The 920,779-nt window shown below is 69.4% G+C and carries 758 protein-coding genes, 13 tRNA genes, 44 pseudogenes and 2 riboswitches (2 of these 817 only partly in view); of the genes and pseudogenes, 320 read left to right on the top strand and 495 right to left on the bottom strand.

Features of this window, described 5'->3' with window-relative positions:
- The 9 genes from ACN28I_RS04935 to ACN28I_RS04895 all read left to right on the top strand — a co-directional run.
- A protein-coding gene (locus tag ACN28I_RS04935) for an acyclic terpene utilization AtuA family protein (protein WP_420940988.1) crosses the window boundary here: on the top strand, positions 1-542 show its 3' end. Its footprint begins 1,153 nt before the window's first position; 542 of the gene's 1,695 nt are visible here — the last part of the coding sequence; its start codon lies off the left edge, out of view; the stop codon is at positions 540-542.
- A gap of 35 nt (positions 543-577) precedes the next feature.
- Positions 578-1,744 (top strand): acyl-CoA dehydrogenase family protein, encoded by a 1,167-nt coding sequence (locus ACN28I_RS04930; protein ID WP_420940987.1) that lies wholly within the window; start codon positions 578-580, stop codon positions 1,742-1,744.
- 133 nt (positions 1,745-1,877) lie between these two features.
- Complete coding sequence (locus tag ACN28I_RS04925; RefSeq protein WP_420940986.1) at positions 1,878-3,383, top strand: acyl-CoA carboxylase subunit beta; 1,506 nt, start codon at positions 1,878-1,880, stop codon at positions 3,381-3,383.
- An 11-nt stretch (positions 3,384-3,394) separates the two neighbouring features.
- On the top strand, positions 3,395-5,407 hold the full coding sequence (locus ACN28I_RS04920) for an acetyl/propionyl/methylcrotonyl-CoA carboxylase subunit alpha (protein WP_420940985.1): 2,013 nt from the start codon (positions 3,395-3,397) through the stop codon (positions 5,405-5,407).
- A gap of 139 nt (positions 5,408-5,546) precedes the next feature.
- Entirely contained in the window at positions 5,547-5,705 is a 159-nt protein-coding gene (locus ACN28I_RS04915) for a hypothetical protein (RefSeq protein ID WP_420940984.1), read from the top strand.
- Between the two features lie 182 nt (positions 5,706-5,887).
- Positions 5,888-6,820, top strand: coding sequence for a hypothetical protein (locus tag ACN28I_RS04910; RefSeq protein WP_420940983.1), 933 nt, complete (start codon positions 5,888-5,890; stop codon positions 6,818-6,820).
- A 12-nt stretch (positions 6,821-6,832) separates the two neighbouring features.
- A complete protein-coding gene (locus tag ACN28I_RS04905) occupies positions 6,833-7,750 on the top strand; it encodes a hypothetical protein (RefSeq protein WP_420940982.1) in 918 nt (305 codons plus the stop codon).
- Positions 7,751-7,761: 11 nt separating this feature from the next.
- Positions 7,762-8,349: an imm11 family protein gene (locus ACN28I_RS04900; RefSeq protein ID WP_420940981.1), complete on the top strand. Its 588-nt coding sequence runs from the start codon at positions 7,762-7,764 to the stop codon at positions 8,347-8,349.
- A gap of 12 nt (positions 8,350-8,361) precedes the next feature.
- Positions 8,362-9,096 carry a hypothetical protein gene (locus ACN28I_RS04895; protein WP_420940980.1) on the top strand — a complete coding sequence of 245 codons (735 nt, stop codon included), beginning with the start codon at positions 8,362-8,364 and terminating at the stop codon, positions 9,094-9,096.
- Here ACN28I_RS04895 and ACN28I_RS04890 read toward each other — a convergent pair.
- From ACN28I_RS04890 to ACN28I_RS04880, 3 genes are all read right to left on the bottom strand, one after another.
- Entirely contained in the window at positions 9,034-10,917 is a 1,884-nt protein-coding gene (locus tag ACN28I_RS04890) for a tetratricopeptide repeat protein (RefSeq protein ID WP_420940979.1), read from the bottom strand. The genes ACN28I_RS04895 and ACN28I_RS04890 overlap by 63 nt on opposite strands.
- A gap of 52 nt (positions 10,918-10,969) precedes the next feature.
- On the bottom strand, positions 10,970-13,033 hold the full coding sequence (locus ACN28I_RS04885; RefSeq protein ID WP_420940978.1) for a hypothetical protein: 2,064 nt from the start codon (positions 13,031-13,033) through the stop codon (positions 10,970-10,972).
- 199 nt (positions 13,034-13,232) lie between these two features.
- Entirely contained in the window at positions 13,233-14,507 is a 1,275-nt protein-coding gene (locus ACN28I_RS04880; RefSeq protein ID WP_420940977.1) for a hypothetical protein, read from the bottom strand.
- Between the two features lie 9 nt (positions 14,508-14,516).
- Between ACN28I_RS04880 and ACN28I_RS04875 the strand changes: the two genes are divergently transcribed.
- The 5 genes from ACN28I_RS04875 (at position 14,517) to ACN28I_RS04855 (ending at position 21,359) form a co-directional block, all read left to right on the top strand.
- On the top strand, positions 14,517-14,717 hold the full coding sequence (locus ACN28I_RS04875; protein ID WP_420940976.1) for a hypothetical protein: 201 nt from the start codon (positions 14,517-14,519) through the stop codon (positions 14,715-14,717).
- A 165-nt stretch (positions 14,718-14,882) separates the two neighbouring features.
- Positions 14,883-17,891 (top strand): ATP-binding protein, encoded by a 3,009-nt coding sequence (locus tag ACN28I_RS04870; protein ID WP_420940975.1) that lies wholly within the window; start codon positions 14,883-14,885, stop codon positions 17,889-17,891.
- Positions 17,824-18,702, top strand: a complete 879-nt coding sequence (locus ACN28I_RS04865) for a hypothetical protein (protein WP_420940974.1) — start codon at positions 17,824-17,826, stop codon at positions 18,700-18,702. Before ACN28I_RS04870 ends, ACN28I_RS04865 begins: the two co-directional genes overlap by 68 nt.
- Positions 18,699-20,153, top strand: coding sequence for a sensor histidine kinase (locus tag ACN28I_RS04860; protein WP_420948567.1), 1,455 nt, complete (start codon positions 18,699-18,701; stop codon positions 20,151-20,153). The genes ACN28I_RS04865 and ACN28I_RS04860 overlap by 4 nt, the downstream gene beginning before the upstream one ends.
- 39 nt (positions 20,154-20,192) lie before the next feature.
- Positions 20,193-21,359, top strand: coding sequence for a cyclase family protein (locus ACN28I_RS04855; RefSeq protein ID WP_420940973.1), 1,167 nt, complete (start codon positions 20,193-20,195; stop codon positions 21,357-21,359).
- Positions 21,360-21,419: 60 nt separating this feature from the next.
- On the opposite strand, the gene ACN28I_RS04850 is transcribed toward ACN28I_RS04855, so the two are convergent.
- The 4 genes from ACN28I_RS04850 to ACN28I_RS04835 all read right to left on the bottom strand — a co-directional run bounded on the left by ACN28I_RS04850 (position 21,420) and on the right by ACN28I_RS04835 (position 26,009).
- Positions 21,420-23,198, bottom strand: a complete 1,779-nt coding sequence (locus ACN28I_RS04850) for an arginine--tRNA ligase (protein ID WP_420940972.1) — start codon at positions 23,196-23,198, stop codon at positions 21,420-21,422.
- Positions 23,199-23,302: 104 nt separating this feature from the next.
- The gene (locus ACN28I_RS04845; protein WP_420940971.1) at positions 23,303-23,518 is read right to left on the bottom strand and encodes a hypothetical protein; all 216 of its coding nucleotides are present in this window, start codon (positions 23,516-23,518) and stop codon (positions 23,303-23,305) included.
- A gap of 207 nt (positions 23,519-23,725) precedes the next feature.
- A complete protein-coding gene (locus tag ACN28I_RS04840) occupies positions 23,726-25,135 on the bottom strand; it encodes an FAD-dependent oxidoreductase (protein WP_420940970.1) in 1,410 nt (469 codons plus the stop codon).
- 193 nt (positions 25,136-25,328) lie between these two features.
- Positions 25,329-26,009, bottom strand: a complete 681-nt coding sequence (locus ACN28I_RS04835; RefSeq protein ID WP_420940969.1) for a hypothetical protein — start codon at positions 26,007-26,009, stop codon at positions 25,329-25,331.
- A 444-nt stretch (positions 26,010-26,453) separates the two neighbouring features.
- Between ACN28I_RS04835 and ACN28I_RS04830 the strand changes: the two genes are divergently transcribed.
- Positions 26,454-26,840, top strand: coding sequence for an HNH endonuclease (locus ACN28I_RS04830; protein ID WP_420940968.1), 387 nt, complete (start codon positions 26,454-26,456; stop codon positions 26,838-26,840).
- 77 nt (positions 26,841-26,917) lie between these two features.
- Here ACN28I_RS04830 and ACN28I_RS04825 read toward each other — a convergent pair whose 3' ends face one another.
- From ACN28I_RS04825 to ACN28I_RS04815, 3 genes are read right to left on the bottom strand one after another with little or no spacing between them, the layout of a single operon-like run.
- The gene (locus tag ACN28I_RS04825) at positions 26,918-27,439 is read right to left on the bottom strand and encodes a gamma-glutamylcyclotransferase (RefSeq protein WP_420940967.1); all 522 of its coding nucleotides are present in this window, start codon (positions 27,437-27,439) and stop codon (positions 26,918-26,920) included.
- Between the two features lie 19 nt (positions 27,440-27,458).
- The gene (locus tag ACN28I_RS04820) at positions 27,459-28,037 is read right to left on the bottom strand and encodes a GbsR/MarR family transcriptional regulator (RefSeq protein WP_420940966.1); all 579 of its coding nucleotides are present in this window, start codon (positions 28,035-28,037) and stop codon (positions 27,459-27,461) included.
- On the bottom strand, positions 28,034-29,038 hold the full coding sequence (locus ACN28I_RS04815; RefSeq protein ID WP_420940965.1) for a polyprenyl synthetase family protein: 1,005 nt from the start codon (positions 29,036-29,038) through the stop codon (positions 28,034-28,036). Before ACN28I_RS04815 ends, ACN28I_RS04820 begins: the two co-directional genes overlap by 4 nt.
- A 192-nt stretch (positions 29,039-29,230) precedes the next feature.
- Between ACN28I_RS04815 and ACN28I_RS04810 the strand changes: the two genes are divergently transcribed.
- Complete coding sequence (locus tag ACN28I_RS04810) at positions 29,231-30,763, top strand: MFS transporter (protein WP_420940964.1); 1,533 nt, start codon at positions 29,231-29,233, stop codon at positions 30,761-30,763.
- Between the two features lie 83 nt (positions 30,764-30,846).
- Here ACN28I_RS04810 and ACN28I_RS04805 read toward each other — a convergent pair whose 3' ends face one another.
- Positions 30,847-31,431: a hypothetical protein gene (locus tag ACN28I_RS04805; protein WP_420940963.1), complete on the bottom strand. Its 585-nt coding sequence runs from the start codon at positions 31,429-31,431 to the stop codon at positions 30,847-30,849.
- 109 nt (positions 31,432-31,540) lie between these two features.
- Between ACN28I_RS04805 and ACN28I_RS04800 the strand changes: the two genes are divergently transcribed.
- Together ACN28I_RS04800 and ACN28I_RS04795 are read left to right on the top strand one after the other, a co-directional pair.
- Positions 31,541-32,929, top strand: a complete 1,389-nt coding sequence (locus ACN28I_RS04800) for an IS1380 family transposase (RefSeq protein ID WP_420940962.1) — start codon at positions 31,541-31,543, stop codon at positions 32,927-32,929.
- A 303-nt stretch (positions 32,930-33,232) separates the two neighbouring features.
- Complete coding sequence (locus ACN28I_RS04795; protein ID WP_420940961.1) at positions 33,233-34,522, top strand: hypothetical protein; 1,290 nt, start codon at positions 33,233-33,235, stop codon at positions 34,520-34,522.
- Here the strand turns inward: ACN28I_RS04795 and ACN28I_RS04790 are convergent.
- From ACN28I_RS04790 to ACN28I_RS04775, 4 genes are all read right to left on the bottom strand, one after another.
- A complete protein-coding gene (locus tag ACN28I_RS04790) occupies positions 34,519-35,280 on the bottom strand; it encodes a hypothetical protein (RefSeq protein ID WP_420940960.1) in 762 nt (253 codons plus the stop codon). The two genes, ACN28I_RS04795 and ACN28I_RS04790, sit on opposite strands and share 4 nt — an antisense overlap.
- 13 nt (positions 35,281-35,293) lie before the next feature.
- The gene (locus ACN28I_RS04785; protein ID WP_420940959.1) at positions 35,294-37,006 is read right to left on the bottom strand and encodes a type IV pilus twitching motility protein PilT; all 1,713 of its coding nucleotides are present in this window, start codon (positions 37,004-37,006) and stop codon (positions 35,294-35,296) included.
- Positions 37,007-37,021: 15 nt separating this feature from the next.
- Positions 37,022-37,420 (bottom strand): hypothetical protein, encoded by a 399-nt coding sequence (locus ACN28I_RS04780; protein WP_420940958.1) that lies wholly within the window; start codon positions 37,418-37,420, stop codon positions 37,022-37,024.
- A gap of 248 nt (positions 37,421-37,668) precedes the next feature.
- Positions 37,669-39,237, bottom strand: coding sequence for a PAS domain-containing sensor histidine kinase (locus tag ACN28I_RS04775; RefSeq protein ID WP_420940957.1), 1,569 nt, complete (start codon positions 39,235-39,237; stop codon positions 37,669-37,671).
- 84 nt (positions 39,238-39,321) lie between these two features.
- Between ACN28I_RS04775 and ACN28I_RS04770 the strand changes: the two genes are divergently transcribed.
- Entirely contained in the window at positions 39,322-40,677 is a 1,356-nt protein-coding gene (locus ACN28I_RS04770) for a hypothetical protein (RefSeq protein WP_420940956.1), read from the top strand.
- Positions 40,653-40,940, top strand: coding sequence for a hypothetical protein (locus tag ACN28I_RS04765; RefSeq protein ID WP_420940955.1), 288 nt, complete (start codon positions 40,653-40,655; stop codon positions 40,938-40,940). The genes ACN28I_RS04770 and ACN28I_RS04765 overlap by 25 nt, the downstream gene beginning before the upstream one ends.
- Before the next feature lie 59 nt (positions 40,941-40,999).
- Here ACN28I_RS04765 and ACN28I_RS04760 read toward each other — a convergent pair whose 3' ends face one another.
- Complete coding sequence (locus tag ACN28I_RS04760) at positions 41,000-43,225, bottom strand: tetratricopeptide repeat protein (RefSeq protein WP_420940954.1); 2,226 nt, start codon at positions 43,223-43,225, stop codon at positions 41,000-41,002.
- A 484-nt stretch (positions 43,226-43,709) separates the two neighbouring features.
- Here ACN28I_RS04760 and valS point away from each other — a divergent pair, with 484 nt between their 5' ends.
- Complete coding sequence (valS, locus tag ACN28I_RS04755) at positions 43,710-46,391, top strand: valine--tRNA ligase (protein WP_420940953.1); 2,682 nt, start codon at positions 43,710-43,712, stop codon at positions 46,389-46,391.
- An 84-nt stretch (positions 46,392-46,475) separates the two neighbouring features.
- On the opposite strand, the gene ACN28I_RS04750 is transcribed toward valS, so the two are convergent.
- Both ACN28I_RS04750 and ACN28I_RS04745 read right to left on the bottom strand, forming a co-directional pair.
- The gene (locus ACN28I_RS04750; RefSeq protein ID WP_420948566.1) at positions 46,476-48,674 is read right to left on the bottom strand and encodes a TonB-dependent receptor; all 2,199 of its coding nucleotides are present in this window, start codon (positions 48,672-48,674) and stop codon (positions 46,476-46,478) included.
- 13 nt (positions 48,675-48,687) lie between these two features.
- Positions 48,688-49,170, bottom strand: coding sequence for a carboxypeptidase regulatory-like domain-containing protein (locus ACN28I_RS04745; RefSeq protein ID WP_420940952.1), 483 nt, complete (start codon positions 49,168-49,170; stop codon positions 48,688-48,690).
- A 326-nt stretch (positions 49,171-49,496) separates the two neighbouring features.
- On the opposite strand from ACN28I_RS04745, the gene ACN28I_RS04740 reads away from it, so the two are divergent.
- From ACN28I_RS04740 to ACN28I_RS04730, 3 genes are read left to right on the top strand one after another with little or no spacing between them, the layout of a single operon-like run.
- Positions 49,497-50,084 (top strand): 2'-5' RNA ligase family protein, encoded by a 588-nt coding sequence (locus ACN28I_RS04740; protein WP_420940951.1) that lies wholly within the window; start codon positions 49,497-49,499, stop codon positions 50,082-50,084.
- A 13-nt stretch (positions 50,085-50,097) separates the two neighbouring features.
- The gene (locus ACN28I_RS04735; protein WP_420940950.1) at positions 50,098-50,991 is read left to right on the top strand and encodes a transporter; all 894 of its coding nucleotides are present in this window, start codon (positions 50,098-50,100) and stop codon (positions 50,989-50,991) included.
- A complete protein-coding gene (locus ACN28I_RS04730) occupies positions 50,988-51,704 on the top strand; it encodes a hypothetical protein (RefSeq protein WP_420940949.1) in 717 nt (238 codons plus the stop codon). Before ACN28I_RS04735 ends, ACN28I_RS04730 begins: the two co-directional genes overlap by 4 nt.
- A gap of 22 nt (positions 51,705-51,726) precedes the next feature.
- Here the strand turns inward: ACN28I_RS04730 and ACN28I_RS04725 are convergent, their stop codons facing one another.
- The 4 genes from ACN28I_RS04725 to ACN28I_RS04710 all read right to left on the bottom strand — a co-directional run bounded on the left by ACN28I_RS04725 (position 51,727) and on the right by ACN28I_RS04710 (position 54,714).
- The gene (locus ACN28I_RS04725; RefSeq protein WP_420940948.1) at positions 51,727-52,515 is read right to left on the bottom strand and encodes an ABC transporter permease; all 789 of its coding nucleotides are present in this window, start codon (positions 52,513-52,515) and stop codon (positions 51,727-51,729) included.
- Positions 52,516-52,519: 4 nt separating this feature from the next.
- Positions 52,520-53,290 carry an ABC transporter permease subunit gene (locus ACN28I_RS04720; RefSeq protein WP_420940947.1) on the bottom strand — a complete coding sequence of 257 codons (771 nt, stop codon included), beginning with the start codon at positions 53,288-53,290 and terminating at the stop codon, positions 52,520-52,522.
- The gene (locus tag ACN28I_RS04715; RefSeq protein WP_420940946.1) at positions 53,287-54,021 is read right to left on the bottom strand and encodes an ABC transporter ATP-binding protein; all 735 of its coding nucleotides are present in this window, start codon (positions 54,019-54,021) and stop codon (positions 53,287-53,289) included. The genes ACN28I_RS04720 and ACN28I_RS04715 overlap by 4 nt, the downstream gene beginning before the upstream one ends.
- Before the next feature lie 237 nt (positions 54,022-54,258).
- Complete coding sequence (locus ACN28I_RS04710; RefSeq protein ID WP_420940945.1) at positions 54,259-54,714, bottom strand: TetR/AcrR family transcriptional regulator; 456 nt, start codon at positions 54,712-54,714, stop codon at positions 54,259-54,261.
- Between the two features lie 151 nt (positions 54,715-54,865).
- Between ACN28I_RS04710 and ACN28I_RS04705 the strand changes: the two genes are divergently transcribed.
- Positions 54,866-55,687 (top strand): alpha/beta fold hydrolase, encoded by an 822-nt coding sequence (locus tag ACN28I_RS04705; protein ID WP_420940944.1) that lies wholly within the window; start codon positions 54,866-54,868, stop codon positions 55,685-55,687.
- A 56-nt stretch (positions 55,688-55,743) separates the two neighbouring features.
- On the opposite strand, the gene ACN28I_RS04700 is transcribed toward ACN28I_RS04705, so the two are convergent.
- The 4 genes from ACN28I_RS04700 to ACN28I_RS04685 form a co-directional block, all read right to left on the bottom strand.
- Positions 55,744-56,298 (bottom strand): hypothetical protein, encoded by a 555-nt coding sequence (locus ACN28I_RS04700; protein WP_420940943.1) that lies wholly within the window; start codon positions 56,296-56,298, stop codon positions 55,744-55,746.
- 15 nt (positions 56,299-56,313) lie between these two features.
- On the bottom strand, positions 56,314-57,258 hold the full coding sequence (locus ACN28I_RS04695; protein ID WP_420940942.1) for a hypothetical protein: 945 nt from the start codon (positions 57,256-57,258) through the stop codon (positions 56,314-56,316).
- 174 nt (positions 57,259-57,432) lie between these two features.
- Positions 57,433-58,992, bottom strand: coding sequence for a hypothetical protein (locus ACN28I_RS04690; protein WP_420940941.1), 1,560 nt, complete (start codon positions 58,990-58,992; stop codon positions 57,433-57,435).
- Between the two features lie 220 nt (positions 58,993-59,212).
- Positions 59,213-59,794, bottom strand: coding sequence for a hypothetical protein (locus ACN28I_RS04685; RefSeq protein ID WP_420940940.1), 582 nt, complete (start codon positions 59,792-59,794; stop codon positions 59,213-59,215).
- A gap of 84 nt (positions 59,795-59,878) precedes the next feature.
- On the opposite strand from ACN28I_RS04685, the pseudogene ACN28I_RS04680 reads away from it, so the two are divergent.
- The 4 genes and pseudogenes from ACN28I_RS04680 (at position 59,879) to ACN28I_RS04665 (ending at position 64,298) form a co-directional block, all read left to right on the top strand.
- Positions 59,879-60,698 (top strand): annotated as a pseudogene (locus tag ACN28I_RS04680) (ABC transporter ATP-binding protein).
- Positions 60,695-61,477 carry an ABC transporter permease gene (locus ACN28I_RS04675; RefSeq protein ID WP_420940939.1) on the top strand — a complete coding sequence of 261 codons (783 nt, stop codon included), beginning with the start codon at positions 60,695-60,697 and terminating at the stop codon, positions 61,475-61,477. The pseudogene ACN28I_RS04680 and the gene ACN28I_RS04675 overlap by 4 nt, the downstream one beginning before the upstream one ends.
- Positions 61,478-61,517: 40 nt before the next feature.
- Positions 61,518-62,555 (top strand): ABC transporter substrate-binding protein, encoded by a 1,038-nt coding sequence (locus ACN28I_RS04670; RefSeq protein ID WP_420940938.1) that lies wholly within the window; start codon positions 61,518-61,520, stop codon positions 62,553-62,555.
- A gap of 510 nt (positions 62,556-63,065) precedes the next feature.
- On the top strand, positions 63,066-64,298 hold the full coding sequence (locus ACN28I_RS04665) for an MFS transporter (RefSeq protein WP_420940937.1): 1,233 nt from the start codon (positions 63,066-63,068) through the stop codon (positions 64,296-64,298).
- A 17-nt stretch (positions 64,299-64,315) separates the two neighbouring features.
- Here ACN28I_RS04665 and tesB read toward each other — a convergent pair whose 3' ends face one another.
- The 6 genes from tesB to ACN28I_RS04635 form a co-directional block, all read right to left on the bottom strand.
- A complete protein-coding gene (gene tesB, locus ACN28I_RS04660; RefSeq protein WP_420940936.1) occupies positions 64,316-65,185 on the bottom strand; it encodes an acyl-CoA thioesterase II in 870 nt (289 codons plus the stop codon).
- 926 nt (positions 65,186-66,111) lie between these two features.
- On the bottom strand, positions 66,112-66,699 hold the full coding sequence (locus tag ACN28I_RS04655) for a protease (RefSeq protein WP_420940935.1): 588 nt from the start codon (positions 66,697-66,699) through the stop codon (positions 66,112-66,114).
- An 83-nt stretch (positions 66,700-66,782) separates the two neighbouring features.
- Positions 66,783-67,340 carry a M35 family metallo-endopeptidase gene (locus ACN28I_RS04650; protein WP_420940934.1) on the bottom strand — a complete coding sequence of 186 codons (558 nt, stop codon included), beginning with the start codon at positions 67,338-67,340 and terminating at the stop codon, positions 66,783-66,785.
- A gap of 733 nt (positions 67,341-68,073) precedes the next feature.
- Positions 68,074-68,412, bottom strand: coding sequence for a hypothetical protein (locus ACN28I_RS04645; protein WP_420940933.1), 339 nt, complete (start codon positions 68,410-68,412; stop codon positions 68,074-68,076).
- Between the two features lie 62 nt (positions 68,413-68,474).
- Complete coding sequence (locus ACN28I_RS04640; RefSeq protein ID WP_420940932.1) at positions 68,475-69,911, bottom strand: methyl-accepting chemotaxis protein; 1,437 nt, start codon at positions 69,909-69,911, stop codon at positions 68,475-68,477.
- A 196-nt stretch (positions 69,912-70,107) separates the two neighbouring features.
- Positions 70,108-70,184: transfer RNA gene (locus ACN28I_RS04635), tRNA-Asp, on the bottom strand.
- Positions 70,185-70,467: 283 nt separating this feature from the next.
- On the opposite strand from ACN28I_RS04635, the gene ACN28I_RS04630 reads away from it, so the two are divergent.
- A complete protein-coding gene (locus ACN28I_RS04630) occupies positions 70,468-71,802 on the top strand; it encodes a hypothetical protein (protein ID WP_420940931.1) in 1,335 nt (444 codons plus the stop codon).
- Here ACN28I_RS04630 and ACN28I_RS04625 read toward each other — a convergent pair.
- Together ACN28I_RS04625 and ACN28I_RS04620 are read right to left on the bottom strand one after the other, a co-directional pair.
- Entirely contained in the window at positions 71,715-72,284 is a 570-nt protein-coding gene (locus tag ACN28I_RS04625; protein ID WP_420940930.1) for a hypothetical protein, read from the bottom strand. The two genes, ACN28I_RS04630 and ACN28I_RS04625, sit on opposite strands and share 88 nt — an antisense overlap.
- 18 nt (positions 72,285-72,302) lie before the next feature.
- A complete protein-coding gene (locus ACN28I_RS04620; RefSeq protein ID WP_420940929.1) occupies positions 72,303-72,596 on the bottom strand; it encodes a hypothetical protein in 294 nt (97 codons plus the stop codon).
- Between the two features lie 322 nt (positions 72,597-72,918).
- On the opposite strand from ACN28I_RS04620, the gene ACN28I_RS04615 reads away from it, so the two are divergent.
- The 11 genes and pseudogenes from ACN28I_RS04615 (at position 72,919) to ACN28I_RS04565 (ending at position 86,157) form a co-directional block, all read left to right on the top strand.
- A complete protein-coding gene (locus ACN28I_RS04615; RefSeq protein WP_420940928.1) occupies positions 72,919-73,959 on the top strand; it encodes a hypothetical protein in 1,041 nt (346 codons plus the stop codon).
- Entirely contained in the window at positions 73,956-74,996 is a 1,041-nt protein-coding gene (locus ACN28I_RS04610; protein WP_420940927.1) for an SNF2-related protein, read from the top strand. The genes ACN28I_RS04615 and ACN28I_RS04610 overlap by 4 nt, the downstream gene beginning before the upstream one ends.
- Positions 74,941-76,896, top strand: a complete 1,956-nt coding sequence (locus tag ACN28I_RS04605; protein ID WP_420940926.1) for a helicase-related protein — start codon at positions 74,941-74,943, stop codon at positions 76,894-76,896. The genes ACN28I_RS04610 and ACN28I_RS04605 overlap by 56 nt, the downstream gene beginning before the upstream one ends.
- Positions 76,897-76,944: 48 nt before the next feature.
- Complete coding sequence (locus ACN28I_RS04600; RefSeq protein WP_420940925.1) at positions 76,945-77,172, top strand: hypothetical protein; 228 nt, start codon at positions 76,945-76,947, stop codon at positions 77,170-77,172.
- A 523-nt stretch (positions 77,173-77,695) separates the two neighbouring features.
- Positions 77,696-79,549: pseudogene (locus ACN28I_RS04595) on the top strand (AAA domain-containing protein); the annotation flags it as partial.
- Positions 79,550-79,619: 70 nt separating this feature from the next.
- The gene (locus ACN28I_RS04590; RefSeq protein WP_420940924.1) at positions 79,620-79,820 is read left to right on the top strand and encodes a hypothetical protein; all 201 of its coding nucleotides are present in this window, start codon (positions 79,620-79,622) and stop codon (positions 79,818-79,820) included.
- Positions 79,813-83,148 (top strand): SUMF1/EgtB/PvdO family nonheme iron enzyme, encoded by a 3,336-nt coding sequence (locus tag ACN28I_RS04585; RefSeq protein ID WP_420940923.1) that lies wholly within the window; start codon positions 79,813-79,815, stop codon positions 83,146-83,148. The genes ACN28I_RS04590 and ACN28I_RS04585 overlap by 8 nt, the downstream gene beginning before the upstream one ends.
- 36 nt (positions 83,149-83,184) lie before the next feature.
- Positions 83,185-83,709, top strand: a complete 525-nt coding sequence (locus tag ACN28I_RS04580) for an ATP-binding protein (RefSeq protein ID WP_420940922.1) — start codon at positions 83,185-83,187, stop codon at positions 83,707-83,709.
- Positions 83,709-84,476: a haloacid dehalogenase-like hydrolase gene (locus tag ACN28I_RS04575; protein ID WP_420940921.1), complete on the top strand. Its 768-nt coding sequence runs from the start codon at positions 83,709-83,711 to the stop codon at positions 84,474-84,476. Before ACN28I_RS04580 ends, ACN28I_RS04575 begins: the two co-directional genes overlap by 1 nt.
- Positions 84,467-85,096, top strand: a complete 630-nt coding sequence (locus ACN28I_RS04570; RefSeq protein ID WP_420940920.1) for a uracil phosphoribosyltransferase — start codon at positions 84,467-84,469, stop codon at positions 85,094-85,096. The genes ACN28I_RS04575 and ACN28I_RS04570 overlap by 10 nt, the downstream gene beginning before the upstream one ends.
- Positions 85,093-86,157: a radical SAM protein gene (locus ACN28I_RS04565; RefSeq protein ID WP_420940919.1), complete on the top strand. Its 1,065-nt coding sequence runs from the start codon at positions 85,093-85,095 to the stop codon at positions 86,155-86,157. The genes ACN28I_RS04570 and ACN28I_RS04565 overlap by 4 nt, the downstream gene beginning before the upstream one ends.
- A gap of 77 nt (positions 86,158-86,234) precedes the next feature.
- Here ACN28I_RS04565 and ACN28I_RS04560 read toward each other — a convergent pair.
- From ACN28I_RS04560 to ACN28I_RS04490, 15 genes and pseudogenes are all read right to left on the bottom strand, one after another.
- A tRNA-Pro gene (locus tag ACN28I_RS04560) sits at positions 86,235-86,311 on the bottom strand.
- A gap of 191 nt (positions 86,312-86,502) precedes the next feature.
- Positions 86,503-86,841: pseudogene (locus ACN28I_RS04555) on the bottom strand (integration host factor subunit alpha); the annotation flags it as partial.
- A gap of 109 nt (positions 86,842-86,950) precedes the next feature.
- A complete protein-coding gene (gene pheT, locus ACN28I_RS04550) occupies positions 86,951-89,362 on the bottom strand; it encodes a phenylalanine--tRNA ligase subunit beta (RefSeq protein WP_420940918.1) in 2,412 nt (803 codons plus the stop codon).
- Entirely contained in the window at positions 89,362-90,411 is a 1,050-nt protein-coding gene (gene pheS / locus ACN28I_RS04545; protein WP_420940917.1) for a phenylalanine--tRNA ligase subunit alpha, read from the bottom strand. Before pheS ends, pheT begins: the two co-directional genes overlap by 1 nt.
- Before the next feature lie 154 nt (positions 90,412-90,565).
- Positions 90,566-90,913 carry a 50S ribosomal protein L20 gene (gene rplT / locus ACN28I_RS04540; protein WP_420940916.1) on the bottom strand — a complete coding sequence of 116 codons (348 nt, stop codon included), beginning with the start codon at positions 90,911-90,913 and terminating at the stop codon, positions 90,566-90,568.
- An 87-nt stretch (positions 90,914-91,000) separates the two neighbouring features.
- Positions 91,001-91,210, bottom strand: coding sequence for a 50S ribosomal protein L35 (gene rpmI, locus ACN28I_RS04535; RefSeq protein WP_420940915.1), 210 nt, complete (start codon positions 91,208-91,210; stop codon positions 91,001-91,003).
- A 62-nt stretch (positions 91,211-91,272) separates the two neighbouring features.
- Positions 91,273-91,980 carry a translation initiation factor IF-3 gene (infC, locus tag ACN28I_RS04530; protein ID WP_420948565.1) on the bottom strand — a complete coding sequence of 236 codons (708 nt, stop codon included), beginning with the start codon at positions 91,978-91,980 and terminating at the stop codon, positions 91,273-91,275.
- Between the two features lie 111 nt (positions 91,981-92,091).
- Complete coding sequence (thrS, locus tag ACN28I_RS04525; RefSeq protein ID WP_420940914.1) at positions 92,092-94,020, bottom strand: threonine--tRNA ligase; 1,929 nt, start codon at positions 94,018-94,020, stop codon at positions 92,092-92,094.
- A gap of 74 nt (positions 94,021-94,094) precedes the next feature.
- Positions 94,095-94,166 (bottom strand) — tRNA-Val (locus ACN28I_RS04520).
- An 88-nt stretch (positions 94,167-94,254) separates the two neighbouring features.
- Positions 94,255-94,977, bottom strand: coding sequence for a uracil-DNA glycosylase (locus tag ACN28I_RS04515; RefSeq protein WP_420940913.1), 723 nt, complete (start codon positions 94,975-94,977; stop codon positions 94,255-94,257).
- A gap of 80 nt (positions 94,978-95,057) precedes the next feature.
- Positions 95,058-96,242: an AI-2E family transporter gene (locus ACN28I_RS04510; protein ID WP_420940912.1), complete on the bottom strand. Its 1,185-nt coding sequence runs from the start codon at positions 96,240-96,242 to the stop codon at positions 95,058-95,060.
- Between the two features lie 109 nt (positions 96,243-96,351).
- Positions 96,352-97,662, bottom strand: coding sequence for a DnaA N-terminal domain-containing protein (locus ACN28I_RS04505; RefSeq protein WP_420940911.1), 1,311 nt, complete (start codon positions 97,660-97,662; stop codon positions 96,352-96,354).
- Positions 97,663-97,955: 293 nt separating this feature from the next.
- Positions 97,956-98,345: a PEGA domain-containing protein gene (locus tag ACN28I_RS04500; RefSeq protein WP_420940910.1), complete on the bottom strand. Its 390-nt coding sequence runs from the start codon at positions 98,343-98,345 to the stop codon at positions 97,956-97,958.
- 9 nt (positions 98,346-98,354) lie between these two features.
- Entirely contained in the window at positions 98,355-99,140 is a 786-nt protein-coding gene (locus ACN28I_RS04495) for a hypothetical protein (protein WP_420940909.1), read from the bottom strand.
- A gap of 101 nt (positions 99,141-99,241) precedes the next feature.
- The gene (locus ACN28I_RS04490; RefSeq protein WP_420940908.1) at positions 99,242-99,580 is read right to left on the bottom strand and encodes a PilZ domain-containing protein; all 339 of its coding nucleotides are present in this window, start codon (positions 99,578-99,580) and stop codon (positions 99,242-99,244) included.
- A 158-nt stretch (positions 99,581-99,738) separates the two neighbouring features.
- On the opposite strand from ACN28I_RS04490, the gene ACN28I_RS04485 reads away from it, so the two are divergent.
- Positions 99,739-100,422 (top strand): FKBP-type peptidyl-prolyl cis-trans isomerase, encoded by a 684-nt coding sequence (locus tag ACN28I_RS04485; RefSeq protein WP_420940907.1) that lies wholly within the window; start codon positions 99,739-99,741, stop codon positions 100,420-100,422.
- Between the two features lie 64 nt (positions 100,423-100,486).
- On the opposite strand, the gene ACN28I_RS04480 is transcribed toward ACN28I_RS04485, so the two are convergent.
- The 5 genes from ACN28I_RS04480 to ACN28I_RS04460 all read right to left on the bottom strand — a co-directional run bounded on the left by ACN28I_RS04480 (position 100,487) and on the right by ACN28I_RS04460 (position 106,564).
- Positions 100,487-101,254, bottom strand: coding sequence for a hypothetical protein (locus tag ACN28I_RS04480; protein ID WP_420940906.1), 768 nt, complete (start codon positions 101,252-101,254; stop codon positions 100,487-100,489).
- Between the two features lie 107 nt (positions 101,255-101,361).
- On the bottom strand, positions 101,362-103,341 hold the full coding sequence (locus ACN28I_RS04475) for a hypothetical protein (protein WP_420948564.1): 1,980 nt from the start codon (positions 103,339-103,341) through the stop codon (positions 101,362-101,364).
- 207 nt (positions 103,342-103,548) lie between these two features.
- The gene (locus ACN28I_RS04470) at positions 103,549-103,752 is read right to left on the bottom strand and encodes a cold-shock protein (protein WP_267537289.1); all 204 of its coding nucleotides are present in this window, start codon (positions 103,750-103,752) and stop codon (positions 103,549-103,551) included.
- Between the two features lie 123 nt (positions 103,753-103,875).
- Positions 103,876-105,786 carry a M2 family metallopeptidase gene (locus ACN28I_RS04465; RefSeq protein WP_420940905.1) on the bottom strand — a complete coding sequence of 637 codons (1,911 nt, stop codon included), beginning with the start codon at positions 105,784-105,786 and terminating at the stop codon, positions 103,876-103,878.
- Between the two features lie 58 nt (positions 105,787-105,844).
- On the bottom strand, positions 105,845-106,564 hold the full coding sequence (locus ACN28I_RS04460) for a UV DNA damage repair endonuclease UvsE (RefSeq protein ID WP_420948563.1): 720 nt from the start codon (positions 106,562-106,564) through the stop codon (positions 105,845-105,847).
- A 394-nt stretch (positions 106,565-106,958) separates the two neighbouring features.
- Here ACN28I_RS04460 and ACN28I_RS04455 point away from each other — a divergent pair, with 394 nt between their 5' ends.
- From ACN28I_RS04455 to ACN28I_RS04425, 7 genes are all read left to right on the top strand, one after another.
- A complete protein-coding gene (locus ACN28I_RS04455) occupies positions 106,959-107,489 on the top strand; it encodes a DUF3105 domain-containing protein (protein ID WP_420940904.1) in 531 nt (176 codons plus the stop codon).
- Complete coding sequence (locus tag ACN28I_RS04450; RefSeq protein WP_420940903.1) at positions 107,486-108,589, top strand: heparan-alpha-glucosaminide N-acetyltransferase domain-containing protein; 1,104 nt, start codon at positions 107,486-107,488, stop codon at positions 108,587-108,589. Before ACN28I_RS04455 ends, ACN28I_RS04450 begins: the two co-directional genes overlap by 4 nt.
- A 60-nt stretch (positions 108,590-108,649) precedes the next feature.
- A complete protein-coding gene (locus ACN28I_RS04445; RefSeq protein WP_420940902.1) occupies positions 108,650-110,479 on the top strand; it encodes a vWA domain-containing protein in 1,830 nt (609 codons plus the stop codon).
- A gap of 226 nt (positions 110,480-110,705) precedes the next feature.
- Positions 110,706-111,200, top strand: a complete 495-nt coding sequence (locus ACN28I_RS04440; RefSeq protein WP_420940901.1) for a hypothetical protein — start codon at positions 110,706-110,708, stop codon at positions 111,198-111,200.
- 4 nt (positions 111,201-111,204) lie between these two features.
- A complete protein-coding gene (locus tag ACN28I_RS04435; protein WP_420940900.1) occupies positions 111,205-111,780 on the top strand; it encodes a hypothetical protein in 576 nt (191 codons plus the stop codon).
- 306 nt (positions 111,781-112,086) lie between these two features.
- A riboswitch (S-adenosyl-L-homocysteine riboswitch) is annotated at positions 112,087-112,156 on the top strand.
- 68 nt (positions 112,157-112,224) lie between these two features.
- Complete coding sequence (gene ahcY, locus ACN28I_RS04430) at positions 112,225-113,643, top strand: adenosylhomocysteinase (protein WP_420940899.1); 1,419 nt, start codon at positions 112,225-112,227, stop codon at positions 113,641-113,643.
- A gap of 77 nt (positions 113,644-113,720) precedes the next feature.
- Positions 113,721-114,101: a VOC family protein gene (locus tag ACN28I_RS04425; RefSeq protein ID WP_420940898.1), complete on the top strand. Its 381-nt coding sequence runs from the start codon at positions 113,721-113,723 to the stop codon at positions 114,099-114,101.
- A 332-nt stretch (positions 114,102-114,433) separates the two neighbouring features.
- Here ACN28I_RS04425 and ACN28I_RS04420 read toward each other — a convergent pair whose 3' ends face one another.
- The 3 genes from ACN28I_RS04420 to ACN28I_RS04410 all read right to left on the bottom strand — a co-directional run bounded on the left by ACN28I_RS04420 (position 114,434) and on the right by ACN28I_RS04410 (position 117,262).
- Entirely contained in the window at positions 114,434-114,580 is a 147-nt protein-coding gene (locus ACN28I_RS04420) for a hypothetical protein (protein WP_420940897.1), read from the bottom strand.
- Positions 114,581-114,584: 4 nt separating this feature from the next.
- A complete protein-coding gene (locus tag ACN28I_RS04415; protein ID WP_420940896.1) occupies positions 114,585-116,108 on the bottom strand; it encodes a glycosyltransferase in 1,524 nt (507 codons plus the stop codon).
- Between the two features lie 536 nt (positions 116,109-116,644).
- Positions 116,645-117,262, bottom strand: coding sequence for a peptidylprolyl isomerase (locus ACN28I_RS04410; RefSeq protein ID WP_420940895.1), 618 nt, complete (start codon positions 117,260-117,262; stop codon positions 116,645-116,647).
- Between the two features lie 259 nt (positions 117,263-117,521).
- On the opposite strand from ACN28I_RS04410, the gene ACN28I_RS04405 reads away from it, so the two are divergent.
- Together ACN28I_RS04405 and ACN28I_RS04400 are read left to right on the top strand one after the other, a co-directional pair.
- On the top strand, positions 117,522-120,995 hold the full coding sequence (locus tag ACN28I_RS04405; RefSeq protein ID WP_420940894.1) for a protein kinase domain-containing protein: 3,474 nt from the start codon (positions 117,522-117,524) through the stop codon (positions 120,993-120,995).
- 131 nt (positions 120,996-121,126) lie between these two features.
- On the top strand, positions 121,127-121,630 hold the full coding sequence (locus ACN28I_RS04400) for a hypothetical protein (RefSeq protein ID WP_420940893.1): 504 nt from the start codon (positions 121,127-121,129) through the stop codon (positions 121,628-121,630).
- On the opposite strand, the gene ACN28I_RS04395 is transcribed toward ACN28I_RS04400, so the two are convergent.
- The 3 genes and pseudogenes from ACN28I_RS04395 to ACN28I_RS04385 form a co-directional block, all read right to left on the bottom strand.
- The gene (locus tag ACN28I_RS04395) at positions 121,594-122,898 is read right to left on the bottom strand and encodes a CotH kinase family protein (protein WP_420940892.1); all 1,305 of its coding nucleotides are present in this window, start codon (positions 122,896-122,898) and stop codon (positions 121,594-121,596) included. The genes ACN28I_RS04400 and ACN28I_RS04395 overlap by 37 nt on opposite strands.
- A gap of 85 nt (positions 122,899-122,983) precedes the next feature.
- Positions 122,984-123,313 carry a hypothetical protein gene (locus ACN28I_RS04390; RefSeq protein ID WP_420940891.1) on the bottom strand — a complete coding sequence of 110 codons (330 nt, stop codon included), beginning with the start codon at positions 123,311-123,313 and terminating at the stop codon, positions 122,984-122,986.
- A 754-nt stretch (positions 123,314-124,067) separates the two neighbouring features.
- Positions 124,068-125,543 (bottom strand): annotated as a pseudogene (locus ACN28I_RS04385) (MSCRAMM family protein); the annotation flags it as partial.
- A 571-nt stretch (positions 125,544-126,114) separates the two neighbouring features.
- Here ACN28I_RS04385 and ACN28I_RS04380 point away from each other — a divergent pair.
- From ACN28I_RS04380 to ACN28I_RS04370, 3 genes are all read left to right on the top strand, one after another.
- Positions 126,115-127,209 carry a hypothetical protein gene (locus ACN28I_RS04380; protein WP_420940890.1) on the top strand — a complete coding sequence of 365 codons (1,095 nt, stop codon included), beginning with the start codon at positions 126,115-126,117 and terminating at the stop codon, positions 127,207-127,209.
- Between the two features lie 424 nt (positions 127,210-127,633).
- On the top strand, positions 127,634-128,770 hold the full coding sequence (locus ACN28I_RS04375; RefSeq protein ID WP_420940889.1) for a hypothetical protein: 1,137 nt from the start codon (positions 127,634-127,636) through the stop codon (positions 128,768-128,770).
- A gap of 105 nt (positions 128,771-128,875) precedes the next feature.
- Entirely contained in the window at positions 128,876-129,496 is a 621-nt protein-coding gene (locus ACN28I_RS04370; protein ID WP_420940888.1) for a TIGR02265 family protein, read from the top strand.
- Between the two features lie 9 nt (positions 129,497-129,505).
- Here ACN28I_RS04370 and ACN28I_RS04365 read toward each other — a convergent pair whose 3' ends face one another.
- Together ACN28I_RS04365 and ACN28I_RS04360 are read right to left on the bottom strand one after the other, a co-directional pair.
- On the bottom strand, positions 129,506-130,282 hold the full coding sequence (locus ACN28I_RS04365) for a sensor histidine kinase (RefSeq protein ID WP_420940887.1): 777 nt from the start codon (positions 130,280-130,282) through the stop codon (positions 129,506-129,508).
- Positions 130,240-132,015 (bottom strand): PAS domain-containing protein, encoded by a 1,776-nt coding sequence (locus ACN28I_RS04360; protein WP_420940886.1) that lies wholly within the window; start codon positions 132,013-132,015, stop codon positions 130,240-130,242. Before ACN28I_RS04360 ends, ACN28I_RS04365 begins: the two co-directional genes overlap by 43 nt.
- Positions 132,016-132,109: 94 nt before the next feature.
- Between ACN28I_RS04360 and ACN28I_RS04355 the strand changes: the two genes are divergently transcribed.
- The 3 genes from ACN28I_RS04355 to ACN28I_RS04345 are packed head-to-tail and all read left to right on the top strand — an operon-like array spanning position 132,110 to position 133,354.
- Complete coding sequence (locus ACN28I_RS04355) at positions 132,110-132,553, top strand: protein kinase (protein WP_420940885.1); 444 nt, start codon at positions 132,110-132,112, stop codon at positions 132,551-132,553.
- 22 nt (positions 132,554-132,575) lie between these two features.
- On the top strand, positions 132,576-133,163 hold the full coding sequence (locus ACN28I_RS04350) for a hypothetical protein (RefSeq protein ID WP_420940884.1): 588 nt from the start codon (positions 132,576-132,578) through the stop codon (positions 133,161-133,163).
- A gap of 41 nt (positions 133,164-133,204) precedes the next feature.
- Positions 133,205-133,354 (top strand): hypothetical protein, encoded by a 150-nt coding sequence (locus ACN28I_RS04345; RefSeq protein WP_420940883.1) that lies wholly within the window; start codon positions 133,205-133,207, stop codon positions 133,352-133,354.
- A 16-nt stretch (positions 133,355-133,370) separates the two neighbouring features.
- On the opposite strand, the gene ACN28I_RS04340 is transcribed toward ACN28I_RS04345, so the two are convergent.
- The 3 genes from ACN28I_RS04340 to ACN28I_RS04330 all read right to left on the bottom strand — a co-directional run bounded on the left by ACN28I_RS04340 (position 133,371) and on the right by ACN28I_RS04330 (position 137,322).
- Entirely contained in the window at positions 133,371-135,578 is a 2,208-nt protein-coding gene (locus ACN28I_RS04340; protein ID WP_420940882.1) for a sensor histidine kinase, read from the bottom strand.
- A 353-nt stretch (positions 135,579-135,931) separates the two neighbouring features.
- Complete coding sequence (locus ACN28I_RS04335) at positions 135,932-136,171, bottom strand: Lrp/AsnC ligand binding domain-containing protein (protein WP_420940881.1); 240 nt, start codon at positions 136,169-136,171, stop codon at positions 135,932-135,934.
- A gap of 14 nt (positions 136,172-136,185) precedes the next feature.
- Positions 136,186-137,322, bottom strand: a complete 1,137-nt coding sequence (locus ACN28I_RS04330) for a fatty acid desaturase family protein (protein ID WP_420940880.1) — start codon at positions 137,320-137,322, stop codon at positions 136,186-136,188.
- Between the two features lie 191 nt (positions 137,323-137,513).
- Between ACN28I_RS04330 and ACN28I_RS04325 the strand changes: the two genes are divergently transcribed.
- Positions 137,514-139,382 carry a TPM domain-containing protein gene (locus ACN28I_RS04325; RefSeq protein WP_420940879.1) on the top strand — a complete coding sequence of 623 codons (1,869 nt, stop codon included), beginning with the start codon at positions 137,514-137,516 and terminating at the stop codon, positions 139,380-139,382.
- A 40-nt stretch (positions 139,383-139,422) separates the two neighbouring features.
- Here the strand turns inward: ACN28I_RS04325 and ACN28I_RS04320 are convergent, their stop codons facing one another.
- The 3 genes and pseudogenes from ACN28I_RS04320 to ACN28I_RS04310 form a co-directional block, all read right to left on the bottom strand.
- On the bottom strand, positions 139,423-144,945 hold the full coding sequence (locus tag ACN28I_RS04320; protein ID WP_420940878.1) for a DNA repair ATPase: 5,523 nt from the start codon (positions 144,943-144,945) through the stop codon (positions 139,423-139,425).
- A 204-nt stretch (positions 144,946-145,149) separates the two neighbouring features.
- Positions 145,150-147,388 (bottom strand): annotated as a pseudogene (locus ACN28I_RS04315) (hypothetical protein).
- 114 nt (positions 147,389-147,502) lie between these two features.
- On the bottom strand, positions 147,503-148,306 hold the full coding sequence (locus tag ACN28I_RS04310; protein WP_420940877.1) for a hypothetical protein: 804 nt from the start codon (positions 148,304-148,306) through the stop codon (positions 147,503-147,505).
- A 193-nt stretch (positions 148,307-148,499) separates the two neighbouring features.
- On the opposite strand from ACN28I_RS04310, the gene ACN28I_RS04305 reads away from it, so the two are divergent.
- Positions 148,500-149,528 (top strand): DNA topoisomerase IB, encoded by a 1,029-nt coding sequence (locus ACN28I_RS04305; protein ID WP_420940876.1) that lies wholly within the window; start codon positions 148,500-148,502, stop codon positions 149,526-149,528.
- Here ACN28I_RS04305 and uvrA read toward each other — a convergent pair.
- Positions 149,518-152,068: pseudogene (gene uvrA / locus ACN28I_RS04300) on the bottom strand (excinuclease ABC subunit UvrA). The gene ACN28I_RS04305 and the pseudogene uvrA sit on opposite strands and share 11 nt — an antisense overlap.
- A 139-nt stretch (positions 152,069-152,207) precedes the next feature.
- On the opposite strand from uvrA, the gene ACN28I_RS04295 reads away from it, so the two are divergent.
- Positions 152,208-152,909, top strand: coding sequence for a 2OG-Fe(II) oxygenase (locus ACN28I_RS04295; RefSeq protein WP_420940875.1), 702 nt, complete (start codon positions 152,208-152,210; stop codon positions 152,907-152,909).
- A gap of 16 nt (positions 152,910-152,925) precedes the next feature.
- On the opposite strand, the gene ACN28I_RS04290 is transcribed toward ACN28I_RS04295, so the two are convergent.
- The 6 genes from ACN28I_RS04290 to murJ form a co-directional block, all read right to left on the bottom strand.
- Positions 152,926-153,603, bottom strand: a complete 678-nt coding sequence (locus ACN28I_RS04290) for a hypothetical protein (protein WP_420940874.1) — start codon at positions 153,601-153,603, stop codon at positions 152,926-152,928.
- A 139-nt stretch (positions 153,604-153,742) separates the two neighbouring features.
- Positions 153,743-153,816, bottom strand: a tRNA-Met gene (locus tag ACN28I_RS04285).
- Between the two features lie 89 nt (positions 153,817-153,905).
- Positions 153,906-153,979: transfer RNA gene (locus ACN28I_RS04280), tRNA-Met, on the bottom strand.
- Positions 153,980-154,054: 75 nt separating this feature from the next.
- Positions 154,055-154,128 (bottom strand) — tRNA-Met (locus ACN28I_RS04275).
- Positions 154,129-154,238: 110 nt separating this feature from the next.
- The gene (locus ACN28I_RS04270) at positions 154,239-156,308 is read right to left on the bottom strand and encodes a S1 RNA-binding domain-containing protein (protein ID WP_420940873.1); all 2,070 of its coding nucleotides are present in this window, start codon (positions 156,306-156,308) and stop codon (positions 154,239-154,241) included.
- Between the two features lie 220 nt (positions 156,309-156,528).
- Complete coding sequence (gene murJ, locus ACN28I_RS04265; RefSeq protein ID WP_420940872.1) at positions 156,529-158,178, bottom strand: murein biosynthesis integral membrane protein MurJ; 1,650 nt, start codon at positions 158,176-158,178, stop codon at positions 156,529-156,531.
- A 162-nt stretch (positions 158,179-158,340) separates the two neighbouring features.
- On the opposite strand from murJ, the gene ACN28I_RS04260 reads away from it, so the two are divergent.
- From ACN28I_RS04260 to ACN28I_RS04240, 5 genes and pseudogenes are all read left to right on the top strand, one after another.
- Positions 158,341-158,835 (top strand): ferritin, encoded by a 495-nt coding sequence (locus ACN28I_RS04260; protein ID WP_420940871.1) that lies wholly within the window; start codon positions 158,341-158,343, stop codon positions 158,833-158,835.
- A gap of 26 nt (positions 158,836-158,861) precedes the next feature.
- Complete coding sequence (locus ACN28I_RS04255; RefSeq protein ID WP_420940870.1) at positions 158,862-159,719, top strand: family 1 encapsulin nanocompartment shell protein; 858 nt, start codon at positions 158,862-158,864, stop codon at positions 159,717-159,719.
- Positions 159,720-159,747: 28 nt separating this feature from the next.
- Positions 159,748-161,167: pseudogene (locus ACN28I_RS04250) on the top strand (sigma-54-dependent transcriptional regulator).
- Positions 161,167-162,315, top strand: coding sequence for a peptidoglycan DD-metalloendopeptidase family protein (locus ACN28I_RS04245; protein ID WP_420940869.1), 1,149 nt, complete (start codon positions 161,167-161,169; stop codon positions 162,313-162,315). Before ACN28I_RS04250 ends, ACN28I_RS04245 begins: the two are co-directional and overlap by 1 nt.
- Positions 162,316-162,434: 119 nt before the next feature.
- Positions 162,435-163,727: a hypothetical protein gene (locus ACN28I_RS04240; protein WP_420940868.1), complete on the top strand. Its 1,293-nt coding sequence runs from the start codon at positions 162,435-162,437 to the stop codon at positions 163,725-163,727.
- 31 nt (positions 163,728-163,758) lie between these two features.
- On the opposite strand, the gene rsmI is transcribed toward ACN28I_RS04240, so the two are convergent.
- The 18 genes and pseudogenes from rsmI to ACN28I_RS04150 all read right to left on the bottom strand — a co-directional run bounded on the left by rsmI (position 163,759) and on the right by ACN28I_RS04150 (position 180,591).
- Positions 163,759-164,589: a 16S rRNA (cytidine(1402)-2'-O)-methyltransferase gene (gene rsmI / locus ACN28I_RS04235; RefSeq protein WP_420940867.1), complete on the bottom strand. Its 831-nt coding sequence runs from the start codon at positions 164,587-164,589 to the stop codon at positions 163,759-163,761.
- A 9-nt stretch (positions 164,590-164,598) separates the two neighbouring features.
- Entirely contained in the window at positions 164,599-164,979 is a 381-nt protein-coding gene (locus tag ACN28I_RS04230; RefSeq protein ID WP_047857495.1) for a YraN family protein, read from the bottom strand.
- Between the two features lie 52 nt (positions 164,980-165,031).
- Positions 165,032-167,029, bottom strand: coding sequence for an ATP-binding protein (locus tag ACN28I_RS04225; protein ID WP_420940866.1), 1,998 nt, complete (start codon positions 167,027-167,029; stop codon positions 165,032-165,034).
- 97 nt (positions 167,030-167,126) lie between these two features.
- A complete protein-coding gene (rplS, locus tag ACN28I_RS04220) occupies positions 167,127-167,561 on the bottom strand; it encodes a 50S ribosomal protein L19 (protein ID WP_420940865.1) in 435 nt (144 codons plus the stop codon).
- A gap of 123 nt (positions 167,562-167,684) precedes the next feature.
- Positions 167,685-168,419 (bottom strand): tRNA (guanosine(37)-N1)-methyltransferase TrmD, encoded by a 735-nt coding sequence (trmD, locus tag ACN28I_RS04215; protein WP_420940864.1) that lies wholly within the window; start codon positions 168,417-168,419, stop codon positions 167,685-167,687.
- Positions 168,419-169,015, bottom strand: coding sequence for a ribosome maturation factor RimM (rimM, locus tag ACN28I_RS04210; RefSeq protein ID WP_420940863.1), 597 nt, complete (start codon positions 169,013-169,015; stop codon positions 168,419-168,421). Before rimM ends, trmD begins: the two co-directional genes overlap by 1 nt.
- The gene (locus tag ACN28I_RS04205; protein WP_420940862.1) at positions 169,012-169,302 is read right to left on the bottom strand and encodes a KH domain-containing protein; all 291 of its coding nucleotides are present in this window, start codon (positions 169,300-169,302) and stop codon (positions 169,012-169,014) included. The genes rimM and ACN28I_RS04205 overlap by 4 nt, the downstream gene beginning before the upstream one ends.
- 25 nt (positions 169,303-169,327) lie before the next feature.
- On the bottom strand, positions 169,328-169,591 hold the full coding sequence (gene rpsP, locus ACN28I_RS04200) for a 30S ribosomal protein S16 (RefSeq protein WP_420940861.1): 264 nt from the start codon (positions 169,589-169,591) through the stop codon (positions 169,328-169,330).
- Positions 169,592-169,679: 88 nt separating this feature from the next.
- Positions 169,680-170,841: pseudogene (gene rlmN / locus ACN28I_RS04195) on the bottom strand (23S rRNA (adenine(2503)-C(2))-methyltransferase RlmN).
- Between the two features lie 171 nt (positions 170,842-171,012).
- Positions 171,013-171,456 carry a nucleoside-diphosphate kinase gene (gene ndk, locus ACN28I_RS04190; RefSeq protein WP_047857487.1) on the bottom strand — a complete coding sequence of 148 codons (444 nt, stop codon included), beginning with the start codon at positions 171,454-171,456 and terminating at the stop codon, positions 171,013-171,015.
- Positions 171,457-171,491: 35 nt separating this feature from the next.
- Positions 171,492-172,394 (bottom strand): succinate--CoA ligase subunit alpha, encoded by a 903-nt coding sequence (gene sucD / locus ACN28I_RS04185; RefSeq protein ID WP_420940860.1) that lies wholly within the window; start codon positions 172,392-172,394, stop codon positions 171,492-171,494.
- Positions 172,395-172,418: 24 nt separating this feature from the next.
- On the bottom strand, positions 172,419-173,579 hold the full coding sequence (gene sucC / locus ACN28I_RS04180; protein WP_420940859.1) for an ADP-forming succinate--CoA ligase subunit beta: 1,161 nt from the start codon (positions 173,577-173,579) through the stop codon (positions 172,419-172,421).
- Between the two features lie 221 nt (positions 173,580-173,800).
- The gene (sdhB, locus tag ACN28I_RS04175) at positions 173,801-174,631 is read right to left on the bottom strand and encodes a succinate dehydrogenase iron-sulfur subunit (protein WP_420940858.1); all 831 of its coding nucleotides are present in this window, start codon (positions 174,629-174,631) and stop codon (positions 173,801-173,803) included.
- 18 nt (positions 174,632-174,649) lie between these two features.
- Positions 174,650-176,527: a succinate dehydrogenase flavoprotein subunit gene (gene sdhA / locus ACN28I_RS04170; RefSeq protein ID WP_420940857.1), complete on the bottom strand. Its 1,878-nt coding sequence runs from the start codon at positions 176,525-176,527 to the stop codon at positions 174,650-174,652.
- 244 nt (positions 176,528-176,771) lie between these two features.
- On the bottom strand, positions 176,772-177,713 hold the full coding sequence (gene mdh, locus ACN28I_RS04165) for a malate dehydrogenase (protein WP_420940856.1): 942 nt from the start codon (positions 177,711-177,713) through the stop codon (positions 176,772-176,774).
- Between the two features lie 22 nt (positions 177,714-177,735).
- Positions 177,736-179,031, bottom strand: coding sequence for an NADP-dependent isocitrate dehydrogenase (gene icd / locus ACN28I_RS04160; RefSeq protein ID WP_420940855.1), 1,296 nt, complete (start codon positions 179,029-179,031; stop codon positions 177,736-177,738).
- A 207-nt stretch (positions 179,032-179,238) separates the two neighbouring features.
- Positions 179,239-179,892: a class I SAM-dependent methyltransferase gene (locus tag ACN28I_RS04155; protein WP_420940854.1), complete on the bottom strand. Its 654-nt coding sequence runs from the start codon at positions 179,890-179,892 to the stop codon at positions 179,239-179,241.
- A 66-nt stretch (positions 179,893-179,958) separates the two neighbouring features.
- Positions 179,959-180,591, bottom strand: a complete 633-nt coding sequence (locus ACN28I_RS04150; protein WP_420940853.1) for an OmpA family protein — start codon at positions 180,589-180,591, stop codon at positions 179,959-179,961.
- A gap of 158 nt (positions 180,592-180,749) precedes the next feature.
- Between ACN28I_RS04150 and ACN28I_RS04145 the strand changes: the two genes are divergently transcribed.
- Positions 180,750-181,769: a DUF4105 domain-containing protein gene (locus ACN28I_RS04145; RefSeq protein WP_420940852.1), complete on the top strand. Its 1,020-nt coding sequence runs from the start codon at positions 180,750-180,752 to the stop codon at positions 181,767-181,769.
- A gap of 1 nt (position 181,770) precedes the next feature.
- Here the strand turns inward: ACN28I_RS04145 and ACN28I_RS04140 are convergent, their stop codons facing one another.
- A complete protein-coding gene (locus ACN28I_RS04140) occupies positions 181,771-182,538 on the bottom strand; it encodes a polysaccharide deacetylase family protein (RefSeq protein ID WP_420940851.1) in 768 nt (255 codons plus the stop codon).
- 233 nt (positions 182,539-182,771) lie between these two features.
- Here ACN28I_RS04140 and ACN28I_RS04135 point away from each other — a divergent pair, with 233 nt between their 5' ends.
- Positions 182,772-184,478: a serine/threonine-protein kinase gene (locus ACN28I_RS04135; RefSeq protein WP_420940850.1), complete on the top strand. Its 1,707-nt coding sequence runs from the start codon at positions 182,772-182,774 to the stop codon at positions 184,476-184,478.
- 19 nt (positions 184,479-184,497) lie between these two features.
- Here ACN28I_RS04135 and ACN28I_RS04130 read toward each other — a convergent pair whose 3' ends face one another.
- On the bottom strand, positions 184,498-185,571 hold the full coding sequence (locus tag ACN28I_RS04130) for a type IV pilus twitching motility protein PilT (RefSeq protein WP_420948562.1): 1,074 nt from the start codon (positions 185,569-185,571) through the stop codon (positions 184,498-184,500).
- 236 nt (positions 185,572-185,807) lie between these two features.
- On the opposite strand from ACN28I_RS04130, the gene ACN28I_RS04125 reads away from it, so the two are divergent.
- From ACN28I_RS04125 to ACN28I_RS04100, 6 genes and pseudogenes are all read left to right on the top strand, one after another.
- A complete protein-coding gene (locus tag ACN28I_RS04125; RefSeq protein ID WP_420940849.1) occupies positions 185,808-186,167 on the top strand; it encodes an STAS/SEC14 domain-containing protein in 360 nt (119 codons plus the stop codon).
- Between the two features lie 69 nt (positions 186,168-186,236).
- Positions 186,237-187,088, top strand: a pseudogene (locus ACN28I_RS04120) (MFS transporter); the annotation flags it as partial.
- 112 nt (positions 187,089-187,200) lie between these two features.
- Positions 187,201-187,518, top strand: a complete 318-nt coding sequence (locus ACN28I_RS04115; protein ID WP_420948870.1) for a hypothetical protein — start codon at positions 187,201-187,203, stop codon at positions 187,516-187,518.
- A 98-nt stretch (positions 187,519-187,616) separates the two neighbouring features.
- A complete protein-coding gene (locus tag ACN28I_RS04110) occupies positions 187,617-189,320 on the top strand; it encodes a kelch repeat-containing protein (protein ID WP_420940848.1) in 1,704 nt (567 codons plus the stop codon).
- 53 nt (positions 189,321-189,373) lie between these two features.
- Complete coding sequence (locus tag ACN28I_RS04105; protein WP_420940847.1) at positions 189,374-189,868, top strand: hypothetical protein; 495 nt, start codon at positions 189,374-189,376, stop codon at positions 189,866-189,868.
- Positions 189,792-191,705 (top strand): kelch repeat-containing protein, encoded by a 1,914-nt coding sequence (locus ACN28I_RS04100; RefSeq protein WP_420940846.1) that lies wholly within the window; start codon positions 189,792-189,794, stop codon positions 191,703-191,705. Before ACN28I_RS04105 ends, ACN28I_RS04100 begins: the two co-directional genes overlap by 77 nt.
- A gap of 544 nt (positions 191,706-192,249) precedes the next feature.
- Here the strand turns inward: ACN28I_RS04100 and ACN28I_RS04095 are convergent.
- Complete coding sequence (locus ACN28I_RS04095; RefSeq protein WP_420940845.1) at positions 192,250-194,775, bottom strand: DEAD/DEAH box helicase; 2,526 nt, start codon at positions 194,773-194,775, stop codon at positions 192,250-192,252.
- Between the two features lie 838 nt (positions 194,776-195,613).
- Here ACN28I_RS04095 and ACN28I_RS04090 point away from each other — a divergent pair.
- Positions 195,614-196,648 carry a hypothetical protein gene (locus tag ACN28I_RS04090; RefSeq protein ID WP_420940844.1) on the top strand — a complete coding sequence of 345 codons (1,035 nt, stop codon included), beginning with the start codon at positions 195,614-195,616 and terminating at the stop codon, positions 196,646-196,648.
- Positions 196,649-196,651: 3 nt separating this feature from the next.
- Entirely contained in the window at positions 196,652-197,281 is a 630-nt protein-coding gene (locus ACN28I_RS04085) for an ankyrin repeat domain-containing protein (protein ID WP_420940843.1), read from the top strand.
- A gap of 52 nt (positions 197,282-197,333) precedes the next feature.
- Here ACN28I_RS04085 and ACN28I_RS04080 read toward each other — a convergent pair whose 3' ends face one another.
- Together ACN28I_RS04080 and ACN28I_RS04075 are read right to left on the bottom strand one after the other, a co-directional pair.
- On the bottom strand, positions 197,334-197,972 hold the full coding sequence (locus tag ACN28I_RS04080) for a DUF2381 family protein (protein WP_420940842.1): 639 nt from the start codon (positions 197,970-197,972) through the stop codon (positions 197,334-197,336).
- Positions 197,969-199,120 carry an IS4 family transposase gene (locus ACN28I_RS04075; RefSeq protein ID WP_420948561.1) on the bottom strand — a complete coding sequence of 384 codons (1,152 nt, stop codon included), beginning with the start codon at positions 199,118-199,120 and terminating at the stop codon, positions 197,969-197,971. Before ACN28I_RS04075 ends, ACN28I_RS04080 begins: the two co-directional genes overlap by 4 nt.
- A 188-nt stretch (positions 199,121-199,308) precedes the next feature.
- On the opposite strand from ACN28I_RS04075, the gene ACN28I_RS04070 reads away from it, so the two are divergent.
- Positions 199,309-200,526 carry a tyrosine-type recombinase/integrase gene (locus ACN28I_RS04070; protein WP_420940841.1) on the top strand — a complete coding sequence of 406 codons (1,218 nt, stop codon included), beginning with the start codon at positions 199,309-199,311 and terminating at the stop codon, positions 200,524-200,526.
- A 157-nt stretch (positions 200,527-200,683) separates the two neighbouring features.
- Here ACN28I_RS04070 and ACN28I_RS04065 read toward each other — a convergent pair whose 3' ends face one another.
- The gene (locus tag ACN28I_RS04065) at positions 200,684-202,240 is read right to left on the bottom strand and encodes a type IV pilin protein (RefSeq protein ID WP_420940840.1); all 1,557 of its coding nucleotides are present in this window, start codon (positions 202,238-202,240) and stop codon (positions 200,684-200,686) included.
- Positions 202,241-202,401: 161 nt separating this feature from the next.
- On the opposite strand from ACN28I_RS04065, the gene ACN28I_RS04060 reads away from it, so the two are divergent.
- The 3 genes from ACN28I_RS04060 to ACN28I_RS04050 all read left to right on the top strand — a co-directional run bounded on the left by ACN28I_RS04060 (position 202,402) and on the right by ACN28I_RS04050 (position 205,056).
- Positions 202,402-202,671, top strand: a complete 270-nt coding sequence (locus ACN28I_RS04060) for a helix-turn-helix domain-containing protein (protein ID WP_420940706.1) — start codon at positions 202,402-202,404, stop codon at positions 202,669-202,671.
- 22 nt (positions 202,672-202,693) lie between these two features.
- Entirely contained in the window at positions 202,694-203,476 is a 783-nt protein-coding gene (locus ACN28I_RS04055; RefSeq protein WP_420940705.1) for an IS630 family transposase, read from the top strand.
- A 302-nt stretch (positions 203,477-203,778) separates the two neighbouring features.
- Entirely contained in the window at positions 203,779-205,056 is a 1,278-nt protein-coding gene (locus tag ACN28I_RS04050) for a hypothetical protein (RefSeq protein WP_420940839.1), read from the top strand.
- 1 nt (position 205,057) lies between these two features.
- Here the strand turns inward: ACN28I_RS04050 and menE are convergent, their stop codons facing one another.
- Genes menE through ACN28I_RS04020 form a run of 6 tightly spaced genes read right to left on the bottom strand, consistent with a single transcriptional unit; the run spans position 205,058 to position 212,505 of the window.
- Positions 205,058-206,533 (bottom strand): o-succinylbenzoate--CoA ligase, encoded by a 1,476-nt coding sequence (gene menE, locus ACN28I_RS04045; protein WP_420940838.1) that lies wholly within the window; start codon positions 206,531-206,533, stop codon positions 205,058-205,060.
- Positions 206,533-207,630 (bottom strand): mandelate racemase/muconate lactonizing enzyme family protein, encoded by a 1,098-nt coding sequence (locus ACN28I_RS04040; RefSeq protein ID WP_420948560.1) that lies wholly within the window; start codon positions 207,628-207,630, stop codon positions 206,533-206,535. The genes menE and ACN28I_RS04040 overlap by 1 nt, the downstream gene beginning before the upstream one ends.
- A gap of 46 nt (positions 207,631-207,676) precedes the next feature.
- On the bottom strand, positions 207,677-208,588 hold the full coding sequence (locus ACN28I_RS04035) for a 1,4-dihydroxy-2-naphthoate polyprenyltransferase (protein WP_420940837.1): 912 nt from the start codon (positions 208,586-208,588) through the stop codon (positions 207,677-207,679).
- Between the two features lie 2 nt (positions 208,589-208,590).
- A complete protein-coding gene (gene menH / locus ACN28I_RS04030) occupies positions 208,591-209,451 on the bottom strand; it encodes a 2-succinyl-6-hydroxy-2,4-cyclohexadiene-1-carboxylate synthase (protein ID WP_420940836.1) in 861 nt (286 codons plus the stop codon).
- Complete coding sequence (menD, locus tag ACN28I_RS04025; RefSeq protein WP_420940835.1) at positions 209,442-211,211, bottom strand: 2-succinyl-5-enolpyruvyl-6-hydroxy-3-cyclohexene-1-carboxylic-acid synthase; 1,770 nt, start codon at positions 211,209-211,211, stop codon at positions 209,442-209,444. The genes menH and menD overlap by 10 nt, the downstream gene beginning before the upstream one ends.
- Positions 211,204-212,505 carry an isochorismate synthase gene (locus tag ACN28I_RS04020; RefSeq protein ID WP_420940834.1) on the bottom strand — a complete coding sequence of 434 codons (1,302 nt, stop codon included), beginning with the start codon at positions 212,503-212,505 and terminating at the stop codon, positions 211,204-211,206. Before ACN28I_RS04020 ends, menD begins: the two co-directional genes overlap by 8 nt.
- A 128-nt stretch (positions 212,506-212,633) precedes the next feature.
- On the opposite strand from ACN28I_RS04020, the gene aroF reads away from it, so the two are divergent.
- The 9 genes and pseudogenes from aroF (at position 212,634) to ACN28I_RS03975 (ending at position 222,274) form a co-directional block, all read left to right on the top strand.
- Positions 212,634-213,530: a 3-deoxy-7-phosphoheptulonate synthase gene (gene aroF, locus ACN28I_RS04015; RefSeq protein WP_420940833.1), complete on the top strand. Its 897-nt coding sequence runs from the start codon at positions 212,634-212,636 to the stop codon at positions 213,528-213,530.
- Positions 213,527-214,216, top strand: coding sequence for a bifunctional demethylmenaquinone methyltransferase/2-methoxy-6-polyprenyl-1,4-benzoquinol methylase UbiE (ubiE, locus tag ACN28I_RS04010; RefSeq protein WP_420940832.1), 690 nt, complete (start codon positions 213,527-213,529; stop codon positions 214,214-214,216). Before aroF ends, ubiE begins: the two co-directional genes overlap by 4 nt.
- Positions 214,197-214,802, top strand: coding sequence for a shikimate kinase (locus ACN28I_RS04005; RefSeq protein WP_420940831.1), 606 nt, complete (start codon positions 214,197-214,199; stop codon positions 214,800-214,802). Before ubiE ends, ACN28I_RS04005 begins: the two co-directional genes overlap by 20 nt.
- Positions 214,799-216,076 carry a shikimate dehydrogenase gene (locus tag ACN28I_RS04000; protein ID WP_420940830.1) on the top strand — a complete coding sequence of 426 codons (1,278 nt, stop codon included), beginning with the start codon at positions 214,799-214,801 and terminating at the stop codon, positions 216,074-216,076. The genes ACN28I_RS04005 and ACN28I_RS04000 overlap by 4 nt, the downstream gene beginning before the upstream one ends.
- Positions 216,073-217,092 (top strand): chorismate synthase, encoded by a 1,020-nt coding sequence (gene aroC, locus ACN28I_RS03995; protein WP_420940829.1) that lies wholly within the window; start codon positions 216,073-216,075, stop codon positions 217,090-217,092. Before ACN28I_RS04000 ends, aroC begins: the two co-directional genes overlap by 4 nt.
- The gene (locus ACN28I_RS03990) at positions 217,089-218,159 is read left to right on the top strand and encodes a 3-dehydroquinate synthase (RefSeq protein ID WP_420940828.1); all 1,071 of its coding nucleotides are present in this window, start codon (positions 217,089-217,091) and stop codon (positions 218,157-218,159) included. The genes aroC and ACN28I_RS03990 overlap by 4 nt, the downstream gene beginning before the upstream one ends.
- Positions 218,156-219,418, top strand: coding sequence for a 3-phosphoshikimate 1-carboxyvinyltransferase (locus ACN28I_RS03985; protein ID WP_420940827.1), 1,263 nt, complete (start codon positions 218,156-218,158; stop codon positions 219,416-219,418). Before ACN28I_RS03990 ends, ACN28I_RS03985 begins: the two co-directional genes overlap by 4 nt.
- Positions 219,419-219,509: 91 nt before the next feature.
- Positions 219,510-220,806: pseudogene (locus ACN28I_RS03980) on the top strand (citrate synthase).
- Positions 220,807-221,023: 217 nt separating this feature from the next.
- A complete protein-coding gene (locus tag ACN28I_RS03975; RefSeq protein ID WP_420940826.1) occupies positions 221,024-222,274 on the top strand; it encodes an ISAs1 family transposase in 1,251 nt (416 codons plus the stop codon).
- An 83-nt stretch (positions 222,275-222,357) separates the two neighbouring features.
- On the opposite strand, the gene ACN28I_RS03970 is transcribed toward ACN28I_RS03975, so the two are convergent.
- The gene (locus ACN28I_RS03970; RefSeq protein ID WP_420940825.1) at positions 222,358-224,160 is read right to left on the bottom strand and encodes an AMP-dependent synthetase/ligase; all 1,803 of its coding nucleotides are present in this window, start codon (positions 224,158-224,160) and stop codon (positions 222,358-222,360) included.
- A gap of 105 nt (positions 224,161-224,265) precedes the next feature.
- Here ACN28I_RS03970 and ACN28I_RS03965 point away from each other — a divergent pair, with 105 nt between their 5' ends.
- From ACN28I_RS03965 to pyk, 3 genes are all read left to right on the top strand, one after another.
- A complete protein-coding gene (locus ACN28I_RS03965) occupies positions 224,266-224,616 on the top strand; it encodes a hypothetical protein (RefSeq protein ID WP_375773452.1) in 351 nt (116 codons plus the stop codon).
- 120 nt (positions 224,617-224,736) lie between these two features.
- Entirely contained in the window at positions 224,737-225,471 is a 735-nt protein-coding gene (locus ACN28I_RS03960; RefSeq protein WP_420940824.1) for a bifunctional nuclease family protein, read from the top strand.
- A 200-nt stretch (positions 225,472-225,671) separates the two neighbouring features.
- The gene (pyk, locus tag ACN28I_RS03955; protein ID WP_420940823.1) at positions 225,672-227,075 is read left to right on the top strand and encodes a pyruvate kinase; all 1,404 of its coding nucleotides are present in this window, start codon (positions 225,672-225,674) and stop codon (positions 227,073-227,075) included.
- A gap of 106 nt (positions 227,076-227,181) precedes the next feature.
- Here the strand turns inward: pyk and ACN28I_RS03950 are convergent, their stop codons facing one another.
- The 11 genes and pseudogenes from ACN28I_RS03950 to ACN28I_RS03900 form a co-directional block, all read right to left on the bottom strand.
- Positions 227,182-228,039 (bottom strand): hypothetical protein, encoded by an 858-nt coding sequence (locus tag ACN28I_RS03950; protein WP_420940822.1) that lies wholly within the window; start codon positions 228,037-228,039, stop codon positions 227,182-227,184.
- Between the two features lie 163 nt (positions 228,040-228,202).
- Positions 228,203-228,887 (bottom strand): annotated as a pseudogene (locus tag ACN28I_RS03945) (hypothetical protein).
- 14 nt (positions 228,888-228,901) lie between these two features.
- Complete coding sequence (gene carA, locus ACN28I_RS03940; RefSeq protein WP_420940821.1) at positions 228,902-230,020, bottom strand: glutamine-hydrolyzing carbamoyl-phosphate synthase small subunit; 1,119 nt, start codon at positions 230,018-230,020, stop codon at positions 228,902-228,904.
- Positions 230,020-231,321 (bottom strand): dihydroorotase, encoded by a 1,302-nt coding sequence (locus ACN28I_RS03935; protein ID WP_420940820.1) that lies wholly within the window; start codon positions 231,319-231,321, stop codon positions 230,020-230,022. Before ACN28I_RS03935 ends, carA begins: the two co-directional genes overlap by 1 nt.
- Positions 231,318-232,211: an aspartate carbamoyltransferase catalytic subunit gene (locus ACN28I_RS03930; RefSeq protein ID WP_420940819.1), complete on the bottom strand. Its 894-nt coding sequence runs from the start codon at positions 232,209-232,211 to the stop codon at positions 231,318-231,320. The genes ACN28I_RS03935 and ACN28I_RS03930 overlap by 4 nt, the downstream gene beginning before the upstream one ends.
- 15 nt (positions 232,212-232,226) lie before the next feature.
- Positions 232,227-232,646: a hypothetical protein gene (locus ACN28I_RS03925; protein ID WP_420940818.1), complete on the bottom strand. Its 420-nt coding sequence runs from the start codon at positions 232,644-232,646 to the stop codon at positions 232,227-232,229.
- A gap of 54 nt (positions 232,647-232,700) precedes the next feature.
- Positions 232,701-233,948 (bottom strand): signal peptidase I, encoded by a 1,248-nt coding sequence (lepB, locus tag ACN28I_RS03920; protein WP_420940817.1) that lies wholly within the window; start codon positions 233,946-233,948, stop codon positions 232,701-232,703.
- Positions 233,949-233,951: 3 nt separating this feature from the next.
- Positions 233,952-235,763: a translation elongation factor 4 gene (gene lepA / locus ACN28I_RS03915; protein WP_420940816.1), complete on the bottom strand. Its 1,812-nt coding sequence runs from the start codon at positions 235,761-235,763 to the stop codon at positions 233,952-233,954.
- A 137-nt stretch (positions 235,764-235,900) separates the two neighbouring features.
- Complete coding sequence (locus ACN28I_RS03910) at positions 235,901-236,827, bottom strand: NAD-dependent epimerase/dehydratase family protein (protein ID WP_420940815.1); 927 nt, start codon at positions 236,825-236,827, stop codon at positions 235,901-235,903.
- Between the two features lie 56 nt (positions 236,828-236,883).
- Positions 236,884-237,843, bottom strand: a complete 960-nt coding sequence (locus ACN28I_RS03905) for a UDP-glucuronic acid decarboxylase family protein (protein ID WP_420948559.1) — start codon at positions 237,841-237,843, stop codon at positions 236,884-236,886.
- A gap of 28 nt (positions 237,844-237,871) precedes the next feature.
- Entirely contained in the window at positions 237,872-238,054 is a 183-nt protein-coding gene (locus ACN28I_RS03900; protein WP_043408044.1) for a ribbon-helix-helix domain-containing protein, read from the bottom strand.
- A 28-nt stretch (positions 238,055-238,082) separates the two neighbouring features.
- On the opposite strand from ACN28I_RS03900, the gene ACN28I_RS03895 reads away from it, so the two are divergent.
- On the top strand, positions 238,083-238,730 hold the full coding sequence (locus ACN28I_RS03895) for a hypothetical protein (RefSeq protein WP_420940814.1): 648 nt from the start codon (positions 238,083-238,085) through the stop codon (positions 238,728-238,730).
- A 25-nt stretch (positions 238,731-238,755) separates the two neighbouring features.
- On the opposite strand, the gene ACN28I_RS03890 is transcribed toward ACN28I_RS03895, so the two are convergent.
- From ACN28I_RS03890 to ACN28I_RS03865, 6 genes are all read right to left on the bottom strand, one after another.
- On the bottom strand, positions 238,756-239,271 hold the full coding sequence (locus ACN28I_RS03890; RefSeq protein ID WP_420940813.1) for a hypothetical protein: 516 nt from the start codon (positions 239,269-239,271) through the stop codon (positions 238,756-238,758).
- A complete protein-coding gene (locus ACN28I_RS03885) occupies positions 239,268-239,957 on the bottom strand; it encodes a type I phosphomannose isomerase catalytic subunit (protein WP_420940812.1) in 690 nt (229 codons plus the stop codon). Before ACN28I_RS03885 ends, ACN28I_RS03890 begins: the two co-directional genes overlap by 4 nt.
- 55 nt (positions 239,958-240,012) lie before the next feature.
- Positions 240,013-240,900 carry an SPOR domain-containing protein gene (locus tag ACN28I_RS03880; protein WP_420940811.1) on the bottom strand — a complete coding sequence of 296 codons (888 nt, stop codon included), beginning with the start codon at positions 240,898-240,900 and terminating at the stop codon, positions 240,013-240,015.
- Positions 240,901-241,052: 152 nt separating this feature from the next.
- On the bottom strand, positions 241,053-242,141 hold the full coding sequence (gene mnmA, locus ACN28I_RS03875; RefSeq protein ID WP_420940810.1) for a tRNA 2-thiouridine(34) synthase MnmA: 1,089 nt from the start codon (positions 242,139-242,141) through the stop codon (positions 241,053-241,055).
- Between the two features lie 191 nt (positions 242,142-242,332).
- Complete coding sequence (locus tag ACN28I_RS03870; protein WP_420940809.1) at positions 242,333-243,607, bottom strand: CCA tRNA nucleotidyltransferase; 1,275 nt, start codon at positions 243,605-243,607, stop codon at positions 242,333-242,335.
- A 64-nt stretch (positions 243,608-243,671) separates the two neighbouring features.
- Positions 243,672-243,745: transfer RNA gene (locus ACN28I_RS03865), tRNA-Arg, on the bottom strand.
- A gap of 367 nt (positions 243,746-244,112) precedes the next feature.
- Here ACN28I_RS03865 and ACN28I_RS03860 point away from each other — a divergent pair.
- Positions 244,113-244,709: an SMI1/KNR4 family protein gene (locus ACN28I_RS03860; protein ID WP_420940808.1), complete on the top strand. Its 597-nt coding sequence runs from the start codon at positions 244,113-244,115 to the stop codon at positions 244,707-244,709.
- A 16-nt stretch (positions 244,710-244,725) separates the two neighbouring features.
- On the opposite strand, the gene ACN28I_RS03855 is transcribed toward ACN28I_RS03860, so the two are convergent.
- The 4 genes from ACN28I_RS03855 to ACN28I_RS03840 are packed head-to-tail and all read right to left on the bottom strand — an operon-like array spanning position 244,726 to position 248,094.
- A complete protein-coding gene (locus ACN28I_RS03855) occupies positions 244,726-245,493 on the bottom strand; it encodes an Imm49 family immunity protein (protein WP_420940807.1) in 768 nt (255 codons plus the stop codon).
- 13 nt (positions 245,494-245,506) lie between these two features.
- The gene (locus ACN28I_RS03850; protein WP_420940806.1) at positions 245,507-246,091 is read right to left on the bottom strand and encodes an imm11 family protein; all 585 of its coding nucleotides are present in this window, start codon (positions 246,089-246,091) and stop codon (positions 245,507-245,509) included.
- Positions 246,092-246,095: 4 nt separating this feature from the next.
- Positions 246,096-246,965 carry an AHH domain-containing protein gene (locus tag ACN28I_RS03845; RefSeq protein ID WP_420940805.1) on the bottom strand — a complete coding sequence of 290 codons (870 nt, stop codon included), beginning with the start codon at positions 246,963-246,965 and terminating at the stop codon, positions 246,096-246,098.
- Positions 246,966-246,975: 10 nt separating this feature from the next.
- Positions 246,976-248,094 (bottom strand): hypothetical protein, encoded by a 1,119-nt coding sequence (locus ACN28I_RS03840; protein WP_420940804.1) that lies wholly within the window; start codon positions 248,092-248,094, stop codon positions 246,976-246,978.
- A 187-nt stretch (positions 248,095-248,281) separates the two neighbouring features.
- Here ACN28I_RS03840 and ACN28I_RS03835 point away from each other — a divergent pair, with 187 nt between their 5' ends.
- Both ACN28I_RS03835 and ACN28I_RS03830 read left to right on the top strand, forming a co-directional pair.
- Positions 248,282-249,004 (top strand): hypothetical protein, encoded by a 723-nt coding sequence (locus tag ACN28I_RS03835; protein WP_420940803.1) that lies wholly within the window; start codon positions 248,282-248,284, stop codon positions 249,002-249,004.
- Between the two features lie 545 nt (positions 249,005-249,549).
- A complete protein-coding gene (locus ACN28I_RS03830; protein WP_420940802.1) occupies positions 249,550-250,197 on the top strand; it encodes a thioesterase II family protein in 648 nt (215 codons plus the stop codon).
- A 115-nt stretch (positions 250,198-250,312) separates the two neighbouring features.
- Here the strand turns inward: ACN28I_RS03830 and ACN28I_RS03825 are convergent, their stop codons facing one another.
- Both ACN28I_RS03825 and ACN28I_RS03820 read right to left on the bottom strand, forming a co-directional pair.
- Positions 250,313-251,101, bottom strand: a complete 789-nt coding sequence (locus ACN28I_RS03825; protein WP_420940801.1) for a 4'-phosphopantetheinyl transferase family protein — start codon at positions 251,099-251,101, stop codon at positions 250,313-250,315.
- A gap of 76 nt (positions 251,102-251,177) precedes the next feature.
- Positions 251,178-253,766 (bottom strand): galactose oxidase-like domain-containing protein, encoded by a 2,589-nt coding sequence (locus ACN28I_RS03820; protein ID WP_420940800.1) that lies wholly within the window; start codon positions 253,764-253,766, stop codon positions 251,178-251,180.
- A gap of 480 nt (positions 253,767-254,246) precedes the next feature.
- On the opposite strand from ACN28I_RS03820, the gene ACN28I_RS03815 reads away from it, so the two are divergent.
- Genes ACN28I_RS03815 through ACN28I_RS03795 form a run of 5 tightly spaced genes read left to right on the top strand, consistent with a single transcriptional unit; the run spans position 254,247 to position 258,422 of the window.
- Positions 254,247-255,518, top strand: a complete 1,272-nt coding sequence (locus tag ACN28I_RS03815) for a glycosyltransferase (protein ID WP_420940799.1) — start codon at positions 254,247-254,249, stop codon at positions 255,516-255,518.
- Positions 255,515-256,339 carry a hypothetical protein gene (locus tag ACN28I_RS03810; protein ID WP_420940798.1) on the top strand — a complete coding sequence of 275 codons (825 nt, stop codon included), beginning with the start codon at positions 255,515-255,517 and terminating at the stop codon, positions 256,337-256,339. Before ACN28I_RS03815 ends, ACN28I_RS03810 begins: the two co-directional genes overlap by 4 nt.
- A gap of 22 nt (positions 256,340-256,361) precedes the next feature.
- Positions 256,362-256,601, top strand: coding sequence for a hypothetical protein (locus ACN28I_RS03805; protein WP_420940797.1), 240 nt, complete (start codon positions 256,362-256,364; stop codon positions 256,599-256,601).
- Between the two features lie 25 nt (positions 256,602-256,626).
- Positions 256,627-257,730: a hypothetical protein gene (locus ACN28I_RS03800; protein ID WP_420940796.1), complete on the top strand. Its 1,104-nt coding sequence runs from the start codon at positions 256,627-256,629 to the stop codon at positions 257,728-257,730.
- The gene (locus ACN28I_RS03795; protein WP_420940795.1) at positions 257,727-258,422 is read left to right on the top strand and encodes a hypothetical protein; all 696 of its coding nucleotides are present in this window, start codon (positions 257,727-257,729) and stop codon (positions 258,420-258,422) included. Before ACN28I_RS03800 ends, ACN28I_RS03795 begins: the two co-directional genes overlap by 4 nt.
- Positions 258,423-258,693: 271 nt before the next feature.
- On the opposite strand, the gene ACN28I_RS03790 is transcribed toward ACN28I_RS03795, so the two are convergent.
- The 3 genes and pseudogenes from ACN28I_RS03790 to ACN28I_RS03780 form a co-directional block, all read right to left on the bottom strand.
- Entirely contained in the window at positions 258,694-259,554 is an 861-nt protein-coding gene (locus ACN28I_RS03790) for a Rieske (2Fe-2S) protein (protein WP_420940794.1), read from the bottom strand.
- A 277-nt stretch (positions 259,555-259,831) separates the two neighbouring features.
- Positions 259,832-260,299: pseudogene (locus tag ACN28I_RS03785) on the bottom strand (MBL fold metallo-hydrolase); the annotation flags it as partial.
- A 246-nt stretch (positions 260,300-260,545) separates the two neighbouring features.
- A complete protein-coding gene (locus tag ACN28I_RS03780; protein WP_420940793.1) occupies positions 260,546-261,628 on the bottom strand; it encodes a carbohydrate-binding protein in 1,083 nt (360 codons plus the stop codon).
- A 374-nt stretch (positions 261,629-262,002) separates the two neighbouring features.
- Between ACN28I_RS03780 and ACN28I_RS03775 the strand changes: the two genes are divergently transcribed.
- Both ACN28I_RS03775 and ACN28I_RS03770 read left to right on the top strand, forming a co-directional pair.
- Positions 262,003-262,902 carry a zinc metalloprotease HtpX gene (locus tag ACN28I_RS03775; RefSeq protein ID WP_420940792.1) on the top strand — a complete coding sequence of 300 codons (900 nt, stop codon included), beginning with the start codon at positions 262,003-262,005 and terminating at the stop codon, positions 262,900-262,902.
- A gap of 38 nt (positions 262,903-262,940) precedes the next feature.
- Positions 262,941-263,924 (top strand): TerC family protein, encoded by a 984-nt coding sequence (locus tag ACN28I_RS03770; protein WP_420940791.1) that lies wholly within the window; start codon positions 262,941-262,943, stop codon positions 263,922-263,924.
- A gap of 119 nt (positions 263,925-264,043) precedes the next feature.
- Here the strand turns inward: ACN28I_RS03770 and ACN28I_RS03765 are convergent.
- The 8 genes from ACN28I_RS03765 to ACN28I_RS03730 all read right to left on the bottom strand — a co-directional run bounded on the left by ACN28I_RS03765 (position 264,044) and on the right by ACN28I_RS03730 (position 270,444).
- Positions 264,044-264,115, bottom strand: a tRNA-Val gene (locus tag ACN28I_RS03765).
- A gap of 29 nt (positions 264,116-264,144) precedes the next feature.
- Positions 264,145-264,216: transfer RNA gene (locus ACN28I_RS03760), tRNA-Val, on the bottom strand.
- Between the two features lie 58 nt (positions 264,217-264,274).
- The gene (locus tag ACN28I_RS03755) at positions 264,275-264,547 is read right to left on the bottom strand and encodes a hypothetical protein (protein ID WP_420940790.1); all 273 of its coding nucleotides are present in this window, start codon (positions 264,545-264,547) and stop codon (positions 264,275-264,277) included.
- Between the two features lie 23 nt (positions 264,548-264,570).
- Positions 264,571-264,849, bottom strand: coding sequence for an SCP2 sterol-binding domain-containing protein (locus ACN28I_RS03750; protein WP_420940789.1), 279 nt, complete (start codon positions 264,847-264,849; stop codon positions 264,571-264,573).
- Positions 264,850-265,005: 156 nt separating this feature from the next.
- Positions 265,006-266,634 (bottom strand): Hsp70 family protein, encoded by a 1,629-nt coding sequence (locus ACN28I_RS03745; RefSeq protein WP_420940788.1) that lies wholly within the window; start codon positions 266,632-266,634, stop codon positions 265,006-265,008.
- A 24-nt stretch (positions 266,635-266,658) separates the two neighbouring features.
- Entirely contained in the window at positions 266,659-267,180 is a 522-nt protein-coding gene (locus ACN28I_RS03740; RefSeq protein WP_420940787.1) for a 3'-5' exonuclease, read from the bottom strand.
- 53 nt (positions 267,181-267,233) lie between these two features.
- A complete protein-coding gene (locus ACN28I_RS03735; RefSeq protein WP_420940786.1) occupies positions 267,234-268,685 on the bottom strand; it encodes an ATP-dependent helicase in 1,452 nt (483 codons plus the stop codon).
- Positions 268,686-268,755: 70 nt separating this feature from the next.
- On the bottom strand, positions 268,756-270,444 hold the full coding sequence (locus tag ACN28I_RS03730) for a HEAT repeat domain-containing protein (RefSeq protein WP_420940785.1): 1,689 nt from the start codon (positions 270,442-270,444) through the stop codon (positions 268,756-268,758).
- Positions 270,445-270,577: 133 nt separating this feature from the next.
- Here ACN28I_RS03730 and ACN28I_RS03725 point away from each other — a divergent pair, with 133 nt between their 5' ends.
- Positions 270,578-271,339, top strand: coding sequence for a CHAP domain-containing protein (locus ACN28I_RS03725; protein WP_420940784.1), 762 nt, complete (start codon positions 270,578-270,580; stop codon positions 271,337-271,339).
- 493 nt (positions 271,340-271,832) lie between these two features.
- Here the strand turns inward: ACN28I_RS03725 and ACN28I_RS03720 are convergent.
- Positions 271,833-272,399, bottom strand: a pseudogene (locus ACN28I_RS03720) (12-oxophytodienoate reductase); the annotation flags it as partial.
- Positions 272,400-272,715: 316 nt separating this feature from the next.
- Here ACN28I_RS03720 and ACN28I_RS03715 point away from each other — a divergent pair.
- Complete coding sequence (locus tag ACN28I_RS03715; RefSeq protein WP_420940783.1) at positions 272,716-273,969, top strand: hypothetical protein; 1,254 nt, start codon at positions 272,716-272,718, stop codon at positions 273,967-273,969.
- A 1-nt stretch (position 273,970) separates the two neighbouring features.
- On the opposite strand, the gene ACN28I_RS03710 is transcribed toward ACN28I_RS03715, so the two are convergent.
- A complete protein-coding gene (locus ACN28I_RS03710; RefSeq protein WP_420940782.1) occupies positions 273,971-275,092 on the bottom strand; it encodes a sterol desaturase family protein in 1,122 nt (373 codons plus the stop codon).
- 44 nt (positions 275,093-275,136) lie between these two features.
- Between ACN28I_RS03710 and ACN28I_RS03705 the strand changes: the two genes are divergently transcribed.
- Positions 275,137-276,345: an MFS transporter gene (locus ACN28I_RS03705; RefSeq protein WP_420940781.1), complete on the top strand. Its 1,209-nt coding sequence runs from the start codon at positions 275,137-275,139 to the stop codon at positions 276,343-276,345.
- Here ACN28I_RS03705 and ACN28I_RS03700 read toward each other — a convergent pair.
- From ACN28I_RS03700 to ACN28I_RS03680, 5 genes are all read right to left on the bottom strand, one after another.
- Positions 276,342-277,970 (bottom strand): SAM-dependent methyltransferase, encoded by a 1,629-nt coding sequence (locus ACN28I_RS03700; protein ID WP_420940780.1) that lies wholly within the window; start codon positions 277,968-277,970, stop codon positions 276,342-276,344. The two genes, ACN28I_RS03705 and ACN28I_RS03700, sit on opposite strands and share 4 nt — an antisense overlap.
- A gap of 100 nt (positions 277,971-278,070) precedes the next feature.
- The gene (locus ACN28I_RS03695; RefSeq protein WP_420940779.1) at positions 278,071-279,261 is read right to left on the bottom strand and encodes a glycosyltransferase family 2 protein; all 1,191 of its coding nucleotides are present in this window, start codon (positions 279,259-279,261) and stop codon (positions 278,071-278,073) included.
- 185 nt (positions 279,262-279,446) lie between these two features.
- Complete coding sequence (locus ACN28I_RS03690; protein WP_420940778.1) at positions 279,447-281,699, bottom strand: zinc-ribbon domain-containing protein; 2,253 nt, start codon at positions 281,697-281,699, stop codon at positions 279,447-279,449.
- A gap of 36 nt (positions 281,700-281,735) precedes the next feature.
- On the bottom strand, positions 281,736-282,119 hold the full coding sequence (locus ACN28I_RS03685; protein ID WP_420940777.1) for a ComEA family DNA-binding protein: 384 nt from the start codon (positions 282,117-282,119) through the stop codon (positions 281,736-281,738).
- 3 nt (positions 282,120-282,122) lie between these two features.
- Entirely contained in the window at positions 282,123-283,352 is a 1,230-nt protein-coding gene (locus tag ACN28I_RS03680; RefSeq protein WP_420940776.1) for an aspartate kinase, read from the bottom strand.
- A 154-nt stretch (positions 283,353-283,506) separates the two neighbouring features.
- Between ACN28I_RS03680 and hutH the strand changes: the two genes are divergently transcribed.
- The 3 genes from hutH (at position 283,507) to ACN28I_RS03665 (ending at position 287,502) form a co-directional block, all read left to right on the top strand.
- Positions 283,507-285,033 carry a histidine ammonia-lyase gene (gene hutH / locus ACN28I_RS03675; protein ID WP_420940775.1) on the top strand — a complete coding sequence of 509 codons (1,527 nt, stop codon included), beginning with the start codon at positions 283,507-283,509 and terminating at the stop codon, positions 285,031-285,033.
- Between the two features lie 75 nt (positions 285,034-285,108).
- Complete coding sequence (locus ACN28I_RS03670; protein ID WP_420940774.1) at positions 285,109-285,924, top strand: pentapeptide repeat-containing protein; 816 nt, start codon at positions 285,109-285,111, stop codon at positions 285,922-285,924.
- 108 nt (positions 285,925-286,032) lie between these two features.
- Complete coding sequence (locus ACN28I_RS03665) at positions 286,033-287,502, top strand: carboxylesterase/lipase family protein (protein WP_420940773.1); 1,470 nt, start codon at positions 286,033-286,035, stop codon at positions 287,500-287,502.
- A gap of 1 nt (position 287,503) precedes the next feature.
- Here ACN28I_RS03665 and ACN28I_RS03660 read toward each other — a convergent pair whose 3' ends face one another.
- Together ACN28I_RS03660 and ACN28I_RS03655 are read right to left on the bottom strand one after the other, a co-directional pair.
- Positions 287,504-288,874: a cytochrome P450 gene (locus ACN28I_RS03660; RefSeq protein WP_420948558.1), complete on the bottom strand. Its 1,371-nt coding sequence runs from the start codon at positions 288,872-288,874 to the stop codon at positions 287,504-287,506.
- A 23-nt stretch (positions 288,875-288,897) separates the two neighbouring features.
- A complete protein-coding gene (locus ACN28I_RS03655; RefSeq protein WP_420940772.1) occupies positions 288,898-290,925 on the bottom strand; it encodes a lipoxygenase family protein in 2,028 nt (675 codons plus the stop codon).
- A 275-nt stretch (positions 290,926-291,200) separates the two neighbouring features.
- On the opposite strand from ACN28I_RS03655, the gene ACN28I_RS03650 reads away from it, so the two are divergent.
- Positions 291,201-292,004 (top strand): SDR family NAD(P)-dependent oxidoreductase, encoded by an 804-nt coding sequence (locus ACN28I_RS03650; RefSeq protein WP_420940771.1) that lies wholly within the window; start codon positions 291,201-291,203, stop codon positions 292,002-292,004.
- Between the two features lie 57 nt (positions 292,005-292,061).
- Here ACN28I_RS03650 and ACN28I_RS03645 read toward each other — a convergent pair whose 3' ends face one another.
- The 3 genes from ACN28I_RS03645 to ACN28I_RS03635 form a co-directional block, all read right to left on the bottom strand.
- Entirely contained in the window at positions 292,062-293,261 is a 1,200-nt protein-coding gene (locus ACN28I_RS03645) for a hypothetical protein (protein ID WP_420940770.1), read from the bottom strand.
- Positions 293,262-293,491: 230 nt separating this feature from the next.
- Positions 293,492-294,082 (bottom strand): hypothetical protein, encoded by a 591-nt coding sequence (locus tag ACN28I_RS03640; protein ID WP_420940769.1) that lies wholly within the window; start codon positions 294,080-294,082, stop codon positions 293,492-293,494.
- Between the two features lie 71 nt (positions 294,083-294,153).
- Positions 294,154-294,477 carry a hypothetical protein gene (locus ACN28I_RS03635; RefSeq protein WP_420940768.1) on the bottom strand — a complete coding sequence of 108 codons (324 nt, stop codon included), beginning with the start codon at positions 294,475-294,477 and terminating at the stop codon, positions 294,154-294,156.
- 119 nt (positions 294,478-294,596) lie between these two features.
- Here ACN28I_RS03635 and ACN28I_RS03630 point away from each other — a divergent pair, with 119 nt between their 5' ends.
- The gene (locus ACN28I_RS03630) at positions 294,597-295,169 is read left to right on the top strand and encodes a GNAT family N-acetyltransferase (RefSeq protein WP_420940767.1); all 573 of its coding nucleotides are present in this window, start codon (positions 294,597-294,599) and stop codon (positions 295,167-295,169) included.
- Positions 295,170-295,242: 73 nt separating this feature from the next.
- Here ACN28I_RS03630 and ACN28I_RS03625 read toward each other — a convergent pair whose 3' ends face one another.
- Positions 295,243-296,319: an MBL fold metallo-hydrolase gene (locus ACN28I_RS03625; protein WP_420940766.1), complete on the bottom strand. Its 1,077-nt coding sequence runs from the start codon at positions 296,317-296,319 to the stop codon at positions 295,243-295,245.
- Positions 296,320-296,366: 47 nt separating this feature from the next.
- Here ACN28I_RS03625 and ACN28I_RS03620 point away from each other — a divergent pair, with 47 nt between their 5' ends.
- The 8 genes from ACN28I_RS03620 (at position 296,367) to ACN28I_RS03585 (ending at position 306,210) form a co-directional block, all read left to right on the top strand.
- Positions 296,367-297,044, top strand: a complete 678-nt coding sequence (locus ACN28I_RS03620) for a TVP38/TMEM64 family protein (RefSeq protein ID WP_420940765.1) — start codon at positions 296,367-296,369, stop codon at positions 297,042-297,044.
- Positions 297,045-297,075: 31 nt separating this feature from the next.
- Positions 297,076-298,557 (top strand): hypothetical protein, encoded by a 1,482-nt coding sequence (locus ACN28I_RS03615; RefSeq protein WP_420940764.1) that lies wholly within the window; start codon positions 297,076-297,078, stop codon positions 298,555-298,557.
- Between the two features lie 251 nt (positions 298,558-298,808).
- On the top strand, positions 298,809-299,645 hold the full coding sequence (locus tag ACN28I_RS03610; RefSeq protein ID WP_420940763.1) for a hypothetical protein: 837 nt from the start codon (positions 298,809-298,811) through the stop codon (positions 299,643-299,645).
- Between the two features lie 77 nt (positions 299,646-299,722).
- Positions 299,723-301,882, top strand: coding sequence for a polyphosphate kinase 1 (gene ppk1 / locus ACN28I_RS03605; RefSeq protein WP_420940762.1), 2,160 nt, complete (start codon positions 299,723-299,725; stop codon positions 301,880-301,882).
- Between the two features lie 197 nt (positions 301,883-302,079).
- A complete protein-coding gene (locus tag ACN28I_RS03600) occupies positions 302,080-303,024 on the top strand; it encodes a hypothetical protein (RefSeq protein ID WP_420940761.1) in 945 nt (314 codons plus the stop codon).
- A gap of 44 nt (positions 303,025-303,068) precedes the next feature.
- Positions 303,069-303,572: a type IV pilin protein gene (locus tag ACN28I_RS03595; RefSeq protein WP_420940760.1), complete on the top strand. Its 504-nt coding sequence runs from the start codon at positions 303,069-303,071 to the stop codon at positions 303,570-303,572.
- Between the two features lie 101 nt (positions 303,573-303,673).
- On the top strand, positions 303,674-304,375 hold the full coding sequence (locus ACN28I_RS03590; RefSeq protein ID WP_420940759.1) for a YebC/PmpR family DNA-binding transcriptional regulator: 702 nt from the start codon (positions 303,674-303,676) through the stop codon (positions 304,373-304,375).
- Positions 304,376-304,386: 11 nt separating this feature from the next.
- Entirely contained in the window at positions 304,387-306,210 is a 1,824-nt protein-coding gene (locus tag ACN28I_RS03585) for a tyrosinase family protein (RefSeq protein WP_420940758.1), read from the top strand.
- Positions 306,211-306,225: 15 nt separating this feature from the next.
- On the opposite strand, the gene ACN28I_RS03580 is transcribed toward ACN28I_RS03585, so the two are convergent.
- Positions 306,226-306,789, bottom strand: a complete 564-nt coding sequence (locus ACN28I_RS03580; RefSeq protein WP_420940757.1) for a hypothetical protein — start codon at positions 306,787-306,789, stop codon at positions 306,226-306,228.
- Between the two features lie 114 nt (positions 306,790-306,903).
- Here ACN28I_RS03580 and ACN28I_RS03575 point away from each other — a divergent pair, with 114 nt between their 5' ends.
- Positions 306,904-308,118 carry an MFS transporter gene (locus ACN28I_RS03575; RefSeq protein WP_420940756.1) on the top strand — a complete coding sequence of 405 codons (1,215 nt, stop codon included), beginning with the start codon at positions 306,904-306,906 and terminating at the stop codon, positions 308,116-308,118.
- A 16-nt stretch (positions 308,119-308,134) separates the two neighbouring features.
- Here ACN28I_RS03575 and ACN28I_RS03570 read toward each other — a convergent pair whose 3' ends face one another.
- The 4 genes from ACN28I_RS03570 to ACN28I_RS03555 all read right to left on the bottom strand — a co-directional run bounded on the left by ACN28I_RS03570 (position 308,135) and on the right by ACN28I_RS03555 (position 311,557).
- Complete coding sequence (locus ACN28I_RS03570; RefSeq protein ID WP_420940755.1) at positions 308,135-308,632, bottom strand: tetratricopeptide repeat protein; 498 nt, start codon at positions 308,630-308,632, stop codon at positions 308,135-308,137.
- An 8-nt stretch (positions 308,633-308,640) separates the two neighbouring features.
- The gene (locus tag ACN28I_RS03565) at positions 308,641-308,925 is read right to left on the bottom strand and encodes a hypothetical protein (protein ID WP_420940754.1); all 285 of its coding nucleotides are present in this window, start codon (positions 308,923-308,925) and stop codon (positions 308,641-308,643) included.
- A gap of 54 nt (positions 308,926-308,979) precedes the next feature.
- Positions 308,980-309,291, bottom strand: coding sequence for a hypothetical protein (locus ACN28I_RS03560; protein WP_420940753.1), 312 nt, complete (start codon positions 309,289-309,291; stop codon positions 308,980-308,982).
- 250 nt (positions 309,292-309,541) lie between these two features.
- Complete coding sequence (locus ACN28I_RS03555) at positions 309,542-311,557, bottom strand: alpha-amylase family glycosyl hydrolase (RefSeq protein ID WP_420940752.1); 2,016 nt, start codon at positions 311,555-311,557, stop codon at positions 309,542-309,544.
- A gap of 271 nt (positions 311,558-311,828) precedes the next feature.
- Here ACN28I_RS03555 and ACN28I_RS03550 point away from each other — a divergent pair, with 271 nt between their 5' ends.
- Complete coding sequence (locus ACN28I_RS03550; protein ID WP_420940751.1) at positions 311,829-312,149, top strand: DUF3817 domain-containing protein; 321 nt, start codon at positions 311,829-311,831, stop codon at positions 312,147-312,149.
- A gap of 116 nt (positions 312,150-312,265) precedes the next feature.
- Positions 312,266-313,987 carry a B12-binding domain-containing radical SAM protein gene (locus ACN28I_RS03545; protein ID WP_420940750.1) on the top strand — a complete coding sequence of 574 codons (1,722 nt, stop codon included), beginning with the start codon at positions 312,266-312,268 and terminating at the stop codon, positions 313,985-313,987.
- Positions 313,988-314,002: 15 nt separating this feature from the next.
- On the opposite strand, the gene ACN28I_RS03540 is transcribed toward ACN28I_RS03545, so the two are convergent.
- Positions 314,003-315,610, bottom strand: coding sequence for an ABC transporter permease (locus ACN28I_RS03540; protein WP_420940749.1), 1,608 nt, complete (start codon positions 315,608-315,610; stop codon positions 314,003-314,005).
- On the opposite strand from ACN28I_RS03540, the gene ACN28I_RS03535 reads away from it, so the two are divergent.
- Positions 315,592-315,900 (top strand): hypothetical protein, encoded by a 309-nt coding sequence (locus tag ACN28I_RS03535; RefSeq protein ID WP_420940748.1) that lies wholly within the window; start codon positions 315,592-315,594, stop codon positions 315,898-315,900. The two genes, ACN28I_RS03540 and ACN28I_RS03535, sit on opposite strands and share 19 nt — an antisense overlap.
- 628 nt (positions 315,901-316,528) lie before the next feature.
- Here the strand turns inward: ACN28I_RS03535 and ACN28I_RS03530 are convergent.
- Entirely contained in the window at positions 316,529-317,260 is a 732-nt protein-coding gene (locus ACN28I_RS03530) for an ABC transporter ATP-binding protein (protein WP_420940747.1), read from the bottom strand.
- Positions 317,261-317,332: 72 nt separating this feature from the next.
- On the opposite strand from ACN28I_RS03530, the gene ACN28I_RS03525 reads away from it, so the two are divergent.
- Complete coding sequence (locus tag ACN28I_RS03525) at positions 317,333-317,989, top strand: arylesterase (RefSeq protein WP_420940746.1); 657 nt, start codon at positions 317,333-317,335, stop codon at positions 317,987-317,989.
- 22 nt (positions 317,990-318,011) lie between these two features.
- On the opposite strand, the gene ACN28I_RS03520 is transcribed toward ACN28I_RS03525, so the two are convergent.
- Positions 318,012-318,707 (bottom strand): DUF2306 domain-containing protein, encoded by a 696-nt coding sequence (locus ACN28I_RS03520; RefSeq protein WP_420940745.1) that lies wholly within the window; start codon positions 318,705-318,707, stop codon positions 318,012-318,014.
- A gap of 136 nt (positions 318,708-318,843) precedes the next feature.
- Here ACN28I_RS03520 and ACN28I_RS03515 point away from each other — a divergent pair, with 136 nt between their 5' ends.
- A complete protein-coding gene (locus ACN28I_RS03515; RefSeq protein WP_420940744.1) occupies positions 318,844-319,530 on the top strand; it encodes an FBP domain-containing protein in 687 nt (228 codons plus the stop codon).
- On the opposite strand, the gene ACN28I_RS03510 is transcribed toward ACN28I_RS03515, so the two are convergent.
- The 7 genes from ACN28I_RS03510 to ACN28I_RS03480 all read right to left on the bottom strand — a co-directional run bounded on the left by ACN28I_RS03510 (position 319,415) and on the right by ACN28I_RS03480 (position 327,152).
- Positions 319,415-319,834, bottom strand: a complete 420-nt coding sequence (locus ACN28I_RS03510) for a c-type cytochrome (protein ID WP_420940743.1) — start codon at positions 319,832-319,834, stop codon at positions 319,415-319,417. The two genes, ACN28I_RS03515 and ACN28I_RS03510, sit on opposite strands and share 116 nt — an antisense overlap.
- A gap of 212 nt (positions 319,835-320,046) precedes the next feature.
- Positions 320,047-321,468, bottom strand: coding sequence for a cytochrome c oxidase accessory protein CcoG (gene ccoG / locus ACN28I_RS03505; RefSeq protein WP_420940742.1), 1,422 nt, complete (start codon positions 321,466-321,468; stop codon positions 320,047-320,049).
- 10 nt (positions 321,469-321,478) lie between these two features.
- Positions 321,479-322,033: a cbb3-type cytochrome c oxidase N-terminal domain-containing protein gene (locus ACN28I_RS03500; protein ID WP_420940741.1), complete on the bottom strand. Its 555-nt coding sequence runs from the start codon at positions 322,031-322,033 to the stop codon at positions 321,479-321,481.
- Entirely contained in the window at positions 322,030-322,203 is a 174-nt protein-coding gene (locus ACN28I_RS03495) for a cbb3-type cytochrome oxidase subunit 3 (RefSeq protein ID WP_420940740.1), read from the bottom strand. The genes ACN28I_RS03500 and ACN28I_RS03495 overlap by 4 nt, the downstream gene beginning before the upstream one ends.
- Positions 322,204-322,205: 2 nt before the next feature.
- Complete coding sequence (gene ccoN, locus ACN28I_RS03490; RefSeq protein ID WP_420940739.1) at positions 322,206-324,542, bottom strand: cytochrome-c oxidase, cbb3-type subunit I; 2,337 nt, start codon at positions 324,540-324,542, stop codon at positions 322,206-322,208.
- Between the two features lie 4 nt (positions 324,543-324,546).
- On the bottom strand, positions 324,547-324,744 hold the full coding sequence (locus tag ACN28I_RS03485; protein WP_420940738.1) for a cytochrome oxidase: 198 nt from the start codon (positions 324,742-324,744) through the stop codon (positions 324,547-324,549).
- The gene (locus ACN28I_RS03480; protein ID WP_420940737.1) at positions 324,741-327,152 is read right to left on the bottom strand and encodes a heavy metal translocating P-type ATPase; all 2,412 of its coding nucleotides are present in this window, start codon (positions 327,150-327,152) and stop codon (positions 324,741-324,743) included. Before ACN28I_RS03480 ends, ACN28I_RS03485 begins: the two co-directional genes overlap by 4 nt.
- 49 nt (positions 327,153-327,201) lie before the next feature.
- On the opposite strand from ACN28I_RS03480, the gene ACN28I_RS03475 reads away from it, so the two are divergent.
- Positions 327,202-327,924 carry a sulfite exporter TauE/SafE family protein gene (locus tag ACN28I_RS03475; RefSeq protein WP_420940736.1) on the top strand — a complete coding sequence of 241 codons (723 nt, stop codon included), beginning with the start codon at positions 327,202-327,204 and terminating at the stop codon, positions 327,922-327,924.
- 11 nt (positions 327,925-327,935) lie between these two features.
- On the opposite strand, the gene ACN28I_RS03470 is transcribed toward ACN28I_RS03475, so the two are convergent.
- A complete protein-coding gene (locus ACN28I_RS03470) occupies positions 327,936-328,709 on the bottom strand; it encodes an SDR family NAD(P)-dependent oxidoreductase (RefSeq protein WP_420940735.1) in 774 nt (257 codons plus the stop codon).
- 306 nt (positions 328,710-329,015) lie between these two features.
- On the opposite strand from ACN28I_RS03470, the gene ACN28I_RS03465 reads away from it, so the two are divergent.
- The gene (locus ACN28I_RS03465; protein WP_420940734.1) at positions 329,016-330,230 is read left to right on the top strand and encodes an SET domain-containing histone-lysine N-methyltransferase; all 1,215 of its coding nucleotides are present in this window, start codon (positions 329,016-329,018) and stop codon (positions 330,228-330,230) included.
- On the opposite strand, the gene ACN28I_RS03460 is transcribed toward ACN28I_RS03465, so the two are convergent.
- Positions 330,222-331,814, bottom strand: a complete 1,593-nt coding sequence (locus ACN28I_RS03460; protein ID WP_420940733.1) for a serine/threonine protein kinase — start codon at positions 331,812-331,814, stop codon at positions 330,222-330,224. The genes ACN28I_RS03465 and ACN28I_RS03460 overlap by 9 nt on opposite strands.
- 286 nt (positions 331,815-332,100) lie before the next feature.
- On the opposite strand from ACN28I_RS03460, the gene ACN28I_RS03455 reads away from it, so the two are divergent.
- The 3 genes from ACN28I_RS03455 to ACN28I_RS03445 all read left to right on the top strand — a co-directional run bounded on the left by ACN28I_RS03455 (position 332,101) and on the right by ACN28I_RS03445 (position 339,359).
- Positions 332,101-337,200 (top strand): Adventurous gliding motility protein K, encoded by a 5,100-nt coding sequence (locus tag ACN28I_RS03455; protein ID WP_420940732.1) that lies wholly within the window; start codon positions 332,101-332,103, stop codon positions 337,198-337,200.
- A gap of 325 nt (positions 337,201-337,525) precedes the next feature.
- Positions 337,526-338,839 (top strand): BTAD domain-containing putative transcriptional regulator, encoded by a 1,314-nt coding sequence (locus ACN28I_RS03450; RefSeq protein WP_420940731.1) that lies wholly within the window; start codon positions 337,526-337,528, stop codon positions 338,837-338,839.
- Positions 338,733-339,359, top strand: coding sequence for a hypothetical protein (locus tag ACN28I_RS03445; RefSeq protein ID WP_420940730.1), 627 nt, complete (start codon positions 338,733-338,735; stop codon positions 339,357-339,359). Before ACN28I_RS03450 ends, ACN28I_RS03445 begins: the two co-directional genes overlap by 107 nt.
- Before the next feature lie 206 nt (positions 339,360-339,565).
- Here ACN28I_RS03445 and ACN28I_RS03440 read toward each other — a convergent pair whose 3' ends face one another.
- On the bottom strand, positions 339,566-339,901 hold the full coding sequence (locus ACN28I_RS03440; protein ID WP_420940729.1) for a hypothetical protein: 336 nt from the start codon (positions 339,899-339,901) through the stop codon (positions 339,566-339,568).
- A gap of 17 nt (positions 339,902-339,918) precedes the next feature.
- Here ACN28I_RS03440 and ACN28I_RS03435 point away from each other — a divergent pair, with 17 nt between their 5' ends.
- From ACN28I_RS03435 to ACN28I_RS03425, 3 genes are all read left to right on the top strand, one after another.
- On the top strand, positions 339,919-340,209 hold the full coding sequence (locus tag ACN28I_RS03435; RefSeq protein WP_420940728.1) for a hypothetical protein: 291 nt from the start codon (positions 339,919-339,921) through the stop codon (positions 340,207-340,209).
- A gap of 67 nt (positions 340,210-340,276) precedes the next feature.
- Positions 340,277-340,954 (top strand): hypothetical protein, encoded by a 678-nt coding sequence (locus tag ACN28I_RS03430; protein WP_420940727.1) that lies wholly within the window; start codon positions 340,277-340,279, stop codon positions 340,952-340,954.
- 132 nt (positions 340,955-341,086) lie between these two features.
- Positions 341,087-341,806, top strand: coding sequence for a methyltransferase family protein (locus tag ACN28I_RS03425; protein ID WP_420940726.1), 720 nt, complete (start codon positions 341,087-341,089; stop codon positions 341,804-341,806).
- Here the strand turns inward: ACN28I_RS03425 and ACN28I_RS03420 are convergent.
- Together ACN28I_RS03420 and ACN28I_RS03415 are read right to left on the bottom strand one after the other, a co-directional pair.
- A complete protein-coding gene (locus ACN28I_RS03420; protein ID WP_420940725.1) occupies positions 341,779-343,140 on the bottom strand; it encodes a hypothetical protein in 1,362 nt (453 codons plus the stop codon). The genes ACN28I_RS03425 and ACN28I_RS03420 overlap by 28 nt on opposite strands.
- Position 343,141: 1 nt before the next feature.
- Positions 343,142-345,934 carry a TonB-dependent receptor domain-containing protein gene (locus ACN28I_RS03415; protein ID WP_420940724.1) on the bottom strand — a complete coding sequence of 931 codons (2,793 nt, stop codon included), beginning with the start codon at positions 345,932-345,934 and terminating at the stop codon, positions 343,142-343,144.
- Between the two features lie 122 nt (positions 345,935-346,056).
- On the opposite strand from ACN28I_RS03415, the gene ACN28I_RS03410 reads away from it, so the two are divergent.
- Together ACN28I_RS03410 and ACN28I_RS03405 are read left to right on the top strand one after the other, a co-directional pair.
- Entirely contained in the window at positions 346,057-346,956 is a 900-nt protein-coding gene (locus ACN28I_RS03410; protein WP_420940723.1) for a 1,4-dihydroxy-2-naphthoyl-CoA synthase, read from the top strand.
- Positions 346,957-347,132: 176 nt separating this feature from the next.
- Positions 347,133-347,543, top strand: coding sequence for a cupredoxin domain-containing protein (locus tag ACN28I_RS03405; RefSeq protein ID WP_420940722.1), 411 nt, complete (start codon positions 347,133-347,135; stop codon positions 347,541-347,543).
- Between the two features lie 91 nt (positions 347,544-347,634).
- Here ACN28I_RS03405 and ACN28I_RS03400 read toward each other — a convergent pair whose 3' ends face one another.
- Positions 347,635-349,035, bottom strand: a complete 1,401-nt coding sequence (locus tag ACN28I_RS03400) for a sigma-54-dependent transcriptional regulator (protein WP_420940721.1) — start codon at positions 349,033-349,035, stop codon at positions 347,635-347,637.
- A 3-nt stretch (positions 349,036-349,038) separates the two neighbouring features.
- Entirely contained in the window at positions 349,039-350,484 is a 1,446-nt protein-coding gene (locus tag ACN28I_RS03395) for a sensor histidine kinase (protein WP_420940720.1), read from the bottom strand.
- Between the two features lie 445 nt (positions 350,485-350,929).
- Between ACN28I_RS03395 and ACN28I_RS03390 the strand changes: the two genes are divergently transcribed.
- Genes ACN28I_RS03390 through ACN28I_RS03375 form a run of 4 tightly spaced genes read left to right on the top strand, consistent with a single transcriptional unit; the run spans position 350,930 to position 356,952 of the window.
- Positions 350,930-351,661, top strand: a complete 732-nt coding sequence (locus ACN28I_RS03390; protein ID WP_420940719.1) for a TolC family protein — start codon at positions 350,930-350,932, stop codon at positions 351,659-351,661.
- Entirely contained in the window at positions 351,564-352,202 is a 639-nt protein-coding gene (locus ACN28I_RS03385; RefSeq protein WP_420940718.1) for a TolC family protein, read from the top strand. The genes ACN28I_RS03390 and ACN28I_RS03385 overlap by 98 nt, the downstream gene beginning before the upstream one ends.
- Positions 352,203-352,215: 13 nt before the next feature.
- A complete protein-coding gene (locus ACN28I_RS03380; protein WP_420940717.1) occupies positions 352,216-353,646 on the top strand; it encodes an efflux RND transporter periplasmic adaptor subunit in 1,431 nt (476 codons plus the stop codon).
- A gap of 3 nt (positions 353,647-353,649) precedes the next feature.
- Entirely contained in the window at positions 353,650-356,952 is a 3,303-nt protein-coding gene (locus ACN28I_RS03375) for an efflux RND transporter permease subunit (protein ID WP_420940716.1), read from the top strand.
- A gap of 33 nt (positions 356,953-356,985) precedes the next feature.
- Here ACN28I_RS03375 and ACN28I_RS03370 read toward each other — a convergent pair whose 3' ends face one another.
- Positions 356,986-357,558 (bottom strand): hypothetical protein, encoded by a 573-nt coding sequence (locus ACN28I_RS03370; protein WP_420940715.1) that lies wholly within the window; start codon positions 357,556-357,558, stop codon positions 356,986-356,988.
- 226 nt (positions 357,559-357,784) lie between these two features.
- On the opposite strand from ACN28I_RS03370, the gene ACN28I_RS03365 reads away from it, so the two are divergent.
- From ACN28I_RS03365 to ACN28I_RS03345, 5 genes are all read left to right on the top strand, one after another.
- On the top strand, positions 357,785-358,534 hold the full coding sequence (locus ACN28I_RS03365; RefSeq protein WP_420940714.1) for a cache domain-containing protein: 750 nt from the start codon (positions 357,785-357,787) through the stop codon (positions 358,532-358,534).
- Positions 358,535-358,610: 76 nt separating this feature from the next.
- On the top strand, positions 358,611-360,518 hold the full coding sequence (locus ACN28I_RS03360; protein ID WP_420948557.1) for an ATP-binding protein: 1,908 nt from the start codon (positions 358,611-358,613) through the stop codon (positions 360,516-360,518).
- A gap of 111 nt (positions 360,519-360,629) precedes the next feature.
- Complete coding sequence (locus ACN28I_RS03355) at positions 360,630-361,640, top strand: SCO family protein (protein ID WP_420940713.1); 1,011 nt, start codon at positions 360,630-360,632, stop codon at positions 361,638-361,640.
- Positions 361,641-361,655: 15 nt separating this feature from the next.
- On the top strand, positions 361,656-362,558 hold the full coding sequence (locus tag ACN28I_RS03350) for a c-type cytochrome (protein WP_420940712.1): 903 nt from the start codon (positions 361,656-361,658) through the stop codon (positions 362,556-362,558).
- A gap of 2 nt (positions 362,559-362,560) precedes the next feature.
- Positions 362,561-364,333: a multicopper oxidase domain-containing protein gene (locus tag ACN28I_RS03345; RefSeq protein WP_420940711.1), complete on the top strand. Its 1,773-nt coding sequence runs from the start codon at positions 362,561-362,563 to the stop codon at positions 364,331-364,333.
- 2 nt (positions 364,334-364,335) lie between these two features.
- On the opposite strand, the gene ACN28I_RS03340 is transcribed toward ACN28I_RS03345, so the two are convergent.
- The 3 genes from ACN28I_RS03340 to asnS form a co-directional block, all read right to left on the bottom strand.
- On the bottom strand, positions 364,336-364,506 hold the full coding sequence (locus ACN28I_RS03340) for a hypothetical protein (protein ID WP_420940710.1): 171 nt from the start codon (positions 364,504-364,506) through the stop codon (positions 364,336-364,338).
- Positions 364,424-367,180 carry a DUF6851 domain-containing protein gene (locus tag ACN28I_RS03335; RefSeq protein WP_420940709.1) on the bottom strand — a complete coding sequence of 919 codons (2,757 nt, stop codon included), beginning with the start codon at positions 367,178-367,180 and terminating at the stop codon, positions 364,424-364,426. The genes ACN28I_RS03340 and ACN28I_RS03335 overlap by 83 nt, the downstream gene beginning before the upstream one ends.
- Positions 367,181-367,379: 199 nt before the next feature.
- Positions 367,380-368,780, bottom strand: a complete 1,401-nt coding sequence (gene asnS / locus ACN28I_RS03330) for an asparagine--tRNA ligase (RefSeq protein WP_420940708.1) — start codon at positions 368,778-368,780, stop codon at positions 367,380-367,382.
- Between the two features lie 184 nt (positions 368,781-368,964).
- Between asnS and ACN28I_RS03325 the strand changes: the two genes are divergently transcribed.
- The 3 genes from ACN28I_RS03325 (at position 368,965) to ACN28I_RS03315 (ending at position 371,694) form a co-directional block, all read left to right on the top strand.
- Positions 368,965-370,494 carry an amino acid permease gene (locus ACN28I_RS03325; protein WP_420940707.1) on the top strand — a complete coding sequence of 510 codons (1,530 nt, stop codon included), beginning with the start codon at positions 368,965-368,967 and terminating at the stop codon, positions 370,492-370,494.
- 125 nt (positions 370,495-370,619) lie between these two features.
- Positions 370,620-370,889, top strand: a complete 270-nt coding sequence (locus tag ACN28I_RS03320) for a helix-turn-helix domain-containing protein (protein ID WP_420940706.1) — start codon at positions 370,620-370,622, stop codon at positions 370,887-370,889.
- A 22-nt stretch (positions 370,890-370,911) separates the two neighbouring features.
- Positions 370,912-371,694, top strand: coding sequence for an IS630 family transposase (locus tag ACN28I_RS03315; RefSeq protein ID WP_420940705.1), 783 nt, complete (start codon positions 370,912-370,914; stop codon positions 371,692-371,694).
- 29 nt (positions 371,695-371,723) lie between these two features.
- On the opposite strand, the gene ACN28I_RS03310 is transcribed toward ACN28I_RS03315, so the two are convergent.
- The 4 genes from ACN28I_RS03310 to ACN28I_RS03295 form a co-directional block, all read right to left on the bottom strand.
- Entirely contained in the window at positions 371,724-372,794 is a 1,071-nt protein-coding gene (locus ACN28I_RS03310) for a cyclic nucleotide-binding domain-containing protein (protein ID WP_420940704.1), read from the bottom strand.
- 205 nt (positions 372,795-372,999) lie between these two features.
- Entirely contained in the window at positions 373,000-373,734 is a 735-nt protein-coding gene (locus ACN28I_RS03305; protein ID WP_420940703.1) for a competence/damage-inducible protein A, read from the bottom strand.
- Positions 373,735-373,747: 13 nt separating this feature from the next.
- Positions 373,748-374,434, bottom strand: a complete 687-nt coding sequence (gene tmk, locus ACN28I_RS03300; RefSeq protein ID WP_420940702.1) for a dTMP kinase — start codon at positions 374,432-374,434, stop codon at positions 373,748-373,750.
- A complete protein-coding gene (locus ACN28I_RS03295) occupies positions 374,431-374,772 on the bottom strand; it encodes a hypothetical protein (protein ID WP_420940701.1) in 342 nt (113 codons plus the stop codon). Before ACN28I_RS03295 ends, tmk begins: the two co-directional genes overlap by 4 nt.
- Before the next feature lie 176 nt (positions 374,773-374,948).
- Between ACN28I_RS03295 and ACN28I_RS03290 the strand changes: the two genes are divergently transcribed.
- From ACN28I_RS03290 to ACN28I_RS03280, 3 genes are read left to right on the top strand one after another with little or no spacing between them, the layout of a single operon-like run.
- Complete coding sequence (locus tag ACN28I_RS03290; protein ID WP_420940700.1) at positions 374,949-375,413, top strand: hypothetical protein; 465 nt, start codon at positions 374,949-374,951, stop codon at positions 375,411-375,413.
- Entirely contained in the window at positions 375,407-377,140 is a 1,734-nt protein-coding gene (locus ACN28I_RS03285) for a hypothetical protein (protein WP_420940699.1), read from the top strand. Before ACN28I_RS03290 ends, ACN28I_RS03285 begins: the two co-directional genes overlap by 7 nt.
- Positions 377,100-377,360, top strand: a complete 261-nt coding sequence (locus ACN28I_RS03280) for a hypothetical protein (protein ID WP_420940698.1) — start codon at positions 377,100-377,102, stop codon at positions 377,358-377,360. Before ACN28I_RS03285 ends, ACN28I_RS03280 begins: the two co-directional genes overlap by 41 nt.
- A gap of 37 nt (positions 377,361-377,397) precedes the next feature.
- Here ACN28I_RS03280 and ACN28I_RS03275 read toward each other — a convergent pair whose 3' ends face one another.
- The 5 genes from ACN28I_RS03275 to ACN28I_RS03255 all read right to left on the bottom strand — a co-directional run bounded on the left by ACN28I_RS03275 (position 377,398) and on the right by ACN28I_RS03255 (position 389,122).
- Positions 377,398-379,491: a sensor histidine kinase gene (locus ACN28I_RS03275; RefSeq protein WP_420940697.1), complete on the bottom strand. Its 2,094-nt coding sequence runs from the start codon at positions 379,489-379,491 to the stop codon at positions 377,398-377,400.
- A gap of 238 nt (positions 379,492-379,729) precedes the next feature.
- Positions 379,730-381,058: a threonine synthase gene (thrC, locus tag ACN28I_RS03270; RefSeq protein WP_420940696.1), complete on the bottom strand. Its 1,329-nt coding sequence runs from the start codon at positions 381,056-381,058 to the stop codon at positions 379,730-379,732.
- A 5-nt stretch (positions 381,059-381,063) separates the two neighbouring features.
- A complete protein-coding gene (locus ACN28I_RS03265) occupies positions 381,064-381,627 on the bottom strand; it encodes a hypothetical protein (protein WP_420940695.1) in 564 nt (187 codons plus the stop codon).
- Positions 381,628-381,841: 214 nt separating this feature from the next.
- The gene (locus ACN28I_RS03260) at positions 381,842-388,057 is read right to left on the bottom strand and encodes a S8 family serine peptidase (RefSeq protein ID WP_420940694.1); all 6,216 of its coding nucleotides are present in this window, start codon (positions 388,055-388,057) and stop codon (positions 381,842-381,844) included.
- A gap of 423 nt (positions 388,058-388,480) precedes the next feature.
- A complete protein-coding gene (locus ACN28I_RS03255; protein ID WP_420940693.1) occupies positions 388,481-389,122 on the bottom strand; it encodes a protein-L-isoaspartate(D-aspartate) O-methyltransferase in 642 nt (213 codons plus the stop codon).
- Between the two features lie 166 nt (positions 389,123-389,288).
- On the opposite strand from ACN28I_RS03255, the gene ACN28I_RS03250 reads away from it, so the two are divergent.
- Together ACN28I_RS03250 and ACN28I_RS03245 are read left to right on the top strand one after the other, a co-directional pair.
- Positions 389,289-389,651: an STAUR_1299 family protein gene (locus ACN28I_RS03250; protein ID WP_420940692.1), complete on the top strand. Its 363-nt coding sequence runs from the start codon at positions 389,289-389,291 to the stop codon at positions 389,649-389,651.
- Between the two features lie 88 nt (positions 389,652-389,739).
- Positions 389,740-390,942, top strand: a complete 1,203-nt coding sequence (locus ACN28I_RS03245; protein ID WP_420940691.1) for an alanyl-tRNA editing protein — start codon at positions 389,740-389,742, stop codon at positions 390,940-390,942.
- 33 nt (positions 390,943-390,975) lie between these two features.
- Here ACN28I_RS03245 and ACN28I_RS03240 read toward each other — a convergent pair whose 3' ends face one another.
- From ACN28I_RS03240 to ACN28I_RS03220, 5 genes are all read right to left on the bottom strand, one after another.
- The gene (locus tag ACN28I_RS03240; RefSeq protein WP_420940690.1) at positions 390,976-392,580 is read right to left on the bottom strand and encodes a tetratricopeptide repeat protein; all 1,605 of its coding nucleotides are present in this window, start codon (positions 392,578-392,580) and stop codon (positions 390,976-390,978) included.
- 70 nt (positions 392,581-392,650) lie between these two features.
- Positions 392,651-393,745 (bottom strand): SIR2 family protein, encoded by a 1,095-nt coding sequence (locus tag ACN28I_RS03235; RefSeq protein ID WP_420948556.1) that lies wholly within the window; start codon positions 393,743-393,745, stop codon positions 392,651-392,653.
- A complete protein-coding gene (locus ACN28I_RS03230; protein ID WP_420940689.1) occupies positions 393,678-394,094 on the bottom strand; it encodes a hypothetical protein in 417 nt (138 codons plus the stop codon). Before ACN28I_RS03230 ends, ACN28I_RS03235 begins: the two co-directional genes overlap by 68 nt.
- A gap of 50 nt (positions 394,095-394,144) precedes the next feature.
- Complete coding sequence (locus ACN28I_RS03225) at positions 394,145-394,831, bottom strand: GAF domain-containing protein (protein ID WP_420940688.1); 687 nt, start codon at positions 394,829-394,831, stop codon at positions 394,145-394,147.
- A complete protein-coding gene (locus ACN28I_RS03220) occupies positions 394,828-395,289 on the bottom strand; it encodes a hemerythrin domain-containing protein (RefSeq protein ID WP_420940687.1) in 462 nt (153 codons plus the stop codon). The genes ACN28I_RS03225 and ACN28I_RS03220 overlap by 4 nt, the downstream gene beginning before the upstream one ends.
- Positions 395,290-395,503: 214 nt before the next feature.
- On the opposite strand from ACN28I_RS03220, the gene ACN28I_RS03215 reads away from it, so the two are divergent.
- Positions 395,504-395,944 (top strand): ester cyclase, encoded by a 441-nt coding sequence (locus ACN28I_RS03215; RefSeq protein WP_420940686.1) that lies wholly within the window; start codon positions 395,504-395,506, stop codon positions 395,942-395,944.
- A gap of 3 nt (positions 395,945-395,947) precedes the next feature.
- Here the strand turns inward: ACN28I_RS03215 and ACN28I_RS03210 are convergent, their stop codons facing one another.
- Positions 395,948-396,232, bottom strand: a complete 285-nt coding sequence (locus ACN28I_RS03210) for a hypothetical protein (protein ID WP_420940685.1) — start codon at positions 396,230-396,232, stop codon at positions 395,948-395,950.
- A gap of 261 nt (positions 396,233-396,493) precedes the next feature.
- Here ACN28I_RS03210 and ACN28I_RS03205 point away from each other — a divergent pair, with 261 nt between their 5' ends.
- Positions 396,494-399,343: an ATP-binding protein gene (locus ACN28I_RS03205; protein WP_420940684.1), complete on the top strand. Its 2,850-nt coding sequence runs from the start codon at positions 396,494-396,496 to the stop codon at positions 399,341-399,343.
- Positions 399,344-399,830: 487 nt separating this feature from the next.
- The gene (locus ACN28I_RS03200) at positions 399,831-404,465 is read left to right on the top strand and encodes a myxosortase-dependent M36 family metallopeptidase (protein ID WP_420940683.1); all 4,635 of its coding nucleotides are present in this window, start codon (positions 399,831-399,833) and stop codon (positions 404,463-404,465) included.
- A gap of 78 nt (positions 404,466-404,543) precedes the next feature.
- On the opposite strand, the gene recG is transcribed toward ACN28I_RS03200, so the two are convergent.
- Both recG and greA read right to left on the bottom strand, forming a co-directional pair.
- Positions 404,544-407,246, bottom strand: coding sequence for an ATP-dependent DNA helicase RecG (recG, locus tag ACN28I_RS03195; RefSeq protein WP_420940682.1), 2,703 nt, complete (start codon positions 407,244-407,246; stop codon positions 404,544-404,546).
- Between the two features lie 112 nt (positions 407,247-407,358).
- On the bottom strand, positions 407,359-407,871 hold the full coding sequence (greA, locus tag ACN28I_RS03190) for a transcription elongation factor GreA (protein WP_420940681.1): 513 nt from the start codon (positions 407,869-407,871) through the stop codon (positions 407,359-407,361).
- Between the two features lie 196 nt (positions 407,872-408,067).
- Here greA and ACN28I_RS03185 point away from each other — a divergent pair, with 196 nt between their 5' ends.
- A complete protein-coding gene (locus tag ACN28I_RS03185; RefSeq protein WP_420940680.1) occupies positions 408,068-408,601 on the top strand; it encodes an FHA domain-containing protein in 534 nt (177 codons plus the stop codon).
- Positions 408,602-408,614: 13 nt separating this feature from the next.
- Here the strand turns inward: ACN28I_RS03185 and ACN28I_RS03180 are convergent, their stop codons facing one another.
- The 3 genes from ACN28I_RS03180 to ACN28I_RS03170 form a co-directional block, all read right to left on the bottom strand.
- On the bottom strand, positions 408,615-409,127 hold the full coding sequence (locus ACN28I_RS03180) for a hypothetical protein (protein ID WP_420940679.1): 513 nt from the start codon (positions 409,125-409,127) through the stop codon (positions 408,615-408,617).
- A 91-nt stretch (positions 409,128-409,218) separates the two neighbouring features.
- The gene (locus tag ACN28I_RS03175) at positions 409,219-410,970 is read right to left on the bottom strand and encodes an ABC transporter ATP-binding protein (protein WP_420940678.1); all 1,752 of its coding nucleotides are present in this window, start codon (positions 410,968-410,970) and stop codon (positions 409,219-409,221) included.
- A gap of 92 nt (positions 410,971-411,062) precedes the next feature.
- Positions 411,063-412,010, bottom strand: coding sequence for a phosphotransferase (locus ACN28I_RS03170; RefSeq protein ID WP_420940677.1), 948 nt, complete (start codon positions 412,008-412,010; stop codon positions 411,063-411,065).
- Positions 412,011-412,142: 132 nt separating this feature from the next.
- Here ACN28I_RS03170 and ACN28I_RS03165 point away from each other — a divergent pair, with 132 nt between their 5' ends.
- Positions 412,143-412,766 (top strand): CAP domain-containing protein, encoded by a 624-nt coding sequence (locus ACN28I_RS03165; RefSeq protein ID WP_420940676.1) that lies wholly within the window; start codon positions 412,143-412,145, stop codon positions 412,764-412,766.
- 105 nt (positions 412,767-412,871) lie between these two features.
- On the opposite strand, the gene ACN28I_RS03160 is transcribed toward ACN28I_RS03165, so the two are convergent.
- From ACN28I_RS03160 to ACN28I_RS03135, 6 genes are all read right to left on the bottom strand, one after another.
- A complete protein-coding gene (locus ACN28I_RS03160) occupies positions 412,872-413,447 on the bottom strand; it encodes a hypothetical protein (protein ID WP_420940675.1) in 576 nt (191 codons plus the stop codon).
- A 379-nt stretch (positions 413,448-413,826) separates the two neighbouring features.
- Positions 413,827-414,342 carry an ureidoglycolate lyase gene (locus ACN28I_RS03155; RefSeq protein ID WP_420940674.1) on the bottom strand — a complete coding sequence of 172 codons (516 nt, stop codon included), beginning with the start codon at positions 414,340-414,342 and terminating at the stop codon, positions 413,827-413,829.
- Positions 414,339-414,671, bottom strand: a complete 333-nt coding sequence (gene uraH, locus ACN28I_RS03150) for a hydroxyisourate hydrolase (protein WP_420940673.1) — start codon at positions 414,669-414,671, stop codon at positions 414,339-414,341. The genes ACN28I_RS03155 and uraH overlap by 4 nt, the downstream gene beginning before the upstream one ends.
- An 11-nt stretch (positions 414,672-414,682) precedes the next feature.
- Positions 414,683-416,245, bottom strand: a complete 1,563-nt coding sequence (gene alc / locus ACN28I_RS03145) for an allantoicase (RefSeq protein WP_420940672.1) — start codon at positions 416,243-416,245, stop codon at positions 414,683-414,685.
- 3 nt (positions 416,246-416,248) lie between these two features.
- Complete coding sequence (allB, locus tag ACN28I_RS03140) at positions 416,249-417,607, bottom strand: allantoinase AllB (RefSeq protein ID WP_420940671.1); 1,359 nt, start codon at positions 417,605-417,607, stop codon at positions 416,249-416,251.
- A 25-nt stretch (positions 417,608-417,632) separates the two neighbouring features.
- Positions 417,633-419,201, bottom strand: a complete 1,569-nt coding sequence (locus ACN28I_RS03135) for a urate hydroxylase PuuD (RefSeq protein ID WP_420940670.1) — start codon at positions 419,199-419,201, stop codon at positions 417,633-417,635.
- Positions 419,202-419,344: 143 nt separating this feature from the next.
- Here ACN28I_RS03135 and ACN28I_RS03130 point away from each other — a divergent pair, with 143 nt between their 5' ends.
- Entirely contained in the window at positions 419,345-420,283 is a 939-nt protein-coding gene (locus tag ACN28I_RS03130) for a bestrophin family protein (protein ID WP_420940669.1), read from the top strand.
- 83 nt (positions 420,284-420,366) lie between these two features.
- Here the strand turns inward: ACN28I_RS03130 and ACN28I_RS03125 are convergent, their stop codons facing one another.
- The 4 genes from ACN28I_RS03125 to mutL form a co-directional block, all read right to left on the bottom strand.
- Complete coding sequence (locus ACN28I_RS03125) at positions 420,367-421,365, bottom strand: tetratricopeptide repeat protein (RefSeq protein ID WP_420940668.1); 999 nt, start codon at positions 421,363-421,365, stop codon at positions 420,367-420,369.
- A gap of 184 nt (positions 421,366-421,549) precedes the next feature.
- Positions 421,550-422,239: a hypothetical protein gene (locus ACN28I_RS03120; protein ID WP_420940667.1), complete on the bottom strand. Its 690-nt coding sequence runs from the start codon at positions 422,237-422,239 to the stop codon at positions 421,550-421,552.
- A 3-nt stretch (positions 422,240-422,242) separates the two neighbouring features.
- The gene (locus tag ACN28I_RS03115; RefSeq protein WP_199243218.1) at positions 422,243-422,398 is read right to left on the bottom strand and encodes a hypothetical protein; all 156 of its coding nucleotides are present in this window, start codon (positions 422,396-422,398) and stop codon (positions 422,243-422,245) included.
- Between the two features lie 72 nt (positions 422,399-422,470).
- Positions 422,471-424,357, bottom strand: coding sequence for a DNA mismatch repair endonuclease MutL (mutL, locus tag ACN28I_RS03110; RefSeq protein WP_420940666.1), 1,887 nt, complete (start codon positions 424,355-424,357; stop codon positions 422,471-422,473).
- Positions 424,358-424,457: 100 nt separating this feature from the next.
- Between mutL and ACN28I_RS03105 the strand changes: the two are divergent.
- Positions 424,458-425,421, top strand: a pseudogene (locus ACN28I_RS03105) (NAD-dependent epimerase/dehydratase family protein).
- A gap of 2 nt (positions 425,422-425,423) precedes the next feature.
- On the top strand, positions 425,424-427,079 hold the full coding sequence (locus ACN28I_RS03100; protein ID WP_420940665.1) for a lysophospholipid acyltransferase family protein: 1,656 nt from the start codon (positions 425,424-425,426) through the stop codon (positions 427,077-427,079).
- 19 nt (positions 427,080-427,098) lie between these two features.
- On the opposite strand, the gene ACN28I_RS03095 is transcribed toward ACN28I_RS03100, so the two are convergent.
- The 5 genes from ACN28I_RS03095 to ACN28I_RS03075 all read right to left on the bottom strand — a co-directional run bounded on the left by ACN28I_RS03095 (position 427,099) and on the right by ACN28I_RS03075 (position 431,787).
- A complete protein-coding gene (locus ACN28I_RS03095; RefSeq protein WP_420940664.1) occupies positions 427,099-427,491 on the bottom strand; it encodes a DUF4288 domain-containing protein in 393 nt (130 codons plus the stop codon).
- 9 nt (positions 427,492-427,500) lie between these two features.
- On the bottom strand, positions 427,501-427,863 hold the full coding sequence (locus ACN28I_RS03090; protein WP_420940663.1) for a hypothetical protein: 363 nt from the start codon (positions 427,861-427,863) through the stop codon (positions 427,501-427,503).
- Positions 427,864-428,125: 262 nt separating this feature from the next.
- Entirely contained in the window at positions 428,126-429,004 is an 879-nt protein-coding gene (locus ACN28I_RS03085) for a diguanylate cyclase (protein ID WP_420940662.1), read from the bottom strand.
- Between the two features lie 154 nt (positions 429,005-429,158).
- A complete protein-coding gene (locus ACN28I_RS03080) occupies positions 429,159-429,416 on the bottom strand; it encodes a hypothetical protein (RefSeq protein ID WP_420940661.1) in 258 nt (85 codons plus the stop codon).
- Complete coding sequence (locus ACN28I_RS03075) at positions 429,367-431,787, bottom strand: dickkopf-related protein (RefSeq protein WP_420940660.1); 2,421 nt, start codon at positions 431,785-431,787, stop codon at positions 429,367-429,369. Before ACN28I_RS03075 ends, ACN28I_RS03080 begins: the two co-directional genes overlap by 50 nt.
- A 351-nt stretch (positions 431,788-432,138) precedes the next feature.
- Between ACN28I_RS03075 and ACN28I_RS03070 the strand changes: the two genes are divergently transcribed.
- The 3 genes from ACN28I_RS03070 (at position 432,139) to ACN28I_RS03060 (ending at position 434,962) form a co-directional block, all read left to right on the top strand.
- Entirely contained in the window at positions 432,139-433,044 is a 906-nt protein-coding gene (locus ACN28I_RS03070) for a type VI immunity family protein (protein WP_420940659.1), read from the top strand.
- Positions 433,045-433,151: 107 nt separating this feature from the next.
- On the top strand, positions 433,152-433,445 hold the full coding sequence (locus ACN28I_RS03065) for a DciA family protein (RefSeq protein WP_420940658.1): 294 nt from the start codon (positions 433,152-433,154) through the stop codon (positions 433,443-433,445).
- A gap of 2 nt (positions 433,446-433,447) precedes the next feature.
- The gene (locus ACN28I_RS03060) at positions 433,448-434,962 is read left to right on the top strand and encodes a CAP domain-containing protein (RefSeq protein ID WP_420940657.1); all 1,515 of its coding nucleotides are present in this window, start codon (positions 433,448-433,450) and stop codon (positions 434,960-434,962) included.
- A gap of 54 nt (positions 434,963-435,016) precedes the next feature.
- Here the strand turns inward: ACN28I_RS03060 and ACN28I_RS03055 are convergent, their stop codons facing one another.
- Positions 435,017-435,250 carry a hypothetical protein gene (locus ACN28I_RS03055; protein WP_043409150.1) on the bottom strand — a complete coding sequence of 78 codons (234 nt, stop codon included), beginning with the start codon at positions 435,248-435,250 and terminating at the stop codon, positions 435,017-435,019.
- A gap of 398 nt (positions 435,251-435,648) precedes the next feature.
- Here ACN28I_RS03055 and ACN28I_RS03050 point away from each other — a divergent pair, with 398 nt between their 5' ends.
- The 3 genes from ACN28I_RS03050 (at position 435,649) to ACN28I_RS03040 (ending at position 439,846) form a co-directional block, all read left to right on the top strand.
- Positions 435,649-437,793, top strand: a complete 2,145-nt coding sequence (locus tag ACN28I_RS03050) for a transglycosylase SLT domain-containing protein (protein WP_420940656.1) — start codon at positions 435,649-435,651, stop codon at positions 437,791-437,793.
- A 92-nt stretch (positions 437,794-437,885) separates the two neighbouring features.
- Positions 437,886-439,250: an SET domain-containing histone-lysine N-methyltransferase gene (locus ACN28I_RS03045; protein ID WP_420940655.1), complete on the top strand. Its 1,365-nt coding sequence runs from the start codon at positions 437,886-437,888 to the stop codon at positions 439,248-439,250.
- A gap of 209 nt (positions 439,251-439,459) precedes the next feature.
- A complete protein-coding gene (locus tag ACN28I_RS03040; RefSeq protein WP_420940654.1) occupies positions 439,460-439,846 on the top strand; it encodes a hypothetical protein in 387 nt (128 codons plus the stop codon).
- A gap of 61 nt (positions 439,847-439,907) precedes the next feature.
- Here ACN28I_RS03040 and ACN28I_RS03035 read toward each other — a convergent pair whose 3' ends face one another.
- Positions 439,908-440,498: a hypothetical protein gene (locus ACN28I_RS03035; RefSeq protein ID WP_420940653.1), complete on the bottom strand. Its 591-nt coding sequence runs from the start codon at positions 440,496-440,498 to the stop codon at positions 439,908-439,910.
- Positions 440,499-440,615: 117 nt separating this feature from the next.
- On the bottom strand, positions 440,616-441,839 hold the full coding sequence (locus ACN28I_RS03030; protein WP_420940652.1) for a cytochrome P450: 1,224 nt from the start codon (positions 441,837-441,839) through the stop codon (positions 440,616-440,618).
- Positions 441,840-442,045: 206 nt separating this feature from the next.
- Here ACN28I_RS03030 and ACN28I_RS03025 point away from each other — a divergent pair, with 206 nt between their 5' ends.
- The 4 genes and pseudogenes from ACN28I_RS03025 (at position 442,046) to ACN28I_RS03010 (ending at position 447,092) form a co-directional block, all read left to right on the top strand.
- Positions 442,046-444,259 (top strand): peptidase domain-containing ABC transporter, encoded by a 2,214-nt coding sequence (locus ACN28I_RS03025; RefSeq protein ID WP_420940651.1) that lies wholly within the window; start codon positions 442,046-442,048, stop codon positions 444,257-444,259.
- Between the two features lie 16 nt (positions 444,260-444,275).
- A pseudogene (locus ACN28I_RS03020) lies at positions 444,276-444,533 on the top strand (transporter); the annotation flags it as partial.
- A gap of 67 nt (positions 444,534-444,600) precedes the next feature.
- Positions 444,601-445,650: an HlyD family secretion protein gene (locus ACN28I_RS03015; RefSeq protein WP_420940650.1), complete on the top strand. Its 1,050-nt coding sequence runs from the start codon at positions 444,601-444,603 to the stop codon at positions 445,648-445,650.
- On the top strand, positions 445,647-447,092 hold the full coding sequence (locus ACN28I_RS03010) for a TolC family protein (protein ID WP_420940649.1): 1,446 nt from the start codon (positions 445,647-445,649) through the stop codon (positions 447,090-447,092). Before ACN28I_RS03015 ends, ACN28I_RS03010 begins: the two co-directional genes overlap by 4 nt.
- A 7-nt stretch (positions 447,093-447,099) precedes the next feature.
- Here ACN28I_RS03010 and ACN28I_RS03005 read toward each other — a convergent pair whose 3' ends face one another.
- Complete coding sequence (locus ACN28I_RS03005) at positions 447,100-448,449, bottom strand: hypothetical protein (RefSeq protein WP_420940648.1); 1,350 nt, start codon at positions 448,447-448,449, stop codon at positions 447,100-447,102.
- Positions 448,391-449,185 carry a hypothetical protein gene (locus tag ACN28I_RS03000; protein ID WP_420940647.1) on the bottom strand — a complete coding sequence of 265 codons (795 nt, stop codon included), beginning with the start codon at positions 449,183-449,185 and terminating at the stop codon, positions 448,391-448,393. The genes ACN28I_RS03005 and ACN28I_RS03000 overlap by 59 nt, the downstream gene beginning before the upstream one ends.
- Before the next feature lie 223 nt (positions 449,186-449,408).
- Here ACN28I_RS03000 and ACN28I_RS02995 point away from each other — a divergent pair, with 223 nt between their 5' ends.
- Positions 449,409-450,011 (top strand): hypothetical protein, encoded by a 603-nt coding sequence (locus ACN28I_RS02995; RefSeq protein WP_420940646.1) that lies wholly within the window; start codon positions 449,409-449,411, stop codon positions 450,009-450,011.
- Positions 450,012-450,099: 88 nt separating this feature from the next.
- On the opposite strand, the gene ACN28I_RS02990 is transcribed toward ACN28I_RS02995, so the two are convergent.
- The 3 genes from ACN28I_RS02990 to ACN28I_RS02980 form a co-directional block, all read right to left on the bottom strand.
- A complete protein-coding gene (locus tag ACN28I_RS02990; protein ID WP_420940645.1) occupies positions 450,100-453,687 on the bottom strand; it encodes an Ig-like domain-containing protein in 3,588 nt (1,195 codons plus the stop codon).
- Complete coding sequence (locus tag ACN28I_RS02985; protein WP_420940644.1) at positions 453,578-455,206, bottom strand: Kelch repeat-containing protein; 1,629 nt, start codon at positions 455,204-455,206, stop codon at positions 453,578-453,580. The genes ACN28I_RS02990 and ACN28I_RS02985 overlap by 110 nt, the downstream gene beginning before the upstream one ends.
- A gap of 138 nt (positions 455,207-455,344) precedes the next feature.
- Positions 455,345-456,262, bottom strand: a complete 918-nt coding sequence (locus ACN28I_RS02980; RefSeq protein WP_420940643.1) for a pseudouridine-5'-phosphate glycosidase — start codon at positions 456,260-456,262, stop codon at positions 455,345-455,347.
- A 138-nt stretch (positions 456,263-456,400) separates the two neighbouring features.
- On the opposite strand from ACN28I_RS02980, the gene ACN28I_RS02975 reads away from it, so the two are divergent.
- Positions 456,401-457,309 (top strand): DMT family transporter, encoded by a 909-nt coding sequence (locus ACN28I_RS02975; protein ID WP_420940642.1) that lies wholly within the window; start codon positions 456,401-456,403, stop codon positions 457,307-457,309.
- 9 nt (positions 457,310-457,318) lie between these two features.
- On the opposite strand, the gene ACN28I_RS02970 is transcribed toward ACN28I_RS02975, so the two are convergent.
- From ACN28I_RS02970 to ACN28I_RS02960, 3 genes are read right to left on the bottom strand one after another with little or no spacing between them, the layout of a single operon-like run.
- On the bottom strand, positions 457,319-459,022 hold the full coding sequence (locus tag ACN28I_RS02970) for a sigma-54-dependent Fis family transcriptional regulator (protein ID WP_420940641.1): 1,704 nt from the start codon (positions 459,020-459,022) through the stop codon (positions 457,319-457,321).
- Between the two features lie 30 nt (positions 459,023-459,052).
- A complete protein-coding gene (locus ACN28I_RS02965) occupies positions 459,053-460,225 on the bottom strand; it encodes a hypothetical protein (protein ID WP_420940640.1) in 1,173 nt (390 codons plus the stop codon).
- The gene (locus ACN28I_RS02960; RefSeq protein WP_420940639.1) at positions 460,222-460,836 is read right to left on the bottom strand and encodes a deoxynucleoside kinase; all 615 of its coding nucleotides are present in this window, start codon (positions 460,834-460,836) and stop codon (positions 460,222-460,224) included. The genes ACN28I_RS02965 and ACN28I_RS02960 overlap by 4 nt, the downstream gene beginning before the upstream one ends.
- 318 nt (positions 460,837-461,154) lie before the next feature.
- Between ACN28I_RS02960 and ACN28I_RS02955 the strand changes: the two genes are divergently transcribed.
- Genes ACN28I_RS02955 through ACN28I_RS02945 form a run of 3 tightly spaced genes read left to right on the top strand, consistent with a single transcriptional unit; the run spans position 461,155 to position 464,041 of the window.
- Positions 461,155-461,949, top strand: a complete 795-nt coding sequence (locus ACN28I_RS02955; protein ID WP_420940638.1) for a lysophospholipid acyltransferase family protein — start codon at positions 461,155-461,157, stop codon at positions 461,947-461,949.
- Between the two features lie 15 nt (positions 461,950-461,964).
- Positions 461,965-463,359, top strand: a complete 1,395-nt coding sequence (locus tag ACN28I_RS02950; protein ID WP_420940637.1) for a tetratricopeptide repeat protein — start codon at positions 461,965-461,967, stop codon at positions 463,357-463,359.
- Between the two features lie 46 nt (positions 463,360-463,405).
- On the top strand, positions 463,406-464,041 hold the full coding sequence (locus ACN28I_RS02945; RefSeq protein ID WP_420940636.1) for a hypothetical protein: 636 nt from the start codon (positions 463,406-463,408) through the stop codon (positions 464,039-464,041).
- Positions 464,042-464,116: 75 nt separating this feature from the next.
- On the opposite strand, the gene rplQ is transcribed toward ACN28I_RS02945, so the two are convergent.
- From rplQ to ACN28I_RS02765, 36 genes are all read right to left on the bottom strand, one after another.
- On the bottom strand, positions 464,117-464,533 hold the full coding sequence (gene rplQ, locus ACN28I_RS02940; protein ID WP_420940635.1) for a 50S ribosomal protein L17: 417 nt from the start codon (positions 464,531-464,533) through the stop codon (positions 464,117-464,119).
- A gap of 175 nt (positions 464,534-464,708) precedes the next feature.
- Positions 464,709-465,797 carry a DNA-directed RNA polymerase subunit alpha gene (locus ACN28I_RS02935; protein ID WP_420940634.1) on the bottom strand — a complete coding sequence of 363 codons (1,089 nt, stop codon included), beginning with the start codon at positions 465,795-465,797 and terminating at the stop codon, positions 464,709-464,711.
- Positions 465,798-466,004: 207 nt separating this feature from the next.
- Positions 466,005-466,631, bottom strand: coding sequence for a 30S ribosomal protein S4 (gene rpsD, locus ACN28I_RS02930; protein ID WP_420940633.1), 627 nt, complete (start codon positions 466,629-466,631; stop codon positions 466,005-466,007).
- A gap of 63 nt (positions 466,632-466,694) precedes the next feature.
- The gene (rpsK, locus tag ACN28I_RS02925) at positions 466,695-467,147 is read right to left on the bottom strand and encodes a 30S ribosomal protein S11 (protein ID WP_420940632.1); all 453 of its coding nucleotides are present in this window, start codon (positions 467,145-467,147) and stop codon (positions 466,695-466,697) included.
- Between the two features lie 69 nt (positions 467,148-467,216).
- Positions 467,217-467,600, bottom strand: coding sequence for a 30S ribosomal protein S13 (rpsM, locus tag ACN28I_RS02920; RefSeq protein WP_420940631.1), 384 nt, complete (start codon positions 467,598-467,600; stop codon positions 467,217-467,219).
- 50 nt (positions 467,601-467,650) lie between these two features.
- Complete coding sequence (rpmJ, locus tag ACN28I_RS02915) at positions 467,651-467,767, bottom strand: 50S ribosomal protein L36 (protein WP_002633586.1); 117 nt, start codon at positions 467,765-467,767, stop codon at positions 467,651-467,653.
- Positions 467,768-467,845: 78 nt separating this feature from the next.
- On the bottom strand, positions 467,846-468,064 hold the full coding sequence (infA, locus tag ACN28I_RS02910) for a translation initiation factor IF-1 (protein WP_043409051.1): 219 nt from the start codon (positions 468,062-468,064) through the stop codon (positions 467,846-467,848).
- Between the two features lie 137 nt (positions 468,065-468,201).
- Positions 468,202-468,966, bottom strand: a complete 765-nt coding sequence (gene map, locus ACN28I_RS02905; RefSeq protein WP_420940630.1) for a type I methionyl aminopeptidase — start codon at positions 468,964-468,966, stop codon at positions 468,202-468,204.
- 36 nt (positions 468,967-469,002) lie between these two features.
- Positions 469,003-469,650: an adenylate kinase gene (locus ACN28I_RS02900; protein ID WP_420940629.1), complete on the bottom strand. Its 648-nt coding sequence runs from the start codon at positions 469,648-469,650 to the stop codon at positions 469,003-469,005.
- Between the two features lie 140 nt (positions 469,651-469,790).
- Positions 469,791-471,137 (bottom strand): preprotein translocase subunit SecY, encoded by a 1,347-nt coding sequence (gene secY, locus ACN28I_RS02895; protein WP_420940628.1) that lies wholly within the window; start codon positions 471,135-471,137, stop codon positions 469,791-469,793.
- Between the two features lie 126 nt (positions 471,138-471,263).
- Positions 471,264-471,779 carry a 50S ribosomal protein L15 gene (rplO, locus tag ACN28I_RS02890; RefSeq protein WP_420940627.1) on the bottom strand — a complete coding sequence of 172 codons (516 nt, stop codon included), beginning with the start codon at positions 471,777-471,779 and terminating at the stop codon, positions 471,264-471,266.
- A 13-nt stretch (positions 471,780-471,792) separates the two neighbouring features.
- On the bottom strand, positions 471,793-472,056 hold the full coding sequence (rpmD, locus tag ACN28I_RS02885; RefSeq protein ID WP_420940626.1) for a 50S ribosomal protein L30: 264 nt from the start codon (positions 472,054-472,056) through the stop codon (positions 471,793-471,795).
- A 2-nt stretch (positions 472,057-472,058) separates the two neighbouring features.
- A complete protein-coding gene (gene rpsE, locus ACN28I_RS02880) occupies positions 472,059-472,577 on the bottom strand; it encodes a 30S ribosomal protein S5 (protein ID WP_420940625.1) in 519 nt (172 codons plus the stop codon).
- Between the two features lie 27 nt (positions 472,578-472,604).
- Positions 472,605-472,961, bottom strand: a complete 357-nt coding sequence (gene rplR / locus ACN28I_RS02875; RefSeq protein ID WP_375773220.1) for a 50S ribosomal protein L18 — start codon at positions 472,959-472,961, stop codon at positions 472,605-472,607.
- 96 nt (positions 472,962-473,057) lie between these two features.
- Entirely contained in the window at positions 473,058-473,627 is a 570-nt protein-coding gene (gene rplF / locus ACN28I_RS02870) for a 50S ribosomal protein L6 (RefSeq protein ID WP_420940624.1), read from the bottom strand.
- A 60-nt stretch (positions 473,628-473,687) separates the two neighbouring features.
- Positions 473,688-474,089: a 30S ribosomal protein S8 gene (gene rpsH / locus ACN28I_RS02865; RefSeq protein ID WP_420940623.1), complete on the bottom strand. Its 402-nt coding sequence runs from the start codon at positions 474,087-474,089 to the stop codon at positions 473,688-473,690.
- Positions 474,090-474,263: 174 nt separating this feature from the next.
- Positions 474,264-474,449, bottom strand: a complete 186-nt coding sequence (locus ACN28I_RS02860) for a type Z 30S ribosomal protein S14 (RefSeq protein ID WP_043409024.1) — start codon at positions 474,447-474,449, stop codon at positions 474,264-474,266.
- A 15-nt stretch (positions 474,450-474,464) separates the two neighbouring features.
- A complete protein-coding gene (gene rplE / locus ACN28I_RS02855) occupies positions 474,465-475,115 on the bottom strand; it encodes a 50S ribosomal protein L5 (protein ID WP_420940622.1) in 651 nt (216 codons plus the stop codon).
- 175 nt (positions 475,116-475,290) lie between these two features.
- Positions 475,291-475,620, bottom strand: coding sequence for a 50S ribosomal protein L24 (gene rplX / locus ACN28I_RS02850; RefSeq protein ID WP_420940621.1), 330 nt, complete (start codon positions 475,618-475,620; stop codon positions 475,291-475,293).
- 37 nt (positions 475,621-475,657) lie between these two features.
- Positions 475,658-476,026, bottom strand: a complete 369-nt coding sequence (rplN, locus tag ACN28I_RS02845; protein WP_420940620.1) for a 50S ribosomal protein L14 — start codon at positions 476,024-476,026, stop codon at positions 475,658-475,660.
- Positions 476,027-476,132: 106 nt separating this feature from the next.
- A complete protein-coding gene (gene rpsQ, locus ACN28I_RS02840) occupies positions 476,133-476,447 on the bottom strand; it encodes a 30S ribosomal protein S17 (RefSeq protein WP_420940619.1) in 315 nt (104 codons plus the stop codon).
- 11 nt (positions 476,448-476,458) lie between these two features.
- Positions 476,459-476,665, bottom strand: coding sequence for a 50S ribosomal protein L29 (rpmC, locus tag ACN28I_RS02835; RefSeq protein WP_047857263.1), 207 nt, complete (start codon positions 476,663-476,665; stop codon positions 476,459-476,461).
- A gap of 65 nt (positions 476,666-476,730) precedes the next feature.
- The gene (gene rplP, locus ACN28I_RS02830) at positions 476,731-477,150 is read right to left on the bottom strand and encodes a 50S ribosomal protein L16 (RefSeq protein ID WP_420940618.1); all 420 of its coding nucleotides are present in this window, start codon (positions 477,148-477,150) and stop codon (positions 476,731-476,733) included.
- A gap of 58 nt (positions 477,151-477,208) precedes the next feature.
- The gene (rpsC, locus tag ACN28I_RS02825; protein WP_375773214.1) at positions 477,209-477,874 is read right to left on the bottom strand and encodes a 30S ribosomal protein S3; all 666 of its coding nucleotides are present in this window, start codon (positions 477,872-477,874) and stop codon (positions 477,209-477,211) included.
- Between the two features lie 46 nt (positions 477,875-477,920).
- Positions 477,921-478,268 (bottom strand): 50S ribosomal protein L22, encoded by a 348-nt coding sequence (gene rplV, locus ACN28I_RS02820; RefSeq protein WP_047857261.1) that lies wholly within the window; start codon positions 478,266-478,268, stop codon positions 477,921-477,923.
- Positions 478,269-478,308: 40 nt separating this feature from the next.
- On the bottom strand, positions 478,309-478,590 hold the full coding sequence (gene rpsS / locus ACN28I_RS02815; protein WP_267537797.1) for a 30S ribosomal protein S19: 282 nt from the start codon (positions 478,588-478,590) through the stop codon (positions 478,309-478,311).
- Positions 478,591-478,605: 15 nt separating this feature from the next.
- A complete protein-coding gene (rplB, locus tag ACN28I_RS02810) occupies positions 478,606-479,451 on the bottom strand; it encodes a 50S ribosomal protein L2 (RefSeq protein WP_420940617.1) in 846 nt (281 codons plus the stop codon).
- Between the two features lie 32 nt (positions 479,452-479,483).
- Positions 479,484-479,777, bottom strand: a complete 294-nt coding sequence (locus tag ACN28I_RS02805) for a 50S ribosomal protein L23 (protein WP_420940616.1) — start codon at positions 479,775-479,777, stop codon at positions 479,484-479,486.
- Positions 479,774-480,397: a 50S ribosomal protein L4 gene (gene rplD, locus ACN28I_RS02800; protein WP_420940615.1), complete on the bottom strand. Its 624-nt coding sequence runs from the start codon at positions 480,395-480,397 to the stop codon at positions 479,774-479,776. Before rplD ends, ACN28I_RS02805 begins: the two co-directional genes overlap by 4 nt.
- Before the next feature lie 53 nt (positions 480,398-480,450).
- A complete protein-coding gene (gene rpsJ / locus ACN28I_RS02795) occupies positions 480,451-480,759 on the bottom strand; it encodes a 30S ribosomal protein S10 (RefSeq protein ID WP_002625389.1) in 309 nt (102 codons plus the stop codon).
- Between the two features lie 190 nt (positions 480,760-480,949).
- On the bottom strand, positions 480,950-482,140 hold the full coding sequence (tuf, locus tag ACN28I_RS02790; RefSeq protein ID WP_420940614.1) for an elongation factor Tu: 1,191 nt from the start codon (positions 482,138-482,140) through the stop codon (positions 480,950-480,952).
- 117 nt (positions 482,141-482,257) lie between these two features.
- On the bottom strand, positions 482,258-484,333 hold the full coding sequence (gene fusA / locus ACN28I_RS02785) for an elongation factor G (protein WP_420940613.1): 2,076 nt from the start codon (positions 484,331-484,333) through the stop codon (positions 482,258-482,260).
- A 140-nt stretch (positions 484,334-484,473) separates the two neighbouring features.
- The gene (gene rpsG, locus ACN28I_RS02780) at positions 484,474-484,944 is read right to left on the bottom strand and encodes a 30S ribosomal protein S7 (RefSeq protein WP_071900193.1); all 471 of its coding nucleotides are present in this window, start codon (positions 484,942-484,944) and stop codon (positions 484,474-484,476) included.
- A gap of 145 nt (positions 484,945-485,089) precedes the next feature.
- Positions 485,090-485,461, bottom strand: a complete 372-nt coding sequence (rpsL, locus tag ACN28I_RS02775; RefSeq protein ID WP_043408969.1) for a 30S ribosomal protein S12 — start codon at positions 485,459-485,461, stop codon at positions 485,090-485,092.
- A 205-nt stretch (positions 485,462-485,666) separates the two neighbouring features.
- Complete coding sequence (rimI, locus tag ACN28I_RS02770) at positions 485,667-486,182, bottom strand: ribosomal protein S18-alanine N-acetyltransferase (protein WP_420940612.1); 516 nt, start codon at positions 486,180-486,182, stop codon at positions 485,667-485,669.
- Entirely contained in the window at positions 486,179-486,913 is a 735-nt protein-coding gene (locus ACN28I_RS02765; protein ID WP_420940611.1) for a hypothetical protein, read from the bottom strand. Before ACN28I_RS02765 ends, rimI begins: the two co-directional genes overlap by 4 nt.
- 113 nt (positions 486,914-487,026) lie before the next feature.
- Here ACN28I_RS02765 and dnaJ point away from each other — a divergent pair, with 113 nt between their 5' ends.
- The 5 genes from dnaJ to ACN28I_RS02740 all read left to right on the top strand — a co-directional run bounded on the left by dnaJ (position 487,027) and on the right by ACN28I_RS02740 (position 495,355).
- On the top strand, positions 487,027-488,202 hold the full coding sequence (dnaJ, locus tag ACN28I_RS02760) for a molecular chaperone DnaJ (RefSeq protein WP_420940610.1): 1,176 nt from the start codon (positions 487,027-487,029) through the stop codon (positions 488,200-488,202).
- Positions 488,203-488,309: 107 nt separating this feature from the next.
- The gene (locus ACN28I_RS02755; protein ID WP_420940609.1) at positions 488,310-489,035 is read left to right on the top strand and encodes a HEAT repeat domain-containing protein; all 726 of its coding nucleotides are present in this window, start codon (positions 488,310-488,312) and stop codon (positions 489,033-489,035) included.
- Positions 489,036-489,301: 266 nt separating this feature from the next.
- Entirely contained in the window at positions 489,302-490,981 is a 1,680-nt protein-coding gene (locus ACN28I_RS02750; RefSeq protein ID WP_420940608.1) for an ATP-binding protein, read from the top strand.
- Between the two features lie 170 nt (positions 490,982-491,151).
- Positions 491,152-492,777, top strand: coding sequence for an arginine--tRNA ligase (gene argS / locus ACN28I_RS02745; RefSeq protein ID WP_420940607.1), 1,626 nt, complete (start codon positions 491,152-491,154; stop codon positions 492,775-492,777).
- A 31-nt stretch (positions 492,778-492,808) separates the two neighbouring features.
- Positions 492,809-495,355: a 1-acyl-sn-glycerol-3-phosphate acyltransferase gene (locus tag ACN28I_RS02740; RefSeq protein WP_420940606.1), complete on the top strand. Its 2,547-nt coding sequence runs from the start codon at positions 492,809-492,811 to the stop codon at positions 495,353-495,355.
- Between the two features lie 13 nt (positions 495,356-495,368).
- Here ACN28I_RS02740 and ACN28I_RS02735 read toward each other — a convergent pair whose 3' ends face one another.
- Together ACN28I_RS02735 and ACN28I_RS02730 are read right to left on the bottom strand one after the other, a co-directional pair.
- Complete coding sequence (locus tag ACN28I_RS02735; protein WP_420940605.1) at positions 495,369-495,803, bottom strand: Ig-like domain-containing protein; 435 nt, start codon at positions 495,801-495,803, stop codon at positions 495,369-495,371.
- Positions 495,803-496,009: a hypothetical protein gene (locus ACN28I_RS02730; RefSeq protein WP_420940604.1), complete on the bottom strand. Its 207-nt coding sequence runs from the start codon at positions 496,007-496,009 to the stop codon at positions 495,803-495,805. The genes ACN28I_RS02735 and ACN28I_RS02730 overlap by 1 nt, the downstream gene beginning before the upstream one ends.
- A 93-nt stretch (positions 496,010-496,102) precedes the next feature.
- Here ACN28I_RS02730 and ACN28I_RS02725 point away from each other — a divergent pair.
- From ACN28I_RS02725 to ACN28I_RS02715, 3 genes and pseudogenes are all read left to right on the top strand, one after another.
- Positions 496,103-497,270, top strand: a pseudogene (locus ACN28I_RS02725) (type II CAAX prenyl endopeptidase Rce1 family protein).
- Positions 497,271-497,321: 51 nt separating this feature from the next.
- Positions 497,322-498,107 (top strand): HipA family kinase, encoded by a 786-nt coding sequence (locus ACN28I_RS02720; protein ID WP_420940603.1) that lies wholly within the window; start codon positions 497,322-497,324, stop codon positions 498,105-498,107.
- Positions 498,085-498,504 (top strand): DUF3037 domain-containing protein, encoded by a 420-nt coding sequence (locus ACN28I_RS02715; protein WP_420940602.1) that lies wholly within the window; start codon positions 498,085-498,087, stop codon positions 498,502-498,504. Before ACN28I_RS02720 ends, ACN28I_RS02715 begins: the two co-directional genes overlap by 23 nt.
- A gap of 15 nt (positions 498,505-498,519) precedes the next feature.
- Here the strand turns inward: ACN28I_RS02715 and ACN28I_RS02710 are convergent, their stop codons facing one another.
- From ACN28I_RS02710 to ACN28I_RS02680, 7 genes are all read right to left on the bottom strand, one after another.
- Positions 498,520-498,735 (bottom strand): DUF5818 domain-containing protein, encoded by a 216-nt coding sequence (locus tag ACN28I_RS02710; protein WP_073563525.1) that lies wholly within the window; start codon positions 498,733-498,735, stop codon positions 498,520-498,522.
- Positions 498,732-500,588 carry a S8 family serine peptidase gene (locus tag ACN28I_RS02705; RefSeq protein WP_420940601.1) on the bottom strand — a complete coding sequence of 619 codons (1,857 nt, stop codon included), beginning with the start codon at positions 500,586-500,588 and terminating at the stop codon, positions 498,732-498,734. Before ACN28I_RS02705 ends, ACN28I_RS02710 begins: the two co-directional genes overlap by 4 nt.
- A 140-nt stretch (positions 500,589-500,728) precedes the next feature.
- Positions 500,729-500,959: a hypothetical protein gene (locus ACN28I_RS02700; RefSeq protein ID WP_420940600.1), complete on the bottom strand. Its 231-nt coding sequence runs from the start codon at positions 500,957-500,959 to the stop codon at positions 500,729-500,731.
- A complete protein-coding gene (locus tag ACN28I_RS02695) occupies positions 500,956-501,363 on the bottom strand; it encodes a hypothetical protein (protein WP_420940599.1) in 408 nt (135 codons plus the stop codon). Before ACN28I_RS02695 ends, ACN28I_RS02700 begins: the two co-directional genes overlap by 4 nt.
- Positions 501,364-501,402: 39 nt before the next feature.
- The gene (locus ACN28I_RS02690) at positions 501,403-501,645 is read right to left on the bottom strand and encodes a hypothetical protein (RefSeq protein ID WP_420940598.1); all 243 of its coding nucleotides are present in this window, start codon (positions 501,643-501,645) and stop codon (positions 501,403-501,405) included.
- Positions 501,646-501,926: 281 nt separating this feature from the next.
- Positions 501,927-502,232: a hypothetical protein gene (locus ACN28I_RS02685; RefSeq protein WP_420940597.1), complete on the bottom strand. Its 306-nt coding sequence runs from the start codon at positions 502,230-502,232 to the stop codon at positions 501,927-501,929.
- On the bottom strand, positions 502,226-502,603 hold the full coding sequence (locus ACN28I_RS02680; RefSeq protein WP_420940596.1) for a hypothetical protein: 378 nt from the start codon (positions 502,601-502,603) through the stop codon (positions 502,226-502,228). Before ACN28I_RS02680 ends, ACN28I_RS02685 begins: the two co-directional genes overlap by 7 nt.
- Positions 502,604-502,786: 183 nt before the next feature.
- Here ACN28I_RS02680 and ACN28I_RS02675 point away from each other — a divergent pair, with 183 nt between their 5' ends.
- Entirely contained in the window at positions 502,787-503,206 is a 420-nt protein-coding gene (locus ACN28I_RS02675; RefSeq protein WP_420940595.1) for a hypothetical protein, read from the top strand.
- Positions 503,207-503,226: 20 nt separating this feature from the next.
- Here ACN28I_RS02675 and ACN28I_RS02670 read toward each other — a convergent pair whose 3' ends face one another.
- Both ACN28I_RS02670 and ACN28I_RS02665 read right to left on the bottom strand, forming a co-directional pair.
- Positions 503,227-503,547 (bottom strand): hypothetical protein, encoded by a 321-nt coding sequence (locus tag ACN28I_RS02670; protein WP_420940594.1) that lies wholly within the window; start codon positions 503,545-503,547, stop codon positions 503,227-503,229.
- Entirely contained in the window at positions 503,541-503,918 is a 378-nt protein-coding gene (locus tag ACN28I_RS02665) for a HEPN domain-containing protein (protein WP_420940593.1), read from the bottom strand. Before ACN28I_RS02665 ends, ACN28I_RS02670 begins: the two co-directional genes overlap by 7 nt.
- 152 nt (positions 503,919-504,070) lie before the next feature.
- Here ACN28I_RS02665 and ACN28I_RS02660 point away from each other — a divergent pair, with 152 nt between their 5' ends.
- On the top strand, positions 504,071-504,871 hold the full coding sequence (locus ACN28I_RS02660) for a DUF4261 domain-containing protein (RefSeq protein ID WP_420940592.1): 801 nt from the start codon (positions 504,071-504,073) through the stop codon (positions 504,869-504,871).
- Positions 504,872-505,013: 142 nt separating this feature from the next.
- Complete coding sequence (locus ACN28I_RS02655; protein WP_420940591.1) at positions 505,014-505,781, top strand: fibrinogen-like YCDxxxxGGGW domain-containing protein; 768 nt, start codon at positions 505,014-505,016, stop codon at positions 505,779-505,781.
- A 28-nt stretch (positions 505,782-505,809) separates the two neighbouring features.
- Here ACN28I_RS02655 and ACN28I_RS02650 read toward each other — a convergent pair whose 3' ends face one another.
- The 4 genes from ACN28I_RS02650 to ACN28I_RS02635 all read right to left on the bottom strand — a co-directional run bounded on the left by ACN28I_RS02650 (position 505,810) and on the right by ACN28I_RS02635 (position 511,426).
- Entirely contained in the window at positions 505,810-507,006 is a 1,197-nt protein-coding gene (locus ACN28I_RS02650) for a class I SAM-dependent rRNA methyltransferase (protein WP_420940590.1), read from the bottom strand.
- Positions 507,003-507,824: an HAD-IIB family hydrolase gene (locus ACN28I_RS02645; RefSeq protein WP_420940589.1), complete on the bottom strand. Its 822-nt coding sequence runs from the start codon at positions 507,822-507,824 to the stop codon at positions 507,003-507,005. The genes ACN28I_RS02650 and ACN28I_RS02645 overlap by 4 nt, the downstream gene beginning before the upstream one ends.
- A gap of 126 nt (positions 507,825-507,950) precedes the next feature.
- Positions 507,951-509,825 (bottom strand): M4 family metallopeptidase, encoded by a 1,875-nt coding sequence (locus ACN28I_RS02640; protein ID WP_420940588.1) that lies wholly within the window; start codon positions 509,823-509,825, stop codon positions 507,951-507,953.
- A gap of 437 nt (positions 509,826-510,262) precedes the next feature.
- Positions 510,263-511,426, bottom strand: a complete 1,164-nt coding sequence (locus ACN28I_RS02635; RefSeq protein WP_420940587.1) for a hypothetical protein — start codon at positions 511,424-511,426, stop codon at positions 510,263-510,265.
- A gap of 112 nt (positions 511,427-511,538) precedes the next feature.
- Here ACN28I_RS02635 and ACN28I_RS02630 point away from each other — a divergent pair, with 112 nt between their 5' ends.
- From ACN28I_RS02630 to ACN28I_RS02615, 4 genes are all read left to right on the top strand, one after another.
- The gene (locus tag ACN28I_RS02630) at positions 511,539-512,726 is read left to right on the top strand and encodes an esterase/lipase family protein (RefSeq protein ID WP_420940586.1); all 1,188 of its coding nucleotides are present in this window, start codon (positions 511,539-511,541) and stop codon (positions 512,724-512,726) included.
- A complete protein-coding gene (gene corA, locus ACN28I_RS02625; protein WP_420940585.1) occupies positions 512,723-513,667 on the top strand; it encodes a magnesium/cobalt transporter CorA in 945 nt (314 codons plus the stop codon). Before ACN28I_RS02630 ends, corA begins: the two co-directional genes overlap by 4 nt.
- Before the next feature lie 17 nt (positions 513,668-513,684).
- Entirely contained in the window at positions 513,685-514,464 is a 780-nt protein-coding gene (locus ACN28I_RS02620) for an alpha/beta fold hydrolase (RefSeq protein ID WP_420940584.1), read from the top strand.
- Between the two features lie 100 nt (positions 514,465-514,564).
- Positions 514,565-515,032: a hypothetical protein gene (locus ACN28I_RS02615; RefSeq protein ID WP_420940583.1), complete on the top strand. Its 468-nt coding sequence runs from the start codon at positions 514,565-514,567 to the stop codon at positions 515,030-515,032.
- 36 nt (positions 515,033-515,068) lie between these two features.
- Here ACN28I_RS02615 and ACN28I_RS02610 read toward each other — a convergent pair whose 3' ends face one another.
- Together ACN28I_RS02610 and ACN28I_RS02605 are read right to left on the bottom strand one after the other, a co-directional pair.
- Positions 515,069-515,437 carry a response regulator gene (locus tag ACN28I_RS02610; RefSeq protein WP_420940582.1) on the bottom strand — a complete coding sequence of 123 codons (369 nt, stop codon included), beginning with the start codon at positions 515,435-515,437 and terminating at the stop codon, positions 515,069-515,071.
- On the bottom strand, positions 515,434-516,624 hold the full coding sequence (locus ACN28I_RS02605) for an ATPase domain-containing protein (RefSeq protein ID WP_420940581.1): 1,191 nt from the start codon (positions 516,622-516,624) through the stop codon (positions 515,434-515,436). Before ACN28I_RS02605 ends, ACN28I_RS02610 begins: the two co-directional genes overlap by 4 nt.
- Positions 516,625-516,627: 3 nt before the next feature.
- Here ACN28I_RS02605 and ACN28I_RS02600 point away from each other — a divergent pair, with 3 nt between their 5' ends.
- A complete protein-coding gene (locus ACN28I_RS02600; RefSeq protein WP_420948869.1) occupies positions 516,628-516,774 on the top strand; it encodes a hypothetical protein in 147 nt (48 codons plus the stop codon).
- On the opposite strand, the pseudogene ACN28I_RS02595 reads toward ACN28I_RS02600, so the two are convergent.
- Positions 516,774-517,001: pseudogene (locus ACN28I_RS02595) on the bottom strand (RAD55 family ATPase); the annotation flags it as partial. The gene ACN28I_RS02600 and the pseudogene ACN28I_RS02595 sit on opposite strands and share 1 nt — an antisense overlap.
- A 187-nt stretch (positions 517,002-517,188) precedes the next feature.
- Positions 517,189-517,716: a response regulator gene (locus ACN28I_RS02590; protein WP_420940580.1), complete on the bottom strand. Its 528-nt coding sequence runs from the start codon at positions 517,714-517,716 to the stop codon at positions 517,189-517,191.
- Positions 517,717-518,018: 302 nt separating this feature from the next.
- On the opposite strand from ACN28I_RS02590, the gene ACN28I_RS02585 reads away from it, so the two are divergent.
- Together ACN28I_RS02585 and ACN28I_RS02580 are read left to right on the top strand one after the other, a co-directional pair.
- Positions 518,019-519,803 (top strand): hypothetical protein, encoded by a 1,785-nt coding sequence (locus ACN28I_RS02585; protein ID WP_420940579.1) that lies wholly within the window; start codon positions 518,019-518,021, stop codon positions 519,801-519,803.
- A 100-nt stretch (positions 519,804-519,903) separates the two neighbouring features.
- Complete coding sequence (locus ACN28I_RS02580) at positions 519,904-520,668, top strand: viroplasmin family protein (RefSeq protein WP_420940578.1); 765 nt, start codon at positions 519,904-519,906, stop codon at positions 520,666-520,668.
- Positions 520,669-520,680: 12 nt separating this feature from the next.
- On the opposite strand, the gene ACN28I_RS02575 is transcribed toward ACN28I_RS02580, so the two are convergent.
- From ACN28I_RS02575 to ACN28I_RS02555, 5 genes are all read right to left on the bottom strand, one after another.
- Positions 520,681-521,061 carry a hypothetical protein gene (locus ACN28I_RS02575; RefSeq protein ID WP_420940577.1) on the bottom strand — a complete coding sequence of 127 codons (381 nt, stop codon included), beginning with the start codon at positions 521,059-521,061 and terminating at the stop codon, positions 520,681-520,683.
- Positions 521,062-521,104: 43 nt separating this feature from the next.
- The gene (locus ACN28I_RS02570; RefSeq protein WP_420940576.1) at positions 521,105-522,121 is read right to left on the bottom strand and encodes a dipeptidase; all 1,017 of its coding nucleotides are present in this window, start codon (positions 522,119-522,121) and stop codon (positions 521,105-521,107) included.
- A 100-nt stretch (positions 522,122-522,221) separates the two neighbouring features.
- Positions 522,222-522,815: a hypothetical protein gene (locus ACN28I_RS02565; protein WP_420940575.1), complete on the bottom strand. Its 594-nt coding sequence runs from the start codon at positions 522,813-522,815 to the stop codon at positions 522,222-522,224.
- A 219-nt stretch (positions 522,816-523,034) separates the two neighbouring features.
- Entirely contained in the window at positions 523,035-523,430 is a 396-nt protein-coding gene (locus ACN28I_RS02560) for a hypothetical protein (protein ID WP_420940574.1), read from the bottom strand.
- 38 nt (positions 523,431-523,468) lie between these two features.
- Complete coding sequence (locus ACN28I_RS02555) at positions 523,469-524,794, bottom strand: MFS transporter (protein ID WP_420940573.1); 1,326 nt, start codon at positions 524,792-524,794, stop codon at positions 523,469-523,471.
- 144 nt (positions 524,795-524,938) lie between these two features.
- On the opposite strand from ACN28I_RS02555, the gene ACN28I_RS02550 reads away from it, so the two are divergent.
- The 5 genes from ACN28I_RS02550 to ACN28I_RS02530 all read left to right on the top strand — a co-directional run bounded on the left by ACN28I_RS02550 (position 524,939) and on the right by ACN28I_RS02530 (position 528,094).
- Positions 524,939-525,829, top strand: a complete 891-nt coding sequence (locus ACN28I_RS02550; RefSeq protein WP_420940572.1) for a lipase family protein — start codon at positions 524,939-524,941, stop codon at positions 525,827-525,829.
- A gap of 124 nt (positions 525,830-525,953) precedes the next feature.
- Complete coding sequence (gene thiS, locus ACN28I_RS02545) at positions 525,954-526,154, top strand: sulfur carrier protein ThiS (protein WP_420940571.1); 201 nt, start codon at positions 525,954-525,956, stop codon at positions 526,152-526,154.
- A gap of 9 nt (positions 526,155-526,163) precedes the next feature.
- Positions 526,164-526,946, top strand: a complete 783-nt coding sequence (locus ACN28I_RS02540) for a thiazole synthase (RefSeq protein ID WP_420940570.1) — start codon at positions 526,164-526,166, stop codon at positions 526,944-526,946.
- 14 nt (positions 526,947-526,960) lie between these two features.
- A complete protein-coding gene (locus tag ACN28I_RS02535) occupies positions 526,961-527,548 on the top strand; it encodes a thiamine phosphate synthase (protein WP_420948555.1) in 588 nt (195 codons plus the stop codon).
- Between the two features lie 96 nt (positions 527,549-527,644).
- The gene (locus ACN28I_RS02530; protein ID WP_420940569.1) at positions 527,645-528,094 is read left to right on the top strand and encodes a hypothetical protein; all 450 of its coding nucleotides are present in this window, start codon (positions 527,645-527,647) and stop codon (positions 528,092-528,094) included.
- Between the two features lie 27 nt (positions 528,095-528,121).
- Here ACN28I_RS02530 and ACN28I_RS02525 read toward each other — a convergent pair whose 3' ends face one another.
- Together ACN28I_RS02525 and ACN28I_RS02520 are read right to left on the bottom strand one after the other, a co-directional pair.
- The gene (locus ACN28I_RS02525) at positions 528,122-529,033 is read right to left on the bottom strand and encodes a glutaminase (RefSeq protein ID WP_420940568.1); all 912 of its coding nucleotides are present in this window, start codon (positions 529,031-529,033) and stop codon (positions 528,122-528,124) included.
- 38 nt (positions 529,034-529,071) lie between these two features.
- Positions 529,072-529,680 carry a biotin transporter BioY gene (locus tag ACN28I_RS02520; protein WP_420940567.1) on the bottom strand — a complete coding sequence of 203 codons (609 nt, stop codon included), beginning with the start codon at positions 529,678-529,680 and terminating at the stop codon, positions 529,072-529,074.
- 172 nt (positions 529,681-529,852) lie between these two features.
- Between ACN28I_RS02520 and ACN28I_RS02515 the strand changes: the two genes are divergently transcribed.
- Positions 529,853-531,379, top strand: a complete 1,527-nt coding sequence (locus tag ACN28I_RS02515; protein ID WP_420940566.1) for an FAD-binding protein — start codon at positions 529,853-529,855, stop codon at positions 531,377-531,379.
- An 89-nt stretch (positions 531,380-531,468) separates the two neighbouring features.
- On the top strand, positions 531,469-532,908 hold the full coding sequence (locus ACN28I_RS02510; protein ID WP_420940565.1) for a hypothetical protein: 1,440 nt from the start codon (positions 531,469-531,471) through the stop codon (positions 532,906-532,908).
- 88 nt (positions 532,909-532,996) lie between these two features.
- Here ACN28I_RS02510 and ACN28I_RS02505 read toward each other — a convergent pair whose 3' ends face one another.
- A complete protein-coding gene (locus tag ACN28I_RS02505) occupies positions 532,997-533,728 on the bottom strand; it encodes a class I SAM-dependent methyltransferase (RefSeq protein ID WP_420940564.1) in 732 nt (243 codons plus the stop codon).
- Between the two features lie 98 nt (positions 533,729-533,826).
- On the opposite strand from ACN28I_RS02505, the gene ACN28I_RS02500 reads away from it, so the two are divergent.
- Genes ACN28I_RS02500 through ACN28I_RS02490 form a run of 3 tightly spaced genes read left to right on the top strand, consistent with a single transcriptional unit; the run spans position 533,827 to position 536,695 of the window.
- Positions 533,827-534,840 carry a hypothetical protein gene (locus ACN28I_RS02500; protein WP_420940563.1) on the top strand — a complete coding sequence of 338 codons (1,014 nt, stop codon included), beginning with the start codon at positions 533,827-533,829 and terminating at the stop codon, positions 534,838-534,840.
- Positions 534,837-535,520 carry a DUF4129 domain-containing protein gene (locus tag ACN28I_RS02495; protein WP_420940562.1) on the top strand — a complete coding sequence of 228 codons (684 nt, stop codon included), beginning with the start codon at positions 534,837-534,839 and terminating at the stop codon, positions 535,518-535,520. Before ACN28I_RS02500 ends, ACN28I_RS02495 begins: the two co-directional genes overlap by 4 nt.
- Entirely contained in the window at positions 535,517-536,695 is a 1,179-nt protein-coding gene (locus ACN28I_RS02490) for a DUF4350 domain-containing protein (protein WP_420940561.1), read from the top strand. The genes ACN28I_RS02495 and ACN28I_RS02490 overlap by 4 nt, the downstream gene beginning before the upstream one ends.
- A gap of 40 nt (positions 536,696-536,735) precedes the next feature.
- On the opposite strand, the gene ACN28I_RS02485 is transcribed toward ACN28I_RS02490, so the two are convergent.
- The 7 genes and pseudogenes from ACN28I_RS02485 to ACN28I_RS02455 form a co-directional block, all read right to left on the bottom strand.
- Positions 536,736-538,007, bottom strand: coding sequence for a TolC family protein (locus ACN28I_RS02485; RefSeq protein ID WP_420940560.1), 1,272 nt, complete (start codon positions 538,005-538,007; stop codon positions 536,736-536,738).
- Positions 538,004-541,195 (bottom strand): efflux RND transporter permease subunit, encoded by a 3,192-nt coding sequence (locus ACN28I_RS02480; protein ID WP_420940559.1) that lies wholly within the window; start codon positions 541,193-541,195, stop codon positions 538,004-538,006. Before ACN28I_RS02480 ends, ACN28I_RS02485 begins: the two co-directional genes overlap by 4 nt.
- Before the next feature lie 15 nt (positions 541,196-541,210).
- The gene (locus ACN28I_RS02475; RefSeq protein ID WP_420948868.1) at positions 541,211-541,411 is read right to left on the bottom strand and encodes a hypothetical protein; all 201 of its coding nucleotides are present in this window, start codon (positions 541,409-541,411) and stop codon (positions 541,211-541,213) included.
- 96 nt (positions 541,412-541,507) lie between these two features.
- Positions 541,508-541,597, bottom strand: a pseudogene (locus tag ACN28I_RS02470) (hypothetical protein); the annotation flags it as partial.
- A gap of 58 nt (positions 541,598-541,655) precedes the next feature.
- A pseudogene (locus ACN28I_RS02465) lies at positions 541,656-542,309 on the bottom strand (efflux RND transporter periplasmic adaptor subunit); the annotation flags it as partial.
- A 234-nt stretch (positions 542,310-542,543) separates the two neighbouring features.
- On the bottom strand, positions 542,544-543,461 hold the full coding sequence (locus ACN28I_RS02460; RefSeq protein ID WP_420940558.1) for a hypothetical protein: 918 nt from the start codon (positions 543,459-543,461) through the stop codon (positions 542,544-542,546).
- Positions 543,379-546,036, bottom strand: coding sequence for a hypothetical protein (locus ACN28I_RS02455; RefSeq protein ID WP_420940557.1), 2,658 nt, complete (start codon positions 546,034-546,036; stop codon positions 543,379-543,381). The genes ACN28I_RS02460 and ACN28I_RS02455 overlap by 83 nt, the downstream gene beginning before the upstream one ends.
- A 744-nt stretch (positions 546,037-546,780) precedes the next feature.
- Here ACN28I_RS02455 and ACN28I_RS02450 point away from each other — a divergent pair.
- Entirely contained in the window at positions 546,781-547,635 is an 855-nt protein-coding gene (locus tag ACN28I_RS02450) for an alpha/beta hydrolase family protein (RefSeq protein WP_420940556.1), read from the top strand.
- Positions 547,636-547,681: 46 nt separating this feature from the next.
- On the opposite strand, the gene ACN28I_RS02445 is transcribed toward ACN28I_RS02450, so the two are convergent.
- Complete coding sequence (locus ACN28I_RS02445; protein ID WP_420940555.1) at positions 547,682-548,431, bottom strand: hypothetical protein; 750 nt, start codon at positions 548,429-548,431, stop codon at positions 547,682-547,684.
- Between the two features lie 147 nt (positions 548,432-548,578).
- On the opposite strand from ACN28I_RS02445, the gene ACN28I_RS02440 reads away from it, so the two are divergent.
- From ACN28I_RS02440 to ACN28I_RS02430, 3 genes are all read left to right on the top strand, one after another.
- The gene (locus ACN28I_RS02440) at positions 548,579-549,115 is read left to right on the top strand and encodes a hypothetical protein (protein WP_420940554.1); all 537 of its coding nucleotides are present in this window, start codon (positions 548,579-548,581) and stop codon (positions 549,113-549,115) included.
- A gap of 151 nt (positions 549,116-549,266) precedes the next feature.
- Positions 549,267-550,580: a hypothetical protein gene (locus ACN28I_RS02435; RefSeq protein WP_420940553.1), complete on the top strand. Its 1,314-nt coding sequence runs from the start codon at positions 549,267-549,269 to the stop codon at positions 550,578-550,580.
- Positions 550,577-550,957: a DUF3969 family protein gene (locus ACN28I_RS02430; protein WP_420940552.1), complete on the top strand. Its 381-nt coding sequence runs from the start codon at positions 550,577-550,579 to the stop codon at positions 550,955-550,957. The genes ACN28I_RS02435 and ACN28I_RS02430 overlap by 4 nt, the downstream gene beginning before the upstream one ends.
- A gap of 38 nt (positions 550,958-550,995) precedes the next feature.
- Here the strand turns inward: ACN28I_RS02430 and ACN28I_RS02425 are convergent, their stop codons facing one another.
- The 6 genes from ACN28I_RS02425 to ACN28I_RS02400 all read right to left on the bottom strand — a co-directional run bounded on the left by ACN28I_RS02425 (position 550,996) and on the right by ACN28I_RS02400 (position 557,094).
- Positions 550,996-551,463 carry a hypothetical protein gene (locus tag ACN28I_RS02425; RefSeq protein ID WP_420940551.1) on the bottom strand — a complete coding sequence of 156 codons (468 nt, stop codon included), beginning with the start codon at positions 551,461-551,463 and terminating at the stop codon, positions 550,996-550,998.
- Between the two features lie 83 nt (positions 551,464-551,546).
- Entirely contained in the window at positions 551,547-552,749 is a 1,203-nt protein-coding gene (gene exoP / locus ACN28I_RS02420) for a spore coat polysaccharide biosynthesis glycosyltransferase ExoP (RefSeq protein ID WP_420940550.1), read from the bottom strand.
- Positions 552,736-553,794 (bottom strand): glycosyltransferase family 4 protein, encoded by a 1,059-nt coding sequence (locus tag ACN28I_RS02415; RefSeq protein ID WP_420940549.1) that lies wholly within the window; start codon positions 553,792-553,794, stop codon positions 552,736-552,738. Before ACN28I_RS02415 ends, exoP begins: the two co-directional genes overlap by 14 nt.
- 19 nt (positions 553,795-553,813) lie before the next feature.
- Positions 553,814-554,344 carry a serine O-acetyltransferase gene (locus ACN28I_RS02410; RefSeq protein ID WP_420940548.1) on the bottom strand — a complete coding sequence of 177 codons (531 nt, stop codon included), beginning with the start codon at positions 554,342-554,344 and terminating at the stop codon, positions 553,814-553,816.
- A gap of 117 nt (positions 554,345-554,461) precedes the next feature.
- A complete protein-coding gene (locus ACN28I_RS02405; RefSeq protein WP_420940547.1) occupies positions 554,462-555,988 on the bottom strand; it encodes a lipopolysaccharide biosynthesis protein in 1,527 nt (508 codons plus the stop codon).
- On the bottom strand, positions 555,985-557,094 hold the full coding sequence (locus ACN28I_RS02400; protein ID WP_420940546.1) for a polysaccharide deacetylase family protein: 1,110 nt from the start codon (positions 557,092-557,094) through the stop codon (positions 555,985-555,987). Before ACN28I_RS02400 ends, ACN28I_RS02405 begins: the two co-directional genes overlap by 4 nt.
- A gap of 513 nt (positions 557,095-557,607) precedes the next feature.
- Between ACN28I_RS02400 and ccmA the strand changes: the two genes are divergently transcribed.
- The 9 genes from ccmA to ACN28I_RS02355 all read left to right on the top strand — a co-directional run bounded on the left by ccmA (position 557,608) and on the right by ACN28I_RS02355 (position 564,998).
- Positions 557,608-558,270 (top strand): heme ABC exporter ATP-binding protein CcmA, encoded by a 663-nt coding sequence (gene ccmA / locus ACN28I_RS02395; protein ID WP_420940545.1) that lies wholly within the window; start codon positions 557,608-557,610, stop codon positions 558,268-558,270.
- A complete protein-coding gene (locus tag ACN28I_RS02390; RefSeq protein ID WP_420940544.1) occupies positions 558,267-558,962 on the top strand; it encodes a heme exporter protein CcmB in 696 nt (231 codons plus the stop codon). Before ccmA ends, ACN28I_RS02390 begins: the two co-directional genes overlap by 4 nt.
- Positions 558,963-558,968: 6 nt before the next feature.
- Positions 558,969-559,718, top strand: coding sequence for a cytochrome c biogenesis protein (locus ACN28I_RS02385; RefSeq protein ID WP_420940543.1), 750 nt, complete (start codon positions 558,969-558,971; stop codon positions 559,716-559,718).
- 78 nt (positions 559,719-559,796) lie between these two features.
- Positions 559,797-559,973 carry a hypothetical protein gene (locus ACN28I_RS02380; protein ID WP_420940542.1) on the top strand — a complete coding sequence of 59 codons (177 nt, stop codon included), beginning with the start codon at positions 559,797-559,799 and terminating at the stop codon, positions 559,971-559,973.
- Positions 559,974-559,976: 3 nt separating this feature from the next.
- Positions 559,977-560,465 (top strand): cytochrome c maturation protein CcmE, encoded by a 489-nt coding sequence (locus ACN28I_RS02375; protein WP_420940541.1) that lies wholly within the window; start codon positions 559,977-559,979, stop codon positions 560,463-560,465.
- Positions 560,462-562,495: a heme lyase CcmF/NrfE family subunit gene (locus ACN28I_RS02370; RefSeq protein ID WP_420940540.1), complete on the top strand. Its 2,034-nt coding sequence runs from the start codon at positions 560,462-560,464 to the stop codon at positions 562,493-562,495. The genes ACN28I_RS02375 and ACN28I_RS02370 overlap by 4 nt, the downstream gene beginning before the upstream one ends.
- Complete coding sequence (locus tag ACN28I_RS02365; RefSeq protein WP_420940539.1) at positions 562,492-563,031, top strand: TlpA family protein disulfide reductase; 540 nt, start codon at positions 562,492-562,494, stop codon at positions 563,029-563,031. Before ACN28I_RS02370 ends, ACN28I_RS02365 begins: the two co-directional genes overlap by 4 nt.
- Positions 563,032-563,052: 21 nt before the next feature.
- The gene (locus ACN28I_RS02360; protein WP_420940538.1) at positions 563,053-564,135 is read left to right on the top strand and encodes a hypothetical protein; all 1,083 of its coding nucleotides are present in this window, start codon (positions 563,053-563,055) and stop codon (positions 564,133-564,135) included.
- Between the two features lie 23 nt (positions 564,136-564,158).
- Entirely contained in the window at positions 564,159-564,998 is an 840-nt protein-coding gene (locus tag ACN28I_RS02355) for a GNAT family N-acetyltransferase (protein ID WP_420940537.1), read from the top strand.
- Between the two features lie 9 nt (positions 564,999-565,007).
- Here ACN28I_RS02355 and ACN28I_RS02350 read toward each other — a convergent pair whose 3' ends face one another.
- Positions 565,008-565,301 carry a hypothetical protein gene (locus tag ACN28I_RS02350; RefSeq protein ID WP_420940536.1) on the bottom strand — a complete coding sequence of 98 codons (294 nt, stop codon included), beginning with the start codon at positions 565,299-565,301 and terminating at the stop codon, positions 565,008-565,010.
- A 90-nt stretch (positions 565,302-565,391) separates the two neighbouring features.
- On the opposite strand from ACN28I_RS02350, the gene ACN28I_RS02345 reads away from it, so the two are divergent.
- Positions 565,392-566,777, top strand: coding sequence for an MBL fold metallo-hydrolase (locus ACN28I_RS02345; protein WP_420940535.1), 1,386 nt, complete (start codon positions 565,392-565,394; stop codon positions 566,775-566,777).
- Here ACN28I_RS02345 and ACN28I_RS02340 read toward each other — a convergent pair.
- On the bottom strand, positions 566,771-567,727 hold the full coding sequence (locus tag ACN28I_RS02340) for a Vps62-related protein (protein ID WP_420940534.1): 957 nt from the start codon (positions 567,725-567,727) through the stop codon (positions 566,771-566,773). The genes ACN28I_RS02345 and ACN28I_RS02340 overlap by 7 nt on opposite strands.
- 80 nt (positions 567,728-567,807) lie before the next feature.
- Positions 567,808-569,163: an argininosuccinate synthase gene (gene argG, locus ACN28I_RS02335; RefSeq protein WP_420940533.1), complete on the bottom strand. Its 1,356-nt coding sequence runs from the start codon at positions 569,161-569,163 to the stop codon at positions 567,808-567,810.
- A gap of 145 nt (positions 569,164-569,308) precedes the next feature.
- Between argG and hutU the strand changes: the two genes are divergently transcribed.
- The 3 genes from hutU (at position 569,309) to ACN28I_RS02320 (ending at position 573,144) form a co-directional block, all read left to right on the top strand.
- Complete coding sequence (gene hutU / locus ACN28I_RS02330) at positions 569,309-570,964, top strand: urocanate hydratase (protein WP_420940532.1); 1,656 nt, start codon at positions 569,309-569,311, stop codon at positions 570,962-570,964.
- A gap of 3 nt (positions 570,965-570,967) precedes the next feature.
- Complete coding sequence (hutI, locus tag ACN28I_RS02325) at positions 570,968-572,233, top strand: imidazolonepropionase (protein WP_420940531.1); 1,266 nt, start codon at positions 570,968-570,970, stop codon at positions 572,231-572,233.
- Between the two features lie 71 nt (positions 572,234-572,304).
- Positions 572,305-573,144 (top strand): class II glutamine amidotransferase, encoded by an 840-nt coding sequence (locus ACN28I_RS02320; protein ID WP_420940530.1) that lies wholly within the window; start codon positions 572,305-572,307, stop codon positions 573,142-573,144.
- Between the two features lie 3 nt (positions 573,145-573,147).
- Here ACN28I_RS02320 and ACN28I_RS02315 read toward each other — a convergent pair whose 3' ends face one another.
- Together ACN28I_RS02315 and ACN28I_RS02310 are read right to left on the bottom strand one after the other, a co-directional pair.
- Positions 573,148-575,313, bottom strand: a complete 2,166-nt coding sequence (locus ACN28I_RS02315; protein WP_420940529.1) for an ATP-binding protein — start codon at positions 575,311-575,313, stop codon at positions 573,148-573,150.
- A gap of 159 nt (positions 575,314-575,472) precedes the next feature.
- Positions 575,473-576,699, bottom strand: coding sequence for a sensor histidine kinase (locus tag ACN28I_RS02310; RefSeq protein WP_420940528.1), 1,227 nt, complete (start codon positions 576,697-576,699; stop codon positions 575,473-575,475).
- A 148-nt stretch (positions 576,700-576,847) separates the two neighbouring features.
- On the opposite strand from ACN28I_RS02310, the gene ACN28I_RS02305 reads away from it, so the two are divergent.
- A complete protein-coding gene (locus tag ACN28I_RS02305; protein ID WP_420940527.1) occupies positions 576,848-578,008 on the top strand; it encodes a hypothetical protein in 1,161 nt (386 codons plus the stop codon).
- Positions 578,009-578,024: 16 nt separating this feature from the next.
- Here the strand turns inward: ACN28I_RS02305 and ACN28I_RS02300 are convergent, their stop codons facing one another.
- The 9 genes from ACN28I_RS02300 to tilS form a co-directional block, all read right to left on the bottom strand.
- A complete protein-coding gene (locus ACN28I_RS02300; protein ID WP_420940526.1) occupies positions 578,025-578,450 on the bottom strand; it encodes a hypothetical protein in 426 nt (141 codons plus the stop codon).
- 107 nt (positions 578,451-578,557) lie between these two features.
- Complete coding sequence (gene tsaE, locus ACN28I_RS02295) at positions 578,558-579,046, bottom strand: tRNA (adenosine(37)-N6)-threonylcarbamoyltransferase complex ATPase subunit type 1 TsaE (protein ID WP_420940525.1); 489 nt, start codon at positions 579,044-579,046, stop codon at positions 578,558-578,560.
- Positions 579,043-580,575: an NAD(P)H-hydrate dehydratase gene (locus ACN28I_RS02290; protein ID WP_420940524.1), complete on the bottom strand. Its 1,533-nt coding sequence runs from the start codon at positions 580,573-580,575 to the stop codon at positions 579,043-579,045. Before ACN28I_RS02290 ends, tsaE begins: the two co-directional genes overlap by 4 nt.
- Before the next feature lie 3 nt (positions 580,576-580,578).
- Positions 580,579-580,956: a holo-ACP synthase gene (acpS, locus tag ACN28I_RS02285; protein WP_420940523.1), complete on the bottom strand. Its 378-nt coding sequence runs from the start codon at positions 580,954-580,956 to the stop codon at positions 580,579-580,581.
- Positions 580,957-580,962: 6 nt separating this feature from the next.
- Positions 580,963-581,688 (bottom strand): pyridoxine 5'-phosphate synthase, encoded by a 726-nt coding sequence (locus tag ACN28I_RS02280; protein ID WP_420940522.1) that lies wholly within the window; start codon positions 581,686-581,688, stop codon positions 580,963-580,965.
- Between the two features lie 67 nt (positions 581,689-581,755).
- Positions 581,756-583,150, bottom strand: coding sequence for a phosphoglucosamine mutase (glmM, locus tag ACN28I_RS02275; RefSeq protein ID WP_420940521.1), 1,395 nt, complete (start codon positions 583,148-583,150; stop codon positions 581,756-581,758).
- A 192-nt stretch (positions 583,151-583,342) separates the two neighbouring features.
- The gene (folP, locus tag ACN28I_RS02270; protein ID WP_420940520.1) at positions 583,343-584,593 is read right to left on the bottom strand and encodes a dihydropteroate synthase; all 1,251 of its coding nucleotides are present in this window, start codon (positions 584,591-584,593) and stop codon (positions 583,343-583,345) included.
- Positions 584,594-584,671: 78 nt separating this feature from the next.
- Positions 584,672-586,591, bottom strand: a complete 1,920-nt coding sequence (ftsH, locus tag ACN28I_RS02265; protein ID WP_420940519.1) for an ATP-dependent zinc metalloprotease FtsH — start codon at positions 586,589-586,591, stop codon at positions 584,672-584,674.
- Positions 586,592-586,772: 181 nt separating this feature from the next.
- Complete coding sequence (tilS, locus tag ACN28I_RS02260; protein ID WP_420940518.1) at positions 586,773-588,143, bottom strand: tRNA lysidine(34) synthetase TilS; 1,371 nt, start codon at positions 588,141-588,143, stop codon at positions 586,773-586,775.
- Positions 588,144-588,593: 450 nt separating this feature from the next.
- On the opposite strand from tilS, the gene ACN28I_RS02255 reads away from it, so the two are divergent.
- Both ACN28I_RS02255 and ACN28I_RS02250 read left to right on the top strand, forming a co-directional pair.
- Positions 588,594-588,806: a TIGR04563 family protein gene (locus ACN28I_RS02255; RefSeq protein ID WP_002628981.1), complete on the top strand. Its 213-nt coding sequence runs from the start codon at positions 588,594-588,596 to the stop codon at positions 588,804-588,806.
- A 5-nt stretch (positions 588,807-588,811) separates the two neighbouring features.
- Positions 588,812-589,030, top strand: coding sequence for a TIGR04563 family protein (locus ACN28I_RS02250; RefSeq protein WP_420940517.1), 219 nt, complete (start codon positions 588,812-588,814; stop codon positions 589,028-589,030).
- Between the two features lie 21 nt (positions 589,031-589,051).
- Here ACN28I_RS02250 and ACN28I_RS02245 read toward each other — a convergent pair whose 3' ends face one another.
- Genes ACN28I_RS02245 through ACN28I_RS02235 form a run of 3 tightly spaced genes read right to left on the bottom strand, consistent with a single transcriptional unit; the run spans position 589,052 to position 592,741 of the window.
- The gene (locus tag ACN28I_RS02245) at positions 589,052-589,891 is read right to left on the bottom strand and encodes a 5'-nucleotidase C-terminal domain-containing protein (RefSeq protein ID WP_420940516.1); all 840 of its coding nucleotides are present in this window, start codon (positions 589,889-589,891) and stop codon (positions 589,052-589,054) included.
- Positions 589,891-591,939: a TonB-dependent receptor plug domain-containing protein gene (locus tag ACN28I_RS02240; protein ID WP_420940515.1), complete on the bottom strand. Its 2,049-nt coding sequence runs from the start codon at positions 591,937-591,939 to the stop codon at positions 589,891-589,893. Before ACN28I_RS02240 ends, ACN28I_RS02245 begins: the two co-directional genes overlap by 1 nt.
- Positions 591,824-592,741 carry a hypothetical protein gene (locus tag ACN28I_RS02235; RefSeq protein WP_420940514.1) on the bottom strand — a complete coding sequence of 306 codons (918 nt, stop codon included), beginning with the start codon at positions 592,739-592,741 and terminating at the stop codon, positions 591,824-591,826. Before ACN28I_RS02235 ends, ACN28I_RS02240 begins: the two co-directional genes overlap by 116 nt.
- A 105-nt stretch (positions 592,742-592,846) precedes the next feature.
- On the opposite strand from ACN28I_RS02235, the gene ACN28I_RS02230 reads away from it, so the two are divergent.
- The 3 genes from ACN28I_RS02230 (at position 592,847) to ACN28I_RS02220 (ending at position 595,668) form a co-directional block, all read left to right on the top strand.
- Positions 592,847-594,397: a ChaN family lipoprotein gene (locus ACN28I_RS02230; protein ID WP_420940513.1), complete on the top strand. Its 1,551-nt coding sequence runs from the start codon at positions 592,847-592,849 to the stop codon at positions 594,395-594,397.
- Positions 594,398-594,889: 492 nt separating this feature from the next.
- Positions 594,890-595,159: a hypothetical protein gene (locus ACN28I_RS02225; protein WP_420940512.1), complete on the top strand. Its 270-nt coding sequence runs from the start codon at positions 594,890-594,892 to the stop codon at positions 595,157-595,159.
- Positions 595,156-595,668 (top strand): hypothetical protein, encoded by a 513-nt coding sequence (locus ACN28I_RS02220; protein ID WP_420940511.1) that lies wholly within the window; start codon positions 595,156-595,158, stop codon positions 595,666-595,668. Before ACN28I_RS02225 ends, ACN28I_RS02220 begins: the two co-directional genes overlap by 4 nt.
- A 545-nt stretch (positions 595,669-596,213) precedes the next feature.
- Here ACN28I_RS02220 and ACN28I_RS02215 read toward each other — a convergent pair.
- The 3 genes from ACN28I_RS02215 to ACN28I_RS02205 form a co-directional block, all read right to left on the bottom strand.
- Positions 596,214-597,275, bottom strand: coding sequence for a hypothetical protein (locus ACN28I_RS02215; RefSeq protein WP_420940510.1), 1,062 nt, complete (start codon positions 597,273-597,275; stop codon positions 596,214-596,216).
- A 106-nt stretch (positions 597,276-597,381) separates the two neighbouring features.
- Entirely contained in the window at positions 597,382-598,794 is a 1,413-nt protein-coding gene (locus tag ACN28I_RS02210; protein WP_420940509.1) for an ELWxxDGT repeat protein, read from the bottom strand.
- Between the two features lie 230 nt (positions 598,795-599,024).
- Positions 599,025-599,615: a twin-arginine translocation signal domain-containing protein gene (locus ACN28I_RS02205; protein WP_420940508.1), complete on the bottom strand. Its 591-nt coding sequence runs from the start codon at positions 599,613-599,615 to the stop codon at positions 599,025-599,027.
- Between the two features lie 373 nt (positions 599,616-599,988).
- Here ACN28I_RS02205 and hflK point away from each other — a divergent pair, with 373 nt between their 5' ends.
- The 4 genes from hflK (at position 599,989) to ACN28I_RS02185 (ending at position 603,574) form a co-directional block, all read left to right on the top strand.
- Positions 599,989-601,059, top strand: a complete 1,071-nt coding sequence (gene hflK, locus ACN28I_RS02200) for an FtsH protease activity modulator HflK (protein ID WP_420940507.1) — start codon at positions 599,989-599,991, stop codon at positions 601,057-601,059.
- On the top strand, positions 601,056-601,994 hold the full coding sequence (hflC, locus tag ACN28I_RS02195) for a protease modulator HflC (protein WP_420940506.1): 939 nt from the start codon (positions 601,056-601,058) through the stop codon (positions 601,992-601,994). The genes hflK and hflC overlap by 4 nt, the downstream gene beginning before the upstream one ends.
- A gap of 16 nt (positions 601,995-602,010) precedes the next feature.
- Positions 602,011-602,796: a hypothetical protein gene (locus tag ACN28I_RS02190; RefSeq protein WP_420940505.1), complete on the top strand. Its 786-nt coding sequence runs from the start codon at positions 602,011-602,013 to the stop codon at positions 602,794-602,796.
- Positions 602,797-603,049: 253 nt separating this feature from the next.
- Positions 603,050-603,574 (top strand): hypothetical protein, encoded by a 525-nt coding sequence (locus tag ACN28I_RS02185; protein WP_420940504.1) that lies wholly within the window; start codon positions 603,050-603,052, stop codon positions 603,572-603,574.
- 123 nt (positions 603,575-603,697) lie between these two features.
- Here the strand turns inward: ACN28I_RS02185 and ACN28I_RS02180 are convergent, their stop codons facing one another.
- The 4 genes from ACN28I_RS02180 to ACN28I_RS02165 form a co-directional block, all read right to left on the bottom strand.
- The gene (locus ACN28I_RS02180; RefSeq protein WP_420940503.1) at positions 603,698-604,456 is read right to left on the bottom strand and encodes a DUF5953 family protein; all 759 of its coding nucleotides are present in this window, start codon (positions 604,454-604,456) and stop codon (positions 603,698-603,700) included.
- A 1-nt stretch (position 604,457) separates the two neighbouring features.
- Positions 604,458-605,057, bottom strand: coding sequence for a DUF6310 domain-containing protein (locus ACN28I_RS02175; protein WP_420940502.1), 600 nt, complete (start codon positions 605,055-605,057; stop codon positions 604,458-604,460).
- Positions 605,058-605,615: 558 nt separating this feature from the next.
- Positions 605,616-606,338, bottom strand: a complete 723-nt coding sequence (locus ACN28I_RS02170) for a hypothetical protein (protein WP_420940501.1) — start codon at positions 606,336-606,338, stop codon at positions 605,616-605,618.
- Between the two features lie 197 nt (positions 606,339-606,535).
- Positions 606,536-608,935, bottom strand: coding sequence for a kelch repeat-containing protein (locus tag ACN28I_RS02165; RefSeq protein WP_420940500.1), 2,400 nt, complete (start codon positions 608,933-608,935; stop codon positions 606,536-606,538).
- A gap of 255 nt (positions 608,936-609,190) precedes the next feature.
- On the opposite strand from ACN28I_RS02165, the gene ACN28I_RS02160 reads away from it, so the two are divergent.
- On the top strand, positions 609,191-610,375 hold the full coding sequence (locus ACN28I_RS02160; protein ID WP_420940499.1) for a hypothetical protein: 1,185 nt from the start codon (positions 609,191-609,193) through the stop codon (positions 610,373-610,375).
- Positions 610,376-610,452: 77 nt separating this feature from the next.
- On the opposite strand, the gene ACN28I_RS02155 is transcribed toward ACN28I_RS02160, so the two are convergent.
- The 10 genes and pseudogenes from ACN28I_RS02155 to ACN28I_RS02110 form a co-directional block, all read right to left on the bottom strand.
- Positions 610,453-611,469, bottom strand: a complete 1,017-nt coding sequence (locus ACN28I_RS02155; protein WP_420940498.1) for a hypothetical protein — start codon at positions 611,467-611,469, stop codon at positions 610,453-610,455.
- Positions 611,470-611,578: 109 nt separating this feature from the next.
- Positions 611,579-612,985 (bottom strand): cytochrome P450, encoded by a 1,407-nt coding sequence (locus ACN28I_RS02150; RefSeq protein WP_420940497.1) that lies wholly within the window; start codon positions 612,983-612,985, stop codon positions 611,579-611,581.
- Positions 612,986-613,217: 232 nt separating this feature from the next.
- Positions 613,218-615,080 carry an ATP-binding protein gene (locus ACN28I_RS02145; protein WP_420940496.1) on the bottom strand — a complete coding sequence of 621 codons (1,863 nt, stop codon included), beginning with the start codon at positions 615,078-615,080 and terminating at the stop codon, positions 613,218-613,220.
- A gap of 61 nt (positions 615,081-615,141) precedes the next feature.
- The gene (locus ACN28I_RS02140; RefSeq protein ID WP_420940495.1) at positions 615,142-616,710 is read right to left on the bottom strand and encodes a protein adenylyltransferase SelO; all 1,569 of its coding nucleotides are present in this window, start codon (positions 616,708-616,710) and stop codon (positions 615,142-615,144) included.
- A 90-nt stretch (positions 616,711-616,800) separates the two neighbouring features.
- Entirely contained in the window at positions 616,801-617,565 is a 765-nt protein-coding gene (locus ACN28I_RS02135) for an esterase family protein (RefSeq protein ID WP_420940494.1), read from the bottom strand.
- A 45-nt stretch (positions 617,566-617,610) separates the two neighbouring features.
- Entirely contained in the window at positions 617,611-619,212 is a 1,602-nt protein-coding gene (locus ACN28I_RS02130) for a PAS domain S-box protein (RefSeq protein ID WP_420940493.1), read from the bottom strand.
- A 55-nt stretch (positions 619,213-619,267) separates the two neighbouring features.
- A pseudogene (locus ACN28I_RS02125) lies at positions 619,268-621,842 on the bottom strand (response regulator).
- A gap of 214 nt (positions 621,843-622,056) precedes the next feature.
- A complete protein-coding gene (locus tag ACN28I_RS02120; protein WP_420940492.1) occupies positions 622,057-623,439 on the bottom strand; it encodes a hypothetical protein in 1,383 nt (460 codons plus the stop codon).
- A 20-nt stretch (positions 623,440-623,459) separates the two neighbouring features.
- The gene (locus tag ACN28I_RS02115; RefSeq protein ID WP_420940491.1) at positions 623,460-624,668 is read right to left on the bottom strand and encodes a hypothetical protein; all 1,209 of its coding nucleotides are present in this window, start codon (positions 624,666-624,668) and stop codon (positions 623,460-623,462) included.
- Positions 624,669-624,672: 4 nt separating this feature from the next.
- Entirely contained in the window at positions 624,673-624,843 is a 171-nt protein-coding gene (locus ACN28I_RS02110) for a hypothetical protein (protein WP_420940490.1), read from the bottom strand.
- Between the two features lie 711 nt (positions 624,844-625,554).
- Here ACN28I_RS02110 and ACN28I_RS02105 point away from each other — a divergent pair.
- On the top strand, positions 625,555-626,298 hold the full coding sequence (locus ACN28I_RS02105) for an OmpA family protein (RefSeq protein WP_420940489.1): 744 nt from the start codon (positions 625,555-625,557) through the stop codon (positions 626,296-626,298).
- Here the strand turns inward: ACN28I_RS02105 and ACN28I_RS02100 are convergent.
- A complete protein-coding gene (locus ACN28I_RS02100; RefSeq protein WP_420940488.1) occupies positions 626,295-626,684 on the bottom strand; it encodes an MAPEG family protein in 390 nt (129 codons plus the stop codon). The two genes, ACN28I_RS02105 and ACN28I_RS02100, sit on opposite strands and share 4 nt — an antisense overlap.
- 317 nt (positions 626,685-627,001) lie before the next feature.
- On the opposite strand from ACN28I_RS02100, the pseudogene ACN28I_RS02095 reads away from it, so the two are divergent.
- Both ACN28I_RS02095 and ACN28I_RS02090 read left to right on the top strand, forming a co-directional pair.
- A pseudogene (locus ACN28I_RS02095) lies at positions 627,002-627,610 on the top strand (cytochrome P450); the annotation flags it as partial.
- 208 nt (positions 627,611-627,818) lie between these two features.
- A complete protein-coding gene (locus tag ACN28I_RS02090; RefSeq protein WP_420940487.1) occupies positions 627,819-628,076 on the top strand; it encodes a cytochrome P450 in 258 nt (85 codons plus the stop codon).
- Positions 628,077-628,085: 9 nt separating this feature from the next.
- On the opposite strand, the gene ACN28I_RS02085 is transcribed toward ACN28I_RS02090, so the two are convergent.
- The 5 genes and pseudogenes from ACN28I_RS02085 to ACN28I_RS02065 all read right to left on the bottom strand — a co-directional run bounded on the left by ACN28I_RS02085 (position 628,086) and on the right by ACN28I_RS02065 (position 633,065).
- Entirely contained in the window at positions 628,086-628,352 is a 267-nt protein-coding gene (locus ACN28I_RS02085) for a DUF3014 domain-containing protein (protein ID WP_420948554.1), read from the bottom strand.
- Between the two features lie 100 nt (positions 628,353-628,452).
- Positions 628,453-628,779: pseudogene (locus ACN28I_RS02080) on the bottom strand (DUF3014 domain-containing protein); the annotation flags it as partial.
- A 180-nt stretch (positions 628,780-628,959) separates the two neighbouring features.
- Entirely contained in the window at positions 628,960-629,490 is a 531-nt protein-coding gene (locus ACN28I_RS02075) for an OmpA family protein (RefSeq protein WP_420940486.1), read from the bottom strand.
- A gap of 89 nt (positions 629,491-629,579) precedes the next feature.
- A pseudogene (locus tag ACN28I_RS02070) lies at positions 629,580-630,954 on the bottom strand (sigma-54-dependent transcriptional regulator).
- Positions 630,944-633,065, bottom strand: a pseudogene (locus ACN28I_RS02065) (ATP-binding protein). Before ACN28I_RS02065 ends, ACN28I_RS02070 begins: the two co-directional pseudogenes overlap by 11 nt.
- Positions 633,066-633,334: 269 nt before the next feature.
- Here ACN28I_RS02065 and ACN28I_RS02060 point away from each other — a divergent pair.
- Complete coding sequence (locus tag ACN28I_RS02060; RefSeq protein WP_420940485.1) at positions 633,335-634,765, top strand: HAMP domain-containing sensor histidine kinase; 1,431 nt, start codon at positions 633,335-633,337, stop codon at positions 634,763-634,765.
- Between the two features lie 6 nt (positions 634,766-634,771).
- Here ACN28I_RS02060 and ACN28I_RS02055 read toward each other — a convergent pair whose 3' ends face one another.
- Positions 634,772-635,740, bottom strand: coding sequence for a multidrug resistance efflux transporter family protein (locus ACN28I_RS02055; RefSeq protein ID WP_420940484.1), 969 nt, complete (start codon positions 635,738-635,740; stop codon positions 634,772-634,774).
- A gap of 62 nt (positions 635,741-635,802) precedes the next feature.
- Between ACN28I_RS02055 and ACN28I_RS02050 the strand changes: the two genes are divergently transcribed.
- The gene (locus ACN28I_RS02050) at positions 635,803-636,030 is read left to right on the top strand and encodes a hypothetical protein (RefSeq protein ID WP_420940483.1); all 228 of its coding nucleotides are present in this window, start codon (positions 635,803-635,805) and stop codon (positions 636,028-636,030) included.
- 12 nt (positions 636,031-636,042) lie between these two features.
- On the opposite strand, the gene ACN28I_RS02045 is transcribed toward ACN28I_RS02050, so the two are convergent.
- The 6 genes and pseudogenes from ACN28I_RS02045 to ACN28I_RS02020 form a co-directional block, all read right to left on the bottom strand.
- Complete coding sequence (locus ACN28I_RS02045) at positions 636,043-636,750, bottom strand: esterase/lipase family protein (protein ID WP_420940482.1); 708 nt, start codon at positions 636,748-636,750, stop codon at positions 636,043-636,045.
- 89 nt (positions 636,751-636,839) lie between these two features.
- Entirely contained in the window at positions 636,840-637,778 is a 939-nt protein-coding gene (locus ACN28I_RS02040; protein ID WP_420940481.1) for a DUF459 domain-containing protein, read from the bottom strand.
- Between the two features lie 111 nt (positions 637,779-637,889).
- Positions 637,890-638,696, bottom strand: a complete 807-nt coding sequence (locus ACN28I_RS02035; protein ID WP_420940480.1) for a GNAT family N-acetyltransferase — start codon at positions 638,694-638,696, stop codon at positions 637,890-637,892.
- Positions 638,696-639,574, bottom strand: a complete 879-nt coding sequence (locus tag ACN28I_RS02030) for a M14 family metallopeptidase (RefSeq protein WP_420940479.1) — start codon at positions 639,572-639,574, stop codon at positions 638,696-638,698. The genes ACN28I_RS02035 and ACN28I_RS02030 overlap by 1 nt, the downstream gene beginning before the upstream one ends.
- Before the next feature lie 121 nt (positions 639,575-639,695).
- Positions 639,696-639,812: pseudogene (locus tag ACN28I_RS02025) on the bottom strand (M14 family zinc carboxypeptidase); the annotation flags it as partial.
- 935 nt (positions 639,813-640,747) lie between these two features.
- Entirely contained in the window at positions 640,748-642,613 is a 1,866-nt protein-coding gene (locus ACN28I_RS02020; protein ID WP_420940478.1) for an SUMF1/EgtB/PvdO family nonheme iron enzyme, read from the bottom strand.
- Positions 642,614-642,850: 237 nt separating this feature from the next.
- On the opposite strand from ACN28I_RS02020, the gene ACN28I_RS02015 reads away from it, so the two are divergent.
- Entirely contained in the window at positions 642,851-644,947 is a 2,097-nt protein-coding gene (locus ACN28I_RS02015; protein ID WP_420940477.1) for a hypothetical protein, read from the top strand.
- 48 nt (positions 644,948-644,995) lie between these two features.
- Positions 644,996-646,249, top strand: coding sequence for a TCR/Tet family MFS transporter (locus ACN28I_RS02010; RefSeq protein ID WP_420940476.1), 1,254 nt, complete (start codon positions 644,996-644,998; stop codon positions 646,247-646,249).
- An 81-nt stretch (positions 646,250-646,330) separates the two neighbouring features.
- Here ACN28I_RS02010 and ACN28I_RS02005 read toward each other — a convergent pair whose 3' ends face one another.
- Positions 646,331-646,855 carry a hypothetical protein gene (locus ACN28I_RS02005; protein ID WP_420940475.1) on the bottom strand — a complete coding sequence of 175 codons (525 nt, stop codon included), beginning with the start codon at positions 646,853-646,855 and terminating at the stop codon, positions 646,331-646,333.
- Between the two features lie 212 nt (positions 646,856-647,067).
- The gene (locus ACN28I_RS02000; protein WP_420940474.1) at positions 647,068-647,844 is read right to left on the bottom strand and encodes an SDR family NAD(P)-dependent oxidoreductase; all 777 of its coding nucleotides are present in this window, start codon (positions 647,842-647,844) and stop codon (positions 647,068-647,070) included.
- 98 nt (positions 647,845-647,942) lie between these two features.
- Here ACN28I_RS02000 and ACN28I_RS01995 point away from each other — a divergent pair, with 98 nt between their 5' ends.
- Positions 647,943-648,686 (top strand): 2OG-Fe dioxygenase family protein, encoded by a 744-nt coding sequence (locus tag ACN28I_RS01995; RefSeq protein WP_420948553.1) that lies wholly within the window; start codon positions 647,943-647,945, stop codon positions 648,684-648,686.
- An 84-nt stretch (positions 648,687-648,770) separates the two neighbouring features.
- On the opposite strand, the gene ACN28I_RS01990 is transcribed toward ACN28I_RS01995, so the two are convergent.
- The 9 genes and pseudogenes from ACN28I_RS01990 to coaBC form a co-directional block, all read right to left on the bottom strand.
- Positions 648,771-649,604: a 3-keto-5-aminohexanoate cleavage protein gene (locus ACN28I_RS01990; protein WP_420940473.1), complete on the bottom strand. Its 834-nt coding sequence runs from the start codon at positions 649,602-649,604 to the stop codon at positions 648,771-648,773.
- On the bottom strand, positions 649,601-649,987 hold the full coding sequence (locus ACN28I_RS01985; RefSeq protein ID WP_420948552.1) for a hotdog fold domain-containing protein: 387 nt from the start codon (positions 649,985-649,987) through the stop codon (positions 649,601-649,603). The genes ACN28I_RS01990 and ACN28I_RS01985 overlap by 4 nt, the downstream gene beginning before the upstream one ends.
- Positions 649,988-649,992: 5 nt before the next feature.
- The gene (locus ACN28I_RS01980; RefSeq protein ID WP_420940472.1) at positions 649,993-650,781 is read right to left on the bottom strand and encodes an OAM dimerization domain-containing protein; all 789 of its coding nucleotides are present in this window, start codon (positions 650,779-650,781) and stop codon (positions 649,993-649,995) included.
- Between the two features lie 5 nt (positions 650,782-650,786).
- Complete coding sequence (locus ACN28I_RS01975) at positions 650,787-651,278, bottom strand: hypothetical protein (RefSeq protein ID WP_420940471.1); 492 nt, start codon at positions 651,276-651,278, stop codon at positions 650,787-650,789.
- Positions 651,275-652,825 (bottom strand): lysine 5,6-aminomutase subunit alpha, encoded by a 1,551-nt coding sequence (locus ACN28I_RS01970; RefSeq protein ID WP_420940470.1) that lies wholly within the window; start codon positions 652,823-652,825, stop codon positions 651,275-651,277. The genes ACN28I_RS01975 and ACN28I_RS01970 overlap by 4 nt, the downstream gene beginning before the upstream one ends.
- 12 nt (positions 652,826-652,837) lie before the next feature.
- Positions 652,838-653,870: pseudogene (locus ACN28I_RS01965) on the bottom strand (L-erythro-3,5-diaminohexanoate dehydrogenase).
- 166 nt (positions 653,871-654,036) lie between these two features.
- On the bottom strand, positions 654,037-655,044 hold the full coding sequence (locus tag ACN28I_RS01960) for an alpha/beta hydrolase (RefSeq protein ID WP_420940469.1): 1,008 nt from the start codon (positions 655,042-655,044) through the stop codon (positions 654,037-654,039).
- Positions 655,045-655,071: 27 nt separating this feature from the next.
- The gene (locus ACN28I_RS01955) at positions 655,072-655,956 is read right to left on the bottom strand and encodes a uracil-DNA glycosylase (protein WP_420948551.1); all 885 of its coding nucleotides are present in this window, start codon (positions 655,954-655,956) and stop codon (positions 655,072-655,074) included.
- A gap of 132 nt (positions 655,957-656,088) precedes the next feature.
- A complete protein-coding gene (gene coaBC, locus ACN28I_RS01950; RefSeq protein WP_420940468.1) occupies positions 656,089-657,342 on the bottom strand; it encodes a bifunctional phosphopantothenoylcysteine decarboxylase/phosphopantothenate--cysteine ligase CoaBC in 1,254 nt (417 codons plus the stop codon).
- Between the two features lie 168 nt (positions 657,343-657,510).
- On the opposite strand from coaBC, the gene ACN28I_RS01945 reads away from it, so the two are divergent.
- Complete coding sequence (locus tag ACN28I_RS01945) at positions 657,511-657,933, top strand: GFA family protein (protein ID WP_420940467.1); 423 nt, start codon at positions 657,511-657,513, stop codon at positions 657,931-657,933.
- A 1,175-nt stretch (positions 657,934-659,108) separates the two neighbouring features.
- On the opposite strand, the gene ACN28I_RS01940 is transcribed toward ACN28I_RS01945, so the two are convergent.
- From ACN28I_RS01940 to ACN28I_RS01925, 4 genes are all read right to left on the bottom strand, one after another.
- Positions 659,109-662,078 carry a carboxypeptidase regulatory-like domain-containing protein gene (locus tag ACN28I_RS01940; RefSeq protein ID WP_420940466.1) on the bottom strand — a complete coding sequence of 990 codons (2,970 nt, stop codon included), beginning with the start codon at positions 662,076-662,078 and terminating at the stop codon, positions 659,109-659,111.
- A gap of 104 nt (positions 662,079-662,182) precedes the next feature.
- On the bottom strand, positions 662,183-663,445 hold the full coding sequence (locus tag ACN28I_RS01935; RefSeq protein ID WP_420948550.1) for a Stp1/IreP family PP2C-type Ser/Thr phosphatase: 1,263 nt from the start codon (positions 663,443-663,445) through the stop codon (positions 662,183-662,185).
- Between the two features lie 79 nt (positions 663,446-663,524).
- Positions 663,525-664,049, bottom strand: coding sequence for an FHA domain-containing protein (locus ACN28I_RS01930; protein WP_420940465.1), 525 nt, complete (start codon positions 664,047-664,049; stop codon positions 663,525-663,527).
- A gap of 47 nt (positions 664,050-664,096) precedes the next feature.
- Positions 664,097-664,702 (bottom strand): hypothetical protein, encoded by a 606-nt coding sequence (locus ACN28I_RS01925; RefSeq protein WP_420940464.1) that lies wholly within the window; start codon positions 664,700-664,702, stop codon positions 664,097-664,099.
- A 120-nt stretch (positions 664,703-664,822) separates the two neighbouring features.
- Here ACN28I_RS01925 and ACN28I_RS01920 point away from each other — a divergent pair, with 120 nt between their 5' ends.
- Positions 664,823-665,035 carry a hypothetical protein gene (locus tag ACN28I_RS01920; RefSeq protein WP_420940463.1) on the top strand — a complete coding sequence of 71 codons (213 nt, stop codon included), beginning with the start codon at positions 664,823-664,825 and terminating at the stop codon, positions 665,033-665,035.
- Between the two features lie 42 nt (positions 665,036-665,077).
- Positions 665,078-665,671 (top strand): adenylyl-sulfate kinase, encoded by a 594-nt coding sequence (gene cysC / locus ACN28I_RS01915; RefSeq protein WP_420940462.1) that lies wholly within the window; start codon positions 665,078-665,080, stop codon positions 665,669-665,671.
- A 12-nt stretch (positions 665,672-665,683) separates the two neighbouring features.
- Here cysC (ACN28I_RS01915) and ACN28I_RS01910 read toward each other — a convergent pair whose 3' ends face one another.
- A complete protein-coding gene (locus ACN28I_RS01910) occupies positions 665,684-666,361 on the bottom strand; it encodes a sulfotransferase family protein (RefSeq protein WP_420940461.1) in 678 nt (225 codons plus the stop codon).
- A 66-nt stretch (positions 666,362-666,427) separates the two neighbouring features.
- Here ACN28I_RS01910 and cysQ point away from each other — a divergent pair, with 66 nt between their 5' ends.
- On the top strand, positions 666,428-667,237 hold the full coding sequence (gene cysQ / locus ACN28I_RS01905; RefSeq protein ID WP_420940460.1) for a 3'(2'),5'-bisphosphate nucleotidase CysQ: 810 nt from the start codon (positions 666,428-666,430) through the stop codon (positions 667,235-667,237).
- A gap of 69 nt (positions 667,238-667,306) precedes the next feature.
- Here cysQ and ACN28I_RS01900 read toward each other — a convergent pair whose 3' ends face one another.
- The 14 genes and pseudogenes from ACN28I_RS01900 to ACN28I_RS01835 form a co-directional block, all read right to left on the bottom strand.
- Entirely contained in the window at positions 667,307-667,840 is a 534-nt protein-coding gene (locus ACN28I_RS01900; RefSeq protein ID WP_420940459.1) for a hypothetical protein, read from the bottom strand.
- A gap of 304 nt (positions 667,841-668,144) precedes the next feature.
- A pseudogene (locus tag ACN28I_RS01895) lies at positions 668,145-677,789 on the bottom strand (amino acid adenylation domain-containing protein); the annotation flags it as partial.
- Positions 677,790-677,982: 193 nt separating this feature from the next.
- Positions 677,983-678,546 carry an adenylyl-sulfate kinase gene (cysC, locus tag ACN28I_RS01890; RefSeq protein WP_420948549.1) on the bottom strand — a complete coding sequence of 188 codons (564 nt, stop codon included), beginning with the start codon at positions 678,544-678,546 and terminating at the stop codon, positions 677,983-677,985.
- 17 nt (positions 678,547-678,563) lie between these two features.
- Positions 678,564-679,151 carry an elongation factor 1-alpha C-terminal domain-related protein gene (locus ACN28I_RS01885; RefSeq protein WP_420940458.1) on the bottom strand — a complete coding sequence of 196 codons (588 nt, stop codon included), beginning with the start codon at positions 679,149-679,151 and terminating at the stop codon, positions 678,564-678,566.
- Entirely contained in the window at positions 679,057-679,818 is a 762-nt protein-coding gene (locus ACN28I_RS01880) for a GTP-binding protein (RefSeq protein ID WP_420940457.1), read from the bottom strand. Before ACN28I_RS01880 ends, ACN28I_RS01885 begins: the two co-directional genes overlap by 95 nt.
- Positions 679,818-680,723, bottom strand: coding sequence for a sulfate adenylyltransferase subunit CysD (cysD, locus tag ACN28I_RS01875; RefSeq protein ID WP_420940456.1), 906 nt, complete (start codon positions 680,721-680,723; stop codon positions 679,818-679,820). The genes ACN28I_RS01880 and cysD overlap by 1 nt, the downstream gene beginning before the upstream one ends.
- The gene (locus ACN28I_RS01870; protein WP_420940455.1) at positions 680,720-680,983 is read right to left on the bottom strand and encodes a phosphopantetheine-binding protein; all 264 of its coding nucleotides are present in this window, start codon (positions 680,981-680,983) and stop codon (positions 680,720-680,722) included. Before ACN28I_RS01870 ends, cysD begins: the two co-directional genes overlap by 4 nt.
- Before the next feature lie 8 nt (positions 680,984-680,991).
- Positions 680,992-681,963, bottom strand: a complete 972-nt coding sequence (locus ACN28I_RS01865; RefSeq protein ID WP_420940454.1) for a class I SAM-dependent methyltransferase — start codon at positions 681,961-681,963, stop codon at positions 680,992-680,994.
- Positions 681,964-681,985: 22 nt separating this feature from the next.
- Positions 681,986-683,224: an HlyD family secretion protein gene (locus tag ACN28I_RS01860; protein WP_420940453.1), complete on the bottom strand. Its 1,239-nt coding sequence runs from the start codon at positions 683,222-683,224 to the stop codon at positions 681,986-681,988.
- Between the two features lie 6 nt (positions 683,225-683,230).
- Positions 683,231-683,467: a hypothetical protein gene (locus ACN28I_RS01855; RefSeq protein ID WP_420940452.1), complete on the bottom strand. Its 237-nt coding sequence runs from the start codon at positions 683,465-683,467 to the stop codon at positions 683,231-683,233.
- A 121-nt stretch (positions 683,468-683,588) separates the two neighbouring features.
- Positions 683,589-684,770, bottom strand: a pseudogene (locus tag ACN28I_RS01850) (DHA2 family efflux MFS transporter permease subunit); the annotation flags it as partial.
- 87 nt (positions 684,771-684,857) lie between these two features.
- Entirely contained in the window at positions 684,858-685,754 is an 897-nt protein-coding gene (locus ACN28I_RS01845; protein WP_420948548.1) for an alpha/beta fold hydrolase, read from the bottom strand.
- 172 nt (positions 685,755-685,926) lie between these two features.
- A pseudogene (locus ACN28I_RS01840) lies at positions 685,927-695,244 on the bottom strand (amino acid adenylation domain-containing protein); the annotation flags it as partial.
- Positions 695,245-695,383: 139 nt separating this feature from the next.
- Positions 695,384-697,066, bottom strand: coding sequence for an AMP-binding protein (locus ACN28I_RS01835; protein ID WP_420940451.1), 1,683 nt, complete (start codon positions 697,064-697,066; stop codon positions 695,384-695,386).
- Positions 697,067-697,307: 241 nt separating this feature from the next.
- On the opposite strand from ACN28I_RS01835, the gene ACN28I_RS01830 reads away from it, so the two are divergent.
- The 11 genes and pseudogenes from ACN28I_RS01830 (at position 697,308) to ACN28I_RS01780 (ending at position 705,866) form a co-directional block, all read left to right on the top strand.
- Positions 697,308-698,126, top strand: a complete 819-nt coding sequence (locus ACN28I_RS01830; RefSeq protein WP_420940450.1) for a transketolase — start codon at positions 697,308-697,310, stop codon at positions 698,124-698,126.
- Positions 698,123-699,127: a transketolase family protein gene (locus tag ACN28I_RS01825; RefSeq protein ID WP_420940449.1), complete on the top strand. Its 1,005-nt coding sequence runs from the start codon at positions 698,123-698,125 to the stop codon at positions 699,125-699,127. Before ACN28I_RS01830 ends, ACN28I_RS01825 begins: the two co-directional genes overlap by 4 nt.
- Before the next feature lie 32 nt (positions 699,128-699,159).
- Entirely contained in the window at positions 699,160-699,363 is a 204-nt protein-coding gene (locus tag ACN28I_RS01820; RefSeq protein WP_420940448.1) for a lysine biosynthesis protein LysW, read from the top strand.
- Positions 699,364-699,439: 76 nt separating this feature from the next.
- A complete protein-coding gene (locus tag ACN28I_RS01815; protein WP_420940447.1) occupies positions 699,440-700,282 on the top strand; it encodes a RimK family alpha-L-glutamate ligase in 843 nt (280 codons plus the stop codon).
- Positions 700,279-700,620 (top strand): annotated as a pseudogene (locus ACN28I_RS01810) (N-acetyl-gamma-glutamyl-phosphate reductase); the annotation flags it as partial. The gene ACN28I_RS01815 and the pseudogene ACN28I_RS01810, both read left to right, overlap by 4 nt.
- A gap of 163 nt (positions 700,621-700,783) precedes the next feature.
- A complete protein-coding gene (locus tag ACN28I_RS01805; protein WP_420948547.1) occupies positions 700,784-701,317 on the top strand; it encodes an Asd/ArgC dimerization domain-containing protein in 534 nt (177 codons plus the stop codon).
- A gap of 17 nt (positions 701,318-701,334) precedes the next feature.
- On the top strand, positions 701,335-702,195 hold the full coding sequence (locus ACN28I_RS01800; RefSeq protein WP_420948546.1) for a family 3 encapsulin nanocompartment shell protein: 861 nt from the start codon (positions 701,335-701,337) through the stop codon (positions 702,193-702,195).
- 286 nt (positions 702,196-702,481) lie between these two features.
- Entirely contained in the window at positions 702,482-703,222 is a 741-nt protein-coding gene (locus tag ACN28I_RS01795; RefSeq protein ID WP_420940446.1) for a sulfotransferase, read from the top strand.
- Entirely contained in the window at positions 703,200-703,973 is a 774-nt protein-coding gene (locus ACN28I_RS01790; RefSeq protein WP_420940445.1) for an SDR family NAD(P)-dependent oxidoreductase, read from the top strand. Before ACN28I_RS01795 ends, ACN28I_RS01790 begins: the two co-directional genes overlap by 23 nt.
- The gene (locus ACN28I_RS01785) at positions 703,970-704,812 is read left to right on the top strand and encodes a [LysW]-aminoadipate kinase (RefSeq protein ID WP_420940444.1); all 843 of its coding nucleotides are present in this window, start codon (positions 703,970-703,972) and stop codon (positions 704,810-704,812) included. The genes ACN28I_RS01790 and ACN28I_RS01785 overlap by 4 nt, the downstream gene beginning before the upstream one ends.
- Positions 704,799-705,866: a M20/M25/M40 family metallo-hydrolase gene (locus tag ACN28I_RS01780; RefSeq protein WP_420940443.1), complete on the top strand. Its 1,068-nt coding sequence runs from the start codon at positions 704,799-704,801 to the stop codon at positions 705,864-705,866. Before ACN28I_RS01785 ends, ACN28I_RS01780 begins: the two co-directional genes overlap by 14 nt.
- 94 nt (positions 705,867-705,960) lie before the next feature.
- Here ACN28I_RS01780 and ACN28I_RS01775 read toward each other — a convergent pair whose 3' ends face one another.
- Complete coding sequence (locus ACN28I_RS01775; RefSeq protein WP_420940442.1) at positions 705,961-706,395, bottom strand: tetratricopeptide repeat protein; 435 nt, start codon at positions 706,393-706,395, stop codon at positions 705,961-705,963.
- The gene (locus ACN28I_RS01770; RefSeq protein WP_420940441.1) at positions 706,392-707,708 is read right to left on the bottom strand and encodes a hypothetical protein; all 1,317 of its coding nucleotides are present in this window, start codon (positions 707,706-707,708) and stop codon (positions 706,392-706,394) included. The genes ACN28I_RS01775 and ACN28I_RS01770 overlap by 4 nt, the downstream gene beginning before the upstream one ends.
- Positions 707,709-707,913: 205 nt before the next feature.
- Between ACN28I_RS01770 and ACN28I_RS01765 the strand changes: the two genes are divergently transcribed.
- The 5 genes from ACN28I_RS01765 to ACN28I_RS01745 all read left to right on the top strand — a co-directional run bounded on the left by ACN28I_RS01765 (position 707,914) and on the right by ACN28I_RS01745 (position 710,453).
- A tRNA-Ile gene (locus ACN28I_RS01765) sits at positions 707,914-707,987 on the top strand.
- 93 nt (positions 707,988-708,080) lie between these two features.
- Positions 708,081-709,583: a PAS domain-containing protein gene (locus ACN28I_RS01760; RefSeq protein WP_420940440.1), complete on the top strand. Its 1,503-nt coding sequence runs from the start codon at positions 708,081-708,083 to the stop codon at positions 709,581-709,583.
- On the top strand, positions 709,549-709,947 hold the full coding sequence (locus tag ACN28I_RS01755; protein WP_420940439.1) for a sensor histidine kinase: 399 nt from the start codon (positions 709,549-709,551) through the stop codon (positions 709,945-709,947). Before ACN28I_RS01760 ends, ACN28I_RS01755 begins: the two co-directional genes overlap by 35 nt.
- A gap of 111 nt (positions 709,948-710,058) precedes the next feature.
- Complete coding sequence (locus ACN28I_RS01750; RefSeq protein WP_420940438.1) at positions 710,059-710,298, top strand: ribbon-helix-helix domain-containing protein; 240 nt, start codon at positions 710,059-710,061, stop codon at positions 710,296-710,298.
- Complete coding sequence (locus ACN28I_RS01745) at positions 710,295-710,453, top strand: hypothetical protein (protein WP_420940437.1); 159 nt, start codon at positions 710,295-710,297, stop codon at positions 710,451-710,453. Before ACN28I_RS01750 ends, ACN28I_RS01745 begins: the two co-directional genes overlap by 4 nt.
- 104 nt (positions 710,454-710,557) lie before the next feature.
- Here the strand turns inward: ACN28I_RS01745 and ACN28I_RS01740 are convergent, their stop codons facing one another.
- The 4 genes from ACN28I_RS01740 to ACN28I_RS01725 form a co-directional block, all read right to left on the bottom strand.
- A complete protein-coding gene (locus ACN28I_RS01740) occupies positions 710,558-711,592 on the bottom strand; it encodes a lysylphosphatidylglycerol synthase transmembrane domain-containing protein (protein ID WP_420940436.1) in 1,035 nt (344 codons plus the stop codon).
- Between the two features lie 16 nt (positions 711,593-711,608).
- Positions 711,609-712,346, bottom strand: coding sequence for a tyrosine-protein phosphatase (locus tag ACN28I_RS01735; RefSeq protein ID WP_420940435.1), 738 nt, complete (start codon positions 712,344-712,346; stop codon positions 711,609-711,611).
- Positions 712,343-712,528 carry a DNA gyrase inhibitor YacG gene (locus ACN28I_RS01730; protein WP_420940434.1) on the bottom strand — a complete coding sequence of 62 codons (186 nt, stop codon included), beginning with the start codon at positions 712,526-712,528 and terminating at the stop codon, positions 712,343-712,345. The genes ACN28I_RS01735 and ACN28I_RS01730 overlap by 4 nt, the downstream gene beginning before the upstream one ends.
- Positions 712,529-712,615: 87 nt before the next feature.
- Positions 712,616-713,476, bottom strand: a complete 861-nt coding sequence (locus ACN28I_RS01725; protein ID WP_420940433.1) for a hypothetical protein — start codon at positions 713,474-713,476, stop codon at positions 712,616-712,618.
- 88 nt (positions 713,477-713,564) lie between these two features.
- On the opposite strand from ACN28I_RS01725, the gene ACN28I_RS01720 reads away from it, so the two are divergent.
- The gene (locus ACN28I_RS01720) at positions 713,565-714,551 is read left to right on the top strand and encodes an NAD(P)H-quinone oxidoreductase (protein ID WP_420940432.1); all 987 of its coding nucleotides are present in this window, start codon (positions 713,565-713,567) and stop codon (positions 714,549-714,551) included.
- Between the two features lie 9 nt (positions 714,552-714,560).
- Here ACN28I_RS01720 and ACN28I_RS01715 read toward each other — a convergent pair whose 3' ends face one another.
- A complete protein-coding gene (locus tag ACN28I_RS01715; protein ID WP_420940431.1) occupies positions 714,561-715,751 on the bottom strand; it encodes a cytochrome P450 in 1,191 nt (396 codons plus the stop codon).
- A gap of 148 nt (positions 715,752-715,899) precedes the next feature.
- On the opposite strand from ACN28I_RS01715, the gene ACN28I_RS01710 reads away from it, so the two are divergent.
- The gene (locus ACN28I_RS01710) at positions 715,900-718,482 is read left to right on the top strand and encodes a DEAD/DEAH box helicase (protein WP_420940430.1); all 2,583 of its coding nucleotides are present in this window, start codon (positions 715,900-715,902) and stop codon (positions 718,480-718,482) included.
- Positions 718,483-718,489: 7 nt separating this feature from the next.
- Here the strand turns inward: ACN28I_RS01710 and ACN28I_RS01705 are convergent, their stop codons facing one another.
- From ACN28I_RS01705 to ACN28I_RS01690, 4 genes and pseudogenes are all read right to left on the bottom strand, one after another.
- Complete coding sequence (locus tag ACN28I_RS01705) at positions 718,490-722,617, bottom strand: protein kinase domain-containing protein (RefSeq protein ID WP_420940429.1); 4,128 nt, start codon at positions 722,615-722,617, stop codon at positions 718,490-718,492.
- A 152-nt stretch (positions 722,618-722,769) separates the two neighbouring features.
- Positions 722,770-723,948, bottom strand: a complete 1,179-nt coding sequence (locus ACN28I_RS01700) for a hypothetical protein (protein WP_420940428.1) — start codon at positions 723,946-723,948, stop codon at positions 722,770-722,772.
- A gap of 98 nt (positions 723,949-724,046) precedes the next feature.
- Entirely contained in the window at positions 724,047-724,661 is a 615-nt protein-coding gene (locus ACN28I_RS01695) for a 3-oxoacid CoA-transferase subunit B (protein WP_420948545.1), read from the bottom strand.
- A gap of 36 nt (positions 724,662-724,697) precedes the next feature.
- A pseudogene (locus ACN28I_RS01690) lies at positions 724,698-725,394 on the bottom strand (CoA transferase subunit A); the annotation flags it as partial.
- Positions 725,395-725,630: 236 nt separating this feature from the next.
- On the opposite strand from ACN28I_RS01690, the gene ACN28I_RS01685 reads away from it, so the two are divergent.
- Entirely contained in the window at positions 725,631-726,671 is a 1,041-nt protein-coding gene (locus ACN28I_RS01685) for an agmatinase family protein (protein ID WP_420940427.1), read from the top strand.
- A 29-nt stretch (positions 726,672-726,700) separates the two neighbouring features.
- Here the strand turns inward: ACN28I_RS01685 and ACN28I_RS01680 are convergent, their stop codons facing one another.
- Complete coding sequence (locus ACN28I_RS01680; RefSeq protein WP_420940426.1) at positions 726,701-727,699, bottom strand: ATP-binding protein; 999 nt, start codon at positions 727,697-727,699, stop codon at positions 726,701-726,703.
- A gap of 130 nt (positions 727,700-727,829) precedes the next feature.
- Here ACN28I_RS01680 and ACN28I_RS01675 point away from each other — a divergent pair, with 130 nt between their 5' ends.
- The 3 genes from ACN28I_RS01675 to ACN28I_RS01665 all read left to right on the top strand — a co-directional run bounded on the left by ACN28I_RS01675 (position 727,830) and on the right by ACN28I_RS01665 (position 732,093).
- Entirely contained in the window at positions 727,830-729,140 is a 1,311-nt protein-coding gene (locus tag ACN28I_RS01675; protein WP_420940425.1) for a trypsin-like peptidase domain-containing protein, read from the top strand.
- 72 nt (positions 729,141-729,212) lie between these two features.
- Positions 729,213-731,324: a protein kinase domain-containing protein gene (locus tag ACN28I_RS01670; RefSeq protein ID WP_420940424.1), complete on the top strand. Its 2,112-nt coding sequence runs from the start codon at positions 729,213-729,215 to the stop codon at positions 731,322-731,324.
- A 67-nt stretch (positions 731,325-731,391) separates the two neighbouring features.
- Positions 731,392-732,093 carry a hypothetical protein gene (locus tag ACN28I_RS01665; protein WP_420940423.1) on the top strand — a complete coding sequence of 234 codons (702 nt, stop codon included), beginning with the start codon at positions 731,392-731,394 and terminating at the stop codon, positions 732,091-732,093.
- 22 nt (positions 732,094-732,115) lie between these two features.
- Here ACN28I_RS01665 and ACN28I_RS01660 read toward each other — a convergent pair whose 3' ends face one another.
- The 3 genes and pseudogenes from ACN28I_RS01660 to ACN28I_RS01650 all read right to left on the bottom strand — a co-directional run.
- Positions 732,116-733,471 (bottom strand): hypothetical protein, encoded by a 1,356-nt coding sequence (locus ACN28I_RS01660; protein WP_420940422.1) that lies wholly within the window; start codon positions 733,469-733,471, stop codon positions 732,116-732,118.
- A gap of 55 nt (positions 733,472-733,526) precedes the next feature.
- Complete coding sequence (locus ACN28I_RS01655) at positions 733,527-733,769, bottom strand: hypothetical protein (RefSeq protein WP_420948867.1); 243 nt, start codon at positions 733,767-733,769, stop codon at positions 733,527-733,529.
- Positions 733,747-733,914: pseudogene (locus ACN28I_RS01650) on the bottom strand (VOC family protein); the annotation flags it as partial. The gene ACN28I_RS01655 and the pseudogene ACN28I_RS01650, both read right to left, overlap by 23 nt.
- 28 nt (positions 733,915-733,942) lie before the next feature.
- On the opposite strand from ACN28I_RS01650, the gene ACN28I_RS01645 reads away from it, so the two are divergent.
- On the top strand, positions 733,943-735,763 hold the full coding sequence (locus tag ACN28I_RS01645) for a DUF4388 domain-containing protein (RefSeq protein WP_420940421.1): 1,821 nt from the start codon (positions 733,943-733,945) through the stop codon (positions 735,761-735,763).
- Here the strand turns inward: ACN28I_RS01645 and ACN28I_RS01640 are convergent.
- From ACN28I_RS01640 to ACN28I_RS01605, 8 genes are all read right to left on the bottom strand, one after another.
- Positions 735,747-735,920 carry an MYXO-CTERM sorting domain-containing protein gene (locus ACN28I_RS01640; RefSeq protein ID WP_420948544.1) on the bottom strand — a complete coding sequence of 58 codons (174 nt, stop codon included), beginning with the start codon at positions 735,918-735,920 and terminating at the stop codon, positions 735,747-735,749. The two genes, ACN28I_RS01645 and ACN28I_RS01640, sit on opposite strands and share 17 nt — an antisense overlap.
- A gap of 1,279 nt (positions 735,921-737,199) precedes the next feature.
- Positions 737,200-738,576 carry a hypothetical protein gene (locus ACN28I_RS01635; RefSeq protein WP_420940420.1) on the bottom strand — a complete coding sequence of 459 codons (1,377 nt, stop codon included), beginning with the start codon at positions 738,574-738,576 and terminating at the stop codon, positions 737,200-737,202.
- A gap of 7 nt (positions 738,577-738,583) precedes the next feature.
- Positions 738,584-742,171 (bottom strand): flagellar motor protein, encoded by a 3,588-nt coding sequence (locus ACN28I_RS01630; protein ID WP_420940419.1) that lies wholly within the window; start codon positions 742,169-742,171, stop codon positions 738,584-738,586.
- Positions 742,168-744,072: a hypothetical protein gene (locus ACN28I_RS01625; protein WP_420948543.1), complete on the bottom strand. Its 1,905-nt coding sequence runs from the start codon at positions 744,070-744,072 to the stop codon at positions 742,168-742,170. The genes ACN28I_RS01630 and ACN28I_RS01625 overlap by 4 nt, the downstream gene beginning before the upstream one ends.
- A 62-nt stretch (positions 744,073-744,134) precedes the next feature.
- Entirely contained in the window at positions 744,135-745,865 is a 1,731-nt protein-coding gene (locus ACN28I_RS01620) for a hypothetical protein (RefSeq protein ID WP_420940418.1), read from the bottom strand.
- Positions 745,866-745,969: 104 nt separating this feature from the next.
- A riboswitch (cyclic di-GMP riboswitch) is annotated at positions 745,970-746,050 on the bottom strand.
- Positions 746,051-746,133: 83 nt separating this feature from the next.
- Positions 746,134-746,886, bottom strand: coding sequence for a hypothetical protein (locus ACN28I_RS01615; protein ID WP_420940417.1), 753 nt, complete (start codon positions 746,884-746,886; stop codon positions 746,134-746,136).
- Between the two features lie 251 nt (positions 746,887-747,137).
- Entirely contained in the window at positions 747,138-748,976 is a 1,839-nt protein-coding gene (locus ACN28I_RS01610; protein WP_420940416.1) for a sensor histidine kinase, read from the bottom strand.
- Positions 748,973-752,308 (bottom strand): response regulator, encoded by a 3,336-nt coding sequence (locus tag ACN28I_RS01605; protein WP_420940415.1) that lies wholly within the window; start codon positions 752,306-752,308, stop codon positions 748,973-748,975. Before ACN28I_RS01605 ends, ACN28I_RS01610 begins: the two co-directional genes overlap by 4 nt.
- 182 nt (positions 752,309-752,490) lie before the next feature.
- Here ACN28I_RS01605 and lexA point away from each other — a divergent pair, with 182 nt between their 5' ends.
- Positions 752,491-753,153, top strand: a complete 663-nt coding sequence (lexA, locus tag ACN28I_RS01600; RefSeq protein WP_420940414.1) for a transcriptional repressor LexA — start codon at positions 752,491-752,493, stop codon at positions 753,151-753,153.
- 327 nt (positions 753,154-753,480) lie between these two features.
- On the opposite strand, the gene ACN28I_RS01595 is transcribed toward lexA, so the two are convergent.
- From ACN28I_RS01595 to ACN28I_RS01585, 3 genes are all read right to left on the bottom strand, one after another.
- Positions 753,481-754,617: a tetratricopeptide repeat protein gene (locus ACN28I_RS01595; protein ID WP_420940413.1), complete on the bottom strand. Its 1,137-nt coding sequence runs from the start codon at positions 754,615-754,617 to the stop codon at positions 753,481-753,483.
- Positions 754,618-754,636: 19 nt separating this feature from the next.
- The gene (locus ACN28I_RS01590) at positions 754,637-755,695 is read right to left on the bottom strand and encodes a hypothetical protein (RefSeq protein WP_420940412.1); all 1,059 of its coding nucleotides are present in this window, start codon (positions 755,693-755,695) and stop codon (positions 754,637-754,639) included.
- Positions 755,696-755,811: 116 nt separating this feature from the next.
- Complete coding sequence (locus ACN28I_RS01585; RefSeq protein ID WP_420940411.1) at positions 755,812-757,173, bottom strand: MFS transporter; 1,362 nt, start codon at positions 757,171-757,173, stop codon at positions 755,812-755,814.
- Positions 757,174-757,274: 101 nt separating this feature from the next.
- On the opposite strand from ACN28I_RS01585, the gene ACN28I_RS01580 reads away from it, so the two are divergent.
- The gene (locus tag ACN28I_RS01580) at positions 757,275-758,240 is read left to right on the top strand and encodes a hypothetical protein (RefSeq protein ID WP_420940410.1); all 966 of its coding nucleotides are present in this window, start codon (positions 757,275-757,277) and stop codon (positions 758,238-758,240) included.
- Here ACN28I_RS01580 and ACN28I_RS01575 read toward each other — a convergent pair.
- Genes ACN28I_RS01575 through eno form a run of 4 tightly spaced genes read right to left on the bottom strand, consistent with a single transcriptional unit; the run spans position 758,237 to position 762,741 of the window.
- Positions 758,237-759,670: a glycoside hydrolase family 1 protein gene (locus tag ACN28I_RS01575; protein WP_420940409.1), complete on the bottom strand. Its 1,434-nt coding sequence runs from the start codon at positions 759,668-759,670 to the stop codon at positions 758,237-758,239. The genes ACN28I_RS01580 and ACN28I_RS01575 overlap by 4 nt on opposite strands.
- Positions 759,671-759,718: 48 nt before the next feature.
- Positions 759,719-760,597 (bottom strand): peptidoglycan DD-metalloendopeptidase family protein, encoded by an 879-nt coding sequence (locus ACN28I_RS01570; protein WP_420940408.1) that lies wholly within the window; start codon positions 760,595-760,597, stop codon positions 759,719-759,721.
- A gap of 44 nt (positions 760,598-760,641) precedes the next feature.
- The gene (gene surE / locus ACN28I_RS01565; RefSeq protein ID WP_420940407.1) at positions 760,642-761,436 is read right to left on the bottom strand and encodes a 5'/3'-nucleotidase SurE; all 795 of its coding nucleotides are present in this window, start codon (positions 761,434-761,436) and stop codon (positions 760,642-760,644) included.
- A 15-nt stretch (positions 761,437-761,451) separates the two neighbouring features.
- Positions 761,452-762,741: a phosphopyruvate hydratase gene (gene eno / locus ACN28I_RS01560; RefSeq protein WP_420940406.1), complete on the bottom strand. Its 1,290-nt coding sequence runs from the start codon at positions 762,739-762,741 to the stop codon at positions 761,452-761,454.
- A 96-nt stretch (positions 762,742-762,837) separates the two neighbouring features.
- Here eno and ACN28I_RS01555 point away from each other — a divergent pair, with 96 nt between their 5' ends.
- Positions 762,838-763,905 (top strand): ADP-ribosylglycohydrolase family protein, encoded by a 1,068-nt coding sequence (locus ACN28I_RS01555; RefSeq protein ID WP_420940405.1) that lies wholly within the window; start codon positions 762,838-762,840, stop codon positions 763,903-763,905.
- A 96-nt stretch (positions 763,906-764,001) separates the two neighbouring features.
- On the opposite strand, the gene ACN28I_RS01550 is transcribed toward ACN28I_RS01555, so the two are convergent.
- From ACN28I_RS01550 to ACN28I_RS01535, 4 genes are all read right to left on the bottom strand, one after another.
- Positions 764,002-764,181, bottom strand: coding sequence for a hypothetical protein (locus tag ACN28I_RS01550; RefSeq protein WP_420940404.1), 180 nt, complete (start codon positions 764,179-764,181; stop codon positions 764,002-764,004).
- Between the two features lie 406 nt (positions 764,182-764,587).
- Positions 764,588-765,016 carry a type II toxin-antitoxin system RatA family toxin gene (locus tag ACN28I_RS01545; protein ID WP_420940403.1) on the bottom strand — a complete coding sequence of 143 codons (429 nt, stop codon included), beginning with the start codon at positions 765,014-765,016 and terminating at the stop codon, positions 764,588-764,590.
- A gap of 27 nt (positions 765,017-765,043) precedes the next feature.
- The gene (gene glpX, locus ACN28I_RS01540) at positions 765,044-766,009 is read right to left on the bottom strand and encodes a class II fructose-bisphosphatase (RefSeq protein WP_420940402.1); all 966 of its coding nucleotides are present in this window, start codon (positions 766,007-766,009) and stop codon (positions 765,044-765,046) included.
- 43 nt (positions 766,010-766,052) lie between these two features.
- Positions 766,053-766,454: an acyl-CoA thioesterase gene (locus tag ACN28I_RS01535; protein ID WP_420940401.1), complete on the bottom strand. Its 402-nt coding sequence runs from the start codon at positions 766,452-766,454 to the stop codon at positions 766,053-766,055.
- Positions 766,455-766,551: 97 nt separating this feature from the next.
- Between ACN28I_RS01535 and ACN28I_RS01530 the strand changes: the two genes are divergently transcribed.
- The gene (locus ACN28I_RS01530; RefSeq protein WP_420940400.1) at positions 766,552-768,168 is read left to right on the top strand and encodes an alkaline phosphatase family protein; all 1,617 of its coding nucleotides are present in this window, start codon (positions 766,552-766,554) and stop codon (positions 768,166-768,168) included.
- Positions 768,169-768,177: 9 nt separating this feature from the next.
- On the opposite strand, the gene nadC is transcribed toward ACN28I_RS01530, so the two are convergent.
- The 4 genes from nadC to ACN28I_RS01510 form a co-directional block, all read right to left on the bottom strand.
- Positions 768,178-769,020 carry a carboxylating nicotinate-nucleotide diphosphorylase gene (gene nadC, locus ACN28I_RS01525; protein WP_420940399.1) on the bottom strand — a complete coding sequence of 281 codons (843 nt, stop codon included), beginning with the start codon at positions 769,018-769,020 and terminating at the stop codon, positions 768,178-768,180.
- Positions 769,021-769,043: 23 nt separating this feature from the next.
- Entirely contained in the window at positions 769,044-772,481 is a 3,438-nt protein-coding gene (locus ACN28I_RS01520) for a valine--tRNA ligase (protein ID WP_420940398.1), read from the bottom strand.
- Between the two features lie 91 nt (positions 772,482-772,572).
- Positions 772,573-773,937, bottom strand: a complete 1,365-nt coding sequence (locus ACN28I_RS01515; protein ID WP_420940397.1) for a response regulator — start codon at positions 773,935-773,937, stop codon at positions 772,573-772,575.
- A 123-nt stretch (positions 773,938-774,060) separates the two neighbouring features.
- Positions 774,061-774,873: a chemotaxis protein CheW gene (locus ACN28I_RS01510; protein ID WP_420940396.1), complete on the bottom strand. Its 813-nt coding sequence runs from the start codon at positions 774,871-774,873 to the stop codon at positions 774,061-774,063.
- A gap of 49 nt (positions 774,874-774,922) precedes the next feature.
- Here ACN28I_RS01510 and ACN28I_RS01505 point away from each other — a divergent pair, with 49 nt between their 5' ends.
- Entirely contained in the window at positions 774,923-776,299 is a 1,377-nt protein-coding gene (locus tag ACN28I_RS01505; protein WP_420940395.1) for a diguanylate cyclase, read from the top strand.
- A gap of 7 nt (positions 776,300-776,306) precedes the next feature.
- Here the strand turns inward: ACN28I_RS01505 and ACN28I_RS01500 are convergent, their stop codons facing one another.
- Positions 776,307-776,447: a hypothetical protein gene (locus ACN28I_RS01500; protein ID WP_420940394.1), complete on the bottom strand. Its 141-nt coding sequence runs from the start codon at positions 776,445-776,447 to the stop codon at positions 776,307-776,309.
- Positions 776,444-776,698: a demethoxyubiquinone hydroxylase family protein gene (locus ACN28I_RS01495; RefSeq protein WP_420940393.1), complete on the bottom strand. Its 255-nt coding sequence runs from the start codon at positions 776,696-776,698 to the stop codon at positions 776,444-776,446. Before ACN28I_RS01495 ends, ACN28I_RS01500 begins: the two co-directional genes overlap by 4 nt.
- Before the next feature lie 140 nt (positions 776,699-776,838).
- Here ACN28I_RS01495 and ACN28I_RS01490 point away from each other — a divergent pair, with 140 nt between their 5' ends.
- Both ACN28I_RS01490 and ACN28I_RS01485 read left to right on the top strand, forming a co-directional pair.
- Positions 776,839-777,960, top strand: a complete 1,122-nt coding sequence (locus ACN28I_RS01490; RefSeq protein ID WP_420940392.1) for a response regulator — start codon at positions 776,839-776,841, stop codon at positions 777,958-777,960.
- Complete coding sequence (locus ACN28I_RS01485) at positions 777,932-778,399, top strand: hypothetical protein (RefSeq protein WP_420940391.1); 468 nt, start codon at positions 777,932-777,934, stop codon at positions 778,397-778,399. The genes ACN28I_RS01490 and ACN28I_RS01485 overlap by 29 nt, the downstream gene beginning before the upstream one ends.
- 78 nt (positions 778,400-778,477) lie before the next feature.
- Here the strand turns inward: ACN28I_RS01485 and groL are convergent, their stop codons facing one another.
- Together groL and ACN28I_RS01475 are read right to left on the bottom strand one after the other, a co-directional pair.
- A complete protein-coding gene (gene groL, locus ACN28I_RS01480; protein WP_420948542.1) occupies positions 778,478-780,118 on the bottom strand; it encodes a chaperonin GroEL in 1,641 nt (546 codons plus the stop codon).
- A 156-nt stretch (positions 780,119-780,274) separates the two neighbouring features.
- Positions 780,275-780,631, bottom strand: coding sequence for a response regulator (locus tag ACN28I_RS01475; RefSeq protein WP_420940390.1), 357 nt, complete (start codon positions 780,629-780,631; stop codon positions 780,275-780,277).
- 90 nt (positions 780,632-780,721) lie between these two features.
- Here ACN28I_RS01475 and ACN28I_RS01470 point away from each other — a divergent pair, with 90 nt between their 5' ends.
- The 3 genes and pseudogenes from ACN28I_RS01470 to ACN28I_RS01460 form a co-directional block, all read left to right on the top strand.
- Positions 780,722-781,798, top strand: coding sequence for a metallopeptidase family protein (locus tag ACN28I_RS01470; protein ID WP_420940389.1), 1,077 nt, complete (start codon positions 780,722-780,724; stop codon positions 781,796-781,798).
- A 46-nt stretch (positions 781,799-781,844) separates the two neighbouring features.
- Positions 781,845-781,940 (top strand) — tRNA-Sec (locus ACN28I_RS01465).
- Between the two features lie 140 nt (positions 781,941-782,080).
- A pseudogene (locus tag ACN28I_RS01460) lies at positions 782,081-782,325 on the top strand (amidophosphoribosyltransferase); the annotation flags it as partial.
- 36 nt (positions 782,326-782,361) lie between these two features.
- On the opposite strand, the gene ACN28I_RS01455 reads toward ACN28I_RS01460, so the two are convergent.
- The 4 genes from ACN28I_RS01455 to ACN28I_RS01440 form a co-directional block, all read right to left on the bottom strand.
- A complete protein-coding gene (locus ACN28I_RS01455) occupies positions 782,362-783,489 on the bottom strand; it encodes a hypothetical protein (protein ID WP_420940388.1) in 1,128 nt (375 codons plus the stop codon).
- Positions 783,486-785,705: a TonB-dependent receptor gene (locus ACN28I_RS01450; protein WP_420940387.1), complete on the bottom strand. Its 2,220-nt coding sequence runs from the start codon at positions 785,703-785,705 to the stop codon at positions 783,486-783,488. Before ACN28I_RS01450 ends, ACN28I_RS01455 begins: the two co-directional genes overlap by 4 nt.
- A 149-nt stretch (positions 785,706-785,854) precedes the next feature.
- Positions 785,855-788,548: a kelch repeat-containing protein gene (locus ACN28I_RS01445; protein WP_420940386.1), complete on the bottom strand. Its 2,694-nt coding sequence runs from the start codon at positions 788,546-788,548 to the stop codon at positions 785,855-785,857.
- Between the two features lie 599 nt (positions 788,549-789,147).
- Complete coding sequence (locus tag ACN28I_RS01440; protein WP_420940385.1) at positions 789,148-789,297, bottom strand: hypothetical protein; 150 nt, start codon at positions 789,295-789,297, stop codon at positions 789,148-789,150.
- Between the two features lie 73 nt (positions 789,298-789,370).
- Between ACN28I_RS01440 and ACN28I_RS01435 the strand changes: the two genes are divergently transcribed.
- Positions 789,371-789,763, top strand: coding sequence for a hypothetical protein (locus ACN28I_RS01435; protein WP_420940384.1), 393 nt, complete (start codon positions 789,371-789,373; stop codon positions 789,761-789,763).
- Positions 789,764-789,825: 62 nt separating this feature from the next.
- Here the strand turns inward: ACN28I_RS01435 and ACN28I_RS01430 are convergent, their stop codons facing one another.
- Complete coding sequence (locus ACN28I_RS01430; RefSeq protein ID WP_420940383.1) at positions 789,826-790,758, bottom strand: trypsin-like serine peptidase; 933 nt, start codon at positions 790,756-790,758, stop codon at positions 789,826-789,828.
- A 21-nt stretch (positions 790,759-790,779) separates the two neighbouring features.
- Positions 790,780-792,651: a caspase family protein gene (locus ACN28I_RS01425; protein ID WP_420940382.1), complete on the bottom strand. Its 1,872-nt coding sequence runs from the start codon at positions 792,649-792,651 to the stop codon at positions 790,780-790,782.
- A gap of 416 nt (positions 792,652-793,067) precedes the next feature.
- On the opposite strand from ACN28I_RS01425, the gene ACN28I_RS01420 reads away from it, so the two are divergent.
- From ACN28I_RS01420 to ACN28I_RS01375, 10 genes and pseudogenes are all read left to right on the top strand, one after another.
- Entirely contained in the window at positions 793,068-793,664 is a 597-nt protein-coding gene (locus tag ACN28I_RS01420) for a hypothetical protein (protein WP_420940381.1), read from the top strand.
- A 12-nt stretch (positions 793,665-793,676) separates the two neighbouring features.
- The gene (locus ACN28I_RS01415; protein WP_420940380.1) at positions 793,677-794,615 is read left to right on the top strand and encodes a hypothetical protein; all 939 of its coding nucleotides are present in this window, start codon (positions 793,677-793,679) and stop codon (positions 794,613-794,615) included.
- A 960-nt stretch (positions 794,616-795,575) separates the two neighbouring features.
- Complete coding sequence (locus tag ACN28I_RS01410; RefSeq protein WP_420940379.1) at positions 795,576-796,418, top strand: S8 family serine peptidase; 843 nt, start codon at positions 795,576-795,578, stop codon at positions 796,416-796,418.
- A gap of 105 nt (positions 796,419-796,523) precedes the next feature.
- On the top strand, positions 796,524-798,773 hold the full coding sequence (locus ACN28I_RS01405; RefSeq protein WP_420940378.1) for an ATP-binding protein: 2,250 nt from the start codon (positions 796,524-796,526) through the stop codon (positions 798,771-798,773).
- Positions 798,770-800,221 (top strand): sigma-54-dependent transcriptional regulator, encoded by a 1,452-nt coding sequence (locus ACN28I_RS01400; protein WP_420940377.1) that lies wholly within the window; start codon positions 798,770-798,772, stop codon positions 800,219-800,221. The genes ACN28I_RS01405 and ACN28I_RS01400 overlap by 4 nt, the downstream gene beginning before the upstream one ends.
- Before the next feature lie 661 nt (positions 800,222-800,882).
- Positions 800,883-803,489, top strand: a complete 2,607-nt coding sequence (locus ACN28I_RS01395; protein ID WP_420940376.1) for a hypothetical protein — start codon at positions 800,883-800,885, stop codon at positions 803,487-803,489.
- A gap of 260 nt (positions 803,490-803,749) precedes the next feature.
- A pseudogene (locus ACN28I_RS01390) lies at positions 803,750-804,457 on the top strand (caspase family protein); the annotation flags it as partial.
- 64 nt (positions 804,458-804,521) lie between these two features.
- Positions 804,522-806,258 carry a hypothetical protein gene (locus tag ACN28I_RS01385; protein WP_420940375.1) on the top strand — a complete coding sequence of 579 codons (1,737 nt, stop codon included), beginning with the start codon at positions 804,522-804,524 and terminating at the stop codon, positions 806,256-806,258.
- Positions 806,209-807,507: pseudogene (locus ACN28I_RS01380) on the top strand (hypothetical protein); the annotation flags it as partial. The gene ACN28I_RS01385 and the pseudogene ACN28I_RS01380, both read left to right, overlap by 50 nt.
- A gap of 95 nt (positions 807,508-807,602) precedes the next feature.
- Positions 807,603-809,330, top strand: a complete 1,728-nt coding sequence (locus tag ACN28I_RS01375) for a WD40 repeat domain-containing protein (RefSeq protein WP_420940374.1) — start codon at positions 807,603-807,605, stop codon at positions 809,328-809,330.
- Positions 809,331-809,390: 60 nt separating this feature from the next.
- Here the strand turns inward: ACN28I_RS01375 and ACN28I_RS01370 are convergent, their stop codons facing one another.
- A complete protein-coding gene (locus ACN28I_RS01370) occupies positions 809,391-810,356 on the bottom strand; it encodes an HNH endonuclease (RefSeq protein ID WP_420940373.1) in 966 nt (321 codons plus the stop codon).
- 284 nt (positions 810,357-810,640) lie between these two features.
- Between ACN28I_RS01370 and ACN28I_RS01365 the strand changes: the two are divergent.
- Positions 810,641-810,862 (top strand): annotated as a pseudogene (locus ACN28I_RS01365) (hypothetical protein); the annotation flags it as partial.
- Between the two features lie 19 nt (positions 810,863-810,881).
- On the opposite strand, the gene ACN28I_RS01360 reads toward ACN28I_RS01365, so the two are convergent.
- On the bottom strand, positions 810,882-811,151 hold the full coding sequence (locus ACN28I_RS01360) for a hypothetical protein (protein ID WP_420940372.1): 270 nt from the start codon (positions 811,149-811,151) through the stop codon (positions 810,882-810,884).
- A gap of 3 nt (positions 811,152-811,154) precedes the next feature.
- Between ACN28I_RS01360 and ACN28I_RS01355 the strand changes: the two genes are divergently transcribed.
- The 11 genes from ACN28I_RS01355 (at position 811,155) to ACN28I_RS01305 (ending at position 820,866) form a co-directional block, all read left to right on the top strand.
- A complete protein-coding gene (locus tag ACN28I_RS01355) occupies positions 811,155-811,931 on the top strand; it encodes a hypothetical protein (protein ID WP_420940371.1) in 777 nt (258 codons plus the stop codon).
- A gap of 182 nt (positions 811,932-812,113) precedes the next feature.
- Positions 812,114-812,761 (top strand): TetR/AcrR family transcriptional regulator, encoded by a 648-nt coding sequence (locus tag ACN28I_RS01350; protein ID WP_420940370.1) that lies wholly within the window; start codon positions 812,114-812,116, stop codon positions 812,759-812,761.
- 11 nt (positions 812,762-812,772) lie between these two features.
- Positions 812,773-813,690: a sterol desaturase family protein gene (locus ACN28I_RS01345; RefSeq protein WP_420940369.1), complete on the top strand. Its 918-nt coding sequence runs from the start codon at positions 812,773-812,775 to the stop codon at positions 813,688-813,690.
- A gap of 1,187 nt (positions 813,691-814,877) precedes the next feature.
- Positions 814,878-816,617, top strand: coding sequence for a hypothetical protein (locus ACN28I_RS01340; RefSeq protein WP_420940368.1), 1,740 nt, complete (start codon positions 814,878-814,880; stop codon positions 816,615-816,617).
- A 93-nt stretch (positions 816,618-816,710) separates the two neighbouring features.
- Positions 816,711-817,055, top strand: coding sequence for an ArsR/SmtB family transcription factor (locus ACN28I_RS01335; protein ID WP_420940367.1), 345 nt, complete (start codon positions 816,711-816,713; stop codon positions 817,053-817,055).
- Positions 817,052-817,555, top strand: coding sequence for an SRPBCC family protein (locus ACN28I_RS01330; RefSeq protein WP_420940366.1), 504 nt, complete (start codon positions 817,052-817,054; stop codon positions 817,553-817,555). The genes ACN28I_RS01335 and ACN28I_RS01330 overlap by 4 nt, the downstream gene beginning before the upstream one ends.
- Positions 817,556-817,629: 74 nt before the next feature.
- Positions 817,630-818,403, top strand: coding sequence for a spermidine synthase (locus ACN28I_RS01325; protein WP_420940365.1), 774 nt, complete (start codon positions 817,630-817,632; stop codon positions 818,401-818,403).
- 244 nt (positions 818,404-818,647) lie between these two features.
- Positions 818,648-819,055, top strand: coding sequence for a hypothetical protein (locus ACN28I_RS01320; RefSeq protein ID WP_420940364.1), 408 nt, complete (start codon positions 818,648-818,650; stop codon positions 819,053-819,055).
- A 3-nt stretch (positions 819,056-819,058) separates the two neighbouring features.
- The gene (locus tag ACN28I_RS01315; RefSeq protein ID WP_420940363.1) at positions 819,059-819,940 is read left to right on the top strand and encodes an HNH endonuclease; all 882 of its coding nucleotides are present in this window, start codon (positions 819,059-819,061) and stop codon (positions 819,938-819,940) included.
- Positions 819,940-820,395: an SMI1/KNR4 family protein gene (locus ACN28I_RS01310; protein ID WP_420940362.1), complete on the top strand. Its 456-nt coding sequence runs from the start codon at positions 819,940-819,942 to the stop codon at positions 820,393-820,395. Before ACN28I_RS01315 ends, ACN28I_RS01310 begins: the two co-directional genes overlap by 1 nt.
- A gap of 81 nt (positions 820,396-820,476) precedes the next feature.
- Complete coding sequence (locus ACN28I_RS01305; protein ID WP_420940361.1) at positions 820,477-820,866, top strand: SMI1/KNR4 family protein; 390 nt, start codon at positions 820,477-820,479, stop codon at positions 820,864-820,866.
- Between the two features lie 24 nt (positions 820,867-820,890).
- Here the strand turns inward: ACN28I_RS01305 and ACN28I_RS01300 are convergent, their stop codons facing one another.
- The 12 genes from ACN28I_RS01300 to ACN28I_RS01245 all read right to left on the bottom strand — a co-directional run bounded on the left by ACN28I_RS01300 (position 820,891) and on the right by ACN28I_RS01245 (position 842,181).
- Positions 820,891-822,006 carry an NAD(P)/FAD-dependent oxidoreductase gene (locus ACN28I_RS01300; protein ID WP_420940360.1) on the bottom strand — a complete coding sequence of 372 codons (1,116 nt, stop codon included), beginning with the start codon at positions 822,004-822,006 and terminating at the stop codon, positions 820,891-820,893.
- A gap of 3 nt (positions 822,007-822,009) precedes the next feature.
- Entirely contained in the window at positions 822,010-824,301 is a 2,292-nt protein-coding gene (locus ACN28I_RS01295) for a lantibiotic dehydratase (RefSeq protein ID WP_420940359.1), read from the bottom strand.
- Positions 824,298-825,512, bottom strand: coding sequence for a hypothetical protein (locus tag ACN28I_RS01290; protein WP_420940358.1), 1,215 nt, complete (start codon positions 825,510-825,512; stop codon positions 824,298-824,300). Before ACN28I_RS01290 ends, ACN28I_RS01295 begins: the two co-directional genes overlap by 4 nt.
- Complete coding sequence (locus tag ACN28I_RS01285) at positions 825,493-825,807, bottom strand: hypothetical protein (RefSeq protein ID WP_420940357.1); 315 nt, start codon at positions 825,805-825,807, stop codon at positions 825,493-825,495. Before ACN28I_RS01285 ends, ACN28I_RS01290 begins: the two co-directional genes overlap by 20 nt.
- Entirely contained in the window at positions 825,804-828,107 is a 2,304-nt protein-coding gene (locus tag ACN28I_RS01280) for a lantibiotic dehydratase (RefSeq protein ID WP_420940356.1), read from the bottom strand. The genes ACN28I_RS01285 and ACN28I_RS01280 overlap by 4 nt, the downstream gene beginning before the upstream one ends.
- A gap of 45 nt (positions 828,108-828,152) precedes the next feature.
- The gene (locus ACN28I_RS01275) at positions 828,153-831,452 is read right to left on the bottom strand and encodes a protein kinase domain-containing protein (RefSeq protein ID WP_420940355.1); all 3,300 of its coding nucleotides are present in this window, start codon (positions 831,450-831,452) and stop codon (positions 828,153-828,155) included.
- 11 nt (positions 831,453-831,463) lie between these two features.
- Complete coding sequence (locus tag ACN28I_RS01270) at positions 831,464-832,321, bottom strand: hypothetical protein (RefSeq protein WP_420940354.1); 858 nt, start codon at positions 832,319-832,321, stop codon at positions 831,464-831,466.
- A 9-nt stretch (positions 832,322-832,330) separates the two neighbouring features.
- The gene (locus ACN28I_RS01265; protein ID WP_420940353.1) at positions 832,331-834,520 is read right to left on the bottom strand and encodes a TonB-dependent receptor plug domain-containing protein; all 2,190 of its coding nucleotides are present in this window, start codon (positions 834,518-834,520) and stop codon (positions 832,331-832,333) included.
- 182 nt (positions 834,521-834,702) lie between these two features.
- Positions 834,703-835,611: a PhnD/SsuA/transferrin family substrate-binding protein gene (locus ACN28I_RS01260; protein WP_420940352.1), complete on the bottom strand. Its 909-nt coding sequence runs from the start codon at positions 835,609-835,611 to the stop codon at positions 834,703-834,705.
- Complete coding sequence (locus ACN28I_RS01255; protein ID WP_420940351.1) at positions 835,608-838,142, bottom strand: tetratricopeptide repeat protein; 2,535 nt, start codon at positions 838,140-838,142, stop codon at positions 835,608-835,610. Before ACN28I_RS01255 ends, ACN28I_RS01260 begins: the two co-directional genes overlap by 4 nt.
- A 5-nt stretch (positions 838,143-838,147) precedes the next feature.
- Positions 838,148-839,758: a PP2C family protein-serine/threonine phosphatase gene (locus tag ACN28I_RS01250; RefSeq protein ID WP_420948541.1), complete on the bottom strand. Its 1,611-nt coding sequence runs from the start codon at positions 839,756-839,758 to the stop codon at positions 838,148-838,150.
- Between the two features lie 296 nt (positions 839,759-840,054).
- Positions 840,055-842,181: a PAS domain-containing sensor histidine kinase gene (locus ACN28I_RS01245; RefSeq protein WP_420940350.1), complete on the bottom strand. Its 2,127-nt coding sequence runs from the start codon at positions 842,179-842,181 to the stop codon at positions 840,055-840,057.
- Between the two features lie 254 nt (positions 842,182-842,435).
- Here ACN28I_RS01245 and ACN28I_RS01240 point away from each other — a divergent pair, with 254 nt between their 5' ends.
- The 5 genes and pseudogenes from ACN28I_RS01240 (at position 842,436) to ACN28I_RS01220 (ending at position 847,610) form a co-directional block, all read left to right on the top strand.
- The gene (locus ACN28I_RS01240) at positions 842,436-843,731 is read left to right on the top strand and encodes a chloride channel protein (protein WP_420940349.1); all 1,296 of its coding nucleotides are present in this window, start codon (positions 842,436-842,438) and stop codon (positions 843,729-843,731) included.
- 115 nt (positions 843,732-843,846) lie between these two features.
- Complete coding sequence (locus tag ACN28I_RS01235; RefSeq protein WP_420940348.1) at positions 843,847-844,575, top strand: hypothetical protein; 729 nt, start codon at positions 843,847-843,849, stop codon at positions 844,573-844,575.
- 365 nt (positions 844,576-844,940) lie between these two features.
- Positions 844,941-845,949, top strand: a pseudogene (locus ACN28I_RS01230) (thiamine pyrophosphate-dependent dehydrogenase E1 component subunit alpha).
- A gap of 3 nt (positions 845,950-845,952) precedes the next feature.
- Positions 845,953-847,009, top strand: a pseudogene (locus ACN28I_RS01225) (alpha-ketoacid dehydrogenase subunit beta).
- Positions 847,010-847,118: 109 nt separating this feature from the next.
- On the top strand, positions 847,119-847,610 hold the full coding sequence (locus tag ACN28I_RS01220) for a GNAT family N-acetyltransferase (RefSeq protein WP_420940347.1): 492 nt from the start codon (positions 847,119-847,121) through the stop codon (positions 847,608-847,610).
- A gap of 51 nt (positions 847,611-847,661) precedes the next feature.
- Here the strand turns inward: ACN28I_RS01220 and ACN28I_RS01215 are convergent, their stop codons facing one another.
- On the bottom strand, positions 847,662-848,024 hold the full coding sequence (locus ACN28I_RS01215) for a TIGR02266 family protein (protein ID WP_420940346.1): 363 nt from the start codon (positions 848,022-848,024) through the stop codon (positions 847,662-847,664).
- 187 nt (positions 848,025-848,211) lie between these two features.
- Between ACN28I_RS01215 and ACN28I_RS01210 the strand changes: the two genes are divergently transcribed.
- Both ACN28I_RS01210 and ACN28I_RS01205 read left to right on the top strand, forming a co-directional pair.
- A complete protein-coding gene (locus tag ACN28I_RS01210) occupies positions 848,212-849,084 on the top strand; it encodes a hypothetical protein (protein ID WP_420940345.1) in 873 nt (290 codons plus the stop codon).
- 20 nt (positions 849,085-849,104) lie between these two features.
- Positions 849,105-850,241 carry an MFS transporter gene (locus ACN28I_RS01205; protein ID WP_420948540.1) on the top strand — a complete coding sequence of 379 codons (1,137 nt, stop codon included), beginning with the start codon at positions 849,105-849,107 and terminating at the stop codon, positions 850,239-850,241.
- Between the two features lie 67 nt (positions 850,242-850,308).
- Here ACN28I_RS01205 and ACN28I_RS01200 read toward each other — a convergent pair whose 3' ends face one another.
- From ACN28I_RS01200 to ACN28I_RS01185, 4 genes and pseudogenes are all read right to left on the bottom strand, one after another.
- Positions 850,309-852,981 (bottom strand): phosphoenolpyruvate carboxylase, encoded by a 2,673-nt coding sequence (locus ACN28I_RS01200; RefSeq protein ID WP_420940344.1) that lies wholly within the window; start codon positions 852,979-852,981, stop codon positions 850,309-850,311.
- Positions 852,982-853,056: 75 nt separating this feature from the next.
- Positions 853,057-855,615: a DEAD/DEAH box helicase gene (locus ACN28I_RS01195; RefSeq protein ID WP_420940343.1), complete on the bottom strand. Its 2,559-nt coding sequence runs from the start codon at positions 855,613-855,615 to the stop codon at positions 853,057-853,059.
- A 109-nt stretch (positions 855,616-855,724) separates the two neighbouring features.
- Positions 855,725-855,892 (bottom strand): annotated as a pseudogene (locus ACN28I_RS01190) (type II toxin-antitoxin system RelE/ParE family toxin); the annotation flags it as partial.
- A 22-nt stretch (positions 855,893-855,914) separates the two neighbouring features.
- On the bottom strand, positions 855,915-856,193 hold the full coding sequence (locus tag ACN28I_RS01185) for a type II toxin-antitoxin system Phd/YefM family antitoxin (RefSeq protein WP_420940342.1): 279 nt from the start codon (positions 856,191-856,193) through the stop codon (positions 855,915-855,917).
- A gap of 276 nt (positions 856,194-856,469) precedes the next feature.
- Between ACN28I_RS01185 and ACN28I_RS01180 the strand changes: the two genes are divergently transcribed.
- The gene (locus ACN28I_RS01180; protein WP_420940341.1) at positions 856,470-857,099 is read left to right on the top strand and encodes a TIGR02265 family protein; all 630 of its coding nucleotides are present in this window, start codon (positions 856,470-856,472) and stop codon (positions 857,097-857,099) included.
- 57 nt (positions 857,100-857,156) lie between these two features.
- On the opposite strand, the pseudogene ACN28I_RS01175 reads toward ACN28I_RS01180, so the two are convergent.
- The 6 genes and pseudogenes from ACN28I_RS01175 to ACN28I_RS01150 form a co-directional block, all read right to left on the bottom strand.
- Positions 857,157-858,007: pseudogene (locus ACN28I_RS01175) on the bottom strand (tRNA (5-methylaminomethyl-2-thiouridine)(34)-methyltransferase MnmD).
- A gap of 4 nt (positions 858,008-858,011) precedes the next feature.
- Positions 858,012-859,190, bottom strand: a complete 1,179-nt coding sequence (gene tgt, locus ACN28I_RS01170) for a tRNA guanosine(34) transglycosylase Tgt (RefSeq protein WP_420940340.1) — start codon at positions 859,188-859,190, stop codon at positions 858,012-858,014.
- A gap of 123 nt (positions 859,191-859,313) precedes the next feature.
- Complete coding sequence (locus tag ACN28I_RS01165; protein ID WP_420948866.1) at positions 859,314-859,688, bottom strand: hypothetical protein; 375 nt, start codon at positions 859,686-859,688, stop codon at positions 859,314-859,316.
- Between the two features lie 22 nt (positions 859,689-859,710).
- A pseudogene (locus tag ACN28I_RS01160) lies at positions 859,711-860,484 on the bottom strand (LLM class flavin-dependent oxidoreductase); the annotation flags it as partial.
- 85 nt (positions 860,485-860,569) lie between these two features.
- Positions 860,570-861,397 (bottom strand): ion transporter, encoded by an 828-nt coding sequence (locus ACN28I_RS01155; RefSeq protein WP_420940339.1) that lies wholly within the window; start codon positions 861,395-861,397, stop codon positions 860,570-860,572.
- Between the two features lie 44 nt (positions 861,398-861,441).
- Entirely contained in the window at positions 861,442-862,956 is a 1,515-nt protein-coding gene (locus ACN28I_RS01150; RefSeq protein ID WP_420940338.1) for an alkaline phosphatase D family protein, read from the bottom strand.
- An 851-nt stretch (positions 862,957-863,807) separates the two neighbouring features.
- Between ACN28I_RS01150 and ACN28I_RS01145 the strand changes: the two genes are divergently transcribed.
- The 4 genes from ACN28I_RS01145 to ACN28I_RS01130 all read left to right on the top strand — a co-directional run bounded on the left by ACN28I_RS01145 (position 863,808) and on the right by ACN28I_RS01130 (position 866,902).
- Complete coding sequence (locus ACN28I_RS01145) at positions 863,808-864,143, top strand: HNH endonuclease (RefSeq protein ID WP_420940337.1); 336 nt, start codon at positions 863,808-863,810, stop codon at positions 864,141-864,143.
- A 17-nt stretch (positions 864,144-864,160) separates the two neighbouring features.
- Positions 864,161-864,577: a hypothetical protein gene (locus ACN28I_RS01140; protein ID WP_420940336.1), complete on the top strand. Its 417-nt coding sequence runs from the start codon at positions 864,161-864,163 to the stop codon at positions 864,575-864,577.
- A 77-nt stretch (positions 864,578-864,654) separates the two neighbouring features.
- On the top strand, positions 864,655-865,086 hold the full coding sequence (locus ACN28I_RS01135) for a hypothetical protein (protein WP_420940335.1): 432 nt from the start codon (positions 864,655-864,657) through the stop codon (positions 865,084-865,086).
- A gap of 217 nt (positions 865,087-865,303) precedes the next feature.
- A complete protein-coding gene (locus ACN28I_RS01130; RefSeq protein ID WP_420940334.1) occupies positions 865,304-866,902 on the top strand; it encodes an ABC-F family ATP-binding cassette domain-containing protein in 1,599 nt (532 codons plus the stop codon).
- 12 nt (positions 866,903-866,914) lie between these two features.
- On the opposite strand, the gene ACN28I_RS01125 is transcribed toward ACN28I_RS01130, so the two are convergent.
- The 7 genes from ACN28I_RS01125 to ACN28I_RS01095 all read right to left on the bottom strand — a co-directional run bounded on the left by ACN28I_RS01125 (position 866,915) and on the right by ACN28I_RS01095 (position 874,677).
- Positions 866,915-867,949: a YihY/virulence factor BrkB family protein gene (locus ACN28I_RS01125; protein WP_420940333.1), complete on the bottom strand. Its 1,035-nt coding sequence runs from the start codon at positions 867,947-867,949 to the stop codon at positions 866,915-866,917.
- A 144-nt stretch (positions 867,950-868,093) separates the two neighbouring features.
- Positions 868,094-868,645: a dTDP-4-dehydrorhamnose 3,5-epimerase gene (gene rfbC, locus ACN28I_RS01120; protein ID WP_420940332.1), complete on the bottom strand. Its 552-nt coding sequence runs from the start codon at positions 868,643-868,645 to the stop codon at positions 868,094-868,096.
- The gene (rfbA, locus tag ACN28I_RS01115) at positions 868,642-869,523 is read right to left on the bottom strand and encodes a glucose-1-phosphate thymidylyltransferase RfbA (RefSeq protein WP_420940331.1); all 882 of its coding nucleotides are present in this window, start codon (positions 869,521-869,523) and stop codon (positions 868,642-868,644) included. Before rfbA ends, rfbC begins: the two co-directional genes overlap by 4 nt.
- A 7-nt stretch (positions 869,524-869,530) precedes the next feature.
- The gene (locus ACN28I_RS01110) at positions 869,531-870,439 is read right to left on the bottom strand and encodes an NAD-dependent epimerase/dehydratase family protein (protein ID WP_420940330.1); all 909 of its coding nucleotides are present in this window, start codon (positions 870,437-870,439) and stop codon (positions 869,531-869,533) included.
- A complete protein-coding gene (locus ACN28I_RS01105) occupies positions 870,432-871,148 on the bottom strand; it encodes a sugar phosphate nucleotidyltransferase (RefSeq protein ID WP_420940329.1) in 717 nt (238 codons plus the stop codon). Before ACN28I_RS01105 ends, ACN28I_RS01110 begins: the two co-directional genes overlap by 8 nt.
- Before the next feature lie 9 nt (positions 871,149-871,157).
- Positions 871,158-872,150, bottom strand: a complete 993-nt coding sequence (locus ACN28I_RS01100) for a GDP-mannose 4,6-dehydratase (RefSeq protein WP_420940328.1) — start codon at positions 872,148-872,150, stop codon at positions 871,158-871,160.
- Between the two features lies 1 nt (position 872,151).
- Positions 872,152-874,677, bottom strand: a complete 2,526-nt coding sequence (locus ACN28I_RS01095) for a glycosyltransferase (protein ID WP_420940327.1) — start codon at positions 874,675-874,677, stop codon at positions 872,152-872,154.
- Between the two features lie 439 nt (positions 874,678-875,116).
- Between ACN28I_RS01095 and ACN28I_RS01090 the strand changes: the two genes are divergently transcribed.
- Both ACN28I_RS01090 and ACN28I_RS01085 read left to right on the top strand, forming a co-directional pair.
- Complete coding sequence (locus ACN28I_RS01090) at positions 875,117-876,487, top strand: hypothetical protein (RefSeq protein WP_420940326.1); 1,371 nt, start codon at positions 875,117-875,119, stop codon at positions 876,485-876,487.
- A gap of 105 nt (positions 876,488-876,592) precedes the next feature.
- On the top strand, positions 876,593-878,161 hold the full coding sequence (locus tag ACN28I_RS01085) for a glucosyltransferase domain-containing protein (RefSeq protein WP_420940325.1): 1,569 nt from the start codon (positions 876,593-876,595) through the stop codon (positions 878,159-878,161).
- Here ACN28I_RS01085 and ACN28I_RS01080 read toward each other — a convergent pair.
- The 7 genes and pseudogenes from ACN28I_RS01080 to rfbB form a co-directional block, all read right to left on the bottom strand.
- Complete coding sequence (locus ACN28I_RS01080) at positions 878,158-879,054, bottom strand: GNAT family N-acetyltransferase (protein WP_420940324.1); 897 nt, start codon at positions 879,052-879,054, stop codon at positions 878,158-878,160. The genes ACN28I_RS01085 and ACN28I_RS01080 overlap by 4 nt on opposite strands.
- Positions 879,051-879,962, bottom strand: a complete 912-nt coding sequence (locus ACN28I_RS01075) for a class I SAM-dependent methyltransferase (RefSeq protein ID WP_420940323.1) — start codon at positions 879,960-879,962, stop codon at positions 879,051-879,053. The genes ACN28I_RS01080 and ACN28I_RS01075 overlap by 4 nt, the downstream gene beginning before the upstream one ends.
- A gap of 25 nt (positions 879,963-879,987) precedes the next feature.
- Positions 879,988-880,542, bottom strand: a complete 555-nt coding sequence (locus tag ACN28I_RS01070; protein WP_420948865.1) for a hypothetical protein — start codon at positions 880,540-880,542, stop codon at positions 879,988-879,990.
- A gap of 87 nt (positions 880,543-880,629) precedes the next feature.
- Positions 880,630-880,914, bottom strand: a pseudogene (locus tag ACN28I_RS01065) (glycosyltransferase); the annotation flags it as partial.
- A gap of 164 nt (positions 880,915-881,078) precedes the next feature.
- Positions 881,079-882,047: pseudogene (gene rffA / locus ACN28I_RS01060) on the bottom strand (dTDP-4-amino-4,6-dideoxygalactose transaminase); the annotation flags it as partial.
- 141 nt (positions 882,048-882,188) lie between these two features.
- The gene (locus ACN28I_RS01055; RefSeq protein ID WP_420940322.1) at positions 882,189-883,088 is read right to left on the bottom strand and encodes an SDR family oxidoreductase; all 900 of its coding nucleotides are present in this window, start codon (positions 883,086-883,088) and stop codon (positions 882,189-882,191) included.
- A gap of 4 nt (positions 883,089-883,092) precedes the next feature.
- The gene (gene rfbB / locus ACN28I_RS01050) at positions 883,093-884,118 is read right to left on the bottom strand and encodes a dTDP-glucose 4,6-dehydratase (RefSeq protein ID WP_420940321.1); all 1,026 of its coding nucleotides are present in this window, start codon (positions 884,116-884,118) and stop codon (positions 883,093-883,095) included.
- Positions 884,119-884,236: 118 nt separating this feature from the next.
- Between rfbB and ACN28I_RS01045 the strand changes: the two genes are divergently transcribed.
- The 4 genes from ACN28I_RS01045 to ACN28I_RS01030 are packed head-to-tail and all read left to right on the top strand — an operon-like array spanning position 884,237 to position 888,486.
- Positions 884,237-885,847 (top strand): glycosyltransferase, encoded by a 1,611-nt coding sequence (locus tag ACN28I_RS01045; protein WP_420940320.1) that lies wholly within the window; start codon positions 884,237-884,239, stop codon positions 885,845-885,847.
- Positions 885,837-886,322 carry a hypothetical protein gene (locus ACN28I_RS01040; protein ID WP_420940319.1) on the top strand — a complete coding sequence of 162 codons (486 nt, stop codon included), beginning with the start codon at positions 885,837-885,839 and terminating at the stop codon, positions 886,320-886,322. Before ACN28I_RS01045 ends, ACN28I_RS01040 begins: the two co-directional genes overlap by 11 nt.
- Positions 886,319-887,578 carry a glycosyltransferase gene (locus tag ACN28I_RS01035; RefSeq protein WP_420940318.1) on the top strand — a complete coding sequence of 420 codons (1,260 nt, stop codon included), beginning with the start codon at positions 886,319-886,321 and terminating at the stop codon, positions 887,576-887,578. Before ACN28I_RS01040 ends, ACN28I_RS01035 begins: the two co-directional genes overlap by 4 nt.
- Positions 887,575-888,486: a glycosyltransferase gene (locus ACN28I_RS01030; RefSeq protein WP_420940317.1), complete on the top strand. Its 912-nt coding sequence runs from the start codon at positions 887,575-887,577 to the stop codon at positions 888,484-888,486. The genes ACN28I_RS01035 and ACN28I_RS01030 overlap by 4 nt, the downstream gene beginning before the upstream one ends.
- Here the strand turns inward: ACN28I_RS01030 and ACN28I_RS01025 are convergent.
- From ACN28I_RS01025 to ACN28I_RS00975, 11 genes are all read right to left on the bottom strand, one after another.
- Positions 888,464-889,159, bottom strand: a complete 696-nt coding sequence (locus tag ACN28I_RS01025; protein WP_420940316.1) for an FG-GAP repeat domain-containing protein — start codon at positions 889,157-889,159, stop codon at positions 888,464-888,466. The two genes, ACN28I_RS01030 and ACN28I_RS01025, sit on opposite strands and share 23 nt — an antisense overlap.
- Positions 889,140-891,368 carry an FG-GAP-like repeat-containing protein gene (locus ACN28I_RS01020; protein WP_420940315.1) on the bottom strand — a complete coding sequence of 743 codons (2,229 nt, stop codon included), beginning with the start codon at positions 891,366-891,368 and terminating at the stop codon, positions 889,140-889,142. Before ACN28I_RS01020 ends, ACN28I_RS01025 begins: the two co-directional genes overlap by 20 nt.
- A 183-nt stretch (positions 891,369-891,551) precedes the next feature.
- On the bottom strand, positions 891,552-892,976 hold the full coding sequence (locus tag ACN28I_RS01015; protein ID WP_420940314.1) for a glycosyltransferase family A protein: 1,425 nt from the start codon (positions 892,974-892,976) through the stop codon (positions 891,552-891,554).
- A complete protein-coding gene (locus ACN28I_RS01010) occupies positions 892,973-893,806 on the bottom strand; it encodes a glycosyltransferase family 2 protein (protein ID WP_420940313.1) in 834 nt (277 codons plus the stop codon). Before ACN28I_RS01010 ends, ACN28I_RS01015 begins: the two co-directional genes overlap by 4 nt.
- A gap of 19 nt (positions 893,807-893,825) precedes the next feature.
- Positions 893,826-895,154, bottom strand: a complete 1,329-nt coding sequence (locus ACN28I_RS01005) for an ABC transporter ATP-binding protein (protein WP_420940312.1) — start codon at positions 895,152-895,154, stop codon at positions 893,826-893,828.
- Between the two features lie 8 nt (positions 895,155-895,162).
- On the bottom strand, positions 895,163-895,945 hold the full coding sequence (locus ACN28I_RS01000; protein WP_420940311.1) for an ABC transporter permease: 783 nt from the start codon (positions 895,943-895,945) through the stop codon (positions 895,163-895,165).
- A gap of 143 nt (positions 895,946-896,088) precedes the next feature.
- Positions 896,089-896,163, bottom strand: a tRNA-Gly gene (locus ACN28I_RS00995).
- A 16-nt stretch (positions 896,164-896,179) separates the two neighbouring features.
- Positions 896,180-896,254 (bottom strand) — tRNA-Gly (locus tag ACN28I_RS00990).
- Positions 896,255-896,336: 82 nt separating this feature from the next.
- Positions 896,337-897,026 carry a CDP-diacylglycerol--glycerol-3-phosphate 3-phosphatidyltransferase gene (pgsA, locus tag ACN28I_RS00985; RefSeq protein ID WP_420940310.1) on the bottom strand — a complete coding sequence of 230 codons (690 nt, stop codon included), beginning with the start codon at positions 897,024-897,026 and terminating at the stop codon, positions 896,337-896,339.
- A gap of 11 nt (positions 897,027-897,037) precedes the next feature.
- Complete coding sequence (locus tag ACN28I_RS00980; RefSeq protein ID WP_420940309.1) at positions 897,038-898,528, bottom strand: tetratricopeptide repeat protein; 1,491 nt, start codon at positions 898,526-898,528, stop codon at positions 897,038-897,040.
- Positions 898,482-899,171 (bottom strand): transglycosylase SLT domain-containing protein, encoded by a 690-nt coding sequence (locus tag ACN28I_RS00975; protein ID WP_420940308.1) that lies wholly within the window; start codon positions 899,169-899,171, stop codon positions 898,482-898,484. The genes ACN28I_RS00980 and ACN28I_RS00975 overlap by 47 nt, the downstream gene beginning before the upstream one ends.
- Before the next feature lie 87 nt (positions 899,172-899,258).
- Between ACN28I_RS00975 and nadB the strand changes: the two genes are divergently transcribed.
- Positions 899,259-900,848, top strand: coding sequence for an L-aspartate oxidase (gene nadB / locus ACN28I_RS00970; protein ID WP_420940307.1), 1,590 nt, complete (start codon positions 899,259-899,261; stop codon positions 900,846-900,848).
- Positions 900,849-900,870: 22 nt separating this feature from the next.
- Positions 900,871-901,464 (top strand): TIGR00730 family Rossman fold protein, encoded by a 594-nt coding sequence (locus ACN28I_RS00965; RefSeq protein ID WP_420940306.1) that lies wholly within the window; start codon positions 900,871-900,873, stop codon positions 901,462-901,464.
- A gap of 15 nt (positions 901,465-901,479) precedes the next feature.
- On the opposite strand, the gene ACN28I_RS00960 is transcribed toward ACN28I_RS00965, so the two are convergent.
- The 10 genes and pseudogenes from ACN28I_RS00960 to ACN28I_RS00915 all read right to left on the bottom strand — a co-directional run bounded on the left by ACN28I_RS00960 (position 901,480) and on the right by ACN28I_RS00915 (position 910,181).
- Entirely contained in the window at positions 901,480-902,061 is a 582-nt protein-coding gene (locus ACN28I_RS00960; RefSeq protein ID WP_420940305.1) for a hypothetical protein, read from the bottom strand.
- A gap of 45 nt (positions 902,062-902,106) precedes the next feature.
- On the bottom strand, positions 902,107-902,676 hold the full coding sequence (pyrE, locus tag ACN28I_RS00955) for an orotate phosphoribosyltransferase (RefSeq protein WP_420940304.1): 570 nt from the start codon (positions 902,674-902,676) through the stop codon (positions 902,107-902,109).
- Positions 902,673-903,572 (bottom strand): ParB N-terminal domain-containing protein, encoded by a 900-nt coding sequence (locus ACN28I_RS00950; RefSeq protein ID WP_420940303.1) that lies wholly within the window; start codon positions 903,570-903,572, stop codon positions 902,673-902,675. The genes pyrE and ACN28I_RS00950 overlap by 4 nt, the downstream gene beginning before the upstream one ends.
- A gap of 84 nt (positions 903,573-903,656) precedes the next feature.
- Positions 903,657-904,364: a bactofilin family protein gene (locus ACN28I_RS00945; RefSeq protein WP_420940302.1), complete on the bottom strand. Its 708-nt coding sequence runs from the start codon at positions 904,362-904,364 to the stop codon at positions 903,657-903,659.
- A gap of 3 nt (positions 904,365-904,367) precedes the next feature.
- Positions 904,368-904,694: a bactofilin family protein gene (locus tag ACN28I_RS00940; RefSeq protein WP_043389034.1), complete on the bottom strand. Its 327-nt coding sequence runs from the start codon at positions 904,692-904,694 to the stop codon at positions 904,368-904,370.
- A 48-nt stretch (positions 904,695-904,742) separates the two neighbouring features.
- On the bottom strand, positions 904,743-905,087 hold the full coding sequence (bacN, locus tag ACN28I_RS00935; RefSeq protein WP_043389032.1) for a bactofilin BacN: 345 nt from the start codon (positions 905,085-905,087) through the stop codon (positions 904,743-904,745).
- 64 nt (positions 905,088-905,151) lie between these two features.
- Positions 905,152-905,988 carry a lysophospholipase gene (locus ACN28I_RS00930; RefSeq protein WP_420940301.1) on the bottom strand — a complete coding sequence of 279 codons (837 nt, stop codon included), beginning with the start codon at positions 905,986-905,988 and terminating at the stop codon, positions 905,152-905,154.
- Positions 905,989-906,005: 17 nt separating this feature from the next.
- On the bottom strand, positions 906,006-906,995 hold the full coding sequence (locus ACN28I_RS00925; RefSeq protein ID WP_420940300.1) for a tetratricopeptide repeat protein: 990 nt from the start codon (positions 906,993-906,995) through the stop codon (positions 906,006-906,008).
- 76 nt (positions 906,996-907,071) lie between these two features.
- Positions 907,072-907,773 (bottom strand): annotated as a pseudogene (locus ACN28I_RS00920) (tetratricopeptide repeat protein); the annotation flags it as partial.
- Positions 907,774-907,925: 152 nt separating this feature from the next.
- The gene (locus ACN28I_RS00915) at positions 907,926-910,181 is read right to left on the bottom strand and encodes an ATP-binding protein (protein ID WP_420940299.1); all 2,256 of its coding nucleotides are present in this window, start codon (positions 910,179-910,181) and stop codon (positions 907,926-907,928) included.
- A 621-nt stretch (positions 910,182-910,802) separates the two neighbouring features.
- On the opposite strand from ACN28I_RS00915, the gene ACN28I_RS00910 reads away from it, so the two are divergent.
- A complete protein-coding gene (locus ACN28I_RS00910) occupies positions 910,803-912,785 on the top strand; it encodes an OmpA family protein (RefSeq protein ID WP_420940298.1) in 1,983 nt (660 codons plus the stop codon).
- A 39-nt stretch (positions 912,786-912,824) separates the two neighbouring features.
- Complete coding sequence (locus ACN28I_RS00905) at positions 912,825-914,378, top strand: hypothetical protein (protein ID WP_420940297.1); 1,554 nt, start codon at positions 912,825-912,827, stop codon at positions 914,376-914,378.
- A gap of 35 nt (positions 914,379-914,413) precedes the next feature.
- Here ACN28I_RS00905 and ACN28I_RS00900 read toward each other — a convergent pair whose 3' ends face one another.
- The 8 genes from ACN28I_RS00900 to xseA form a co-directional block, all read right to left on the bottom strand.
- Positions 914,414-915,202 (bottom strand): hypothetical protein, encoded by a 789-nt coding sequence (locus ACN28I_RS00900; RefSeq protein WP_420940296.1) that lies wholly within the window; start codon positions 915,200-915,202, stop codon positions 914,414-914,416.
- Positions 915,199-915,723 (bottom strand): hypothetical protein, encoded by a 525-nt coding sequence (locus ACN28I_RS00895; RefSeq protein WP_420940295.1) that lies wholly within the window; start codon positions 915,721-915,723, stop codon positions 915,199-915,201. The genes ACN28I_RS00900 and ACN28I_RS00895 overlap by 4 nt, the downstream gene beginning before the upstream one ends.
- A 206-nt stretch (positions 915,724-915,929) precedes the next feature.
- Positions 915,930-916,670, bottom strand: coding sequence for a TlyA family RNA methyltransferase (locus ACN28I_RS00890; RefSeq protein WP_420940294.1), 741 nt, complete (start codon positions 916,668-916,670; stop codon positions 915,930-915,932).
- Entirely contained in the window at positions 916,667-918,421 is a 1,755-nt protein-coding gene (locus tag ACN28I_RS00885) for a 1-deoxy-D-xylulose-5-phosphate synthase (protein ID WP_420948539.1), read from the bottom strand. The genes ACN28I_RS00890 and ACN28I_RS00885 overlap by 4 nt, the downstream gene beginning before the upstream one ends.
- On the bottom strand, positions 918,421-919,311 hold the full coding sequence (locus ACN28I_RS00880) for a polyprenyl synthetase family protein (RefSeq protein WP_420940293.1): 891 nt from the start codon (positions 919,309-919,311) through the stop codon (positions 918,421-918,423). Before ACN28I_RS00880 ends, ACN28I_RS00885 begins: the two co-directional genes overlap by 1 nt.
- Positions 919,312-919,701, bottom strand: a complete 390-nt coding sequence (locus ACN28I_RS00875; RefSeq protein ID WP_375772787.1) for a response regulator — start codon at positions 919,699-919,701, stop codon at positions 919,312-919,314.
- Positions 919,702-919,730: 29 nt separating this feature from the next.
- The gene (gene xseB, locus ACN28I_RS00870) at positions 919,731-920,093 is read right to left on the bottom strand and encodes an exodeoxyribonuclease VII small subunit (protein WP_420948538.1); all 363 of its coding nucleotides are present in this window, start codon (positions 920,091-920,093) and stop codon (positions 919,731-919,733) included.
- 77 nt (positions 920,094-920,170) lie between these two features.
- Positions 920,171-920,779, bottom strand: partial view of an exodeoxyribonuclease VII large subunit gene (gene xseA / locus ACN28I_RS00865; RefSeq protein ID WP_420940292.1) — the 3' portion only. 1,122 nt of this gene lie beyond the right edge of the window; the window shows 609 of its 1,731 coding nt (coding positions 1,123-1,731); its start codon lies beyond the right edge, outside the window — the gene reads right to left on this strand; it ends in the stop codon at positions 920,171-920,173.

The following is a 920,779-nucleotide window of genomic DNA, read 5'->3' as shown; positions in this document are numbered from 1 at the left end:
TGGCCAGCTACCCCGGCTTCTTCATGACCACGCCACCCGGCGACGCCTCACCCTTCGGCGTCTACACACCGGCCTGGACCGATGCGCGGAAGGTGCCGCACGTCGCGGTGCTCCCGGAGGGGACGCGCCTCGACGTGGCGCCGCCGGACGAGACGCTCGGGCTCGAAGCGGTTCCCGCACCGGCGCTCCCGGCGCCGCTGCCACCGGGGCCCACCCAGCGCGTGCCGCTCGGCCGGGTGGCCCTGGCGCGCAGTGGAGACAAGGGCGGGGACGCGAACATCGGCGTGTGGGTCCGCACCGAGGAGGCGTGGCGCTGGCTCGTGCACACCCTCACGGAAGAGACGCTGCGCGCGCTGCTGCCGGAGACGGGCGGGCTCACGATTCACCGGCACGTGCTGCCGAACCTGCGCGCCTTGAACTTCGTCATCGAGGGCCTCCTCGGTGAGGGCGTCGCGTCGTCCACCCGCTTCGACCCGCAAGGCAAGGCGCTCGGCGAGTGGCTGCGCGCGCGCCACGTCGAAGTGCCGGAACAGCTTCTCTGACCCTTCGCACGCTCCCGAGCCCACCGAGGAAGCCCATGCAGCAGACCCAGGAACACCGCGCCATCCGCCAGACGGTCCGCAAGTTCGTCGAACAGGAACTGAACCCGCATGTCGACGCCTGGGAGGCCGCGGAGATCTTCCCGGCGCGGGAGGTGTTCCGGAAGCTCGGTGAGCTCGGGTTGCTCGGCATCACGAAGCCGGCGGAGTTCGGAGGGCTCGGGCTCGACGCGTCGTTCTCGGTCGCCTTCGCCGAGGAACTCGGCCACTGCACCTGCGGCGCGCTCCCGATGGCCATCGGGGTCGTCACCGACATGGCGACGCCCGCCCTCGCCCGCTTCGGCAGCGACGCGCTGCGGCGGGAGTTCCTCGCGCCGACGCTCGCGGGCGAGCGCGTCTGCTCCATCGCGGTGAGCGAGCCGGGCGCCGGCTCCGACGTGGCGGGGGTGACCACGACCGCGCGCCGCGACGGCGACGACTACGTCATCGACGGCAGCAAGATGTGGATCACCAACGGCATGCAGGCCGATTGGATCTGCCTGCTCGCCAACACGGGCGAGGGACCGGCGCACGCGAACAAGTCCCTCATCATCGTGCCGATGGACCGCCCCGGCATCACCAAATCGAAGATCCGCAAGCTCGGCATGTGGGCGTCGGACACGGCGCAGCTCTTCTTCGACGGTGTGCGCGTGCCGGTGCGCTTCCGCATCGGCGAGGAGGGGCGCGGCTTCGCGATGCAGATGCAGCAGTTCCAGGAGGAGCGGCTCTTCGTGTCGGCGAGCACCCTCGTCACCTTCGACCGGCTCATCGCGCAGACGGCCGAGTACACGCGGCAGCGCAAGGCGTTCGGGCAGCCGATTCTCGACAACCAGACCGTGCACTTCCGGCTCGCCGAGCTGCAGACGGAGGTCGAGGCGCTCCGGGCGCTCATCTACCGGACCGTCGGGCTGTACGTGGAGAACAAGGACGACCCCGAGGTCGTGAAGCTCGCCTCCATGTGCAAGCTCAAGTCGGGCCGCCTCGCCCGCGAGCTCGTCGATGGGTGCCTCCAGTACTGGGGCGGCATGGGATTCACCTGGGACAACCACGTCGCACGCGCCTACCGCGACCTGCGCCTCGGCTCCATCGGCGGCGGCGCCGACGAGGTGATGCTCGGAATCATCAGCAAGGCCATGGGCACCCTGCCCCGCAAGTCTCGCGGCTAAAGACGGCCCGCAAGGAGAAGTGACGTGCCAATGCTCGTCTCCCGCATCGAACCGGCCTCCCCCGCCTTCACCACGCACCGGAAGGAGATGCTCGCCCGCGTCGCCGAGCTGCGCGCCATCGAGCAGAAGTCGCGTGACACCGAGCAGCAGGCCCGCGAGAAGTTCCAGCAGCGCGGACAGCTCCTGCCTCGCGAACGACTGGCGCTGCTGCTCGACCGGGGCTCCCCCTTCCTCGAGCTTCTCGACGCTCTGCGGCTACAAGCACCACGACGACACCGACGGCTCGCTGGCCGGCGGCAACATCCTCGTCGGCATCGGCTTCGTCTCGGGTGTGCGCTGCCTCCTGTTCGTGAACAACTCCGCCGTGAAGGGCGGCACCGCGACGCCCTGGGGAATCCAGAAGGCACTGCGCGCGCAGGAGATCGCGCTCGAGAACCGGCTGCCCGTCGTGTCGCTCGTCGAGAGCGGCGGCGCGAACCTGCTCTACCAGCAGGAGATCTTCGTCCCGGGCGGAGAGACCTTCTACAACCAGGCGAAGCTGTCGGCGGCCGGCATCCCCCAGGTCACCGTCGTCCACGGCTCGAGCACCGCCGGCGGCGCGTACCTTCCGGGGCTCTCCGACCACGTCGTCATGGTCCGCGGGAAGGCGAAGGTGTTCCTCGCCGGCCCTCCCCTCCTCCGCGCGGCCACGGGCGAGGTCGCCACGGACGAGGAGCTCGGCGGCGCCGAGATGCATGCCACCGTTGCCGGCACCGCGGACCATCTCGCCGAGGACGACGCCGATGGCATCCGCATCGCACGCGAGATCGTCGCCTCGCTCGGGTGGAACGACGCCTCGCCGCCCGCGCGCTCCGCCTTCGAGCCGCCCCGCTACGCGGCGGAGGAGCTGTGTGGCGTCGTGCCTGTCGATCACCGGCGGCCCTACGACTGCCGCGAGGTGATCGCGCGGCTCGTGGATGGCTCGGACTTCACGCCCTTCAAGGACGACTACGACGCGCTCACCGTCTGCGGCTGGGCGCGCCTCGAGGGCCGGCCGATTGGCATCATCGGCAACAACGGGCCCATCACGCAGAAGGGCGCGACGAAGGCGGGGCAGTTCATCCAGCTCTGCTGCCAGGCGCGGACGCCCATCGTCTACCTGCAGAACACGACCGGCTACATGGTGGGCACCCAGTCGGAGCAAGGCGGCATCGTGAAGCACGGCGCGAAGATGCTGCAGGCCGTGGCCAACGCGACGGTGCCGCAGGTGACGATCCTGCTCGGGGGTGCCTTCGGCGCGGGCAACTACGGCATGTGCGGCCGCGCGTTCCACCCGCGCTTCATCTTCGCCTGGCCGAACGCGCGCACGGCGGTGATGGGCGGCGAGCAGGCGGCGAAGGTGCTGTCCATCGTCTCCGCCGAGAAGGCCCGGCGCGCCGGCCAGACCGTCGACGAGGCGGTGCTGGAGGAGTGGTCGCGGCCGCTCATCGAGCAGTTCGAGCGCGAGTCGGATGCCTTCCACTGCAGCGCGCGGCTGTTCGATGACGGCGTCATCGACCCGCGGGACACGCGGCGGGTGCTCGGGTTCGTCCTGGCCACGTGCGAGGAGGCCGCGCGCCGCACGCTCTCTCCCAACACCTTCGGCGTCGCCCGGCTGTGACGAGGGGAACCATGAAGCGCATTCACAAGGTGCTGGTGGCGAACCGGGGTGAGATCGCCGTGCGCGTGCTGCGGACCTGCCGCCGCCTCGGCCTGCGCACGGTCGCTGTATTCTCCGACGCCGATGGGGACGCGCCCCACGTGCGGCTCGCCGACGAGGCGGTGCGCCTGGGACCGGCCCCCGCGAAGGAGTCGTACCTCTCCATCGAGCGGGTGCTCGCGGCGGCGGCCTCGTCCGGCGCCGATGCCATCCATCCCGGGTACGGCTTCCTCTCGGAGAACGAGGACTTCGCGCGCGCGTGCGCGGAGGCCGGCCTCGTGTTCATCGGGCCACCGGCGGAAGCCATCGAGTTGATGGGAAACAAGCGGCAGGCGAAGCTCCGAATGCAGGCCGCCGACGTGCCGTGCATCCCCGGCTACGAGGCGGCCCATCCCGGCGAGTCGCTCGACGACGAGGCCCTGGTGCGAGAGGGCAAGCGCATCGGGTTTCCCCTCATGGTGAAGGCGGCGGCGGGCGGCGGCGGGCGTGGCATGCGCCTCGTCCGTGAGCCCGGCGTGCTGCTCGACGCCATCCGCTCCGCGCGCTCGGAGGCGGAGAACGCCTTCGGCAGCGGCGAGCTGATTCTCGAGCGTGCGATCGAAGGCGCGCGTCACGTCGAGGTGCAGGTCTTCGCGGACGAGCACGGGAACGCGGTGCACCTCGGCGAGCGCGACTGCTCCATCCAGCGGCGGCACCAGAAGGTGGTCGAGGAGAGCCCGTCCCCGGCCGTCACGCCGGAGCTTCGCGAGCGCATGGGGGCCGTGGCGGTGCAGGCGGTGCGCGCCATCGGCTATCGCGGCGCGGGGACCATCGAGTTCCTCCTCGCGCCGAGCGGCGACTTCTTCTTCATGGAGATGAACACGCGCCTGCAGGTCGAGCACCCGGTGACGGAGCTCGTGACAGGGCTCGATCTGGTCGAGTGGCAGCTTCGTGCCGCCGACGGCGAGCCGCTCCCGCTGACGCAGCCGGAGATCACCTTCCGCGGGCATGCCATCGAGGTACGGCTGTGCGCGGAGGACCCGGCCAAGGGGTTCCTTCCCCAGACGGGACGGCTCCTCGCGTGGGTGCCGCCGTCCGGCGAGGGCGTCCGCGTCGATCACGGCGTGCGCGAGGGCCAGGAGATCACTCCGTTCTACGACTCCATGCAGGCGAAGCTCATCGCGCACGGGCCGGACCGCGAGACGGCGCGCGAGCGGCTGGCCGCGGCGCTGCGGGAGCTGACGGCGTTCGGCGTCACGACGAACGGCACCTTCCTCCAGCACGTCCTCGCGCACGAGGCGTTCCGCTCCGGCCGGTACGACACGGGCTTCATCGCCGCGCACCTGCCCCCGGAGACGCTGCGTGCGCTCGGGCAGGCGTCCGCCGAGGACCAGGCCATCCTGGCCGCCCTGCTCTTCCACGACGACGCGGTGGCCCTCGCCCAACGGGGAGGCTTCGATGCGGCGCTCGCCGGCTGGAGCAGTTCCTACGCCCTGCCGGTGCCGGTCGTCCTGAATGATGGGACCTCGGAGTTCCGCGCCTCGGTCCGCCCCGTCGCACCGGCGGAGTACGAGGTTCGCATCGGAGGCACCTGGGTCGCGCTCTCCCTGCGCGCCATCGCCACCGAGCGCGCCGAGGTCGAAGTGGCGGGAAGGCGCCGCGCGGTCCGGTACCGGCGCGCGGGGGGGACGCTGTGGTGCTCGCTCGACGGCGTCACGCACCACCTCCGCGATGTCTCCTTCCGGCCCCCCTCCGAGCGCGAGCGTGCCAGCGACGGCCGCCTGCGCGCGCCGATGGACGGCCGCATCATCCGGGTGAACGCCGAGGTCGGCGCAACCGTGACACGGGGCGACGTGCTGGTGGTGCTCGAGGCGATGAAGATGGAGTCGCCGCTCGTCGCGCCCATCGACGGCGTCGTCACGGCGGTGAACGTCACGGTCGGGGCGCAGGTGCCCGCACGCCACGTCGTCGCGGTTGTCTCGTCCGAAGGAAAGGACGCAGCATGAGTGAAGCCGCCCAGGAAGCGCAGTACAGGCGCATCAGCCGGGTCTCGCTGGGGGACATCATCTACCGGTCGGCGCTGCGGCAACTCGGCGCAGATGGTCACCGCGTTCATCGGCATCTACAAGGCGGGCCTCGGTCTGGGTGCCGATCAACACCGGCCTCGCAGTGGAAGCCGTCCGGCTACATCCGCAGCACGCCGTCTCGATGGCGTTCCTGCTCGCTGGCGCGACGGTCCGCGGCCATCGAGCAGCGCGGCAGTCGGTCGTCATCACCGAACAAGCGAGCCGTCTCAATCGATGAGTTAACTGTTACGGTCATCCAGCCATGTTGGAACTCCTCCCATGTTCTTGGCCATCACCGGTCTGGGATTGGTTTGCACGCTGGGCCATGACGTAGTCTCTAGTTGCGCGGCGCTCCGCTGCGGAATGGTCCGTCCTGCCCCGCTCGATCTCCAAGTTGCATCCTCTGGAGATGAGCCCGGAGTGAAGCCCATCGTGGGACATCCCCTCCGGGGACTCAGCGATGGCTTCGTGGGGCTGGGGCTATACGCGCTGCTCGCGCAGGAAGCCATCCGGGATCTCCTCGCCTATTCGGGGCTCGATGCGGAGGATGCGCGCTTCTGGGGCGACACGGGCCTGTACCTCTGCATCTCAGGGGCTCGAGCTCCTGAACAGGAGGAACTGGAGCATTCCCTCCGTGAGCGACTCGCTCCCTTGGTGATGCGACGTACCAGGCTGGGCATCCGCTCGAACGTACAGCGCGTGTTGCCGCACGGGAACGTCTCCGTGCTGGCTGCAATGGCGGAGGCGGCCGAAGCATTTGCGACGGGCCGGTTCCAGAGGGCGCTCATCGTCGCCGTGGACAGCCTCACGAGTGACCTGGAGGTCCTCGAGGCGCTGGCCATGCGTAGACTCCTCAAGACACCGCAACACCCGGTGGGGCTGATGCCGGGGGAGGCGGCGGCGGCGCTGCTGGTCGAGAGCGAAGCCGTGGCAAGGAGGCGGGGGGCCCGGGTGGAAGCGCGCGTGGGAGCACTTCGCGTGAGCGGCCCTCCTGAGACGGAGAGGCTCCAGGAGGGCTCGCCCCCCATGCGGTACCTCGCGCAGGTGCTCGAAGACACCCAGGTGGGGGCTACCCGGATTGGAGACGTGTACGGCGACCTCAATGGAGAGGAAGTACGTGCCATGGAGTGGGGCATGGCGCTGGCCCGGCTTGGCGCGAGGTCCGCGATGACCGAGGCCAGGACCCACTGGCCAGCGGTGTCCCTGGGCGACACCGGCGCCGTCAGCGGTGCTATATCGGTGGCTGCGGCAACGCGCTCGTTCGTCAGGAACTACGCCCGAGGGGACGAGATCCTCGTCTGGTCCAGGTCCGATACTGGCAGGGTGGCCTCTGGCCTCCTCGTTCGTCCATAGGAGTGAGCACACATGGCATCCAGCGATACACATCTTGGCTGGGACCCGAAGACGCTCAACCACCCGGATCGGCCGTCCGGGTTCGGCTGTCTCTGGAGGCACACCATCACGGACAATGGAGGGTGGAGCTCCCACCCATGCAATCACATGTCCAATGGCTACAAGGTGTCCTTGCGTGAGCGCAGCGCGCTCTACAACAAGGACCACCAGAAGATCGCCCGGCGGATGCGGCTCGTCGGAGAGAACTTCGGGATGAGTGGTAAGGCCATGAAGCGCATCTGGAAGCGCTTCCCCGTCAGCGAGAACTCGGAGCGCAAGCTCACGTTGTCGGACTTCCTACAGCAGGCGCGCCAGTCCCTCAAGTGGCTGAGCCGGGGACCCGAGGGGTGGCACATCGGGGCGAAGCATCTAAACCCCGTGCCCAACCATCCGTTGAAGAAAGGCAATCGGCCCCAGTTCCAGCCCCGTCAGAACGATGTTCAGGGCGGCTATGGCGCCTTCTACCCGTACGAGCACAACTACCACCACCTCATCCCCGTTGGAGCCGTCGAGGAGTGGGTCATTGGCAAGGGGGCTTCCGGCAGCCCGTCGCGCTCGGAACTGGTGGTGAAGCTCATTCTCATCTCGCGCTGGAACATCCACAACGAGAAGAACATGATGCTGCTGCCCCAGCAGGAGTTCGAGGCGTTCATCGTAGGGCTTCCGGCCCACTGCCCGTGGGGGATACCGTCGCACAGCGCCTATCAGTCATCCCTCAAGGATCGGTTGCGTCAGCTACGGAGCAAGCTCGACCGTGCCATCCGCGAGAAGAAGCATCCCAAGGATCTCAAGGCCGACATCCTCGCTGACCTGAACTCCCTGTCGGAAACGCTGCTGGAGCAGGTCAAGACCATGGGAGCCGGTGTGAAGCTCACGGCCGCCGACGTCTGAACCACGAACCCATGCCCTATTCCTATCACACGTTCGGACACGCTCTGGATCCCCGCGCGGTGGAGATCGTCGACCTGCCGGACAAGGTCGAGGACTACTTCTACCTGCGCGATGGTGTTCCCATGGCGTCCTATCTGCCGCCCACGACCGAGCTCAGCCTGTACGAAGGCGCCGGCGACATGTTCACGGACTTCATCGACAACCCGGACCGCGCGCTCTACGTCTCCCAGCGCGTGCAGGACGTGCTGTCGAGCCGTGGGCTGGTCGGCACGGCCATCGAGCTGCTGCCATTTGTCCTGCTGGACAAGCGTGGCCGACGCGTCCGGGAGACCTACGCCATTGCCAACCCGCTGGTGCGCGTGCCGTGTCTGGACTTCGAGCGCTCGAAGTATCGACGCAGCGCCGGCAATCCGAACGAGATCGCCGAGGTGAAGTTGCTGCACCTGCGCGAGGATGCCATTCCCGACGATGCCCAGCTCTTCCGGGTGGCGGAGTTCACAGAGATGATGGTGCTGCGCTCCGATCTCCTGGATGCCTTCCAACAGGCCGGGCTCACCGGGCTCGCGGTCCAGCCCATCGGCACGCCCATCCCAGGCTGAGGCCCGCTCCCCATGGATTCGGTCCTCGACAACATCCTCTTTCTCCTAGGCCAGCGGATGCCCCGGCTCCAGTCGTCGGCGGCGAAGCCAGACGCGAAGCTGGTCCTGGAGACAGCATCCCTCTGGCGGCAGTACGGCTGTGGCTTGCTGCTGTCCGAGCTGGACGAGGACGGCTTCCGCGATGGCCTCGAGCAGTCGGCGACCCTCTACCGGGGACTGCTGGCGCGCCGAAGTGCGTGCTCCGAGTTCGACCAGTACTACCTCGCGCGCAGCAAGGGCGAGCCGCTCTTCGATGCTCTTGCCGTGGGCGCGTGGGACCTGGCCCGGGAAATCGCGGCTGCGATGACTCCCACCTGGATGCAGCGGATGGAAGCAGAGGAGGACTTCCACTACTTCGGTGCGCTCATCGCCATGCTCCTCCAGCGCACCGACCTCGACGCGGAGTTGGCTGCTTTCGAGCACTGCCTCCAGGGCGGGCAATCCTTCCGCTTCGACGCGATGAAGGCCTTGGCCATCGCGGACGATGCGGCCTTCGAAGCGGGCCTGCAAGGAATGGTTGAGGAGCAGGCGGCCTGGGTGGAGCGACAGCGGCGCTCCGGGCTCTTCGACCCCTATCATCACAAGACGGCATCCTTCGTCTTCGTCGAGGGGGTGGCGCTGGTCCGCCTGGCGCGGCACCGGGCCCTAAAGACTCAAGAGTGGTATCGCCTCATCCCCGCGCCCGCGCTGGGCGCTGGCGGTCAGTAGTGAAACTCCAGGGCTTTTCTTCGTCAACTGCGGGAAGGGACACCACGCGGCGGTGGCCCTTTCAGCTCCGGACGATGCCCGGTCATCACGCGCTCGAGGCAGTGCACCACGAACTCGGCTGCTTGCAGGCGCGCCTGCTCGTCGTCTGCGTTTGCCCCCACCGTGAGCAGGAGGAGTGGCGGGCCGCGCTTGCACCGGGCCCACAGACGGACGTACGCCGGCGCCTTGTGATGACGAGAGGGGAGGTCCTCCCACTTGAAGCCGTCGAACTCGTCGGCGGAGAAGCGTCGCTCTTTGCGCCAGGAGCGCAGGACGAGTTGCCCGCGCGAGACGGACACCTCCGGCCGCCAGATGAATGGCGCGACCGTCATGAACATGACGACGCAGACCAGCAATATGCCGAGGAAAAGTGGCAGGGCCGCGGAATACCGCCCCCTCTTCAGCTCGAGTACGGCGATGACGAGCCCCGTGAGCATGCAGAGCACCGTCAGGGGCGTCGCCACCCAGAGCACCACCGGCTGCCGCACCGCTCGTACCGTGAGGTGCTGGTTCAGCCCATCGTCGACGATCTCGAAGGGGCCACGGGTCGTTGCCTGTTCCATGACACCTCACTCCTCCGGGACGATCACCGCCGTCTTTCCGGGCTCGGGCGGCTTGGGCGGCTCGGGCAGCCGGGTCTCGATGGGCCGGCGCTCCTCGAGCCTCTCCGGCCCGGCCGCTCGCCCCGAGCGCCTGATTCAACGTGGCGAACTGGGGGTCCGTGGCCAGCCGCTCGAGCAGCAGCTCCCGCCCGAAGCGCGGCGAGGCCGTGACGAGCAGCTCCACCACCTCCTGGGCCGGCCGTCCCTGCCGCAGCATCAGCTCCGCCTGGCGCAGCAGCGGATCCGCGAACCAGCGGTTGGCCTCGGCCGCCTTCCCGTAGGCCGTGAGCGCCTCGGGGAGCTGGCCCCTCGCCTCCAGCAGCAGGCCCGCGTAGTAGTGGGACATGGGGAGGTTCTCGTCCCCGGCCTGCGCGTAGACCCGCAGGGCCTCGTCCTCCCGCCCCAGCGCGAACAGGGCGCTCGCCTTGCCCGCGAGGAACGGCTTGCGCTTCGGGTCCGTCTCCAGGTGGCTGCCCAGCAGCTCCTCGTAGGAGCGCAGTGCTTCCTCGTAACGGCCCTCGTCGAGCTGGAGCGCCGCCAGGTCCGCGAGCGCGAAGTACGCCCGCAGCCGGTCCTCCCGCGTCTCCCGCTTCGCCACCACCTCGCCCATCGCCGCGAGCTTCGCCTCCGCCGCCTCCCGCTGCGCCTGGGTCTGCTCCCGCGCCTGCTTCCAGTCGCTGTCCTTCATCAGGGCGAGCAGATCCTCGGGCGTGGGCACGTGGACGTGCAGCATCACCGTCTGCTTCACCTGGGCGCCGCCCTCCTCGACGAGCACTCCCACCTGGTGGAGGCCCGGCGTCTTCGGAGCCACCCAGACCGCCGCGGGCCCGTTCTCCTGCTCCAGGCGGCCCCGCGCCGCCACCCAGGTGTAGCGCCTCGCGCCGGCCTCCCCCGAGCCTCCTTCCACCTCGCACCCCAGCGCCACCCGCCCGCCCACGGGCACGTCGTGCGGCGACGCGGTGAGGCGGACGATGCGCAGGGGGGCCCCCGCCGGCAGGGAAGCCGAGGACGGCTCCCCCCCGGCGCGGGACGGGGAGGCTCCCACCGGCGCCTGCTCCGGCACCGGCGGCTCCCCTGCCCCACGCCACACGGCGAAGCCTCCGCCCAGCACCGCGGCGAGCCCCAGGCCCATCACCACCCACCGGGCCCGCCCCGGACGCTGACTGACTGCTGACTTCATTCCCGCTCCTTCCCGGACGCCCGGGCGGACGCTCCCCGGGCTCCGGTCCGGCTCACTGCTCTGCCCTCACCCAGGTGAGCATCCTGTTGGCGAGCGCCGAGGTGAGGACCTCATGGTTCTCGTTGTAGTCATTGGACGCCCAGGCCTTCCACTGCGTGGGAGCGAGCGAGCCGTAGTTGACTCCGCAGCCCGGACTGGCCGCCTCCGTGCTGAGCGCGTTGCCCGTCACCGCCAGGGCCGAGTCGGCGTTGATGAAGGCCGGCTCGAACTGGAGGCGCAGCCGGAAGTTGCCGCACACCGAGGCGCCCTGGTCCGTGTTGACGTCGGCGGCGGTGATGGTGCGCGAGCCCGCCACGCAATCGCGCTGGCCCGGCTCCCAGTCCCGGTCCTCCGAGCAGAACCACCCGGTATACGTGAAGTCATACAGGCGCGAGTCGCTGCCCATCTTCGTATAGCCGTTGGTGGGGTTGGCGTCGCCGAAGGCCAGCGCGTAGCGCGGAATGGCCGAGGTGGGCCAGCCCATGCTCCCGTAATACAGATCATGGTAGCTGGTGGTGCTGCTGCACGTGGAGTTCTCCGGCTCGTTGTCGCAGGAGCACGTGGTGGCCATGCTGTAGGCCAGGTCGTAGGCGGGCGGCGAGGTGAGCCTGCGCCGGCCGGAATGCGTCGCGGGCTGGTGGCACAGCAGGAGCGTCTGGACGCCCCGGTAGGCGCGGCCCAGGTTCGCGCCGAGCTGCGGCGAGTCGATGGAATACCAGGCCTTCACCTTGCCCTGGATGCCGTTGGTGTTGTTGTGCAGGGTGTCGCGCAGCACCACGCCGCCCTGGCTGATGCCGGCCACCTGCACCTTGCTGCCCGCGGGCATGCGGCCGAGGATGTCATCGACCCACGCGGCCACCTCGCCCCGGAACCAGCCGAGCCGCTGGTTGCCGTCTCCGTGCTTGCCGATGATGACGTCGTAGCCCTCGGCGTTGAGCGTGCGCACGAGGTCGCCCATCAGCATCAGGTAGTTGGCGGTGGAGTCCGTGTTGAGCGGATCGAACCCGGTGACGATGAGCAGCGGCTTGTCGAGCGCGCCGCTCTGCCAGTAGTCCAGCACGGCGCGGTGGGAAGTGGTGCCGCCATAGGTGACGCTGAAGGCGCTCTGCTGCGTCTGCCGGGGCGTCACGTCCGAGCGCTTGAGGAAGACGTAGGTGCCGCTGGTGACCACCGTCTCGCCGCCGGTGAGCGGATAGGTGGAGACGCTGTAGCCCGCCACGTCTCCGTTGAAGCGGGTGCCCCGGAGGGTGGGCGTCGCGGAGCAGTACGCGGCCGCGCGGGCCCACCCGTCATTGACGGTGGAGCCGGTGCTGATGGCGGTGGTGGAGGTGGTGTACGTGCCGCACGTGTAGTCGAGCGAGTAGCTCAGCGAGGGGCGCGGCTGGTTGAAGAGGCCGTCGCGGATGTTGATGAAGAGGGCCGCGGCGCCCGGGCGGGTGAAGCGTTTCGCGGAGAAGCTGGCGAGGACGGGCTGGTTGTAGCTCACCGGCTGGGCGACGGTGTTCTGCCCTTCCTGGAAGCCCGAGGTGGCCGAGCTGCCGTTGTCCGCGCCCGTGCCGAAGCCTCCGGTGACGGTGCCGTAGTGGAACTCGAAGGCGCCGTCGCCGAAGAGCTTCACCTTGAAGGTGTAGCCGCCGGAGGCGGACTGCCCGTAGCGGTAGAGGTTGCGCCACTCCACCACGTAGGCCGAGCCCACCCAGCCCGCGTACACGTCTCCGCCCGCCGCCGGGTTCCAGTCGTCCCACATGGGGGCGATCATCCCCGCGGGCGCGGCGGTGGAGCCCGACCACGAGAGCTGCGGATTGCTGATGCTGCTGGCGGTGGTGCTGCCGAGCACCAGGTAGCCGTTGCTCGAGACGGTCACCTGCGTGAAGGTCTTCCCATAGAAGGGGAAGGCGAACGGCAGGTTCACCACCTCCGAGCAGTCGTCACACCCCGACACCGTCGACAGCATTGTCGGGGCCGGGCTGGCGTCATACGCCGCCGTGGACGGGTTGTAGTGCGCGCTGGCGCTCCCGGCGCCGAGTCCCACCATCAGCGCGGTGAGCGGTACGCTCCGCTTGAGTATCCGATTCATCAGGGCTCCCCTCTGGCCGTGAGGAAGGCGGCCAGGCCTCCTGCGCCTCAGCGTAGAGCCAGGAGTTCCAAGGAGTCCAGGGAGTCCGTACGATTCCTGCTTCACGGTACTGGCGAGCCGCGTCATTTACGAGCTGCTCGGCGAAGCGGGACGGTGAGGCACGGCCCGGCGCCGTGCCCCACCCCACTCCGTCAGCGCACTACCGCACCTGGATGGCGTCGGCGATGACGACGTAGCCCGCGGTGGCCCAGCGGCTCACCTGCACCTTGTTCCAGCCGGCCGGGAAGTTCCACGTGCCGAGCGTGTTCCACGCGCCACCGCCCGTCTGCTGGTTCTTGTACACCGTGGCCAGGTTGGTGCCGCTGGCGTTGGTGATGATGTAGGGCGCGGCCGCCGAGCGGTTGGTGCCCGACGTCCACCGCGCGTCGATCGTCTTGGTGGCCGCCGCCGGCAGGTAGAACCAGTACGTCGCCGGCTCGGAGGCCGCCGCCGTCGCGGCATACAGGTAGTTGGAGCCGTAGTAGCCCGCCGTCGAGGACGAGGCCGACCAGGTCCCCGTCAGCGCGATGTAGCCCTTGCTGGTGTCGTTGACGGCGTTGTTGTTGTCGATGATGAGGCCCGTGGCCGGGGTGCTGCCGCCCGACGTCCACAGGTACGTCACGTTGACCCAGCCGTTGTTGCTCATCCCCAGGTCCGTCCAGAACGTCCCATCGGCGATGTCGATGCCCGCGGGATTGGACGGCCGGCGCCCGAACTGATCCAACCCGCCGTTGAAACCATCCTGGTAGGCGGCCTGGGCCTCGGGCTTGCCCTGGGGCAGCGTCTTCCACATCTCGCGGACGGACGAGGGATTCCAGTAGTCATCCTTCGTGTTCCACGGGCCCACGTCCCAGACGGACGTGGTCGTGCACTTGCCCGTCACCGGGTAGCACACGCGCACCTGGTACTCGGAGCCCCCCTTGGTCGCGAGCGCCCGGCGCGAGGGCAGCGCCACGAAGCGGTCATAGCTCTTGATGATGTGGCCGTTGGCCGTCGTGCCGCCCACCAGGCCCTCGCGCGTGGCGAAGATGCGGTAGGTCAGCGGCGTCGCCAGGGTCGCGCTCTCCTGCGAGGCGGTGCCACCCTCCAGCGTTCCCTCCAGCTTCACGTCGTGCACCACGGGACCGCGGCCACGCTCATCCGCCACGAGCGCGAGCCGCACCTGCACCTCCGTGCCGGCCCAGGGCAGGCGCACGGCCTCGCCCGCGTTGGAGATGCTCCACTCGCTCCAGGCGCCGCTGGCCGAGCGCACCCGGACATCCACCTCGACGCCCATCCCCGGGGCGCTCTTCGCCTGGATGAGCGGCCGCACCGTGTCCACGGGCTGCTCCAGCCGGCGGGCCGGGAAGGTGTAGAGGCCCGTCAGGGTGCGCAGCCCCTCGGGCCGGCGCATGACGTTGTAGGGCTCGAACACCAGCCCCTCTCCGGTGCGCACGAGCTCCCCGTGCCCTCACCGGTGGCGAGCTCCTCCGTCCAACGCAGACCGCTGGCATTGCCCGGCGAGGCCGCACGCGCGGACTCCGTCGCGGGCTCCGCCACCGCGGCGCCTCCCATCAGCGAGACGCCGCACATCATCGTCATGAACGTCGACCGCACCTTCGAGCGCATGGACCGGCTCCTTGGAAAAAGGGGGATTTCCGAGTAATCCCTCCTTCCCAAGAAGACACCGGATGGGCCTCACCGTCTCACAAAAAAATAAAAATCGTCCTTCCGGGTGTTCTCGGGGGCTCTGGCGCGGCGCGTTCCCGTCCGCTCCATGCGTAAAACTTCTATATTCCTTCATCCGGTGGCCGGGTTGATGGAGTCCAGGATGATGGAGTTTCCGGGTTACGAGCTTCGGAGTCTGTTCCAGACGACGAGCAACAACTTGCTGTTCCACGCGGTGCGGCGGACGGACGGTCTGCCGGTCATCCTCAAGACGCCGCGCGCGCAGCACCCGGGTCCACGCGAGCGCGCCCGCTATCAGCGCGAGTACACGCTCCTCGAGCGCCTGCGAGGCACGGCCGGAGTGCTCACCACCCATGGCCTGGAGGTGCACGCGGAGCGGCCCGTCCTGGTGCTGGAGGACGTGGGCGGCAAGGCGCTCTCGGAGCAACTGGGCCAGCCCTTCGAGCCCAGCCGTCTCCTGGACATCGCGATTCCCCTGGCCGCCACGCTGGCGGAGGTGCACCGCCGGGGCGTCATCCACAAGGACATCAAACCCGCCAACCTCCTGCTCTCGGAGGGGGGGCGGGTGTGGCTCATCGACTTCGGGCTGGCCACGTTGCGGCAGCAGGAGCACGTGGATGCCGCGGCGGCCTCGCTCGTCGAGGGCACGCTGCCGTACATGTCCCCGGAGCAGTCCGGGCGGATGAACCGGGCGGTGGACTACCGCACGGACTTCTATTCGCTGGGGGTGGTGCTCTACCAGCTCCTCACCGGGGAGCTGCCCTTCCGCGGCAGGGATGCCCTGGAGTGGGTCCATGCGCACGTCGCCCAGGCGCCCGTGCCTCCGAGCCAGCGGGTGCCGTCGGTGCCGCCCCTGCTGTCGGCGGTGGCGCTCAAGCTGCTGGGCAAGTCCGCCGAGGAGCGCTACCAGAGCGCGGAGGGGCTGAAGGCGGATCTGGAGCGGTACGCGGAGGGGCTGCGGCGGGGCGTGCCGGAGGAGTTCCCCCTGGGGCTGAGGGACTTCCCCGCCCGCTTCCAGGCGCCGCAGAGCCTCTACGGCCGCGACGCGGAGCTGCGGGCGCTGCTGGAGGCCTTCGAGCGGGTGGCCCGGAACGGGAGGGCCGAGTGGGTGCTGGTGCGAGGCTACTCGGGCATCGGCAAGTCCTCCGTCGTCCAGGAGCTGCACAAGCCGCTGCTGCGGCGCCGCGGCTTCTTCCTCAGCGGCAAGTTCAACCCGCTGCAACGGGACGTGCCCTACGCCCCGCTGGCCCAGGCGCTGCGGGCGCTCGTGCAGCAGATGCTGGCCGGCAGTGACGAGGAGGTGGCCACCTGGCGCCAGCGCCTGCTGGAGGCCTTCGAGGGCATGGGCCAGGTGCTGACGGCGCTGGTGCCGCAGTTGGAGCAGGTGGTGGGCGGACAGCCCCCGGTGCCGGAGCTGCCGCCGGCCGACGCGCAGAACCGCTTCAACCGCCTCTTCCTGCGCTTCCTCGCGGTGTTCGCCACCGCCGAGCGGCCGCTGGTGCTCTTCCTGGACGACTTGCAGTGGGCGGACTTCGCCAGCCTCCAACTGCTGAAGTACCTCACCCTCCACCCGGACACCCCGCCCCTGCTGCTGATGGGGGCCTACCGGGACAACGAGGTGAGCGCCTCGCACCCGCTGGCCCTGGCGCTGGCGGAGGTGCACAAGGCGGCGGGGCGGCTGGTGGAGCTCCACCTGGGGCCGCTGTCTCCCGAGCAGACGCGGCAACTGGTGGCGGATGCCCTGCCGGGCGCCGCGGACGGGCTCGTGGTGCCGCTGTCGGCGCTGGTGCAGGAGAAGACGGGAGGCAACCCCTTCTTCCTCCTCCAACTGCTCCAGACGCTCTACACCGACGGCCTGGTGTCACGCGGGGCGGACGGCGCGTGGCGCTGGGAGGAGCGGGCCGTGCGGGCCCGGGACTACTCGGACAACGTGGTGGAGTTCATGGCCGCCCGGCTGCGGCAGCTCCCCTCCCCCACCCAGCAACTGCTGCGGCTGGCCGCGTGCGTGGGGGATGCCTTCGCCCTGGAGACGGTGGCCCTGCTCACCCGCCAGGAGGCCCCCGAGGCGGAGCGCGGACTCGAGCCGGCGCTCCAGGAAGGGCTGCTGGTGGAGACGGGCGCCTGGCACTACCGCTTCTCGCACGATCGCATCCACCAGGCCGCCTATGCCCTCATCGCCGAGGAGGAGCGCAAGGCGGCTCACCTGGAGATTGGCCGGCGGCTGTGGACGCGTCTCTCGCCCGAGGAACTGCACGAGCACCTGTTCGACGTGGTGGGCCAGCTCAACGCGGGCGCGGAGTTGCTCGACGGTGAGGAGGAGCGCTTCCGGCTGGCGCGGCTCAACGCCGAGGCGGGCTTCCGGGCCAAGGCCTCCGTGGCCTACCGCTCGGCCATTGGCTACTTCTCCATGGCCTTCTCCCTGCTGCCCGGCAACCCGTGGGAGACGCAGCCCGCGCTGGCCTTCTCGCTGCGCCTGGAGCAGGCCCGCTGCGAGCTGGTGAGCGGCCGTGGCGCCGAGGCCCACCAGTGGGTGGAGGAGCTGCTCGCGCGCGCCACCACGCGCCAGGAGCTGGCGGCCGCCTACCAGCTCGAGAGCAGCATCCTCCTCACGCGCAACCAGGCCGCCGCCGCCACCGCCTGTCTGCTGGAGTGTCTGGAGCGCTTCGGGGTGAGCATTCCCCCCAAGCCCACCTGGGAGCAGGTGATCGCCGCCCACCGGGAAGCGGAGGCCCTGCTGGGCGACCGCTCCATCGAGAGCCTGCGGGATCTCCCTCCCATGACGGATCCGGACATGAAGACCGTCATGGGGTTGCTGGCGGCGCTGACGTGGCCCGCCTTCTTCTCCGACGAGAAGCTCCTGGCCCTGCACCTGTGCCGGACGGTGGAGCTGACCCTCCGCCATGGGTACACCGCCGCGGCCGCGCCGGGCTATGCGTGGTACGGCACGGTGATCGCCAGCCACTTCAAGGACTACCACCGGGGCTACACCTTCGGCAGGCTGGCCTGCGAGCTGCATCGAGCGCCCCGACGGCGCGGCCTACCGGGGCAGGACGCTCTTCACCATGGCCCACGCGAGCCTCTGGGTGAAGCCGATCCCCGCCGCGATGGAGCTCTACCACAGCGCCTTCCAGCAGACGGTCCAGTTGGGTGACTACCAGGTGGCCTGTTATTGCTGCCTCTTCATCACGACGGTCCAACTGCTCGCGGGGACCGAGCTGGCCGAGGTGTCGCGGGAGATGGTGGCGCGCACGGACTTCGCGCACAAGGTGGGCTACCCGCAGCCGGAGGACATGCTCCGGGTCTCCCACGCCTTCGTGCAGCAGATGCGGGGGCTCACCGCGTCGTTCGAGTCCATGAGCATGGAGGGCTTCGACGAGAAGGCGTTCGAGGCCCAGCTGAGCAGCCGCATGCCCGCGCTGCGGTTCTGGTACGCGACGCTCAAGGCCCGGTCGCGCTTCATGAGCGGCGCCTACGAGGAAGCGCGCCAGGCCGTGGACGAGGCCAAGGCCCTGAGCTGGTCCATCTTCGGGCGCATCCAGCAGTTCGAGTACCACCTGTGCCGGGCGCTGGTGCTGGCGGCGTGCTACCGGCAGGCCCCGGCGGAGCGCCAACAGGAGGACCTGAAGGAAGCCTCCAGGCGCACCACCAGCAGTTGGCGGAGTGGGCCAGCCACTGCCCGGAGACGTTCCGCGCGCCCGAGCGGATGGTGGCGGCGGAGCTGGAGCGCCTCCTCGGAAGAGCGGACACGGCCCCCGCGGTCTACGAGGAGGCCATTCAAGCCGCGCGCGAGCAGGGCCAGGTGCACCACCTCGCCCAGGCGAGCGAGCTGGCCGCGCGCTTCTGGGAGGAGCGGCGGCTGGACGTCCTGGCCCTCTTCTATGCCCGCAGGGCGCGCGAGGCCTATGCCCAGTGGGGCGCCGAGGGCAAGGCGCGGCACCTGGACCGGCAGTGGTCCCTCATGAGCGGCCCGGCCGCCAGCCACGAGGACTCCACCAGCTATGACTCGGACTCCAGCCAGCTCGACGCGCTCACCGTCGTCAAGAGCCAGCAGGCCATCTCCAGTGAGATGAACCTGGAGAAGCTGGTGGCCACCCTCATGCGGGTGGCCCTGGAGAGTGCCGGCGCCCAGCGGGGAGCCCTCCTGCTGATGCAAGGCGGGGCGTTGAAGGTGGCGGCCCTGGTGGGCACCTCGGACCAGGCATTGCCGTGGACCCTGCTCTCCTACGTGCGGCGGGCCGGCGAGCACGTCCTCATCAACGACACCTCGGAGCCCCACCCCTTCTCCTCGGACGCCTTCTTCGCCCGGAGCCAGGCGCGCACCGTGTTGTGCCTGCCGCTGCAACGCCAGGAGCAGTTCCACGGGCTGCTGTACCTGGAGAATGCCCTCACCACGGGCGCCTTCAGGCCCGGCCGCATCACGCTGCTGAGGCACCTGGCCTCCCAGGCGGCCATCTCCGTGGAGAACGCGAGGCTCTACGCCGAGGTGCAACAGGCCGAGACGGCCCTGCGCCAGGCCAACGAGGAGCTGGAGCGGCGCGTGGAGGAGCGGACGCGCGAGCTGAAACAGGCCCAGGCGCGTCTGGTGGAGACGGCCCGCTCGGTGGGAATGGCCGAGGTGGCCTCCAATGTGTTGCACGACGTGGGCAACACCCTCACCAGCATCGTGGTGGACACCGAGCAGATGCAGCGCTCGGTGGAGGCCTCGCGCGTGGACCGGGTGGACAAGGTCTTCAAGCTGCTGGCCGAGCACCGGCCGCACCTCTCGGACTTCCTCGATCACGATGAGCGGGGCCAGCAGCTCTTCACCTACCTCCCGAGCCTCGCGACCGAGCTGATGCAGGAGCGGGAGTCCCTGCGGCAGGGCCTGGGGACGCTGGGCAGGAACGTGGAGCGCGTGCGCACCATCATCCAGTTGCAGCAGACGTACGCGACGTCCTCGCTGCTGGTGGAGGAGTGCGAGCTGGCCGAGGTGCTGGAAGAGGCCCTGCGCCTGCAAGGCGGAGCCCTGCGCCAGGCGGGCGTGCGGGTGGAGAAGGACGTGGCGCCCCTGCCTCCGGTGAAGCTGGACAGACACCGGCTGCTGCAGATCCTCCTCAACCTGCTGAGCAACGCCCGGCAGGCGCTGGAGGAGGTGGCGCCCGGGCAGCGCATGTTGTGGCTGCGCTTGCAGCGCGAGGGAGAGTGGATCCGGCTCCAGGTGCGGGACAATGGCCAGGGCTTCTCGCCCGAGGTCACCCGGCGCCTCTTCAATCACGGGTTCACCACCCGCAAGGACGGCCACGGAATCGGGCTGCACTCCAGTGCGCTCGCGGCGCGGCTGATGGGCGGGCAGCTCCGGTTGGAGAGCGCGGGGCCCGGACAGGGAGCCACCGCCACCCTCGAGCTGCCTCTCCCGGCCGGCCTCGACGGTTGAAGCGCATTCTCCTACTGTGAGAAGCAGAGGAGAAACAACATGAGACGTATCAACGTGGTCGCGGCCGTTCTCGCCGCGAGTGCCCTGGGTGCCTGCGAGTCGTCCCCCCCTCCGTCCCAGACGGGGAGCCCGGCGCGGAGTGAGCTGCCGCTGGTGATCAGTGATCCGCTGCTGAGCGATCCGGTGGTGAATGATCCCCTGCTGCTGGACGAGTCGCTGCTGAATGCGTCCGTGCCGCCATGGCCCGCGGGCGACGAGCGCGGAATGGGCAACACGCAGGGTGTGGCCACGCGCATGCGCTGCGCGGCCTACCTGCTGCATCCGAAGTCGCGGGAGTATGAGCTGTCGCACCTGCGCTCGGAGACCATGCCGATGTCGCCGTTCTCCACGCCGCTCGACTACGAGTATGTGCCGACGTTTGGCCCGGCGTTCTCGCGGCATGCGGTCAACGGCGAGAACATCTGCGGAGAGCCCGGCGGCCAGGGCACGCAGATCGACGCGCTGGGACACTTCGGAGTGCTGCCCCAGCCGTGGGATCCCGCGACGGGACCCATCCCCTCGCAGAACGCGGTCTATTACAACGGCTACACCCAGGCGCAGGTGAAGCCGACCCCGGACTCCCCGCTGCTCAAGCTGGGCGTGGACAAGATGCCGCCGATCGTCACCAGCGCCGTGCTGCTGGATGCGCGGGCATACGTCGGCGGTGGGAACCGGCTCTCCGGAGGCCAGCAAGTCACCGCGGCCCACATCCAAGGGATGATCCAGGCGCAGGGCCTGGGCTGGCGCGGCATCCTCCCCGGCGACGTGGTCTACATCTACACCGGCTGGGAGGAGCTCTGGCAGGACCCGAACGTGACGGGTGAGTACTACGCGCAGGGTCCCGGGCTCGCTCCGGACGCGGTGCATCTGCTCGCCCAGAAGGCCATCGTCGCGGTCGGCATGGACTCGCCCTTCGTCGATCCGGTCAACCCGGGCCAGCTCCAGGGACAGGCGCCGCCTCCGCCGGGCACCCCGCCGGGGCTCCCCTTCTACTCGCACCACTACCTGCTGAGCCAGGCGGGCATCCACCTCATGGAGAACGTGCGCCTGAAGGCGATGAGCCAGGACAAGACGTGGCTGTCCTGCACCCTCGTGCTGGCCCTCCGGGAGCGCGGAGGCTCGGGCTCGCCGATCCGGTCCGTCTCCTACGGCCCCCCGCGCCTGTAGAGCAGGCGCTTCCACCCGGGCGTGCCCACGCCGCGGCGCCCGGGGGGTGGGGCACCTCCGTCACTCCTCCTCGGGAGGGGCCTCCATGTAGTCGGGGGCCTGGATGCCCAGCAGCGCGAACGCGCTCCGCAGGGTCTGCTTGAGCGCCGCCACCAGCGCCAGCCGGCCCTGCGTCTTCTCCGGATCCGCGCTGATGATGGGGTCCGCCTTGTAGCGCGTGTAGTAGCTGTGGAAGTCGGTGATCAGCTCCTGGCAGAAGTACAGCACGTGGTGCGGCTCCAAGCGCTCCGCCGCGCTCGCCACCACGTCCGGGAGCTGGCTGATCTTCTTCAGCATGGTCTGCTCCTCGGGCAGCGCCAGCCGCGCGAGGTGCGCCTCCGTCAGCCCCTCCAGCCCGATGAACGGCTGCCCCTTCTCCACCGCCTTCTTCAGGATGTTCGCGCACCGCGCGTGTCCATACTGGAAGTAGAAGACGGGGTTCTCCTTCGACTGCTCCTTCACCTTGTCCAGGTCGAAGTCGAAGCGCGCGTTCGCCGTCTTCATCAGGAAGAGGAAGCGGCACACGTCCGCCCCGGCCTCGTCGATGAGATCCTCCAGCTCGAACACCGTGCCCTTGCGCTTGCTGACCTTCACCTCCTCGCCGCCCCGGGTGATGCGCACGATCTGCACCAGCAGGAACTCGAGCTTCTTCGGATCCATCCCGAGCAGGATCATCCCCGCCTTGATGCGCGGGGTATGCCCGGCATGGTCCGCCCCGAGCACGTCGATGATGCGATCGAAGCCGCGCTCGTACTTCTCCTGGTGGTAGGCGAGGTCCGCCGTCAGGTACACCGGCGTGCCGTCGTGTCGGAGGATGACGCGGTCCTCGTCATCCCCGTGCTGGCTCGTCATCAGGAAGGTGCCGCCGCGCTGGCGCTCCGCGTACTGGGCGGCCTTGCTGTCCTCGCCGCGGACCTTCTCGCCCTCGCGCCGGGCCTCGGCGGCCTCGTACGTGGCCCCGCGCGCCTGGTACTGCCCGGCCACGGCCTTCACCTTGCCGGCCGCGTGCAGCGAGGCCTCGCTGTAGAACACGTCGTGCCGGATGTTGGCCTTCTCCAGGCTGGCCTTGATGGCCTTCAGGTTCTCGCGGATGGCCACCGCGGTCGCCTCGGGCAGCCACTCGGACTCGGGCGCCCGCAGGTAGCGCTCGCCCACGTCCGCCTTCCACGTCTTCGCGATGTCGATGACGTACTCGGCCGGGTACTCGCCCTCGATCAGCTCCACCTGCTCCCCGAAGAGCTGCCGGTAGCGCTTGTGCACCGTGCGGCCGAGCGTCTCCACCTGCTTGCCGTAGTCGTTGATGTAGAACTCGCGCGTCACCTCGTGCCCGGCGGCCTCCAGCAGTCGGGACACGGCGTCGCCCATGAAGGCCCCGCGCGCATGGCCGATGTGCACCGGCCCCGTCGGGTTCGCCGAGACGAACTCCACCATCACCCGCTTGCCCGTGGACTTCGGCGCCCGCCGCCCGAACGCATCCCCGGCCCGCAGCACCTCGCGCACCACCTCCTGGATGACGCCCGGCTTCAACGTGAAGTTCAGGAAGCCCGGCCCCGCCACATCGACCTTGGCGACGATGCCCTCGGTGTCCACCAGCCCCTTCACGATGGCGCTCGCGATGTCGCGGGGAGGCTTGCCCTCGGGCTTCGTGAGCATCATGGCCACGTTCACGGCCCAGTCGCCGTGGGCCGGATTCTTCGGAGGCTCCACGGCATAGCCCGGCACCTGCTCCAGCTTGAGCGTGCCGGCGGCCTTGAGCGCCGCGAGCGTTTCATCGATGAGGGTGAAGACCTTCTGCCGCATGGGGACGTCCTTCTCCAGTCACAGCCGCGAGGGCCGCGCAATGTATGCGGAACCAGCGCGGGCTTCACGGCTTCCGTTCACCCCCATGCGGCGAGCCGGAAGCGCTACTTCTTGGGGATCTCACAGAGCGTGGGCTCGGCCGCGGTGGCGGAGCGCGCCAGCACCTGCCTGCCCTTCACCACGAGGGTGAGCACGCGCTCGGCGACCGTCACGCCGTCCGAGGCGACCTCGATCGCCGCCCCGATGAGCGCCACGGCCCCGGCCGCCGCCACCGCACGTCCCGCCTTGCGCCTCCGCGCCGGAGTCTTCTTCTTCACCATCGCCTGCCCTCCACCGACGAGGTCGAGCGTGGAATCCCGGCATGCGGCCGGGCAGCCCCACCGCTGCGGGGGTTGCGAAGGCAGTGCCAGCCCGTCGGGCCCGGAGCGTCTTCTTCTGGAAACGGCGCCCGCCGGAGGGGCGGGGAGGTGCTCACGCTGGGCAATGTTTTCCCCATGCCCCACCCCGCCGCTTCCAGACGAGCCCGCTCAGGCCGCTCGAGTGGAGGAGGCGGCGAGCGGCCGGGGCCCGGGGGTCTGGGCGGCCTTGCCGGGCTGGACGGTGAGCACCTTGAGCACCATGCGCGGGGAGAACATGGCGGCGGGTGAATCGATCATGTGCTGCACCCGGGCGAAGGTCCTCAACGCCTCCTCGTCATAGCCCGCGAGCTGCTGGAACCGGTTGCCGTACCAGGTCATCAGGCCGAACCCCGGCGGGCGTTTGCCCTCCACCTCGGGGAAGGCCAGGTCGCCGGCCGTGGCGAGGGCCCAGGGCCCCGCGAGGATCTCTCCCGCCCGCCGGCGGTAGCGATCGGCGGCCCCGTGCACCCCCTGGCGCAGGGACTCGCCCAGGGCCTCGGCCTGCATCGCGCCGGTGCTCATGCCCTGGCCGTAGATGGGGTTGAACGAGCAGAAGGCATCCCCCACCACCGCCAGCCCCTCGGGGAAGCGGGACATGCGCTCGTAGTGACGGCGCTGGTGGTGCGGGAAGCGGTAGAGGTGGACGGGCCCGAGCGGCTCGGCGTTCTTGATGGCCTCGTACAGGTGCGGTTGGGGCAGGCCGCGGGCGAACTCGAGGAACACCGCCTCGTCCGCCGTCGCGGGGAACTCCCCCAGCCAGCCGCCCAGCGTCACCAGCCAGCGGTGGTCCTCGATGTCCTGGACGATGCCGAGCCGCCGTTCCCTCGGCAGCTCGGGCGCGAGCGCCATGGAGCGCCATCCCGGCTCGAACCCTCGCGGCTTGCGGTAGAGACGGGTGGCGTAGCCCACGTCCACGTGGATGCGCGTCTCCTCCACGCGGGGGTAGCCGAGGGCCTCCAACCACTGGGGCATGCGCGAACCCCGTCCGCTGGCGTCCACCACCAGTCCGGCCTCGAGCGTCTCCTCCTGCCCGCCGCCCGGCGCCTGCACCTGGAGTCCCGTGACACGCGTCCGGTCGGCGCTCGTCTGGAAGCCCACCGCTTCCCGGCCATCGAGGATGCGCACGTTCGCGAGGGCCTGGAGACGCTGGCGAATCACCCACTCGAGCAGCAACCGGCTCATGGAGGCGGCCTTCACGCCACTGGGGAACCGTGGGCGCCAGCTCCCGGCCCCGAACGAGGCGACGGTGTCGACCACGTCCAGGAATTCCCCTCCGGCGGCCTCCAGCTCCTCCCGGATGCCCGGAAGGATGCCGGCGAGGATGTCCATTCCCCGCGTGAGCAGGCCATGGATGTGCAGCGCCTGGGGGACGCCCTTGCGCGGCTGCGGCCCGTCCGGGAAGCGATCGCGCTCCACCAGGGTGACGCGCTCGAAGTGGCGGGACAACATGCCCGCGGACATCAGGCCGGCGATGCTGCCGCCAAAGACGATGGCGTGCGTACCGGCGGGCGTGGAGGGAGAGGAATTGGAAGTGCTCATGCGGTGCGAGCGTAGGCGGCTGCTCGCGGGCCGTCGAATCACGGGCAGCGTGCAGAGACGTACTTGCCGGTAGTCCCGGTGAACACCACCGCGTCAGCGATCCAGTTGCCATTGCTCAGCGCCGGACCGGCGGAGGCGGCACGAACGCGGGGACTCCTGCGACCGGGCGTGACCGCCGTGGGCGGACCGAGCGCTACTGCTTCTCGTAGCGCCAGAGCTCCTCGCCTTGAGTGCGAACGAGGGCGCCCTTGTCCTTGCGCAGCTCCAGCTCGTCAAACGCCGGCGTCTTGAGCCTGCCGGGCTCGAACTTGAACTCGAAGATGTTGTCCTTGGTGTCTTTGACGTCGTGCCACACCATGGCGACCTTCTCCCGGTTGTAGGCGACGCCCACGCGCACGAGCTGGTCGCCTCCGAACGGACCCTGGACCCCCAGCCGGCCCGAGCGCCCCGTCTGGCCCTTGAGCGTGTTGCCGCTCTTGAACCGGAACTCGACGTCCATGCCGCTGAACACGAGGCCCATCGCCTTGTTGCCGACGTCCACGTTGACGGAATCCTTGTCGTCTCCGTACTCGGAGAAGCGGCTGCCCTTGAAGGTCAACGAAGGAGGGCGCGGGTCACGGTCCGCCTTCAGCGTCACGCCCTTGGCGGTCTGCTTCCACGTGCCGGTGACCGACTCCTCGTGGCCGCCATAAGCGAGGCCGTACTCGAAGCGACCGTCTTCCTTGAGGACGAGCTCCGAGCCGACCTCGCTCACACCTCGCAGGGTGTAGTGGCCAATGAGCGGGTTCTTCTCAGCGGCTGTGGCCTGGGAGAGACCCAGGACGAGGGAGCAGACAGCGAGCGTTGCCACCACGGCGTTTCGGAGCTTGGGCATGAGGACGTCTATTTACGTCTTCACGGTGTCCGCAGTCAGCCCCATCTCGCGGTGGCACCTGAGACAACGGCGAGGCAGAAGCCGATCATCATCTGGATACGAATCCGTACACATCAGCGGGGCTCGGGGCCGCCGCCACCGTCCAGGCTGGTGACAGGGGGGCGAGGCGCCGCGACGGGTAGAAGGCACTGGCCCTGGTGGGCCACGGTCTGAGGAGGACAGGGGCGTTTCTCAATCGGAAGCCAGCATGCCCCGGACACCTCCACCTCAAGGCCCTCCGTACAGGGAGCCGACTTCTGGTTTTTCCTCGGGCGCGGCGCTTCGCCAGAGCGGACCGGCACTGGATCCACGTGGACGTCCGTGGCCCAGACCTCCTCCGAAGCCGCCTCTCCTTGCACCCCCCGCGCAACAACAGGTGCCAACTTCGCCGGTAGCAGCAGCACCATGAGCACGCCTGTACCCGACAGCGCCAGCCCCAGGCGCAACCACGGGCGCGCATCGTTAGTGCCGGGCAAGCTCAAGACTCGTACCAACGCCAATGGCTACAAGGAGTTCTACGACGAGAATCTGGGGCAGTGGGTACTCACCCACCGAAGAGCCATGGAGAACCATCTGGGCCACCCGCTTTCCCCAGACCTCCATGTCCACCACATCAACGGCGATAAGCAGGACAATCGCGTTGAGAACCTGACCGCTCTCAAACCGAAAATCCACGCTCGTCTCCACCTCGTGGACAGCGATGCATGCTTACGTTGTGGCCGCTCGGGTCACTGGGCAGCAGACTGCGACGAGACCACTGATTTCCAAGGGAAGCGGCTGAAGCGCAGGTAAGAGCAAGGGGCCGCCAAACGCGGTGATGTGCGGCGAGTTACCCCTCACCGCCCCAGCACCTGGCGACCCGCCCTCCCCTACTCCCCGCGGCGCAGCCGCTCGATGTACTCGGCGGGCAGTCCGGCGCTCTGCGCGCCGCGCACCAGGGCCTCGATGAAGCGCTGGCTGATGGGGCCCTCGGTGGACGCGCGGCGGGGCGACGTCACGAACGCCGTGGCCTGCAGCTCCTGGCCCTCCACCCGGACGCGCACGAGCCGCTCCACGCACATGCTCGTCACCGCGCCCTCCTTGTGCTGGATGATGGGCCAGTCCTTCCCACCAATCTCGAACAGCCGCCCGTACACGCTCTTCCCCGGCGCGTCCGTCAGCCCCGCCACCCGCCCGCCCCACCACCTCGAGGGGAAGTCGTACACGAGGTCCACATCCAGCGCCTCGGCCAGCTTGCCCTCGGGCAGCTCGAAGAACTCGTAGCTGTGCTGAGCCCGCCACTCCTCGAAGGCCGCCCGGTCCAGGATGGTCGAGTAGGCGAAGTACAGCTTCATGGCCGCCGTATCCGCCGTGCTCCGCGCCTTCATGACCTGATCGTAATGCGAGTCCATGCGTGCCTCCCGGGCCGCCTCACGACCGGGGCGAGTCCTCGCGCAGCGCGCCGAGGATGCCGCCCACGTCCAGGCGCGCCGTCTTGATGAACAGCCGTAGCGCGCGCTCCACGTGCTCGGCAAGGGTGGCCATCTTCTCCAGCCGCGCGAGATGTTCACGGGGAACGCTCCCCGTCTCCAGGGCCAGCCGGTGGGCCTCGGCCAGGTCGGCGCGGATGCGCTCGATGAACCCCGCCTCCCGCTCTTCAATCACGTGCGACACCATGCGGATGAGGTCCGTCTCCGCCCCATAGCGCCAGGCGCTGTCCTGGGGAGAGCGCACGCGGCGGATCACGCCCCAGCGCTCCAGGTCCCTCAGCAGCATGGACACGCCGCCCTTGGACAGCTCCAGCTCGCGCTCGAGCTCCCCGGCGGTGAGGGGCTCGCCGCGCAGGTACAGCAGGGCCCAGACGCGGCCCTGGTTGCGCTTGAAGCCCCAGAATTCAATGACGTTGCCCACCGCGTCGATGGCGATGGCTTCCCAGGGAGCGAGGTGACCGTTGCTGGAGCCCTCCCCCCGGGCCGCTTCGAGACCGCTCGTCCACAGGTAGCCCTTCATGCGGCGCGGCTCCGCTCCTGCGCCTGGGCGGCGATGCCCACCGACAGCTTGCGCGCCCAGTCCACCAGCTCCGTGCCCGTGCCCTGCTGCGCGTACGGCCCGAGCGCGTCCACGGCGGCCTCCAGCTCCTTGTTCATCCGCTCCATGGCCAGCTCGACGACGCCGGTGGCCTCGATGGCATCGCCGATGGCGCGGGTGCGCTCGGGGTTCACCGTGGTGAAGGCCCAGGCGTCCTTGAGCTTGTTCTTCAGGCTGCCGTCGCGCGCCACCGCCAGGAGGATGGGCAGCGAGGGCGTGCCCGAGAGCACGTCCGCGTAGCGCGGCTTGCCCGGGTCCGTGCCGAGCACGTCGCGGATGTCATCGGCGATCTGGAAGGCCACGCCGAAGCGCCGGCCGAAGAGATCGAAGCGCTGGGCGGCCTCGGGCTGGCCGGCGAGCGTGGCGGCGGCGCTGCCGCACCAGCCGAAGAGCGAGCCCGTCTTGCCCTCGGCGATGAAGCGCAGGCGCTCCAGGGGCAGCTCCAGGTTGCCGCGGGCCTCCACCTCGGTGATGGCGGCGCGCGACATCTCCACCACCACGGAGAGGGCCGTCTGGGTGAGGCGCGCGTCCAGGTGGGCCAGGCGGTGCAGCGCGGTGGAGAGGATGAGGTCTCCACTCATGACGGCGACGATGTTGCCCCAGCGGGCGTTCACCGTGGGCCGGGCGCGGCGGTACATGCCGGCGTCCACCACGTCGTCGTGCAGGAGGCTGGAGGAGTGGATCATCTCCGCGGCCACGGCCACGTCCACCAGCTTCTCGGGGGCGACGTTGACGGCGCCGCCGAACAGGCGCACCAGCATGGGGCGGGCGCGCTTGCCGCCGGTGCCGATGCACAGGTGGCGCGCGGCCTCCATCAGCGTGTCGCCCTTTACACCCGGGCCCGCATCCCCGTCCGCCAGCATGGTGCCCAGCCGCTGCTCCACGCTCCCCAGAAAGTCCGCCAGCTCACGCGCGAGTTCCATGTACCCCTCTTCTCCCTCTGCGCCGTTCATATAGTTCAAGACCGCGTGAACTGCACCTGTTTGCTGCATGGACGGGCAGGCGCCGGGGCCCGGAAGGGGGGCGAGCGGGCGCCGGGGGCCGGTTTGAGTGGGTGCGGTGCGTCATGAGAGAGAGCAGGGCGCTCCCGCACCACTGCCGCCTCAAGGGTCCGCGTGTCTCTCGCCGTCCTGCGCCGCCACGTCCTCCGCAGCTTCGCTGCCCTGGCCACCGCCGTCCCCCTCTTCCGGCCCGGAAACTCGCTGCCGGGTTCCGCCGCCCCGTTGATGGGGGCGCCCCCCGCGAGCACCACCCCGACGTCCGAGCCGGGTGACGCGGCGCGCCATGCCCTGCGCCAGTCGCTGAAGGCCTCGGTGTCCGAGGGAATCGTCGCGGAGGTCTTCACCGCGTGTGCGGGTGCGACGGTGCTCACCGCGTGGGCGCTGGCGCTGAAGCTGGGGCCCTTCCTGGTGGGGGTGATGACGGCGCTGCCCTTCTTCGCCCAGTTCGTGCAGTTCCCGGCGGCGTGGCTGACGTCCAGCTTCGGGTACCGGCGGGTGGCGCTGACGGCGGTGTGCCTGTCGCGCCAGGTGATGCTGCCGCTGTGCGTGCTGCCGTGGCTGCCGTTGGGGCTGGAGGGACAGCAGCGGCTGCTGGTGGGAGTGGCGGCGGTGTCGGCGGTGCTGGGAGTGATTGGAAACAACGCCTGGGTGGCGTGGATGGGCGAGCTGGTGCCCGAGTCCATCCGGGGGCGCTTCTTCGGCCGGCGCACGGCGCTGTGCACGCTGGGAGGCACGCTGACGTCGCTGGTGGCGGGCGTGCTGATGGACAAGCTGCGTCCGCCCGAGGGCGTGGGCCTGGGCCTGCCGCTGCTGGCGGCGTTGGCGTGCGTGGCGGGTGTGGTGACGACGGCGCTGATGGCGCGCCAGCATGATCCGGCGCCGGACAGGGAGAAGGCGAAGCTGGACTTCCAGGTGGCGCTGCTGCCGCTGAAGGACGAGCGGGCGCGCCGGGTGCTGGTGTACCAGGTGGCGTGGAACGCGGCGGTGGGGATCTCCGCGCCCTTCTACTCGTTCCACATGCTGAAGAACCTGAAGATGAGCTTCCTGACGATGGCCCTGTACCTGGCCGCGGTGGCCGGGATGCGCATGCTGACCGCGACAGTGTGGGGCAGGCTCATCGACAGGCTGGGGGCACAGCCGGTGCTGCTGGCGTGCTCGCTGGGGATTGGCTTCATCCCGGCCATCTGGCTGTTCCCGACGGCGACCTTCCTCTGGCCGCTGCTGGCGGACGTGGTGCTGGCGGGGGTGCTCTGGGGAGGCCACGGACTGGCCGCCTTCGCGCTGCCGCTGTCGGTGGCGCCGCGCCGGGGCCGGCCCTTCTACCTGGCGGCGTTCTCCACGGCGGGAGGCCTGGCCTACGCGGCGGCCTCGGCGCTGGGCGGGGGACTGGCGAGCCTGCTACCCACGGAGTTCGTCCTCGGAGGCCACCTCTGGGTGAACCTGCACGTGCTCTTCGTGCTGTCCTCGGTGGCGCGGGTGGCCGCGGCCTTCCTGGCCATGCGGATCATCGAGCCGGACGCGAAGCCGGTGTGCTCGCTGGGAGCGCTGTTCTCGCTGGTGGGCTCGCGGCTCCAGGCCCGCGCGGCGCAGGTGCCCTCCCCGGCCCAGGCGCTCGCCGAGCCCCAGTCCGCCAACGCGGAGTCCTGACTCCCGGGCTTCGGCAACTGGTCCAACAATCGGACCAGTCGGTCGACAACGCGCCCGGAGGGCGTCACCTGGCGCGGAGCGCGTCACGGATCAGCTCGCGGACCGTGGCCTCCGAGCCTCTCCGAGAGTGCATGACGGTATGCCCGGACGGCTTCCCAGACCTGCGGCGCGGGCCCCGCGCTCACCATCGACTGGCGCTCGGCCTCGTCCGGAATGCCCTCGGCCGCGCGCTCCGCCGTCCACACAGCGGCTTCCAGGGCCATCAGGATGGCACGCCCGGAGGCCGCGGCCTGCTCGCGCTCGGCGCCGCCGCCCCAGGTCGCGGCTTCGTCGTCATAGAACTCCGCATTGCCGATCAGGTCGCGCAGGGCCGCGGTGCATGACTCGATCCCGGAGTCCCCGGGCGGCGCGCCCCGCTCCAGCCACGCGCGCAGAACCATCAGGGACTCTTCCGGAAGGGTCGCCGAAGCGAAGTGACGCTGCCAGCCCTCGTCCCTGGGGGCTCCCTGGCGCCACCGGTCCACACAGGCCTCGGCGATGGCGGACGCGGCGCGGACGAGGACGATCTTGCCCCACCGCGACAGCCCCCAGATCCAATCCGGGAGCGGCCGCCCCCCGGGCACTTCATCGAGGTACGCCTGGAGTCCGTCGCTCGCCCCGGTGACCATGGAGGAGACCCTAACCCGGATCGATCACGTGTAGAGGGAGCACCGCGTAGCGGCCGACTGATAAGTGGAGAGTTCTCAAGGCTTTCCATCTACCGGTAGGAGCTACGCGGTGAAAACAGAGTGTACCCCGAAGCAGCTGGAGTTCGATGCCGTTGGCCGCCGAAAACTGGTGGCCGCGTTCGACGCGGAGCACATCTCCTCCGATGGGGGCTTGGTGCTGCTGCATCGGCTCGACCAGCGCTTCGGGCTGATGCGCAAGTTCGCGGCCTGTTTTCGTGACCTTCGCGACCCGGACCTCATCCACCACTCGGTGGAGGAGCTGGTGCGCCAGCGCGTCTTCGGCATCGCCTGCGGCTACGAGGACCTGGTGGACCACGCGGCGCTGCGTCATGACCCGCTGCTGGCAGCGGTGGTGGGCAAGGCGGACCCGGCGCGGCAGCTGGCCAGCCCCAGCACGCTCAACCGGCTGGAGTTGACGCCGGCGGATGCGACGGCGCAGGCGCGCTACCGCAAAGTGGTTTACGACGCGCAAGCCATTGAGCACTTCTTCGTCGACGCCTTCCTCGACGCGCACCGCCGTCCGCTGCGTGAGGTGGTGCTGGACCTGGACGCCACCGACGACCCCATCCACGGCACGCAGGAAGGCCGCTTCTTCCACGGCTACTACGGCAATTACTGCTACCTGCCGCTCTACATCTTCGCCGGAGACTTCCTGCTGTGCGCGAAGCTGCGGACCTCCGGCATCGACGCGTCGGAGGGCGCACTGGAGGAGGTGGAGCGCATTGTGGCCCGCATTCGCGCGCGCTGGCCCGCCACACGCATCGTGCTGCGTGCGGACTCTGGCTTCGCGAGAGATGGCCTCATGACGTGGTGCGAAGACAACGGCGTCGACTTCGTCTTCGGCCTGGCCCGCAACAAGCGGCTGGAGGAGATGATTGCGGCGGACTCGCAGCTGGTGCGCAAGGTGTCGCTGGAGGAACGCGATGGAGCACCGACACGTGCCTACCGCGAGCTGCGCTACCGGACTCAGGACTCCTGGACTCGGGAGCGCCGCGTGGTGGCCAAGGCGGAGTGGCTGGGCGACAAGCACAACCCGCGCTTCGTCGTGACGTCCTTGTCCGACAAGGAGCACCCCGCGCGCTCGCTCTACGAGGAGCTCTACTGCGCGCGCGGCGACATGGAGAACCGGATAAAAGAGCAGCAGCTGGACCTCTTCGCCGACCGCACCAGCGCCCACACCCTACGCGCCAACCAACTGCGCCTGTGGTTTGCCTCCGTGGCCTACGTGCTGCTCAACCTGCTGCGGCACTTCGGCCTGAAGGGCACGGAACTCGAGCGCGCGCAGGCGGGCACCCTCCGGCTCAAGCTGCTGAAGGTCGCTGCCATTGTCCGCGTGAGCGTCCGCCGCGTCGTCCTGTCCCTGAGCGCTGCCGCCCCGGTGCGAGACCTCTTCGCGCGCATCGCCGAGCAACTGCTCTCCGTCCCCGCGCCCTCCTGACGTCCGCAGCTCTTTGACAACCTCGCGCGGGTCCGACTCCGGCTGGAGAGGGCGGAGCTTTGCCCGTTACCGGAGCCAGAACCGACGCGAGGCCAGGCTCGCGGCCACCAGCAGGCTACGCCGCGACACCAGCCCTATGTCCGTGCCCGGTGTGACAAATCCGGGCTAACCGAGGGACGGGGTGAGGGTGTCCGTTCCCGTTCTCCCCACCGTGGCCCCTCCCCGTCGATCCCCGAAGCCACTGTATCCATCACACAAACTCATGTAAGTCGCGTCTTTCCTTATTTCCAGGAGGCAGACGTCATGGGCTTCAACAAGACCCGGAGACTCTTCATCGCGGCGTGGCTGACGGGGACCGGGCTCGCGGGATGCGGTCCCGCCGTGGAGCCGGAGCCCGGGGACGAGACCACGGGCACGGGGCAGCAAGCCCTCACGGAGGGGGCGCCGCTGACGGCACATGACGCGAGCTGCCTCAAGCTGCAGGACCAGAACACGTGGAGCACCTACGCCTCGTACATGACGGGCGTGGGCCCGGCGCTGGGGCTGCCGGCCATCCTGCGGGACCTGAACCGCGCGGGCCCGGTGCTCACCTCCACCAACCACCCGGCGGCGGTGGGCTACAAGGGCGGCTTCCGCTGGAACGACGGCGACATGGCCACCCCGGACTGGGTGCCCCAGGGCATGACGGCGGGCGTGTCCGGCACCACCAACGTGGCCATCGTCGCCTGGCATTACACGCTCAGCAGCCCGGACAAGGGCGTGCGCGTCTCGGTGGCGGACATCTCGGACATGTCGCTGAGCGCGGTGAACTACCGGCACCTGCTGCTGGTGCGGCCCACCAGCGCGGGCAACTTCACCACCATCCCCGAGCACGGCGGCGGCCTGGCCTGGTACGGCAACTACCTCTACATGGCCGACACCGGGGACGGCGTGCGCGTGTTCGATCTCACGCAGATCCGCGAGGTGAGCACCAGCACCACGTGCGACACGGCGATCGGCAAGGTGGGCACCGAGTGGTGCGCCTACGGCTACAAGTACGTGCTGCCCCAGGTGAGCGCGTACGTGGTGCCCTCGACGATCACCAGCCCCTGCCGCCCCAAGTTCTCCTTCCTGGGCAAGGACACGCGCGGCACCACGGACGTGCTGCTCTCGGGCGAGTACTGCAACAACACCGGCACGGGCTGCCCCCATGACGGCTCCACGCCGGGGCTCGGCGGGCGGCTCTACCGCTGGCCGGTGGACTCCACGACGTACCGCCTCAAGACGGTGAGCGGCGTGGTGGCGCCCGAGCGCGCGTGGATCATGAACGAGCCCAACGTGCAGGGCGTGGCCCCCATCATGACCACGACGGCGACGACCTCGTACTGGCTGAGCTCGACGCGCTACAGCGGAGCCCTCTTCAAGGTGTCCACGGGAGCCTCGCGCAAGGCGTACCTGTCCGGCAGCGGCCAGTGGGCCCGGATGCCCGAGGGCATGCACGCCACGGGCAGCGGCACCAACCTCTGGACGGTCACCGAGGGCTACAACGGCTCCACCAGCCCGGCCAGCGGCGGGCGCGTGGTCTTCTTCGCGGACCAGGCCTCGCTGGACTAGCGGGGCTCCAACCCCACCCGGCGGAGCCGCTCGTTGTACGCGGCCGTGGCCTTGGAGAGCTCCTTCACCAGGGCCATGAAGCGGTTGCGCCGGGTCTCGAGCTCCGGCTCGGGCGGGTGGAGGGGACTCCCCCGGTCGAACCACAGGATGCTGCGCAGGCCGCCCATGAGACGCTGCAGGGGAAACGTCTTCACGGCCTCCTCGGGCTCGATGAGCGCCGCGTCCCCCACGGTGGTGAGGGTGTCGTAGTGGTGGAGCCCCATCTTCCATACCCAGGTGCCCACCACCTCGACGAGCCCCAGGCGGCCATCCTCGAGCAGGAAGAGATCCCTCCCGAGGATGACGCCGGTCTCCCCCGGCCGCGCGTTCTCCACGCCCCGCATGACGTGGTCGGTGCCGAGGATGTACCCGCGCGCATCCAACCACTTCGCCTTGCGGAGCCGGGCCGGGTGCGAGCCGAGCCGCGCCTCCAGTTCCTTCAGCAGCTCCTCCGACAACCCCCACGGCTTGCGGACGTGCTCGCGGAGGGTGGAGAGCTGGAAGCGCTTGAGCTCCGGGAGCGCCAGCGGAATGAGCCGGGAGAGGAGCTGCCCCTGGATGACCTCGAGCCCATCGAAGAAGGGCTCCATCAAGGACCAGAACTCATCCGTGCGGGGATCGGCCGCCGGCACCGCGGGCGGCGCGAAGGCGGGCAGCTCCTTCGGCGTCGGGCGGCGCTCGGACAGCTCGATGACGTTGGACGGCTTCTCCTCCTCCATGGCCCGGGAGGTCTTACAGATCGACCTTGAAGCCCGAGCGCTCCAGCATCTGCTTGAACTCGCCCTTGGCGATGGCCTTGATGTAGGCGTCGTTGGGCTCGCAGAGCTTCTTCTTCACCAGATCCAACAGGGCATCGTTGAGCGTCTGCATGCCGATGCCGCGCGAGGTCTGCATGATGGAGGGAATCTGGAACGTCTTGCCCTCGCGGATGAGGTTGGCCACGGAGCTGGTGCACAGGAGCACTTCCTGCGCGGGCACGCGGCCTCCGCCGATCTTCTTGACCAGCATCTGCGAGATGACGCCCTTGAGGGACTCGGAGAGCATCATGCGGATCTGCTCCTGCCGGTCCGCAGGGAACTGGTCGATGATGCGGTCCACCGTCGAGGGCGCGGTGTTGGTGTGCAGCGTTCCGAAGACGAGGTGGCCCGTTTCGGCCGTCTCGATGGCGATGGCGATCGTCTCGAGGTCTCGCATTTCGCCGACGAGCACGATGTCCGGGTCCTCGCGGAGGGCGGCGCGCAGGGCGTTCTTGAAGCCGTGCGTGTGGACGTGCACCTCGCGCTGGTTCACCAGGCACTTCTTGTTCGGGTGAACGAACTCGATCGGGTCCTCGATCGTGATGATGTGGTCCTCGCGATTGCGATTGATGTAGTCAATCATCGCGGCCAGCGTCGTGGACTTACCGGAGCCGGTGGGACCGGTGACGAGCACCAGGCCCTTGCTGAGGTAGCACAGGTCGAGAATGTGCTTGGAGAGCCCCATGTCCTCGGCGGACATGATCTTCGTGGGGATCTGCCGCATCACGGAGCCGATGCCCTTGCGGTCCTCGAAGACGTTGACGCGGAAGCGGGCGCGATCGGTCTCGTGGGCGAAGTCCGTGTCGCGCATCTCCTCCCACTGCTTCTTGTTCTTCTCCGGAGCGATGCTCCAGAGCATCGCCTTGAGGCGATCGTGCGTGAGGGGCCGGTAGTCCTCCTGCGCCACCATGTCGCCGTCGATGCGCAGCATGGGCACCACCTGGCTGGACAGGTGGAGGTCGGAGGCCTTCTTGTCGAGCATGCGATTGAGCAGCGCATGCAGGGCCTGGCCCGCGTCCGAGTCCGGCCCGTCGTTGACCGGAATCACCTGGATGGAGGACTTGGCCTCGGCGGCGGGAGCGGCGGGAGCCTTGGCGGCGGCGGGCGCGGCGGCCGGCGCGGCGGTGGGAACGGCACGGGGCCCGGCGGCCGGAGCGGTGGGAGCACGCGCGGGGGCGGCGCCGGGGCCGGCGGTGAAGGCACCACCGGCACCGCGGGCGGCCAGGTCCATCATGTCCGCCGGGGAGGCCAGCTCCAGCTTGTCATCCTCGGAGGCGGGCGGCAGGTCCAGGGCGGCGGGGCCCGGGGCCGGGAGCGGCACCGCGACGACGTTGGCGGCCGGGGCCGCCTTCTGGGGCACCAGCGCCACCTTGAGGTGGCCCGAGACGCTCTGCACCTTCACCTGCACCGCGCCAGCGGGAGCGGCATAGGAGAAGGTGGAGACTCCCTCGGTGGGGAAGCTGCCCCGCATGTCCGCGGGGAGGATCTCCGAGAGCGCGCCGATGATCTGCTGCGAGTTGAGCCCCGCCTTGACCATGGGGACGTTGCCCGCGGCGGTCCGCAGATTGATGCCGCTGCCGGTCTCCAACATGATGGCGACACCGGCTTCCTTGTAGAGCTTCTCGATGAAGGCGTCGAACCGAGCCATGGCTATTCAGACTTCTCAGCGGCGAAGGGTTTCCACGTAGGCGACGTGGCGCTTGTTGACCAGTGCGACACGCTCCCCCTCCAACACGGGGAAGAACGCGGGCGCGCTGTGATTGAGGTAGTCGGTGAGGCGGGAGTGGGCCTCGGGCAGCACGTAGGTGATGAGCCCACGCAGCTTCTGGCCGTCCATCATCGTCACCTCCACCTCGTGCTCGGTGGGGATGGTGAACTGATCGACGACGTTGGGCTCGAGCTCGGCGGCCACGCGCGCCAGGGCGAGGTTCTCGCAGTGCACGAACGTCATGGCCTCGGTGTCCGCGTCGACGGCCGGGATGAAGAGCGAGCCACTGTTGTTGAGCAGGTCCGACAGCCGCTCACCCCCGGTATGTCCGGGAGCGGCTTCGGCGAGGAACACGGCCACATTGCGCGAGGCACCGCCTGGCAGGACGAACTGGGCCGCTACACGTCGCTTCGGTACGGAGAGGGATTCCAGCATAGGGGGGCAGGGTCAGTCTGAGGTGCGTTGTTTAGCACACTCGACGATTCTCCCAGGAATCCGGACCGGGGGTGAAGCCCGTTTCTACAGCCTTCTACAGGCGGGGGCCCAGGAGAGCAGCCGAGCGGATGGGCTCCCCCTCCCCTCCTCGCGGGCTCGGGGCTCTCTCATTCCGAGGGTCCCGAGAGGGGGAGCTCCACGACGAAGCGCGTCCCCTGGCCGACGGCGCCGTGCACCCGGATCATTCCGCCATGCGCCTCGACGATGTGCTTGGAAATATGGAGGCCCAGCCCGAGGCCGCTGACGTGGCTCGCGTCGGAGAGCCGCTCGAAGCGTTCGAAGACGCGGTGATGATCCTCCGGTGCGATGCCCGGTCCGCGGTCCTCGACCTCAAGGAGGGCAGAGGCCCCCTGCTTCAGGGTGCGCACCTTCAGCGGAGCGCCCGGCGCGTACTTGAGGACGTTGGTGAGCAGGTTGGCCAGCACCTGCTCGAGCCGCTCCCGATCCCACCTGCCCACGAGGCCGGGCGAGAGCTGCAGCTCGAGCGTGTGGCCGGCCTCGCTGAGTTGCGGCATGAAGCGGTCCACCATGTCACGCGTGAGCTCGCTGAGGTCCACCTGATCGAACCGCATGTTCAACCGGCCGGTGGCGATGCGCGAGATGTCGAGCATGTCCTCGACGAGCCTGCTGAGCCTGCCGATGGAGCGCTCGGACTGCTCGACCAGGCGGGTGACGCGCTCGGGGGAGAACGCGGCCGGACCATCGTTGACGATCCGCTTGCGCATGTGCTGCGTCTGCATCTTCATCGAGGTGATGGGCGTGCGCAGCTCGTGCGAGGCGATCGACAGGAAGGTGTCCCGCGAGGTGATCGCGGCCTGGAGCTCGGCGGCCAGCGACTGGCCCTTCGCATGGAGGCGCTCCAGGGTCTGGAGCGACTCCTCCTTCTCGAGCAGCGTCCGCCGGAGGGACTCCTCGAGCTGCCGCTGGGCCGTGATGTCGCGGGTGATGCCGTCGAACCGCTCCGGACGGCCGTGGGCATCGTAGAAGACGCGGCCGGTCGCTTGAAGCCACCGGACCAGGGCCTGCTCGCCCTCGCCGATCACCACCCGGAAGTCGAGAAGGTACGGCTCCCGGTCCTCGACCGCGCGCCGGACCGCCTCGTTCGCCAGCGGCACATCCTCCGGGTGCATCGCGCGGTACAGCATCTCCCCCGTCACCGGCCCTTCGGCGGGAAGGCCATAGAGCTGCCTGTAGATGGCGTTGCACGTCACGGTCGTCAGCGGCAGGTCGCAGAACCAGACCCCGATGCCGGACACCTCGACGACGTGCTCGAAGCGGGCCTCCTGGGTCTTGCGCTCGTGGATGTCGGTGGCGCTGCCCAGCCAACGGGTCGAGCCCTCCGGATGCTTCACCGGCACACACTGGACGTGGTGCCAGCGATAGACGCCGTCGGCGCGGCGCAACCGGAGTTCGAGCTCGAACCGCCCCCCGGTGGCACGGGCTGATTCCCATGCGGCCTCCGCCGCGCTCACTTCGTCCGGGTGCACCACGGTGAGCCACGCGGCGTCGCCTGGCAGCCGCGTGGGAAGGCCCGTGAAGGCGTGCCAGGCGGGATTGAATTCACTCGCCGCTCCGCCTCCCGCGGACGTCCACACGATGTGAGGCATCGCCGCCGCGAACGTGCGAAAGAGCAGCTCGTCATGAGGGCCCTCGGGTGGAGGGGGGCTTCCTGGCATCAGGGGGCGATGCCACCCGACCCCGGCCTTTCCGTCAATGAAGTAGAGTGGGCGGCGCGTCCCATCCTGGACGGAGACCCTCGGATGAAGCTCGACGACCTGGTGGTGGCCTGGGTGACCTCACTCCTCGCGAAGGAGCGGACGCACTGGCCGGAGATCCTCACGCGGCTCGAGGCGATGCTGGGTGATTCCTGGTCCCTGCACCGCCTCGCGAGGCCCAACACCTGCTCCCTCGGCGCCCGCCTGCGGGATGGACGCGAGCTGCCACTGATGGACTGGCTCGAGGGCCTGGGCACGGAAGGGCCGCTGGAGGCGCGTGCACTGGATCTCGGCACCCTGGCGCCGGAAGGGCTCCCCGAGCACATCGCCGCCGCGTTCGCCAACACGCAGGGGCTCGCCCTGGCGATCCGCGCTCGCGGAATCCCCTCGGTCTACCTGCTCGAGACCGTCTTCAGCCGCCGCAGCCTCATCACGCCAGCACAGTTGGTGGAGCTCGCCCTCCTCCAGCCGAACGCGGAGCAGGTCCTCGAGGCCTGGGCGCGGGTCATCACCGACTCCAACGAACTCAATGGCCGGCCCGCCGTCGAGGCCTCCCAGGTGGGGCGCTACCTGGGCTCCCGCGAGGGAGCGGAGCTGCTCGACTTCCTGGGTGGCGATCTGATGAGCGCGCTGCAATCCACCGTCCGCCGCGAGGGCGCGGTGGAGAGCATCCCCGAGGCCTACCGCCCGTTCTTCCACACGTCGGATCCCGACGATTTCGATCGCCAGATGCTCGGCCCGGACCGGCAGCACGAGTTCATCCCCTCGGAAGAGCGCCTGTACCTGGAGAGTGAGGCGACGGCCCAGGACTTCGTGGCGCTGGTGGAGGCGCAGCCCTTCGCGCGGGAGATCTGGGAGCGGATCGCCCGGAACCTCAACCAGTTCCAGGCGGAGGGCGAGGCGCCCTACACGGCGGAGTCCATCGCGGCGAAGCTCCGGGACGGGGGTCCCGAGGCCCACCGGGAGCTGCCGACGGGCAACCTGACGCAGGAGTGGCAGGGGTGCTGCCGGGGGCATGGCGTCGAGCCCATCATCCCCGAGGCGCTGCGCGGGTGCGTGAGGCACCTCGGGCCCTCGCCGGAGGAGCGGAAGCAGGACAAGGGGATCCTCCTGGAGCGGGAGAAGCTGCGCCTGGCGCCCAACACCGAGGGGTATCAGATGTACCTGTTCCGGGAAGCTCGAGGACGCGCCCCCGCTGCTCGACTCCCCTGCCCGGCCTACCGCGGAGCTTCCGGGAGGACTTCCTCGGGGCGCTGCGTGAGGCGGAGTCCTTCGCCGGGCAGCAGGACTCACCCTTCTTCGAAGCCTTCAAGCTGGCGCGCTTCGTGCTCGAGGACGGCGGATTGCGGCTCACGGGGGACCTCTCTCCAGAGCGGGTGGACGCCCTCCAGGAGACGCTGAAGGCCGCGGGCTTTAGCGCGCGGGCGGGCGAGGTCTTCGGGCGCAAGGCCGACGCCGTCTCCGACTTCGAGCCGTGCCACCCCTCCGAGGAGAAGCTCCGCGGGCTGGTGGCCTGCGCGGTGGCGGACGTCTTCGGCGGGATGGGCTCGTGGAACGACCAGGCCTTCGACACGGAGGAGGCCCACGCACGGTACGAGCAGGTCTCCGCGCGCCTCTTCAGCGCCCTGCGCGCGTTCACCGTGGCCATGCTCAACACGAAGTGAGCCTCCGCGCGGATCCGCCGCACCATCACTTCGCGGCGTTGTCTCCCTTGCGATTCTTCTCAGGCAGTAGCAGCGAGCGCACCAATCTGTCGGAGCCGTGCGAAAAGCTGCTCGTGCCCCTTCAACCAATCCTGGAATGCCTGGGGTCCCAAACTGCGCCACAAGGCGTCGATATCCTGCTTGATACCAGCAAGCGCTATCGACGCATTGGCTGGTGCCGGACCATCAAACACCTCCCAGCCAGAGAGGTGCAACGACACGGCTTCGCCAACCAGGCTCGATGACTTCCTGATCTCGCCAAGACTCCTGAGTGCCGTGCCCAGGTTGTTCTGCGTCACCGCCCAGTCCAGGGGCACGCGCTCCCGGGTCCTCTCTTTCAGCGCTTCCCGGAAGGCCTCCACCGCCTCCTCCAGCCTCTGCGCACTCACCTCCCGCTCTCCGAGCATACTGAGCGCCGTGCCCAGGTCGTTCTGCGTCGCCGCCCAGTCCAGGGGCACGCGCTCCCGGATCCTCTCCTTCAGCGCCTCCCGGTAGGCCTCCACTGCCTCCTCCAGCCTCTGCGCACTCCCCTCCCGCTCTTCGAGCGTACTGAGCGCCGTGCCCAGGTTGTTCTGCGTCGCCGCCCAGTCCAGGGGCACGCGCGCCCGGGTCATCTCCTTCAGCGCCTCCCGGAAGGCCTCCACCGCCTCCTTCAGCCTCTGCGCACTCCCCTCCCGCTCTCCGAGCGTCCTGAGCGCCGCGCCCAGGTTGTTCTGCGTCATCGCCCAGGCCAGGGGCACGCGCTCCCGGGTCCTCTCCTTCAGCGCTTCCCGGTAGGCCTCCACTGCCTCCTCCAGCCTCTGCGCACTCCCCTCCCGCTCTCCGAGCGTACTGAGCGCCGTGCCCAGGTTGTTCTGCGTCATCGCCCAGTCCAGGGGCACGCGCTCCCGGGTCATCTCCTTCAACGCCTCCCGGCTGGCTTCCACCGCCTCCTTCAGCCTCTGCGCACTCCCCTCCCGCTCTCCGAGCGTCCTGAGTGCCGTGCCCAGGTTGTTCTGCGTCATCGCCCAGGCCAGGGGCACGCGCTCCCGGGTCATCTCCTTCAACGCCTCCCGGCTGGCTTCCACCGCCTCCTTCAGCCTCTGCGCACTCCCCTCCCGCTCTCCGAGCGTCCTGAGTGCCGTGCCCAGGTTGTTCTGCGTCGCCGCCCAGGCCAGGGGCACGCGCTCCCGGGTCCTCTCCTTCAGCGCCTCCCGGTAGGCCTCCACCGCCTCCTCCAGCCTCTGCGTACTCACCTCCCGCTCTCCGAGCGTACTGAGCGCCGTGCCCAGGTTGTTCTGCGTCCCCGCCCAGGCCAGGGACCTGCGCTCCCGGGTCCTCTCCTTCAGCGCCTCCCGGTAGGCCTCCACTGCCTCCTCCAGCCTCTGCGCACTCCCCTCCCGCTCTCCGAGCGTCCTGAGTGCCGTGCCCAGGTTGTTCTGCGTCGCCGCCCAGGCCAGGGGCACGCGCTCCCGGGACATCTCCTTCAGCGCCTCCCGGTAGGCCTCCACCGCCTCCAGGAGAAACTGGCTCTCTCCGGCCTGATAGCCCAGATTCGTCAGTGCATTCGCAAAGATGAACCTCGCATTCGCACGATCATGCGGATTCCAGCCCTTCATCTCCTCACTGCTCTCCAGCATGCGGCGAACCTTGAGAATGAACGGTCTCAGCCTGTCGGCGTCGTAGTGGCCTTGGCTGTCCTCGAATTCCGTGGCCTGTGTCATCACCAGGAGTTGGAGAACCTTCACCAGGTCTTCCCAGAAAATCAGCGGAAGATTCAGACTCTCATCGCATGCATAGGGCCTCCACTGCCGCTTACGATCCATGTCGCGCGAGGTCGTTAGCGAAAGCCTGGGAAAGCTCTTGTCCTCTACACGGATGATTTCGCCCCAGATCAGGGCGTCGGCCCCCATCGCCTCAAGATACTCCCTCGCCAGGTCCTGACCGGCTTTCTCATGCTCCTGTGGCACGGAACCAGCGAGCTCAATGGTCCTGTCGATCTTGAGGATCTGAATGCCTTGAACATCTTGGACCGCCGCTCTGATGAGGTTCTCGTATTCCTCGTTCCTGTCGCGCTCCAGATGAGCCAGGGCGATGCTGAACCTGTTGGGATCCGCATGGGGGAGCGGCTTCTGGGAGAATCGCCGGAGCGGACCTGCCACACCGGGCTGCTTCTTGACGTGGTCCCACTGCCACCACACGAGAACAAGAAGGGCGATGATCGCTAGCGCCAGGAGCCCCCAGACACCGAGGCGATCGTAGACCACCTTCTGAAGCCACTCCTTGAAAGTAGACGGATCCTCACCAGCGCTTACGGGCGTGGAAGCGAGCAGAGCGATGCCACCCAGCCCCATGACACCCCAGTGATGGGAATACGGGTTTCTCCATCCACGGCTGCCAGTCCTGCAATGACTCATGCTGCCCTCCCCCACCCGCCTTCAGGCGGTCGCTGGTCATTCAGTAGAAAGGTAGGGCACGGTATTTTTGTGAACCGACCCATCGAGTACTTGGAGGGTCAAGCGTGCAGCTCAGTGGCAAGCCCACCCGGCATGCTCCGCGCTTACGCGTCCAGGACGTCATGGTGGGAATACAAGCAGGAGAGGGACCGCCTTCAACCGGGTGCGCCATCCCCCGCCTCTCTTCGGGCTCCCAGTGCCCCAGAAGCCCAAGGCGCCGGGCCCCCACACCGGAGGGAACTCCGCTGGAGATCTCAGTAGCAGAGGGCACGCCTCCTTGGCATCTTGCCCCCCCATGAAGACGTTCCGCTCCATCAACCCTGAGCTCCTCCCCAAGCACTTCGAAGCCGAGACCATCGAGAAGCGCCTCGATGCCCGGTGGGAGTCGGAGGGCACCTACCGTTTCGATCCCGCGCGCACCCGCGAGGAGACGTTCGTCGTCGACACCCCGCCGCCCACGGTGTCCGGCTCGCTGCACGTGGGCCACATCTTCAGCTACACGCACACGGACGTCATCGCCCGCCACCAGCGGATGCTCGGCAAGAACATCTTCTACCCCATGGGCTGGGACGACAACGGTCTGCCCACCGAGCGCCGGGTGCAGAACTACTTCAACGTCCGCGCGGACGTCCGCACCCCTCACGAGCCCGGCCTCAAGCTGGAGCAGGCCACCGCCGAGGCCTCCAAGCAGCCGCCGCGCACGGTCTCCCGCCCCAACTTCATCGAGCTGTGCCACCAGGTGACCCAGCAGGACGAGCAGGTCTTCAAGGGTCTGTTCCGGCGCATCGGCCTGTCGGTGGACTGGTCCGAGGAGTACGCCACCATCGACGACGACAGCCGCAAGCTGGCGCAGCTCTCCTTCCTCGACCTCTACGAGAAGGGCCACGCCTACTCGGTGAAGGCCCCCACCATGTGGGACGTGGACTTCCAGACGGCCGTCGCCCAGGCCGAGGTGGAAGACCGGCCCCAGGCGGGCGCCTTCCACGACATCGAGTTCGGCGTGGAGGGCTCGGACGCGCGCTTCACCATCGCCACCACGCGGCCGGAGCTGCTGGCCGCCTGCGTGGGCGTCACCGCGCACCCCGACGACGAGCGCTACAAGGGCCTCTTCGGCAAGCGCGCCATCACCCCGCTCTTCCGCGTCCCCGTCCCCATCTTCCCCAGCGAGCTGGCGGACCCCACCAAGGGCACCGGCATCCTCATGGTGTGCACCTTCGGTGACGCCACGGACGTGCTCTGGTGGCGCCAGCAGAAGCTGCCGCTGCGGCAGATCATCGGCCGCAACGGGCGGCTCATGGCCATCACCTTCGGGGAGGAGGGCTGGGAGAGCCTGGATGCCCCGGTCGCGCAGGGCTTCTACGCGGGCCTGCTGGGCAAGTCGGTGAAGCAGGCCCGGACGGCCATGGTGGAGCTGCTGCGGCGCGAGGACGGCGCCTCCAAGCCCGGCATGGGCATCCCGCTGCAGGGCGAGCCCAAGCCCATCCAGCGCGAGGTGAAGTTCTTCGAGAAGGGCGACCAGCCCCTCGAGTTCATCTCCACGCGCCAGTGGTTCGTGCGCCTCATGGACAAGAAGGAGCAGCTGCTGCGCTTCGGTGACCGGGTGAAGTGGCACCCCGAGCACATGGGCTCGCGCTACCGCAACTGGACGGAGAACCTCCAGCTCGACTGGTGCATCAGCCGCCAGCGCTACTTCGGCGTGCAGTTCCCCGTGTGGTACCCGCTGGACGAGCACGGCAACCCCGTCCACGACAAGCCCATCATCGCCCCGGCCGAGAGCCTGCCGGTGGATCCGACGGTGGACGTGCCTCCCGGGTATGAGGCCGGCCAGCGCGACCAGCCCAACGGCTTCACCGCCGAGTCGGACGTGTTCGACACCTGGTTCACCAGCTCGCTCACGCCGCAAATCGCCTCGGGCTGGGAGCTGGATCCGGAGCGCCACCGCAAGCTGTTCCCCGCGGACATCCGCCCGCAGAGCCACGAGATCATCCGGACGTGGGCCTTCTACACCATCGCCAAGGCGATGCTGCACGAGGACTCCATCCCCTGGAAGCACGTGCTCATCTCCGGGTGGATCCTCGATCCCGACCGCAAGAAGATGTCCAAGAGCAAGGGCAACGTCATCACGCCCATGCACCTGCTCGAGAACTACGGCGCGGACGCGGTGCGCTACTGGTCGGCCTCGGCGCGCCTGGGCACGGACACGGCCTTCGACGAGAAGGTGTTCAAGGTCGGCAAGCGCCTGGTGACGAAGCTCTTCAACGCCGGCAAGTACGTGCTGAGCCAGACGGCGCAGGAGCACCCCATCACCCACGAGCTGGACCGCGCTTTCGTGGCGAAGCTCGCCGGCGTGGTGGAGGCCGCGACGGCGTCCTACAAGGAATTCGAGTTCGCCCCGGCGCTCGCCAACACGGAGAGCTTCTTCTGGGCCAGTTTCACGGACACGTACCTGGAGCTGGTGAAGGCCCGTGCGCGTGGCGAGTCCTCCGGAGGTGAGGAGGCGCGCGGCTCGGCGGTGGCGGCGCTGCGGCTGGGGCTCAACGTGCTGCTGCGGCTGTTCGCGCCCGTGCTGCCCTACATCACCGAGGAGGTGTGGAGCTGGGCCTTCGCCGAGGAGTCGGGCCGCAAGAGCATCCACCGCGCCCGCTGGCCCGACGCGCGCACCTTCGCGGGCATCGAGCAGCCCGCCAACCCGGCCTCCTTCGCGATCGCCGAGGCCGCGCAGCAGGCCATCAACAAGCGCAAGAGCGAGTCCGGCGCGGGCGTGGGCCGGGCCGTCACCCGCATGAAGCTCGCGGGGAACGCGGCCACCCTCGCGGGCTTCGGGCCGGTGCGCGAGGACGTCCTGTCCGCCACCCGCAGCCAGGGCGTGGAGCTGGCGGAGAAGGCGGACCTCGCCGACGGCACGTTCGAGATCCTCGACTTCGAGCTGGCCCCGGCCGCCGAGAAGGAGAAGGCCCCGGAGCCCTCCGAGGCCTGAGAGCCGAAGCCCTGAAGTGAAACGGGCCCGGCGATCCCCTGGGGATCGCCGGGCCCGTCGTTCATCGGGTGACGCGGGCCGCGATTACAGGCGCGCGGTCAGCGACAGCATGAGGCGGCGCGGGAGCACCGGACGGGCGAGGAAGATGTCCGGCACGGCGCCGATCGACTCATCGACGCGCGGGTTGCCCTCGGTGAGGCCGATGCTGTTGAGCGCGTTGAAGAGCGACAGATCCAGGGTGAAGTTCTCGTACGTGTAGCCGGCGCGGACGTTGAACTGGCTGAAGCCGGGCAGGTCCACCGTGTTGGCGTTGTTCGAGAACCGGTGCCCCACGTAGCTCCAGTTGATGCCGAGGCTGGCGTCGCCCCACATGAAGGTGCCCGTCACATCGCCGATGACCTGGGGGATGCGGCGGATGCGGTTGCCGGAGAAGTCGTTCTCGCCCTCGTTGAAGTCCCTGTAACGCGGGTCCTGCAGCGTCAGCATGCCCTGCGCACGGAAGAACTTGACCGGCTGCACCGCGGCCTCGAGCTCCAGACCCAGCGTCTGCGCCTTGCCCGCGTACGAGGTGATGAAGCGCGTGTCCCCCGTCACCGGATCCACCCGGGCGTCCTGGCTGGGGAAGTTCTCGATCTGCATCCAGTAGGCCACGGCCGCCAGGGCGTACCAGCTCGCGCCCAGCTTGATGCCCGCCTCGTTCTGCCACAGCGTCTCCGGCGTCCGGGGGAACGTCTCGTCACTCGGATCCGTGGCGGTGAGGTACTGGTCGAGCAGCGGCATCTTGTAGCCGCGGCTGCTGCGCACGTAGACGGAGGCCAGATCGGAGAGGGCGTAGTTCACGCCGCCCGAGACCGCCCAGTCGGTGAGCGACACGTTCACCTGCTGGAACCTGCCCGTGCCGAACAGCGCGTTGTCGTCCGCGTTGGTGGTGGGATCTCCCAGATCGAACGAGGCCGTGCGCTCCACGTTCTGATGGAACGAGTTGCGCTCGAGACGGCCGGCCAGGTCGATGCGGAGCTTCTCGCCGATCTTGACCTCATCGCCGAGGAAGGCCGCCGCGATGGTCGCGTCGCCCGTGCCGTTGGTGTAGTTGCTCAGGTAGCGGCGGAAGCCGTTCTGGGTGACGTTGCGCACCACGGCGCCGGTGCCATCGAGCACCTGCAGATCCAGCATGTTCGGACGGCTGCGCACGTTGGTGACGATGTCGTTGAAGTACCAGCGGTTGTCCGCCGTGTAGTAGCCGAGGTAGAGGCCACCGGAGAGCGTGTGCTCGGTGGGGCCCAGCGAGCCGTACTTGATGAACCGGAGCTGGTTGGACACGTTGCTCATGGGCTTGTTCACCAGCCACTGGCCGCCCAGGTTCACCAGGTTGTTCGGCGTGGCGCACCCGCCGGTGCCGAACTCCGGGGAGCCGGGCAGGTTGGTGCAGGTGAGCCGGTAGGGCGTGCCCTCGCCCACGACGGACCGGGCCCACGAGTCCGCGTCCCGCAGCTCGAACGGCAGCATCGCGTTCCAGCTATGATCCATCTGCATGGCCCGGAGGTTGTTCTGCACCTCGAACCGGCCCTCGGGGAAGTAGAGGCGGAGCTCGGCCATGGCGGAGCCGCCAATCTGCTGCTGGCCGTTGTCCAGCGGGAGGTTGAGCAGGCCCGCCCCGCGAGGCAGCGGCACCTGGGCGTTCACACCCTCGGGCGAGGTCAGCGTGCCATCCGTCGGGAAGCCTTCCACGAAGTCATAGCCCGTGAGCTGGCCGCTCCCACCGAACCGGCCGCGCAGGGGCAGCGGGAGGTAGAAGGTGTTCCGGTCGTTGAGGTACTTGAACGTCACGCGCGCGTGGCCGTCCACCTTGTCCGTGTTGAAGGTGCGCAGGAGGCTGCCCTTGAACTGGCCGCCGTTGGACGCCGGGAAGCCCGGGTACCGCACACCATTGTCGAAGCGGTAGAAGCCGCCGACGGAGAAGCGCCAGTCGTCCCCGAGGGGGCCGTTGATGTTGCCGTCGAGGCGGTACAGCCCCGCCGTGGCGGTGGAGGCCCGGAGCGTCCCGGCCAGCTTGTCGCCGCCCGTCTTGTTGATGAAGTTGACGACGCCACCGGGCGCGTTGCTGCCATAGAGGGCCGAGGTGCCGCCGCGCACCGCCTCCATGCGCTCGATGTTCTCGTCCACGCGGAAGAAGATGTCGTTGTTGACGAAGAAGAGCTCCGTGGAGTCGAAGACGGGCATGCCGTCCTCCATCAGCGCCACGTAGCGGTAGGAGCCATCCGCCGGGAGGCCGCGGACGAACAGGTTGCCGCCGACCTCACCGCCCGAGCTTCTCCACGTAGAAGCCGGGGACGATCCGCATCAGGTCCGCGGTGTTGCGCGGCATGCGGGCCTTGATCTCCTGCTCGTTGAGCGTCGAGATGGCCGTGCTGGAGCGGACCTTCCGGTCCGGCGTCTGCGCCGTCACGACGATCTCCTCCACCGCCAGGAGATCCAGCTCGAGCGAGAAGTTGGCCTGGACCGGCGCATCCTCTCGCACCGTCACCTTGCGGCTCTGGCTCATGAAGCCCTCACCCCTCACCTCCAGGGTGCGCTCACCCGGAGCCAGGCCCGTGAGCGTGTAGTTGCCCTTCATGTCGGTCTGGACACTCTGCTTCGTGCCCCGCACCGCCACGACGACACCCCACAGCGGGTCTCCATAGGCCGCGGTGACCTGTCCCTGCACCGTTCCGCCCTGCCCCTGCTCCTGCGCGGGAGCCGGAGCCGGCGCGGGAACCGGAGCCGGAGCCGGCGCTGGCACCGTTGCGCCGGGCTCCTGCGCCCATGCCGACTGCCCGGGAACTCCCACGAGCGCAATTGTCATACATCCGACAATCACTCGCTGCCTCACCGCGCCTTGCGTGCTCCGCACTGCCTGGGGAACGCCTTTCAACCTGCTCGACCTCATCAACGGATTGCCTCCTGTTCAGAGGAGCGGACGTCCCCCCACAACCGCGCTCCTGAGTGGTCGGCGGAGGCTAGCAGACGTCTCACGTCTTTCTGTCACTCCTGAACACCTGAAACACCGCGTCATGGAGCGGCTCGGGAAGATCAGGGCACGCTGACCCCTTCCTGGAGACAGAGGCCATGGCGAATCCAGCGTGGACCCACCGGACGGCGCTCGTCTTCATTCCTCCCGCCGAGGTCTGGCCGCCCATCCAGGCGATCCGCCGCGAGCATGATCGTCAGCTCCAACGCTGGATGCCGCATGTCACCCTGCTCTACCCCTTCGCGCCGCGCGGCGAGCTGCCCGGGCTGCTGCCCGCGCTCGAGGCCGCCTGCGCCGCGCTGAGCCCGTTCGAGGCCGTCCTCGCCTCGTTCCAGGTCTTCCAGCACCGCGCGGACCGGAGCACCCTCTGGCTCGCGCCGGAGCCCCGCGAGGCCTTCACGCGTCTCCAGGCCGCGCTCCAGGCGGCCGCCCCCGAGTACGCCCATACCTCGCGCTTCTCGGGAGGTTTCACGCCGCACCTCAGCGTGGGCCAGTCGGGGAGCGCCGGACAGGTCTCGGAACTGCTGGCGCGGTTGAGCGAGACCTGGACGCCCCTCGTCTTCCAGGCCGCCGAGGTGAGCCTCATCGCGCGCGAGGGGAATCGTCCGTTCGAGGTCGTACGGACGCTGCGGCTCGGAACGGGCCGCGACAACTCGCCGCAGGGGGTGAGGTTTCCTGGCCGTTAGAGTGCGCCGCGACATGTGGAAGTCCTGCCTCGCCACCGCCCTGCTCGCCGCTACCCTGCTCGTTCCCCTGGAAGGGCGCGCCTGCGCCACCTGTGCCTGTGGAGATCCCACCCTCACCTCCATGGGCACCGAGCAGCCCTTCGCGGGACGTCTGCGCTTCGCCAACCAGGTGCGCGCATGGGGCCTGACGACCGGCCAGGACGCCGTGGACGCCGTCTCCCTGCGCGAGCTGCGCATGGATCTCTCGGTGGCCTACGCGCCCCTCTCCTGGCTCTTCCTGTCGGCCACCCTGCCCCTGCAGACCCGCTCGTTGCAGCAGGTCAGCCTCGCCCGCGAGACGGCGTGGGGACCCGGGGACATGGAGGTCGGCGCCAAGATCTTCGTCTACCGCGATCGCGCCTTCTCACCGGATCACCTCGTCGGCCTGCTCGTGGGCGCCCGGCTGCCCACCTCGCCCACCGTGCGCGACGCGGATGGCCGCCCGCTGTCGCTCGATGCCCAGCTCGGCACCGGCTCGCTGGATCCGCTCCTGGGACTCTCCTACTCGACCTTCCGCGGCGACTGGTCCTTCCTCGCCAGCGCCACGGGCTACCTCCCCACGCGCGGGCGCGAGGGCTTCCGCGCCGGAGCCTCCCTGCGCACCACCCTGGCCGCGCAGCTACAGCCGGGCCCGCGCTGGGCCCTGCGCCTCGCCGTGGACAGCCGCCTCGAGGGCCCGAGCGATCTCCGCGGCGTCCCGGATCCCGTGGGCAGCGGGGTCCTCGCCTTCGTGTCCCCGGATGTGCTCTTCAGCCCCGTCACCGATGTGGTGGTGGAACTCGGGGTGCGCGTGCCCGTCCTCAACCTCCTGCACGGGAACGTCCGCCAGAGTCCCATCCTCCAGGCCGCCGTCGCCTACGATCTATGACGTCCCGTTCCGCTCCCGTCCTCCTGCTCCTGGCCCTCTGCGCGTGCGGCGCTCGCGAGGAAGGCATCCGGCTCCACCTCGGGCTCGACTTCCGCCCCACGAGCCCGGCGCTGGCGGAAGGCTTCGCGCGCCAGTTCACCAACAGCCAGGGAGACCGCATCACCCTGGACCGCGCCCACATCACCCTGAGCAGCGTGGAGATCATCCCCTGCCAGACGAGCAGCGCGTGGCGTTGGCTGCGCAGGCTCTCCCCCATCGGCACGGCCGAGGCGCACGAGGCCAACACGCCCCGGCGGCTGGGCACGCCACACGTGAGCGGCCTGGAGCGACCGGATGGCGAGCCCTGGGCGCTGGGCACCCTGCAACCGCCGCCTGGAAGCTATTGCCGTGCCCGCCTCGTCTTCGCTCCGGCGGACGCGGACGCCGAGGGGCTGACGCCCGGAGTGGACATGGAGGGAAGGACGCTGCTGCTGGAGGGGCGAGTCCTCCCCGCCAGCGGAGGACCCGAGCGGCCCTTCCGCCTGGAGTCGGCCAGCCTCACCAACGCCGAGGTGTGGCTGGAGGGGCTCTCCCTCACCCCGGACGCGCTGGAGGCCAGCCGCACCCTCCACCTGGCCTATGACCGGTGGCTGGACGGCGTGGACCCCGCGTCGCCCGGGGCCGCCGAGCAGGTGCTGCGCAACGTGGCCGGCTCCGCCACGATCGGCCCCTGAGCAGCCCCGGGTGGATGCGGGCTCAACGCAGCTCGGCGCGCTCGAACACGCGGGTGCCGAGCGCGAGCGCCCCCCACGAGCCCACGAAGGCCACGGCCAGCGCGATAGCCGTGACGAGCGGCACCGACGCGTTGTACCAGAGGAAGTTCGGTCCCACGACGATCAGGTCTCGCAGCCGGTCGCGCCCCTCGTACACATCCGGACGGTAGAGCAGCAGCGCGGTCGGGACCATCGGCAAAACCCACATCGCGAACGCGATGAGGAGTCCCTGGAACGCATCGCGCACCAGGAGCAGCGGGATGACGAGCACGCAGAGCAACAGCACCGCCAGGGCCGTGAAGATGAGGCCCGCGCCGATGGCTCCCGCGACGCTCACGTTGGCACCCTCGCCCGTGAAGGGCCGCACGACGAGCCCCAGGACCAGGGACTGCACCACGCCCACGGCGGTGGAGGCGAGCAGGATGGGGCCCACCCGGGCCATCAGGAAGGCGCGGCGGGAGATGGGCTTGCTGAGCAGCATCTCGAGGGACCGGTTCTCCCGCGGCTCGACGAGGGCCCGCATCAACCCCGCGGCACCGCCGAAGAAGACCATGAGGTAGATGCCGATGTATTCGTTGACCAGGATGACGGCGCCCATTCCGCGGATCAGGAACGCGCGCTCCATGAAGGCGATGACGGGGGTGGGAAACAGCGGCATGAACATGGCCGTGAAGACGACGATGGCGATGCCCACGAGCAGGGACACGACGGGCAGCCAGCCGAGGGCATGGCGGGCCTCGATGAGGCGGTAGCGGCGAAGAGGGGCCTGCATGGCGTCACACCTCCATCTGGCGCACCCGGAGGGCGCCGAGAGCGAGTACGGCCGCGTTCATCCCCACCAGGATGGCGATGGGCGTCAGCACGTGCCCGGGGCGCAGATCATCCACGTGGCCGAGCACGGAGATGCCATGGCTGAGCGGGTTGAAGACGGAGATGCCACTCCAGGCGGGGTTGTAGAAACCGATGAACGCCATGCTCACGAGCATGCTGAGCGCCAGCAGGCTGACGAGCCCCGCCATGGCCCGCTTCTGGATGAGCACGGCCATGAGGGCGCTGAAGCAGACGGTGAAGAACGCGGCGAAGAGGTGCACCGTCATGGAGGCGAAGAAGAGCCCCGGGCGGAACCCCGGCAGGCTCCGGGCGATGATCGGCCAGGCGGCCAGATGCGTGCCGATGTAGAGCACCCCCATGACGGCACAGGCCGACAGCGTCCGTGCCAGGAAGTACGAGGCGGGTGAGATGGGTTTGGACAGCAGCACCGCGAGCTGTCCTGTCTCGCGCTCGCGGATGAGCAGGCTGCCCGCGAGCACCACCCCGAGGATGAGGATGCACTTGTTCATCGCCAGATCCGTCCAGATGAACAGGAAGAGGATGAAGGGATCCGACGTGGAGAACCACCCCTTCAAGGCCGAGAGCACGTGCTCGGGCGGTTTCGCCGCGACGAAGGGCATGGAGATCGCCGCGTAGATCATCATGCCCGCGGCCAGCCAGGTCTTGCGCTCGCCGAGCGTGGCCCGCATGTCGAGCCAGAGGAAGCGCGCCTTCATGCGGCCCTCCGCGCGAGCGACAGGTAGAGCTCGTCCATGTTCGCGGAGCGGTGCTCGCTCTTGAGTGCCTCGACCGGGCCGAAGGCGACGAGCTTGCCCTGGTGCAGCGCCGCGACGCGTTGGCAGAGCGTCTCGATGTCCGACAGGATGTGGCTGGAGAAGAGCACGGTGACGCCGCGCTCGGAGGACAGGCGGCGCAGGTGCTCGAGCAGCTCGTGGCGGCCGAGTGGATCCAACCCGGAGGTCGGCTCGTCCAGCAGGAGGATGCGGGGCTCGTTGATGAGGGCCTGGGCGAGCCCCACCTTCTGCGTCATGCCGGTGGAGAAGCCGCCGAGCTTCCGGTCCGCCGCGGCCTCGATTCCGAAGAGCTGGAGCAGCGACTGGATGCGCGTCTCGGCCACCTCGGCGTCGAGGTCGAACATGGCGGCGACGTAGTGGAGGAACTGGCGCGCCGTCATGTGGGCCGGGAGGGCGTAGCTCGCGGGGAGGAAGCCGCACTGGCGGCGCACCTCGAGGCTCTCGCGCACCACGTCGTGGCCGAGCACCCGGGCGCTGCCAGAGGTGGGGCGCGTGAGTCCGAGCAGCATCCGGAGGGTGGTCGTCTTCCCCGCGCCATTGTGCCCCATGAAGCCGAAGATCTCTCCGGGCTCCACGTGGAAGCTCACTCCATCCACGGCCCGGACGGCACCGTAGACGCGGGTGAGCCGATCGATCTCGATGGCATGCTGCATGGCATTACCTCTTGGAGCCGCGGCCCGGGCTCTTGCCCGGGGATGGCGGGGTGGGTGCGGGCGCGGACAGCCCCGCGATGAAGATGTCGACGACGCCGTCGAGCAGGCGCTCGCGGGAGATGCGGTCTCCCGTCGTGATGCAGCTCGGTGTGGTAGTGCAGGAAACGCAGCGCCCCCAGGACGAAGGGCACCACCTCGATGTCCAGATCGGCGCGGAACTCGCCCCGCGCGATGCCGTCACGCACCCAGCCGCGAATCATCTCGATCTGGGCATCCGCCTTGCGCGGGTTGTCGCCGGACTCGGCCAGGGAGCGGAGCACCGCCACCTCGGGATCCTCGCGGACGATCCGCTCGAACAGGACACTGCGGGAGAAGCTCGCGGTAGGCGAAGCGCAGCGTGGCGCGCAGCCGCTCGCGGGGTGACTCCAGCGGCAGCACCTCGGCGGCATACCGGCGTCCGATCTCCTCGAACAGGGTCTCGATGACCGCGTGGAGCAGGACCTCCTTGCTCTCGAACTCCAGGTAGACGGCCCCCTTGGCGATACCCGCCTCGCGAGCGATGTCCTCGATGCGGGTGCGGCGGAAGCCGAAGCGCTCGAAGTGGCCCCGGGCCACCTGGAGGATGCGCTGGCGCCGGACCTCGGCGGATGAGCGGCCGGCGGGCGCGGCCGGTGGGTTGGAGGATGCTGCCATGTGGACATCATGACCGGATTCGGATTTCCGGTCAAACGGTCACGAATGTCCAATCCCCGCCAGGGCTTGAACGGTCACGGCGGAGAATGGAGCGAAAGCCGGCGCGTCTGATTACCCTCGCCACCTTCGCTTACCCGGTGGGGGACCAATCATGGCGATGCTCACGACGAAGGACGGCACGCAGCTCTATTACAAGGACTGGGGTTCGGGTCAGCCGGTGGTGTTCAGCCACGGCTGGCCGCTCACCGCCGACGCCTGGGAGGACCAGATGGTCTTCCTCGCTTCCAACGGCTTCCGCACCATCGCCCACGACCGGCGGGGCCATGGCCGCTCCAGCCAGCCGTGGAGTGGCCACGAGATGGACACCTACGCCGACGATCTCTCCGAGCTGATCACGAAGCTGGATCTCCAGAACATCATCCTCGTGGGCCATTCGACCGGCGGCGGCGAGGTGACGCGCTATATCGGCCGGCACGGCACGAGCCGTGTCGCCAAGGCGGTGCTGGTCGGCGCGGTGCCGCCCATCATGCTCAAGACCGCCGCCAATCCCGGCGGACTGCCGATCTCGGCGTTCGACGACATCCGCAAGGGCGTGGCCGCTGATCGCTCGCAGTTCTTCAAGGACCTGACCACCCCCTTCTTCGGCGCCAACCGGAAGGACTCGAAGGTCACGCAGGGCATGCGCGACAGCTTCTGGATGCAGGGCATGATGGGCGGCCTCAAGCCCCTGCTCGACTGCATCAAGGCCTTCTCCGAGACCGACTTCACCGAGGATCTCAAGAAGTTCGACGTGCCGACGCTGATCATCCACGGCGACGACGACCAGATCGTCCCGATCGACGCCTCGGCCCGCCTCTCCGCGAAGCTCGTCAAGGGCGCGACGCTGAAGATCTACCCCGGTGGCGATCACGGCCTGGCCGCCACCCACAAGGAGCAGCTCAACGCCGACCTGCTCGCGTTCGCCAGGGGCTGAGACAACACCGGAGCGGTGGAACGAACCCACCGCTCCGGACGAGGCCTGAAGCGCGGCTACTTCGCCTCGGGTGCGGGGCGCGGGGCACTCCCGGCCGGCGGCTGCGGCGCGGCGGGAGCCTCCGGGGCGGGCTTCACCGCGAAGGGGCTCCGGGGCCGGTCCTTGGCATACGGATCGGCCTGGGAGATCAGCCGGGAGGACGTCTGCTCCGCCCACGCGGAGAGCCCGCCCGTCTCCACCACCGAGGCACTCCGGCCGATGACCTTCTTGGCCTTCAGGTCGATGAGGCGCAGATCCACGGCGAGCCGTCCGGGGGACACCGGACGCAGGCGCAGGTGCACCAGGCGCGTGGCACCCGAGAGCCCGGGCGCCGCCAGGAGGCAGCGCGGATCATTCTGACACCCCGCGCCCCGGGACTTGAGGTAGCCGCCCAGGTCCACATGGGGTGCCTCCAGACGGGAGCCGAGCGTCCGCCCCGCCTCGAGGGCCACCTTCTCCAGACCGGGGGCCGCGGTGGACACCACCGTCAGGGACGAGGCGGGGGCGGCGGACGGACCGGGAGGAGCCGGGTCCGCCGAGAGCAGCAACAACGTGAGTGCGGTGAGCATCATCGGCGCACCCTCCCCTTACCAGCCATAGCTGGTCACGAGCCCCAGCGTCGGCCCGCCGCCTCGCGAGGCGCGAGCCTGATAGCCGGCCTGGAGGCCGAGGGCGAAGGCGTCGGTGAACAGATAATCCACGCGGTAGAGCAGCCGCACACCGGTGGGACCCGAGGGCACGTTGGTCACCTGCGCCGCGGCGCTCATGGGGAAGCGGCGCACCGTGTCCCAGGCGAGCCGGATCCCCGCGGAGCCGCCGAGGCCTCCGGTGTACTCGCCCTCGAGCTCCACGCGAGCCCCATTGGGCCGGCCGAGGCGCACCCTGCCGCCGATGCCCGCCGAGAAGCCCGTGGCGTTGCCTCCGAGCGACAGGCGCACGGCGAGGCCGAAGTACGGGTTGAAGCCGATGTCCACCTCGGAGAAGCCATAGTCGAGGCCCGGGCGCAGCTCCGGCAGGACCTCTCCCTCGCGGGCGAACAGGTTGAAGGGCGGCGTGTGCGCGCGCAGGTGGCCCACGCCGATGCGGATGGAGTCGATCCGCAGGCCGCCCACCTGGGTGAACAGGCGGTAGAGATAGTCCGCCTCCAGCCGGTAGTAGTTGTCCTTGTAGCGCGTGCCATTGAGCGTCTGGGAGCCGTAGTCCACGTACTCGGCGAAGGCGCTCACGCGGGAGCGCCGCTGCCCGTACACCTCCATCAGGGCCTCGCGCTCCAGCGTGTACTGGGGCACCTCGATGAGCACCGGGTACGGAGCGCCGGCGCTGGCGAAGCGCACCGTCTCCACGCCGTCGGTATCCCGGGCGGTGACGAAGTACTCCACGGGCACGCGCTGCTCGGGGGACAGGGCAATGACGGCCGCGTAGGTGCCATCGGCGCTGAGCCTCGAAGGGCGTCTGGCGGAAGTCCTTCTCGCCCTCGGCACGGTGGTGGGCGACGAGCGCCCCGAGGCGCCAGGCCGGAGCCACCTCGGCACGGAGCACGAGGTTGTTGCCGACCAGGACCTGGGCGGCGGGGACGTGGCGAACCTCGAGGGGTTCGGGAGGAGCGGCCGGCGTGGCACTGGCCGGCGGCGTCTGGGGAGCGAGCAACAGCAGAAGGCAGGTAACGGTGGAAAGAGTCATCATCGGAGGTGTTCTCCCTGGGTCCGCTACCAGTGGAAGGTGGTCCCCAGCCCGAAGCCGAGGCCGGAGTGGTTGATGTCACGGAGCTGGTAGCTCACGCGGCCGGTGACATCGAGCCAGGGGGTGACCGAGCGGCCCACGGTGTAGATGAGGCGCACGCCCAGGTCCTCGCCGATGGGCTCGTTGGTGACGACGACCTCGGCGCTCATGGGCCAGTTCTTCACGGCATCCCACGAGAGCGCGAGGCTGCCGCGCGCGCCGATGTCCGCGATGGTGGCGCCGCGGATCAGCAGGGACGTGCCCGTCTCGCTGCCGATGCGCAGGCCGAGGTCGAAGCCACCCTTGAGGCCCTCCCGGGTGACACCCGCGGTGCCCTTCACCAGCAGCGAGAGGGACGGGTGCATGCGCAGCTCGATCTCACTGAAGCCGTAGGTGTAGCCCACCTCCTGGCCGGGGACGCCCGTGTCGAGCTGATCCCTCGGGGTGCCGGTGCCCCGGTAGTTGCCGAAGCCCACGCGCACCGCGTGCACGGTGGTGTAGACGCGGTAGAGGAAGTCCGCCTCGAAGAGGTTGTAGACGTCGTTGCCCTTGAAGCGGTTGAAGTCGACGTACTCGTTGCTGACGCGCACCCGGCTGCGGTTGCGGTACTCGATGCTCTCGTCGCGGGGCGGCCGGCGGATGGTGATGTGCTGCGGCCTGGACGGGTTGCCCGCCGCGGCGAGCGTGGCGCCCGCGGGCTCCACCGCCTCGACGTAGTACTCGATGGCCGGCTCCACCGCCGAGCCCTTGGGCAGCGTGGCGCGGAAGTGGCCATGGGCCTCGGCGCTCATGTGCACGGTGCGGTAGGTGGGCGAGCCGCGCTCACGCCAGTGCACCATCACCGCGCGCGGCGTGGGACCGGCCAGGCTGGAGAGGGAGATGGTGATGAGCTCGTCGGTGAGCGCGCTGGTGGGGGCGCTCACCTTGAGAACGGGCGCCACCGTCGAGGCGGGCACCTTCGTCGTCGCGGACGCCACGGGCGCCTGACGCAGCAGGGAGATCTCCGTGCGGATGGGACCGGCCAGGTCCGACTGGGGCCAGTTGGAGAGGAAGCCCTCCCAGACCCTGGCGCGCTCGGCGGGCGGGAGCTTCAGGGCGGTGTTCCACGCGGTGCGCAGGGCGGTGCGCTCGGCGTCGGACGGGCCGCCGGTGGCGGACTCGGACGCCCCGGGAGTCTGCGCCTGGGCGGCCGGGCCCGGCGTGGTGGGACGCTCGCGGGGGGCGGGCGCGTTCACCGGCACCACCTCGTCACCCACCTCCATGCGGGAGAGGAGCTCGTCCGGGGCGGAGATGCGCGAGAGCGTCTCGCCCGCCTCCAGCACCACGGCCTCGCCCAGCAGGAACCGGTCGCGCAGCACCTTGCCCGTGGCCGGGTGGCGCGCCTCGATGACGCGGTAGACGCGCAGCCGTTCACCGGGCTGCGCCGTATCCGCGCGCCCGAGGTCGACGAAGGCATCCGCGCCCTCGATGCGCAGCACGTACGCCGGGGCTGGCGCCGCGAGGGCGGGAGCGGACAACAGCAACAGGAGGAGCGGGAGCTTCATCATCACCTCTCGGAGGCCCCGCGGGGCGGGACCGGATGCCCCAGGCGAGGGGCGAGCGTGGCTCTGCGGACTTCGTGCCAACCTTCGGACACCGAGGGTGCCCTCTGGGGCAGTGGCGCCAGGAACCCGGAGCCGGCACGAGGGCTTCTCGGCCGATGTGCAGAGCGGTTCACATCTGTGCAGGAGTGAGCGGGAAAATCCCCGGACTCATGGGAGGCCGCTTCTACCGGGCCTGGGACGCCGCCGCCAGACCCATGGCCTTGCGCACCATCAAGAGGAGCGCGAGCACCAGGATCGTGCTGTGTCCGAGGATCAGCGTCCCCAACTTCAACTGATGGAAGCCGACAAGAATGGTGGCGAGCAGCCGCGACGGAGGGGACGCCAGAAAGATGACGGTGAGCGCGGCCACGTTCTCCAGGAAGTCGAACAGGGTGGGGAGCAGGAAGAGCACGAAGCCGCGCCGTGCCTCGAAACGGGCGTAGACGGAGGGAAGGCCGTGGCGCATCAGCCAGGCCGCGGCGGCGCCGACGAAGAGTCCCCCGGCGGCGGGAAAGACGAAGTCCGTGGCGGCGAACCACGCGTACAGGCGGCGGGAGTCCCCGGTGTAGAGGGGGAGCTGGGCCAGGACCCCGGCCACGTCCAGGTCATTCTGCATGTCGAAGGTCTGGAACCCGCCCGTCACCGCGGCGAAGGCGTGGTTGATGCGGAAGAGCCCGAAGAACGACAGGCAGAAGACGAGGACGGCCGCGATGAACGCGAGCGGAGACCTCGAGAAGCGGAGAAGCAGACCCTGGAGTCGCGGCATGGAGCCACGAGGCTAGGCGATCCGAATCCCCCACACGAGGGGTTGGCCGCGAGCGCGCCGGGCGGTTAGAACCCGGTTCCCCTCATGGTTTCCCCCCCTCCGGCCCCCTCCCCTCCATCCACGCCCGGCCCTGGCAGCGAGGGCGTCCGCGTGCGGATCTCCGGGCTCCGGCGCACCTTCCCGGGGGGAGTCTCCGTGCTGGACGGAATGGACCTGGACGTCGCCGCGGGCTCCTTCGTGGCGCTGGTGGGCCCCTCCGGCTGCGGCAAGTCCACCCTGCTGCGCCTGGTGGCCGGGCTGGACAGGCCCGACGCGGGCACCCTCACCTTCTCCCCTCCCCTCGACCGGACTCCGGGCGCGCGCACGCCCATCGCCTACGTCTTCCAGGATGCGCACCTGCTGCCCTGGCGCTCGGTGTTGCACAACGTGGCCCTGCCCCTGGAGCTGGCCGGCGTCCCGGCACCGGAGCGCCAGGCCTCGGCCCACGCCCTGCTGCGGCAGGTGGGTCTCGGCGACGCCACCTCGCGCTACCCCGCCGAGCTTCTCCGGCGGCATGCGCATGCGTGTCTCCCTGGCCCGGGCGCTCGTCACCCGTCCCCGGCTGCTGCTGCTGGACGAGCCCTTCGCCGCCCTGGACGAGCTCACCCGCAACCGGCTGGATGATCAGCTCCTCGCGCTGTGGAAGGAGCTGGGGATGACCGTCCTCTTCGTCACCCACTCCCTGTCCGAGGCCGCCTACCTCGCCGAGCGCGTCCTGGTGCTGTCACGCAGGCCCGCGCGGGTGATGTTGGATCGGCACCTGGCCCTGCCCCGCGAGCGCCTCCCCGCCCTGCGCGCGGATCCGGATTTCGCCCGGGAGATGGGCCTGCTCCTGCAGGCGCTGGAGCGAGGAGAAGCCCCATGAAGACCGCCTTCCTCCGCGCGGCTCTGGCGCCCCTGGGCGCGCTCGTCATCGTCCTGGCCCTCTGGGAGACCGTGACGCGCGTGCTCGGTATCAGCCCCATCGTGCTGCCGCCCCCCTCGGCCATCGCCCTCGAGGCGAGCCGCGCCGTGGAGCCCCTGTTGAGCGCGGCGCTCTCCACCGGCCGCTCGGCGCTGGTGGGCTTCGGGCTGAGCGCGGCGGTGGGCGTGCTGGCCGCCATCGTCCTGTCCTCGTCACGGGTGCTGGAACGGGCGCTCTACCCCTACGCCCTCTTCCTGCAGATGGTGCCCATCATCGCCATCGCTCCGCTGCTGGTGGTGTGGTTCGGCCATGGAGCGCGCGCGGTGGCCGTCGCCTCCTTCATCGTCTCCGTCTTCCCCGTCATCGCCAACACCCTCACCGGACTGCGCTCGGTGGACCCCTCGCTGCGGGACATGTTCCGCCTCTACGGCGCGCGCCGGGTGGCCACGCTGTGGAAGCTGGAGCTGCCCGCCTCGCTGCCCCACCTGTTCACCGGCCTGCGCGTGGCCTCGGGCCTGTCCGTCGTCGGCGCCATCGTGGGCGAGTGGGTCGCCGGAGTCGTCGAGGGCGACGCCGGGCTGGGCATCCTGGTGCTGGCGTCCAACCGGCAGGGGAACACGGCCCGGGTCTTCGCCGCCGTGCTGGCGGCCTCGGCGTTGGGACTGATGTTGTTCGGCGCGGTGAGCCTCACCGGCGAGCGCATGTTGCGGCGCTGGCACCCATCCGCCTCGGGCTCGTGAGGGCCCCATCCCCTTCTGTTTCTTCCGGAGGAAACCGCAAGTGAGAAGACGTCTCGTCGGATTGCTGGGGAGTCTGGTGCTGCTCGCAGTGGCGGGGGCGTGCTCGCGCTCGAAGGAAGGCGCGCAGCAGGCCGGGGTGACGGACGCGGGAGGCACGCAAGCGGCGGCACAGAGCACCCGGGTGAAGCTGGCCCTCAACTGGGTGCCCGAGCCCGAGTTCGGCGGCTTCTATGCCGCGCGGGACATGGGCGAGTTCAAGCGGCACGGGCTGGAGGCGGAGATCCTCGGCGGCGGGGCCGGCGTTCCCGTGGTGCAGATGGTGGCCTCGGGACAGGTGGAGTTCGGCATCGTGGGCGCGGACGAGCTGCTCACCGCCCGGGCGCGCGGCGTGGACCTGATTCCGCTGTTCGCCGTGTACCAGAAGTCGCCGCTGGCCATCATGGCGCACGCCTCGCGTGGGGTGAAGGGCATCCAGGACGTGCTCGCCTCGGGGACCATCGCCCTGGAGCCCGGCCTGCCGTACGCCGTGTACCTGAAGAAGAAGTATGGCTTCGACAAGGTGAAGGTGGTGCCCTACGACGGCGGCGTGGCGCAGTTCGTGACGAACAAGGACTTCGCGCAGCAGTGCTTCATCACCTCGGAGCCCATCTCGGCGCGCAAGCAGGGCGTGGAGCCAGCGGTGTTCCTGGTGGCCGATGAGGGCTTCAACCCCTACGTAGCCGTGGTCGTCACCCGCCGGGAGATGTGGAAGGAGCAGCCGGAGCGGGTGAAGAGCTTCGTGGCCGCGGTGCGCGAGGGCTGGCGCGCCTACCTGGAGAATCCGGCGCCGGCCAACGGGGTGATGGCGAAGCTGAACACCACCCTGGACGCGGAGACGTTCGCGGCGGCGGCGCAGGCGCAGAAGCCGCTCATCGAGACGGAGGAGACGCGCACCAAGGGCTTGGGGACGATGAGCCGCGAGCGGTGGGAGACGCTGGGGCGGCAGCTCGTGGAGCTGGGCCTCATGGAGAAGGCGCCGCCCGTGGACGAGTTCCTCCTGCCCGAGTTCACGCAGGCCTCCGGCAAGACCTCTCCGTAAGGCGCTGGTAGGTGACGGCCCGCTGGAGTGGCGCCCGCCAGCGCCCCTCCACCTGGACAACCCAAACACAGACACAATCACAGACACCAACAACAAACACAAACAGGCAAAACAAACATCAACACCACAAAGACAAACACAGACACAGCGCAATAAAGCAAATATCGAGCCAGACACAAAAAACAAATACTATCATTTAATCAATTGCAAGCAATCGACGCAAACATAGACACAAATCGCTGGCAATTAATGTATACCTATGCGACAAGCCATTTCACACACAAGCCACCACCCCAGCCCACATGCAGGGAAATGTAGGCATTGCATGCCAGACAAGGAGTGTGGATATGTCGAGAAATGTAGGCATGATGGGTTGAAAAACCGTCGCGGATGTCGCGAAATGTAGGCACGATATCCGTCTGATTGCGCGGTCGGGAACAAAGATATGCTGAAATGTAGGCATGATGGGGCTCCTACCGGATGCCCGCGAATCTCGAGGGAGGCACGTCCATGAGCCGCGCGCCGGAGCCCGCGTCCATTCCAACGGCGCCCCGCCCGGCGCTCCTCGCGCTGTCGTATCTGGCCTTCGTCAGCCTGGGGCTGCCGGACGCCGTGCTCGGCGTCGCCTGGCCGTCCATCCGCGAGACCTTCACCCTCCCGCAGGCGGCGCTCGGTGCCGTGCTCGCGGTGGCCGCCTCGGCGTACTTCACCTCGGGCCTGTTCGCGGGACGGCTCATGCGGACCGCCGGCATCGGCACCCTCCTGGCCGGCAGCACCGTGCTCGCCGCCACGGGAGTCGCCAGCTACGCGGCCTCCCCGGCCTTCGCCCTCTTCCTCGCCGCGGCCTGCGTCGTCGGGTTCGGGTCGGGCGCGGTGGACGCCGGGCTCAATACGTACGCCGCCCACCACTTCGGGGCGCGCCACATGACCTGGCTGCACGCCGCCTACAGCACCGGGGCCGCGCTCGGGCCGGTGCTCATGACGGCGCTCCTCACGCGCGGCGCGGGGTGGCGGGTGGGCTATGCCGTCATCGGCGGGGTGCTTGCGCTCCTCGCGGTGGCCTACACGGTGATGCGCCGGCAGTGGGACGGCGGGCCGGGCTCGAGCCCCGCCACGGCCGAGGCCCCGGCTCCCGGGAATGACGTCGCCCCCCAGATCACCGCGTGGGCCACGCTGCGCCGGCCTCGCGTCTGGTTGCAGATCGCCATCTTCTTCCTCTACTCCGGCGTCGAGGTCACCGCGGGCCAGTGGAGCTACACCGTCCTCACCGAGGCGCGCGGCCTCGGCACCGCGGTGGCCGGAACGTGGGTCAGCCTGTACTGGGCGGGCCTGCTGGCCGGGCGCGTCGTGCTCGGGTTCGTCGTCGAGCGGGTGGGCGCCGTCCGGATGCTGCGGCTCGGCACCGTGGGGGCCATCACGGGCGCGCTCCTCTTCGCTCTCCCGGCGGTACCGGCGGCCCTCGGGCTGGCGGTGCTCGGCTTCTCACTGGCGCCCATCTTCCCGGCCCTGATGTCCGAGACCCCCCGGCGCGTGGGCGCGGATGCCGCCGCGCACGCGGTCGGCTTCCAGGTGAGCGCGGCGACGGTGGGCGTCGCGGTCCTCCCGAGCGCCGCGGGCCTCGCCGGCGAGCGGCTCGGGCTCGTGGCCGTCGCGCCGATGATCCTCGGCATCGCGGTGCTGCTGGCCGTGGTCCACGAGGTGCTCGTCGCGCTCGCCGACCGCCCTGCCCCGGTCCGCGGCTGAGCACCGGGCGGCCGCGTTCAGCGCTTGTCCTGGCGCACGCGCACGAGGCCCTCCTGGGCCACGGACGCCACCAGCCGGCCCTCGCGGGTGAAGATGTGCCCGCGAGCCAGGCCGCGCGCATTGCCCGCCCACGGGCTGTCCATGGCGTACAGGAGCCAGTCGTTCACGCGCAGGTTCCCGTGGAACCACAGGGAGTGATCCAGACTCGCCATCTGCATGTTGCGCTGCATGAAGCTGGCGCCGTGCGGCTGGAGCGTGGTGGTGATGAGGTTGAAGTCCGAGGCGTAGGCGAGCACGTACTTGTGCACCTGCGGATCCTCCGGCATCACGCCGTCGGCGCGGAACCACACGTACTTGAGCGGCTCGGCCGGCTTGGGCTCGAAGGGATCGAAGAGCGTCACCGGACGGATCTCAATCGGCTTCGCGCCCAGGAACTTCTCGCGGATGCGCTCGGGGATGAGGTCCGCCTTGCGGCGCAGCAGCTCGATGTCCGAGGCGAGCTCCTCCGGTCCGGGCACGTCGGGCATCTTCGCCTGGTGCTCGTAGCCGGGCTCGTCCCCCTGGAAGGAGGCCATCATGGTGAAGATGGACTCGCCCTTCTGGATGGCCACCACGCGGCGGGTGGTGAAGCTGCCGCCATCGCGCACGCGATCCACGGTGTAGACCACGGGCAGGCTGGCGTCCCCGGAGCGCAGGAAGTAGCCGTGCACCGAGTGCACGTGGCGCTCGGGCATGACCGTCTGGCTCGCCGCCGACAGCGCCTGGCCGATCACCTGCCCGCCGAAGAGCTGCCGGTAGCCCAGGTCCTGGCTCACCCCTCGGAACAGGTTCTCCTCGATGGGCTCCAGCTTGAGCAGCGCCAACAGTTCATCCAGAACGCGACTCATCCCTTCTCCTTCTTCACCACATGGCCGCGGGCCTCTCGGGACCCGGGATGGTACGGATCCGTACCATGGAAACGGCGGGGCTTCGCCATGAAGAAGCATGGGTCTGGCCGGTGGAGCGCGCGCGAGGTGTCAGCGGAGGGCCCGTCCCTGGCCGAGCAGACAGCCAGGAGCACCGCGCGGGGCGGGGCGGGCAGAAGCCGGAGGGCGCTGCTGTTGGGCGGGGACCGTCAGGGTGGGCCCGTACACTGCCGTCCATGCGCCTCGGTGGCGAGGGACGGTGGTCCGGCCTGCTCCCATCACCCGCGGAGGAGACCCTTGCCCATGCGAATCCTGGTGGTACTCGCCTGCTTGATGGGACTGTTCGGAGCCCTTCCGGCCCACGCCTCGGAGCTCGAGGACGTGTTCGGCCGGGAAGTGCCGCTCGGACAGGGACGGCCGACGGTGGTGCTGTACGCCAACCGGGACACGCGCGAGGTGCTCCGGGAGCACGCCCTGCGCTTCGCCTATGACTTGCGCCGCCAGCGCCCCATCGTGGTGGTGCGCGTGGACCTGCGGGGCATCCCCGGCTTCTTCAAGGGCGCCGCGAACCGGGAGATCCGCAAGATCCACAACGACTCGCTCCACAAGGTCCGGGAGCTGTTCCTCTCGCAGGGCCAGCAGCCGCCCGCGGACCTGGAGCAGTCGCTGTACATGGTGGCCGACTCCAACGGGGCGCCGCACAGCGCGCTGGGGCTGGAGAAGGGCTTCCGCCAGGTGCTCGTCCAGGCGCTGGGGCCCCGGGGGCGGAGCTCGCACGCGGACCCTTCCCCGAGGCTTCCGGGGCCATCCACCGGGCGCTCACCTCGGCATCCCCGTCGCTCGTCAGCGCCATCACCTGGTAGCACCCTCGCGCCACGGCTCGCGCGAGGGTGGGACCGGAGCGCGGCTCAGGGAGCGGTGATCGCCGTCTCCACCGTGGGGCAGGACACCGGGCGGGGCTGGAGCTGCTCCAGGGAACGCGGCACCTCCGCCTGCTTCTCCACGACGTCCATGAGCTCGCCGTTGAACTCGATGCGGTAGCGCCCCGGCTGCGTCATGTCGTAGGCCTGGGACAGATCCACCTTCGCGTCCACCGACGCGCCGGGCGCGAGCGTCACGTAGGCCTCCGCGGACGGATTGCCCCGCTTCACCATCCGCCCCTTGAAGTCCACCTCGGTGCCGTCCCGGGTCACCTGGAAGTCCTTGCCCATCAGGCCCTCGAGCGGCGTGCGCCATGTGAGCACGTACAGCGGTTGCGCCGTGCGGTTGGTGAGCTGGAAGCGGAGCTCCACCGGCTCACCCGCGCGCACGCTGGGAGGCACGCTCACCACACACTCCAGGCTCGCTGCCATGGCGGGGTTCTCCTTCCGCGGCTCCGGAGCCGCCTGCGGCGCCGGGGCCGGCTTCGATTCCACGGTCTCCTTGCGCGGCGCACACGCGCCCGCACCGAACGTCAGACAACACAGCGCGACCCACTTGAGATGTCCACGAGTCATGGAACGGATGATCTCCTCCGGGAAAAAGAAAAACGGGAGCGTCTCCGCTCCCGTCTCTCACTTCTTCACCTCAGACTAGCCGCTTACTGCAGCGCGGGGGTGTTCTCGGCGAAGTACTCGTGGTTGTCCGCGTTATCCAGGGCACGGGTGGGGCTGGAGACCGCCAGGCTCTTGGCGGCGCTGTGACCGTAGGCGTGGTCATCCGTGGCGGCCACCACGTTGAAGTGGCTCATCTCGTGGACCAGCGTGCCGGCCTTGGAGTCCGTGCCCGTGGTGGGGGCGCTCCAGAAGGCGTTGCACACGTAGATCTTGTACGGCGAGGCCGGGTACACGTAGGCGTAGTAGCTGTCGTTGCAGCTGCAGTCGACCACGACCGCCGCGTTGGCCAGGGCGTTCTTGATGTTGGTGAAGTGGTTGCGCGCCGTGGTCACGTTGGTGCTCGAATACGTACCGAACCAGGTCTTGTAGCGCGTGGTGCTGGCGGTGATGCCGTTGAGGTAGGTGGACGCGTTGTTCGCGTACGTCCGGGCGGAGCTGAACGCCGAGGAGATCGACGACTGCTCGGTGCTGGTGCAGGCGCCGGAGAACGTCAGACCCTGGGCGGAGACCGTGCCCTGCGCCTGGAAGCTCGGGCTGGCCACTGGCGCGGCCCTCGATCCACAGGTTCACCAGGTTGGAGTCGAGCTGCGCGGCCTTGGTGATGACGGCGTGGTGCTGATCCAGCGAGGGCGCGGCGTAGCGGACGGTGTAGGCGCCGGTCTCGGAGAGATCATAGAAGCCGGACACGGGCGCCGAGCCCGTGAGGCTCTCGCCGGGAGCCAGGGTGATGTAGTCGTCGGCGGTCGGCGCGGCGCGCTTGATGTGCGGACCGATGTACTCCACGGGCTCGCCATTGCGCGTCACCTCGAACAGGCCCTCCTTGAGGCGGCCGTCCGGGATGTAGAACTTGAGCAGCCGCACGGGGGCGGACGAGAGGTTGGTGAGGGTGACCGTCACCGACACGTCCTCGCTGGCGCTCAGCGTGGCCTTGCTCACCGCCAGGCTCACCGCGACCTCGCCGGTGGCCTGTGCGCCGGCCTGCTCCGAAGCCGTCTCGAGTTCCTCCGGCGCACCACACGCGCCCAGCATGGACACTCCGACGATGCCCCCCACCAGCCACTTGAAACCGCGAACGCTCTTGCTCACGAGTGACTTCCTTTCAGAAACCGATAGCTCCAGGGCTAACCCGGTTAATCAGTTCTTATAGCAGAAGCCTGGATTTCGTCTACGTGAGACAAATCAGCGAAATATTAATTAATCATTTTTACTTTGAACACAAACATTCCCATGGCCGCAGCCGGCCCCTCCACCCCGCGGAGGCGGGCGGGGGGCGGACTACTCGGTGGCTTCCACGGGAGCGGCGGGGGGAGGACGGCAGTGGATGTTGTCGGGGCAGCGGCCCTCGGAGCGGGGGATGCAGCTCCCACAACAATCCATCTCATCGAGCTGGCAGCGGGGCGCGCACGGGCCGCAATCCACGGAGCCACCACACCCATCGGAGATGACGCCGCACCGGGCGCGGGCCTGCACGCACGAGCGCGGCACACAGGGCTGGCCCGCGTCCACCGCGTCCCGCGCCGGGCCTTGCGCCACGGGTGGGGAGGAGGGTTCGGAGCGGGCCGACACACACGAGGCGCCCGCGAGCCCCAGAGCCAGCACCCAGAGGTAGCGCACCACCCCTCCCTTCTGAAAACCCAGAGGCGGGAGCCGCCCCTGGGGTCCACACGGATCCAGACTCAGTTGGCGTTGCGCGCGTCGGCGTTGCGCGCGTCGAGGATGGAGGTGAGCTGCTTGGAGAGCTGGGAGAGCTGGTTGGCCGTCTGCAGCGTCTGCGCGGAGGTGGACTCGGCCTGACGCGCCGTCTGCGCCACCTCGAGGATGGCGGTGTTCACCTGCTCCACCGCCGTCGTCTGCTGCTGGGTGCTCAGCTCGATCTCACGGGCCACGTCCAGGTTGGCGCGCACCAGCTCGGCGATGCGCCGGAAGTTGCCGGCCACCTCGCCGAACTGCTTCGCGCTGCTCTGCACCGCCTTGGAGCCGTCCTCGGTGGCCATGATGGTGGTGTTGGAGGCGGCGCGGATCTCATCGATGAGCACGCGGATGTCCTTGGTGGCCCCACCCACGCGGTCCGCCAGCTTGCGGATTTCATCGGCGACCACGGCGAAGCGCTTGCCGTGCTCCCCCGCCCCGGCGCTCTCGATGGTGGCGTTGATGGCCAGGATGTTCGTCTGCTCGGCCAGCTCGTTGATGATGTCCAGGATGCCGCCAATCTCCTGCGAGCGCTTGCCCAGCTCCAGCATGTGATTGACGATGGCGTCCACCTGGCGGCTCACCACGTCGATGGCCTCCTGGGCCCGCAGCACCGTGTCGTTGCCCGTGCGGGCGGCACCGGCCGTGTCATCCGCCACGCGCGCCACCTGCTGCGCGCTGCCGGCGATCTGCCGCGAGGTGGACAGCAGCTCCTTGACGGTGGTGGAGATCTCCGTGGTGGCCGAGGCCTGCTCCCGCGCGCCGGAGACCTGCTGCGAGGCCGCCGAGTGGAGATCGGCCGACGAGCCCTGCACCTGCGTGATGGCCGTCTGCAGCCTGCGCTCCAGGCTCTTGCCGATGAGCAGGGCGACCAACCCGCAGAAGAACAGGAGCCCGATGCCATCGATCAAGAACAACTTGTCCAGGGCGCGGATCTCCTCGGCCTGATGTTCCTCGCGCTGGGCGAGGAGCTGCTCCTCCTGCTGACGCAGCTCCTCGGTGGCCGTGCGGATGCCGTTCATCATCCGGGTCATCTCCCCACTGCCGATGCGGGCCAGGGCGGCATCGAGGCCCTGCGTGCGGCGCACCTCGATGTTGGCGCGGTGAATGAACAGCTTCTGCTCGATGGCGGCCTTGAGCGCCTCCATGCGCCGCAGCTGCTCGAGGTCACCGGAGAGGGGCACGCGCAGGAGCTCGATCTCCTTGGACAGCGCGCCCTGCGCCAGGCGGTAGGACTCGAGCGAGGCCTCGCTGCCGGTGAGGATGTAGTCGCGGTGCGCCGCGTCCACGTCCTTGACGCTCGAGAGGACCCGCTCGAACTGGCTGATCGTCTGGTGGCTCCGCACCACCTGGGAGGCGGCATCCGTCAGGGTCTGGGTGCTCTGGCGGGTCAGGACGACGAACGCCCCGATCAGCGATGACATCAGGAGCAAACCCACGAGGAACTGCCGCCCCACTGTCCATCTGGAAAACATCGTCTCGTCTCCTCGACTGGGGGAGCGGAGGCTCCCGCAGCAGCGCGCCCCCGAGTCTACGTCAGCCGCGGAATTTCGGCGCGCCCACCGGGGGTGAGAAAAGGCGAAGGGCCCGGAACCGACTCGCGATTCCGGGCCCTTCTATTGGCGAGGAGTACGGGACTTGAACCCGTGGCCTCCGGCGTGACAGGCCGGCGTTCTAACCAACTGAACTAACTCCCCATATAGAGACGGCCGTGAGCGGGTTGCGCCCCCAGCGGCGTCGCTGTCCTGGCCTTATTAACCGATCGCAAACCGGTGTCAAGACTCAGGTTTCCTGGACCGGTTCCGTTCCCGGAGTCGCCTCGCCCGCCCCCTCCCCAGCGGTCAGGAGCACCCCGAGCCGCCCGGCGAGCGTCTGGACCTCCGGCGGCTGGAGGTCCGCCGGAACCGTGGCGCTCGCTATGCTGGTGGAGCAGGGCTCCCGCGACGAAGAGTCCCCGTCCCTGCCTTATGCTCTCGCCCCATGCTCGCCCCGCTCACCCGTCCTGAGTCCGCCCTCTTCTGGGTGGCGCCGCTGGACCAATCGACCGAGTTCACCCCGGAAGATCCGCTCGCGCTCGACTACCTCTCCCAGCAGGTGGGCCTGTGGCTCTTCGCGAACCTGACGACCCGGACCAGCCGGGCCCAGAACTACGCCGTGGTCCTCTATGGGCTCGATCTCGCGGACAAGGCGATCACGGAGTACCGCCTTGCCTCCGATGATGAGACCCGCGAGAAGCTGTTCGAACGGTGGGAGCGCTTCTGGGCGCTCGCCGTCCTCGAGTCCCGGGAGGGCAACCTGTCCCGGGGGGACCCGGATGCCATGCGGGGAGTGCTCGGGGCCAAACGCCACTGGCGCAAGGGCACCGGACCCCTGGGGCTCGACTTCAAGCTCATCTCCCGCCAGACGGAGCTGGGAAGCCTTGGCGCGTACCTCTCCTCGCTGCGCGCCTATCGGCTGGTCGTGCCCGGCACCCTACGGGTCAGTGCCGCGGGGCGAGACATCGTCGAGGCTTTCTGGGACGAGGCCGGCAATCCCCGGACGGGGAGCTACGAGTCCTATGCGCTCCGCGCGCTCGACCAGAAACACCCCCAGATTGACCGCAAGCACTCAGGCATCTCCCTGGAGCGCGTGGGAGAGCGAAGCCGGCTGACCGCGCTCGGAGAGCTCGGCCGCCGCCCGCAGCAGGCACGCCTCTGGAAGGCGCTCTTCGAAGGCGCGCACGACTACACCCTGACCCTGGCCGGATTCCTGCGCAGCGCCTCGAAGGCGGGCGTCGAGGAGCCTCGCGAGTTCCTGGAGGCCGCGCTCCAGCAGCGGTGGGGCCCCGTGGAGCCCGAGCTGCACGAGCAACTGGAGGTCGCGCTCCGCTTCGGGGACGTGCGCTGGGAGCTCCTCTCACGCTTCAACGCCATGTACGGCCACGTCTGGGAGTCGGGCTGGAAGGCCCGGCGCTCCGACACCGTGGCGAGTGCCTTCCCGCGGGCGGCGCTCGCCTCGCTTCAGACGGCCTGCCAAGCGCTTTACGACGTCGCGGGCAAACACCGCTTCCAGTCCCTGGACGTCCATGGGCAGCCCTTCCTCCGGCTGGTGGATTTCCTCCGCACGGCGGGACCCTCGGACGCCTTCGAAGCCATCTTCCGCTTCCACCAGGACGTTCAACGCAGTCGGCGCGGCGGGGGCTCCTGGATCCGGGAAGAAGGCGACCAGCTCGTCATGGGGCTCGCCTCCTACAGCGGCTTCCGGCAGGAACCGGACTTCCCTTCCTTCAAGTTCAACGTCGTTCGCCAGCTCATGCGCGACCTGGGGAAACTGTGATGAAGCTGCCCCGAGCCTCCGCCGTCGACCGGCTCGCGACGACCTCGCGCTGCCTTGGCGCTGTCTTCACGAGCTACACCTTCGACCCGGCCTTCTTCGAGGAGCAGCTCCTCGCCGCCGTGCTCCAGCTCGGTTCGGATCCACTGGAGCAGCCCGCGCGCTACCACGACGAGGCCCGCCGGGTGCTCCGGGAAGTTCCCGTCGCGTGCATCGTGGATGCCGGGATGCGCGAGCCCGGGCACCGCCTCCCCTATGACGTCCTGGAGGTCCACGGCCGGACCTTCCATCCCAAGGTCTCCCTCCTCCTCTATGAGGAGTTCGCCCGCCTCCAGGTAGGGTCCGGCAACCTCACCCGCGGCGGGTACGGGGGCAACACGGAACTCTTCTTCAACCGCGATCTGCGTTACGACGAAGGCCCCGACACGGCGACCCTCCTGGAAGTGGACCGATTCTTCCTGGCGCTCGCGGGGCTGGTGCGCCACCCGGGCACGCAGCTCCAGCTAGTCCGCGAGGAGCTGTCGCGGCGGCTGCGTGCCGGAGGTGCAACCCCTTCGGCCGCGCCCGCCTTCCGGTTCCTCCATACCGAGGAGGGCGGTCTGCTGGAGCAGTTCCTCGCGCTGCTGCCTCCCACGGCCGTCCCCGAGCGGGTCGGCATTCTCGCCCCCTTCCTGGAGCGGGACGATGCCCGGGCCCAGGACGATGACGTCACCTCCGTGCTGCTGCGGCTCGCCCAGTTGCGCAAGAGTGCGCCAGCCTTCGACCTCGGCGTCCTCTGGGAGAACCCACCCGTTCACCCCGACTCCTCCCGGCACGTCGCCCTGGCCGAGGGACTCGAACGGCTCTGGGCCTTCAAGCCCGAGGCCATGTCCGCCTCGCTGACCTACCTGACGCCCACCGAGCTGCACGGCGAACCGGCTTCGCTACCTCGACGCCCACGGCACGCCGCGGCAGATGGCGAGGGCAGACGCGGAGCGGTACGTGGAAGAGGGCCGGCTCTGGGAGGCTCCGCCGCCGTGCGCCTTCGCGCCCCCACATCTTGTCGAGCAGGTGCGCGCCACGAGCGGGGACTTCCAACTCTGGCTGCACCCATCACGGAGGGTGGAGGAGGACCGTGCCGTGACCCGGCCGCTCCATGCCAAGCTCTTCCTGATCACCACGAGACGGGGAAGCCGGCAGGAGACCTTCATCCTGATGGGCTCACCGAACGCCTCGCGCCGGGCCCTGCTGGCGGAGCCCGGCGAGGGAGGCAACGTCGAGGCGGCCATCGCCTTCATGCTGGAGGGGGAACTCTCGCTCGCGGAGTTCGTGCCCGAGCTGGTGGCCTGCACCCTCGAGCAGGTCGCGATGGCGGACCGGGACTTCCCGGCCGCACCGCGCAATCTCGCGCTCCTCGTCCAATCCGCCGTGCACGATGCCGCGGAGCGCACCCTTTGCGTCACCTGGGCGGAAGGAGCGCCCCCTCCCGAGGCGGAGTGGACCTTGCTCTACAGGGATCAGCCCCTCGTCTCCGGAGGGCCCCTCCCCTCCACGCCGTCGCTGTTTCAGGACTTCACCCTCTCCCCGGCGAGTTGCGAGCTCGTCCTGCGCTCGGGAGGTGCGGACTTCACCATCCCCATCACCGTCCTCGACCTCGCGGCACTGCCCGCCGACACGGCGCTGAGCGGGTTGAATCTCGAGGAGCTGCTCGCCCTGCTCGGTCGGCGCATCGGCCGCGAGCGGCTCGCGACCATTCGGACCCAGCGTGGACTGGAAGGCGCGAACGAGGTGCTCGCCGCGCTCTTTGGCGAGGGGTTCGGTCCGGTGGATGTCTTCCGGGCGTGGTGGGGCCTGGAGAACGATTTGAACGAGGCACAGCTGTCCGTGAACGCGTTCCGTGCACGATTGGAGGGAGCCCTGGGCGCCCGGGCTGTCTGGAACGCGCTCCAGGGCGCGGCGGGAACCACTCTCGCGCGGGAGGAGGCTTGGTTCTACGGGGCCGAGCTGGCACGAACCCTCCGTGGCCTGGACGTCGGCTCGACACGTGACGGTGACGAGAAGCAGCAACTCCTCGGTCAATTCCTGCGCACCCTGGCCACGCAGCTCGAGCCCCTGGCCCCCTCGGCCCGGGAGGCGCCCTGGCTTGCCCGCGTGGTCCGTTTCTATGGAGGTGGGCGATGAGGACACGTGAGTGGCTTCGAAGCTTCCTGCAACTTGGCGCGCGGGGGGACCTCGACAGCGTCCCCAGCGCGGACGTGCTCCGCCAGGAGGACACCGTTCTTCAGGCGCTCGACATCCTGGACGAGGAGCCGGGCGTGGTGCTCGCCGACGAGGTCGGCATGGGCAAGACGTATGAGGCCCTGGGTGTCATCGCGGCCTTCCGGAATCGCCAGCCCCAGAACCGCATCGTCGTCGTCACCCCGGGGCACGATCTCAACCAGAAGTGGAAGAACGACTTCATCCGCTTCAGCGACCGCAAGACGACCCTCTTCGACTTCGGAGACGAGGTCTACGCAGCCGAGGATCTCGCGGGGTTCGTTCGCGAAGCCCGGAATCACCACATCCTGCTCGTCCCCATCAACATCTTCCACAGCACACGCAACAGCTACGATCAGGCCTACCTGATCTCGCTCTACTTCCGCTGGCGCGAGGAGCAGGGCGAGCGGGTGCACGGCAACACCATCAACGCGGCCCTCAGCCGCTTCCGAGGCAACAAGCTCGAGCGGGTGGATGTCGAACAGGCACTCTTCCTGGACCACATCCCGTTCGACAAACTGCGGCCCCACCTGAACGAGGCCTTCCGCAAGGGGCGCAGGGCCGACGAGCACCACGGGCTCGACGACCTCTTCCGCGGCGTTGATGAGGATCAGGCCCGCGGCTATCAGGCCTTCGAGAACGAGGAAGGCGTCCGGCGCGCGCTGGACCTGGCGCGCTTCCGGTTGGTCCGCGCACTGCTCCCGGAGTTCTCGCTGCTCGTCGTGGACGAAGCGCACAAGCTCAAGAACGCCCAGTCCCTGCGCTCGCAGGCCATCGACACCGTCTTCTGGCGCAAGTACGCCAAGACCCTCTTTCTCACGGCGACTCCGTTCCAGCTGAGCGTCGAGGAGCTCCGCCAGGTCTTCGCCACCTTCTCCAACGCCAAGGGAGCTTCCCGCGGACGTCATGGAGAAGGCGGACGGCTTCTTCATGGAGATTCGGGAGTACCAGCAGGCCTATGAGCGGCTGCAGAAGGCCTGGTCATCGCTCGACGTGGCGAGCGCGCAGGAGTTCAACGAGCTCTACGCGCGCAACCCGAAGCTGGATGAGCCCCTCGAGGATGCCGCCCTCCAGACGGTCGTCGATCACCTCCGGGAGGTCCGGAACCTCAAGCACACGAAGATCGAACCCGGCTTCCGCCGCTGGATGATCCGCTCGTTGAAGGAGCAGAAACGCGTCTATCGCAAGCACTCGCGCCACCAGCTCCAGCCCAGTGGGCAGCAGGCGCTGCCGTTCCTCATCTACGAGCGGCTCATCGCCGAGCTCTTCCGCCGCCATCAGGGAACGCACAAGGCCGCGGTGCAGATCAACATGGTGTCCTCGTATGGCGCCGCGCGGAATGGAGAGCTGCTCGACTCCGAGGTGCGTGACTTCCCGGAGGAGGCGGAAGCCTACCGGCGCCTGCTGCGAGGCATCCTCCAGGACCTGGACCCCGAGGCCGCCCAGCATCCCAAAGTGGATTTCGTGCTGCGGGACGCGCTCGCCGCCGCGGAACGGAATGAGAAGACCCTCATCTTCTGTGCCCGGACAGCCACGCTCGCCGAGCTGGCGCGCCGGCTGACGGCCCTCTGGGAGGAGCGCATGCTGGAGAAGTGGCGGCGCGTCTACCCGGAGGCGGCACGTGAGGACATCTTCGACACCACGCACGACGACAAGCGGATGCGGGCACGGCACTCGCTCCTCCAGAACCGGTTCCGGCGCCCGCAGGATGTTCTCTCGCTCGCGCTGAGGGAGCGGTACCTGGGCTCGCTCCTCCCCATCGCCTCCTTCGCCCTGGAGCGGTTGGGAGAGGTCGTCTCACGCGCCAACGAGAAGCTGCTCCAGGTCAAGGTGGGGCGCACGAGCGCCACGGACCGCGACTACCGGCTGCTCAAGCGCTGTGTGGAGCAGGCCGCGGCGGAACTCTGGCGGAACGAGCATCCCGGGGACGTGACCTACCGGGAAGCCGTGAAGGCCCTGTGTGACCCGCGCTTCCTCTCCTTTGGTCTGGACCTGGCCCCCGACGACCTGGAGAACGATGACACGGGCACCTTCGCTCCCAAGTGGCGCATCACCGAGCAGAGCGCCCGGCTCGCCATCCCCAACGGGCCCACCTTGTGGACCGAGCTCTCGCCCTTCCTCGAACAGCTCCCCTTCCCGCTGCGCGTAGGCATCGTCGAGCGGCTGGCGAGCTACCTGACCTACAAGGATGTTCCCTTCCTGACGGACGTGGTCCTCGCGGCCCGCGACTCCGGCATGGATCCGAACGACCTGGAGTCCCAGGTGCTGCTCCCCTTCGTCGATGGTTTCTGGACGAGCGCGTTGGGAGAACCCTGGCTCACCCGGCTTCGGTCCTTCCTCGACTACTTCATCAAACGCAACGAGCAGCAGAAGCAGGACATTCTCGACGGGCCCCTGAAGACAGGGCAGCTCGTCCGGGAGACGCGGGATGGAGAGAGCCGCGAGCGCCTGCGAGAGGCCTTCAACACGCCGCTCTACCCCATGGTGCTGGTGGCCAACGAGGTCATGCAGGAGGGGCTCGATCTTCACAAGAACTGCCGCCGCGTCGTCCACCACGATCTGGCGTGGAACCCCGCCCAGCTCGAGCAACGGGTCGGGCGCGTGGACCGCATCGGCTCGCTGACGCTCGAGATGCGGAAGAGTGATCCCACCGCGGAGCTGCACGTCCTCTACCCCCTCATCCAGAACACCATTGATGTGCGGCTGTTCCGAACCGTGAAGGAGCGGGAGAAGTGGTTGGAGTTCCTCCTGGGCGCTCCCCCCAATTTCTCCGAGTACGCGGAAGCCCATGAGGAGGCGCCGGACCTCCCGCCAGCACTGGCGCAATCGCTCGCCATCAACCTGCAGCCTCCCCGGCGCTGAGCCCCCGCTCCTCGTTTGGGCTAGGATGTGGCCCACGGGGAGGGAACCATGAGCCGAGGCAGTGACGGGCGAGAGACACGCGCGGGCCAGAACCGGCAGGACGACCGCGAGAGGCCAGGCACTCGGAGCTCGCGCACGTCGGTGCGCATGACGGTCGAGCGGGCGCGGGCCATCCAGTCCCACGCCGACCGCACGGGCACGCAACAGGACTTCAAGGCACGAGCGCAGTCCGCCGCCGCTCGCAATGCCCAGGACTCCGCCGAAGATGGCGAATAGTGCGGAGCCCACGTGCGCCGACTGACCCCGCCGCCGTCCTGGGAACGCCAGGGCACCACCCTCCACTGCCCTCTCGAGCCTCCATCCGGACCACCGGACGTTGTTCGAGGACTACCTGGGCCACCGCCTCCGGCTGCTGCGGGCCCGGCCCACCGGCCTGCTCCACGCCAGCGAGGTCCACTACGAAGGTGGCCACCTCCACCTCCGGTTCGCGAATGAGGCGGAACTCGCCCGGGCCACAGCCTCGCCCGGGGCCCCGCCGCGCTCGTTCCGGCACTGGCGCAACGAGGAGTTGATCCCCGCGCTCCTGGCGCTGCTCCACTGCCATGGGGAGCAGATCGCGGGATTCGCCCCCTTCGTCCCGGTTTCGGGGCGCTGGGTGCCTCCTGTGTCGTGGTTCCTCCCCCGCCCTCCCGGCGCGCTCTCCCAGGAGGAGCTCCACCGGGATCTCCTTCATGCCCGGGAGTGGGTGCTCGCCCAGGGCCGGCAGGCACCACGTCCGAGGGATTGGGATGGGCGGCTCATGGATTCACTCCTCGCCGCCCTGGAGTCCGGGGATGGGACCACGGTCGAGCAACTCATCCGCGCGGAGCAACAGGAGGCGCTGCGCCACTCACGGCAGTCCCCAGACGCGCCCTCCTTCCTCCACCTGCTCACCGAGTCCGAGCACCTGGAACGGCTCGCCCAGGTGTACCGCTACCGCCTGCTCCAGCGCGACGAGGCGGACCGGCTGGGGCTCGACACCCGCGGGCAGCTCATCCTGGAGGTGGAGCCCCGCTGGAAGGACCCCCACTTTCCGTCCCTCACGCGGCCCTCGCCCCAGGAGCTCTGGGACTCGTTGCTCGACGAGTCCCGGACGACGCCGCTGCTGGCCGTTTCCCAACGGCTCCCCAACCCGCTCCTCCACCACCGACAGGAGACGGAGGCCATTGTCCGCTGGATCGGCGTCCACGAGGACCATCCCCTCGTGTACGTCCGCCCGGACGGAGTGAGACTGCCGCGCACGGGCTACGTCCATCCGCATCAGCCCGGGGATCTCGCGCTGATGGGGCGCAAACGCTTCTTCACCACCTTCGCCGGCAAGCACCCACTGCTGGCGCCCCACCTCACGCCTTCGGCGCGGCCGGTGCCCTTCACGGACAACCCGCAGCCACGAGAATCCCTCGAGGACGCCATCCTCGCCAGGCGGGGCGTCTTCACCGTCCAGGGACCTCCCGGCACCGGAAAGACCTATCTTGCCACCCAGGTGGTCCGGAGATTCCTGGCGGCCACACCGGCGGGCCGCGTCCTCATCTGCGCCAAGGAGCACTTCGCTCTCGACCACATCCTCCGGAAGATCACCGAAAGCCTGAACCAGGACGGCACGCCCTACCGCGCCTTCCGCTCCGTCTCGTTGGCGCGGCGGAGGCGGGGACGAAGCGAGCTGGATGTCACCTTCCTGGGCACCACCGTCGCACGCGAACTCGCGGAACGGCCGTGGGCACCCGAGTCCTCCGGATGGACCCGCTTCCAGGCGTCCACGCTCGATCAGCACGACCAGCGGCTTCTCTCCCTCGCCGAAAAGGCCTCCAACCTTTATTTCTGCACCACGATGGATGCGGCCTTGATCGACTTCGCCGGTCAGGCCTCGTTCGACCTGGTGATCGTCGAAGAAGCCGGTAAGTGTTATCCCTCCGAGTTGCTCCACACGCTGTGCCTGGGGCGGACGGTGCTGATGATTGGCGACCAGCGGCAGCTCCCTCCGTACCAGGAGCGCCGGACGCGTGAGGCCATCACGGAGTGGCAGACCACGCTGGAGCAGGCGAGGCGCCAACCCGAACACCGTGAACAGCTACAGGCGCGCCTGGGCGAGACGTTCCTGGAGCTGGAGGCACTCGCACGGGAGCACGGTCCACTCTCCCCGGAAGAGACGGGGTGGCTGCGCCCCTTCGAATACCTGTTCGATCGGCTCGGCGCACGGCACCGCCTGGAGGAGCAGTTCCGCATGGAGGCTCCCCTCTCGCGGCTGGTGGGGCGGGTGTTCTACGGACGTCCCTTCATCCACCGCAAGCCCGCCAGCAACCCCCTCGAGGGCGTCATCCCCCGGAAGCTCGACGTACCGCTGCTCTGGCTCGAAACGCCGCACATGACCCGGCGGCCGGAGGCGACGGAGGATCCCGAGAAGCGGGGCGTCCGCAACAACATCTATGAGCGCGACGTCATCATCCGCTACCTGCGCTGCCTCCATCCCGCCCGGAGGGTGGATCTCGTCATCCTGACGCCGTACAACGACCAGAAGCGGCTGCTGCTCGACTCGCAAGAGTTGCGCCTGGCGTGCCGGGCCCTCACGGACTCCCCCTTCGAGCAGGTGGTGCGAACCACGGACGAGTACCAGGGGCGGGAGGCGGAGCTGCACGGTCCTGTCGCTCGTGCGCAACAACAGCCTCGGTGCGCGGGCCTGGGGATTCATGACGGAGCCCGAGCGGCTCAATGTCATGTTCTCCCGCACGCGCTTCCGGCAGGTCGTCGTGGGCTGCCCGGATCACATCGTCCGCCACGCGGCCGAAGCGCCCTGGCTCGACAAGGTGTGGAAGGCCTACCAGGAGGAAGCCGCCGACGAACGGTGCGCGCGGATCCTCTCTCCCGAGGAGTTGCCTGACCATGGGTAATCGCTCCTCTGGAGCCGCCCCCCGGGGCGTGCGCCGCACCTTCGTCCTGCTGCCCGGCTACTTCGTCTCGGCCAGCATCAGCATTCCCCGTGCCCACCCCCACGCGCTCTGGCTGCTGGCTTGGCTGGAGCGGCTCATCCAGGGCGCCTCGCTCGCGCAGCTCGAGCAGAGCCCTCCGTGGCCGGTTCCTCCGGATGCCCTCCTCGCGCGCCAGCTCACCCGCGAGATCATCGATCTGCGCTGGGCAGTCCCCGAGTGGAGCACCGGCGGAGTCCTCGTCGACCCCACCCTCACCGCCCGCTACCACGCCGAGGGGAAGGAAGGCCTCGCCCGCGAGCTGTTCGATGCCCAGGTCATCCCAGGCGAGTGGTGGATGGCAGGAGTCGGAGGCGTCCTGCTGTCGCGGATGACGGCCACGCGGTTCGACTGGGACTACAAGAAGCAAGCGGACCACCGGCTGGAGGCGGCCGATGCCCCTCAGGCACTGCTGGACTCGGGAGAGCACGATCTCGCCGACCTCGTGCGCAAGCTCGGCGCGGTGGGCCTGGACGGGCCGGCGAAGGGCCGGGCCTTCCTCGGCAGCCCCCTTCGTATCGGCGGCCGCAAGGACATCCTCTTCCCCGTCTACGGCGACGCGGAGCGAATCCTTCCGGATGAGCTCGCCGAGCTGGAGCCCGCCCTGCTCCAGTACGCCCCCCAGCTCTTCGGGCAACGGTCCGCCCCACGTGCCCGGCTGGTCCAGGTGCCTCGCAGCCCCGTCGAGCGGTTCGTGGCCGAACTGGAGCGCCTCCCGTTGGAGACCGCCGCGCTCGGCCCGCTCCAGCTCGTCAAGGACCGGGTGGATCACCTGGGTGAGCTGCTCCGCGGCCCGGAGGAGGAGTGGCTGCGCTGGTTCACCAGGGGGCAGCGGGTGCGGCCCGTGGCCGGACCCACGGACCGCCACTTCGACGCCCTGGCGGAGCTGTGCCGCGGCCTGGCACGGCCCCCCGCGTCGAACGCCCAAAGCGGCCCCTGGGTGCTGCTCACCAGCGCCTTCCTCAACCCGGACAACCTCCTGGAGGGCGAGGGCCTGGCGGCGGCGCTCGCGGAAGCCCCGCCCTCCACGCGCATCCTGCTCGTCTACGGCCATGCCAGTGACGCGCTCCCCCAGGAGCAACAACGCGACCTCGAGGCCTATCAGCAACGCCTCCGCAGACTGAACGCGGACCTGGCCGGGCGCTGCATCCTCGTCGCGGCGAAGCGCCGCTCCCATGAGAAGGTCCTCCTGACGAGCAACGGGGACTGGCTGCTTGGGAGCTGGAACCCGGCCAGCAGCCGCCCGGGCTCCGTCGTGTTCGAATGCAGCCTCACGGGGCGCGACCGGACCTTCACGCTCGAGTTGCTGGAGCGGCTCGAGGACAACCTCGAAGGGGATGCCGCCCTCCAGGCGGTGACCTCGCTTCGTGAGGCGCTGGGGGTTGATGGAACGGAAGAACCCACCCTCCGCGAGACCGCCCGGCGCCATTTCGAGCGTCTGACGCGTGCGGTGGGGCTGCTCACGCGCGCGTTGGAGTCCGGGAGTCCGCCCTCCCTTCCGGGATGGACGCTCGCGCTGCGGGCGGTGCGAGCGGCCCTGCACCCATTCCTCGTGCGGACCCGGCTCGAGCTCGCCGATGCCCACCAGACCCGCGATGCATTCGTCGCCCAGGCGCAGTCGGCGCGCCGCGATCTGCTTCTCGCCTCGGACCGCCTCGCGGACAGCGCGCTGGATGGCGCCATCCTCCGGGACCTGCGCGGACGTGAGCGGGGCCAGCAGCGGCTCGTGCGCGTGGTGTGGGGCCGGGAATGGGCTGCACGCCGGCCCACGGACAAGCAGACGCGGGATCAGCTCCAGCGAGCGCGCGCCGCGGTGGAGGAGGCCCGGAACATCCTCGGGCCCCAGCTCCTCACCAGCCAGGGGCCGATGGAGAACCACGCCAAGCTCCTCCTGGTGGATGGGTGCCGCGGGCTCATCACCTCGGAGAACCTGCTCTCCTACGGTGGCGAGAAGGGACGCTACGAGTCACGCGAGCTGGGCGTGTCCTTCTGGTGCCCCCCCGTGGTCAGGCACCTTCTCGGACGCTTCCTCTGGCAGTGGCCGCACGTCTTCCTGCCCGAGGACGGTCAAACCGCGGCCCAGCCCCATGCCTGGATTGCCGGAGCACTCGAGGCCTGGCATGCCTGGGACTCGATCCGTGCGGAGCTGGACTTCGTTCCCGATACGTCGAAGTACCTCGGGGCACTGCTTCGCGACGAGCTCGCCGAGCAGGCCCGGACCGGCACCGAGGGAGAGAAGCGCCAGCGGAGCTTCCAGCACCTGGAGCACCGCGTTGGAGGTGATCCCCTTCCGTGGCTCCGCCAGGAGGGTGAGCGGCTCGGATTGCTCGTTCCCTCCGACGAGGAGCTCTGGCGTCCCTACGATGCCCCCACCGACGAAGGGCTCCTCGATCGGCTGCTGGAGAAAGCCAGGCAGGCCATGCCGGCGAAGCCCGCCTCCCCTCCGGAAACCATCTCCCGCCCGGCCAGCCCGCCGCCCGGGAGCGAGCCGGCTTCTCCCACGCTCCGCCGGGTCACCACCTCCACCCATCCGCTCGTGGAGCGGGCGCTCGCGGGCATGGTGCGCGTGAAGGCCGGGGCCTTCCAGATGGGCGATGACCGGGTTCCCCGCGAGCGGCCCCGGCATCGGGTCGTGCTGACACGGGACTTCCTCCTCGGCCGCACCCCCGTGACCCAGAGCTTGTGGCAAGCCGTCATGGGAAGCCTGCCGCACCTGAACAACAAGGAGCGCCATCCGGAGTTCCCCATCATCCATGTGGACTTCCATGACATCCAACGCTTCCTGAAGCAGTTGAACGCGCTTCCCGGGAGCGGCGGCTTCGACCTGCCCACCGAGGCGCAATGGGAGTACGCCTGCCGTGCCGGCTCGACGGGCGACTACTGCTTCGGGGATGACACGCGGCTGCTGAACGACCATGCCTGGAGCAAACAGAACGCTGGCGGTCAGTTGCATCGCGTGGGCCTGCTGAAGCCCAACGCCTGGGGGCTGCACGACATGCACGGGCTCGTCTACGAGTCGGTTCGTGATGATCTCCGCACCTTCCAGCGCGGTGAGGCGGTGGATCCGTTGGGCCGTCTGGATACGGACAACATCGGCGCACGGGGTGGAGCCTGGGGGCGCTTCCCGTTCCGGCGGGAAAACCGCGCGGATGAACATTTTCGATGCGCCAGCCGTCAGTACCACTCCAAGAGCGAGAAGACCCACCGCGTCTCGTTCCGGCTCATGCGAGCGGTGTCGTCCGAAGAGAGGTGAAACCAATGTCCCAATCACTCCGACGCATCTGTTCTGGTGGGAGTCCGGGGAGTAGGAAAGACCACGCTCATCCGCTCCGTCCTGCCGGAGCTCCCCAGGGTGGATTACGTCGTGGGCTCGGCCATCCTGCGGGAGCTGGCCGGCAGCGCCTTCGCGCAATTCGACAGCCTTCCCGCCGAGGTGAAGCAGCGCTACCGGGAGGACGCCATCCTCTGGATGCAGACGCGCCAGGAGCGCATGGGAGGCCACATCCTCTGCGATGGGCACACCACCCTCCTGAATTCTTCCCTGGGCCAGGTGGAGCAGGTCTTCACCGAGCTGGACTGCAGCTTCTTCCGCGAGATCATCCTGTTGGAAGCCCCGGCCGAGATCATCCTGCAGCGCCGCCGCGATGACCCATCCAAGCGCCGCAATCTGGACCTCGAGTTGCTCCGCGCGGAGCTCGCGGGTGAGCGGGAGGCCTGCTACCGCATCGCCAAGGCCCATGGTATGCAATTGCATGAGTTGCCCACGGGGGATGACACAACCATTGCCCAACGCCTGAAGGAGCTGTTGACGTGATGCCCATGCTCCCTCAGGACGAGGCCTCCAATTTCGAGCGGCTCGACGCCGCCATGATGCCGCTGGTGGAGGCGGCGCGTGGCCGTCCGGTCGTCCTGTCCGATGGTGACCGGACCCTCTCGCCCATCGACACCAGCCGGTTGTTCCTCGAGCGGGCGGGGATGGATTCACAGCACATCCAGGAGCGCTTCAAGCGTGAGGGTTACTGCTTCAGCGCCTTCCGCTACCACGCCGAGGCCCACCTGCGGCTGGATCCCCTCACCTTCGAGCGCGTGAGCGCGGCCGTGGCGGAAGAGGCCCCCCTGCACCCCGGGGCGGCGGACTTCCTGCACCGTGCGGCCGAGGAGGCTGCCGTCTTCGTCATCTCGGCGGGCATCCCTCGCATCTGGCGAGGACTCCTCGACCGGGAGGGCTTGAAACACATTGGCGTGATTGGCGGCATTGATCCCCGGCTGCCCTTCGTGTTCGGCCGTTGGGAGAAGGGGCACGTCTGCCGGCTCTTCCGGAGCGCCGCGACGGAAGTGATGGCGCTCGGGGACTCGGACGTGGACACGGAAATGATGCTGGAGGCGGACCATGCGGTGGTCGTCCTGAACCATCGGATGAGCGCCGACCTGCTGCCCCACCTCGCCGGTCACCGCTCCCTCCACCACATCGCTCCGGGCGGCCAGCTGGCCCCGGAGATTCCACGGCTCACCTTCGAGTCCGCCCACCGGTTGGTCTGCCGCGGGCCCGCCAGCGCCGCGGGAGGAGCAACATGCCCCTGAAACACTATACGGAGCGCAACCTGGTGCGCCTGCTCGCGACCCGCTCGCGGCGCACCGACATCACGCCCTGGGAGCTGACCCAGTCCCATGTCGAGCTGGGCAGTTTCCTGGCCGGCGAGCTCGTGGAGTTGTTGGACCTCGAGCCCTGCGAGATCCAGCACCCCCAAGGCATCCGGCAGGGGTGGCGGGTGGCCCGGGAGGAGGAGCTCATCCTCCTGCCGTTGCTGCGCGCCGGGCTCTACACCGCGGACGGGGTGCGCGAGGTGCTTCGCCAAGCCGCAGTCGTGCACATCTCCCCCAAGCGGGAGATCGGTCTGTCCGAGGCGGAGCTGGGCCAGCTTCCCTCCATCGAGGGCCGCACCTTCATCCTCATCGACTCCGTGGTGAATACGGGCGCCTCGCTCGAACCCGTGCTGCGGCAGCTCCGGGAGCGCGGTGCGGGCCGACTCATCGTCGTGGCCCTCGTGGGCCCGGCGACGACGGCGAAGCGGCTGGAGACCACCTTCCCGGAGGTGCACTTCTTCTTCGCCCGCATCTCCGAGAACCAGTACACGGGCGTGGGCGCCACGGATACCGGCAACCGCCTCTTCGGCACCCTCCCCACGAGGAGCAGGGAATGAGCGACGCCATCGAACGGGTCTGTCTGTCCGTCAACTCCGTCTGCAATCTCAAGTGCAGCTATTGCTACTTCTTCGCCAAGCCGGACGCGCTCCCAGGGCCCGCTTCGCTGACGACGGATGAGATCGGCACCATCCTGGAGAACATCCACCGCTACAGCCTCCGGCCCGAGGTGGACAAGCGGATCAAGGTCAACTTCGTGGGGAGCGGGGAACCCCTGTTGTCCTGGACGGCCATCCGCACGGCGGTGGAGCACCTGCACGCCACGAGGCTGGGCCACCGTCTGCGCTTCTACATGGTCACCAACGGGGTGCTGCTGACCGCCAAGATCATCGAGGAGATGAAGGCGATAGGCCTCAGCCCCAGCGTGTCGCTGGACGGTCCGGCGAGCCTGCATGACAGCGATCGGGTGCGGCACAACGGGCGGGGCTCTCATGCCGACGTCATGCGCGGCATCTCGCGCCTGCGCGAGGCGGGCATGCCCGTAGCCATCAACACCACGCTGGGCCGCAAGGTCGTCGATCACCTCGACGAGTACTTCCAGTTCATCGCCGAGCAGGGCTTCGAGAAGGTCATCTTCGATCGCCTGGTGGACGTGCCGGACGACGTCGCCGTGTCCTACCCCGAGTTCTACCGGGCCCTGCGCCGGATCGCCGAGATGAAGGAGGCGTACGGGCTGGACCGCCTCGAGATTGGCAACCTGGAGGCCTACCGCCGCGCGCTCTCGGGCAAGCCGGACAAGGTCTGCACCATGTTCGGCAGCACCTGCGGCGCGGGGTTCAACAACATCATCTACATGCAGCGGGACGTGTACCCCTGCGGGCGGATGTTCGGCCAGGAGCGCTGGAAGCTGGGCCGTTTCGACGAGCCGCTGGAGCGCTTCCCGGAACGGATGAGCGCGATCGTGGGGCAGCAGGGGTGCGGGACTTGCGCCAGCCAGCAGAGCGCGGCGGGCCCCGACTGCCTCATCGAGCGGGAGCGGCCGGACTACACCAGCGAGCCGCGAGAGTCGTTCATCGCGTGGTTCGCCCAGCGAGCGAAGGTGCCGGGAAACCCGGCGTAGGGCCGGGGGCTGGGGGTCGCCGGAAAAAACAAAGGCCCTGGAGCCCACCTTGCGGTGAAACTCCAGGGCCTTCATTTTGGTCGGGGCGACTGGATTTGAACCAGCGACCACTTGCACCCCAAGCAAGTGCGCTACCAGGCTGCGCTACGCCCCGTTACGTCGTCCCGCCGACGGCGTCGGCGAGATGGGCTGCCTTATGCCGCTACCCGTCTCACAGGTCAAGTACGAGATCGCGGGCCCTTCAAAAACTCACTCGGCCTTGGCCTTCATTCCGCCGGCGGAGGCCTTGTACTCCTCGACCTCCTCCAGCTCCTCGTCCAGATCCTCGGGATCCAGGCCAGCGGCCTCGGCCGCGTCGGCGGCGGCGTCCTCGGCGGCATCCAGCTCCGAGTGGTTCTCCGGAATCTGCTCGCCGTTGAGGGCGGCCTTCAGGACCGCGCTCGGCCGGAAGGTCAGCACGCGGCGGGCCGAGATCTCGATCTCCCTGCCCGTCTGCGGGTTACGGCCCACGCGCGCCTTCTTCTGGCGCACCTGGAAGTTGCCGAATCCCGAGATCTTGATCTTGTCCCCGCGCTCGAGCGTTTCCTTGAAGGTGTCGAACACGAGCTCGACGATCTCCGCCGACTCCTTCTTGGAGAAGCCGACCTTCTCGTAGACCCCTTCGATGATGTCCGCCTTGGTCATGCGAGTACCTTCGCGCCCCTCTCTGCGGTGAACCCGGCGGACTGTGACAGCCTTCCCTGATAGCTGTCAACCCACCGGTTTCACTCAGGTTTTCCCGCGTCCCCCAACCTCAGGTCCGCAGGGCACCGCCCAGGCGCTGGTTGACCTCGGAGATGATGCGCTGGTGGGCGGCCGTCACGTCCGCGTCGGTGAGCGTGCGCTCGGGCGAGCGGTAGCGGATGGCGTAGGCCAGGTTCTTGTGGCCCTCGGCGATGGGTTTGCCCGTGTAGACGTCGAAGATGAGGGCGTCCTCCACCAGGGGGCCACCGACCTCCAGGATGACGCGGCGGACCTCGTCGTTGCGGAGCTCCAGGGGTACCACCACGGCCAGATCCCGGAGCACCGCGGGGAAGCGCGGCAGGCCCTGGTAGGCGGGCACCAGGCGGGCGGCGGCGTACAGAGGCGCCGTGTCCACCTCGAAGACGAAGACGTCCCGGGGCAGATCCAGGGCCTTGGTGACCCGGGGGTGCAGCTCGCCCACGTGGCCCAGCACGGTGCCATCGGCCAGCTCCACCCGGGCGCAGGCGCGCGGGTGGTAGGCGGGGGCCTCGGCGGGGACGAAGCGGACGCCGTCCACGTGGAGGGCGTGCAGCACGGACTCCAGGGCGCCCTTGGCGTCATAGAAGTCCGCCCGGGCATCCTTCTGCGTCCACGTCCGCCCGCCGCGCAGGCCCCACACGAGGCCTCCCAGGCGGTGCACCTCGCGAGCGGCGGGACGCTGGCCCTGGCCACCCTCGGGGTCCTGGAAGTAGGCGCGGCCCGTCTCGTAGAGGGCCACCGACTCCACCTGGTGGCGGACGCTGCGGGAGAGGTTCTCCAGCAGGCCCGGCAGCAGGCTGGTGCGCATCACCGACTGCTCCACGCTCAGCGGGTTGAGGAGCGCCACGGGCTTGTCCTTCCCGCCCAGCACCTCCAGGGAGCGCGGCGCGACGAAGGAGTAGTTCACCACCTCGCTCAGCCCCACGCCGGAGAGGGCCTGGCGGGCACGGCGCTCGGCCTCGGAGTCGGCCGGCTCGGGGCCCAGCTCGGCGAGGCCGCGGGGCAGCTTCGCGGGGATGTTGTCGTAGCCGTAGACGCGGGCGAGTTCCTCCATGAGGTCCTCCTCGCGCTCCACGTCCACGCGGGCTCGGGGCACCTCGAAGGTGGTCTGCCCGCTCCCCTCCTCCACCTGCTGGAAGCCCAGGGTGCCGAGAATGCGGCGGCACTCGGCCTCGGGGATGGACACGCCCAGCAGCTTCTCCACGCGGCCGTAGCGCAGCGTCACGCGGCGCGGCGGTTGGGGCTGCGGGTACACGTCGATCCGGCCCGGGGCCACGGTGCCACCGGCCAGCTCGGCGATGAGGGCCGCGGCCCGGTCCACCGCCGGAATGGTGGCGTCGAGATCCACCCCGCGCTCGAAGCGGTGCGAGGCCTCGGTGTGCAGGCCGTGGCGCTTGGAGGAGCGGCGGATGCTCGAGGGCTGGAAGAAGGCGGACTCGAGCAGCACGCGCGTGGTGCCCGCGCTCACCTCGCTGTCCTGGCCGCCCATGACGCCGGCGAGGGCCTGGGCCCGGTCCCGGTCGCAGATGAGCAGGTCCTCGGGCGACAGCGCCCGCTCCTTGCCGTCGAGCGTGGTCATCTTCTCGCCCGGCTTCGCGGTGCGGACGATGATCTCCTGGCCGGCCACCTTGTCCAGGTCGAAGGCGTGCAGCGGCTGGCCGTACTCGAGGAGGACGAAGTTGGTGATGTCCACCACGTTGCTGATGGGGCGCACGCCGCACGCCTTGAGCCGGTCCTGCAGCCACTGGGGCGAGGGGCCGATCTTCACGTTCTCGATGACGCGGGCCGCGTAGCGCGGGCAGCGCACCGGGTCCTCGATGCGCACCCTGGCCTTCTCGGAGGCGGGGGCACCGGCCTCGGCGAGCTTCGGCTGGGGCGGACGCAGGGCGCCGCCCGTGGCCACGGCCACCTCGCGGGCCACGCCCAGGTGCGACAGGGCATCCGGACGGTTGGGGGTGACGTTCACCTCCAACACCACGTCATCCATCCCGAGCGCCTGGGCGATGGGCGTGCCCGGCTTCAGGTCCTGCGAGAGGATGAGCAGGCCGGAGGACTCCTCGGAGATGCCCAGTTCCTTGGCGGAGCAGAGCATGCCGAAGCTGTCCACGCCGCGCAGGGGGGCCTGCTTGATCTCCACGCCGTTGGGCAGCTTCGTGCCGATGGTGGCCAGCGGCACCTTGTCGCCGACCTTGAAGTTCTTGGCGCCGCACACCACCTGCAGCGTCTCCGGGCCGCCCATGTCGATCTTCGTCACGGACAGCTTGTCCGCGTTGGGGTGCTGGACGAACTCCTTGATCTGCCCCACCACCACGCCGCGCAGGCCCTCGCCGGGGCGCTCCAGGCCCTCGATCTCCAGACCCACGGCGGTCAGCCTGCGCGCCAGTTCGTCGACGCTCGCCGACAGCGCCACGTAGTCACCGAGCCACTTGACCGAGATCTTCATCAGAACTGCTCCAGGAAGCGCGCGTCGTTCTCGAACATCATCCGCAGGTCATCGATCCGGTAGCGCAGCATGGCGATGCGCTCCACGCCCATGCCGAACGCGTACCCGGTGACCTCGGAGGGATCGTACCCGCTGTACTTGAAGACGTTGGGGTGCACCATGCCGCTGCCGAGCACCTCCAGCCAGCCGGTCTGCTTGCAGATGCGGCAGCCCTTGCCGCCGCACGAAGTGCAGGAGATGTCCACCTCGGCCGAGGGCTCGGTGAAGGGGAAGAAGGACGGGCGAAAGCGCGTGCGCGTGTCCGAGCCGAAGAAGGCCTTCACGAAGGCATCCAGCGTGCCCTTGAGCTCGGCGAAGCTGACGTCCTTGTCCACGAGCAGGCCTTCCACCTGGTGGAACATGGGCGTGTGGGTGATGTCCGAGTCGCGCCGGTAGACGCGGCCGGGCATGACGGCGCGGAACGGAGGCTTGCGGTTGAGCATGAAGCGCACCTGCACCGGGGACGTGTGCGTGCGCAGCAGCGGCGAGCTGTCCGCCTTCTTCGTGTGGCCCAGCGAGGCCTCGTCCACGTAGAAGGTGTCCTGCATGTCGCGCGCGGGGTGATCCTTCGGGAGGTTGAGCGCCTCGAAGTTGTAGTAGTCGAGCTCGATCTCCGGCCCGTGGGCCACCTCGAAGCCGAGCCGCTGGAAGGTGCGGACGATCTCCTCCATCGTCCGGGACACCGGGTGGCGGCTGCCGGGGGTGGCGGCGCGGCCGGGCAGCGTCACGTCCAGCTTGGGGCCGCGCAGCTCGGCCTCCAGGGCCGCGTCCTCCGCGCGCTGGACGGCGTCGGCCAGGAGCTTCTCGATCTCCGCCTTGACCTGGTTGGCCACCTCGCCGAGGGCACGGCGCTCGTCGGGGGGCAGCTTGCCCATTCCTCCGAGGACACCGGACAGCTCACCCTTCTTGCCGAGGTAGCGGATTCGGAGCGCCTCGACCGCGGACGGTTCCGAGGCGACGGAGATCTCCCGCCGCGCCGCGTCCGCGAGTGCCTGCAAGCGATCTCGCATGGGGACTTCGCCTCCCTTTTCCCGGCCGGGCCGGGGCCAAAAAAAGGGCCGCCCTGGGGGGCAGCCCGTTTCAAGCTCGCGAGCGGCAGCGGCCTTCCAGGAAGACCGCGGCCCCTCACTTTCGAGGCCGGTCCGAGGGACCGGCCGTCATCACTCAGGCCGCCTTCGCGATGTTGGCGACAGCGGCAAAACCAGCGGGATCCGTGATGGCCATATCGGACAGGACCTTGCGATCCAGGGCGATCTTGTTCTTGGCCAGACCGGCGATCAGCCGCGAGTAGGACAGGCCCACGGTGCGGGCGGCCGCGTTGATGCGGACGATCCACAGCGAGCGGAAGTTCCGCTTGCGAACGGCGCGATCACGGCTGGCGTAATCGAGCGCGCGCTCCACGGCCTGGTTGGCCCGCTTGTAGCAGTTCTTGCGGCGGCCACGGTAACCCTTGGCCAGTTTCAGAATCCGATTACGACGGCGACGAGCCTTGAAACCCTTCTTGACGCGCATTGCTGACTCCTGACTGCTGCGAGGTGTTTGAAAACCCCCGGCTCCGGCTGTTCACCGCACCGACAGGGCCCTCTGTACTGCGTACGGCTAGTTCGCCCCGTAGGGGAACATCTCCTTGACGACCTTCTTGGCATCCATGTCCTTCAGATGCCCGGTGCCACGGTGCTCACGCTTGAGCTTCTGGCTCTTGGCGTGGGTGAAGAGGTGCTTACCGAAGGCCTTGCCGAACTTCACCTTGCCGGTCTTCTTCACCTGGAAGCGCTTCTTGGCGCCGCTACGGGTCTTCAACTTGGGCATGTCGCGGTTCCTTCCTTCAACTGTCACGGGCCGTCGGCTTGGAAGCCGCTAGCCAGGTCCAACTATTTCATTCCCTCGGCTTGCGCCAGAGGGCTCGTCACGGAAGCAGGCACGGGGGCCTGAGCCGCCGCCTGCCCCTCGGGCTTTCCGCCCGCCGCCACCGCCGCCACCAGCTCGTTCTTCCTACCGCCTTCGGCCTTGCCCGCCTTCTCCGCCGCCGCCGCCTGCTGCCGGGCCAGCTCCCGCGCCCGCGCCGCCACCTTCGGGTTCGGGGCGATGATCATGAACATCTGCCGCCCTTCCATCCTCGGCGTCTGCTCCACCACCGCCACGTCCTTCAAATCCTTGACCACGTCGTCCAGGATGGCCGAGCCCAGCTCCTTGTGCGTGATCTCCCGGCCACGGAACATGATCGTGACCCTGGCCTTGTTCCCCTCCTCGAGGAAGCGGCGCACATTGCGGACCTTGAACTCGTAATCATGCTCCTCGGTCTTCGGACGGAGCTTGATCTCCTTCAGGTGGACGACGACCTGCTTCTTCTTCGCTTCCGAGGCTCGCTTCTTCTCCTCATACTTGAACTTGCCGTAGTCCATGATCTTGCAGACTGGCGGCTTGGCCATGGGGTTGACCTCGACGAGGTCCATCCCCGCGGCCTGAGCCCGATCCAGTGCGGCTTCGATCGGCAGGACTCCCAACTGCTCGCCCTCGGGTCCTACGACACGGACCTCGCGAGCGCGAATACGGCGGTTCGTTCTTTGGTCGCGAGCGATGTGACTCCCTCCATCAGTGGGAGTAGGTACTCCCCTCTGAGGGGGGGCAAGATACTTGCCAGCGAGGGGGAGTCAAGGGGTGTCAATGACCCAGGCCCCCCCTGTGGGGCCTCACGGCCAGGCGGCTTCCTTCTCCAGGAGGGCCTCGAAGGCCTCCAGCTTCATGGTCTTGAGGTCCTCGCCGCCGTAGCGCCGGGGGGACACGCCCCCGCCCTCCACCTCGTTGTCGCCGATGACGAGGGTGAAGGGAATCTTCTGGAGCTGGGCGTCGCGGATCTTCGCGTTGAGGGTGAGGCCGCGCTCGTCGTAGTCGACGCGGTAGCCCTTGGCGCGGAGCTGGTCGCGCACCTGGAGGGCGTAGTCCTTCTGGCGGTCCGCCACGGTGACGAGCACGGCCTGCACGGGGGCCAGCCACGCGGGGAAGGCACCGGCGAAGTGCTCGATGAGGATGGCGATGAAGCGCTCGAAGGAGCCGTAGATGGCGCGGTGGAGCACCACGGGGCGGTGCTCGGCGTTGTCGTCACCGATGTAGGTGAGATCGAACCGCTCGGCGGCCTGATAGTCGAGCTGCATGGTGCCGAGCTGCCACTTGCGGCCGATGCTGTCGGACACGTCGAAGTCGATCTTCGGGCCGTAGAAGGCGCCGTCGCCCGGCTTGAGCTCGTACTGCAGGCCCAGGCTCTCCAGGGCCGTCTTCAGGCCGCCCTCGGCGCGGTCCCACTGCTCGTCGGTGCCGAGGCGGTTGGGGGGCCGGGTGGACAGCTTCACCGCGTAGGTGAGGCCCACCGCCTTGTAGACGCGGTCCAGGAGCTGCACGAAGCGCCGGACCTCGTCGGCGATCTGGCTCTCCATGCAGTAGATGTGGGCGTCATCCTGGGCGAACTGGCGCACGCGGGTGAGGCCACCCAGCGAGCCGGCCGCCTCGTTGCGGTGGAGCACGTCCTGGGTGTGCAGGCGCAGGGGCAGGTCGCGGTAGCTGTGCTTCTTGAAGCCGTAGTAGATGTGATGACTCGGGCAGTTCATCGGCTTCAGCGAGAAGTCATGCTCCCCGGACTCGCTGTCGAGCACGAGGAACATGTTCTCCTTGTACTTGCCCCAGTGGCCGCTCGTCTCCCACAGGCCCTTGTTGTAGAGCAGCGGGGTCTTGATCTCGACGTAGCCGGTCTCGCCCGTCAGCCGGCGCATGAAGGCGGCCAGGGTGTTGTAGAGCGTGGTGCCCTTGGGGGTCCAGAAGGCCGCGCCCGGCGAGTACGGGTGGAAGTGGAAGAGATCCAGCTCCTTGCCCAGCTTGCGGTGATCGCGCTTGCGCGCCTCCTCCTGCCGGGTGAGGTACTCCTGGAGCGCCTTCTTGTCGAAGAAGGCCGTGCCGTAGATGCGCTGGAGCATCGGGTTGCGATGGTCTCCGCGCCAGTACGCGCCGCTGGTGGACAGCAGCTTGATGACGCCGATCTTCCCGGTGCTCGGAGCGTGGGGCCCCAGGCAGAAGTCCACCCACTCGCCATGGGTGTAGAGCGTGAGCGTCTGGGCGCCCTTGGCCGCGATGTCCTTGACGATCTCGACCTTGAACTTCTCGCCCTTCTCCTCGAAGAGCTTGATCGCCTCGTCCATGGAGATCTCCGTCCGGACGAAGGGCAGGTTGCTGGCGATCTCCTTGTTGGCCTCGGCCTCGATCTTCTCCAGGTCCTCGGGCGTGAAGGGCTTCTCGCGGAAGAAGTCGTAGTAGAAGCCCTCCTCCGTCGCCGGACCGATGGTCACCTGCGTGCCGGGGAAGAGGCGCTGCACCGCGCTGGCCACCACGTGGGCGGCGTCGTGCCGGATGAGATCCAGGCCCTCGGGGCTCTTGGAGGTGAAGATCTGCAGCTTCACGTCCTCGGTGAGGGGACGCGTCAGATCCACGTCCTGGCCATTCACGCGCGCGAAAAGGGCGGCCTTGGCCAGACCGGCCCCGATGCTGTCGCGCACGAAGTCCGCGATGGTCGTGCCCCGGGGTGCCTGCTTCTGGCTGCCGTCGGGGAGGGTCACCGTGATCTGATCCGCCATGCGACACCTCGGAAACGAACGCGGGCGGCAGGCTGATCAGCCTTGCCGCCCGCAGTTGAAAACCCGTACTGAAGTGGGTCGTAGTGGGATCGAACCACTGACCCCTACCGTGTCAAGGTAGTGCTCTACCGCTGAGCTAACGACCCGTTCGCCGCCGCGACTGCCGCCGTCGAAGGTGGGCGGGGAATACGATGGGCAGCCCGGAGCTGTCAAGGAAACACCGACAGGGGCCCGTCATGTTCCCCGGCGATTTTCGATCAGCACCCGGGCCCGGGCCATCACCGCGTCGAACATGACGGGGGTGAGCCGGCCCGTCTGGGTGTTCTGCTGGCTCACGTGGTAGCAGCCCAGCAGCACCGGCGCCCCCGGCAGGGCCAGCTCGGCCCCATGCCCGAACGCGGGCCGGGGCGTGGGGATGGACACCCCTGCCCTCTCCAGCCAGGCGAGCGTCGCGTTCCAGGCAATGCCCCCCAGGGTCAGCACCACCCGGCCAGGCAGCAGGGCCATCTCCCGGTCCAGGAAGGGGGCGCACCGGACCAGTTCCTCCGGCAGGGGCTTGTTGTCCGGCGGCGCGCACTTGCACGGCGCCACGATGTAGGCCCCCGTCAGCGCGAGGCCGTCCTCCCGGTGCTCGCTCCGGGGCTGGTTGGCGAAACCCGCCCGGTGCAGCCCGGCGAAGAGGAAGTCCCCGGAACGATCCCCGGTAAACATCCGGCCCGTCCGGTTGGCCCCATGCGCCGCCGGTGCCAATCCGAGGATGACCAGCTCCGCCCCGGGGTCCCCGAAACCGGGCACCGGCCGGCCCCAATACGTCCAGTCGCGGTAGGCCCGGCGCTTCTCCCGCGCCACCTGCTCCCGCCACTCCACCAACCGGGGACACGCCCGGCAGGTGATGATCTCCTCTCGAAGGCGCGCGAGCCCCGCCGCGCCCGTTCCCGATGTCTTGCTCTTCGCCACGCCCCCTTCCCTAGCGCCCCACCCTCCCCCTCCGCCACCGTCCACTTCTCTGGACGGCTTCGGGCCGGGGGAGAGGCGGCTCAGGGGGCGGGTTGCTCGCCCGTGTAGAGGCCGGTCCGCTTGTAGCGCTCCACCACCACGCTCAGCACCACCTTGAGGATGGCCGTCGTGGGCACCGCCAGCAGGATGCCGGTGAAGCCGAACAGCTCTCCAAAGGCCAGGATCGCGATGATGACGGCCACCGACGAGAGCCCCACCTTGTCGCCCACCACCTTGGGGGTGATGAAGAGGCCCTCGGCCATCTGGCCCACCACGAAGGTGCCCGCCACCGCCGCGAGCTGCCAGGGACCCTGCCAGGACAGCATCAGCCCCAGCCCCGCCAACACCAGCCCCAGCCCCGTCCCCAGGTAGGGCACCATGTTGCCGAACCCGGCGATGACGCCGATGACGATGGCCATGTCGATGCGCGCGAACCACAGGCCCGTGCCGTAGAGCACCGAGAGGATGGCCCCCACGGTGATCTGCCCGCGCACGAAGGCGGCCAGGACGTCATCCACCTCGGAGAAGCGCCGGCTGACCAGTTCCACCGACCGGCGCGGCACCAGGCCCTTCACCAGGCTCATAAGCTGCGGATAGTCCTGGAGGAAGAAGAAGCCCAGCACCGGCACCACCAGCAGGCCCAGCAACGTGGCCACCACCCGGGCCGTGTTGCCCGCGAAGCTCGCCACCAGCCGCGCCGCCGTGGGCCCCGCGCTCTGGAGGATCTCCGAGGCCTGCGCCCCCAGCTCCGTCATGCGCTGCCTCAGCAGATCCGGCAACGGACGTCCCAGCAGCGACTCCACCTGCGGCACCACCCGCTCGCTCGCCCGGCGGAAGAAGTCCGGCAGCTTCACCGCCTCCTCCCGGAAGACGGGGATGAGGTAGAGCACCGCGCCGATCATCAGCAGCAGGCACCCGGTGAACACCACGCTCGTCCCCAGGGTCCGGTTGAGGCCCCGGCGCTCCAGGAGGGTGACCAGCGGGTTGAGCACGTACGCCATGGCGAGCGCCAGCAGCACCGGCACCGCCACGCCGCCGAACACCGACAGCAGCGCGAACACCAGCGCCAGCGAGCCCACCATCGCCGCCGACCAGGCGAAGTCCACCCGCCGGGCCTCGGCCTCGGAGAGTTCGCCCTCGGCGGGCGGCGGCTGCACGGGCACGGGAGCCGGTCCTGGCTCGGGAGGTGGCTCCGCCGCGGGCTTCACCACATGCAGGGGGGGCACCGCCGGAGCGGCCCTCGCCACTGGCGCCTTCTGCGCGCGCGCCTTGCCTTTCTTGTTGCGTCCGATGGCGTGCTCCTCCGTGTATCGCCCGGCCGGATACTAACCCGTCCTATCCGAGAAGGGGCGCACGCACCCCGGAGGCCACCCGCCAGCACACGCCCTCGAGGCCCAGGTCCCGCGCGAGCCGCTCCACCATCTGGCCATAGTGCTCCTGCACCCACTGCCGGAAATGCGCGTCCGGCACCTCGAGCACCAGGCGTCCGTCCTCCACCCCCACCGCACGGGCCTGCGCCAGCCACGTCAGCGCGTACCGCTTCCCATTGTCATGGAGCCACGTGAGGCACTCCCGCCAGCGGCGGCCGGCCTCGGTGTGGGGGGCCACGTCCACGGACAGCGCCCCGGACACTCCGGATGGCTCCTCCCGCTGGACGGGCTCGAGGTAGCGGCTCCAGACCCGCGGGGTACAGAACGCTTGCGCCGTGCACCGGGGCTCGCGGCTGCGCCCCCACTCGGAGTGGATGTACCCGCGCCAGGCGTCCAACAACCGTCCCTCGTTGCCGCCCACCTTGCTCAAGGCGCCGCGGTACCAGCTCGCCCAGCCCCTGGGCTGCTCCTCCGCGGGGAGTCCGGGAAGGGCCCGGCAGCGCTCCTCCTGACACGTCTCGAAGAAGGCCGCCGCCGCCCGGGCCGGAGACTCCTCCGTGGACGCGGAGGGTCCGGATGACGTGTCCTCGGACTCGGGGGCCCGCCATACGTCGCGGGGAGGAGACGAGGCGGGCACCATGTGCGTGCCAGGCAGCGCGAGCTGGACGGGGGTGACCTCCACCGGCGCTACGGGCACGTCCTCGTCCGAGGGCGGGGAGACGGGTGTGAGCCGTCCGCCGGATGATCCCGCCTCCCCTCCTCCTGCTGCAGTAGAAGAAGTCTTCTTCTCACTCTCCTTCTCTCTTCTCTTTCTGGAGGAGGACGTCCCGGACGTGTCCACGGGACGTCCGGCGGACGCGCCCGAGGCCTTCGCGGCACGCTCCTTCCGCTTGCGCTCGGCCTCCTTGCTCCTCTTTTCGAGGACTTGCACGTAGCGATCGCAGAGGGTGAAGCGGACGCTGTCTCCTTCCCTCACCAGAATCCCGGCGCGAAGCAGCGCGTCCCAGAAGGCTCCGGGAGCGCCCGTCCACCGGACCGCGCCCTCCACCGCCTCCTGCCACACCGCCTCGTCCGCGGACGCGTCCGCGCCGTGTCCGCCGGACAGTCCAAAGGACTCGAAGCGTCCCGACGGCAGCGCCTGCACCGCCCAGATCTGCAGCTCCACCATGGCCCCCACGAAGGCCCGGCGCTCCATCCCCAGGGTTCGAGCGGCGCACACCACGGCGAGGCTCATGGGAAAACCCACATCCACCTGCACCCAGTCCAACCCGGCCATGTCACCGCCTCCCCTGGGTCCGCCACCCGGTGTCCACGTCCCATTGCCTTGGCGCAGGCAACACAGCGCAACCCTCCTCGAACGCGAGGAGGCCGCACTGATCGGCGTGATCCATGCCCCGCGATCTGCGCCGTCCCCCCGCATCGTCTAGCCCCGCTGCCGCTGATCCGCCGGGCGCCAACGATCCGGGAGGCCCAGATACCGGCCTCCGCTCGCCATACCTGTAGCAGCCGCTACAGGGTGCTACAGGTCGTGACAGGAGCCGTCCCCTGAACGGGAGGGCTCGCGGTGGCTCACTCCGTGCCGCCGCTCTCCTGCCCCATGGACCGCAGCTTGATCGTCAGCCCCGCCCGGGCACTGCTGGGCTCGAAGTACGTGGTGTACGGCCAATAGCCGTCCTTCTTCACGTCGATGCGGTGCAGCCCCAGGCCCACCTGCAACCCTTTCGGCTTGCCACCGAAGTCGGTGCACACGCCCTGGACCACTCCGTCCAGGTACACCTCGGCGTCCTCGGGCTCGCACCGCAGCAGCAGGTTGCCGTTGCGCGAGCGCATGGCGCGCATCAGCTCGCGCGCCCGGTCCGCCGCCGGGGAGTCCACCTGCTCGGGACCCGAGGCACACCCGAGCACGAGCCCCACCACGGCCAGCCACCCGAGACTCCGCTCCGTCTTCATCCAGGTCATCGCGCGCATCTACCGGATGAGGATCGCCACCCGGCCCTCGGCCAGGAGGTGCGGGTCCAGCCCCGCGAGCGCCTTCGCCGCGTCCGGCCCCAGCAGCAGATCCGAGCCCTGGAGCCGCGCCGCCTCGATCACCAGCGGCTTCGCGCCCACCAGCTCCGACTTCCGGGCCGCCTCGAGGCTCTTGAAGAAGCCCGCCACGCCCGTGCTCTTCCGGGTCTCGGCGGACAGCGTCTCCACGCCATAGAGGGGCTGGCCCGCTTCATCGAGCACCCGGGGCGCCAGCACCGGCGTCATGCCCAGCTTGCGCGCGTCCACCACCAGCCCGGTGTGCTTCGCCTTCTTCTCCGCCGGCTTCTTCTCGGCCGGCCTGGTCTCCGCGGGAGCAGCGGCGGTGCCCGTGGGCGCCGGAGTCATCAGCACCGAGGTCAACGCCCCGAGCGGCACCTCCACCTCCATCTGCACGCCGCTATCGGAGAAGTAGCGCTTCTGGACGACCGTGTAGCCGCGCAGCACGTCCTCGACCTGGCGGCGCGTCTCCTCGCGGGCCATCTCCTCGCCCACGGTCCTGTCCGCGCGCAGGCGCAAACCCTTCGCCTGCTCCAGCAGCTCCCCGAAGGCGTCCTCCTTCGCCGAGCGCTCCGCGCCCAACCTCGCCTGGGACGGGTTGGAGGCCTTCACGTCCGGAGGACCGTCCCCCGTCACCCGGAGCACCTGCCGCTGCCAATCCACCCCGTTGCCCTGCGCCAGTGCCGACAGCGGAACCGCCAGCACGAGCGCCCACAGTGCACGCCTCACGTGAATCCTCCCCTCTCCCGATTCGGAGAACCGGATTCAACCGGCCGGTTCCGAGCCAGGTCAAGGAAGGCCCGCCCGCCTGCTCGCCAAAGGAGCGCGGCTCAGTGCGCCTGCGTGCTGCGTGTCACGTAGTCATCAATCAACCGGCGGTGCCGCTGGGTGAGCAGCGTGAAGCGCACACCCGAGCGCTCATCCTCGCTCGCCCCGGCCTCCACCCACTCGCGCACCACCTCGCCCTCGGCGTAGATGACCTCTTCCGAGCCGGGGAGCTGGAACTGGAGCCCCACGCGCCGGGTGTCCTGCTCGGGCTCGAGCAGGCGCGCCAGGCTCACCCCCTCCTGGCTGATGTCGGCGGCACGCGCCATGTACGGCACGCCCCCCATGTACTTGTTCAAGTAGATGTCGAGGGGAACCCGCGCGTTCTTCCGCTTGTCGCTCATCTCTCGCCCTCCCGGTGGCCGAGACCGCTACAGCACGCTTCAGCGCCGCAGCAACCTGTCGCGAGCGTAGGAGCATCTGGCCGGGGGGCAAGAAAACGGCCAACGGGAAGAGATGGGCGGACCTATTGTTCCGCTGCCATTGAGAAAGGCGGAGACACATGAGATTGGGATTGCTGGCCGCGGTACTGCTCGCCCTCACCGGGCTCCAGGCGAACGCGCAGGAGCTCAAGAGCGAGGATGACAAGACGGTCTACGCGCTCGGGCTGTCGCTCGGGCGGACCATCAAGATCTTCGATCTGAGCCCGGCGGAGATCGAGATCGTCAAGAAGGGCATGACGGACGCGCTCACGGGCGCCACGCCCGCGGTGGATCTGGAGCAGTACGGGCGCAGGCTGACGCCGCTCGCCAATAGCAGGCAGGAGCGGGCCGGGCAGAAGTTCCTGGAGACCACCGCCAAGGAGAAGGGCGCCACGAAGCTGCCCTCGGGCGTCGTCTACAAGGAGCTCAAGGCCGGCACCGGCGCGAGCCCCAAGGCGAGCGACAAGGTGCGGGTGCACTACCGCGGCACCCTCATCAACGGCACCGAGTTCGACAGCTCCTACAAGGGCGATCCCGTCGAGTTCGGCCTCACCCAGGTCATCCAGTGCTGGACCGAGGGCGTGCAGAAGATGAAGGTGGGCGGCAAGGCCCAGCTCGTGTGCCCGGCGAAGACGGGCTACGGCGCGGCGGGCTCGCCTCCGCGAATCCCGTCCAACGCCACCCTGGTGTTCGACATCGAGCTGCTCGGCATCGACGGCCAGGGCGCGGACGTGCCCCGGGCGGACCCGCAGCCGAAGAAGTAGACGTTCCAGAAGTCCCGGGGTGAGGGGCGGGCCGTCCGTCCCCCACTCCGGTCCAGCCATGGGCTCAGGCGGCCTCGAGCATCGGAACCCGCGGCTCCTCCTGCTGCTCGAGCGGCGTCTGGCCACCCGCGGCCCGGGCAGAGGCCCACCGCGTCACCAGCACGGCGTAGACGAGGTCCACCAGGAAGATGGACGCGGAGAGGAAGTGCAGGAAGGACAGGCTGGGCAGCCAGGGCTCGGCCAGGCCGATGACGTAGTGACACTCGATGGACGTGCCGAGCGTCCCCACCAGCTTGCACCACGCCGCCGGCACCGACAGCCCGCGCCCTCCCTGGTGGCGGCGCTCGAAGAAGAAGAAGACGAAGGTCACGCTCATGACGAGGTTGATCATGAACGCGCCCACCAGCGCGAGGATGTCCCGGTACTGGAGATAGAAGGTGTAGAGCCCGATGCCCCCCAGCACCGTGGTGACCACCACGATCGGGTAGAAGTAGTTGCGCACCTCGGGGATGCGCTGCAACGAGGCCCCGTAGCGCAGCAACTGGTAGACGATGACCACGTCCACGAAGAACCAGATGCGGTCGAACGCAAGCCACAGCGGCACGGGATTCGGGATGACCCAGGACGCCAGGAACTCCCAAGCGAAGTTCAGGCAGATGGCGATCAGGGGCAACCCGTAGGCCCTATCCTTGAATCCCTGCCGGATGGCGAAGACGTAGGCGATGATCCAGAAGACGCAGCCAATCTCCCCGACGATGTTGAACCAGGAGAAGGGATCAAAGGCTCGCGGGTCTACACCCGCCGTCAGTGCGTTCAGTTCAGCGGAGGTCAAGAGCTTTCTCGCCAGAATGGGCCCCAATGTTTACTTGGAGGCCCGATGACTTGAGAGCAATACAGCATCAGGCTGACACTGAACACGAGGGATTGCCCCCGTGACCCTCAACGGGCGAGCGCGGCCTCGGTGGCCCTCAGCAGCGGCCCGGCGCTCACCGGCGCTCCCGTGGCGTTCGTCATCCACACGTCCGGCGTCAGCGCGCCCTGGCTCGCCATCCGCTCGAACTCCGCTCCCAGGTTGCCCGCCTTCTTCAGGTGCTCCTCGATCTGGAAGGCGATCAGGTGCCCCAGCGGATAGTCCGTCAGGTACAGGGGATAGGAGATCATGTGGCTGTAGATGCCGAGCAGCGGCGTGCCCTGCCCTCCCAGCACCGGCGCGTAGTACCGGTCCCACGTCTCCCGGGCGATGCGCACCACCGCCTCACGCAACTGCGCGGGCGTGGCATCCGGGTGCTCGTACAGCCAGTGCCACACCGCGAGGTCCACCAGCGCCACCCCGGCGATCTCCCACGTCTGCCAGAAGTCGTTGAGCACCCGCTCGCGCTCGCTGGCCGCGTCGGGCTTCGCCTGTCCCAGCAGCTCGAGGTCCCTCGCCTGGAAGACGAAGGCCAGCGCCTCGGTGAAGGCGTTGTTGGGCACCCCCGCCAGCAGCGTGTGGTCCACCGCGTAGAGCGAGAACACCTGCTCCACGTTGTGCCCCAACTCGTGCACCGCGATGTTGTAGCCCTTGTAATCCATGCCCTTGGGGCCCACCCGCGTGCGCAGCCGGGGGAAGTCCCCGCGCCGCATCGCCTGCATCGCGTGCCCCGCCCCGCGCGAGGGATCCACCCGGATGTGCGCCGCCAGGAAGGCCGCCTTCTCCTTCGAGAAGCCCAGCCCCTGGAGGATGCGCGGCATGTCCTTGGCGAAGGCGTCCGCCGTCGGGTAGCGCTGGCGCGTCAGCGTGTTCAGATCCTCCTCGGACAGCCTCCCGCCCGACTTGAAACCGGCGTACCACAGGTCCTGCGGCTCCAGCTTCCGCCCCAGCCGTGATTCGATCTCCTTCGCCACCCTCGGCACCAGCGGTGACGTCAGCACCTGCTCCAGCAACGCCTTCACCCGGGCCTCGGGCAGCTCGCGTCCCAGCTCGAAGCTGCGCGCGATCGCCGTGGGCGCCACCGGCACGTACGGATCCTCCATCCGCGCCGCGTGGAATTGCGCCAGCAGCTTCGCGTAGCGCACGTCCTCCTCGCGCTTGCCGTCCAGCACCACCGGGCGCCGGGGCGCCTCCTCCTCCACCTCCGCGGCCGGCGCCGCCTTCACCTCGTTGGTGAAGGGATTCCAGTCCACCCGCGGGTTGTCGATCACCGCCGCGGGGATCTCCTGCGTCACGATGCGCTCCATCACCTTGACGATCATCCGCTGCTTCGCCAGCCCCTCGGGATCCGCGTACCGGGACTTCAGCTCGTCGCGCAGGTTCCAGTGGCTGATCAGCCCCCGCCCCGAGGGGAAGAGCCGGCGGCCCTGCTCATCCAGCAGGTGGTGCATCCAGATGTTGTACTCGGCGATGTAGAGGTCCGCGTCCGCGCTCGCGCGCGTGGAGGCCTGCCGCACCTCGGCGGGCACGCGGCGGCTGAAGCGGCCGGTGAGCCGGGCCTCGGCCCACTGGCGGCGCGTGTAACCGGGGCCCTTCTCCATCCGCTCGGCCAGCGTGGTGAGCGGGAAGTTGAGCAGCGCCACGAAGGCCGCCTTCGCCCGGAAGAGATCCTCGGTGACGTGTGCACTCGGATCATACGCGGCCAGCAGCGGATCCACCGGCAGCAGCGGCCCGAGGTCCAGGTCCGTGGGCCGCCGCAGCTCCCGGCTGATCTCATACAGGTGGCCGTCGAGCTGCTCGAAGGCCGTCTCCAGCCGGGCCAGGGTGGCGTCGAGCTGCTTCTCGTCGGCGATGAAGTGCTCGCGCGCGAAGGCGGCCAGGTCCCCATCCTCCTCGCGCCAGAGCGCGGCCACCTGCTCCACGCCCCGCTCGATGCGGGCCCGCTGCGCCTCGCCATGACGGGAGACGAGCCCGGCCTTCAGGGCGGGGAGAGCGGCGGTGTGCTTCATGGGACGGGCCTCCGCGGGCGGAGCACCCGCCTGGACATGGGGCTGGCCGGACGCGCAGCCGAGCACGGTGAGCAGCGGAAACAACGCGGCACGCTTCAAGAGAAACCGGGACGGAGAGAGGGACACGCGAGGACTCCAGACATGAAAAAGGGCCCGGCCCCAGCGGGTCGGACCCTTTTCAGGAACAACGGACGAAGACAGGCGGGATTACGCCGCGCGGACGTTCTGCGCCTGCAGGCCCTTGGGGCCCTTGGTCACTTCGAACTCCACGCGCTGGCCCTCGGCCAGGGTGCGGAAGCCATCCATGTTGATCGCGGAGTGGTGGCAGAACACGTCCTCGCCACCGCCATCCTGCGTGATGAATCCGAAGCCCTTCGCATCGTTGAACCACTTCACGGTACCAGTTGCCATTCGCTCTTCTTCTTTCAGACAGACGGGCGCGGAAATCTGCCGCCCGCACCTGGCTGGTCGAGGCCCAACCAGGCGATCACGAATTTAAGCGGGGCCATCCACCGTGTCCACTCCCGGAGGGCCCTACCAGCCGCACTTCTGGCCCTTGTTCTGCTCCTGCAGCCAGGTGCGCAGCGGGGCGAAATACTCCAGCATCGCCGAGGCATCCATCTCCCGCTGGCCGGTGAGGGCCTGGAGCGCGTCGGGCCAGGGCTTGCTGGCACCCATCTCCAGCATGGCCTGGAGCCGCTGACCGGCCTCCTTGTTGCCGTAGATGGAGCACTCGTGGAGGGCTCCCTTCTGGCCGGCGGCCTGGCAGAGCGCGCGGTGGAACTGGAACTGGAGGATGCGCGCCAGGAAGTAGCGCGTGTACGGGACGTTGGCGGGGACGTGGTACTTGGCGCCCGGATCGAAGTCGTTCTCGGAGCGCTCCACCGGCGCGCGCACGCCCTGGTACTTCTCGCGCAGCGCCCACCAGGCCTTGTTGTAGTCCTCCGGCTTCACCCGCCCGGACAGCACCTCCCAGCGCCACTGATCCACCAGCAGGCCGAAGGGCAGGAAGGCCACCTTCTCCATGGCGTCCTTCATCTGCAGGTTGATGAGGCCCTTGTCCCCCTTGGGCACTTCCTTCAACAGGCCCGCCTGCTTGAGGTAGCCCGGGGTGATGGAGAGCGTGAGCGCGTCGCCCACGGCCTCGTGGAAGCCGTCATGGGCGCCCGCCTGATAGAGCACCGGGAGCTTGTAGTAGTACGTGTAGTAGTAGTTGTGGCCCAGCTCGTGGTGGATGGTGACCAGATCCTCCTCGGTGGGCTTGATGCACATCTTGATGCGCAGATCGTTGTCGTAGGTGATGTCCCAGGCGCTGGCGTGGCACACCACCTCGCGGTCGCGCGGCTTGGTGAACTGCGAGCGCTCCCAGAATGTCTGCGGCAGCGGCTTGAGCCCCAGCGAGGTGAAGAAGTTCTCGCCCATCTTCACCATGCGGAGGGCGTCGTAGTTCTGCCGCTTCAGCTCGGCGTCCACGTCCAGGCTGGGCTGCCCCTTGTAGGGCTCCACCAGGTTGTAGATGTTGTTCCACTCCTGGGCCCACATGTTGCCGAGCAGGTGCGCGGGGATGGCCTTGCCCGCGGGCACCTTGTCCTCGCCGTACTGCCTGGCCAGCCGGGCCCGCACGTAGCAGTGCAGATCGTCATAGAGGGGCTTCACCTGCCCCCACAGCCGCTGGGCCTCCTTCTCGAAGGCCTCGGGCGGCATGTCGTAGTTGGAGCGCCAGAGCGAGCCCGTGTCCGCGAAGCCGATCTCCTGGGCCCCCTCGTTGGAGAGCTGCACCAGCCGCTGGTAGAGCGGGCGCATCGGCGGCGAGATGCCGTGCCAGCCCGTCCAGGCCTCCAGCAGCTCGTCGTAGTTGCGGCTCCTGGCCATCACATCGGACAGCTCGCCCAGGTCCTTGCACTGGCCCTTGCCGTCCTTGCCGCAGTACTTGCCCTTGCCGTAGATGCCCTCGAGCTTCGCGGCGATGCCCGCCAGCTCCGCGCGCTTCTGCGCATCGCTCGGCGCGGGCAGCGCGGAGGACACGCGCAGCAGGTGCAGCGTGCGCGCGGTGTCGGCGTCCAGCCCCTGCACGTCCTTGAAGCGCGCCGCCTCCTTGATGGCCTGGTTGACGTAGCCGAGCACCTCCTCGTTCACCAGGGCCGCGTTGCGCTCGGTGTCATCGGTGATGTGCGTGGCCTTGATCCACTCGGCGGTGGCCTGCCGCGTCCACAGCCGCTTGAGCTCCTCGTTCACGCGGGTGGCGAACTGGCGCGCGTCCTCGGCCGTGGGCTGCGCGGCCGCGGCGGGCTTCTGAGGCTCCGCGGCGGGCGGCGAGGCGTTCGTCGCCGCGGGAGAACCGGCGGTGGTGCCATGCGCCGAGGGCGCACAGCCAGGGGTGGCGATGAGCGGAACGACCACGAGGGCCGCACGCAGGAGGGACTTGACGGGAGAGGTGCTGTTCATGGCGGGGCGAACCGTAGAGGAAGGCCCTCGGGAAACGCACCTGCAAAGTGACGGGGTGTTACGGAGCTGGCGCGGAGGGCGACAGAGCCGAGGCTTCTTGACGCAGTGCGAAGAGCGCCAGATCCTTGTCCTTCGCCTCCAGCATCAGGTCCGCCGGGCCGTCCAGCGCCGCCACCACCGCCCGGAAGTCCGCCGGGTCGATGCGGTCCGCGTGCGCCCCCGGCCTGCCCTCCGGCTTCTGGCTCGCCAGGTGGAACTTGGGCCGCAAGTCCAACGCGCGCCACGAGGCCGCCGATTCGCGCAGCAGTTCCTCCAGTGGCATCTCGGGAGTGGAGGGCTCGATGGCGTTGTGCAGGTTGTCCGCGAGCCACGGCAGTCCATGCTCCCGGGCCAGCGGGGCGACCTCGCGCGCGCTCCAGATCTTGTCGTCGTGCTCGATGACGATCCGGTTGCGCAGCTCCTCGGGCATGGCGTCCAGCATGCGGCGCGCGTTGTCCAGCGCCTCGGGACGGCTCGGCGCGGCCCCCCCGAGATGCAGGACCACCCGCGCCTCGGGCCCCTGTCCGAGCAGATCCAACACCCGAGCGCCATAGCGCAGCTCGGCGAGCGCGGCATCGCGCACCCGCTGGTGCACGGACGTCAGCGAGGCCGCCGCGGGCGAGGGATGCAGGGACAAGCGCTGGCGCGAGCGCCGGGCGATGTGACCGAGCCGATCGAAGTCGCGCGCCCGCGTCTTCCACCACTCGAGCGTGTTGACGGGATGCGAGCCGAACGGGATGAGCGACGAGCCGATGCGGAACAGTTCGATGCCGCGCGCCTCGTTGAAGAGGAGGATCTGCTCGAGGCTCGGAGAGGTTCAGCTCGATGAGCTCCTCCAGCCGCTGGGGCGTGGCACCGGCCAGCCGGCAGGTGTGGCTGGCCCCCAGGCCGAGCGAGAGGCAGTTGGCGACATAGCCGAGACGGTAGGTAGAAAGTCCTTCTTGCACCCCTCTAGGATTCGTACGGGGAGCGAAACGTCGCACCACCCGGCCGAACCCGCCCGATGGGCACCCGGCCCACCTTCCCCACCCTCGAGCCCCCACCTCCCTCGCCCTCCGGGAGAGGGCTGGGGTGAGGGTATCGGGCCTCCCGGGTTGAGCCCCTGAGGAGGGCCCGTGATAAGAGGGGCCCCGATGTCCCTGCTCCACCGCGCCCTCCCCGCCCTGCTGCTGACCTCCCTGCTCGCCTGTGGTCCGAGCGGCCCCGACGACTGCTCCCGTTACGGCATCTCGCTCTCTCCACCGCCCGCGAGCGCAAGGCACCTCACGTGCTCGAGCACCGCGTGTGGAGACGGCCAGAACCCGCCCACGAGTGGAGACCACTGCAGCAGCACCCTGTCCTGCCGGGTCCACGACACCGAGCAGAACCGGTGCGTGTGGCTGCACAACCTGGAGCACGGGCACGCGGTCTTCCTCTACAACTGCCCCGAGGGCTGCCCGGACATCGTCGCCACCCTGGCCTCCCTGCGGCAGGAGGCGAAGGCCGGCGGCAACGGCGTGATTCGCGCCATCGTCGCCCCGGACTCGCGGATTCCCACGCGCGTGGCCGCCGTCCTGTGGCGGCGCTCCTGGGGTGGAGACGCGCCGGACGCGGACGCCATCCGCTGCCTGATGCAGCACCAGGACGCCGAAGCCCCCGAACCCGAGCTCGCCTGCCTGCCATGAGCACCGCCCCCACCTCCGAGCGCGTCCGCGCCATCGACTGGCTGCGCGGCATCGCCGTGCTGTTCATGGTCCAGTGCCACGCGCTGGTGCTGCTGACCCCCGAGCTGCGCCAGAGCAAGACGACGAAGTACCTGCTCATGCTCGACGGGCTGGTGGCCCCGGCCTTCCTCTTCTCCGCGGGCTTCGCGCTCGCGCTGCTGCTGGTCCGCAGCGCCTCGAGCGGCAAACAGCTCGATCGGCTCGGGCGCAACCTGCGCCGGGCCCTGCAGGTGCTCGGCGTGGCCACGCTGGTCAACTGGATGTGGTTCCCCCTCTTCCGGGAGCCGAAGTGGCTGGTGCGCCTGGACATCCTCCACTGCGTGGGGCTGTCGCTGCTGCTCGTCCTGCCCGTGGCGGTCTGGCTGGCCTCTCGTCCCCGGGTGCTGCGGGGCGTGGCGCTGGCGCTGGCGCTCATCGTCTTCTTCCTCTCGCCGCTGGGCGAGGCCGTGCAGGGGCCGTGGGCCTACGTGCTCAACAAGTCCACCGGGGCCGTCTTCCCCCTGCTGCCGTGGCTCGGCTTCACCTGGCTCGGAGCGTACGCGGGGACGGTGGCCGGCGAGCAGGGCCGCGCGGGGCTCGTCCGGGCCCTGCAATTCCTCATCGGGCTCGGGCTCGCCGGCTGGCTGGCGGCGGAGCCCCTGCGGAATCTGTACCCGGAGCACCGCTTCTTCGTCACCAACCCCTCCAACGCGGCCGAGCGATGGATGTGGGTGAGCCTCGTGCTGCTCGGGCTGATGGCGCTGGAGCGGCGGACGGCCTCGAATGCCGAGCCCTCCCGGGTGCGCCGCTTCGTGGAGACGTTCGGCACGGCGTCCATGTCCGCGTACTTCTTCCACGAGGCGCTGCTGTACTTCCACATCTTCGGCTTCTCCTTCGAGAAGGTGTGGGGCGGCCGCAGCGGCTGGGGCCAGTACGCGCTGCTGACGGGGGTGCTCATCGCCGTGACGTACGGACTGTGCGTGGGGCTGGATGCGGCCCGGAACGCCGTGCGCCGGGCGGGCCGGTTCCTCGTGGAGACGCTCTCCGGGGCCTTCGGGGAAAAAATCGCGCGGACTGAATAAACCCAAATCGAGGGTGGTGCGTTTCGAGCCTCCGTTCCCACGGAAGCAACCGGAGCGCACATGTCCTCGACCAAGCTGAACCGTCTGACCCGCTGGGGGAGCGCCGCCCTCGCCCTGAGCCTCGTTCCCGCGTGCAGCACCTCGCCCGGCAGCAGGGCTTCTTCCATCGAGTGGCAGTCCCAGCCGCGCGAGCGCTCGAAGGCCGAAGCGCCCGCCCCAGAGGCCGGGCTCGCGCAGGCCGAGACCGAGGCCGCTCCGGTAGATGATGCCGTGTACGAGAAGGCCGAGGCCTCCGACGCGAAGGCCGACGTGGCCATGCCGAGCCCGAAGCAGGTGCCCGCCAAGCCCGCCGGTGCCATGGCCCCCGTGGAGAGCCGCCGCGAGGCGATGGCCGTCATGAAGCGCGCCGAACCGATGGCCGGGGTGGCCGTGGCTCCCGCCTCGCCGCCGCCTCCTCCTCCGTCGAGGTCGATGCCGCCCGCGGGGGGCATGCCCATGCAGCAGCCGGAGCCCCAGTCGCAGGGCAACAGCTTCGCCCACCACGCCGCCAACGCCTTCACCGAGACGGCCAAGGACCGGTTCTCCACCTTCGCGGTGGACGTGGACACGGCGTCGTACGCGGTGTCTCGCCGCTACCTCAACCAGGGTGCCCTGCCTCCGCACGCGGCCGTCCGGGTCGAGGAGTTCGTCAACTACTTCAAGTACCGCTACACGCCGCCCGAGCAGGGCGCCTTCACGGTGCACCTCGAGGGAGCGCCCTCGCCCTTCAACGCGAACCGCCAGTTCGTGCGCGTGGGTGTGCAGGGCAAGGTCGTCTCGCGCTCGCAGCGCAAGCCCGCGCACCTGGTCTTCCTGGTGGACACCAGTGGCTCCATGAGCCAGCAGGACAAGCTGCCGCTGGCCAAGGAGGCGATGAAGCTGGCGGTGAAGAACCTCAACGAGAACGACACGGTGGCCATCGTCACCTACGCGGGCAGCACGCGGGATGTGCTCTCGCCCACCCCCGCCACCAACCTGGAGAGCATCTACAAGGCCATCGACACGCTGGAGTCCGGCGGCGGCACGGCCATGGGCTCGGGCATGCAGATGGCGTACAAGCACGCGGTGAAGAAGGCGTCGGGCAACGCGGTGTCGCGCGTGGTGGTGCTCACGGACGGTGACGCCAACATCGGCCCCAACGTCTCCGCGGACGCCATGCTCAACAGCATCCAGGGTTACGTGAAGGAGGGCGTCACCCTGTCCACCATCGGCTTCGGCATGGGCAACTACCGGGACGACCTGATGGAGAAGCTGGCCAACAAGGGCAACGGCAACTGCTTCTACATCGACAGCTACAAGGAGGCGAAGAAGGTCTTCGAGACGCAGCTCACCGGGACGCTGGAGGTCATCGCGAAGGACGTGAAGATCCAGGTGGAGTTCGATCCGAAGGTGGTGAGCCGCTACCGGCTGGTGGGCTACGAGAACCGGGACATCGCGGACAAGGACTTCCGCGACGACAAGGTGGACGCGGGGGAGATCGGCGCGGGCCACAGCGTGACGGCGGTGTACGAGGTGGAGCTGACGGGCGAGAAGGCGCCGCTGGGCACGGTGCGCATCCGCGCCAAGGCGCCCAACGGTACGGAGGCGGCCGAGCAGGCCTTCCCCTTCGAGCAGAAGATGCTGCGGGCGACGCTGGATGGGGCCTCGGCGGACTTCCGCTTCGCGCTGGCGGTGGCGGCCACGGCGGACGTGCTGCGCGGCAGCCCGAGCGCCCAGGGGTGGAACCTGGCCACGGTGCAGAAGCTCGCCGAGGGCGCCATCGACGGCCAGACGGACCGCGAGGAGTTCACGAAGCTGGTGGTGCGGGCGCGCGGCCTGCTGGGTAGCTCCATGGCCCGCGACGGCCGCTGAGCCAGGAGCGTCAGGAAGCGGCCGCAGCTGATTCGCGCCGCAGCCAAATCAACGGGCCCCGGGTTCCCAGGAACCTGGGGCCTTTTCGTTTTCCAGCGAGCGAACCGCGGCCAGGCACTGGAGACACTGCGCGAAGAGGCTCGACTGTGTACGGCGGTCAGCGGATCCTCAGGAGGTCCATTCGAGAAGAATCCACGCCTCCGCAGCCGGCAATCGAGAAACGAATATGCCTGGACACATCACGTGGCTTTGCACATTCGCCGTGTTGCTCTCGATTCTGTCGGGATGTTCTCCCCGCAGCACAAGAACCCGAACCATCGTCACGGGGAAGATCGAGCCAAGACAAATCCACTACGTCACGACTGTTGAGCACACCGAGGAGGAGCCAAGCGGCTGGCGTGCGACCTGCATACACATCAACATTCAGAGAAAGAACACGGGAGAGGCGTTTCTCTGCAAATTTGGCGTTGAGGTACCCATGCAAAATGACAAAGGCCCCATTTCGCTCCCACTTGCGCAGCGAATCACGGTGGAGCGAATCCACGAGGCGGCCCGAAGCGTCTTCGGTTCCGCCACACCAGAATCCCCTCTTGGCATGTTGTGTCAAACCCTCAAAACAACGCTCAAGCCCCTGCTGAGCGCATCCATTGGTGGTTCGCGCGTGAATACGGAGTGCCATCGAAAGACCATTCCGGTTCAATTTGGCGAATCCGCTCCTTGAGCCCATGCCCTTCTCGCTCGAGCAGCTACTCGCCATTGCGCAAGACTACTGGCGCCCAGACAAGGATTATTACCTCCGGCAGGAAAAGAGCCCTGAGGCATTTAGACTTGAAGAACGGTGGGAGCAGGCGCTTGAAAGGCTTGATCGATGGCATGCGTTCTTGCGTGACCTCCGGCAAGAGCTTCCTGACTTCACCATCGGGGACGGCACCGCGACACCTGACGCCTGCTTTCGTTGTGTCGCCTACCCCGCCAAGGGCCGCCCGATGCCGCCTCACAACTGGATCGTCGTTGGTTGTGTCAGCATCCTGGCGCCCATCTACATCGTTTACGGTGTGAAGTATGGCCGCGTGGGCAACAGAACGGGGCTCAATCCCAGGGTGGTCTTCGAGCCGTTCCCTTCAGAGATGCAGCTTCCGGCCGACCTCATTGCCAGGAAGATCGAGGAAACCTTCGGGATCAGCAAGCTTCCGCGAGAGATCGCGGAAACTCCTGTCCCGCTCTTCGTGAAATGGGTGGAGCCGCCAGAGACCACGCTGTTCCATGCCCTTTTCACGAACGAGCCAGCCAACGTGCCCTGATTCCAGGGTCAGGGGCTGCGCCACAAGTCCCAGCCGGCGCACGCCCGCTGACCCCGGTGCCACCCACGGGTGCTACTGCGCCGTCCACCGCGAGCGCGGCGCCGGTGACGAAGGACGCCGCGCCCGAGCCCCACGTTCCGGCCGGATGCACTCCCGGTGATAAAGAAGCCCGCCGGGAGGAAGTTTTCATGCCTGCCTGGCACGCGGGCGCCCACTGGTCCCCGTCCCCGCGTCCTCCCCCTCGCCGGGCCCCTCGGGGGGTTCACTTCTGTGGCGACACACGGCCCTCTTGATGTAGGGTCCGCCCCACCTGAGGAGCGCTGCAACGGGGGTCCTCCCCGCCAGGCTCAGGTTCTTGCAACGGCGCTCGCTGACTCGTGGCTGGATGCCCGGGAGGCGAGCAGGTTCCGTCTGCCACATCCAGCCCCTGCCGAGGAGCACTGCATGCGGGCTGCAATCGATCTGACCAAGTTCACCGACTACCGCGTCGCCGACATCAAGCTGGCCGACTGGGGCCGCAAGGAGATCGCGATCGCCGAGACCGAGATGCCCGGTCTCATGGCCATCCGCGACGAGTTCGCCAAGACCCAGCCCCTCAAGGGCGCTCGCATCGCTGGCTCGCTCCACATGACGATCCAGACCGCGGTGCTCATCCAGACCCTGGAGGCGATCGGCGCCGAGGTCCGCTGGGCCTCCTGCAACATCTTCTCCACCCAGGACCACGCCGCGGCCGCCATCGCCGCCGGCGGCACCCCCGTGTTCGCCCACAAGGGCGAGTCGCTCGAGGAGTACTGGGAGTACACCCACCGCATCTTCGATTGGGCCGACGGTGGCACGCCCAACATGATCCTCGATGACGGCGGCGACGCCACGCTGCTCATCCACCTGGGCACCCGCGCCGAGAAGGATCTCTCGGTGCTCGACAACCCTGGCAGCGAGGAGGAGACCATCCTCTTCGCCTCCATCAAGAAGCAGCTCGCGGCCAGGCCCGGCTGGTACTCGAAGATCCTCAAGAACATCCAGGGCGTCACCGAGGAGACCACCACGGGCGTCCACCGCCTGTACCAGATGGCCAAGGATGGGAAGCTCGCGTTCCCCGCCATCAACGTCAACGACTCGGTGACCAAGTCCAAGTTCGACAACGTCTACGGCTGCCGCGAGTCCCTGGTGGACGCCATCAAGCGCGCCACCGACGTGATGATCGCCGGCAAGGTGGCCGTGGTGTGCGGCTACGGGGATGTGGGCAAGGGCTCGGCGCAGGCGCTGCGCGGCCTGCAGGCCCAGGTGTGGGTGACCGAGATCGATCCCATCTGCGCGCTGCAGGCGGCGATGGAGGGTTACCGGGTCGTCACCATGGAGTACGCGGCGGACAAGGCCGACATCTTCGTGACCGCCACGGGCAACTACCAGGTCATCACCCACGATCACATGAAGCGGATGAAGAACAACGCGATCGTGTGCAACATCGGCCACTTCGACAACGAGATCGATGTGGCGGGCCTCAAGCAGTACAAGTGGGAGAACATCAAGCCGCAGGTGGACCACATCATCTTCCCGGACAACAAGCGCATCATCTTGCTGGCCGAGGGGCGTCTGGTGAACCTGGGCTGCGGCACCGGCCACCCCAGCTACGTGATGAGCTCCTCCTTCGCCAACCAGGTGCTGGCGCAGGTGGAGATCTTCACCAACCCGGGCAAGTACAAGCCGGGCGTGTACACCCTGCCGCGGCACCTGGATGAGAAGGTGGCCCGCCTCCAGCTCACCAAGCTGGGCGCGATGCTGTCCGAGCTCACCGATGCTCAGGCGAAGTACATCGGCGTCTCCAAGCAGGGTCCCTTCAAGGGCGACCACTACCGCTACTAGAGACCCGCTCTCCAGATGAGGTAGCAAGGGCCCCGGCCGCCATCAGGCGAGCCGGGGCTTTTTCTTGGGGGTCGCCCATGACCGTCCGTTTCAATCACACGATCGTCGCCGCGAAAGACAAGGTGCGTTCCGCGCAATTCCTCGCCGAGCTCCTCGGGCTCCCCGAGCCGCAACCCCTCGGGCACTTCATGGCGGTCAAGCTGTCGGATGGGGCGACGCTCGACTTCATCGACACCACCACCGACATCACCGGCCAGCACTACGCATTCCTCGTGTCGGACGACGTGTTCGACTCGCTGATCGCCAAGATCCGCGAGCGCGGCATCGAGCACTGGGCGGACCCGCGCGGCCAGCACCGCGGTGAGATCAACACCCACGACGGGGGCCGCGGGGTCTACTTCCAGGATCCCTCGGGTCATTACATGGAGGCCATCACCGTTCCCTACGGAGGCTGGTGACGGCTCGCCCCAGAAAAGAATCGGGGAGGAGCCGCCCCCCAGCAGCCCCTCCCCGACGTGCTTCCCTTCCCCCACTGCCCCCGAAGACTTCCCTGCCCCCTGTACTGTCTCAGCCCCGCCCAACCCCGACCGACCCGCCGCCCTCGACCACCCCGCCCAACCCCAACCACCCGCCCGTCCTGCCCCGTCCAACCCAACCGCCCTGCCCCGCCAACTTCTCGTGCGGGACGTAGAGCATCCCGCGTGCCAGCAGGTCCCCAGGGACAGGTGCGTGTCATTTCAAGGCTTTATCTCCAAGCCTCGAGCAGCACCCGCCCCGGAGCCGGTAAGACTTACGAGGCCTCCGGCGCCGTGACGAGCTGGAGGATCCCTTCGGGGAGGCGCCCAACGACCTGCCGCTCATGGCGCTCGCGCGCAGCGCCGAAATCAGCCTGCTGGAGGCGCTCGGCGAGCCACTCCCGGAGCCGCTGCGCCCTCATGACTTCATCCCGAGCCGCGAGCACCCACGCCGCCTCGCTGGGGCTCGGCCCGGGAGCTTCCCAACCATCCCAGGAGTTCCTTCACCGCCGTCTCGCCACTGTGCCGCACCTGCTCATCCAGCCGCGCTCCGACCCCGCGGGCCTGTCCCTCCAGCCGCAAGACTTCCTGGAAGGCCCTCTTGAAGGACTCCCGGGTCAGCTCCTGGATGCGCAGCCTCACGGCGACGCCCGCGGACACGAGCGCCTGGGCGTTGACCTCCTGCTCCTCGAAGATGGGAATGGCGATGGTGGGCCTGCCCGAGCGCGCCGAGGCGGCGCAGTGGCCCGCGCCTCCCTGGTGGACGATGACGGACACCCGCGGGAAGAGCCAGCTATGGGGAAAGCGCTTCCCCATGTACCACTGGGGATTCTGGAGGATGGGGTCCTCGAGCATGAAGTCGAACGTGTGCTCGAGCAGGATGGCGCGGATGCCCAGCTCCTGGACGGCACCCAGCATGGCGTGGGCGGCCTGCCGGGCCTGGGCGAGAGGAAGGAACTGCAGCAGCGAGAAGCTGCCGAACCCGATGTAGATGATGGGCTGCTCTCCGCTCCGGCGCAGGAAGTCGCTGAGCGCCTCGGGCACGGCCTCCGTCTCTTCCTGACTGGGCGGCAGCAGCGGCCCGGGGTTGAAATACCAGGGAGGGAGGTCCTTGTGCGGCACGGGCATGAGCGTGCTCGAGTAGGCCTGGATCGCGGGGTACTGCCAGAACCCGCGGCCGAAGAAGTAGCTCAGCGCCGGACGCGCACTCAGGCCATGCACGCGCCGCAGCCGGCGCAGCACGGGCCCCTCCAGGAAGATGCGCATGAAGGAAGGGAGCGTATAGGACAGCCAGTTGAGGAAGCCTCCCTTGTCACCCGTGCCCACCATGGGGCAGAGCCGCTCGGTCGTCGCGGTGAAGAGCGGGGTGTAGCGCAAGACGAACAGGGGGAGCCGGTGCTTGTCCGCCGCCAGGATTCCCACGTTGAGGGCGAACTCATTGACGATGAGGACGTCGGCCTTCGCGCGCGTCACCATCTCATCGAACTGTCGCAGGTAGGCCGGGGTGTGCTCGGCGACATGGCGGAAGAGGTAATAGATGCCCCGCGGCCCCGATTTGCCCTGGAGCTGGACGGTGACGACGTCCTCCGTGTGGTCCTCTTCCTGCGCGAAGAGCTCGCTCTCCTCCAGGCCCAGGCTGAGGCCCGCCTCGCGGTAGCGCTCGCGGACGTTGATGAGCACCGAGTGGCCCTCGCGCTTGAGTTGTTGCGCGAGCACGGCCAGGGGTTGGAAGTCTCCCCGGCTCCCCCAATAGAAGAGGGCGAAGCGGAGCTTTCCACTTGGGGGCCGCACCACCTCCTGCTCCGCCCAGGGGCCGCTCGCGCTCCGGCGGGAACGCAGGTCGTCGCGGTAGAGGAGATAGAGGAAGGCGGTGAGCGACACGAGCACCACCGCGAGGGTGGCCACTCCTCCCGCGAGCACCGTGAGGATGACGGAACCAACTGACGCCATGGGACCTCCGCGAGGTCTTCAGCTCCCCGGCCAACCAGAAGGCCGATGTCTCGTTCCCCAGCGCTGCGACAGGGTGGAGCGTGGACGGATGCTTCTAGCATTCGCGCCAAAAGAATCGGGGAGGAGCCGCCCCCCATGGCAGCCCCTCCCCGAAGTACTTTTCCCGTCCCCCAACTGCCCCCGAAGACTCCCCTACCCCCGTCCTGCCCGTACTGTCTCAGCCCCGCCCAACCCCGACCGACCCGCCCGTCCTGCCCCGACCCGCCCACCCAACCCCGACCGACCCGCCCATCCAACCCCGACCAACCCGCCCGTCCTGCCCCGACCCGCCCTGCCCCGCTGACTTCTCGTGCAGGAGCTAGAGCATCCCGCGTGCCAGCAGTCTCCCCGGGCCAGATGCGTGTCACTTCAAGGGGTTATGGCGAGACCACGGACAGCACCGGCCCCGGAGCCGGTAAGACTTACGAGGCCTTCGGTACCGGGACGGAGGGTTGGAGGGCCGAGGGCGAGTCTCCCCGTGCGCCCGGCCGCGGTCCTCAGCGCTTGCGCGCGGCGCGCTGGATCTTCACCGGCGGGGTGAGCTTCTGCCCCTCCGCGGGCGCCTGCTGGATGGCGCGGACCACGTCCATGCCCTTCACCACCCGGCCGAACGCACCGAAGCCCTGGCCATCCGGGTTGCGCTTGCCCCCGAAATCCAGCTCGGGCTGGTCGCCGATGCAGATGAAGAAGTCCGACACGGCGGTGTCGGGCGTGTCACGCGCCATCGAGAGCGTGCCGTCCTGGTGCTTGATTCCTGTCACGCTCGTGCGCTCGAGGGTGATCGGCGGGCGCTGCTCGGACTCGCGGGCGGGATTGACGCCGCCCTGGATGACCTCGATCTTCACCTTGTTGTTTGGCTGATTGTCGGGCTTCACGGTGCGGTGGAACACCCCGCCGTCGAAGAAGCCGCCGTCCACGTAGACGAGGAAGTTGCGCACCGTCTGGGGCGCTCGGGCCTCGTCGAGCTCCATTTCGATCTCGCCCTTCTCCGTCTGGAACACCACCCGCACCAGCTTCGCCGGCTCCGGTCTGGCGGCCTTCTTCGGTGGCGCGGCATGGGCGGTGGGCGCGAGGGCGAGCAACACGGCGAGGCAGGCGGAGGGGAACAGGTTCATGGGCAGCTCCAGGGCACCGGACGTGGGTCACAACGGTCCATTCGTCATCCATCCTGCCCACCGCGCAGCCGGACAGGAAGGCGTGAGCGTGAACGCCCCCCCGTCACAGGTCTCCCTCTCCTCTTCTGTCTCCCCCGGAGGAGGAGGTGGTGGCTGTCCGCCGATCAGGCCCGGCGAGCGTCTGGCCACAGGCCAGCACCCTGGAGATCCAGGAGGCGCATGCTGACAGAGAGAGCCATGGAGTGGGCGGGAGGAGCGGATGAGCAGGGACGCCAATCAGGAGAGCGAGGGCCTGCCCAGGCAAGACGTGTTGGACTCCGAGGCCTCCGAATTCGAGGACCCGGTGCTGCGGCGGGTGCTCCATGTCGAGCTCCCACCGCGGTTGCCAGAACCCGGGGAGCGATTCGGAGGACCCGAGGGCCGACGCTACGAGGTGCTCGGGCAGGTGGGCCGCGGCGCCATGGGACAGGTGTTCCGCGCCCGGGACGAGGTGCTGCACCGGGAGGTGGCCCTCAAGTTCCTCGCCCCTCGCTCGGGGCTCTCCGAGGCGGCCCTGCGCGAGGCCCGCGCGGTGGCCCGGTTGGATCATGAGAACATCGTCCGCATCTTCGACGTGTCCGAATGGTGCGGCACTCCCGGCGGCGCCCGGGTTCCCTTCCTGGTGATGGAGTACCTGGAGGGCGAGTCGCTCGCGGCGCTGTTGCGGCGGCACCGGCCCGGCCTGAAGCAGGCACTGGACATCCTGGGCGCGGTGGCCAAGGGGCTCACCCACGCGCACGAGCGCCACCTCATCCACCGCGATCTCAAACCCAGCAACATCTTCATCACCCGCCAGGGCACGGTGAAGCTGCTCGACTTCGGCCTGTGTCATCGGGTCGCCGCGAGCGGCCCCGCGGCGCCGCACCTGCCCACCGCGGGGACTCCGGCGTACATGGCTCCCGAGCAATGGCGGGGCGAGCCGCAGGACACGCGCACCGACATCTGGGCGGCCGGGGTGGTGCTCTTCGAGATGCTCACGGGGGCGCTGCCCTTCCCGGCCTCCACGCTGGCGGCCCTGCGCGAGCGGGTGACGTCCGCGGAGCCCTCGCCCGCCGTGCGCGCGAGCCGGCCGGACCTCCCCCGCGAGGTGGAGCTCCTGGTGGCCACGGCGCTGGCCAAGGATCCGTCCCGGCGCTTCCCCTCGGCTCGGGAGCTGCGCGAGGAGTTGCGCGAGCTGCAAGGCCGGCTCCTCGAGACCGGACACGAGGCGCCACCCGCCACCGCCCTGCAGCGCCGGCAGGTGACGCTGGTGTCCTGCGTGCTCACCCGGCCCGACGGAGTGGGAGGGCCGCCCGCCGCCGAGGATCCGGGCGAGCTGGAGGCCGCCTTCCACGAGACGTGCGCGAAGACGATTCACAAGCACGGGGGCTCCATCCCCTTGTCCCTGGGAGACGAAGTGCTCGCGTGCTTCGGGTGGTCCCAGGTGCGGGAGGACGACTCGGAGCGGGCGGTGCGCGCGGGGCTGGAGTTGGTCCGGAGCGCGGGCGCGGCGCTCCCCGGCATGGCCGTGAAGGTGGGCATCCACACGGACATGGTGGCGCTGGACGAGCAAGCCCCCGGGCAGCGCGGTGGGCTCGTCATCCGGGGACAGGCTCCGAAAGTGGCGGCCTGGCTCGCTCGGCAGGCCCGGCCGGGCGAGGTCCTCCTGGGCGAGGCGACGTGGAAGAGCGTCCGCGAGACGTTCGAGACCACGGCGCTCGGGCCCCGCACCTTCGAGGGACTGTCGGGGAGCCAGAGCGTGGGCCTCCACCGCGTGTCGCGCGAGCACGAGGAGGATGCCCGCTTCGAGCGGATGCGCGCCGCCGGCGGTGGCCTCACGCCGCTGGTGGGCCGGAGCGCGGAGCTGGCGTGGCTCCTCGCCCTCTGGGAGCAGACCGAGCGGGGACAGGGTGCCTTCGTCCTCGTCAGCGGCGAGGCGGGCCTCGGCAAATCGCGCCTCATCCGGGAGCTGGGCGAGCGCATTCCCGCGGAATCGGCCACCCGCGTGCGCTTCCCATGCGGGTCCCGCTCCGGCACCACCGCCCACCCGCCCCTCCACGGGCTCATCGAGGCGCTGCTCCAGCTCCCCCCTGGAGAGGAGCCGCGGGCGTGGGAGAAGCGGCTGGGTGCCCTGGGCACTGGCGAGGAGCACGTGCAGCTCATCGGCCAGTTCCTCGGCCTGCCCACCGCTCCGCACGTCCCGGTGCGCCAGCTCACCCCCCAGCGGCGCAGGGAGAAGGCCTTCGAGGCGGTGGTGGAGCTGACGTCGCGCATGGCGCGCCAGCGGCCGGTGCTCGTCTTCGTGGCGGATCTGCACCAGGCCGATGCGTCCGTGCTGGAGTTCTTCTGCTTCCTGCTGGAGCGCATCGAACGGGCGCGGGTGCTCGTCGTCTTCAGCACGCGCCCCGAGCTGCGTCTGGGCTGGCCGCGGCGGCCCTGGCTCCACCACCTCTCCCTGGACCGGCTCCCCCCGGAGCAGGCCGCGGCGCTGGTGAGGGAGACGGCCCGGGGCAGGACGCTGCCCGAGGACACGGTGCAGGCCCTGGTGAAGAGGACGGACGGCATTCCCCTCTTCATCCGGGAGATGACGCGCATGGTGCTGGAGGGAGGCGCGGCGGCGTCCATCCCCGTCACCCTGCACGAGCTGTTGCTGGCGAGGCTCGACATGCTCCCCTCGCGTCAGAAGTCCCTGCTGCAGCTCTGCGCGGTGGTGGGGTGGGACGTCACGCGGGAGTTGCTCTCGGCGCTCTCGGACCGCGACGAGGCGGCCTTGCGGCGCGAGCTCGCCGGCCTGGTGGAAGCGGGGTTCCTCCGCGAGGAGGGCACCAAGCCCACGTACTCCTTCCGGTACGCCCTCACCCAGGAGGTGGCCGCCCACTCGCTGACGCGAAGCGCGCGGCGGCAGCACCACCGGAAGATCGCCCGGGTGCTGGAGGAGCGGTTCCCCGAGGTGGTGGAGGCACGGCCCGAGGTGCTCGCCTACCACCACGCGGAGGCGGGAGAGCCGGAGTGGGCCCTCCCCTACCAGGTCCGGGCCGGGCTGCTGGCCAGCCAGCGCTCGTCCCTCCAGGAAGCGGTGAGCCATTACACGCGGGCCCTGGAGCTGCTGCGGGGCCTGCCTCATGCCGAGCGGCTCGTCCACGAGGAGCTGCGCATCCTGCTGGCCCTGGGCCCTCCCCTGACGCACCTGCGGGGCTACCGCTCGCCCGAGGTGGAGCGGACGTATGCCCGGGCACGCAAGCTGCTGTTCCGCGTGGGAGACGCCCTGACGGAGCTCGACCTGTCCCCCTGGGGCCCCTTCACCTATTCCCTCGCGCGAGGCGAGTTCCGTCAGGGTCACGAGCTGGCCGGGTTGCTCGTGGAGCTGGGCGAGCGCCATCACGATCGGGTGTTGCTCATCCTCGGCCACCGGATGAGGGCCATCGGCTTCGCCGCCTGGGGGCGGATGCGCGAGTCCCTGGACGCCCTGGAAAGCGCCATGGCCTGCACCCGCTTCGAGGCTCGAGCAGCACCGGCGGATCGCCGCGCGGCACGGGGCGGATCCATGGACGACGGCCCTGGCCTATGCGGCCTTCATCCACTCGGTGCTCGGCCAGCCCGAGGAGGCCTGGAGGTACAGCCGCGGAGCCCTGGAGATGGCCCACCACATCGGCCATGCGCAGACCCTGGCCTATGTGTTGACGTTCCTGGCCATGGGCAGCCAGATCCGCCATGAGCCGGAGCCCACCTTGAAGTGGGCGCAGCAGCTCCAGGCCCTCGCCAACGAACGCAGCTTCTGGATCTGGGGCTCGTGGGCCCCCATCCTCGAGGGATGGGCCCGCGCCTGGCTCGGGCAGCCCCGGGTGGGTGTGGCGCTCATCGAGCGGGAAGCTCGCGAGCTGGAAGGAGCGGGGCATCCGTCTGGGGGTGCCCAACGGTCTGGGTCTGCTCGCGGAGCTCCACCTGAAGCTGGGGCAGTTCGAGGAGGGGCTGGCCGCGGTGCACGAAGCGCGGGCGGAGCAGCACGCCACGGGAGAGCGCACCTACGAGGCCGAGCTGTACCGCGTGGAGGGCGAGCTGCTGCGCGCCACGGGAAGGGAGCGCAAGGCGAGGTCCCGCTTCATCCACGCCATCGAGACGGCGCACAAGCAGGACGCGGGGCTCTTCGAGCTGCGCGCGACGTCGAGCCTGTGCCGCCTGCTGCGGGACATGGGGCGGCTCGATCTGGCCCGGCAGGTGCTGCAGCGGGCGCGCACCCGGTTCGGCGAGCACCTCGATTCCCCCGACCACCGGGAGGCCAGCGCGTTGATGAGGGAGCTCCTGGAGTGCGCCTATCAGGGCCGCTGCGATTCCAGCGCGCTCCACCGCTGACGCACCCACCGCCGGAGGTACTCCACCTCCTCGTCGAAGGTGGTGAAGTCCGTGCGGGTCCGCCACCGGAAGAAGTCCAGGTACTGCTGCCTCCAGTGCACCTCGTCACGGCGGGCGGCGGGAGCGATCTCGCGCGCGTACTGATCGATCAGCCCGAGCACCACCTCGGCGCGCAGCTCCCCCTGGAGCAAAACCCGGTAGCGCTCGCGCAGCGGCCCGGCGATGGCAGGGTCCTCCAGCATCCGGGCGAAGAGCCGGTTCCTGCTGGCATAGGTGGTGCGGTCCTCCGGCTCGTTGCGCCGCGTGTCCCAGTTCTGGCCGAAGCTGGCATCGAGATCCCACGGAATGGGACGCCAGCGCCCTCCCCGGGCCCGGTAGTGGTACGCGTTCTTCGCCACCGAGTCGTTGGCGGTCACGAGCGTGGCGAAGATCCACCAGTCCTCGTACTCGCGAGCCTCCATCCACGCGTCGCGCTCCACCCGGAAGCGCTCCGGGCCCGAGTCGGCCACGAAGGCGGTGAACGCGGCGATGCTGTCATGGGCACCGGGACCCGACTCGGGGATGCCCGCCTTCTTCTCGAAGCCCTGGTGCAGGTAGCGCTTGGGCTCATGCGTCTCGTACGTGAGCCGAGAGAAGTTCGCGTCATCGCCGTCCGCCTTGAACAGGTCTCCATCCCTGTCCAACCCCTGGGCCGCGAGCAGGTGCGCGTTGAGGTGATCCACCACCGCGTACAGCCCCATGTACCGCCCGTTCACGTAGACGATGGCGCTGAAGGTCTTCACCTGGATGTGGTCCGGCGCCATGCGGTTCCACAGCGTGAAGGCGAGCCGGTGCCGCAGATAGGAGTTGTCATTGAAGGGGCTGACGAGCACCACCTTGCGCCGGCCGGTGAACCCCTCGGCGAGAAGGGGCTCGTCGAAGGGGGCGTCCCGGGAGAAGTCGAGGGTGTAGCTGCGCTTGGGGAAGTGGCGGGAGGTATCGCCGCGGAAACGGAGCTGCACGGGCAGGCAACGCCCCCGGTAGACGAGCCGGGCCTGGTAGTCGCGCTCCTCGTCCGGAAGCGACTCGGAGACGAACAGGTTGAACACGGGCAACCCGTCCTCCTCGGCCCGTGTCTCCACCGCGACGGAACCGGCCTCGTGGGACCCGGGGGCCTGACACTCCGCGGGCAGCGCTCCCGCCCATCCGCTCGTGGAAGCGCACGACAGCAGACCCCCGATCGCCGCGAGCCACCACAAGCCCGCGGCACCCCGCGCGTCCCTCGCCATGCTGTCCTCCTACGGGAGCGCACCTTGGGGACGCGGACGGCACGGGACATGCCACCCTCCAGGGCAGTGTCACGGCACGAACGGGCTAATCGTCGTACAGGCTCCACTGCGGCAGGAGCGTGAAGGCGACGTCGCCCCCGTCGGGCAGCTCCAGCTCTTCCCGGTGGACCTCGGTGACATCCTCGTCCCGCCGCATGGCGAACAGCGTGTAGCTCCCAGCGGGCAGCCGGGGAAATCGCCGGACGCCCTCGCGCACCGGCTTCCCCATGAAGCCACTCTGGAGCTTCGAGTACAGCCCGTCCTTCGGGCCCATCAGCGGCAGGTTTCCCGGGATCAGATGGACCTCGATGTTCCGCTCCGGCACGAAGATCTCCAGGAGCGCGCCCTCGATCTGCTCGGTGAAATCCAGCGTCACCCTGCCCCCCCGGGAGAAGCTCCACCTGCCGCACCGGGAACAGCGGCGCCGGGCCTTCCTCGGAGTACGCCACCACGTGGACCAGGTAGCGGCCCGCGGGGACAGCGCGCAGGGAGTACCGCCCCTCCCAGAAGCCCAGGCTGGTGAGAACCTCTCCCTGTTCCGAGCGGAGCCGCACGACGCCCGACCGCACCGGAGTACCCGCCAACTCAATCCGCCCCTCCAACGTAGCGCCGGGCTCGAGCATCACCGTCACCTCCCGCTGAGCCTCCGCGAGCACCGTCCGCACGGGTGGCCAGTCCGGGTGGACCACGCGAAGGACTCCCTCTCCCGCCTTCACCCCTTCCACCGTGAAGCTCCCGTCCGGCAGCGTGTACGCGGACTGCTCCGCTCCGCTGCCGGGCGGGTGCCCTTTGCTGGGGCTCACCTGGACCCAGGCTCCGGCGATGGGCGCCGACGTTCCGGCCTCGAGCACCCGCCCGCGCACCGTCCGGTCCTCCACCAGCACCACGTCGCCCAGCTCCACATCCTCATCGTCCGGCGCTGGCACCCTCCGGCGGCGCTGGGAGAACCCGGGAGCGTCGAATACCCACATCCTGCCGTTCCCCACCGGCAGGGAGAACCGGCCCTCGGGGTGACTCACCGGCTCGTGGTTGATCCGGAACGAGGTGATGGGCGCGCCGTCCTCGCGCACCACGCGCCCCCGGACGCGGGGCTGGGCCCGGAGCACGAGCCGGACGTTCCCGCTCCCGGGAGAGACCTCCACCGGCCCGCCGGCCTCAATCCCATACCCGCGAAAAATGACCCGCAGGGTACAGGGGCCCTGCGGCAGGTTCGTCAGCGTGAAGCCGCCCTCCGGCCCGGAGACCGCCTGGACGGTGCCGCTCCGCAGGCGCCCCGAGGCGGCGTCCTCCGGCACCGCTCCGGGCCCGGCCACCCGCCTGGCCACGACCGGCACGCCCTCGAGGGGATTCCCCTCGGCATCCACGACCTCACCCGAGAGGCTCCAGCCCTCCTCGGGTTGGAGACGGACCTTCCGGGTCTCCCTCCCCCGCAGGTCCACACTCAGCGGGGCGTAGCGGATCCATCCCTCCGGAGGCCGGGGCTCCACGACGTAGCGGCCGGGCGCCAGACCCTGGAAGACGGCCCTGCCATCCAAGCCCGTGGTGACCGTGCTTCCGGAGGGACCCTCGAGCCGAACGGGCGCCTGGAGCACGGGGCGCCCCGCGGCGTCCACCCATTCGACCTCGAGGGAGGCCACCCCCTCCGCGGCCACGGGGCGGGCCTCCACGGGCTTCAAGGTGAGCCGCAGCTCCTCCGGCTTCAGGAGCAGCCGCGGCGGCACCTCCAACCGCTCGTGGTGCGCCGCCAGGACCATCACCGTGTACTTTCCCGTGACGAGCCGTTCGAACAGGAACCCGCCCCGCGCGTCCGTCCGGGTCTCCTCCCTCCACGGAGGAGCGTCCGCGAAGACGATCACCAGGGCGTCCTCGAGGGGCTGGCCCGAGGAGCCCGTGACCCGCCCGCTCAACCGCACGCTGGCCCCCAGGACCAGCACGGCCGACTCCCTGTCCAGCCCCGTCGCCAGGGACACCTGCTGCCGGGCGAAGCGCTCCGCGTGGCTGGCCGTCAGCACGTACCGCCCCGGACACAGCCCCTCCAGGCCGAAGCGTCCGCGCGCATCCGTGACCGAGGGGGGCACGCGCGTTCCTCCTTCGGCCTCGACGGTGACACCCGGAACCGGGCCCCGCTCGTCCACCACCTGTCCGGAGAGTCGCCGGGGCGTGGGAAGCATCACCTGCACCGGACCCCGCTCCAAGGTGTCCGGCATCAGCCGTGCTGGCACCAGGCCCGCCTTCGAGACGAGGACGTCGTAGCGTCCCCAGGGCAGCGGACCGAGCAGGAACCGGCCCTCTTCGTCCGCGGACGTCTCGACGAAAAGTCCCGCGTCCCGCTGGAGGGTCGTGACGAGCGCTCCCGCGACCGGCCTGCCCTGCTCGTCGTACACCACGCCGGAGAACGTCCTGCCGGGGCCCAGCCGGACCTCGACGCCCTCGCTGCCGGCGGCCACCTCCCCTCGCAGGGCGGCGTCTCCCCCGCGCTCGGCCCAGAGCACGAAGGCACCCGCTTCCAGGCCCTCGAGGCGGAAGTTCCCCTGGGCATCCGTGGTCGCACGGGCCTTGGGCGTCCGCTGACCCCGGAGCTCCGCCGCCAGCTCCAGGAGCGGCATCGCGGCCGTGAGCTGCTCGCAGGACGACGCGTACCCCTGCCGCCGGCCCGTCGGGGGAGGTGTCAGGGAAGGCCACTCACGGGACTCGGGCGCGAGGGCGACGACGAGCACCCCGGGCACAGGGCCCCGAGGACCCATCACGCGGCCCTGGATGGACAGGGTGCCCCGCGCCTCGGGCGGGGTCGCGTTGGACCACAGGCTCGCGGAGGCCGAGGCCGCCACCCGGGGTTTCAGCGACGGGTCCGTGGGCCCCCGGGTGGACTCCGGCGCGGCTCCGGGCCGCCAGACGAGCCACAGCAGCAGGGCCAGCAGTCCCGCCGCCGCTCCGATGACCCACCCACGCCGCATGCACATCCCTCACGCTGGAGGCGTCCCCGTGACGCCCGGTCAGCTTAATCGTCACGGGTGGCCTGGAACAGAGGACCCGAGTTACCCGGGAACTCCCCCCTCCCCCTGAAGCCTCTCTCGCGCTGACAGGAATCATCGCCCCCTGGCGCAATCCCAAACAAGCCAGGGCACTCTCGGAAGAAGAGCGCTATTCAAGAGGGAAACCCAAACACGGGGAGGACCGATGCAGGCAATCCCGAGACACGAGGACGCGCTGGAGAACGCCGTCACCGAGGCCCTCGCACGGGCCGTGCGCTTCCTGGAGGGCGCGCGGACGGCGGATGGGCGCTGGCTGGATTTCCGCTTCCGTTTCGTGGTGGGAGACCGGGACGTCATCAGCTCCCAATGGGTGACGGCATATGCCGGCCAGACGCTCGCCCAGGCGGGGGCGGACCCGGCCTGGCTGGCACCGTCCCGGGACTGGCTGATGAGTCATTGCCACCCCGGGGGTGGGTGGGGTTTCAGCCTGGCGACACCCGCGGACGCGGACTCCACCGCCAACGTGGTGCGATTCCTCTCCCATTGGCGGGACGTGCCCGGGTGGGAGGCGGCGCTCGGGGAAGCGTGCACGCAACTGCTGCGCTACTGGGACGAGCCCGGGAGCGGCTTCCGCACCTACCGCCCCGCCGAGCGGCCCTCATTGAATGGCTGGGCCAGCTACCCGGGCAGTAGCTGGTGCGACGTCCACCTGTGCGTCACCGCGCTGGCGGGAGAGGCCTTGCACGCCTCGGGAGACCCGCGCCACCGCCCCGTCGTCGAGGCCTGCGCCCGCCTGCTGCGCGACAGCCAGTCCTCCGAGGGCTTCTGGGAAGCCTATTGGTGGCACGGCCGCACCTACACCACGGCGCACGCGGCGCGGTTGCTGTCCCTCCTGGGAGGAGACCCCGAGCCGGTGGCGCGCGCCGCCCGCTGGCTGCTGGGTGCGCGGCAACCCGGTGGTGGGTGGGGCAATGGCACGGGCAGCGAGGCCGCCGCCTTCCACACCGCGCTCGCCCTCTCGACGCTGCTGCTCGACGGAGGACGCCCCCGCCACGGCGCCGCGCTCGACGCCGGACTGCACTGGCTGCTGCGGGCCCAGCAACCCGACGGAGGTTGGGCCTCCGTCCCCATCATGCGGATGCCCCGCCCCGAGCATCACGCGCCCTGGGAGGATCCCGAGGGGTGCCTCCTCCTGCCCGTGCTGACGGACCGCAACCGCCTCTTCACCACCGCCACCGTGGTGTCAGCCCTGGTGGACTTTCTCGCCGCCTCCCGCTCCGGCTGGCGCGGCAATCCCTGACATCGCGCCTCCCCCGTCTTCCCCGTTCGCACGCCCATGGAACTTTCATGCTCAATCAAATACACCCAAACATCCCGCCGATTGATTTGACTTCAGACATGCCATTCCCTATCTTTCCAATCGCTGACGGCGGCGGGGATGACCCGCCGCCGGAAGCCCCCGGGCTGGACGATGAGTCTGGATTGGGGTTCCACATCCAAGGGAGGGCAATGCCATGATGAACGAGAACATCGCCGAGCAGACTGCCAACCTCACCGAGCTCAACGACGAGGCGCTGGATGATCTCATCTCCGGCGGCGCGCAGGAGTTGAGCAACACGCAGGCCTGGGAGTAGTCCACCCCAGGAGAGCCAATCCCGCGGAACACACGGACGGGTGCCTCCGGAGCGCCCGTCCGTTGTCTGTCTTCGACATGAGAGGATTCCATGGCCGCCGCGCTGAATGAGTACCTGAGACTCGCCGAGCCCCACCTCTCGCCCCGCCTCATCTCTCCCACGGCCCTGGCGGACATCGAGCGGATCGCCCGGCTGCTGCCGCCCGTCTCCGCCTCCGGCTTCGAGTGCCGGTTGGGCCGTCAGGAGGCCCAGGCCGACTTCGGCGTCCGCTTCCTCGCCGCGGATGGCAGCCGCGCCGTGCTCGCGGGCCGGGCGGACGCCGGCGCCCCCCTGCCCGCCTTGCTCTTCACCCATCCCGTCTGGGAGCGCCTGCGCCGCTTCGGCGCGCGCTGGGACACCCCGGAGACGTTGTTGCGCGAGGAGATCGGCGACGTCTTCCTGGAGTTCGACGTCGAGGGGACGCCGCCCCCGGTGCCCATCCCCTCCTTCTTCATCGAGTACGAGCGGCGGGCCTGGCGCCGCCTGGAAGCGCTGGAGGAGTCCCTCGCGCTGCTCTGGGGCGAGCCCCTGGTGCCCGCCGTCCGGCAGCAGGTGGTGGCGTGTCTGGCGGCCCTGCCCTCCGGAGGCTACGTCTCCGCCGTGGGGGCCATGTTCTCCCGCCGCTTCGACGGCGTGCGGCTGTGTCTCCAGGGCCTGGGGCCCGGCACCCTGCCCGGCTACCTCGCCCGCATCGGCTGGCCGGGAGACACCTCCGAAGTGGAGGCCCTGCTCGCCCCGGTGGCCGGCCGCGTGGAGCGTCTGGCGTTGAGCCTCGACGTGGGCGCCGCCGTGCTGCCCAAGCTGGGCCTGGAGTGCCACCTCGCGGACAGCCTGCACGAGGCAGACTCCGAGCGCTGGGCCTCCCTGCTGGACGTGCTCGTGGCGCGGGGCCTGTGCCTGCCCGCCAAACGGGACGCCCTCGTGGACTGGCTGGGGCACACCCACCTGCGCTCCCGCCCCGAGGCCCTCCCTGGCAACCTGCGAGCGCTCTCCGCCTCGCTCGGTCCCAAGGCCCTCCCCGTCTTCCTGCGCCGCCTCAACCACCTCAAGCTCGTCCTCCAGCCCGGCCAGCCTCCCGAGGCCAAGGCCTACCTCGTGCTGCTGCAGCGGTGGCTGGGCCATGACGGACGGCGCCGGCGCTACGTCTTCGGAGACCTCGAGGAGGTCCGCGACGCCGTGCTCGCTTGAGCCCCAACCATCCAAGACAAAGCTCTTGGGCCGGGGGCCTGTTCATTGGTCTTTCCAGACGGGCTACACTCTTCCACTCAGACAGGAGACGGGAGACAGCTTCGGATGATCGACGGACAGACCGCCACGAGCGCTGAATCCGGTCTTGGAACGGAGCTGGAGTTGCAGCGGAGGCTGGCCCTGGCCACCCCCGTGGACACCGTGCGCGGGATGTCCTTCCACACCACGCTGGACGTACTCCGCGCGGACCTGGGAGAGGACGCGGTGGCGCGGTGCCTCGAGTCGCTCAGTGACAAGAGCTACAAGAGCTTCTTCACCTATCCCGTCAGCGAGTACCTCCGGTTGCAGTACACCGCGGCGTGGCTGCTGAGCGAGAAGCAGGGCGGCTTCGACAACGCGGTCCGGCGCATGGCGTCGGGGATTGCTCCCGGCTTCCTGGGCTCCGTGGTGGGCAAGGCCTTCATGCTGCTGGCCAAGGAGGGACCGAAGCAGCTCCTCAACAACATCCCGGTGGCCTACCGGGCGGCGTCGAGCTTCGGCGAGGCGACGGTGCACTGGACGGGGCCGAGGAGCGGCGTGCTCACCACGAAGCGGGACTTCCTCCTCTACCTGAACCACGAGGGCGGGCTGATGGGCCTGTTCCGCACGCTGGGCATCCACGACGGGCGGGTATCCGGACGGCAGATCGGACCGCTGGACAACGAGGTGACGTTCTCCTGGGGTTGAGGGCGGGCCTCAGGCCTTGGAGGTCCGGGGGAGCCGCACCCGGAAGGTCGTGCCCGTGGCAGCCGAGGAGCTCACGTCGATACGGCCGCCGTGCACGGCGACGATCTCGTGCACGATGAACAGGCCCAGCCCCACGCCCTTGAGGGCGTTGCCCCCCTCGCTGGCCCGCGTGAAGGGCTCGAAGATGCGGGGCAGCAGCTCCGGGGGGATGGGGTTGCCCTGGTTGCTCACCTCGAGCACCACCTGCTCCCCCTCGCCGTCCACGCGCACCAGGATGGGCGCCGCCTCCGCGCCATGCGTCAGGGCGTTGGACAGCAGGTTGCCCACGAGCTGCATCAACCGCTCGGGGTCCCACTCCCCGCATGTCCCCCCGCGCGCCTCCAGCAGGAGCTGGCGGTGGGGATGGGCCGCCTGCAGCTCGTCCACGGCGGTGCGGCCCACCTCCTCCAGGCTCACCGGCTGACGCTCGACGGGGAGCGTCTCTCCCTGGCGGATCCTCACGAAGTCGAGCAGATCCCGGATGAGGCGATCCATCCGCCGCACGCTCGTGCGGATGCGCGTCACCCACTTGCGCTGCGGGGGCGAGAGGGGCTCGGAGGAGCTCAGCAGCAGGTGGCTGACGGTGGAGATCGCCTGCAGGGGGTTGCGCAGATCATGGCTGACGATGCCGAGCAGCTTCTCGCGCACGTCGCCCTCGCGGCGCAGCGCCTCCTGCAGCTCGTGGTGCTGGGTGACATCGGTGCTCACCGCCACGCCGGCCACCGTGCGCCCCGCGGCATCACGCACCAGGGTGGAGCGAGATCGACCTGATGGCGGGAGCCGTCCGGATGGATGAGCGTCACCGGCTCGCGCACCACGGTCTCCCCATGGAGCAGCGAGCGCGCCAGGGGCCACTCCTCGGGGGCATAGGGCCGCCCGTCCGGGTGGAAGCCCGTGTAGACCGCGTACTCCGGGATGCCCGCCGAGGGCACGAACCGCTGGCCCCAGATGGCCTCGAACGCCGCATTGCCCCGGACGAGCCGGCCCCCGGGCTCGGCGATGACGACGCTCACGGGCAACTGCTGCAGCACGGTCTCCAACAGGGTGCGCTCGGCGGCGAGCCGGTCCCTGAGCTGCTCGGCCTCGGCGCGGGCCTGGCGCTCGGCCTCATAGAGGTGCGCGCGCTCGATGGCCACGGCACACTGCTGCCCGAGCGACTCCATGAACTGGAGATCCTCGGAGGTGAACGCCCGCGCGTGCTCGAAGCTGAAGCCGAACGCGCCGAGGATGCGCCCGTGCACCTGCAGCGGCAGCGCCGCGAACGCGCACCCCAGGAGCGCCGGGGAGCCCGCCTGCTCCGGGTAGTCCCGGAGGAAGGCCTCCAGGTTTCCGTACAGCACGGGCCGGCCGGTGCGGACGGCCTCGCGGTACATCACCGGCGTGTCGAGCGGAAAGCGCCGCCAGGCCTCGTTCAGCACGCCCTCGGGGAAGCCGTGGGCCGCGCGCAGCTCGAAGGCGGTGCCATCTCCGCTCACCAGCACGAGCGAGGCCGAGAGGGCCCCGAGCGCCGCGGCCCCCTCGCGCACCACCACCTGCGCCACCTCCTCGGGCAACAGGGCCTGGGAGAGGGCCGACGACACGGCATACAGCCGCTCCACGCGCAGGTGGGCACGCCGGGACAGGGTGATGTCGCGCGCCGTGCCGATACAGCGGATCGGCCGCCGCTCCGTGTCGAAATACGCCTGTCCATGGGAGGAGATCCACCGCACCACCCGGCCCTGGGAGTCCACCGTGCGGTACTCGGCCCGATAGCGCCCGTCTCCCCGCGGCTCACACGCCGCCCTCATCGCGGCCTCCACGACGGCCCGGTCCTCCGGGTACACGCGCACGAGGAAGGACTCCTGCGAGACGCGTCCCTCGCCGGGGGGTAGGCCGAGAGGCTCATGGCACCGCGCATCCCAGCTCCGCTGGCCCGTGCGCGGATCGAAGTCCCAGATGCCCAGCTCGGCGGAGGACAGGGCCAGGCGCAACCGATCCTCGCTCTCGCGCAGGGCCTCTGCCATCCGCGCGGCCTGCTCGCCCTGGCGCAGCTCGGTGATGTCCTCCACCATTCCCACGAAACCCGCCACCCGCCCATCCGGCAGCACGTGGGGCACGTAGTCCGCGCGCACCGTGCGGCTGCCCCTCATGCGGTAGGGGACCACGCGCTCGAAGCGCACCTGCTGCCCCGACAGCGCCGCCTCGGCATACCCGCGGACGATTTCGTACGCGGCCTCGCCGACGAGCTCCTGGAGGGACCGGCCGAGGATGAGCTCGCGCGGCTCTCCGAACCACCGCTCGTACGCCTGATTGCAGAAGCGGTAGCGCCCGGCGCTGTCCACGTACGACAGCAGCACGGGCGCGGCGTCCGCGGTGATGAGCAGCTTCTCGACGAAGCCATGATCATCCAGGTCCGGACCGGGCTGCTGGAGCGAGCGGTCGAGCAGCAGCAGCTTGTCGACGAACTCGCGAAGAGAGTGAGAGGGAGCGGGAGCGGACATGGGGGGGCGGCCGTATTCTCTAACCCAAGGGGATGCCCCATACCCTCCCGAAGTGTCCTGGGCGCGAGCGCGGCGGGCCCGCTATGTTCGCGCCATGACGCGGGCAGACGAGGCAGGCACGGTGGGCCGCTACCGGTGGGTGTCCCGCCTGGCGCGTGGAGGAATGGCGGAGGTGTTCCTGGGGGTGCTCCCCGGGCCCGAGGGCTTCGAGAAACCCGTCGTCATCAAGCGCCTGCTTCCGGAGCTGTCCGGCCAGGAGGTCTACCGGCAGATGTTCGCGCAGGAGGCACGGTTGATGGCCGCCTTCGGCCACGCGCACGTCGTCTCCGTGCTGGACTTCGGGCTGGAGGCGGGCACGCCCTACCTTGTCCTGGAGTACGTGGAGGGGGTGGACCTGGCCCGGGCGCTCGCCGCGCGTGGACCCCTCGCCCCCGCGCTGGTAGGGCAACCTGCTGGCCCGCTGCGAGGCCCTGGAGCCCCGGGCGGCGGAAGGCGGCGCCTGTGGCAGCAACCTGGACTGCCAGGGCGGCTGGTGTGACACGAGCGCCGCCTGCCCGGGCGTGTGCAAGCGCTACGTGCCCGCGGGGAGCGGGTGCGACGGTACCGTCCCGTGCCAGCCCGGCTCCACCTGCTCGCTCAACGTGTGCCGCGCACATGCGAACCCGGGCGAGTCCTGCGCCTGGGGTATCCGCTGCGCGCCGGAGGCCAACGCCGCGTGCGTGGACAACCGGTGCGTCGCGCGCAAGGCGTCCGGCGCGTGCAAGAGCGCCGACGAGTGCGAGCCCGGCCAGGCCTGCGTGAAGGTCGCCGTGGACGCGGGCCCGGACGCCCCGCGCGAGTGCCGCCCGGCCCGGGGCCTGGACGAGCCCTGCACGCCCGGGGCCTCCGAGTGTGGCGGCGGCCTCCTCTACTGCGAGGCCGCCACCGCGCGCTGCCGTCCCTGGAGGGAGCTCGGCCAGACCTGTTTCGATCCGGATGGGACGGCGGAGCTGGCCCTCTGCCTCGGAAGCCGGTGCGCCTTCGGGGCCTTCTTCCAGCTCGTCTGCCAGCAGTACATCGCCCCCGGAGCGGCCTGCTCGTCGGATGGGGAGTGCGGCCCCACGGGCGCCTGCCGCAACAAGGTCTGCGTCACCACCTGGTGCCGGTGAGGGCCCTCCACGAGTCTCAGCGCGTGGAGTAGGACGCGCCGATGAAGGCGCAGTCCGTGGACTCGACGCCCCACTTCTCCTGCGAGGGCGTGTTTCCATTCAGGAAGGTGGAGCGGAAGGCCGGGTCCCATCACTCGTTCATCGTGACGGGGGCGGCGAGATCGCCTCCGGTGGCGCCGCCGGGCCTGTAGGCCGCGGCCAACACCCCTACCCGGCCAGCAGCACCTGCTGACGGGGCTGGGAGAACTCGGCCGCCGCGGGCAGGGTGATGGTGATGAGCGTCCCCCGGCCCTCGCGGCTCTCCGCGCGCAGCGTGCCGCCCAGGCTCGTGACAATCGCGTGGCTCACCGACAGCCCCAGGCCCGAGCTGCCGGGCAGCGTGGCGACGAAGGGCTCGAAGATGCGCGAGAGCGCCTCGGGGGCCAGGCCCTTGCCGGTGTCCTGCACCTCCACCACCGCCTCGCCGTCCTCGCCGGTATAGGCGGCCACCCGCAGCACGTTGTTCGCGGCGTCCGCCGGGTTCATCGACTGCACCGCGTTGAGCAGCAGGTTGAGGAAGAGCTGGCTCAACCGGGCCTCGTCGGCGTCCACCGCGGGGATGTCGAAGAAGTCCCGCTCCAGCCGCGCCCGGTGGTTGAGCTGGCCGCGGATGAGCTTCAGCGCGTTCTCCAGCACCGGCTGCAGCTCCACCCGCGCCTGGTGCTCCGGCGGCTTGCGCGAGAGCGTCCGAAGATCCTGCACGATGTGCTTGAGCCGCAGCGCCCCCTCGGCCGTCTCGGACAGGGCCTCCAGCACCTCGTCCAGCTCCTCCGTCGCGGCCTCGTCCTTGCCGCGCAGGGACTCGCCCAGACGAGACAGCTCCTCGCGCGCGTAGGAGAGGTTGGCCAGCATGAAGGCCAGCGGGTTGTTCATCTCGTGCCCCACCGCCGCCGCCAGCGAGCCCAGCGCCGAGAGCCGATCCGCCTGGATGAGCCGTGCCTCCATCTGCTTGCGCAGCGTCACGTCCCGGGCGAACACCCGCAGGCCCGCGGGATCCCACAACTGCGCCACCGTCAGCTCCCAGTAGCGGCCCTCCAGGTGCACCGTGGGAGCGGGCTCGCCCGCGGGCGCCCCCCGCCAGGCCCACTGCAGCGCCGCCTGCACCAACGGGTGCTTCCCACCCTCCACCACCAGCTCCGGGAAGGCCTTGTGCGTGGCCGGGTTGGCGTAGCGCAGCTCGCCCTCCATGGTCAGCTCCAGCAACGGCTCGGGGTGCAGCAGCGGGAAGGAGGCCAGCCGGTACATCGGATCCTCCAGCTCGCGCATGCCCGACACATCCCGCACCATCAGGCCCAGGCGCGGCTGCGTCTCGCCAGGCACCGGCACGCACGGGGTGATCTCCGCCGCGTACCAGCGCGTCACGCCCTCCACCTCCAACCGGTACTCCAGCCGGCCATCCGCGCCGCCGTGGCGCACCGCGCGCATCAGCGACAGCAGGGGCTCGGCCGCTTCGGACCCCAGTACCTCCGTCAGCGTCCGCCCCTCGGCACCGCTCACGTCCCGGCCAAAGGCCCTGCCCGTGGGCGACCACAGCCGCCGGCACCGCTCCTCGCCGTCCAGCTCCGCCACCACGTACTCGGCGCTCCGCGGCTTGCGCGGCGCCGGGGCCTGATCCCGCCCCTCCGGCGACAGGACGAAGCCCTCCACCCGGAACGGCCCCATCAGCATCTCCAGGCCGGAGCCGTCCGTGTTCATCCGCGTGAGGACGGACACCAGCGAGGCCGCGTCCGCCTCGGACAAGCGCCGGGTGAGGACGATGCCGTCGGACAGCGTGGGCGGCGTGAAGGCGAACGTCATGAGCTTGGACTCTTCCGCCCCCACATAGGAGGCCAGGGTGGCGCGCATGGCATGCTCGTCCGCGTGGTTGGAGAAGATGGCGGCCACGTCCGCCTCGCCGGCGAGCACCGCGGCGAACGCCTTGCGGTAGGTGCCCAGGAAGCGCTGCTGGGAGAAGAGCTCGTCGGTGCGCAGCCCCCGCGACTCCAGGAACCGCACCGGCAGCAGGTGCCCACCGGTGGAGCGTGGGGCCACCCAGGCGGCGCGCTTGCCCTGGAGCGTCTCCAGGGTGAGCGGCTCATCCGCGCGGCACACCAGGGCCGAGTGGTAGCGGTAGCTTCCCGAGCGCACCGCGCGCAGCACCGCCCGCGCCCGCGGCGCGAAGGCATCACACTGCTCGGCCGTGGCCCACGCCATGTCCACCCGGCCCGCCGCCAGCTCCGCCTCCAGCGCCTCGTACGTGGGCGCCAGCTCCATCACCACCGGCCGGCCCAGCCGCTCCGACAACGCACGCCCGAACAGCTCGACACGCACGTGCTCCCGCACCTCCCCGAGCGACGGGTAGAGCATGAAGCGGATGGGAGTGGTCGGCTTGGTCACTGGCGCTGCCTCCTGGGAAGCCCCCAGGGCCCCGGACCGGCCCCGAGTCGAATGCGTCATCCATTATGCACAACTTTTTGGCTCATTCCATAGTTTTCCTGGTTCACTGGAATGGTGAGGCTGTCAGGCACGCCCGGTTTCACCCGGAGTCGTGGGCAGGCAGCAGCGTCCGCGGCCGGAGGAGACCGGCGATGCGGTGCATCAGGAACGGGATGAGGCGTGGGGAGGGCCCGCGGCGGCCCCCGCCCTCGGAGGGGCGCGGCCGGACATCGCGAGCGGAGCACCCACTGGTCCAACCATCGGACCAGTCGGCGGACAACGGGCCCGGGAGGTGGGGCTCCCGGGGCAGCGGCTCAGAAGGCCTTGAAGGTGCTGATGGTGTAGGTGTCCTTGACGCCGGGCAGGGTCTGGATGCGCTCGGTGACGAAGCGGCCGATGTCCTGCTCCTTGTCGAGGTTGAACTTGGCGAGCAGATCGTAGCCGCCGGAGGTGGAGTGCACCTCGGCGGCCTCGTCGACCTGATCGGCGATCATCGCGGCGGTCTTGTAGGTCTGCCCCAGCTCACACTTGATCATGACGAAGATGGTCTGCACGGGGGCGCACCCTATCACGCCACTTCGGGGAGGGGACCGGAAGCCGAGGCCCCCTTCCGGAGGGAGAGCCGCCGCATGGACGTCTTGCCCACGACGACATCCACCATCTTCCGCGCGCGCGTCCAGACGCTCTCCTGGACGTAGGGGATGCCGTACTTCTCGCAGAGCGCGCGCACCTTGGGCTGCATGCGCTGGTACTGGAGCATGGAGAGGTCGGGGAAGATGTGGTGCTCGATCTGGTAGTTGAGCCAGAGGTGGAGGTAGTCGTTGAGATCTCCCCCGGTGCGGTAGTTGGCGCTGCCGATCACCTGCTGGAGGTAGCGCTCGCCCTTGTTCTCCGGCTTGGAGTCGAAGCGGTACAGATCCTCGCCGGTGTGGTTGGGCCCCACCACGAGAAAGGTGTGCACGTTGGTGATGACCTTGGCCATGAGCGAGTTGCACAGAGCGCTGAAGCCGGCCCAGGCGCCCAGCGGGAGGAAGAGCGCGGGCAGGATGGCGAAGTTCCACGCGGCGTAGGGGGCGTAGCCGCTGAGCAGCACCTCGCGCCACTCCTCGCGGGTGAGCGGCCCGTCGGGGCGGTGCTTGCGGCGCAGCGAGGCGAGCGTCTCGGGGGCGTAGTAGCTGGCGCGCCAGGTGATGGCGAGCAGGGCGAGCTGGAGGTAGCGCAGGGCGAGCGGGCGGTTCGGGTTGCGCAGGGAGCCCTCGGCGTTGCGCTCGAGGAGATCCGGGTCGGCGTCCTCACCGGTGTGCGAGTGGTGGAGGACGTTGTGCTCGTAGACCCAGGCGTCGGGGAGGATCCAATCGAGCCAGTCGACGAAGCGGCGCTTGCCCTTGGCGAAGCCCTTGCTGGTGCGCTCCACGGGGGCGCCGGGGACACGGTCGTAGCCGCGGTGTCCCACGTGGTGCATGAGCAGCCAGCGCGTGGAGCGGCCGAGCCCCATGGCGGCCGCGCTGAGCGGATTGGGCATCACCCAGCAGGTGGCCAGGCCGAGCACCGAGGCGGCGCGGCCCCAGTTCTCGATCTTCCGCAGGTGGGCGAGGTCCGCCTCGCTGACGGAGGCGTCCATCTCGGCACGCAGGGCGCGGATGTCGGCCAGGAAGGCCTCCACGTCGACGGTCGAGGGATCGAAGTCAGGGGTGGCGCGGGACATGCGGGGGGACCTCGGGCGGGCGGAGCGGAGATGGGGGGTCGACTGAAGAGCGGGCCCGCCTGTGCGCGCTCGGGGGCCGCACGGTAACCGCTGGGCGGTGGCTCGGGAAAGACCTTCGCTCACGGTGAAGGGGCCTGCCACCGCACTCCCCTGCCCGCGCTCACGGATCCGGGGTGGGTTACGCTCGGCGCATGATGCGTTGGCTGTGGCTGCTGTTCCTCCTGCTGGGCATGGGCTCCGCGCGCGCCGACGCGCCCCGCTGGGAGGACATTGCCCTCCCCGCCCCGGGCCAGGCGCTGGTGGACACCACCGGCACCGTGAAGCCGGACACGCTCGAGGAGGTGAACCGGCTGGCGGCCGGGCTCTCCGCACGCGGACAGGTCCGGATGGCGGTGGTCGTCCTCCCCCGCGCCTCGGAGGGCCTGGACGTCCTCGCCCGCGAGCTCTACGACTCCTGGCAGGTCGCGGGCGGGAGCACCGAAGGGGCCGTGTTCGTGATTGCGCTCGAGGATCGCTCCGTGAGGCTCGATCCGAGCTGGATCCTGGGAACGGACGAGGACTTCCAGGCGGTCCGGGAATCGGCCGAGCAGGCCATGCGGGCCCAGACGGATCCCGACGGCGCCGTGCGAGCCGCGGCCCGGGTCTTCGCCGAGTGGATGGAGAAGGCGGCTGCCCGCCCGGAACGGGCGACGGTCCGCGAGCCGGAGCCCTTCGCGGCCTTCCTCGAACGGCCCCACTCGGGAGTGGCCGATCCCGACCGGTTGCTCACCCCGGAGCTCACGCGCAAGGCGCGGCGGAATACAGGGGGGAAGTCCCCCCGGATGTTCGTGGTGTACGACCGCGCCAGGCACCCCGTGCAGGCGCACGTGCTCGCCGATTATCTGGCCGAGAGATGGACGCGCTCGCAGTGGCTGGTGGTCGTCTCGACCCCGCCGGTGGAGGTGTCGATCATTCCCCCTGGGGAAGACAGCCGACAGGGGAGCTACCGGCGGGAGATTCCGAAGGCGGCCCTGTTGTGGAAGCAGGCCATGGAGCAGCTCGGCCGTGAACCGTCCGGTCCCGCGACGGCCGCGGCGTGGGACAGGGCGCTCGAGAAGACGAAGTCGCTCGATGGGGATGGCCAGCCGTCCTGGCAGGAGCTGGAACGGACCGAGCGCAGCACCTCGAGCTCCGCGACCTGGGTGATGTTTCTGCTCCCCGTGGGCCTCTTCCTGCTGGCCAAGAACACGCTCGGGCGGTTCGAGGACGGCAAGGGTCCGCACAGCGTCGGGGCCGTCATCCTGTGCGGGCTGCCCTATACGGTGGCCTACGGCTGCGCCATCGGATGGGTGATCGAGCAGAGCGAGGTGTTCGGCATCTTCGCGACCCTCTTCTGCTTCCCCTGGGTGTTCATCGGGGTGCGGCGGTTCTGTGCCTACTTCGACTTCAACCCCTTCTATGCCATCGGGTCCGCGTGTCCGCTCGTGGCGCTGGGCCTGTTCTTCAGCCTGGTCGCGTTCTCCTCCGAGCTCTTCCTGGTGGGCCCGCTGGTGCGGACCGTCGAGATGCGCGAGCTGCCGCGAGCCACCGGAGGGGCCTTCCACCTGCGGGACGCGGTACTGAGAAAGGACTACTCCGCCAACCGGCGCATCGAGCGGGGAACCACCGGCATGAAATCCGCGACGCTCGCGCCGCTCGTCGGCGAGGGATGGACGCCGGATCAGCCCGTGCCCGCGTGGCTGCTCTGCCGCCACCACAGGAACTACGAGGAGGAGTGCAACTGGGACGGCCCGATCACGGACGTCGTCGCCCCCACGTCGTGGGGAGTCTTGGCCACGGACCAGGTCATCGCGCGGGCCGAGTTCATCACCGGCCTGCGCAGCGCGCCCGGCGCGAGGCTGTTGTCACGCAGTGAGGACGCGGGAGCGTCCGTCTCCCGGGTGCTCCGGAGAGGTCTGCTCCTGCCCCTGCTCTTCGTGGGCGCCTTCGTGTTCTTCGCGATATACGGACAGCGTTGGGACGAAGCCGCCGGCAGGGAGCGGCCCTCCCAGATGACGGGCAACAGGAAGAAGAAGACGTGACCCAGCCCCCCTCCCGAGGGAGAGGGGGGCGAGGCGTGCTTCAGCCCACGGGGCGCTGCATGGCCTGGAGCAACTCCAGCGCCTCGGTGACGGCCTGCCAGACCTGCATGGCCTTGAGGCTCTCGTCGCCGCTCTGCAGCGTCCGCTTGGCCAGCCGCTCCAGCGGAGCCAGCGCGCTCTCCACCAGGACGATCTGCCGGCCCAGGTCCGCGGGCAGCGGCGCGGCGGCCCGTTGCGGCGAGGGCACCGGCGCCCGCTCCGCCATGGACTTCACCGCCTGGGACATCTGCTCCATGTACCGCCCCAGGTCCGCGGGCGGCGCGGCGACGGGCGCGGCCACCGGCTGCCGCTCCGCCATCGTCTTCACCGCCTGCGTGAGCTGCTCCATCACCGGCGCCATGTCCACCGTCTGCGCTGGCGCCGCCACCGCGCGCTCGGCCAGCGCCCTCAGCACCTTGGCCAGGTGTTGCAGGTACGGTGTCAGATCCGGCCCCTGCACCACCGGCGCCGGCGTCTCCTTCCGCGCCAGCTCCAGCAGCGCCTCGCGCAGCGACTCCAGCCGCGGCATCACCTCGGCCACCGGGCTCGGGCCCGACGGCTGACGCGACACCTCCGCCGCCTTCACCACCGCGCCCGCCACCGAGCCGAGCTGCTCCTCGATGGCGCTGAGCTGGCCCGTCACCCGGGCCACCGGATCGTCCTCCTTCCCGCCCATCCGCTTCACCCGCGCGAAGCCCTGCTTGATCTCCTCCCAGCGCTTCGCCTTCTCCGGCGTCAGCCGCCCACGCATCTCCTGCAGCTTGAGCAGGTTCTGCTCGGCCGCCGTCGTGAGCGTCTGCGACTCGCCCTGGTAGTGATCGTCGATGAGCCGCTCCAGCTCATCGTCCGTCATGGCCGCCACCACCTTCTCGGTGATCTTGCCCATGTTGCGGTAGCTGCCCTGCAACTTGAACGCGGGCTCCATGCGGAAGCGCTCGTCCTGCGCCGCCGAGGCGATGTACTCCAGGTTCACCTTCAGCAGCACCTGCTGCACCCGGAACAGCCGCTGGAACACCGCGACGATCTCCTGCAGCTCCGCCGCCGCGTAGCCGTACGACAGCTCGCCCGTGGGCACCTCCTCGCCCTTCGCCATGCGGATGAGCTTGTGGATGTCTCCCGGCTCGCGCGTGGCCAGCGGCGCCAGCGCGCTGTTCGACGTGAGCGCGTTCTCGATGTAGCTCAGCGCGAACAGCTCCTCCTTGCCGTCGAGGATGTCACCCAGGTTGTAGGTATCCGCGCGGTTGGCGAGCATGTCCGGAATGCGGAAGCGGTCGCCCGTCTCGGTGTACGGGTTGCCGGCCATCACCACGCAGAACTTCTTGCCGCGCAGGTCATACGTGCGCGTCTTGCCGTTCCACACGCCTTCAATCCGGCGCTGGCCGTCGCACAGCGAGATGAACTTCTGGAGCAGCTCGGGATCCGTGTGCTGGATGTCGTCGAGATAGAGCATCACGTTGTTGCCCATCTCGAAGGACAGGTTGATGCGCTCCACCTCCTGGCGGGCCGTGGCGTTGGGAGCCTCGGCCGGATCCAACGACTTCACCGAGTGACCCAGCGCCGGGCCGTTCACCTTCACGAAGGTGAGGCCGAGCCGGCTGGCCACGTACTCCATCAACGTCGTCTTGCCGTAGCCCGGAGGCGACATGAGCAGCAGCATGCCCATGCGGTCCGTGCGCTTGTTCTCGCCCGCCGAGCCGAGCTGCTTGGCCAGGTTGGCGCCGATGAGCGGCAGGTACACCTCGTCGATGAGCCGGTTGCGCACGAAGGACGACAGCACCTTCGGCGTGAACTCCTCCAGGCGCAGCCGGCGGCGCTCGCGATCCAGCAAGTCGCGCAGCAGCGCGCGGTAGGCCTGGTAGGCCGGCACGCGCACCTGCCGGAAGTCGCTCAGGCGGGTGAGGAACTCGTCCAGCCGCAGCGGCAGCTTCCGGTCATGGATGCGCGGGTGCTGGCCCAGCATGCCCGGCACCTCGGTGGCGGTGAGGGCACCGGCCACCTCGCGGTCCACCTTGCGATCCGTGAGCAGCACCACCGCGGCCTCCACCGCCACGTGGGCCGATGCGCCCGGGCCGCCCTCGCGCCGCGCCAGGTACGCCTCCACCCACGCGCGCACGGTGCGCAGCCGCTCGGGGAGGTTCTTCTCCAGGCCGCGCAGGTCGTCCTCGAAGGCCGAGCGCGTGCCCGCCCTGTCGAGCTGCGACATCAGCGCGTCCTTGAGCGCCACCGCCTCGCCACTGGTGGTGAAGCGGGGCCTGTCTCCGGCCAGCTCCTCGACGAGGTAGCGCCCGGCGAGCCGCGCCTCCGCGGGGCCACACTCCACCCCCGAGGCCTTCAGGAAGGTGCCGATCCGCTCGCCCGCCTCGTTGCCGAGGGCCACCAGCTCCGCCGACTCACCGAAGGCCGCGCGGAGCCGGTGCAGGCTGCGCGCGCGCCGGTGGATGAGCGCCTTCTCGTCGCCCTCTCCGCCGAAAGCCCAGTACAGGGAGGCCCAGGCGCGCGGCGTGGGCGCGAAGCGCAACAGCCCCGCCCCCGTGTGCATCGCCAGCAGCTTCTCCAGGATGGCCGCCGCGTCCGCGTCGTGGATGCCGCGCTCGTAGCCCTCGTCGTACTTGTCCGCCGAGTACCCGCGCACCTTCTCCAGCAGCCCGTTCGGCTCCAGCACCGCCTGGTGCAGCGCCGCCAGCGTCACGCTCCCCTTCCCCTCCTCCGCGTCCAGCAGCACCTGCGCCGCGAGGTACTCGGCGCGGTACACCTGGGGCGTCTCGGAGATGAGGTGCTGCTCCCACAGCTCGCGGTACTTCTCCAGCTCCGGCTCCTCCAGCCTCTGGGCGTAGTCGGTGCCGGTGAGCTGCAGGTACAGCGAGCCGTCGCGCGGCAGCAGCGTCAAGTCGAGCTGCTGGGTGTTGACGTTGAAGCGGTGCTTGCCGAACTTGATGACCGGCGCGCCCGAGCCCTCCTCGTAGAGGTCGTTGCGGTCGCGCAGCGCACGCAGGGCGTCCTGGCGCGCCGTCTTCAAGCGGCTCTGCACCTCGTCCGAGCGCACGCTGTCCTGGAGCTGGAGGAGCTGCTCGGCGAGCTGCCGCAGCTTCAGCACCATCGAGTCGGAGGCGAAGTACGTGTTGAGCTCGTCCTCGGACTTGAAGGACTTCGCCCGGCGGCTGACGCCGGTGAGGATGCGGTCGGCCGCGCCGAAGAGGTTCTGCGCGCGGCGCTGGCGCTCGTCCAGCAGCGCCTGCTTCTTCTGCCCGAAGGCCTCGAGCAGCTCCTCGCGCTTCTGGGTGAGCTGGCCGAGGAACTCGTCGAACTCGCCGAAGCGCCCCTCCATCTCCTCCAACTGCACGGTGAGGCGCGAGAGGCCCTCGTCGCACTTCTCCGGCGAGTCCGCCACGGACAGCGCGCTCTCCACCGACTGGCCGAGCAGCTTGAACTGGGCGCCGAACTCGGCCCGCTTCTCGCGGCCCACCAGCTCCTTGCGCTTGACGCTCAGGCCCGCGCGCACGCGGTTGAGGCGGGAGAACAGCTCGGAGATGCCCTCGAGAATCCGGGCGCGCGCGAGGGGATCTCCCACCTGCAGGCCGCCCACCGTCTCGCTGAGCACCTCCAGGCCCTTGCCCACCTGCTCGACGTCCTCGCCGAGCGGGGCCAGCTCACTGGTGGTCTGGATGGGCTCCAGCTTCTGCAGCAGCACGTCCAGCCGCTCGGCCAGGGGGTTGAGGGCCTCGCCCTGCTGGAGGAACTGCACGGCGTCGGTGCTGACCCGGTCCGTCTCCTCGATGACCTGCTTCTCGAGGGCGTCGAGCCGCGCCGTGTCGACGTAGCGGATCTCCTTGAGGGTGATGAGGTGGCCGCGCTGCTTGCGCAGCTCCGAGAGGGCATTCATGAAGCTCTCGGCGTTCTGGAGCTCCTCGGGCCGCACGCGCAGCAGCACCTGCTCCTGGCCCTTCTGGGCCTCGGCCATGGCCTCGGTGGCGCGCTTCTGCAGCGCGAGCACCTTCTCGAACTCGTCGATGATGAGCTCGGAGGTGCGCCGCAGCGTTTCGATGCCCTCCTGGAGCTTCGTCTCCTCGTGCGCGAGCCAGTAGAAGGCATCGAGCATGCGGGTGGAGGCGGAGGCCAGGTCCTCGTAGGTGCGGCGGGAGGGCTTGTCCGTGCGGGCCATGCGCACGAGCGTCAGGGCGTCGGAGATGCCGCGCACGAGCTCGGCGTTGCCCACCTTGCCCAGGTAGCCGGGAGCGGGCGGCATCTTCGCGGCGTGCTCGGCGGAGACGAAGGGCGTCTGCCACACCTGCATGGGGTGCACGCGGGTGGGCTCGTTGGAGGCGGCGCGGAACACCACCATGCGCCCGTCCCCGAAGAGGCTGAAGCCGTTGCCGAGCAGCGGGTTCTGCACCTCCTTGCGCACGAGGTTGTACGGGAAGAGGACGTAGGACCCCTCCTCGCGGCGGTGGAAGACGTAGAGGACGTCCTCGCCGTTGGGCGAGCGGATGGCGCGCTTGAACTGGAGGCCCTCGCCAATGCCCTCGAAGATCTTGAAGTCGCCCGTCTGCAGGTAATAGCCGCCGGGGAAGACGATGCCCTGGTCCTCGGGCAGGCGGATGCAGGCGTTGCCGATGGCATCGATGCGCACCACGTGCTGGGTGCGGGTGTTGAAGACGAGGTAGCGGTGCTTCGTCTCGCGGAAGGGCAGCACGCGCAGGAGGATGAGGCCACCCACCTGGGCGTAGGCGAACTCGGCGTCATCCAGGGACTGATCCGGATCGTCCACCGGCTCGCGGTAGATGCCCAGGCCGTCCGCGGTGTTGTCCTCCACCTTGATGGTGAGGTCCCCCTTCACCGTCTCGACGAACACCTGGTCCAGGACGTTGACGTGCGGGTGCTGGCCCAGCACGTAGTCCTCACGCGTGGCCACCGTCCACTCGAAGTCATGGGACGGGGGGAAGACGTGATCGCGCTCGCCCTGGTTGTCGATGTAGGTGGCGTTGCCCTCCACATCGAGCCCGAAGCGGAAGACCTTGATGTCGCGATCGGACTTGCCCGTCTGGAAGATGGCGAGCAGCCGCGTCTCGTTGCGGCGAAGCTGCAGCAGCTTCGCGTCCTTGTAGTACTTGTAGAGCTCGCTGAAGTCCTTGACGAAGCGCGGGTCCTTGAGGAACCCGCCGGCCTCGGAGGACGGCACCTCGGAGAAGTCGAAGCCCTCGGCGGTCTTCTCGAACTTGTGCAGCGAGAAGACGTCGGCGACGTGCATCTCCTTCTTCAAGCCGATGAAGACGTTGTAGCCGAAGAGCAGGTACTTCCCGACGCCGATGATGTCGCGCGGGACGCAGTTGTTCTCGGTGCGGACGCGCTCGTTGCCGATGACGGTGAGCTCGGTGCCACCGAAGAGCTTCTTGCGCCGCTCGTTGAGGTCCGTGGCCTTGGCGCCAAGCGCCTCGGCCTGGCTGAGCAGGCGGGCGCGGATGACCTCGTAGCTGCCACCCGCCAGCGTGGCCTCGCCGGACGCGGGGGGGGTGCTTTCAGTTGCCATCTTCAGTTCACCGGGAAAGGGGGGGAACCAGGGATACACGCACCCTCACCCCCGCCCTCTCCCGAGGGGAGAGGGGGAAACTCGACTCCCTCTCCCTTCGGGAGAGGGTCGGGGTGAGGGTGCCGGAACTCCGTACTCCACTCCGCGCGGACACCGTGTCACCACCGGATCCGCGCGGCACATGACCGTCCGTGACGGCCGGGCTCAGCCCTGGGTCTTCTCGTGAGCCGTGGCCCGGGCGGGCTCGGACTCCACGAGGGACTTCAGGTTGGAGGCGGCGGCGGCGGCGGGGTTGGGCGCCATGCGGTGCAGCAGGGCGGCCATGGCCAGGTTCTGCGCGTCGCTGGTGAGGCCCGGCTTGGAGAGGATCTCCTTGAGGTCGGCCGAGAAGTCCTTCTCACCGTTGAGGTAGCCGCTGAAGGCCTTGCGCAGCGTCTCGCTCTGGTCGAGCGCGCCGTCCACGGACTGGCCCACGGAGATGGCCTTGATGAAGCGCTCGAAGAACTGGCCGTCGCCACCGACGATGTTGATCTTCGCGTGGCCCATGGTCTCGGCGAGCACCCTGGACTGCGCCTCGGCGATGTCCTTGCGCACCTGGATGGTGGCGAGCTCCACGTCGCGCTCCTTCTGCAGGCGCAGGCGGAACTCCTCGTGCTCGCGGGTGGCCCCCTGGAGCAGCTTCATGGACTCGGCCTTCTCGGCCAGACCGCGCGCCTCGGCGAGCAGCTTCTCCTCGATGGACTTCGCCTCGGCGAGCAGCTTCTCGCGGATGGCGACGGCCTCGGCCTCGCCGCGCTTCTGGATGACCATGGCCTCGGCCTCGCCGATGCTCGCCTGGGCCAGACCCTTCTCCTTCTCACCGGCGGCCTCGGCGAGCAGCTTCTCGCGCGTGGCGGAAGCCTCGGCCAGACCGCGCTCCTTGGTGGAGAACGCCTCGGCCAGCCCGCGCTCCTTGAGGACGGTGGCCTGGGCCATGCCCTGCTTCTCGATGACGCCGGCCTCGGCCTCCTTCACGCGCATCGCGGCCATGCCCTGCTTCTCGGTGGCCAGGGCGTCGGCCTCCTTCACGCGCGCCTCGGCCAGGCCGTGGGCGGCCTCCTCGGCCTGAACGCCTTCGGACAGCCGCATCTTCGCCTTGGCCGTCATGTCGGAGGCCTGCAGATCGGCCTCGGCCAGGGTGAGCTTCTCCTTGGCGGAGTACTTGGCCACCTCGTTGCTGGCCTCGGCGGCCTTGATGTCCTTGACGAGCTTCTCCTGCGCCTGGGCCTCGGCGGTGATGAGCAGCGCGTCCTTGCGGCGCGTGGCCTCGGCCTTCACGCGCAAGTCCTTGATGCGCTCCTCCTCCTCCGCCACGCCCTTCTCCACGGCGATGCGGGTGCGCACCACGTCGGCGATGGCCTTCTTCTCGGCCTCGAGCTGCTTCTCCTTGCCGATGCGCGACAGCTCCACCTCGCGCTCGCGGTTGATGGCCTCGAGGGCGCGATCCTTCTCGACGCGCTCGGACTCCACGCCCACCACGCGCTCGCGGTTCTTCTGCGCCACTTCCACCTGGCGGTGCTTGTTCTGCTCGTTGATGAGGATCTCTTCCTCGGCCTTGATGCGCGCGAGCTGCTGCTTGGCGTACTCCTCGGCCTTCACGCGCTCGGCCTCGGCGGTCTCACGGGCGGTGATGGAGTCGATCTCGCGCTTCTGCTTGGCGGCGGCCTCGGCGCGCTGGCGCTCGAGGGCGAAGATGGCCTCGTCCGACTCGACGTTGCGCTTGGTGATGTTCATGCGCTCGTTCTGCCGGAACTCGTTCGTCTGGACGTTCTGGACGGACGTGCAGCTCGGTGATCTTCCGGATGCCCTCGGCGTCGAGGATGTTGTCCTTGTCCAGCAGCTCGACCGGGGTCTGCTCCAGGAAGTCGATGGCGCAGTCCTCGAGCATGTAGCCGTTGAGGTCCTTGCCGATGACGCGGAGGACCTCGTCCTTGATGGCCTCACGCTCGGTGTAGAGCTCCTTGAAGTCGAACTTCTTGCCGGCCGTCTTGAGGGCCTCGGAGAACTTGGCCTCGAAGAGGTGCTCGAGCGTCTCCGGGTGGCTGGCGCGCTCGCAGCCGATGGCCTGGGCCACCTTGAGCACGTCCTCGCGCGTCTTGTTCACCCGGACGAAGAAGGTGACCTTGATGTCCGCGCGGATGTTGTCCTGGCAGATCAGCCCTTCCTTGCCGCGGCGATCGATGTCGATCGTCTTCAGGGAGATGTCCATCACCTCGGCCCGGTTGATGATGGGCCACACGACGGAGCCGGTGAAGGTGACGAGCGGCTCACCCTTGAAGGGGTTGATGATCAGCGCACGTCCCTGATCCACCTGCCGGTAGAATCTGGAGACGATGAACGCGGAACAGAAGAGGATGAAAAGTCCTCCGGTGATTCCAATTCCAGCAGTGACGATTGGATCCATGTCGGTACGATTCCCGAGCGAGTAGACCGGGGGAACCTATCACGCTGCCGGAGTCCCCCGCTAACAGCCCCGGCGCGGCCTTGAGAAGTCACAGAAAAACCACGAGCAGCCGTGCTAGCTCACACGGGACTTGTCCCGGGCGAGAGCCGCGGCGGTGAGCGGATCCTTCAGATGCTCCAGCTCCTGAGGCAGGAGCCAGTCCACCGGCTCCACCTCGTAGGCGTCGCGGGCGGCGTCATAGCTGAGGATGAGGGCCTTTTCACCGCGAGTGAGCTGGTTGGCCTTGTCGCACACCACGTTGAGCAGGAGGCCGGCGCCGCCGTCCTCGAAGGTGGCATGGCCGAACTTGCCGTCCACGTTGCCGCTGGCGATGACGCACACGCGGCCCATCAGCTCGGAGCGGCGGGGCGCCTGGTGCGTGGCGAACATGGGCCGCAGGGGCCGCACCGCGAGGCCCGCGAACATCATGCCCACGGCGAGGCACAGCGCGGCGACGCCACCGCCGACGAGCGCGCCAGGCAGGAAGCCGAGCGCCTCCTTGGCCGGGGCGGCGAAGGTCAGCGACATCAGCCAGGAGAGGAAGACCACGGCGCTGACGGACACCGTCACCGGGACGCCGCCGAAGCCGAGCACCTCGAAGATGCTGGCACCGGCCTTGGCACCGCCCTCGAGCGCCGCCTTGGCGCCGCCTTCCATGGCGGCCTTGGCGCCGCCCTCCATCGCGCCCTTGACGCCGCCCTCGAGCGCCTCGGCCGCGCCCGCCTTGGCTCCCAGGGCGAAGTCACCGATGTCTCCATCGAGCAGGTCGACGCCCACGGCGCCCACCATGACGATGAGCCAATAGCCGATCACCACCCCGAGCGGGATGGTGAAGAGGATGGTGGGAAAGGCGAGGATGGCGGCGAGGAACTCGGTCATCGGGCCTGCAAGCGGAGAGGTGGCTGGGAGTCTAGTCCAGGCTCGCGGGATTACGGAAAGCCTTCCCGACGATTTCAGTCCCGGCCCCCCACCAGGCGGGCGAGCCGGGGCTGCGTTGACGGGGTGCGTCCGGCTGCACAGGCATTCCAGAGGACGGCGCACGGAGCGCACGGCCGGGAGCCATGGCACGGGCATGACGCACATCGAGAGGCTGCGGCAGCAGGGAATCCGCCGGCGTGGGAGCCCCCAGCGGGGCTTCCAGTACGTGCAGGCGAACGGGAAGCCGGTGCCGGCGAAGGAGCGCGAGCGCATCGAGGCGCTGAAGCTGCCCCCGGCGTGGACGGACGTGCTGATCAGCCCGTCGGCGGCGTCGAAGCTGCAGGCCGTGGGCAAGGACAGCGCGGGGAGGTGGCAGTACCGCTACCACGAGTCCTTCACCAAGAAGCGCGAGGCGGAGAAGTACGAGCGGGTCGTCGACTTCGCGAGGGCCCTGCCGAAGCTGCGGCGGCGGGTGGCGGCGGATCTGCGCCAGCCGGGTTTGGGGCGGGACAAGGTGATGGCGTGCCTGCTGCGGATATTGGGGACGTGCTTCATCCGTGCGGGGAGCCAGCAGTACGCGGACGAGAACAAGAGCTTCGGGCTGGCCACGCTGCGGGCGAAGCACGTGAAGGTGAAGGGGGACACGGTCATCTTCGACTTCCCGGGCAAGAGCGGGAAGCAGCAGTACCGGGAGCTGAAGGACCGGCAGGTGGCGCGCGTGGTGCGCGAGTGCCTGAAGCTGCCGGGGCGGGACGTCTTCAAGTTCGTGCTGGATGACGGGTTCGTGGTGGACGTGAGGCGGCGCCACATCAACGAATACATCCAGGAGGTCATGGGGGCGCGCTACAGCGCGAAGGACTTCCGCACGTGGGGCGGGACACTCATCTGCGCTTGCGCGCTGGCCCGGGCGAAGGAGCGGGTGCGCCACGAGGCCGCCAAGGACGGAGTGAAGCTGGCGAAGAAGACGATGGTGGCGGCGGTGAAGGAGGTGTCCGAGCACCTGGGGAACACGCCCGCGGTGGCGAGGGACTCGTACATCTACCCTTCCGTGCTGGCGATGTTCGAGAAGGGCCAGGTGGTGGAGCGCTACTTCGAATCCGTGGACGAGTTGGTGCGGCACGAGAAGCCGGCGCTGCACTGCGCGGAGAAGGCGCTGCTGGAGATGCTGGAGGTCAACCCATGACCTCCGCCAGGAAAGGCGCCGTGCGGCTCTTCGACGAAGCGGCGACCTCCGCGGGCGTTCCGGCGGCCACCACCCGGCCTCCCTCGTCACCGGCGCCGGGGCCGATGTCGATGACCCAGTCGCTCGCCGCGACCACCCGCATGTCGTGCTCGACGAGGATGACGGTGTTGCCCGCTTCGACCAGCCCATCGAGCTGCGTCATGAGCTTGTCCACGTCGGCGGGATGCAGTCCCGTGGTGGGCTCGTCCAGGATGTAGAGCGTGTTGCCGCGCTGCACCCGCTGCAGCTCCGTCGCGAGCTTGATGCGCTGGGCCTCGCCGCCGGAGAGCTCGGTCGCGGGCTGGCCCAACCGCAAGTAGCCCAGGCCCACCTCCCGCAGGACGGCGAGCGAACGCAACACCTGCGGCTCCTCGGCGAAGAACGCATGGGCCGCATCGACAGTCATGCCCAGCACCTCGGCGATGTTCTTGCCGCGGTACTGAATCTCCAGGGTCTTCGCGTTGTAGCGAGCCCCATGACACGTGGGACACGGCGCGTAGACGCTGGGCAGGAAGAGCAGCTCGACGCTCACGAAGCCCTCGCCCTCGCAGGTCTCGCAGCGTCCCTTGGCCACGTTGAACGAGAAGCGTCCGACGTCGAAGCCACGGGCGCGCGCGGCCTTCGTCGCGGCGAAGAGCTTTCGGACGTTGTCGAAGAGCCCCGTGTAGGTCGCCAGATTGGACCGTGGGGTGCGTCCGATCGGCTTCTGATCGACTCGCACCAGGCGCTTGATGCGCTCCATCCCCGAGGCAATCCGGCCGCCCGTGGTGAGCACGACGGAGCGCTCCAGCTCCTCCCCCTCCTCGTCCTCCTCGGGAAGAGTATGGCCGAGCTGCTCGGCGACCAGCTCCACCAGGACCTGGCTCACCAGGCTCGACTTCCCCGAGCCGGAGACACCGGTCACGGAGGTGAAGACTCCCAGCGGGAAGTCGACGTCGAGGCCGTGCAGGTTGTTGCGGGTGACACCCTCGAGGCGGAGCCACCCCTTGGGCGCGCGGGGTGTGCGGCGGCGCGTGGCCTCGGCTTCGAAGAGGTAGCGCCGCGTCTGGGACGCCTCCACGGCGGCGAGCCCTTCGAGCGGACCGCTGTAGAGAATCTGTCCGCCCTTCTCGCCCGCGGCCGGTCCGACATCGACGATCCAGTCGGCATGGCGGATCACGTCCACCTCATGCTCCACCACGAACAGCGAGTTTCCCGAGCCCTTGAGCTGGTCGAGCGCCTTGAGCAGGGACTCGGTGTCCGCGGGATGGAGGCCCGCGGAGGGCTCGTCGAGCACGTACACCACGCCGAACAGGTTGGAGCGCACCTGGGTGGCGAGCCGCAGCCGCTGGAGCTCACCGGGCGAGAGCGTCGGGGTGCTGCGCTCGAGCGAGAGGTAGCCCAGTCCGAGCTCGGTGAGGATCTGGATTCGCGCCAGCAGATCCTTGGCGATCCGCTCGGTGACCAGTGCCTTCTCCGGGTGCTCCCGCACGAGCTTCGCCGCTCCTGGGGCCGTCCCGTCCGCGGCGGGCCGCAGGATGCTGGCGACGCGCTTCAGCGGCAGCCGGGAGAAGCTCGCCGATGTCGAGCCCCGAGAAGGTGACGGACAGGGACTCGCGGCGCAGGCGCTTGCCCTGGCAGAGGCGGCACTCTCCGCTCACCATGTACTGCGACACGCGCTTCTTCATCAGCGCGCTCTGCGTCGTGGCGAAGGTCTGCAGCACGTACTTCCGGGCACCGGTGAAGGTCCCCATGTAGCTGGGGGGCTCCTTGCGCTTGAGTGCACGGCGCGTCTCGGCCGGAGTGAAGCCCGCGTAGACGGGAACGGTCGGCTGCTCGTCCGTGAAGAGGATCCAGTCCCGATCCTTCCGGGGCAGCTCGCGCCAAGGGCGGTCCACGTCGTAACCAAGCGTCACCAGGATGTCGCGCAGGTTCTGGCCGTGCCACGCGGGAGGCCACGCGGCGATGGCCCGCTCGCGGATGGTCAGCGAGTCATCCGGTACCATCGATTGCTCGGTCACTTCGTAGACGCGGCCCAGCCCATGGCAGTTGGGACAGGCGCCCGCCGGGGTGTTGGGCGAGAACGCGTCGGAGTCGAGGTGCGGCTGGCCGGGCGGATAGGTTCCGGCGCGCGAGTACAGCAGGCGCAGGGAGTTGGCGATCGTGGTCACGCTGCCCACCGACGAGCGCGTGGTGGGCGTGCCGCGGTGCTGCTGGAGGGCCACCGCCGGGGGCAGGCCGTCGATCGAATCGAACTCGGGGACGCCTGCCTGGTCGATCAGACGCCTCGCGTAGGGGGCCACGGATTCGAAGTACCGCCGCTGCGCCTCCGCATAGAGCGTCCCGAAGGCCAGCGAGGACTTGCCCGAGCCGGAGACCCCCGTGAAGACGACGAGGGCGTCACGCGGGAGCTCGACATCCACATTCTTCAGATTGTGCTCGCGGGCCCCACGCACCCGGACGAACCCTGTCTTCGTATTGCCTGAAGTCTCTGGAAGCTGATGACCGCGGGTCTTGGGCATGCGCACCACTCGGGAAGGTCGTGACCTGCTCTTGGCTGAATGTGGTGCCGGGGGCAACGAAGGAAAAGGGGGCCCGCCCGGCTGGGTGCCGCGCCTTCGTCCTCGGGACTCCGGGCCCGGACCCGATAAGCTCGGGCGCGTGAGCGAGTTCGTCACCCACCGCAACGCCCTGAGCGCGGCGAAGCTGGAGGCCCTGCGGGAGGCCCTGCTCTCCTCGCGCTTCGTGGCGCGGAGCCCGCTGATGGGGACGTTCCAGAGCAGCCGGGGCTTCGCGCTCATCTTCACGGAGGCGGGCCGGTCGAAGCTGGAGGAGCGCTTCCCCTTCCTTCGGGACTACCTGGCACTGGTGATGGACCCGGCGAGCTCGCGGGGGCTGTTGCCCTGGCGGGAGCGGCTCTTCGGCCCGAGCCAGGAGCGGCGGAGGCCGAACGCCTTCTACGTGAACCTGCTGCTGCTGGAGCCCGGGCGGGGCGTGGGCCGGCACATCGACGCGACGCTGCAGGAGCCGAGCGGAGTCCCGGGCGCGACGCCCGAGCACGTGAGCGTGCTCTACCTGAACGTGCCCGAGGGCGTGAAGGGAGGCGTGCTGGTGCTCTCGCGTGGAGCGCAGCCATCGGGCGAGGTGCGTCCGAGGCCGGGGATGTTGGTGCACTTCCGGGGGGACCTGACACACGAGGTCCAGCCCTTCACGGGAGGCCCGGAGGGAGCCCTGCGGGCGAGCCTCGTCTGCGAGCAGTACGCCTTCGCGCCCGAGGCGCTCGCGCGGCTGCCCGAGTTCCGCATCCAGTCCAAGGCGGGCTTCGCGGCGTACCTCCAGGAGCACCGCGAGCGCGGTGCCTGAGACACGCGGTGGCCCCCTACCGCAGCCGGGCCGCCAGGGCTCCCAGCTCGCGCGACTTGTAGCGGTCCGTCCGTGCCACCTGGGGGGCGAGCGCCTCGGCCGCCGCGGCCACCTCCCGCCGCACGTCCACCGCCAGCTCCGCCTCCACCAGCAGCTCGGGCACTTTCGCGAAGCGGCCGTAGTCATCCGCGACATAGGCCGCGAGAAGCTCCTCCGCCACCACACGTGCCGCCCCCGCCACCCTCGCCGCGAGCCCCAGCGCCACCCTCGCCAGATCCGAGCAGAAGATCGCCAGCTCGTCCTCGTCCGCGATGCTGTCGAACACCCGAGGGAGGGCCTTCACGAAGTAGCGGAGCACCGCCACGCCCTCCGCCGGGTACCCCTCGGCGAAGGAGCGGATGTCTCCGAGCAAGCGCTCCAACCGGGCGATGTAGCTGTCCACCTCTCGCCAGTCGACGTACCGGACGCCCATGGCCGCATCGATGGCCTGCCGCAAGTGCTGGGACAGGGCCGCATCGGCGGCGGCCGGGGCCCGCTGTCCGGCGGCGAGCACCCGCCGCAGCTCCGGGTCCACCAGCAGGCGCTCCACGGCGAAATCGAGCAGCCGCTCGCGAGGCCAGGACTCCAACTGGGCCCGGAGCGCCGCCCTCAGCGCCGGTACGCTTCCTTCTCGGCCACCGTGCTTCCGGTTCATCGGGCCCAATATAGACACCCCCACCGGAGACGTCACCTGCGTGCAAGTGACTCCGGAAGTGGTGGGGCCCGCGCCGCACGGCGGCCCGGAAACGACGAAGCCCCGCCAGCTCATCGCGGGCGGGGCTTCTTCTGCGAAGTTGCGGGGGCAGGATTTGAACCTGCGACCTTCGGGTTATGAGCCCGACGAGCTACCAGGCTGCTCCACCCCGCGACATGGCTCTGCATTCACAACACACAACTTACGGCTTGCAACGATAAAGCCCCGCTGGCTCAGCACCAGCGGGGCCTCATCCACACGAGTTGCGGGGGCAGGATTTGAACCTGCGACCTTCGGGTTATGAGCCCGACGAGCTACCAGGCTGCTCCACCCCGCGATATCGTTTGCTGCTCTATGTCAAACACCAGAGACCCTGTCATCTATTTCCGACAGGGTCTCTGGCCTGTCTGAGTTGCGGGGGCAGGATTTGAACCTGCGACCTTCGGGTTATGAGCCCGACGAGCTACCAGGCTGCTCCACCCCGCGGCGTCGAAGCGGGAGGCTAAGTACCGCCCTCCCCCTGTACCGTCAACAACTTTCCTTGAACGCCGGGAGGCGCGTGCGGCATTCCCCGCGCCTCCCGTGCGCGCCGGGCATTACTTGCCCGACTTCTGCTTGAACAGATCGGCGAACGTGCCGAGTCCCTTCTTGCCGCCGCCCACTGGCTGCTGGGTCTTCGTCCACGCCTCGACCTCCGCCCGCTCCTCGGCCCGCTCGGCGGCGGTGATGGAGAGGCGAACCTTGCCGGAGGCGTCGATGTCCACGAGGGCCACCTTCAGCTCCTGGCCGAGCGAGAACTTCTTGCGCAGGTCCGTGCCGCGCTCGGTGCCCGTCTCGGAGGCGGGGATGAGACCCTTGCCGCCCGGGAACACGAGGAACACGCCGTAGGGCTCGATGCGGTCCACCTTGCCCACCACCACCTGGCCCACCTTCGGGCGAGGCGCCGCGGGCTCGGCCGGCTTCTTCTCCTGCTGGGCGGCGGCGGCCGGACGCTCCTCGGCGGGGCGCTGGGCCTCCTCCTCGGTGATCCGGCGCAGGCCGATGCGCTTGTCGCTGGGCTCGATCTTCTCCACCTGCACCCAGATGGACTCGCCCACCTGCACCACGTCGCGCGGGTGCGCGATGCGGCGCTCGGACAGCGCGGAGACGTGCACCAGGCCATCCACGCCCGGACGCAGCTCCACGAAGGCGCCGAAGGGCTGCAGCCGCACCACCTTGCCCTGCAGCCGATCGCCCTCCTTGATCTCCGCGATCGCCGTCTTGAAGGGATCCTCCTGACGGGCGCGCATGGAGAGGGTGATCCGCTCCTTCTGCTTGGCCTTGTCGGGCGAGTTGGGCTGAGCGGCCTCCATGCGGAGGATCTCCACCTCGACCTCGTCGCCCTGCTTCACGACGTCGCTCGGGTGGGCCACGCGCATGTAGGACATCTCGGAGACGGGGATCATGCCCTCGACTCCGCCCAGGTCCACGAAGGCGCCGAAGTCACGCACGCCGGTGACGCGGCCCTTGACCACCTTGCCCTCGGCGAGCGTCTCGCGCGTCTTGGCCGCCAGCTTGCGCTGCTCGTCCTCGAGCAGCGAGCGGCGCGAGAGGACCACGTTGCGATCCCGAACCTCGGTGACGCGGAACGTGAGCTTCTCGCCGATGAACGCGTCCGGCTTCTCCACGAAGCGGATGTCGAGCTGGCTGATGGGGCAGAAGGCGCGCACGTCGCCGATCGCCACCTCGACGCCCCCCTTGTTGACGGAGAGGACCATGCCCTCCACCGGCATGCCGGAGGCGCGGGCCTCGGCGAGCATCGCCATGTTGGCGCTGCCCTTGGCCAGCGCGCGGCTGAGCAGGATGCCCCGGGCGCCCGCCTCGATGACGTGCGCCTCGATGGTGTCACCCACGCCGTAGCGCAGCACGCCCTCGTCGTCCTTGAGCTCGCGCAGCTCGATCATCGCCTCGCTCTTGGCGTTGGACAGCGTCACGAAGGCCGTGTCCGCGCCGAGCTGGAAGATCGTGCCCGACACCTTCTCGCCGATGCGCACCGAGCGCCGGGCCGGCATCCCGCCGTCCTTCTGCTGCGCCTCGAACATCTCGGCGAAGGACTGGGACTCGGGGACCTCCTCGTACAGCGCGGGGCTGGGCGCCGGCGCGGGAGGAGCCTTGGGGGCCGGAGCCACCGAGGCCGCCGGAGCGGTGGTCTCGGCCGGAGCCGAGGCCTCCGCGGGCTCGGCCGGAGCGGTCGACGACGGCGACGGAGTCACCGGGCCACGCGTCTCCACCGCACCCGAGGCGCGCTTGACGACCACCATGGGGCCCTGGGGACGGCGCTCGCCGCCTCCCTTGCCACCCCGGTCGCCGCCACGGCCACCGCCGCGGTCACCGCGCGGACGGCGGTCGTCACGACCACCGCCCTCACGCGGAGCACCCTGCTGCGGCTGGGCACCCGCCTCGCCCTCCGGCTTCGCCGGACGGGCCTCACGCTCGCCACCCTTCTCGCCACGCGGGCGATCCGACCCGCGGTCCCGGCCGCCGCGCTCCTCGCGCTCGCCGCCACGGCCCGCCGGGATGCCGAGCATCACGTCGCCAAAGGTGGCCTTGGGCTTCTTGGGACCGAATCCCCCAGGACCGCCACCGCCACCCGAACCAACGGAACCGTTGTTCTTCTCGTCGCTCACTGCCAGGACCTTCCTGAACGTAATCGAAATCCAGCCGTGGGAGACCGTACCCCCATGCTGGGTCAAAAGGCGGCGCACTCTACACACGCGCCGTGCTTGGACGGAAGACGCATGTGGTCATCTTCTGTCCAGGGCGCCCGGAACCCCTCCATAACGCGACATGTCGCCTGTCCCATCCCCCACCACGGAAATCGGGCCCGCCCGCCTGCCCGGCACGGGATCAGCGGGCGGATTTGCGGCAGAGGAGCCGTTGGAACACGGCCTTCGCCTCGGGAATGCCCAGGGCCCCCGTCACCCCGAAGTAGACCGCCCCGAAGGGCAGCACCACCGCCAGGAAGAGGAGGATGGGATGTAGGTGTGGCGGGGCGAGCAGGCTGCCACCCCACTCCGCCTCCACCCCGGGCATGGTCCCCAGCACCCGGGCCAGGGCCAGCTTGATGCCCAGTCCCGTCAGGCCCGCCGCGAGCCCGGCGCCCCATAGTTTGAGCAGCAACGCCCGGGGCACCCCCACGTGGCCGATCCGCCCCGCGAGCGCCCGCCGCAGCATCTGCGACTCGAACCAGGCCACCATTCCGCTCGTTACCGTGAGGAACACCGCCCCCAGGTGCTCCGGCAGCCCCACCAGCCCCGGCAGCTTCAGCGCCAGGAACCAGGCCGCCGCGGCCCCCAGGCTCACGCGCACCACCGCGAAGCGCAGCGGCGTCCGGGTGTCCTTCAGGGCGTAGAAGGCCGAGGCGTACAGCCGGCCCAGCGCGGAGGCCACCAGGCCCACCGCCGAGCCCATCAGCAGGTACCAGAGGTAGCGCGTGTCCGCGGCGGTGAAGCGGCCCGTCTGCAGCAGTCCGCCCCCCACCACGTCGCCAATGAAGAGCAGCGCCGCCGCCGAGGGCACCACGAAGAAGGCGATGCGGCGCGCTCCCGCCTCCAGGCGCGTGCGCAGCTTCGTGGCCACATCCTCCCCCGCCCCCGCCGTGCGCGACATCTCCGGCAGCTCGGCCGCGGAGATGGACATGCCGAAGAGGCTCACCGGGATGAGGTAGATGGTCTGCGCGTACGTCAGCGTGGACAGCGCCCGGACCGCGATGAGCGAGGCATAGGACGTGTCCACGTAGGCGCTCACCTGCACCACGCCGCGGCCGATCACCACCGTGCCGAAGCTGCGCAGCACCTGGCGCACGGACTCGCTGGCCGTGGACAGCGTGGGCCGGAAGCCGCCGAGCACCCGCATCACCGACGGTACCTGCACCGCGAACTGCAGCAGGCAGCCCACCACCACACCATAGGAGAGCACCTCCACCAGCCGCTCTTCCGGCAGCCCGCGCACGCCCGCCATCACCAGCGTGGCGATGATGGCCAGGTTCCACACCACCGGGGCCAGGTACGACAGGAGGAACTTCCGGTGGCTGTTGAGCACCCCCAGGCACCACGCGGACAGCACCAGCATGCCCGTGCCCGGAAAGAGGATGCGGACCAGTTGGATGGCCAGCGTCCGCGCCTCGCCCTCGAAGCCCGGGGCGATGGTGTCCACGAAGAAGGGCGTGGCGAGCATGCCCACCGCCACCATCACGCCGGTGGCCAGCGCGAGCAGCCCGAACACCGCGCCCGCGACCCGGTCCGCCTCCTTCGTGTCCCCCTTGCCCAGCAGCCCCGCGTACACGGGGATGAACGAGCCCGAGAGCACGCCCTCGCCGAAGAGGTTCTGCAGGAAGTTGGGAATGCGCAGCGCCGCCTTGAAGACGGCGGCCGCCATGCCGTTGCCCAGGTAGTGCGCGAAGAAACGCTCGCGCACCAGTCCCATCAAGCGCGAGGCGAAGATGCCCACCGCGACGAACAGCGCGCCTCCGCCTCGGGCACGCGTCCCGGGAGACACGGGACGGGGTTCAGGAACAGGGGACGGTGCGGAGCGTGGTGGGGGAACGGTCACAAGAGAGCAGGCACTCTATGCGGAGCGTTCACCTGCTTGAAGCGTGAATTCCAGCCACCATGGTTTCGCTTGACGTCCCCCCTGCGGGCCGCGATGGTCAGCGCTCCCATGGCCGGTTCCCCAGATAACGACCTATCGACCGATGTGGCGCTCGTCCGCCAGGTCCTGGCGCGCGAACTGGAGACCATCAACGAGTACGAGGCCCATGCCCGCGCCGCCTCCACCCCGGAGCTGCGCGACTTCTTCCTGCACCTCGCCGCCGAGGAGAAGGAGCACGTGGCCGAAGCCGTCCACATGCTGCGCCTCCTCGACGCGGGGCAGGAAGCCCACTTCGCCAAACCCGTCACCACGGGCCACTTCCAGGGCGCCATCGAGGGCAAGCCGTCCCCTGCCCCCGCTCCGGCGGCTCCGTCTCCGTCTCCGGCGGCTCCGTCCGAGCCCGCTCCCCGGGGCCCGGCTCGTGGCGGACGCAGTGGCAACGGCCAGGCGGAACCGCCTCCTGGCCTCGTTCAACCCGAGCGCGTGCTGTATGGCGTGCCCGCCCCGCCGCCCAGCCCGGGCGTCCAACCCTTGACCGTCGGCTCGCTGCGGCGCAGCCGCTGAGTCCGTACCTCCCCTGGAGCGTCCCCATGCCTGACTTCCTTGGACATGCCGAGAACCCACTGCGCGAGGACGAGTGGGCTCGCCTCAACGAGACCGTCATCCAGGTCGCCCGCCGTTCGCTCGTCGGCCGTCGCATCCTGGACATCTACGGCCCGCTGGGTGCCGGCGTGCAGACCGTCCCCCATGACGAGTACACCGGCGTCAGCCCCGGCGCGGTGGACATCGTCGGCGAGCAGGAGACGGCATCCGTCTTCACCGACGCGCGCAAGTTCAAGACGATCCCCATCATCTACAAGGACTTCCTGCTGCACTGGCGCGACATCGAGGCCGCGCGCCTGCACAACATGCCCCTGGACGTCTCGGCCGCCGCCGGCGCCGCCGCCCTCTGCGCCCAGCAGGAAGACGAGCTCATCTTCTACGGGGATCCCAAGCTCGGCCACGAGGGGCTGATGAACGCCACCGGCCGCCTCACCGTGCCGCTCGGCGACTGGGGCACGCCCGGCGCCGGCTACCTCTCCATCGTCGAGGCCACCCGCCGGCTCAACGAGTCCGGCCACTACGGCCCCTACGCCGTCATCCTCTCGCCCCGCCTCTTCTCCATGCTGCACCGCATCTTCGAGAAGACGGGCGTCCTGGAGATCGAGACCATCCGCCAGCTCGCCGCGGACGGCGTCTTCCAGTCCAACCGGCTGCGCGGTGACTCGGGCGTGGTCGTCTCCACCGGCCGCGAGAACATGGACCTCGCGGTGGCCATGGACATGGTCGCCGCCTACCTAGGCGCCTCGCGAATGAACCACCCCTTCCGCGTGCTCGAGTCGCTCATCCTCCGCATCAAGCACCCCGACTCCATCTGCACCCTGGAAACCGCGCCCAACCGCGGTTAGCCCTACTGGAGAGCCCCGCCAGCAACCCATGGCGAAGATCCTGGTCATCGACGACGAGGCGAACCTCCGCAAGGTGCTTGCCGCCATGCTGCGCCGTGACGGCTTCGACGTCACCGTCGCGGTCGATGGCGAGCAGGGGCTCGCCGAGTTCCACAAGAATGGCGCGGACATCGTGGTGACGGACCTCGTCATGCCCAAGGCGGGTGGCATGGAGGTCCTGCGCGCCGTCAACGCCGCCAACCCCGACGTGCCCGTCATCATCATCACCGCGCACGGCACCGTCGACTCCGCCGTCGAGGCCATCAAGGCCGGCGCCTTCGACTACATCACCAAGCCCTACGAGCAGGCGGAGCTCTCGGCCGTCATCGCCAAGGCCGCCAAGGCGCACGATGTCGCCCAGCGCTCGGTACGCGCCGACGCCAAGGCCCGCGCCGCCATCATCGGCGAGTCGCCGCAGCTCCAGGATGTCTTCAAGATCATCGACAAGGTGGCGGACACCCCCTCCACCGTCCTGATCAACGGCGAGAGCGGCACCGGCAAGGAGCTCATCGCCTCGGCGCTGCATGGGGCCTCCAGCCGCCGCGACAAGCCGTTCATCAAGATCAACTGCGCCGCCATCCCCCACAACCTCCTCGAGTCCGAGCTGTTCGGCTACGAGCGCGGAGCCTTCACCGGCGCCGTCACCTCCAAGCCCGGCCGCTTCGAGCTGGCCGACGGCGGCACCCTCTTCCTCGACGAGATTGGAGAGATCCCCGTCGAGATGCAGGTGAAGCTGCTGCGCGCGCTGCAGGAGGGTGAGTTCGAGCGCGTGGGCGGCATCAAGACGACGCGCGTGGACGTGCGCCTCATCGCGGCCACCAACCGGGATCTGCAGTCGGAGATCGAGGCCGGACGCTTCCGCAAGGACCTGTACTACCGGCTGGCCGTGGTGCCCATCGTGCTCCCGCCGCTGCGCGAGCGCCGCGCGGACATCCCCATGCTCGCCGGGCACTTCGTGGAGAAGTACAACCGCAAGCTCCACAAGAAGATCGAGAGCATCTCCGACGACGCCATGGCGCTGCTGCAGGCCTACAACTGGCCCGGCAACATCCGCGAGCTGGAGAACCTCATCGAGCGCGTGCTCCTCTTCGCCGACGGTCCCTCCATCACCGCGAAGGATCTGCCGGATCCGGTCCGCCAGGGCTCCGGCACGCCAGCGCATGCTCTCTCGGCCGCTCCCCTGGAGGCCTCGACGGGCGAGGGCGGCCTCAAGGACATCGTCCGCATGAAGGCGGCCGAGCCTCGAGAAGGATCTCATCACCAAGGCCCTGGAGGAGACGGGCGGCAACGTCACGCGAGCAGCCAAGCTGCTGCAGATCAGCCGCAAGTCCCTCCAGACGAAGATGAAGGAATTCGGCCTGCGCGACACGACTCCCCCGGACGCGCGCGACGAATCCATCGACGAGTGATGGGACGGCGAAATATCGCCGCGAAACCATCGGTTCGGTCCCCGCCACAACCCTTTTCCACTCTGGGAGCCAGAATGCGGCCGCCTCTTCCCACCCTCGGACCACAGCCGAAGAAAAGCCCCGCCGGTCCGGTGATGGTCGTCTCCTTGTTGCTCGGCCTGAGCGCCGGAGGCGTCTGGTGGTGGAAGCAACGGCTCGCCTCGGAGACGCCCCCCGCCACGGCCGAGCAGCACGTCACCGCGCCCGTGGCCCAGGGCCCCGGGGGGCCCGGCTCCACACCTTCCGCGACCGCCCCTTCCGCCGCCGCTGCTCCGGCCGCGGCCGCCCCCACGGATCCGCTCACGGCGGCCGGGCTGTCCCGCGCCACCGTCCGCATCGATGGGCCCATGGAGACGGCCGTGACCGCCGCCGCCGGCCCCGGGGTGGGCCCCGCGCTCGCCCAGGTGGTGACGCGCACGCTCGTGTGGTGGGTGGACGTGCCGGGTGACCTGCGGCGGGGGGACACGCTCGACGTCCTCTACCAGGTGCGCCCCAACGAGGAGCCCCTCGTGTACGCGGTGCGCTTCACCAGCAACAAGACGGGCCAGACGCACCGCGCCTACCGCTTCCAGCCCGAGGGCGACAAGAACCCCCGCTACTACCTGCCCAGCGGCGAGGAACTGGAGCTGCGCCTGGAGAACTCGCCCCTGGAGGACTACGAGCAGGTGACGTCGCTGCTGCGCGATGGCCGCCGGCACAAGGGCGTGGACTTCAAGACGCCCGTGGGCACCCCGGTGAAGGCGCCCTTCACGGGCATCGTCCGCCGCAAGAACTGGAGCTTCCGCTTCAACGGCAACTGCATCGAGCTGGAGGAGATTGGTGGCAAGCACCGCCGCGCCCTCTTCCTGCACATGGACGAGCTGCCGCGCTCCCTCAAGGTGGGTGACCGCTTCAACGTGGGGGCCATGCTGGGCCGCAGCGGCAACAGTGGCCGCTCCTTCGCGCCCCATCTGCACTACCAGCTCGAGGCCGGCGACGAGCGCGTGTTGGATCCCTACGAGAGCCACCGCACGTACCGGCGTTCGCTCGCGGCGAGCCATCGCGCGGCCTTCGAGGCCGAGGTGCGCCGGCAGGATGGGCTGCTCGGCACCACCGTCGCCGGCGGCTGAAGCCATCGCTTTCTTGACACCCCCGCTCGCGGCGGCTAGCGTCCCCGGACAATTTCTCAACATTTCCCAGGGGTTAGACGTCGTGGGGGCGCGCCTGAGGAAGTGGTTCCGGAGGTCGGATGTCCAGGCTTCGCGCCGTAGTCGCCGCGCTGACGCTGGGTGCGCCGTTCGTCGCCACCGCGGCGGATGTCACCCGCGTCGCTTCGTCCTTCGAGGACGAAGATCCATTCGGGATGTTCATCGATGTGGGCCTCGAGCACTCGCAGCGGCGCACGAAGATCGTCCGCGAGGCCCTGCCCACCACCACGGGCCAGACGCGTCAGTACCAGGGCGAGCTCTGGTACAGGAGCTATGACACGCGCCTGAACCTGGACGTGGCCTTTGGCATCGCCCAGGACGTGGAGCTGTCGTTCGGGCTGCCCATCGTGCTCCTCCAGGACGAGTCCTGGGGGTTCGTGGCGGGCACGAGCCCGGCCAACTCCACCATCACCAACAACTTCGTGCGCAACAACTGCGGGGGCTCGGGCACGCCCTGCTCGCTCACGACCCCCGAGGCGCTCTTCAACGTGCCCGAGAACGGGTACCTGGAGACGTTCCGCGGTGGCGTGGGCAATGCGCGCTTCGGATTCGCGTGGTCCGTCTTCAACCAGCGCAAGGACGAGACGAAGCCCACGTGGGTGGTGGGGCTGGACTACGAGGCCCCCACGGCGAAGCTGCTCAACCCGAGCATCCTGACGTCCAAGGAGGAGCGGGGCGCGGTCGGTGACCGGGTGCACAAGTACACGGTGTACACGGCGCTCTCGCGGCAGATCGGCCTGGCGGAGCCGTACTTCCGGATGCACTACACCATCCCCGTGCGCGGCCCGGGCGCCTGGTCCAACTGCGACAACCGCAACGTGGAGCCGCAGAACCTCGGCCACCCGCAGAACTGCGGCGCCGATGGATGGAACCGCAGGGAGACGGGCATCCAGGCGCCGCACGTGGCCGGCGTGATGTTCGGCTCCGAGTTCCAGGTGCTCGAGCAGCCCACGCGCAAGTTCAAGATGGACCTGCGCGCCATCAGCAACTACGTGTCCGAGGGCCGCTACTACAACGAGATGAGCGGCGCGCTGCGCAAGCTGCTCGCCACCGGGGACTACCTCCAGATCGGCGGCCAGTTCGCCCTGACGGCCCAGCTCTCCGACTTCCTGTCCGTCCGGGGCTCGGGCATGTACCTGTACAACACCGACCACGCCCTCACCGACGAGAAGATCGGCAAGGACCTGGACGGCAACGGCACGGTGGACATCACGGGGAACCCGGAGGAGCTCAACCCCAACTTCGACTACCGCACGGACTTCGTCTCGCGGCGCTTCCACGCCACCGAGAGCAAGGACTGGCGGCTGGACGTGAGCGCCACCCTGCGGTTCTAGAAGTGCGCGGAGAGGGCTGGGGTGAGGGTGTTCACCGCTTCTTGAGCCCGAGCCCCAGCCGGTACACGTCCTGTCCGGACCAACCGGCGCGCCGGGCCAGCTCGGTGCTGAGCGCCTTGAGCTTCTCCCCTCGCCCGAGCCCCTCCTCCAGCGCCCGCTGCAGCTCCTCCTCGGACCAGCGCCGCTCTCCGGTGCGCCCCTCCACCAGCACCACCACCTCGCCCCGGGGCTCCTCCGCCGCGTAGCGTCCGGCCAGCTCGGACAACGTGCCGCGCACGAACTCCTCGTGCAGCTTCGTCAGCTCCCGAGCCACCACCGCGCGCCGGTCCCCCAGCGCGTCCTTCAAGTCCGTCAGCGTCTCGGCCAACCGGCGCGGGGACTCGTAGATCCCCACCGTGGCCGATAGCGGGGCCACCTCCTCCAGCATGGCCTGGCGCTCCGGTCCCTTGCGCGGCAGGAAGCCCAGGAAGTGGAAGCGCCCGGTGGGCAGCCCCGAGGCGCTCAGCGCCGCCACCAGCGCCGTGGCCCCCGGTATGGGCACCACCTTCACCCCGCGCTCGATGGCCTCGGCCACCAGCTTCTCCCCGGGATCGCTGATCCCCGGGCTGCCCGCGTCCGTCACCAGCGCGCAGTCCTCCCCGGCCTCGAGCCGGTCCAGGATGCGGCCGGCACGCTGGCCCTCGGCGAAGGCCGGCAGGCTCACCGTGTCCGCGGAGATACCGAAGTGGTCCAACAGCACGCGCGAGTGCCGCGTGTCCTCACAGGCCACGAAAGACACCGCCCGCAGCGTCTCCAGAGCGCGCGTGGAGATGTCCCCCAGATTCCCGATGGGCGTGGCCACCAGATAGAGCGTCCCAGGCATATCCGTTCCTCACATACCCGCGTCGAAAGCGCCCGGCAGGTGCTCCACCGTCGCGTGCTCGCCGCGGCCTACCACCGAGATGACATCGAAACGGATCATCCTGTCCCGCAGCCGGTGGGCCAGGAGGTAATGCAGCGCGGCTTTCACCACCTTGCGCTGCTTGGCGAAGGACACCGTGTGGGAAGGGTCTCCCCACACCGCCGTGGAGCGCATCCGCACCTCCACGAAACACACGGTGTCCCCGTGCTCGGCCACCACGTCCAGCTCCCCGTAGCGGCAGGAGAAGTTGCGCGCGCGCACCCGGTAGCCCCGTGCCTCCAGGAAACGCACCGCCGCCTCCTCGCCCTCGTCCCCATACCCCTTGCGATCCACCACCCCTGCCCGTCCCATCCCACCCCTCCCGGGCCCCCACCCTGGGGGGCCCCTCACGCCACGGCGCGCACTACAGATTGACAGGCCCGTCCGACAACTGCGCCAGACCGGGATGCGGCGTGACGTGCAGCACCTGCGTCAGCGTGCCCAGGTGCTTGAGCATCCGGCCGATCAGCGGCAGCCGGGACTCGTCCAGGCCCACCAGCGCGTCCTCCACGAGCAGCGGCAGCTTCACCCGGGCGCTCACCTTCTCCACCACCGTCAGCCGCAGGCTGAGAAAGAAGAGGTCCACCTCGCGCGGGGGCAGCTCGCCCACGGGCATGCGCCGGCCCGAGGAGGTCACCACCATGGTCCGCCCATCCCGGTCCCACTCCACGCTGGTGTAGCGGCGCTCCGTGAGGGCGCTGAAGTACTGCACGCACCGCTCGCGCGTCATCCCGATGACGGCGGCCACGTCCGTGGCCAGCAGGTCCCCCGCCAGGCCGAGCACCAGCGGTGCCGGATCCTCCAGGGGCTCCATGCCGCCACCGGCCAGATCGGCGGCACCGGCCATTCCCATGCCGGCGAGCTGCGGGTTGCGCGCGAGCGCGATGGACTCCTTGAGCCGGGCGAGCTCCCGCTCCACCTCGCGCACGTCACGCACGAAGCTGCCCTTCTCGGAGATCTTCGCGTTGAGCAGCTCGATCTGCTGGCGGAGCACCGGCAACTGGTGGGCGGCCTCCACGAAGTCCGGGTGCTTCTCCATGGAGACGAGCTGGGCGCGCAACTGGGCCACCTCGGCGCCGAGCTGCTCGCGGCGCTGCAGGCGCGGCGGAATGTCCTGGGGCGTGTCCACGTCGAACACTTCCAGGGCCTTGCGCACCGGCCCGGCCTCGGCCTCGAACTCCTCGAGGATCTTCTTCTCGCGCACGGCGAACATCTCGCCCCGGCGGCTCAACCGGTCCTTGTCCTGAAGCTCGTCCACGTAGCGGATGGCGAGCACCGCGGCGAAGCCGAAGGCGGGGATGTCCAGCAGCGCCACGTACCGGATCCAATCCTTGGGGAAGAGGCCGGCGACGAAGCACGCCACGCCCACGCCCACGGCGATCCAGAAGTTGCGGTTGCGCACCAGCGGCTCCACGTCCGGCAGCCGCTGCGCCTCCTCCTCGGCCACCTCGCGCTCGGACTGCAGACGCGCCATCGCCTCGTCACGGCGGGCCAGCATGCGCGGATAGCGCTCCGCGCGGGCCACGATGTCCTGGGGCAGGCCCATGGACTCGGGCGTGGGCTCCGCGTTCCAGGCCGCCTCCGCCTGGCGCAGCTTCTCCTTGAGCCCGTCGGTGCTGCGCAGCTTCGACTCCAGATCGAAGACCTGGGAGTTGAGCCCGTCCACCTCGAACTGGAGGTTGTCCACCTCCTTGCAGAACACGAGCTCCTTCTCGAGCTCGCGCACCTTCGCCTCGGCGGCGGGAATGTCCGAAGCGGGCAGCACGCCCGGAGACGAGATGGACATGCCGGGCGAGGAGATGGCCATGCCCGGAGACGTCGGGGAGCGCAGCGCGGGCATGCCCGGAGACGACTGCGCGTGCAGGCCCGGCATGCCCGGAGACGAGAGCGCGCGCATGCCCGACGTGGACGCCGGACGGCCCGCGCCCCGCGGCCGGCGCGAGGGAAGCTGCGCCGCCTGAAGGCAGAAGAGCTGCTCGAAGGTGGTGCGCGGCGGCAGGCCCACCTGGCCGCGGAGGAACTGGTTCCCCTCGGTGGTGTCCTGCGTCACCAGCTCCGGCTGCTTCGTGGCGGGATTGAGCCGGTGCAGCGAGCCACCTCCCCCCAGCTCGCGCAACACGCGGTAGGTGACGGAGTCCTGCCCCACGAAGGTGAGCGCGGCCTTGCCCGCCTTCTGCGTGGAGGCGGCGAGGGCTGCATCACCGCCCCGTCCATCCGCGTAGAGCAGCGCGAGCGACAACCCCGCCAGCGGGCTCAGCTCCGGCGTGGGGGGCTTGAGGACCAGATACCCGGTCTTGAGGGCGAAACGGCCCGCCGGAGAGAAACCCCGGACGTTCTGGACGGCAACCTCGACGAAGTGCATGCGCCCCCCATTCTAGCGCGCATGGGCATGAAAAAAGGGAGCGTCCTCAAAAGGACGCTCCCCAAAAAAGCACCAGCCCGGGAGGGCCGGCGAGCAATCAGGCCTTCGCGCCCTTGGCGGCCGTCTTGCCGGCGGCGTGGCTGGCGGCCGCGTGGCTGACGGCGGCGGCGCGGCGCATCTCCGCGTCCTCCATGGTCTCCACGCGGGAGGCCTTGCCCTTGAGGGCGCGGAGGTAGAAGAGACGGTTGCGGCTCACGTTGCCGCGGGAGAGGACCTCGATCTTCTCGTAGCGCGGGCTGTGCACCGGGAAGATGCGCTCCACGCCCACGCCGAAGGACACCTTGCGCACGGTGAAGGTGGCGCGGTTGTGGCCCTTCTTCTTGCGGATGACGACGCCCTCGAACGCCTGCACGCGCTCCTTATCGCCCTCCTTGACCTTCCAGTGGACTCGAACCGAGTCACCGGTACGGAACTCGGTGACGTCCTTACGGAGGTTCTTGGCCTCCACGTACTCGATCGCGCTGCGACGCATGACTGACTCCAGAAAATCTCGGACTCGGGGTACGAAAACTGAGAGCGGGCCGTACTACCAGAGAGCCAGGAGCCGGACAAGCCCGCAGAACACCGACCAATGGCCCTGAAACCGTCGGAGGGGCTACAGCTCCTCCTCTTTCTTCGACAACAACTTCAAGTCCGCCTTGCCGAACTCCAGGCGGGCATACAGGTCCGGGCGCCTCTCCCGGGTGAGTTGCAGGGCCTTCCAGCGGCGCCAGCGGGCAATCCGCGCGTGATCTCCGGACTGGAGGGCGGCGGGCACCTCGGCGCCGCGGAAGACGGGAGGCCGGGTGTAATGGGGGTGCTCCAACAGGCCCTCCTCGAAGCTCTCCGTGACGCTGGAGACCTCGTTGCCCAACACGCCGGGCAGCAGCCGGGCCACGGCGTCCACCACGGCCAGGGCGGCCACTTCACCCCCGGTGAGGATGAAATCCCCCAGGGACACCTCCCCGTCCAGGTACGGCATGACGCGCTCGTCCACGCCCTCGTAGCGGCCGCAGACGAGGATCAGCCCGGGCTCCCTGGCCAGCTCGCGCGCCCGCGCCTGGGTGAAGACAGGGCCCCGAGGGCTCATCAGCAGCACCTTCGCCCCGGCGGGGGCCCGGGCCCGGGCGGCCTCGATGGCGGCCACCAGCGGCTCCGGCTTCATCACCATGCCGGCACCACCCCCGTAGGGCGTGTCGTCGGTGACGCGGTGCTTTCCCTCGGCGTAATCGCGAATGTAGGTGACGGTGACGCCGAGCAGCCCCTTCTCCTGGGCCTTTCCGAGGATGCTCGCGCCCAGGTAGCCCGAGACGCTGTCCGGGAAGAGGGTCACCACCTCCACGGGGTACATCAGCCCTCGCCCCCTTCCGGCCCGCCTTCCGCCGGCGCCTCCGCATCAGGCTTCTCGGCTCCTGCCCGCTCCTCCGTGCCCACCTCCAGGAACTCCGGAGGCTTCACCACGAGCTTGCCGCCCGGGATGTCCACGGTGGAGACGAAGTCGTCGACGAAGGGCACCACCAGCTCTTCCTGGCCCTCGGCGCGGATGACGAGGTTGGGCACCGGACCGGTCTCCCAGATCTCCTCCACGCGGCCGAGCACCTTGCCGGACTCGTCCACGGCGGTGAGCCCCACCAGGTCACCCTGGAAGTACTCCTCCTCGGCGGGAGGCTCGAGGTCCTCCCGGAAGGCGAGCACGGTGGCGCCCACCAGCGCCTCGGCGGCGGTGCGGCCCCTCACGTCCGCGAAGACCACGAGGGTCTCCTTGGGGGTGGGCCGCACCGACTCGATGCGCAGCACGCGCTCGGCGCCGGTCCGCGGGCGCACGAGCACCCGCTCGACGAAGTCGAGCGTCTCGGACGCCGGGTCGAAGGTGCGGACGGCCACCTCTCCCTGGAGACCATGGGCTCGGGCCACATAGCCCAGTTCGAGATGGGGTTTGAGGGTCACTGGCCTTCAGGGGGTGTGGCGGTCGTGGGGGTCCCGGCCTGGGGTGGCTGGCGCCGGTCGTCCTGGATTTCCAGACGAACCTTCTGGCCCTGCTTCTGGGCCGCGGCACCGAGCAACGTCCGGAGGGCGCCAACGGTGCGCCCGTCCCGGCCGATGACCTTGCCCACGTCCTCGGGGGCGACCTTCAGCTCATAGAGCCGGGCCCCCTCCACGTCGGACGCGCGCAGGCTCACCTGGTCCGGTTGATCGACCAGGGCCCGCGCGAGATAGATGATGAGTTGCTCCACGCTGTCCGCTCGGCCTGCGAGGCGACTAGGCGGGCTTGGCGGCGACGGCGGCGCGCTTGTGGCGCTTGATCAGCTCGCCCACGGTCTCGGAGGGCACCGCGCCGGACTTCAGCCAGTACTCCAGACGCTCGGCGGCGAACTCCACCTTGGCGGGCTTGTGGTTGGGATCGTAGGAACCCACGGCCTCGAGGAACTTGCCATCCCGGGGGTTACGGGAGTCGGTGGCCACCACGTGGTAGTACGGCTTCTTCTTGGCGCCCGCGCGGGCAAGACGGAGGACAACGGCCATTTCTGATGCTCCAGGTGAAAACTGAAGGTGAGACAAGAAGGTGATCAGCTTGGAGGGGGGCGCTCTTAGCGCCGCCACAAGCGGATTGTCAAGGAAGCTCGGGGTTTTGCGTCGATTCCGACGCATTTTCGCCGCCCCGGTTGGCCAGCTGGCCACACGCTCCGGCGATATCGCGGCCCCGGTTCTGCCGGATGAAGGCGGCCACGTGCCCGTTGGTGAGGAGCTTCCCGGAAGCGCTCGGCCCGCTCGTCCATGGTCGTCTTGAAGCCGAGCCCGGGGTTCTCGTTGTACGGGATGAGGTTGACCTTGGCGGGGATGTCCTTGAGCAGCTCGATGAGCCGGAAGGCATCCTCGTCGCTGTCGTTGAAGTCCCGCAGGAGGACGTACTCGAAGGTGATGCGGCGGCCCTGGCGCAGGGGGAACTTGCGGCAGGCGTCGAGCAGCGCCGCGATGTTCCACTTGCGGTTGACGGGCATCGTCTTGGAGCGCTGCTCGTCCGTGCTCGCGTTGAGCGAGATGGCGAGCTTCACGTCCGTCTCCTGGCCGAAGCGCTCGATCATCGGCACCAGGCCCACCGTGGAGACGGTGATGTGACGGTGGCTGAAGTTGGGCCCTTCCACCGACTGGAGGATGGAGAGCGCCGTCTTCAGGTTCTCGAAGTTGTGCAGGGGCTCGCCCATGCCCATGAAGACCAGGTTGGAGAGCGGGCGGTAGGTCTCCAGGTTCTCCAGCTTGCGCACCTCGCGGTTCACCGCATGCACCTGGGCGAGGATCTCACCCACGGTGAGGTTGCGCTTGAGGCCCAGGGTGCCCGTCATGCAGAAGGTGCACGCCATGGCGCAGCCCACCTGGGTGGACACGCACAGCGTCTTGCGGTCCTCGGAGGGCATGTAGACGGACTCGATGTAGCGGCCGTCGCGGGTCTTCCAGCGGTACTTGATGGTGCCGTCCACCGAGCGCTGCTCGGCGTCCTTCACGAGGGGGACGATCTCCGCGCGCGTCTTGAGCTTCTCGCGCAGGGCCTTGGAGAGGTCCGTCATCTCGTCGAAGGAGGTGGCGCCCCGCTGGTGGATCCACCGGTAGAGCTGGCTGGCCCGGAACGCACGCTCGCCCAGTTCCTCGGTGAAGAAGCGGGTGAGCCCCTCCAGGGTGAGGCTGGAGACCTCCGTGAGCTTCGCGGGCGCGGGGGCCTGCGCGGGCACGGGAGTGGCCGGGGTGTCGGCGTCGGGGTGGGTGGACTCGGGCTGCATCATGGTTCCAACGGGGGGAGTGTGGGTGTCACTTCCCACAAGATAGGACTCGGAGTCAAAGGAGGGCCCGTCCCCTCCCCTGCCCTGCGTGGGACGCAGGAAAGACGGCGGCCCGGTCCCCGCGGAGGAGCGCGGGGGCCGGGCCGTGTCCCGGGCACAAGGCCCTGCCAGCTACTTCTTGCTGGTGTACTCGTACGGGGCGATCTCGGTCTCGCGGAAGAAGTACGCGATCTCGTTCTTCGCGTTCTCCAGGCTGTCCGAGCCGTGCACCGTGTTCTGGTCGATGCTGGTGGCGAAGTCGCGGCGGATGGTGCCCGGGGCGGCGTTGGCCGGGTTGGTGGCGCCCATGATGTCGCGGTTGGCCAGGACGGCGTTCTCACCCTCCAGCACCATCAGCACCACGGGGCCGGAGATCATGAAGTTGACCAGATCCTTGAAGAAGGGACGCGCCTTGTGGACGGCGTAGAACCCCTCGGCCTGGGCCTGGGACAGGTGCTGCAGGCGGATGGCAACCGGCTTCAGGCCCTTCTCCTCGAAGCGGGAGATGACCTTGCCAATGACGCCCTTCTGGAGCCCGTCGGGCTTGATGATGGACAGCGTACGCTCGATGGCCATGGTGATGGTCCTCGTCTGACGTGTGGGAGGTGGAACTAGCGGTTCTTCTTGGGAGCGCCGCGCTTGACGGCCTCCTGCAGCGTGGTGCCGAGCTCGGCGGGGCTGGCGGCCATGACGAAGCCAGCGGCCTCCATGGCCTTGATCTTCTCCGAGGCCGTGCCCTTGCCGCCGGAGATGATGGCGCCGGCGTGACCCATGCGCTTGCCCGGAGGAGCCGACTGACCGGCGATGAAGCCGGCGATGGGCTTGGTGAACTCGCGCGCCACGTACTCGGCGCCGCGCTCCTCGGCGTCGCCGCCGATCTCGCCGATCATGATGACGGCATCCGTCTCGGGGTCGGCGTTGAAGAGCTTCAGCACGTCCACGAAGTCCGTGCCGTTGACCGGGTCACCACCGATGCCCACCGCGGTGGACTGGCCCAGGCCCAGCTGGGTGAGCTGGTACACGGCCTCGTAGGTGAGCGTGCCCGAGCGCGACACCACGCCGATGCGGCCCGGCTTGTGGATGTGGCCCGGCATGATGCCGATCTTGCACTGGGCGCCCGGGGTGATGACGCCGGGGCAGTTGGGGCCGATCAGGCGAACGCCCGGCTTACCCTGCAGGTAGCGCTTGGCCTTCACCATGTCGTTGACGGGGATGCCCTCGGTGATGGTGATGATGAGGGAGATGCCCGCGTCGGCGGCCTCCATGATGGAGTCGGCGGCGAAGGGGGGCGGAACGAAGATGACCGAGGTGTTGGCACCGGTCTGCTTCACCGCGTCGGCCACCGAGTTGAAGACGGGGACCTTGCCCTCGAAGTCGGTACCGCCCTTGCCCGGCGTGACGCCGGCGACCAGCTTCGTTCCGTACTCCAGCATCTGCTTGGAGTGGAACGAGCCCGCCGAGCCGGTGATGCCCTGGCAGAGGACCTTCGTGTTCTCGTTGACGAGGATGCTCATGGCTTGAACCTTTCTCTGCCTGGACTACTTCAGCGCCGCGACGGCCTTCTCGGCGGCCTGGCGGAGGTTGTCGGCGGGGGTGATGGCGAGGCCGGAGTTGCGCAGCAGCGCCTTGCCCTGCTCCACGTTGGTGCCCTCGAGCCGCACCACGAGCGGAACCTTGAGCTGCACTTCCTTCGCCGCGGCGATGATGCCCTCGGCGATGACATCGCACTTCATGATGCCGCCGAAGATGTTGACGAGCACCGCCTTCACGGCCGGGTCGGCGAGGATCAGCTTGAAGGCCGCCGTCACCTTCTCCTTGCTGGCGCCGCCACCCACGTCGAGGAAGTTGGCCGGCGCACCGCCCACCAGCTTGATGGTGTCCATGGTGGCCATGGCCAGACCGGCGCCGTTCACCATGCAGCCGATGTTGCCCTCGAGCGCGATGTAGGCCAGGTCCCACTCCTTGGCCTGGGTCTCGCGCGGCTCCTCCTCGGCGATGTCGCGGTACTCGAGCAGATCCTTGTGCCGGTACATCGCGTTCTCGTCGAAGTCCACCTTCGCGTCGAGCGCCACCACGCCGCCATCCTTGAGGATGACCAGCGGGTTGATCTCCACCAGCGAGGCGTCCGTCTCCATGAACATGCGGTAGAGCGCGGCGCAGAACTGGACGAACTTGTTCACCGTGGGGCCGGAGAGGCCCAGGCCGAAGGCCAGCTTGCGGCCCTGGAAGTCCTGGAAGCCCACGGCGGGATCCACCGCCTCGCGGAGGATCTTCTCGGGGCTGTGCGCGGCCACTTCCTCGATCTCCACGCCGCCCTCACGGGAGGCCATGAAGGTGATGCGCGAGGTGGCGCGATCCAGCGTCACGCCGAGGTACAGCTCCTGACCGATGGCCAGGCCCTCCTCGATGTAGACCTTGTGGACCGTCTGGCCCTCGGGCCCGGTCTGGATCGTCTTGAGCTTCATGCCCAGCATCTGCTGAGCGAGCTCGCGGGCCTCGGCGGGGCTCTTGGCGAGCTTCACGCCGCCGCCCTTGCCGCGGCCACCCGCGTGGATCTGGGCCTTCACGACCACGATCGGCGTGCCCAGCTCCTTGGCGGCCGCCTCGGCCTCCTTGGGCGAGAGCGCGAGAATGCCGCGCGGCGTGGGGACGCCGTACTTCCGGAAGATTTCCTTGCCCTGGTACTCGTGGATCTTCATCGAGGCTCCGGGTAACGCGAGTGATGCGAGAGACTGGCACCCGGAAGCGAGCCCCCGGGGCGGAACGGCGCGGCTGCCTCTCTCGCGCAGAATGGCCCGCTTGGCAAGGCCCTACTGTCAAGGGCCAAGCAGTCGGACCAGAATGAACCAAGGCCCCGGTCCGGCGGGGAACAGCCGGACGCGGGGCCTCGTGAAACGACGCCGTGACGGGCGCGGACCTTCTACCCCGGACCGCCCGAGGCCTTCTTCTCGTCGCCCAGGTCGAAGAAGATGTCCTTGATGACCTGCTTGGTCACCTCGCGGTTCATCACCGCGATGGAGGTGGTCAGCGGAATCTCCTTCGGGCACACCTTCACGCAGTTCTGCGCCTTGCCGCAGTCCTGGATGCCGCCCGGTCCCATGAGCCCCCGGACGCGCTCCTCGGAGTTCATCTTGCCGGTGGGGTTCATGTTGAAGAGCCGGGCCTGGCTGATGGCGGCGGCGCCGATGAAGTCGTTGTCGATCGTCACCTGCGGGCACGCCTCGAGGCAGCTTCCGCACGTGATGCACGTGGACAGCTTGTACATCACCGTGTGGTCGCCCGGGGACTGGCGAGGACCGGGCCCCAGGTTGTGCGTGCCGTCGACGTTGATCCACGCCTTGACGCGCTTGAGCGCCTCGAACATGCGGCTGCGATCCACCGCCAGGTCGCGCGAGACGGGGAACTTCTTCATCGGCTCGAGGGTGATGATGGGCTCCCCGTCCCCGATGATGCGATCGATCAGCGCCGAGCAGGCCATGCGGACCCGCCCGTTGACGTTCATGGCGCAGCTGCCGCACACCTCCTCGAGGCAGGCGGCGTCATAGATGGCCGGGGACACCCGGCGCCCGTCGGTGGTGACCGGGTTGCGCTGGATCTCCATCAGGCAGGAGATGACGTTGGCGCCCTTGCCGTACGGGACGCGGAACTCATCGAAGTGACCCGGAGCGTCCGGGCCGTCCTGCCGCCAGATGCGGAAGGTGACGTGCTTCGTGTTGGTGCTGACAGGCGCCTGCGCGGTCGCGTTGTCCATGGCGTCTCCGTCCCTTTCCTAGGCGTACCAGCGCGGCTCGGGATCGAGCACGGGCGTGGGGATGTCCTGATAGGTGATCTGCGGGCCCTCGACGGCGTAGGCGGCCATGGTCGTCTTGGCCCACTTCTCGTGGCGCTTCTTCCACAGCCCCATCCAGTTGGGATCCTTCGTTGGATCCTTCGTCTCGGGCTCGGGCAGCGAGAACTCCGGCTTGTAGTGCGCGCCGCGGCTCTCGTCGCGCAGCAGCGCGCTCTTGGCGATCACCTCGGCCAGCTCGAACATGTTCCAGAGCTGGTTGACGTAGGAGATGCTTCGGTTGGCCACGTTGCCGGTGTCCAGCGCGTTGATGTTCTTCCAGCGATCCTTGAAGTCGCGGATCTTCTCCAGCGTCTTCTTGAGCCGGTCGTTGTAGCGGACGACGGTGCAGTTCTCCGTCATCAGATCGCCGAGCTCCTTGGTGAGCCCGTACGCGTTCTCCTTGCCGTCCATCTTCTTGATGGTGGCGAAGCGATCCGCCCAGTACTTCTGCGCGTCGGCGAAGTACTTCTGGTGCTCCGCGTCGGTGGCGCTCTTGGCCTGGCTCTTGGCGAAGGCCGCCATGGCCGGGCCGCCGATCATCCCGCTGTAGATGCAGGAGAGCAGCGAGTTGGCGCCCAGGCGGTTCGCGCCGTGGTAGGCGTAGTCCGCCTCGCCCGTGGCGTACAGGCCGGGGATGTTGGTGGACTGGTTGACGGGGCTGCCCATCAGCGGCTCCATGTTCGGACCCGCCTCGAACTGCACGTACAGACCGCCCATCGAGTAGTGCATGCCCGGGAAGATCTTCATGGGTACGTGGCGCGGGTCATCGCCCACGAACTTCTCGTAGATCTCCATCACGCCGCCCAGCTTGGCGGTGAGCACGTGGGCCGGAATGTGCGTGACGTCCAGGTACACGGCGTCGCTGCCGCCCAGGCCCAGGCCCAGCTCGCGGCACACCGTGAAGATCTCCCGGGTGGCCACGTCGCGCGGCACCAGGTTCTTGTACTTGGGGTACTTCTCCTCGAGGAAGTAGAAGCGCTCGCTCTCGGGGATGTCCTTGGGATCGCGGACGTCGCCCTTCTTCCGGGGCACCCACACGCGGCCACCCTCGCCACGCACGGACTCGCTCATCAGGCGCAGCTTGTCCTCACCCGGAATGGAGGTGGGGTGCACCTGGATGAACTCGCCGTTGGAGTAGATGGCGCCCTCCATGTAGGCGCGGCCGGCGGCGGTCCCGGTGTTGATGATGGAGTTGGTGGAGCGCCCGAAGACGATGCCCGGGCCACCCGTGGCGAGGCACACGGCCTCGGCCGGGAAGGTGCGGATCTCGTTGGTGCGCAGATCCATGGCCACGCTGCCGATGACGCGGCCCGTGCCGTCCTTCACCGTGCCCAGCCACTCCCAGTACTCGTACTTGGTGACGCGGCCCTCGGCCTCCCAGCGGCGCACCTGCTCGTCCAGCGCGTACAGGAGCTGCTGGCCCGTGGTGGCGCCCGCGAAGGCCGTGCGGTGGTGCAGCGTGCCGCCGAAGCGCCGGAAGTCGAGCAGACCCTCGGACGTGCGGTTGAACGTCACACCCATGCGATCGAGCAGGTAGATGATGCCCGGCGCCGCATGGCACATGCCCTTGACGGAGATCTGCTCGGCCAGGAAGTCGCCGCCGCGCAGCGTGTCCTTCACGTGGATGTCCGGGGAGTCACCCTCACCCTTCGTGTTCACCGCGCCGTTGATGCCGCCCTGGGCGCAGACCGAGTGGGAACGCTTCACCGGCACGAGCGACAGGATGTCGACCTGATGACCGGCTTCGGCCAGCTTGATGGTGGTCATCAGCCCGGCGAGTCCGCCGCCCACCACCGTGAACCGCGCTGCTGCTGCCATGCTGCGTCTCCTTGGTGACCGGAGGACCAGACGCCTCTGGGGGCAGGGCCAGCGCCGCGACTCCGCGAGTGCGACGCTCGGACCTCCGGTGCGAATGCTACCGGCTAGTTAACTGGTGAATTCAGCGAGCCGCAAAGATTACCGGAGCGGAGGGATAAGCCCACTCCATCTCCGGCATCAGCCCCGCTGGCTCCCTCTCCCTCTGGGAGAAGGCACCCTCTCCCGGAGGGAGAGGGGAGGTGCACTAGAGCTTCACGCCCTCGACGGTCTTCTTCACCGAGTCGAGGGACTTGTTGAGCTCGGCCTTCTCGGCCTCGTTGAGCTCCACCTCGATGATCTTCTCCACGCCGCCCGCGCCGATCTGCGTGGGGACACCGAAGAAGACGCCGTTGATGCCGTACTGCCCCTCGAGCAGGGCGGCGGCCGGCAGCACGCGCTTGCGGTCGAGCAGGTAGCTCTCCGCCATGGCGATGGAGCTGGAGGCGGGAGCGAAGTAGGCGCTGCCCGTCTTGTAGAGGCCCACCAGCTCGGCGCCGCCCTTGCGGGTGCGGTCGATGATGGCGTCCAGCTTGTCCTTGGCGATGAGCTGGGTGAGGGGCACGCCGCCCACGGTGCTGTGACGCACCAGGGGCACCATGTCGTCACCGTGGCCGCCGAGCACCAGGGCCTCGACGTCGCGGATGGAGCACTTGAGCGCCTCGGCCACGAAGCACTTGAAGCGGCTGGTGTCGAGCACGCCCGCCATGCCGACGACCATGTTCTTGGGCAGGCCGGAGATCTTCTGGAGCGCGAACACCATGGCGTCCAGCGGGTTGGCCACGTTGATGACGAAGGCGTTGGGGCAGTGCTGCTTGATGTTGGCCGCCACGTCCTTCATGATCTTCAGGTTGACGTCGAGCAGGTCCTCGCGGCTCATGCCCGGCTTACGGGGCACGCCGGCCGTGATGATGACGACGTCCGAGCCGGCCACGTCCTTCCAGTCGGTGGAGCCGGTGACGCGGCAGTCGTAACCGTCCACGGCGGAGAGCTGGTTGATGTCCAGCGCCTTGCCCTTGACCATGCCCTCGGCCACGGGGATGTCGTAGAGGACGACGTCGCCGAGCTGCTTCTGCACCGCGAGCAGGGCCAGGTTGCCGCCGATCTGCCCGCCGCCGATGAGACCAATCTTCTTCTTGGTGTGAGCCATGTGGGTTGTCTCCTCGTGACGACTACATGTTCTTGATGATGGCCTGGCCGAACTCGGAGCACTTCACCTCGGTCACCGTGCCCTGGCCCTCCTGGCGCATCAGGCGGGCGAAGTCGTAGGTGACCGTCTTGTTCGCGATGGCCTTGTCCATGCCCTGGATGATCAGGTCCGCGGCCTCGTGCCAGCCCATGTGGCGCAGCATCATCTCGCCAGAGAGGATGACCGAGCCCGGGTTGACCTTGTCCTGGTCCGCGTACTTGGGCGCGGTGCCGTGGGTGGCCTCGAAGACGGCGTGGCCGGTGACGTAGTTGATGTTGCCGCCCGGCGCGATGCCGATGCCGCCCACCTGCGCGGCCAGCGCGTCGGAGAGGTAGTCACCGTTGAGGTTCAGCGTGGCGATCACGTCGAACTCGTCCGGACGCGTCAGCACCTGCTGCAGGGTGATATCCGCGATGGAGTCCTTGATGATGATCTTCCCGGCGGAGACGGCGGCCTTCTGCTCGGCGTTGGCGGCGTCCTCGCTCTTGGCGGCCTTGGTGGCCTCCCACTGATCCCAGGTGTAGACCTTCTCACCGAACTCGCGCACCGCCAGGTTGTAGCCCCACTTGCGGAAGGCGCCCTCGGTGAACTTCATGATGTTGCCCTTGTGCACGATCGTCACGCTCTTGCGCTTGTGCGCGATGGCGTACTCGATCGCGGCACGCACCAGGCGCTCCGTGCCTTCCTTGGACACGGGCTTGATGCCGATGCCCACGCCCTCGGGGAAGCGGATCTTCCCGGCGTCCTTCGGGAACTCCTTCTTCAGGAACTCGAGGAACTTCGCGGCCTGGGCGCTGCCGGCCTCGAACTCGATACCGGCGTAGATGTCCTCGGTGTTCTCCCGGAAGATGGTCATATCGACCTTCTCGGGGGTCTTCACGGGGCTGGGCACGCCCTTGAAGTAGCGCACGGGGCGCAGGCACACGTACAGGTCCAGCATCTGGCGCAGCGCGACGTTCAGCGAGCGGATGCCACCCCCCACCGGCGTGGTCAGCGGGCCCTTGATACCCACCAGGTACTCGCGGAACGCGGTGACCGTCTCGTCGGGCAGCCAGTTGTTGACCGTCTTGAACGCCTTCTCGCCGGCCAGGACCTCGAACCAGGAGATCTTCTTCTTGCCCTTGTAGGCCTTCTCCACCGCCGCGTCGAAGACGGCCTGCGAGGCGCGCCAGATGTCGCGGCCGGTGCCGTCACCCTCGATGAAGGGGACGATGGGGTGATCCGGCACGGACAGCTTGCCGTTCTGCAGGGTGATCTTCTCGCCGCTCGGAGGGGCCATGAACGAAGCTCCTGACACTTGGGAAGGGTGTGACCTTGTGGGCGGCGGATGCTTTGCAACACTGGCCCCCCGCGTCAAGGATGTTCGGCTGCCCTCCGTGCGGCCTGACTTATCGGATCCAATCCCCGACAGCGCGCCGCCTGGAGTGACATGGTGCGCCACCTCCTTTTCCGGCCCTACCCCGGAGGACAGACGGGACACGTCCGTTCAGCGCCGCTCCACGTCCCACCACCCGAAGTGCATCGTCCGCTGCTCCAGGAGCTGCACCCAGCCCGGCCCGTGCTCGTAGGTACGTGGCAGGAGGCTCGCGGCCTCGAGCGCCCGGGCCGTCTCCGCGAAGGACCAGAAGTACAGCGTCACCTCCTGGTCCGCCGTCTGGACAAGGCGCCGCGCCTCCTCGTGCCCCTCCAGCCCCGGGCGGCGCTCGAGCACCGTGAAGAGCAGGCGCCCTCCGGGCTTCAGCGCCTCGGAGAGGTGGCCCAGGGTTCTCGCCAGGTCATCGCAGAAGTCGAGGCACCCCACCGCCAACCCCACGTCGAAGCGCCCGAGTTCCCCGGGCACGGGGTCGCGGTAGCTGTACACCCGGTACTCGCCCGAGGGCCGGCCCTGTCTCGCCCGCTCGATCATCTCGGGTGAGAGATCCAGGCCCACGACCTCCACGGTCGGGTCGAGCTCTCGCGTCAACTGCCCCGGGCCGCATCCCACATCGAGCACCCGCCGGCCCGGCTCCACCGTCTCCCCGAGGAACCGCTCCACCCTCCCCTCGTACCGCTGCAGGGACGGGAAGAACGCCTCGTAGGCTTCGGCGATCTCCTCGTACACCCTCCGGACTCCCTGCTCCTGCTCGTCGGTGGTTGGCATCTCGCGGGAGCGTAGACCCTCACCCCAGCCCTCTCCCAGAGGGAGAGGGAGCGACGACGGTGTTCCTCACACCGGCGGCGCGTTCGGCACGGTGATGTGGAGCTGGACGCGGCGGTTGGTGGAGCGGCCCGCCGCGGTGTCGTTCGAGGCCACGGGCGCCGACTCTCCCAGGCCCAGCACCAGCATCTGCCGCGGCGTCACGCCCCGTGACGTCAACACGCGCGCCACGGCCTCGGCGCGGCGCAGCGAGAGCGCCTCGTTGTAGGGCACCGTGCCCCGGCTGTCCGTGTGGCCCTCGATGCGGAGGTGATCCTCCGGGTACTTCACCAGGATGTCCCCGATGCGCGTCAGTTGGGCGATGGCGCTCTCGGTGAGCACGGCGCTGTCCGTTTCGAAGAGCAGCTCGCTGCGCAGGTTCAGCAGGATGCCGTGGTCCGTCCGCTGCGTCTCCGCCACCTGCTCCAGCTCTCGCGCCTGCTTGTCGAGATAGTTGCCCACGGCTCCGCCCGCCGCCGCGCCCACTCCGGCCCCGATGGCCGCGCCCTCCCAACTCCTCCCCGCCACCGCCCCCGCTCCCGCTCCCACGATGGCTCCCGCCGCCGCCCCCGTGGCGGTCCGCTTGCCGGGAGTCACACAGGCCGTTCCGCCCAGGAGCAGCGCGGGGACAACGAGCACCCAACCCTTCTTCCATGCGTTCACGTGAAGCCTCCTCGTGTGTGTCACCCTTTCGAGCGGACCTCGGGCCGAGGCATTCACACCCCCTCTGAATCGCATCGGCCGTCCGCCCGCTCCCCGGGCGGGAAGGCTCCGACGGATGCTGCGGACCGAGCGGCCGTGACGGATACTCCCGGCCGCTCATGCGCTTTCTCTCCCTCGCCGGTCCGCTCGTCTTCCTCGCCCTCGGCATGGCGTGGCTCGTCCCCGCCGTCCTCCTCACCGGTGGCGGTCCCCAGGGCATCTCCTGGTGGCGGTACGTGGGGGTCCTGGTGCTCGTCCTCGCCGTGGGCCTCGCCTGGCGCCTGGGCTCTCGTGGGCTCGCGTTGGGGACGTTCGCCGTGCTCTGCGCCGGCGTGTTCGCCTGGACGCGCACCGTGCAGCCCTCGCTCACCCGCGACTGGGCTCCGGATCTCGTCCGCGCCTCCCGCGCCGAGGTGCAGGGCTCCCGCGTCACCCTCCACGACATCCGCAACTTCCGCTACCGCAGCACCACCGACTGGGACGCCGCCTGGTACTCTGCCACCTACGACACCCGGGAGCTCGTCCGCGCCTGGTTCATCGTCGAGCCCTTCTCCGGCTTCGAAGGCGCCGCCCACACCATGGTCAGCTTCGAGTTCTCCGGAGATCGGTTCCTCTCCTTCTCCGTGGAGGTCCGCCGTGAACGCGGTGAGACGTATTCAGTCCTCGGGGGCCTGTTCCGCCAGTACGAGATCATCTACGTCGCCGGCGACGAGCGCGACCTCATCCAGCTCCGCAGCAACCACCGCCGCGATGACGTCTACCTCTACCCCGTCCGCGCCTCCCACGAGCGCACCGTCGCCTTCTTCCTCGACATGGTGCAGCGCATGAACGGCCTCCACGCCCGGCCCGAGTTCTACAACTCGTTCACCAGCAACTGCACCACCAACCTCGTGCGGCACCTCGAGAAGGTCAGCGAGACCAACGTCCCCTACGATCACCGCACCCTGCTGCCCGCCTACTCCGATTCGCTCGCCCTCGCGCTGGGGTTGATCGACTCCGACGTGGGCCTCGCCGAGACGCGCGAGCGCCATCGCATCAACACGCTCGCCCTCGCCGCCCAGGATCGTGACGACTTCTCGCTCCGCATCCGCGGGCGGGCCCCGGCCGTGAATCCCGCCGCCGCGGCCTCGGAGCCCTGATTCAGTTCGCCGCGGGCGCCGTGCTCGCCGTGATGGTCCCGGAAGCCGGAGTGATGCCTCCGAGCGCCAGCAGCTCCGACACCGTCACGAAGCGGTAGCCCTGCGCCTTCAGCTTCCCGACGACGATGTCCACCGCCTGCACCGTCCCCGGTTTGTCCTGTCCCCCATCGTGGAACAGGATGATGGAGCCCGGCCGCACCGACTCCATCACCCGCGACGTCAGCAGCCCCACGTCCTGCGTCTCGTCGTCCCTCGACACCACGTCGAAGGTGATGTGCTTGCGCCCGCTCCGCGAGAGCAGCCACGGCAGCACCACCAGCTTCTTGCCGAACGGCGCCCGGAAGAGGAGCTCCCCCTGCACCCCCAGCCCGCGCAGCAGCGCGTCCGTCTTGTCGATCTCCTCCTGGACGTAGGACGGTGACTTGAGCACCAGCCGGCGGTGCGAATACGAGTGGTTGCCCACCTGGTGCCCCTCGGCGAGCACCCGCGCCGCCAGCTCCGGGCTGCGCTCGATCCTCCGCCCCACCATGAAGAAGCTGGCCTTCACCCCGTGCCGCTTCAGGATGCCGAGGATCTCCTCCGTCTGGCCCGGCTTCGGCCCGTCATCGAACGTCAGCGCCACCACCCTCTCGGACGTCTCCACCCGGGGGTAGATCTCGCCAAAGAGCTGGTACGTCCACGACCTCGAGAGCTTCCCCAGCCCCACCAGCAGCCCCAGCCCCACGAGCGCCGTCCCCACGGCCCATCGAATCCATCGCTTCCGGTTCATTCCCGCGCACTCTGCACGAGCCGGGCCCGGCTTCCCTCCCCGGCTGACGGCCGAGGTGTGGCTCTCCGGGCACACCGCTCGCGGGCCGGAGGACGCGCAGAGAGCGTCGCCGCCCGCATGTCCGCTCGCCATGTGGGCCTGCGAGCCACTCCACGCCCTTCCCATCCACGAGCGCACGGGCCTACTTCGCAGGTCTGGTCGTCCGGGCCAAGGTGTTGAATAATCCGGGAATCATGCAACAGGCAGTATTCCCGAATACCTCCGGCTCGATGGGCCCCCGGCTCCTCGCCGACTACCTCCGCGAGGATGCCGCCACCCGCGAAGCCGACGTCGCCCGGTTCATCTGCGTGGCGGCGTCGTGCTTCGTCGCCGCGACCCTCCTGCTGGGACCGGCCCTCGGTTGGCCCCGCGCCCTCGCCGTGGCCGGCATGACCGCGGCCTACGGGGGTTATTACGGGGTGCTCTCCCGGGTGCTCCGGCGCGGGTGGTTCCATCCCGCCATCTGCTGGATCAACGTCTCCCTGGAGATCTCCGTCGGCGTCTTCGAGTTCCTGCTCGATCTGCACTTCGAGAACGCCGAGCAGGCCCTCACCAACCCCACCTCGCTCCTGTGGGGCGCCTTCATCATCCTCGCGTCCATGCGCTCCAACCGGGGCCTGGCCATCTACGCCGGAGCCCTCGCCGCCATCTCGTCGCTGCTGCTGTACTGGCTGCTGGCCTGGCCGCGGCTTCAGGCCCCCGTGCCCCTGATGCTCTCGCCGCCGCTCATCACCCTGCGCGCCCTGTACCTCTTCCTCACCGGCTGCGTCGCGGCGCTCGTGGCCAGCCACCTGCTGCGCAAGGCCGAGGAGGCACTGCGTGCCGTGCGCGCCAGGGATCTGCTCGGCAAGTACTTCCTCCACGAGCGGCTGGGCGTGGGCGGCATGGCCGAGGTCTTCCGCGCCACCTACAGCCCCGAGGGCGGCTTCGAGAAGCGCGTCGCCCTCAAGCGCATCCTCCCCACCCATGCCGGGGATCCCCACTTCGTCACCCTCTTCCGGCGCGAGGCGGAATTGGGCTCGCTGCTGCACCACCCCAACATCGTCCAGGTGCTCGACGTGGGCCGCTTCGGCGACACCTACTTCATGGCCATGGAGTTCATCGAGGGTGTCTCATTGCGCGAGCTGCTCAGGGCCCGGGGGCCGCTCCCCCTGGCCGCGGTGACGTACCTCGGCGCCGAGCTCGCCGCGGGGCTCGACTACGTCCACCACCGCACCGCGAGCGACGGCACGCCGCTCAACCTCGTGCACCGGGACATCAACCCGCCCAACATCCTCCTGTCGCGCATCGGCGAGGTGAAGCTGGGGGACTTCGGCATCGCCCGCGCCGCCCACCACGTCTCGCTCACCCTGGCGGGCCGGGTCGTCGGCAAGCCCGGTTACATGGCCCCGGAGCAGGCCCGGGCCGAGCCGTTCGACGCACGCGCGGATCTCTTCGCGCTCGGCCTCACGCTGTACGAGGCCCTCACCGGCCGCCACGTCATCCCCTGCGAGGCGCGTCAGGACGCCCGCTGGGGCTTCACCCCGAGGTCCTTCCCCCCTCCGTCCGCCTTCCGCCCGGAGGTGCCTCCGCTGTTGGATGTCATCGTCCTGGAGCTGCTCCACTGGGAGCCGCGGGAAAGGACTCCGGCAGCGCAGCGGCTGCGCGAGCAGTTGTGCGTGCTGACCGACGAGGCCGCGCCCTATCCCCGGGGGCAGGCCCTGCTGGCCCGCGCCGTCCACGAGCTGCTCGCCAGCAGGCAGGCGGAGCCCGCCGTTCCCCAGGTGGAGCGGGAGCCCGAGCGGCGTGTGACCCGGCTCCGGCCGGGCCCGGTGCTGCCCACGAGGAACCTGGCCCAGACGCGCCTGGACTTCCGGCCGTCCCGCCCGCTCCCGGCCGTGGCCGAGCGGACGCGAGGCTGAGACGCCCGGCCGCCCGCGCTCACTCGAACTCGAGCGCGCGCTGGAAGTCCGCCGGGTTGGTGGCCGCGCCCTGCGCCGTCTCCAGGCTGATGATGCCCTGCTTGTAGAGCTGGCTCAGGTGCTGATCGAAGGACTGCATGCCGAACATGTCCCGGCCCTTTTCGATCACGTCCTTGAGCTCGTTGGCCCGGTCCTCGCGGATGTACTGCTCCACCGACTTGGTCTGGACCATGATCTCCAGCGCCACGGTGCGTCCCTTGCCGTCCGCCTTCGGCAGCAGCCGCTGCGAGACGGTCGCCTTCAGGCTGTCGGCCAGGCGCATGCGCACCATCGTCTGCTCCTCGGCGGGGAACACCGAGATGAGGCGGTTGATGGTCCGCGAGGCGTCCGTCGTGTGCACCGTCGAGAGCACCAGGTGGCCCGTCTCCGAGGCCTTGAGCGCGATGTCGATCGTCTCCGTGTCGCGCATCTCGCCTACCAGGATCACGTCCGGGTCCTGACGCAAGGCGGCGCGCAGGGCGATGGCGAAGTTCTCCGTGTCCGGGCCGATCTCCCGCTGGGAGATGGAGGACTTGTGGTTCTTGTAGATGAACTCGACCGGGTCCTCGATGGTGAGGATGTGCAGGTTCTCGGTGCGGTTGATCTGATCGATCATCGCCGCGAGCGTGGAGCTCTTGCCCGAGCCCGTGGCACCCGTCACCAGCACGAGGCCGCGATCGTTGCCGGCGATCGTCTTGAGCACCTGCGGCAGCCCCAGCCCGTCGATGGTGGGGATCTCATCCGGGATGATGCGCAGGATGCACGCCAGCGTGCCCCGCTGCCGGTAGATGTTCACCCGGAAGCGCGCCACCCCCGGCAGGCCGTACGAGGTGTCGTACTCCTGCAGGCTGTCCACCTGGGTCTTCGTCAACGGATCGCTGATGATGTGGAGCGCGACCTGTTTGGTGTGGTCCGGATGGAGCTTCTCCATCTTCAGCGGCCGCAGCACACCGTTGACCCGGTAGATGGGAGGATCTCCCGGCCGGAAGTGGATATCCGAGGCGCCATTCTGCACGCCGACCGTGAGCAGTTTGTTGAGTGTCGCCAGATCCAGGGGAGTGACCTCTCTCGTCGGCCGGGGATTCTAGGCCAAAGCACCCCGGGCCAGCCAAGAACCTGACGCGGTTCCTCCCCCCACCCCCTCCGGGCCCCCCCGGGATTCACCGGGCCGTCACACCCGGTGCATCTGGTACGCGCCAGGGAATCCAGGTAGTAGAATGTTCCGTCCCCGGGCTCCCTTCAGGCGAGGTTCCCCTGTTCCAGGTCAAGGTCGCTCAGTCGAAGACGCACGTGGAAGTCTCCCTGGAAGGCTCCATCCGCGCGGAAGAGATGCAGCAGTTCGTCGAGCAGGCCGTGAGCGCCGTGAAGTCGCTGGCGGAACACGGGCGGATCGTCAGGGCCCTGGCCGACCTGCGCCAGCTCCGGACCACCTCGCCCGAGGCGGCGGAGATCCTCCGCCAGGGCCAGGAAGCCGCGATGAAGGCGGGCATGCGGCGGATCGCCGAGATCGTCGGCAGCGAGCTCACCGCGCTCCAGCTCAACCGCATCGCGCGTGGCAGCGGCATGGACCGCATCCTCCGCCGCTTCAATGATGAGGAAGCGGCCCGCGCCTGGCTCTTCGAGCCCGACGACGCGCTCGACGCCGCGTGACTCAGCGCCAGCCTCCCTCCAGCAGGAGTGGAGTGGGCGCCGGAAGACGTGATACGCGGCGGGAGCACCATGAGTTCCTCCTCGCCCCCGCGAAGTGCATCTTACTGGGGTGCGCTGCGTTTGCCGCTGTACCGCTCGCTGTGGATCTCCGCGTTCGTCTCGAACCTTGGAACGTGGCTCGAGCGCGTCGCCGTAGGTGTCTATGTCGCTGAGTCGACCGGCCGTTCAGGCTGGAGTGGCCTGGCCGCGGCCGCGCTCTTTCTTCCCTCGGTGGTGATGGCTCCAGTAGGGGGAGCGCTGAGCGATCGCTTCGACCGCCGCACCTATCTGCTGACCGTCGTCTGGATTCAGATTCTCGTCAGCGCGCTGCTCACCTTGCTGGCATTTCGCGGGCAACTCTCGATGCCCGTGTTGCTGATTCTGTTGGTAGGCATCGGATGCTCGGCGACGATGATGTGGCCCGCCTTCAACGCCATGCTGACCGAGCAGGTCCCCGAGGCAGTGGTGCGGAGCGCCATCGTGCTCCATTCGGGGCAATTCAACCTCGCGCGCATGGTGGGCCCCGCCATTGGCGCCGCGGTCATCGCGGTAGGCGGTGTGCCATGGGCCTTTGCCCTCAACACGCTCAGCTTCCTGGCCGTTCTCCCCGTCGTGATGCGGCTCGAGCCCCAGCGGCCAGGGCCTTCCGGGAGCGAGCCGCTCTGGGTTCAAATCCGGCAAGGCCTCGATGCGGCTCGAGCGGAACCTGGAATCCGAACGTCGTTGACCTTGTCCATCAGCGCTTCCTTGCTGGTCGCGCCGTTCATGGGTCTGGTGCCGATCTTCGTGATTCGCGATCTGCATTCCGACGCGGCGGGAGTTTCGCTGCTCATGACGGTGCAGGGGCTCGGAGCGGTGATGGCGGCCGCGGCCTCCACGGCGGGCATGGAGATTTTCGGTACGCGCAGGTGGATTGCTGGCGCCGCGATCGCGCTGATGATTTTCGAACGCGTTGTTCTGGCTCATGCCGACCGTCCCGACAGCGGCGATGGCGATGACCCTTCTCGGTGCGGCCTATCTGGCGATGATGAGCGGAGGGAAGAGCGTCTCCTTGTCACGAGCGCCCCGCTCCATCCGCGGCCGGGTAGCGAGTCTGTATACGGCCGGAGTGGATGGTGCCTACGGTCTCGGCGTCGCCATCATCGGAGGGCTGGGAGACCTCATCGGCGTGCGTGCCGCCTCGCTGCTCGGAACCGCGGCCTTCGCCACCCTCGTGCTCACGTGGGGGAGACGAAGCGGAGTGCTCCTTCCCGAGCTGGCGGAAACTCCGGAGCCGGTGCGCCGCACGCCCACGGCGGAGGTCGAGCCCTGAAAACGCGAGCCGAGCCCCCTTGAACAGGGCCGGGAGGGTTGCTCTACAGTGCGCGGCACCGCACGGGGGTGCGGCCCCTTCTCCTCCCAGGACGCTCCTTGTCTGCGCTGCGACTCCTCGCGGTCCTCCCTCTCGTGCTGGCCTTGCTCGCCGGCTGTGACTCCCCGCCGCCCGCCTCCACGAGCACGGTGCGGCTCGCCGTCTCCACGCCCTCGGCCGTGCCGGGCGACGTCTCGCGCGTCACCGTGACGGTGTCCGGTCCCGACATGGCCATGCGCTCCGCCGACCTCGTGCTCACCGAGGGCGCCTGGGGCGGCGTGCTGGGAGACATTCCCGCGGGCACGCACCGCACCTTCCTCGCCCAGGCCTTCACCCCGGCCAACACCTTGCGCTACGAGGGCCGCGCCGAGAACGTCACCCTCAGCGCGGGCACCACGGGGCGGGTGTCCCTCACCCTCCACGAGCTCTCCACGCCCTTCACCAACGAAGCGCCCCTCGTCGACGCGCTGGTGGCCAGTGCCTCCCGCGTGCCGGTGGGCGGCACCGTCTCCCTCTCGGTCCGCGCGCATGACCCCGACGCGAGCGACACGTTGAGCTACGCCTGGTCGGCGCCCTCGGGCACCTTCTCCGCGCCAGGCCTGGCGAACACCACCTGGACGGCTCCCTCCTCCCAGGGCCAGGTGCACCTGTCCGTCCGCGTGAGTGACTCGCGCGGCATGGCCCTCTCGGTGGGCCTGGCCGTCACCGTCCTGGCGGATGGCACCGCGGCCAGTTGGATCGCGACGGGGCGCCTGGTCACGGCCCGCTACCAGCATGCGACGGCTCCGCTGCCCGGGGGCAAGGTGCTCGTCGCGGGGGGCTACCGCTACAGCACCCTCCTGACGTCGGCCGAGGTGTACGCTCCGGCCACGGGCACCTGGAGCCCCACCGGCTCCCTGGCCACGGCGCGCTACGCGTCTACGGCGACGCCACTCGCCAACGGTCAGGTGCTCGTCGCGGGAGGCATTGGCGCCAATCCCCTGGCGTCGGCCGAGGTGTACGACCCGGCCACGGGCACCTGGAGCCCCACCGGCTCCCTGGCCGCTCCTCACTTCCATCACACGGCGACCCCGCTCCCCGATGGCAAGGTGCTCGTCGCGGGCGGATACCAGTCCTATGGCACCAGCGCCACCACGGCCGCGGCGCTGTACGACCCGGCCTCGCGCACCTGGAGTCTCACCGGCTCCATGAGCCTGGGACACCACCACCACACGGCGACGCTGCTCCCCAGCGGTCAGGTGCTCGTCGTGGGCGGCGAATACACCGGGACAGCGCCTCCCAGGGCGGAGCTGTACGACCCGGCCTCGGGCACCTGGCGCTCCGCGGGCAACCCGTCCGTCCAGCGCGAGAGCCACACGGCGACACTGTTGCCCGATGGCAAGGTGCTCATCGCCGGAGGCTTCGGCAGCGCGGTCTCCCTGAAGTCGGCCGAGCTGTATGACCCGGCCACGGGCACCTGGAGCCCCACCGGGAGCCTGAACTCCCCCCGCCACTTCCACACGGCGACGCTGCTGCCCGACGGCAAGGTGCTCGTCGCGGGGGGCAACAGCGTCAGCGCCAGCGGCAATGAAATCCTGGCGACGGCGGAGGTGTACGACCCGGCCACGGGCACCTGGAGCCCCACCGTCAACATGCTCTCCGCACGCCGGATACATGGTGCGATGCCCCTCGCCTCGGGCCAGGTGCTCGTCATGGCCGGCTACGGCAGCTTCGACTACCTGGCGACGGCGGAGCTGTACACGACTCCGGCCACGAGCCCTTGAGGCGGCGCCCCTGAGCGCCTCGCGTGCGACCCCTTTCTCCCACAGGATCTTCCGTGTTCCGACTGCCTCCCTCCGCGGTGCTCCCGCTCGTGCTCGCCCTGCTCGTGGGCTGTCCCGATTCCCCGCCGCCGCCCCCCGGTACGTCCTCCACCGGCACGATGCGGCTGCTCATCGCCACGCCCACCGCGGCGCCCGGTGACATCTCGCGCGTCACCGTGACGGTGTCCGGTCCCGACATGGCCTCGCGTTCCGCCGACCTCGTCCTCACCGACGGCACGTGGGGCGGCCTCGTCGGGGAGATTCCGGCGGGCGCGGACCGCACCTTCCTCGCCCAGGCCTTCACCTCCTCCGACACCCCGCGCTACGAGGGCCGTGCCGAGAACGTCGACGTGCTCGCCCACACCACGGGGCTCGTGTCCATTACCCTCCAGGAAGCTCACCCCGCCCCCGCCCTTCACCAACGAGGCCCCGGTGGTGGACTCCCTGGTGGCCAGTCCCGCCTCCGTGGTCACCGGCGGCACCCTCTCCCTCACCGTCACCGCGCATGACCCGAACGCGGGCGACACGGTGAGCTACGCCTGGTCGGCGCCCTCGGGCACCTTCTCCACGCCAGCGCAGGCGAGCACCACCTGGACCGCGCCCTCCACCCCCGGCCTCGTGCGCCTGACGCTCACCCTGAGCGACTCGCGCGGCGCGAGCCTGGCCACGTTCGTCGACGTGACGGTCTCCCCGGCCAGCGGCGCCGGGGAGGTGGTGGTGGGCTTCAACTCCGCCCCCACGCTGGTGGGCCTGACCTCCTCCCAGTCCCTCCTGGACGTGGGCCAGACGACAGCGCTGTCCGTGCTCGCCCATGACGCGGAGGGCGACACGCTCGGCTACCAGTGGAGCGCCACGTGCGCGGGCACCTTCACGGGCGCCACCTCCGCCGGCGCCACCTTCACGCCCTCGGCCCTGCCCCCGGCGGCGTGCAACAACTGTCAGGTGAGCGTGGTGGTGAAGGACGGCCGGGGAGCACAGAACACGGGCAGACTCGCGCTGTGCGTGGCGGCGGGTCCCCGGAGCGCGCCGCCCACGGTGACACACTCCTTCCAGTCGAGCCTGACGGCGAAGGACGCGCAGACGCTCACCTTCGAGGTGGGGGCGAGCGACCCGGCGGGCTCCGCGCTCACCTTCGCCTGGGCGGCCCACCTCGGCACGTTCGGCACGCCCACGTCGGACGCCTCCGGCAGCCGGGTGGGCTGGACGGCGCCCGTGTGCCTCCTGCCGGGCACGAGCCCCAGCCCCACCGCCACCATCACCAATGCCTTCGGACTCCAGGTGACCCGGAGCTTCACGGTGACGGGCCCGCCGGCATGCGGTTCGACGCGCTGGCTCCCCAGGGGCGCGATGAGCCTGTCGCGTGACCGCCATACGACGACGCTGCTCTCCAACGGCCTGGTGCTCGTCGCGGGGGGCGCCCATCGCGGCGGCCATACGGCGAAGGCGGAGGTGTACAACCCGGCCTCGGGCACCTGGAGCCCCCTCGCGGAGATGGCCTCGGCGCGCTCCTGGCATACCGCGACGCCGCTCTCCACCGGCCAGCTCCTCGTCGCGGGGGGATACGGCAACAGTGGCGTCCTGGCGACCGCGGAGCTGTACGAGCCGGCCACGAGCACCTGGAGCAGCACCCGCGCCCTGTCCCTGGCGCGCTACTACCACACGGCGACCCGGCTCTCGTCGGGCAGGGTGCTCGTCGCGGGAGGCCAGGCTGGCGGTGGCGCCCCCCTGGCGACGGTGGAGGTGTACGACCCGAGCACGGGAAGGTGGAACGCGACGGGGGCCCTGACCACCGCCCGCCGCTGGCATACGGCGACGCTGCTCTCCAATGGCAAGGTGCTCGTCGCGGGCGGGTACGGCACCACCCCCCTCGCGACGGCGGAGGTGTATGACCCGGCCACGGGCACCTGGAGCCCCACCGGTTCCATGGCCACACCGCGCAAGGACCACACGGCGACGCCGCTCTCCAACGGCAAGGTGCTCGTCTCGGGAGGAAGCAGCGACAGTGGCGTCCTGGCGACCGCGGAGCTGTACGATCCGGCCACGGGGACCTGGAGTCCCACCGGCGCCATGAGCTCGGCACGCAACGACCACACGGCGACCCGGCTCACGTCGGACCGGGTGCTCGTCGCGGGGGGATTCAACGGCAGCAGCTACCAGGCGACGGCCGAGGTGTATGACCCGGCCACGGGAACCTGGAGCGCCGCGCCCTCCATGTCCTCGCCGCGCCTCGAGCATGGGGCCACGTTGCTGCCCAATGGCCAGGTGCTCGTCGTGGGAGGACGGGACAGCGGCAGCAGCAACCTGGCGACGTCCGAGGTGTACGACCAGTTGCCCGCGAGCCCCTGAGCCCTCGGGGGGACGCATCCGCGCCTCAGCGGAGTCGAGGTGACTCCCTCCATGCCGAGGCCGTCAGCCGCCTACAGCATCTGTGCCGGCCCGGCGCGCTCCGGACTCGTCTCCGTCCTGCGCGGCACGGAGGGCGCGGCTCGGAGCGGCGGGTAACTTCTAGTGGAGGCGGCGGGAATCGAACCCGCGCCGGGCGGTGCGAAACTCCCAGCAGAATCGCGCCCTTACCTCGCAACCGCCCGGAATGCTTGGGAGTCGGTATCCCGCCGCGTCCCCTCCTGTCCCGCCCCGTTCCAGGTCATTCCGCACGCTCCTGCGACATACGTGCAACATGGCGGGCCCCTGCGGGAGCCGGTCATCCTCCCAGGACGCAAACGGGGGATGTGTCGGGCCCGACGCCCACCCGGGCATTCGATAACGCCACGAGCCAGTTCCGGCAGGGGCACATTACTGGCCAGTCGCCCCTCGGGCAGAGCATCTGTGGCAGCGATGCTGGAGAGTTGGAGCCGCCGAGAAGGCGATGGGCTTGATCCGTAGTGTGGATTCACTTCTTTGCTGCACGAGGACTCACGGTAAACTGACTGACGAACACCTCCTCAGTTAGCTTGAAGTGGGCCAGGAGTTGGGCCACCTCTGTTTCAGTACCGTATCGCGGTTTTGAAGCTACCGCTTTGGCAAACTCCCGAAACGCAGTTCTCAATGCGCCTAGATGGGCCGTCGTGATGACGCGTGCGTTGGGGTGCATTGTGGCTGCATATTCAATTATAGAGGCAGGATGCACCATGATGGGGGTGGCCGTGCAGGTTGGTCCGTACTTATCCGTGAACCAAGTCATGGAGCCTGTGAGTTGATTGCAGTAGTCCTTGGCGATGGTGTCGACGGTTGCGCCATTCTTGCATTCGATAACGTAGAACTTTTGCCTTCCCAGGCTCCACAGCACATCGGGTCCTCTACCAGTTGTGCCTTCCGGAGTCTGACTAAGGTATCCGATTGCAAGAGCGAGGTCTGCAAGGGTCTTCTCGAAAACCGGCGCTGTGCCCGGTTTGAATATGAGCGCCTCAAGGTAGGCGTTCATCTGGAGAATGAAGGTGTTCGGGTTCGGATAGTTTTGGCGCAGATGGTGCAGGCAGAGGTTTGCTTGCTCCGCCAGATGGCTTGGCAGTTTGGTGTATTCGATGCCCTCCAGCGGGCGCGGTGTAATCTGAGGATTAAGGCGAACAGCTTCCTTGAGTATTAGCTGTGACTGCACTGCGTCGGTGTGATGCTGATATTCGGCCATTTGCAGCATCAACCAAGCTTTTGTCTTGTCGGTTTTTTCGGCATTTACGGCACTCTGCATCGCGGACTGTGCGTCGCGATAGTCGCCATTGACGGCAGAGTTGAAGGCGCGTCGTTGACTTAGTGCTATGTGGCTGGTCTGGCCCGTTGCGTATTTTGCGCCAACAATGGCTGCCTTGGACGCCTGGATCCAGTCGGGGTCTCGCTTGATAAACTGCCGGACGGCTTGGTGGATATCGTTAATGCTTGGATTGTTGAACTGCTTGGCAAGTTGCTCCGACAGCTCAAGTTGCGCTCTGGTGGCAGCGCTAAAGAACGACTTCGCGTTTCGCGCATAGAGGTGGCTTGTCAAAGAGCGCCCCATCAGAAATACGGCGCAGTAGTCCTCGTTGGACCGAATGCCACGTCCCATTCCTTGCTCAATTCGCTGTATGGAACCTCGAATAACTTGGTCGCTGCCGAAGAGCATGCCCTGTTCGATCTTTTCAAGACGGCCTCGGACATCTGGAAGCCCATCGATCGCAAGGATGCGGCAGGCATCGTCTGGAAGGTCGATACCGTCATACTTGTTCACGAGCACCACTAACCCAACTTGGCCCTGCCTGAGTTTTGCGACTCCCGCTTGAAGATCGTCGGTGCTAAGTGTGGCTGCGGCTACGTCCGCCCAGTACTTGGCGCGAAATTTGGATGGAACGATCACAACAACGTTGACTGTTTGGGCACAGTGCTTGAGGTACTCTTTGACTTGGTCGTCGGTAAGGGATGGATTGAGTTCTTGCGGAACAAGAATCATCCGGTCCCCAATATCACCGGAACTCTCCGGATGGATCGGCTTTTGAACTGATTCGGGCGCTGCGTCGAAGTGCGTCACGAGCACGCTGTCGTCGCTGACTGTGGCGCTCATAAAGATGCGGCGCTGTGCTGATTGAAAGCTGGGGATCACCGAAATTGGGAGGCAGCGTAAGGAGATTTCTGCCTCTCCTTCGCCGAACACGCATTCGCACAGATTCAGGTGGTCCTTGATTAGAGGATACCTAAACAGGGCAATATCTTTGTGTTCTTTGTTGTCCTTGTCCTTGTCGTTCTTGAACGTGCGAACGAACTCGCGAAGGATCTGCTGGACTTGTTGTTGTTTGCTTGCCCACGCCCAATACGGGACAAGCATGTTTCTATTGGGCTCTTGTTCGGTGATTTCTGTTGCCCCAGAAAGAGACTGATGCTCAAGATCTGAGCTGAAGAGCTTTAGGAGGTCTTTGTAGGCTTGGGCGGGTGAGACGAGTTTAATTGAGAATTGCTCTTCGGTTTCGGCGAGGCATGCGTGAACGTCGTCGATTACGACGCTTCCAATGGGGATTTCGACCCCTTCGCTGCCAACGCCGAAAACGGATTGCCCGTTGATGAGCTTGTGGACATTGATTACGAGAATGGCCTTTCCGCTCATGACGCGCGGCGATCGAGCATCCTCCGTAAGCTCAAGCCCAAGGTCGCGTCCTTCTTTGATGACTTGCTGGACGAGGTAGGGCGTCGGCGTTACGTACACCGCTGGTCCTGCCCCTTCGTTCAAGCAGCTCTTGAGAATGAGCAATCCGACGACGGTTTTCCCGCTGCCGGTGTTCATTTTGATGGTGAGATCGCGTTCGTTGCGTCGGCTAAACCATTGGTTCCAGACGTCGGCTTGAACGTCGCGTGGATACTGGTAGCGGGGCGCCTTAGCCGGAAGAACATTGAAGAGATCCCGAGGGACGATAAGCTTGTCTGCCGCGCTACCGCCACCCAAGCTTTTAAAGTCCATCGCGTCGTCTCCCTACGTTCTTGCCCTGGCTGCGGCGGGTTCTCTCTCGGCCGACACAGCTAGGGTTGGCCTGCTGACACGTTAATGAGGCTGCCTGGGCTTGCCATTCAAGGGCCGACCTGCACGAGGATTGGTTGTCCGTAGCTCGGTACGGCATATATGCGAGGGCCTCTTTGCTTGGCTGCCCAGCGCCTATGGCCCTGTAGCCATGACTGTGTGGCTCATCGCTGCCGGGGCCATGTTGAACGTGTAGCTCTCTCCCTGGCAGAACATGCAGCTCGCCCCCCCCCGCTGCCGGGGTCCTGTGCTGGGAATGCTTCGGCAGGGGGCAGCAGCTCTACCGGCGGCGAGGGCTCAACCAGAGTGATTACAACAGTGCCAGTCGAGGCAGGAGCGGCCTGTATGCTCGGCCCCCCTCCAGCCACAGGCGAGCGGTCGAATGTCCCAGCGCTGCTCGCGAGAGTGCGTCCGCTGGCCCCGCTACCGCCATGGGAGTCCTCCACAGGTCCGAGCTGCGGCTGTCGTGTGCCGTTTCCTCCACCAGCCCCGAGGCCAGCAGCCACGCCGCTGGAGCCTCCTGGCGCGATCCAGGTGCGCGCCTCACCGTTTCACCGACCGGGGCCACGGGGCCGTGCAACCTAGCGCCCTAGAGCCTGCACTGCCCCCGAGCTTTGGCTGCCCGCTGCGTTCTCGCTCGCCCTGGCCCGAGTTGCGGCTGCGGCAACCCTGGCCCCCTTGCCTTCCCCCGGCGCGCTCGTTCGTAGCTGTCAGGGCAACCCTTCATACTCCGAGCGGCCCCGCCAGGACCCGCCAGGTCCTAGCTCGAATGGAGGACCCCATGCGTTTCCGAGCCTGCCTTGTACTTCTGCTGTTGGCCTCAGCCTGCGCGAGCGCGCCCGCCCCGCAGTCGATGCCACGGCCCCATGCCTTCGCGTCGGCTCCCACCTCGGGCCCGCGTATCCGGTTCGTTTCCGCGCCGATGGAGCCGACACCGGAACGGTCGTGGATTGTAAAGCCGGACCTGGACAAGGCCAGGGCACTGCTATCTCGGGCACGCCAAGACATCGAGCCGCGTCAGTGGGAACAGTTGGACCGCAAGCTCACCGCTGCGGAACGGGCCTTCGAGCGCTTCTCGCGCGCCGCGAAAGCGAGCGGGCAAGCCGCCGAGGTGGTGAGGGGGGCGGAGGGTGTCGCGCAGGCGGGACGCGCCAGGACGCTGGCTGAATTCATCCCCCGGGTGGGCCCGTTGCTCGTGGGCCTCGTCCTGCTCTACCCCTCCAGCACCGCCGGGCCGGAGATCGACCGTCGCCCGGAGTGGGTCGACGCTCAGCGGGAGTACGAGGCGCGACTGCTGGACGTAGCGGAGGAGTCACGGCGGCTCATGGAGGAATTCGAGCGTCAGGAAGCAGAGGAGGTCGTGCTGGACGTTGATTCGGACCCGGTTGCGGCGGTCACGGCTCCTACCCCTTGGTGGAAAAAGACCAATCCGGCGACGGGTAAGCCCTACACCAGCAAGGAGGAGTACGACCGGGTCCCCCGCCACGCGGATCAGACCTGCAAGAACAGCCGGCTCGACGAGCTTCAGGCGGAGAAGGATGAGCTCAGCGCGTCAATTCCCCCCTTCGATCCGAAGGCGCCCGACTCGACGAACAAAAAAAGGCTGGATAAGGTGCCGTGCTCCAGGATCCGGTTGCGTCTTGAAGCGATGAAGAAAGTTCTGGAGAAGCGGTGGGAGATTCAGAAAGAGTGCTTTGGAGGCAAGCCTGACCAATCACACGATAAAACAATGATCCAATTCGAACAGGGCATCGCGAATATCAAGAAACTCGAAGCAAAGAATTGTGCCCCTGGTCATCCGATGGCGGAGAAGTGAATTATGTCGAAAGAACTCTTCGCAGCGATCGAGCAGCACGATACGGCCCGGGTCAAGGCGCTGCTGGCGGGGGGGGCCGATCCGAACGAGCCGCAGCCGGAGCCGCCGGGGTTGCGTCCGCTGCAAGTGGCCATCTACGAACTCTCCGATGGGGGCGAACTCGACGTGCTCCTAGCGCTCCTTGAGCACGGCGCGGACGTCAACGCATGGGACGTCGAGCGAGACAAGACCCCCTTGTTGGTGGCGGCCTGCGAAAACGAGCTGGCGGCAGTCGAAGCGCTCGTGAAGGCGGGGGCTGAGCCCAACGTGTGCAGCAGTGAAGGAGTCACGCCGCTGCGGACGTGCGCGCAGGTGGGCAATCTGAGGATGGCCTCGCTTCTCTTGGGCGCGGGGGCGACTCGGACGATCAACGACTGGGGCGGGCTGACCGGATACACCGCGCTCGGACACGCGGCACGTCGGCTGGACCTCCCCATGATCAAGCTGCTTCTCGACGCGGGCGCCGATCCGAGGGCCCCGGACGAGGACGGCCTGCCCGCCCACTACCGTCTGCCGCCGCGTGCTGAATCCGATTCTCAGACATGGGACGCCGCGTTCGAACTGCTCGGAGGAGCGAAGGACCGCATGCCGTAGAATGGCGGGCGCTCCACCCCTTGCGGCTCGGCACGGCTCGCGCTGGCCGCACTCAGGGCCCCTTCGCTTTCCTCTCGGGGAAGATGACGTTCTCAAGGGTGAAGGTGCGCGGCCCCTGTGCTTCCCATAGTTTGAGGGTGCAGGGGCAGCCGAGCTGCGCGCGCTCTCCCTTGATGCCCACCACGACGGCTCCGGCACCATTCGCGGGGATGGGCGCCAGTGGCCAACGGGCAAGCTCCACCTGTTCCCCCGCCGAGTCCACCAGCGCCGCCCCCGCCAGCGTCCAGGGCTCCGCGCCGGGGTTCGTAAGGCTCAGCCGCACAGCCACGCTTGCCGGGTGGGTCTCCCCCGTGGGCGTGTAGCTGTAGCTCCAGGCTTCATCGAGCCCCAACGCGTTGGCTGGCTGCTTCCTCACCTTCAAGAGAATGTTATCAGACGACACGACCCCGGCCCCCTCCAGCCACACGGCCCCCATGAGTCCGCCCGGCTCCCCACGCTCGGCCAGAAGCCGCGCCTTGTCCTCCTGGCACTGGCGCGCTTCGGCCTGTGCTTCGTCGCGTTCTTTCTCGCACACGTCTGGCGGGCGCGGCTTGCGGAATACCTCCACGCGCCGCGTCCCCCGTGCCGCATGGCCCACGAGCCAAAAACTCGCGGTTGCCGGTGCCGCGCCATCCCTGAGGCATCCCCTCATATAAGGCCGAAAGCTTCACGGAAAACGAGCTGTTCACAGACGAGTTGGGCGAAGCGCTCAATGAGAGGCCGCAACTGGGCTTCGGGCATATTGGGCAGAGCCTGGTAGTACATGCAGCCCTGGCGGAAGAGGGAGTAGGTGCGCTTCTTGGAGGTGTTGGCTTTGAGGTGGCGCTCCATACCCAGGCTCTCGCCAGCAGCCCCCAGCAGCGTCAGCAGGGCACATGCGAAGGCACTCAGTAGCAGCAGCCTGTCACGCCTGTCCGTCTCCGCGATTCGGAAGGAGGACAGGCCCATGCCAAAGCGCAAATCCTTCACGTCCCTGAAACTCTCCTCGATGGTGAATCTCCCGCTGTAGAGAGTCACCACCTGGGCTCCGGAACTCTCCCCCAGGCTGGTTGCCAGACACCAGGGCTCCTTCATGCCCTTCTTCTTCACGCATACCACCGCGGCGACTTCCACCTCATCGGCCGTGACGCGTGCTCCCTTGAGCTTGCGCAGGTGGCCTGAGGTGGGCACCCACTCCGCTGCCGTCCGGCGCTCTCCCTGCGCGCTGGTGACGATGATTCGCTGGCGGAAGCGCACCACGTACTCGAAGCGCAACTGCTCGAGCAGGGCATAGAGTTTCTGGTCAGCGAAGCCCCGGTCGGCCAGAATCGTCACCTTCACCTCGGGCGCAATCAACTCCCGCAGCCGCAGCAGGACGCTGTCTTCGGCGTCATTGCGCATTCCCTTGAGCGCGGACTTGTGGACCGTCAGCCACACCAGGGGCGTGGAGCGCCCGTGTCCTGTGCGCAGCGAGGCCACCAGCGTGGTGTGGTCGTCATCGTCGAAGTCCGTCCAGTCCAAGGCCACCACAGCCTCAGTTCGCTGTCCCATGACGTAGGGCACCCAGAGAGAAAGCAGGTGCCACACGTCCACTCCCGTGTTGGACAGCAACCTGTCCACCTGCTTCACCCCGTGCTTGCCCTTCTTCCCCCTCGCCACTGCCAGCGCCTGCCCGATGGCGTACACCGAGAGGCTCGCGGCGTGGATGACGCCCAGCGTCGCCAGGGAGAGCGACAGGACTCTCTTGGCGTGGAGGTCTTCTCCGAAGAGTCCGGCGAGGAATTCATGCACCTGCTGTTCGTTGATGGCTTGAGTACCCACTTCTCCGGTAACATCCATGACACTACTGCTCAAACCACTTGGCCAGATACACGCTTCCTCGCCTGCTTGCTAGATGAGGGGATGCCTCAGGGCGTCGCTCGCATCGGAAAAACCCTCCGCATCCGCCGCGCTGCCCTGCTAGAGTGGACAGCCGGTAAGGGCCGTGATTCTGCGCTCGGGAGTCGGAAATGAGTGTCAGATTGCGGAAGTGGCAGAACAAGGCAGGGAAGGTCGAGGAGGCTTGGCAAGTGGACTTCATGTTCCACCACCCGGACGGACGGCGACAGCGAGTCGTGAAGTTCTCGCCCGTGCAGACGCGCCGGGGTGCCGAGCAGTACGAGCGCGAATTGCGCGCCTCCCTCCTCAATGGAACCTTCGGAAAGGAGAACAACGGGGAGCGCCCTATGACGTTGGCGGAGTTCGCCCCGCGCTTCCTCACCTACAGCGAGAACAACAACAAGCACTCCAGCGTCGTCAGCAAGAGCCAAATCCTAGAGTCTCACATCCTGCCGTTTTTCGGGGAAATGGCGCTGGCTGCCATTGGCCCGGCTGAGATGGAGGATTTCAAGGCTGTCATGCGCAAGAAGAAGTCGGCAGCGCGCGCCCGGAAGGAGGCCCCCACGCGGGCAGCCCTCCGCAAGCGCAACGGTGAGGAACCGAAGCCGCTGAGCCTCAAAATCATCAACAACGTGTTGACGGTGCTGAGCAAGCTGCTGGCGGTCGCGGAAGAACAGCGGGTCATCGAGCAAGCCCCGCGCGTGAGGCTCTTCGCGAAGCTGCCGAAGCCGCCCTTTGATTTCCTCACCTTCGAGGAGGCAGAACGCCTGCTCAACGCCGCCGAGCCGGAATGGCGAGCGCTGCTGCTGGTGGCGCTCAAGGCGGGGCTGCGGCAAGGGGAGCTGATCGGACTCCAGTGGGGCGACGTGGACTTCCAGCGAGGCAAGCTGCACGTCCGCCGTACCATCTGGCGCGGAGTCTCGGGCTTGCCCAAGGGCGGACGCGAGCGGACGGTGGAACTGCCGGGCTCGGCAGTGGACGCACTCAAGGGACACCGGCACCTGCGCGGCCCTTACGTGTTCTGCCAGGAGGACGGTCGGCCGCTGACTGACGGGCTGCTCAAGCTGCCGCTGCGCCGGGCCCTCCAGCGGGCGGGCATCACTCGCGAGCAGGGCCGCATCGGCTGGCACGACCTGCGGCACACCTACGGCAGCCACCTCGCCATGAGGGGGATACCGCTGACGGTCATCAAGGAACTGATGGGGCACGCGACCATCGACATGACGGAGCGCTACGCCCACCTGAGCCCGGACACGCGCAGAGAGGCGGTCGGGGTTCTCGACCGGCCCTCTGCGCCCGCGTGCGACATACGTGCAACACGGATGGAGGAAGCTGCTAACCACCCGTAAGCACGGCGTAAAAAAGTGGAGGCGGCGGGAATCGAACCCGCCGCTGGAGGCATCCGGCGAGAACTCTCGAGAGCGTTCGAGGGCGGTTTTCGTAGAACCTCCGGGGCCGTTTGCGCCGCCCCTGCCCCATCCCGAGTGTGTTGAGCGCCCGGGCCCGTTAATCCAGATCGTTGCTCGGGTTCTCCGGCTCGCCCTCCTCATCGATGACCCACACGTCCCAGGTGTCATCCGAGTCCAGATTGCCGTAGGCGCAGATGGAATAGCCCTCCTCAGGCCTCTTACCCACGGAGGTGAGGCCCTGGCACGGCGAGGGCACCGGCGCCACCTCGCAGCCCTCCTTGTCACAAGGCAGGCACTGCCTGCCCATGCAGTAGGTGTAGCGGCGGCCCGGCTCGGGCGCGAAGCCAATCTCCTCGAAAGTGCGGCCCCACCGGTCCTTCTCCTGGAGGTAGGCGCGCTGAGCCGCGAAGGCGGCCTTGAGGTTGGCCTTCGCCTCCGCCTGCTTGGAGCGGGCCTGGAACTTCACGAAGTTGGGGATGGCGATCGCGGCCATGATGCCCACCAGGGCCACGGTGGTGCCGCCGCTGGACATCTGCTCGGACACGTCCTTCACCGCGCCCTCGGGGATGGTGAGCGCCAGGAAGAAGCTGTCCTGGGTGGAGGACATCTGCAGGGACTGGCGCGCCTGGGCCCAGTAGCCCTTCTCGTCCACCACGCGCTCGGCGGTGAGGCCGGTGGAGGCCTCCCTCAGCGAGGCCGGCGCGGCGGGATCCTGAGCCAGGGCGCGCTGCACCTCGGCCAGCCCGGCGGCGAGGCGCTGGCGCACCTCGGCCTGGTGCGCGTCATAGTCCGAGAGCGCCTTCTTCACCACGGCGTCGATCATCCCCACGTCCTTCGGCGCGACGCCCTCCAGGTTCAGCGACAGGCGAATGGAGTCCCGGCCCGTGAAGGCCATGCGCCCGCGGCCCTTGGCGCCCAGGTCCACGCGCAGGCCCACGAGCAGCGGGGCCTCCCCGGCCGCGGCGGCGGGAGCGGTGACGGGCGGCAGCGCCTCGAAGGAGGACAGGGCCGTGGGGGAGCCGAACAGGATCAGCCCGCGGCGGGGACGGATGCACATGGGCAGGCCCACCTCGGCACTCTCCACGCACAGGTCCTGCCCGCGCAGGGAGACACGCACCTCGGCGCCCTCGCGCGTCATGTCCTCGGTCACGGCGCGCATCAGCGCGATGAGGCCGGAGAGCAGCTGGGCGTTGTCCGGCGCGCCCTCATCCACCGCCAGCGCGCCCACCGCCACCTGGGGAATCACCCCGGGGCCATCGGTGAGGAAGCGATCCGAGGGGACGAGGAAGGCGATGCGGCGCACATTGGGCCACTTCGCCCACTCGCGCAGCAGGGCGGCCACCACGGCTCCCCGGGCGAACTTCTGCGCCTCCGGGCCCTCTTCCGCGGCCAGGAGGGCCATGGCGCCGGAGGCCACGGAGGCCAGCTGGTGCATCGTGAAGCCCTTGCCCGCGAGGCCCAGAGCCTCGAAGGCGTCCAGGTTGACGGCCAGCGCGGCGCCGGGGCCGGGCGCTTCGGCACGAGCAAACACCGCGGCGGCCTCGGCCGACAGCGGAGGAGGAGGAGGAGGCGGCGGCGGAGTGGGAGGAGCGGCCGGGGTGGTGGTGCAGCTCATCCAGAGCGCGGCGAGGAGGACGGTGAGGCTCAGACGCATGAAGGGCTCCAGGAGGGGAATCCCGGCGGTGTCTAGTGGAGTGTCCGACAAGTTTTTCAACATAATCGGGCCAGCGGGTAGGTTGGGTGGACGAAGAGACCGGGTAAGTTGGGTGGATGAGGAGACGACCGCCGCATCTCCTCCACCTTTCGCCTGGGGAAGTGGCCTACCTCAAGACGCTGGTGGAGGACGGACGTACCGAGCAGCGCGTCGCGCGTCGAGCGCGCATCCTGCTGGCCATGACCGCCCCGGACATCGTCGTGTCGGAGCTGGCCGACAGACTCGAACTGGAGCGCACCACCATTTGGAACTTGTGTCGTCGCTACGAAGCATACGGTGTCGATGTGGTGCTGGATGCACCCCGCTCCGGCCGTCCGCGGGAGCTTTCCCCCCCTGCAGCGAGTGGAGGTGGAGCAGTTGGCATGTTGTGAGCCGGCGGGCGTCGGTTTGGAGATGACGCACTGGTCCACCCGGAGCCTGGCCCTGGTGGCACGTCAGCGTGGCATTGCGCCCACCATCTCTCACTCCACGGTGGCGCTCATCCTGCACGACGCTGACTTGCAGCCGCACCGCACGCGTTACTGGAAGACACCCACCCTGGACGACACTTTCCGTCACAAAGCGGCCCAGGTGCTGTGGTGCTATGAGCAAGCGCAGCAGTTGGCCCAGAAGGGCGAAGTGGTGTTGTGCGTGGACGAGAAGCCCAACATCCAGGTGCTGCACGGCGACCAGCCCGTGCGGTCCATGCAGCCCGGCCTCATCGAGCACCGGGAGTTCGAGTACAAGCGGCACGGTACGGTGAACCTCCTGGCCAAGCTGGTAGTGCACTCCGGCCGCATGCGCAGCTGGGACCTGGAGAGAAACAACGGGGACTGCTTGCGAGCCGTACTGCCGCAACTCCTTGGGGACCATCGCGACGCCAGGCGCATCCACCTCATCTGGGACAACGGCTCCAGTCACACCGCCAGGCAGACGCTCGACTTCCTTCGCACCCACTACCCGCACGTCCGGGTGATTTTCACTCCAGCTCATGCCTCCTGGCTCAATCAGGCGGAGTTGCTGCTTCGCGCTTTCACCGAGCGCTACCTGCAACGAGGGGACTGGGCCAGCCGTGACGAGCTCATCAAGCACCTCGACGCCAGCTGGCCCGAGTACAACCGCCTCTACGCCCACCCCTTCACCTGGTCCTGGACTCGCGCCAAGATGCGTTCGTGGGTGGACCGGCACCTGTCCTGACTATGTTGAAAAACTTGTCGGACACTCCACTAGCCCCACCCGTGTCATGAATCGAGCGGTTTTCGCGGACGCGCGCTCCCTGCCTGATCCTCGTGGACGATCCTCCGCTCCCGTTCTAAGTCCATGGGGCGAACCTCCGCGCCTGCGTTGCTCCGCGGCACGGTGCTGGATCGAGAAGGAGCTGAATGATGCGCCGCATCGCGAATGCCCTCGTTGCCGTCGTTTGTTCCGTTGGATTCCTGGCCTGCTCCTGCTCCGGGGACAAGCCGCCCGGGGGGAACCCTCCCGGGGGGAACCCTCCCGTGGAGAAGACGAGCCGATTCTTCCTTCCCACGGGAGAGCCCCGCAACACGACCAGGCCCCGCGTGGAGGTGGATGCCAACGGCAACCTCCACATGGTCTATCCCGCCTCCTCCGTGGGGGACGCCTTCTACGCGTACTGCCCGGGCAATTGCAGCTCGGCGGAGCAGGCCAAGGTGGTGAGGTTCAGCACCCAGGGCACGGTCGACAACGCCATGGTGGCACTCGGCCCGGACGGGCGGCCCCACGTGCTGCTGAGCACCTACCAGCGGGCCTACTACGCCTCCTGCACGGGAGACTGCTCCCAGCAGTCCTCCTGGACGGTGAGCGCCATTCTCGAGCACGGCGGGAAGTACGAGATCTCCGGTGAGGCGTTCGCGCTCACGCCCGAGGGGCATCCGCGCTTCGTCATGCACGGCTACCGCAGCCTGAGGGGCGCGACGCCCTCGACCTTCTACGTTCAGTGCGACAGCTCCTGCCAGACCGCGGCGAGCTGGCACGCCAGCCAGATCAGTGATCAAACCTGGCAGGAGGTCACGTTGCGCTTCACCTCCTCGGGTCAGGCGAGATTGACCGCGACGAAGCCCGCCAATGACGGATCGTCGCAGCACAAGGGCTCCTTCGGGGAGTGCGACGCGAACTGCGCGCAGCCCGACAACTGGAAGACCCTCGATCTCTACAACACGTTCAGCAGTCTGACCGAGCTGGCGCGCATGTACCCCTCCGTGTCCATGGCCCTCACGAGCTCGGGCAAGCCGCGGATTGCCCTTCTCGGCGCGGACGAGGGAGGGAGCGGCGAGCGGAACCTGGTGTACGCGGAGTGTGACGGGAACTGCCTCGTCAACGAGGGTTGGCAGGCGCAGTTCCTCATCCCGGCGGGAAGCGAGGGGAACAAGCTCAGGGCGGGATTCGATCTCGCACTCGACGCCCAGAACCGGCCGCGCCTCGTCTATACGGCGGATTACAACATCCTGCTCGCGCACTGCGACGCGGACTGCACCGATCCGGACAAGTCCACCTGGCAGCTGAAGAAGGTCGAGCTCAGCGGGGACATGCAGGCCGACCAGGTCATCCCCTATTCCAACTGCACGATGGCCTCCTGGTTCCTGCTCCGTCCCTCCCTGGCCATCGGGCGTGACGGGCTGCCGAGGGTGGCCTACCAGGCGGCGGACATCAGTGGCGGAGGGAGCCATCCCGAGCCGGGCACCACGCCCTGCTCGGCGGGCGCGGACATGACCTTCGCGCGCTTCTCCCAACTCGACTCGCTCCGTTCGGAGTGAATCAGACAGGGTGGGCTTGGAGTGCCGTCCGCCCCTCGCCTGCCAGGGCCCGCTCGCGCAGCACCGTCCGCTCCACCTTGCCCATGGCGTTGCGTGGAAGTGCCTCGATTCCCAGGAAGCGCGCGGGCACCTTGAAGCCGGCCAGTGACTCGAGGCACCACGCCCCCAGCTCCTCGGGCAGCGGGGCTCCGTCCCGCGTCGCCACGAAGGCCACCGGCACCTCGCCCCAGCGCTCGTCCGGTACGCCCACCACCGCCGCTTCCCGCACCGCCGGGTGCGCGGCCAGCACCGCCTCCAGCTCCGCCGGGTAGATGTTCTCCCCTCCCCGGACGATCAGGTCCGTCCGCCTCGAGAGCACCGTCAGCCGCCCCCGCCCGTCCAGCATCCCCATGTCCTTCGTCCGCAGCCAGCCGTCCCGGAACGCCTCGCGCGTGGCCTCGGGCCGGTTCAGGTAGCCCGCCATCACCGTGGGGCCCCGCACCTCGATGTCCCCTTCCCTCCCCGCCTCCAGCGCCTCGCCCCCGGGCCCTACGATTCGCACCTCCAGCCCCGGGAGGGGTCGCCCCGCCGTGCGCCCATCTGCCTCGGCCGGGTGCTCCGTCGCCACCTGCGCGCAGCTCTCCGTCAGCCCGTAGGTCTGGAGCGCCAGGATTCCCGCTGCTCTCGCTCGGGCCAGGAGGGGGGCGGGCACGGGCCCACCGCCAATCAGCGCCAGCCGGAACGTGGCCGGGACCGGGCGATCCTTCCGCGCCTCCAGCACGCGCTCCAGGGTCGTCGCCACGAAGCTCGCGTGCGTGACGCCCTCCTCGTCGATGGCCCGGTTGGTGTCCTCCGCCTCGAAGCGCTCCCGGAGCACGAGGCAGCCTCCGTCGTACGCCGCGCGCGTGAGCATCCCCAGGCCCCCCACGTGGAAGAGCGGCAGCGTCCCCAGCCAGTACGGCGCCGGGTGGGCTCCCAGGTTCGCCTCGGAGGCTCGCGCGGACGCCCGGAAGTTCCCCTCCGTCAGCACCGCCCCCTTCGGCCGGCCCGTCGTCCCCGAGGTGAAGAGGATGACCCGCGGTGTCTTGGGTTCCAGCGGCGCGCAGTCGCGCACGGGGGGGCTCACCGTGTCCGTGAAGGACTCGAGGGGCTCGGCTCCCGGGAGGCGATCCGCGAGCCCCGTGAGCGCCAGGGTGAGTCTCGGGGCCACGTCCTCGGAGAGAGGCTGGAGCTCCGCCCTCGTGAGCCTCGCGTTGAGCGGCGCCAACACCGCTCCGACTCGCCCGAGTGCGAAGAAGAGTTGCGCCACCGCCGCGTGGTTCGTCGCGAGCAGCGCCACCCGGTCTCCCTGCCGCACGTCTCGCGACTGGAGCGCCGCCACCCACCGGCCGACCTCAGCGTCCAGCTCCCGGTACGTCCACCCCCGGCCCCCGAAGGTGAGTGCCAGGGCCTCCGGCCGCGTCTCCGCACCGGCTCGGATGGGGCATGTCCACTGCATCAGTGCACTCCCAGGCCCGGCTTCCGCGGAAGCTCGATGCGGCCCCCCACCGGGCGGAATGGATGGTTCGCGGGCTCGTCCTTGAAGAGGTGCCCCACCCCGAGCCCCGATGCGTACCTCCCCGATGGCAACGCCGCCGCCAGGTGCGCCGCTCCCGCTCGCGCGATCACCCCGTCCAGCGAGCTCGTCACGTACGCGTCCATGCCTCTCCTCGCCGCCTCTCGCGCCAGGGACAGCGTGGGCAGCAGCCCTCCCAGCACCATCGGCTTGAGCACCAGGATGCCCACCGTCCCGGGGTTGTTCAGGATGTGCTCGGTGGATTCGGGCAGCGCCAGGGATTCGTCCGCGGCCAGGGGACAGGGACTGTGCGCACTGAGGCGGGCCAGGGCTTCGGTGTTCTCGGGCGCTACGGGTTGCTCGCAGAGCTCGAGGCCGTAGCGGGACAGTGATTCCAGTGCGGCACGTGCCTCCGGCTCCGTCCAGGCCCCGTTCGCGTCCACTCTCAGGCGGATGGCCGCGCCGACCGCGCTCCGCACGGCCGACAGTCGCGCCAGGTCCTCCGGCAATGGGCGCCCCGCGACCTTGAGCTTCAACGTCTCGTAGCCCTCCGCCACCGCCCTCCGCGCTTCTTCCGCCAGGGCCTCCGGTGTGGCGGCTCCGAGCAGTGCGTTCACGTGCAGAGAGGATCTGGCGTCACTCGAGAGCAGTTGGCTCAGGGGGACTCTTCTGCGCTGCGCGAGGAGATCCAGGAGCGCTTGTTCCACTCCGTGTCTCGCCGCGGGTGTCCGTGTGGGAAGACCCTCACCCCAACCCTCTCCCAGAGGGAGAGGGGGTATGCGCGGATCCACCCCGGGGTCCTCGGCACCCTCACCCCGTCCCTCTCCCGGTGGGCGAGGGGTGATTGGGCTCGGTAATCGCTCCAGATGCGCCAGGATCTCTTTGAGGGCTCGCTCGCAGGCAGCCGGCGACTCCGTGCCGAATTCCTCCAGCGGCATCGCCTCTCCCTGCCCGACCCGCCCTTCCTCGTCCTCCAGACGCACCACGAAGCCCTCTCGCGCTCCGTAGGTGCCCCTCGCCGTCCTCAGCGGGTTCACCATCTCCAGCCGCAGCGCGTGGAGGGCCGTCTTCGTGATGCGCATCCGCCTACCTCAGGTACAGCCCCACCGAGAACAGCAGCCCGAACACCAGTTGCAGTTTCGCCGTCCCGCCCAGCGCCGGGTTCAACGCCGCCCCCTGCGCCCCCAGCACCAGCTTCAGCGGTCCCACCGCCACCGGTGCGCTCAGCAGCGCCAGCAGCACCCACGGGCTCGCCAGCCCCAGGCCCCACATCGCCAGCGGCGTCACGTAGGCCGCCGCCAGCAGCACCACGTACTCCGCCTTGCCCGCCGCCGTGCCGAAACGCACCACCAGCGTCTTCTTGTTCGCCTTCACGTCCGTCGACGCGTCGCGCAGGTTGTTCACCACCAGCAGCGCCGTGCCAATCGCGCCCACCGGAATCGCCGCCCACCACGCCGCCGGGCCCACCGTCAGCGCCTGCACGTAGTACGTCCCCGGCACCGCCACCAACCCGAAGAAGATGAAGACGAACACGTCTCCCAGCCCGTGGTACGCCAGTGGAAACGGGCCTCCCGTGTACGCGTACCCCGCCAGCACCGACGCCAGCCCGATCGCCACGATCGGCCAGCCTCCCACCGCCACCAGGTACGTCCCCACCGCCACCGCCAACCCGAAGCACGTCAGCGCGCTCGCCAGCACCACCCCCGGCGCGATCAGCCCGCTCTGCGTCACCCGCTTCGGCCCCAGCCGCTCCTCCGTGTCCGCACCCTTCTTGAAGTCGTAGTAGTCGTTCGTCAGGTTGGTGCCGATCTGGATGAGCATCGCGCCCACCAGCGCCGCCAACGCCGGCAGCCACCGGCCCACGCCCAGCCCGTACGCCAGCGCCGTCCCCACCATCACCGGCACCAGCGCCGCCGTCAGCGTCTTCGGCCTCGCGGCCATCAACCACGTCTTCAAGGTGGGGCGAGGCGCCTCCACCGGGGCTGCAATCGCGTTCATGGCTAGCCGTTGCCCCCGGCCGCGCTCTTGTCGGGCACGGCGGTCTCGAACTCGGGTGACTCGTACCAGGGCGTCTGCAGGAAGGAGATCACCTCGCGGGCGTACTCCTCCGGCACTTCCAGATGCGGGGCATGGGTGCAGTCCGAGAACGTGCGCCGCCACACCACCGGCAGATCCTCCGCCATCCGGCGGGCGATCTGCGTGAACTTCTCGTCCAGCGCTCCCGTCAGCAGCAGCGTCGGCAGCCGCTGGCGTTGCAGCTCCGGCCAGTAGTCCGGCTGCACCGCCAGGCCCAGGCACTCCAGCGCCCCCACCAGCCCCTCCACCGTGCACGCGTTGCGCCGCGCCCGAAGCACCGCCTGCTGCTCCGCCGGCAGCTTGCGCACCCCCGCGAAGAGCGGCAGCGACTCCCAGTACTCCATGAAGGCCGGCACGCCCTTCTGCCTCAGCATGGCCGCCAGTTGCGCGTCACTCACGCGCCGCTCCGTCCGATGCTGGCGCCGGTGCAGCCCCGGCGAGCCGCTCTCCATGATGAGCCGTCCGAAGCGCTCGGGCCTGCTCATCGCCGCCGCCAGCGCGAAGCGCGCCCCCTGCGAGTACCCCAGCAGGTTCGCCTTCGGCTCCCCCACCTCGTCCAGCACCCGCATCACCGCGTCGATCGTCTCGAGGAAGCCCTCGCGGCCCGTCTTCGTGGGCAGCGGCGTCTCCCCATGCCCCGGCAGGTCCACCGCGATGGCCCGCACCTTGTCGCTCATCAGCGGGCGCAGGTGGTCGAACGCGGACCGGTTCCCCGTGAAGCCATGCAGGAGGAGGAGCGGGTACGGACCCTCTCCCCACGTCTCGTACGCCATCTTCAGAGCCATGGGCCTTCTCCCAGTGCGGCCGCCATCCTCGCGAATAGCTGCCGGTGCAGATCCACGTTCCTCGCCCGCTCCGCCACCTTCACTTCGATGAGGTGGACCCCGCCCTTGAGCCCCTCGGCCACGGCCGAGCGCAACGCCGCGGGCGAGTCCGGCCGCCGGAAGCGGGCCTGGTAGAGCGCCGCCGCATGCGACAGGTCCACCCCGTGCGGCGTGCCCCACAGCGGCTCGTAGTGCGACTTCGCTCCCTCGGCCTGGGCGATGGGCAGGAAGGAGAAGATACCTCCTCCGTCGTTGTTCACCACCACCACCGTCAGGGGCACCCCGCAGCGGCGCGCCGTCAGCAGCCCGCCCACGTCGTGCAGGAAGGCCAGGTCTCCCGTCAGCAGCACCGTGGGACGCTCCGAGGCCGCCGCCACCCCGAGCGCGCTCGAGAGGATTCCGTCGATGCCGTTGGCTCCCCGGTTGGCCAGCACCCGCAGGCCCCGGCCCATGGACGGCGCGAAGGCGTCCACGTCCCGGATGGGCATGCTGCTCGACACGAAGAGGTTCGCCCCGTCCGGCATCGCCGCCACCACGTCGTGCGCGATGCGCATCTCCGTGAGCGCCGGGTCCTCCGAGAACGCCGACTCCAGCGCCGCCCGCGTCCACTGCTCGGCCCACAGGAAGCTCCGGGCCCACGGGCCCAAGCCCCGCGAGAGCCCCTGCCGCAGCGCCTCGCACGCCGCCACCGACGAGCCCTCCACCACCCGCGACGCGCGGTGCGCCGGATCGTAGAGCCCGCCCTCGTCGCTGAAGACCACGATCTCCGCGCCCGAGCCGTCGATCCACGCCTGCGGCCCCTTGGGCGTCAGGCCTCCCCCGAAGCGCAGCACCAGCTCCGGCCGGTGCGCCCGGGCGAAGGGCTCGTGCCGCAGCATCGCGTCATAGAGCGACACCGTGGCCGGGCCGCCGCCATAGCGCGCCTGGGAGGTGGCCTCGGCCAGCACCGGGTAGCCGGTGGCCTCGGCCAGCGAGGCGATCGCCTCCGCGAAACCGTCGTTCTCGTCCCGGGGCCCGCAGACGATGACGCCCCGCTCGGTGGCCGCCACCCGCGCGCGGAGCTCCTCCAGCACCCGCGCGTCCGGCTGGCGCGCCGGAGGAACGAGGGTGGTGAGCGGCGCTCCCGGCCTGCCCTCCCGCGCCAACGGGGAGAGGTGCCTGGCGTCGAAGCTGCCGGGCATGGGCGCGAGCGGCTCGCGGAACGGCACGTTGAGCTGCACCGCGCCCCGGGGCGCCCGCGAGGCCACCGCCACGGCCCGGGCCACGGTGGCGCGCAGGTGCACCAGCGCCCCGTTGTCCGCCTCCGGCAGGCCCACGTCCGCGAACAGCCGCGCGAACTCCCCGAAGAAGCGCGCCTGCGGCACCGTCTGCGGCGCGCCCCACCCCTGCAGCTCCAGGGGCCGGTCCGCCGTCAGCACCACCAGCGGCACCTGCGACATGGCCGCTTCGATCACCGCCGGGTAGAAGTGCGCCCCCGCCGTGCCGCTCGTGGCCACCAGCACCACCGGCGCGCGCGAATGCTTGGCCAGCCCCAGCCCGAAGAAGCCGGCGCTGCGCTCGTCGATGATGGACCAGGTCCGCAGTCCCTCGGCCTGGGCACACGCCAGCGCCAGGGGCGAGGAGCGCGAGCCCGGGCACACCACCGCGTGCCGCACGCCGCCTCGAACCAACTCCTCCACCAATGCCCGCGCCCACAGTTGATTCAGGTTGGCGTCAGACATGTCCTCCTCCGAGCGCGCGCAGCATGGCCTGGCTCTTCATCTCCGTTTCGCGCCATTCCGATTCGGCGCTGGAGCCCGCCACGATACCAGCACCCACGAAGAGCCGGGCCTGAGATCCCTTGATGCGCGCCGAACGCAGCGCCACCATCTGGTGCGCCCGCCCGGGTCCTACCCAGCCAACCGGTCCCGCGTACCAGCCCCGATCCAGGGCCTCGTGCTCGACCAGGAACTCCAGTGCGCGTTCCCGGGGGGTTCCTCCCACCGCCGGTGTGGGGTGCAGTGCCGCCACCAGCTCGGCAACCCCGACCCCCTCGCGCAGCTCGGCGCGGATGCCCGTGCGCAGGTGCACCACGTTCTTCAAGGTGAGCAGTGCCGGCTCGGCGTCCGCTTCCAACTGCTCCGTCAGCGGCTTGAGCGCCCGGAGGATGTAGCGCACCACCGCCTCGTGCTCGCGGCAGTCCTTGTCGCTCCCCCCCAGCGCTCCGGCCTGCGCGGGCGCCGCGGAACCGGCCAGCGCCTCCGTCTCCAGCCGGCGCCCCTCCACCCGGCACAGCGTCTCCGGCGTGGCGCCCAGGAAGGCCGCCCCGTCCGGCGCCCGGAAGAGGAAGGTGGCACAGCGCGGATTCTGCTCGCGCAACCGGGCCAGCACCTCCACGCGATCAAAGGTGTGCTCGCCCTCCACCTCCACCGCCCGGGCCAGCACCACCTTCTGGAGGCCCCCGGTGTTGATCGTCTCCACCGCGCGCTCCACGCGCCCCTCGAAGTCCGGCCGCGACGAGGCCAGCCGCAGCGCCTGGGCACCGCTCCGGGCATGCCGGAACCCCGCGGGGAAGACCCCGCTCACCCGCCCCAGCACCGAGCGCACCACGTCCTCGGCTCCGGGACCCTCGGGGGCGAAGGCCGCCGCCATCAGGCCCGGGCCCTCGCGCCACACCACCACCTCCGGCAGCGTCCACCGCCCGAAGCCGAACGCCCCCCATCCCGAGTCCCCGCCCGCCTGGGAGAAGCGCATGCCTCCGAACCAGGGCCCTGGCAGCGCCGAGGGCGCCTCGCCCAACCACCGCACCGAGTCCGGCGCCGACAGCTCGCGCAGCACCGCCTGGGCTCGCGCACCGCTCGCGGCCTCCACCGACGCCGCCTCGCCCCACCCCGCCATCGCCTCACCCGCCAGCGGGCGCTCCCAATAGACGGATGGCTCCCCCAACACCTCCGCCCCCGCGAGCGGATCCACGGCCGGCAGGGACATGGTCCCCGCCACCCAGCGGCCTCCGTCAGCGCGTCCGAGCGTCGTCATCACCGGTCCTCACGAGGCTCCACCACCAGACGAGGCAGCAACCTCTTGTTGTTCTGTACGGCGGTTTGGCTATACAAGCATCACGGGGTTCAAAACAACGTGAACTCCACAGGGAACGGGAGGCGGCCGTGAGCGGCAAGCCGAGTGAGGAGGGCGCGGGTGCGCCCCGAGAAGGGACCCCCCGAGTCGCCCGGGCCTGGAGGCCCGAGGGCACGCGCGTCCGTGTAGGACAGGTGGAGGTGGGAGGCCCCGGTTTCGTGGTGATGGCCGGTCCCTGTGCCGTGGAGGGCATGGAGCAGACCGAGCAGACCGCCGCCGCCGTGGCCGCCGCCGGTGCCCACATCCTTCGCGGTGGGGTATTCAAGCCTCGCACCAGCCCCTACTCCTTCCAGGGCATGGGAGAGCCGGGCCTGCGCGTGCTGTCCGAGGCCGCGCGCAAGGTGGGCCTGCCCATCGTCAGCGAGGTGATGGAGTCCACGCAGCTTCCTCTCATGGAGGACTCCGTGGACGTGCTCCAGGTGGGCGCGCGCAACATGCAGAACTTCTCGCTGCTCCGGGCGCTGGGCAAGGTGCGCAAGCCGGTGCTGCTCAAGCGGGGGATGGCGGCCACCATCCAGGAGTGGTTGCTGGCGGCCGAGTACGTGCTGGAGGGCGGCAACGATCAGGTCATCCTCTGCGAGCGCGGCATCCGCACCTTCGAGACGGCCACGCGCAACACGTTGGATCTGTCGGCGGTGGCGGTGGCGAAGCTGCGCACGCACCTGCCGGTCATCGTGGATCCCTCGCACGCCACGGGCGAGCCGGACCTCATCCAGCCCATGGCGCTGGCGGCGGCGGCGGCCGGGGCGGACGGGTTGATGATCGAAGTGCATCCCCGGCCCGAGCAGGCCCTGTGTGACGGGCAGCAGGCCCTCACGCCGGAGCGCTTCCAACAATTGATGCGGCGGCTGCCGGGCGTGCTGAGCGCCGTGGACCGTCACCTCTGGATGCCGGAGCTTCCGGCGCATGTCGTGAGGGCTCGATGAGCACCGAAGTCCGGCAGATGTTCTCCTCCATCGCCACGCGGTACGACGTGACGAACGAGGTCCTCTCCTTTGGTATCCACCGGCTGTGGCGCCGCTCGGCCGTGCGGCTCAGTGGCGCCCGGGAGGGCAACGCCGTCCTCGACTGTGCCACGGGCACCGGGGACCTGGCGCTGGCCTTCAAGCGCAAGGTGGGCGCCTCGGGCCGGGTGATGGGCACCGACTTCTGCAAGGAGATGCTGGACAACGCTCCGGCCAAGGCCGCCCGCGAGGGGCTCCAGGTGGAGTTCCAGGTGGCCGATGCCATGGCGCTGCCCTTCGCGGACGCCACCTTCGACGTGGCCTCCATCGCCTTCGGCATCCGCAACGTGGATGATCCGGTGAAGTGCCTGAAGGAGATGGCCCGCGTGGTGCGCCCCGGCGGCCGCGTGGTGGTGCTCGAGTTCGGCCAGCCCACGGGCCTGTTCGGCGGGCTGTTCCGCTTCTACAGCAAGGTGATCATGCCCACCATCGGCGGCCTGCTCACCGGCAACCGGGCGGCCTATGAGTACCTCCCCCGGACCTCGGCCGCCTTTCCGGCCGGTGAGAAGTTCCTGGCATTGATGGATCAGTCCGGTTCCTACAAGGAAAGGGTGGCCCATCCGATGACGTTCGGGACATCCTACGTCTATGTCGGGACCGTCCGCTGATCAGAAGCACCTGCTGGTCCAGCGCATCCTCGAGTCCGTGGATCCCCGGCTCGCGCCTGCGCTGAGGGAGGAGCTTGCCCAGCCCGGTCCCCGGCCGCTCCCCGCGCCCGGGCAGACCGTCGCCATCGCCGGGCACCGCTCCGCGGGCAAGACGCGCCTGCTCCCCCTGGTGAGCGCGCTGCTCGGCAGGCCGGGGTTGGACCTGGATGTCGAGCTCGAGCGCCGCTCGGGCCGGAGCCTCCGCGAGTGGGTGGCGCAGGACACCAACGGCTTCCGCGAGGCCGAGCGCAGCCTGCTCCTGGAGTTGTTGCCTCGCGGCTCCGTCATCGCGTTGGGCGGCGGCTTCCTGTCCCATCATCCGGAAGCCCTCCAGCCCTGCTACACCGTGCTCATCCCCATCTCCTTCGAGACCTACCGCCAACGGCTCCTCCGGGACACCCGGCGCCCCCGGCTGCGCCCCGGCATGACCCTGGAGGAGGAGCTCCACTCCGTCTACCACCAGCGGCAGGTGCTCCACGCGCGCGTCTCCACCGTGAGCCTCGTCGACTTCCTGCGAGCCTTCGCCTTGCCCGGGAGCAATCCATGACGCCGGCCCGCCGCGTCGTCACCCTCCCTCCGAGCCTCCGCGGCCCCGACGCCCTGCGCTTCGCCGCCGACGCCCGGAGCCGGGGGGCCGACGTGCTGGAGGTGCGCACGGATCTCCATCCCGCCGATGCGGTGGAGGCCTCGGCGCTCGTGGGCCTGATTGAGCTGCTCGTGTCCGAGCGCGGCACGCCCCTGCCTCCCGCATGGGTGGCCGCCGCCCGGTGGGTGGATCGGGATGTCGTCCACGCGGGGGACCTGGCCGCTCCGGCCGGAAAGCTGCTGGCCTCGCACCACGCCGAGCGGCCCCTGTCCACCGAGGAGGCTCTTCGTCTGTGGGACGTGGCGCTTCCGCCGGGGGCGCTGGTGAAGCACATCGAGCCGCTCGGGCCGGAGTCCCGGGAGCGGATCGCCGTGCTGCTGGAGACCCAGGCGCGGCTGCGGGCCCGCTTTGGGGACGGGCGGGTGACGGTCCTTGCGATGGGGCCTACGGCGCTTCCCGTTCGCGCCGTGCTCGCCCGGCGCAATGTGCTCGATTACGTCGCCGTGGGCGGCGATTGGAAGGCAGCGCCGGGACAGAGGCTGCTCGCGGATGCAACCCGGGAGGCGCGGCACCCTCACCCCGTCCCTCTCCCGGAGGGCGAGGGGATGTTGGGCAGGTTGGGGATTCTGGGGACGTCGATCGTCCACTCGCGCTCGCCTCGCATCCACCGCCAGCCCTTCGACCGCATCGACATCCCCGAGGACGCTCCCGTCGAGTCCCTCGTCGATGCGCTGCTGCCCCACTACCGGGGCTTCGCCGTCACCAGCCCCTTCAAGATCCGCCTCGCCCGGCATACCGGCTCGCCGCTCGATGCCATCAACACCCTCGTGCGCCGCCGCGACCGCTGGGAGTCCTTCAACACCGACACCGCCGGCGCTCGCACCGTGCTCGAGCGGCTCGGGGCCCGGGAGGTGTTCGTGCTCGGTGACGGTGGCGCCAGTGCCGCCATCCGCGTCGTGGGCGCCGAGACCGGCTGCCAGCTCCGCTTCCTGCGCCGCGCGGAGATCTCCGCGCCCCTGTCCGGCTCCGGCATCTGGACCTGGCCGGATCGCATCACCCCACCCGACGCCCTGCGTTTCGAGGGTGCCCGCATCGCCGTCATCGCCTACGGAGCCCCGGCGCGCCGCATCGCCACGGAAATCACCCGCCGCGGGGGGACGCCGCTGCTCCTCGGCGCGGCCTGGTTCATCGCCCAGGCCCGACAGCAGCGCGCCCTCTGGGAGACCGCTTCATGAATACGATTGGCACCCTCTTCCGCCTCACCACCTTCGGCGAGAGCCACGGCCCCGCGCTCGGCTCCATCATTGATGGCTGCCCCGCCGGCATTCCCCTCGAGCGGGAGTCCATCCAGGCCGCGCTCGACCGCCGCCGCCCCGGCCAGTCCGCGCTCGTCACCGCGCGTGCCGAGCCGGATCAGGTGGAGATCCTCTCCGGGGTCTTCGAGGGCAAGACGCTCGGCACGCCCATCGCGGCCATCGTCCGCAACACCAACCAGCGCTCCGGGGACTACGACAAGCTCAAGTCCGAGGATCGTCCCGGCCACGCCGACGCCGTCTGGCGCGAGCGCTTCAAGCACCGGGATCACCGCGGAGGTGGGCGCACCAGCGGCCGGGAGACGCTCTGCCGCGTCATCGGAGGCGCCGTGGCCGAGGCGTACCTCGCCCAGGCCTTCCCCGAGGTGCGCACCGTCGCCTGGGTCTCGCAGGTGGGCAACCTGGTGTCCGCCATTCCCGAGCCCGGCCTCACCCGCGCGATGGTGGACGCCCACCCGACCCGCTGCCCGGATCCGGTGGCCCGCGAGGAGATGTCCAAGCGGATCCTCGCCGCCAAGGAGGCCGGAGACAGCCTCGGGGGCTGCATCGACATCCGCGTCGACGGCGTGCCCGTGGGCCTGGGCGAGCCCATCTTCGGCAAGATGAAGTCGCTGTTCGCGCTCGCGCTGGGCAGCGTGGGCGCCGTCACGGGCGTCGTCTGGGGCCCGCCGGATCTGCTCGCGCGGATCGAGCAGCCCGGCAGCGTCTTCCACTCCCAGAAGGACACCTACGGCGGCATCCAGGGCGGCCTGGCCAATGGCGAGCCCGTGGCCCTGCGCGTCTTCTTCAAGCCTCCGGCCACGCTCGCGGACCACGCGAAGGGCGGACGACATGATCCGTGCATCATGCCCCGCGCCGTGCCCGTGCTGGAGTCCATGGTCTCGCTCGTGCTGGCGGACCTCGTCCTTCAACTCAACGCCCGGCCCCACTCCGCATGATCCAGCTCTCTCCTGGCGCCTACCGTCATGCCACCGACCGGTGGGGCTCCTTCAAGCGCCTGTGTGCCACCCTCCCCGAGGGCAGCTTCGCCGTCGTGGATCGCCGGGTGGCCCGCCTGCACCCCGCGGTGATTCCCGCCCTCAAGGCGCGCAAGCCCCACACCGTGGTGCAGCTCACCGGCGGTGAGGGCGCGAAGACCTTCGAGGCCCTGGAGCAGCTCATGGCCGCGGGCCTGGCGATGCCGCGCTCGGGCACGCTGATCGCCATCGGCGGAGGCACCATCGGCGACGTGTCCACGGTGGCCGCGCACCTGCTCAAGCGGGGCGTGCGGCTCGTGCAGGTGCCCACCACGCTGCTGGCGGCGGTGGACAGCAGCCTGGGCGGCAAGGGCGCGGTGGACATGACCGTGCGCGGGCGCGTGGTGAAGAACCCGGTGGGCGTCTTCCACTACGCCGACGAGGCATGGATCTGCCCCGAGTTCTACGAGACCCTCTCGGACACGCAGCGGCGCGAGGGCTCGCTCGAGGCCTGGAAGATGGTGGCCAGCCTCGACGAGGCGCTCTTCCGCGCGTACACGCGCCGGGCGCCCGCGCTGGAGCGGATGGTGAAGGACGCGCGGCGCCTCAAGGAGTCCGTCTGCGCGCAGGACCCGTACGAGCAGCAGGGCCTGCGGCGGGTGCTGAACTTCGGCCACACCTTCGGCCACGTGCTGGAGAGCGTCTCGAACTTCAAGCTGTCGCACGGGGACGCGGTGGGCCTGGGCATGCTGTGCGCGCTGGACGTGGGGCGCGCCATGGGCGTCACCCCCGAGGACGTGGCCGCCCGGGTGGAGGACGCGCTGCACCTGGGACCGGGAGTGCTCGGCCGGGAGCGGACGGCGGCCCTGCTGAAGCGCGCGGCGCTCGAGGATGTGGTGGCCCTGCTGTCCGCGGACAAGAAGACCGGCAGCGCGGGCGAGCTGCGAATGGTGCTGCTGACCGATATAGGAAGCGCCGAGGTGCGTGACGTCTCCGCGGACGTGTGGCGCGCGCTGTGGCCGGTCTGGACCCGAGGATTTCGCCCATGAGTCAGCTCCACGTCGATCCGAGTCAGCTCACCCCCGCGGCCCTCACGCCGCCCATCTCCAAGTCGGACGCGCAACGGGCGCTGGTGCTGGCCCACCTCACGGGGGCCTGGCCCCTGCCCGTCCTCCAGCAGGAGCCCTCGCACTACCTGCCCGCGGACGTGCACGTGCTCACCCGGGGCATCGAGACCCTGCGCCAGCCGCCCGGCACCGTGCGGGACGTGGACTGCGCGGATGGTGGCGCCCCCTTCCGCATCTTCGTCACCCAGGCCGCGGTGACGCCCGGCACGCACGTGCGGGTCACGGGGACGCCCCGGCTCGGCGAGCGGCCCCATGGCCCCCTCTTCGAGTCCCTGCGCGAGGCGCTCGGCCCCTCCGGGCTCGTGCTCACCGAGGGCCGCCCCTGGCCGGTGGAGATCAAGGCACCGGATCGCACCGGGGAGCCCGTCTTCCGCGTCCCGGGAGCGCAGAGCAGCCAGTACGCCTCCAGCCTGCTGCTGGGCTGCGCGGCCCTGTACCTGCGCGAGCGCCGCCCGTGGCGGGTGGAGATCATCGGCCCGCTGACGAGCGCGGGCTACCTGGAGCTGACCGTCTCCTGGCTGCGCCGCTTCGGCTTCACGGTGCAGGAGCAGGAGGGCCGCTTCGAGGTGACGGACTACCGTGCCCCCGAGCGCACCCCCGCGATGCCGGGCGACTGGTCGTCCCTGGGCTACCTGCTGCTCATCGCCTGGAAGACCGGGGGGAGCGTGGAGCGGGCGGACCTCTCCAGCGCCCATCCGGACCAGGCACTGGTGCGGCTGGTGGAGCGCGCGGGCCTGAAGGCGGTTGCAGGCCCCGACAACACCCTGCGGATGACGGGGACGGCCCGGGACGGGCTGGTGGCCTCGGGGACGGAGTGCCCGGACCTGCTGCCCACCCTGGCCGCGCTGGCGTGTGTGCTGCCTCGCCCCTCCACCCTCACGGATGTAGGCGTCTTGCGCCTCAAGGAAAGCGACCGGTTGGACGGCATCCGCACCCTGGTATCCGCGTTCGGAGGCACCACGCACCTGGAGGGCGAGACGCTGACAATCCACCCTCCTACCTCCCATCCGCCGCGCTTCTCCATGAACAGCCGGGATGATCACCGCCTGGCAATGGTCGCGGCTACGCTCTCTGTTCTGTCCGGTGTACCGCTTTCCCTCACCGGTCCTGAATGCGTGGAGAAGAGTTTTCCGGGCTTCTGGCGGCAGCTGGAGCGCACAGGGGTTCGTCTCACGTCGTGAAAAACGGGCGATGCCTGGGGGGAAACGCGGCCTCCCCGGGTGCGGTTCTTTTTTGTTGAAAGCGCTCTGCCGCCTGTGAAAAGTCCCGCCCATGGCAAAGGAAACGCTGACGATCACGGACAACCGGACCGGGAAGACGTACGAGGTCCCGATCGAGAACGGCTGCATTCGCACCAACGCTCTGCGGCAGATCAAGGTCTCGGAGGAAGACTTTGGCCTGATGGGTTACGACCCGGCGTTCCTGAACACGGCCAACTGCAAGAGCTCCATCACCTTCATCGACGGTGACAAGGGCATCCTCGAGTACCGGGGCTACCCCATCGAGCAGCTGGCGGAGAAGTCCTCGTTCATCGAGGTGGCCTACCTCCTGCTCAACGGCGAGCTCCCCGACGCCCAAGCAGCTCGAGGAGTTCAACTACCTCGTCACGCACCACACGTACGTGCACGAGAACATCAAGACCTTCATGGACGGGTACCGCTACGACGCGCACCCCATGTCCATGCTGTCCTCCACGGTGGCGGCGCTCTCGGGCTTCTACCCGGACGCGAAGAACACCAAGGACGAGCGCAGCCGCCGCATCCAGATGACGCGGCTCATCGCGAAGATGCCCACCATCGCGGCGTTCTCCTACCGCCACAGCATGGGCCTGCCGTACGTCTACCCGGACAACGACCTGTCCTACGTGGGCAACTTCCTGGCGATGATCCGGAAGATCGGCACCACGACGTACAAGGTGCACCCCACGCTGGAGAAGGCGCTGGACGTGCTCTTCATCCTGCACGCGGACCACGAGCAGAACTGCTCGACGACGTCGGTGCGCACGGTGGGCTCCTCCGAGGTGGATCCCTACTCGGCGGTGGCGGCGGGCATCGGGGCGCTCTACGGCCCGCTGCACGGCGGCGCCAACGAGGCCGTGCTGCGCATGCTGCGCGAGATCGGCCACGTGTCGAAGGTGCCGGACTTCATCAAGGCGGTGAAGGGCGGCGAGGGTGAGAAGAAGCTGATGGGCTTCGGTCACCGCGTGTACAAGTCCTACGATCCGCGCGCCAAGGTCATCAAGCGCGTGGCGGACGAGGTCTTCGAGGTGACGGGCAAGAACCCGCTGCTGGAGATCGCGCTGGAGCTCGAGAAGATCGCGCTGCAGGACGAGTACTTCGTGAAGCGCAAGCTGTACCCGAACGTGGACTTCTACTCGGGCCTCATCTACGAGGCGATGGGCTTCCCGGTGGAGATGTTCCCGGTCCTCTTCGCCATTCCGCGCACGGTGGGTTGGGTGACGCAGTGGGAGGAGATGGTGAAGGACTCGGAGCAGAAGATCGCGCGTCCGCGTCAGGTCTACACGGGCTCCAAGCGCCGCGACTACGTGGCGATGAAGGACCGCAAGTAAGAACCAGTGCCAGACAACCCCTCTCCCTTCGGGAGAGGGACGGGGTGAGGGTGCCACGGGCCACGGGTTCCGAGCACCCTCTCCCTCTGGGCAGGGCGAAAGCATTTAAGGGTGGGAAGGCCAGGGAAAAGGGCGGGCTGCCTACTTAGGGAGTAATAGTCGCGGGATGACCTGAGAGAGCGAGGCGACGCCGGAAGTCATATGCTTCGCCCCACTCATGGAGTCATCAGCACAAACCCAGCAAGGCAAGCAGGCACTCAACCTGCTCTGGCAGCACTTCAGCAGTTTGGAAGACCCACGAGTGGAGCGCGGCAAGCTCCACTCGCTGCACAACGTGTTGACGATGGCGCTGTGCGCGGTGGTTGGCGGGGCCGACGAGTGGGAGGCGGTGTACGAGTTCGCCCTGACCCATGCGGACTGGTTGGCCAGCTTGCTGCACATGCCCAACGGAGTACCCAGCAAGGATACCTTCCGCCGAGTGTTCTGCGCCCTGGAGCCAAGGGCCTTCGAGGCGTGCTTCCGCAGGTGGGTGAAGACGCTGGCCAGGGACCTCAACGCACAGGTGGTGGCGGTGGACGGCAAGAGCGTGCGCGGAGCACTGGGTACGGGCCTGGAGGACACAGTGCTGCACCTGGTGCACGTGTGGGCCAGCGAGCAGAAGCTGCTGTTGGCGCAAACGGCCGTGGAGGGAGCCCCTGGTGAAGTGAATGCAATCCCCCAACTGCTCAAGTTGCTGGAGTTGAAGGGGGCGGTGGTGACGGTGGACGCCAACGGGTGCACGGCCAAGGTGGCCCAGGCCATAGTGGAGGCAGGGGCCGACTACGTGCTGGCGCTCAAGGGCAACCGTGGGCCGTTGCATGAGCATGTGCAGGAGGTATTCGCCCAGGTACGCACTGCCGAGGAGAAGAAGTGGCAGGGTGACTTAGCCAGTCGCAGCGCGGACGACGAGCAAGCTCAGGGGCAGGTGCGCATCGGCGAGCAACAGGTGCAGCAGCTGTCGCACAGCCGTAGTGAGGACACGGGGCACGGCCGGCACGAGGTGCGCAGCGCCTGGGCGCTGGAGTTGAAGCTGGAGCAGGCGCCAGCCAGCGCGAGCACGTGGGTGAACCTGAGGTCAGCCGCCATGCTGCTGCGCGAGCGCACCGAGGGCGGCAAGACGACACGCGAGTGGCACTACTACCTCAGCAGCCTGGAGCCCCAGGCCGAGGAACTGGCCCGAATCATCCGCTCGCACTGGGGCGTGGAGAACGGCCTGCACTGGAGCCTGGACGTGAGCATGAACGAGGATTCACGCCCCATCCGCGACCACAATGGGGCGCAGAATTTCGCCCTGCTCAGTCGGATGGCCCTCACGCTGCTGCGGCGCGAGAAGACGTGCAAGAAGGGCGTGCCCACCAAACGCAAGAAAGCCGGCTGGGACTCCGGCTATCTTGCTCGCGTCCTGAAATCCGCAGCTTCCGATATTTAAATGCTTTCGCCCTGCCCTCTGGGAGAGGGCCGGGGTGAGGGTCAGCGGACCCACACCGTGGCCCTCTTGGCGTTTGAGGCGCCCTACCCTGCCCGGGCCGGGACCGCGGGCTCCTCGGAGTACAGGGAGTCGATGAGGGCCTTGTGGCGGGCCTCGATGACGTGGCGGCGCATCTTCATGCTGGCGGTGAGTTCGCCGGTGGAGATGGAGAAGTCCTCGGGGAGCACGGCGAAGCGCTTGATGGTCTCGAAGCGGGCGAGCCGGGGATTGACCTCGCGCTCGATGGCCTCGTGCAGGTGCTGGCGCAGGCGGGGATCGGCGGCGAGGGCGGACATCTCCTCGGGCCAACCATTCTGCCGCGCGAGGGCACGTGCGCGCTCGGGGTCCAGGGTGAGGAGGGCCACGAGGTAGTTGCGGCGCTCGCCGATGACGAGCGCATGGCCCACGGGGGCCACGGCCTTGAGGAGCAGCTCGAGCTGGGCGGGCGAGGTCTTCTTGCCGCCGGAGGTGACGATGAGCTCCTTCTTGCGGCCGGTGATGTGGAGGTAGCCCTCGGAGTCGAGGTGGCCCACGTCGCCCGAGTGCAACCAGCCATCCTGGAGCAGCTCGGCGGTGCCGGCGGGGTCCTTGAAGTAGCCCTGACAGACGCCGCCGCCGCGCACGAGGATCTCCCCGTCGTCGGCGATGAGCACCTCCACGCCCAGCAGAGGACGGCCGAGCGTGCCCAGGCGGGTGGCGTCGGGGGTGTTGAGGGTGGTGGGCCCGCACACCTCGGACTGGCCGTAGACCTCGCGGATGACGATGTCGAGCGAGGCGAAGAACTCGAGCACGTCGCGGCCGATGGGGGCGGCGCCGCTGCAGAAGAAGTGGGTGCGCTCGAAGCCCAGCTTCGCGAGCAGGGCCGGGAAGACGGTGCGGCGGGCGAGCTGGTACTGGCCCTCCAGGGCCAGGGGCACCCGCTCGTGGCGCAGGGCGAGCGCGTTGTGCTGGACGGCCACCCCGCGGGCCCAGCCCACCACGGCCTGGCGGGCGGCGGGCAGCTCGCGGAGGGCCTCCTCGAGGCGGCCCTTGAACTTCTCCCAGACGCGGGGCACGCCGAAGAAGACGGTGGGACGGGAGTCGCGCAGATCCTCCGGCACGGACTCCAGGGAGCGCGCGAAGTAGACCTCCGCGCCGACGAGGATGGGCGCGTGGATGCTGAGCATCTGCTCGGCGATGTGCGCCAGCGGCAGGTACGACAGGAGGGCCTCGTCGTCCTTGGCCATGCGCGTGGCACGCTGGAGCTGCCCGGCCGTCCACACGAGGTTGCGGTGGCTGAGCATGACGCCCTTGGGGTGGCCGCTGGTGCCCGAGGTGTAGATGAGGGTGGCGAGCCCGTCGGGCTGGAGCGCGTTGACGGCGTTCCAGTAGGGCCCCTCATCGGCGCCAGTGCCGCGCGCCAGCACGTCCGCGTAGGTCAGCACGCCCTCGGGCAGCGGGGCCGGCGGAGGATCCAGGACGATGATGTGGCGCAGCCCGGGCACCCGCTCCCGCACGGCGAGTGCGGTGGCCAGGTGCTGCTCGTTCTCCACCACCAGGTGGCGCGCCTCGCAATGGCCGACGAGGTACTCCACCTGCTCCGGGCTGCTGGTGGTGTAGATGCCCACGGGGACACCGCCCAGGGCCATGGAGGCCAGGTCCGCCACCAACCACTCCTCGCGGTTGAAGGACAGGATGGGCAAGGGGCTTCCCCGCTGGAAGCCCAGTGTGAGCAACCCGAGGGCAAAACGCTTCACCCGGACGGCATGGTCGTGCCACGAGGTGGGCACATAGGTGCGTCCCTTGCGCGTCCACAGCGCCGGACGGTGCTGCCGCCGGTTGGCTTGATCATGGAGCGCATGCACCATCGTCCTGGGAGTGTCCATAGGGAATCCGAGGCTACTGAAACCGGGGCGCTACTCGCCACGGGCGTTGACAGGTCACCGGACCCCTATGTATTCCGCGCGACGCACATGACCATCGATCTGACTTGCCAGAAGTGCGAGGGCACCTTCGAGCTGGATGTTCAGGATCTCATTGATGGGACGGAGAAGCTCGCCTGCCCTCATTGCAGTCAGAAGGCTCCCACGAACATCCAGGAGGACTTCGTCGCGGCGCTCACCGAGATGAGGACCCAGGTGGCCGCGCTCGGCAAGCGCTTCGCCGTCTCGATGGCGCTGGAGACCGAGGACCTGGAGGACGAGCTCGACGAGGACGAGGAGTCCGACGAGGACGAGGAGTCCGACGACGAGGAGCTCGACTTCGACGAGGACGAGGACGTCGAGGACGAAGAGGACTACGACGAGGACGAGGACGAGCGCTGACGCTCGGCCGTCTACCCTGTCGGTTCGTTTTTTCCGGAGCGCGGACGGAATGAGGCTGGGGAGCAGGCGGGCACGGATCGGCGCCCTCCCGCCCCCGGCGCACATGCACACGTTTGCAGGGTGAAAACGTCCATCCCTGCCGCTTTCGTCCTCGCCCCGCTGTCCGCTGCGCTGCTCGCCCTGGGAGTGCTGGTCCTCCCCGGCTTTGGCGCCCCACCCGCGCATGCGACCGCGGCGCCCAAGGACAGCGAGGCCTGCGTGCCAAAGCAGGGAGGAAACCCCGCGGCCTGCAAGGAGCTGGTGCGGCTCGAGGTCCGGGACGTCATCCCGCTCGTCGAGGCGCAGACGCACGCGGTGGTGCTCACCACGGAGGACGGGGCCATGGTGCTGCCCATCTTCGTGGACGAGTCGGCTGCGGTGGCGATCGCCTTCCGGCTGGCACACCTGAGGCCGCCGCAGCCGCTCTCGCAGGATCTGCTCGGCTCGGTGGTGACGGAGCTGGGCGGCAAGGTGACCGAGGTGCGCATCGACGACCTGCGCGATGACATCTACACGGGCCGCGTCTTCCTCGAGCAGGGCAAACGCAAGGTGACGCTGGACGCGAGGCCCTCGGACTCCATCGCCATGGCGCTGGATGGCGAGGCGCGCATCATGGTGACGCGCAAGGTGCTGGACGAGGCCGGGATCAGCCGCGACGAAATCGACTCGCTGCGCGAGGGCGGCCCGGGAGTGGGCGGCAGCGGGGACCCGCACATGATGGACGAGCCCATGCCGATGGATCCACACCACGGCCTGCCGCCTCCGGGCCTGGCCCCGAAGCTGGCGCCCGACAAGACGGACGAGATCAGCCTCTAGCGTCCAGGCACACAGCAGCCCGCAAAGGCGAAAGCCCGGCCCCCCCTCCAGGGACGCCGGGCTTTCTCGCAACGTAGGGACGAACCCTGAATAAAGAAGACCGCTTCCGCCGACGCCGTCGCTCTCGCCCGCGTTGGCGCCAAGTATTCCCGAGGACGCAAAGCTGTCAAGGCGGCGCCGGGCGCCTAGGATGTGTGCCCATGCGCAAGGCGAAGATCATCTGCACGCTGGGGCCGTCCTCGGACTCGGCCGAGGTCATCGAGGAACTCATCCGCTCCGGTATGAACGTGGCGCGGCTCAACTTCTCGCACGGGACGCACGACCAGCACCGCCGCCGGGTGAATCTGATCCGCCGGGCCGCGAAGAAGCTGGGAGTGCCGGTGGCCATCCTGCAGGACGTTCAGGGCCCGAAGATCCGCCTGGGCAAGTTCGAGGGGGGCTGCCTGGAGGTGAAGACGGGGCAGACGGTGGTGGTGACGACGCGGGAGGTGCTGGGCCAGGGCAACCTCATCCCCACGCCCATCCGCTCGCTGCCCAAGGACGTGGAGCCGGGGCACCCCATCCTGCTGGACGACGGGCGGGTGCGGCTGCGGGTGAAGAAGGTGCAGGGCAAGGACGTCACGTGCCTGGTGGAGCTGGGCGGGATGCTCAAGGACCACAAGGGCCTGAACCTGCCGGGGGCGCTCGTGTCGGTGCCCACCATCACCGAGAAGGACATGGAGGACCTGGCGTTCGGGCAGGAGGTGGGCGTGGACTACGTGGCGCTCTCCTTCGTGCGCTCGGCGAACGACATCCGGCAGGCGCGCAAGCTGGTGGCGCAGCGGGGCACGCCGCTGATCGCGAAGATCGAGAAGCCGCAGGCGGTGGCGGACCTGGAAGCGATCGCGCGCGAGGCGGACGGCATCATGGTGGCGCGAGGGGACCTGGGCGTGGAGATGCCGCTGGAGAAGCTGCCGGCCATCCAGAAGCGGATGGTGCGGACGGTGAACCGGATGGGCGGACTGGTGATCGTCGCCACGGAGATGCTGGAGAGCATGGTGAACAACGCGAGGCCCACGCGCGCCGAGGTGTCGGACGTGGCCAACGCCATTCTGGATGGGGCGGACGCGGTGATGCTCTCGGGGGAGACGGCGGCGGGCAAGTACCCGGTGGAGGCGGTGGCGACGATGGCGCGGATCGTCGAGGAGATGGAGACGGGGGTGGTGAGGGATGCGACGCACGCGCCCTTCCCGGACGCGAAGGATGACATCTCCACGGGCGTGGCGGCGGCGGCGGTGGCGGCGGCCGAGCAGATGGGGATCGGCACCATCGTGGCGTACACGGAGCGGGGCCTGACGGCGCGGCTCATCTCCGAGTTCCGGCCGAGCGCGCAGATCATCGCGCTGACGCCGAACTCGGACACGGTGAACCGGATGGCGCTCTACTGGGGGGTGAAGGCGCTGCAGGTGGGCCGCCTGCAGTCGACGGACGCGATGCTGCGGCAGGTGCGGCGGCTGTGCAACGAGGAGGGCATCTGCAAGGTGGGGACGCCCGTGGTCATCGTGGCCGGCGTACCGCTCAACGAGCCGGGGCGCACCAACATGATCTCGGTGCACCGCATCTGACTCACGGTCCCGAGTCCCTGTCCCCTACCCTGGCCTCCTACCCCTCTCCCCTCGGGAGAGGGACGGGGTGAGGGTGCCACGGGCCCCGGGTTGAACCCGTGCCCCCTCAGCCGGAGCAGCCGCGGACCACGCCCATGGTCCAGTCGTCCTGGGCCTGGTTGTACTCGTCGCCGCAGTTCGCATCGGAGCCACCACCGCTGGCGCACAGGTTGTGGCTGCAGAGATCATGGTTGAGGCAGTCGAGCGTATAGGAACTGGGAGCCCCCCACCCGCAGGCGGCGCCGCAGCGGCCCATGCAGCCGTAGTCGCCCGCGCCGCAGGAGTTGGTACCCCAGTTGGAGTTGACGGCGACCGACTGCGAGTACACCGTGCCCGCTCTGTTGTCGTAGTAGGCCGTGCGCGTGGTGCCCTTGGTGATGCAGGTGACGCCGTCATTCACGTTGCTCAGCGAGGAGCGCTCGCCCTCGATGGCGGGCAGGCCCAGGCGCATGCGCTTGGACGGGTGGACATAGCCCTCGGGGGCCTCCGACCAGTACTCGGCCTGCACCGCCACGAGCTGCTCATGGGGTGCGAAGGGGCCCTGCATCAGGTAGGCGCCCAGCGTGCGGGCGAAGCCGGCCAGCACCTCGCGCTCCGCCGCCGCGAGCACCGCCCCGTGTCCATCGCTGTGCAGGATGCCCTGGGCGAAGTCCGCCTCGAAGTCGAAGCGCTTGCCATTGAGGGCGACGAAGAGCCGGGTTGCCTCGGGCGAGAGCGCCTCCGACCGGAAGTCCACCCGCGTGCCGTCCTTCGCGAAGGCGCCGCTCAGCGTGCTGGCACCGCGCTCCAGCGCGAGCCCCTCGCCCGCGAACTCCACCGCCGGCGCGGCCTCCCCGGGCAGGGGCTCCACGCCACAGCCCACGACCAGGAGCACCGCCGAAACCGCGCCCATCAAGCGCTGGAAACCCATGAAGGTCGTTGTCATACGCGACCTCCTAACAAATTCCGGCACGCCTGAATACCTGGAATCCGATTTCAACTGACATTTCCCGGAAATCCGGGACGTCACGAGCGTGGCACGAGGGGTGGGCTCGCGGCCAGGGACGGAGCACCTCCCGGCCGCGGCGTGTGCCGACGGGTCCTCTGGCTCAGCTCGCCGAGGCGAGCCAGGGCGTGGTCTGCGAGAAGTCGTAGATGCGCTCGATGGCGATCTGCTTGTAGCGCTCGACCTTCACGGCGCGCCGGGCGCACTCCCAGACGAGCTCCGTGGGAGGACGATCCGGCTCCTTCTTCTTGCGGCGCTTCACCTCGGCCTTGATGGGCTTCACGGCGACGCGAGGGTGGAAGCAGAAGGCGGAGGAGAACAGCAGGTGCCCGGCGAAGGGGATGAGCCGGGCCTCCAGCACGTCGCCCGTCTCGAGGCCCGCCACGTGGCGGCGCTCGGTGACGTCGAAGTCCTTGCCGGAGAAGAGCTGCACGCAGCCGCACGAGGCCCTTGCCCAGCTTGCGCACCTCGAAGAGGCCGTGGACGGTCTCCGTGAAGCAGCGGAAGGCGTTGGCCTCCTCGGGCGAGGCGCCCTGCATCCGGAGCTGGTACAGCTCCGCGGCCGGGGTCAGCTTGGAGATGGGCGAGACCCGATCGAACAGGTAGTAGTCCAGGAAGGACGCCATCCGCAGCTCGAAGATCTTGTCGTCCTCGAAGACCTCGCCGGTGAGGCGGAGGTACTCCGCCTTGGCATCCAGCAGGTCGGGCTTGCGTGACTCCTGGCTCCCAAAGGCGATGAGCTGGTCGAGATAGGGCTGATACGTCAGCGGCGAAAGGGGGGAGTCCATGGGGCTGCGAGATCCTACTCTCCGGCCATGAGCTTCGCGAAACGCGAGAAGAGGTACCGGGCGTCATGGGGCCCGGGAGAAGCTTCCGGATGGTACTGAACGCTGAAGGCGCGGGCGTCGGGGATGCTCAGGCCTTCCACGGTACCGTCGTTGAGGTTGATGTGGCTCACCACCGCCTTGCCCTTCACGCTCGCATCATCCACCGCGAAGCCGTGGTTCTGCGAGGTGATCTCCACCTTGCCGGTGATCAGGTCCTTGACTGGCTGGTTGGCGCCCCGGTGACCGAACTTCATCTTGTACGTCCGGCCGCCCAGGGCGAGCGCCATGATCTGGTGTCCCAGGCAGATGCCGAACACAGGCACCTTGCCGAGCAGCCCGGCCACCACCTTGTCGGCGCCCACCACGGCGGCGGGGTCTCCCGGGCCGTTGGCGAGGAAGATGCCATGGGGCTTCTCGGCGAGCACGGCCTCGGCGGAGGTGCCGGCGGGCACCACCTTCACGCGGCAGCCCACGTCCACGAGGAAGTGGAGCATGGAGCGCTTGAGGCCGTAGTCATAGGCCACCACGTCGAAGCGCAACTCGGGGGCGGGGCGCGGGGCCTCGCCCAGCAGGTTCGGGGTGGGCTCCGTGAAGAGGTAGGACGCCTGGGTGGACACGCCGGTGGCCAGGTCCAACCCCTCCATGCCGCGAGCCGTCCGGGCCCGCTCCACGAGGGCGGATGCCGAGTGGTCCTCGGTGGAGATGACGCCCATCTGCGCGCCGTGCGTGCGCACGTGGCGCACCAGGCGCCGGGTGTCGATGCCCTCGATACCGACGATGCCGTGGCGCTTGAGGTAGACGTCGAGCGTCTCCTGGGCGCGCCAGTTGGAGTGCTGGTCGGAGGCGTTGCGCACCACCATGCCCACGGCGTGGGGCTTCACGGACTCCTGGTCGCCGGGGTTGGCGCCCACGTTGCCCATCTCGGGGTACGCCATGGTGACGATCTGCCCGACGTAGGAAGGGTCCGTGAGGATCTCCTGGTAGCCGGTCATCGACGTGTTGAACACCACCTCACCGACCGTCTCGCCGGAGGCGCCGAGCGCGCGACCCTCGAAGGTGGTGCCATCCGCCAATGCCAGCACTGCCCGCTTCATCACCTGGACTCCTTGATCTGACCGTCCTCGAAGACGAGCCGCCCGGACACCCACGTCTGGGCGACCCGGCCCGTCAAACGCCGGCCATGGAAGGGGGTGTTCCGGCTGCGGGAGAAGAACCGCGCCGAGTCCACCGTCCACTCCGTATCCGGCTCCACCACCGTGATGTCCGCCGGGGCACCGGCGGCCAGATGACCGCCCGGCAGCCCGAATGCCCTCGCGGGCCCGTCCGTCAGCAGGGCCACCGCCTTGGAGAGGCTCATAACGCCCTCGCGCACCAGGGACAGGGTGAGGCCCAGGGCCGTCTCCAGGCCCACCACGCCATTCCACGCCTTGTCGAACTCCACCTGCTTCTCCAGCACGCCGTGGGGCGCGTGGTCGGTGGCGATGGCGTCGATGGTGCCGTCGACGAGCCCCTCGCGCACGGCCTCGATGTCGCGGCGGGTGCGCAGGGGCGGATTCATGCGGGCGTGGGTGTCGTAGGCGCCCACGGCCTCGTCATCGAGGATGAAGTGGTGCGGGGTGGCCTCGGCGGTGACGTTGAGGCCGCGGCGCTTCGCCTCGCGGATGAGGCGCACGCTGCCCTCGCAGGAGACATGGGCGACGTGCAGCCGCCCCTTCGTCTCCTCCAGGAGCACCATGTCGCGCGCCACCATGGCCACCTCGGCGGAAGGCGGGATGCCGATGAGGCCCAGGCGCGTGGAGGCGCGGCCCTCGTTCATCACGCCCTTGCCCGAGAGCGTCAGGTCCTCTTCGTGCACCATGACGGGGAGGTTGAAGAGCTGGGCGTACTGGAGGGCGCGGCGCATGAGGCCGGCGTTCATCACCGGGCGGCCGTCGTCGGTGATGCAGACGCAGCCGGCGCCAACGAGCGCCCCCATCTCCGCCATCTCCTCGCCCTGGAGGCCCTTGGTGATGGCGCCCGCCAGGTACACGTGGCACAGCCGCGCCTCGCGGGCCTTGGCCTTCACGTACTCGGTGACGAGCACGCTGTCGTTGACGGGCTTGGTGTTGGGCATGGCCACCACCGCGGTGAAGCCACCGGCCACCGCCGCCATGCATCCGGTGAGGACCGTCTCCTTGCCCTCCTCGCCCGGCTCGCGCAGGTGCACGTGCAGGTCGATGAAGCCCGGCAGCACCAGCTTGCCCGTGGCGTCCACCACCCGTGCGTCCTGCACCTGCAAGGGGGCCTCGGACACCTCGACGATGGTGCCGTCCCGCACCAGCACGTCGCGCACCCCGTCCACGCCGTTGCGCGGATCCACCACCCGCCCGCGGCTCAAGAGAATCGTCGAGCTCACCGGCACACCTCCTCGAGGATGGCGCGGCGCACGGCCACGCCATGCGCCACCTGCTCCAGGATGACACTGCGTTGCCCATCGGCCACGGAGGGGGCGATCTCCACCCCCCGGTTCATCGGGCCGGGGTGCAGCACGAGCGCCTCCGGCTTGAGCCGCTCGGCGCGGGCGGCGTTGAGCCCGTACATGCGGGAGAACTCACGCGTCGAGGGGAAGAAGTTCTCGCCCTGCCGCTCCGACTGCACGCGCAGGCACATGACGGCGTCGGCGCGGGGCAGCACGGCGTCCAGGTTCGTGGCGACCTCGGCGCCGAAGGACTCCAGGCCGGGCGGCAGCAACGTGGGCGGGCCGCAGAGCACCACCTTGGCGCCCAGCGTGGTGAGGCAGTGCAGGTTGGAGCGGGCCACGCGGCTGTGGAGGATGTCTCCGACGATGAGCACCGTGCGGCCGTCCAGGCTGCCCCAGCGGCGGCGCAGGGTGAAGGCGTCCAGCAGCGCCTGCGAGGGGTGCTCGTGGGTGCCATCCCCGGCGTTGATGACGGCGCAGCGCACGTGGCGCGCCACCAGGTGGGGGGCTCCCGAGGAGCGGTGCCGGATGATGAGCGCCACCGGGCCCGTGGCCTCGATGTTGCGCACGGTGTCCAGCAGCGTCTCGCCCTTGGAAACGGAGGAGCCCGCCGTCGTCCAGTTGAGCACCTCGGCGCCGAGCGCGTGGGCCGCCATCTCGAAGGAGGTGCGGGTGCGCGTGGAGTCCTCGAAGAAGAGGTTGGCGATCACCCTGCCCCGCAGCACATGCGAGACATCCGGCCCACCGTGCAGGTGGGCCTCGGCCCGGCCGAGCAGCGCCTCGATGTCCGCGCGCCGCAGGCCCTCGATTCCCAACAGGTGTCTCATACGTGCCCCTGGGTGCTACGTCCCGGGAATGCCTTCCTTCACGACGCGGAAGCGCAGGGTGTGCACGTTCTTCGTCGGCTTGAGCCGCACCCGCCGCTCGTAATCCACCTGGATGCGGACCTTCCCCGAGACCTCGCTGCGCTCGATGGTGATCTGCTCGGGAGTCAGCCCGAGCCCGGGCACGAGGATGTCGCGGTCGAACCGATCCCGCTCCCAGTGGTTGCCCATCTCGCTGGTGCGCTCGATGATCAGTTTGCGCAGCGCGTCGTCGTCCGTCGTCTGGGCGGACCGGTTGAAGGCCACCGCGACGGCTTCCTTCACGTCGAAGTTGTCCACGTAGAAGGGCACGAACATCACGCCCGCATAGATGCCCCCCGCGACGAGGGTGAGGAGCACCAGGCCGCCAAAGCTGATCTTCCCAGAGGGATGACGCATGGGGCCCCCGCGTAGCAGCGGCACGCGCGGGGCGTCAAGCATCGCGGGAGGGTTTCAACGCACCGGCTCGAAAAGCCGGTCGGTGCGCAGGCCGGTGCCCTCGAAGAAGTTGCTGAACCAGCCGCCGTACCCGAGCGCCATCCAGACGACCATGGCCTTGCCCTTGATGTGGCCGTACGGGACGAACTCCACGCCGCGGCCGGCGCCCAGGCCGTAGCGGCTGTCCAGGCTGTTCTCCCGGTTGTCGCCCATGACGAAGACCTGGCCCTGGGGAACGATGTAGGGCCCCTCGTGCTCCACGCGGGCCACGCTGCCCGGCTGCAGCACCGAGTGCACCTTGCCGTCTATGTTCTCGTGGTACAGCCGCAGGTGCTCCGGGTACCAGGGGGTGTTCTCGTGCTTGTTGTAGACGACCTGGTCCTCGTTCACCAACGTGCGCGGCTGGGGCACGCCGTTGATGTGGACCTCGCCGCCGATGAGCTCCACCTTGTCCCCGGGGATGCCCACCACGCGCTTGATGAAGTCCAGCTCCGGCTGCACCGGGTTGTTGAAGACGATGACGTCTCCCCGCGCCGGCGCGCGGACGATCTGGAAGGGCACGTAGTTCGTCCAGGGCAGCCGCACCCCGTAGATGAACTTGTTGATGAAGACCTGATCGCCGATCTCCAGCGTGGGCAGCATGGAGCCGGAGGGGATGCGGTACGGCTCGATGATGAAGACGCGGATGATGACCGCGATGGCCAGCGCCTTGGCGAAGCCCGAGAAGAAGTCCCAGAGGTCCTGCTTGCGGAAGACGCCCAGGAGCTGGGTGGCCAGCGTGTCGAGCGTCTTCGTCTCCTTCTCCAACCGCTCCGCGTCCCCGGCCAGCGAGGCGGCCTCCACCTGCATGGCCTGCTCGGCCAGCCGCGTGGACGCCTCGGCGGAGATCTTCCCCGGCACGCGCTTGTGGATGCGCTCGATCTCCCCGATGAGCTCACGCGCCTCGTGCCGCAGGTGGCGCAGACGGCTCTGCTTGGGCAGCGCGAACCGCAGCACGAGCAGCCCGCCGAAGTAGAGCAGCATCAGCCCCGCCAGGCCCTGCAGCAGCGGCTGGGCCCAGTCGGCGGAGGGGGGCACGAACTCGATGAGGATGATGTAGGGGATGAGCGCCAGCCCGAGGATGACCAGGGGCGCCCACAGGCTGGTGAGCAGCTCGCGCCACAGCAGCGCGCGGCTGGCCTTGATCTGCTCCGGCGTCCGGCGGGAGGCCATGGTGGCCTCGAGCCCCGCGGTGGCTTGGGTCGTCGCGCTGGTGGTGGACATGCCCTATTCCTCCGTCTTCAACACCGCGAGGAAGGCCTCCTGCGGGATCTCCACCGAGCCCACCTGCTTCATGCGCTTCTTGCCCTCCTTCTGCTTCTCGAGGAGCTTGCGCTTGCGGCTGATGTCGCCGCCGTAGCACTTGGCGAGCACGTTCTTGCGGATGGCGGAGATCGTCTCGCGCGAGATGATCTTCGCGCCGATGGCACCCTGGATGGCCACCTCGTACATCTGCTTCGGGATGACCTCCTTGAGCTTCTGGCACACCTCGCGGCCGCGCTGGTAGGCGCGCTCCTTGTGGACGATGACGCTGAGCGCGTCCACGGGGTCTCCGTTGATGAGGATGTCCAGACGCACCAGGTCCGCCTCCACGTAGCCGGCCAGCTCGTAGTCGAGGCTGGCGTAGCCGCGCGTGACGCTCTTGAGCTTGTCGAAGAAGTCGAAGACGACCTCGGCCAGGGGCATCTCGTACGTCACCTGCACGCGCGTGCCGCTGGAGCCCAGGTACTTCATGTCCTTCTGCACGCCGCGCCGGTCCTGGCACAGCTTGAGCACCGCGCCCAGGTAGTCGTTGGGCACGTGGATGTGGCAGGTGAGGACGGGCTCCTCGAACTTGGCGATCTTCTGCACCGGCGGCAGCTTGGCCGGGTTGTCCACGTGCAGCACCTCGCCCTGCGAGTCGGTGATCCGGTAGACCACCGAGGGCGCCGTGGTGATGAGCGACAGGTTGTACTCGCGCTCCAGGCGCTCCTGGACGATCTCCATGTGCAGCAGGCCCAGGTAGCCGCAGCGGAAACCGAAGCCGAGCGCCGTGGAGGACTCGGGCTCGTAGGTGAAGGCCGCGTCGTTGAGCTTGAGCTTGGCGAGCGCGTCGCGCAGGCCCTCGTACTGCTCGGAGTCCACCGGGAAGATGCCGGAGAACACCATGGGCTTCACTTCCTTGAAGCCCGGGAAGGGCGCGTCCGTGGGACGCAGCTCCTCCGTCACGGTGTCACCCACCTTGGCGTCCTGGAGCTCCTTCACGTTGGCCACCAGCACGCCCACCTCGCCGGCCATGAGCTGCTGCACCGGGCGGGAGAACGGGCTGAAGACGCCCAGCTCCTGCACCTCGAAGGCCTTGTTGTTGCTCCACAGCTTGATCTTCTGCTTGAGCTTGAGCGTGCCCTCGAGCACGCGCACCAGCGTCACCACGCCGCGGTAGTTGTCGTACCAGCTATCGAAGATGAGGGCCCGGAGCGGCGCGGCCGGATCACCCGCGGGCGGCGGCACGTTCTTCACCACCGCCTCGAGGATGTCCTTGATGCCGATGCCTTCCTTGGCGGAGGCCGGCACGGCGTTGGAGCCGTCGATGCCGATCACGTCCTCGATCTCCTGGCGCGTGCGATCCACGTCGGCGCTCGGCAGATCGATCTTGTTGATGACCGGGATGATCTCCAGGTTGTGATCCAGGGCCATGTAGACGTTGGCGAGCGTCTGGGCCTCGACGCCCTGGGTGGCGTCCACGACCAGGAGGGCGCCCTCGCACGCGGCGAGCGAGCGGCTCACCTCGTAGGCGAAGTCCACGTGTCCCGGGGTGTCGATGAGGTTGAGCACGTACTTCTGCCCGTCGTTGGCGGTGTAGTTCATCCGCACGGACTGGGCCTTGATGGTGATTCCGCGCTCGCGCTCCAGCTCCATGTTGTCGAGGAACTGGTCCTGCGCCTCGCGCTTGGTCACCGTTCCGGTGGCACCGAGCAGGCGATCGGCCAGGGTGGACTTCCCGTGGTCGATGTGGGCGATGATCGAGAAATTGCGGATGTGAGCGTTGTCGGCCGGCATGGTAGGGGGGCCTCGGGGGTACTACCGAAGCCGGCTTGAGTAACACCGAAGCCCCCCGAAATCCATGCATCCGAACGTCCGGCGAGCAAGCGTATTCCCACCGGACGTGTCACCCACCCCGGAGGGGGGCCAGCCGGCTAACGGGCGGCGTGCTCCCGGAAGAACGACACCGTGCGGCGAAGGCCCTCGGGCAGCGCCACCGTGGGCTGCCAGCCGAGCACCCGGCGCGCCAGCGCGTTGTCCACGCAGGAGCGCATCTGCTCGCCCGGCCTGCCGGGAGCGCGGATGGCCGGCTTGTCCACCCCCGCCGATTGGGCCAGCAGGGTGTAGAGCTGGTTGATGTCCGTCTCCACGCCGGTGCCGATGTTCACCGGGCCCACCACGTCCTTCTCCACGGCCAGCAGGTTGGCGCGCGCCACGTCCTCCACGTAGACGAAGTCCCGCGTCTGCTTGCCCTCGCCGAAGATGGTGCAGTCCTTCCCGCCGAGCAGGCGCTGGCAGAAGATGGACACCACGCCGGCCTCGCCGTGCGGGTTCTGCCGCGGGCCGTACACGTTGGCGTACCGCAGGGCCACGTAGTTCATCCCGTACTGGGCCTTGTAGTAGCCGAGGTACAGCTCACCCGAGGCCTTGGAGACGCCGTAGGGCGACACCGGCCGCGTCGCATGGGACTCGGGCGCGGGGAAGACGTCCTGCTCGCCGTAGATGGCCCCGCCGGTCGAGCTGAACACCACCTTCTGGACACCCGCCTGGCGCGAGGCCTCCAGCAGGTTGAGGAAGCCGAGGATGTTGGCCTCCGCGTCGAAGCGGGGATCCTCCACGCTGCGGCGCACGTCCATCTGGGCGGCCAGGTGCAGCATCACCTGGGGGCGCTCGGCGCGGATGAGCTGCGCGGCCTCGGGGGCCCGGATGTCGATCACCTCCAGGCGGACCCGGGGATCCAGGTTCTCCTTCTTGCCACTCGACAGGTTGTCGAGGGCGATGACCTCATGCCCCGCGCGCACGAAGGCGTCGCACACGTGCGAGCCAATGAACCCCGCCCCACCAGTCACCAGGACTTTCAACGTGCCGCTCCCGCCACTCTCAGGTGGCTACCAGATGAGAAAGTTTGGCGCGAAAGTTAGGGGGTGGGTCCCCTTCCGGCAACCGATCGGAACCACGCGATCGTCTCCCGCAAACCCTCCTCCAGGGGTACCCTCGGCTCCCACCCGAGCACCTGCCGGGCCCGGGTGATGTCCGGGCGGCGCTGCTTGGGGTCGTCCTTGGGCAGTGGCTTGTGGACGATCCGCCCTCCCCCGCCGGCCGCGGCGCGCACCGCCTCGGCGAACTCGAGCATGGTCATCTCGCGGGGATTTCCGATGTTGACGGGCTCGGGGGTGTCCGAGAGGGCCAGCCGCACCAGGCCGTCCACCAGGTCGCGCACGTAACAGAAGGAGCGCGTCTGGGTGCCGTCCCCGAAGACGGTGAAGTCCTCGCCGCGCAGGGCCTGGCCCACGAAGGCGGGCACCACGCGCCCGTCGTTGAGGCGCATGCGCGGCCCGTAGGTGTTGAAGATGCGGACGATGCGCGTCTGCACGCCGTACGAGCGTGCGTACACCATGGTGAGCGCCTCGGCGTAGCGCTTGGCCTCGTCGTAGCAGGCGCGCGGGCCAATGGGGTTCACGTTGCCCCAGTAGTCCTCGCGCTGCGGGTGCACGTGAGGGTCTCCGTATACCTCCGAGGTGGAGGCCTGGAGGAAGACGGCGCCCTTGGCCTGGGCCAGCTTGAGCCCGTGCTCCGTGCCCAGCGAGCCCACCCGCATCGTCTCCAGCGGCAGCTTCGCGTAGTCGATGGGCGAGGCCGGCGAGGCCATGTTGAAGACGTAGTGCACCGGCCCGTCCACCGAGAGCCCCTCGGTGATGTCCTGGCGCACCACCTCGAAGCCCGCGCGGCCCCGCAGGTGCGCCACGTTCCGCTCGTCGCCGGTGATGTAGTTGTCCACCGAGACGACTCCGGCGGCCCCATCGTCCAGCAGCCGCTCGCACAGGTGCGAGCCCACGAAGCCCGCGCCTCCGAGCACCACCACCCGCTGCCCCTTCATGCTCTTGCTCATGGTCATGACCCGGCGCTCAGCTCAGCTCGTCGAACGAGGCCTGTCCCGGTAACTGCGCTTTGTACTTTTCCAGCACGAGATCGATCCCCTGCCGGATGTACTCGGCCACGGGAACCTTGGTCTTCTGGTTCAGCGCCTTGAGCAAGTCGTTCTGCTCCGGCGTGATGTAGATGGTGGTGCTGATCTTCTTTCGGGCCATGGCGATATGTGAAAATATATGGACTTACATGTCCCTTGAAGCGCTGTTTTCGAGCCCTGTCCTCCAGCCCTCGAAGCGCCGGTGGGTGCTGGGACTCGTACTGGTAGGCCTCTGTGGGTGCGCGTCCGACAAGTCGGCGCAGAAGCCGGAGGCGGCCCAGGCGCAGGAGCAGGTGGCGCCGGAGCCGATCCGCCCGTCGCGAGCCGCCCACGAGAAGGTGACGGAGAAGGACACCGACGGGGACAAGAAGCCGGACGTGTGGGTGTACGCGGTGGAGGAGCGAGGGGCGGACGGGGAGCCCCGGCAGCGCAAGGTCCGCAAGGAGATGGACATCAACTGGGACGGCCGGGTGGACATCACCACGTACTACGACGCCCGCGAGGAGCGGGAGCGCGAGACGATGGACCTGGACTTCGACGGGAAGGTGGACTCCGTCTTCTTCTACGAGAAGGGCATCAACGTCCGGCGGGAGCGCGACCTGAACGGGGACGGCAAGCCGGACGAGTGGGTGTTCTACGAGAAGGGCACGCTGGCCCGGAAGGAGCGGGACTCCAACGGGGACGGCCGCGTGGACTACTGGCAGTACTGGGAGAACAACCAGATCGATCGCATCGGCGAGGATCTGGATGGCGACGGCACCGTGGACAAGTGGAGCCGCGGCACCCCCGCCGAGTGATTGACCGGGCGGCGCACCGGACGGCTTAGAGGCCGGCGGTGGCGCGGTAGACGACGCCCTCGCCCTCGAGCGAGTAGGCCCCATCCGCCGCGCTCACGAACACCGAGGCCCCCCGGGGCAGCACGAGGGACTCGCCCCCGGCGGACAGGCGGGCGGAACCCTCGGTGCACAGGAGGATCTCCGGCCCGCGGCGCACCGGCCGGGCGGACACCCCGGGGCGGAGCTGGAAGCGCGAGAGGCGGAACTCCTCGGTGGGCGTGGGGTAGACGGACTCCACGCCGTCCGTGGTAGCCGCCGGGACCAGGCCGATGGGGCCACAGCGGAAGTCCAGCACGCGCAGCAGCTCCGGGACATCCACGTGCTTGGGCGTGCACCCACCCCGCAGCACGTTGTCCGAGTTGGCCATGATCTCCACGCCCACGCCGCTCAGGTACGCGTGGAGGTTGCCCGCGGACAGGTAGATGGCCTCGCCCGGCTGGAGCCGCACGAGGTTGAGCATCAGCGCGCCGATGACGCCGGGATCACCCGGGTAGAGGCTCACCGAGCCGCACGGCCCACCGCAGCTCCCCGGCGAAGCGGCCGCCCTGCCCTGCCCGCGCGCCACAGGCGGAGACCACCGCGTCCACCAGGGGCTTGCGCGACTCGCGAGGGAGCGTCATCAGCGCCTCGAACATGCGCGCGACGCCCTGGGCATCGGGCGACGCACGCAGCGGGGCGAGCAGCGGCTCGAGGGCGCCCAGGCCGAGTGCAGCGAAGAGCGCGAGCGTCTCGTCCGCGCCGCGGAAGCCACAGAGCGCATCGAACGGCGTCAGCGCGCAGATGCAGCTCGGGCTTGTGGTTGGCGTCCTTGTAGTTGCGGTGCGGGGCACCCGGGGGCACGCCGAGCGCGTTCTCACGCGCGTACCCCTCGCGGGCCTGGGCGAGACTCGGGTGGGTCTGCAGGGAGAGCGGAGTCTCCGCCGCGAGCACCTTGAGGAGGAACGGCAGCTCGGCTCCGAACCGGCGCGTCACCTGCTCCCCGAGCTCCCGCGCTGGCGCGGCCCGGATGGCCTCCAGCAGCGTCACCCCACCCGTCGGCCGGTTCACGCGCGAGGGGGCACCCGGGTGGGCCCCCATCCACAGTTCCGCCTGGCAGGAGGCGGCGGGCGAGGGTTGCCCGAGCAGCTCGGCGATGGCGGTCCGAGAGCCCCAGGCGTACGGCTGGATGACGTTGTCGAGGAGGTCCATTCAGCGGCGCCCATAGCACTCCGGACGCCGCCCCACCATCCACCGGTGGTCTCAGCTAGTTGGCGGCCACGAAGGCCTGGAGCTGGGTCTCGCGCTTGAAGTCCGTCAGGTACCGGGACGCGGCGTCCTTGGAGGGGAAGCTGCCCATGCGGACGCGGTACCAGGTGCCCTTGTTGGGGACCTCGGCGGTGATGATGTACGGGGCATAGCCCCGGTCCCTGAGCTTCGCCGCGAAGCGATCAGCCTCCGCACGGTTCTGGAAGGCGGAGATCTGCAGGGTGAAGGCGCCGCCGGGAACGGCCTCGGTGGGACGCTGGGTGGCGCGGGCGATGGCGTCCTTCAGGCCGCCCTGGGCCGGAGCCGTGGTGCGGGTAGGCACGGGAGCGGGCTCCACCTTGCCCGGCACGGGAGCGGGCTTGCTCTCGGCGACCTTCGTCTCGGCGGGCTTGGGCTCCGGCTTGGGCTCGGCGGCCTTGGGCGCGGTGGCCTTGGCCGTGGCGGGAGGCGCGTAGTCGTCATCCGTGGGCGACGGGGTGCCCTCGCCTTCCGGAGCCTCGGTGGGAGCGGGAGCCTCGGCGACCTGGGGCTCGGCGGCCTTGGGCGGCTCGACGGGCTTCGGCTTGGGGGCGGGCGGAGGGATGGCGACGGTGACGGTGCCGGGCTTGGAGGCGTCGGAACCGCTCTTGCGCATGAGCTCGTCCTGGAAGGTGAGCGGCTGCTCGGCCTCCCGGGCCTGCTTGAGGGCCTGGGCGTTGGCATCGAGCGCGGAGAGGAGATCCGGCGCGGTGGCGGTCTGGGCATTGCCGGCGAGCTTCTTGCCGACCACGACGCCGAGGACGAACACGGCGCCCATCACGATGATCCCGGCGATCAACAGGCTGACGATCTGCCGGTTGTCGAGCGAAACATCGAACTTCTCTTTCATCCGGTGGGCATCGCGCATGACGTGGCGTTCCTCGCGTGTACGGCAACCCGGCGCGGCCACACGAGTGTCGCGGCCTGTAGCGCCGAGGTGGGCCGGAAGGTACGCCCCCCCTACAGGCGGGTCAAATTCAGGGCGTGCATCGCGTCACGCCCCAGGGGTTGCGGCGAGGATCAAACAATCCACCCACCGCCGAGGACGTGATCACCGTCATAGACCACGGCGGCCTGGCCGGGCGTCACGGCGCGGGCCGGGGAGTCGAGGTGGATGGACACGAGCCCATGGGGAGAGACGTGCACGCGGCCGGGAGCGCCGGGGTGGCGGTGGCGGATGCGCACCAGGACGGACTTCTCGGGAGGAGGCGGCCCATCCACCCAGTGGGGCTGGAGGAGGCCGAAGGAGTCGCGAGAGGTCTCGTCCGCGGGGCCCACGACGACACGGCGGGACTCGGGCTCGATGCGCTGGACGTAGCGGGCCTCCCCTCCCCCGAGGTTGAGGCCGCGGCGCTGACCCACGGTGAAACGGTGCACACCGGCATGGGTGCCGAGCACCTGGCCCTCGGTGTCGACGATGTCGCCGCCGGGCTGGGGGCCGGCGACCTTCTCGACGAAGCCGGCGTAGTCGCCATCGGGCACGAAGCAGATCTCCATGCTCTCGGGCTTGTGGCTGGTGGGGAGGGCATGACGCTCGGCGATGGCGCGGACCTCGGACTTGGTCATGCCGCCGACGGGGAAGAGGACGTCGGTGAGCTCCTGCTGGCCGAGGGTGAAGAGGAAGTAGCTCTGGTCCTTGGCGGAGTCGACGGCGCGGCGGAGGACGAACCTGCCGTCCTGCTGCTCGACCCGGGCGTAGTGGCCGGTGGCGAGGCGGGCGCCGAGGGCGCGGGCGCGCTTGAGGAGGAAGTTGAACTTCACGTCGCGGTTGCAGGCGACGCAGGGGATGGGCGTCTTGCCCCCGAGGTAGGACTGGACGAAGGGGCTGACGACCCGGTCCTTGAAGAGCTCCTCGGCGTTGGCGACGTAGAAGGGGATGCCGAGCGTCTGGGCGACGGCACGGGCATCGTCGATGTCATCGGGACTGCAGCAACTGCCGCACTGGGCCTTGCCCTCATAGGACCAGACCCGGAGGGTGATACCGATGACCTCGTGACCCTGCTCCTTGAGCAGGGCGGCGGCGGCGGAGGAGTCCACCCCACCACTCATGGCAACGACGACTCGCATGACGCCCCTATCTACACGCCGGGCGGTCCGGGTGCGACCCAACTGACGAAGAGGACAACAACGACGCCAGAACAACGACGCCAGAGGACAACAACCCCGGACAACTCCCCTCTCCCACCGGGAGAGGGACGGGGTGAGGGTGCCACGTACCCCAGGTTGCCCACCGTGTCTGCCCCCTCTCCCTCTGGGAGAGGGCTGGGGTGAGGGTCTACTCCCCTCCCCTCCAGACGACCTCAGCAGCCGCGAGCGCGTTGCCAGGTCAGCAGCAGGTCCTTGAGCTTCTCCGCCTCATTGAGCGAGGGCTCATCGAGGACCTGCTCGAGAAGAAACCGCGTGGCCTCTCCGACAATGGGGGAAGGCCCCACCTCCAACGTGGCCATGATGGCGCCACCATTGAGCGCGAGATCCTTGCCCGTCAGAGGAGGCTTCGAAGCGGCCAGGGCATGCAATCGGCCAATAAGGACATCCAGCTCGGGCAACCGCGAGGGCTCGCGGGCCTGGATCCGGGCCCGAGCCACCGAGGTCAGCGCCTCGACATTCGCGAGCCCCACCTTGGCCAGAAGCCGGCGGAGCGCGGGATCCGGGTCCCCGACATGCCGCTCGAGCGCGGCGTAGGAGATCAACAAGCGGACGCGCTCGATGGTCTTGGTGGGGAACTTGAGCCGGACACCGATCTCCTCGGCCTGCTGGGGGCTGACGAGGTCGGCGAGCAGAGCGGCGAGACGGATCTCCACGTCGACGGGCTCGGCGGCGGCGGCGGTGCGGGCGAGCCGGGCAGCCTCGGGATCGGCGCGAGCGAGCTCGGGCAGGAACACGTCGAGCAGCCCGGTGTCGGCGAGCAGCGCGAGCCCGAAGGCCTCGCGCTTGGAGAGGAGCAGCTTGACGAACTCCTCGCGGACGCGCTCGTGGGCGACCTTGCGGAAGACGGGGAGCGTGGCGGGGATGGCGGCCTGGGTGCCGGGGTCGAGCGTGAAATCGAGCACGGCGGCGAAGCGCACGGCGCGCATGGGGCGCAGCCCGTCCTCGGAGAAGCGCTCGATGGCCGAGCCCACACAGCGCACGACGCGGGCCTTGAGGTCCACCTGGCCGCCGAAGGGATCGGCGAGCTCATGCGTGAGGGGATTCCACGCCATGGCGTTGATGGTGAAGTCGCGGCGCGAGAGATCCTTGACGATGTCCCGCTCGAAGGTGACGGCGGAGGGGCGGCGGCCGTCGTGGTAGTCGCCCTCGCTGCGGAAGGTGGTGACCTCGACGTGGGTGCCGCCCTGGACCACGGTGACGGTGCCGTGCTGGATGCCGGTGGGGATGACCTTGCGGAAGGCGCTCTGCACCTGCTCGGGCAGCGCGCTGGTGGCGACGTCGAAGTCCTTGGGGTGGACACCCCGGAGCGTGTCACGGACACAGCCGCCGACGAGGAACACGGCGTGTCCCAGCTCGTGGAGGCGGGCGATGACGTCCAGGACGGGGCGAGGGACTTCGGCCTCGAGGAGGGAGGCGGGCGTCGACATGTGGAAAAGCCCCCGGGCATGAAAAAGCCCCGCCTCCGAGGGAACCGGAAGCGGGGCTACCAAGTGGCCCCGGCTGGAATCGAACCAGCGGCCTGCGGTTTAGGAAACCGCCGCTCTATCCAACTGAGCTACGGGACCAGCGAAACAACCCACTGAAACTACTGGTTCTTTCTGGTGAGCGCCAGCCTACCACCGCGAGCGCCCCGGCCTTGTACGTAATCTGTACGTCACCGGCCAGAAGGAACTGACGACGATGCCCCAGTAACACCCGTTGGCAACTGGAGCGGATGCACAACGGGGCCCGTTATAGCAGGCGGCTCGACGCGCGCAACGAACGTGAGGCCCTGGCCGAACTGGCACTGTTCGCACGCGACCCTGGCGCCTACCTGACAGAGGCGTGTCCACCAAACCGGGCAAGCCCATCTTGCAGGGCGGGGACGAAGAAGGGCTCGGTCGCTTTGATGCCCTGGAACCAGGCAGTACCCTCCCTGACGAGGAGACACGCGTGACCGACTGGTACACCTCACTGCGGCAAGCGGGCATCACCGTCCTCGGCGCTCCCACGCGACTGCCCGTCGAGGAGGACCTCGCCAGGACGGAAGCGCGACTGAAGGCCCGGCTTCCGGAGAGCTACCGGCGCTTCTGCACCGAACTGGGCCCGGGCCGCTTCGGCGACCTGCTCGAAATTTGGGTACCCTGGCATGCCAAAGGCTTCTTCGACTCGCCCCGGGACATCCGGGACCGGCTCACCTCGCTGGTGGATGCCAGTGACGGGAAGCGTCAGGCGGTGACGCAAAAAGCCCTTCAAATCGGCTACGTTGTCCTGGGCGCCCCTCCGATTCCGCGCCTCATCAACAACCTCAGCGCGGAGCTGTTCCTCCTGCCCTCGGAGCCCACGGAGGGCGACGAGTGCACCCTCTACGCACTGGACCACCGCACCTCGGGAGCGCCCCCGAGACTGGTGAAACTGGCGCGTTCGTTCACCTCGCTCCTCCTGGAGGGCTTCGCCGGCAAGCGCCTCGCGCGGCTTCCCTTCGTGGCGGCGCCGGGCCCGGACCAGTTCGCCTTGGAGTACCACCCGCGCGAGCTTCCCGCGCCGTGAGCGGCTCCGCTCGCTGCTACGGCGAGCGCCACGCCTCGGCGTCGTAGGCCAGACGTGGCGTCGTCAGCGCGAGCGAGGGAATCAGCGGGTACTCCTCGTCGGTCGCCATCCCCATGCCCCGTGCGAGCCGTACGAGCGCCAGCCCCTCGACGAACAGGTGCGCCTCCGTGGCCCACTGCTCCTCGGGAATCCGTCCCCGCTGCAAGCCCGTCTCGTACCAGGCCCGGTGCTCACCGATGAGCCCCAGGAGGGAGTCCCGGAAAGCCTCTGCGTTCCCGGTGAAGAGGGCGTGACCCACACGAGCGCGGGCGCTCGGAGCCCCCTCTCCCGCGGCTTCCTCGAGCTGGCCCAGGAGACGCTCGGACGCCTCCTCGGTGGCTCCCAGGAAGAAGCGCTCCATGAGGAAGCGCACGTAGAGGAAGTCCTCCAGGTGCTCCTGGTCCAGCTTCGGCGCGCTGGGGGAGTGCCGGGCGATGCGCTCCGCCGCCGCCCGATCACCACAGGCGACCGCATCGAAGAACGGGTCCGCGCGACTGGTGACCTTCTCGGCCTCCGGAGCCCGCGCAAAGAAGCTCGCGTGCGCGGCGCCGCTCCGCTGGAGGTCGAGGTGCAGACTGTCCGGACGACCGGTCAGGAAGAAGGCCGCGCACCCACGCGCGCGGTAGTCACGGCACGCCCGCGCGAAGGCCCACCCCACCGGCTCTCCTTTCTGGAGCGCGGGCACGAGACGGACGAGGTCCACATCCGCATTCGACAAGATGACCGGGATGAATCGCGAGCGCATGGCGGAAGCAGGCTCAGGCCTGCTGGCGAATCTCCCGCAGGTAGATGTTGTCGAAGCCCCTGCCCTGGAGGTCCCGGACGACGCGCTCGCTGATGAAGTAGCCCATGCGCTGTTCGGGAATGCGGAACAGGTCCGGCGCCTCCTGCAGCCGCTTCGAGTCGAAGACGAGCTCGTCGATGCCCACGATTTGCGTCGGGTCCGACGACGCGTACTGAATCCGGCTCGCGGTCCGGTCCACGCAATCCACGAACCGCAGCGGATTGACAATCCAGTAGTCCCGGCTGCGCAAGCGCTTGCGCTGGTTGTAGATGGACACGGGCCGCAGCTCGACGGGCGCCACGTCATGACGCCGTAGCAGTTCCACGAAGGCCGCGTGGACGATCAGGTACCCAATGGAGTTGCCCAGCAGGGTGGCAAGCTTCAGTCCCGGGCTGTAGGGGTCCAGGTAGATGCGGGCCTCGGCGGGATGGACGTCGTCGGTGGGCTCTCCCTCCGCGAGCCGGTAGCCGGCCCCCTCGAACTCCTCGGGCTCCTGTTCGATGAAGACGAGCTCCCGGTCCTGCTCGTCGCCCAGCGTCTCGAGCTCGAAGTACCTCATGTGCTCACCGGCTCCCCAGGTTCCCGAACCGCAGCTCGTCCAGGGACTTGCCCTTCATGAAGGGTCCCGCCTTCGTGATGGCCTTGTAGATGGTCTCCGAGATGCGGACGACCTGCTCCTTGGCAAGCGCATCGGGAGGGCTGGGATGGTCCTCCTTCAACTTCTGCTCCATCAGCCGCTTGTACTGGTTGATGACCGGGCGGAGCATGAGGCGCACCCGGCGGGAGTAGTCGGGATGGTCGGCGATCTGTCGGCCCTGGAGCGGCTCGTGGGGCTCCATCTCGTCCCCCAGCAGGTGCCGGGGAAGTCCCAGCGCGGTGGCGACCGCCCGGTCCATGGGGAGGATGACGAGGTTCGCCTTGTCGTTGAGGTTGTACCCTGCCTTCAGCAGGCCCTGGATGATCATCGTGGTGACGCGGGCATCGGGCTTGCCCGCCAGCACGAGCTGATCATGCAGCACGGACCGGGGAATGATGTGGTGGGCGTTGTGCCAGTAGGGACGGGTCCAGCTCTCCGTGAAGTTGCGAGCCAGGGAGACATCCCACTGTCCGGGCCGAGGCTTTTTCTTGTAGGGGAAATTGTTGCGTAGCGCGTAGTTGTTCGAAGGCGCGACGGCCTTCGGTCCGCGGTACGCAGCGGTGAGGAACACGTCACCGGGGCCCGGCGGTTGGTCAACGCAGAGGCTCTTGTAGGCCGGATAGTTGAAGAGATGGGCATCGGCGAGCGCGTGCTCCCGCGCGTGCCAACGGTACGAGCACTGGTGGCCCACCTCGTACTTCGTGTTCCAGGACCAGACACACCCCTTGCCGCCCGCACCGCCCTTGGGCTGGTGAAGGTCCTTGAAGTCGTCCTTCTTGACGTGGTTGCTCGACATGAATTCGGCCTCAGACCCGGGTTCTCTGTCGTGATGCGCCCGGTGGCGCAGGATGGGACAGGCGGATGGCCGCGGCCTGGCCCGTCTCGGAGAGCGACACCACGACGCTCTCCTGCGTCCGAGCATAGCCGCGAGCGAAGGCCCGTGCCGCCATGCACACGCCCACCCCGCCACTGGCGGCGCCGGTGTCGCCCAGCGAGGTGGCGGGAAGCAGGACGCGGGCCTCCGCCAGCCCCGTCCCCAGGTGCGCCAACGCCGTGCCAAACTCCCGCGCCCGCCACTGCTCGCCATTGAGGTCCACGACGACGTCTCCCCGGAAGGGCAGTTCCGGCATCAGCGAGGAAAGCAGCTTCGCGAGCGCGCTCCCATCCCGCCGAGCGTCCTTCTTCTCGCGGGGGCTGCCGGTGTCCACCAGGGCAGCGTCGTGAATCCAGGCATCGACGTGTCCACCGCGCGCCTCCACCGCGCGCGACGACTCAAGCAGCAGTGCGACGCCCGCCTCCCCCGGCATCAGTCCCACAGGGTTGTCACCCGTCTTGAGGCGACGGTGCCCCGCCAGCCAGTCGAGCGTGTCGGGCTCCAGATAGGAGTCGACTGCGATGATGAGACAGCGCTCGGCGCGCCCGCCCTCGATGATGCGGGCCGCCGTCTCGAGTGCCGCCGCGACGCCGACATGCCCGGCGGGGAACGCGTGCGCGCGCGCCGTTGGAATGGCCAGCCTGGTGATTTCGAGCAGCGTGCTCGCGTAGCCGTCCTTCAAGAAGGACTCATCCACCGGACCGTCGAGGAGCGGAAACCGCGCCGGGTCCAGGTGGGGCGTCACCAGGAGGAGTTCGCACGTGCGCCAGAAGTCACTGCGGTCCGGGTCGGGAAGCCCTCCGTACTCGAGCAGGTCCCGAATCGCTCGCTCGGCCATCCGCGTCCAGAGGCCGACGAAGAGGAAGCCCTCGGTGACCCCCTTCACGGGGTGCCCCATCACCGGGACCATCTCGCCGCTATCCAGTTCGAGGACATCGGTGCCGATGATGGGCGCGGGACGGACGAGGCCCGCGCGAAGCGCCGCGCACGTCGTGACGACATCGTGGCCGATGGACGAGAGCAGACCCATGCCGGTCAACGCCAATGCCATCGCCGCTCCCCTCGGTACATGCCTCCTGATATCACGTGGCTCACACGCCGATAAAGCAATCGGTTAAAGCAATCGGTCAGCGACACACCGGAGGTGCAAGGACATGACAGCAGGTGAATCACCACTCAACCTGCTCAAGCGAATGCGCGAGAGGAGCGGGGCCTCCCTCGCGGATTGCGCGCGAGCCTTGAAGGAGGCGCAAGGCAATCCCCGGCTCGCCCTGAATCAGCTCGCATCGGAAGGGCATACCGGCGGGAGGCCTCGCTACGACGAAACGGCGCCCCTGGGCTGTTACGGATTCGATACCTACGCGAGGCGGGTCATCGAAGCGGGCGAGCAGGCGCTGGCAGAGTACCTGAAGCCATCCGGCGAGCCAATCACCGGCGTAGTCCTCCATGGCGGGCAGGGTATTCCCGTCTCCCAGCTCCTCATCTACGACGGCACGCAGGGGCCTGGCTCCGGGGTGGCCCGGGTGAGCCTCGACGTAACGGTGGACGCACGGCCGATTCCCGCGGCCTACGAGGACACGGACCTGCTGCTGGAAACCTTCTGTTACCGCTTCGGTTTCCAGGAAACGCGACCCGACGTCGGGCTGTTCGATGAGGAGCCTGCGCTCAACTGGGAGGTGTCGACCCTTCCGGACTCGCTCTACTGCCTCGTGATGATGCGCGCCGCCACCGCGCTGGCTCGCGGACTCGCCGGGAAGGGTTATCAGGTCGCATCCACGTGCATCGCCGGATATGCGCGGCAGGACCTCCTGCTGAGCGACGACGCGGACCAGCTCGCCCTCGTCCAGCGACAGCTCCAGCGAAACTTCGGAGATTCCGACGCGCTGCGCGCCTTCGCCGGGCTCTGCCACGCGTCCCCCGACGACCAGCAGCGCCTCATCCAGCTCGCCATGGCTCCCTGACGCTGTCCCCACCATGTGAAACGGTCCGCCCGTGGACTCGAAGTGCCTGGATTTACTCGCGACTCCACGAAAGGCGTGTGCCGCGAGCCTCTGACTCCAGAAGGTCCCATCCGCCCGCCCGCCCGCTACCCGACAGATGCCGAGCGGCAATACACTGGAGCGAGCTTGAGCGCATCGCCCAGGGCGAGTGCGAGCTGAACCGCTCGCAGTGCTCACCTGGACAGCAGGAGAGGACCGAGGGATCGAATCCCTCCGGCCAGCGCTCACGCCCACGTCCAGAGAAACAAGAGAAGTAGAAGTGGCCACGCCGAGCAGGTAGTTGATCGTGCGCATCGAGCACCGAATGGGCGGACTGCGCCAGCGGCTTGCGCGCAGTGGGCTTCTCTCGCGAGATGAAGAACACAGCGACATCGCGCGAACGGTACAGGTGGCTGCTCAAGCCGAGGAAGGATGACCTCCCAGGTGCCGCAAGCGTCACGGTGGGCGGGAGCAGCCGGGCAGGCTTGACGCTCTGGGAGCGAAGCGACACAGTGCCCGCCAGCCACATGCGTCCCGCGGCCCCCACCAATCCCTGGTTCCCGACCCGTCAGCCCAACCCCAACGCGCGGCTGCGGGTGTTCTGCTTCCCCTTCGCGGGAGGCGGCGCCTCCGTCTACACCGGCTGGGGCGCGGCGCTCCCCGCGGGCGTCGAGCTCATCTCCGTCCAGCTCCCGGGCCGCGAGCGGCGCATCATGGAGCCGCCCTTCCGGCAGATTCCCCCGCTCCTGGACGCGCTGGAGCCGGTGCTCGCCCCGCTGCTGGACAAGCCCTTCATCTTCTTCGGCTACAGCATGGGCACCCGGGTGGCCCTGGCCCTCGCGCAGCGTTGGAAGGTCCGTGGCGCGCCCATGCCCCTCGGGATGGTGATGGCCGCCGCCGGCGCGCCCCACCGCCCCCGCGACTCCCGCGACGACCTGGATGACCCGGCCTTCATCGAGCTGCTCCGCAAGTACGAGGGCACGCCCGCCGAGGTCTTCGCCCACAAGGAACTGCTGGACATGGTGCTGCCGGTCCTGCGCGCCGACTTCGCCCTCGCCGACGCCGTGCTCCCCGCGCTGCCGGTGAGCTGCCCCATCTCCGTCTTCGGGGCGCACGAGGATCCCCACGTGCCCCTGGCGGAGCCTCGAGCACTGGCGCGAGCTGACCACCGGTGACTTCCGCGCCCGCCACTTCCCCGGCAAGCACTTCTTCCTGCGCACCGCCCGCGAGCCGTTGCTGGCGGCCCTGCGCGAGGACATCGTCCGCTGGTGCCCCGAGGTCGGCCCCTAGCTAGCGGCTTGGGATGAACCAGGGCGGTCCGTCCCCCGCCAGTGGCACGGTCCGCTGGCAGCGCACCGTCAGCGGCAGGCCACGCGTCCGGCGCACGGCCACCGCCGCCGGGTGCTCCGGGGAGAGCCGCACCTGCACGAACTGCCACGTCTCGGGCTCGTCCACCAACCGCGGATCGAACGAGATGCGGGGGGGCTGTCCGGGCTCCAGGTGGAAGGCGAACTGATCCAACGGCAGGCTCAGCCCCGCGCCCCGGGCCTTGATGTAGGACTCCTTGAGGGTCCAGTAATCGAAGAAGCGCTCGCGCTGGCGCTCCACCGGCAGGGCCCGGAGGGCCACCACCTCGGAGCGCGAGAAGAAGGAGTCGGCCAGCTCCACCGTCTGACCCGGGCGCCCGGAGTGCTCCACGTCCGCGCCCACGTCGGTGCCGAGCACCACCGCGCACACCGCCATGCCGTCCGTATGCGAGAGGTTGAAGCGCAGCGCGGGCAGGCCCTCGCCGGTGATCTCGGGGCGCCCGTAGGCGTTGAGGGAGAAGCGCCAGGCCTGGGGCTGCACCGGCGCGTAGCGCGACAGGGTGACGCGCACCAGCGCATGAGACACGAGGAACTGCAGCTTGTGCTTGTCGAAGCGGAAGCGCGAGTGCCGCTCCCGCTCCTCGGCGCTGAGCATCGCGTGATAGGCGGCGAGCAACCGGGGCTCGGAGACACGCTCCGGCTCCACCACCCACAGGTGGACCTCATCGGGACGCAGGGAGAGGGGTGGCTCGGAGGGAGGGCTCGGCATCATGGGCGATGTCCAGCCCCACCCCTATCGCGTCACGGGCGCACGCGCCAGCCCGAGCGCGGGCGCGCCGCCCACGGGCTCACGGTTGGGGAACGACGCCGAGCTGCAGCTCGAGGTCGAACGTCAGGTCCGGCGACGTCCCACCCGTCTGCTTCACCACCACGGCGATGGTGTTCTCCCCCTGGACGAACACGCCCGTGGGCAGGGAGCCGGACGCCAGCTCGTTCTCCGCTCCGGCGCTCGCGTACTTCTCGTGGGCAACGCCCTTGTCCACGTTCCGGCCGAACACCTGCGTCCCGTTCACGAACACCGCGATGCCATCGTCGAAGAGGACACGCAGGTTGGCCTGGGTGACGGTCCCGTTCACGGTGATCTTCTTGCGGAAGTAGACGCTCGACTGGGAGGGCGTGGTGCGGTTGAGCACCGTGGCCTCGTCCCCATCGCCGTAGCCGAGCTGGGCCGCTCCCGAGGGCCAGGCCGCGTCATCGAAGCCCGCCGTGCTCCAGGCCGCGCCGGGGTCCACCCCGCTGTCCAGGTACTTCCACGTGGACCGGAACGGGATGGCCATGACGCTCACCTGCGGGCTGATGGTGAAGGGCGCGTTGCTCGTGTCCGCCAGGGGCGTGGTGCCGCCGACGCGGGACACGCGCACCAGGGCCTGGGGGGTGTTCAGCTCCGGCACCGTCCAGGCATACACGCCGGAGTTGGGCACGCCGAAGGCGATGGGCGTCCAGCTCGCGGCGCCGTCCGCGGAGAGCGCGAGGTCCACGCTCGGCACGTTGCCGGTGCTGGACCAGGTGATGGAGGTGGAGACGCCCGGCTGGAGCACCTCGCCGCCATTGGGCGCGGAGACCACCAGCGTGTCCGGCACCGGGCCGGAGAGCTGCGCCACCGCCAGCGAGAGCGCGAAGGTGAGATCATCCGAGTTGGGGGACACCTGCTTCACCATGGCGGTGATCACGTTCTCCCCCACGCGGAAGGGATTGGACGCCAGCGAGAGCTGGGTGCGCTCGTACGCATTGGTCGTCGAGCCGGTGCCGTAGACGCGGAAGCCCGTCCCGTTGCCCATGTTGCGGGAGAAGACGGGCACGCCGTTGACCCACACGGCGAGGGCATCGTCGTACAGCACCTCGAGGTGGGCCTCGGTGACGATGTTCTCCAGGGTGATCTTCTTGCGGAAGTACACCGTGGGCGAGCCCGGGGTGAGCACCGTGCCCTCGTCCTCGTCGCCGTAGCCGAGCTGGCCCGGGCCCGACTTCCAGGCCGAGTCATCGAATTCCCGGGCGAGCCAGGCGGTGCCGCGATCGACGCCCCCGTCGTCGTACTTCCACGTGTCGCTGAAGACGATCTTCTTCTGGGCGGCCGGCGCCACGAAGCCCACCTTCACGATGCGCCCCACGGAGGGCACGCCGCGCCCGTCCAGGATGAAGAGCAGGTAGTAACCCGGAGGCGCGGCGAGGTTGTTCACGGGCGCGGTCACCTGCAGCCCGCCGCTCGCCTGGGTGAAGGGCAGCTTGAGGAAGCGCTGGTGCTGATCGAAGGCGTGCGTCACCGAGCCGAGCGCCAGCATCGTCACCTTGGCCACCTGGGCCGCATCCGGCGTCTGGACGAGGAAGTTCGTCCCCGGGGTGATGACCGCGGGCGTCTCCTGGATGGTGGGCCGCCCGCCGTCCTGCTTGAGGTACGGGGGCGAGAAGATCTCCGTGGTGCGCTGGTTGCGGCCACCGCCGGTCAGCACGCGCCCGTCCGGCAGCAGCAGGGCCGCCGAGTGGTAGCCCCGGTAGTCCACGGCGGGGGCGAGCTTCGTCCACGTGTTGGTGTCGGGATCGTAGAGCTCGGGCACCTTGACGGGCAGGGTCTCGTCATCGAAGTCCGCGCCGCTGCTGCCGCCCGTCACCAGCACCTTGCCATCCGGCAGCAGGGTGGCGTTGAGCTGGCGCCGGGGCCAGGCCATGGGCGCGCGCGCCATCCAGGTGGGCGAGGGCTGCGAGAGATCGATCTCCTCCACGGTGGCCGTGGCGGGCGAGCCGCCGCCGATGATGAGCACCTTGGAGCCGATCATCACCGCGGCGCCGTAGGCCCGGCCGTTGTGGGTGCTGAGCGGGCCGTCGAACCAGGTGCCGGTGCCCTCGGGATCCAACCAGCGCGAGCGGCGCCAGGGGCCCGCGAAGAACAGCTTGCCGTTGGGCGCCAGGAACATGCGCGGGTAGTAGGGCAGATCCTGGATGGCGGTGGTGAGGTTGCGCCACTTGCCCGTCTTGGCCTCCCACACCTGCGGCAGCGGATTGTTGGTGCCCGCCGCATGGGTCTCGCCCGAGAGCACCACCACGTCACCGTTCTGCAACGTGGTGTTGGTGGGGTACCACCGGTTGTCATTCATGTTCTCCGTCCGGCTCCACGTGAGCGTGAAGGGATCGAAGATGCTCACGTAGGGGTAGCCCACATGGGACAGCTCGTGACCGCCCGTCAGCAGCAGGCGCCCATCCGCCAGGTAGGAGTGGCCCGAGCAGAAGATGTTGTAGTCGGGCATCGGGAGATTCGTGAGCGTGCTGGTGGAGGGATCCCACAGCCGCGGCGGCGTCAGCCCCTCATCGAACTCGCCGAAGAACATCACCTTGCCGGTGGGCAGCAGGTGCGCGTGCGTCAGTGAGACCGGGAAGGCCGACATGGGCGACCACTCCCCCGCCACTTTCGGATCCGCGGCCTCCGCTACGGGCGGCACCACCGCCAGCAACGCCCCCGCCGCCAATAACAGACCTCTCCCCCAAGCCCTCAAGGCCGATCGCCCCATCCGTCCCCTCCTCCACCGCCCCATCAATGTGGCAGGTCAACGTAGGACCCGCGCGGAGGTTGCCAAGCGGTGCGGGGGTCCATACCTCGTGATCAACCGAGGACACCTCAGGGCGGCGGTGTGTCCCGGCCTCCGACATCGGAGCAGGAAGATCCAGGGGTGAAGGACACCGCACTGCCCCGTGGGGCAGTTGTGAGCGGTCTGGCACGGGCCGACTTTCTCGCCGCCCCGAAGCATCGCGCCGGAATGGGCGCGGATCAGGGCACGGGGGGACAACGGAGCGGGACGAGGCCAGGGGCAAGCGTTCGAGGTGTGTGCTGGGGCGCGCCGGGCTCATCCGCGGCGCCGGGTTGGGATATGGAACTGTTCCCCGTTCACCTGTTGGTACTGGTGGTGATGATGAACCGGTACGTGCTCGGGCCGCTGCTGCGGCGGGTGCGTGGCCGGTGGGTGGACGCCACGGACGACGGCTATCAGCCGACCGTCACCGTGGTGATTCCCCTCTTCAACGAGGGCGAGGGCATCTACCACGCCGTGCGCAGCCTGCTGGAGCAGGACTACCCGCACGACAAGCTGAGCATCTGCGTGGTGGACGACTGCTCCACCGACGACAGCCATGCCTGGGCGCTGAAGGCGGCCGAGGGCCACCCGAACGTGAAGGTGATGCGCAACCCGCACAACATGGGCAAGCGCAAGGGCATCGCCCGGGCGGTGCGCGAGGCCACCGCGGAGATCATCGTCTCGGTGGACTCGGACGTGGTGGTGCACTCGAGCGCCGTGCGCGAGCTGGTGCGGCGCTTCGTCAGCCCGCGCATCGCCGCGGTGGGCGGCCGCACCTACGTGGCCAACCGTCATCAGAACTGGATGACGCGGATGATCGAGATCAAGTTCTACTTCGCCCAGGAGTGGCTCAAGGATCTGGAGCGGAGCTTCCGCACGGTGCTGTGCCTGTCCGGGTGTCTCACCGCGTACCGGCGCCAGGTGCTGCTGGAGCTGGATCCCATCCTCGAGGCGCGCAACATCGCGGGCGTCCCCATCAAGTATGGAGAGGACCGGTTCCTCACGCGGCAGATCGTCAAGGCGGGCTACGAGACGGTCTACACCACGGTGGCCTGGTGCCAGACGGCCGCGCCGTCCACGTTGGCGGGCTACTTCTCGCAGCAGCTGCGGTGGCGGCGCTCCAACCTCGTGGACATGATCTGTGGGCTGAGCCACGCCTGGCGGCTGCACCCGGTGGTGGGTGTCCACTACGTGTCACAGCTCGCGCTGCTGCTCTCCTATCCGGTCATCATCGTCCACAACGTCCTCAACGGGCAGTTCTGGGGGGTGCTCCTGCTGCACATGCTCGTCATGGGGGCCATGGGGCTCATCTACCGCATCGACAAGAGAGACCTGCCCCCGGACATGCGCGTGCCGGCGATCTCCTTCCTGCCCATGGCGCTGCTGATGCCCGTCACCTACGCGCTCTTCACCCCGCTGGCGCTCTTCACGCTGGACTCGGGGAGCTGGGAGACCCGGGGCAAGCCGAGCGCCGCGCCCGGCGTGCCCCCCGAGAGCGCCCCGCCTCCGGATGGCACTGCCAACACCGTTGCTCCCACCCAGGCGGCTGGAGGGGGTTCGACACCATGAATCAGCGCATCGTCAACAAGCTCAACACCGTCGCGGTCAATGCCTACAAGGCCCTCGGCTCGGTGCTGCTGGCGCTCATCCTGGGCGGGCTCGTCTCGTACCTGGGCGTCCAGGTGTTCTTCTTCGTGAACCACTCGTGGCTGACGCCCACGGTGGTGTCTCCGACGGATCCGGAGATCCTCCAGCTCAACGCCCAACTGGCGCAGCAGGCGGCGTCGCGCGACAAGCTGCTGGCGGAGCGGAGGGAGCTGGAGGCCCGGATGGAGCAGGCCGAGCGGCTGCTGGGCTCGGAGAAGGACTTCCAGGAGCGCTTCCGCGTGGCGCTGGGGAGCGAGCGCACGGCCCGGGCGAAGGCGGTGCGCCGGCTGGCCACGCTGCGCCAGGAGTACCAGCAGGCGGCCCAGGAGATCACCGAGTCCAACCGGGCCTACGCGGGCATGGCGCGCACGCGCACGGAAGCGCTCTACAACGCGCGGATGCTGGAGCGCGAGGAGCGGCTCACGGCCAACCACCAGCTCGCGCAGATGGCGCAGAGCAACCTGTCGCTGGCGCAGGGCACGGCGGAGCTGCAGACGAAGCTGGAGGCGGTGAAGCGCGAGCTGGAGGGCTTCGACGCCTCGCTGGGAGGCAAGAGCGCGGGCCTCACCACCGAGGTGCTGTTGCTGGAGCGGGAGTACACGCGCTCGGTGCTGGAGGTGGCGCGGGCGGAGAGCGAGCGCCAGCACCTGAAGGAGAGCCTGAAGTCACTGGACGAGGCGGTGGCGCGCTACGACGCGCTGCTGGCGTCCATCCGGAAGCTCGCCGTGGCTGGAGGCGATTGAACGGGGGCTGACGGTGGGCTTCGTGCCGTACGAGAACCTGGAGAACGCGGGGGCGGGCACCCCGCTCTACCGGTGCGCGCTGAAGCTGGTGTGGTGCCGGGAAGCGGGGATGGTGGGCCAGGTGCTGCAGGGCGAGGTGACGGTGAAGCACCCGGTGCGCCAGACGCTGCTGCGCGGGGTGATGGTGGAGCTGAAGCTGCGGGACGATCGCTGGGCGCGCGACGAGCTGCTGCTGCTGGGGCGGCCGCCGCTGCTGCTGTAGGGCCGGAGCGCGGAAGGAGACGAGCATGCGGTGGGCGGTTGCATGGAGCGTGCTGGCCGGCCTCGGAGCGGGGGCAGCGGGGGCGCAGGAGCCGGAGGGAGAGGCGCGTGACCCGGGCTACTGCGCCTTCGTGCGCGGGGTGGGCGATGCCGAGGCGGCGATGTGGCTCGCGCCGGAGGTATTCGCGAGCGTGGGGGTGGTGAACGCGGGCGAGGCCGGAGGGGGCGGAGGCGTGCCCCTGGGCGGCCCGACACCCCGGCTCACGGCGGGCGTGGACTACGACTTCGTGGGGCTGTACCGGGGCCTGTCCATCCGCCGCCGGGCGGAGGCGGAGTGCGAGCGCTACCGGGCGCTCTCGGCACTGCAGGCGGCGGCGAAGCGGGGCGCGGACGTAGGCGCCGAGGCCGCGCTGGCCGCCCGGGCCCAGGTGCTGGAGGCCGCCCTGCCCGAGGCCGGGCAGTTGCTGGCCTCGCTGCGCGAGGACGTGAAGGAGGGCCGGGCCACCGTCGAGGAGCTCAACGCGTTGCAGTTGCGGCTGGATGGCCTGCGGGCGCTGGCGTACGAGACGGCGAAGGAGCGCGAGCGGCTCGCCGCCCTGCCCCGCCCCGCCGAGCGCCCGCTGTCCACGTGGTTGAAGGACTTCCGCGCGGCGGATGATCGGGTGGAAGCGGAGTCCGCGAGCCTGCGGAGCGCCTCGGCGTGGAGGGTACGGCTGCGGGGCGGGTACGACGAGCTGATCAACGTGCGGCAGGACGTGCCGCTCTTCGGCGCGCTGACGGTCTCGTACAACCTGGGGAACCTGTGGCAGCCCTCGGCGAACGCACGGGCGAGGGAGGGCCGGCGGCGCCTGCTCGAGGAGGACGTGGAGGGCGTGAGCCAGGACGTGGCCCGGCTGCTGCGCGAGCTGCGGGCGGGGCACACGGCGGAGGAGGCGCGCCTGCGCGAGGTGTCGGTGCTGGTGACGGACCTGGAGGGACAGCTCCGGGACATCCAGGCGATGGAGACGGCGAAGGTGCGCCGTTACCGCGACTACCTGGTGCTGGAACTGGCGCGGCTGCGAGCGGAGCAGGCGTGGCTGAAGACGCACGTGGCGGAGCTGGGCCGGTTCCTGGGAGAAGAGCGGCCATGATGGGCCGGCCGCTCCTGCTGGCCTCGCTGTTGGGGCTGCTCGCGCCACCGGCGACTCCGGGAAGAGCCATGAAGAAGACGGAGGAGGAAGGCCCGCTCACCGCGAAGCGGATGAAGGCGACGCAGGGGAAGCTGGAGCCCGTGGCGGGCGGCCGCCTGCGCATCGAGGAGCCGAAGGTGCGGGCGGTGGTGTCCTCGAGCGAGGGACCGAAAGTACGGGCGCTGGTGGCCAAGGTGGGGGCGGAGACGCGGGTAGCGGAGCTGCGCTTCACCTACCTGGGGGCCACGCGCGAGCAGAAGCCGTTGCAGTCGGGCGAGCTGCGGCGGCAGGTGGGGCTGAAGCTCCGGGCGCGGGACGGCTGCAACGTCGTCTACGTGATGTGGCGCCTGGAGCCGAAAGCGGGCCTGGTGGTGTCGATGAAGCACAACCCGGGGATGTCCCGCTCGGACGATTGCGGCAACGGCGGCTACCGGACGGTGAAACCGCGGAGCAAGGAAGCGGTGCCCGGGCTCGAGCCGGGAAGCAGCCACATCCTGCGCGCGGAGCTCCAGGGCGCGGAGCTGAAGGTGCAGGTGAATGGCAGGACCGTCTGGGAAGGGGTGCTACCAGCGGAGGCGCTCACCTTCGATGGACCGGTGGGCCTGCGCACGGACAACGGCCGGTTCGACGTGGAGCTGCTCTCCACGCCGTAATTCCGAGCCCAAACACCCTTCCCGCCCCCACTCCGCCCAAATCATCTCCACTCCGCCCAAATCATCCCCACTCCGCCCAAATCCCCTCTCCCACCGGGAGAGGGAAAGGGTGAGGGTGTCGGATGTACCCGGGTTCCCACCCACTCACGGATCCCAGCATGTGACCCACCGCACACGGATTTGGGACACGGTGACAGATACCCTCACCCCGACCCTCTCCCGAAGGGAGAGGGAGGGATGAGCGAGTGGCGGGAGGGATGGACAGAAGGCCTCACATCGCGGGCAGGCGTTCCGCGGAAGCCTCCCGCGGCTCCTCCTTCTCCTTGCCGAGGCACTCGGCCTTGATGGAGCACCCGTTGGTGCCGCAGACGCCGCCGTCCTGCAGATCGAAGCGCCAGCGGTGGCGGGGGCACACGAGGTAGCGCCCCTCCTCCACCCAGCCCTCGCGCAGATCAGCGCCCTGGTGCGGGCAGTAGCGGTTGACGGCGTAGCGCTGTCCGCCGGCGGTGACCACGGTGCGCTCCTGGCGCGACTCGGTGGCCAGCGTGTTGTCACACATGGCGCGCAGATCCTCGATCTCGGCGGCGAGGAAGTTGTGCAGGCTGGTGTCGTAGACATCCGGCGTACGCGAGGCCCGGAAGCGGAACGACAGCAGGAAGTCCTCCCAGTTCAGCTTGCGATCCAGCACGCGCACGATGTCCGCCGCGCTCGCGAGGAACACGTACCGGCTCAGGTCACGCACCTCGCTGACCACTTCCACCCGGCACGAGCGGAAGTCCACGCGGATGAGCTGCCCGGGCAGCTCGATGAGCCCCATGTACAGGGGCATCATCACCCGGTCCGCCAGCGAGAAGGCGTCCAGCTTCTGCTGCATCTCCTCGCGCAGCCGCAGGTGGATGCGATCCACCTCCTCGAGCATCAAGTTGCGCCGCCGCTCGCGGAAGACGCGTGTCTGGAGCGCGGCGTAGGAGCGCAGGTACTGCGAGACGTTCTCCTCGGTGACGCGCTCGGGCGCCAGCGACACCATGTCCCCGATGCCCGCGTCGAGCACGTCTCCGGGCATGGGCTCCAGGAGGCGCGGCGTCCGTCCCGCCAGCCGGTGCTGGAGGAAGGTGAAGAGCTTCCGAGGCACGGGGGAAGATGTTCACCGGCTCGAGGTTGATGTGGAAGAGCGACGGATCCAGGAAGCACGCGGGGCCGGCCGAGGCCAGGTAGGCCCGGGGCTGGACCGTCTCCATGGCGCGCGCCACCGCCTCGAACTTGCTGGCCCGCTTCTGCCGCGAGTGCTCGGCGTACACCTCGCGCGAGTAGTCGTAGCTGGTGGGGTGCCAGATGGCGCCCGAGAACTGGGCCGTGAAAACGTCGATAGGCCCCTCCTCCGCGACGACGGCCTGCAGCCGATCATGGATCTTGCAGTCGTTGAGGTTGAGGAAGCACTGCCCGTCGGCCTGGACCAGCAGCGCCGAGTCCCGGTTGGTGCCCGAGTCGGTCAGGTAGAGCTTCAGGTAGCCGCCCTTGAAGGGCACCTCCTGCGAGTCCTCGCAGGTGATGATGCGTTTGGCTCCATAGGCCACGAAGTCGTCCCGGAGCGCCGTGCGGCGGAAGCGGCCGATAACGACGGTGAAGTCCCTCTTCGTCAGGGTGCGCAGGAAATCGGGATCGTAGTGATCCTTGTGCTCGTGGCTGATGTAGAGGAAGCGCTCCTTGGGCGAGTGCTCCAACTTCTCGCGCACCATGGGCGCGAGGTCATGGTTGCGCGGAAATTGCATCCATGCCGAGTCGAATGCACCCTGAGGGGACAACCACGGGTCGGCGACCACCAGGGCATGGTGGGTTTCGATCAGAAATCCAGCGTGCCCAAGGAACGTGATCTGCATGGAAGGATCCCCCGCGAGGTCCGGGCCCCACGGACGAAGCCCGGAGTGATGCCACCGGATGTCCGGCTGCACACCCGGTGGAGCCGGAAGGCTGGTGTGGGGGGGCAGTTGCGGCCATCGGCCCCGAAGTACGAGCCCAAGGTCCGGCGGCGAGCAGAAGTCTCGCACCGTGCATGAAAAAGGCGCGGGGAGGATGGAAACCCCCGCGCCTTTCCCATTATTCAAGGTAGGGTCCGTCCACCTGACCTATTCGGTGATTTCCCGCACGCTCAGCCACTTGAAGTCCACGTCCGAGGCGCTGTCCCAGCGGAAGGTGGCCAGGGGGCCGCCCCAGGTGATGGGCATGGCGTCCACGGAGCCACCGCAGTTCGTGGCATCGCCGCCGATCTGCCCGGAATCCGTCGTGTCGTAGACCTTCTTCCACGTCACCTTGTCGGCATTCTCGTTGAGCCACAGCTCGAGCTTCACCGCGGGCTTCCCGTTGGCGGTGGTGTTCCTCATGATGGACTTGAAGCCCACCCAGCGGCCCTTGAGCGAGCTGGTGCCGGTCTTGTAGGGCACGCTGTCGTAGCTCACGTGCCAGGACTCCTTCTCCCAGCGCACGCGGCCGTCGTAGTGGAGGCCCCCCTTGTACGAGGAGCCCTCGCAGGCCAGCGAGTCGGTGTGGCGGCCACCACGCGCGTACCAGGCGAAGTTGTCGCTCCAGTTGCTGGCGGCGTTCACCTTGACGAAGCCCGTCATCTCCACGTTCTTCCAGTCGTTGGCGGCCTGCATGTAGCCGCGGCCCGCCAGCACGTCCCGGTCATAGGTGGGGATCTTCTTCGAGTCGTAGCCCGTGGAGGTGAGCGCGTGCATGCGCACCTGGCTGCTCTTCATCTTCCAGGAGCCGTCCGCGTTGCGGGTGATGGGGTCCTGGGGATCGAAGCGCGAATCCTTCAGGGCCTCGGCCTTGAGGAACCACGTCTCGCCGCCCGACTTCGTCGGGTAGAGCATCTTCACGCCGAAGACGTCGGTGTCCGCCGCGGGCGCAGGTGCGGGCGCAGGTGCCGGCGCGGGCGCAGGTGAAGGAGTGGGCGTGGGAGCAGGCGCCGGTGCTGGCGCGGGAGCCGGCTCGGGCGTGGGGGTGGGCTCGGGGGTTGGCTCGCTGGGAGCTGGAGTGGGAGCAGGCGTCCCAATCCCCGGACCGTCCGGCAGGTCTCCACCCATGCCATCACCATTGAGGCTGGGGGGCGTCTGCGAGTCCAGGCCCTGTTCCGCCGGACCACAGCCCACGGCCGAGGCCAGGAGGGAGGAGGCGCAGAGGGCGGAGAGAAGTCGGTATCGGATCAACGATGGAATCTCCATGCGAGGGGCCGTGAGGCGGGGAGTCCACCGAGGCGCTCCCGATGGCGAAGGCAGGGCGGCGCGGAGGACTCCACGCCCGCTCTCTCTCCCCTCGCGACCGGCCAGGTGCTCACGAGCCCGGTGGACATTCAGGTCCAGCCGGTTTTGGGGCTCTGAACACAAGGCGACAGTCCATCATCCCGTACCCGGGTCCTGGTGCCGCGCTCGCCAGCCTGGGCTGGAGCCGGAGAGACGAGCGGCCGGTATTCTTCGGTTTTTCCGAAGGGATGAGTGCTGATTACCTATTTGCCGAATGATGGCGAGCCCTTTAATTGATTCAGGTCGGAAGCAGAGCCATCCCAGAGGAGACAACGTCGAAGATGAAGAACCAGATCAAAACGCTCCTGCTGCTCGGCGTGCTGTCGGTGGTGCTCATTGGTATCGGCGCCGCGCTGGGCAAGGGCTTCCTCATTGGCGCGCTGGTGCTGTCGCTGGCGATGAACCTGGGAGCCTATTTCTACTCGGACAAGCTCGTGTTGAGCATGCACGGGGCGCAGGAGGTGAGCCCCCAGGAAGCGCCGGGCCTGCACCGGATGGTGGAGGAGCTGTCCCGGCGGGCGGGCATCCCCAAGCCGCGCGTCTTCCTGATGAACGAGGCGCAGCCGAACGCCTTCGCGACGGGCCGGAATCCGGAGCACGGCGTGGTGGCGGTGACGGCGGGCATCCTGGAGGTGCTCGACGAGCGGGAGCTGCGCGGCGTGCTGGCGCATGAGCTGGCGCACATCAAGAACCGGGACATCCTGGTGTCCACCATCGCGGCGGCGGTGGCCTCGGCGGTGACGTACCTGGCGCACGCGGTGGGCCTGTTCGGCTCGATGTTCCTGGGCCGGGACGAGGACGAGGGCGAGAGCCTCTCGCCGCTTCAGGTGCTGGCACTGGCGCTGGTGGCGCCCATCGCGGCCACGCTCATCCAGATGGGAATCTCGCGCTCGCGCGAGTACCTGGCGGACCAGACGGGCGGGGAGATCTCCGGGGACCCCGAGGCGCTGGCGAGCGCGCTGCGGAAGCTGGAGGCCGGGGCCATGGCGTTGCCGGTGGCGGGACGTCCGGCCACGGCGAGCCTGTTCATCGTGAGCCCCTTCGCGGGAATGCAGAGTATCCTGTCGCTCTTCTCGACGCACCCGAGGACGGAGGAGCGCGTGCGCAGGCTGCACGAGCAGGCTTCGCGGATGCCCGCGGCTCGGGGCTGGAGCGGTGGCGCCCTGCCCTTCGCCCGCTGACGGCATTTCAGATAATTTAGAGAGAAAGACACGAACCCATGGAAATGCAGAGTGTAGGCAGCCCCGCCCTATGGGCGGGGTTCATCATATTCGTGCTGTTGATGCTGGCGCTGGATCTGGGGGTCTTCCACCGCAAGACGCACGAGGTGAAGTTCAAGGAAGCGCTGACGTGGAGCGGTGTGTGGATCTCGCTCGCGCTGGTGTTCAACCTGGGCATCTGGTGGAAGTTCGGGCCCACGCCGGGAATGCAGTTCCTCACCGGCTATCTGATCGAGAAGTCGCTCTCGATCGACAACATCTTCGTCTTCGTCGTCATCTTCTCGGCGCTGAAGATTCCGGCGCTGTACCAGCACCGGGTGCTCTTCTGGGGCATCCTGAGCGCGCTGGTGCTTCGCGCGGCGATGATCTTCGCGGGCGTGGCGATGCTGCAGCGCTTCCACTGGCTCATCTACGTCTTCGGCGCGTTCCTCATCCTCACGGGCGTGAAGCTCTTCCTGCAGCGCAACAAGGAGGAGCATCCGGAGGACGGTGCGGTCATGAAGCTGGCGCGGCGGGTCATCCCCTCGACGCCCCACTTCGACAAGGATCATTTCTTCACGGTGGACAACGGCCGGAAGCTGGCCACGCCGCTGTTCATGGCGCTGGTGCTGGTGGAGCTGACGGACGTGCTCTTCGCGCTCGACTCCATCCCGGCCATCTTCGCGGTGACGACGGATCCCTTCCTCGTCTTCACCTCGAACATCTTCGCCATCCTGGGCCTGCGCTCGATGTTCTTCGTGCTGGCGGGAGCGGTGGAGAAGTTCTCCTACCTGAAGGTGGGCCTGTCCGCGGTGCTGGTGTTCGTGGGCGCGAAGATGGCGCTGATCGACGTGGTGAAGGTGCCGGCCGCGGTCTCGCTGGGTGTCATCGCGCTGCTGCTGGGTGGCTCCATCGTGGCCTCGCTCATGAAGGCGCGGGCGATGGAGCGGGCCGAGGCGGCCAAGGCCGCGGTTCCGGGTGGGCGGCCGGCTCCGGTGGAGTAAGGCCAGAGGGCACGGCCCGGCGTCAGCGGTAACGGCGCCGGGTCCGTGCCTCTGCCTCCCTCGAGGCCCCCCAAAGCGAAAAGGCCGTGAGCCCCTGGGGACTCACGGCCTTTCTCGTGTGGGCGCACCAGGATTCGAACCTGGGACCCCTGCCGTGTGAAGGCAGTGCTCTACCGCTGAGCTATGCGCCCGATTGCGGCCAATCGGGAGTTCGTCGGAGTGGGCGCACCAGGATTCGAACCTGGGACCCCTGCCGTGTGAAGGCAGTGCTCTACCGCTGAGCTATGCGCCCCTGACGAAGCGACGGGCGGGTAAATGCCACCCGCTGTGTTCCCTGTCAACGGCTATTCTCAGGAGATTTCTTCCAGCTTCTCGTCCAGCTCGCGCAGCCGGCGCTTGAGTCCGGAGAGCTTCTTGCCCACCGTCTTGAAGTCGCTCCGGGTCGCGAAACTCAGCGCCCGCATCAGCTCCTCCTGGCCCCGGTCCAGCGCCTGCTTGCCCCGCTGCACCGAGCCCAGCGCCTGGGCCACCGCCATGGCCCGCTTCTCGTCGGCCAGCAGCTTCTCCATCGCCTTCTGCGACACGCCCAGCGCCTGCTTCTTCAGGTTCTGACGAATGCCCATGGCTGCCTGCCCCCCGCTGGCACTTATTGTCCGTCCACGTACTCCGTCTTCAACTCGGCGAAGACGCGATCCGCGATGCCCTTGAACCTCAAGCGCTCGATGAGCTGCTGCAGGTCCCCCTTCACCGCGATGCGCCGCCGCAGCACCGCCTCCACGGGATCCAGGTTCCCCTGGAGGAGCTGCTTCCACACCGTGTAGGGCGCCCGCGCCAGGTAGGCCGGATCGATCTCCTCCAGGTCGTCCGGCTCATCCAGCACGCGCAGCTTCTCGATACGGCCGCCTCGCGGGACCAGGTGCACCACGAAGGCCCGGGCCAGCTTGCCCGGCTCCGCGTCGACGATGACCCCGATCTCTCCCTGCCACCCCTGGGCGGCGAGCGAGCTTCTCCGGATCCGCGTTCACCAGCCGTACCGCCTCCTCACACCACTCCTTCGACGGGAACGTGGCCATGCCGCCGCCTACCCCCTACGGAAGATGCTCTTGACCTTGGAGAACAGCCCACTGCCCTCCTGGTGGGACGACGGCGTGCCCGCCGCCTGTTCGGCCTTCTGGGCCCGCTCCTCGGCCACCCGCGCCAGCTCCTTCTTGAGCAGCTCGGGCGTGTCCCGCGTGGCCAGCTCGATGCGCTTGGGGCCACCCGGCTCCTCGACGATCACCTGCAGCAGGCACTCCTCGTTGAGCCGGAAGTCGATCTTCCGCCCCGCCGACTCCGCCGGCACCCGCAGCGTGCCCAGGTACTCGTTGTCCACCATCAGGTCGCTGTCGCCCTGGAAGATGTCCATCTCGATGAAGGGCGCGCCCGGCTCCCTCGGAGGCGGCAGCCGGAAGCTCTTCACCAGGGGGATGATGGAGTTCTTCTCGATGACGCGGCGCACCCGCCCGTTGGGCAGCGCGTAGCCGATGGGCATGGACACCGCGTCCAGCAGCGTCACCGAGTCGATGGTGCCCAGCGAGTCGGCCAGCAGCGCCGCGCCCAGGGCCACGCACTCGTCCGGGTGCACGCCCTTGCGCGGCGGCTTGCCGAAGTGCTCCTGGATCCGCTGCTGCACCAGCGGCATGCGGCTCTGCCCGCCCACCAGGATGATCTCGTCGATCTCCGAGCGGTTGATGCCCTTCTCCGCCAGGACCCGGTCGCAGATCTCGAACGTGCGATCCACCAGATCCATGGTGAGCGCGTTGAGGTTCTCGCGCGTCAGGGGAATCCGCAGATCCATCGGCTTGCCCTTGCGCTCCTCGATGAAGGGCAGGTCGATGACCACGTTGGGGATGAGCGTGAGGTCGATCTTCGCCGCCTCGGCCGCGTTCTTGATGCGCTGCATGGCGATGGGGCTCTGCGAGAGGTCGACCTTGGTCTCCTCCCAGAACTTCTCGAGCACGTAGTCCATCACCCGGTTGTCGAAGTCGACGCCGCCCAGGAAGGTGTCGCCCCCGGTGGCCAGCACCTCGAAGACGTTGCCCGTCAGGTGCAGCACCGAGACGTCGAAGGTGCCACCGCCCAGGTCGTACACGAGGATCTTCTGATCCAACCCCCGGTTGAAGCCGTAGGCGAGCGCCGCCGCGGTGGGCTCGTTGACGATGCGCTTGACGTTGAAGCCCGCGAGCTTGCCCGCCTCCTTCACCGCCTGGCGCTGGCTGTCCGTGTAGTACGCCGGCACGGAGATGACGGCCTCGTCGATGGGGCCACCCAGGAACTGCTCGGCGATCGTCTTGAGCTGCTTGAGGATGAAGCTGGAGACCTCGGGCAGCGTGTAGATGCGCCCGCCCAGCGACACCGCCGCGTCACCGTCCGGGGCCTCGACGATGTCGTACTTCAAGTAGCCCTTCAGGTCGTCGACGACCTTCGACTGGTACTTGCGGCCGATGAGGCGCTTGGTCCCGTAGAGCGTGTTCTTCGGGTTGGTGACCATCTGATCCTTGGCCACGCCACCCACCAGCAGCTCGCCCTTGCCGGACAGCGCCACCACCGAGGGCAGGACCAGGTTGCCTCGGTCCGTGGGGACGATCTTCGGGATGCGGTTCTTCACGGACGCGACCAGGGTGTTGGTCGTTCCCAGATCTATCCCGATGATGCGAGGTCTATCCGCCATGATGGAGAACCCCTCTGTATCACGTCAGGAGCCGGGTTGCGCAGTTCTCGTCTCGACGATGAGCCGGTCATAGGGCGCCTCCTCGCCCGCCGGCAGCTCCTCGATGAAGCGGGAAAGCCGGAGGATCGCCCGCTCGCCTCCTCGCAGTACCGCGGAGATCGGGTAGCACAACGCCAGCTCATCCTTCGCCCGGGTGGCCGCCACGTAGAAGAGCCGGCGCTCCTCTTCCTCCTCGTCCGGCGTCTGGGCCGCCCCAGGCAGCGGGAAGCGGCCCTCGGCCAGCGAGATGACGAAAACCGCCTGCCATTCCAGGCCCTTGGATTGGTGCACGGTGGAGAGCGTGAGGCTCTCCGCCGGGGGCTCGCCCGTCGCTTCCCGAGCCGAGAATTCGGCCACCAGGGCGATTTCCGACAGGAAGCGCGGCAGCTCCTCGAAGCGCGCCGCGAACTCCGCCAGCCGCCGGATGTCGTCCTCGCGCCGCTCCTCTTCCGGGAACTCCGTCCGCAGGTACTCGGCGTAGCCTCCCGCGAGGATGTCCTGGATCATCTGCCCCGGTGTCAAATTCGACCCAGGGGCCCCCAGCCGCGCCAGGAGTTGGATCAGCCGGCCGAAACCCGGGGCGGCCTTCCGGGGAAGCTCGCCTGGATTTCGGGGCGGGCCAGGCCCTCCACGAGGGACAGCTCCGGAGGCAGGGCGAGCAGTGCCTCCCAGAGGGCCTCGGCCTTGGCCGGACCGATGCCGGGCACCAGCTTGACGATGCGCTTGAGGGCCAGCTCGTCGCGCGGATTGCCCGCCAGCCGCAGGTGGGCGAGCACGTCCTTCACGTGGATCTGCTCGAAGAAGCGCACGCCCGAGCGCACCCGGAAGGGGATGCCCCGGCGGACCAGCTCGAGCTGCAGCTCGAGGGAGTGGCTGTGAGCGCGGTAGAGCACCGCCATCTGCTCCAGCGGCATGCCTCCGTCACGCAGCTCGAGCACCCGCTGGGCCACGAAGGCGGCCTGCTGATCCAGGTCCAGGGTGGACACCAGCACCGGCACCGGCCCCGGGGGACGCGAGGAGATGAGCTGCTTGGAGAACTGGCGCTGGTTGAGCGAGATGGAGGCGTTGGCCAGCCGGAGGATCTCCGGCGTCGAGCGGTAGTTGCGGGTGAGCGGGTAGATGCCGCAGCCCGGGTAGCGCTTGGGGAAGTCGATGATGTTGGTGAAGTCCGCGCCCCGGAAGCTGTAGATGGACTGGCAGTCGTCGCCCACCACCGTGAGGTTGCGGCGCTCGCCGACGAGCAGATCCACCAGATCTCCCTGCAACCGGTTGGTGTCCTGGTACTCGTCCACCAGCACGCAGTGGAAGCGCTCCACGAGCTGCTCGCGGATGAGGGGGTTGTCGACGAGCAGCCGCTTGAGCAGCACCAGCAGATCATCGAAATCCATCAGGTGCATGCGCCCCTTGCGCTCGGCGAAGCGGCGCGTCACCGCGAGCACCTCCTCGGCCAGGGGCAGGAACTGCGGCCGGCGCTCCACCAGCACCTTGGCCACCGAGAGCTGCAGGTTGGCGGCCATGGAGACCATGTCCAGCACCACCTCGGCCTTGGGGAAGCGCCGCTCGCGGGGCAGCTTGCGCTCGGCGATGCAGGAGGACATCAGGTCGCGCGCGTCCTCGCGATCCAGCACCGTGAAGTCGCGCGAGAAGCCGATGACCCCCGCGTGCTGGCGCAGCAGCACATGCGCCGCGTGGTGGAAGGTGCCACTGAGCAGCTTGCGCACGTCCGCGAAGGCCCCGGCCAGCTCCTCCACCCGCCGCGTCATCTCCCGCGCGGCCTTGTTGGTGAAGGTGAGCAGCAGCACGCCCTCGGGAGGAATGCCCCGCTCCAGCAGCCGCGCCACCCGGAACGTCAGCGTGCGCGTCTTGCCCGAGCCCGCACCCGCGATGACCAGCACCGGCCCCTCCCCCGCCTCCACCGCCAGCAACTGCTCCTCGTTGAGCAACCGCTCATAATCGATGCGCGGCGAGGAAGCCGCCGTCGCGGCGTTCAGCGTGTACGTGCGGGTGGCCATGGAAGGCTCACTCTACTGGTCGGTCTGACCTGTCGGATCGGATGGGTCTCCCCTCGGAGAGAATACCTGTTCAGTGGGTCTGGAGCGCCGTGAGCCGGGCGGCGGCCTCGGCGCGGACCTCCGGGGAGGGATCCCTCTCCCGGGCCACCTCGAGCAGCAGCGGCGCCAGCTTCGGCAGCTTCGTCCCCACCGCGCGCAGCGCCTCGCGGCGCTCGGACACACCGCTCTCCAGGCGCTCGCGCACCGCGTCGTCTCCACACGTGCGCGCCCCGGGCGATCGCTCGCGCAGCAGCAGCTCCGCGTCCGCCAGCCGCGCCTCCGCCAGCTTCAGTGCCTCCGATGCCGTGATCGCGAAGCCGTCCAGGTCCTCGGGGAACTCGGTGTTCGTCTTCCGGGCCCGGGCAATGGCCTCCGACGCGATGCGCGCGTTGTCCACCGCCGCGCAGAGCTGCCGCGCCGCCGCCAGGGGCACGTTCCCCTCGGGGGAGATCGACTCCTCGCGCGCCACCCGCAGTGCCCACAGCGCCAGTTGCCGCGCCGCCACCGCCGCCGAGAAGGACTGGCGCCGCTCCTCACGGAGCTGCACCCAGCGCCGCAGCACCACCGGGTCCGGATCCTCCGGCATGAAGGCCCGCTGGTACTCGGTGGACGCCTCGCCCAGCCGCCCCGAGAGGTCCAACAGCGCCGCCATGGACAGGTACAGCTCCGGGCTGCCCGCCTTCTCGCGCAGCGACTCCAGCCGCACCGCCACCTCGTAGTCCGCCACCGGCTTGGGCAGCGCGGCCAGCACCGTCCGCAGCCCGTCCAGCGCCCGCTGCCGCACGAGCGGGTTGCGCCCCGCGCGGAACGTCTCCAGCAGGGGATCCACCGCCTTCACCGACACGTGCTGGCCCAGCTCCTCCGCCGCCTGCCACCGGTCCATCGGGTCCGGCGACAGCAGCGCGCTGCGCAGATCCTCGATGCTCCGCAGGTAGTGCCCCACCTGCGCGGACTGGGCCAGGGGCTCGGGGCTGCGCAGCGCCACGCGCTCGGCACGGGCCCGCGCCAGGCGCGCCGGGAAGGCCTTCAGCTTCGGCCCCAGCGGGTGCCCCGCCACGCGCGCCTCCGCCTCCTCCAACAGCCCCGAGACGAGCAGCCCCTCCACCTCCAGCTCCAACAGCCGCACCTTCGCCTGCTCGCGGTAACGCCCCGCCTGGAAGTCCCGCAGGTACGCGAAGAGCTGCCCCGCCCCGGCCGCCTCCGCCCGCGCGAAGCTCTCGTCATCCAGCCGCGACTCCACCTGCAGGCGCCGCGGATCATCCGGCGACTCGCGCAGGTACTCGCGAAGCTGCTGCGTGTCCTTCGTCGTGGACACCTCCTTCAGCTCCGCCTCCTTCAAGAGCCGCTGCGCCTCCTCGCGCTGCGCCCCGTCCGGATGATCCCTCAGGAACTGCCGCAACGCCGCCGCCGTGCCCGCCTCCTTCGCCGCGTTGAAGCGCAGGCCCTCCAGCAGCGCCCGGGCCGCCCGCGCCTGCGGTGCCTCCGGGTTCGCCTCCAGGAAACGCTTGTAGGCCAGCACCGTGTGCAGCTTCGAGGCCTCCTCGAACTCCAGCTCGGTGACGCGCACCTCGATGGCCTCGGCGTCGTCTCCCACGGGGTACTCGCGCAGGAAGGCGCGGTAGGCCTCCAATGTGTCGGCGTCCCGCGCCCGCTGGTACGCCCGGGGCGCGCCACAGCCGGTCAGCAGCAACAGCAGGGAGAGGGCTCGGAGCTTGCGCATCACCGCAGAATTACCACCACGCCCCGGGGTGAAAAACCCAAGCCTCCACGTCTGCCTGGTTGGGTAGGTTTTTTGACGACACCCCCGGTCGGCCCGACCATCGGCCCTGGACTCGCTACAGGGAGGTCGCGACATGAGGCTCTGCGTGCTGCTCGCCGGACTGCTGGTGATGACCGGATGCGCCACCGGCAGGCCCATGGGCGGGAGCGTGATCGCCCGGAGCTACCGCTACAGCCCGCTGACGCCCGCCGCCGCGCCCAAGGCGCCGCTGAGCGTGGTCGCCGCCCCCTCGCCTGCCCCCCGGAAGCAGGTGCGCCCTCCCCCGCCTACCGCCCGCCGCGAGGACGTGCTGGCCATCGCGAGGGAGCTCGTGGGCAGCCGCAAGGTGAAGGTCGCCGGGCGCACGTGGCCGGATGACTGCACCGGCTTCGTCGAGGGCGTGTACGCCCGCGCCGGGGTCTCCTTCCGCGGCGCCGGGGTGTCCGGGGACAACGGCGTCACCGCGCTCTACCGCTATGCCCGGGACCATGGCCGCGTGTTCACCCGGGGCAAGCCGAAGCCGGGGGACCTCGTGTTCTTCCGCGAGACGTATGACCAGAACCGCGACGGGCGCCGCAACGACGGGCTCACCCACGTGGGGCTGGTGGACGAGGTCGCCAGCGATGGCACCGTCGTCGTCATCCACCGGGTGAAGCGGGGCGTGGTGCGCTACCGGATGAACCTCGCGAAGCCGAGCCTGCGGAGGGATCCGCGCACGGGCGAGGTGCTCAACGACATGCTGCGGGTGCCCGGAGCGGGAAAGATGCCCGTGCTGACCGGGCAGCTCTTCGCCTCCTACGGCTCCGTGCTGCCCGAGTCCAAGCCCACGAAGTCCACGGCCGTGGCCCGGCGGTAGACGCCGGGCCCCTGCCCTCGCCCCTCACGCCAGCCGGGCGAGTGACTCCTTCGTGAAGTCCTGCAGCTCGCCGTGGCGATCCTCGCGCACCTTCCGGGCCCACTGGGCATCGGACAGGAGCGCGCGGCCCACCGCCACGAGATCGAACTCCTCGCGCTCCAGACGGCGCAGCAGGTTGTCCAGCGACGCGGGCTTGGAGCTCTCGCCCCGGAAGGCCGCCGTGAACTCGCCGCTCAGCCCCACCGAGCCGACCGTGATCGTCGGCTTGCCGGTGAGCTTCTTGGCCCAGCCAGCGAAGTTGAGCTCCCGAGCCCTCGAACTCCGGCTCCCAGAACCGGCGCTGCGAGCAGTGCAGGATGTCCGTGCCGGCCTCGACGAGCGGCGTGAGCCACGCCGTCATCTCATCGGGCGTCCGGGCGAGCTTGACGGTGAAGTCCTGCTGCTTCCACTGGGACAGGCGCAGGATGATGACCATCTCCTTGCCCACGGCGGCGCGGATGGACTTCACCACCTCGGCGGCGAACCGGGAGCGCTCGGCGAGCGTGGCCCCTCCAAAGGCGTCGGTCCGAGTGTTCGTGCCGGACCAGAAGAACTGGTCGAGCAGGTAGCCGTGCGCGCCGTGGATCTCCACCACGTCGAAGCCCAGCCGCTTCGCGTCCGCCGCCGCCTTGCCGAAAGCGGCGATGGTGTCGGCGATGGCCTCGTCCGTCATCGGCTCGGTGAAGCGCTTGCCCGGAGAGGACAGGCCGGAGGGAGCATCCACCGGAGGCGGCGCGACCCAGGTGCTCATGGGATTGCGCGCCGAGCCCACGTGCCAGAGCTGGGGGCCCATCTTCCCGCCCGCGGCGTGCACCTCGTCGATGACGCGCTTCCAGCCCGCCAGTGCCCGCTCCCCATGGAAGTCGGGCACGTTGGGATCATTCTTGGCCGAGGGCCGGGCCACCACCGTCCCCTCCGAGAGGATGAGGCCCACGTCGCCCTCGGCCCGGCGGCGGTAGTACGCGGCGACCTCGGGCGTGGGGACACCTTCCGGAGAGAACGAGCGCGTCATGGGCGCCATGACGATGCGGTTCTTCAGCGTCAGCGACTTATGGGTGAAGGGGCGGAACAGGGAATCTGCGGCCATCGGGGGGAACTCCGGGGGCGAAGCGTTCAGAAGCCGCTGATTAACCGGTCCGCTTCCCGTGGGCATGGAGAAGTGAGGATCCGTCAGGGCCTCCCGCACAGGGAGTGAAGGGATGGGACTCCCCGAGGGAGGCACCACAACTCGTGGTGCATGACAGTCGCCAGGAGGCCTCGTTGTTCCTCGTGGACGGCTGGGAGATCCTTCCGGGGCGCCGTTCCCCTCCGGCGTGCCCCTGAAGGAGCCGCCACCGATGTCGCTGCGTACTTTCGTGAAGAAGGCCCTGCCCTGGCTCGCGTTCGCCCTGGCGATCGTTGCCCTCGGCTATACGTGGAACTGGGCCCTCGCGAAGGCTTCCGCTCGCCACCGGATGCACCACGCCTTCAGCACCGGCACCACGAAGTACATCCTCGGCCTGTGCCCGAGCACCCCGCTCGTGGACGACATGCCGCTGTGGGCCAGCGACATGCGCGCCCGCTGCCAGGTGAACCAACCCCACTGGGGCAGCGTGGATCAAGGCGCTCCCCCCGAACTCGACCTCGAGAACAGCTCGACGTGGGAATCCATCCAGCTCCTCTCCAGGCTCCTGCTGGAGATCTCCCCGGGCAAGCTGGTGTCACTGGTATCGCTGGTCGTCATCTCGCTGGCGGGAGTCCTGGGCCTGCAACGGCGGGGCTGGCTCGGCCGCCAGGGCCTCACCCTGCGCGTCGCCCGGGGTGCCGCCCTGTCGATGCTCGCCGTCGTCATGTTCGCGCTGAGCGTCTCGCTCGTGCTGCTCGACGAGCAGGAGACGCTGACGATGTGCCAGATCACGGGCAGCACCTACGCCAACCTGCTCTCCATCGACGCGCGCTGCTCGCAACAGACGACGCTGCTGCGCGACACCCAGGCGCTGCTCGAGCAGAAGAAGGACGAGCTGGATGCCCGCGCCCGGGAGCTGGAGGATCTCAAGCAGGAGATCGCCTCGCTGGGCGTGATGCGGGACGCGCTGGGCTCGTTCCAGACGGAGCTGAAGAGTCAGAGCGAGAGCACCCAGCAGCTCATCATGGCCGTCACCGGCGCCACGCTCGAGGGCATCAGCAAGGCGGTGGACCCGCTCCAGAAGGACGTGAAGGGGCTGGATGCGTCGCTCAAGACGGACCTGACGGACTTCAAGAACGGCCTGCGCGGCGAGCTCCAGGGGGACCTGAAGACCCTGGTGCGCGGCGAGCTGAAGGCCGCCCTGAAGGACGAGGGACTCGAGGAGCTCATCCGGCGCGAGGTGCGGGCGGCGGTGCGGGAGGACGTCCGCGCGGTGGTGCGCGGGGAGCTGCAGGACTCCCTGAAGACGGTGGTGGCGGCGAGCCACGTGTCCGCACCGGCGCCCAAGCAGGCGGCGCCTCCGGCCCCCCGGAAGCCCTCGGAGCCCGCCCCCAAGGCCGCGAAGAACACGAGCTACCCCGCCCCCGCCAAATCCGCCGCGCCCGAGGGCAAGAAGCCCACCACAGCGCCCCAGGGCAAGCGCTGACTCAACCCTTCCAGCGGAACGGGAAGGCGAGCTGCTTGAGGAAGCCATCCGGCACGTAATCACCGAGCACGCCGTAATCGCTCGGCCACTCGCGGTCGCTCTTCACCGCGGTGCCAAACAGGTAGTCGAGGAAGGCGTAGTGGGCCGCGTAGTTCCGATCGAGCGCTTCCTGATCCTGGCTGTGATGCCAGTGGTGGAAGTTGGGGGTGACGATCAGATAGCGCAGCGGCCCGAGCCGCACGCTCACGTTGGCGTGGTTGAACACGGCCTGGAAGCCCACCACGACGATGTAGGCGTCAATCACTTCCTTGCTGAAACCGAGCACGTAGATGGGCGCCAGGATCAGCGTGCGGGTGAGCAGCAATTCGAGGATGTGCTGCCGCGAGCCGGCCAACCAGTCCATGCTCTTCGCGCTGTGGTGCACGGCGTGCAGGCGCCAGAGGAAGGGCACCTCGTGGTAGGCGCGGTGCGTCCAGTACTGCACCAGGTCGGCCACCAGGATGATGAGGAACAGCTCCACGAAGAAGGGCAGCTCCTTTACCCATTCCTGCACGCCGCCGCGCACGGCCCAACCAAACAGCTTGTGCACCAGCAGGTTGGTGGCCAGCAGGACGAAGCCCACCACCATGTGGTTGACGATGAAGTGGTGGAAGTCGGTCTGCCACTCGGCGCGGAACACCGCCTGCCGCCGGAGCGGGAACAGCTTCTCGACGAAGATGAAGATCAGGCTCGAGCCCAGCAGATCGAGAATGAACCAGTCCAGGCCGATGTAGGGGGTGTGGTCGGCGAAGTCGTTGACCGGCACCTTGTGCCCTCCCATGAGGGCCGCCACCGCCACCGCCAGGAAGGCCCAGGCCGACAGCCAGCGCACCCGCCCCAGCACGATGTTGCCAAGAGAGATACCGCCCGCGACCACCATGGCCCCGAACAGCACCTGCCGCATCAAGGCCACGTCGTAGCTGCGGCGCAGCTCCGGCGTGGTCAGGTAGGCCGGAAAGTGGAAGGCCAGCACGCCCAGCAGGCAGAGGAGGCCGAGGATCAGGGCGAAGACACCGGAGACGACGCCGACTCCGCGCGGCAGGTGGCCGTGGGACTCGGACAGCCGGTTGAGTTTTTCGAGCATGGAGACCAGACGAGAGGAAGGGCTCCTCGACTATGACAGGGCCCATGGGTGCCCTCCAACTCCTGCGCCAGAACCGCGCGTTCCGCTCCCTGTGGTTCGCGCGCGTCATCTCCTTCGCCGGGGATTCGCTCAGCCTGGTCGCGCTCATGCTCCACGTCGCCAGCACCACGGGCCAGGCCCTCGCCGTCTCCTTGCTGCTGCTCGCCGGTGACTTCGCTCCCGCGCTGTTGAGCCCGCTCACCGGGGCGATCAGCGACCGGTTCAACCTCAAGCGGGTGATGATCTCCTGCGAGCTGCTCCAGGGCGCGCTCCTCCTCCTCATCGCGCTCGCGCTGCCACCCCTGCCGCTGTTGCTGGTGTTGGTGGCGGCCCGTGCGATCGCCGGACACGTGTTCCTCCCCGCCTCCCGCGCGGCGGTGCCGGCCCTCGTGCCCGGCGATACGCTGGAGACCGCGAACTCCACCCTCGGCTTCGGGACGAATGCCTCCGAGGCCCTCGGTCCGCTCCTCGCGGCGGCGCTGTTTCCCCTCGTGGGCATCCGTGGCGTGCTCCTCGCCGACGCCGCTTCGTTCCTCGTCTCGGCGGCGCTGCTGGCCTCGGTTCCCTCGCTGCCGCCCGCTTCCTCCGGGGAGAAGGACCGGCCGTCACTCCTCCAGGACGCGAGGATCGGTCTCGGCTACATCCTGTCCGCCCCCGCCGTCCGGGTCATCGCCCTGGGCTTCTTCGCCGTCGTCATGTTCAACGGCGTCGATGATGTCGCCCTGGTGCTCCTGGCCAAGGACACACTCCACGCCGGTGACTCGGCGGTCGGGCTTCTCCTGGGCGCTGTCGGGCTCGGGCTGCTGGCCGGTTATGCGCTGCTGGCGCGTCATGGCTCGCGCGCATCCATGGTGGTGCTGCTGGTCCTCGGGTTCGCCGTGAGCAGCGTCGGCAACCTCTTCACCGGGCTGGCCTGGGCCGTCTCCGCCGCGTTCGCCATGCAGGCCGTGCGGGGGGCCGGCATCGCGGCCATGGACGTCGCCACCAACACCCTGCTCCAGCGCCTCGTCCCTCCCGAACTGCTCGGCCGCGTCTTTGGCAACCTCTACGGCGCCATTGGCGTCGCCGCCGCGCTGTCCTACGTTGGCGGTGGGCTGTTGCTCGATGCCACCTCGGCCCCGGTGACGTTGGTGATCGCCGGTGCCGGGGGCACGGTGGCCACCCTGCTCACGGCGTTCGCACTCCCGGCCGCGCTACGCCGCCGGGCGCCTTAGGGCGGTTCCTCGCCCGGCGCCTCGTCCGCATCCACTCCCTTCCAGTCCGGAGACTGGACCTGGGAGATGATCTCCCGGGCCTCGGTGAAGCCGGAGTCCAGGGCCAGCGCCTGCTCGAAACACTCCAGCGCCAGGGCGTCCTGCCGCAGGCGCAGGTGGCACATTCCCTGGTTGAAGTACGTGGCCGGATCCAGGCCGCCCACCCGCAGCGAGTGATCGAAGAACGTCAGGGCCTCCGCCGGGCGGTCCATCACGTACAACAACATCCCCAGGTGGAAGGCCAGATCCTCCTCCTCCCCGCCGAGCGGATAGTCCGTCTCCCACACCTGCTGGATGGCCCAGCACACCTCCTGCCGCAGCGGCTCGCTCGCGGACTCGGCCTGGTCCATCCACTCGGAGAAGGCCGCCATCAGCACGCCGGAGTCCCAGCCGCTCCAGCGCAGGACCGCCAGGAGCTCCTCCAACGTCCTCCCCTCGAAGGGCTGCTCCATCCGCTTGAGCAGGGTGGAGTAGTCGTCCGGCCCCGAGCGCTCGATGAACTCCTCGTAGGCCAGCTCCGTCTCGCCATGACCGTCCGGCGGTTGGCCCAGGAGGAAGGCGCCCACGTGCAGGCTCGCGTGGCGGTGGATGGGCCGCAGCACGTGGCCGTCCCGGAGCCGGAAGTACCGGCCGATGGCGTCATAATTCACCATCAGCGAGAAGGCGCCTCCGTGCCGCACCAGACTCACCCCGGACGAGCGATCGCTCAGCTCGTCCTCGCTGGCGTGGCCCTTGTCTCCGGACAGCAGCAGCAGGCGGTCCCCCGCGAGCCGTTGCAACCGGCGCAGGCACCGCAGCGCGCCGGAGGGAAACAGCAACGTCACGTCGTCCAGCCGCTCCCGGTAGTCCTCCAGGATGCCGTCCAGCTCCGCGTCCCCATAGCAGGCGCCCCGCACCTCGTGGTCCTCGAAGGACACCGTCGCCCGCTCCAGGAAGTCCTTCGCTTCCACCTCGGACCCGGGCCGCGGCGAGGAGACGGAGACGAGACACTCGTGGAGCACGCCGTCGCGCAGGGTGAAGGCGTCCTGCGGAAGGCTGTCGAAGAAGTAGTTGGCCACCACCGCGATCGGATTGGCCACCGTGCCCGGCGCCAGGACGGTGCCCGCGCGGCGGAGCACCAGCTCCTCGTCGCGCTCGGCATCGAAGCGGGCCACGTCCAGCAGGCCCTCCTCCAGGAAGGGCTGGAGCCGCGGATGGGACAGCCAGAACTCGAGGTTGCGCTCGGACAGGTCCGTCATCACGTACCGGAAGGCCACGTCCCGGAGCTGCGAGCGTGCGTGCAGCCGGCGGAAGGCCTCCAGGAAGTGGAAGGCGAAGCGCCCCGTCCCGGCCCCGAGCTCGAGGAGATAGAAGGGCTGGCCCGGCTCCGGCGCCGCGAGCCGTCCTGTCTCTCCCCGGGACGCCGCGCACCAGTCCCGCATCCAGCCGAGCACCACCTGCGCATAGGCCCGGCTGATGACGGGGTTGCTGGTGATGAAGTTGGGGATATGTGCCTGGCGCCAGGCTTCGATGCCCTGCTGCTCGTAGAAGGCCCGCTGGCACCTCCACAGCAGGGAGCGCGACAGGCGTTGGTTTTGTTCGAGCACGAACCGGGGCGGATCCACCCGGGGCACCGTCCCACCTGCGGTGGGGAGCGTCAAGCGAGACGACGGGAGAGGGGCCCTGCCGCGCCCCTCTCCCCCACTGCTACGACGACGAGGGCACCCGGGCCGTGCGATCCCACGCGGCCCGCTGCGTGTTGCGCAGGAACCGCCAGAAGCCCACGACGATCGCCAGGTTCATCGTCACGAAGTAGTAGGCCACCGAGGCCACCCTGCGCGCCGAGCCCTTCAGCAGCCCCTTCTTCCCCAGGTACGCCAGCGCGTAGAACAGCACCTGCCCCGCCAGCGTCAGCTTGTAGAGAGGGCTGCTCAGCAGGAAGAGGTTGGCCACCAGCGCCAGCGCCATCAGCGCCGGAGCGCACCAGCGCAGCAGCTTGTGCGACCAGAACGCGAACGCCGGGAAGCCCGACAGCGGCGAGAGCAGCCCCGGCACCATCCTCAGGCTCTGGAAGTTGCCCGCCGCGATGCGCGCGCGCCGGCCGAACTCCTTGTCGTAGTCCTCCGTCGTCTCCTCGTGCGCCACCGCCTCGGGCTCGTAGACGACCTTGTAGCCCTTCTCGAGAATCCGCAGCGGAATCACGAAGTCGTCCACGATCGTCGACGGCGGCAGCGCGTTGAACAGCGAGCGCCGGATGGCGTACAGGCCCCCGTTCGCCCCCACCACCGCACCCCGCTTGCCCTCGTAGAACTTGATGAGCGACTCGTAGGTCCAGTACGTGCTCTCCTCGTACTCGGCCTTCGTCGGGTTGTAGAGCCGCAGCTGCCCGCACACCGCCCCCACCTCGGGGTCCTCGAAGTGCCGCACCAGCCGCTGCACCGCCTCCGGCTCGATCATCGTGTTCGCGTCCGAGAGCAGCACGATGTCGCCCTTGGCCATCGGGATGCACCGGTTGAGCACCGACGTCTTGCCCCCGCGCGGCGCCGCGGACAGCCGCACCCGCTCGTCCGTGCACTGCTGCACCCGCTCATCCGTCCCGTCCGTCGAGCCGTCCGAGCCGATCAGCACCTCGAAGCGCTGCGCCGGATAGTCCAGCGCCAGACTGTTGCGCAGCTTCTCGTCGATGCAGCTCGCCTCGTTGTAGGCCGCCACCACCAGGCTCACCCGGGGCAGCTCGCTCGCCTGCTGCCCATCCCTGCGCCGGTTCGCCCCCGAGCGCATGTAGCGCACGTTGTGCAGCACCTGCGCCACCCCATCCAGGGCGAACAGCACCACCGGGTAGAGAAAGTACGTGTGCACCAACAACACCGCGGCACACCAGAACACCAGCTCCGCCATCACCCCTGCCTCCCCGACCGTCCACACGTTGGTCCGGACACGTTGACCCAGGCCACGGCAAAGCAAGGCACATACCGCTGCCCGGAAGGGCACCTGTCCTCCGGGGCGAGATCGCAAGCGCCTGGATCAGGCCGGGAAGTGGGAAACTCTTTTCCCTCCCAGGGGGCAGGAATTACACCCCCGGGTCAGGGGGCGGGGCTGGCCTCGGCCGGGGGCGCCGCCGGGGTCTCCTGCCCGGGGGCCTGCGTGGCCTCGGGAGAAGTGGACTCGGGGGCCGGGGTGGGCTCGGGAGCGGGGGTGGGCTCGGGAGCCGGCGGGGTCTTGGGCTCCGCCGCCTGCCGCTCCAACTCCTCGGCGTGCACATGGAGCTGCTGGGCCAGCTCGTGCTTGGGGTTGAGGGTGATGACGGTGTCCAGCAGCGTCCTGGCGGTGGCCGGATCCTTGCGCATCAGGGCGATGCGCGCCTCCAGCATGTAGACGCGCAGGAAGGTACTGTCCGCCTCGCGCATGCCCGTCAGCGACCGGAGGGCCCCGTCGACATAGGCCGCCTCGGGGTTGGCGGAGTTGAGCACGAACTCGGCGATGGTCAGCGCGCTCCAGTCGCGCAGCCCCGCCTGGGCGAGCTGCACGGCCAGGGTGAGGGACTCGCTCGCGCCCATGACGCCCGTCATCAGGGCACGGGCCCGGAGACGCGACAGGGCCGGCTCCGGATCCTCCTTCTCGGGCGCCGACGCGAGCTGCTTCAAGATCTGCACGGCCTCCTTCGAGAGCACCGCGCTGCGCTCCTCGACCGGAGTCAGGGTCCGCTCCAGCTCGCGCAGCTTGTCCTCCAGGTTGTTGGCGCGGCTCTGCCAATCGGCGGGCGTCCGGGCCAACCGGAGGCGGGCGAGCTCGGTCCTCAGCCACTCCGCCTTCTGCCGGTACGTGGCCATCCGGACCTGGGTGTCATCCAGGTGCATGGCGAGCGCGATGCCCACCTCCGCCAGGAGATCGACGCTCTGGGGATTCGTGGCCGACAGGGACTTCAACCGGGAGACGGCCTCTTCCTTCGAGGCCGCGTCGTCCCGCCGCAACAGCGCCAGCGCTTCGTCCCGGGCGGCGCGCGCCTCGGGCGGGAGGGCATGGCTCTTCGAGCGCCAGGCCGGCGAGGTCAGGAACGCCGTCAGGGCGAGCACGAGCACGCCGCTCACGATGAGCAGGAGCCGGCTCTTGCCGCCCGCTTCGGGACGCTTGCCGCGGTTCGCGGCCCTGTGGGCGTTCTCCGCGGCCTGCTCGAGCAGCTCCGGCGGCAGATCCAGGGGCTTGGTCAGGCCCGGCCCCGGCGCCCCCGAGGAGGCCCTGTTCTCGGAAGCGCCCTGCTCCGCCATCAGCTCCTCAAGCGGACGGTTCAACTGGACCAGGATCTCCTCGGGCAGCTCGATGGGCGTCGTCGCGGCGACGGCCACCCTCGGCTCGGACGCTGGCGCGCGAGGAGCCGGGGCCGCGGGAGTCTCCGGCGGCGGGTTCCGGGGCTGCAGTCCCGGAGGCTGCGGAGCCTGACCCAGGGGCAGCTCCGGCACGGCGCCGAACACCTGCGTCGTCCCGGTGGGAGCCGGGCCCGCCGCGGGCCTGGGCGCGGGAGCCAGTTGCGGATTGACGCCGAAGGGCGGCGTCGTCGTCGCGGAGGGCGGCCGGGCCGGCTGGGGACGCGGAGCCGCCGGGGGCTCGGGCTGCTCGGTGCCGAGCATCAGGAACTGCGCCGTGGAGGGAGTCGGCGGCGTGCCCTGCGGTGGGTGCGGCTGCTGCACCGCGCCGAACGCCTGGGTCCCCGTGGGAACGGGAGGAGCCGCACCCGCTGGAGGCTTCGCGGCGGGCGGAGGCCTGGCGGCGGGTGGAGGCGGCTTCGCGGCGGGCGCGGGCTTCGCGGCGGGGGCAGACGCGGGCTTCGCGGCGGCGGGTGCGGACGCGGGCTTCGCGGCGGGCGCGGGCTTCGCGGCGGGAGGCACCGAGGGCACCGCGCCAAACGCCTGCGTGGTCTGGGGGGCCGGAGTCCCCGCGGGTTTGGCCACCGGGGCCATGGGAGACACCGAGGGCACCGCGCCAAACGCCTGCGTGGTGTGGGGAGCCGGAGTCCCGGCCGCGGGCGCCTGGGGCCTGGGGGCCACCGGGGCCATGGGAGGCACCTGGGGCACCGCGCCAAACGCCTGCGTCGACGAGGCGGACGGCGGCGTACCGGCTTGGGGCTCACCGAAGAGCAGCGTGGCGTTCAGGTTCGACTGGGTCGCCGGACGCTTCGGGGCCGTCCCGAACACCTGCGTGGTCTGGGGGGCCGCCTGCCCCGGCGGAGCGGCGATGAAGACGTGGCTGCAACGGGTGCACTGCACCGGTACACCCCCGGGGGGAAGCAACCGGGGGTCGAGCGCGTACTGCATCGAGCACTGGGGGCAGGCGATCTCCACACACGGTATCTACCACACGCCCCGGGGCGCTGGCGCCTACCGTAGCTCGGTTGTCGCCTGGAGGGTCTCCAGCCGGGCTGCACCCACGCCCGGCACCTCCGCCACCTGCTCCCACGAGGCGAACCGGCCCTGGGCCTCGCGCGCCTGGACGAGGCGCCGGGCGAGCGAGGCGCCCACCCCGGGGACCTTCGCGAGCTCGGCCTCGGAGACGGCGTTGAGATCCAACCGCTGTCCCAGCATCAGGCGCTGCGGGGCGGAGGGCATGGCGCCCTCACCGCACACCGCGACACCCTGCACCACACGCACCGCGCCGGGCTCACAGTCCAGCGCGGGCGTGGAGTCCGGCCAGCGGCCGCGTGCCAGCACGCCCAGGCCCAACAGCCCGAGCGCGGCCACCGCGAGCGCGCCAGTCCGATTCACCGCTCACCCCGCCGCGGGAGCCTTGTCCAGCCCGAACGCCGTATGCAGCGCCCGGACGGCCAGCTCCGTGTACTTCGACTGGATGAGGCAGGAGACCTTGATCTCCGAGGTGGAGATGAGCTGGATGTTGATGCCCTCGCTGGCGAGGATCTGGAACATCTTCGCCGCCACGCCCGAGTGGTTGCGCATGCCCACGCCCACGATGGAGACCTTGGCCACGTCGCCATCCGTCTCCACGCCGCCGGCGTTGATCTCCTTGGCCACCCGCTCGACGACCTCCTTGGCCTTGACCAGGTCCGTCTTGCCCACGGTGAAGGACAGGTCCGTCTTGCCGTCCTTCGAGGCCGTCTGGACGATCAGGTCCACCACGACGTTCTGCTCGTCGAGCGCGCCGAAGATCCTCGCGGCCACACCCGGGATGTCCGGCACGCCGCTGATGGCGAGCTTCGCCTCGTTCTTGTCGTAGGCGATGCCGCTGACGATCACGTTCTCCATCGACTTGTCCTCCTCACACACCAGAGTGCCCGGGTCGTCCGTGAAGGAGGACTTCACCCAGAGCGGCACCTTGTACTTCATCGCGAACTCGACCGAGCGGATCTGCAGGACCTTGGCCCCCACGCTGGCCAGGTCGAGCATCTCCTCATAGGAGATGCGCTCCAGCTTGCGCGCCGCGGGGCACACGTTGGGGTCGGTCGTGTAGACGCCGTCCACGTCCGTGTAGATCTCACAGGCATCGGCCTTGAGCGCCGCGGCCAGTGCCACCGCCGTGGTGTCCGAGCCGCCGCGCCCCAGGGTGGTGACGTTGCCCTGCTCGTCCTGGCCCTGGAAGCCGGCCACCACCACGATGTGCTTCTGTTTGAGCGCCTCGACGATCTTCTCCGCGTCGATGCGTTTGATGCGGGCCTTGGAGAAGATGCTGTCGGTGACGATCTGCACCTGGTGGCCGAGGAAGCTGGTAGCCAGGCCTCCCTGCGCCTGGATGGCCATGGCCACCAGACCGATGGAAACCTGCTCGCCGGTCGCCACCACCACATCCTGCTCGCGCTCGCTCGGCCGGTCGGTGATCTGCGCGACGAGCTTCAACAGGCGGTTGGTCTCTCCGGACATGGCGGAGACGACGACGACCACGTCGTGCCCGGCCTTCTGGGCGGCGATGCAGCGGCGCGCCACGTTCTTCATCCGCTCGGTGTCACCGACCGAGGTTCCGCCGTACTTCTGGACGATCAAGGCCACGTTGGCTGGTTCCTCCTGGAACGGCGCGTCAAGCTAGTGAGGTGGCCCCCCGGCTGTCAAAAGCTCCCTGAGCGGACGGGCTGCACACTGCCACCTGTTGGGATATAGGGTGCGCCCCGCAGTCCCGCCGCACCCGTTGCCTGGAGCCCCCGACATGTACCGCCCCCGCCTTCTGATCGATGGAGACACCCTCCGGCTGGAGGAGATTCTGCAGGTTGCCCGTAACGAGGCGATCGTGCAGCTCACGCCCGAGTCCGAGGCCTGCGTCAAGGCCTCGCGCGAGCTGGTGGAGCGCGTGGCCGCCGGGGATGCCCCCGCCTACGGCATCAACACCGGCTTTGGCACCCTGGCCGAGGTGCGCATCGACAAGAAGGACCTGCGCGAGTTGCAGCGCAACCTCATCCTCTCGCACGCGGCCGGCGTGGGCACCCCCATGTCCCTGCCCGAGGCGCGCGCCCTGCTGCTGCTGCGGTGCAACGTGCTGGCCAAGGGCTTCTCGGGCATCCGTCTGGAGACGCTGCAGCTCGCGCTGGACATGCTGAACAAGGACGTGGTGCCGGTGGTGCCCGAGCGCGGCAGCGTGGGCGCCTCGGGAGACCTGGCGCCGCTGGCGCACCTGGCGCTCGTCTTCATCGGCGAGGGCGAGGCCTTCTTCCAGGGCCAGCGGATGCCGGCCCGGCAGGCGCTGGAGCGCGCGGGGCTGAAGCCGGTGGTGCTGGAGGCCAAGGAGGGCCTGGCGCTCGTCAACGGCACCCAGGCCATGTGCGCCGTGGGCACCCTGCTCCAGCTTCGCGCCGAGATGCTCACCACCGTGGCGGACATCGCCGGCTCCATGACGCTGGAAGGCCTGCTGGGCAGCCACAAGCCCTTCATCCCCGAGATTCAGGAAGTGCGCCCCCACGAGGGCCAGAAGGAGTGCGCGGCCCACCTGCTGAAGCTGCTCGCGGGCAGCGATCTGGTGGAGACGCACGTCAACTGCAGCAAGGTGCAGGATCCGTATTCGCTGCGCTGCATGCCGCAGGTGCATGGCGCGGCTCGCGAGGGGATCGCCTTCGCGCGGCGCATCCTCGAGGTGGAGGTGAACAGCGCCACGGACAACCCGCTCGTCTTCGTGGACAGCGGCCGCATCGTCTCGGGAGGCAACTTCCACGGCCAGCCCATCTCGCTGGCCATGGACGTGACGGCGATGGCGCTCACCCAGCTCTCCTCCATCAGCGAGCGGCGCGTGGAGCAACTGGTGAACCCGGCGCTGTCCAACCTGCCGCCGTTCCTGGCGAAGAACTCGGGATTGAACTCGGGCTTCATGATCGCCCAGGTGACGAGCGCGGCGCTGGTGGCCGAGTCGCGCGTGCTGTGCCACCCGGCCTCGGTGGACTCGATTCCGTCCTCGGCGGGCCGCGAGGACCACGTGTCCATGGGCATGACGGCGGCGCTCAAGGGCCGGCAGGTGGCGGACTTCACGCGCACGTGTCTGGCCATCGAGATTCTGGTGGCGAGCCAGGCGCTGGACTTCCGGCTGCCGGTGAAGGCGGGCCGGGGGCCTCGCGCCGCGCACGAGCTGGTGCGCAGCCGCGTGCCCACCATGGAGAAGGACCGGGAGCTCCACCGCGACATCGAGGCCGTCTGCGAGCTCATCGACTCCGGTGAGCTGCTGCGCGCCGTGCGCGCCGCCACGGCGTAGTCACACGGCACGGGCCTGGGGGCGCACCTGTCTCTTTGGAGCTTGGACCTCGCCAACACGGTAGACTCCGAGGCCATGAGAGTTCGCCCTCACGTTCGCCGGCTCCTGCTGCCGCTCCTGCTGCTGTCTGGTCCCGGCTTGTCCGGGTGCCGGAGCGAGCCCGAGCAGACGCCCCAGCAGAAGGCGCTCCAGAAGGCGAGCCAACGGCTGTTGGAGACGCGGGAGTGCGCCGGCTGTGAACTCTCGGGCGCCATGCTCGAGGGGGCGAACCTGGAAGGGGCTCGCCTCGCGGGTGCGACGCTGGAGGGCGCGAAGCTGGCCCGGGCCCGTCTGGGCAAGGCGGACCTGAGCGGCGCCAACCTGTCAGGCGCCGATGCACGGGGAGCCGACTTCCGCGGAGCGCGGGTCGATGACGCATGGTTCTCGGACATGCAGTTGCAGGGCGCTCTCCTGGAGGGGCTCGATCTGCGCGCCGTGAAGGGACTGCCCTCGGCCAACTTCGAGGGGGCCAACCTCCGCGGCATCAACCTGGAGGAAGCGGGCTTCTATGGCGTGAGCGGGCCCTATCGCCGCACGGAGCCTTCACACGCTTTCTCCGTCTCGGCCGGAGGCGCGTGGCTGGTGCGTGCGGACCTCTCCGGGGCGAACCTCCGCTACGCCGTCCTGTCCCGGTGCAACCTCGAGGGGGCCATTCTCAGGGACGCCGATCTGCGCAGCGCCGACCTGACGAAGGCCAACCTGAAGGACGTACAACTGCAGGGGGCACGGTTGTCGAAAGCCACCTGGGAGGATGGGCGCACATGCGCGGTTGACAGCGCGGAGACGAGCGAGACCCAGCCGAAGCCGGTGACGACCGCGGGGTGCTTCCAACTCGCCGCATCGAACCCGTAGCGGAAATAACCAAAGAGCGAGTCGTACACCACGAGATGGAGGCCCAGGGTCGTCGCCCGGCCGACGAGCCACGATGCCTGCCGCGTGCCCACGTGAGATGCTGCGCGGATGACGGAGATACGAGAGGGCCTCGTCGAGACCGCGCAGGGTCGCGTGCAGGGCCAGAAGACGGGGGCGGTCTGGTCCTGGATGGGCCTTCCCTTCGCGGAGCCGCCCGTCGGGCCGCTGCGCTTCCGGGCGCCCCAGCCTCCCAGGCCGTGGACAGGCGTGCGGGAGGCGAACCGGGCCGCGGCCACCGCCATCCAGCCGGGCACGTTCCCCGAGCCGATGGATGGGTGGCTGAATCAGCGGAGCGAGGACTGCCTCTACCTGAATGTCTGGTCCCCCGCGGCGGACGGGCGCAAGCGTCCGGTGGTGGTGTGGATCCACGGAGGCTCCTACGAGACGGGCAGCGGCGACGGGTACCGGGGCCACCTCCTGGCCGAGCAGGGCGACATCGTCTTCGTCAGCATCAACTACCGCCTCGGCGCCCTGGCCTTCCTGAACCTGCGAGGGCTGTTCGACGACGAGCGCTTCGACGCCAATACCGGGCTGCTCGATCAGGTCGCGGCGCTGCGGTGGGTGAAGGAGAACATCGCCGCCTTCGGAGGAGATCCGGAGCGTGTCACGATCGCGGGGGAGTCCGCGGGCTCGGGCTCCGTGGTGTCCTTGATGGTGATGGAGGCCGCGCGGGGCCTGTTCCATGGCGCCATCTCCCAGAGCGCCGGGTTGACGCTGACCACGGACTGGGAGGACAGCCTGCGGATCGCCCAGGAGTTCGCCGGCCAGCTGGGCGTGGGCCGGGACACCCGTGAGCGGCTCTGGCAGTTGCCCGCCAGCCACCTCCTCCGGGCGATGCACGCCACCAAGAAGACGCGGCCGGAGGGATTCATGACCCGGCCCTATTTCGATGGCCAGGTGTTGCCCGCCTCCCTCGAGGAGGCCTACGCGCGGCCCACCCCGGACGTCCCGCTGTTGATTGGCAGCAACCTGGACGAGCACCGCTATTTCACCGTCCTGCGCGTGCCCGTCCTGCCGCTGACCCGTGCGCGCCTCGCCAACACGCTGATGATCCGGCTGGGGGCCCAGGCGGCGGACGAGCTCCTCCGGCTCTACCCGGACGACGTCCGGGGGCTGACGGATCTGGGCAGTGATCTGGCGTTCACCATGCCCAGCATCCACTTCTCGGAGCGCCACGTCCGGCACGCCCCGGTCTGGCGCTACCGGCTGGACTACCCCTCCCCGCTCTTCAAGCTGGGGGCGATGCACGCGCTCGACCTGTTCCTGCTCTTCCCCTTCCCCGCCCTCGTCAGCCAGCTGCTGCTGGGCAGGGCCACGCCGGAGCTGAAGGCGCTCCAGCAGCGCTTCCAGCAGCACTGGCTCCACTTCGTGCGCGAGGGCCGTCCGCTCGACGACTGGCCCGCCTACGAGCTGGAGAAGCGCCAGACCCTCCTCTTCAACCTGAGCGATCAGGTCGTGAGCGATCCGCAGGGCGAGCGCCGCAGAGCCTGGGCGGGCCGGGATGCGCCGGTGCGCTGACTCAGCGCGCGACGAACCTCGTGCGCACCCCCTTGGGGAGGACCACGCCGAAGAAGAAGTCTTCCTCGAAGGGCTCCGTCGACTCGGCCTGCACCCTGGCGCGCGCCGCGATCGTCGCCACGGCCGTGCGCAGGAACACCATGGCGAAATCGGTGGCCACGCACATGCGAGGGCCCCGGCCGAACGGAAAGAAGTGGCCGCTGCCGATGGGGTCACGCGCCGCGCCCCCTTCCAACCATCGCGCGGGCTCGAAGGCGTCCGGGTTGGCCCAGTGCGCGGGGTCGCGGTGCAGGTGCTGGTTGGAGATCATGAGCGTCGTCCCCGCCGGCAACGTGACGCCGGCGAACTGCACGTCCCGGACCGGGGTGCGGATGACGATGCGGACCGCGGGAAGAAGCCGCAACGCCTCGAGGGTGACGGCCTCGATCCACCGCGCGTCGTTCAAACGCTCGAGGGTGGGTGGGCCCCCGGCGAACGTGGCGGCCTCGGCCACCAGACGCGCCTCGGCCTCGGGGTGCTTCTGGAGCTGGTGGAACGCGCCCACCAGCGTGGTGCACGAGGAGAAGACACCGCCGTAGAACATCAGCGCGACGTGGCGCGCCAGCCACGCGTCATCGTGGCCGGGCATCTCGCGCAGCATCCACGACATCAAATCCGTGGCACCCGGCTTCGGTGACTTCCGCAGCGCGCCGAGGCGCTCCTCGAAGAACCGGTAGAAGCGCTCACGGGCGGCCTCGAAGCCCTTGGGCAACGAGACGAAGCTCAAGGGCAGATTGGACTTGAGCCGGGCATCCGCTCCCTTGGCGAGCAGCATGAAGTCCTCGTACACCGAGTCCGGCGTCTTCTCGCCCATACCGGCAACGGCGAAGGTGTCGAACGTCATCCGGCGGAGCACGGTCGCGAGCTCGTCCGTCTTCCCGCTCGCGATGAGGGAATCGACGGACTCGGCGATCACCGCCTGCATGGGGGCGACCTGGGCGGCCAGCCACCGAGGGGACCAGGGCTGGACGAAGGGATCCTGCTTGTGCTTGGTGGCCCAATCTCCATTCAGGTTCGCGATGAAGATCGAGTGCTCCGTGATGGACGGCTTGAGCTGCTCGTGGAGCGCGCCCTTCTCGAACTCCATGCGGCGGGAGTCGAGCACCTGCTCGATGAGCGTGGGGTCGTTGAGGACCAGGGCCGGCTTGGGCCCCAACCAGACCACGGTGACGCCTCCGTACTCACGGCCATAGCGCGCGCAGACGTTCCAGGGCTTCGCACCCCCGAGGAAGTCTCCGGCGTTGCCGAGGATCCCAGGCACGGGCCCGGGTAGGGAGGCGAAGGCCTTGCGCTTGGAGCCAAAGAACAGGTTGAAGATGCCTTGCGACAACATGTTGGGCACGGGGAGTTCCTTCCTCAAACAGTGATGCCGCAGGGAATCTTGTCGGCTTGAAGAACGGTGTAGGGCACTTCGCGCTTCGTGTTGCGGGCCTTCACCGCGTCGAGCTGGGCGCGCAACCGCTCGTAGAGCCGCTCCCGGATGGCGAGGAACCCGGGCTCCTGGAAGTACGTCTCGCGCCACCCGCCCTCGTTGAGCAGGAACTCCTCGTCCTCGCCGAAGCTGGCGAGCGCGCGTCCGATGGTGACCTGCCAGAGAGTCTGGGAGCGGGTCGGAATCATGTCGGCGAGGTCTTCCCGGCGCAGCACGCCCTTCTTCGCCGGGGGAGGCTTGCGCATGCACAGCGGCGCGTTGGGGACGAAGGCGTAGTGCTCGTACTGGAGGTAGTTCACCGCGGCGTGGTGGACGCTGCCCGTGTAGAGCACGGTGGTGAGGATGCCGGTGAGGTCCGCGACACGCTCGAGCCTGGCGCAGGGCATCTTGTCCGCGGGGATGCCGTGCTCGAGGAGATCGGCCCACCAGGCCTGGAGCTCGGTGTCGTTCACGAGGTCGGCGTCGGACGCGTAGAAGGGGGCGAGCACGCCACCCACATACTCCTCGAGCGCGTCCCACAGCGGCAGGGCATCGTCCCGGTACGGGTAGTCGGGCAGGATCGCCGGGTCGAGCACGCCCCGGCGCTCGAAGTCCAGGCGCGGATTGTTGTCCGCCAGCTTCCAGCGCTGGTAGCCCTTCTGGCCCAGCTTGATGTGGCCCTTGTCCGGGCCACCGGTGGCGATGAAGTCGTCGAACACGCCGCCTTCGTCGAGCAGGCCCTTGCGCGCCCCGTCGTTGATGGCGAGCGTGTAGCGGAAGTGGCGGCGCAGCAGTTTGTAGACGGGGTGCGGATCCGGCAGGTTGCGCATCGTCGCCATGACGAACGGCTCCACCACGAAGTGCGTGCGCAGCGCGTGCGCGATCATCTGGTGGGTGTTTCCCTCGCTGCAGCGCAGGTAGATCTTCGCGGCGAGCCAATCCGCCTCGGAATCATTCGGGGTGAAGACGGGATCCTTCGCCGGATCCCGGCCCAGCTGGATCGCGAGCGGACGCAGCCGCTTGGAGTCCTCGAGGTAGAGCAGGCACCGGGACGCGGGCGCCCAGCGCCGCTCCTCGACCCCGTGCTCGTCCGTCTTGCGGAACATGGGAATGCCCTCGAGCACCTCGAAGTCGATCAGGAACACCCGCCTGGCCTCGAGCGCCCCGGCCAGCGAGGTGCCCGGCGACAGGAGACCCCGGACGTCATGGTCCGTGAGCGGCATCCCCTCGGGCAGCGCGGTGATGCTCGTGATGTGGAGCGGATTGACGCCCTGGACGGCCTGCCGCGCGAACTCGTGGTCGTCCTGCCACCGCTCGGCGACCTTGGGCAATTCCACGTGCCTGAGGATGCCGAGGGTATCCACCAGTCCATTCCAGGCATTGGTCAGGAGGGGCAGGTGCAGCCGGATCATGGCCATCGTCTTGGCGATGACGCCCTCGTAGCTGCCCTCGGTGAGGCCCCGGTACAGCTCGTCCTTGGGCAGCGGGCGCTCCTTGCTGATGTCGAGCGAGCCGGGCAACAGGGCAGCCGCCCCGGCGGGGCGCCAGGGGTACATCTTCTTGCGGTTCTCGAGCAGCGCGCGGCGGGCCTCCAGCGCGCGCGCGTGACGCACGTTCTGCGGCAACCCGGCGGAGCCCTCGAGGACCTCGGCCGTCGTCTTGCCCAGGATCCAGCGGTAGTACGGGAAGTGCCAGCTCTTGTCACCCGAGGTGACGTGGGCGGAGTCGAGGAGCCAGTCACTCGTCAGACCCGCGGAGTTGGTGAAGCGCAGCAGGAGCAGCTCACCGACATCCTGGGACTCGAGCGTATAGACATCCTCCGTCCCCGCCTCGAAGTCGTTGTGGAAGCGCTTGTCCAGGACGTGCTGCTCGCTCTCTCCCAACGAGCCCACCAGAACAACGCGGATGTCGGCGTCCGTCCCTGATCCCAGACGAGCGCCCGTGCGAACCTTGATCTTGTATTCCACGCTCATGGCGGGCGCTCCGATGCAGAGCGCATGCCTGAGGACCGCATCGCCTCATGACGGGCACTCCAGTGCCAGGGGCCCCCCGAGCCGCGGGGCTGACGTGTCAATGGCACGGACTGACGCGTCAATGACACGGGCTGACGCGTCAAGAACCGTCATGGCCGGCCCTGAAGAGGGGCCGGTTCAGCGGCGCTTCACCGCGCGTGGAGCAGGCGAAGCCGCCGAGGCGGTGCCTCGACTTCGGCTCGGGACTTGCTGGTGCCGTGCCAGAGGAGGATGCAATGACGAGCTATGATTTGAAGGGCCGCAGGGTACTTGTCACCGGGGGAGCACGCGGACTGGGGGCCGGCATCGCCGGGGCGATGGCGCGCGCGGGCGCGGACGTGATGGTGGCCGACCTGCTCGAGGAGGAGGGGCGCAAAACGGTGGACGCCCTGCGTCGGGAGGGGGCGCGGGCCGCCTTCGTGAAACTCGACGTGACGTCCGAGGCGGACTGGGAGCGCGGCATCGCGCGCACCCTCGAGGAGCTCGGCGGGCTGGAAGTCCTCGTCAACAACGCGGGCATCGAGATCTCCGCGCTGGTCGTGGACATCGACCCCGAGGAACTGCGCCGCATGCTGGACGTCAACGTGGTGGGCGTGGCGCTCGGCCTCAAGCACGGCCTGCGCGCCATGCGCCCCGGGGGCAAGGCCGGCGCCGGCGGGTGCATCATCAACATCTCCTCCGTGGCGGCCACCATCGCCCTCCCGGGAATTGCCGGCTACTCGGCCACCAAATCGGCCGTGGACCGCATGACCCGCATCGCCGCGCAGGAGTCCGGCAGGCTTGGTTACGGCGTGCGTGTCAACTGCATCTACCCCGGGCTCGTTCCCACGGCGATGGGCACCGGGCTCGCCGAGAGCATGGTGAAGCTCGGGCTCGCGCCGAGCACGGAAGCGGCCGTCCGCGACGTCATTGGCCAGACGCCGCTGGGCCGGCTCGGCGAGGTGTCGGACATGGCGGATGCCGCCGTCTTCCTCGCCTCGGACGCCTCGCGGTTCATCACGGGCATCGGTCTGCCGGTAGACGGCGGCATGGGCATGTGAGCGACGTGGGGGGGCGGCTGCCCCCCCACTCTCACTTGAATCCCATGAATCAATCCCTCACGGGTGAAGCGAAAGCTTGAGGTCGTCTCGCATCTGCTTGCGGATGCCATACAAGCCCGAGTTGGGGAAGGGCCCTCCGTTCCGGGTCTCCTCGGCGAGGATGGGATAGAACGGATCGGCGCGAACCGCGGGCGCCTCGTAGACGTCGAGCGCGGCGGGCAGGAGGTAGCGGGGCACGCGCGCCGCCTCCGGGGCATCCTCGCTCATCAAGATCCACTCGAAGGTGCTCGCCTGGCTCATGTACTGCACGAACGCGAGCGCCGCCCTCTCACATTCGCCGGTGCAGCGCACTCCCAGGAAGTAGGAGTCCGTGAACAGGATGGGGCGGCTCCCGTCCGCCAGCGGAGCGGAGGAAATCTTGATGGCGGAGGGGCTCTCTCCCGCCGGGAGATTCTTGAGGATGACATGCAAACGCTCGGAGTACCCGGCGGTGGCGTCGGCCTTGTTCTCGGCGAACAGCCTGGCGGGCAGGTCGGCGTTCTCCTCGAGGTCATACGTCCCGTCGAGACAGGGATTGCTTCCGGAGACGTCACAGGTGCTGGCGAAGGCGCGCAGTGACTGGAGCACCTCGGAATCGTAGCTCGAGGTCGTCACGGCGGACTGAAGACCCTCCAGGCCCTTGGCGTCCGCCCAGGCATCCAGATAGAGCGAGGGAAGGTTCCAGCTCCCGAGCAGATTCACGGCCATATCGGGAACGGCCGTGTTCCGGGCTTCCAGGGCCTGGACCAACGCGCTCACCGTCCCCGCCTGGCGCACGGCCTCATCGCGCGACATGACGAAGTGGCCACAGAGCCAGTGCGGTACGCCGTAGAGGGCGTTCTGCTCCGTATGGGTGGAGGCCGCGACCCCCGACGGATGCCAGTCAATGTTCTCCGGCAGCCGCGGCCATGGACGCACCCCGCCCTCGGCGACCAGCTCCCCCAATATCGCCGTATCCGTCTCGATGACGTCGTAGCTGCATTCCCCCTCCCCCTTCAGCGAGCGCGCGATCTGCGCCGGCTCATAGAAATCATCCTTGAAGCAGGAAGGATTGAGCACGAGATCGATGTCCGGGTGCGCACGCTCGAACTCCGTCTCGATCCGTGTGGCCATGGCGTTGAAGCGATCGCCAGCCGCATCGGGGATGTACGGATAGAGCGGAACCCTGAGAACCGTCTTCTCCTGGGTGGGCGGCTCGCAGCCCAGAAGCAGGGACATGGCTACACCGCAAACGAAAGACACTCGGGTCATGGGATGTGAGGGCATGGGTTTGTACTGTGGGCCTTTCCGGACACGAACGATGCTCGACTATGGCGGCCTGGAAAGGTACGCGGAAGAGACATGAAGCTCGACAAACAGGACCACCGCTCCCTGGTGCTCTGGGCCACGGACTGTGCCGAGGCCCGTGCGTGGCGTTTCCCGCCCGAGGCCCTGACTGAGACCGCGCGCTACTCCCAGGAGACGTCGTACACGAAGCGGGTAGCGCGCGGGCCCAGGGCGTGCAGTTCCACCCGCCCCTTGCGGTTGCAGCGGTGCAGGAACATCTCGAAGGCCCCCGCGAGCGCCTGCGCGAAGGTCCCCTCGAGCAGCAACACGGGTGGAACGTCCTCCAGCCTCATCTCCACCCGGTTGTTCTCCGTCTGCTCGTGGCGGGGTTGGTACACGAGCCGCCCACAATCGCGGAACGCCTGCTCCCACGCGTAGGTGGACCACTTGAGCAGCGCCTGCGGCGTCAGGCCGAGGAGCCTCGCCGCGCCGTCGAAGAGGTTCTGCAGCAGCGGGTAGGAAGCCATGCGGTCCGCCTGCTCGGAGAGGAACTGGCGGAAGCCGGGAGTGCCCAGCGCGGAGTGGAGGGGCTCCGTGAGCTTCATGCTCTCCTCGATGGGCACCCACCCCATCCGGGGGGTGGTTTCAATGAGCGAGAGTGTCTGCTCGGGGACCCGTGGCAACACCCGGCGCTGCTTGTCAGCGGGCAATGCCCGGGCCCCTTCGAGGATCATCCTGCAGACGAAGCCGCGAATGGCGGGCTGGGGGGACATGACTCCTCATTGTGTCACACCGCCCGTCTTCCAGAAGTTCTGGGCCGCCTTCCATCAGGCGGCTCCGGGACTTACCGGGCGCCGCGGCCCGCGCAGAGGTCCGGCAGGCGGCAGGACACCTCGGTGGGAGCGCCAGCGGAGTCCCTCGACTCGACGCCGCACGGTTCTCCCTCGACATGGGTGGCGAGCGCGGAGCACAGCCGCTCACAGGTGGTGTCCGAACCGACGGTGCTGCCGTCGGGGAACTGGAAGCGCGGGGGAACGGTGACCCGCCGGTTCTCCTGGTCACCCTCGCCGGAGTCGCAGTCGTTCAGGGGAGCGTTGCAGGCGGCGAGCGCCAGGGCGGGCGCGAGGAGAAACAACCGGGCAACGGTCAGGCGGGTCGTGGTCGTCATGTCGTGGTGTCTCGAGTCCCTGCCGGCCTCAGGTGCGGTGAGTCTGGCACACGCGGCCCGAGCGTGTCAGTGGCTCGAGGGTGTCCGCCGTCCCGCGAGCGCTCTAAACTGGGGACACCATGCTCACTGGTGCCTCGACCCTGCCCACCCTGGAGACGCCCCGCCTGCGCCTGCGCTGGATGACGGAGGCGGACATCCCCGCGCTCTTCGAGCTCTTCTCCCACCCCGAGGTGACACGCTACTGGAGCTGGTCCGCGTACACCGAGCTGGCCCAGGCGGAGAAGCTGTTGCGCAACATCCACCATCACTTCGCCGAGCGCTCGCTCTTCAATTGGGGCTTCGCCCGGCGCGAGGACGACCGGATCATCGGCACCTGCACCCTGTCGGATCTGAGCGCCCAGCACCGGCGCGCGAATCTCGGCTACGCGCTGAACCGCGCCTGGTGGGGCCACGGTTACGGGCGGGAGGCGGCGCGCCGGTTGGTGGAGTTCGGCTTCACCTCGCTCGAGCTGCACCGGCTGGAGGCGGACGTGGACCCGCGCAATACAAGCTCCCTCCAGGCACTCGAGAGCCTGGGGTTCCAGCGCGAGGGGTACCAGCGCCAGCGCTACCTCCTCGATGGCGAGCTCCAGGACGCGGTGCTGTACGGACTGTTGCGGCCGGAGTGGCGGCCGGATCCCGCATCCCCCTGAAAGAGCACATGGACACCCACGAGAGCGGGGGCGGCACGAAGCCGCTGGAGTTCTGGAGCCAGGAGGGCCGCCCTCAAGGCGTGGGCACGGGAGGAACGTCTCGCCCCTCGCCGAAGCCCAGCACCCACCACTCGGGGGCCTGCACTCCCCGCTCCGCCAGCACCCGCTTCAGCTCCTCCACCGGCTCGTTCTCACCATCGTCCGCGAGCCTGAAGGTGCCGTAGTGCATGGGGACGCTGTAGCGCGCTCCCAGGTCCACGCTGGCCTGGACGGCCTCGCCCGGCGACACGTGCACCGGGGACATGAACCACTCGGGCTTGTAGGCGCCAATGGGCAGCACCGCCAGGCGCATGGGGCCGAAGCGCTCACGGGCCTCGGCGAACTGCCGGCCCCAGCCCGTGTCCCCCGCGAAGTAGGTGGCCCCATGCGGGCCCCGGAAGACGTAGCCCGTCCACAGCGTGCCGCCGCGATCGAACAGGCCCCGGTTGGAGAAGTGCTGGGTGCGCGCGCTCACCAGCGTCACCTCGGGGCCCAGGGGGAACTCCTGCCACCAGTCCACGTCCGTCACCTGGCGCAGGCCCTTGCTCTCGAGGAAGGCCCGGTTGCCCAGGCCCGCGAAGATGCGCAGCCCGGGGAACTTCTCCTGGAGCCGCCGCAGCGTGGCCACGTCCATGTGATCATAGTGGTTGTGGCTGAGCACCACCACGTCGATGGGCGGCAGATCCTCGAAACGGATGCCCGGCGGCCGCACCCGCTTGGGGCCCACGAAGGAGACCGGGCTGCAGCGCTCGCTGTAGATGGGGTCCGTGAGGATGTTGAGCCCGTCCAACTGCAGCAGCACCGTGGCGTGGTTGATGAACGTCACCCGCAGGGCGCCGCGTTCCACGCGCTCGGGAGGAGGCGGGCCGGGAGGCACGTCGTGCCACTCCGTCCACGGGCCCGGCTTCCGGTTGAGCTGCCAGTCCAGGAAGCTCCCCCTCTGCTCCCGGGGCTCCAGGTTGACGAAGCGCTTCCCATCGAAGTGGTCCGTCTTCGGGCCCTTCCAGGTCGGAGCCGAGAAGATGCAGCCGCCCATGCCCACGCCACCCGCGATGAAGGCCAACAACACGGCCAGGGACAGGAGCAACCGGCGCGGCAGGGTTCGTTTCATGGGGCTCCTTCTACCCGGGATTCGCGCTCGCCTGCTATTCAGCGGCCATGAACCGGGGCACCAGACGCGCGGTGGGGTGGATGGGCTTCTGCGGGGTGCTCCTGCTCCTCCTGCTCGTCCCCTTCTTCCTCTGGGGCGCGGACCTGGAGCTCGCCGCGCGCGGCTTCCTCGGGACACGCCGGCCGGACTGGCAGGTGGCGCTGGTGCTGGGTGGACTGCTGGCCGGTGACCTCGCCCTGCCCGTGCCCTCCAGCCTCGCCGCCACCGGCGCCGGTGCACTGCTCGGCTTCTGGCGGGGCACGTTGACCTGCTGGGCCGGTATGACGGTGGGATGCGTGCTGGGCTATCTGCTCGGCGCCAGGGCGGGAGGAGCCGCCCTGCGGCGCATGGTGGGCGAGTCCGAGGTGGCCCGCTTCGCCCGCCTGGCCGAACGCCATGGCCCCTGGTTCCTCGTCGCCCTGCGCGCGGTGCCCGTGCTGGCCGAGGCCTCCGTGGTCTTCGCGGGAGTCAGCCGCATGCCGTGGCGCGGTTTCCTGACCGCGTCCCTGCTCGCCAACCTGGGCATCTCCGCCACCTATGCGGCGGTGGGGGCCTCCGCCGCGCGCGCCGGCTCCTTCCTGATCTTCTTCGCCGGCATGGTGCTCCTCCCCGCGGCGGCGCTGTGGCTCGTCCGGTACGCCACGGCCCGGCGCGCGCACGCCGAGAGAAATCAGACGCGCTCGTAGTCCCGGAGCTTCGTGCCGTCCGGCGGATTCCATGTCCGCACTGGGGAAGAGATGCGCCCTCCCGAGCGTCATCGGGCTGGTGCCCTCCCTCCGCATCCTCTCCTGGCTGCTCTTGGGGACCGCCTGCCTGCTCTGGGTGGTGGCCCTCGGCTTCGTGGCGATCTGGCCGCGGGAGCCCACGGGTGCGCGCCAGTTGAGCTGGTCGGACGCCGCCGGCCACCCTCTCGCTTCGGCCCCCAGCAGTTGCGGCCGGGACGCCCGCTTTCCCGTGCTCGCCCAGGAGAACCAGGTGTGGGTCCCCTGCCCGGCCGCGGCCGATCTCCCCACCGGCACCTTCGCCCTTCTCCAGCCCCGGCGCGGGGAAGCCCGGCTCCTTCCTCCCCTGCCCGAGCGGCTGTCGCTCGACCGGGTGGAAGGCCTGCTTCCCGGGCCCGGTGGCCTCGTGGGGCTCGTCTATCGGGCGAGCACCCGCACGTCCGTGGCGGGCGGCGTGTTCGAGGTGCTCGTGGCGGCCGTGGCGAGCGCGGAGGGCTGGCTCGTGCCTCCGGAGCGACTTCCGGGTGGAACCGGGAGCCGCCTGCTCGGCCTGGCGTGGGCGGACAACCGGCTGGAGGTAGCGCTCGCGCCCGCACGCGGCGAGGACGCGCGGGCCGAGGCCGCGGACGCGGTGGTCGTCCGGGTGGGTGACACGGACCTTCCCCGCACCGTCACCCGCGAGGAGATGTGCCTGGATCGCCTGGACTGCGTCGTGCGCGTGGCCTGGAACGCGAGCCTCGCTCAGGGCTGGCGCTTCCTCATCGAGGACGGAGGCACCCTGCGCGAGGTGCGCGAGAGCGGGGCCGGCGAGGTGGCCGGACAGTCCGTCCAGTTGCTGGCCGGGCTCGATCTGCGCGTGGCGGGACGCATGCGCCCTCCGGGCCTGCCGCCCACCCATCGGCTCGAACCGGACGGCAGCATCCTCCCCTCGGAGCCACCGCCCTCCGGGTTGCGCCCCCTGCCCGCGCCGGGAGTGGCCGAGGGCACCCGGCTCGAGACCTTCTCCCGTTTCCTGCCGGAACAGGGCACGGGCGCCATCCATGAAGGGCGGGGCCAGCGGTGGCACACGGCCACCGGGGCGGATGGCACGTTGCGGGTGGGTGAAGGCACCGGGGCCCTGACCCCTATCGCCCGCCTCGACGGCCCCTGTACCCGCCTGCCCACCGGCTTCCTCGTGCCCTCGCGCCGGGGCCTCACGCTGCTCACCCCCGAGGGGTGCCACGTGGGCCTCACCGCCTCGGGCCGGCGTGCCGACCCGCTCAACCTCTTCGAGCACCTCTCGCGGAGCCGCGTCCCCTCCGCCGTGCCCGCGCTGCTCTTCCTCCTGCTCGCGCTGCCGGCGCTGCTCATCCCCGCGGGCCTGTCGAGCCGGCCCCGCGCCCACGAGCACCGGCTGCTCACCGGCGCGCTGCTCGCCTCCTGCTACCTGCTCGGCGCCGTGCCGATCATCTCCTGGCTCTGGCCGCTGCTGTCCTGACGCACTAATCGTGGATGCCAGTCCGCGGGCCCCCCGTTCCGAGCGTCCATCGAGGAAGTGGGCCCGGGTGGGAGGCCGCTCGCGCACGCTCGCTTCCCAGAAGTGGGACACGACATCCCATTTCCGGTGGGCTCCCGCCGGGTGAACACAACGGGCTTCCCCCGTTTGCTGAACTGAACGAATGCGAGCCTGCCCGCTTGGCGCTACCGGGCCGCGGCACCACATTTCTCCCCCACGATAGGAGAACCCCCATGAAGCCGCTCGCCGCAAACCGTCTGGTCCTCTCGAGGAAGCAGCACCGCGCCTGCACCCTGAGTGTCTCGAGGGCAGAGCTCGAGCAGCGTCTGGGGCCTCCGCTCGCCATCGGCGACGAGGGGGACGGCCTGGGGCCCCGCTACCGGTGGGAGTACCAGGGAGAGTGTGGTCTCGAGCTGCTCATCGACCTCCCGCGCGAGTCGTCCCCCGCGGCGCAAGAGGCCGTGCTGTGGATGAAGCACCTGGAGGTCGAGCACGCGCTGGAGCACCTGGGCCTCGCCACCGACCGGGTGATGTGGCGGGCGGACATGATGGAGCCGCTGCCGCTGGATGGCTGGGCCGTGGTGCGGCAGGACGGCGCCGGCAACCGGTTCGACATCTGCGTGCTCTCCGTCGCGGACCATGCGGAGTGCCTGGCGCGGTGGCTGGAGGCGCGCGCCCACGAGCAGACCTACGACGTGGAAGCTCCGGGGGACGAAGCCGAAGTCCCGGCGGACCGCCCCGCGCACCTGGGCCCTCCCGAGCCAGGACGAGCACGCCGCCTCCCTGTAGTGGGTGGGGCTCGCACGCCTGCCCCTTCCACGTGCGCCCCGCCATCCGGCGCCTCCAGGGCGGTGCCCTCGCCGTGTCCAGTACCCACCTTCGTGGAAACGAAGGAGACCGACATGGCGGGAATTCGTAAATCCAAGGCGAAGAAGCTGCAGGCGGAGGCATCCGAGGCGACGGGCCGTACCCGCAAGGGCCGCAACAAGGTTCCGAAGATCACCCGGACGGACTCGAAGAAGGGGGGTCCCAAGTCGGGTGAGCGCAGAGGTTCGCGCGGCAACGCCTGAGGCCCTGCTCACGAAGGTTTCACCCTCCGCATGGCCCCGGCCTGATACACCGCTCGCCCGCGACCCAGAGAGCGGACATGCCCAAGCGCGCATCCTCCAGCCGGAACGGTTCCACCAAACCCGTCGAGCGGGACATCATCCCGCCCGGAGCGGACGTGCCGGACAGCGGCCTCTTCTTCAACCGGGAGCTGTCCTGGCTCGCCTTCAACAACCGGGTCCTCCAACTGGCCGAGGACGCCTCGGTGCCGTTGATGGAGCGGGTGAAGTTCTGCGCCATCTACGCCCGCAACCTCGATGAGTTCTTCATGATCCGCGTGGCGCGCCTGCACGAGCAGGTGCGCAACCGCGTGGCGCGGCTGGTGCCGGATGGCGCCACCCCGGGCGAGACGCTCGACAGGCTGCATGATCGCATCCTCGAGCAGGCCCGGCGCCACAGCGACTGCTTCGAGCGCCAGCTCCGCCCCGCCCTGGCCGACAAGGGCCTGCGCATCCTCTCCATGAAGGAGCTCGACGCCGAGTCGCGCGCCCTGCTGAATCAGCGCTTCCGCGAGCAGATCTTCCCCGTGCTCACCCCGCTGGCCATCGGCCTGGGGCGGCACTTCCCCTACATCTCCAACCTGTCGCTCAGCCTGGCGGTGCTGCTGAGGGATCCGGTGACGGAGACGGAGAACGTGGCGCGGGTGAAGGTGCCCAAGGAGCTGCTGCCCCGCTTCGTCCCGCTCAAGGGGGGCACGACCTTCGTCCCCCTCGAGGAGATCATCGCCCACCACCTGGACGCCCTCTTCCCCGGCATGGAGGTGCTGGACCGGGGGCTGTTCCGCGTCACCCGGGACGCGGACTTCACCGTGTCCGAGGACGCGGAGGATCTCCTGGTGGCGGTGCAGACGGAGCTGCGCCAGCGCCGCTTCGGCGACGTCATCCGCCTGGAGGTGCAGGCGGGGATGAGCCCCAAGATGCTCGAGCCCCTCATGGAGGCGCTCACGCTGGAGCCGCGCCAGCTCTACGAGGAGCAGGGGCTGCTGGACTACACGGATTTGATGTCCGTGGTGTCCACGCCGGGCTTCGCCGAGCTGAGGGATCCGCCCTGGACGCCCGTCACCCAGCCCCGCCTGAAGGCCGAGGGGGACGGGGGCGAGGTCAGCACGGTGCTGTCCGCCATGCGGCGGGGGGATCTGCTCGTCCACCACCCCTACGAGTCCTTCGCCACCTCGGTGGAGCGCTTCGTCACGGAGGCGGTGGAGGATCCGGACGTCCTGGCCATCAAGCAGACCGTGTACCGCACCTCGGACAAGTCCCCGCTGGTGCCCACGCTCATCCGCGCCACCGAACGGGGCAAGCAGGCCGTGTGCATGGTGGAGCTCAAGGCGCGCTTCGACGAGCGCACCAACATCCAATGGGCGCTGGCGCTGGAGGAGGCGGGGGTGCACGTCGTCTACGGCATCCCCGGCCTCAAGACGCACGCCAAGGCCATCCTCATCGTCCGCCGCGAGGGCGAGCGGGTGCGCCACTACGTCCACGTGGGCACGGGCAACTACAATTCGAAGACGGCCCGCCTCTACACGGACCTGGGGCTCTTCACCACGGACCCGGAGATCGGCGCGGACGTGGCGGATCTCTTCAACTTCCTCACCGGCTTCGCCCGCCCGAAAACCTTCCGCAAGCTGCTGGTGGCCCCCATCAACATGCGCGAGGGCCTGCTCGAGCACATCCGCCGCACCATCGCCGAGCACTCCGCCGAGCGCCCCGCCCGCATCGCGATGAAGATGAACGCGCTGGTGGACCCGGCGATGATCCGCGCCCTCTATGACGCCTCGCGCGCCGGCGTGAAGGTGGACCTCAACGTGCGCGGCATCTGCTGCCTGCGGCCCAACGTCCCCGGCGTCTCGGAGAACATCCGCGTCGTCTCCACGCTGGGCCGCTTCCTGGAGCACTCGCGCATCTACCTCTTCGAGCGCGGCGGCGGAACGCGCTGCTACATCGGCTCGGCGGACCTCATGCCCCGCAACCTGGACCACCGCGTGGAGGCCCTCACGCCCGTGGAGGATCCCCAGCTCCTCGCCCAGGTGAGGGATCTGCTCGACCGGAGCCTCGCGGACAACACCCATGCCTGGGTGCTCGACACGGACGGCTCGTGGAAGCGCCGCGCACCGGAGGGCGACAAGCGCTGGTCCCAGGGCGAGCTGATGGATCGCGCGGTGCGCATGGCCCAGGCCTCCTCCGGCCGGCCCCTGCCCTGACCCCGCCCACAGCCCCCCGGGACGCGGGCCTTCCGGCTTTTCCGGAGAGCCCGCCTTCTGTTGCACCTGCAACCGTGCAGTGGGGTGAATTCCCGGGAGGAGGACGGGAGGGGCCCACCGGGGCGGTGGCGGGCAGACGATTGAATTGAGGCCCGCAGAGGACGGATGATGGAGGCCCCGTCTTCCCGCCTGGGCCCATGTCAAACGATCAGCAGAACCCCCTGACGCCGACTTCGGAAGCGAGCCTGCTCGACGCCGTGGCGCAGGCTCACAAGAAATTGGATCAGCCCGCGACCTGGCCCGGCAACGTGCCCACCCAGATCCAGGCCCTGGAAGTGCTGTGCGGAAAGCGGACGCTGGCCATCTCCCTGCCCAACGCCCGCAGGCTGCAGGAGAAGCTCACGCTGCCCGAGCGCGAGGTCCTCATGGACGAGGGCCTGGCCGATTCCCTGCGCAACGCCGTCGCGGTGCGCTGGCGCCTGGCCGCGGCGCAGGATCTGCTGCTGACCGCCGGAGGACGGGTGGATCAGGTGGCGCTCGAGGCGCTGCTCGCCGAGGTGGACCGGACCCTGGAGGCGCTGCGCGCCGCGACCCCGGCCTCCCCGGACATGGGGCTGGCCATTGATCGCACCTGGGAGACGCTGACCCAGGAGGCCGTGGACTTCGCCAGCAACGTGAAGGCGGCGGCCTCGGGCCAGCCGATCGCGGCGCCCCCGCCCGCGCCTGCGCATGGGGCGCCGAAGAAGCCCGCCGCCACCGGCAAGGTGACGTTCCAGCCGGACGAGGCCGAGCAGAAGAAGAAGGCCCCCCAGGGGCCGAACAAGTCCCTGTTCATCGGGCTGGGCGTGGCGGTGGCCCTGGCGGGCGCCTACCACGGCGTCAACCTGAACCAGGCCCCCCCACCGCTGCCCCCCGCCTACACCCATCCGGGCGCGCCCCCCGACACCGTCATCCTCTCCAATGCGTCCGACGGCTCCCTGCTGATGCGCTCGACGCGCATGGGCCCCCTCACGCCGCAGCAGCAGGCGTGGATCAAGCAGCAGGAGGCCCGGGGCATGCAGATGAAGCCCCAGGGCTCGGGCAGCTACCTCCTCGTTCCCGCCGCGAAGGCTCCGGCCACCGCGGGCACCACCCCTCCGTGAACCGCGCGTTCCTCTCTCTGCTGTCGCCTCGAAGGAGGCCTGTCATGGCGAACCGAAAGCTTCACCCCGGCCCCGCTCGGCGGGGTTTCACGCTCATCGAGCTGATGATCGTCGTCTGCATCGTCGGCCTTCTGTCCACGGTGGCGCTGCCGGAGTTCCAGAACATCCTGCTGCGCTCCAAGCAGGCCGAGCGGGAGATGATGATGAACTCCATCATGCGCGTGCTGAACGAGTATGTCGCCGCGCACGGTGGGCAGTTCCCGGGAGGGAATGACCCGGACCTGCCGTGGAATCCGCCGGATCCTCCGAATGGCGCCAAGGCGCGCTTCGTCATGGAGACGGGGCACTGGCCGGACCTGGGGTGGGCGCCCGACGGGATGCTCTACTACCGCTATGAGGTCCGCCGCACGGCGCCCGACGAGGTGACCGTCACCTCCCAGGGTGACCTGAATGGCAACCTGCTGGTGAGCTACAAGGCCTACGTCTACAAGCTGCAGAACGGCAGCTGGCAGAAGCTGTCCGAGACCGAGTACGGCGATCGGTTCTGAGCGCCGTCCCAGGCCCTCGGTCCGGCGACTGTCCATCCGAGGGCCTCTCCGGCCGCCTGAGTTGGTGAACGCGGCCCCGGAATGAGGTAGGAGCCCATCCCATGGGCGCTCAATGGAAGCACAAGGGCCGCACCGAGCATGCGGCCGCGAAGGGCCGGCTCTTCACCAAGCTGGTCAAGGAACTCATCGTCGCCGCCAAGACCGGCGGTGCCGAGCCGGGCAGCAATCCCCGGCTCCGCATGGCGATGGATGCGGCGAAGAAGGCCTCGATGCCGCGTGACACGCTCGAGCGTGCCATCAAGAAGGGCGCGGGCCTGCTCGACGAGCCGGTGAACTACGAGGTGGTGACGTACGAGGGCTTCGCCCCCCACCAGGTGCCGGTGATCGTCGAGTGCCTCACCGAGAACAAGACCCGCACCGCCGCCAACATCCGGCTGCTGTTCCGCAAGGGGCAGATCGCCACCAGCGGCGCGGTGTCCTGGGACTTCAACCGCCTGGGCGTCATCGAGGCCACGCCGCCCGAGGCCGGCGCGGATGCGGAGACCGCGGCGATCGAGGCGGGCGCGCAGGAGCTCGAAGCCGGTGAGGAGGGCGCCACGCGCTTCTTCACCGCCGCGACGGATCTCGACACCGTGAGCCGCGCCCTGACGGGCATGGGCTGGACGGTGAGCTCGCAGAACCTGGCGTGGATCGCCAAGAATCCGGTGTCGCTCGAGGGTGAGGCGCGCGCCGAGGTCGAGGCCTTCCTGGAGGCCATGGACGAGGACGACGACGTCCAGAACATCTACGTCGGCCTCAAGTGAGCCCCGCGCCGGTGGAGCCGAACGAGCGGGCGCGGGCGCTGCTGTGCCGGGAGTCCCCGCCCCCTCCCCTGCCCAGGACGGCCCGGGGGGAGCCCGAGCTGTTCGGGCCGCCCTCCACCCTCCATCGGTTCCTCCCCTCCCTGCCCTCGCACCTCCAGCACGCGCTGTCCCTGGCGGACCGCCTCATGGAGCTGGCCAACGCGCGGCCCGGTGAGGAGGGATTGGGAGCGGTGCTGGACGAGGCCGAGCGGCAGGCCCGGACGGGAGACCCCGAGTGGGCGAAGTACGCGCTGCGCGTCTTCATCGCCCACCACCCCGAGGGCCGCCGGCTGTCCGTGCCCCCCCTGCGGGAGCGTGCGCCCCACCAGGTGCTGCCTTCGGGGCGCCCCGAGCTGCCCCGGAAGGGGAACCCCGGCACGCCCGGCGCGGAGATCTGGCTGGACTACTTCCGCGAGGACACCGGGCTCAACGAGCACGTGGAGACGTGGCCGGTGCTGTACCCGGCGGCGGGCCTTCCGGACCCGGCACGGCCCGGGCACCGCCTCCTCCCGGAGGGACGCAGCGAGTGGTTCGGGTACGTGCGCCAGCAGTTGCTGGCCCGCTACGACACGGAGCGGCTGTCGTTCGGCATACCCCGCACCGTGCCCCTGGGGGACTACGCGTCGCCCATCAACGAGGGCTATGACGCGGGGCTGCCCGGCTTCGCCCCCCGGCCGCCCGGCCTGAGCCCGAGGGATCTGCCCGGCTACAGCGTCACCGACCATGCGATGCGCCGCGATCGCCTCTTCACCGCGGCCTCCTCGGGGCTGCTGTGGCGGGAGGAGACGCCCCTCGTCATCGAGCGCCTGGAGCAGCTCGCCGACACGGCCGAGTCCAACCCGGGCTCCGTGGATGGCGAGGCCTGGGCGGAGCCGCTCGGCCCCTACGGCGCGCACCACCACCTGGGCCACGTGCTGTTCGGTTGCCTGACGGCGCCGCGGGACAAGACGGGCCTGCCCGGAGTCCTGGCGTCGCCGGCCACCGCGGCGAGGGATCCGCTCTTCTACCGCTGGCACCGCCACGTGGACGACATCCTCGACGCCTGGCGGAGCACGCACCTGCCGCCGTCCGAGCTGTCCGGCGGGCCCCAGGTGCTGGTGCGCAAGTGGCTCGGCGAGGGCATCTATCCGGCCCACCAGAGCCCGGACATCCTCCTGTGCTTCGTCAAGGACATCCCCGGGGGGACGTCACCGGACTTCGACGGGCAGCGCTGGGGCGAGGCCACCTTCGGCGGAGACTACTGGACCAGTCCTCCCCCCTCCTTCCGCTCGAGCACGCACGCGCTGAACACCTTCATGGCGCAGCACCGGGTGCTCCTGCCGGACGGGCGGGAGGTGATGAAGCAGCACCTGGACCACGAACCCTTCCACTACTTCTTCCGGGTGGAGAACCTGCTGCCCCAGGAGCGGAAGGTGACGGTGCGCATCTACCTGGCGGGGGATGCGTACGCCGAGGATCGCCGGATGTGGATGGAGATGGACCGGTTCGAGCACACGCTGCGGCCCTCGGAGCAGGCGGTCATCTTCCGGCCGGCGCGCCTCGCGTCCGTGGTGCACGAGCGGGGCTGGCCGGCGAACCTGCTGCTGCCGCGCGGCCGGCGCGAGGGCATGCTCTTCCGCTTCATGGTGATGATCACCCCATGGGAGCAGGAGCCCACGGGGGAGGCGCTGGAGGACACGCGCGAGCCGGGCTACCCCTTCAACCGGCCCGTGCCTCCGGGGCAGCGCATCGCGGACCTGCTCCTCCAGCCCCACATCGCGACGCGGAACATCTGGATCCACCACGTCACGCCGTGAGCGCGGGCGGCGGCCTCAGTAGTCGCCCTTGCGCTGCCGGAAGTGGAGGGCCTCGAGCTGCTTGAGCAACTTCTCGCGCTCCTGGGAGAAGAGCTCGCGGGCCCGGGGCTTCTGCGCGTCGCTCAGCACATTCTCCGCTTCCATGTAGGACCGCGTGTCGTTGTCCTGCATCTGGCGCAGCGTGGACTCGATGCGCTCGAGCCGCTCCCGCCGCACGAGGCGCTCCTTGTCCGCGTCCGGAGGCCCGTTGGTGGTGGTGCCCTTTCCTCCGTGGGCGTCATGCGTCCCGCCGCCCATGTAGCCCCCGTGCCAGGGACGGTTGTCCTTCTTGCTCTGGGCCTGGAGGACCTCCAGTTCATGCTGGAGCCCGATGTTCTTCTCGTGGAGGTTGAAGTCCATCTTCTCGAACCGGTCCACCTGCTCGGCGGTGAGGGCCAGCTCGGCGCGGTGCTCGAGCAACACGGACAGGGAGGACTTGAAGGCCGTGCCCGGGGCCTCGCCCAAGCGCTGGGACGAGGTGGAGCGGGCGCAGGCGGCGAGCGCGAGGGACACCCACAGCAGCATCATCTTGCGAGTCATGTCCCCCATGGTGCCATCAACCCGGAGACGGCTCACGTCCGTCCGCCCCCCTGGAAGGTGGCAGAGCGCCCGACTCCCCGGTATGGGAGGGGCCCTATGGTCCCAGAACCACGGATGCTCCGCCGGATCGAGGCACTCGTCTTCGTGACGGTGTTCCTCGACCTGGTGGGTTTCGGCATCGTCATTCCGCTCCTGCCCTTCTACGTCCAGTCGATGGGAGGCTCGGAGCTCACGGTTGGCGTGCTGCTCGGCAGCTTCTCCTTCACGCAGCTCCTGGCCACGCCCCTGCTGGGGAGGTTCTCGGACCGCTACGGCCGCCGGCCCATCATCCTGCTCAGCCTCGCGGCCAACGCGGTGGCCATGGGCCTCTTCTCCCTGGCCAGCTACCACCACCTGCTGCCGCTGCTCTTCCTCTCGCGCATCCTGGCGGGCGCCACCGCGGGCAACCTCTCGGCGTGCCAGGCCACCCTCGCGGACGTCACCCCGCCCGAGCGCCGCGCGCAGTCCATGGGGCGGCTCGGGGCCGGCATCGGACTGGGGCTCGTGATGGGGCCCATGATTGGCGGCCAGCTCTCGCAGTGGGGCGCGTGGGTCCCCCCGCTGGCGGCCGGCGCGCTCGCCCTTCTCGGCGCGCTCGGCGTGCTGCTGGCCATGCCCGAGACCCATGTCCCCGCCCCCCGCACCACCTCGGCGAAGCAGCCGTCGCGGCTGAGTGTGTTCCACAGCTCCCCCCGGCAGCGTGCGCTGAAGCTCATGCTGCTGCTCTACTTCTTCGTCTTCCTCTCGATGACGACGCTCCAGGTGGCCTTCGCGCTGCTCGCCCAGGAGCGCGTCGGCTGGAGCGAGAAGGAGGTGGGTTACACCTTCGCCCTGGTGGGGGGCTTGGGGCTCGTCATCCAGGGCGGCCTCATCGGCCCGCTGTCCAAAGCGGTGGGCGAGGTGCGCCTGCTCATCCTCGGGACGCTGCTGCTCGCCGCTGGCATGCTGGGCGTGAGCGTCGCGGCCCAACCCCTCCCCCTGGTCGGCGCCGTGGTCCTGGTCGGCATGGGGCTCGGCCTCACCCAGCCCCTGCTCTCGAGCCTGGCCTCCCAGGCGGCGAATCCCTCCCTGCTGGGCCTGACGCTCGGACTGGCACAGTCCTCGGGAGGCCTCGCCCGCACCGTGGGCCCGGTGGCCAGCGGCGCGCTCTACAAGGCCCTCGGCTCCAGCGCGCCCTTCACCGCGGGAGCCCTCATCGCCATCGGGGCGGCGGTGATCGGAGGACTGCTGAAGCGGGAGGGACTCGGAAGGGAGCCTGGCCCTGGACCCACGGCCCGGGACGGCCGCTAGCGGGTTTCCATGGCCTTCAGCGGCCACCCAGGTGCGCGCAGGCATCCGGGTCGCCGCCATCGCACGCGCGCCGGAGGAGCTTCGTGGCCTCGGCGTCGTTCTTCGCGGCGCACCCGCCCGTCTTGTGGCACATGGCCGCGTTGTAGCAGCCGGACATGTCCCCGCCGTCACACCCGCGCATGAAGAGCGAATAGACGCGCGCCGGGTCCGCACCCTCCTTGGACGTGAGGATGCCCAGCACGTTGCACGCCCGGGCGCCGCCCGCGTCACACACCCGGGTGAACAACCCGGTCGCACGCGCGACGTCGCCCTTCATCTCGGCCTCCATGGCCGCATCCCAGCACCCCCTCACCGTCCCGCCGGGGCACGCCTCGTCCTTGTTCGCGAGGGCGGGCTCGGACTTGAGCGCCTGCGCCTGCCCCGCCCCACTGGGCTGCGCTGGCCCAGGGGCCTGCGCCTGCTTCTCGGAACACGCCACCACCGAGAGCAGCGCCAGGAGCCAGATCCTTCTCATCGGCTCGCTCAGTTGCAGAACCAGCCGTCCTGCACCCAGCCCTTGCGGTTGAGCTGGCCGTAGGCGAAGCCATACACGTAGTCGCCATTGCGGGACTCCGGCGTGAAGGTCTCGCCGTACACGAGCGTCCCGGACCAGGGCCCATCGTTGGGGGCGGTGCGCAGGTACAGACTCTGCGCGCAGACGGACTGGCGCACACCCATGCGGGCGCGAGCGTAGGGGCCAATGGCGGCGGCGGCGACACCCGCGACGAGCAGCGTGGCGGCAACGAGAGCGGTGCGATTCAGGCGCATGGTCATGTCCTCGAGGGAATGAGAGGGATTGGAGTCAGCGAGGGGGGAGCCGGACTACCAGGAGCCCCAGCCACCGAGGCATTCGTAACGCATGTAACCCCAGTCATTCGGGCCGTAGTCGAAGGAGGCCGCCCAGCCGTTGTAGACGGGGTGCGCGCCACGGGTGTGACCGACCTTGTCGCCGTAATACAGGGTCCGCTTGAAGCCGTAGGGGCCGCTCGCGCTGTTGTAGCCCGCGTAGAAGCTCGCGCTCTGGCAGACGTTGATGGCGTGGTCCGGGGGGACCTGCGCGTAGACGGCTGTGGACACGACGGCCGCCGCGGCGAGCGCCGCGCCGACGAGGAGCTTCCGGTTGTTCAGAGGCATGACTGCTCCACAAGTGGGGGGAAAGAGGCGGTGTGGATGCGGAGCAGTTTGCACGGGAGATAACGTTTCGCAACGATTACCCGAAAAACCAGGACTTCCTCGATTGCTGTGATGTTGGGCGGTGAACAGATGAGCCGGCTGGCGTAGAAACCCATAACAGCTACCGGAGCCCGTCGGGACACCGTCTGTCTTTGACGGGACCCACGGGCTCCGGAGTCACCCTCTCCCTGTCCGGCTCATCGGCCGTGCGTCATTCGCACTTGCTCACCATCAGCTCGCCGCCGGTGTTGGAGGCGTTGATGCGGAAGCTGAACACGTAGTCGCCGGCTTCCGGAATGGCGATGGAGGACTCGGTGCCATTGCCCGCGGCGACCGCCAGGGGCTGCTCGGTGGCGATCACCACCGGAGCCGAGCCCTGGACCGCGAACTCCCTCGACCAATCCGCGCTGGCGAACTTGAAGTTATAGGCAGTGGGCGCCGGTTCATTGACCACCACCTGATAGAGATTGTTGCCCTTGTAGGCGAAGCGGCGGTTGGCCGGGGTCGCGCCGAAGTTGTTCCCGCCGGCATAGCTGCCCCGGATGAAGATCTCCTTGCCGAGGGGGCCGAGGCCCTCGACGGCCGGAGTGCCGCAGTCCGCCAGCGGTCCTTCCCCGGAGAGGCCACTCCCCTCGCCGGTCCGCGGGCCCTCGGCCGTGGGCGAAGCGATGTCGAAGAACCGCGCCTCGAACGGCTTCAGGGCGATCTCGTAGTTGCCACCCGAGATCGCCACCTTGGTCCCATCCAACAGACTGGCGAGCGCCCCGTCACTGCCAATGGCCGTTCCGGCCACGGTGAGCACCGCCGGGGTGGCCTTGGTGTTCAACACGTACAGGACGTTGTCGGTCCCCTTGTCCTTGCGATCGATGTAGACATTGGCATCCGAGAAGATGTGCGTGCGGCTGCCATTGGCCAGGGCCGGGTGGGCGTCGCGCAGCGCCATCAGCGAGGCCACGTGGTTCTTCAGGCTGGCCTGTTCCGCCGAGAGCACCGCGGGAGTGCCGCCCACCGTGGACGGAACGCCCTGCACGATGGCGGAGGTGCGGGAGACATGGTCATCGCAGCGGCCATTGACGGCGCAGCTCGAGCTGCTGTCACGAGCCGCGAAACCCGGCAGCTCCTGGCCGATCTCGTCCCCGTAGTAGAGGGTGATGGGACCGCTGTACGCGGCCATGAAGCTGAAGGCGGCCTTGTGCCGCGCCCACCAGGCGTCGTCCGAGGGCTCCGCCAGAGCCCCCCGCTGGAGGAGATCGCCGAAGCGGACCAGATCGTGGTTGGTCAGCATCAGGTTCGGCATGGCATGGGCGGGGTACGCCAGGTGGTTCTGATAACCGGCCTGGAGGTTGCTCGCCGCACGATTGCCATTGCCGCTCTCCTCGACGGCGAGGGTCTGCACCAGGCTGTAGCGCACGGGGAAATCGAACACGGAGAGCAGCCCCGGGCTGGCGGCGGTGCCATAACCCTGGCTGGCGATCTCACCCGCGCTCCGCCAGATCTCCCCCACCATGTAGCCCAGCGGATGGACCGTCTGACCGGCGCTGTTGGTGTAGCTCGCGCTGGCCGCGGCCGTGGCGACGGCGGTGCGCAGGTCGTCCCAGTACTCCACCGGCACCTGATAGGCCTGATCCAGCCGCCACCCATCGATCTTGTACTCGGTCACCCAATGCGCGGCGACCTCCTTGAAGAACTCGAGATCGTCCGGATAGACCGCCGCCCGGCCGGTATCCCCCTGGGACTGACCGGTGGTGGAAAGCGTGCGGCCCATCGGCGAGGCGTAGTCCTGGGCATTGATCTTGTAGTGGCCGAACACGCCATCCAGGAACACATACAGTCCCCGGGCATGGGCCGCGGCCACCAGCTCCTTGAGCTTGTCGTTGGTGCCGAAATGGGGGTCGACGTTGAAGTAGTCCGAGGCGAAGTAGCCCGTGGCATCGAGGCGATCGGCCCAGTCGTTCTGACCGGCCACGCGCACGCTGTTGAAGATGGGGGTGAGCCAGATGGCGTTGACGCCGGTCGACTGGATGTAGTCGAGGCTGTTGATGATCCCCTGCAGGTCCCCCTTGTGGGGGCTGGTGCCATAGCCGGTGTTGTAATCCGCGGTGCTGTCGCCATCGACGAAGGACTCGACCATGATCTGGTACAGCCGCAGACCACACTCGGTCTCACCGTTGCCCTTGAAGCAGGCCAGACGGCTGTCGGCCCGGCCCGCCGCGGTACTGACCGTCACCCTGTAGGCCTCCGGCTCGGGGGCCGGCGGTGGATGGGGGTCACCGCCCCCATTCCCATCGCGGCAGGAGGACAGGACGCCGGCAATCGCCAACGTGAGAAAGGATTTCCGCCACTGCATGAACCGCATGAAGAGAGCTCCTTGCTTCGAGGATGTGGGGGACCGTAGGCCACGTCCTCACTGGAGCAAAGACACGGGGCTCGCCACCCAGACCATGAAGAACAGTCCACCTGGACGCATGGCGAGGTGGCGTGAGAAGAACGAGATCCTCATGCCGAAGACCACCCCCGTCAGCCGCTTCCGCGCCATCGCCCAACTCGAGGGCCTCTCCTTCGTCCTGCTCCTCTTCATCGCGATGCCGCTGAAGTACCTCGCCGGCATGCCCCTGGGCGTGAAGGTGGTCGGCTGGGCGCACGGGATGCTGTTCGTCCTCTACCTCCTGCTCCTCGCGGAGGTGGCCGTGGTGCACCGCTGGCCGCTCGTGCGCATCCTGGGGGCCTTCATCGCGTCGCTGGTGCCCTTCGGGACGTTCGTGCTCGACGCGCGGCTGCGCCGTGAGGAGCAGGCGCCCACGAAGCCGGCCGCGAGCTGACGTCCAGAGGTGGGTGGCGGGGGGGCGCACGCCAGCCGGGCCGCCTCCTTCCCAGCATCCATCCACTGTGCGGGACCGTTTATACTCAAGAGCTTCGAAAGGTCGGGTTTCGCTTCATGCATGGCCGTCGTGCCCTCTCCCCAGTCCTCCTTCTCGGCGCCGGAACCGGCGAGGCCACCTGCGGGATCCTCTACCTCGCGAGCTACCTGCGGCGCGGCGGGATCGAGGCCTTCGTCCGGCTCTACGACGGGGACGAGACCGAGAAAGAGATGAGGCGCTCGCTCGAAGCCCTGGTAGCCCGTGTGCGCCCCCGGCTCGTGGGCATCAGCCTCAAATGGTTCCACCACGTCCACCGCGCGCTGCTCATGGCCCGGACGCTGCGGAAGATCGACCCCAGCATCCAGATCGTCGTGGGCGGTAACACCGCGTCGTACTGGTGGCGGGAGCTGGACGCGTTCGACTGCATCGATCACATCGTCCTGGGCGATGGCGAGCGGCCGCTGCTGGCGCTCTGCCAGGGCGAGCCCTCCCCGCCCAACTGCGTCACCCGGACTCCGGACGGCACCCCGCGGCGGTTGCCCCTGGAGTACGTGCAAGGCGCCACGAACAGTGAAGACATCTACTATTCGCACTTCGACGACATCTTCCTGAGCCACCAGGATCGTCACTCCTTCTCGGGGTGGGTCGCGCCCGGCAAGGGGTGTGGCGAGAACTGCCTCTATTGCGGTGGGGCCCGCGGCAACCAGAAGGCCGCCTTCGGACGCGCGAAGCCGTTCCTGCGCTCCGAGGAGAGTGTGCGCCGCGACCACCAGGAGATCTCCCCCCGGACGTGGCAGCTCCGCTACGACTTCTCGGGAAGCTCGGCGGAGTTCCTGCAGAGCACCTGGGCGGGGGTCGATCTCTCCCACCACTCCTGCATGTATTTCCTGTGGGGCGTGCCCCGGATGGGGCTCATCGAAGCCCTCGCCCAGGCCTTCGAGCACGTCCACATGGTGCTCGACATCGGCTGCTTCTCGGAACAGCAGCGGCACGAGCAGATGCGCCGGGGCCTGCTCAAGCCATGTGCCTCGGACCAGCAGTTGTTCGAGATCATCGACGGCTGCCGCCGCTACAAGCACCTGGACATCGAGGTCTCTGGCATCGCGGGCCTTCCCTTCGCCAGCGCCGCCACGCTCGACGAGGAAGTCCGCCTGGCGGAGCGCTTGCTCCGGCTCGGCTGTGGGCTGGGTTACCAGCGGCTGGAAGCGCAACCCGGGGCGCTCGCCACCGAGCACCCCGCGCGGTTCGACATGGTGAGCGAAGCGCGGACGTTCACGGAGTTCCTCGAGTATTTCGAGCAACGCGAGCCCGGCGATGTGTCGTCGGTGCCGATGCTGCGCTTCCGCGACGCGGCGCTCGAGAAGGCGGTGCAGCGCACGTCGGAGCACGTGGATGGCCTCGCGAGTGCGCACCGGGACAAGAAGCGCAGGGTCGCCATCAACGGATGCACGCGCCTGTTGAACACCGCCCCCTCGACGCAGCGGTTCAAGCTCGGAGATTGGTTGGGACATCACCGCGTCCCCGCCAAGGTGGCGCAGGAACAGGTGACCGTCGTCCGGTCGGTGAACGGAACCGAGCTGTACTGTGCCCCTTTGCTCAACCCGCGACGGTTCACCGACCCGACGCTGGATCAGGGCGAGGACGGGAAGATCCTCCTCACCACCCTGGCCGCCTTCGACCGCCCGACGACGGTCGCCCAGGCGGTGGCGCAACTGGGGGCGAAGGCGAGGCTCGATCCGGACTCCGCCCACGAGGTCATCGAGCACCTCGTGGACGGACGCTTCCTGCAGCCCGCGTGAGGAGCGGGGCCCCGCTCAGCCCTGCAACTCCCGCAGCGTCACCGAGGGCGGCGCGTCCAGCACGCGCCGGGTGGCGAACATGCCCGCGCTCACCGCCGCCAGCATTCCCAGCCCGCCCCCCACCACGCCCAGCCGCCAGTCCGTCTGCCACGGCAGTCCGAACACCTGCGTGGCGATGACCCCGGCCAGGACGGAGGCGGCGCACGCCGCGGTGAGGCCCGACAACAGGCCAATGGCCGCGAACTCCGAGGCCTGCGCGAGCCGCAACTGCCGGCGGCTGCCGCCCAGCACCCGCATCACCCCGCCCTCCAGCAGCCGCTCGTCCTGACTGGCGCTGACCGCCGCCATCAGCACCAACAGGCCCGCGAGCAGCGAGAAGTAGAACACCACTTCCACCACGGTGGAGACCTGGTCCGCGGTGCTGCGCACCTGCGCGAGCAGCGCGTCCACATCCACCACCGAGAGGTTGGGGAAGCGGGACACCAGCTCCGCGGTGAAGCGCGTGCGCCCGGGGGGCACGTGCACCGCGGTGATGTAGCTGGCCGCGTAGCCCGTGAGTGCGCCCGGCGAGACAAGCACGATGAAGTTCGGCCGGAAGCTCTCCCACTCCACCTTGCGCAGGCTGGTGACGGTGCCCTCGAGCCGCTGGCCCGCGATGTCGAAGGCCACCCGGTCCCCCAGCTTCCAGCGCATCGCGGCGGCGAAGCCCTCCTCCACCGACAGCTCCGGCTTCTCCGGGCGCCGCGGGCCCCAGAAAGTACCCGCCGTGACGCGGTTGTCGTCGCGAAGCGTCTCGGCGGTGGAGAGGTTGTACTCGCGGTCCAGGCGCCGCTGCCCGCGACGCTCCTCCTCGGTGGTGGCGGCCTCCGCTGCGGGTGCCGCCTTCACCGGCTCGCCGTTGTGCGCCACCAGACGGCCGCGCACCATGGGGAAGAGGTCCGGCGCGGGCACCCCCTGCTCGGCCATGAACGCACGCACCGGCTCTATCTGGTCGTCCTGCACGTTGACGATGAAGCGGTTGGGCGCCTCCTTCGCGAGCGACACCTGCCAGCGGTCGAGCAGGTCCGTGCGCACGAAGGTGAGCAGCAACAGCGCCATCAGCCCCAGGCCGAGCGCCGACACCTGCGCGACGCTGGTGGCCGCGCGCCGGCTCACATTGGCCAGCCCGTAGCGCAGGCTCCCGCGCAGCCGCGAGCGAAGCCGCCGCACGAGGGCGATGAGCCCCCACGCCAGTGCGGCCAGCACGCCCAGCGTGGCGATGATGCCCAGGAGCATCCACGACGCCAGCGCCGCCGAGCCCGCCTTCCACCACAGCAGCGCGGCCAGCCCCGCCACGCCCGCGGCCCCCACCAGCCAGGAGCTCGGCTCGGTGCGGTCGAGATCCCTCCGCAACACACGCAGCGCGGGCACCCGGCGCAGCGCGAGGATGGGCGGCGCACCGAAGGTCAGCAGCACCACCATGCCCACCCCATACCCCTGCACCGCGGGCACCCAGCCGGCCGCCGGGATGGACAGCTTCAGCGCCTCGGAGAGCCAGTTGCCCACCAGCCACTGCATCACGAAGGCGAGCAGCACGCCGATGGAGCTCGGCGATGAGCCCGAGGATGAGCAGCTCGCCACCATGGGTGCCCACCAGCGTGCGCTGGCTCGCGCCCAGACACCGCATCACCGCGGTGCTCGACAGGTGCCGCTCGCTGTGCCGCCGCGCGGCCATGGCCACCGCCACCGCCGCCAGCACCACCGACACCAACGCCGCCAGGCTCAAGAAGCGATCGGCCCGGTCCAGCGCCGAGCGCATCTCCGGACGCGCATCCTTCACCGTCTCCAGGCGCTGGCCCCGCACGAGCCCCTCGCGCGCGGTGCGCACGAAGCGCTCCACCGCGTCCGGCTCTCCGGCCACCACCAGCCGGTAGCGAATCCGGCTGCCCTCCTGCACCAGCCCCGTCGCGGGCAGGTCCGCGAGGTTGAGGAACACCCGGGGCGCGATGTTGAAGTAGTCGAGCGCCGCGTCCGGCTCCTGCACCACCAGCGCGGTGAGCCGCAGTTGCGACTCGCCAACGCCGATCATGTCCCCCAACCGGGCATCCATCGCGTCCGCGCCCGCGCGGCTCATCCACACGCTGCCCGGCTCGGGGATGCCCGTGGCGTCGTGCTCGGGGCCGTCCACCGCCTCCACGATGCGGAAGCGGCCTCGCAGGGGAAAGCCCTCTCCGAGCGCCCGGAGATCTCCGAACTTGAGCCGCTCATCGTCCGCGTCGCCGACCCGGACCATGCTGGTCAGCTCCCGCGTCTCGGTGCGTTTCAGCCCGGGCGCCCCCGCGGCCTCGCTCACCACCCCGCCGAGCGGAGTGTCGCCGATCACCACCGCATCACCGCCGAGCAGCCGGTTGGCCTCCAGGGCGAGCGCGCGCTCGGCGCGGTCCGTGACGAAGCCAATGGCCGTCACCGCCAACACCGCGAGCACCAGGGCGCCCAGGAGGATGCGGAGCTCGCCCGCGGCGAAGTCACGGCGCAACTGGCGCCAGGCCATCTTGAGCAGCCTCATGACGTCTGCCTCTGCTCCGGCACCAGACGGCCGCTGTCGAGCCGCAGCCGCCGCCCGCATCGCGCCGCGAGGTGCTCGTCATGGGTGACGAGCACCAGCGTGGTCCCCGCCTCCGCGTTGAGCGAGAACAGCAGCTCGACGATGGACTGGCCGGTGTTCGTGTCCAGGTTGCCGGTGGGCTCGTCGGCGAAGAGCACCGACGGCCGGGTGACGAAGGCGCGCGCCAGGGCGACGCGCTGCTGCTCTCCTCCCGAGAGCTGGCGCGGGTAGTGGCCGAGCCGCTCCCCCAGCCCCACCTTGCCGAGAATGGCCCGGGCGGGACTCTCCGCGTCCGCGTCTCCGCGCAGCTCGAGCGGGAGCATCACGTTCTCCAGCGCCGTCAGCGAGGGCAGCAACTGGAAGCTCTGGAAGACGAAGCCGACCTTCTCACCGCGCACGCGTGCCCGGCCGTCCTCGTCCAGGGAGGACAGCGGCTCGCCGTCCAGCAGCACGCTCCCGGAGCTGGGCGTGTCCAGCCCGGCCATCAACGACAGCAGCGTGCTCTTTCCCGAGCCGGAGGCGCCGACGATGGCCACGGTGTCGCCATGGGAGATGGAGAAGCCCACTCCGTCGAGGATGGTGAGCGGTCCGGACGGCAGGGACACGCGCTTGCCCAGTTCCGACACCTGGAGGGCCAACCGCTGCGGGTCGGGCTGGACTTTGGTGTGCATCGCGATGTTGTGGGGCATATTGGTTCTTCGTCAGGGGATTGTCTGCTCGCGGAGCAGGCTTGTAACGGCGGCCCCGGGGAGTTTCAGCGAATGAGCCAAGAATACATGAGGCAGCACGCCCGGACCTCCGGTGTGCTCGGCTACCTGGTGCTGACACTGGCCGTGGGGCTTTGCACCCCGGCGCGGGCCGCCGAGCCCGCGCGGACAGTGTTGGTGATGGGGGACTCGTTGTCCGCCGCCTACGGGCTCGCGCCCGAGGAGGGCTGGGTGGCGCTGACGGCCGAGCGCATGGCCAGGCAGACGCCTGGATGGCGGATGGTCAACGCCAGCGTCAGTGGGGAGACCACCGCGGGAGGGGCCTCGCGGATAGCAGGAGAGCTCGCGCGCAACCGGCCGGCGGTGGTGGTCATCGCCCTGGGAGGCAACGACGGCCTGCGGGGCCTGCCTCTCAAGCTGACCCGGGCCAACCTGGAGAAGATGGTGAGCGCGGCCAAAGCCGCGGGCGCCCGGGTGCTGCTGGTGGGCATGCGCATGCCGCCCAACCTGGGGAAGGCCTACACGGAAGGCTTCACGGCCAACTACCGGGCGGTGGCCGAGGCACACCAGGTGCCCCTGCTCCCGTTCCTGCTGGAGCCCATCGCGCTGGACCGCGACGCCTACCAGGCCGACAACATCCACCCCGTCGCCGCCGTGCAGCCCAAGCTGCGTGACCATGTCTGGCCCGCGCTGGCTCCACTGCTGAAGTGACGGGGGAGCCGCTGGCTCCGTCTCAGGCTCCCTGCAGTGAGGCGGGCTGGGCCTCGGCTTCGGGCCGCCGCACCGGGCGCGTCTGGCGGATCCACCACTCCCCGGCCGCCATGGTCACGAGCCAGCCCGACCAGAAGGTCACGCCGATGAGCTGGGTCGGGGTCAGCGACGTGGTGGCGATCCCCAGCATGTACAGGATGCGAATCGTCGCGATGCCCAGGCCGATGGAGAAGCTGCGGATCATCCACTCGCGGTGCTGGGCGAAGTCACGCTTGCGCGCGAACTGGTACGCCCTGGCCGTGGCGAGGATCATCAGCGCACCGAAGACGACGCTCGGCACCAGCTCGACGGTCCCGGCCATGCCGTGCGTGTACGCCATGGTCATCCCCGAGATGGCGGCGGCGAAGCTCAGGAGCACGAAGACCCGGCCCGCCCAGCGATGCACCCGCGGGCGGCGGGCCCGGAACGTCTTGCTGAACTGCAACACGCCCAACACCATGTAGAGGGTGCCGCCCAGCCGGTGGATCATGTTCTGGATGGGCCACTCGAACTGCTTGGGGATCATCCCGGTCGCGATGTCGCTCCCGTAGAGCATCACCATGAACTGATCGTAGAGCGCTTTCGGGATGATGTACGGGGAGAGCGCGCTGAAGATGCTCAGGGAAGCGAGGTAGATGACGACGTAACGGCCCGTGTTGGAGAGGTTCGTGCGCGACATGTCTCCTCCCAGGAAAGCAAGGAGGGGGGGCGGAATACAACCCTCTGGAAGTAGGCGCACACCCATCCACACGCCCGGGTGCAACAGGCCCAGGTGACGGCAGTGCAATCTGGACCGCTCATCGCGCGATCTGGTAATGGGGCCGGTGCCGGGGGGAGAGCAGATCATGTTCCGAATCGAGACCGAGAAAGAGCTTCTGGGCGCGTTCCGCTCGCGGGATCGCAAGCACGTCGAGCTGCCCAAGGGCATCCAGCTCCCCCTCTTCGTCCGCGACTACCTCGCGTGGGTGGATCCCTACGGCGTTCGCGTCTTCCTCGTGTTCACCGCTCCGGGCGCGAAGAAGCCCACGGGCATCGCGTTCCGCCGCGATCAGCAGGGAGACAAGACCCTGACGGCCCGGGTGTGTGACTGGTGCCGAGCCCATGGCTCGGCGGATCAGATCGGCCTGCTCACCACGGATGTGGATTCCAAGCGCCGGGTGGGCGTGAACCTCTGCCTGGATCTCCGCTGCAACGAGAAGCTGGAGGCCGCGGCCAACATGGGCGGGCGCAGTGTCCAGGACGACATGAAGCAGCTCATCGAACGCATGGCCCGCTTCGCGGAAGAAGCGCTGGGCATGGAGCTTCCGCGAAGAGAGCCGCTGACAAGCCACCCCGAGGGGCAATGGCCAGGGGCCTCGCGCCACTGGCCGCCCCACGGCGTGAGCCCTACTTCTTGCCTTTGCCGCCCTTGGGCTTGCCGCCGCCCAGCACGGAGCCCGGCTTCTGCAGCTCGAGCACGTAGTACGACAGCGCCCAGCGCTCGTCCTCCGGAAGCTGCGTGAAGGCCACCATCGTCGAGCCCGGGATGCCCGTGGCGAGCGTCTGGAAGATCTCCTCGGGCTTGTTGCCCTTCTTGAAGGTCTCGGTGAGGAAGTTGCGCGGCTTGGGCACCAGGACCGCGGCCATCTGACTGGAGGCATCACCCTTCTCGCCGTGGCAGGCGGCGCAGTTGCGGCCGAAGGACGTCTTCGCCTTCTCGAGCATCTCCTTCGTCGGCGCGGGCTTCGCCGGCGGCGCGGCCAACGCCAGGCTGCCCCCGAGCAGCCCCACCACCATCGTCCACTTCATCAGGTTTTCACGCGTCACGTATGACCTCCACATCCAGGTGAACACGCCCCCGGTACGCCCCGGGGGCCGCGCCGGACCATCCAAGCAAGTCCGGCGCCAGGAAGAGACGGTATCCCGAGAAGTACCGTTCAGAGGGAAGCAACCGGCCCGTGCTCCTGACTACGCTCCGGGCGGACAGGCAGTGCGAAAATCCTGCCGGTCCGCGGGGGGGAAGGCGCGCAAAGCCTGCGTCAGGTGCCGTTCCCGGGAGGCGCGAGGAAGTGGGCCTCCAGCCGCTTCACCTGGCCCGAGGCTTCATCCGTCACCTCCACGTAGAAGGTGAAGGGGCGGGCCTGGCCGCGCTCCAGGGTGAGGAAGAGCGGCACCCGGAAACCCTCCAGCGAGGAGAGCTTCACCTCCCGCTGCGGCACCACCACCGAGGCCTCCACCGGGCTGTCCACCCGCAGGGAGAAGGTGGACTCGGTGGGGTTCTTGTTCACCAGGTGCAGATCGAACTGGTTGCGAACCGTGCCGCCCTCCAGCACGTAGGTCGTCCCCTGCAGGCGCAGCAGGTTGGCCTCGAAGGGCGTGCGGCGGGCGAGGCTCACCCCGAGCGCGAGCACGGAGGCCAGCAGCATGCTCCCATAGACGAGGAGCCGGGGCCGCGACACGCGCCTCCCCTGCCCCGCCAGCCCGTTGAGCGAGTCGTAGCGGACGAGGCCCCGGGGCCGGCCCAGCTTGTCCATCACCTCGTCACAGGCATCCACGCACTGCGCGCAAGCAATGCAGTCCATCTGCAGCCCGTTGCGGATGTCGATGCCGGTGGGACACACGAGGACGCACTTGCGGCAGTCCACGCAGTCCCCCTGACGGGAGGAGGCCTCGCCCCCGGCCTTCGCCTTCTGGAGGCGGCCCCGGGGCTCCCCCCGGCCCAGGTCGTAACCGATGATGAGCGACTCCCGGTCCTGCATGGCGGACTGCAGGCGCCCGTAGGGACAGAGCACCACGCAGAGCTGCTCGCGGAACCAGGCGAAGTTGAAGTACAGCGCGCCGGTGACGGCCATGGCCCAGGCGAAGGCCACGGGGTGCTGGAGCGGCCCCTCGCGCACCATGCCCGTCAGCCCCTGCGCGGAAACGAAGAGGCTGAGCGCCACGTGGGCCAGGAAGAGCGACACCGCCACGTAGGCGCCGTGCTTGGCCACCGCGCGCACCACCCGGGCCGCCGTCCACGGCCCGGCGGCCATGCGCAGGCGGCGCTCGCGCGGGCCGTCGATCCACCGCTCTATCCGCCGGTACACACCCTCGAGGAACACCGTCTGCGGGCAGGCCCAGCCACACCACACCCGGCCCAACCACGCCGTGAGGAAGAACAGGCCGAAGCCGATGGTGGTGAGCAGGAAGAGGACGAGCCAGAAGTCCTGCGCGTTGTAGGTGTTGCCGAAGAGGTAGAAGCGGCGCGCGACCACGTCCAGGTGGATGGAGGGACGGCCTCCCACGTGGATGAGCGGCAGCGCGACGTAGATGGCGATGAGCACCGCGAAGACGGCGTAGCGCCGGGTGGTGAAGCGGCCCCGGACGTCCGCCGGGTGGATGGCCAGACGCGAGCCATCCTCCTTCACGGAAGGAAGATGGCCCATGCCCGGGCCTTGTGGCTGGGGTTGCGAGGTGGCCATGGCGGATGCCCTACTTCTCGGGCTCCCCTTGCGGCGGCTTGCCCGGCACGTTCGTGTTCTTGAGGGTCAGCACGTACGCCACGACGGCGCGCACCCGCTGCGGGCCCAGCACCTTCTCCCAGGCGGGCATGCCCTTGGCCAACACCCCCTCGTTCACCACCCTGTGGAGATCCGTGGGCTTGCCGCCGTGCAGCCACGCGTCGTCCGTCAGGTTGGGGCCGATGATGCCCTCGCCCTTCAGGCCATGGCAGGCCGCGCACGTCTGCTGGAAGTTCAGCTTGCCCTCGTCCACCAGGCCCTGGTCCTGCACGAGCAGCATCAGCCCCGCGTCCGAGTCCGGCTTGGGCTTGCGGGCCTCGGCCAGCCGCGCCGCCTCGGCCGCCTCCGCGCGGTACACCTCCAGCGAGCCCCTCCCCTGGCCCGTCGTGTGGAAGTAGTACCAGTAGCCGAAGCCGAAGATGACGGTGAGCCACAGGAGGAACAGCCACCAGTTGGGCAGGTGGTTGTCCATCTCCTCGATGCCATCGTAGACGTGGACGATGCCGCTCTTGTCCTGGGCACTCATGGGTGATCCTCCGGCTCGCTCAGTGGCAGCCGCGCGAGCCCATCGAAGTCCTGGCCGCGCCGGGCGAGGAGCACCCACGCCACGACGCCAACGAAGAGGGCCAGGAAGAACAACATGGCGAAGAGGGGCAGCGCGGTGAGCTGCATGCCCGCGAAGTATTGTTTGTACATGGCTACTCGCCTCCCGTGGTCGACGAGACGGGCTCGGGCTGGGCGGGCTTGGGCAGATCCTGCGGTCCGCGCCCCAGCCGCTGCAGGTACGAGACGATGGCCACCATCTCCGAGTCCCACGCCACCTTCACGCCCTGGGCCGCCAGGTCCGTGACGATGGTTTCGGCCTGGGCCTTCTGGCGCAGCTCGGCCCCGTCCACGTCCGCGTTGGTGTACGGCACGCCCAGCTTCTGCATGAGGGCCAGCTTCTTGGGCGCCGCCTTCACGTCGATCCTGTTCGCCGCCAGCCACGCGTAGGACGGCATGTTGGAGCCCGGGCTGGTGGCGCGCGGATCCATCAGGTGCGTGTAGTGCCAGAGGTTGGGGTACTTGCCGCCCAACCGGTGCAGATCCGGCCCGGTGCGCTTGCTGCCCCACTGGAAGGGATGGTCGTAGATGAACTCCTCGGCGCGGGACACGTCGCCGTAGCGCTGCGTCTCGGCGAGGAAGGGACGGATCATCTGCGAGTGGCACACGTAGCAGCCCTCGCGCACGTACAGGTCACGTCCCTGCAGCTCCAGCGGCGAGTACGGCTGCTGGGCCTCGCCGTGGTGGGGCACCGCCTGCTTCACCAGGATGGTGGGCAGCAGCTCCGCCACGCCCCCCACGAGGACGGCCACCAGGGTGAGCACGGTGAAGGCCAGCGGACGGCCTTCCACGAGCGCGAACCACGAGGGTCGGCCCGCCTCGCGCTGCTTGCGCGCCACGACGAAGGCCAGCGCTCCCAGCGCCACGATGACGCCCGTGAGGACGAAGAAGCGCACCGGGCTGCCCCAGCCCAGGAAGATGGACACGCCGATGATGGCCAGGCCGAAGACGAACGGCCAGCCGGTGAGCAGCGCCCCGAGGCCGGGCTGGGCGCCCGCGGGCACCGGCTCAGGCTCCACCACCACCGTGGTCTCGCCGTCCACCGCCTTGCCGGAACGCGCGGTCTTGTACAGGTTCCACATCATCAGCACGAAGCCGACGAGGTAGAGCAGGCCGCCCACCATGCGGACGATGTACATGGGCCGGATGGCCAGCAGCGTCTCCACGAAGTTCGGGTAGAGCAGCGTCCCGTCCGGGTTGGTGGCGCGCCACATGAGGCCCTGGTTCACCCCGGACACCCACATGGCGACCATGTAGAGGAGGATGCCCACGGTGGCCATCCAGAAGTGCGCGTCCGCGGCCTTCGTGGAGTGCAGCTTCGTGCCGTACAGGCGCGGCATCAGCCAGTAGAACATGCCGGCCGCCATGAGGCCGTTCCACCCCAGCGCTCCGCCGTGCACGTGGCCGATGATCCAGTCCGTGTAGTGGCCGAGCGCGCTCACCGACTTGATGGACAGCAGCGGCCCCTCGAGGGTGGCCATGCCGTAGAAGGTGACGCCCGCCACGAAGAACTTGAGGACGGGATCCTCGCGCAGCTTGTGCCAGGCACCGCGCAGGGTGAGCAGGCCGTTGAGCATGCCGCCCCAGGACGGCGCCCACAGCATGAGGCTGAACACCATGCCGAGCGACTGCGCCCAGTCCGGCAGCGCCGTGTAGAGCAGGTGGTGCGGGCCGGCCCAGATGTACATGAACACCAGGGCCCAGAAGTGCACGATGGACAGCCGGTACGAGAAGACCGGACGCTCGGCCGCCTTCGGCAGGAAGTAGTACATGATGCCGAGGATGGGCGTGGTCAGGAAGAAGGCGACGGCGTTGTGGCCGTACCACCACTGCACCAGCGCATCCTGCACCCCGGAGAAGACGGAGTAGCTCTTGAGCGCGTTGAGCGGCAGCGCCAGGCTGTTGACGATGTGCAGCACCGCCACGGTGATGATGGTGGCGATGTAGAACCAGATGGCGACGTAGAGCTGCTTCTCGTGGCGCTTCGCCAGCGTCCAGAAGAAGTTGATGGCGAAGACGACCCACACCAACGTGATGGCCAGGTCGATGGGCCACTCCAGCTCGGCGTACTCCTTGGACGTGGAGATGCCCAGCGGCAGGGTGATGGCCGCCGCGACGATGATGGACTGCCAGCCCCAGAAGTGGATTTTGGAGAGCGTGTCGGACGCCATCCGCGTCTTCAACAGACGCTGGGTGGAGTAGTACACGCCCGCGAACATCATGTTGCCCACGAAGGCGAAGATGACCGCGTTGGTGTGCAGCGGGCGCAGCCGCGAGAAGGTCAGGTACGGAACGCCGAAGTTGAGCTGCCACCAGGCGAGCTGGGCGGCGATGATGACCCCCACCAGCAGGCCCACCGCGCCGAAGAGCATCGACGCGATGATGAACCTGCGGGTGATGGTGTCGTCGTAGACGATGCGTTGCTGTTGCACGAAATCACCTCGGGAGATCGGACTGCGATGTCGGCTGGGGCGGCTCCACCCGCGCGGGGCGGGCGCTGTCGTCCTCCAGCGGGAAGAGGGAGAGGCGGTCGGAGTGCTCGTAGTCGCGGTGCCGGACGCTGAAGGCGAACAGCAGCACCGAGCCCGCCACGAGCATGAGGCTGACGAAGACCTGGAGGACGAGGACGCTCATGCGTGCACCTCGGTGAGCGCCGGAGAGGAGCTGGCGGCGCGCGGGCGCCGGGGAGAGAGGGCCGCCAGGGTGAAGAGGATGAGCGACAGGGAGCTGAGTGGCATGGCCACCGCCGCGCGCAGCGGCGTCATCAGGCCCGCGAGGCACACCGCCACGGCCACCCCGTTGTAGAGGAGGGCCACGGCCAGCAGCCGGCGCACCATGTGCCGCAGCCGGTGCGAGAGCGCCAGCGACTCGCGGATGGCGGACAGGCCCTCGCCCAGGAGGAAGAAGTCGGACTTGCCCGGCAGCACCGGCCGGTCGATGGCGGGGGTCCCCGCGCACAACGCACGCTCGAAGGCGAGGCTGTCGTTGACGCCATCCCCCAGGTAGAGCGTGTCCTCCTGGTCCAGCCGCGACACCGTGGCCGCCTTGTCCTCGGGACGCTGCCCCCCCAGGGCGTGCTCCTCGGGAAGACCCAGCGCCGTGGCCATGGCGCGCACGCGCTCGGGCGCGTCCCCCGAGATGAGCCACACCTCGTGGCCCGACTCACGCAGGGCCGCCAGCTCCCGGCGTGCATCGGCCCGTACAGACTCACGCAGCAGAAAGACCGCCACGGGCTGGCCCTCTCTGGCCAGCACCGTCCCCTCCCCTCCCCCTGCACCGGGAGCCGCCCACTCCGCGGCCCCCAGCCGCCACGTTCCTTCCGGACGGATCAGCTCCAGGCCCAGCCCGGGGTGCTCCGTCACCTGCGCACCCGACGAAAAACGTGCCCCCGCTCGCGCCAGCTCCTCCGTGAGACAGCGGCTCACCGGGTGGTTGCTGCGCGCGGCCATGTCGAAGGCCACGTCGCGCACCTCGGGCGCGAGCGCTCCCACGGCCCCGCGATCCACCAGCTCCAACCGTCCCAGCGTCAGCGTGCCCGTCTTGTCGAAGAGCACCTTGCGCACGCGCGGCAGCCGCTCCAGCAGGTCCTGGCTGCGCACGAAGAGGCCCAGCCTCCGCAGGCGCGATTGCGTGAGCTCGTAGGCGAGCGGCACGGCGATGCCGATGGCGCAGGGGCACGTCACCACCAGCAGGGACACGGCCACCTCGAGCGCCCGCTGCTCCCCATGCGGCCACCAGAGCGAGAAGCCCGCCACGGACACGGCCAGCACGGTGAGCACCCAGCGGCGCGACACCGCGTTCCAGAAGCGCGCATGCTCGGGCACGCGGCCCGTGCCGGCGGGCGCCTGGCGCAACAGGGCCACCAGCGGCGAGTCCCCGAAGTCCGTCCGCGCGCGCACATGGGCCGCCGAGCGCGCGGCATTGAAGGCCCCCGCGGGCACCTCGCCTCCCCGCTCCACCGTGCGCACGTCCGGCTCGCCGGTAATCCAGTCCGTGGAGAAGCTGGCGCGGGCGTCCAGCAGCTCGGCGTCCACGGGCACCAGCTCGCCCGGGGCGATCACCAGCACGTCCCCCGCGTGCAGCTCGGCGGCGCGCACGGTGACGAGCCGCTCTCCTTCCTGGCGGCGCGCGAAGAGGCCCTCCGCCCCATCATCCTCCAGGAGGAAACGGCGGTTGCGCTCGAGGACGCGCTGCTGCAGCCAGCGCCCCACCAACATCAGGGTGACGAAGGTGTTGAGGGTGTCGAAGTAGGTGAGGTCCCCCCGCCCGTCCCGCACCTGCACCACCGAGGTGACGTACACCAGCAGCATGCCCAGGGCGATGGGCAGGTCCAGGTGGAGCACGCCGCTGCGCAGCCCCCGCCACGCGGAGCGGAAGAAGGGCCAGCCACCCACCAGCACCACGGCGGTGGAGAGCCACAGGCTCAGCCGCGTGAAGAGCCGGAAGACGTCGCCCTCCTCGGGAGTGAGCCCCACGTAGAAGCTCACGGAGAAGAGCATCACGTTCATCGTCAGGGCGACGCACACCCCGAGCCGCAGCGGCAGATCCGTGGAGGCCGCCTCCGGGCTCTTGCGGCTGGGGCCGAAGAGGTAGCCGAAGGACTCCACCGTGCGCAGGAAGGCCGCCACCTCGAAGGCGCCCCTGCACCAGGCCAGCCGCACCTTGCCCAGGGCGGGATTCACCGTGAGCGAGGCGCCTCCCGGCTGGCGGCGGAACAGCTCGTTCATCAGCCAGACGCATGCGGCGCAGTGGATTCCCTGCACGTCCAGCTCGAGCACGCACACCGGGCCGGGCGCGGCCTCGCTCCGGGCCACGAGCGGCTCCAGCCAGGCGAAGCCCCGATCCTTCTTCGGCTCGGCCACGGGAGCGGACTTGCCCCCCGCGAGGCTGTAGTACCGGTCCAACCCCTGCTCCACGAGGAGGCGGTGCACGGCCTCGCAGCCGGCACAGCAGAACTCCTGGCGCGCGGCCCCCTCGGGCACGGGGCTGCCGCAGTGGCGGCAGGGACTCGCGGACGGCTCGCTGGTAGTGGGAGCAGGCATGCGCGAGTGTCCTCTTGCGAACGGCATGCCGCTTGCGAACGACGAGGACATGACTCCCACCGTTCCCGTTCTCGAAGGGCTCCTGGGCCTGCTCACGTCGCCCCCCGTGGTGGTGGCGGGCGCGGTGGGCGCGCTGGTGGTGGGCGTCACCGGGAGCGTGCACTGTCTATTGATGTGCGGGCCGCTGGCGTGCGCGGCGCTACCGGGAGTGAATGGCCCCGAGCGCTGGCGCGCGGTGCTCGCCTATCAAGGAGGGCGCGTGGGTGCGTACGCGCTGACGGGGGGGTTGCTGGGCGCGCTGGGCGGTGAAGTGACGCGCGCGTTGGCCGTGTCGGCGCGGCCCTATCTACCGTGGCTCATGGCGGGAGCGCTGGTGGCGTCGGCGCTGGAGTTGGGCAAGCGGCTGCGGCCGGTGCCGGGGCTCTCGCGCCTGGCGGGTGCCCTCATGCGGCTGGGCGCAAAGTTTTCGTCCGCGAGCCGGGCGGGCGCAATGGGTGCGGTCACCCCGTTGCTCCCGTGCGGTCTGCTCTTCGGGGTGTACGCGGCGGCGTTGGCGAGCAGCTCCTTCTCGGGAGGAGCCTTGCTCATGGGTGCGTTCGCGCTCGGAGGAATGCCGGCACTGCTGGGCACGCAGCTTCAGGCGGGCCTGTGGCGCAACAAGCAGCCCGGGCTGGCGACGTTCGTGCTCAAACGAGCCATGCCGCTGGTGGCCGCGGCGGTGCTCATCTACCGCGCGGTGGGCGCCGCCTCGGGCCAGCCGAGCTGTCACTGAGCCAGGTAGGGCTACCTGACGTTGCACAAGCCCCCGTTCACCGAGAGGATCTGCCCGGTGATGAAGTCGGACCCGTTGCCGGCCAGGAACACCATGACGGGCGCGAAGTGCTTGTCGGTGTCCCCGAGCCTGCCGCCGAGAGGGATGATGTGCTTCATGGCGGCATCGTGCTGGGCGAGCTGCTCGGGCGTCATGAGCGCCCGGGTCTCCTCGTACATGGGCGTCCACATGGCCGGGACGACGGAGTTCACGGTGATCCGGTAACGCCCCCACTCGGCGGCGGCCGTGCGGGTCCACGCCATGACCGCGCCCTTGGCGGCCGAGTAGTGGCCGGCGGTGGGATAGGGAATGAGGCCCGCGTCGGAACCGAAGTTGATGATGTGGCCCCCGCTCTCCCGCATGGCGCGGAACGCCGCCTGATTGGTGAGCAGGGTTCCCTTGACGTTGACCGCGAAGACCCGGTCCCAGTCCGCGTCGGTGATGTCCTCGGCCGGGGCGTGATGATCAATCCCCGCGACGTTGGCGAGCACGTCCAGTCCGCCCAGGTGTGCCGTCGCGGCGGAGAAGGCCGCATCCACACTCGCGCGCTGGGAGATGTCGCAGTGGAAGTAGCGAGCCGTTCCCGGACCCTGGGCGTGGGCCTCGTTCACGACGCGTTGTCCCAGCTCGTCCAGCACATCGAGGGAGACGACCCGCGCTCCCTCCGCGACGAACACCCGTACGGTCGAGGCGCCAATGCCGCGGGCGCCTCCAGTGACGATGATCCGCTTGTCCTTGAGCTGCATGTTGAACCCCCTCCTCTTCCAGTCGTCCCATTCAGGGGTCGAGCCGATTTAGCACGCGCGGCGGGATGCGTACCTGGCCCACGGGAGGCGCGGGGCGTTGAGTTCGGAGGCCGTTTGCGCCCCTCTCCGCGCGTCAGGTAGCGTCCGGCGCACCCATGAGCCTCGCCCATCCATCGGCCGCCCCCCCGCCGTCCGGACTGAGGACCTCTCCCGAGTCCTCGGACCAGAAGATCGCCGCCCTGCTGCGCTGGCTCGAGGACGGCGGCGCCCGCTTCCCCAAGCTGCACGTCGTCCGCCAGGAGAACGGTGAGCGCTCCGTGCTCGCCCAGGCCGACATCTCCACCGGCGAGGCCGTCCTCCAGGTCCCTCGCAGCCACCTCCTCACCCTCGACGTCGCCAAGAGCTTCCGACATCGGGCGTCTGCTCCAGTCCCACGTCAACCCGGACAACGAGGAGCTGTACCTCGCCTCCTTCCTCCTCCAGGAGAAGCACCGGCCCGATTCCTTCTGGAAGCCCTACGTGGACAGCCTCCCCGAGGCCTTCCCCCACGTGCCCCTCTTCTTCTCCGAGTCCGAGCGCACCCTCCTCCAGGGCTCCTTCGTGCTCACCCTGCTCCAGTTCCAGGACTACTCGCTCCGGCAGGACCATGCCCTGCTCTGCCAGAAGGTCCCCGGTTACGAGCGCTTCTCCGTCGAGGAGTTCATCTGGGCCCGGCTCTCCGTGTCCTCCCGCAACTTCGGCCTGAAGGTGGGCGGCCTCCAGGGGCGCGCGCTCGTCCCGCTCGCGGACATGCTCAACCACCGCCGGCCACCGGACGTGCTGTGGGACACCTCGAAAGATGGGCAGTTCTTCGTGATGACCGCCCAGAACCCCGTGGCCTCCGGCCTCGAGATTCACGACAGCTACGGCGCCAAGAGCAATGACCTGCTCCTGCTCCACTTCGGCTTCGTGGCTGAGAACAACGAGCAGGACGAGGTCTTCCTCTCCGTCGGTCTCCCCGAGGGAACCCCGCTGGCCTCCGGCAAGCAGAAGCTGCTCGGGCTCTCCTCCCCCACCGCGAAACAGCCCTTCAAGGTGCCGCTCCAGTACGAACACGCGGCCACCCAGCGGATGTTCGCCTTCCTGCGCGTGGCCTGCGCGGCGCCCCTCGAGCTGCCCAGGCTCGCTCCCCGCCTCCTGACGGGCCTGGGCTCCATCCCTCCGCTGAGCGTGGCCAACGAGGAGCGCGTCCTGCGCTCCCTCGGCGCCGCCTGCGAGGCGCGGCTCGCCGCCTTCGACACGTCCCTCGAGGAGGACGAGCGGCTGCTGCGAGAAGGGGCGCTCTCCACCAATGCCCGCGGCTGCGTCCTCATGCGGCGCGAGGAGAAGCGGCTGCTGCGCGCCTGGCTCGAGCTGACCCGCACCGGCCTGTCCCTGCTGCACATGCCCAGGACCGAGCTCGAACAGCTCGCCGGACGCCCCGAGTCTCCCTGGGGCCAGGCCGACCGCTACGTCCGCGAGGCCGTGCTGCCGCTACGGTGACGCCGTCACGCCCCCCGTCACGGCGGGCAGCATGGCGCTCACTCCCAGCTCGGCGGAGAGGGCCTCCACGGTCTCCGGCGCCAGCCGCGGATCCTCCCGCAGACGGCCGAGCACCCGGGCCGATTCCACCACCCCGGGCCTCGCGCACTGCACCTGGGCCACGAAGGCCGCCGCGCACAGCACGGCCCTCGCGGCGCACCCGGCCGGTGGACCGGAGTCCCGCCCCGCGAGCAGCACCGTGGACAGCAACTCCCCCACCTCCGGGAACCCGTCCACGAGGGTGCGCACGCGCGCCAACGAGGGAAGCACGAAGCGCCGGGGCGTCTCCAACCGCGCGGCGAGCACGAGCGTCCGGGCCGCCAGCACCGCCAGCGCCTCCTCGCCGTCCCCTCCCCCCAGGTGCGCCACACAGCGCCGGGTGAGCCGGACCATCAGGGGCGCCACCTGCGCGCCTCCTCCCGCGAGACTCAAGGCCTCGTCGAGCAGCCGCGATTGCAACTCCAGCGGCCGGACATGGCGGGGAGTCCTGGGCGTAGCCTCCGCGCCCGTCTCCGCACCCTCCTCGAGCGCCGCATCCGGAGGCGGAGGCGGCTCCACGGGATAGAGCACCGGCGGGGCCTCCGCCTGGACGCGCCTGCCGGGAGGCTCCCTCCGGACGATGTTCGGCATGACGGGTGGGCGCGGCGGCGTCCGATCGGCCAGGCACAGCTCCTCGCCGGGCCCGTCCAGCCCCGTCTCCAAGGGCGAGCGGCGCAGCGGGAAGACCCGCGCGAAGAGGTGGGCGATGTCCATGCGGTCCACGCCGAGCTGGCGCTCCTCGAGGAAGCCCCGCAGGGTGTCCGCGAAGGCGCGCGCCGAGCCGAAGCGGGCCTCGGGATCCGCGGCGAGCGCCTGGAGCAGCACGGCCCAGAGCGAGGGCGGGCATCCCGGCAGCGGCTCGAGACCGCGCTCGTCGAAGGCGCTGATCTGGTGGAGGGCCTGCGGCGGCGAGCCCGCGAAGAGCGGCCGTCCCGCGAGCAACTCATAGAGGATCAACCCGAGGCGGAAGACGTCGCCGCGCCCATCCGCGGGCCGGCCCCGGGCCTGCTCGGGGGTGAGGTAGGGCGGATCGCTCCGGGAGGCGCCGCCCGTATCCACGAGCTTCACCTCGCCACTCCGGGAGAGCCACACGTGGCAGGGATGCAGTCCCCGGTGGCGGGCGCGCGCCTGATGGAGGCGGGCCAGGCCCTCGGCCACCTGTAGGATGATGAAGCACACCTCGCGCAGGCCGAGCACCACCCCCCGCGCCCGCGCCGCGAGCAGCGCGCCCAACTGCTCCCCGTCCACGTGCTCGAGGATCCGGCAGGGCTGCTCCCCGCTCAACCCCGTGTCGAGCACCCGCACGACATTCGCGTGCGCCAACCCGGCGGACGTCCGCGCCGAGCCCAGGAAGAGGTCCACGAAGGTGACATCCCGAGCGAACGCGGGCAGCAGGCGCTCGAGGACGACGGGCGGCTCCTGGCCCCCAGGCCCCGTCCCGCGGGCCAGGAAGACCTCGGCCACGGGGTTCACCGCCAGTCTGCGAATGATGCGATAGGTTCCCACGGAAGCCCCCCGGCATCCCACCGGCCACCCGCGCTCCCAACCCCGGCTCCACCCTGGAACCGGCCAGCCCGGGCCTCGCCTGGAAGCTAGGAAGCCCTCGGGCTCCGGCACCTGTCTCGCGGTACGGGTTGCCAGCCATCCAACGAACGCCGGCTCGCCCTCCAAGCCTGCGAGTCGGGCAAAATTCCAAGAAAGTCGGGAACTTGAGGGGCTTCCAAGCACATGGTACGACCTCGGAAGGCGTGTGATTTTTCGCCTTGATTCCACTCACGGAGCCGGTTTCCCCATGAGCGAGCGCAACGATCTGTCGAGGATGCCTTCCTCGTCCTCCCCAGGTGTGTCCTCCCCCGGTGTCGGTGTCCCCGTCGCCTCCGTCTCACTGGGCGGAACCCCCCTCCGTCCGGGCGCCACCGAGGCCCTCGCCACCACCCTCGCCACCCTCCCGGCGGCCTCCAGCCCCGAGCAGGACGCGCGGGAGCGCATCGCCACCCTGGAGCGCGAGGCACGCGCCCTCGGCAACGAGCCGCAGGCCGCCCTGCTCTTCCATGAGATCGGCCGCCTCTACGAGGACCCCCTCAAGAACCCGCGCAACGCCGCCATGGCCTACAACCAGGCCTACCGGCTCGCGCCGCGTTTCCTCGCCAACATCCGCGCCGCGCGCCGCCTCTTCGCCGATGTGGGCAACTGGCAGATGGCCGTGCAGCTCCTCGAGGCCGAGCTGAACGCCACCGAGGCCCCCGGCGATCGCGCCACCCTCCTCTTCGAGAAGGGCACGCTGCTCGAGGAGCGCCTGTCACGCGAGGCCGACGCCACCGCCGCCTTCCTCCAGTGTCTGGAGCTGCGGCCCCAGGACACCTCGCTGCTCACCCAGCTCGAGGCCATCTACGCCGCGCGCAACGACCATGCCTCGCTCGTCGAGGTGTACCGGCTGCTGGCCGCCTCGCTGGAGACGCCCGCGCTGCGCGCCCACTACCTCACCGCCGCGGGCCTCGTGCTCGAGGAGCGCCTCAAGCGTCTCAGCGAGGCCGCCGCGTGCTTCCGCCAGGCCTTCACCCTGGACCGCACGGACCTGCTCCTGCTCAACGCCCTCAAGCGCGTGGCCCTGCGCGAGGGCCGCGCCGAGGAGCTGCTCGAGGTCCTCACCGCCGAGGCCGAGGTGCTCGGGCCCCAGGGCGCCTCCGCCTGGCTGCAGCTCTGCAAGATGTATGAGCGGCTCGGGCGCAAGGAGGAGGCCCTGGCCGCGCTGCTCGACGCGCGCCGCGTGAGCCCCAACGAGTCCCTCATCCTCTCCGCGCTCGCCAACATCTACGAGACGCGCCAGCGCTTCGAGGAGCTCGCGGACGTGCTGCTCGCCTGGGTGGGCTGCATCAACGACGAGAGCGAGCTGGTGGCCATCAACCTGCGCCTGGCGGCCCTCTACGAGGAGGATCTCAAGCGCGAGGTGGACGCCATCTCCCGCTACCAGGCCATCCTCTCGCGCATCCCCGGCCACGCCGCGGCGCTCGCCGGCCTGGGCAAGCTCTTCTACCGCATGCAGAACTGGGAAGGCCTCGTCTCCGTCTTCGACGCGGAGACCGCCGCCTCCCCGGATCCCAAGGAGAAGGCCGCGCGCATGTTCAAGGCGGCGGAGATCCTCGAGGAGCGGCTCGGCCGGCAGGAGGAGGCGATCCAGCGCTACAACAACTGCCTCCAGCTCCAGCCGGGCTACCTCCCCGCCCAGAAGGCCCTCACCCGCCTCTACGAGCGCCAGAGCCGCTTCGCCGAGCTCGTGGCCATGTACGAGCAGGATCTGCTCCAGACGCAGGACCGGGATCAGCTCATCACCACGCTCAACAAGGTCGCCGTCATCTACGAGGACCGGCTGAGCGATCTGGACCACGCCATCGAGTGCATGCGGCGCATCCTCGATCTGGCGTCGGACCACCTGCCCACCATCCGCAACCTGTCGCGGCTGCTGGAGCGCGCCGGGCGCTTCCAGGAGCTCATCCGCAACCAGGAGCTGGAGGCCTCGCTGGTGGGAGACACCAAGCAGGTGCTCTCGCTCTACCACCGCAACGCGGAGATCCTCGACGAGCACCTGAAGGATCGCGCGGGCGCCATCGCCGCCTACGAGCGGGTGCTGACGCTGACGCCCTCGTACCTGCCGGCGCTCAAGGCGCTGGGCCGGCTGTACGCGCAGGAGAGCAAGTGGGATCTGCTCATCCGCATGTACCGGGCCGAGGCGGAGTTCGCCCCCACCACCGAGGCCGCAGCGGCGCTCATCTACAAGATTGGCGAGCTGTGCGAGCACCGGCTCAAGGACGAGCACCAGGCCGTCGCCTCCTACCAGGAGGTGCTGACGCTGGCGCCGAGCCACTTCCCGGCGCTGCGCGCGCTGGCGCGCATCTACAAGGCGCAGGGCGCGTGGGAGAACCTCATCGAGGTGCTGCGCGCCGAGGCCGCCAACCGGACGGATCCGATGGAGCGGGCCAACGCGCTCTACCACGCGGCCACCATCTGGGAGGATCAGCTCAAGCGGCCGGAGATGGCCATCGAGGTGTTCCAGGAGGTGCTGCGGATGGCGCCGGGCCACAGCGCCACGCTGCGCGCCCTGGAGCGGCTGTACCTGGCCGACGAGGACGTGAAGGAGCTGGTGGGGCTGCTGGACCGCGAGACGCAGATGGCCCAGACGCCGGGGGCCAAGGTGGCCGCGTACATGAAGCTGGCGCGGCTGTACCTGGACCACTTCCAGGAGCCCGCGCGCGCGGCCCAGTGCTGCGAGGCCGTGCTGGCGCTGGAGCCCGGCCACCTCACCGCCCTCAAGACGCTGGAGCGCATCCGCGCCGGAGACCGGGCACGCCGCGGCGAGCTGCGCCTGCGCCTGGCCGAGGTGGTGAAGGACGCCCGCCTGGGCAACGCGCTGCGGGTGAACGCCGCCACCGACCTGGACAAGGGCGCCGACGTGGACGCCCTGCGCCGCGCCGTGGCGGAGAACCCCCGGGACGTGCGGCTCGCCTTCTACCTGGAGCGCGCCCTGCGCCAGACGGGTGACGCGGCCGCCCTGTCCGAGCTCTACATGCGCCGGCTCCAGGTCGTCTCCGAGGAGCTGGAGCGCGTGGAGTTGATGCTGCGCTGCGCGGAGCTGGACGAGACGCGGCTGAACAACCCCACCCGCGCCGAGCAGGCCTACCGCGCCGCGCTGCAGTTGCAGCCACAGTGCCTGCCCGCGATCCAGGGCCTGCGCCGCCTGCTGGCCCGCCGCGGGGACGCCGCCTCCGCCCGCGTGCTGCTGGAGAGCGAGGCCCGCGTCGTGAGGGATCCCCGCAGCGCCATCGAGGCCTTCGTGGCCGCGGCCCGGCTCGCCTCGGGCCCGCTGAAGGACTCGGAGGGCGCCATCGCGCTGTACCGCCAGGCCCTGGAGAGGGATCCGCTGGACGCCCAGGCGACCGCGGGCCTGGAGGATCTGCTGGCCGCGCGCGGTGGCGCGGCGGACCTGGCCACGCTGCAGGAGCGGCGTGCCGAGGCCCGGCTGGCGCAGCAGGATCCCGCCTCAGCCGCGGAGGCCTTCTTCGGCGCGGCGAAGACGCACCTCGCCTCGCTGGGCAACCGCGCCCGCGCCCTGGAGCTGCTCGAGCGCACCCTGTCCCTCCAGCCCGCCCACCTGGAGGCCCTGGAGCTGCGCGCCCACCTGCTGCTGGAGGACCGGCGCTACGCCGAGGCCGCCGCGACGCTCGCCCAGCGCATCCCGCTCGGGGGAGAGCCGGCCCACCTGGCCAAGATGCACCTCACGCTGGGCGCGCTGTACCAGGACCAGCTCTCCGAGCCGAGCCGCGCGGCCATCCACCTGCACGCCGCTCGCGAGGGTCTGCCGGGCAACACCGAGGTGCTGGAGCGCATGGCCACGCTCTTCCAGCAGGTGCACAACTGGCAGGGCGCGATGGACTGCCTGCGCCGGCTGCTGGAGATGGATCTCCCCATCGCCGAGCGCGCGCGCCACACCGTGACGCTGGCGCAGATCCACGAGCAGGGCCTGGGGGATGGCACCTCCGCCTCCACCCTGTACCGCCAGGCGCTGGAGCTCACCCCGGGCGACGCCACGCTGGTGGACCGGCTGGTGGTGCTCTACGAGCGCGCCGGCAACCTGCTGGAAGCTCTCGCAGATGCTGGAGGCCCAGGCCGCCCAGGCCCATGCCACCGGAGACACGAAGCGCGCGGCCTCGCTGCGGCTGAAGGTGGCGGACCTGTACGCCGGCCCGCTGGAGGAGCCCACCCGGGCCATCACCCTGTACCGGCACATCGTCGACGCGGATCCGGCCAACATCCCGGCGCGCTCGGCCCTGGCCACGCTGTACATGCGCGACGCGGCGGCCTCGCAGCTCGCCATCGAGGAGAACCGGCAACTGCTGAAGCTGGATCCCACCCGGGTGGAGAGCCTGCACGCGCTCTTCCGGCTGTGGGAAGGCACCCGGCAGCTCGACAAGGCCTTCTGCGCCGCGGCGGTGCTGCACTTCCTGCGCTCGGCCAACGAGACGGAGGCCTCCTTCTACTCGGAGATGCGCAGCCGCCTGCCCACGGAGACGCAGGAGCGGCTGAGCGTGGCGGACGTGGACGCGGGGCTCATGCACCCCTCGGCGCGCGGGCCGCTGCTCGAGGTGATGCGGGCGGTGGGAGATCAGCTCAGCAAGCTGCACCCGGCGCAGTTCGAGCTGCTCGGGGTGGATCGCAAGACGGACAAGCTCAAGCCGGACCACGCGGTCTTCAAGGCCGTGCGCACGGTGGCGCAGGTGTTCGGCGTGGAGGAGTTCGAGGTGTACCAGGCCCGCCGCGGGCTCATCGGCATGGAGACGACCGAGCCGCTGAGCATGTGCGTGGGCCAGGACGTGGTGCGCCGCTTCAACGCCCGCGAGCAGAAGTTCCTCTTCGGCCGCGCGGTGCTGGGCCTGCTCGACAAGACGGCGGTGCTCTCCAAGCTGTCGCGCGGCGAGACGCAGGACTTGTTCGGCAACTCCATCCGCATCTTCGCGCCGCTGTTCACGGCGCTGGGACGCAACAACGAGGAGATGGTGAAGCAGTACCGCCGGGCCTACTCGCGCAAGGCGCTCAAGGCGCTGGAGCCGGCCGCCCTGGAGCTGGGGCCGCAGTCCAAGGTGGAGCTGGAGCCGGTGTTGACGGGCATGGCGTTCTCGGCGGACCGGGCCGGCGTGCTGATGTGCGGCGACGTGTCGGTGGGCCTCACCATGGTGCTGCGCGAGGACCCGAATTTCGCCACCGCCCGTCTGGACAACGCCGAGCCCCTGGTGCAGGCCCTGCGCGAGCGCGCCGACCTGCAGCAGATCCTCACCTACGTCCTGTCCGACGACTTCCTGCGCCTGCGCCAGCGCGTGGGACTCGCGCTGCCGTGAGCTGAAAATGACCCGAGGTGAGGGGCCCCCCTCCCCTCACCTCGGATCAACCTGCAAACCCTCCGGAGAGGGCTTCGGCGGCAATACCCGCTGGATGGCGAGAAGCGCCTCGCTGTCCAGCGCCAGTGCCGCGAAGACGTTGGGCCCCGCTTCACGAGCACTGTGCGAGCACGGCGTGATTCGCGCGTGATGAGAGGCCCTGGACCCGCCCTCCGAAGCGTGACTGCAGCGTGACAGTGTTCTGTTTCCCTCGTGAACCAGACCCACACCAGCCTTGCGGCCAGACTCACGGAGAGTGAAGAATCCCGCCCTCACCCGGAGGGGGGCTTCATGGACACGGTTGCCACGCATATCGAAGTGCTTGGCCGTGCGCGGGTGACCTCACCCCTGCAGGGCGCCAGACACATGGAGCGCAAGGCGGCGGCACTGGTGACGTACCTCGCCATCGAGGGCCCCACCGAACGCAGCCGGCTCGCCAGCCTCCTCTGGCCGGATACATCCGACAAGGCCGCACGCGTCAACCTCCGCCAGCTCCTGCGCAGGCTGCGGCTCACCCTCGGAGAGGACAGCCTCGCGGGAGATGATCCTGTCTGGCTTTGTGAGGGCCTCCTCGTCGACGCCCTCCTCTTCCGGAAGACCTTCGAGGCGCGGGAGTACGCCAGGCTCTCCCACTTCCAGGGCGAGCTGCTCGCCGGTTTCTCCTATGACGACTGTGGAGAGCTGCAGGAGTGGCTCCAGCTCCAACGCACCCAGTTCCACTACCTGCAATGCCGTGCCGCCGAGGCCGAGGCGCTGAGGCTGGAGCAGGCCGGACAGCTCGACGCCGCCCTCGACGCGGTACAGCGGATGCTCCAGTTGCAGCCCACCTCCGAACAGGCGTGGCAGACGGCGATACGCCTCTATTTGCGGCGCGGAGATCGGTCCTCCGCCGTGCGGGCCTACCGGGACTGCCGGGAGCAACTCCACCGGGAGCTCGGCATCGATCCCTCCCCCGAGACCCGGGCCCTCGTCCAGGAACTCGATCGGCCCGCGGAACAGGAACGCCCCCGGCACCGTGTCCCCGAGGAGGTTCCCCTCGCGGTGCTCTCCCCGCCGGTGCTGGTCGGCCGCGAGGACGAGTGGGCCACCCTGGAGGAGGCCTGGGCCGCGGGCCGTCCCATCTACGTGCTCGGCGAGGCGGGCATCGGCAAGACGCGGCTGGTCTCCGAGTTCTGCAGTGCCCAGGGCTCCTGGCTCCTCGTCGCGGCCAGGCCCGCCGATCCATCCACCCCCTACGCCACGAGCGCCCGGGTCGCGCGCGCCGTCCTGGGGCTCGAACCCGAGCGGTCCCTGGAGCCCTGGGTGCGGCAGGAGATCGCCCGGCTCGTCCCGGAAGCTCGAACCCAGCGCACCGCCCCTGCCCTCCAGCCCCGAGGAGAAGGCCCGGCTCGCCGAGGCGCTCGCCCGGTTGATCCGCACCTGCTGCGCGGACATGTCCGCCCTGGTGCTCGACGACGCGCACCGCACGGATCCGGCCAGCCTCGAGCTGCACCTGCGCGTGCAGGATCTGCTGCTGGAGGCGGAGCCAGGAGGCGACTCGCTGCGGCTGCTCACCTGCTTCCGCACGGGCGAGCTGTCCCCCGGGTTCGAGGAGAGGCTGCGTGAGCACAAGGAGGCGGGCCTCGCGGCCTGGATCTCGCTGCAGCCGCTGATGCTGGCTTCCGTCGGCGAGCTGCTCGGTCAGATGGGCGTCCCCAGGCTGGAGGCAATCGCTCCGCAGATGGCCAGGTACACGGGCTGCAACCCGCTCTTCCTCATCGAGACGGCCCGGAGCCTGGTCGCGGCCGGCTTCGAGGGGAGCTTTCCCGCCGCCCCCCCTCCGTCCGACCGCGTGACGTGGATCGTCGAGCAGCGGCTCAAGCGGCTCTCCCCGGATGCGCTCCGGCTGGCCCGCACCGTCGCGCTCGCGGGAGCGGACTTCAGCTTGGAGTTGGCCGCGTGCGTCCTGGGGTTGAACCCCGACCAGCTCGCCGCGCCCTGGAAGGAGCTGGAGGAGGCGAAGGTGCTCCGCGGCGCCAACTTCACCCAGGGGGTGCTGCGCCGGAGCGTCATCGAGACGCTCCCACAGCCGGTGCGCGAGGCCGTCCTGCGGCGCATCTCCGCCTGCATGCAACCGAGGAGATGACCGACGCGCGCGGGCTCAGGTCTCGATGGCCCCGGTTGCGCCCGCGCCGCCGGCGGCCTCTGTCTGCTACCCTGGGGCTCCACGGCTGATCGTCACTCCCGCCCCGAGGTGTCCATGAGTCTCGCTCGTCCGGCAACCGCGTCCCTGGTGGTGCTGCTCGCGTTCATGCAGGCCTGTGGAGGGCCAGTGGGCCCGGGGGACGAGGGCTACTTCGGGACGCTGCCGCCCGGCTCGGAACTGCCTTCCGGGGCCGAGTGTGCCGGACGGGTGCGGCGCTCCTCGTGGGAGCCCCGTCCCGGCAACGCCACGGCCAACCAGACGCGCGGCAAACCCGGCGTACGCATCGAAGGGGCCAGCGACGAGTTCAACGCGAGCTTCGCCGGGAGGATCGACGGCGACTTCACCGGCACCACCGATGAGATCCTCCAGTGGGGCGCGTGCAAGTGGGGCCTCGACGAGGACATCGTGCGCGCGATGGCGGTGGTGGAGAGCGGGTGGAGACAGTCCGAGGTGGGCGAGGACTTCTCGACCTTCGGCATCATGCAGATCCGGAAGCTCCGTGCACGCGAACACCTACCCCTATTCGCGCGACAGCACCGCCTATACCGTCGACTACGCGCTGGCCTGGCGGCGCGCCTGCTACGACGGCGACTTCACCTGGATGAACAGCCTGTACAAGCAGGGCGGCTACACCCAGGGTGACGAGTGGGGCTGCGTCGGCGCCTGGTTCTCGGGCGACTGGTACGACGGGGACGAGAACGTGACCTACAGCGGCGCGAAGCCGTACATCAAGATGGTCAAACAGCGGCTCGCCGAGCGCACCTGGACGCGCTCGGACTTCCGGGACTGAGCGGCCCTGAAGCGGTGATAAATCTCCTGCTCTTCCGCCCATTCCGGGCGGAGACACAGGAGACACCATGCATTGGATGTACTGGCTGCCCGGAGCCCTCCTCTTCACCGCGCCCCTGGCGCTCGCGCAGACACCGGAGGCCGCCAGCCCGCGGAGCTTCACCGCCACCCTCGTGAGCATCTCCAAGGGCGGCAAGGAATCGTCCGTCAAGAAGCGGCTCGCCGTGCGCGGGGACATGATGCACTTCCGCTCGGGCGACGAGCCCATGGGCATCCTCCTCGACTTCTTTCAGGGCAAGGTGTGGATGCTCATTCCGCAGGAGAAGGTGGCCGTGGAGAGCAAGCTCACCCGGAGTCTGGCTTTCCCGCTGTCCCTCGTGCTGACCGATGCGAGCGGGAACCCTTGTGGCAAGGCTCCGGCCCTCACGTGCACCCGCGAGGGAGAGGAGCCGATCGCGGGGCGTCCGGCGGTGAAGTGGCGGATCGCCCAGTCCGACAAGGACAAGAAGACGCACACCGCCATGGCCTGGGTGGACCCGAAACTCGGCGCCCTGGTGCGGTACACCTCCGAGCAGGGCGAGGTCATGGAACTGCGCGACCTCCAGGAAGGTCCGGTGGACGAGGCACTCGTCCAGTTCCCCGCCGGCTTCATCAAGTTGGATGAGAAGAACCTGCACCACGACGATGCGCCGGAGCCCACTCCGAAGCCGAAGAAGAAGGGCTCGGCCCCGGCCAAGACGCCCTGAGCGGCCAGGCCCTCCTGCCGGATGACAGGTGGCTCTCTCCTCATCCGAGCGAGTCCACCTGAACCAATCTCATGGGCTCCCACACGTGGCGCCTCCTCGGACATGATGCACGCCTTCCCAGGAGAAGCCGTCATGCAGCAAAACCCCGCAATTCCGCCTGAGCTCGCCACCGAGAAGAAGAAGGCCCTGCCTCAGTCGTTGCTCGTCACCCTCAGCTTGATCGCCATGGGCGCGCTGCTCTTCGTCTCCGCGGGCCGGCTCGACTGGAAGGCCGGGTGGATCTTCGCGGGGCTGATCGTCTTCAGCCTCGCGGCCAATGCCTACGGCACGCGCGTGCTCAACCCCGTGTTGAACCAGGAGCGGTGGAAGGAGCGCGAGGACACCAAGCCCTTCGACAAGCTCATCACCCACACGTACCTCGCCATGCTGCTGACGATGACGGTGGTCGCGGGGCTCGACAACGGGCGCTACGGCTGGTCGGAGCTGCCCGCGTGGTGCATGCCCGTGGGCGTGCTGCTGCACGTGCTGGGGCAGCTCCCCATCCTCTGGTCCTTCGCCGCCAACCCGCACCTGGAGTCGACGGTGCGGATCCAGAAGGACCGCGACCACAAGGTCATCAGCACGGGCCCCTACCGCTTCGTGCGCCACCCCATGTACCTCGGGCTCCTGATGATGCTGGTGGCCTGGCCCCTCGTCTTCGGCTCGCTGTGGGCCTACGTGCCCGCGGTCATCGCCATGGCCGCGTTCATCACCCGCACCGCGCTCGAGGACCGCACCCTCCAGCGCGAGCTCCCCGGCTACACCGAGTACACCCAGAAGACCCGCTACCGCCTCGTGCCGGGCCTCTGGTAGCCCCTCACTCGAAGAGGGACACTTCCCGCAGGGACTCGAACTCGACGGGGCGGTTGCCCTCGGCGAGCACGCCCCGCAGCCGCACGTGGCGCACCGCCACCTCCGTGCGCAGCGCCCCCTCCAGGTAGAGGTTGCTCAGCAGGCTCACCTGGAGCTTCCGGATCGAGCGGATTGTCCGCGCCCCACGTCACCTCGCGGTAATCCCGGAAGGCCGCCCCGTCCCTGCCCTCGGCCAGCGCGGGGCGGACCACCTCGCCGAGCGGCAACCACCGCTCGCCGTCCTCGCTGCCCTCGATGATCAGCCGCTTGAGCGGATTCGACGTGGACGAGGACGTGGCCAGACCGCGGACGACGATGCGGGAAGGACGGCTCGGGGCCGCCAGCGTGAGGCTCAGCGTCTCCGGCCATCGGTTCACGGGCTGCGTGGCGGTCAGGGGGAGCTTCACCCGGGCGAGCTGCCCGTCGGTCCACGGGCACTCCGTGGCGCCCACGGGCCGGGGCTCGCACGAGGCTCCCCGGCTCGCGGGACGCAGGCCGGCGCCCGGCATGGGCAGGCGCTCGCCGCGCCACTCCAACCGGAACCCCACCGAGCTGTTCCTTCCCCCGAGCGGATTGAAGTTCCAGTCCCCCGTGCTCTGCGCGCGCACCATCACCTCGAGCCCCTCGAAGTCCTCACGCAGCCAGGGCGCCGCCGTCCAGGGCGAGCCCCCCACGTCCTGCTGCCAGAGGACCGTGCCGCCACCGTGGAGCAGCTGCACGACGGGCTTGGGTGTGGTGGGCAGGATGTCGAGCTGCTCACCCGTGTACGGGTTGACGGAGAAGCGCAGCGTGGCGGTGGGCGGAGTCTCCGGCGGGTGCGGCACGGGCGCGAAGGACACGGCGAGGTGGCCCTCGGGCCCCTCCCCCACCGCCAGATTCGCCGCCCACGGTTTCAGCGGGGGAAGCTCCACGTCCCCGTTCGATTCGAAGGAGAGGATGGTGGCGCGGCCCTCCTCCATCGGGGAGACGACGCGGAAACGGTAGGGGCGGTGGTCGTCATACTCCCCGGTCCGCACGCGATCGGAGGTGTCGCCCGCGAGCAGCTCCAGGGTGAAGGCCCCGTCCGCGCGCGAGGAGGCGGTGGTGTGCGGAGAGAAGTCCGGCGGGCTCACGGTGCGGCCGGTGAAGTCCCTCGGCGAAGGCGTCCGGTCGAAGGAGAGCGTGGCGCCGGAGACGGGCGAGCCGTCCGCGCGCGATACCTGCCCGTAGGCGTAGATCGGATCCTCCGGGTACAGCTCGCACCCGGCGGCGAGCAGCGCGGAGAGGGGGAGGAGGTGGCGGAAGCAGGGGCGCATGTCAGTAGGTCGCCTTCAGGCCGAGCATGGGAAGGATGATGGGAAGGGCCACCGGCTCGCGCTCGTGCACGCTCCTGCCGCCCGTCTCCTTCGGATCCGAGAAGCCGTAGAAGTAGCCGTAGACCTCCTGCTGGAGGGACACGTTGAGGATGTCCAGGTAGAGGTCCATCGTCAGGTCCTCCAGGGCCCAGCTCTTCGCGACGCGGAAGTCCACGCGGAAGAAGGGAGGCAGCCGCTCGGCGCTGTCCATGCCCCGGCGCACCCAGAGGGGATTGCCCGCCTCGTCGAAGCGCGCGGACATCGTCTTGGAGGTGACCTCCCCGGACTCGGGGCGGCCGGTGTTGAAGTGCACCACCGCGCCCAGGGTGATGTCCTTGCCGAGCTTGTAGCTGAGGGCGGCGTTGAGGACGTGCTCCTGCTCGAAGGCGAAGGGCAGCGTCCCCTGCGTCCAGTCCACCACGTTGCCCTCGGCGTCGAAGCGGGCGAAGCGCTGGCGGCGCTTGCTCTGCAGGAAGCTGTAGGACACCCAGCCGAACCAGTTGTTGCCGAGCGGGTGGCGCACCATCAACTCCGCGCCGTAGGCGTAGCCACTCTCGGCCGGGTCCAGGCCCGTCAGCCCGATGCGGCGGCGATCCAGGGCCACCTCGGTGAGATCGAACTCCACCGTGCGGCGCAGCGGGTTGTAGAAGGCGTCCACGTTCACCTCCCACCCGTCCGTGGGCTTCCACTCGGCGCCCACGTCCATCTGCAGGCCCTCCTGCAGCCCGTAGCGCAGACCCGAGGTGTCCAGCACGGGGAGGTGCATGAGCACCGTGGGCGGCTGGTGGAAGAGGCCCGCGCCGGCCTTGAGGGTGAGCGACTCGGAGAGGGCATGGCGCACCGCCAGCCGGGGCTCCAGCGCCAGGTGCGAGATGCCCGGCACCAGGTGGTAGGAGTCCGCGCGCAGGCCCGCCGACACCGTCCAGAGCGGCGAGGGCCGCCAGAGCAGTTGCGTCCAGGCCCCGCTGAAGGTGGCCAGGGACGAGGGCTTCTGGAAGGGATCGTCGTTCAGGCCGTCCTCGCGCTGGCCCGGCGCCAGCCCGGTGCCCCGGAGGATGACGGCCGCGCGCCGGTGCTCCACGTCCGCGCCCGCGCTGAGCTCCAGGAAGCGGGAGAAGCGTCGCTCCCACCGCGAGCGGGCCGCGAAGCTCATCTGGCGCAGGGTGTACTCGCCCACGCGCTCCAACTGGATGCCCTGGGGCCGCTGCACGGTGCTCTCGCCGATGAAACCGAAGTCATCCACGCCCCAGGTGAGGCCCAGCTCCCCCTCGCCCCCGGCCAGCGGATGCGTGCCGCGCAGGTCCACCCGGTGGAAGGTGGTGTGGACGCCGAAGCCCGTCAGGTAGGGCTTATGCGGGACGGGCGTGGAGCCGAAGTCATCGGAGCTGCCCAGGGCGAAGAGCCGCAGGCGTCCCTCGCCCAGCTTCTGCTCCACGCGCGCCTGGTAGTCCCAGAAGTTGGCCCGCCCGTCGTAATCGTCGGAGGCCGCGCCGTTGACCGCCTCCGCCAGGGGCACCATCACCAGCCCCGTGTAGCTCACCCGGCCCGCCACGCTGACGCTGGTGCCGGTGGAGGCGAAGGGGTACTCGACGAAGCCGCCGCTGTTGAGCAGGTCCGCGTAGACGGTGTAGTGCAGCCGGTCCTCGCGCGGGCGGCTGATGCGCCCCTCCACCGCGCCGCCCAGCAGCCTTCCGTATTGCGCCGGCGGCACGCCCGCGTGGAAGTCGATGGAGTCGATGAAGTCCGGGTGCACCACCGCGGGCCCGAGCAGCAGGTGGTACAGCATGGGGATGCGCACGCCATCCAGGAAGAAGCCGGTGGCCGCCGGCTGGCTGCCGCGCACCACCGGGTACGAGATGCCCGAGGCGAGGCTGCCCACGCCCGGCATCAGCATCACCACGCGGAACGGATCTCCCACGGTGCCGGGCACCTCGCGCAACTCCTGCTCGTGCAGGGTGATGCGGGACACCTCGGTGCGCTCGCGCTCGTCGCGCACCACCGTCTCGTAGGGGTTCACCACCAGGGGCTCCAGCCGGTAGAGCACCTCCAGCGTCTCGCCCGTGATGAGCACCTCCTCGAAGGTCGCCGGCGCATGACCGGGCGCGCGGATCTCCAGCTCGTGGCCTCCCGGGAGCGTCTTCAGGGAGAAGCGCCCGTCGGAGTCCGTGGTGGCCGCGGGGGTGGTGCTCCCGTCGAGGAAGAGGGCCGCGCCCACGATGGGACGCCGCGTGCCCCTGGCGCGCACCGTGCCCGCGAGGTGGCTCATCAAGGACTCGGGCAGGGGCGCCTCGAAGCGGTAGACGAAGGGCAGGCGCACCGAGACCGGCTGGCCCCCGAGCGTGGCGGGCGAGAAGCGCAGCCCCTTCGCCGCCGCCACGGCCGACGCCACCAGCGCCTTCTCCGAGGTGCCTCCCGTGACGTGCACCTCCGCCACCCCACCCTGCTCGTCCACGCGCAGCTCCAGCACCACCTTGCCGTCCACGCCCTCCAGGCCCTCGGGGTATGCCGCGGGCGACTCCTGCGTCAGCACGGGCGGGACCAGCGTGGCCTCGCCTCCGTCCGTGGCGAGCCCCAACCGCCGCGCGTCCTCGGCGGAGAGCGCGGTGCCCGCGTCGGTGGCATGCACGTCCACCTCCACGGCGCGCTGCTCGCCGGTGGTGGGAGGAAGGCCCTGGGCCGCTCCGGGCCCGGGGAACAGCAGCACGCCTCCGGCCAGGGCCAGGAGGAGCACGCAGGTGGGGAGACGAGAGACCATGACGCCGTCTCTACAACCATGTCCCGCCGGGCCCTGTCACCCCCCCCGCGCGGGCTCGGCCCTCGATTGACGCTCGGGGCGGGCGTCACTAGGGTCGCGGCCCCTTCCAGGGAGTAACGACAATGAAAGTTTCCGCCATCTTCAATCCCGCGCGCTGGCGCGAGGTGGAAGGCTTCAAGTTCGAGGACATCACGTACCACCGCTCGGTGGAGCACGGCACGGTGCGCATCGCCTTCCACCGGCCCGAGGTGCGCAACGCCTTCCGGCCCAAGACGGTGGACGAGCTCTACACCGCGTTGGATCACGCCCGCATGACGACGGACGTGGGCTGCGTGCTCATCACCGGCAACGGCCCCTCGCCGAAGGACGGCGGCTGGGCGTTCTGCTCGGGCGGAGATCAGCGCATCCGCGGCAAGGACGGCTACAAGTACGAGGGCGATGAGGCCCACAAGCCGGACGTGGGCCGCATGGGCCGGCTGCACATCCTCGAGGTGCAGCGCCTCATCCGCTTCATGCCGAAGATCGTCATCGCCGTGGTGCCCGGGTGGGCTGCGGGTGGCGGGCACAGCCTGCACGTGGTGTGCGACATGACGCTGGCCAGCAAGGAGCACGCGATGTTCAAGCAGACGGATCCGGACGTGGCCAGCTTCGACAGCGGCTACGGCTCGGCGCTGCTGGCGCGGCAGGTGGGCCAGAAGAAGGCGCGGGAGATCTTCTTCCTGGGCCTCGACTACACGGCGGACCAAGCGGCCGCCATGGGCGCGATCAATGCCTCGGTGCCGCACGAGCAGCTCGAGGACACGGCCCTGGAGTGGGCGCGGATCATCAACTCCAAGAGCCCCACGGCGATGCGCATGCTGAAGTACGGCTTCAACCTGCCCGACGACGGCCTGGTGGGCCAGCAGCTCTTCGCGGGTGAGGCCACGCGGCTCGCCTACGGCACCGAGGAGGCGCAGGAGGGCCGCGACGCCTTCCTGGAGAAGCGCGAGAAGAACTACAAGCGCTTCCCCTGGCACTACTAGAAGGCCGGGTGGAGCGCTCGCTGCTCCGCCTGCCCGCCAGGCCCGCGAGCGGGGCCGTGACCGGGCGGGTTACAGGGAAACCCGCCTGGGCACTCCAGCCGGGCAACCCAGCCCGCCAACCCCGCGAGAACAGGCGGTCCTCCCCCCCGGCACGCGTTGTGCTTTGGATGCGGGACATGAAGACGATCCTGATGGGAGCCGTTGCCGCCCTCGCCCTGGCCGTGGCCACCCCCGCGACCGCGTGTGACGAGCACGCCAAGAACGCGGGCACGTCCAAGGCCGCCTCCGCTCGCAAACCCGCCGCCCCGGCCGGCAAGAACGGCATGCGCACCGTGGAGGTCACGGTGACAACCAAGGGCTTCGAGCCCGCGGACGTGAAGGTGAAGGCGGGACACCCGGTCCGCCTCGTGGTCACCCGCAAGACGGACAAGACGTGCGCCAAGGAGATCATCCTGGATGACCTCGGCATCAACCAGCCGCTCCCCCTCGACACGCCGGTGACCGTGGAGTTCACCCCCAGCGAGTCGGGCACGCTGCGCTACGCCTGCGCCATGGACCACATCAGCGGGCTCGTCACCATCCAGTAGCCCGCCGTGCCGCGGCCCGTCTCCAGTCCCAAACATTCCCTCTCCCCTCGGGAGAGGGGAAATGGGCGCGGTTGTCAGCGCAGGTTCGGGCTCAGCGCGGCTTGAAGTCGTCGGAGCGGATGCTGTAGCGCTTCAGCAGCCGGTGCAGGCTCTCGCGCTCGATACCGGCATGCTCGGCGGCCCGGGTGACGTTGCCCTCGAAATCGCGCAGCAGCGCCGTGAGGTATTCGCGCGAGAAGCGATCCCGGGCCAGGTCGAGCGCGTCCCGGTACGGCAAGTGCTTCGCCGCCCCGCCCGGCAGCGCGCCCTCCTGACGATCGCGCACCTCCGGCGGCAGGTCGCGTTCCGTCACGTGGGGCCCGGTGGCCACCGCCACCGCTCGCATCAGGGCGTTCTCCAACTCCCGCACGTTCCCCGGCCACGGATAGCCCACGAGCACACGCAGCGCCTCCGGCGTCATCCCCTCCAGAGTGCGCCCCATCGCCTTGCAGTGCTTCTCGAGCAGGTGCGTGGCCAGCAGCGGAATGTCCTCCTTGCGCTCGCGCAGGGGCGGCAACTGCACCGGGAAGACATTGAGCCGGTAGAAGAGATCCTCCCGGAAGCGCCCTTGGGCCGCCGCGGCACGCAAGTCCCGGTGCGTGGCGGCCACCACCCGCACGTCCACCTGCACGGGCCGGGTCTCGCCCACGCGCCGGACCTCCTTCTCCTGCAGCACGCGCAGCAACTTCACCTGGGCGTTCAGCGGCAGATCCCCCACCTCATCCAGGAAGAGCGTTCCGCCGTGGGCCTCCTCGAAGAGGCCCGCCTTCGCCTGGGCCGCCCCCGTGAAGGCCCCCTTGCCGTGGCCGAACAGCTCGCTCTCCACGAGCTCCGCCGGCAGGGCCCCACAGTTGACGGCCACGAAGGGGCGCTCACGCCGGGCGCTGTTGAGGTGGACGGCACGCGCCGCCAACTCCTTGCCCGTGCCCGTCTCGCCCGTCAGCAGCACCGTGATGTCCAGGCGCGCCGCCTGCTCGATGAGCCGGTGCGCCTCCTGCATCGCCGCGCTGCGGCCCACGGCCCCGGTGAAGGAGAAGTTCGTGCCGGGGGATTCGTTTCCCATCACCTCCGCCTGCAGGCGCAGCCGCCGGCGCTCCATCGCCCGTGCGACCAACTCGACGGCGGTGTCCGGGAGGAAGGGCTTCTGGAGGTAATCGAAGGCCCCCGCCCGCATCGCCTCCACCGCATCCGGCACCGTGGCGAAGCCCGTCATCATCACCACCTCGGTGTCGGGGTAGCGGGACTTGACGGCGCGCAGCACCTCGAAGCCGTCCGCGCCCGGCATGCGGACGTCGGACACCACCACGTCGAACTCCTGCGCGGCCACCAGCGCCAGCGCCCGTGCCCCGTCCTCCGCGCACGTCACCTCATACGTGTCGCCCAGCAGCCGGGCGAACAGCTTGAGGATGTTCTCCTTGTCGTCCACCACCAGCACGCGTCCGCGCGTCTCCATGTCTCACGCCCTCTCCGGCGACGTGGCTGGCAGCCACATGGTGAAGTGTGCGCCGGGCCCCATCCCGGGGGCAGCCTCCAGGCTCCCCCCGTGCGCCTGCACGATGCTCTGGCTGATGGCCAGGCCCAGCCCCGTCCCGCTGGGCTTCGTAGTGAAGAAGGGCTCGAAGAGGCGCTCGCGCGCCGTGACGCTCAGGCCCGGGCCCGTGTCCTCCACGTGCACCTCCGCCCCCTTCTCCGTCTGCATCAGCCGCACCCGCACCCGCCCCTCGTCTCCGCACGCATCCACCGCGTTGAGCACCAGATTGAGCACCACCTGGCGCAGCTTCGTCAGGTGGCCCACCGTCCGCGCCTCGCCCTCGACCTCCACCCGCACGGCGCCCAGCCGCCCTCCCTGCCTCAGCCGCTCCACCACGTCCTCGCACAAGACGCGCAGATCCACCGGCTCCGGCTCGGCCTGCAACGGACGCGAGAGCGCGAGCAGCTCCTGGACGATGTCACGGCTCCGCACCGCCTCGTCCTCGATGACCTGGAGATCCTCGCGCAGGCTCCCCTCCGCCTTCTTCTTCATCATCCCCACATAGCCGAGGATGACGGTGAGCGGATTGTTGATCTCGTGGGCCACGCCCGCCGCCAGCCGGCCGATGCCCGCGAGCTTCTCGCTCTGCACCAGCCGCTCCTGATGCTCCCGCAGCGCCGCCGTCATGGCGTTGAACTGGCGGGCCAGCTCGCCGAACTCGTCGGGGGCCGCGATGTCGATGCGCGCATGCATGTCTCCCGCGGCCAGCCTCGCCGCGCCCTCACGCAGCCGCGCCACGGGCCGGGCCACGGAGCGGACGATGTAGACCCCCACGCCGATCGCCAGCAGCGGCGCGCCCACCAGGAAGAACAGCGTCCACTGAAAGGCGGAGCTCTGGAGCTCGCCCACGCGGGCCTCGGCCGCATCCACCGAGCGGTTGAAGTGGCTCACCAGCCGGTCCGTGCGCTCCTCCATCTGCGACACGAGTGACAGCGCCCGGCCATGCTCGCGATCCATGTCCGCTTTCCTTCCCGCCACCACCGCGGGCAGGAGTGCTTCACGGAAGAGCGTGTCCAAGGAGCGCTGTGCCCGCTCGATGTCCGCCACCCACGCCCGCTCCTCGGGGCCCAGGGACTGCGCCTTCATCTCCTCCGTCAGCCGGGTCACCCGGCGAGCAGCCGTCTCATAGAAGTGCAGGTGGCTGTCGTTGCCCAGGATGAGGGTGTGGGCCTGGTGCGCGTAGGTGTCCCGGATGGCGCTGGCCACCTCGAGCGCCGAGCGGACGGCATGCTGCCGCGCCTGCATCTCGACCATGCGGGAATGAATCTCCCGCATGTGCACGAGCACCAGGACGGATGACACCACGAAGAGGGAAACCAGGGCGGCGAGGGCCAGGCTGAGACGCCGGGCGGTTCCTGAGGGGACCTGCATCAATGAGTTCTCCTCCATCCGTACTACGCAAGCCGGGTGCCACCTGCCCTCCCCCAGCTTATGCCCCCGTTTCCCCCGGCGGATGTGATTCCCCGGGTTACACAGTGACTCCCCAGGCTGCTGTCGCGCTCCGTCTTCCGGGCCTGGAGCACGCCGCGCCCCGGGGATCGAGCCGCCCAGGCGGGACCCGGCTCGTGGCACACCCCCTGCACAACCCCTCCCCGTGCAACCCACTCACGCCCTCTTCCAGCCAGTCTCCACCGCAGGCGGGTGGCGCCTCACGCTCGGGCGCCTCGCGCTCGTGCTGGCGCTGTGCTCGCCCCTGGCGGCGCCCGCACAGGAGGAGCCTCGCACGCCTTCCCCACAGGCAGCCTCCGCTCCGGCACTGCCCACGGACCCAACGCTGACGCAGCTCCTCGCGGATGCCCTCGAGGGGCGCCCGGAGTTGCACCAGGCCAAGGCCCCGGTCCAGGCCGCCCGGGAGCGCGTGCCCCAGGCCAGTGCCCTGCCAGACCCGGTGCTGCAGGTGGGCATCCAGAACGACGGTTTCAACGGCCTCATGATTGGCGAGATGGAGGGCAGCTACTTCAGCATCATGGTCTCCCAGTCCCTGCCCTTCCCCGGCAAGCGCGCGCTGCGCACCGAGGTCGCGCGGCTCGGCGCCACGGCCGCGTCGGCTCAGCTGGCGCGGACGCGGCTGTCCATCGAGGCCGAGGTGCGCCGGGGCTACCTGGATCTGCTGCTGACGCGCGAGCGGCTGATGCTGCTGGAGCGGCTCCAGGCGCTCTGGAAGCAGTCCGCCGAGATGGCCCGCATCCGCTACGAGACGGGCGAGGGAGCCCAGTCCGACCTGCTGCGCGCCCAGCTCGAAGCTCAACCGGCTGCGCCAGCGTCAGATCTCCCTGCTCGCCGAGGAGCGCGTCCGGGTGCATACCCTCAACCGGCTGAGCGGCCGGCCCCTGGAGACGCCCCTGCCCACGACCACGCGCGTGCGCGACCTGGGCGTGCCCGAGCCCGGCGGCCTCGAAGCCGCGGAGAAGGACGCGCTCGAGCGCAGCCCCGAGCTGTCCCAGCAACGCGTGCTGGTGACGCAGGCCGGGCAGCAGGTGGCGCTGGCGCGCCGGGAGCGCCTGCCCGACTTCACCGTGAGCGCCGGGGTGATGCCGCGCGGCGGTGACTTCCCTCCCATGTGGCAGGCCAACGTCGGCGTCACCCTGCCCATCTTCTCCGGGAGCAAGCAGGACCGCGTGGTGGCCGAGCGCAGTGCCCAGGCCGAGGCCTCGGCTCGCGGAGCGGAGGCCCTGGAGCAGGTGCTGCGCCTCCGGGTACGGGAACGCCTCATCGCCCTCGCGGCGCTGCGCGACACGGCGGCCATCTACCGCGACGGCCTCTTGATGCAGTCGGCGGCGACCGCCGAGAGCACCCTGACGCAGTACCGGGTGGGACGCGCCTCGTTCGCCTCGGTGCTGGAGGCCAACACCGGCATCATCCGCGACGAGGAAGACTACCTGCGGACGCTCGTCGACGCGCAGCGCATCGCCATCGCCCAGGCCGAGGTGAGCCTGGAGCCCGTGGCCTCCTTGGGCGGCGTCGCCCAGGGCACGGGCAGCATGCCCGGTGCGGGGAGCACCCCGTCCGCTCCCGCGAGTGGCGCCGCCCCGGCCGGTGGCTCGCCGGGTGCCGCCTCCTCCTCTTCTTCCTCCATGTCAGGGATGTAGCCCTGGAGAACCCATGTCTCTCGAGACTCCCCCACTCCCTCCTTCGCCGCCTCCCGCGCGCCGCCGCTTCGGAGCCGCCGCGCTCGCCGCGACGGCGCTGGCCAGTGCCGCCCTCGGTGGCGGCGCCGTGCACCTGCTGGCGCACAAGGAGGCGCACGACGCCCACGCTCCGGCCGCCACCGCCAGCACCTCCCCGGCCGCCTCCGAGCCCGCGGCCACGAAGTACCAGTGCCCGATGCACCCGAGCATCGTGCAGGACCACCCGGGCAAGTGCCCCATCTGCGGCATGGACCTGGTGGCGATGACGCCCGCATCGGCCTCGCCCGGCGACCCGGGAGCCCCCGCGGTGGAGGGCCTGGCGCCCGTCACCATCGACCCCTCGCGCCAGCAGCTCATCGGCCTGCGCACCGCGCCGGTGACGGAGGGCAAGGTGGGGGGAACGTGGCGGACCAACGGTCGCGTGGCGATGGACGAGACCCGCGTGCGCCGCGTCACCCTGAAGGTGCCGGCCTTCGTCGAGCGCGTGTACGCGGACTTCACCGGCAAGCCGGTGCAGCGGGGCGAGCCACTCTTCTCCGTCTACAGCCCCGAGCTGCTCGCGGCCCAGGAGGAGTACCTGCTGGCCCTGCGCACCCGTCAGGCCCTGGGCCAGGCCGGTGGAATGGCCTCGGACGGCGACGCCCTGGTCTCGGCCGCCCGGCGCAAGCTGCAGTTGTGGGACGTGCCGGCGGCCACCCTCGAGCGGCTCGCCGAGACGGGCGAGGCCACCCGCTCCCTCACCCTGGTGTCGCCCATCTCCGGAGTCATCACCAAGAAGGACGTGGTGGAGGGCGCGCGCCTGGAGGTGGGCGCCACACCCTATGAGATCGTCGATCTGTCGCGCGTGTGGGTCCTCGCGGACGTGTACGAGAGCGAGCTGCGCCACGTGAAGGTGGGCATGCCCGCCACGATGCAGCTCAAGGCCTTCCCCAACCGGGTGTTCGCCGGGAAGGTGGCCTTCCTCGACCCGGTGCTGGATCCGGCCACGCGCACCGTCAAGGTTCGCCTGGAGTTCCCCAACCCCGACGGAGACCTGCGCCCCGAGATGTTCGGGGAGGTGGTGCTCCGGGGCACCACGCGCGAGGGGCTGAAGATTCCCTCCGACGCGATCGTCCCCACCGGCACCACCCAGGTCGTCTTCGTGGCGCTCGGCGAGGGCCGCTTCCAGCCTCGCGAGGTCCGTCTGGGCGAGTCGGATGGCAAGAGCGTGGAGGTGACGTCGGGCCTGAAGGCGGGAGATCAGGTCGTCACCGGCGCCAACTTCCTCGTGGACTCCGAATCGCGCCTGCGCGCCTCGCTGGCGGCGCTGGCGGCCTCCTCCTCGGCGAGTGCCCCCGCGGCTGCCCCCCCCGCTTCGCCCCCGGCGCAGACGCCCCCAGCCGCCTCCGGCCACGGAGGCCACTGAGCCATGATCCGAGCCATCATCCGCTTCTCGGCGGAGAACAAGTACCTGGTCATCGCGGCCACCATCGTGGCGCTCATCGGCGCCTGGTGGACCATGCGGAACACTCCGCTGGATGCGCTGCCGGACCTGTCCGACACCCAGGTCATCGTCTACGGGCGGTGGGACCGGAGCCCCGACATCGTCGAGGACCAGGTCACCTACCCCATCACCACCGCGCTGCTGGGCGCCCCGAAGGTCAAGGCGGTGCGTGGCTTCAGCGACTTCGGCTTCAGCTACGTGTACGTCATCTTCGAGGACGGCACGGACATGTACTGGGCGCGCACGCGCGTGCTCGAGTACCTGTCGAAGATCACGCCCCAGCTCCCGCCGGACGTGAAGGTGGAGCTGGGCCCGGACGCCACCAGCGTGGGCTGGGTGTTCCAGTACGCGCTGGTGGACAAGAGCGGCAAGCACCGGCTGGACGAGCTGCGCTCCTACCAGGATTGGTTCCTGCGCTATCAAATTCAAAGCGTGCCGGGCGTCTCCGAGGTGGCCACCGTGGGCGGACAGGTGCGCCAGTACCAGGTGACGGTCAACCCCAACACGCTGGCGAGCTACGGGCTGTCGCTGGACGCGGTGGTGCGCGCGGTGCGCCAGGGCAACAACGACGTGGGCGGACGGCTCGTGGAGGTGGCCGGGCGCGAGTACATGGTCCGCGGCCGGGGCTACGTAAAGAACGTGGAGGACATCGAGAAGCTCGTCCTCAAGTCCCAGGGCGGCACGCCCGTCACCATCAAGGACGTGGCCAGCGTGACGCTGGGCCCCGAGCTGCGCCGCGGCGTGGCCGATCTGGACGGCGAGGGAGACGTGGTGGGCGGCATCGTCGTCATGCGCCAGGGGGAGAACGCCCTCAACGTCATCGAGCGCATCAAGGCGAAGCTCGAGGAGCTCAAGCCCTCGCTGCCCGAGGGCGTGGAGGTCGTCACCACCTATGACCGCTCGGATCTCATCGAGCGCGCCATCGACACGGTGACGCACAAGCTGGTGGAGGAGATCATCATCGTCTCCCTCATCGTCCTCATCTTCCTGTGGCACATCCCGTCGGCCATCGTGCCCATCGTCACCATTCCGGTGTCCGTGGCGCTGGCCTTCATCCCCATGTACGCGATGGGGCTGAACGCCAACCTCATGTCGCTGGCCGGCATCGCCATCTCCATCGGCGTGCTCGTGGACGGCGCCATCGTCGAGGTGGAGAACGCGTACAACAAGATCCACCACTGGATCAAAGACGGGAAGAAGGGCGACTTCCACCAGGTGCGCCTGGAAGCGCTGATGGAGGTGGGGCCGGGCGTCTTCTTCAGCCTGCTCGTCATCGCCGTGGCCTTCATGCCCATCTTCACGCTGGTGGACCAGGAGGGCCGCCTCTTCCGCCCGCTCGCGTACTCGAAGAACCTGGCCATGGCCATCGCCGCGCTGCTGGCCATCACCCTGGACCCCGCCATGCGGATGCTCTTCGCCCGCGTGGAGCCCTTCCAGTTCCGCCCGAAACTCCTCGCGTCGGTGGCGACGCACGCCCTCGTGGGCAAGTACTACGCGGAGGAGCGGCACCCCATCAGCCGGCTGATGCACCGCATCTACGAGGGCCCCTGCCGCTTCGTCCTGCGCCATGCGAAGGCCACGCTGGCGGTGAGCGCGCTGCTGGTGGCCACCACCATCCCCGTGTACCTGCACCTGGGCAGCGAGTTCATGCCGCCGCTCAACGAGGGCACCATCCTCTACATGCCCTCGGCGGTGGAACCGGGCATGTCCGTCACCGAGGCGCAGCGCGTGCTGCAGGTGCAGGACAAGCTGCTCATGCAGTTCCCCGAGGTGGAGCGCGTCTTCGGCAAGGCGGGCCGTGCCAACACCTCCACGGACCCGGCCCCGTTCACCATGATGGAGACGACGGTGCTGCTGCGCCCCGAGTCCCAGTGGCGCGAGGTGCCGCGCTGGTACAGCGGTTGGGCTCCCGAGTGGTTGAAGCGCATGCTGCGTCCCTTCTGGCGCGACCGCATCACCCAGGCGGAGCTGGAGTCGAAGATGAACGCCGCGCTCCAGTTGCCGGGCATCTCCAACGCCTGGACCATGCCCATCAAGGGCCGGCTGGACATGCTGTCCACGGGTATCCGCACGCCCGTGGGCATCAAGATCATGGGCGCGGATCTGACCACCGTGGAGCGCATCGCCCGCGAGACGGAGGCCGCGGTGGCGAAGGTGGAGGGCACCCGCAGCGCCTTCGCCGAGCGCGTGGCGGGCGGCTACTTCCTCGACTTCGTCCTCAAGCGCGACGAACTCGCCCGCTACGGCCTGAGCGTGGACGACGCGAACATGATGGTGATGACGGCGGTGGGAGGCGACAACCAGTCCACCACCGTGGAGGGCCGCGAGCGCTACGGCATCAACGTGCGCTACGCCCGCGACTACCGCGAGGATCTCCAGTCCCTCAAGCGCGTGTTGCTGCCCCTTCCCAATGGCCAGGGCCAGATTCCCATGGAGGCCATCGCGGACGTGGTGTTCGCCCACGGCCCCTCGATGATCCGCAACGAGAACGGCATGCTCACCGGCTACGTCTACGTGGACTTCGACACGTCCAAGTACGACGTGGGCGGCTTCGTGGATCGCGCCAAGGAGGCGGTGGCCGCGAGCGTGAAGGTGCCCACCGGCTACTCCATGACGTGGAGCGGGCAGTACGAGAACATGCTGCGCGTCCGGGAGCGGCTGAAGCTCGTCATCCCGCTCACGCTCGTGCTCATCTTCGGGCTGCTGTACATGAACACGAAGTCGGCCTTCAAGGCGGGCCTCGTGATGCTGGCGGTGCCCTTCTCCGCCATCGGCGCGGTGTGGCTGCTCTGGGCGCTCGACTACAACGTCTCCATCGCGGTGTGGGTGGGCATGATTGCCTTGATGGGCCTGGACGCCGAGACCGGCGCCTTCATGCTGCTCTTCCTCGACCTGTCCCACGATGAGGCGAAGCAGCGCGGGATGCTGCGCACCGAGGGGGACCTGGAGGAGGCCATCATCCACGGGGCCGTGAAGCGCGTGCGGCCCAAGGCGATGACTGTCATGGCGGCGATGCTGGGCCTGCTCCCCATCATGTGGTCCACCGGAACGGGCGCGGACGTCATGAAACGCATCGCCGCGCCCATGGTGGGCGGCCTGGCCACCAGCTTCCTGCTGGAGCTGCTCGTCTATCCGGCGGTGTACTTCCTGTGGAAGCGCCGCGAGGTGGTGCCCGGTCCAGCCACTCCCGAGCCCAGCGGCGCCAGCACGGCCCCGGTCCCCGCCTGACGCTGGGAAACACCGGCACCCGGCCCCGGGCCCTCAGGGCGCGGAGGCCGGGAGGCCCAGCTCCACCGAGGCCGTGCCGGTCCGCCCGCACGGGTCCATCGCCTCGACCTGGAGGCGGCGCCGCTCGCCCAGGTTCCAGTTCCACACGACGACGAGGAAGCCCGAGACGTTCACGGAGCCCCCCTCCCCGGGCAGGAAGCGATCCGGCCGGCTCACCAGCATCTCGTCGCTCCCGATGGGATCGGCGGCGGTGCATTCCCCGTCCGAGAAGCAACGCAGGCGTTCGGCCTCGAACTTGATCTGCATCCCGGGGAATCCGGCGGCGGGGTTGGCCACCGACACGCCGAGGATCAGATGCGTGCCGCCTTGCGGCCCGTGGTAGAGCACCGGCTCCTGGCCCGGCGCCAACGGGGTGAAGCTCGTTCCATCTCCCTCGCCCAGCGTCAGCTCCAGGGGCCCCGTCAGCTTGCAGTCCGGGTCCCGCTCGATCGTCCCATAACCGTCATACACATACGTGCCCCCATTGTAGGGCTCGGGCTCGGGGCAACCCGTCACCAGGCCCGCCAGGACGAGCGCCACCCCCGCATTCCTTCGCGACTGTTTCATGCCACCTCTCCTGTAGAGCGGCGCAGCGTACTCCCGTGACAGCGCCTTCCGGAGGGTAGGACAGACATCAAAGGTTCCGTGTCCGCGCCGGAAGTTTGCAGCCTGGGTGGTGGAGGGAACACATCCCTCGTACCGGGGGAGTGGACAGCGGAGGGGCGGAGCCACACCTTGCTCAAACTCTGAGAATCAACCTCTCTCACAAGGAAGTCAGCGCCCCAGAGCGGACATGCTTCACCTGCGGATCCACGCCAAGCTACTGGTCGCGTTCATCATCGTGCTGCTGCCGGTGCTGGGGTTGCTGCTCGTGGACCTGCTGTCCGACCTGGAGAGGACTCAAGAGGACATCCTCCACGTTCAATTCATGACGGCCCAGGCCGTGGCCGGTCAGGCCTCCGAGACGTTGGATGCCGCCGTCAGTTTTGGCTGGGCCGTATCCAAGGATCCGCTGCTACGAACCCTGGACCCGCGCCTGTTGGATGCGCACCTGAAGGAGCTGGCCTCACAGAGTCCGCTCTATGACTCCGTGGCCGTCTTCGATGCCACCGGCCTCAACCGAGGCTGGAGCAATCCCACCAGCCCCGACGAGCCCCGGCTCTCGATTGGAGATCGCCCGTACTTCCAGCAGGTGATGGCCACCAACGCGCCGGTCATCTCCGAGGTGCTCGAGTTGCGGCGGCCCATCCGCACGGGCCTGCTCGTGAGCATGCCCGTCCGAGGGCCGGACGGGCAGCCGATCGCCGTCTTCAACGTGGTGATGCGGACGGATCTGCTGGAGCAGCGTTACGCGGGTGCACGGTTCCAACCGGGGCAGGCCCTCTTCCTGGCCGACCACAACGGCCGGCTGGCCTTCTACACCGGCCATCCCGAGCTTCTCCTTCGAGGAGAGCAACGCCTTCGCCCACTTCGAGCCGCTCCAGGCGGCCCTGCGCGGCACGCCCTCGCGAATCGCCCGGTTCACCAGTCCACTCCAGGGTGATGAGCGCCTGGGGGCCTTCGTCCCGGTGCCTCGCTACCCCTGGGCCGTGGGCGTGACGATTCCCTCCGATATCGCCATGGCGCCGCTCTACGAGCGGGCGCGCACGAGGCTCGCGGCCTTCGCGGGCATCCTGCTGCTCAACATCCTCCTGGCGGCCGTGCTGGCGCGCTTCTACACCCGTCCGGTGCGGCAGCTTCGGGACGCCTCCCAGGCCCTGGGGCACGGAGAAATGGAGCGGCGCGTCCACATCTCCACGGGCGATGAGCTGGAGGAGCTCGGCACCTCCTTCAACGAGATGGCGTCCCGGCTCGCCCGGCGCCAGGTGGAGGTGGATGCCCTGCGCGCGCAGGCCGAGCACCAGGCCCAGCAGCTCGCCGCCATCATCGCCAGCGTGCCGGATGCCATCTTCCTCACCGGTCCGGATGGACACCTGGTGGACGCCAACCCCGCGGGCCTCCGGCTGCTCGGGCTCGAGGAACGCGCGGCGCTGGGCGGCTCGGCACCGGGCGCCCTGCTGCTCCAGGACATGCGGCATCCGGACGGACGCCCCATGGCGCCCGGGGAGCTGCCCATCCGCCGCGCCCTGGCCGGAGAGACGTTCACCGACGTGGAGGTGCTCCTGCGCGGCCAGGATGGCCAGGAGCGCCTGCTCAGCGTCCACGGCGCCCCGGTGCGGGATGCCTCCGGCCAGCTCATCTTCGGCGAGGTGGTGGTGCGCGACATCACCCGGCGCCGGCGCGAGGAGGAGGAGCTGGCGTGGATGTTCGAGCGGGAGCTGGCCCTGGCGCGCATCGGACAGGCGCTCGTCAGTGAGGTGGAGCTGGAGCGGATCGCCCGCGTGGTCATCGAGCAGTGCCTCCATGCGCTGGGGGCGGACGGCATCGGGCTGTGGCTGGCGGACACGGAACGCCAGGAGCTGGCGCTGCTCACCTCCCACCAGCTGACGGCGGCGGCGGAGGAAGGACTGCGCCGGGTGCCATTCAACGCGCCCCTGCTCACCGCGAAGGCCGCCCGGGAGGAGCGCATCCAGGTGGTCGCGGACGTGCTGGAGGGAGGCGCCCCCACGCGCTCGGGGTGGCTGGCCCGCGAGGGAGGGTACCGGGGCATGGTGGCGGTGCCGCTGCACTCCCACGAGCGGCTGGTCGGGGTCATGTCCTACTTCACCCATGAGCCCCGTCCCGTCTCCTCGCGAGCGCTGGAGTTCCACGCCATGGTGGGCCGGCTGTTCGCGGTGGCCATCGAGAAGGCCCGGCTGTTCCAGGAGCTGCGCGCGGCCCTGCGGTTGCGCGAGGAGTTCATGTCGGCGGCGGCCCATGAGTTGAAGACGCCGGTGACGTCCATCCAGACGTGGGCGGAGCTGCTGCTCAACCTGGAGGTGCTCACGCCGCGCCAGCAGAAGGGGCTCACCACCATCGCGAGGAACACGCGGCGGATCTCCCGGCTGGTGGAGCACCTGTTCGCGGCCGTGCGGATGGCGCCGGGGCCGCCGAAGCTGGAGCGCCAGCGGTTCGATCTGCACGCGCTGGTGAGGGAGCAGGCGGAGAAGTTCGCCCGGACGACGGAGAATCCCATCCGCATCGACGCCCGGGAGGAGCTCTTCATCCACGCCGAGCGCCAGTTGCTGGGCGAGGTGGTGGCCCACCTGCTGGAGAACGCCGTGCGCTATTCGCCTCCGGGCGGGCCGGTGGAGCTCCGGGTGCGGCGCGTCGGCGGCGAGGCGGTGGTGTCGGTGCATGACCAGGGCCCGGGGATTCCACCGGAGCGCCAGCCACACGTCTTCGAGCCCCTCTATGAGCCGTTGCCTCCAGGGGCTCCGGGCTACACGGGGGTGGTGTACCTGGGGCTGCACCTGGGCCGGCAGATCATCGAGGCCCATGGAGGCCGCATCTGGCTGGAGAGCCACCCGGGCGAGGGCTCCACGTTCTGCTTCAGCCTGCCGCTCAACCCCGCCCCGGCCGAGGAGGACTCCCACACGTATAGCTGAGCCCCTTCGCGCGAAATCCGACAGGAGCCTCATCCTCCGGGGCACCTCGCCGTCAGGGCCCCGCCCCCTTAACTCAGCCCCTTGGCTGCTGCCCGGCCGGGGAGGAGCGAGATGGGAGGACGAACTGTCCACGGAACGAAGGGATGGGCTCGGCGGCTGCTGCCCGCGCTGGCCGTCGTGGTGCTCGCGGCGGGTTGCCGCAAGGATCGGGGCGAGGACTTCGCGGTAGAGCCCGTGCGGCCCGCTCCGGCCCTGGAAGCGCCCCGGGCCTCGGGCGGCGTGTTCCGGCTGAGCGAGCAACGGGGCAAGGTGGTGGTGCTGTCCTTCGGCTACACGGCCTGCCCGGACGTGTGCCCCACCACCCTGTCGCAGCTCCAGCGCCTCCACAGCCGGCTGGGAGAGGCCGCGCGGGACGTGGAAGTCGTCTTCGTCTCCGTGGACCCCGAGCGTGACAGCGCGCAGCAGCTCGAGACGTACGTGCACGCCTTCAACCCGCGCTTCACGGGCCTGCGCCTGGACGCGGAGGCGCTCGCGCCGATGCTGTCCGCCTGGCGCGTCACCGCCACCCGCCGCTACCCAGACGCCGCGCGCTACCGCGAGCACACCTTCACCGGAGACATGCCCTACACCGTCGACCACACCGGAGCCTTCTTCCTCGTGGACAAGGCAGGCGCGTTGCGCGCGCGCATGCCGTACACCGTGTCCGTCGAGCGGTTGCAGCAGGAAGTCGAGCGTCTCCTGAAGGAGGACGGAGCGGCCGGGGTGCGGGTGGAGAAGGCCCGCGCGCGGCTGACACCGGCTCGGGTCGGAGCCGTCTATCTCACGCTGGTGAATACGAGCGGGCGGGAGGATCGGCTCATCGGCGCCGAGTCCGCCACCGCCGGGAAGGTGGAGCTGCACGAAGTCATCGCGCAGGGAGAGTTGCTGCAGATGCACCCGAGGCCCGAGGGCTTCGTGGTGCCCGCGAAGGGCCGCGTCGATTTAGCCCCGGGCGGTAAGCACCTCATGCTGTATGCCGTCCAGGCCTCGCCCGCGAGCCTCCCGCTCACCCTGCACTTCGAGAAGGCGGGCACCGTCCACCTCACCGTCCCCGTCTCCGCACCGGGCGCGGACGAGCCGTAGCCACACGGGGCCACCATGCATCCCCCCTCGGAGAGCAGCGCCCGGCAGCACCGCCGCACAGGCACGAGGTGGGTGGCGTGTGGGCTCGCGCTGCTGGCCACGCTCGCCGGAGGCGCGCTCGCGCTCCAGACCTGGGCCGTCCAGCCACGGAGGGAAGTCGAGCAGAATGGGCTCCGGCTGCGCCTGGAGCGGGCCGTGTGGCTGCACGAGCCGACGGACCATGGCGACACGGCGACCCTGCCCGCCCTGCCCGGAGCACCGGCCCCCGGACAGCGACGCCTCACCGTGGAGCTCACCGTCTTCAACCCTCGGAGCGTCCCGGGGGACTTCACCGCGGGGGAGCTGCTGCTCACCGACACCCAGACGGGGACGGAGTGGCGGGCCTCGGTGGGGGGCGCCGCCGCGTTCACCGTGCGGCCCTCGGAGCTGCTGTCCGTGACGGTGGGCTTCGACGTACCGCTCACCTCCTCCGCCCTGCGCCTGGAGTGGGCGCGCGGCACGGAGCGCACCACCCTGCTCTCCACCCGGCGTCCCCGGAGCCCCGGCGAGGGCCCTCCCGGCTGGCCCCGGCGCGTGGAGGAGCTTCCCCCGGGCAATGCCGCCGCGGGCTCGGCCCTCTTCCATGGCCGGCTCGCCTGCACCGCCTGTCATGGAGATCCCGCGGTGCCGGGCGGCCGCCGCATCGGACCGGCGCTGGCCAACTTCTCCCGGGTGGGCGCCACGCGGGTCTCGGGCATGAGCGCGGCGCAGTACGCCTATGAGTCCCTGCTCAACCCGGGGGCCGTCATCGCTCCCGAGTGCGCCGGTCCGGGGCCCTGTGGGCAGCTCAGCACCATGCCCCTGTATGGCGAGACGCTGTCACCGCAGGAGATGGCGGATCTCATCAGCTACCTCGTGAACCTGCGGACCGGGGAGTGATCATGGCACGCAAAGGGTGGGTGATCGCCGTCCTCCTCACGCTCGGCCTGATTGGCTGGGAGGTGGGCCTGCTGTGGCTGCTCTCGGGAGGCTTCGGCCCGCCAGCGGAGGCGTTGATCTCCCGGCTCGCCTGGGACGCGGCGCTCCTGTTGCCCGTGGGATTGGCGGCCGTGGGCTGCGCGCATTGGCTCTCCCGGCGCGGAGGCCAGACCCGGACGACGGTGGAGCAGGCCGCCACGCTCTCCTTGTGCTTCCTCCTGCTGCTGGTTCCCGTGGCCACCGGGCGGGGCCTCGTGCAGCGTCAGCTCGCGCGCACGCCCCCTCCGGCGGCGCCCGAGGGACAGCCCGTGTCCGCGACGGCCCAGGATGTGGGCGACGAGGGCCGCTTCCTCTGCGCGGCGGTCGCGCCGGACGTCTCCGATACGCCCGAGGAGCTCTCGCTGGCGGAGGCCGCGTGGGCCGGAGTGCGGGATGCGCTGGTGCTCCAGGTGCCCGTCTTCCCCTTGGGGTTGCTGCTGCTGCGCCGCCGCTCGAGGCCCGCTGCGTCCGGCGCGCGAGCCGTCGCGTCACCGCTCGCGCTGCTGATCATGCTGGGAGCCTCGTGCGTCTGGGAGTCGGATGGAGGGCGCCCCGCGGCTGGCGTGTCCGGCCTCCCCGGGAACGAGACCGGCTGTGCACCCGGGGCTCGCATGAGGACGTACGCCGTGGCGGCCGTCGCCGTGGACATCCCGCTCAATCCCCACGGGGATCATGTGCCCCAGGGGCTCATGTACCTCCTCGAGGAGGACCTGCCGGTGCTCCAGGAGCGGAAGCACGTGCCCGAGCCGCTGGTGCTGCGAGCCAATGCCGGTGAGTGCCTCGTGCTCCGCTTCACCAACCGGCTGGCCACGGAGCCCGCGGCCCTGCGCATCGAGGGCCTGCGCGCCACCGTGAGGGGCGCGGGCCAGGAGGGAGGCTTCGTCCCCGGCACGTCCGTCCCGCCCGGACAGAGCCTCACGTACGTCCTCGCGCTGCCCGAGGCGCCGGAGGTGGAGGGCGCCTATCTCCTGCACGACTCGGCGGACGGCGGCGGGCGGGAGGCACGAGGGCTCTTCGGAGCCCTGCTGGTGGAGCCTGCGGGCTCCGTGTACCGCAGCGCCGCGACGGGCGAGCCGCTGCGGAACGGCAGTGGCTGGGAGGCGCTCATCGACGTGCCCACGGGCCAGGACTTCCGGGAGATGGCGCTGCTGTACCACGCCATGGGCCCGCCGGAGGTGGCGGACGTGCGCTCGGCCCGAGGCGAGCCCCTGCCCTTGCAGGACGAGATGGCGGGCCCCTTCCGGCCCGGTGCCTTCGGCCTCAACTACCGCAGCCAGCCCTACTTCGAGCGGGACGAGGCCGAGGAGGACGAGGAGGACGCACGCCCCGCCGCCCCCAAGCGGGTGGCGCCACCGCTGCAACTGCGCTCGTACCTGGGAGAGCCCATCAAGCTGCGCGTGGTGCACGCGGGGAACGCGGAGTTCCACGTCCACCACCTGCACGGGTGGCGCCGGGGCCAGCGGGCGACCCAGGCCCCCACTTCTGGTTTCGAGGCCCCCCACCTGCTGAGCCCGGGGAGTAGCCTCACCCTCACCAACGCGGGGGCGGGAGACTTTCCCACGGCGGCTGGGGACTTCGTCGTGCACTGCCACATGCCCAACCACTCCGCGGGCGGTGAGCAGTTCACCTGGCGCGTGTTCGACGCGCCCCAGCCGCACCTCGCACCTTTGCCCGGGAGCCCGGGGACGGCGGACTGACTTCAGGGCACGGCGGTGCCGTCGAAGAACGTCCTGGCACGCGCGATGGCGGCCAGGCCCACCTTGTTGCCCAGCTCGCGGCCCACCAGATCATCCGGCTCGATGTGGATGCCGCCCCACAGCCGTGATTGCCCCGCCTGATCCGCCGCGTCGTAGTAAGTCGCCCACTGCAACCGGATGTCCGTCGACGGGCCCAGCTCGAACGTCAGGTAGGCGTTCCGCCCCGCCACGAACTCTCCCAGTCCTCCCGGGAAGTACGCGCTGCCCGTCAGGCTCGCCATGACCTCCGCCGCCGAGCGGCTGAAGGTGCTGTGTCCGGAGATGAAGCCGGGGAAGGCCGGCGTCACGAAGGTGCGCAGTTGGTACGGAATCCACTCGACGGCGCGCACCCAGCCAGAACCGCCCACCTCGGTCTTCCGGTCTCCCGGCTCGCCCCGCCACGCGTGCACCACCACCTGTCCCTGGAAGCGCGACAGGTGCGCGTGCCGCTGTCCCGGTGCCGAGCTTCTCCGCTGTCACCACCTCGATGAGCCCCGGCACCAGCGGCAGTCCGTCGACGTGGTAGGACGGGCCCGAGGGCTCCGACGACTGGCCCAGCCCGCCCATGTATCGCACCAGGGAGATGGGCCGGACCGTCACGAACTCGCGTTTGATCTCCCACGCGGTGATGGCGGCGTCGTGCACCGCGCCGTTGAGCGCGAGGTACACCTTCACGTCCCACTCGAGCGCATCCAGCACCGCCCCGGTGCCGAAAAGGCGGCGGCTGAAGCCGGGCGAGTCCGCCACCTGGTTGGCCAGCACGTTCCAGTGCCCCGGCGGCGTCTCCGATTTGGGACCATCCGCCCAGAACTCCGCCAGCACCCGGCCGAAGTCCCCGTGCTTCACCCATTGCGGCGAGTACGGAGTGCCGGTGACCGGATTGACGGGATGACCCGTGCCGTCGTTGGCACCGAGGCTGTTGTTGCCGGTGCTGGCCGGGGACAGATCGATGAGTGCGTCACTGCCGAGCAGGCTCGACTTGCGGAGGACGTCCACCACGAAGCCGCGCACCTCGGCGCCGAAGGACGGAGCCGGGCCGGGGTCGTGGTACAGCCCGCCGCCCTCGGGACGGACCATGGCGAAGGGCGTGACGTTCCTCCAGTGCGCGCCGATGTAGCCCTGCACGCCCGCGGAGGTGTTGATGCCGTTCTGGGTGACGGACACCGCCAGGTTCAGCGGCTGCCAGAGCGCGGGATTCACCAGCGCCGCGCCCACGTCATCCACCACCAGGGGAGCGTTGACGAAGGAGAAGCCCGTGGTGTCCGCATAGTCGTTCTGCTCGTTGGCGCCGTCGGTGGCCCCGAAGGCGATGATGGCCTGGGCGATGCGGTTGCCCAGCGCGCGCGGGCCGTCCCCCGAGGAGGCCGTGTCGTCCGGGTCGTAACCCAGCTCGAGCATGAAGGCCTTGAAGCACGCCGCCGACGTCTTGCCTCCAATCGCCGGAGTGTAGCGGTGCGCCAGCACGCGATAGGCCGCGTAGCTGATGGCCTCTTCACGCGCCCGCGCCACGTCCGTGGCCGAGTGCTTCTCGCGCACGAAGGTGCCATCCGCCGTCGCGTCGTACGCCGCCCACGCGTCCCACATGGCCGCGGACACGTGGTACAGGTTTCGCGCGTGCACGGTGGGGCGCGGAATGTCCCGCCGGATGGCGCCCATGAGCTGCTCGTTCCACCGCCTCGCGATGGAGCCCGTGGGCCGGGGATCCACCTGCTCGGCCGGGCACGTGGCCGCGGGCGGGTTGCCGGGAGCCACCGGAGCCGGAGCCTCGGGCACCGGACGGCCGAAGTGACCGAGCGCCCCGCCATCGAGCCGGGTGGACTGGACGTTGCCGCCCACGGTCCACATGCCGCCCTCCGCGTCCAGCCAGACGCCTTGCAGGTACTGGACTCGGAGATCCATCCGGTGATCCACCAACCGCCACGCCCCCTTCTCGCGGAGGAACACCTGTCCATTCTGGCCCACGGCGTAGCCGGTCCCGTCCGCGGCGATGGCCACGTCCTGGAGGAGCTGACACCCCAGCGGGGTCCTGTCCTCGAGCTGGCCGGAGGCGTTCAGCTCCAGGAGTCTGCATCCGCCGCCCGTCCGGCCGCCCACCACCACGACCGTGTCGCCCGCACCGTGCACCGAGACGAAGCGGTCCGTGGTGCCGGTGGGGAGCACCTCGAAGGGCCCACCGTCGCGCGAGCGGAGCACCACGCCCTGGGCGCCCACCACGTAGACCTCGCCCTTCGCATTGCCCCAGACCTTGAAGAAGGGCCAGAGGTCGCCGTCCGCGGTGCGCGGTAGCTGCTCCTGGGGAAGCGCCAGCTCACGCCAGGCCGTGCCGTCGTAGTGCCACACGAAGCCCGCGCGGCCGGGCCCGCTGCCCACCGCGTAGACATCATCCGGCCGCGAGCCCCAGATGCTGTAGACCGTCTGGCGCGCGAGCCCCGGAGCCGGCATGCGGATAAACCGGCCCTCCTCGACGCGCAGGAGGGTGGCATTGGAGCCGCCCATCATCACCTGCCCGCCGGGCAAGGCGTGCACCGTCCACAGATCGAGGCGCAGCCCGGTGTCCATCGCCGCCCAGCGCTCGCCATCGAAGTGGAGCACGGCCGGGCCGCTGCCACGATCCAGACCCACCGCGTAGACGTCGCGAGGGCCCGTGCCTCCCACCGACAGCAGGGCCTCGGGCCTTCCGGAGGCCACGAGCGTCCAGCTTCCCGGCTCGGGATCGGGTGGCTTCTCACAAGCGCCGAGCAGCGCGGTGAGCAGCACCAGCAACGGCACCTTCCAGCACGCAACCAGGGTCCGGATCGGATGGGTCATGGCTTCCCCTCATCGTCCGGACAGCACCTCGCCCCCCACGCTGCACCTGCACGCACCCCGGCCTGATGCGCTCATGAATCCGGACTGGGGTTCTCACGTACCACAGCCCACGGGCACGGGCACCCTCACCCCGACCCTCTCCCGGGGGGAGAGGGAGGGATGCGGGGTGGGGATGCTCGTGGGGATGCTCAACGGTGGCCTAGAACTGCGCCGAGCCCGGCACGCGCGGGTACGGGATCGCGTCGCGGATGTTCTGCAGGCCGCACATGTAGACGATCAGCCGCTCGAACCCGAGTCCGAAGCCCGCGTGCGGCACCGTGCCGTAGCGCCGCAGGTCCCGGTACCACTGGTAGTGCTCGGGCTTCAGGCCGAACTGCTGCATGCGCTTGTCCAGCATGTCCAGCCGCTCCTCGCGCTGGCTCCCGCCGATGATCTCCCCGATTCCCGGCGCCAGCACGTCCATCGCCGCCACCGTGCGCCCGTCCTCGTTCAGGCGCATGTAGAACGCCTTGATCTTCTCCGGGTAGTTCATCACCACCACCGGCCGGCCCACGTGCTCCTCCGTCAGGTAGCGCTCGTGCTCCGTCTGCAGGTCGTTCCCCCACTCCGGCGCGTAGTCGAACTTCTTCTTCGCCTTCTTCAGGATCTCGATCGCGTCCGTGTAGTCGATCCGCTCGAAGCTCGAGTTGATGAACTTCTCCATCCGCTCGATGACGCCCTTCTGCTGGCGCTCCTCGAAGAACTTCATGTCCGGGCCGCACTCGTCGAGCACCGCCTTGAAGACGTACTTGAGGAAGCGCTCGGCCAGGTTCGCGTCCTCGTTGAGGTCCGCGAAGGCGATCTCCGGCTCGATCATCCAGAACTCGGCCAGGTGCCGGGTGGTGTTCGAGTTCTCCGCGCGGAACGTGGGGCCGAACGTGTACACCTTGGACAGCGCCAGGCAGTACGCCTCCACGTTGAGCTGGCCGGAGACGGTGAGGTAGGCCTCCTTGCCGAAGAAGTCCTTGCCCCAGTCGATCTTCCCGGTGTCCGTGCGCGGCGGGTTCACCGCGTCCAGCGTGGACACGCGGAACATCTGCCCGGCGCCCTCGGCGTCGCTGGCGGTGATGATCGGCGTGTTCACCCAGAAGAAGCCCTCCTCGTGGAAGAAGCGGTGGATGGCCTGTGCCGCCGTGTGGCGCACGCGGGTGATGGAGCCGAACGTGTTGGTGCGCGGCCGCAGGTGGGCCACCTCGCGCAGGAACTCCAGCGTGTGCTGCTTGGGCTGGATGGGGTACGTGTCCGGATCATCCACGAAGCCGAGCACCCGCACCTCCTCGGCCTGCACCTCGAAGGACTGGCCCTTGCCCTGCGACTTCACGAGCGTGCCCCGGCACACCACCGACGCGCCCGCGGTCAGGTGCAGCACTTCCTTCTCGTAGTTGGGCAGCGTATTGGGCGCGACCACCTGGATCGGATCGAACGTCGAGCCATCGGTGACGTTGACGAAGCTGATGCCCGCCTTCGAGTCCCGGCGCGTACGCACCCAGCCGCGAACCTCGACCTTCGTGTCCGGTGCGATCGAACCATCCAGCGCCTTCTTTACACTGACGACCTGCATGACTGCCGTCCTTCCTCCGAAAAAGTCTCGCGGAACGCGGAGTTAGCCGCACCCTGGCCCGAGGACAAGCCCCATGAGCACCGGCAGGTGACTTCCTCCCCCCTCCCCGCCGGGAAGCCAACGCATCGCGGCACGCACAAGGGAAGACCCGGCGGGTGGGATCGTGCTAATCGGCCTCTCCCCTATGCGTTCCCTCTTTCGACGCAAGCCGATCGCCGACCTCCTCCACGACACCGAGTCCTCCGGCGGCCTGAAGCGCTCGCTCGGCGTCGGCGACCTCGTCATGCTCTCCATCGGCGCGGTCATCGGCGCCGGCATCTTCTCCACGCTGGGCACCGCGGCCGCGGGTGAGACGCTCCCCACCGGCGAGGTGGTCCGCCACGGCGCCGGTCCCGCCCTGGTGCTGTCCTTCCTGCTGCTCGGAGCGGTGTGTGCCCTGGCGGCGCTCTGCTACGCCGAACTGGCCTCGATGATCCCCCAGGCCGGCAGCGCCTACGCCTACTCCTACGCGACGCTCGGAGAGCTGATCGCGTGGATCATCGGGTGGGATCTCATCCTCGAGTACGCGGTGGGCAACGTGGCGGTGGCCATCGCGTGGGCGGGGTACTTCAACTCGCTCGTCTCCCCCTGGGTGCACATCCCCGAATGGCTCACGCACGGCTACTACAACGTGCAGGCCAGCTCCGACCCCGCCATCCGCGGCCTGCTGGAGTCCGCCCCGCGGGTGCTGGGCATCCCCGTGCTGGTGAACCTGCCGGCCTTCCTCATCGTGATGGCCATCACCTGGCTGCTGGTCATCGGGGTGAAGGAGAGCACCCGGGTCAACAACATCATGGTGGTGGTGAAGCTGCTGGTGCTCGCCATCTTCATCGGGGTGGGGGCCATGCACATCAACCCGGCCAACTACACGCCCTTCGCGCCCAACGGCTTCCCCGGCATCCACCAGGCGGCGGCCATCGTGTTCTTCGCCTACATCGGCTTCGACGCCATCTCCACCGCCGCCGAGGAGACGGTGAATCCCCAGCGCACCATGCCGCTCGGCATCCTCATCGGCCTGGCCGTGTGCACGATCATCTACGTCATCGTCGGAGCGGTCGCGACGGGCCTCATCCCCTACCAGCAGCTCAAGTCCTCGGACCCGCTGGCCCATGCCTTCGAGGTGGCCGGGCTGACGCGGTTCAGTTGGATCATCTCGCTGGGCGCCGTCGTCTCCATGGCCGCGGTGCTGCTCGTCTTCCAGTACGGCCAGCCGCGCATCTTCTACGCCATGGCGCGTGACGGGTTGCTGCCCCCCTGGGCGGCGAAGCTCCACCCCAAGTACCGCACGCCCCACATCACCACGATCGCCACCGGCGTGATGGTGGCGCTCGGCGCGCTGGTGGCCGATGACGCCGCCACCTACGATCTCACCAACATCGGCACGCTGTCTGCCTTCATGCTGGTGTGCCTGGGCGTGCCCGTGCTGCGGCTGAAGGATCCGCACCGCCCCCGGCCCTTCAAGGTGCCCTTCGTGTGGCCGGTGTCCCTGGCCGGCGCCGGCGCCTGCCTCTTCGTCATGCAGGGCCTTCCCGTGCATGCCTGGAAGCGCTTCGGCATCTGGCTCGCCGTCGGCCTCGGCCTCTACTTCGTCTATGGCTACCGCCACTCCGTGCTCCGGCGTGGCGCGCCGCCCGTGAACCTGGACGGCCCCACCCCGCCGGGCCCCGGCACCTAGTGGAGTGTCCGACAAGTTTTTCAACATAATCGGGCCAGCGGGTAGGTTGGGTGGACGAAGAGACCGGGTAAGTTGGGTGGATGAGGAGACGACCGCCGCATCTCCTCCACCTTTCGCCTGGGGAAGTGGCCTACCTCAAGACGCTGGTGGAGGACGGACGTACCGAGCAGCGCGTCGCGCGTCGAGCGCGCATCCTGCTGGCCATGACCGCCCCGGACATCGTCGTGTCGGAGCTGGCCGACAGACTCGAACTGGAGCGCACCACCATTTGGAACTTGTGTCGTCGCTACGAAGCATACGGTGTCGATGTGGTGCTGGATGCACCCCGCTCCGGCCGTCCGCGGGAGCTTTCCCCCCCTGCAGCGAGTGGAGGTGGAGCAGTTGGCATGTTGTGAGCCGGCGGGCGTCGGTTTGGAGATGACGCACTGGTCCACCCGGAGCCTGGCCCTGGTGGCACGTCAGCGTGGCATTGCGCCCACCATCTCTCACTCCACGGTGGCGCTCATCCTGCACGACGCTGACTTGCAGCCGCACCGCACGCGTTACTGGAAGACACCCACCCTGGACGACACTTTCCGTCACAAAGCGGCCCAGGTGCTGTGGTGCTATGAGCAAGCGCAGCAGTTGGCCCAGAAGGGCGAAGTGGTGTTGTGCGTGGACGAGAAGCCCAACATCCAGGTGCTGCACGGCGACCAGCCCGTGCGGTCCATGCAGCCCGGCCTCATCGAGCACCGGGAGTTCGAGTACAAGCGGCACGGTACGGTGAACCTCCTGGCCAAGCTGGTAGTGCACTCCGGCCGCATGCGCAGCTGGGACCTGGAGAGAAACAACGGGGACTGCTTGCGAGCCGTACTGCCGCAACTCCTTGGGGACCATCGCGACGCCAGGCGCATCCACCTCATCTGGGACAACGGCTCCAGTCACACCGCCAGGCAGACGCTCGACTTCCTTCGCACCCACTACCCGCACGTCCGGGTGATTTTCACTCCAGCTCATGCCTCCTGGCTCAATCAGGCGGAGTTGCTGCTTCGCGCTTTCACCGAGCGCTACCTGCAACGAGGGGACTGGGCCAGCCGTGACGAGCTCATCAAGCACCTCGACGCCAGCTGGCCCGAGTACAACCGCCTCTACGCCCACCCCTTCACCTGGTCCTGGACTCGCGCCAAGATGCGTTCGTGGGTGGACCGGCACCTGTCCTGACTATGTTGAAAAACTTGTCGGACACTCCACTAGTCCCGAGGCGTCCCAACCGGCGCCGGGGACTCCCAGTACAGCCCGGCGCTGCTCAGCAGGCGCTCATTGCCCATCCGCGAGAGCGCCTCGCACACCCCGGGGTCCGACAGGAGATGCCGCTCGCAGCTCCCCCAGTCCAGCCGCAGCAGGACGCAGGGGGTCTCCGCGCACACGGTCGCCGTGGCCGCCAGGCCGAGCATCAGGGCGATCTCCCCGAACATGTCCCCCTCCCCCAGCGTGCGCAGGGGGACCTGGTGGCCGTCCGGGTGGCGGTGCGTCACCTGGCACCGTCCCCGCAGCAGCAGGTAGAGGGCGTCCACCTCTTTTCCCTGCTCGAGCAGGAGCGTCCCCGCCGGCCGGGTGCAGATCTGGAAGTCCCGGGCCAGCGCCTCGCGCTGCTCGGGCGTGAGGGTGCGGAAGAGCGGGTTGCCGCGCAGCACGTCCTCCAGCAGGCGCTCGCGGTGGAAGCCCTGCAGCACGTCCTCCACCGAGGGATGCCGCTGGAGGAGCTTCTCCAGTTGCTCCCGCGTCAGCTCCAACACCGCCGTGCGCTCGAAGGCCCTGACGGTCGCGAACCGCGGCGTGCCGGCCAGCAGCGACATCTCCCCGAAGAACTCGCCCTCGCCGATGAAGGCCACCGTGCGCCGCCGCCCCGACTTGAGCGTCCGCACCACCTCCACGCTTCCCTCGACGATGGCGAACATGGAGCTGCCCGGCTGCCCCTCCTCGACGATGCTCTCCCCCGGCTGGAAGACGCGCGGCACCAGGGTCTCCATCATCGACAGGAGCTCCCGCGTGCCCACCCGCGAGAGCAGCGAGGCGCGCGACTCGCCCTCCCCTCCCGCCAGGCCCGTCCCGGCGGCGGCGTCCAGCGCCCGGGGCCTCGGCACGGCGGGCCCCGGTGGCGCGTGGGGATCCACCCGCCGGGCATCCAGCTCCGCGAGCAGCCGCCGCGCCGGCTCATGCGCCGGATCGAGCCGGAGGATGACCTTGCACAAGGCGATGGCTCGGACCAGCAGGCCCTGCCGGGCCCAGAGCTCCGCCAGTTGTTCGTAGTCCGCGAGCATCGCTTCCTCTGCTTCCCTGGAGGCCGGTTGGATAGTCATCCCCCCGTGCTGACGCAACGTATCGGACATTGTTCCCCCCTCTGCTGACAGCACTCCAGTCCGGAATCCCGGAGCCCTGGGGCCATCTACGACCCAGAGTGCGCGGACCCGGCCGCCATGTCTGTGAGGGGGTTCACACGATCCCGGAGAAGTCCTTCACATCGGACTATTCCGTGCGGACCACCGAGCCCGAGGGCAGTCCCGCCTGGAGCCGGGCCAGGGCCTGCTCCACGGAGCCCGGGTCCACGCTCTCCACCGTCACCTTCACCGCGTAGTCCAGCGAGCGGTCGAACATCGGGTAGGAGCCAATCGCCACGTGGGGCATGTCCAGCGCCACCCGGTCCAGCACCGCCGCCACCGCGCTCTCCCCCAGGTTGAGGTAGAGCACGCGCAGGTGCACCGGCGTCCCGCGCAGCCGCGCCAGCACCGCCTCCAACTGCGTGCGGAAGAGCTGCGGCACCCCGGGCAGCAGGAACACGTCGCCCACCGTCAGCACCGGGTACCAACTGCCCGGCTGGGCGAGCAGCACCGCGCCCTCGGGGGCGTCCGCCAACCGCATCGCCTCGGCCGTCGGCGCGTCCACCGCCTTCTCGCGGATGAGCGCCACCATCTCCGGCAGCCGCACCACCTTGCGCCCCATGGCCAGCGCCACCGCCCGCACCGTCACGTCGTCGTGCGTGGGCCCAATGCCTCCACTGGTGAAGACGTACTTCGCGCGCATCCGCGCCCGGGCCACCGCCTCCACGATGAGGTCCACCTCGTCGGGGACGAGCTCCAGCGTGCGCAGGGGAATACCCACCTCGCGCAGGCGCTTGATGAGGTGTGGGCCATTGGCATCCACCACCTTCGCCGTGAGGACCTCGTTACCGATGATGACCGCCGCCGCGCCGGTGGGCTCCATGGGGCCGGGGACTCTACCGCACCGCCGCGCGTCCGGGCTTGCGTCCGAGCAGTTTACGCACGTGCGCCAGACACTCGGCCGTCACGGCCTCCACCGGCTGGTCTCCGTCGATGCGCACCACGTGCTCGCGCTTGCCCCGCAGGCGGATGGCCGCCTCGTACTGCCGGGAGATGCGGCGCTGCTTCTCCTCCGCGTCGAAGAGCTCCTCCGGCCCGCCCCGCGCCGCCCGCCTGCGCGCCGCCACCTCGATGGACACCCCGACGAAGAGCGTCAGGTCCGCCGGCACCGCGTGCGCGTTGATGGACTCCACCCACTCCATGGGCAGCGACGCCCCCTGGTACGCCAGCGACGACAGCACCGAGCGATCGCTCAGCACCACCTGCCCCGCCTCCAGCGCCGGCAGCACCTTGGCCCGCAGGTGATCCGTCCGGTCCGCCGCGTACAGCAGCGCCAGCGTCTCGGGAGCCAGCGGCCCCGCGCCTCCGGGCAACGCTCCGGGCAGCACCAACCGCCCCGTCAGCGCCTGGCGGATCAGCACGCCCACCGGCCCGTCCGAGGGCTCGCGCGTGGTGAGCACGGACTGGCCCTCGGCCCGCAACACCGCCGCCAGCCGCTCCACCTGCGTGGTGGTCCCGGCGCCGTCCAGGCCCTCCAGGACGATCAGACGCCCGCTGCGCGCGGGCTTGCGAGCCGGGCTCACCGGGGCAGCAACGCCTTGGGATCGTCCAGCCCCAGCCGGTGACGCAGCTCCATCATCGTCTCGAAGCGCACCAGCTCGTCCGCCAGCACCGTGCGGCCCTTCCGGTAGCGCATCACCCCGTAGATGATCAGCCCCAGCGTCGCCGCCAGGCCCAGCCACGCCACGTGCGGCGCCCTGGTCGAATCCCAGAAGAGCTTCGCCGTCGCTCCTCCCAGGATGAAGGCCACGACGAAGGAGACGCCCGTGTGGGCGAAGAGAAGCGTGCTCTGGCGCGTGGACAGCGCCTCCTGGAGGCGCTCGAGCTGCTCGTGGAGATTCTGCTGCGTTTCTGCGTTCACGGGGGCGGCAACCTAGCGGAATGGGGGGGCCGCGTCGAGTCCTGCCCCCCGGACGGATGGGGCCCCTCCCTCCCGAGGCAACACCCCCCCTTGAACCCGATAATCCTATAATTCGATAAATCGATGTAACCGGAACGCCGGCGCCGCCGTACCACGCGCATCCAGGAGCTTTCACCATGATCGACGGACCCAACAGGCGGAACATCCGCCCCCCGCCCCCTCCTCCGCCGCCGGCCCCGAAGCCGAAGGCGCAGCCGCCGCAGGAGCAGGCCGCGAACAGGCTGCGCGGCTTCAGCGGGACGAGCTCGTTCGAGGCGCCCACCCGGACCCAGGCCCCCGTGGCACTCACCACGCCCCTGGCCACCCGGACGACGACGCCCACGGTGGCCCCCGCCGCGGCCCGGACGGATGGCTCGGCGCCGACCACCCCCCCGGGCCAGCAGAACTTCGTGGATCCGGCAGCGGCCCCGGCCCCGGGCGATCCTGGCTTCGTGGGCCCCGTCGCCACCCCGCCCGAGGTTCTCGAGGCGTCGCGCTCCGTCGAGCAGGCCTACGAGTCGGGCGGAGCGGAGGCCGCCGCCGAGGAGAGCTCCGCAAGCAGTCCGAGGAGCTGGACGATCCGGCCCAGGTCGACATGCTGATCTCCGCGTCCCAGCCCACGATCGATCGGATCGCCACCGATCTCGCCACCGGCGCGAGGGAGAACAGCGTCGATCAGGAGACCAACCGGGAGGTGCTCCGCGATCTCGACGCGACGATGAACCTCGCCGGTGAGGCCGGGAAGGACCGGGTGGCGACGTCGATCTCCCAGAAGCTCGCCGATGCGATCCCCGCGGGCTCGGATCAGATGTGGCAGTTCGATGACGCGCTCGGCGAGCTCGCCGAGGACGGCATCGGCTCGACGCTCTCCTCCCGGGTGGCGGAGAAGCTGATCAACGACCTCGGCCGCCTCGAGGCGGGCAACGCGCTGCTCAACACCTCGACCGACGCGATCAACGAGGTCCGCGCCGACTACGAGACGAAGGCGGAGGACCTGAGCAAGGTGGAGCAGCGGCTCAACGCGGAGATCAGCCAGCTCGGGCCCGCGCTGACGCCCGAGGAGGTCGAGGAGTACAAGGCGGAGTTCTGGGAGCGGCCGGAGAACGCGGAGATCCGCGACGCCGCGCGCGCGGCGGGAGACAAGCTCTCGGAGACCCTCGCCGCCAGCACCGAGCAGCTCGAGACGCTCGCGGCGCAGGGAGACACCGGCGCGCAGAAGGCGCTCTTCGACGGCTACAAGGCCCTCGCCGGCACCCCGAACCACGCCGACGAGGCCATCCTGTTCACGGGGCGGGTCAACCAGAATCCCGCGCTCGCCGACGGGCTGCGCGCGGCGTATGGCGCGGAGTTCGAGCAGAAGCTGGCCGATGAGCTCGTGGCCCCCGCCGTGACCAACGCGCAGGCGGAAGCCATCGCCGAGGCCGGGGAAGGTGGCTTCGAAGCGGCGATGGCCAAGTTCGAGTCGCTCGTCAGCGGGCTGGAGACGGCGCAGGCCCTGCACGACATCCCCGGGGACTTCCAGCAGATGCTGGCGGACGTCCGGGCGATCCACAACGGCACCTACTCGCCGGACCAGGTGCAGGACCTGCTCGGCTCCTGGGACGAGCAGGGGGCGTTCGGCAAGTCGCTGGCGGTGGCCAGCTTCGGCCTCGGCCTCTATGACCTGCCCTCCCAGCTCGCCGAGGGCGAGTACCTGGAGGCCATGAAGACCGCCCTCACCTCGACGGCCGACGGCATCGAGCTGACGGCGGGCATCCTCAACAGCATCGGCAAGGCCGGCGCGGCCGCCGACGTGGCGAAGTTCGGCGCGAAGTTCCTGCCGTTCGTCGGGCTGGGCGTCGACGCCATCCAGGCGTACCAGGACATCCAGGCGCTGCGCGACGGCGTCTCGCCGGGCGACGTGGTCAACCTCATCGGCTCGACGGTGTCCCTGGTGGGCGACGTCGCCGGCTTCATCCCGATCGCGGGCACCGCCGTGGACGTGGTGGCCACGGTCCTGGGAGAGGCCCTCCACGTGGTGGGCGATCTCCTCAATGGCGACTTCGGCCCGGACCTCGAGGACTTCGACCTGGGCGAGGTGCGCGACATCCTCCACGAGACGCTCGGCCTGTCGGACGCGGAGGTGCAGCTGCTCGTCTCGAACACCAACGAGGGCTACGGCGAGCGGCTGCAGGAGCTTCGGGCTCGAGCCGGAGCAGATCCGCGAGCTGCTCACCCAGACGGATCCGCCGCTGTTCGCCTACTCCGGCGGCCTGGGCGACTACACGCCGCTCGGCAACCCCAACCCGATGTTCGAGACGCTCGCCGCGTTCGGTCTGAGCGGGGATGAGGCGTTCAGGTTCCTCCAGGAGCACGGCGGGGCGAGCGCGGCGTTCGACTCCGTCATCGCGGACATCTACAATGCGGACGCCTCGCTGGGGAACGCGCTCGCCTCGGGCGACTTCACCGCCTTCCGTGAGCATGCGCTGGATGTGCTGCCCGACGACGTCGCCGACGCCCTGCGTCCCTACCTGAACAGGCAGCCCAACACCGAGTACTTCGAGAACTGAACTCCGGGCTCCAGGGGTGGGGAGCCCGTATCACCACTCAGGGGCGCACTGGCGGGTTGAATGGCAAGGTAATGACGAAGGTAGTTCCATCATTCTCTGTGCTATCGAACTCCAGTGTGCCCGCATGCCGTTTGGTGATGATGCCATGACTGAGCGACAGCCCTAGCCCGATCCCCTCCCCAGGCCGCTTTGTCGTGAAGAAGGGCTCGAAGATCCTTTCGCGAACCGCTGCCGGAATCCCGGTCCCGTTGTCCTGGATGCGAATTTCCACCCGGCCGTCCTGGCGGAGGGTGGAAACGCGAACGGCCGGGACATAGCCGTTGAGCCCTTTCTTGTGCTGCTCGCCAACGGCATGGACGGCGTTATTCAGAAGGTTCAGCAGTACGCGCCCCAACTCCTGAGGGATGACCTCGACCAGGGGGAGTCCCGGCTCCAGGGCTCTCTCAATCGAGACATGGAAGCCGAACCGCTGGCCCTTCGTATCCCGGAGGACCAGTCCAATGTGATCCTCGATGAGCCGGTTGAGGTCGGCCATACTCCGCGCTCCTGGCCGCACGGCTGCATGATCCAGCAGGCTGCGGACAATTCCATCCGCGCGCTGTCCATGCTCGGCAATCTTCCGGGCTGTCTGTCTGCAGTCGCTGGCGAGCATCACCAGGCCAGCCTGCTTGTCCGTTGGCAAGCTCCTGACCTCTTGCAACAACTCCTCCGTCATCTCCATCAGTGAGAGCGAGAAGTTGTTGACGAAGTTGAGCGGGTTCTTGATTTCATGCGCAACTCCCGCCGCAAGCTGCCCCATTGACGCTATCTTCTCCACCTGAACCAACTGCTCTTGCTTGCGGAGAATCTCCTCATTGGCCTGCCGGAGTTCGATATTCCGCAACCGGTGGATCTCCCCCTCGAGCGCCTGGCGCCTGGCAGCCTCGCTCTCTCTCTTGGCTTCGTTGATTCGATTCGCCAGCGCAAGCGCGAATAGAATCATCTCCATTGCCGACCCCATCATGACGAGATGCCGGGTAACAAAGCTGGTAGGCAGCCACCCCAGATTGGAGAGGGGAACAAGAACAACGGCCATGCAGAGCGAGCTCCAGCCCGCGAGGAAGAAGCGCGCTGGCTGGAAGCCACGCCTCCAAACGACAACAGGAATCACGAGCAGCAATAGCCCAGACACCAGCGCCAATGTGTTCCCAATGACGAGTGACACTCGGATCGGCACGAACGCAGCAAGCGGCGTAGCGATGCCGCAGACCGCAACCAATAAGAGCAGGAGCCGATCCAGCCTGGGCACCGTTCTGGAGGTATGCAGGAACGATCGCGCGAACAGCACGACGAACAGCCCCCCAAGATGAGCAAGAGCCTGAGGGATCCGCACCAACCAGGGGCCACCGTCGGGAAAGTATTCATAGCCGAGTCCTGAAAACCTCAACAGGATGAAGTGGCCGAAGAAGATGACATAGAGGACATAGTAGAGGTATGCCCGGTCCTTCAAAAAGACATACAAGACCGTGTTGAACAGCACCATGCTGGCCAGCACGCCAGCGTAGATCCACCATGGAACCAAGTGAGACGCAGCGGCCCGCATCAACTCGCCGCCGGTAAGGATCTCCAAGGGCAGACTCATGAGGGTCGAAGTTTGAACGCGGATGTAGACGGTGACCGGTTCAGGGTTGGCCTCAGGCAGGTGGAAAGCATGAAATCGGTGGGCAACCTCCCGCCTGGCCCATGGAACCCGCGACCCACCACGCCGGACATCAAAAGACCCGTCTGGCCGCTGAAAGTAGACGTCTACATGCTCCAGGGGCGCGTTCATCACAGCCAGGAGCCAGCGCCGTTCCGCCGCCCGATCCTTCTGGAGATAGGAGAAGCGCACCCAGTAGACGCTGTGCGAGAAGCCATAGACCGGCGAGTCCACTGATGAGCGGATGAAGCGATGGGCAAACTCGGCCCGAGACACATCCTCGATTTTCAATGCCTGAGACCCATCCTCCAACACGAACAGGCCCCGCCCGATGTGCCAGCTGTCTTGTGTGTCATCCACCACGACATCCGGCTGAGCCGCAAAGGAGGCTGACACACTGATGAAGAACAGAAAGAGCGCGATTGCCTTGGGCCTCCTCGCGCACTTCACCATGGGATCGAGCACGGAGCTGGGAGGAATGGGGACACAGTACCTTCCTTGAAGGACGCCGCTTTCCTGGAGACAGTATCGCTTCTGTTCAACACCCCCTCAGGAACTCCACCTGGGCGAGCCATTGAACACCGGGTGAGCCACGCCACCGGGCAAGCCCTCTGCCGTGGGGCCCTGGCCTGCGAATACGGGGCAACCCGGGGCTGTCGATACCCTCCCCCCGGGAGAGGGGGAATGGGGGTTACAGGTCCGACAGGGCGCTTCGCACCGCGTCCAGGTTCGCGGGCAAGTCCACCGGGGGGTTGGCGAGACGGCTCTTCACGTCCTCCAACGCTCCCCGGTGGTAGCCCACCTTGAAGTCCGGGAACTTCAACCCGTGCGCCGTGGACACCACCGCCACCCGCGCGCCCCGGGCGATGACTCCCCGCGCCACCAGCTTCTCCAGCCCCGCCAGCGCCACGCCCGTGTGCGGACACGTGAACGTGCCCTCCCGGTCCGCCCGCGCCGCCGCGTTCGCCAGCTCCGACTCCGTCGCCTCCTCCACCACCCCGTCGAAGGCCTTCAACATCTTCACCGCCCGCCGGAACGACACCGGGGCGCCAATCTGGATCGCCGACGCCAGCGTCCGCTCGGCCTTCATCGGCACCAGCTCCGCGAAGCCTCCCCGGAACGATCTCATCAGCGGATTGGCCCGCTCCGCCTGCGCCACCGCGATTCGCGGCCGCCTGGTGATGAGGCCCAGCGAGAGCAGCAGCTCGAAGCCCTTGCCCAGCGCGCTCGCGTTGCCCAGGTTGCCACCCGGAATCACCACCCAGTCCGGCGGCTCCCAGCCCAGGTCCTGGCACAGCTCGATGGCCACCACCTTCTGCCCCTCGATGCGCAGCGAATTCATCGAGTTGGCCAGGTACAGGCCCGCGTCCTTCGTCACCTGCTGCACCAGCTTCATGCAGCCGTCGAAGTCCGTGTCCAGCGACAGCACCCGCGCCCCGTTCGCCACCGGCTGCACGAGCTGCGACAGCGACACCTTGTCCTTCGGCAGGAACACCACCGAGGGAATCCCCGCCGCCGCGCAGTAGGCCGACAGCGCCGCCGAGGTGTCCCCCGTCGACGCGCACGCCACCGCCCGGATGGGCACTCCCCTCGCCCGCATGTGCTTCACCGCGGACACCAGGACCGTCATCCCCCAGTCCTTGAAGCTGCCCGTCGGAGAGACTCCGCACTCCTTCAAGTCCAGGCTCGCCAGCCCCAGCTCCGCCGCCATGCGCGGCAGCTCCTTGAGCGGCACCCGCCCCTCGCCCAGCGAGACGATGTCCTCCGCCGGGAGCTGCGGGTACACCCACTCGTGCTTGCCCCATACACCCGAGGCGTACGGCAGCCGCGACGCACCGAAACGCTGCTCGAAACGCCGCCGCCACTCCTCGGCGGACACCGAGCGCAGCGCCTCCACGTCGTGCGCCACCTCCAACAACCCCTCGCACTTCGGGCAGCGGTAGACGACCTCCAGCAACGAGGCCCGGAAGCCGCAGCCCTCGCTGCAGGCGTACTCGGCGTGAAAGGCAGGCGTGCCCATGGGTTTCACTCCGCTGCTGGAATCAGGATGCTGCAGGTGACGCAGGCCCGGCCCGCGTAACCGGGCGTGTGGCACTTCGGGCACGCCGTCCGCTCCCCGGCCTGCGCCGGCCGGGTGGCCGCCGCCTCGGGCTGCGTCAGACGCGCCTTGGGCAGCCGCATGCCGCAGCGATCGCAGACGGCGCCGATGTCCTGCACGTTGCGGCAGTACCGGCAGACGACCGGGCCCGTGGGCGCCGCCGTCTTCATCCCGTCCGAGAGCGCCCGCCCCGTATCCATGTCCTGGATGGGCGCCACCACGACGTTGCCCGCCGCGGCCGAGCGTCCCGTGTCCAGCTCGGGCACGGGCTGCACGGCGACCTCCCGCACCGCCTGCCGGGCCGTCAGCTCCAGGTCGGGAATCGCCGCGGTCTGCACCGGCGCGCGCCCTCCCGCGAGCTGCGTCTGCTCCAGATCCGGCAGCCGCGCCACGGCCACCGCCACCGGCGCGGTCGTGAACAGCTTCTTCCCACAGTTTTCACACTCGGTGCCCTGAGCCTGCTGGTGCTCGCACACGGGGCAGATGATCATGACCGGGAGGTTAGCGGCCCCGCTCCGCCCGGGCAATGCGCCCCTGAGAGATCCCGCCGCTCCCCTCCCAATGAAAAACGCGCTGGCGGGGAGGCACCCTCGCCAGCGCGTTCGATTCAACCTGCTCGTCTGCATGACGGCCGGGCGGAGAAAGGCACCCCACCCGGCCTGGTCACGGCGCGCCATCCGCTGGCGCCCGGAACCGCGTCACACTTCAGGCGGCCAGCTTCGACCGGCGACGACGCACCGACACGTACCGCGCCAGGGCGAACAGACCCAGGTAGAGGCTCGCGTCCGCGCCCGAGCTGGCGGCGCAACCGCAGCTCGCCGGCTCCTCGGCCTTCACGGTGATGCCCACCGGAGCCGAGTACACCACGTTGCCAGCACCGTCGGTGATGACCGCCGTGATGCTGTGCGCGCCAGCCGTGGCGCCGGTGCTGTCCCACTCCGCCGACAGCGTCCCCTCCGTCCCCGAGCCGATGACCACGCCATCCACCAGGATGGACAGCTGGCCCAGCGTGGTACCGGAGGCCACCGCGCCCTGGGCGGAGATGGTGACCGTGCCGGACACCTCCGTGCCGCCCGCGGGGTTGGTGATGGACACCGTGGGCTGCGCGAACGCCGTGACGTTGGTCTCCGCCACGCCGCTCATGGAGCCATCACCCAGGCTGAGCGTCTTCAGGCCCAGGGACTTGAAGGTCACCTTCAGCCCGGAGATGACACCCTCGGCGAAGATCACGTTGGCCGGGAGCACCGCCGCCGTGTCCGAGCTCGTCACCGTGACGGGGCCGGAGAAGTTGGTGGCCACGTTGCCGTAGGCGTCGTACGCCGTGGCGGAGAACGTGACCTCCTGGCCCGCCGTGATGCTCGGGGGGAGCGCCAGCGAGTAGCTGGCCACCGCGCCCGGCGTCACCATGAACGCCGCGCTCGTCGCACCCGTGAAGCCCGAGGCCGCCGCCACCAGCGTGTAGCCGGTGCCAGCCTTGCGCACGGAGAGGGCATCGAACCGGGCCACGCCATTGACCGGCGTCGCCGAAGCCGAGCCCAGCAGCGTGCCCGCCGCGGAGTTCTCACCGAAGCCCAGGGTCACCAGGGCCTTGCTGTCCGTGAGCACGTTGCCCCGCGCGTCCTGCAGCTCCACCTCGATCGGAGCCAGGGTGGCTCCGGCCGCGATGCTGCCCGGCGTGCCGCGGAACACCAGCCGCCCCGTCCCGGCGTAGTCCGGAACGACGCTGAAGGCCGGAGAGGTGCCGGAGGCCAGGCCCGCCGACTCCGCCTGGAGCACGTAGCCCGCGCCCACCTTGTCCACGGAGATGTCCGGGAAGGTGGCCACGCCGCCAGCGGCGGTGACCGTCTTCGTCCCGCTCAGGGTGGCGCCCGACTCGGTCACGAGCGACAGCGTCACCTCGGGCGAGGCGCTGGACAGGAGGTTGCCCGCGCTGTCCTGGACCGCCACGCGCACCGTGAACGCGGAGCCCACGGCCGTCTTGTCGGCCGGCGTGCTGATGAAGACGAGCCGCGAAGCCCCGCCCTCACGCACGTCGAAGCCGACGCTGTTGCCCAGGAAGACGCCGCTGGTGCCGGCCACCAGGGTGTAGTTGGCACCCGGGCGGCTCACCGTCAGGTCCCCGAAGGTGGCCACACCCGCCGCCGCATTCACGGTGGTGGTGCCACCCAGCGCCGCGCCGCCCGGGTTGTTGCCCAGGTACACGGACACCGGAGCGGAGGAGTGCGTCACCAGGTTGCCCTGCTCGTCGAAGAGGGAGACCTGGACGGACGGGCTGATGGGCGCACCCGCCTCCACGTTGGAGGGCTGCCGGGTGATGGTGGCCCGGTACGGCGCGCCCGCGATCATCTCGAAGGCGTCGCTGGCCGCCGCGCTGAACGAGCCCGAGGTGGCCGTCAGCCTGAAGCCGGTGCCCGCCTTGAGCGTCGTCAGGTCCGCGAAGGTGGCCACACCGCCCACCGCCGCCACCGTGGTGGTGCCGGAGAGCGTGGCCCCCGAAGCGCCCGTCAGCGCGAGGGTGACGTTGGCCGTGGAGGTGCTCGGGTTGCCGAACGCATCCTGGATGGCCACCTGCACCGCCGGGGTGATGGCCGAGCCCGCCACGGTGTTGGAAGGCTGGGTCACGAAGGCGAGCCTCGAGGCCGCGGCCGGGGTGATGTTGAAGGCCGTGCTGCTGCCATCGGTCAGGCCTGGGACGCTGGCCTTCAGGGTGTAGCCCGTACCCACCTTGTTGATGGACAGGCCGCTGAAGGTGGCGACACCGTTGGTCATGGCCACGGTGGTGGTACCCGACAGCGTGCCCCCGCCCGCGTTGTTCGCGATGGAGACGGTGACGTTGAACGAGCCCAACGTGACCGGCTTGCCCGCCGCGTCCACCAGGCCCACCCTCGGCGCCGTGGCGAAGGCCACGCCCGCGACGGTGTTGGTGCCAGGCGAGGCGGTGAAGACCAGCTTGCTCGCGGTGGTGACGTTGGTGCTGGCGCCGCCCACGAGGTCCGGGTTCTCCACGCCCGTGGCGCGGAGGGACTGGACGCCCGCGGTACCGAAGGTGACGGACAGCCCGCTCGCCACGCCGTTGGCGAAGGACGCGGTGGCCGGGAGGGTCGCCGTACCATCCGAGCTGCTCAGCGACGCGCTACCGGTGTAGCCAGTGGCGACCACACCCGCCGCGTCGAGGGCCGACAGGCCGAAGCTGGTGGCACTGCCCACCGGCACCAGGTTCGCGAGCCCGTCCACCCTGTAGGCGACGGCCGGTCCCGCGGGAGGCACGTGGGTGGTGCAGGCGGCCGCCGAGCTCGCCGTGACGCGCACGTCGTCCACGTAGAAGCCCTCCCTGTTGGAGGTCGTATCGCTGTGGAGACGGAACCCGAACCACACCGTCCGGCCCGCCAGCGCGTCGAGGTTGACGGTGACGGCCTTGAGCGAGCCGTTGGCGCCCGTGTTCGTCGCGGTCCAGATGCGCGTGGTGGTGCTGCTGCTGAGCGTGTTGTCGTAGCCGCCCGCCGAGATGTACGGATGCGCCGCCGACACCGTGTCCGGCACGTTGGTCCACGGGCCGTTCGCACCCGAGGTGCTGTAGACGAGCCAGGCGCCGTCGTACCGCGTCTCGAGATCGTACCAGGTGTTGAACGTCATCTGGGGGCCGAGGGTGGTGGCCGGGATGGCGAAGCCGTTGATGCCGGCGGACGAGCCGTTACCGCCCAGCACCAGCACGTGCTGCTGGCTGGTGAGGTACGTGCCGCCGCAGCTCGTGTTGGCCGCGCCCAGACGGTACGCGTTGGTGGGCGACTGGTAGTGGCACTCGGAGACGATGTTCATCGAGGCCACGTTGCCGGAGATCACCGTGGGCACCCAGAACGCGGAGGCGTTGGGCGGCCGGTTGGCATCGAAGTCGTCGAAGAAATTGACGCCCGGCGTGATGACGCCCGTGGGCGCCGCCGCCTTCTCCACCGCGTTCGTCTCCTCGAGCGTGGCCGAGCTCACCTCGGTCGCGCGCACCACGTAGTAGTAGCGGGCGCCGTTGGCCAGGTTCAGGTCATCCGAGAACGAGGTGCCCGACACGCCGGTGGCGATCCGGTTGGCCGCGGAGGGCGCGAAGCCCTGCGTGGTGCTCCGGTACACCGAGTAGCTGAGCGAGCCACCGCACACGGGCGTGGCCTCGGACCAGCTCAGGGTGTTGGAGCAGGTGCTGGCGGCGCCGTTGTTGGCGGAGGTGAGGCCGGCGAAGGTGGGCGGCAGCGTGCACACGCCCGTGGCCGTCGCGGAGACCTCGGTGGACCGCGGGGACTCGGCGCACTGCACGCCGCGCACCACGTAGTAGTACGTCGTGCCACCGGACACGCCGGCGTCATGGTACGGCGACGACGTGGCGCTCCCCACGCGGGTGTACGGCCCGCCCGGCGTGATGGAACGGTAGATGTTGTACGAGGCCGCGCCGTTCTCCGTCCAGCTCACGGTGATGGCGTTGTCGCCGCTCACCACGGCCGAGGCGCCCTCGGGCGTCGCGGGCGCCAGGTTGCAGGAGTTGTAGGCGACGAGCGCGAAGTCCTGATCCAGCGCCGTGCCGTTGTTGGGCACGCCGTCCGAGTTGATGTTGGTGGCCGTCACCGTCACGGAGTACTCGCCCTCGGTGCCGGCGGGCAGGAAGATGCTCTCCACGTTGTTGGCGCCGTCCGCGGTGCCGCCGGTGACGGAGCTGGCACCCGTGAAGACGTTGCCCTTGTACGTGTTGCCGCCCACCGTCACGGTGAGGTCCAGGTCGTTCCTCCAGGCGCTGCCGGTGGTGGAACCCGGGGCGTCCGTCCACGCCAGCGTCACGCGGAAGGGCTTCGTCGAGTCCGAGATGGAGCCCGAGAAGGTCCGCGTCTGGCCGGTGGCGGTGAAGAGGTTGTCCGGGTTCTGGTCATCCAGCATGCGGGGCACGCCGTCGAAGGCCATGCCCAGGTCCATCAGACCGGTGCCCTGGTTGTTGGAGAAGAGCGTGTCGTTGGCCCCCGTGCCCGTCATGTAACGGGTGGAGTTCATCAGGTAGGCCTTGGCCATCGCCGGGCTCGGCGGGGTGACGCCCTGGTTGATGAAGTACTGGTAGAGGAGGGCCGCGCCGCCCGCCACCGCGGGGGTGGAGTGGCTGGTACCGGAGGAGGCCGAGTACCACTGCTGGCCCGCGGGGTGGAAGTCGCTGCCGAAGCCCGCGCACACGCCCGTGGCGTCGAAGCACGAGAGCGCCTGGCCGTTGGGGTTGGCCGGCGGGGAGGCCCGCTGGCCCGCCGCCTGGGCCACGCCGCCCGAGACGTGCGTACCCGGCGCCATGATGTCCGGCTTCTTGCGGCCGTCCCGGGTGGGGCCACGGCTGGAGAAGCCCACCACGTCCATCAGGCTGTTCGCGCTGGAGTCGCCGGTGCCGCAGGCATCCGCGCCGCCGAAGGGATGGACGTTCTCCGAGGCACCCACGGTGATGACGTTCTTGCCGGTGCCAGGGCTGCCCACCGTGCTCGCCGACGGGCCGTCGTTACCGGCCGCGAAGGCGATGATCATCTGCTGGTTGCCCGGGTTGGGCACCGCGGAGCCGGCCGGCTGCGCGTCACGGACGAGCGCGTCGTACTCCTGCGAGTCCGCGGTGTACGCGTTGGTGCTCGCGCCCCAGCTGTTGGTGCTGATGCGCATGCCGTCGCGGTACGCGCGCGACTGCAGGTCCGAGTAGTCCGGATTCGTGAAGGAGCCCGGGTCGAACAGCACCGAGGAGCCCAGCTTCACGAAGGGCGCGACGCCCAGGCCGTACTTGTAGCCCGCCGTGTCGGCATAGGGGGCGCCCGCCAGGTCGACGTAGCCGCCGACGATGTGGGCGTTCAGGGTGCCGTGGCCATCGCAGCCCTGGATGGTGCTGCCGGAGTTCGGCGAGCCCTCGAGACGGGCGTAGACGACGCGGCTGGTGCCGGTGACGTTACCGTTGACGTACAGGCCGAAGTGGTTGGGCGCCAGCGAGGCGTTGTCCAGGCCGCTGTCGCTCACGTCCACGCCGAAGCCGGACGCGGTGAACTGATCCTGGGTGAAGCCCTTGGACGCCAGCCAGGCCAGATAGCCCGGACCCGTCGGCGTCGTGCCGGAGACCTGCCCGGCGACGATCATGTTCTGACGCTCGTCGAACTTCCGGGGCTGGATGCGCGGGTGGATGGACAGCACGTCCGGGCGCTGGACGATCTGATCGAGCGCCTTGCGGTCCACGAAGGCCACCACGTTCACGTAGTCCAGCGCCTCGCGGACGATGGCCTCGTGCGACTGCATCCCGCGGATGAGCGACAGCGTCGCCTCGTTCGTCCCGGGATCCTTGATGAGCTGGATGGTGTAGGCGTTGGTGATCGCCGTATTGACGGACGGATCCAGCTTGTAGTCGTCCAGGTACTCGCCATCCCACTGGATGAGGGGGGCCGAGTCGGTGTGCTTCTGCAGCGAGGTCATCGCCGACGGATCGCCGTAGACGAGGTAGGCGTTGTTGGGGATGTACGTCACCACCTTGACGCCCGTGGCCTCCAGGGCCTTGTACCACTCGGGCTGCACCGGGCCGGCGAACTGCACGATGTGGAAGCGCTTGCCAACGGCCGTCTTCCGCATGCCGCGCAGCGACTGCGCGTGCTCGGACATGGTGTCGATCACCCCCGCGTTGAGCAGGATGTGATTGTACTCGTCGCGCAGCTCCGCGTCCTTGAGCGCGGGCAGCCGCTTGAGGGTGGAGTCATCCACCTGCAGCAGCTTGAAGGAACCGTAGTCCGCCAGGACCGTGGCGCCCTGTGCCTCCAGCTCGGCGGCCTTCTCCGCGCTGAGCTGTACCTTGTGGAGTGACGGGTCATGACGGTAGCTCCCAGACTGCGGAGCGCCGGGCTCCTTCGCGGAGCCTCCGCACGCCAGCGCCGTCGTGAGCCATGCCACCCCAAGTGCACGCGCGGACAAACCCCGCACGCGCTTACCGGTAGGCCGGTACGCCGTTTCCTTCATTTTTTTACCCCTTGAGACGAGCGAGCCAGTGATTGGCACGGCTCCACTCGGGTGAAACCCGGCGATTGCTGCGCTCGCGCGCGTGCCCCCTGGAAGCCGGAGCTGCTCATTCCAAGGCGCACCACCGGAAATTCACAAATACCACAGGGGCACAAACACTGACAAGTAGTGGACAGATTGTTAATTCAATACAGTGCCTAATGTTTTTGGACTCTGAGAATCAGAGACAGGCACGTCTCCAGGCGGCGCGTACGTAAAACCCCGCGACGTCCGAGAAGGCTCAGGTGCACTCCATGGCCATTCAATAGTTGATGGATCAACCATTCCGATAGGAATTGAAGGAAATGGGGAGCGCCGTCAGTGCAGGAAGCCGGGCGGCGGCGCGCTCGTCATCGGCACGAAGCGCACGCCCAACAGGTTCTCCACCTGAGGCACCTCCCCCTGAAGCGGCCGGGTGACCCGGACCAGCTCCTGGGCTCCGTGCCGCGGCCCCACCGGCAGCAACAGCCGCCCGCCCGGCCGGAGCTGCTGGTAGAGCGCCGGGGGCAGCCGCTCCGGAGCCGCGGTGCCCAGGATGGCGTCGAAAGGCGCGGCCTCCGGCCAGCCAGCCGTGCCATCGCCTACCCGGAAGTGGATGTTGCCAAGGCCCAGCCGTTCCAGCCGCTCCCGGGCCGGTCCGGCGAGCTCGGCGAGGCTCTCCACCGTGTACACCTCGGCGCCCAGCCGCGAGAGCACCGCCGTCTGGTAGCCCGAGCCCGTTCCAATCTCCAGCACCCGCTCCCCGGGCTGGAGGTTCAGCTCCTGCGTCATGAAGGCCACGATGAAGGGCTGGCTGATCGTCTGCCCATGGCCGATGGGCAGGGGCGTGTCCTGCCCGGCCACCTCCCGCATCGCCTCCGGGACGAACCGCGCCCGGTCGAGCGAACGAATCACCTCGAGCACCCGCGTGTCGGAGATGCCCTGCCGCCGGAGTGCCTCCGCGAGTTCCACATCACCCATGGGATGCAACCTAACCCCAGGAGCGCTCCGTCGCAGGCCCTGCGTTGCTTCCCCGTGGACGAGGCGGCCGTCCTCCGGCCCCCACCCCGTCCCATGACAGTGCCCGAAGGCTCCGCTTGCACTTCCCGGAGGGGCATGGTGGGAATCCGGGCAGGAGAGCCCACACATGGACGCCGCCGCCGACGAACTGCTCCGCCTCGCCTTCGACCGCGCCCCCGCCCTGGAGGCCAACCAGGCCATCGCGCGCATCCGCGCCCAGCAGGGTGACGAGCTCTCCGGCGCCACCAGCTACGAGCTCGTCCTCCCCGCCGAAAACGTCCGCGCCTTCCTGCTCGACTACACGCTGCCACGCCTCGTGGACTACCTCGAGTCGAGCGGCGCGAAGCTGCCCCACTGCGGCGGCGTCTTCCTCTCCGTGTTCTCCGGAGACACGCTCCACTTCCTGCACGCCCGCGAGGCCGTGGAGCTGCTCTCGCGCTGGAGCGGCCTGTCCATGGCCGAGCTCAAGACGCGCTACGGGCCCAGGTAGCCAGGGCGAGGTGTCTCCGGGGTCCGCCGCCAGCCGGGCGAGCATCCTCGTTCTCCGGCTCGCGCCCCGTGTTATCCCTCCCGGAGCGATGATCCCCACCGAGCGCCTCTACTACAGCGATCCCTTCCTCTTCCGGTTCACCGGGCGCGTGCTCGCGCATGGCACGTGGAACGGTGCCCCCTCCGTCGTGCTCGACCGCAGCGCCTTCTATCCCGAGGCCGGTGGCCAGATGGCCGACCGGGGCGTGCTCGGCGGCCGGGCCCTCCGCGACGTGCAGGTGGATGACGCGGGGGTCGTCCACCACGTGCTGGAGCTGCCCGAGGGCACCGGACTCCCCGAGGTCGGCGCCGAGCTGTCCGGGGAGATCGACCGCGTCCGCCGCCGCACCCACATGGCGCTGCACACCGGCCAGCACATGCTCTCGCGCGCCCTGGTGGACGTGGCCAACGCCCACACCGTGTCCTCGCGCCTGGGCGAGACGCTGTGCACCATCGACGTGGACCTGGACGTGCTCGACGAGCGGCGCGTCGCCGAGGCCGAGGCCCTGGTCAACGCCCTCATCGACGACGACATCGTCATCCGCGCCTTCTTCCCCACGCCCGAGGAGCTGGCCGCCCTCCCCCTGCGCCGCGCCCCCAAGGTGACGGACAACATCCGCGTCATCCAGATGGGGGACTTCGACGTGTCGCCCTGCGGCGGCACCCACTGCACGCGCTCGGCGCAGGTGGGCATGGTCCGGGTGCTCGGCGTGGAGCGCTACAAGGGCAAGGGCCGCGTCCTCTTCTCCGCGGGCCGCCGCGCCCGCACCGAGCTGTGGGAGGAGGCCAGCGTCCTGCGCGCGCTCGGCAGGAGCTTCACGTGCGGACCGCTGGATGTGCCCGCCTCCGTGGACAAGCTGCGGCGCGATTTGACCGAGGTGCGCGAGGCGCTCGGCGCCGCCCGGGCGAAGCTCGCCGAGTCCACCGCCACCGAGCTCGCCGCCCAGTTGGAGCAGGCCCCCGGCAAACCCGTGGTGGCGGTGCTCGACGGGGCCACGCCCGAGTACCTGCGCTCCGTCGCCGCCCGGCTCACCAGCCGGCCCGAGGCCGTGGTGCTGCTCGCCGGCCGGAACCCCGAGGGCCTGTCGGTGCTCATCACCCGGGGCAGTGGTTCCAGCTTCGGATGCGGAGCCTTCCTCAAGCGCGCCGCCGAGGCCGCCGGTGGCCGTGGCGGTGGCCGCCCCGAGCACGCCGAGGGCCGTCTGCCTCCCACCACCGACTGGCCGGCCATCGTGGCCTCGCTGCTCGGCTGAAAGTGGGCTCTGCCGCACGTCACTCGTAGTCGACTACGAGTGATGTAAGACAAAGGCACACGCCACTCGTAGTCGACTACGAGTGAACGGGATCGTTGGGGCACCGGATGGCAGGGCCGGGCCCGTCTTCATCACGGCCGCACGTCCTTGCGCGCCAGCACGCCCCTGGCGGCGAGCCTCCACCGCCTGGCAGCGCAGGACGGTCTTCCCTTCCGCGTCGCTCCGCACCAGCCCCGAGAAGTACAGCCGGACCTCCGGGTGCTCGATGCGGTGATCCAACGGTTCGAGCGCCTCCACGGGCCTGCCCGCGAGCAGCTCCTCCAGCACGAAACGGCAACTCCGCTTGTCCGTGTAGCCGTTGCGCTCGTCCTCGCGCAGCCGGTCCTGGAGCGCGCCTCGCACGGACGGGCTGCGCGCCAGCCTCGCCGTCACCGACTCCCGGTCCAGCGCCCCCGCTCCGAGCAGCACCTCCTTGAGCAGGCCCAGGTGGCCTCCCGTGGCCTCGTGGACCTCCCCGGCCCACCGCGTCCCGTCCAAGCGCACCCCGTCGAGGAGCTGGCGCACTTCGTCCACCGTGAAGTCGGGCACCTCGCGCCGCGGTGCATCCTTGTACACGGAGAACTTCGGCACGTTGTGCAGCAGCCACGCGGCCCGCTCGCCTCCCGCCACCAGCAGGTGGAACTCCACCTTCGACGGCTCCTCCATCAGCCGCCGCAGGTGCTTGCCCAGCGTGTCGAGGTGCCCCAACGGCCCCCACGCGTAGCGCAGGACGAGCAGGTGCTCGCGCCCGAGAACCCCGGCCCGCTCGCGCAGGTGCTCCACCAGGGCGTCGAAGCTCGTGACGCTCGCGGCTCCCGCGAGGGCGCGGCAGTAGTCGGCCTCCGTGCAGTCCGGCAGGTTCGGCGGCGCCAGCCAGGTGACGCGCTCCCCGTACGGCTCCGCCAGCCGGCGCGCGAGCGATCTCGCCCCCCCTTCCTCCGGCGCGAGCAACACCAGCCGGTGCTCGCGCTGGAGAATCCCCGTGAGCTCCGCCTCCAGCGCCGTGCGGCGCACGTGCGGTGGATCCAACGGGACGAGGGGCGCCTCCGGGGACTCAGGCGCCACGGGAGCGGACACGCGCGTGGGCTCGTCGTCGGGCGGATGCTCCAGGGCATCCAAGGGCTCGTCGGCGAGGACGAGCCCCTCGTCGTTGGAGTCCACGAAGATGGTGTCCTCGCCCACCCACTCCACCTGCGAGCCCGCGAGGGCTGAGGCGGTGTCATCGGGCCGCAGCACGGCGAGAAAAGCTGGCAGCTCGGGGTGGCCGGGGTTTTGCTGGAAGATGGTGGCCAAATACGGTTGGGCGCGCTGCACCTCGGCGCGGCGCGTGCACAGACGCAGCACGTTGAGCAGCTGATCGCTGGCCTGGGCCACGTTCCCCGAGGCGACGTAGATTTGATACGCCTTCTCGTGCGCGTCGAGGTTCTCCGGATCCACCGCGAAGATCTTCCGCAGGTGCTTGAGCGCTTTCTCGTGCAGGCCGTATTTGACGTAGACCTCGGTCTCCGTCAGCAGCTTGAAGAACTGCTCCCGGCCGGGCTGGGCCGCAGCCGCCGCCGGGGCGGGCGCGACCGGCGAGGCCGCCACCGGAGCAGTCACCGTGGCCTGCGGCGCGGACGCGGGGCTCCGGAACACCTCCGGCGAGGGGCGAGCAGCGATCGATGGGGGATCAAAGGGCACCTTGAGGGCCTCGGCGCCAGGGGCGGGCGAGGGAGCCGGCACTGGGGCGTAGGGGCCCTGGGCCAGGTGCTTGGCGAGCTTCCGAGCCGGAGGACTCCAGCTCGGCGATGCGGTTCCAGATGTTGGCAGCGTCCTGGTTGCGACCGCGCTCCTTATAGATCTTCGCCAGCTCCTTGTAGACGACGATGGTCTTCTCTGTCTCCCCAAGCCCGTGGAAGGCTTGGGCGAGCATGCTGAGCGTCTCGATGTCCCGCCTGTCGGCCTTGAAGCACACCTGGAGCCGGGCGAGCGCGCGCTTCTGATCGCCGCGCGCCAGGTATTGCTGGGCCAAGTCCCTTGCCAGCGCGACGTTGTCCGGATCCAGGGAGGACAGGCGCTCCGCGACGCGGAACCAGTCGTCCATCCGGTTGTTGCGCTTGAGGTACTCGGCGGCCTTCTTGAACTCCTGCGCGGCCTCCTGGGTGCGGTTCTCGCGCGCGTACAGCTCGGCGAGCTTGATCTTCGACACCACGTTCTCGGGCTCGAGTTCCACCATCTTCTCAAGCGAATCCCGGGAGTTCATGCCATCGCCGGCCCCGAAGGCCGCTCGCGCCAGCGCTTCCAGACCCGCCGCCAGCGGAGGGCCATGGTCCTCGTACTCGATGAGCTGGATGTTGTAGCGGGGCCACAGCGCGCCACGCTCGATGCTCCCCTTCTTCATCAGCGCGAAGCTCGGCACGTGCCGGCCCTTGGTGATTCCCAGCACGTGCTCGAGCTGCTTGAGCACGTATTCATCGCTGAAGCTGAAGCCCACGTAGAGGAAGGGTCTGGCCCGGATCCACTCATGCAGCCGGACCAGGGCGCTCTTGTAGAGCGAGTAGCGCCCGTCCTGCTGGCTGCCATCCCCATAGAGCCGCGCGTAGTCGGCCCCACCGAGAATGAGCGTCGAGAGCCGGTGGATGGTGCCGTGGAGGTACCAGAGCCGAGGAGCGTCCGGCGAGGCCTCGGCGTCCATCAGGCTCAGCTCGTCCTCCTGATCATTGGAGATGGGCTCCGTCCCCTCCCGGCCCCACAGCAGGACGTCGTCGTAGTTGGTCGTGAGCATCACCTCGGGCCGCAGGCTCCAGAGCGCCCGCACCACCGAGAAGCTCCGCGTCGGCGGGCCGCCGCACGCGCAGCCGCTCGCGCAGGAAGCGGTTGAAGCGGAAGGCCCCCATCTCCTTGAAGCCCATCTCCGCCGCCGTGAGGAAGTCGCCCCCGGCGATGCGCTGCCGCACCTCGGCCACCACCGTCTCCGGCAACGCCTCCTGCTCCAGCCTCTCCGCGAGCCCCTCCAGGAGCTGCTTCCACGAGGGAAACAGCCCCCGCTTCACCCCCATGCTCACGCCCGCCCCCACGAAGGGAACGACCTGGTGCCTGCGCACCGCCTCGACCAGCTCTCTCGGAAGGTTCATGGCCCCCTCGGTCTCCGCCCGAAGCATAGCCGGGTCGGCGAACGAGAGGGTCAGCCGGGCGAGCCCGCCAGCCCCATCAGGGCTCCGAGGCCCCGCTCGAACTCCTCGAGCGACAGCTTCCCGTCGGCGAACCGCTCGCTGAGGTTCAGCAACGGCTGGGCCTCGGCGACGGCCAGCCATGCGTCCCGGGCCTTCTCCTCGGCCTCGGAGGGGGACTTCGAGATCGGCACCTGGCGTGCCAGCACTTCCAGGCGGGCGCTGGCGCGCTCGGCCAGCTCCCCCAGCTTCGCCAGCACCTCGACCTTCAGCCGCGCGGGCTTCCCGTCGATGACGCAGAAGGAGCCCACCGTCCGGCCCAGCACCTTCAGCGGGAAGCCCACGTAGGCCCGGATGCCGTAGCGCTCCACCAGGTCCTTCGGCAGACCGGGCTCCTGCGTGGCGTCCTCGATCTCCATGCACTCTCCCCGGGCCACCACGAACTGGCAGAAGGACGTGCAGCGATCGGTGGCGAGCATCGCCACGAGATCCGGCGGCAGGCCCACCTGCGCCCGGAAGAACTGGATCCTCCGCACCACCAGGCTCACCAGGGCGATGGGGAAGCCCGTCAACGCGGTGGCCTCGGACACGAGCGCCTGGAGCTCCGGATCCGGCGTGGAATCGAGCAGCGGGGCATCGAAGGAGGACAGCCGCTCGGGGCTGTCGAGCAACGAGAGATCGTCGGGAGGAATGAAGCTCATCGTCCACCTGTGGGCCGCTGCGGCGAGGTCAGGGTCTGGATACGCAGGGGGTGGGTGGACAGCATGCGGGTCTGCTGGCGGAGACAGAGGGGGAAGACGGACTTCTCCTCGGTGTCCATCAGGGAGCGCAGGGCGGTGGACACGGTGCGGAAGCGCAGCCGGAGCCGCTCCGGATCCGGATCCACGCTCGTGAAGAAGCCGATCACCGCGTTGGACATCACCGACAGGTTGGTGCGGAAGATGTTGAGCAGCGTGAGCGTGGTCGCGTCCTTCGCCTCCTGGCAGGTCGCGACGACCGCGTCGTAGAGCTGCTCCTTGGCCCGCTGGTGCGGCACGAAGGCATCATGGAGTTGCCGCAACAGGCCCGGCAGCTCCACCGCGCTCGCCCCGTCACAGGCGGCGAGGAGCACGCGCAGCCGGCCGTGGTCCTTCTTCAACGTCTCCACCCGATTGATCATGGCGGCAGCACCCCCTGCGACGGACGTGCCAATCCCCCTCCCTGGGAGTCCCACGCATCCAGCCGGGATGAAGCTGTAGCGTCCCGCCACACTTCGGGGGGCACCCAGGACCGTGGCATTCCGGGACTGTGGCGTTCCGCTACAGCCGGGCTTGGAGGGCGAGCAGGCGGCTGCGAAGCTCCGGGCCTTCCACCTCCACCCAGGACGCTCACCCATGCCTGCTCTCACCCAGGAATTCATCAACGACTTCGTGCGCCGCTACGCCGCCGCGTGGACGAAGAAGGAGTCCGCGGCGAACCCGCTCCAGGCGTTGATCACCGAGGACGTGTACTGGGCGGACCCCATGCTGCCGCAGCCGGGCCAGGGCAGCGCCACGGCGATGATGCTGCTCGAGGGCTCGTTCACCGCCTTCCCGGATCTGACCTGCGACATCATGGATCCGCCCTATCTGGCCGCGGATGGGAAGTCGGTGATGTTCCACTGGCGGCTGTCGGGGACGATGACGGGCCCGCTGCCCACGGGTGCCCAGCCGACCGGCAAGCGCATGTCCGTCACCGGTGTGGACCGCTGGGAGTTCCGTGACGGCCGCATCTGCCACTACCAGGCCTTCTACGATCTGTCCTCCCTGCTGCGGCAGGTGGGCCTGATCCCGTAGGCGTTACGACGGGCGGCCGAGCGCATCGGACACCGCGCGGACGAGCGTGCCGGTGTCCTCCTCGGGATCGACGACGAGGCAGCGCATGCGCTCGCCCCCGCCCACCACCACGGTGACGCGCTTCTTCGGGCACAGCTTCAGACAGCCGCTCTGCACCACGCGCACGTCCCGGCCCAGCTCCTCCTTCAGGGTGCTCCGCAGCTCCTTCGCCCCCGCGCGCTTCATGCATTTGCGGCAGACGAACACCCACCCATCCCCCCGCGGTTGGACTTCCTTCGGCTGTGCCACGTCGCTCCGTCTCCTTGTCCCACTCCCGGGCATGTGGCTGTAACGGCGGGAAGCCGCGGGCTCAAGCCGGACACGCTTCGTTCGCGGGCGAGCAGGCAGCCACGCCACGGGAAATCCGCGCGCTCACCTGAACCTCGGGTGTGGGCCGCCCAACGCTGGGGGTCTCGGCACCGGGAGACCCGCACTTACGCCGTTCACTGCCGGGCGTTGGCCGGGAGAGGTGGCAGCCAACCGGGAGGGCAACCTGTCACGCTCTCCCGCATGATTCCCCTGACGGACACGCACGGCCGCGCGCCGCCGCGGCTCGATCAGCTTCTCGAGGTCGTCACGGACGGAGTACTCGCCCTCGACGTCGAGGGGCGGCCCACCTACGTCAACACCAGCGCCGAGCGGCTCCTGGGCCGCCCGCGGAACGAGCTCCTCGGCCGCCCGCTGTGGGCGGAGCTGCCCGCGCTGGAGGAAACGCAATTGGGGCGGGCCTGCCGCCGCGCGCTCGCGGAGGGCTCCCCCACCACGGCGGAGGAGCACCTCCCCTTCCTGGGAGCCTGGCTGGAGGCCCGGGTGTTCCCCACCGGCGAGGGGCTGCTCGTGCTGCTCCGGGACGTGACGTCGCTCAAGCAGGTGGAGGGCGAGTACACGCGCCTGCACGCGCTGGTGATGAGCGCCCCCGCCGTGGCCTTCGTGACGCGCGGGCCCCAGCACGTCTTCGAGCTGTCCAACCCGAGCCACCGGCGGCTCCATGGCGGCAGGGAGCTGCTCGGCCGGCCCGCCCGCGAGGCCCTGCCGGAGCTGGAGGGCCAGGGCTTCGTGGAGGTGCTGGACCGGGTCTACACCACCGGCGCCCCCTTCGTGCTGGAGCAGGTGTCCTTCTGGGTGCAGAGCGCCCGGGGTGTCCGCGAGGAGCGCCTCTTCCACCTCACCTGCCAGCCGCTGCGGGACGCGGTGGGACGGGTGGATGGGGTGGCCGCGTTCGCCTTCGAGGTGACGGACCTGGTGCGCTCGCGCTGGAAGGCGGAGCAGCTCGCGCAGAGCCTGAGCCGCGGCGAGGCGCGTTTCCGCTCCCTGGTGGTGGCCACGTCCAGCATCCTCTGGACGACGGATGCCTCGGGCGTCTTCCAGGAGGACTCGCCCACCTGGCGCCACTTCACCGGCCAGACTCACGAGCAGTGGCACAACGGCGGCGGGTGGTTGGAGGCCATCCACCCCGATGACCGGGCCCGGGCGTCGGCGGCGTGGAAGCGCGCCTTCTCCATGCGCGGCCTCTACGAGGTGGAGTACCGCCTGCGCCGCTCGGATGGCTCGTATACCCCGGTGGTGTCGCGGGGCGTCCCCGTGCTGGAGGCGGACGGCTCCGTGCGCGAGTGGGTGGGCTCCATCACCGACATCACCGCGCAGCGGCGCGCGCGCCAGGCCCTGGAGCTCATCTCCGAGGCGAGCGCCGCGCTCTCCTCCACATTGGATTTGCGCCAGGCGCTGGAGCGCTTCACCCGGAGCCTGGTCCCGTGCTTCGCCGGGTGGTGCGGCCTCTATCTCCGCCAGGGCAAGGGCGGCCCCCTCGAGCGGGTGGCCTTCTGCGACGTGGATCCCATCCGGGCCCTGCGGCTGCGCAAGGCGGGCGGGATGCTGGAAGGGCCGTACGGGCTGCTCAACGAGGCGATGGAGGGCGGCCGGCCCCAGCTCATTCCCATGCTCACCGAGGCGGCCATCGCCTCGGATCCGGACGAGACGCGGCGGGAGTTGCGGCGTGCCTTCGTGGGCCTGGGAGGCGTCGCGGTGCCCATTGCCCTGGAAGGACGCAAGCTGGGCGTGCTCGTCCTGGCCGCGGGCGACGAGCGCGGCTCCTACGACGCCGACGACTTCCGGGTGGCCGAGGAGCTGGCGCACCGGGCCGCCATCACGGTGGAGCACGCGCACCTCTTCGAGCTGGCGCGCCAGGAGCGCGACCGGGCCGAGGAGGCCAACCGCGCCAAGGACGACTTCCTCGCCACCGTCTCGCACGAGCTGCGCACCCCGCTCACCGCCATCCTCGGCTGGTCCAGCATCCTGCGCACCGGCTCGCTCCCCCCGGACAAGCAGGCGCGCGCCCTGGAGACGGTGGAGCGCAGTGCCAGGGCCCAGGCGCAGATCGTCGATGATCTGCTGGACATCTCGCGCATCGTCGCCGGGAGGATGCGCCTGGACATGCAGCCGGTGCGGCTGGAGCCCGTGGTGGAGGCCGCGCTGGACGCGGTGCGCCCGTCGGCGGCGGCCCGGGACATCCGCATCGAGACGCAGCTCGAGCCAGGAGCGGGCCCCGTGAAGGGGGACGCCCAGCGGCTGCAGCAGGTGGCGTGGAACCTCCTCACCAACGCCATCAAGTTCACCCCCGATGGGGGCCGCGTGGGGCTCCGGCTGCGGCGCGTGGAGGACCACGTGGAGCTGCAGGTGACGGACTCGGGCAAGGGCATCGATCCCGCCTTCCTCCCCCACGTCTTCGAGCGCTTCCGCCAGGCCGACGGCAGCTCCACCCGCCGCTATGGGGGCCTGGGGCTGGGACTGGCCATCGTGCGCCACCTGGTGGAGTTGCACGGTGGCACCGTCCAGGCCCACAGCGAGGGCGAGGGCCACGGCTCCTCCTTCACCCTGCGGCTGCCACTGGCCGCGGCGCGGACCCCGGAGGGCGCGTCCCCGGCGAACACCCCGGTGATCACGGATCCGTCACTGGCCGCGTACCTGCCCGATCTCACGGGCGTGCGCGTGCTGGTGGTGGATGACGAGCAGAGCACCCGCGAGCTGCTCCGCGCCCTGTTGGAGGAGCGCGGCGCGGCGGTGTCGTCCGCCTCCAGCGCGGCCGAGGCCCTCGAGCAGCTCCAGCGTGCTCCGCCGGATCTGCTCGTCTCGGACATCGGCATGCCGGACGCGGATGGCTACACGTTCATCCGCCAGGTGCGTGCCCTGCCTCCGGCGCAGGGAGGCCAGGTGCCCGCCGCCGCCCTCACCGCCTATACCCGGCTGGAGGATCGCACGCGCGTGCTGAGCGCGGGCTTCCAGGTGTACGTGCCCAAGCCGGTCGATCCGATCGAGCTGGTGATGGCGCTCGCCAATCTGATCAACCGTTTCGCCCGGAGCTGAGGGCGGCGCGGTCCAGAGAACCGTGAAGCGCGGCGTTCCGTGGAAATCTCGCGGAGCGCCATTGTTCCAGCCTTCATGCAACTCCGTTGCCCGCTCTCCGGCTGACGAACCGGCGTGCGGGGGTCCCCTGGGGGGGTCTGTCAAAATTCCGACTATCATGCGACCCCCCGGACCCTGGCTCGTTCAGTAGGGGATGTGGAGACCGGGACTCCCCCAGTTCCAGACGGAGGCTGCATGCGTTTGAGGCAGACGTTGTGGGCCAGCTTGTTGCTCACGCCCCTCGCGAGCGGAAGTGCTTTGGCCGCGACCCGAGGTAATTACGACGCCTTCCTGGCTCGCCAGGAGGACAAGAATCTCGTCGCTCAAGACGACTCCCTCCGGGCGCGCGGCCTGCGCGTTTCGCAGATGGAGGATCGGCTCGGCGTTCCGAGCTTCGTGTGGAACACCCGCGTGGGCTCGAGCACCGCCCCGGGAATGAGGCTCCAAGATGCTGGGGGCCCGCAAGCCGGATCAGGCCGCGCGCGCGCACCTGCAGTCGGTGGCGGACCTGTACCGCCTGGGCAGCGAGGACGTGTCGGCCGCGCAGCTCAAGTCGGTGCACCAGAGCGGCAAGGGCCCCGTCATCGCCCGCTTCGCCCAGCAGGTGGACGGCATCGAGGTCTTCCGGAACGAGGTGAAGGTCGTCATGGACCGCAACCTCGAGCTGGTGGCCGTCTCCGGCTACCTGGCGCCGGCGCAGTCGGCCCGCAGGGCCTCGGCCGGCGGCTTCAAGCTCCCGGCCGAGCAGGCCATCGCCATCGCCTTCCAGGACCAGACCGGCATCTCCATGCCGGCCCGCGGCTTCGTGTCCAACGGCCAGGTGAACGGGGCCTACTCGCACTTCGAGCTGGACGCGAGCACCGCCCACGTCCTCACCCACGGCCTGGTGGTGCCCGCCCGCGCCAAGAAGGTCTACTACACGCTGCCGGACGGCCTGGTGCCGGCCTGGTACGTGGAGGTGAACACCAGCCAGAAGAGCGCCACGGGCTCGGACTACCACTCCTTCGTGGTGTCGGCCGTGGACGGCTCGCTGCTGATGCGCAACAACCTGTCCGCGCACGCCAGCTACCGCTACAGGGTGTGGGCGGACGCGACGGCGCCCTACACCCCGCATGACGGCCCGCACGGCAACGACGCCACGCCCTACGCGCCCGGCATTCCGGACGGCGTGGACGTGCGGCTGGACCGGCTGCCCAACACCATCAACATCTCCAGCCTCCCCGGCAACGATCCGTGGCTGCCGGCGGGCGCCACCGAGACGGTGGGCAACAACGTAGACGCCTACGCCGACCTGTCGGCGCCGGACGGCTTCCAGCCCGGCAGCAACGACGTGCGCGCGTCCATCACGGGCGAGGCGTCCGATCCGGGCTTCGACTACGTCTACGATCTGACCAAGGCGCCTGGCTTCAACGCCACCCAGCGGCAGGCGGCGGTGACGAACCTCTTCTACGTCACCAACTGGCTGCACGACTCGTTCTACGCCGCGGGCTTCGACGAGGCCTCCGGCAACGCGCAGGCCACCAACTTCGGCCGCGGCGGTATCGAGGGTGACCGGATGCGTGCCGAGGCCCAGGACTACCTGAGCACCGACAACGCGAACATGTTCACCCCCGCGGACGGCGCGCCGCCGCGGATGCAGATGTACGTGTTCACCCCGGTCTCCCGCTTCGGGCTCGACGTCAACACCCCCGCGGGCCTGACGGTGACGGCCTCGGCCGCCCAGTTCGGCTCGCAGGAGTACAACCTCACCAGCAACGTGGTGCTGGCGCGCCACGGGACCGCGACCGACGGCTGCAGCACGGACGCCTTCAGCAACGCGGCGGACCTCGCGGGCAATATCGCCCTCATGGACCGCGGCACCTGCGCCTTCACCGACAAGGCGAAGAACGCGCAGAACGCGGGCGCCATCGGCGTGATCCTCGCCAACAACGCGCCCGGCGGCATCACCCCCATTGGTGAGGATGCCTCCATCACCATCCCGGTGGTGGCCGTGCTGCAGGCCAATGGCGCCGCCCTCAAGAAGGCGCTCGAGACGGGCCCCGTCAACGTGAGCATGGTGAAGTTCAAGCCCGGTGTGGCCCGCGACGGCACGCTGGACAACGCCATCGTCGCCCACGAGTGGGGTCACTACATCAGCAACCGCCTCATCGGCGACGCCAACGGCCTGAACAACTACCAGGGCGGCGCCATGGGCGAGGGCTGGGGCGACTTCCACGCCCTGATGATGCAGGTGCGCGAGGAGGACAGGGCCGTCCCGGGGAACGAGCGTTACCAGGGCGTCTACACCGTGTCCGCCTACGTCACCAGCGGCCCCGGCGTGCCCGGTGCCTACTACGGCATTCGCCGCGTCCCGTACTCCACCTCGTTCAGCAAGAACGCCCTCACCTTCAAGCACATCGCCAACGGCAATCCGCTGCCGGACACGCACCCCGTGGCGAGCGGCCAGGACGGCCGGGCCAACTCCGAGGTCCACAACGGTGGCGAGGTGTGGGCCACCATGCTGTGGGAGTGCTATGCCTCGCTGCTCAACGCCTACCCCTTCGGAGAGGCGGAGAGCCGGATGAAGCAGTACCTGGTGGCCGCCTACAAGGCCACCCCGTCGAGCCCCACCTACATCGAGGCGCGTGACGCCCTGCTGTCGGTGGCCAGGGCCTCGGATCCCGCGGACTACACGCGCTTCGCGAATGCCTTCGCCCGGCGCGGCATGGGCTTCGGCGCCAAGGCTCCGGACCGCGACTCCCAGGACTTCATCGGCGCCGTGGAGAGCTTCCAGGCCGGCAACAACCTGGAGGTGGTGAGCATCAAGCTGGACGACACCGTCGACGGGTGTGATCAGGACGGCGTGCTCGACGTGGGCGAGACGGGCTACCTCGCCGTCACCGTGCGCAACGTGGGCCAGGGCAACACCGGCGCCTTCAACGCCACGCTCGCCACGACCGGCTCCACCGCCACCTTCGCGATGCCCTCGGGCAACAGGATCGCCTTCCCGGCCCTGACGCCCGGGCAGACGGCGACCCGGAAGCTCCAGCTCCAGCTCGTGAGCACCACCGGTACCGAGCCCCGCGCGGGCATCACCCTGGCGCTCGATGAGCCCTCGCTCCCCGACGTGGTGAGGTCGGCGTCCTACAACGGCTTCGTCAACATCGACGAGTCCGCGGGCACGCGCGACATCGACACGGTGGAGGCCCGGACGACCGCGTGGACCTCGTCCGTCACCGGCTCCGGTCCGGCGCAGCCCTGGCAGCGCGTGGAGGAGAAGGGCAACCGCTACTGGCACGGCCGCGATCTGCCCTTCGCCTCCGACATCACCCTCACCTCTCCGTGGGTGGAGGCGCTCCCGGACGCGGACTTCGTCTTCCGCTTCAAGTACCGCCACTCCTTCGAGACCGACAACGGCGGCGGCGCCCCCTGGTTCGACGGCGCCGTGGTGGAGCTCAGCACCGATGGCCTCACGTGGCACAACGTCTTCGACTACGACGTGGACCCGGGCTACACGGCCTTCATCGACAACACCGGCAACCCGCTCTTCGACCAGCCCGGCTACACCGGCCTGAGCGCGGCCTTCCCCGAGTTCGACGAGGCGGAGCTGGACTTCGGCCGTCAGCTCGCGGGCCAGCGCGTGCAGTTCCGCTTCCGGATCGGCTCGGATCCGGCCGTGGGCGCGCACGGTCTGGACGTGGATGACCTGCAGTTCGTCGGCATCGACCCGCGGCAGCTGCCCTTCGGCGGCCCCGTCGTCGAGGCCTTCTCGGGCCCCGCGGGCGACCCCTCGGCGCCTGCCTGCAACCGCCGCCCGCTGGCCGACGCGGGCAAGACGCCGCAGGCAGTCGCCAACTTCACCGTGGAAGTGGGCACGGGGACCAAGCTGTACAACACGGTGAAGCTCGACGGCAGCGGCAGCTTCGACCCGGATGGCGACACGCTGAGCTACACGTGGACCCAGCTCTCCGGCCTCCCCGTGACGCTCACGGGCGCCGACACGGCCCGGCCCACCTTCGTGCCCCGCGTCGCGTACAACGAGACCTTCACCTTCCAGCTCGTGGTCAACGACTCGAAGGAGAACAGCGCTCCCGCCACCGTCACCGTCTATGTGCTCACGGATCACGATCCCGTGACGGACGCGGGTGAGGACTTCCGCGCCCCCAGCCGCGGCGTCGTCACCCTCTCCGGCTCGGTGAGGGATCCGGACGGCGATGAGACCGGAGGCATCTGGCGGCAGGTCAGTGGCCCGAGTGTGACGCTGATGGATGAATACGCGCTCACCACGACCTTCACCGCGCCGGACGTGAACGAGGACACGGAACTGGTGTTCAGCCTCGAGGGCTACAGCGAAAACCTGACGACCGGGACCACCCTGTCGACCGAGGACACCGTCAAGGTGCTCGTCCACAAGTCCAACCGCCAGCCCGTGGTCAAGGGTCCCAACGACAAGATGGTGGAGGAGCGGACCCACCTCTCGCTCGACGCCGAGGGAACGGACGCCGACGAGGACGCGCTCAGCTTCACCTGGGTGCAGACGGGCGGCCCGGTCGTGGAGCTCTCTGGCGCCGATACCGCCACGCTGAGCTTCACCACGCCCGAGGTGCTGGGTGACACCCTGCTGACCTTCAGCCTCATGGTGAAGGACACGGATGGCGCCACGAGCGAGGCCGTCACCGTCAACCTGCTGGTGGTGAACGTCAACCGCGCGCCCACGGCGCTGGCCCGGAAGATCGCCGGCGGCACCGTCGCGGGTGACAGCGTCACGCTCGACGGCTCCGGCTCCACGGATCCGGACGGCGGCACGCTCACCTACCAGTGGGCGCAGGTGTCCGGCCCGGCCGTCACGCTCACCCCGGCGGATGGCTCGTTCACCAGCTTCGTGTCTCCGAAGTCCAAGGATGGCGCCACGCTCGTCTTCGAGCTGACGGTGTCCGACGGCCAGGAGTCCGCGAAGCACCAGGTGACGGTGGACGTGCCCAAGGATCAGGGCGGCATGGGCTGCGCCAGCACGGGCAGCTCCGGCCAGAGTTCGATGGTGTCGATGCTGCTGCTCGGCGCCGGCCTGCTCTTCTCGCGCCGCCGCTCCTTCGGCCGCGGGTAGTCTGACCGCGGGCCCCGGGCCCTGTTGAACGAGGGGTGGCCTCCGGGCCACCCCTCTTCTTTTTTCAGCCCGGCTTCTTCAGCCCACGCGGGCGAGGGACAGCCGCCCCTCCCAGCGCTCCTCGAGCGCCTTCACCAGCGCCTGGTGCTCGGGGGCGGCGAGCTTCGGATCACTCGCGAGGATGCGCCGCGCCTCCTGCTGCGCGAGTGAGAGCAGATCTCCGTCGCGCGCGAGGTTGGCCACCGCCAGCTCCGGCAGGCCGCTCTGCCGCGTGCCGAGGAACTCGCCCGGGCCGCGGATCTCCAGGTCCTTCTGCGCGATGACGAAGCCGTCACTGCTGTGCTCCATCACGCCCAGCCGCTCCGAGGAGTCCATGGAGGAGCGCGCGAGGTTGGCCACCAGGTAGCAGTAGCTCACCGCCGCCCCGCGGCCCACCCGGCCACGAAGCTGGTGCAACTGGGAGAGGCCGAAGCGCTCCGCGGACTCGATGACCATCACCGAGGCGTTGGGCACGTCCACGCCCACCTCCACCACCGTGGTGCACACGAGAATCTGGATGGTGCCGGACCGGAAGGCGTCCATGACGAGGTCCTTCTCCTCGGGCTTCATCCGCCCGTGGAGCAGCCCCACCTCCACGCCGGGGAACACCTGGCGCAGCTTGTCCGCCCCGCGCGTCGCGTCCTCCAGGTCCAGCTTCTCCGACTCCTCCACCAGCGGATACACCACGTAGGCCTGGTGGCCCTTCTGCACCTCGGACGCCACCGCCTCGTACACCCGCGCCCGCTGCTTGTCGTTGAAGACGCGCGTCTTCACCGGCGTGCGTCCCGGCGGCAGCTCGTCGATGACGGACACGTCCAGGTCCCCGTACAGCGTCATCGCCAGCGTGCGCGGAATGGGCGTGGCCGTCATCACCAGCACGTCCGGGGATACGCCCTTGCTCATCAGCGTGTGCCGCTGCAGCACGCCGAAGCGGTGCTGCTCGTCGATGACGACGAAGCCCAGCTTCTGGAAGCCCACGTCCTGCTGGATGAGCGCGTGCGTGCCCACCGCCAGGTGGATCTCCCCCCGCGCCACCGCCTCGCGCACCTCGCGCTTGCGCTTGGCCGTCCCCGCCGCGCTCAACAGCCCCACCTTGTAGCCCAGGGGCTCCAGCAGCTTGCGGAACGTGCGCTCGTGCTGCTCGGCGAGGATCTCCGTGGGCGCCATCACCGCCACCTGGTAGCCGTCCTGCAACGCCACCAGCGCCGACACCACCGCCACCGCCGTCTTCCCCGAGCCCACGTCGCCCTGCACCAGCCGGTTCATCGGCTCGGCCGCGCCCATGTCCTGGGAGATCTCCTCGATGACCTTCTTCTGCGCCCCCGTGAGCTGGAAGGGCAGCGCCCCGCGCGCCTTCTCCAGCCGCGGCGCCGACACGTCGAAGGTGATGCCCTTCTCCGTCTTCACCCCCTGCCGCTTCAGCCCCATGCCCAGTTGCAGGAAGAAGAGCTCGTCGAACGCCAGCCGCCGGTGCGCCGGGCTCAGGTGCCGGTCCAGCATCTCCGGATCCGCGTCCCCCGCCGGGAAGTGGATGGCCCGCAGCGCCTCGGGCAGCGTCATCAGCTCCAGCTTGCGGCGCAGGCTCGCCGGCAGCGGCTCCTCCACGTGCTCCGAGTAGGACTCGCTCACCACCGAGGCCAGCTCCCGGAACATGCGCTGGTCCCCCCGCTCGAACCCCGGATACACCGGGACGATGCGGTTGAAGTGCACCGAGGACACCTCGAGATCCTCCGCCGGCTCGATCTCCGGGTGCGCTATCTCGCGCCCCGACAGCGACGCGCGCACCTCGCCGGACAGCACCAGCCGCTTGCCCACCGGGAAGCGTGCCTTGAGCCACGGGCCCGCGTTGAAGTACGTCGCCGCGATGCTCCCCGAGCGATCCGCCACCACCGCCCGGAAGTAGCGCTTGCCCGTCCGGCTCGGCACGAAGTCCGCCATCTTCACCACGCCCACCGTCACCCCGCGCTCCCCAGGCATCAGCTCGGCGATCGTCTGCAGCTTGCGCCGATCCTCGTAGCAGCGCGGCAGCAGGAAGAGGATGTCCCCCACCCGCTTCAGCCCCTTCTTGTTCAGCGCCGCCAGCAGCCTCGGGCCCAGCTTCTTGCCCATCGTCTTCAGCGGAATCGCCAGCGGGCCCGAGCGCGGGGCGATCGACAGCAGCTTCGCCTCCGCTCGCGACTCCTCCTGCCCCTTCGCCGCCTTCTTCTTGCGCTTGGCGGCGGGTTTTTCCTCGGGGGCGGATTTCGCCTCTGGCGGCGGGGCCGCGGGCTTCGCGGGTCCTCGCGCGAGGATGGGCGCAGCGGGCTTCGCCGTCCGGGTTCCCGGTGGCAGAGGGGCTGGGGTTCTGGATTTCCACTCGGGCACGAGCTCGGCACGGCCCTCACCCCGGGGGGCTTTGCCCCCCCTTTGAACGACGGGGGGCTCCTCTCCCGGAGGGAGAGGGGAAATGGGCGCGGTGGCTTCGCTCGCGACCTGGGCCAGCTCCTCGGGCAACGGCACTCCGCTCAGCTTCAGCCCCGCCACCACCCTCCTCAGCGCCGCCTTGCGTCTCTCCGGCGCCGGATGGTCCACGTGCGGCAACGCCGCCCTCATCTGCTTCAGCGCTTCCCCGTCCACCCCCGTCGCCCCCGCCAGCGCCCGCTCCAATAGACTCCGCAGGTCCTTCACCGTCGATAGATGGGCGAAGTCACTCCGGCAGGCGTAACGCAGTGGTCCAACGAGGCTGGTGAGCGGGTGGTTCACAGGCAGGATCCGAGCGTTTCATCCTAAGACGCGGCCTTCTCTCCGCCCACCAGAACGACACGGGGGAACGAGCTCGCGCCCGCTCCCCCGCCCGCCTGGCCTCGAGCTGCGCTCAGCCCTCCGCCGACGCGTCTTCCTGCGGGTCCTCGAAACGGACCTCCTGGACCTCGAACTCGCGCGTGCCGCCCGGACTCTGCACGGTGGCGACGTCGCCCACCTTCTTGCCAATCAGCGCCCGCGCCACCGGCGACGTCACGGCAATCCAGCGCTTCTTCAGGTCCGCCTCCAGCTCGCCCACCAGCCGGTACGTGACCGTCTTGTCCGACTCCACGTCCAGCAGATCCACCGTGGCACCGAACACGACCTTGTCCCCGCCCAGCTTCGCCGGATCGATCACCTTGGCCCGGGCGATCCAGTCGTTCAGGTCCAGGATGCGTCCCTCGATGTGGGACTGCTTCTCCTTGGCCGCGTGGTACTCGGCGTTCTCCCGCAGGTCCCCGTGCGCGCGCGCCACTTCGATCTCCCGGGAGATCTTCCCGCGCTCGACGGTCTGAAGGTGCTTCAGCTCCGCCTTCAGCTTCCGCAGACCCGACGGGGTCATCGGAATGTTCCCGCTCCCACTCATCGACACGACTCCTTCCCACGGCAACAGGTGAACGCTGGGGCCCCAGCTCCCGCCTCCAAACGATGGCGGCGGCCGGGCCGAAAGGGAAACTGTAAGGGACGGCTGACTCCCGGGTCAACGAAACCCGCCCTCCGCACCAGCGTCAGCGCTTCTTCCGCACGCCCGCCCCGCCGGACTTCTGGCATGCTGCCGCGCCGTGCTGTCCATCCAGGAACTGCGCGCCCTCGGCGCGTCACTGTCCATCGGGGCCTTCCGCCGCCAGCTCGGCCCCTTCGTCCTCATCCAACGCGCGCCCGGTCTTCCCTCGACGGACGCGATCGATCCCACGCGCGTGGCCTCCTCGGATGCCATCGAGCAAGGCATGCTCTCGCTGCTCTTCGAGTTCGACAACCTCCTCATCACCACCCTGCCCCCGCTGGCGCGCGTGGAGGAGCTCAGCGTGGGACGGCTGCCGGATTGTGAGGTGGTGATCGAAGACGCCTCGGTGTCCAAGCGCCACGCCGTGCTGCGCTGGAGCGAGCCCCAGGGCCGCTGCTCCGTGCGCGACACCGGCTCCACCAACGGCACCTTCCTCAACGGCAGCACGCTCGGCACCCGCGAGGCGACGCTGAAGGACGGGGACATCCTCAGCTTCGGCAATGTCCAGTTCTGGTACCTGCTGACGGACACGCTGCACACCCGGCTGCACAGCGGCCCGTCCTCCGCCAAGGGTTCCTACCGCGGCGGGTAGCCGCGGGGCCCGTTCAGGGCAGCCGGCCCGCCGCGGGGTTCTTGCGGGCCGTGGTGAAGGCACCGCGCAGCGCGTCCACCACACCGCCCACCTCGCCGGCGTACTGCACCGCGTGGATGGAGTAGAGGTCCTGCACCTCCTCCAGGCGGCGGAACACCTCCTTGAGGTGGGTGCGATCCCGCGACTCGAGCGCGCACTTCGCCTCGGCGTCGCGCATGCGCTGAAGCCAGGTGGTGCGGAACGCCAACCACTCCCGGTCCACCTCGCGCGCCGGAGAGATGCGCACCAGCTTCTCGCGCTCGGACTCGAGCTGCGACCACAGCGAATCCGCCGCGTCGAGGCACTCCCGGTAGGTCAGCGCCTGCTCCTCGGGAGGCTTCCTCGCCGGTGTCATCGCCGTCACCGAGCGCGTCACGCTGATGATGATCGCCAGGCAGAAGGCGGACACCACGGCGATGTAGAGGCCGTAGGCGGCGGCTCGGAAGGGACGGTAACGGGGATCTTTCCGGAGATCGGGCTCGGACACGGGGCCCCGTCTTACGACCGCGCGCCCCCCATGGCAACGCCCGGGTGAGGGGTTTCCGGCCTCCGTGTCTTCAAACCAGCGGCCGGGGCGCTCACGCCGCCATGACCTGCCGCTCGATCAGCCGCTTGTAGAGGCCCTCTTCACCGGCCAGCTCGGAATGCTTGCCGCTCTGGACCACCCTCCCCTGGTCCAGCACCAGCACCCGGTCGGCATTGGCCACGGTGGAGAGCCGGTGGGCGATGATCAGCGTGGTGCGGCCCTTCATCAGCTTCTCGAGGGCCTCCTGGACCAGGTGCTCGCTCTCGGCGTCGAGGGCACTGGTGGCCTCGTCCAGGATGAGGATGGGCGCGTTCTTGAGCACCGCGCGCGCGATGGCCACCCGCTGCTTCTGCCCACCGGAGAGCTGGGTGCCGCGCTCGCCCACCAGCGTCTGGTAGCCCTGGGGGAAGCGGAGGATGAAGTCGTGCGCGTTGGCGGCCCGTGCCGCGGCCTCCACCTCGGCATCGGTCGCGTCGGCGCGGCCATAGCGGATGTTCTCCGCCACGCTGCACGAGAAGAGGATGGGCTCCTGGGTCACCGCGCCGATCTGCTGGCGGAGCCAGGACGGGTCCAGCTCCCGCAGCGCGTGGCCGTCCAGGAGGATGTGGCCCTCGGTGGGATCGTACAGGCGGCCCAGCAGTGAGGCGATCGTGGACTTGCCCGAGCCGGAGGGGCCCACCAGTGCCACCACCTCGCCCGGCTGGAGCGCGAGGTCGATTCCCTTCAGCACGGGGAGGTCCTGCCGGGAGGGATAGGTGAAGCCGACGGATTGCAGCTCGAGCCGGCCCTTCACCGCCGGGAGCCGGACGCCCCCCGAGACAGGCAGGGCCGGGACGCGCTGGAGCAGCTCGAAGACACGCTCGACGGCCCCGGTGGACCGCATGATGTCCATCCACACCTCGGAGAGGCTGCTCAAGGCACTCATCACCATCAAGGTGTAGACGAGAAACGAGACGAGCGCGCCCGCGGAGAGTTCTCCGGACACGAGCAGCCGGCTGCCGTAGCCGAAGACGAGCACCACGGCGGACAAGACGGCCATGCTGGCCAGGCCGGTGAAGAAGCCGGTCCCGAGCAACCGCTTGCGCGCCACCGCATAGGCCGAGTCCAGGGCCCGCTCGAACCGGGAGAGTTCCTTCTGCTCGGCGGAGAAGGAGCGGACGGTGCGGATGCCGGTGGTGCTCTCCACGGCGATCTCGGCGGCCTTCGCCACGGCGTCCGAGGTATCGCGGGACAGCATGCGGATATGCCGGCCCATGGTCGAGGAGCCCACGAGCACCACCGGAACGATGAGCAGGCTCATCGCGGTGAGGGCGGGAGACGTGTAGACGAGGAAGGCGAAGCCCCCGAGGGCCGTGACGAGCTGGAGCAGCACCTGCTGGGTGTTGGTGCTCAGCACGCTCTGCAACGCGGCCGTATCCCCCCAGAGGCGGTTCATCAGCTCCCCCACCCGCCGCTCGTCGAAGAACGCCACCTCCTGGCTCATGATGCTCTGGTAGGCCGCCTTGCGCAGACGGAGGACCACGCGCTCGCCGATGAGCGAGAAGATGATCATGCGCAGGGCGGTGGCGAGTCCCAGGACGAGGACCAGGGCGAGCATGCCCAGCAGGACCTGATTGAGCTTCGTCGAGCCCATGCCCGAGACGGTTCCATCAATGACGAACCGGATGCCCTGCGGGAACAGGAAGAAGGGAGCGTTGTTGAGGGCCGCCGCCAGGACGCCCGCGACAATCCACCCGGCCTCCGCTCGCGCGAACGGCAGCATGGGGGCGAGGGTCGCGAGGAGGGGTCGGTTGGGGGTGGCCATGGTTGGCATGTGGCCGGTGGGGGGGGCCGACCAAGGATGGAGAGGATAGACCGGGAATCACCCGGGAGCCTAGGAGGGGGGCCCCCTGCCTCTCAGCCCAGCCCGCCCGCGAACGGCATCGTCCGCCAGCGCTGGAGCGAGGGCGCGAGCCCCTCGGCCAGCATCGGCAACCGCGGCACGAGGGCATGGCAGGCGACCGCCTGAAGCATCCCCGCGGCGGCCATGACGCTCAGGACAGCCGGGTCCAGGGGCCGCACGCCTGCCCGCGCCGCCGCCGCGTCGTAGACGGCGGCACCCTCCGGGCCGAGGAACGCGAGATCCCATTCCACCGGGCCGAGGGTCACGTCCTCGAAATCCGCGAAGCGCACGCCCGAGGTCGTGCGGATGATGTTGTACGACGGCGCGTCACCGTGGATCGGCTGGACACTGGCCCTCGGGAACGCCTTGGCGAAGCCCTCGCGGGACGAGAGCACGGGATCGAGGACGGCCCACTCGCCCCGAGCCCGCTCGAGATCAGCGGGGGCCAGCAGCCCGGGGTTCTCCTCCAGGATCGCGAGGCACGTGGGCACGTTCATGGCGATGGGCGAGAGGAACGGGAGCTCGCCCGGGTAGTCGCGCAGCGCGGCGTGCAGGCCGGCCGCGAGCGCCGCTTCGGCGACGTAGTCCGGCTGGCACGAGGCGTCGACGTCCACGAGCTCCCAGAACGTCATCGAGAAGCCGTCGCGCTGCACGGGCTCGCGGGGAACGAGGGGACTCGGGCGCACGACCGGGAGCCCACGGTCCGCCAGCCATGCGACCGCGGCCAATTCACGCGCCTGACGCGCGGCCAGCGTTGCCCCGTCGAGCCCGGGCGGCAGCACCGCGGGGACCCGGACCACCACGGGTGAGGGTGCGAGGTGCACGACCACGGAGAACATGTCGTGCAAGACCTTCGGGTCGGCCGCGCCGAGTCCGAGCGCACGGCCCGCGCTCGTCGCCGCGGCCACGGCACGTGCTGTACGGGCCTTGAGATCGCCGGGAGTCAGGTGCTCAATGGGCATCCCGTCATCGTGCCATGCGGGCTCTCGCGCGCACCACGATCCGGGGCTGCTTCCTGCTCGGGCGGCCTGAGCGCGCAGCGGGGTCTGTGGATGGACAACACATCGAAAAGAAAGAACGGTGCCGTGATGCGAATGAACCGTGGAATCTCTGTTCTGTTGGGTGCGGTGCTGCTGGCGGGCTGTGGGGGCGAGGAGCGTGCCGGGGAGTGTCCCGAGCAGTGCGAGGAGACGTCCGAGGCCGTGATCGGCGAGAGCGTGCGGGTGGAGGCTCCCGCGGAGGAGCGCGCGGTCACGGCCCTGGCGTACTGCGATGACGTGACCACCTGGAACGCGAGCTGGACCGACTTCGAGAACCAGGTGCTGACGCTGGTGAACCAGAAGCGCGCGGCGGGAGCCACGTGCGGTGGCGTGGCCAAGTCCCCGACGACCGCACTCACCCTGGACACGCGGCTGCGCTGCGCCGCGCGCAAGCATTCCAAGGACATGGCGGTGAACAACTTCTTCAGCCACACGGGCTCGAACGGCTCGACACCGTGGCAGCGCATCACCTCGGCGGGCTACACCTACCGCACGGCCGCGGAGAACGTCGCCGCCGGGCAAAGCACGCCGGGCGCGGTGGTGAACGGCTGGATGGCTAGCACCGGGCACTGCAACAACATCATGAACCCCGCCCTCAAGCACCTGGGCGTGGGGTACTACTACCAGTCCACGAGCACCTATAAGCACTACTGGACGCAGGACTTCGGCGCGCAATAGGCATCACACCCGGCCCGCGTGAGTTCCATTCCCACGCGGGCCGGTGACCTGGGAGCGGGGCTCCCACGGTGGTGTCTGCCATCAGGAAGACGGCGTTGCTTCAGCTCACTCGATGCCGACGCCCACGAAGAGCTGGCACGAGTTGGGGTCAACGGACGAGGCAGTGTCGAGGTGGCACAACACGCCCTGCGCGCCGTACGCGAACGTCGTGACGTTCGCCGTGCAGACGCCGTTGACGACGCTCACGTCGGCCTGCCAGACGCAGGTCTTCGCCTGACCATAGGGATCCGCCGGGTTGGTCGTATAGGCGAAGACCTGGCTCCACGGAGTGAGGGCCGGCACGAGCGCCTGGCCCGCCCCCGAATAATAGTACGGCGTCGAGAAGTTCAGGGCGCTGGGCAGCGGGTACGGCACGCTGGAGCCCGTCAGGCCTCCACCGGCATAGACGAGCGCGCCGGTCCAGTTCCCGATGTAGAAGGTCTGCGTGACGTCCGCGAGCAGCGGGGCGAACCCTTCGCCACTCCGCAGCGCGGGAAGCTCCACCGACCTGGCCGGCTGGAGGCTGACGTACTCCGACCGCTTGGAGACGAAGTCATCAGCGCCAGTCTCCGCGGCGGCGGCCATCATCGGGGCGAGGGAAAGCATCGGGACGACCAGAAAAGGCTTCAGGTTCCTCGTCATGGAATATCTCCTCTGCATGTCTATGGTTTGTCTGGCCAGGGGCCGTGATATTCCTAACATGAGAAGCCTTTGATCCTCAAGCCAAGACACGGATAAGCAGCAACTACAACAAAAGCAGAACAATCCATAAAAGGCAGTAACTGTTTACACGTATGGGATTGTGCATATGGGATTGCACATATGACGATGGCGCGCCGGGCCTGATCACTTCGGGCCAATCGCAAATCAACCCCGAGAATCCTTTTCTCAGGTTCGAACAATCACAATGGGTCTGCAATGTTCAGCCCTTCGTGGATCAAGAACCCTGCTCCACGCATCCCGGGCCCCATTGAGGGTGGGGCGGCGTGCTTTTCGCGTTGGGAGCGCGCTGCCGGAGGGCTCAGACCTCGACGAGGACCCGCAGTGGTTCCGGGAACTGCCGCACCACGCAGTCTCCCGCGCTGCCGTCCTCCCAGGCCAGCATCGCGAACTCCGCCGGGGCCTCCAGCGCGATGATGGGGTGGTGCCACACACCCCGGTGGTAGTTCACGCCCTGCCCGGGGCCGCACACGAACGCGGCGAGCCGCTCCACGTCCGGTCCGCCCGAGTCATCCGTGGGCGCCACGCACACCAGGAACCGCGCGCAGAGCATGGGCAGGAAGGCCTGGCTCGAGTGCGGGTGGTGCTCGAGCAGCTTCACCAGGAAGGGCAGCGGCTGCGGCACCGAGCGGAACACGGCGAGGTTCGGCTTCGCCCCGCCGCGCTCGCTCTCCAACCGGGCCGACCAGTCGAACCGCACCGCCGTGCCCTGGTTCGCCGACGAGCCGCTCTTCAGCCCCGCGGAGACGACGTCTCCATACGGGGCGAAGGCGTCCGGCATCAGCGGCCTCGCGCGGATGACCCGGGGCTCGCTCATGAGCCGCGGTACGTCGAGAAGCCGAAGGGATTGAGCAGCAGCGGCACGTGGTAGTGCTCCGACGGCGCGTGGACCCGGAAGTCCACCGCCACCGACGGGTAGAAGCTCTCGGTTTCGAGCTGCGCGAAGTACGGCGCGATCTCGAACGAGAGCCGGTACACGCCCGCGGAGGGAATCGTCTCGAGCAGCGGCTTCACGCGGCCGTCCGCGTTCGTCACCCCCCGCGCGAGCTCCTTCCAGCCACCGTCCTGCTGTGCGTACAGCGTCACCGTGACGCCCTCGGCGGGGCGGCCACGGGAGGTATCCAGGATGTGCGTGCTGATGCCCATGTGCCTCTCCTTCAGCGTCCCGCCATCTGCTCGCGCAGCCACTTCTCCAGCCGCACGCGGGTGATCTTCGCCTGCTCCGCCGCGGCCGTCTCCACCTCGTCCGTCTTGCCGCGCTGCACCCGCTGCTCGAGCAGCTCCAGCATCTCCGGCGCGCTCTTCCCCGTGGCGAAGACGATGAAGGTGAAGCCGAACTTCTCGTAGTACTCGTCGTTCAGCTTCGCGAGCCGCTCCAGCGTCCCGGCGTCCGCCTGCGCCACCGAGCGCTGCTCTCCCCTGCTCCACTCCGCCAACTTCTCGCTCTGGGGCGCGGCCTTCTTCGTCTGGCCGATGCGCGGGTGCGCCGCGAAGGCCTCCAGGAAGTCCTTCACCCCGAGCGACCACCACACCGCGTCCGCCGCCGCGAAGAGGGCACGCACGCTCGCGAACTGCCGCCGCGCGATCATCCCGTCCACCCACGCCGACGAGCCGCAGCACGACTGGAACACCGTCCGCGCCTCCTTCTCGTCGAGCGCGTTCAACCGCCGCAGCACCGTGGCCTCGGCCTCGGTGTCGAGCGCATACCCGAAGAGCCGCAGCCGGTTCACGCCGCCATGCGGGAAGATGTGCACCCGCACGTGCGTGACGGGCATGGCGTGGATGGGCTCGAGCTGGTGACGCCGGTGCTGCACGAGCGCCGTCTTGTCCACCAGCACGCGCCAGCCGCTCGGCGAGGCGGACGCGAGCAGCGACTGCAGGACGTCCGCGTCCATGCCCGTGGCGTCCACCGCCTCGATGAGCGCCGCCTGCGGCGCGTTGCCCTTGAAGAAGTGCGTGTCGAGCTCGATGCGCTCGAGGACACCGCGCCGCGCGAGCTTCACCACCGCCCAGTCGCTGCCCGGCGTGCGCCGCCGCTTCGTCTCCCACCCATCGCCCATGTTCACGCCGCGCCCGGGCAGCAGCATGTTCGCCGGCGGGCCGAAGAACTCGTCGCTCTTGGCCGCGATGGTGCCCCCGTTCTCCACCGCCCCCAGGTCCACGCTGCCCGCGCGCCAGAAGGTGCGATCCTCGGCCTGCACGTCGCCGTAGATGCGCAGGCGCGCCACGCCTCCGTCCGGGTAGATGCGCAGCCGCACGTGCGTCACGCGCGGGCTCGCCTTCTCCAGCGTGAAGACGTTCGGGAAGTCCGGCTTCACCGCGCTCTGCGGGATGATCGGCGCCCACCGCTCGTCCGCGAGCAACTGCGCCGGGGTGGCCGTGTACGGCGCCTCGATCCCCTCGAGCGCGATCTGCTGGGGCGCGTTGCCCTTGAAGTGCGTGGTATCGACGAGCACCCCGCGCACCTGGCCGGGCACGCCCAGGCGGATGATGGCGAAGTCGTGGCCGGGCTCGCGCTTGCGCTGCGACTCCCAGCCGTCCATCCACTTGCCCTTGTCGGTGTACGCGCTCTCGCGCCACTCGGGAGGGCCCGGCTTGAGCAGGTTCTCCTTCTCGGCGAAGTAGTCGTCCGTCGCGTAGAGCACGAACGTGCCGAGCAGGTCGGCCGAGAGATCCACGAGTCCCTTGAACTCCGCCGGGACGGGCTGATGCGTTGCCACGGGTTACCTCCGAACCGCCAGGAAGCGGCCAACGGTGGCCGGGGGCTGGTTGGACGCAGCGTCATATGCCATCCGGCCTCCGACGAGGGTTTTCTTCACCTGCCCGAACAGCCGCCGGCCCGCATAGGGCGTCACGTGGTGACGGTGGCGGATGGCCTCGGGTTGAACCACGAAGGAGGCCGCGTCGTCCCAGAGCACGATGTCCGCGTCGTACCCGGGGGCGAGCCGGCCCTTGCGGTCCGAGACGCCCGCGAGCCGCGCCGGGCCCTCGACGTTCCAACGGAACATCTGCTCCACGGAGAAGCCGCGCTCCTTCGCCAGCGTCCAGAGCACCGACAGCCCGAGCTGCAGCGAGCTGATGCCGCCCCAGGCCTGCATGAAGTCTCCGGCCTCCGGCTTCTTCAGCGCGGGCGTGCACGGCGAGTGGTCCGAGACCACCATGCCGATCGTCCCGTCCTCGAGCCCGCGCCAGAGCAGCTCGCGGTTCTCCGCCTCGCGGATGGGCGGTGCGCACTTGAAGCTCGTCGCACCCGAGGCGATCTCCTCCGCGGTGAAGGCGAGGTAGTGCAGGCACGTCTCGGCGGTGATCTGCACGCCCTCCTGCTGCGCGGCGCGGATCATCGGCAGCGCGGACGCGCTCGACAGGTGCACGATGTGCGCGCGCGCCCGGTGCTCGCGGCACAGGCCGATGATCATCGCGATCGCCTCGTCCTCGGCCGAGCGAGGCCGGGAGCCGAGGTACGTGCGGTAGTCACGCGGATCCTTCCCGGCGAGCTCCCGCTCCGCGGCATCGAGCGGACCCGGCGCCTCCGCGTGGACCAGCAGGATCAGCCCCAGGTCCCGGAGCCTCGGCAGCGCCACGTCGAGATCCTCGCGCGAGACGTGCGGGAACTCGTCCACGCCGGACGGACAGGTGAAGCACTTGCAGCCGGGCACGCCGAACTTCGCGAGACCCTCGAGCGCGTCCACGTTCCCCGGAATCACCCCGCCCCAGAACGCCACGTCGACGTGCAGCTTGCCCTCGAGCGCCGCGAGCTTCGCCTCGGCCGCCTCGCGCGTGGTGGTCGCGGGAATGCAGTTGAGCGGCATGTCCACCACGGTGGTGATGCCACCCGCCGCGGCGGCCGCGGTCGCCGTCTCGAAGCCCTCCCACTCGGTGCGTCCCGGCTCGTTGATGTGGACGTGGCTGTCGACGACGCCCGGCGTGACGAGCAGGTCGCCCGCCTCGAGCACGTTCGCGCCGGGAGGCACGGTGTCACCCGCCTCCACCTTGGAGATCCGTCCGTCCTGGATGTGGATCGCCGCGGGGCGGATCCCCTGCGGCGTGAGCACGCGACGGCCGCGCACGATGAACGGCTGCATGTGTTTCCCCTCCGGAGTCCCTACCTCAAGCGCCAAAGGCGCGAATGAGCTTCACCAGCCCGTCGAGCGTCTCGGCGTCTTCCGCGAGCGCCGGGTTCGGCGGCATCAACACGCTCTTGCCCACCGACGCACCGCCCTCGACGATGACCTTCTTGAGGGTCTCGTCGGTGACGCTCTGCTGCCAGTCCTTGTCACTGAAGTCGCGCGGCTTCGGATTCAACGCCGCCGACACCGAGCCATCGCCCGCGCCAGCCGGACCGTGGCAGGTGCTGCACACCGAGGCGAAGTAGTTGCGTGCCGACTCCGGAATCTCCGCCATCGCGCTCCCCGCCGTGGGAGCGGGTGCCGGAGCGGGAGCGGCCACGGCCGGCGCGACGAAGTCGGGCATCTTCGCGCCCTGGGGCACCTCGCCGCCCTGGGCGAACCAGGCCCCCACCAACGCGCGCTCCTCCTCCGTCATGCCCGTGAGGTTGCCGAGCGGCATCGTCTTGGTGGACACCGCGCGCACGAAGACGCGATCGGCGTGGGTGCGGATGGCGTCCGGCGTGTCGAGCGCCACGCCCTGCGGCGGCGCGGCGAACATCGGGCTCGAGGGACGTGCCGCGTGGCAGGTGGCGCAGCGGGTCTGCATCACGGAGGCCACCTGCTCGAATTGCACCGGCGGCTTGCCCGCGAACTGCTCGAGCGCGGGATCCGGCGGCGGCCGCGTCAGGACGATCACCCCGAGCAACGCGAGGCCCGTGCCCGCCCAGGCCAGCGGCGGCGTGTTGGCGCGGAAGTTCATCGCGTACTTCAGCCCCGCTCCCACGACGAACAACAGCCCCAGCACCAGCCACGGCATCGAGCCCCCGTAGGTGCTCGGGAAGTGGTTGGAGAGCATCGTGAACAGCACGGGCAGCGTCAGGTAGTGGTTCTGGATGGACCGGCCCTTGGCGCGCAGGCCCAGGGTCGTGTCCACCGGCTTGCCCTCGCGGGTCATCGCGAGCATGTAGCGCTGCGCGGGGATGATCCGGAAGAACACGTTGGCCGCCATGATCGTGCCCAGCGTGGCACCCACCTGGAGGAACGCGCCCCGGGCGCTGAAGACGCGGGTGAGCCCGTACGCCAGCCCGGTGATCAGCACGAGCCCCACCGCCGCGAACGCCCGGTTGTTCTTCGCCAGCGGCGTCTTCCAGAGCAGCTCATACAACCCGTACGCGACCGGCAACACTCCCAGGCTGATCGCCGTCGCCTGCCAGCCGGTGAGCGGATAGACGCCCGGGTCGATGAGCAGCGACGCCCCGTTGAGGTGGTAGACAATGATGAGCAGCAGGAAGCCGCTGATCCACGTCGTGTAGCTCTCCCACTTGAACCAGTGGAGCGTGTCCGGCATCTCGCCCTTGGCGAGCGACTTGCGCTTCACCACCTCGTAGAAGCCGCCGCTGTGGGTCATCCACAGCTCGCCCACGACGGCGCCGTCTCGGGGGCGGCTCGGCGCGGTGAGGTGGCTGTCGAGCCACATGAAGAGGAACGAATCTCCGATCCACATGATCGCCGCGATCACGTGGACCCAGCGCACCAGGAGGTTCAGCCATTCATGGATGAAGGCGGACATGATGCGCGCGACTCTACCGCGTTTTTCCGGGGAGCGGCGCCTCGTGACAAAGGGGGGGGTGGCAACAAATCCCGTTGGAACTTCCGCGGGTCCTGGGCGAAGAATCCGCGCCAGGGGCGACGGGCGGCCCGCCGTCGAGACACATGGTTCACTACGACCCGCATCACTGGTGGCGGTACCTCCTCAAACTCCGCGGCGGCATCCTCAAGGAGATCGTCGGACGGCTCGGCGTGTTCACCGTCTGGGCCGTGGCGGTGGTCTGGTTTCATTTCAACGTCTTCAAGGTGGACGTCCCCGCCACCGGGCACACCCTGGCTGGCACCGTGCTCAGCTTGTTGCTCGTGTTCCGCACCAACTCCTCCTACGACCGGTTCTGGGAGGGGCGGAAGCTGTGGGGGGGCATCGTCAACGAGACGCGGAACCTCGTGCGCGTAGCGGCGCTGAACATCCCCTCGGCCGAGCTGGTGCGCCGCCTGACGGCGTGGACGGCGGTGTACCCGTTCGCGCTGACCCGGGTCCTCCGGAGCGGTGGCGACAACCTCGGGCCCGCCGCGGCCGTGCTCCCCCGCGCGGAGATCAACCAGATCCTCAACGCGCGCAACGCCGGCATCGCGGTGGCGATGCGCATCTCCGCCATCCTCGTCGAGGCCCGCCGCGGCGGACTCATCTCCGACATCGTCCAGATGGAGATCGACCGCAACGTCCAGCTCCTCATCGACTACCAGGGCGGGTGTGAGCGCATCGTCCGCACGCCGCTGCCGTTCGCGTACATGCTCCACCTGCGCCGGACGCTCTTCCTCTTCATCCTCGGCCTGCCCTTCGCCCTCGTGGAGTCCTTCGACTGGGCCACCGTGCCCGTCGTCCTGCTCATCGCCCACACGTTCCTGGGCATCGAGGAGATTGGCGTGGAGATCGAGGATCCCTTCGGCATGGAGGAGAACGATCTGCCGCTCGAGGACATCGCCGGGGGCATCGCGCGGATCCTCGATGACCTGGTGCCGTGGACCAACCAGGTCATCGACAGCCCCGCGCTGAGCTACCCGGGGGTTCCGGCACCGAAGGAGCCTCCCCCGGTGGCGTGAGCCTTCCCATCCAGGCTCCCCAAAGACGAAGGGCCCGGGCTCCTCTCGGAACCCAGGCCCTCGGTTGGGACGGTGTCGCTGAACTATTGCGCCGGAGCGGGCGCGGGCGCCGCGGCGGGCTGGGCCGCCGGGGCCGCGGGCTGGGCCGCCGGGGCCGCGGGCTGGGCCGCCGGAGCCGGAGCCGCCGCCGTGCCACCCGCCATCAGCCGCCGCACCGTCGCCAGACGGCCGCGGAACTGCGAGATGAACTCGCTGGCCGGGTGCTGCGTCACGCCGTCGTTCACCATCTGCGCGGCCTTCTCGAGCTGATTCGTCTCCTGGAGCGACTGCGCCAGCAGCAGCATCGCGTAGTCGCGGTTCTTCGCCTTCCGGTCGCTCTCGATGTAGCGCGTCAGCAGCGGCACCGCCTGCTCGTGCTTGCGCTCCATGTTGTAGGCCACGCCCAGGAAGAAGGACGTCTCCTGAAGCTGATCCGCGGGCGGGTTCATCGCCACGAAGCGCGAGATCTCCTCGATCGTCGTCTTCATGTCGTTACGGCGGAAGGCCGCCTTGCCGCGCTCGAACGCCGAGTCGCCGATCTCCCGGCGCAGCTGCGCCGCCTTGTCGGCGAGCGCCCGCTGCTCCAGCTGCGACAGCTTGGAGGTGTCCAGCTTCACCAGCTCGTCCACGCCCTTGAGCCGCTCGTCACCCGGCAGGTTCGTCATCAGCCGGAAGACCTCGGTCGCCTGGCGCTGGGCCGTCTGCGTCGCCGTCAGCTCCGTGCGCTGCTTGTCGAGCTGCGTCGTCAGCTCGGCCACCGTCTTCTCCAGCCGCTCACGCTCGGCCGTCGCGCCGGAGCTCTTCGCCGAGCTCACCATCACCGCGCCCGCCACGCACAGCGCCGCGAAGATCGCGTACGCCACGCCGGAGGAGATCCACTGCCGCTTCTGGAGATCCTCGTGGCGCTTGCCGATGGCCTTCACTTCCGCGTGAAGGTTCTTCAGCAGGCTGTCCGTCTTGATCACGAGGTTGCGGGCCTCGATGACCTCCTTACGGATCTCGCTCAGTTCCTTGTTCTGCTCCGGCTTCGTCTCAGCAGCCATGGACATCTTCCTGTTGGGCCCGGAAATGATCTCGGCCTCTTCGCGCATCGTAGGGGCTCCGTCGGGCGGGATTGGTGACTTTTCACACCCGCATCGTGGTGGTCGGCCCCGGAAACAGGCCCCGCGCCCCGAAGAATTTCCGGTGCATTCTTCGAAGGCAGGGGGCCAGGCTAGCGGTACCCCGCTAGGGCGAGGAGGAGAACGGACGAATGGGATCCGACGCGAAGAAGTACGTCACCCCCAGCGCGAACCAGTTGCCCCCCGCGTTGTAGGAGGACAGGCCCTTGAACTCGGGCTTGTTGTTGAAGACGCTCTGGCCCCGGGCGAAGGCCAGGCGGTACTCGGCGGTCAGCCCCCATTGCGCCGAGAAGCGGAAGGTCGCCCCCACGGTGCCCGCCCAGGCTTGCGTGAACAGCTCCCGGGAGCCCACTCCCTCGGCCGTCGAGTAGGCCAGCGAGGGACCCGTCTGCAAGCCCACGAAGGGCACTACCCCCTCGGGCGTGAGGATGTCCAGCAGCGTCTGGAGGCGCAGGCCCACCAGCGCGCCGTAGGTGACGTTGGTGATCGTCGGGGCCCCCGTCAGCCGGAGCTGCTCGCCGGTGGCGTAGAGATCGATCCCCAGCTCGAAGAACTCGGTGACCGAGTACGCGAAGGAGCCCGCCAGGAAGGGGCCACCCGGCGACTCGGGGGCCCGCTGCACGCCCTGGTAGGCGGGGAACGAGTAGAAGCTGTCGTAGAAGGTGCCGTTGGAGGAGTGCCGCCAGCCCGCCTGGACGGAGATGCGGCCCACCCCGTTGAGCGGGAGGGGCTCCTCGTCCTGGGCGGAGGCGCTCCCAGTGGCGAGCAGGACGGCGAGCAGGAGGAGACGGCGCATCGGTCAGGAGTCCTTCAGGCGCAACGCGACTTCGAGAAACGTGGTGCGGCGCCGGGACAGGGCGGCGAGCAGGCACCGCACGACACACAACGAGCCGAACTCCCGCCGGACCAGGCCCACGTTGGCCACCACGTCCCGCAGGGTGATCACGCCGCGCATGCGCTTCTCCTCGCGTCAGTCCGCCCCGGTGCTACAGGCAGGGCGCGCACCGTAGCAGTGACGGTTGGAGGGTCAAATTTTCGGGTTGGGGGGCCGCAGCGCGCGCCGCTCCAGCTCCAGCAGCGGCACCTCGAGCACCACCACCGTGCCGTGGATGCAGGAGGGGTGGAAGTCGGCCGCGTCCAGCTCGCCGAGCAGCGCCCGGAGCTTGCCGTCGCTGAGCTGGCCCTCGGCATGGCGCGCGGCGTGGCAGGCCAGCACCCGGAGGCCCTCGGCCAGCGTCGTGGAGTCCAACGCCGAGCCGGGAGGCGGCAGGGCGCGCGCCAGGGCCTCCAGCAGCGCCCGGGCATCCGCGCCCACCAGCGAGGGCGGCACCGCCTTGAGCGCCAGCGTCGTCCCGCCGAAGGGCTCCACCTCCAGCCCCAGCCGCGCGAGCGCCTCGTGCCCCTCCACCAGCGCCTTGGCCACGGACACCGGCAGCTCCACCGTGGCGCCGAAGAGCGTGGGCACCGGCGCCTCCTCCCGGGCCACCATCCGCTGGAAGCCCATCAACCGCGCCCGCTCCAGGGCCGCGTGCGCGTCCAGCACCACCAGCGTGCCGCCCGGCCCCTCGCAGACGTGGAAGCGCTCGCCCAGCACGCCCATGGGCCGCAGCGCGCCGAAGTAGCCCGGCGGCGGCGCCTCGTTGAGCTGGGGCTGGGCCTGCCCGAAGGCGGGCGCGCGTCCCGGCAGCAGCGCGGAGCCGGGCGCGAAGGCGGAGCCCGAGGGCATGGACATGGCGGCGAAGGGTGACGGCGCACCGGGCGCGGCCCCCGGCGCGGACGCGTCCTGGGTGCCCGGCAGTGGCAGCGGCGCCCCCCACGTGGCCTCCTGGGCGCGGGTGAGGAAACGCTCCACCGCCATGGCGTAGTGGGCGGCCTGCCGCGGCTGCTCGGGCCCCCCACCCTCCCCCTTGTTGCCCAGCCAGGGCGCGGCCCGGAGCGCCCGGGAGATGGCCGCGTGCACCGTGTCGCCCACGCCCTTGCCGTCCGCGAAGCGCACCTCCTGCTTCTGCGGGTGCACGTTCACGTCCACCGCCCGCGGCTCCACGTCGATGAAGAGCACCACCACCGGCTGGCGCCCCGCCGGGAGGAACTCCTGGAAGGCGCGCTGGATGGCGCTGTTGAGGCCCCGGTCCCGGATGTAGCGGCGGTTGACGAAGGTGTAGATGCCGCGCGCGTTGGGCAGCGTGTACTCGGGCGAGGCGATGTGCCCCGTCACGCTCACCCCCAACCGCCGCTCCTCCACCGGCACCAGGTGCGGGTGCACCCCCGGCCCCAGCGCCGCGGCGATCCGCTCGCGCGGGTCTCCCGGGCTCGCCGGGCTGGTGAAGAGCTGCTGGCCCCCGTGCTCCACGAAGAAGGCCACGTCCGGGTGCGCCAGCGCCAGCCGGATGACCGCCTCCTCCGCGTGCTGCAGCTCCGTGGACTCGCGCCGCATGAACTTGCGCCGCGCCGGCGTGTTGTAGAACAGGTCCTCCACCGAGATGACCGTGCCCACCCGCGGCGGCGCCTCCTCGATCAGCGGCTCGCTCCCGCCCTCCACCACCACCTTCGTGCCCACCTGCGCCCCGGGCTCGGCCGTCTCCAGGGTGAAGCGCGACACCGAGGCGATGGCCGGCAGCGCCTCGCCCCGGAAGCCCTTGGTGTTGATGGTGAACAGATCGTCCAGCTCGCGCAGCTTGCTGGTGGCGTGGCGCTCCAGGCACAGCCGCGCGTCCTCCATCCCCATGCCGAGCCCATCGTCCGAGATGGTGATGCGCCCCAGGCCCCCCTTCTCCAGCGCCACGCGCACGGTGCGGGAGCCAGCGTCGATGGAATTCTCCACCAGCTCCTTCACGACGGAGGCGGGGCGCTCCACCACCTCGCCGGCGGCGATCTTGTTGATGAGGACGTCACTGAGGCGGGCGATACGTGCCATGGGAGGTCATATGATGCGCAGGACCCGGGAAGTTGGCCAGCAATCCTGACGCGTCGCGGCTGACAACGGTGGTCTTCTGAGCTATCACGCCCACTCCCGTATGGAAGCAACTCAGGCGAGCAAGGAGGGTCTCCGCGTCGCGGTGACAGGTGCTGCCGGCGACCTGGGCCGGCTGCTGCTGCCGCTGCTGGAGCGAGACCCCGACGTGGAGAGCATCCTGGTCCTGGACGTGGCCAAGCCCGCCGGAGACAAGGTGGACTTCCATCGCGTGGACCTCACGCGGCACGACGCCGAGGGCGAGCTGTCCGATGCCCTCGCCGAGCTGCCCGTGGACGTCTTCTACCATCTGGCCTTCCTTCACGGGCCGGTGCGCGATGGCTCCCTGGCACACGAGCCTCGAGGTCATCGGCACGATGAACGTGCTGAGCGCGGTGGGGCGCGCCCGGGTGCCGCGGCTGATCGTCCCCTCGTTGACGGCCCTGTATGGGGCGCGCGGCCAGCACCCCGCCCTGCTGGGCGAGGACACGCCGCTCACGGGCTGCCCCGGCAGCCGCTACGTCACCGACAAGGTCGAGGTGGAGAAGCAGGTGCGCAGCTTCCGCGAGCGCCACCCGGAGACGCGCGTCATCGTCCTGCGCTTCGCCCCGCTGTTCGGCCCGGGCATGAACAACCCGGCCACCCGGATGCTGGCGCACCGCGTGGTGCCCACGCTGCTCGGATTCGATCCGCTCTGGCAGGCCCTCCACGAGGAGGACGCCGCCCGGGCGCTGTACCAGGCCCTCAGCGCCAACGCCGAGGGCGAGTTCAACATCGTCGGGCGCGGAGTGCTGCCCCTCTCCGGGCTCATCCGCCAGGCGGGCGCTCAGCCGCTCCCCCTTCCCGGACCGCTCTACCGTGCGGCCCTGAAGACGATGACCTCGCTGGGGGGACCGGGATTCCCCACCGCCCTGCTCGACTACATGCATTACGGATGGGTCGCCGACGGTGAGCGCGCGGAAGAAGAGCTCGGTTTCATCCCCATGTTCCACGCCCGGGACGCCGTGGCGGCGATGCGGAGGAGTTGATCATGGCCAAGGGTGTGCTCGGGAACGATCCCTTCCAGCGGGGCGCCGCTCAGCGTCCCTCGGAGGCCAAGACGGGTACGGCGCCCGCCGCCCCGGAGCCGAAGAAGGCCCAGGAGAAGGCCCAGGCCGCGCCTCCGCCCGCCAGGAAGTCCGCTCCGGCCAAGGCCGCGAAGAAGGCGCCCGCTCCCGCTCCCGCGCCGAAGGAGAAGCCCGCCGCCAGGGCCGCCGCGCCGAAGTCCGCGGCTCCGAAGCCCGTGGCTCCGCCCACGTCCGCCCCCAAGCCCGCCGCGGAGAAGGCCGCCGCGCGTGGGAAGAAGGCCGCTCCTCCCAAGGGGAAGGCCGCCAAGACTCCCGCCGCGGCCAGGCCCACTCCGCCCGAGGCGGTCAGCGCCGCCGGGGCCACGGTGGGCACTCCGGCCACGCCGCCGCCCACGCCGGTCCAGGCCGAGGTGGACGCGGAGCTGCTGGAGCGTGCGGCGGAGGCCATTTCCGCCGTGGAGGCCCTGCGGGAGCTGGAGGAGGCCATCGGGGAGACACTGCCCTCGGGACCGGTCTCCGTGCCGGGTTTCGAGGACACGGTGGAGATCATCGAGACGGTGGCCGTCGAGGTGATCGACGCGAGCCAGGACGAGTACGCCCCGGACAGCGAGGCCGAGGCCGCGGCGGAGGCCCGCATCGAGGTGCAGGTGGAGGCCGCGCTGGCTCCCGCCCTGCCCGCCGTGAGCACCACCGACGCCTTCTTCACCTCCGAGTCTCCGGGAGCCGAGCCGCACCGGATGGGAGATCGCTTCGCGGGGCTGCTGTCGCTGGCGAAGGAGGCCGCCTTCCAGGCGCTGGCCAGCGAGCGGCTGGGCAAGACGATGGGCTCGGCGCAGGGGCTGCTGAGCGCGGCGCTCACGGGCATTGGCGTGGGCGGCGGTACGGCCATCGACGAGTACGGCAAGGACGCGGCGCTCGGCGGCGTGATGCAGCCGGTGCTGGACTTCTTCTACGAGCGCTACTGGCGGGTGTCGGTGCAGGGCGCGAGTCACGTGCCCGCGGGGCCGGTGCTGCTGGTGGCCAACCACTCGGGGGCATTGCCCTTCGATGGGCCCGTGCTGCAGCAGGCGCTGTCGCGGGAGCGGCCGGATTTGCAGGAGGCGCGCTGGCTGGCGGAGGACCAGGTCTTCCACGCGCCGATGCTCGGCACGTTGATGAACCGGCTGGGCGCGGTGCGGGCCTGCCCGGAGAACGCGCTGCGGCTGCTGGACGAATTGCGTCCGGTCATCGTCTTCCCCGAGGGCATCCAGGGATTGAGCAAGCCGTTCGCGCAGCGCTACCAGCTCAAGCGCTTCGGCCGGGGCGGCTTCGTGAAGCTGGCGTTGCGCACGGGCGCGCCCATCGTCCCGGTGGCCATCGTGGGCGCCGAGGAGACGGCGCCGCTGTTCGGCAAGTTGCCGGCCGGATTCCTGGGGCTGCCCTACCTGCCGCTGACGCCGCCGCCGCTGCCGGCCCGGTGGACCATCCGCTTCGGAGATCCGATCGGCATGGGGGACCTGCCGCCCGAGGCCGCCGAGGACATGTCCCAGGTGCAGCGGCTCACCGAGCGCACCCGCGAGTCCATCCAGGGCATGCTCCAGGCTCTCCTCAAGGAGCGCCGCTCCGTCTTCGCGGGGTGAGGGCAAGACAAGCCGGAATTCATTCCTTGTAAAGGACTGAAACAGGCTGGCCAGACACAAGCGTCTTCAAGTCCTCGCGATTCGAAACAACGAATCGCGAATACGTCGCCTCAGTACCATCCTCCAACAAGTCCACGGGCTCGCCGGGCGACTGAACCAGGCTCTCCGCGCTGCGCCTGGGGGAGATCAATTTCCTGATCCCTCCGTAACACAATTCCGCCGCCTGGCCCTCGATCTTCAACGTACCACTGTCATTACCACAGTCAGCACGTCCCCGCTCTTCAGCCTTGAGGCGAGCCATGTCTTCATCATCAGCCTCAATCAAATAAACATTCTCAAAGACCGACACCGGTCCCTCCGCTACGGAGTTGACCTCAAAATAAAGAATAACGTGAGCCAAGAACCACGACATATCTCACCCTCAGTAGTGACTCTTTCTCTTCTGCTTGTTCCTACACCCGCCATACTTCTCCGCCTTCTCAACATCCCTGACCTTCTGCTTGTCACCAGACCGTTGAGCCTCCACAAGCATTTCCGTCAAGACCTGGCACACATCTTTTGGATTACCCGCGACCCCGGACTCATGAGCCTTGCGCTTTGCCTCCTCGAGCGCCCAATTTGTTTCGCAATAGACGCCCAACCTTCCACACAGAAGACCCAGCTCATCAGGTTGTTCATCGGCCTCGGCCGGCGCCCCCTCCACCGCGTCCGACAACTCCTTTGCAAGCCGAGCAGCTTTCAGGGCTCGCCTCCAGGCCTCCTCGGATTCATAGCCAGCACACATCCATGGGTGATTCCTGCATGCGGCCAATGTCCCTTGGCTGACCGCCCCGGGGGACTCGTATCGCACGAGCGCGTCCGGCTCCGGCCAACCCCGCACGGGACTCGAAGCTCGCCGGACATCACCGGCCTCTCCCGCGCATTCCCCGGCGACACTTCCACCCGATCGGTGTGGGTGCACGCCCCCAGGAGAAGCACCACGAACACCCAACTCGAGAACCGGGGCGCCATCCGTACAGCCCCTCTTCCCGTAATCCCGCCAGCGCTCACGAGCAGACGCGATTGCGGCCCGCGGCCTTCGCCTCGTACAGCTTCCCGTCCGCCGCCCGCTTCAGATCCTCCAGGTCCCGGTGGTCCGCCGCCAGCACCGCCACCCCCAGCGAGATCGTCACCGGAATCACGTTCTTGTCGAACTCGAAGCGCTGCTTCTCCACCAGCCTGCGGGCCTTGTCCGCCAGCAGCACCGCTCCCGGCTCGTCGATCTCCGGCAGCAGCATCCCGAACTCCTCCCCGCCATACCTCGCGAACACGTCCTCGCGCCGGATCCTCGTCTTCAGCGTCGACGCGAGCTGCTTCAGCACGTAGTCCCCCGCCAGGTGCCCGTACCGATCGTTCACCTGCTTGAAGTGGTCCACGTCGAACATCACCAGCGCCAGGCTCCGCTCGTACCTCCGAGACCTCGAGACCTCCCGCTCCAGCGCCTCCTCGAAATAGCGCCGGTTGTAGATCTGCGTCAGCCCGTCCATCGTCGTCAGCCGGTAGATCTCATCGTGGTACGCCGCCTCGATGTTCCCTCCCGCGATGAACTTGAAGATCGTCCGCCCGATCTTCACCAGATCCCCGTTGTGCAGCGCCTGCTCACCCTTCACCGGCTCGTCGTTCACGAACGTCCCGTTCGTCGACTCCAGATCCTTGATGAACACCCCACGCTTCGTGTTCGCGATGCACGCGTGGTTGCGGCTGATGGACTCCTGGTCCACCTGGATCTCCGCCTTCGAGGAGCGTCCAATCAGCGTCTCCTCCTTGCACAGGTCGTACTTCCGGCCCAGCTCCAGGCCGTAGATGACCACCAGCGCCGCGTCTTGATCGACCGGCCGCTCGGAGATCTTCGAGATGACTGTGACGACCGTCTCGTTCTGCGCCATACCGGATAGGACGGTAGCACCCGGAAAACCTTGGAACCAGTGTAAGGGTCCAACCCGGGGTCCGGGCCCCCTCACCCCGTCCCTCTCCCGAGGGGAGAGGGGAAGTCGCTCGGGGGAAGCCGCTCGGCTGAGTCTCAACAGTTGAGACAGGGGCTCAGTTGATCGTCAGGGTGCGCCGGCTCGTGACGGGCGGGCTCAGCGCCACTCCCCCGGTGTCCACCAGCGTCGCATTGAGTTGCACGCCTGTCCCCGTACACGGCCCCGGCAGTTGCAGCTCCACTTCCCCACGGCCCTCCACCACCGCGCCCTCCACGTGGCCCGTGCAGCCCGCGCCTCCCGCGAACGTCAGCCGCACGTAGCCCTCATCCAAGGGGCCGCTGCCCACCCGGAAGCCCAGGACGCGCACCTTCACCTTCGAGCCTCGCGCCACGCTCTGGCCGTCCTCCGCTGGCTCCATCCACGTCACCAGCGGACGCCCGTAGTCCAGCGCCGACCAGGCCACCGCGAGCTTCGCCCAGGTGCTCCAGGTCCACCCCATCCGCCTCCACCAGGCCGTGCAGGTTCATCGCCGCCCCCGCCGATGTCCCCGTCCGGCGCGCCACCAGCGCCTGCATCCCCATCGGCGAGCGCGAGCCCACCGTGTCCCCGAAGTACGTGCGATCCTCGAAGCCCTCCGGCGGCACCGGCAGCCGCACGCCCCCCGCGGCCCTCGCCACGTCCATCAGCACCACCCAGCGGCGCTCCGCCCGGTTCGTGAACACCGCGCGCAGCACCGTCGCCGCGGGCAGCTCCGGCGCCCCGATGAAACGCAACTGCCGGCCCTCCAACCCGCCCCCCTCCCGGTTGTTGTAGTTGTAGCGCGCCCCCTCGGGCACCGGCAGGAAGGGCCCGCCCACCACCACCGGCGTGCCTCCCTTCGGATCGAACGGCAGCTTCTGCAGCGTCCGGTGGATGAGCACGCTGGAGGCCGCTCCCGCCGTCGCATCCTCGGACGCGGTGGAGGACGAGGCCGTGATCATCAGCTCGTACGGGCTGCCCTCGAGCCCATGGTGCGCGGGCGCCATCCGCACGCTCACCAGTCCCGGCCCCGGCAGCCCCGCCTGCGTGTCCGTGGTGTGGTCCGCCGGAGTCGTGTTCACCCCCATGCCCAGGCCCAGCGGCACCACGCCGCGCCCCGGCACCCGCACCGCCCCCAGCACCGCCGCGCTGTCCATGTACCCCCGGTAGCTCGGCAGCGCCGGTACCCGCACCGCGAACTGGAAGCCCAGCCCCAGGCGCTGCTCCGCCTGGAAGTCGTGGTCCACCGCCGTGAAGTGCGTCTGGTCCCGGAAGTCCGGCGCGCCCGTCTCCGTCTCCGGCGTCTCCTTCAGCCGGTACTCCACGTCTCGCACCACCGAGGAGCTGAAGGTGCGCAGCAGTGGAATCGTCTGCGCCAGCAACTGCCCCACGTCCACCGCCCCGCCCGACACCAGCGGCAGTGCGTTGAGCGGAATGTCCCCGCCCAGCGCCCACGCCGTCCGCGTGCCACACGCTCCCGCGGCCATCGCCGCCTCCGCGCTCTCGAAATCCCCCGGCGCCGTGCCGCACACGCCCGCCAGCCCCTGCGCCGACACGTCCGTCGCGTTCAGCGTGCTGCCCGGCAGCACCACATAGGCGCCCGCCGGCAGCGTCGCCTCGCGCGCCTGGCCTCCCATCGTGAAGGCCACCCGGCGCTCCGGCCCCGCCAGCAGCGAAGCCGACACCTCCGTCACCGCGTCCGGCGCCGACAGCCCCGCCAGTCCCGCGTGCATGTCCTGGCTCGTGGACATGTTCCGGAAGGTGCCCTTGTACCCGCCGTACCTGTCCGCCGGGTTGCGCCTCAGCGGCAGCGCCAGATCCATCGGGCCTCCCGCGCCCTCGTGCGCCACCGTGAGGTAGCCGAAGTCCTCGTGGAACACGGAGACGCTCCCCGCCTCCGACGGTGCTGTCAGCGCCACCACGCCGCTCGCATCCGTCGTGGCCGTGGCCGTCACCGCCCCCTGCCCATCCGCCACCACCACCACCGCTCCCGCGAGGGGACGGCCCGTCAGCTCGTCCTTCACCACCGCGCGCAGCTTCCCAGGCGCCACCGCCGCCTCCAGCACCGACACGCGCGCCGTGCACGCGGCTCCACCCACCCGCGCCCGCACCGACTCCCGCGGCCCTTCCGTCGCCGCCGACAGCACGAAGGCGGACTCCACGCCCGTGCCGCTTCCCTCCAACGCCACGCTCCCGTCCAGCGCCGTCCACGCCGCGCCCGAGGGCACCACCACCGCCCGCCCCGCCGCGTCCATCGCCAGCACCGAGAAGCGCGCCAGCGTCCCCTCCCGCCCCACCACGAAGTCCGGCGTCACCCGGCACGCCGTCACCGTGCTCGCCTCCGGCGCCGCTCCACACCGCCCGTTGCGGCACACCTGTCCCGATGCCGCGCACTCCGCGTCCGCCGAGCACTGCGCCACCACGCACCGGCTGCTGTCACACCGGCAGCCCAGCGCATTGCCATCGCACTCGGAGATCCGGTGCTCGCCCCGCTTCGCCGCCGTGCAGTCCTCCTGCGTCCGGCAGGCCGCCAGGCAGCGCGACGTCACCGTGTCACAGAAGAACAGCCCGGGATCCGGGCAGTCCTGATCCACCTGGCACGCGCCCGTGGGCGGTGTGTCCACCGGCTCACCGGGCACCAGCGGCGCGGGGACTTCGCAGGCACTCCAGAGGCTCGAGAACGACAAAAGGACGGCAAATAGGGCCAGACGAAGGGGGGGGTTCATCGGCGGCTCCAGTCAGGGGGGCAAGGAAGCGGCTCCCCTTGGCCCTTGTCAAGCGGGGGGCTCGCCTCCTCCCTAGCCAGTTCCATGCCGGGCCCGGATTCCGCGAGGTTGTACGTCCGAATCCCCATCAACCCACGACAGCGCCGCCCTGCATTCCCCGCCCATCACACCTGGCCCCCCTCGAAGAAAGCACGCTCCTCGTGTAACTCCCGGCACGCGTCGTTGCGACCTGACCCGATGACTTCGACATATCCGCGAGTCCGAATCCCGGGCCCCATCCCCTACACGTCGCGGACACCCGAAGCGGGGACCGTCGAGCATCTCTGGGACCGCCTCATCGCACGAGACCTCGTGCGCATCGTCTTCTTCGTCCCTCACGACCACTTCGACATCGCCGCGGGGGTGTCTCATGCCCTCGACCGTTACGTCCGCGCCGTGGAGGGCCGCCCGAGCGCCTTGTCCGAATACACCTGCTGCGACTGGGAGCCCTCGAAGCTCGGGGAGCGGGGTTGGGAGCTCATTCGGGCCACCCTCGCGCCCCGGGAGCGCCGGTATGCCGATGACTACACGCGCGACGAGGCCTTCTACCCCCTGAAGGAAGGTGCGGATCCCTACTTCGGCCTCTACGGCGAACAGGACAGCGGCTACTCCTTCACCTACCACGCCCGGATTCCCTGGCGCGAAGCCCCTCCCAGCCGGGCCAGCGTCCTCCGCGCCACCCTTCCCACCGAGTACCTCGAGGAGAAGGGGGCCGGCTTCGTGCGCGAGCTCGCCCTCGACATGGCGTCCCGGCTCCCCTTCGCTTCCGGGCATGCGGGGCTCGCACTCGATGTCGCGCCTTCAAGGTTGGCCCGCCTCGATACCCTGCGCCCCATCATCTTCCGTCATCCCGGTTTCGATCTTCGCGACGCCGGCATTCGCAACGAGCTGAACACCCGGGTGGACGGCGTCCACTGGATGAATTTCCTCGGGCAGCCCGTGCTGGGTGAGTTGGGCGGTGCCACCGGCCTTCGCGCCCGGCTCCAGTCCCCCTCCACCGACGTGCGGCCACTGGACGGCGAGCGCCTTGTCGTGACCCTGGGGCCCGAGCCCGAAGCGGGAGACCTGACCCAGGGCCAGCCGCTCCCCGCCTACCGCGAGCTCGCGCGGGTGCTGGAGCCGTGGCAGGAGCCATTCCCCTGGGGCCACCTCCGGAAACAGGGCAAAGCCACCGAGGAAGAGGAGTGGCGCCGCTGGTGGCGCAGGTTCCTCGACTGACGACCCCGCAGGGAGAGCGAGGCGGCAAGCACCCTCCCACCCGCGACATCGCCGCCCTACATTCCTCCGTTGGCATTCCCCACGCCCCGGCCGATGATTGGTCCCACATGGCCCGGCGCGATCCGCAGACCCTCGACCAGCTCCTCCCTCGTGTCCTGGCCCGACTGGCCGAACAGTCCGGGAAGGGCCGCGCCCTCGTCCCGGTTTGGAACGCCTCGGTGGGCGCCCATATCGCCAAACACACCCGGCCCCACACCCTCGAAGGAGGCACCCTCGTGGTCACCGTGGCCAGCGCCGAGTGGGCGCACACCCTGTCGCGTCAGGAAGCCTCCCTGCTCGAGCAGCTCAACACCCGGCTCGGCGCCGGTGCCGTCACCGCCCTCGTCTTCCGGCTCGACTAGCGATGCTCGCCCTCGCCCTCAGCGTCCTCCTGGCCGCCTCCCCCACGCCCACTGCCATGGAGCAGCAGGCCTCGCACTACGTCCTCCAGGAGTTCGAGCGCGTGGGCCGGCGCACTCCCCAGGTCGACCCCGCCCTCACCCAGGCCGCGCGCAAGCTCGCCCGTGAGGCGCTCGACGACAGCCCCTCCGGTGCCGTGGAGCTGCTCGCCCTCACCGAGGCCATCAGCGACGCCGGCGGCGCCGACCCCAGCCCCCGCTCCTATGTCATCCGCGCCTCCGTGCGGGACCACGCCGTGGGCACCCTGCTCGACCGCAAGGATCTCAACCAGGAGCCCGCCTCCCACGTGGGCGTGGGCGTCGCCGTGGACGGGGAGCGCGCCGCCCTCGTCGTGCTGCTCGCCGAGCGCAAGGCCACCCTCCAGCGCTTCCCCCGCACCCTCGACAAGTCCGGCACCGGCCAGAGCCTGTGCGGCCAGCTCGAGCAGCCCCTGCGCTGGTCCGAGGTCTACGTCACCCTCCCCGAGGGCCGCGTGGAGCGCCCCCCGCTCACCCGCGAGTCCGGCCCCTCCTTCTGCACCCGCCTGCTCTTCCCCTCCGAGGGCCGCTACACCGTGGAGATCATCGGCCGCGGCACGCGCGGGCCCGAGGTGGCCGCCCTCTTCCTCGTGGACGTGGGCGCCCACAGGAAGCGCGGCGAGCGCGAGCGGCTCATCGAGCCCACCACCGTGGAAGAGGCCCGCGTGGCGGTGCTCTCGCGCATCAACGCCCTGCGCCGCGCCCATGGCGTGCAGCAGCTCGTGCTCGACGACACCCTCAACGCCGTGGCCCAGGCCTACAGCGAGCGCATGGCCCGCGAGGGCTTCTTCGCCCACGTGGCCCCGGACGGCTCGGACCTGCGCGGCCGCCTGGCCTCCGCCGGCTCCCAGTACCGCACCGCCGGCGAGAACCTCGGCATGGCCTCCGGGCCGCTCTCCGCCCACTTCGGCATCGAGCACAGCCCCGGCCACCGCAACAACCTGCTCGGCACGCAGTTCACCCATGCCGGCATCGGCGTCACCTTCCAGAAGGTGGACGGGCGCGACCAGGTCCTCCTCACCGAGGTCTTCTCCTCCACCGTCACCCCGGTGGCCGCCGCCGCCGCCGCGAGGGATCCCCGCGAGGAGGCCTATCAGGCCCTCGCCACCCACCGCGCCTCACGCCGCCTGCCGCCGCTGCAGCGCAACCCCGTGCTGGAGCAGATCGCCCTGGACCATGCCCGGCGCGCCCTCGAGCTGGACCAGCCCAAGGTGCAACTGCCCGGCTCCAAGGTGCACGACCGCGTCTTCTCCGCCCTCGACACGGCGAAGAGCGCCTCGGTGGATTTCTATGTGGCGGAGAGCCCCGCCCTGCTCCCGGATTCCAAGAGTCTGGGAGACCGCAAGAACACCCAGGTCGGCGTGGGCGCCGTCCGCGGGGACTCGCGAACCTACGGCAAGGGGCAGTACTGGATGGTCATCATCTACGCCGCCACCCGCTGAGTGGGGCTCCCGGCCAGCCGCCGGGAGCCCATCCGCACGTGACGGCATGCCGCCTCAGATGGCGCGGCGCTGCGTGGCGTACGCCTCGATCCCCATCTGCGGCGGCGCCACCTGCTGGTTCATCTGGCACTTCACGCAGGTGAAGGACTGCCAACCACGGCGCACCGCCTCGTCGAGGCAGTTGTCGTAGTAGTTGCAGTTGAGGTTGCGGTGCGTCTCGACACCGGCCCGCTTCGGGCCAGCCTCGGGGTTGATGGTCTGCGGCAGATCAGTCGGACACGGCTTCAGCATGGAACGGAGCCCTCCCTCTACGGCTGTTTCCCCCCCGAACGCATGGGGCCAACCTCGGCCCGGAACGCGCGGTCACCTCGTCGGCAACCTTCCAGGTCATGCGGCTGACACGGCCGCGCAACCTAAGAAGCGCCCCCTTTTGACGCAACGGGCCAGGACCGTTTACGCCCACTACCACTCATTTCTCGGATTCCGGCAGCCAATGAATTGACAGCTGCCGAACAACCGGTCCTGTCGTCGCGGGGGCCGATCTAGGGCTTGTCGGCCCGGCTGTCAAACCGCACCCTGAGCAAGCGCTTTCTGACCCGGTGAGTGGATGTAGGGTGGGAATGGGTGCACGAGGCCCGAGGTTCTCCGCCCCTTCGCTCGGGCGACGAGGCGAAAAGGAGATGCACATGCGGCGGTGGACCGGAGCTGGACTCCTCACGGTGGTGGTGGGCGCGGGGGCGTGGGCACAGTCCCCCGAGACGCTGGAGGCGGTCCGGCTGCACCGCGCCGAGGCCCGGAGCCTGGCCCGGCAGGACCTCCAGAGTTGTATGAGCAGCAAGTGCCCGGACGCGGGCCGCATCGCCCTGCTGGCCGGAACGCTGGCGCTCGCCGAGGGGGATGTGGCGGAGGCGCGCACCCTGCTGACGGGGGCGTCGGTGGCCGAGCCGCTCCAGCCCTACCTGGCCTACTACCAGGGACAAGCGCACTTCTACGCGGGAGACGCGGCGGCGGCGGCGGAGGCCTTCGGGCGGGCGGTGGACAAGGGCCCCGCGGCGCTGACGTCCCGGGCGAGGGCCCGGCTGGGCGAGTCGCTGCTGGCCGCGGGCAAGGCGAAGGAGGCCGCCCCGGCGCTGGAGACGGCCGCCACCGAGGAGCCCTCGGCGGAGCTGCTCTACCAGCGCGCCCAGGCACGGCGGGCCACGGGCAATGCCACGGGCGAGCACGCGGACCTGAAGGCGGTGGCGCTGCGCTACCCCACCCACCCGTACGCGGACGAGGCGCTGGCGGCGCTGGAGGCGCGGAAGCCGGCGCTGAAGCTGACGCTGGGCGAGCACCTGCAGCGGGCGCGCGGGCTGCTGGAGGCCGGCGCGGCGAAGCGCACGCTGGAGGAGCTGGAGAAGGCCGAGGCGGCGAAGCTGGCGCGCACGAAGCAGGACAAGGCGCAGGTGGCACTGGTGCGCGCCCAGGCCCTCTACGCCACCGGGAAGCGCGAGGAGGCGGAGCAGGCGCTGGCCGTGGCGCGCCAGGGGCCTCCCGCGGTGGCCGCCGAGGCCGCCTACGTCACCGCGCGCCGCGCGCTCAAGAGCGACAACACCAAGGCCCGCGAGCTGATGGCCTCGGTGGAGAAGACCTGGCCCAAGGAGAGCGTGGCCGACGATGCGGGCTTCTACGTGGGCTGGTTGGATTTGCAGGAGGGGCACTTCGAGGAGGCGGTGAAGTCCTTCACGGCCTTCGATCAGCGGCACGCGCGCTCGCGGAAGCGGGACGAGGCGATGTGGTACCGGGCGCTGGCGCACATCCGGCTGGAGCAGTACGGCAAGGCGCGCGAGGTGCTCGGCACGCTGGCGGACACCTTCTCGCGCAGCAGCCTGGTGCCGCAGGCGCGCTACTGGGCGGCGCGCAGCCAGGAGCTGGAGGGCGCCAAGGCGGACGTCACCGGGCCCGCGTACGAGACCGTCATCACCACGGCGCCCAATTCGTACTACGCGCTGCTGGCCTCGGAGCGGCTGCGCGCGCTGGGCCGCCAGCCGCCCGCGAAGTTCCCCGAGGCGCCCAAGCATCTGGAGACGGGCGAGGTGCCGCCGGAGCTGAAGCTGGCGGTGGCGCTCACCGGGGCGGGCCTCTTCCGTGACGCGGCCGAGGAGGTGCAGGCGCGCACCTCGCGCATCCGCAACCAGGAGCAGGCGATGACGTTCGCACACGCGCTGCTGCGGCTGGGCGAGTACGGGCACGCGCACGCGGTGGCGGCGCGGCACCTGTGGGGCCGGGCCTTCGGCGCGCGGGTGCCCGAAGCGCTCGCGGCCTTCTACCCGCGCGCCTTCGCCAACGCGGTGGAGAGCGAGGCCACGCGCTACCAGGTGAGCCCCTTCCTGGTGTGGGCCATCATGCGCCGCGAGAGCGCCTTCCGTCCCGAGGTGGCCAGCGCCGCCGACGCGCGCGGGCTGATGCAGGTGATTCCGCCCACGGCCCGGGCCATCGCGAAGAAGCTCTCTGAGCCGGAGCCGGCGCCCGCGGAGCTGTTCTCGCCCTCGCTGAGCATCCGGTACGGCGCGTGGTACCTGTCGCAACTCATGAAGCGCTTCTCGCACCCGGCGCTCGCGGCGGCGGCCTACAACGCGGGGCCGGACGCGGCGGTGAAGTGGGTGAAGGAGAAGGGCGCGCTCCCGTTGGACTTGTTCGTCGAGGAGATTCCGTTCCGCGAGACGCGCGGGTACGTGAAGCAGGTGCTGGCGGACCTGTACCTCTACCAGTCCTTCTACGGGAAGGAGGCCGCGACGCAGCGGCTGTCCCTCACCGTGCCCTCCCCCGCCACCGAGGGTGTAAGCTTCTGAGCCGCACCCTCTCCTGACCGCGCAACCCTCCCTCTCCCCTCGGGAGAGGGCCGGGGTGAGGGCATGGAGCCCTCGGGTTGGACCCCTGAGCCGTGACACGGACTGACGAAGACACGGTCTCTGGCCTCCTGCACTGGTTCGCGAAGAAGGGCGCGCGCCTGCCCGCGCTCGCCATCCGCCACCACGAGGACGGCCAGCGCAGTGCCTACGCGCGGGCGCACATTCCGGCCGGAGCACGCATCCTGGAGGTACCGCGCCGGCTCTTCTTCTCCGAGGAGCTGGCGAAGGACTCCGAGCTCGGCCAGCGGATTGCCGACGCGGGCGTCGAGCTCCTCGACGAGCAGTCCTGGCTCGCCGCCTTCCTGCTCCAGGAGAAGCACGTGGCGGGCTCATTCTGGGCGCCCTACCTCGCCACGCTGCCGGACTCCCTTCACCACCTGCCGTTCTTCTTCAAGCCGGAGCAGCTCGCGCTCCTCGCCGGCTCGTCCGCCCAACGGCGGCTCGAGGTGCAGCGCCGGTCCATCGTCCTGGACTACGAGCACCTCTGCCGGCACGTCCCCGGGTTCGAGCGGTATGGCCTGCCCGCGTTCAGCTGGGCGCGGCTCACGGTCCTCACGCGCGTGTTCCGGCTCACCGTCCAGGGCAAGCGGACACGGGCCATCGTGCCGGTGGCGGACCTTTTCGATCACCGGCGGCCGAGCGAGGCGCGCTGGACCTATGACGAGGCGAGGAAGGCCTTCACCCTCACCGCGCTCCAGGACCTGAGGCCGGGGGATCCCATCCACGTCAGCTACGGGAGGAAGGGCAACACCGACCTCTTCGTCACCTACGGATTCTGCCTCGAGGAGAACGAGGACGACACGGCGGAAGTCATCGTGCCCGCCGTCCCAGCGGAGCACCGGCTTGCCCGCGAGGCGCATGCGCTCCAGGGCCTGGACAAGGGCTTCCGCATCCCCGCGCGCTATGACGCGGAGGAGACCCGGCGGCTCTTCTCCTTCCTGCGTGTCGCCTGCGTCCAGGAGGGAGAGCAGCCGGAGCTGGTCTCCGAGCCCCTCACCCCGGGAGAGGTGGCCCCCGTGAGCGCGAGGAACGAGGCGGCCGTGCTGCGGGCGCTGGCCGCCGCCTGCGAGGAAGCACTCCGCCGCTTCGAGACGACGCTGGAGCAGGACGAGGCGCTGCTGCGCGAGCCCGGGCTGACGGACACCGTCCACACCTGCCTGCTGCTGCGGCGCGGAGAGAAGCGGGTGCTGCACGCGTGGCGGTCGCTCGCCGGCACGGCCCTGCCGCTGCTGCAAAAGGCCTCACGGTCCGACCCTCCCATGGCAAGGGCCGGCGCGGGCCGGTTCGCCAGCCTCCTGACCCCCTCCCCTCCGCCCGAACCGCTTCAGGGTCCGTCCCTCGTGGCGGACAGCCGCGACTATCTGCAAGGAGTCGTCTGGGAGCTCGTCCACCCCTGAAGGCCAGGGCTCGCGGACTCTGAGAAACCACGGAAGAAGACCTTTATCTGTCTTCAGACAAGGAGGGCGTCCATCTCCCGACGGGCATCCCGCGCCCATGTCCGTTCCCGAGCTGATGGGCAGATGGACTGCTCAACCCTCCGGACACACGTATCCCATGCAGATAGCTTGCGCTGGCTGTCATTGGACTCACGCGTGGGGGGCTTTCCATGTACCGCTCGATATTGCTGTCTCTTGCCGTCGCCATCAGCATCGCCGGGTGCAACGTTCCGGACGAGGGGGTGCAGGACGTCCCGGCTCCGCAGGGCACCCAGGAGGAGGCTCGGCCCGAGGAGGCCAGCCAGGATGGCGAGGTCTCCGCACAGGCCGGAACCTGTCACGCGGGGTGGCGGGCCGGCCAGTACTGCAACTGGAACTCGGACTGCGGCAAGTACTGCAGTACGGGCCCGAAGTATGGCCAGTACTGCAACGGGAACTCGGATTGCGGCAGGGCGTGCGCGGGTGGCTCCCGGTATGGCTATTCCTGCTTCTACAACTCGGATTGCCCTGGCTCCTACTGCTTGAGCTCGACTTGCGTGCAAGCGTACTGCTTGTAACCGGGCCGCGATGAGCCCAGCACAGAGCCGCGCTCTCGCATGCGCGGCTCCGTGTCATCACTCACAGCGTGACGTTCACCTGGTACTCGCCGTCTCCGCCGGACTTCGCGGTCCCGGTGATGGTGGTGCTGCCCGCCTTGCGCCGCACCTTGCCCGTCCCATCGTCCTCGATCTGCCCGGTCATGCTCAGGTTCAGGGTGACCTCGCCCTCGAGCTCCCCCTCCATCTGGAAAGTGCCCACGAGCGTTCCCGTGAACGTGCCGTTGGGGATGTTGCGCAGCGAGAGCACCAGCTCCGGCTGCATCGTCGTGTCGGTGGACGTCTGGTAGGTGAGCTCCACCGGCTCCTCACCCTCGGCCGGGGTGACCTCGCCGTCCGAGTAGGTGACCATCCCGACGCGCAGGCGCATGCCCTTGTTCGAGGACGAGCCCTGATCCACCTGCCCACTGATGGTCAGCGTTCCCTCGGCGTCTCCATTGGCCGTCTGGGGAGGGATGTTCGCGCTCGAGGCGGCGTTGAAGCCCGCGAAGCCGAGCTGCAGGGACTTCTCGACGGACTTGTCGAGCCCGAGGTACGCGCGGCGGGCCTGCTCATCGGAGCTGACCTCGTCGCCGCAGCCCGGCAGGACCGCGGCGAGGAGGGACACCGCCACGAGAGAGACAACACGAAGGGAAGGAAGGTGCATGGCCCTGGTGTATCAACACGCGGAGCCGGGACTCCACCCGGAGCCCGGCCCTGGCGTTGAAGCAAGCCCCTGTTCCCCTCCCGGCTACAGCTCCACGGGGAGCGCGCACAGCTCCCGGTTGAGCGGGATGCGCGCCTCCCAGGTGGGCTGGGTGCCCTTCGCGGGCCGCACGTGCGGGAAGCGGCGCAGAAGCGTCTCGAAGAAGACCTGGGCCTCCAACCGCGCCAGCGCCGCGCCCAGGCAGTAGAACGAGCCGAAGCCGAACGCCACGTGCTTGTTCGCCCTGCGGGTGATGTCGAACCGGTCCGGATCGGCGAACACCGCCGGATCACGGTTCGCCGCGGCCAGCGCCAGGTACACCATCTGGTACTGCTGTATCGCCTGCCCGCCAATCTCCGCCGGCGCCACCGTGAGCCGGGTGATGAAGCCCACCACGTCGCCGTAGCGCAGGAACTCCTCCACCGCATTGGGAATGAGCGAGGCGTCCTCACGCAGCCGCGCGAGCTGCTCCGGGTGCTCGAACAGCAGCGTCATGCCCTTGCTGATGAGCCGCGCCGTGGTCTCGTGGCCCGCGAACAGCAGCAGCACGCAGTTGGAGAGGATCTCCTCCTCGCTCACCAGGCCCTCGGCCTGGGCGCGCACGAAGACCTCGAGGATGTTCTCGCGCGGGGCCCGGCGATGCTGGGCGAGCACGCCACGCATGTACTCCATCATCTCCATCACGCTCTTCTGGCTCCGCAGGAGCTGCTGGACGTCGAAGGCGCTGAAGATGGCCGTCAGGTCCCTCGACCAGCGCTGGAGCATGTACTCGTCGGTGAGGGGCACCCCGAGCATCTCCGCGATGACGCTCGAGGGCAGCGGAATGGCGAGCTCCTGCACCAGCTCCACGGAGCCCTTGCGCCCGGCGGCGTCGAGCAACGTGTCGGTGATGGATTGGATTTGCGGCCGGAGGTTCTCCACGGTCCGCGGGGTGAAGTAGCGCTTGAGCAGCGATTGGAAGCGGACGTGGCCCTCGTGGGTGGTGTGCCCCATCCACATGTTGACGGCGTCGCGCAGCGGCATGAGCTGCTTGCGAGCCTCCTCGGGGAGGCGATCGAACTGCACCATCATCGGTCCGGCGACCAGGCGGTCATCCCTCAGCGCGGTGGCGATGTCCGCGTGGCGGGTGAGGAACCAGCCCTGAAGCTGTGGGCTCCAATGAATGGGCTGCCCGGCGCGGAGCCGGTGGTAGAGCGGATGCGCGTCCTGGGCCGCCGCGGGGGTGAGGAGATCGAACTCGAGGGCTTGAGGAGTGGTTGCCTGGCTCATGGGCACCAGTTGACACCAAACCGGCCCCGCCTGTGTCTGTCACGGTTGAGTCACAACCCCCTCCCTCGGGGACTCATCGGTTTTCCCGAAGGAACCGCGCTTTTTTATCTGGTTTCCGAGAATTCGGCTCGGAATTACCCATAGGCGGACAACGGGCAATTCCGCTCGATGACGACGCCGAGACCGGCCCCGCACCGCCCCCGCTCATGTACGACCGAGACCTCGACGCCCCCGCTGCTGGCAGCACTCCCGGCCCCCCCGGCACGCCGTCCCCCGAGGTGCTCGAGCACCTCCTCTCCGAGCTCGCCCACACCGCGGGCGTCGAGCCGGGCGGCAACACCGCGCACGCCGCGCTCCTCGATGCCTCGCGCCAGTGCTCCGGCTCCCTCGAGGAGACGTGGAGCCAGCGCCTCCAGCACGCGGGGCAGTCGCTCGGCCTCACCCTCACCACCCTGCAACGGTCAACCGAGGACGTCCTGAGCGAGGGCAGCCGCCAGGGGCCGCTCGCCACCGTGTGCTTCCCGGAGCAGGGCGCCCGGTGGGTGCTGCTCGCCGCGTGGGTGGGCCCCCGCGTTCAGGTGCGCTCCAACCTGATCGCCGGGGGGGAGGCGTGGATGGAGCGCGAGGAGCTCTCCCGGCTGCTCGCGCCCTTCGCGGCGCAGCCCCTCACGTGGATGCTCGCCGAGGAGGCCGAGCCCATCCACGTCCTGCGCGGCGGTGAGGGCGCCTCGCCCACGCCCCTCTCCCCGTTCGCCCGGCTGCGCGCGCTGATGCACCTGGAGGCCGCGGACGTGCGCGCCGTGGTCATGTACGCGGTGGGCGTCGGGCTCTTCGCGCTGACCACGCCCATCGCCGTCCAGTCGCTGGTCAACACCGTGGCGTTCGGCGCCCTGCTCCAGCCCCTGGTGGTGCTCAGCATCCTGCTGCTCGGCGGCCTCGTGTTCGCCGGCGGCCTGCGCGCCATGCAGCACTGGGTGGTGGAGATCCTCCAGCAGCGCCTGTTCATCCGCGTCGTCAGCGATCTCAGCCACCGGCTGCCGCGCGTCCAGGCGCGGGCCCTGGATCGCGCCCACGGGCCCGAGCTCGTCAACCGCTTCTTCGACGTGGTCACCGTCCAGAAGGCCAGCTCCACGCTGCTGCTCGAGGGCCTCTCCGTGGTGCTCCAGACGGGCATCGGCCTGCTGATGCTCGCCTTCTACCACCCGCTGCTGCTGGCCTTCGATGTCCTCCTGCTGCTCGCCCTGACCGGCATCATCTTCGGCTACGGGCACCCGGCCGCCGCGGCCGGCCTCAAGGAGTCCAAGGCCAAGTACGCCGTGGCGGCCTGGCTCCAGGAGCTGGCGCGCCACTCCATCACCTTCCGCCAGCGCGGCGGGAGCGCCCACGCCCTGCGCCGCTCCGACGAGCTCGCCCGCGACTACCTCGGCGCCCGCCGCAAGCACTTCAAGTACCTCTTCCGGCAGATCCTCGGGGCGCTCGGCCTCCAGGCGGTGGCCAGCGCGCTGCTGCTCGGGCTGGGTGGCTGGCTCGTCATCAACCGCCAGCTCACCCTCGGCCAGCTCGTCGCCGCCGAGCTGATCGTCACCGCGGTGGTGGCATCCATCGCCAAGTTCGGCAAGCACCTGGAGGCCTGGTACGACCTGCTCGCCTCCATGGACAAGCTGGGCCAGCTCGTGGACCTGCCCCTGGAGCAGGACACCGGCGAGAGCGTCCCGCCCCGCTCCGGCCCCGCCGCCCTGGCGCTGCACGGCCTGGAGTTCCACTACCGCGAGGACGCCCCCGTGCTGAGCGGTGTCAGCCTCGAGGTGCGGGCCGGAGAGTCGGTGGCCATCACCGGCGCCACCGCCGGCGGCAAGAGCACCCTGGTGGATCTCCTCTACGGACTGCGCGCCCCCTTCCGCGGCCGCATCCTCCTGGACGGCTCCGACCTGAGGGATCTCTCGCTCGCCTCGCTGCGCCGCGACGTCGTCATCGTCAAGGCTCCGGAGATCTTCGCCGGCACACTCGTGGACAACGTCCGCCTGGGCCAGCCGGAGCTGCCGCTGCACGAGGTCCGCCGGGTGCTCGAGGCCGCGGGCCTGGGAGAGACGCTCGCCCGGCTCCCGGACGGCCTCCAGACGGAGCTCGCCACCGGCGGCCTTCCCCTGTCCTCGGGGCAGGTGGCGCTGCTGCACCTGGCGCGTGCGCTCGCGCTCCGCCCGCGCCTGCTCGTCCTGGACGAGGTGCTGGACACGCTCGACCCGCGGGCACGCGACCACGTGCTCCAGACGTTGATGGCCGGGGACGCGCCCTGGACCCTGATCCTCATCACCCGCAACCCCGAGCTGATCGGCCGCTGCACGCGTGCCTACGAGCTCACCGGCGGCCAGCTCCGCCCACTCGGCCCCGCCCAGCCTCCCCGCGTCGCCAACCTCTCCTGAGTCCGGAACCCAGACCATGACGATGCCCTCCTCGCCCAACAGTGGTCCTTCCGCGGAGCTCCCCGCCATGCGCCTCGTGCGGCACTCGACGCAGGTGGCGCGCACCGTGGCGCGGCTCCTCCTGCTCGCCCTGCTGCTCGCCGCGCTCGGGCTGCTGCTGGCTCCCTGGCAGCAGAACGTCACCGGCCAGGGCCGTGTCATCGCCTACGCGCCCCTGGAGCGACAGCAGTCCGTCCAGGCCCCCATCGCCGGGCGCATCACCCACTGGGCCGTCCAGGAGGGCTCGCGCGTGAAGGAGGGAGACCTGATCGTCGAGCTTCTCCGACAACGACGCGGACCTGATGTCGCGCCTGCAGGAGCAGCGCACCGCCATCGAGGCCCGCATCAGCGCCGCCCAGAGCCAGATGCTCGCCTACGAGTCCCGCGTGGACGCCCTGCGCGCCTCGCGCTCGTCGAGCATCGAGGCGGCCGGCTCGCGCGTGCGCATGGTGCAGGAGCGCATCCGCTCCGCCGAGCAGTCCCTCGCCGCGGCCGAGGCGGCCCGCGAGACGGCGCGCCTCAACCTGGAGCGGCAGCGCACCCTCCACAAGGACGGCCTGACCGCCACCCGCAGCCTGGAGCTCGCCCAGCTCGAGCTCACCAAGGCCACCACCGATGCCGAGAGCGCCCGCGCCAGCCTGAGCGCCGCCCAGAATGAGCTCGGGGCGCTCGGCTCCGATCGTCAGCGCATCCAGACCGATGCCGATGCCCACATCAACGATGGCCTCGCCAAGTACGAGTACGCCCGGGCCGACCTCGCCAAGGAGCGCATCGAGCTGGCGAAGCTGGAGAGCACCATGGCCCGCCAGTCCACCCAGCAGGTGCGGGCGCCTCGCGCCGGAACCATCCTGCGGCTGGTGGCCCGCCAGGGCGCCGAGGTGGTCAAGGCCGGCGACACCCTCGCCCTCCTGGTGCCCGACACCAACGCCAGCGCCGTCGAGCTCTACGTCCACGGCAACGACGCCCCGCTCATCTCCCCGGGCCGCCACGTGCGCCTCCAGTTCGAGGGCTGGCCCGCCGTCCAGTTCGCCGGCTGGCCCTCGGTGGCCGTGGGCACCTTCGGCGGCACCGTGGCCTTCGTCGACGCGGCCGATGACGGGCGTGGCAGGTTCCGCATCGTCGTGGTGCCCGACAAGACCGAGGAGTGGCCCTCCGGCCGCTTCCTCCGCCAGGGCGTGCGCGCCAACGGGTGGATCCTCCTCGACGAGGTCCGCCTCGGCTACGAGATGTGGCGCCAGTTCAACGGCTTCCCCCCTGCCCTCTCCTCCGAGGAGGGCGGCACCTTGAAGTCCGGCGGCAAGTCCGAGGACAAGGCGGACGGCAAGGACGACGGCTCGGAGGGGAAGTCTTGAACCCGCCGCGTCCGTGCTCTGCCGCGTGGGGGTTGCTGGCCGTGCTGCTGGTCGTGACGGGCGCCCCCCCGCTCGCGCGAGCCGCCAACCCGTCCCCGCTCACGCTCGAGGAAGTGCTCGGCTCCGTGCGCGAGCAGCACCCTCAAATGGAGGCGGCCCGGCAGGGCGTGGCCACCGCCGAGGCCGAGCTGCTGTCCGCGCAGGGCGGCTTCGACACCGTCGTGAAGGCCAAGGGCCTCTACGTTCCCTTCAGCTACTACCCTCACGAGCGTTTGGATGCGGTCATCGAGCAGCCCACCCCGCTGTGGGGCACGCGCCTCTTCGCCGGCTACCGCCTGGGACAGGGCTCGTTCCCCACGTACTACGGCCAGTACGAGACGCTCAGTGACGGCGAGGTGCGGGCCGGCCTCGAAATCCCCCTGTGGCGCAATGGCACCATCGACAAGCGCCGGGCCGACATCACCAAGGCGCGCCTGCGGCACGAGATGGCTGGCGTCTCGCTCACGGGCGAGCGGCTCGAGCTGCAGCGCGAGGCCGCCTACCACTATTGGGACTGGGTCGCCGCCGGCAGGCAGCTCGGCATCGCCCAGGCCCAGCTCGCGCTGGCCGTCACCCGCCACGAGCAGCTCGCCCGCCGCGCCGCCGCGGGCGACATCCCTCAAATCGAGCACACCGAGAACGAGCGGGTGCTGCTGGAGCGCGAGGCCGATCTGATCTCCGCCCGGCGCAAGTTGGAGCAGGCCGCGCTCAAACTCTCGCTCTACCTGCGTGACGCCGGCGGCGATCCGTTCGTCGTGCCGCCCTCGCGCCTGCCCGGTGGCCTGCCCGTCCCCGACGCCGTGCTCGATGCCCGGCTGGAGGCGCAATTGGAGCAGGCGCTGCGGCAGCGGCTCGAGCTGCGTGAGCTGGCGCTCCAGCGCGAGCTGTTCCGGGTCGACACCGAGCTGGCTCGCAACCAGGCGGCTCCAGCCGTGGATCTCGGCGTGGCCGTGGCGCGCGACCTGGGCTCGGGGCCCGCGAACCTGCGGCCCACCGAGCTGCAGGCCTCGCTCACGCTCGACATTCCCCTCCAGGCCCGGGGAGCCCGGGGCCAGCGCCAGGCCGCCGAGGCCAAACGGGCCGCCGTGGAGGCGAAGTCCCGGCTGGCGCGGGACAAGATCGCCACCGAGGTCCGGGACACGCTCTCGGCCCTGCACGCCGCCTACGAGCGGGTGGGACTCGCCCGGAGTGCCGCGGACGTGGCGCGCCGGCTCGCCCGGGGCGAGCTGACGCGCTTCGAGCAGGGCGCCACCAGCCTCCTGCTCGTCAACCTCCGGGAGCAGGCCGCCGCCGACGCGGAGCTGGAGGAGCTCAAGGCCCTGGTGGACTACCACCGCGCGGTGATCGATCTGCGCGCCACCACGGCCGCGCTCGAGCCCTCCCCCGGGCCCGAGGAGCGATGAGGACCGGCTACAGCCGGGTCAGCGTGAAGTCATCCACCTGGATGAATGAGTCGGCACCGGGCGCCCAATAGCCCGCGAACACACTCACGGTCGTGTTCGAGCCGGAGTTGAACGTGACCGACCGGGACGTGTAGTCGGGCAGGAAGCCGTAGTTGAGCTCGCTGATGATGGTGCCCGGCACCGTGCAGACGCCGAAGTAGCCTCCGACGACGTTGGCCGAGCTGCGAATCCAGGCCGTCAGGACGTAGTTCGTGTTCGGGGTGACCGCCACATCCTGCTTGAGGGCGTTCCAGTTGCTCGACGAGGTGCGGATCCACCCGTTGTTGGCGCCGCCGTGCGCGAAGCCCAGTCCCCGGTCGATGCCCTTGGTGTCGGTTCCCTGCACGTACCAGGGGAAGGACACGGTGCCGCTCGTCTGGTTCTCGAACCCCGAGTCCTGGAGGAGCCCGGGCGTGACGGACCTCGCGTGGTAGACGGCCAGCTCTCCGATGGACGTGAAATGAGAGCTGCCGCCCGGAGTGCCGATGACGCGGACGCCATCACCCCAGGTGTCGTTGAACACGAACGTGTACGTCCTGTTGGCCCCCGCGGCGGAGGTGAGCGGGTAATGGGGAGAGGTCCGCAGGTTGGTGACGTTGATCCACTTGCCGTTCTGCCGCACCTGCACCCAGAGGTTGCCGCTGAACCAGCCGCCGTCGGTGAACATGCCACCGGTCGTGTAGCTCACCTTGTTCAGGTTGTAGTGGCGCGGCCACGTGTACCCCCACCAATCCAGCGTCTTGTTCTCCTGATCCCAACTGTCCTCGTTGTCGTTGAGGTAGCCGTTGTTCAACCAGGCCAGGTTGCCGAAGTGCGCCGACTTCTCGATGGCCCGTGTCCCATTGGCGGGGACAGCGAGGTTCGCCGTGTCGCTCTTCGCGTTGGAGGGCGTCGTCGCCACCCGGGGCTCCACCACCAGCTTGCGCAGCGAGAAGTTGTAGTTCTCCAGCCCGCCCATGAAGGTGTTGGACTGCACGTACATCGTCTTGCCGTCGGTGCTGATGAACTTGGACGGAATCGTCGCGGAGTAACCGCCGTTCTTCGTGTCCGTCCACGGATAGCCGCCGTAATCCTTGCTCAGGAACTTCTTCCACGGGCCCCACGGCGCCGGCGCCTCGTAGAACTCGAACGTGTACTCGGTCCAGGACGTGTAGAGGTAGCGGTTGAGCGCCTTGTTGTAGACGACGCTCCCCTGCGAGAGCACTGAGAGATCTCGCGGCTGGCCGTACGGCGCCCGGGTGCTCACGTAGAGGCGCCGGTCATCCTGCAGCACGGGCTTGCGCAGGTGGATGTCCGAGCTTCCACGTGGCGTTCCCATTCAGATCGCCCGTGTAGAACTGCCAGGTGGCCCGGTTCTGGATGCTCGTCTTCGGCACTCGCGCCAGGAAGAGCTTCGTCGGGTCCGCCACCGTGTTGTCGAACGAGTCGCGCCAGTTGTAGTCGAGCCCGTACGCATACACATAGCCGTCGAACGTGTTCCAGGCGTTGTTCCTGCCGTAGTCCAGGAACATGATCGTCGTGAACACGTAATCGCCAAACATCGGCGCCGACGTGTTCCATGTCCACGTCGCTCCACGGTCCGTCGACTTCGCGATCGTCGCGTTCGGCGCGTCGTTGAAGTCCCACGCCAGATCCTGGACCGCCATGTACAGCGCGCCGTCCACGCACACCATGCCCGTCGGCTTGCGGTTGTACTCGCCCGCCTTCCACGTCTGGCTGATCCGCGTCGTCAGCGTCGTGCCCGTCAGGCTTCCGGGCAGTCCCTGGATCCGGCTCACCGCGATGTCGTAGACGGGGTTTGGCCGGGGCTCCACCATCGTGAAGCCGCGTCCGTCCCCGTTCGCCGCGTACAGATGGCCGTCATCCGACCAGCACGACGGCCAGAGATCTCCGTCCGACACCGAGCTCAACGAGTCCGCTGACTCGATGTGCACCGTGGAGAAGAACGTGCTGTCCTGGGGAACGATCGCCCGCGCCGCCCCAGCAGGCAGCACCAGGAACAACCCCGCCGCGGCCAGACCCATCCGCCCGAACGCCCTCCTGCATTCATTCATCCGAGTTCTCCACCGGCTCTCCGCGCCCACCGCGCGATTGAACGACTCAATCCGAGGAGGGATGAAATGCCCCGCCGTCCCAGGAAATGATTTCCGGGTAATAGTCGGGCTTTTCGGGAGCGCTCTCCCGGCTCCCTGGACAGCCCCCCGGTCCGAGGCAGCCTCGGCGCACCGCGTTGTCCGGCGCCCGGCGCACCTCCACCTTCGCGCCAGGAGGTGGCTCATGGTGCGTCGAATCGCGGTGTGTCTCGTCTCGCTCCTGCTCACCACGCCCGTCTGGGCTCAGGAGCAGCAGTCCCCACCCGAATCGGGCGGTGGCTCGGGCATGGCCACGGACATGTCCAAGATGGGACCTTGGACTCGCAAGCCCACCAACGAAGCGAAGACCCGGAAGGAGATCGAGGCCTTCTTCAAGGAAGAGGAGGCCCTCATGAAACGGCGCGACTTCGAGGGGGGGCTCGCCCGGATGGACTTCCCGGTCGTCATGGCGACCGATGACAGCAAGGGCGTCCCCATGGCCGAGACGTATGACCGTCAGCGGTACACGGAGATGATGCGGCCCATGTTCGAGCAGATGCCCGCGGACATGCAGATGACCCACAAGCCCACCATCACCGTGCTGTCCGACTCGCTCGCGACGTTCACCGACGACTTCACCATCACCACGGGCGGCAAGAAGTACAGCGGCCGCAACGGCGGGCTCCTGGTGAAGCGGGATGGCCAGTGGAAGTGGAAGACGATGTACGAGGCGGGCTGGGGCGACATGCCCGCCTCCGGCGTCGGTGGTTCCGGAACGGCCGGAGAGTCGGAGCCCCCGAAGAAGTAGCGCGAAGCCGCGCCGGGATGAAACGCCGCCGGGCCGCCGCGACAAGAGCGTGGCGGCCCGGCGGGTGCTGACACCTGTGTCTGGAGCCTCAGGCCCGCCGGAGCGAACGCCGGCTCCACCACGAGCCGCGCACGAGCATGAGCAGCAGTCCCGCCCAGGCGAGCGCAGTCTCCCCGCCGGTCGAGGCGCAGCCTCCACAACCCCCCGCCGGAGCCGACACGTCGGGAGGCTGGGTGACCGGGGCGGGCTCCACGGTGATGCGGACGGTGACGGGCTCGGAGGCGAGCTGCCCGTCACTCACGCGGTAGGTGAAGGAGTCCTCCCCCGCGAACCCGGCCGAGGGCGTATAGACCAGCGCCGGCCCGGTTCCGGAGAGCGTGCCATTCGCCGGAGCCCCCACCACTTCGAAGGTGAGCGCGTCACCATCGCCGTCGGTGCCCTCGAGCCGCACGGACACCGGCGCATCGTGGCCGGTGGTGAACGACAGGGCCCTGGCCACGGGCGCGTCGTTCACCGGGGTGACGGTGATGGTGACGGCGGCCACGGTGGACTCCAGCGTCCCATCACCCACCTGGAAGAGGAGGAAGTCCGGGCCGTGGTAGCCCGCCGCGGGCGTGTACGTGAGGCTGGCGCCCGAGCCCGACAGCGTGCCACGCGCCGGACCCGACACCACCGTGTACGCCAGCGTGTCGCCGTCCACGTCCACCGCTCCCAGCGTCACGGACACCGGGGTGTTCTCGGCCGTCGTCACCGAGCCCAGCAGAGCCACGGGCGCATCGTTCACCGGCGTGACGGTGAGCGTGACGGTGGCCTCGATGGAGTCAGCCGTCCCGTCGTTGGCCTTGAAGGTGAAGGAGTCCGTGCCGGAGTAGTCCGCCGCGGGCGTGTACCTGCGCGAGGTGCCCGTGCCCGACAACGTGCCGTGGGCCGGCCCCGACACCACCTCGTACGTGAGCGCATCACCCTCCACGTCCGTGGCCGCCAACGTCACGATCACGGCCATTTCCTCGGCCGTCGTCGCCGAGCCCGCCAGGGCCACCGGTGCGTCATTCACGGAGTCCACCGCGAGGGAGATCGTGGCCACGTTGGAGTCCACCGTCCCGTCGTTCACCTTGAAGGTGAAGGAGTCGGGGCCGTGGTAGTTGGCCGCGGGCGTGTACGTGCGCGAGGCGCCCGAGCCCGACAGCGTGCCGTGCGACGGGCCCGACAGCACCGTGTACGTGAGCGTGTCGCCGTCCACGTCCGTGGTTCCGAGCGTCACGGACACCGGAGTGTCCTCGGCCGTCGTCGCCGCTCCCGGATGGGCAACGGGCGCGTCGTTCACCGGAGTGACCGTGAGCGTGACGGTTGCCTCGATGGAGTCCGCCGTGCCGTCGTTCACCTTGAAGGTGAAGGCGTCCGGGCCGTGGTAGTTGGCCGCGGGCGTGTACGTGCGGGAAGCACCCGAGCCCGATAGCGTGCCGTGCGCCGGGCCCGACACCACCATGTACGCCAGCGTGTCACCGTCCGCATCCGAGGCCACCAGCGTCACGGTCACCGCCGTCTCCTCGGCCGTCGTCGCCGAGCCGGCCAGGGCCACGGGCGCGTCGTTCACCGGAGTGACCGTGAGCGTGACGGTGGCCACGTTGGAGTCCTCCGTCCCGTCGTTGGCCTTGAAGGTGAAGGAGTCCGGACCGTGGTAGTTCGCCGCGGGCGTGTACGTGCGGGAAGCGCCCGTGCCCGACAGCGTGCCGTGCGACGGGCCCGACACCACCGTGTATGTCAGCGTGTCGTCCTCCACATCCGTGGCCACCAACGTCACGGTCACGGCCGTGTCCTCGTCCGTCGCCGCCGAGTCCGCCATCGCCACCGGAGCATCGTTCACCGGGGTGACGGTGAACGTGACGGTGGCCACGTTGGAGTCCACCTTCCCGTCATTCACCTTGAAGGTGATGGAGTCCGGACCGTGATGGTTCGCCGCGGGCGTGTACGTGCGCGAGGCTCCCGAGCCCGACAGCGTACCGTGTGACGGGCCCGACACCACCGTGTACGTCAGCGTATCGCCCTCCGTGTCCGACGCCAGCAGCGTCACATCGACCGGCGTGTCTTCCCAGGTGGTCACCGAGCCCGGCTGCGCCACGGGCGCCGTGTTGTTGACGGCCCGGAACAGCCCGCCTCCCGAGATGCCATTCACCGTGGCGAAGAGCAGGTAGTGGCCAGGGATGATTCCAGGCATGGTGGTGGTCAACGACGTGTCCGAGAAGGCGCTCAGGGGCAACCGCAGGAACGTGTTTCCCTCCAGGGGCATGAGGCTCACCACGGGGACGTTCGCGGGCGTGCTCCGGTTACCGCCCGCGACACTGATGCCCTCCGAGATGCCGCGCAGCCTCGTCCCCGTCACCGTCACGGCCCCCAACGGGGACAGCGAGGTGGACACGTTCAGGCTGGGGCGCCAGGCGTCGTTCGTTCCCGATTCGTCGAACAGGTTGCTGCCGCCGGGCGTGGCCATGGTGCCGCCCGCGAAGAGCACCTTGCCATTGGGCAGCAACACCGCCGCGCCACCCTGCCGGGTGAAGGGCATGGTGCCCGCGCTGCTCCACGTCCCCAGCGCCGGGTCATATAGCTCCGCGACGGCCCCCGAGCCCGAGCTGCCGCTTCCAGCCAACAACACCCGGCCCGAGGGCAGCAGCACCAATGAGCCGTCGTAATGCGGGCTCGCCGTCGAGCCGGTGGCGCTCCACGTGCCCGTCACCGGGTCATACAGCTCCGCGGTGACGATGGACCCAGGGCCCCCCGCGGTCAGCACCTTGCCATTGGGCAGCAGCGCCAGCTTGTGGGCCGCACGGCCCGTTCCCATCGAGCCCGTGGCGCTCCACGTCTCCGTGGCCGGGTCGTACAGCTCCGCCGTCGCCACCGGGCCCGACCCTCCCGCGACGAGCACCTTGCCCGTGGGTAGCAGCATGGCCGGGTGCGCGCTCCGGCCCCCCGTCATGACCCCCTTCGTGTAGCGCCAGGTGTCCGTGTCCGGGTCGTACAGCTCGGACCTGTTGGCAACACCGCCGGTGACACCGCCCGCGAGGAGCACCTTGCCATCGGGCAGCAGCGTGGCCGTATGGTCCGCATGGGGCTGGAGTGTCGGCGCCGCCGCCGTCCACGTTCCCGTGATGGGATCGAACACGTCCACCGCCCTCGTCCCCGTGCCCGTGGAGTCCCAGCCCCCCACCACCAGGACCTTCCCCGAGCGCAGCACCGTCACCGAGTTGTCGTGGCGCGCCACCGACAGGGTGCCGGCCGCGGACCAGGTGTTGGTCCCCGGCTCATACAGCTCGGCCGAGGCCACGCCGCCGCTCGCCCAACCGCCCGGCAGCAGCACCTTGCCATTGGGCAGCAGCACCCCCGTCGCCCACTGCCTCCTGGTCGCCGGAGAGGGCGCTGCGCCCCAGGTGAACTCGCCCGGGTCATACAGCAGGCTTGCCATGGTGCCCCCCGCGGTGAGCAGCACCTTGCCCGTGGGCAGCATCACCGCCACGTGGTTGGAGAAGCCCGTCGGGAGCGCGGAGGCTCTGGTCCACTCATTGGTGGCCGGGTCATACAGCTCCGAGGTCGTGTCCGTGGCACTGCCACCCGAGCCCCCCACCACCAGCACCTTGCCCGAGGGCAACAGCGTCGCCGAGTGGAGGAAGCGCACCATCTTCATCGGGGCGTTCAACGCCGAACCCGTGGCCGGGTCGTACACCGTCGAGCCTCGAGTCGCTCACCAGCAGCACCTTGCCCGAGGGCAACAGCGTCGCCGTGTGGGACATGCGGTAGGGCAGCATGCCCGGCTGCCGCCAGGTCTCCGTGGCCGGGTCGTAGATCATCACCGGGCTGACGAAGGAGCCGTTCACGTAGCCACCCGCGATCAGCACCTCGCCCGAGGGCAGTAGCGTCGCCGTGTGGCCATACTGGCTCGAGGGCATGGAAGCGGTGGGCCTCCAGGTGCCCGTGGCCGGATCGTACAGCGAGGCCTCGCTGAGCCCGGCGCCGTTGCCGGTGGACCCACCGGCCATCAGCACCTTGCCGTTGCGCAGCAGCGTCAGCGAGTGCATGCGGCGGGGTCCGGGCAGGGCCCCCGTGGTGCTCCACGTCCCCGTCACGGGATCGTACAGCTCCGCGGTCGAGACGCTGCCGCCGGTCTCACCGCCGGTCACCAGCACCTTGCCGTTGGGCAGCATGAGCGTGACGGGGTTCTCGCGGATGCCAGCCATCGAGCCCGTCCCGCTCCAGGTGCCGGACACCGGATCGTACACCTCGCAGGTGGCGAAGGGAGCGAAGCCACCGCCAGCCGCCAGGACCTTGCCCGAGGGCAGCAGCGAGATGCCCGCGCGGTAGCGCTGGGTGGACAGGCTGCCCGTGGAGGAGAAGCCGGGGTCCACCACCACCGGACCCGAGAGGCCCTCCAGGTCCACCGTCAGCTCCACGGACAGCGTCCGGCCCACCGCGTAGCGCACCGGTGCACCGGCGGCGGGCGAGGCCTCGGCCACCGCGCCCAGCAGGCGCACCCGCCCCTGCCGGCTCAGGCCCGCCGCATCCCGCGCCACCGAGTAGTGCAGGCGCAGCACCGGCACCCCGTGCGCATCCACCAGCTCCAGGTAGTCGCCCACGTCACGCGCGGCCGTCACCTCCGGTGGAAGCGTCAGCTCGTAGAGCGTGCGGTGCACGCCCCCACCCTCCGGCAGGACGAGCAGCTCCTCCACGCGCGGGGTCTTCCACTCGCCGCTCTGCGTGGCCGAGCCGCCCGGGGCCATCCAGAAGTGGCCATCTCCGTAGAAGGCCGCGCCCTGGGAGGAGCGCAGCGCCGCGTCTCCACTCCCCGTCTGCCGCACCGTGAAGGTGAGGCCCCGGGTGGTGAGCACCATCTCCCCGCTCCGGGTGGACGGCATGCGCACGTGCAGCAGCGCTTCCGGAGGCACCTGGGACAGGTCCACCGGCGTGCCGGTGAGGATCTCCGGGAAGTACGCCTGGGCGACGGCGAGCTGGCTCGCCTCTCCCGGAGCGGCACGCAGTTGCGCGATGGCGGCGGAGAGGGAGGCCGCGCCGGAGCGAGGCTCCAGGCGGAGTTCCTGGGCGCGGCCCGCCTCCACCCAGACGGCGGCGGGCGATGCAGGCGGCTCACCGCAGGAGAGGAGGACGGCAAGAGAGGAGACGAGAAGCCAGAAGTGTCGGACTGTGAACATGCGGCCCGGAGGGTGGCATCAACGTCTGACGCAGCTCAAGCCCCCCGGGAAAACCCGTACCGGCGCGCACTGGCGGTGAGAGGCCCGCGAAACCCCGTCTCATTGCACGGAGAAGAAGGCGGGCACTCCCTCCGGGACTCAGCCCCGGGCGCCCTGGGCGTAGGCCACGGCGAGCTGCCCGGCGAAGCGGGCGTTGTGGGTGAGCAGCGCGAGGTTGGCGCGCAAGGTTTTGCCGCTGGTGCGGCGGGCCATCTCGGAGAGCAGGAAGGGCGTCACGGCCTTGCCGCGGATGCCCTGCCGATCGGCCTCGGCCATGGCCGCGGCGATGTGCAGCTCCACGTCGGCGCGAGGCAGGGACGTCTCCTCGGGAGGAGGCACCGTGAAGAGGACGCCGCCCTGCCCCAGCGTGTCGAAGCGGGCCCGGAGGATGCGGGCCGCCGCGGCCGGGTCGTCCACCCGGTGCTCCAGCGTCAGCCCGGACGAGCGGCTGTAGAAGGACGGCAGCTCGCCGGTGCCCACGCCGATGATGGGCACGGCGGCGGTCTCCAGCGCCTCCAGGGTCTTGGGCAGGTCCAACACGGACTTGGCGCCGGCGCACACCACGGCCACCGGGAAGCGCGCCAGGGCCCAGATGTCCTGGGAGATGTCCATGTGCTCGGCGACGCCGCGGTGCACGCCGCCGATGCCGCCGGTGGAGAAGACGCGGATGCCGGCCGCGGCGGCCAGCTCGCAGGTGGCGCTCACGGTGGTGCCTCCGGTGGCGCCCTGGGCGATGGCCACGGACAGGTCCCTCGAGGCGAGCTTGAACAGGCGCTCCCGGCCCTCGGCGAGCCGGCGCATCTGGGGCTCCTCCAGGCCGATGAACACCTGTCCATCCACCACGGCGATGGGAGCGGGCACGGCACCGGCCCGGCGCACGGCCTCCTCGCAGGCGCGCGCCGCCCCGAGGTTGTCCGGGTAGGGCAGCCCCTGCGCCACCACGCTCGTCTCCAGTGCCACCAGCGGCACGCCCTGCTCCTTCGCGCGCCGGACCTCTTCGGAGTAACGCAGTTCCATGGGGGCATATACGCCACGGGCCCGAGGGCAGGACAAGCGCGGAGACGTGCCACGCCCCGGGAGCGTTCGGCGCCGGTCAGGCCTGGGGGCCGCGGGAGCATTGCCAGCACGGGCCTATGGCTGTATGCCGCCCTCGCCTTGAGCACCCCCAGCACCGCCGTGCCCTCCGCCGCCCCTCGCGCGTTCTCCCTCTCGGATCTCACCCTCGTCCTGATCGTCATCATTTGGGGCACCAACTACACGGTGGTGAAGGAGGCGCTGAGCTTCTTCCCGCCGATGGCGTTCATGGCGCTGCGCTTCGGGCTGGCGGCGGTGGCCATGACGGTGGTGCTGCACACGCGCGAGGGCTGGAAGCCGCTGCCCCGGGCCACCCTGCTCAAGCTGGTGGTGCTCGGGCTGGTGGGCAACACGCTCTACCAGTTCTGCTTCGTGATGGGCCTGGCGCACACGACGGCGGCCAACAGCGGGATGCTCGCCTCGGGCACGCCGGTGGTGACGGCGTTGCTGGGCGCGGCGCTGGGGGTGGACAAGCTGCGGAAGCCGCTCGCGATGGGACTGCTGCTCGCGGTGCCGGGCATGCTGCTCATCGTCAGCGCCCGGGGCCCCGAGCTGGATGCGTCGACGCGCATGGGGGACTTCCTCATCCTTGGGGCCTCGCTGTGCTGGGCCATCTACACGGTGGGCATCCGCTCGATCGGGCCCGAGCTGTCCGCGCTGCGCATCACCGCGCTCACGATGCTCACCGGAGCGCCCGGGGTGGTGCTGGTGGGCCTGCCCTCGGTGATGAACCTGGAGTTCGGGAGCATCAGCGCGGGCGCGTGGTTCGGCCTGGTGTACTCGGCACTCGGCCCGCTGGTGCTGGCGTACGTGGTGTGGAGCCGCAGCGTGCAGGCGGTGGGCAGCAGCCGGACGGCCATCTACAACAGTGGGACGCCCGTGGTGGCGGCGCTCACCGCGTGGCTGGTGCGAGGCGAGCGGCCCACGTGGATGCAGGCGGTGGGCGCGTTGCTGGTCATCTCCGGGGTGCTCGTGAGCCGGAGGCGCTGAGCGCCGAGCTCACGCGCGCCGCCGCGTCACGGTGAGGCCGTAGTCCTCGATCTTCTTGTCCAGCGTGGGCCGGCTGATGCCGAGCAGTCTGGCGGCGACGATCTTCTTTCCCCCGGCGGTGCGCAGGGCCTCGGCGATGGCATCGCGCTCGAGCCTGGCGACGCGCTCCTGCAGGGTGAGCTGCGGAGGAGTCGCGCTCCCGGCTTGAATCTCCGGAGGCAGACTCAGCGCGTGGAGCTGTGCGCCGGGGTGCACCAGGGCGAGCCGTTCCGCGAGCAGCTCCAGCTCGCGGACATTGTGGGGCCACTCGTAGTCCATGAGGAGCTGACGGGCCTCGGGGGCGAGCACGGGAGGCTCCATGCGGGAGGCGCGAGCACTCCGGGCGGCGAAGAGCTCGAAGAGCATTGGGATGTCGGCGCGCCGCTCGCGCAGCGGAGGAATGGCCAGCTCGAGCCCCGCGAGTTGCCGGACGAGCGAGGCCTCCAGCTCCCCCTTCACGGCGAGCACGTGCGGCGGGGCCTTCGCGGTGACGATGAGGCGGAAGTCCACGGGCTCCTCGCCGCCCTGGAGGGCCGGAGCCGTCTTGCGGGCGATCAGCCGGGCGAGCCGCTCGGAGAGGGCGCGCGGGAGCAGTTCCACATGGTGCAGCAGCAGCGTGCCGCCGTCGGCGTGAAGCAACGCCGAGGCCACGGGAGGCACGCCCGGCCCGCTGGCGCGCCCGAAGAGCACCTCCTGGAGGGAGGCCGTATCGCGGCAATCCACACGCACGAGGGGCCCGAGGGCCCGGGGCGAGCGCGCGTGGATGTAGCTGGCGCACAGGGACTTGCCGGTACCGGGCTCGCCGGAGAGCACGACGGGGGCGGCGCTGGCGGCGGCGCGGCGGGCCTGCTCCACCACCTTGCGGAAGGGGCGCGAGTTGCCGGCCATGTCCACGCGGACCGGCTGGCTTCCCGCGCGCGAGCGCACGGCGGCATAGGCCTCGCCCCCAAGCCGCCCGAGCATGGCCGCGAGCCGACCATCGGCCTCGGAGAAGTCCGGCTCGGAGCGCTCCAGGTAGAGCACGCCGAAGGGCAGCCCGCCCGAGGCCACCAGGGGCGAGCACAGGGCCCCCGCCGAGCGGCCCTGCTCGGAGCGCTCGAGCGTGGCGCGGGCCATGTCGCGGGGCACCTCCACGGAGGCCGCGCCCACCACGGCGGCGGTGAGCAGCCCCTTGCTGTCGCCGAGGAGCGCCGCCGCGGCGTCCGCGTTCAGCGCGTGGAGCGAGGCCTCGGCGATGCGCCGCAGCACCATGGCCTCGCTGGTGGCGCCCAACAGCGCCGCGCCCGCCGAGTACAGCGCGGCCTCGGTGCCCACGTGCGGCAGCACCTCCTCGACGGGCAGGAGGCGGGTGCCCTCGGGGACGGTGCCCGCGAGGGAGGCGGCGCCGAGCGGCTCGACGAGCACGGTCGTCTTGCCCACCTGGACGCGGTCGCCGGGGTGGAGCAGCACCTCGCCGGAGACGCGCTCGCCATTGACGGCGGTGCCGTTGCGCGAGCCCAGATCCGCCAGGCGCACCTGCCCCTCCTGCACGAAGAAGCGTGCATGGCGGCGGGACACATGATCGTCCTCGGGGAGGGGAATCTCACACGAGGGGCTGCGGCCGATCGTCGCCTCGGCCTGGATCTCGTAGCGCAGGCCGGCGGAGGGACCGGAGAGGAGCAACAGGGCGGGCATGGCGGGCGGCGGATGGTACCACCGCCCCCCTTACATCGGGCGTTCGGCGTTGAGCAGCGCGCGAACCTCGTCCTCGTCCAGGGTGCGGCCCTCGCGGCTGAGGGCGAGCGCGTTCACGTCGGCCTCGGCGACCTCCACGTGAGCGCCCTTGCGCCACTCGGTGGTGTGGACGGCGCCATCCACGAGCCGGCCGACGATGACGCCCTCCTCCCAGGAGAGCACCTCGGACCAGAGCTGCTCGGTGACGGTGTTGCCCTCGGGGTGGGTCTCGAAGGGGGCGCGCACGAGGAAGGTGAGCGGCTCCATGAGGCCGCGGCGCAGGAAGCGCGCCTTGAAGGCGGGCACGTGGGCCTGGGCCTCCTGGTGCATGGACTCCGTCTGCTCGGTGGGCTCCTGCGCGAAGCGCTCGCGGAAGGGGCGCAGCAGCTCCGCGGTGTTGTGCCGGCCCTGGGGCGACACCACGGTGAGGAAGAGGCCCTCATGGCCCTCGAAGGCCTCCAGGGGGACGCCGAGCAGGTTGGTGCGCGCCTCTTCCGAGGGCACCAGCATGAAGGTCTGCCCCTCGCTGGTCCCCATCTCCTTGCGCAGCGGAGCGCCCTGCCCGAAGGCCAGGTCGGTGCACAGCTCGTGGAGGAAGGCCTCGGCGGGGAGCAGGTCCTGCTCGCCCAGGTGGAAGATCTCCAAATCCCTCGCGCCGAACTTCTCCATCCCGTGCGAGTGCACCCACAGGGGTGTTTCTCCCTCGATGACCTCCACGGCGTGGAGGTTGACGTGGTCGCGGATGTCGAAGTCCAGCTCGGTGATCTCCGCCACGTCCTCGGACTCGTGGACCTTGGAGGAGGTGATGTCCACCAGGACGCCGTCCACGTGGGCCAGGACGATGCGGGCGCACATGAGCGCCACGAAGACGGGCACGGTGGGCTGGGAGGAGCTCGTCTCGAAGGCGAAGCGGTAGAAGGACCGGGCGCGGGTGAGCGACTCGAGCGAGGGCTCGCTGCCGGAGAACATGTCCGGAGTCCACTCGGAGGGAGCGGCCCGCGGCTCGAAGATGACTTCCACCCGGGAGTCCTCGGCCTCCACGGTGAAACCGTGGCCGTCGGAGGCGGGAGTGAAGGTCATCTCCTCGGACTCGAAGGCGGTGCGCAGGTCGCTCATGGGAATGGGCGAGGCGCGCGAGATGGCGACGAGATAGACCTCCATCACAGGTGCTTCTCGATCTGTCGGAAGAGGTCCACGCGGTCCACCAGGTTCGTCAGATAGTCCAGCTTATCCGTCGGGAGAACGAGGACGGGGGACATCTTGTAACCACTGAACCATTCCTCGTACAGGGAGTTCAGCCGGTTGAGGTAGGAGGTGGGGATGTCCTGCTCCATCTCGCGGCCGCGCAGGCGGATGCGCTGGCGCAGCGTCTTCACCGGGCAGCGCAGGTAGATCATCAGATCCGGCGGGGTGAGCGTCTGGGCGAAGGTCTCGTAGAGACTGCAGTACATCTGCCAGTCGCGCTTGTCGATGTAGCGCTGACGGTGGAGGTTCTTGGCGAAGATCTCCGCGTCCTCGTAGAGGGTCCGGTCCTGGAGGGCGGTGCCGGGGGAACGCTCGAGCTCGCGCTGGAGGCGGAACTTGGCGGTGAGGAAGAAGAGCTGGGAGCGGAAGGCCCAGGTCTTCATGTCCTTGTAGAAGTCAGCGAGGTAGGGGTTCTCCTCGTTGGGCTCGAAGAAGGGGGTGAGGCCGTACTTCCGGCAGAGGAAGGACGTGAGCTCCGTCTTCCCGGCACCGATGTTGCCCGCGATCGCGATGAACTTCTTCTTGGCCAAAGCACCGCGCTTGTACCCCCACCGGGCGGCGCACACCAGATCCAAGGTGGCCGGAAGGACGAGGGGGCATGGTAGATACGGCCCCTCATGCCTCCCCTCCCCCCCACCCGTCCCGAGCCTGGCGCGAGCCGAGCGGCCGGCGTGGCCCTGGATGGCGGCGGGGGGCACCATTCCACCGTCCCTGAGCACGCGAGCGTGCGGGCGGCCGCTGCTCGCTGGATGAGGTGGGGGCGGCTCCGTTGTTCGGGCGTTTTTGGCGGGACACCGGGCTGTGCGCCGTGGTGGGCTCCCCATTAAGACATTGACGAGGTCGCCAGGATGCTTCGCAACCTGTTGTGCATGGTGGTCGCGGTGGTCGCCACCGCCATCTTCTTTCCCGTGACCGTGGTGGTGGCGCTGCTCACCTTCAACCCGGGAGCCACGGTGTGGGTGGCCCGCCGGCTGTGGTCGCCCATCCTGATCGCGACGGGAGGGGCCAAGGTGGTGGTGACGGGCCAGGAGAACGTGGACCCGAACCGGCCCACCATCTACGTCTCCAACCACCAGTCCACGCTGGACATCCCCATCCACTTCGTGACGGTGCCGGTGAACTTCCGGTACGTGGCCAAGCACCAGCTCAAGTACGTGCCGCTCATCGGCTGGTACCTGTGGTACGCGGGGCACATCTTCGTGAACCGGGGCCGGCGCGACAAGGCCATCGCCTCGCTGGACGCCGCGGCGCAGAAGATCCGCAACGGCACGAGCGTGTTCCTCTACCCCGAGGGCACGCGCTCGGACGATGGCAGCGTGCTGCCCTTCAAGAAGGGCCCCTTCGCGCTGGCGCTCAAGTCGCGGGTGCCGGTGGTGCCCATCACCATCGAGGGCTCCGGCTCGGTGATGCCGAAGAACTCGTGGAACATCAAGCCGGGCCCCGTGTACGTGAAGATTGGCAAGCCCATCGACACCACGGGCTTCGCCGAGGATGACCGCGAGGGCCTGGCCCGGGCGGTGCGTGACGTCATCATCCAGCAGAGCCTCGAGCTGGGCGGCAAGGGGGGCGATCCCGAGAAGGTCACCGCCGCCGCCGGTGTCGAGGGTGACGCGCCTTCCCGCCTCCACCGCAACGCCTCCTGAGGAGACCGTCTCCCCGTGCGCCTACCCTCCCCCGACTCCCGCCGTACTCCCCGCCATCGGCTGCGCTCCTGGGCGGGCGTGGCCGTGCTCGGACTGGGCCTGGCCACCGGCTGCCGGCATGGCGCGGCCACCGAGCGCCCCCTGGACGCGCGCGCGCAGGCCCGCGAGTACCTGGAGAAGAAACAGCCCGAGCGGGCCCTGCCGCTGCTGGAGGCCGAGTCCGCCCGGGCGCCGGAGGACCTGGAGCTGGCGCGGATGCTGACGGAGGCCCAGGTGAAGGCGGGCCGCGCGGACACGTGGATCGCCGAGCTGCAGCGCCGCAACGCGCAGGTGGAGCGGGCGGAGAACCACTACATGCTGGGGCTGGCGTACTTCTCGCGGGCCTCGGACGCGGGGGGGCCGGCGGTGGCGGCCTTCGAGCGGGCCGTGGAGCTGAAGCCGGACGAGCCCGAGCTCCACTACCGGCTGGGGCTCGCCCGCCTGGAGTCCGAGCAGTACGGGGCGGCGGTGGGCCCCCTGCGGCGTGCGGCCGAGCTGGCGCCGGAGCGCGCGGGCATCCGCCTGCCGTTGGCGAAGGCGCTGCACCGGACGGGGGATTCTGCGGGGGCGGTGGCGGCGCTGGGGGCCCTGGTGCGGATGAGCCCGAGCCGCGCCGAGGTGGCCACGGCGCGGGCGCTGATGGACCAGATCGCCGATCCGTTCGCGCGCTTTCCCAAGGCGGCCGAACCCAAGCTGGAGGAGGGCCTGCGCTACCTGAGGGAGCTGGACGCGCCGCACCCGGCCATCGTGGCGTTCGAGGAGATTCTGCGGGACTACCCGGACCTGGCGGTGGTGCACGCGCTGATGGGGCTGGCGTGGCAGCGGCTGGACGACGCGGGCCGGGCGGTGGAGGAGTTCAAGCGAGCCATCGAGCTGGCGCCGGAGGACGGCAAGAACCACTTCTACCTGGGCGAGCTGTACCTGGGGCGGCAGAGGCCGGAAGCGGCGCGGACACACCTGGAGAAGGCGGTGGAGCTCAACCCGCTGCAGGACGTGGCGTGGTTCCGGCTGGGGGACATCCACCTGGAGCGGAGGGACCTGAAGGCGGCGGGCGAGGCCTTCCGGGTGCTGACGTCCCTGGCGCCGGACGAGGAGGCGCCGAGGGGCAAGCTGGCGCTGGTGCGTCAGTTGGAGGGCGACTGGGCGGGCGCCGAGCGCGAGTTGCTGTACGTGGTGGAGAAGAATCCGGACAACGTGGAGTTCACCCTGCGCCTGGGCGTGCTCTTCACCGAGCAGGCGAAGCAGTCCTCGCGGCCGGAGGAGCGGAAGGAGGCAGCCGGGAAGGCGGAGCGCTGGCTGCGCAAGGTGCTGGAGGCCCAGCCGGAGAACGCGATGGCCTCGCGGGCGCTGCAGCAGCTCAAGAGCCCGTAGGGGCCAGTAGCCAGCGGGAGCCCGGGCCCTCTACACTGGGGGCTCGATGAGTGAAGGTGCCAATCAGCCCCAGCAGCCGCGCGGGACTCCGTCGTCGACGAACATGCCCCGCGTCTCGCAGACGAACAATCCGCGCGTGATGAGCGCCGCGCGCGCGGCGCCCCTGCCCAAGGAGCAGCAGGGGCAATTGAGCCAGAAGCTGAAGGCCGAGTCCGCCAACGTGGCCCTCAACGCCCTCTCCATCGTGAAGGAGAAGGTGGAGGAGTTCCGCGAGCAGGATCGCTTCTTCAAGTACAAGGCCTTCATCGTGGCCGGCTGGGTGTTCCTGTCGATCAGCACGTTCGGCGTCACCTGCGCCCGGGGCGCGAAGCAGACGGGAGACTTCGGCGCCAAGCTGGTGCCCGTCACCAGCCGGGCCTCGCTGACGATCATGAACAAGAGCGAGGACGCCTGGGAGAAGGTCCACATCGTGGTCAAGGACAACCAGGGCGTGGAGTGGAACGCCTATGTGCCGCGTGTGGAGCCGGCCCGGGACATCACCATCACGCCCAAGCAACTCCTGAGCGCGGAGGGCAAGGCGGCGCCCTCGGACATCACCATCGTGCGCGTCGAGATGCAGACGGCCGACGGCGATGCCGTGCTGCTCGAGAACGGCGTGAACCTCACCGACGACGCGCGGTAGCCTGACCCCCCAAAGCGCGAGAGCGCCCTTCCCGAGGGGAAGGACGCTCTCGTGCACTACCCTACGGACGACCGTTTACTCTGCCTTGGTCTCCGTGGCCTCGGCGGCCTCGGTGTCCACGGGGGCGGCCTTGGCGGGACGATCCACCAGCTCCAGCAGGGCCATCTCGGCGCCGTCACCGCGACGGAATCCGAGGCGCACGATGCGGGTGTAACCGCCCGGGCGCGTGGCGTAACGATCCTTGTACTCGCTGAACACCTTCTGGAGGATGACGCGGTTGCGAACCGTCCGCTCCGCGAGGCGCACGTTGGACAGGCCACCGCGCTTGCCGAGGGTGATGATGCGCTCGGCGATGGCCCGGGCCTCCTTGGCCTTGGGCAGCGTGGTGCGGATGGCCTCGTGCTCAAGCAGCGAGGTGACCATGTTGTGGAGCATCGCGAGCCGGTGGCTCGTGGTGCGGTGGAGCTTCCTCTGGCCTACCTTATGACGCATGGTGCTGACCTCGGGCCCTTTCGGGGCCCACCACTCCGGCCGTACGAGGTACCGGGTGGGAAGGATGGAACCGGCACGGGCTCCACCGTTGCTGTGTTGGGCCGGTGAGGGCCCCCTCCTCCCCCGGGGTATGCGGCCATGCCGCCCCGCGGGAGGAGGTGACTGCGAGAGTCGACTAGGCCTTGGGAGCGCCGGGGGGCACCGCCGCGCCACCCGCCGCAGCAGCAGCGGCAGCCGCCGCGGCCGCGGCACCCGGAGCGGGCGCGGGCGGGGTCTTCGGAGGCCAGTTCTCCAGCTTCATGCCGAGCGACAGGCCCATCTCCGCGAGGATCTCCTTGATCTCCTTCAGAGACTTGCGGCCGAAGTTCTTGGTCTTGAGCATCTCGGCCTCGGTGCGCTGCACGAGATCACCGATGGTCTTGATGTTGGCCTGCTGCAGGCAGTTGGCCGAGCGCACGGAGAGCTCCAGCTCGTCCACCGAGCGGAAGAGGTTCTCGTTGAGCTTGGCCTCCTCCTTCGGGGCCTCGACCGCCACGGGCTCCTCGGTCTCGTCGAAGTTGACGAAGACGGTGAGCTGCTCCTTGATGATCTTGGCCGCGTAGGCGACGGCGTCCTGGGGGGAGACGGAGCCGTCCGTCCACACCTCGAGGGCGAGCTTGTCGTAGTCGGTGACCTGGCCGACGCGGGCGTTGGTGACCTGGTAGTTCACCTTGCGGATGGGCGAGAACAGCGAGTCGATCGGAATGGTGCCGATGGGCGAGCCCGCCACCTTGTTCGCCATGGCCGGCACGTAGCCGCGGCCGCGGCGGCACGTCAGCTCCATGCGGACCTTGCCGCCCTCGGAGACGGTGCAGATGTGGTGACCCGGGTTGAGGATCTCCACGTCCTGGTCGGTGATGATGTCACCGGCCTTGATCTCCTTGGGGCCCTCGGCCTCGATACGGATCGTCTTCGGCTCGTTCGTGTGCATCCGGAGGAGGACCTCCTTCAGGTTCAGCACGATGTCCGTGACGTCCTCGGCCACCTCGGAGATGGTGGTGAACTCGTGGTCCACACCCTCGATCTTCACCGTGGTGATGGCGGCACCCTGCAGGGACGACAGCAGGACGCGGCGCAGCGAGTTGCCCAGCGTGGTGCCGAAGCCGCGCTCGAGAGGCTCGGCGACGAACTTGGCGTAGGTGGGGGTCAGCGAGTCCTGATCGACCTCGAGCCGGCGGGGCTTGATGAGATCACGCCAGTTCTTCGCGAGGAAAGAGTCAGCCATGTTCTTCTGCTCCTGATGACGTGGCCACCACCGACTTACCCACCGGGGTGGTGGGAGGATGGGCACGTGGGGTTTTCTTGAATAACGGCCCCGGCCCCGAGGCTGCACGAGGGGGCCGGTAGAAGCACGACGCCCCGGCGGTGAGGCCAGGGCGCGTACGACAGCTCCAGCGGTATGGTTTCGCCCGGTGGGGGCGAGCCAGGCCGATTACTTCGAGTACAGCTCGACGATGAGCTGCTCCTGGATCGGCATGGTCAGGTCCTCGCGGTTCGGCGCGGTGCGCACCGTGGCCTTGAAGCCCTTCTTGTCCAGGTCGATCCACTGCGGCACGCCACGGCGATCCACGGTCTCCAGCGCCTCGGAGATGCGGAGGATCTTCCGGCTCTTCTCGGCCACCTCGATGGTGGTGCCGGGCTTGACGGCGAAGGACGGGATGTTGACCCGCTTGCCGTTCACCGTGAAGTGGCCGTGACGCACGAGCTGGCGGGCCTCGGCGCGCGTGTCCGCGAAGCCCATGCGGAACACCACGTTGTCCAGGCGGAGCTCCAGCTGCTGCAGGAGGTTCTCACCGGTCTTGCCCTTGGCGGCGGAGGCGCGGTGGTAGTAGCCGCGGAACTGGCCCTCCAGCAGGCCGTACATGCGCTTGACCTTCTGCTTCTCGCGCAGCTGCACGCCATAGCCGGAGAACTTCACGCGGCCCTGGCCGTGCTGACCGGGGGGATAGGGACGCCGCTCGATGGCACACTTGTCCGTGTAGCAGCGGTCACCCTTCAGGTACATCTTCAGGTTCTCACGCCGGCAGATACGGCAGGCGGAGGCGGTATAACGGGCCACGATGCTTCTCCGTGTAGAGGTGGTCTGGACCGCTCCCCACGAGGAGAGCGGCCCGGAATGGAACTAGACGCGGCGGCGCTTGGGCTGACGGCAGCCGTTGTGCGGGATGGGCGTCACGTCGCGGATGAGCGCGATCTTCAGGCCGGCGGCGGCGAGCGCACGCAGGGCGGACTCACGGCCCGCGCCAGGACCCTTCACCAGCACCGTCACGTTCTTCAGGCCGTGCTCCATGGCCTTGGCCGCGGCGTCACCGGCGGCCACCTGGGCGGCGAACGGCGTCGACTTGCGGCTGCCGCGGAAACCGCGGGCGCCGGCGGAGGACCAGGAGATCACGTTCCCGGACACGTCCGTGATCGTGATGATGGTGTTGTTGAACGTGGACTGGATGTGGACCACGCCATTGAGGATGCTCTTCTTGCCCTTCTTGCCCTTCTTGCGCGCAGCGGCAGCGGCGGTGTCACCCGTCGCGGGGGCCGCAGCGGCCGGGGCCGCAGGCGCGTTGGTCTCTTCAGCCATGGAACTCGTTGCTCCTGGAGGTAGGTAATCGACGCCGGCACCTCGGGGGCGCCGGCGCAGGTGGAAGAACTAGCGAGCGGCCGTCGCCGGCTTGGCGCGCACGATGCCGCGCTTCGGGCCCTTGCGGGTCCGCGCGTTGGTGTGCGTCCGCTGACCACGGACCGGCAGACCCTTGCGGTGACGCAGACCCCGGTAGCAGCCCAGGTCCATCAGCCGCTTGATGTTCATGGTCACCTCGCGACGGAGGTCACCCTCGACCTTGTAGGTCGCCTCGAGGACCTCGCGGATCTTCCGCGTCTGCTCCTCGGTGAGATCCTTGGTCCGGGTGGCGAGGTCGATCCCCGCGGCCGTGATGATGTCGTGGGCGGACTTGTTGCCGATCCCGTAGATGTACTGGAGCGAGATCACCGCGCGCTTGTTGGGCGGGAGGTCGATGCCGGCGATACGAGCCATCTAAGTCGTTCCTTCTGGTGAGTTGGTCTGGAGCTCGGTCCCTGAGGGGCCTAGCCCTGGCGCTGCTTGTGCCGCGGGTTGGAGGCGCAGATGACGCGCACGATGCCCTTGCGGCGGACAACCTTGCACTTGTCGCAAATCTTCTTGACGGACGCCCGAACCTTCATGGCGGTACTTCCCTTCCTTCGCTTTAGAAAAGAAAAGCCTCGAGGGCCGGTCCGCCATTCCGCGGAACCGAGCCCTTGCTACTTCGCCCGGTAGGTGATCCGGCCCCGGGACAGATCGTACGGGGACAGCTCGACCTTCACCTTGTCGCCCGGGAGGATTCGGATGAAGTGCATCCGCATCTTGCCCGAGATGTGCGCGAGCACCTTGTGGCCGTTGTCCAGCACCACACGGAACATCGCGTTCGGGAGGGGCTCCATGACTGTCCCCTCGACTTCGATGGAATCATCCTTCGGCAATCAGATAACCCTCTCGCGGACCACCGGAACTCTGGAAGCGCGGCGGGATAACACTTTGGTCCAGAAGTGGCAAGCATCCTCGCGCGGTAAAACCGAATTTCTACGAACCCCCGTGTACTCCCTCGTATTCCGCCCACCTACCCGGCCCTGTGCCGGGTGAGGATTTCGGGTCCTCCTTCGGTGATGAGCACGGTGTGCTCGAAGTGTGCGGAAAGCTTGCTGTCGCGCGTCACGGCTGTCCACTGATCCTCGAGGACCATCACCTCATCCGTGCCCTGGTTCACCATGGGCTCGATCGCGAGGACCATTCCCGGACGAAGCTTCAGGCCGCTGCCTGGCTGGCCGTAGTTGGGCACGTCCGGGGCCTCATGGAGGCGGCGGCCGATACCGTGACCGCTGAAGAGACGGACCACGGAGAAGCCCCGGGCCTCCACGTAGCTCTGGACCGCGTGGCCGATGTCCCCGAGGCGGTTGCCGGGGAGCATGGCCTGGATGCCCTTGTGGAGGGCCTGCCGGGTGGCGTTCACCAGCGCCTGGGCCTCGGAGCTCACCTTCCCCACCGGCACCGTCCGGGCCGAGTCCCCGAAGAAGCCCCGGTAGACGACACCGAAGTCCAGCTTCATCAGGTCCCCCTCCCGCAGCTTGCGCCGTTTGGAGGGGATGCCGTGCACCACCTCGTCGTTGACGGAGGCGCACAGGCAGGCGGGAAAGCCGTGGTAGCCCTTGAAGGCCGGCCTGGCGCCCTTCTGGGAGATGAGCTTTTCGGACAGGGCGTCCAGCTCCCAGGTGGTGACACCCGGCGCCACGGCCTTCTCGAGCTCGTCCAGGATCTCGCTCACGATGCGCCCGGCCTCGCGCATGAGGGCGATCTCGTCCCGGCTCTTGATCTCGACCTGGCCCACGGCTGCCTCGTCCCTGTCCGCCCGCTCAGCGGGCGCTCAGGCCTTGCCCAGGGCCTTCTTGATGTCCGCGTACACGCCCTCGGGCGAGCCCACCCCGTCGATGGCCTTCAGCAGGCCCCGCTGCGCGTAGAACGGCTCCAGGGCCGCGGTCTCCGCGTCGTACTTCTTCAGGCGCTTCTCGATGACGTCGGCCTTGTCGTCGTCGCGCTGCACGAGGCCGGTGCCGTCCTTGTCGCAGTAGCCCGCCCGCTTCGGGGGGTTCTGGTAGACGTGGTAGACGGAGCCACAGGTGGGGCACGAGCGCCGCCCCGAGCCCCGCTCGATGAGCTTCTCGTGGGGCACCTTGAGGGACACCACGGCATCGAGCTTCCTGCCCAGCCGGGCGAGCATGCTCTCGAGCGCCTCGGCCTGAGGAGGCGTGCGCGGGAAACCGTCCAGGACGAAGCCATGGGCGCAGTCCGGCTCCTTGAGGCGCTCCTCCACGATGCCGATGACGATCTCGTCCGGCACGTAGGAACCAGCGGCCATCAACGGCCCGGCCAGCTTGCCCAGCTCCGTCCCCTCCCGGACCGCCTTGCGGAGGATGTCACCCGTGGAGATCTGCGGCAGCTTGAACTCCGCGTACAGATTCTTCGCCTGCGTCCCCTTCCCCACGAAGGGCGGGCCAAACAGGATGAGGTTCATAGATTCCTCTCAGCTCGACAGGAAGGAGCGCGGAAGGGCCACGGCGCGAACATCCTCCCGCTGCTCACACACCCCAGGAACGACGAGGCGCCCCTCCCCGGGGTGCGGGGGGAGGAGCGCCAGGGAAACGGCTGACTCGACTAAGCCGCCACGCGAACCCGGCCGCGGATGCGGGGGCCGCGCGGACCGGCGAAGCCCTCGTAGTTGCGGCTGATCAGGTGGCCTTCGATCTGCTGCACCGTGTCCAGCGCCACGCCCACGACGATGAGGAGCGCCGTGCCACCGAAGGTGAAGCGCACGCCCAGCACGCCGCTGATGATGGACGGAATCACGCAGATGGCGGCCAGGTAGAGCGCGCCACCGAAGGTGATGCGGTTGAGCACGCCCTCGATGAAGTCCGCCGTCTGCCGGCCCGGACGGATGCCCGGGATGTAGCCGCCCTGCTTCTTGATGTTGTCCGCCACGTCATCCGGCCGGAAGGTCAGCGCCGTGTAGAAGAACGCGAAGAAGATGATGAGCAGCACGAAGATGCCGTTGTAGACCCAGGGGCTGCCCTCGATGCTGCGCTGCACGTTCTGCAGGAACGGGAACCAGGTGCCCAGCGTGGCCGGGAAGGACAGCAGCGCGCCGGCGAAGATCGGAGGAATCACGCCCGCGGTGTTGACCTTCATCGGGAAGTAGGTGGCCTGGCCCGCGAACATCCGCCGCCCGGCCATCCGCTTGGCGTACTGCACCGGAATCCGCCGCATGCCGCGCTCGACGTAGCAGACCACGCCCACCACCAGCACCATGAAGGCCAGCAGGGCGCCCACGGCCGCCACGCTGATGATCTCCTGCGCGATCATGTCCAGCAGCGTCTTACCGCTGGGCAGCAGACCGGCGACGATACCGGCGAAGATGATGAGGGAAATGCCGTTGCCGATGCCGCGCTCGGTGATGCGCTCACCCAGCCACATGATGAACGCGGTGCCCGCCGTCAGGGAGATGACGGTCATGAACGTGAACCAGGCGTTGTCGTTGGGAACGACGACCTGGTTGAAGCCGCTCTGGCCCGCGTCGGAGCGGCCCAGCGAGGCCAGCCAGCGCGAGATGCCGATGCCCTGGATGACGGACAGACCGATGGTACCGTAGCGGGTGTACTGGTTGATCTTCTGACGGCCGCCAGCACCCTCCTTCTGGAGCCGCTCCAGGCTGGGCACGACCACGGCCAGCAACTGGATGATGATGGAGGCGGACACGTACGGCATGATGCCCAGACCGAAGATGGACATCTGGTCCAGGCCGCCGCCGGAGAAGAGATTGAAGAGCGAGAACAGGCCGCCCGACTGGCGCTGGGCGTCCATGAACGCGTTCATCGCCGCCCGGTCCACGCCAGGCGTGTTGATGAAAATACCGATGCGGTACACCGCGAGCAGCCCCAGCGTATAGATGAGCCGGCTGCGCAGCTCCGCGATGCGGAAGACGTTGGCGAAGGCGTTCAGAGCCACGTGGGAACCATCCCCCAAAAAGGTTTCAGCGAGAACAGCAGCGCCCCCGTCCGAATTCGGAAAGGGGCGCGGAATCCTACACGGATAGAGAGGCGCGCACCACTAGGAGTGTGATGCGCCCTCCCCTCACGACTTGGCCTTCTTGACACCCTTACCGCTGTGGGCCTTGGCGGCGGACTCGGGCTTGTGGGCCACGAGCGGCAGCTCCTCGACGGAACCGCCCGCCTTCTCGACCGCCTCGCGGGCCGCGGCCGAGAGCTTGTGCGCCCGGACGGTCAGCTTCTTGGTGAGCGTGCCGTTTCCGAGCACCTTCACGCCGTCGTACCGGCCCTTCACCAGGCCGCGCGTCTTCAGCGCCGCCTCGTCCACCGTGGCGCCCGCGTCGAACGCCTCAAGGTCCGCCAGGTTCACCACCGCGTAGATGGTCCGGTTGGGAGAGGTGAAGCCGAACTTCGGCAGCCGGCGCTGCAGGGGGCTCTGACCGCCCTCGAAGCCCTCGAACCGCATATTACCGGAACGGGCCTTCTGGCCCTTGCCACCGCGGCCGGCCGTCTTGCCCAGACCGCTACCCTGGCCACGGCCCACCCGCTTCTTGCGGTGCCACGAGCCAGCGGGGCGCTTCAGGTTGTTGAGCGTAGTCATTGTCTGAACCCTCTTAGGCCTTGGTGGCCTGGCGGGCGCGCGCGGCGTCCCGGGCCCGGATGTGCCGGGGCTTGCGACGGGTGGTCTTCGGGGCGTCGCCCTGCACCGTCTCGGACGTCACCAGGTGACGCACCTTGTTCACCATGCCGCGATTCGCCGGCGTGTCCTGGAGGAGCCGCTCGTCGCCGAACTTCTTCAGCCCGAGGCTCCGGATGGTCGCGAGCTGGTCCTCGGACGAACCCGCGAAGCTCTTCGTCAGCTTGACCTTGAGCGCCATGATTAACCCCTCGCCTCTTCGGACTTCTGGGGACCCACGTCCTTGCCGCGCAGGCGGGACACCTGCTCCGGCGAACGCAGCGTCTTCAGGCCGGCCATCGTAGCCTTCAGCACGTTGTGGGGGTTCCGCGAGCCCTGGCTCTTGGTCAGGATGTTGCGGATACCCGCCGCCTCGAGGACCGCGCGCACCGCACCACCGGCGATGACACCCGTACCCTCACCGGCCGGCTTCAGGAGCACCCAGCCCGCGCCGAAGTGCCCGAGCACCTCGTGAGGAATGGTGTGGCCCTGCAGCGGAACGCGGAACAGGTTCTTCTTCGCGTTCTCGCCCCCCTTGCGGATGGCCTCGGGGACTTCATTGGCCTTGCCCAGGCCGATGCCGACGTGGCCGGCACCGTCGCCCACCACCACCAGCGCGGCGAACGAGAAGCGTCGGCCGCCCTTCACCACCTTGGCGACGCGGTTGATATTCACCACCCGGTCGGTGAGGTCGAGATCGTTTGGATTGATCGGAGTTGCCACTTGGGAACTTCCTTATTCGAAAGGTTTCTAGAACTTCAGCCCGCCCTCACGCGCGGCATCAGCCACGGCGGCGATACGGCCATGGTAGGGGAAGCCGTTGCGATCGAACACCACCGCGTCGACATTGGCCGCCTTGCACTTCTGGGCAATCAGGGCGCCCACGCGCTTGGCCTCGGCCTTCTTGTCGCCCTCGGCGTTGCCCTTGAGCTCCTTGGAGAGCGACGAGGCGAAGGCCAGGGTGCGGCCCGTGGTGTCGTCCACCACCTGGGCGTAGATGTGCTTGAGGCTCTTGTAGACCGACAGGCGCGGGCGCTCGGTGGTACCCGAGAGCTTCCGGCGGATGCGGTCCTTCCTCTTGAGGCGCGGATCGAGTTTCTTCGACATGGATGATTCCTTCTCCGTCCGGCGGTGATGGGGACTTCCACCGCCGGATGATTGCGCGGCTCCAGCGGGAGCCGCGCGGTTGGGTGTTCACTCCGACTAGGCGGTGCCCGTCTTGCCTTCCTTGCGACGGATCTTCTCGGTCGAGTACTTGATGCCCTTGCCCTTGTACGGCTCGGGCGGGCGCAGCGCGCGGATCTTCACGGCGGCGGCCCCGAGGGCCTCCTTGTCCGCGGACCGGAGCGTCAGACCCAGGGTGGGCAGACCGTCCTCCGAGCGGGCGGCCTTGTCGACCTCGGCCGTCACGCCCTCGGGCAGGTTGAACACCACCGGGTGCGAGAAGCCCAGCGACATGTTGATCGTCTTGCCCTTGACCTCGGCGCGGAAACCGACGCCGCGGATGTCCAGGCGGCGCTCGAAGCCCGTCGACACGCCCTTGGCCGCGTTGGCCAGCAGCGTGCGCGTCAGGCCGTGCAGGCTGCGGGCCTCGCGCGACTCATCCTCGCGATCCACCCGCACCTCGTTGCCAGCGATCGTCACCTTCACGCCCTTGGCGGGAAGCTGAACGACCATCTTGCCCTTGGGGCCTTCGAAACTGACCTGGCGGCCCGACACAGTGGCCTTCGTCTTGTCCGCCAGCTTGACCGGAAGCTTTCCAATCCGACTCATGATTTCCTCAGTGCAGTCAGTCCAGGTCGCGGCGGTGAGCCGCGGCACCCGGGGGGCTGGCTAGTAGACGGTGCAGAGCAGCTCGCCGCCGACCTTCTGCTTGCGAGCCTCGGAGTCCACCATCACGCCCTTGGAGGTGGACAGAATCGAGATGCCCAGGCCGCCGAGCACCTGAGGAATCTCACGCACGTTGACGTAACGGCGCAGACCGGGCTTGGACACGCGGCGGATGCCGGTGATGGCCGGAGCGCGATCCTGGCCGTACTTCAGCTGGACCGAGATCTCGTTCTGCGGGGCGCGCTCGTGGACGGTGTAGTCGCCGATGAAGCCCTCGGACTTGAGGACCTTGATGATCTCGAGCTTGAGGTTCGAGTGCGGCATGACGACCTTGTCGTGACGCGCGCGCGAGCCGTTGCGCAGGCGGGTCAGCATGTCGCCAATGGGATCGTTGACAACCGACATAATGCTACCTTCCGTGCGGAGCGGTTCCACCGCTTCCGCGCTCGCAACCGCCGCGCCTGCCGGGCCCATCCCGGGGGTTCGCCACGGTTGCCATGCATGAACTGCTTCGGCCCGCCCTTCAGGGGCGGACCAGGCACCCGGACCCCTGCTCGGGGTCCGGAAGCCCGCGTCCCGCTACCAGGACGACTTGGTGACGCCGGTGATCTCGCCGCGGAGCGCGCGGTGCCGGAAGCAGATACGGCACATGTTGAACTTCCGCAGGAACGCGCGGGGCCGGCCGCAGAGCGGGCAGCGGTTGTAGGCGCGGACGGAGAACTTCGGCTTGCGCTTCGCCTGGGCGATCTTCGAGAGCTTGGCCATGGATGCGAATCCTCGTTACTGGCGGAACGGCATGCCGAAGTGACGCATCAGCGCCAGCCCCTGCTCATCGTTCGCCGCAGTGGTGACGAAGCTGATGTTGAGCCCCTTCACCTTCTCGATCTGGTCGTAGTTGATTTCCGGGAAGATGATCTGCTCGCGCACGCCGAGCGTGTAGTTGCCCTTCCCGTCGAACGCCTTGGGGGACACGCCCTTGAAGTCACGCACGCGCGGCAGCGCCACGGTGATGAGGCGGTCCAGGAATTCGTACATGCGGTCGCCACGCAGGGTGACGGCGCAACCGATGGCCTGGCCCTGGCGCAGCTTGAAGTTCGCGATGGACTTGCGGGCGCGGGTCACCACGGGCTTCTGACCGGTGATGGCACCCAGCTGGTCCACGGCGGACTCGAGGATCTTGTTGTTGGCGAGCGCCTCGCCCAGACCCATGTTGACGACGATCTTCTCGAGGCGGGGAACCTCCATCGGGTTCTTGAGCGCCAGCTCCTTCATCAGCGCAGGCACGCCGTCCGTGCGGAAGCGCAGCTTGAGACGCGCCGGGCCGACCTTGAGGCCCTCCTCGATGTTCGCCGCGAAGCCTGCCTTCTTGACTTCTTCCTTCTTGCGGCCCTTCTTTTCCTTCTTCGCCGCGTCCTTCTTCTCTTCAGCCATCGTCTTATCCTCTGCTTCGGAGCGCCGCCGTGGACCCAGCGCGCCGATCAGTACAGCGTGGAAACTGGTAACACCGGAGCCCCCACGGGTCCTTCGGGGCCCCGGGTATGCTCGCCCGCCCTCCCCTCACCCGAGGTAGGGCAAAGGGCGCGCATACATGCCCGAACCGCTACCCCTAGTCAATCAGGGCGTCGCAATTCTTGCAGAACCGCTTCTTCTTGTCCCCATCAGCCCGGATGCCCACGCGGGTCGGCGTGTTGCACTTGGCGCAGACCACCTGCACGTCCGAGATGTGGATGGTGCCCGGCTTCTCCACGATGCCGCCCTCGGGCTGCTGGGGCGTCTTGCGGAGGTGCCGCTTGACCAGGCGCACGCCCTCGACGGTCACGCGCTGGGCCTCGCGGTCGATCTTCAGCACCTTGCCGCGCTTCGTCTCCGGGGTCTTCTCCGAGCGCTCTGCGCCGGCGATGACCTGGACGGTGTCTCCAACCTTGAGCTTCTCCATGGTTCCTCTCCCTCCTCGCGGACCGCCTGATGCCCTACTAGAGGACCTCGGGAGCGAGCGAGATGATCTTCATGAACTTGCGGGCGCGGAGCTCGCGGGCCACCGGCCCGAAGATGCGCGTCCCGATGGGCTCCATGTCCTTGTTGATGAGGACGGCGGAGTTGCCATCGAACTTGATGTAGCTGCCATCCGCACGGCCCAACTCGCGCGCGGTGCGCACGATGACCGCCTTGGCCACATCACCCTTCTTCACCTTGGAGTTCGGCAGCGCCTCGCGCACCGACACGACGATCACATCGCCGATGGACGCGTACTTGCGCTTCGAGCCGCCGAGCACCTTGATGCAGTACACCTTCTTGGCGCCCGAGTTGTCGGCCACATCGAGCACGCTGGACATCTGAATCATCTGGAATCTCCTATCTCAGCTACGGCAGGCCCCTCCGGTGAGGACGGGCACCGCGCGGCTCGAGCCACGGCCTCGCGCGCCTGTGGGCTGCGCGAGCTCGGACGGCTCAGACGTTCTTGCTCTTCTCCAACACCTCGACCACGCGCCAGCGCTTGTCCTTGGAAGCAGGACGGGTCTCGGAGATACGCACCCGGTCACCCTCGTTGATGGTGATCTTGGAGGGGTAGTCGTGATCCTCGACGTGCGCCTTGTACTTCTCGCGCATGCTCATGATCTTCCCGTACTTCGGGTGAGACGCGCGGCGCGAGACGGTAACAACCACCGTCTTCTGCATCTTGTTGGACGTCACGATCCCCACGCGGGTCTTGGGACGGCCGCGGGTGGAGGTCTTGGCAGAGGTGGATTGAGTCGCTTCAGCCATGAGAAAAGCTCCTAAGCCTTCTTCTCCGCCCGGGACTTCTCCCCCAGGACGGTCAGGATGCGCGCCAGGTCGCGCTTGTGCTGGGTGCGCTCGGACGGGTTGTCGAGCGAGCCGGTGGCCCGCTTGAGCTGATCCTGGAACAGCGTCTCGCGCAGCTCGGCCGCGCGCCGGTTCAGGTCGTCCGCCGAGAGCTCCTTGAGTTCCTTCGCAGTCGCCATCTTCAAATCTCCTTCAAGCCAGCGGGCGGCCCTCTACACCAGAGGGGCCGCCCGGAGGGCGAAAACTAGAGGGCCAGCTCGCTGCGGCTGACGATCTTCGTCAGCACGGGCAGCTTCGCCTGGGCCAGCTTCATGGCGGCCGTGGCAACCTCGGACGTCATACCCTCCATCTCGTAGAGGATGCGGCCGGGCTTGACCACCGCCACGTAGTACTCCACACCGCCCTTACCGGTACCCATGCGGGTCTCGGCGGGCTTCTTGGTGACCGGCTTGTCCGGGAACACGCGGATCCAGATCTTGCCGCCACGCTTGATGTGGCGCGTCATCGCGATACGGGCCGCCTCGATCTGCCGCGAGGTGATCCACCCCGGCTGCAGGGACATCAGGCCGTACTCACCGTAGGTGAGATCGCTGCCGCGGTGGGCCTGGCCGGGCATACGGCCCTTGTGCATCTTGCGGAATTTCGTACGAGCAGGCTGAAGCATCGTCGGTGTCCTTCAAGCCCGAGTGAGCCGCCCCTCTCGAGGCGGCTCCCGGGGAGAGTTAGCGGTTGGCGGCCGGCGCGGCCTGGTGGCCACCCTTGGTGGGCAGCACCTCGCCGCGGCAGATCCAGACCTTGCAACCGATCTTGCCGTAGGTGGTCTTGGCCTCGGCGAAACCGTAGTCGATGTCCGCGCGGAGGGTATGCAGGGGCACGCGGCCCTCGCGGTACCACTCGTAGCGAGCCATCTCCGCGCCGCCGAGACGGCCGGAGCAGGAGACCCGGATGCCCTTGGCGCCGAACTTCATCGCCGTCTGCAGCGCCTTCTTCATGGCGCGGCGGAAAGCGATACGGCGCTCGAGCTGGGTGGCGATGTTCTCGGCCACCAGCTGCGCGTCCGTCTCGGCCTTGCGGACCTCGACGATGTTGAGGAAGACCTCGTTCTTGGTGAACTGCTGCAGGTCCTTCTTCACCGTCTCGATGCCGGCACCGCGCTTGCCGATGACGATGCCCGGGCGCGCGGTGTGCACGTTGACCTTCACCTTGTTCGCCGCGCGCTCGATCTCCACCTTGGAGACACCCGCGTGGGCGAGCGACTTCTTCACGAACTCGCGGATGCGGATGTCTTCATGCAGCCACTGCGCGTAGTTCTTGTGCTCGAACCACTTGGAGTCCCAGGTCTTGATGACCCCGAGGCGGAACCCAATGGGATGGACTTTCTGGCCCAACGTGCTTCTCCTTCGAATCGGTTGCGTGGGGCGCCGAGGGGCGGCCTTACTTCTTGGCCGCCTCCTCCAGCACCACGTGAATGTGGCTGGTCTTCTTGTTGATGCGCGTGGCGCGGCCCATGGCGCGCGGCATATAGCGGCGCTGGGTCGGACCCTGATCCACCGAGATCGTCTTCACGATCAGCTTATCCACGTCGACCTGTCCCTTCGACAAGTCGGTCGCGTTGGCCACGGCGCTCTTGATGAGCTTGGCCACGGGGACCGCCGCGGCGCGGCTGGTGAAGCGCAGGATGTTCAGGGCCTGCCCCACCGGCTTGCCCCGGACGAGCGCCGCCACCGTGGAAACCTTACGGGGCGACATGCGCAGGAACCTCAGATGTGCCTTCGACTCCATGTCATCTCCTCTGGCGGACGCCGCCTGTCAGCGGGGCCGGCTACTTGCCCTTGGCGACCTTCTTCTCCGCCGAGTGACCGCCGAACGTACGCGTCGGGGCGAACTCGCCGAGCTTGTGGCCCACCATGTTCTCGGTCACGAAGACGGGGATGAACTTGCGGCCGTTGTGCACCGCGAAGGTGTGTCCCACGAACTCCGGCAGGATGGTGGAACGCCGGGACCACGTCTTCACAACACTCTTCTTGTTCGTCTTGATCATGTCCTCGATCTTCTTCACGAGGAAACCATCGACGAACGGACCCTTCTTGATCGAACGCGCCATTGTGTGAACCCTCGACTACTGGCTGCGCGCGCCCGGACGGCGGACGCTCACGATGAACTTGTCAGTACGCTTGTTGGTGCGCGTGCTGAGACCCTTGGTCTTCTTGCCCCACGGCGACACCGGATGCGGATTACCCTGGCCGGACTTACCCTCACCACCACCGTGCGGGTGATCGACGGGGTTCATCGCCAGACCGCGGACGGTGGGACGGATGCCCAGCCAGCGGCTGCGGCCGGCCTTGCCGCTGCGGATGATCTCGTGCTCCAGGTTGCCCACCTGGCCCACGGTCGCACGGCACTCGATGAGGACCATGCGCACACTGCCCGAGGGCAGACGGACCTGGGCGTAGCGGCCCTCCTTGGCCATGAGCTGGCCGGAGGAGCCCGCGGAGCGGATGATCTGGGCGCCACGGCCCGGCTTCAGCTCCACGTTGTGGATGACGGTACCGATCGGGATGTTGATCAGCGGGAGGCTGTTGCCCGGACGGATGTCCGCGCCCTCACCCGCCATGACGGTGTCACCGACCTTGAGGTCGACCGGGGCGAGGATGTAGCGCTTCTCGCCATCCGCGTAGTGCAGGAGGGCGATGTTGGCGGTGCGGTTCGGGTCGTACTCGACCGCGGCGACCTTGGCCGGCACGCCGTCCTTGTCCCGACGCTTGAAGTCGATGACGCGGTAGCGGCGCTTGTGACCACCGCCCTGGTGGCGGCGGGTGATGTGGCCGTGGACGTTACGGCCGCCGGACTTGTTCAGGGACTCGGTGAGCTTCTTCTCCGGCTTGCCCTTGGTGATGTCCGCGAAGTCAGACGCGGTCATCAGACGGCGGGCGGCGGAGGTCGGCTTGTACTTCTTGATGCCCATGGTGGTTCCTCAACGACGGTCAGCGCAATGCGCTAGACCGCGCCTCCCTCGAAGAGCTCGATCTTGTCCCCTTCCTTCAGGGTCACGACCGCCTTCTTGAAGTTCGGCCGCTTGCCAATCGAGCGACCCACGCGCTTGGTCTTGCCGCGCACGATGTTGGTCCGCACACCCTCGACGCTCACCTTGAAGAGCTTCTCGACGGCGTTGGCCACGTCGTACTTGGTGGCCTTCTTGTCGACGATGAACGAGTACTGCCGGAACTTCTCGCGGGCCGCGTCCAGCTTCTCGGTGATGAGCGGTCCCTTGATGACGTCGTTGATTTTCACGAGAGCGCCCCCTCGATGGCCTTCGCGGCCGCGGAAGTGAGCACCAGGTGCTTGTGGCGGAGCACGGACTCGAGGTTCAGGCCCTCGGGGGGCAGAACGTCGAACTTCGCCAGGTTGCGCACGCTGCGGTGCAGGTTGGTGTTGTCCTTGGCGTCGATGACCAGCGCGCCGGACAGCTTCAGGCGCTTGGTCAGAGCCTCGAAGGCCTGCTTGCTCTTGGGAGCGGACAGGCTGAAGTCGCTCACGATGATGAGCGTCTTCTCACGGGCGCGCAGCGACAGAGCCGCCTTGAGCGCACCGCGACGGACCTTCTTCGGAGGACGGTAGAAGTAGTCCCGCTGCTTCGGGCCCATCGCCTTGCCGCCGCCCACCCAGTGGGAAGCGCGGATGGAACCCTGACGAGCGCGGCCAGTACCCTTCTGCTTCCAGGGCTTCTTGCCACCACCGCTCACCAGCGAGGTGTTCTTCACACCCACCGTACCCCGGCGCCGGTTGATCTGCTGCATCTTCGCGACCTCATAAAAGAGGTTCGCGTTCGGCTCGGCACCGAAAACATCGTCGGAGAGCTGCAGCTCCGACACCTTCTTCAAATCCAAGTCGACTACGTCGAACTTCGCCATGGCTCTTTCCTCTGGGGAACGGAGTGGAACCGCGAGGGCTCAGCCCCGCTTCCTCAGGACTTGATCTCCACGTCAACGCCGGCCGAGAGATCCAGCTTCATCAGCGCGTCCAGCGTCTGCTGGGTCGGCTCGAGGATATCGAGCAGGCGCTTGTGAGTGCGGATCTCGAACTGCTCGCGGCTCTTCTTGTCCACGTGCGGCGAGCGCAGAACCGTGAACTTGTTGATGCGCGTGGGCAGGGGGATCGGACCGGCCACCTTGGCGCCCGTGCGCCGAGCCGTCTCCACGATCTCGCCAGCGCTCTGATCCAGGAGCTTGGAGTCGTACGCCTTCAGCCGGATGCGGATCTTCTGTGTCGCCATTCGCAAAAACCTCTTTAAACGGCCTCTGCCTTCGGGAGGCGCTACGACCAACGTCCCCTGGATGTCACAGAGCCATTTCTTCGAACGAAGGGGCGCGGCTTGTACCACCGGCCCCTGGTGGATGCAACCTTATTCCCACTTCCCCGAACTTTTCTGAACAGAAGCTCGGGGAAGCGAGGATACGACGAAACTACGCGATGATCTCGGCCACGACGCCGGCGCCCACGGTACGGCCACCCTCGCGAACAGCGAAGCGCAGCTCCTTCTCCATGGCCACAGGGGTGATCAGCTCCACCTCGATGGCGATGTTGTCGCCAGGCATCACCATCTCGACGTTGTCGGGCAGCTTCACCGTGCCCGTCACGTCCGTGGTGCGGAAGTAGAACTGCGGGCGGTAGCCCTTGAAGAACGGGGTGTGACGGCCACCCTCTTCCTTCGAGAGCACGTAGATCTGCGCCTTGAACTTGGTGTGCGGCGTGATGCTGCCCGGCTTGGAGAGCACCTGGCCACGCTCGAGGTCCTCACGCTTGAGGCCGCGCAGCAGCGCGCCGATGTTGTCGCCCGCGCGGCCCTCGTCCAGCAGCTTGCGGAACATCTCGACGCCCGTGACGACCGTCTTCTGCGTGGGGCGGATACCGACAATCTCGATTTCCTCGCCCACCTTGATGATGCCGCGCTCGACGCGGCCGGTGGCCACCGTACCGCGGCCGGCGATGGAGAACACGTCCTCCACCGGCATCAGGAAGGGCTTGTCCGTCGCGCGCTGCGGGGTGGGGATGTAGCTGTCCACCGCCTCCATCAGCTTGAGGATGGCCGGCTCGCCGATGTCCGAGGTGTCACCCTCGAGCGCCTTGAGGGCCGAGCCCGGGACGATGGGGATGGTGTCGCCCGGGAAGTCGTACTTCTTGAGCAGGTCGCGGACTTCCATCTCCACGAGCTCACGCAGCTCGGGGTCGTCCAGCATGTCGACCTTGTTCAGGAAGACCACGATGTAGGGGACGCCGACCTGGCGGGCGAGCAGGATGTGCTCGCGCGTCTGGGGCATCGGGCCGTCGGCGGCCGACACCACGAGGATGGCGCCGTCCATCTGCGCCGCGCCCGTGATCATGTTCTTCACGTAGTCGGCGTGGCCGGGGCAATCGACGTGGGCGTAGTGACGATTCTTCGTCTTGTACTCCACGTGCGCGGTCGAGATGGTGATGCCGCGCTCGCGCTCCTCGGGAGCCTTGTCGATCATGTCGTACGCGAGGAAGGTCGCGCCGCCGGTCTTCGCCAGCACCTTGGTGATGGCCGCCGTGAGGGACGTCTTGCCGTGGTCAACGTGGCCGATGGTGCCGATGTTGACGTGCGGCAAGCTTCTGTCGAACTTTTCCTTACTCATTGCTGCTCCTCGCAGACCGGATTCCGGCCGAATCGAGAAAAGGTGCTGCGTCGTGCTCCAAACCCGCGGAAACGTCAATCTAAATCGCCTGCCCCCCTTGCGAGGGGCCGGGGTGCATCAACGGTTCAGCACGTCCTTGGGTGCCGGCGCGTAGTGGCTGAACCGCATGGTGTAGGTCGCTCTTCCCTGGCTGCGGCTGCGCAGGTCGGTCGAGTACCCGAACATCTTGGCGAGAGGCACCTGGGCGTTGATGGCCTGCACGCCTCCCGGCCGGGGCTCCATGCCCATGATCTTCCCGCGGCGGCCGTTCAGGTCGCCGATGACGTCGCCCGTGAAGTCATCCGGGGTGACGATCTCGCAGTCCATGATGGGCTCGAGGAGCACCGGGGCAGCGGTGCGCATCGCGTCCCGGAAGGCCATCGAGCCGGCAATCTTGAAGGCGATCTCGCTCGAGTCCACGTCGTGCATCGAGCCGTCGTAGGCCTCCACCTTCACGTCCAGCATGGGGTAGCCCGCGATGGGGCCACTCTGCATGGACTCCTGGACGCCCTGCCTCGCCGCCTCGACGAACTCCTTGGTCACCGCCCCGCCGACGATCTTGTTCTCGAAGGCGAAGCCCGCGCCCGGCTCGTTGGGAGCCACCCGCAGGTTGATGTGGCCGTACATGCCCTTGCCACCCGTCTGGCGGATGTACTTGCCCTCGGACTCCACCGCCTGGGTGATCGTCTCGCGGTAGGCCACCTGCGGCTTGCCTACGTTGGCGTCGACCTTGAACTCGCGCAGGAGCCGGTCGACGATGATCTCCAGGTGCAGCTCGCCCATGCCGGCGATGATGGTCTGCCCCGTCTCCTCGTTCGTCTTCACGCGGAAGGACGGGTCCTCCATCGACAGGCGGGCGAGGCTGGTGATGATCTTGTCCTGGTCCGCCGTCGACTTCGGCTCGATGGCCACGTCGATGACGGGCTCGGGGAAGTCCATCCGCTCCAGGATGATGGGGTGCTTGTCGTCGCAGAGCGTGTCGCCCGTGGTGGCCAGCTTCAGGCCCACCACCGCGCAGATGTCACCGGCGTAGCACTCCTGGACCTCGTCCTTCTTGTCCGCGCGCATCTGCACCAGACGGCTGATGCGCTCGCGCTTGCCCTTCACCGAGTTCCACGCCGCCGTGCCCGCCTCCAGCTTGCCCGAGTAGATGCGGAGGAACGTCAGCGTCTGCGACGGGAACTGCGGGTCGTTCATGATCTTGAACGCCAGCGCGCTGAAGGGCGCCTTGTCATCCGTCGGCCGCGTCTCGTCCTCGCCCTTGGGCGTCTTGCCATGCACCGGGGGCACTTCCAGCGGGTTGGGCAGGTAGTCCACCACCGCGTCCAGCAGGGGCTGCACGCCCTTGTGCTTGAAGGCCGAGCCACAGAACACGGGGAAGATCTTCAGCCCCAGGCACCCCTTGCGGATGGCGCCGCGGATCTCCGCCTCGGTCAGCTCCGTGCCCTCAAGGAACTTCTCGGTGAGCGCATCGTCCTGCTCGGCCGCCGTCTCGACGAGCTCGCTCCGGGCCGCGGTGGCCTCCTCGAGGAACTCCTCGGGAATGTCCACCACGTCGTACCGGCTGCCCTGCTCCGAGTCCTGGAAGACGAGCGCCTTCATCCGGACCAGGTCGATCACGCCGCGGTGCTTGTCCTCGGCTCCCAGCGGGAGCTGCAGACGCACGGGACGCGCGCCCAGCTTCTCGCGAATGGTGTTGACGGACATCGTGTAGTCCGCGCCCACCCGGTCCATCTTGTTCACGAAGCAGATGCGGGGGACCTTGTACTTGTCCGCCTGGCGCCAGACCGTCTCGGTCTGGGGCTCCACACCGTTCACGCCGTCGAACACGGCGATGGCCCCGTCCAGCACACGCAGCGAGCGCTCCACCTCGATGGTGAAGTCCACGTGGCCCGGGGTGTCGATGATGTTGATGCGGTACTTCTGCTCGCTCCTGCTCCAGAACGCGGTGATGGCGGCGGAGGTGATGGTGATGCCGCGCTCGCGCTCCTGGGGCATCCAGTCCGTGGTCGTGGTGCCTTCATGCACCTCGCCCATCTTGTGGATGGCTCCCGTATAGAACAGGATCCGTTCCGTGGTCGTGGTCTTGCCGGCATCGATGTGCGCCATGATGCCGATGTTGCGATAGCGCTCGAGCGGATACTCGCGAGGCATTTCTCCGAACCTCTCCAGAACAGGACGGGCGGTTGCCCTGCCCTTCCAACCACGAAACCAACGAAACGGTTGTCAAAGACCTGAAACACCCGGACGCGGGGGTCCGCATCCGGGTGCCGGATACTACAGGAATCGCACGACTACCAGCGGTAGTGGGCGAAGGCCTTGTTGGCCTCGGCCATCTTGTGCGTGTCCTCGCGCTTCTTCACCGCGTTGCCACGGTTGTTGGCGGCGTCCATGATCTCGCCCGCCAGCTTCTCCATGGCCGTCTTCTCACCACGCGCCTTGGCGTAGGTGATGATCCAGCGCATGCCCAGCGCCACGCGGCGATCCTGACGGACCTCCACGGGCACCTGGTAGGTGGCGCCACCGACGCGGCGGCTCTTCACCTCGAGCACCGGCTTGACGTTGTCGAGGGCCTTCTTGAACGTCTTGAGGGGGTCCTCCTTCGCACGCTCTTCGATGAGCGAGAAGGCGCCGTAGCACACCCGCTCGGCGATGGACTTCTTCCCCTTGCGCATCAGGTCGTTCACGAACTTCGTGACGAGGCGGTCCTGGAACTTCGGATCGGGAAGGATCTTGCGCTTGGCTACTACGCGACGACGAGGCATTGCTCTGTATCCCTTACGCCCCGCTCCCTTGCACCCGGGAGGCTAAATGGGGGGCTTCGAACTGCGTTGGCGAATTCAGGAAGGCTCCCCAGGGTGCGGGGCAAGCATCCCAATCAAATGAAACGAAGGTGATCTCGAGCGGAAATCAGCTCGGGCGCTTGGCGCCGTACTTCGAACGGCTCTGCTTGCGGCCGGCCACGCCCACCGAGTCCAGCGTGCCGCGGACGATGTGGTAGCGAACGCCCGGGAGGTCCTTCACACGGCCACCGCGGATCATCACCACCGAGTGCTCCTGGAGGTTGTGACCCACGCCGGGGATGTAGGAGGTGACCTCGATCCCGTTCGTCAGACGAACACGCGCCACCTTGCGGAGCGCCGAGTTCGGCTTCTTGGGGGTGGTGGTGTACACGCGGGTGCACACGCCACGCTTCTGGGGGCACTCCTTCAGAGCGGGGCTCTTACCCTTGATGTTCAACTTCTCGCGGCCCTTGCGGACCAGCTGGCTGATAGTCGGCACTGAACTCCTCTTCCTTCCCGATTGATCCGGGGGGGTGTCCCCGGGGGCGCATACAAACCTACAACTGCGCTTGAAAAAGGGTCGCGAGTATAGGGAGGGGGCACCCTGTGTCAAGCGACTGCTGGCCCACGGCTTGAACCGTGAACCCCACGGGCATCCATTCCTACACCCTGACAGCGGGCTCGGTCCTCTACTCCCCCGGCTGCTAGAAGTCGAGCACCATCACGATCGCGTCCTCGGGCGGCTGGCCCTCGTCCACGTAGTAGTTCGGCCGTACCCCCACCGGGCGGAAGCCGAACGATTTGTAGAGATTGATGGCGGGCTCGTTGCTCTTGCGCACCTCCAACGTGGCCAGGCTGCACTTGCGTGCCCGCCCCTCGGCCAGGGTGGCTTCCATCAGCTCCCGCCCTACCCCGCGCCGCCGGTGCTCCGGCGCGGTCGCCACGTTCAACACGTGCACCTCGTCGTGGACGATCCAGAAGATGGAGATACCCAGCAGGCGCCTGCCCCCCTCCGGCAGGGGCTCCTCCAGCAGGTAGATGACGGACCAGTCGTGGCCGAGCTCGCGCTGCAGCAACTCGAACGACCACGGGTTGCGGAACGAGGCCTTCTCCAGCTCCATCACCGCCGGCAGGTCCTCCCGCGTCATCCTGCGGATGAGGAACGTGGACTGCGGCCTGGGCTTGTCGCTCGGACGGGAATCCTCACGCATCCGTCTCATGGCTCCCCCTCTCGGATCCGCGCGAAGGGCGCTACCCGCCGGATCCTCGCGCTCTCCCGGACCAGTTTGAACTCGTCCTTCGCCAGCTGGTTGTAGCGCTCCCGGAACAGCTTCTCCTTGAGCGTGTCCCGCACCGCCTCGAACGGACCGCCCAGCGTCCCCTTGTGCTCCTCCCAGTACCGCCGCACCTCCGCCTCGCTCACCTGCGCGCGCAGGCGGATGCGGCTGTCCAGGATGCGCTCGGCCCGGACGCTCCGCTCCAGCACCGCCGTCAACTGCTCCAGGTCCGCATCGTGCCGGGCCAGGAAGGCCAGCAGCGATGTCTCGTCCTCGAAGCGATCGCGGAACGTCCTCAGCCGCGCCTCCACCTCCGAACGCTCCGCCTGGAAGGCCTGCAGGCGATCCGCACCCGCCACCAGCAGCCGTTGGTTGATGGCCAGCTCCAACGCTCCCCGGAGCGTCTGCTCGTCGAGCTGGACTTCCGCCGCTCGCACGCCCCCTCGCTGGACCAGCGTCACCCGGGCCTCGAACTCCAGCTCGCTCAGGGTGAGGACCTGGGTGCCGATCACCGCCACCACCCGGTCGATGACCCGGCCCTCGGCCGCTGGAGTCCCAGAGGGGGGCTCGGAGGACGGTCCGGGAGCAGGCGGGCGGGCAGCGGCCACGGGCATCAGCACGAGCCAGCCCACCAGCAGCCCCGTTTTCGTCCCCTGTGCGTACCGCGCTGCCATGCTCTCCCTCGCGCCTCCGGCCACTTTATACATCCTGACCTTGGCCCACACGCCTTGCTGGCGATCGCCGCACGGCAGGTTACGTTGTCGCTGTCTCGGAGGGCGGTATCACCATGGCGGACGACTACTACCAGATTCTCGGCGTGTCCCGGACGGCGTCGGCCGACGAAATCAAGAAGGCCTTCCGCAAGCTGGCCCGCAAGTACCACCCGGACGTCAACCCGGGGGACAAGTCGGCTGAGGAGAAGTTCAAGCAGCTCAACGCGGCCTTCGAGGTTCTCTCGGACGAGCGCAAGCGCAAGCTGTACGACGAGTTCGGCAACGAGGCGGCCCAGTTCGGCTTCGACGAAAAGAAGGCCACCCAGTACCGGGCCTACAAGGCCGCCCAGGCGGCTGGCGGCGGCATGCCGTTCGGCGGCGGGGGCCGCCCTGGCGTGGACTTCGACCTGGGCGACATCTTCGGCGACATCTTCGGCCGCGCGGGCGCCGGCGGCGTGGACTTCGGCGAGGTGTTCGGACGTGCCGGAGGAGGAGGCCGGGCCGCCGGTCCCACCCCGGGCGAGGACATCACCGCCACCCTCACGCTCAGCTTCAACGAGGCCCTCACCGGCGTCGAGCGCAGCATCTCGCTCCAGCGCCCCGGCCGCTGCCAGCGCTGCCAGGGCGCGGGCCAGGTGGGCACCCCCTCCACGTGCGCCACCTGCGGAGGGACCGGAAAGGTGCGCCGCAGCGGCGTCCTGGGCATGAACACCGCCGGTACGTGTCCCACCTGCCGGGGCACCGGACGCGCCGCGCCCCCCTGCCCTTCCTGCCAGGGCTCGGGCGTGGTGGAGGAAACCGCCCGGCTCACCGTGAAGATCCCCGCCGGCGTCCACACGGGCTCCAAGGTCCGGCTGTCCGGCCAGGGCGCGTCGGGCTCGCGCGGGGGGCCTCCGGGGGACCTCTACATCGAGACGATTGTCGCCGAGCACCCCCTGGTACGCCGCGAGGGCGATGACCTCTACATGGACCTGCCGGTGACCGTCTCCGAGGCCATGCTGGGCGCCGAGGTGCGCGTCCCCACCTTCCAGGGCGAGGTCACGGTCAAGGTCCCCGAGGGCTCCCAGTCCGGCCGCCGCATGCGTCTGCGCGGCCGGGGTGCCCCCTCCCTGAAGGGCGGACCCGCGGGCGACCTCTACCTCACACTTCAGGTAAAGGTGCCCGAGCACCCCTCCACCGAGGCCCGCAGGGCCGCCGAGGAGCTCGCCCGCGCCTACCAGGGCGATGTCCGGGGCTCCCTGCAGCTCTAGGTTCCAATCGACGGCCGGTCACTGGCCATCCAAGCTTCTTGCGTTAGCTTGCGCCGCGTCCTACACGGCCCCCAAGAACTCGCATCACCCCTCGGAGCCTCTTCACCATGGGCATCTTCGATTTCCTCGGCGGCTCGGGCCCCGAAAAAGCCCTCAAGCTCAAGTCCAAGGTGACCCAGAAGTATGGGGACCCCGCCACCCGCCAGAAGGCCCTCCAACAGCTCGGCGAGATGAAGATCCCCGAGGCCGTCACCGTCCTGCTCCACCGCTACACCGTCACCGTGGAGCCCCTCACCACGGACGCCGACGAGAAGGAGCACGTCTTCGAGCTCATCAAGAGCTTCGACAAGGACGCCATCGCCCCCGTCACCGAGTTCCTGCGCAAGAACGAGCAGGCCACCTCCTGGGCCCTCCGTATCCTCGAGTCGCTGCTGCCCGAGTCCGAGGTCGTCACCATCGTCGTGGACACCCTCCACTCGCTGAGCGCCCAGTACATGCGCGACCCCGAGAAGAAGGTCGTCCTGCTCCACTACGTCACCGGCAAGCAGGATCCGCGCATCCCCTCCGTCGTGCTGCCCCACCTCGATGACATGGCCGACGAGGTGAAGATCGCCGCCCTCAAGGCGCTCGGTCCCCAGAAGTATGAGCCGGCGCGCGAGCCCATCCTCCGTCTCCTGACGAGCGGTGACGCCGGGCGCCGCGTGCAGACGGCCGCCCTCGGTGCCCTCCAGGAGAGCGGCTTCGGCGTCCAGGGCTACCGCGAGAAGGTCGAGGCCGTGATGAACGAGCCCTACTACCTCGACGGCAGCGGCCTGGTGCAGCGCCGCGGCTGAGCCCCCCTGTGTGCCCCCCTCCCTCACGGGGAGTGGGCCCCGGAGGGGATCGTCCAGAACCTGACGGGTGGGACGCCGCCCACCCATCCTGATGTCAGCTATCCGACATGGCAATTGTCCTGCGGTCGTCCCCTGTTGCGGGAGGGTCCGGGGAAGGGTTCCCACCCCGGCTCCGGGTAGCGCAGGATCGGCTCGAGTGGAGATCCCGCTGCCCCCACACCTGGACGGGGGTCGGCGTGCCGCCCCCTGGTTGCCGAGGTAGCTCCGTGCCGAAGAAGAAGGTTCCGCATCTGGCAGAGATCGTCACCCTCCGCCCCGAGGTGAAGAAGCCCCGGAAGACGGTGAAGCCCCAGCCCCCCGTGGACGGCGAGGCCGCCGAGCGCGCCCTCGTGGAGATGTCCCAGCACATCTCCTCCAGCGCCGGCCCCACCGAGGCCCTGCGCTCGCAACTGCAGATCATCCACGGCCTCATGCAGGCCAAGGCCTGCTACGTGGCCCGCTTCGAGCCCTCGCGCAACCAGCTCCACGTGGAGCACGTGCGCGGCCGCTACGACGATCGCATCACCGCCGCCACCCCCGAGCAGGGCCTGGTGGGCCGCGCCTTCGCCGAGAGGGCCATCCTCCGCGACGAGGAGACCCTCGCCGTGCCGCTCGACAGCCCCCAGGGCGTCAGCGGGGTGCTCGCCATCCTCGCGCCCCGCCGCGCCGTCTCGGACTCCATGCTGATGGCGCTCGCCGGCCAGCTCTCCGCCGCCTACGAGGTGGCCCGCCTGCGCGACGACAGCGCCCGCCGCAACAAGGACCTGCAGACCGCCATCGCCGGCCTCAAGGCCCTCGAGCAGAGCCGCGACGAGCTGCTCGGCAACGTCTCGCACGATCTCAAGAACCCCCTCACCACCCTCAAGGCCTACCTGGCCATGATGGGGCGCGAGAAGCTCGGACCCGTCTCCGACGCCCAGCGCCGCGCGGTGCAGGTGTGCGACCGCAGCGCGGACCGCATGCTGCGCATGGTGAATGACCTCCTGCTCATGTCCCGCCTCCAGGCCGGGAAGATGCAGCTCAACCAGCGCCCCTTCGGTCTCAAGTCCGTGGCCGAGGAGGTCCTCCGCACCCTCACCCCCATGGCCGATCAGGCCAAGGTGCAGCTCACCCTCCCCCCCTCCAGCGAGGTCTTCGTCCGCGGCGACCGCGAGCGCATCGCCGAGGCCATCCAGAACCTCGTCGAGAGCGGCATCCACCGCTGCGAGGCCGATGACAGCGTGGAGCTGCGCGTCTCCGTCGAGGACGGGCTCGCCCTGCTCACCGTGAAGGACTCCGGCCCCGGCATCGGCAACGAGGACCTGGAGCACGTCTTCGATCCCTTCTACCGCCCGGAAACCACCCGCGGCCAGGGACGCAGCCTCGGCCTGCCCCTGGTGGCGAAGATCCTCGCGCTGCACGGCGGCCGCGTGGAGGCCGCCAGCACGCTGGGTGAAGGCACCACCTTCCAGCTCGTGCTGCCCATGTTCGCCGGCGCCGTCAGCACCCCCGAGAGCGCCCAGGCCGGTCCCCGCGCCGGTGGCATCCTCCTCGTCGAGGACGACGCCGACTGCCGCGAGGTGCTCCAGCAGGTGCTCGAGCAGGAGGGCTACCGGGTGATGTCCACCTCCGGCGCCGCCGAGGCCCGCTCCATCCTCTCGCACATCCGCCCGGCCATGGTGCTGTTGGACCTGCGCCTCAGCGAGGAAGATGGGCGCTCCGTGCTGCGCTTCATCCGCGGCACCGAGTCCCTCGCGGACATCGCCGTCTACATCATCTCCGGTGCCAGCGAGGTCTCCACCCTCGGCGCCGGCCAGGGCCTGGACCGCATCGACGGATTTTTCGAGAAGCCACTGCAATTGCCGCGGCTGCTCGACACCGTGGCCGCCGTGGTCCGCCCGAGCCGCCGCAACCCGGCGGTGACCTGAAAGGGTTTTCCGGCCCGATGCGTTGACAGAAGGTGCGCGGAACAAGCCCGGTTTCGCTTAGTATCCGCGCGATCCAATGAATCCTTCCGTCTACTCCCGCTATCGGACTGCCTTCGTCGAGGCGCTCGCCCAGTCCCTGGGCGTGCCCGCCTCCGAGGCTCGAGTCCCAGGTGAAGCCGGCCGACCCGGCTCACGGTGATTTCTCCTTCCCCACCTTCCCCCTGGCCAAGGCCCAGAAGAAGGCCCCGCCCGCCATCGCCGCCGCGCTCGCCCAGAGCGTGAAGGTGCCGGGCCTGGAGGTGGTGGCCGCCGGCCCCTACGTCAACGCGAAGTTCGCGCTGATGCCCTTCACCTCCGAGGTGCTCGACACGGTGCGCTCGCAGGGCCCGCGCTACGGCGGCGGGGACTCGGGCACCGGCAAGACTGTGGTCATCGACTACTCGTCGCCCAACATCGCCAAGCCCATCGCCTTCCACCACATCCGCTCGACGATGATCGGCCACAGCCTGGCCAACCTGCACCGGGCGCTCGGCTACAAGGTCGAGGGCATCAACTACCTGGGCGACTGGGGCAAGCAGTTCGGCCTGGTGGCCGTGGGCTTCCAGGAGTACGGCGACCCGGCCCGGCGCAACGACATGGCCCACCTCGTGGAGGTGTACGTCAAGGCCAACAAGCGCGCCGAGGCCGAGCCCTCCTTCGACGAGCGCGCCCGCGACTTCTTCCGGCGCATGGAGGCCAATGACGCCGAGGCGCTCGCGCTCTGGAAGGAGTTCCGCGAGACGTCCCTGCGCGACTTCGAGCGCATCTACGCCCGGCTCGGCGTGAAGTTCGAGCACATGGAGGGCGAGAGCTTCTACCAGGGCAAGATGGAGCCGGTGATCGACGAGATCGCCCGCAGGCCCGGCATCAAGCAGTCCGAGGGCGCCACCATCGTGGACCTGCCCTACGAGGAGAACGAGCCGCCGGTGCTCCTCAAGAAGAACGACGGCAGCACGCTGTACGCCACGCGAGACCTGGCGGCGGCCATCGATCGGCACGAGCGCTTCCACTTCGACAAGGCACTGTACGTGGTGGCCACGGACCAGGCGCTGCACTTCCGGCAGCTCTTCCGGGTGCTCAAGGCCATGGGCCGCGAGTGGTCCGAGCGCATGGTGCACGTCAACTTCGGCCGCGTGCACGGCATGAGCACGCGCAAGGGCAACGTGGTGCTCCTCACCGACGTGCTCGACGAGGCCAGGGTCCGCGCCCGCGAGAAGGTCCAGGAGAACATCCAGGCCGGGAAGATGCAGACGGACGACCCCGAGGGGCTGGCCGAGCAGATCGGCATGGGCGCCATCTTCTTCGGCGACCTGAAGAACCGCCGGACCACGGACTACACCTTCGACTGGGAGGACGTGCTCGCCTTCGAGGGCCACTCCGGTCCGTACCTCCAGTACGCCCACGCGCGGACCTGCAACGTCCTGCGCAAGGGGGGCGGGGCTCCGGCCTCGTATGACGCGGCGCTGCTCACCCTGCCGGAGGAGCAGGCCGTGCTGCGCGCCATCGCCCGGCTGCCGGTGGTGGTGCAGGAGGCCGCGGAGCAACTGGAGCCGAGCTTCGTCGCGCGGTGGCTGTTGGACCTCGCCGCGGAGTTCAGCCGCTACTACACGCTGGGCAATCAGGATCGCAGCAAGCGCGTGCTCGTGGAGGACAACGAGCCCGTGAAGGCGGCGCGGCTCGCGCTGACGGACGCGACGCGGGCGGCCCTGGCGGCCGGCCTGACGCTGCTGGGTATCGCTACTCCCGAGAACATGTAACGAGGCTCGCGTGGACAAAGGGGGGCCGCACGTGGACACCGCATTGACCGAAGCTGTGAATCACAGTGAGGCGTTGAAGGAAGAATTCGGGCCCGTCTCCCGGATGCTGGGAGCGCGCTACTTCGACGGGGTGCGCTTCCCCGCCGAGGCCGAGGATGAATTGCGCGCGCTCCACGCCAAGGGGTTCGTGGTGCACGTCATGCGCAGCACGGCGTGGATCAACTTCCTCTATCTGGCCTGGGCCATGGTGCGCCGGGCCCTGCCCCCCGTGCGCGCGGTGGTGAACCTGCGTCCCTGGTTCACCCGCCCCTTCCGCAAGACGGCGCAGCGCGGCGACTTCGACGTGCGCTTCACCTACGCCCGGCGCCAGGCCGGCAGCGGCCTCATCTTCCTCAAGAAGACGGCCCTGCTGAGCGCCGCGGGCAAGGACATCGAGGAGAATCCCTTCCCCTCCCTGGTGGCCATGGCGCGCAAGAGCGACAAGACCGTCTTCCTGGTCCCGGAGCTCTTCGTCTGGGAGAAGCGCACCTCGCGCATCAAGCCGAGCCTCCTGGATCACGTCTTCGGCAGCCCGGACGCGCCCGGCTTCGTGCACTCGATGGTGGCCTTCTTCCGCAACTACCGCCGCGCGCAGTTCCGCGTCGGCGAGCCCATCGATCTCAAGCGCTTCATCGAGGAGAACCCGCAGGACTCGGACGAGGTCATCGCCCGCAAGGTGCGCAGCGCGCTCAACCACCACCTCGCCCGCGAGACGCGCGCCGTCTTCGGCCCGCCGGTGAAGCCGCACGAGCGCATCATCGAGGAGACGCTGCGCGACCGCACCCTGCGCAAGTCCCTGGACGCGGTGGCCGCCGAGAGCAACCGCCGCCCCGAGAGCGTGCTGCGCCAGGCCCGGCGCAACCTCCAGGCCATCGCCGGCAAGCCCAGCCCCACGACGCTCTCCTTCGTCGCGCCCGTGCTCGGCTGGGTGTTCAACCGCATCTACGACGGCATCGAGGTGGACGAGGCCGGGCTCAACCGCGCCCTCAAGGCCGCCAGCAAGGCACCCCTCGTGCTGTGCCCCTCGCACAAGAGCCACGTGGACTACCTGGTGATGAGCTGGGTGCTGTGGAATCGCGGCTACGCCGTACCCCTCGTCGCCGCGGGCGCCAACCTGTCCTTCTTCCCGCTCGGGCCCATCCTGCGCCGCTGCGGCGCCTTCTTCCTGCGCCGCTCCTTCAAGGACGACAAGGTCTACGCCGCGTCCTTCAAGGGCTACGTGAAGAAGCTCGTCCACGACGGCGTCCACCAGGAGTTCTTCCCCGAGGGCGGCCGCTCGCGCACCGGCAAGCTGCTGCAGCCCAAGCTGGGCATGTTCACCTGGCAGCTCGAGGCCGTGCTCGAGGGCGCTCGCAACGATCTCATCTTCGTGCCCGTGTCCATCGACTACGAGAAGGTCGTGGAGTCGGGCAGCTACTCGAAGGAGCTGGCCGGTGGCGAGAAGAAGCCCGAGGACATCAAGGCCCTGCTGAGCACGCCCAAAGTGCTGGCGGCGCGCTACGGCCGCATCCACCTCACCTTCGACGAGCCCCTCTCTCTGGTGGAGCTGATGAAGAGCCGTGGGCTCGACCCGGCCCAGCCCATCACGGACGAGCAGAAGAAGGGCCTGGTGCGCGCCCTGGGCAACCGGGTGATGTACGGCATCAGCAAGGTGTCCACGGTGACGCCGCACGCCCTGGTGAGCGCGGCGCTGCTGGCCCACCGCCGGCGCGGCATGACGAGCCGCGAGCTCACGGACCGCATCACCATCCTGCGCCGCATCGCCGAGGAGGACAAGGTGCCCCTGTCCACGATGCTCAAGGACTCGCCGAGCAACCCGGAGGCCATGGGCCCCATCCAGGACGCCATGCGCACCTTCTGCTCGGACGGCATGGTGCGCACGCAGAAGGCGCACGGCGAGGTCATCTACCAGGCCGAGGACGACCGCCGCGGCGAGATGTCCTTCTACAAGAACACGCTGATGAACCTGGTGGCGGCGCGCAGCCTCGTGGCCAACGCGCTGCTGGTGGGAGCCCCCGCCCCGTTCGACGAGGTGAAGGCCCGGGCGTTGTGGCTCTCGCGCCTCTTCAAGGTGGAGTTCATCTACCGGGTGGGCGCCAGCTTCGACACCATCTTCGCGGAGGTCGTCGAGCGGCTGGTGCGCATGGGGCTGGTGCTGCACGAGGGGGACACGCTGAGCGTGGCGCCGGAGTCCCATGCCCGGCCCGAGCTGGAGTACCTCGCGGACCTGCTGCGCGACTACCTGGAGTCCTACCTGATCGCCGCGCAGACGCTGCATGAGGTGGCGGCGGGCACGGCGCTGGATCGCAAGTCCTTCGTGAAGCAGGCGATGGACGTGGGCCGGGCCGAGTACCACTCGGGGCGCATCACCGCGGCCGAGTCGCTCGCCAAGGTGACGCTGGAGAACGCGGTCGCCTACCTGGTGGAGCAGCGCTACCTGGTGGAGGAGGACAAGAAGCTGAAGCTGGGATCGGCGGCGCCCGACGTCGCGGCGAGCAAGCACTTCGCCGAGGAGATCCGCCGCTACCTGCGCCACTGAGCGCGGGGCGCGCTCACGGTGACGTCCGGAAGGGCACCCGCACCTCCTGCCCGAGCGGGTTGCCCTCCTGATCCATCAAGGACGTCCGCAGCACCAGCGTGTACGCGGTGCCCGGCGCGAAGGCCCCCGCCTCCGTGCCGACGGTGACGGCGTACGGCACATCCCCCCGCTCGATGGCCTCGTCCCCGCCGGAGCCGGCGGGCACCGTCAGCTTCAGCGGGACCTCCACCCTGCCCTCGAACACGGCGATGCCCGGGCGCAGCGTGCGCGCATCCATCGTCTCGGAGAAGAGGATCTCCAGCGAGCCGCTCGCGGGCAGCGTGCCCCCGGCGCTCGGCTCGGTGGACACCACGTCGGGCGGATCCGTATCGCGCGCGGCGAGGAACGGATCTCCCGGATCCAGGCACGCGGCACACCCCAGCAAACCCACCCGCAGCAACCGGCGCATCAGCGGCACCCCCTTCCCGCCAGGCTCGCCTCAGTGTGGCACTTGAGACAGGCCCTGTCATTCGCCGCCGCCACCCGCTTGCACGCCGCGGCGAATCCATCCGGGTGTGGGTTCACCTGCCGCCGCACCGAGCGCTCCGAGTAGAAGTCCACGCGCACCCGCGCCTCGTCCCGGAGGGGCGAAGACGAACCCTCCGCTGCGTTCATCCCGGGAAGCGCGCCAAAGTCCGGGCATTATAGAAGTGCCTCGTTCCGGTGCCTCGGGTTTCCGAGCACCTTCCTCGCCGTGGGAGAAAGCCGTTGGAAGAAGTCAGCCCCAGCCCTCCACCTACACGCTCGCCGCACCTGCTCGATCCGCGCACCGTGGCGGTGAGCGCCGCGGCGGCCGTGTTCGTGGCCTTCCTCGTCTCGGGGGTGCTCGTGCAGACCCTCAACGCGGCCTTCGGCATCTGGTTCACGCAGATCTTCGTCTTCCTCGGCCTGGGCTGGTTCGTGCTGCGCGCCACCGGGAGGGAGCCGGTGCGCTACACCGGCCTCTCCTTCCCGGGGCTGGCACCGGTGGCCTTCGGGTTCGCCCTGGGCGTGGCCAACTTCTTCGCCATCGTCGCGCCCGTCCAGTACGTCTCCCAGTCGCTGCTGCCCCAGTCCTGGCGGGAGATCTACGACGTCGCGGACATCTTCCGCGGCCAGTCCTCCGTGGAGCTGGCCTTCATCGTGGCGAGCGTGACCGTCGCGGCCCCGGTCTGCGAGGAGTTCTTCTTCCGCGGCGTCTTCTTCCAGGGCCTGAGGGCGCACGGAGGACACGCCATGCGCGCCGTCGTCCTCTCCGCGGTCGTCTTCAGCATGTTCCACCTGGATCCGGTGGGTTTCCTCGCCCGCGTCGAGCTGGGGATACTGTTCGGCTGGCTGTTGGTGCGCACCGGCTCCCTCTGGCCGGCCATCCTCGCGCATACCGCCAACAACCTCGTGTCCACGGTGCTGTTCCTCGTCGCGCGCTACCTCGAGGCCCCCGAGGAAGCGGCCTCCCAGCAGGAGGATCCGCGGGTCATCGTGATGATCATGCTCCTGGGCGGCACGGTGCTCTATGGGCTGCTGGCCGCCGCGCGCCGCTTCCCGTCCCTGCTGGGCCCGCTCCGTCCGCCCGAGGTCCTCGAGGCCCCGGAGCCCTCCGTCTCGCTGGAACCCGTTCCCCGGCTCCTGCGGCTGGCGCTTCCCTGGCTGCTCGCCGCGGCGCTGTCCCTGGGCATCTACAGGGCCGTGGATCCCATCGGCATCCAGCTCAGTCAGATCGACCAGAACTACCCGCTGCAGAGCGTCCCCAAGGACGCACCGGACGTGCTGCATGCCGAGCGCGAGGCCCTGTTCGAGCTTCCGGGTCCGCGCCCGCCGGGGCGAGATACCGCTCGGTGAGTACGCCCAGGAGCGGGCGAGACAATCCAACAAACAAAAGAGGACCGATGTCCGTTGACCGGAGAGGCCGCTCCTCCCACGGGGAGAGGGCGGGAGTGAGGGTCCACGCGTGAGAACGATCACCGCGACACGCTATGTCACGCCGCTGCGCGAGGGCGGCTCGATGCCCGCCATCATCGAGGCGGAGGACTCGGGGCTGTACGTCCTGAAGTTCCGGGGAGCGGGCCAGGGAATCAAGGCGCTCGTGGCCGAGATCGTCTCGGGCGAGCTGGCCAGGGCGCTGGGGCTGAGGGTGCCAGAGCTCGTGCTGGTGGAGCTGGATCCGGCACTGGGCCGCGCCGAACCGGACGGGGAGATCCGCGATCTGATCAAGGCGAGCGCGGGCCTCAACCTGGGCATGGACTACCTGCCGGGCTCCATCACGTTCGATCCGACGGTGGGCCCGGCGCCCGAGGCGGCGGAGGCCTCGGCCATCGTGTGCTTCGACGCCTACATGACGAACGTGGACCGCACGCCGAAGAACCCCAACCTGCTGAGCTGGCACAAGGCGCTGTGGCTCATCGACCACGGCGCCTCGCTGTACTTCCACCACGCGTGGGACGACTACCTGGAGCGCAGCCAGAGCCGCTTCCCGGCGGTGAAGGATCACGTGCTGCTGCCCTGGGCCTCGGCCCTGCCCGAGGCGGAGGCGGCGCTGCGCCAGCGGGTGACACCGGACGTCATCCAGCACGTCGTCGGGTGCGTGCCCGAGGCGTGGCTGGGCCCGGCGGCGGAGCCCCGTTTCGCGACGGCGGCCGAGCACCGGGAGGCCTATGTCTCCTACCTGCTGAAGCGCCTGGAAGCGGCGCCGGCGTTCATCGAGGAGGCACAACGTGCCCGTGCACAACTCGTTTGACTACGCCGTCATCCGCGTCGTGCCGCGCGTGGAGCGCGAGGAGTTCATCAACGCGGGTGTCATCCTCTACTGCCTGACCCGCCGGTACCTGGATGCGCGGGTGGAGCTGGACGAGCGGCGGCTGCTGGCGCTCGCGCCGGATGCCGACGTGGAGCTGCTGCGGAGCCACCTGGAGTCGATTCCCCGGCTCTGCGCGGGCGGCAAGGCGGCGGGGCCGATCGGCCAACTGCCCCAGAAGGAACGCTTCCACTGGCTGGTGGCGCCGCGCAGCACGATGCTCCAGACGGGTCCGGTCCACACGGGCCTGTGCGAGGAGCCGGGCAAGGCGCTCGAGCACCTGATGCAGCGGATGGTGCGGCCCCCGCTCCCCCCGCCCCCCGGGAAGGGGACGGGGTGAAGGTGGCCGTAGCCTTCAGATGAAGCGGTAGGAGGCCACGTTGAACACGGGCCCCACCATGGCGGCGGTCAGCATGTCGCGGGCCACATCACCCTCGACCTCCACGCGCTGACCGTCCTTCTTGATCTTCCGATCGCCGCCGGCGAGCTGGTAGGTGCGGCCGTCATCGCCCTCCAGCACCCAGACGCCCGTCTCGATGTCGCGAAACACCACGCGGCCGGTGAGCTTCATCCCGCCGTCTCCTTGCGAAGCATGGCGCGGGCGATGATGAGGCAGATGAACGTGTTGATCACCAGCCAGGGCAGCGCGAGGAAGTGGAAGGGCATCCACGCCAGGGCGGGCGCCTTGGACCAGGCGGCGTAGGCGAGGAAGCCCGCGAAGCCGAGGGCGAGCCCGCCGATGGCCGACCGGAGCCCCTGGAACTTGATGGCCAGGAAGGACAGCAGCAGCGGGATGAGCGAGCTGTAGAAGAGCGGGTTGGCCAGCTTGCCCCGGCCGAAGATGATGCGCTGCCAGTCGGGGATGGGCAGGTACGCCGCGTCCACCACGTCGCCCGCCACGCCGGAGGCGCCGCCGAACCACGAGCGCGCGAAGAACACGCCCACGGTGGCCAGCAGCAACGGCACGAAGAAGCTCGGGCGGACGAGGATGTTGAGATAGCCGGGGCGCTCGCGCCCACGAATCGTCAGCAGCACCAGCGCCAGCAGGGCCAGGGCCCACCACATCGACGGCCAGCGCGTGGCCCCGCCCCCGAGCGCGTTCAGCGAGGCCTGGGCATCCAGCAACCCGTGGCCGTACTCCTCCGTCCAGGCCTGGTCGCCCATGCGCTTCGCCCCCGCGTAGAGGGCCTTCTCCACCTCGTCCGGCCCGCTGGCGCCCTCGGCGTAGAGCAGCGCCGCCACGGCGGCCACGTGCGGCGTCGCCATGCTCGTGCCCTGGTAGGCGGCGTAGACGGAGCGCGACGGATCCCTCGGATCAATGGTGTTCTGCAGGATGCCGCCCGCGTCGCCCTGGCGCTTGTCACCACCCGGGGCCGCGATGTCCAGCTCCTTGCCATAGGACGAGTACGGGGCGCGCGTGGCGCCCGGGCCCACCGCCGCCACCGCGACCGCGCCCGGGTAGGCCGCGGGGAACTCCACGCGCGGGCGCCCGGCGTTGCCCGCAGCGGCCACCACGGTGACACCCTTCTTGCGCGCGTACTCCACCGCGTCCGCCATCACCTTCGAGTAGCCCCCACCACCCAGGGACATGTTGATGACGTTGGCGCCGTTGTCCGCCGCGAAGCGGATGGCCTCGGCGATGTCCGCCGACGTGCCGGAGCCGAAGTGGTTCAGCACCTTCACCGGCATCAGCGTCGCCTCGAAGGCCACGCCGGCCACGCCCTCCCCGTTGTTGGTCGCCTGCGCGATGGTGCCCGCCACGTGCGTGCCATGCCCGTGGTCGTCATTGGCGTGCTCGTCGTCGTTGACGAAGTCGTACCCCGTCTTGAACTTCGCCCCCTTGAGGTCCGGCACCTGCTTGAAGTCGTCGTGGTCCTCGTAGGCGATGCCCGTGTCCAACACGGCCACCACCACGCCCTTGCCCCGGTTCTCCTTCCAGGCGCTCGGCATCTGGATCATCCGGAGGTTCCACTGCTTGGGGTAGTCCGGATCATTCGGCGTGTAGCCGTCCTTGCTGTCCTCCTCGAGCGAGGAGTCCAGCTCCGTCACGGTCTGCTCACCGGGCGGGACCGAGTAGATGCGCAGCGGCTCGGCGGACTCGACGGCCGGGTGCTGGCGGATGCGCGCGAGCGCCGCGTCCACATCCCCCACGCCCCGGGCGATCGTCACGCCCGTGCGCTTGCCCTCCACGGAGTTGAACTCGACGTCGACGCCCCAGTCGGACTCCCAGGCATCGAACTCGGCCTCGGTGGTGCCGTCCTTGAAGTCCACGACGATGCCGCCGGGCTCCTCCTCGGCCAGGACGCGCCGCGAGGTGTCCACCGCCGGGGCTTCCTTCGCCTCCGTCTCCCCGGACTCCGAAGGAGACGTGCAGGCCGCCGTCGCCAGGGCCAGCACCGCACTTGCCAGGATCCATCGCTTCATGAGCGCTCCTTGATGCAGACCCCTACGAACGAACGGCGGAACGATTGGGTCTCTCGAGTCTGTTCGATGCCCCTCCCGGCGGACAAGCACCCCTCCGGGATGAGGAACCTTCGTTAATTCAACGGGTTACGCGCTACCGGTCATTTGCCCGACAGCATTTTCAGCCAGGTGCGCACGGCTTTTCCCACCATGGGCAGGGCGTGATGGAAATGGGCACCAGCGCCTTCCACCACCACCAGCTCGCCCCCCGCCGCCGCCACCGCCTCGGCCAGCTCCGCCCGGGACAGGGTGGAGTCCAGCTCGCCCACCACCACCAGCAGCGCCCGGCCGAGCCCTGCCAGCTCCCGAGCCGTCACCGCCCTGGGGCTCACCAGGCACAGGCCCGCCGCCTCGGGATGGCGCGCCCGGAGGCCTCGAGGGCCACCCGGGCACTGCCATGGAGCGCGGCCACGGCCGCCGCGGGCGAGCGGGCATTCTCCAGCACCACGCCCAGCGCGGCCTCGGCATCCTGGAGCAGCGCCTCGCCCGAGCCCCTCTCCCCCTGGCTGCCGCCCACGCCCCGGTAGTTGAAGCGCAACGTCGGGTGGCCGGCCGACGCCGCGGCGAAGGCCAGCTCGGCCCCGATGACATGGTCCATGCCCCCGCCGTCCTCGGGCCGGGGCGGGAGCACGAGCAGCGGAGGGCGCTCATCGCCCCGGTGCGCCACCCCTTCCATCACCTCGCTGCCCACGGGGATGAGCGTGGAACGCTCGAGGAACTGACCTTTGAGGACCATAGACAGGGCGGAGGATAACGCGGAGCGTGTCCGGGTGCTTCACTCCTGGAGTATTTCCTGCCGGGCGGTGAACGACAGCCGGGCCTCGCAGGACAGCTCACTGCCTCCGGCGCACGCGGCGCAGGTCGATTTGAGATCCACCACCCCCCGGGAGAGGGTGTCCACGTCCTCGAAGATGATGCGCAGGGCCGTGGACTCGAGCACCTTGCCGTCGGCCGCCACCTGCAGCCGCTCGGCCGAGAAGGAGTCTCCGCTGCCGGCGATGGCTCCCGAGAGCTGCACCGGTGGGGCATCCCCCAGCCGCCAGCCCCCCCCCCTCGGGCGAGTCCAGCTCCAGGAAGGCGCGATCGGAGCTTCCGGCCTCCCAGACGGTCCAGATGAAGTCCCGGTAGAGGTTGCGCTCCTCCACCCGCGGGGTGGGCGGCGTCCCACCGCGGTAGCAGGAGTTCGGCAGCTTCGAGAGGGGCGCGGGGTCCACCACCACGCGGTAGCGCCGGATCTCCTCGCCGCCCCCACAACCGGCGAGCACGGTGAGGGCCGCCGCGATTCCCAGGTGTCTCATGTCAGGTCGCTCCCGCCATCTCCGCCGCGTGCTCCTGGCGGACCCACGCGTAATACCGATCCGTGTTCTCGGGGGTGTGGAAGAGCACGAGGAGCGCCAGCCGCTTCTCCGCATAGAGCTCCTTCGAGAACCCCCAGAGCCGATGGCTGAGCTCTCGTTGCTCCGCATCGGGCACATCGAAGACCTCCAAGGCCCAGTCCCGGCCCGGGAAGTCCCCCTTCGTCGTCCGATGATCCGTCCACCTCACGGGCCGATCTCCGACGATCTCCCTCACCCGCCGGCGGATCTCCTCACGCTCATTCACCATATCGGCTCCTCCCCGAGCACCCGCTGGACGATGGCCGTGGCCGTCTCCAGCGCTTCCCTTGCACGCGCAACCGTCAGCTCCTCCTCGAGGTAGTCCGCGGACACTCGCAGCCGCACCAGCTCGTAAAGCCCCTCGCTCGTCCGATCGTCGAGCACCCCGGCCCTGTGTGCCTCATAGGGCAGAGGGTCATGCAGGAAGTAATATACACCCGGCCTGACTTCTGGAGTAGGGATACCCACTTCGTTCATCGCGTGCCAGCACGCATGGTAGGCCGCGTAATACGCCCGCGAAGCCGCCGCGTTGGGGCACGGATCCTCAACGTCCAGAAGCACACGCGCCGCCGACAGGTTCTCCCACGCCTTCCGCTCCACCGCCCTTCCCCTCCCCCGTGCCTCCTTCCTACTCCCCACCTCTGACATGGGGCCGTCCGCCCCCACCCGGGCGGTCACCCTGGGTCCCGGCCCCCTCCCGTTCCCACCATTCCTCGCGATGCCGGGCGGGCTGCTGCTAACGTCCGCTCGGAAGAACGACGCCTCCTGAGAGGCGGAGGACCCATGACCCGCGACGAAGCGCAGCGACTGGTACAGGCGTTCATGAAGTCCCTCGGGCAGGCGAGCGAGGGCCTCAATCCGCAGGGGTTCGGTGGAGCGGCGATCGGGAACGCGCAGCTCTATTTCGAGTACCACGCGGACAAGCAGGTGCTGGAGACGAGCGCCCTCATCTACAAATTCCGGGATCCCCCCAAGCCCGGCGTCCTCGAGGGCTTCCGCGCCGAGGAGAAGTCCGGCACGGACACCGGCGGTGGCGCGGTGGACTACGAGACCGAGAACAACAGCCTCTTCCTGAGCCGCACCTATGCCTCGGTGCCGTCGGAGGCGGCCTTCCGGGAGGACATGAAGCGCCTCACCCAGGCGAGCCTCGTGTGGGCTGATGAGGTGATGGATCGCGTGGCCTCGCGCGTGTTCAAGCACTGAGCGGCGAGCCCCTCAGTCCCTCAGGGAGTGGCGCGCGCCGCTCCCGCCTGTTCCGCCGCGTGCTCCTCGCGGACCCAGGCGTAGTAGCGATCCGTGTTCTCGGGGGTGTGGAAGAGGATGGTGAGCGCCAGCCGCTTCTCTTGATAGAGCGGCAGGTAGAACTCGTCGAACAGACGGCCGTGGAGCGCCCGTTGCTCGGAGAAGGGCACGTCGAATATCTCCAGGGCCCAATCACGCCCAGGAAAGTCGCCCTTCGTGGTCCGGTGGTCCGTCCACCGCACGGGTCTGCCCCCGACAGCCGCCATCACCTTCCGCCGAATTTCTTCCCGCTCGTTCACCATGTGGGCTCCTCCCCCAGGAGGCGCCGGACGAGGCTCGCGGCCAGTTCCAGCGCCTCCCTCACCAGTTCGACCGTCACGTCATCCACAACGTAATCCGCTGCCACCCGCAGGTTGGCCAGCCAGGTCAGAGCCTCGCCCGCCTGCCCATCGAGCACTCCCACCTCGATGGCATCTCCCGGCAGTGGCTCATGCAGGAAGTAATATACACCCGGCCTGACTTCTGGAGTAGGGATACCCACTTCGTTCATCGCATGCCAGCACGCATGGTAGGCCGCGTAGTACGCCCGCGAGGCCGCCGCGTTGGGGCATGGCTCCTCGATCTCCAGAAGCACACGCGCCGCCGACAGGTTCTCCCACGCCTTCCGCTCCATCGCCCTTCCCCTCCACGCCTCCCTTCCCTATCACCCACCTCCGACATGGGGCCGCCCGCCTCCACCTGAGCGGTCACCCTGGGTTCTGGCTCGAGCCATGAATCCCTGGAGATGAGCTATGACGCCGGCACGACACATGACGAGGAGGACGGATGGGATTCTTCCGGAAGAAATCGGTGGGAGTGGACGTGCCGAAGCCGGAGCGCAACCTGGGTCTGGCGATGGTGACGCTCGATCGCGCGAGGACACTGCCCGAGGGTGCGCTGCTGGCCTTTCTGCAGGACTCCGGGTGGGCGCTTCCACGTGCGAAGGAACTCCGCCAGGAGGGAGACACGCTGAGCTTCGAGCTGGACGGCGCGGCCGTCACCCTCACGCTGATACGTACCCCCATTCCCTGGGGAGACCTGGAGGGTCCGGCGCGCGCCGCCTGGCACTGGCCCGAGGCGGCAGAGAAGCTGAAGGGCCATCTGGCGCACGTCATCGTCGCCGTGCTGGCACCGAAGATGGATCGCGTTGCTCTGATGCTGCTGCTCACGCGGGTGGTGGCCGCGGTGGCCGCCAAGACCGATGCCAGCGGGGTGTATTGGGGTGAGGGGCCGGTGGTGAACGCACCGGACGACTTCGTCGAGGAGGCGAAGCGAACCTCACGCGAGCGGCTGCCCCTCTACCTGTGGCTGGCCTTCCAACTCTCGCGCAACCCGGACGGTACCTTCACGCTCGCCACCTCGGGCATGCGCTCGTTTGGCTTCATGGAGCTGGAGTTGGTGGCGCTCCGCGAGAAGCCCGCGACACTGGTGGACCGGGCCTTCAACTTCGCCCACTACCTGCTCGACCACGGGCCCGTGCTGAAGGACGGGGACACCATCGGACTCTCCGCACAGGAGCGCTTCCGCATCCGCCACGTGCCCTCCGCTGTCGACCCATCCCGCACGGTGTACCGGATCGAGTTGTGAGGCCAGACACAGCCGGAAACGCAGAAGAGACGACCAGCCGACAATGAGGCGAGCCTTTGGGGCAGTCCAGACAAGGCTTGCCGGGAAACAACTCATTCCCATCCTCTCGGGAGTTCTTCTGGCCACTGCCCGAAAGGCTGTCATGAGTGTATTGAAATCGCAGATTCTGAGTCTCGCGGTCCTTCTCTTCGCCGCGCCGTCCGCTCTGGCGCAGAACGCCACTCCTGGCTCCTCGCCCTCGACGGCTCCCGAGAACTGCCGGGCCTTGCAGTCGGCGGGAGTGGCCCTGTCCGGCACCTATTGGATCCGACCAGGAGGAGGCCCACCCCGCACCGCCTACTGTGACATGGAGACGAATGGCGGAGGGTGGACACTCGTCTACAACAGCATCCTGGGCGTCAACACCACCGACTTCTGGTACATCCCTCACTGGGAAAGGTTCAATCGGCGCGGACGCCCCAACCTCGAATCACTCTTCTACGACGGAAGCCTCTACCAGTACGGCACCGCCTACATGGATGTCATCGAGGATCTCCGGGGCAAGAGCGTCGTCGCGATGGTGGCGACGACGACTGGCATCGACATCTACTCGATGAGGTTCAATTCCCCCCGGTTTGTCTCCGGCACCCAGGGAATCTATGACGCGCAATTCGCGAGCGGCTGGGCCTCACCCGATTTCGACGGGGATATATGGACCGGAGCGAACTGCGCGGCCAACTTCGGGTACGTCACCCAGCACTACTCTGCCTGCTTTGGCTACAGTCTCGGCGCAGAAGGTGAAGCCCCCTATGACGACGGCAGAGTCGGCCCGCACCTGAATTCCGCCGGCGCGTCCTCCATGGGGCTGAGCACGGACGGAAGCGGTTACTTCACCCGCCTCCGCCGCATCTCGCGCTTCGTGAAGTGGTAGGGCCCGCGTACGGGCCCCAGGTCGGCAACTACACCGCCACCATCACGTAGAACTTCAGGTAGCGGCCCTCGGGGAACTGGAGCCGGACGGGATGGTCCGGCGGCTGGTAGCGCTCCTCCACCATGGCGAGGTCCACGCCCGCCTTGAAGGCCGCCTCCTTCACCGCGCCCATGAAGTCATCCGGGCCCACGCGCGCCGAGCACGACGCCGTCGCCAGCAGGCCTCCGGGCCGCAGCAGCCCCAGCGCCTGACGGTTCAGCGACGCATACCCGTCGATCGCCGCCTGCACCGCCCGCTGGCTCTTCGCGAAGGCCGGAGGGTCCAGGATGATCAAATCGAACGTCCTGCCCTCCTCCCGGAAGGACGCCAGCAGCTTGAACACGTCCGCCGCGAGGAAGTCGTGCTTCTCTGCCGGCAGCCCGTTGCGCGTGAAGTTCTCCCGCGCCAGCGCGATGGCATCCGGATCCAGGTCCACCGAGAACACGCTCTTGGCCCCGCCCAGCGCCGCGTTCACCGAGAACCCGCCACTGAAGCAGAAGCAGTTGAGCACGTCCCTGCCCTTCGCCAGCCGCCGGATGAGGTACCGGTTCTCGCGCTGATCCAGGAAGAAGCCCGTCTTCTGCCCCCGCCACGCGTCCACCCCGAACTTCGCGCCCCGCTCGAGGATCTCCAGCACCTCGGGCGCCTCCTCCCCCCACAGCATCCGCCCCGTGCCCCGGCCCTCGTCATCCTCCGCGTCGTCCCGGCCCACCTCGTCCCGGCCCAGGATGCCCTTGAGCTCCGGCACCGCCGCCTTCAGCGCCTCGACGATCAGCCCCCGGTACGGCGTGAGCCCCGCCGAGTACAGCTTCAGCACCGCGTACCGGCCATACAGGTCCACCACCACGCCCGGCAGCCCGTCTCCCTCGCCGTGGAGCAACCGGAAGCTGTCCGTGTCCGTCAGATCGATCAGCGAGCGCCGCTCGGCCAGCGCCTGCTTCACCCGCTGCGCGAAGAAGGCCGCGTCGATGTTCTGCCGCGGATTGCGCGTCAGCACGCGCACCGCGATGGCCGAGTACGGATCGAAGTACCCGCGCGCCACGAACTTCCCGTTCTCCGCCAGGTCCACCACGCTGCCCGGAGGAATCTTCGGCACCTTGTCCAGCGCCTTGCGGAAGACCCACGGGTGTCCCGCACGCAGGTGACGGCCCAGCCCCGGGGCCAACTCCAGCTTCACGACGTTCACGCTCCGACTCCTCGGCGAGGGGCCCGGCGGGCCCGTTGGGCGACAATGGCACGGGCGAGCTCCTCGAAGCCCCGCCCCTCCTCTGCCCGGGTGATGAAGGCCGGCGGCGTGTCGATGCGATCCAGCACCCGCCGCACGTTGGCCACCCCGACACTCAGGGCGAACCCTCCAAACATGGGGGCATCGTTGAAACTATCCCCCGCGTACACGAAGCGCTCATCCCCCGGCTCCAGCCGCAACCCCCAGGCGAGCTTCAGGAAGCGGCGCACCGCCGACAGCTTGTCGAAGCGGCCCAGCCAGCAGTTGATGTGCACCGACGAGCGCACGGCCGTCACGCCCCGCGCCCGCAGCAGCGCCTCGAGGCGATCGGCCCCCTGCTCGCCCAGCTTCGCTTCCTCGTTGTAGTCCACGGCCAGGTCCACCTCGGTGTAGGCGCTGTCCATGGACAGGCGCGCCCCGGGGACCTGCCTCAGCACGGCCGCCACCTCCGCCTCCAGCCGGCGCCGGTTCGGCTCCCGGACGCGCGGAGACTCGGCGTACACCTTGCGCAGCTTCCCCCGGGGGCCCTTCAGGAAGAACAGGCCCCCGTTCTCCACGATGACCCCGTCCACCGGCAGCGTGCGGGCCCATGCCTCGCCCCAGCCCGCCGGGCGGCCCGTCACCAGCACCAGCTTGAGGCCCGTCTCCGCCAGACGCTCGAGCGCACGCACGGTCGTCGAGCGCAGCTGGTGCGAGCTGGTCAGGGTACCGTCGACATCCGTGAAGACCCCTTCCACCCGGGAGAGGTCCGCGTCGCGCAAGGGGCGAGGGGCAGCCATACGGAGAGCGCCACTACACCCTTCCCGGCTCCACGGGAAGAACTGGCTGCCCGCAAAGACGAAACCCCCGGGAGGCAGTGCCTCCCAGGGGCCGTTCATCTCACTTCGGGTTCAGCGAACCGGGGCTTAGTACGCGCCCTTGATCGTGACGCCGGAGTAGGTGGAGTAGGCGTTCAGCATGACGTGCATGCGCTGGGCCGTGGTCTGCGCGGCGATGGAGCACGACTCGGCGTTACCGGCCTTGTACGGACGGCAGGTGTACGAGGTGGTGGTCGGCTGCGAGCCGATCCGCACGTACATGTCCGCGTCACCCGTGCCACCGCTGATGGTGAAGGTGGAGGCGCGGCTGGCCGGCACGTCCAGGTAGTAGTACTTGTTCGTGCCCGAGGTGCCGGACTGGCCGGTGAGGGCCACGTTGTTGGTCAGCGCGGTGGCCGTCACGGGAGGCGTCGCCACACCCACGCCCACAGCCGTCCAGGCCTGCGTCACCGAGGTCTTCTCCGCGGCGCCGACGCCGTAGAGCTGCTCGGCGGCCGTCTCCGTGTACGCCTTCGCCTGGGCGAAGGTGGTGGAGGCCGTGAAGAGGTCACGGTTGGCGCGGTAGAAGATGGCGCCGGCCTTCTGCACGCCGATGCCCGTCACCGCGGTGGTGGTCACGTTGCGCGGGTGCGTGCCGCCCGTGGACAGGAGCTTGAACGCCAGGTTGGCGATGCCCGAGTTCCAGTGCACGCCGCCGTTGTCGGAGGTGCCCGTGTAGCGCGTGGGGTAGTAGTCCTTGGACGAGCCATCCTGCGTGGGGTTGGCCATGTAGCGGAGCGCGTCACCCGCGGTGGCCGGCGTCCACACGTCGTCGCCGATCATCCACACCGAGGCGGGCGTGGTCCAGCCCAGCTTCCACGACTCGCAGTAGGCCGAGAAGATGTCGCTCAGGCCCTCGTTGAGCGCGCCGGACTCGTTGGAGTAGATGAGGTCCGAGTCGGTGTCCGTCACCGCGTGCGTCAGCTCGTGCACCGTCACGTCCAGCGACTTGCCCAGCGGCGCGGACTGCACGCCATCGCTGTCGCCGTACACCATCTGGGTGCCGTTCCAGAAGGCGTTGGTGTAGTTGGTGCTGTGGTGCACCGTGCTGCGCAGCTGCGCGCCCGCGCCGTTGAACGAGTCACGGCCGAAGTTCAGGCTGAAGCAGTCGTAGGTGGTGCCCAGGTGGTCGTAGTTCATGTCCACATGGGAGTCGCCGGTGGCGGCCTGGCCCTCGGAGCGCTTGAGCGTGCCGGGCAGCGAGGTGGTGTTGTTGCCCGAGTACACCGCGCGGTTCTTCGCGGAGTGGATATCCGAGTGCGTGGCCTCGATGGCGCCGCTCAGCGCGTTGACGTACACGTTGTCACGGATGGGCATGTCCGCGCCCTCACCCGTCACGACCACGTGGTAGGCCAGCTTCAGGCGGTTGTCCTTCTCGGAGCGGATGTACACCAGGCGGGCATCGCCCTCGGAGGCGATGTGACGGCCCATGGTGCTGTCCAGGGCGGCGGCGCGGGCGGCCTCGCTGGAGATGCGCGCCACGGCGGGCACGAGCTCGCCGTCACGGGCCGAGCCGTTGGCCGAGTAGATCTTGCCGCTGGCGTCCTTGTGGATGATGAGCTCACCGCCCACCACCGGCAGGCCGTTCTTGGTCTGGCCGTAGCGGATGTGGGTGTTGCCCTCCTCGTCCACGGTGGAGCGCTTCAGCAGCAGGTCGGTGGCCTGAAGGCGGAAGGCGGCGGCGATGCCCTGCAGGCCGCTGGCGTTGTCCAGGCTGCCCTTGAGCATGAAGGGGACGCCGTCGTCGTGCGCACCGGCGACCTGGGCGGACGGCAGCGCGGCGAGCGCGGCCTGCACGTCACCAAGCGAGTCGGCGGCCACGTCGGCCTTCGAGGCACCCTCGGGGAGCTGCGAGTTGTCGACCTCGCACGCGGCGAGGGGAAGGGCGAGAAGCGCGGCAGCAAGGAAGCGAGTGCGAAACACTGGGGGTTCCTCCTTGTTCGTCGGCGGGGTGCCGTCGGACACAGGAGACATGAGCAGGAAGCGGGCCAACCTATGAATCGTGGAAATGCCAGCCTTTACGCATCACCCGGCCCAGCCAGTGGAGCGTGGATGTCACTCTCAACACGCCCCGGCCTGCATCAAGAGTTTACACTCCTGGAACAAAGCCTTCTGATTTCAATGGCTTTCACCCCTCCCCCAAGGGGTGTCCTGATTCAAGACAGAGGCGTCCTGAATTCAGACACCTCTCCCGCCTCATGTATGCATGAGTCGGCAAAGGAATCAAAGCGCTACCACCGCAATACTTTGCCCTGAAATCATTTGGCCTGCAACCAAAAAGCAGTGGGAACGCGAAGGCGCGGGCGGAGGGGCCCGGAAGGTGGCCCGGCACCCGGCGCGGCGATGACGCAGGCGATGACTCAGAGGATGTCCAGTCCGGCCAGCAGGGACTGGAGGGTCTCGACGTTGGCGCGCAGGTCGGCGCCGGAGAGCTGGGAGAGCTGCGTCTTGCGCGCCTTGCGCAGGAAGGCATCCAGCCGCGGATCCCTCCCGTAGAGGGACTGGGCACTGGCGGCCGCCTCGGCCAGGGCCCGCGCGGCGCCCGGAGCATCCGTGTTCAGCAACCCCATGGAGCGCTCCAGCCGCACCCCGCAGCCCGCCCAGACCTCGCGATCATGGGCGATGAGGAGCTGCCGCTGATTCACATGGCTGAGCGAGCGGACGATGGTGTCCAGCTCCTCCACCACCGACAGCACCTCGGGCTTGTGGGGGTTGTCCTGGATGGCCAGGCGCCCCGCCCGGCCGCGCAGCTCGATGATGTGCCGCTTGTCCTGCGCGCGCAGGTGCTTGTACGCGGCCGTGCGCCCGAAGGCGTCCAGCTCCGTCTGCAACTGCTGGGCGTTCCACTGCACGTCCTCGGGCTCGGCCTCGCGCACCTTGGTCAGCCGCGCCGAGACGATGCGCGACAGGTCCGCGACGATCGCCCGCACCATCACCGCCGCCTTCACCTCCGCCTCGTGCCCGGGCACCACCTGCTGCCGCGTCACCGGCCCGAAGGCACTGGCGGACTCGAAGACGAGGTTGCCCATCTGCTCGCGGAAGCGCTCGCGCAGGCGTTGGATCTCCGCCAGCAGCGTCCACCGGTCCGACACCACGCCGGGGTTGCGCATCGTCTCGCCCAGTTGGGTGATGCCCTGGGCCAGTTGCTGCATCCACCCCAACAGCAGCTCGGAGGCGTCCTTGGCCCGCCGCGCCTCCACGGTGGCCGTCAGGGGAACCCCGGAGCCCGCGCCCGCCGCCGGCCGGGAGGCGAACTGCTCGCGCACCACGTTGAGCAGCACGTTGACGTCCATCACCGTGTCGCGGATGACGGGGGCCATCTCCTCCCAGAGCGACAGGTCCGGGCTGTCCTCCACGTGGGGGGTCTCGTACTTCAGCAGATCGAGGTCGCTCAGCCGGGTGATGGCCTGCCCCGCCGCGCTGTACACCAGGCGCAGGCGGTCGGCGAAGGCGCGATCGGACAGGGACTGGAGGATCTCTTCCAGCTTGGGGGGCAACGCGAGCGAAGGAGTATCGGCGGACACGGCCCGGCCACTCTATCGGTTCCCATGGGCCCCGTCGCGCACTTCGGCTCCCGGAGCGTGTGGATCCCGGCATTTCCCTTGCGAGGCTCCCTCGCCCTCCTACACTGGCCGGATGGCGAAGCACCGCGTGTACCTCATTCCCGGCTTCTTCGGTTTCACCCACATGGGAGAGAAGCCAGCCGAGCGGATCGTCTACTTCGGACATGTCCGCGATGTGCTGCTGGAGGGCTTCCAGAAGCGCGGCCACACCGCCGAGGTGGAGTCCGTGACGGGGCACCCCACGGCCAGCCTCGAGGTCCGGGCCCGGCTCATCCTCCGCACCCTCGAGGAGACGGCCGCGAGCGATGACGCGGTCATCCACCTGGTCGGGCACTCCACCGGAGGCGTGGACGCGCGAGGCCTGGTGTCCACGTGGATCCCCCAGAAGGCGCCCCACCTGCTGGAGCGGGTGCGCTCGGTGGTGTCGGTGGCCACGCCGCACCACGGCGCGCCCATGGCCAGCTTCTTCCAGCAGGACCGCCGGGGCGAGATGCTGCTGCGGCTGCTGTGGCTCTTCACCGTCTTCTCCCTGCGGCGGGGCCCGCGGCCGATGATGTTCCTGGCCTTCCGCCTGCTCTACGCGCTCAGCCAGACGGGCCATCAGCTCGGCTTCCAGGCCACGCTGCTGGATCAGATCACCCGGCTGATGGCCCACCTCACACCCACGGAGCAGGCCACGCTCGAGGAGTTCCTCGACCAGGTGGGCAAGGATCAGTCGATCATCGGAGACCTCACCCCGGAGAAGATGGTGGGCTTCAATCAGGGGAACCCGGACCGGCCGGGCGTGCGCTACGGCTCGGTCATCACCGGGGCGCCGCCGCCGAGCCTCATGGGCATGCTCCGGGCGGTCACCGGCAAGCACAACCCCGGCATGGGAGACCTGGTGTCGTTCCGGATGCTGGATCCCCAGCCCGAGATCATCTACGGCGCCTACTCGTTCCTCTACAAGAAGAGCGCCCCGGACGCGCGGGAGCTGCGGACGCCCGACCCCTCCCCCACCCACGACCGGCTGCTCCGAGACGTCTTCGGCGAGGAGTACCGGCACCGGAGCGATGGCGTCGTGCCCACGCGCACCCAGCTCTGGGGCGAGCTCATCACCGCGACCGTCGCCGACCACCTGGACGTGCTGGGCCACTTCGACGAGCCCCCCGCGCACGTGGGCTGGCTCAAATCCGGCTCCCACTTCCGGGCCCCCCAGTTCAACGGGCTGTGGGACCGGGTGCTCGACTTCATGGTGGACGGGAGCAAGGCACGCCCATGATCCAGGTCGTCGTCATGAACGGAAGCAAGCCCCTCTTCGGTGGAGAGGATCTGCTCGAGCTGCCCGGCTCGAAGTGGATCGACGTCCTCCAGCCGACGGAGGAGGAGATGAAGCGGCTCGGGGATCGCTACGGACTGCACAAGCTGGCCATCGAGGACTCCCTCCACGTGGACCAGCGGCCCAAGCTGGAGGAGTACCCGAACCACCAGTTCATCGTGCTCCAGGGCTTCACCGCCAACCCGAAGAACGTGTGCGATCTGACGCTGCACGAGCACCACTTCTTCCTGGGGCCGGACTGGCTCATCAGCGTCCACGAGCTGCCCTTCGATGGGTTGGAGCAGGTGCGGCAACGGGTGCGGGACGAGCCCCAGGCGACGATGGAACGCGGCGTGGACTTCATGCTGTACGTGCTGGCGGACACGCTGGTGGACCGCAACTTCCCCGTCCTGGACCACTTCAACGACGAGTTGGAGGACCTGGAGTCGGCGGTCTTCGAGAACCCGCAGCCGGAGCACCTGCAGCGCATCTTCGAGCTGAAGCGGGCGCTGGTGTCGCTGCGGCGGGTGTTGTCGCCGCAGCGGGATGTCATGGGCTTCCTGGCCCGGAGAGGCATCCCCAACATCCAGGAGCGCGCGGCGCTGTACTTCCGGGACGTGTATGACCACCTGGTGCGGCTGTACGAGCAGATCGACGCGAGCCGCGACATGGTGGGCAACGTGATGGACGGCTACCTGTCCATGATGGCCAACCGGACGAGTGAGATCAGCAAGCAGCTCACCATCATCGCGACCATCTTCCTGCCCCTGTCGTTCATCACGGGCTTCTTCGGGCAGAACTTCGACGTCCTGGGGAGCAGACCGTTCCTCTGGGTGATGCTGGTGTCGGTGTTCGGGCTGCCGCTCGCCCTGGTGTTCTGGTTCAAGCACAACCGGTGGATCTGAAGTCCCTGGAGGAAGCCATGCTCAGCATCACCGTCGACGGCGTTCCCCTGCACTACCGTGACGAGGGCCACGGGCTGCCCGTGCTGCTGTTCCACGCGTTCCCGCTGAACGGGGAGGCGTACGAGAAGCAGCTCCAGGCGCTGTCGGGGCGCTACCGCTTCATCATCCCGGACATCCGGGGCTTCGGGCGGAGCGGGCTCGGCGAGGGCCCCACGGAGATGGCGCGCATCGCCCAGGACGCGCTGGCGCTGCTGGACGCGCTGAAGGTGGACTCGGCGGTGGTGGGCGGGGTGTCCATGGGCGGGTACGCCGGCATGGCGCTGCTGCGGGAGGACGCCGGGCGCGTGCGGGGGCTGGTGCTGGTGGACACGCAGGCCACGGCGGATGACGAGGCGGGCCGCGCGCGGCGCGAGGCCTCGGCCCAGGAGGCCCTGCGGGAAGGTCCCGAGGCCGCGGTGCGGGCGCTGCTGCCGAAGGTGGTGGTGGAACCGGACTCGGCGGTGGGGCGCGAGGTGGCGGCGATGATGCGGACGGCCACGCCCGCGGGCATCGCGGCGGCCCAGCGGGGCATGGCGCTGCGGCCGGACAGCAAGGACATCCTCGCGCGCTACGCCGGGCCCGCCCTGGTGGTGGTGGGCGAGAAGGATCCGGTGACGCCGCTGGAGAAGGCGAAGCAGATGGCGGACCTGATCTCCGGGGCCCGGCTGGAGGTGATTCCGGACGCGGCCCACCTGCCCAACCAGGAGCAGCCGGAGCGCTTCAACGCCGTGCTCGACAGCTTCCTGTCCGCGCTATAGGGCGGGTTCCATTCCCGCCGCCTCCGAGTGACCAGGGGAGGACGAGAGGAGGAGCCCGGAGGAGGGAGTCCGGGCTCCCGTTTGCATCAGGAGGGATGCGATGGCGAGTAGCTTCATCGAGTTCGGAGGCAAGGGTATCTGGGACAGCGACGGCGCCATCCGTGATCTGCTCGCGTTGTTGCTGGTGGAATTGGAGGCGCGGGGGCTGCGCCGCAAGCAGGCGGAGCTGTGGGAGTACTGGACGCTCCAGGCGTACGTCATCCTCACGGGGACCCACGATCTCGGCCTGGACCTGTACGCGGCCGACGCGCCCACCCGGAAGCTCGTCATCGACTGCTGCGAGTCCGTCGCGCGGAGGACCGGGAAGATGGAGCGCCCTCGGCCCCGGGGCTTCGATCACGCGGACGGTGAGCTGTTCGAGGGGAGCGAGCAGTTCATCGACCTGGACGAGGTGCGCCCGCTCGCGTTGCAGGTGACGCGGCTGCTGCGGGGCGAAGCCGGCGCGCCCGCGGATTCTCCCGAGGCCCTCCACTGGCGTGAAGCGAAGGCACCCGTGACGCCTTCGTGAAAACCGGCGGTGCCGCGGCCGGCCCGCGCGGACGCCTCACCGCGAGCCGCCCCGCTTCCCGAGCAGCTCCGACACCCGATCCAGCATGTCGAAGAGCTCGAAGGGCTTGGGCACGAAGAGGAGGTCGGGGGCGAGGAGGCTCTGGTCCATCAGCCCGGCGCTCATCACCACGATGGGGATGTGCCGCAACGCCGCGCTGCCCCGCATCTCGCGTATCAACGCGTGCCCGTCCATCCGGGGCATCATCAGGTCGGTGATGACCAGGTCCGGGAGCCGCTCCGTCATGGCCGTCAGGGCCTGACGGCCATCGTGCACCACGCGCACGTCCAACCCTTCCTCGCCGAGGAGCTCGCCCAGGACGTTCGCGATGTCCGGCTCGTCATCGACGATGAGGACGTGACTCATGCGTCCTCTCCGGAGTCTTCCGGTGCTGAGCCAGGGGGCGAGGGATTCGGTCCAGGCCCGCGCGTTGACGAGCCTCCGTGCAGCCGCGCCAGCTCGCCGAGCAGCGCCTCGGCGCTCTCGCTCGAGTCCTCCACCTCGAGCCCCCGCGAGGTGATGTGGAACTGGCGGAGGGACGGGTCATAGTCACTCTCGCGGACCTTGAGGATGGAGATGAGCCGGTGGAGCTGGGAGCGGAGCTCCACGTAGCGCATGAAGACGATGTTATCCACGCCGGCGGACAGGCCCACGGGGGCGAGGCCGAGCTCGGGACCACCGAAGGACGTTTCCATGGAGATGGCGGTGCTCACCTGCAGCGCGCGCAGCTCGTTGCTCAGTGCGGTGAAGAAGGTGGTGAAGCGCTCCGGGTGCGCCGAGGACTGCAGCAGCCCGTCCGCCCCGTCGATGAACAGCCGCTGCGCCTTCTGGCGATGCACCCCTTCCACGAGCTGCATGGCGATGGCATCGAGGAACTGCTCGGTGGGCTGGCGCCACTGCACCTCCAGCCGGCCGGCCTCCACGTGCTCGCGCAGCCGCAGGCCCACGCCCTCGGCCTTGGAGAGGAGCCGGGAGGGAGTCTCGTAGAAGCCGAAGTAGAGACACCGCTGCCCCCCTCTCAGCCCCTCGGCCAGCAGGTGGAGCCCGAGCAGGGTCTTTCCACTGCCGGGCGCGCCGAGCAGCGCCGTCACCGAGGCCGGGGGCACGCCGCCCCGCAGCATGTCGTCGAGCCCGGAGATGCCGAAGCGGCTCTTCTGGACCGCGGCGGGGGTGTCCAGCGCCTGGGGGAGCATCAGCGCCTCGCGGCGTGGGTAGACGGTGATGCCCGAGTCGCTGATCTCGAAGATGTGCTGGCCGCCGAGGTGGGGGCTGCCCCGGAATTTGCGGACCGCCAGATCGCGCGTCTGCCGCATCTTCAGCGTCCGCAGGTCGAGGTCGAGAATGCCGTCGGCGACGAACCGTTCGAGGCTCTCCGGGCCCTCGGTCCTGGGGGCGATGAGCAACGCCGTACAGCCCACGAGCGCGAGCAGGGCGCCGAGCTCCCGCAGGAACTTGCGATAGGCGAAGGCCGAGGAGGCCAGCTCGGAGATGGCGGCCAGCGAGTCGATGATGAGCAGGGAGGCGCGGTGGGTGCGCACCGCCTGGCTGAGCATGGCATGGAGGGACTCGAGCCCCCCGACTCGAGCACGGAGACGCTGCTCAGCAAGGTGATGCGGCTCTGGATGAGCGAGCGGTCGAAGAAGGAGAAGGACTCGAGGTTGGAGAGCAGGCGGGCATGGGATTCGGAGAACGAGGTGACGTAGAGGACGTTCTCGCCCGCGGCCGCGCGGTGGAAGGCCACCTGGGAGCAGAGGACCGTCTTCCCGGTGCCGGGCCCACCGGTGACGAGGTAGAGCGCGCCGCGCGGCAGTCCCCCCCGGAGCACTCCATCCAGCCCGGCCACGCCCGTGGGCAGGCGGCTCTTCTCTCCCGTCGTGGTTCCCACCCTGGTTGCCCCCTCCTGTCGAGGCCCTTGTTCCGCTTCCTCCATGAAGGTCCAGCCATGAGGGTGCGGCGAGCGAGCGCGGGCGCCCATGCGTCAGCCGTGCACCCTTGACTGGCCGCCAGGTTCACAGGGGGCCTGACAGGGGAATACAGCGCTGGCGCCGCCAGGGCTGTTGCCATATCGACGGCGGGAGTCGAGGCACCTCAGCGAGACACCCGCTGCCATCTGAGGCCTATCGCAGGAAGAACCATCCCGCCGCCACGGCCCCCGCGAGGGCCAGCACCACCGCGAGCGGCCATGAACCACCCGATGGGCGCGGCGCGGGCCCGCTGGACCCCTGCCTCCCTGGCCCCGGGAGGGAAACACCCTCTCGCGCGGGCGGTGCCGCCTGGCCGCCCCGGGTCAGCCGCTCGGCCGCCTCGAGCACCTGCTGCGCCCCCGCGGGATGGGCGAGGTACTCGTCCGCCCTCGCCTTGAGCTTGCGGTGCTGCGGGAAGCCGTCCGGGTTGCCGATGATGACGACGGGGATGTGCCCGAGTTCCTCGTCCTTCTTCAGCTTGCCGCAGATGAGGTAGCCGTTGTGCCCTCCGGGCAGCTCCACCCGAAGCACCACCAGCGCTGGCCGCACCTGCCGGACTCGCTCCACGCAGTCCCTGGGCTCCAGCACCGTCTCGACCGTGAAGCCGTGAGCTTCGAGCGCCTGGTGCAAGGGGGTAGCGGCGGCTTCATCTCCTTCGATGATCAGGATCGTTCCGGGCATGGACCCCGCAGATTACCACGGCGGAGGAAACGGCCGTTGGTCCGCGATTGCCTCGCAGGCTACAGGCACGGGCCGCCTCCGCCGCGGCTTGTAACCCATCAGGCAACAACTCGGCCTTTCACCCGGAATCCCGCCCGGTTACCGCCAATGACTGGCGTGTCAGACCCTGTCATTCCTTGTCATCTGTAGCTCCGGGAACAACAAAATAAACTGGCTTTACCGCCTTTTCCAATACGTCAATTCTTGATATGAGTTCAGCCAATCTCACGCATCAGGGGGCATCCATGAGGCACGGCAAGAACATGACGAAGAGGCGCTTGGGAACACTGGCGGGAGGCCTGCTGGTGGGCTGGCTGACGGCGGGTTGCGGCGCGGAACCGGCACAGGAGCAGGTGGCGAGCCAGGAGCAGCCCCTGGCCGAGGCACCTCAGCGTGCCCCCGCGCTGGAGAACCTGGAGTTCATCCCGTCCGAGATGCCCTCGTCCGCCACGCCCGGCCTCATCCGGGCGAGGCTGGCCGAAGGAGAGAAAGCCACCCGGTTCCTGCTCACGGGCGACGATGGCAAGGAACTGGTGCTGAGCGACGACGGCTTCAATGGGGACGAGAAGGCCGGCGACGGCCTCTTCTCCGGCTTCGGTATCGTGAACCTCGACGAGCACCGCAAGACCCAGGAGCGCATCGCCGCCTTCCAGAAGGAGTCCACCGAGCCGCTCACCGTCGCCACCTTCCAGGACCGCGTGCTGGTGCGGGAGACCGCGCTCGTGCCGCTGCCGTCGGATGTCTTCGCGCCGGGCCGGCCCATTCCCCTGCCGTCCACGGGCATCGCCCGGGCCGTCGTTCCCAACAAGTCCCTCATCATCAACCACCCCTCCGTGGTCGGCGATCCCACCCGCACCTGGGATCCCTGCACCCGCACGGGCAACCCGAATGGCGTGTGGACGTTCAAGCACCTGATGACGGAGATGGCCAACACCGCGGCCCCCGCGCCGGCCTTCACCGAGCGCTGGCTGCGGCAGTGGTTGACCACCCAGAGCGTGAACGGGCGGCCCGTGCAGGCACGCTCGGCCATGGCCACGCAAATCCTCAACGCCTGGCCGCGGCTGAGCACCGGTGAGCTGGACCTGGCGCGCTCGCCCTTCAAGCTGGTGGCGATCGTCAACCGGCTGGACCTGGGCCGGGGCAGCAGGGGCCCGTACGGCACCAGCGGCGCGGGCGAGCTGCGCTTCGTCTTCTCGGTGATGACCTCGATGACCTGCTCGCGCCCCTACGAGGGCTTCCTGGTCATCTTCGAGTACGGCGTGCCGCAGAACCAGTGCTTGCAGGTGAAGTCGTGGGCCCAGGCGTGGACCGGCCTGTCCAACCCGCTGCTGGCGCTGGGCAGCTCCGCCTACAACACGCAGCTCCAGAACCTCACCCAGCAGGTGGTGCTGCGCAACAAGGCGCCGGGCAAGCCCAACGGCAGCGCCATCAACCAGGTGCGCACCAACGAGATCATGCTCTCCACCCCCTGGTGGGAGATGCGGGAGTTCCGCCTCTTCTCGACGGCGGCCAACCCGCGCCACTTCACCACCACCGCGGTGCCGGGCCACCTGAGCGAGCACGTCACCGTGCGCACGCCCTTCGATCCGTTCAACAACTCCACCACGCTCACCAACTTCCTGACCACCCACAACGCGCCCATCCTCAACGGCACCCACGACGTGCCCCTGGACTACGGCACCACCCCCAACTTCCTGGGCGCCTTCCCGCAGATGGCCACCAACACCTTCATCTGGAACGCGCCCAACCTGGGCTCGGTGCCCAACGGCTTCAACGCGCGTCACAAGTTCTCGCTGAACACCTGCACCGGCTGCCACGCGGGGGAGACGCGCACCGACTTCACGCACGTGGGCGTCTCGGGCGCTCTCTCGCCCTTCCTGGCCGCGGGCATGACCAACGTGAACAACCCCTACAACGTCACGGACCCGGTGAGCGGCCAGGTGCGCAGCTTCTTCGAGATCCGTGAGCGCGCCCAGCACCTGGACAGCGCGGCCCACCAGTCGTGCTTGATCCGCAGCCTCGACCAGTCGGTGGCCTTCGTCCACTGAGTCCCCGTCCGGAGAGCCGGCCCGTCCACCCGGGCCGGCTCCGCCAGACGGCGTTCGCCGCCCTGGCGGGGAGAAGCCGTGACGGCTATAGGGTGGCGGCATGGAGAACCGCCCCACCCTGGTCTTCGCTGATGGTGCATGCTCCGGCAATCCCGGCCCGGGAGGCTGGGGCACCCTCATCGTCACGCCCGATGGCGAGGTGACGGAGTTGGGGGGCCACGAGCCGGACACCACCAACAACCGGATGGAGTTGACGGCCGTGGGCAAGGCACTGCGCCACCTGGAGCGGACCCCGGGGCCGGTGCACATCCACACGGACTCCACCTATGTGATTCAGGGCATCACCCGCTGGGCGTTCGGGTGGAGCCGGCGCGGGTGGAAGACGGCCGAGGGGGGCGAGGTGGCCAATACCCTCTACTGGAAGCGGCTGATGGCGCTGGTGGCCCAACGCAAGGAAGCCTTTCCGTCCGAGGCCGGCGTCCTGGAGTGGAAGTACGTGCGCGGGCACGCGGGCGTGCCGGGCAATGAGCGGGTGGACGAGATCGCCGTCGCCTTCTCCAAGGGCCGGAGCGTGAAGCTCTACGTGGGCCCGCTGGCGGGATACGGAATCGCCGTGCACGACGTGCCCGAAGACACCTCCGTGCCCCAGGAGAAGCCCAAGCAGCGCGAGGGCTCCGCCAAGGCCTACTCCTATCTGAGCGAGGTGGGCCGCACCGTGAAGCGGCACACGACGTGGGCCGCGTGCGAGCGCAGGGTGAAGGGCGTGCCCGGTGCCCGCTTCAAGAAGACGCGCAGCGAGCAGGACGAAGCGAAGGTGCTGGAGGAGTGGGGCTTCAAGCTCCAGGACGTCCAGTCCGAGGACTGAAGCCCCGCCCGCTCACGGCTGGCAGGTGACGCGGGTGTCGTCCATGGCGCACGTGCCGCACGTCTTCACCTGGACCAGCACGCCCATGCGGCACTCGAGCACGGCCTTGCCGTCGGCCGTGCACAACCCGCGGCCCTCGGCGGACGCCGCGCACGCATCCCCGGCGACGTTGCCCCTCATGTCACAGTTGATGGTGCCCTCGGCCTCGCTGCACCCCGAGGAGCCCCGGCACTGCAGCGTGCGCCATTCCTTGTCACGGCACTCGAGGGCCTCCGTCTCGGAGGCGCAGGTGTAGCCGCCTCCCGAGCACGAGTCGCCGGCCCTGACGCCACAGGCGGACAGCAGGAGGGAGCCAATCATCAACGAGAAGAGGACGGGGGAGCGGTTGATCACGGCGCCGGACGATTCCAGGCGCCGCGAGCCCGGTCAACCCATGTCACTCCCCGAGCGTCTCGCGGAAGTACCTTCGGAAGTTCCCCCCGAGGATGCGCTCCACGAGCGCCTCCGGGTGGCGGCGCAGCAGGGCCTCGGTGAGCTTGGGCAGATCCGTCACGTCGCGGATGCCCTTGGGCAGGGCCACCATGCCGTCGTAGTCCGAGCCGATGCCCACGCCCTCCTCCCCCATCACCCCGAGCGCGTGCTCGATGTGCCGCACGACGTCGTCGATGGCGTCCCCGCCCAGGTACACGGGGGCGAGGATGATGCCCACCACCCCACCCCGCTCGGCGATGCGGCGCAGCACCTCGTCCGAGAGGTTGCGCCAGCCGCCCCCCGCCCCGCGCACGCCCGTGTGCGAGGAGAAGACGCGCGCCGTGGGGTGCGCCAGGATGTCCTCCAGCGTCCGCTCGGAGGCATGGGCCACGTCCACGCTCATGCCCACCCGCGCCATCTCCTCCAGCACCGACTGGCCCAGCGGCGACAGGGGCCGGTTGCCCATCAACGGGAAGGACGAGCCGCCCGCCTCGTTGTTGGACAGGTGGGTGAGACCCATGAAGCGCACGCCCCGCTGGTACAGCTCCGCCACGCGCTCCACCTGGCCCTCGATGGCGTGAGCGCCTTCGATGCCGAGCACGGCCGACAGCCGCCCCTGGGCGAGGTTCTCCTCCAGGACCCGCCCCGTGGTGGTGATGCGCACCTGCCCGTCGGAGCGGCGGCAGAACTCCGCCAGCCGGTCCACCTGCCACACCGCGCGCGACCACTCGCTCTCCCGGGCCTCTCGGGGCCAGCCGCGCCAGACGGCGAAGGCCTCGAAGCCCCCGATGAAGGGAAAGCCCCGGGTGACGATGGTGAAGCACTGCAGCTTCATCCCCACCTCGCGCAGGCGGGGGAAATCCACGTGCCCCTCGGAGGACCGCTCGCACAGGTCCCTGTTCCACATCAGCGAGTCCGCGTGCGAGTCCGCGATGCACCAGCGCTGGTGGAGCTCGAGCACGTCACTCGTCTTGAGAGCCATGGCCGCAGTCTCCGGCTTCCCGTCTCCCGCCACAAGCATTCCGCAAAGACGACGGCCCCCGCCCGGAGGCGGAGGCCGCGTCCCACCGTGTCCCGCGCGACTACTTCTTCTGCTGGCCCGGGTGCTGGGCGCTCATCTTCTCGACCTCGATGCTCTTGAGCATCATCTGGCCGTTCGGATCCATCTGGTAGGAGGCGCGGACCTCATCGCCCGCCTTCAGATCCTTCAGGGCCACCGGCTTGTCGTCCTTCATCACCTGGACCTGCTGGTTGGCCTGGAAGCGCATCACCTTGTTGTTCTGGTCCGGGACGATGATCGCGATGGTGTTGGCCGAGGCGGACTGGATGGTACCCTCCACCTCCTCGGTCTTCACGTTGGCCGCGGTGTTGTCGTTCCTGTTCATCGTGCCGCTGCCGCCCGTGGCCTGATCGTTCCGCTCATCCATCTGCTGGTGCTGGGCATCGGCCAGCTCGCGCTGCTCCTCCATCAGGTCCTTCTGCGCGTCGGTCAGCTCCTGCTGGCCGTCCTGGCGCGTCTCGGCGACCTCCTGATTGACCTCCTGGCGCTCCTGCGCCACGTCGCGCTGCGCCTCGGCGACGTCCTGCTGCTCCTGCTGGACCTTGCTGCGGTCCTGGCAACCCACCGTGAGTCCGAGCCCCGCCACCGCCATCACCGCCATCATGAGCTTACGCATGGTGCCGCTCCTTTCGTTCCTCACCAGGGGAGGAAGCCCCCCGGCGTGTGGCAGGAAACTGGGGGCCTGCATCGCGGGTGCACAGGGCTTGTCGGAGCGGAAAACCATCACAGGGGCGGCGGCCCGTCCGAGGAGGGCCCGGCGGGCCGCTTGCTCCAAGCGGGAAGAATTCGAGGCTTTCCCCGCAATCACCCCGGCCACGGCCCTACGACACGGGGCCTAGGAGCCCCCATCGGTGACCGTTTCCGCACACGCGGGCGCCCCTCCCGCGGCCCAGCGGTCGATGAGGGCCCGCTCGGCCTCGGTGGGCTCGGGGTTGCCCGGAGGCGGCATGGTCCGGAAGGTGACGGTGCGCGCGTGGATGCGCGGGGCCATCAGCTTCGCTCCCGCCACCTCACCGTCGGCCTCGTACATGTCGAGCCGGAAGTCCGTGCGGCCGCTGCCCGTCGTGGTGGCGCCATGGCACGCGGACACGCAGTGGGCCTCGAGGATGGGCCGGATGTCCTGGCACCAGGTGGGCACGGGCCCCGCGTTGGGGTCCTCGGGGGCCTCGAGGGTGCAACCGGAGGCCAGCAGTGCGCAGGCGAGCACCCACGAATTCAAGAGGACGCGCATGGCCGCGACGTTAGATGAATCCGGCCCACCTGGGAGCGCTACGAGGTGCTCAGCGCGGCGAAACGCGTGCGGCCCGCGCTCAAGAGATAGAGCGCCACCAGGAAGCCCACCCCGCACACCGCCGCCACGTAATGCGCGGGCGCCAGCGGCTGTTCCTTCATCATCAGGGTGACCACCAGGGGCGTCAGGCCTCCGAAGATGGCGTAGGCCACGTTGTACGAGAAGGAGAGCCCCGAGAAGCGCACCGCCGCGGGGAAGGCGCGCACCATCACCGTGGGCACCACGCCCACCACGCCGACGCAGAAGCCCGCCAGCGCGTACAGCGGGACGAGGTGCTCCGGCGCCGCGCCCACGCCGCGATAGAGCACGTACGTCGCCGTCATCAGGGCGAGGCTGCCGATTCCCAACACCCATCCGGCGCCGAAGCGATCCGCGAGCAGGCCGAACACGATGCAGCCGAAGGTGAGGCTCAGCGTGGCCACGCTGTTGGCCTCCAGCGTCTGGGCCGGGGCGATGCCGTAGAGCTTCTGCACCAGCGTGGGCGTCATGAGGATCACCACCACGATGCCGGCGGTGAGCACCCAGGTGAGCAGCATCGACACCGCCACCGAGACACCGTGGCCGCGCAGCGCGGCCTTGAGCGGCAGCTCCCGCACCAGGGCCTTGCGCTGGCGCATCTCCTCGAACACCGGCGTCTCGGCCAGCCAGCGGCGCAGGAACACGGCGAAGAAGCCGAACACGCCTCCCACGAGGAAGGGTAGACGCCAGGCGAAGGCGTGCACCTGCTCGGGGGTGTAGATCTTGTTGATCGCCGTGGCCACCAGCGAGCCGATCAGGATGCCGAACGTGAGGCCCGAGGTGAGCGTGCCGCAGGCGAAGCCGACGCGGTGCTCCGGCACGTGCTCGGAGACGAACACCCAGGCGCCCGGCACCTCCCCGCCCACCGCCGCGCCCTGCATCATGCGCAGCACCAGCAGGGCCAGCGGCGCCGCGTAACCGGCGGTGGCGTAGGTGGGCAGGCTGCCAATCAGCAACGTCGGCACCGCCATCATGAACACGCTCAGCGCGAACATGCGCTTGCGGCCGCTGCGATCGCCGAAGTGCGCCATCACGATGCCGCCCAGGGGGCGCGCCAGGTAGCCCGCCGCGAACAGTCCGAACGACTGCAACTGGCGCAACCACTCGGGCGTGTCGGGCGGGAAGAAGAGCTGCCCGATCACCGCGGTGAAGAACACGAAGATGATGAAGTCGTAGAACTCCAGCGCGCCGCCCAGCGCCGCCAGGCCGAGCGTCTTGGCGTCCTGGAGGGTGAGCGGGCGCTGCGCGTGCGGCTGTGAGGTCTCGGGGGGAGCGGAGGCCGGCATGGGGGGGCGAATCAGAGCGTGAGAACCCCGGCCGGGCAATGATTTCAACCGGTTGCCCAAATGACGCGCCCGGACGCAACTCGTGGAGGGGCATGCACGACAATGTGTGCAACCAACCGACCTCAACTGCCAAGGTGGTCCGCCATGTCGACGCGCATCTCTTCCCAGACGAGCCCCGCAGCCACGCTCCGGACGAGCCGGGCGAACGAGGTGAGCGTGACGAAGGAGTCGCGCTTCTCCAACGACTTCCAGAAGTGGCTGCACGAGAACGGCTACGGCAAGTACGACTTCGCCCAGGGCAACGTGCCGGCGTTCGGCGGCAAGTCCAAGCCGGGCGAGAAGGTGACGCAGGAGCCCGTCATCTTCATCCACGGCAACTCGGACAGCGCGGCGGGGTGGAAGAACTCCATCGAGTCCTTCACGAAGCAGGGCTACAAGCCCTCGGAGATGTACGCGATGACGTGGGGCCCGGCCAACCCGATGAAGGCCTCGCAGCAGCACCACTCGGAGAAGTACCTGGAGGAGGTGCGCGCGTTCATCCAGGCGGTGAAGGAGTACACGGGCGCCGAGAAGGTGGACGTCATCGGCCACTCGATGGGCGTGACGCTGGCGCGCAAGGCCATCCAGGGCGGTGACGGGTTCGATCCGTACACGCGCAAGAGCTTCGATCTGGGCAAGCCCCTGACGGACAGCGTGGACACCTTCGTGGGCATCGCGGGCGCCAACCGCGGACTGGCCTCGGCGCTGTTCACGGGGGACCTGGTGCCCACCACGAACCGCACGAGCGGCCTGCACCCGTCCTCCTCGTTCCTCGAGGACATCAACGCGAAGAACCACGACGAGGGCGCGCACGTCTACAGCATCTGGTCCAACGTGGACGAGCTGGTGGGCGTGGGGCTCGCGGGCGGCACCTCGCCCATCCCCGGGCAGGACGGGCAGAAGGTGTACGGCACGTTCCCCTTCGGGCACATGGGGCTGAAGAACCTGACGGCCGAGACGCAGCTCGCGATGATCCGCGAGCATCAGGTCCGCTAGAACCGGAGCTCCAACAGGTGAACATGCCCATGAGTATGGCCAGGGGTGACGCCCGGGGTGCGCGTTGACAGCGGGGGGGAGGCGCCTGTACTGCGTCGGACGCCAGCAGCAGGAGCGTCGAGCCGTGACGATCTGGATCAACGGACAGGCACGAGAAGTCCCCGAGGGAATGACCCTGGCGGCGCTGCTCGCCTCATTGGAGGTGGGTGGGCCCGGGGTGGCGGTGGAGGTGAACGCGGAGGTGGTCCGCCGCGCGCACCACCCCGAGTACCGGCTGTCGCCGCAGGATCGCGTGGAGATCGTCACCTTCGTCGGTGGCGGATAGGAGCGAGCAATGAGCGTTCAGGACAAGCCCCTGGTCATCGCGGGAGTCACCTTCCAGTCGCGCCTCATCGTGGGCACGGGGAAGTACCCCAGCCACGAGGTGATGAAGCGCTGCCACGAGGCCTCGGGCGCGGAGATGGTGACGGTGGCGGTGCGGCGGTTGGATTTGTCGGCGAAGGGCGAGGCCTCGCTGATGAACTGGATCGACCGCTCGAGGATGCGGCTGCTGCCGAACACGGCGCTCTGCTACACGGCGGACGACGCGGTGCGCACGTGCCGGCTCGCCGAGGAGCTGGGCATGAACAAGTGGGTGAAGCTCGAGGTGCTGGGCGACGAGAAGACGCTCTACCCGGATGTGGAGGAGACGCTGAAGGCGGCGCGCATCCTGGTGAAGGAGGGCTTCACGGTGCTGCCCTACACCTCGGATGATCCGATCACCGCGCGCAAGCTGGAGGACGCGGGGTGCGCGGCGGTGATGCCGCTGGCGGCGCCGATCGGCTCGGGGCTGGGCATCCGCAACCCGCACAACATCCGCCTCATCCGCGAGACGGTGAAGGTGCCGGTCATCGTGGACGCGGGCGTGGGCACGGCGTCGGACGCGGCCATCGCCATGGAGCTGGGCGTGGACGCGGTGCTGATGAACACGGCCATCGCGGGCGCGAAGGATCCGGTGCGCATGGCGCGCGCCATGAAGCTGGCGATCGAAGCGGGCCGCGAGGCCTTTCTGTCCGGCCGGATTCCGCGCAAGGCGTACGCCTCGGCGTCGAGCCCGATAGAGGGGCTCGTCGAGTAGTGACGCCGCGGGTGATGGTCATCACCGACTGGCGCCTGCCCCGGGAGCGGCTGTTGGCCGCGCTGGAGCGGGCGCTGGAGGTGGGGCCCCAGGTGGCCGTGCAGCACCGTCACCCGGAGGCCCCGACGCGCCAGTTCCTGGAGGAGGCCCGGCTGCTCGCCGGGCTGTGCCGGGCGCGGGGCAATCCCCTCTTCGTCAATGGCCGGTTGGACGTGGCCCTGCTCGTGGGCGCGCACCTGCACCTGCCCGCCTCGGGTCTCACGCCGGAGGATGTCCGCCCGCACCTGCCCCCGGGGCATCAGGTGAGCGTGGCGGTGCATGACGAGCAGGAGGCTCGCCGGGCCTCGGGAGCGGACCTGGCGCTGGTGAGCCCGGTCTTCCCGCCGGGCTCGAAACCGGACGACACGCGGCCCACGCTGGGGCCCGAGGGCTTCCGGCGGCTGGCGGCGGTGCTCCCCTGCCCCGCCCTGGCACTCGGAGGCATCACGCCGGAGCGGGCCTCGCTGCTCGCGGGGGCGGCCGGCTTCGCGGTCATCTCCGGCGTCCTGGAGGCCGAGGACCCGGGCGCCGCCACGAAGGCCCTTCACTCGCTCATCCCGTAGCCCTTCTCCTCCGGGAGGGCCGTCCGTGCGTTCCCGAGCAGAAGGAGCGCGTCCCATACACAACCCGGCTCCGTCGTGGCAGAAGCCGGAACGTCCATGTCGAACAACGACCCGCTGCTCCTGGATGACTCCCTCTGGCCGCTGCTCATCGTCCAGATACGAGGCGCGGTTCCGTTCGCGCGCTTCGAGGAGTACCTCGTGCAGCGGCTCGCCTACCTGGAGCGCCAGCAGAAGCACGTGATGCTCATCGACCTGCGGCACGCGCCCATGCTCCCCTCCGAGCACCGCCGCCTCCAGTCCGAGTGGCTCAAGCAGCACGAGCACCAGCTCGATGCCGTGGTGCTCGGCCATGCCATCGTCATCACCTCGCCCCTGGTGCGGTTGATGCTCTCCACCTTCCAGAAAGCCCGGCCGCGCAGTGGCCTCCATCTCGTCACGCCCCGTCTGGACGACGCGGCGCGTTGGTGCCTCGAGGTGCTCGAGGAGGCCGGCTGCAACCCTCCCACAGAGCGCATCAAGGCCCGCTTCGGCCTGACTCCGCACTGAGCCGGTTCGTGCAAGCCCGCGCGCCCGCTAGAAGATGGAGAGCCCTGTGCGGGTGGTGAAGTGATCCAGCGCGGCGAGCCCGGCCAGGGAGTTTCCCTGAGGGTCCAGGCCGGGGCTCCAGGTGGCAAGCGCCATGCGGTTGGGGATGATGGCGAGAATGCCGCCGCCCACGCCGCTCTTGCAGGGCAGGCCCACGCGGAAGGCGAACTCGCCGGCGGCGTCGTAGGTGCCGCAGGTGAGCATGATGGCGTTGATCTGCTTGGCCTGACTGCGGGTGAGCAGGCGCCGGCCGTCCGGACAGAGGCCATGGTTGGCCAGGAAGAGGCCGGCGCGAGCCAACTGCCGGCAGTTCATGCGGATGGAGCACTGCCGGAAGTAGTGTCGCAGCACCTTGTCGACGGGGTTGTGGAGGTTGCCGAACGACTTCATGAAGTGGGCCAGGGCGGCGTTGCGGTCCCGGTGCTGCCACTCCGACTCGGCGATGTCCTCGTCGACGGCCACGGGCTCGGGGCCGGCCTGGGCCTGCAGGAAGGCGAGCACCGTGCCGCAGGCGTCGCCGGTGAGAGACAGCAGGGCGTCGGTGACGACCAGGGCCCCGGCGTTGATGAAGGGGTTGCGCGGCAGGCCGCGCTCGTACTCGAGCTGGACCAGGGAGTTGAAGGGGTTGCCGGAGGGCTCCTTGCCCACGCGCCGCCAGAGCGCCTCGCCCAGGTGTGGCAGGGTGAGGGCCAGGGCGAAGACCTTGGAGACGCTCTGGATGGAGAAGCTCTCCTGGTCGTCGCCGGTGCCGCACAGCCCGCCGTCCAGGGCGGCCAGGGCCAGGCCGAAGCGCGAGGGGTCTGCCCGGGCCAGCAACGGGATGTAGTCCGCCACGCGGCCTTGTCCCAGCAGCGGCCGGACTTCAGCCGCGAGCTCGGCCAGCAGGTTGGGGTAGTCCAAGGCGTTTCTCCAGGCGCCACTCGATGGACGCGCGGGCTTCACGGTTGAGGGATACCTGGCTCGCGAGGCCGTATGAGCCTCCAGGCGAGGGGCATCCACAGGCCGGCGATGGTTGCCTTGAGCAACCCACCGGGGAGGAAGGGCAGGAAGCCCTTGTGCAGGGCCGTGGCGAGGTCGAGCGGGACCGCCACGCGGAGCCAGGACACGCCGATGGCCAGGATGACGAGCTGGCCAGCGAGGAAGAGCGGGACCGCCTTCCACGCCACCCTGTCGAAGCCGTGCCGCGCCGCGAGGCCCATGAGGAAGGCCGCGGGGATGAAGCCCACCAGGTAGCCGCCGGTCGGCCCGAGCACCTGTGCCCAACCGCTGGCCCCCTTGGAATAGAACGGCAGTCCCACCGCCCCGAGCAGGACGTAGGCGAGCTGCCCGGCCATGCCACGCACAGGCCCGAGCGCGGCGGCCGTGAGAACGACCGCGAGCGTCTGCCCCGTGATGGGCACCGGGGAGCCCGGCACCGCGATGGCGACCTGCGCGAGCAACGCGGTGAACAGCGCGGCGCCAAGCACGAGCGCCCCATCATGGACGCGCGTGCGTGCGAAGACGTCGGCCAGGACGCGAGGCGGTGGAGAACCCGTGCCCGCACTCACTGCCGTCCCACCAGGGAGGAATGTGAACAGCAGGACGACTCGGAAGGGCGTGGAGACACGAACCGATGCTCAGCGAGGACGCGCTCCGATGCAAGACGTCACCGGGCCTCCATTCGCCCTATGCTGAGGCGCACCTGCCACGGTGTCTGCTCCTGGGGGAGGAGAACGAATCATGCGCACGACCACGACCGACCTTCGGGCCATGGGAGGCCTCTACGAAGCCACCGCCAGCGTGCGCGAGCCGGCCACGCCCGAGGAGCTCGCGGCCCTGTTCCAGGACGCGGTGGCGCGGCGCCGGCGCCTCACGCTGATCGGAGCCCGGCGCTCCTTCGGCGAGCACTTCCTCCCGCCCGGGGACGCGGAAGGTGTCTCCACGGCCCGGCTCTCCGGCACGACGCGCCTGCTCTCCACCGAGGCGGATGGCGCCATCTGGGTGCGCGCGCCGGGCAGCCTGACCTTCGAGGCGCTGCACCGTGAGCATCCCCACCACCTGCCCTATCATCCCCCCACGGGCGATCGAATCTCCCTGGCGGGCGCGCTGGCGGCGTGCGCCCACAATGCCGTGGGCTTCTTCGCCGAGGAGGTTCGCGCGTTCCGCCTGATGACGCCGGATGGCGCGGTCCACGAGTGTCACGCCGCGGCGCCCGGGATCGCCGGAGAGCTGTTCCGGCTGGTGCCAGGCTCGTTCGGGGCCCTGGGAGTGATCCTGGAGCTCGAGCTGCGCTTGTTCCGGGTGCGGGATCGGCAGCGGGCGGAGATCACCGTCCTCGAACACGGCCCGACCCGGGGGTACGCGGCCCTGGAGCGGCTCGAGACCCTCTACCGCTCGGGAGAGTACCCGCTGGGCCGGGGGCTGTTCTTCTTCGGACGCCGGGGGAAGAGTGTGTTGCTGGGCGACCGCATCGTGGTGCCCGAGCCCCATCACAAGGCCGCGCCGCTGCCGCTGACCGACGACTCCACCCGGCGGAACATCGTGGCGCAAGGCCTCGCCAACCGGGTGCCCGGGCTCGTGAGCCCGTTGCAGGGGCTCGTGCTCAGACAGGGCCGGCGTTTTCACGCGGGGCTCTACGGATTCACGTTCTTTCAGCGCAGCTATGATCGCGCGTACGACTATCTCGCCTCACCCGAGGTGCTCCCGCGCGTGCTGCGCGCCCTGGGAATCGATCCCCGGTTGACGGTGTGTCACCAGACGTTCGCGGTGCCCGTGGAGCGGCGGCAGTCGTTCCTGGACATGTATTTCGACGTGTTCGATGCGTACCCGGAAGCTCGAAGCGCGGCTCGAGCAGCAGGATCTGATCCGGCTGCCGGAATGCGCCTGGCCCCTGCACTCGGCCCACGGCATGCCCGGAGGCGCGTACTTGTTCAGCGTGAGCATGAGCGTGCGGCGAGGACAGTCGCACGAGGCCCGGGCGCGCACCTTCCTGGGCGAGGTGAGCCGGCGAGCCTTCGAGGAACATGGCGTCAAGGTCATGCTCCTCAAGCAGACCCACTGCGAGCCGGCGTTGCTGCGCCGCATGCACGCGCCCTTCATCGAGACCCTGAGCGCCTTGAAGCAGCGCGTGGATCCCCACCGGGTGCTGACCTCCCGGATGCTCGACGCGCTCGGGCTGTGAGGGCTCGCATGAGGCCTGCCTCGCACCGGGAAGTCGCCACCCACCCTCCCCTTCCCTTCTGTCACCTACGCCACGGAGCATCCTGACTGGACGGCGATGGTGGCTTCCCCGCTCCATGACAATCCTGGGGCTACGGCATGTGTGCTGCGTGAGCGGCTCTGCCGGAGGGGGGAGAATGAGGAGAGCACAGGGGGGGAGCACCCGGGCATGGGTGTTCGTGCTGGTGGGGGTGCTGGCGGGCTGTGGAGGGAGCGTTGCGCCAGAGCCGCCCCTCCAGGCCCGGGAGCCCGAGCAGGAGGAGCAGGCCCACCGAGCGGGGGCGTCGTGCTCCCCGGGGGCGACGCAATGGGTGCGCAGAAGCACGGGGACGGAGAGCGAGATTGCCCAACGGGTCGCCGTGAGCCGGAACGGTGAGGCGATCATCGTCGGCACCTACCAGGGCACCGCGGACTTCGGAGGGGGGCCGCTGCTCTCCGCGCCTCCCCTCCTGGACAATGCCTTCATCGCGAAGTACGCGCCGGACGGGACGCTCCTCTGGTCGCGGGGCTTCGGCTCCACGGTCACGGAGGGCGGCTTCACGCGCTTCACGGCGATCGCGGTGGACCGGCGAGGCCGCATCAGCGTTGCGGGCGAGGTGGAGGCCGGAGTGGATCTCGGAAGCGGTCCACTGCCGTTCGGGGCCTTCGTCGCGCAGTTCTCCCCGGACGGGCGGCTGCGCTGGGTGCGGCCCCTGCTCGGAGGACAGTTCAACTTCACCCCGAGCCTCGCCACGGACCGGACGGGCAACGTCATCCTGGTGGGCTCGATCGTGGGGCCTGTCGACTTCGGTGACGGCACGCCCCGCTTCGCGTCGGACGCGGCCTTCATCGCGAAGTACGAGGCGGACGGAGGCTTCCTGTGGGCCCGCGTCTTCGACTCCAACAGCCTCTTCTCGGACGTCGTCGCCGGCTCGCGGGATGACCTCTACGTGTCCGGATTCTTCGAGGAGCCGGGAAGCGACTTCGGGGGCGGCCCGCTGGGTCCCACCGACCTCGACGCCGGCGCGCCCGTGGTGGCTTCCTACAGCGCGGAAGGGGCCCACCGCTGGTCGAGGACGCTGGAGGGCACGGCGGGCATCTTCCGGGGCATCGCGGTCCACGGCAACCGCGTGGTGGTGGGCGGTGGAGTCAGCGGCGCCTTCCGCTTCGGCGGGGCGGCCCAGAGCTTCTCCGGGGGCATCCTCGCCGCGTACACGCGGGACGGAGAGGAGCGCTGGTTGCGCCAGGTGGGCTCGGTGGCCACGAGCGTCGCGATGGACCAGCGGGACGGGGTGGCCGTCATCGGGCTCTATCGGGGCGGGACTGACCTGGGGACCGGCCCGCTCCCCGGCTCACCGGCATCGCTGGAGAATGGCTTCGTGGCCCGGTTCGACCGCATCGACGGCGACCCGCTGTGGGCCCGCGGCTTTCCGGACCTCGGCCCCGTCAACATCGAGTTCGTCGCCGACGTCGAGGTCACCCGGCAGGGGGACGCCCTGATGACGGGGTCGTTCGCCGAGCCCATCGACTTCGGCACCGGCACGCTGACTCCCACGACCTTCAACCCCGACGCCTACCTGCTGCGGCTGTGCCCCTGAGCAGGGCCGCTCGAGTTCCGCACCTTTCCATAGGGGTGCTCGACGGCCAGGCGAGGGGCCCTGTGCGGCCCCGGCGCCAGCAACGGGCCTACTTGCGGCCGCTCAGCACCACGAGGAGCGGATTCTCCTGGTACTCCTTCCAGAAATCCGCGCCGAACCGCTGCAGCGCCTCGGGCGGAATCTCGAAGTGCCGCCACTCGAGCTGCCGGAAGCCGGCTTGCGTCATGGCCCACTCGTAGGTGGCGGCGGGCCACCGGAAGTATTCGATGTCCGCGGGCGGGTCCGTGAGGAAGCGCGCCTGGACCACATGGCGCTCGCCCTCCAGGGTCTCGCGGCGCACCTCGAAGCCGTACTTCGCCCAGTTCGACTTCGCCAGCTCGAAGCCCGGCTCGATGGTGAAGGCGATGAAGCGTCCACCGTCCACCAGGTTGGTATGGGCGCCGCGGCACATGCTCAACAGCTCGTCCCGGGTCCGCGCGTAGTTGAGCAGGTAGACGGCCGTCACCAGGTCGAAGTCCCCCAGATGGCCGAGATGGGCGGCGTCGGAGACCTGGAACTGGAGGCCCTGCCGGTGCTCTTCCTCCCGCTGACGGGCGAGGGCGACCATCTCCGGGGAGACGTCCACGCCGAGGACCGATTCGGCTCCCTGCTGTTTCAACAGCCGCGTGTAGAAGCCAGAACCACACGCCAGATCCAGGGCCCGCTGGCCGTGCAGGTCACCCACCAGCTTCAAGAACGTGTGCCGCTCCGGGATGGGCAGGGGCGCCGAGTTCTTGAACTGCTCGTACTTGTTGCCCACGTTGTCGTATTGCTCCGCCATGTCACACGCTCCCTCACGGCCTTCCCCAGCATGGGGTGGCTCCGCGGGGGCATTCTGCCGTTACCGTGGTCCTCCGTGCTCCAGGTATGCTGCGGCCCGTGAGCCCTCCTCCCTCGGATCTGCGTCCCCTGACGGTCGGTGAGATCATCGATCGCGCGGCCACCTTCTGGCGCAAGCACTTCAAGGCGCTCTTCTTGCTGAGCCTCGGCTTCAACCTGGTCTCCTACATCCTGACCAAGGCCCTGCAACTGGCGGCGCAGCGCAACTCCGCGGCGCTCCTGGCGGCGGCGCGGGGCGAGGACATGGCGGCACTGGGGAGCGAATACGCCCGCTTCCTGCTGATGCTGACGGGCGTCCTGGGAATCACCTTCTGGGTCTACTCGCTGAACACCCTGGCGGTGGCCCGGTACGTGGTGCCCACGCAGCTCGGGGAGCTGGCGCGTCCGGCGGACGGACTGCAACGCGCGCTGAAACAGATGGGCACGTTCACCGGTGCGTACCTCCTGTCCCTGCTGTGGGCGGTGGGCGCCATCCTGCTGATGATGCTGCCCGGCCTGCTGCTGACCGGAGTGGGCGGGGTGATCGTGCTGCGCACGGAAGGCGCCATCTCGGGCGCACGGGTGCTCGGCTGGATCCTGCTGGCTGGCGGGCCCATCCTCATGGGGCTCGGGCTGGTGGGCGGGCTCCTCTGGTACCTGCTGCGCTTCTCCCTGCTGGCGCCGGTGCTGGCCATGGAGGATCTCCCGGTGGTGCGCTCCTTCCGGCGCTCGGGTGCCCTGCTCTCGGGGCGGGTGGCGCCGGGCTTCACCGGGCGCGTCACGGTGCGGGTGATGCTCCTCGTCACCGTGGTGTCGATCATCCTGATCTCCGTCAGCATCCTGTGCGGCCTGCCCGCGATGCTCATCCAGTTCACCCATGGCAACCCCATGAATCCCGAGGCCGCGGCGGCCAACCCGGTCCCGCAGTCGCTCCTCGTGCCCGCGGAGCTGCTGCAGGTGGTGGGACAGGCGGTGTTCAACCCGCTGGGGCTCGTCGTCTACGCCATGCTCTACCTGGACATGCGCGTGCGCCGGGAGGGATTGGATCTCGAGAGGCGCGTGGAGGCCCGATGAAGTCCGGGCTGCTGCTGCTGTGGCTCATGGCCCAGCCCCCCGCCCCGGAGCCCCCGCCCCGGACGACCGATCCGGCCCTGCTCCAGGAGATCCTCTCGCGGCCCGAGTTCGCCCAGGCGCGGGAACGCCAGGGCGACGTGTTCCAGCGGCTGATGCGGGAACTGACAGCCCTGCTGGAGAGGCTGCTGCAGACACAGGAGGCGCAGAGCTTCGCGACGGGCACTCGGACGCTGGTGCTCGCGCTGGGCTTCGCGGTGGTGCTCTTCGCGGTGCTGCGCCTGCGCCACTGGCGGCGAGGAGGCCCGGTGCGGCGTGGAGGCGATGCGGAGCCGGGCCCGGCGGCCCTGGAGCTCGACTCCCCGGGTGAGCACCTGGCGCGGGCCCGTGCCGCACTGGGAGCCCGGCCGCGAGAGGCCATCCGCGAGGGGCTGCTGGCCCTCCTGTCCTCACTGGAGGCGAAGCGGCTGGCGCGGCCGGACCGCGTGAAGACGAACCGCGAGCTGGTGGGCGAGCTGCCCGGACGAGGCGCCTCCGCGCAGCTCACGGGCGAGGTGGAGCGGCTGGTGCGCTGGTACGACCGGGCCTTCTACTCGCTCGAGCCGGTGCCACCGGAGGACGCGGCGCGCTTCGTGGACGAGGTGGAGCGGCTGCACCAGGGGCTGGCCGGAGCGGTGGCATGAAGGGCGCGCGGACGGCGATCATCTACGGCGTACTGGTGGCGCTGGCGTTGGGGCTGGGGCTCGCGGTGAACCAGTCCCCTCCCCCGCCGCGGGTGCCCTCGGTGGACAATTCGGGTCCGCTCGGCCTGCGGGCGCTGTACCTGTACCTGCAGGAGTCGGGCGCACCGGTGTCGGCGTTGCGGGAGGCGTTCGACGGACCGGGGCTTTCCGAGGGCCTCCGGACGGTGGTGGTGGCGGCGCCGTCGGGGCGGCCGGTGACGGAGGGCGAGGCCGGGGCGCTGCGGAGCTGGGTCTCCCGGGGAGGAACCCTCGTCTACCTGGTGTCGAGGGACGCGAAGACGAGGCCGCCGCACCTGGACGACTGGCTGCGGATCTCCGAGGGCCCGATGCTGGGACCGGACTCGGAGGGCCTGCCGCCCGGGGAGAAGGATCTCACGGGGACGACGGTGCGGGTCTGGGAGCCGGTGGGCGCGGTGCGGGGACTGCAACGGCTGCGCGTGTCGCTGGACCGGGGCATCACGGTGGGAGGGCCCGAGGCGGTGGCGCTCGCCGGGACGAAGGACGCGGCGGTGCTGTGGCGGATGCCGGAGGGACGCGGCGAGGTGTACGTGCTCGCGGGAGCGGACGTGGCGGAGAACCGGCGGCTGGAGCTGCTGGACAACCTGCGCTTCTGGGACGCGCTGGCGTCGCGCGGGCCGCTCGCCTTCGACGAGTACCACCACGGCGCGGCACCGAAGCAGGAGCCGCCATCGGCGCGGGGCCTGTGGGTCTTCGTGGCGCAGGGCCTGCTGGTGGGGCTGCTCTACGCGGTGTCGCGGGGGACGCGCTTCGGGCCACCCCGGCCGCTGGTGGTGGAGAAGCACCGCTCGGCGCTCGAGTACGTGCGCTCCCTGGGCTGGCTGACGCGGCGCTCGAAGGTGGAGCGCGAGCTGTTGCCCGAGCTGGCGCGGCAACTGCGGCGGCACATGCACGAGCGGCTGGGCATCTCCCCCACCCTGCCGGAGGACGAGGCGGCGCGGATGTTGGAGCAGACCTGCGGGCTGCCCGCGTCGGAATACCTGGCCGTGCGGGAGGATCTGGTGCGCACCCTGGAGCGGCGTGACATCCGCCCCTCGGACTACGCGCGGCTGGCGCGCCGGTACGCGCGCCTCGAGAACCTCATCACGGGCCGCTGAGCTCCCTCTCCCCGAGGGGGAGAGGGAACGTCCACGTGCCCTACTCCTGGGCCGCGAAGGCTCCGGCGGAGCGGAGCAGCCGCAGGGCCGCGAGCGACGTCTGCAGGCGCTCGGAGATGGCACCCACCTCGGCGCCCGTCAGCGCGGAGTTGGCGTCCGCCACCTCGAGGTAGGTGGCCACGCCCGCCTTGAAGCTGATCTCCGTGAGGCGCTGCGTCTCACGCGCCAGCCCCAGGGCCTCCTCGGCCTTGGTGAGGTTGGCCTGGGCGTTCTCGAACTCCAGCCGGGCGCGGGACACCTCCTCCACCGCACGGGCCTCCGCCTGCTTCTGCTGGGCCGTGGCCTCGGCCACGCGGGCCGACTGCTCACGCAGGTTGATCTCCCGCAGGCCGCCGTCCCAGAGCACCCACTGAGCGCTCAACGTCAGGGCCCACGTGTTGGCCGGAGCGAAGACCGAGGAAACGCTGGAGAGCCGGTAGACGCCGGAGAAGCCCACCGAGGGCGCGTAGGAGAACCACACGGCCTGTTTCTGACCCAGCGCCAGGTCCAGGTTGCGCCGCGCGGCGGCCACGTCCGGCCGCTGCTCCAGCGCCTGCTTCTCCAGGTCCTCCTGCTGCGAGGGTACCTGCGGCACCGGCGGCAGCTCCAGCGTGAAGTCGGCGTCCCGCTGGATGAGCGTGGCGAGCGCCAGCCGCGAGGAGGCGAAGGCGTTGCGAGCGCGCACCAGGTCCTGCTCGGCACGGGCCCGGTCGAGCTGCGAGCGCAGGAGCGCGACCTTCGTCACCGTGCCCGCGTCGAAGCGCTTCTGCGTGTCCGCCTCGCGCGCCTTGTTCACATCCAGGAGGAACTGCGTGGCGCGGATGGCCTCCTGGTAGCTCGCGGCGCCGAAGTAGGCCTGTGCCACGGCGAAGAGGATCTCCCGCCGCATGTTGTCCGTGTTCAGCTCCGCCACGTCCTCGGCGATTCCCGCGTTGCGGATGGCGGGCCAGAGCGACGGGGCGATGATCGCCTGCCGCACCTCGGCCTGGGCGCCGAACTGGTCGCCCGGGGTGACGACGACCGGCGTGGGCTCACCGGTGGGGCCCGGCAAGGGCAGCGTGATTTCCCTCTGACGGGTGTAGGTACCAGCCACCGACACCGTGGGCAGGTAGCCGGCCCACGCCCTGTTGGACAGGAGCCGGGACTGCTCCAGCCGGGCGCGCGCCACCTTCAGGTCCAGGTTGTTCTGGCGAGCCGCCGCGAGCGCCTCGTCCAGGGTGAGCACCGGCGTCGCGGCACTCACGGTCAGCGTCAATGCGAGCAAGGCGATCATGCTGCCTCCGATTCATGTGCCGGGCGCAGCTCGGTGAGCGTGTCGCCACCATAGGCACGGGCCACCTCGGCCTCGCCCGTCTCCTCGGGCGAGCGTTTGGAACGGAACTTCCGGCCGAACCACGCCGAGGCATCATCGAACAACGAGTAGGCCACCGGTGTCACCAACAGTGTGAGCACCAGCGACAGCGTCTGGCCACCCACCACCACGCCGGCGGTGGCCTGGTTGAAGCTCGCGCCCACGCCCTTGGACATCAGCAGCGGAATCATGCCCGCCACGAACGACAGCGTGGTCATGAGGATGGGACGCAACCGGTCTTTGCTGCCGTGGACGATGGCCTCCAACCGCGGCAGGCCCTCGCGTCGCAACTGGTTGGTGTGGTCGATCTGTAGAATCGAGTTCTTCTTCACCACGCCGAAGAGCACCAGCAGACCGAGCATCGAGTACATGTCGAGCGCCTGCTTGAACACCAGCAGGGAGATCAACGCGAACGGCACGGTGAGCGGCAGCGACAGGAGGATGGTGATGGGGTGGATCCACGACTCGAACTGCGCGGCGAGGATCAGGTACATGAAGATGAAGGCCAGACCGAAGGCCAGGGCGAAGTTGCCCACCGTGCGGCCGATCTCGCGGGACTGACCCGCGGGCCTCGCCGCGTAACCGGCCGGCAGCTTCGACTCCGCGATGACCTTGTCGAACTGCTCGACGATCTGCCCCGTGCTCACACCGGGGGCCGTGTTGGCGGTGAGCATGATCTGCCGCTGGCGGTTCATGCGGCTGATCTGCGAGGGGCCTTCCTCACGCTCCAGGCGCACCACGTCCGTCAGGGGCACGGAGCCGAGCCGGGCCGAGGGCACGGTGAGCTGGCCGATGTCCTCGATGCTCGCACGCGCGGACGGCTCGGCGCGCAGCCGCACGTCGTACAGGTTGCCGTTCTCCACGTAGGTGGACACGTCGAGACCGCCCACCACCATCTGCAGGGTGCTGGCCACGTCGGGCACCTGCACGCCGAGATCCGCGGCACGCGAGCGGTCGATGTACGCGCTCACCTCGGGCTTGCCGATGATGAGGTTGCTGTCCGCGTCCACCACGCCGGGCACCTGCTTGAGCTTCTGGAGCAGCACGCTGGCCTGCTTGCCCAGCTCGTCGAACTCGGGACCCGTCACCACGTACTGGACGGCCGCCTGCGAGCCCGCGCCACCGAAGAGGGGCGCGTTGGACACGCTCACCCGGTACTCCTTGGGCATCTTGGAGGTGATCTCCCGGCGCACCTTGTCCATGATGTCGTCCTGGGTGGCCGTGCGCTGATCCGGGTTGACGATCTTCACGAAGATGCCAGCCACGTTGGGCGTCTTGTCCGCGCCCTCGCCGATGGTGACGAGCGTGGAGGTCACCTCCGGAATCGTCTCGCGCATCTCGCGCGCGACCCGCTCGGTCACCAGGAGGGTGGAGTCCAGACTGGTGCCCTCCGGCATGCGGACGCTCACCTGGAACTGGGCCTCGTCGCTCTTGGGGAGGAAGCCCTTGGGAACGACGCCCATCAGGGGGCCGCACGAGCCCAGCGTCACCACCGAGGCCACGACGGCCACCCAGCGGTGCGCCATCACCCAGCGCAGGGAGCGCTCATAGGCGCGCTCCAGGGGCAGGTAGATGACGTCGGTGGCGCGCTCGAGGAAGGGCTTGCGGTGATGGCCGCCGTCCGCGGAGGGAGCCGGGCTCAGCCAGCGGGCGCACAGCATGGGCGTGAGGGTGAAGGACACCAGCAGCGACACGGCGATGGAGGCGCCCATCGTCAAGCCGAAGCTGCTCAGGAAGCGTCCGGGCATGCCCCCCATGAAGGCCACCGGCAGGAACACCGCGAGCAGCGACAACGTGGTGGCGAGCACCGCGAGGCCGATCTCCTTGGTGGCCAGGATGGCCGCCGGGAAGGGCTTGAGCTTCTTCTCGTGGATGAAGCGGTGGATGTTCTCCAGCACCACGATGGCGTCGTCGATGACGATGCCCACCGCCAGCGCGAGCGCCAGCAAGCTGATGCTGTTGAGGTTGAGGTCCAGGTAGTTCATCACCGCGAAGGTGCCGATGATGGACGTGGGAATGGCGAGCGCGGCGATGATGGTGCTGCGCCAGCTTCCGAGGAACAGCAGCACCACCAGCGCGGCGAACAGGCCGCCCAGCAGCAGGTGCTCCTTCACCGCGTGCACGGCGGTGAGGGTGGTCTCCGAGTTGTCGCGCACCACCTCCAGCGAGTAGCCCGGCGGCAGCGACGTGCCCAGCTCCTCCACGCGCCGGCGCACCTCCGCCACGAGCGACACGGTGTTCTCACCGGACTGCTTGCGGATGGACAGCAGCACCGAGGACTTGCCGTCGCGCACGGCCGCCGTCTCCGGCTCCTGCTCACCATCCTCCACCCGGGCCACGTCCTTCACGCGCAGGATGTGGCCATTGCTCTCGCGCAGCACGAGATTGCCCAGCTCCTCCACGCTGGTGACACGCCCCCGCAGACGCAGGGTGTAGCGCTGCGGGCCCGTCTCGATGCTGCCACCGGGCAGCGACATGTTCTGCGAGGCCAGCGCGGCCTGGAGCTGTCCCGCGCTCACGCCCGCCGCCCGCATCCTCACCGGATCCAACCACACGTTCACCTGGCGCTTGCGGCCACCGATGAGCGTCACCTGCCCCACGCCCGGCACCGTCTCCAGCCTCCGGCGCAGCACGCGATCCGCGTACTCGGTGATCTCCCGCACGGGCTTGTCCGCCTGCACGGACAGGATGATGACGGGCACCGAGTCCGGATCGAACTTCTGCACCAGCGGCGTCTCCGCGTCCCGCGGCAGCTCGTAGGTGATCTGGTTGATGCGGTCGCGCACCTCCTGCACGGCCACGTCCACGTCCTTCTCCAGGACGAACGTGATGACCACCGTGCTCACGCCCTCGGAGGTCGTGGAGGTCATCTCGTCGATACCGGAGATGGTGTTGACCGCCTCTTCCACCTTCTCGGTGATGTCGGTCTCCATCTCCTCGGGAGCGGCGCCCCGCATGACCGTGTTGACCACCACGACCGGGAAGTCCACCTTCGGGAAGCGATCGACGTTGAGCTTGACGTAGCCGGCGCCGCCGACCACGCAGATCAACAGGATCAGCACCGACGCGAAGACGGGCTTACGGACACAAATACTCGCGAGCCATTGCATGTGCGGTGCCCTCGACTACTGCAGCTTCTGGCCGTCGCGCAGATCCTCGCGCGCCACCGCCACCACGCGCTCGCCCACGCGAACGCCAGCCATCACCCCCAGCGAGTCCGCCACGGACTCGCTCACCTGGACGACGCGCTCCTCCAGCCGTCCGTCACTCACCACGAAGAGCTTGCGGCGCGGGCCGTCCTCCAGCACCGCCGTGCGCGGCACCACCGGGAGCTGCTGCTCGCCGAGCTGCACCTTCGCCGTGGCGAACTGGCCCGGCAAGAGCGAGCGATCCTTGTTGGGCACCAGCGCCTCCACCACCAGGTCGCGCGTGCCGCGGCGCAGGCCCGCGCCCACGAAGGACACCTTCGTCTTGTGCACCACGTTGGGCGCCGCCGTGAGGGTGAACTCCACCGCCTGATCCTTCTGGAGGAAGGCGGCCGAGGACTCCGGCACGGTGAGCTTCCAGGCGCAGCGGATCCAGCGCCACCAGCGTCACCACCTTGGAGTCCTGGCGGACGTACTCACCCACCGACACCACGCGCTCGGCCACCACGCCGTCGAAGGGGGCGCGGATGGTGGCGTCGGTCGCGCTGATCTCCAGCAGGCTCAGGCGCGCGGTGGTGGCCGCGGCCTGGGCCGCCGCGTTGCGGCACTGGGCCTGGGCACGGTCATGGTCGGCGGTGGAGACGGTGCCGCTCTCGAAGAGCTTCTGGTTGCGCTCGCACTCGGCGTCGGCCAGGGCCTGCTGGGACTTGACCAGGGCGAGCTGGGCACGGGCCTCGTCGAGGCTCGCCGCGGCGGAGCGCGCGTCGAGCTTCACCAGCACGTCACCCTTCCTCACCACCGAGCCGCGCTCGACGTGCACGGACATGACCTTGCCCATGGCGCCGGCCGCCACGTCCGAGTCCTCGTAGGCCGACAGCGAGCCGGTGAGCGTGAGGAAGCGCGGAACCTTCGCCTCCCCCACCTCCACCGTGTCCGCCTTCACGGCGGACTCCAGCGCCGAAGCCGAGCCCTGCTGGGCCCCCGGCTTGCTCTGCGCGGCGTCCACCCGCGAGCCACAGCCCACACCGAGCGTCAACACCAGCCCGCCCGCAACCAGCACCTTGAACGTCGGAGCCATGCCCGTCCTGCCATTCCGAAGAAGCTTCTGCATACCTGTGCTCCCGTGCGCCCCTGGCCCCCCTCCGGGAGGGTCAGTTCCTCGGCCCGAGATAAGTTAGTGACTGCAAACTAACTAATCCCGGGGGGGAGGGAAATGTCAAGCAGAGGATGCGGCAGGCAGGCAGGCGTCGCGGGGGGGTTGTATGTGGGCGCGAACCCCGCTCTCCGTCACGAACAGGTCAAGCCGGGGCCCTCACCAGCTCGAGCTGCCAAAGCCCGAGTCATTGCTGGAGCCACCGCTCGACGAGCTGTCACTGCTGCTCCAGGAGGAGCTGGAGAAGCCCGAGTCGCCGGAGCTGGAGTCGCTGGAGCTGCTGAAGAAGGAGAAGGAGCTGGAGCTGCTGGAGCTGCTCGAGTTGCGTGAGCCCCAGTCGTACTCCCGTTCCCACTCGCGCTGGCGCTCGCGCTGGCGTTCCCGCTCCCGCTCCTCCTCGACGAACTGGGCCACCTGCCGCTCGGCGAGCGAGAGGGCCGCGAGGGCGAGCTGCGCGGCGTTCTCGGCGGCCTGCTGGGCCGCCGAGTAGTTCCCCCCGTGCAGGGCCGTGCGGGCCTCGGTGAGCCGCCGGGAGCCGGGATTGCCGGAGATGGTGACGCCATACGACTCGTGCCAGTTCTTGGCGCGCTTGATCGGATCCGCCGCCTGCTGGATGGCCTGCACCGCCCGCTCGGCCGCCGCCAGCTCGTCGCGCAGCGTGGCGGCCTCGCGAGCCGCGTGGACCTCGATGCGCTCGCCCTCGGCGGCGAGCGCGAGCCAGTCGCCGTGGGGCACGCCGAACGTGCCATTCGCCTTCTCAAGCGCCTCCCCCAGCGCCGCGATCGCCTTCATGGCGCGCGTGGTCTCCCGACTGTCGGCGATGCCATCGGTCTCGGCGCGCCGCACCAGCCCGAGGGCCCCCGCGAGTGCATCCTGGGCGGCGCTCAGGCTCTCCTCGGCGCGTGCGTGCAGGGAGTGATCATTCGCCGCGCTCCGCTGGACCTCGGTGAGCGCCTGGCTCGCCGCCGACAGCCGCTCGGCCACCTCGAGCGGATCACCAGGCAGGACGCCCACCCTGGCGCGGGCCGCCTCCACCAGCCCCCGCGCCGTCACGAGCGCGCCCTGGGTGGGCGGCATGACACGCGCATCGGCCACGTCGACGGCACACGCGGCGGCGAGCGCATCGGCCGCCGAGAGCACCCGCGGGTTGCTGGCCTCGGCATCCTGGAGCTGCCGCACCTTCTCCGTGCAGCTCGTCGAGCCGGTGCGCGGCGAGCACCTGCTGCTCCCGTACCTGGGCGAGCCGGTCGGCCGCGGAGAGCAGCCGTCCCTGGGAGAACAGGTTGACCGCCGACTGGAGCAGCTCCGCGGCCCGCTGCGAGTGCGCGGCGGCCTCGCGCAAGTTGTCCTGGACGGTGCCGTTCGCATTGGGGCGCACCGGCTCACCCGCGCGCAGGGTCAGCGCCGACGGCAGGTAGCGGCGCATCGCCTCCGCCATGGGAGCCTGGCGCTCGGCCGCGAGCCCCGCGAGCCGCTTCGCCTCGGCACGGAACTCCTGGCACCACGTCTCGAAGCGGGCATGCACCTCGCGGCTCCGGGACACCAGCTGCGCCGCCTCGGACACCCGCGCCAGGGCCGCCTCGAGCCCGGTGCGCGCCGTCTCCAGCTCTCCGAGGTTCAACGCCTCGCGGCCCTTCACGAGCGACTGCTCGCCCGAGGCGAGGCGCTCGGAAGGATCCCTCCCCTGCTCCCGCAACATCGACCCGGGCGCCAGCCCCAGGGCCTGGCCCAGCCCGGCCCGGGCCGTCTCGAGCTCCTCCTTCACCCGCGTCAGCCCTGTGCGGGCGCGTCCGGACATCTCCACGAGACTTCCCGCCTCGGCCGCACGCCGCTCCAGCAGCACGAGCGCCTCGCCGAGGGCCTTCACATCCTCAGCGGCCCGGCGCGTCACCAACGCTCGCGCGGCCTCGTCCGCCATGCGGGTGAGCGTGTCGCTCGTTTCGTCGAGCCACCGGCGGGAAAGCCCGGCGGACACGAGCGCCTCCCCCGCACGCTCCACCAGGGGCAGCACCTCCGAGCGGCCACGCGCGAGCACGGACAGGAGCGCCGACGTGTCCTCGACCTGCCGGCGCGCTCCGGCGAGCGGCCCGTGGAACGCGCCGATCGGATTCTCCACGAGGAGCGAACGCGCCTCGGCCAGGAGCGCCTCAAGCGCCGGCACCACCTGCTCGAGGAGCGCGGGGCAACGAAGTGCCACGGCCGCCGTCTCGGCCGTGCGAACCTCGGCGATGAGGCGCTCCAGCACCGCGATGCCCTCCCCCGCCTGGCCTGGCGCCGCCTCCAGCGCATCCAGCACCGGGAGGACGTTCCCGGCGCGCGTGTTGAAGGCCTCGATGAGCGCCTCGAACGAGAGCGAGAACGGCTGGTAGCTGGCGAGCTCGCCGATGAGCCGCTGCTCGGCGGTGGGGCGGCCCCGCAGCGCGAGCTCGATGCCCTCATCGGGGTGGAACGCGATCGGCTCGTCGCGCAGCAGGCGCGTGACGCGCACGAAGCGCGAGGCCATCCACTGGGCCGCGAGCCAGTCCAGGGCGCCCTTGCCGGTGAGCAGCTCCTCGGCCTGGGCCAGCACGCGCGAGGCCCCGACGGACAGCAGGAACAGCTCATCCACCTCGGAGGCGAGCGCCAGGGCCCGCTCGCGCGTGGTGCCCGAGTAGCGCTTCTGGATTTCCTCGCGCGAGTGGCCGGCGGCCAGGTGGGTCCGGTCGAGCAGCGCGAAGAGCGCCTGCATCTTCTCGTCGAGGGCCTTGCGCCACTGTGCATGGAGGTCGGCGGCCTCGCGCATGTGCCCGTTGCGCCTGTTCCGGAGGAGCAGGAGGACGATGACCGCGGCCACGGCGGCGATGCCCGCGAACACCCTGTACATGGCCGCCCTGGACCTGGCCGCCTCGAGCCGCTCGTGGGTCTCCAGGTATGCCCTCTCGATCCAGCGCAGCGGCTCGGTGTACGAGCGGTCCTGACGCTCGAAGGCCTCGCGCGCCTTCCGCAGCGCCGCATGCAGGTCCGCGATGTCCTGCTGGACGGCTTCAGCGTGTGGGTCTTTCTCGAGCGCGTCGATCAGACCGGCCAGCTCCCCCAGCCGCGGCTCGTGACGGGCCGTCGCGGTCAGACTCGTCCCCAGCTTCGCGCGGCTGCCCTCCGCCGCGTCGAGCAGTGCCCGGTGGTTGGGCGTCAGGCTCATGACGGCGGAACGCGCCTGCTCGAGGGCCGCATGAGCCTCCGCCAGCTCCGGCGCGACGAACGCCTTCAAGCGATGCGTCTCCAGCGCGGCGAGTGCCTCCTCCGTCTTCTTGATGCGTGAGACCCCCTGCTCGTAGGCCTCGAATCCGGAGCGCATGCCATCGAGGGTGGCGCGCAGCTCCTCGAACGCCGACTTCGCCTGGTCGAACCTCGGGTCCGGCTCCTGGCCGGACTTCGGGTCCCGCGGCGTCCGGCGCTTGGAGCCCCGGGCGGGTTCGAGGAGCGCGAGAATGCGGGTGGCCTTCACGCGCAGGCCCACGAAGTCGGGGTTCACCTGGGGGGCGCCGGGTGGAGGTGAGCCCCCGAAGAGCTGCTGACGCCGCACGGCGAGTGACTCGAAGCTCGGCTGGAAGCCGCTGCAGCCGGTCACGCATGGAGGCGCGGGTGCTCTCGCGCTCGGCGAGGGCGCGCTCACGCTCCGCGCTCTCCTGTTCGAGGCTGGCCGCCAGCCGCCCATCAATGGAGGTGACGGTGTCGCGCACCGCATCGAGGATGCGTCCCCCACTGCGCATGGCGGCGATGGCCGGAGCATCGAGCTGGCCCTTCCAATTCGCATCGCCCAGGCCCCGCCGGTCCTGAGCCTCGGAGCCGAAGTACGACAGGTTCCGGTCGCGCACGGACAACAGGAAGATGGCGCCGTCCGGCTCACCCGTCTCCGGATGCTTCAGGGAGCCGAAGTTCGTGCGATTCGACAGTCCCTTGCCGAGCGCTTGCTGCACCGCCGCGATGTTCTCGTAGGATCTGCCCGCGGCATCGACGAAGCGCTCGCCCTGCGCGCTCTCCATGAGCACCACGGTCCAGTGGGGCCGCTGCGTCAACCACGTCTCGAGCTCGCGAAGCTGCCCGTCCGAAACGCCAATGTTGCCCTTCACGTAGAGGTGCTGCGACGGCGACCAGAGCATCACGAGCTCTATGGCGCTCGTGACGCGCTGGGGCTCGCTGGCGGCCCGCGCGGGCGGGGTGGCAACGGCGAGGGTGAGGAGGAGAAGGCAGGCCGTGGCCAGATGGGGGCGCTTCATTGGCCCGTTTATAACTGACCCCCGGTGAGAAGTGGATGCACTCGGAGTCCCGGATCTGATGAGGTAGAAGCAGCGCCGTGACCGCTGCCCAGATGCCTTCGGAAGTGACCGTCGGTTGCCGAGCCCTGAATGTCGAGGACGTGGTTCAAGGCGCACGCGTGCCCGTGCGGGTGCTCTACCCGTCGCGAGCGCCTGAACGGCTCGAGCAGTTCGGACCGTATCCGCTCGCTGTCGCCACCGAGGCCCCGGTGGAAGGAGAGCGGCTCCCGCTCGTCGTCATCAGCCACGGCACGGGCGGGTCTCCGTGGACCTATCGCGGGATGGCGGTGCACCTGGCTCGCGCGGGCTTCGTCGTGGCACTCCCGGAGCACCCGGGCAACAACCGCTCCGATAACAGCCTGGCGAACACGGCCGCGAATCTCGAGAACCGGCCTCGCCACGTGCGCCTCGTGCTCGACGCGATCTTCGAGGACGCGGAGCTGGGCAAGCGCCTCTCGCCCGGTGGGGTGGGTGTGATCGGCCATTCGATGGGCGGCTACACGGCGCTGGCGGTGGCCGGTGGGCGTCCGTCCTCCTTTCCGAACGAGTCGCCCGATGGGCAAGCACGCGCCATCCCCGTCGTTCGCGACCCTCGGGTCCGTGCGCTGGTGCTGCTCGCGCCCGCGTCACCCTGGTTCATGGCCGAGGGGGCGCTCGCCGGCGTCGACCTCCCCATCCTGGTGCGCACGGCGGAGCGCGATGAGCACACGCCCGCCATGCACGCGGAGATCATCCTGCGAGGCGTTCCTCATCCACAGCGCATCGACCATCGCGTCGTCCCGAACGCTGGCCATTTCTCCTTTCAGAGCCCGTTCCCCCCGGCGATGACGAGACCCGAGTTTCCGCCGTCACAGGATCCAGCGGGCTTCGACCGTGCCGCGTTCCAACCGGTGCTCCACGCGGAGATCCTGGCGTTCCTTCGAGCTTCGCTCGGCGGCGAAGCGCGTCCGAGGTGAAGTGACGAGTCGCCCAGGATTGCCCCGGTTCTGTGGAGCAGCCCACTCACTGCCCGAGCGATTGGGGCGGCGGCGGGGCGCTGAAGATGGGGAGGTAACACTCCTCTTTGTGCTCATAGAGGGAATCCGGGCAAGGAGCCTTGAGCTTGTGAGGCACCCAGCAGGCGCCCACCAACTCCACCTCGGCGTAGCGAGTGCATGGGGGGCGTTTCTGCCCCTTGAAAGGCTCGCGCGGCAGAGGCCGGGCGAGCACCCCCAGGGAAGGCGTGTCATAGAGCGTACCGTTGGAGAGGCTGTCCGAGGGCGTTGGCGCGGAGCCCGCCAAGGCATCCGGGCCGACAGGCGGTGGGGATACGGGGGCCGGACGGACCAGGACGAAGATCAGGGCGCCCACCGCGGCAGCACCTGCGAGCGTCAGTCCCAGGCGCCACCAGGGACGAGGCTCTCCGTAGGTGGGCAAGGCCTTGGCCATGCGCCTCACGGCGTCGTGCACATCCTCGAACGTGCACACCAGCCCTTCCACCCAGTGCCTGTCAGGGGCCTTGGACCAGGGGGAGTGCTCCACCTCCATGGCGATGTAGCTGGGAGAGGCCGAGGAGATGCAGCGCACCTGCCAGTCTCGCAGCGGCACCGGGCCATCCTCGGGGGGCTTGAGTACCAGGGCCGCCGCTCCAGTCGTCTCGTGCGTGACCCGGTAGAGTTCCCCCTGGACGAGCTCGTCCTGCGGCACCTGCTCGTGAAGATGGTAGGGCCCCAACTGCTCCCAGTCCGGCTCGGATTTCTTCTCCGTGTCCATGCGTGCTCCTTGGCCTCTCCGCTTGATCGAGACACGACGTTCTCGTTTGCACCGAGCCGGGTACCCTCTTCAAAAGGTGCACGGCGGCGCGGGAGTGTCCTACCACACAGGTGACACGCCCGAGACACATGAATACGGTAGGAAAGAATGGACCTCTACGCGTACACCTACGTCGGCCCGGAGGAGATACGCCGCTCCGTGGCGACGTTCCCCGCCGGAGCACCCATCGTCTCGGCGCGCGACATCGAGGCATGGCTCACGTGCCACCCGGACGCCCTCGCCGAGGGAGCCACATATGTGATCGATCTCCAGGGCAGGTTGCGGCTCGCTCCGCGGAGATCCGAGCACGTGGCGTGTGCCGGAGGCGAGGAGATCCTGGCGGCCGGAGAGCTCCGCTTCCGGAGAGCAGGCGGACAGCTCACCGTGGCGGAGGTGTCGAATCAGTCCACGGGGTACTGCCCGGACACGGATTGCTGGGCGGCGGTGGCACTGGCGCTCGGACAGGCGGGAGTGAATCCACCGTCGGGCTTCACGCACGAGGTCATCTTCCGGCGCTGCACCCACTGCGGCGAGCGCAACCTCGTCAAGGAGGGATGGTTCGTCTGCGTGTTCTGTGATGCGGACCTGCCGGCCGGGTGGAACATCGGGCCCCGGCGCCGCATCCACGTCAAGGAGCCCGGGTAGCCGATACTCGTGAGTTGTGGGACGAAAACGGAGGCTGGCTTGTCACCCTGGGCGGAGTGACCTTCCCGTGAACCCCGCTCCGAGGTTGTCGTACCCACTGGGTACCATTCTGGACTGGCTACCAATAGAGGGGTGGCTGGGAGGAATCCCCATGAAGCTGTGCTGCACAGCTGTGATGCTGGCTCTCCTCGTCGGGTGTGGCTCTGCCTCCCGGGCCGTGCGCCTGGACACGGGCCAGACCGCCCTCCTCGTCTTCACGCCTCGTTCCGGCGCCAGGCCGGTGGCGCTGGGTAACGGCGAGTTCGAGGAGGCTGTATCGAATCTGGCTCGAGATGTTCGGCCCCCTGCTCGGCCCCAGGAGGCCGCCCGGCGGCTATTCGAGGTGGAGGCGCGAAGCGGTTCGTACACGTACGAGACCCCCAGCCGCCGCATCACTCCGCTCAAGCCGGGCGAGCACCTGGAGGGGCAGTCAACAACACCGGAGGTGGAGTTGACGCGCGACTACCTGCGCTGGTGCGAGCGCACCGGAAGACCCGGGGACTGTCTGCGCCTGCTGACGGAATGCTCCACCGTCAACGGGGATGGCCGTTTCGCCTTGGCCCTGGCTCTCGCCAAGGGCGCCGTGCTGGACGAAATGCTGGAGGCGTTCAAGGACATGGCCGACCCTCACGCCATGGTGGCGGCGGTCCTCTGGACCTGGACCACGTACATGCTCCTCGTCTCCATTCCCGACGTGACGGTCTCGAAGGGTCTCGCAGCAGCGATGACCGCCACGATGATTTCCTACGTGGGCGTCGATACCTTCTGGGGTCTCGTCGTCGGCTTCAAGCGGCTGATGGACGAGGCGGACCGGGCCACCATGTTCAACGAGTTGCGCGCAGCGGGCGAGCGGTACGGCAAGCTCATGGGCCGGAACGCGGCACGAGCCTTCGCCATGCTGGCCATGGCGGCCATCGGCAACACAGCGCCGGGGCTGGCCGCGAAGGTGCCGAAGCTGCCCGGCGCGATGCAGGCGGCCGTACAAGCCGAGACGCAGGTCGGCATCCGGCTCGCGGCGGTGGGGGAAGTGAAGACGGTCGCCGTGAGTGCCGAGACCGTCACCATCGCCCTGGCGCCGGGCGCGGTGGCGATGACGGCACGAGGCGTAGGTGGTGGAGACGCACGTGGTCCGGAGCCTGTCCCACATGAAGGAAGCAGCAAGGATGGACTCAAGAACGTTTACCGTGGGGTAAGGAACGCTCCGGGCTATCCGTCCAACTTTAGAGCCGTCCAGAATGGAACGACCCGAGGCCCTGTGAACAACAAAGAACTGCTGGAGAAGCTACGAGAGATCGAACCTGGCAACTGGCTAAAGATCTATAAAGATGGCTGGCTCGGTGGGGACAAGGTGTCGCTCCACTACTTCGAAAGCCCCTCAGGGCAGGTATTCAACTTCAAGATCAAACCCGGATGGAGCACGCCATGAGCGAGTACCGGTCTGGCAGGTTCGAGCCGCACGAGGTGCTGTGGCTTCGAGCAGAGGGGAACGCCGATGCACAGCGACTCATCACCATCGCCGCGCTGGGGATGTGTCGCGCACTTTCCCTGGGGGTGCTCAGCCCCGGCTATGCCTGTCACCGTCTCTTCGGACCGGCCCTGCTGGCCCGGCTCGATCAACTCGACGCGCACCCCGCGCTTCGTCACGCCATCCAACTGGCCACCGAGTTCGAAGACGTGGCCGACCTCATCCCGGACAAATTGGCCAAGTCCATCGCGGAGGTCGAAGCCGAACTCCTGAAGGCCCTGACGGCTCTCTCTCCAGCCGGTCTTGTTGGCGAGAAGTGGCTGGTGAAGGCCCCGTGAAGATGCAGCTTTCCGATCTACGACGGGCGGCAAATGCCCTATTCGCTCACCTGGAGCGGACAGGCCGCGCCGAAGTGCCGCCGGACACGCGCCGCGGGCTCCCGCAGGCCCGCCTCCTCCAGCCGGCCAGCGGCCCACGCCAGGGCCGGCTCCATGCTGGAAACGACGACATAGGGCCACGAGGGCGGATTGAGGTGGAAGAGGAGGTTCAATCCGAGCCGGAAAAACGGAGCGTTGCTGATGACGAAGGCATTGCCGAGCAACGTCTCCCGGATGATCCCCTCATGCCGTGCCGTCCACTCCGCCTGCCTGCGGCGCAGCTCGGCCGAAACCATTCCGATATGGAGCAGATCGGAAACGATCACATGAGGCTCTCCGCGATGGAAGTAGGACGCGGAGGCCTCCAGGTACTCCTCGAACTGCTGCTTCGACGCCTCCCCCACGACTCGCAGGATGAGCAGCGGCCAGTGAGAGTCGTCGAAGGAGCAGAAGCGCGTGGCGGGCATGGTCCACGCGCAGTCTACCCAGGTGCGAAGCTCCCGGCGGCCCGACCGGAACGCAGCGGGCTGCCGGGGCTCCTCGCGCCCGTCTACAACCCGCGCCCGGCCTTCACCATGGCCTCGCCGACGAAGCCGCGGATCTCCTCCACCTTGGCCTCCCAGCTCTCATGGCGGATGCGCTCGGCGCGCTCGCGGCTGGGGCCGGCGCCCTCGGCGAGGCACTCGTCCACCTTGCGCACGAAGTCCTCGGTGTCCCGCGCCAGCTTGCACAGGCCCACCTTGCGCACCTCGGGAATGTCCGAGGACACCACCGGCACGCCCGCCGCCAGGTACTCGCGCACCTTCAGCGGGTTGGCGTTCAGCGTGAGCTCGTTCACCTTGAAGGGCATGAGCGCCACGTCGAACGCCTTGCAGTAGCCCGGCAGCGCCGAGTACGGCTTGCGCCCCAGCAGGTGGATGTTCTTCTCGGCCTTCAGCACCGACGGATCCACGTCCGGCGCCACCTTGCCGATCACCACCACCGAGCCCTCCGGGTGCGCCCGCGCCGTCGCGGCGATCGCCTCCAGGTCCACCCAGTCCGCCACCAGCCCGAAGAAGCCGAAGATGGGCTTGGGCAGGTTCGCGATGTCCTCGGGAATCGGCGTGGACGGATCGCACGCCTTCACGAAGTGGTTGAAGTCCACGCCGTGGCGCACCAGCACCGTGCTCGGGTTGACGCGCACCTTGTTCTCCCTCAGCCGGTCCGCCGAGGTGATGCACAGGTCCGCCCGCTTCAGGAGCTGCTCCTCCATCTCGGCGATGTGCTTGCCGTTGGTGTCGCTGAAGGCGGAGAACTCGTCCACGCAGTGGTAGACGACGAACTCCTCGCCCAGCCGTCCGGACACCGGCGCCGAGGCCGGCAGGAACGACCAGGAGATGGGCCGCTTGAAGTGAAGCTGGCGCATGGCCCGCAGCACCTGGGCGCGCAGCAGCTCCCGGTTCGCGGCACGCACCAGCTCCGAGCCGTAGAAGGGAATCGCCAGCGGGGCGAGCACGAAGAGGTTCGGCTCCACCTCCTGGATGCCCTCGGTGAACTTCGCCAGCTTGTTCCAGATGCGCTTCACGTCGTGCGCATTGGCCTTGGGCGCCCGGTTGCCAATGCTGTTCACCCACAGCACGCGGTTGTCCCGGGAGAGGATCCGCATGATGTGGACCTTGGACAGCGGATCCCCATCCCAGTCGTTGGAGAAGACCACCAGATCCCTGCCACGAAGCGCCCGGCGGGCAATCTCCAGTTCTTCACTGCGCCGCATGTGTCTCGCCTCCACCCAGAATCGTCGGTTGCATCAAATCCGCGTAAAGCTTCATCAACACCGGCCCGGCATCCGGGGACACCGTCTGCGCGGGCCCCTGCTCAAGGGCGTGGTGCACCCGCTCGGCGAGCTCCATCGCGTTGCCCGCCCGGAAGGTGTACGTCCCGCGAGGCCGCCCGCACACGTCGCTGGCCACGCACGGCACCCGGAGCGCCAGGGCCTCGCGCACGGAGATGGCATCCCCGTCGTGCGTGGTGGGCCGGATGAAGGCATCGCAGCGCGCCATCAACGCCAGCGCCTGCGCGTGATCCAGCTCTCCCAGGTCCTCGATGAGCCCCTCCACCCGGTGCTCCCGGGCATCCCGCAGGAACTCCTCCGAGCCCGTCCCGGGCCCGAAGACGGCGAGCCCCACGCCGGGCAGCTCGTCCGCGATCATCCGCAGCGCGCGGAACATCAGCCCGCGGCCGTAGACGGGCGACGGGTGGTGCGCCATGGCCAGCAGGGGCCGGCGGCGGTTGCGCGCCGCCTGGATGGCCTCGCTCACCTTCCCCGGCCTCACCTGCGAGCCGCAGAAGGCCGGGTACACCACGAGCTTGTCCTCGGGGACGCCGCAGCGCGCGAGCGCCTCGCCCACCGCCTCGGACACGGCCACCACGCGCGAGTAGCCGGCCAGGGCCACGCGCGCGAAGGCCCGCCGCGACACGGAGGCGGCCAGGTAGTCCGGCAGCAGCCCCGAGTGCAGGGTGATGACCCGGTGCGCCCGCGCCCTCACGCCCGCGGTGGCCGCGAGCATCCAGGACTTCGGGTTGTTGCCGCTGGTGTGGACGTGGACGGTCCACCCCTCGCGCAGGAAGCCCGCCAGCCGCTTGCCATATTGGGTGGGGGTCCGGACGGGAATGACGTCCGGAGCCGGCCGGCCCCCCTTGCCGATGTCCAGCACCACCGTCTCCACCCCGCGCTCGCGCAGGTACCCGTGGAGCTGCTGGACGTGCACGGCCACGCCACCATGCGGCGGCGGATAGTCTCCAACGAGGAGCACTCGCATGCCCTGCCTCCTGTCCTCTCTACTGCGCGGCGGACGACGCCTGCGGTGGCTCGGTCTCGACGGGCTTGGGGCGCAGCATCGGCGGGCGCAGCCCCATCTCCCGCTCATACGCGGCGAGTGGATCCGCGTCCCTGCGGATCTCCCGCGCCGGGATGCCGCCCACCACCGCTCCGGGAGCCACGTCCCTCACCACCACGGCGTTGGCGCCGATCACCGCGAAGTCACCAATCTGGATGTTGCCGAGGATCTTCGCGCCCGCACCGATGCGCACATAGTCGCCAATGACCGGCAGATCCTTCAGGCCCGAACGTCCACCAATCGTCACCTGGTGGGAGATGAGGCAGTGACGGCCAATCCTGGCGTCCCTGTGGATGACGATGCCCATGCCGCCGTAGCCAAGCTGCGTGCCCTCGCCAATCTCCGCCTCGGCGGGGATGTACGAGCCATGCAGGTATTGGATGGCCTTGCGCAGTACGGCTGGCAACACGGGAATGCCCCGCAGGTACAGCTTGCGTCCCAGCCGATACATCGACATCGCATCAATGCCCATCACGCCTCTCCCCTGGTTGTACCGAGCCCCAAGCTAGGTACCGGCCCCCTGGGGCGGGAGCCCCCGGAAGCCCGTACCGTCCACTGCTTACATGTACGGAAATTCAACGACGGACGTTCACCCGCCACGGCGGGAGCGCAGGCTGGCGATCACGCTCAGCGGCCTCACACCCGTAGCGTAGAGAACCCCCACATAGCCCATGGCGAACAGCAGGCCGGCCACCGCGAGCGGCAGCGCCCGCCAGACGAAGCCCTCGGGCAGGCCGCTCCAGGTGTGCACCGTCCCGGCGCGCAGCAGGAAGACGCCCGCCGCGGCGGCCATGGCCGCGAGCGACGCCTTGCCCAGCTCGCGCCAGGGGATCACGTCGCGGATGCGCAGGCGCCGCTCGGGCGTGGACAGCGCCGCCGGCACTCGCACCAGCAGGGCGCTCTTGCCCACCACCTCGGCCAGGGCCCAGGACACGACCCCGCCCATCATCCCGAACCGCTTCACCCCCACCCAGACGAGCGGCACCGTCACCGCCGCCTTCACCAGGTAGGAGAGGAAGATGGCGCGCGTGTGCCCGCGGGCGCGCAGCACCCCGTCCATGGGCAGCACGGCGAGCACCACGCCCACCACGCTCACCCGGAAGATGGGCACCGCCGCGAGGAACTTCGCGCCGAAGAGGGCACCGATGAACTCGGGCGCCGCGGCGAAGAGGAACGCGGCGAAGGGCAGGAAGACGAAGGCCAGCTTGCCCGCGGCCTCGCGGAAGGCCACCACGCCCTCCTCCAGGCGCCCCTGCTTGTCCAGCTCGCCCAGGCGCACCATGAGGACCTCGCTGGTGGGCGTGTAGAGCAGATCCACCACGGGCAACTGGAAGCACCCGACGCGGTAGAGGGCATAGACGGCCGGGGCCACCGAGCCCGCGACCATGTAGAGGTGGGCGTTCTGCTGGGGAATGGCGAGCGCCATGGCCGCCCCGAAGGGGATGGCGTAGACGAACTGCTGGCGCCACAGCTCCGCGCGCGCCAGCGGCCCGGTGCTCCCCCGCGGCACCACCACCCACGCGGCCACGTAGCGCACGAGGGCGAAGCCCGCCACCGCCCCCATCATCCCGTGCAGGCCGAAGCCCAACAGGCAGGGCACCACCATGCAGGCGGCGCGCACGGCGTCCGACACCAGGTACACCAGCGCCGAGTGCTTCGTCCGGCCCTGGCTGGTGAGGGAGATCTCCAACGGAAAGGAGCCGAGCAGGAACGCCGTGTAGGCCGCGAGCATCGCGCGGTGCTCGAGCAGCCCCGGGTTGTCGAAGTGCCGCGCCACCAGGCCGAGCAACGCCCAGACCAGCCCGGCGGCCACCACGCCCGCGCCGGACATATAAAGGAGCGTCTGCCCCAGCCAGGGCCGCTTCTCCTCGGCGCGCGGCACGAAGAAGTAGAGGCTCTGCACCACCCCGAAGGGCAGCACGTAGTAGAGCGTCGTGGCGATCAGGAAGAGCTGGTAGTAGGTGCCGTACTCCTCCAGGCTCAGCACCCGCGCGAGGACGAGCGGGATGGACAGCGTCAGCCCGGCGGTGAACAACCGGGCGAGCACCAAGGGCCCCGCCCTCCCCAGGAACGAGGAGGCCGGGGCGTTAGCCGCGGGGACCTGCTTTTCACTCACCAGCTCACCCCGCCGCTCGGGGCGTTCTGCAGGCGCCGGCCCAGCACGGGCGCGCGCATGCCCAGCGTGCTGAAGCAGTCGTCGAGCTGGCACACGGTGAGGGTGGGCGAGTAGCAACCCATCATGCCCACGCTGAAGTTCTCCCAGAGCACCTTGCGCTTGAGGGTGAACGGATCACCCCCCATGAGGTTGGGCATGTCCTCGGTGGTGACGGCCGAGCGGAACCCGTGGCGCTTGAGCACGTCGATGACCTCGTCCGAGTACCAGCCATTGCAGTAGGCGAAGTCGCGCACGGTGATGCCGGCCTCGCGCTCGATGATGGCCTTGGACTCGCTCACCTCGCGCTCCACCGCGTCGAGGGGCTCGTGCGTCAGCACCACGTGCCCCAGCGTGTGCGCGCCGAAGTCGAACCCGTCCTTGACCATCTGCCGCACCTCGGCCCAGTCCATCAGGTCTCCCTGCTCCGGGAGCGATTCCGGGCCGGAGCCGAGCCGCTCCTCGAGGGCCTGGATGGTCTCCACCAGCGTGGCGGTGGGGTAGTGGCCGATGAAGTCGTCGAGCGCCGCGGACAGCCGCTTGCGGCCGGAGAGGACCGCGTCCAGCAGCTCCGCGGTGGGCGCGGGCAGGACGTCGAACAGCGGCTTGTAGCCCCGGGCCTGCGCCAGCCTCACCAGGTGGAAGAGCCGGTCATGGTTGAAGCGCTTGTCGGTGCCGATGAGGGCCGCCGGCAGGTAGGTGATGGCCGGCACCCCCATCTCCTTCAGCACCGGGTAGCCGTACCGGTACACGTCGCGGTAGCCGTCATCGAAGGAGACGACGCACAGATCGTTGCGCGCCACCTTGCGCCCGGCCATGACGTCCAGCGCGTTCCCCAGCGAGGAGAACTCGTAGCCCGCCGCGGACAACCCCTCGAGATGCTTCCGGAATGTCTCCTGCGAGATGAGCAGGCCCGGAATGGAGCGCTGCAACTCGCCCGTGAAGTCCGCCACCACCCGGTGGTAGCTGACGATCAAGATGCGGCGCCCCCCGGACTGGTACCGCCTGTAGGCCGCGAGCGCCTTGCGAAGGCCGCTGTGATGCAGCACTCCCGCCGCCGCGGATTTCATTGCCCGTCGCACCATTCCCCGCGTGTCCATCACTGCTTCCCCTCCCCCATGAAACCGTCGCCCATACCCCGTCGTGCCCCCAGGGTGTGCACGCGCGGTGCCAGCCGCCCAGCGGGGAGTGCCAGGAAGGCCGCGCCCCCGGGGAAGGTAAGTCCGTTCCCATCCGCTGCGTCCATGAGACAGGAGCGGTGCAACCCGGGCGTCAACGGGCGGAAAGATCTGCCGTTCCGCCCCGGACAGGAGCCCATGGCGCCCCCTCCCGCCTGGCCGCTCGCCCTCCCTGTCCCTGCAAAAAGGGCCAGGGGATCGAAAAAACTTCCCTCCCGGCCGTGGCCTGGATTTCCCTCCGAGGGGCCCTCCAGGGACCTCCCACCCTGGAGCACCGGGTTTCCCCGGACGACGCCAGGGGGTCCGGGTCTCGTCCTGGGGCCCCGCTCCCAGGCTCCTGGGCAGGCAGACGGGCCTGCTTTCACTGGAGTGTGGGGAAGTTTCCAGTTACGAACGCTCCCGCCGATGGACGATCCCCCCGCGCTCCCCCCCGCGCTCGCCCTTCATGACGTCAGCAAGCGGTATGGACGCCGCTGGGCCCTCGCGCGACTCAGCTACACCCTCCCCCAGGGCCGCTCCCTGCTGCTCACGGGTCACAACGGCTCGGGGAAGACGACGCTGCTGCGGCTGGTGGGCACCGCGCTCTCCCCCACCCACGGCCGGGTCGAGGTGCGCGGCAACGACTGCGTGGCCCAGCGCGACACCGTGCGCCGCGAGGTGGCGCTCCTGTCCCACGCGAGCTTCCTCTATGAGGATCTGACGGCCCACCAGAACCTGGTGGTGCTGGCGCGGCTGCTCGGCATGGACGCTCCGGCGGACGTGGCCGGGGAACTGCTCGTGAAGGTGGGGCTGACGAAGCGCTCGGACAGCCCGGTGCGCCAGTTCTCCGCGGGCATGCGCAAGCGCCTGGCCATCGCCCGGCTGTTGATGAAGGCTCCCGCGGTGGCGCTGCTGGACGAGCCCTTCGGCGAGTTGGATCCCTCCGGCATCCAGGCCATGGAGAAGATCATCCGCGAGCTCAAGGACTCCGGGGTCACCGTCGTGTTGGCCACCCACCTCATCGACCAGGGCCAGGCCCTGTGCGAGGAGCGCCTGCACCTGCAGGAAGGCCGGGCGGTGGCGGCATGAAGGGCGCGCGACCCATCTCCCTGCTGAAGACGGTGGGGGTGCTGCTGGCCAAGGATCTGTTGATCGAATGGCGCACGCGGGCCCGCCTCAACGCGCTCATCTTCTTCGCGCTGGCCACGCTGCTGCTCTTCTCCTTCGCGGTGGGGCCGGACACCAAGGTGCTGGCGCGCAACGCGGGCGGCTACCTGTGGCTGGCGCTGCTGTTCTCCAGCGTGCTGGCCCTGGGCGAGTCCTTCCGGGTGGAGCAGGAGAACCTCACCCTGGACGGCTTGCGGCTGGCCCCGGCGGACGCCCGCGCCATCTTCCTGTCCAAGGCCCTGGGCAACGCCCTGCTGCTGATGCTGCTCGGCGCCATCCTGATTCCGGTGATGGTGGCCCTGTACGGGGTGACCGTGGCCATGGGCCTGGGCTCGTTCGCCGCCACGGTGACGCTTGGCTGCATGGCCATCAGCGCGCCGGGCACGGTGTATTCGGCCATCGCCAGCAACGCGCGGGCAAGAGATGTGCTGCTCCCGCTGTTGCTGTTCCCGCTCATCATTCCCGCGCTGCTCGCCGCCGCGAAGGCGACATCGCTCGTTTTGCAAGGTGACCCGATGAATCAGTTGGGCTCATGGTACGGGCTGCTCATCGGGTTCAATCTGATTTATTGGGGACTGGGCTTCCTTCTGTTCCCCCGGGTCATCGAGGATTAGAGCGCAATGAGCGAACTCCTGAAGACAGTGCTGCAGGTGCTCTCGACGGTGGCGGCGCTGACGTCGGTGGGGCTGGGCGTCTGGCTGGGCGTGAAGTGGGCGCCTCCCAGGTCGCGGTTCAACGCGCGCCCGGTGCTGGTGGGCATGACGGCGGTGGGCCTGGGGATGCTCGCGCTGGGCAACTGGATGGGCCTGGTGTGGACGCCGACCGAGCGGGAGATGGGCGACGTCTACCGCATCATCTATGTCCACGTGCCGGCCATGTGGATGGCGATGCTGGCGCTGGTGGTGAACTTCGCCTGCTGCGTGGGCTACCTGCTGCAGTCGAGCTGGAAGACGGACGCGCTGGCGGAGGCCACGGCCGAGGTGGGCCTGCTCTTCGGCACCTACGGCCTGGTGCTGGGCTCCATCTGGGGCAAGCCCACCTGGGGCACGTACTGGGACTGGGATCCCCGGCTCACCGCCATGGCCATCATGCTGGTGACGTACGTGGCCTACATGGCCCTGCGCCGCTTCGTGGAGGACCCCGAGAAGCGGGCGGTGTGGAGCCTCCGTGGTGGGCATCATCTCCTTCATCAACCTGCCCATCGTGTGGTTCTCGGTGAAGTGGTGGCGGAGCCTGCACCAGGTGCAGTCCACGCCGAAGACGGTGGACCCGGACATGACGCTGGCGCTGCGCGTCAACGCCTGGGCGAGCCTCATCCTCCTGACCCTCTTCCTGTTGCACCGCTACCGCACCGCCCTCGCCACGCGTGAGGCGGAGGTGGCCATGCCCGAGGCGCTCCCCACGGACGTGCCCGGCCCGCGAGACAACCGCGCTTCGGAGGTCGCCTGATGTCCACGGCACTGTACATGTCCACGCTGCTCGCCCAGGTGGGCTCGGGCCGCATCCAGGGTGGCTGGGAGTTCGTCTGGGCCGCCTACATCATCGCCTGGGCCAGCCTGTCGCTGTACGCCCTGTCCCTGTGGCTGCGCCGTCCCGGCCAGGCCCCCCACGATTCGAAGGAGTGAGCCATGACGCAGCAGACGCGTAACCGTCTCATCGCCGTGGTGTCCCTGCTGGTGGCCGGCGCGGGGCTGTCCCTGGTGGCCTTTGGCAACATCGGGGAGAACCTCGTCTATTACTGGAGGCCCTCGGAGATGGTGGCCCAGGGCGAGAAGGCCTACGGCCCCACCATCCGCCTGGGCGGGCAGGTGCAGCCGGGCAGCATCCAGTGGAACGAGCAGCACACCACCCTGCACTTCCGCGTCATGGACGACGAGCAGCCCGGCGCGGCCGCCGTGCTGGTGCGCACCACCGAGGTGCCGCCGCAGATGTTCCGCGAGCGCATCGGCGTGGTGGTGGAGGGCACCTTCGACAAGTCCCAGGTCTTCGAGGGCAGCCGGCTGATGGTGAACCACTCCAACGAGTACCGGGCCCCCAAGACGGACGACGACGTGAAGAAGATGTTCGAGGACATGCAGAAGCAGGAAGCCACCACGGCCGCGGCGAGGACTCAGTGAACGCGACGCTCGGATACGGGCTGGTGCTCGGCGGGCTCGCCTTCGCGAGCTTCGGAGCACTGGTGGGACTGGTGGGCGGGATGCGCCGCGACGACGCGGCCTTCCCCTGGGTGATGCGGTGCGTGTGGGGATTCTTCCTCTGCATGCTCGGCGCCAACGTGGTGATGGAGTACGCGCTCCTCACCAACGACTTCAGCGTCGCGTACGTGGCGCAGGTGGGCAGCCGCGCCACGCCGACGGTCTTCAAGATCGTCTCGCTGTGGAGCGCGCTCGAGGGCTCCATCCTCTTCTGGGGCGTCATCATGGGCAGCTACGTGCTGGCCTTCGCGCTGGTGCACCGGCGCGAGCACGCCCGGTACATGTCCCTGGCGCTGGGCACCATGCTGGCGGTGGGTGTCTTCTTCACCTTCCTGATCGCCGGGCCGGCCAACCCGTTCCACTCGGTGTCGCCGGTGCCCCTGGACGGGCCGGGTCCCAACGCGCTGCTGCAGAACCACTACCTGATGGTCATCCACCCGCCCATGCTGTACCTGGGCTACGTGGGCATGACGGTGCCCTTCGGCATCGCCGTGGCCGCGCTGCTGCGCGGTGAGATGGGCGACGCGTGGATGGCGCCGCTGCGCCGCTGGACGCTCGTGGCGTGGCTGTTCCTCTCGGTGGGCATCATCCTCGGCTCCTGGTGGGCGTACGCGGTGCTCGGCTGGGGCGGTTACTGGGCGTGGGACCCGGTGGAGAACGCGTCCTTCCTGCCGTGGCTGACGGCCACCGCGTTCATGCACTCCACGCTGGTGCACGAGCGCAAGAAGATGCTCAAGCTGTGGACGCTGAGCCTGGTGCTGGCCAGCTTCGTGCTGACCATCCTCGGCACGTTCATGACCCGGAGCGGCATCTTCAACTCGGTGCACAGCTTCACGCAGTCGGACATCGGCCCCACGTTCCTGATCTTCATCGGCGTGCTGATGTTCGTGTGCATCGCGCTGCTGTCCACGCGCGGGCACCTGCTGGTGGCCGAGAGCGACATCAAGTCGATGCTGTCGCGCGAGACGACCATCCTGGTGAACAACCTGGTGTTCGTGGCCATCACCTTCACGGTGCTGCTGGGGACGCTCTACCCGCTCATCTCCGAGGCCGTGCGCGGCATCCGGGTGAGCGTGGGCGAGCCGTACTTCAACAAGATGGCGGTGCCCGGCGGGGTGATGGTGCTCTTCCTCATGGGCGTGGGCCCGATGCTGCCGTGGGGCAGCGCGGATCCGAAGCTGGTGCGTGAGCGCTTCTGGATTCCCGCGGCGGTGGGCGCGGCGATCGTGGGCGCGTGCCTGGCCGCGGGCCTGCGGGGCTTCTACCCGCTGCTGACGTTCGGGCTGGCGGGCTTCGTCACCGTCATCACCCTGCGCGAGCTGGCGCTGCCGGTGAAGGTGCGGATGAGCGAGAAGGGCGAGGGCTTCGTCACGGCGCTCGTGGGCAGCGCGGCGAAGGCGCGGCGGCGCTTCGGCGGCTACATCGTGCACCTGGGGATCGTGATGATCTTCGTGTCGGTGGCGGCCTCCTCCGCGTTCGTCACGCACACCTCGGGCACGGTGCGCATCGGTGAGACGCTGAAGATTGGCGGCTACCAGGTGAAGTACCTGGGGCTCACCAGCGGCCAGGAGCCGCACCGCACCTTCGTGGCCACCAAGGTGCAGGTGACGGCGCCCAACGGTGACATCAGCGAGATGGCGCCGCGGATGAACTACTACGAGCGCATGACGGATCCGGTGGGAACGCCGGCGGTGCGCGAGACGGCGAAGGAAGACCTGTACCTGTCGCTGATGGCGTTCTCCGAGGAGCGGGGCACGGCGAGCTTCAACGCGTGGATCTTCCCGCTGGTGGGGTGGATCTGGTGGAGCATTCCCCTGCTGGTGCTGGGCACGCTGATCGCGGTGTGGCCGGCGCGGCGGGCGCGGGCGACGGCGCGGGAGCATGAGCAGACACCGGCGGCCGGTGCCTCGCCCGAGCCGGGCGTGGAGATCAACCCGGGAGGTGCGGCATGAACTGGCGCATCACGTTGAGCTTCGTGTTGCTGTGCCTGGGGCTGCTGGCGGTGCTGGCCAGGGGCTTCGGCAGCAATCCGCGCGAGGTGCCCTTCATGCTGAAGGGCCAGGCGGCACCGCCCTTCACGCTGCGGGCGCTGGACAGCGGGATGCGGGTGAGCTTGGAGCAGCTCAAGGGCCGGCCCGCGGTCATCAACTTCTGGGCGTCGTGGTGCGGGCCGTGCAGGTCGGAGCACCGGATTCTGGAGTGGGGCGCGCAGGAGTTCGGCGGGCAGGCGCAGTTCCTGGGCGTCGTGTTCGAGGACACCGAGGAGAACGCGAAGCAGTTCCTGTCGGAGATGGGTGCGAGCTTCCCGCAGCTCATCGATCAGAACTCGGGAGTGGCGGTGGCGTACGGGGTGGCGGGCGTGCCGGAGACGTACTTCATCGACGCGCAGGGCATCATCCGGGGCAAGCACGTGGGCCCGATCGATCCGGAGTCCCTGGCGGGTTGGATCCGGGAGCTCTCGGCGAGCGCCCCGACGGCGAAGCAGTAACCCTCCCCTGGAGGCGTCCCCATGCGGTGCAAGGAGTGCGGAGAGGGCGCGAGGGACGAGACCCTGCGCTATTGCGAGAACTGTGGGGCGAAGATGCCCCCGCCGCCCCCCCCGGGAGCGATCCGCCGGACCACCACGGGCGTGGGCGCGGTGACGACGGGCCGCACGCGGAGCACGGCGGCGGCGCGAGCCATTCCCGCGCGGGACGAGGCCGAGGACACGGATCCAGGCCTGCACGCCGCAGCCCTTCCCAAGGCGCCGCCGTACGACGGGCCGGTGTGGCTGGCGCACGTGCCGGGACACTCGCCGAGCGTGGTGGGCGTGGGGCTGCTGGCCCTGGCCCTGGTGCTCTTCATCTTCGGGGGCGTGGGCTCCTTCTGGTCGCTGGTGGTCGTCATCGGCGGGTGGCTGGTGACGGCGCGCGAGCTGCGCGAGGCCGGCCAGCGGCACGCGCTGGTGGACTGGGTCCCGGACTCGCTGCTGCAGCCGGCGGTGCCGGCGCTCTTCTCGGTGGTGGTGGCGGCGCTGGCGCTCCGCATGCTGGGCCTGGGTGTCACGCCGATGCTGTGGCTGGGAGGCGCGGCGCTGCTGGGCTACGACCAGTACCGCAAGGTGTACGCGGGACCGAAGGGGTGGAGCCGCCTCTTCGAGCCCCGGGCGCTGCTGCGTGGGACGGCCCCGGTGGCGCTCGTGGGCGTGGCGCTGTGCCTGCTGTCGCTGTTCCTCACCTGGGTGCCCACCGGTACCACGCGGAGCGCGGGTCCGGTGCCGCTGGCGCCGGCGGAGCTGCGCGTGGTGGACGCGCCGATCCCCTCGGACGACTTCCTCTACAACCTCACCGAGGAGAGCTACGACAAGGGGTGGGACCAGTCCTTCTCGGTGGCCATGGAGCTGCTGCTGCTGGGGGTGCTGGGGTTGATGGCGCTGCGCCCGGAGGTGCCGAGGCCCGAGTGGCTGCGCTTCGCGCCCATCGGGGTGGTGGCGCTGGGCCTCGTGTGGACGCTGGTGAATGGAGGGCTGCTGCTGGGGCCGGTGCTGTTCCTGGTGGGGCTGGCGGCGATGGGCTTCGCCGCGGTGTACGGGGCCTTCACGCGAGAGGCCTGAGCCAACGTGGTATAGGCGGCCGCATGCGCATTCGGAGACTCACCCTGGATGACATGCCCGCGTGTCTCTCGTTGGCCGCGAAGCGGGACTGGCCGCCGGACGAGCTGAAGTGGCGGATGATCCTGGAGCTGGGGACCGGCTTCGGCGTGGACTCTCCCGAAGGTGGGCTCGCGGGCACCGTGCTCGTCACGCCCTATGGGCGCGAGGCCGCTTCGATCGGGATGATGGTGGTGTCGCCCTCGCATGGGCGGCAGGGGCTGGGGCGGCGCCTCATGGAGCATGCGCTCGAGCACATCGGCCCCATCCCCACGCTCCTGTTCGCGACGGATCAAGGCCGTCCGCTCTACGAGAAGCTGGGCTTCGTCCAGGCCGGCGAGGTCGTGAAGCACCTCGGGCGGCTCACCCGGCAGCCGCCGGAGGTGGCCGTCCCGGACACGCGGGTGCGCGCGATGACCGGGGAGGATCTGGACGCGGCGGCCGGGCTGGACGCGGACGCCTTCGGTGCGCCCCGGCGGGCCCTGCTCCAGGCGCTGCACCGCGTGGCGTCCCGCGCGCTCGTGGCCGAACGGAGCGGACGCGTGGTGGGGTATGGCCTGGTGTGGCCCAACTTCGAATCGACGATGGTGGGCCCGCTCATCGCCCAGGAGGAGCCGATCGCCCGGAGCCTCGCGGCCGGACTGCTCCGGGGCCTCGAGGGAGTCGTGCGGATCGACATCCCTCCGCGCTTCGCGGAACTGAGCGAGTGGGTGGCGGGGCTCGGGCTCGTGCGGCACGTCCCGGCGCCCATGATGATGCTTCACGGGACCCGGGCCCCGGGCAGGAGGGAGCACCTCCACGCCATCGCGGCCCAGGCCCTCGGGTGAGCGGCCCGCTTAGTGGGTCTGGTCCTGCTTCTTCGGCGCCGGGCAGGTCTTCTCGCAGGACTCCACCGTGGAGCGGAACTTCTCCGCGCAGCGGTTGATGCACTTGCCGGCGGCCTCACGCGCCGTCGGATTGATGGGCTCCGGGCAGGACAGGGCGCACGACTCCACCGCGGCGTTGGCCTTCGACACGCACGTGCCCTTGCAGTCCGCCGGCTCCTTCTTCTGCGCCGCCGCCGGCAGAGCCAGCATCAATCCACCTGCCATCACCACGGCCCACCACGAAGCCTTCTTCGCTCGATTCATGGCTCGCACTGCCTCCTGGAGAAATGGTTCGCCCGGCGAGGATAGGAGGAGGCGGCGCCGCAAGGAAGCCACTGCGATAGAGTGCCGCACATGGCCTCCATCCATTTCCTTGGCGCCGCGGGCACTGTCACAGGATCCAGGTTTCTCCTCGAACATCAGGGCAAGCGGGTGCTCGTTGATTGCGGACTGTTCCAGGGACGCAAGGAGTTGCGGCAGCGCAACTGGCGGGCCCTGCCCGTGGCCCCCCGGAGCATCGACGCCATCGTCCTCACGCACGCCCACATCGATCACACGGGCGGTCTGCCTCGCGTGGTGCGTGAGGGCTTCCACGGGCCCGTCTACTGCACCTCCGGGACGAGAGACCTGTCCGCGCTGCTGCTCCCGGACTCGGCGCACCTCCAGGAGGAAGAGGCCCGCTACGCCAACAAGGAGGGCTTCTCCAAGCACCGCCCCGCCCTGCCCCTCTACACGGTGGAGGACGCGGAGCGCGCGCTGAAGCTCTTCGAGACCTTCGGCTACGAGCGCACCCGGGAGATCCTCCCCGGCATCACCCTCACCTTCTACCGGGCGGGCCACATCCTCGGCTCGGCGGTGTGCGTGTTCCACCTGGAGCGCACGAATCAGCGCGTGGTGTTCACCGGGGACCTGGGCCGCTACCACGCCCCCATCTTGAGAGATCCACAGACGGTCCGCTCGGCCACCACGCTGGTGGTGGAGAGCACCTACGGCAACCGCGAGCACGGGGACCAGCGGCCCGTGGACGCGCTGTGCGAGGCCGTGCTGGACGCCTACGAGCGCAAGGGCATGGTCGTCATCCCCGCCTTCTCCGTGGGCCGGACGCAGGAGCTGCTCTACCACCTGCGCAACCTGGAGGCGGAGAAGCGCATCCCCGAGCTGGATGTCTTCGTGGACTCGCCCATGGCGTGCGACGCCACACCCATCTACCTGAAGCACGCGGAAGAGCACGACCTGGACATGGCCGCCATCGTGAAGCGGGGCGAGTCCCCGCTGGCCACGAAGCGCACGCGTTTCGTCACCTCGCCGCAGGAGAGCAGGCAGATCAACCAGATGGACGGCCCGGGCATCATCATCTCCGCCTCGGGCATGGCCACGGGGGGCCGCATCCTCCACCACCTGAAGTACCGGCTGCCGGATCCGCGCAACACGGTGCTCTTCGTGGGCTACCAGTCCGAGGGCTCGCGCGGCCGGCGCATGCTGGACGGCGAGAAGGAGGTCAAGATCCACGGGCAGATGGTGCGGGTGGAGGCGCGGATCCGCACGGTGAGCGGCTTCTCGGCGCACGCGGACTGGACGGAGACGCTGCGTTGGATGGACGGTTTCGAGTCGCCGCCGCACCAGACGCTGCTCGTCCACGGTGAGCCCTCGGCGCTGCAAGGGCTCAAGGAGAAGGTGGAGGCACGCGGCTGGCCGGCCTACATCCCCGAGCACCTGGAGAAGGTGGAGCTGGCTCAGTAGGTGTTCCAGGAGCCCTGGAAGGACGGGCCCTGCACGCCGCTCGTGGCGTCGAGCTCGCCGATCTCGCCCCAGCGGCCACCGTACTTGATGAAGTGCTGGCCGTTGCGGGGCGCGTTCTTCTCGCCCACGTTCACCCAGTGGGTCCACGTCTGCCACACCGGGCCGCCCTCGTAGGTGTGGTCATTGAAGCCCGACACCTCGGTGGGGTACGTGCCCGCGGTGGGGTAGCTCGCGTGCGAGCCATCCGCCGAGTAGACGATGGGATGCGTCCCGTTCCACTTGAGCTGCGAGGCGGTGTAGCGCGTTCCACCGCTGTGCGCCGCGTACCAGGCCGAGTGGAAGTTGCCGGCCGGGTCGGTGGACACGGTGATGTGCTCCCAGTCGGACTCGTGGTTCACGGACGCGTAGGAGTCGTTGTACGGGTAGAAGAACCAGTACTGGATGTCGTAGCCGCCCGTGACGACCACGCTCTTCTTCGAGTGCACGTACACGCGCCACTCGGTGGACGGGGCCCCGTTGTGCACGGCGTCGTCCGGCGGCTGGAGGAAGAACTCCTTCCGCGACGTGTTCGAGTAATAGACGGTGCTGGTGTGGCCGCAGAACGTGCCCTTCGTCTTGTGGGACTGGGTGGAGAGGTTGCTCTGCGTGGGCGTGGCGAGCGCGAGCACCTGGCAGTCCGGGCACCCCGAGTGGTCGAAGCGCATGTGCACGCGCGCCAGGTACCAGTCCACGTTGGCCGGCCGCGTCCAGTCGATGGAGGCCGGGGCCAGCCGCACCTCGGGCGCGAACTTCGCGGCGAGCTGGTCCTCGAAGGCATCGTCGATGCCGTCCAGGTCCACGTCGGTGATCAGCGCGTCCGTGCGCTCGCCGAGCGTGGCCTCTTCTCCGACGAGGGGGCCGCACGAGGCGAGCGTCAGGGTGGTGAGCAGCAACAACCGTCCGGTTCGCATGGGGGAGTCTCCAGACCGCCGGGGCTCATCCCCGGCTCGGGACTCTCATATTCACGCAAAACGGGAAAATAGGGAAAGGCTCACTCCTCGTCGCCGTCACCCAGCAGCTGGGCGATGCCGGTTCCGGTGCCCGTCCCCGCCGAGAGGCGGCGGACGCTGGAGAGGTGGTGCAGGAGCAGGTCGCGGTTGTCGGTGACGGCGAGGTTCTGCATCTCCAGGGCGCCGATGCGGTCCTCCGGGGTGAAGGCCGGGCTGGCGACCTTCTCCATGGAGAGCTTGTCCGGGCCGTACGCCATGTGCTCGGCCTGGGTGTCGAGCAGGGTGTAGTCGTCACCGCGGCGCAGCTCCAGGGTGACGCTGCCGGTGATGCTGGGGGCCACCCACCGGGTGAGCGAGTCCTTGAGGAGCAGGGCCTCGGGATCGAACCACTTGCCCTCGTAGAGGAAGCGGCCGAGGCGCCGGCCCAGGGTGAAGTAGAGGTCCGTGGTGGACTCGTTGTGGATGGCGGACAGCAGGCGCTCGTAGACGATGTGGAGCAGCGCCATGCCGGGGGCCTCGTAGATGCCGCGGCTCTTGGCGTCGATGACGCGGTTCTCGAGCTGGTCGCTCATGCCCAGGCCGTGGCGCCCGCCGATGCGGTTGCACTCCAGGAAGAGCTCGAAGAGGGAGGGGAAGCGCTTGCCGTTGAGGGACACGGGCAGGCCCTGGGCGAACTCCACGGTGACGCGCTCGGGGCGGATGTCCACCTCGGGGCGCCAGGAGGCCACGCCCATGATGGGCTCCACGATGTTCATGCCCTTGTCGAGGTGCTCCAGGTCCTTGGCCTCGTGCGTGGCGCCGAGCACGTTGGCGTCGGTGGAGTAGGCCTTCTCGGTGCCCACCTTGTAGGGCATGCCGATGGAGAGGAGGAACTCGCTCATCTCCTTGCGGCCGCCGAAGGCGTTGACGAAGTCCGGGTCCAGCCAGGGCTTGTAGATGCGCAGCTCCGGGTTGACGAGGATGCCGTACCGGTAGAAGCGGTGGATGTCGTTGCCCTTGTGGGTGCTGCCGTCGCTGAAGACGTTCACCGCGTCCTCGCGCATGGCGCGGACGATGGCGGTGGTGGTGACGGCGCGGCCCAGGGGCGTGGTGTTGAAGTACTTCTTGCCACCGACGGACAGGTGGAAGGCGCCGCACTGGATGGCGACGATGCCCTCGCGCACCATGGCCTCGCGGCAGTCCACGAGCCGGGCCTGCTTCGCGCCGTGCGTCAGGGCGATGGGCGGGATGTCGGCGGGGTTCTTCTCGTCGGGCTGGGCGAGGTCGGCGGTGTAGGCGTACACCTCGAGACCCTTGCGGGACATCCACGCCACGGCGGCGCGGGTGTCGAGACCACCGGAGAAGGCGAGACCAATCCGGGTTCCAGCGGGGGGCAGCGAACGATAGATGCGGCTCATGGCGCGGTGCGTGGTAACACGGAACCGCACGCGCGTCCCACAGCAACTTTCGGAGTGTCGGACACCCTCCCGCCTCGGCGAATGGGAGGTGCCCCGGCGACCCGGCTCGGGTAGTGTCGGCGTGGCGAAATCTTCGAGGAAACACATGTCCCGTACCATTCGTGCCCCCCGCGGAACCGCCCTGTCCTGCAAGGGCTGGGTCCAGGAAGCCGCCCTCCGGATGCTGATGAACAACCTGGATCCCGACGTGGCCGAGCGCCCCGAGGATCTGGTCGTCTACGGCGGCATCGGCAAGGCCGCCCGTGACTGGGCCTCGTTCGACCGCATCGTCGACGGCCTGCGCCGCCTCACCGATGAGGAGACCCTCCTCGTCCAGTCCGGCAAGCCCGTCGGCATCCTCCGCACCCACCCGGACGCCCCCCGCGTCCTCATCGCCAACTCCAACCTCGTGGGCCGCTGGGCCAACTGGGACCACTTCTTCGAGCTCGAGAAGAAAGGTCTCATGATGTACGGCCAGATGACCGCCGGCTCGTGGATCTACATCGGCACCCAGGGCATCCTCCAGGGCACCTACGAGACCTTCGCCCAGGCCGGCCGCATCCACTTCGGCTCCGATGACCTCTCCGGCCGGCTCGTCCTCTCCGGCGGTCTCGGCGGCATGGGCGGCGCCCAGCCCCTGGCCGCCACCATGAACAACGCCGTCTTCCTCGGCGTGGAGATCGATCCCACCCGCGCCCAGCGCCGCGTGGAGACCCGCTACCTCGACGTCATCGCCAAGGACCTCGACGAGGCCATCTCCCTGGCCAAGGAGGCCCAGCAGAAGCGCGTGGGCCGCTCCATCGGCATCATCGGCAACGCGGCCCAGGTGTTCCGCGAGCTCTACCGCCGCGGCATCAAGCCGGACCTCGTCACGGACCAGACGAGCGCGCATGATCCGCTCAACGGCTACATCCCCGCGGACATGACGATGGCGTCGGCCGCCGAGCTGCGCCAGAGAGATCCCAAGGGCTACGTGGAGAAGGCCCGCCAGTCCATGCGGACGCAGGTGGAGGCCATGCTGGACTTCGCGAAGGCCGGCAGCCACGTCTTCGACTACGGCAACAACATCCGCGCCCAGGCGCAGCTCGCCGGCCTGGAGAACGCCTTCGACTTCCCCGGCTTCGTCCCGGCCTACATCCGCCCCATGTTCTGCGAGGGGCTCGGGCCCTTCCGCTGGGTGGCGCTCTCGGGAGACCCCGAGGACATCCGCCGCACCGACGAGGCCGTGCTGGAGCTCTTCCCCCAGAAGGAGTCGCTGCGCCGCTGGCTCACCCTCGCGCGCGAGCGCATCGCCTTCCAGGGCCTGCCCGCGCGCATCTGCTGGCTGGGCTACGGCGAGCGCGCCAAGGCGGGCCTCCGCTTCAACGAGATGGTGCGCAAGGGCGAGGTGAAGGCCCCCATCGTCATCGGGCGTGATCACCTGGACTGCGGCTCGGTGGCCTCGCCCAACCGCGAGACGGAGTCCATGAAGGACGGCACCGACGCGGTGGCCGACTGGCCCATCCTCAACGCCCTGGTGAACGCGGTGAACGGCGCCTCGTGGGTGTCCTTCCACCACGGCGGCGGCGTGGGCATGGGCTACTCGCTGCACGCCGGCCAGGTCATCGTCGCCGATGGCACCCCCGAGGCCGCCCGCCGCATCGAGCGCGTGCTCACCTCGGACCCGGCCATGGGCGTGCTTCGCCACGCCGACGCCGGCTACCCCGAGGCCGTCGAGGTCGCCCGCGACCGCGGAGTCCGCATCCCTGGCATCACCGAGTGACGCATGGAAACCCTGGAGCTGCTGATCCGCAACACCTCCGAGGTGCTCACCGTGGAGGGCTCCCACCAGGAGCCCGCCGAGCGGGCCCTCACGCCCCACCCCAACGCCTGTGTCGGCGTGCGCCGGGGGAAGGTCTGGTACGTGGGCTCCGAGGGCAGCCTGCCCAAGGGCGCGGTGGGCCCCTCCACCCGGGTGCTGGACGCCCACGGCCAGTTCGTGGGCCCCGGCTTCGTGGATCCGCACACCCACGCCGTCTTCGCCGGTGAGCGCGCCGCCGAGTTCGACCTGCGCTGCCAGGGGGCCACCTACCTGCAGATCGCCCAGGCCGGCGGCGGCATCTCCAACACCGTGCGCGCCACCCGCTTCGCCAGCGAGGAGGATCTCATCCGGCTCGCCCTGCCCCGGCTGCAGCTCATGCTGGAGTACGGCATCACCACCGCCGAGGTGAAGAGCGGCTATGGCCTGTCCCTCCAGGACGAGCTGAAGATGCTCAAGGCGGTGCAGCGGCTCTCCACGCTCCAGCCCCTGGAGCTGATCCCCACGCTCATGTGCGCCCACGCCGTGCCCGAGGAGTACCGGGAGTGGCGCGAGGCCTACATGGATCTCTGCATCAAGGAGATCATCCCCACGGTGGCCGAGCAGGGGCTGGCGCGCTTCTGCGATGTCTTCGTCGAGCAGGGCGCCTTCTCCCACGCGGAGGCCCGGCGGATCCTCGGGGCCGCCCAGAAGCTGGGGCTGAAGCCGCGGCTGCACGTGGACCAGCTCACCTCCGGCAGAGGCGCCGAGCTGGCCGCCGAGCTGGGCGCCGCCACCGCGGACCACCTGGAGAACGTGAGCGACGCGGGCATCCGCGCCCTCGCCGAGGCCGGAGTCACCGCCGTCCTCGTCCCCACCTCCACCCTCTTCCTGCGCGTGCGGCCCTACGCCCCCGGGCGCAAGCTGCGCGACGCCGGCGTCAACGTGGCGCTCGGCACCAACCTCAACCCCGGCTCCGCCATGAGCGAGAACCTCCCCCTCGCCCTGGGGCTCGCCTGCCTGGAGAACGGGCTGACTGCCGCCGAGGCCTACTGGGCCGCCACCCGCGGCGCCGCACTCGCACTTGGTTTGAACACATACGGCCGGATTACCGTGGGCGATCCGGCAAACCTTGTCGTTTTTTCGTGTTCAAACTATCGCCACCTGCCCTACCACCTGGGAATCAATCACGCACGGATTGTGATTAAAGATGGCCATGTGGTGGTAGAGAGCGAGCGGGCCCTCTGTTCGTGACGACCAGCGGACAGCAGTGGCGAACGGGGACTTCCCGTCAGGGCCGGCCGTTATAAACAGACAAGAAGACCATGTGCCGTCTCTTTGGCTTCCGCTCCGCTGTTCCCGCCGCTGTCCATCCTTCGCTCGTGACGGAGAAGAACTCGCTCGTCCACCAGTCGAGGGAGCACAAGGACGGTTGGGGTATTGCCTCCTACGAAGCAGGCGAGCACCCGCTCGTCGCCCACGGGCTCGGGCCCGCCTACTGCGATCCTGACTTCGAGCGGGTGAGCAGCCGGGTGTCCTCCCGCACGGTCGTCGCGCACCTGCGCCTGGCCTCGGTGGGCAAGGTGGAGCGGCGCAACGCCCACCCCTTCCTCCATGGCCGCTGGTGCTTCGTGCACAACGGCACGGTGAGGAACTTCGCGCGGCACCAGGCCGAGGTGGAGTCGCTCATCCGTCCGGATCTGCTCGCGCACATCCAGGGCGCCACGGACTCGGAGCGCTGCTTCTATCTCTTCCTCACCCGGCTGGCGCGGTTGCAGTCGCTGGAGGGGCCGGCGTGCGTGGAGAAGGTGGCCTGCGCGCTGGCGGAGACGATGGGGCTGGTGTCGGCCATCACGGACGTGCCGGGAGAGCTGCGCTCGTCGATGAACTTCCTCGTGACGAACGGGGACGTGATGGTGGCGACGCGGCGCAACCGCACGCTCTTCCTGTCGGACACGGCGCCCGAGACGGGCAAGCGCCCGCACCGCCTGCACGGGGGGCCGCCCAAGCCGGGGACGCAGCTCGAGCAGTTCGTGCTCGCCAGCGAGCAGCTCTCGGGCGAGGACCACTGGCACCTCATCGACGAGGAGAACATCGTCGGGGTGAACGGCAGTCTCGTCCTGCACCGCTGGAACGTGCAGGACCTGTGCACCCAGACGCCCTGAGCGTCAGGCCCGGGCCTCGAAGCGCCGCATCACCTCCAGCACCTGCCGCAGCCGCACCGGCTTGCTGAGGTACTCGTTGGCCCCGGCCTCCAGACACCGCTCGCGGTCTCCCGGCATGGCCAGCGCGGTGAGGGCGATGATGGGAATCGGGGCGGTGACGCGGTCCGCCCGCAGGCAGCGGATGGCCTCCAGGCCGTCGAGCCGGGGCATCTGGATGTCCATCAACACCAGGGCGGGCCGCACCTCGCGGCACAGCCGCACCGCCTCCAGGCCATCCCGGGCGATGCGCACGGCGTAGCCGTGGGCCACCAGGTAGCCGTGCAGGTGCCGGGTGTTGGCCTCGCTGTCGTCGGCGATCACCACGGTGCGCCGGGAGCTGGAGTCCGGCGGCACCACGGGAGGGACGGGCCCGGAGCCCGGGCTGTCGCCGCGCGCGGCCAGCTCCCCGGCATCGGGCTCTCCCACGGGCAGCACCACCGTGAAGCGGCTGCCGCGTCCCACCTCGCTGTCCACCTCCAGCATCCCGTGGTGCAGGTCCACGAAGCGGCGCACCAGGGCCAGCCCCAGGCCCGAGCCCTCGTTCTGCCGCGCCAGCCCCGCGTCGAGCTGCACGAAGGGCTCGAAGATGCGCTGCACGTCCTCCCGGGCGATGCCCTCCCCCGTGTCCCAGACGGTGAAGGCCACCGCTTCCCCACCCTCCCGGGACGCCACCTCCAGCCCCATGCGCCCGCCCTCCCGGGTGAACTTCATCGCGTTGCTCAGCAGGTTGAGGAGGATCTGCCTCAGGCGCCGCCGGTCCGCGCGCAGGGCGTGCACCTCGCCGTCGCTGGAGTACGCCGCGGAGATCTTCTTGCGCCGGGCCTGCTCACGCACCAGCCGCAGGCTCTCCTGGCACACCTCCTCCACGGGCACCTGCTTGAGCTCCAGCTCCAGGTGCCCCGCGTTGCTCTTGGCGATGTCGAGCACGTCATTGATGAGGGAGAGCAGGTGGCGGCCGCTCTCGTCGATCGTCTGGAGCGCGCTCCGCTGCGGCTCCGTCACCGGCCCGAAGATGCCCTCGGCCATGGCCTCGGCCTGGCCCAGCACGGCGTTGAGCGGGGTGCGCAGCTCGTGGCTCATGTTGGCGAGGAACTCGTCCTTCATCCGCGCCAGCAGCTCCAGCCGCGCGTTGGCCTGCCGCAGCTCCGCCTCCTGCTCGCGCTGCCTGCGCTCGGTGATGTCCAGGTGACAGCCGGTGACGCGGATGCCCAGGCCCTGCTCGTTGCGCCCCACCACGCCGTAACCGGCCATCCACCGCCAGGCGCCGTCCTTGGTCCGCATGCGGAACTCGTGCACGAAGCGCTCGCCGAGCGACGCATCCTTCACGTAGTCCTGCACCACCTGGAGCGCGTTCCCCACGTCCTCCGGGTGCATGCCGTCCTTCCAGGTGGCGAAGGCGTTGGGCAGCTCGTGGTCCTCGTAGCCGAGCTGCGCCTTCCAGACGGGCGAGATGTAGACGCTGTTCTCGCCGAGGTTCCAGTCCCACAGGCCGAGGTTCCCCGCCTTCACCGCCAGCTCCAGGCGCTGGTTGGCTTCGTGCAGGAGTTGCTCCATCCGCTGCCGCTCGGTGATGTCCACCGTGATGCCGAGCACGAACAGCTCACCGTTAGGGGCCTGGAGGGGCCGCTTGAGGGTGTCATACCAGCCGACGGTGCCGTCGGGCCGGGTGAAGCGCTCCATCAACCGGACCTCGGTCCGGGTGGACAGGACGCGCTGGTCCACCTCGCCGAAGACCTGGACCTCCTCCTCCTGGGAGTGCACCTCGGCGGGGCGGTGGAGCACGAGCTCGTCCGGCGAGGTGCCGTACGCGCTCGCCAGCGCCTTGTTGGCGAAGACGAAGCGGCCCTGGCTGTCCATCACGTAGACGAGGCTGGGATCCGCGTCGAGGATGGCCAGCATGAAGGCGCGCTGTTGGCCGAGGAGGTCCCCGCTCTGACTGGGCAACTCGCGGGTGATGCGGCGCTCCCAGGCGGCCGGTACGGGGTTGGACGGGGCCTCCGGCACGCTCACGCAGACGAGCGCGCCACCGCCCACGAGCGGCTGACTCCACAGGTGCCACACGGTGGGCTCGCCGCCCTCGGGCGTGGGCGCTCCCCGCGCGAGACGGAAGGACTCGGATCGTCCGGCCATCAGCCGGCGCGACGGTTCTTCTCCGAAGAGCTGCCGCCAGCGTGCGCGCCTCCGGGGCCATGCCGGACAACGGCTCTTCCTTGCCGCAACGGGACAGGACGCGCCCGGCCCCATCGGTCACGATCATCAGGGCCGGCGACGAGGGAATGAGGGGAGGGCTCACGGAGTGGGGCTCGAAACGGGAGAGGAGGTGGTGGCGGACAAGGGGGTCGCCGGAGCGTCCACCACGACGCGGGTGCCGTGCCCTGGCCGGCTGTGGAGCTGGAGCTTCCCGCCCCACGACTCGACGAGCTGTTTGACGACGGGCAACCCCAGCCCCGTGCCCTGACCGGCGGGCTTGGTGGTGAAGAAGGGCTCGAAGACGCGGGCGAGGATCTCCTCGCTCATGCCGGGGCCATTGTCCTGGACCCAGGCCTCGATGCGGCCTCCGGGAGCGTGGCGGACACCGGCCTGGATCTCCGGCTGGGCGGTGCCGGACAGGGCATCCGCGGCGTTGGCGAGGAGGTTGAGGAACACCTGCTGCGCATGCACCGGGCTGGCGGAGATGACACAGGGGGACCCGGGCAGCTCGAGCGACAGGCGCACGTGCCGGGCGCGGCCGGTGATGCGCAGCATGTCGCGCACCTCGCCGAGCGTGCGCCCCAGATTGGCCTGGAGCGCGCCGTCCGTCTGGGGGCGGGCCAGGCGCAGGATGCTCCGGGCCAGCTCGGTGACGTGCTGGGTCGCCAGGGAGAGCATCGCGCGGGTGTCCGGGCCGTCCGGCGCCTCGGGGCCGGCGGGCTCCGGGGGCAGCTCGGAGACGGCGACGGTGAGGACCTGGGCGATGTTGTTCAGCTCGTGGCTGACGCCGGCGGCGAAGGTGCCGAGCGTGGCCAGCCGGTCGGCCCGGAGGATCTGCTGGCGCAGCTCGTCCACGGTGGCCAGGGCGCTGTCGCGCTGCGTGGTGAGAAGCTGGTGGTAGGCGCGCACCTTGAGCAGGTTGGCCACGCGGGCACGCAGCTCCGCTCCATGTACCGGCTTGGTGAGGAAGTCGTCGGCGCCGGCCTCGAGCCCGAGGACGACCTCGCGCCTCCCATCCAGCGCCGTGAGGAGGACGATGGGGAAGTAGTCCTCCCGCGAGAGCTCGCGCAACCGGCGGCAGACCTCGAAGCCATCCAGGCCCGGCATCATCACGTCCAGCAGCACCAGATCGGGACTGGCCTCGCGCACGGCGGCCAGGGCCTCGTGGCCGCTGCTGGCGAAGACGAGCGTGTAGCCAGCGGGTGACAGCAGGGCCGCCGCCGTCTTCCGGCTGGCCTCGTCGTCATCGACGATGAGCACCCGCCACGGGTGGGCGCGCCGGGCGGCCGGAGGACGGGGGGACGCGGCGTCAGGCTCCTGGCTCATACGTGATTTTTTATCATGAGGCCGCCGCCAGCCGCGAAGTGCCCCCGGAGACCTCCGCCAATGCCAGTTCCGTGGTGAATGAAGCGCGAGCCCGTCCGTCCTATGCTGGCCCCGGCATGAGCTGGAGCACCCCCGGCAGGAGAGCCGTATGAGCACGAGTCGCCCCCCCATTCCGGTCCACCTGCGGCTGCAGGCCCTCACCACCCTCATCGCGGTGCTGACGAGCGGGTGCCTCGGCCACTTCTACGAGGTTCAGCGCACGGAGTTGGAGCGGCTCGTGCGCGAGCCTCCGCAGACGCGTGGCCAGAACGTGTATGCCGTGCAGCAGTTCACGACGGATCCGGAGCCGCAACCGGCCACGCCCTGGTATCCCCCCCAGGAGGGGCCGCCGCCGGGCTACTCGGTGGGCCTGCACGGCTACTGGGTCCCCGACTTCTACATCGACTTCGGCACGCCCTATTACCAGCCGCCCGTCTACACGCGGCCCGCCGTGCACGATGCGTCGCCCGTCTCCGGAAACGTGTCCGGCGGCGGCTCGACCGGGAGCGGCTCGTCCTCCGGCTCCGGCAACGTCGGCAACATCGGCAATGTGGGCGAGGCCATCGTGGTGGTCGTCATCGTGGGGATCGGGGTCGGCCTCGCGCTCGCCGCCACCGAGGGCGCCCGCTACGAGGGCTCGGTCGCCGTGCATCCGCAGCACCCGGTGCACCTCTGGCACCGCCACGGAGGCCAGAGCACCGTCCGGCTCGACGAGCTCACCCCCGACCATTTGAGGGATGTCGAGCGGGCCACGCTGTCGGGCCGTGAGGGCGCCGGCATGTGGCTGCGTGGGTCCGCGCCGCTCAACCGCAGAGGCTTCTCGTACCAGTTCGGCGCGGGCGAGGACCGGCTCGCGCTACCCGGTGGGGACAACCCGCGGAGCCTCGGGTTCCGCTTCGCGCTCGGCTACTACCCCGTGAAGCAGTTCGGCCTTCTGGCCGACTCGCGCCTGCAGACCGGAGGTTTCAACGGCGGCAGCTTCTACAACGTGCGCCTCGGGCTGGAGGCCCAGTGGTTCCCCCTCGCCTTGTGGCGCCTGCACCTGGGCCCCTTCGTCGGCGGTGGCCAGTCGTGGTCCGCCTCGGCGGGCGGGGCCCTGCCCACCACGAGTGGCACGCGGCCCTATGTCTCCTTCGGTGCGATCGCGGAGTTCGAGCTGGCCACGCGCCTGGGGCTCACCTTCCGCTGGACCCAGGACTGGCTGCCCACCGCCACCACGGACACCCGCGGCTTCATCAGCTCGTGGTCGGTGGGGCTCTCCGTCTACTGAGCGCGCATCAGGGGATTCACTGAGGGCCCTGACCCGGCTCGCCCCAACGGGCCACGGTGGCGGTCACCGTCATGTCGCCGTCCACCCGGAAGGAGTGGCGAGGCACCCGTGTGCCCTCCGCGGAGAGTTCGGGACGCCAGGCCTCGTCCACCCAGAGCTCGAACGAGACCTCCGCGCCCACCGGGAGACGCACCGAGCCCATGTAGTGCGCCCCGTAGCGGCGCAGCCGGAAACCCGGCGCCGTATCGCCCCCGAGCGATGGATCCGAGCCCACCAACGTGACGACCACGTCGGGCGGGGTCTCCTCAGGGACCGTCACGTCGAAGGAGACGGTGGCGTGGGGATAGGACGGAGGGGGCGGCTCGATGGCGCCACACCCCGCCAGCACCACGCTGACCAGCGGGACGAGCAGGAAGCACTTCACGGTGTGGGAGAGGCTCATGGGACAGAGGATAAACCCGGAGCGAACCTCCCAGGACGGCGAGCGGGGGGACGACCCTCACCCCAGCCCTCTCCCAGGGGGAGAGGGGGATTTACGATGTTCGCCACTCAGCGTTCGGCGGGCAGCCACGCCTTCAGCAGCTCCGCGGGCCGTGCGCCCCAGGCCTCGGCCAGCAGCTCGCGCGACTCCTCGCCCGCGTCCCGGAGGGTGATGCGCAGGTACTCGCGAGGCGCGGCCTGGGGAATCCTGTCCAGCCACTCCACCAGCACCGCGCCGTCCCCACCGTCCACCAGGTCCAGGAAGCCCGTGGCGTACAGCTCGTCGTAGTCGGCCAGCCGGTAGAGGTCCGCGTGGTAGAGCGGCAGCCGGCCCTTGTACGGGTAGACGATGGCGAAGGTGGGGCTGGCCACCTCCGAGCGAGAGACCTCCGCGCCCTCGGCCACGCCGCGCACCAGGTGCGTCTTGCCCGCGCCCAGGTCGCCCACCAGTCCCACGAAGTCCCCCGGCCGCAGAAGCTGTCCGAGCCGCAGGCCCAGGCGGTGGGTTTCCTCGGGCGAGCCCGACAGCAACGAGCGGCTCAGCGTGGGCGTGCTCATCGGTTCCACCTCGTCCACACGTTGCACAGGCCCTTGGCCACGTCCGTGGCGATCAATCCCAACCGGCCGCGCCGGGCCACCATCAGGTCCGCCGCCAACCCGTGCGCATACACGGCCGTCCACGCGGCCTCGGGGAGCTTCAGGCCCTGGGCCAGCAGGGCACCCAGGAGACCGCTCAGCACGTCCCCCATGCCCCCGGTGGCCATGCCCGGGTTGCCCGTGGGGTTGACGTACACGGTGCCGTCCGGGTGCGCGATGAGGGTGCGCGCGCCCTTGAGGACCAGCGTCACCCCGTGCGTGGAGGCGAAGTCCCGGGCCACCTCCACGCGGGCCTTCTGCAGGTCCTTCGTGGGCACGCCGGTGAGGCGCGACATCTCTCCCGGGTGCGGGGTGAGCACCAGCGGCCCCTTCGCCCGGCCGAGCACGTCCAGGTCCGTGGCGACGGCATTGAGCGCGTCCGCGTCCAGCACGGTGGGCACATCCACGCGCGCGAGCAGCTCGCCCAGCAGCTTCACCGTCTCGTCGCCGCGGGGGATGCCCGGACCGATGACGAGCACGTCCTTCTTCTGCGCCGCCTCCAGCAGCGGCTCCAGGTCCGCCATGCCGAGCGGTCCCCGGTTCTCCAGCGGCCAGCCCATCACCTCGGGCGCATGGCCGAGCACCGGCTCCACCACCTCGGAGCGGGTGGCCACGGTGACGAGCCCCGCGCCGCCACGCAGCGCGCCCAGGGCGGACATGGCCGCCGCACCGGACTTGCCGTGGCTGCCGGCCACCACCAACACGTGCCCGTAGCTCCCCTTGTGCGTGTCCGAGCGGCGCGGAGCAAGGGCCCCTCGTGCGTCGGACTCCTCGACGACGTACAGCTCCCGGCCCGCCTGGGGCGTGACGGCCTCGGGAGGAATACCGATGTCCACGCACCGCAAGTCGCCGCACAGGGTGGCGCCGGGCTCCAGCACCTGGCCCTGCTTGAGGAAGCCGAAGGTGACGGTGATGTCCGCCTCCACGCAGGGGGAGAAGGGCTCGCCGGTGTCCGTGTGCAGCCCCGAGGGGATGTCCGCGGCCACCACCTTCGCCCCGGCCGCGCGCCAGCGGAGCATGTGCTGGATGGCCTCGGCGAACTCTCCGGCCGGAGCCCGGGTGAGCCCCGTCCCGAAGAGCGCGTCCACCACCACGTCCCCTGCCCTCGCCTCGACCTCGCCGGGCGGCTGGGGGTGCTGAATCCCGTAGGGCTCCAGCGCGTGCAGGTTGCGCTGGGACTCGGGTGTCAGCTTCGCCCGGTCTCCCACCAGCACCAGCGTCACGGGCAGCCCGGAGATGTGGAGGAAGCGCGCCGCCACCAGCCCATCCCCGCCGTTGTTGCCGGGCCCGCACACCACCACGTACCGAGAGCCCTGGGTGCCGAGCTCGCGCGCCGCGTCCGCCAGCCACCGGCCGGCGTTCTCCATCAGCAGGGGCGAGGGCATGGCGAAACGGGACTCGGCGGACTGGTCGGCCGCGCGCATCCGGGCGGCGGTGAGGGCACGGCGCATGGCTCAGCTCCTCTCCTGCAGAATCACCGTCGCGGCGGCGACTCCAGCGTCATGGGTGAGCGCGAGGAAGGCCTCCGCGCCCCGCTTCTCCATCTCCGCGAGCGCCACCCCCGAGAGGCGGAAGCGAGGCGGACCGCCCTCGCGCACCACCTCCATGTCCTGCCAGGTGAGGCCCGGCGGAGCCCCCAGCGCCTTCACCAGGGCCTCCTTGGCGGCGAAGCGGGCCGCATAGGCACTCGCGGCGTCCGCCCGCGCACCGCACAGGGCCCGCTCGGCCTGCGTGTACACGCGCTCGAGGAAACGCTCGGCGCGCGGTCCATCGAGGATCCGCTGGATGCGCGCCACCGCGCAGATGTCCATCCCCAGTCCGAGGATTGCCATGGCGCCCTACCCCGGGTTGCGCATCAGCTCGAACATCTCCCGCACCGCCCGCTCGAAGCCCACCAGCACCGCCCTCGCGACGATGGCGTGCCCGATGTTCAGCTCGTCGATCTCCTGGATGCGCGCGATGGGCAGCACGTTGTCGTAGTTGAGCCCGTGGCCCGCGGCCACGCTCATGCCCAGCCGCGCCGCCGCCTTCGCCGCGTCGACGATGCGGCTCAGCTCCCGCGCCCGCTCGCGCTCGTTGCGCGCCTCGCAGTAGCGCCCGGTGTGCAGCTCAATCCGGTCCGCGTTCACCTTGTGCGACGCGCGCACCTGGTCCAGGTCCGGATCGATGAACAGCGAGACGGTGATCTCCCCGTCCTTGAGGTTCTTGATGATCTTGGCGATGTGGTCGCGCTGACCGGCCACGTCGAGCCCGCCCTCGGTGGTGAGCTCCTCGCGCCGCTCGGGCACCAGGGTCACCACGTCCGGCTTGTGCTCGTAGGCGATCTTCACCATCTCCTGGGTGGCGGCCATCTCCAGGTTGAGCAGCGTCTGGACCGTCTCCCGGAGGATGCGCAGGTCGCGCTCCTGGATGTGGCGCCGGTCCTCGCGCAGGTGGATGGTGATCTGCCCGGCTCCGGCCAGCTCGGCCATGGCCGCCGCCGTCACCGGATCCGGATACGTGGTCCGCCGCGCCTGACGCAGCGTGGCCACGTGGTCCACATTCACACCCAGTCGCTGTCCCATCTCGGCCGCTCCTCGCGCGCGCGAATCCTCCGCGCGCGCCCTTCTATTGGCGGCCCGAGACCGGAAGTCAACCGTTCAGAGCCTTGGAGAGCGCCTCGGCGATCTCCCGGGCGTACTGCTCGTTGCGCGCGGCGTCGATGCCCTCGATGAGGACGCGGGCCTTGGGCTCGGTGCCGGAGAAGCGCACCAGCACCCGGCCGTCCTTGCCCAGCTTCTTCTCCACGTCCTGGATGGCCCGCATCACCGTGGGCAGCTCGCCCAGCTCGCGCTTCTGCTTGACCACCACGTTGACGAGCGTCTGCGGCACCGGCTGGAAGATGGAGGCCAGCTCGCTCACCGGCTTCTGCTGGCGGCACATGACGGCCAGGAGCTGGAGCGCGGCCAGGGTGCCGTCGCCCGTGGTGGTGTGGTCCGAGAAGATGAGGTGGCCGCTCTGCTCGCCACCGATGTTGTAGCCGTTCTTGCGCATCTCCTCGACGACGTAGCGGTCCCCCACCTTGGTGCGGACCACCTTCACGCCCCAGCGCGCCACCGCCCGCTCCAGGCCGATGTTGCTCATCACCGTGGAGACGAGCGTCTTCTTCTTGAGCTCCTTGCGGGTGACGAGCTCGCCGGTGCAGATGGCCATGATGGCGTCGCCATCCACCACGTTGCCCTTCTCGTCCACGACGATGAGGCGGTCGGCGTCACCGTCCAGGGCGATGCCCAGGTTGGCGCCGTGCTTCACCACCGCGCGCGACAGGTTCTCCGGGTGGAGCGCGCCGCACTTGTGGTTGATGTTCTTGCCGTCCGGCTGCACGCCCAGGGCAATCACCTTGGCGCCCAGCTCCTCGAGCACCGCGGGGGCCGTCTTGTAGGCGGCGCCGTTGGCGCAGTCGACGACGATGGTCATCCCCTCCAGCGTCAGCTCGCGGGGGAAGCACGTCTTGAGGAAGACGATGTAGCGGCCGCGCGCGTCCTCCAGGCGGAAGGCCCGGCCAATCTTGGTCGCGGTGGGGCGGATGGAGTCGATGGCGCCGCTGGCCACCAGTTCCTCGATCTTCGCCTCCGTCTCGTCCGGCAGCTTGAAGCCGTCGCGCCAGAAGAACTTGATGCCGTTGTCCTGGTACGGGTTGTGGGAGGCCGAGATGACGGCGCCCGCGTCCGCACGCATGGAGGTGGTCAGGTTGGCGATGCCCGGGGTGGGCAGCGGACCCACCAGGTCCACGTCCACGCCCATGGAGGTGAGGCCGGCCGCGAGGGCCTGCTCCAGCATGTAGCCGGACAGACGCGTGTCCTTGCCGATGATGACGCGGTGCCGGTGAGGCCCGTTGCGGATGAGATGGGCGAGCGCACGGCCCAACTGCATCGCGACTTCCGCGGTCATCGGGTAGACGTTGGCAACGCCCCGGACACCGTCCGTGCCGAAAAGCCGCTGCGAGGCCCGCTCGTCCTTCGGGGGCATGTTCATCCTGTAGGCCATAGTGTGCCGCTCCACCTTTCCCTTGGGCCGGCCCTGAGGGCGGACCCCGACGCCGAGGGCTTATACCGTGCCCTCCACAGCGCCCGAAGCTAGGGAGTAGAAGCTCCCTGGACAAGCTTGCGGCCAATCAGGCCGCCCCACCCCGTGGTGGGTCGGGCCGCTTCATACATCCTCCCTCAGGGTGAATCTCCCTCAAACGCGCACCTTTCCCGGCTGGTAGAGCGCGCCACCGTCCAGGGCCGCACGCATGGCGTCCGCCACCGCGAGGGCGTCCTTCACCTCGGCCACGTCGTGTACGCGCACGAAATCCGCGTTCCCCGCCGCGGCCATGGCCGCCACCGAGCCGAGCGTCGCGGCCAGGCGCTCGTCCGCCGGCTTGCCCCCCGCCAGCTTGCCGAGGAAGGACTTGCGGCTGGTGCCCAGCAGCAGCGGCAGCCCCAGCACGCGCAGCTCGTCCAGCCGCCGCAGCAGGAAGAGGTTGTGCCCGAGTGTCTTTCCGAAGCCGATGCCCGGGTCCACCAGCACACGCTCGCGCGGCACGCCCGCCGCCACCGCCCGCTCCACGCCCTCCTCCAGGAAGGCCAGCACCTCGTCCACCACGTCCTCGTAGTGCGGGTCCTTCTGCATCGTCTGGGGCGTGCCCTGGATGTGCATCAGGCAACAGGCCGCACCCGCCTCGGCCGTCACCCGGGGCAGCTCGGCGTCGAAGTGGAAGCCGCTGATGTCGTTGACGAGCACCGCGCCGGCCTTGAGCGCCTCGCGGGCCACGGCCGCCTTGGTGGTGTCCACGGAGAGGGGCACGTCCGTGCGGGCCCGCAGCCCCTCGAGGACGGGGACGATGCGCGCCGCCTCCTCCTCGGCGGACACGGTCGGCGAGCCCGGCCGGGTGGACTCCCCGCCCACGTCCAGCACGTCCGCGCCCGCCTCGGCCAGCCGCAGCCCATGGGCCACGGCGGCCTCGGTGCCGAAGTACCGCCCCCCGTCCGAGAAGCTGTCCGGCGTCACGTTCACCACGCCCATGACGTGGGTGCGCGCCCCGAAGGTGAAGGTCTTCGCACCCAGCACCAGCGGGGCCGGCGGCGCCGAGGCCTCCAGCACACGCGCCAGTGCCGCGGCCAGCCCGGCCAGCTCCGGCCGCGCCTTCGCCTCGGCCACCACGCGCTCGAACTGATCCTTGCGTCCGGAGAGCAGCCCCGTGCCGGGCCGTACGCGCAAGTCCCCCGCCACCCACGAGGGGTACTCCTCGCGCCCGGGAGCCTCGGAGGCGGAGAAGAGGCCGGCGAGGAAGCGGCCCTGCTCGCGCTCCAGGCCGGTGAGCAGCACGTGCAGCGCGGGCATCTTCTCCAGCAGGTACTCGCGGGCGGGCGTGGGCAGCCCCATGCGCAGGAAGGCGGGCTCGAGGTCGGCGGGGCGGTCGGCGCGGACGGGACGGGCGCGAATCATGGCGGCTCCGGAAAGCAGAAGGGCCCTCCCCACGAGAGTGGAGAGGGCCCGGGTTCTACACGGAAGCGGAAGCTCGGGCTACGCCTTGTTCGGCTCCATGCCGGGGAGCCCCTCGAGCGCGTCGAGGATCTTCCGCTTGTCCTTCTTCTCGGTGGACTTCGTGGGCGGCGCCATGACGCGAGGAGGCGGACGCTCGCGGGTGAGCTGCCCACCCTGGAGGAGGATGTTCACGTCCTCGGCATCCAGCGTCTCGTACTCCACCAGCGCATCGGCCACGCGCTTGAGGCCCTCGAGGTGCTCGGTGAGCAGCTTCTTGCCGGCCTCGTAGCAGCCCATGACGATGTTGCGCACCTCGGCGTCGATCTGCCGCGCGGTGTCCTCGGAGTAGTCCTTGGCCGAGTTGAAGTCGCGGCCCAGGAACACCTCACCGTCGCTCTTGCCGAAGGACAGCGGGCCCATCTTCTCGCTCATGCCCCAGCGGCACACCATGGCGCGCGCCGTCTCGGTGGCACGCTCGATGTCGTTGGAGGCACCCGAGCTCATCTCGTTGTAGATGAGCTCCTCGGCGATGCGGCCGCCCATGGCCATGGTGATCTGGTCGAGGATCTGCTTCTTGTACCCGTTGACCTTGTCCTCGAGAGGCAGGCTCCAGGTGAGACCCAGGGCCTGGCCGCGCGGGATGATGGTGACCTTGTGGAGGGGATCGCAGCCGGGCAGCAGCTTGGCGATCAGCGCATGGCCGGCCTCGTGGACGGCCGTGTTGCGCTTCTCCTTCTCGGTCATGATCATGGACTTGCGCTCCGGGCCCATGAAGACCTTGTCCTTGGCCTGCTCGAAGTCGCTGAGGTCCACGCGCTCCTTGTTCTGGCGGGCGGCCATCAGGGCGGACTCGTTGACCAGGTTCTCCAGGTCCGCGCCCGTCATGCCCGGCGTACCGCGGGCGATGACCTCGAGCTCCACCTCGGGAGCCAGCGGCACGCGGCGGGTGTGCACCTTCAGCACGCCCAGGCGGCCCTTCAGGTCGGGACGGGGCACCACAATGCGCCGGTCGAAGCGGCCCGGGCGCTGGAGCGCCGGGTCGAGCACGTCCGGACGGTTGGTGGCGGCGATGAGGATGACGCCCTCGTTGGACTCGAAGCCGTCCATCTCCACCAGGAGCTGGTTGAGCGTCTGCTCGCGCTCGTCGTGACCACCGCCGAGGCCCGCGCCACGGTGACGGCCCACGGCGTCGATCTCGTCGATGAAGATGATGCAGGGGGCGTTCTTCTTGCCCTGCTCGAACAGGTCACGGACGCGGCTGGCGCCCACGCCCACGAACATCTCCACGAAGTCCGAGCCGGAGATGGAGAAGAAGGGAACGCCGGCCTCACCGGCCACCGCGCGGGCCAGCAGCGTCTTGCCCGTACCCGGAGGGCCCATCATGAGGACGCCCTTGGGGATGCGGCCACCCAGCTTGGTGAACTTCTTGGGGTCCTTGAGGAACGCGACGATCTCCTCCAGTTCCTCCTTGCACTCGTCGGCGCCGGCCACGTCCGCGAACGTGATCTTGTTGTGGCTCTCATTGAGGAGCCGCGCCTTCGACTTGCCGAAGGTCATCGCCTTGCCGCTGCCACCCTGAAGCTGGCGCATGAAGAAGATGAAGAAGAGGAACAGGAAGACGACGGGCAGCCACTGTCCCAGGACGGTGAGCCAGAGGCTGTTCTGCTCCTCCCGCTCGTACTTCACGTCCACGCCGTTCTTGCGAAGCTGCTCCAGCACGGCGGCGTCCGGCGCGGGGCCGGTGGTGCGGAACTTCTCCTCGGTGTCGGCGAACACACCCTGGTAGGTGTTCCCCTTGACCGAGACGGCACGAACCTTGTTGGCCTCCACCTTGGCCAGGAACTGGGTGAAGGTCGGCTCCTGCACCTGGTCGCCACCCGTGGAGAAGAAATTGTAGAAGGCGACGAAGAGGACGATCAGGATGACCCAAAGGCCGATGGTCTTATAAGTCGAACGCACGTGTCAGCTGCCCTTTCGGAAGCTCGGCGGTATGAGGGCACGGCCGAAAAATGCCCAGCAGTTTCGACCGTTTGTCACGACACCGGGCGTGTTGCCCGTTTATCGGACGGTATCAGCAACAGCAAAAACGCCTCAACTATTTTGGGGGTTCCATCCCCAACCTCCCCCGCAGTGGTCCACTCTATAACGGAGGGGGACCGGGCACGCTCGTAACCGGTGGTGAGGCCCACAGAAAGAGGCGTACAGCCGCCTCGGACGTGGAATTCCAAACGCCCGGCACCCACAGCACTGTCTGCTCGGCATCCATCACCACCGGCAGCGCGTCGCGGCGCTCGGCGGGAATGCGCCGGTCCACCAGCACATCCTGCAGCTTGCGCGAGCCCGCGGGCCCCCTCACCCGGTCCCCCGCTCGACGCGTGCGCACCGTGAGGGGCCACCGCGTCTCCTCTGGAAGCGGCAGTCCGAGGGTGCCCGGCGGAGGAGGCTCCACCGTCACGGTGAAGGTCCAGCCCGTGCCTGGTTGGACTCCCGACGAGTCCACCCCCATCAGCACCAACGCCGCCGGCGGCTCGCGGGGGGCCTCGCGGCGCACACAGCGCACGCGCCCGCCCGCGGTCCTCAATTGAAGGCCCCCGCTCGCCTGCCCACCCCGGAGCGTCACGGCGCGGCCCGTCTCCACCGCCCGCTGGGCCCGGGCCAGGGAGGCCTCATCCACCTCCGCCCCAGCGCTGGCCAGCAGGCGAGCCAGCACCCGTCGGCGCAAGGGCGGCTCCAGGGCGCGCACCCCCACGGCGTCCAGGCTCCCATCCGGGAGCGAGAGCCGGCCCCAGGCCCCGTCCGCCAGACTGCCCAGCAGGGCCTCGTCCTCGGCGGCCAGCCGGGCGAAGGCGGCCAGCCGGGGCACCACCGGGAAGCCCGCGGCGCGCACCAGCACCGGCAGCACCTCGTGGCGGATGCGGGTCCTCAGAAAGGCCGGGTCCTTGTTCATCGGATCCGTCACGAAGGAGACGCCCTCCCCGGCCAGGAAGGCCTCCACCTCCTCGCGCGTGCGCTCAAGGAGCGGGCGGACGAGGAAGAGACGGGCCCGGTGGATGCCCGCCGCTCCCCGCAGGGCCGTGCCCCGGACGAGCCTCATGAGGAGGGTCTCCGCCTGGTCCGAGGCCGTATGGGCCGTGGCCACCACTTGAAGGCCCTGCTCCCGCCGCAGCGCCTCGAGCGCCGAGTACCGGGCCTCGCGGGCCCGCGCCTCCAGCCCGGAACCGGGTGCCAGCCGCAGCGGGACGACATGGCAGGGCAGTTCCCATCGGGCAGCCAGCCGGGCGACCGCTTGCACCTCCTCCTGGGCCTCGGGCCGCAGGCCATGGTCGAGCGTGGCCACTTCCACCTGGAGTGAGAGCGACTCGCGCACCCGGGCCGTGCCCACGAGCAGCGCCGTGGAGTCCGCCCCTCCGGACACGGCCAGCAGGACGGAGCCGCCCACCAGCCCCAACTGCCGGTAGGACTCCCTCAGGGCCGTCGAGAACAGGACGCTGGCGTCAGCAGTGGAGGGCATTGAACAGGTGAAGGAATCAGAATCGAGCGAGACCCGTTACACCGGATGCAGCCGGTTGAAGGGGCTGAAGACGATTCTTATGATCGTCACGAAGGTCGCGAGGGACGGGCGGGTCGGGGAAAAGAGGTGGGGAATGGATCGCGCGACGCAAGCTGTTTCGAACGTGAACTTTTGACGGAGTTGGGCCTAGGGGTCCCCCCCCTCCCCCTCTGGGCCCACGGGGCCGCCGGGATCAGTCCTGGCGGTCCTTCTTTCCGGAGCGCCCCGGGTTCTTCCTTGACTGGAAGGATCCGGGGCGTTCCCTTTTGCGGGTTTTTTTCCCCTGACGATACCTGTACGGCTGCATACGGTACGGGAGCACTCCGAAACCGTTGACCCGTCAGGGCGTCTGTCGGATAACGGCTCCGGTGTGTTCAGGTCGTCACCTCGTATCCGTTGCGGAGAGCCAGGATGGCAGGCACCGACAAGCGTAAGCAGTCCCTCTACTTCCCCGAGGAGATGCTCAAGGAGATCCAGGAAGAAGCAAACCGCCAGGATCGCTCGCTCTCGTGGGTGGTGCAGCAGGCCTGGAAGATCGCTCGAGACCGTATCAAGTCGTTCCCCGCGGTGAACGACGTGACGGGTGACGAGCGGCAGGACCCCCGTGAAGAAGGGAGGTCCTGAGCTTCATGGCAGCCACCGACCATCGAAAGCAGAGTCTCTATTTCCCCGAGGACATGCTGGACGAAATCCAGCGTGAGGCGACGCGGCAGGATCGCTCGCTCTCGTGGATCGTCCAACAGGCGTGGAAGGTGGCCCGCGCCGAGTTGCGCAAGATGCCGTCGCCCAACGACGTCTTCGGCCCCACGCCGACGCCGCCCAACGGCACGGACACCCCGCAGTCCTAGGACGTGGCCCTCGCCCCGGCCCTACTGCACCACGGGCCGGGCGGGCCGCGCGCAGTGCTGAAAGAGGATGCGGCCAGCCTCCCGTAGCGCCCGGTTCTCGGTCGAGTGGTTCGACCGCATATGGGCCCCGGCGAGGTTGGCATCCGTGGCCTTCCCTTCCGCCGTGCTCGCCGTGACGGGGTTGCGCGAGAGGTCCGTGGCGGCGTCCTTGAAGATGGAGCCGTACCCATCCCCGCCCCCGAGCAGGAAGTCGGGCATGGCCACGCGATAGACGATGGACGGATCCGCGCGAGGCGGCAGCGGCACCGTGCGCGCGTTCACCTGCAGCCCCACCACGCGAGAGCCCGCGGGACGCTCGCAGTCCACCGTCACCGTGGTGCCCTCGGACACGTGCAGGAAGGCGCCGGAGGGAAAGAGGATGGGCTGGCCCTCCGGGTACAGCCCCGCCACCGACTGCTCGAACATGGCCACCAGTTGCTGCTCGGTGAGGTTCACCGTCACCACGGAGTTCTCGAAGAGGAGGACCTCGTGCAGCAGGCCGTTCTTGAGCGGGCCCTTGGGGATGACGGTGCGGGTGACGCACAGGCCCTCGGCGCGCAGCGAGCCCCCGTTGATGATGCCCAGCTCCGCGGGCGCCTTGGAGCCGTCCTCGGCATGCCGGAAGGCATCCGCGGCGAGCTGGCCGAGGGCATTGTTGTCGTGGCGGGCGTAGGGCCTGTCGAGGAAGACGTCCTCGCCCAGGTAGCCGACGGTGGACTCCGGATCGGCCACCAGCGGCTGGCACTGGTCGTTGTACTGCAGGCAGCCGAGCCCCGGAGCGAGGGCCACGGCCAACAGGGCGGCGGTGAGCGTGCGAGGCATCAGTTGCGGGCCCTCAGGGTGAGGAAGGCGGAGACGCCCTCGCGAGGAACCAGGCCGGGCATGCGGTCCGGCCGGGGGACGTCGTCACGCAGGTCGGAGGCGAAGACGTTCTGCACCACGACGGCCAGCTCGAAGTGGTCGCCAATGGGCTCGGTGCGCACCTGGGCGGTGATGAGGCCGTAGGCCGGAATCTTGTAGCGGCGGATGAGCTCCAGCACGGAGCGGGTGTTGTTGCGCCGCTCGGCGCCCGCGCGCACGACGATATCGAAGTTGATGAAGTCCCCGATGGGCATGGACACGCCGGCGTTGAAGCGTGCCTGGGGGATGTCGGTGAGGTAGCGGTGGTTGGCGGGCACCTCCTGGTCCTCGGCGCGGAAGAGGCTCGCGTTGACCCAGGTGGTGGCGCGCTTGGAGGCCTCCAGACGGGCCTCGCCCTCCACGCCGTAGACGAGCACGCCCAGCTCGCGGTTGCGCACCGGGACGATGTTGCCCGAGGTGTCCACCGCCGCGATGGGGTTGGAGAAGCTCTCCAGGAAGGCGTTGGCGCGGATGCGCACACGCGACTCGCCGGAGACCTGGATGAGATCCGCACCGGCCTCCAGCGTGTTCACCACCGCGGGCCGCAGGGCCGGGTTCCCCTCGAAGCGGCCCTGGTTGTAGTAGGTGTTGGGGATCGTCTCCAGCAGCTCCTGGATGGTGGGCGGGCGGAAGGCGCGGCCGTAGAGCAGCTTGAGGACGAGCGAGTCCGTGGGCGAGAAGACGAGCCCCACCCGCGGGTTGACGCTCGGCACCCACTGCGTGCCGGTGATGGCGTTGGTGTCGTTCACGGACGGGAGCTGGGTGGCGTCCACGCGCACCCCGAAGGTGAGCGTGAGCGGCTCCACCACCGTCCATTGGTCCTGCGCGAAGGCGCTGAACGTCAGGCGTCGCGCCGCCGAGCCATCCGCGAGCTTCAGCATGTCCACCACCCCCTCGGGCGTGGTCAGCGAGGGCCGGCGGCGGCTGTCGAGCGTGTAGTTGGTCTCGTAGCTGTACGCGCCCAGCATCTGCAGCTCGGCCGCGGCGCCCAGCGAGAGGCGGTTGCCCTCGAAGAGCGACACGTCCGAGTCCACGCTGGCCCCCAGCGAGCGCACGGTGACGCGCGTCTGCTCGAGCATGCCGTCGGCGAAGAGCTGGTTGTCATCCGGGCCGGTGCGGAAGCCGTCCGGGCCAATCTGGAAGAGCCGGTCCGTGCTCTGCTGCTCACCGTGGAGCCGCGCGCGCAGGCGCACCCGGTCGTTCAGCGGGCGCTCGTAGGTGATGTCGCCGAGGAACACCTGCCACCCCAGGCGCGAGCCCGGCCCCACGGTGTCGAAGAGGCCCACCAGGGCGGAGCGCTCCTCGGAGAGCAGCCGCGCGGAGACCTGGAGGTGGCTGTCGGACGACAGCTCGTAGCCGAACCCCAGGCCCAGGTTGAGCAGGAAGCGGTCGTCCTGGGTGGTGCCGGAGGGGTCCAACGGCTCGCGCAGCTTCTGGGCGAGCGTGTCCGCGCTGAGCGCGTCCGTCTCGATGGGCGCCGAATCCCCCACCTGGTGCCACAGGTCCGCGTCGGCGAAGAGCTTGAGGCGGCCAAAGGAGTGGGCCCCGGAGACATGGCCATCGAAGGTGGTGGCGAGCCGGTCCTCCAGCTTGGGAAAGCCGCCCCCGGAGACGGAGGCGCGAAAGCCCTCGGCGCGCTGGGTGACGATGTTCACCACGCCCAGGAAGGCGCCGGCACCGTAGAGCGCCGAGCCGGGCCCGCGGATGACCTCGATGCGCTCCAGGTTCTCCACCGGCAGGTTCATCAGCGCCTTGCCGTCGAAGAAGTTGTTGAGGCGCTGGCCATTGAGGAGGAAGAGCACCTTGGCGTCGTTGCGCAGGCCGCGGATGGCGACGCGGTGGAAGCCCTGCACGTCACGGCTGATGGTGAGGCCGGGCATCACGTCCAGCACGTCCGCCACCGTGCGCGCACCGAGCGCGCGAATCTGCTCGCGCCCGAAGGAGGCGGCGATGGCGGGCACCTTCTTCACCTTCTCCTCGTGCCGGGTGGCGAGCGCCAGGGTGTCCTCGGCGCTGTAGAGGGCGAGATCCTCCTCGAGCTTCCGAGCGCTTCGGCGCGGGCTGCTCGGGCTCGGCGGAGCGCGAGGGCCTCGCGGCGGCTGGACGGGAAGTGTCACTCCCGGTGTCCGGAGGCAGCTCGGCCGTCAGGGCCGCCATGGCGTCATCGGACCCGGACTTCCGGGGGGGCTCGGGCCTGCGCTCGGCCTTCGGAGCCGGTTCCGTCTTGGAAGGAGGCTCGGCCTTCGGAGCGGGCTCCGCCCTGGCGGCGGACTCGCTCTTGCGGCCCGGCTCGGTCCTGCGCTCGTTCCGGGCGGGAGGCTCGGCCCTGGCGGCGGGCTCGGGCTCGACGGGCCGCGTGGAGAGCGGCGCCCGCGCCGAGGGCACCTGCCCCACCACGACGACGCGGGCCGGCCGCGTGGCGCTCTTGAAGAGGGGCACGCGCTCCCCACCGGGGGTGAAGCCCTCCACGTAGTACTCGACGCCGGGCGGGGCCAGGCTCGAGGCCGGGATGGTGCCCCGGTACAGGTCGCCGTACTGCAGCTCCAGGGGCGCCTCGGCGTAGGGCTCGCCGGGCCCGCGGTAGCGGATGACCAGCCGCATGATGCGCTGGGTCCCGGTGAGCACACCGTCGACCACGAGCGCCACCCCGGGCTCCGCCTGTGCGGGCGCGTTGTGCAGCAGCGTCGACTGCTCCTGGGCGAGCACGGGCAGCGCCGTGAGCAGCACGAGCGCGAGGAGGACGGGGCGTGATCTCGTCAGTACGGACTTCACGGTGAACCCGGATCGTCTCCCGAGGGGTCCGGCCCGTCAAGGAAGGGGGGTCCCGGACGCCGAATTTTTGCCGGGCTGGCACTCGCGTGCGAGTTGTGATCGTCCATGCGCGCGTCGCTCGCCCTCCACCTCGCCCTGTTCCGCCGCCAGAAGGCCCAGATTGCCCGGGCCATCGAGGGGCAGTCCGCGGCCTTCCGCGCCTACGAGGCCCGCTACCGCCGGCGGACGTCCGAGTACCGGCGGGTGCTGACGGCCTCGGCCGTGTCCCAGCGGGTGCAGGCGGCGGACGTGGTGTACGTGGGCGACTACCACACCCTGCCGCTGGCCCAGGAGACGTACCTGGAGCTGGTCGAGGGCGTGCGGGAGGCGGGCCGCCGCGTCGTGCTCGCGCTCGAGTGCGTCGAGGGCCGGCACCAGGCCGCGGTGGAGGCGTACCTCGCGGGACGCCTGGCGGAGCGGCCCCTGCTCGCCCGGCTGGGTCATGGCACGAGCCAGGGCTCCTGGTCGGGCCTGCGCACGCTGCTGTCCTACGCGAAGCGTCATCGGCTGCAGGTGGTGGGCATCGACCGGCGCGCGCAGGGCGAGCGCTCCCTGGAGCTGCGGGACGCGTACGCGGCGGAGCGGATTGCCCGGGCGGTGCGCGCGGAGGACAAGCCGCGGGTGATGGTGCTGGTGGGCCAGTACCACGTAGCCCCCTGCCATCTGCCGGCGCAGGTGGAGCGGGCCCTGGGCGAAGGGCCCGAGGCGCGCGGGCTGGTGGTGTACCAGAACGCCGAGGGCGTCTACTGGCGGCTGGCCCGCGAGGGCAAGGTGGGCATGTCGCAGGCGGTGGAGCTGCCGGACGGCGCGCTGTGCCTGCTGAACGCCTCGCCGGTGGTGTGCCAGCAGAGCTTCCTGGATTACCTGGAGGCGGAGTCCGGGGACTCGCCGCTGCGGGACAGGAGCGCGGCGGAGCGCTTCCGGGAGATGGCGAGCCTCATCGGCCGGCTGGCGGGAGTACCGGTGGGCCGGTCGCTGGACGAGGTGGAGGTGGTGACGGCGGCGGACGAGGACGCGCTGGTGCGCATCCAGCAGCGGGGCCGCTTCACGCAGGGGGAGCTGCTGCAGTTGCGGCGGCACATCCTCTCGCGGGAGAGCTGCTACATCCCCCGGGCACGGACGGCGTACCTGGCGTCGTTGTCGCTGAACCACGCGGCCGAGGAGGCGGCGCACTTCGTCCGGCACTGCGCGGTGGGAGACGCGATGGAGGCGCCCCGGCGGGCCTCGGATGCGTTCTACGCGCGGTGCCTGGAGGAGGCGCTGGGCTTCTTCGGCTCGAAGCTGGTGAATCCGCGGCGCACGTGCCTGGGGACGGGCGAGTGGGCACTGCGCTTCGCCGGAGCCCGGGGCGTGGAGCGGCAGATCGCCGCGTTCGTGCTGGCGCACAAGGCGGCGGAGGTGGAGGTGCCGGACGAGGCGGTGAAGCTGCTGCCCCTGCGCAAGGACCGGCTCTTCCACGGCGTCAGCCACGCGCTCGGCTACCTGCTGGGAGACGCGCTCTACCGCGACTTCGACGGGGGCCAGGTGGACCGGGCGGAGCTCCGGGCCCTGTTCCGCAATCCCCTGGAGGACCCGAGGGCCACGTACTTCGACTGGGTCCGCCGCCTCTCCCGGTGAAGGCATACGAACGCCTGGCAGTATGATGGAGAAAGCCGTGCGCCTGTTTGCAGTGTCCTTGCTGGTTTCGTACCCAATGCTGATAGCGGCCTGTGGTGCCCACCATGGCATCGCTCCAGCGATGAGGACCATGGAACACCAGGGCCACTTGAGCCGCGTACGCATCGTTCCGGAGGAACGCAGCCAGGGAACTCAGCAGCTCGGTGCGTTTCCCCTGGTACTCGTCCCCGTGGGGATTGGCATCAAGGAGATTCTCATTGGAGGCAGCGCAATAGTGCTTGGAGGTATCCTGATTGATTTCTGCATCAGATCGGGTGCTTGCGCCTCCAAGAGCGCACCGAAAGACGAAAGCGATGCCTCCGTCAATAAACCGCCGCCGCGAAATCCTCCAGACGAACGCTGCAAGAAGGTCGCCGAGAATTGCCGAGTGCAGTGCCTGGAGGAGTTGCCTACGCCTGACTTTGGATTTGCCTTTTGGAACTGCGTCAACGCATGCGTGACGAGAAGTGGCTGTTCGCCTGGGATGTATTGAGGAAGGTGACGACGATGACCAACACCACCGCCAAGGCCATCTCGGAGCTGATGGTGTCAATGGGTGCACAGCTGAACGAGTCCATTCGCCTCGTTCAATCAACGGAGGACGAGGCCGAGTTCAAACGATACCGAGATTCGGTTTCCAAGATCATGACCACCATGCTCCTGGAGATCATGAACCCGCTCTACACAGAGCACCCCGAACTGAAGCCTCCTGAACTCCGATGAGAGCCTGGCAACATCTCGACTTCGATGACCCGACGGTCGCCCCGGCCCTGGCGGTGCTCCAGTCCTTGCAGCGGGAGGACCGCGAGGTGGTGCGCTACCGCATCCCGGAGGGCTTCTCCCCCTACGATGAGGCGGTGGCGGACGAGATCATCGAGCTGCAGCAGCGGGTCCTCGACGCGCTCCGGAAGCTCGTGCCTCCGGGAGAGCGCCTCGCCGTCGTGGATCCCGAGGACCACCACCCTCCCCTGCTGTTCCATCCCCACGTGCCCTTCGAGGCCGTGAGCCGCGAGCGGCTCTGGGGCTACAAGCACTACGTGATGCCCGCGTGGAGGGTGGGACTGCTGCCCGATGGGGAGAGCTGGTGCTTCGTCGGCTCCGACTTCGCCTGGGAGGTCCTCAACCCCGTCACGAGCCCCTCCGAGCTCGTCATCCGGGGCTCCCGCCTGCTCTCCACACTCGACCTGGAATCGATCCGGCTCCTCAGGCGCTTCGAGTTCCACAAATCCTGACGAAAGCCTTTGGGCCCATGGACATCGAAAGAAACCTCGGGCTGGCCGAAGAAGTTCGGGAGTTCGTGGTGAAGGGTGGACTCCTGTCGTTCTCGGGGGAATTGGAGCCGGACAAGGTCCTGGTCGTCTCCAGCCTCGAGGATGCGCTCGCGTATGCGAAGAGCCAGGAGCTTCCCGAGGACGTCTCGATCTGGGCCGATCTCAAGGCATACCAGTTCAGCGAATACCAGGATGTCACCAGCTCCCTGCCACCGTCTGAGTACAGCGCTCTTCATAAGGAGTTGGACACGCTCGAGGATCGCATCGTGCAGGCTGCATGGGACAGTCTTGCCGCTCGGGAGGACCTCGAGGCGTTTGAGGAGCTGGCGCAGGACATCGGGCCCGATCTGGCGCATGTGGCGGCTGCGCGGTTCCTCGGTGGGAAGCAGCTGAGCCCCTTCGCGGAGGAGCTCTCTCGCTGTACCGCGCCGGAGGATGGCCCTGCGGGTACAAGGGCGAGTACCCGCATGGGAAGTTCATCGTCTACTGGCGGAGCCCTCGATAGGCTACGGCGAGCCCGTCCCTCCATCCGTGCCTTCAGCATGGACGACACGGAAGCGCAGCGCCTGGCCGGACACGGGCGCCACGGTCCGCCGTCCCAGCGCATTGGGGACGAACCAGACCCCTCCTTCATCGTTCACGGCCCACAGCTCGTACTCCCCGACGGGGACGGCCCCGAGCGTGGTCACCACCCTCCCCCGCCCCGGCTCCTGGCGGATGGCCTGGGCCAACGGGACGACGAATAGCTGGAGCGCTCCGGCGGCGATCGTGATGCCCGGGTCCCCCTGAAGGCTCCCGAGGAAGGGCGTCACATCGGGCAGCAGCGGAACGATGACCTGCGCGGGCCTGCCCTGGCTGTCCAGGGGCACGATCTGCCCGGGCCTGGGGACGAAGCGCAGGAAGAACTGGGGCCACACGTCCACCACGCCATCCCCGTTCACGTCATCCGCCGTCCCATCCCCATTGGCGTCCGCGAGCCGGACGAAGAACCGGGGCGGCTCGCCGCGCAGCAGCCCGAAGCCCTCGCTCCTCACGTTGAGCGAGACGATCGCCGTGGACGAGTCCGTCAGGGTGAACACCCCCTCCGTCCCCTGCTCCACCACCTGGAACGCGGGGAGCGGGCGCTGCACCCGGTGCGGCAGCGCGAGGTCCACCGGCAGCGTCTGCCCCGGCTGCACGTTCAGCTCGACGGAGGACTCGGGGACCCAATCCCCCGCCCCCGGTTGCGCGAGCACGTCCACGGTGAGGTCCGCGTCGCCATTGGCATCGAGGAAGCCCCACAGCCGGTACACATCGGGCCCCACCCCGGAGAAGCCGAAGCGCGCGTCCCCGGCGGCGAGGCGCACCTCGGGCACGGCGGCCACGTACCTGGGCTCGCCCCGCTGCTCGGGAGGAGCCTCGTCCGGAGCGAAGAGGAACAGGAACGCGTTGCCCACCGGGGGACCGGCCAGCGCCACGCGGCCCTCGACACGGGCTTCGCGCCGGGGCTCCGAGGAAGGAGGCACGGAACAGCCGGCGAGCACGAGCCCGAGGGCCGGAGCGAGGGCACGAAGGACGATGGAAGACACGGCCCCACTCTAACCTTCCGGGGCTGCTCGCGGCGCTGGCAAGGCCCTGCCGCTTCACGGGCATGTCCGGGCGGCCTGGGAGACCTCGTCTCTCCACGCCGGTGACTCAGCGCGGCGGGCAGTACGAGCCCGTCTTCATGGACCAGAGCGCGTTGTCAGGAGTCTCACCGGATGCCGTGAGGAAATAGACGAAGCCCCCCGCTCGGACGAAGGACCCGGCCGGTGCATCGAAGGGTCCCACGCCGGGCTCTATCGGCGTCGAGCCACCGCCGGGAACGAGGTCCGCCACCCGCCGGGGCCGGTCCTCGAACACCTTCCAGGGCTCGCTCCCGTGCACGCCGTCATCCGCCACGAAGTAGAGCTTCCCGTTGGCCGTCGCGAGCCCGTAGGGGAACGAGGACGGCGCTCCAGGCCGGATGTCGATGGAGAGCCGCGTGCCCGCGGCCGTGCCATCCGTCACCCACAACTCGCGGCCGTGCACGCCGTCATCCGCGACGAAATAGAGCTTGTCCCCGAGGACCGTCATGTTCGTCGGAAGCGAGCCCGCCGATTCCCCGGGCCGGAGGTCCACGAACGGATGGGTGCCCGCGGGCGTGCCATCGCTCTCCCACGGCTCGAAGCCCCGGGGCCCGTCCTCGGCGACGGCCGTGAAGAAGAGCCGCCCGTCGAACGCGGTGAGCCCGAAAGGCGGGGCGATCAACCCGAAGTTCCGCAGCAGGACGGCGCTCCCCCAGGTGCCATCGCTGCTCCACAGGTGGGAGGGCTCCCCTGGCGCCAGCTCGTCGGTGAAGAAGAAGACCCGGTCCCCCACCGCGGTCAATTGGGTGATGCCGATGCCGCTCCCCGAGGCCCGGAAGAGCTCCACCAGGGCTCCTGCGCGGGAGAGCCGGAACACCCGCGGGGTGTCCGGGTCCGCCACCGTCTCCGCCATGAAGACGAGATCCCCGCTCTCCGTCTCCACGCTGCCAGAGGGCCGGATATGGATGTCGAGCGCGGGAGGCTCGCCCAGGATGCGACGGCTGCCCGCGGCCGTGCCGTCGGTGAGCCACAGCTCGTCCCCCCTTCCGGGCACGGGCCGGATGACGAGCAACCGGCCCCGGTACTCCCTCAGGGGATGGGCATTCGTGAGCTGCGGCACGTCCACCGGGTGGGTGCCGGACGCCGTCCCGTCGCTCCTCCAGAGAACGCCGTTGGAGAAGAAGAGCAGCCCCCGGGCCTCCGTGAGCGCCCGCGGGCCCTCGGGTGCGGTGATGGGCGCGAGGGTCTTGACCCTGACCGTGCCGGATGCCGTCCCGTCGCTCCTCCACAGGGACCAGTCCGTGGAACTCACGACGATGAAGAAGAGCTGGCCTCCCACGGCGACCATTCCCTCCGGTCCCTGGATGCGCGTGAGCTCCAGAACCCGGGTGGCCGGAACGCAGTCCGCCGGCGCCAGTGCGGCATCCACCTCCGCCGCCACGCTCCGGGTGAGGCTCAACGCCAGCAACACCATCGGTAGCGGTCTGAATCCCGGCCTCATGGTCAACCCTCCCCCGAGGCACGAAATGCCCCGGACCCGAGGGAAGCTGTAGCCACGCGAGGAGACTCGGCACCCGCGCCAGAGGAGCAGAGCGGCGTCACTCAATGGACAGACGCCTCGTCCCCGCCGGCCGTCGGACATTGGAGCCGAGCTGGCACCCCGGTGCAAGGCCGTCACCGGGGCACAGGGTTCCGCCTCGCGCTTCAACGAGGCCGAACCGCTCGCTGGAACTAAGTCAGGTGGGTCTCGATGACGAGAATGACGGCGATGATGAGGAAGCCGATGAAGATGATCGGAATCCGGGCGGCGTCATTCCCGTCATTCCCCTCGTCGAGCTGCGCGGCCGCATCGCTCGCCTGCCAGATGCGCTCCGCATACTCCGGGTTGGCCTCCATCTGGGCCTTCGTCTGTGCGAGCACGCTGGAGAAGTACTCCCTCCCAAGCTGCTCCATCGGCTGCGGCCTGGACAGCGTCGGCTCAATCTCGGACGGCGAGGGGAACCCGCAGGTGCGCTCCATCACCCGTGTCGCCTTCAGGTAGAGCGCCCCGCTGAGAAGGGCCCGGTCCTCCGCGCTCAGCCCCGGAGGAGTGGCAGTGGAGATGAACTCGGTGATGCTGACGAGCCCGGGGAGGTCTGGCTGCTCCGCCTGGAGCGTGGAGATCGTCCTCACGAACTCCTGGAGAAGGTCGTCCGCCTCCGCGGCCTCCGCGCGATTGCTCGTCCCTAGCAGCAGGCCGCCACCCGCGGCGCCCAGTGCGGAGGTGCGCAGGAAGCCTCGGCGAGAGAGAGAAAGTCGCTTGGAGCCCTCGTGTTTCGACATGGTGAATCTCCCTGCTGGACCATGCCCCCTCTGGGGGTCGATTCCATGGCCAGACTGGAGAAATTATATCATCCAGAAATCCAAGTAAAACGTCGGAGGGGCGATTTGCCCCTGCCCCCCGCTGCCTCTCAGGAGGTGTGCGTCAGCCCCGGGCTCATGACGGGCTTCACCTTCGACGCGCCCGCCGTCGTGGAGCTCCAGGACGAGGTGCGGCTTTCTCACGTCCAGGCCTCAGCCGTGCGTCACTCCCACAGCGCCTGCTGCGCTGACCCCCTGGGCCACGACTGTCCGATGTCCGAGCGATCGGGCGTGATACGGCCGGGCCACTCCGATTACTCTTGCCTCCCCGCCCGGATGCCTCCAAGAGCAATGGATGGCATGGAAACCACAAATCCTCGGAGGACCGGATCCCCAGCAGAATGATCCGGAGGAAGCCCTCCGCAAGCTGTTCGAGAAGTTCCAGAAGGGCGGTCTCGGACGACTCATCCTGTTCTTCGCCCTCGGCGTGGTGGTGGTGACGGGCCTCTTCACCACGTACGCCCAGGTAGAACCCGACGAGGTCGGCGTCATCCTCCGGCTCGGCCGCTATGTGGGCACGGCCGAACCCGGCCCGCACTTCCGCCTGCCCTTCGGGATTGATCAGATGATCAAGGTCCCGGTGCAGCGGCAGCTCAAGGCCGAGTTCGGCTTCCGCACCGAGCGCGTCGCCAGCAGCCGCGCGACCTCCGCCACGAGCGAGGCGGACGCCCGCCGCGAGTCCCTGATGCTCACCGGCGACCTGAACGTCGCGGTGGTGGACTGGATCGTCCAGTACAAGATCAAGGATCCCTACCAGTACCTCTTCAAGGTGAAGAACGTCGAGGAGATGCTCCGCGACATCTCCGAGGCGTCCATGCGCGCCGTGGTGGGAGACCACTCGGTCAACGAGGTGCTCACGACGGGACGCCAGAAGGTGGCGACCGAGGCGAAGCTGCTGCTGCAGGAGCTGGCGGATCGCTACGAGACGGGCGTCGACATCCAGCAGGTGGTGCTCCAGGACGTGAACCCGCCCGACCCGGTGAAGCCCTCCTTCAACGAGGTCAACCAGGCCATCCAGGAGAAGGAGCGCGCCATCAACGAGGCCCTGGCCGAGCTCAACCGGGAGATCCCCCGCGCTCGCGGCGAGGCGGAAGAGACGCTGCGCGCCGCGGAAGGCTACTCCATCGAGAAGGTGAACCGGGCCATGGGCGAAGCCGAGCGCTTCACCCGCATTCATGACGAGTATCGCAAGGCGCCCGAGGTCACCCGCCGGCGCATGTACCTGGACACCATGAGCCAGGTGCTCCAGCGCGCTGGCCAGAAGGTCATCTCCGACGAGTCCAACAAAGGCATCACGCCGCTCTTGCGGATGGATGGCACCAGCGCCGTTCCCGCCGCCGCGGTCATCAAGGAGCAGAAGCGATGAGCATCCGCGCCCTCGCCCTGACGGTCCTCGGTCTCGCCGTGGCCGTCCTGGGCTTCTCCAGCCTCTACACGCTCGACGAGAACGAGCAGGCGGTCATCACCCGCTTCGGCCAGCCGCGCGGAAACGCCGTCACCGAGCCGGGCCTGCACTTCAAGGCCCCATTCGCCGACACCGTCAACCGCTTCGACAAGCGGTGGTTGGACTGGCGTGGAGATCCCAACCAGATTCCCACCAAGGACAAGAAGTACATCTGGGTCGATACCTTTGGCCGCTGGCGCATCGTCGACCCGCTCCGCTTCTTCCAGCGCCTGCGGGACGAGCGCAACGCGAAGTCGCGCCTCGACGACATCATCGATGGTGAGACGCGAAACGCGATCGCCTCCTACGCGCTCATCGAGGCGGTCCGCTCCTCGAACCGGCCCTTCGAGGACGACGAGTACGCCTCCGATTCGGAGCGCGGCGGGACGCTGGAGAAGGTGTCCCTTGGACGCGACAAGCTCACCCGGCAGATCCGCGTGCGCGCCGCCGACATCGTCAAGGAGTTCGGGGTGGAGCTGGTCGACGTGCAGATCCGCCGCATCAACTACGTCGACGAGGTCCAGGTGAAGGTGTTCGAGCGGATGATCTCCGAGCGCCGGAGGATCGCCGAGCGCTCTCGCTCCGAGGGCATGGGCCGGGCGGCGGAGATCCGCGGCGAGCGCGAGCGCCAGCTCAAGGAGATCCGCTCCGAGGCGTACCGCAAGGCCCAGGACGTCACCGGCCAAGGCGATGCCCAGGCCACGAAGATCTACGCGGAGGCCTTCGGGAGGGATCCGGAGTTCTTCCAGTTCCTGCGCACGCTCGAGGCCTATCCGCAGGCGGTGGACGGCTCGACGGCCATGTTCCTGGGGACGGACTCCGAGTTCTACCGGTACCTGCGCAGCTCGAAGAAGTAGCCCGGAGCGAGCCGGCATGGATGAGTCCGAGCGGGAGCGCCGACGCCTGGAGGCAACGATCGCGAGGCTTCAGCGCGCGGCCGAGGCCAGCACGGGTGCGGCCGAGGGGGCCCGGTGGAAGACGGGAGCACTGGCCGCCGCCTCGGTGGCGGCCCTCCTCTGCGTGCTCCTCGTCCTGAGACGGGGCCCCCCCTTCATGCTCCTGCTCGCGATGTTGTTCGTCTTCTTCGCGGCGGGGCTCTGGTGGCTCGCGGGGCAGCGCCGTGCCGAGCCGTCCACGGAAGCGCGGGACGAGGAGCTGCTGCGGACCGAGGCGGCCCTCCGGGAGATCCTCGAGGCGCTCCAGCGCGCCCCGAGCGCGGTCCGTGGCTTCGTGCGGGACGCGGAGCAGGCGCTGGAGGCCATCTCACGCGGAGCGCGGGCACTGGCGCGTTGTTCCGCGTCGCTTCGCGCGCTGGAGGAGGGGCTCAGCGGGGAGCGCATCGAGAGCGAGCACGCCGAGCTGCTGTCACGTCGTACCGCCACGTCGGATCCGGACGCGCGGCGGATCCTCGAGCAGGCCCTCGCCGTCAGTGAGCTGAAACGTCATCGGGTGAGGGAGCTCGGGGCCTACGCGGAGCGCCTCTCCGCCGAGCGGCTGCGGATCCGCCACGCGGTGGAGGCGCTGCGGCTGGACATCGAGCGGGCCCTCGCGGCCGACCTGACTCAATCCGCCGAGGACGCCGCGAGGAGTCTCGGCCGGCTCACGGATGAGATTGGCGCGATCGCCGATGCCCTGGAATCCGTGAGCGCGCTCCACTAGACCGCGCTCGTTTGGCTGGCTGTGGCGGCTTGCGCTTCAACACCACGCGGTCTGGGGCGGCCCCTGTACGGCGCTCAGGGACGCGCTAGGGTAAGGGCTCCTCTCGCCCCTCCCGCGCATGTTCATTGGTCACGTTGCCCTCGGTCTGGCCGCGAAACGCTTCGCGCCCCAAACACCCCTCAGCCTCCTGCTGGCCGCTCCGCTCGTTCCCGATCTCCTCTTTCCCCTCCTCTTGCTGCTCGGATGGGAACAGATGCGGATCGCTCCAGGGGCGCACGGGTTCCTCGCGATGGAGCTGGTGCACATGCCCTACAGCCACAGCCTGCTGGCCTCCGGGGGTTGGGCGCTCCTCCTCGCCCTGGCCTGGTTCGCGTGGCGCCGGGATGCGCGCGGGTCGCTCGTGCTCGGGCTGCTCGTCCTCAGCCACTGGGTGCTCGATGCGCTGACGCACCGACCCGACATGGCCCTGCTCATCTCCGGGGGGCCGAAGGTCGGGCTCGGCCTGTGGAACTCGATCCCCGCCACTCTCGCCGTGGAAGGAGCCCTCTTCGCGTTCTGCGTGTGGCAGTACACCTCGGTCACCCGTCCCACCGGACGGGCAGGTGTCATCGCGCTCTGGTCGCTGCTCGGCCTGCTCGTCGTCATGCAGCTCCACACCGCGCTCGGACCGCCTCCTCCGGGCTCGGAGCCCATGGCGTATCTCATGCTCGCGATGTGGCTCATCCCGGCCTGGGGGATGTGGATCGAGCGCACGCGCTCGCTCACTGCCCTTGGTTGAGCACTCCTCGGCACAGTCGCTCGCGCGTCCACCGGCGTCGCGGTGGGCCAGGTGGCGCCAGAGCCCAGGTACCGCGCGCGGAGCTGCCAGAGCGCTCCGGACTACGGCGAGCCGTGCCGAGCCTCAAGGGGTGGAGCGCCCGCCGATCTCCGGGAAGCGCTCGTAGGCCCGTTTTAGCGCGTCCAGATGGGCGGGGTTGTCCAGGTCGAGCGGCGCATCGGTGAGCCTGACAACCCACCCGCCCGTCCCGGTACGCCGTGAGCGCGCGAGCAGCTCCGCGTCGCGGGCAGGGTCCGGAAAGCCGATGGCCCGTGCGGCAGCAGCCGACCAGTAGTTCAGCCACCCCAGGTGATGCGGAATCTCGGGCGCGAGGATGGAGTCTGGGAACCTGAGCGCTGGCAGCCCTCGCGGTGGAACTCCTGGCTTACGCACCGGATCGGTCGTCTGCCGCGAAATCTCCACGGTCGCCTTGGAGGGCGTGGCGTGCCCCCAGTACGCACATGCGCCTTCCCCTACGGCCGCCAGCACATCCGCTGCCGCCGCAAGGCCGGCTGCATGCACTGGCAGCGATGCATGCACTTCAAAATGCGGCGGGCCTTCTGCGGAAAGACCGTTCGGATTTTCGAGTCCAAAAATCGTCACAGGGTGGGCGTCGTCATCGTTGCAAAGGAACGGAAACCCTCCGTCTGTCCTCTCGGACGCGACCCACGCATCGCGGTGGGGTACTGCAATGAGGTCGTCCTTCTCCGAGGTTGTCCACCGCAAACGCAATCCAGGAAACGCACGCTCCATTCCATGAACTATAGCAAGCGGACGCCCATCATCGCCTACGAGCGCAGGCGCGTACACGCTGATAGTAATGTCCGTTAGATCAAACTCCATATCAACACCACTCCATCACGACAATGGTGAGGGTTCTATCCAATTTCTCAAGTGCTTCTTTGTGTGCGGAGCTTTTGACGCCCACAGCGAAGTTATAGCCACACTCCTTGGCGAGTCTGGCTTCGCGTCGGATTCCCGGCAGCTTCACTTTGGCGAAGAACGCTTGTGAGCGAGGCGAGTGTATATCGAAATCATCATTCTTTACCTCCCACAACGTGCGCGTGGCCAGTTGCAGCGCATCAAATTGCTTGCCGTCAACGAGCACGTCCCAACCGGAGAAGCTGTTGTACGGAATTCTGTCGGCGCACTTGTTGTGATCGTTATTTCCGCCTCGGTGCGGCACCGGAACGGGCATGCACTCCGGGCGGCGATCTCGCTCCGAGGTTTCGGTTGGCCCCACGGGAGGGAAATCCGGCCCTTTTGGCTCCGGCCTGGGCCTTTTTTTCGGCGAGGGTTTCTGCGGAGCAGGTCGCGTTTCAGGCGCGGGCTGCGTTTCAGGCGCGGGCCTTACTTGGGGACGGCCCCTCTTCTCATACGCATCCAGGGCCTCTTTGATGACGAATCCCACCACCACCACGCCCGCGATGATCACCGTTCCCACGACGATCTCCGGCGCCGCCAAGACACAGAGTCCGACGCCCACGGCAGCGGCACCCGCTGAGGCGACCGCGCATCGTCCCGTGGTGTCGTGAAATTTGATCCGGTCATGGTCGAGGGCAGGAAAGCACCTCTCCACCAGCACGGGCCAGGGCTCGGAAGCTTCGCGGACGGAGCACCGCCCCCCGTCCGTCCAGGGCAGCGTCGCCGCTCGCTGGAGGTTGGCGAGCCTCGGGTCCCGGGCCGCTGACTCTCCTGGGCTCGGCGTTGACATAGCGCAGGCTGAGACAAAGAGCAGAAGTGCGATGCACGCTCGGAGGCGCATGGCGGGTCCTCGAATCAAGCTAGGACCTGGAGAGGCCTGGCGGGGATGTCTGGAGTATGCCAGCGCGAGCCGACAGCGACGAACGAGCACGCGAGGCAAGCCCTTCTGCCCGTCGCGGTGCCGCGCGCTCCTGTCACCAGCCTGGACGGGGATGGCGGCTCCGAGCCCCGTTGAGGCGTCGAGCGGGGCGCTCAGCACATCGGCGCGTATACCGGCCAGATGAGGAGCACGCCGTTCTCATCGCTGATGGGAACCCAGCCCACCGGGGCGAAGCTCTTCATCCAGATCGATCAGCTCGCCCACCTGCATGAAGTTCCCGTGCGTCTTGATGATGCGCAGGTCGCCCACCACGGCGCCCGCCCTGCGCGCGGGATGGGACGGGGAGAGGAGATGCCAGCGGGCCTCGGGCCTGGGTGCGCCGTACAGCCGCGTCTCCGAGCGCGGGGCCAGGTCATGGACGTCGATGCCCGACCAGGCCCACTCCCGTGAGGCGAACGAGGTGAAGCCCACCTGGGGCTTCTTGCCGTTGTCCTTGTCGAGGCGCAGCCAGGCCCGCTCGTTCGTCCGAGCGTCGATGACGACGTGGACGTAAGCGCCGCGCTGCTCGACGGCGGGGAACTTCCGCAGCGCGGTGAAGTCGTAGTCCCAGCCGCTGATCGGACGCAGCGCACTCAGCGGCCTCGTCCCGCCGGGAGTGAAGCCGTCTTCTCCCGGCACGAAGACAGGAAGCTCCCCGTCGAACCCCCGAATGGGCAGGGTCTCCTGCCCGTCGAGCACCTGCTCCGGGCCGGTGAACACCGAGACGAAGGCGATGCCGATGACGCCCCGGAGCGACTCGTCCGGGATCTCCGAGCGGGTCAGGTACATCGACTCGTGGGGCAGATCCGCCCGGGCCGGGGAGGCGGTGAGCAGCAGGAGGGCCGGCAGGGTGAACAGGAGGGCGCGGGGCAGTGCGTTCATGCCCCGGGTGCATTGCAGCCCGTGGGCCAGCGCCGGAGGGCTGTGTAACCCTCCGGAACTCCTCGGGGCGCGGGCCGGGTGTGTCCCCGCGGCCACATCCGCCGTCGCCACGGGAGCACCCATCACCATTCGGGGGTGGTGGGTGCTCGCGGGAGCCGGGTCCCTACCTGGCCCGCCTCACGTGGGCACGCTCGGGCTCACGGCGTGTAGAGGACGGAGCTGGTGAGCGCGCCTCCCGAGTAACCGCCCGCCACCAGCACCCTGCCATCGAGCAGCAGCGTCGCCGTATGGGAGTAGCGGCCCTCGGGCATGCTCGTGGTGTAGGACGAGACGGTCGTCGACGGATTGTAGAGCTCCGAGAGAATGGAGGTGGCACTGCTGCCTCCCGTCACCAGCAGCTTGCCGGAGTTCAGCCTCGTCACCGCGTGGTTGCTGCGCACCTGGAGGAGGCTGCCCGCCGGCGTCTGGCTGTAGAGCACCGGATCGTAGAGAGAGAAGCCGCTGCTCGACACCAGCAGCACCCGTCCCGAGGCCAGCGGCAGGGCGTGGGTCCAGCTCCCCGAGAAGCCCGTGGCTGTCGTCCATATGTCGAGCGCCGGATCGTACAGTTCCACGGCCGGGCTCCCTCCACCGCCCAGCACCAGCACCTTGCCATTGGGCTGCAGGAAGGCGAAGTGCTTGGAGCGGCTGCTCGCCATGCTCGCCACCGGTAGCCAACTGTTCGTCGCCGGATCGTACAGCTCCGGGATGGGGCCTCCACCGGCCGAGGTCGTGCCGCCGATGACCAGCACCTTGCCATTGGGCAGCAGCGTCGCCGTGTGATGGAAGCGCTTGAAGGTCATGGGCGCTGCCGCGGACCAGGTGTTCGTCGCCGGCTCGTAGATTTCCACGGAGCCGAGGGCGTAGGGGGCGTCTCCGGAGGTGCTGGTGCTGCCGCCGATGACCAGCACCTTGCCGTTGGGCAGCAGTGTCGCCGTATGCCATGCCCGGCCCTGGGCCATGTTCTTCATGGGCGCCCACGCCCCCGTGGCCGGATCATAGGACTCCGCCGACGTCGGCGCCCCGCTGCCGAAGCCGCCAATGACCAGCACCTTGCCGTTGGGCAGCAGCGTCGCCGTATGGGAGTACCGTGCCGTGAGCATGTGCCCGGAAGGCGTCCACACGGCCACCGGGTCGGGATCCGTGGACGTGCCCGCGTCCGGTGTACCCGAGCCCGTGCCCGCGTCCGGTGTACCCGTGCCCGCGTCCGGCGTGCCCGGGCTGCAGTCCACTCCGCTCAGCACCGTGACATGGAAGGTGTGCGAGGCGGTGAACCCGCGGGCGTTGGTGACGGTGGCGGTGATGCGTGGAGGCCCTCCCACCGGCGAGCATGCCGGCGCCTTCCAGAAAACCTCGCTCGAGCTGAGGCTGCTCACTGGAGTTTCCAGCGTGCCGGCGCTCGCGGTCCACGAGAAGCCGAGGGCGCTGCCATCCCCATCCTCGGCCAGCACCCGGAGCAGGGCGGAACTGCCACCCAGCACCGTCTCGGCGGATTGGTGGGTGAAGACGATGCGCGGCGGGAAGTGGGCCACCGCGCCGCTGCCCACGCACAGGCGGAGAGTGCCCGGGGTGCTGCCCCCCCGCGCATCCGTGACAGTCACCGTGACGGGGCAGTTGCCGCACGGGTCTCCCACCGGCGCGGCGCTTGGAGTGAAGGACGCGGTGGCCGAGGTGGCGTCCGTCCACGTGCCCGCGCAGGTGGAGCTCCACGAGTAGGACAGCGCATCCGACTCGGCATCCACCGCCAGCACCGTGAGTAGCGACGTGGTGCCCACGGCCACCGGCGAGCGCGACGTGGTGATGCGCTGCACCGTGGGCGAGCTGTTGAAGGACACGTGCACGCTGGCGTTGCCGTAGCCCGCGCCGGGAGCCGTGTCGGTGACGGTAATGTCCACGCTGATGGAGGCCGACGCGCCCCGCGAGTCCGTCACCGTCACCGTCAGGGTCACCACTCCCGCCGTCGCGGGCGCCGTCCACACCGTGGACGCCGCGGTGCTCGTGCTGAAACCACCGCCAGTGGCCGTCCAGGCAAGGGAGAGGGTGTCGGTGGCATCCGGATCGTGCGCCGTGGCGCTCAGGTTGATGCGGCCTCCCGGCAGTACCTTGCTCGACGAGGCGACCAGCGAGTCGATGCAGGGCGCCGTGTTGTCGAAACCACCGCCGCCATCCACCGACTGCAGCGTGAGGGCCACCACCTGCGTCACCCCCTCATTGATGGTGACCCCCGTGGCCTGGCCGCGGAAGCGCAGCACTCCGGCCGCGTCGAAAGCCTCGGCCGTGAAGGTGCGGTCCGGACCCGCGGGGATGCGGTACATGGTCCCGCTCCACACCTCGCTCGTGCGCGTGAGCCAGACGGTGTTCGCCGCCACGTCCGCCGCCGTGAGCGTGACCGCCAACCGCGTCACGTTGTCTCCCGTGAGCGCTTGCGGCACGGAACCCACGAACTGCACGTCCCCCGTTGGCAGCTCCTGCTCGGGTATTGGCTGGGTGCAGCCCGCGGCCAGGAGCAGGCCCGATACGAGCCAGAGCATCGTCTGGCGAATCGCCTTGTGTTGCATGGTTACACTCCGTCGAGAAAGCGCCACCACACGTCAACGCAGTGGCCGGCAGAGCGTAAGGGTGAATCTCCATCCTCCCATGAAAATGATCGCCGTCCGGAGACGGTGTCCCGTACGCCTCGGCGTCTTCTTGCGATGCTCCACGGCGTAGCCCGAGAAGCTCATATCCTCGCGCTGTTCCTCCAAGCGCCCGCTTCCCGATAAGCTGCCGCGGCATGCAGCACCCGGCCCGTTCCAACCACGAGGTGACGTGACATGTGGCTCGCGCTCGCACTCACGCTCCTTCTCGCCGCCGTCATCTCCGGGCTCATCGCGTGGTGGCTCCGCCCGAAACCGGCCCCCTGCCAGCCCCAGCAGTACGACGCCGCGCCCCAGCCGGGAACGTTCGCCGTGCGGGCCCTCGAGTCGATGCCGCCCATCGCTCGCGACACGCCCGTCCTCGAGGCCCAACCCCCTGAATGGCGCGAGGCCATGGCGCAGGCGGGCCTCCGGCTGCGCCGCGCCGGGGTGCGCCACGTCGTCTTCGTGCACGGCACCTTCGTCGGCCATGACCCCACCCTGCTGCTCTCCGCGCTCGAGGGGCCCCTCTCCGCGCTGGGCCCGGGGCTCATGCCTTCCCTGCAACGCCTCTCCAAGCTCCCGAGCGATCGCGTCCTGCGCGATCTCGGCAACTACACCCCCGAGTACGTCTCCCTCTTCCAGAAGGCGCTGGGCGCCGACATCCCCACCACGCGCTTCGTCTGGTCCTCGGCCAACAACCACGTCGCCCGCCTGCGCGCCGCCGTGGACCTGCTGCGCCTCCTGGCCACCTCGGACCTCGGGCGCAAGCGGGCGCTGCTCCTCGGGCACAGCCACGGCGGCCAGGTGCTCGCCCTGCTCACACAGCTCGTCTACCCGGCGCGGACCGCGGAGGCCCTCTGGCAGGCCGTGCGCGACGCGGGCGAGCCCACCGAGGCCCTCCAGGACATGGCGCGCACGGTCGCCCGCGCGAAGCTCGACATCGCCACCTTCGGCATGCCCCCGCGCTATGGCTGGGCCACGGGCCGGCAGTGCCGCCTCCTCCACGTCATCAATCACCGGGGTGCCGAGCCGCGCGGGAGCACCGTCGCCGGCGTCCTCCACACCGAGAACGGTGACTACGTGCACCAGTGGGGCATCGCCGGCTCGGACATCCCGCCGGGCAACGCGAAGGAGCGGGAGCTGGCCGCCCGGCTCGATGCCATCCTCGGCGTGGGCTACGACGTGAAGGCGTGGCTCCAGCACGTGCGCCACGGCGCGCGCGTCCCCCGGGACGGTTTCAGCTACCTCGTCGACTACGGCGACCGGGGCACGGGCGCCCTGCCCAATTGCCTGGCCACCTGCTTCGGCCACGGCGTCTACACGAGCTACGACTCCATGCTCTTCAACGCCCGGCTCCTCGCGGACCATTTCTACCGGTAGCCCCCGGATGAGCCAGCGCTTCCGGGAGGCGCGAAGGCTTCACCCGCCTCCGCGTCCACCCCGAAGCGCGGTCGAGGTCACTCGGCCCAGTAGGTATCGGTCATCACGCTGAAGCCGTTCACGGTGTCGACGAAGATCGCGACGCTGTGCCCGCTCCAGGGATCGTTCGCGTAGCCGAAGTAGCAGCCCTTGAACGAGCGCCCCGCGGTCAGCGCATCGAGGTTCGCCATGCCGGCGGCGATCACGCTGCTGGGGATCTGGTTGTTCCGGTTGGCCGAGGACACCGTGTTGAGGATCTCGTTACGCACCTCGGTGGCGTCGGCCAGGTAGGGCCGGACGCTCGCGCCAGACGGGACGCTGCTCGGCTCGAGCCCGAAGCACTCCAGCCCGCCGTACTGGTAACGGCCGTTGGTCGTCACGACCTGCCACCAGTCGAAGTGGCGCGCCATGGTCGCTCCGCCATGCCCCCAGTCCCCCTTCAGGTTCACCTCGTTGATGAGCGCCTCGAGGGGCCGGCTCAGCGTGGCCGAGTTGCGGATGTTGCGCAGGCCCACATCGCCGATCCCCGCGACATTGGAGATGGCCTGGACCGACGTGAACGGACGCAGGGTGAGGAGGTTCACGGCGCCGTTCCACGCGTCCGGCAGGACGTCATGCAGCTCGCTGTCGCTGATGGTGTTCACCAGCGAGACGATCGCCGCCGCGTCATCGGTGGAGACCGCGAGGCCGTCCAGGACGCCGACGCAGCTCGAGCCGATGAACCCCTGGGCCCGGGCCCCGCCCGCGAGCTGCTCGAGACGGGCCTGACCGACCAGCCGGACCGAGGACACGTCCGCCAGGGACACGAACGGCGAGGACGCGCGCCGGGTGACGAGGTTGGTGACGACGTCGCTCGGCAGGTACGCATCCAGCGTCGCGAACGAGGCCGTGTTCGCGAAGGTGAGGATGCCCTGGCACTCCGGGGGCACGTCCACGTCCGTGCCGGTGAGCCGCGCCTCCTGCTGCGCGATGGGCTCGGAGGACGGCGGGACTTCGCTACCGCCGCAACCTGCGAACAGGCTCACGGCGAGAAAGGCTGGGCCAAGACGACGCATGGGGGGTCTCCTCTTGGGGGAAGAACGACAGGGGGAACCCTCCCATACACCAGATGTCCCCGGATCCGGAACGATCTCGGAAAAAGCTGGAGAGCTGGAGGACCCTGCCCTACCTCGCCTTCAGCCGCACCCACACCCCGTCCTTGGTCCGCATGCTGGTCCCCAGGTGGAGCACGGGCTCGCGTCCGGGCACGGCCGACATCTGGAAGCGCTGGGTGAGGCGCGAGAGGATGAGTTGCGCCTCCATCAGCGAGAAGTCCTTGCCGATGCACAGCCGCTGGCCGGCGCCGAAGGGAATCCACGCATGCTTGTGCCGCCCCTCGGAGCGCGCCGGGGTGAAGCGGTCCGGATCGAAGCGCTCCGGATGCTCCCAGACCGACGGGTTGCGGTGGATGAGATGCGAGAAGGCCACCACCATCCGGCCCGCCGGAATCCGGTAGCCGTCGATCTCGTCCTCCTCCTGCGCCGTGCGGGGCAGCCAGTACGCGGGCGAATACATCCGCAGCGATTCCTGGAACACGTTACGGGTGTGTGACAGCTTGAGCAGATCCGTGAAGACCGCCGTGCGCTGGCCGAGCACCTCATCCACCTCGTCCTTCATCCGCTGGGAGGTTTCCGGATGTTGCGTCAGGAAGTGGAGCGCCCAGGTCAGACCCGCCGCGGTGGTCTCGTACCCGGCGACGAAGAGCGCCACGGCCTCGTCCCGGAGCTGCGTGTCCGTCATCCGCTCGCCGGACTCCGTATCCACCATGTTCAACAGCAGGGAGAGCAGGTTGTCCTCTTCCTCGGCGCCCTTCCGGCCCCGCTCGATGACCTGGAAGACGATCTCATCGAGCGACCGGAGCGCCTGCCGGTAGCGGGCCCGGCCCGGGACCGGCATCCACTCCGGCAGCTTGTTCGTCATCATCCCCATCATCACGTAGTCGATGATGTAGGCCGCATCCTGGCCCACCCGCTCCGCCTCGCTCGTGCTCAACCCGCTGCCGAACATGGCGCGCACGAGCACGTTGATGGTCAGGCGGGACAAGGCCGGGGCCACGTTGAAGGGCTCGCCCGCATTGGCGGCCGCCTCCCACTCCTTGAGGCTCTCGTCGATGGCCGCCGTCATTTTGTCCGTCAGCGTCACCAGCCGCTTGTGGTGGAACGCCGGCTGGACCATGCGCCGCTGCCGCTTCCAGTACTCGCCCTCGCTCACCGGCAACCCGTTGCCCAGGAAGGTCCGCAGCGACTCCCAGATGGGGCCGCCCTTGGCGTAGTTGCGAAGCTGGTCCACCAGGATGTGCTGCGCGTGCCGGGGGTGGCACATGATGATGGCTTCGGTGAAGCCCAGATCCAGGGTGAAGACATCCCCATGCCGCCGCCGTGCCGCCTCCAGGAAGTCGAGGCGATCCTTCAAGAGGGAGGGCAGGGCCCCGACCAGGGGGAAACCCGTCACCCTCGGGGGATCGACGGGAGGCAGGCTCGGGGGCACGTCGGGTGTCTGCTGCTTCAGGGCCGCGGAGTCATTGTGGTTCATGGGCTGTCCCCCCCTTGTCGTGATCTGGAATTGAGCACCGCTCGGGCGCCTGGATCACTGTTGGGACTCCTACAATACCGCAGGAGTCGGCTTGGGAAAACGGGGTTTCACCACCTGGGGGATAGAGTCCGGTGTACGGGGAAGTACGGACTTACGCGGAGTGCTCCTGAGCGGACACACCGTCTCACCCGGACACCGCCACCACGAGGAGCCGCCTACGCATGCCTACATTTTATTCTGGTTCTGGAGCGCGGGGAAGCTCGAGGAGGAAGGTGGCGCCCTGGCCAGGGCCGGGGCTGGTGCACGTGAGCGCACCGCCCATCTCCGCCGCCGCGAGGGCACTGGTGTGCAGCCCGAACCCGTGCCCGTCCTTCTTCGTGGTGAAGCCCTGGGAGAACAGGCGCGGCATGCTCTCCGGAGAGATGCCGATGCCGTTGTCCGTCACCTCGATGCGGAGCTGCTCTCCCGCCATGGACCTGCCAACCCGCAGGGTGAGCTTCTTGTCCTGGCGGCCACTCTCCTGGAGCGCATGCCGCGCGTTGCTCAGCAGGTTGAAGAGGATCTGCAACAACTTGTGCCGATCCACCAGCACCGGCGGCACCTCGGCGTACTCGCGCCGCACCAGGATGCCCTGCTTCTCGAAAGAGAACGCGTTCAGCTTCAGCGCGTCATCCAGCAGCCGCGCCACCTGCACCTGCTCCATCACCCCCATGAAGCGCGCGTTCTCCTGCTGCATGCTCACCACGGACTTCATGTGCTCCACGCTCTCGGTCAGGGCCTGCACCTCCGCCATGAGGGCCTCGCGCTCCTGCACGAGTTGCTCGGAGACGGCGATGACGTAGGAGGGGAGCTGCCGCCCCCGCTCGTCCTCGGTGAGGAAGGTGACCAGGGACGGGAGGTGCGCCTTGAGCAGCTCCGAGGCCCGCGCCAGCCCCAACACGCGCGAGCCGCGCAACCGCTCGCCCACCACCCCCACCGACACGTTCACGCTGTTGAGCGTATTGCCCACGTTGTGCAGCACCCCCGTGGCCACCTCCGCCATGCCCGCGTGGCGCGAGACGTCCAGCAGGTTGCGGTGCAGCTCGGCCAGCCGCGCCTCGGCCTCCTTGCGCTCGGAGATGTCCCGCGCGAAGAACGTCACGCCCACCACCCTCCCCTCCTTGCTCAGCACGGGGCTCGCGGTCGTCTCCAGCGTCCGGGACCGGCCCTCCAGCAGGAACTCCACCTCCGTGCGGCCCCGCTGACCCGTCAACGCCTGCTTGAAGAGCACCAGCAGCGCCCCCCAGGGCGGCCGGGGCACGGGTGGAAAGAGCGGTGCTCCGGGCGGCAGCTCGCCGCCCGTGAGCTGGGAGATGAGCCGGAGCACCGGCTGGTTGGCGGCCACCCGGCGGCCCTCCGTGTCCAGGGACATCACGAAGTCGTCCGTGCTCTCGATGAGGCTGCTGAGCTGGCCCTCGCTCTCGCGCAGCGTCTCCATCGCGCGCTTCAGCGCCGAGTGGGCCTGCTCCCGGGAGGTGCTGTGCAGCCAGAACAGGCTCCAGCCGATCAGCAAGGCCACCACGGTGGAGCTGTTGGTCGCCCAGGCATCCACGTTGGCGAAGAGGGGCCACTTCGAACCGAAGCCCGAGTGGTAGAGCTGGTGGAAGAGCCCCACGCCCAGGCAGGCGATGGCGGTGAAGACGAAGCCCAGGCGCCACCCCAACAGGTAGACGGCCAGCAGGGGAATCAGCATGGCCGTCGCATGCGAGGGGACCCGCAGGTCGTCCGAGATGAGCGTCACCCCCAGGAAGGCGCTCGTCAGGAACACGCACACCAACAGGGCCGGAACCCGGAACGAGTGCAGCGTGCGCACCAGGACCAGCACCAGGACGTAGCTGGCCGTCGCCACGAGCGCCACGACGGCCACCGACCGGCTCTCGTGGATGCTGGAGTACTTGAGACTCACCCAGAAGAGGAGGTTGAGCACCGACATGCCCAACGCGGTGACCACCAGCACCCGGTATTGGCTGAGCTCATCTGGAGGCAGCTCGCGCTGCCTGGGTGTCAGGAACGCATCCACCCCGGCGATGAGCCCTCTGCGTAGGCCTTGAAGCATCTCCTGGGGTTGCCATGTCCGCCGTCTCCCCGTCAATCCGGGGGGGAGGAAACCGGCGGCCTCAGGAGCTGCACGAGAGCGCCGAGCACCCAGGCTTCGAGCGCGCCCAATCGGGACGCTTCGCCGCGTAGGCCTCGCGTCCCGGTTGCTCGTCGAAGGGCCGGCGCATCACGTCCAGCAGCTCGTGCACCCGGGTGTCGTCACCCTGGTGCGCGGCGTCGATGGCCTCCTGCGCGAGCCAGTTGCGCATGACGTACTTCGGATTCACCGCGTCCATCCGCCGTGCGAGCTCCGAGGGGGGCGCCTCTTCACGCCGGGTGCGCTGCCACCACGCCGTCAGCCACTCGAGCACCCGGGCCTCGTGCTCCTCCGGCACCTCCTCGTAGAAGGCGTGGCGCACCACCCGGGGCAACTCGCGGGGAGCCTCCGGCGCCGTCACCACCTGGGACAGCCCGCGGAAGAAGAGCGTCATGTCCGTCTCGTACGCGGCGAGCCACGCGAAACATTCATTCACCAATGCAACGTCGGCCTCGCTCTCCAGGGAGGACAGCCCGAGCTTCGCCGAGAACCGCCGGGCCAGCTCGGCCGAGAAGGTGCGCTGGTACTCGGCCAGCCCTTCCTCGACCAGGGCCTCCTGGGAGTCGAGGAGCGGGAAGAGCGCGATGCCCAGCCGCTGGACGTTCCACAGGCCGATGTTGGGCTGGTTGCCGTAGCGGTAGCGGTGCTCCATGGCATCGGTGGTGTTGGGCGTCCAACCGGGATCGAAGTCCTCCAACCACCCGTAGGGCCCGTAGTCGATGGTGAGGCCGAGGATGGACATGTTGTCGGTGTTCATCACCCCGTGCACGAACCCCACCGCCTGCCAATGCGCCATGAGGCCGGCGGTGCGCCGGGCCACCTCGCGGTAGAAGGCGGCGTAGCTCTCCTTCGAGGGCGCCCCCAGCTCGGGGAAGAAGTTCTTCAGGGTGTAGTCGGCCAACTGCGTGAGCAGCCCCACCTCACCGCGGCTGGTGCAAAGCTCGAAGTTGCCGAAGCGCAGGAAGCTCGGAGCGACGCGGCAGACGATGGCACCGGGCTCGGCCTCGGGATGGCCGTCATAGAACATGTCCCGGATGACCTGATCCCCGGTGGCCACCAACGACAACGCCCGGGTGGTGGGCACGCCCAGGTGGTGCATGGCCTCGCTGCAGAGGAACTCGCGGATGGAGGAGCGCAGCACCGCGCGCCCATCGGCCCGGCGGGAATACGGCGTGCGGCCCGCGCCCTTGAGCTGCAGCTCGTACCGCTTGCCCTCGGGAGCGAGCAGCTCCCCCAGCACGATGGCGCGGCCGTCTCCGAGCTGCCCCGCCCAGTTGCCGAATTGATGCCCTCCGTAGTTGGCCGCGTACGGCACCATGCCCGGCCACAGCGCGTTGCCCGAGAGCACCTGCACGAACTCGGCGGACCGCAGCGTCGCCTCGTCGAGGCCGAGCAGCTCCGCCACCTCTTTCGAGTACGCCACCAGCCGCGGCGCCGACACGGGCGTCGGCTGCACCTTCGACCAGAGTGCGCCGTGGACCTGGCGCGGCCGCGCGTCCTGGAGTGGATCCCCGGGGGTCGACTCGATGAATCGGGACGTGAAATGAGGCATTCGGAATGCATGCCTCCGCTCATCCGGTGATGCAACGAATAGTTTCCGGGCAAGGGAGCGGCTGGTGCCCGGTACCTTCAGCGGGCGGGATCAGTACCCGAGCCGCTCCGCCATGTAGTGGTCGAGCTGCCGGTACCAGGTGGGCCAGTCGTGGGGCATGTCGTGGCCCCAGATGTCCAGGTTGTGGGGGACGCCCCGCTGGTGCAGCAGGTGGCTGAGGTGCTCGGAGTACCCGGGGTTCTCCCACTGGCCGCGGCTCGTCACCAGGTGGATGCGGCTGTGGTGCCGGATGAGGTCCATGCCATGGCCCTCGGGCAGGTTCGGAACGTACGAGACGGGGTTGTTGAAGTAGACGTCGTCGCTCCAGTAGCCGTGGAGGAACTCCCCCTGGAGATCGTAGAAGCCGCCCAGTCCCAGGAGCAGCTCGAACTGGTCCGGGCGCCGGAAGAAGGCGTTGGCGGCGTGGAAGGCCCCGAAGCTGGCCCCCGCGGCGCCGAGGCGCGCGTGGTCATTGCCCAGGCAGCGGCGGATGTGCGGGACGACCTCGTGCTCGATGTACTCCGAGAAGCGCGCCTGGTTGTACGCCTTCTGGTGGATGGGCATGCCGTCGTTCATCCACGCCCAGGGGTTGATGCTGTTGATGCTGAAGATTTGCACACGGCCGGCGAACAGGTGGTGGGCCACGCTCTGGATGAGCCCCATGCGCTCGGCCTCGAGGAAGTCGCCTCCGGCGGTGGGGAAGAGCAGCAGGGCCGGGCCCCAGTGGCCGTAGCGGGCGATGGGCATGTCCATGCCCAGCCGGGGGCTGTACCAACCGAAGAGCTCACGGCGCAGATTCGGATCGACGTGTGACATGAGGGGGCTGATTCCAGAAGAACCCCCCGCTGTAAAGGCGTTTCCTCAGGAGGAGGCGGGCGGAGGAAGGGGGCTCTCGTGGAGGGTGAAGTAGAAGGTGGCGCCCTCCCCCACCCGGCCCTCGCCCCACACGCGGCCCCCGTGGCGGCGGATGATGCGCTGCACGGTGGCCAGTCCCACCCCGTGGCCTTCGAACTCCTGCTGCGTGTGCAGGCGCTGGAAGACACCGAAGAGCTTCTTCTGGTACGCCATGTCGAAGCCCGCCCCGTTGTCCCGGACGAAGTAGAGGCGCCCCGTCCCCTCCCCCGGGAGGGTGCCGAACTCGATCTCCGCCACCGGCCGCTCGCGGGTGAACTTCCAGGCGTTGCCCATCAGGTTCTCCAGCACCAGCCGCAGGAGCTGGTCATCCCCGCGGTCCACCAGCCCGTCCTGGATCTGGAAGCGCAAGGTGCGCCCGGGCTGCCAGCGCTGGAGCTGATCCGCGGTGGAGCGCGCCAGCTCGGACAGGTCCACGTCCACCTCCACGAACTCGGCGCTGTTGACGCGGGAGAGCGCGAGGATGCCGTCGATGAGCTCGTTCATCCGCTGGGACGAGGCCCGGATGCGCTGGATGTAGTCCCGGCCCGTGGCGTCGAGCGTCCGCGCGCAGTCCTCCGTCAGCGCCTGGGTGAAGCTGGTGATGCTGCGCAGCGGAGAGCGCAGATCATGGGCCACCGAGTAGGCGAAGGCCTCCAGCTCGCGGTTGGAGAACTCGAGCTGGGCGGTGCGCTCGGCGATGCGGCGCTCCAGATCCGCGTTGAGCCGGCGCACCCGCTGCTCGTCCTCGCGGCGCCGGGTGATGTCCGTGACCATGGCCAGCGAGCCCAGGTATTGCCCGCTCTCGTCCTGGACGGGGCAGGCGGTGATCAGCGTCCAGATGGGTGAGCCATCCTTGCGCATGAGCCTGAAGTCATCGACGAGGACGGCCAGGCCCTCCTCGCGCTGCGCCTCGAGCTTCTCGTCCGAGCGGGTGTGTTCCTCCTGGTAGATGAACTCGAAGAGATGCCTGCCGAGGATCTCCTCGGGCGTGTAGCCCAGCAGCTCGGCCGCGTACCGGTTGACGTAGGTGGTGCGCCGCTCGGCGTCGATCATCCAGACGCCTTCCTGGGCCGTCTCCACCATGAGCTGGAAGCGCAGCTCGGTGCGGCGCTTCTCGGCCTCGGCCTGCCGTTGGCCGTGGGTGTCGCGCAGGTTCGTGATGGCTCCCAGGATGTTTCCCTGGCTGTCGCGCACGGGCCTGGCCGCCACGCGGCAGTGCCGGCCCTCGGGGTGGACGGCGTTGCGGATGAAGAGGTCCACCGCGGGCGGCTCCTCGCCCTTCAGGGTGCGGTACAGCGGGAGCTGCTCGGAGGGGTATGGCGTCCGCGCATCCGGGTAGAAGAAGCCATACCGCTCGCTCCACCGCTTCGGCTCGGAGTCCGAGAACTCGACGCCGAGGATTCCGCGGGCCGCGCCGTTGGCGTAGACATGGCGGCCCTGGGCGTCGACCACGAACAAGCCCTCGGTGGAGTTGCCGAGGATGGCGCGCAACAGGGGCTCGTGCTGGGCCTGGAAGAGACTTTCGGCCACCTCGTCAGGAGGGATGGCCGGCTTGGACGGGGCGGTCATGGGGGGGCACCTCGGAAATCGTGGGCGAAGATAACCCGAAGAACCACCGGTGTGGTCACACCGGGCGTGGAGGCGGGGCCTCGCTTCCTACCCGCTCCAAGGCACTCTTGAGCTCGGGGAGCGCGTAGGGCTTGGGGAGCAGCACGGCGCCCTCCACGCCGCCGCCCGCGGTGACCACCGAGGTGCCATGGCCCGAGGCGATGATGACGCGCAGTCCGGAATGCTGGCGGACGGCCTCGTGGGCCAGCTCCACTCCGGACTTGCCGGGCAGGCTCACATCCGTGAACAACACGTCGAAGCCATCCGCGCCCAGCGCCGCATGGGCCGCTTCCGCGCTCGCCACGGCCAGCACCCGGTGGCCGAGCACCTCCAGCAGCTCGCAGGCCGAGTCCCGGATGTCCTCGTCGTCCTCCACAAGGAGGATGCGCAGGGAGCCCGTCTTCACGGGGGCGGCCGGGGACGTGCGTGAGGCGAACCGCTGCTGGCGTTGACGGAGGAGCTGGCGGAGCTTCCGGGCGAGATCCTCCCTCCGGTAGGGCTTGCTCAGCAGGCTGACGCCGGGATCCAACCGGCCCCCATGGACGATGGCGTTCTCCGTGTAGCCCGACGTGAACAGCACCTCCAGGTCCGGAAGGAGCACCTTGGCCTGCCGGGCGAGCTCCGGGCTGCGGACCGGGCCCGGCATGACCACGTCGGTGAACAGCAGATCCACGGGCATGCCGCTCTGGATGACGGCCAACGCGCTCTGCCCGTCGGCGGCCTTGAGCACGCGATAGCCGAGCTCCGTCAGCAGCTCCACCACCGTGGCCCGCACCTCGGGATCGTCCTCGACCACCAGGATGGTCTCGGTGCCTCCCTCGATGGGGCCCATCACCACGTCGGAGGGCGCCACCTCGGCCTGGAGCGAGCGCGGGAGGTAGATCTTGATGGTCGTCCCGTGCCCGACCTCGCTGTAGATCTTGACGTGGCCGCCCGTCTGCTTGACGAAGCCGTACACCATGCTCAGGCCCAGTCCGGTGCCGCGGCCCTCCGGCTTGGTCGTGAAGAACGGCTCGAAGGCGCGCTCCATGACCTCCGGCGACATGCCGCTGCCGGTGTCGGAGATGGCCAGCATCACGTAGTGGCCGGGCACGACGTCCTGGTGAAGCAGGGCGTAATGGTCATCGAGCATGGAATTGCCGGCCTCGATGGTCAGCTTGCCCTCCCCCTCCATGGCGTCGCGGGCGTTGATCGCCAGGTTGAGGATGACGTTCTCGAGCTGGTTGGGATCGGCGAGCGTGTTCCAGAGGCCGCCCGCGATGACGGTCTCGATCTCGATGCCCTCGCCCAGGGCGCGCCGCAGCAGATCTCCCATGCCCCGCACCAGCCGGCCCAGATTGATGGCGATGGGCTCCAGCGGCTGCCGCCGCGCGAACGCGAGCAACTGGGCCGCGAGCCGGGCACCGCGCTCGACGGCGCCGACGGCCGTCTCCAGGCGCCGCTGGGCCCGCTCGTTGCCGACGATGTCCCGCTGAAGGAGCTGGAGATTGCCGCCGATGATCTGGAGCAGGTTGTTGAAGTCGTGCGCCACCCCGCCGGTGAGCTTGCCCACGGCCTCCATCTTCTGGGACTGCCGCAAGGCGACCTTGGTCTGGCGCCGCTCGGCCTCGCTCTCCCGGAGGGCCCGGGTGCGCTCGCGGACCAGCTCCTCGAGGTGCTCGCGATGCTTGCGAAGCTCGTCCTGGGCGCGCTTCTGCTCGGTGACGTCGTGGCCCTGGCAGAAGATGCCCGAGACCGTCCCATCGGGCTCGACGACGGGCTGGTACACGAAATCCACGTACGCGTCCGTGAGCGGTGCTCCGGGCTCGCGCTGCACGAAGAGCTGCTGGGCGCGGCCGCCGACCGGCTCTCCCGTCGCGAAGACCCGATCGAGCAGCTCGAAGAAGCCCTGCCCCTCCACCTCGGGAAGGGCCTCGCGGACGGTCTTGCCGAGAATCTCCCGGTGGCCCACGAGCTGGTAGTAGGCCGGGTTGGCCAGCTCGAAGACGTGCGTGCGCCCCCGCAGGAACGCCACGAAGCCCGGCGCCTGCTCGAACAGCCGGCGGAGGAGGCGGCGCTCGTTGTCCAGGAGCTTGTTGGTCTCCTGAACGAGGTGCGCGCGGTGGAGGACGCCCGCCTCCATCCGCTCCAGGGAAGCATCCGGCTCCCGGGCTGCTTCCACGGCCCTCACGGTCTGCTGGAGCCGGTGCAGATCGGTCACGTCCACGGTGTGCTGGAGGATGAAGGCCACCTCACCCCGTTCATCGAGGAGGGGCGTGTGGGTGGCACTCCAGTAGCGCTCCTGGATGGCCACGCCTTCCCCTGTCTGGAGCGGGACGCGGTAGGGAATCAGCGCCAGGGTGTCCGGCTCCCGCGTGGCCAGGACCCGTTCGAGCGACGTCCGCAGCAGGCGGGCGCTGGCGTTGTGGGGATCCGCGGGATCATGGGGGAACGCCTCGAAGACCTGGCGCCCCAGGAAGCTCCTCAAGGCGGCTCGCCGTCACCCGGAGGTAGGCCTCGTTGGCCGCGACGTACCGCAGCTCGCGGTCCAGCAACATGTAGGGGTTGGGGGAGCGCTGGAAGAGCGCCTGGAAATCGATGGTGTCGGACATGGTTGAGCGCGCCTCGGCCGCGAGACGCTAGCTGCACCAACAATCACAGGTCGGAGATTCCATCTTCTATGTTGTGCACCCCATATGAGGAGAAGTTCACAGCGCTAGAGGGGCCCCTTGGACCCCTGCCACCGCGTGCCCCTCGGGGTGTTCGTCCCCTCAGCGGCCGTGCCTTCGGGCGCTCCAGGCCCGGCCGCCGAGGCTCACGCCGGGGCTACCGGCCGACGTCGAACTCACCCGCGCGCAGCAGGCCGTCGATGGCGGGCGTCACCTCGGCGGCGGCCAGCTCGGAGGCGCGGACCGCCGGCATGCGGATGTCCAGGCCCCTGGCGAGGCGGTGGTACAGGGTGTTGGTGCCCAGCGAGTAGAGCTGCAAGCCGCGCAGCGAGTAGGTGCCGTCGAGCTTGGACAGGCCCGCGTGGCCCGCCTCGAAGCGCAGCGTCAGGGTGTGCGTGCCCGCGCCGAGCAGGTCCGTCACCTGCGCCTCGGCCACCGGCCGCTCCACGCCCTGGGCATCCGTCGCCACGAGCGTGCCCGTCACCTCGTACCGGTCGAGCGCCTGGCTCTCGAGCACCACGTCCAGCTCGAGCGCCGTCACCTTGCCGCCCGCCTCACGCACCAGCCGCGTCTTGCCCGCCGAGGCGATGCGCGCCGTGGGCACCGCGAAGCCGAACGCCGTCTGCCCCAGCCGGTCGAAGTCCTGCCCACCGGCGTTGCCCACCGCGCGCACTTCCAGCACCCACGCGCCCGGCTCGTCGCGCTCGTCCATCACGCGCGACACCATGGCGCGGTGCTCGTTGCCCGCCTTCACCACGGGCACCGTGCGGACGCGCTCGAAGCGCGGGTTGTACAGCGAGGCCTCGTAGCGCACGTGCTTCACCGGCTCCGCCGACGTCACGCCCACCGTCACGTAGCCGTCGCTGCCCGGGAAGAGCTGCATCGCCGAGGCCGTGAGCGACAGCTCGATGGACGAGGAGGGCTCGCGCACCTCGATGGCCAGGCCCAGCGCGGCCGCCTTGCCGCCCACCTTCACCTTGTAGAGGCCGCGGGTGTTCTTGGCGTCCATGCGCAGCAGGGAGATGGGCCGGGAGATACCCTCGGCCTTCATGCGCTCGGCGTCCATGCCCAGCGCGGCGTGGGCCGCGCGCGACGCCCGCTGATCCGCCCGGAGGCCCTGGGGATCGAAGAGCGCCACGTCGTGCAGCGCCTCCTCGCCCAGCTTGGGGTTGTTGCTCTTGGGGATGAACATCACCCACGCCTCCTCGGGCGCGGTGATGGGGAGCTGGACTTCCGTGGGCGCCGAGCCGGGCGCCACGTGCAGCACGGTGGACTTGGAGCGGCGCGTCTCGGGGGCGAGCGGCGCCGCCAGCGGCTGCTTGGGCGAGGCGGGGTTGGACACGGACACGAGGCCCTTGCCGAGGGCCTCGGTGGCATCGCGCGCGTACAGCTTGCCCGGGGCGACGTCACCCGGGGCGAGCGGGGCGCCCGAGGCGCTGCGCAGGGTGGAGGACACGTGGGGCTCCTGGGTGAAACCCCCGAGGAGGAGGACGGCCAGCGAGAGGCCGGCGGACTGAAGGATGGAACGGTGCAGGGTCATGGTCGTTCTCTCTCTGGGCTTCAGTGAAGCGCCTCGACGACGGAGTAGTTGTGGATGCCGAAGTAGGTGTCCCAGGACAGGGCACCGCAGAAGTTGGAGCCACCCGGGGGCGCCTTCACGCAGTCATTGGAGCCCGTCGCACCGGTGGTGGCGTCGAAGCCGTACTTGGCCACGAGGCACGCGTCGCAGATGCCGTCGCCATGCCACGAGTCGGGGCAGACCTCGTTCCACGTCTGGTAGTAGGCGGGGTTGATGTACGGGTTCCAGCTCGCCGTGCTCGGAATCTTGTAGCTGCTCGAGTAGCCGTAGGCGATGAGGCAGTCGGGCTCGACCTTGCCGTTGTTGAGCTGGGTGGTGGTGCAGCCGTACTTCCAGACCGTGTTGCCGGTCATGTAGTCATAGGCATGGCCGGACGCGTAGTTGTTGCAGGCCTGGCCGGCGGCCGACACGGGCGTCTCGGGGGGGTAGGTCTGCTGCGAGGGCGCGGGAATGGGGGCGTTGGCCACCTTCTGCGCGATGAGGTTGCCGCTGTTGTGGCAGCTCCGGCGCGACTGGTGGTGGTTCAGGCGGCCGTCGTCGATGATGATGTTGCCGAAGTAGCCGGAGCTGTCGTTGCCGATGAAGCCGTCCGTGCCGGCATTGAAGCTGCCCCAGCCGAGCAGCGCCGCCGCCTTGAGGCCGATGGCGTACATGTAGCCACCGCAGTGCGCGTCGCTGGAGAAGAGGTTGGCGTAGACGCGGTTGCCGCGCACCACGGAGATGGGCTTGCCGCCCACCGAGGTGGCGCCATAGGTGCCGCCGAAGGTACCGTTCGAGTTGTACACGCGCATGTTGTCCATGCGCTGCTGCACGACGGCCGGGTTGTTGTAGCTGCCACCGCCGAAGAACTCGACGACGCTGTTGGCGATGTTGAGGAACGAGCCGCTCGTGGTCACCTGGTCCGCCAGCGGCGTGCCCGTCAGGTCCGGCGCCGAGAAGATGACCTGGGAAATCTTGCTGGTGACCTGGTTGACGGCGTAGCCCCTGGCGCTCACCGCACCGGTGTGCGCGAGCATGTAGCGCAGCGGGCTCGAGCCGTTCGAGTGCGTGATGACGGTGTAGCTGGTGATGCCGTTGGCGCTCGCCCACGGGACGATCTGATCCACGATGGAGCCCCAGCTACACTGGCTGAAGCCCGCGCAGCTCGCGCCGGGATAGCCGACGACGAGGTAGGGCCGGCCGTTGCGCATCGTGTCAATGGACTTCTGGGTCCAGTAGCCGGTGGTGGCCGAGCTGCACGGACTGATCGCCGGTGCCATGGACGAAGACGACGCCAGCGGTGGCGTGGGCCTCGCCGCTCACACCGAGCAGCACAGCGCAGGCGGCCACGAGGGCCAGACCTGCGGACCTGGGAAACACGTGCATGGAAAACCTCCTGGAGGCGGGGGGGGAAGGAGCCTCTCACAGTGGTCGGGAACAACAGGTTGTAACAGAAAGACAGGAAGCCTGTCTCCTGAGCGGACAGGCATGAGAACTGGGGAGGAGCCGCCCGGTATGAGATGCTATGCGTCAAAGGCCCGGACCCCCCCTCCTTGGACTCCCTGCTGAAGCTCGGCTTTGTCGCGTTGGTGCTCTCTGTCGGCGTGGTGCGCGCCGCGGAGCCGCCTTCCGTGGAGCAGGTGCGCGCGGAGCTCGACCGGCAGCTGAGTGAGATGGTCAACACTCCTCCGCCGGAGATGAGGCTGCGCTTCATCGGCCTGGATCCCGCGGACTACCGGCTCGTCGAGGTGCACTTCACGCTGGATGGGCAGCCGCTGCAGGCGCCCCCGGTGGAGCAGATCGGCTCGCCCGGGCCGCATGTGCTGTTGACGCGGCAGGTCGAGGACGGCCCGCACACACTGGTGTCCAACGTCGTCTACATGGATGCCTCGTGGAACATGTTCAGCCCGACGTCGGGCCTGCTGTGGAACATGACCTCCACGCTCAACTTCCAGACGCAGCGCGGCCTGCGCGTGGACGTGGCGGCCACCACCGTGCTGGTGCCGGAGGCGAAGGACCCGCGGCTGAAGGTGAAGCTGTCGCACGGCGTGACGATGGAGATGATCGCGGAGCTTCGAGGACGTCGCGCTTCCCGAGTTGCCTCCACCCCCGGCGAAGAAGGCCGCAGCACCGGACGCGGGCGTGGCGCTCGCCCGAGGCACCCCGCCGCCGGAGCCCCCGAAGGCCACGCGCCCGCCGGAGCCTCCACCCGCGGCCACGGCGCAGAAGGCGCGGCTGCTGGTGCGTGCGCTGGCGAGCCGGAAACCCGTGGCGGCCACGATTTCCGTGCGCGGGGCCACCACCCAACAGGTGGCGCTGAAGAAGGGGGCCCGGGCGCCCGTGCAGGTGGAGATGGCACCGGGCGACTACGTCGTGGACATCATCGCCTCCGGCTTCCTCGCGCAGACGCGCCGGGTGAAGCTCGCGGGAGGCAACGCCCAACCGCTGGACTTCGCGCTGGTGCGTGCGCCGAAGAAGAAGCTCGTGAAGGTGAACAACGGCCGGGTGGAGCTGCTCAAGCCCCTGCGCTTCCCCGAGGCCAAGGCGGCTCCGCTGCCGGACCCCAGCCTCCCGCAGCTCGTGGACCTGCTCGTGCGCGCTCCCACGCAGCGCCTCCGCATCGAGGGCCACACCCACAACCAGGAAGGCGACGAGGGCGCGCGCAAGCAGCTCTCCGAGGCCCGGGCCCGCGCGGTGGCGGAGCTGCTCGTGAACGCGGGGGTGGACCCGTCACGGCTCGAAACGGAGGGCCTCGGCGACACCCGGCCGAAGGCGCCCAACTTCACCGCCCGCGGCCGGGAGCTCAACCGGCGCGTGGAGCTGCTGCTGCTCGAGCGTTAGGCCAGCCGGATCAGCGTGAGCACGTAGAGGGCCACCACGGCCATCATCGCCAGCTTCCAGCTCTGGCTGCGGAGGGTGGGCTTGTCCTTCACGTAGAAGACGGCATGGCCGATGCGGAACACGAGGAACAGCACCGCCAGCAGGTTGATGCGCTCGTGGGGGACGCCGGCCAACCAGGACAGGACGACGGCGGCGGCGAACGGAGGGAAGGCCTCGAAGGCATTGAGCTGGGCGAAGTGGGCCCGCCTGTGCCAGCCGGTGAGGCCCTCGTTGTACTCGCGAGGGCTGGGCAGGTAGTCGCCCCTCCGGGTGGAACTGCGCGCCAGCACCGACAACACGAAGGGATGCAGCATGGCGAGCAACACACACAGCACCGCGATGAACATGACGCGCTCCTCCAGAGTCCCTGGACTCTACCGGAGGAGCCTCGTGGCTCCATTTCCATTTTGAACGGCCCTCCCGGTCGATTCGACCGGTGCGGCCGGACGTCACCCACCGCCGTGGGCTCGCGCTCCTCTGAGACGCCGGGGCGGCACCGGCTGGCCCGCCGTTTGCCCTCTTCCGTTCCAACAACCCTCCACACGAGGAACCGGAACCATGAGCCAGCCCCTGAACCTGATGACCCCCGAGGTAAGAGCCAATCCCTACCCGCTGTACGCGGAGCCTCCGGCGCCGGGCGGTATGCCAGGTGGAGCCGGGCGGCATGTGGGCCGTCAGCCGTTACGACGACGTGGTGACCGTCCTGAAGGATCCCCGGCGCTTCTCGTCGGAGGGCCTGGGCCAGAGCTTCCGGCCCCCCTGGTTGGAGCGAAACCCCACGGCGGACTCGCTCGTGATGAAGGATCCGCCGGACCACACGCGCCTGCGGGCCATGGTCAGCCGGGCCTTCAATGGCGCGGCGCTGAGCCGCTTGGAGCCGAGCATCCGCGCCATCGCCGAGGAGCTCGCCGAGTCGGCCGTGCGCCGCCAGGAGGTGGACTTCGTCGCCGAGTTCGCCCTGCCCCTCCCGGCCCGCGTGCTCAACCTCTTCTTCGGCCTGGAGCCCGCCATGGCCCCGCGCCTGAAGCACTGGGCGGATGATCTGGTCAGCATCCCCGCCAGCCAGCCGTCGCCCCAGCGCCAGGAGGAGATCCGCCACAGCCTCCAGGAGATGGAGCACTGCTTCAACGCGCTCATCGAGCAGCGGCGCTCCCATCCCGGAGAGGACGTCGTGAGCGAGCTGCTCCGCGGCGGGCAACTGACCCACGAGGAGCTGTTGAGCTTCCTCTTCGGCCTGGTGCCGGCCGGTGTGGAGACCACCGTGTACCTGCTCGCCAACACGATGGTGGTGCTCTCGGAGCATCCGCGGGAGCTGGAGCGCGTGCGCGAGAACCCCACGCTCATCCCCCGGCTCGTCGACGAGGTCCTCCGCTTCGAGCCTCCGGGACAGAGCAGCCTCCGGCTGACGACGGAGGACGTGGAGCTTCTCCGGCGTCACCATTCCCCGGGGCTCCCTCGTCGTCGCCCTGGTGGGCGCGGCCATGCGGGACGAGAGCCGCTTCCCCCAGGCGGACCGCTTCCTCCTCGAGCGCGAGAGCCAGAGCACCCTCGCCTTCGGCCACGGGCCCCACTACTGCCTGGGGGCGATGCTCGCCCGGATGGAGGCACGCCTCGGCCTGGAAGCGCTCTTCTCCCGCATCCGCGGCTTCTCCCTCCAGCGCGAGGACCTCGACTGGTCGCAGTCGATCATCGCCCGCGGGCCTCGCACCCTGCCGCTCCGCTTGGAACCCATCCCGTAGATGAAGCAGTCAGGGCTGCCTGGCCTGCTCGGGCGAGGGCAGGCCCAGCGCACCGGCGATCTCCGAGAGCTTCGTCTGCACCTTGCGCATGTTCTCCGGCCCCATCCGCAGCAGGTGCTTCTCGGCGCCGCTGAGCGCCTCGAGACGGAGATCCGCATAGGCATAGAGAGCCCCCTTGGGGATGACCTCGACCGGCCCCGTGGGCACCGGAACAAGGGTGAGCCGGCCGATGGCCTGGGAGAGCACCTGGTCGAGGGTCCGTCCCGGGGGAGCAATCTCCGCGTGGGCGGCCTCCAGGAGAGGCTTGAGCTCCCTGATACACCCGCTGCACCCCCTGGGTATTCACCGAGGCGAAGGCACGCGCGATGCCGTCGAAGCGGGCGTAGCTCTCCGGAGCAATCACCGTGCGGGCACCGCGCCGGTTGATACGGAAGCCGCCGCCAGGAGCCAGGAAGGACAACTGGGTACGCGGGCTCCGCCCTTCGGCGACCGCGTTCGTCGCGGAGACGAAACGCCGGGCCAGGTCCTCGGCGGAGAGCCAGCGGAGGAACTCGGCGTCGCTGGAGAGCCCGCGCAGCAGCTCACGCACGCGCGGATCCGTGCCCGAGAGCTGGACCTCGGGCCGCGTGACCGCCGGGGCGGGCGTGCCGGCCTGCGCGACAGGCTCGGCGCGCTCGGCCACGGGCGGCTCGGGCTTGCGCATCAACAGATACCCGCCGACCCCTCCGAGCAGCGCGAGCAGGAGGACGAAGGCCACCAGGAGGGGCCCTCTCAAGGCCCGGGGGCGTCCGGCGGGAGGAAGGGAGGAGTTCGGGTCGTGCGAGGGCGTGGTCATCGGTGTTCCTCGTTGGGATGCGCTGGGATTCGAGCCGGTTGAGCGGTGCTAACGAGCCCCCGCCCGGGCCTGCTCGGATAGACGGAAGGAGAACTCGGCACGGCGGTTCCTCTCCACGGAACCCTCGTCCGCCGGACGCTCCTCGCCGTACGACAGCACGGAGATGCGCTGGGGCTCGACGCCCAGACGCACCAGATAGGTCCGCACCATGTCGGCGCGACGCTGGCCCAGCGCCAGGTTGTACTCGGTGGTCCCCAGCTCGCACGTATGTCCCGACACCGTCACCCGGGCGCCCGGACGCTGGCGCAGCGCCTGTGCGAGGCGCTCCAACCTGTCCTGGTCCTCGGGCGTGAGCGTGGCGGAGTCGAGCGAGAAGTAGACCGGCGCGGCCGCGAGCGCCTCGGACTCCTCGTCCGCGTTGGAACGGGCGTCCTTTCCGGCGTTGGCCGCCGCGGGTGCCGGCGCGGACGCGGCCGGCGCCGTGCTGCTGGGCGTGGGGTGGGTGGTGACGGACTTGGCCGCGCAGCCCGACAGGCCGAGCGCCAGGAGGAGAGACAGCAGGGAGCGGTTCAGGTTCATACCCAGACACATGAGCAAGCTCCGTGCCGCTCTGGCTGTCTCTGGGAAGCATGCGCGCCCCTGGCTCCGGGGCTGGCAAAGCGCACGTCCTAACGTTGCGAAACGCCTCCGTCGGCGCGCTCGCGCCGGTGGATGGTGGAGACATCAATCCCCAACAACTCCGCCGCACGCGTCTTGTTGCCGCCACACCGGGCAACCACCCAGGCGATGTAATCACTCTCCAATTGCCGGAGTGGCACCACCTGCTCCTGCGCCGCCGCCAGCGGATGGGGGTCCGGTGTGCCCGGGGAGGCGTGGATGCGCAGCAGGGAGAGCTCCACGGTGGGCTGGCTGCCGAGCACCACGAGGCGCTCGACGAGGTTCTCCAACTCGCGCACGTTCCCGGGCCACGGCATGCGCCCCAGTTCCGCCACCACTTCCGGGGCCAGCGAGGTGACGGGCGAGCGTGTGTTGCGCGCACGGGCCTGGGCCACGAAGTGCTCGGCCAACATCGGAATGTCCTCCCGGCGCTCGCGCAGCGGGGGAATCCGGAGCGACACGACATTGAGCCGGTAGAAGAGGTCCGCCCGGAAGCGGCCCTCCTTCACCCGGGCCTCCAGCTCCTGGTGGGTGGCCGCGATGATCCGCACATCCACGGTGCGCGCTCCGTCCGCTCCAACGGCCCGCACCTCACCGTCCTCCAGCACCCGCAGGAGCTTCGCCTGGAAGCTCGGGAGGCATGTCCCCTATCTCATCGAGGAACAGCGTGCCGCCGTCGGCCTCGACGAACAGGCCCCGGCGCGCCGTGGTGGCGCCGGTGAAGGCGCCCTTCACGTGGCCGAAGAGCTCACTCTCCAGCAGCGCATGAGGCAGCGCGGTGCAGTTGACCGCCACGAAGGGGCCCTGCCGCCGGAGCCCCTCCGAGTGCAGGGCCCGGGCCACCAATTCCTTTCCGCTCCCGCTCTCGCCGCGCACCAGCACCGCCGCATCCGAATGCGCCACGCGCTCGACGAGCTCGTAGAGCGTCCGCATGGGCGCGCTGCGGCCAATCAGAGAGCCCAGGCGACTCCGGTCCGCCGCCTGGCGCTTGAGCGTCTGGTGTTCGGTGCGCAGGCGCCGCTCCTCCAGCGCCCGCTCGACATAGAGCAGGACCTCATCCAGGCGGAAGGGTTTGGTGAGGTAGTGATAGGCGCCGCGCTTCATCGCCTCCACCGCGCTCTCCACCGCGCCAAAGGCGGTCATCAGCAGCACCGGGAGGCCGGGGTCTATCCTCAACGCCGCCTCGAGCACATCCAGCCCGTCGACGTCCTTCATGCGCAGGTCGCACAGCACGACGTCGTAGAGGCGGGCGCGGAGCTGGGCGATGGCCTCCTCACCGCTGCTCGCCACGTCCACGGTGTAGCCGGCGTCCGTGAGCGGCTCCTTCAGCATTTCACCCATTTCCACGTGGTCATCCACCACGAGGATTCGAGCGTCAGACGGCATGTTGTTCCTCCCAACAAGGGGCCGCCACCGGCCACCGCAGCGTGACGCAGGTGCCCCGGCCCGGCTCGCTGTCGATCTCCACCTGGCCACCGTGATTGCGGACGATCTGCGCCACCATGCTCAGTCCCAGGCCCGTGCCCTGGCCCCGCTTCTTGGTGGTGAAGAAGGGATCGAAGACCTGGTGCAGGTGCTCCGGAGCGATGCCGCAGCCATCGTCCTCGACGCGCAGCTCGAGCATCCCCTGGGCCTCCGGGGTGTCCCCGTCAACCCGTGAGGCGCTCAGCCGCACCTGGCCCCCGGCGCCGCAGGCGTCACAGGCGTTGAGGACGAGGTTGAGGAGCACCTGCTGAAGCTGATCGGCGTTGGCCGCGAGCGCGGGCAGGTGCTCGGGCACCTCGACGTGAAGCCGCACACGCCTGCGCTCCGCCTCGATGTGCATCAACTCCTGCAGACCGTGCACGAGCGGGCCCAGGAAGACCGCACGGGCTTCCGCGGGCTGGAAGCGCGAGAAGTCGAGGAGCTGCCGGATGGTCCGGCTGACCCGGTCGATCTGCTCGATGATGGCGCTGAGGCCCCGGCCCTGCGGGTGCGCCGTGCCTCCCAGCTTCCCCAGCATGTACTCGGCCCGGCCCCGGATGACGCCCAGGGGCGTCCCGATCTCGTGGGCCACGCCCGCGGCGAGGACTCCCACCGTGGCGAGCTTCTCGGCCCGCAGCAGTTGATCCTCCAGCATGCGCACGTTGCTCAGGTCCTCGAGCACCAGCAGGGTGCGCACGTCTTCGTCCCCGTGCTCCAGCGGGACGGCATGGACGTTGTAGTGGCCCTTCTCGTTGAAGAGGCTGAGCGGCTCGGCGTGCAGGCTCCGCACATGTCCGTCCTCGAGCGTGGCCTCCAGCAGGGCGCCGAGCCGCTGCACCACGTGCGCGGGCGCCGACGGAAAGGCCTCGGAGAGTGTGCTTCCCAGCGCCGTGGAGGGCAGCCGGGCCCGGAGGGCCTGGTTCACGGCGCTGATGCGTCCCTCCGCGTTCAGCGCGAGCACGCCCGTGGGGATGTGATCGAGGATCTTCTGGGTCTTCTCGTGAAGGTGCACCAGCCGGGCGGCATGGCGGCGGCTCTCGCGCAGCGCCACGGCACGGCGGTTGGCGAGCACGACATAGGCCCCGAAGGTCACGAGGAAGACGGCCACCAGGAGCGCGGCGAGGGACAGGCGCAGCACCAGGGTGCGCTCATGGGTGCGCAGCGCCCGCGTGGAGGAGAGCGTGGCGACCGCCCAGGAGGCCTCGCTCCGCATGCGGATGGGCTCGAAGGTGGCCACCACGTCGGCCGGGCCCATTCCCAGGCGCTTCGCCTCCGCCTCGCCAATCCGCAGACTCCCGGACTCCCCCGCGCGCATGCGGGAGACCAGCGTTCGCAGACCGGGCACGAGGCCCCCCTCGGCCTGCACCAACCGCTGGTGCCACTCCGCCAGCTCCGGAGCACTCAGGGGAGAGGGGTACCCGTGGAACCCGAGCAGCAGCAACCGGGTGTTCTCGTCCGCCGTGACCAGGCGCAGGGGCGCGAAGAAGGGCTCGGTGTCCACCAGGATGGCGATGGCTCCCGCGCCCCCCGGGGCCTCGCCGGGAATCGGGGTGGCGAAGACCCGCATCCACTTCGAGGTGCCATCCACCACGGGACGCGAGGGGGTGATGAGCCCCGGAGGACCCGCGAGCGCCTGGCGCGCCGTGTCCGCCAGGGCGGTGGTGTGTGCGGCCTCGCGCGGCATGCGCTGGGCCCGGCGATCCACCAGCGTCAGCAGCTCACGTCCATCCGGCCCATAGACGGCGATGGCCCTGTACTGCCCCACCGCTTCCAGCAGGGCGCGGAGCTGCACGGCGATGCTCCTCGGCGGAGCCCGGCTGGGCGAGCAGCTCGCCCGCGAACCGCAGGTCATCTCCGAGATCCTCGAGCGCTTCGGAGACTCCGCGCGTGGCCTCCCGGAGCTGGGCGTGCCGCTCGCGCCCGAACTGCTCCACCAGCGCCTGCCGGTCACGCTGGATGAACCAGACGGCGCCCCCAGCGACGCTGGCCAGGGCCGACAGCAAGAGGAGCAGGGGGACGAGTGAGCGATGCATGAGAGGGTGGCGGGCCCGGCATGACGAAGCGCACAGCCGGAATCCCGTGCTTGCGGCAACGCAAATCCGGTGCCACTCGTTCCCCGTCGCGGACACGCCCGCCCATGCCGGGGTATCACCGCACAGCGCCATGCCGGGCTGGCACTTTGCCAGGGGGCTCCGGCGTCCTCTCCTGGGATGAAAGGTGAGATTGCCCGGAGACCGGGCACACAAGGGAGAGGACGTCAGGTAAAGGAGTTCTCGATGCCCGAGGAGGGGTAGAGGGAGAGATGACGCCAAGCCTGCGAGGACAACGTGCCGGAAGTGCCGTGCTGCTGGGACTGGTGACGCTCGTCACGGCGGGCGAGCTCATCGCCGTCACCACCTGGATGGGGCGAGACAACATGCGCCTGTGGCAGGCCGGCGAGAGCGTTCGCGCGGCGCAGGAGTTGGAGATCGCGCTTCTGCTGCACAGCCGGGAGCGGCGCCTCCTGGAGGTGACGGACGGGCCCGTGCACGCGCGCGCGATGCAGGAGGCCGAAGCACAGGCCCACTTCTGGTTGGAGCAGACTCGGAACCATGTGGGAGGGCCATTCGAGGCCGAGCTCCTCGAGGAAGTGAAGCGGGAGGTCGAGGCGTACTTCACACGAGAGCGGACCAGGAGCGGATCCGGCAGCGAGCTCCCGCGCGGAGCGCCCGACCCGGAACTGGGGGCGATCCTGGAGCTGACCGAGCGCCTCGTGCGCGTCAATGTCACCGATGCACGCAACCGGATGGAGGAGGCACAACTCTGGGACCACCGTGCCAACATCCTCGGCCTTCTCGCCGTCCTGGTGTTGTTGACGGGCGTCGGTGGGGTCATCTGGGCCGAGCGGCGCCTCATCCATCGCCCGGTGGCGCTCATCCAGCGGGCCCTCGTGAGCTTCCAGCTCGGGGCTTCCTGGACGCCAGCGCCCGAGATCGGCGCCCGGGAGCTGCGGGAGATCGCCCATGCCTTCAACGAAATGGTGGCCCGTCTGGAGCGGCAACGGGACACCCAGGTGAACTTCCTGGCGGGAGTGGCCCACGATCTGCGCAACCCCCTCCAAGCCCTGAAGCTGGCCGCGAGCGGGGCGGGCTCCGGGGCAATTCCCCCCGAGCGGGCCCAGCAGCGCCTCGCCATGGTGGAGCGGCAGGTGGAGCGGCTGGGGCGCATGGTGGACGACCTGCTCGATACGACCCGCATCGAGGCCGGACAGTTGGAGCTTCGCCTGGGAGAGCATGACCTCACCGAGCTCGTACGGGAGGCCGTGGAGCTTCACCGGCCCGTGTCCGCCCGGCACACCCTCGAGCTCCAGGTGCCCGGACATTCAACCCCCATCCACTGCGACGCGACGCGAATCTCCCAGGTGCTCAACAACCTGCTGAGCAATGCCATCAAGTACTCGCCCGAAGGGGGAACGGTGCACATCCGCGTCCTACCGGCGGACGGCGGCTACCGCGTCGCGGTGACGGACACGGGAGTGGGCATCCCTTCCGCCGAGAAGGAGAGCATCTTCGAGCCCTTCCGCCGGAGCTCCTCCACCCGAGGCTCCATCCCAGGCGTGGGGCTCGGACTGGCGGTGGCGCGGAAGATCCTCGCGGCCCACGGCGGCTCGCTGGACGTCGAGAGCGAGCCAGGAAGAGGCTCGACGTTCTACGCGAAGTTGCCTGTCAGGCAGTCCAACCCGTCCGCATCCTGAGAGGACTCACGTCTGTACCGCGGTGGGCTCCAACTCGGAGAGCACGCTGATGCGGCTGTAGAGCACCATGCCCACCACGATGAGCGCGGCGCCCACGAAGCTGAACGCGGAGGGCAAAGGCTCGCCCAGGAAGACCACGCCCAGCAGCAGCGCGAAGAGCAGCTCGGTGGCCTGCGTGGCCTCCACGGCGGACAGTCCCACGGGGTTGTTCGCCGTCATCTGCGCGGCGCGGAAGAACAGGGTGGTGGCGATGACCCCCGAGGAGAGCGCCACGCCCGCGGACTGCAGCACCTGTCCCGGCGAGGGCCACCCCACCCGCGCGTAGCCGTAGGCCGCCACGCCCAGCCACAAGGGCAGGCTCCCCAGCGTCATCCCCAGCACGCGCTGGCTGGCATCCAGGGAGACGCCTTCGCGCTCCAGGTGCAACATCACCCTGCGGTTGCCCAGCGGATATGAGACGGCGGCGATCACCACGAAGAGCAGCGCCAGCCAGGCACTCGCTGGCATGGCCAGTTGGAAGTGCCCCAGCTGCATGATCAGCACGCCCACGACGATCAACGAGCCCATCCCCACGGCCTTGAGGGGGATCCGCCGGCGCGCATCCGTGTAGATGAACGGCGAGAGCAGCGGGCCCGCGAGCACCGTGAGCTGGAACGAGCCGGCGATCAGCCACGAGGGCCCGTACTCCGCCGACAGCGTCAGGAACGCATAGAAGACGCCGAAGCCCACGCTGCTCCAGAGCAGCCACTCGCCCGGGTGCCTCCTGAGCTCGGCCCCCAACGGCCGCAACCCGCCATGCAGGGCCACCAACACCGACATGAGGGGCAACATGAGGAAGTACCGCAGCGACGCGCTCCAGGCCCAGAACCCACCCGCCGCCGCCATGTTGCGGTTGAGCACGTAGGTCATGGTGAAGAACAGCGCCGAGGTCAGCCCCAACAGGATCGCCAGCAGGGCCGAGGAGGACTTTTTCATGGGCAGACGTGCACGGTGAGAAGCCTTGGTTATCATGGTTCGCCCCGTTCCAAGGAACCCCCGTGAGTGCCATCCTCGTCCGTCTGGTCTGTGGTCTTCTCTTCGCCGCGATGGCGCTCGGGGTCGTGGTCCACCCCCCGGCCAACCTCTCCCAGGGCCTGGGCATGCTCCTGCCGGCCACGATGCTGCTGAACTACGCCATCAAGGGCCCGCGCCGCTCCATGGTCGCGAAGAAGCCGGCGCCGGCGCCCGCCCCCGCCCCCACCGACTCCGGGTCCGCCCAGAGCTGAGCCTCGGAGCCTTCAGGGACCGCCTGGAGGCAGCACGACCCGCGTGGGCAGGAAGTCCTCCGGACGCTCCACCGTGAGGGCCTCCTCCACCGAGCGGAGGACCCGCCCATCGCGCAGCATCAGTGGGTGGAGGATGACGGGGATGGTGCGCTCCCTCGCTCCGGCCAGCTTGGAGGACCGGGCGGGGATGATCATCAGATCGAACGGCGACCACAGCGTGAAGACCTGGACGTCTCCGAATGGCGCCTCGTCGGCGGCGAGCCCCCGCAGCAGCTCGCTCCCGGGCCGCATGTCGCGTGCGCCGGGGTTGGCACGCAACCAGCCCGTGAGCGTTCCCGCGTGGGGACCGGAGATGGACACGAAGCGGCGCACGAGGTTCCGGCCCTCCAGCCGCTGCAGGTAGTAGCGGCTGACGAGCGCCCCCATGCTGAAGGCCACCACGTCGACCCGCGCACTGCCCGTCCGCGCGCGCAGGCTTCCGGCCGCCTTGGCCACCTGCTCGGCCAGCACGGAGATGGGCTCCGCCCCGTTGTTGGGCTTCAGTTCGACGATCTGCACGTCCTGGAAGCCAGCCCGCGCCAACCCCTCCGCGAGCGGCGCCAGGGTGCGTGCGTCGTCATCGATGCCGTGCACCAGCAGCACGGGCACCCGCCTGGAGGCCTCGCCCGGGGCGGAGACCGTGGAAGGAATGGCGGACGCACGTGCGGAGGCGGAGGTCATGGAGAGAGCTCCGCACGAGCATGTCGCCATCGCCAACAGGCACGCAACCAGGCGCCGCAACGGGAGTGCTCCGCTCTTCATGCCTCGCCTCAGGGATAGCAGAGCGCCATGGGCATCACCGTCATCGGCGCTTCCGAGACGGCATCGAACTCGCGGCAGATCGCCGGCTCCCGGGTGCGGACCTCGGCCTTGACCGGGGGCGCGGCGGGAGGTGGCGCGGCGGCCACGGAAGGAGCTGGGGCCACGGGAGGAGCCGGGGCCGCGGCCACCACGGGCGCGGGCTCCGGGTTGGCGGGCCGAGGCGCCGCACCGCCGGGCCCGAGCAATCCGAGCACCGCGGGGTGGACCCGGGTGGCGAAGTACCGGCCGCCCGCCAACGTGAAGTGCACCCCGTCCTCCATCTTCAACCGCATCGGCTTGCGGAAGCCCTCGACCCTGGCCTCGCGCAGGAGGGCGCCCTTCGCGTCGGTGAAGAACGGCTTCGTCTCGAGGTACGTCGAGGCCTCATGGGCCGACACCACCTCGCGCAGCACACGCCGGATGATGCCCAGCTTGCGCTCGAAGTTCGGCAGCCCGGTGTACGGCAGCTCGACCCAGAGGATCTTCCGGCCGGGCGCTCCGAGCGTGCCCAGGAAGTCCGTGACGCGCTGGCGGTACGCCGCCTCCCACCCGGACTCGCCCCACCGGACCTTCGCCTTGCCCTTCTCGTCCGTGAGCCCCTGCCCGTCGTTGCCGCCCATGATGACGACGACGACATCAGGCCGGTGGCGCTCGACCTCTTCCCGGCCCACCTTCATCCAGTCGAAGAAGTCCGGACGGGCGAGCCCGGTGGAGGACTTCGCCTTCCGCAGGGCGCGCGTCCCCGGTTGATCGTTCAGCAGCTTCTCGAGGTACTCGCCGAAGCTGGTGACGATGAGGCTGTCGCCGAGCAGCAACACGGTCCGGGCCGGAGGGGCTTCCGGCTTCCCGTCCTTGGCAGGGTCGGCCCGCACCAGTCCCGTGGAGAGGACGGCGAGGCACACGAGCACACGAGCGAGGTGAGTCTCCATCTCGCGCCGAAGCTACCGCGCCCGTGCGCGGCTGAGAACAAATCGGCCAGACCCTTCCCTGCCCGCCCGGTGGAGGAAGGAGCGGGCGTCTCACCCCGAGACAGGCGGCACGGCGCCTTCCGGGTGCGAGCCCTCGACCATGAAGAGCATGCGCGTCACGAACCGGAACCCCACCCGCTCGTAGATGCGGCCGGCCTCCTCGGTGATGGTGCTCAGGAAGAGCACGTCCACGCCCCGCGCGAAGGCCTCCTGCACCACCCGCGACGTCAGCGCGGTGCCGAGTCCCCGCTTGCGGAAGCGCTCGAACGTCGCCACTCCGGCGAGCTCGGCGATGCCCTCGGACGGCGGGGTGAACATGCCCACCACGGCCGGCTGTCCCTCCACCTGCCCCATCACCGCCCTGCCCTCCCGGAGCTCCTCCAGCGTCTTGGAGATGTCCTCCTCGGAGGCCTCGTAGGGCTCCTCCGGGGAGAAGGCCCGCCGCGAGGTGTCGCAGTACGTGCGCACCTCCTCGCGCGAGGACCCGGACGTGAGGACCGACAACGAGAGCCCCTCGGGCACCGCGACGGGCGTGAAGCTCTCGCGCGTGCACACCATCAGCCGGGCTTCGGCCTCCTGACGGAAACCGGCGGCGAGCAGCGTGTCCGCCAGCGCTGGTGCCAATTCGGAGACGTACTCGAAGCGGGGCACCCGCCCCCTCTTCTGGAACTCCGCCCGGAGCCGCCGCAGGGGCTCGCTCACGTCCCCCGTGATGGGCCCGTCCGGGATGGCGTAGTTGAAGTAGATGAGCGTGTCGAACGGATGGATGAACACCGTGAAGGGCGGAACCGGAATGGACTCGTAGCGTCCCGCGGCACTGCGGCGCATGTACGACTGCAGGCGTTCGATCGGATTCATCAGGGGGCCTCGGTGAGGGCGAGCACGACGCGGCTCGTTCCCACGTCGACGGGATGGGACACCGTCTTACCCGATGCGCTCGTGGCCTTCACCGTGTAACGCCCCGCCGCCGGGAGATACGTGTGGAACACTCCCGACTCCGGGTGGGCCGTGAAGCGCTCCCCGTTCGGCCACGAGATCTCCTCCACCCCCACCGTGACCGGCCCCTCTGCCCGGAAGGACTCCGGCACCCGCACCGTGAGCGCCGGTCCATCCAGGAAGCGATCCAACAACACCTGCCAGAAGCCTCGCGCGCCCTCCACCATCGGCGCGAGCGGCCGTCTCGGTCCCGGTGACACGAACGGCAGCTCGACCAGGTACGCCAGCGTCCCGAAGCTCCAGTAGAACCAGTCCTGATCCGTCCCCGCCACCGGATAGAGGTGGCGCACGGCCTCGTAGCGCTTGCCTGCCTGCACCGGCGCGACCGCGTCGATCATCGCGGGCGCCACCGCCCACGCCGCCGACGGCTTGGGCTCGCGAGCCCCCTCCACCGTGTACGGCACGAGCAGCCGCGTCGCCGCCGCGTGGTACGACACCATCGCGACGAAGCGCCACGCCTCGCCCAGCTTCATCATCGCCTGCACCTCGGGCTCCGAGCCCGCCGCCGGCCCCCGGAAGAACGGTGAGCGCGGATCCGCGCTGTTGAACCGGTCCTCGACGCTCCCCCACTGGAAGGGATAGTTGCGGTTGAGATCGACGCCGTACTCGTACAGCCCCAGCTCCACCGCCTGCTCGTCCTTGCGCCGGTTCGTCCGCCCCCGCTCGGTGGAGACGTGCCAGTACCCGTGGCTCCCGTCCGGATTCACGAGTGGGACGATGACGACATGGAACGTGCGCAACCAGCGTGCGACCCGCTTGTCGTCCGCGTTCTCCAGCAGCCAGCGCGCCGCATCCAGCGGGAAGCTCGGGAGTCACCACCTCGTTGGCGTGGGTGCCACCGCACAGCAGCATCGCCGGGCGGGAGTGGTCATCCAGCTCCTCGCCGATCAGCAGCGCGAGGATGGGCCGATCCTCGTGCGTGCGGCCAATCTCGATGACACGTGTGAGTTCCGGAGCGCGAGCGGCCAGGGCCCGCATCGCGCGCTCGATGAGCTCGGGATCCTTGATGCCCTCGACGAAGGCCTCGCGCGCGGGGGCCTTGCGAGCCCGCCCCAGGCGCTCCTCGAAGGTGGAGTCCAGGAAGCGGTACGGCACCCCGGGATGCAGGTCGCGCACGCTGACCGGGCTCGCGCGCAGCAGGTGCACGCCGAGCTCGCTGGCGATGTACACGTCCGCGTCCGCCTCGCGCGCGGCGCGGCGAAGGTGACGGCGCAGCTCCGGAGCGAACTTCAGGCCCCGCTCGACGCGCACGAGCCACTCGAGCGTGAGGCCATCGCGTGCCGAGGCCTCCTGCGGCGGAGCATCCGGCACGAAGAGGGACACCCGCACGTCCGCGGGCTGGGTCTTGTGCGCGTACACGCCGAGCGCCCCCCCGGCGAACGCCGCATCGGACCAGACGAGGCTCGCCAGCTCCGCCTTGGTGCGTGCGTCGTACACGTGGACGGCGAAGGCGGGCCCGGCGAGGAAGAGCACGAGCTCGAGCTCCGCCACCTTCGCCAGTCCGGGCACCTTCGCGCGCACGCCGCTGTCATCGGAGCGCGTCCCGTCATACCGCACGAAGCCCACCGTCCCCCGGCGCGCATCCAGGTAGAGGCCATAACCGGTGAGCGCGAACAGGGGCTCGGTCGCGCGCACCTTCGCGTGGAAGAGGATCGCCAGATCGGCTCGGGCCGGATTCTGGATCCTCGCGCGCACGAAGGGCGCCGGAGCCGCGGCCGCTTCCTCCTGGAGGAAGAAGTTGCGGAGCGCTTTCGGCGTGGTGAGGGCGAGCGCATCCCCCTCGGCCTTCCACTCCCCGAGGGTGTGCGCCGGCTTCCACGCGACCGGGTGCTCACCCCGAGGGATGGGGTAGCCCTCACCTCGCGCGAGGCCCGCGGCGAGCAGGACGGCGAGGGCGAGTGCCCCCCCGAGCCTCACGGTCTGGACTCCGCGACCGTCGAGGGCGCCGCCGAGGGCATGCCGATGTAGCTCAGGAAGTCGAGATAGCGCTCGCGCCTGGGCGCTCCCTCCGCGCCATCAGCCGGCTTCTTCGCGAACGCCCCCACCTGCTGGCGGTCCTCCATGAAGCTCCAGACGTTCGCGTACCCCGGAAGGGCCAGGTGCGCCTGCGCATGCAGCCCTCCGTGGATGATGTAGTGCCAGTAGGACTCGGACTTGTGGAACTTGTGGGTGATCAGCGTCCGGAGGATCACGCTGCGCTCATCGAACGGAAGCTGGCGCACGTTCTCCCGGTACTGGGGAGGCAACTGCTTCCACTGCTCCTCGGCGTTGGACGGGTAGTAGACGCGGATGGGCACTCCCACGGCCCGGGCGGCGCGGGCGATGGACGGCAGCGCCTTGTCCGTGAGCATGTTGCCCTTGAGGGTGATGATGCGCCCCTGCTCGAACATCAGCCGCACGTAGCGGTAGTTCTCGTCCGTCTGGAGCCAGCCGAAGCCCCCCGCCCAGCGCGCGGGCAGAAGCTGGCGAGCGTAGTTGGACCAGAGTTGCCGCCGCGCGCGCTCGAACACCCCTCGGATGGCGGCGCGCTCCTCCTTCGGCAGCGACGCCCACTCCTCCTCGATGGCGGCACGCGTCGCCGCCACGCGCTTGTCGGTGAAGGCCGCGACGAAGTCCACGCGCGTCGGCGCCCGCTTCACCACGGCCCGCAGCACGTGGTGGAGCCGCACCACCGTCGGGTCATAGTCGAAGAGCCACGCCCACTGGCTCCGGGCATGCGCGATGTACGAGTAGCCCTGATCCGCCCCGAGCCCGACGTAGCCGCCCCCGACGTTCTTGATGGCATCCCCGAAGAGGTATTGGAGCGCCTCGTTCGACTTGATGTAGCTCATCGGGTCACGGCAATCGACGCGCGCCCTGCCCGGGCGGCCACACAGGGGAATCTGGAAGACGTCCGTGTCCTCGACGACCGCGAGCGCCTTGGCCCGCTCCTCCTCGCTCGGAGGCGTGGGATCCGCCGGCCGGACCGGGGGGTGGGTGAGGAACCGGGGCGGCCAGGCGGAGAGCTGGGCCGAGGACGACGCGCAACGGAAGCTCAACCGGTGGAGCCCGCTCGTGGGACGCTCGCCCCGCCGCCAGGAGCCGCGCAGCATCTCCTCGGGCCAGTACCAGGAGCCGCCCTTGAGCACACGCTGCGTGTAACCCTTGCACGGAGCCGCGCCGTCGCACGGCCCGCGGGGGTTGGCGCGCAGGCAGGCCTCGCCACACGCCTTGTCACAGTCCTTGTAACAGGGCGTCCACCAGTCCTTCACCCACTCGTACCCGTTGCCCGCCATGTCATAGAGGCCATGGGCGCCCGCCGGAAAGCTCCCGGGCGGCCGCGTGGTGTTGCCCGGGCAGCCCTTGTAGTTCGCCTTGTCGCACGAGGGCGCCTCCTCTCCCCACGGGTAGGTCTTCCCCTCGGGCCCCCGGGCGGCCTTCTCCCACTCGGCCTCCGTCGGCAGCCGCTTGCCCGCGAAGACGCAGTACTGGTGCGCCATCTCCCAGGTGATGGGGACGGCCGGCAGCTCGGGCTTCTGGAAACGCGCGTAGTACGCCGGGCGCAGCAGCTTGGGGCAGGCCCCCGCGCGCTCGCAGCGGCTGTAGTCGCCGGCCGTGACCTCCTTCGCATCGAGGTAGAACGTCTCGACGAAGACCGGATGCCGGGGCTTCTCGGCCGCGGTGCGATCGTCCGCACCCACGATCGCGTCTCCGCCCTCGATGCACACCATGCCGGGCGGCGGCGTCTTCTCGCACGGCACCGCCGTCACGAGCCACAACAGGACCAGTTCGAATGCCATCGCGCGCGATGCTACCCGCTGCCCTCCCTCCTCCGCGAGATCTCATCCCCCGAAGTGGGGCCCCTCCCCACCTGAGAAGACATACATGGCTCGCTGTATGGTTTGGCGGAAGGGCACTCGCTCCCCCGCCTGCTGCTTGTCAGCGATTGCATGAGGTGGATGATTGCGCCTCAAAACATGTCAAAAACCAAACACTCTCAGTCCTCCCTCCTCTCCTGTCTCGCGGGAGTCACGCTGTTGCTCACGGGGTGCCTCGCGGGCCCGGAGGAATTCGAACAGACGGAGCTCTCGTCCACCGGTGAGCTCGCCCAGGGGCTCGCCTCGCCCATCACCCTGCCCCTCGAGGTCCTCGGTGCCGAGGGAACCACGAAGACGGTGACGGTCGACGTGACGGCCACGGACGCGAAGCAGCCGCTGCGGCTCTCGATGCAGGTGCACAACCTGAGCTACGCGACCAAGGGCAGCGTCCGCTTCAACTCCGGTGCGTGGCTGCCCCTGAACAACACCACGGTGACGGTGGAGGGGCTCGGGAAGAACTACGGAGGCATTGGCGGGGGCTTCGCCACCCTGAAGCTGCTGCTGAACGTGCCCACCGGGGCGCTCGTGGCCGGCTCGAACCAGCTCTCCTTCCGGTTCAACACCTCGGACGGGCGCTCCATCGGCTACCGGGTGCTGAAGTTCAACCTCCTCCGGGCCGATGGCAGCCGCGTCGTGCCGGACTCCCTCTTCGTGCAGGACAATCCCGCCAACTGGAAGGCGCCGCTCGGCGATGCCACCTCCATCGCCGAGGGCGAGAAGCTCTGGCGCACGAAGCCGTTGTGGCGCTCCTACAAGAACACCACGGCCATCCGGGCCCGGTGCGCGGACTGCCACACCCAGGATGGAAGGGATCTGAAGTATTTCAATTACTCGAACGCCTCCATCATCGAGCGCTCGAAGTTCCATGGCATGACGGACCTGGAGGCGCAGCGGGTCGCCTCGTACATCCGGAGCCTGCCCGTGACCAACCCGGGGCGGCCGTGGAATCCGCCCTACCAGCCCGGGCCGGGGCTCGATTCCAAGCCCGTCGATCAATGGGCGGCGGGTGCCGGAGTGGACGCGGTGCTGGAGCAGAACCGCGGTATGCTGCAGTACATCTTCCCGGCGGGAATCACGAAGGAGGCCATCTCCACGGCGAAGAACCTCAGCGCCCGCGAGGTGCCCATCTTCTTCCAGCTTCCCGACTGGAATCACTGGCTGCCGAGCATCCACCCCAAGGACGCCTGGGGCGATGCCTTCGTCAACAACAGACTCAGCGAGGCCTACAATGGAGAGGGCACCTCGACGCCCTTCGCCACCATGCGCGAGCTGGCCGCGAAGGTGAAGGCGGGCGGCTACACCAACTACCGCAGCGTGCTCTACCACTCCATCAACCAGTGGAACCTGCGCCTCTACGAGTTCCTCTCGCCGAGGTACAACAGCACCACCACGGATCCCGAGTACTCGCGCAAGGTCTACTCCACGGCGCTCTGGCACGTGGTGAAGACGTTCGAGCTCATGCAGGAGTTCGGCCTCGAGGACAAGGCGCGCCTGCTCTACCCGTCCTCACGGGACACCCGGGCGTGGATGGGCAACAGCACCTTCGACACCTCGCCCCACCTGCTCAAGCTTCCGAAGAACAACACGGGCATCAATGACAACAGCCCGTTCATGTTCACGTATTTCTCGATGAGCTGGTACCACCTGTCGCTGGTCCTCTTCAATGGCAACCACGCGGATGGAGCGGACCGCAGCTCCCAGCGGCCCATCGACTGGGGCTATGTGCACGGCTTCATCAAGGAGATGAGCCGGACGCCCGCCGGCACCACGCCCGTGCAGGGACTGCTCACGCTCTACCTGGCCAAGGGGATGCACACCGCGGACAACACGCTCAAGCCCAATGCGCCGTACGGGGCGGGCTGGACCCCGAGGAGCGCGGCGGACCTGAGCCGCTTCGTCGTGCCGGATCTCACCCCGGGCTGGTCCGACATCACCGCCGCGGAGCGCAAGGCCATCCTGGAGGTCTTCCTGTCCAACTGGTGGGACAAGACGCGCCAGTACAGCGTCGACGACTGGAGGAACGGGGGCGGAGCCACCACGACCGAGGTCATCAAGGGCTCCTATGACGGCACCCTGGGCAACCGCATCTACTTCATGCTGCCGCAGTTCAAGTACTACGGGGTGAATCCCACGTTGATCAACACGATCGCCGATTGGGCCAAGACGGTCTGGCCCCAGGGCAACTGGGCCGCTGTCAAGAACGCCACCTGCGTGTCCAAGGGCACGTACATGCGGTGCTCCACCGAGACGTACTGACGGGGGGGATCACCCTTCGTCCGGGAAAGTGCTAGGACGTCGGCCTTCATGAGCGAACCGAACGTCCTAGCGGGCCCGCGCCGCGCCACGCTGGCCTTCATCTTCGTCACCGTCCTGCTCGACATCCTGGCCATGGGGATGATCATCCCCGTGTTGCCGAAGATCGTCGTCTCCATGATGGACGGGGATACCGCGCGCGCCGCGGCGGTCTTCGGTCTGTTCTCCACGGCCTGGGCGTTGATGCAGTTCGTCTTCTCGCCGGTGCTCGGCGCGCTCTCGGATCGCTACGGCCGGCGGCCGGTCATCCTCCTGTCCAACTTCGGGCTGGGGCTCGACTACATCCTCATGGCGCTGGCGCCGACGCTGGGCTGGCTCTTCGTGGGCCGCGTCATCTCCGGCATCACCTCGGCGAGCATCAGCACGGCCAGCGCCTACATCGCGGACGTGACGCCGCCGGAGAAGCGCGCCGCCAGCTTCGGGCTGCTCGGCGCCGCCTTCGGCGTGGGCTTCGTGCTGGGGCCCGCGCTCGGGGGCGTGCTGGGAGACGTGGATCCCCGCCTGCCCTTCTGGGTGTCGGCGGGCCTGAGTCTGGCCAATGCGATGTATGGCCTGTTCGTCCTGCCGGAGTCCCTGCCTCCCGGGCAGCGCAAGGCCTTCCAGTGGCGGCGTGCCAACCCGGTGGGCGCGTTGAGACTGCTGCGCTCGAACGTCGAGGTGTCCCGGCTGGCGAGCGTCCACTTCCTCTATCAGCTCGCCCACATCGCCCTGCCCAGCGTGTTCGTGCTGTACGGGAGCTACCGCTTCGGTTGGACCGAGCGCACCGTCGGGCTCACCATGGCGGGCGTGGGGCTCAGCTCGCTGATCGTCCAGGGCGGTCTGGTGCGGCCCACCGTGAAGAGGCTCGGTGAGCGGCGCGCCCTGATGCTGGGGCTGTTCTTCGGCGCGGTGGGGTTCATCATCTACGGCCTGGCCCCGACAGGACTCGTGTTCTGGATCGGCGTGCCGGTGATGGCGCTGTGGGGGCTCACCGGCCCCGCGGCCCAGGGGTTGATGTCCAGCCGCATCAGCCCCTCGGAGCAGGGCCAGTTCCAGGGCGCGCTCTCGAGCATCATGGGCATCGCGGGGATGATCGGCCCCGCCATCTTCACCCAGACGTTCGCGTACTTCATCGGCCCGCAGCTCGGCTGGAACCTGCCCGGCGCGCCCTTCCTGCTCGCCGCGCTGCTCCTGGTGTTCGCGATCGGCCTGGCCGGGTGGGCCACGAGCCCGCGCCCGGAGGCGGCTCCCGCGCCCAGCCCCTGAGGCGGATGACTCCGCTCAGGCGGCCGGGGCGGAGGACTTCAACTGGAGGCGCTCCAGCGAGGAGCGTGGAGCGGACGCCTGTCAGGTGAGGAAGGCCGTGTTGAAGAACCGGAAGATGTACAGCGCATCATGGGTGTAGTTCCCGATCGACGGACCCCAGCCGTACAGCACGTTGTTCACACACACCGGGTTGTTGATCGTCGCCGTCACCCCCCACGTATTCGAGATGAGCCACACGGTCCCGGTCGGGGACACCACGAGGTCCATCGAGTCAGGGGAGTTGATGGTGAACGGCTGGTTGCTGCTCTTGCGGTCCGAGAAGAGCTGCGTGGTCGCATAGGACCAGGGAGAGACCTGTGAATCCAGGTTGCCCTGGGCGTTCACCTTCAGCATCCCCTGGCCGGGCCCGAGCTGCGAGGACGTCGCGTAGCCCACCGCGCCACTTCCCTGCATCGACACGTACGAGAAGCCCACCGCCGCACCGGACTGCTGCGCATGCTGGAAATAGGGCGCCAGGAACGCCTGGCAATTCGCCTTCGCGGCACCCGCGAACAGAGACACCACCAGGCAGCACGCTCCCACCAGACCCGAACGAAGAACCGACATTGTCCAAACCCCTTTCAAAAGGTGGCGGCAAGGAGCCAGAACAGACAATCAAAATCAAACTGTTTCGGTATGAACACAAAATTCCCCACCAGCACCAGCCCAACACACTGGTGACGAATGATAAGGGGAAACCCTCACACCGGCCTGATAGCGGATTTCCACGATAGGGATTACGAGCGGAGGAAGCACACCACGCTTCGGCTCCAGGGGGCTCAGGTCTCGTGCAGGACGCGGCCTTCCATGCCGCCCGCCACGGTGATGACCTCGCCCGTCACGTGGCCGGAGATGCGGTCGGACGCCAGCGTCACCACCACCCGCGCCACGTCCTCGGGACGGCCCACCTTGCGCAGCGGCATGGTCCGCGTCACCCGGTTGATGAACGCCGGGTTCTCCAGCTTGTCCTTGTGGCGCTCCACCGCCGTCCACCCGGGGCACACCGTGTTCACCCGGCCCATCGGCGCGATGCGGGTGATCTCGTTCTTCAAGCTCTTGAGGAAGCCGCTCGCCAGCGCGCCCTTGGCCGCCGCGTAGTCCGAGTGCCCCGCCTCACCGAACAGCCCCGCCGTCGAGGCGATGATGATGATGTTCCCCGTGCCCGTCTTCTCCACATGGCGCAGGAAGGCGCGGCAGCTCAGGAAGACGCTGTCCAGGTTCTCCGCCAGCGTCCGGCGCCAGCGCTCCAGCGACATCTGCCACACGCCCTCGTCCGGCGGCGGCCACACGCCCGCGTTCGCCACCAGCACGTCCAGCCGGCCCAGCTCCTTCACCGCCGCGGGCACCATCGCGTCCACGTCGGCCTCGGACGTCAGGTCCGCCCTCACCGCCGTGCCGCCCAGCTCCTTCGCCAGCGCCTGGGCCTTGTCCGCGCTCTGGTGGTAGTGCACCGCCACCTTCGCTCCCTCCTCCGCGAAGGCCCGCACCACCGCGCTCCCAATCCCGCCCGCCCCGCCCGTGACGAGGATTCCCTTGCCTCGAAGATCCGTATCCATGGGGCTGCCCTCTAGCAGAGGGGGTGGGGGTTGCGTCCAGGCGGGGTAGATCAAGGCACTTTCCAAGCAGGCGCCGCCCGGCCATGGTTCGCGCGTCCATGAGCTTCTCGCCGCCTGTCACCCCGTCTTCCGAGATCACCACCGTCCTGCGCGAGCGCGGCTATGCCGTCCTCAGCCGCTCGGGCCTGTGCGAGTTGGTGGGCACCCCCGCCGCCGCGCTCGAGGCCCTGCGCCCCACCTGGGACGGTCTGCTCCCCGACGCCTACCTGCGCGACGGCGGCCGCTATCGCTCCCGCCGGCACTCGTGTTTCGTCGTCGAGGGCGCCGACGTCCGCCCGGTGCCGCACCGCGCGCACTGGCAGCCCGTCGAGTACAACGCGCTGCACGGTGGCCTGGAGCGCTGGTTCGAGCCGATCACTCCCGCGGTGGTCGAGCAGCCCGTCTGGTCACAGTTGCTGCGCGGACTCGCCGCGTGCTGCTCCGCCCTCAAGGGGGCCCAGCCGTGGTTCGTCGAGGCCCATCAGTTCCGCATCGACACCACGGACGGCATCGGCCGGCCCACTCCCGAGGGCGCGCATCGCGATGGCGTGGACTTCGTCGCCGTGCTGCTCGTCGGCCGCGAGGGCATCAAGGGTGGAGAGACCCGCGTGTTCGACGCCGCGGGACCGCATGGCCTCCGCTTCACCCTCACCGAGCCCTGGTCCGCTCTGCTGCTCGATGACGAACGGGTGATTCACGAGAGCACCCCGATCCAACCCCTGGGCGACCAGGGGCACCGGGACACCTTGGTGCTGACCTTCCGCTCCAAGGGGTTCCAGGGGCCCACGGCTTCAGGGGGGTGAACGGATTCAACCCGAGGGCTCTCTACCCTCACCCCGTCCCTCTCCCAGAGGGAGAGGGGATATGGGCGAGGTCTGGTACTTGGGTTACGCGGCGTCGAGACGCAGGAGCTTGCGGGCTTCCTGCGGCGTCGCCAGCGTCCGGCCCTTCGCCTTCGCCCGCTTCGCCGCCTCGGCCACCAGCTCCCAGTTGCCCTTCGCCAGCACGCCCTTGGACACGTAGATGTTGTCCTCGAGCCCCACTCGCGCGTTACCGCCCCGCTCCGCCGCCAGCTCCACGAACGGCAACTGGTGCCGCCCCACCCCCGCCACCGTCCACGTGCTCCCCTCCGGCAAGGACTTGATCATGAAGTCCAGGGCGTCCTCGCGCGCCGTCAGCGCCCCAGGCACTCCCAGCACGAAATCGAAGTGGCCCGGCAACTCCGCCACCCCCTCCTTCGCCAGCGCCCTCGCCTCGTCCACCATCCCCACGTCGAAGCACTCGAACTCCGGCCGCAGGCCCAGGGCCTTGATCCGCCTCGCGATGTCCCGCACCAGCGGCCTCGGGTTCCAGAACACCTCGTCCCCGAAGTTCACCGTCCCCGTCGTCAGCGTCGCCATGTCCGGCCGGTCCTCGCCCGTCAGGCGCAGCCCGCCGCACCGCTCGTCCACGTTCATCCCCACCGCTCCGCCCGTGGACACCTGGATGAGGATGTCCGTCCGCTTGCGGATGGCCCGGATCGCCGCGCGGAACAGCTCCGTGTCCTGCGACGGCTTGCCGTCCGGCGTGCGCACGTGCAGGTGCACCATCGCCGCTCCCGCATCCCGGCACTTCGCCGCGTCCTCGGCGATCTCCTCCGCCGAGATGGGCAGGTACGGCGTCTGCTCGCGCGTCGTCTCCGCCCCCACCATCGCCGCGGTAATGACCATGGGGTTGCTCATCGCTGGCCTCGCTGTTTGTCCTTCGGCACCACGCACGTCCCGCTCGCCCGGCACACCACCACCGGCTCCGCCAACACGTCCGCCGCCGAGTCGTTCACGTCCGGCCTCGGGCGGATCACCTTGCGCGCCTCGAAGCGCATCTTCCGCGACGTGTTGCCCGTCTGGATGATCTCCCCCTCCGCCTCGATGAAGTCCCCGGCGTACACCGGCGCGAGGAACTCCACCGAGTCGTAGGCGCGGAACAGGCCCTCGTCCCCGTCCAGGCGGATGCACAGCTCGGTGGCCACGTCGCCGAACAGCCCCAGCATCCGCGCCCCGTCCACCAGGTTCCCACCGTAGTGGGCGTCGTGGCTGCTCATGCGCAGCCGGATGATCGCCTTCACGTTGCTCACTTGGGCTCCCCCTCCCAGTGCACGTTCTTGTCCTCCTTGCCTTCCTTCTGGAGGACCTGGTGCACGATGTAGTTGGCCACGTCCGAGGGCTTCGTCCCGGGGCCGAAGCCCACGTCGAAGCCCAGCTCCAGCGCCAGCTTCAAGTCCACGCGCGGCCCGCCCAGCAGCAGCAGCGTCTTGCCGTGGATGCCCGCGGCCTTCGCGGCCTCGATGAACTGGCGCGAGTTGTCCTTGTGCACGTCCCGCTGCGTCACCACCTGCGACACGAGGATGGCGTCCGCGTTGCGCGCCATGGCCCGTTTGATGAGTTCCTCGTTGGGCACCTGGCTGCCCAGGTTGAAGGCCTCGAACCAGGGGTAGCGCTCCAGGCCGTAATCGCCCGCGTACCCCTTCATGTTGAGGATGGCGTCGATTCCCACCGTGTGCGTGTCCGTGCCCGTGCACGCACCGAACACGACGATCCGCCGGCCCACCTTCTCCTTGATGAGCGCGTTGAGATCATCGAACCCCATCTTCTTCACCACCACTTCTGGGACGTCGATCTCCGCGTAGTCCAGCGAGTGCTGCGTGCGCGCGTACACGATGAAGAAGGTGTACGTGTCGGCGGCGCGCTCGGCGGCGGCCACCTTCACGTCGGAGAACCCCATCTTCCTCGCGAACACCGCCGCGGCTTCCTTCGCCTTCTCCGACAACGGCACCGGCAGCGTGAACGAGAGCTGCACCACGCCGTCATCACGGCGGTCACCATAGGGGCGGATGATCTGCTTCGTCGGCTTCGTCGCCATGGCCGTTACTTCCCCTTCCTGGCCGAGGACTTCGCGTACGCGACGCTGCCGGCCACCTTCTCCGCGAGCGTCTCGAAGCGGTCCTTCTTCTTCGCATCCATGTGGAAGACGAGCGACCAGGTGGTCTTCCCGTCACAGCCCACGTACGTCACCGTCTGCACCGACTCCGCGCCGTCCGGCGTGGTGTCCGAGTCCACGCGGCGCGCCGCCGGAGCCTTGCCCAGCTTGAGCTGCTTCCAGCCCTGCTCGCTCCCCATGGCGGTGAGGATCTTCTCCAGGCACTTCCGCGGATTCATCCCCGCCGTCTGCACCGAGCCCACGTCCAGCAGCAGGTACGCGTCCCCCGTGGGATCATCGAAGCGCTGGGTACCGTCCGCCTCGGACTGCTGCCACTCGGAGGGCACCTTCAGCGCGAGCGTCTTCACCTCGTACTTCGTCAGCTCCGCCGCCGGCTCCCCGGCCGCGAGCACCATCACCAGCAATGAGCCGAGCATCATGGCGCCTCCAGCAGATCCTGGAACGGGTTGAAGTAGTCCGGCGCCTTCTCCAGCACGCCATCCAGCCCCTTGCCGCCCGTCTCCGCGCGCTTCACGTCGCCGAAGTGGCCCCGGCCGATGGCCGCCACCATGCCGTCCTTCTGGCACTCCTCCAGCAGCTTGAGCGCGTTGCCGAACACCTCACGCGCGCGGTTGGCGATCTTCCCGTCCTCGCGCACGGTGAACTCCTCGTCGATGCCCGCCGCCGCGCGGTGGATGTAGCTGGCCGCCTTGAGCGCCACGTACCGGTCCGCCAGCAGCGGCGTGTGCATGGCCTCCGTCATCATCCCAAGGAGCTGGATGCCCTGCCGCGTCCAGATGGCCACCAGGTCCGCCATCACGTCGTACGCGTGGCTGAAGAAGATGTCCGTCTCCTTGTGCTTGGTGGGCGGCATGTACTTCAGCGGCGCGTTGGGGAAGCACCGGCGCACCAGCATCGCCTGCGACAGCTCCAGCAGCAGCGTGTCCGCCCGGTACGGGTCGATCTCGTACGAGTGCCCCAGCCCGAGCTGCCAGTCCTTCAGGCCCGCGCGCTTGGCGAAGCTCTCGTTGATGAACTGGCTGGCGATGACGGTGTGCGCCGCGTCGTACGCGTCCGCCGTGGTGATGTAGTTGTCCTCGCCGGTGTTGATGATGATGCCGGCCTGGGCGCAGATGCGGCGGCTGAAGTACTGGTCGATGAAGGTGCGCCGCATGTTGATGTCGCGGAACAGGATTCCGTACATCGCGTCGTTGAGCAGCATGTCCAGCCGCTCGTAGGCCGCGGCGAAGGCGATCTCCGCCATGCACAGGCCCGACGAGTAGTTGGTGAGCTGGATGTAGCGCCCGAGCTTGCGGCCCTCGTCGTCCAGGGCCTCGCGCATGATGCGGAAGTTCTCCTGGGTGGCGTACGTGCCGCCGTAGCCCTCGGTGGTGGCGCCGTGGGGCACGTAGTCCAGCAGCGACTGCGCCGTGGAGCGGATGACGGCGATGATGTCCGCGCCCGCCTGCGCCGCCGCACGGGCCTGATCCACGTCGTCGTAGATGTTGCCCGTGGCGACGATCACGTACTTGTGCGGCGCCGCCCCACTGCCCAGCTCCTTGCGCAACGCGTCACGCTGGGCGATGCGGGACTTGAAGTCGTCCATGGCGGACCGGGCCTCGGCGCGCACCTCGTCGCGGAGGTTCTGCTCCATCTCCGGGGAGAGGGGCCCCAGCTTCTCCGCTGGCAGCGCGGTCAGCCGCTCCACGGCCTCCATGGGGCTGCGCGCGCCCATCTGCAGGGCCCGGCCGTACCAGTACGCCGCGCCCTTGTTGAGGACTCCGGCCGCCTTCAGCCGGTCGACCATCAAGTTGGCGAGCGGCACGCCTCCGGCTCCCGCGTCGGAGATGCCGAAGAAACGCAGCACGGTGCGCTCGACAGAGACAGTGGTGTTGCGGCGGATGAGCTCGAAAATGGGCTCGGTGATGTCTTCCGCCAGCTTTCGCGCACGAGCGATCTGCGCGTCATCGATGAACGGACCTGGCATGGTGGCACCTTACTATACGTAACGCGTTTCGAAGAGGCGGCGCAGGGCCGGCTCGGCGCGCAGCAGCTCCAGGGTGAAGTCCGCATGCCCGGGCACGTAGCCGCTGCCCACCACCATGGTCACGTCCTTGCCCACACCCTCGGCGCCCAGCGCCGCCGCGGTGAAGCTCGTGGCCATGGAGAACAGGATGACCGTGCCGCCGTCCTTCGCGCTGAGGATGGAGGCCATCTCCGTATTCCCCACCGAGGCGCAGTTGATCACCAGGTCACACATCGCGCCCTCGGTGGCCCGGGACACCGCTTCCATGGTGTCCACGGCCTGGGTGGCATCCACCTTGAGGCCCACGTCGCACAGCCCGATGCCCTTCAGGGTGTCGAGCGCCTGCTCGGAGATATCGAGAGCCAGCAGCCGGCCCTGGCCCTTCAGGCTGCGCCGCGCCTGCGCGAGGCACAGCGCGCCGCTCTTGCCCGAGCCCAGCACCGCCACCGTCATGCCCGGACGCAGCCACCGGGACACCAGGGCCGGCGCGCCCGCCACGTCCAACGCCGCCAGCGCCAGCATGTCCGGCATGTCCGTGGGCAGCTTCGCGTAGAGGCCCGAGGCGAAGAGGATGGCATGGCCGCGGATGTCCACCCGGTCGATGGACGGGTGCACGGCCTTCACCTCGTCGATGACGAGCGGCGTCAGGCTGAGGCTCACCAGCGTGGCGATGCGGTCGCCCGGCTGGAAGCTCGCCGCGCGCCGGGTGCTTCGGGCCGATCTCCTTCACCCGCCCGATGAGCATGCCGCCCGAGCCCGTCACCGGGTTCTGCATCTTGCCGCGCTCGCGGACGATCTCCTGCACCCGGGCGGCGATGCGCGCCGGCTCCGTGCCCACCTCGTCCTTGATCTGCTTGAAGGAGGCCGCGTCGATGTTGAGGCTCTCCACGTCGATGAGGAGCTCGGCCTCCCGGCAGGGCAGCGAGGGTTCGAGCTTGCGCGCCCGTTGGGGCAACACGCCCTTCTCCCCCACGACGCGGGACAATCCGTAACGGTCGATGCTCATGGCGTCTCCAGAGACCGCGGGTGGGTACGACTCCCACCCGCTCGAATACACGCCTAGCGTGTACCCGGGGGAACGTTGGAGCGCCAGAGGCAACGTGACACGGCCGCGACAACGCCCCGCGTCATCGCGCCCCTGTTTCCAGGGAGTGAGAAAGCGCGTCCCGGGACTACTCGCTCGCGAGCCGCGGGCCGATGACCGACAGCGAGCGCTCGAAGCGGTAGTTGACGCCGGTGTGCCCGTCCTCGAACTCCTCGTGGAGGGGCTCCACCCCGCCATTCTTGAGGTCCTCGGCCATCATCCGGGCGCCCCAGCGCAGGTTGAACTCGTCGCGCGAGCCGCAGTCGATGAAGACGGTCTTCAGCTTGCGGAACGCGTCCAGGAACTTGGGCACGAAGCGCACGGGGTCATGCACCAGCCAGCGGTTCCACACGTCCAGCCGCATCCGGCCCGTCTGCGCGTCGAAGGGCAGCTCCAGGTTGAGCGGCTCGCCCTTCTTCGGCGAGTACGCCGCCGCCATGGCCACCACGTTGATGACGCTGAAGTCCTCGCCGCGCGCCTTGGTCTCGCGGGCGCGCCGGGTGAAGTCCTGGTACCACGCCTCCAGTCCGCCCGCCTTGAGCAGCGCCGAGGCCGCCTTGGGGAGATCCGGCAGGTAGCAGTACTCGAAGTAGGAGTCCGGCGACTGCGCGCTCAGGTGCGAGAAGATCTCCGGGTGGTAGCGGCCCATCACCAGCGCGCCGTACCCGCCCGAGCTGTGCCCCACCACCGCGCGAGCCGCCGCCTTGGGCAGCGTGCGGTACGTGCGGTCCACGCACCCCACCACGTCCTTGGCCAGGAAGTCCCGGTAGCGGCCGATGGCGTCGCTGTTCACCCACTGGCTGCCGCCCAGCGACGTCCACCCGTCCGGGAACACGCCGATGACCGGAGGAATCGCCCCCGACGCCACCAGCGCGTCCAGCCGCTCGGGCACGCTCACCGAGAACGCGGAGAAGTTCGTCCACGACTTGCCGCTGTTGGAGAACGCGTTGAGGAAGTACACCGCCGGGTAGCGCCGGGTGCCTTCCGCGTAGCCAGGGGGCAGGTACACCAAGAGCTGACGCCGCGCCGGATCTCCCAGCGGGTTGGACTCCAGCGCCGGCGAGTGCATCTCCTGTGTCTCGAGGACTCCCTTCATCGCGTTCCCCCTCCAGGGACCTCCCGGTCAGCCTCGCTGCCCGGGTTGCTTGCCGAAGAACTTCATCACCTGTTGCAGGTCCTCCCACGCCTTCTTCTTCTCCGCCGGTTGGCGCAGCAGATAGGCCGGGTGGAAGGTGGGCATCAGCTTGATGCCCTCGTACTCACGCCAGTTGCCCCGCATCTTCGTGATGGCCGTGGTGTCTCGCAGCAGCGTCTGCGCCGCGAACTTGCCCAGCGCCACGATTACCTTGGGCTGCACCGCCCGAAGCTGCGCACGCAGGAACGGCTCGCACGCCTCCACCTCGTCCGGCTCCGGGTTGCGGTTGCCCGGCGGACGGCACTTCACCACGTTGCAGATGTAGACGTCGTCGCGGCGGTAACCCATCGCCTCGATCATCTTCGTCAGGAGCTGGCCCGCGGCGCCCACGAAGGGCACTCCCTGCGCGTCCTCTTCCGCCCCAGGGCCCTCGCCCACGAAGACCAGCTCCGCGCGCGGGTTGCCCGAGCCAAAGACGATGTTCTTGCGCCCGCTGCACAGCTTGCAGCGTTGGCAGTCGCCCAGCTCCCGGCGGATTTCATCCAGTGTCGGCCGCTCGCCCTCCACCACCCCGGGCAGCGGGCCCGCGGCCGGGCGCGCTTGGACCGGGGCTTCGACGGGCTTCGCCACGGGGGTCTCGCGGCGCGCGGCGGGTGCCGGTTGGGCGGCGGGAGGCGCGGCCACGGCGGGTGCGGCCTTGTTGGCCGTCTGGGCACGCAGACGCGCCATGCCCGCTGCGCGCAACTCGGCGGCCAGGCGTGCGTCTACCTGGAGGAACCGGCCACCGTCCTCCTCCTGCCAGAGGAGGTGGCGGCGCAGATCCTCCAGCACTTCGCTCAACTCCTGCGAGGTCTCGGGGGCTTCGCTCACGATGCCTCTGGGTTTATGGGTCCGGGGGCCCCGGTTCAACCGCCTACCGGGTAGGGCGCCCGTACGCTTACCCCAGGGTCGAGTACGGCGCCATGGTGGAAATCCGTTGGGGGCTGATTGGGGTCCCTAATACCCTCACCCCGACCCTCTCCCAGAGGGTGAGGGAGGAGTGGCTGGGGGGAGGAGGCCCTGGATGAGGTCCAGGATGGACCGGGCTACCTCCCGCTTCGTCCCGGAGAAGTCCCGCTGCTGCCCGTCCCGCGTCAGCACCGTCACCCGGTTCGTGTCCACCCCGAAGCCCGCTCCCGGCGCCGTCACGTCGTTCGCCACGATCGCGTCCAGCCCCTTGCGCTCCAGCTTCTCCCGCGCGTACTCCACCACCCGCTGCGTCTCCGCCGCGAACCCCACCAGCACCGGCCGCTTCTCCCCTCCCGACACCCGGCGCGACGCCTCGGCCAGCACGTCCGGCGTGCGCACCAGCGTCAGCGTCTCCGGGCCCTCCGACTTCTTCACCTTCTGCGCCGCCCGCGTCTCCGGCTTCCAGTCGCTCACCGCCGCCGAGGCGATGAAGCAGTCCACCCCCTCCACCCGCGCCAGCACCTCGCGCGCCATGTCCTCCGCGGTCACCACGTCCACCACCTCGTAGCCGCTCCGCTCCACCGCCCCCACCGGGCCCAGCACCACCGTCACCTTCGCCCCCATCGCCCGCGCCGCCTCCGCCAGCGCCAGCCCCATCTTCCCCGTCGACGGGTTGGAGATGAATCGCACCGGATCCAGGTACTCGCGCGTGGGCCCCGCCGTGATGAGCACGTGCCGGCCCGCCAGCGGCCCCGGGGCGAAGAGGCGCGCCGCCGCCGCCACGATGTCCCCCACCTCCGCCAGCCGCCCCGCCCCCACGTCTCCGCACGCGAGCAGCCCCGCCCCTGGCCCAACGAACTGGAAGCGCGGCTCCGCGCGTAGCGCCGCCACGTTCTCCTGCGTCCGCTCGTTGTCCCACATCGCCACGTTCATCGCCGGCGCCAGCAGCACCGGCCCCCGGAACGCCAGCAGCGACGTCGTCACCGCGTCATTCCCCATCCCCGCCCGGATGCGCGCCAACAGGTCCGCCGTGACGGGCGCCACCACGTACAGCTCCGCCCAGCGCGCCAGGTCCAGGTGCCCGAAGTTTCCCTCCTGCGCGGGATCGAAGTAGTCCGTCAGCACCGGGTGCCCGCTGAGCGCCTGGAACGTGAGCGGCGTGACGAACTGCTTCGCCGCCTCCGTCATCGCCACCCGCACCTGCGCCCCGGCGCGCCCCAGCTCGCGCACCAGCTCGCACGCCTTGTACGCCGCGATGCCGCCGCCGACTCCGACGATTACGCGTCGCCCCTGCAGAGCCAAAGCCACCATACCGGGTTCATTACGCGGGAGGAGCCGGGCTCGCAACCACAGTGGACGGACAGGCGGGAAGACCCTCACCCCCGCCCTCTCCCTGAGGGAGAGGGGGTTCCGCCTTGCCCTCCCCCAGCGCTCGGGCCTACGACACCGGTCCTCTGACCCGTTCCCGGGAGGTTATCGGTGCCTGTTCCCTTCACCGGAGGCTGCGCCTGTGGGGCCATTCGTTATGAGTGCTCCGCCGCCCCCATCGCCGTCCTCAACTGCCACTGCCGTAACTGCCAGCGCGCCAGTGGCACCGGACACTCCACCGTGGCCGTCGTCCCCGCGGACTCGCTGCGTCTGCTGCACGGCACGCCCAGGTCGCATGCGTCCACTGCGGACAGCGGCAACGAGACGCGGCGGGAGTTTTGCGCCGGGTGTGGCTCCCCCCTGTTCGCGCGCGGCGGCATCCCCTCCTTCGTCGCCATCACGGCCGGCAGCCTCGATGACCCCAGTGGGTGCGTGCCGACGATCGACATCTGGACCCAGAGTGCCCAGCCCTGGGACACGATGAACCCCTCGCTGCCGAAGTTCCCGAAGAACATCCCGGCCCCCTCCCGTTGAGACGCGGGCCACCAACTCGGGTAGCCTCCCCGCCGATGAAGCAATGCGGCGGCAACCAGTGGTGGAGCGATGGCGCGAAGCTCGTCATCCGGCGGCAGCGCAGGTCCGTGGACATCCTCAAGGGCCTCTGCGCCCTGGCCGGGTCCGCCGGGCTCGCCTGGTTCATGAGGTCCGATCTGGGCCTCCAGGGCGCGTTCTACGTGCTGGTGGGTGTCTGCTACGGCCTCTCCTCCGCCCTCGGCACGTGGGAGGTCACCCTCCACCGGGTGTCCGGCCGGGGCTCCTGGCGCTGGGGTCTCGGGGTGCCCCTCTACTCGTGGAGCAAGGGGGTGACGGACACCGACCGCGTGCAGCTAGTCACCTCCAAGGGCACGACCTCCAACTGGCGAACCAACGCCTACTCCGTTCATCTCACCGGCGAGGACCTCGCGGGCAGTGACGACTACGACGAGGCGCTGGAGTTGGCCGAGGCCGTGGCCCACCACATGCGCCTGGGATTGCAGGTCGACGACGGGCGCGTGCTGGCGGGGCCCACGGAGCCACCCACGGAGTCCCTGTCCCCCCCTCCTCCCGGCTGCCGCGTCCAGGTGCGTGCGGTGGGCGAGCAACGCGTGGTGGAGCTCCCCGCTCCCGGTTGGGTGGGCTCGTACCGTCTCCAGGCCGGCGTCTGCTCCGTGTTGATGCTCGTGCCAGTGGGGCTCGCCGGCTACCTCCACTCGCGCCACCTGTCGTGGCAGACCATTGCCATGCTGTCGCCGCTCCTGCTGCTCCCTGGCGTGTTCAGTGGCTACTTCCTGCGCGGGATATGGGCGGGCGTCCACACCTCCTGGAGCATCACCGTGTCGCGGTGGGGGTTGGACATGGCGAGCGCCGGACCCCGCCAGCAACCGCCGACACGGTTGGCCGCGCAACTCATCCGGGACATCGACGTGCGCGAGCAGGAGGGAGGCACCCTGCGCGTGAGCGACTCCACCTGCCCCATGCTCGTCATCGAGCGGCAGGATGGGAAGACGATCGCCTTCGGAGAGGGACTGCCTCGCGAGGAGCTTCGAGTGGGCCGCCGCCCGCGTCCGCCAGGAGCTCGCCGCGCTCACCGGGGACAGGCGCCAGCAGGGGTTGAAGGCGGGCTGACCCTCACCCCCGCCCTCTCCCAGAGGGAGAGGGGGCTGCTTCGCTCACGGGTTGAGGATGATGTCTCCCGAGGCGGGCAACTGCACCGTGCGCACCACCGGGCCCGCGTCCATCTCCGTGTGGAAGTTCGTCCACACCAGTGTGTACCTCCCCGGAGGGAAGCCCTGCAGCGTCACCCGCTCGCCCCTCGGCTGGTAGAGGAGTTGTCCGTAACCCACCCGCATCAGCGCCGTCGGCGGGCTGCTCACGTGCACGTCCCCGGCGACCACCCACAGCGCGTTGCCCCGCTCGGGCTTGAGCTGCACCGTCACCGCCGCTGAACCCGGCGACGGCCCGATGTCCAACCGCTTCTCCCCTCCCTCCACCTGCACCAGCAGCGCCGGCTCGCCGGAGAACTCGCGCGCCGAGCCCAACGCGAAGCGGTAATGGCCCGGGGCCACGTCCACGCTGTACTTCCCGTCCGGCCCCGTGACGATGCTCACCGGCTCTCCCCGGTCCGCGTGCACTCCCTCCAACTGGAAGCCCGCCGCCGGCCTGCCGTCCACCCCGTACACCGTCCCGTACAGCTTCGTGGCCGGCTTCAACACCAGCTCCACCGGCTGCTGCCCCTCGCGCGACGCCTGCGCCGAGGCGCTCAGCCGCCCCTTGCGCGCCGACACGGTGAACCTCCCCACGAAGGGCGGGCTCGGCAGCGTGAAGCGTCCGTCCGGCCCCGTCAGCACCGAGTCCTCGCACGCATCACACCCCACCACCGCGTCCGCCACCGGTCCCCCACCCTCTTCCCGCACCAGCCCCGTCACCGACGGCGCCCGCTCCAGCACCAGATCGCCCAGCTCGCTCGGCTGCGCCGGCTTGTCCACCATCAACGGCTCGAAGCCCGGCGCCTCCACCGACACGATGACGCGATCTCCCGCCGTCTGCAGCGACACCTCGAAACGCCCGTCCGAGCTCGTCACGTCGTGCTCGTCCAGCCGGAAGCGCCGCACCGGCTCACCGTTGGCGGCCACCACCCGGCCGCTGAACACCGTGCGCTCCTCCATCACCAGCCGCACCGGCTCGCCCCCGGCCTGCCCCTGCACGCGCTCGCGCTGGTCATACTTCGAATGCCGTGCCTCCACGAGGAAGGGCCGCCCGGGCTTCAGTGCGCGCACCTCGAAACGTCCCCGCGCGTCCGTCACCGCCGGCTCGGCCATGCGCGGCAGCACCGACACCGAGGCCTCCGCCACCGGCGCGCCCCGCGTGTCCACCACCTCGCCGCGAATCACCGCCCCGGGCTCGAGCGTCACCGTCACCTGCTGCGTCTGCCCGTCCGCCACCACCACCTTCTGCCGCTCCGAGGGCAGGTAGTCCGGGTGCGTGGCCACCATCGAATACGTCCCCGAAGGCAGTCCGCGCATGGGCACCAGGCCTTCCGGCCCGGAGGAGGTGTCGCTGCGGAAGATGTTCTCGTTGTCCACCCACAGCACCACGTCCGCGCCTTCCAACCGGCGCCCCTCCCCCATCACCGTCACCTCCAGCGCCGCCCGGGGCTCCAGCTCCAGCTTCACCCCTTCGGCCGGAGCCGTCGCCTTCACCTGCCCGCCGCCCCACTCGGAGTGGTGCGCGTGCAGCTCGTACAGGCCCGGCGTGGGCACCGCCGCCGTGAAGTTCCCCTCCCCGTCCGCCGTCACCGCGTCGCCCGTGGGCTGCACCAGCACCGACACGTTGGGCGCCGGCCGGCCGTACTGATCCAACACCTGCCCGCTGATCATCGTCGCGCGGGCCAGCTCCAGCTCCAGCGACGTCTCGCCCTGCTTCACCCGCGCCGGAAGCTGCGCGTCCCGGTAGCCCTGGGCCTTGCCCTCCAGCACGTAGTCCCCCACGGCCAGCGGGCCGAACTGCACCAGCGCTCCCGTGGACGGCTTCTGCGACTGGATGGGCTTGCCCCGGGCCGTGCGCAGCACCAGCTCCGGCGAGGCCACCGGCTCCCCGGACTCGTCCACCACCGTGACGAGCAGCGTGCCCGCGTCCTCCAGCTCCAGCGTCACCTGCGTGAGGCTCTCGCTCAGCATGAGCGTGCGGGGAATCGCCCCCAGCTTCCCGGCCTCGGCCGTCACCACCAGCTCGTCCGGGTACAGGCCCTCGAAGCGCGCCACGCCGCCCTCGGCACGCGCCTCCCGCGCCAGGTGGTCCGCCTTCAGCCGGACCGTGGCCGTCACGGGCGCTCCCTGCCGGGTGACACGCACCTCCAGCGTCCGCGACGTCTCCAGCCTCAACCGCACCGGCTGCGGTCCCGCCTCCACCAGCGGCACCACCGCCGGGAGGAACCCCTCCGCGGTGGCCAGCACGTAGAAGGGACCCTCGCCCAGCCCGGACAGCGAGAAGGAGCCCTCCGGCCCCGCCACCGTCTCGGACGGCAGCGGCACCTTGCGCGACACCGCGTACACGCGCGCGCCCGGCAGCCCCCGCCCCGCCCCGTCCACCACCTGCCCGCCAATGCTCCGCAACGGGGGCAGGTACAGCGCCACCGGCTCGCCCGGGGCCGCGCGCTCGCGCATGGCCGCGCCAAAGCCCGGCGCCCGCGCCCACACGGAGAAGGACACCCCGGCCAGACGCTCGAAACGGAAACGGCCCTGCGCGTCCGTGCGCGCCGTGGCCTTCGGCTGGAGGAAACCCCGCGCCTGCTCGAAGAAGGCCAGCGCGTGCAGTCCACTCTCCCGGGCCGGACACGTCAGCAGCGCCAGCCCACACTCGTCACAGCGCACCGAGTCGAGCGTCTTCTGCGCGCTCGCGGACAGGAACACGTCCGCGCCCGCCACGGGCCTGCCCGCGGAATCCAACACCCGCCCCGTCAGCGTGAGGCCCTCCGCTTCTCCGGAGGACACCTCCACCGCTTCGAAGTCGGGCAACACCCGCGCCGCGGACGAATCCACGGCGGACACCGGCGGCGGCGGTGGCGTACCTCGAGGCCACAGCACCGCCACCGCCACGAAGACCAGGGCGGCTGCCGCCCCTATGACGAGCCATTTGCGCATGGGACGGCGCGGGACGTTACCCCCGCGACCGGCCTGCCAACCGATATTCTCGGCCGTTCATTCCGGCCGAGTCGCCCGTCCGACGTCTTCCACCCGCCCGGGGCCTACTCCTCGGCGAACGGCTGGATGGCCTGCGCCACCGCCAACTCCTGCCGCGCCTCGCTCAGCTCCGAGTTGGTGGCCCTCAAGCGATCCGAGAGCACCTGCACGAAGCTCCACAGCATCTTCACCGCCAGGATGGACTCGCGCTTCATGAGTCCCATCAGATCCGAGCGCGAGATGACCATGGTGCGCGTGGGCTCGACCGCCCGCACGGTGGCCGAGCGGGGGGCGTTGTCGATGAGCCCCATCTCTCCGAAGTGCCCTCCGGGCCGCAGCTCGGCGATCTCCACCCCGCTCTTCTCGATGACCACCCGGCCGCGGATGACCACGAAGAGCTCCTCGCCCGGCTGGCCCTCCACGACGATCTCCCTCCCGGCCGGGAAGGTGCGCGTGGTGGCGATGGACAGCACAGCCGTCTGCTCCTTGTAGGTGAGGTGGCGGAAGAGCGGAATCTTGCGCAGCGCCTCCATGCGGCTCTGCGCCTCGGAGGTCTCCGCCTCCATGGTGCCTTCGCCGGAGACCTTCACCACCACCACGGTGATGTTGTCCTTGCCACCGCGCTCGTTGGCCAGGTCCACGAAGCGCTTGGGCAGCTCCGGCGGCTGCGCGCCCTGCACGAACGGCAGCACCTCGTCGTCGTCCAGGTAGCCGTGCAGACCGTCCGAGCACAGCAGGAACAGATCGCCCGGGAACAGGTCCACGATCAGCGTGTCGACCTGGACGGACTCCTGGATGCCCACCGCGCGCGTAATGACGTTGCGGTACTGCGAGGTGGCGGCCTGCTCCTTGGTGATGGTGCCGGCCTTGAGCTGGGCGGCCACGAGGGTGTGATCCTCGGTGAGCCGGTGGCACTGGCCGTGACGCACCAGGTAGATGCGCGAGTCACCCACGTGCCCGATGACGCCCTTGTTGCCGCTCACGGCGAGGCACACGAAGGTGGTGCCCATGCCGCGCTTGGTGGGGTCCGCCAGGGCCATGCGGAAGATGTCCGCGCACGCGCGCTGGATGGCCACTTCCATCAGGGCCTGGGCCGCGTTGCGCGCGTCCTGGCTCGTGTTGGTGCTCAGGTCCTTGAGCAGGTGCCGGTTGGACACCATGTGCTGGCGCACCACCTCGGTGGCACGGTTGCTGGCCACCTCGCCCGCCGCATGGCCTCCCATGCCGTCGGCCACGATGAACAGGCCGAGCGGGGCGTCCACGAGCATCGCATCTTCATTGTGTTGCCGCTTCCGGCCCACATCCGTCAGGCCGAAGGCCTCTGTCATCAATGGCACCGCGAACGCTCCCTGTACCCTCGAAAGGGGTGAATCACACGTTATGAGGCCCGTGGAAGGGCTGACAAGCTCACGGGCCCACCCGCCGCGAGAGCACCTTCGTGAAACCGCTCGCCAGATAGAAGGTGACTTCCACCTGGCCAAAGCGCAGGCGGACGCCGTCCGTGATCGGAGACGGTCTCCGGGGGGTCAACCGCACCCCGCCCACGTACGAGCCATTCTTCGAGCCCGCGTCCGTGAGGATGAAGCGGCCGTCCGTCTCGCGCTGGAACCAGGCGTGGAAGCGCGACACCGTGCCATCATCCAGCACCACGTCGTTGTTCCCCGTCCGCCCCACGGTGATGCCCCGGCCGAACGCGTTCTCCTGGTTCTTCACCACGGGGAAGACGATGGGCTCGCCGACTCCCAGCATCGGCGTGGACACGTTGGTGAGCGTCTTGAAGTGGTGGTGCGTCTCGTCGTCCTCATCTCCCTCCGGCGCGCTCACCTGCGACGGCGCGGGCGAGAACACGAGCACCGCCGCTGGCAGCGTCCGCTCGTAGTCCGCCCGCTCTCGCTGGAAGCGGCCGATGTGAAGGCTGAGAAGCTCGACCATTTCGCCACACACTTCACCCCACCCGGGGGGTCGGGGTCCAGAGGCGCCTAGCGCCAGTCCGCATACAATCCCAGTTGCAGTCCACCCACGTACGGCCGCGCCAGACTCGACCGCCTGTAGTTGTAGGGATCACCATATCCCACTGACACGCCAAGGGAAACGGAGCTGAAGCGGTAGCCAATCCGCGCGCGGCCATCCAGCAAGCCCACCCAGTAGGACTCCTCCGCCTTGGCGCCATTGCGGAAGCGGGCGTGGAACCAGGCGGGCCCGGTGCCGATCTGGAAGCCCCACTCCAGGCCGGGCCCCCGCCGGCTGGTGTACCCCACGGCGAGAATCAGCGAGTAGAGCTGCAGGGACCTCATGGGGACGTTCTCGTCCTCCACGACGGTGTCCGGCTTGAGCAGCGCGAAGGAGGCCAGGGGCTCGATGAGCACGCCGAGGGTGTCCGAGCGGCTCTGGAAGAACACCAGTTGCCACTGCAGGCGGGCCTGGGGAACGACGGCCCCGTCTCGGATGGAGGTGCCCAGGAAGGCACCCCGGGGCAACCAGGGGGAGACGGGCGACGCGGCCGGGGCGGGCCGGCCCGTCTGGGCCAGTGCGGCCGAGGCCACACACAGAGTGAACAGGACGCAGGGGAGGAAGCGACGGTTCATGACGCTTCCTTACCTCGCTTCCGGGCAGGTCGTGTCAAGCGCTTGTCAACGCCGGTTTACGTTGGCTATAGCACGTTACCCCCACCCTGTACGGGAGGGTTCCAAGGAGTCGTCTCCCACATGCCCAGTGCGTCAACGCGTACAGGCAACACGAAGAAGAATCTCGCGCGGACCGAGACCCTGGTCCGCAAGGCGGCAGCCGCCGCCACGGGCCTGTTGAACCGGAGTGAGCGCGTGCTGGTCGTCTACGACGAGGGAGGGGCCACCCTCTATTACGAGTCGGACGACGCGGAGGATGGAATAGGCCGCCGCAAGCTGCCTCGAGCCTCCTGAAGCCTCGACATCCGGGGATGTCCTGAATCATGCTGCGCGGCCGTGAGCCAGCCAGCGTCAGCAGCAGCATGTCCGGCCGAAGCCGGCGCGGAACAACCTCGGGGGTTCATCCTCTGGTTCACCGGCATGTCCGGTGCGGGCAAGAGCACCCTGTCGCTGGCGGTCCGCCGCCAACTGGAGGGGGCGCACTCCGTCGAGGTGCTGGACGGGGATGAGGTGCGGACGTTCCTGTCGCGGGGGCTCGGCTTCACCCGGCCGGATCGCGAGGAGAACATCCGGCGCATCGGCTACGTGGCGCGGGTGCTCGCCCGGCACCGCGTGGCCGTCATCTCCGCGGCCATCTCCCCCTACCGCGACTCGCGCGACGAGGTGCGGCGGCTGGCCACGGATGCGGGCACCCCCTTCATCGAGGTGTACGCGAAGGCCAGCCTGGAGGCGCTCGTCCACCGGGACGTGAAAGGGCTCTACAAGAAGGCGCTGGCGGGGGAGATCCCCCACTTCACCGGCGTCTCGGACCCGTACGAGCCGCCCGAGTCCCCCGAGGTCACCGTCTACACCGACTCGGAGACGGTGGAGCAGAGCGTGGAGCGCATCCTCGCGGCGCTGCGCCAGCGGGGACTCATCGCGCAACGCTGAGGCCCCCGCCTCTCAGGACGGCTGGGACTTGTGCCAGGGGAGGAACGCGGACTTCATCCGCTCGCGGATCATCCGCTGGAAGTCGGCGGTGTCGTTGAGCCGGGGGAAGGGCTTGTCCTGGGGGACCTCCAGGCCGAGGAACCGGCACAGGGGCTCCCACCCCTCCTTCACCTCGTAGACGAGCAGCCGGTCCGCGGGGACGTGCTTCTTCACGTCCTCGATGTGCCGGTTGTAGACCTCGATGGCGAACGGCTTGTCCTCGAACCGGCCCTTGAACGTGCCGTTCCAGATGATGCCGTTGACCATGCGGGACATCCGCCGCGCGGGAGGCACGACATGCCGGATGACGTTGAAGGGGAACGCGCGCAGGCTCCCGTAGATGGTGTTGTACGCACTCTCGTACCACTTCTCCGGATCGCGCACGCTGAGCAGCACCTTCGCGTCGGGGAAGGCCTGCATCAACTCCTTGTAGAAGGTGCACGCGGGCCAATCCACCGTCGCCTCATAGCCCTGGAACAGCCGCTTCCAGTCGACGGGCCTGCCCTCGGCCGCATCGGTCCAGAGGCCCACGTGTGACGGATTCTGGATGACTTCCGTCATGTGGTAGCAGGGTTTGAGTCCGAGCTCCTCGAGTGCGGCCTGGAGCGACTTCGTGCCCGTGCGTCCGAATCCCGCGCCAATCAGTCTCATGGCCTTCCCATAAACCACTTCCACGCCTGGGAGGAAACGGGGATCCTCCCGAGGAGAGGAACGTTCATGACGCAGACAGATGAAGCGCTGGTGTCGGCCGTGTGCGAGCTGGCGCGCGAGGCGGGGCGGGCCGCGCTCCAGTTCCACGGAGGCAACGTCACCGTCGAGCGCAAGGGAGATGACTCCCCGCTGACGGCCGCGGACAAGGCCTCGCACACCCTCATCGTCGAGGCCCTGCGGCGGCTGACGCCCGGCATCCCGGTGCTCTCCGAGGAGTCGAGCGAACTGGACGTGGCCGAGCGGCGCGAGTGGAGCACCTTCTGGCTGGTGGATCCGCTCGACGGCACCAAGGAGTTCATCAAGGGCACGGGCGAGTTCACGGTGAACATCGCCCTCGTCTCCGGCACGGAGCCCGTGATGGGCGTGGTGCACGTGCCCGTGACGGGCGTGACGTACTGGGGCCGCAAGGGAGCGGGTGCGTTCATGGCCCGGGCCGGGCAGGCGCCGGTGGCCATCCGCACGCGGCCGGCGAACCTGGAGCGGCTGGTCATCGTGGCGAGCAAGGACCACGCGGGCCCACAGGTGGAGGCGCTGCTGAAGCGGCTCACCACGGCGAGCACCGCGAACATGGGCAGCTCGCTCAAGTTCTGCCTCGTGGCCGAGGGGAAGGCGGACTTCTACCCGCGGCTGCAGCCCACCTCCGAGTGGGACACCGGAGCGGCCCAGTGCGTCCTGGAGGCCGCGGGCGGCGCGGTGACGGACATGGCGGGCCGGCCGCTGGTCTACAACAAGGAGCAGATCCTCAACCCGTCCTTCCTGGCCTTTGGAGATCCCCGCCAGGACTGGCTCGCGCTGCTGGAGGGCCGCGGCGCGTAGCCTCAGCCCTCCAGGGCCTCCACGCCGCGCGGGCGCAGGAGCCACACGCCCACCGAGAAGAGGCGGGCCTCAGGCGGCATGGGCCCTCTCCAGGCACGCCCGGATCCGCGCCGCCAGACCGTCCACATGCGGCGGGCGCATCATGCTGTCGTGATCTCCCGGGACGACCTCGACCCGCACCACCGGGCACCGGCCCATCCAGGCCCGCTCCAGCTGCTCCGGCCTCCCCGGCTGGAGCTCGGCGGCCCGGAAGAAGTCCAGCGCTCCCCTCTCCCAGCGCGGGGCCGTGTACCGGTGCAGGGCCTCCACATGGTTCTTCCACACCCGGAAGAACCGCAGGCCCCGCTCGACGTCCGGGAAGGGGGGTTCAACGCCCCTCCGGGCCGCCTCGTCGAGCACCATCTGGAGCTGGACCTCGGCCGGCAGCCCGCGCAGCGCCGCGGCCGGGAGGTCCACCCAGGAGGCCATCAGGCCCGCCAGGAGCGCGGCGTCGTCCTCGGGCGGTGGAGAGAGGAGCCCCGGGCCGGGTGAGTCGAGCAGCGCACACAGCGGCACCGCATGCCCCTCGGCGGACAGGCGGCGGCCCATCTCGTACGCGAGCACCCCTCCGAAGGACGCCCCGACGAGCAGGTACGGTCCCGAGGGCTGCACGGCACGAAGGAGCCTCGACGTAGTGCGCGGCCATCTCCTCGATGGTGGTGAGCTCCGGCCCTCCCGCCTCCAAGCCCGGCGAGTCGAACCCGTAGGCGGGCCGGCCGGGAGCGATGAGCCGCGCCAGCTCCCGGTAGAAGAGCGTCCGTCCCCCCATCGCGTGCGGGAAGAAGAGCGCCGGCCCGGGCGAGCCCTCCTGGAGCCGCACGAGGCAGCCCGTCCGCTCCGGCCCCGCCGTCTCGGCGAGCCGCGCGGCGAGCGTGCGCACCGTGGAGAAGTGGAACAGCTCCACCATGGGCAACGTGCGGCCCACCAGGGCCTCCACCTTCATGTGCACCGTCTGCAGCAGCAGCGAGGTGCCTCCCAGGTCGAAGAAGTTGTCGTTCGCGCCCACCCCCTCCAGCCGGAGCACCTCGGCCCAGATGGCCGCGAGCGACTGCTCCAGTCCGCTCTCGGGGGCGGTATAGGAGCCCCCGGCCACCGCCCGCTGCGAGTCCGGCGAGGGCAGCGCCTCGCGGTCCACCTTGCCGTTGGGCGTGAGCGGCAGGGCTTCCAGGAACACGAAGGCGGAAGGCACCATGTGCTCGGGCAGCGTCTGCTTCAGCCAGGTACGCAGTTCGTCGGGCTGCAACCCGGGGCCCGTGGCACCCTCACCCCGGGGGGCTTTGCCCCCCCTTTGAACGACGGGGGGCTCCTCTCCCGGAGGGCGAGGGGAAATGGGCGCAGTGGAAGAAGCCGGGACCACGTAGGCCACCAGCCACTTGCCGCTGGGGCCGTCGTCCCGTGCCATGACGACGCCCGCGCTCACTGCCGGGTGCCTGGCCAGGGCTGCTTCGATTTCCCCCAGCTCGATGCGGAACCCGCGCACCTTCACCTGCCCGTCCCGCCGGCCCAGGAACTCGATCCTCCCGTCCGGCAGGTACTTCACCAGGTCTCCCGTCCGGTACAGCTTCGCTCCCGGCTCCGTGCTGAACGGATGGGCGACGAACTTCTCCGCCGTCAGCTCCGGCCGGTTCAGGTACCCGAGCGCCAGCCCGTCTCCGCCCGTGTACAGCTCTCCCGGGACACCCACCGGCACCGGCTGCATCCGCTCGTCCAGCACGTACACCTCCGTGTTCGACATGGGCCTGCCGATGGGCACCGACAGCGCCCCCTCCGGTACCTCCTTCACCTCCTCCCACGTCGTGACCGTCGTGTTCTCGGTGGGGCCGTACATGTTCAGGAGCTTCGGGGTTCCGCCCTGGCGCAGCACCTCGCGCAGCCGCACCGGGTCCGCCGCCTCGCCTCCGAACATCACGTACCGCATCGTCTGGAAGGCATCCGGACACTCGGCCGCCACCTGGTGGAAGAGCGACGTGGTGAAGACCATCGCGCTCATCCGCTGCTCGCGCAGGAACGCGGCCAGCGCCTTCGGAGACAGCGCCACTTCCCGGGGCACCCCCACCAGGGTCGCGCCATTGAGCAGTGCGGCCCACAGCTCGAGGTTCGACGAGTCGAAGGAGGTATTGGCCATCTGGGTGAAGCGATCCTCCGGCGACACCTGGTAGAAGTCGGTCTCGCGCACCAGCCGGACGATGCCGCGGTGCGGGATGCACACGCCCTTGGGCTTGCCCGTCGAGCCCGACGTGTACATGACGTACGCCAGCGACTTCGGCCCCACCGGCGCTCCGAGGTTCTCCCCGCTCTCGTGCGCGAACTCCGCCCACGACAGCTCCAGGACGAAGGCTCTCCCCGCGGGCAGCTCCTCGGCCAGCTCCGGCTGGGCCAGCACCACCGGCACGCCCGAGTCCTCCACCATGAGCGCCAGCCGCTCCTGCGGGTACGAGGGATCCAACGGGACGTAGGCTGCCCCCGCCTTCAGGATGCCGAGCATCGCCGCCATCAGCTCCAGCGAGCGGCCGGCACACAGGCCCACCAGGGTTCCCACGCCCACGCCCAGCCGCTGCAGGGCCCGAGCCACCTGGTTGGCCCGCACGTTCAGCTCCCCATACGTGAGCTGTTGGCCCTCGTACTCCACCGCGATGGCCTCGGGCTGGCGCGCCGCGTGCTCCTCGAACAGGCCGTGGACACTGGCGTGGCGGGGGTACTCCGTCCGCGTCTGGTTCCACTCCACCAGGATGCGCCGCCGCTCCTCCTCCTCCAGCAAGGGCAGCTCACCGATGCGGCGTCCGGGGTCCGCCACCACTCCTTCCAGCAACGTCCGCAGATGCCCGAGCATCCGGGCGATGGTGGAGGCCTCGAACAGGTCGGTGCTGTACTCGGCGATGCCCTCCAGACCCGCCCCGGTCTCCTTCAACGACAACGTCAACTCGTGCTTCGACACCTGGCCCCTCAGCGCGAGCGGCCGGGACGCGATCCCCGGCAGCGCCAGGTCCGGCGACGCGGCGTTCTGCAGGGAGAACGACACCTGGAACAGCGGCGCACGGCTGGTGTCGCGCACGGGATTCAACGCCTCCACCAGCTTCTCGAACGGCACCTCCTCGTGGGCATAGGCCCCCAGCGCCACCTCTCGCACCTGACGCAGCAGTTGCCGGAAGGACTCCTCTCCCCTCACCTTCGCCCGCAGCACCAGCACGTTGACGAAGAAGCCGATCAGCCCTTCCAGCTCGGCATGGCCGCGGCCCGCCATGGGCGAGCCCACGCTGATGTCGTCCTGTCCCGAGTAGCGGTGCAGCAGCGCCTGGAAGCCCGCCAGCAACGTCATGAAGAGCGTCACGCCCTCCTTCTGGCTGAGCTTGCGCAACCCCTCGGCCAGCTCCAGGGGCAGGTGCAGGTAATGGACCGCGCCGCGGTAGCTCTGCACCGGAGGCCTGGGCCGATCCGTTGGCAACTCCAGGGCCGGTGACGCACCTCGCAACTGCTCGCACCACCAGGCGAGCTTGGACTCCAGCACCTCGCCCCGCAGCCACGCCTGCTGCCACGCCGCGTAATCCGCGTACTGGATGGGCAACGCTTCCAGCGCGGGCGCCCTGTCCGCCAGGAAGGCCTCGTACAGGGCCGTCAGCTCCCGGGCGAGCACCCCCATGGACCACCCATCCGACACGATGTGGTGCATCGCCAGCACCAGCACGTGCTCCGCCTCGCCCGTCCGCAACAGCGTCACCCGCAGGAGCGGCCCCGCCTTCAGGTCGAAGGGCCGCAGGACCGCCTCGTCCGCCAGCCGCCGCGCCTCTTCCTCCCGCCGCCCCTCGGGAAGCTCGCGCAGGTCCACCACCGGCAGCGCGAACTCCACGGGCGCGGAGATGATCTGCACCACGCCCTGCCCGCCCTGCCGGAACGTCGTCCTCAGGGCCTCGTGCCGATGGATCAGCGCCTGGAAGCCGCGCTCCAGCGCGGCCACGTGAAGCGCCCCCTCCAGACGCAGCACCAGGGGGAGGTTGTAGAGCGCGCTCTGCGGATTGAACTGCTCCAGGAACCACAGGCGCTGCTGCGGGAAGGACAGCGGCAGCTCGCCCTCCCGTGACACGGGCACCAGGGGAGGAGGCCGGAGCTCCTGCTTGCCCTCAGACCTCGCCCCGAGCCGCCACGCCAGCTCCACCACCGTGGGGGCCTCGAAGAGCACCCGCACCGGCAGCTCCACCTTCAGCACCTCGCGCAGGCGCGACGTCACCTGCACCGCCAGCAGCGAGTGCCCGCCCAGCTCGAAGAAGTTGTCGTGCACCCCCACGCGCCGCAGGCCCAGCAGCGGCGCCCAGATGCCCGCCACCACCTCTTCCAGCGCCGTCCGGGGAGCGACGTACCGCGTGCCCACGGTCTCCAGCTCCGGCGCGGGCAGCGCCTTGCGATCCACCTTTCCACTGGGCGTCAGCGGGAAGGACTCCAGGCACATGAAGGCCGAGGGCACCATGTACTCGGGCAGCCTCTGCTTCAGCCAGGCGCGGAGCGCCTCGGGGTTCAACCCGGGGGCCGCGGCACCCTCACCCCGGGGGGCTTTGCCCCCCCTTTGAACGACGGGGGGCTCCTCTCCCGGAGGGCGAGGGGTAATGGGCGCAGTGGGCACCACGTACGCCACCAGCCGCTTGCCCCCTGGCACGTCCTCCCGGACCACCACCACCGCTTCCTTCACCTCCGCGTGGCCCACCAGTGCCGCTTCCACCTCTCCCAATTCGATGCGGAAGCCGCGGAGCTTTACCTGCGAGTCGGAGCGGCCCAGGAACTCCAGCTCTCCCGCGGACAACCACCGGCCCAGGTCTCCCGTCCGGTACATCCGGGCGCCCGGCTCCCCGCCGAAGGGATCCGGGATGAAGCGCTCGGCCGTCAGCTCCGGCCGCTCCAGGTAGCCTCGCGCGACGCCCGGGCCCCCCACGTACAACTCCCCCGTCACGCCCGCCGGCACGGGCCGCAGCCACCTGTCCAGCACGTACACCCGCACGTTGGGCAACGGCCGCCCGAGCGTCGGCCTCGACGCGTCCACGTCCGGGTTGGAGGTGGCGCTGACCGTCACCTCCGTCGGGCCGTACTCGATGATGAAGCGCCTTCCCGGCCGCCACTTCGCCACCACCTCCGGCGTGCACACCTCCCCGCCGGTGAGGACGGTCTCGAGCGCCGGGTACTCCCCCACCTCGTGCTGCGCCAGCACCGAGGGAGTCATCCCCCACAGCGTCGCCCGGTGCTTCTTGAGCAGCGTGTCCAGCGGCTCTCCCGGCAGGAGCGACTCCCGCGGCGCCACCGCCACGCACCCGCCCACCACCAGCGTGGGGAAGATGTCGGCCACCGAGGCGTCGAAACCGATCGGCACGCACTGCAGCACCCGGCTGCCCGGGTGCAGCCCGCGCGTCTCCACCGTGGCCAGCACCGTGTTGCACAGGCCCCGGTGTGTCAGCAGCGTCGCCTTGGGCTTGCCCGTGCTGCCCGAGGTGAAGACGACGTAGGCCAGGTTGACCACCCCCACGTCCGGCGCCGGATTGTCCTCCGGCTGGAGGGCCAGCACCCCGGCCTCCGCGTCCAGCAGCACCCGCCGCTCGCCCCGCGAGGGCAACCCGTCCGCCAGGGCTCGCGAGGTCACCAGCACCGGCATGCGGACCTCTTCCATCATGAAGGCCAGGCGCTCCGGGGGGTAGGAGGGATCCAACGCCACATAGGCGCCTCCGGCCTTGAGCACGCCGAGCAGGCCCACCACCATCTCCAGGGAGCGCTCCAGGCACACGCCCACCGGAGCCTCCGGCCCCACGCCCAGGCTCCGCAAGTGGTGGGCGAGCTGGTTGGCCCGCTGGTTCAGCTCCCGGTACGTGAGCTGACTGTCCCCGAAGGCCACCGCCACCGCGTCCGGCGTGCGCGCCGCCGTCGCCTCGATGAGGTGGTGGGCACACGTGTCCGGGGGGTAGCCGGTCCGGCGGCCGTTCCACTCCACCAGCACCTGGGCCCGCTCGGCCTCGCCCATCAGGGGCAGCTCGCGGACGCGCTGTCCGGCGTCCGCCACCACGCCCTCCAGCAGCGTCCTCAGGTGCCCGGCCATCCGGGCGATGGTGGAGGCCTCGAACAGCGCCGTGTTGTACTCGAGGCCGCCCTCGAGCCCCGCCCCGGTCTCCGTCAGCGCCAGCATCAGATCGTTCTTGGCCGTCTGGCTGTGGAGCTCCACCGGCCGCGAAACCACCCCCGGCAGCGCCAGCTCCGGCGCGCCGTGCTGCAGGGCGAAGGCCACCTGGAAGAGCGGCGCGTAACTCGTGTCGCGGGACGGCTTCAGCTCGTCCACCAACGTCTCGAAGGGCACGTCCTGGTGCTCGTACGCCCCCAGCGCCGTCTCCCTCACCCGCCCCAGCAACACGCGGAAGGGCTCCTCTCCCCTCACCCGCGCCCGCATCACCAGCATGTTGATGAAGAAGCCGATCAGCCCCTCCACCCCCGCCTGGCCACGGCCCGCGATGGGCGAGCCCACGCTGACGTCCTCCTGTCCCGAGTAGCGGTGCAGCAGCGCCTGCCAACCCGCCAGCAGCGTCATGAAGAGCGTCACCCCCTCGCGCTGGCTCAGCTTGCGCAGCCCCTCGGTCAGCGCCAGGGGCAGATGGAGCCGGTGCAACGCGCCCCGGTAGGACTGCACCGGCGGCCGCGGCTTGTCCGTGGGCAGCTCCAACGCGGGCGGTGCGCCTCCCAGCTGCTCGCGCCACCAGGCGAGCTGCGCTTCCAGCACCTCGCCCTTCAACCACTCCCGCTGCCACCGCGCGTAGTCCGCGTATTGAACAGGCAGCCCGGCCAGCGGGGACTCCCGGCCCTCCAGGAAGGCCTCGTACAGCGCCTTCAACTCCCGGACGAGCACCTCCAGCGACCAGCCATCCGACACGATGTGGTGCACCACCAGCACCAGCACGTGCCGCGCCTCCGCGAGCCTTAGCAGCGTCACCCGCAGGAGGGGCCCCGCCGCCAGCGCGAACGGCCGCCGCACCTCCTCACCGGCCAGCCGCAGCGCCTCCGCCTCGCGCGTGCCTTCGGGCAGCCCGCCCAGCTCCACCACCCCCAGCGGTGGCTCCACCGGGGCGGAGATGGCCTGGTAGGGCCCCTGCTCGCCCTGCGGGAATGTCGTCCGCAGCGACTCGTGGCGCTGGAGGAGCGCGCGGAAGCTCCGCTCCAGCACCCCCGTGTCGAGCGCCCCCTCCAACCTGAGCGCCAGGAAGACGTTGTAGAGCGGGCTGTCCGGCTCCAGCTGGTCCAGGAACCACAGCCGCTGCTGTGCGAAGGACAGCGGCGGCGCTCCCTCCCTGGGCGTGGGGAGCAGCGGTGGAGGCCGGAAGGCCCGCCTCCCCTCCGCCGGCTCCTCGAGCCGCCGCGCGAGCTCCTCCACCGTGGGCGCCTCGAAGAGCACCCGCACCGGCAGCTCCACCTTCAGCACCTCGCGCAGGCGCGACACCACCTGCGTGGCCAGCAGCGAGTGCCCGCCCAGCTCGAAGAAGTGGTCGTGCACCCCCACGCGCGCCAGCCCCAGCAGCGGCGCCCAGAGGTCCGCCACCACCTGCTCCATCCGGGTCCGGGGCGCCACGTACGCCTCGCCCTCCGTCCCCTCGGCCTCCGGCGCGGGCAGCGCCTTGCGGTCCACCTTGCCGTTGGGGGTGAGCGGCAGCGCCTCCATCCGCACGAAGGCCGAAGGTACCATGTGCTCGGGCAGGCTCTGCTTGAGCCAGGTCCGCAGCTCCCCGGGCTTCGGTGGGGAAGTGGGGGAAGTGGGCACCACATAGGCCACCAGCGTCTTGCCACCGGGGCCAGCGTCCCTCGCCACGACGACGGCCTCGCCCACTGCCGGGTGCTTCGCCAGGACCGCTTCAATCTCCCCCAACTCGATGCGGAAGCCGCGCACCTTCACCTGCTCGTCCCGGCGGCCCAGGAACTCGATGTTCCCGTCCGGCAGGTACCGGGCCAGGTCTCCCGTCTTGTAGAGCTTCGCCCCGGGCTCCGGGTGGAACGGGTGCGCGACGAACCTCCCGGCCGTCAGCTCCGGCTGGTTCAGGTACCCGAGCGCCAGGCCGTCTCCGCCCACGTACAGCTCTCCCGCCACCCCCACCGGCACCGGCTGCATCCGCGCGTCCAGCACGTAGGCTTCCGAGTTCGTCAGCGGTCCGCCAATGGGCACCGACACCGCGCCCTCCGGCACCTGCCTCACCTCGTAGGCCGTCGAGAACGTCGTGTTCTCCGTGGGCCCATAGACATGCACCAGGTGCTTGGGCGCCCCCCGCTCCAGGACCCTCCTCGGCGGCTTCGCGTCCGCCGCCTCGCCTCCGAACAGCACGTACTTCACCGTCCGGAAGGCGTCCGGGCACTCGGCCACCGTCTGGTTGAACAGCGCCGTGGTCAGGAACGTCGCGCTGATCCGCTGCTCCCGCATGAACACGGACAGCGCCCTGGGAGACAGCATCACCTCCCGGGCAACACCCACGACACACCCGCCGTTGAGCAGCGCGCCCCACAGCTCGAAGGTGGACCCGTCGAACGAGGTGTTGCTCACCTGCGCGATGCGCTCTTCCTGCGTCAGCCGGACATACCCGGTGCCGCACACCAGCCGGACGATGGCCCGGTGCGTAATGCACACGCCCTTGGGACGGCCCGTCGAGCCTGACGTGTACATGACGTACGCCATCGCCTCCGGCCTGCTCCGTCCGCGCAGGTTCTCCGCGCGCTCGCTCGCGAAGGCTTCCCACCGGGGCTCCAGCGGCACCACCCTGGCGCTCATGGGTGGCAGCTTCGACACCAGCTCCGGCTGCGCCAGCACCACGGGCAGCGCCGTGTCCTCCACCATGAAGGCCAGGCGCTCCCGAGGGTACGACGCGTCGAGCGGCACATAGGCCCCGCCCGCCTTCAGGATGCCGAGCATCGCCGCCACCAGCTCCAGCGAGCGGCTGGCACACAGCCCCACCCGCGTCCCCTCGCCCACGCCCAGCCGCCGCAGGTGTCTGGCGAGCTGGTTGGCCCGGCGGTTCAACTCCGCGTACGTGAGCCGCTCGCCCTCGTACTCCACCGCCGGGGCCTCGGGCCGGGCCGCCGCCTGCGCCTCGAACAGCTCCTCGAGGCACGCCTCCCTCGGGTACTCCGTGCGTGTCTGGTTCCACGCCACCAGCACCTGGCGCCGCTCCGCTTCCGACAGCAGTGGCAGCTCCGCCAGTGCCAGCTCCGGGTGCGCGAGGGCCCCCTCCAGCAGCCGCGCATAGTGCGCCGCCATCCGCGCCACCGTCGCCTCGTCGAACAGCTCGCTGTTGTACTCCCACAGCCCCACCCACCCCTTCTCCGTCTCCCGCACGAAGAGGGTGAGATCGAACTTGGCCACGCCGGGCTCGAAGACGAGCTCCTCCACGGCCACGCCGGGCAGCTCCAATGCGGCGAAGGGCGCGGCGCCCTGGAGCACGAACGAGGCCTGGAACAGCGGCGTCCGGCTCAGGTCCCGCCCCGGCTGCAGGGCATCCACCAACCGCTCGAAGGGCACGTCCTGACGGGCATAGGCGCCCAGACACGCCTCCCGCACCCGCTTCAGCAACTCTCGGAAGCTCACCTCTCCCGGGGCCTCCACCCGCAGCGCCAGCGTGTTGGCGAAGAAGCCCATCAGCCCCTCCACCTCGCGCCGGTTGCGCCCGGAGATGGGCGTCCCCACGACCACTTCCCTCTGTCCGCTGTAGCGCGCCAGCAGGGCCTGGAAGCCCGCCAGCAGCGTCATGAAGGGCGTGACCCCCTCCCGGCGGCTCACCTCCCGCACCGCTCCGGAAAGCGCCGGGGGCAGCTCCCCCCTCAACACCGCCCCGCGCGAGGACTGCACCGCGGGCCTGGGCCTGTCCGTGGGCAACTCCAGCACCGGCGGCGCTCCGGTGAGCTGCTTCTTCCACCAGGAGAGCTGCGCCTCCAGCACCTCGCCCTGCAGCCACTCCCGCTGCCACACCGCGTAGTCCACGTACTGCACCGGCAGTGCCGGCAAGTTCGGCGTCTCTCCCCGGCGGTACGCCCGGTACAGCTCCGTCAGCTCGCGCTCCATCAACCCCAGCGACCAGCCATCGCAGACGATGTGGTGCAGCGACAGCACCAGCACGTGCTCCTCGGCCCCCAGGCGCAGCAACCCCGCCCGGAAGAGCGGCCCCTTCTCCAGGTCGAATGGGCGCCGGGCCTCCTCTTCCACCCGCCGCAGGGCCTCACTGGCGCGCTCGGCCTCGGGCAATGCCTCCAGGCTCTCCACGGGGAGCGCCAGCTCCGGCTCCGGCGCAATCCGCTGGACGGGCTGCCCGTTCTCCAGGGCGAACGTCGTCCGCAACGCCTCATGCCGCTGGACGAGCGCCACCAGACTCCGCTCCAGCGCGGCCACATCCAGCCGCCCCTTCAACCTCGCGGCGAGCGGAACGTTGTACGCGACCCCTCCCGGTGCGAGCTGCTCCAGGAACCACAGCCGCTGCTGCGCGAAGGACGTGGGCAACGCCCCATCTCTCGGGACCGGGAACATGGGGGGCAGACCACGGCCCTGCCGGCCCGCTGGCTTCGTCTCTTGTGCGCTCATGAAGATTCTCGTTTCCTGGAACGGGTCAGCCCTTCAGGGGGAGCTTCCGGACTCGCGTGAGGGCAACTGGTCCGATTGTTGGACCAGTTGGGACGGCGCGTGGCCGGAAGGCCCCCTGGACGAACCCGGTTCAAATGGCTCAGACGATGAGCCCTCGCGCCCGCAGCGTGGCGAGGATGCGGTCCACTCCCGCCTCCACCGTCTCCGAGTCGGTACGGACCGTCACCTCGGGCGACTCGGGTGGCTCATACGGGTCCGAGATGCCGGTGAAATGCGGAATCTCCCCGGCCAGGGCCTTCTTGTAGAGCCCCTTCACGTCCCGGTGGACGAGCGCGTCCAGGCTGGCCTGCGCATACACCTCGATGAAAGGGATTCCCGCTTCCGTGGCCAGCCGCCGCACCTCGTTGCGCGACTCGCGGTAGGGCGAGATGGCGGCGGAGATGACGGCCACCCGGTGTCTGGCCAACACCCGGGCCACGTAGCCGATGCGCCGGATGTTCTCCTCCCGGTCGGGCCGGGTGAAACCCAACCCTCGCGAGAGGAAGGTCCGGACCTCATCCCCGTCGAGCACCTCCACGGAGCGGGCAGGTTGCAATTGATTGCGGACGGCCGCGGAGAGGGTGCTCTTGCCCGCACCGGACATGCCGGTGAACCAGACAATGAAACCCCGCTGGGACGCTGCGTCTGAAGTTGGCTGACTCACGGAGGTGTACCCGATGTTCACGTCGCTGGACCGTTGATCATTCCGGCGGCCACGGTGGCATTCGTCCCCTCGTCGATGAGGATGAAGCTGCCGGTGTGGCGGTTGCGCCGGTACTCGTCGAAGAAGAGCGGCACGGTGGTGCGCAAGGACACCCGGCCGATCTCGTTCAGCGCGAGGGCCTTGCTCTGCTCGTCCCGGTGGAGCGTGTTCACGTCGATCCGGTACTGGATGTCCTTGACCAGGGTCCGGGCCGAGCGCGTGGTGTGCTTGATGGCCAGCTTCGCGCCGGGCCGCAGCGGCTGCTCCACCATCCAGCACACCATGGCATCGAGATCCTGCGCGACGGTGGGCGGATTGCCCGGCCGGCACAGCATGTCGCCCCGGCTGATGTCGAGCTCATCCGTCAGGGAGATGTTGACGGACATGGGAGGGAAGGCCTCCTCCACGGGTTTGCCCGCCAGCTCGATGGCGCGGATGCGCGAGGTGAAGCCCGAGGGCAGCACCACCACCTCATCCCCCGGCCGCAGCACGCCGCCCACCACCTGCCCGGAATAGGCGCGGTAGTCGTGGAGCTTCTTGGAGATGGGCCGGGACACGTACTGCACGGGGAAGCGCACCTGGATGAGGTTGCGGTCCGAGGCGATGTGCACATTCTCCAGGTGGTGCAGCAGCACGGGGCCCTGGTACCAGGGCATCATCTCCGAGCGCGTCACCACGTTGTCGCCGTTGAGCGCGGAGATGGGGATGAAGGTGAGATCCGTGAGCCTCCAGCTTCATGGAGAACTTGCGGAACTCGTCCTTGATGGACTCGAAGACGGTCTCGTCGTAGCCCACCAGGTCCATCTTGTTGATGCACAGCACCACATGGGGCACGCGCAGCAGCGAGGCGATGAAGGCATGGCGCCGCGTCTGTTCCAGCAATCCCTTGCGCGCGTCCACGAGGATGAGGGCGAGATCCGCGGTGGAGGCGCCCGTCACCATGTTGCGCGTGTATTGGAGGTGGCCGGGGGTGTCCGCGATGATGAACTTGCGCCGGGGCGTGGCGAAGTAGCGGTAGGCCACGTCGATGGTGATGCCCTGCTCGCGCTCGGCGCGCAGGCCGTCCATGAGAAGGGCGAGGTTGGTGTACTCGTCTCCGCGCGCCTTGCTGGTGCGCTCCACGGAGGTGAGCTGATCCTCGAAGATGGATTTCGTGTCGTAGAGCAGCCGGCCGATGAGGGTGCTCTTCCCATCATCCACCGAGCCAGCCGTGGCGAACCTGAGCAGCTCCATTAGAAATACCCCTCGCGCTTACGGTCTTCCATGGCCGTCTCGCTGAACTTGTCGTCGGCCCGGCTCGCTCCGCGTTCGGTCACGCGGGAAGCGGAGACCTCTTGAATCACCTGCTCCACCGTGGACGCCGTGGACTCGACGCAGGCGGTACACGTCATGTCGCCCACGGTGCGGAAGCGCACCTGGGCTGGGATGGCCCGCTCCCCCGGCAGCAGCGGCAGGTAGGGCGAGCACGCCATCAGCATGCCGTCGCGGCGGAACACCTCACGCCGGTGGCTGAAATAGATGGAGGGAAGCGGAATCCGCTCCTGCGAGATGTATTGCCAGATGTCCATCTCGGTCCAGTTGGACAGGGGGAAGACGCGGATGTGCTCCCCGCGGCGGTGGCGGCCGTTGTAGAGGCTCCACAGCTCGGGCCGCTGGTTCTTCGGGTCCCACTGGCCGAACTCGTCGCGGAAGGAGAAGACACGCTCCTTGGCGCGGGCCTTCTCCTCGTCCCGGCGGGCACCACCGAAGACGGCGTCGAACTGGTGCTTCTCGATTCCGTCGAGCAGCGGCGCCGTCTGCAGCCGGTTGCGCGAGGCGCGCGGGCCCTTCTCCTCCACCACCCGGCCCGAGTCGATGAACTCCTGCACGGAGGCCACCACGAGCCGCGCGCCCAGGGCGGCCACGCGCTCGTCGCGGTACGCGAGCACCTCGGGGAAGTTGTGCCCCGTGTCCACGTGCATCAGCGGGAAGGGCAACGGTGCGGGCGCGAAGGCCTTCTCCGCCAGCCACAGCATCACGGCGGAATCCTTGCCACCGGAGAACAGGAGGACGGGCCGTGAGAACTCGGCCACCACTTCCCGGATGATGAAGAGGGACTCGGCTTCGAGGGCCTGGAGATGGGACAGCTCGTAACTCATCTCCCCGCCTCCGCCTGCTCCTGGACCAACTGCTCACAGAGCGTGGCCACCTCCTCCAGGGTGTTGAACAGCTCTCCCATCATCGGGCGGATCCCCAGATCCTCCTCGATGCGGTTGGCGAGCATGGTCGCGAGCAGGGAGTTGCCACCGAGGGAGATGAAATGGTCTCCCGGCGCGATCTCCTGGAGGCCCAGCAATTCACTCCAGTAGCCGGCGAGTCTCTGTTGCATCTGCGTGCTGGGGGGATGAGGGGTGTTCATGAGGGGCCTCAGGGTTTCTCGGCGTACGCGACGACGTAGTCGTCGCAATTGAACAGGGCGAGGTGCTGGTACTGCTCGGGGTCCTGCTCCCAGACCTTGCGGACATCCGCGCGGATGCGCTCCGGGGTGACCGAGCCGGGTTGCCGGCTTGCCGCCGTCACGCCGCGCAGGGCCGTGAACGCGGCATTCACCGGCCCATAGACATCCGCCGCGATGGATTCGAGCCGGGCCTTCTGGAAGCCCACCGACGTCAGTTCCGTGGCATACCGCTGGGCCGTCCAGACATTCTCCTCGGGAAAGGCAATCAGGCCCCGAAAATAGCGATGGCGCAGGCGGCGGCGCAGCCCCAAGCCCGTTTCCCGATCGGTCTTCTGGCACATGTCCGCCATGACCAGACGTCCACCCGGACGGAGCACCCGGAACGCCTCGCTCAGGAACGCACGCCGCGTCTTGAAGTGCATGGCGGACTCGAGCGCGAAGACGACGTCGAACTCGCCCGGGCCGAAGGGAAGCGCGGTCGCGGAGCCCACGTCCAACTGGACCACCTGCTCGAGACCCGTGAGCCGTACGCGCTCCCGGCCAATCCGTACCTGATTGGGCGTGACGTTCAATCCGTGGATGCGCTTGGGGCGGTATTCCTCGGCCCAGAGAATGTCCTGATCCGCATAGCCAAAGCCGCAGTCCAACACCACATCGGCCTGGCCCAGGCGCGCGGTCTTCGCGAGCAGGTGTGCCATCTGCGCCTGGGCGGATTTGAACAGCTCGCCCACGCGCTCGAAGTTGTTCTCGTCGACGCGCTCCACGTCGCGCCAATAGCCCAGGTTGATCCACAAGGGCTCACGGCCCGTCTTGACCTGGATCTCCTGCGGCTTGGGAAGACCCGAGACCCATGCACCCGTGTCGATCGAATAGAACCGCTCGGGATCCGCCAGGATCGCCTTCTTGAGATTCTTCGCGAGACTCATGACGCCATTCAGCATGTCCAACCTCTTCTTTCGCTCATCAAAGACAGTCAAAGACGGTGACTTCCGCCGAGAGGCCGGCCTGCAAGGGCAACTCCTCAGGGGTGTCCATCCAGGCGATGCGCACGGGGACACGCTGCACCACCTTGACGAAGTTGCCCGAGGCATTGTCCGGCGGCAGCAGGGAGAAGCTCGCGCCCGTTCCGCCGGAGAGACTCTCCACCCGGCCCGCCAGCGTCCGGCCCGGGAAGGCATCCACCTTCACCTCCACCCGCTGGCCCGGGCGGATGCGCCCTACCTGCGTTTCCTTGAAGTTGGCGATGACGTACGTGCGCGGCGGAACGAGTCTCGCCACCGGCTGCCCGGCCGATAGGAATTGCCCCTCGCGGATGCTCAGCTTCGACACCTGGCCGTCCGCGGGAGCCACCACCCGGGTGTACTCGAGCTGGAGCCGGGCCTGCTCCAGCGCGGCCTCGGCGGCGGTCACCCGGGCCTGGGCGAGCTCCGCGCTGGCGCGCGCCACGGAGATCTTCTCGTCCACGGGAGCGCTCTGATCGAACTGGCCCTGGGCCTCGGCCACCCGGCCGAGGGCGACCTGCCGGGACTGCTCGGCCGCGGCGAGCTGCGCGCGGGCTCCGGCCAGCGACGCCTGCGCGGCCTCGTGGGAGGCCCGGGCGGTGTCGAGCTCCTGCTGGGAGGAGACGTCCGCCCCGCGCAGCCGCACCACGCGCTCGAGTTCCAGTGCCTGGTGCCAGGCCTCGGCCTCCGCGCGAGCCAGGGCCGCACGGGCCACCTCCACCTGGGCCTCGGCGTTGCTCACCGCCGCCGTGCTGGTGGACACCAGGGCGCGCGCGCTGGAGCGGCCTCCCCGGGCGCTCGCCTCCGCCACCGCCATCTGCGCCTCGGCCGCCCGAGCCTGCGCCCGCGCCGAGGCCAGCTCCGCCTCGGCCTGCTTGACGCGGACGGCGTACTCGCGCGGATCGAGCTCCAGCAGCACCTCGCCCTTCTTCACCCGGGCGTTGTCCTCCACGAGCACGCGCAGCACCGGACCCCCCACGCGCGTGTGGAGCGGCACCAGGTCCGCCTGCACCTGCGCGTTGTCCGTCGCCTCCTGCCCACGCGTGAGCAGCACGTAGCCGCCGAGGCCCGCGAACACCGCCACGGTGACCGCACCCAGGACGATGGCGCCCCGGCGGCCCCGCTGCTTCCGCTCGGCCTCCTCGGGGCCCGGGCCCGGAGCAGGCGCTTCCTTCTCCACCAATCGGGGGGTCGCACTCATCTCGCGTCAGACCTCCACATCCGCGTGAACCTCGTTCCGCGCCTCGCTCCGGGGCTTCTGGCCCGGCGAGACCCAGAGGAAGGCCAGCAACGGCAGCGCCAGCGCGAACAGCAGCGCGGAGAGCGTGAAGAGCCGGTTGAAGGCCAGCAGCATCGCCTGCTGTTGGAGGGTGCCCGACAGGAGGCGCAGACTCCCCTCGACGGCCTCGTAGCCTTCGACTCCGCCCGCCACGAGCCCGCCCATGGCCGAGGCGAGCCGCTCGGAGAAGCTCGGGGCGCTCGGCGAACACCTGGGCGGAGAGCCCCACCTGGGCCTGCGCGGTGTAGCGCGTCATCAGGGTGGCGAAGAGCGCCAGCCCCACCGAGCTGCCAATCTGCCGCATCAGCGCGTTGAGGCCGGCGGCGTCCGCCAACCGGGCGCGCTCCACCTTGTCGAACACCACGACGTTGAGCGGCACGAAGAGCAGGCTGGTGCCCAGCCCCTGCAACATGATGGACGCGACGATGTCGCCCGTGCCCGTGTCCAGGGAGACGCGCATCATCCGAAAGACGCCCAGGCCGACGAGGCCCAGCCCCAGCGCCATGAGCACCCGGGGGGAGACCCGGTTGTACAGGCGCCCGATGATGGGCATCACCGCGATCATCACCAGCGTGCGCGGCAGGAGCGCCAGGCCCGACTGCATGGCCGTGAAGCCGAGCAGCTCCTGCATGAAGAGGGGCAGCAGGAACAGGTTCGCGATGAGGATGAAGAACATCACCCCACCGAGCACGACGCCCGAGGAGAAGACCGGCTCCCGGAAGAGGCGCAGGTCCACCGCGGGCGCGGCGGCGGTGAGCTCACGCAGGACGAAGGCCGCCAGGGCGAAGCCGGCCAGCAGGGTGAAGAGGAGGATCTCCCGCGACTCGAACCAGTCCCGGTGCTGCCCCTCCTCCAGCACGAACTGGAGCGAGGCCAGGCCCACCCACATCAGCCCGATTCCAGCCCAGTCCATGTTGCGGCGCTGGAGCATCGCGGCGGCCTGGTTGGCGGCTCGCACGTCCTCGGGCTCCTCGACGAAGCGCCACACCAGCACGAAGCCGAGCACTCCGACGGGCAGGTTGATGAGGAAGATCCACGACCAATGGAAGTTATCGACGAGGTACCCGCCGAGCGTGGGGCCGATGGCGGGGCCCACGGAGACCACCACCGAGAAGATGCTCATGGCCATGCCCTGCTCCTCGGGAGGCCACGTCTGGCGGAGGATGGCCTGCTCGGTGGGCACGAGCATTCCGGCGCCCAGGCCTTGAAGCGTCCGGAAGACCACCAGTGAGGGCAGGCTCCAGGCCAGCCCACACAGCAACGAGCTGAGGATGAAGAGGCCCAGGAACGCCAGGTAGGTGCGTTTCTGGCCAAAGAGCCGCCCGAAGAAGCCGGAGAGCGGCAACACCAGCACGGTGGCGATGATGAAGCTGGTGCTCGCCCAGGTGATCTCCTGCACGGTGGCGCCGATCGAGCCGCGGATCTGCGACAGGGCCACGTTGACGATGGACGAATCGACGGTGGCCATCAGGGTGCCGCAGGACACCGCGACGGTGATGAGCCACTTGTTGACCGGCGCCCTGGGAGTGGAATCGGACATGGCCTCGGGGCTCCTTCAGGACGCGGCCCGGCGCGTCTCCAGACGCGCGAGGTGAGCGGCATGGGCCCGCTCCAGGCAGGTGCCAAGCCGCGCCGCGAGCTCCACCACCCGCGCGCCACGCAGGAGGGAGAAGTGGTCCCCCTCCAACGTATGGGCCTCCACCTCGCTGGCGGAGAACCGCGCTCCGCCCTGCTCGCGCAGGGAGGACTCGCTCGCCTCGAAGACGGTGATGCGCCCCTCGTAGGGGGGCGGCGAGTACGCCCATGCCGCCCGCAGGTTCTTCTCGAGCACCCGTTGCAGGGTGGCCTCCTCCAGGGCGAGCTCCTTGTAGAACAGCGCCCCCAGCCCCGAGGTCTCCCGCTGCTCGGGCGGCAACCGCGCCACGGCGGGAGCGAGGTCATAGCTGTCGATGAGTGCGAGCAACTCCACCTGCTCCCCGCGCTGCTGGAGCTGCCGGGCCATCTCGAGGGCGATGCTTCCCCCCATCGACCATCCGCCCAGGAGGTAGGGCCCCCGCGGCTGAACGGTGCGGAGGGCCTCGAGGTAGAGCGCCGCCATCTCCTGCACCGAGTCGCAGGGCTCGAGGTCTCCCTCGAGCCCCCGCGACTGCAACCCGTAGAAGGGCTGATCCGGCGCCAAGGCACGGCACAGCTCCACGTAGCCGAGGACGGTGCCGCCCACCGGGTGGACGCAGAAGAAGGGCCGCTTCTCTCCGCCCCGGTTGAGCTCCACCAGCGGAGACCACGGCCCGGCCTCCTCGCGCAGCAGGCCCGCCAGGTGCTCCACCGTCGCGTTCTGGAACAGCGCCGCCACCGGCAGGCTGCGCCCCGTGACCGCCCGGATGCGCGACAACAGCCGGATGACCAGCAGCGAGTTGCCTCCCAGCTCGAAGAAGTTGTCCTGGACGCCGATGGGATGGATGCCCAGCAGCTCCTCCCAGAGCCGGACGAGCTGGAAGCTCCAGTGCCGTGCGAGGACCGATGAGCGAGCGCGAGAGTTCCTGCCGGGAGACCTCCGGCGCGGGCAGGGCCTTGCGATCCACCTTTCCGCTGGGTGTCAGCGGGAAGGACTCCAGGCGCACGAAGGCCGAGGGCACCATGTACTCGGGCAGCCTCTGCTTCAGCCAGGTCCGCAGTTCCTCGGGCTTCAACCCGGGGGACTCGGCACCCTCACCCCGTCCCTCTACGTAGGCCACCAGCCTCTTGCCTCCGGCGTCCGCCTCCTTCGCCTCCACGATGCAGTCTCGGACTGCCGGGTGCCGGGCGAGAACCGCCTCAACCTCAGCCAACTCGATGCGGAAGCCTCGCACCTTCACCTGTGCGTCCTTGCGTCCCAGGAACTCGATGCTCCCGTCCGCCAGGTACCGCGCGTAGTCCCCTGTCCGGTACAGCCTCCCTCCCGGCTTCGCCCCGTACCCGTCTGGGATGAAGCGCTCCTGCGTCAGTTCCGGCCGGTGCAGGTAGCCCCGCGCCACCGCCGTTCCTCCGATGTACAGCTCCCCCACCACGCCCACCGGCACCGGCTCTCCATTGCCGTCCAGCAGGTGCACGCGCGTGTTGGCGATGGGCCTGCCGATGCCCGGCAGCTCCGGCCACGTCTCCGGCTCTCCCTCCAGCCGGTACGCCGTCGCCACGTGTGTCTCCGTCGGGCCGTACTGGTTCTCCAGCACCCCTCCCAGCCGCTTCATCAGCCGCCGCAGCACGGGCGTCACCCTGAGCTGCTCTCCCGCCGTGATGACTTCCTTGAGCGCCCTCGGTGCCAGCCCTTCCCTGTCCGCCTCTTCCGCCAGGTTCTGCAGCGCCACGAAGGGCAGGAACAGCCTCTGCACCCCGCTCCTGTCCATCTTCTCCAGCAGCGCCTTCGCCTCCAGCCTCAGCTCCTCGGGGATGAGCACCAGCTCTCCGCCCGCTCCCCACGTGGAGAACAGCTCCTGGAAGCTCACGTCGAAGCTCAGCGCCGAGAACTGCAACGTCCTGGGCTTCTCCTCCGAGCGCTCCACCTGCCAGCGAATGAGGTTGAGCAGTGGCCGGTGGTGCATCGCCACTCCCTTGGGCACTCCCGTCGAGCCCGAGGTGTAGATGACGTACGCCAGCGCCTCGGGGCCCGACACCCGCTCCGGGTTGCCTTCAGCGCACCCGGCCCAGGTGCCCTCCTCCACGTCCAGCAACAGCCGCTTCGCTTCACCGGCGGGCAGCGTGTCCGCCAGGTGCCGCTGGGTGAGCAGCACGGGCGCCCGGGAGGCTCCGAGCATCAGCGCCAGGCGCTCGGCCGGGTAGGCCGGGTCCAGCGGCACGTAGGCGCCACCGGCCTTGAGAATCCCCAACACGCCCACCGCCAGGTCCAACGAGCGCTTGACGCACAGGCCCACCGGCACGTCCGGCCCTACTCCCAACCCTCGCAGGTGGTGCGCCAGCCGGTTGGCCTTCCGGTTCAACTCCCCGTACGTCAGCGTCTCCTCTCCGAAGCTGACAGCCACCGCCTCCGGCGTCCTGTCCGCCCAGGCCTCGAACAGCTCGTGCACCCCGCTGGCCGGGGCATACAGCGCCTTGGTGTCGTTGAACTCCACCAGTACCCGCCGCCGTTCCGCCTCGTCCATCAGCGGCAGTGAGGACAGCCGCTGCTCCGGCCGAGACACGGCGCCCTCCAGCAGCCGCGCGTAGTGCGCCGCCATGCGCGCCACCGTCGCCTCGTCATACAGGCCGGTGTTGTATTCCCAGAGGCTCACCAGCCCGTCCGCCGTCTCTCGCACGAACAGGGTCAGATCGAACTTCGCCATTCCGGGCTGGAAGGCGAACTCGTCCAGGGACACGCCGGGAAGCGCCATCGGCGAGAGCGCGGTCTGGTAGACGAACATCACCTGGAAGAGCGGCGAGCGGCTCCGGTCACGCGCGGGCTGCAGGGCATCCACGAGCTGCTCGAAAGGCACGTCCTGGTGGGCATAAGCGCCCAGACACGCTTCCCGGACCCGCCCGAGCAGCTCCCGGAAGCCCCCCTCTCCGGACACCTCCACCCGCAGCGCCAGCGTGTTGAGGAAGAAGCCGATGAGCCCTTCCAACTCGCGCCGGTTGCGCCCGGAGATGGGCGTTCCCACCACGAGGTCCGCCTGCCCGCTGTAGCGCGCCAGCAGGGCGTACCAGCCCGCCAGGAAGGTCATGAAGGGCGTGACGCCCTCCCGATGGCTCAGCGCCCGGAGCGCACCGGACAGCGAGGCGGGCAGTGGCATCGACAGGAGAGCCCCGCGGAAGATCTGCACGGGGGGCCTCGGCCGGTCCGCCGGAAGCTCCAGCACGGGGGGCGCTCCGGCGAGCTGCTTCTTCCACCAGGAGAGCTGCGTCTCCAGCACCTCGCCCTTCAGCCACTCCCGCTGCCACACCGCATAGTCCGCGTACTGCACCGGCAGCGCGGGCAGCGCGGGCGCCGTCCCCTCGGAGAAGGCCCGGTACAGCGTCTCCAGCTCGCGCAGCAGCACCTCCAGCGAGCCGATGTCGCAGACGATGTGGTGCATGACGAGCAGCAACACGTGCTCGTCCGGCGAGACGCGCAGCAAGCTGGCCCTCACCAGGGGCCCCTTCTCCAGGTCGAACGGGCGCCGCGCCTCCGCCTCCACGTACGCCCGGGCCTTCCCTTCCTCCAAGCGCACCACCGGCAACAGCAGCGCCAGCTCCGGAGCAATCCGCTGCACGGGCTGTCCATCCACTTCCACGAACGTCGTCCGCAGCGACTCGTGCCGGCGTACGAGTTCCCCCAGGCACCGCTCCAGCACGGCCACGTCGAGCCGTCCCTTCAGCCGCACGGCATAAGGAACGTTGTAGGTGAACCCACCGGGCTCGAGCTGCTCGATGAACCACAACCGCTGCTGCGCGAAGGACAGGGGTGGCGCATCCCCTCGCGGAGCCGGAACCAGCGGAAGGAGCCGCTGCCCCTGGTTCTCTCCCCGCATCGCCTCGAGCCGCGCCGCCAGCTCCACCACCGTGGGGGCCTCGAAGAGCACCCGGACCGGCACCTCCACCTGGAGCGCTTCCCGCAGGCGTGAAGCCACCTGCGCCGCCAGCAGCGAATGACCTCCCCGCTCGAAGAAATGGTCCCGCGCCCCCACGCGCTCCTGCTTCAGGAGCGACGCCCAGAGCTCCGCCACCACCCGCTCCATCTCCGTCCCGGGCGCCACGTACTCCTCGCGCTCCGTCCCCCCCGCCTCCGGCGCGGGCAGCGCCTTCCGGTCCACCTTGCCGTTGGGCGTGAGCGGCAAGGACTCCAGCCGCACGAAGACCGAGGGCACCATGTGCCCGGGCAGCGTCTGCTTCAGCCAGGTCCGCAGCTCCTCGGGCTTCAACCCGGGGGGCTCGGCACCCTCACCCCGACCCTCTCCCGGAGGGCGAGGGGAAATTGGCACCACGTAGGCCACCAGTTGCTTGCCGCTGGGGCCTTCGTCCCTCGCGACCACCACCGCCTCGCCCACCCCCGGGTGCTTCGCCAGCGCCGCCTCGATCTCACCCAACTCGACACGGAACCCGCGCACCTTCACCTGCGCGTCCCGCCGCCCCAGGAACTCGAGGTTTCCATCCGGCAGGTACCTCGCCAGGTCTCCTGTCTTGTAGAGCCTCGCTCCGGGTGCCTCGCGGAACGGGTGCGCGACGAACTTCTCCGCCGTCAGCTCCGGCCGGTTCAGGTACCCCAGCGCCAGTCCGTCTCCACCGACATACAGCTCGCCGGCCACGCCCACCGGCACCGGCTGCATCCGCTCGTCCAGCACGTACGTTTCCGCGTTCGCCGGCGGCGTGCCGATGGGCACCGACACCGCCCCCTCGGGCACGTCCTTCACCACGAAGAACGTCGAGGCCGTCGTGTTCTCCGTGGGCCCGTAGCCATTCACCAGGAACTCCGGCGCGCCCCGCTCCAACACCTTCCTCAGCCACTTCGGATCCGCGGCCTCGCCTCCGAACACCACGTACTTCAGCGTGTGGAACGCGTCCGGGCACTCGGCCGCCACCTGGTGGAACAGCGCCGTGGGCAGCACCGTCGCGCTGATCCGCTTCTCCCGCATGAACGTGGCGAGCGACCGCGGAGACAGCGTCACCTCCCGAGGCACGCCCACCAGACACCCGCCGTTCGCCAGCGCGCCCCACAGCTCCAGGGTCGACGCATCGAACGAGGTGTTGCACACCTGCGCGAACCGCTCCCCCTCCGTCAGCCGGACATGGAGGGTGTCCCGCACCAGCCGGATGATGCCCCGGTGCGGGATGCACACGCCCTTGGGACGGCCCGTCGAGCCCGACGTGTAGATGACATACGCCATCCCCTCCGGCCCGGTCTTCTCCCCGAGATCCTCCGCGTCCTCGTGCGCGAACGCCTCCCAGGAGCGCTCCAGCGGCAACACCTTCGCGCTCATGGACGGCAGCCGGGACATGGCTCCCGGCTGGGCCAGCACCACCGGCACCGCCGTGTCCTCCACCATGAACGCCAGGCGCTCCGGCGGGTACGAGGGATCCAACGGCACGTACGCGCCGCCCGCCTTGAGGATGCCCAGCATCGCCGCCATCATCTCCAGCGTGCGATGGGCCGAGAGTCCCACCGGCGTCCCAGACCCCACGCCCAGCCGCCGCAGGTGCCTGGCCACCTGATTGGCCCGGCGGTTCAGCTCCGCGTACGTCAGCCGCTCGCCCTCGTATTCCACCGCCGAGGCCTCGGGCTGACGCGCCGCGTGTGCCTCGAACAGCCCGTGGACCGTGGCGTCGCGCGGGTACTCCACCCGCGTCTGGTTCCACTCCACCAGCATCCGCCGCCGCTCCTCGTCCCCCAACAGGGGCAGGGCCGCCAGCGCCTGCCCGGGGTTGGCGAGCGCGCCCTCCAGCAGCCGCACGTAGTGGGCCGCGATCCGCGCCACCGTCGCTTCGTCGAACAGCGCGGTGTCGTACTCCCAGTGGCCCTCCCATCCCCCGGCGGTCTCCCGGACGAAGAGGGTCAGGTCGAACTTCGCCAGCCCGTTCTGGTAGGCGACCTCTTCCGAGGACACGCCACGCAGCGCCAGGGCCGGAGACGCCTGCTCCAGGGCGAACATCACCTGGAAGAGCGGCGCACGGCCCGGCTCACGCACCGGGTGCAGGGCATTCACCAGTTGCTCGAAGGGCATGTCCGGGTGGGCATAGGCCCCCAGGCACGACTCGCGGACCCGGCCCAGCAACTCCCGGAAGCTCGCCTCCGCGGGGATCTGGACACGCAGTGCCAGCGTGTTGACGAAGAAGCCGATCAACCCCTCCAGCTCGCGCTGCTCCCGCCCCGCGATGACCGAGCCCACCACGAGGTCGCTCTGCCCGCTGTAGCGCGCCAGCAGCGCCTGCCAGGCCGCCAGGAACGTCATGAAGGACGTGACGCCTTCGCGGCGGTTCAGCTCCCGGACGGCTCCGGCGAGCGCGGGAGGCATCCGCACCCGCAGCGTGGCTCCGCGGAAGCGCTGTACCGGAGGCCTCGGCCTGTCCGTGGGCAACTCCAGCACGGGAGGCGCCCCCGCGAGCCGCTGCTTCCACCAGGCGAGCTGCTCCTCCAGCACCTCCCCCTTCAGCCACTCCCGCTGCCACCGGGAATAGTCCGCGTACCGCACCGGCAATGGCGGCAGTGCGGGCTCCGTTCCCGCGGAGAACGCCTGGTACAGCGCGGTCAGCTCCCGCACCAGCACGCCCATGGACCAGCCATCGGAGACGATGTGGTGCATGCAGAGCACCAGCACGTGCTCGTCCTCCGCCGCGCGCAGCAGCAGCACGCGCAACAGCGGGCCCTTCTCCAGGTCGAACGGGCGCTGGACCTCCGCTTCCACACGGCGCTGGAGCGCTCCGGCGCGCTCACCTTCCGGCACCGCCTCCAGGCCCTCCACCGGCAACGCGAGCACCAGCGCCGGGAGGAGCCGCTGCACCGGCTGTCCCGCCACCTCCGCGAAGGTGGTGCGCAGCGCTTCGTGCCGGTCCACCAGGGATTGGAAGCTCCGCTCCAGCGCGGCCACGTCGAGCCGGCCCTTCAGCCGCGTCACGAAGGGGAGGTTGTAGGCGAAGCCCCCCGGCGACAGCCGCTCGAGGAACCACAGGCGCTGCTGCGCGAAGGACAGCGGCAGTTCCCCACGCTCCGGCATGGGCACGAGGGGAGGAGGCCGTGGCCCCTGATGCAGTCCGGACAGCGACTCGAGCCGCCGCGCGAGCTCCGCCACCGTGGGAGCCTCGAAGAGAGCGCGCACGGGCAGCTCCACCTTCAGCACCTCGCGCAGGCGTGACGTCACCTGGGTCGCCAGCAGCGAGTGCCCGCCCAGCTCGAAGAAGTGGTCGTGCGCGCCCACACGCCCCAGGCCCAGCAGCGGCGCCCAGATGCCCGCCACCACCTCTTCCAACGCCGTGCGCGGAGCCGTGTACTCCGCGCCCACCGTCTCCGTGTCCGGCGCGGGCAGGGCCTTGCGGTCCACCTTTCCACTGGGTGTCAGCGGGAAGGACTCCAGGCACATGAAGGCCGAGGGCACCATGTACTCGGGCAGCCTCTGCTTCAGCCAGGTCCGCAGTTCCTCGGGCTTCAACCCGGTGGGCTCGGCACCCTCACCCCGTCCCTCTACGTAGGCCACCAGCCTCTTGCCTCCGGCGTCCGCCTCCTTCGCCTCCACGATGCAGTCTCGGACTGCCGGGTGCCGGGCGAGAACCGCCTCAACCTCAGCCAACTCGATGCGGAAGCCTCGCACCTTCACCTGTGCGTCCTTGCGTCCCAGGAACTCGATGCTCCCGTCCGCCAGGTACCGCGCGTAGTCCCCTGTCCGGTACAGCCTCCCTCCCGGCTTCGCCCCGTACCCGTCTGGGATGAAGCGCTCCTGCGTCAGTTCCGGCCGGTGCAGGTAGCCCCGCGCCACCGCCGTTCCTCCGATGTACAGCTCCCCCACCACGCCCACCGGCACCGGCTCTCCATTGCCGTCCAGCAGGTGCACGCGCGTGTTGGCGATGGGCCTACCGATGCTCGGCACCGCGGGCCACTGCTCCGGCTCTCCCTCCAGCCGGTAAGCCGTCGCCACATGTGTTTCCGTCGGGCCGTACTGGTTCTCCAGCACCCCTCCCAACATCTTCATCAATCGGCGCAGCGCGGGTGTCACCCTGAGCTGCTCCCCCGCCGTGATGACTTCCTTGAGCGCCCTGGGTGCCAGCCCTTCCCTGTCCGCCTCCTCTGCCAGGTTCTGCAGCGCCACGAAGGGCAGGAACAACCGCTGCACCCCGCTGCTGTCCATCTTCTCCAGCAGTGCCTTGGCCTCCAGCCTCAGCTCCTCGGGGATGAGCACCAGCTCTCCACCCGCTCCCCACGTGGAGAACAGCTCCTGGAAGCTCACGTCGAAGCTCAGCGCCGAGAACTGCAACGTCCTGGGCTTCTCCTCCGAGCGCTCAACCTGCCAGCGAATGAGGTTGAGCAGTGGCCGGTGGTGCATCGCCACCCCCTTGGGCACTCCCGTCGAGCCCGAGGTGTAGATGACGTACGCCAGCGCCTCGGGGCCCGACACCCGCTCCGGGTTGCACTCGGCGCACCCGGCCCAGGTGCCCTCCTCCACGTCCAGCAACAGCCGCTTCGCTTCACCGGGGGGCAGCGTGTCCGCCAGGTGCCGCTGCGTGAGCAGCACGGGCGCCCGGGAAGCCCCGAGCATCAACGCCAGGCGCTCGGCCGGGTAGGCCGGGTCCAGCGGCACGTAGGCGCCACCGGCCTTGAGAATCCCCAACACGCCCACCGCCAGGTCCAACGAGCGCTTGACGCACAGGCCCACCGGCACATCCGGCCCCACGCCCAACCCTCTCAGGTGGTGCGCCAGCCGGTTGGCCTCGCGGTTCAGCTCGCCGTACGTCAGCCGCTCCTCCCCGAAGCTGACGGCCACCGCCTCCGGCGTCCTGTCCGCCCAGGCCTCGAACAGCTCGTGCACCCCGCTGGCCGGGGCATACAGCGCCCTGGTGTCGTTGAACTCCACCAGCACCCGCCGCCGTTCCGCCTCGTCCATCAGGGGCAGTGAGGCCAGCCGCTGCTCCGGGCGGGACACAGCCCCCTCCAGCAGCCGCGCGTAGTGCGACGCCATCCGCGCCACCGTCGCCTCGTCATACAAGTCAGTGTTGTATTCCCAGAGGCTCACCAGCCCATCCGCCGTCTCGCGGACGATCAGGGTCAGGTCGAACCTCGCGACTCCTGGCTCGAAGGAGAGCGCCTCCACCACCCCGCCGGGCAGCGACAGCCCGGAGAAGGGCGCCGTCTCCTGATGGAGGAACATGACCTGGAAGAGCGGCGTGCGGCTCAGGTCTCGCGCGGGCTGGAGCGCATCCACCAATTGCTCGAAAGGCACATCCTGGTGGGCATAAGCGCCCAGACACGACTCACGCACCCGGCCCAGCAGCTCCTGGAAGCTCGCCTCCCCGGACACCTCCACCCGCAGCGCCAACGTATTGGCGAAGAAGCCAATGAGCCCTTCCAGCTCGCGCCCGTTGCGTCCGGAGATGGGCGTCCCCACCACGAGGTCCGCCTGCCCGCTGTAGCGCGCCAGCAGGCCGTACCAGGCCGCCAGGTAGGTCATGAAGGGCGTGACGCCCGCCTCCCGGCTCAGCTCCCGCACCGCTCCAGAGACGTCCGGGGGAAGCGCCAGCTCGAAGAGGGCGCCACGCGAGGACTGCACCGGAGGCCTCGGCCGATCCGTGGGGAGCTCCAGCGCCGGTGCAGCCCCGGCCAGTGCCTGCTTCCACCACGCGAGCTGCTCCTCCAGCACCTCGCCCTTCAACCACTCCCGCTGCCACAGCGCGTAGTCCGCGTATTGCACCGGCAGGGCCGCCGGGATGGGCTCGCCACCCGCGGAGAACGCCGCGTACAGCTCGGACAGCTCACGCTCCAGCACACCCAGCGACCAGAGATCGCAGATGGCATGGTGCATCACGAGCAGCAGCACGTGCTCGTCCGCCTTCAGGCGCAGCAAGCCCACCCGGAGCAAGGGACCCCGCTCCAGATCGAACGGGCGCCGAGCCTCCTCCTCCACCCGCCGCCGGACCGCCGCCTCGCGTCCGGCTTCGGGGACGCCCTCCAATCCCTCCACCCGCGGCGCCAGCCCCAGCTCCGCGGCAATCCGCTGCACCGGCCGCCCCTCCACCTGGGGGAACGTCGTCCGCAGCGCCTCGTGCCGCTGGACGAGCGCGGACAGGCTCCGCTCGAGGGCCACCACGTCGAGCGGTCCCTTCAGCCTCGCGGCGAGTGGAACGTTGTACGTGAAGCCACCGGGCTCGAGCTGGTCGATGAACCACAGCCGCTGCTGCGCGAAGGACAACGGCGGGGCCACGCTCCGGGGCACCGGCACCAGCGGAGGAGGCCTGCGTGCCGGCCGCGTGCCCGGCTTCGGTCCAGTTCTCTCGGAGGGGGGGCGCACGTTCATGGTGACTGGGGAGTCCTGAATCGGATGCAGGGGGGACGAGAGGAACATCCGCGCCCCGAGGGGGAAGGGCGCGCATGGCAAGGCCAGGCCCGCCGCCCGGAGGCAGCGGGAAGACTTCAAACAGCGGTGGGAGACAGGCTCAGGCGGGGCTGCCGGGCTGCTCCTTCAAACGCTCCCGCAGGAGGAACTTCCGGATCTTCCCGGAGGGCGTCTTCGGCATCTCGGAGATGATCTCCAGGCGGTCCGGCCAGTACGAGACGGACATGCCGGCCTTGCGGAGGTGGTCGCGCAACTCATTGAGGGTGGGGGCTTCCTCGCGAGGCACCACGACGGCGCACACCCGCTCGCCACCAATCCGATCATCCGCGTGGGCCACGATGGCCACCTCGCGCACCTTGGGATGCGCATACAGCGCGGACTCGACCTCGACGACGGGGATCTTCAGCCCGTGCCGGAAGATGATGTCCTTGAGCCGGCCCGCGATGCGGATGCCCCCGCGCCCATCGTCCCGAGCCAGGTCGCCCGTGTCGAACCAGCCCTCCGCATCCAGACACGCGTTGTAGATGTCCTCGCGCTTGAAGTACCCGAGGCACTGGCTCGCGCCGCGGACCAGCAGCCGTCCCGCGCCATCCGGGAAGGGCGTCCCGTCCTCGGAGAGGGCCGGAGCGATCTTCACCTCCATCCAGGGAACGGGAGCGCCGTCGCTGTTCGCCGGCCACTCGGGAGGGTCCTCGTTGCGGGTGATGGTGACGGCGCCGTTCTCGGTCATGCCCCAGAGCGTGTGCAGCCGGACGCCGAAAACCTCACGCACCTCGGCGATGAGGTGGGGCGGCACGGGGGTGGAACCCGTGGCCAGACACCGGAGCGAGCTGACCTTCCGGGGCCGGCGCTTCTGCGACGCGAGCATGTTCAGGTAGTAGGTGGGAATCCCATACATGAACGAGATCCCATGCTCTTCCATCAGCTTCAGGTGGAAGTCGGGATCCGCCACGTCCAGGTAGACGGCCGTCGCCCCGAGCAGGACGGGCATCTGGAAGAGATACGTGAAACCACTCGAGGCGGTGAGGAGGCTCGGCAGGGAGACGACGTCGTCCGCGCCCAGCCCCATCGTCTCGTTGAGCGCGCGGGTGATGGCGTAGTTGGTGTTGTACGAGTGGACCACGCCCTTGGGCTCGCCCGTCGTGCCGGACGTGTAGAGCACGTTGAACACGTCATCCGCCCGGGCCGACAGCTCGTCCAGGGCACTGGCGGGGTAGCGCTCCTCCCACGTGTTGGCGACGAAGTGGGCGTCGAAATCCAGCTCACCGTCGGACAAGCCGCTCCCCGCCCCGAGGAAGATCCGGTGCCGCAGCGCCGGGAGCGCCGGAGCCATCTCGCGGAGCATGTCGCGGTGTGAGAAGCCGGTCCAGCTCGCGGGGCCGATGTAGACGGGGGCCTCGGTCCTGCTCAGGATGAACTCCACCTCGCGCCGCCGGTAGTCGGGCGGGATGGGCGCGAGCACCGCGCCGATCCGCGCGCAGGCCAGGGCAACGGCCGTGAACTGCCACCAGTTCGGGAGCTGCACGGCGACGATCTGCTCGCGCCCGACGCCCAGCTCGCGCAGGGCCCCCGCGAACCGGTCCATGGAGCGGCCCAGCTCCGCGTAGCTGATCCGCGTGACATCCCTCGCGAAGTACCGGGCCGCGATGATCGCCGTCTTGTCCGGGTGGTTCTTGATCGCCCGGCGAAGGTCATCGACAACCGTCTCGTCGCGCCACCAACCTCTCTGACGATAGGCCGGGCCATGAACTCGCGCGGCAGTGTTGCCGGACTTCTCCGCCATTTCGATCTCTCCCTGATTGCTTCTTATTATGTGATTTTGACTTTCAAGCCCTAACACTTTCTCAACGGCTGGCCAATGTCGGATTTTTTTTTTACATCCACCTCCAAGTTCTCACATTGACGAGGCGTCGCTCAATTTCCTATACGTTCAAGCCCTGAGAAACATCGAAGTCAGGAATTGCCCCCCGCCATGACTCGCTCGATGACCGCAGCAACGACAAGCGCTCGTCTCGAGCTTCCCAGTGGCTGACGCCCTGGGCCCGCTCGAGGCCCACGCGAGACATATCCGGCGGCTCATCGTCCGGCTCGCGGCCACCCCGGCCGGATGCCATCTCGGGGGTTCCCTCTCCCTGGTGGAGATCCTCGTGGCGCTCCTCGGGCGTGTCATGAAGGTCAACCCCAGTGTCCCCGGTTGGGAGGGACGGGATCACCTCATCCTGTCAAAGGGACACGCCGCGGCGGGGCTGTATGCGGCCCTGTCTGGGTTTGGCTTCTTCGACTCCGAGGAGCTCGTCCAGCGCTACAACGCGGAGGGGAGCCGTTTCACGGGTCATGTGAATGCAAAGGTTCCCGGGGTGGATTTCTCGACCGGGAGCCTCGGGCATGGGCTGGGATTGGGCACCGGGCTCGCACTCGGCTACCGGCTCAAGGGCCTGTCCAACCGTGTCTATGTCATCTGTGGTGATGGCGAGATGGGCGAGGGCTCCAACTGGGAAGCCCTCCAGGTGGCCGCCCATCAACGGCTGTCCAATCTGACGGTCATCATCGACCGGAACGGGGGCCAGAACGACGGCCCGACGGAGTCCATCCTCTCGCAGGCGGCCCTCGCGGACCGGCTGCTCATGTTCGGGTTCGAGGCCCTGGAGGTGGATGGGCACGATCTCCAGGCGCTGTGCCAGGCGCTGGAAGCCCCCTCCCCCGGGACGGCCCCGCGCGCCATCGTCGCGAAGACCCAGAAGGGCGCGGGCGTGCCCATGTTCAAGGGCAAGGGCCCCCACTACGCCGTCTTCTCTCCCGAGCAGCTCCGGCGCGCGCTCGTGTCCATGGGAGAGATCCCGTGAGCGGCACCCAGACGGGCGGCGCGGATCTCGCGAGCGCCCCGGAAGCCTGGCTGCGGGAGAATCCCAAGCTCTCCAACCGGCAGATCTTCCGGCATGCCCTCGCGCGCTTCGCCGAACAGGATCCCCGGCTCGTGCTGCTGGAGGCGGATCTCGGTGGCGGAGGAGACCCCTTCGAGGCCCGGCACAAGGGCCGCTATTTCAACCTGGGCATCTGCGAGGCGACCATGCTCGACATGGCGTGCGGCATGGCGCACGTGGGGCACGTCGTCTTCGCGCACACCTTCGCGCCCTTCGGGGCGATGCGGGCCTGCGAGCAGGTGCGCCTCGCCATGGCCTACCCGCGGGCCAACGTGAAGCTCGTCTGTGATTACGGCGGCGTCTCGGGCGCGTTCTTCGGGCCCACCCACCACGCCATCGAGGATCTCGCCATCCTCCGGGCCATGCCGGGGATGACGGTGTTCTCCCCCGCGGACGGGCTCGAGACGATCCTCGCCACGCGCGAGATGATCCAATACGACGGCCCGGTCTACATGCGGCTCGGCCGCAACCGGGTGAGCCGGCTGGAGGAGCCGCGCGAGGGCTTCGCGCTCGGCCGGGCGCTCTGCCTCCGGGAGGGCACCGGGGTGGGGCTGATCGCCCACGGGGAGATCGGAGTCTCCGTCGCGCTGGAGGCGGCCCGGCTCCTGGAGGGCCAGGGTGTCTCGGCGCGCGTGGTGAACCTGCACACGCTCAAGCCGCTCGACGAGGCGGCCATCCTCGAGACGGCGGAGCGGACGCGGCTGCTCGTCACGGTGGAGGAGCACAACATCCTCGGCGGACTCGGAGGCGCGGTGTGCGAGACGGTCTGCACGCACGGGCCCGCCCGGCAGGTGCTCCGGATCGGCATCCAGGATCGCTACGACCCGCTCGCGGGCTCCCACGAGTCGCTGCTGCTCGGGCATGGGCTCGAGGGCGCCGCGGTGGCCGAGCGCATCCTCGGCACGTTGTCGCGTCCCCAATAGCTGTCACTGGAACCAGTCCCAAGGAGGAGCGGATGCAGCTTCAGAAGCAGGTGGATGCCAAGGATGTCGCGGGAATCAACGGGTGCCCCACGTGTGCCTTCGAGATCACCGGGGACGGCTACATGGAGGGCGAGGTCGTCACGTGCGGGGGCTGCTCCGCCGAGCTCGAGGTGATTGGCGTGAAGCCCCTCCGGTTCGCCGAGGCCCCCGAGGTCGAGGAGGACTGGGGCGAGTAGGCCCTGGCGGCGCGAGCGGTTCATCGAGAGCACCTCATCGAGCGTTGTGTTGGCGGATGGAGCCGCTCGTACCCCCATGAAGAAGATCGATCTGATCTACACACGGCTGCGCACGGAAGAACGGATGATCCTCGATGCGCTCCGCAAGCGGGACTGCGCCGTCGAGCTCCACCAGGACGCGGACCTCGTCCTTCCGTTGGACGCGGAGCGCTGGGCCGGCGGCAGCGTCGTCCTGATGCGGAGCATGTCGCTCACCCGCTCCCGCTACCTGGCGGCCATCCTGGAAGTGAAGGGGGCTCGCGTGGTGAACAGCTCCCGGGCCATCACCACGTGCGGGGACAAGATCCTCACCACGCTCGCGCTGGCCGCCCACGGAGTGCCCATGCCGTGGTCGTTCGCGGGCTTCGAGGAGGAGGCCTGCGTCGCGGAGATCGAGCGCAAGGGCTACCCCGTGGTGACGAAGCCGGCGGTGGGCTCGTGGGGACGCATGGTCGCGCGCATCGACGGGCGCAGCGCGGCCGAGGGCCTCATGCAGATGCGCTTCGAGACGGGCAGCGCTTCGGACCATGTCGCGCTCGTCCAGCAGTACATCGACAAGCCGGGCTATGATCTGCGCGTCTATGTGATGGGCAAGGCGGTGGGAGGCATCCGCCGGCGCTCGGAGCACTGGGTGACGAACACCGCGCGCGGAGCGGTGCCCGAGCGGTACGAGGTGCCGGAGTCGCACGCGAAGCTCGCCGAGCGCGCGGCGGAGGCCGTCGGGGCGGACATCGCGGCCGTGGATCTGCTGGAGACGCGAAGCGGGGAGATCCTCGTGAACGAGGTCAACCACTGCGTCGAGTTCGCGCGAAGCATCGAGTCCACCCGGATTCCGCTGCCGGAGCTGATCGCGGACTACGCCGCCGGGGTGCACCCATGACACGCGTGGCCGTCCTCGGAGCCTCGGGCTACACGGGAGGCGAGCTGCTGCGCCTGCTGCTCGCCCACCCGGGCGTGGAAGTCGTCCAGGCCACGTCGGATCAGTTCGCGGGCAAGCGGCTCGATTATCCCCACCCGAACCTCCGGGGCATGAGCGCGCTGCGCTTCGTCCCCCACGACGCGCTGGAGCCGTGCGAGCTGCTGGTGAGCTGCATGCCCCAGGGGGGCCTCCTCCAGCGCTGGGCCCGGGTGCGCGAGCTCGCGGGCCGCGTCGTGGACCTCAGCGCGGACTTCCGGTTGGATCCATCGGACCACGAGCGCTGGTACAAGAAGCACCCGAGGCCCGCGGACGTACCGCGCTTCGTCTACGCCCTCCCGGAGTGGACCGCCCAGGAGCTTCCCGAGGCCCGCTACGTCGCGGTGCCCGGGTGCATGGCGCACGCCTCGCTGCTGGGCATCCTCCCGCTGGTGCGCGCGGGCCTGGTGAAGCCGGAAGCTCGTCGTGGACGCGAAGACGGGCTCCTCCGGGGGTGGCGCCACGCCGGACCGCTCGTCCCACCACCCCGAGCGGGCCTCGGCCCTCCGCTGCTACCGGGCGGTGGGGCACCGGCACACCGGGGAGATCGAGAACGTCGTCGAGCGGCTCACCCGGACGCGCCCGAGCGTGCACTTCAGTGCCACGGCCGTTCCGAGCGTGCGCGGCATCCTCGCCACGGTGCACGCCTTCGCCTCCAGGCCCCTCGACGAGAACGAGCCCCTGCGAGCCATCGCCACCGCCTACCGCGAGAAGCCCTTCGTGCGGCTCATCCGGCCGAACACGAGCGCCTCGCCCTTCCCCGAGCCGGGTCCGCTGCAGGGGACGAACTACTGCGACCTCGCCGTGGACGTGGACACGGAGCGGGGCCGGATCGTCGTGAACGTGGCGATCGACAACCTGGTGAAGGGCGCGGCGGGAACGGCCGTCCACGCCATCAACCTGATGCTCGGGCGACCCGAAACCGAAGGCCTCGGCTTCCGCGGCCTGCATCCCATCTGAAACACAGGGAGAAACACATGAGCACGAATGGAACCGCGGGGACCGAGCTGTCCCCCGGGCGGGCTTTTGCCGCGGCGGTTGTCTCTCAGGGCACGAAGGCGTCCGTGGAGTTCTCCACGACGATCACCGACTCCTTCCCGGGCTTCAAGCGCCGCCCCCGCATCGCGGTGCGCGGCCTCTTCAAGGTCGTGAAGACCGAGCAGCCCCAGATCAAATACTGGTACGAGACCCGCCCCCAGTCCGCCCTCACCGGGGAGGTCATCGACGCGCAGCTCCGGCAGGAGGCCACGTTCGAGTTCCACTCGGACAAGGCGGAGCTGAAGCCGACCACGGCTTGGGTGCAGGTGAACCCCGCCCTGCTGGATGACCCCGAGGCGCTCGCGACGTTCATCGACTACCGGCTCCTGGTGCGTCTGTGCACGGCGGAGAACCAGGCCCTCGCCCGGGGCCCCGGCGGCGAGCGCGTGCGCGGATTGTTGGAGACGCCGGGCGTCACCCGGCTGGCGGCGCGCGAGACGCCGATCGCCTCGCTCCTGGCGGCGTGTGATCGCGTGGAGCAGGTGGGCGGCTCGGCCGACGGCATCCTCATGAACCCGGCGGACTACTACCGCTACTTCGTCGGGCAGAACGGCCTGCTGCGAGACCTGGCGGACATGGGCGTCCGCATCGCCCGCGCGCGCATGGTCAACCCGGGCACCATCATCGTCGGGGACTACACCGCCGCCGCGACCATCTTCGACAGCGGCCGCTCCGTCATCCGCTTCGCCGAGCCTCCCAAGGGCATCTTCCCCCGCGAGGGGCTGGCCGTGTGCGGGGAGATCTACGAGGCCCTCGTGGTCCACCTGCCCACGCACTTCTACGTCGCATCGCTGGTCTGACAGCAGCCAGGACAGGGGACGCGCGTGTCTCGAGACAATCTCAAGGTTCTCTACATCACCGGCTGGTGCCGCAACGGCAGCACGATCATCGGCAACGTGCTCAACGAGGTGAAGGGCTTCTTCCACACCGGAGAAGCTCAGCTTCCTCTGGAAGAATGCCTACGGTCACGGCTCCAACACCTTCTGCGGCTGCGGGGAAGCACTGACCCGCTGCGGCATCTGGTCGAAGGTGCTCGAGGAGGAGACTCCCCCAGGCCAGACGCCCGCGTCCCACGCCCGGGAAGTCGTGAAGCGCCAGACGAGGGCCGTTCGGACGCGGCACACGTGGAACATCCTCCGGCAGGGCACCCGCTCGGAGGACGTCCGCGAGTATGCCGCCACGTTGAGCCGGGCCTACCGCGCCATCGCGAAGGCGACCGGCAGCCACACCCTCGTGGACAGCGGCAAGCTCCCGTCCGAGGCGGCGCTCCTTCCGCACGTGGAGGGAATCACGCCCTACTCCCTCTATCTGGTGAGGGATCCGCGCGCCGCCGCGCACTCCTGGACGAAGACGAAGCAGTACGTCGTCCCCATGTCCACGTTCCGCAGCACCGCCTACTGGGTCGGGTTCAACCTCGCCTCCGAGGCCGTCATCCGGAACGCTCCCGAGCGCTCGTTCTTCCTGCGCTACGAGGACTTCATCGCCGATCCCGCCACCGTGGTGGAGGGGCTGCTCGAGCTCGTCGGCGAGGAGGGCGCGGCCAATCCCGTGCAGGGGCGCACGGTGAACCTGGGAAAGAACCACACCGTCACCGGCAATCCGGACCGTTTCCGCAGCGGGCCCACGCTCCTGCGTCCGGAGGATGACGCGTGGCGGAAGGAGCTGCCCTCCAGGGCGAGGAAGCTCACCCAGGCGCTGTCGTGGCCGCTGATGGCCCGCTACGGCTACTTCCAACCCCCCCGCACCCAGGCCCGCGAGGCCGTGGGCCCGGTGGCCGCGAACCAAGACACCCGGGAGGACGTCCGTGGAACTGGGACTGGCAGGTAGGGTCGCGCTCATCGCCGGAGGCTCGAGCGGGCTCGGGCTGGCCGTCGCCGAGGAGCTGGCGAAGGAAGGCGCCCATGTGGCCATCGGCGCGAGAGACCCGGAGAAGCTCGCCCGGGCCGAGCGCCGGTTGAAGGAGGTTGCCCGCGGCCGGGTGCTCGCGACGGCGGTGGATCTGAAGGACCCCGGCGCCGTCCGCCACTGGGTCGAGGAGGCCGCCGGCACCCTGGGGGCCCTCCACATCGCGGTGACGAACAGCGGCGGGCCGCCCCTGGGCCCGGCGACGAAGTTCGGAGTCGAGGCCTACCGGGACGCCGTGGACGCGGTGCTCCTGCCCCCCATCAGCCTGGCCCTGGCCGCCCTCCCCCACATGAAGGCGGCCCGGTGGGGGCGCCTGCTCTTCATCACGTCCGAGACGGTGGTCCGGCCCGTGGCGCGGTTCGCCCTCTCGGGCTTCTCCCGGTTGGGCATCGTCGGATTCGCCTCGGCGCTCGTGCAGGAGCTGGGGGACTGCGGCGTCACCGTCAACGTCCTCGCCCCCGGCTACACCCGCACGCCCCCGGTCGAGCGCACCGCCGGAGCCGAGGGAGACGTGGACGCCGGACTGCGCGCCATGGCGGCCCACATTCCCATGCGCCGGGTGGGGCTCCCCGAGGAGTTCGCCGCCGCCGCCACCTTCCTCGCCAGCGAGCGGGCTTCGTTCATCACGGGCACGGTACAGCTCGTCGATGGGGGCGCGAGTGTGGTCGGATGAGCGGCCCCATCGTGGTGAAGATCGGCGGCGCCCCGGGAGTGGATCTCGAGAACGTCTGCGATGACGTCGCGGAGCTCGTCCGCCAGGGCGAGCGCGTCATCGTGGTGAATGGGGGCTCGGACGCCGGAGAGCGCCTGCTGAAGCTCTACTCGCTCGAGCGCCCCGAGGTCACCACGCCCACCGGCAACGTCGTGCGCCTCACCAACGCGGCCACCCTGCGCATCCTGATGATGGCGTGGGTGGGCGAGGTGAACAAACGCATCGTCCTGGCGCTCGGGGAGCGGGGAATCTCCGGGCTCGGGATGTGCGGCGCGGATGGACGGGTGCTCATCGCCCGGCGCCGGCCTCCGCTGAAGATCAACGACAACGGGCGCGTCCGGATCGACCGCGAGCACCTGGCCGGGGAGATCACCTCGGTGAACACGGGCCTGTTGGGGGTGCTGCTGGAGCAGGGCCACGTGCCCGTCCTCTGCCCTCCCGCGGTCACGGAGGACGGCGTCCTGGTGAACGCCGACGCGGACCAGGTCGCGGCGTCCATCGCCACCGCGCTCGGCGCCCGGGCCTTCGTGATGCTGTCGAACGTGCCGGGCCTGCTGGAGAACCCGAACGAGCCGCTGACGCTCGTGCGGCGGAGCGACGACGTGGAGGGCTGCATGCAACTCGCGGCCGGACGCATGCGGTACAAGCTGGACGCCGCACGCAAGGCGCTCCAGGGAGGAGTCCCCTCGGTGTACGTGAGCTCCTCGCGCGTCCCCCGGCCGGTGTTCGTCGCCCTCACCGAGGAGTCCGGCACCAGGTTCACCCTCCCCCGGAAGGACTCAGCCAATGCGGGCACGTGAGAAGACGATCGAGTTCCTCAAGTGGATGGTGGAGCAGTACAGCCCCAGCCACCACGAGCAGGCCTTCTCCCGCGCCCTCGCCGCGCAACTGGAGCGCCGCGGCTGGCGCGCGCACACCGATGAGGTGGGCAACACCATCGCCAGCCTGGGCGAGGGCGACACGTGCATCGCGCTGCTCGGCCACATCGACACGGTGCCCGGCGAGGTGCCGGTGCGCATCGAGGACGGGCGCCTCTTCGGGCGTGGGACGGTGGACGCCAAGGGGGCCATTGGCGCCTTCATCGAGGCGGTCGAGCTGCTCGAGGAGAGCGAGCGCGCCGGGAAGAAGTTCCTGCTGCTCGGGTGCGTCGAGGAGGAGGTGGCGATTACCCGCGGCGCGTTCCACGTCCGCGAGCGCTACCGGCCGGACTTCGTCATCAACGGAGAGCCGAGCGGGGCCCATGCGGTCACCATCGGGTACAAGGGGCTCGTCCGGGCCGAGCTCGAGTACCGGGCGAGCCGGCGCCACACGGCGAGCCGGGACTACCGCGCCGCCGCCGAGCACGTCGTCGAGGCCTGGAACAAGCTGCGCGCGGACTGCGACGCGTGGAACCGCGAGCGTCCCCTCTTCGAGCAGAACCTGCCCTCGTTGACCTCGTTCCAGACGGGCGCGACGGACACGGAGGAGTGGGCACGGGCCAGCGTGAACGTGCGCACCGGGCCGGCGAGTGATGGCGAGCGGCTGCTGGCGCTCCTGGGCGGCGTTCCCGGCGTCACCGTGAAGGCCCTCTCCCACAAGGGGGCGGTGAGCACGGATGGGAATGATGAGCTCTCGCGGTCATTCAAGCGCGCCATCCGCGAGCGCGGGGCGCGGCCGACGCTCCGGCTGAAGACGGGGACCTCGGACTGGAACACCGTGGCGGCGGCGTGGCAGGTGCCCACCCTCGCCTACGGGCCCGGCGACTCCTCCCTGGACCATACGCCCCACGAGCACATCGGCCTCGACGAGTACGAGGAGGGCGTCGCGGTGCTCGCCCGCGTGTTGGCCCTGCTGCCCACGAAAACGCCTGGATGAGGCCTCTGGTCAGGGCATTACGCCAGCATCTCGATTCCGGCCAGAACTCCCTCCTGGTCGAAGTCGAGCACCATTACGGCCTCCAGGCCAAGAACTACGGCGTTTCCCCCAGCTCACGGAGCTTGCCGCGTGCAATCTCGTTCAGCGGCTCCTTCTGGAGGATGCGGCGGTAGAGCCGAATCTTCTCGGCCGACTCACGTGCCAGCGCTGCCTCCAAGGTGAGAACCTGCACGTGCTCCGGGTCCAACGCCTGGGCCATGCCGAGTTGCCGACTCGCCTCGCCGTCTTCTCCCATGAGGAAATAGATGAATCCGAGTTCAACCCGTGCGAGCAGATCCTTGGGCAACAACTCCAGGAGTCGTTCATAGGCGGGCACCGATACCTCGGGCTCAGCGTAGAACTTTCCTGCAAGCACCCGGAGTACAGCGGGATCGGAAACGTGATGGAGCGCATCGCGGAAGGCGCGCTCTGCCTCTGCTCCGCCTGTCTCCAGCACTCGCTTCGCCAGATATTCGAGATGGTCCGTCATGGGTGAATGAAAGCGGTGTTGATGGTGATTCGACCGTCCATGTACTTGAACCAGCGAATGGTCAGGTCCGCCATCTCCCCGAACCTATCATTCATCTTGAGGGTGCTCTCGAAGATGGACCCTTGGGGGGTTGTGGCCAATGCGCTGACCTTCCCATCGATCTGACGGACAGTGTCGATGAGAAGCTGTCGTTGCTCTGGCCACGTTGGAGCCAGGCGGTCGAGGTTGTGCTTGGGGACGTCTACGTGCGCATCTTTGACCGAGATGTCATCACCGCTCGCCGGGAGCGGAGCGCTCGTGGCACCCGACCCCTGAGCCGACATCGCCACGGCGCCTGGAGCAAGTGCGATGGTGATGGTCCCGGCACTCACGGCAACCGTCTCCACCTCCCCCACTGCCGCGAGGCGGATACCCACCTGCGTCTCCGCCTGCATCGCACCGGGCAGCGTCGGCACCTTCGCCGCCAACCCCGGCGCCGTGTTGCCGAGCGCCACCGTAGCCAGCATGGCGAACGCTCGCGCCGCGTTGCGGCCCATGACCTTGCCGTACCGCTCCCCGGCCTCGCGCAACTCGTTGAACGTGACGGCCCGATCCGCCTCATCCATCAGCCGCTTGAAGCCCACGACGAGGCCCCAGAAGGTGTCGATGCCCACGTAGGAGATGAGGGTGGCGGTCATCACCGCCGCGAGGCCCTTCGAGACCGTCACGTCGGGAATCGAGATGAGGACCATGTACGTCGTCCAGGTCCAGAGAACCGCCGCCACCATGGCGTGAGGGTCGGCCATGTCCTTGAACGCCTCCAGCATCTCGTCGAGCACGGCACCCTTGGCGAGGGCCAGGGCCAGAGCGAAACGGCCGTCCCCGGTGACGATGGGGCTCTCCGTCAGCAGACGTAGACAGTCTCCGGGCCTGCCTGTGCGCTCACACCAGCGCAGGTAAGCGCGAGTCAACTCCACCTCCGCCGCCGGTGGTCCCCCCTCCAGATGTTCGCCCGGCCCGAGCGGAGTGACGCGGCGGCTGCGTGCCTCATACGTGTATGAGCCACTCCGCACTTCGATCTCGAATAACTTCCGGGCGGCTTCCTGGGGCCGAGTGGAGGACCGAACCTCCCAGGCACGCTTCGCCACGGCCTTCTTGAACTCGCCGCCGTTCAAGTTCACCGGCTCGGCGCTGGAGCGTGGAGTGAAAACGAGAGTGTCAGCCTGGCCCGTGTCCAGGCGCACGACCCGGGAAGCGGTCGCACACCCGGCGAGGAGCACCAGTAGCGCGGCCGTCCAGCCCAGCTTCATAGGAATCCCCTCGATGATGGCCACGCCTCATCAGAATGGTCACCCGCTGGAATCTGCTGGGACTAGAAGCGGCGCGGGCCGGTGTTCCAGTCCCAGGTGGCCATAGGAGGCCCGGCTTCGTGCCCGGTCCAGGGTCTGGCTGGCGGCCCCTAGAGCAGCCGGTTTCGCATCGGCTCACCTATCCTCTTGCAGTGGGGCGCTGGTCCCGCTATGAGAGGCACCACTTTTTGGCCAGGTAGCTCACCTGGTTAGAGCGGCGGTCTCATAATCCGCAGGTAGTCGGTTCAAGTCCGACCCTGGCCAAGGCCCCGTCTCCGGGTTCGCTCGGAGACGGGGCTTCTTTTTGTCCGCTGCCCGGTGAACTCTGACCGGTGCGAGAGGTCCCACCTCTCGTCCATGCCGTCCGACTCCGACTCCCGCTCCCCACCCCCCGGCCCCGAGGCGCCCCACCTGCACGAGGAGCGTCTGCGGCTGGCCGTCGAGGCCACCGGCCTGGGGACGTGGGACCTCGATCCCCTCACCGGCGTCCTGCACTGGGACGAGCGCTGCAAGGCCCTCTTCGGCGTCCCCCCGGAGGCCTCCCTCGACTACGACACCTTCCTCGCCCTCGTTCACCCCGAGGACCGCGACCACGTCCACCAGGTGGTGCGGCAGGCCCTGGATTCCTCCGGCAGCGGCTCCTACCGGCTCGACTACCGCGCCGTGGACCCTCGGCACGGCGGGGTCCGGTGGCTGTCCACCTCGGGCCGCGCCTTCTTCGATGCCAGTGGCCGCGCCGTGCGCTTCCTCGGCACCGTGCTCGACATCACCGAGCGCGTCCGCGAGCGCGAGGCCGCCGAGCGCGAGAAACACCGGGTCACCACCGTCCTGGAGAGCATCTCCGAGGCCTTCGAGGCCTTCGATCGCGACTGGCGCTTCATCTACGTCAACCGCGAGGCCGAGCGGATCCTGGGAAGGCCTCGCGAGGAGCTGCTGGGCCGCGACCACTGGGAGCTCTACCCCGATGCCCTGGGCACCTCCCTGGAGCACCACTTCCGACGCGCCGCCTCCGAGCGCATCCCCCTCTCCTTCGAGAACCACTATGCCCCGTGGAAGCGCTGGTTCGAGATCCGCGTCTACCCCACCGACGAAGGAATCGCCGTCTTCTTCCAGGACGTCACCGAGCGCAAGCGCCGCGACGAGGAGCGCGAGCGGCTGCTGCGAGCGCAGACCCACCTGCGCGAACAGGCCGAGAAGGCGCTGCGCGAGCGCCAGCGCACGGTGGAGGTGCTCGAGCACGGCGAGGCACTCATCGTCGTCGACAAGGATTTCCGCATCCTCCTGGTGAACGAGAACCAGGAGCGCCTCTCCCAGACGCGGCGCGAGGACACGCTCGGCCGGATCCTCTGGGAGGTGTTCCCCACCATCGCCCATCCCGAGTCCAGCTATTGGCGCGAGTACCACCGGGTGATGCAGCAGAAGGTGCCGGTGCAGTTCGAGGAGCATTACCCGCCGCTGAACCTCTGGGTGGGCATGAGCGTCTATCCCACCAGCGAGGGCGGGCTGGCCGTCTTCTTCCGGGACATCACCGAGCACAAGCATGCCGAGCAGTTCCGCGAGCGGCTGATGGGCATCGTCAGCCATGATCTGCGCAGCCCGCTCCACAGCATCTCCCTCAACACCGGGCTGCTGCTGCGCCGCGAGGACGTGTCCGAGCCCGTGCTCACCGGGGTGCGGCGCATCGCCCGGAGCACCGAGCGCATGTCCCGGATGATCACCGATCTGCTCGACTTCACCCGCGCCCGGCTGGGCGGCGGCATCCCCCTGCGGCGCCGGCCCGGCCATCTGGTGGAGCTGGTGCGCGCCACGCTCGAGGAGGCTCGAGGTGTCACACCCCGGCCGCGTCGTGCTCTCCCATGAGCCGGGCACGTACTCCGGGGAGTGGGACCCCGACCGGCTCGCCCAGGTCATCTCCAACCTCGTGGGCAACGCACTCCACCATGGGGCCTCCCACACGCCCGTGGAGGTGGCCCTGCACCAGGAGGATTCCACGCTCGTCCTCACGGTGCACAACCAGGGAGCGCCCATCCCCGAGGCGCTGCTGCCCCATGTCTTCGATCCCTTCCGTGGCTCCGGCGGTGGCTCGCGCCAGGGATTGGGACTGGGCCTCTACATCGTCCAGCAGATCCTCCAGGCCCACGGCGGCTCCATCTCCGTGGACTCCCGCGCGGACTCGGGCACCACCTTCACCGTGCGGCTGCCCCGCGGCTCCCCTCCCGCCTGACGTCAAGCATTCGTGCCCCCATGGTGGTTTTTTTGACGGCCTCCTCGCCTGCCCTCCTAATGCGCCCACAGGCCGGTAGTGGCCTGTAGCAGCCCCGAGGAGGTAGTTCCGATGCAGGATGCCAGCGCCAGCCCGATGAGCTCCGAGGTCACCCCGGCCTCCGCCGACTCGAACGGCCCCGATGCCTCCGAGTCCGTGGTCTCCACCCACGTGCTCGTCCCCATCGAGCAGGTCCACAAGCTGCGCGAGCTCGCACGCCGCACCCGCATCCACCAGAGCGAGTACCTCCGCGAGGCCGTCGAGGATCTCCTCTCCAAGTACGGCAAGGCCCACTCCGAGGGCGAGCTGTGAGAACCGCCCTGCCCCTCCAGGCCCGCGCTCCCGCCCTCTCTCGCGAGAAGGCTTCCCCTCCCGTGGACTCCCGCGGCTTCGGCACCCGCGGCTCCTCCGAGCGCCCTGCCTCCATCCGCGACACCATCATCCGCTGGCTCAACGAAGAGCTGTGACGGCGTAGGCGTGACACCGGGGCAACCCGGGACGCGTGGCACCCTCACCCTGTCCCTCTCCCGGAGGGAGAGGGGTTGTTGGCGGAGGGGTTGGCGGCGGGGGCTCAGGCGGACGGCAGTGAGGCCTGCTGCCCCTCTTTGTCCAGCTTGCCGGCGAGGTCCTTGAAGGACAGGTGCCCCAGCGACATCAGCACCACGCCGAAGCCGATCTGCTGCACCGTCTGGCACAGCCACAGCACGTTCGCGTACGCCATGCCGTTGCCGTTCACCACCGAGGCCGGCAGGAACAGCGACAGCCCCACGCGGATGGCCGCCTGGAACGTGCCCACCATCCCGGGCGCCGCCGGAATCATCACGCCCACCACCAGCACCGACATCACCACGTAGGCCTGGAACAGTGTCAGGCTCGTCGGGCCAAACGCCCTCGACAGCAACGCCATCCCCGCCCCGTTCAGCCCCCAGTACACCACCGTGTACAGGAAGAAGAGCGCCATCTGGCGCCGATCCGGCAACTGCCGCATCGCGCCCACGAAGGTGTCCACGATGTCCGCCATCTTGTCCGCCACCCCCGGCGCCACCCGGCCCACCGTGGAGCGCACCAGCCCCACCGCCGTCGACTGGTGCTTCAGCGCGAAGAGCAGGAACAGCAGCCCGCCGCCGAACACCGCGAACATCAGGTTCGCCCCCAGCTTCACGTAGCGGACCTCGGGCACCTCCGCCGGCACGAAGAAGAGCAGCACCCGCATCAGCAGGGCGATGGACATGCCGTCCGTGATGCGCTCGAGCACCACCGACGTCATCGCCGCGCTCCGGCGGATGGAGCTGCGCTGCGCGATGAGCAACGGCCGCGCGAACTCGCCCAGCCGGAACGGCAGCACCAGCAACATCATGAAGCCGATGCCCGAGGCCTCGTTCAGCTTGCGGAACGGCACCCGCTCCATCCCCGACAGCAGGCAGCCCCACCGCAATGTCCGCGCCAGGTGCACCAGCATCAGGATGACGAAGTACGGCAACACCCACAAGTAGTTGGCCGACTTCAGACTCGTCATCTGCGAGTTCCAGTCCGTGTTCCGGAAGGCCCACCAGGAGCAGACGAGGGTGACGAGCAGGCTGGCGATCAGTTTGACGGCGCGATTCACGTGGGCCCGTATATCGTCACCCCACCCCGGACTCCAGGGGTTCCCCCGCCAGCAACCGGCCCGGCGAGGTGGCCATCAGCCGGGTGTAGGCCCGCTCGCCCACCCTGCCCTTCAACTCCCCCAGGGCCTTCCCCACCCACTCCCGCGCCCCCACCGGCCCGTGCAGATCCGTGGCCCCCAGGGCGTACAGCCCCTCCTCCAGGAAGCCCCGCGCCAGCTTCCTCGCCGTTCCCCCGTACCGACCCGTCAGCGCTCCCACGTCCAGTTGCAGCAGCGCCCCCGCCCGCACCGCCTCCGCCGCCCGGCCCGGCCGCTCGAATTCCAGGCTGCGCTCCGGGTGCGCCAACACCGGCGTCACCCCCTTGAGGCGGATGCGGAAGAGGATGTCCGTCAGCGCCGGCACCGGCGAGGTGTAGGGCAGCTCCACCAATACGTACTTCCCCGCTCCCAGCAGCCGCGCCTCCGGCGTGCCCAGGCTCCGCAGGAAGGCCTCGTCCAGGAAGTTCTCCGCGTTCGTCCCCAGCGCCAGCTTCACCCCCGCCCGCTCCAACGCCTCGCGCAGCTCCGCCAGCCGCTCCTCCACCGTCCGCCGCGAGTGCGAGGGGTACTCGGGCCGCGCATGCGGGCTGGGCGCCACCGTGGTGAAGCCCAGGTCCACCAGCGCCCGCGCCATCTCCACCGCGTCCTCCAGCGTGCGCGCCCCGTCATCCACCCCCGGCACCAGGTGGCAGTGCAGGTCGCACAGCCCGCTCACGCGTCGCCGCCGCGCTCGGGATGCTGGTCGGCCGGGAGCTCATCCTCCTGCTCGTCCGCCTGTCTGGCTGGCACCCGGTACTCCTCTCCCAGCCAGCGCCCCAGGTCCACCATGCGGCAGCGCTTGGAGCAGAATGGATACGCCGGATTCTCGGCTCGCGGGGCGACCGGCTTCCGGCACACGGAACACTCTTTGAGAGTCGTCGGCACGCCGTACTCATAAACCTCGGGGCCCGCTCCGGCCAGCGTGTTCGCCGCCCCCCCCACCGCCTAGGGCGCCCCCTCCAGGAACGAGTCCAGGCCCTGGAGATCGTCGGCGCCGAGGAAGTCCACCCCGTACTCGAGCGCCACCCGCCAGGTGTCCGGGTGGTCCGGTGCTCCGAAGAAGCGGACCTTGCGCCCCTGGGCGTGCGCGTTCTCGATGATGCAGGCCAGCCGCGCACGCTGGGAGTCATCGAGCTGCCCCGTGCCCGAGGCGTCCAGGTAGTCGCTCCACTTGAGCGCGTAGTAGCCCCAGGCGTTGTCCGCCGGTGGATCCTCCGGCGAGTAGTCGTTGCTGTCCCGCACCGCGCGCCGCTGGGGGTAGCGGGTCACGAAATCCCGCTTGCCCTGGGCATCCCCCGTCAGCACCACCGTGACGGGGCCCGGGTGCACCTCGTCACCGTCGATGCGGGTGAGCATCGGGTACTTCTCGAGCACCGCGTGCAGGGTGTCCACGAGCTCCGGTCCGCCCTGCTTGAGATCGAGCCACAGCGTGAAGGTCACGCCATCCCCATGCACCGAGCCCCGCTCGTCAATCCGAGCCTGGAGCGGCTCCAGGTAGAGCTGCTCCAGCGAGCGCTTGGACTCCCAGGGAAGGTTGAGGTGGGAAACGGAGAGCTTCCCATCGGTCAAGTAGAGGTCCGCCTCGACGCTGTAGAAGCGGTGGCCGAGCGCATCGAACAACGGGCGCTCGTGCTCGTAGTCGTTGTGGGCATGCGCGCGGAGGTGGTGACCGGCCACCGGGTGGCGTTGGGCGGCGGCAGGCGTGGCCACCTGCCCCTCGCGGCAGGCCTCGGGCCGGGAGGCACAGCCGAGTCCCCCGGACAGGGAGAGGCCCAGGAGGACGGTGACGAGTTTCCGCGCGGACATGAGGAACACCTCGGGGAGCTTGCGGGTGGGGGCCCGGGAGCATCCGTGGTTGACTGCCCCGGTTCAACGACCTCCCAGGTGCTCTCCCATGCAGGTGCTCCGCATCACCCGTCCCGGCGGCCCCGAGGTGCTCGACTTCGAGGAGCGTCCCGCCCCCACTCCCGGCCCCTCGGACCTCCTCGTGCGCGTGCGCGCCACCGCCCTCAACCGCGCCGATCTCCTCCAACTGCGCGGCGGCTACCCCGCTCCTCCGGGTGTCCCCGCCGACGTCCCCGGCCTCGAGTACGCCGGTGAGGTCATCTCCGCCGGTCCGCTCGCCCGCCGGTTCAAGCCCGGTGACCGCGTGATGGGACTCGTGGGCGGAGGTGCCTTCGCCGAGCAGCTCATCACCCACGAGCGCGAGGCCCTCTCCATGCCGGAGAACCTCGACTTCGCCCCCGCCGCCGCGCTCCCCGAGGCCTATCTCACCGCCTTCGACGCGCTCGTGCTCCAGGGCGGCCTGCGCATGGGCGAGTCCGTGCTCATCCATGCCGTCGCCAGTGGCGTGGGCTCGGCCGCCGCGCAGATCTGCCGCGCCCTGGGCGCCCAGGTTCTCGGGACGGGGCGCAACGCGGAGAAGCTCGCCCGCGCCTCCGCCTGGGGCGTGGAGAAGACGGTGCTGTGTGAGGCCCCCCCTCGTTTCGCGGACGCCGTCCGGGAAGCCACCGGTGGGCGCGGGGCCGACCTGGCGTTGGAGCTCGTCGGCGGGGACTACCTCCCGGAGACGCTCCGGGCCATGGCGCCCCAGGGACGCGTCCTCCTCGTGGGGCTCGTGGCGGGCCGGCAGACCTCCGTGGAGCTGGACGTCCTCCTCACCCGGCGGCTGCGCGTCACCGGCACCGTCCTCCGCAGCCGGCCTCCCGAGGAGAAGATGGCGCTCGCCCAGGCCGCCGAGCGCAGCCTGCTTCCCCTGTTCCGCGCCGGGACGCTCACGCCCGTGGTCGATGCCGTCTACCCCATGCACGAGGCCCGCGAGGCCCTCTCCCGTATGGCTCGCAACGACACCGTGGGCAAGCTCGTCCTCCGCTGGGAGTGAGCCAGCCGCTCAGGCGGGGAGGAGCTCCACCGGCAGCACCGCGGGCCCGTGGATGGAGAACCCGGGCAGCCACTGGACCTCCGGCGAGCACAGCCGCAGGCCCCGGATGCGCGACACGAGCGCTTCCAGGCCCAGCCGCGCCTCCATCCGGGCCAACTGCGCGCCCAGGCAGAAGTGCACCCCGTACCCGAAGGACAGGTGCTGGGTGCCCTTGTCCCGCCCGGGAAGGAAGCACTCCGGCTGCTCGAACACCCGCTCATCCCGGTTGGCCGACGCCACCAGCCCCAGCACCAGGCTCCCCGCCGGCACCTTCGTCCCCGACAGCTCCACGTCCTGCATCGCCATGCGGAAGCTCAGCTGCGTGGGCGGCTCGCAGCGCAGCACCTCCTCGATGAAACGCGGGATGTGCGCCTTGTCCGCCTTCATGAGCTCCAGCTGCTCGGGATGTTGCGCGAGCGTCAGGACCGCGTTGCCGAGCACCTGCGTCGTCGTCTCCATCCCCGCCGGCAGCAGCAGGAAGAGGAAGGACAGCAGTTGCTCATCCGTGAGCTTCTGCCCCTCCACCTCCGCCTGGAGCAGATCACTCACCATGTCCTCGCCCGGCCGGCGGCGGCGCGCCTGGATGACCTCCGTCAGGTAGTCCCTCATCTCCCGCACCACGGAGCGGACCGCCTCGTACTGCGCCTCCGTCGTCGCGGAGGTGAGCATTCCCATGTTCGTGGACCACCGCTTGAACTCCGAGAAGGTGCTCGGGTCCAGGCCCAGCATCGCGCCGATGATGTTGCGGGGCAGCACGAAGGTGAAGGCATCCACCAGCTCCACCTCGCCCTGCCGCACGGCGGCCTCCGCCAGCTCCTCGCTCACCTGCCGGACCTGGGCCTCCAACCGGGCCATCCCCGTGGGGCCAAAGGCCCGGGTGACCAGCGCGCGCAGCGGGGTGTGGCGCGGCGGATCCATCGAGAGCATCGAGTGTGCGACCGGGTTGGGCCCCAGCCACGCCGGCTCCGCGGTGACGGCGAGCGCCTCGGACGAGAAGCGCCGCGGATCCTTCAGGATCGCGGCCGCGTCCTCGTAACGCGCCGCCGCGTAGGCCCCGAAGGGCTCCACACGGCACAGCCCGGGCTCGCTTCGCATCTGCGCGAACAGGGCGTAGCGGTCGGCCAGGGTGAGGGCGGGGGCGAACAGATCGTACGTCTGCAAAGTGTCCTCCAGTCAGGAGGAATCACCGTAGACCAGCGGTCCGACGCTTCCCAGGCACCCGCGGGGAAGCGCCGGGACGCCGCCAACACCCAACGCTTCGAGGATCTGCTGCTGGAGCGCCTCACCTACCGCCCGTAGATTGGCCGGCGTGCGCACGCCGATCGACCGCCACCTGCCTCCCGACCACGACGCCTTCGTCTCCGCCGAGCCACCGACGGGGCGCCTCATCGTCATCGCCCCCACGCGCGCGGCGTGTGAGACGATCGAGCTCGCGCTCGGGCTGCGCCTCGAGACCTACCTCGAGCAGCACCATGGGCCCCGGGTGCGCGAGCTGGCGCGCGCGGGCCAGGGCTTTGGCATCGTGGCCGGGACCGGCACCGGAAAGACACTCGCCATCCGGCTCATCGCCGAGGAGATCGTCGGCCAGGGAGGCACGTCCCCGCTCCGGGTGGGCGTGGTGAACCGCGAGCGCGAGGCGACGCCCGACACGCCCACCTGGAACGTCATCATCGTGACGACCGGCATCGCGCGGCGCTGGTTCCAGAACGGCGACATCCTTCCCCACGACACGCTCATCATCGACGAAATCCACCAGACATCGGCGGAGCTCGAGCTGTGCCTCGCGCTCGGCAAGCGCGTGGGCTGCCGCTTCATCTGGCTCTCCGCCACCGTGGACCCGGCGCTCTACGCGCGCTACCTCGGCAGCGCCGACGTGCTCGAGGTCCAGGCGTTCGATCCAAAGAAGGTGGCCACCGTCACGGTGACGAACAGGCCACCGCTCTCCTTCCTGGACGAGGCGTTCCTCCAGTCCGTGGAGAAGGAGCAGCGCGGGGTGGGCGTCTTCCTCCCCACGCGGGCCGCCGTCGAGCAGGCCGCCCTGTACGTCCGCACCCGCTGGCCCGGCATCCACGCGGCGCACTACCATGGCGGCGAGCCCATCCGCGCCATCCGGCCCTTCCTCGAGGGAACGGCGCCCCGGCCCTTCCTCCTCGCCATGACGGCCGCGGGGCAGAGCGCGCTCAACGTGCAGGGGCTCGACACCATCGTCATCGACGACACGCGCTTCGCCAACCTCGTCGAGCGCGGGCGCAACGTGCTCACGCGCGTCCACCTCGGCAACAACGAGTTGCTCCAGATGGCCGGGCGCGTGCACGGCCGCGTCGAGGGCGGGCGCATCTTCATCCTGAGCAACCGGCACATCGACTTCTTCTCGCTCCGTCCCACGGAGCCCGAGTTCCAGCTCGCGGGCGATCCGGAGCGCGTGGCGCTCACCGCGGCCGCCCTCGGCGTCCGGGCCGACGCGTTGGACCTCCCCGTGCCGCTCGACCGCGCCGCCTACCAGCGCGTGTTCCAACGGCTGCGGGAGCGCAACATCATCGACGCCCAGGGGAAGCTCTCCTCCTACGGCCGTGCCGTCGAGGCGCTCCCGGTGGAGCGGGCGTGGGCGGAGTTGATCGTCAACGCGGAGGACGCCCTCCTCCCCTACCTCGCCGTGGGCAGCGCCCTCGAGTCGCTCCACCGCATGACGCGCGAGGAGCGTGACCTGGAGGGGGTGCTGGTCCACGGGAGCGACCATCTCACCGCCTACAACCTCTACGCCGACGCCTACCGCGAGGCGGGCTTCATCGGCGAGGTGTACGGGCTCCCTCGCCACCTGTTCCACCCGGAGAAGATGGAGCGCTGGGCCGAGCGGCGCGGTGTGCTGGTGAAGGCCGTCGAGGACGCGGCGCTGGTGATGGCGGGCGTCTACCGGAGCCTGAAGGCCAGCCTGCCCGAGCAGCTTCCTTTCGCGGATGACAGCGTGCACCGCCGCTTCGCCGATCTGCTCGCATGTTTCATGCCCTTCGATCTCGCCATCGACGAGCAGACGGCCTCGGGCGAGCAGGCCCGCGTCTCGAAGACGAGCGTGTGCGGAAGCTGGGGCGCGGTGGCGGGAACGCTCCGCTACTTCGCCGACCGCTCCGGCAACCCGCACGCCTCCATCGAGGGCACGCACATCCCGCTCGAGCTGCTGAGGAAGTACGGGCGCCGCACCGAGGCCGAGCTCGCCTACGACACGTTTCACATGTCGCTCGTGCTCGAGTGGCGTGTGGAGTACTCCGGCTTCGAGCTGGAGCGCGAGATCGAGGTACTCGGCGCGTGGGGGCCGGAGTGGGCCGGAAGCGCACGGCGCGCGCTCGCCGAGGCGATGGCACGTGGCGAGGCGGAGCACCCGGCGGTGCGCCGCAACCAGCCGGCCATCGACGAGGTCCGCGAGCTGTGGCGCCGCTCGGGTGGACGCACGGCGAAGCTCGGGGTGCCGGAGTTGATCTCCCTCTACGAGGCCCAGCTCGAGGGCGTCACCACCCTGGACGAGTTCCTCGCGCGCCCGCTGGCGCTCGACCTGGACGCGCTGGTGCCACCCGGGACTCGCGAGCAGCTCCTGTCGTTGCCGGACGTGGTGACCCTTCGCGACCGCGAGGTGGCGCTGGAGTACGAGGTGGAGCAGGACGAGGAAGGTGAGCCCGTGGGGGTGGTACGGCTCGACCTGCCGGAGAAGCTCGCGCGCACGCTCGTGGAGGAGGAGCTTCCGTTGTTCGACCGGCCGGTGCGCTTCGTCGTGGGCCGCGGCCGGCGCGGGGCCTTGCACGCGGACACGCTGCTCGAGCTGCAGGAGCTGCTGGACATGCCGTGGATGCCCGATGAGCTCGAGGCGTCACGGGGCAAGGGGCCCCGGCGCCCGAAGCGCTGAGTGGGGCTCAGGGGCTCGCGGCCGCCCGCGCCTCGCCTCGCGACAGCTCGTCCCGGAGCGCCCGCGCCTCCTGGAGATCCACGCACTCCCCTCCCGGCTCGAACCCGGCACAGGCCCGCTCCAGCATCCGCCGCGCCGCCTCCACCTGGCCCCTGTCCCGCAGCAAGCGGCACAGGCTCACCGTCGCACGCAGCTCGGACAGGCCCGCCCCCTGCGCACGAGCGACCGCGAGGGCTCGGACAAAGCACGAGCCCGCATCCTCGTCCCGTCCCGCCCGCCTCAAACACTCGCCCCGGACCAGGTGCAGGCAGGACTCGCCGCAACGCTCCCCCGTCGCCATGCCCTCGGCCAGCGCTTCATCCACCGCCGCCAACGCCTCCTGGACCTGACCCAGGGCCAACCGGGTCTGCGCGATCACCCGCAGGCAGGAGGGAATCCCATTGTGAATGCCCCGCGTGCGCCAGGACTCGAGGACACCTTGCGCGATGGCGAGGCCGTCCCGTGGCCGCCCCAGCCCAGCCAGGGCATGTGCCCGGACGAGCGCCGCCCACGTACTCCACAGTACGAATCGGCGTTCGCTCGCGAAGGTGAGGGCCCGGTCCACCAGCGTCAACGCCCCCTGTGCCTCCCGGCGGAAGAGGCGGGCCACGGCCACATAGACCTGCGTGGAACCCAGGGAGTAGGGATGACCGGCACGGCTGGCCAGCTCCAGCGCCTCCCGGGCACGGCGCCGCGAGTCCTCCACCCGGCCGAGCATCGCATACACGATGGCGCTCTCGGCCAGCGCCATCATCCAGGGATCGGCCCCGTAGCGGATGGCCAGCGCACGATGCTCCTCGAGCGAAGGCTCCGGGCCACGCAGGACGCGCTCCAGCTCCCGCGCGGCGTCCCACGGCCGCCCCCAGGCGAAGAAGATGACCGCGCTCAGCACATGGCCCAGGCCGCTCAGCCCCGGCTGCCCGTGGCGCTGCCCCAGGTCCACGAGCCGCTCCGCCAGCTCCTTCGCCCGGTGGTACTCGGACCGTCCCCGGTAGTAGGTGAAGAGCCCCCACAAGGACAGGTCGAGCCGCGGCAACACCTCGCCCACCTGGGAGAGGAGTACCCACACACGGGCGAACATCCGCTCCGTCCCGGGCGCGTCATAGCCATGCACCTGCAGCATCGCGAGGCCCAGGTCCATGCGGATCTCCAGCTCCCGCTGGAGGCGTCGCGGCTCATCCGTCAGGACGGGCAACAGCTCCAGCGCCCGGTTCAGATGACCCAGCGCCTCGAGGCTCTCCTGCCGCTCGAGGGCGAACCGTCCGGCCCGCCCCCAGTAGCCGATGGCCCGCGCGTGCTCCCCCGCCTCGGTGAGGTGGTGCGCGAGCAGCTCGGGCCTCGCCTCCACCATCTGGGGGAAGTGCGCCTCCACCGTCGCAGCGACGCGCCGGTGCGTGCGCCGCCGTGCGCTCCGGGACTGGGACAGGTACGCAGCCTTCTGGAAGAGCGCGTGCCGGAACTGGAACTCCAGCCTGGGCATTCCCTCCCGCTCCTTCAAGAGCCCCGCCTCCACCAGCCCGGCGACGTCGCGCCGCACGGTGGCCTCATCACGATCCGACAGCATGGCCAGCAGATCGGGACAGAAGACCCGCCCCACCACCGCGCCCAGCCGCGCCAGGGCCTTCTGGCGCGAGGGCAGCAGGTCCAGCCGGGCCAGCAGCAGCTCGTGCAGGGTGAGCGGGATGGACGCCGCCGCCCCGCCCTCCAACACCATGCGCGTCATCTCCTCGATGAAGAGGGGAATGCCATCCGTCCTTCCCACCAGCGCCTGGACCGTCTCTTCCGGCAGCTCGCGCTCCCGGGCCACCTTGCGCACCAGGTCCGCGGCCATCCCGGCCGGCAGCCGCTCCAACACCAGCCGGTGGAGCCCGCCGCTCCGGGGCCAGTCCGGCTGGAACTCCGGGCGGGCGCTCAGCACCACGAGGAACCTCGCCGTCCCCACGCGCTCCAGGAGGAAGCCCAGGAACTCGAGCAGGGAGGAGTCGGCCCAGTGGAGATCCTCGATGACCAGCAGCTCCGGCGGGGCATCACACGGACAGCGCATGAGCATGCAGACCAAGGACTCGAACGTCTTCTCCTTGCACCGCGCGGGCGTGAGCTGGTGCACCGGAGAGCCCTCGGCCACGGGCAGCTTCAGCAGCAGGCCCAACAGGTCCCTGTCCTCCTGGGACGACATGCCCAGACCCCGCAGCCGTTCCTCCAGCTTCCGCAGCCGCAGCGCGGGAGGATCCTCCAGGCGGATGCCCACCGCCGCCTGAAGCAGCTCGATGATCGGGTGCAGGGATTGGGCGGTGAACCGGGACCAGCACTGCACCCGGATCAGCGTGGACGACTCCGCCACCCGCTCGCACAGCGCCTCGATGAGGCGGGACTTGCCGATGCCCGCCTCACCACTCACCAGGACGGCGGCCCCCCTCCCCCGCCGCGCCTGCTCCCAGAACTCCAGCAGCAGCCCCAGCTCGCGCTCCCGCCCCACCAGCGGCGAGAGCCGCCCGGCCACGTGCGTCCGCTCGAACCGGGAGCCCACCTCCCGCTCACCCCGCACGCGGTGCGTCTCCATGCTCACGCTTCCCGACAGCCCCTTGAAGGCGTGGGAGCCCAGCGGCTCGGCCTGGAAGGCGCCCCGCACGAGTGTCCACGTCGTGTCGCTGAGGACCAGCTCCCCCGGCCCGGCCTGACGCGCGAGCCATGCGGCCACATGGGGCGCCTCGCCCTGGAGCCGCGCGCCCACCACCATCAACTCCGTGTGCACACCCCCGCGCACGAACAGGCCGGAGAGAGGCAGGTGCGGCAGCCTGTGCCGCAGCGAGTCCCGCAGCTCCCGGGTGAGCTGGAGCCCCGTGCGCACCGCGCGCTCCGAGTCATCCTCCCGGCCCTGCGTCCAACCGAAGCACGCGAGCACCTCGCCGCCCATGGACAGGGCCACGGAGCCCCCGTGCCGCTCGATGACCTCCATGCTGGCCTCGTGGAAGGCCTGCTCCAGCTCGCCCATGTCCTCGGTATCGAGCGGTGCTCCGCCCTCGGCGAGCCCCGCGAGCTGGCAGGACACCAACGTCACCTGACGCCGCTGGGGCTCGGCGGCCGGCCCCCGCGCCTCGTGCCCGGCCCCGAAGAGACGCCCGCGCAGCTCGCGCACCTCCTGCCGCAGCTCCAGTGCCGAGGAGAAACGCCGGGCCGGGTCCTTCGCCAGCGCGGTGGCCAGCAGCACCGCCACCTGCCGCGGCACCTCCGGGTGACGCACGCGCACCGGGGGGGCGGGCTCCGGGGAGGTCACCTGCCCGCGCAGCTCCGCCATCGTGGCCCCCTGGAAGGGCGGCTCCCCCGTGAGCAGCTCGTACAGCACCACGCCCGCCGCCCAGATGTCGGTGCGCGCGTCCTGCGTCTCCCCCCGCCACTGCTCCGGCGCCATATAGGCCGGAGAGCCTCCGGTGGGCTGGAGCCCGGAGCGGACCGGCTCCGCGGCCAGGTGCGACAGGCCGAAGTCCAGCAGCTTCACCGTCCCCTCCCGGGTGAGGAAGACGTTGCCGGGCTTGAGGTCGCGGTGGACGATGCCCCGCTCGTGCGCGTGCGCCAGGCCCGCGGCGATGGCCTCGAGCAGCTCCAGCGCGCGCCGGAGCCCGGGACGCTCACGCTTCAGCAGCCCGGCGAGTGACTCGCCCTCCAGGCACTCCATCACCAGGAAGGGCACCCGGCCGCGGCCGGGCGTGTGGCTCCACTCCGCCACGTCGAAGATGCGGACGATGTTCTCGTGGTCGAGCCGGGCCACGGCCCGCGCCTCGGCGAGCGCCAGCTCCTCGAGGCCCCGGCGGGGCAGCAGGAACTTGAGCGCCACCTCCCGCCGCAACGTCGCGTCATGCGCGCGGAACACCTGCCCCATGCCTCCCCGGCCCATCGGCTCGAGGATTTCGAAGCGCTCGCCCTCCGGGCCCCCGAGCCGCTGCCCCGGGACCGGCAGCCGTGAGGCCGGTTCCACCTGGAGCACTTCCTTCAAGAAGGAGTCACCGGACTCGGAGGCTCGCTCGGAGGACCCGGCGGCCCGGTGCTCGCCCGTGGCCGTCCACTCGTGCATGTCCTCTTGAAGAGCATCCTTGCTCACCTCAGCCTCCCGAGCCTCGTCCACGCGTGTACTCCTCCATGGAGGAAGAGGAGCGTGTCGCGGGAAGTGAGGGGGCCCGGTGGCCCCGCGGGGAGCAACGGGCCGCCCACCGGGGAGGCAGTCGGCGTGCGCTCACCTCGCCGGAGCGAGGCTCATTCCGGGCGGAGGTGGCTCACCCGTCCGTTCCGGAGCCTGAAGGACACCTGCTGGCCCGGCTTGCTGAAGAGGCGGTACAGCCCCTCGGAATGGACCTGGTAGGTGACCACCTTCTTCCCCACGTCCTCATACTCGATGTTGAGGGTGTAGCTCTCCTCGCGCAACAGGTAGTCCTCCGCGCGCACCGACACCGGCTCCGGCCAGCGCGGGGGCTCTTCGAATCCGCCGGAGGTCCTCAGGTAGTCCACGTCCTTCCACGGATAGGCGCAGCCGCTCTTCCTGAGCAATTCCGCGTCCCCGCCGTTGAAGGACATGTGAGGCACATGGGGGCAGCGCATGTGGCGCATGGTGCGCGTCCACGAAATGCCCACCACCTGGCCGGTGTGTTCGTCACTCATCCCCGACCAGGCTCCCCGCACCATGGAGAGGACGGGGAAGCAGCACGAGAACAGGAAGGCCAGACCCCCCAGCACGGACAACACGCCCTTCAGCGGTATCCGCACCGGTATCCGCACCCTGGGCAAGCGCGAGCGGAGCGAGGGAGCCGGTGGCAGCGCATCCACACGAGGCAGCCCGTGCGCCTCCACGGTGTCGAGCCATCGCCGCGCGGTGGCATCCAGGGCCCGCACCGCTTCGCGGACGTCGCCCACGGAGAGCGGGGGCCCCTCGCGCAGGGTGTGGATGAGCCGGTGCGGCACCACCTCGAGCGGTGCGTGCGCCTCCATCGCGCGCCGGGCTTCCTCCAGGAAGGCCTTGGAGGCGTCCACCTTGCTGGGAGGCAGGTCCCGGCCCGCGTACCAGGCGAACGTCTTCGGGGAAGCGGTGAGCAGACCCACCCGGAGCGGGCGCAGCCTGTGGAGGGACCCCAGCCCTCGCGCCTTCCCCAGGAGCAGGACCACGCCGGGCGGTAGCAGCGGCTGGGGGAGCGGAACCTCCAGGAGCCAGTGGAAGCCGGTGTCGCGCAGGCTGAAGCCCATGCCCTGCAGGTCGCCCGAGGCTACCCGGCCGTCTCCGGGCTCGGGAACCAACTCGAGGCGCAGGCACAGCTCGCTCCAGAGGGCGTGGCGCTGCCGCCGCCGCACCCGCCACCGGTACCCCAGGAAGAAGAACACGCCTCCGGCCGCCAGCGAGACCACCATCCAGAGGCCGAGGGTGCGCAACTGCTCCGAGGTCATGACGTCCCGGAGCGTACCGGCAGGGCCCTCGGATGGCGAGAGCCGCCGGCGAAGCCTCCGCCGGCGGCTCTTTCATCGGAGCTCCCGAGCCACCCGGCTCAGAGCGCCACGCGGAACGCCGCTTCCGTCTTCGACTTCACCTCGTCCAGCGTGACGCCGGGGTGCAGCTCCTTCAGCACCAGCCCCTCCCCCGGGACGACCTCGAACACGCACAGGTCCGTGATCAGCAGGTTGACCACGCCCTTGCCCGTGATGGGCAGCGTGCACTTCTTGAGCACCTTCGACGCGCCCTTCGCGGTGTGCTCCATCAGCACCACCACGCGCTTCACGCCGGACACCAGGTCCATCGCCCCGCCGGGTCCCTTCACCATCTTGCCCGGCACCATCCAGTTGGCGAGATCGCCGTTCTCCGCCACTTCCAGGCCGCCGAGGATCGAGAGATCCACGTGCCCGCCGCGGATCATCCCGAACGAGTCCGCGCTGGAGAAGAAGCTCGAGCCCGGCAGCGTGGTGATGGTCTGCTTGCCCGCGTTGATGAGGTCCGGGTCCACCTGGTCCTCGGCCGGGAACGGGCCGATGCCCAGCAGGCCGTTCTCCGACTGCAGCGTGACGTTGATGCCCGCCGGAATGTGGTTCGCCACCAGCGTGGGGATGCCGATGCCGAGGTTGACGTAGTAGCCGTCACGCAGCTCCTGCGCGGCGCGTTTGGCCATCAGCTCGCGGACGGGAGAGTCCTTCTTGGACGCGGCCGCGCCCTGCACCGTGCGGAACTCGATCCGCTTCTCGTACTTCTCCCCCTGGATGATGCGGTCCACGAAGATGCCCGGCGTGTGGATCTGATCCGGCTCCAGCTCCCCCACCTCGACCAGCTGCTCCACCTCGGCCACGCACACCTTGCCGCAGGTGGCGATCATCGGATTGAAGTTCCGCGACGTCTTCCTGTAGACGAGATTGCCCGCCTTGTCGCCCTTCCACGCCTTCACGATGGAGACGTCGGCGCGAATCGCCTCTTCCAGCACGTACTCGCGGCCATCGAAGCTGCGGGTGTCCTTCCCCTCCGCCAGCAGCGTGCCGTAGGCGGTGCGCGTGTAGAAGCCCGGGATGCCGGCGCCCCCCGCGCGGAACTTCTCCGCCAGCGTGCCCTGCGGCACCAGTTGCAGCTCGAGCTTCCTTGGCCAGCACCTGACGCTCGAACTCCTTGTTCTCGCCCACGTACGAGGCGATCACCTTCTTCACCTGCCGCTTGTTCAGCAGCACGCCCATGCCGAACCCGTCCACTCCGGCGTTGTTGCCGCAGATGGTCAGGTCCTTGACGCCCGAGTCCGCCACGACGGCGATCAGGTTCTCGGGAATGCCGCACAGGCCGAAACCGCCCGCGGCGATGGTCATGCCGTCCTTCAGCAGCCCGTCCAGGGCGGACTTCGCATCCGCGTATACCTTGCTCATGTGTGCCTGCTCCTTAGGTGGTTCCTCGGGTACTCTCGCGCGCCGACCTTACCCGGAATACCAGGGCAGACGGGCACAGTGACGTTCATCTTGCCGGATGGGGGGTAGCCAGGGGCCCGGCCCGGGGTCCGTGGCACCCTCACCCGTCCCTGTCCCGGGGGGGAGGGGTCGTGGGATTGTCCCGGCGCAGAGGACCGTTGCTTCGCGCACACGGACCCTTATCCTCCGCCGCCACCATGCCTGCTGCCTTCGACCCCAGCGCCGCCGCTCCCCCCGACTCCGGCATCTTCGGCCTCCCCCACTCCCCCGATGAGGCCCACGTCGTCCTCATCCCCGTCCCCTTCGAGGCCACCACCAGCTACGGCGGTGGCACCTCCGACGGCCCCTCCGCCGTCCTCGAGGCCAGCCGCCAGGTCGACCTCTTCGACGTCGAGACCGGCCGCCCCTATGAGCGCGGCATCGCCATCCTCCCCGAACCCGCCGAGTGGCGCGAGTGGAACTCCCGCGCCAAGCAGCGCGCCGTCCCCATCATCGAGGCCGGCGGCATCGACCACGCCAACACCGAGCTCCAGGCCGCCTCCACCGAGGTCAATCAGCTCTGCGAGCAGCTCCACGACGCCGTCTACCGCACCGCCAAGGAGTGGCTCGCCAAGGGCAAGCGCGTCGGCGCCGTCGGCGGCGATCACTCCATCTCCTACGGCATCATCCGCGCCCACGCCGAGAAGTACCCCGGCCTCGGCGTCCTCCACCTCGATGCCCACGCCGATCTGCGCGACGCCTACGAGGGCTTCACCTGGTCCCACGCCTCCATCATGCACAACGTCATGGAGCGCATCCCCGGCGTGAAGTCGCTCGTCCAGGTCGCCATCCGCGACATGAGCGAGGACGAGCACCGCTACATCGCCGCCTCCAACGGCCGCGTCCGCGCCTTCTTCGACTCCGACATCAACCACAAGCGCTTCGACGGCATCCCCTGGAACCGCCAGGTCGACGCCATGCTCGAGGGCCTCCCCCAGCACGTCTACCTGTCCTTCGACATCGACGGGTTGGATCCCACCCTCTGCCCCCACACCGGCACCCCCGTCCCCGGCGGCCTCTCCTTCCCCGAGGCCGTTGCCCTCATCTCCGGCGTCGTCCGCTCCGGCCGCACCATCGTCGGCTTCGACCTCACCGAGGTCGCTCCCGATCCCGAGGGCGGTGAGTGGGATGGCAACGTCGGCGCGCGCCTGCTCTACAAGATGATCGGCTGGATGCTGAAGTCCGAGCAGCGTAAGTAGGCACTCTCCCAAAGGGAGAGGGAATGGGCTCAGCCCCTGGGCAGCATCACGCTCAACGTGGTGCCCTGCCCCTTCTTCGACTCCACCGAGAGCCCGCCGCCATGCAGCCGCGCCAGCTCCGAGGCGATGTAGAGCCCCAGCCCCGCTCCCGCTCCAAACGGTTCGAACAGGTTGCGCAGATCCTCGTCCGAAATGCCCGGGCTCCCGTCCTTCACCCGGATCGTCACCAGCGACGGCGTGGACTCCAGCTCCACCCGCACCGCGCCTCCATGCCGCACCGCGTGGCCCAGCAGCCCGTCCAGCACCCGGCGCAGCCGCTCCGGATCGAACCGCGTCTCCACCGGCTCCGCGGGCAGCGCCACCTCCCACCTCACCCCGGGCTGCCGCTGCTTCCACGCCTCCAGCTTCTGGCGCACCAGCACCCCCACGTCCGCCACCACCGGCACCACCACCACCGTGCGCGCCGCCAGGTGCGCCGCCTCCTGGAAATCCCTCGTCAGCTCCTCCAGCGTCCTGAGCTGCGCTCCGAGCGTCTCCAGCGCCCCCGCCTCCCCCTTCCCCTCCGCCCGCAGCCGCTCCACCTGCGCACTCGCCGTGGACAGCGGGCCCCCGAAGCCCTTCACCACCCAGTCGCCCAGCGCCTCCATCGCCGACGCCCCCTCCAGCGGCTTCGGACGGGGGGCCTCCTCCAGCGCCTTGCGGATCAACGTCTCGAAGTCCGTGATCTCGAAGGGCTTGTGCAGGAAGGCGTGCGCCTCGGGCGCACCATGTGGGAGAACCGCGCTCAACAAGATGATGGGCACGCGGCCGAGGTCCTCGTCGCCCTTGAGCTTGCGACAGAGGTCCACGCCACTCAGGCGAGGCATCATGTGGTCCGTGACCACCAGGTTCGGCCGGCGCGCCCGCGCGAGGTTCCAGGCTTCCTCACCGTCGCGTGCCTGGATCACATCGTGCCCCAGGTCCTCGACGACCTGACTCAGCACCTCGAGCACCGCGGGCTCATCGTCCGCTACAAGGACGAGACTCATGGACCCATTCCATTCAACCCCGGACTTGTGCGCCAGTCCGAGGGACGGGAATGCTCGCCCTGCTGCGGGGTTCCCGACAGTCAGGGCGTCGCGAACCCGACATTGCCATGCCTCAAAGGGAGGACTTGACGTGAAGAACCAGGTGAGCCGCCGGGGACTGATGCTCGCTGTGTTGTTGGCCTTCACCGCCAGCACCAGCGCCCACGCCGACATGGCGAAGCGCCGCAATGAGATCGTCGAGGTGGTCCAGAAGGTCTCCCCCGCCGTCGTCTTCATCGGCACCGAGAGCGAGGCGGAGTCCCCCTTCCGCGGGCGCCGCTCGGCGATGGAGGACTTCTTCGGCACGCGCCAGCGCCAGCAGGGCCTGGGCAGCGGCGTCATCGTGGATCCCAACGGCATCATCATCACCAACGACCACGTCATCCGCGGCGCCTCGGCCATCCACGTGGTGCTGGCCGACGGGCGCGAGCTGGAGGCCGAGGTCATCGGCAGCGACGCCAACAACGACCTGGCCGTGCTCAAGGTGAACTCCAAGCAGCCGCTGCCCGCCGCGAAGCTGGGCATCAGCTCGGACCTGATGATTGGCGAGACGGTGGTCGCCATCGGCAGCCCCTTCGGGTTGAGCAAGACGGTGACGGCGGGCGTGGTGAGCGCCACCGGCCGTACCTTCAAGGCGGACGGGCGGACCTACAACGACTTCATCCAGACGGACACGGCCATCAACCCGGGCAACTCGGGAGGGCCGCTGCTCAACGTGGACGGCGATGTCATCGGCATCAACACCGCCATCTTCGCCAGCGCCCAGGGCATCGGCTTCGCCATCCCCGCGGACAAGGTGCGGCGGATCATGGACGAGCTCACCCGCTTCGGAAAGGTGCGCCCGGCCTGGGTGGGCATCGAGGTGCAGGCGCTGTCGCCGCGGCTGGCCCGGCAGCTCGGGTGGGACCGCACCTATGGCGTCATCGTCAGCGAGGTGGAGCCGGGCAGCCCCGCCGAGCAGGCGGGCGTGCGCCGGGGTGACGTGCTCGCCGAGATGGGCGGCTCGCGCATCTCCGACGCCGAGGACTACGTCACCCGCGCCCGGGGCTACCCCGCCCGCGCCGCCTTCCCGCTCGTCCTCTTCCGCGAAGGCAACCCGCGCACCCTCCAGGTGACGCCCGTGGAGTTCCCCCCCCAGTTGGTGGAGGCCCTGGGGTGGAACCGGCTGGGACTGAGGGTGAAGCCCACCCGCGGGGCCATGGCCATCCAGTCGGTGCGCCCCGGCTCGGCGGCGGACGAGGTGGGCCTGGAGCCGGGAGACCTCATCGTCCGCATCAACAACCAGCCCGTGGCCGAGCCGGCCTCCTTCCAGGAGGCCCTGCTGTCGGCCCGGGGTACCCGGAGCGTCCTGCTGCTGGTGCGGCGCGGCCGCTACGGCTACCACGTCACCCTGCCCTTCTAGGCAGGGCGAGGGAGCTTCCGGAGCGGGCCCCTAGCGGTCCCCGGGCCAGGGCCTGCTAGCATGGGGGCCTACATGAGCCAGGTTCGCTATCACCCGCTCGGGCCCCTGCTGGCCGGCGAGGGCTCTCGCGCCTTCCTCGGGCTCGCGCTCGAGGCAGGTGCCCCTCCCCGTCCGGTGGTGCTGGTATGGGCGCCTCCCGACGTCACCCGGGATTCAGAGCTGTCCGCCCAGTTGGAGCGCGAGACGCAGCGCGCCGCCGTCCTGGAGCATCCCAACATCCTCCGCGTCCACGGGCTGGTGCCCCTGGAGGCGGGACTGGCCCGCATCACCGAGTTCGCCGACGGCGAGTCGCTGCGCCGGGTGCTGGAGGTGCGCCCGCGCATCCCCCCCGCCTTCGCCGCGCTGATCGTCTCGGACGTGGCCATGGGCGTGCACTACGCCCACCTGGCCGGCAACGATGACGGCACCCCGCTCGTCCACGGAGACCTGCGCCCGGAGACCGTCATGGTCTCCTTCAGCGGCGTGTGCAAGGTGACGGGCTACGGGGCCCTCAACGTCGCCCCGCGCGAGCGCAACGGCCGGCGCGTGCGCAACCGCCGCAACTACAGCGCCCCCGAGCAGCTCATGGGCGGCCGCGAGGCCGTCACCGCCCGCACCGACGTGTTCCTCCTGGGCCTGCTGCTGCACGAGTGCCTCTCGGGGCGAATGCCCTTCCAGGACGCCTCGGACTCGGACCAGGCCGTCCTCACCCGCCAGCTCCCGCCCCTGCCCTCGGATGTCCCGCGCGGCCTCGCCGAGGTGGTGCGCATCTCCACCTCCAAGCGCGGCAACGAGCGCTATGCCACCGCCCTCGAGTTCCGCGAGGCCGTGGTGGCCGCCGTCGAGGGGCTCCCCTCCGCGGAGACCTTCTCCGAGTTCCTCGTCCAGCTCTTCCCGCCCGACCGCGACGCGCGCGCCACCCGGCGGCAGATGCTGGAGATAGGACTGGCGGACGTGGCCCGCCGCGCGCGCCCCTCCGGCAACACCGCCACCGTCACCCCCTCGCGCCCCATCACCGGCAGCATCCCCCCCGTCGTCCTCGACGAGGCGACGCAGAACGCGGACGCCGAGTTCCTCGACGTCCCCTTCGAGCAGGATGACGAAGTCGCCCTGGACTCGGTGATGGAGCTCACCGGCCGTCACACCGCTCCCGGAGTGGCCCGCCCCCTTCCCCCGCGGGAGGAGCCTCGCGCGCCGGCGCTCGAGGAGGAGCCCCGCACGCCGCCGCTCGCCGAGGCCTCCCGCCCCCTTCCTCCGGAAGCGCACGCGCCTCCGGACGCGCCCGAGGAGCCCCGTCCCCCTCCCGCCCGCCGGGCCGCTCCCGCTCGGCCCGCCAAGGCCGAGGAGGTGGACGACGCGCCCGCGCCCAGGAAGCGGCGTTCGCGTCTCCCGCTCCTCGCCGGGGCCCTGGCCACCGCCGCGGCCGCCGCCGGTGGTTTCTTCGTGTGGAACCAGCAGCAGCAGCAGCAGGCCCGGGAGAACCTCGCCCAGGCCGCGCCCCCCGCTCCGGCTCCGGCGCCAGCCCCCGCTCCGGCTCCGGCGCCAGCCCCGGTGGAGACCGCGGGACTCGCCCCGGCCGCTCCGGGAGACTCCGATGGGGGAACGGCCGGGACCACCGCGCGGCCCGCGTTGGAGGGAGACACGCCGGGAGGCACCGTGGTGCCCGCCTCGGGGACGCTCCCCGCCGCCCCGCCCGCTTCCGGAAGCACCGTGGCGCCCGCGGCCCCCACCACCCAGACGCCCGTGGTGACCACCCGCCTCCAGCTCTTCGTGATGCCGCCGGTGGAGGTGTCACTCGATGGCAAGCGGCTCGGCAAGACGCCGCTGATGGTGCCGCTGGCGCCCGGCCCCTACACGCTGGAGCTGACCAACAAACTCAAGGGGGTGCGCACGGCCCGCGCCGTCACCGTCCGCCCCCAGGGCACGACGAAACAGCGCATCCTCCTGGGCAAGGGCACCGTGCGGGTGCGCGCCCCGGCCGGCTCCCGCATCTTCCTCAATGGACGCAAGGCAGGTCCGAAGCTGTCGCTCTACGAGGGCGAGCACCAGCTCGTCGTCACCACCGGCAAGGCCCGCTGGGAGAAGTCCTTCCGGCTCGAGCCCCGCCAGCGCGTGACCTTCGACGTGGCCCACGAGAAGCCGTGACGTAGAACCCACGGGCCGTCCCGGAGCGCATGGAGCGCCCGGCGGCCTTTTTCTGGAGGGGGAAACCATGCAGGGAAGGATCGCCATGCTGTGCCTGGCCTCGCTGCTGACGGTGACGTCCGCGCGGGCCCAGGAGGCCCAGACGTCCGCCGCGGAGACCCAGGCGGCGCCCACCGCGCCCCGGCTCAACCGCCTGCAGGGCGTGGGCGACATCGACGCGCGCGCGGTGCTCAACGCGGACTTCCTGCTGGCCTTCGTCGACCTGGGCGTGGGCGTGGACGTGGGTGTGCTGCAGCTCGGCCCGGGCGTGCTGGCCATCGGCGGTGAGTTCCAGGCCGGTGCCTGTGTCTCCGCCTGCATCCTGCTCAACACGCTCACCGGCTATAGCTGGAGCCACATGTTCTACTCGCCGCACGCCCGCGCCACCTACCACCTGCTGCCGAGCAGCTCGGCCGGCCTGGCGAAGGTGGACCTCTACGGACTGGCGCTCGTGGGCGCCACCATCACCACCAGCCGCTTGGCCGGCTCCGGCTCGGGCACGGACTTCGAGTACGTGGGCAGCGACGTGGGCCCCTCGGTGGGCGTGGGCGTGGGCGGCAAGTACTTCTTCAGCGACAACCTCTTCTTCGGCGCCGAGGGCCGCCTGCGCTACTCGACCGGCGAGTACACCTACACCGCCCGGGCCGGCAACGTGAGCATCTCCGACTCCCAGTCCACCTGGAGCCTGAGCGGCTTCAACGTGCAGCTCTTCGCCGGCCTGCGCCTCTGAGCAGCCCCGGACTCCGGCCGGCTCACGCGCTCTTGCGGCGGCGGATCATCGCCTCGTACGAGCGGCCCACGCCCTGCGAGAGGATGAGCAGCTCGCCCACGTCGGGCGGGGTGAGCTGGCCGGGCCCGTTGTCCACGTACAGCAGGTGCACCAGCTTGCCGCGCACCAGCAGCGGGAGGATGACGGCCGTCGTCGGGTAGTCCCCTCCCAGCAGCTTGTAGAAGAGGCCCGAGGCCGCGTCCCGGCGCACCGGGCCCACGTAGTGCGAGCGCGTGTCCCGCACCAACCGGAAGGTGCTCGGCCCCTGCAGGCCGATGCCGATGCGCTTCACCGCCGCCTCGCGCACGCCCTTCCCCATGCCGCGCCAGCCCGTCACCAGGTCGCCCTGCACGCTCAACAGCAGGCTGCGCTTCCACTTGCCCAGCGCGAAGCGCAGCACCGTCGTGGCCACCTGCTCGCGATCCAGGCTGCGCCCCAGCTCCGCCTGGGCCTCGGCGAAGGTGAGCGGCGTGGGCGGCGGCGCTGGCGCCACCGGCACCGGCGGGCGAGGCCGCACGGTGGCCACCGGGTGCGGAGCCGCGACGGGAGGCGGTGGCCGCGGCCGCTCCACCGGCGGCAGGACGGGCACCTGGGGCGGCACGGCGGGCGGCGCTTCGTCCAGCACCAACCCCTCCGGCACGATCAGCTCCGGCAGCTCCGGCGGGGGCTGCTCCACCGGCGCCTCCGTCACGTACCCCTCGACAATCGGGGCCGGCGCCTCCTCCTCCACCATCTCCACCAGCTCCAACACCGGCTCCGCCCCCAGGGGCGCGCCCCCTCCGGTGAGCGCCTGCGCGTAGAGCGACTGGAACTCCTCCTCGCTGATCAGATCTCCGGACTGCTCCGCCGCCGCCGCCTTCTCCGCCTCCTGCTGCGCGCGCGAGGGCCTCACGGCGTTCATGTCGATGGCCCGCATCGCCCGGAACGCCTTGCAGTAGCGCCGCAGGAGCTGGTTCATCCGAAACTCGGGGATGACCACCGGCACCACGCGCTTGCCCGTCTTGAAGGCCAGCGCGTCCAGCGTCTCGATGTCCTGGGGGTTGATGACCGCCACGCTCATCCGCGTGGCGTCCACCCGCATCGGCAGGTAGTCCTTCTCGTCCGCCTCGTTGAGGTTCACCAGCTCCAGCGCGCGCGGATCCGGCAGCATCTCGCCCGAGGCGGACGCCACGTTGTGTTGCTTGCCGAGCACCCGGGCCAGCTCCTGCTCCGACAACAGCCCCAGCTCGACGAGGTTCGTCCCGAGCCGCCCGCCGTGGACGACCTGGGATTCGAGCGCCTCCTCCAGCGCCTCGGGGGTGATGACGTCTTCCTGAAGGAGCAGTTCGCCCAGGCGCATGACGGCACGGCTTGTAGCCGCCCCCCACCGCCTTCCGCAAGGCGCGCCTGCGCCCTCAATCCTCCGGGTGGTGACTGAGCGCCACCCGGTTGCCCTCGGGGTCCCGGACGTACACCGTCCAACGCGTCTCGTGCTCCAGCGCCACCCCCGCCCGGGCCAGGGCCTCCACCGCCCCGGCCCGCCCGGCCTTGGAGATGCGGAAGGCCAGCAGGAGGAGCCCTGGCTGCTCGTTCCGGAAGGGGCCGGGCTCCGGCTCCCCCGAGACCTCCTCCAGGGCCAGGAAACCGCCCCCCGGCACCCCGACCCAGATGCTGCGCAGTGAGCCGTCCGGCCGGTGGTGCCGTTTGAGCCTCGGGGAAGCCCAACACATCCCGGTAGAAGGCCGTAACCTTCTCCACGTCACGAACCTGGATGGCCAGATGATGGAAGCCCTGAACGTCCATGGCTCCAATGCTATGGTGCCCGCCCCCCATGGCGCGACTGCTGATCGTCGAGGATCACCCCGAACTCGCCTCCCTCATGGTCGCCGCGGCCGAAAGCCGCGGCCATGAGGCCACGGCCGTCCATACCGGCGAGGCCGCGCTGGCCCTCTTGCGCCCGGCGGTCTTCCATGCCGCGGTGGTGGACCTGCTGCTGCCCGACATGAGGGGCAGCGCCGTGCTCTCCGCGCTCCGGGACCACGCCATCCCCGCCGTCGCCGTCAGCGGCGTCTTCAAGGGGGACCGTTTCGCCCGCGAGGCCACCGAGGTCCACGGCGCGCGCGCCTTCTTCGAGAAGCCCTTCGAGCTGCTGCAACTGCTGGAGTCCGTCGAGCAGCTCTGCGGCCTCACCCGGCCCCTGACTCCCGCCGCTTCCGACGACGACGACGAGGTGGTCGTCTTCGAGGACGCCGCGCTGCTGGACATGGAGGACGAGCCCGTCTTCACCTCTTCCGAGGACGAGCCCATCTTCAGTCCGCCTCCCGAGGAGCACCCGCAGGAGGAGCACGCCCCCGTGGTCGAGGGGCTCGTGCTCGTCGAGGAGGCCCAGGATCCGATGGGGGGTGAGGCCCCGGCCGAGGCCGCGCCCGTCCCGGAGACCGAGCCCGCCCCCCAGGATGGCGCTCCGCCCGAGCAGGAGCCCACTTTCGGCCAGGGCGCCCCCGTCACCCTCAAGACGGAGGACCTGGAGGAGCTCGAGGACCTGGAGGAGCTCGCGTCGGACAGCGAGACGCCGACCATGGCGATCTCCTCCGAGGAGCTCCAGGCGCTGGATGCACTCGCCCAGCAGATAGAGGAGGCGCCAGCCCCCCCTCCCGCCGATGACGAGCTCAAGGCGCTGGAGGCACTCGAGCCCACCGCCGAGGCGGCGAACCCCCTCTCCGCCGACGACGCGTTCCAGGCCCTGGAGGCACTCTCGGCCACCGAGGAGCCGTCAGCACCGGCCGCGGCCCAGGAGCCGTCCTTGGACCCCGAGCCCGGGCTCGCCCTGCCCTTCGGCGAGCGCGAGAAGGTGTGGACCAAGCCGGCCGCGTCCAGCACCGGCCGCCGTCCTCCGCCGGAGTGGTCGCTCTCGGGAGACCTGAAGAACACCAGCGTCCCCCGGCTGCTCAACGCCTACTACGAGGCACGCCACAGCGGAGAGCTGAAGCTCAAGCAGGGCTCCGTCCTGAAGGTCGTCTATTTCGAGGCGGGCCGCCCGGTGTACGCGGCCTCCAACCTCGCCCACGAGCGCTTCGCCCGCTTCTGCGTGCGCCGCGGCGTGCTGCCGGAAGCGAAGCTGCAGGAGGTGGTCACGCTCGCCCGCGAGCAGAACCTCCGCTCCAGCGAGGCGATGATGCGCCTGGGCCTGCTGGACGCGCGCAAGCACGCACAGCTCATCGAGGAGCAGGTGAAGGAGATCCTCTGGTCCACCTTCTCGTGGACCGAGGGCGCCTACGGCTTCAGCCCCACCCGGCCGCCCCGCGCGGGCCTGGTGAAGCTGTCGGTGTTCCCCGGAGATCTCATCATCGAGGGCGTCCTGCGCTCCGAGCCGCTGGAGACGCTGCGCCAGCACATGCCGCGCTCGCGCCGGCTCTTCCCCTCGGCGGCCCCGCCCTACGGCCTGCACGAGCTGAAGCTGAAGGGGCCGCAGGCGCTGCTGCTGGCCTACACGGATGGCAGCAAGACGGTGGCGGATCTGCTGACCATCACGGAGCTGCCCGAGCGCGGCGTGCTGGCCACGCTGCGGGGCCTGGAGCTGATCGGCGTGCTGGAGGAGCGGCGCGACGAGCCGGGCCCCAGCAACCGCAGCCGCATCAGCTTCGGCCTGTAGGGCGCCGGCGGCGCACGGCCGCCACCAGCGCCCCGAGCGCGAACAGCACCGGGCCCGGACCCGAGCCGGAGCAGCCACAGCCGGAGTCCGGCACCTGGATTCCCGGGTCATCTCGCAGGGAGATGACCTCGTTGCCCAGCCGGGCCTCGCCCTCCATGCGTCGCTCGCCCACCAGGTGCGGACGCGCCACGTAGGTGAGCGTCCCGGTGCCCTCGCCCGGCAGCGTCAGCCCCGTCACGGTGAGGGCCTCCGACTCCCAGGTGGCCACCAGGGGCTGGCCGTCGAACTTCGCGCTGCCCTCCACGTACGTCAGGCCCTCCAGGCTCTCCCTGTAGCTCACGCCCGTCACTCCGCACGCGGTGGTGTTGTGGAGCTCCACGGAGACGCCGACGAGCCCCGTCTCCGAGGCGGCGGGCAACTCGGTGCGGCGGCGCACCCTCACGAAAGGCTCCACGGTGATGGGCACCGTGACCAGGTGGGAGCTCTCGTTGTCCGGGCCCGCGCTCGCCGTCACCCGCATCACCAGGGACTTGCCCACCAGCGCGTCCAACCCGGTGTCTTGCGTGACCAGCGACACCGTGGAACCCGACAGCACGCGCTGTTCGAGCGGTGGCCCCCCATCCTGCTCCCAGGTGACATCCGGCGTCTGGCAGGTGCCCGGCGGGAAGGTCTGGGTCAGCGTGACGCGGGCCTGCTCTCCACACCGCGCAACCAGGGCTGTCGGCTCCGGCAGCGGCTCCAGCCCCGTGTCCACCCGGGGGGTCGCGATCTCCTGAGCGAACACCGGGGAGCGCTGGCCCGCATCGTCCTCCATCACGCCCTTCAACCGCAGGTCCCGGCCACACCCCTGCTCCAGGGGGATCTCCCACGTCCAGGGGAGGGTCACCGTCTTCGGCGGTGTCAGCTCGCGGCCATCCAAACGCTCGAGCCAGAGATCGGCGCGCAGTCCACGGGACTCGGGGCAGTTGAGGTCCGATTCCACGTTCACGAGCAGCTCGTCCGAGGGCGGAGGGCCCACGTCGACCTCGAACAGGAGCACTCCCGCGTCAAAGGCCGTCAACTCGGTGGGCCCCACGCGCACGGTGAAGTCCCTGGCGCTGGAGAGGCCCCCCTCGTCCGTCACACGGAGCCGGAAGTCGAAGCTCCCGGCCTCCAGCGAACAGTTCAGCGCCGGAGGCTTGATCACGGCGGTGCCCCCAGCCTGCTCCAGCGAGGGAACCCCCGAGCCCGAGAACAGCGGCTCCCATTCCGGACGAATCCTGCAACCCGCGGCCGTCGTGCCATCACCGGACACCCGCAGCGTCAACGCGGACCCACCCGGGCTCAACTCGCTCACGGGCCCGCTGTCCGGGACCGTGCCACCATCGTCGAACACCACCGGGGGCATCTCCGGTGGCCGCGTGTGCTTCACGGACACGTGGACGGTCTCGTACGCCTCATGCGCGGCCAGGCCATCCGCGGCGGAGACCGTGAAGCTCCCCAGACTCCGGTTCGTGCAGGTGGCGGAGGTGGTGACGTCCCAGACGACGGGGTCTCCCGCCCGCCACCCGGCGTCTGGCACCACCGTCCACCCTGGACCGCTCGGCGGGGTGGCCGTCACGAGCACCGGATCTCCATCCGGATCCTCCGCCGCGAAGGTGAACCGGTAGCCCGCGCCCTCGTCGAGCATCACCGAGGTCTCCGTTCCGGCATCCACGGCCGCGCCCGGAGCCGTCACCGAGATCTCCGGACCCGCGTCGTTGGTGTAGATGAAGATGTTGTCCTTCTCTGGCTGGGCGGCGGTGAGGACGCAGGAGCTTCGCCCCCGTGCAGACCACCTGGTTCAGGGGAGCCTTCGTGATGCTCTCCGGGACGCTCCTGACCCGCCAGACGGTCCCCGCCTTCGTGTCCGAGAGCATGGGCACCGGGCTCACCACCTGGGAGCCGCCGTCCGCCAGCACCACGATGGCCATGCCGAACCCCACTCCGGCGTCGCCCCCGGCGCCCACGTTCATGGACACGTCGCTCACGGGCCCCTCCAACGTCTGGACCGGTTTGATCGGATCCAGGGACACCGAAATGGACCCCTGCAGCATCGCTCCCGACTGCGTGCCCACCACGGCATAGGGAAAGGGAGTCGCCGCGTCTCCGGCGGAGAACACATCCATCGTCTGCACGATGCCCAGCGTCGTGCCAGTCTGGGCCTGGGTTTCCGCCCGGGTGGTATCGCTCAGATTGATCCATACGACGGCCGCTTCGGACGACGTGGTGCCGAAGAGCGCATAGCCCGTGTCGCCCACCTGCCCCACCCCGAGCACGCCGGTGAGGTCGGGAATTCTCACGCTATCCCCCATCGGAGAGAGGGTGCCGGCATCGTAGATGCTGTCCCCCGACACGTAGGGCTCCCGGGTGGTGCTGGAAGACGCCACCGCGGCGGCTCCACCACCCGGCGCGTACATCACCCGCTCCACGCTGCCCCCTTCCGCGATGATGGGGGCGCCAAACGGGAAGGGGCACCTGCCCCCATCCGCCGTGCTGTCGGTACGCACGCCGCCGAAATCCCTGTTGACCGTGATGAAGCAGTCATCGGACGGCTGGTAGTAGGTGCCGGCGGAGGGATGGCCCGTATGGATCTGCCGCGCCACGCCCCCATCCACGAACAGGTACGCCCCTTGTGCGTACCCCACCGAGAAGCGCCCCGGCCCCCACGCCTCGAGGACGTCGTTGGGAGCCTCCTTCATGGGCACGCCCGTGCGCCAGTCGGCATGCGCGCTGGCGGCCACCATCATCACCAGTCCCGCCACCGCGCACAGGCCGAGGAGCCGCACGCGCACGGCCCACCTAGTACGCCAGCTCCGCCCGAAGATAGAGCCTGTCGGACCCATCATTTGCCTCCTCCGGCAAGCCCGTCCCGGTGAACCCCAACAGCGTATAACCCGCGGCCACCCGCAGCCTCTCGTCCACCCGCCAGGCCACCTCGCCCCGTAGCGAATGCAACGATTCGTTCTCGGGCGCCACCGACCGCCTCGCCGCCTCCAGCGCGACTTCCAGACCGCCCACCACCCGCACCGACGGACGCACCGAACCGGTGAAGACCCATATCGCCACATCGTCGCGGTTGCTGCGGCCCGCGTGCAACCCCGCCGCGAGTGCGAAACGGTCTCCCAGCCGCACCGCCGGTAGCAGTGAAATGATCTGCTGGCCACGTTCCCCGAAGACGGAGCGCTCGCCGGGCAGCAGCTCGTAGGTGAGGCCGTAGCGCGCCACCAGCAGGAAGGGACCGGGCCGCCAGGCGAGCGCCGCGTAGCCCTCCATCAACCGGGCCTCGGCCGCCCGGCTCTCCCGCTCGTAGGTGCGGCCGTAGTTCATCCGCCCCGAGAGCGACAGGTCCTCGCGCAGCACCGCCTCCGTGGCGAGGCTCAGCACCGCCTGGATGCGATCCACCGGCCCCGTCGCGCCGCGCGGGGGAGTCCCACGCTCGAAGCGCAGCTCCATGCGCCCATCGGCCCGGAAGCGCTCCAACAGGAGCTGCCCGGAGAGGCTCGCCACATCGCGCCGCAGGGAGCCCGGCAGCTCCAGGGGGTGACGCAGGCCCCGCTCGTAGCGGGCACCCACGTTCAACGCGCCGAAGACGGTCTGCTGGAAACCCACCGCCCGCGACAGGCGCACGGCATTGGCGTCGTGCGAGGCCACGTCCTCCACGAAGAGGCGCGCTCCATCCCCCAGCTCCGTGCTCGCCCCGCTCACCGCGCGGACGGCGCCGAAGTCCGGCCCGTCCACGTCCACCGAGTGGCTGCCGTAGTAGACGTCCTGGCCCCGGCGCCACGTGCCCTGCACCCAGGCCAGCGGCCCCAACCGGGGCCCCCAGCCACCCCGCACGCCCACCATCCCCTCCTCGCCCACCTTCACGTCCACGCCCGCCGAGGAGAAGCTGTCATCCACGCTGCCCGGCCCCGTGCCACGCCGCATCACCGCCTGACGGTGGCCGGCCGACACGCTCAACCAGTCGGTCACCACGAAGTGGCCCCGCAGCCCCACGGACGTGCGCCCTCCCTCGAGCAGCTCCCCCTCGCCGGGCGCCTCGCTGGCGCGCAGGAGCGCGTCCCGGAGATTCAGCTCCACGCCCCAGCGCTCCTGGGTGTAGCCAACCCCCACGCCCAGCGTCCGCGCCTCCAACAGGCCCTCCCCGAAGGGCCGCCGCGGATCCACCGAGAGCCGATCATCCCCGAGCAGCGTGAGCCGCCAGGGCCCCAGCGGCTGCACGGCGCGCAGGGAGAGCTGGCGGAAGGCCCGGGTGTCCGCGTGCGTCCCATCGGAGAAGCCCGCGGTGCGCCGGCGGAAGGACGCGTCCACGGAGCCCGTACCGAAGAGGCCCGGCCCGCGCAGGCGCAGTCCCACGGCATCCCCGCCGCCCGGCGTGCCCTCCTCGTCCGGCCGCAGGAAGGTGAGGCCGCCATCATCCGAGACGCCGAACCTCTCCGGCCTCATCGCCGAGCCCCGGCTCCGGGCCACCTCGGCCATGAGCGTGTACCCGCCCAGCGTGGTGCGCGCGTGCCCGGAGAGCAGCAGGAAGGGAGCCCCCTCGCGCTGCTCGCGCACGGCGGACACGGACACCCGCCCGCCCCGCCACTCCGCCCACGCCTCGCCTCCCGCCGAGTCCGCCGGAGAGCCAGTCTCCAGCGCGGCGTACTGCACGGTGAGGACGGGCTCCGGTGCCGCGGTGAGGGGATCCGCGCGCAGCAACGGCTCGCCCGCGATGAGGGACAGCGGGCGCGCGAGCAGGATGCGGCCCGCCGAGTAGTCGATCTCGTAGTCCCGGCCCCGGATGAGATGGCGCTCGGCGAGCGGCAGCCCGGTGAGGCCGTCCCGCAGCTCCACGCGCAGCAGCTCCGAGCCCTCCGCCACCGGCGACGAGCCCAGGTAGTAGAGGCTGCCGCCGGTACCGCGCAGCTCCTCGTACGCGGGCAGGGCGGAGAGCGAGCGCGTCGGGTCCGCCAACCCTCCGGCGAAGGCCTTCACGCCCGCGCGCAGCCGTCCCAGCTCCGCCGCCAGCTCCGCGAAGGGGCCGAACAGCGGCCGGTGGTAGCGGCCCACCTCCCCTTCCGCCTGATACGCCCGGTACGTCCCCAGCCCCATCCGGCCGAAACGGTCGTGACGCACCTCCAGCCGCAGCCGGCTCTCGGTGGTGTTGGGCGTGAGCCCCACGGAGGCGTCTCCCCACTCGGCGATGGCCATGTCTGGATCCGGCACCCGGTCCAGCCGCGGGATGCGGGGGCGCAGCCAGTCCGCCGCCGGGCGCGCACGCAGGCCGTCCACGTCGGTGTCCCGCAAATCCAACTCGCCCGACAGCGAGAAGGGCCCCAGGCGCGCCTCCCCATGGGCCGCGCCACGCCCCCGCAACCGGAAGTCACCCGTGAAGGGCGAGAGCGTGGCCTCCACGTCCAGCAACCCCACCGCGAAGGGCCGGGGCACCGCCTCCAGTTGGATCGTCACCGTCTGCGCGGGCTCGCCGGGCGGCTGCACCTGCAGCGCCACCAGGTTGCGGCCCGGTGCGAGCACCAGCGGCACCAGCACGGCCCCCTCCGGCCCCACCGTCACCTCGCCCCGCGGCGAGCGCACGCGCGTGCCCACGGGGAACTCGGCCATCACCGAGGAGGGGCCACTCGCCGGTGGCTCGTCCTTGTTTCCCGGCAGCCGCAGCACGCCCGCCGACTCCGGCTCGCGAGGGATGACGAGCAGGCTGCTCTCGCGCGACACCACGTCGATGCGCTGGCGGAAGAGACGCAGCGGCGCCTCCGTCCCAAGGACGGTGATGGACAGCACGTTCTCCCCGGGCACGAGCCGGACGCGCGCACGCCAATCTCCGCGCTCGTCCACCTCCGCCGGGACGCCGCCCACCGTCACCTCATCCTCCGGCGAGGCATGCCCCGCCACGAGGAAGTCCACCCCGCCCGGCACCACCGCCGCCGAGGGAGGCGTCGTGTCATAGGCGACCGCCAGCGAGGACGTGGGCTCGGCCAGCGTGCGCACCGCGAAGTCCTGGAGCACCACGGCGGCCCACGGCACCTCCACCGTGACGGCCTCGGGGGTGGCCTCGCTGTCGGGCGGCAGCGTGCGCGCATCCACCTTCAGCCGCTGCCGGCCGGGCCGCAGGTGCACACCGCCCGTCACCTCCGGCGTGCGCGCGTCCACCTCGGCGAAGTGGTAGCGGCCCCGCGCGTCCGTGCGCACCTCACGGCCCGTGGCCAGCACCAGCCGGACATCCGCCAGGCCCGGCTCCCCGGGGGCGCACCGGCCATCCCCGTCCAGGTCCCGGCACACACGCCCGGCGATGGCCGCCGCCAGCTCCGGAGACTCCGCCCTCGCGAGCTGCGCGAGCGCCGCGCCCGGCAGCAGGAAGAAGCACCATGCCCAGGCCGCCCACCTCACGGCCGCACCTCGGTGAGCGCGGTGACGCCGGTGGCCACGTCCGCCACGGACACGCTCACCGGCCCGTCATGCGTCACCACGAAGCTGCCGCGCCCCTCCTTCACCTCCACCGCGCTCCGCTGACCGGCGGACAGCGCCACGTGGGCCTCGCGGCCCTCCAGCACCCGGCCCGACGCGTCCTCCATCCAGAACGTGACGCGCGCGCCCTCCACCTTCAACCGCACGTTCACCGCCACGGGGGGCGCCAACTGAACCGGCTGCTCCGCCCTGGCGGGGACAAGGGCCGGCTCGAGGGGGAACACCGGCCCGCCCTCGGCCACCACGTCCACCGTCTGGCGAAGGCCGGGCCACAGGCCGTGCACCACCTCCACCCGGCCCGGACGCAGGGGGCCGAGCACCACCGTGCCGTCCTCGCCCGTCACCCGCTCCTCGCCGCCCACGCGCAGCGGCTGTCCCGGCACCGGCAGGCCCGCGAGGTCCGTCACGCCCGCGGACAGCACGCCCCCCTCCGCCCAGACACGCAGGCGCGCGGGCTCCGTGCCCACCGGGCCATACGCGAGCACCTCCACCGCCGTCCCACCCGGCGTGCCGCCCGGCGGCAGCGTCCAGGCACCGCGGAACACGCCCGGGGCCTCCTCGCGAGGCGGGCTGAACGTGCCCACCGGCGAGCGGAGCACCACCACCGCCCCGGGCCTCGGCTGGCCAAAGGCATCACGCGTGGTGGCGGTGACGGCCACCGTGGAGCCCAGGTGTACCACCGGCTCGGCCAGCGACAGGGCGGCGCTCGCCACCGGGCCCTGCACGAGCCGCAGCGGCAGCTCCTCGCGCGAGCTGGTGCCTCGCTCCGGCCAGGTGGCCACCAACCGCTCGGGCTCCGCGGACGCGGTGGCCGGAGCGGTGTAGATCCACTCGAGCAGGCCGCCCTCGGCGCGCCTCGGCCCGCTCAGGGCGCCACCGCGGACCGAGGCCGTCACCCGCGCGTCCTGCACCGGCCGGCCATAGGCGTCACTGGTGGCGCACAGCATGCGCGCCCGGGAGACGCCGTCCGCCGGGAGCCGCTGCGGGTTGAGGACACACGCCAACCCATCCGTGGGCGGCAGTGCCAGGTCCGCCCGAGAGCGCCGCACGTTGCCCGCCGGGTCCACCGCGCGCACCTGCCCGACGTTGTGACCGGGAGGGACGATGACCGGCAGCCGGAAGCGCCCATCCGGCGCGGCCTTCACCGGCCCGAAGGTCGTCCCGGCGATGGTGACGGAGAGATTCGCGTTGGGCTCGGTGCGGCCCGGCAGCTCCACGGAGGCGGCGAGCGGCACCAGCACCTTGCCGTAGGCGCCGTAGATGGACTGCGGGTGGGGCCAGGCCGAGAGGGCCACCAGGATGGCCACTTCCGGATAGCGCGTGTCCGGCAGCACATAACGGGCCCGCCAGGTACCGGGCCCGGTGCGCTCGAGCTCCTCCACCCGCCCCACGTTGGCCCGAAGCACGGGGGGAGCGCCGGTGTCATCCGGCGTGCCGTCCGGCTGGAGCATCCTCACCGTGAGCCGTGCCTCCTTGTCCCGCCCCTTCACGGGCGCGGGCGGCTCCACCTCGAGCGACACCTGGGTGGCCGGCGGGCCCAGCACGTACCGGGCCTCGGCCTTCAGTCCCGCCCCCTCGGCGGTCACCCGCACCTCCCGCGCTCCCGGCTCCGGCACGACGATGAACGTCCGCAGCGGAGCCTGCTCGGGCCCTGGCTTCAGCCGGGCCCCGCTCGCCGACACGGAGAGCCCCTGCGCCGCCACGGGCGCACCCGTGTCATCCCGCCGCACCAGGGCGATGGGGAACCCATCGGGTGGTACGGGCGCGGACGGACCCAGGATGTCGAGTGTGTCCGCCGAGGCCGCCGAGGCGACGAGCAGCAGCACTGGAAGGAAACAGTTCAGAGCGTCGGTAATTTATCAGCGTCCATGCCGCGCCCGAAATTCTATCGCCGCGAGGCAGCGTGGCGCCGCGCCCGGACAGCGCCCCTGCCACGGAGCAGCAACGCGGAGAGCATCCAAATCCCCAGCAGGGCCACCGGGCCGCCCGCCGCGCCGCAGCCCACGCGCGGGGAGCCCTCGCCGGGCACGGCCCCGTGACCGTCCGGCACCCCGTCGGAGCCCTCCGAGCCACCGCCAGGCACGAGCTGCCCCTCGTACCCGCTCGGCACGAAGTACCGCGTGAAGACGGCCTTCCCGCTCATGGCGTCCAACCCGGCGGGGACGAGCTGGCCGTAGCGGAACTCCGTGTCCTGAGAGGGCCCGTCCTTCAACCCGACGTCGCACGTCATCTCCCCATAGAGACGCACCCGGAAGGCACTGCCGGGCCCACCCGCCACCTGGGCGGACAGCGCGCGCCGGCCCTGCAGCGGCACCTTGCGGGCCACGCGCGTGACGTCCTCATGGAGCTCATCGGGCCCCACCTGCAGGCCCGCCCCCAGCCACACCCAACCCGCGGTGGCCGGCGACGCCTCGAAACCGTTGTCCACGCAGAGCACGCCGGTGCCCGTGCCCTCGACGTCGGTGGAGACCACCTCCGGGGCGCCCTCGGAGCGGCTCACCACCAGCGAGCCCAACAACGACCGCCCCCCGGGCGAGGCGCACACGGCGGCGGCATCCTTGATGGGAGAGCGCGTGCACTCGCTCGGCAGGCGGAAGACGTAGGCGTACACGTTGAGATCGCCGTTCTGCCGCACCGTCCACACCACCCGCACCAGCCCGTCCGGCCCCATGCTGATGTCGCTGAGCGTCTCGCTCTCCGGCGTCTCGGTGAGGCGGTAGTACGTCTGCGTGCGCAGGTCGTACAGCACGACATCGAAATTGGGCGTCGCGCTGGACGCCTCCCGCCGCTCGAAGGCGATGAGCGGACCGCTCACGTTGGGATGGGTGTCCACGCCCGCGAGCGCCAGGCGGTGCACCTCGCCCCCGCCCACCGGCTGCCAGGCGATGTCCGACTCCGGCACGCCCTCGACGAGCGAGCGCGTCACGTACACCACCACCTCGCCGTTGGTGTCCGGCAGGGACTCCTCGCCCTCGGGCCCGGTGAGCTGGGAGACCTCGTAGCCCCCCTCGACTTCGCGGGCCGCCCAGAGGTCACACCCGTCGAGGCTGGTGGCGCATTTGATCCACGCCACCGCCTTGCCCTCCGCGCTGACGGCGGGCGTGCGATCCTCGTTCGTGTCCTCGGACAACCGGGTGAGCGCGAGCGTGTCCAGGCGGTAGGCGAAGATCTCCGGCGGCAGGGACTCGGCGGTGTAGCCCAGCTCCTGCCAGGCCACCGTCTGGCCGCCAATGGTGGCCGAGCGCCGCTCCACCCCGGCACGCGGGGCGAGCTCCACCGCACGGCTGCCCGCCCCCACGTCGAAGCGGAAGACGCGGCTGGCGTTGGTGGTGCGGGTGAAGACGAGCGTGTTGCCGCTGAGGTCCGCCAGGGAGTCGAAGCCCCCCTCGGTGGGGATGGCCTGGTCCTCGCCCGTGAGCAGATGGTGGTAGCGGATTTCGCTGCTGAAGAGGCTGCTCTGGTGGGTGTAGGCGACCAGCGCCCCGCTCACGTGGGGATCCCTCTGGTCCCCCGGCCCGTTGTTGACCACCTGCGACTTGCCCGTCAGCGGCGCCGCGCTCTGGCCCAGCGCCAGCGTGGGAACCAGACACAGGAAGGTGGTGATCGTTCGCAACATCGTGGCGGACCTCGGTGGCACATCGGGGGAGACAGACGCATCCCTCCGCGACCAAGGACGATCCCGGGCTCAGCCCCCCAAGCGCCACGAGCAGCGCCAGTTCCCACGGCAACCACGGCCGGCCAGGCTTCAGGCCCCACGGCTTTGCGCACCCGGGCTTTCACCCGGGATTGCCCTTGGTACAGAAGAGACGATTCTCGGGCCGTGAGAGGCTGCAAACCCGAGGCCAGACGGCCGGACGCCGAGGCGCTCGTCTGCCAGCCTGCCGTCAGGGGGCCTTGGACCCTGGGTCATCCCATATGCCTGGGTCCACTTTGACCGAGGGAGGGGTGGTGTCCAGGGTGAGGTCGCGCTTTTCCTCGTGTTGCAGGCCGCCCACGGAGACGACCCCCACCTGGACGGAGTTCGGACCTTCCTGGAGAGACAGGACCTGGGAGAAGCGACCCTCCTCGTCGGTGGAGACGATCCGACCCCCCACCACCACCCGATTGCCGGGGTCCGTCTGCCCGGAGACGACGACCTTGCGCCGAGGCTGGGCGGGCCAGTTCACCTTGAGGAGGAGGCTGGTGGGAATGGGGGTGGGCTCCGTGGGGGCGCGGCCGGGACGGATGATGGACTGCTGGCCGGCGCGGACGATGACGACCTTGCGCTGACCGCTGAAGGCGACCTCGCCCACGAGGGTGGCCAGGGCGACGGTGCCCGCGCCGTTGTTGTTCATGGTGAAGGTACCGTTCTCGGTGCGGGCCAGGGCGTCGCTGCCGGCGGCCTTCATCTCGAACGTCTGGCCAGCGCCCATCTTGACGCGGGCCGTCGTCATACCGTTGTCGAGCAGGATGCGGGTGAGCTCGTGGGTGAGCGCCTCCACGGACACCTCGGCGCCGGACTCCATGCGGATCTCCACGGCCTCGCCGCCGATGATGACGGCGTAGGCGCCTTCCCGGGTGCGCACCGCGTCCGAGGGGTGCAGGGCCTCGCCCACGCTGGCCGTGCGCCACGCGCCGCCGCCCCGTCGCACCTCCACCGTGCCGCGGATCTCCTCCAGCTTGAGCCTCCATCGAGCGCGTCTCCGGCGGGGCCTCGGGGGGCGGGGCCTCCTGCTGGGGCGGAGGGACGGCCGGAGGCGGAGGGGCGGGAGGCGGGTGGAGGAAGAGGAAATAGCCCAGCGGCAGCGCCGCCAGGATGGCGAGGAGTCCAAGGAAGAAGGGCGCACTGCGCCGGGGGGAGCGGGGGGCGTCCATGAGGCCCCCAAACTACCTCACCGGGGCCCGGGCCTCACGCCTTCGGCAACCACACGGTGAAACAGGTGCCCTGCCCCACTTCCGTGCGCACGTCGATGGAGCCGCCCGCCTCGCTGACCACCCGCCAGGCCACCGACAGGCCCAGGCCCACATTGGACCAGACGTCCTTGGTGGTGAAGAAGGGCTCGAAGATGCGCGAGCGGTGCTCGGGGACGATGCCCTTGCCGGAGTCCTCCACCTCGAAGAAGCCCCGCCCCTCCCGCTCGCCCGTGCGCAGGGTGAGCCGCTTCGTCTCCGTCTTCATCATCGCGGTGCGCGCGTTGGACACCAGGGCCAGCACCACCTGGGACAGGTGGCCGGGATCCGCCTTCACCCGCGCCTGAGGCGAGGCCAGCTCGGTGACGAGGACGATCCCCTCCCCCCGGAGCTGGTTCTCCGTGAGCGAGAGCGCATCGCGGAGCACGGCGTTGAGGTCCACCGCGCGCAGCTCGGGCTTCGCGCGTTGCTGGGAGAAGCGCAGCAGGTTCTGGGTGATGTCCTTGCAGCGCTTGGCGCTCAGCTCGATCTTCCGCAGCGTCTCGAAGTCGGGATCCTTCTCGTCGCGCTCGAGCATCAGTAACTGGGTGTTGCCCAGGATGCCGGCCAGGGGGTTGTTGATTTCATGGGCCACGCCCGCGCCCAACTGGCCCACGGCCGCGAGCTTCTGGGCCTCGAGGAGCTGGGCCTGGGCGGCCTTCAGCTCGGAGGTGGCCTCGTCCACGCGGAGCTTGAGATCGTCGTTCCAGCGCAGCATCCGGGCCCGGGCGGACTCCAGCTCGGAGCCCATGCGGTTGAAGGTGGAGGCCAGCTCGCTGAGCTCGTCCTCCCCCTCCACGGTGACGCGCCGCTCCAGCTCGCCGCGGCTGAAGGCCTCGGCACCGGCCACCACCTGGGACAGGCGGGCGTTGAGCCTGCGGGTGAAGAGCGCGCCCAGGCCGAGCAGCACCGCGAAGGCGCCGCCGATGGACAGCAGCACCGTGCGGCGCATGGCGCGCACCGGGGCCAGGGCAACGGCCTCGTCCACGGCCACCACCACCTCGAAACCGGGCACCTTGGGAACCCGCGCGGCGCTCACCTGCAGGGCGGGCGCGTCCAACCGGAACCCCCGCACCTGCGCATCATCCGAGGCGAGCCGGGAGGCCAGTGCGGGCTCCAGCGGCCGGAGGCGCCGCTCCGGCAGGGAGCTGGCCAGGATGCGCCCGGCCGTGGTGTCCACCAGATCGATGTGGCCCGGGTTGCCGCCCGCGCGCCGCGCCAGCAGGTCCTCCAGGTCGGAGAAGACGACCTTGGCGAGCGCGAAGGGAGCGTCCTCTCCATCCGCCAGCTTCACCGCCACCGCCACCGCCGCCCGTCCGCTGGGGACGTGCGCGTAGACGCGGCCCAGGGCGGCCTGTCCCTTGTTGCCGCGGCGCAACGTCTGCACCGGCACGGCCCGGGCGAGCGCCCGCGCCGCGGAGGGCTCGAAGCCCGGGTGCTCGCTGTCGCCGGAGGCCTGGAAGACGGGCTCGCCGCGCGGGTTGCCCTGCGCATCCAGGTGCAGCACGGCGCTGACGGCGGGGGACTGCCCGTAGAGGAGCTGCAGCCCGCCCTGGAACTCCTCGGGGGTGATGCTCTCCCAACTGAAGAGCTTCGCCGAGCGGGCCAGCGCATCCACCGTCTTCATCAGCTCCGAGGAGGCGCTCTCCGCGGTGGTCTCCGCGATGACGCGCTGCTCGGAGATGATCCGCCCCGTCAGCTCCGCCTCGGCGCGCGACAGCAGCAGGAACCCCACCGCCGCCAGCGGCAGCACGGTGGCCGCGAGCATGAAGAGGACGAGCTGCTGGTAGAGCCTCATCCCGTGGCCGTCCGGATGACCGCCAGCTCCCGGTCGCTGCGCAGATAGACGGAGCCCTGGATGGCCTTGGCGCGCTTCTTCATGTCCGCGGCCTGCCGCGCCAGCTCCGCATGATCGCTGGACAGCCCGTCACTGAGCACCGCCACCACGGACACGCTCATGATGGGGAACTTGCGCTTCTCCCCGTAGCGGTCCTCCGCCTCGATGTAGCCGCGCTCCCGGTCCTGCTTGTCGTAGTAGAGCGGGATGATGCGATCGAAGGCCTCGATGGCGCGCTGGCAGAGGCGATCCACGCTCTCCGGGGAGGTGACGAAGACGAAGTCATCCCCCGCCACGTGGCCGAGGAAGTCCCCGGGCAGGCCGTCCTGGCCGAACACCTCGCGCAGCAGATCTCCCGTCTGGCGGATGACGCCGTCGGCCTTCGCGAAGCCGTAGTAGTCGTTGTAGGCCTTGAGGTTGTCCAGGTCGAGGTAGCAGAAGGCGAAGGGCCGGCGCTCGCCGAGCCGGCGCTGCACCTCGCGCTCGATGGTGCCCGAGCCGGGAAGCTGCGTGGTGGGCGAGGCGCCCAGCTCCTGCTCCTTGCGGCGCAGCACCATCTCCACACGCGCCCCCATCTCCAGCGCATCGAAGGGCTTGGTGAGGTAGTCGTCCGCGCCGAGCTTGAGGGCGCGCACCTTGGCGCTCGTCTCGGAGTGGGCGGAGATGAAGATGACGGAGATGTAGCCGCTGGCGCGCTCGGCCTTGAGCTCCTCGAGGAAGTGGTAGCCGTCCCCGTCGGGCAACTGCACGTCCAGCAGCAGCACGTCCGGGCGGCGCTCGCGCAGGGAGCGGTGCGCCTCCTCCAGGGTGGAGGCCACCTGCACCTCGTAGCCGAGGCTCACCAGCACCTCGCGGCAGATGACGCCCACCTTCTCGTCGTCGTCCACCACCAGCACGCGTCCGTGGTGCTGGCCGGCGTTGCCGCGCACCAGCGAGTCCACGGTGGCCAGCAGCCTGTCCGCCTGCAGCGGCATGGGCAGGAAGGCGTCCGCCCCGGCCCGGAAGGCGCGCTGACGCTCATCGAAGGCGGAGAAGAGCAGCAGCGGTGCCTGGCGCGTCTCCGGATCATGCCGGAGGATCTCCGCCAGCCGCAGGCCGTCGATGACGGGCAGCCGGGCGTCCACCAGCAGGGCATCCGGGTGGTGGGCGCGCGCCTGGGTGAGACACTCCTCGGCGTTGGGCGCCAGCCGCACCTCGTACCCCCGCGCGCGCAGCAGGGCCTTGGTGATGTAGCCGATGTCCGGCTCGGCCTCGGCGAGCACCAGGCTGCCGCGCCGCTCGGGGTTGTGCTTCTGGGTGAAGTCCAGGCCGTCCGGCCGCAGGTACTCGGCCGGGGGCTCCACGGGCAGCACCACCACGAAGCGCACGCCGTCGTGGCAGGGCTCGCACCAGATGTGGCCGGCGTGGGCCTCCACGATGTTGCGGCAGATGGCCAGGCCCAGGCCGGTGCCCCGCACGGTGCGGTTGGCCTGGGTGCGCGCCTGCTCGAAGCGATCGAAGATGCGCTCCAGGTTCTCCTCGGAGATGGGATCGCCGCTGTTCCAACACGTGAGCGCGATGTAGCCGGGCACCGCCGAGGTGGCCTTGAGCTCCAGCCGCACCTCACCGCCCTCGGGGGTGAACTTGGCGGCGTTGGTGAGCAGGTTGTTGAGCACCTGGGTGAGCCGGTTGGGATCCGCCAGCGCCCGCAGGCCGTGCTGGGGCAGGCCGGCGGATACCTTGATGCGCCGCTCCATGAAGGCGGGGCCGTACTTCTCCACCGCGCGGCGCACCTGCTCGTCCACGTAGGCCCACTCGAAGTTCATCCGCAGCCGGCCCTTGGCGAACTTGGCCAGGTCCAGCAGGTCATCCACGATGGCGTTGAGCTTCTCCGTCGAGTCGCGCGCCAGCATGAGGTAGCGGCGCTGCTTCTCGTTCATGTCGGTGGACAGGAAGTTGAGCACCAGGTCCAACGAGCCGGAGATGGAGGTGAGCGGCGTGCGCAGCTCGTGGCTCACCATGTGGACGAACTCGTCCTTGCGCTCCTCGAGCTGCTTCTGCTCGGTGACGTCGCGCAGCACCACGCACACCCCGCGCAGCACGCCGCGCGAGTCGCTCACCGGGGTGACGGTGGTGTGGATGGTGCGCTCGTCGAGCTTCAGCTCCTCGCGCAGCACCTGGGCGCCGCCGTACTCCCAGCCGCGCACCAGCTCGAAGGGATCGAACCCGAGCTTCTCGCGCAACCGCTTGCTGGCATCCGGCGCGGGAGGCCCTTCCCCCAGCACGAGCATGCGGCGCGCGGCGGGGTTGAGCACGACGATCTCGTTCTTCTCGTCGGTGAGGATGACGCCATCGGCCATGGACTCGACCATGCGATCGATCCGCTGGCGCGAGGCCTCCTCGGAGGCGCGCAGGGACTGGATGGCGTCCGCCGTCTGGTTGGCGAGCGTGTCGAGCAGCGCGCCATCCTCCTCGGAGTAGACGTGGGGGCGCTGGGAGAAGAGCGACAGCAGGCCCACGGGGCGGCCCCCGGCGGTGAGGGCGACGGTGAGCTGGCTGGCCCAGGCGGCCGGGGCGGCGGCGTCCTGGGAGGTGGTGCCGGTGACGTGCGTGATGACGCGATCCTCGGGCAGCACCAGTCCCGAGCGCTGGCCCCACGCGGCCAGCATGGACTCCTTCACGCCCAGCAGGGACTGCTCCCCGACGACGATGCCCTGGCAGCGCAGGCGCAGGGTGGCGGTACGGTCCCACCCCAGCGCGATGAGGGCGGCGCCACAGTCATACGGCAGCACGCGCGACACGGCGGTGAGGACGCGGTCGATGATGGCGTCATAGCCGAGCGGCTCGCCGGCGCTGGCCCGGCTCACCTCGTAGAGGACGCCGAGCGCCTCCACCCGCTGGTGGAGCTGGCGCAGCAGCCGCTCCTTGTCGCGCCGAAGCTGGGTGTACTCCACCGCGTTCTTCACGGTGATGATGAGATCGTTCAGGTCCCACGGCTTGGTGATGTAGCGGTACACCTGGCCGCGGTTGATGGCCGCGATGATGTCCTCGGGGTCCGTGTAGCCGGTGAGGAGGATCGCGGTGACGTCGATGCCCTCGGCGCGCGCGGCGGCCACCAGCTCGATACCCGTCATCTCCGGCATGCGCTGGTCGGTGATGAGCACGTCCACGCGGTGCTGCCGCAGCAGCCCCAGTGCCTCGGGCCCGGAATGGGCCGATAGCACCTGGTAGCGCTTCTGGAACATGCGCACGAGGAGGTCGATGACGTCGGGCTCGTCGTCGACCAACAAGAGGGTATGTCGGGGCTCGGACAAGGTGTCTGGAAGTCTACGCGCAGAAGGGGGATGACCCCAGGGCCTGTTGGGAAGCGGAGGACCCACACGGATTGTACGTGCTCATCCTTGAACGAATTGACTCTATACGTATGTTCAGGGAGCATGACGGTACTGAAAGCTTGTTGCGCTGGTGGGCTGCCCACCAAACGAGGGAGCGAGGCATGGAAGAGCTGACTGAACGCCAGCGGGAAATCCTGGCCTTCATCGTCAAGGAGACGGAGTCGCGGGGCTTCCCGCCGACCATCCGGGAGATTGGCGAGGAGATGGACATCCGCTCGACCAACGGGGTGAACGATCACCTCAAGGCGCTCGAGCGCAAGGGGTACCTCAACCGGGGTGAGCAGCAGAGCCGGTCGCTGGTGCCCACCAAGCGGGCGCGGCTGTTGCTCGGCCTGGGAGTGAAGAAGGAGTCGGGGCTGATCGAGATCCCCCTGCTGGGCAAGGTGGCGGCCGGTGCCCCTCTGCTGGCCCAGGAGAACGTGGAGGACTCGGTCCGGATCGACAGCTTCCTGCTGGGCGGTCAGGGCCGCGAGGTCTTCGCGCTCCGGGTGAAGGGCAACTCGATGATCGATGACGGCATCTTCGACGGGGACTACCTCTTCGTCCGCAAGACGCCGCAGGCGCAGCCCGGGGAGATCGTCGTGGCGCTCATCGAGGACGAGGCCACGGTGAAGCGCTACTACCCGGAGGGCGATCGCATCCGCTTCCAGCCGGCCAACGCCACCATGCAGCCCATCTACGTGAGCAAGGCGGACTTCCGCTCGACGATGATCCTGGGCCAGGTGGTCGGCGTGTACCGCAAGCTGCCCGGCGGCAAGAACTAGCCCCCCCCCATTCCACTTCTCATCGATGAGAAGTGGATTGCTCCAGGCCCCTTTCACTTGTCGTCGGCGACAAGTGGATGGGGCCTGTTGCGTTTCACTTCTCGCCGGCGAGAAGTGGAATGCACCCTCCCCGTTTCACTTCTCGCCGGCGAGAAGTGGAATGCACCCACCCGATTTCACTTCTCGCCGGCGAGAAGTGGAATGTGCCCACCCCGTTTCACTTCTCATCGATGAGAAGTGGAATGCGCCCTCCCGATTTCACTTCTCATCGATGAGAAGCGGAATGCGCCGGATGACCGCGCCGCAGTTTTCCGCTCCGGGCGTTGCTCAGGGGCACTTCTTGAGCGCCACCCCGCTGCTGGCGATCCGTTCACACACCGTGCGGACGGTGGCCTCGTCCTTCAGCTCCTGGGCGAGGGCCGCGGTGCGCAGTTGCAGGTCCAGGTCCTTGGCGTGGTCCGGCTCGGCGCTCAAGCTGGAGAGGATGCGCAAGGCGTCCGGCTTGCGCCCGAACGTGGAGAGCAGATCCGCCAGCTCGGTGAGCTCGCGGATATCCGAGCCGGAGACGGTCTCCAGAGCGCGTCCCAGTTCCTGCTCGGCGGCCTGGCGCTCGTTGCGGCCCAGGTGGAGGCGCGCCATGGCCACATGGATGACGGCGCGCTCCTTCACCCGCAGGGACTCGCGGTAGGCCGCGAGCGCCTCCTCCGGCTTGTCCAGCTTCGTGTAGATCGCCCCGACGAGCTCCCACAGCGTGGGATCCTTGGGAGACCCGCTGGCGGCATCTCGGTAGGACGCCGCGGCGGGGAGGAACTGGCCGGCCCGTACCTGCTCGTCACCGAGCGCGGTGAGCAGCTCGGGAGTCCGTACACCCTTCTCCGTCCACTCGCCCAGGAGCAGGAGGGCCTCGGCATGGCGCCCGTCCTCCGTGAGCACGTCCACGGCGCGCAGCACGAGGGGCGTCTTGCTGGCCTCGGGGCAGGCCTCGGCGGCGAGGGCGAAGTGCTTCACGGCGGCATCCTTCTCGCCGCGCTTGAGGTGGATCTCCGCCAACTGCTCCAGGGCGTTGAAGTCCTTGGGGTGCAGGGCGAGCGCCTTGCGCAGGGCGTTCTGGGCCTCGTCGGTGCGGCCGAGCTGGGCATGGATGAAGCCGAGCCGGCTCCAATTCGTGGAGCGCCTGGCGTCACGCTTGAGGGCGAGATCGAACTGGGTGAAGGCCTCGTTGAAGCGGCCCATGGACAGGTAGACCTCGCCCATGGCCGCGGGCAGGCGGGGGTCGTCCGGAGACAGCTCCTTCATGGTGTTGAAGGAGGCCAGGGCGTCCTCGAACTTGCCCTGGAGGTACTCGGTGTTGGCCTTCACGTAATAGCCCTCGGCCTGCTCCTTGGGTGAGGGCTGCGAGGGACGCTCCTCGCAACCAGCGGCGAGGAGGGCAAGCAGGGACAGGACACGCCAGCGCGAGTGCATGCGGGGGGAGCTTCCGGGCTCAGAAGTGCCAGGCGAGGCCGGCGTTGAGTTCGAGGTTGAGGCCACTGCCCAGGCCCCCATTGGAGAGGCCGAGCGTGGCCTGGGCGAGGTTGGTGGAGGCCTCGAGCTGAAAGCCGAGATGGCCAGCGATGAGGTACTCACAACCAAAGAAGCCGATGACGGTGGGGAGTGGGCCGGTCTGCTGGAAGATGCCGAACTCACCGAAGGACAGTTGCACGCCGAGACCCAACCCCCAGTACGGGCGGATGGAGCGCTCGACGTTGTGGTAGTGGCGCAGGCCGAGCACGCTGGGCAGCACGTTGAGGCCGCCCTTGCGCCCCGCCTCCTTGGCCGTCACGTAGGAGAGGCCCACCTGCCCGAAGACGACCCACTCGGGATGGAACTGGAAGCCGAGCTCCACGTCGCCACCGGGGTTGAAGGTGGAGAGGTTGGAGATGAGGCTGTTGTTGAACCGCACGCCGACGAGGAACGAGCCCGTTCCGGGGACCTTCGTCACGGTGGGAGCCTTGGCGATCGCGCGCTCCGTGGGCTCCGGGATGAGCGTGGCGAGCAACTGATCCGCGACCGACACGGCGGCGCGAGGCAGGGCCTCCCGAGCGGCCACCTCGATGCGAGGCCGGCTCAGGGCGCGTCCACTCTCCGAGTCCACGAGACTGGTGGTGAGGAGGTAGCGGGAGCCGAAGGCATCGAGCCGGCCGGTGATGAGGTAGCGCGCCTTGCTGGAGCCGGGAGAGCCGGGAGCGGCCTCGGGGCACGGGCCCGCCGCACAGACTCCCGCGCTGCGGACGGCTTCCTGATCCGACGCGGTGGACACCGCGAGGCGGGAAGACTCGGCGAGCCGGCTCACGAGGAGCGCCGTCACCCCGGCGGCCTGCTCCCGGGCCTCCGCGTTGCTCTCCAGGGGGAGGAGGATGACGGTGAGGACGGGAGCGGGCTCCACGGCCGCGGGAGACGGCTCCGCGGCGGGCGTCGCGGACTCCGGGGCCGGTGAAGACGGCTGGCCCCAGGCGGCTGGAGCGAGCAGGAGGACGAGCAGGAGTGGCGAAAGACGGCTCACGGGGGCGTCACTCTAGTACCAGACAGCCCACCCGGGGCGGCCAGAAGCGGGCCGGACATGGGCCCCCCTGCCTGCCCGGATTGCCACCAGGCCGTCCGGGGCTTGGACGGGACGGCTCAGCTCGCCTTCTTCACCCGGGACACGAACACGGTGCCCAGCGCGAAGTAGACGATGGCCAGGGAGAAGATGACGGTGTAGCCCAGCGTGGGCCGGCCCTCTGGCTTCCCGACGGCATTGAAGGTGTCCAACAGCCACCCGGCGATCGGCGTGGCCAGGAACTGCGGCACCGTGAGTGCCATGTGCCAGATGCCCATGTCCTTCGCCGCGTCGTCCATGTCCGGCAGCACGTCCGTGGCCAGCGCCCAGTTGACGCTCTCGTAGGCGCCATAGCCGACGCCGAACAGGGCGCCGATGAACAGCGCCGCCAGGTAGTTGCCGGTGACGATGAAGCCCGCGGCCACCACCGCCTGGATCGTTCCGGCGACGTAGACCACGCGCTTGCGCCCGTACCGGTCCGAGAGCTTTCCGGCGATCACCGTGCTGGGCAGGGCCAGCAACAGCAGCAGGCCCAACACGCCCAGCACGGCCAGCTCCGGCGTCGCGGCCACGGGCCGGCCGAACACCGAGAACTCCTTCACCACGTCCCTCAGATAGAACATGAGGAAGCTCTGGACGCTGAACACGCCCATGGACATCAGCATCCGGGTGAGGAACACCCAGCGGAAGTCCCGCGAGCGGAACGGCGCCACGAAGCCCTTCAGGAACGAGCCCCATTCGAAGGGCTTGGGCGGGGTGGTGAGCGGCTGCTCGCGCGTGCCCAGCACGGTGACGAGCACGCCCACCACCAGGATGAAGCCGATGACCAGGTAGACGCGGTACACCTGCCCCTGGAACTCACCCAGGGAGGCCTGCTGGCTCACCATGGAGCTCGCGAGGCCCATGCCCACGCCATTGCCCAGCAGCGTCATCAGCCCGTACCACCCGGCCACGGAGCCCCGCTGCTCCGGGGGCACCACGTCCGGCATGAGGGCCGTGTAGGGGGCCGTGGCGACGTTGTTGGCGAAGTTGGCCATGAGGTAGGCCCCCACGTACAACCAGTACGCCCCCGTGAAGCCCCACAGGCTGTCCGTCTTCAGGAAGGGGAAGGTGGCCATGCCCACCAGCGCCACCAGGTTGAGCGCCGTGCCCACCACCATGAAGGGCCGCCGCCGTCCCATGCGCAGCCGCACCCGATCGCTCCAGGTACCCAGCAGGGGCGGCACGAGGATGCCCGTGATGGAGCCGATGGCGATCACCGTCCCCACCCCGGCCCCCTTGGACTCATCCCCCACCATGACGAGCACCTGGGACTGCACCAGGATGGTGAGGATCGCCCCCCAGTGCACGTTGCTCGAGAACCAGAAGAACGTCAGATACAGCTGCTCCAGCGTACCCAGCCGTCTGGACTCGTTGGGTAGCACCGCGGCCGTGGCTTCCAAGGTCGCCTCATTCCTGATGTAGCATGGGGGCCCCATCCGGGCCCCGGCACGTCTCTGTCGACACGATGCCCCGGAGCCCCCCACGAAGGAAAGAGGGCCCCATGCCTTCCTCCGCCTCTGCCCGTACCCTGCTGTGCGGCCTGCTGCTCCTGGGTTCCAACTCGCTGGCCGAGGGGCCCACCGGGGACACTCCCGAGCTCCCACGCCCCACGCCTCCGTTGACCGGCATGCCCGCGCGGCGGCTCAACCTCGATCACTTCATCGGCGGTGGCGTCAATCCGACGGTGGCCGAGTACAAGTTGCGCATCAGCCACACGCAGCGTCTGGGTCAGAGCGAGGACATCCTCTGGCGTGACACCTTCCTGGGGCTGGGCGGCCAGGTGCGCCTCAACCCCTGCTACACCGCGGTGGGGCCGATGGTGCAGTGGCAGCCCATCGCCGTCTTCAACCTCAAGGCTGTGGTGGATGCCTACGGTTTCTTCGGCACCGCCGGCATGCTCCAGTCCTTCCGCTCCCCGCTGGACGAGTACTCCGACGCGGTACAGCGCGCGAACACCGAGTCCCAACAGACCTACGGCACCGTCGGCTGGCACGCCATGCTGCAGCCGACCTTGCAGGCCCGGATCGGGCCCATCGCCCTGCAGAACGTCGTCACGCTCGACTACTTCAACATGCGCCTGCGTGGCGGGGACACGCTCTGGTACGACGCCGGCCCGGACACCCTGCTCCCCGGCCGCGGTTTGATGCTCACGGAGGAGGTCAACCTCGTCTACTTCGCCGGCCCGCTGACGTTGGGCGCCACCTTCCGCTACCTCCTGCCCTTCTACGACGAGGAGAACTTCCGGCCTGGCGAGGACCTCAAGGCCGCGAACAACGCCAACATGCGCCTGGGCGCGCTCGTCGCCTACACCTTCCGGGATGGAGGCTACTCCTCCTTCAACCACCCCACCGCCTTCCTCTCGGCAACGTGGCACGTGCGCCACCGCTACCGCGCCGGCCAGGAGACGTCCCAGGCCATTCCCTTCGTGGGCCTGGGCTTCGCCTTCCAGCAGGACTTCGTCTTCTAGGCCGCGTCGTCCGTGCGCGCCTGGGGATTGAGCCCCAGGCCTCGCGCCAGCTCCTGGAAGGTGGCCACCGCGGGCGTCGGGACGCGTGGCCGCTCCGGGTGGTTGTAGTCCACCTGGTACAGGCCGAAGCGCGGCTCGAAGCCCTCCGCCCACTCGAAGTTGTCCAGGAGGGACCAGTGGAAGTAGCCGCGCACGTCCACGCCCTCGTGCGCCGCGCGCACCAGCGCCTCGAAGTGCTCGCGGAGGAACCCGGGCCGGCGCTCCCCCTTCCCGTCCGCCATGCCGTTCTCGGTGATGTAGATGGGAAGGCCCGCCCGCCCGTAACGCTTGAGCGCCTGGTAGAGGCCCTCGGGGTAGATGTCCCATCCCAGGTCGTTCACCGGCCGCCCCTCGGCCACGTACTGGCGTGACAGCGTGGGGCTGCGGAAGTCCGCGCGCACCATGTCCCGCGAGTAGTAGTTGAGCCCCAGGAAGTCATACGAGCCCTTCAGGTCCGGCACCGTCTCGTCGATGTCCGCCATGCCCGGCACGGAGATCTGGATGCGGCCCGTGCGGTTCACGTCCACCAGCAACTGGTTGAAGAGGCGATCCGTGATGCCCGCCATCACCCGGTCCATCGGCGAGCGCGTGGCCGGCTGGAAGATGCGGACGTGGTGCGCGATGCCCACCCGCGTGGCGTGGCCGTCTCCATCCGCGTCCACCGTGTCGTGCTCGCGCAGCTCCCGCGCCATGCGGGCGTGCGCGCGGATCTGCCGCGCCAGCACCTGCAGCCCGAGCTTCCCGTCCTTCTGCCCGGGCGGCCAGGTGCCCTGCATGTAGCCGAACGTCATCAGCACGTTGGGCTCGTTGAGGGTGCACCACAGGTCCACCTCGGAGCCCAGCTTGCGGGCCACCCGCCGGGTGTAGGCGGCGATCCGCTCCACCGTCTTCTCGTTGGCCCACCCGCCCTCGGCGGCCACCCAGCGCGGCAGGGTGAAGTGGCTGAGCGTCACCAGGGGCTGGATGCCCTGGGCCCGCAGCATCCGCATCCACTCCAGGTACCGGTCCGCCGCCGCCTCGTTCCACGCGCCCTCCTCGGGCTCGAGCCGGCTCCACTCCACCGACAGCCGGTAGGCGTTGGCCCCCAGCTCGCGCAGCAGCGTCACGTCGCCAGCGAAGCGGTTCCACGAGTCGCACGCCGCTCCGGACACGTCCCGGTGCTTGATGTGGGGCGTGCCGTCCGGGAACGAGCCCTTCTCCCACTCGGACCAGTCGTTGTCGTTGCCCCCCTCCACCTGGTGGCTCGCGGTGGCGGCTCCCAGCAGGAAGCCGGACGGCAGCACCTGCCTCGCCGGAGGCAGGGGCGCAAGACTGGAGCTCGGAGGGGCCGGCGGATGGAGCTCCGAGATCAGGGACTCGAGGGCGATCTTGGCGGCGTGGATCAGGCTCATGGGCGATCCCCTACCACGGGAGTCCACCCGGACGGCAACCGGGCCCGCTCACGACGACGGCAACGGCCCCAGGTAGTCGAGCGGATCCACCGGCTTGCCGCCGACACGCACCTCGAAGTGGAGCTGGGGGCCGCTCGTCTTGCCGGACTCGCCCACGGTGGCGATGACCTGGCCGCGCCGCACCTTCTGGCCGGTGCGCACGCGCAGGTCGCGGTTGTGCGCGTAGAGCGTGATGAGGTGTTCCGAGTGCTGGATGATGACGATGAGCCCGTAGCCGCGCTGCTCGCCCGCGTACAGCACCGACCCTTCCTGGGCCGTCTTCACCGGCGTGCCCGCGGGCGCCGCGAGGTCGATGCCATCATGCGGCTCGCGCCCCTTCTTCCCGAAACGGGCGTACAGCACGCCCCGCAGGGGCCAGTCCAGCATCCCCTTCGTCTCCGGCACGGGGCGGGAAGGTGCCTGGGGGGCCGTGGGCCGGGGCGTCTGGCGGGACGGCGCCGTGACGACGACGGGAGACCTGGCGGGGGCTGGAGTCCCGGACGCGGGAGGCTTCGAGCCCGGCACCGTCCGCCCCTTGGCCGGTTCCGGAGTGGGCGAGGACTCGGTAGCCACCCGCACCGGCCGCTCGAAACCGGGGATGATCAGCTCCTGGCCCACGGCGAGGGTGCGCGGGTCGGAGATGCCGTTGGCCTCGGACAGCTCCTCCACGGTGATGCCGTAGGTGCGGGAGATCCGGTACATCGTCTCGCCCGGGGCCACCGTGTGCCGGACGGCGACGAGCTCCGGCTCCGGGTGGGGCTCACGCAGCTCTCCGAGCACCATGGGCGGAGACCCGGAGGGAGGCTGCTCGGAGACGGGAGCGGCGGTGGGACGGGTGACGCCTGGCGCCACCGCGCAGCCGGTGGTGGCGAGCAGCGCGAGCAGCATGAAGCATGCTGCCCGCGCCGGGCTGGCGCCCGCCCCCGGCAACCTCAGTCGCCTCCCCTGCCCACGTCGAGACGTGGGAAGCCCTCGAGGTTCCAACCCGCCAGAGCCGCCAGGGCCTGGGTGTCGGTGAGCTCGAAGTTGAGCGGAGTCACCGAGATGCGGCGATCCAGGTGCACGGCGTTGCAGTCGCTGCCGGGGATGTCCTGGTGCTCGTAGGAGTTGCCGCCGATCCAGTAGTACTTGCGGCCGCGAGGGTCCTCCTTCTCCACCACGTCGTAACCGTACGAGTGGCGGCCCAGCCGGGTGATGGCGTAGCCCGTGGGCTCGCCCCGGGGGATGTTGACGCTGAGCAGCATCCGGGACGGGAGCTGGGGCTGGGCGAGCGCCGCCGCCACCAGCGAGCGGGCGAAACGCGCCCCGTGCTGGAAGTCGAACGGCGCGCGCGACACCAGGCTGAAGGCAATGGACGGGATGCCCAGCAGCGCCGCCTCCCGGGCAGCCGCCACCGTTCCCGAGTAGTTGACGTCATCGGCCAGGTTGGCCCCGTGATTGATGCCCGACACCATGATCCGGGGGCGATCATCCTTCATGAGGTGATGGATCGCCAGATAAGCGCTGTCCGCCGGGGTTCCATCCACGGCGTACCAGTGCTCACGGACCTCGGTGATGCGCAGGGGGCGGTTGAGGGAGATGGAGTGCGAGGCCGCGCTCTGCTCGCGGTCCGGCGCCACCACCCACACCTCCCCCAGCGGGCTCACCGCGTCCACCAGGGCGCGCAGGCCTTCGGAGAAGTAGCCGTCGTCGTTGGAGACCAGGATGCGGGGTTTCTTGTCGGCCACGTCTCGCTCTTTTCTTTACTTCAGGCCCTTGATGGCCCGCTTGCCCGCGTAACGCGCGCCGGCGCCCAGCTCCTGCTCGATGCGCAGCAGCTGGTTGTACTTGGCGACGCGGTCCGAGCGCGACGCCGAGCCGGTCTTGATCTGTCCGCAGTCGAGCGCCACGGCCAGGTCCGCGATGGTGGTGTCCTCGGTCTCGCCCGAGCGGTGGCTCATCACCGAGGTGTAGCCGGCCTTGTGGGCCATGCGCACCGCGTCGAAGGTCTCCGTGAGGCTGCCGATCTGGTTCACCTTCACCAGGATGGAGTTGGCCACGCCGCCCTGGATGCCGCGGCCCAGGCGCTCCACGTTGGTGACGAAGAGGTCATCGCCCACGAGCTGGATCTTCTCGCCGAGCGCGTCGGTGAGGCCCTTCCAGCCCTCCCAGTCGTCCTCGGCCATGCCGTCCTCGATGGAGACGATGGGGTAGCGCGACACGAGCTGCTGGTAGTAGTCCAGCATGCCCTTCCCATCGAACTCCTTGCCCTCGCCCTTGAGGCGGTACTTCTTCGAGCCCTTGTCGAAGAACTCGCTGGCGGCCACGTCCAGGGCGAGGAACATCTGCTCGCCGGCCTTGAAGCCCGCCGCGGAGATGGCCTCCATGATGAGCTTGAGGGCCTCCTCGTTGGCCGGCAGGTCCGGGGCATAACCGCCCTCGTCGCCCACGCCGGTGGCCAGCTTGCGGCCCTTGAGGATCTTCTTCAGCGCGTGGAAGACCTCGGCGCCCCAGCGCAGGCCCTCGGAGAACGAGGGAGCGCCCGCGGGCACCACCATGAACTCCTGCACGTCCACGCGGGTGTCGGCATGGGCGCCACCGTTGAGGATGTTCATCAGGGGCACCGGCAGGGTGCGAGCCTGGGCGCCGCCGATATAGCGGTAGAAGGGAATGCCGAAGGCATCCGCCGCCGCGCGCGCCGTGGCCATGGACACCGCGAGGATGGAGTTGGCGCCCAGCTTGCTCTTGGTGGGCGTGCCATCCATCTCCAGCATCTGCTGGTCCACCGCGTACTGGTCCGCGGCGTCCATGCCCACCAGCTCGGGGGCGATGGTGTCCATGATGTGGGTGACGGCCTTGCGCACGCCCTTGCCCAGGTAGCGCTCCTTCTCCCCGTCCCGCAGCTCGAGCGCCTCGTGCTCACCGGTGGAGGCACCTGACGGCACCGCCGCACGGCCCTTGGCCCCACCCGCCAGGAAAACCTCGGCCTCCACGGTGGGGTTGCCGCGAGAGTCGAGCACTTCACGCGCCACGATTTGAGCGATCTCAGTCATGGCGCCGGGTTCTAGAGGACGCTTCCAGCCCTCGCAAGCCTGCTCGAAGGGAGGACTGCTACACTGTCGACCCCCTGAAGCCTCGTCCATCACCCCATGCCGCCCCCACGCCGACCCCGCCTCTCCGAACCCGACTATACCCCCAGCCTGCGTGGCCGAGGCGCCCTGCTGGGACTCGCCGTGGGGGATGCGCTCGGAACCCACTTGAAGGCCCGGCTGCTCCCCGCCCCTGCCTTCCCCCAGTTGGCGGACGGGCCCCATCGGACCTTCAAGGGGGGCGGCCCCTTCGAGCTGCGCAGGGGCCAGGTGGGCGAGAGCGGACAGCTGGCGAGCTGCCTGGGCGTCGGCCTGCGGGAGTTGGGGACCTATGACGCGGACCAGCAGCTGCGCCGCTACCTCGCCTGGCAGGGGCACGCCCCCGGCATCAGCGAGTACATGACCGAGGTGCTGACCGAGGTGGCCGAGTCCGGCCTGCCCAAGGCGACGGCCGGGCGGCGCGTGTGGCTGAAGGGCATGCGGCGCGTGGCCCACAACGGCAGCCTGGCGCGCACCGCCCCTCTCGGCGTCTTCTTCCACGACGACCCCCAGGCGCGCGTCCAGGCGTCGCTGGCGGATTCCGCGCTCACGCACTTCGACCCGCGCTGCCAGTTGGCGTGCGCCGCCTTCAACGGCTCCATCGCGCATGCCATCACCGCGGGCCCGCAACTCGAGAAGGAGGGGCTCCTCACCGCCGCGATGAGCGGACTGACGGTGGGCAGTGCGATCCTCGGCCGCTCGGCCGCCGACTTCGTCCATGAAGTCACGGTCGCCACGGACTTCCTCAAGGAGGATCTGGCCGCGGCCCAGCAGGACGATCCGATGCTCTACTGGCCGGACATGCACATGCACCGGAAGCAGGACCATGTGCGGGTGGCCTTCCGGCTGGCCTACTGGGAAGTGCTGCACGCCCCCAGCTTTGAAGCCGGGCTGCTGGACGTCATCAACCGGGGCGGAGACGCGGACGTGAACGGGGCCGTCGCCGGGGCGCTCCTGGGCGCATTCCACGGCGAGGACGCCATCCCGTCCGAATGGCGGCACGGCGTGCTGGAGGCCATGGGCCACGGGCCGGGGCCGCTCGGGACGCTCTACCACCCTCGCCAGTTGCTGATGCTGGCGCCGGAGTGAGGCGTCCACCGGGACGGGAAAGCACGAAGCCCGCGTGGGCCGTCCCTGTGACAGGACGTCCACCGCGGGCCTCGGAAAGGGGGAGGAGGAGCCGGGTCAGGCGAGCAGATCGATGATGATCACGCCGCGCTGGGGCCTCTCGTCGTCGTCGGCGTCGGTCCGGCGCTTGGGGCGATCCTCGGGCACCGGAAGCGGGATTTCCAGGGCGGGACGATCCCGCTCCTCCCGGTTCCGTTCCCGGCGCTTGATTTCCTCGATGATGAAGGCGTCGAGCATGGGTTCGGTTTCTCCACTCAGCCTACGTACCCTGATGTACGCCCGCCATCCCGCTCCTGGTTTCCTGCCACCCTATCGGCTTCTGAGTGCTTCAGATGCAAAGTAAGGGCCCTGGTTTCATCCTGAATACGGGCCAGCAACCTCGCATGCTTGCCCGTCTACCACCCGGCACCTGGATTTGGCGGAAATGTCCAGGAGACGAAGCGGCCTCGAACCACCGGACGCCGAGAACGTTGAGTGGATTGTAATCGAGCCAGCGATCCCCGCAAGCGCTCCAACTCATCAGAGTCACTGGCACATCCAGAGTGACGGCTCTGGCAAGCCTCGGCCCGGCCACCCGCCTGCCCTCCGGCGGACCGGAGGGCGTTTGCCGCGGGGCGTCGAAGCCCGCCAGGGCCCTCGGGCGCTAGGCGCTCTCGACCCGGCTCTTGAGGGCGTCCAGCATCTTGGGCAGCGACTGGTCCACCAGGGCATTGAGGATGGACTTGGGCACCAGGGGGCCCACGGTCACATCCACGCTGTAGGTGACCTTGGTGCGGCCCTCGCCCTCGGGCTCCAGCACCCAGCTGCCCTTGTTGTCCTTCATGACCTCGCCCTCCACGAAGGACCAGGACATCCGCTTGGGCCGCTCCTCGCGGGCGAGGATGGTGTAGCGGATGGTCTTGATCTTGAAGTCCACCTCGTAGTGGACCTTCACCTCGTCCCCCTTGCGATCCGAGGTGGAGATCTTCTTCACCTCGGTGAGCCACTCGGGGTAGCGGGCGTAGTTGATGACGACGTCGTAGACCTTCTCGGGCGGGGCGTTGACGACGATGCTCCGTGAGGCGCCAGGCATGGTGCGGGTCTCCTCGGTGGGGGTTGCCTAGAAGTTGTAACCCGGCTTGGTGTCGAAGCGGTGGCGAGACTGGATGAAGCGCACCGTTCCGGTCTTGCTGCGCATGACCACCGAGTGCGTCTCGCAGCCGCTGCCGAAGAAGCGCACGCCGCGCAGGAAGTCGCCGGTGGTGACGCCGGAGGCGGCGAACATGACCTCGCCGCCGGCCAGCTCCTCGGCCGTGTAGATCTTCGAGATGTCGGTGATGCCCATGCGCTTGGCGCGGGCGATCTCGTCGTTGTTGCGCGGCACCAGGCGGCCCTGCATGTCGCCGCCCGTCGAGCGGATGGCCGCGGCGGTGATGACGCCCTCGGGGGCGCCGCCGATGCCCATCAGCACGTCCACGCCGGTGTCCTCGAAGCAGGTGGCGATGCCGCCGGCCACGTCCCCATCATCGATGAGGCGGATGCGCGCGCCCGCGGCCCGCACCTCCTTGATGAGGTCCGCGTGCCGCTCGCGGTCGAGGATGACCACGGTGAGGTCCGCCACGTAGACCTTCATCTTCTCCGCGATGGAGCGGAGGTTCTCGGTGGGGCTGCGGCGCAGGTCGATGGCGCCCCGGGCGCGGGGGCCCACGGCGATCTTCTCCATGTAGGTGTCCGGCGCGTTGAGCAGCTTGCCCTTCCCGGCCATGGCCACCACGGAGATGCTGCCCGGGCGGCCGTAGGCGCACAGGTTGGTGCCCTCGAGCGGATCCAGCGCGATGTCCACCTCCGGATCCTCCGGATTGCGCCGGCCCACCTTCTCGCCGATGTAGAGCATGGGGGCCTCATCGCGCTCGCCCTCGCCGATGACCACCGTGCCCTGAATCTGCAGTGCGTCGAAGGCCCGGCGCATGGCGTCCACGGCGGCCTGATCCGACTCGTTCTTGTGGCCGCGGCCCATGAGCCGGGCGGAGGCGATGGCCGCCATCTCGGTGACGCGCACGGCCTCCATTGCCAGGTTGCGATCCATTGTGGGTGCTCCTTGAGAGGAAACGACGTGAAGAAGTGGGAACTCAGGACGCTTCGTGCAACAGGCGCACGAAAGTGTCCGGCAGGCGGGTGGGTTTGCCTTCGCGGTTCACGCAGGCATGGACGGTGCGCCCGGTACACAGGGGGGTGTCCGGGCCCCCCTCGCGGAAGATCTCGTAGGTGAAGGTCAGCGACACCCGCTTTACCTCGCTCACGCGGGGACGAACGAGCAGCATGTCCTCGTAGCGAGCGGGCGACTTATAGGAGGCAGTGGCCTCCACCACGGGCAGCGCCAGCCCCTCGCGCTCCATCTCCCGGTAGCTGCTTCCGCGGGCGCGGATGAGCTCCATGCGAGAGAACTCGAAGTAGCGGAAATAATTGGCGTGATACACGACCCCCATCTGGTCCGTGTCGCCGTAGATCACTCGAATTCGTGCCTCGACCATGGGTCGCCGGCGACCGTAACAGGGGAGTGTGCGCCCGGAAAGCATGGTGCCCGGGAGTTGGTTGCTTCTGAGCACGAGGCGTGGAGGATCCAACGCCATGCTCCGTTTCCTGTCCCTGCTGCTGCTGCTCACCGCCCTGCCCGCCCTGGCCAGGCCGCCCCGGCTGACGCTCTTCATCACCGTGGACGCACTGGGCTCGGACCTGCTGCTGCGCACGAAGCCGCGCCTGAAGGGAGGGCTGCGGCAGCTCATCGACTCGGGGGCCTTCTACCCGTACGCCCGCTATGACTACGCCAAGCCGCGCACCGCGCCGGGCCATGCCACGCTGGCCACCGGAGCCAACCCGTGGCGCCACGGCATCGTGGACAACCGGATCATCGACCGGGCCACGGGCAAACCCATGCGCGTCTTCCCGGACCCGGCGCACCCGGTGTTGGAGGCCCCGCTGTCCCTGGAGGACGTGAGCCCGGCCACCCTCCTGGCGGAGACGTTCGCGGACAGGCTGCGGCTGTCCACGCAGGAGCAGGGCAAGGCCATCGCCCTGTCGGGCAAGGCGCGCTCGGCCATTCCGCTGGCCGGGCGGCTCGGCCAGGCCTACTGGTACGACGAGACGGTGGGGAAGTTCGTCACGGGCACCTGGTACACCAAGGAGCTGCCGGGCTGGCTGAAGTCCTTCAACACGGCCAATCCCTCCGAGGCGTGGTTCAGCAAGACGTGGGAGCCGCTGCGGCCTCGCACCGAGTACGTGGGCGAGGATGACCGGCCCTACGAGGGCGAGTTCTACGGGCTGGGGCGCGTCTTTCCGCATCCGCTCACCGGCGGCCTCCCCTCCCCCGGCCCCGAGTCCTACAGCGCCTTCGCCATCTCCCCCCTGTCCATGGATGTGATGGTGAAGGCGGCCCGGGCGGCCATTGAGGGGGAGAACCTGGGCAAGGACGAGGTGCCGGATCTGCTCGCGGTGAGCTTCAGCGCGACGGATCGCGTCTTCCACCAGTACGGCCCCAACTCGTGGGAGATGCAGGACACGATGTACCGGCTGGACAAGGCGGTGGGGGACCTGGTGGCCCTGGCCGAGCGGGCCGCGGGAGGCCGGGCCAACCTCCTGGTGGTGCTCACCGCGGACCACGGCGGCGCGGCGGTGCCCGAGCATTGGGCGGCCTCGGGGGTGGATGCCGAGCGGGTGGACCCGCGTGCGCTCTCCAAGGGCTTGACCGAGGCGCTGCGGGCCCAGTTCGGCGGAGACATCACCGCCACCGTCGAGGAGCTGGACGTGTACCTGGGCGGCAAGACGCTGGAGGGCGGCAAGGTGGACGGGGCGGCGGTGCGGCGGGCCACGGCGGCCTGGCTGTTGAAGCAGCCGGCCATCACCCTGGCGGTGGCGCGCGATGACCTCTACACGATGCCGGACGTGGCGGGGCTGGTGGAGCCCCTGCGGCGGGGCTACTACCCGGGCCGCAGCGGCGACGTGCTCTTCGTGGTGAAGCCCTTCCACGTCATCAGCACCGAGCCCTCCGGCACCAACCACGGCACCCCGTACGCGTATGACCAGCTCGTGCCCCTCGTCCTGGCGGGCAAGGGAGTGAAGCCGGGCATCTACCCGCGGGAGATCAGCACCACGGACGTGGCGCCCACGGTGGCGGCGGTGCTGGAGATGAGCCTCCCCGCGTCGGCCGAGGGAGAGCCTCGCTACGAGGCCCTCGTCCCCAGCCGCTGAGCGGGCGGCCTACGGCGCCTGGACGATCTCCAGGGACAGGTCCATGGCGCGCGCCGAGTGGGTGAGCGCGCCCATGGACACGAAGTCCACGCCGAGCTTCGCCAGCCGAGGCAGGCGCTCCAGGGTGATGCCGCCGGAGACCTCGAGGGGGATGCGGCCGGCCGTGAGCTCCACGGCGCGGCGGATCTGCTCGTCGTCCATGTTGTCGAGCATCACCACGTCCGCGCCCTCCTCGAGCGCCTCGGCGAGCTGATCGAGGTTGGTGACCTCGATCTCGATCTTCACCAGTTGAGGCGCGTTGGTGCGGGCGCGGCGGAGCGCCTCGCGAACGGAGCCGCCCACGGCCGCGATGTGGTTGTCCTTGATGAGGACCCCATCGAAGAGGCCGAAGCGGTGGTTGAAGGCGCCACCGGCCTTCACGGCCTGCTTGGACAGCGAGCGCATGCCGGGAGCCGTCTTCCGCGTGTCGAGGATCCGCAGCTTCGTGCCGCGCACCGCGGCCATGACCTGCTGGGCCATGGTGGCCATGCCCGAGGTGCGCTGGACGATGTTGAGGGCGGTGCGCTCGGCGGTGAGGAGCGCACGCATGCGGCCGTGCACACGGGCCACCATGGCCTTCGGTTGCACCTCCTGCCCGTCGCGCGCGAGGAGCTCGACCTTGACGTCGGGGTCCACGCGCACGAAGACGCGGGCGAAGGTATCCAGCCCGGCGAGCACGAGCCGCTCCTTGACGATCAGCTCGGCGGTGCCCTGAGCGTCCGCGGGGACGAGGGCTTCGGTGGTGATGTCGCCCGCTGCCCCGAGGTCTTCCTCCAGGGCGAGCGAGATGAGGCGATCCAGGAAGACATCCATGTGAGTCACGTCTCCGAGTGAGGTCAGCGCCGAGCCTTGGCCGGTGCCTTCTTGGCCACGGCCTTCTTCGCCGGTGCCTTCTTGGCCACGGTCTTCTTCGCCGGTGCCTTCCTGGCAACAGCCTTCTTCGCCGGTGCCTTCTTGGCCGCCGCCTTCTTCACGGGAGCCGCCTTCTTGGCCGGGGCCTTCTTGGCCGCCGCCTTCTTCACGGGAGCCGCCTTCTTGGCCGGGGCCTTCTTGGCCGCCGCCTTCTTCACGGGAGCCGCCTTCTTGGCCGCTGCCTTCTTCACGGGAGCCGCCTTCTTGGCCGGAGCCGTCTTCTTCGCCGCGGCCTTCTTGGCCGGTGCCGCCTTCTTGGCCGGTGCCTTCTTCGCCGCCGAAACCCTGACAGGCGAGGCCTCGGGCTCGGCCGCCTTGGTCTTCACCACGCCCTGGGCAGTGCCGCCCTTGCTCGCGGGCTTCACCGGAGCCTGTGCCGCCCCGGCGTCGGTGTCCCCAATCGCATGGCCGTCCCCGTCGTCCTCGTCGAACTCCGCGTCGATTTCGTCGAAGTCCTCGTCATCGTCGTCATCGACGGCCTCCGCCTCGACGGCACCCGCGTCGGCCTTGACGACCTCACCCTTGGCGTCCGCCTTGCTGACCGTGGGCTCGGGAGCCGGCGCGGGAGTCTCCACCTCGGCGGCGGGCGTGGACGTGTCGGGAGCCAGCCGCTTCAGGCTGTCCTGCAGCTTGGAGATGCGCGCCGTCAGCTCCTCGACGCGGGCCCGGTCCTTCTCCACCACGTCCGGAGGCGCCTTGGCGACGAAGTTGGGGTTGTCCAGCTTGCGCTGGATGCCGCCCACTTCCTGCTCGGAGCGGGAGATCTCCTTGGTCAGGCGCTCGCGCTCGGCATCCACGTCGATGAGGCCGGCGAGCGGGACGAAGACCTCCATCTGCGGGCCCACGAAGGCCGCGGACTGCGCGGGCTTGGGTCCCGGAGCCGTGACGCGCAGCTCGCCCAGGCCGGCCAGGGGCATCAGGTAGCCACGCCACCGCTCGAGCAGCTCTCGGGTGCGCGCATCCGCGCTCTGCACGTACGCGGTGATGCGGGCCGAGGGCGGCAGATTGCTCTCGCCGCGGATGTTGCGCAGGCCCTCGATGGCGGCGATGACCGGACCCATCTCCGCCTCGGCGGCGGGGTCCTCGAGCGCCGTGTCGGGCTCGGGGAACGGGGCGATCATGATGGAGTCGGCCGGCCGCGACATGGGCAGCTTCTGCCAGATCTCCTCGGTGATGAAGGGCATGAACGGGTGGAGCAGCCGGAGGATCCGGTCCAGGCAGAAGACGAGCACCGCGCGGGTGTTGTCCTTGGCCTTGGCGTCCTCACCGTAGAGCGAGCCCTTGGACAGCTCGATGTACCAGTCGCAGAACTCGGCCCAGAGGAACTGGTAGAGGGTGGAGGCGGCCTCGCCGAAGTTGTAGGCCTCCAGCGCGGTGCGCGTCTCCACGGTGGCGCGCTGCAGCCGGGAGAGGATCCACCGATCGGCCAGGGTCAGCTCGCGCTCGGTGATGGGCCGGTTGTCGAGCGTGAAGTCGCCCAGGTTCATCAGTGCGAAGCGGCTGGCGTTCCACAGCTTGTTGGCGAAGGCCTTGTAGCCGGCCACGCGGTCCAGCGAGAGCTTGATGTCACGGCCCTGCTGGGTGAGCGAGGCCAGGGTGAAGCGCAGCGCGTCCGCGCCATGGGGGGGCATGCCCTGGGGGAACTTGTTGCGCAGGTTCTTGTTGAGCTGCTCGGCCGGAGCGCCCAGGACGATGTCGAGGGGATCGATCACGTTCCCCTTCGTCTTGGACATCTTCTCGCCCTTCTCGTCGCGCACCATCGCGTGCAGGTACACGGTGCGGAAGGGCACGTCCTTCATGAAGTGCAGGCCGAACATCATCATCCGGGCGACCCAGAAGAAGAGGATGTCGTGGCCCGTCTCCATGACGGAGTTGGGGTAGTAGGCCTTGAGCTCGGGGGTCTGCTCGGGCCAGCCCAGGGTGCTGAAGGGCCACAGGCCCGAGGAGAACCACGTGTCGAGCACGTCCGGATCCTGCTCGAGGCGCGAGCCGTTGCACTTGGAGCACTTCTCCGGCGCCGTGCGCGAGACGATGGGCTCGGCGCGCGAGTAGTCGATGCCGCCCGTGGCCTCCAGACGCGGGCTGCAGTCCGCGCAGTACCAGGCCGGAATCTGGTGGCCCCACCAGAGCTGGCGGCTGATGGTCCAGTCGTGGATGTTGCGCATCCAGTGGAAGTACGTGTTCGTCCACGACTCCGGGATGATCTTCGTGCGGCCCTGCTCCACCGCCTCGATGGCGGGCTTCGCGAGCGGCTCGATCTTCACGAACCACTGCGGAGACAGGCGCGGCTCCACCACGGTGGCGCAGCGCTGGCAGCCGCCGACGGACAGCTTGTGGGGCTCCTCCTTCTCCAGCAGGCCCTGCGCGGTGAGGTCCTCGAGGATCTTCTTGCGCGCGGCGAAGCGCTCCATGCCCACGTACTCGCCGCCCTCCTTGTTGATGCGCGCGGCCTCGTCCAGGACGTTGAGCATGGGCAGGTGGTGCCGCAGGCCCGTCTGGTAGTCGTTGAAGTCATGGGCGGGCGTCACCTTCACCACGCCGGTCCCGAAGGCCGGGTCCACCAGCTCGGCGTCGGCGATGATGGGGATTTCGCGGCCGGTGAGCGGCAGCACCACGAACTGGCCGGCGAGCCCCTGGTAGCGCTCGTCCTCGGGGTGGATGGCCACGGCGGTGTCGCCGAGCATCGTCTCCGGGCGGGTGGTGGCGACGGTGAGCTTCCGATCGCTCCCCTTCACCGGGTACTGGATGTGCCAGAGCGAGCCCTGCTTCTCCTCGTGCTCGACCTCCAGGTCGCTGAGCGCGGTGTGGCACGAGGGGCACCAGTTGATGAGCTTCTGGGCGCGGTAGATGAGGCCCTCTTCGTACAGACGGACGAAGACCTCGCGCACCGCGGACGAGACACCCGGATCCATGGTGAAGCGCTCGCGGCTCCAGTCCAGGCTGGCGCCGAGCACCTTGTGCTGCTCGCGGATGCGGTTGCCGTACTTGTTCTTCCACTCCCAGACGCGCTCGAGGAACTGCTCGCGGCCCAGATCGTGGCGGGACTTCTTCTCCTTCTCCTTGAGCTCGCGCTCCACCACCATCTGCGTGGCGATGCCGGCGTGATCCGTACCCGGCACCCAGAGGGCGTTGAAGCCGCTCATGCGCTTCCACCGGATGAGGATGTCCTGGATGGTGGCGGTGAGCGCGTGGCCCAGGTGGAGGCTGCCCGTGACGTTGGGCGGCGGAAGCACGATGCAGAAGGAGGGCTTGTCGGAGGTCGCGTCGGCGCGGAAGTAGTTCCGCTCCATCCAGCAGGCGTACCAGCGAGCCTCGACCTCCTTCGGGTCATAGGCCTTGGGCAGTTCGGTCGTATCGCTCATTGGAAACGAGAACCGGCCCACGCGGGCCGGTGGAAGGACCGGCCCGACGAGGGCCGGTCGGGGTGGAGAAAGCAGCTACGGCGATTCGAGCTCAGTGCTTCGTCTCGCGGTCCTTGATCAACCGCTCCAGCTCCTCGCGGATGATCGTCTCGGCGAGCTGGGGAACGACCTCCCAGGCGATCTTCTCGATGACCTCGCGGGAGGCCTTGGAGAGCGCCTCGCGCAGCAGGGCCTCGCCTCCATCGGCGGCGGGAGCGTGCCGGGCCTCGGCGACGGGCGCCGGAGTACGAGCCGGAGCCGGAGCCGGAGCCGGCTCCGGAGTGATGGGCTCGGGCTCATCGAGCGAGAGCTCCTCCAGACCACTCGCCTCGGAGAGATCCTCGACGGGAGCGGGCTGCGGCGCGGGGGCTCCGAGACCGAACGGATCCTTGCCGCGGCCCGAGGCGGGAGGCGCCGCCGTGGGCAGCCCCGTGGCGCCCGGCGGACGAGGCAGACCGCCCGTCGGCATACCCGCGGTGGGTGCGCCCGGCCCCGGCATGCCCGGACGCGCCATGCCCGGAGCGCCCGGCCCCGGCGGCATGCCCGGCCCCGGCATTCCGGGACGAGCCATGCCCGGAGCGCCCGGCCCCGGCGGCATGCCCGGCCCCGGCATTCCAGGACGCGGCCCCGGACCCGGAGGCATGCCCGGCCCCGGAGGACCACCCGGACGCGCCATGCCCGGAGCACCCGGCCCCGGAGGCATGCCCGGCCCCGGCATCCCGGGACGCGGCGGACCGGGAGGCATGCCCGGCCCCGGAGGACCACCCGGACGCGCCATGCCCGGAGCACCCGGACCCGGAGGCATCCCCGGCATTCCAGGACGCGGACCCGTGGGCATCCCCGGCCCCGGCGGCATACCCGGACGAGCCATGCCCGGCCCGGGAGGCACGCCCGGACCCGGCGGCATGCCCGGCCCCGGAGGACGCGGCATTCCGGGACCCGGAGGACCGGCGGGACGCGGCGGCTGCGCGGCGACGGCGGGGCCAGGAGAACCACCGGCTCCGCCAGCGAGCACCTGGGTGGCGGCGGAGGCGGGCATGGTGTTGGACTTCTGTCCCACCAGCGTCTTCACCTTGTCGAGGAGCACCTGGCTCTCGAAGGGCTTGGTGATGTGGTCATCCGCCCTGGCCGAACGCGCACGGGCCTCGTCGAAGGCCTCGAAGGTGCCAGCCAGCAACAGCACGGGGATGCTCTGCGTGGCCGGATCGTTCTTGAGTGCCTCGCAGACCTCGTAGCCGTTCTTACCCGGCATCATCACATCCGCGAGAATCACGTCCGGCCGCAGCTCGCGCGACCGGGTGATGGCGTCCAGCCCGTTGTCGACCGCGGTGACCTGAAAGTCCTCGGTCGCGAAGATCATCCCGATCACCTTGCGGATGGTGAGCGAGTCATCGGCGACCAGCAGATTCTTGGGCATCGGTTCGGGCCTCGGGGGATCCAACCCCCTAGAATTCGGTGAGAAATCGGGACTCGGAGTCCCACTGTCAAGCCGGGCAGCTTACGGTTCGCCACCCGGGCCTTCAAGAAAACAAGCGGAAGCTCAAGAAAACATGCGTCTCAGGTCCAGAAAGAGCACGGGACCCGGGATTCCTGGCGCGGTGAACTCCCCCGGCTCCCCGGCGGGCGCGAAGCGGGGGTGGACGCCCAGCACGCGCGAGGCGCACAGCCCCAGGCTCCGGCCCTCCACCTCGGCGAGCACCAGGAAGTCCTCCGCCCGGGAGGAGCCCCCCAGCAGCGCCGGGGCCGAGTACAGGGGCCAGAGCGCCTGGCCATGCGGCATGACGCCCGCCACCGCCCCACTCTTCCCCGGCAGCGCGCTGAAGGAGGGCCCCCGCGTCACCACCTGGGAAATCAGGGACAGTGGGAGACCGAACAGACGCCCCTGGGATTCGAAGACGAGCGAGCGTTCAGGCGCGAGCTCGATGAGCTGCACGGGGAGCGTGGGAGGAGGACGCACGGTGCCCGGCTCGTGGGGGAGCGCCTCGGCGTTGATCTCCAGATAGAGCCGCTCCTTGTGGAGCACGGCGCTGCGGCTGAGGGCGGCCAGCGTGTCCCCCAGGCCCGAGGGCAGCAGGAAGTGGGGAGCCGGGGCCACGTCCACCACCTCGACGATCGAGCGGACGCGGACGGCGAGCGTGGGGCTGACGTCGAACACCACGACCATGCCCGGAGCCTGCTCCGGCTCGCCGCCGAGCAGCACGGAGAGATCCATGATCTCCAGCACCCCCCGTAGACTGGTCTCATCGGGTCCCGGCGCGGCGACCTCCATGACGGAGGTGGCCTCGACGGAGAAGCGGGTATCGCCCGCTTCCATCAGGAGACAGAGCCGGCGTCCGCTTTCGTAGGGAGGCACGGGGTCAGGCTAGCAGCCCCAGAGCCGGGGTGGTAAGCCCTTCGGTGAGATGGCGCGCCTGCTCCTCGTCGATGACGAAAAACTCGCCCGGACCCTCTACGGAGACTACCTGCGGGGGGTGGGCCACGAGGTCACCGCCGTCGCCAGCGTCCAGGAGGTCAAGGAGGCGCTGGCCCAGTCCCCCTACGACGTCGTGGTGACGGATCTCATCCTCCCCACGGGGGACGGGATGGAGGTGCTGCGCCACACCAAGGAGCACTACCCGGGCATCGAGGTGGTGGTCATCACCGGCCTGGACAAGGTGGACCCGGCGGTGCGCGCCATCAAGAGCGGGGCCTCCGAGTACCTCGTCAAACCCGTGGCGCCGGAGGTGCTCCAGCACGCGGTGAACCGGGCGCTCGCCACGCGCGAGCTGCTGACGGAGAACGCCGCGCTGCGCCGCTACGTCTCCCTGTTGGAAACGGGACAGCGGATCTCCACCACGCTGGACCGGGTCCGGCTGACGGAGACCGCCTGCACCGCCTTCCTCTCCATGACCGCGGCCAGCGCCGCGGTGCTCTTCCAGTGCGATGGCAGTGGCCGGTCGCGACTGCTGGGCGCTCAGGGGCTGGCCGGCCCGATGCATGAGTCCGCCCTCCTCGCCTTCCTCGCGCCGCGCCTGGGGACGTCCCGGGAGGTACGGGTGCTGGAGGGGCTGCCGGGGAGCTGGCCGCGCGCCCTCGCCGTCCCCGCCATCGAGGGAGAGGATCTGCTCGGCTACGCCCTCCTCCTCTACCCCGGCTCTCCGCCCGAGGGCATTGCCGAGGCCACGGGCTTCCTCGCCCGCTGTCTGGCGCTGGCCCTGCGCAACCTGGGCCGCATCGCCGAGGTGGAGGATCTGGCCTACCTGGACGACCTCACCCACCTCTTCAACACCCGCTACCTGCACCTGGTTCTGGATCGCGAGGTGAAGAACGCTCAGCAGACGAATGGCGTCTTCAGCCTCCTCTTCCTGGACCTGGACTACTTCAAGAGCGTCAACGACACCCACGGGCACCTGGTGGGCTCGCAGTTGCTGGTGGAGATGGCGCGGGTGCTCAAGGGGTGCGTGCGGGACAGGGACGTGGCGGTGCGCTACGGCGGGGACGAGTACGTGGTGCTGCTGCGGGGCACCGACTCGGGCGGCGCGTTGAAGGTGGCCGAGCGCATCCGGCGCACGGTGGAGAACCACCGCTTCCTCGCGCGCGAGGGCCACTCGCTGGCGCTCTCCACCTGCATCGGCATGGCCAGCTTCCCCGAGCACGCGCAGGACAAGTCCACGCTGCTGGATCTGGCGGACCGGGCCATGTACCGGGGCAAGAAGGGCACCCGGAACGTCGTCTACATGGCGGCCAAGGACCTCGAGGCCACGCCCCCGGCGCGCCACAGCCAGCCCACCGGGAGCTGAAAAGCGCTCAGCGCCGCAGCGAGCCCACCGTCATCCGCTTGTCCGGACGGGGCTCGGCACCACCGCTCCCCTGCCCGCCCTCGCCCACCGCCTCCACATCCTCGTGCGCGGCGCCGGAGACGATGAGCTCGTACTTGCGCGACATCACCTTGATGTGCTCGGCCTGGGCCGGGTCCAACCGGGCGATGAGCCCCAGAAGAGCGCGGCGTGCTCGCGCTCCTCGTCCATGACGTGGCGGAGGATGGCCTTGGCGTCCTCGTTGTCCGTGGCCTCGATGTGGGCCGCGTAGAGGTTGATGGCGTCCAGCTCCGCTTCCATGTCCAACCGGATGGCGCGGGCCAGCTCCGAGTCCGTCAACTTCCTGGGCACCATCGCGTGGAACGGATTGGTCTGCGGCATGAAGCACTCCCGGGGACGTACGGCCAGTATGAGCGGACCGTGTAGGCACCGGCAGCATCCGTGCGCCAGGGGCCGCTGGTCAACGGAATCCAGCGCCTCGCGTTGCGGCCGGGCCGGTGGCTCGGCCATGCTGATGAACCATGGACATCCCGGTCCCGCTCGCGCACCTGCTGCAGGCCCTGGAAGCGGGCGATCTGCCGGCGGCCAAGGCCGCCGCCGCGGAGCTGCAACGCACCAGCACGGGCTCCACCCAGCTCGCGGCCGAAGTGCTCCACGAGCTCCGCCAGCCGCTCCTGGGGGTGAAGGCCTATACCCAGATGCTCTCCGAGGAGATCGGCTCGCGCGGTCCGCTGCGGCAGATGCTCGCCCAGGTGGAGCGGATGGAGCAGATCATCTCCGACTTCACCCGGCTGGCCAGCGAGCGCCCCGCGCCGCAGCAGCCGGTGTCGCTGGTGACGCACGTGCAGGCGGCGACGCGCGCCTTCGCCCTCAACCCGGACTCGTCCCGCGTCACGCTCCAGGTGGAGGCGCCCGAGGAGGTGACCGTCCAGGGCAATGGCCGGCTGCTGGAGCAGCTCACCCTCAACCTCCTCAACAACGCGCGCGACGCGGTGTCGGGGCCGGGGCGGGTGAAGGTGGTGCTGGCACGCGAGGGCACGTCGACGGTGATGTACGTGGCGGACTGGGGCCCGGGCGTCCCCGAGGCCGTGCGCCCCCGCCTCTTCGAGCCCTATGTGACGGGCAACAAGCGCGGCACCGGGCTGGGGCTCGCGGTGTGCCGGCGCATCGCGCAGGAGCACCACGCACGGCTGGAGCTCGTCCCGTCCTCGGTGCTGGCGGATCAGCCGCCGCCCTCCACCGTCTTCCGGGTCCTCTTCCCCGCCCCGGGCGCCCTTCCGGTGGCCTCCTCGGCCCCCTCCGCGGCAGCGCCCGCTCCGGCCCCCTCGCGCCGCCGCCTGCTGGTGGTGGATGACGAGGACATCATCCGCAGCGTCTTCAAGGACTTGATGGGCAGAGAGTGCGAGGTGATCGAGGCGCCCACCGCCGAGGATGCGCTCGAGACACTGAAGCACGGGCCGGTGGACCTCATCGTCACGGACAAGAACCTGCCGGGCCTCTCGGGACTGGAGCTGGCGCAGCACGCGCGCCGGTTGGATCCCAGCTCGCGCGTCATCCTGATGACGGGCTACCCCTCGCTGGTGACGGCGCAGCAGGCGCTGGAAGCTCGGGCTGTTGGACTACCTGCTCAAGCCCTTCGATGACATCCGCGAGGTGCGCACGAAGCTGCGCGAGGCCCTCGCGCGAGCCGTCCCCACCCGGCACGGCACCGCCCCGGCGAGCCGCCGCGTGGACGTGCTCGAGGACAGCCCCGCCACGGCCCGGCAACTCACCGAGGCGCTCGCCCTGTTGGGACTGGAGGCCCGGGTGTTGACGGGCGCGCCCGCCGAGCCCGCCGAGGGACCACCGGCGGCCGTGGTGGTGAGCTGGGAGCTGGCCTCCGCCTACGGACGCCAGGCGTTGGATCTGGCGCGGAAGCTGGGCCAGGGAGCGCCCTTCGTGGTGCTCGCCGGGTACCTCACCCAGGAGACGGTGCTGGAGGCCCTGCGTGCCGGGGCCTCCGGGTGCCTGCCCAGGGACCTGGACGCGAAGGCGTTCGGCCACGAGCTGTCGCGCCTGCTGGGCCAGCCCCTCGCCGCCTGAGCCCGGAAACACTCCGGCCCCGAGCACCTCCACGAGGGAGGCACCCGGGGCCGGGAAGCTCAACTCAGCCTGTGGGGCTCAGTACTCCAGGTCGTCGCCGCCGTAGTCCGGGGCGCCGCCGGCGCCCGCGCCCTTGGCCTTCTTCTTGGGGCGATCGGCGACCATGGCCTCGGTGGTCAGCAGCAGCGAGGCGACGGAGGCCGCGTTCTGCAGCGCGGTGCGCTCCACCTTGGTCGGGTCGATGACGCCGGCCTTCTCCAGGTCCTCGAACACGTCCGTGCGGGCGTTGTAGCCGAACGCGCCCGTGCCCTCGCGCACCTTGTTGATGATGACGGCGCCCTCGAGGCCGGCGTTGGAGGCGATCTTCCGCAGCGGCTCCTGCAGGGCCTTGCGGATGATGTCCACGCCGAAATCCTGCTCCCCGCCCAGCTTCATCTTGTCCAGGGCGGCCAGGGTGCGCAGGTAGGCCACGCCGCCGCCGGGGACGATGCCCTCCTCCACGGCCGCGCGGGTGGCGTGCAGCGCGTCCTCGACGCGAGCCTTCTTCTCCTTCATCTCCGTCTCGGTCGCGGCGCCCACGTGGATGACCGCCACGCCGCCGGCCAGCTTCGCCAGCCGCTCCTGCATCTTCTCGCGGTCGTAGTCGCTGGTGGTCGTCTCCATCTGGCCGCGGATGAGCTTGATGCGGCCCTCGATGGCCTCGCGCTTGCCCGCGCCGTCCACGACGGTGGTGTTGTCCTTGTCGATGGTGATGCGCTTGGCGCGGCCCAGGTCGTTGAGCGTGAGGGCGTCGAACTTGTGGCCCAGCTCCTCGCTCACCACCGTGCCGCCCGTCAGCGTGGCGATGTCCTGCAGCATCTCCTTGCGGCGATCACCGAAGCCCGGCGCCTTCACCGCCGCCACGTTCAGCACGCCGCGAATCTTGTTCACCACCAGGGTGGCCAGGGCCTCGCCCTCCACGTCCTCGGCGATGATCAGCAGCGGCTTGCCCGAGCGAGCCACCTGCTCGAGCACGGGGATGAGGTCCTGCATCGCCGAGACCTTCTTCTCGCTGATGAGGAGGTAGGCGTCCTCGAGAACCACTTCCATGCGGTCGCGGTTGGTGACGAAGTACGGCGAGAGGTAGCCGCGGTCGAACTGCATGCCCTCGACGACGTCCAGCGTGGTCTCCAGGCCCTTGCCCTCCTCGACCGTGATGACACCCTCCTTGCCCACCTTCTCCATGGCGTCGGCGATGATGTTGCCGATCGTCTCGTCGCCGTTGGCGGAGATGGTGCCCACCTGGGCAATGGCCTTCTTGTCGGCGGTGGGCTTGGACAGCCGCTTCAGCTCGGCGACCACCGTCTCCACGGCCTTGTCGATGCCGCGCTTGAGGTCCATCGGGCTGTGGCCGGCGGCCACCAGCTTCAGGCCCTCCTCGTAGATGGCGCGGGCCAGCACGGTGGCCGTCGTGGTGCCGTCACCGGCCTTGTCGGACGTCTTCGAGGCCACCTCCTTGACCATCTGGGCGCCCATGTTCTCGAACTTGTTCTCGAGATCGATCTCCTTGGCGACCGTCACACCGTCCTTGGTCACCGTGGGCGAGCCGTACGACTTCTCGATGACCACGTTGCGGCCCTTGGGCCCGAGCGTCACCGCCACCGCGTCCGCGAGGGTGCGCACGCCGCGAAGGATCGCGTCGCGGGCGGACTGGTGGAAGAAGATTTCCTTGGCTGCCATCATAACCTCCTGAAAAGATTGATGAATGTGCTACGCGGGCCGGGGTACGGGGGTTAGCACTCGGCCCAGGCGAGCGCCAAAATAAGAGGCGGCTCCGGGTTGTCAACACGGAAGGGAGTGGCTGTGGGGGAGCGGACGGCCCGGAGGGCGGGCGGGCTACTCGGCGAAGCGCACGAGGTTGAGAAGCTGATTGAAGTCCAGGGGCTTCTCCAGCGTCATGGCCACGCCCTTGCGCAGGCCCTTGTCGTGCACGTTGCCGTCGGCGTTGCCCGTCATGAGGATGACGGAGGTGCTCTGGTGGCGCGGGTCGGCCTTGAGCATCTCGGTGAACTGGATGCCGTCCATGTGGGGCATCCGGTAGTCGCTGATGACGAGGCCCACCGTGTGGCGCTCGAGGATGTCGAGGGCCTGCAAGGCGTCTGCCGCGGAATAGACGGTGTACCCGTGCTTCTCCAGGAACCGAGAGAGCAGCGTGCACAGCTCGACGTCATCATCCACGACCAGAATGTTCACGGGCCCTTACGAGAGGAGTCAGGGGCCGCGGAACGTAACAGCGGTGACGCACGTTGACAACGCGCGGAAGGGGTTCGTATGTGGCCGCACATGGGGAAGCGTACGTCGAAGCAGGCGGCGCCGTCGGACGTGGAGGTTCGGTTCGACGGGGTGGCGGCGGCATTTGAAGAGGGAGCCTTCGAGGAGGCCCTGGCCGGCGCGGAGGCGCTGCTGGCCAAGGCCCCGGGGCTCCCGGAGGCCCTGCACTGGCGGGCGGCCGCCCTCACGGAACTGGGGCGGACGGAAGAGGCCCTGGAGGCCTACGGGAAAGCCCTCAAGGCGGCCCCGGAGGACATCGAGCTGTTGCTCGGGGCGGCCGAGTGCCTGGTGTGCCGGGTGGGAGACGACCGCGAGGCGGTGGAAGAGGGCCTGTCGTTGTGCGCCCGGGGCCGGAAGCTGGCCCAGCGGGCGGGCGACGTGGAGCTGCTCTTCGAGTTCCTCCTCTTGGAGGGCACCGGGCTGAACCAGGTGGGCGAGTGTGCGCGGGCGGTGGTGAGCCTGGAGGCGGCGCTGGGGCACGTGCCGAGGTCGGTGGAGGCGCGGCTGGAGCGGGCCATTGCCCTGTTCGAGCTGTGCCGGTTCGAGGACGCGCAGGGAGCGTTCGAGGAGATCCTGAAGGACACGGCGGACGAGCCGTGGGCGCACCACTACCTGGGGCTGCTGGCGGAGCGGCGGGGGGACGGGAAGGAGGCGCGCAAGCGCTTCGGGAAAGCGCAGGCGGTGGCGCCGAAGGAGTTCCCTCCGCCGGTGGAGCTGGGCGAGGAGGCCTTCGACAAGGCGGTGGAGGACGCGGTGAAGGCGCTGCCCGGGCACGTGAAGGAGTACCTGGACAACGTCACCATCGCGGTGGAGGAGATTCCCAAGGACGAGGACCTGCTGGGGGAGAACCCGCCGCTGTCACCGTGCATCCTGGGCGTGTTCCGGGGCTCACCGGTGGGCGAGCGCCACAGCATCCTGGGGGGATTCGATCCCTACCCCGCGTCGATCGTGCTGTACCAGAAGAACCTGGAGCGCTTCGCGAAGACGCGCGAGGAGCTCATCGAGCAGATCGGCATCACGGTAATGCACGAGGTCGGGCATTTGATGGGGCTGGACGAGGACGACCTGTGGCAGCGCGGATTGGATTGAAACGCGGCGTTGACGCGGAGCGCGCGGCCCGGCAGTAATCGCGAGTGGTAGGACCTCCGGACCTGGTGGCCGGCCCGGTCTTCAAAACCGGTGGGGGGCATGGAGACATGTCCCTGGGAGGTTCGATTCCTCTGTCCTACCGACCCTTTTCTCCTCTGAATTCGGGTGCTTCTTGGCGCTGGATCGGGTGTTCAGACGGGTACGCAGGCGTGCACTCGGTTACGTACAGATTGCGTACAAATTTGGCGGGTGTTCCCCTGAGCCTGCCTCAGTTTTGTGGACTGGCCCTGCAATCCGGCAGCGAAACGCCCAGCCGCCAAGAACTCATCGCCTTGAGTCACACGGTGGAGGAGATCGCCCGTTACGTGACGGCGAACACGCTGGGCTACATCTCGCTCGAGAGCTTGGGGCCACGGTGGGGCGACCGGGAGCACGAGACGTTCTGCACCGCGTGCTTCTCCGGCAAGTACCTCACGGGCAACGTGGGCCCCGAGGCCGACCCCATGGTGAGCCCCCCAAGCTCGTGAGCGCCTGAGGGGCCCCCAGCGGCCCGGCGTGGCGCGTCACGGACACGCGAAGAGCGCATCCAGGGCCACGACGGCGGCGGGAACATCTACCTCCTCCGGATGGGCCCTCTGCACTTGGCGCTCGAGCGTGTCTGCCCTGGCCTCGTCCCTCAGGCGAGCCTCGCGAGCCATCAGGGGCACGAGCACCTTCAAGAAGGCCCAGCGCGCCTCCCGCGCTTCGCCGGACGTGCACGTCAACTCCTGGAAGCGCTGACGCACGATAACGGCCATGCCACGCAACAGAGCCGCGTCGAGCTGCGAGCGGGCCCGGTCCCGCAGCTCGAACTGGGTCGCCGGATTCGCCCGGTCCAGATCCCTCCAGCAGCGCACGGCCAGCGTCGCATCGTACGCACGCTCGTGCGTCTCGGGTGCCAACTCCCTCACATAGCGAGCCAATCCCACGGCCTCCCCGCGAGGCGTTCCACCCGTGTAGTAGGCCCAGGCGCTGTCGCAGTCCGCGTCCTTCGTCGTGCAGCTCACCACCTCGGACAAGGGTGACACGTAGAGGAACCAGAGCAGTGCCGCCTCGATGCGGGCCGCGTTCACCCGGGGCGTCTCTCCCCGCATGCCCGAGGCGAAGGACTCGTTGATGAGCGGCCGCAGCTTCGCCGGACCCACACAGCGCTCCGGGAAGTCCGCGGGAATCGATGCGCTCGAGTTGCATGCCGCGGGAGCCGCCGGGTAATGGATATCCTCGCGCCGCTCCACCCGCGAGCCCAGCCCCTCCGATTCGGTGTAGCGCAGGCGCGCCTGGGTGAAGTCCTCCACCGTGGGAACTTTTTTCTTCCTCCACAGCGAATCGGCGATGAAGTCGAAGGCCGCCACACGGCCGATGGTGGAGATGCTGGTGTAGAGGCGGTGGTAGATGTTGTCATCCGAGATGCACACCGTCCACGAGTCCTGAGCGGAGCCCGCCACGCGCGGCTGGTAGTCGGTCGCCAGCGGCGTGCAGGTGGACACGTCCTCCGTGTACCTGGGTGGATCGATACATTCACCCGAGTCATCGGTGATGGGTACCGGCTCGTCCGTGGGCGGGGTGACGTCGCCATGACAGGCGCAGAGGACCGCGGCCAGTGTCAGCGCTGGGAGACGCAGGTACGGGGGCTTCGATCGGGATGTATTCACTTCAGGGCTCCTTCTAGAGAGACGCTGATCCCCCGGCCCGGGCCATTCACGCTCGAGCCGTGGTAGCGGTAGGGGGTGTCCAACAGGTTCTCCAGGACGAGGGCCGCGGTTAGCACCCTGCCCAGACGGTAGGAGAGGCGGGCATCGAACACGGCGAAGCCCGGAGTGCCTCCCAGGGGAATGCGTGCATCCGAGCGGTCCGCCACCGCGAGCCGCGTCTGCGCGGTGGCCCAGCGCAACGCCCCGCCCGCCCCCAAGCCCCATGGGTGGGTCCAGGAAAGCTCCAGCGTGCCATTGAGCGGAGGCACACGTGACAGCGGTACCCGGTACTCGAAGGGGATGGAGGGGTCCGAGGGCGGGTCCCCCAGGTTGGGTCCCTCTCCCCAGGTCCATGCGCCGGTGAGGGTGGCGACGAGGCCCGGAGTCAGACGCAGCCGCGCGGAGGCCTCCACGCCCCTCAGCTCGGACAGCTCGCGGGCGTTGACGAGCTGCAGGCGCGACCAGGACGACACGCACTGAGGGGTGTTCAACGGGCAGTCCCCACTTTCGCGAGGGCGCTTGCCCACGGCATCCTCCAGCAGCATGGAGAAGGCCCAGAGCTGGAGCGTCACGAGCGAGGTGCGGACCCGGGTGCCGACCTCGAGGGTGGTGGCCCGCTCGGGCTGGAGGTGCGGGTTCTCGAACTGGAAGCCCGGACCGGTTTGCTGACGTGAGGTGAGATCGTCGAGGTTGGGCGCCCGAAAGGAGCGGTCCACGTTGGCCAGCAGGGTGAGTCCCGCGAGGGGCGTCCATTCCACTCCAGCGTGACCCACGGCGGGCCACCACGTGCGGTTCACGGGGGCGGAACCGGACTCGGCATCTCCCGGCGCGTGCGCGGTGACCCACGAGGCCCGTGCTCCGGCGCGCACCACGAATCGCTGGGGCAGCGTGAGCTCCGCGTCCAGGAAGGCACCTCCATAGAGGTACCAGGAGCCATCGAGGTACTGGCCCCGGCTGCGACGCACGGACAAGCCCACGTCGGTGAAGCTCGTCGTGGACGCGGAGCGCAGAAGGTCCACGTAGGTCTCCACGCCATAGCCCAGCACCAGGGGGTGCCCACCGGGGAGCTTCAGGGGCCGCGCATGGGCCCGGCCCGTGAGGCCCAGGGTGTCCACGTCATCCGTCCCGAGCGAGGAGACGAAGGAGGCGGGGCGGTCATGGCGGCGGCGCTCGTGCTGGCGCTGCCAGGACAGGGTGAAGCGGGCCTGCTGCGCCGGGGCGCCGAGCACCGTGGTGTTCCAGGCGGCGTAGGCGAGCGTGCGGAACTGCTGCTCATAGCGCAGACATTCGTCGTAGGGCGCATAGGGCGGAGCACACTGGTCCGTCCGGGGCGCGTCGTACTGCCGATAGAGATAGCCGGCCAGGGTGAGGGTGTGACCCGGAGCGGGGCGCCACACCACCCGCCCATCGGCGGTGAGCTCGTTGAAGCCCGTGCCGAGCTGGGTGCGTTGATCCGGGGCGAAGCGGGGCACATCGGGTATCCCCCCATCGGTGGGATTGAGCACCGGTCCGCTGCTCTCCAGGAGCGAAACCCGGCGAGCGCCGACGCCTCCCATGAAGCTCACCTGGTCATTCCAGCCGGCCTCGAGCTGAAACCGGCCACCCCGCTCCAGATCCGCACTGGCGCCGCGCAGCCGCAATTGGGAACGGACTCGAAAGCCTTCTCCTGAAAGAGCAGGCTCCAGGGGATGGGTCAGGATGACACCGCCGAGGGCATCCGAGCCGAAGCGGGTGGAGCCCCCCCCGCGCAACACCTCGATGGACTCGATGGTGGAGGCGTCGAGCGTGAAGAAGTACTGATTGGGGCCCTGCCGGTAGGTGCTGTTGTTGAGCCGGATGCCGTCGAAGAGAAGAAGGGTCTGCTGGCCCGTGAGGCCCCGGATGAAGGCGGAGCCCTGACCGTGGCCCGTTTGTTGGACGAAGACCCCGGGCTCGTAGCGCAGCGCATCGGGAGCGGAGCGCGGCAGGCGGCGCTCGAGGTCTGAACGGTGGACCCTGCTGAACGCTCGCCCTTCGGGAAGCGCCTGCTGCTCGTCCGTCGCGGCCGTGACCGTCGTTTCGCGTTGAGCCTCCCGGTGCTCCACTGACGGCGAGGGGGAGGAGTGGCTGTGCTCCGCCTGAACTTTCGTCGATGCGCCCAATGCGGCCGCGATGAAGAGTGCTCCGATGAAGGACAAGAATCCGGGGCGGGCGCGAGCGTGCACCCCCTGTGGCTCACCCATGTTCGATGCCCAATGAAGGAAGAACCCACCCCTCCTTTCGCGAGATGAAAGGAGGGGCGGCTCATGTGGAGCGGACCTGCGGTCAACGGGCCTGTCCCAGCGGGCTACGGCGAGAACACTTCCGAGGAGACCTGCGCGAAGGGCAGCCCGATTCCGGCAACCGCCAGCACCTCGCCATTGGGAAGCAAGGTGAGTGTGTGCTCGTAGCGAGGCAGTTGCATCGAGCCGAGCGAGCGCCAGGTTCCGGTATTCGGATCATACAGCTCGGCCTGCTTGAGGATGCCCACAGCGGCGTCGTGATAGCCACCAGTCACGAGCACATGGCCTGTCTCCAGCAATACCGCCGCATGCATGGAGCGCTTGTAGGCCATGCTGGCGATAGGCGACCACGTGTTGGTGACCGGCTCGAAGATCTCCGCCGACGCCGCACTGGCGATTCCCGGCCCGTTACCGGTGACGAGAACCCGGCCATCCTTCAGCAAGGTCGCCGTGTGCGCGACACGGGCCTGGGTCAAGGAGTACCTCGTCCAGGAAGCCGTCGCGGGGTTGTAGACCTCGGATGACGCCAGGGGAGTTCCGCTGGCATTGAATCCCCCGGCCACGAGGACCCGGCCATCCTTCAGCAAAGTGGCCGTATGCCCATAACGGCTATCGCGCAGGCCGCCCGTGTTCACCCAGGTGTCAGTGGCCGGATCATACAACTCTGCCGTCGTGCTCGCCGCCCCCTCGCCTCCAACGGCCAGGACCTGTCCACTCGCCAGCAACGTCGCCGTATAACGGGCTCGTGCTTGCCGCATGGATGATGCAGGCTTCCATGTATTGCTTTTCGGATCATACAAATCGGCAGTGCCATCCGGCCTGCCGCTGGCACCACCGGCCACCAGGACACTGCCACTCCCGAGCAAGGTTGCCGAATGAAACCGCCTGTCGAGCCGCATGGGAGCGGCGTCGCTCCAGCTGGCAGTCGCCGGATTGAAGAGACGGGCACTGCTATTCGTGTAGCCGCCCATACTGAATACCCTACCGTCATCCAGCAGCACCGAGCGATGATACTGCAAGACACTGCAGCCTGGAGGTAGAGGACTCTCCGGAGTCGACCCCTTGCACATGGGCGTTGGCTTGTCGCTCCAGCTCCAGCTGGGAATGATGCTCAAATCACTCAGCACCGGAGAGACCAGGAGATCCTTGGTGCGAAGCACGACCCTCAGTCGCAAGTATCGGCCCGTCACGCCGTCCGCCGTGAAGGATCTGGCGCGAGTGATCGGGAAGATGGGCTGAGACGGCAGTGCCCCCAGATCGTCCACGGCCTGCCCCGAGACGTCAATGCTCGTTCCTGCTGGAATGGAGCCTTCCGGCTCACGATTCCAATGGACGGTCCCCCATGCGGTTCCCGGCTTGCCGCTGTCATACGTGACGAGCCACTCGCCCTGTCGCACGGTGGAGTTGCGGTACTGGTACCCTGACATGTCCCAGTAAGAATACGGGTTGCCACCGGCAGAGGATGATTCGATAGCCTTGGTGAGCTGATTGACCCTTGTCACTGTGTCAGTGTCTTGATTGGCTGTCCACATGCGTTGACGACTATCAATCGTCACGCCCATCGTCCCCTTCGGTGTTTCATAACTCGTATGGAATGAGACGATGTCTGTCGCCGGATTCCGCTTGAAGTGCAACAGCCTATGGTTTTTATAACAAGCCGCCCAAATGTCACCGTGGCCATCTACGGCCACGCCACGGGTGAGTCCCTGGCAGTCCGCAGAAGAACTGACGGACACCTTCTCGAACTTGCCCGTGGTGAAGTCTACCCTGAGCACTCCGCCCTTGCCGTCGGTGTCCTCGCTCCAACGACCCAGCCAGACGATTCCCTTCCGATCCACCGCAATACCATAGGTAGACACGTCGGATTCGACCTGGGACACCACGTACTTTCCCGTCGAAGCATTCGGATCTATCTTCCTCAACTTCCGGCCATCCAGATCCGAAGTGTAGATGAACCCTCCGGGTCCAACGGCGAGCCCATAGATGTGGGCCCCACCACCGCGCTCCGCATTGAGGTCGATGGGAGCCTTCAGGAGCGGCTTACCCGTCTTGCCATCCAGCTTGTACAGCTTGGAAGTATTATAGCCAGCCAGCCAGAGATTTTGATCACCGTCTATGGCGACCGAGCGGCCCAGGTCTCCCTTCTCCGCGTAATTTTGCGTCCAAAGAAGGCACTCATCCGCCTGACCAAGAAATTCCTTGGGTTTTCCAGGCTCGTTACCGATGAATCCGTCTCCGTTCAGATCGCTGGAGGTGTCAATACGACCATTTTTATTGCGATCCACACAGTAGCCCAGCGAGCCTGCGATCTTGGTGACCGAGGCCCTCGTGAGGCTATTATCGGGGCAAAGTCCACGGTTGGCGACGAAGGCATTGTCATCACCATCCACCGTCGTTCGCGAGGGAGAGTTACAGTTACCAGGGCTATTCGGATCGCCCACATCATTCGGAACACTGCTATCCCAGTTTTGCTTCAGCACGGAGTGGTACTTGGCCACCTGTGCCCTGGTATCCGTATTGATCTTGGTGACCGTACCGTCGACATAGTTGGCCACCCAGATGAAGGGGGGGACAATCGGCAGTTCGGAGAAACTGATCTGCAGCTGGTTTTCATGGGGCGGATCATGGTTGAGCCCATTGAGCTCACCCTCATCGAAATCCGCGTTCTTCGTATAGGTGCGATCCGCCAGTGCTGCTCCGGAAGACCCCAACGACAGCAAGAAAACCAATGTGGCGGTATTGACTTTGAATCGCGTCACGAAGACTCCCTCATGGGCTTTGACACAACCGTTCACCCGGTTTCTCGAACGGGGACCGGCACGAGCAGCAAGCCATGTGCCAAGACGCCTCAGGATACGTCCCAGAGGTGTGTACTTTTGGAAGAAACAAGAGATTGGACGGATCTGGCCACATGGGCATCAGCACCGGACGAAATCGTCCAACTCGTCGGCCTCGTGCTGGAGCTTCAACACAGCACCGAGGATTGCCACGTCTGCCGAACCGTGTAACCATCCATACCCCGACACATGAACCCAAAAATTATTGCCTTGTCTCCCCGGTATGGAACGGTGTGGTTTTGCACCCTCGTCATGGTAACGCTCGTCAGCGGCGCTACTTGGGCGAGCGCGCCTTCCGAAGCACACGCCACCGGACTTCAAGTCCCCTTTGAAGCGAAGGCAGTACGGAGGCTGGACCTCTTCAGGGGCAGCACTCTCAAGAGGGAAGATCTGACGAATGTGGCTGCGGGTACGGTCGTTACCGTCCTCGCCATGGTGGGCGAAAAGACCTGGGAGGGAAAACCTGAGCAGGTGGTGAAGGTCGCACTGGACAGCCGGACCACGAACCATGCACTCCTGTCTCAACTGGAGCCCTTGGGCGCGAGCGAGAGGCTCTCCGCGGACGACGCCAGTGCACTGCTCTTCTCGCAGGTGCCGAAGAGCCGGCGGAAGTGGTGCGCACAGTTCGCCCGCCGCTTGTTGCTGTCCTCGAGGAGTCCGCGGACGCTCATCTACTCCGGCACGGCGGATTCCGACTGCGCGGGCTACCTGGCGTTGGTCTCGGGTACTGGCAAAAGCGCTCGTGTGCTGGCTCACACCCGCCGGCAAGCGCTCCAGTCCATCACCCTCCACGAGTTCGCTTCAACCCCGGCGGTGTTGGACATCACGGAGTCACTCCGGCGCACCGAGCGCGTCAATGGGATAGGCCGCACCTTCCTGGCGCTGGGAGGTTCCACGTTCCAGGAGCTGCTCGCGGTAGACCTCCGGCGTGACGAGCTGGAGGGACCCCACAAGCGCTCGTCGCTGGCGGAGGTCGAGGTCAATCCCTCGGAACAGGGGTTGAACATCGAGGTGCGCCGGACCCAACTCCAGACCGAGCTGACCACGGGCGTCGAGAGCAACCTGGCGCGAGACACGCGGCATTACCGGTATGCAGGTGGCAAGCTGTCCGCGCAGCAGCGGCCGGATGCGAAGTGACTTCTCTCAATCCGGCGCGGGTTCCTGAGCTGAAGCCCCCGGCTGACTCGGTCAGGTGCGTCTCACCCCCAGGTGGCGACAAAGGACCGGAGCTGCGCTACCTCATGAATGGCTCGAGTGCTCACCGCAGTGTTCCGCCACGCGAACTGTCCTGCGGCATGGATGCCAACGACGAGACCCGTGCGTAGGTCAAAGAGCGGAGAGCCCGAGTTGCCAGGCAAGGTCGTGCAGTCATGGAACAGTCGCGCGCACTCCACGCCCAGCACTTCCCCCGGCGAGGCCCGCTTCACGGCGTAGACGTTCTCAAAGAGCGCATCCACCCAAGGAGGGTTGCCATCGCTGTAGATGGGATAGCCCACCCCGAGCACACGCCCATCGCGGGAGAGCCAGGGCTCCCGAGCCAGTCGAAGCCCCTGCTCCAGCGGTCCATCGGACGCCATTTCGAGAAACGCCACATCCTCCAGAGGGTGGCGGGCGAGGACTCCTGTGATCGGAACGACACGTTCTTCCCGGTGCTCGTCCGCGTCAAAGCGAGCGACGAAGTGTCCTCGGGCCAGCGCCTCGTTGTCTTGCAGCAGCCGCTCCGCCACATGCGCGCAGGTCACCAATACACGCGGAGCGACCTGGAAGGCGGTTGCCCAAGGGATGTTCCAGCTCCAGCCGACCGAGGCAATCCCCGGCAACGAGGCCTCGATCACGATCCGTACCGCGTCGTCCAGACCCGGTGATGCCAAGAACGGCAGCCGTTCTTTCTCGATGCGAAGTGCTGGGCGCGCCCTACGGATCCCCTCCTCCAGCGCTTCCATTTCGGCGGGAAGGAGCCTACCTCCCGCACGGAGCTTCTCGACCGCGCGCTGGGCGAGCACCCCGTCCACGCTCGACGCGACCGCGGCTTCGAACCCCACCAGCGCCCGAGGAGTAGGGAAGACCTCCTCGAGGGACCTGCCTCCGAGGGCACGCTTCAGCCGCTCCAGGAGCCCGCTCGTTTCGTCCATGTGCCTCCTCATCGGACCGGCCTACCGGCGAGGGCGTGGGTCCAGCCAGAAGCGGATGTGCCTCACGGCATGCGTCACCCGCCGGGAGCCTCCACCCTGTGGAGTCGCCGCCCGGGTCGCTCCCACCGCGAGCCCCTGCAGCAGCCGTTCCAGAGAGGACGTTGTCACCCGCACCAGCCGGGACCCGGGCGTCTCGAGCAGGCGGAGATCCACGGGTGCATCCGACACGATGACCACGAGAGCCTCGGGGCGCGCTCCAGTGGGCGGCATGCCAGCGGGCCAATCCAGCGCGAGCCCCACGAGCGTTCCATCCGGGCGGGCCCCCAGGGTCTCCACACGCTCGGGCCCCAGGAGCAGCCCCGAGGGTTGCGAGGTGTTCAACAAGGTGATGCAGCCGCCGACGCCCACATCGAAGACCGAGACGTAGATACGGGACCGCCCCCGGTTGCGCAGGCGCACATAGAGACGCTCTCCCGCATGGAGGCAGTGGCCCACCGAGGGAAGCCGGTGCGCATGCCCGGCGACCACCCGTCCCCATTCGAGCTCGAGGCAGCCCTCAAGCCAGGCCGCATCCGCGGCACTCTCGAGCTCACGCAGCGTCCGCGCTCGCGCCAGGAGCTCCAGCGCACGAAGGACCTCCAGGGCTCCGTGGGCAGTGAGTGGCAGGGGGTGGACGACGCTGTCCCCATCCGCATCGAGAACGTCCACCCTCCCCTCCCCAAGCCTGACGCGGGCAAGCACGGGCTCCTGCTCGTCCCCGGTGTCCTGCCGTACGAAGGGCGAGGCCTGAAGCCCTTCACTCAGGTGCCTGTGAAAAGGCGCACTCGCATCCCAGGGCCCCTCCAGCACCACGGCACGCCGGGGTTGGACTGAACGAAGCAGGAAGGCCGGAGCCCCCGTTGGAATGACGGAGCCGGACCTCCTGTCCAACTCCACCTGACTGGCTCCTCCCAGCACCTCGACGACCCGGGCGAGCGCGAGGGCTCGGCCAGCATCCGGTCCGAGCATACCCACGGGCATGATCGCGTACTCGTCCCCCGGGTGGACCCCGTGGAGATGTCCTCCCCGCAGCCAGTGGCGATTGCGCTCCGGGAAGTACGGCAGCGCGAGTTCCTGCTCAAGTTCCTCGAGCAGGAACAACAGCCGCCGCCCAGGGCCTTCGAGCTCGGGCCGCTGCCGGGGACACCGCGCCAGGACCCGCTCGCGCACACGCCGGCCAAGCTGACCCCAGGAAACACGGAGCCCTCGTGCCTCCTCGAGCACCTCGAGGAAGGCATCGGTCAACAGCCCCGTCCTCACCCCACGCGCATTGGTGTACTCATAGGCGGACTCGTCGAGCGCCGAGGCGACCAGCCGGACCGCATGCGGGTTGCTCTCGACGTGGAGCCCACCGAATCCACTGCTCCGGGCCCGGAGCCGCGCCAGGTGAGCGCGCACGACCGGCAGCGGCACCTCCGGGAGCACCCTCGGCACCAGCCCCAGCCCGCGAGACATGCGTGCGGCGAAACAGCAATCGAGCACGACCGTCACGTTCCGCGTCTTCGCCGTCAGCTCCGCCAGCAGCATCGACAGCTCCAGGGAGGAGATCCCGCGGAAGTCCTCCTCCGTGGAGCGCTCGAAGTCCGCCGGCACGATGAACTGGAACCCGGCCTCTGGCTCTGGAGACCTCGCGCCGTGGCCCGCATAGTAGACGAAGGCCGCCTCGCCCGGCACACACGTCTCGAGGAGGCGGCGGTAGCCCTGGAGGATGCCTTCGCGCGTCGCCTGAGCGCCCACACAGCGGAGCACACCAAAACCGAGCGCGCCCAGCGCGTCCGCCATCCGCTCCGCATCCCCGAGCACCCCCGTCAGTCCGTGCGTCTGGCTCCCGAGGATGAGTGCATGTCCACGCATTGTCTTGCCTGTCCGAGCAAGGGCCATGCCCCCAAGGCGCATCGGGCCCTCCACGGACGCCTCCTGCCGAACTCTTGCTCAAGGCTTGCTCCTCAGCGCATGCCCGGTGGTCGTTTTCGTCCACCGAGTGGACATGCGCGTCCACGCCCGGTTCGCGAAAAGCATCCTCCCTCCGCCTGAGGAGGAGCCCTGGCGCACGCCGGCCTGCCTCTCGGCACAAGCGCTTCGGCCCGGACAGGGCCGTCCACCCGGCGGCTGAAAAAGTCCAATCCGCCAGGGAACGAGGCGCGCCGATGCGGATTCTCCACCCGTAAGGCGCCCGTCATGGGCGGCACGGCAGTTGCTCATGCACCCCAACGTGGTGCCTGGAGCATCGCTTCAGCCTCACACCCCGGCTCCTTCCAAGGACATACCCGATGAATCCCAACACCTCCCCCGCCCATGCCCACTCGAACTCCGTCGCCCTTTCCAAAGCGGTGTTCGGAGACCTCTACCTCCGGCTCCTGCGCCCGGACGGCAACGGCCCGGAGCGTTTGCGGAAGCTGCGCGACGCCACCCGCGCTCCCCACGTCTCCGGCGGCGCCACCGCGCTGGAGCAGTTCCTCACCCAGCTCCTCGACCGGCCGGTACGGCTGAGCGAGGCCCAGCTCCACGCGTTCGAGCGCCTCGCCAGGTCGCCCGCTCTCGCCGCGCTCTCGCCCTGGAGCGGGCAGCAGCAGCGCGGAGAAGTCCAGGAGATGGTATCGGCCTCGGGCCTTCACGACCTCTACCTGGCGCTCCTCAAGCCGGACGGTGGCCTCGTGAAGCGCTTCAAGGCGGTCCAGGCCGCCGCCGCCCTGTATGAGCCAGGAACCCCCGGCAGCCGGAACGCGCTGGACCAGGAGCTGTCCCGGCTCGTCGGCCGGCCCATGCAGCTCAGCGAGCCCCAGCTGCGCTGCTTCAAGGAGCTGCTCGTCGACGAGCCGGCCTTCGCCCATATCGCGCCCTGGGAGGACCTCACCGCGAGCTGGTGAAGCCGACTGCCCATGAGCACCACGATTGATTCCACCTACCAGACGGTGATCGCCAGCCTCCCGCATGACCTGCGCGAGCCAGCGCGCGGGCTGCTGTTCGAGCTGGGCCTCGCTCGCACTCCGGAAGCGGGCTGGGCCGACGTCTTCCGGCTCCAGCCCAGCAGGGAGTTGCCGCTCTTCGCCCTGCCCTCCGACAGCCCGGGGGATGAGCGCACACTCGAGGCCTTCCGGAGGGCCCACCACGGAGCGTGCTTCTACAACGTGCTCGTGGACCGTATGGCCGACCAGCAAGCACCCACCACGCCCGAGAGGCAACGGCTGGCGACGCACTTCCTGGCGTACTGGCGGCGAAGCCTCGCCGAGGCCGATGGGGACGAGCGCCATACGTCGAAGGTGATCGATCGTGGCATCCGAGCGTGGCGCCGCGGCGTCGGTCTCGAGCGGGCAGCACTGGCGCGACGCTCGCTGGACCGCAGGCGCTACGGCCGCATCATCCTCCTCAAGCTCGGCTGGGCGGGCATTGCCAGCGAGTGTCTGCTCCGCCACCGGGTGGAGGCGCACAGGGCCCGGCTCTTCCGGTGCGCTTTCTCCCTGCTCGCCTCGGGCATGCAGTGCGTGGACGACGCGGAGGACACCGCCGAGGACGAAGCCGTCCACGGGCTCGGCATTCCCGCGGCGCTGGGCTTTCCTCCCACCGCCTTCTTCACCGCGGGGGCCCTGCTGACGAGGGCCGCCGCATCCACCGCGACGCAGGGCCGGTTCGAGCGCTTCGCGGAATGGCTCTCCCACCGCGCGAGCGAGCTGGAGCGGATCCGCGAACGGCGCATTCGCCCCGTGGACAACCTCGCCGGAATGGTCATCGCATCTTCCTTGGAGGCCGTATGTCTTTCCGTGTTCAGGCCTATCCACGACAGCACCGTGGGTATCACCTCCTGCGCCAGCTCGATGTAGCCCTCTCGGCCGACGATCTGCCCTATCAGGACTTCTCGATCGTCTCGCCCCTCCCAGGAGCAGATGGCCGCCCGCTGCCCGTCCCCGTGAGCTGGGTTTCCTTCCCCTCGGTCGGCACGGAGCGACTGTACGTGTCGCCGTCGATCGATGAGGGGGCACTGCCCGCACGCTTCATCCAGCCCCTGGTGTGTCGCAGGCGAGGCCATCCAGCACGTGGGGTGGGCTACATCGGCGTGGACAGCCATGTCTTCATGGGCGAGCGCTACGTTCCCCAGCCCGCTCCGAATGAGCTTCTGCCTCCCACCTCCCCAGAGCAGCCCGAGATCGGTCTGCCACGCCCGCGGCTCTCCATCGACACCCTGCTGCGCGCCATCGGCCTTCCCTCACCCAACAGCCCCGCCGTGGGCTGGGACGGTCATCCGCGAGTCCCGGTCCGGGTGGCCGTCATCGACTCGGACTGCGGCGGCTGGGGCGTCCTACAAGGCCTGGATGAAAACTCCCTCCACCTGACACCCGCGGAGCAGGGGTTGCGGTTTCCACGGGGTCAGCAGCCCCCGGAGCCTGTGCAGCCGATGGCGGGGCACGGAGTGGTGATGGCCGCCGCGGTCGAGGCGGTGGCCATGGACGTACGGCTCGGGCTGTTCGAGGTTCCCTTCGCGCACGCCTCCCACGTCCATGGGACCGACCTGGCGGCGGCCCTGGCCCGAGCCGTGGGTGACTGGGGCGCGGATGTCGTCCTGATCGCCATGGCCCACGCGGGTTGGGGGGTTCCCGCCCACCTGAGGGCCATCCTGCGAGGCAGCGCCCGGAGTGGCCGTGGGGGCCGGGGGGCCATCATCGTGTGCTGTACCGGGCGCATCGATCAGAACCGGGATCTCCATGGAGACAGCACGGTTCTCGCGGCCGATGACTTCAACGCCCAGCCCTGGGTCATCCCGGTAGCGGCCTGCGGCCTCAGGGGTGGCTGGTATCGGGTCCATCGCCATCCCCTCGGGCGACTGGGGCCTTCCGTTCGAGCTCTGCGCGCCGGGGGAGCTCGTCACGTTTCCGGGCGTGGGGGCTGCGGACGACTCGAGCCTGGCCGCGGCGTTGGTTGCCGGCACCGCGGCCCGAATGCTCGCGACCCATCCGGAATTGAGCCTCGTCGAAGTCCGCCAACTCCTGCGAGCCACGGCCCTGAAGCAGCCCTCCGAGGAGGAGCCCGCCGCACCGGGCCTGGAGGCCGATCGTTTCAATGAATGGGATGGTGCCGGGCACAACTTCAAGCTGGGCCATGGAAGGATCGACGCTCATGGGGCCTGTCTGGCCGCGGCCGACCCGGTCTCCTACGCCTTGCTGGCCACCCGCCGCTCCCTCTCCGACCAGCCAGTGAGCCCCTCCACTGCTGGGCTGGAGTTGGAGGCGGCGCGAGGATGGGAGTCCCTTCTGCGCCACCTGGCGCCTCGAAGCGACCTGACCCAACGCTATCTGGCCCTGCGTGGGCACCTGGTCCCGCTGGTGCTGCGCACCCCCGCCCTGCAGGACGCCCTCTTCTGGCTTGCACGCCACCTGCGCGCACTGCGGCTGTACGGCCCTGCCGGGTGGCCAGAGGACGGAATGGACCATGGAGCACTCGGAGATCGCTGCCTCCACGTGCTCGAGGTCCTGGGCGATTCGCTGGAGCAGGCCCCAGCGGAGGTCCCGGTCAGGGAAGTGTCGCGATGGCTTTACGAGCTGGTGCGGCTCCTCGAGGCCATGCCCTCCCAGACGGTTGCTCGCTTCCTCGCCAAAGCCTGTGCATTCCCCTCGGCAACGCCGGGGTAGACTTCATGGCGCTCCACACGAGGAAGAACGATGGTTCCAGCAACGAATTCGCGGGTCCAACACCCTTGGAAACATCGCCTGCTCCTCCCGGCCGTCCTGGCTCTCGTGCTCACGGGGATTGCCACGGCCAGCGCATACACCACCCTGGGCAAGCCATTCCCCTCGCTCCTGGTGGATGCCTACCACTTCTATTCGATCGTCGAGTTGCCCTCGTGGGAGCGCACCGAACCCCTCCCCCACGTGAACCACCGCCTCGTGGCCGTGAATGGAGAGACGCTGCCGAAGGAGGTCCCTCTTCCATCACCCCTGGAGCGCTACGAGCGCATGGCGGGCACCGCCAAAGAGACGATGGCCCACCTCGGGTTCGAGGATCCGCGGGGGCGGTCCTTGCCTCCCATCCATTCCCGCATCAGCCGCTTCGGTGCCGAAGAGTTCCTGTTCTTCTTCGTCGCGTATGCGCTGGCGGCCTGGCTGGTGCTCTGGTCCGGAGGAATGGTCTTCACCGTGTCTGGCCGTCCCGCCGCGCGGCGTGCCTACGCGTTCTGGTCGGTCGTGGCCTTTCTTCTCCTGCTCTCCTTCTACGACTACCACACGAATGCGTGGCTGGCGCCGTTCTTCTCAATCGCGGCGGTAGGTATCCCGCTCGGAGCGCTTTGGCTGGCCTATGCCTTCCCAAAGCCGCCCCAGTGGAGGGCGACCGTCATTCGCCGCGGGCTCATCGCCCTGACGGTGCTGGGAGCCGGAACAGCCATCAGCCTCATCGTGGCCCGCTTCACCGGATGGAATATCCATCCCATCCGATCCGCCATCGATCATCTGATGGCCCCCAGCTTCGTGATCCTCGCGGGGGTCGTCCTCCTCCGAATGCGGCGCAGCACGGGACTGGATCGCACCGAGCTGGTCACCGCATCCTGGGGCCTCATCACCACGCCCTTGCTGATCGCGCTCGTGCACGTGCTCACCCTCTTCACAGGCAGGGACGTGAGACATCTGGTGCTGCCCTTCGCGGTCCTCCTCTTTCCGCTCTCCATCGGCTACGCCATGATTCGCCACAACATCCTGGAAGCCCGGACGGTGCTCACTTCGAGGATGTTGAGGGTTCCATTCGCCCTGGGGGCCATCCTCCTGTCGCTCCTGGGCACATCCCTGGCCTGGCTGGCCACCCGGAACGAACAGGCCGTGCCCAAGCTGCTCGTCCTGCTGGGCCTCGCGCTCTTCCTCCTCTTGATGGTGCTCGCGCGGCACCTCCAGACACGGCTGTTCTTCCCCACCACCCTGGCCTTCCGCGGCACCGTCGAGGGCCTCAGTGACAGGCTGGCCGCACTGCGTGACATTCCCGCCATCCAGCGAGCCGTGGAAGAGGTGGTGGTGAAGACCCTTCCCACCGTGTCGGCCCAGGTTGTCGAGCCAGGAGGGCTCGTCGAACTCTCCTATCTGCCCGTTGACGCCCAGGAGCGTCTCGCGCGGGGGGAGAACCTCTGGACGGCGCAGAGCCCCCGCGAGCAGCACCTCCTGATCCCCATGCGCTCGTTGGGAGAACTTCGAGCCGTGCTGCTCGTCGCCCCCAAGCGTGGGGCGGCCCTCTACACCCAGGAAGACATCCACCTGCTGGAGACGCTCTCCAGCCTGGGAGCCCTGGCCCTTCACAACGCCGAGGTCGTTCAGGAGCTCGAGTCCATCAGGCGCCTCGAGGTGAGCTCGGCCCAGAAGGAGAAGCAGCTGACGCTCAGCGCGCTGAGCGAAGAGCTCTGCCACGAGATGGTCTATCCCCTGAACTTCCTCCAGGAGCTCCTCCGGCGAGGTGCCGGCGGACAGCCGCTCGACGAGGAGGACCTCTCCTTCGCGCGCGATGAGGTCGACCGCATGAAGCGGATGCTCCACTCCCTGCGCCGGCTCCAGCTCCCCACCCCCCAGCTCGCTCCGCTCCAGCTCCTCGGGCACATCCAGCGAGCGCTCCTGCTCGTCCGCGAGCCGATCCACGAGAAGAAGCTGTCCGTCACGATCGACGTCCCCCCGGAGCTGACCGTCACCGCCGAGGGGGGCTCCCTGGTACAGCTCCTCAGCAACCTCCTGCGCAACGCAGCCCAGGCGACACCCGAGGCGGGCTCCATCGGCATCCGCCTTCACCAGGGGTCCACGGGTCAGCTCCTCGACATCTGGGACACGGGTCCTGGCATCCCAGAGCATGTAGCTCCCGTCCTCTTCACCAGCCGCCGCATCAGCACGAAACCAGGCGGGTATGGCATTGGACTGACCGTGGTTCAACGCATCGCCTACACCTTCCGCTGGGAGCTCTCCTTCCGGCGTGAATCGGAACGCACGTTCTTCAGCCTCACCCTTCCTCACTCGACATGAACTTCAACGATACGAATGAACAGCGGCTCCTCAGGGTCCTCATTGTCGATGATGAAAGAATGGCGTTGAGGAATCTGGCCGGTGTCCTGCAACCTCTCGGGAACATCGAGGTCCACCGGGCCAGCAACCTGACCGAGGCCCGGCAGATCCTCGAGGAGGCCGTGATCGACATCGCCTTCATCGACCTGCAGCTCTCCCAGGATATCCGGAACCGGGACGGCTTCACCCTCATCCAGGAGATACACGGCCGTTACCAGACAGTGATTGTCGTGGTGAGCAGCCACAGCCAGCCCAACGAGATACGCGAGGCCATGAAGCTGGGGGCCGAAGACTACGTGCTCAAGACGGAAACCGAGCAGCGAGTACCGATCATCCTCAAGGAGCTGCGCCGGAAGCTCGAGCTCAATCAGGAGTTGCTGGACCTCCGAGCCCGAGGAGCCCCCGACTCGAACCTTGGACTCATTGGCACCTCGGTGGCCATGCAGAACTTGCGAGCCCTGATCCAGCGGGTGGCCACGGCCCATATCCAGGAGCCGGTACCCGTCCTCATCCTGGGGCCGACAGGCTCCGGAAAGGAGCTGGTGGCCCAGGCTCTCCACAAGCTCGGTCCCCATCCTTCCGAGCCCTTCTTCGATATCAACTGCGGTGCCCTCACCGAGACCCTGGTCGAGGCTCAGCTCTTCGGTCACGTTCGAGGAGCCTTCACCGACGCGAACCGGGACCAGGATGGATACTTCACGCTCGTGCGGCGAGGCACCCTCTTCCTGGACGAGGTGGCCGAGTTGAGCCCGGCCCTTCAGGCCAAGTTGCTGCGCGTCCTGGAGACCCGGCGTTTCAGGCCCGTCGGTCCCACCGCCCGCGAGCAGATCTTCCAAGGCCGTATCGTCGCCGCCACCCACGTCGACCTGAAGGAACGCGTCCGGCAAGGGCGCTTCCGCGAAGATCTGTTCCACCGGCTCAACGTGCTGTTCATCCGCGTCCCCCCGCTCTCGGAACACAGCGAGGACATCCCCGCGCTCATCCAGTACTTCGCCGCCGGGCACCGTAAGCCGTTACATTTCACACAGCAGGCCATCGAACAGCTCTGCCGACGTCTCTGGGCGGGCAATGTCCGCGAACTCCGCAACGCCATCTACCGGCTGGCCATCCTCACCGACTCCGAGCGCATCGACGCGGAGACGCTCGACCGCTATCTACCCCTGGACTCCAAGGGAGCCACGAGTGACGAGCTGGAGGAGTTGCTGAGGAAGATGGCCCAACAGCTGCTCACCCTCCCCCTCCAGGATAAGAGCCACGCCATCACCAAGGCCCTCGTGCTGGAGGCCACGGAGCAAGCGCGTGGCAACAAAACAGAGGCCGGAAAGAAGCTTGGGTGGAACCGCAAGGCCGTTGAGCGCTTCCTCAAGAATCTCGGCGACTCCGAATCTGGCGACGACGAAGACGAGTGAGAGCCGGTCGCGTGACCTGACGCACGTGGACGGTTTTGTCCAATCTCCACGTCCCAGTGGCCGGTTCCGTCCAGGCGCAGAGTGGCTCCAGAACGCTCTTGGCTCTGAAGAAGCCCCGCGGCCGCGCACTGGCTCACTGTTTGCTAGCCACCATCCCGGCTGAAATCACCCAGCCCCAGGTCAGGAGGGGAGTGTCGGGGGGGCACCCCCCTCCTGTCTTGGTGAACGGATATCCCCAAGTACGGAGGTTTCAACAATGAGTTTCTCTTCAAACAGCCGATGGGCTGCGGGGCTGCTCGCGGCCTTGTTGCTCTCTGGCTGTGCCCAAGAAGAACGCACACAGGCCGCGCCCAACGAAGCCCCTACGGACTCAGGGCAGGTGAAAGCCCCGTTTGACGTGCAGAAGGTCATGGACCAGGTGCACTTCGCCTTCCGGCCGCAAGGCTCAGCCTGGGAGGGAGGGCACAGCACCTATGCGGTGCGGGTAGAGACCGGCGGATTCAGCGTCACTCCCTACCACTACCCACGGGCCCAGCCCGAGGGAGCCGAGGCCCCACGACCCTCTCAGGAACAACGGGTGCAACGGCCGGAGTCTCCCGCGCACGAGTCTGTGGAAGGAGCGCCTGTCAGCTTTGGCGCCGCCCACGTGACCCGTGGAGACATGCTGCTGTCGAGCCACGAAGCGAAGGGCCGGGTGCAGGACTCCGGTGGACTGACCATCGCGCGTAATGGGGTGGCCGAACACTTCCGCAACAGCAAGGACGGGGTGGAACAGAGTTGGAGCTTCGAGCAGAAGCCCTCTGGAACAGGGGACCTCGAGGTGCGGCTGCCGGTGAAGAGCGGACGCTACCTTGGAGAGACGGTCAACGGGTTGCACTTCGCTGCGGGGAGCAGCGGCCTGGGCGTGCGCTATGGCCATGGCACCTGGGTGGATTCGGAGGGGCAACGCACTCCCGTGCCCGCCCGTTTCGAAGCGGACAGCATCGTGTTGCGCGTGCCGGCGCAGGTGGTGGATGCGTCAACCTACCCCGCCGTGCTCGACCCCATCGTGTCACCCGAGATTGGCATGGACGATCCTGTGAATGGTCCTGCGGATAACAGCCAATACAACCCTGCGATAGCCCACAACGGAACGAGCTTCCTGGTCGTTTGGCATGACTACCGCAATAGCGGCAGCTATGACATCTACGGCGCTCGGGTGAGCAATACTGGCACCGTGCTCGACACCACCGGCATTCGCATCTCCAACGCCATCAATTGGCAGTACGCGCCCGCCGTGACCCACGACGGAACGAACTTCCTGGTCGTCTGGCACGACTCCCGCGGTGGCAACTATGACATCTACGGTAGTCGGGTGAGCAATACCGGCACCGTACTCGACCTTGGCGGCATCCCCATCTCCACCGCCATCAACGAACAGAGCAACCCCTCGGTAAGCCATGATGGGACGAACTTCCTAGTCGTCTGGCAGGACTACCGCAGCAGCACGAACTACGACATCTACGGTGCTCGGGTGAGCGGCACCGGTACGGTGCTCGACATCAGCGGCATCCCCATCTCCACCGCCACCAACAACCAGAGTGTCCCCGCTGTGGCCAGCAACGGGACGAACTCCCTGGTCGTGTGGCAGGACACCCGCGGCGGCGGCAGCGCTGACATCTACGGCGCTCGGGTGAGCAACACTGGCACGGTGCTCAACACCAGTGGCATTCTCATTTCCAATGCTGTCAATACCCAGGAATCCCCCGCATTGGCATACAACGGGACGGAATTCATCGTCGTGTGGCAGGACTACCGCAGCGGCACGAACTATGACATCTATGGTTCCCGGGTGAGCGGTACTACGGGTGTGGTGCGTAATCCCAGCGGTATCCCCATCTTCACCGCCACCAGCGACCAGCAACTCCCTGCAGTGGCACGCGAGGGGACGAACTTCCTGGTCGTGTGGCAGGACTACCGCAGCCATGACATCTACGGTGCGCGGTTGAACAGCACCGGCACGGTCCTCGACACCGGTGGCATTCTCATCTCCACCTCCTCCACCTCCGCGTACAATCCTGCGGTGGCCCACGATGGGACGAACTTCCTGGTCGTTTGGCATGATCATAGCCACATCAACAGTCCCAACATCTACGGTGCACGGGTGAGCAGCACCGGTTCAGTGCTCGATGCCAGCAACATCTCCATTTCCAGATCCTCGAACGGCCAGTACACGCCCTCCGTGGCCCACGATGGGACGAACTTCCTGGTCGTGTGGCAGGACTTCCGCGGCGGCAACTCCGCGATCTACGGTGCGCGGGTGGACGAGACAGGTACGGTGGTGCACGACACCAGCGGCATTCCTATTGCCACCGGCGGCAACAAATATCGCCCCGTAGTGACTCACGGGGGGACTGACTTCCTGGTTGTCTGGTATGAATACCACGACAACGCTGACATCTACGGTGCTCGGGTGAGCAGCGACGGCACGGTGCTCGACACCAGCGGCATTCCCATCTCTACCGCCATCAACGCCCAGAGCAGCCCCGTCGTGGCCCATGACGGGGCGAACTTCCTGGTCGCATGGCAGGACTACCGCAGTGGCAACGCTGACATCTACGGTGCTCGGGTGAGCAGCGACGGCACAGTGCTCGATACCAGCGGTATACCCATCTCTACCGCCACCAACAGTCAGTACAGCCCCGTCTTGGCCTTCAACCAGAACTTCCTGGTTGTATGGCAGGACTACCGCAGTGGTGGCAATGCTGACATCTACGGTGCGCGGGTGAGCAGCAACGGCACACTGCTCGATACCAGTGGCATTCTCATTTCCAGCACCGCCAATTCCAAGGAGCATCCTTCGGTTGCACACAACGGAACGAACTTCCTGGTCGTGTGGACTGAATACCGCAGCAGCACTTACCAGGACATCTATGGGGCGCGGGTGACCAGCGCCGGCACGCTGCTCGACACCAGCGGTATTTCCATCTCTGCCGCCACCAACAGTCAGCACAACCCCGTCGTGGCCCACGATGGGGCGAACTTCCTGGTCGTGTGGCAGGACTACCGCAGCGGTACTGGATTCTCTGACATCTACGGTGCGCGGGTAAACGAACTGGGCAAGGTGCTCGACACCAGCGGTATTGCCATCTCCACCGAGCCGGAGGCTGAAGTCGAGCCCACGGTAACCGCCATGGGAGGGGAATATTCGCTCGTCGTCTATCGCCGTTCCAATCCTTCGCCAAGCACCAACAGCGAGCGAGTGATGGCACGACTGATCTCTCCCTGACAGCATGGCGCGGTAGGCTCCATTCCTGACTACCGCCCCCTGCTCAGATGAAGACATATCTCGCGGGCCTGCTGGAGCAGTAACGGTCGGCGCCGAAGGACGAGCTGTTGACCCAGCTCGCCCCCTGGGAGCCATGCCGGGCCATCCACGTGAATGGCCCGGCACGTCTTCCCATTCGCTTCGAGCCGGGCAAGCGAGCCGCCGTACCAGCCTGATACAAGGGGGCAAGCTCAGGCATTCCATTTCCGGAAAAATCGAATATGGATTCACGGAGAGCCCTCGACGTGTTGTGTCCGCCAATGCGACACTCCGAATCCGGTGCTGCTTCACCAGACTTCGAACACGGCCTGGCCATTGTCATTGGCATCAATGCCTACGCCCATGGCATCCCCCCCCTCTTCAATGCCGTCCGGGATGCCAATGCCGTCGCGGACACGCTGGAAGACCAAGGATTCGAGGTGCTCCGCCTTCTCGATGAGGAGGCCTCCATGGCTTCCCTCTCCGAGCTTCTGACCCAGCACCTTCCCTCCCTGCAGCCTCCCCCGGATAGGCTCCTCATCTACTTCGCTGGACACGGGCTGGCGCACACCGACGACCAGCACCGCCTCTCCGGCTTCCTGCTGCCCGCCGACACCCGCCGCGACGATCCCTCCTCCTACTGGCCCATGGCCTCGCTCCGGCAGGCCCTGCGCGCTCTCTCCTGCCGCCATCTGCTGCTCATCCTCGACTGCTGCTTCGCGGGCGCTTTTCCCCACTCCACGTCGCGCGACCTTCGCCCACCCGACTCTCCCGCGCCTCTCTTCCTCGAGCGCTTCCTCCACTTCTCCTCCCGCCGCTCCTTCCAACTCCTCGTCTCCACGGCCTACGACGAGCTGGCCTCCGACAGGCTCCTGTCCAAACCCTCCCAGGAGTCCCTCGGTGATGGGCGCCACTCGCCCTTCGCTCTGGCGTTGCTTCAAGCCCTCCAGTCCCCCTCACCCGCGGACACCAATCAAGACGGCCTGCTCACCGCATCCGAGCTTCTCCACCTTCTTGCGCGACAGACTGGTCGACCTGCTGCCCTCTCATCACCAGCAGACACCCGCGCTCTGGCCCCTGGAATGGCACGACAGTGGCGAGTTCCTCTTCCACCTCTCGGAGTCCTTCCCCTCGCTGCCTCTGGCGGCCCCCCTCTCCCAACGCTCCAATCCCTACCTGGGCCTCCGTCCTTTTTCCTCGGCCCACCGCCACCTCTTCTTCGGCCGCGAGCGCTTTGTCGACTCGCTGCTCGAGCACCTGTGCGCCCACCCCTTGCTGCTGCTGTGCGGCCCCTCCGGTGCCGGCAAGTCCAGCACCGTCCACGCCGGTCTCCTGCCCCGGCTGAGCGACGACCCGACCTGGCGTGTTCCTCCCTCCCTGCGCCCTTCCGCCCAGCCTCTCCACGCGCTCTCCGCCTGGCTCGCCTCGCTGGAACCCGGCCACCCCGTGCCCTCGGCCACGAGCCTCGTCTCCCAACCCCATGCCGCCGCCGAGTGCGTCCTCTCCTTTCTCACCCGACACGGCGACCTCTCGCTCCTCCTCGTCGTCGATCCCCTCGAGGAACTCGTCACCACTTGCCTCGACGACGCCCCGCGCCAGTCATTTCTGCGGGCCCTGAGCGGCCTGCTCCAGCTCTCCCACCCCCGGCTGCGCCTGCTGTGGCTGCTGCGCTCGGACTTCGAGCCCCACTTCCTCGCCCTGCTGCGACCCTCCGGACTGTCCTCCGAGCAATGGCAAGGAAACCGCCGTCCCCTGCCCCCCATGAACCGGGACGAGCTGCGCCGCTGCATCGAGAGGCCCGCGGAGGCATGTGTCCTCTTCTTCGAACCGGGGCTCATCGAGCACCTGTTGGATGACGTCGAGCAGATGCCGGGAGCGTTGCCACTGCTCTCGGTGGCCCTCAGCGAGCTGTTCGACGGATACCTCGCCAGTGGCCGGGGCGACCGCACCCTCTCCTTCGAGGACTACCGGCACATTGGGGGCGGCATCGCGGGCGCGCTCCAGCGCCGAGCCGAGCTCGTCTTCTCCGGAGCACCCCCGCCCCCGTCCGACGAACGACCCGCCATACCGGCCCTCCGTCCCGGGGAACTTCCCGCCTTCCAACAAACCCTGCGCAACGTGCTGCTGCGCATGGTGTCCCTCGAGGGAGGCGAACTGGCGCGCCGCAGGGTCCCTCGCGCCGAGCTGGACTACAGCCTCCCGGAGGAGAATGCCCGCGTCCGGCGGGCCCTGCGCACGCTGGAAACCTGCCGCCTGGTGGTGGCCAGCGACGACGGTGGCCCGTGCGTCGAGCCTGCCCACGATGCACTCCTGTCCGCCTGGCCGCGGCTCCACGATTGGGCCCGCCAGGCGAGCCGCGAGATGCTTTTGCTGCGCCGTGTCTCCCACGCTGCATCCGAGTGGCACCGCCACCGCCACAGCAACGACTTCCTGTGGGCGGATGGACGCCTCGAGCAACTGGGCCTCGCGCCGGCAACCCTACGCCGCACGGATGTACCCCTGGCCCTGTCCACCGTGTCACCTGGGAGCCAGCCCACCGCGACCCTGGGCTTCAACGCCGCGGAGAGTGGCTTCCTCCGGGCCAGTGCAAAGCGACGGCGTTTCCTACGCACCCGTCGCGGCGTGCTCGCCCTCACGTTGGCCATGATGCTCGTCGCGCTCACGGTGGCCGCCCTCGTCCAGGCCGACAAAGCCAACTTCAATGCCAGAGAGGCCCAACTCCAGCAGCGCGCCGCCGAGGCTCAGCGCTGAAGAGGCGCGCAAGCAGAAGGAGGCCGCCGAGGCGAGCTCCATCGAGGCCCAGAAGCAGCAGCGAATCGCCGGCATCAACGCCCGTGAAGCCCAGTGGCAGCAAGAATCAGCCGAGGCCAACCTCGAGGAGGCCCGCAGGCAACAGGAAGCCGCCGATGCCAACGCCAGGGAGGCCCAGCGGCAGCAGAAAGCCGCCGAAGCCCATGCCAAGGAAGCTCAACGACAACAACAACTCGCTGACACAAACGCCAAGGAGGCCCTGACGCAGAGGAACATCTCCGAGGCCAACGCCAGGGAGGCCCAGCGGCAGCAGGAAGCCGCTGAAGCCAATGCCAGGGAGGCTCGGAGACAGCAGCAACTCGCTGATGCCAACGCCAGGGAGGCCCTGACGCAGAGGAATACTTCCGAGGCCAACGCCGCGGAGGCTCGCAAGCAACAGCAAGCCGCCGAGACCAATGCCAGGGAGGCGCAAAGACAGCAGCAGCTCGCCGACACCAACGCATGGGAAGCTCGCAAACAGCAGGAATCCGCCGAGACCAACTTCAGGGAGGCTCGGAAACAACAGGAAACCGCCGATGCGAGCGCCAGAGAGGCCCAGAGACAAAGGGGGGCCGCCGAAACCAACCTCAGGGAGGCGCGGAGACAGCAACAGCTCGCCGACATCAATGCCAGGGAAGCCCTTGCCCAGAGGAATGCCGCTGAAGCCAACGCCAGGGAGGCGCGCGAGCAACAGGAAGCAGCTACCGCCAGCGCCAAGGAAGCTCAGGAACAAAGGGATCTGGTCCTGGCCAGCGCGCTGGTCAAACAAATAGACAGACTCGTTGAGGAGGATCCCACCAAGGCACTGCTGGTGCTACTCGAGGCAAACAATCAGCTCGAATCTCCGAGCAGTCCATGGCACCAGGTTGCCCTGGCTATCAGCCAACACGCCATCAGCAGCGCCATCTTATCCGGACATAGGGACACTGTATACAGAGCCCACTCCAGCCCCGACGGCTCCCTCGTCGTCACTGCCTCTGCGGATAAGACCGCTCGCATCTGGCGCACCGACGGCACGGGGCAGCCTCTCATCCTCTCGGGCCATACCGGAACAGTGAATTCCGCCACCTTCAGCCCCGATGGCGCCCTCGTCGTCACTGCATCCGTAGACAAGACGGCTCGCATCTGGCGCACCGACGGCACGGGGCAGCCTCTCATCCTCTCGGGCCATAGGGATGAAGTGACTTCCGCCACATTCAGCCCCGATGGCTCCCTCGTCCTCACCGCCTCTTTGGACAAGACCGCCCGCATGTGGCGCACCGACGGCACGGGGCAGCCTCTCATCCTCTCGGGCCACAAAAAGGAGTGCGTTCCGCCACCTTCAGCCCCGATGGCGCCCTCGTCGTCACTGCATCCGCGGACAAGACGGCTCGCATCTGGCGCACCGACGGTACGGGGCAACCTCTCATCCTCTCGGGCCATAAAGATGAAGTGACTTCCGCCATCTTCAGCCCCGATGGTTCCCTCGTCCTCACCGCCTCTGTGGACAACACCGCCCGCGTCTGGCGCACCGACGGTACGCGGCAACCTCGCATCCTCTCAGGCCATACAGATACAGTCACTTCCGCCACCTTCAGCCCCGATGGCTCCCTCGTCCTCACGGCCTCCGTGGATAAAACCGCTCGCATCTGGCACACCGGCGGCAAGGAGGAGCCCCTCATCCTTTCAGGCCATGATGATGAAGTGAGCTCCGCCACCTTCAGCCCCGATGGCTCCTTCGTCCTCACTGCCTCTTGGGATGGAACCGCTCGCATCTGGCGCACCGACGACTCGGAGCAGCCTCGCATCCTCTCAGGCCATACCAACGCCGTGTACTACACCACCTTCAGCCCCGATAGCTCCTTCGTCCTCACTGCATCTTTGGATGGAACCGCTCGCATCTGGCGCACCGATGGCACAGGGAGGTTTCTCATCCTCTCAGGCCATACCAACGCAGCGTACTACACCACCTTCAGCCCCGATGGCGCCCGCGTTTTCATGGCCCATTTCGACGGAACTGCTCGCATCTGGCGCACCGACGGGACAGGGGAGCCTCTCATCCTCTCAAGCGAGACCGATACAATAACTTCCGCCGCCTTCAGCCCCGATGGCTCCCTCATCCTCACGGCCTCTTTGGATGGAACCGTTCGCATCTGGCACACCGACGGTACGGGGGAGCCGCTCATCCTCTCAGGCCATGATGATGCAGTGAATTCCGCCACCTTCAGCCCCGATGGCTCCCTCGTCCTCACTGCTTCCGCGGATAAAACCGCTCGCATCTGGCACACTGACGGTACGGGGGAGCCGCTCATCCTCTCAGGCCATGATGATGAAGTGAGTTCCGCCACCTTCAGTTCCGACGGCTCCCTCGTCCTCACTGCCTCTTGGGACAAGACGGCTCGCATCTGGCGCACCGACGGTACGGGGGAACCGCTCATCCTCTCAGGCCATAAAAAAGGAGTGAATTCCGCCGCCTTCAGCCCCGATGGCTCCCTCGCCCTCACGGCCTCTTGGGACAAGACGGCTCGCATCTGGCGCACCGACGGTACGGGGCGGCCGCTCATCCTCTCAGGCCATAACGATGAAGTGAATTCCGCCACCTTCAGCCCTGACGGCACCCTCGTCCTCACTGCCTCTGCGGATAACACCGCTCGCATCTGGCGCACCGACAACACGAAGGTGCTTTTCATCCTCGCAGGCCATACCGGGAAAGTGGACTCTGCCACCTTCAGCCCCGACGGCTTACTCGTCCTCACTGCCTCTGCGGATGACACCGCTCGCATCTGGCATGTGGATGAACAGCTTCGCCCCCTCATTCTGCAACAGGTAGGACGTGCATCATTCCTTCCAGATGGCTCGGGCATCGTTGCCTTGAGCCATCATGGACTGGTTGATATCTGGCCTACAGACCCCCGCCTGCTGCTCACATCTTTCTTGAATGCCACTACAGCGTGCCTCTCTACCAACGAACGCGTGAGTTACCTCTTCGAATCTCCTGAGGCGGCACGTCAAGGCCATGAACGTTGCGAGCAATCCCATGGCCGGCTTCCCTGACCCCCTTGCAGGCGCCTCTCCACGCGTGAAGACGTATGAGGTGCACGTGCCCTTCTTTCTTCATTCTTGGGGAGGAAACCTGTTCCGGTGCCGCCTCAGGAGTTCTGGAGCCGGCGGATGAGCCACTGGACGGCGGATGCGCTGTCCATCGATGGCCTTCAGTTGCTGGCCCAGTGGTGAAGCGAGGCTGAGGCGGGGATTCATCCTGATGCGAAGGTCCTCATCCAGGGTGAGATAACCCCGTTCGAAGGCACGGTCATGCATGACGCAAAGGCACAAGCCATTGGCTGGGTTGAGCCGGTTCTGCTCGTCCTCGGACCAGGCCACGATATGACCCGCCACCAGGAAATCCGGATGGGAGATGCCACACATGGCACAGGCCATTCCGTAGTTGGCCTTGACCTTCGCGGCGAATATCTCGTGATGGCGACGCCGCTTCGTGGCCGTCAGTACATTGGAGGCTGAGTAATCTGCTTGCTCCCCGTCGCGCACCTCGCCCAAGACATCCGTGTATTCGGCTTGAAGATAGGGAACTCCAAGCCAATCGGCGATGGGGTCATGCTTTGATTCAAAGTCTTGGATTCGCTCTTCCGTCACGAGGATGGAGCCCGGGACTTCGTAGTTGGGCTTGTAACCCAGTTTCGTCACGAGGTCGGCTTTGGGAATGCTGAGCCTCCGGATATTGCGCAGGAAGTAGATGAGCTCCCAGGACTTCTCCTGCCTCACCGGCCAGAGAGCATCTCCGAGCGCCTTGTTCTCCACCTTGCAAGTGACCTGTGAGTAATGGGTGAAGCGCCTGGTGCCCTCTTCAGAGAGGAGGACGATGTCGCCGGGCTGCATGGCCTTGAAAGCGGAACGGAGGGTGACGGTCATGGCCCAACAGCGAATGCCTTCCATTCCGGCTCTCGATTGGATTTCCGCAAGAACTTCGCCGGAGAGATGAGTAGCCAGATGATTGGGGTCCACCTCCTTTTCGATCGAGGTCTCCAGATTCTTTCGGGTTGCCGGAACGAGATACAGGGACACGAATGCTCCGCACGGAATGCATACTGCCGACCAAGGGGGGTTGGCCGGCCCGTACAGGAGCCGGGAGGAGGTCCGTATACCAGTCCTCTCAAGGTGGTCCCACCACAGGGGACCTGAAAAGACGGGTCTCGTCGGGTTCAGACACCTAAGGCTCCACGGCGCTCACCCGTGTCAAACCACCCTCGCCAGCCCCACGGGCGAGCACACCTCGCCGCCGGAATGGCTCAGGCCCGTGCGGCGAACTCCCCTCCGCCGTATGTCATGCCCATCTCCGAGGAGGACCCATGGCCGCCCCCAACGAACCCACATTCCTCGAAATCTCCGAGACGGTCCGCCGGCTCGAGGAGCTGCTGGACCGCGTCCCGGATCCGCTCGCCCGCGACATCCGCCAGAAGATTTCCCACCTGCGCGCCTTGCTGCTCGAACAGCGCTCGCCCAACCTCGTCCTCGTGGGCCGCCGCGGCGCCGGCAAGTCCTCCCTCATCAACGCCTTCTTCGGCGCCCGCGTCGCCGAGGTCGGCCACGTCACCGCCCAGACCGGCCAGGGCCGCTGGTTCGACGTCCGGGGCGAAGCTCGGCACCCTCTCCATCCTCGACACCCGCGGCCTCCAGGAGGGCTCCCGCCCCGAGGAGGCCGATGCCGCCGACACGCCCCTCGACTCCATCCTCGCCGAGGTCCGCCGCAAGGCCCCCGACGCCCTCCTCTTCCTCATCAAGGCCTCCGAGGTCGACGCCGCCATCGACGCCGACCTCGACGTCCTCACGCAGATCGCCTCCGCCGTCGAGCAGGCCCACGGCGTGCGCCCTCCCCTCATCGGCGTCGCCACCCACTGCGATCTGCTCGAGCCCAAGCGCGCCGATCTCCACCTCCCCGAGTCGCAGGACCCCGCCGAGCTCCAGGAGAAGCTCCGCCACGTCGAGGCCGTCGAGCGTCAGCTCCGGGAGAAGCTCCGCTCCCGCCCCGAGCTGCGCGGCGAGCTCGTCTCCGTCCTCGGCGTCTCCACCTATCTGTCCTGGCGCCCGGATGGGAGCATCCGCTCGGACGAGCGATGGAGGCTGGGCGAGCTCGCCCAGGTGCTCTTTCGCGAGCTGCCCGAGCAGGGCCGGCTCGTCCTCGCCCGCGTGACGCGCGTGCGCACCCTCCAGGAGGAGCTCGCCACCACCCTCACCCGCGCCATGGCCTCGCTCTGCATGGGCGTCGCCGTCGTCCCCATCCCCGTCGCCGACATCATCCCCATCACCTCCGCCCAGCTCAGCCTCATCGCCGGCATCGGGTGGATCTCCGGCCGCCAGTTGGATCTCAAGGCCTCCGGGGAGTTCCTCACCGCCCTCGGCGTCAACGTCGGCGCCGCCTTCGCCCTGCGCGAGGCCGCTCGCGCCCTCGTCAAATTCGTCTTCCCCGGCGCCGGCAATGTCGTCTCCGGCGCCGTGGCCTTCGCCGGCACCCTCGCCATCGGCACCGCCGCCCGCGCCTACTTCCTGCGCGGCGTGTCCGCCGAGGAGGCCCACCGCCTCTACCAGGCCACCCGCTCCTCCGCCGAGGCCCACCCCGAGCACGCCCTCTCCGAGGGATGAACCCCAGGACTCCGGCACCCTCACCCCGACCCTCTCCCGGTGGGCGAGGGGTGGGGTTTTCACGCTCCATCCAGGGGGCCGTCTGACGCTCCGGGGGGTTGGTTGCCCGGTCTCCCTCCCCCTTCAATTTAGAGAGTGAGTGCTCACTTTCTTTTTGAACTTGACGGCGCTACACTGTGCGTATGTCTGAATCATCCCCGGAGTTGGAGGCGGCGCCGCGCGTCCGGCGTACCCAGCAGGAGCGGCGGGACACCACCCGCCTCAAGCTGCTCGAGGCCACCGTCGAGTGTCTCGTGGAGCTGGGTTACGCCCGGACCACCACGCTCGCCGTGGCCCAGCGCGCCGGCATCTCCCACGGGGCCCTCTTCAAACATTTCCCCACCAAGGCCGGGCTGCTCGGCGCCGCCGTCGAGCACCTCTTTCCCCGCCTCATCACCGAGTACCGCTCCACCGTCGACGCCACCGTCCCCTCCCCGGGGGACCGCGTCGCCCAGGCCATCGAGCGGCTGTGGTCCATCTACCAGCGCCCCGAGCTCCTCGCCGCCATCGAGCTGTACGTCGCCGCGCGCACCGATGCGGAGCTCGCCTCCGCCCTGAGCTCCGTGGACCCGCCCCACCGCCGCCACCTCCACCGCGTCGCTCGCGAGCTCTTCCCCGACGTCGCCGCCACCCACCCCGGCTTCGACGCCATCATCGAGCTCATCCTCAACGCCATTCAGGGCGCCGCCGTCGGTGGCGTCGCCCTCCCCGCCAATCCCGATCACCGGCAGATGCTCGCGCTGCTCGTCCAGCTCGCCCGCAGCGCCTTCTCCGCTCCACCCCACCCCTAGGGAGCCGCACCATGGCCGACCTTCAGTCCCTGGACCCTACCCAGCTCGCCACGCCGGCGTTCATCCTGCTCATGGCCGTGGAGGCCTTCTGGCTCGCCCGGCACCGCGACGAGGGCAACGTGGGCTACGCCGCCAAGGACACCGCGGCCAGCCTCACCATGGGCACCGTCTACTCCCTCATCTACATGGGCTGGAAGGGCGTGGAGTATGCCTTCTACTCCGTCCTCTACGAGGCCACGCCGCTGAGGCTCGGCAACGGGCTCTTCGCCTGGGTGCTGCTCTTCTTCGCCGAGGACCTCTGCTACTACTGGTTCCACCGCGTCCATCACGAGTCCCGCTTCTTCTGGGCCTCGCACGTGGTGCACCACTCCAGCCAGCACTACAACCTCTCCACCGCCCTGCGCCAGACGTGGACGCCCATGACGGGCCTGCTCTTCTGGGCGCCGCTGCCGCTGCTCGGCTTCCATCCGGCCATGGTGCTCACCGCCCATGCCATCAGCCTGCTCTACCAGTTCTGGATCCACACCGAGGCCATCGGCCGCATGGGGCCGCTCGAGTGGGTGCTCAACACGCCCTCCCACCACCGCGTGCACCACGGCGCCAACCCGCGCTACCTGGATCGCAACTACGCCGGCATCCTCATCATCTGGGATCGGCTCTTCGGCACCTTCCAGGCCGAGGACGAGCGCCCCGTCTACGGCCTCACCAAGAACCTCCGGACGTACAACCCGCTGCGCATCGCCTTCCACGAGTACGCCGCCATCCTCCGTGACGTGCGGCGTCCCCATCCGCTGCGCGTGCGGCTGGGGCTCGTGTTCCGGGGCCCCGCCTGGCAGCCCCCGGCGGCCTCAGTCCCGGCAGCAGGCGATGGCGCCGTCCTGGGAGCGGAAGAAGGCGGTCGTCAGCTCCCGTCCCACCCTCGCGCATAGCACCTCGTAGGTCCGCCGCCGCGCGCCGCCCACGCGCACGGACTCGCGGCCCAGCGACTCCGGGTGACGGATGAACACGTTGTAGCCCAGGATGCAGCCGTCCGAGCGCAGCACGGTGATGCCATCCGTCGCCATCATCCCGCGCAGGAGCTGCGCCGCCGAGGCTCACCGCCGCCGCCGCTTCCGCCTCCCGCGACTCGTGGTAGCGCATCACCCGCGCCACCATGTCCAGCGGCTCCTCCAACAAGACGCCGTCCACGAACAGCGGCGAGCCCTCGCTCTTCTTGGGCAACACCGCCACCAGCGTGCCGTGCGAGGCCTGCAGCGCCTCGAAGAGCACCCGCCGGTAGAAGTCCCGCGTGTGGCCGCGCGCCGGCTCCAGCACGTCCGCCGTCAGCCCCAGCGCCAGCTCGTCCATGGCCACCGTGGGCAGCATCGCCTCCATCCGCGCGCCCGACAGGAAGACGTGCCGGTAGAGGCCGCCCATGCCCCTCAGCTCGATGACGTTCTCCGCCAGCTGCAGCACGCCCACCATCCGCAGCGAGCGCTCTCCGGCCCGCCGCATCCGCTCCAGCGGCGTCTCCACCAGCGGGAAGGGCTCCGTCCGGAACACCCCGTAGGCGAAGCCCTCCGGCACCAGCAGCACGTACAGCGACCACCACCGCCCCTGGCCCAGGGGCGCGCACTGCTTGAGCGCCCGTTGAATCGTCTCCCGGGACCGGGGGCCCTTGCCGATCGCGATCGGCTCCGTCCCGCCCAGCACCCGCAGCATCCCCTCCAGGTCGTCCCCCAGGAACGCCACCGGGAAGAGCGGCTCGCCCTCCTCTCGGTAGCGCGACAGCGTCACGAGGAGCTCGCTGAGGGGGTCCGCCACGTCCGTGGGACTCAGCCCCGTCTCATGGAGGAATGAACCAACCGCGTCCGACAGCATGTGCCGGAAGGACAGGACCGGGGACTCGCCCGGAGCCAAAGTGCTCATGGACGCCCACACTGTAGCAGCACCGGGGGGTTTTGACCGATTGCTGGAATCCAAGAAAACAGTGACAATAGGGCTGCAAAGGGCTGTTCGGCCTGCAAGGACCTCTCCCCCCGAGGTAGACGTGAGCAATCAGAGCGCGATCGCGGTGTTGGTCGATGGTGGTTCACCTGGCGTTCTGCCTGGCAGGGCGATCGAAGTGGATGCCGGCGTGGCACTGCCCGTGGCCTTCGGGGGCCTGCGGAAGATCCTCCGGGCGTGTGAGGACGCGGCGCCCGAGGCCGTGCGGCCCCTGGCGCTCCAGCGTCCCGCCGAGTGGAACCGCCTCTTCCCCGGCTCCATCCAGGGCGCGCCGGATCTGACGGACCTGGCCCTCACGCCGTCCGAGCGCCGGCTGCACCGCGAGTCCGAGCAGATGTTCTGGGTGCTCAACCTGGCGGCGCGCGCCATCGTGGAGACGCTGCGGGTGAGCGGACGGCCCCTCGTCGTCCACGGCGCGGGTGAGTGCGATCTCGTCAGCCTGCGCGCGGTGATGCGGGCCGCCGAGTGGGGCCGGTTGGAGCAATTGGAGGGCCGCATCCTGCTCACCGGCTGGAACGGGCGCCGGCCGCACTACGCCGCCTCCTTCGAGACGCGGCGGCGGGACTTCCTCGGCTCGCTGTGCGAGCGCATGCGCACCACGGCCCCCGGCGGCGGCGTGGGCCCCGTGTCCGGCCGGGCCCTGGAGCCGGCCGTGGACCTGGAGGGCCGCTACCTGGGCGCGGTGGTGGACGACGACGCGTCGCTCGAGCACCGCATCGCCGCGGCCGTGCTCGCCATCCGGAGCTGCTTCTTCACCACCAACTACGAGGGCGCCATGCTCGCCGCCGAGCGCGGGCTGGCGCTGCTCGACGCCGCGGGGGCGGGGCTCTCCCCCTCGCGCGTGGCCGAGGGCTGGGACGCGCTGGACACCGGCTTCTCCACGCCGGCCATCGAGATCGACAAGAGCAGCCTGGGGGACGCGGAGGAACTGCGCGTGCTCTTCGAGCGGAGCATCGGCGTGGTGCACGTCTTCACCGGCCAGCACGACGAGGCGCTGGAGGCCTTCGGGCGGGGCCTGGAGCGCCGGGCGCCGCCGGAGCGGCTGGCCCACCTGCGCATGTTCCGCGCCCTCACCCGCACCAAGCGCCTGGCGCAGCTCCCGGATGCGCGCGCCGAGGTGGAGGCGGGGATCGCGCTGATGGAGGGGCTCGACACGCCGCTGCGCAAGCTCCACGAGGCCTGGCTGCGCAATGTCTACGCGCTCACGTACTTCCTGGAGAAGAAGCTCCCCCTGGCGCAGGAGCAGGAGAAGCTGGCCATGCGCTGCGTGGGAGACCTGCACGACGCGAGCGCCACGCACCTGAAGATCAACCTCATCTCCAACGCCAGCTACCTGCAGGAGACGGCGAGGAACTTCCCGGAGTCCATCGCCATCTGGCGGCGCTTCGAGAAGATCAGCGCCAACTGGGGAGCCAACTTCGCCAAGCACCACCGCTACCGGCTGGCGGCGCTGCAGATGGCCAACGGGGAGCGCGAGGCCGCCGTGGCCAGCTACACCAAGGCCTTCACGTGCGCCGGGGAGCTGGGAGACCCCCTGCACCAGCAGGTGATCGCCGCGGACCTGGGGCTGAACCTGCTGGGCACGGAGCCCGGGACGGCGGCGCAGTGGTTCTCGCGGGCGGCGGAGCAGGCGCGCGTCATTGGAGATCCGCTCCGGGCGGCGCAGAGCCTGGCGGGACAGGCGCTGGCCGAGGGAAGCCACGACTGGACGGAGGCGCTGCGCTGCGCCCAGGCGAGCACCACCACCCCCGCGGAGACGGAGCCGCTGGTGCAGGCGCTCTCGCGCGGTGACGCCGAGGCCGTGCGCAAGGCCCTGCCCCGCGCGCGCAGCAAGCTCAACCGCCCGTTCGACGCGGTGAACCTCTACTGAGCAGGTAGGCAAGAGCTCCTGTTCACGTTCACAGGAGGGGGCCGGGAGGGACATTGACGCCGGATATATGCATGGATATGTATATGCACCGCCATGCATCTCGATGCCTTCCAGAGTCTGGCGGACCCCACCCGGCGACGCATCGTCGAGACGTTGCGGAGCGGTGAACTGCAGGTGGGCGAGATCGTCCAGCAGGCGGGAATCCACCAGTCCGGTGTCTCGCGTCATCTCCGCATCCTCCACGAGTCGGGGTTCGTCTCGGTGCGGCCGGACGGCCAGCGCCGGCTCTATTCCCTCAAACCCGAGCCATTCCAAGAGGCTCGATGCGTGGCTCTCGCAGTACCGGGGCCTGTGGGAGGCACGTCTGGACAGGCTGGATGCGGCCCTGAAGCAACGACAGAAGAACCCGAAAACAGCGAGCCGGAGCAAGACAGATGAGTGAAGCCAAGAAGCTGGTCCTGGAGCGGACGTACCGCGCGAGCGTGCAGGAGCTGTGGGAGCTGTGGACCACCAAGGAAGGCTTCGAATCCTGGTGGGGACCGGAGGGCTTCCGTGTGGAGGTCCATGAAATCGACGCTCGCCTCGGCGGCACCCTGCGCTACGACATGATCGCCCACGCGCCCGAGGTCATCCAAGAGATGAAGAAGCAGGGAGAGCCCCTCTCCCACGCGACCCGCGGCACGTTCTCGGAGCTCGAGGTCCATCAGCGTCTCACGCTCACCCACGTGATCGACTTCATCCCCGGGGTGAAGCCCTACGAGAGCACCATGGTGATGGAGCTGTTCCCGTCCGGGAACAGCGTCCGCATGGTCGTGACCCTGAGCCCCATGCACAACCCCGAGTTCACCCAGATGCAGCTGGAGGGTTTCACCAGCCAGCTCACCAAGCTCGACAAGCGGTTCGGGGCCGGGGTCAGCGCGCCCGCTCGAGACCGCTGAGCCAGAGGAAGAGACCGGTGAGGAAGAGGCCCGCCGGAGTTTCCTCCACAACCGCTCCATGAGAGAACGAGGGCGTGAGTCCGTCGGAGACAGTGGTCCACGAGGCCGACTCGCCCTTCGGGCCCGTGTACGTGGTGGACGTGGGCGACCAGCGCACGCTCCGCTTCGACAGCCCCGAGGGGACGCTCCAGAGCTCCATCCTCAAGAGCGATCCCTTCGCCGTCCCCACCAGCTACGTGCGCGTGGCCACCGCCGGGCTCGCGCTCACCGAGGGCCGCTCGCGCGTGCTGGTGGTGGGCCTGGGCGGAGGGGCGTTTCCCATGCTGATGCACCGGATCCTGCCCCGCCGCTCCCGCGTGGACGTGGTGGAGATCAACCCCGTGGTCGTCGACGTGGCCCGGCGCTTCTTCAGCGTCCGCGAGGACGCCCGGCTCCACATCACGGTGGAGGACGGAGCCCACTTCATGGCGCGGCAGGGGCCCCGCTACGATTTCATCCTCCTGGATGCCTTCTGGGACCATGGGACGCCGGACCACTTGAAGGAATCACTCTTCTTCGAGGACGTCCGGCGCAGGCTCGAGCCCGGGGGCGTCGCGGTGCTCAACATCGCGCTGGAGGAGCAGTGGAGCGTGGAGTCGCGAATCGCGACCTTCGCCAGGGCCTTCGAGGACTGCGCGATGCTGCGCGGCGCCTCCCGCTACAGCAACCTCATCCTGGTGGGCACCCAGGCGCCGTTGCCCCCCGAAGCCCTGTTCTGGCAGCAGCTCTGGCGGCTCGCACGCGAGCTGGAGTTCCCCGTGCTGATGGAGAGCGTGATGACCTTCGAGCGGGTCAAGACACCTCCATAGAGGCCAGTTTCACGCAGGGCTCCCCCGGGGCATCATGCGCGGCCATGACCTTCAGTTCCCCGGTTCATGCCCAGGCGAGTGTCGTGGCAACGGCGCTCCTGTTGCTGACGGCGTGCGCAACGGATGGAGCGGGGCCAGCCCAGGCCATTTCCACCGAAGTTCCCCGCGGCAGCATCCAGGTCCACCTGGACACAGGAGAGGGCACACCCCGCCCCTTCAGCCCTCCACGGAGGCCCCCCTGGAGGTGAGCCAGGCGCAGTTCGACGCGGCCATGGCCCGGCTGGTGGCGGAGTTGGAGCCGCCCGCCCCTCGCCGTCCGCGGCTGGCGCTCCTCACCTGCGGCCAACCCGGTCAGGAGGATGACGGCACGGCGTTGACACGGGGCTATCACCACTGGTGCGAGCGCCGGGGCTCTCCGGGCGACTGCCTCTCCCTGCCAGGCAACGGGCTCGCCATGGGGGCCGAGGCCAGGCGCACGCTGGCGCTGACCATCGCCCTGGGCTCGGTCTGGGACGGCTCGGTGGAGGTGTGGGCCAGCATGGTGGACCCGGTGGCGCTGCAGTCCATGGTGATGTCCGCCATGGCGGGCTACCTGGCCATGCTCGCATTTCCCAATCCCGTGACGCAGGCGGCCGCCGTTTCCTTCGGCTGATTCATGGTGGCCTACCTGGGAGTGGACACGGTGTGGAGCCTGCTGCGGGGCTGGAGACAACTGGAGCTGGAAACGCAACAGGCACGCACCTTCTCCGAGGTCCGCGAGGCGGGTGAGCGCTTCGGTCGGGTGATGGGGGCACAGGTGGGACGCCTGCTGGTGATGCTGGCGACGGCCACCCTCGGCTCGACGACGAACCTGCTCATGAAGGGGCCAGGGCTGCCGGGCTACGCGCAGGCAACCAGCATGGCCAGGACTCAACTGGGTCTGGGACTGTCGGCGGTGGGTCAGGTGCGGCAGGTACTGGTGGGCCAGGGCCGCTTCACCCTGACGCTGGCTCCGGGTGCTCTCGCCATGGCTTCCCAGGGGACGCACGGTGGCAGAGACGCTCCGAGTACGTACCGCCTACCGGTCATCGAATCATGGCGCAAACCGAGGTTCACCGAGGATGGGAAGATCCTGCCCTACAAGGACACGAGGAACCCGCCCAAGCCCATTACGAACCTGGGCCGTAACCGGGCCGGACAAACCATCACGGATGGCAAGAACAATGTCCGATTCGACAAGGATGGATTCGCGGAGTTCGACACAAAATTCGAGACCATTCTGGATGACATCCACATCGGCAGTGGCCGCTCTGAACAGCACATGCGAGCAGCCAACAGAAGGCTCTTCGATGCAATCAAGTCAAATCCTGGTCTGGCAGAGGATCTCGGGTTGCGCAAAACAACCATCGAGCAACTCTTGACGCTGGACAGAGCGCCGAGAGGATACATCTGGCACCATCATCAAGATGTAGGCAGGATGCAACTCGTACAAGAGGAAGCGCACATCCTCTCACGCCCCCACACGGGAGGCATGGCGATTTGGGGCGGAGGACATTGATGACGGCACTGCAATGGATACCCTATGTCTGGGACGAACCCCACCCAGCCACGTCTCAAGAGATCGCGCAACTCGAGCACCGGTTGGGTGCCACTTTTCCCAAGACCTACAAGGAGGTGGCTGCTCAGTATCAGGGAATGACTCCCCATCCCGCTGTCTTCAACGTTGGCAACGGCACCAACGTCATCAATGTACTCCTGACGATCATCGAAGACACTGAGTGGCGCACATACTCCATCATGCGTGCATACGAGGCAGTGAAGCCCCATGTCCCCAAGGAAATCTACCCGTTCGCCAGCACCCCGGGTGGCGAGTACTTGTGCTTCGACTACAGAGAATCACCGGAAGAACCCAGGATCATCCTGGTCACCGTGGAGATGTTCATCTCCCCCGTAGCGGACAGCTTCACGGACTTCATGACCCACCTGCATGACGGCCAGACCGTACGTCCATAACACTGGAGGAATGGCGATCTGGGGAGATCAATAACAGTGGCCGTTCGATGGTTGAGCTATCTCTGGCAAGAGCCTCATCCTGTGACCCCAGAAGAGATCGGCTCGCTCGAGCACGACTGGGGTGTGCGATTTCCCGAGGAATACAAGAGAATCGCCGCCATACACCAAGGCATGACTCCAGAAGCACCCGTCTTCGATGTGGACAAGGGCACCGATGTTTTCAACACCCTCTTGACGCTCCAGGAAGATGAGAGATGGCAGGCATATTCCGCGAGGCGAGCATTTGAAGCGCTGAGGCCTCATGTCCCCACTGAAATCTACCCATTCGCCGACACTCCTGGCGGCCAGTACGTATGTTTTGACTATCGAAACACGCCTGCTCAGCCCAGGGTCGTCCTGGTCACCGTCGAGATGCACGTCCACCCCATCGCGGACAACTTCTCGGAATTCCTGGCCCAGCTACACGAGTAGTGCCTCATGAAGCCGTCAAGACACCTACGTAGGCTCGGAACCGCCCTGCCCGGAACGGAGCACGCGCTCCGGCTCGAAGGCGGCCGCGATGTCGCTGCGCCCGTGCTCGAGGAGCTCGGCCACCGCGCGGCCCGTGAGCGCGCTCGTGAGGATGCCCTGCCCCGCGTGCCCGCTGGCGATCAGCACCGCCTTCGTCCCCGGGTAGCGGCCAATCAGCGGCTTGCCCCCCGGTGTCACCGAGCGCAGTCCCGCCCACGCCCTCCCGAAGCGCGCCTCGCGCAGCCTCGGCGCCAGCTTCGCCACCGTGGCTCCCAGGTGCATCAGCCCCGTCGGCGTCACGTGGCACGCGAAACCCGCGTCCTCCTCCGTGGCTCCCACGACCATCTCCCCCATGCGCCACGGCGCCAGGTACGTGGGCCCCGACACCACCCGCGTCAGCCTCACGTCCGGGTGGAAGATCGTCAGCATCTGTCCTCGCAGCGGCTTCACCGGCAGCGGCGGCAGTCCCGCGATTCCTCCCGACCACGCCCCCGCGCACACCACCAGTCTCCCCGCACGGTGCGTCTCCAGCTCCGTCCGCACCTCCACCCCACCCTCCACCTCGGCCACCGCTCGCGCACCCTCGCCCAGGCGCACCCGCACGCCCCTCCGGTGCAGGTCGTGCAACAGCGCGTTGAGGTAGGCCTCCGTGTCCACCATGAAGCCCTGCTCGGTCACGAAGGCCCCGAGGATCGGCGTGCCCTCCAGCGCGGGCTCCAGCTCCACCACGCGCGCCGCGTCCATCCACGTGCCCAGCCACTCGGGATGGTTCGCCGCCTTCTGCCCGAGCGCGTCCCGGCCCTTCGCGTCCATCGCCACCCGGAGCACGCCCTGGCCCCGGCGCAGGCTCGGGCCGTCATCCAGGGAGGCCAGCTCCTCGGCCAGTGCTCCGTGTGCCGCCCGCGTGAAGGCGAGCATGTCCGGGTCATCCAGCAGCCGCACCGAGGGAATCGCCACCCCCGCCGCCGCTCGCGAGCCCTGTCCTCCGGGCTCCGCCGGATCCAACACCGTCACGCGTGAGCCCATCGCCGCCAGCCGGCGTGCCACGGACAGGCCCATCACTCCGGCCCCGAGAATGATGACGTCCTGGGAAGCGCTCATCGGTCAGCCCCGCTCCTCGCTCCAACGCACCGCCTGCATCCGCATCTCACAGGTGTAGCGGCCCCGCTCGTCCTTCAGCCACAGCTCCTCCGGTGCCGGGTACATCTCCTCCACCGAGAGCTGCTCCGCCCCTCGCGACAGGTACAGCAGCAGCTCCAGCGCGAACGGGGACGCCGTGTCGATCAGGTACGGCTTGCGCTCCACCGTACTGCGCATGAACACGAAACGCGGCCAGCCGCTCGTCCGGCGCTCGCGCTCCACCGCGAGCAGCAGATCCATCCCGCTCACCTGCGAGAACAGCGTGGTCGGCAGCTCCCACCGCTCCCGCTGGTACACCGCGCCGCCCACGTGGAGCCTCGGCAGGTGCCGGCCCTGGGTGCGCAGCTTCGCGTGCAGCACCTGCGAGTGCGCCAGCGCCGCGAAGGGCGCGTACGTGTTGAAGTCGTCCAGCGGCATGTACAGCGAGAGCCGCTGCCCCTCCCCGTCCACCAGCACCGGCCCCTCGCGCGTGGGCAGCACCTTCACGTCATGTGGCTTCAGCGCGCCCTGCTCCACGTCCAGCACGTCCGAGACCGAGTACATCAGTTTCCGCCCCGGGTAGACGTAGAAGCCCTTGTTGCGCCGCCGGATGGCCAGTCCCACCAGCCCTCGCGCCGCGGGCTCGCGCTCCAGCCACTGGCCCGCCACCGACTGGTAGCGCGCCCGGTCCGGGTAGAAGGCGCTCAGCCAGCTCCACAGCATCAGGTGGTGGTGCACGCGGGCGCACATCACCTCGAAACCGTTCCCCGTCGCCGCGAGGCACACGTCCGGCAGTGCGTAGCGGCCTCCCGGCTGTGAGGTGCCCAGGAAGTCCTCCGGCAGCGTCCGGGCGCGCGACGGATCCTCGTCGAGCAGGATGGGCGGAACCGGCGCGAAGCGGCTCCCCGCCACCTGATCCGGGCGCAGCCGCACGGCGTACTCCAGGAAGTCCAGCGGGCGCTCCTCGGGGCCCAGCGCATCGCGCACCTGCTCGCGGTAGCTGCGCTGCACCCGATCCCCGTACGCCGCCGAGAGCCCCAGCGCCCCGGACAGCTTCGCCGCCATCTCCTCGCTGAAGCGCCGCCCCAGCTTCAGCCGGAACGGTGAGGACGCCTCCTCGTAGAGGATGAGCCGGTCCGAGTACACCTGCCCCTCGCCTCGCCGCGCGGGCTTGCCCGTGTACTCGGTGAAGCGCGTCTCCAGTGTCCCCAGCAGCTCCCGGCGGCGGGCCAGCCCCGCGCCCTCGAACTCGCCGCGCAGGCGCTCCAGCTCGTCCAGCCTCGACAGCCAGCGCTCCCGGGCCTCGGACGCGGGCAGCGCCGCCACCGCCTCGCGCAGGCTCGTGAAGGTGCCGAAGTCATTCGCCACGAAGGGCAGCCCCAACAGCACCAGCGCCGACTTCATCAGCGGCAGCACCAGCCGCTCCACCGTCTCCACCGGCTGGCCCAGTGCGCTCGCTGCCGCGCCCAGCGTCGGCGCTCCCGGCAATACTCCGAGCAGCCGCTCCGCCTCCGGCGACAGCGCCACTTCCAACTTCAACGGCTCGCAGCTCGCCCGACCCGCCTCCACCTTGAAGAGCGGATTGAGCCGCAGCGGCAGGTGCCGGCGGACCTCGCGCTCCCGGGCCACGGCCCGCGCCAGCTCGGTGACGGCCCAGAAGGTGAGGAAGGTGCGCCGCCGCGTGCTCCCGCTCGGCACCACCTTCACGTCCTCGCCGTCCTCGCCGTCGCACTCTCCGTAGGAGATGGGGCCGAAGAAGCTCGTCGTCTCGTTCTTCGCGCAGAAGCGCTGGAGGTACGTGTAGACCTGCCGCTCCACCCGCCGCGCATCCGAGTTGTCCGGCCGCTGCTCCCCTTCCAGGTAGCGCGACCAGACGTTCTCGTACATCGCCGGATTGGAGAAGAAGACGGCCTCCTGGATGGCGGGCTCCGCCGCTCGCTCACGCAGCCGCTTCCGCAACGCCTGCCGCTCCTCCGCGTACCGGGCCGACAGCGCCGCGCGGTGCGAGCGGTAGCGTTCCAACGCCTCGGCACACCCGGGCCCGTACTTCGGCTTGAGCGGCGGCTCCTTGCCCTTCTCCAAGGCCTCGCGCGCCGTCCGGGCCGCGTCCTCGCCCGCGGCGGAGCGCACCGCCTCCACCAGCGCCCGCTCGTCCTCGAGCAGCGCCACCACCTCGGCCCGCAGCCCCTCCGAGAAACCCAGGCCCTCCAGCCAGTCGAACGGGAAACCCGCGTGCCGGAGTACGAAGACCTCGCCCAGCGTCCAGCGCTCGCTCATCCGTGCACCCTCTCGAGGACCGCGCGGCCCACCAGCGCCGCTTCCACCTTGCCGCGCTGTGCCTCCGGCAGCGCCGCGAACAATTCTCCCACCGTCACCGGCTGCTCGGCCCCCGCCACCATCGGCGCGAGCCGCGCATCCATGGCCAGCACCCCTCCCGTGCGCAGGTTCGCCGCGTACCAGGAAGGTTTCGCCACGCCATCCAGCGTCGCCGGCAGTTGCACCAGCGCGCAGTCTCCATCCAACCGGATCCGCTCGCCGCCAGGCACCACGGGGGCAGGCGGGTGGATCGAGGCCCAGGCCACCCGGCCCGGGCTGAGCGGCGCGCGTTGCAGCAGCTTGCCCGCCAACGAGGTGAGCAATTCCGCCAGCCGGGCGTGGGGCACCGTCCCCGGCGCCTCGAAGGGCACCGTGCGCGCCAGGTCCCGGTCCTCGGGCGGCGCGAGGAAGCGCACCGGGACACCCGCGAAGTCCTCACCCGGGCGCCCGCGCGTCCAGTGGAACGGCCTCACTCCCGAAACCCAATCGAACACGGGCCGCTGGCCGAGCAGCATGAAGGTCCGCTCGTGCGCGGCCTCATCCACGCCGGGAGCGCCCACCCACCACTCCGCCACCACGCACGCTCCGGCGGCTCGCAGGCGCTCCACCGCGGCGGCCAGGGCCTCCAGCGGCACGCGCCTCCCGTCACTGCCCAGGACTCCGCCCTCGTCCACCGCGCAGAAGCCCACCACCGCCGTGCGGCAGCCGCTCGCCACCAGGGCCTCGGCCTCCACCAGGGCGCCCAGCGGCACATGGCCCGCCCAGGGCCCGCCCTCCGCCGGTGGACGCGCACCCTCGGGAACCCAGGTGAGCGGCTCCGGCTCCGCCGCGTCCAGGGCCGCCACCCGCCAACGCAGCGGCGCCACGTCCTCGGGGAAGGAGGCCCGCTGGAAGGCGGGGAGCGCCGCCAGGACCGCACGGTGGGTGGCCACGAAGGGACCCGCGAGCTCCAGCGGCACCGAGGCCGGACACGCCGCCGCCAGCGCCACCGCCGCCGGAAGTTGCACGTCCTTCTCCAGCCACAGCCGCACCCGCTCGGCACCCGGGAAGCTCCCGGCCGCGCGCGCCAGATCCTCGTCATACAGCGCGGGCCGCTGGACGATCCGGAGCACGTCGGCCGAGCGCTCGGTGGTGCCACCGTCCAGCTCGATGTCATCCAGCCGCACGTGCACGCCCGACGGAGCTTCCCGAGAGGGCCGTGAGCACCGCGCCGAGGGCACGCAGGGGCCGGTGCGCGTCCGCCCTCCCCCGCGTCCACAGCACGAGCCCGGCGCGCAGGAGCAGCAACTCCCGCATCGTCTGGGGCGTGGCGGGCTCGCGCTCCCGCGTCTCCACCGCCCGCGCCAGGGTCTCCGGCGTCATCACGCGCTGGCAGAAGGCCCGCGCCACGTCGAGCACCCGCCAGCCCTCGGGCGCCTCCGGCACGCACGTCACGTCACGGTGGGGCGGCAGGACGAGCAGTTTCATGAAGCCGAGCCCCACAGGAAGCAGCAGCGCAGCTCCGCCGTGTGCCTGCCGCCCGAGGCGCCCAGCCACAACTGCCCGGGCGCGGGAAGCATCTCCGACAACATCACCTCGCCCTTCTGCTCGAGCAGGTTGACGAAGACGCGCAGCAGCGCCGGGCTCCGCACGTCGACGAGCACCGGCTTGCGCTCGCCCGGGAACTTCGCGAACACGTGGTCCGGCAGTCCCATCCGCGCCCAGATGCCCACCGCCGTCCGGAGCCGCGCCTTGTCGTCCTTGCAGGCGAGCAACGCCTCTCCGTCCGCCGCCTCCAGCCGCCACTGCTCGCGCTGCAGCACCGCGCCGCCCAGCATCACCCGGGGCGTGTGCGCGCCCAGGGACACCCGCAGGGGGCGGATGCGCGGCAGGGCGAAGGCCGTCTGCACCAGGCTCTCGATCTCCCCGTTGTAGAGGCACACCTCCGTGCCCAGCCGCGTGGACACCAGCCGGGCCGTGCGCCCATCGCTCTCCACCTGGAGGTCATCGAAGGGCAGCCGCCACGCCGAGGCCCGGGCACTCACGCCTCCCAGCTCCACGACGGGACCGGGGAACTCCGAGGGCAACAGGCCCGTGCGCCGCGAGGCCAGCACGGTGACGAAGGGCATCGGCCGCCGCAGCGTGCCGAGCGCCCGCACCAGCTCGCTCTCCACCCGCCTGCGCTCCTCGTGGAACTGCAGCGCCCAGCCCCACACCAGGGCCGTGTCGTGCACGTCCCCCACCACCAGCTCGTAGTCGCCGCGGCTCCAGGCCTCCACGTCCGGAGCGCCCACGAGCAGATCAATCGAGGTGACGATCGGCAGCTCCGTCTCCGTACGGGGCGTGGGGAGCACCGCCGGATCCAGCTCCACACGACGCGCCGCCGGCTCGGTGATGGCCGCCGCGAGCGCCGAGGCCACGGTGGTGTCGTACGGCACCGGCCGATCCCCGTACGCCGCCACCACCTTCCAGAAGGGCACCGTCCGCGCGCCCACCAGGGCCGCCACAGCAGACCGGGCCGCCTCGCGCGTGCGCAACGCCGCCTCGCCCATCAACCCGAGCGCAGGCTCCAGCCTCCGCGTCAGCTCCTCCGCGCGCTCTCCGCCCACCGTGAGGCGCAGGTCTCCACCGCACTCCTCCCGCATCGGGAGACGGTCCTGGTAGAAGTTGTGGCTGTCGGACGTGGAGGCCGCCGCCACGGGCGCCACACCCCAGCGCTCGCGGGCGCGCTTCGCCAGCTCCTCGTTGAGCGCCATCTTGGCCCCCGCGTCCGCCGCGCCGTAGCGCGCCATCACCCGCAGCAGGCCCTCCAGCTCGCGTACGTGCTCGCGGGCCGCCCGGCCGGGAATGCCAGCGAGCCGCTCGGCCAGATCCTCCAGCGGGTGGTGCGAGGCCGCGGGCACCTCGAGCTGGTGGGTGAACAGGTTGCGCTGCAGGCCGAAGCGGACGGCGTCGAGCAGCAGCGGCCACTCCACCCCGAGCGCCTCGCGAAGCGCCGACAGGGGCAGCGAGCCATCCACCGCCTCCACCAGCCGCGGGAGCACATCCTCCACGCTCGCGGGGTTGGGCGCCGCCCCCTTGCGCGGAGGCATCGAGGCGAAGGCCTTGCGGCGCAGGACGAGCCAGGGCGCCACCTCCGGATCGGCCGCGATGGCGCGCACCAGGCCCAGCACCAGCCACGAGGCGGCGAAGGTGTTGCGCCCCACCAGCACCTCGGGGCCGGACCAGCGCAACGAGACGCCCGTGGGCGCGCCGGGCTCCACCCGCCCGTAGTTGATGGGGCCGAAGAAGCTCATCGTCTCGTTCTTCGCGCACACCCGCTGCAGGTAGCTGGCCACCTGCCGCTTCAGCCGCGCTCCGTCCCGGCCGGCGATCAAGTCCCTCGCCACCGGAGGGCTGGAGCTCGCCACCGCCTCCAGGAAACGCGGCTCCGAGCGCAGCGCCGCGAGCGCCTCCTCCACCCGGGCCGACTCCCGGGTGAAGGCCGCTTCGAAGGCGGACTCGGCCTCCTGCGCGGCGCGGGCGTGGACGTTGTAGGTGGCGAAGAATTCGGGGGACTCCAGCCCCTCCACTTCCACCGGACGCCCCGCCTTCAGGGCCGCCAGCACCGAGGACGGAGGCCGCCGCAGGCGCGGACCGCTCGCCTTCAGCGCCTCCAGCTCACGCCGCTCGGCCCACAGCTTCCGGGCGCTCTCCGCGGCGTCGGGACAACGCAGCCCCTCCAGCCGCTCGAAGGGAAAGCCGGTGGTGCGGACGACGAGGTGGGGAAAGAGACTCCAGCCCTTCATACGTGACGCACCCTGGCCCGAGGGCCTCCGTGGAGGGAGACCCCTCTAGTTCTTCGGTAGCGGAACGACCTCCAGCTCCTGCCCCGGCACCGCCATCACCCAGCGCGACCACACCGGCTGGTTGGGACAGGTGACGGTGACCTGCAGCTCCATGCCGGCCGCGATGGGCGCCGACACCGGCGTCGCACCGGGGAGCATGTCCGGGCCCAGCTTGACGAAGCAGCCCGGCATCCCGCCCACGCGCAGCGTGCCCTTGCTGCCCGGCTCCGGCCTGGCCTCGGGCAGGGCGCGCACGTCGATGACGTCCTTGCTCACCGGAATGCCGAAGCGGCGCAGGCGGCCATTCATCGACGTGGAGACGACGAACTGGCTGGCGCCCTCCAGGTTGAGGCCCCGGGCATCCTCCACCCGGAGGCCCGCGACGTAGAGCTGCTCGCCCGGCTCGCGGTTGACGATCTCGACGCCTCCGGCCGAGAGAAGCGGGGGCACCACCACCGCGGCGCCACCCACGACCAGCAGTCCGGCGACGCCGAGGACGGCCCACTTGAGCGCCGACGGCCGGGGCGCGGGCCGGGCCGCGGACATGGCGGCCTGCGGAGCCGGGGCGGCGGGAGCCCTGGGAGGAGCACCCACCGGGGCCGCCGTGGGCGCCACCTGCGTCGCCGTCCGGGGGGACACCGGCACCGAGGGCTGCAGCGCGGGCCGGGAGCCGGTGACCGCGGACACGGAAGGCATGGACGTACGGGGCGGCACCGCGGGCGCGGGCCCGGAGGGACGTGGCGGCACCGCGGGCACGCCGGACATGGACGCGCGCGGCGGCACCGCGGGCGGCGGAACCATGGCCGCCGGTCGGGACGGCACGGTCGGATGCGGGGGCGGCACCACGGGCACGCCGGACATGGACGCACGCGCCGGGACGGGCGGCTGCAACACCGTGGGAGGCTCGGGCGACAGCGCCTTGGGCGCGATGAGGCCCTGCTGCGCGGGCCGGTAGACCTCGGTGCGCTCGTCCGCGCCCTGCGTCGCGAGAGGAACCTCGAGAGGCGTCTCGAGAGGAGGCGCCGGCGGAGTCGCCGGAGGAGGCGCCGGTGAACGCGTGGCGGACGGCGCCGCGCCACCAAACTGCCCGGTGCCGGACCCGACCGCGGGCCGGGAGCCGGTGCCCGGAGGCGCCGCCAGCTCCCCCGTTCCGCCGGAGGGAACGCGCGTCGCGCTGCCCGTGCCCTGGATGCTCGGGTGCGAGCCGGTGGAGCCGCCCGGGGCGGTGGTGGGCCCGAACTCCGCGAGCCGGTCCCCGAGGGTGGCCTTGAAGAACTGGGCCACCGCCGCCGGCGACGAGTTGAGCCGGTGGTGGGCCATCACCGCTTCGATTTCCTCGCGCATGGCCGAGGCGGAGGGCGTGCGCCGCGCCGGATCCTTCACCAGGGCGCGCAGGATGAGGTCCGACACGTCCTGGGGGATGGTCGGCTTGAGCTGGGACGGCACGGGCGCCGGCTCACGGACGATCGCGTTGAGCGTGGCCGCGTCGTGGTCCCGCTTGAAGGGCAGCGTGCCCGTGAGCAGCTCGAAGAGCACCACGCCCAGGGCGAACACGTCGTTGCGCGCGTCCAGGGCGCGGCCTGCGGCCGCCTCGGGGGAGATATAGGAGATCTTCCCCTTGAGCACGCCGGCCTGGGTGTTCTCCTCGCCCTGCACCTTGGCGATGCCGAAGTCGCTCAGCTTGATGGCGCCGTCGAGCGAGATGAGGACGTTGTGCGGGCTGACGTCGCGGTGCACCACCGGGTGGGGCACGCCGGCCGGGTCCACGTAGGCGTGCGCGTAGTGCAGGCCCGCGGCCGTCTCGGCGACGATGCGCAGCGCGTGCTCCAGCGGCAGGGCCAGGCCCTTGCGCCGCAGCTCGTTCATCAACTTCTTGAGGTCCGGGCCGCGCACGTACTCCATGAGGATGTACGCCACGCCGTCGTTCATGCCCACGTCGAACGTCTGCACGACGTTGGGGTGCGTGAGGCGCGCGTTGGCCCGCGCCTCGGCGAAGAGCATGTCGACGAATTCAGCATTCTCCGCGAACTGCGGGAGAATCTTCTTCATCACCACGAACTTCTCGAACCCCTTCACGCCCACCTGCTTGGCGAGGAACACCTCGGCCATGCCGCCCTGGCCCAGCCGGCGGATGATCTGCAGCTTGGTGGCGCCGAAGGAGTTGCTGATGTCCGAGCTGCCGCCCTTGTTGGCGTTCGGATCCACGTTGGTGGAGCCGAAGAGGTACTGGCTGAGGGCGCGGGGCTCGAGCGCCTCGATGTCCTCCAGCGGCTTCTCCACCAGCGAGGAGCGGCTGAGCAGCGGCACGAGCTGGGGGATGGAGGGCAGACGCGCGGAGCCGCCGCAGATGGGGCACTCGCGCTCGGGGCTGGCGTTGGCGCGCAGCTTGGCGAGGTACTCGGAGGCCAGGGCGCGCTGCTGGTGCTCATGGCCGCAGTTGCGGCACTCGCACGGCAGCCACAGCGTGCCAATCTGGGCGGTGAGCGGTTTGGTGAAGCGGTTGAGCGCGTTGAGCACCGGCGGGGGCACGCGGCACAGCACCACCTTGGCGCCCTGCGCCGCCGTGGCCAGCACCTGCTCCAGCTTCGCGACGGCCTCGGGCTCCACCTTGTAGACGTGGGAGAAGTCGAAGGCGACGCGCCCTTCCAGGCCCGAGGCCAGCCGGCGCACGTTCAGGTCCGCCTTCAGCTCGCTGGCCAGGGAGACGTAGGTGATGTCGTCCTGGACGATCTTCAGGTGCGCGGTGAGCGCGGTGGGCGCGCTGGGCGTGGTGGCGCGCAGGTAGCGCATCACCACCGGGTCCACCGTGCCGAACTGCTGGCGCTGGGCGTAGTCGAAGAACTCGCTCGGCAGATCCGCGAACTCCAGCTTGCCGGCGCACACCGGGCAGGAGTGCTCGGGGGCGCGGCCCTCGGCGATGATGGGCGCCTCCGACTGCAGGTCCACCAGGCGCAGCCGGTCCTCTCCGCACGCGCGGCACGTGTAGGGCGCCAGCACCGACAGCACCCGCGCCACGCCGGAGAAGCCCTCCACCATGTTGAGCTGATCCACCATCACCGGTGGCGCGTTGACCACGTAGAGGGCGATGCCCCCCGCGGGCAGCTTGCTCGCGAACTCGATCCACCGCCGGACGCCGAAGGAGCTGATGCGCTCCACCTGGCCGAGGTCGACGATGAGCAGCCCCCCGAGATCCGAGGACGTGGACGTCAGCGGGAACGTCTCGTCGATGACGCCGCCGATGCGCACGTGGTTGATGGTACCCACGCGAACGCGGCTGATAGTGGCATTGGAACCCTGCGTCTCCACCGTCCCGCTCCTCATTCCGACTGGAAGTACAGCAACGACTTGGGAAGCGCGGCCCGGCGGCGTGCCTCCCCCAACCCGACCACGCCCAGCATCCGCGTCTCCTTGCCCGGAACGACGCGCACGGCGATCAAATCACACGCCTCCACGATGCGCCGCATGCCCAGGCCCGCCCCACCGCCCGAGGCATTCACCTGCATGCGCGCGCCCAGCGAGGCCACCGCCCGTGCGATGGGCCCGGGCGTCAGCCGCCCGAAGAGATCCACCGCCTCCAGGAAGATGCCGCCCTCCCCCACCGCCAGGGACACCTGGCACACGTGCTCCCGCGCCACCGCCTGCACCGAATCGCGCCGGTGGGCATAGAACGGCGTGCCATTCGCATCCGCGGGCGCGTCCAACAGGGCGTTGGCGGCCAGCTCGTGCATCACCTCGGCCGCGATGCTCGCCGCGCTCCGGCTGCCCTTGGAGGACTCCGCCAGCGCGGCGGCCTCGGACGAGGCGCCCTTGAGATCCACCACCCGCTCCAGCCACAGCTTCGCGGCCGGTGCCCCGGGGGGCAGCAACGACTCACCGCGCAGCAGCGCGCCCAGCACCCGCGTCTCCCACGCGGACGGAAGGCCCCCCGGCTCGCGCGAGGCCAGCAGCAGGGCCGGAGGCGTGCGCTCCAGCAGCGCCGCGTGCGCCGGCCCCAGACGTCCGTCGAAGAGGACCAGCTCGCGGGCCGGGGCGCGCGCGCTGCCCCCTCTGGCCACCACCGGCAGGCCGCTGCGCACGAGCGCGGGGGCGGCCTGCTCCAACGTGGCGGGAGCCAGGGAGACATCTGCGATGAGGTGGAGGCCGGTGGCGGCCCCCGGGTGGTGGGCGAATCTCACGATGACGGCTCAGTACTGGAATTTGACCTCGCTGAAGACGCTCAGCGGGGGCGCGGGGAATCCGTGGGACTCCTCATACTTCGCGTTGAAGAGGTTGGAGCCGAGCACGGACACCGTGAGGCCCTTGGTGACGTTGGCACCCACGCGCGCGGTGGCGGTGAAGTAGCCGGGCAGCTTCACCTGCTCGAGCTTCCCCGTGTCCGCGCTCACCTGGAAGCCCGGGTCGAAGCGCTCCCCCACGTACAGCGCATACAGCTCGGCGAAGGCGAACTTGCCGAAGTTCGTCCGGCCACGCGCGTACACGCGGTGCTGGGGCGCGTAGTCGAGCGGCCGCTCCGGCCGGCCCTCGAAGGCCAGCGCCCGCGCGTCCAGGAACTGGTAGGACACGTCGAAGGAGGAGTTGATGGCCGCCACCTGCGCCGCGGCCTCCGCCTCGAAGCCCGCCACGCGCGCATCGCCCACGTTCTTGAACTGCGAGGTGGAGCCGAACAGGAGCTCCTGGTTGATGAAGTTCTTGGCCAGGTTGTAGAAGCCCGTGCCCGTCAGGCGCACCGTGCGGTTGAAGGGCCAGAAGTCGACGGAGGCCTCGACGGTGTCCAGCGTCTCGGCGCGCAGGGTGCCGTTGCCGAGCAGCGTGGCCGCGTACATCTGCTGGTTGATGGCGAGCTCGGCCAGGGTGGGCGCGCGGAAGGCGCGGCCGTAGTTGGCGCGGAAGGTCAGCTCCGGACGGGCGTGGAACACCACGCTGGCGCGCGGGGAGATCTGATCCGTGCGCGCCTGCCAGACCTTCTCCGGAATCATGTACTTGTCGTAGCGGGCGCCCGCGCCGAGCACGAGCTGGCTGAAGGGCCGGTACTCCGCGTCGACGAAGCCGCCGAGGATGTCCTGGGTGGTGTCCTCCAGCGACAGGCCGGGCAGGACGTTGGCGTTGTTGACCAGGTCGTTCTTGTAGTCACCGCCGAAGGTGACGGTCAGATCGCCGAGGGTGAGCAGGCCGCGCGCCTCGCCGCCCAGCCGGCGGCGCTTGCCCAGCGGCGCCTGCGGGCGATCCTCGTCGAAGGCGTTCTCCATCTCCACCTGGCGGCGCTTGAAGAAGGTGTACGCCTGGGCGAACACGCGCAGGTTGTCCGTCACCTGCTGATCCACCTGCGCGCTCGCGTTGAAGTTCTGCACGCGCTCGACGTCGTCGGGCGTGTAGTGGCAACGGCCGCAGTTGCCCACGGTGGAGATCTGGTGGCCACCCGGGCGGCCGATCTCTCCGCTGGTGAAGTTGGCGTCCAGCGTCAGGCTCTTCACGTTCACCTTGCCGCTCACCTGGTGCACCAGCGAATCCTCGTTGGTGTCCACGCGGCCGACCTTCGGATCATTGAAGAGCTGCGGGCCGTCCGAGCCGAAGCCGTAGTAGCTGACGAGCGCCTCCACCGGGCCGCCGCGTCCGGCCGCGGTGGCCTGCGCGCGCCAGGTCCGGTCCTGGCCGATCAACAGCCGCCCGTCCGCGCCGTAGTCCCGCCCGTCCTGCATCAGATCCTTGGGCTGGCGGGTGATCATGTTGATGACGCCGCTGAAGGCGTTGGAGCCGTACAGCGTGGAGCCCGGGCCGCGGATGACCTCGATCTGCTTGAGGTTGGTCAGCGGCGTGGTCTCGTCCGCGTAGAACTGGCCCGTCCAGGGGTCCGTCAGCGGGCGGCCGTCCTGCAGCAGCAGCAGGCGGTTGGAGAGGTAGTTGGAGCCCAGGCCGCGCGCGCTCACCGCCGCCTTGCGCATGGCGCCCCGGCGGCACTCCATGCCGGGGAAGTACTGGATGGCCTCGCACAGGGAGAACTGGCCGGTGCCCTCCAGCTCCTCGGCGGGAATCCAGGAGATGGTCATCGGCACGTCGGAGATGCGCTGGTTGCGCTTGGAGGCCGTGGAGACCACCGCCTCGCTCAGCAGCTGCTGAACGGAGTCCTCGAGCGAGGAGGCCTCGGGCGTGGCGAGCGGATCCGGAATGTCCACCCCGGCCAGGGCCGAGGGCGGAGGCAGCGGCCGGGAGGCGGCGGGGCCCGTGAAGGGCGCGCGCTGCGGCACGTTGGAGGAGGAAGGAGACGGCAGCGGCAGCGGCTTGCGCGCCTTGGGGGCATCCGGCGCCGTGCTGCGGGTGGGCGCCGGCGACGAAGACTTCGTCTGCGCCGCCCCAGCGCTGGCGGTGAGGCCACACATCAGCCCGACAAGAGCCGGGAGCCAAGCGTTTCGAGTCGAGTGCATCGTTCTCTACGTCCCGCGAATTGAGAGAGAAGGCGCTCCCCTGGCCGTCTTCGCGACGGCTGTCCTCGAACGCCCAGGTTGTTGAAGTGTAGCTACTTTAACGGTTCCACGAGGGGAAAGTCGCCCCCCCCACCCCGTCAGTCGTCCGGCTGTTCCGCCGACACATCCAGCGCGTCGGCGAAGGAGGGCAGCACCGGCTGGAGGACGGCGGGCTCCAGCAAGGCCCGGGTGTCCACGCGCAGTGCGGGGACTTCCACCAGGACGGGCTGGCGGCGGGGCGGGCCGCTCTGCAGCAGCTTGCGCAAGTCCTCCAGCTCCCTGCCCTGGATGGCGGCGAAGGCGCCGAAGGGGGCCACCGGCTCGAGCTTCTTGAGGTTCTCCTTCAGGTCGTCCTCGTCGCCGCGCATGCCCACCAGGACGGCGCCGGGCACCTTGCTGCTGCGGAAGAGGACGCGGACCCCCTCGGGCACGTGGGCCAGCGGCACCAGCGCGGCCTCGGCGCCCTTGGCCTCCAGCATCTTGAGGGCGGACTCCACGTTGGGCACCGGGGTGAGCTTGAAGTGCTTCTTGGCGTCCAGGTCCCCGGCGAACACCACGTTGGTGACGAACTTGGGGTCCGCCGCGCCCGCGCCCTTGACGATGGCGAGCCGCTTGCCCGCCAGGTCCTTCACCGAGCCGCGCGAGGTGGAGACGATGGCCCAGCGCTGGGCCGTCTCACCCGACAGCGGCGCGAGCGCCACCGGGGTGGCCTTGGAGCCGAGCTGCACCGCAGCCCAGGAGTCCAGGACGGCGAAGTCGACGATGCCCTCGGAGACGGCCTTCGAGAAGTCCTCGTAGCGGGCGAAGCTCTTGGCCGCGGTGGGCCGGCCCGTGGCCGCGGACAGCTTCGCGGCGAGCGCCTCGGCGAACTGGAAGCGCTGCTGGCCGTCGTTCAGGGTGGTGGGCAGGAAGACGCCCAGGGTGGCCTTCTTGGGGGCCGCGCCGGCGGCGGGCACCCAGGCGCACAGCAGCGCGAGGCCCAGGAGGAGCGAGCGGGGGGAAATCATGGCGTGGTATCCGAAGCGGTGGCGCTGGAGGGCTCGGGGTTGGAGGTCGGGGCGGAGGCCGGCTCGGCCAGGCCGTAGATCATCTGAAGCCGGTCCTTCCACTCGCGGACGGCGGCGGCGCGCGGGGTGGCGCCCGAGGCGAGGTAGCGGCGGTAGGAGTCGACGGCCTGGCCCATCTCGCGGCGGCGCTCCTGGGCGTCGATGCCGAGGTTGAGCGAGGCCTGGGGCACGGTGCCCTCGAGCTTGCGCCAGATGGCCACGGCGTCATTGGCCTTCTTGCCGCGGTAGGCGACGCAGGCGAGGTTGTGCTGCAGGGCGGCGCTGTCCGGCGAGAGGGCCAGGGCGGCCTTGAAGGCCTTCTCCGCGACGCGCATGTTGCCGGAGTTGTAGGCGCGCTCGGCCTCGCGGCGGTGGAGGGCGAGCGTGAAGGCGGCGGTGAACGGGGCCTGCTCGGGAATGGGGCGCTTGGAGGCGAGCGTCAGCATCCGGCGCGCCCGCGGCAGGCTGTCGTTGCGGTAGAGCAGGAAGGCGTCCACGAGCTGGCGGGTGTTGGGCCGGGCCCACCCGGGCGTGGGGGTGAGCGCGCGCTTGAAGAGGGCGCCCGCGTCCCCGAAGCGGCCCTCCTCCGTCTGGGCGAGCCCCTTGGCGAAGGTGGACAGGCGGCCCAGCTCGGACTGGTTGCCGCCGAGGCCGGCGCGCTCCGCGGACTCCACGTCCTGGCGGGCCCCGGTGCCATCCCCGGACTCCAGCCGGGCGAAGGCGCGGCGCAGGTAGGCGCGCGAGAGGTTGGCGCGCGTCACCTCGATGGCGCGCTTGGAGGTGCCCGGATCGGTCAGCCGCTTGAGGGCGGCGTCCACCTGGCCGAGCTCCATCTCCGCGAGGGCCGAGCCGGCGGACACGTCCGACAGGGCGGCCAGGTCCGGCGCCATCTGCCCGGCCTTCTCGAAGGCCGCGAGCGCCTCCTTGGGAGCGCCCGTGCCCAGCCGCGCGTAGCCGAGCAGCAGGTGCTCGCGCCAGGCGGCCTCGGGAAGCTGCACGCCCTGCTCCATCACCTTGCGGGCCTCGGCGTGGGAGCCCTGCTGCAGCAGGGCGGCGCCCAGCCGGCGGGCCATGGCGGTGGTGCGCTCGAAGTCGTAGGCGCGGCGCAGATCGCGCACGGCGTCATCCACGCGGCCGTTGCCGGCCCGGTCCCGGGCGCGGTGGGCCAGCGCGCGGGCCAGCCACTTCTTCGCGTCGGCGTGATCCGGCTCCAGCTTGAGGGCCTGGGTGTAGTCCTCGATGGTCAGGTCCCACTGGCCGGTGGCGAAGTGGTCCGCGCCCAGCAGCACGTGGCCGAGCGCCAGCTTGGGGGCCATCTCCACCACGCGGCGGTGGACTTCCACGGCGCGCGCGTAGCGGCCGGCGCGGCGGTTGACGCTGCCCAGGGTGGACCAGAGCTCCAGGCTGTCGGCGCCCGACTGCACGGCGCCTTCCAGGAAGGAGATGGCCTCCTCGTTGCGGCCCTGCTTCTGCAGCGCCATGCCCACGGCGATCTGCGCGGCCACGCCGCCCGGGGCCAGCTCCAGCACCTTGCGGTACTCCGTCTCCGCCTCGGCGGGCCGGGCCTGGGCCATGCGCACGTCACCCAGCAGCATGTGCGCGGGCGCCGTGCCGCCCAGCTTCACCAGGGCGAGCGCCTGCACCTCGGCGCTCGGCACGTCATTGGACTCCAGCAGCAGCCGGCCCAGGCGCTCCTTGGCCTCGGGCACCCGCGGGAAGCGCAGGGTGAGGCCCTGGAGCAGGGCCATGGCCTCCGCCATCCGGCCCTCCAGCTCCATCGCCGCGCCCAACCCCATCTGGATGGAGACGGACTCGGGGCGGCCCACCTGGGCGCGCTCGAAGGACAGGCGCGCCGCGGCGGGGTCGTTGCGCAGCAGGTGGCCGCGGCCGAGCAGCTCGTGGATTTGATAGTCATTGGCGGCGAGCCTGTCCGGGCGCTGGGCCAGGTAGGCCTGCAGCTCGGCGACGGTGGCGTCACCCTCCATGAGCACGAGGGCGTAGTAGTTGCCCAGGTAGTAGTGGACGAGCAGGTGCTCGGGCTGGTTGGCCACGGACACCTGCTGGAGCACCGGCAGGGCCTCCTCGTAGCGCTTGAGCTTGAAGAGGGCGATGCCCAGCGGGTGGGCCAGCTCCAGCGACTCGGGGTGGGCGGCGTACACGGGGGCCACGCGGGTGGCCACGCGCTCGTAGTCCTGGAGGGCGAGGCCCACGGTGCCCAGGCCGGCGGCGGCGGGCACGGAGGTGGACTCGGCGGCGAGCGCCTTCTCGAAGAGCTCCAGGGCCTTGCGGTTGCGGGCCTCGGCGCGCTTCTTGTCACCGGAGGTGGCGGCGGTGCTCGCGTCCACCATGGCCGTCTCTCCCTCCCGGACGAGCCGCTGCGACTCCGTCATGGGGGGTGGGCGGTACTGGGCGAACGCGGCCGTGCCGGTGAGCGACTGGGCGAGGACGAGGGCCGTGACGAGGCGGCGGACGGAGGGGCGGGAGGAGCGCATGCGACTCATGGGGAGGCGGGGCTGAACTCGGCGACGACCACGGTGATGTCATCCTGGGCCGGGAGGCCGGCGCTGAAGGCGCGGGCATCGGCCAGGATGGCGTCACGCAGGGCCTCGGCGGACAGGTGGGCGTTGGCTTGGAGGGCGGCGGCCAGCCGCTGGGTGCCGTACTGCTTCTGGCTGCCGTCCCGGCACTCGGTGAGGCCGTCGGTGTACCAGACGATGAGATCTCCGGGCCGGAGCTGGGCCTGGCGCGAGGTGTACTGGGACGAGGCCGAGGCGCCCAGCAGCGCGCCACGGGCCGGCAGCGAGGCCACCTGGCGGGACTGGCGGCTGAAGACGATGGGGCTGGGGTGGCCGCCGCTCGCGTAGTCGATGACGCCCGTCTCGGTGTCGATGACGGCCAGCGCGCTGGACATCTGGTGCTCGCCCCGGCCCATGTGGGCCATGGTGACGTTGAGCGAGGAGATGAGGAGCTGGGCGGAGATCTCCTCGGGCGGGCGCATGGTCATGGCGGCGGTGAAGCCGCTGGTGGCGCTGGTGGCCACCAGGGCGGTGGCGAGGCCGTGGCCGGTGACGTCACCGATGCCCACCACCACCCGCCGCTCGTCCAGGGCGGCGCGCATCCACCAGTCGCCGCCGCACGCGTCCGCGGTGACGACGAGGCCGGCGATGCGCAGCGGACCCGCCTGGAAGCCCTCACGGCCGGGCAGCAGCGTCTCCTGCACGGTGCGCGCGAGCGACACGTCGCGCTCCAACTGGGCCTTGGCGCGCACGTCCTCGAGCAGCACGCTGATGCGCTCGGCCATGTGGTTGAACACCACCCCGAGCGTGGTCACCTCGCGCCCGGCGCCCCGCACCTCCTCGGCGCGCGCGTTCAGGTCTCCGGCGGCCAGCTGCATCACCTTGCCGGTGAGCACGCCCAGCGGCCGGGTGATGCGGCGGCTCTGGATGGCCACCAGCACGCCGGCCACCAGGAGGAAGCCCAGGCCCAGGCCCGCCATGGTGGTGGCGTTGCGGCGCAGCGACTCGCGCTTGGCCAGCTCCAGCGCGTGGAGCTGCTTCTGCAGCGACTCCAGCGAGTAGCTGATGAGCACCACGCCCTTGCCGCTCTGGGAGCCGTAGTCGATGGGCTCCTGGTACTCGATGATGGGCTTGCCCTGGTAGAGGGCCGGACCCCAGCGCCGCTCCGGCTTGCGCTCGGTGGTGCTGCCCAGCTTCGCGTCCTCGGCCGAATCCGCGGCGAGCTGGCTGTCCGCGTCGTAGATCTGCACGCGGAGGATGTTGGGGTTGTCGGAGATGATGGAGCGCGCCACCTCGCCGAGGAAGGCGTAGTTGTTGTCGCGCAGCGACGTGGCGGACGTGAGCGACAGGGTGTGGCTGAGCGTCTGGCCCAGCTCGATGGCCTGGCTGTTCACGTGCTCGTTGAAGCGGGTGGACGTCTCCTCGAACTGGCTCTTGGCGGAGACCCAGGCCACCGAGGCCAGCAGGCCCACGACGAGCCCCACCAGCACGCCGGTGGTGACGAAGAGGAGCTGATCCAACCGCATGCCGCGGATGGCGGCCACATCGGGGAGCTCACCGGCCTCCAACGGGGCGACGATGGTGCCCGTCATCTCCGGGTGGAACGGGGAGATCCTCGTCGAGGTCTGGCCCACCGCGCGCGTGGCGGTTCCAGTGAGGGTGGGCTCGTGCTGCTCGAACGACCCGTTGGGAGGGGGCTGGGACGGCAGGGGGGCGTTGGACAAGGCGGACTCTGAATCGGCGCTGGGGGAGGCGCGACGGCTAACGAATTCTTGGAAGCCGGGCGACTCTAGCGCAGTTTTCCGCTGGCGCGAGTCCCCCTATCGGTAGGGAGGTGTAGTTCTCCAGGCCCTCCCGAGTAGGATTTCGCTGGCAGTGCGGTGGCCGCTCACGAGGGGCGGCCGCCCGGGGGGGCCGAGCGCGGCAGGCGGACAGTGAAAGTGGTCCCCTCCCCTTCCGAGGAGGACACCTCGACGCTCCCCCCGTGGGCCCGGGCGATGTGGTCCACGATGTAGAGGCCCAGCCCCACGCTGCGGCCCGCCTTGTCCACCTCGGTGGTGGCCCGCCTCAGGGGTTGGAAGAGGAGGGGCAGCTTGTCCGCGGGGATGGGGGTGCCGGTGTTGTGCACCCGGAGGAACACCCAGCCATCCACCCCCCGGGCCTCCACGCGCACGCGGCTGTCGGCCGGGCTGTACTTGAGGGCGTTGGTCACCAGGTTCGTCACCACCTGGGCGATGCGGTCGCCGTCCCACTCGCCCCGGGTGTCGCCCTCCCGGTGCACCTCGATGGTGCGCTCGGGCCAGGCCGCCTCGACCTCCAGCACCATCTGGAGGATGAGCGGCGCCAGCTCCAGGGGCCGGCGTTCCACGCGCAGGCCGCCCCCCAGGCGCGCCTGGGTGAAGTCCAGCAGGGCCTTCACCAGGCGCACCGCGCGCTGGGCCGAGGACTGGATGCGCACCACGCTCTTCATCTGCCGCTCGCCCAGGCCCTCCTGGCCCAGCAGGGCGTGGGTGCCCAGGAGGATGGCGCTCAGGGGGTTGCGCAGGTCATGGGAGACGATGCCGATGAGCTGCTGCTCGAAGTCGGCCCGCGCCTTGGCCTCCGCCTCCATCGTCTTGCGCGCCGTGACGTCCATGCCGGTCCCCAGGAAGCGCGTGGGCCGCCCCGAGCCATCGAAGTGCACCTGGCCCTGCGTGCTCACCCACCGCAGCGTCCTGCCCTCCGGGGAGGCGATGCGGTACTCGACGGCGAGCACCCCCGGGCCACCCGGGGCCATCGCCCGGCATGCGAGCCGATTCACGCGCTCCCGGTCCTCGGGATGCACGCACGAGTGGAGCGTGGGGTAATCGATGGGGGCGTCCGCCGGCAGCCCGAAGAGGGCGCGCATGCGCTCGTCCCACACCAGCGTGCGGGCCGTGAGGTTCATGTCCCACGTCCCCATCTCCATGGCCGCCATGGCCAGGCGCAGCCGCTCCTCGGCGGCGCGCACCTCCTCGGCGGCGAGCGCCTCCGTCCGCTGGCGGGCCCGCACCAGCTCCGTCACGTCCGAGGCGACGACGATGATGCCCTCCACGTGGCCCTGGCTGTCGCGCCTGGGCTCGTAGACGAAGTTGAAGTACACGTCCTCGACGGCCCCACCCTCCAGGCGCGCCACCCGAACGGGCAGCTCCTTGCCGACGTAGGGCACCCCGGTGGTGAGCACCCGCGCCAGGAGCTCCTCGACCCCCTGATTGACGATCTCCGGAAGGGCCTCGAACAGGGGCTTGCCCAGCACCTGCTCGGGGCGGCGGCCCCAGATGCGGCACACCAGGGGGTTGGCCAGCTCGACGACGTAGCGGGGGCCCTGGAGGATGGTGATGGCGGTGGGCGCCTGCATGAACACCGCATGCAGCGAGGCCCGCTGACGCTCGGCTTCCGCGCGGGACCGGGCGGCCAGGGCGAGCGACTCGTCCCGGGCGCGCACCGCCTCGCGCAGCTCCTGGTTGGTGGCCTGGAGGAAGGCCTGGCCCCGCCGGAGGGCGTCCTGCTCCAGGTGCGGGCTCTGGCCCGGGGGAGCCGCCGTGGGCGCACGTGCTTCGCCGCCCTGGAGGGACAGGCGCACGAAGTCCGTCACGTCCTCCGTCCGGTGGATGAGGTAGCGCACCTCGCCCTCGGGAGAGAGCACGGGGGAGTTGAGGGTGATCCAATACCGCTCGTCGAAACCACTCCCCTCGGACTCGGGACGCCGGATGTCGTACTTCAGCACGGGCATGGAGTCCGGCGCGCGCAGGGCCATGACCCGCTCGAGCGAGGCGCGCACGTTGCGCGTACTGGTGGCGCCCGGGTCCGCCGGGTTGTCGGGGAACACCTCGAAGAGCGGGCGGCCGAGGAGGCGCTCGCGCGTCGTCATGGTGACCCGCAGGTAGGCGTCACTCACCGCCACGATGGTGAAGTCCGCGTCCGGCGCGAGGACGAGGAAGGAGCCCGGGCTCTGCTCGAAGAGCAGTTGGAAGTCAGGAGGGAACGGCGCGGACATGGTGGAGACGTGTGTACTCAGTGCCCGTTCAAAACCATCCCAGGCGCTTCTCTTGAAGCACTTTCGAGGTGGGCCTCCTCGCTCGGTGCCCTCAATACTCGTAGTCGACTACGAGTGAGGTGTGTTTTCATCCTACACCACTCGTAGTCGACTACGAGTGAGGTGGCGGCAACCCCCGTGGGCCGTGGAAGTCGACTACAACGCCCCTATCTGCGGGCGCCTGGGAGTGAGGTGTGCCCCTGGGAGGTCCTTGGGTGAGCCTGGACAAGCGCGCGCGTTCCTTCGGTCAGTGGCTCGTGCTGGGCTCGGTGGTGGGCGTGGTGTGCGGGGTGGCGTCGGCGGTGTTCCTCTACCTGCTGGACGTGGCCACGGAGGTGCGCACCCGGAACGAGGCGCTCGTCTACGCGCTGCCGCTGGCGGGCCTGGCCATCGGGGCCGTCTACGCGCGGTGGGGCACGCCCATCCGGGGCGGCAACAACCTGGTGCTGGACACCGTGCACGAGGGTGACAAGCAACTGCCCCTGCGCATGGCGCCCATGGTGCTGGTGGGCACGGTGCTCACGCACCTCTTCGGAGGCAGCGCCGGGCGCGAGGGCACCGCGGTGCAGATGGGGGCCAGCCTCGCCGACGCGGTGGCCCACCGCTTCCGGGTCTCGCCCGCCACGCGCCGTGAGCTGCTGGCCGCGGGCATCGCCGGGGGGTTCGGCTCCGTCTTCGGCACGCCCATCGCGGGCACCGTCTTCGGGCTCGAGGTCGTCTGCGTGGGGCGCATGAGCTACGAGGCCCTGGTGCCCGCGCTGGTGGCCTCGGTGGTGGGAGACCTCGTCACCCGCTCGCTCGGCATCCACCACACGCTCTACCCCACCCCGGCGGCGCTGCCCCTCTCGCCCGAGGTGCTCGGCAAGTGGCTCGTCTTCGGGGTGGTGGTGGCGCTGGTGGCCGTGGTCTTCGTGGAGGGCGTGCACCTCCTCAAGAAGCGGCTGGAGAAGGCCGTCCCCTCGCTGCCCCTGCGCATGGCGCTCGGGGGCGCGGCGGTGGTGGTCCTCTGGAAGCTGGTGGGCACGAGCGCGTACCTCGGCCTGGGCGTGCCCACCATCGAGCGGGCCTTCGTGGACCCCACCCTGCCCTCCAGCGCCTTCGCCCTCAAGCTGCTCTTCACCGCCGTCACGCTGGGGGCGGGCTTCCTCGGCGGTGAGGTCACCCCGCTCTTCTTCGTGGGCGCGGCGCTCGGCAACGTGCTGGCGCGGGTGCTCGACCTGCCGTTGGACCTGGCCGCGGGCGTGGGGCTCGCCGCGCTCTTCGGGGCCGCCGCCAACACCCCGCTGGCCCTGTCCCTCATGGCCGTGGAGCTGCTCGGCGCGGGGGTGCTGCCCCACGTCGTCATCGTCACCGTCACCGCCTACCTCCTCACGGGGCAACGGGGCATCTACCCCTCGCAGCGGATTGCCCGCCTCAAACACGGAGGGCCCCTGCTCTCGCGGCTGGTGCCCCTGCGGGACGTGGAGTCCGCTCCAGACAGGTCCCCACCTGGCGCCCCGCCGGAGGAGTGAGCCGGCCCTGGCCGCTTTCGTTCCCCGCCGCCGCGGTGCACCCCTCCCAGTGCCCGGAGAGGGGCTCCGGTCCGCTCGCGGTGGGGCTGGCCTCCGTGTTGCACACCGCCACGGAATGACGCCATTCCTGTCCGCGCCCTCCCGTCTCTCCCTGCTCCTGCTGCTGCTGCTCGCGCCCGGCGTGGGCCTCGCCAGCCCACGGGCCACGCCCCCTGCCCCGAGCGCCGGCACCTCGTGGGAGGCCCGGCCGCTGGCGGCCCCCTCCGGCCTGCCCGGCACGGCGGCGCGCGCGCCCCTGCGGCTGAGCGGAGATGACTCCTCCTCCCTGGAGACCAAGCCCCCTCCCCCTTCCCGGGGCCTGCGCATCCTGGCGGAGACGGGGGCCGGCCTGCTGACGGGCACGGCCAGCGGAGCCGCCGGCCTGGTGCTCGGCTACCAGCTCTGTCAGAAGGGTTTCTTCGGCCCCACCAGCGGCTGGCTCTCCTGCATCGGAGAGGCCGTTCTCACCGCGTTCGCGACCAGCTCCATCGGGTTTGGCCTGGGCGTCTGGTGGGGCGGCCAGTTGGCCGGTGGGAAGGGGAAGCTGCTCGGCCTGCTGGCCGGATGGGGCGTGGGTGCCCTCGCGGGCCTCCTCTTGTCCCTGCCGCTCGAACGGCCGATCTCGGTGAGCAGCATCTTGTTCGCCGTGACCGGCTCGATGATTGGCTCCATCGTGGGCTACGAGCTGTCGCAGCGGTCGCCGGAGCCCGGCCTCCAGGCCATGGCCTCCCCGCGCCCCCGCCTCCAGCCGATGCTGGCCTTCTCCCCGCACGGCGCGGTGGTGGGCCTGGGCGGCTCCTTCTGAAGCCCTGCCCCAGAGAGCACCGGAGTTGACGGGCCGTGCGTACAGCCCCCTCTGCGCACCTGTACCGCGCTCTACACAGGCCCCCAGGTGCGTGGGGCCCCCCCGGCCCCGCGGGAGCGGGGGCCGCCCCTCCGCGAGACCACCCAGCGGCGCCGCCCCATCAGCCGGCCTGTTCGCTGCCAGCAGCCCTCCCGGCGGACGTGCGGGCCGGCTCACGCGGTGCGTGAACCGCCCGTGACACGGCCTCCGCCTGTGCCGCAGCGCGGCATGTCCGGAGGACGTAAACCCACCCCGGGTCCTTGAGCTTCCGGGCCGCCTTTGGGGTATAGGGGGCCCGTTCTTTACTCCTGACTAGAGAGACGCGCGTGCCAAAACCCCGCCTCCTCAACCGCGAAGAAGAGTCGCTCCCGCTCGATCGGGAGCTGCTGGTCCGGATGCACGACCTGATGGTGAAGGCGCGCGTCCTCGAAGAGCGCCTCATCCAGATGTACAAGCAGGGCCACGGGTACTTCTGGATTGGCGGCCCGGGTGAGGAGGCCTTCAACGTGCCCCTCGGCCTGCTGATGAAGAAGGGCCAGGGCCCGGCCTACGACTACCTGCACGCGCACTACCGCCAGTCGGCCACGATGATGGCGCTGGGCGAGGACCCCATCGGCGCGATGCGGCAGATGAAGAACGTGGCGTCGGACCCCTACTCCGGCGGCCGCAACTTCGCGGGCCACTTCTCCAAGCGCGAGTGGAACATCGCTCCGGTGTCCTCCCCCATCGAGGTGCAGTACGCGATGGCCCCGGGCACGGCGCTGGTGCAGAAGCGCCACGGCGGCGACGGCATCACCATCGTCACCGGCGGTGACGCGGGCACGGCCGAGGGCGATTTCGCCTCGTGCCTGGTGTGGAGCTTCGCGCAAGGGCAACGAGCTGCCCGTGCTGATGATCGTCACCAACAACAAGTGGGGCATCTCCACGTCGGCCGAGGGCCAGCACGGCGAGACGAACGTGGCGGATCGCGGCAAGGCCTTCAACATGCGCACCAAGACGATCGATGGGAACGATCCCATCAACGCGTACCTGGAGCTGCAGGAGGCCATGGAGTACGTGCGCAAGGAGCGCAAGCCCTTCCTGCTGGAGGCCGTGGTGTCGCGCCTGTACGGCCACTCCTCCGCGTCCGGCGCCAACATGGTGGGCAACGAGCAGGACTGCCTCACCGTGTTCGAGGCCCGGCTGGAGAAGCACGGCATCCTCTCGCGCAAGGAGATGGACGACCTGCGCAACCGCTACACCGAGGACATGGCCGCCATGGCCCGTCAGGTCATCCAGGAGCCGCTGCCCGGCCCCGAGACCATCTGGAACCACATCTACGCGGAGAGGAAGTAACCCATGGCCAACATGGCTCAGGCCGTTCGCATGGCCCTGCACTACGCCGAGGAGCACCTCGGCGTCACCGACATCTTCGGCGAGGACGTGGGCGCTCCCCTGGGCGGCGTCTTCACCGCCACGCAGGGCCTCAAGACGGCGTGGAACTCCCCCCTGGACGAGCGCGGCATCATCGGCATGGCCATCGGTCTGGCCATGGCCGGTGCGAAGCCCGTCGCCGAGATCCAGTTCGCCGACTACATCTACAACACCATCGATCTGCTGAAGATCGCCGGCAACACGTGCTGGGCCACCAACGGGGACTGGAACCTGCCCATGGTGGTGAAGACGCCGGTGGGCAGCGGCATCCGCGGCTCCATCTACCACTCGCACTCCTTCGACGCGACGGCCACGCACATTCCGGGCTGGAAGATCGTCATCCCCTCCAACCCGCTGGATGCGTACGGGCTGATGATCTCCGCCGTCCAGGAGATCAACCCCGTCATGTACCTGGAGCCCAAGGCGCTGCTGCGCATCAAGGGCGAGGAGCGGATTCCGGGCGAGCCGGACAACGACAAGCTGCTGTCGAAGATGATCGACGCGCCGCTGGGAGACCGCTCGCAGTGGAAGCCGCAGTGGCCGGAGCCTCGAGGCGTACGCGGTGCCCATCGGCAAGGGCAAGGTGGTGCGCGCGGGCTCGCAGGTGACGGTGGTGAGCTACGGCCGCACGCTGCCCCTGTGCAAGAAGGCCGCGGACGACCTGGCCTCCGAGGGCGTGGATGCCGAGGTCATCGACATGCGCACCCTGTGGCCGTACGACTGGGAGCTGATCAAGGGCTCGGTGGAGAAGACGGGCCGGGTGCTGTACGTGAACGAGGACACCGAGGTGACCAACTTCGGGGAGCACCTGGTGCGCCGCACGGTGGAGGAGCTCTTCTACAAGCTGGTGGCGCCTCCCCGCCTGCTGGCCGGCAAGTTCGTGCCGGGCATCGGCCTGGCCGACACGCTGGAGATGGCCTCGGTGCCCCAGCAGGGGGACATCACCGCCGCCATCCGCACGCTGGCGGCCGAGCAGCCCTGATTCTCGTACCTGAAGAAACGATGTAGGCGAGTGAGGGCGGCCCGGAGAAACATCCGGAGCCGCCCTCTGCCTTTGCGAGGTAGCCCGCGCCTAGTAGAGTGGGTGGGCCGTGCAACCGACGCCAAACAGAACCCCTGCCCCGGACGCTCCCCCCTTCCGCATCCGCCGCGCTCGCCGCGGTGACGCCGAGAGCCTGGCCGCGCTCCTGCGCGAAATGGGCTACGCCCACGGCTCGGATGCCCAGACGGTCCACTGGGTCATCAGCCATCCCGAGATCGAAATCTTCGTAGCGGCGGACACCCAGGATCGCCCCGTGGGCATGGTGTCGCTGTCGCACCGGCCGCAGTTGCGGCTGCGCGGGCGCATCGCCACGGTGGACGAGCTGGTGGTGACGGAGTCCTGGCGGCGCCGCGGCGTGGGCCGGGCGCTCATGCAGCAGGTGCTGGAGCGGTGCGGCGCGAGGGCCCTGAGCGTGAAGCGGCTCGAGGTGAGCGCCTACGCGCTGGAGGAGCTGCGGGGCTTCTACGTGTCCTGCGGCTTCGTGCAGGTTGACAACCTGGTGCTGCGCCACGCGGATCTGGAGCGCCTGCACGGGCAGTAGGCACCACCCGGCGGGGCGCCCCGTGAAGGTGCCCCGCCGTAGTACCGCGTCTCAGCGCTTGAAGCTGGCCACCACGCGCTGCAGGCGGACCTGGTCGGCTTCGGAGACACCGACGAAGCGCACCCCGATGGCCTCGGCGTCATCCCGCACCCAGGAGATGATGCCCTCGAGGTCGAAGTCCTCCCCGCTCACCGTCATCGCCAGGCGCACGTGCGCGCCCACGTCGTAGGAGCGGCGCGTGCGCAGGCACAGGCCTCCCGCCGACAGGTTGAGCGAATAGGCGCGCAGCGCACGCGCGGCGTCCTCCGGGTCCTGGAAGCGGACATCGAATGTCGCCGTCACCCGCTCGTGGACCCTCCGGTTGGCCCCCGCCACCGCCGACATCTCCGCAGCCTCGGCCGTTTTCATGGTCATGCGCACTGATTCCCTCGGGCGTGTTTCGGATGGAAGCTCCTGTAACGGGAAACAGCCGCTCCAGGACTTCGTCAGGCCGGCAAGTGTCCGCTGTCCCCCAGGTTCTATACAAGGGGGGCCCGTTTCTCCCCGGACGTCTTATTAGTCACGTTCGTCACTCCAGCAGGGGCCAGGAATGCGGGCGAACGTGCTTCTCTTGAGCGGTGTCCTCGTGGTGGGGCTGATGGCCGGGGGCTGCCGCGACGGCAACCCCGGAAGCCCCGGGAACGACGCGGGCCTCGCCGATGGTGGGGGCGGGGGTGGAAACGGGGACGGAGGGACGACGGACCCCGGAGATGGCGGCGGGACGGCCTGGGCCTGCGACGTGGAGCGGCAGCAGGGTTGTGACGCGGGCGCGATCTGCCTGCGGGGCCTGCTGGAGGACGGTGGACAGGGAAACCGCTGCTTCCCGGGAGAGTGCGATCCGGTGGCGCAGGACTGTCCCTCGGGGGAGAAGTGCACCTACGTCCGCCAGGGGAGCGTGGCGAGCCGCCGCTGCGTGCCGGACGGAACGGTGACGGAGGGCGGGGCCTGCCAGAGCACCGCGACGCCCGAGGGCGACTTCTACGACACGTGCAAGGCGGGGCTGTCCTGCACGGACTCTCCGGCGGCGGACGGGGGCACCCTCTTCACGTGCGAGAAGTTCTGCCGCGCCGGCGAGCAGTGCACGGCGCCGGAGGATTGCACCGAGGTGCTGCGCTTCACGGGCTCGGACGAGCTGCCGAGGGTGTGTGGGGAGGCGGCGCCGGCGTGTGAGCTGCTGGCGCAGGGCTGCGCGAGCCCGCTCGGCTGCTACCCGTCGCCGGGGAGCGGGCCGGTGTGCGTGACGGCGGGGACGGTGGAGGACGGAGCCGCGTGCACGTACTCGAATGACTGCCGGCCGGGGAGCGCCTGCGTGACGGAGGGAGCGGGACGGACGTGCCGCCGCCTGTGCCGGTCGCCCTCGGGAGAGCCGGGCTGCACGGCGGGACGTTGCGAGCCCCTGCGAGACTTCACGGGAGTGGGGGCCTGCGTGCCGTGAGCCGGGGCCTCGTGTGGTTGATGGCGGCCGCCGCGGGCCTCTCGGTCGCGAACCTCTACTACCACCAGCCCCTGCTCGGAGACATCGGACGGACGTTCCAGGCCTCGGACCGGGCGCTGGGGCTCATCCCCACCGTGTCCCAGGTGGGCTACGCGCTGGGCCTGCTGCTCATCGTTCCGCTGGGAGACAGCCTCGAGCGGCGGCGCATCATCGTCATCATGTCCGCCCTGGTGAGCCTCGCGCTGGTGGGCGTGGCCGTGGCGCCGGACCTGCCGTGGATGGTGGCCGCGAGCGGCCTGGTCGGCGTGACGACGGTGGTGCCCCAGTTGCTGGTGCCCTTCGCCGCGAACCTCGCGCCCGCGGCCTCGCGGGGACGCGTGGTGGGCACGGTGATGAGCGGGCTGCTCATCGGCATTCTGCTGTCGCGTACCGCCTCGGGCTTCCTCGGGGTGAGGTTCGGCTGGCGGGCCATGTTCTGGATCGCCGCGGCGTTGATGCTCGTGCTGACGGGGGTGCTGCGGCTCACGCTGCCGAAGCAGCCCGTGAGCGCCACCCTGCCCTACCCCGCCCTGCTGCGCTCGCTGGGAGGGCTCGTGCGCGAGGAGCCCGTGCTGCGGCTGCACTCGCTGCTGGGCGCGCTCACCTTCGGAGGCTTCAGCGCCTTCTGGGCCACGCTCGCGCTCCATCTCCAGGCGATGCCCCAGCATTATGGGCCCCAGGTGGCGGGACTGTTCGGGGTGGTGGGCGTGGCCGGTGCCGTCGCCGCGCCGCTGGCGGGCCGCTACGCCGACGTGCGCGGAGACCGGCGCATCAACGCGCTCGCCATCGGCATCCTGCTGCTGTCCTTCGGGGTGCTCGGTGTGGGGGGCCAGTGGCTGTGGGGACTGGCGCTCGGCGTCATCCTCCTGGACCTGGGCGCGCAGGCCAACCACATCTCCAACCAGACGCGCGTCTATGCGCTGCGCCCCGAGGCCCGTAACCGGCTCAACACCGTGTACATGGTGACGTACTTCGCGGGCGGCGCCACGGGCGCCTGGCTGGGGAGCCTGGCCTGGAGCCTCTGGGGGTGGAGCGGCGTGTGTGCCGTGGGCGCGGCCATGGCGCTCATGGGCCTGGTGGCACTGGGGCTCGCCGGGGCACGGCGTCCGGCGGGTTGAACGGGCAGCGGAACGGGGGCCCTACACCCTCACCCCGACCCTCTCCCAGGGGGAGAGGGAGGAGTGTTCACCCCGTGTTGCGCATGCCCGCGGCGATACCGGCCAGCGTGAGCAGCAGCGGGCGATCGATGTTCGCCGCTCCCGCCCGCTTGCGCCGCAGCAGCTCCACCTGGAGGAAGGACATGGGGTCCACGTAGGGGTTGCGCAGGGAGATGCTCTCTCGCAACTGCCGGTTGCTCTCCAGGATGCGTGCCTCGCCCGTCACGCGCTTCACCCAGCGGCGGGTGCGTGAATACTCGGCGCGGATGCGCTCCCACAACGGGCGCGTGGAGTCGGGCGCCAGCGCCGCGTAGCGCGACGCGATGGCCATGTCCGACTTCGCGAGCACCATCGCCACGTTGTCGATGACCGTGCGGAAGAAGGGCCACTGCCGGTACATCCGCTTGAGCTGCGCGAGGCCCTCGGGCCGCGAGCCGTACTCCTCCAGCGCCGTACCCACCCCGAACCACCCCGGCAGGATGGCGCGGTTCTGCGTCCAGGCGAACACCCAGGGGATGGCTCGCAGCGACTCCAGTCCTCCCGCGGCGCGCTTGCTCGGCCTCGAGCCGATGGGCAGTGCGGCGATCTCCTCGATGGGCGTGGCCGCCTGGAAGAAGGGGACGAAGTTCGGGTCCTCCCAGACGAGCCCCCGGTAGGCCTTACGGCCCAGCTCCGCCAGCTCGTCGAAGGCGGCGCGGAATGGAGTCTCCTCCTCGGCCGCCACGCGCGGCTGCGCGTCCAGGGAGTGCAGTAGCACCCCGCTCAGCACCAGCTCCAGCGTGCGCCGGGCCAGCTCCGGCCGGGCGTACTTGTGATCCAACGCCTCGCCCTGCTCGGTGGCTTTGTACGAGCCCGCGACACTTCCAGGAGGCAGCGCCAGGATGGCCTCGTGCGCGGGACCGCCGCCCCGGGCCACCGTCTCGCCCCGGCCGTGGAAGAGCCGCAGCTGCACACCCGCCTCGTGCGCCACCCGGGTGAGCGCCGTCTGGGCCCGGTAGAGCGCCGCGCTCGCGGCCAGCAGCCCCACCTCCTTGCCCGAGTCGCTGTACCCCACCATCACCTCCTGCACGCCCCGGGCTTGCAGGTGCTTGCGGTACTCGGGGTGCGCGAACAGCTCGCGCAGGACGCGGGGGCCATCATCGAGCGCGCCGAGCTGCTCGAAGAGGGGCACCACGTCCACGGTGGCGCACCCACGCGCCTCGTCCCACAACCCCGACTTGCGCGCGCAGGTGAAGGCCGCGAGGACGTCCTCCGCCGTGGAGGCCATCGACAGGATGAGCGTGCGGCAACACCCCTCGCCGGACTCGGCCTGCGCCTCGCGCACCCGCTGCAGCACGGCCAGCAACCGCGCTCCGCCCTCGGTGGGCGCCGGTCCTCCCTCCAGCGACGCGGCGGCGCTGCGAGCGTCCTCGGCGGGCGCGCGCGCCTCCAGCTCGGCCAGGTGAAAGCCCATGACCCGCACCCGGGCGATGAGGCGGCGCACCTGCCTCAGTCCGGCATGCCGCGACTTCGCATCGACGAGCGAGCGCTCCAGGATCTCCAGATCGCGCAACATCTCCATGGGCGAGCGGTAGGCGGAGGGCGCCAGGGGCTCGGTACGGCCGGCGCGGCGGCCCTCGACGTATTCCAGGGCGGCCTGGAGGCGGGCCTCCATGAAGCGCAGCTTGCGGCGCCAGGGCTCGCCCGTGGTGCGCGAGCCGTAGCGGGCCATCACCTCCGGCAGATCCGTGGCGTCCTTCTCGAGCGAGGCCCGCAGCTCCTTCGACACGAAGGCATGCGGCTCGGCCTGGGTGAGCACCCACCCCAGCCGGTACACCTCGCCCAACAAGGCGCGCAGGCCGCGGGCGCGGTGGGCGCGCAGCGTGTCCGCGAGCACCTCCGGCGTCACCAGCGGGTTGCCATCCATGTCTCCGCCCACCCACGAGTGCAGGCGCACCGGCGTGGCGAGCACGCCCAGCGGCTCTCCGTAGGCCCGCTCGAAGGCCCAGTCGAGCGTCTCCGGCATGAGCGCGAGCTGCTCGGCGAGCACCTCCTCCACGTACCAGAGGACGTTCTTCACCTCGTCGCCCACGGTGGGCCGCTCGCGGCGCAGCTCGTCCGTCTGCCAGAGGGCGGTGATCTCCTCGCGCATGGACGCGAGGGTGTCGGCCCTCTCGCGAGGCGTCAGGTGGCCGCGGTCGCGCTCCTCGAGCAGCCGCGCCAGGCGGTAGACCTTCTGCAGCACCGTGCGGCGCGCCGCCTGGGTGGGGTGCGCGGTGAGGGTGAGCGTCACCCGCATGGAGACGATCATCTCCCGCACCCGCGAGGCGGGGATGCCCGCCTGCCTCAGCGACTGCATTACCGCGTCGAGCGAGCCGCGCTGGAACTGGCCCTGGAAGCCACCGCTGGCATGCTCGCGGGTGCGGCGGATGCGGTGGTGTTGCTCGGCGAGGTTGGCCAGGCGGAAGTAGGTGGAGAAGGCGCGCAGCACGGGCTCGGCCCGCTCCAGGGGCATCTCCCGGAGCAGCGCGGCCAGCTCGGAGGCGGCCGCCCGGCGCTCGAGCTTCGGCCCGCGCCGGCGCTGGATGGCGAGGCGCCGGACGCGCTCCTCCAGATCGAAGAGGGCCTGGCCCTCCTGTTCGATGAGGACTTCACCGAGCAGCCGGCCCAGGAGCCGGACGTCCCGGCGCAACTGCGGATCCACATGACGGATGGAAGGCATACGGGGCGTGAAGCTAGTGCCACACCCCTGCCCCGGTCCACGTCCGAGAGAGGACCTAATCAGCAGCCGACGTTGTCACGTCCCGATCCGGCGCAGGGTGAGCAACGGACCGTCGTCCACCTTGCGTCCGGTGAGATCGATGGCGCAGTCGAGCATCCAGTCGGCGTGGCCCTCGGGGTCGAGGATGCGCTGCTGGGCCTCCCACTGGCGCGGGCCCGTCTCCTTGAGGAAGGTGTGGGCCGGCCGGCGCGCCTGCGGGGTGAGCACCACGGTCTTGTGCTCCTCGAAATAGGGCGTCATCGCCTCCCCGAGCTTCGTCGCCGTCCACTGCTCCCCGCCCTCGTCCTGCCGCAGCAGCGCCAGCGCGTCCGGGTAGCGCCTGTAGGCGAGCGCCCGCAGCAACCGGTGCAGTTCGTTGCGCACGTGCGCCGTGAAGGCCCGGGGATCGTCCGCGAGATCCTGCGGCTTGCGGTCCGGAGCCTCGGCCCGGCGGATGACCACCTCGTCCGGGTTCTTCATCCGCTCCCACTCCTCCAGGAGGCTCTGGTCCACGAAGCGGATCATCGCGCGCAGCCACTCGATGATCTCGGTGACCTCCTGGTTGCGGTAGCGCTCGGGCACCGTCTGGGTGAGCGCCTTGTAGACGTCACCCAGGTAGCGCAGCAGCACGCCCTCGCTGCGCTGCAGGCCGTACTCGCGCACGTAGTCGTGGAAGGACAGGTAGCGCTCGTACATGTCACGGACGATGGATTTGGGCCGGATGTTCTCCGCGCCCACCCACGGGTGCTTCTCCGTGAAGGCGTTGAAGGTGGTGTAGATGAAGTCCCGGTTCGGCTTGGGCCACTCGAGCTTCTCCAGCTCCTCCATCCGCTGGTCGTACTCCATGCCCTGGGCCTTCAGCTCGTTGATCTTCTGGCCCTTGAGCTCGTGGAGCTGGGCGTAGAGCACCACCTCCGGGTTCTCGCAGATGGACTCCACCAGCGTCACCACGTCCAGCGCGTACGTCTCCGCCTCGTGGTCCAGCTTGTTGAGCGTGTCCAGCAGGTAGAGCGACAGCGTCTGGTTGAGCGAGAAGTCCCGCTGCAGCCCCGGCGCCACCGCCACCGTCGCGCCCGAGCCGCCCTCGCCCTTCTGCACCAGCACCAGGCCCGCGTTGCGCAGCGTCCGGAAGCACGCCGCGGCCTCCTTCAGGTTGCGGCGCTTGATGTACTCCGAGCCGTGCGAGCGGAAGATGAGCCGCACCAGCCGCTGGTACCCCTCGGCGCCGCCCACCATCTCGCTCTGCAGCAGGTTGAGCAGGAAGCCGTGCGTCACCTCGAAGCGCGACTCCAGCGGCTCGGGGAGCCCCGTCTGCAGCCGCTCGAAGGTGCTCTTGTCGTAGTTGACGAAGCCCTTCTGCGGCGGAGGCTTGCGCGGCAGGCGCTTGCCGCCCTTGGCCTCCTTCTGGGCGATCTTCACGTTCTCGATGACGTGCTCGGGGGCCTGCGCCACCACGCTGCCCTGGGTGTCGAAGCCCTTGCGGCCCGCCCGCCCGGCGATCTGCTGGAAGTCACGCACGCTCAGCGTGGCCAGCTTGTCGCCGTTGAACTTGTAGAGCTGCGTGAAGAGCACCGTACGGATGGGGATGTTCACGCCCACGCCCAGCGTGTCCGTGCCGCTGATGACCTTGAGCAGGCCCGTCTGCGCCAGCCGCTCCACCAGCAGCCGGTACTTGGGCAGCAGGCCGGCGTGGTGCATGCCGATGCCGTGGCGCAGGAAGCGCTGGAAGTCCTTGCCGTAGGGCGTGTCGAAGGGCGCCTCCATCAGCGCCTGCCGGATGGCCTCCTTGTCCTCCTTGGTGGAGAAGTCCACGCTCATCAGGTTCTGCGCCTGCTCGGCCGCAGCGCGCTGCGAGAAGTTCACCAGGTAGATGGGCGCCTTCCCCAGCCGGATGAGGTCCTGGATGGTCTCGTGCAGCGGCGTCTCGCGGTACTCGAAGTCCAGCGGCACCGGGCGCTGCGCACTGCGCACGCTGGCCACCTCGCGGCCGGTGAACTCCTGCAGCTTCTCCTCGATGATGTGCGTGTCACCCAGCGTCGCCGACATCATCAGGAACGTGGTGCCCGGCAGGGTGATCAGCGGAATCTGCCAGGCGATGCCGCGCTCGCGGTCCGCGTAGTAGTGGAACTCGTCCATCACCACGTAGTCGGCGCGCAACATGGCGTCGCGCAGCCCCAGGTTGGACAGGATCTCCGCCGTGCAGCAGAGGATGGGCGCCTCGCGGTTGATGGCCGCGTCGCCGGTGAGCAGGCCCACGTTCTCCGGCCCGAAGGCCTCGCACAGCGCGAAGAACTTCTCGTTGACCAGCGCCTTGATGGGGCAGGTGTAGTAGGACACCTTACCCTCGGCCATGGCCTTGAAGTGGAGCGCCATGGCGACGAGCGACTTGCCCGAGCCGGTGGGCGTCTTGAGGAACAGGTGCTTGCCCCCCAGCAGCTCGAGGATGGCCTCCTCCTGCGCCGGGTAGAGGGTCAGACCGGTGGACTCCACCCAGCCCACGAAGCGGCTGAGGATCTCATCGGAATCCAGGGGGCCCTGCGAGCGGGCGGGCAGCAGCGCCGCGAGCGGCGCACGGGAGGTTTCGATCGTCACCATTGGTCAGGACTCTAGGCGGTCAGGCGGGCAGCCAGCCGGGAAAAGTTCACGGCGGTGTCCGAGGCCATTCATGGTCAACGAAAGGAGTCCGACCCCCATTCCGGCCTCCTCAAGGCGCTTCATCCTCGGCGAGAAGCCCTCCGGGGAAACGGCGGTGGCCCTCGAAAACCGTCAGGATTTCGATCGTCTGCTCCCGGACGCGGTAGACGATCCGGTACGCCTTCCGGAAGACCTCGCGCACCTCGTCGCGCCGCAGCTCTGGAACGACGCGCCCGGCGAAGGGGGTGGCTTGCGCTGGCTCACTTGGGTTCGGGCTTCCGGTACCGCTTCTTCATTTCGGCCATGACGGCTTCATGTGAATGAACCCGTCCAGCCTCCGCGTCCTCGAGCCCCTCCTCAACGGCCGCGACGAAACGAGCCCTCTCCATCAAGCTGTCGAACGATTGGGGCGAGAGAAGGACGCCAGCGGGCTTGCCGTTCTGGGTGATGACCAGCGGCTGTCCGGACTCCCCGATGCGCCGCAACCACTCGGATGCCTGGGCCTTGAAGTCGCTGACCGGAACGATGTCATCGGACACACGAAGAGGACGCATGGATGAACCTCCTGATGGTCTAAAGGTTAGTCTGAATTCGGTCCGTTACCAGCTCCTCTAGAGGTCCAGAGCCCGTCTCTCCTCTTTCGGAGACCTACACCCCACAGGCCCCCACCTGCTCCCCCCGTCAACCGGGAGCACACCGGGTGTTCCAGTCTCACGCCAAACTCCCGGTTTTTGTTCACTTGACGTGCATAAGTGCACGCTCCCTGAACAGGCATGTAGCGTGGACGGCCGCCGACCGGATATACCGGTAGGCCTATGACCGGCGACAAGCTCGTCTATGCAGGAACCGTCGAGGCGCTTTTCCTCAAGGCACTCGAGAACCGTCTTACGCCCGCGTGCCGTCTGCGCCTGCGTGAGGCGGGGCTCGACCTCGAGCAGAAGCTAACCCCCACCTACACACTTGAGCAGTGGAAGCTGTTCCTCCGCATCGCTGCGGACCACATCTACGCGGGCATGCCCGTCGAGGCGGCGTACTACTCCCTCGGAGAGCGCTTCATTGATGGATATTTCTCCACCCTCTTCGGGAAGGCGCTGCTGGGCATGGCCCGGCTGCTCGGTCCCCGGAGGGCGCTGACGCAGGCCCGGCTCTGCTTCCGGACCAGCACCAATTGCAGCGAGGTGCGAATCGTGGAGCGAGGGCAGACCGAGGTGGAGTTCTGGCTGACGGACATCGGCGCGGATCAGCCGACGTTCGTGGCCGGTGCCCTGGCCCGGGCGGCCGAGCTGTCCGGCGGCCAGCGGGTCGTCGTCGTCCCCGAGGGTTTCGACGGCCAGTCGGCCACCTACCACGTGCGCTGGTCCGAGCAGGCCGATGCCGCGGTCTCGCCCGAGCTCGCCGCGCGCGGCTCCGCGGCGGGTGAAATCTCGACCCGGCCTCCGGCGTAGCAGGCAGCGAAGTCCTCCAGGGGCGGGTCACCTTCCGGTGGCTCGCCCCGAGGGTGCTCAGCCCACGCGCCACTGCGGATGGGCGAGCACCCGCGCTTCGAGGCCTCCGGCGTGAGGGGCTCCCCGTGGGGCGCGCGGGACGAGGAGCGGCGCCACCGCTCCAACCAGCGCTCTCCCAGCGGTAGAGCCAGGGACTCGCGGCGTGTGGCCCCCACCGTCGTCTCGCCCTTGGTTCCCGTGGACACGCCGGCCCCCACGTAGAAGCCCGCGAGCAGCAGCGTGACACGCGTGGGGGTGGCCGCGCTGTACGTCAGCAGCAGGGCCCCCTCCCCGTCCTCCCGGCAGCATGCCCTCACCTGGGACAGCACCCGGGCCGTCCACATCTCCGGGTTGGACGCCGGGGAGAACGGATCGAAGAACACCAGGTCCGCCCTCGGCAGCCCCGCGTCGAGGAGCCCCTGCGCGTCCCCCAGGTGCAGCCGCCAGCGCAGGCCCTCGGCCTCCCAGACGCCGTCACGCATGAGGGCCTCGGCCGCCTCGCGGAAGGGCTGCAGGAAGGGAAAGCCCGCCGCGTCCGCCAGCGCCAGCCGCAGCGGCGCCAGGTCCACCTCGAAGCTCACCAGTTCCAGGGCGCGCCGGCGCTCGGCGCCCAGCTCGCGCGCACAGGTGAGCGCCGCCACCGCGTTGGTGGCCGCCCCCAGGCCCACGTCGTGGATGACGAGCGGCTCGCCCGGGGTGCGCAGACGCTCGGCCAGCCGGGGCTGCTCCACATAGAGGCGCAGGGCCTCCTGCCACGGGCCCACCGAGGGGTGCATGACCTCCCCGTGCCCGAGGTGCCGCACCGCCCGCGAGCCGTTGCGCAACGTCACCAGCTCGAAGTCACCATCACGAGGATTCCCGGAGTCCACGCGCTCAGCCCACTTCCTTCAGGGTGACGGCGCCGGGGCCGGCCTCGAGCTTCGCCTCCTTGAGATCCTTGGGCGTGGCCACGGCCTGCTTCAGCTCGCGGTAGGCCTGGGCGTAGGAGCCCCGGACGATGGCGTCGCGCATCTTCCAGGTGAGCTGCTGGTAGTGGTGCACGTTGTGCACGGACAGCAGGCGCGAGCCGATGTGGTGCTTGCCGCTCATGAGGTGCTGCAGGTAGCCGCGGCTGAAGCGCTTGCAAACGTAGCAGTCGCACGTCGGGTCCAACGGCTCGTCCGACAGCCGGAACACCTGACGGGTAATCCGCACGAGGCCCTGGAAGGTATAGGCGTAGCCCTGCTGCGCCATCTTCGTGGGGATGATGCAGTCGAACATGTCCACGCCGCGCAGCACGGCCTCGAGCAGGTCCGTGGGGGTGCCCACGCCCATGAGGTAGCGGGGCTTGTCCTGGGGCAGCGAGGCGGCGGCGCGGGCCGTCATGGCCTTGCGCTCCTCGTTCGTCTCGCCCACGGCGAGGCCGCCGATGGCGAAGCCGTCGAAGGGGTGCTGGGTGAGGAAGGCGGCGCTCTCGTCGCGCAGGTTCGGGTAGACGCCGCCCTGGACGATGGCGAAGAGGGCCTGGCCGGTGTCCACCTGGTTCTTGGCCGCGAGGCTGCGCAGGGCCCAGCGGTGGGTGCGCTCCATGGCCTCGCGCGTGCCAGCCTCGTCCGTGCGCGAGTCGATGCACACGTCCAGCACCATCATGACCTCCGAGTTGATCGCCTGCTGCATGGCGATGCTGGACTCGGGGCTGAGGAGCTGGCGGCTGTTGTCGTGGAAGCTGCGGAAGTGCGCGCCCTTCTCGGTGATGAGCCGGTCCTCGGGGAGGGAGAAGATCTGGAACCCGCCCGAGTCGGTGAGCACCGCCCCATCCCACTGCATGAAGGGGTGGATGCCGCCGAAGCGCTTGAACACCTCGATGCCCGGCTTGAGCATCAGGTGGTACGTGTTGGACAGGATGATCTTCGCCCCGGCGGCCTTCACCTCCTCCATGCCCAGGTGGCGGAAGGAGGCGTGGGTGCCCACCGGCATGAAGACGGGGGTGGGGATGGAGCCACGCCGGGTATGCAGCACCCCGGCACGGGCCCCCGTGGGGTCAGTGGTGACGAGCTCGAAGCGGACGGCCATTGGCGCCGCCTTATACCCGTGACGGGCACGAGACATGCCCGCTATCTGCTCGACCGCCCTCCGGCCCTGCCTCCAAGCATCCAGGCGCCCCCTCCTGGGGCCCGGAGGCGGGGGTCCACCGGCTCAGGGCGCCTTGGGGGCGCGGAACTCGGGGATCAGCTCGCCCGTGAGGCGGAGGCTCTTCATGACCTTCTCGTGCGGCAGGGGGCCCACCTGGTGGAAGGACATGAGGGCGTCGATGCCCAACGCCTCGTAGCGCTTGAGCCGCGTGCGCACCTGGTCCTTCGTGCCGACGATCAGGGACTCCTGCTCGCCCAGCACCTCCCAGAGCTCCTGGTCCGGGACGGCCTCGCCCTGCATGATCCGGCCGATGACGCGTTGCGCCCGGGAGTGCGGGGCGTTCGGGTCCTTCTTGCGCAGATACTGGCCCGTCAGCCCGCCGCCGGCCGGGTCCTTCGCCAGCGCCTCGAAGCTCGGCGGCCGTCTTGATGAAGGCATCCTTCGCCTCGAAGAACGTGAAGGAGCCGTTGGTGTACCAGGCCGCCGCCTTCGCCGCGCCGTTCTCCATCGCCTCCCGCTCGCTGTCCGCGCAGTGGACGAAGGTGAAGAAGGCGACCTGGTCGTTCACGTACTCGCCGACCGGCTTGCAGTGCTTGCGGATGGCCTCGCGGTAGATGTGGATCATCTCCGCCACCTCCTCCAGGGAGGCCCACAGCGTCACGCCGAGGGCCCCCACGCCGTTGCGCCCGGCCTGCTCGAACGAGGCCGGACTGGAGCACGCCTGCCAGAGCGGCGGGTGCGGCTTGCGGTAGGGCTTCGGGACGACATTGAGGTTCTTGATCTGGAAGTCGCGGCTCTCCCAGGAGAAGGACTCCTGGGTCCACATCTTCGGGATCATCTCGAAGGCCTCCTGCATCTGCCCCCGGGTGGAGTCGGGGTGGATGTTGAAGGTGCGCCACTCGGGCAGGGTGCTCCGGGCGAGGCCGAGCTGGAAGCGGCCCCCGCTCAGGTGATCGATGAAGGCGGCGCGCTCGGCGACGCGGATGGGGTGGTTGAAGCGCGAGGGAGCCAGCACGGACGAGTGACCGACGTGCAGGTTCTTCGTGCTCATGGCGATCGCCGTCAGCATGCACTCGGGCGCCGAGCTGTAGCTGAACTCGCCCCCGCCGTGGTGCTCGACCTGCCACCACACGCCGTACCCCATCTCGTCGGCCAGCTTCGCCTGCTCCAGGGTCTCCTGGAACAGGCGGTGCTCATGGTCCGCACCGCTCCAGAGTTCCTTGGGGTGCTGCATCTCCGAGAAAACATCCAGTCTCATGTTCGTTCCCCTCTCATCAGGATTCCACACACGCCCACCGCCCGGCACCCCGGACGATGGATCAGAGGCGGGTGCCGCAGAACTTGCAGTGCACCGCGTCCACGTCATGGCCCTCGGCGCCACAGCCGGGGCAGGCCTCGGGGTTGATGATGTGCCGGGAGGCCGCCGCGAGCTCCACCGACACGATGCCCGTGGGGACCGCGAGGACGCCGTAGCCCATGATCATCAGCACCGACGCGATGAACTGCCCGGGGACCGTCTTGGGGGTGATGTCCCCGAAGCCCACCGTCGTCATGGTGACGATGGCCCAGTACATGCCGCGCGGGATGCTGTCGAAGCCATTGTCCTCGCCCTCCACCAGGTACATCACCGAGCCCATGATGACGACGGTGCTCAGCACCGCGCCGAGGAAGACGATGATCTTCGGCCGGCTCGCGCGCAGGGCGGTGAGGAGGACCTCGGCCTCTCCGAGGAAGCTCACCAGCTTGAGCACGCGGAAGACGCGCAACAGGCGCAGCACGCGGACCACCAGCAGCGACTGGGCCCCGGGCAGCAGCAGGCTCACGTAGCTGGGCAGGAGCGCCATCAGGTCCACCACGCCGTAGAAGCTCAGCGAGTAACGCAGGGGGCGGCTCACGGAGAAGAGCCGCAGCACGTATTCCAGCGAGAAGAGGACGGTGAAGACCCACTCCGATATGCGGATGACCTCGCCGTATCGCGCGCGGATGGGAGCCACGCTCTCCAACATCACCGCGAGGACGCTGAGGACGATGGCCCACAGCAGTGCCACGTCGAAAGCCTTCCCCGCCGGGGTGTCCGACTCGAAGATGATCTCATGGAGTCTGGCGCGAACTCCCGGGGGAGGACTCTGCTCGGAGGGGCGCTGCACGCCCCCAGTGTAGACGACGCGTGACCCGAGAGGGCGCTTCGTGTTCAGAGCGCCAGCAGGGTCTGCTCGATGGGGCGCTCCAGGCCCTCTCCGTAGTAGCGGACACGCAGGTTGCGGTCGGGGTCCCACCCGTCCTTCCCCGTCGGGCCCAGGTCCAGCACGGCGAAGTTCCTGCGGAAGAGCAGGCGCCCGTCCGGATTGCCCGGCAGCTCCAGCAGCCTCCCGCAGAAGAGGTCCTGGTACATGTCCACCGGATCCGAGCCGATGCCGAACTCCACCACCTTGCGGATGAGGCCGTTGGGAGGCTCGGAGCCGATGCCACTGGAGACCACCTGGGTGATCTCCGGCTGGTCGGAGTCGTTGCGCTTGTGGGAGGGCATCCGGGAGCGCAGCCGGGCCGTGGTGCCCACGTGCACGTCCCCGCCCACCAACGTCACCTCGGTCCCGGGCGAGCGCTTGCGGAAATCGAAGAGCCGGTTGAGCAGCTTGCGCAGCTCCTCGGCGTTGTGGGGCTCCATCCACGAGTCCCTCACGTCCCCGAGGAACGAGGTGAGCCCGAGCCGCTCCAGGATCTTGCTGGCCGCGGCCACCTTCGCATGCAGCGGGGGCACCCCCGTGACGACGAAGAGCCGCTCGAGCCCCGCGCCCAACTGGGCCTCCAGCCACGCATCGGTCTCGGCCCACTGCTTGCGGCCGATGATGGTCTGTTCCTTCCAGTTGCGGTGCGAGCGCCCATCGAGCACCAGCACCCCGAGGCCGTTGCTCACCCAGCCGAAGCCAAAGGAGTCGCTGAAACCCGGAGGGTTCAAGCGCGCCTGGAACTCCGAGAAGGCCGTCCGCGCGGCCTCGAAGAAGGCGCGGTCCGCCGGGCTCACCTCGTCGTGGGAGCCCCACCCGTCGAAGATGTCGTGGTCGTCCCACATCATCATCGAGGGCACCGAGCCGAGCACCGCGGCGATCTCCGGCCGCTGCCACGTCTCGCAATACAGGGCGCGGAAGGACTCGCGCAGCCGCTGCATCAGCTCCTCGTTCTGGGGCGTCAGGTAGTCGTCCAGGTTGCAGCGCTGCCACGCCTCGCGGATGTGGTCCGCGTAGATCTGATCGCCCAGGTGGATCAGCAGATCCACCTCCCCCGCCGCGACCACCTCGCCCAGCCGCTTCCACATGGCATGGCGCCGCGAGGGCTCGGTCACCGTGTGGCCGCCATTGCAGCTCACCAGGCCGATGCGCAGGGGCTGGCCGGGTGGAGGCAGCAGCCGGAAGCGGGAGAGCCCACCCGCGCACGCGAGCTCCTGGAGCGAGGGGAGTCCCTCCTCCGAGACCGAGACGGCCACCGCGTACTCGACCGTGGAGGACGCGGCGAGCCCCTCGAGCTCGAACGAGCCGTGGAGGAAGGAGGAGCCCTCGGGCCGGCACAGCCGCAGGGTGCGCTCCTGGAAGGCGCCCTCCCCCGCGCGGAAGGCGAGCCGGGCGTGGGATTGGCCATTCTTCGCGGTGATGGCGATGCGAGCCGTGGTGCTGGTGCAGCAGCCCACGGTGGTGATCAGCGGCCTCGACATAGCCCCATCATTCCACGACCCGGACCTCGCGCGCACGGTGGCCACCGGGCAGCCAGCCGGGCACGCCCCGGGCCTGGGCCGCACTCATCCAACGGGTGCACATCAACGAGAGCTGGCCGTCAGACCTCCCCTGTAATCCAGGAGTGACGTTCCCGAACTCCTGTCGCTTCCAGGGAAGAGGTAAGACATGCCTCCGCGATCCAGCACCCGGCCGCGCCGATCCCACCAGGGCCTGCGCCCCTGTCTTCATCTCGCAGGGGCATGGGTGGTGGTGCTGGCAGCGTTGATGCTCGCTCCCCGCCGGTTGTGCCTCGCAGAGGCCCATGCGGCCACCTCTGGGGGGCCTGATCTCCCACTCCAAGGACCGCCCGCTCACGCCCGCGTTCCTGGATGAAACGAGCGTCAGGGGCGAGGCGTGGCACGCCGGAGCGGCGCGGGAGGGGGAGCAGGCACCGTCAGGCCCCTCCACCGGTTTCGCGGCCATGCGGCAGGGGACCCTGAGGCTCATGGCCCATCCATCCGGCCATGCGGATGTCCCCGCGCCGAAGCCGGTGTTCCGGCCGGGCCCTCCACCGCCGGGCCTGGATGCGCCGGGCGAGCCCTCGTCTCCGCCCCGCGTCGCGCCGAGCACCCAGCCGCGGCCTCCCATCCAATCACCAACGCCGGGCACCACGCCCCTCCGGTCGCCACCCGTCACAGCGCCCCAGCCGCTCACACTCCCCATGCCCGTCTGGGCCCGGGTCGCCGCGCTCGTCCTGCTCCCAGGCACGGCCCATGCGCCCGGCCCCGTCCCGGAATGTGAAAGGGCCCGGTCGCACAAGAACGAACACCTGGCGGGACAGAGGCATCCGGTGACGGGGGTTCTCTTCAAGGAAAACGGCTACCCGGCCTTCGAACCCATCGTGGAAATCATCATCCCCGAGGAACTTCGCGGCCCCGAGGTGAGCGATGCCCGCCAGTTCGCGGACGCCTCACGCCAACTTCGGGAGAGGATGGAACGAAGGCCGATGCTGGAATCCAGCTTTTCTCCCGAACAACTCGAGGCCATCAAAAAGGGCTGGCCACGCATTCCGGGGCTGACCTGGCATCACCATGAGGACGGCAAGACGCTTCAACTTGTGGATCGTGACACACATGCCAGTACGGGCCATTCTGGAGGGCGAGAAACGTCCGGTGGGCGTCCCTGATAGGGAGAGGAAGAAACGTGCGTTGCACCATCTACAGCCCGGTCGTTGATCATCAGGCCATCGAGTCCGTGCGAGATGTGCTTCCCGGGTGGTTGCTGCACTGGGAGGGCGAACCCGAGCGGTGGAGTTCCATGAGCTTCAAGAGTGCCCAGGGAACGCTCACCTTCAATTCCCTGGAGTACACCGGACCGATGGATCCATTCAGTAAGATCATCCTCGGTACCAGCAGCCACTTCTGGAAACGTCAGGATCTTCCCGAATCGGTCATGGAGGATTTGCTGGATTTCGTGGCGAACACCAAATGGCTGATCGGCGTCGTGGGTACTTCCGAGGTCCTCTCCGAAGACGTTTTGCTGAAGGCTGCGCTGGAACTGGCGCGCCGTCTGAACGGAAGGGTCTTCAACGGCATGGAGCTCGTCTCCCCCAAGCCTTGAGTCCAGGAACGCTCCAGGACGGCGCCCTGTCACCTGGAGGCCGGGAACTCTCCAACGGGCATTCAGGAAAGAGAGGAATGGACGTGCGGTGCACCATCTACAGCCCGGCCGTTGATCATCAGGCCATCCAGTCCGTGCGGGATGTCCTTCCGGGATGGTTGATGCACTGGGAGGGCGAACCTGCGCAGTGGACTTCCGCGAGCTTCAAGAGTACCCAGGGAACGCTCACCTTCAATTCCCTGGAGTACACCGGACCGCTGGATCAGTTCAGCAGGCTCATCCTGGGTACCAGCGGTTACTTCTGGCGACGTGAGGACCTTCCTAAATCCACCAGGAAGGACCTGATTCACTTCGTGGGGGGAACCAGGTGGTTGGTCGGCGTCGTGGGAACCTCCGAGGTCCTCTCCGAGGAGGTCTTCCTGAAGGCCGCGATGGAGCTGGCGCGCCGCCTGAACGCAAGGGTCTTCGTCAACGGGACGGATCTCATCTCCCCTGAACCCCGGAGTTAGGCCCGCTCGGTTCCCCTGCTCCCCGCTCCCCAGGCGAGCCTCCAGGGGCCCGGCCGTTATCCTACATCGACGCTGCCCAGGCCCCGGTCCCCGCCCCTCCAACGGCATAGAAAGCCCACCAAGAGGGGTTACAAGGGGTCTTCACCGCCGGTCCCGGCGATTTCAACGTGTCGCGCGCCTTTCGGCCGCCTACCCCTTCCGCTAGAAAGCGCCCCCCATGTTCACCATCATCAACGTCTCCAAGGCCTACGGGCCCAAGAAGCTCTTCGAGGAGGTCAACGTCGCCTTCTCGCCCGGCCGCCGCTACGGCCTCACCGGCCCCAACGGGGCGGGCAAGTCCACGTTCATGAAGATCCTCGCCGGAGACGAGGAAGCGGACCTGGGGACCATCTCCCGGCCCAAGAAGCTGGGCATCCTCCGCCAGGACCACTTCCGCTACGAGGATGAGCGCGTCCTCGACGTCGTTCTCATGGGCAACAAGGCCCTCTGGGACGTCATGAAGGAGAAGGACACCATCCTCGCCAAGTCCGACATCAGCGAGGAGGACGGCAACCGCCTGGGCGAGCTGGAGATGGTCATCGCCGAGGAGGACGGCTACAGCGCCGAGTCCGAGGCGTCCTCGCTGCTCGAGGGCCTCGGCATCCCCTCGTCCACGCACGAGGGGCCCATGAAACAGCTCACCGGCGGCCTCAAGCTGCGCGTGCTGCTCGCCCAGGCGCTCTTCGGCAAGCCCCAGGGCCTGCTGCTCGACGAGCCCACCAACAACCTGGACATCGACTCCATCCGCTGGCTGGAGACGTTCCTCATGGCCTTCGAGGGCGTGCTCATCACCATCAGCCACGACCGGCACTTCCTCAACACCATCTGCACGCACATCGCGGACATCGATTACGAGACCATCATCCAGTACAACGGTGGCTACGATGACATGGTGAGGCAGAAGGCCCAGGTGCGCAGCCGGGTCGAGTCCGAGACCTCCGAGAAGAAGAAGAAGATCGCCCAGCTCCAGGACTTCGTCGCCCGCTTCCACGCCGGTACGCGCGCCTCCCAGGTGCAGAGCCGCATCAAGCAGATCGACAAGCTGAAGTCGGACGATCTCAAGCGCTCGAACATCGCGCGGCCCTTCATCCGCTTCGACGTGAAGCAGGTCAGCGGCAAGCAGACGCTCCAGTTCGAGGGCATCTCCAAGACCTACGACGGCCAGAAGGTCATCCGCCCCTTCAGCGGCCTGGTGTGCAAGGGCGAGAAGATCTGCGTCATCGGCCGCAACGGCGTGGGCAAGTCCACCCTGGTGAAGATGCTCGCCGGGCAGACCGAGTCGGACAGCGGGAAGATCGTCTGGGGCCACCAGGCCTCCATGGGCTACCTGCCGCAGGACCACCACGGCACCATCCGCAAGGGCACCACGGCCTTCGAGTGGCTGCGCGACATCAACACCAAGCTCACCAACGAGGAGATCTCCGGGGTGCTCGGCCGCATGCTCTTCGCGGGCGACGAGCGGATGAAGCCCACGGACACCCTGTCCGGTGGTGAGACGGTGCGCCTGCTGCTCTGCAAGCTGATGCTCAACCAGGACAACGTGCTGGTGTTCGACGAGCCCACCAACCACCTGGACCTGGAGTCCATCAGCGCGCTGGCCGACGGCCTCCAGAAGTACGAGGGCACCGCCATCATCGTGACGCACGACCAGGAGCTCATCTCCGAGGTGGCCACCCGCATCTGGAGCCTGGAGGAGGGCAAGCCGGTGAACGACTTCAACGGCACCTTCGCCGAGTTCCTCGAGAAGCACCCCGTCCACGCCGCCCAGCGTCGCTAGCCCAGGCGCCGCCTAACGGTTGCGGCGCAAGAGGAACAGGCCCAGCCCGAAGCCCGTGGCCCAGGTGGTCGCCGCCCCCAGCGGCGTCATCCGGGCCGGCTCGGGCCGCGGCGGCAGCGTGGGACGCAGGCGATCCTCCATGTCCTTCTGATCCTGCTCCCGCTTCTGCCCCTTCGTCATGGGAGGGCCGCCCTGGCCCGGCCGCTTCTGCCCCGGCGACTTCCCCTCGGGCGACTTGTGCTCGAGGATGGCGTTGACCTCCGCGCCAATCAGGATGACCTGCGCGGAGATCCACATCCACAGCAGCATCACGATGACGCCGCCGAGCGCGCCGTAGTTCGCGTCGTAGCTGCCGAAGTTGCGCACGTACATCGAGAAGCCCCAGGACGCGACCAACCAGATGATGACGCCCACCACCGAGCCGGGCGTGATGAACCGGAACTTCTGCTTCACGTCCGGCAGCAGGTAGTAGGTGAGCGCCCAGACCAGCATCATCAGCACGCCGGCGAAGGGCAGGCGCAGCCACATGACGACGGTGCCGAGCGGCTCCCCGAGGAACTTCGCGACGGCCGGCGTGGCCACCATGGCCAGCGAGGCGAGGATGGAGAGCATCGCGCCCCCCAGCGTCACCAGGATGGCGGTGCCGCGCACCTTCCAGAAGGGCCGGGACTCCTCCACGTCGTAGACGGTGTTGAGCGCGTCCATCAGCGCCACCACCCCGCCCGAGGCGGCCCACACCGCGCCCAATGCACCGACCGTCAGCAGGCCCACGTTGTTGCCCGCCGCCAGGTCCTTCAGGCGCTGGCCGACGATCTCCGTCACCGCCTCGGGTGCCACCCGGCCCAGCTCCTGGATGAGCACCTGGGCCTGCGCGGGATCGATGAAGAGGCTGGCGAGCGCCACCAGGAATAGCAGGAACGGGAACAGCGCCAATACGGCGAAGTACGTCACCGCGCCGGCCACGTTGCCTATCTTGTCGGCCTTGTACTCGTTCTTCAGCTCGGTGAAGAACTCCTTCCAACTCATTCCCTTGCCCGGGAGCACCATCGCGCCTCCTCCTAGGTGACACGCCAAGGATGCGCATTCCGCCCGCCTGCCCCACCCGTTCTCCGGGACACGGAAACGAGCCTGCCCGCCTCCTCTGGGAGCAGCCGGAGCAGGCGGCACCCGGACGGAGGGCTCAGCGAGGGCTCAGCCCGCGTAGACGGGCAGCACCGGCGCGTCCTTCAGGCGCGGCGCGGCCGAGTCCTTGGGCGACAGCAGCGGCGACGTCACCGGCCAGGGGATGCCCAGGTCCGGGTCGTTCCACGCGATGCCGCGCTCGGAGGCGGGCATGTAGACGTCCGTGCACTTGTAGTGGAAGTCCGCGCTCTCGGAGAGGACGCAGAAGCCGTGCGCGAAGCCCGCGGGCACCCAGAGCTGGCGCCGGTTGTCCACGCTCAGCTCCAGGCCCACGAACCTGCCGAAGGTGGGCGAGCCACGGCGCACGTCCACCACCACGTCATAGACGGCGCCCGCCAGCACCTGCACCAGCTTCCCCTGCGCGTGGGGCTCCTGGAAGTGCAGCCCGCGGAGGATGCCCTTGGCCGAGCGCGAGAAGTTGTCCTGCACGAAGGGCCCGGGGATGCCAGCGTCCGCGTAGCGCTTCGCATGGAACATCTCCATGAAGAAGCCGCGATCGTCACCGAAGCGCTTGGGCTCGAGGAGGAGGACGCCGGGCAGCTCCGTCTTCAGGACGTTCACGTCCGGGCTCCCCGGTTCTCGATGAGATCCAGCAGGTAGCGCCCGTACTCGTTCTTGCGCATGGGGTGCGCCTGCTCCGCCACCTGGGCCGCGGTGATGTAGCCCATGCGGTAGGCGATCTCCTCGGGGCATGCCACCTTGAGGCCCTGGCGGTGCTCGATGATCTGGATGAAGTTGGAGGCCTCCATCAGCGACTCGTGGGTGCCGGTGTCCAGCCACGCGTAGCCGCGGCCCATCAGCTCCACCTGGAGCTGCTGCTGGCGCAGGTAGGCGATGTTGACGTCGGTGATCTCCAGCTCGCCGCGCTTGGAGGGCGTGAGGTGCTTCGCGATGTCCAGCACCTGGTTGTCGTAGAAGTACAGGCCCGTCACCGCGTAGTTGGACTTGGGCCTGGCCGGCTTCTCCTCGAGGCTCAGCGCGCGGTTGTCCGCGTCCAGCTCCACCACGCCGTAGCGCTCGGGATCCTTCACGTAGTAGCCGAACACGGTGGCGCCCGACTCGCGCGCCGCCGCCTTCTGCACCAGCTCGCTCAGACCGTGGCCGTAGAAGATGTTGTCGCCGAGGATGAGCGACACGTTGTCGTTGCCCACGAACTCGCGGCCGATGATGAAGGCCTGGGCGAGCCCATCCGGGCTGGGCTGCACGGCGTACTGGAAGTTCACGCCCCACTGCTCTCCGCTGCCGAGCAGCTCCTCGAAGCGCGGCAGATCCGTGGGCGTGGAGATGATCAGGATGTCCCGGATGCCCGCCAGCATCAGCGTGGTGAGCGGGTAGTAGATCATCGGCTTGTCATACACGGGCAGCAACTGCTTGCTGACCACGCGCGTGAGCGGATACAGCCGCGTTCCCGAGCCACCCGCCAGCACGATTCCTTTCATGTTCTCCTCACCGAGCCCGCAGGCTTTCCAGCAATCGTGCGACCGAGTACGAGAGATCGAAAGGGATGCGCCGTCCCAGCACGCGCTCCAGGCGCCGGGTGTCGCCCAGGCTCACGGGCACGTCACCGGGGCCGCGCAGGAGCTGCTCCGCGGTACGGACCTCCACACGCCCGCCCACCTGCCGGAGGATCTCCTCCAGGAGCGACCCCATCCGCACGGGCTGGCCGGAGCAGAGGTTGAGGATTTCCTCTTCCGGCTCGCGCTGCCCCAGCGTCCAGAGGGCGTCCACCACGTCCGCGACGTCCACATAGTCCCGGACGGGCGTCAGGTCCCCCACGGTGAGGCACCCACCGCCCGCGGCGGCCAGGGCGAGGGACTCGCGGGCGAAGCGGGCGGGCGCCAGGGCGCCGGGCATGCCGGGACCGATGATGTTGAAGAAGCGCACCACCCCCACGCGCAGCCCGCGGCGGCGGGCCAGGAGCGCCAGCCGCGTGCTGGCGAGCTTGGCCACGCCGTACTCCCCCACCGGGCGCTCGCGGGCGTCCTCGGAGATGGGCTCGGTGCCCAGGTCTCCGTACTCCGCGGCGGAGCCCGCCACGAGGACGCGAGGCTGGTAGCCCGGCACGGCCTGCACGGCCTGGAAGAGGTGGATCGTGGTGGCGGTATTGGAGGCGAAGACGCCCCGCGCCCCACCCCCGGGACCACCGGCCAGGTGGTAGATGAGCGACGGCCGCTCGCGGGTGAGCAGCTCCGTCAGGCCGCCCGCGTCCTCGGCGAGATCGATGGCGTGGTAGCCCGGCTCCTCCCGGGGCGTGCGACCCACGCCCAGGCACTGGCGCCCCTCGGCACGCACCCGCGCGGCGAGCGCCCGCCCGACGAAGCCGGCGCTCCCCGTGATGAAGACGGACTCAGCCATGGCGGGGGAGGAACTGCTCCCGGCGCTTCTGGAACTCATCCGTGGCGACCGCGTAGTCGTCCGTGCGGCCGATGTCGAGCCAGTAGCAGTCCTGGCGGGCACAGGCCACGCGCTCACCGGCCTGCTTCAGGCGCATCATCAGATCGGGGATGTCCAGCCGCTTGCCGGGCTCCATGTAGCGCAGCGCGCCCCGATTGAAGAAGTTGATGCCCATGCTCACGTTGTACGAGAGCGTCGGCTTCTCGATGTAGCGGCCGAGCTGCCCGGCCGGCTCCTCCTCCACCACGCCGAAGTCGATCTTCACGTCGCGCTGGTAGAGGCTGATGGTGGCCATGGCCTTGCTGGCCACGTGCGTCTCGAAGGCCTTGCGGTAGTCCATGGTGGTGAGCAGGTCACCGTTCATCACCAGGAAGTTCTCATCGAGCCGATCCTGGACCAGCGACAGCGGCCCGGCCGTCCCCAGGGGCTCCTCCTCGTGGGAGTACTCGATGCGCACGCCCCACTTGCCCCCATCGCCGCAGAAGACGCGGATGAGCTCGGCCAGGTGGCCGGTGGTGACGATGAGCCGATCGAACCCCGCACGCGCCAGTTGCCGCACGACGATCTCCAGGATGGGGAGATCATCGATGGGCATCAGGGGCTTGGGAAAACTGGTGGTGTAGGGCCGCAGGCGCGTGCCCTTGCCGCCGGCGAGAATGATGGCTTGCAAGGTGGTGTCCTACCGGTTGTAGACGTCCGACCGGAAGCGGTCGGCGTGGTTGCGGATGAAGGCGATCGTCTCGAGCAGGCCCTGCTCGAGCCCCACCCGGGGCTTCCACCCGGTGAGCGCCTCGGCCTTGCGGGCATCCGCCAGCAGCGTCATCACCTCGCTCTTCTCGGGGCGGGTGCGCTCGGTCTCGCAGACGATCTCCTTGTTCACGCCCGCCAGCCGGAGGATCAGCGTGGCCAGATCGCCAATGCTGATGGCCTTGCCGGAGCCCACGTTGATGACCTCGCCCAGCGCCTGCTCGCTCTCGGCCACGGAGATGAAGCCCTCCACGGTGTCCGCCACGTAGTTCAAATCACGCAGCGGAGAGAGGGAGCCGAGCTTCACCACCGGCGAGGAGGACAGGGCCTGGCTGATGATGGTGGGGATGACGGCGCGCGCCGACTGCCGCGGACCAAAGGTGTTGAAGGGGCGGATGGTGGCCACCGGCAGCCCGAAGCTCAGGTAGTAGCTCTCCGCCAGCTTGTCCGCGCCGATCTTCGAGGCCGAGTAGGGAGACTGGCCCTGCAGCGGGTGCTTCTCGTCGATGGGGGTATAGAGCGCGGTGCCGTACGTCTCGGACGTGGAGGTGTGCACCACGCGCGCCACCTTGTGCGTGCGCGCGGCCTCCAGGACGTTGAGCGTGCCCTCCACGTTCGTCCGCACGTAGCTGGCCGGCGCCACGTACGAGTAGGGAATGGCGATCAGCGCCGCCAGGTGGAAGACGATGTCCTGCCCGGCCACCGCCGACGACACGAAGAACGGATCCTCGATGTTGCCGGAGATCACCTTGAGCTTCGAGCGGACCTGGCTGCTCGCCATCTCCAGGTTGGAGAGATCCGGCCGGGCATCGTAGTGCACCATGGCCGTCACCTCGGCTCCGCGCGCGACCAGCGCCTCCACCAGGTGGCTGCCGATGAAGCCACCCGCCCCCGTCACCAGAACCTTCGCACCCTGCACTTTCACGTCATCCACTCCCTTGCACGATGCCGCTCGCCGCCCCTTGGGACGCCAGCTGGCGGAACACTTCGTAATACTTCTGGCGCGCCGTTTCGATGGAGAAGCGCTCCTCGACGCTGTCGCGGCACGTGCGCGCCAGGCGCGTGCGCCGCGAGTCCAGGTTCAGCGCGCCGCGGATGTCGCGCACGAAGCCGTCCACGTCCGTGGGCGGCACGACGAAGCCCGTGCGGCCGGACTGGATGACCTCGGGCAGCGCCCCCACCTTCGACGCCACGACCGGGGTGCCCAACGCCAACGCCTCCAGGCACACCAGGGGCAGCCCCTCCACGTCCGAGGGGATGACCACCACGTCCGCCCGGCGCAGGTAGGGCCGCGCATCCTCCACGATGCCCAGCAGCTTCACGCGCTCGGCCAGCCCGTGCCGGTGGATGAGTTCCTCCACCTCCGGCCGCTGCGGCCCGTCACCCGTCATCGCGAAGCGCACGCGCGCATCCCGCTTCATCCGGCGGGCGATCTCCACGAAGCGCAGCACGCCCTTCTCCTCGGAGAAGCGGCCCGAGTACAGGACCAGCCGCTCACCGGGCGCCAGCTCCAACCGGGGCGGCCCTCCGGGCAGATAGGGCACCGACTCCTGCGAGAAACGCTTCATGTCGATGCCGTGGTAGATGATGCGGATGCGCTCGGGCGACTCTCCGCCCCGGAGCAGCGCGTCACGCACCTCCTCGTTGGCGACGATGTGGAAGTCGATCTCGCTCGCGTGGCGGCGGTTGTTCGCCAGGTGCCCCACCGTGTTGTACAGGTGATCCACCACCCGGACGTGCGGCAGCTCCCGGCGGATGCGGGGCAGCAGCGCGTAGGTGCGCGCCGAGCCGACGAGCATCAGCACGTTCACCTGCCGCGTCCGCAGCAGGTGGAGGATGGCCTCGTCGTGGGCGAACTCGGGCAGCTCCTTGGACAGCTCGAAGACGTCATCGGTGAGGCGCTGGAAGGCCCCCGCCGAGCTGCCCATGCTGGGAGGCGTCTCGATGGTGGAGTAGACGCTGAGCCGCGCGTCCTCCTGCTGGCAGGTGGCGAACACCTGGAGCATGAGGCTGTCGGAGCCGCCCATCACCATCCACGGCTGGGCCAGGGCGATGCGCAGCGGCTTGGGCGCCGGCAGCGGGCTGCGCGACAAGTCCCGCGACGGCACCGTCTCCTTGAGCGGCTGGGTCTGCTCGCGCGAGATGCGCGCCACGCGCAGGTGCCCCAGGTAGCGCCGGTGCTTGGCCAGCGTCTTGCGGTAGGCCTGCTCCAGCCCCGGCCGGATCGCGTCCGACAGGCTGTTGCCGTGGATGCGGTAGAGCATCAGCGGCTCGCGGATCTTGTATCCCCGCACGCCGCGCTCGGCGAAGCGCAGCCAGAAGTCCCAGTCCTCGATGGAACCGTCCTTGTTGCTGCCATACCCGATGCCGAGCGACTTCCACGTCTCGTAGCGGAACATCGCCACGGTGGACACCGTGTTCGTCCTGCTCAGGTTGGCCAGCGAGAACTCGTCCGCCGTCTCCCACACCCGCTGCTCGCGGCCAAAGAGCTGCACGGAGGGATAGACCACATCCACGCCCAGCAGCTCGAGCGCCATCACCGCCTTCTCCAGATACGTGGGGGCGAGCATGTCGTCCGCGTCCAGGAAGGTGATGTACTTGCCACGCGCCTGCTGCAGCCCCGCGAGGCGGTTCTCCCCCACCCGCGTGGGCTCGGGCTGGAAGATCTTGCGCACCTTCGGATGCTGCAGCGCCCGCACCTGCTCCGTGGTGGTGCCGTCGGTGGAGCCGCCCTCCACGAGGATGATCTCGAAGTCCTGCAGCGTCTGCTTGTCGAGGCTCACCAGCGCGTCCGGCAGGAAGCTCCCGTAGTTGAAGCAAGGGATGATGACCGACACGAGCGGCCTGTCCTCCGGCCAGCGCTCGAGTCCGGACCTCTTGCCGAGCACGCCCTGCTCCACCTTGCGGTAGAGCCCGGTGACCTCGGTCACCAGCGGCTCGGGATCCGGCATGCGCCGGATCGGCTGCTCCAGGGCGAACTCCAGGACGTACTCGCCCACCCGCCGCGCGGGCCGCAGCACCGTCTGGCCGAGCCACGCCCGGGCAGGCTTGGGCAGCACCAGCCGCGCCATGGCCAACGGCAGCCGCCAGACGCGCGTGGGCTCGTCCTTCATGTCCACCAGTTCCTGCGCGAACTCGAAGGCGCGGTGCGTCTTGTAGCCGCGCACCTGCTCCTCACGCTCGTTGAGCTGGGACTGGAGCTGCTGATTGGTGGCCTGGAGCTGTTGCAGCTTGCGCTCCAGCTCCTGCAGGCGCTCCTTCATCCGCGCGGCGTCCTCCGCCTTGCGCGAGGAGCGCTGACGCTTGCCCGCCTTCTTGGGTTTGGGAACGACTGCCTGGCGCAGGGGCAGCACATCACCCAGCGGCGCATCTGACGGCTGCTCAGATGAGGGAGAGCGCTCTCCCTGCACAACCGTGGCGTCCAGCGATTGCTTGCTTCCCTGGCGATTCATGACCGTTCTCACTCACCGGTGGCACACCCGCCCTCACCTGGGTGCGAGGGGCTGGCGAGTAGTGCTTGGACGAAGAGGATCCAGGCCATCGCCGAGCGCTGCCGCGGGAGAGCCGGCCCCACCTCCATGTCCCGACGCGGCCCAACGCCTCCGACCCGGCTGGCCGCGCGTGTGTTACGGGATTGGTGCTGGAGTGTCAAGGCAGGCCACCCCGGCAGGCGGGCTGCTCGGCGCCCCTGTGTCGAGGCCTCGAGACCGCCTGGCGAGCCCTTCCGTACCGCTCACAAACCGCTGGATTCATTGGACCTCCCGGCCAGGGCAAGCAGGGCGCCCCTTCCTTGACCCCACGAGCGGACTCATGGATGACGAGGTGGGCGAATCCAAGAAATCCCCTCGCGGGCGTGAGCCGATATTCGTTCAAAGGACACGGAATAACTCAATGACGGCGCATGAAAATCCCCTGGTCATCCTCCTCCCCGAGCTGGCGCTGGGAGGATTGCTCCGTCATGCCAGTGAGGTGGCCCGGCAGGCGCGGCTCGAGGGGCAGCCAGCGACGATCATCTCGGTGCGGGGCGAGCGCGACGTCTCCGAGCACCTGGCCGGGCTGGAGGTGCGCCTGGTGGATTCATGGAGCGGAGCCGGGCAGAAGCAGGTGCTCCAGTGGATGGAGGGAGCCGAGGTGCTGCTGCTGAGCCCCCGCAGACGGCGCTGCTGGCGCCGGCGCTCTGCGTGGCGCGGAGCGCGGCGGTGGGAGTGCATGGCTCGCCCGGAACCAACCGGGAGTGGCTCGGCGAGGAGCGCTTCGCGGTGCTGGCCACCGCCGTTGGCACGACGGGGGGACCCCAGGTGCTCGTCCCCGGGCAGGCGTACGTCGACGGCGTGGCGCGAGAGCTTCGGCATCTCCCCCGGGCAGGTCTCCGTGTTGCCCAACGCGATCCCCCTTCCCGAGACCCTGCCCATGACGAGGCCGGGGATGGGCTCCGTGCTGACGGCGATGCGGCTGGCCAACGACAAGCGGTGGGTCCTCGAGGCCGCGGCACGGCTCGCCACCGCGGGGCGAGTGCCACTCAAGGTCGTGGGCCAGGGCCCGCATGCGGACGAGTTCCGCGCCTGGCTGGGCTCCCGGCCGGGTCTGAGCGCCGAGGTCATCGAGACGGAGGACTTCGACACGCACCTGCGGGAGGCAGACGTGGTCGTGGCCGTGGGACTGGTGGCGCTCGAGGCGGCGGCGCGAGGCCGCCGGGTCGCCGTGGCCGCCAAGCCCGGGGGAGGGCTCGCCGGAGCGCTCACCCCGAGCAACTGGGCGGCACTCCAGGCCACCAACTTCGCGGGGCTGGGCCTGCCGGAGCAACCGCCCGCCGAGGTCTGGACCACGCTCGGGGAGATGACCGCGAAGGATCTGGAGGATGTGGCCGGACTCGTCGAGCGCACCGCCTCGCCCCGGGCGTTGCTGGAGACCCTTCGCCGCCACCTCCGGCCCGTGCAGCCGCCCGCACCGGGCCGGCTGATCATGGCATTCGCGGACCTGACCGCCTCGCTCGAGCAGCGCGCCGCCAGACTCGCCCACGACGCCAGCGAGCTGGAGAAGGCGCGCGACTGGTGGCACCAGCAGGCCCAGGCCGCGGGCACCCAGCTCCGGGAGGCCACCGCCTACCTGGGCGAGGTGGAGAAGGCACGTGACTGGTGGCATCAGCAGGCCCAGGCCGCGGGCACCCAGCTCCAGGAGGCCACCGCCTACCTGGGCGAGGTGGAGAAGGCACGTGACTGGTGGCATCAGCAGGCCGGGCGGACCGCGGACAAGAATCCCTGAGCGTCCCGCGGCCGCGGACCCGGTGTGCCCATTCCCCGCGCCTGCCTCCCATGGCATACAACGCCCCGTTGCTCCTTCAGATGAACAGGTGAAGAGGTCCCAGCCGTGTTCGCGCCGTCCCCCCACCAGCCAGAGTCCTCGGGTGCGCGAGCCGCTCCGCCCCACCCCCCTCGAGATGAGGCACCCCTCACCCTGCCCCTGCTCGGTGCGCTGTCCCGGCGGGAGCTGCTGCTGTTCGCCGGCACGTTCTGCGTTCTGCTGATGACCTGGACGCCCAGGCTGTCGCAGACGTTCTACACGGGGGACGACTATGTGATGTCTCAAGCGGGGTCCCCCCAGGAGGTGCAGAAGGTGCTGCTGGGCCAGGGGCGCTTCGGACTGGCGCTCTTCCTGTGGTTGCAGGAAGCGCTCGGGGCACCCCATGGCCGTACGGTCACCCTGTACACGTGGCTGGCGCTGGTGTTGATGTCCCTGGGAGGCGTCCTGCTGGCCCGGACGTGGCGGTTGACGCACGAGGGCTGGCTGCCCTTCGTCGTCTGCCCCCTGGTGTTCATCCACCCCTACTTCGCCGAGCTGTGGGCGTTCCGGGGCGTGCCGGCGCTGGCCTGCCTGTCGCTGCTGCCGGCGATGCTGGCCGCGGAGTGGACCCGCCTCCATGGGTGGAAGGGACTGCCGCGAGCCCTGCTGCTGATCACCTTCGCCTTCAGCATCTACCAGACGAGCTTCAACGTGCTGGTGGCGATCATCGCGGTGGGGGCGCTGCTGGAGCTGGCACGGACGGAGCCCACCCGGAGCGAGACGCGCCTCGTCCTCCTGCGGTGGTTGCCGGCCGCGAGCGTGCTCCCCCTGGGCAGCCTCTGCTACCTGCTGGTGAACAAGGGGGTGCAGCTCATCTTCCGGCCGCCCACGCTCGCGCGCACGGAGTTCCTGGGCTTGCAGGACGCACCGGAGCGCCTGAGGACCCTGAGGGACCTGTTCGCCCGGGTCATGCTGCGAGATGAGATGTTCAGCACGTGGTTGCTGACCGGGCTGCAGGTGGCACTCGTCCTGCTGGCGCTGGCGCTCATCGCCTTCCAGAGCTGGAAGCGGAAAAGCCCGGTGAGGGGCGCGTGGATGGTGCTCCTGTGCGCCACCAGCCTGCTGGCCACCGTGGGCCTGCTGCTGCTCCTCAAGGAGTGGTGGCCCACGCCCAGGACGCGGATCGCCTTCGCCTTCGCCATCGGTGGACACCTGGCGCTGGCCTACGTGCTCGCGGCTCCCCGCCTGCGCCCCGTGCTGGCGACGGTGGCGGGCCTGCTGCTGTGGGGGTTCGCCGGCATCGACCAGCAGTTGTCGGCCGACCAGTTCGTCGTCAATCAGCTCGACCGGGCCACCGCGCAGAAGGTGGCCTTCCTCCAGGAGCGCGACCCCGAGCTGAGGAACATCCGGAGGGTGGCCTTCGTGGGCCATCCGTTCTCGTACCCAGGCACCCGGTCGGATGGCGACACGAACGTGGCGGCCATGTCCACGCGCTGGAGTCACGCCGGGCTGATGCAGCTCGTGACGGGACGTCTCTACGTGCCCCTCGGCGAGGAGGAGTACGCCCTGGGCATCCAGGAGTGCGCCACCGGCCCGAAGTGGCCGGATGAGCGCGCCTTCCGGAAGCTGGATCAGCTCCTCTTCGTCTGTTTCTAGGCCCCCCGGCTCCAGGTCATCGAGGAGGACTGGGCGGTGCCGCCCAACCGCCACCACGTGCGCTGGACGGCGAGTTGCTGGAGCTGGGTGACCACCTCGACGCGCTCCGCGCCATGCCGCCAGGACTCGGCCAGACCGGCACGGACGAGCTCCCGGTACAGCCCACGGCCGCGCCAACGGGCATCCACCGCGTTGAGCGGCACCTTCGCCACGCCGTCACGGGGAAGCACCAACGTCAGGAAGCCGGCCAGCTCGCCCCCCTCCTCCACCACGAAGGTCACGTCCGCGGCCGGGCCGCCGACGGACGTGCGCGCCCAGTGCGCATACACCTCGCGGACACCGGCGCGCGGCAGGTGGGGATCGTTCAGATAGCGGTTGTAGGAGTCGCCGGGCGTGCTGAAGCAGCGGGCGGAGAGCTCCGCGAGCCGCTCCACATCCCCCTCCGTGGCGCGGCGCACCCCGGCGGGGAACGCCCAGGGCTCCGGCGGGCGCGTCACGGCCAGCGTCACCAGCAGGTCCCTCAAGCAGAAGCCGGCCCCCTGCAGCGCCGCCGCGCCCGTGTAGTCCCGGCTGTCCAGACGGCAGGTCAGGTGGACGAGCCCCTGCGCGCGGGCCTTCTCCACCGCCCGCAGGAGCAGCTCACGGCCGCCCTGCTCGGAGCGCGCGAGGAGCAACTCCAGCTTCCCCGCCTCGAGCCCCAGCCGCTCGCAGTCCCACGCCTCGCGGCGCACGGCCACCACGCCTCCCTCGCCCTCGACGAGCTGGCCCGCCTCGCGCCGCCGCTCCAGGTCGCGCACGAGCCGCTCCGCGGCTTCACGCCGAGAGCCCCCCGGCGGCACCGGAAGACACGCCCAGCCCTCCAGCCACTCCCTCCATCCCGCCACCTGCGTCATGGCGAGGACCCTTCCGGCTTCTGCAGCACGGCCAGGACCAAGGTTCCCCAGGGAAAGGAAACCTGGTGGCCCAGCGGCGTCTCCAGACTGAAGACGCCCCGCAGCAGCGCGTTCACGGGGGGCGAGGGGACCCGGTGAGACCGCTCCACCAACGCCCAGAGCTCGTCCCGCGACAGCTTGGACACGTCGGGCTGTCCCATCAGCCGGCCGAGGACGAGCAGCGGGCTGAGCAGGAACATGAAGTAGCGCGTGTCCAGCACCCGGAAGCCCAGCTCGCGCCCGAGCCGTTCCAGGTCCTCGCGGGCGTAGCGGCGCTGGTGACCCACCACGGCATCGTTCCAGGACCAGAATCGCTGGAGTGCGGGGGTGGTGACGAAGACGAGCCCTCCCGGTGCCACCGCCTGAAAAACCTGCTGCAACGCGGCCCTGTCATCGGGGATGTGCTCCAGCACATCCAGCAAGAAGACGACCTCCCAGCGCTCCCGCCAGCCGAGCCGCTGGAGATCCACCTGGTAGCGCGAGACCGGGGCCGGAAGCAGCGAGGAGGCGGTCTCGAGCGCGCGCAGGGACGAATCCGCGAGGGCCAGCTCCCCGAACGCCTGGCGGCCCTGCTCCGCGAGGAAGGACACCCAGCCGCCCGCGCCTCCCCCCAGATCGATGGCCCGCGGCCCCGGGCTTCGCGCGGGCACCCGCCCGAGGTGCCGTTGCAGTGCGTGCCACAGGAACCGGCGCCGGCCGAGATACCAGAAGTGCCTCGACTGCATCTGGCGGAGGAGCGCGAACCCCCGCTCATCGTACGTGTCCTCCCGGTGCAGCACCGGCACGCGAGGCCGGAAGATGCCCTCCGTGAGGACGTACGCCGAATCCTCCCCACCGCCCTGGTTCTCCGCCACCTCTATCGCGGACATGAATCCCCCCTCGTCAACGAGACCCTCAAGCAGCCCGGCCTGCTCCGCCTCGCGAGGACTGCTCGTCTCCACCGGTACTGGAGGACGGGCCGAGCCCGCCCGAGGAACGGAGCCAGTCCTGACCGCGGGCATTGAGCGAGACATACATCCGCCCCAGGTAGGTGCTGATGATGCCCAGGAAGGCGAAGAGCAGGCTGAAGAGGAACGTCAGCACACAGAAGAGCGAGAGCCAGCCCTGCGGCGCCTGGTTCAACATCAGCGCGCGAACGACCTGCACCCCTCCGAGCAACAGGCCGAACACCGATGCGCAGAAAGAGCCCCAGGTGGCGAGTTGCAGCGGAAGCACCGTCAGGGTGCTCATGTGCGACAACCACAACCGGAACAGATCGCGGAGGCGATACGTGGATTCCCCCGCGTCGCGGCGCCTGTGGGGCACGGTGACCTCGCCCACCCTGCGGGTGCCGCGGAAGATCATCGAGTCGATGTACGGGAAGAACTGCTCGGAGCGCCCCAGCATGCGGGCCAGGTCTCCGCGGATCGCGCGCACGTTGGTCACCCGGATGCCCGTCCGGTTGCCCATGGTATGCTTGAAGATCCACAGGTTGAGCCGGGAGACGAGCCGGCGCGGCAGACTCTGCGCCGTGGTCTGGAAGCGGCCGTACACCACGTCATGACGGCTGCCGCGCAACGCCCGGGCCACGGCCAGCCCCGCCTCGGGCGGGTTCTGCCCGTCATCGTCGAGCGTGATGACGACATCTCCCCGCGCGATGGCGAAACCCTTGAGCGTCGCCGCGTGCTGGCCCCGGTTTCCGCCCAGCTCGAGGAAGCGGATGCGCGCATCCTTCGCATGCAGGCGGTCGATGACCTCCTGGACGTCATCCGGGGAGCCGTCGTTGACGAGGATGATCTCGAAGGGCCCCTCGGGCTCGAGTGCCGCCACCAACTCCGCCACCGTCTTCTCCAGGTAGGCCTGGGAGCGGTAGCACGGGATGACGACGGACAGCAGACCCTCAGAGGGCACGGAGGAACTCCTGCGTGCGCCCGATGACCTCGGAGAAGCTCGGCATCGGTCATGTTGAAGAACAGCGGCAACCGCACCAGGCACCCCGTCAGCCGCTCGGAGACAGGCAGGGGGGAGCCGTCATGGAAGTGCTGGCCCATGGGGGACTGGTGCAGGGCCACGTAGTGGAAGGGCGCGATGATGTCGTGCTTGCGCATGTGCGCGATGAAGCCCGTGCGGTGCGCGGGCGAGCGGAAGACCATGGCGAACAGGTGCTGGTTGCCCGCGTTCCGGGACGAGCCCTGGATGACGTAGCCGCCCATGCGCTCCACCGGCTCGGTGAGCGCCGCCGCGTAGGCCGAGTGGATCTCCCGGCGGCGGGCCTGGATGCGCGAGAGCGCCTCGAGCTGCGTGCTCAGGTAGGCCGCGTTGAGATCCGACAGCACGTAGCTGGAGCCGACGTCCACCCACGTGTACTTGTCCACGAGGCCATTCTGGAACTTGCGGCGGTTGGTGCCCTTGTCGCGGATGTACTCGGCGCGGTCGATGAGGTTCGGATCCCGCAGGGTGAGCGCGCCGCCCTCGCCGCAGCCGATGTTCTTCGTCTCGTGGAAGCTGAAGGCCGAGCACACGCCGAAGGTGCCCAGCGGACGCCCATCGAAGCTGGCCGCCAGGGCCTGCGCCGCGTCCTCCACCACCGGAACCTTGCCGCACAGCTTCAGCAGGGCCTCCATGTCGCACGAGTTGCCAGCGTAGTGGACCACCACCACGGCCTTGGTGCGCGGCCCCAGCAGCTTCTCCACGTGCGCCAGGTCGAGGTTGCCCTGGGCGTCCACGTCCGCGAAGACGGGCCTGGCCCCGCGCAGCACGAAGGCATTGGCCGTGGAGACGAAGGTGTACGAGGGCACGATGAACTCGTCGCCGGGCCCTACCTCCAGCAACAGCGCGGCCATCTCCAGGGCATGCGTACAGGACGTCACGAGCAGCGTGCGCAGCCCGAGCATCTGCTCCAGCAGCGCCTCGCAACGCTTGCCGAAGGGCCCCCCTCCCGCGACATGACCGTTCTTCAGGATGGCCTCGGCCATGGCGGTGAGCTCAGTGCCGAGGTGGACGGGCTTGTTGAACGGAATCATGGGACCCCCGCGAGAACGCTTGAAGAAGCTGCTAGGTAGCAGAGCGGGGGGGAAAGCGTCAAAAGCCGGAAACGTCCGCTCCGGTGTGGGCGCTCAACCCCGCTCCCGCCGCCAGTCCGAATGGAAGCGGGCGAGGGATTCACCCAGCGCCAGCGGCCGGGCGTGCAGCTCTCGCCGGGCCTTGTCCGTGCGCAGCCCCGAGCGCAGAGGGCGCGGAGCGGGCAGCTTCAGCTCGGCCATCTTCACCGGCACCAGGAGCCCCGCGTCGAAACCGAAGACCTCGCACACGGCCCGGCCGAACTCCACCCGGTTGACCACCTCGGCGCCGCAGGTGTTCCACACTCCGCCCAGCCGGCGCAGGCCCAGCTCGGCCACCATGGCGGCCACGTTCTCCGCGTAGCTGGGCGAGACGAGCTGATCCTCGAAGAGCCGGACGGGCTGGCCCTGCGCCAGCACGCCCACCAGCCACGCCCCGAAGTTGGAGCGCCCCGCCACCGCGGGCCAGCCATACACCACCGCCGTCCGGGCGATGGCACAGCCGGGCGCGAGCACCCGCGCGGCCTGCTCGCCCATGTGCTTGGTGAGCGCGTACACGCCTCGCGGATTCGGGAGGGCCTCCTCGTCATACGGGCCCGCATCGCCGTCGAAGACGTAATCCGTGGAGACGTGCACCAGGTGCGCCCCGGCACGGCGGGAGGCTCGGGCCACGAAGGCCGTGGCCTCCACGTTGGCGGCGAAGGCCAGCCCGGGATCCCGCTCGCACGCGTCCACCTCCGTCATGGAGGCACAGTGGATGACGGCCTCGGGGGCGGCCTCCGCGACGAGGGTGGACACCTCCTGCTCGCGCGTGAGCTCGCAGGGGAGGTAGCGCCAGCTCCCGGAGACGCGGCGCTCGCCCCGCCCCAGCCCCACCACCTCGTGCCCCTGCTCCGCGAGCAGGAGGCACGTCCGGCTCCCCACGAGCCCATTGGCCCCCGTGACCAGGATGCGCATCGGCTCAGCCCTCCGCCTGGAGACGGGCGCGGTACTGCGTGTCGAAGTAGTCCCGGTAGGCGCCGCTCATCACGCGCTTCCACCAGTCCTGGTTGTCCACGTACCAGCGCACCGTCTCCGCCAGGCCCTGCTCGAAGGTATGCGCGGGCGTCCACCCCAGCTCGGCCTTGATCTTCGAGGGATCGATGGCGTAGCGCCGATCATGCCCCGGCCGATCCTTCACGTAGCGGATGAGGGACTCGGGCTTGCCCACCAGCGCGAGGATGGCCTTGACGATCTCGATGTTCTTGCGCTCGGCACCGCCGCCGATGTTGTAGACCTCGCCGGCCCGGCCCTTCTCCAGCGCCAGCAGCAGCGCCCGGCAGTGGTCCTCCACATGGAGCCAGTCGCGCACGTTGGCCCCATCGCCGTACACCGGCAGCGGCTTGTCGTGGAGCGCGTTGACCACCATCAGCGGAATGAGCTTCTCCGGGAACTGGTAGCGGCCGTAGTTGTTCGAGCAGCGCGTCACCACCACGTCCAGGCCGAAGGTGTGGTGCCAGGCCAGCGCGAGCAGATCCGAGCTCGTCTTCGAGGCCGAGTACGGGCTGGAGGGCTGCAGGGGCGAGGTCTCGGTGAAGGCGCCGGTGGGCCCCAGCGAGCCGTACACCTCGTCGGTGGACACCATGAGGAAGCGCTTGACGCCCTGCTGCCGCGACGCCTCCAGCAGGCGCTGCGTGCCGAGCACGTTCGTCTGGACGAAGACCTCGGGGCCGAGGATGGAGCGATCCACGTGGCTCTCGGCGGCCAGGTGCATCACCGCGTCGATGGCGTGCTCCCGCATCACCTTCCCGACGAACTCCCGGTCGCAGATGTCGCCGCGGACGAAGACGTGGCCCCGGTCGGCCTCGAGGTCGATGAGATTCTCGAGGTTGCCGGCGTACGTGAGCGCGTCGAGGTTGACGACCTTCCACTCCGGCCGCTCGCGGCGCAGGAGCCGGACCAGATTGGAACCGATGAAGCCGCAACCGCCTGTGACGAGGATGTTCATGGGGTCTGCCGGAACGACGAGAGAGAGCCCCGAGTAGCGGAGCCCCAACCAGCCGTCAAGGCAGCCGCACCGGCGGCCTTGTGCGGCGCGGGGTACGGGTTGTAAGGGAGCAGGCGCCTTGAGCCACCCGCGAAGAGACAAGCCCCGCGCCGTACACCAGCTCGTCCCCCGGCTCGCCTGGGGAGACGCGGTGGGCAATCAGGTCCGCTACCTGCGCGAGCTGCTGCGCGGCTGGGGCTACGCCTCGGAGATCTACGCGGACCAATGGGACGAGGAGTGCCGCGCCCAGGTGCGCCCGGCCCGGGACTACCCGCGCGAGGCGGACGCGGAGTCGGTGCTGCTCATCCACCACAGCTACGAGTCGAGGCTCGTCCCGCTCGTCCGGCGCTCGCCTGGCCGCAAGGCGCTCGTGTACCACAACGTGACGCCCGCCCGGCTGCTCGAGGGCTTCGAGCGCAAGGTGGCGGCCGGGTGCGTGGCGGCCCGGGAGGAGCTGCTCGCCCTGCGGCCGCACATGGAGTGCGCGTTCGCCTACTCGCGCTTCAGCGCCGAGGAGCTGGTGGCGGGGGGCTTCGCACCGGTGTCCGTGCTGCCCTTCGCGGTGGACTGGCGGAGCTTCGACGTGGCGCCGGACCCCACCCTGCGCGCCGAGCTGGACGACGGCTGCGCCAACATCCTCTTCGTGGGCCGCGCGGTGCCCAGCAAGCGCGTGGACGACGTGCTGCGCGTCTTCACCGCCTACCAGCGGCTGTACCAGCCTCGCAGCCGCCTGCTGGTGGCCGGCTACCTCAACCGCGACTCGCCCTACGGGGCGTGGCTGCTCGGGCTGCGGGACGTGCTCGGCCCGGAGCGGGTGCTGCTGCTGGGGCGGGTGAGCGCGGCCCAGCTCTCCGCCTGCTTCTCCGTGGCCACCGCGTACCTGTCCATGAGCCAGCACGAGGGCTTCGGCGTGCCCCTGCTGGAGGCCATGTACCGGGGAGTGCCGGTGGTGGCCTACGGCGCGGCGGCCGTGCCCGAGACAATGGCCGGCGCGGGACTGGCGACGCTGTCGGGAGACCCCGTCGAGGTGGCGCAACTGCTCGCCGTGCTGGAGCGCCAGCCCACCCTGCGCTCGCGGGTGGTGGAGGCCCAGCGCGCCCGGCTGCACGGCCTGGAGCAGGACACCGTCGCCGCCGCCGTGCGCGAGGCCCTGCGCCCGCTGCTCGAGGCCCCGCCCGCGCGCCCCTCCCCTCCCCCCTCGCCGTACACGGTGGAGCTGGTGTGCCCCGGGCTCCTCGCGGCACCGGACGCGCCCGCCTCGCGCCTCACCCGGCGCCTGATGGAGCGGCTGCCCCGGGCGCGCGTGCTGGCACTGCACACGGGCGCGCCGCTGACCTCCAGCGCTCCCGGGGTGGACCGCGCGGGGGGCGGCGAGGTGTGGCGCTTCAGCCCCGACCTGCCCCCGCCGCGAGCGCCCTCCGCCGGGCTGCCGGGCTCCTCGTCGCTGGAGACGGCGGTGTGCGCCTCGGGCGTGCCGGCCATCTTCCTCGGCGCGGACACGCAGGTGGCCCGCGACACGGTGCCTCGCCTCGGCGAGCGGGCGTGGGGCATCACCTTCTCCCCGGAGCGCCCGGCCGGAGCGCCGGAGTACGGCAACCGGCTGCTCACCCTGGACGCCGGCCGGTTGGACGAGGCCGCCGGCCGCATCATCCACATCCTCGACACCCGCGGAGGCCCACGTGCGCGCTGAAGATCTACTCACCCGGGAGCCCACCGCCGAGGCCGTCGCCGCCGAGACCACCCGGCTGCCTCCCGTCTCCGACGCCACGCTGGCGGAGGTGCGGCACCTGCTCGAGGTCTCCGAGCGCGCCCCCACCTCGCCGGAGTGGCCGCCCGTCCTCCAGGCACCCCGGAACAAGAAGGACACCCGCTACGCGGATCCGCCCACCTCCCACCGCCCCGTGGTGGGCCCGGTGCTGGTGCTCGCCAAGCGGGCCTTCCGGCTCGCCTTCCAGCCCTTCATCAACGAGGCGCTGCGCCGGCAGGTGGAGTTCAACGAGGCCATCCTCGAGTCGCTCGCCACCGTCTACGAGCACCAGAAGGAGAGCGCGCGTACCCAGGCCCTGTGGCGCCAGGAGTGGGAGCGCCGCCTGGCCCGGCTCGAGGCGGAGCGCGGCGCGGCGGAAGCGCCCTCCACGAAGCGCCCGGGTGGGAAGAAGCCGTGAAGATCGCCTTCCTGGCGGGAGATGTCGGCAACATCTCGGGCGGGGCCAACGTCATCATCGAGTACGCGTGGCGGTTGCAGGCGCTCGGCCACGAGGTGGTGCTCGTCACCCACCGGCCGGTGCGCCTGTCCCCGTCGCCGTGGCACCCGCGGCTGCCGGAGCTGCGCTTCCAGTCCTTCACGGAGGCGGCGCGGGAGCGCTTCGACTTCGCCTTCGCCACCTGGTGGCTCTCCTGGTTCGATCTGTGGCGCGTGGACAGCGCCGTCTACGGCTACCTGAACCAGAGCCTCGAGTCGCGCTTCCACGCGGAGGCGCACCTCAAGCACCTCAACCGCATCACCTACTCGCTGCCGCTGCTCTTCGTCACCGAGGCGCGGTGGCTGGCCGACTTCATCCGCACCGTCCAGCCAGGGGGGCAGGTGCTCTATGTACGCAACGGGCTGAGCCGCGAGCACTTCCCCTGCGTCGAGGCCCCCGCCCCGCGCACGGGCCCGCTCCGGGTGCTCGTGGAAGGGCCCTGGGGCATCGAGTTCAAGGGAGTGGCCGAGACCTTCGCGCTGCTCGAGGAAGCCCACGCCCGGGTGGACTTCGAGGTGGGCTGGCTCACCTCGAGTGGCGGGGGCCAGACGCCGTCGGTGGGAGGCCGCCCCGTCCGGGTCTACGAGCGCATCCCCATCGACCGCGTCCGCGAGGTGTACCAGCGCCACGACGTGCTCCTCAAACTGTCGCGCGTCGAGGGCATGTTCGGCCCTCCGCTGGAGATGTTCTCGCAGGGAGGCACCGCCATCACGTACACCGTGACGGGCTCCGACGAGTACATGGTGCACGGCGAGAACTCGCTCCTGTTCCCACCGCATGACCGGCGGAGGCTCACGGACTACCTGCGGGTGCTCTCGGCCTCGCCCGCGTACCTCGAGCGCCTGAGGGCCGGGGCCCTGCGCACCGCCCGCGCCTTCCCGGACTGGGAGGCCAGCATCGGGCTCCTGGAGGGCGAGCTGCGGCGGCTCCACCACGAGGGCCTGCGCAACGATCACCTGCGCCCCGCGCTGGAGGCGGTGGCGACGCTCAAGGAGCATTGGCTCGACGAGGTCCGCCACGTGACGGAGGCTGCGCTGGATGCCGGTCCCGGGGAACGTCTGCTGCTCGAGCGCTACCGGAGGCTCAAGCGGAGCGCGGGTCTCCAGGGCTTGAAGCAGTTGGTGCCGGACAGCGTCAAGCAGTCCGTGCGCGCGTTCTTCACCCGGAGGCTGGAATGAAGGTCCTCCTGTCATCGGCACGGACGAAGGTGGCCATCCTCGGGCGGCCCATGTTCGAGCCACACGTTCCACGCACGGCCGGGTGGGCCGAACTCCGGTTCCTCGCTCTCGGCGAAGACGAGGGGGCCGCGGCGGCGGAGGAGGCGCGCACCTGGGGCGCGGAGGCCTGCCTCGTCCTCGAGCCTCAGCGGCTCGCTCCGGGCGTCGTGGCGCGGCTGCCTGGGATGAAGATCGGCATCGTCCCGGCCCCGCTCGACGGAGACGAAGCCTTCGCGAAGCTATCGGCCCTGGTGAGGCCGGACGGCTCGGGGTTGCGCTGGCTCACCTGGCCGGAATCCGCCGTGCCGTCCGGACTGGCCTCGCTCCCCTGGCTGCAGACACTCCCGCTGCCCGTGGACACGCACCGCGTCTCCGAGGGCCCCCGGTTGCAACACACCCGCATCCTCGTCCCCGAATGGGCCTCGCCCGCCAGCCCCGTGCTGGAGCGGATTCGCGAACGGGCGGATGTCGAGCGGCTCCCCGGGGGACTGGCTCCCTCCGCGCTCCTGGAGCGGCTGGAGGGCGCGGGCGTGCTGCTCCACAGCGCCCACGAGCCTCTCGGCCGGAGAGATCCGCTGCCGATGCTGGCGCTCTCGCGGGGCCTGCTGCTCATCGCCGACACGGCCTTCCCCGCTGACTGGTACGTGGAGCCCGAGGACGAATTCCTCGTCCGCCGCGGAGAAGCCATGGTGCGCGCGGTGGACGAGCTCGTGCGAAGGCCCGGCTCCTTCCACGCGGTGCGCGTGCGCGCCTGGCAGAAGGTGCAGGAGGCCTTCGATGCCTCCGCGCTCTTCCAGCGGCTCCTCCACGACGCCTCGCTGCTGAGCGTCGTGGAGGAACGCGGACCTACCGGGCCCTCAGCAGGCTGAGCGTATGGCTCACGGCATTGGCGGCCACGAGGTCCAGCCTGCCATCGCCGTCGAAGTCACCCGTGCTCACGGCGTGGGGGTCCTGCCCCGTGACGTACGCGCGGACCGTCCGGAACGAGCCATCCCCGTTCCCCTGCCACACGGCCACGTCGTTGTTGCCTCGAGCCGAGTAGTGGGGATCCCGGGGATGCCCGCTGCCGATCCCCTTCCCTCTGGCGCCGACGAGATCGAGCACCCCATCTCCATCGACGTCCGCCGCCACCAGGGCGTGGAGGATATGGGTCTCGGAAGCGGTGATGGACCGCTCCGTGAAGGTGCCATCCCCATTGCCGTGCAGGAAGAGCAACACCGAGCCCACGGCGCCATCCCCCGCGGGCCCCGCGACGAGATCCTTCTTCCCATCCCGATCGAAGTCGTCCAGGACGAGCACCTCTGGAGGGGAGCGCAGGGCCTGGCTCCTCGCGGCCTGGAAGGTGCCATCCCCGTTTCCCCGCAGCACGCTCACATCGCCGCTGCCCTGGTTCGCGGTCACGAGATCGACCTTTCCGTCCGCATCGACGTCACCCGCCACGAGGGCCATGGGAGCCTCGCCCACCGCGAACGCCATGGGGGCCTGGAAGGTCCCATCGCCGTTGTTGCGCAGCACGCGCACGTCATTCGCAGTGCGGTTCACCGTGACGAGCTTCCGGCTTCCCGTCCGCGTCGAGGTCGGCCGCCACCAGGGACACAGGTGCCGAGCCCACCTCCAGGCGGAACGGTTCGCGGAAGGAGCCATCGCCGTTCCCCCGCAGGACGTTCAAGGAGCCACCCGCGTGCGCGGTGACGAGATCCTGCCTGCCATCTCCGTCCACATCCGTCGCCGCCAGTGCCCCGGGATTCGGCCCCACGCCCACCGGGGCCAGGGTCCGGAAGGTCCCATCCCCGGAGCCCAGCAGCACGCTCACGTCGTGACTGCCTTCGTTGGCGGAGACGACGTCCAACGCGCCATCACCATCCAGGTCCGTCGTCACCACGGCCACGGGGCGCGTGCCCGGCTGCATGCGAAACGCCCCTTCGAACGTCCCATCTCCCCTGCCCCGCAGCACACTCAGCCCCGAGGCTCCGAAGGAGGCGCCCCCCTCCAACGTGACGACATCCGGCCGTCCATCCGCGTCGACGTCCACCACCTTCACCACGGCAGGCGTTTCCTGATGCCATGAGATGCGGGCGGGCGCGAAGGTGCCATCTCCCTGGCCCGGCAACACGGAGAGGTCACCGGAAGAGGCCGTGAGCAGAAGATCGGGCCTTCCATCACCCGTCAGTTCCGCGATCTCCGCGAGCCTGGCCGGTGAGCCGAGCGCGAGGTCGCCAGGCGCCTGAAACGTCCCATCTCCCTTGCCTCGCAGCACCTGGACGAGCAGAGCGCTGAAGTTCACCGAGACGAGATCCACCTTCCCATCCGCATCGAGGTCCCCGAGCGTGAAGAAGGACGAGCGGGTCAGGACGAGGCTGGCGCTTCCGAAGGTGCCATCCCCGTTGCCGGGCAGCACGCGCACGTCGCCGTGCGAATCGAGAACGAGCAGATCCAGGTTCCAGTCCTCGTCGAGGGAGGCCGCCCTCACGCGCGTGAAGTCGACAAGGTCCTCGAGGACGTGCACTGGCGGCTGGAAGGTGCCATCCCCCTTGCCGAGGAACAGGCTGACCTTCGTTCCCTGGGGCTGCGCCGGGTCCGCCTTGCTCACCGTGGCGAGGTCCAGGAACCCATCCCTGTTGAAGTCCCCGGCCGTCATGGACGCCACGAGGAGGCCCTCGAGAGGCATGCTCAGCGGAGCCAGGAAGGTGCCATCCCCCCTCCCCAGCAGCACGTTCAGCGCGGGCTCGGTGTACCAGGTCGGAAAATGGCGGGAGAAGGCGCCACTGCTCGCGAGGTCCAACCAGCCGTCGCCGTTGAAGTCGCCCGCGACGAGGGCCGAGTGCCCGGGACCCGGAGTCAGGGTCATCCCCCACTGGAAGAGCCCATTGCCCAGACCGCGAAAGACATTCACGGAGTCGTAGGGGCTCAACGTGGCGGCATCCAGCTTCCCGTCACCATCGAAGTCCTCGAAGACGCCCTCGTAGGCGGGGTTCACGAAGGTGTTCTTCGTGGCCGCGAAGTCCACCTCGCACCGGCTCGTGCCCAGGCCCCGGTTGTCGAGGGTGATCGTCTCCATCCGGGAGGCCCCCGCCCTGCCCGCCACCGAGGCGGTGAGGCGCAAGCGGACCTCGGTGAGGACCCCCGGCAGATCCCTCGCGGCATCCCAGAGGAAGACGTGGGACTGGCCCTCGGGAGCGGGGGAGCTGGTGACGCCCATCACCCCCTCGTGGCTCTCACTCACCGCCTGCGTCGCGCGCTGGAACTGCCCTGTCCCACCGGCATCGAACTCCACCAGGACGTCCACCCGCCGTGCGGACTCCTGCCGCACGGCGTAGGCGATGGGAACGCAGCCCGCTCGCGGCCCGCTCTGTCTGGACAGCGACACGACATCCGGAGGAGCCGGCTCCGCGAGCGATACCGGAGCCGAGGGCGCGGACCCGGGCCCCTCCTTCTGCTCGTTCGCGGCCCGCACGGTGAAGGTGTACGTGACGCCCCGCCGCGCTCCGCGCACCACGGTGCTCGTGGCGCCCTCCGTGGCGGCGACGCTTCCACCGGGTGAAGCCGTGACGAGGTAACGCGTGATGGGACGGCGGCCCTCGCGCTCGGGCGGGGTCCAGCTCACCGTGATGAGCTCATCGGTGGCGGTGGCTCGCACCTCCCGGGGAGCACCGGGCTCGTCGGGAGTCCGGCACGCGAGGACCGTCACAGCCAGCCCCACCAGGAAGACTCGCACGAGGCCGGGAGAGAAGGTGCTGATTCGCAGGTTCATGAGGGAGGACCCGAGACTGATTCAGGGAGAAGTCCGGCCACTTCCCATGGCGAGGGGCGGCAGCATGGCGTCGCCTCCTCGTGAATCAGGACCTAGCCCGCCCGGAGGGGGACTTCAAGGGTCCACCCCCCGCCCGCCGTCACCTTTACACCACTGCCGCCCGCGTCACGGGACGTGCGCGGCTCACCGCACCAGCCGCCCCGCCAGGGACTTGAGCGCACCGTGCAGGCGCGGCACCCGCTCGCGGAAGCGGTTGTTCAGCTCGTCGATGACGCGGTGGCGCATGCCCTTCGCGCTCGCGCCCTCGGCCCGCGCCCGCTCCACCCGCTCCTCCACGGTGCCCAGCGAGGTGAGCATCCACAGCTCCGGCGGAGGTCCCCCCGGCCCTTCCTTCTCGGAGCCGGTGAAGCGCTGCTCGCAGGAGGCGATGCCGCCCAGGAAGGTGGGTGCGAAGAATGCCGCGAGACGCAGGGGCAGCTCGAAAGCACTCCGCGCGGCCTGCTCCAGCGGGAACGGTCCCAGCCGCGAGCGATCCACCACCAGGGCGAACAGCAGCGAGGGTTCGTGGTGAAGCTGCGCCGGCTCGAGGTGCTCGCCGAGCGGCAGTGGCCGCTTGAAGGGCACGAACCGCTCCGGACCCTCGATGGGCGTCCGCCGCGCGCGGGACACCGCCCAGGCGGCCTCTCCGTCCCGCAGCGCCTGGACGAGCCTCACATAATGGTCGGGGTAGACGATGCACGCCGCATCGAGGAAGGACACGTACTGACCCCGGGCACGGCGGAGACCCTCGGCGAAGGCGGCCTGGGCCTCGGCCTCGACGAGCTCGAACGTGTAGGCACCCAGGGACTGGTAGCGCTCCAGCAACTCACGCGCGGCTTCGTCCTGGAAGGGGGTGACGAGGACGATCTCCAGCGGCTGCTGCTCCTGACACGCGAGCGAGAAGAGCGCCTCGTCGAGCAGCGGGCGCGTCTGGGATTCCCCGGCCCACAGCACCACACTGAGCAGCCCCGGGACATGGGCGCGCGACGCTTCCTCCTCGCCAACCCCGGAAGGTGCGAGCGCGTAGAGCAGCACATCGGCCCCGGTGACCGGGGAGAGCTGCGCGAGCAGTCCCCTCAGCGCGGCCTCCGTCCCGGCGGCGAGTGGCGTCGTCCGGGGCTGGCAGGGCACCGCGCGCCGCGCCAGCACCTTCAGCCCGAGCGCGGAGAAGCACCGCGTCAAGGACGCCTCGGTGGCCCCGGGGACCGCGGGCACGTGGCCGGAGAGCACCTCCAGGAGCGCCGTCGAGGAAGCCGCGTTGCGCGCGCCCACCAGGAGCGTCGCGGATGGCACGGCCTGGGCCACGGTCCGCAGCGTCTCCTCGAAATCCGGCGGGCAACCCTCTCCGGACAGCACCACGTGGGTGGGCGCCAACCCGTCCAGCCGCTCTGCCAGTGGGCGGGCCGGCTCCGAGGCGCCCGCCAGGCCGAGCACGGTACATCCGGCGGCCACCAACCGCTGCGTCAGCACCTCGTCGGGCGCGAGCAGCAGCACGCGGGCCCCGGCCTCCACCTGCTCGAGCACCCACGCGTGCAGCGGCACCTGTTCCAGGGCGGAGGGCCGTGTCACCAGCGCCCCCTGGCGAAATCGAAGTGGTGGGAGAAGTCCGCCACCCGGGCGAGCGCGCGGGAGGGACGCTCCAGGGTGGGCGCGGGGAACGGCGGCCCACCCAGCTCCGCGTACTGCTTCAGGCAGGAGGTGGCGAAGGCCGCGTCACCATACTTCGCGCCGAGCAGCGCGCCGCTGCGGCGCACGCTCTGCTCGCGCCGGGGGCTCACCTCGCGCGTCACCGTGTAGTGGTGGGCGAGCGCCGCGGGGGCCACGTGCGTGGAGAAGCCCGCCGCCCGGGCGCGCCAGGACAGGTCCACGTCCTCGCAGTACATGAAGAAGCGCTCGTCGAAGCCCCGCTCGGCCTGGTACAGCCCGCGGGTGATGAGCAGCACGCAGCCCGAGCACCACGGCGTCTCGTGCGTGACGGGGTGGTAGGGCTTGGGGTGCTCGTCCGGGAACATGCGGGCCTCCACCAGGCCCGTGCGCGCGTGGCGCTCCGCTTCGGCCACCAACTCGCGGATGCAGTCCGGGTGCAGGACCGCGTCGGGGTTGACGCACACGTAGTGGGCCACGCCGGGCTCGGCGAAGGCCCGTGCCATCAACTGGTTGTGCGCCACGCCGAAGCCCAGGTTGCCGCCAGAGGGCCGGTAGTCGGCCCCGGGCTCCAGCTCCGCCAGCACCGCGCGCAGCGACTCGTCCGGCGAGTTGTCGAGCCACATCACCTCGAACGGGGGCACGCCCGGCGAGCGCCGGTTGAGCCCCAACGAGGCCACCAGCCGCGACAGCTCCCGGCGGGAGTTGCGGTACAGCACGACGCCCAGGCGCACGCCCCTGGCCGGGGGATTCACCCGTTGCTCCCCGCCCATCTCACGAAACCGCGCTGCGCTGGGGCTCCAGGCGCGGCTCGATGATCCACCGGTGGGGCGGGCGCACCAGGCCCTCGCCCTCGATGAGCGAGCGCACCTCGAAGGAGCTCGGCTGGCCGGCGCTGGAGTACGCGGTGCCGTTGGCGGCGCGGGCCGACACCCGCAGCAGGTAGCGGCCGGGGGACAGGCCCACGCGCTCGATGATGAAGCGCACCGTGCCCTGCTCCGGCAGTGGGGAGGGCAGCGGCACCGACTCGAGGAAGGTGTTCGTCCCATACACCTGCGTGCCGTCTTCGCGCCGGATGTCCACCGCGAAGCCCGCGTCCGACAGGGGCCGCAGGGTGGCGAAGTCGATGCGCACCTCCAGCCCCTGCTCGGTGTCCACCACCAGGCCCGTGTCGCCCATGGGCGCCAGCAGCTCCACCGAGCGGATCTCCACCGGGAGCCCGGCGCTCGCCTCCTCCGTCCCGGGGGCCGCGGTGGCGGACGCCTCGGTATCCTGGAGCCCGGGGAGCGCCCCGCCGCCCGGACTGAGGGCCGGGGCCATGAGCGGAGTGCCCTGGGCCTCGGCCAGCCGCAGCGCCTGCTGGTAGTGACGGATGACCTTCTCCGGCTCGCCCACCTCGCGGATGCGCCCGCCATCCAGCCAGGCCGCGCAATCGCACCAGTTGGCCACCGTGCTCAAGTCGTGCGTCACCAGGACGATCGTCTTCCCCTGCTTCTTGAACTCCGTCATCTTCGCGAGGCTCTTCTTGCTGAAGTGCTCGTCGCCCACGGCGAGGATCTCGTCGATGATGAGGATGTCCGGGTCCACGTGCGTGGCCACCGCGAAGGCCAGCCGCATGTACATGCCGCTGGAGTAGGTGCGCACCGGCTCGTCGATGAAGTCGCCCAGCTCGCTGAAGGCGATGATGGCATCCATGCGCTCGCGCACCTCGGCGCGGCTCATGCCCAGGATGATGCCATTGATGAGGATGTTCTCCCGTCCGGAGAAGTCCGGGTGGAAGCCGGCGCCCAGGTCCAGCAGCGCGGAGATGCGGCCGTTGATCTCCATGGTGCCGGTGGTGGGCGCGTAGATGCCGGTGATGATCTTCAGCAGCGTGCTCTTCCCCGAGCCGTTGCGCCCGAGGATCCCCATGGTCTTTCCCCGGGGGATGGTGAGGTTGATGCCGCGCAGCGCGGTGATGAGGCGCGCCTCCTCCGGCTGGCGCTCACCGCGCAGCCAGCGCAACAGCTCGGACTTGAACGTCGTGTACTCGCCCCGGATGGTCCGCTTCCGGAAGCTCTTCACGACGTCACGGATGACGATGGCGTCCATGGATTCTTGCATGGGGGGCACTAGATGGACTCCGCGAAATCCTCGCGGCGGGACTCGAAGAGCCACGAGGCGCCCCACAGCAGGGCCACCGAGGCCACGGCCAACGCCAGCAGCGGCGGCCCATCCGGGAGCCGGTGCTCATAGAAGATGGCCTGATACGAGGTGATGAGGATGGCCATGGGATTGGCCAGGGTCACCAGGGCCCGCGTATTCGGGTCCACCACGCTGCTGACCTGGTACAGCACGGGCGTGGCGAAGAACCCGAGCGTGAGCAGGTTCTGCACGATGTGCTGCAGGTCGCGGAACGTCACGTTGATGGCGGAGACGATGTAGACGAGCCCCAGGGTGAAGACGAGCTGGATGGCCACCACCACCGGGAAGAGCACGATGTGCCAGGTGGGCCAGATGCCGTGGAACGCGCCGAGCCCCAGCATCAGCGGCAACGACAGCACGTAGTTGATGAGGTTGGTGGCCACCACCGTGGAGGGCAGGACCTGCGCGGGGAAGCGCACCTTGGTCATCAGATCCCGCCGGTCGCTGATGGTGCTCGCCCCGGCCCCCACGGAGCTGGAGAACCAGATCCACGGCAACAGGCCCACGAACATGAAGTAGGCGTAGTTCGGGATGTTCTGCCGCATCACCACGGTGAAGAGCAGGGCGTACACCAGCATGTGCAGGGTCGGGTTCAGGAAGGTCCAGAAGAACCCGAGGATCGAACCGCGGTAGCGCGCTTTCAGCTCGCGTTGAACGAGGCTGATGAGCAACCCCCGGTATTGGTACAGCTCACGAAAATGGCGAATCATGGGGCGGCCTTCATATAGCAGGCCAGAATGAGGATGCGAGGCAGGCGGACACTCGGGCTCTCGCCTCTCTCCTCCTGCTCGAAGCACATTCACCCGGCGCGAAAAACAAAAAGGCCCCCTGGTTACCCAGGGAGCCTTTTTTCTGGAGCGGGAAAAGGGATTTGAACCCTCGACCCTCGCCTTGGCAAGGCGATGCTCTACCACTGAGCTATTCCCGCATCAGGCCGGAGTAGATGGAGCGGGAAAAGGGATTTGAACCCTCGACCCTCGCCTTGGCAAGGCGATGCTCTACCACTGAGCTATTCCCGCGTTCCGACTCCTGATTGCCCCCGGCGTTGCCTCGCGGCGACGTCGAAAGCGAGGGGGGATATACAATCCGCTCCCAGGTGCGTCAAGCCTTCTGTGCGTCCGCTCCGCTACCCCGTCTGGCCAGCATGGAGAGGAAGGCGCGGAAGTACACGACGGCGCTCCACACCGAGAAAGCCCCCGACAAATAGACCAACAGCCGGCCCACCTTGCCGAAGTCCACGGGCGCCGAATACAGGCCCACGTCGATGATGTGCTCGTAGTGCACGCAGAGCGAAATGATGCCCACCAGTTGCAGCGAGGTCTTCCACTTGCCCTCCTGCCCGGCGGCGATGACCATGCCCTCGCTCGCCGCGATGGTGCGCAGGCCGCTGACGATGAACTCGCGGGCCAGCAGCACGATGACGACCCAGGCGGAGATGCGCCCCAGCCGCACCATCATCACCAGGGCCGCCATGGCGATGAGCTTGTCGGCCAGGGGGTCCATGAACTTGCCCACCACGGTGATGAGGTTCCAGCGGCGCGCCAGGTAGCCGTCCACCACGTCGGTGATGGAGGCCACCGCGAACACCGCCGCCGCCAGCAGCGAGGACAGGGGATCCGCGTCGTAGGTGAGCCAGACGAAGACGGGGATGAGGAAGATGCGGCCCAGCGTCAGGATGTTGGGCAGGTTCCAGAACTCCTGCATCAGCACGCTCGGCTGACGCGACGCCCGACGCCGCGCCCGCTCCTCCTTCTTCTGCCGCTTCCGCAACGCACGCTCAGCTCGATCCATGTCGGGGCCTTCTACCGGACTGGCAAGGCGATGAGGGCAAATCCTTCACCGCTCAGTTCCACGGCGACACGCGGAGGGGTGACCACCCCCGGCAGCGCCACCACGCGGGGGGTCACCTTGCCCTGCCAGCCCACCAGGTGGGACAGGGGCACGGTCACCGGCGTCTCCCCGGCGACGGGCACCGAGCGCAGCGTCCCGCCCAGGCTCAGCACCACCCTGCCCTGCCCGCGCAGGTGCACCAGGTCCAGGTCCGGCGTCACCTCCGAGGGCACCTTTCCATTGTCGAAGGCCACCGCCTCCTCGAAGGCGAAGACGCACTCCTCGCGCACGTAGGCCCCCGCGTCTCCCAGGTCCACCGCCAGGAAGGAGCGCGACTCGGCCGGCTCGAGGAAGAGCACCCCCTGGCCGCTGGCGCGCACGAACCGGCCCGCGCCATCCCCAAAGGGCTCCTCCGTGGGCCGGCCCCGGAAGCGCTTCACCTCCGGTTGGAACTGGAGCTGTCCGGTGAAGGCCACCAGCCCCTCCAGCCGCGTGAGCAGCTCACCCTCCACGCGCGCGGAGAAGCTGCCGTTGCCCACCCGGAAGGGCTGCGCCTGGCTCGCCCCCGCCAGCGCCAGCGCGGGCACCAGCTCGGACAGCACCGGCACGTCCCTCCCAGACGGGAAGGCCACGGCCCTCGGCAGCTCGGGGACGGCCTCCTCCAGCGACTGCGGCAGCGGCTCGCTCGGAGCCACCGCCTGGGCCGTCTCCGCGAAGGCCGCTTCGATCCCGGCTCCGGTCTCGTCCACCGCGCCGGACGTGTCCGCCGGCTCCTCGGAGAGGGCACCGGGCCCCTCGTCCTCGGCGAAGCGCAGATCCTCCGGGTCCTCCTCCGCGGCGCTGGCCGGAGCGGCGGCAGGGGGCGTCTCGTCCAGGCCGAACTGCGTGCCCCACTGGCCCTCCACGGGCGGACGCGGAGCGGGCGTAGGCGCCCGGGGGAGGACGGGCATGGCCCTGGAGGGCCGGAGGACCTTCTCCCCCGCGATGGCCTTGGCCATCTTCTCCGCCATCACCTCGCTGCCCGCCTTGACGAAGTGCTCGCGGGCCCGGCCGTACTCCCCGGCCTGCGCCAGGGCCAGCCCCAGGTAGTTGTGCGCCTTCTGGTGGTCCGGCTGCAGGTCCGTCGCGGCCTCGAACTCGCGCATCGCGCGCTGCAGGGCGTTCGTCTTCAGGTACACCAGTCCCAGGTTGACGCGCAGCGTGGCGTCCACCGGGTTGTCGCGCACCAGCGCCTCGTAGATCTCCGCCGCCCGATCGAAGAGGCCCAGCTTGAAGTAGGCCAGGCCGAGCAGATTGCGGCCCTTCTCGTTCCTCGGCTGGAGCTGGTGGGCGCGCTCGAGCAACTGCCGCGCCTCGGGCACGCGCCCCTGCGCCAGCAGCTCCCCGCCCTGGTAGAGCTGCTTGAGGAACTCCTCGTCAACGGGGCTCTTCTGCCCCCGCCCCGTCACGCGCGTCGTCGCCATCGGAATCCGTCCCGCGGGGCTCGTCCTTCGTGAGCCGTTCGCGCTCCTTATAATGGGAATAGAGCTGGAGCACCTTGCGAACGTACGCCTGCGTCTCCGCGTACGGCGGCACCTTTCCCCCGTACTTGCGCACGGCTTCCGGACCCGCGTTGTACGCGGCCACCATCTTCACCATGTCCCCGTTGAAGAGGTTGGCCAGCACCCGCAGGTAGCGCACTCCCCCCTCGATGTTGTCCCGGGTGTCGAAGATGTCCTTCACGTACATCTCCGAGGCCGTCGCGGGCATGAGCTGCATCAGCCCGCTGGCGCCCTTGGGGGACAGCGCGTTGGAGTTGAAGTTGCTCTCCGTGTGCATGATGGCCCGCACCAGCGCGGTGGGGATGCGGTAGCGCTCGGCGGCCTTGACGATGTGGGGCTCGAGCTCCGCCGGGGTGCGCGACCTGCCCCTCACGGGAGCGGTGGGCGCGGGCGCATCGGTGAAGGTGCCCTTGAGCTTGCTCGCCTTCTTGCCGCCGCCGGGCGGGACGTTCGTGTAGACGATGGTCCCGTCCTTCTCCACGTACCTGTAGATGCCCTCGGACGCCTGGACTCCCAGGGGGGCAAGCAACAGCGCGGGCAGCAGCAGGAAGGAAATGGCTCGCATATCGGCCCCCCAACCTTAGACCCCCGGCCAAAAGTCCTCAAGAAATCGCCTTGTTTCCGGCACTTACAGCCATTAAGGGTCTGACACATGCCCCATCGGTTCGACTTCCTGGTTTTGGGCGGTGGAGTGGCCGGTCTCTCGCTGGCCCTCCAGGCGGCGCGGCACGGGACCGTCGCGGTCCTCACCAAGCGGGACCGGCATGAGGGCAACACGGCCTATGCCCAGGGGGGCATCGCCAGCGTGCTGTCGCCCACGGACACCTTCGAGGAGCACATCCAGGACACCCTGGAGGCCGGTGCGGGCATCAACCACCAGGACGCGGTGGAGGTGACGGTCCGCGAGGGCCCCGAGCGCATCCGGGAGCTGGTTCAACTGGGAGCGGATTTCAACCGGCGGGCCACGGGCGAGTTCGACCTGACGCGCGAGGGCGGCCACTCCCAGCGGCGCATCATCCACTCGGGCGACATCACCGGGCGCGAGGTGCAGCGGGCCCTGCTGGAGTCGTGCGACGCGCAGCCCAACATCACCTTCTTCCAGAACACCTCGGCCATCGATCTGATCCTCGACCGGAAGCCGGGCCCGGGAATCCCCGGCCGGTGCCTGGGGGTGTACGCGCTCACGCCCGAGGGCCGCATCGAGCGATTCCTGGGCAAGGTGACGGTGCTGGCCACGGGAGGGGCGGGCAAGGTGTACCTCTACACCTCCAACCCGGACGTGGCGACCGGGGACGGCGTGGCCATGGCGTACCGGGCGGGGGCCGAGGTGGCCAACATGGAGTTCTACCAGTTCCACCCCACCTGCCTGTACCACCCGGAGGCCAAGAGCTTCCTCATCAGCGAGGCGCTGCGGGGCGAGGGAGGCAAGCTGCGGCTGCGCAACGGCCAGCAGTTCATGGACCGCTACCACCGGATGGGCGAGCTGGCCCCGCGCGACGTGGTGGCACGCGCCATCGACGCGGAGCTCAAGCGCACCGGTGACGACAGCGTCTTCCTGGACATGACGCACCTGGGGCGTGCCTTCATCATGGAGCGATTCCCCAACATCTACACCACGTGCAAGGCCTTCAACATCGACATGGCCGTGCAGCCCATTCCCGTGGTGCCCGCGGCCCACTACATGTGCGGCGGCGTGGTGACGGACCTGCACGGCCGCACCAACGTGCCGGGCCTCTACGCCATCGGCGAGGTGGCCCATACCGGCCTGCACGGCGCCAACCGGCTCGCCTCCAACTCGCTGCTGGAGGGGCTCGTCTTCGGCCACCGGGCCGCCGCCATCTGCGCCGAGGAGATCCGCTCCCTCTCCGCGCTCAAGGAGGATCCTCCCGAGTGGGACGAGGGCAGCGCGGTGGCCTCGGACGAGAGCGTCGTCGTCACCCACAACTGGGATGAGATCCGCCGCCTCATGTGGAACTACGTGGGCATCGTCCGCACGGACAAGCGGCTGATGAGGGCGCGGCGCCGGCTGGAGCTGCTGCGCGAGGAGATCCGCGACTACTACTGGCGCTTCAAGGTGACGCGCGACGTGATCGAGCTGCGCAACATCTGCGAGGTGGCCAGCCTCATCGTGGACTGCGCCAGCAGGCGCAAGGAGAGCCGCGGCCTGCACTTCACGCTGGACTACCCCAACACGGACGAGCACCACTGGAAGCACGACACCGTCGTCCGCCGCGAGCTGTGAGCCCCTGGAGGAGCGTCCCGAAATGGAACCGAAGTCGGTCTGTGTCTTCTGTGGCTCGCGGATGGGAACCCGGCCGGAGTACCTCGAGGGGGCCAGGGCCCTGGGCACGGAGATCGCCCGGCGCGGGCTCACCCTCGTCTACGGCGGCACCAGCGTGGGGTTGATGGGCGCCGTGGCGGACGCGGCCCTCGCGCAGCGGGGCAAGGTGATTGGCGTGCTGCCCCACGTGCTGAGCGATCGGGAGATCGCCCACAAGGGCCTCACCGAGCTGCACCTGGTGGACTCCATGCACACGCGCAAGGCGATGATGGCCCAGCTCTCGGGCGCCTTCATCGCCATGCCCGGCGGCGTGGGGACCTTCGAGGAACTCTTCGAGATGACCACCTGGGCCCAGCTCGGCATCCACCACAAGCCCATCGGCCTGCTCAACGTGGCGGACTTCTACGGGCCGCTGCTGGCGATGATGCGGCGCGCGGTGGACGAGGGCTTCATCCCCGAGACGCGAGCCCAGCCCTTCGCCTGCGATGCCTCGCCGGCCGCGCTGATGGATCAGCTCCAGCGGGGCGTGCAGCCGCTCACCCCGGACAAGCCGGTGCTGCGGCCCGAGCAGACCTGAGCCGCCGGATGCGCGTCAGTTCGCGTGCACCCGCATCTCCACCTTGCCCAACGAGGAGGCCATGCGCAGCACCACGCGCTCCATGTTGGGGGTGATGACGGGCCTGCCATCCGGGTAGGTGGTGGGGAAGCGCACGCGGTAGCCCACCCAGAAGGTGCCCATGTACGGGTAGAAGGAGCGCATCTCCAGGTCCGCGCGCCCCACCCGCTCCACGCTCACGGGCTTCAGCTCCCCCGCGGGCGTCACCATCACCATGTTCCAGATGGACGCGGGCCTGTCGAAGTCCTCGTAGCGGTAGTTGAAGACGTGCACGCCGAGGAAGAACTCGTGCGCCTTCGCCGCCTCCGCGAACTCCTGCGTGAGGATCTCCTGCACGCGATCCTGCGTCAGGGCCTTGAAGCTGGCCTCGCGGCGCACACGGGCCTCGCGGAAGGGCTGCGTCTGCAGCGTGGCCGCGGCGAACATCACCGTGTCGAAACCGGCGTAGAGCTCGGCGCGGGCCGTGTACTTCTCCAGCACCTGCTGGTAGCCGAGCCTCCTGGCGCTCGTCCTTGATGCCGGGCGCCGGATCCCCCAGCGTGGGAGGCGTGGAGACACAGCCCGCGAGCGCCATGACGAGCGCCCCGAGCCGCAACTGCATCTTCATGGAATGAAGTCCTTGCGGGTGTACAGGGTGAAGAGCCGGTGTCCGGAGGCCTCGACCGCCTCGCGTCCGCCCTCCAGTCTATCCACCAACGCAAACGCCCCAAGCACCCGCAGCCCTTCCTGCTGAGCCCGCTCGATTGCCTTGAGCGTGGAGGCCCCCGTGGTCACCACGTCCTCCAGGATGGCCACCGGTGACCCGGGGGCGAGCGCCTTCATGCCCTCGATCCACTGGCCGGTGCCATGGCCCTTGGGCTCCTTGCGGACGATGAAGGCATGCAGGGGCGTGCCCGACAGGTAGCTCGTCAGGCTGACGGCCGAGGCGAGCGGATCCGCGCCCAGCGTCAGCCCACCCACCGCCACCGCCTCGGGGGCGTCCCGCAGCACGGCCTGCAGCAGCAGCCGGCCGATGAGGAAATGCCCCTCGGCCAGCAGCGCCGTGCGCTTGCAGTCGATGTAGAAGTCCGACTCCTTGCCGGACGAGAGCACCACCTTGCGCCGCTCGAAGGAGCGCTCGGTGAGCACCTCCAGCAAGCGGGCCCTGTCACGCGCGAGCGCGTCCACCTTCACAAGCGCTCCAGCCAGGCCACGAGGTCGGCGGAGTAACGGAGCTGGGTGATCAGCTCCTGCTTCCGCGTCTCATCCAGGTCCGCGAACACGTCCGCCAGCAGCGCCAGGTCCTGGTTGATGTCCACCAGCCGCTGGGTGGCTTCCGAGGCCAACTCGTCCGCGTCGACCTCCTCCTCCACCGTCTCGGAGGCCAGCGAGTCGTCGGGCGGCACCAGCGCCTTGTCCAGCATGTCCCGGGCGATGGGCGTCAGCCGCCCGTCGGCCTCGAGCCGCGCCTTCAGGGCCTCCAGCTCCTCCGGGTCCACCGGCGAGGCGTGGATGGCCGCGGCCAGCGCCATCAACAGCGCGTCCTCGTCCGACAGGTCCGTGTGCAGGCGGGCCAGCACGCGATCCCTCTTGAGAAACCGCAGCGCCGCCACCCGGCGGAAACCGGAGATGATCTGGAAACGGTCCGGCGGCTTGAAGCGCACATCCACCGGGAAGAGTTGTCCCAGCCGCGCCAGGTCCGTGGCCAGCGCGGACAGCTCTCCCGGCGGGCGGATCTGGAACGTGGTGTCCTCGTCGATCCGCTCCAGCGGAATGTGCGCGGGAGCCACGTGCCCCTTGCGGCGCGGCGCGACGGCTTCCACCACCTCGGGTGGGGCCGCGGACTGCCCGCTCTCGGGCTGCCCGCTCTCGGACTGCTCGCTGCCCTGCGGCGCACTCTCGGGCTGTCCGCTCTCCCGCGGCTCACCCGTGGCCGCACTGGCGGTCTCGGACGCGGAGGCCTCCGCCGTCCCCTCCGATTCGGAGGAAACGGCGGACGTCTCGGAAGCAGCGGACTCCCCGGGCGACGACTCCTCGGCCGGGGTGCTCGGCTGTGCGTCCACCTCGTCGATTCGGTTCTCGGCGTTCATGGCGTTCATCGGCACCCCTGGATCGGCCCGTCGTAGCGCCGCGGACGGCGGTGTGGCGGCGCGCGACGGCGCCACCACAACGCTTTAACGACCCTTCTTCTTCACCACGACCTTCTTCCTGGCGGCCTCGGCCACGGTCGGCGGGACCGGCGCGGCGGCCGGCGGCCGAGGAGGCTCGGGGCGGGTAGGCTCGGCGGCCCTGGCCGCGGGCGGCGCAGGGGGTGCCGGGCGGGCGGCTCCCGGAGCGGGCGGCGGCGCCGGACGGGCCGGCGGTGCGGCGGCCGGACGAGCCGGACCCGCCACGGTGGCGGCAGGCGGCGTGGGACGCGTACCCGGCAGCGCCGGACGGGCCGGAGCGGCACCCGGACGCACCGCGGGACGCACGGTGGCGCCCGTGGGACGCGGCAGCGCCGAACGATCCGACGGCATGCGGCCCGGCTCCACCTCGCCCATGTCCACGCGGCCGCGGAAGCTCGCACCATCCACGATGATGACGCGCGGGGCGTGGATGTCGCCCACCATGCGGCCCTCGCGGGTGAGCTCCACGCTCTCGGTGGCGTTGATGTTGCCCACCACCACGCCGCTGACGATGGCGTTCTTCACCGCCACGTTCGCCTTCACCACGCCCGTGGGCTCCACGATGAGGGTGCGGCTCAGCGTGAGCTCGCCCTCCACGCGGCCGCGCACGGTCAGGTCCTCGTCACCCGTCAGCTTGCCGCTGATGAGGATGGACTGACCCACCACGGTGTTGTTGACGTTGGCCCCTTGGGCCAGTTCCTTCGCGGTGGCCAAGGATCAGCGCTCCTTCGGGATGTCCATGTCGACGTTGCCCTTGAAGGAGGCGCCGTCGGCGATGAGGATGCGCGGGGCCTTGATGTCGCCCACCACGCGGCAGTCCGTCTTGAGCTCCACCTTGTCCGAGGCCGCGATGTTGCCCGTGACCCGGCCGGCGATCTCCACGTTCTGCGTCTCGATGTCGGCCTCGACCACGCCGCTCCCCTCGACGAAGAGGCTCTCCTTCAAGGAGATCTTCCCCTTCACGGTGCCCTGGATGACCAGGTCCTCGTCGCCGGAGATCTCACCGTCGATGACAATGCTCGAACCAATGACCGTATTCGCCATGAGTGTTGTCCACCCCTCCCGGAGGGTGCTGCGGGCCCGCGGGCCCGTTTAGATGTCGTCCGGCAGCTTCACGTCCATCTCGATGGAGCCGTTGAACACGGCCCCATCCTCGATGACCACGCGCGGGGCCTTGATGTCCCCCGCCACCTTCGCCGAGGCGTTGATGGCCACCCGGCCCGAGGCGTCGATGTTGCCGCTCGCCTCGCCGTTGATGGTCAGCTCCTCCGCGCGGATGTCCGCCTGAACCTTGCCCGTACCCTCGATGGTCAGGTGGTTCTTCAGGGCGATCTGCCCCTCCACCCGTCCCTCGATGATCAGGTCCCCACCACCCGTCAGGTTGCCGCGGATGATGATGCCCTTGCCGATGATGCCCGTCTGCTCGCCCTGTGCCATGCGGTGACCCTCGGAAGCGCCCTCGCGATAACGAAGTTTGCTCTGTAAGGAATTGGAACCTACGTCAGAGATGCGCGGAGATCCAGTTGGAGATATCGCCCTGGACCTCCTCCTTGCCGAGCTCGTTGAGCGGCTCGTGACGCATCCCCGGATACAGCTTGTACACCTTGTCCTTCGAGCCCACGGCCTCGAAGAAGGTCCGCCCGGTTTCCACGCTCGCCACACCGTCCGCCGCTCCGCTGAGCAGGAAGAGCGGCACCTTCACCTCCGGGGCGAGCGTCATCACCCGGGACTGGGCCTCGGTGGACTCGATGAACCAGCGCGGGGTCACGATGGAATTGTAGAGGGGGTCCTGACGTACCGCCTCCTGCACCGCCTCGTCCCGGCTGAGGTCCTTGGGCGTGAGCTCCGTCTTGATGGGCATCCACGGCAGCACCCGGCCCACCGCCCGCGCCGCCGCGAGCTTCAATGCCGGCGGCGTGATGGCGAGCTTGAAATAAGGTGCTGACAGCACCATGCCGCTCACGCCCTGGAGTCCGCCGCGCCCCAGCAGGTGCACCGACATCAGGCCGCCATGGCTGTGCGCGAGCACGAAGACCTTGCTCCCGCCGGCCGCGCTTCGCACCCGCTCCCAGAAGGCGGCGAGGTCGTCCAGGTAGTCCGGCCAGCTCGCGCAGAAGCCGCGGCGCCCGTCGGCGCGGCCATGGCCCCGGTAGTCGAAGCCGTGCACGGCGAAGCCCTGGGCCGTGAGGGCGTCGAACGTGGTGCGGTAGCGGCCGATGTGGTCGCCGTAACCGTGGACCACCGCCACATGCGCGCGGGGTTGATCCGGCTGCTCGGACATCCAGTACAGCCGGAGCCCGTCCTTGCCCGTGAAGAAGCCCTCGTCGAAGCGCGCCATAGGATCTGAAGGGGACATTAGCGATCCCCGGCACCCGTGGATAGCAACTTCAGCTTCCGCTCGATGAGCACCCGCTGATCCGGTGGATCGGCGGCCTCCGGGTTGAGGGCCAGCACCTCGAGCGCGCGCCGCCAGGCGTCCACTGCCTCCGCGGGCCGAGACACGCGCTGGTAGGCATCCCCCAGGTGCTCGAGGATGACGGGCTCCTCGGGCTCCAGCTCCGCCGCGCGCTCCAGCGACTGCAACGCGCGCGGGTAGTCGCCGCGCTGGTAGTGGATCCACCCCAACGAGTCGAGGAAGGAGCCGGTGTCCGGGCGCAGTTGCAGCGCGCGCCGCACCAGGCGCTCCGCCTCGGCGAAGTCCCGGCCGCGCTGGGCCAGCACGTAACCAATGAAGTTCATGGCCGCGGCGTGCTCCGGGTCCACCTCGAGCACGCCGCGCATGCAGGTGATGGCCCCCTCCTCGTCCCCCTGCGCCAGCAGCACGTTGGCGAGCACGTAGCGCAGGGCCGGCTCACGAGGCTCGCGCGAGATGGCCTCCCGCAGCAGGCTCACGGCCTCGGCGGAGCGCTTCTGGCGCTGCAGGGTGGAGGCGAGCGCCTCGTACAGCTCCGAGGACGGCTTGCGCGCGAGGGCCTCCTTCAACGTGGCCACGGCGCGCTCGGGAGCCCCCGCGCGCTCGTGGGCCCGGGCCTGATGCACCCACAGCTCCGCGTCGTCGGGACGCTCGGCGAGGGCCTCGCGCAGCAGCTCGAGCGCGGCCGCGTGCCGCCCCGCCTGGGAGAGACAGATGGCCCGGCGGGCGCGCGCCTCGGGGAAGAGCTCGGAGGTGAGGGGCACCTCGGCGTAGGCGGTGGCGGCCACGTCGAAGTGGCGCAGCCGCTCGTGCACCAGCCCCGCGTAGTAGGAGATGCGAGGCGACGCTCCCCTGCCCTTCCGCGCGGCATCCAGCACCTCCACGGTGGAGGTGGTGTCCCGCGCCGACAGGAAGGCCAGTGCCACCCGCACGGTGAGCTTCCGGGTCGGCGGAGATCGCCAGCAGCCGGTCGAAGTACGCCCGCGCCCGCACCGGCGAGCCGAGCCGCAGGGCGAGCCGCCCGGCGCTCATCAGCACGGACTGATTGTCGGGCTCCCGCTCCAGGGTCCGGGCCAGGGCCTCCTCGGCATCGGAGAGCTGCCCGGCCTTCTCGTGGATCTGCGCGAGCACCGTCAGCGACTCCACGTCACCGGGGTCGCGCTCGATGGCCCGCGCCAGCAGGTTCCTGGCCCGCGTGGAGTCACCCCGCTCGGCCAGCGCCAACCCCAGGCGCCGGTAGCCGGAGGCCTCGCCGGGCAGCGCCGCCGCCAGCTCCTCCACCACCTTCACCGCCTGCTCGTTCGCACGGCCATCCAGGTGGAGCTGCGCGAGGACGAGGTAGGCCTCCGGCTCTCGCGGCTTGAGCTGGATGGCGCGGCGCAGGTGCATCCGGGCGCGCGCGGGCTTGCCGGCCTCCATCAGCACGCGCCCCAGCATCAACCGGCCGGCGTAATGCGAGGGGTGGCTCTTCACCACGCGCCGCAGCTCGCGCTCGGCCTTCGTCAGATCCCCCAGGCGCGCGTACTCCTCGCCCAGTTGGGTGAGCAGGTGCGGATTGTCCTCGTCGGTGGCCAGCGCCAGGCGCAGCGCGTCCACCGCGCCCCGGTGCTGGCCCTGGAGGCTCAGCAGCTTCGCCCGGAGGTAGTTGGCGTAGCTGGCGGGCGAGGCGATGCCATCGTCGCTGGCCGCGGCGGAAATGGCCTCGCGCATGGCCTGCGTGTCCACCTTGGGCCGGCGCGAGGCGGGCGCCGCGACCGCCCCCAGCCCCGTGAGAGCCAGCACGAGAGCCAGCACGAGGGCCAGGAGGGGCACGGCTCGGGTGAGGAGTCGACTCGGGCGCACCCCCCGAGTCTACCGCGAGCCTAGAGCTTCGGCACGAGGGGCGGCGCGCCCAGCCGCTCCAGGATGCGCTCCACCGGCTCGCTGTCGTGGCTCACATCCGCCACCGCCGAGCGGTACTCCATCCCTGTGTGCTTCTCGACATCCGGCAGCAACCGGCCGATGACGTTGCGCCCCGCTTCAACATTGCACTCGGGCAGGACGACGGCGAGCGTGCCCTCGCCCATGTGGCCGAGGATGTCCTGGGTGCGCAGGCGAGCGCGCATCACGTCGGGGATGCCGCGCAGCGCCTCGTCGAGCACGGGGCGATCCGGGCGGAGCACCGCGAGGCTCACCGGCCGGCTGTAGCGCCGTCCGCGGCTCACCTCATGATCCAACCGCAGCATGAGGCCGCGCCGGTCGTAGACGCCGGTGAGGGGATCGTTCCCGCTGCGGCGAATGAGCGAGGAGGTGCGCTCCAGCTCGCTCTCGGCCTTGCGCAGCTTGAGGGCACGCTCGGTGCGGCCCAGCAGCTCCATGGCGTTGAAGGGCTTGCTCATGTAGTCCACCGCGCCGAGGTTGAGCGCGCGGACCTTGTCGGCCACGCCCTGGTGGGCGGACAGCAGGATGACGGGGATGCCGGCGGTGTCCGAGGAGGACTTGAGCGCCACCGCGGCGTCCAGGCCGTCCAGCTTGGGCAGGAAGACGTCCATCACCACCAGGTCCGGCCTGGACGAACGCGCCCGCGCCAGGCCCTTGGCGCCGTCGCGCGCCACGTCCACGCGGTAGCGCGAGCGCAGCACCTCCACCAGCACCGCGGCGATCTCCGGCTCGTCCTCCACCACCAGGACGCGCGGCTGCTCGGACGTGTCCTTGGCCGGGAGGTTCTGCACGGCACGGCTGACTTCCTGCGCCAGCGGCAGGGTGAAGATGAACGCGGCACCACCCTCGGCGGGGGCCTCGGCCCAGATCTCTCCGCCGTGGAGCTCCACGAACTCCTTGCAGATGGCGAGCCCCAGGCCCGTGCCACCCGTACCCTTGGCACCGCTGCGGTAGCGGTCGAAGACGAGCGGCAGCTCCTCGGGCGGAATGCCCTTGCCATCGTCCTGAACCACGATGCGCGCCACGTCACCGTCCGGGCGCGCCAGCCGCGAGGCCTTCACCACCACCTCGCCCGCGTCCTGCGCGTGGTGGATGGCGTTGGTGATGAGGTTCTGCAGCACCTCGTGCAGCTTCAGCTCATCCCCGATGAGCATCATGATCTCGCTGGTCTCGGCCCGCAGGGCCACGCCCCGCTCGGCGGCGAGGATCCCCAGCTCGGTCACGCTCTCCTTGCAGAGCGTGGACATGTCCAGCACGCGCGGCTCGATGGACAGGCGCGCCACGTCGCCCTTGCCCCGCTCCAGCAGCGACTCCACCAGGCCGAGGATCTTCCGGCCCTGGCGGATCATCGCCTCGGCGGACTGCTTCTGCTGCGGATCCAACCCGCCCTCCAGCAGCAGCCGGCCGTGGCCCAGCAGCACCTGCAGCGGCGCGCGCAGGTCATGGCTGCACACGGCGATGATCTCGTCCTTGAGCCGGTTGAGATCCTTGAGGCGGCGGTTGGCCTCGGTCAGCTCGCGGTAGCGCTCCACGTAGGCCAGCTCGAGCTCGTCGCGCTTCTTCTTGAGCGCGGTGTGCAGGCGGGCGTTGCGGATGCAGTTGGCCAGCGCCGCCGCCACCGCCTGGGCGAACTCCTGCTCGTCCCGGCCGAAGCCCTCCGAGCCCCGGGAGATGCGCAGGAAGAGCGCCCCGAGCAGCTCGTCCTGGCACACCAGCGGCTGCACGAGGATGGAGCGCACGCCGAGCGAGGCCATGGTGGGACGCACCTCGGCCATCAGCGGATCCCGCTGGGCCTCCTCCACCAGCACCGGCTGGCGCGTCTCCAGCGCGCGGCGCAGCTCGGGGTAGCGCGCCAGGTCCACGTCCAGCGACAGGCCCGGGTCCTCCAGCGTGGCCACCACACTGGCGGTGCGCGAGTTGACGTCCTCCACCAGCACCACCGAGCAACGGTCGGCGTTGATGACGGTGCCCACCTTCTCCACCGCGAGGCGGAGGATCTGCTCCAGCTCCAGCGAGCTGGTGGCGGCCTGGGTGATCTCCAGCAGCCGCTCCATGCGGTTGCGGGTGCGCTCCATCACCCGCCGCTCGCGCAGCGCCGACTCCAGCCGGGAGCTGAGCTCCTCGAGGCTGCGGACCCATTCGTCCACGGGCAGCTTGCGCAGCACCTCCGAGCGCGAGCGGGTGAGATCCGCCAGCACCCGGAGCTTCCCTCAGCCGGGACTCCTGACGGACGGCGCTGAGCGCCTCGGTTGCCTTCTTGCCGGTGGCGGACATGAGCACGGCATCCGGCCGCAACTTCTCGGCCAGGCCCGCCAGCTCCTGCATGTCCTCGGTGATGGCCCACTCGTAACCACTGTCGGTGAGGTGCGCGAGCAACGCCTCGCTGCCCGCCTTCGCGCCGATCACCAGGACGCGGCCACGTGACCCCACGAGTTCAGCCCTCACGAGCGCCCTCGGCGTGCCTGATCCTGCGTGGCTGTGTGGAAAGACCGGAAAAATTTCAAGAAAGCGTCAACCTTCATGCGCGGGTCCGAATCATGCCGCTGAAGCTGCCCGGGGGCCAGCGTGTCGGACTCAGGGGCTCCCAGCAAGAATTGTGAGACGGGTACCCCCGCGTATACTCGGCCGCCGTGCGACTTCCGCGACTCCCGCTGTCCCCTTCCCCTCTGCGCTCCCTCCTGCTGACGGCCCTCCTCGGGGCTGGCGCGGCGCGCGCCCAGGGGTCCTCCGCGCCCACTCCACCCCCCTCCCAGCCCCCGGCCACCCCTCCAGCCGGCACACAAGCCCCCGCTCCCTCGGCAGCCCGGGATGCGACCCAGATGGTTGGGTTCTCAACACAGCCGGGGCCCACCGCCCCCTCCCCGGGGTTGGATCAGACGTACGAGGCGCACAGCCCCTCCACGCTCGGCAACTCGTGGATGGATGCGCGCAACCTGCGCCATGCCTCCACCTCCACGGGCGGCGTGGGCCTGCTGCGCCTGGGCGGCGCGGACCTCGGACGCAAGGGCGTGCTGCGCTTCTCGGCCACCGGCGAGTTCTTCTCCACCCCGGACTTCCCCGTGCGCGGCGCGGACAACACGCGAACCGGCGGCACCTTCGCCGTCGGGTACGTGCCGCTCGACTTCCTCGACGTGTCGCTGTCCTACACGGCCTCGACCAACACCAACACGCGCTCCTCGCCCTCCCTCATCCAGGCGCTCGGAGACGTGACGCTGGGGGCGCGCGCCACGAAGCAGTGGCTGCCGGGATTCTGGGCGGGCGCGGACGTGCGCGTGATGACCTTCTCCGGCGTGGGCAGCAACCAGATCGCCTTCGGCTTCTCGCCCCGCGCGGTGGCCACCTATGACGCGCGCGCGCTGAACCCGAAGCTGCCGCTGCGCGTCCACGCCAACCTGGGCCTCCTCATGGACGGCACGGGCTCGCTGGTGGACGCCGGACGGCTCAACGCCGCCGAGGAGTACGCGCTGGGCATCAACCGCTACTCCCGCCTCGGCGTGGGGCTCGGGCTGGAGGCGCCGCTGCCTGTCGTCACGCCCTTCCTCGAGTACGGGCTGAGCTCCCCGCTCGGCGTGCCGGACGGACAGCTCGTCGCGCCGGATGGGAGCCTCGTGCCGGTGGGCAGCGTGGCGCCGCAGACGCTCGGGCTGGGCCTGAAGCTGACGGCGGTGCAGAACCTCACCTTCACCGCCGCGGCCGAGCTCGGCCTCACGCGCCAGGTGGGCCGCGGGGTGCAGCCCGTGCCGCCCTTCAACCTGGTGCTCGGCGCCTCCTTCAACGTGGACCCCGCGCTGCAGGCCGGTGGGACGCGCGTGGTGGAGCGGGTGGTGGTGCGCGAGCCGGTGCCCGTGCAGCAGACCCCCGCCTCCGCCCAGACGCAGGTGGCCCAGAGCCAGGTGACCTCGACGCAGGTGGCGCAGGCGGCCACGGCCCAGGTGTCCGGCGTGGTGCTGGACGCGAAGACGCGCCAGCCGCTGCCCGGTGTCCTCGTGGCCATGGTGGACTCGACGCTGCCGCCGGTGGCCTTGGCTCCGGGCGATGGCCGCTTCCTCACCTACGCGCTGCCGAGCGGCCCGGTGAAGCTCTCCGTCCGCAAGGACGGCTACCTCCCGCTGGAGAAGGAGCTGATGCTCGAGGCGGGCAGGACCGTCAGCGTGGAGCTGGAGCTCGTGGCGGAGGTGAAGCCGGCGACGCTGGCCCTGGCCGTCACCTCCAAGCGCAAGCCCGTGGCGGCCACGCTGGCGTTCTTCGGCGGCCCCACGCCGCGGCAGGTGAAGTACTCCCAGGCCGACGCGGCGTCCCGCCAGCTCCAGCTGCCGGCCGGCCGCTACGTGGTGGAGATCACCGCCCCCGGCTTCCTGGCCCAGACGCGCGCCGTGCAGGTCGCCGATGGCGCCGCGATGGATCTGGCGTTCGACCTCGAGCCCGAGCCGAAGCAGTGGCAGGTGAAGCGGGAGAACGACAAGCTGGAGCTGCTCCAGCAGGTGCGCTTCGCGGATGGCAAGGCCGTGCTGCTCCCGGAGAGCTACCCGCTGCTCGCGCAGGTGGTGGACCTGCTGGTGCGCACCGGCATCCAGCGCATCCGCATCGAGGGCCACACCGACAACCAGGGGGACAAGACGGCCAACCTGAACCTGTCCAAGGAGCGGGCGCGCGCGGTGGCGGACTACCTCATCAAGGCGGGGTTGGATCCGGCCCGCCTCGAGTCCGAGGGCTTCGGCGACAGCCGCCCCGTGGCGCCCAACATGACGCCCAGGGGCCGCGAGCTGAACCGGCGCGTGGACTTCGTCATCCTGGACCGCTGATGTCCGGAGGGGGGTGCCCGGGCTAGAATCGGCGCCACCATGCCTACCCCCCCCTTCCGCCGGGCCTTCGTGCGCCCGGCGTTGCTGCTGCCGTTCCTCGCCCTCGCCTGCAATCAGCCCCCGCCGCCCACCACGCCGGACCTCCCCCAGGTCAGCATCATCGTGGACGAGCCGACCTCCGTGGGAAAGAGCGTCAAGCTCTTCATCACCACGTCCGGCTGTGACCAGGTGCAACGCCTGGAGCTGCTCGACAACAACGAGCTGCTCAAGCAGGTGACGTACGGGGCCTCCCCCACCCAGGTGGAGCTGGCGACGAGTGACCTGCGCTTCGCGCGGGGTATCTCCGCGAACCTGTCCCTCACCGCGCGCGTCACCTGCGCCGATGGACGCACCAACGTCTCGCAGGCACAGCCGGCCACGTTCTTCCCGGTGGACGAGGTGGTGGAGCCGATCAACTCCACCACGCCCGTGGTGCCGGACTACTTCGTGGTCGATGGCAGCGGCGCCACCGCGAGCTTCATCGGCTGCACGAAGGAGGGCTCGCGCTCGTTCCTCTACAAGGTGACGAAGAGCAACCCGGCGAACCGGCAGCGCGTGGAGATGGACTTCCCCTGCGACGCGACCACGATCATCACCGACCGCAAGCCCGCGGGCACCGGCCACCGCTGGGTGTGGACGAAGGACCAGGGCGCCTTCGCCATCGACGCGGGATTCAACATCGTCACCATCCCGGCGCTCCCGGCGGTGAAGAACCTCGCCGTGGCCCCCAACGGTGACGCCTTCGTCTACAACGTCGCGCGCCTCGAGCGTTTCTCCCCCACGGGAACGAGCAAATGGAACCTGGAGATAGCGGATCCCGAGACCAACACGATCAGCCTGATCCTCGCCGATCCCTTTGTACGGCCCGACGGAAAGGTCGTGATTCCGCTCTACGATGACAGGCTCGAGACCCACCTCTATGTGGGAATCGTGAACGCCAACGGAACAGGGTTCGTGAGGTACGAGATCGACAGGTTCCCCCTCGAGCAGTATCCGCCGGTGGCGTTCGACCCCACCGGGACAGTGGTGTACGTGGCCACCCAGGGACCGACCTCGGCGAACGTCCGGGCCTGCGCCATTGGCTCGACGAAACTGTGCGTGGCCTCGGGCAGCCGGCTGTGGATCAGCGAGCCGCTGCCGGGGTACATGGCCGCGCTGGTGCCGTACAACAACGGCACGCGCCTGGCGGCCATCGGCTCGAACCGCTTCTGGTTCCTGGAGGCCCGGGACGGCCAGAGCAACGAGGGGCAGGCCGTGAACAAGGATCAACTGCCGCTCACGCCGAACGGGGCGCTGGTGGCGCGCTTCGCGCAGCAGGGCCCGGGCAGCGCCTTCTACATGTTCACCAGTGCGGTCGGGACGACCGAGAAGCCCTATCCCTACCCGGTGGAGATCGTCGCCACGGACGCGGCCGAGAAGGGCGAGCTGTTCCGCTACCAGGTGCCGGGCGGCAGCCTCTACGGAGCGCTGGATGACTCGGAGGCGCTCTGGCTGCGCGTGGGCCCCAAGCTGGTGAAGCCGTTCGCGCCCGAGCAGTACCGCGCGATGCGCTGAGCGGGAAGAGGCGTTCGAACGAACGCCTCACCCTGCTATGGGCCCTCGGTCTCTTCCTCGTCACTCCCGGCCATGGAGAGAGGATAGAGGGCCTGGTGATTGATATTCGGATAGTACGCCGCGAGGTAGAACTCACCCGCGATCATCACCCAGGTGCGCCTGGCTGGGTTGGGCTGGTTGCTCAGCCAGGCTTCCGCTTCCTCACGAGTGGCGAATGAGGCGGCGGCAACGGGCGGCTCATCCCGCTTGAGCCATGCGAGATAGCGCTCGAAGTGGCGATTCCACGGCAGACGGCGAAAATCCGTTTCGCGATCATAAACCACATCGTGGTACCGGCCGCCGATCAGGATGTCGGCGAAAAGGGGTGGAGCGGGATGGTTCTTGAGCCAGGCATCCGCGTCGTGCTCCGTTTCGAATGAGGCCACTACAAATGGGGGCGCATGGGCTTCGACATGCTCGACGAAATCACCGAAGGCCTCGTGCTGTCTGGTTGAAGAGATGAAACGAAGCACGTCGAGGATGAGCTGGATTGGCACCTGTTCTCCAGCGGCCTCGGGGTCATCGAGCTGCGTCCCGAAAAAGCTCGCTGTCTTGCTCAAGAGGACTCGCAACTCCGTGGAGCCATCCTCGCCGATAACCTGGGCTTCGCGCGGCCCACCGCTCCCTCGAAAGTCCACGAAGGGGTACCATTGGCCAGAGGCTGAGATGAAGTCCAAAGCGTCCCGTGCGAGGCTGAGAATTCGCGCCTGCTCTGGAGACTGATCCTCGCTCCAACGCCGCCCAATCACCTGCTGTGCATCCGAAAGGATGAGGGGATTCGTCACGGCTTCACCGCCAGGGCTCGGGAACTGGAAGCAACGTCGGACGATGTGAAGGCGATGACAGGCGCAAGCAACAGGAATCCGCCCCCGCCGACAGTGACGACAAAGGCCACGCCCGCGATGACAACGACGGCCCCCACCAGAAGCCTGTCACTGTTCTGCTTCAGCCACTCGACGGCCTCATCCATGGCATGGAACTCCACGGCTTTGCCCTCGGCCAATTCCCTGAGCGTGCAACAGTCAAGGTAGGGCTGCATGCACGCGCGGACACAATGCTCCTTCTTCGAGCCCGCGCTCATGTGGCTCCAATCGCGGCCCTTCAAGCCAGCCACGCACATGCTCTCACACGCATCACGCTCCTCCTCGCAGTTGCGGTTGAAGGCCGCCTGGACAATGCGCCCTTGAACGCTGCGCGGAGCCACCGCATGTGAGTTCGCCATCAGGTTGAAGTCCTCGACGGGCTTCCACGAATGGACCGCCTGCCCATCCGGCGCTCTTTCGATGACGAGTACGTATTTGCCCAACTCGTGCGCGCCGGTAGGACCTGGGACCGAGTGACGAGTCCCGCTACAGGAAAGAAGCAGCAAGCTGAGGCTTGAAGCCATGAGCCGGCCAGAGGTTGATGCCATCACCATATAGGTAGCGCCTCTAGCAGGCTCCCGCCGCTCGCTGGCAACGAATATCGGCGCTTCATCATGAGGGCGGAGCGCAGCTTCACGCCCTCACCGCGTCACGGTTTGTCCGCGACGAGCAGCGCCTCGACGTTGCCTGCGGGGCCGGGCACGGTCGAATCCATCACTCCGCGCACCGTCATCCCCTGCTCCCGGACGAAGGCGGACACGGAGTCGATGGCCTCCTGGCGCGCGATGGCGTCCTTCACCACGCCGCCCTTCCCCACCTTGTCCGGCCCCACCTCGAACTGCGGCTTCACCAGCGCCACCAGCAGGCCCTTGGGCTTCAGGAATGGCAGCACCGCCGGCAACACCTGTGTCAGCGAGATGAAGCTCACGTCCATGACCATCACGTCCACGGACTCGGGCAGGTCCTCGGCCGTGAGGTAGCGGGCGTTGACGCGCTCGCGCGAGCGCACGCGCGGATCCGTCCGCAGCTTCTCGTGGAGCTGGCCGTAGCCCACGTCGATGGCGTGCACGTGCGTGACGCCCTCCTGCAGCAGGCAGTCGGTGAAGCCTCCTGTACTGGCGCCAATGTCCGCGGCCACCTTGCCCCGCACGTCCAGGCCGAAGCGTTCCAGCGCGGCCTTCAGCTTCAACCCGCCCCGGGACACGTAGGGCAGCACCTCGCCCTTCAGACGCAGCTCGGCCTCCACGGGCACCAGCGCGCCGGGCTTGTCCACCCGCTGATCCGCCACCACCACCTGGCCGGCGAGGATGAGCGCCTGGGCCTTGGTCCGCGACTCGGCCAGCCCCCGCTCCACCACCAGCACATCCAGGCGTTCCTTGCGCGGCTTCACGGCGCACCTCCCTCGGCGAGCAGGGTCAGGGCAGCGCGCCGCAACCCCGCGGCATCCAGGCCCAGCTCGGCCCGCTGCACACGCGCGTCCCCGTGCGGCACGAAGGTGTCCGGCATTCCCAGCAGCTTCACCCGGGCGCTCACGCCCCTCGCGGCGAGCAGCTCCAGCACCGCGCTCCCCAGTCCTCCGTGCGTCGTCCCCTCCTCCACCACCACCACGCGCCCGCATGCGGCGGCCTCCAGCACCGCCGCCTCATCCAGCGGAGTGACGAAGCGCGCGTCCAACACGCTCCAGTCCGCCTCCGGGGTGGAGGCCTCCAGCGCGGACACGCCCAGCGGCCCGAGCGTGATGAAAGCCACCCGCGCCTGTGCCGCCCGCTTCAACCACCGTGCCCCGCTCACCGGGCCCGTACCCAAGAGCAGCTCCGGAGGCAGCACCGGCAAGGTGCCTCTCGGGAAGCGCAGGAGCGAGGGCCCGGGCAGCGCGAGCGCGGTGGCGAGCATCGCCGTCACGTCCTCGCCCGTCACCGGGGCCATCAGCGTGAGGCCGGGAATGGGCCGCAGCGAGGCCACGTCATAGGTGCCCTGGTGCGTGGCGCCATCCGCGCCCACCAGTCCGGCCCGGTCCACGGCGAACACCACGGGCAGGCCCGGCAGGCACACGTCGTGGATGATCTGATCGTACGCGCGCTGCAGGAAGGTCGAGTAGATGGCGCACACCGGCCGCAGCCCCGTGACGGCGAGCCCCGCGCAGAAGGTGACGGCGTGCTGCTCGGCGATGCCCACGTCGAAGACGCGCTCGGGGTAGCGCTGCTTGAGGCCCACCAGCGCCGAGCCCTCCAGCATGGCCGGCGTCACCGCCACCACGCGCGAGTCCCGGGCCATCAACTCCTCCAGCGCGAAGGCGAAGGCCTCGCTGAAGGTACGCTGGCCGCCGCGCGAGCGCACCAGCTTCCCATCCCGCCACTCGTAGGGCCCCATGGCGTGGCCGCGCGTCTGCGTGTCCGCCTCGGCCGGGGGAAAGCCCCTGCCCTTCTGCGTCATCGCGTGCACCACCACCGGGCGCGTGGAGGCACGGGCCTCGCGCAGCGCCCGCGTGAGTGCCCCGAGGTCATGCCCGTCCACCGGGCCCAGGTAGGTGAAACCCAGCCCCTCGAAGAAGCCGCGGGCCTCGTGCGTGCGCAGCAACGCGGGAATGGCGCCCACGTTGGCGGAAATGGACATCTGGTTGTCGTTGAGCACCACCACCAGCGGCAGGTGCGTGCCCCCGGTGTTGTTGAGGCCCTCGAACGTCAGCCCGCCGGTGAGCGCCCCGTCCCCCACCACCGCCACCACGTGCCCGGGCTGTCCCCGCAGCTTCTTGCCCTCGAGCATTCCCAGCGCCGCGGACACGGCGGTGCTCGCATGGCCCGCGGCCAGCGCGTCGTGGTGGCTCTCGCGAGGGTCCAGGAAGGGAGCAATCCCACCGGCCTGGCGCAGGGTGCCCATGCGCTCACGGCGGCCCGTCAGCAGCTTGTGCGCGTAGGCCTGGTGGCCCACGTCGAAGACGAGCGCGTCCTGGGGCGAGTGGAAGACCCGGTGCAGGGAGACAATCAGCTCCACCGCACCGAGCGAGGCGCCCAGGTGGCCTCCCACGCGGCCACACAGGGAGATGATGTCCTCGCGCAGCTCCTCGCACAGGCGAGACAACTCGGACTCGGGGAGCGCGCGGACGTCCCCGGGAGATTGGATTCGCGGCAGGAGCCGCTCCATCACGAGCGGCGCTCCACCGAGTAGCGCGCGAGCGCCGCCAGCGGGCCATCGTGCGGCTCCAGCGTCTTCACGGCCTCGATGGCCTCGGCCACCTTGCGCGCCGCGAGCTGCTTGGACTCCTCCAGCCCCAGCACCGCCGGGAAGGTGAAGCGTCCGGCGGCGGCGTCCGCGCCCACCGGCTTGCCCATGGAGGACGCATCCCCCGTGACGTCCAGCACGTCGTCGGCGATCTGGAAGGCCAGTCCCACCGAGTCCCCGTAGATGTCCGCGCGGGCCAGCGCGTCCGCGTCCCCGCCGGCGGAGAGCACGCCCATGCGGCACGCGGCGCGGATGAGGGCGCCCGTCTTCAGGCGGTGCATCCGCGTGAGGTAGTCGATGTGGGCCGGACGGTCCTCGGCGATGTCCAGCACCTGGCCGCCCACCATGCCCGCCGAGCCCGAGCCCCTGGCCAGCTCCCGGCACAGCACGCCGCGCACCGGCTCGGGGCCGCCCGCCACCAGCGCGAAGGCGTCCGTGAGCAGCGAGTCACCGGCCAGGATGGCCATGGCCTCGCCGTACACCTTGTGGTTGGTGGGCCGCCCACGCCGCATGTCGTCGTTGTCCATGGACGGCAGGTCGTCGTGCACCAGCGAGTAGGTGTGGATGTACTCGAGCGCGCACGCGCAGTCCTCCACCATGCGCGGCACGCTGCTCTGCTTCAGCACCGCCTCCGCGAAGGCCAGGCACAGCACCGGCCGCAGCCGCTTGCCTCCGGCCAGCAGCGAGTAGCGCATGGACTCCAGCAGCCGCGGCGGCACGTTCACGCCCAGCTCGTCCGAGCGCGAGCGCAGCAGGTTCTCCACCCGCTCCACCTGGGTCTGCAGGTACGAATCCAGATCGAAAGACGGCATTCAGGGCACCTCGGAAGCGGGCGGAGGGATGAGCTCACGCAACCGCTGGATGAGCGCGTTGAGATCCAGGGGCTTCACGAAATAGTCCGCGGCGCCGGCCTCCCGCCCGCGCCGCCGGTCCTCCGGCTCCCCGCGCCCGCTGATGAAGATGACGGGGATGTCCCGGAACTGCTCGTTCTTCTTCACCGCCTTGCACAGCTCGAATCCGTCGATCCAGGACATGTTCACGTCCATGAGGATGATGTCCGGCCGCTTGAGCTGCAGGGAGGAGATCAACCGCAGCCCATTGGCCGCCGCGTTGACCTCGAAACCCTCCGACTCCAGGGCGAACGAGAGCAACTCCCGCGTATCGCGGTCGTCGTCGACAATGGTGACCTTGGGCTTGGGCATGGATACGGATAGCTTCTACAGCCGGGAGCCTAGAACGGCACGTCATCCTCGGGGGGTGGCGCCGACCTGGCTGCCCCCGAGCTGCCCCGGGACGGGGCCGGAGCGGGCGTGGAGGGCAGCGCCGGGGGCTTCACGCCCGCCTGCAGGGGGACCACCGCGTCCCGGCCGTCCTCGTTCAACAGCTCTTCGATCCGCTTCTCCGCCGCGTTGAGCAACTGCTCGCCCCGGCGCACCAGCTTGATGCCGTCCTCGAAGGACTTGAGCGACTCCTCGAGCGTCAGGGTGCCGCCCTCCAGGCGCGCCACCACGTCCTCGAGCCGCTGCACCACGTCCCCGTACTGCTCGGGGACCTCCTCCACCGCCTTGCCCTTGCTGTCCTTCGCCACTTCCAGTCCACCTCGACGAGAAAAGAGCCGCGGACTCTAGAGGAGGCGCCCGCCCGGGTGCCAGGGGGACCTTTACCCGGACGTCAGCAATCCACCGGACCCTTCACCGCGGTGACGGTGGCTTCAATCTCCTCGCACCCCTGGAGTGTCTTCGCCGCGTTGTTGGCGAACTTGATGCCCAGCACCTCGCCGGGCTGAACGTCCGAGATGGAACGCACCACGCCCCCGTCCCGCTTGCGAAAGGCCACCGCGTAGCCTCGGGACATGACCTTCAGGGGGCTCATGGCATCCAGCCGTCCTTCTAGCCCCTGGAAGTGCCGCTGTGCCGACGCCAGGGTGTCCTTCTCCAGGGCGACCATCCGGGCCTTCCGGTCGGCCAGCCGGGCGCGCAACTCCGCCACCCGGGCCAGGGGCGAGCTGCGCTCCAGCTCCAACCGGGCCTGGGCCGCGCTCGCCCGCCGTGCCGCCACGTCCGCCCGCACCGCGTCCTTCAACCGCGCGGAGAGCTGCACCAGCCGCGCCCGCTGCTCGGCGAGCCGGGCCTGGGGACGCTGGCGCTGCAGGTGCTCGCCATGGGCCTTGAGCTCCTCGCGCCGCTCGCGCAGCACCTGGCGCAGCACCCGCGTCATCGCGTCCTCGGCGTCCGACAGCCTCAGCCGCTCCGTGGACAGCCGCCGCCGCGGATCCACCAC

The sequence above is a fragment of the Archangium gephyra genome (genome assembly GCF_049060025.1).
GTDB classification, from domain to species: Bacteria; Myxococcota; Myxococcia; order Myxococcales; family Myxococcaceae; genus Archangium; species Archangium gephyra_A.
This window is presented reverse-complemented; position numbering and strand designations above follow the sequence as displayed.

Coding starts and splice junctions, on each gene's coding strand:
- ACN28I_RS01595 (WP_420940413.1), bottom strand. CDS start 754,617: ATGCACTCGCGCTGGCGTGTCCTGTCCCTGCTTGCCCTCCTCGCCGCT.
- sucC (WP_420940859.1), bottom strand. CDS start 173,579: ATGAAGATCCACGAGTACCAGGGCAAGGAAATCTTCCGGAAGTACGGC.
- ACN28I_RS03250 (WP_420940692.1), top strand. CDS start 389,289: ATGGACGCCGCCGCCGACGAACTGCTCCGCCTCGCCTTCGACCGCGCC.
- ACN28I_RS03225 (WP_420940688.1), bottom strand. CDS start 394,831: ATGAGCTTCATTCCTCCCGACGATCTCTCGTTGCTCGACAGCCCCGAG.
- ACN28I_RS02365 (WP_420940539.1), top strand. CDS start 562,492: ATGAACTGGCGCATCACGTTGAGCTTCGTGTTGCTGTGCCTGGGGCTG.
- ACN28I_RS01660 (WP_420940422.1), bottom strand. CDS start 733,471: ATGCGCCTGGGCGAACTGCTCCTTCAGGAAGACGTCATCACCCCCGAG.
- ACN28I_RS02100 (WP_420940488.1), bottom strand. CDS start 626,684: ATGTTCATCGCGGTGCTGTGTGTGTTGCTCGCCATGCTGCATCCCTTC.
- ACN28I_RS03470 (WP_420940735.1), bottom strand. CDS start 328,709: ATGCAGCTCAAGGACAAGCGGATCATCGTCACTGGAGGCGCCCGCGGC.
- dnaJ (WP_420940610.1), top strand. CDS start 487,027: ATGGCGGACGACTACTACCAGATTCTCGGCGTGTCCCGGACGGCGTCG.
- ACN28I_RS01330 (WP_420940366.1), top strand. CDS start 817,052: ATGAGTGAAGCCAAGAAGCTGGTCCTGGAGCGGACGTACCGCGCGAGC.
- ACN28I_RS01425 (WP_420940382.1), bottom strand. CDS start 792,651: ATGCGTGGACATGCACTCATCCTCGGGAGCCAGACGCACGGACTGACG.
- ACN28I_RS03895 (WP_420940814.1), top strand. CDS start 238,083: ATGTCCCTTGAAGCGCTGTTTTCGAGCCCTGTCCTCCAGCCCTCGAAG.
- ACN28I_RS03430 (WP_420940727.1), top strand. CDS start 340,277: ATGCATTGGATGTACTGGCTGCCCGGAGCCCTCCTCTTCACCGCGCCC.
- cysD (WP_420940456.1), bottom strand. CDS start 680,723: ATGAGTTACGAGCTGTCCCATCTCCAGGCCCTCGAAGCCGAGTCCCTC.
- ACN28I_RS03275 (WP_420940697.1), bottom strand. CDS start 379,491: ATGGTGAAGTGCGCGAGGAGGCCCAAGGCAATCGCGCTCTTTCTGTTC.
- hutU (WP_420940532.1), top strand. CDS start 569,309: ATGTCCCGTACCATTCGTGCCCCCCGCGGAACCGCCCTGTCCTGCAAG.
- ACN28I_RS00940 (WP_043389034.1), bottom strand. CDS start 904,694: ATGGCGAATACGGTCATTGGTTCGAGCATTGTCATCGACGGTGAGATC.
- ACN28I_RS04425 (WP_420940898.1), top strand. CDS start 113,721: ATGACCGTCCGTTTCAATCACACGATCGTCGCCGCGAAAGACAAGGTG.
- ACN28I_RS04395 (WP_420940892.1), bottom strand. CDS start 122,898: ATGGCGAGGGACGCGCGGGGTGCCGCGGGCTTGTGGTGGCTCGCGGCG.
- ACN28I_RS03710 (WP_420940782.1), bottom strand. CDS start 275,092: ATGCTCGAAAAACTCAACCGGCTGTCCGAGTCCCACGGCCACCTGCCG.
- ACN28I_RS00880 (WP_420940293.1), bottom strand. CDS start 919,311: ATGCCGTCTTTCGATCTGGATTCGTACCTGCAGACCCAGGTGGAGCGG.
- rpmJ (WP_002633586.1), bottom strand. CDS start 467,767: ATGAAGGTTCGGGCGTCCGTCAAGAAGATTTGCGACAAGTGCAAGGTT.
- ACN28I_RS02315 (WP_420940529.1), bottom strand. CDS start 575,313: ATGGCCGGACGATCCGAGTCCTTCCGTCTCGCGCGGGGAGCGCCCACG.
- ACN28I_RS03115 (WP_199243218.1), bottom strand. CDS start 422,398: ATGCGCGGCGTGATCACCCTGCGGGACGTGGTGGCCAACGTGGGCCTG.
- ACN28I_RS04305 (WP_420940876.1), top strand. CDS start 148,500: ATGACGCACATCGAGAGGCTGCGGCAGCAGGGAATCCGCCGGCGTGGG.
- ACN28I_RS04410 (WP_420940895.1), bottom strand. CDS start 117,262: ATGAACCTGTTCCCCTCCGCCTGCCTCGCCGTGTTGCTCGCCCTCGCG.
- ACN28I_RS04715 (WP_420940946.1), bottom strand. CDS start 54,021: ATGCAGCATGCCATCGAGATCGATCGGCTCACCCGCGTCTACGGTGCC.
- ACN28I_RS02605 (WP_420940581.1), bottom strand. CDS start 516,624: ATGCTCAGCCAGGCGGTGCGCACCCACCGCGCCTCCCTGCTCATCATC.
- ACN28I_RS01780 (WP_420940443.1), top strand. CDS start 704,799: ATGCGGGCACGTGAGAAGACGATCGAGTTCCTCAAGTGGATGGTGGAG.
- ACN28I_RS04440 (WP_420940901.1), top strand. CDS start 110,706: ATGCCTGGACACATCACGTGGCTTTGCACATTCGCCGTGTTGCTCTCG.
- argG (WP_420940533.1), bottom strand. CDS start 569,163: ATGAGCCGCATCTATCGTTCGCTGCCCCCCGCTGGAACCCGGATTGGT.
- ACN28I_RS02160 (WP_420940499.1), top strand. CDS start 609,191: ATGTGGCTCGCGCTCGCACTCACGCTCCTTCTCGCCGCCGTCATCTCC.
- ACN28I_RS04065 (WP_420940840.1), bottom strand. CDS start 202,240: ATGCGTCTGAGCCTCACCGTCCTCCTCGCCGCGCTCTGGATGAGCTGC.
- nadC (WP_420940399.1), bottom strand. CDS start 769,020: ATGGATGTCTTCCTGGATCGCCTCATCTCGCTCGCCCTGGAGGAAGAC.
- ACN28I_RS02380 (WP_420940542.1), top strand. CDS start 559,797: ATGTCCACGGCACTGTACATGTCCACGCTGCTCGCCCAGGTGGGCTCG.
- groL (WP_420948542.1), bottom strand. CDS start 780,118: ATGGCAGCCAAGGAAATCTTCTTCCACCAGTCCGCCCGCGACGCGATC.
- ACN28I_RS03095 (WP_420940664.1), bottom strand. CDS start 427,491: ATGTCGTGGTTCTTGGCTCACGTTATTCTTTATTTTGAGGTCAACTCC.
- ACN28I_RS03580 (WP_420940757.1), bottom strand. CDS start 306,789: ATGACTCGCAAGATGATGCTGCTGTGGGTGTCCCTCGCGCTCGCCGCC.
- ACN28I_RS03695 (WP_420940779.1), bottom strand. CDS start 279,261: ATGGCGGAGCTGGTGTTCTGGTGTGCCGCGGTGTTGTTGGTGCACACG.
- ACN28I_RS03395 (WP_420940720.1), bottom strand. CDS start 350,484: ATGCAGGTCCCCTCAGGAACCGCCCGGCGTCTCAGCCTGGCCCTCGCC.
- ACN28I_RS04310 (WP_420940877.1), bottom strand. CDS start 148,306: ATGACCGAGTTCCTCGCCGCCATCCTCGCCTTTCCCACCATCCTCTTC.
- rfbB (WP_420940321.1), bottom strand. CDS start 884,118: ATGAACATCCTCGTCACAGGCGGTTGCGGCTTCATCGGTTCCAATCTG.
- ACN28I_RS01555 (WP_420940405.1), top strand. CDS start 762,838: ATGCCGCCCCCACGCCGACCCCGCCTCTCCGAACCCGACTATACCCCC.
- ACN28I_RS01420 (WP_420940381.1), top strand. CDS start 793,068: ATGAATCCCAACACCTCCCCCGCCCATGCCCACTCGAACTCCGTCGCC.
- ACN28I_RS03030 (WP_420940652.1), bottom strand. CDS start 441,839: ATGAGCCAGGCAACCACTCCTCAAGCCCTCGAGTTCGATCTCCTCACC.
- ACN28I_RS02075 (WP_420940486.1), bottom strand. CDS start 629,490: ATGAACCTGAACCGCTCCCTGCTGTCTCTCCTCCTGGCGCTCGGCCTG.
- ACN28I_RS02220 (WP_420940511.1), top strand. CDS start 595,156: ATGAGAGCCTGGCAACATCTCGACTTCGATGACCCGACGGTCGCCCCG.
- ACN28I_RS04290 (WP_420940874.1), bottom strand. CDS start 153,603: ATGAACCGGAAGCACGGTGGCCGAGAAGGAAGCGTACCGGCGCTGAGG.
- ACN28I_RS03650 (WP_420940771.1), top strand. CDS start 291,201: ATGACGAGCTATGATTTGAAGGGCCGCAGGGTACTTGTCACCGGGGGA.
- ACN28I_RS04900 (WP_420940981.1), top strand. CDS start 7,762: ATGCCCTATTCCTATCACACGTTCGGACACGCTCTGGATCCCCGCGCG.
- ACN28I_RS03515 (WP_420940744.1), top strand. CDS start 318,844: ATGGGGCCGGTGCCGGGGGGAGAGCAGATCATGTTCCGAATCGAGACC.
- valS (WP_420940953.1), top strand. CDS start 43,710: ATGAAGACGTTCCGCTCCATCAACCCTGAGCTCCTCCCCAAGCACTTC.
- ACN28I_RS04665 (WP_420940937.1), top strand. CDS start 63,066: ATGAGCCGCGCGCCGGAGCCCGCGTCCATTCCAACGGCGCCCCGCCCG.
- ACN28I_RS01075 (WP_420940323.1), bottom strand. CDS start 879,962: ATGTCCGCGATAGAGGTGGCGGAGAACCAGGGCGGTGGGGAGGATTCG.
- ACN28I_RS03830 (WP_420940802.1), top strand. CDS start 249,550: ATGCGTCCCGCGGCCCCCACCAATCCCTGGTTCCCGACCCGTCAGCCC.
- nadB (WP_420940307.1), top strand. CDS start 899,259: ATGCCCCATCGGTTCGACTTCCTGGTTTTGGGCGGTGGAGTGGCCGGT.
- ACN28I_RS01110 (WP_420940330.1), bottom strand. CDS start 870,439: ATGGCTGAGTCCGTCTTCATCACGGGGAGCGCCGGCTTCGTCGGGCGG.
- ACN28I_RS04705 (WP_420940944.1), top strand. CDS start 54,866: ATGGCGATGCTCACGACGAAGGACGGCACGCAGCTCTATTACAAGGAC.
- cysQ (WP_420940460.1), top strand. CDS start 666,428: ATGACGCAGACAGATGAAGCGCTGGTGTCGGCCGTGTGCGAGCTGGCG.
- ACN28I_RS04725 (WP_420940948.1), bottom strand. CDS start 52,515: ATGCAGGCCCCTCTTCGCCGCTACCGCCTCATCGAGGCCCGCCATGCC.
- ACN28I_RS03325 (WP_420940707.1), top strand. CDS start 368,965: ATGCGTTCCCTCTTTCGACGCAAGCCGATCGCCGACCTCCTCCACGAC.
- ACN28I_RS03640 (WP_420940769.1), bottom strand. CDS start 294,082: ATGTCCCCCCAGCCCGCCATTCGCGGCTTCGTCTGCAGGATGATCCTC.
- ACN28I_RS01295 (WP_420940359.1), bottom strand. CDS start 824,301: ATGAGCGAGCGCTGGACGCTGGGCGAGGTCTTCGTACTCCGGCACGCG.
- ACN28I_RS01970 (WP_420940470.1), bottom strand. CDS start 652,825: ATGCCAGGTCCGTTCATCGATGACGCGCAGATCGCTCGTGCGCGAAAG.
- ACN28I_RS04370 (WP_420940888.1), top strand. CDS start 128,876: ATGATCGACGGACAGACCGCCACGAGCGCTGAATCCGGTCTTGGAACG.
- thrS (WP_420940914.1), bottom strand. CDS start 94,020: ATGGCGGATCAGATCACGGTGACCCTCCCCGACGGCAGCCAGAAGCAG.
- ACN28I_RS02485 (WP_420940560.1), bottom strand. CDS start 538,007: ATGATCGCCTTGCTCGCATTGACGCTGACCGTGAGTGCCGCGACGCCG.
- ACN28I_RS03970 (WP_420940825.1), bottom strand. CDS start 224,160: ATGGTGCATGCGCTCCATGATCAAGCCAACCGGCGGCAGCACCGTCCG.
- coaBC (WP_420940468.1), bottom strand. CDS start 657,342: ATGGTGGCTTTGGCTCTGCAGGGGCGACGCGTAATCGTCGGAGTCGGC.
- ACN28I_RS03905 (WP_420948559.1), bottom strand. CDS start 237,843: ATGAAGGGGCAGCGGGTGGTGGTGCTCGGAGGCGCGGGCTTCGTGGGC.
- ACN28I_RS01505 (WP_420940395.1), top strand. CDS start 774,923: ATGGCGCGCCTGCTCCTCGTCGATGACGAAAAACTCGCCCGGACCCTC.
- ACN28I_RS01130 (WP_420940334.1), top strand. CDS start 865,304: ATGTTCACCATCATCAACGTCTCCAAGGCCTACGGGCCCAAGAAGCTC.
- ACN28I_RS03845 (WP_420940805.1), bottom strand. CDS start 246,965: ATGTCGAGCAACCACGTCAAGAAGGACGACTTCAAGGACCTTCACCAG.
- ACN28I_RS04485 (WP_420940907.1), top strand. CDS start 99,739: ATGAGATTGGGATTGCTGGCCGCGGTACTGCTCGCCCTCACCGGGCTC.
- ACN28I_RS01000 (WP_420940311.1), bottom strand. CDS start 895,945: ATGATTCGCCATTTTCGTGAGCTGTACCAATACCGGGGGTTGCTCATC.
- ACN28I_RS04505 (WP_420940911.1), bottom strand. CDS start 97,662: ATGGCCGGGTTGGACTGGGTGCAGGTGGATGTGGGTTTTCCCATGAGC.
- ACN28I_RS03025 (WP_420940651.1), top strand. CDS start 442,046: ATGTACGACCGAGACCTCGACGCCCCCGCTGCTGGCAGCACTCCCGGC.
- ACN28I_RS03230 (WP_420940689.1), bottom strand. CDS start 394,094: ATGAACCTTCCGAGAGAGCTGGTCGAGGCGGTGCGCAGGCACCAGGTC.
- ACN28I_RS03440 (WP_420940729.1), bottom strand. CDS start 339,901: ATGATGCCGAAGGTCGAGAAGTCCTCGCCCACCTCGGACTGTCTCCAC.
- ACN28I_RS03900 (WP_043408044.1), bottom strand. CDS start 238,054: ATGGCCCGAAAGAAGATCAGCACCACCATCTACATCACGCCGGAGCAG.
- ACN28I_RS04380 (WP_420940890.1), top strand. CDS start 126,115: ATGCAGGCAATCCCGAGACACGAGGACGCGCTGGAGAACGCCGTCACC.
- ACN28I_RS01440 (WP_420940385.1), bottom strand. CDS start 789,297: ATGAGCGTCCGCGGACTCCTCGAGGACAGCAACAAGCGGCGGGCGAAC.
- ACN28I_RS03870 (WP_420940809.1), bottom strand. CDS start 243,607: ATGTCGACGCCCGCCTCCCTCCTCGAGGCCGAAGTCCCTCGCCCCGTC.
- ACN28I_RS03415 (WP_420940724.1), bottom strand. CDS start 345,934: ATGGTCTCTCGTCTCCCCACCTGCGTGCTCCTCCTGGCCCTGGCCGGA.
- ACN28I_RS03000 (WP_420940647.1), bottom strand. CDS start 449,185: ATGAATGAATGCAGGAGGGCGTTCGGGCGGATGGGTCTGGCCGCGGCG.
- pheT (WP_420940918.1), bottom strand. CDS start 89,362: ATGAAGATCTCGGTCAAGTGGCTCGGTGACTACGTGGCGCTGTCGGCG.
- ACN28I_RS03575 (WP_420940756.1), top strand. CDS start 306,904: ATGCTCCGCCGGATCGAGGCACTCGTCTTCGTGACGGTGTTCCTCGAC.
- ACN28I_RS04590 (WP_420940924.1), top strand. CDS start 79,620: ATGACGGAGCCCGAGCGGCTCAATGTCATGTTCTCCCGCACGCGCTTC.
- ACN28I_RS01860 (WP_420940453.1), bottom strand. CDS start 683,224: ATGAGTGCGACCCCCCGATTGGTGGAGAAGGAAGCGCCTGCTCCGGGC.
- ACN28I_RS01165 (WP_420948866.1), bottom strand. CDS start 859,688: ATGCCTTCATCAAGACGGCCGCCGAGCTTCGAGGCGCTGGCGAAGGAC.
- ACN28I_RS04115 (WP_420948870.1), top strand. CDS start 187,201: ATGACCCTTCTCGGTGCGGCCTATCTGGCGATGATGAGCGGAGGGAAG.
- hflC (WP_420940506.1), top strand. CDS start 601,056: ATGAGCATCCGCGCCCTCGCCCTGACGGTCCTCGGTCTCGCCGTGGCC.
- ACN28I_RS04255 (WP_420940870.1), top strand. CDS start 158,862: ATGCCTGACTTCCTTGGACATGCCGAGAACCCACTGCGCGAGGACGAG.
- ACN28I_RS04095 (WP_420940845.1), bottom strand. CDS start 194,775: ATGGACTTTAAAAGCTTGGGTGGCGGTAGCGCGGCAGACAAGCTTATC.
- ACN28I_RS01855 (WP_420940452.1), bottom strand. CDS start 683,467: ATGGGCGGGCTCGTGGCGGGCGGAGTCGAAGGCTACGAGGCCGTCGAG.
- ACN28I_RS01030 (WP_420940317.1), top strand. CDS start 887,575: ATGAAGGTCCTCCTGTCATCGGCACGGACGAAGGTGGCCATCCTCGGG.
- ACN28I_RS03850 (WP_420940806.1), bottom strand. CDS start 246,091: ATGAGGTACTTCGAGCTCGAGACGCTGGGCGACGAGCAGGACCGGGAG.
- ACN28I_RS03725 (WP_420940784.1), top strand. CDS start 270,578: ATGAGGCTCTGCGTGCTGCTCGCCGGACTGCTGGTGATGACCGGATGC.
- ACN28I_RS03335 (WP_420940709.1), bottom strand. CDS start 367,180: ATGACCCATCCGATCCGGACCCTGGTTGCGTGCTGGAAGGTGCCGTTG.
- ACN28I_RS02590 (WP_420940580.1), bottom strand. CDS start 517,716: ATGCCCGGAACGATCCTGATCATCGAAGGAGATGAAGCCGCCGCTACC.
- ACN28I_RS04845 (WP_420940971.1), bottom strand. CDS start 23,518: ATGGTGAAGAAGAAGACTCCGGCGCGGAGGCGCAAGGCGGGACGTGCG.
- ACN28I_RS02340 (WP_420940534.1), bottom strand. CDS start 567,727: ATGCGAACCGGACGGTTGTTGCTGCTCACCACCCTGACGCTCGCCTCG.
- ACN28I_RS01255 (WP_420940351.1), bottom strand. CDS start 838,142: ATGCGCTCCTCCCGCCCCTCCGTCCGCCGCCTCGTCACGGCCCTCGTC.
- ccmA (WP_420940545.1), top strand. CDS start 557,608: ATGGACGATCCCCCCGCGCTCCCCCCCGCGCTCGCCCTTCATGACGTC.
- ACN28I_RS02230 (WP_420940513.1), top strand. CDS start 592,847: ATGCGCGCGTCGCTCGCCCTCCACCTCGCCCTGTTCCGCCGCCAGAAG.
- ACN28I_RS02435 (WP_420940553.1), top strand. CDS start 549,267: ATGAAGCTGTGCTGCACAGCTGTGATGCTGGCTCTCCTCGTCGGGTGT.
- ACN28I_RS03800 (WP_420940796.1), top strand. CDS start 256,627: ATGCGGTGGGCGGTTGCATGGAGCGTGCTGGCCGGCCTCGGAGCGGGG.
- ACN28I_RS01300 (WP_420940360.1), bottom strand. CDS start 822,006: ATGAGCGCTTCCCAGGACGTCATCATTCTCGGGGCCGGAGTGATGGGC.
- hutI (WP_420940531.1), top strand. CDS start 570,968: ATGGAAACCCTGGAGCTGCTGATCCGCAACACCTCCGAGGTGCTCACC.
- ACN28I_RS02090 (WP_420940487.1), top strand. CDS start 627,819: ATGCGGGACGAGAGCCGCTTCCCCCAGGCGGACCGCTTCCTCCTCGAG.
- ACN28I_RS01700 (WP_420940428.1), bottom strand. CDS start 723,948: ATGACCTCGGAGCAGTTGCGCACCCTCGGCCTCTGGATGGTGGTCTCG.
- ACN28I_RS02505 (WP_420940564.1), bottom strand. CDS start 533,728: ATGGCGGAGCAATACGACAACGTGGGCAACAAGTACGAGCAGTTCAAG.
- ACN28I_RS02250 (WP_420940517.1), top strand. CDS start 588,812: ATGGCAGCCACCGACCATCGAAAGCAGAGTCTCTATTTCCCCGAGGAC.
- bacN (WP_043389032.1), bottom strand. CDS start 905,087: ATGGCACAGGGCGAGCAGACGGGCATCATCGGCAAGGGCATCATCATC.
- ACN28I_RS02165 (WP_420940500.1), bottom strand. CDS start 608,935: ATGCAACACAAGGCGATTCGCCAGACGATGCTCTGGCTCGTATCGGGC.
- ACN28I_RS04085 (WP_420940843.1), top strand. CDS start 196,652: ATGTCGAAAGAACTCTTCGCAGCGATCGAGCAGCACGATACGGCCCGG.
- ACN28I_RS04055 (WP_420940705.1), top strand. CDS start 202,694: ATGACGCACTGGTCCACCCGGAGCCTGGCCCTGGTGGCACGTCAGCGT.
- ACN28I_RS01490 (WP_420940392.1), top strand. CDS start 776,839: ATGGACATCCCGGTCCCGCTCGCGCACCTGCTGCAGGCCCTGGAAGCG.
- ACN28I_RS04885 (WP_420940978.1), bottom strand. CDS start 13,033: ATGAATCGGATACTCAAGCGGAGCGTACCGCTCACCGCGCTGATGGTG.
- ACN28I_RS02390 (WP_420940544.1), top strand. CDS start 558,267: ATGAAGGGCGCGCGACCCATCTCCCTGCTGAAGACGGTGGGGGTGCTG.
- rplD (WP_420940615.1), bottom strand. CDS start 480,397: ATGGCGAAGTTCGACGTAGTCGACTTGGATTTGAAGAAGGTGTCGGAG.
- ACN28I_RS02060 (WP_420940485.1), top strand. CDS start 633,335: ATGACGCCAAGCCTGCGAGGACAACGTGCCGGAAGTGCCGTGCTGCTG.
- sdhB (WP_420940858.1), bottom strand. CDS start 174,631: ATGGACAACGCGACCGCGCAGGCGCCTGTCAGCACCAACACGAAGCAC.
- ACN28I_RS01430 (WP_420940383.1), bottom strand. CDS start 790,758: ATGGACGAAACGAGCGGGCTCCTGGAGCGGCTGAAGCGTGCCCTCGGA.
- ACN28I_RS03355 (WP_420940713.1), top strand. CDS start 360,630: ATGGGAGGACGAACTGTCCACGGAACGAAGGGATGGGCTCGGCGGCTG.
- ACN28I_RS04005 (WP_420940831.1), top strand. CDS start 214,197: ATGTCGGGACCGTCCGCTGATCAGAAGCACCTGCTGGTCCAGCGCATC.
- ACN28I_RS04730 (WP_420940949.1), top strand. CDS start 50,988: ATGACGTCCCGTTCCGCTCCCGTCCTCCTGCTCCTGGCCCTCTGCGCG.
- ACN28I_RS03380 (WP_420940717.1), top strand. CDS start 352,216: ATGTCTCTCGAGACTCCCCCACTCCCTCCTTCGCCGCCTCCCGCGCGC.
- ACN28I_RS02695 (WP_420940599.1), bottom strand. CDS start 501,363: ATGGTCCTCAAAGGTCAGTTCCTCGAGCGTTCCACGCTCATCCCCGTG.
- ACN28I_RS02350 (WP_420940536.1), bottom strand. CDS start 565,301: ATGAATCGAGCGAAGAAGGCTTCGTGGTGGGCCGTGGTGATGGCAGGT.
- ACN28I_RS01760 (WP_420940440.1), top strand. CDS start 708,081: ATGCCGTCCGACTCCGACTCCCGCTCCCCACCCCCCGGCCCCGAGGCG.
- ACN28I_RS03500 (WP_420940741.1), bottom strand. CDS start 322,033: ATGAGTGCCCAGGACAAGAGCGGCATCGTCCACGTCTACGATGGCATC.
- rpmC (WP_047857263.1), bottom strand. CDS start 476,665: ATGGCGACTGCGAAGGAACTCAAGGAGCTCTCGGCGGACGACCTGAAC.
- rimI (WP_420940612.1), bottom strand. CDS start 486,182: ATGAGACGGATGCGTGAGGATTCCCGTCCGAGCGACAAGCCCAGGCCG.
- ACN28I_RS04375 (WP_420940889.1), top strand. CDS start 127,634: ATGGCCGCCGCGCTGAATGAGTACCTGAGACTCGCCGAGCCCCACCTC.
- ACN28I_RS01280 (WP_420940356.1), bottom strand. CDS start 828,107: ATGAAGGGCTGGAGTCTCTTTCCCCACCTCGTCGTCCGCACCACCGGC.
- ACN28I_RS03930 (WP_420940819.1), bottom strand. CDS start 232,211: ATGAGACACCTGTTGGGAATCGAGGGCCTGCGGCGCGCGGACATCGAG.
- ACN28I_RS02360 (WP_420940538.1), top strand. CDS start 563,053: ATGCGGTGCAAGGAGTGCGGAGAGGGCGCGAGGGACGAGACCCTGCGC.
- corA (WP_420940585.1), top strand. CDS start 512,723: ATGATCCAGGTCGTCGTCATGAACGGAAGCAAGCCCCTCTTCGGTGGA.
- ACN28I_RS03050 (WP_420940656.1), top strand. CDS start 435,649: ATGCGGCGGTGGACCGGAGCTGGACTCCTCACGGTGGTGGTGGGCGCG.
- ndk (WP_047857487.1), bottom strand. CDS start 171,456: ATGGCCATCGAGCGTACGCTGTCCATCATCAAGCCCGACGGGCTCCAG.
- ACN28I_RS03795 (WP_420940795.1), top strand. CDS start 257,727: ATGATGGGCCGGCCGCTCCTGCTGGCCTCGCTGTTGGGGCTGCTCGCG.
- ACN28I_RS03965 (WP_375773452.1), top strand. CDS start 224,266: ATGACCATCGATCTGACTTGCCAGAAGTGCGAGGGCACCTTCGAGCTG.
- ACN28I_RS03220 (WP_420940687.1), bottom strand. CDS start 395,289: ATGATCAATCGGGTGGAGACGTTGAAGAAGGACCACGGCCGGCTGCGC.
- ACN28I_RS03565 (WP_420940754.1), bottom strand. CDS start 308,925: ATGCGCCTGAATCGCACCGCTCTCGTTGCCGCCACGCTGCTCGTCGCG.
- ACN28I_RS02190 (WP_420940505.1), top strand. CDS start 602,011: ATGGATGAGTCCGAGCGGGAGCGCCGACGCCTGGAGGCAACGATCGCG.
- ACN28I_RS00910 (WP_420940298.1), top strand. CDS start 910,803: ATGGTTGGGTTCTCAACACAGCCGGGGCCCACCGCCCCCTCCCCGGGG.
- ACN28I_RS02985 (WP_420940644.1), bottom strand. CDS start 455,206: ATGTTCACAGTCCGACACTTCTGGCTTCTCGTCTCCTCTCTTGCCGTC.
- menE (WP_420940838.1), bottom strand. CDS start 206,533: ATGCAGTGGACATGCCCCATCCGAGCCGGTGCGGAGACGCGGCCGGAG.
- ACN28I_RS02120 (WP_420940492.1), bottom strand. CDS start 623,439: ATGACCCTGCACCGTTCCATCCTTCAGTCCGCCGGCCTCTCGCTGGCC.
- ACN28I_RS03770 (WP_420940791.1), top strand. CDS start 262,941: ATGGAAATGCAGAGTGTAGGCAGCCCCGCCCTATGGGCGGGGTTCATC.
- ACN28I_RS02290 (WP_420940524.1), bottom strand. CDS start 580,575: ATGCGCCGTGCCCTCACCGCCGCCCGGATGCGCGCGGCCGACCAGTCC.
- ACN28I_RS03200 (WP_420940683.1), top strand. CDS start 399,831: ATGCTGGGGGCCCGCAAGCCGGATCAGGCCGCGCGCGCGCACCTGCAG.
- ACN28I_RS02705 (WP_420940601.1), bottom strand. CDS start 500,588: ATGAAGCGATGGATCCTGGCAAGTGCGGTGCTGGCCCTGGCGACGGCG.
- ACN28I_RS03840 (WP_420940804.1), bottom strand. CDS start 248,094: ATGGCATTGGCGTTGACCGGCATGGGTCTGCTCTCGTCCATCGGCCAC.
- ACN28I_RS02480 (WP_420940559.1), bottom strand. CDS start 541,195: ATGCAATGGCTCGCGAGTATTTGTGTCCGTAAGCCCGTCTTCGCGTCG.
- ACN28I_RS04655 (WP_420940935.1), bottom strand. CDS start 66,699: ATGACTCGTGGACATCTCAAGTGGGTCGCGCTGTGTTGTCTGACGTTC.
- ACN28I_RS03975 (WP_420940826.1), top strand. CDS start 221,024: ATGGAGTCATCAGCACAAACCCAGCAAGGCAAGCAGGCACTCAACCTG.
- ACN28I_RS01135 (WP_420940335.1), top strand. CDS start 864,655: ATGGACGTGCGGTGCACCATCTACAGCCCGGCCGTTGATCATCAGGCC.
- ACN28I_RS03365 (WP_420940714.1), top strand. CDS start 357,785: ATGCTTCACCTGCGGATCCACGCCAAGCTACTGGTCGCGTTCATCATC.
- ACN28I_RS03740 (WP_420940787.1), bottom strand. CDS start 267,180: ATGATCCAGGACATCCTCGCGGGAGGCTACGCCGAGTACCTGCGGACG.
- ACN28I_RS01580 (WP_420940410.1), top strand. CDS start 757,275: ATGCCTTCCTCCGCCTCTGCCCGTACCCTGCTGTGCGGCCTGCTGCTC.
- ACN28I_RS01800 (WP_420948546.1), top strand. CDS start 701,335: ATGAGCACGAATGGAACCGCGGGGACCGAGCTGTCCCCCGGGCGGGCT.
- ACN28I_RS03480 (WP_420940737.1), bottom strand. CDS start 327,152: ATGCCTGCTCCCACTACCAGCGAGCCGTCCGCGAGTCCCTGCCGCCAC.
- ACN28I_RS00930 (WP_420940301.1), bottom strand. CDS start 905,988: ATGGCGCGCTTCGACGAGGGCTTCTTCACGGGCAAGGACGGGCTCCGG.
- thrC (WP_420940696.1), bottom strand. CDS start 381,058: ATGGGCACGCCTGCCTTTCACGCCGAGTACGCCTGCAGCGAGGGCTGC.
- ACN28I_RS02305 (WP_420940527.1), top strand. CDS start 576,848: ATGAGCACGAGTCGCCCCCCCATTCCGGTCCACCTGCGGCTGCAGGCC.
- rsmI (WP_420940867.1), bottom strand. CDS start 164,589: ATGCCTGGGACGCTCTATCTGGTGGCCACGCCCATCGGGAATCTGGGG.
- ACN28I_RS02035 (WP_420940480.1), bottom strand. CDS start 638,696: ATGAATCCGATCGAACGCCTGCAGTCGTACATGCGCCGCAGTGCCGCG.
- ACN28I_RS01680 (WP_420940426.1), bottom strand. CDS start 727,699: ATGAGTCTCGTCCTTGTAGCGGACGATGAGCCCGCGGTGCTCGAGGTG.
- ACN28I_RS01350 (WP_420940370.1), top strand. CDS start 812,114: ATGTCTGAATCATCCCCGGAGTTGGAGGCGGCGCCGCGCGTCCGGCGT.
- ACN28I_RS03610 (WP_420940763.1), top strand. CDS start 298,809: ATGAAGCCGCTCGCCGCAAACCGTCTGGTCCTCTCGAGGAAGCAGCAC.
- rplN (WP_420940620.1), bottom strand. CDS start 476,026: ATGATTCAGATGTCCAGCGTGCTCGATGTGGCCGACAACTCGGGCGCC.
- ACN28I_RS03160 (WP_420940675.1), bottom strand. CDS start 413,447: ATGACGAGGAACCTGAAGCCTTTTCTGGTCGTCCCGATGCTTTCCCTC.
- ACN28I_RS02900 (WP_420940629.1), bottom strand. CDS start 469,650: ATGAACCTCATCCTGTTTGGCCCGCCCTTCGTGGGGAAGGGGACGCAG.
- ACN28I_RS00975 (WP_420940308.1), bottom strand. CDS start 899,171: ATGCGAGCCATTTCCTTCCTGCTGCTGCCCGCGCTGTTGCTTGCCCCC.
- ACN28I_RS04805 (WP_420940963.1), bottom strand. CDS start 31,431: ATGGTCACCGGGGCGAGCGACGGACTCCAGGCGTACCTCGATGAAGTG.
- pyk (WP_420940823.1), top strand. CDS start 225,672: ATGCGCAAGGCGAAGATCATCTGCACGCTGGGGCCGTCCTCGGACTCG.
- ACN28I_RS04610 (WP_420940927.1), top strand. CDS start 73,956: ATGAGGACACGTGAGTGGCTTCGAAGCTTCCTGCAACTTGGCGCGCGG.
- ACN28I_RS04905 (WP_420940982.1), top strand. CDS start 6,833: ATGGCATCCAGCGATACACATCTTGGCTGGGACCCGAAGACGCTCAAC.
- ACN28I_RS04420 (WP_420940897.1), bottom strand. CDS start 114,580: ATGAGGGCGCAGCGGCTCCGGGAGTGGCTCGCCGAGCGCCTCCAGCAG.
- ACN28I_RS01940 (WP_420940466.1), bottom strand. CDS start 662,078: ATGCGCAAATGGCTCGTCATAGGGGCGGCAGCCGCCCTGGTCTTCGTG.
- ACN28I_RS03350 (WP_420940712.1), top strand. CDS start 361,656: ATGCATCCCCCCTCGGAGAGCAGCGCCCGGCAGCACCGCCGCACAGGC.
- ACN28I_RS00905 (WP_420940297.1), top strand. CDS start 912,825: ATGCCTACCCCCCCCTTCCGCCGGGCCTTCGTGCGCCCGGCGTTGCTG.
- ACN28I_RS02345 (WP_420940535.1), top strand. CDS start 565,392: ATGGCCTCCATCCATTTCCTTGGCGCCGCGGGCACTGTCACAGGATCC.
- ACN28I_RS03305 (WP_420940703.1), bottom strand. CDS start 373,734: ATGGAGCCCACCGGCGCGGCGGCGGTCATCATCGGTAACGAGGTCCTC.
- ACN28I_RS04490 (WP_420940908.1), bottom strand. CDS start 99,580: ATGAGCGACAAGCGGAAGAACGCGCGGGTTCCCCTCGACATCTACTTG.
- ACN28I_RS03285 (WP_420940699.1), top strand. CDS start 375,407: ATGCTGATCTCCGCGTCCCAGCCCACGATCGATCGGATCGCCACCGAT.
- ACN28I_RS02440 (WP_420940554.1), top strand. CDS start 548,579: ATGGACCTCTACGCGTACACCTACGTCGGCCCGGAGGAGATACGCCGC.
- ACN28I_RS03005 (WP_420940648.1), bottom strand. CDS start 448,449: ATGGGAACGCCACGTGGAAGCTCGGACATCCACCTGCGCAAGCCCGTG.
- ACN28I_RS03155 (WP_420940674.1), bottom strand. CDS start 414,342: ATGAGCGAGCCCCGGGTCATCCGCGCGAGGCCGCTGATGCCGGACGCC.
- ACN28I_RS02135 (WP_420940494.1), bottom strand. CDS start 617,565: ATGTCACACGTCGATCCGAATCTGCGCCGTGAGCTCTTCGGTTGGTAC.
- tuf (WP_420940614.1), bottom strand. CDS start 482,140: ATGAGTAAGGAAAAGTTCGACAGAAGCTTGCCGCACGTCAACATCGGC.
- ACN28I_RS02655 (WP_420940591.1), top strand. CDS start 505,014: ATGAGTGTATTGAAATCGCAGATTCTGAGTCTCGCGGTCCTTCTCTTC.
- ACN28I_RS04245 (WP_420940869.1), top strand. CDS start 161,167: ATGGGACGGCGAAATATCGCCGCGAAACCATCGGTTCGGTCCCCGCCA.
- ACN28I_RS03730 (WP_420940785.1), bottom strand. CDS start 270,444: ATGCGCAAGCTCCGAGCCCTCTCCCTGCTGTTGCTGCTGACCGGCTGT.
- ACN28I_RS04345 (WP_420940883.1), top strand. CDS start 133,205: ATGAAGGCGCAGTCCGTGGACTCGACGCCCCACTTCTCCTGCGAGGGC.
- ACN28I_RS02245 (WP_420940516.1), bottom strand. CDS start 589,891: ATGCCTCGCACGCTCACCGCCGCCCTGTTGGCCGTGGCCCTCGCTCCG.
- ACN28I_RS04690 (WP_420940941.1), bottom strand. CDS start 58,992: ATGATGAAGCTCCCGCTCCTCCTGTTGCTGTTGTCCGCTCCCGCCCTC.
- ACN28I_RS03950 (WP_420940822.1), bottom strand. CDS start 228,039: ATGACAACGACCTTCATGGGTTTCCAGCGCTTGATGGGCGCGGTTTCG.
- rplQ (WP_420940635.1), bottom strand. CDS start 464,533: ATGCGTCATAAGGTAGGCCAGAGGAAGCTCCACCGCACCACGAGCCAC.
- tilS (WP_420940518.1), bottom strand. CDS start 588,143: ATGCCCTCCACTGCTGACGCCAGCGTCCTGTTCTCGACGGCCCTGAGG.
- ACN28I_RS02685 (WP_420940597.1), bottom strand. CDS start 502,232: ATGGTGAATGAGCGTGAGGAGATCCGCCGGCGGGTGAGGGAGATCGTC.
- ACN28I_RS04605 (WP_420940926.1), top strand. CDS start 74,941: ATGGAGAAGGCGGACGGCTTCTTCATGGAGATTCGGGAGTACCAGCAG.
- uraH (WP_420940673.1), bottom strand. CDS start 414,671: ATGGGCATCAGCACGCACATCCTGGATACCTCCCGTGGCCGCCCCGCC.
- asnS (WP_420940708.1), bottom strand. CDS start 368,780: ATGCAGGTCGTCAGTGTAAAGAAGGCGCTGGATGGTTCGATCGCACCG.
- ACN28I_RS03525 (WP_420940746.1), top strand. CDS start 317,333: ATGAGCCAAGAATACATGAGGCAGCACGCCCGGACCTCCGGTGTGCTC.
- ACN28I_RS02675 (WP_420940595.1), top strand. CDS start 502,787: ATGACCCGCGACGAAGCGCAGCGACTGGTACAGGCGTTCATGAAGTCC.
- ACN28I_RS03590 (WP_420940759.1), top strand. CDS start 303,674: ATGGGCGCTCAATGGAAGCACAAGGGCCGCACCGAGCATGCGGCCGCG.
- ACN28I_RS04640 (WP_420940932.1), bottom strand. CDS start 69,911: ATGTCATCGCTGATCGGGGCGTTCGTCGTCCTGACCCGCCAGAGCACC.
- ACN28I_RS01470 (WP_420940389.1), top strand. CDS start 780,722: ATGGGGAAGCGTACGTCGAAGCAGGCGGCGCCGTCGGACGTGGAGGTT.
- ACN28I_RS04000 (WP_420940830.1), top strand. CDS start 214,799: ATGACGCCGGCCCGCCGCGTCGTCACCCTCCCTCCGAGCCTCCGCGGC.
- ACN28I_RS01975 (WP_420940471.1), bottom strand. CDS start 651,278: ATGATGCTCGGCTCATTGCTGGTGATGGTGCTCGCGGCCGGGGAGCCG.
- ACN28I_RS03570 (WP_420940755.1), bottom strand. CDS start 308,632: ATGAGAAGGATCTGGCTCCTGGCGCTGCTCTCGGTGGTGGCGTGTTCC.
- ACN28I_RS04740 (WP_420940951.1), top strand. CDS start 49,497: ATGGCGAATCCAGCGTGGACCCACCGGACGGCGCTCGTCTTCATTCCT.
- ACN28I_RS01990 (WP_420940473.1), bottom strand. CDS start 649,604: ATGAGCAACCCCATGGTCATTACCGCGGCGATGGTGGGGGCGGAGACG.
- ACN28I_RS02150 (WP_420940497.1), bottom strand. CDS start 612,985: ATGAACCACAATGACTCCGCGGCCCTGAAGCAGCAGACACCCGACGTG.
- ACN28I_RS04090 (WP_420940844.1), top strand. CDS start 195,614: ATGCGTTTCCGAGCCTGCCTTGTACTTCTGCTGTTGGCCTCAGCCTGC.
- ACN28I_RS02490 (WP_420940561.1), top strand. CDS start 535,517: ATGAAGGGCGCGCGGACGGCGATCATCTACGGCGTACTGGTGGCGCTG.
- ACN28I_RS03735 (WP_420940786.1), bottom strand. CDS start 268,685: ATGGCCACCCGCACGTACACGCTGAACGCCGCGACGGCGGCTTCCTCG.
- ACN28I_RS01335 (WP_420940367.1), top strand. CDS start 816,711: ATGCATCTCGATGCCTTCCAGAGTCTGGCGGACCCCACCCGGCGACGC.
- ACN28I_RS01685 (WP_420940427.1), top strand. CDS start 725,631: ATGCCTGCTGCCTTCGACCCCAGCGCCGCCGCTCCCCCCGACTCCGGC.
- ACN28I_RS01345 (WP_420940369.1), top strand. CDS start 812,773: ATGGCCGACCTTCAGTCCCTGGACCCTACCCAGCTCGCCACGCCGGCG.
- ACN28I_RS01070 (WP_420948865.1), bottom strand. CDS start 880,542: ATGGGCAACCGGACGGGCATCCGGGTGACCAACGTGCGCGCGATCCGC.
- ACN28I_RS03520 (WP_420940745.1), bottom strand. CDS start 318,707: ATGTCGCGCACGAACCTCTCCAACACGGGCCGTTACGTCGTCATCTAC.
- tsaE (WP_420940525.1), bottom strand. CDS start 579,046: ATGAGCACGCCCACGCTGAGCCGCTCGTTGCTGTCGGGCTCGCCCGAG.
- ACN28I_RS04450 (WP_420940903.1), top strand. CDS start 107,486: ATGAGCACCGCCCCCACCTCCGAGCGCGTCCGCGCCATCGACTGGCTG.
- ACN28I_RS01920 (WP_420940463.1), top strand. CDS start 664,823: ATGCCCAGTGCGTCAACGCGTACAGGCAACACGAAGAAGAATCTCGCG.
- ACN28I_RS01080 (WP_420940324.1), bottom strand. CDS start 879,054: ATGACGCAGGTGGCGGGATGGAGGGAGTGGCTGGAGGGCTGGGCGTGT.
- ACN28I_RS02765 (WP_420940611.1), bottom strand. CDS start 486,913: ATGGCAGCGCGGTACGCACAGGGGACGAAAACGGGGCTGCTGGTGGGC.
- ACN28I_RS04720 (WP_420940947.1), bottom strand. CDS start 53,290: ATGAAGGCGCGCTTCCTCTGGCTCGACATGCGGGCCACGCTCGGCGAG.
- ACN28I_RS02515 (WP_420940566.1), top strand. CDS start 529,853: ATGCGCACGACCACGACCGACCTTCGGGCCATGGGAGGCCTCTACGAA.
- ACN28I_RS04415 (WP_420940896.1), bottom strand. CDS start 116,108: ATGGCGTCAGTTGGTTCCGTCATCCTCACGGTGCTCGCGGGAGGAGTG.
- ACN28I_RS01090 (WP_420940326.1), top strand. CDS start 875,117: ATGACGGCGCATGAAAATCCCCTGGTCATCCTCCTCCCCGAGCTGGCG.
- ACN28I_RS04070 (WP_420940841.1), top strand. CDS start 199,309: ATGAGTGTCAGATTGCGGAAGTGGCAGAACAAGGCAGGGAAGGTCGAG.
- ACN28I_RS02140 (WP_420940495.1), bottom strand. CDS start 616,710: ATGCCTCATTTCACGTCCCGATTCATCGAGTCGACCCCCGGGGATCCA.
- ACN28I_RS02585 (WP_420940579.1), top strand. CDS start 518,019: ATGACGAAGAGGCGCTTGGGAACACTGGCGGGAGGCCTGCTGGTGGGC.
- rpsQ (WP_420940619.1), bottom strand. CDS start 476,447: ATGGCTGAAGCGACTCAATCCACCTCTGCCAAGACCTCCACCCGCGGC.
- ACN28I_RS03405 (WP_420940722.1), top strand. CDS start 347,133: ATGAAGACGATCCTGATGGGAGCCGTTGCCGCCCTCGCCCTGGCCGTG.
- ACN28I_RS02555 (WP_420940573.1), bottom strand. CDS start 524,794: ATGCCGGCCTCCGCTCCCCCCGAGACCTCACAGCCGCACGCGCAGCGC.
- ACN28I_RS04465 (WP_420940905.1), bottom strand. CDS start 105,786: ATGAACAGCACCTCTCCCGTCAAGTCCCTCCTGCGTGCGGCCCTCGTG.
- ACN28I_RS04035 (WP_420940837.1), bottom strand. CDS start 208,588: ATGAACGCGATTGCAGCCCCGGTGGAGGCGCCTCGCCCCACCTTGAAG.
- rpmD (WP_420940626.1), bottom strand. CDS start 472,056: ATGGCGCTCAAGGTCAAGCTGACGAAGAGCTTCGCGGGTTCGTCCGAG.
- ACN28I_RS04585 (WP_420940923.1), top strand. CDS start 79,813: ATGGGTAATCGCTCCTCTGGAGCCGCCCCCCGGGGCGTGCGCCGCACC.
- acpS (WP_420940523.1), bottom strand. CDS start 580,956: ATGGCAATCCTCGGACTGGGGATGGACATCTGCGCGGTGGCGCGCATC.
- rplV (WP_047857261.1), bottom strand. CDS start 478,268: ATGGAGTCGAAGGCACATCTGAGGTTCCTGCGCATGTCGCCCCGTAAG.
- ACN28I_RS02110 (WP_420940490.1), bottom strand. CDS start 624,843: ATGCACGTGTTTCCCAGGTCCGCAGGTCTGGCCCTCGTGGCCGCCTGC.
- ACN28I_RS03985 (WP_420940827.1), top strand. CDS start 218,156: ATGAGTCAGCTCCACGTCGATCCGAGTCAGCTCACCCCCGCGGCCCTC.
- ACN28I_RS02020 (WP_420940478.1), bottom strand. CDS start 642,613: ATGGCATTCGAACTGGTCCTGTTGTGGCTCGTGACGGCGGTGCCGTGC.
- ACN28I_RS02565 (WP_420940575.1), bottom strand. CDS start 522,815: ATGCGTAAGCTCATGATGGCGGTGATGGCGGTGGCGGGGCTCGGACTC.
- ACN28I_RS02005 (WP_420940475.1), bottom strand. CDS start 646,855: ATGTCGGTTCTTCGTTCGGGTCTGGTGGGAGCGTGCTGCCTGGTGGTG.
- ACN28I_RS02415 (WP_420940549.1), bottom strand. CDS start 553,794: ATGCGAGTGCTCCTCGTTGGAGACTATCCGCCGCCGCATGGTGGCGTG.
- ACN28I_RS02630 (WP_420940586.1), top strand. CDS start 511,539: ATGGCGAAGCACCGCGTGTACCTCATTCCCGGCTTCTTCGGTTTCACC.
- ACN28I_RS01055 (WP_420940322.1), bottom strand. CDS start 883,088: ATGCGCATCCTGGTCACGGGGGCCAATGGGCTCGTGGGGAGCCGGACG.
- ACN28I_RS02670 (WP_420940594.1), bottom strand. CDS start 503,547: ATGGTGAACGAGCGGGAAGAAATTCGGCGGAAGGTGATGGCGGCTGTC.
- ubiE (WP_420940832.1), top strand. CDS start 213,527: ATGAGCACCGAAGTCCGGCAGATGTTCTCCTCCATCGCCACGCGGTAC.
- ccoG (WP_420940742.1), bottom strand. CDS start 321,468: ATGGCCACCTCGCAACCCCAGCCACAAGGCCCGGGCATGGGCCATCTT.
- sdhA (WP_420940857.1), bottom strand. CDS start 176,527: ATGGCAGCAGCAGCGCGGTTCACGGTGGTGGGCGGCGGACTCGCCGGG.
- ACN28I_RS04360 (WP_420940886.1), bottom strand. CDS start 132,015: ATGTCCGCTCCCGCTCCCTCTCACTCTCTTCGCGAGTTCGTCGACAAG.
- ACN28I_RS04600 (WP_420940925.1), top strand. CDS start 76,945: ATGAGCCGAGGCAGTGACGGGCGAGAGACACGCGCGGGCCAGAACCGG.
- ACN28I_RS02010 (WP_420940476.1), top strand. CDS start 644,996: ATGAGCGAACCGAACGTCCTAGCGGGCCCGCGCCGCGCCACGCTGGCC.
- ACN28I_RS04930 (WP_420940987.1), top strand. CDS start 578: ATGCAGCAGACCCAGGAACACCGCGCCATCCGCCAGACGGTCCGCAAG.
- ACN28I_RS01545 (WP_420940403.1), bottom strand. CDS start 765,016: ATGCCTGGCGCCTCACGGAGCATCGTCGTCAACGCCCCGCCCGAGAAG.
- ACN28I_RS01815 (WP_420940447.1), top strand. CDS start 699,440: ATGAAGAAGATCGATCTGATCTACACACGGCTGCGCACGGAAGAACGG.
- carA (WP_420940821.1), bottom strand. CDS start 230,020: ATGAAGCGGGCAGTGCTGGCATTGGCGGATGGCACCACCTTCGAGGGT.
- ACN28I_RS02410 (WP_420940548.1), bottom strand. CDS start 554,344: ATGGGCATTGATGCGATGTCGATGTATCGGCTGGGACGCAAGCTGTAC.
- exoP (WP_420940550.1), bottom strand. CDS start 552,749: ATGCGGCGCAGTGAAGAACTGGAGATTGCCCGCCGGGCGCTTCGTGGC.
- rplF (WP_420940624.1), bottom strand. CDS start 473,627: ATGAGTCGGATTGGAAAGCTTCCGGTCAAGCTGGCGGACAAGACGAAG.
- ACN28I_RS02645 (WP_420940589.1), bottom strand. CDS start 507,824: ATGGCTGCCCCTCGCCCCTTGCGCGACGCGGACCTCTCCCGGGTGGAA.
- ACN28I_RS04455 (WP_420940904.1), top strand. CDS start 106,959: ATGTCCCTGCTCCACCGCGCCCTCCCCGCCCTGCTGCTGACCTCCCTG.
- ACN28I_RS02600 (WP_420948869.1), top strand. CDS start 516,628: ATGGAGGGACTCGAGCCCCCCGACTCGAGCACGGAGACGCTGCTCAGC.
- fusA (WP_420940613.1), bottom strand. CDS start 484,333: ATGCCTCGCGAGTATCCGCTCGAGCGCTATCGCAACATCGGCATCATG.
- rpsS (WP_267537797.1), bottom strand. CDS start 478,590: ATGGCGCGTTCGATCAAGAAGGGTCCGTTCGTCGATGGTTTCCTCGTG.
- glpX (WP_420940402.1), bottom strand. CDS start 766,009: ATGGATCGCAACCTGGCAATGGAGGCCGTGCGCGTCACCGAGATGGCG.
- ACN28I_RS04815 (WP_420940965.1), bottom strand. CDS start 29,038: ATGGAACTCGCGCGTGAGCTGGCGGACTTTCTGGGGAGCGTGGAGCAG.
- ACN28I_RS02210 (WP_420940509.1), bottom strand. CDS start 598,794: ATGAGGCCGGGATTCAGACCGCTACCGATGGTGTTGCTGGCGTTGAGC.
- ACN28I_RS03715 (WP_420940783.1), top strand. CDS start 272,716: ATGTCGCTGCGTACTTTCGTGAAGAAGGCCCTGCCCTGGCTCGCGTTC.
- ACN28I_RS03670 (WP_420940774.1), top strand. CDS start 285,109: ATGAGAGTTCGCCCTCACGTTCGCCGGCTCCTGCTGCCGCTCCTGCTG.
- ACN28I_RS02255 (WP_002628981.1), top strand. CDS start 588,594: ATGGCAGGCACCGACAAGCGTAAGCAGTCCCTCTACTTCCCCGAGGAG.
- ACN28I_RS02935 (WP_420940634.1), bottom strand. CDS start 465,797: ATGGCTGACTCTTTCCTCGCGAAGAACTGGCGTGATCTCATCAAGCCC.
- ACN28I_RS03450 (WP_420940731.1), top strand. CDS start 337,526: ATGGACACGGTTGCCACGCATATCGAAGTGCTTGGCCGTGCGCGGGTG.
- ACN28I_RS03215 (WP_420940686.1), top strand. CDS start 395,504: ATGCCTGCTCTCACCCAGGAATTCATCAACGACTTCGTGCGCCGCTAC.
- ACN28I_RS02425 (WP_420940551.1), bottom strand. CDS start 551,463: ATGCCCGCCACGCGCTTCTGCTCCTTCGACGACTCTCACTGGCCGCTG.
- ACN28I_RS03655 (WP_420940772.1), bottom strand. CDS start 290,925: ATGAGCGTGGAATACAAGATCAAGGTTCGCACGGGCGCTCGTCTGGGA.
- ACN28I_RS02000 (WP_420940474.1), bottom strand. CDS start 647,844: ATGGATACGGATCTTCGAGGCAAGGGAATCCTCGTCACGGGCGGGGCG.
- ACN28I_RS01260 (WP_420940352.1), bottom strand. CDS start 835,611: ATGATTTCCCCCCGCTCGCTCCTCCTGGGCCTCGCGCTGCTGTGCGCC.
- ACN28I_RS04225 (WP_420940866.1), bottom strand. CDS start 167,029: ATGCACTTCGTCGAGGTTGCCGTCCAGAACGTCCGGGGTTTCTCTCCG.
- lepA (WP_420940816.1), bottom strand. CDS start 235,763: ATGCCGGCCGACAACGCTCACATCCGCAATTTCTCGATCATCGCCCAC.
- ACN28I_RS02355 (WP_420940537.1), top strand. CDS start 564,159: ATGCGCATTCGGAGACTCACCCTGGATGACATGCCCGCGTGTCTCTCG.
- ACN28I_RS03855 (WP_420940807.1), bottom strand. CDS start 245,493: ATGCGCTCGCGATTCATCCCGGTCATCTTGTCGAATGCGGATGTGGAC.
- ACN28I_RS03630 (WP_420940767.1), top strand. CDS start 294,597: ATGCTCACTGGTGCCTCGACCCTGCCCACCCTGGAGACGCCCCGCCTG.
- ACN28I_RS01395 (WP_420940376.1), top strand. CDS start 800,883: ATGCTGCTGTCGAGCCACGAAGCGAAGGGCCGGGTGCAGGACTCCGGT.
- ACN28I_RS03165 (WP_420940676.1), top strand. CDS start 412,143: ATGAACCGTGGAATCTCTGTTCTGTTGGGTGCGGTGCTGCTGGCGGGC.
- ACN28I_RS03660 (WP_420948558.1), bottom strand. CDS start 288,874: ATGTTGTCGCAAGGCATCTTCAACCTGTTCTTTGGCTCCAAGCGCAAG.
- ACN28I_RS02300 (WP_420940526.1), bottom strand. CDS start 578,450: ATGAGCCTCTCCCACACCGTGAAGTGCTTCCTGCTCGTCCCGCTGGTC.
- ACN28I_RS00980 (WP_420940309.1), bottom strand. CDS start 898,528: ATGGCGACGACGCGCGTGACGGGGCGGGGGCAGAAGAGCCCCGTTGAC.
- lexA (WP_420940414.1), top strand. CDS start 752,491: ATGGAAGAGCTGACTGAACGCCAGCGGGAAATCCTGGCCTTCATCGTC.
- rfbA (WP_420940331.1), bottom strand. CDS start 869,523: ATGAAAGGAATCGTGCTGGCGGGTGGCTCGGGAACGCGGCTGTATCCG.
- ACN28I_RS04080 (WP_420940842.1), bottom strand. CDS start 197,972: ATGAGGGGATGCCTCAGGGATGGCGCGGCACCGGCAACCGCGAGTTTT.
- ACN28I_RS03535 (WP_420940748.1), top strand. CDS start 315,592: ATGAGCAGCTCGCCACCATGGGTGCCCACCAGCGTGCGCTGGCTCGCG.
- ACN28I_RS04850 (WP_420940972.1), bottom strand. CDS start 23,198: ATGCGGCAGAAGGTCTTCACCCTCATCGATGAAACGCTCGCGGCGCTC.
- ACN28I_RS01670 (WP_420940424.1), top strand. CDS start 729,213: ATGAGCCAGGTTCGCTATCACCCGCTCGGGCCCCTGCTGGCCGGCGAG.
- ACN28I_RS02310 (WP_420940528.1), bottom strand. CDS start 576,699: ATGAGCCAGGAGCCTGACGCCGCGTCCCCCCGTCCTCCGGCCGCCCGG.
- ACN28I_RS02615 (WP_420940583.1), top strand. CDS start 514,565: ATGGCGAGTAGCTTCATCGAGTTCGGAGGCAAGGGTATCTGGGACAGC.
- allB (WP_420940671.1), bottom strand. CDS start 417,607: ATGCAGCCGTTCATCGTGCGCGGCCGTCGCGTGCTCACGCCGCAGGGG.
- ACN28I_RS04855 (WP_420940973.1), top strand. CDS start 20,193: ATGAGACGTATCAACGTGGTCGCGGCCGTTCTCGCCGCGAGTGCCCTG.
- ACN28I_RS01550 (WP_420940404.1), bottom strand. CDS start 764,181: ATGCTCGACGCCTTCATCATCGAGGAAATCAAGCGCCGGGAACGGAAC.
- ACN28I_RS00885 (WP_420948539.1), bottom strand. CDS start 918,421: ATGGAGCGGCTCCTGCCGCGAATCCAATCTCCCGGGGACGTCCGCGCG.
- ACN28I_RS02205 (WP_420940508.1), bottom strand. CDS start 599,615: ATGTCGAAACACGAGGGCTCCAAGCGACTTTCTCTCTCTCGCCGAGGC.
- ACN28I_RS03125 (WP_420940668.1), bottom strand. CDS start 421,365: ATGGCTGCTGAGACGAAGCCGGAGCAGAACAAGGAACTGAGCGAGATC.
- ACN28I_RS02225 (WP_420940512.1), top strand. CDS start 594,890: ATGCGTGACGAGAAGTGGCTGTTCGCCTGGGATGTATTGAGGAAGGTG.
- ACN28I_RS03310 (WP_420940704.1), bottom strand. CDS start 372,794: ATGCTCGCGGACTACGAACAACTGGCGGAGCTCTGGGCCCGGCAGGGC.
- aroC (WP_420940829.1), top strand. CDS start 216,073: ATGAATACGATTGGCACCCTCTTCCGCCTCACCACCTTCGGCGAGAGC.
- ACN28I_RS02155 (WP_420940498.1), bottom strand. CDS start 611,469: ATGCGTCGTCTTGGCCCAGCCTTTCTCGCCGTGAGCCTGTTCGCAGGT.
- ACN28I_RS00875 (WP_375772787.1), bottom strand. CDS start 919,701: ATGCCCAAGCCCAAGGTCACCATTGTCGACGACGACCGCGATACGCGG.
- ACN28I_RS02460 (WP_420940558.1), bottom strand. CDS start 543,461: ATGCCGCCCACCCAGGGCGCGCTCGTGACGGCGCGGGGGCTGGTGGAG.
- ACN28I_RS01195 (WP_420940343.1), bottom strand. CDS start 855,615: ATGGTGACGATCGAAACCTCCCGTGCGCCGCTCGCGGCGCTGCTGCCC.
- ACN28I_RS02955 (WP_420940638.1), top strand. CDS start 461,155: ATGCTTCGCAACCTGTTGTGCATGGTGGTCGCGGTGGTCGCCACCGCC.
- ACN28I_RS01535 (WP_420940401.1), bottom strand. CDS start 766,454: ATGGTCGAGGCACGAATTCGAGTGATCTACGGCGACACGGACCAGATG.
- ACN28I_RS03175 (WP_420940678.1), bottom strand. CDS start 410,970: ATGGCCACCCCCAACCGACCCCTCCTCGCGACCCTCGCCCCCATGCTG.
- ACN28I_RS01570 (WP_420940408.1), bottom strand. CDS start 760,597: ATGCTGCTCGCGCTGCTCGCCACCACCGGCTGCGCGGTGGCGCCAGGC.
- ACN28I_RS02620 (WP_420940584.1), top strand. CDS start 513,685: ATGCTCAGCATCACCGTCGACGGCGTTCCCCTGCACTACCGTGACGAG.
- ACN28I_RS03635 (WP_420940768.1), bottom strand. CDS start 294,477: ATGACGACCACGACCCGCCTGACCGTTGCCCGGTTGTTTCTCCTCGCG.
- ACN28I_RS02860 (WP_043409024.1), bottom strand. CDS start 474,449: ATGGCCAAGCTCTCGAAGATCGCCCAGGCGAAGCGCAAGCCGAAGTTC.
- ACN28I_RS01620 (WP_420940418.1), bottom strand. CDS start 745,865: ATGTTGCGAACGATCACCACCTTCCTGTGTCTGGTTCCCACGCTGGCG.
- ACN28I_RS02375 (WP_420940541.1), top strand. CDS start 559,977: ATGACGCAGCAGACGCGTAACCGTCTCATCGCCGTGGTGTCCCTGCTG.
- ACN28I_RS03615 (WP_420940764.1), top strand. CDS start 297,076: ATGTCCGCACTGGGGAAGAGATGCGCCCTCCCGAGCGTCATCGGGCTG.
- ACN28I_RS01200 (WP_420940344.1), bottom strand. CDS start 852,981: ATGCCTTCCATCCGTCATGTGGATCCGCAGTTGCGCCGGGACGTCCGG.
- ACN28I_RS04830 (WP_420940968.1), top strand. CDS start 26,454: ATGAGCACGCCTGTACCCGACAGCGCCAGCCCCAGGCGCAACCACGGG.
- ACN28I_RS03475 (WP_420940736.1), top strand. CDS start 327,202: ATGACTCCCACCGTTCCCGTTCTCGAAGGGCTCCTGGGCCTGCTCACG.
- ACN28I_RS02730 (WP_420940604.1), bottom strand. CDS start 496,009: ATGAACGCAGCGGAGGGTTCGTCTTCGCCCCTCCGGGACGAGGCGCGG.
- ACN28I_RS03600 (WP_420940761.1), top strand. CDS start 302,080: ATGTCAAACGATCAGCAGAACCCCCTGACGCCGACTTCGGAAGCGAGC.
- ACN28I_RS03100 (WP_420940665.1), top strand. CDS start 425,424: ATGGCCAAGGGTGTGCTCGGGAACGATCCCTTCCAGCGGGGCGCCGCT.
- ACN28I_RS02180 (WP_420940503.1), bottom strand. CDS start 604,456: ATGGAGTTTGATCTAACGGACATTACTATCAGCGTGTACGCGCCTGCG.
- ACN28I_RS04470 (WP_267537289.1), bottom strand. CDS start 103,752: ATGGCAACTGGTACCGTGAAGTGGTTCAACGATGCGAAGGGCTTCGGA.
- ACN28I_RS02430 (WP_420940552.1), top strand. CDS start 550,577: ATGAGCGAGTACCGGTCTGGCAGGTTCGAGCCGCACGAGGTGCTGTGG.
- ACN28I_RS01095 (WP_420940327.1), bottom strand. CDS start 874,677: ATGAATCGCCAGGGAAGCAAGCAATCGCTGGACGCCACGGTTGTGCAG.
- menD (WP_420940835.1), bottom strand. CDS start 211,211: ATGTCTGACGCCAACCTGAATCAACTGTGGGCGCGGGCATTGGTGGAG.
- ACN28I_RS04320 (WP_420940878.1), bottom strand. CDS start 144,945: ATGGCAACTGAAAGCACCCCCCCCGCGTCCGGCGAGGCCACGCTGGCG.
- ACN28I_RS04405 (WP_420940894.1), top strand. CDS start 117,522: ATGAGCAGGGACGCCAATCAGGAGAGCGAGGGCCTGCCCAGGCAAGAC.
- glmM (WP_420940521.1), bottom strand. CDS start 583,150: ATGGCCTACAGGATGAACATGCCCCCGAAGGACGAGCGGGCCTCGCAG.
- ACN28I_RS03015 (WP_420940650.1), top strand. CDS start 444,601: ATGTCGCGCCTGCAGGAGCAGCGCACCGCCATCGAGGCCCGCATCAGC.
- ACN28I_RS01925 (WP_420940464.1), bottom strand. CDS start 664,702: ATGAACCGTCGCTTCCTCCCCTGCGTCCTGTTCACTCTGTGTGTGGCC.
- ACN28I_RS01725 (WP_420940433.1), bottom strand. CDS start 713,476: ATGTCCGCGCGGAAACTCGTCACCGTCCTCCTGGGCCTCTCCCTGTCC.
- ACN28I_RS02510 (WP_420940565.1), top strand. CDS start 531,469: ATGAGGAGAGCACAGGGGGGGAGCACCCGGGCATGGGTGTTCGTGCTG.
- ACN28I_RS01835 (WP_420940451.1), bottom strand. CDS start 697,066: ATGGCGGAGAAGTCCGGCAACACTGCCGCGCGAGTTCATGGCCCGGCC.
- ACN28I_RS01980 (WP_420940472.1), bottom strand. CDS start 650,781: ATGGCGACGAAGCCGACGAAGCAGATCATCCGCCCCTATGGTGACCGC.
- ACN28I_RS03645 (WP_420940770.1), bottom strand. CDS start 293,261: ATGTCCCTGCTTCTGGGCTGCGAGCCGCCCACCCAGGAGAAGACGGTT.
- ACN28I_RS02530 (WP_420940569.1), top strand. CDS start 527,645: ATGTCGAACAACGACCCGCTGCTCCTGGATGACTCCCTCTGGCCGCTG.
- ACN28I_RS03560 (WP_420940753.1), bottom strand. CDS start 309,291: ATGCCTCTGAACAACCGGAAGCTCCTCGTCGGCGCGGCGCTCGCCGCG.
- ACN28I_RS03065 (WP_420940658.1), top strand. CDS start 433,152: ATGGCCCGGCGCGATCCGCAGACCCTCGACCAGCTCCTCCCTCGTGTC.
- ACN28I_RS03130 (WP_420940669.1), top strand. CDS start 419,345: ATGGTTCACTACGACCCGCATCACTGGTGGCGGTACCTCCTCAAACTC.
- ACN28I_RS03485 (WP_420940738.1), bottom strand. CDS start 324,744: ATGAGCGTCCTCGTCCTCCAGGTCTTCGTCAGCCTCATGCTCGTGGCG.
- ACN28I_RS03550 (WP_420940751.1), top strand. CDS start 311,829: ATGCCGAAGACCACCCCCGTCAGCCGCTTCCGCGCCATCGCCCAACTC.
- ACN28I_RS04890 (WP_420940979.1), bottom strand. CDS start 10,917: ATGAAGTCAGCAGTCAGTCAGCGTCCGGGGCGGGCCCGGTGGGTGGTG.
- sucD (WP_420940860.1), bottom strand. CDS start 172,394: ATGAGCATCCTCGTCAACGAGAACACGAAGGTCCTCTGCCAGGGCATC.
- ACN28I_RS02495 (WP_420940562.1), top strand. CDS start 534,837: ATGAAGTCCGGGCTGCTGCTGCTGTGGCTCATGGCCCAGCCCCCCGCC.
- ACN28I_RS02980 (WP_420940643.1), bottom strand. CDS start 456,262: ATGGAACTGCGTTACTCCGAAGAGGTCCGGCGCGCGAAGGAGCAGGGC.
- ACN28I_RS01530 (WP_420940400.1), top strand. CDS start 766,552: ATGCTCCGTTTCCTGTCCCTGCTGCTGCTGCTCACCGCCCTGCCCGCC.
- ACN28I_RS03885 (WP_420940812.1), bottom strand. CDS start 239,957: ATGGACCTCCTCGACAACGTCATCCAGCCGTACGCCTGGGGCTCTCGG.
- ACN28I_RS04330 (WP_420940880.1), bottom strand. CDS start 137,322: ATGTCCCGCGCCACCCCTGACTTCGATCCCTCGACCGTCGACGTGGAG.
- ACN28I_RS04685 (WP_420940940.1), bottom strand. CDS start 59,794: ATGCCGCGACTCCAGGGTCTGCTTCTCCGCTTCTCGAGGTCTCCGCTC.
- ACN28I_RS04835 (WP_420940969.1), bottom strand. CDS start 26,009: ATGCCCAAGCTCCGAAACGCCGTGGTGGCAACGCTCGCTGTCTGCTCC.
- ACN28I_RS02660 (WP_420940592.1), top strand. CDS start 504,071: ATGGGATTCTTCCGGAAGAAATCGGTGGGAGTGGACGTGCCGAAGCCG.
- ACN28I_RS03665 (WP_420940773.1), top strand. CDS start 286,033: ATGACGGAGATACGAGAGGGCCTCGTCGAGACCGCGCAGGGTCGCGTG.
- ACN28I_RS03315 (WP_420940705.1), top strand. CDS start 370,912: ATGACGCACTGGTCCACCCGGAGCCTGGCCCTGGTGGCACGTCAGCGT.
- ACN28I_RS02945 (WP_420940636.1), top strand. CDS start 463,406: ATGAGTGAAGGTGCCAATCAGCCCCAGCAGCCGCGCGGGACTCCGTCG.
- rplO (WP_420940627.1), bottom strand. CDS start 471,779: ATGACTACGCTCAACAACCTGAAGCGCCCCGCTGGCTCGTGGCACCGC.
- ACN28I_RS02970 (WP_420940641.1), bottom strand. CDS start 459,022: ATGCCCGCCCTGTTGCTCCTCTCCGGTCCCTCCGCCGGCCTGCGCTAC.
- ACN28I_RS03620 (WP_420940765.1), top strand. CDS start 296,367: ATGAACCGGGGCACCAGACGCGCGGTGGGGTGGATGGGCTTCTGCGGG.
- ACN28I_RS02445 (WP_420940555.1), bottom strand. CDS start 548,431: ATGGACACGGAGAAGAAATCCGAGCCGGACTGGGAGCAGTTGGGGCCC.
- ACN28I_RS03495 (WP_420940740.1), bottom strand. CDS start 322,203: ATGTACAAACAATACTTCGCGGGCATGCAGCTCACCGCGCTGCCCCTC.
- ACN28I_RS02755 (WP_420940609.1), top strand. CDS start 488,310: ATGGGCATCTTCGATTTCCTCGGCGGCTCGGGCCCCGAAAAAGCCCTC.
- greA (WP_420940681.1), bottom strand. CDS start 407,871: ATGAGTGGGAGCGGGAACATTCCGATGACCCCGTCGGGTCTGCGGAAG.
- ACN28I_RS02280 (WP_420940522.1), bottom strand. CDS start 581,688: ATGGGACAGCGACTGGGTGTGAATGTGGACCACGTGGCCACGCTGCGT.
- mutL (WP_420940666.1), bottom strand. CDS start 424,357: ATGGCACGTATCGCCCGCCTCAGTGACGTCCTCATCAACAAGATCGCC.
- ACN28I_RS01315 (WP_420940363.1), top strand. CDS start 819,059: ATGGTGGCCTACCTGGGAGTGGACACGGTGTGGAGCCTGCTGCGGGGC.
- hutH (WP_420940775.1), top strand. CDS start 283,507: ATGTACCGCCCCCGCCTTCTGATCGATGGAGACACCCTCCGGCTGGAG.
- ACN28I_RS04630 (WP_420940931.1), top strand. CDS start 70,468: ATGCTCGCCCCGCTCACCCGTCCTGAGTCCGCCCTCTTCTGGGTGGCG.
- ACN28I_RS04785 (WP_420940959.1), bottom strand. CDS start 37,006: ATGGCTCGGTTCGACGCCTTCATCGAGAAGCTCTACAAGGAAGCCGGT.
- ACN28I_RS03825 (WP_420940801.1), bottom strand. CDS start 251,101: ATGATGCCGAGCCCTCCCTCCGAGCCACCCCTCTCCCTGCGTCCCGAT.
- ACN28I_RS04820 (WP_420940966.1), bottom strand. CDS start 28,037: ATGAAGGGCTACCTGTGGACGAGCGGTCTCGAAGCGGCCCGGGGGGAG.
- ACN28I_RS04840 (WP_420940970.1), bottom strand. CDS start 25,135: ATGAGCACTTCCAATTCCTCTCCCTCCACGCCCGCCGGTACGCACGCC.
- ACN28I_RS01125 (WP_420940333.1), bottom strand. CDS start 867,949: ATGGTGCTCCCGGGCAAGGGAATGAGTTGGAAGGAGTTCTTCACCGAG.
- ACN28I_RS03455 (WP_420940732.1), top strand. CDS start 332,101: ATGAGCGAGCGCAACGATCTGTCGAGGATGCCTTCCTCGTCCTCCCCA.
- ACN28I_RS01150 (WP_420940338.1), bottom strand. CDS start 862,956: ATGTCGAGGCCGCTGATCACCACCGTGGGCTGCTGCACCAGCACCACG.
- ACN28I_RS03775 (WP_420940792.1), top strand. CDS start 262,003: ATGAAGAACCAGATCAAAACGCTCCTGCTGCTCGGCGTGCTGTCGGTG.
- ACN28I_RS01870 (WP_420940455.1), bottom strand. CDS start 680,983: ATGAACACCCCTCATCCCCCCAGCACGCAGATGCAACAGAGACTCGCC.
- ACN28I_RS03990 (WP_420940828.1), top strand. CDS start 217,089: ATGATCCAGCTCTCTCCTGGCGCCTACCGTCATGCCACCGACCGGTGG.
- ACN28I_RS03265 (WP_420940695.1), bottom strand. CDS start 381,627: ATGATCATCTGCCCCGTGTGCGAGCACCAGCAGGCTCAGGGCACCGAG.
- ACN28I_RS04500 (WP_420940910.1), bottom strand. CDS start 98,345: ATGACCTGGATGAAGACGGAGCGGAGTCTCGGGTGGCTGGCCGTGGTG.
- ACN28I_RS00950 (WP_420940303.1), bottom strand. CDS start 903,572: ATGAACGCCGAGAACCGAATCGACGAGGTGGACGCACAGCCGAGCACC.
- ACN28I_RS03755 (WP_420940790.1), bottom strand. CDS start 264,547: ATGGGCATTCGTCAGAACCTGAAGAAGCAGGCGCTGGGCGTGTCGCAG.
- ACN28I_RS04735 (WP_420940950.1), top strand. CDS start 50,098: ATGTGGAAGTCCTGCCTCGCCACCGCCCTGCTCGCCGCTACCCTGCTC.
- rpsK (WP_420940632.1), bottom strand. CDS start 467,147: ATGGCTGAAGAGACCAACGCGCCTGCGGCCCCGGCCGCTGCGGCCCCC.
- ACN28I_RS01645 (WP_420940421.1), top strand. CDS start 733,943: ATGGCGCGACTGCTGATCGTCGAGGATCACCCCGAACTCGCCTCCCTC.
- ACN28I_RS02145 (WP_420940496.1), bottom strand. CDS start 615,080: ATGCTTCAAGGCCTACGCAGAGGGCTCATCGCCGGGGTGGATGCGTTC.
- ACN28I_RS02990 (WP_420940645.1), bottom strand. CDS start 453,687: ATGAAGATGGTGCGCTTCCTCCACTCGGCGACGCTGTTGCCCTCGGGC.
- ACN28I_RS03245 (WP_420940691.1), top strand. CDS start 389,740: ATGATCCCCACCGAGCGCCTCTACTACAGCGATCCCTTCCTCTTCCGG.
- ACN28I_RS04240 (WP_420940868.1), top strand. CDS start 162,435: ATGTCCAGGCTTCGCGCCGTAGTCGCCGCGCTGACGCTGGGTGCGCCG.
- ACN28I_RS01250 (WP_420948541.1), bottom strand. CDS start 839,758: ATGACGGGCACCATCGTCGCCCCGTTGGAGGCCGGTGAGCTCCCCGAT.
- ACN28I_RS02540 (WP_420940570.1), top strand. CDS start 526,164: ATGAGCGTTCAGGACAAGCCCCTGGTCATCGCGGGAGTCACCTTCCAG.
- ACN28I_RS04825 (WP_420940967.1), bottom strand. CDS start 27,439: ATGGACTCGCATTACGATCAGGTCATGAAGGCGCGGAGCACGGCGGAT.
- ACN28I_RS04575 (WP_420940921.1), top strand. CDS start 83,709: ATGCCCATGCTCCCTCAGGACGAGGCCTCCAATTTCGAGCGGCTCGAC.
- ACN28I_RS03205 (WP_420940684.1), top strand. CDS start 396,494: ATGATTCCCCTGACGGACACGCACGGCCGCGCGCCGCCGCGGCTCGAT.
- ACN28I_RS04700 (WP_420940943.1), bottom strand. CDS start 56,298: ATGATGCTCACCGCACTCACGTTGTTGCTGCTCTCGGCGGACCCGGCT.
- ACN28I_RS03815 (WP_420940799.1), top strand. CDS start 254,247: ATGGAACTGTTCCCCGTTCACCTGTTGGTACTGGTGGTGATGATGAAC.
- ACN28I_RS04155 (WP_420940854.1), bottom strand. CDS start 179,892: ATGCCAACCACCGACGAGCAGGAGCAGGGAGTCCGGAGGGTGTACGAG.
- ACN28I_RS03040 (WP_420940654.1), top strand. CDS start 439,460: ATGTACCGCTCGATATTGCTGTCTCTTGCCGTCGCCATCAGCATCGCC.
- ACN28I_RS04040 (WP_420948560.1), bottom strand. CDS start 207,630: ATGGTGAACCCGCTGAGGACGGCGAGGGGCACCTACGGAGCGCGAGAG.
- ACN28I_RS01575 (WP_420940409.1), bottom strand. CDS start 759,670: ATGAGCCTGATCCACGCCGCCAAGATCGCCCTCGAGTCCCTGATCTCG.
- ACN28I_RS04230 (WP_047857495.1), bottom strand. CDS start 164,979: ATGGGACGGGCAGGGGTGGTGGATCGCAAGGGGTATGGGGACGAGGGC.
- ACN28I_RS03810 (WP_420940798.1), top strand. CDS start 255,515: ATGAATCAGCGCATCGTCAACAAGCTCAACACCGTCGCGGTCAATGCC.
- pheS (WP_420940917.1), bottom strand. CDS start 90,411: ATGCGAGATCGCTTGCAGGCACTCGCGGACGCGGCGCGGCGGGAGATC.
- rpsM (WP_420940631.1), bottom strand. CDS start 467,600: ATGGCTCGTATCGCCGGCATCGACCTCCCGCCCAACAAGCGCGCGGTG.
- icd (WP_420940855.1), bottom strand. CDS start 179,031: ATGGCCCCTCCGAGCGGCGAGAAGATCACCCTGCAGAACGGCAAGCTG.
- ACN28I_RS03745 (WP_420940788.1), bottom strand. CDS start 266,634: ATGGCGGATAGACCTCGCATCATCGGGATAGATCTGGGAACGACCAAC.
- ACN28I_RS01235 (WP_420940348.1), top strand. CDS start 843,847: ATGACGCCATTCCTGTCCGCGCCCTCCCGTCTCTCCCTGCTCCTGCTG.
- ACN28I_RS03345 (WP_420940711.1), top strand. CDS start 362,561: ATGGCACGCAAAGGGTGGGTGATCGCCGTCCTCCTCACGCTCGGCCTG.
- ACN28I_RS04775 (WP_420940957.1), bottom strand. CDS start 39,237: ATGCCAGGAAGCCCCCCTCCACCCGAGGGCCCTCATGACGAGCTGCTC.
- rpmI (WP_420940915.1), bottom strand. CDS start 91,210: ATGCCCAAGTTGAAGACCCGTAGCGGCGCCAAGAAGCGCTTCCAGGTG.
- ACN28I_RS03060 (WP_420940657.1), top strand. CDS start 433,448: ATGCTCGCCCTCGCCCTCAGCGTCCTCCTGGCCGCCTCCCCCACGCCC.
- ACN28I_RS02735 (WP_420940605.1), bottom strand. CDS start 495,803: ATGCGCCGGTTGCTGCGGGTGGGTTTGCTGGGGTGTGCCGCGTGCCTG.
- ACN28I_RS01865 (WP_420940454.1), bottom strand. CDS start 681,963: ATGCTGAATGGCGTCATGAGTCTCGCGAAGAATCTCAAGAAGGCGATC.
- ACN28I_RS04145 (WP_420940852.1), top strand. CDS start 180,750: ATGCGCTTTCTCTCCCTCGCCGGTCCGCTCGTCTTCCTCGCCCTCGGC.
- ACN28I_RS03625 (WP_420940766.1), bottom strand. CDS start 296,319: ATGAAACGAACCCTGCCGCGCCGGTTGCTCCTGTCCCTGGCCGTGTTG.
- ACN28I_RS01245 (WP_420940350.1), bottom strand. CDS start 842,181: ATGTCCGCGCCGTTCCCTCCTGACTTCCAACTGCTCTTCGAGCAGAGC.
- ACN28I_RS02610 (WP_420940582.1), bottom strand. CDS start 515,437: ATGAGTCACGTCCTCATCGTCGATGACGAGCCGGACATCGCGAACGTC.
- rplR (WP_375773220.1), bottom strand. CDS start 472,961: ATGTCGAAGAAACTCGATCCGCGCCTCAAGAGGAAGGACCGCATCCGC.
- mdh (WP_420940856.1), bottom strand. CDS start 177,713: ATGGCTCACACCAAGAAGAAGATTGGTCTCATCGGCGGCGGGCAGATC.
- ACN28I_RS03360 (WP_420948557.1), top strand. CDS start 358,611: ATGGCGCCGCTCTACGAGCGGGCGCGCACGAGGCTCGCGGCCTTCGCG.
- ACN28I_RS04435 (WP_420940900.1), top strand. CDS start 111,205: ATGCCCTTCTCGCTCGAGCAGCTACTCGCCATTGCGCAAGACTACTGG.
- ACN28I_RS01310 (WP_420940362.1), top strand. CDS start 819,940: ATGACGGCACTGCAATGGATACCCTATGTCTGGGACGAACCCCACCCA.
- tgt (WP_420940340.1), bottom strand. CDS start 859,190: ATGGCCGTCCGCTTCGAGCTCGTCACCACTGACCCCACGGGGGCCCGT.
- rpsJ (WP_002625389.1), bottom strand. CDS start 480,759: ATGGCGACACAGAAGATCCGCATCCGGCTGAAGGCGTACGACTCCAAG.
- rplX (WP_420940621.1), bottom strand. CDS start 475,620: ATGGAGAAGCTCAAGGTTGGAGACACCGTCCAGGTCATCGCCGGCGCA.
- ACN28I_RS00965 (WP_420940306.1), top strand. CDS start 900,871: ATGGAACCGAAGTCGGTCTGTGTCTTCTGTGGCTCGCGGATGGGAACC.
- ACN28I_RS04325 (WP_420940879.1), top strand. CDS start 137,514: ATGATGCGTTGGCTGTGGCTGCTGTTCCTCCTGCTGGGCATGGGCTCC.
- ACN28I_RS03075 (WP_420940660.1), bottom strand. CDS start 431,787: ATGAACCCCCCCCTTCGTCTGGCCCTATTTGCCGTCCTTTTGTCGTTC.
- ACN28I_RS03135 (WP_420940670.1), bottom strand. CDS start 419,201: ATGTCCGCCTTCATCCATGAATGGCTGAACCTCCTGGTGCGCTGGGTC.
- ACN28I_RS03925 (WP_420940818.1), bottom strand. CDS start 232,646: ATGCGTCATCCCTCTGGGAAGATCAGCTTTGGCGGCCTGGTGCTCCTC.
- ACN28I_RS04870 (WP_420940975.1), top strand. CDS start 14,883: ATGATGGAGTTTCCGGGTTACGAGCTTCGGAGTCTGTTCCAGACGACG.
- hflK (WP_420940507.1), top strand. CDS start 599,989: ATGGCATGGAAACCACAAATCCTCGGAGGACCGGATCCCCAGCAGAAT.
- rplT (WP_420940916.1), bottom strand. CDS start 90,913: ATGCGCGTCAAGAAGGGTTTCAAGGCTCGTCGCCGTCGTAATCGGATT.
- rplB (WP_420940617.1), bottom strand. CDS start 479,451: ATGGGCATCAAGAAGTACAAGCCGACCTCCGCCGCCCGCCGTCTGATG.
- ACN28I_RS03170 (WP_420940677.1), bottom strand. CDS start 412,010: ATGCCCATTGAGCACCTGACTCCCGGCGATCTCAAGGCCCGTACAGCA.
- ACN28I_RS01665 (WP_420940423.1), top strand. CDS start 731,392: ATGCAGGGAAGGATCGCCATGCTGTGCCTGGCCTCGCTGCTGACGGTG.
- ACN28I_RS04770 (WP_420940956.1), top strand. CDS start 39,322: ATGAAGCTCGACGACCTGGTGGTGGCCTGGGTGACCTCACTCCTCGCG.
- ACN28I_RS03235 (WP_420948556.1), bottom strand. CDS start 393,745: ATGCTCACGACCAACTACGACGACGTCCTGCTGTGGGGCCGGGAGGGG.
- ACN28I_RS03400 (WP_420940721.1), bottom strand. CDS start 349,035: ATGGAGACGCGCGGACGCGTGCTGGTGGTGGACGACAAGGAGAACATC.
- ACN28I_RS01820 (WP_420940448.1), top strand. CDS start 699,160: ATGCAGCTTCAGAAGCAGGTGGATGCCAAGGATGTCGCGGGAATCAAC.
- ACN28I_RS02550 (WP_420940572.1), top strand. CDS start 524,939: ATGTCGACGCGCATCTCTTCCCAGACGAGCCCCGCAGCCACGCTCCGG.
- lepB (WP_420940817.1), bottom strand. CDS start 233,948: ATGTCCACCACCAGCGCGACGACCCAAGCCACCGCGGGGCTCGAGGCC.
- ACN28I_RS03085 (WP_420940662.1), bottom strand. CDS start 429,004: ATGGCGCAGAACGAGACGGTCGTCACAGTCATCTCGAAGATCTCCGAG.
- ACN28I_RS04710 (WP_420940945.1), bottom strand. CDS start 54,714: ATGGCAGCATCCTCCAACCCACCGGCCGCGCCCGCCGGCCGCTCATCC.
- pgsA (WP_420940310.1), bottom strand. CDS start 897,026: ATGGATCGAGCTGAGCGTGCGTTGCGGAAGCGGCAGAAGAAGGAGGAG.
- ACN28I_RS03530 (WP_420940747.1), bottom strand. CDS start 317,260: ATGCCCCACAACATCGCGATGCACACCAAAGTCCAGCCCGACCCGCAG.
- folP (WP_420940520.1), bottom strand. CDS start 584,593: ATGATTCGCGCCCGTCCCGTCCGCGCCGACCGCCCCGCCGACCTCGAG.
- ACN28I_RS03370 (WP_420940715.1), bottom strand. CDS start 357,558: ATGAAACAGTCGCGAAGGAATGCGGGGGTGGCGCTCGTCCTGGCGGGC.
- ACN28I_RS02535 (WP_420948555.1), top strand. CDS start 526,961: ATGGTCATCACCGACTGGCGCCTGCCCCGGGAGCGGCTGTTGGCCGCG.
- ACN28I_RS02665 (WP_420940593.1), bottom strand. CDS start 503,918: ATGGAGCGGAAGGCGTGGGAGAACCTGTCGGCGGCGCGTGTGCTTCTG.
- ACN28I_RS01720 (WP_420940432.1), top strand. CDS start 713,565: ATGCAGGTGCTCCGCATCACCCGTCCCGGCGGCCCCGAGGTGCTCGAC.
- ACN28I_RS01930 (WP_420940465.1), bottom strand. CDS start 664,049: ATGGTCGAGCTTCTCAGCCTTCACATCGGCCGCTTCCAGCGAGAGCGG.
- rpsH (WP_420940623.1), bottom strand. CDS start 474,089: ATGTCGGTTGTCAACGATCCCATTGGCGACATGCTGACCCGCCTGCGC.
- ACN28I_RS01215 (WP_420940346.1), bottom strand. CDS start 848,024: ATGACCATGAAAACGGCCGAGGCTGCGGAGATGTCGGCGGTGGCGGGG.
- ACN28I_RS03090 (WP_420940663.1), bottom strand. CDS start 427,863: ATGTGTGCTGGCTATGAATCCGAGGAGGCCTGGAGGCGAGCCCTGAAA.
- ACN28I_RS01785 (WP_420940444.1), top strand. CDS start 703,970: ATGAGCGGCCCCATCGTGGTGAAGATCGGCGGCGCCCCGGGAGTGGAT.
- ACN28I_RS01750 (WP_420940438.1), top strand. CDS start 710,059: ATGCAGGATGCCAGCGCCAGCCCGATGAGCTCCGAGGTCACCCCGGCC.
- ACN28I_RS03425 (WP_420940726.1), top strand. CDS start 341,087: ATGCAGCAAAACCCCGCAATTCCGCCTGAGCTCGCCACCGAGAAGAAG.
- ACN28I_RS03120 (WP_420940667.1), bottom strand. CDS start 422,239: ATGCGCCGTCTCCTCCTGCTCGCCGTCCTGCTCGCCACTGGGAGCGCC.
- ACN28I_RS01640 (WP_420948544.1), bottom strand. CDS start 735,920: ATGGAGGGCGAGGCCCGGCTGGGCAACGAGGTCATCTCCCTGCGAGAT.
- ACN28I_RS02115 (WP_420940491.1), bottom strand. CDS start 624,668: ATGCGCAACGGCCGGCCCTACCTCGTCGTCGGCTATCCCGGCGCGAGC.
- ACN28I_RS02385 (WP_420940543.1), top strand. CDS start 558,969: ATGAGCGAACTCCTGAAGACAGTGCTGCAGGTGCTCTCGACGGTGGCG.
- ACN28I_RS02185 (WP_420940504.1), top strand. CDS start 603,050: ATGCGGATCGCTCCAGGGGCGCACGGGTTCCTCGCGATGGAGCTGGTG.
- ACN28I_RS01995 (WP_420948553.1), top strand. CDS start 647,943: ATGAGCTTCTCGCCGCCTGTCACCCCGTCTTCCGAGATCACCACCGTC.
- ACN28I_RS04565 (WP_420940919.1), top strand. CDS start 85,093: ATGAGCGACGCCATCGAACGGGTCTGTCTGTCCGTCAACTCCGTCTGC.
- ACN28I_RS02055 (WP_420940484.1), bottom strand. CDS start 635,740: ATGAAAAAGTCCTCCTCGGCCCTGCTGGCGATCCTGTTGGGGCTGACC.
- rplP (WP_420940618.1), bottom strand. CDS start 477,150: ATGCTTCAGCCTGCTCGTACGAAATTCCGCAAGATGCACAAGGGCCGT.
- ACN28I_RS01265 (WP_420940353.1), bottom strand. CDS start 834,520: ATGTGTGGCCTCACCGCCAGCGCTGGGGCGGCGCAGACGAAGTCTTCG.
- ACN28I_RS04790 (WP_420940960.1), bottom strand. CDS start 35,280: ATGGAGGAGGAGAAGCCGTCCAACGTCATCGAGCTGTCCGAGCGCCGC.
- ACN28I_RS03280 (WP_420940698.1), top strand. CDS start 377,100: ATGTTCGAGACGCTCGCCGCGTTCGGTCTGAGCGGGGATGAGGCGTTC.
- ACN28I_RS04895 (WP_420940980.1), top strand. CDS start 8,362: ATGGATTCGGTCCTCGACAACATCCTCTTTCTCCTAGGCCAGCGGATG.
- ACN28I_RS01180 (WP_420940341.1), top strand. CDS start 856,470: ATGACCGGCGACAAGCTCGTCTATGCAGGAACCGTCGAGGCGCTTTTC.
- ACN28I_RS04445 (WP_420940902.1), top strand. CDS start 108,650: ATGTCCTCGACCAAGCTGAACCGTCTGACCCGCTGGGGGAGCGCCGCC.
- ACN28I_RS04135 (WP_420940850.1), top strand. CDS start 182,772: ATGCAACAGGCAGTATTCCCGAATACCTCCGGCTCGATGGGCCCCCGG.
- ACN28I_RS02130 (WP_420940493.1), bottom strand. CDS start 619,212: ATGACCGCCCCGTCCAAGCCGGCCATCCCTCCTGACGAGGTGGCCGAA.
- ACN28I_RS01285 (WP_420940357.1), bottom strand. CDS start 825,807: ATGAAACTGCTCGTCCTGCCGCCCCACCGTGACGTGACGTGCGTGCCG.
- ACN28I_RS04355 (WP_420940885.1), top strand. CDS start 132,110: ATGACGCGGGCAGACGAGGCAGGCACGGTGGGCCGCTACCGGTGGGTG.
- ACN28I_RS04675 (WP_420940939.1), top strand. CDS start 60,695: ATGAAGACCGCCTTCCTCCGCGCGGCTCTGGCGCCCCTGGGCGCGCTC.
- ahcY (WP_420940899.1), top strand. CDS start 112,225: ATGCGGGCTGCAATCGATCTGACCAAGTTCACCGACTACCGCGTCGCC.
- ACN28I_RS03545 (WP_420940750.1), top strand. CDS start 312,266: ATGCATGGCCGTCGTGCCCTCTCCCCAGTCCTCCTTCTCGGCGCCGGA.
- ppk1 (WP_420940762.1), top strand. CDS start 299,723: ATGCCCAAGCGCGCATCCTCCAGCCGGAACGGTTCCACCAAACCCGTC.
- ACN28I_RS02400 (WP_420940546.1), bottom strand. CDS start 557,094: ATGAAATCCGCGGCGGCGGGAGTGCTGCATCACAGCGGCCTTCGCAAG.
- rplS (WP_420940865.1), bottom strand. CDS start 167,561: ATGCGTCGCAGCGCGATCGAGTACGTGGAGGCCAAGAACCTCCGTAAG.
- menH (WP_420940836.1), bottom strand. CDS start 209,451: ATGGCTCTGAAGATGGCGTACGAGACGTGGGGAGAGGGTCCGTACCCG.
- ACN28I_RS02045 (WP_420940482.1), bottom strand. CDS start 636,750: ATGACCTCCGCCTCCGCACGTGCGTCCGCCATTCCTTCCACGGTCTCC.
- ACN28I_RS02560 (WP_420940574.1), bottom strand. CDS start 523,430: ATGCGCGTCCTCTTGAATTCGTGGGTGCTCGCCTGCGCACTGCTGGCC.
- ACN28I_RS03705 (WP_420940781.1), top strand. CDS start 275,137: ATGGGTGCCCTCCAACTCCTGCGCCAGAACCGCGCGTTCCGCTCCCTG.
- ACN28I_RS01495 (WP_420940393.1), bottom strand. CDS start 776,698: ATGCCGCAGACCAATCCGTTCCACGCGATGGTGCCCAGGAAGTTGACG.
- ACN28I_RS03820 (WP_420940800.1), bottom strand. CDS start 253,766: ATGTCGGCCTTCCCGGTCTCACTGACGCACGCGCACCTGCTGCCCACC.
- ACN28I_RS01935 (WP_420948550.1), bottom strand. CDS start 663,445: ATGACAGAGGCCTTCGGCCTGACGGATGTGGGCCGGAAGCGGCAACAC.
- ACN28I_RS01415 (WP_420940380.1), top strand. CDS start 793,677: ATGAGCACCACGATTGATTCCACCTACCAGACGGTGATCGCCAGCCTC.
- ACN28I_RS04795 (WP_420940961.1), top strand. CDS start 33,233: ATGGGCTTCAACAAGACCCGGAGACTCTTCATCGCGGCGTGGCTGACG.
- ACN28I_RS01005 (WP_420940312.1), bottom strand. CDS start 895,154: ATGCAAGAATCCATGGACGCCATCGTCATCCGTGACGTCGTGAAGAGC.
- ACN28I_RS01695 (WP_420948545.1), bottom strand. CDS start 724,661: ATGGCCAAACGCGCCGCGCAGGAGCTGCGTGACGGCTACTACGTCAAC.
- ACN28I_RS03290 (WP_420940700.1), top strand. CDS start 374,949: ATGATCGACGGACCCAACAGGCGGAACATCCGCCCCCCGCCCCCTCCT.
- ACN28I_RS03375 (WP_420940716.1), top strand. CDS start 353,650: ATGATCCGAGCCATCATCCGCTTCTCGGCGGAGAACAAGTACCTGGTC.
- ACN28I_RS03410 (WP_420940723.1), top strand. CDS start 346,057: ATGAAAGTTTCCGCCATCTTCAATCCCGCGCGCTGGCGCGAGGTGGAA.
- ACN28I_RS01610 (WP_420940416.1), bottom strand. CDS start 748,976: ATGAGGCTCTACCAGCAGCTCGTCCTCTTCATGCTCGCGGCCACCGTG.
- ACN28I_RS04140 (WP_420940851.1), bottom strand. CDS start 182,538: ATGAACCGGAAGCGATGGATTCGATGGGCCGTGGGGACGGCGCTCGTG.
- ACN28I_RS01960 (WP_420940469.1), bottom strand. CDS start 655,044: ATGAAGGGAGTCCTCGAGACACAGGAGATGCACTCGCCGGCGCTGGAG.
- ACN28I_RS04570 (WP_420940920.1), top strand. CDS start 84,467: ATGCCCCTGAAACACTATACGGAGCGCAACCTGGTGCGCCTGCTCGCG.
- ACN28I_RS01515 (WP_420940397.1), bottom strand. CDS start 773,937: ATGCCCAAGAATCTGCTGGTCGCCGATGACTCGCTCACCATCCGCAAG.
- ACN28I_RS02710 (WP_073563525.1), bottom strand. CDS start 498,735: ATGAAGCTCACCGGCCGCGTGGTGTTTCGCGACATCGAGACGGGCGTC.
- ACN28I_RS02570 (WP_420940576.1), bottom strand. CDS start 522,121: ATGGCTCTCAAGACGAGTGACGTGCTCGAGCTCCACCAGCGCTGGTGC.
- ACN28I_RS04020 (WP_420940834.1), bottom strand. CDS start 212,505: ATGACGACGCTCGGACGCGCTGACGGAGGCCGCTGGGTGGCGGGGACC.
- ACN28I_RS03880 (WP_420940811.1), bottom strand. CDS start 240,900: ATGCGCGATGCCCACCGGATGAAAGAGAAGTTCGATGTTTCGCTCGAC.
- ACN28I_RS01400 (WP_420940377.1), top strand. CDS start 798,770: ATGAACTTCAACGATACGAATGAACAGCGGCTCCTCAGGGTCCTCATT.
- ACN28I_RS04860 (WP_420948567.1), top strand. CDS start 18,699: ATGAGCGGCCCGGCCGCCAGCCACGAGGACTCCACCAGCTATGACTCG.
- ACN28I_RS01775 (WP_420940442.1), bottom strand. CDS start 706,395: ATGACGGACCATCTCGAATATCTGGCGAAGCGAGTGCTGGAGACAGGC.
- ACN28I_RS02580 (WP_420940578.1), top strand. CDS start 519,904: ATGGAGAACCGCCCCACCCTGGTCTTCGCTGATGGTGCATGCTCCGGC.
- ACN28I_RS01880 (WP_420940457.1), bottom strand. CDS start 679,818: ATGGAGCTGCTCAGGTTCGCCACGGCTGGCTCGGTGGATGATGGGAAG.
- ACN28I_RS02170 (WP_420940501.1), bottom strand. CDS start 606,338: ATGAACGCACTGCCCCGCGCCCTCCTGTTCACCCTGCCGGCCCTCCTG.
- rpsG (WP_071900193.1), bottom strand. CDS start 484,944: ATGCCTCGTCGTCGCGTAGTAGCCAAGCGCAAGATCCTTCCCGATCCG.
- ACN28I_RS02995 (WP_420940646.1), top strand. CDS start 449,409: ATGGTGCGTCGAATCGCGGTGTGTCTCGTCTCGCTCCTGCTCACCACG.
- ACN28I_RS01020 (WP_420940315.1), bottom strand. CDS start 891,368: ATGAACCTGCGAATCAGCACCTTCTCTCCCGGCCTCGTGCGAGTCTTC.
- ACN28I_RS01205 (WP_420948540.1), top strand. CDS start 849,105: ATGGCGGCCGCCGCGGGCCTCTCGGTCGCGAACCTCTACTACCACCAG.
- ACN28I_RS01910 (WP_420940461.1), bottom strand. CDS start 666,361: ATGAGACTGATTGGCGCGGGATTCGGACGCACGGGCACGAAGTCGCTC.
- ACN28I_RS03255 (WP_420940693.1), bottom strand. CDS start 389,122: ATGGGTGATGTGGAACTCGCGGAGGCACTCCGGCGGCAGGGCATCTCC.
- ACN28I_RS02320 (WP_420940530.1), top strand. CDS start 572,305: ATGTGCCGTCTCTTTGGCTTCCGCTCCGCTGTTCCCGCCGCTGTCCAT.
- eno (WP_420940406.1), bottom strand. CDS start 762,741: ATGACTGAGATCGCTCAAATCGTGGCGCGTGAAGTGCTCGACTCTCGC.
- ACN28I_RS01520 (WP_420940398.1), bottom strand. CDS start 772,481: ATGAGCGATACGACCGAACTGCCCAAGGCCTATGACCCGAAGGAGGTC.
- ACN28I_RS04475 (WP_420948564.1), bottom strand. CDS start 103,341: ATGAAGCACACCGCCGCTCTCCCCGCCCTGAAGGCCGGGCTCGTCTCC.
- ACN28I_RS03540 (WP_420940749.1), bottom strand. CDS start 315,610: ATGGTGGCGAGCTGCTCATCCTCGGGCTCATCGCCGAGCTCCATCGGC.
- ACN28I_RS03595 (WP_420940760.1), top strand. CDS start 303,069: ATGGCGAACCGAAAGCTTCACCCCGGCCCCGCTCGGCGGGGTTTCACG.
- rplE (WP_420940622.1), bottom strand. CDS start 475,115: ATGGCTGAAGAGAAGAAGGACGCGGCGAAGAAGGAAAAGAAGGGCCGC.
- tesB (WP_420940936.1), bottom strand. CDS start 65,185: ATGAGTCGCGTTCTGGATGAACTGTTGGCGCTGCTCAAGCTGGAGCCC.
- ACN28I_RS03420 (WP_420940725.1), bottom strand. CDS start 343,140: ATGCGCCCCTGCTTCCGCCACCTCCTCCCCCTCTCCGCGCTGCTCGCC.
- rpsP (WP_420940861.1), bottom strand. CDS start 169,591: ATGGCCGTTGTCCTCCGTCTTGCCCGCGCGGGCGCCAAGAAGAAGCCG.
- ACN28I_RS04260 (WP_420940871.1), top strand. CDS start 158,341: ATGGCCGGTTCCCCAGATAACGACCTATCGACCGATGTGGCGCTCGTC.
- trmD (WP_420940864.1), bottom strand. CDS start 168,419: ATGTACCCCGTGGAGGTGGTGACCCTCTTCCCGGACAGCGTCTCGGGC.
- ACN28I_RS04920 (WP_420940985.1), top strand. CDS start 3,395: ATGAAGCGCATTCACAAGGTGCTGGTGGCGAACCGGGGTGAGATCGCC.